This is a genomic window from Pseudomonas sp. FP2300 (assembly GCF_030687595.1).
In the GTDB taxonomy this organism is placed as follows: domain Bacteria; phylum Pseudomonadota; class Gammaproteobacteria; order Pseudomonadales; family Pseudomonadaceae; genus Aquipseudomonas; species Aquipseudomonas bijieensis.
This window is the reverse complement of the sequence record NZ_CP117440.1, coordinates 1,550,243-2,467,520: the sequence shown is the minus strand read 5'-3', so window position 1 is coordinate 2,467,520 and position 917,278 is coordinate 1,550,243. Positions and strand designations below refer to the sequence as shown.

833 protein-coding genes, 5 tRNA genes, 1 other RNA gene, 7 pseudogenes and 3 riboswitches (2 of these 849 cut by a window edge) are annotated in these 917,278 nt (G+C 60.8%); of the genes and pseudogenes, 365 read left to right on the top strand and 481 right to left on the bottom strand.

Annotation, left to right across the window (positions count from 1 at the left end; all coding sequences use genetic code 11):
- Window positions 1–1,054, bottom strand: partial view of a PilT/PilU family type 4a pilus ATPase gene (locus PSH86_RS11040; RefSeq protein ID WP_109751850.1) — the 5' portion only. 62 nt of this gene lie to the left of the window's left edge; only the first 1,054 of its 1,116 coding nucleotides appear in the window; the start codon lies at window positions 1,052–1,054; its stop codon lies beyond the left edge, outside the window.
- A gap of 132 nt (window positions 1,055–1,186) precedes the next feature.
- On the opposite strand from PSH86_RS11040, the gene PSH86_RS11035 reads away from it, so the two are divergent.
- Window positions 1,187–3,724, top strand: a complete 2,538-nt coding sequence (locus PSH86_RS11035) for a PAS domain-containing sensor histidine kinase (protein WP_176688177.1) — start codon at window positions 1,187–1,189, stop codon at window positions 3,722–3,724.
- 48 nt (window positions 3,725–3,772) lie between these two features.
- Window positions 3,773–4,048 carry a peptidylprolyl isomerase gene (locus PSH86_RS11030; RefSeq protein ID WP_019690952.1) on the top strand — a complete coding sequence of 92 codons (276 nt, stop codon included), beginning with the start codon at window positions 3,773–3,775 and terminating at the stop codon, window positions 4,046–4,048.
- Between the two features lie 138 nt (window positions 4,049–4,186).
- On the opposite strand, the gene PSH86_RS11025 is transcribed toward PSH86_RS11030, so the two are convergent.
- The 14 genes from PSH86_RS11025 to cobW form a co-directional block, all read right to left on the bottom strand.
- Window positions 4,187–5,107, bottom strand: coding sequence for a sugar kinase (locus PSH86_RS11025; protein WP_109751808.1), 921 nt, complete (start codon window positions 5,105–5,107; stop codon window positions 4,187–4,189).
- Between the two features lie 153 nt (window positions 5,108–5,260).
- Window positions 5,261–6,478, bottom strand: coding sequence for an amino acid deaminase (locus tag PSH86_RS11020; protein WP_163854433.1), 1,218 nt, complete (start codon window positions 6,476–6,478; stop codon window positions 5,261–5,263).
- A 40-nt stretch (window positions 6,479–6,518) separates the two neighbouring features.
- Entirely contained in the window at window positions 6,519–7,283 is a 765-nt protein-coding gene (locus PSH86_RS11015) for an IclR family transcriptional regulator (protein WP_109751849.1), read from the bottom strand.
- Window positions 7,284–7,430: 147 nt separating this feature from the next.
- Complete coding sequence (locus PSH86_RS11010) at window positions 7,431–7,820, bottom strand: RidA family protein (RefSeq protein WP_092198834.1); 390 nt, start codon at window positions 7,818–7,820, stop codon at window positions 7,431–7,433.
- A 26-nt stretch (window positions 7,821–7,846) separates the two neighbouring features.
- On the bottom strand, window positions 7,847–8,668 hold the full coding sequence (locus PSH86_RS11005) for an amino acid ABC transporter ATP-binding protein (RefSeq protein WP_269154645.1): 822 nt from the start codon (window positions 8,666–8,668) through the stop codon (window positions 7,847–7,849).
- On the bottom strand, window positions 8,665–9,327 hold the full coding sequence (locus PSH86_RS11000) for an amino acid ABC transporter permease (protein ID WP_109751805.1): 663 nt from the start codon (window positions 9,325–9,327) through the stop codon (window positions 8,665–8,667). The genes PSH86_RS11005 and PSH86_RS11000 overlap by 4 nt, the downstream gene beginning before the upstream one ends.
- Before the next feature lie 9 nt (window positions 9,328–9,336).
- Window positions 9,337–9,999: an amino acid ABC transporter permease gene (locus PSH86_RS10995; protein ID WP_305489669.1), complete on the bottom strand. Its 663-nt coding sequence runs from the start codon at window positions 9,997–9,999 to the stop codon at window positions 9,337–9,339.
- 54 nt (window positions 10,000–10,053) lie between these two features.
- Window positions 10,054–10,902: a transporter substrate-binding domain-containing protein gene (locus PSH86_RS10990; protein WP_003200222.1), complete on the bottom strand. Its 849-nt coding sequence runs from the start codon at window positions 10,900–10,902 to the stop codon at window positions 10,054–10,056.
- Window positions 10,903–11,285: 383 nt separating this feature from the next.
- Window positions 11,286–11,627 (bottom strand): hypothetical protein, encoded by a 342-nt coding sequence (locus PSH86_RS10985; RefSeq protein ID WP_163854437.1) that lies wholly within the window; start codon window positions 11,625–11,627, stop codon window positions 11,286–11,288.
- A 55-nt stretch (window positions 11,628–11,682) separates the two neighbouring features.
- The gene (locus tag PSH86_RS10980; protein WP_249016286.1) at window positions 11,683–13,329 is read right to left on the bottom strand and encodes a phospholipase D-like domain-containing protein; all 1,647 of its coding nucleotides are present in this window, start codon (window positions 13,327–13,329) and stop codon (window positions 11,683–11,685) included.
- Window positions 13,330–13,528: 199 nt separating this feature from the next.
- Window positions 13,529–14,092, bottom strand: a complete 564-nt coding sequence (locus PSH86_RS10975; RefSeq protein WP_176689564.1) for a VWA domain-containing protein — start codon at window positions 14,090–14,092, stop codon at window positions 13,529–13,531.
- A gap of 101 nt (window positions 14,093–14,193) precedes the next feature.
- Window positions 14,194–15,195, bottom strand: a complete 1,002-nt coding sequence (locus tag PSH86_RS10970; RefSeq protein ID WP_232200188.1) for an ATP-binding protein — start codon at window positions 15,193–15,195, stop codon at window positions 14,194–14,196.
- Between the two features lie 174 nt (window positions 15,196–15,369).
- Window positions 15,370–19,143, bottom strand: a complete 3,774-nt coding sequence (cobN, locus tag PSH86_RS10965; RefSeq protein WP_305489665.1) for a cobaltochelatase subunit CobN — start codon at window positions 19,141–19,143, stop codon at window positions 15,370–15,372.
- Window positions 19,144–19,146: 3 nt separating this feature from the next.
- On the bottom strand, window positions 19,147–20,211 hold the full coding sequence (gene cobW / locus PSH86_RS10960) for a cobalamin biosynthesis protein CobW (protein WP_305489663.1): 1,065 nt from the start codon (window positions 20,209–20,211) through the stop codon (window positions 19,147–19,149).
- Window positions 20,212–20,307: 96 nt separating this feature from the next.
- A riboswitch (cobalamin riboswitch) is annotated at window positions 20,308–20,521 on the bottom strand.
- 213 nt (window positions 20,522–20,734) lie between these two features.
- A riboswitch (cobalamin riboswitch) is annotated at window positions 20,735–20,958 on the top strand.
- Window positions 20,959–21,058: 100 nt separating this feature from the next.
- On the opposite strand from cobW, the gene PSH86_RS10955 reads away from it, so the two are divergent.
- The 4 genes from PSH86_RS10955 (at window position 21,059) to cobM (ending at window position 23,179) form a co-directional block, all read left to right on the top strand.
- Window positions 21,059–21,247: a CbtB-domain containing protein gene (locus PSH86_RS10955; protein WP_025214547.1), complete on the top strand. Its 189-nt coding sequence runs from the start codon at window positions 21,059–21,061 to the stop codon at window positions 21,245–21,247.
- A gap of 11 nt (window positions 21,248–21,258) precedes the next feature.
- On the top strand, window positions 21,259–21,954 hold the full coding sequence (locus PSH86_RS10950) for a CbtA family protein (RefSeq protein ID WP_232200190.1): 696 nt from the start codon (window positions 21,259–21,261) through the stop codon (window positions 21,952–21,954).
- Entirely contained in the window at window positions 21,951–22,355 is a 405-nt protein-coding gene (locus tag PSH86_RS10945) for a cobalamin biosynthesis protein (RefSeq protein WP_212802210.1), read from the top strand. Before PSH86_RS10950 ends, PSH86_RS10945 begins: the two co-directional genes overlap by 4 nt.
- A 77-nt stretch (window positions 22,356–22,432) precedes the next feature.
- Window positions 22,433–23,179, top strand: coding sequence for a precorrin-4 C(11)-methyltransferase (cobM, locus tag PSH86_RS10940; RefSeq protein ID WP_305489657.1), 747 nt, complete (start codon window positions 22,433–22,435; stop codon window positions 23,177–23,179).
- 201 nt (window positions 23,180–23,380) lie between these two features.
- Here the strand turns inward: cobM and nfuA are convergent, their stop codons facing one another.
- Complete coding sequence (nfuA, locus tag PSH86_RS10930) at window positions 23,381–23,965, bottom strand: Fe-S biogenesis protein NfuA (protein WP_109751793.1); 585 nt, start codon at window positions 23,963–23,965, stop codon at window positions 23,381–23,383.
- 116 nt (window positions 23,966–24,081) lie between these two features.
- A complete protein-coding gene (locus PSH86_RS10925; RefSeq protein ID WP_109751792.1) occupies window positions 24,082–26,373 on the bottom strand; it encodes a fatty acid cis/trans isomerase in 2,292 nt (763 codons plus the stop codon).
- Between the two features lie 155 nt (window positions 26,374–26,528).
- Between PSH86_RS10925 and metH the strand changes: the two genes are divergently transcribed.
- Window positions 26,529–30,239: a methionine synthase gene (gene metH, locus PSH86_RS10920; RefSeq protein WP_163854457.1), complete on the top strand. Its 3,711-nt coding sequence runs from the start codon at window positions 26,529–26,531 to the stop codon at window positions 30,237–30,239.
- Window positions 30,240–30,293: 54 nt separating this feature from the next.
- The gene (locus PSH86_RS10915) at window positions 30,294–30,512 is read left to right on the top strand and encodes a DUF2970 domain-containing protein (RefSeq protein ID WP_063322005.1); all 219 of its coding nucleotides are present in this window, start codon (window positions 30,294–30,296) and stop codon (window positions 30,510–30,512) included.
- An 87-nt stretch (window positions 30,513–30,599) separates the two neighbouring features.
- Here the strand turns inward: PSH86_RS10915 and PSH86_RS10910 are convergent, their stop codons facing one another.
- A complete protein-coding gene (locus PSH86_RS10910) occupies window positions 30,600–31,739 on the bottom strand; it encodes an ABC transporter substrate-binding protein (protein ID WP_163854460.1) in 1,140 nt (379 codons plus the stop codon).
- Window positions 31,740–32,242: 503 nt separating this feature from the next.
- On the opposite strand from PSH86_RS10910, the gene PSH86_RS10905 reads away from it, so the two are divergent.
- Both PSH86_RS10905 and PSH86_RS10900 read left to right on the top strand, forming a co-directional pair.
- Entirely contained in the window at window positions 32,243–33,901 is a 1,659-nt protein-coding gene (locus PSH86_RS10905; RefSeq protein WP_116831992.1) for a nitrite/sulfite reductase, read from the top strand.
- Window positions 33,885–34,379: a DUF934 domain-containing protein gene (locus tag PSH86_RS10900; RefSeq protein ID WP_058543993.1), complete on the top strand. Its 495-nt coding sequence runs from the start codon at window positions 33,885–33,887 to the stop codon at window positions 34,377–34,379. Before PSH86_RS10905 ends, PSH86_RS10900 begins: the two co-directional genes overlap by 17 nt.
- 248 nt (window positions 34,380–34,627) lie before the next feature.
- Here the strand turns inward: PSH86_RS10900 and sohB are convergent, their stop codons facing one another.
- Window positions 34,628–35,659, bottom strand: a complete 1,032-nt coding sequence (gene sohB, locus PSH86_RS10895; protein ID WP_134923730.1) for a protease SohB — start codon at window positions 35,657–35,659, stop codon at window positions 34,628–34,630.
- A gap of 226 nt (window positions 35,660–35,885) precedes the next feature.
- On the opposite strand from sohB, the gene PSH86_RS10890 reads away from it, so the two are divergent.
- From PSH86_RS10890 to PSH86_RS10875, 4 genes are all read left to right on the top strand, one after another.
- On the top strand, window positions 35,886–36,596 hold the full coding sequence (locus tag PSH86_RS10890; RefSeq protein WP_109751787.1) for a histidine phosphatase family protein: 711 nt from the start codon (window positions 35,886–35,888) through the stop codon (window positions 36,594–36,596).
- Window positions 36,597–36,647: 51 nt separating this feature from the next.
- Complete coding sequence (locus PSH86_RS10885) at window positions 36,648–36,962, top strand: SCP2 sterol-binding domain-containing protein (protein WP_003182883.1); 315 nt, start codon at window positions 36,648–36,650, stop codon at window positions 36,960–36,962.
- A 218-nt stretch (window positions 36,963–37,180) separates the two neighbouring features.
- Entirely contained in the window at window positions 37,181–38,899 is a 1,719-nt protein-coding gene (locus tag PSH86_RS10880) for a hydrogenase maturation protein (RefSeq protein ID WP_305489647.1), read from the top strand.
- Window positions 38,900–38,962: 63 nt separating this feature from the next.
- Window positions 38,963–39,826 (top strand): LysR family transcriptional regulator, encoded by an 864-nt coding sequence (locus PSH86_RS10875; RefSeq protein WP_109751784.1) that lies wholly within the window; start codon window positions 38,963–38,965, stop codon window positions 39,824–39,826.
- A 122-nt stretch (window positions 39,827–39,948) separates the two neighbouring features.
- On the opposite strand, the gene PSH86_RS10870 is transcribed toward PSH86_RS10875, so the two are convergent.
- Window positions 39,949–40,182: a YdcH family protein gene (locus PSH86_RS10870; protein WP_109751783.1), complete on the bottom strand. Its 234-nt coding sequence runs from the start codon at window positions 40,180–40,182 to the stop codon at window positions 39,949–39,951.
- Between the two features lie 217 nt (window positions 40,183–40,399).
- Between PSH86_RS10870 and PSH86_RS10865 the strand changes: the two genes are divergently transcribed.
- Window positions 40,400–40,921 (top strand): DUF4142 domain-containing protein, encoded by a 522-nt coding sequence (locus PSH86_RS10865; protein ID WP_109751782.1) that lies wholly within the window; start codon window positions 40,400–40,402, stop codon window positions 40,919–40,921.
- Window positions 40,922–41,060: 139 nt separating this feature from the next.
- Window positions 41,061–41,333, top strand: a complete 273-nt coding sequence (locus PSH86_RS10860; RefSeq protein WP_370873771.1) for a Pr6Pr family membrane protein — start codon at window positions 41,061–41,063, stop codon at window positions 41,331–41,333.
- A 3-nt stretch (window positions 41,334–41,336) separates the two neighbouring features.
- On the opposite strand, the gene PSH86_RS10855 is transcribed toward PSH86_RS10860, so the two are convergent.
- The 16 genes from PSH86_RS10855 to PSH86_RS10780 all read right to left on the bottom strand — a co-directional run bounded on the left by PSH86_RS10855 (window position 41,337) and on the right by PSH86_RS10780 (window position 59,751).
- Window positions 41,337–41,618 carry a hypothetical protein gene (locus PSH86_RS10855; RefSeq protein WP_305489644.1) on the bottom strand — a complete coding sequence of 94 codons (282 nt, stop codon included), beginning with the start codon at window positions 41,616–41,618 and terminating at the stop codon, window positions 41,337–41,339.
- A gap of 95 nt (window positions 41,619–41,713) precedes the next feature.
- Window positions 41,714–43,825 carry a PAS domain-containing sensor histidine kinase gene (locus tag PSH86_RS10850; RefSeq protein WP_305489642.1) on the bottom strand — a complete coding sequence of 704 codons (2,112 nt, stop codon included), beginning with the start codon at window positions 43,823–43,825 and terminating at the stop codon, window positions 41,714–41,716.
- Window positions 43,826–44,114: 289 nt separating this feature from the next.
- Entirely contained in the window at window positions 44,115–47,213 is a 3,099-nt protein-coding gene (locus PSH86_RS10845; RefSeq protein WP_305489640.1) for an error-prone DNA polymerase, read from the bottom strand.
- Entirely contained in the window at window positions 47,189–48,610 is a 1,422-nt protein-coding gene (locus PSH86_RS10840; protein WP_163854475.1) for a DNA polymerase Y family protein, read from the bottom strand. The genes PSH86_RS10845 and PSH86_RS10840 overlap by 25 nt, the downstream gene beginning before the upstream one ends.
- Window positions 48,611–48,617: 7 nt before the next feature.
- Window positions 48,618–49,241, bottom strand: a complete 624-nt coding sequence (gene imuA, locus PSH86_RS10835) for a translesion DNA synthesis-associated protein ImuA (protein WP_109751776.1) — start codon at window positions 49,239–49,241, stop codon at window positions 48,618–48,620.
- Window positions 49,241–49,858 (bottom strand): transcriptional repressor LexA, encoded by a 618-nt coding sequence (gene lexA, locus PSH86_RS10830; RefSeq protein WP_135844693.1) that lies wholly within the window; start codon window positions 49,856–49,858, stop codon window positions 49,241–49,243. Before lexA (PSH86_RS10830) ends, imuA begins: the two co-directional genes overlap by 1 nt.
- A 309-nt stretch (window positions 49,859–50,167) precedes the next feature.
- Window positions 50,168–50,440 carry a gamma-butyrobetaine hydroxylase-like domain-containing protein gene (locus tag PSH86_RS10825; protein WP_163854477.1) on the bottom strand — a complete coding sequence of 91 codons (273 nt, stop codon included), beginning with the start codon at window positions 50,438–50,440 and terminating at the stop codon, window positions 50,168–50,170.
- Complete coding sequence (locus tag PSH86_RS10820) at window positions 50,437–51,399, bottom strand: HEAT repeat domain-containing protein (RefSeq protein ID WP_163854480.1); 963 nt, start codon at window positions 51,397–51,399, stop codon at window positions 50,437–50,439. Before PSH86_RS10820 ends, PSH86_RS10825 begins: the two co-directional genes overlap by 4 nt.
- Window positions 51,396–52,244, bottom strand: coding sequence for an ABC transporter ATP-binding protein (locus tag PSH86_RS10815; protein WP_305489636.1), 849 nt, complete (start codon window positions 52,242–52,244; stop codon window positions 51,396–51,398). The genes PSH86_RS10820 and PSH86_RS10815 overlap by 4 nt, the downstream gene beginning before the upstream one ends.
- Window positions 52,244–53,026 carry an ABC transporter permease gene (locus tag PSH86_RS10810; RefSeq protein ID WP_305489635.1) on the bottom strand — a complete coding sequence of 261 codons (783 nt, stop codon included), beginning with the start codon at window positions 53,024–53,026 and terminating at the stop codon, window positions 52,244–52,246. Before PSH86_RS10810 ends, PSH86_RS10815 begins: the two co-directional genes overlap by 1 nt.
- A 142-nt stretch (window positions 53,027–53,168) precedes the next feature.
- Window positions 53,169–54,575 carry an ABC transporter substrate-binding protein gene (locus PSH86_RS10805; RefSeq protein ID WP_305489633.1) on the bottom strand — a complete coding sequence of 469 codons (1,407 nt, stop codon included), beginning with the start codon at window positions 54,573–54,575 and terminating at the stop codon, window positions 53,169–53,171.
- Window positions 54,576–54,793: 218 nt separating this feature from the next.
- Window positions 54,794–55,039, bottom strand: a complete 246-nt coding sequence (locus tag PSH86_RS10800; protein WP_003180418.1) for a ferredoxin family protein — start codon at window positions 55,037–55,039, stop codon at window positions 54,794–54,796.
- A gap of 24 nt (window positions 55,040–55,063) precedes the next feature.
- Window positions 55,064–56,794 carry a fumarate reductase/succinate dehydrogenase flavoprotein subunit gene (locus PSH86_RS10795; RefSeq protein ID WP_305489631.1) on the bottom strand — a complete coding sequence of 577 codons (1,731 nt, stop codon included), beginning with the start codon at window positions 56,792–56,794 and terminating at the stop codon, window positions 55,064–55,066.
- A complete protein-coding gene (locus PSH86_RS10790; RefSeq protein WP_109751846.1) occupies window positions 56,791–57,543 on the bottom strand; it encodes a GntR family transcriptional regulator in 753 nt (250 codons plus the stop codon). Before PSH86_RS10790 ends, PSH86_RS10795 begins: the two co-directional genes overlap by 4 nt.
- A gap of 105 nt (window positions 57,544–57,648) precedes the next feature.
- A complete protein-coding gene (locus PSH86_RS10785) occupies window positions 57,649–58,620 on the bottom strand; it encodes a Gfo/Idh/MocA family protein (RefSeq protein WP_109751768.1) in 972 nt (323 codons plus the stop codon).
- Between the two features lie 93 nt (window positions 58,621–58,713).
- Complete coding sequence (locus PSH86_RS10780) at window positions 58,714–59,751, bottom strand: AraC family transcriptional regulator (RefSeq protein WP_109751767.1); 1,038 nt, start codon at window positions 59,749–59,751, stop codon at window positions 58,714–58,716.
- A 206-nt stretch (window positions 59,752–59,957) separates the two neighbouring features.
- Between PSH86_RS10780 and PSH86_RS10775 the strand changes: the two genes are divergently transcribed.
- Entirely contained in the window at window positions 59,958–60,902 is a 945-nt protein-coding gene (locus tag PSH86_RS10775) for a transporter (protein WP_116831981.1), read from the top strand.
- Between the two features lie 212 nt (window positions 60,903–61,114).
- Here PSH86_RS10775 and PSH86_RS10770 read toward each other — a convergent pair whose 3' ends face one another.
- From PSH86_RS10770 to PSH86_RS10760, 3 genes are all read right to left on the bottom strand, one after another.
- The gene (locus PSH86_RS10770) at window positions 61,115–62,413 is read right to left on the bottom strand and encodes a D-arabinono-1,4-lactone oxidase (RefSeq protein WP_176689565.1); all 1,299 of its coding nucleotides are present in this window, start codon (window positions 62,411–62,413) and stop codon (window positions 61,115–61,117) included.
- Between the two features lie 115 nt (window positions 62,414–62,528).
- The gene (locus PSH86_RS10765) at window positions 62,529–62,906 is read right to left on the bottom strand and encodes a cytochrome c5 family protein (protein WP_109751763.1); all 378 of its coding nucleotides are present in this window, start codon (window positions 62,904–62,906) and stop codon (window positions 62,529–62,531) included.
- Window positions 62,907–63,201: 295 nt separating this feature from the next.
- Window positions 63,202–64,086, bottom strand: coding sequence for a LysR family transcriptional regulator (locus PSH86_RS10760; protein WP_109751761.1), 885 nt, complete (start codon window positions 64,084–64,086; stop codon window positions 63,202–63,204).
- Between the two features lie 130 nt (window positions 64,087–64,216).
- On the opposite strand from PSH86_RS10760, the gene PSH86_RS10755 reads away from it, so the two are divergent.
- Window positions 64,217–65,860 carry a GMC family oxidoreductase gene (locus PSH86_RS10755; protein WP_232200212.1) on the top strand — a complete coding sequence of 548 codons (1,644 nt, stop codon included), beginning with the start codon at window positions 64,217–64,219 and terminating at the stop codon, window positions 65,858–65,860.
- 205 nt (window positions 65,861–66,065) lie between these two features.
- Window positions 66,066–67,688, top strand: a complete 1,623-nt coding sequence (locus tag PSH86_RS10750) for an MFS transporter (RefSeq protein ID WP_116831977.1) — start codon at window positions 66,066–66,068, stop codon at window positions 67,686–67,688.
- Window positions 67,689–67,730: 42 nt separating this feature from the next.
- On the opposite strand, the gene PSH86_RS10745 is transcribed toward PSH86_RS10750, so the two are convergent.
- From PSH86_RS10745 to PSH86_RS10730, 4 genes are all read right to left on the bottom strand, one after another.
- Window positions 67,731–70,208: a TonB-dependent receptor gene (locus tag PSH86_RS10745; protein WP_305489627.1), complete on the bottom strand. Its 2,478-nt coding sequence runs from the start codon at window positions 70,206–70,208 to the stop codon at window positions 67,731–67,733.
- A 96-nt stretch (window positions 70,209–70,304) separates the two neighbouring features.
- Window positions 70,305–71,264: a FecR domain-containing protein gene (locus PSH86_RS10740; protein ID WP_305489625.1), complete on the bottom strand. Its 960-nt coding sequence runs from the start codon at window positions 71,262–71,264 to the stop codon at window positions 70,305–70,307.
- Entirely contained in the window at window positions 71,261–71,782 is a 522-nt protein-coding gene (locus tag PSH86_RS10735) for a sigma-70 family RNA polymerase sigma factor (protein ID WP_053123338.1), read from the bottom strand. Before PSH86_RS10735 ends, PSH86_RS10740 begins: the two co-directional genes overlap by 4 nt.
- Before the next feature lie 103 nt (window positions 71,783–71,885).
- Window positions 71,886–72,293, bottom strand: coding sequence for a response regulator (locus PSH86_RS10730; protein ID WP_109751756.1), 408 nt, complete (start codon window positions 72,291–72,293; stop codon window positions 71,886–71,888).
- 240 nt (window positions 72,294–72,533) lie between these two features.
- Here PSH86_RS10730 and PSH86_RS10725 point away from each other — a divergent pair, with 240 nt between their 5' ends.
- Window positions 72,534–74,480 carry a DNA topoisomerase III gene (locus tag PSH86_RS10725; protein ID WP_305489620.1) on the top strand — a complete coding sequence of 649 codons (1,947 nt, stop codon included), beginning with the start codon at window positions 72,534–72,536 and terminating at the stop codon, window positions 74,478–74,480.
- Window positions 74,481–75,113: 633 nt separating this feature from the next.
- The gene (locus PSH86_RS10720) at window positions 75,114–75,443 is read left to right on the top strand and encodes a hypothetical protein (protein WP_109751754.1); all 330 of its coding nucleotides are present in this window, start codon (window positions 75,114–75,116) and stop codon (window positions 75,441–75,443) included.
- 60 nt (window positions 75,444–75,503) lie between these two features.
- On the opposite strand, the gene glsB is transcribed toward PSH86_RS10720, so the two are convergent.
- Window positions 75,504–76,412: a glutaminase B gene (gene glsB / locus PSH86_RS10715; protein WP_109751753.1), complete on the bottom strand. Its 909-nt coding sequence runs from the start codon at window positions 76,410–76,412 to the stop codon at window positions 75,504–75,506.
- Window positions 76,413–76,713: 301 nt separating this feature from the next.
- On the opposite strand from glsB, the gene PSH86_RS10710 reads away from it, so the two are divergent.
- Window positions 76,714–76,908 (top strand): hypothetical protein, encoded by a 195-nt coding sequence (locus tag PSH86_RS10710; RefSeq protein WP_058545342.1) that lies wholly within the window; start codon window positions 76,714–76,716, stop codon window positions 76,906–76,908.
- A 9-nt stretch (window positions 76,909–76,917) separates the two neighbouring features.
- Here PSH86_RS10710 and PSH86_RS10705 read toward each other — a convergent pair whose 3' ends face one another.
- The 7 genes from PSH86_RS10705 to PSH86_RS10675 all read right to left on the bottom strand — a co-directional run bounded on the left by PSH86_RS10705 (window position 76,918) and on the right by PSH86_RS10675 (window position 82,153).
- Window positions 76,918–77,937, bottom strand: coding sequence for a hypothetical protein (locus tag PSH86_RS10705; protein WP_176688200.1), 1,020 nt, complete (start codon window positions 77,935–77,937; stop codon window positions 76,918–76,920).
- Between the two features lie 144 nt (window positions 77,938–78,081).
- Window positions 78,082–79,011, bottom strand: a complete 930-nt coding sequence (locus PSH86_RS10700) for a ZIP family metal transporter (RefSeq protein ID WP_109751751.1) — start codon at window positions 79,009–79,011, stop codon at window positions 78,082–78,084.
- A gap of 72 nt (window positions 79,012–79,083) precedes the next feature.
- Window positions 79,084–79,965, bottom strand: a complete 882-nt coding sequence (locus tag PSH86_RS10695) for a manganese catalase family protein (RefSeq protein WP_109751750.1) — start codon at window positions 79,963–79,965, stop codon at window positions 79,084–79,086.
- 255 nt (window positions 79,966–80,220) lie between these two features.
- Complete coding sequence (locus PSH86_RS10690; protein ID WP_116831970.1) at window positions 80,221–80,598, bottom strand: general stress protein; 378 nt, start codon at window positions 80,596–80,598, stop codon at window positions 80,221–80,223.
- Window positions 80,599–81,029: 431 nt separating this feature from the next.
- On the bottom strand, window positions 81,030–81,278 hold the full coding sequence (locus tag PSH86_RS10685; protein WP_116831969.1) for a metallothionein: 249 nt from the start codon (window positions 81,276–81,278) through the stop codon (window positions 81,030–81,032).
- A 30-nt stretch (window positions 81,279–81,308) separates the two neighbouring features.
- Window positions 81,309–81,641, bottom strand: a complete 333-nt coding sequence (locus tag PSH86_RS10680; RefSeq protein ID WP_178082447.1) for a hypothetical protein — start codon at window positions 81,639–81,641, stop codon at window positions 81,309–81,311.
- 2 nt (window positions 81,642–81,643) lie between these two features.
- Window positions 81,644–82,153 (bottom strand): ferritin-like domain-containing protein, encoded by a 510-nt coding sequence (locus PSH86_RS10675; protein WP_116831968.1) that lies wholly within the window; start codon window positions 82,151–82,153, stop codon window positions 81,644–81,646.
- Between the two features lie 194 nt (window positions 82,154–82,347).
- Between PSH86_RS10675 and PSH86_RS10670 the strand changes: the two genes are divergently transcribed.
- The gene (locus PSH86_RS10670) at window positions 82,348–83,187 is read left to right on the top strand and encodes an NAD-dependent protein deacetylase (RefSeq protein WP_305489615.1); all 840 of its coding nucleotides are present in this window, start codon (window positions 82,348–82,350) and stop codon (window positions 83,185–83,187) included.
- Between the two features lie 120 nt (window positions 83,188–83,307).
- On the opposite strand, the gene PSH86_RS10665 is transcribed toward PSH86_RS10670, so the two are convergent.
- Window positions 83,308–84,210, bottom strand: a complete 903-nt coding sequence (locus PSH86_RS10665) for a LysR family transcriptional regulator (protein ID WP_116831966.1) — start codon at window positions 84,208–84,210, stop codon at window positions 83,308–83,310.
- A 142-nt stretch (window positions 84,211–84,352) separates the two neighbouring features.
- Here PSH86_RS10665 and PSH86_RS10660 point away from each other — a divergent pair, with 142 nt between their 5' ends.
- Genes PSH86_RS10660 through PSH86_RS10650 form a run of 3 tightly spaced genes read left to right on the top strand, consistent with a single transcriptional unit; the run spans window position 84,353 to window position 86,945 of the window.
- Window positions 84,353–85,051: a CoA transferase subunit A gene (locus PSH86_RS10660; protein WP_003200117.1), complete on the top strand. Its 699-nt coding sequence runs from the start codon at window positions 84,353–84,355 to the stop codon at window positions 85,049–85,051.
- Window positions 85,052–85,086: 35 nt separating this feature from the next.
- On the top strand, window positions 85,087–85,752 hold the full coding sequence (locus PSH86_RS10655; RefSeq protein WP_003180355.1) for a CoA transferase subunit B: 666 nt from the start codon (window positions 85,087–85,089) through the stop codon (window positions 85,750–85,752).
- An 11-nt stretch (window positions 85,753–85,763) separates the two neighbouring features.
- Window positions 85,764–86,945, top strand: a complete 1,182-nt coding sequence (locus PSH86_RS10650; RefSeq protein WP_109751744.1) for an acetyl-CoA C-acetyltransferase — start codon at window positions 85,764–85,766, stop codon at window positions 86,943–86,945.
- A 248-nt stretch (window positions 86,946–87,193) separates the two neighbouring features.
- Here the strand turns inward: PSH86_RS10650 and PSH86_RS10645 are convergent, their stop codons facing one another.
- Window positions 87,194–87,907 carry a FadR/GntR family transcriptional regulator gene (locus PSH86_RS10645; RefSeq protein ID WP_116831964.1) on the bottom strand — a complete coding sequence of 238 codons (714 nt, stop codon included), beginning with the start codon at window positions 87,905–87,907 and terminating at the stop codon, window positions 87,194–87,196.
- A gap of 336 nt (window positions 87,908–88,243) precedes the next feature.
- Between PSH86_RS10645 and PSH86_RS10640 the strand changes: the two genes are divergently transcribed.
- Entirely contained in the window at window positions 88,244–89,590 is a 1,347-nt protein-coding gene (locus tag PSH86_RS10640) for an MFS transporter (protein WP_109751742.1), read from the top strand.
- 29 nt (window positions 89,591–89,619) lie between these two features.
- Window positions 89,620–90,963 carry a glucarate dehydratase gene (gene gudD, locus PSH86_RS10635; protein WP_305489611.1) on the top strand — a complete coding sequence of 448 codons (1,344 nt, stop codon included), beginning with the start codon at window positions 89,620–89,622 and terminating at the stop codon, window positions 90,961–90,963.
- Window positions 90,964–91,213: 250 nt separating this feature from the next.
- Here the strand turns inward: gudD and glgB are convergent, their stop codons facing one another.
- The 3 genes from glgB to PSH86_RS10620 all read right to left on the bottom strand — a co-directional run bounded on the left by glgB (window position 91,214) and on the right by PSH86_RS10620 (window position 98,983).
- Entirely contained in the window at window positions 91,214–93,448 is a 2,235-nt protein-coding gene (gene glgB / locus PSH86_RS10630) for a 1,4-alpha-glucan branching protein GlgB (RefSeq protein WP_109751739.1), read from the bottom strand.
- Window positions 93,449–93,459: 11 nt separating this feature from the next.
- Window positions 93,460–96,804: a maltose alpha-D-glucosyltransferase gene (gene treS, locus PSH86_RS10625; protein ID WP_163854504.1), complete on the bottom strand. Its 3,345-nt coding sequence runs from the start codon at window positions 96,802–96,804 to the stop codon at window positions 93,460–93,462.
- A gap of 181 nt (window positions 96,805–96,985) precedes the next feature.
- Window positions 96,986–98,983 (bottom strand): alpha-1,4-glucan--maltose-1-phosphate maltosyltransferase, encoded by a 1,998-nt coding sequence (locus PSH86_RS10620; RefSeq protein ID WP_116831963.1) that lies wholly within the window; start codon window positions 98,981–98,983, stop codon window positions 96,986–96,988.
- A gap of 213 nt (window positions 98,984–99,196) precedes the next feature.
- Here PSH86_RS10620 and PSH86_RS10615 point away from each other — a divergent pair, with 213 nt between their 5' ends.
- Window positions 99,197–99,361, top strand: coding sequence for a hypothetical protein (locus tag PSH86_RS10615; protein WP_305489608.1), 165 nt, complete (start codon window positions 99,197–99,199; stop codon window positions 99,359–99,361).
- A gap of 154 nt (window positions 99,362–99,515) precedes the next feature.
- On the opposite strand, the gene PSH86_RS10610 is transcribed toward PSH86_RS10615, so the two are convergent.
- A complete protein-coding gene (locus PSH86_RS10610) occupies window positions 99,516–100,016 on the bottom strand; it encodes an MgtC/SapB family protein (protein WP_305489606.1) in 501 nt (166 codons plus the stop codon).
- A 136-nt stretch (window positions 100,017–100,152) separates the two neighbouring features.
- Between PSH86_RS10610 and PSH86_RS10605 the strand changes: the two genes are divergently transcribed.
- The 4 genes from PSH86_RS10605 (at window position 100,153) to PSH86_RS10590 (ending at window position 104,225) form a co-directional block, all read left to right on the top strand.
- Window positions 100,153–100,386: a DUF3203 family protein gene (locus PSH86_RS10605; RefSeq protein WP_305489604.1), complete on the top strand. Its 234-nt coding sequence runs from the start codon at window positions 100,153–100,155 to the stop codon at window positions 100,384–100,386.
- A 286-nt stretch (window positions 100,387–100,672) separates the two neighbouring features.
- A complete protein-coding gene (gene ccoG / locus PSH86_RS10600) occupies window positions 100,673–102,085 on the top strand; it encodes a cytochrome c oxidase accessory protein CcoG (protein ID WP_109751733.1) in 1,413 nt (470 codons plus the stop codon).
- A 180-nt stretch (window positions 102,086–102,265) separates the two neighbouring features.
- Window positions 102,266–103,693, top strand: coding sequence for a GntR family transcriptional regulator MpaR (mapR, locus tag PSH86_RS10595; RefSeq protein ID WP_176688206.1), 1,428 nt, complete (start codon window positions 102,266–102,268; stop codon window positions 103,691–103,693).
- A 112-nt stretch (window positions 103,694–103,805) separates the two neighbouring features.
- Window positions 103,806–104,225 (top strand): hypothetical protein, encoded by a 420-nt coding sequence (locus tag PSH86_RS10590; protein ID WP_305489600.1) that lies wholly within the window; start codon window positions 103,806–103,808, stop codon window positions 104,223–104,225.
- Window positions 104,226–104,374: 149 nt separating this feature from the next.
- Here the strand turns inward: PSH86_RS10590 and PSH86_RS10585 are convergent, their stop codons facing one another.
- Complete coding sequence (locus tag PSH86_RS10585) at window positions 104,375–105,121, bottom strand: SDR family oxidoreductase (protein ID WP_109751731.1); 747 nt, start codon at window positions 105,119–105,121, stop codon at window positions 104,375–104,377.
- A 99-nt stretch (window positions 105,122–105,220) separates the two neighbouring features.
- On the bottom strand, window positions 105,221–106,099 hold the full coding sequence (locus PSH86_RS10580; protein ID WP_109751730.1) for a Dyp-type peroxidase: 879 nt from the start codon (window positions 106,097–106,099) through the stop codon (window positions 105,221–105,223).
- Window positions 106,100–106,363: 264 nt separating this feature from the next.
- On the opposite strand from PSH86_RS10580, the gene ampC reads away from it, so the two are divergent.
- Window positions 106,364–107,512, top strand: coding sequence for a class C beta-lactamase (ampC, locus tag PSH86_RS10575; protein ID WP_305489597.1), 1,149 nt, complete (start codon window positions 106,364–106,366; stop codon window positions 107,510–107,512).
- A gap of 150 nt (window positions 107,513–107,662) precedes the next feature.
- Here ampC and PSH86_RS10570 read toward each other — a convergent pair whose 3' ends face one another.
- The 3 genes from PSH86_RS10570 to PSH86_RS10560 form a co-directional block, all read right to left on the bottom strand.
- On the bottom strand, window positions 107,663–108,211 hold the full coding sequence (locus tag PSH86_RS10570; protein ID WP_116831957.1) for a DUF4174 domain-containing protein: 549 nt from the start codon (window positions 108,209–108,211) through the stop codon (window positions 107,663–107,665).
- A gap of 228 nt (window positions 108,212–108,439) precedes the next feature.
- Window positions 108,440–109,225, bottom strand: coding sequence for a sulfite exporter TauE/SafE family protein (locus tag PSH86_RS10565; protein WP_305489594.1), 786 nt, complete (start codon window positions 109,223–109,225; stop codon window positions 108,440–108,442).
- Between the two features lie 107 nt (window positions 109,226–109,332).
- Window positions 109,333–110,082, bottom strand: a complete 750-nt coding sequence (locus PSH86_RS10560; RefSeq protein ID WP_109751726.1) for a hypothetical protein — start codon at window positions 110,080–110,082, stop codon at window positions 109,333–109,335.
- Between the two features lie 297 nt (window positions 110,083–110,379).
- Between PSH86_RS10560 and PSH86_RS10555 the strand changes: the two genes are divergently transcribed.
- Window positions 110,380–111,531, top strand: coding sequence for an aldose epimerase family protein (locus tag PSH86_RS10555; protein WP_305489592.1), 1,152 nt, complete (start codon window positions 110,380–110,382; stop codon window positions 111,529–111,531).
- A gap of 160 nt (window positions 111,532–111,691) precedes the next feature.
- Window positions 111,692–112,513, top strand: coding sequence for an aldo/keto reductase (locus tag PSH86_RS10550; RefSeq protein ID WP_176688212.1), 822 nt, complete (start codon window positions 111,692–111,694; stop codon window positions 112,511–112,513).
- 177 nt (window positions 112,514–112,690) lie between these two features.
- Here the strand turns inward: PSH86_RS10550 and PSH86_RS10545 are convergent, their stop codons facing one another.
- A complete protein-coding gene (locus PSH86_RS10545; protein WP_109751722.1) occupies window positions 112,691–115,054 on the bottom strand; it encodes a DNA polymerase II in 2,364 nt (787 codons plus the stop codon).
- Window positions 115,055–115,399: 345 nt separating this feature from the next.
- Here PSH86_RS10545 and PSH86_RS10540 point away from each other — a divergent pair, with 345 nt between their 5' ends.
- From PSH86_RS10540 to PSH86_RS10520, 5 genes are all read left to right on the top strand, one after another.
- On the top strand, window positions 115,400–115,840 hold the full coding sequence (locus tag PSH86_RS10540) for a CBS domain-containing protein (RefSeq protein WP_030138503.1): 441 nt from the start codon (window positions 115,400–115,402) through the stop codon (window positions 115,838–115,840).
- Between the two features lie 111 nt (window positions 115,841–115,951).
- Window positions 115,952–116,548: a paraquat-inducible protein A gene (locus PSH86_RS10535; RefSeq protein ID WP_109751721.1), complete on the top strand. Its 597-nt coding sequence runs from the start codon at window positions 115,952–115,954 to the stop codon at window positions 116,546–116,548.
- Between the two features lie 11 nt (window positions 116,549–116,559).
- Window positions 116,560–117,204 carry a paraquat-inducible protein A gene (locus PSH86_RS10530; RefSeq protein ID WP_305490354.1) on the top strand — a complete coding sequence of 215 codons (645 nt, stop codon included), beginning with the start codon at window positions 116,560–116,562 and terminating at the stop codon, window positions 117,202–117,204.
- A complete protein-coding gene (locus tag PSH86_RS10525; RefSeq protein ID WP_134923671.1) occupies window positions 117,185–118,843 on the top strand; it encodes an intermembrane transport protein PqiB in 1,659 nt (552 codons plus the stop codon). Before PSH86_RS10530 ends, PSH86_RS10525 begins: the two co-directional genes overlap by 20 nt.
- A gap of 17 nt (window positions 118,844–118,860) precedes the next feature.
- Window positions 118,861–119,397: a membrane integrity-associated transporter subunit PqiC gene (locus PSH86_RS10520; RefSeq protein ID WP_109751719.1), complete on the top strand. Its 537-nt coding sequence runs from the start codon at window positions 118,861–118,863 to the stop codon at window positions 119,395–119,397.
- Window position 119,398: 1 nt separating this feature from the next.
- On the opposite strand, the gene PSH86_RS10515 is transcribed toward PSH86_RS10520, so the two are convergent.
- Window positions 119,399–120,028 carry a glutathione S-transferase family protein gene (locus PSH86_RS10515; RefSeq protein ID WP_176688215.1) on the bottom strand — a complete coding sequence of 210 codons (630 nt, stop codon included), beginning with the start codon at window positions 120,026–120,028 and terminating at the stop codon, window positions 119,399–119,401.
- A gap of 193 nt (window positions 120,029–120,221) precedes the next feature.
- Here PSH86_RS10515 and PSH86_RS10510 point away from each other — a divergent pair, with 193 nt between their 5' ends.
- Window positions 120,222–120,695: a phage infection protein gene (locus tag PSH86_RS10510; RefSeq protein ID WP_305489583.1), complete on the top strand. Its 474-nt coding sequence runs from the start codon at window positions 120,222–120,224 to the stop codon at window positions 120,693–120,695.
- Window positions 120,696–120,794: 99 nt separating this feature from the next.
- On the opposite strand, the gene PSH86_RS10505 is transcribed toward PSH86_RS10510, so the two are convergent.
- From PSH86_RS10505 to PSH86_RS10490, 4 genes are all read right to left on the bottom strand, one after another.
- Window positions 120,795–121,889 (bottom strand): DUF1615 domain-containing protein, encoded by a 1,095-nt coding sequence (locus tag PSH86_RS10505; RefSeq protein ID WP_116831949.1) that lies wholly within the window; start codon window positions 121,887–121,889, stop codon window positions 120,795–120,797.
- A 410-nt stretch (window positions 121,890–122,299) separates the two neighbouring features.
- Window positions 122,300–123,274 carry a porphobilinogen synthase gene (gene hemB / locus PSH86_RS10500; protein WP_109751716.1) on the bottom strand — a complete coding sequence of 325 codons (975 nt, stop codon included), beginning with the start codon at window positions 123,272–123,274 and terminating at the stop codon, window positions 122,300–122,302.
- Window positions 123,275–123,388: 114 nt separating this feature from the next.
- Complete coding sequence (locus PSH86_RS10495; protein WP_116831947.1) at window positions 123,389–124,246, bottom strand: PhzF family phenazine biosynthesis protein; 858 nt, start codon at window positions 124,244–124,246, stop codon at window positions 123,389–123,391.
- The gene (locus tag PSH86_RS10490) at window positions 124,243–124,941 is read right to left on the bottom strand and encodes a glutathione binding-like protein (RefSeq protein WP_109751714.1); all 699 of its coding nucleotides are present in this window, start codon (window positions 124,939–124,941) and stop codon (window positions 124,243–124,245) included. Before PSH86_RS10490 ends, PSH86_RS10495 begins: the two co-directional genes overlap by 4 nt.
- Window positions 124,942–125,257: 316 nt before the next feature.
- Here PSH86_RS10490 and PSH86_RS10485 point away from each other — a divergent pair, with 316 nt between their 5' ends.
- Window positions 125,258–125,932, top strand: a complete 675-nt coding sequence (locus tag PSH86_RS10485; protein WP_109751713.1) for a histidine phosphatase family protein — start codon at window positions 125,258–125,260, stop codon at window positions 125,930–125,932.
- Window positions 125,933–126,075: 143 nt separating this feature from the next.
- Here PSH86_RS10485 and mnmH read toward each other — a convergent pair whose 3' ends face one another.
- The gene (mnmH, locus tag PSH86_RS10480) at window positions 126,076–127,179 is read right to left on the bottom strand and encodes a tRNA 2-selenouridine(34) synthase MnmH (RefSeq protein ID WP_305489575.1); all 1,104 of its coding nucleotides are present in this window, start codon (window positions 127,177–127,179) and stop codon (window positions 126,076–126,078) included.
- Entirely contained in the window at window positions 127,179–128,213 is a 1,035-nt protein-coding gene (selD, locus tag PSH86_RS10475; RefSeq protein ID WP_176688218.1) for a selenide, water dikinase SelD, read from the bottom strand. The genes mnmH and selD overlap by 1 nt, the downstream gene beginning before the upstream one ends.
- A 308-nt stretch (window positions 128,214–128,521) precedes the next feature.
- Here selD and PSH86_RS10470 point away from each other — a divergent pair, with 308 nt between their 5' ends.
- The 3 genes from PSH86_RS10470 to PSH86_RS10460 all read left to right on the top strand — a co-directional run bounded on the left by PSH86_RS10470 (window position 128,522) and on the right by PSH86_RS10460 (window position 130,940).
- Complete coding sequence (locus tag PSH86_RS10470) at window positions 128,522–129,472, top strand: nucleoside-specific channel-forming protein Tsx (RefSeq protein WP_163854528.1); 951 nt, start codon at window positions 128,522–128,524, stop codon at window positions 129,470–129,472.
- A gap of 41 nt (window positions 129,473–129,513) precedes the next feature.
- Window positions 129,514–130,530, top strand: coding sequence for a purine nucleoside permease (locus tag PSH86_RS10465; protein ID WP_305489571.1), 1,017 nt, complete (start codon window positions 129,514–129,516; stop codon window positions 130,528–130,530).
- A 128-nt stretch (window positions 130,531–130,658) separates the two neighbouring features.
- On the top strand, window positions 130,659–130,940 hold the full coding sequence (locus tag PSH86_RS10460; RefSeq protein WP_109751708.1) for a hypothetical protein: 282 nt from the start codon (window positions 130,659–130,661) through the stop codon (window positions 130,938–130,940).
- Window positions 130,941–130,945: 5 nt separating this feature from the next.
- Here PSH86_RS10460 and PSH86_RS10455 read toward each other — a convergent pair whose 3' ends face one another.
- A complete protein-coding gene (locus PSH86_RS10455; RefSeq protein WP_109751707.1) occupies window positions 130,946–131,398 on the bottom strand; it encodes a DMT family transporter in 453 nt (150 codons plus the stop codon).
- Window positions 131,399–131,400: 2 nt separating this feature from the next.
- Window positions 131,401–131,895: a DMT family transporter gene (locus PSH86_RS10450; RefSeq protein WP_163854533.1), complete on the bottom strand. Its 495-nt coding sequence runs from the start codon at window positions 131,893–131,895 to the stop codon at window positions 131,401–131,403.
- Between the two features lie 112 nt (window positions 131,896–132,007).
- On the opposite strand from PSH86_RS10450, the gene PSH86_RS10445 reads away from it, so the two are divergent.
- Window positions 132,008–132,940: a LysR family transcriptional regulator gene (locus PSH86_RS10445; protein WP_116834206.1), complete on the top strand. Its 933-nt coding sequence runs from the start codon at window positions 132,008–132,010 to the stop codon at window positions 132,938–132,940.
- Window positions 132,941–132,954: 14 nt separating this feature from the next.
- Here the strand turns inward: PSH86_RS10445 and PSH86_RS10440 are convergent, their stop codons facing one another.
- The gene (locus PSH86_RS10440; RefSeq protein ID WP_109751843.1) at window positions 132,955–133,557 is read right to left on the bottom strand and encodes an NADPH-dependent F420 reductase; all 603 of its coding nucleotides are present in this window, start codon (window positions 133,555–133,557) and stop codon (window positions 132,955–132,957) included.
- A gap of 142 nt (window positions 133,558–133,699) precedes the next feature.
- On the opposite strand from PSH86_RS10440, the gene PSH86_RS10435 reads away from it, so the two are divergent.
- Together PSH86_RS10435 and PSH86_RS10430 are read left to right on the top strand one after the other, a co-directional pair.
- Window positions 133,700–134,647, top strand: coding sequence for a LysR family transcriptional regulator (locus tag PSH86_RS10435; RefSeq protein WP_109751704.1), 948 nt, complete (start codon window positions 133,700–133,702; stop codon window positions 134,645–134,647).
- 36 nt (window positions 134,648–134,683) lie between these two features.
- Entirely contained in the window at window positions 134,684–135,271 is a 588-nt protein-coding gene (locus PSH86_RS10430; RefSeq protein ID WP_305489567.1) for a hypothetical protein, read from the top strand.
- A 59-nt stretch (window positions 135,272–135,330) separates the two neighbouring features.
- On the opposite strand, the gene PSH86_RS10425 is transcribed toward PSH86_RS10430, so the two are convergent.
- Window positions 135,331–136,047 carry an alpha/beta hydrolase gene (locus PSH86_RS10425; RefSeq protein ID WP_116831938.1) on the bottom strand — a complete coding sequence of 239 codons (717 nt, stop codon included), beginning with the start codon at window positions 136,045–136,047 and terminating at the stop codon, window positions 135,331–135,333.
- A gap of 135 nt (window positions 136,048–136,182) precedes the next feature.
- On the opposite strand from PSH86_RS10425, the gene PSH86_RS10420 reads away from it, so the two are divergent.
- From PSH86_RS10420 to PSH86_RS10370, 11 genes are all read left to right on the top strand, one after another.
- Window positions 136,183–137,007, top strand: a complete 825-nt coding sequence (locus PSH86_RS10420; RefSeq protein WP_116831937.1) for a DUF692 domain-containing protein — start codon at window positions 136,183–136,185, stop codon at window positions 137,005–137,007.
- Window positions 136,997–137,788, top strand: a complete 792-nt coding sequence (locus PSH86_RS10415) for a DNA-binding domain-containing protein (protein WP_305489564.1) — start codon at window positions 136,997–136,999, stop codon at window positions 137,786–137,788. Before PSH86_RS10420 ends, PSH86_RS10415 begins: the two co-directional genes overlap by 11 nt.
- A 599-nt stretch (window positions 137,789–138,387) precedes the next feature.
- Window positions 138,388–139,035: a DUF2282 domain-containing protein gene (locus PSH86_RS10410; protein WP_109751699.1), complete on the top strand. Its 648-nt coding sequence runs from the start codon at window positions 138,388–138,390 to the stop codon at window positions 139,033–139,035.
- A gap of 253 nt (window positions 139,036–139,288) precedes the next feature.
- Complete coding sequence (locus tag PSH86_RS10405; protein WP_163854539.1) at window positions 139,289–140,686, top strand: KamA family radical SAM protein; 1,398 nt, start codon at window positions 139,289–139,291, stop codon at window positions 140,684–140,686.
- A 31-nt stretch (window positions 140,687–140,717) separates the two neighbouring features.
- Window positions 140,718–142,277 (top strand): thioredoxin family protein, encoded by a 1,560-nt coding sequence (locus PSH86_RS10400; RefSeq protein WP_109751697.1) that lies wholly within the window; start codon window positions 140,718–140,720, stop codon window positions 142,275–142,277.
- 49 nt (window positions 142,278–142,326) lie between these two features.
- A complete protein-coding gene (locus PSH86_RS10395) occupies window positions 142,327–143,247 on the top strand; it encodes a JmjC domain-containing protein (protein WP_305489560.1) in 921 nt (306 codons plus the stop codon).
- 26 nt (window positions 143,248–143,273) lie between these two features.
- Window positions 143,274–144,233, top strand: coding sequence for a hypothetical protein (locus PSH86_RS10390; protein ID WP_305489558.1), 960 nt, complete (start codon window positions 143,274–143,276; stop codon window positions 144,231–144,233).
- Entirely contained in the window at window positions 144,230–145,507 is a 1,278-nt protein-coding gene (locus tag PSH86_RS10385; protein WP_305489556.1) for an ATP-grasp domain-containing protein, read from the top strand. The genes PSH86_RS10390 and PSH86_RS10385 overlap by 4 nt, the downstream gene beginning before the upstream one ends.
- A 25-nt stretch (window positions 145,508–145,532) precedes the next feature.
- A complete protein-coding gene (yfcF, locus tag PSH86_RS10380; protein ID WP_116831932.1) occupies window positions 145,533–146,168 on the top strand; it encodes a glutathione transferase in 636 nt (211 codons plus the stop codon).
- A gap of 48 nt (window positions 146,169–146,216) precedes the next feature.
- A complete protein-coding gene (gene cysS, locus PSH86_RS10375) occupies window positions 146,217–147,587 on the top strand; it encodes a cysteine--tRNA ligase (protein ID WP_176689567.1) in 1,371 nt (456 codons plus the stop codon).
- A gap of 34 nt (window positions 147,588–147,621) precedes the next feature.
- The gene (locus tag PSH86_RS10370) at window positions 147,622–148,875 is read left to right on the top strand and encodes a cysteine desulfurase-like protein (RefSeq protein WP_212802182.1); all 1,254 of its coding nucleotides are present in this window, start codon (window positions 147,622–147,624) and stop codon (window positions 148,873–148,875) included.
- 30 nt (window positions 148,876–148,905) lie between these two features.
- Here the strand turns inward: PSH86_RS10370 and PSH86_RS10365 are convergent, their stop codons facing one another.
- Complete coding sequence (locus PSH86_RS10365; RefSeq protein ID WP_109751690.1) at window positions 148,906–149,340, bottom strand: rhodanese-like domain-containing protein; 435 nt, start codon at window positions 149,338–149,340, stop codon at window positions 148,906–148,908.
- Between the two features lie 101 nt (window positions 149,341–149,441).
- Here PSH86_RS10365 and ftrA point away from each other — a divergent pair, with 101 nt between their 5' ends.
- On the top strand, window positions 149,442–150,401 hold the full coding sequence (gene ftrA, locus PSH86_RS10360; RefSeq protein WP_305489550.1) for a transcriptional regulator FtrA: 960 nt from the start codon (window positions 149,442–149,444) through the stop codon (window positions 150,399–150,401).
- Window positions 150,402–150,568: 167 nt separating this feature from the next.
- Here ftrA and cobF read toward each other — a convergent pair whose 3' ends face one another.
- Complete coding sequence (gene cobF, locus PSH86_RS10355; RefSeq protein ID WP_305489548.1) at window positions 150,569–151,327, bottom strand: precorrin-6A synthase (deacetylating); 759 nt, start codon at window positions 151,325–151,327, stop codon at window positions 150,569–150,571.
- A gap of 5 nt (window positions 151,328–151,332) precedes the next feature.
- Entirely contained in the window at window positions 151,333–151,902 is a 570-nt protein-coding gene (locus tag PSH86_RS10350; protein WP_305489547.1) for a histidine phosphatase family protein, read from the bottom strand.
- Window positions 151,903–152,201: 299 nt separating this feature from the next.
- Between PSH86_RS10350 and PSH86_RS10345 the strand changes: the two genes are divergently transcribed.
- The 11 genes from PSH86_RS10345 (at window position 152,202) to PSH86_RS10295 (ending at window position 162,243) form a co-directional block, all read left to right on the top strand.
- Window positions 152,202–153,056, top strand: a complete 855-nt coding sequence (locus tag PSH86_RS10345; RefSeq protein ID WP_109751686.1) for a MurR/RpiR family transcriptional regulator — start codon at window positions 152,202–152,204, stop codon at window positions 153,054–153,056.
- A gap of 2 nt (window positions 153,057–153,058) precedes the next feature.
- A complete protein-coding gene (locus PSH86_RS10340; RefSeq protein ID WP_305489544.1) occupies window positions 153,059–153,703 on the top strand; it encodes an isochorismatase family cysteine hydrolase in 645 nt (214 codons plus the stop codon).
- A complete protein-coding gene (locus tag PSH86_RS10335) occupies window positions 153,700–155,052 on the top strand; it encodes a glutamine synthetase family protein (RefSeq protein ID WP_305489542.1) in 1,353 nt (450 codons plus the stop codon). Before PSH86_RS10340 ends, PSH86_RS10335 begins: the two co-directional genes overlap by 4 nt.
- Window positions 155,036–155,788 carry an N-formylglutamate amidohydrolase gene (locus tag PSH86_RS10330; protein WP_305489540.1) on the top strand — a complete coding sequence of 251 codons (753 nt, stop codon included), beginning with the start codon at window positions 155,036–155,038 and terminating at the stop codon, window positions 155,786–155,788. Before PSH86_RS10335 ends, PSH86_RS10330 begins: the two co-directional genes overlap by 17 nt.
- A gap of 71 nt (window positions 155,789–155,859) precedes the next feature.
- Window positions 155,860–157,209 (top strand): APC family permease, encoded by a 1,350-nt coding sequence (locus PSH86_RS10325; protein ID WP_176688233.1) that lies wholly within the window; start codon window positions 155,860–155,862, stop codon window positions 157,207–157,209.
- Window positions 157,210–157,318: 109 nt separating this feature from the next.
- Entirely contained in the window at window positions 157,319–158,335 is a 1,017-nt protein-coding gene (locus tag PSH86_RS10320; RefSeq protein WP_305489538.1) for an arginine N-succinyltransferase, read from the top strand.
- Between the two features lie 61 nt (window positions 158,336–158,396).
- Entirely contained in the window at window positions 158,397–159,431 is a 1,035-nt protein-coding gene (astA, locus tag PSH86_RS10315) for an arginine N-succinyltransferase (protein WP_176688235.1), read from the top strand.
- Between the two features lie 199 nt (window positions 159,432–159,630).
- Entirely contained in the window at window positions 159,631–160,335 is a 705-nt protein-coding gene (locus PSH86_RS10310; protein WP_109751679.1) for a hypothetical protein, read from the top strand.
- Window positions 160,332–161,015 (top strand): transposase, encoded by a 684-nt coding sequence (locus tag PSH86_RS10305; RefSeq protein WP_249016247.1) that lies wholly within the window; start codon window positions 160,332–160,334, stop codon window positions 161,013–161,015. The genes PSH86_RS10310 and PSH86_RS10305 overlap by 4 nt, the downstream gene beginning before the upstream one ends.
- Window positions 161,012–161,194 carry a hypothetical protein gene (locus PSH86_RS10300; protein WP_116831917.1) on the top strand — a complete coding sequence of 61 codons (183 nt, stop codon included), beginning with the start codon at window positions 161,012–161,014 and terminating at the stop codon, window positions 161,192–161,194. The genes PSH86_RS10305 and PSH86_RS10300 overlap by 4 nt, the downstream gene beginning before the upstream one ends.
- A gap of 179 nt (window positions 161,195–161,373) precedes the next feature.
- Window positions 161,374–162,243 carry an oxaloacetate decarboxylase gene (locus PSH86_RS10295; RefSeq protein WP_109751675.1) on the top strand — a complete coding sequence of 290 codons (870 nt, stop codon included), beginning with the start codon at window positions 161,374–161,376 and terminating at the stop codon, window positions 162,241–162,243.
- A 289-nt stretch (window positions 162,244–162,532) separates the two neighbouring features.
- On the opposite strand, the gene PSH86_RS10290 is transcribed toward PSH86_RS10295, so the two are convergent.
- Window positions 162,533–163,762, bottom strand: coding sequence for an acyl-CoA dehydrogenase (locus PSH86_RS10290; protein WP_305489532.1), 1,230 nt, complete (start codon window positions 163,760–163,762; stop codon window positions 162,533–162,535).
- A 177-nt stretch (window positions 163,763–163,939) separates the two neighbouring features.
- Between PSH86_RS10290 and PSH86_RS10285 the strand changes: the two genes are divergently transcribed.
- From PSH86_RS10285 to PSH86_RS10275, 3 genes are all read left to right on the top strand, one after another.
- Window positions 163,940–164,869 (top strand): LysR family transcriptional regulator, encoded by a 930-nt coding sequence (locus tag PSH86_RS10285; protein WP_109751673.1) that lies wholly within the window; start codon window positions 163,940–163,942, stop codon window positions 164,867–164,869.
- A gap of 188 nt (window positions 164,870–165,057) precedes the next feature.
- A complete protein-coding gene (locus PSH86_RS10280) occupies window positions 165,058–165,459 on the top strand; it encodes a MerR family DNA-binding transcriptional regulator (protein WP_057447765.1) in 402 nt (133 codons plus the stop codon).
- A gap of 97 nt (window positions 165,460–165,556) precedes the next feature.
- Complete coding sequence (locus tag PSH86_RS10275) at window positions 165,557–166,456, top strand: hydroxymethylglutaryl-CoA lyase (protein ID WP_109751672.1); 900 nt, start codon at window positions 165,557–165,559, stop codon at window positions 166,454–166,456.
- Window positions 166,457–167,093: 637 nt separating this feature from the next.
- Here PSH86_RS10275 and PSH86_RS10270 read toward each other — a convergent pair.
- Window positions 167,094–168,791 (bottom strand): AMP-binding protein, encoded by a 1,698-nt coding sequence (locus PSH86_RS10270; RefSeq protein ID WP_305489527.1) that lies wholly within the window; start codon window positions 168,789–168,791, stop codon window positions 167,094–167,096.
- Window positions 168,792–168,976: 185 nt separating this feature from the next.
- Between PSH86_RS10270 and PSH86_RS10265 the strand changes: the two genes are divergently transcribed.
- The 4 genes from PSH86_RS10265 to PSH86_RS10250 are packed head-to-tail and all read left to right on the top strand — an operon-like array spanning window position 168,977 to window position 174,537.
- Window positions 168,977–170,140: an isovaleryl-CoA dehydrogenase gene (locus PSH86_RS10265; RefSeq protein ID WP_109751670.1), complete on the top strand. Its 1,164-nt coding sequence runs from the start codon at window positions 168,977–168,979 to the stop codon at window positions 170,138–170,140.
- Between the two features lie 11 nt (window positions 170,141–170,151).
- Window positions 170,152–171,759 carry a carboxyl transferase domain-containing protein gene (locus PSH86_RS10260; RefSeq protein ID WP_163854576.1) on the top strand — a complete coding sequence of 536 codons (1,608 nt, stop codon included), beginning with the start codon at window positions 170,152–170,154 and terminating at the stop codon, window positions 171,757–171,759.
- A gap of 13 nt (window positions 171,760–171,772) precedes the next feature.
- Window positions 171,773–172,591 (top strand): gamma-carboxygeranoyl-CoA hydratase, encoded by an 819-nt coding sequence (locus PSH86_RS10255; protein WP_109751668.1) that lies wholly within the window; start codon window positions 171,773–171,775, stop codon window positions 172,589–172,591.
- The gene (locus PSH86_RS10250; RefSeq protein ID WP_305489523.1) at window positions 172,588–174,537 is read left to right on the top strand and encodes an acetyl/propionyl/methylcrotonyl-CoA carboxylase subunit alpha; all 1,950 of its coding nucleotides are present in this window, start codon (window positions 172,588–172,590) and stop codon (window positions 174,535–174,537) included. The genes PSH86_RS10255 and PSH86_RS10250 overlap by 4 nt, the downstream gene beginning before the upstream one ends.
- 29 nt (window positions 174,538–174,566) lie before the next feature.
- Here the strand turns inward: PSH86_RS10250 and PSH86_RS10245 are convergent, their stop codons facing one another.
- On the bottom strand, window positions 174,567–175,214 hold the full coding sequence (locus tag PSH86_RS10245; RefSeq protein WP_109751666.1) for a LexA family transcriptional regulator: 648 nt from the start codon (window positions 175,212–175,214) through the stop codon (window positions 174,567–174,569).
- Between the two features lie 131 nt (window positions 175,215–175,345).
- Here PSH86_RS10245 and PSH86_RS10240 point away from each other — a divergent pair, with 131 nt between their 5' ends.
- Window positions 175,346–175,687, top strand: a complete 342-nt coding sequence (locus PSH86_RS10240; protein ID WP_176688239.1) for a DUF3077 domain-containing protein — start codon at window positions 175,346–175,348, stop codon at window positions 175,685–175,687.
- 492 nt (window positions 175,688–176,179) lie between these two features.
- Window positions 176,180–177,331, top strand: a complete 1,152-nt coding sequence (locus tag PSH86_RS10235) for a M14-type cytosolic carboxypeptidase (RefSeq protein WP_109751664.1) — start codon at window positions 176,180–176,182, stop codon at window positions 177,329–177,331.
- Window positions 177,332–177,470: 139 nt separating this feature from the next.
- Here the strand turns inward: PSH86_RS10235 and PSH86_RS10230 are convergent, their stop codons facing one another.
- Together PSH86_RS10230 and PSH86_RS10225 are read right to left on the bottom strand one after the other, a co-directional pair.
- Window positions 177,471–178,007, bottom strand: coding sequence for a cytochrome b (locus PSH86_RS10230; protein WP_109751663.1), 537 nt, complete (start codon window positions 178,005–178,007; stop codon window positions 177,471–177,473).
- Window positions 178,004–179,086 carry a catalase family peroxidase gene (locus PSH86_RS10225; RefSeq protein WP_305489517.1) on the bottom strand — a complete coding sequence of 361 codons (1,083 nt, stop codon included), beginning with the start codon at window positions 179,084–179,086 and terminating at the stop codon, window positions 178,004–178,006. Before PSH86_RS10225 ends, PSH86_RS10230 begins: the two co-directional genes overlap by 4 nt.
- A 168-nt stretch (window positions 179,087–179,254) precedes the next feature.
- Here PSH86_RS10225 and PSH86_RS10220 point away from each other — a divergent pair, with 168 nt between their 5' ends.
- Together PSH86_RS10220 and PSH86_RS10215 are read left to right on the top strand one after the other, a co-directional pair.
- Window positions 179,255–179,761 carry a sigma-70 family RNA polymerase sigma factor gene (locus PSH86_RS10220; RefSeq protein WP_109751661.1) on the top strand — a complete coding sequence of 169 codons (507 nt, stop codon included), beginning with the start codon at window positions 179,255–179,257 and terminating at the stop codon, window positions 179,759–179,761.
- Window positions 179,758–180,510 (top strand): anti-sigma factor, encoded by a 753-nt coding sequence (locus PSH86_RS10215; RefSeq protein ID WP_109751660.1) that lies wholly within the window; start codon window positions 179,758–179,760, stop codon window positions 180,508–180,510. Before PSH86_RS10220 ends, PSH86_RS10215 begins: the two co-directional genes overlap by 4 nt.
- Before the next feature lie 135 nt (window positions 180,511–180,645).
- Here PSH86_RS10215 and PSH86_RS10210 read toward each other — a convergent pair whose 3' ends face one another.
- Entirely contained in the window at window positions 180,646–181,482 is an 837-nt protein-coding gene (locus tag PSH86_RS10210) for an IclR family transcriptional regulator (RefSeq protein WP_163854580.1), read from the bottom strand.
- Window positions 181,483–181,729: 247 nt separating this feature from the next.
- Between PSH86_RS10210 and PSH86_RS10205 the strand changes: the two genes are divergently transcribed.
- The 8 genes from PSH86_RS10205 to PSH86_RS10170 all read left to right on the top strand — a co-directional run bounded on the left by PSH86_RS10205 (window position 181,730) and on the right by PSH86_RS10170 (window position 189,904).
- Window positions 181,730–182,755 (top strand): ABC transporter ATP-binding protein, encoded by a 1,026-nt coding sequence (locus PSH86_RS10205; RefSeq protein WP_163854582.1) that lies wholly within the window; start codon window positions 181,730–181,732, stop codon window positions 182,753–182,755.
- Window positions 182,752–183,621: an ABC transporter permease gene (locus tag PSH86_RS10200; protein ID WP_305489514.1), complete on the top strand. Its 870-nt coding sequence runs from the start codon at window positions 182,752–182,754 to the stop codon at window positions 183,619–183,621. The genes PSH86_RS10205 and PSH86_RS10200 overlap by 4 nt, the downstream gene beginning before the upstream one ends.
- Window positions 183,622–183,627: 6 nt before the next feature.
- Window positions 183,628–184,422 (top strand): ABC transporter permease, encoded by a 795-nt coding sequence (locus PSH86_RS10195; RefSeq protein ID WP_116831908.1) that lies wholly within the window; start codon window positions 183,628–183,630, stop codon window positions 184,420–184,422.
- 7 nt (window positions 184,423–184,429) lie between these two features.
- Window positions 184,430–184,720, top strand: a complete 291-nt coding sequence (locus tag PSH86_RS10190) for a (2Fe-2S)-binding protein (protein ID WP_109751655.1) — start codon at window positions 184,430–184,432, stop codon at window positions 184,718–184,720.
- Window positions 184,721–184,886: 166 nt separating this feature from the next.
- Complete coding sequence (locus tag PSH86_RS10185; protein ID WP_212802166.1) at window positions 184,887–186,242, top strand: NAD(P)/FAD-dependent oxidoreductase; 1,356 nt, start codon at window positions 184,887–184,889, stop codon at window positions 186,240–186,242.
- Complete coding sequence (locus tag PSH86_RS10180; RefSeq protein WP_305489511.1) at window positions 186,239–187,354, top strand: FAD-binding oxidoreductase; 1,116 nt, start codon at window positions 186,239–186,241, stop codon at window positions 187,352–187,354. Before PSH86_RS10185 ends, PSH86_RS10180 begins: the two co-directional genes overlap by 4 nt.
- Window positions 187,355–187,372: 18 nt before the next feature.
- Window positions 187,373–188,434, top strand: coding sequence for an ABC transporter substrate-binding protein (locus PSH86_RS10175; RefSeq protein ID WP_116831905.1), 1,062 nt, complete (start codon window positions 187,373–187,375; stop codon window positions 188,432–188,434).
- A gap of 144 nt (window positions 188,435–188,578) precedes the next feature.
- On the top strand, window positions 188,579–189,904 hold the full coding sequence (locus PSH86_RS10170) for a leucine-rich repeat-containing protein kinase family protein (RefSeq protein WP_305489509.1): 1,326 nt from the start codon (window positions 188,579–188,581) through the stop codon (window positions 189,902–189,904).
- A 190-nt stretch (window positions 189,905–190,094) separates the two neighbouring features.
- On the opposite strand, the gene PSH86_RS10165 is transcribed toward PSH86_RS10170, so the two are convergent.
- Complete coding sequence (locus PSH86_RS10165; RefSeq protein ID WP_003199952.1) at window positions 190,095–190,799, bottom strand: YebC/PmpR family DNA-binding transcriptional regulator; 705 nt, start codon at window positions 190,797–190,799, stop codon at window positions 190,095–190,097.
- A gap of 218 nt (window positions 190,800–191,017) precedes the next feature.
- On the opposite strand from PSH86_RS10165, the gene PSH86_RS10160 reads away from it, so the two are divergent.
- Both PSH86_RS10160 and PSH86_RS10155 read left to right on the top strand, forming a co-directional pair.
- Window positions 191,018–192,424, top strand: coding sequence for a type VI secretion system Vgr family protein (locus PSH86_RS10160; RefSeq protein ID WP_232200260.1), 1,407 nt, complete (start codon window positions 191,018–191,020; stop codon window positions 192,422–192,424).
- A 126-nt stretch (window positions 192,425–192,550) separates the two neighbouring features.
- The gene (locus PSH86_RS10155) at window positions 192,551–193,099 is read left to right on the top strand and encodes a cytochrome b (RefSeq protein WP_109751649.1); all 549 of its coding nucleotides are present in this window, start codon (window positions 192,551–192,553) and stop codon (window positions 193,097–193,099) included.
- Window positions 193,100–193,105: 6 nt separating this feature from the next.
- Here PSH86_RS10155 and PSH86_RS10150 read toward each other — a convergent pair whose 3' ends face one another.
- The gene (locus PSH86_RS10150; protein ID WP_305489507.1) at window positions 193,106–194,014 is read right to left on the bottom strand and encodes a 1-aminocyclopropane-1-carboxylate deaminase/D-cysteine desulfhydrase; all 909 of its coding nucleotides are present in this window, start codon (window positions 194,012–194,014) and stop codon (window positions 193,106–193,108) included.
- Window positions 194,015–194,240: 226 nt separating this feature from the next.
- Window positions 194,241–196,280 carry an FAD-dependent oxidoreductase gene (locus PSH86_RS10145; RefSeq protein ID WP_305489506.1) on the bottom strand — a complete coding sequence of 680 codons (2,040 nt, stop codon included), beginning with the start codon at window positions 196,278–196,280 and terminating at the stop codon, window positions 194,241–194,243.
- 240 nt (window positions 196,281–196,520) lie between these two features.
- On the opposite strand from PSH86_RS10145, the gene PSH86_RS10140 reads away from it, so the two are divergent.
- The 3 genes from PSH86_RS10140 (at window position 196,521) to PSH86_RS10130 (ending at window position 200,080) form a co-directional block, all read left to right on the top strand.
- Window positions 196,521–197,738: a DUF3422 domain-containing protein gene (locus PSH86_RS10140; RefSeq protein WP_109751646.1), complete on the top strand. Its 1,218-nt coding sequence runs from the start codon at window positions 196,521–196,523 to the stop codon at window positions 197,736–197,738.
- A gap of 171 nt (window positions 197,739–197,909) precedes the next feature.
- Window positions 197,910–199,040, top strand: a complete 1,131-nt coding sequence (locus tag PSH86_RS10135) for a carbon-nitrogen hydrolase family protein (RefSeq protein WP_249016240.1) — start codon at window positions 197,910–197,912, stop codon at window positions 199,038–199,040.
- Window positions 199,041–199,042: 2 nt separating this feature from the next.
- Window positions 199,043–200,080 carry an AraC family transcriptional regulator gene (locus PSH86_RS10130; protein WP_109751644.1) on the top strand — a complete coding sequence of 346 codons (1,038 nt, stop codon included), beginning with the start codon at window positions 199,043–199,045 and terminating at the stop codon, window positions 200,078–200,080.
- A gap of 287 nt (window positions 200,081–200,367) precedes the next feature.
- Here PSH86_RS10130 and PSH86_RS10125 read toward each other — a convergent pair whose 3' ends face one another.
- From PSH86_RS10125 to PSH86_RS10075, 11 genes are all read right to left on the bottom strand, one after another.
- Window positions 200,368–201,228 carry a DUF2242 domain-containing protein gene (locus tag PSH86_RS10125; protein ID WP_163854600.1) on the bottom strand — a complete coding sequence of 287 codons (861 nt, stop codon included), beginning with the start codon at window positions 201,226–201,228 and terminating at the stop codon, window positions 200,368–200,370.
- A 391-nt stretch (window positions 201,229–201,619) separates the two neighbouring features.
- On the bottom strand, window positions 201,620–203,491 hold the full coding sequence (locus PSH86_RS10120) for a SurA N-terminal domain-containing protein (protein ID WP_176688251.1): 1,872 nt from the start codon (window positions 203,489–203,491) through the stop codon (window positions 201,620–201,622).
- 224 nt (window positions 203,492–203,715) lie between these two features.
- The gene (locus PSH86_RS10115; RefSeq protein ID WP_002552737.1) at window positions 203,716–203,988 is read right to left on the bottom strand and encodes an HU family DNA-binding protein; all 273 of its coding nucleotides are present in this window, start codon (window positions 203,986–203,988) and stop codon (window positions 203,716–203,718) included.
- 149 nt (window positions 203,989–204,137) lie between these two features.
- Window positions 204,138–206,534, bottom strand: a complete 2,397-nt coding sequence (lon, locus tag PSH86_RS10110; RefSeq protein WP_109751641.1) for an endopeptidase La — start codon at window positions 206,532–206,534, stop codon at window positions 204,138–204,140.
- Window positions 206,535–206,694: 160 nt separating this feature from the next.
- Window positions 206,695–207,978 carry an ATP-dependent Clp protease ATP-binding subunit ClpX gene (gene clpX, locus PSH86_RS10105; RefSeq protein WP_109751640.1) on the bottom strand — a complete coding sequence of 428 codons (1,284 nt, stop codon included), beginning with the start codon at window positions 207,976–207,978 and terminating at the stop codon, window positions 206,695–206,697.
- Window positions 207,979–208,085: 107 nt separating this feature from the next.
- Window positions 208,086–208,727, bottom strand: coding sequence for an ATP-dependent Clp endopeptidase proteolytic subunit ClpP (gene clpP / locus PSH86_RS10100; RefSeq protein ID WP_003183177.1), 642 nt, complete (start codon window positions 208,725–208,727; stop codon window positions 208,086–208,088).
- A gap of 93 nt (window positions 208,728–208,820) precedes the next feature.
- Window positions 208,821–210,131 carry a trigger factor gene (gene tig, locus PSH86_RS10095; RefSeq protein WP_109751639.1) on the bottom strand — a complete coding sequence of 437 codons (1,311 nt, stop codon included), beginning with the start codon at window positions 210,129–210,131 and terminating at the stop codon, window positions 208,821–208,823.
- Window positions 210,132–210,260: 129 nt separating this feature from the next.
- Entirely contained in the window at window positions 210,261–211,964 is a 1,704-nt protein-coding gene (gene ltrA / locus PSH86_RS10090) for a group II intron reverse transcriptase/maturase (protein WP_305489498.1), read from the bottom strand.
- A 1,447-nt stretch (window positions 211,965–213,411) separates the two neighbouring features.
- Window positions 213,412–213,496 (bottom strand) — tRNA-Leu (locus PSH86_RS10085).
- A gap of 58 nt (window positions 213,497–213,554) precedes the next feature.
- Window positions 213,555–213,630: transfer RNA gene (locus tag PSH86_RS10080), tRNA-His, on the bottom strand.
- 41 nt (window positions 213,631–213,671) lie between these two features.
- Window positions 213,672–213,748: transfer RNA gene (locus PSH86_RS10075), tRNA-Arg, on the bottom strand.
- Window positions 213,749–214,029: 281 nt separating this feature from the next.
- Between PSH86_RS10075 and folD the strand changes: the two genes are divergently transcribed.
- Together folD and pbpG are read left to right on the top strand one after the other, a co-directional pair.
- Entirely contained in the window at window positions 214,030–214,884 is an 855-nt protein-coding gene (folD, locus tag PSH86_RS10070) for a bifunctional methylenetetrahydrofolate dehydrogenase/methenyltetrahydrofolate cyclohydrolase FolD (RefSeq protein ID WP_109751637.1), read from the top strand.
- Between the two features lie 342 nt (window positions 214,885–215,226).
- Window positions 215,227–216,165 (top strand): D-alanyl-D-alanine endopeptidase, encoded by a 939-nt coding sequence (gene pbpG / locus PSH86_RS10065; protein ID WP_109751636.1) that lies wholly within the window; start codon window positions 215,227–215,229, stop codon window positions 216,163–216,165.
- Window positions 216,166–216,208: 43 nt separating this feature from the next.
- On the opposite strand, the gene PSH86_RS10060 is transcribed toward pbpG, so the two are convergent.
- Complete coding sequence (locus PSH86_RS10060) at window positions 216,209–216,403, bottom strand: DUF6021 family protein (RefSeq protein WP_109751635.1); 195 nt, start codon at window positions 216,401–216,403, stop codon at window positions 216,209–216,211.
- Between the two features lie 101 nt (window positions 216,404–216,504).
- Entirely contained in the window at window positions 216,505–217,182 is a 678-nt protein-coding gene (locus PSH86_RS10055) for a hypothetical protein (RefSeq protein WP_109751634.1), read from the bottom strand.
- A gap of 223 nt (window positions 217,183–217,405) precedes the next feature.
- Here PSH86_RS10055 and PSH86_RS10050 point away from each other — a divergent pair, with 223 nt between their 5' ends.
- Complete coding sequence (locus PSH86_RS10050) at window positions 217,406–217,570, top strand: hypothetical protein (protein WP_176688252.1); 165 nt, start codon at window positions 217,406–217,408, stop codon at window positions 217,568–217,570.
- 67 nt (window positions 217,571–217,637) lie between these two features.
- Here the strand turns inward: PSH86_RS10050 and PSH86_RS10045 are convergent, their stop codons facing one another.
- Complete coding sequence (locus PSH86_RS10045; protein WP_109751633.1) at window positions 217,638–218,387, bottom strand: TerC family protein; 750 nt, start codon at window positions 218,385–218,387, stop codon at window positions 217,638–217,640.
- A gap of 26 nt (window positions 218,388–218,413) precedes the next feature.
- Window positions 218,414–218,665, bottom strand: coding sequence for a hypothetical protein (locus tag PSH86_RS10040; RefSeq protein ID WP_109751632.1), 252 nt, complete (start codon window positions 218,663–218,665; stop codon window positions 218,414–218,416).
- Between the two features lie 139 nt (window positions 218,666–218,804).
- Between PSH86_RS10040 and nhaR the strand changes: the two genes are divergently transcribed.
- Entirely contained in the window at window positions 218,805–219,701 is an 897-nt protein-coding gene (gene nhaR / locus PSH86_RS10035) for a transcriptional activator NhaR (RefSeq protein WP_063322135.1), read from the top strand.
- Here nhaR and PSH86_RS10030 read toward each other — a convergent pair.
- Window positions 219,698–220,849 carry an MFS transporter gene (locus PSH86_RS10030; RefSeq protein WP_109751631.1) on the bottom strand — a complete coding sequence of 384 codons (1,152 nt, stop codon included), beginning with the start codon at window positions 220,847–220,849 and terminating at the stop codon, window positions 219,698–219,700. The genes nhaR and PSH86_RS10030 overlap by 4 nt on opposite strands.
- A 282-nt stretch (window positions 220,850–221,131) precedes the next feature.
- On the opposite strand from PSH86_RS10030, the gene sstT reads away from it, so the two are divergent.
- Window positions 221,132–222,364 (top strand): serine/threonine transporter SstT, encoded by a 1,233-nt coding sequence (sstT, locus tag PSH86_RS10025; RefSeq protein ID WP_116831894.1) that lies wholly within the window; start codon window positions 221,132–221,134, stop codon window positions 222,362–222,364.
- A gap of 225 nt (window positions 222,365–222,589) precedes the next feature.
- On the opposite strand, the gene PSH86_RS10020 is transcribed toward sstT, so the two are convergent.
- Complete coding sequence (locus PSH86_RS10020) at window positions 222,590–223,099, bottom strand: DUF1993 family protein (protein ID WP_109751629.1); 510 nt, start codon at window positions 223,097–223,099, stop codon at window positions 222,590–222,592.
- A 130-nt stretch (window positions 223,100–223,229) separates the two neighbouring features.
- Here PSH86_RS10020 and PSH86_RS10015 point away from each other — a divergent pair, with 130 nt between their 5' ends.
- Window positions 223,230–223,877: a YceH family protein gene (locus PSH86_RS10015; protein ID WP_305489493.1), complete on the top strand. Its 648-nt coding sequence runs from the start codon at window positions 223,230–223,232 to the stop codon at window positions 223,875–223,877.
- Window positions 223,878–223,883: 6 nt separating this feature from the next.
- Here the strand turns inward: PSH86_RS10015 and PSH86_RS10010 are convergent, their stop codons facing one another.
- The gene (locus PSH86_RS10010) at window positions 223,884–224,705 is read right to left on the bottom strand and encodes a shikimate 5-dehydrogenase (RefSeq protein ID WP_116831893.1); all 822 of its coding nucleotides are present in this window, start codon (window positions 224,703–224,705) and stop codon (window positions 223,884–223,886) included.
- A gap of 260 nt (window positions 224,706–224,965) precedes the next feature.
- On the opposite strand from PSH86_RS10010, the gene PSH86_RS10005 reads away from it, so the two are divergent.
- Complete coding sequence (locus PSH86_RS10005; RefSeq protein ID WP_109751626.1) at window positions 224,966–225,316, top strand: hypothetical protein; 351 nt, start codon at window positions 224,966–224,968, stop codon at window positions 225,314–225,316.
- Window positions 225,317–225,529: 213 nt separating this feature from the next.
- Here PSH86_RS10005 and PSH86_RS10000 read toward each other — a convergent pair whose 3' ends face one another.
- From PSH86_RS10000 to PSH86_RS09980, 5 genes are all read right to left on the bottom strand, one after another.
- Window positions 225,530–227,050 (bottom strand): nucleobase:cation symporter-2 family protein, encoded by a 1,521-nt coding sequence (locus PSH86_RS10000; protein ID WP_109751625.1) that lies wholly within the window; start codon window positions 227,048–227,050, stop codon window positions 225,530–225,532.
- A gap of 123 nt (window positions 227,051–227,173) precedes the next feature.
- Window positions 227,174–227,998 carry an arylamine N-acetyltransferase gene (locus tag PSH86_RS09995; protein WP_109751624.1) on the bottom strand — a complete coding sequence of 275 codons (825 nt, stop codon included), beginning with the start codon at window positions 227,996–227,998 and terminating at the stop codon, window positions 227,174–227,176.
- A gap of 116 nt (window positions 227,999–228,114) precedes the next feature.
- Window positions 228,115–228,909: an exodeoxyribonuclease III gene (gene xth / locus PSH86_RS09990; RefSeq protein WP_109751623.1), complete on the bottom strand. Its 795-nt coding sequence runs from the start codon at window positions 228,907–228,909 to the stop codon at window positions 228,115–228,117.
- Between the two features lie 107 nt (window positions 228,910–229,016).
- A complete protein-coding gene (locus PSH86_RS09985) occupies window positions 229,017–230,588 on the bottom strand; it encodes a GGDEF domain-containing protein (RefSeq protein ID WP_116831890.1) in 1,572 nt (523 codons plus the stop codon).
- Between the two features lie 211 nt (window positions 230,589–230,799).
- On the bottom strand, window positions 230,800–231,459 hold the full coding sequence (locus PSH86_RS09980; protein WP_116831889.1) for a ribonuclease T2: 660 nt from the start codon (window positions 231,457–231,459) through the stop codon (window positions 230,800–230,802).
- 178 nt (window positions 231,460–231,637) lie between these two features.
- On the opposite strand from PSH86_RS09980, the gene chrA reads away from it, so the two are divergent.
- Entirely contained in the window at window positions 231,638–232,996 is a 1,359-nt protein-coding gene (gene chrA / locus PSH86_RS09975; protein ID WP_109751620.1) for a chromate efflux transporter, read from the top strand.
- Here chrA and arsN2 read toward each other — a convergent pair.
- The gene (arsN2, locus tag PSH86_RS09970) at window positions 232,993–233,424 is read right to left on the bottom strand and encodes an arsenic resistance N-acetyltransferase ArsN2 (protein WP_116831888.1); all 432 of its coding nucleotides are present in this window, start codon (window positions 233,422–233,424) and stop codon (window positions 232,993–232,995) included. The two genes, chrA and arsN2, sit on opposite strands and share 4 nt — an antisense overlap.
- 130 nt (window positions 233,425–233,554) lie before the next feature.
- Here arsN2 and PSH86_RS09965 point away from each other — a divergent pair, with 130 nt between their 5' ends.
- The 3 genes from PSH86_RS09965 (at window position 233,555) to PSH86_RS09955 (ending at window position 234,788) form a co-directional block, all read left to right on the top strand.
- Entirely contained in the window at window positions 233,555–233,869 is a 315-nt protein-coding gene (locus PSH86_RS09965; protein WP_116831887.1) for a type II toxin-antitoxin system RelE/ParE family toxin, read from the top strand.
- A 2-nt stretch (window positions 233,870–233,871) separates the two neighbouring features.
- Window positions 233,872–234,159, top strand: coding sequence for a DNA-binding transcriptional regulator (locus PSH86_RS09960; protein WP_058545613.1), 288 nt, complete (start codon window positions 233,872–233,874; stop codon window positions 234,157–234,159).
- 143 nt (window positions 234,160–234,302) lie between these two features.
- A complete protein-coding gene (locus tag PSH86_RS09955) occupies window positions 234,303–234,788 on the top strand; it encodes a hypothetical protein (protein WP_305489488.1) in 486 nt (161 codons plus the stop codon).
- Between the two features lie 15 nt (window positions 234,789–234,803).
- On the opposite strand, the gene PSH86_RS09950 is transcribed toward PSH86_RS09955, so the two are convergent.
- Complete coding sequence (locus PSH86_RS09950) at window positions 234,804–235,232, bottom strand: helix-turn-helix domain-containing protein (protein WP_239548676.1); 429 nt, start codon at window positions 235,230–235,232, stop codon at window positions 234,804–234,806.
- A 57-nt stretch (window positions 235,233–235,289) separates the two neighbouring features.
- Between PSH86_RS09950 and PSH86_RS09945 the strand changes: the two genes are divergently transcribed.
- Complete coding sequence (locus PSH86_RS09945; protein WP_163854612.1) at window positions 235,290–235,697, top strand: DoxX family protein; 408 nt, start codon at window positions 235,290–235,292, stop codon at window positions 235,695–235,697.
- 11 nt (window positions 235,698–235,708) lie between these two features.
- Here the strand turns inward: PSH86_RS09945 and PSH86_RS09940 are convergent, their stop codons facing one another.
- Window positions 235,709–236,926: an MFS transporter gene (locus PSH86_RS09940; RefSeq protein ID WP_176688261.1), complete on the bottom strand. Its 1,218-nt coding sequence runs from the start codon at window positions 236,924–236,926 to the stop codon at window positions 235,709–235,711.
- 126 nt (window positions 236,927–237,052) lie between these two features.
- Window positions 237,053–238,102, bottom strand: a complete 1,050-nt coding sequence (locus PSH86_RS09935; protein ID WP_305489485.1) for an NAD(P)-dependent alcohol dehydrogenase — start codon at window positions 238,100–238,102, stop codon at window positions 237,053–237,055.
- Between the two features lie 186 nt (window positions 238,103–238,288).
- On the opposite strand from PSH86_RS09935, the gene PSH86_RS09930 reads away from it, so the two are divergent.
- Window positions 238,289–239,197, top strand: coding sequence for an AraC family transcriptional regulator (locus PSH86_RS09930; protein ID WP_109751613.1), 909 nt, complete (start codon window positions 238,289–238,291; stop codon window positions 239,195–239,197).
- A 66-nt stretch (window positions 239,198–239,263) separates the two neighbouring features.
- On the opposite strand, the gene PSH86_RS09925 is transcribed toward PSH86_RS09930, so the two are convergent.
- The gene (locus PSH86_RS09925) at window positions 239,264–240,763 is read right to left on the bottom strand and encodes an amino acid racemase (protein WP_305489482.1); all 1,500 of its coding nucleotides are present in this window, start codon (window positions 240,761–240,763) and stop codon (window positions 239,264–239,266) included.
- 10 nt (window positions 240,764–240,773) lie between these two features.
- Window positions 240,774–242,069 (bottom strand): dicarboxylate/amino acid:cation symporter, encoded by a 1,296-nt coding sequence (locus PSH86_RS09920; protein ID WP_212802150.1) that lies wholly within the window; start codon window positions 242,067–242,069, stop codon window positions 240,774–240,776.
- Window positions 242,070–242,296: 227 nt separating this feature from the next.
- Here PSH86_RS09920 and PSH86_RS09915 point away from each other — a divergent pair, with 227 nt between their 5' ends.
- On the top strand, window positions 242,297–243,244 hold the full coding sequence (locus PSH86_RS09915) for a LysR substrate-binding domain-containing protein (protein WP_305489480.1): 948 nt from the start codon (window positions 242,297–242,299) through the stop codon (window positions 243,242–243,244).
- A gap of 10 nt (window positions 243,245–243,254) precedes the next feature.
- Here PSH86_RS09915 and PSH86_RS09910 read toward each other — a convergent pair whose 3' ends face one another.
- From PSH86_RS09910 to PSH86_RS09890, 5 genes are all read right to left on the bottom strand, one after another.
- Window positions 243,255–244,076 carry a nickel/cobalt efflux protein RcnA gene (locus PSH86_RS09910; RefSeq protein WP_305489478.1) on the bottom strand — a complete coding sequence of 274 codons (822 nt, stop codon included), beginning with the start codon at window positions 244,074–244,076 and terminating at the stop codon, window positions 243,255–243,257.
- A 7-nt stretch (window positions 244,077–244,083) separates the two neighbouring features.
- Window positions 244,084–244,371 (bottom strand): metal-sensing transcriptional repressor, encoded by a 288-nt coding sequence (locus PSH86_RS09905; RefSeq protein WP_109751608.1) that lies wholly within the window; start codon window positions 244,369–244,371, stop codon window positions 244,084–244,086.
- 372 nt (window positions 244,372–244,743) lie between these two features.
- Window positions 244,744–245,019, bottom strand: a complete 276-nt coding sequence (locus PSH86_RS09900) for a hypothetical protein (protein WP_025212783.1) — start codon at window positions 245,017–245,019, stop codon at window positions 244,744–244,746.
- A gap of 527 nt (window positions 245,020–245,546) precedes the next feature.
- The gene (locus PSH86_RS09895) at window positions 245,547–246,392 is read right to left on the bottom strand and encodes a TIGR03915 family putative DNA repair protein (RefSeq protein ID WP_305489476.1); all 846 of its coding nucleotides are present in this window, start codon (window positions 246,390–246,392) and stop codon (window positions 245,547–245,549) included.
- Complete coding sequence (locus tag PSH86_RS09890) at window positions 246,392–247,609, bottom strand: putative DNA modification/repair radical SAM protein (protein ID WP_305489474.1); 1,218 nt, start codon at window positions 247,607–247,609, stop codon at window positions 246,392–246,394. Before PSH86_RS09890 ends, PSH86_RS09895 begins: the two co-directional genes overlap by 1 nt.
- A gap of 165 nt (window positions 247,610–247,774) precedes the next feature.
- Here PSH86_RS09890 and PSH86_RS09885 point away from each other — a divergent pair, with 165 nt between their 5' ends.
- The 4 genes from PSH86_RS09885 to PSH86_RS09870 all read left to right on the top strand — a co-directional run bounded on the left by PSH86_RS09885 (window position 247,775) and on the right by PSH86_RS09870 (window position 249,928).
- The gene (locus PSH86_RS09885) at window positions 247,775–247,945 is read left to right on the top strand and encodes a YhfG family protein (protein ID WP_109751605.1); all 171 of its coding nucleotides are present in this window, start codon (window positions 247,775–247,777) and stop codon (window positions 247,943–247,945) included.
- On the top strand, window positions 247,945–248,544 hold the full coding sequence (locus tag PSH86_RS09880) for a putative adenosine monophosphate-protein transferase Fic (protein WP_109751604.1): 600 nt from the start codon (window positions 247,945–247,947) through the stop codon (window positions 248,542–248,544). The genes PSH86_RS09885 and PSH86_RS09880 overlap by 1 nt, the downstream gene beginning before the upstream one ends.
- A 138-nt stretch (window positions 248,545–248,682) precedes the next feature.
- The gene (locus tag PSH86_RS09875; protein WP_305489471.1) at window positions 248,683–249,354 is read left to right on the top strand and encodes a metallophosphoesterase; all 672 of its coding nucleotides are present in this window, start codon (window positions 248,683–248,685) and stop codon (window positions 249,352–249,354) included.
- Between the two features lie 358 nt (window positions 249,355–249,712).
- Window positions 249,713–249,928 (top strand): hypothetical protein, encoded by a 216-nt coding sequence (locus tag PSH86_RS09870; protein ID WP_305489469.1) that lies wholly within the window; start codon window positions 249,713–249,715, stop codon window positions 249,926–249,928.
- A 174-nt stretch (window positions 249,929–250,102) separates the two neighbouring features.
- Here PSH86_RS09870 and PSH86_RS09865 read toward each other — a convergent pair whose 3' ends face one another.
- The gene (locus tag PSH86_RS09865; RefSeq protein WP_305489468.1) at window positions 250,103–250,324 is read right to left on the bottom strand and encodes a hypothetical protein; all 222 of its coding nucleotides are present in this window, start codon (window positions 250,322–250,324) and stop codon (window positions 250,103–250,105) included.
- A gap of 224 nt (window positions 250,325–250,548) precedes the next feature.
- On the opposite strand from PSH86_RS09865, the gene PSH86_RS09860 reads away from it, so the two are divergent.
- A complete protein-coding gene (locus PSH86_RS09860; RefSeq protein WP_305489466.1) occupies window positions 250,549–250,800 on the top strand; it encodes a hypothetical protein in 252 nt (83 codons plus the stop codon).
- 60 nt (window positions 250,801–250,860) lie between these two features.
- Entirely contained in the window at window positions 250,861–251,175 is a 315-nt protein-coding gene (locus tag PSH86_RS09855; RefSeq protein WP_305489464.1) for a hypothetical protein, read from the top strand.
- A 206-nt stretch (window positions 251,176–251,381) separates the two neighbouring features.
- Here PSH86_RS09855 and PSH86_RS09850 read toward each other — a convergent pair whose 3' ends face one another.
- Window positions 251,382–251,870, bottom strand: a complete 489-nt coding sequence (locus tag PSH86_RS09850; protein WP_370873763.1) for a response regulator — start codon at window positions 251,868–251,870, stop codon at window positions 251,382–251,384.
- 761 nt (window positions 251,871–252,631) lie between these two features.
- On the opposite strand from PSH86_RS09850, the gene PSH86_RS09845 reads away from it, so the two are divergent.
- Window positions 252,632–253,069, top strand: a complete 438-nt coding sequence (locus PSH86_RS09845; protein ID WP_305489463.1) for a hypothetical protein — start codon at window positions 252,632–252,634, stop codon at window positions 253,067–253,069.
- Between the two features lie 82 nt (window positions 253,070–253,151).
- Here PSH86_RS09845 and umuC read toward each other — a convergent pair whose 3' ends face one another.
- Both umuC and PSH86_RS09835 read right to left on the bottom strand, forming a co-directional pair.
- Window positions 253,152–254,429: a translesion error-prone DNA polymerase V subunit UmuC gene (gene umuC / locus PSH86_RS09840; RefSeq protein ID WP_305489461.1), complete on the bottom strand. Its 1,278-nt coding sequence runs from the start codon at window positions 254,427–254,429 to the stop codon at window positions 253,152–253,154.
- The gene (locus PSH86_RS09835) at window positions 254,422–254,847 is read right to left on the bottom strand and encodes a LexA family transcriptional regulator (RefSeq protein WP_014338712.1); all 426 of its coding nucleotides are present in this window, start codon (window positions 254,845–254,847) and stop codon (window positions 254,422–254,424) included. The genes umuC and PSH86_RS09835 overlap by 8 nt, the downstream gene beginning before the upstream one ends.
- A 97-nt stretch (window positions 254,848–254,944) precedes the next feature.
- Here PSH86_RS09835 and PSH86_RS09830 point away from each other — a divergent pair, with 97 nt between their 5' ends.
- Both PSH86_RS09830 and PSH86_RS09825 read left to right on the top strand, forming a co-directional pair.
- Window positions 254,945–255,640 carry an SOS response-associated peptidase family protein gene (locus PSH86_RS09830; RefSeq protein WP_305489459.1) on the top strand — a complete coding sequence of 232 codons (696 nt, stop codon included), beginning with the start codon at window positions 254,945–254,947 and terminating at the stop codon, window positions 255,638–255,640.
- 27 nt (window positions 255,641–255,667) lie between these two features.
- Entirely contained in the window at window positions 255,668–256,489 is an 822-nt protein-coding gene (locus PSH86_RS09825; protein ID WP_305489458.1) for a hypothetical protein, read from the top strand.
- 15 nt (window positions 256,490–256,504) lie between these two features.
- Here the strand turns inward: PSH86_RS09825 and PSH86_RS09820 are convergent, their stop codons facing one another.
- A complete protein-coding gene (locus PSH86_RS09820; protein WP_305489456.1) occupies window positions 256,505–257,530 on the bottom strand; it encodes a phage portal protein in 1,026 nt (341 codons plus the stop codon).
- Window positions 257,527–259,287 (bottom strand): terminase ATPase subunit family protein, encoded by a 1,761-nt coding sequence (locus PSH86_RS09815; protein WP_305490352.1) that lies wholly within the window; start codon window positions 259,285–259,287, stop codon window positions 257,527–257,529. The genes PSH86_RS09820 and PSH86_RS09815 overlap by 4 nt, the downstream gene beginning before the upstream one ends.
- A 167-nt stretch (window positions 259,288–259,454) precedes the next feature.
- Here PSH86_RS09815 and PSH86_RS09810 point away from each other — a divergent pair, with 167 nt between their 5' ends.
- The 13 genes and pseudogenes from PSH86_RS09810 (at window position 259,455) to PSH86_RS09750 (ending at window position 266,186) form a co-directional block, all read left to right on the top strand.
- On the top strand, window positions 259,455–260,285 hold the full coding sequence (locus tag PSH86_RS09810; RefSeq protein ID WP_305489455.1) for a GPO family capsid scaffolding protein: 831 nt from the start codon (window positions 259,455–259,457) through the stop codon (window positions 260,283–260,285).
- Window positions 260,286–260,327: 42 nt separating this feature from the next.
- The gene (locus tag PSH86_RS09805) at window positions 260,328–261,335 is read left to right on the top strand and encodes a phage major capsid protein, P2 family (RefSeq protein ID WP_305489453.1); all 1,008 of its coding nucleotides are present in this window, start codon (window positions 260,328–260,330) and stop codon (window positions 261,333–261,335) included.
- A 10-nt stretch (window positions 261,336–261,345) separates the two neighbouring features.
- Window positions 261,346–262,044: a terminase endonuclease subunit gene (locus tag PSH86_RS09800; protein WP_305489451.1), complete on the top strand. Its 699-nt coding sequence runs from the start codon at window positions 261,346–261,348 to the stop codon at window positions 262,042–262,044.
- A gap of 104 nt (window positions 262,045–262,148) precedes the next feature.
- A complete protein-coding gene (locus PSH86_RS09795) occupies window positions 262,149–262,610 on the top strand; it encodes a head completion/stabilization protein (RefSeq protein WP_305489450.1) in 462 nt (153 codons plus the stop codon).
- A complete protein-coding gene (locus tag PSH86_RS09790; RefSeq protein WP_003199765.1) occupies window positions 262,610–262,822 on the top strand; it encodes a tail protein X in 213 nt (70 codons plus the stop codon). The genes PSH86_RS09795 and PSH86_RS09790 overlap by 1 nt, the downstream gene beginning before the upstream one ends.
- Window positions 262,823–262,867: 45 nt before the next feature.
- On the top strand, window positions 262,868–263,191 hold the full coding sequence (locus PSH86_RS09785; RefSeq protein ID WP_305489448.1) for a phage holin, lambda family: 324 nt from the start codon (window positions 262,868–262,870) through the stop codon (window positions 263,189–263,191).
- Window positions 263,188–264,030, top strand: a complete 843-nt coding sequence (locus PSH86_RS09780; protein ID WP_305489447.1) for an N-acetylmuramidase family protein — start codon at window positions 263,188–263,190, stop codon at window positions 264,028–264,030. Before PSH86_RS09785 ends, PSH86_RS09780 begins: the two co-directional genes overlap by 4 nt.
- Window positions 264,027–264,509 (top strand): hypothetical protein, encoded by a 483-nt coding sequence (locus PSH86_RS09775; RefSeq protein ID WP_305489445.1) that lies wholly within the window; start codon window positions 264,027–264,029, stop codon window positions 264,507–264,509. The genes PSH86_RS09780 and PSH86_RS09775 overlap by 4 nt, the downstream gene beginning before the upstream one ends.
- Window positions 264,506–264,712 (top strand): hypothetical protein, encoded by a 207-nt coding sequence (locus PSH86_RS09770; protein WP_305489443.1) that lies wholly within the window; start codon window positions 264,506–264,508, stop codon window positions 264,710–264,712. Before PSH86_RS09775 ends, PSH86_RS09770 begins: the two co-directional genes overlap by 4 nt.
- Complete coding sequence (gene lysB, locus PSH86_RS09765) at window positions 264,709–265,152, top strand: Rz-like lysis system protein LysB (RefSeq protein ID WP_305489442.1); 444 nt, start codon at window positions 264,709–264,711, stop codon at window positions 265,150–265,152. The genes PSH86_RS09770 and lysB overlap by 4 nt, the downstream gene beginning before the upstream one ends.
- Window positions 265,064–265,252 (top strand): annotated as a pseudogene (lysC, locus tag PSH86_RS09760) (Rz1-like lysis system protein LysC); the annotation flags it as partial. The gene lysB and the pseudogene lysC, both read left to right, overlap by 89 nt.
- Window positions 265,249–265,725, top strand: a complete 477-nt coding sequence (locus PSH86_RS09755; RefSeq protein ID WP_305489440.1) for a phage tail protein — start codon at window positions 265,249–265,251, stop codon at window positions 265,723–265,725. The pseudogene lysC and the gene PSH86_RS09755, both read left to right, overlap by 4 nt.
- Window positions 265,722–266,186, top strand: coding sequence for a phage virion morphogenesis protein (locus PSH86_RS09750; protein WP_305490351.1), 465 nt, complete (start codon window positions 265,722–265,724; stop codon window positions 266,184–266,186). Before PSH86_RS09755 ends, PSH86_RS09750 begins: the two co-directional genes overlap by 4 nt.
- 1 nt (window position 266,187) lies before the next feature.
- Here the strand turns inward: PSH86_RS09750 and PSH86_RS09745 are convergent, their stop codons facing one another.
- The gene (locus PSH86_RS09745) at window positions 266,188–266,751 is read right to left on the bottom strand and encodes a hypothetical protein (RefSeq protein WP_305489438.1); all 564 of its coding nucleotides are present in this window, start codon (window positions 266,749–266,751) and stop codon (window positions 266,188–266,190) included.
- A 135-nt stretch (window positions 266,752–266,886) separates the two neighbouring features.
- On the opposite strand from PSH86_RS09745, the gene PSH86_RS09740 reads away from it, so the two are divergent.
- From PSH86_RS09740 to PSH86_RS09680, 13 genes are all read left to right on the top strand, one after another.
- Entirely contained in the window at window positions 266,887–267,459 is a 573-nt protein-coding gene (locus tag PSH86_RS09740; protein ID WP_305489436.1) for a phage baseplate assembly protein V, read from the top strand.
- Window positions 267,456–267,800, top strand: a complete 345-nt coding sequence (locus tag PSH86_RS09735; protein WP_305489434.1) for a GPW/gp25 family protein — start codon at window positions 267,456–267,458, stop codon at window positions 267,798–267,800. Before PSH86_RS09740 ends, PSH86_RS09735 begins: the two co-directional genes overlap by 4 nt.
- Window positions 267,797–268,708 (top strand): baseplate J/gp47 family protein, encoded by a 912-nt coding sequence (locus PSH86_RS09730; protein WP_305489433.1) that lies wholly within the window; start codon window positions 267,797–267,799, stop codon window positions 268,706–268,708. The genes PSH86_RS09735 and PSH86_RS09730 overlap by 4 nt, the downstream gene beginning before the upstream one ends.
- The gene (locus PSH86_RS09725) at window positions 268,708–269,325 is read left to right on the top strand and encodes a phage tail protein I (protein ID WP_027912645.1); all 618 of its coding nucleotides are present in this window, start codon (window positions 268,708–268,710) and stop codon (window positions 269,323–269,325) included. The genes PSH86_RS09730 and PSH86_RS09725 overlap by 1 nt, the downstream gene beginning before the upstream one ends.
- Complete coding sequence (locus PSH86_RS09720; RefSeq protein WP_305489429.1) at window positions 269,322–271,505, top strand: phage tail protein; 2,184 nt, start codon at window positions 269,322–269,324, stop codon at window positions 271,503–271,505. Before PSH86_RS09725 ends, PSH86_RS09720 begins: the two co-directional genes overlap by 4 nt.
- A 5-nt stretch (window positions 271,506–271,510) precedes the next feature.
- Window positions 271,511–271,912 carry a phage tail assembly chaperone gene (locus PSH86_RS09715; protein WP_305489427.1) on the top strand — a complete coding sequence of 134 codons (402 nt, stop codon included), beginning with the start codon at window positions 271,511–271,513 and terminating at the stop codon, window positions 271,910–271,912.
- Between the two features lie 113 nt (window positions 271,913–272,025).
- A complete protein-coding gene (locus tag PSH86_RS09710; protein WP_305489426.1) occupies window positions 272,026–273,195 on the top strand; it encodes a phage tail sheath protein in 1,170 nt (389 codons plus the stop codon).
- 57 nt (window positions 273,196–273,252) lie between these two features.
- On the top strand, window positions 273,253–273,768 hold the full coding sequence (locus tag PSH86_RS09705; RefSeq protein WP_305489424.1) for a phage major tail tube protein: 516 nt from the start codon (window positions 273,253–273,255) through the stop codon (window positions 273,766–273,768).
- A gap of 50 nt (window positions 273,769–273,818) precedes the next feature.
- Window positions 273,819–274,148, top strand: a complete 330-nt coding sequence (locus PSH86_RS09700) for a phage tail assembly protein (protein WP_305489422.1) — start codon at window positions 273,819–273,821, stop codon at window positions 274,146–274,148.
- 8 nt (window positions 274,149–274,156) lie between these two features.
- Window positions 274,157–274,276, top strand: a complete 120-nt coding sequence (locus PSH86_RS09695; protein WP_003183333.1) for a GpE family phage tail protein — start codon at window positions 274,157–274,159, stop codon at window positions 274,274–274,276.
- Window positions 274,266–277,211: a phage tail tape measure protein gene (locus PSH86_RS09690; RefSeq protein ID WP_305489421.1), complete on the top strand. Its 2,946-nt coding sequence runs from the start codon at window positions 274,266–274,268 to the stop codon at window positions 277,209–277,211. Before PSH86_RS09695 ends, PSH86_RS09690 begins: the two co-directional genes overlap by 11 nt.
- A gap of 6 nt (window positions 277,212–277,217) precedes the next feature.
- A complete protein-coding gene (locus PSH86_RS09685) occupies window positions 277,218–277,658 on the top strand; it encodes a phage tail protein (RefSeq protein WP_145132730.1) in 441 nt (146 codons plus the stop codon).
- Window positions 277,655–278,917: a phage late control D family protein gene (locus PSH86_RS09680; RefSeq protein WP_305489417.1), complete on the top strand. Its 1,263-nt coding sequence runs from the start codon at window positions 277,655–277,657 to the stop codon at window positions 278,915–278,917. Before PSH86_RS09685 ends, PSH86_RS09680 begins: the two co-directional genes overlap by 4 nt.
- On the opposite strand, the gene PSH86_RS09675 is transcribed toward PSH86_RS09680, so the two are convergent.
- The 4 genes from PSH86_RS09675 to PSH86_RS09660 all read right to left on the bottom strand — a co-directional run bounded on the left by PSH86_RS09675 (window position 278,914) and on the right by PSH86_RS09660 (window position 281,386).
- Window positions 278,914–279,492 (bottom strand): hypothetical protein, encoded by a 579-nt coding sequence (locus tag PSH86_RS09675; RefSeq protein WP_305489415.1) that lies wholly within the window; start codon window positions 279,490–279,492, stop codon window positions 278,914–278,916. The genes PSH86_RS09680 and PSH86_RS09675 overlap by 4 nt on opposite strands.
- Before the next feature lie 6 nt (window positions 279,493–279,498).
- Window positions 279,499–280,380: a DUF4747 family protein gene (locus PSH86_RS09670; RefSeq protein ID WP_305489412.1), complete on the bottom strand. Its 882-nt coding sequence runs from the start codon at window positions 280,378–280,380 to the stop codon at window positions 279,499–279,501.
- Window positions 280,381–280,410: 30 nt separating this feature from the next.
- Window positions 280,411–280,851: a hypothetical protein gene (locus PSH86_RS09665; RefSeq protein WP_305489410.1), complete on the bottom strand. Its 441-nt coding sequence runs from the start codon at window positions 280,849–280,851 to the stop codon at window positions 280,411–280,413.
- Window positions 280,852–280,978: 127 nt separating this feature from the next.
- Window positions 280,979–281,386, bottom strand: coding sequence for a helix-turn-helix domain-containing protein (locus tag PSH86_RS09660; RefSeq protein WP_305489408.1), 408 nt, complete (start codon window positions 281,384–281,386; stop codon window positions 280,979–280,981).
- A gap of 101 nt (window positions 281,387–281,487) precedes the next feature.
- Between PSH86_RS09660 and PSH86_RS09655 the strand changes: the two genes are divergently transcribed.
- The 11 genes from PSH86_RS09655 (at window position 281,488) to PSH86_RS09600 (ending at window position 288,349) form a co-directional block, all read left to right on the top strand.
- Window positions 281,488–281,736, top strand: coding sequence for a hypothetical protein (locus tag PSH86_RS09655; protein ID WP_144924355.1), 249 nt, complete (start codon window positions 281,488–281,490; stop codon window positions 281,734–281,736).
- A 40-nt stretch (window positions 281,737–281,776) separates the two neighbouring features.
- The gene (locus PSH86_RS09650; RefSeq protein WP_144924057.1) at window positions 281,777–282,250 is read left to right on the top strand and encodes a YmfL family putative regulatory protein; all 474 of its coding nucleotides are present in this window, start codon (window positions 281,777–281,779) and stop codon (window positions 282,248–282,250) included.
- Window positions 282,247–282,537, top strand: a complete 291-nt coding sequence (locus PSH86_RS09645) for an ogr/Delta-like zinc finger family protein (protein ID WP_305489405.1) — start codon at window positions 282,247–282,249, stop codon at window positions 282,535–282,537. Before PSH86_RS09650 ends, PSH86_RS09645 begins: the two co-directional genes overlap by 4 nt.
- Window positions 282,534–282,905, top strand: coding sequence for a hypothetical protein (locus PSH86_RS09640; protein ID WP_003199719.1), 372 nt, complete (start codon window positions 282,534–282,536; stop codon window positions 282,903–282,905). Before PSH86_RS09645 ends, PSH86_RS09640 begins: the two co-directional genes overlap by 4 nt.
- A 75-nt stretch (window positions 282,906–282,980) precedes the next feature.
- Window positions 282,981–283,214, top strand: coding sequence for a hypothetical protein (locus PSH86_RS09635; protein ID WP_305467960.1), 234 nt, complete (start codon window positions 282,981–282,983; stop codon window positions 283,212–283,214).
- A 6-nt stretch (window positions 283,215–283,220) separates the two neighbouring features.
- Window positions 283,221–286,073, top strand: a complete 2,853-nt coding sequence (locus PSH86_RS09630) for a toprim domain-containing protein (RefSeq protein ID WP_305489403.1) — start codon at window positions 283,221–283,223, stop codon at window positions 286,071–286,073.
- 58 nt (window positions 286,074–286,131) lie between these two features.
- On the top strand, window positions 286,132–286,470 hold the full coding sequence (locus tag PSH86_RS09625) for a hypothetical protein (RefSeq protein WP_305489401.1): 339 nt from the start codon (window positions 286,132–286,134) through the stop codon (window positions 286,468–286,470).
- On the top strand, window positions 286,467–286,673 hold the full coding sequence (locus PSH86_RS09620; RefSeq protein WP_305489399.1) for a hypothetical protein: 207 nt from the start codon (window positions 286,467–286,469) through the stop codon (window positions 286,671–286,673). Before PSH86_RS09625 ends, PSH86_RS09620 begins: the two co-directional genes overlap by 4 nt.
- 57 nt (window positions 286,674–286,730) lie before the next feature.
- Window positions 286,731–286,994, top strand: a complete 264-nt coding sequence (locus PSH86_RS09615; protein WP_305489397.1) for a hypothetical protein — start codon at window positions 286,731–286,733, stop codon at window positions 286,992–286,994.
- Window positions 286,995–287,271: 277 nt separating this feature from the next.
- Window positions 287,272–287,817 (top strand): DUF2786 domain-containing protein, encoded by a 546-nt coding sequence (locus PSH86_RS09605; protein WP_305489394.1) that lies wholly within the window; start codon window positions 287,272–287,274, stop codon window positions 287,815–287,817.
- Window positions 287,818–288,073: 256 nt separating this feature from the next.
- Complete coding sequence (locus PSH86_RS09600) at window positions 288,074–288,349, top strand: pyocin activator PrtN family protein (RefSeq protein WP_024778225.1); 276 nt, start codon at window positions 288,074–288,076, stop codon at window positions 288,347–288,349.
- Here PSH86_RS09600 and PSH86_RS09595 read toward each other — a convergent pair.
- Complete coding sequence (locus tag PSH86_RS09595) at window positions 288,324–289,475, bottom strand: site-specific integrase (RefSeq protein ID WP_305490350.1); 1,152 nt, start codon at window positions 289,473–289,475, stop codon at window positions 288,324–288,326. The genes PSH86_RS09600 and PSH86_RS09595 overlap by 26 nt on opposite strands.
- Window positions 289,476–289,578: 103 nt before the next feature.
- On the opposite strand from PSH86_RS09595, the gene dusA reads away from it, so the two are divergent.
- Both dusA and tal read left to right on the top strand, forming a co-directional pair.
- Window positions 289,579–290,589 carry a tRNA dihydrouridine(20/20a) synthase DusA gene (gene dusA, locus PSH86_RS09590; protein ID WP_305489391.1) on the top strand — a complete coding sequence of 337 codons (1,011 nt, stop codon included), beginning with the start codon at window positions 289,579–289,581 and terminating at the stop codon, window positions 290,587–290,589.
- 179 nt (window positions 290,590–290,768) lie between these two features.
- Window positions 290,769–291,695, top strand: a complete 927-nt coding sequence (tal, locus tag PSH86_RS09585; protein ID WP_305489389.1) for a transaldolase — start codon at window positions 290,769–290,771, stop codon at window positions 291,693–291,695.
- Window positions 291,696–291,906: 211 nt separating this feature from the next.
- Here the strand turns inward: tal and rssC are convergent, their stop codons facing one another.
- The 3 genes from rssC to PSH86_RS09570 form a co-directional block, all read right to left on the bottom strand.
- On the bottom strand, window positions 291,907–292,389 hold the full coding sequence (gene rssC, locus PSH86_RS09580) for an anti-sigma factor antagonist RssC (RefSeq protein WP_025212773.1): 483 nt from the start codon (window positions 292,387–292,389) through the stop codon (window positions 291,907–291,909).
- Window positions 292,389–293,570 (bottom strand): two-component system response regulator RssB, encoded by a 1,182-nt coding sequence (gene rssB / locus PSH86_RS09575; RefSeq protein ID WP_014339338.1) that lies wholly within the window; start codon window positions 293,568–293,570, stop codon window positions 292,389–292,391. Before rssB ends, rssC begins: the two co-directional genes overlap by 1 nt.
- Before the next feature lie 333 nt (window positions 293,571–293,903).
- The gene (locus tag PSH86_RS09570; RefSeq protein ID WP_109751600.1) at window positions 293,904–294,593 is read right to left on the bottom strand and encodes a VacJ family lipoprotein; all 690 of its coding nucleotides are present in this window, start codon (window positions 294,591–294,593) and stop codon (window positions 293,904–293,906) included.
- Window positions 294,594–294,793: 200 nt separating this feature from the next.
- On the opposite strand from PSH86_RS09570, the gene PSH86_RS09565 reads away from it, so the two are divergent.
- Complete coding sequence (locus tag PSH86_RS09565) at window positions 294,794–295,414, top strand: HAD family phosphatase (protein WP_116831875.1); 621 nt, start codon at window positions 294,794–294,796, stop codon at window positions 295,412–295,414.
- 109 nt (window positions 295,415–295,523) lie between these two features.
- On the top strand, window positions 295,524–295,787 hold the full coding sequence (locus PSH86_RS09560; RefSeq protein WP_116831874.1) for a DUF4404 family protein: 264 nt from the start codon (window positions 295,524–295,526) through the stop codon (window positions 295,785–295,787).
- Between the two features lie 170 nt (window positions 295,788–295,957).
- Here the strand turns inward: PSH86_RS09560 and queF are convergent, their stop codons facing one another.
- Window positions 295,958–296,788: an NADPH-dependent 7-cyano-7-deazaguanine reductase QueF gene (queF, locus tag PSH86_RS09555; protein ID WP_109751597.1), complete on the bottom strand. Its 831-nt coding sequence runs from the start codon at window positions 296,786–296,788 to the stop codon at window positions 295,958–295,960.
- Window positions 296,789–296,849: 61 nt separating this feature from the next.
- Window positions 296,850–297,371, bottom strand: a complete 522-nt coding sequence (locus tag PSH86_RS09550) for a plastocyanin/azurin family copper-binding protein (protein WP_109751596.1) — start codon at window positions 297,369–297,371, stop codon at window positions 296,850–296,852.
- Window positions 297,372–297,523: 152 nt separating this feature from the next.
- On the opposite strand from PSH86_RS09550, the gene PSH86_RS09545 reads away from it, so the two are divergent.
- Window positions 297,524–298,204 carry a heavy metal response regulator transcription factor gene (locus tag PSH86_RS09545; protein ID WP_109751595.1) on the top strand — a complete coding sequence of 227 codons (681 nt, stop codon included), beginning with the start codon at window positions 297,524–297,526 and terminating at the stop codon, window positions 298,202–298,204.
- Window positions 298,201–299,553: a heavy metal sensor histidine kinase gene (locus PSH86_RS09540; RefSeq protein WP_176688305.1), complete on the top strand. Its 1,353-nt coding sequence runs from the start codon at window positions 298,201–298,203 to the stop codon at window positions 299,551–299,553. The genes PSH86_RS09545 and PSH86_RS09540 overlap by 4 nt, the downstream gene beginning before the upstream one ends.
- Window positions 299,554–299,733: 180 nt before the next feature.
- Here PSH86_RS09540 and PSH86_RS09535 read toward each other — a convergent pair whose 3' ends face one another.
- The 3 genes from PSH86_RS09535 to PSH86_RS09525 all read right to left on the bottom strand — a co-directional run bounded on the left by PSH86_RS09535 (window position 299,734) and on the right by PSH86_RS09525 (window position 302,983).
- Complete coding sequence (locus tag PSH86_RS09535; protein WP_109751593.1) at window positions 299,734–300,978, bottom strand: lipoprotein-releasing ABC transporter permease subunit; 1,245 nt, start codon at window positions 300,976–300,978, stop codon at window positions 299,734–299,736.
- A 63-nt stretch (window positions 300,979–301,041) separates the two neighbouring features.
- Window positions 301,042–301,725, bottom strand: coding sequence for a lipoprotein-releasing ABC transporter ATP-binding protein LolD (gene lolD, locus PSH86_RS09530; protein WP_162843734.1), 684 nt, complete (start codon window positions 301,723–301,725; stop codon window positions 301,042–301,044).
- Between the two features lie 7 nt (window positions 301,726–301,732).
- Entirely contained in the window at window positions 301,733–302,983 is a 1,251-nt protein-coding gene (locus tag PSH86_RS09525) for a lipoprotein-releasing ABC transporter permease subunit (protein ID WP_109751592.1), read from the bottom strand.
- 94 nt (window positions 302,984–303,077) lie between these two features.
- On the opposite strand from PSH86_RS09525, the gene PSH86_RS09520 reads away from it, so the two are divergent.
- A complete protein-coding gene (locus PSH86_RS09520) occupies window positions 303,078–303,674 on the top strand; it encodes a PilZ domain-containing protein (RefSeq protein ID WP_116831869.1) in 597 nt (198 codons plus the stop codon).
- On the top strand, window positions 303,671–304,393 hold the full coding sequence (locus PSH86_RS09515) for a glycerophosphodiester phosphodiesterase family protein (RefSeq protein WP_109751590.1): 723 nt from the start codon (window positions 303,671–303,673) through the stop codon (window positions 304,391–304,393). Before PSH86_RS09520 ends, PSH86_RS09515 begins: the two co-directional genes overlap by 4 nt.
- Before the next feature lie 42 nt (window positions 304,394–304,435).
- Here the strand turns inward: PSH86_RS09515 and sthA are convergent, their stop codons facing one another.
- Window positions 304,436–305,830, bottom strand: a complete 1,395-nt coding sequence (gene sthA, locus PSH86_RS09510; protein WP_003183399.1) for a Si-specific NAD(P)(+) transhydrogenase — start codon at window positions 305,828–305,830, stop codon at window positions 304,436–304,438.
- 375 nt (window positions 305,831–306,205) lie between these two features.
- Window positions 306,206–307,195: an FAD:protein FMN transferase gene (locus PSH86_RS09505; RefSeq protein WP_305489383.1), complete on the bottom strand. Its 990-nt coding sequence runs from the start codon at window positions 307,193–307,195 to the stop codon at window positions 306,206–306,208.
- Window positions 307,196–307,458: 263 nt separating this feature from the next.
- Here PSH86_RS09505 and PSH86_RS09500 point away from each other — a divergent pair, with 263 nt between their 5' ends.
- On the top strand, window positions 307,459–308,757 hold the full coding sequence (locus PSH86_RS09500) for an MFS transporter (protein ID WP_116831866.1): 1,299 nt from the start codon (window positions 307,459–307,461) through the stop codon (window positions 308,755–308,757).
- Window positions 308,758–308,928: 171 nt separating this feature from the next.
- Here PSH86_RS09500 and PSH86_RS09495 read toward each other — a convergent pair whose 3' ends face one another.
- On the bottom strand, window positions 308,929–310,392 hold the full coding sequence (locus tag PSH86_RS09495; RefSeq protein WP_305489381.1) for a glyceraldehyde-3-phosphate dehydrogenase: 1,464 nt from the start codon (window positions 310,390–310,392) through the stop codon (window positions 308,929–308,931).
- A gap of 168 nt (window positions 310,393–310,560) precedes the next feature.
- Between PSH86_RS09495 and mfd the strand changes: the two genes are divergently transcribed.
- Genes mfd through PSH86_RS09480 form a run of 3 tightly spaced genes read left to right on the top strand, consistent with a single transcriptional unit; the run spans window position 310,561 to window position 317,292 of the window.
- Complete coding sequence (gene mfd / locus PSH86_RS09490) at window positions 310,561–314,010, top strand: transcription-repair coupling factor (protein ID WP_305489379.1); 3,450 nt, start codon at window positions 310,561–310,563, stop codon at window positions 314,008–314,010.
- A gap of 10 nt (window positions 314,011–314,020) precedes the next feature.
- A complete protein-coding gene (locus tag PSH86_RS09485; RefSeq protein ID WP_305489378.1) occupies window positions 314,021–314,587 on the top strand; it encodes a CsiV family protein in 567 nt (188 codons plus the stop codon).
- An 11-nt stretch (window positions 314,588–314,598) separates the two neighbouring features.
- Window positions 314,599–317,292 (top strand): DEAD/DEAH box helicase, encoded by a 2,694-nt coding sequence (locus PSH86_RS09480; RefSeq protein WP_305489376.1) that lies wholly within the window; start codon window positions 314,599–314,601, stop codon window positions 317,290–317,292.
- A gap of 27 nt (window positions 317,293–317,319) precedes the next feature.
- Here PSH86_RS09480 and nagZ read toward each other — a convergent pair whose 3' ends face one another.
- The gene (gene nagZ, locus PSH86_RS09475) at window positions 317,320–318,318 is read right to left on the bottom strand and encodes a beta-N-acetylhexosaminidase (RefSeq protein WP_176689573.1); all 999 of its coding nucleotides are present in this window, start codon (window positions 318,316–318,318) and stop codon (window positions 317,320–317,322) included.
- A 169-nt stretch (window positions 318,319–318,487) separates the two neighbouring features.
- Window positions 318,488–319,201, bottom strand: coding sequence for a TetR/AcrR family transcriptional regulator (locus PSH86_RS09470; RefSeq protein WP_109751581.1), 714 nt, complete (start codon window positions 319,199–319,201; stop codon window positions 318,488–318,490).
- 241 nt (window positions 319,202–319,442) lie between these two features.
- Here PSH86_RS09470 and lexA (PSH86_RS09465) point away from each other — a divergent pair, with 241 nt between their 5' ends.
- Both lexA (PSH86_RS09465) and sulA read left to right on the top strand, forming a co-directional pair.
- The gene (gene lexA / locus PSH86_RS09465; protein WP_003199651.1) at window positions 319,443–320,051 is read left to right on the top strand and encodes a transcriptional repressor LexA; all 609 of its coding nucleotides are present in this window, start codon (window positions 319,443–319,445) and stop codon (window positions 320,049–320,051) included.
- Window positions 320,052–320,061: 10 nt separating this feature from the next.
- Complete coding sequence (gene sulA, locus PSH86_RS09460) at window positions 320,062–320,535, top strand: SOS-induced cell division inhibitor SulA (protein WP_163854643.1); 474 nt, start codon at window positions 320,062–320,064, stop codon at window positions 320,533–320,535.
- Between the two features lie 71 nt (window positions 320,536–320,606).
- Here sulA and PSH86_RS09455 read toward each other — a convergent pair whose 3' ends face one another.
- The 7 genes from PSH86_RS09455 to PSH86_RS09425 form a co-directional block, all read right to left on the bottom strand.
- Window positions 320,607–320,840 (bottom strand): hypothetical protein, encoded by a 234-nt coding sequence (locus tag PSH86_RS09455; protein WP_003183419.1) that lies wholly within the window; start codon window positions 320,838–320,840, stop codon window positions 320,607–320,609.
- Window positions 320,841–320,946: 106 nt separating this feature from the next.
- The gene (locus PSH86_RS09450; RefSeq protein ID WP_109751579.1) at window positions 320,947–321,471 is read right to left on the bottom strand and encodes a DUF6586 family protein; all 525 of its coding nucleotides are present in this window, start codon (window positions 321,469–321,471) and stop codon (window positions 320,947–320,949) included.
- 203 nt (window positions 321,472–321,674) lie between these two features.
- Complete coding sequence (gene topA, locus PSH86_RS09445) at window positions 321,675–324,287, bottom strand: type I DNA topoisomerase (protein ID WP_109751578.1); 2,613 nt, start codon at window positions 324,285–324,287, stop codon at window positions 321,675–321,677.
- Window positions 324,288–324,402: 115 nt separating this feature from the next.
- Window positions 324,403–324,639, bottom strand: a complete 237-nt coding sequence (locus PSH86_RS09440) for a DUF1653 domain-containing protein (RefSeq protein WP_025212748.1) — start codon at window positions 324,637–324,639, stop codon at window positions 324,403–324,405.
- A gap of 109 nt (window positions 324,640–324,748) precedes the next feature.
- Window positions 324,749–325,924: an acetyl-CoA C-acyltransferase FadA gene (gene fadA, locus PSH86_RS09435; protein WP_024618393.1), complete on the bottom strand. Its 1,176-nt coding sequence runs from the start codon at window positions 325,922–325,924 to the stop codon at window positions 324,749–324,751.
- 30 nt (window positions 325,925–325,954) lie between these two features.
- Entirely contained in the window at window positions 325,955–328,102 is a 2,148-nt protein-coding gene (gene fadB, locus PSH86_RS09430; protein WP_305489372.1) for a fatty acid oxidation complex subunit alpha FadB, read from the bottom strand.
- A 488-nt stretch (window positions 328,103–328,590) separates the two neighbouring features.
- Complete coding sequence (locus tag PSH86_RS09425) at window positions 328,591–329,028, bottom strand: hypothetical protein (protein ID WP_109751576.1); 438 nt, start codon at window positions 329,026–329,028, stop codon at window positions 328,591–328,593.
- A 101-nt stretch (window positions 329,029–329,129) separates the two neighbouring features.
- Between PSH86_RS09425 and PSH86_RS09420 the strand changes: the two genes are divergently transcribed.
- Window positions 329,130–329,570, top strand: a complete 441-nt coding sequence (locus PSH86_RS09420) for a universal stress protein (protein ID WP_163854648.1) — start codon at window positions 329,130–329,132, stop codon at window positions 329,568–329,570.
- Between the two features lie 196 nt (window positions 329,571–329,766).
- Here the strand turns inward: PSH86_RS09420 and PSH86_RS09415 are convergent, their stop codons facing one another.
- A complete protein-coding gene (locus PSH86_RS09415) occupies window positions 329,767–331,680 on the bottom strand; it encodes an ATP-binding cassette domain-containing protein (RefSeq protein ID WP_305489370.1) in 1,914 nt (637 codons plus the stop codon).
- A gap of 213 nt (window positions 331,681–331,893) precedes the next feature.
- Between PSH86_RS09415 and PSH86_RS09410 the strand changes: the two genes are divergently transcribed.
- Window positions 331,894–333,822, top strand: coding sequence for a transglycosylase SLT domain-containing protein (locus tag PSH86_RS09410; RefSeq protein ID WP_305489368.1), 1,929 nt, complete (start codon window positions 331,894–331,896; stop codon window positions 333,820–333,822).
- 217 nt (window positions 333,823–334,039) lie between these two features.
- On the opposite strand, the gene PSH86_RS09405 is transcribed toward PSH86_RS09410, so the two are convergent.
- The gene (locus tag PSH86_RS09405) at window positions 334,040–335,818 is read right to left on the bottom strand and encodes an ABC transporter transmembrane domain-containing protein (RefSeq protein ID WP_162893807.1); all 1,779 of its coding nucleotides are present in this window, start codon (window positions 335,816–335,818) and stop codon (window positions 334,040–334,042) included.
- A gap of 249 nt (window positions 335,819–336,067) precedes the next feature.
- On the opposite strand from PSH86_RS09405, the gene PSH86_RS09400 reads away from it, so the two are divergent.
- Window positions 336,068–336,247, top strand: coding sequence for a PA1571 family protein (locus tag PSH86_RS09400; RefSeq protein WP_003199629.1), 180 nt, complete (start codon window positions 336,068–336,070; stop codon window positions 336,245–336,247).
- A 220-nt stretch (window positions 336,248–336,467) separates the two neighbouring features.
- Here the strand turns inward: PSH86_RS09400 and pdxB are convergent, their stop codons facing one another.
- Window positions 336,468–337,610, bottom strand: coding sequence for a 4-phosphoerythronate dehydrogenase PdxB (pdxB, locus tag PSH86_RS09395; RefSeq protein ID WP_305489365.1), 1,143 nt, complete (start codon window positions 337,608–337,610; stop codon window positions 336,468–336,470).
- Window positions 337,611–337,902: 292 nt separating this feature from the next.
- Between pdxB and PSH86_RS09390 the strand changes: the two genes are divergently transcribed.
- Window positions 337,903–339,306, top strand: coding sequence for an MATE family efflux transporter (locus PSH86_RS09390; RefSeq protein ID WP_163854652.1), 1,404 nt, complete (start codon window positions 337,903–337,905; stop codon window positions 339,304–339,306).
- On the opposite strand, the gene tusA is transcribed toward PSH86_RS09390, so the two are convergent.
- Together tusA and rlmM are read right to left on the bottom strand one after the other, a co-directional pair.
- The gene (gene tusA / locus PSH86_RS09385) at window positions 339,303–339,554 is read right to left on the bottom strand and encodes a sulfurtransferase TusA (protein ID WP_109751569.1); all 252 of its coding nucleotides are present in this window, start codon (window positions 339,552–339,554) and stop codon (window positions 339,303–339,305) included. The two genes, PSH86_RS09390 and tusA, sit on opposite strands and share 4 nt — an antisense overlap.
- 137 nt (window positions 339,555–339,691) lie before the next feature.
- Window positions 339,692–340,801 carry a 23S rRNA (cytidine(2498)-2'-O)-methyltransferase RlmM gene (rlmM, locus tag PSH86_RS09380; RefSeq protein WP_116831859.1) on the bottom strand — a complete coding sequence of 370 codons (1,110 nt, stop codon included), beginning with the start codon at window positions 340,799–340,801 and terminating at the stop codon, window positions 339,692–339,694.
- A gap of 172 nt (window positions 340,802–340,973) precedes the next feature.
- On the opposite strand from rlmM, the gene acnA reads away from it, so the two are divergent.
- The 3 genes from acnA to PSH86_RS09365 all read left to right on the top strand — a co-directional run bounded on the left by acnA (window position 340,974) and on the right by PSH86_RS09365 (window position 346,282).
- Window positions 340,974–343,715, top strand: coding sequence for an aconitate hydratase AcnA (gene acnA / locus PSH86_RS09375; RefSeq protein ID WP_109751567.1), 2,742 nt, complete (start codon window positions 340,974–340,976; stop codon window positions 343,713–343,715).
- Between the two features lie 125 nt (window positions 343,716–343,840).
- Complete coding sequence (locus tag PSH86_RS09370) at window positions 343,841–344,629, top strand: CPBP family intramembrane glutamic endopeptidase (RefSeq protein WP_116831857.1); 789 nt, start codon at window positions 343,841–343,843, stop codon at window positions 344,627–344,629.
- A gap of 87 nt (window positions 344,630–344,716) precedes the next feature.
- Entirely contained in the window at window positions 344,717–346,282 is a 1,566-nt protein-coding gene (locus PSH86_RS09365; RefSeq protein WP_305489361.1) for a PAS domain-containing methyl-accepting chemotaxis protein, read from the top strand.
- A gap of 169 nt (window positions 346,283–346,451) precedes the next feature.
- Here the strand turns inward: PSH86_RS09365 and PSH86_RS09360 are convergent, their stop codons facing one another.
- Window positions 346,452–347,144, bottom strand: coding sequence for an alpha/beta family hydrolase (locus PSH86_RS09360; RefSeq protein ID WP_305489359.1), 693 nt, complete (start codon window positions 347,142–347,144; stop codon window positions 346,452–346,454).
- 95 nt (window positions 347,145–347,239) lie between these two features.
- On the opposite strand from PSH86_RS09360, the gene ccoN (PSH86_RS09355) reads away from it, so the two are divergent.
- The 18 genes from ccoN (PSH86_RS09355) to PSH86_RS09270 all read left to right on the top strand — a co-directional run bounded on the left by ccoN (PSH86_RS09355) (window position 347,240) and on the right by PSH86_RS09270 (window position 363,697).
- Window positions 347,240–348,664: a cytochrome-c oxidase, cbb3-type subunit I gene (gene ccoN / locus PSH86_RS09355; RefSeq protein ID WP_047227191.1), complete on the top strand. Its 1,425-nt coding sequence runs from the start codon at window positions 347,240–347,242 to the stop codon at window positions 348,662–348,664.
- A gap of 10 nt (window positions 348,665–348,674) precedes the next feature.
- Complete coding sequence (ccoO, locus tag PSH86_RS09350) at window positions 348,675–349,283, top strand: cytochrome-c oxidase, cbb3-type subunit II (protein ID WP_109751563.1); 609 nt, start codon at window positions 348,675–348,677, stop codon at window positions 349,281–349,283.
- Window positions 349,284–349,286: 3 nt separating this feature from the next.
- Window positions 349,287–349,490 carry a CcoQ/FixQ family Cbb3-type cytochrome c oxidase assembly chaperone gene (locus PSH86_RS09345; protein ID WP_305489357.1) on the top strand — a complete coding sequence of 68 codons (204 nt, stop codon included), beginning with the start codon at window positions 349,287–349,289 and terminating at the stop codon, window positions 349,488–349,490.
- Window positions 349,487–350,440 (top strand): cytochrome-c oxidase, cbb3-type subunit III, encoded by a 954-nt coding sequence (gene ccoP, locus PSH86_RS09340; RefSeq protein WP_116831855.1) that lies wholly within the window; start codon window positions 349,487–349,489, stop codon window positions 350,438–350,440. Before PSH86_RS09345 ends, ccoP (PSH86_RS09340) begins: the two co-directional genes overlap by 4 nt.
- 482 nt (window positions 350,441–350,922) lie before the next feature.
- The gene (gene ccoN, locus PSH86_RS09335; protein ID WP_063322203.1) at window positions 350,923–352,365 is read left to right on the top strand and encodes a cytochrome-c oxidase, cbb3-type subunit I; all 1,443 of its coding nucleotides are present in this window, start codon (window positions 350,923–350,925) and stop codon (window positions 352,363–352,365) included.
- Complete coding sequence (gene ccoO, locus PSH86_RS09330) at window positions 352,365–352,973, top strand: cytochrome-c oxidase, cbb3-type subunit II (RefSeq protein ID WP_018925301.1); 609 nt, start codon at window positions 352,365–352,367, stop codon at window positions 352,971–352,973. Before ccoN (PSH86_RS09335) ends, ccoO (PSH86_RS09330) begins: the two co-directional genes overlap by 1 nt.
- A 5-nt stretch (window positions 352,974–352,978) precedes the next feature.
- Window positions 352,979–353,164, top strand: coding sequence for a CcoQ/FixQ family Cbb3-type cytochrome c oxidase assembly chaperone (locus PSH86_RS09325; RefSeq protein ID WP_003183474.1), 186 nt, complete (start codon window positions 352,979–352,981; stop codon window positions 353,162–353,164).
- Complete coding sequence (ccoP, locus tag PSH86_RS09320) at window positions 353,161–354,144, top strand: cytochrome-c oxidase, cbb3-type subunit III (protein ID WP_109751560.1); 984 nt, start codon at window positions 353,161–353,163, stop codon at window positions 354,142–354,144. Before PSH86_RS09325 ends, ccoP (PSH86_RS09320) begins: the two co-directional genes overlap by 4 nt.
- A 151-nt stretch (window positions 354,145–354,295) precedes the next feature.
- A complete protein-coding gene (locus PSH86_RS09315) occupies window positions 354,296–354,550 on the top strand; it encodes a type II toxin-antitoxin system Phd/YefM family antitoxin (RefSeq protein WP_109751559.1) in 255 nt (84 codons plus the stop codon).
- The gene (locus PSH86_RS09310) at window positions 354,551–354,979 is read left to right on the top strand and encodes a type II toxin-antitoxin system VapC family toxin (RefSeq protein WP_109751558.1); all 429 of its coding nucleotides are present in this window, start codon (window positions 354,551–354,553) and stop codon (window positions 354,977–354,979) included. It begins immediately after the preceding gene.
- A gap of 280 nt (window positions 354,980–355,259) precedes the next feature.
- Entirely contained in the window at window positions 355,260–356,675 is a 1,416-nt protein-coding gene (ccoG, locus tag PSH86_RS09305) for a cytochrome c oxidase accessory protein CcoG (protein ID WP_109751557.1), read from the top strand.
- Window positions 356,676–356,686: 11 nt separating this feature from the next.
- Window positions 356,687–357,226, top strand: a complete 540-nt coding sequence (locus tag PSH86_RS09300) for a FixH family protein (RefSeq protein WP_109751841.1) — start codon at window positions 356,687–356,689, stop codon at window positions 357,224–357,226.
- 134 nt (window positions 357,227–357,360) lie between these two features.
- On the top strand, window positions 357,361–359,811 hold the full coding sequence (locus PSH86_RS09295; protein ID WP_163854660.1) for a heavy metal translocating P-type ATPase: 2,451 nt from the start codon (window positions 357,361–357,363) through the stop codon (window positions 359,809–359,811).
- A 24-nt stretch (window positions 359,812–359,835) separates the two neighbouring features.
- The gene (ccoS, locus tag PSH86_RS09290) at window positions 359,836–360,054 is read left to right on the top strand and encodes a cbb3-type cytochrome oxidase assembly protein CcoS (RefSeq protein ID WP_305489352.1); all 219 of its coding nucleotides are present in this window, start codon (window positions 359,836–359,838) and stop codon (window positions 360,052–360,054) included.
- A complete protein-coding gene (locus PSH86_RS09285) occupies window positions 360,047–360,730 on the top strand; it encodes a sulfite exporter TauE/SafE family protein (RefSeq protein ID WP_046065274.1) in 684 nt (227 codons plus the stop codon). The genes ccoS and PSH86_RS09285 overlap by 8 nt, the downstream gene beginning before the upstream one ends.
- A gap of 130 nt (window positions 360,731–360,860) precedes the next feature.
- The gene (hemN, locus tag PSH86_RS09280; RefSeq protein ID WP_305489348.1) at window positions 360,861–362,243 is read left to right on the top strand and encodes an oxygen-independent coproporphyrinogen III oxidase; all 1,383 of its coding nucleotides are present in this window, start codon (window positions 360,861–360,863) and stop codon (window positions 362,241–362,243) included.
- A 94-nt stretch (window positions 362,244–362,337) separates the two neighbouring features.
- Window positions 362,338–363,072 carry a fumarate/nitrate reduction transcriptional regulator Fnr gene (gene fnr / locus PSH86_RS09275; RefSeq protein WP_305489346.1) on the top strand — a complete coding sequence of 245 codons (735 nt, stop codon included), beginning with the start codon at window positions 362,338–362,340 and terminating at the stop codon, window positions 363,070–363,072.
- Window positions 363,073–363,148: 76 nt separating this feature from the next.
- Entirely contained in the window at window positions 363,149–363,697 is a 549-nt protein-coding gene (locus tag PSH86_RS09270; RefSeq protein WP_003183509.1) for an adenine phosphoribosyltransferase, read from the top strand.
- Between the two features lie 132 nt (window positions 363,698–363,829).
- Here the strand turns inward: PSH86_RS09270 and recR are convergent, their stop codons facing one another.
- The 4 genes from recR to dnaX all read right to left on the bottom strand — a co-directional run bounded on the left by recR (window position 363,830) and on the right by dnaX (window position 368,292).
- Complete coding sequence (recR, locus tag PSH86_RS09265) at window positions 363,830–364,432, bottom strand: recombination mediator RecR (RefSeq protein ID WP_003199585.1); 603 nt, start codon at window positions 364,430–364,432, stop codon at window positions 363,830–363,832.
- 66 nt (window positions 364,433–364,498) lie between these two features.
- The gene (locus PSH86_RS09260) at window positions 364,499–365,533 is read right to left on the bottom strand and encodes an NADP-dependent oxidoreductase (RefSeq protein ID WP_109751552.1); all 1,035 of its coding nucleotides are present in this window, start codon (window positions 365,531–365,533) and stop codon (window positions 364,499–364,501) included.
- Window positions 365,534–365,819: 286 nt separating this feature from the next.
- Window positions 365,820–366,158 (bottom strand): YbaB/EbfC family nucleoid-associated protein, encoded by a 339-nt coding sequence (locus PSH86_RS09255; RefSeq protein ID WP_003183512.1) that lies wholly within the window; start codon window positions 366,156–366,158, stop codon window positions 365,820–365,822.
- Window positions 366,159–366,222: 64 nt separating this feature from the next.
- On the bottom strand, window positions 366,223–368,292 hold the full coding sequence (gene dnaX / locus PSH86_RS09250; RefSeq protein ID WP_305489343.1) for a DNA polymerase III subunit gamma/tau: 2,070 nt from the start codon (window positions 368,290–368,292) through the stop codon (window positions 366,223–366,225).
- Window positions 368,293–368,434: 142 nt separating this feature from the next.
- Here dnaX and PSH86_RS09245 point away from each other — a divergent pair, with 142 nt between their 5' ends.
- Window positions 368,435–369,205 (top strand): ABC transporter substrate-binding protein, encoded by a 771-nt coding sequence (locus PSH86_RS09245; protein WP_305489341.1) that lies wholly within the window; start codon window positions 368,435–368,437, stop codon window positions 369,203–369,205.
- Here the strand turns inward: PSH86_RS09245 and PSH86_RS09240 are convergent.
- A complete protein-coding gene (locus tag PSH86_RS09240; RefSeq protein WP_109751549.1) occupies window positions 369,151–370,899 on the bottom strand; it encodes a bifunctional diguanylate cyclase/phosphodiesterase in 1,749 nt (582 codons plus the stop codon). The genes PSH86_RS09245 and PSH86_RS09240 overlap by 55 nt on opposite strands.
- A gap of 338 nt (window positions 370,900–371,237) precedes the next feature.
- Here PSH86_RS09240 and PSH86_RS09235 point away from each other — a divergent pair, with 338 nt between their 5' ends.
- Window positions 371,238–371,552 (top strand): helix-turn-helix domain-containing protein, encoded by a 315-nt coding sequence (locus PSH86_RS09235; protein ID WP_063322219.1) that lies wholly within the window; start codon window positions 371,238–371,240, stop codon window positions 371,550–371,552.
- 198 nt (window positions 371,553–371,750) lie between these two features.
- On the top strand, window positions 371,751–372,257 hold the full coding sequence (locus PSH86_RS09230) for a DUF4823 domain-containing protein (RefSeq protein WP_116834201.1): 507 nt from the start codon (window positions 371,751–371,753) through the stop codon (window positions 372,255–372,257).
- A gap of 175 nt (window positions 372,258–372,432) precedes the next feature.
- Here PSH86_RS09230 and ffs read toward each other — a convergent pair.
- The 7 genes from ffs to PSH86_RS09195 form a co-directional block, all read right to left on the bottom strand.
- Window positions 372,433–372,529: signal recognition particle sRNA small type (gene ffs, locus PSH86_RS09225), an RNA gene on the bottom strand.
- 425 nt (window positions 372,530–372,954) lie between these two features.
- Entirely contained in the window at window positions 372,955–373,305 is a 351-nt protein-coding gene (locus PSH86_RS09220; RefSeq protein WP_163854670.1) for a hypothetical protein, read from the bottom strand.
- Between the two features lie 149 nt (window positions 373,306–373,454).
- Window positions 373,455–374,615, bottom strand: coding sequence for a putative zinc-binding metallopeptidase (locus PSH86_RS09215; RefSeq protein WP_305489339.1), 1,161 nt, complete (start codon window positions 374,613–374,615; stop codon window positions 373,455–373,457).
- 141 nt (window positions 374,616–374,756) lie between these two features.
- Window positions 374,757–377,114, bottom strand: a complete 2,358-nt coding sequence (gene ligA, locus PSH86_RS09210) for an NAD-dependent DNA ligase LigA (protein WP_163854672.1) — start codon at window positions 377,112–377,114, stop codon at window positions 374,757–374,759.
- Window positions 377,115–377,250: 136 nt separating this feature from the next.
- Entirely contained in the window at window positions 377,251–378,096 is an 846-nt protein-coding gene (gene zipA, locus PSH86_RS09205; RefSeq protein WP_249016147.1) for a cell division protein ZipA, read from the bottom strand.
- Between the two features lie 258 nt (window positions 378,097–378,354).
- Complete coding sequence (gene smc, locus PSH86_RS09200; protein WP_109751545.1) at window positions 378,355–381,843, bottom strand: chromosome segregation protein SMC; 3,489 nt, start codon at window positions 381,841–381,843, stop codon at window positions 378,355–378,357.
- A gap of 1 nt (window position 381,844) precedes the next feature.
- Window positions 381,845–382,504, bottom strand: a complete 660-nt coding sequence (locus tag PSH86_RS09195) for a GntR family transcriptional regulator (RefSeq protein ID WP_109751544.1) — start codon at window positions 382,502–382,504, stop codon at window positions 381,845–381,847.
- A gap of 378 nt (window positions 382,505–382,882) precedes the next feature.
- Here PSH86_RS09195 and xdhA point away from each other — a divergent pair, with 378 nt between their 5' ends.
- The 4 genes from xdhA to guaD all read left to right on the top strand — a co-directional run bounded on the left by xdhA (window position 382,883) and on the right by guaD (window position 389,019).
- Window positions 382,883–384,337 (top strand): xanthine dehydrogenase small subunit, encoded by a 1,455-nt coding sequence (xdhA, locus tag PSH86_RS09190; RefSeq protein WP_163854678.1) that lies wholly within the window; start codon window positions 382,883–382,885, stop codon window positions 384,335–384,337.
- Window positions 384,330–386,729 (top strand): xanthine dehydrogenase molybdopterin binding subunit, encoded by a 2,400-nt coding sequence (gene xdhB / locus PSH86_RS09185; protein WP_305489334.1) that lies wholly within the window; start codon window positions 384,330–384,332, stop codon window positions 386,727–386,729. The genes xdhA and xdhB overlap by 8 nt, the downstream gene beginning before the upstream one ends.
- 123 nt (window positions 386,730–386,852) lie before the next feature.
- On the top strand, window positions 386,853–387,695 hold the full coding sequence (xdhC, locus tag PSH86_RS09180) for a xanthine dehydrogenase accessory protein XdhC (protein WP_109751541.1): 843 nt from the start codon (window positions 386,853–386,855) through the stop codon (window positions 387,693–387,695).
- A 19-nt stretch (window positions 387,696–387,714) separates the two neighbouring features.
- Window positions 387,715–389,019: a guanine deaminase gene (gene guaD, locus PSH86_RS09175; RefSeq protein ID WP_109751540.1), complete on the top strand. Its 1,305-nt coding sequence runs from the start codon at window positions 387,715–387,717 to the stop codon at window positions 389,017–389,019.
- 131 nt (window positions 389,020–389,150) lie between these two features.
- Here guaD and PSH86_RS09170 read toward each other — a convergent pair whose 3' ends face one another.
- Window positions 389,151–389,915: a GntR family transcriptional regulator gene (locus PSH86_RS09170; protein ID WP_003183531.1), complete on the bottom strand. Its 765-nt coding sequence runs from the start codon at window positions 389,913–389,915 to the stop codon at window positions 389,151–389,153.
- Between the two features lie 243 nt (window positions 389,916–390,158).
- On the opposite strand from PSH86_RS09170, the gene PSH86_RS09165 reads away from it, so the two are divergent.
- Window positions 390,159–391,349: a benzoate/H(+) symporter BenE family transporter gene (locus PSH86_RS09165; protein WP_116831843.1), complete on the top strand. Its 1,191-nt coding sequence runs from the start codon at window positions 390,159–390,161 to the stop codon at window positions 391,347–391,349.
- Window positions 391,350–391,508: 159 nt separating this feature from the next.
- On the opposite strand, the gene PSH86_RS09160 is transcribed toward PSH86_RS09165, so the two are convergent.
- Window positions 391,509–391,853 carry a YggL family protein gene (locus PSH86_RS09160; RefSeq protein ID WP_025212695.1) on the bottom strand — a complete coding sequence of 115 codons (345 nt, stop codon included), beginning with the start codon at window positions 391,851–391,853 and terminating at the stop codon, window positions 391,509–391,511.
- Between the two features lie 231 nt (window positions 391,854–392,084).
- On the opposite strand from PSH86_RS09160, the gene dacB reads away from it, so the two are divergent.
- Window positions 392,085–393,551, top strand: a complete 1,467-nt coding sequence (gene dacB, locus PSH86_RS09155; RefSeq protein ID WP_305489330.1) for a D-alanyl-D-alanine carboxypeptidase/D-alanyl-D-alanine-endopeptidase — start codon at window positions 392,085–392,087, stop codon at window positions 393,549–393,551.
- 150 nt (window positions 393,552–393,701) lie between these two features.
- Here dacB and PSH86_RS09150 read toward each other — a convergent pair whose 3' ends face one another.
- Both PSH86_RS09150 and rlmKL read right to left on the bottom strand, forming a co-directional pair.
- Window positions 393,702–396,086: a GGDEF domain-containing protein gene (locus tag PSH86_RS09150; protein ID WP_305489328.1), complete on the bottom strand. Its 2,385-nt coding sequence runs from the start codon at window positions 396,084–396,086 to the stop codon at window positions 393,702–393,704.
- A gap of 143 nt (window positions 396,087–396,229) precedes the next feature.
- A complete protein-coding gene (rlmKL, locus tag PSH86_RS09145; protein WP_163854684.1) occupies window positions 396,230–398,500 on the bottom strand; it encodes a bifunctional 23S rRNA (guanine(2069)-N(7))-methyltransferase RlmK/23S rRNA (guanine(2445)-N(2))-methyltransferase RlmL in 2,271 nt (756 codons plus the stop codon).
- Between the two features lie 530 nt (window positions 398,501–399,030).
- Between rlmKL and rmf the strand changes: the two genes are divergently transcribed.
- A complete protein-coding gene (rmf, locus tag PSH86_RS09140; protein ID WP_003223300.1) occupies window positions 399,031–399,246 on the top strand; it encodes a ribosome modulation factor in 216 nt (71 codons plus the stop codon).
- 311 nt (window positions 399,247–399,557) lie between these two features.
- Here the strand turns inward: rmf and PSH86_RS09135 are convergent, their stop codons facing one another.
- On the bottom strand, window positions 399,558–400,577 hold the full coding sequence (locus PSH86_RS09135) for a quinone-dependent dihydroorotate dehydrogenase (RefSeq protein WP_305489326.1): 1,020 nt from the start codon (window positions 400,575–400,577) through the stop codon (window positions 399,558–399,560).
- 326 nt (window positions 400,578–400,903) lie between these two features.
- On the opposite strand from PSH86_RS09135, the gene PSH86_RS09130 reads away from it, so the two are divergent.
- A complete protein-coding gene (locus PSH86_RS09130; RefSeq protein ID WP_305489324.1) occupies window positions 400,904–402,304 on the top strand; it encodes a hypothetical protein in 1,401 nt (466 codons plus the stop codon).
- Between the two features lie 97 nt (window positions 402,305–402,401).
- Here the strand turns inward: PSH86_RS09130 and PSH86_RS09125 are convergent, their stop codons facing one another.
- The 26 genes from PSH86_RS09125 to PSH86_RS09000 all read right to left on the bottom strand — a co-directional run bounded on the left by PSH86_RS09125 (window position 402,402) and on the right by PSH86_RS09000 (window position 425,685).
- Entirely contained in the window at window positions 402,402–402,839 is a 438-nt protein-coding gene (locus PSH86_RS09125; RefSeq protein WP_305489322.1) for a hypothetical protein, read from the bottom strand.
- The gene (locus tag PSH86_RS09120; protein WP_305489321.1) at window positions 402,829–403,536 is read right to left on the bottom strand and encodes an oxygen-regulated invasion protein OrgB; all 708 of its coding nucleotides are present in this window, start codon (window positions 403,534–403,536) and stop codon (window positions 402,829–402,831) included. The genes PSH86_RS09125 and PSH86_RS09120 overlap by 11 nt, the downstream gene beginning before the upstream one ends.
- Window positions 403,508–404,074, bottom strand: a complete 567-nt coding sequence (locus tag PSH86_RS09115; protein ID WP_305489319.1) for a secretion system protein — start codon at window positions 404,072–404,074, stop codon at window positions 403,508–403,510. Before PSH86_RS09115 ends, PSH86_RS09120 begins: the two co-directional genes overlap by 29 nt.
- Entirely contained in the window at window positions 404,061–404,783 is a 723-nt protein-coding gene (locus PSH86_RS09110; protein ID WP_305489317.1) for an EscJ/YscJ/HrcJ family type III secretion inner membrane ring protein, read from the bottom strand. Before PSH86_RS09110 ends, PSH86_RS09115 begins: the two co-directional genes overlap by 14 nt.
- Complete coding sequence (sctI, locus tag PSH86_RS09105) at window positions 404,780–405,088, bottom strand: type III secretion system inner rod subunit SctI (RefSeq protein WP_163854697.1); 309 nt, start codon at window positions 405,086–405,088, stop codon at window positions 404,780–404,782. The genes PSH86_RS09110 and sctI overlap by 4 nt, the downstream gene beginning before the upstream one ends.
- A 59-nt stretch (window positions 405,089–405,147) precedes the next feature.
- Window positions 405,148–405,411 carry a type III secretion system needle filament subunit SctF gene (gene sctF / locus PSH86_RS09100; RefSeq protein WP_305489314.1) on the bottom strand — a complete coding sequence of 88 codons (264 nt, stop codon included), beginning with the start codon at window positions 405,409–405,411 and terminating at the stop codon, window positions 405,148–405,150.
- A gap of 7 nt (window positions 405,412–405,418) precedes the next feature.
- Window positions 405,419–406,594 carry a PrgH/EprH family type III secretion apparatus protein gene (locus PSH86_RS09095; protein WP_305489312.1) on the bottom strand — a complete coding sequence of 392 codons (1,176 nt, stop codon included), beginning with the start codon at window positions 406,592–406,594 and terminating at the stop codon, window positions 405,419–405,421.
- Window positions 406,595–406,711: 117 nt separating this feature from the next.
- Entirely contained in the window at window positions 406,712–407,185 is a 474-nt protein-coding gene (locus PSH86_RS09090; protein WP_370873759.1) for a transglycosylase SLT domain-containing protein, read from the bottom strand.
- The gene (locus PSH86_RS09085) at window positions 407,182–408,318 is read right to left on the bottom strand and encodes a winged helix-turn-helix domain-containing protein (protein ID WP_232200390.1); all 1,137 of its coding nucleotides are present in this window, start codon (window positions 408,316–408,318) and stop codon (window positions 407,182–407,184) included. The genes PSH86_RS09090 and PSH86_RS09085 overlap by 4 nt, the downstream gene beginning before the upstream one ends.
- Window positions 408,319–408,703: 385 nt before the next feature.
- Complete coding sequence (locus PSH86_RS09080) at window positions 408,704–408,970, bottom strand: phosphopantetheine-binding protein (RefSeq protein ID WP_305489309.1); 267 nt, start codon at window positions 408,968–408,970, stop codon at window positions 408,704–408,706.
- 79 nt (window positions 408,971–409,049) lie between these two features.
- Window positions 409,050–410,144, bottom strand: coding sequence for an IpaD/SipD/SspD family type III secretion system needle tip protein (locus tag PSH86_RS09075; RefSeq protein ID WP_305489307.1), 1,095 nt, complete (start codon window positions 410,142–410,144; stop codon window positions 409,050–409,052).
- Between the two features lie 13 nt (window positions 410,145–410,157).
- Window positions 410,158–411,264 carry an IpaC/SipC family type III secretion system effector gene (locus PSH86_RS09070; protein WP_305489306.1) on the bottom strand — a complete coding sequence of 369 codons (1,107 nt, stop codon included), beginning with the start codon at window positions 411,262–411,264 and terminating at the stop codon, window positions 410,158–410,160.
- 24 nt (window positions 411,265–411,288) lie between these two features.
- On the bottom strand, window positions 411,289–413,061 hold the full coding sequence (gene sctE / locus PSH86_RS09065; protein ID WP_305489304.1) for a type III secretion system translocon subunit SctE: 1,773 nt from the start codon (window positions 413,059–413,061) through the stop codon (window positions 411,289–411,291).
- A gap of 2 nt (window positions 413,062–413,063) precedes the next feature.
- Window positions 413,064–413,546: a type III secretion system translocator chaperone SicA gene (gene sicA / locus PSH86_RS09060; protein WP_305489302.1), complete on the bottom strand. Its 483-nt coding sequence runs from the start codon at window positions 413,544–413,546 to the stop codon at window positions 413,064–413,066.
- 269 nt (window positions 413,547–413,815) lie between these two features.
- Window positions 413,816–414,850, bottom strand: a complete 1,035-nt coding sequence (locus PSH86_RS09055) for an EscU/YscU/HrcU family type III secretion system export apparatus switch protein (RefSeq protein ID WP_305489300.1) — start codon at window positions 414,848–414,850, stop codon at window positions 413,816–413,818.
- Entirely contained in the window at window positions 414,825–415,628 is an 804-nt protein-coding gene (gene sctT / locus PSH86_RS09050) for a type III secretion system export apparatus subunit SctT (RefSeq protein WP_305489299.1), read from the bottom strand. Before sctT ends, PSH86_RS09055 begins: the two co-directional genes overlap by 26 nt.
- A gap of 3 nt (window positions 415,629–415,631) precedes the next feature.
- Complete coding sequence (locus PSH86_RS09045; protein WP_305489297.1) at window positions 415,632–415,886, bottom strand: EscS/YscS/HrcS family type III secretion system export apparatus protein; 255 nt, start codon at window positions 415,884–415,886, stop codon at window positions 415,632–415,634.
- Between the two features lie 10 nt (window positions 415,887–415,896).
- Window positions 415,897–416,556: an EscR/YscR/HrcR family type III secretion system export apparatus protein gene (locus PSH86_RS09040; RefSeq protein WP_305489295.1), complete on the bottom strand. Its 660-nt coding sequence runs from the start codon at window positions 416,554–416,556 to the stop codon at window positions 415,897–415,899.
- Window positions 416,549–417,472: a FliM/FliN family flagellar motor switch protein gene (locus tag PSH86_RS09035; RefSeq protein ID WP_305489293.1), complete on the bottom strand. Its 924-nt coding sequence runs from the start codon at window positions 417,470–417,472 to the stop codon at window positions 416,549–416,551. Before PSH86_RS09035 ends, PSH86_RS09040 begins: the two co-directional genes overlap by 8 nt.
- A complete protein-coding gene (locus PSH86_RS09030) occupies window positions 417,469–418,362 on the bottom strand; it encodes a type III secretion effector protein (protein WP_305489291.1) in 894 nt (297 codons plus the stop codon). Before PSH86_RS09030 ends, PSH86_RS09035 begins: the two co-directional genes overlap by 4 nt.
- On the bottom strand, window positions 418,359–418,814 hold the full coding sequence (locus PSH86_RS09025) for a type III secretion protein (protein ID WP_305489289.1): 456 nt from the start codon (window positions 418,812–418,814) through the stop codon (window positions 418,359–418,361). Before PSH86_RS09025 ends, PSH86_RS09030 begins: the two co-directional genes overlap by 4 nt.
- Window positions 418,798–420,084 (bottom strand): type III secretion system ATPase SctN, encoded by a 1,287-nt coding sequence (gene sctN, locus PSH86_RS09020; RefSeq protein ID WP_305489287.1) that lies wholly within the window; start codon window positions 420,082–420,084, stop codon window positions 418,798–418,800. Before sctN ends, PSH86_RS09025 begins: the two co-directional genes overlap by 17 nt.
- A 34-nt stretch (window positions 420,085–420,118) precedes the next feature.
- Window positions 420,119–422,170 (bottom strand): EscV/YscV/HrcV family type III secretion system export apparatus protein, encoded by a 2,052-nt coding sequence (locus tag PSH86_RS09015; RefSeq protein ID WP_116831820.1) that lies wholly within the window; start codon window positions 422,168–422,170, stop codon window positions 420,119–420,121.
- Between the two features lie 23 nt (window positions 422,171–422,193).
- The gene (gene sctW / locus PSH86_RS09010) at window positions 422,194–423,300 is read right to left on the bottom strand and encodes a type III secretion system gatekeeper subunit SctW (RefSeq protein ID WP_305489285.1); all 1,107 of its coding nucleotides are present in this window, start codon (window positions 423,298–423,300) and stop codon (window positions 422,194–422,196) included.
- Window positions 423,297–424,949: a type III secretion system outer membrane ring subunit SctC gene (gene sctC / locus PSH86_RS09005; RefSeq protein ID WP_305489283.1), complete on the bottom strand. Its 1,653-nt coding sequence runs from the start codon at window positions 424,947–424,949 to the stop codon at window positions 423,297–423,299. Before sctC ends, sctW begins: the two co-directional genes overlap by 4 nt.
- Window positions 424,950–424,953: 4 nt before the next feature.
- Complete coding sequence (locus PSH86_RS09000; RefSeq protein WP_305489282.1) at window positions 424,954–425,685, bottom strand: helix-turn-helix domain-containing protein; 732 nt, start codon at window positions 425,683–425,685, stop codon at window positions 424,954–424,956.
- Window positions 425,686–425,931: 246 nt separating this feature from the next.
- Here PSH86_RS09000 and PSH86_RS08995 point away from each other — a divergent pair, with 246 nt between their 5' ends.
- The 8 genes from PSH86_RS08995 to cobA all read left to right on the top strand — a co-directional run bounded on the left by PSH86_RS08995 (window position 425,932) and on the right by cobA (window position 437,640).
- The gene (locus PSH86_RS08995; protein WP_305489281.1) at window positions 425,932–427,143 is read left to right on the top strand and encodes a CmpA/NrtA family ABC transporter substrate-binding protein; all 1,212 of its coding nucleotides are present in this window, start codon (window positions 425,932–425,934) and stop codon (window positions 427,141–427,143) included.
- A gap of 14 nt (window positions 427,144–427,157) precedes the next feature.
- Window positions 427,158–427,733, top strand: coding sequence for an ANTAR domain-containing response regulator (locus PSH86_RS08990; RefSeq protein ID WP_003199539.1), 576 nt, complete (start codon window positions 427,158–427,160; stop codon window positions 427,731–427,733).
- A 334-nt stretch (window positions 427,734–428,067) separates the two neighbouring features.
- A complete protein-coding gene (locus tag PSH86_RS08985; RefSeq protein WP_053120618.1) occupies window positions 428,068–429,279 on the top strand; it encodes a NarK/NasA family nitrate transporter in 1,212 nt (403 codons plus the stop codon).
- Between the two features lie 9 nt (window positions 429,280–429,288).
- Window positions 429,289–430,959, top strand: a complete 1,671-nt coding sequence (locus PSH86_RS08980; RefSeq protein WP_305489279.1) for a bifunctional protein-serine/threonine kinase/phosphatase — start codon at window positions 429,289–429,291, stop codon at window positions 430,957–430,959.
- Between the two features lie 430 nt (window positions 430,960–431,389).
- Window positions 431,390–433,843, top strand: a complete 2,454-nt coding sequence (gene nirB, locus PSH86_RS08975) for a nitrite reductase large subunit NirB (RefSeq protein ID WP_305489277.1) — start codon at window positions 431,390–431,392, stop codon at window positions 433,841–433,843.
- Complete coding sequence (gene nirD / locus PSH86_RS08970; protein ID WP_018605256.1) at window positions 433,840–434,157, top strand: nitrite reductase small subunit NirD; 318 nt, start codon at window positions 433,840–433,842, stop codon at window positions 434,155–434,157. Before nirB ends, nirD begins: the two co-directional genes overlap by 4 nt.
- The gene (locus tag PSH86_RS08965) at window positions 434,157–436,874 is read left to right on the top strand and encodes a nitrate reductase (RefSeq protein WP_305489275.1); all 2,718 of its coding nucleotides are present in this window, start codon (window positions 434,157–434,159) and stop codon (window positions 436,872–436,874) included. Before nirD ends, PSH86_RS08965 begins: the two co-directional genes overlap by 1 nt.
- A 10-nt stretch (window positions 436,875–436,884) precedes the next feature.
- Complete coding sequence (gene cobA / locus PSH86_RS08960) at window positions 436,885–437,640, top strand: uroporphyrinogen-III C-methyltransferase (RefSeq protein WP_305489274.1); 756 nt, start codon at window positions 436,885–436,887, stop codon at window positions 437,638–437,640.
- Window positions 437,641–437,864: 224 nt separating this feature from the next.
- Here cobA and PSH86_RS08955 read toward each other — a convergent pair whose 3' ends face one another.
- The 8 genes from PSH86_RS08955 to ppsA all read right to left on the bottom strand — a co-directional run bounded on the left by PSH86_RS08955 (window position 437,865) and on the right by ppsA (window position 446,080).
- Window positions 437,865–438,899 carry an OmpA family protein gene (locus PSH86_RS08955; RefSeq protein WP_109751507.1) on the bottom strand — a complete coding sequence of 345 codons (1,035 nt, stop codon included), beginning with the start codon at window positions 438,897–438,899 and terminating at the stop codon, window positions 437,865–437,867.
- 107 nt (window positions 438,900–439,006) lie between these two features.
- A complete protein-coding gene (gene sigX, locus PSH86_RS08950) occupies window positions 439,007–439,597 on the bottom strand; it encodes an RNA polymerase sigma factor SigX (protein WP_092197526.1) in 591 nt (196 codons plus the stop codon).
- Window positions 439,598–439,688: 91 nt separating this feature from the next.
- Window positions 439,689–440,513, bottom strand: coding sequence for a mechanosensitive ion channel domain-containing protein (locus PSH86_RS08945; protein ID WP_053183230.1), 825 nt, complete (start codon window positions 440,511–440,513; stop codon window positions 439,689–439,691).
- Window positions 440,514–440,515: 2 nt separating this feature from the next.
- The gene (locus PSH86_RS08940) at window positions 440,516–440,761 is read right to left on the bottom strand and encodes a hypothetical protein (RefSeq protein WP_014337331.1); all 246 of its coding nucleotides are present in this window, start codon (window positions 440,759–440,761) and stop codon (window positions 440,516–440,518) included.
- 63 nt (window positions 440,762–440,824) lie between these two features.
- Complete coding sequence (locus PSH86_RS08935; RefSeq protein ID WP_109751506.1) at window positions 440,825–441,820, bottom strand: zinc transporter ZntB; 996 nt, start codon at window positions 441,818–441,820, stop codon at window positions 440,825–440,827.
- Between the two features lie 25 nt (window positions 441,821–441,845).
- A complete protein-coding gene (gene rraA, locus PSH86_RS08930) occupies window positions 441,846–442,337 on the bottom strand; it encodes a ribonuclease E activity regulator RraA (RefSeq protein ID WP_109751505.1) in 492 nt (163 codons plus the stop codon).
- 126 nt (window positions 442,338–442,463) lie between these two features.
- Window positions 442,464–443,453 (bottom strand): alpha/beta fold hydrolase, encoded by a 990-nt coding sequence (locus PSH86_RS08925; RefSeq protein ID WP_305489267.1) that lies wholly within the window; start codon window positions 443,451–443,453, stop codon window positions 442,464–442,466.
- Between the two features lie 251 nt (window positions 443,454–443,704).
- Window positions 443,705–446,080, bottom strand: a complete 2,376-nt coding sequence (gene ppsA / locus PSH86_RS08920) for a phosphoenolpyruvate synthase (RefSeq protein ID WP_109751503.1) — start codon at window positions 446,078–446,080, stop codon at window positions 443,705–443,707.
- Between the two features lie 176 nt (window positions 446,081–446,256).
- Here ppsA and PSH86_RS08915 point away from each other — a divergent pair, with 176 nt between their 5' ends.
- Complete coding sequence (locus PSH86_RS08915) at window positions 446,257–447,075, top strand: pyruvate, water dikinase regulatory protein (RefSeq protein WP_109751501.1); 819 nt, start codon at window positions 446,257–446,259, stop codon at window positions 447,073–447,075.
- Between the two features lie 123 nt (window positions 447,076–447,198).
- On the opposite strand, the gene PSH86_RS08910 is transcribed toward PSH86_RS08915, so the two are convergent.
- Complete coding sequence (locus PSH86_RS08910) at window positions 447,199–448,044, bottom strand: type 1 glutamine amidotransferase domain-containing protein (RefSeq protein WP_305489264.1); 846 nt, start codon at window positions 448,042–448,044, stop codon at window positions 447,199–447,201.
- A 103-nt stretch (window positions 448,045–448,147) separates the two neighbouring features.
- Here PSH86_RS08910 and PSH86_RS08905 point away from each other — a divergent pair, with 103 nt between their 5' ends.
- Window positions 448,148–449,092 carry a LysR family transcriptional regulator gene (locus PSH86_RS08905; protein WP_116831811.1) on the top strand — a complete coding sequence of 315 codons (945 nt, stop codon included), beginning with the start codon at window positions 448,148–448,150 and terminating at the stop codon, window positions 449,090–449,092.
- Between the two features lie 56 nt (window positions 449,093–449,148).
- Here the strand turns inward: PSH86_RS08905 and PSH86_RS08900 are convergent, their stop codons facing one another.
- The 5 genes from PSH86_RS08900 to PSH86_RS08880 form a co-directional block, all read right to left on the bottom strand.
- Window positions 449,149–449,376 (bottom strand): MbtH family protein, encoded by a 228-nt coding sequence (locus tag PSH86_RS08900; RefSeq protein ID WP_109751498.1) that lies wholly within the window; start codon window positions 449,374–449,376, stop codon window positions 449,149–449,151.
- Window positions 449,377–449,459: 83 nt separating this feature from the next.
- The gene (locus tag PSH86_RS08895) at window positions 449,460–450,872 is read right to left on the bottom strand and encodes an aspartate aminotransferase family protein (RefSeq protein WP_109751497.1); all 1,413 of its coding nucleotides are present in this window, start codon (window positions 450,870–450,872) and stop codon (window positions 449,460–449,462) included.
- 92 nt (window positions 450,873–450,964) lie between these two features.
- Window positions 450,965–451,486: a GNAT family N-acetyltransferase gene (locus tag PSH86_RS08890; protein WP_305489261.1), complete on the bottom strand. Its 522-nt coding sequence runs from the start codon at window positions 451,484–451,486 to the stop codon at window positions 450,965–450,967.
- Window positions 451,487–451,734: 248 nt separating this feature from the next.
- A complete protein-coding gene (locus PSH86_RS08885) occupies window positions 451,735–453,066 on the bottom strand; it encodes an ATP-binding protein (protein ID WP_116831808.1) in 1,332 nt (443 codons plus the stop codon).
- Entirely contained in the window at window positions 453,063–453,743 is a 681-nt protein-coding gene (locus tag PSH86_RS08880) for a response regulator (RefSeq protein ID WP_109751494.1), read from the bottom strand. Before PSH86_RS08880 ends, PSH86_RS08885 begins: the two co-directional genes overlap by 4 nt.
- A 176-nt stretch (window positions 453,744–453,919) precedes the next feature.
- On the opposite strand from PSH86_RS08880, the gene dsbD reads away from it, so the two are divergent.
- From dsbD to dsbG, 3 genes are read left to right on the top strand one after another with little or no spacing between them, the layout of a single operon-like run.
- Window positions 453,920–455,647, top strand: coding sequence for a protein-disulfide reductase DsbD (dsbD, locus tag PSH86_RS08875; RefSeq protein WP_305489258.1), 1,728 nt, complete (start codon window positions 453,920–453,922; stop codon window positions 455,645–455,647).
- Window positions 455,647–456,516, top strand: a complete 870-nt coding sequence (locus tag PSH86_RS08870; RefSeq protein WP_163854742.1) for a TlpA disulfide reductase family protein — start codon at window positions 455,647–455,649, stop codon at window positions 456,514–456,516. Before dsbD ends, PSH86_RS08870 begins: the two co-directional genes overlap by 1 nt.
- The gene (gene dsbG, locus PSH86_RS08865) at window positions 456,492–457,259 is read left to right on the top strand and encodes a thiol:disulfide interchange protein DsbG (RefSeq protein WP_305489256.1); all 768 of its coding nucleotides are present in this window, start codon (window positions 456,492–456,494) and stop codon (window positions 457,257–457,259) included. The genes PSH86_RS08870 and dsbG overlap by 25 nt, the downstream gene beginning before the upstream one ends.
- Before the next feature lie 165 nt (window positions 457,260–457,424).
- Here the strand turns inward: dsbG and PSH86_RS08860 are convergent, their stop codons facing one another.
- Window positions 457,425–458,237: an alpha/beta fold hydrolase gene (locus PSH86_RS08860; RefSeq protein ID WP_305489254.1), complete on the bottom strand. Its 813-nt coding sequence runs from the start codon at window positions 458,235–458,237 to the stop codon at window positions 457,425–457,427.
- 218 nt (window positions 458,238–458,455) lie between these two features.
- Window positions 458,456–471,442, bottom strand: a complete 12,987-nt coding sequence (locus tag PSH86_RS08855; RefSeq protein WP_305489252.1) for a non-ribosomal peptide synthetase — start codon at window positions 471,440–471,442, stop codon at window positions 458,456–458,458.
- A gap of 282 nt (window positions 471,443–471,724) precedes the next feature.
- Between PSH86_RS08855 and PSH86_RS08850 the strand changes: the two genes are divergently transcribed.
- The gene (locus tag PSH86_RS08850; RefSeq protein ID WP_025212663.1) at window positions 471,725–472,273 is read left to right on the top strand and encodes an RNA polymerase factor sigma-70; all 549 of its coding nucleotides are present in this window, start codon (window positions 471,725–471,727) and stop codon (window positions 472,271–472,273) included.
- A gap of 146 nt (window positions 472,274–472,419) precedes the next feature.
- On the opposite strand, the gene PSH86_RS08845 is transcribed toward PSH86_RS08850, so the two are convergent.
- The 3 genes from PSH86_RS08845 to PSH86_RS08835 form a co-directional block, all read right to left on the bottom strand.
- Window positions 472,420–473,433 carry a GNAT family N-acetyltransferase gene (locus PSH86_RS08845; RefSeq protein WP_116831803.1) on the bottom strand — a complete coding sequence of 338 codons (1,014 nt, stop codon included), beginning with the start codon at window positions 473,431–473,433 and terminating at the stop codon, window positions 472,420–472,422.
- Between the two features lie 70 nt (window positions 473,434–473,503).
- Window positions 473,504–474,280, bottom strand: coding sequence for an ABC transporter substrate-binding protein (locus PSH86_RS08840; protein WP_109751487.1), 777 nt, complete (start codon window positions 474,278–474,280; stop codon window positions 473,504–473,506).
- A 115-nt stretch (window positions 474,281–474,395) separates the two neighbouring features.
- On the bottom strand, window positions 474,396–475,022 hold the full coding sequence (locus tag PSH86_RS08835; RefSeq protein ID WP_116831802.1) for a TetR/AcrR family transcriptional regulator: 627 nt from the start codon (window positions 475,020–475,022) through the stop codon (window positions 474,396–474,398).
- Between the two features lie 179 nt (window positions 475,023–475,201).
- Between PSH86_RS08835 and PSH86_RS08830 the strand changes: the two genes are divergently transcribed.
- From PSH86_RS08830 to PSH86_RS08805, 6 genes are all read left to right on the top strand, one after another.
- On the top strand, window positions 475,202–476,992 hold the full coding sequence (locus PSH86_RS08830) for an acyclic terpene utilization AtuA family protein (RefSeq protein WP_305489249.1): 1,791 nt from the start codon (window positions 475,202–475,204) through the stop codon (window positions 476,990–476,992).
- A 209-nt stretch (window positions 476,993–477,201) separates the two neighbouring features.
- Complete coding sequence (gene atuC / locus PSH86_RS08825; RefSeq protein WP_305489247.1) at window positions 477,202–478,818, top strand: geranyl-CoA carboxylase subunit beta; 1,617 nt, start codon at window positions 477,202–477,204, stop codon at window positions 478,816–478,818.
- A 33-nt stretch (window positions 478,819–478,851) separates the two neighbouring features.
- Window positions 478,852–480,006, top strand: a complete 1,155-nt coding sequence (gene atuD, locus PSH86_RS08820) for a citronellyl-CoA dehydrogenase (protein WP_109751483.1) — start codon at window positions 478,852–478,854, stop codon at window positions 480,004–480,006.
- 134 nt (window positions 480,007–480,140) lie between these two features.
- The gene (locus tag PSH86_RS08815; RefSeq protein WP_305489245.1) at window positions 480,141–482,111 is read left to right on the top strand and encodes an acetyl/propionyl/methylcrotonyl-CoA carboxylase subunit alpha; all 1,971 of its coding nucleotides are present in this window, start codon (window positions 480,141–480,143) and stop codon (window positions 482,109–482,111) included.
- A 62-nt stretch (window positions 482,112–482,173) separates the two neighbouring features.
- Window positions 482,174–482,716 carry an exonuclease domain-containing protein gene (locus PSH86_RS08810; RefSeq protein WP_109751481.1) on the top strand — a complete coding sequence of 181 codons (543 nt, stop codon included), beginning with the start codon at window positions 482,174–482,176 and terminating at the stop codon, window positions 482,714–482,716.
- A gap of 92 nt (window positions 482,717–482,808) precedes the next feature.
- Window positions 482,809–483,093: a pyrimidine/purine nucleoside phosphorylase gene (locus PSH86_RS08805; RefSeq protein ID WP_109751480.1), complete on the top strand. Its 285-nt coding sequence runs from the start codon at window positions 482,809–482,811 to the stop codon at window positions 483,091–483,093.
- Between the two features lie 121 nt (window positions 483,094–483,214).
- On the opposite strand, the gene PSH86_RS08800 is transcribed toward PSH86_RS08805, so the two are convergent.
- Both PSH86_RS08800 and PSH86_RS08795 read right to left on the bottom strand, forming a co-directional pair.
- On the bottom strand, window positions 483,215–484,024 hold the full coding sequence (locus PSH86_RS08800) for an MOSC domain-containing protein (RefSeq protein ID WP_305489243.1): 810 nt from the start codon (window positions 484,022–484,024) through the stop codon (window positions 483,215–483,217).
- A gap of 71 nt (window positions 484,025–484,095) precedes the next feature.
- Window positions 484,096–485,019 carry a chemotaxis protein CheV gene (locus PSH86_RS08795; RefSeq protein WP_039588994.1) on the bottom strand — a complete coding sequence of 308 codons (924 nt, stop codon included), beginning with the start codon at window positions 485,017–485,019 and terminating at the stop codon, window positions 484,096–484,098.
- A gap of 481 nt (window positions 485,020–485,500) precedes the next feature.
- Between PSH86_RS08795 and PSH86_RS08790 the strand changes: the two genes are divergently transcribed.
- From PSH86_RS08790 to PSH86_RS08780, 3 genes are all read left to right on the top strand, one after another.
- Entirely contained in the window at window positions 485,501–485,971 is a 471-nt protein-coding gene (locus tag PSH86_RS08790; RefSeq protein WP_109751477.1) for a hypothetical protein, read from the top strand.
- A gap of 233 nt (window positions 485,972–486,204) precedes the next feature.
- Window positions 486,205–487,098, top strand: a complete 894-nt coding sequence (locus PSH86_RS08785) for a sensor histidine kinase (protein ID WP_116831797.1) — start codon at window positions 486,205–486,207, stop codon at window positions 487,096–487,098.
- The gene (locus PSH86_RS08780; protein WP_116831796.1) at window positions 487,095–487,754 is read left to right on the top strand and encodes a response regulator transcription factor; all 660 of its coding nucleotides are present in this window, start codon (window positions 487,095–487,097) and stop codon (window positions 487,752–487,754) included. The genes PSH86_RS08785 and PSH86_RS08780 overlap by 4 nt, the downstream gene beginning before the upstream one ends.
- On the opposite strand, the gene yegS is transcribed toward PSH86_RS08780, so the two are convergent.
- On the bottom strand, window positions 487,738–488,655 hold the full coding sequence (yegS, locus tag PSH86_RS08775; RefSeq protein ID WP_109751474.1) for a lipid kinase YegS: 918 nt from the start codon (window positions 488,653–488,655) through the stop codon (window positions 487,738–487,740). The genes PSH86_RS08780 and yegS overlap by 17 nt on opposite strands.
- A gap of 346 nt (window positions 488,656–489,001) precedes the next feature.
- Between yegS and PSH86_RS08770 the strand changes: the two genes are divergently transcribed.
- Window positions 489,002–489,310, top strand: a complete 309-nt coding sequence (locus tag PSH86_RS08770; protein WP_232200418.1) for a hypothetical protein — start codon at window positions 489,002–489,004, stop codon at window positions 489,308–489,310.
- Between the two features lie 48 nt (window positions 489,311–489,358).
- Here PSH86_RS08770 and glp read toward each other — a convergent pair whose 3' ends face one another.
- Together glp and moaB are read right to left on the bottom strand one after the other, a co-directional pair.
- Window positions 489,359–490,546, bottom strand: a complete 1,188-nt coding sequence (gene glp, locus PSH86_RS08765; RefSeq protein WP_162893898.1) for a gephyrin-like molybdotransferase Glp — start codon at window positions 490,544–490,546, stop codon at window positions 489,359–489,361.
- A gap of 22 nt (window positions 490,547–490,568) precedes the next feature.
- Entirely contained in the window at window positions 490,569–491,108 is a 540-nt protein-coding gene (gene moaB / locus PSH86_RS08760) for a molybdenum cofactor biosynthesis protein B (protein WP_109751472.1), read from the bottom strand.
- A 78-nt stretch (window positions 491,109–491,186) separates the two neighbouring features.
- Here moaB and mobA point away from each other — a divergent pair, with 78 nt between their 5' ends.
- Both mobA and PSH86_RS08750 read left to right on the top strand, forming a co-directional pair.
- Window positions 491,187–491,789: a molybdenum cofactor guanylyltransferase MobA gene (mobA, locus tag PSH86_RS08755; RefSeq protein WP_109751471.1), complete on the top strand. Its 603-nt coding sequence runs from the start codon at window positions 491,187–491,189 to the stop codon at window positions 491,787–491,789.
- Window positions 491,790–491,864: 75 nt separating this feature from the next.
- On the top strand, window positions 491,865–492,086 hold the full coding sequence (locus PSH86_RS08750; protein ID WP_092197592.1) for a YgdI/YgdR family lipoprotein: 222 nt from the start codon (window positions 491,865–491,867) through the stop codon (window positions 492,084–492,086).
- A gap of 836 nt (window positions 492,087–492,922) precedes the next feature.
- Here PSH86_RS08750 and PSH86_RS08745 read toward each other — a convergent pair.
- From PSH86_RS08745 to PSH86_RS08735, 3 genes are all read right to left on the bottom strand, one after another.
- Window positions 492,923–493,813 carry a pseudouridine synthase gene (locus PSH86_RS08745; RefSeq protein WP_305489236.1) on the bottom strand — a complete coding sequence of 297 codons (891 nt, stop codon included), beginning with the start codon at window positions 493,811–493,813 and terminating at the stop codon, window positions 492,923–492,925.
- Between the two features lie 73 nt (window positions 493,814–493,886).
- Window positions 493,887–494,207 (bottom strand): transcriptional regulator, encoded by a 321-nt coding sequence (locus tag PSH86_RS08740; RefSeq protein ID WP_116831793.1) that lies wholly within the window; start codon window positions 494,205–494,207, stop codon window positions 493,887–493,889.
- A 92-nt stretch (window positions 494,208–494,299) separates the two neighbouring features.
- On the bottom strand, window positions 494,300–494,536 hold the full coding sequence (locus PSH86_RS08735) for a glutaredoxin family protein (protein ID WP_109751468.1): 237 nt from the start codon (window positions 494,534–494,536) through the stop codon (window positions 494,300–494,302).
- Between the two features lie 189 nt (window positions 494,537–494,725).
- Here PSH86_RS08735 and PSH86_RS08730 point away from each other — a divergent pair, with 189 nt between their 5' ends.
- A complete protein-coding gene (locus tag PSH86_RS08730; RefSeq protein WP_109751467.1) occupies window positions 494,726–496,438 on the top strand; it encodes a monovalent cation:proton antiporter-2 (CPA2) family protein in 1,713 nt (570 codons plus the stop codon).
- A gap of 32 nt (window positions 496,439–496,470) precedes the next feature.
- On the opposite strand, the gene PSH86_RS08725 is transcribed toward PSH86_RS08730, so the two are convergent.
- A complete protein-coding gene (locus tag PSH86_RS08725) occupies window positions 496,471–497,679 on the bottom strand; it encodes an ammonium transporter (RefSeq protein ID WP_109751466.1) in 1,209 nt (402 codons plus the stop codon).
- Between the two features lie 339 nt (window positions 497,680–498,018).
- Here PSH86_RS08725 and PSH86_RS08720 point away from each other — a divergent pair, with 339 nt between their 5' ends.
- The 7 genes from PSH86_RS08720 to PSH86_RS08690 all read left to right on the top strand — a co-directional run bounded on the left by PSH86_RS08720 (window position 498,019) and on the right by PSH86_RS08690 (window position 508,209).
- A complete protein-coding gene (locus PSH86_RS08720; protein WP_092166820.1) occupies window positions 498,019–498,333 on the top strand; it encodes a YqjD family protein in 315 nt (104 codons plus the stop codon).
- Window positions 498,334–498,335: 2 nt separating this feature from the next.
- On the top strand, window positions 498,336–498,725 hold the full coding sequence (locus PSH86_RS08715) for a phage holin family protein (protein WP_024618372.1): 390 nt from the start codon (window positions 498,336–498,338) through the stop codon (window positions 498,723–498,725).
- Complete coding sequence (locus tag PSH86_RS08710) at window positions 498,722–499,048, top strand: hypothetical protein (protein WP_109751465.1); 327 nt, start codon at window positions 498,722–498,724, stop codon at window positions 499,046–499,048. The genes PSH86_RS08715 and PSH86_RS08710 overlap by 4 nt, the downstream gene beginning before the upstream one ends.
- 123 nt (window positions 499,049–499,171) lie before the next feature.
- Complete coding sequence (locus PSH86_RS08705; RefSeq protein WP_109751464.1) at window positions 499,172–500,500, top strand: deoxyguanosinetriphosphate triphosphohydrolase; 1,329 nt, start codon at window positions 499,172–499,174, stop codon at window positions 500,498–500,500.
- A gap of 386 nt (window positions 500,501–500,886) precedes the next feature.
- Entirely contained in the window at window positions 500,887–501,513 is a 627-nt protein-coding gene (locus PSH86_RS08700) for a response regulator transcription factor (RefSeq protein WP_014337291.1), read from the top strand.
- A gap of 9 nt (window positions 501,514–501,522) precedes the next feature.
- The gene (locus tag PSH86_RS08695; protein ID WP_116831790.1) at window positions 501,523–505,143 is read left to right on the top strand and encodes a transporter substrate-binding domain-containing protein; all 3,621 of its coding nucleotides are present in this window, start codon (window positions 501,523–501,525) and stop codon (window positions 505,141–505,143) included.
- Between the two features lie 117 nt (window positions 505,144–505,260).
- On the top strand, window positions 505,261–508,209 hold the full coding sequence (locus tag PSH86_RS08690; protein WP_305489225.1) for an HD domain-containing phosphohydrolase: 2,949 nt from the start codon (window positions 505,261–505,263) through the stop codon (window positions 508,207–508,209).
- Here PSH86_RS08690 and PSH86_RS08685 read toward each other — a convergent pair whose 3' ends face one another.
- Entirely contained in the window at window positions 508,210–508,692 is a 483-nt protein-coding gene (locus tag PSH86_RS08685) for a GAF domain-containing protein (RefSeq protein WP_109751460.1), read from the bottom strand.
- Window positions 508,689–509,579, bottom strand: a complete 891-nt coding sequence (locus PSH86_RS08680) for an ATP-binding protein (RefSeq protein WP_109751459.1) — start codon at window positions 509,577–509,579, stop codon at window positions 508,689–508,691. Before PSH86_RS08680 ends, PSH86_RS08685 begins: the two co-directional genes overlap by 4 nt.
- A gap of 163 nt (window positions 509,580–509,742) precedes the next feature.
- Between PSH86_RS08680 and PSH86_RS08675 the strand changes: the two genes are divergently transcribed.
- Complete coding sequence (locus tag PSH86_RS08675; RefSeq protein WP_109751458.1) at window positions 509,743–512,064, top strand: response regulator; 2,322 nt, start codon at window positions 509,743–509,745, stop codon at window positions 512,062–512,064.
- Here the strand turns inward: PSH86_RS08675 and PSH86_RS08670 are convergent.
- From PSH86_RS08670 to msrB, 3 genes are all read right to left on the bottom strand, one after another.
- Entirely contained in the window at window positions 512,048–512,509 is a 462-nt protein-coding gene (locus tag PSH86_RS08670; RefSeq protein WP_116831788.1) for a MarR family winged helix-turn-helix transcriptional regulator, read from the bottom strand. The two genes, PSH86_RS08675 and PSH86_RS08670, sit on opposite strands and share 17 nt — an antisense overlap.
- Window positions 512,506–512,991 (bottom strand): glutathione peroxidase, encoded by a 486-nt coding sequence (locus tag PSH86_RS08665; RefSeq protein ID WP_109751456.1) that lies wholly within the window; start codon window positions 512,989–512,991, stop codon window positions 512,506–512,508. Before PSH86_RS08665 ends, PSH86_RS08670 begins: the two co-directional genes overlap by 4 nt.
- Window positions 512,992–513,249: 258 nt before the next feature.
- Window positions 513,250–513,642, bottom strand: coding sequence for a peptide-methionine (R)-S-oxide reductase MsrB (msrB, locus tag PSH86_RS08660; protein ID WP_305489221.1), 393 nt, complete (start codon window positions 513,640–513,642; stop codon window positions 513,250–513,252).
- Window positions 513,643–513,863: 221 nt separating this feature from the next.
- On the opposite strand from msrB, the gene PSH86_RS08655 reads away from it, so the two are divergent.
- Together PSH86_RS08655 and htpX are read left to right on the top strand one after the other, a co-directional pair.
- Window positions 513,864–515,075, top strand: a complete 1,212-nt coding sequence (locus tag PSH86_RS08655) for a pyridoxal phosphate-dependent aminotransferase (protein ID WP_046063764.1) — start codon at window positions 513,864–513,866, stop codon at window positions 515,073–515,075.
- 302 nt (window positions 515,076–515,377) lie between these two features.
- Entirely contained in the window at window positions 515,378–516,265 is an 888-nt protein-coding gene (gene htpX, locus PSH86_RS08650; RefSeq protein ID WP_003199411.1) for a protease HtpX, read from the top strand.
- Window positions 516,266–516,345: 80 nt separating this feature from the next.
- On the opposite strand, the gene PSH86_RS08645 is transcribed toward htpX, so the two are convergent.
- Window positions 516,346–516,999 carry a thiopurine S-methyltransferase gene (locus PSH86_RS08645; RefSeq protein ID WP_212802098.1) on the bottom strand — a complete coding sequence of 218 codons (654 nt, stop codon included), beginning with the start codon at window positions 516,997–516,999 and terminating at the stop codon, window positions 516,346–516,348.
- Between the two features lie 104 nt (window positions 517,000–517,103).
- Here PSH86_RS08645 and PSH86_RS08640 point away from each other — a divergent pair, with 104 nt between their 5' ends.
- Complete coding sequence (locus tag PSH86_RS08640; protein WP_109751453.1) at window positions 517,104–517,871, top strand: class III extradiol ring-cleavage dioxygenase; 768 nt, start codon at window positions 517,104–517,106, stop codon at window positions 517,869–517,871.
- 199 nt (window positions 517,872–518,070) lie between these two features.
- On the opposite strand, the gene PSH86_RS08635 is transcribed toward PSH86_RS08640, so the two are convergent.
- Both PSH86_RS08635 and PSH86_RS08630 read right to left on the bottom strand, forming a co-directional pair.
- Entirely contained in the window at window positions 518,071–519,744 is a 1,674-nt protein-coding gene (locus tag PSH86_RS08635; protein ID WP_109751451.1) for a DEAD/DEAH box helicase, read from the bottom strand.
- Window positions 519,745–520,231: 487 nt separating this feature from the next.
- Complete coding sequence (locus PSH86_RS08630) at window positions 520,232–520,987, bottom strand: spermidine synthase (RefSeq protein WP_025212625.1); 756 nt, start codon at window positions 520,985–520,987, stop codon at window positions 520,232–520,234.
- Between the two features lie 155 nt (window positions 520,988–521,142).
- Here PSH86_RS08630 and PSH86_RS08625 point away from each other — a divergent pair, with 155 nt between their 5' ends.
- Window positions 521,143–522,489 carry a class II 3-deoxy-7-phosphoheptulonate synthase gene (locus PSH86_RS08625; protein WP_053183144.1) on the top strand — a complete coding sequence of 449 codons (1,347 nt, stop codon included), beginning with the start codon at window positions 521,143–521,145 and terminating at the stop codon, window positions 522,487–522,489.
- Between the two features lie 135 nt (window positions 522,490–522,624).
- Here PSH86_RS08625 and PSH86_RS08620 read toward each other — a convergent pair whose 3' ends face one another.
- A complete protein-coding gene (locus PSH86_RS08620) occupies window positions 522,625–523,854 on the bottom strand; it encodes a winged helix-turn-helix domain-containing protein (RefSeq protein ID WP_116831786.1) in 1,230 nt (409 codons plus the stop codon).
- Between the two features lie 64 nt (window positions 523,855–523,918).
- Entirely contained in the window at window positions 523,919–524,137 is a 219-nt protein-coding gene (locus tag PSH86_RS08615) for a DUF1127 domain-containing protein (RefSeq protein WP_053120494.1), read from the bottom strand.
- Between the two features lie 97 nt (window positions 524,138–524,234).
- On the opposite strand from PSH86_RS08615, the gene PSH86_RS08610 reads away from it, so the two are divergent.
- The gene (locus PSH86_RS08610) at window positions 524,235–525,089 is read left to right on the top strand and encodes a LysR substrate-binding domain-containing protein (protein WP_018603125.1); all 855 of its coding nucleotides are present in this window, start codon (window positions 524,235–524,237) and stop codon (window positions 525,087–525,089) included.
- Here the strand turns inward: PSH86_RS08610 and PSH86_RS08605 are convergent.
- Window positions 525,079–525,828: a sulfite exporter TauE/SafE family protein gene (locus PSH86_RS08605; RefSeq protein ID WP_109751448.1), complete on the bottom strand. Its 750-nt coding sequence runs from the start codon at window positions 525,826–525,828 to the stop codon at window positions 525,079–525,081. The two genes, PSH86_RS08610 and PSH86_RS08605, sit on opposite strands and share 11 nt — an antisense overlap.
- 146 nt (window positions 525,829–525,974) lie before the next feature.
- Here PSH86_RS08605 and PSH86_RS08600 point away from each other — a divergent pair, with 146 nt between their 5' ends.
- The 3 genes from PSH86_RS08600 to PSH86_RS08590 all read left to right on the top strand — a co-directional run bounded on the left by PSH86_RS08600 (window position 525,975) and on the right by PSH86_RS08590 (window position 528,320).
- On the top strand, window positions 525,975–526,436 hold the full coding sequence (locus PSH86_RS08600; protein WP_109751447.1) for a MarR family winged helix-turn-helix transcriptional regulator: 462 nt from the start codon (window positions 525,975–525,977) through the stop codon (window positions 526,434–526,436).
- A 417-nt stretch (window positions 526,437–526,853) separates the two neighbouring features.
- Window positions 526,854–527,273, top strand: a complete 420-nt coding sequence (locus PSH86_RS08595; protein ID WP_109751446.1) for an organic hydroperoxide resistance protein — start codon at window positions 526,854–526,856, stop codon at window positions 527,271–527,273.
- Window positions 527,274–527,306: 33 nt separating this feature from the next.
- The gene (locus PSH86_RS08590; protein ID WP_163854771.1) at window positions 527,307–528,320 is read left to right on the top strand and encodes an alpha/beta hydrolase; all 1,014 of its coding nucleotides are present in this window, start codon (window positions 527,307–527,309) and stop codon (window positions 528,318–528,320) included.
- A gap of 207 nt (window positions 528,321–528,527) precedes the next feature.
- Here the strand turns inward: PSH86_RS08590 and PSH86_RS08585 are convergent, their stop codons facing one another.
- Window positions 528,528–529,097 carry an elongation factor P gene (locus PSH86_RS08585; RefSeq protein WP_003199385.1) on the bottom strand — a complete coding sequence of 190 codons (570 nt, stop codon included), beginning with the start codon at window positions 529,095–529,097 and terminating at the stop codon, window positions 528,528–528,530.
- A gap of 48 nt (window positions 529,098–529,145) precedes the next feature.
- Window positions 529,146–530,279, bottom strand: coding sequence for an elongation factor P maturation arginine rhamnosyltransferase EarP (earP, locus tag PSH86_RS08580; protein WP_305489212.1), 1,134 nt, complete (start codon window positions 530,277–530,279; stop codon window positions 529,146–529,148).
- A 119-nt stretch (window positions 530,280–530,398) separates the two neighbouring features.
- Here earP and PSH86_RS08575 point away from each other — a divergent pair, with 119 nt between their 5' ends.
- Together PSH86_RS08575 and PSH86_RS08570 are read left to right on the top strand one after the other, a co-directional pair.
- Window positions 530,399–530,785 (top strand): hypothetical protein, encoded by a 387-nt coding sequence (locus PSH86_RS08575; protein ID WP_109751443.1) that lies wholly within the window; start codon window positions 530,399–530,401, stop codon window positions 530,783–530,785.
- Between the two features lie 2 nt (window positions 530,786–530,787).
- The gene (locus PSH86_RS08570; RefSeq protein WP_305489210.1) at window positions 530,788–531,270 is read left to right on the top strand and encodes a transcription elongation factor GreAB; all 483 of its coding nucleotides are present in this window, start codon (window positions 530,788–530,790) and stop codon (window positions 531,268–531,270) included.
- A 7-nt stretch (window positions 531,271–531,277) separates the two neighbouring features.
- On the opposite strand, the gene cysB is transcribed toward PSH86_RS08570, so the two are convergent.
- The 4 genes from cysB to PSH86_RS08550 all read right to left on the bottom strand — a co-directional run bounded on the left by cysB (window position 531,278) and on the right by PSH86_RS08550 (window position 534,840).
- Window positions 531,278–532,252: an HTH-type transcriptional regulator CysB gene (cysB, locus tag PSH86_RS08565; protein ID WP_003199376.1), complete on the bottom strand. Its 975-nt coding sequence runs from the start codon at window positions 532,250–532,252 to the stop codon at window positions 531,278–531,280.
- Between the two features lie 110 nt (window positions 532,253–532,362).
- Window positions 532,363–532,863 (bottom strand): universal stress protein, encoded by a 501-nt coding sequence (locus PSH86_RS08560; RefSeq protein ID WP_014337270.1) that lies wholly within the window; start codon window positions 532,861–532,863, stop codon window positions 532,363–532,365.
- A gap of 96 nt (window positions 532,864–532,959) precedes the next feature.
- Window positions 532,960–533,865, bottom strand: coding sequence for a 5'-nucleotidase (locus PSH86_RS08555; protein ID WP_109751441.1), 906 nt, complete (start codon window positions 533,863–533,865; stop codon window positions 532,960–532,962).
- A gap of 21 nt (window positions 533,866–533,886) precedes the next feature.
- Entirely contained in the window at window positions 533,887–534,840 is a 954-nt protein-coding gene (locus tag PSH86_RS08550) for a putative 2-dehydropantoate 2-reductase (protein ID WP_305489207.1), read from the bottom strand.
- Between the two features lie 266 nt (window positions 534,841–535,106).
- Between PSH86_RS08550 and PSH86_RS08545 the strand changes: the two genes are divergently transcribed.
- Window positions 535,107–536,183 carry a 3-deoxy-7-phosphoheptulonate synthase gene (locus PSH86_RS08545; protein WP_003183777.1) on the top strand — a complete coding sequence of 359 codons (1,077 nt, stop codon included), beginning with the start codon at window positions 535,107–535,109 and terminating at the stop codon, window positions 536,181–536,183.
- Between the two features lie 84 nt (window positions 536,184–536,267).
- Here PSH86_RS08545 and PSH86_RS08540 read toward each other — a convergent pair whose 3' ends face one another.
- Entirely contained in the window at window positions 536,268–536,549 is a 282-nt protein-coding gene (locus tag PSH86_RS08540; protein ID WP_053120470.1) for a GNAT family N-acetyltransferase, read from the bottom strand.
- 636 nt (window positions 536,550–537,185) lie between these two features.
- Between PSH86_RS08540 and oprI the strand changes: the two genes are divergently transcribed.
- Window positions 537,186–537,437 (top strand): outer membrane lipoprotei OprI, encoded by a 252-nt coding sequence (oprI, locus tag PSH86_RS08535; RefSeq protein ID WP_011335311.1) that lies wholly within the window; start codon window positions 537,186–537,188, stop codon window positions 537,435–537,437.
- Between the two features lie 125 nt (window positions 537,438–537,562).
- Here oprI and PSH86_RS08530 read toward each other — a convergent pair whose 3' ends face one another.
- The 3 genes from PSH86_RS08530 to PSH86_RS08520 form a co-directional block, all read right to left on the bottom strand.
- A complete protein-coding gene (locus PSH86_RS08530; RefSeq protein WP_109751439.1) occupies window positions 537,563–538,534 on the bottom strand; it encodes a L,D-transpeptidase family protein in 972 nt (323 codons plus the stop codon).
- Window positions 538,535–538,671: 137 nt separating this feature from the next.
- Window positions 538,672–538,965, bottom strand: coding sequence for a hypothetical protein (locus PSH86_RS08525; protein ID WP_003199347.1), 294 nt, complete (start codon window positions 538,963–538,965; stop codon window positions 538,672–538,674).
- 56 nt (window positions 538,966–539,021) lie between these two features.
- Window positions 539,022–539,627 carry an arylesterase gene (locus PSH86_RS08520; protein ID WP_109751438.1) on the bottom strand — a complete coding sequence of 202 codons (606 nt, stop codon included), beginning with the start codon at window positions 539,625–539,627 and terminating at the stop codon, window positions 539,022–539,024.
- A gap of 10 nt (window positions 539,628–539,637) precedes the next feature.
- Between PSH86_RS08520 and PSH86_RS08515 the strand changes: the two genes are divergently transcribed.
- Genes PSH86_RS08515 through greB form a run of 3 tightly spaced genes read left to right on the top strand, consistent with a single transcriptional unit; the run spans window position 539,638 to window position 543,357 of the window.
- Window positions 539,638–540,321, top strand: coding sequence for an ABC transporter ATP-binding protein (locus PSH86_RS08515; protein ID WP_109751437.1), 684 nt, complete (start codon window positions 539,638–539,640; stop codon window positions 540,319–540,321).
- Complete coding sequence (locus PSH86_RS08510; RefSeq protein ID WP_249016112.1) at window positions 540,321–542,825, top strand: ABC transporter permease; 2,505 nt, start codon at window positions 540,321–540,323, stop codon at window positions 542,823–542,825. The genes PSH86_RS08515 and PSH86_RS08510 overlap by 1 nt, the downstream gene beginning before the upstream one ends.
- 34 nt (window positions 542,826–542,859) lie before the next feature.
- The gene (gene greB, locus PSH86_RS08505; protein ID WP_003199337.1) at window positions 542,860–543,357 is read left to right on the top strand and encodes a transcription elongation factor GreB; all 498 of its coding nucleotides are present in this window, start codon (window positions 542,860–542,862) and stop codon (window positions 543,355–543,357) included.
- 17 nt (window positions 543,358–543,374) lie between these two features.
- On the opposite strand, the gene PSH86_RS08500 is transcribed toward greB, so the two are convergent.
- The 3 genes from PSH86_RS08500 to PSH86_RS08490 all read right to left on the bottom strand — a co-directional run bounded on the left by PSH86_RS08500 (window position 543,375) and on the right by PSH86_RS08490 (window position 545,888).
- Window positions 543,375–543,683 (bottom strand): class I SAM-dependent methyltransferase, encoded by a 309-nt coding sequence (locus tag PSH86_RS08500; RefSeq protein WP_116834197.1) that lies wholly within the window; start codon window positions 543,681–543,683, stop codon window positions 543,375–543,377.
- 248 nt (window positions 543,684–543,931) lie between these two features.
- Window positions 543,932–544,366, bottom strand: a complete 435-nt coding sequence (locus PSH86_RS08495; protein WP_109751434.1) for a DoxX family protein — start codon at window positions 544,364–544,366, stop codon at window positions 543,932–543,934.
- Window positions 544,367–544,466: 100 nt separating this feature from the next.
- Entirely contained in the window at window positions 544,467–545,888 is a 1,422-nt protein-coding gene (locus tag PSH86_RS08490; protein WP_116831778.1) for a transglycosylase SLT domain-containing protein, read from the bottom strand.
- A gap of 236 nt (window positions 545,889–546,124) precedes the next feature.
- Between PSH86_RS08490 and PSH86_RS08485 the strand changes: the two genes are divergently transcribed.
- The 3 genes from PSH86_RS08485 (at window position 546,125) to PSH86_RS08475 (ending at window position 549,244) form a co-directional block, all read left to right on the top strand.
- Window positions 546,125–546,934, top strand: a complete 810-nt coding sequence (locus PSH86_RS08485) for a TatD family hydrolase (protein WP_176688365.1) — start codon at window positions 546,125–546,127, stop codon at window positions 546,932–546,934.
- Between the two features lie 184 nt (window positions 546,935–547,118).
- The gene (locus tag PSH86_RS08480; protein WP_305489198.1) at window positions 547,119–548,600 is read left to right on the top strand and encodes a methyl-accepting chemotaxis protein; all 1,482 of its coding nucleotides are present in this window, start codon (window positions 547,119–547,121) and stop codon (window positions 548,598–548,600) included.
- 269 nt (window positions 548,601–548,869) lie between these two features.
- A complete protein-coding gene (locus PSH86_RS08475) occupies window positions 548,870–549,244 on the top strand; it encodes a terminase (RefSeq protein ID WP_116831775.1) in 375 nt (124 codons plus the stop codon).
- 27 nt (window positions 549,245–549,271) lie between these two features.
- On the opposite strand, the gene PSH86_RS08470 is transcribed toward PSH86_RS08475, so the two are convergent.
- The 3 genes from PSH86_RS08470 to PSH86_RS08460 all read right to left on the bottom strand — a co-directional run bounded on the left by PSH86_RS08470 (window position 549,272) and on the right by PSH86_RS08460 (window position 551,453).
- On the bottom strand, window positions 549,272–550,069 hold the full coding sequence (locus PSH86_RS08470; RefSeq protein ID WP_109751428.1) for an acyl-CoA thioesterase II: 798 nt from the start codon (window positions 550,067–550,069) through the stop codon (window positions 549,272–549,274).
- A gap of 225 nt (window positions 550,070–550,294) precedes the next feature.
- Window positions 550,295–551,056 carry a CHAD domain-containing protein gene (locus PSH86_RS08465; RefSeq protein ID WP_305489196.1) on the bottom strand — a complete coding sequence of 254 codons (762 nt, stop codon included), beginning with the start codon at window positions 551,054–551,056 and terminating at the stop codon, window positions 550,295–550,297.
- A 106-nt stretch (window positions 551,057–551,162) separates the two neighbouring features.
- Window positions 551,163–551,453, bottom strand: a complete 291-nt coding sequence (locus PSH86_RS08460; RefSeq protein ID WP_039588883.1) for a hypothetical protein — start codon at window positions 551,451–551,453, stop codon at window positions 551,163–551,165.
- Between the two features lie 207 nt (window positions 551,454–551,660).
- On the opposite strand from PSH86_RS08460, the gene PSH86_RS08455 reads away from it, so the two are divergent.
- Entirely contained in the window at window positions 551,661–552,698 is a 1,038-nt protein-coding gene (locus tag PSH86_RS08455) for a patatin-like phospholipase family protein (RefSeq protein ID WP_109751426.1), read from the top strand.
- A 74-nt stretch (window positions 552,699–552,772) separates the two neighbouring features.
- On the opposite strand, the gene PSH86_RS08450 is transcribed toward PSH86_RS08455, so the two are convergent.
- The 6 genes from PSH86_RS08450 to kdpF form a co-directional block, all read right to left on the bottom strand.
- Entirely contained in the window at window positions 552,773–553,471 is a 699-nt protein-coding gene (locus PSH86_RS08450; RefSeq protein WP_232200433.1) for a response regulator, read from the bottom strand.
- A 78-nt stretch (window positions 553,472–553,549) separates the two neighbouring features.
- Entirely contained in the window at window positions 553,550–556,201 is a 2,652-nt protein-coding gene (locus PSH86_RS08445; RefSeq protein ID WP_305489192.1) for a sensor histidine kinase KdpD, read from the bottom strand.
- Between the two features lie 177 nt (window positions 556,202–556,378).
- The gene (gene kdpC, locus PSH86_RS08440) at window positions 556,379–556,924 is read right to left on the bottom strand and encodes a potassium-transporting ATPase subunit KdpC (RefSeq protein WP_109751423.1); all 546 of its coding nucleotides are present in this window, start codon (window positions 556,922–556,924) and stop codon (window positions 556,379–556,381) included.
- 43 nt (window positions 556,925–556,967) lie between these two features.
- Window positions 556,968–559,022: a potassium-transporting ATPase subunit KdpB gene (kdpB, locus tag PSH86_RS08435; protein ID WP_305489189.1), complete on the bottom strand. Its 2,055-nt coding sequence runs from the start codon at window positions 559,020–559,022 to the stop codon at window positions 556,968–556,970.
- Between the two features lie 10 nt (window positions 559,023–559,032).
- The gene (kdpA, locus tag PSH86_RS08430; RefSeq protein ID WP_305489188.1) at window positions 559,033–560,727 is read right to left on the bottom strand and encodes a potassium-transporting ATPase subunit KdpA; all 1,695 of its coding nucleotides are present in this window, start codon (window positions 560,725–560,727) and stop codon (window positions 559,033–559,035) included.
- 8 nt (window positions 560,728–560,735) lie between these two features.
- A complete protein-coding gene (kdpF, locus tag PSH86_RS08425; RefSeq protein ID WP_033033323.1) occupies window positions 560,736–560,825 on the bottom strand; it encodes a K(+)-transporting ATPase subunit F in 90 nt (29 codons plus the stop codon).
- Between the two features lie 417 nt (window positions 560,826–561,242).
- On the opposite strand from kdpF, the gene eat reads away from it, so the two are divergent.
- Both eat and PSH86_RS08415 read left to right on the top strand, forming a co-directional pair.
- The gene (gene eat / locus PSH86_RS08420; RefSeq protein ID WP_109751420.1) at window positions 561,243–562,607 is read left to right on the top strand and encodes an ethanolamine permease; all 1,365 of its coding nucleotides are present in this window, start codon (window positions 561,243–561,245) and stop codon (window positions 562,605–562,607) included.
- A 120-nt stretch (window positions 562,608–562,727) separates the two neighbouring features.
- The gene (locus tag PSH86_RS08415) at window positions 562,728–562,895 is read left to right on the top strand and encodes a DUF2897 family protein (RefSeq protein WP_109751419.1); all 168 of its coding nucleotides are present in this window, start codon (window positions 562,728–562,730) and stop codon (window positions 562,893–562,895) included.
- 182 nt (window positions 562,896–563,077) lie between these two features.
- On the opposite strand, the gene PSH86_RS08410 is transcribed toward PSH86_RS08415, so the two are convergent.
- The 33 genes and pseudogenes from PSH86_RS08410 to mtnA all read right to left on the bottom strand — a co-directional run bounded on the left by PSH86_RS08410 (window position 563,078) and on the right by mtnA (window position 601,060).
- Window positions 563,078–563,929, bottom strand: coding sequence for a DUF1989 domain-containing protein (locus PSH86_RS08410; RefSeq protein WP_109751417.1), 852 nt, complete (start codon window positions 563,927–563,929; stop codon window positions 563,078–563,080).
- Window positions 563,930–564,000: 71 nt separating this feature from the next.
- Window positions 564,001–564,969, bottom strand: a complete 969-nt coding sequence (locus PSH86_RS08405) for a glycosyltransferase family 4 protein (protein WP_305489184.1) — start codon at window positions 564,967–564,969, stop codon at window positions 564,001–564,003.
- Window positions 564,970–565,264: 295 nt separating this feature from the next.
- Complete coding sequence (locus PSH86_RS08400; RefSeq protein ID WP_305489182.1) at window positions 565,265–565,600, bottom strand: helix-hairpin-helix domain-containing protein; 336 nt, start codon at window positions 565,598–565,600, stop codon at window positions 565,265–565,267.
- A gap of 116 nt (window positions 565,601–565,716) precedes the next feature.
- Window positions 565,717–567,711, bottom strand: coding sequence for a nucleoside-diphosphate sugar epimerase/dehydratase (locus PSH86_RS08395; RefSeq protein WP_305490349.1), 1,995 nt, complete (start codon window positions 567,709–567,711; stop codon window positions 565,717–565,719).
- A 123-nt stretch (window positions 567,712–567,834) separates the two neighbouring features.
- Window positions 567,835–568,194: pseudogene (locus PSH86_RS08390) on the bottom strand (glycosyl transferase); the annotation flags it as partial.
- A 185-nt stretch (window positions 568,195–568,379) separates the two neighbouring features.
- Window positions 568,380–569,576, bottom strand: coding sequence for a DegT/DnrJ/EryC1/StrS aminotransferase family protein (locus tag PSH86_RS08385; protein ID WP_305489179.1), 1,197 nt, complete (start codon window positions 569,574–569,576; stop codon window positions 568,380–568,382).
- A gap of 86 nt (window positions 569,577–569,662) precedes the next feature.
- Window positions 569,663–570,280 carry an acetyltransferase gene (locus tag PSH86_RS08380; RefSeq protein WP_305489178.1) on the bottom strand — a complete coding sequence of 206 codons (618 nt, stop codon included), beginning with the start codon at window positions 570,278–570,280 and terminating at the stop codon, window positions 569,663–569,665.
- Entirely contained in the window at window positions 570,277–570,870 is a 594-nt protein-coding gene (locus PSH86_RS08375; RefSeq protein WP_305489175.1) for a sugar transferase, read from the bottom strand. The genes PSH86_RS08380 and PSH86_RS08375 overlap by 4 nt, the downstream gene beginning before the upstream one ends.
- Complete coding sequence (locus PSH86_RS08370; RefSeq protein ID WP_305489173.1) at window positions 570,867–572,093, bottom strand: glycosyltransferase family 4 protein; 1,227 nt, start codon at window positions 572,091–572,093, stop codon at window positions 570,867–570,869. Before PSH86_RS08370 ends, PSH86_RS08375 begins: the two co-directional genes overlap by 4 nt.
- On the bottom strand, window positions 572,090–573,181 hold the full coding sequence (gene wecB, locus PSH86_RS08365) for a non-hydrolyzing UDP-N-acetylglucosamine 2-epimerase (protein WP_305489172.1): 1,092 nt from the start codon (window positions 573,179–573,181) through the stop codon (window positions 572,090–572,092). The genes PSH86_RS08370 and wecB overlap by 4 nt, the downstream gene beginning before the upstream one ends.
- Window positions 573,182–574,300, bottom strand: coding sequence for a glycosyltransferase family 4 protein (locus tag PSH86_RS08360; protein WP_305489170.1), 1,119 nt, complete (start codon window positions 574,298–574,300; stop codon window positions 573,182–573,184).
- Between the two features lie 17 nt (window positions 574,301–574,317).
- Entirely contained in the window at window positions 574,318–575,451 is a 1,134-nt protein-coding gene (locus tag PSH86_RS08355) for an N-acetyl sugar amidotransferase (RefSeq protein ID WP_305490348.1), read from the bottom strand.
- A gap of 145 nt (window positions 575,452–575,596) precedes the next feature.
- Window positions 575,597–576,352, bottom strand: coding sequence for an AglZ/HisF2 family acetamidino modification protein (locus PSH86_RS08350; RefSeq protein ID WP_305489168.1), 756 nt, complete (start codon window positions 576,350–576,352; stop codon window positions 575,597–575,599).
- The gene (hisH, locus tag PSH86_RS08345; protein ID WP_305489166.1) at window positions 576,352–576,960 is read right to left on the bottom strand and encodes an imidazole glycerol phosphate synthase subunit HisH; all 609 of its coding nucleotides are present in this window, start codon (window positions 576,958–576,960) and stop codon (window positions 576,352–576,354) included. The genes PSH86_RS08350 and hisH overlap by 1 nt, the downstream gene beginning before the upstream one ends.
- On the bottom strand, window positions 576,957–578,192 hold the full coding sequence (locus PSH86_RS08340) for a lipopolysaccharide biosynthesis protein (RefSeq protein ID WP_305489164.1): 1,236 nt from the start codon (window positions 578,190–578,192) through the stop codon (window positions 576,957–576,959). Before PSH86_RS08340 ends, hisH begins: the two co-directional genes overlap by 4 nt.
- Complete coding sequence (locus tag PSH86_RS08335; RefSeq protein ID WP_305489162.1) at window positions 578,182–579,504, bottom strand: hypothetical protein; 1,323 nt, start codon at window positions 579,502–579,504, stop codon at window positions 578,182–578,184. The genes PSH86_RS08340 and PSH86_RS08335 overlap by 11 nt, the downstream gene beginning before the upstream one ends.
- A 4-nt stretch (window positions 579,505–579,508) precedes the next feature.
- On the bottom strand, window positions 579,509–580,591 hold the full coding sequence (locus tag PSH86_RS08330) for a DegT/DnrJ/EryC1/StrS aminotransferase family protein (RefSeq protein ID WP_305489160.1): 1,083 nt from the start codon (window positions 580,589–580,591) through the stop codon (window positions 579,509–579,511).
- A 2-nt stretch (window positions 580,592–580,593) separates the two neighbouring features.
- Window positions 580,594–581,169, bottom strand: a complete 576-nt coding sequence (gene wbpD, locus PSH86_RS08325) for a UDP-2-acetamido-3-amino-2,3-dideoxy-D-glucuronate N-acetyltransferase (RefSeq protein WP_025569685.1) — start codon at window positions 581,167–581,169, stop codon at window positions 580,594–580,596.
- Window positions 581,166–583,016, bottom strand: coding sequence for an acyltransferase family protein (locus tag PSH86_RS08320; protein ID WP_305490347.1), 1,851 nt, complete (start codon window positions 583,014–583,016; stop codon window positions 581,166–581,168). Before PSH86_RS08320 ends, wbpD begins: the two co-directional genes overlap by 4 nt.
- Window positions 583,017–583,127: 111 nt before the next feature.
- Entirely contained in the window at window positions 583,128–584,078 is a 951-nt protein-coding gene (wbpB, locus tag PSH86_RS08315; RefSeq protein WP_305489157.1) for a UDP-N-acetyl-2-amino-2-deoxy-D-glucuronate oxidase, read from the bottom strand.
- Between the two features lie 17 nt (window positions 584,079–584,095).
- Complete coding sequence (gene wbpA, locus PSH86_RS08310; protein WP_305489156.1) at window positions 584,096–585,409, bottom strand: UDP-N-acetyl-D-glucosamine 6-dehydrogenase; 1,314 nt, start codon at window positions 585,407–585,409, stop codon at window positions 584,096–584,098.
- A gap of 666 nt (window positions 585,410–586,075) precedes the next feature.
- Complete coding sequence (locus PSH86_RS08305; RefSeq protein WP_305489154.1) at window positions 586,076–587,131, bottom strand: LPS O-antigen chain length determinant protein WzzB; 1,056 nt, start codon at window positions 587,129–587,131, stop codon at window positions 586,076–586,078.
- Window positions 587,132–587,307: 176 nt separating this feature from the next.
- The gene (locus PSH86_RS08300) at window positions 587,308–587,532 is read right to left on the bottom strand and encodes a lipopolysaccharide assembly protein LapA domain-containing protein (protein WP_305489151.1); all 225 of its coding nucleotides are present in this window, start codon (window positions 587,530–587,532) and stop codon (window positions 587,308–587,310) included.
- Between the two features lie 26 nt (window positions 587,533–587,558).
- Window positions 587,559–587,855, bottom strand: a complete 297-nt coding sequence (gene ihfB / locus PSH86_RS08295; RefSeq protein ID WP_003199243.1) for an integration host factor subunit beta — start codon at window positions 587,853–587,855, stop codon at window positions 587,559–587,561.
- A 144-nt stretch (window positions 587,856–587,999) separates the two neighbouring features.
- The gene (locus PSH86_RS08290) at window positions 588,000–588,278 is read right to left on the bottom strand and encodes a hypothetical protein (RefSeq protein ID WP_163854819.1); all 279 of its coding nucleotides are present in this window, start codon (window positions 588,276–588,278) and stop codon (window positions 588,000–588,002) included.
- Between the two features lie 233 nt (window positions 588,279–588,511).
- Window positions 588,512–590,203, bottom strand: coding sequence for a 30S ribosomal protein S1 (gene rpsA / locus PSH86_RS08285; protein ID WP_053120388.1), 1,692 nt, complete (start codon window positions 590,201–590,203; stop codon window positions 588,512–588,514).
- Window positions 590,204–590,323: 120 nt separating this feature from the next.
- Complete coding sequence (gene cmk / locus PSH86_RS08280) at window positions 590,324–591,013, bottom strand: (d)CMP kinase (protein WP_014337227.1); 690 nt, start codon at window positions 591,011–591,013, stop codon at window positions 590,324–590,326.
- On the bottom strand, window positions 591,010–593,217 hold the full coding sequence (locus PSH86_RS08275) for a bifunctional prephenate dehydrogenase/3-phosphoshikimate 1-carboxyvinyltransferase (protein ID WP_305490346.1): 2,208 nt from the start codon (window positions 593,215–593,217) through the stop codon (window positions 591,010–591,012). The genes cmk and PSH86_RS08275 overlap by 4 nt, the downstream gene beginning before the upstream one ends.
- A 28-nt stretch (window positions 593,218–593,245) precedes the next feature.
- Window positions 593,246–594,358 carry a histidinol-phosphate transaminase gene (gene hisC / locus PSH86_RS08270; protein ID WP_305489149.1) on the bottom strand — a complete coding sequence of 371 codons (1,113 nt, stop codon included), beginning with the start codon at window positions 594,356–594,358 and terminating at the stop codon, window positions 593,246–593,248.
- 13 nt (window positions 594,359–594,371) lie between these two features.
- Complete coding sequence (pheA, locus tag PSH86_RS08265) at window positions 594,372–595,466, bottom strand: prephenate dehydratase (protein ID WP_003199233.1); 1,095 nt, start codon at window positions 595,464–595,466, stop codon at window positions 594,372–594,374.
- Window positions 595,466–596,551, bottom strand: a complete 1,086-nt coding sequence (gene serC, locus PSH86_RS08260; RefSeq protein WP_109751397.1) for a 3-phosphoserine/phosphohydroxythreonine transaminase — start codon at window positions 596,549–596,551, stop codon at window positions 595,466–595,468. Before serC ends, pheA begins: the two co-directional genes overlap by 1 nt.
- A gap of 321 nt (window positions 596,552–596,872) precedes the next feature.
- Window positions 596,873–599,536 (bottom strand): DNA gyrase subunit A, encoded by a 2,664-nt coding sequence (gene gyrA / locus PSH86_RS08255; RefSeq protein ID WP_109751396.1) that lies wholly within the window; start codon window positions 599,534–599,536, stop codon window positions 596,873–596,875.
- Window positions 599,537–599,983: 447 nt separating this feature from the next.
- Complete coding sequence (gene mtnA, locus PSH86_RS08250) at window positions 599,984–601,060, bottom strand: S-methyl-5-thioribose-1-phosphate isomerase (protein ID WP_116831760.1); 1,077 nt, start codon at window positions 601,058–601,060, stop codon at window positions 599,984–599,986.
- Window positions 601,061–601,166: 106 nt separating this feature from the next.
- On the opposite strand from mtnA, the gene PSH86_RS08245 reads away from it, so the two are divergent.
- The 5 genes from PSH86_RS08245 to PSH86_RS08225 all read left to right on the top strand — a co-directional run bounded on the left by PSH86_RS08245 (window position 601,167) and on the right by PSH86_RS08225 (window position 606,156).
- Complete coding sequence (locus PSH86_RS08245) at window positions 601,167–602,498, top strand: TRZ/ATZ family hydrolase (RefSeq protein ID WP_109751394.1); 1,332 nt, start codon at window positions 601,167–601,169, stop codon at window positions 602,496–602,498.
- A gap of 61 nt (window positions 602,499–602,559) precedes the next feature.
- Window positions 602,560–603,258 (top strand): bifunctional 2-polyprenyl-6-hydroxyphenol methylase/3-demethylubiquinol 3-O-methyltransferase UbiG, encoded by a 699-nt coding sequence (gene ubiG / locus PSH86_RS08240; RefSeq protein ID WP_116831759.1) that lies wholly within the window; start codon window positions 602,560–602,562, stop codon window positions 603,256–603,258.
- Between the two features lie 4 nt (window positions 603,259–603,262).
- Window positions 603,263–603,934 carry an N-acetylmuramic acid 6-phosphate phosphatase MupP gene (gene mupP, locus PSH86_RS08235; protein WP_109751392.1) on the top strand — a complete coding sequence of 224 codons (672 nt, stop codon included), beginning with the start codon at window positions 603,263–603,265 and terminating at the stop codon, window positions 603,932–603,934.
- A gap of 191 nt (window positions 603,935–604,125) precedes the next feature.
- A complete protein-coding gene (locus PSH86_RS08230; RefSeq protein ID WP_109751391.1) occupies window positions 604,126–604,866 on the top strand; it encodes a YciK family oxidoreductase in 741 nt (246 codons plus the stop codon).
- Between the two features lie 363 nt (window positions 604,867–605,229).
- A complete protein-coding gene (locus PSH86_RS08225; RefSeq protein WP_305489143.1) occupies window positions 605,230–606,156 on the top strand; it encodes a GGDEF domain-containing protein in 927 nt (308 codons plus the stop codon).
- A 124-nt stretch (window positions 606,157–606,280) separates the two neighbouring features.
- Here the strand turns inward: PSH86_RS08225 and PSH86_RS08220 are convergent, their stop codons facing one another.
- From PSH86_RS08220 to PSH86_RS08190, 7 genes are all read right to left on the bottom strand, one after another.
- Window positions 606,281–607,051, bottom strand: a complete 771-nt coding sequence (locus tag PSH86_RS08220; protein WP_269154684.1) for an iron-containing redox enzyme family protein — start codon at window positions 607,049–607,051, stop codon at window positions 606,281–606,283.
- A 77-nt stretch (window positions 607,052–607,128) separates the two neighbouring features.
- Entirely contained in the window at window positions 607,129–609,588 is a 2,460-nt protein-coding gene (locus PSH86_RS08215) for an EAL domain-containing protein (protein WP_305489140.1), read from the bottom strand.
- Window positions 609,589–609,777: 189 nt separating this feature from the next.
- Window positions 609,778–611,604, bottom strand: a complete 1,827-nt coding sequence (locus tag PSH86_RS08210) for an ABC transporter ATP-binding protein (protein ID WP_109751387.1) — start codon at window positions 611,602–611,604, stop codon at window positions 609,778–609,780.
- On the bottom strand, window positions 611,597–612,199 hold the full coding sequence (locus PSH86_RS08205) for a DsbA family protein (protein WP_204334276.1): 603 nt from the start codon (window positions 612,197–612,199) through the stop codon (window positions 611,597–611,599). Before PSH86_RS08205 ends, PSH86_RS08210 begins: the two co-directional genes overlap by 8 nt.
- 36 nt (window positions 612,200–612,235) lie before the next feature.
- The gene (locus PSH86_RS08200) at window positions 612,236–613,177 is read right to left on the bottom strand and encodes a rhodanese-related sulfurtransferase (RefSeq protein WP_305489138.1); all 942 of its coding nucleotides are present in this window, start codon (window positions 613,175–613,177) and stop codon (window positions 612,236–612,238) included.
- A 260-nt stretch (window positions 613,178–613,437) separates the two neighbouring features.
- Window positions 613,438–613,737, bottom strand: coding sequence for a BolA family transcriptional regulator (locus PSH86_RS08195; protein WP_014337210.1), 300 nt, complete (start codon window positions 613,735–613,737; stop codon window positions 613,438–613,440).
- 12 nt (window positions 613,738–613,749) lie between these two features.
- Window positions 613,750–614,271 carry a DUF2059 domain-containing protein gene (locus tag PSH86_RS08190; protein WP_042732949.1) on the bottom strand — a complete coding sequence of 174 codons (522 nt, stop codon included), beginning with the start codon at window positions 614,269–614,271 and terminating at the stop codon, window positions 613,750–613,752.
- Window positions 614,272–614,484: 213 nt separating this feature from the next.
- Here PSH86_RS08190 and PSH86_RS08185 point away from each other — a divergent pair, with 213 nt between their 5' ends.
- Complete coding sequence (locus tag PSH86_RS08185) at window positions 614,485–615,879, top strand: class II fumarate hydratase (RefSeq protein WP_109751384.1); 1,395 nt, start codon at window positions 614,485–614,487, stop codon at window positions 615,877–615,879.
- Between the two features lie 127 nt (window positions 615,880–616,006).
- Here PSH86_RS08185 and PSH86_RS08180 read toward each other — a convergent pair whose 3' ends face one another.
- Window positions 616,007–616,969 carry a DMT family transporter gene (locus PSH86_RS08180; protein WP_109751832.1) on the bottom strand — a complete coding sequence of 321 codons (963 nt, stop codon included), beginning with the start codon at window positions 616,967–616,969 and terminating at the stop codon, window positions 616,007–616,009.
- Between the two features lie 189 nt (window positions 616,970–617,158).
- Here PSH86_RS08180 and PSH86_RS08175 point away from each other — a divergent pair, with 189 nt between their 5' ends.
- Window positions 617,159–617,356, top strand: a complete 198-nt coding sequence (locus tag PSH86_RS08175; protein WP_109751383.1) for a DUF6316 family protein — start codon at window positions 617,159–617,161, stop codon at window positions 617,354–617,356.
- A gap of 154 nt (window positions 617,357–617,510) precedes the next feature.
- On the opposite strand, the gene PSH86_RS08170 is transcribed toward PSH86_RS08175, so the two are convergent.
- Entirely contained in the window at window positions 617,511–618,695 is a 1,185-nt protein-coding gene (locus PSH86_RS08170; protein WP_109751382.1) for a thiolase family protein, read from the bottom strand.
- A 103-nt stretch (window positions 618,696–618,798) separates the two neighbouring features.
- Window positions 618,799–620,313, bottom strand: coding sequence for a polyphosphate:AMP phosphotransferase (gene pap, locus PSH86_RS08165; protein ID WP_109751381.1), 1,515 nt, complete (start codon window positions 620,311–620,313; stop codon window positions 618,799–618,801).
- A 150-nt stretch (window positions 620,314–620,463) separates the two neighbouring features.
- Between pap and mnmC the strand changes: the two genes are divergently transcribed.
- The 5 genes from mnmC to PSH86_RS08140 all read left to right on the top strand — a co-directional run bounded on the left by mnmC (window position 620,464) and on the right by PSH86_RS08140 (window position 628,046).
- The gene (mnmC, locus tag PSH86_RS08160) at window positions 620,464–622,446 is read left to right on the top strand and encodes a bifunctional tRNA (5-methylaminomethyl-2-thiouridine)(34)-methyltransferase MnmD/FAD-dependent 5-carboxymethylaminomethyl-2-thiouridine(34) oxidoreductase MnmC (protein ID WP_305489130.1); all 1,983 of its coding nucleotides are present in this window, start codon (window positions 620,464–620,466) and stop codon (window positions 622,444–622,446) included.
- A gap of 276 nt (window positions 622,447–622,722) precedes the next feature.
- On the top strand, window positions 622,723–624,495 hold the full coding sequence (locus tag PSH86_RS08155; protein ID WP_176688399.1) for an N-acetylglutaminylglutamine amidotransferase: 1,773 nt from the start codon (window positions 622,723–622,725) through the stop codon (window positions 624,493–624,495).
- Window positions 624,496–624,498: 3 nt separating this feature from the next.
- Window positions 624,499–626,244 carry an N-acetylglutaminylglutamine synthetase gene (gene ngg, locus PSH86_RS08150; protein ID WP_109751378.1) on the top strand — a complete coding sequence of 582 codons (1,746 nt, stop codon included), beginning with the start codon at window positions 624,499–624,501 and terminating at the stop codon, window positions 626,242–626,244.
- A 178-nt stretch (window positions 626,245–626,422) separates the two neighbouring features.
- Window positions 626,423–627,613 carry an osmoprotectant NAGGN system M42 family peptidase gene (locus PSH86_RS08145; protein WP_109751377.1) on the top strand — a complete coding sequence of 397 codons (1,191 nt, stop codon included), beginning with the start codon at window positions 626,423–626,425 and terminating at the stop codon, window positions 627,611–627,613.
- Between the two features lie 205 nt (window positions 627,614–627,818).
- Window positions 627,819–628,046: a YheU family protein gene (locus PSH86_RS08140; RefSeq protein WP_003199186.1), complete on the top strand. Its 228-nt coding sequence runs from the start codon at window positions 627,819–627,821 to the stop codon at window positions 628,044–628,046.
- Here PSH86_RS08140 and csrA read toward each other — a convergent pair.
- The 3 genes from csrA to PSH86_RS08125 form a co-directional block, all read right to left on the bottom strand.
- Window positions 628,035–628,235 (bottom strand): carbon storage regulator CsrA, encoded by a 201-nt coding sequence (gene csrA / locus PSH86_RS08135; RefSeq protein ID WP_057448496.1) that lies wholly within the window; start codon window positions 628,233–628,235, stop codon window positions 628,035–628,037. The two genes, PSH86_RS08140 and csrA, sit on opposite strands and share 12 nt — an antisense overlap.
- 151 nt (window positions 628,236–628,386) lie before the next feature.
- Window positions 628,387–628,719 (bottom strand): YnfA family protein, encoded by a 333-nt coding sequence (locus PSH86_RS08130; RefSeq protein ID WP_109751831.1) that lies wholly within the window; start codon window positions 628,717–628,719, stop codon window positions 628,387–628,389.
- 57 nt (window positions 628,720–628,776) lie between these two features.
- Window positions 628,777–629,592 carry an SDR family oxidoreductase gene (locus tag PSH86_RS08125; RefSeq protein WP_109751376.1) on the bottom strand — a complete coding sequence of 272 codons (816 nt, stop codon included), beginning with the start codon at window positions 629,590–629,592 and terminating at the stop codon, window positions 628,777–628,779.
- A 289-nt stretch (window positions 629,593–629,881) separates the two neighbouring features.
- On the opposite strand from PSH86_RS08125, the gene PSH86_RS08120 reads away from it, so the two are divergent.
- Window positions 629,882–630,034, top strand: a complete 153-nt coding sequence (locus tag PSH86_RS08120; RefSeq protein ID WP_003183939.1) for a DUF3309 family protein — start codon at window positions 629,882–629,884, stop codon at window positions 630,032–630,034.
- A gap of 62 nt (window positions 630,035–630,096) precedes the next feature.
- Here the strand turns inward: PSH86_RS08120 and PSH86_RS08115 are convergent, their stop codons facing one another.
- The 11 genes from PSH86_RS08115 to ccmA form a co-directional block, all read right to left on the bottom strand.
- Window positions 630,097–632,190, bottom strand: a complete 2,094-nt coding sequence (locus PSH86_RS08115; RefSeq protein ID WP_109751375.1) for an LTA synthase family protein — start codon at window positions 632,188–632,190, stop codon at window positions 630,097–630,099.
- 385 nt (window positions 632,191–632,575) lie between these two features.
- The gene (locus PSH86_RS08110; RefSeq protein ID WP_109751374.1) at window positions 632,576–632,983 is read right to left on the bottom strand and encodes a hypothetical protein; all 408 of its coding nucleotides are present in this window, start codon (window positions 632,981–632,983) and stop codon (window positions 632,576–632,578) included.
- A gap of 14 nt (window positions 632,984–632,997) precedes the next feature.
- The gene (gene ccmI, locus PSH86_RS08105; protein WP_116831753.1) at window positions 632,998–634,200 is read right to left on the bottom strand and encodes a c-type cytochrome biogenesis protein CcmI; all 1,203 of its coding nucleotides are present in this window, start codon (window positions 634,198–634,200) and stop codon (window positions 632,998–633,000) included.
- Window positions 634,193–634,666 carry a cytochrome c-type biogenesis protein gene (locus PSH86_RS08100; protein ID WP_176688401.1) on the bottom strand — a complete coding sequence of 158 codons (474 nt, stop codon included), beginning with the start codon at window positions 634,664–634,666 and terminating at the stop codon, window positions 634,193–634,195. Before PSH86_RS08100 ends, ccmI begins: the two co-directional genes overlap by 8 nt.
- Window positions 634,663–635,199: a DsbE family thiol:disulfide interchange protein gene (locus tag PSH86_RS08095; protein WP_109751371.1), complete on the bottom strand. Its 537-nt coding sequence runs from the start codon at window positions 635,197–635,199 to the stop codon at window positions 634,663–634,665. Before PSH86_RS08095 ends, PSH86_RS08100 begins: the two co-directional genes overlap by 4 nt.
- A complete protein-coding gene (locus PSH86_RS08090) occupies window positions 635,196–637,184 on the bottom strand; it encodes a heme lyase CcmF/NrfE family subunit (RefSeq protein ID WP_109751370.1) in 1,989 nt (662 codons plus the stop codon). The genes PSH86_RS08095 and PSH86_RS08090 overlap by 4 nt, the downstream gene beginning before the upstream one ends.
- 3 nt (window positions 637,185–637,187) lie before the next feature.
- Complete coding sequence (gene ccmE, locus PSH86_RS08085) at window positions 637,188–637,643, bottom strand: cytochrome c maturation protein CcmE (protein ID WP_109751369.1); 456 nt, start codon at window positions 637,641–637,643, stop codon at window positions 637,188–637,190.
- Entirely contained in the window at window positions 637,640–637,816 is a 177-nt protein-coding gene (ccmD, locus tag PSH86_RS08080) for a heme exporter protein CcmD (protein ID WP_109751368.1), read from the bottom strand. Before ccmD ends, ccmE begins: the two co-directional genes overlap by 4 nt.
- Window positions 637,813–638,568, bottom strand: coding sequence for a heme ABC transporter permease (locus PSH86_RS08075; RefSeq protein ID WP_109751367.1), 756 nt, complete (start codon window positions 638,566–638,568; stop codon window positions 637,813–637,815). Before PSH86_RS08075 ends, ccmD begins: the two co-directional genes overlap by 4 nt.
- Before the next feature lie 94 nt (window positions 638,569–638,662).
- Window positions 638,663–639,331, bottom strand: coding sequence for a heme exporter protein CcmB (gene ccmB / locus PSH86_RS08070; RefSeq protein ID WP_109751366.1), 669 nt, complete (start codon window positions 639,329–639,331; stop codon window positions 638,663–638,665).
- The gene (gene ccmA / locus PSH86_RS08065) at window positions 639,328–639,963 is read right to left on the bottom strand and encodes a cytochrome c biogenesis heme-transporting ATPase CcmA (protein WP_109751365.1); all 636 of its coding nucleotides are present in this window, start codon (window positions 639,961–639,963) and stop codon (window positions 639,328–639,330) included. The genes ccmB and ccmA overlap by 4 nt, the downstream gene beginning before the upstream one ends.
- A gap of 197 nt (window positions 639,964–640,160) precedes the next feature.
- Here ccmA and PSH86_RS08060 point away from each other — a divergent pair, with 197 nt between their 5' ends.
- Complete coding sequence (locus PSH86_RS08060; protein WP_163854853.1) at window positions 640,161–641,732, top strand: flagellar hook-length control protein FliK; 1,572 nt, start codon at window positions 640,161–640,163, stop codon at window positions 641,730–641,732.
- Window positions 641,729–642,058 (top strand): EscU/YscU/HrcU family type III secretion system export apparatus switch protein, encoded by a 330-nt coding sequence (locus tag PSH86_RS08055; RefSeq protein ID WP_109751363.1) that lies wholly within the window; start codon window positions 641,729–641,731, stop codon window positions 642,056–642,058. Before PSH86_RS08060 ends, PSH86_RS08055 begins: the two co-directional genes overlap by 4 nt.
- A gap of 170 nt (window positions 642,059–642,228) precedes the next feature.
- Here the strand turns inward: PSH86_RS08055 and PSH86_RS08050 are convergent, their stop codons facing one another.
- The 59 genes from PSH86_RS08050 to PSH86_RS07760 form a co-directional block, all read right to left on the bottom strand.
- Window positions 642,229–642,624, bottom strand: coding sequence for a DUF2802 domain-containing protein (locus PSH86_RS08050; protein WP_060738629.1), 396 nt, complete (start codon window positions 642,622–642,624; stop codon window positions 642,229–642,231).
- Window positions 642,625–643,110, bottom strand: a complete 486-nt coding sequence (locus PSH86_RS08045) for a chemotaxis protein CheW (protein WP_003199144.1) — start codon at window positions 643,108–643,110, stop codon at window positions 642,625–642,627.
- Between the two features lie 72 nt (window positions 643,111–643,182).
- Entirely contained in the window at window positions 643,183–644,055 is an 873-nt protein-coding gene (locus PSH86_RS08040) for a CheW domain-containing protein (RefSeq protein WP_109751362.1), read from the bottom strand.
- A 96-nt stretch (window positions 644,056–644,151) separates the two neighbouring features.
- The gene (locus PSH86_RS08035) at window positions 644,152–644,943 is read right to left on the bottom strand and encodes a ParA family protein (RefSeq protein ID WP_018606550.1); all 792 of its coding nucleotides are present in this window, start codon (window positions 644,941–644,943) and stop codon (window positions 644,152–644,154) included.
- A gap of 49 nt (window positions 644,944–644,992) precedes the next feature.
- Window positions 644,993–645,877 carry a flagellar motor protein MotD gene (gene motD, locus PSH86_RS08030; protein ID WP_305489111.1) on the bottom strand — a complete coding sequence of 295 codons (885 nt, stop codon included), beginning with the start codon at window positions 645,875–645,877 and terminating at the stop codon, window positions 644,993–644,995.
- 15 nt (window positions 645,878–645,892) lie between these two features.
- On the bottom strand, window positions 645,893–646,633 hold the full coding sequence (locus PSH86_RS08025; RefSeq protein ID WP_003199135.1) for a flagellar motor protein: 741 nt from the start codon (window positions 646,631–646,633) through the stop codon (window positions 645,893–645,895).
- A complete protein-coding gene (locus PSH86_RS08020) occupies window positions 646,633–647,763 on the bottom strand; it encodes a chemotaxis response regulator protein-glutamate methylesterase (protein ID WP_305489108.1) in 1,131 nt (376 codons plus the stop codon). The genes PSH86_RS08025 and PSH86_RS08020 overlap by 1 nt, the downstream gene beginning before the upstream one ends.
- A gap of 48 nt (window positions 647,764–647,811) precedes the next feature.
- Complete coding sequence (locus PSH86_RS08015) at window positions 647,812–650,043, bottom strand: chemotaxis protein CheA (RefSeq protein ID WP_305489105.1); 2,232 nt, start codon at window positions 650,041–650,043, stop codon at window positions 647,812–647,814.
- A 30-nt stretch (window positions 650,044–650,073) separates the two neighbouring features.
- The gene (locus tag PSH86_RS08010) at window positions 650,074–650,859 is read right to left on the bottom strand and encodes a protein phosphatase CheZ (protein WP_060738635.1); all 786 of its coding nucleotides are present in this window, start codon (window positions 650,857–650,859) and stop codon (window positions 650,074–650,076) included.
- Between the two features lie 18 nt (window positions 650,860–650,877).
- A complete protein-coding gene (locus tag PSH86_RS08005; RefSeq protein ID WP_003199125.1) occupies window positions 650,878–651,249 on the bottom strand; it encodes a chemotaxis response regulator CheY in 372 nt (123 codons plus the stop codon).
- A 167-nt stretch (window positions 651,250–651,416) separates the two neighbouring features.
- Window positions 651,417–652,163, bottom strand: a complete 747-nt coding sequence (gene fliA, locus PSH86_RS08000; RefSeq protein WP_109751358.1) for an RNA polymerase sigma factor FliA — start codon at window positions 652,161–652,163, stop codon at window positions 651,417–651,419.
- A complete protein-coding gene (gene fleN, locus PSH86_RS07995) occupies window positions 652,160–652,990 on the bottom strand; it encodes a flagellar synthesis regulator FleN (RefSeq protein ID WP_003184001.1) in 831 nt (276 codons plus the stop codon). The genes fliA and fleN overlap by 4 nt, the downstream gene beginning before the upstream one ends.
- Window positions 652,991–653,106: 116 nt before the next feature.
- A complete protein-coding gene (gene flhF, locus PSH86_RS07990; RefSeq protein WP_095973956.1) occupies window positions 653,107–654,456 on the bottom strand; it encodes a flagellar biosynthesis protein FlhF in 1,350 nt (449 codons plus the stop codon).
- 11 nt (window positions 654,457–654,467) lie between these two features.
- Entirely contained in the window at window positions 654,468–656,597 is a 2,130-nt protein-coding gene (flhA, locus tag PSH86_RS07985; RefSeq protein ID WP_109751830.1) for a flagellar biosynthesis protein FlhA, read from the bottom strand.
- Between the two features lie 134 nt (window positions 656,598–656,731).
- Window positions 656,732–657,415 carry a hypothetical protein gene (locus PSH86_RS07980; RefSeq protein ID WP_163854857.1) on the bottom strand — a complete coding sequence of 228 codons (684 nt, stop codon included), beginning with the start codon at window positions 657,413–657,415 and terminating at the stop codon, window positions 656,732–656,734.
- A gap of 179 nt (window positions 657,416–657,594) precedes the next feature.
- A complete protein-coding gene (gene flhB, locus PSH86_RS07975; RefSeq protein ID WP_109751356.1) occupies window positions 657,595–658,731 on the bottom strand; it encodes a flagellar biosynthesis protein FlhB in 1,137 nt (378 codons plus the stop codon).
- A gap of 3 nt (window positions 658,732–658,734) precedes the next feature.
- A complete protein-coding gene (gene fliR, locus PSH86_RS07970; RefSeq protein WP_109751355.1) occupies window positions 658,735–659,517 on the bottom strand; it encodes a flagellar biosynthetic protein FliR in 783 nt (260 codons plus the stop codon).
- A 4-nt stretch (window positions 659,518–659,521) separates the two neighbouring features.
- Window positions 659,522–659,791, bottom strand: coding sequence for a flagellar biosynthesis protein FliQ (fliQ, locus tag PSH86_RS07965; protein ID WP_038858957.1), 270 nt, complete (start codon window positions 659,789–659,791; stop codon window positions 659,522–659,524).
- 23 nt (window positions 659,792–659,814) lie between these two features.
- Window positions 659,815–660,564, bottom strand: a complete 750-nt coding sequence (gene fliP / locus PSH86_RS07960) for a flagellar type III secretion system pore protein FliP (RefSeq protein WP_053120292.1) — start codon at window positions 660,562–660,564, stop codon at window positions 659,815–659,817.
- Window positions 660,564–661,001, bottom strand: a complete 438-nt coding sequence (gene fliO, locus PSH86_RS07955; RefSeq protein ID WP_109751354.1) for a flagellar biosynthetic protein FliO — start codon at window positions 660,999–661,001, stop codon at window positions 660,564–660,566. Before fliO ends, fliP begins: the two co-directional genes overlap by 1 nt.
- Window positions 661,002–661,460, bottom strand: coding sequence for a flagellar motor switch protein FliN (fliN, locus tag PSH86_RS07950; protein ID WP_109751353.1), 459 nt, complete (start codon window positions 661,458–661,460; stop codon window positions 661,002–661,004). It lies immediately after the preceding gene.
- Between the two features lie 72 nt (window positions 661,461–661,532).
- On the bottom strand, window positions 661,533–662,501 hold the full coding sequence (gene fliM / locus PSH86_RS07945) for a flagellar motor switch protein FliM (protein WP_003184019.1): 969 nt from the start codon (window positions 662,499–662,501) through the stop codon (window positions 661,533–661,535).
- A gap of 9 nt (window positions 662,502–662,510) precedes the next feature.
- Window positions 662,511–663,014: a flagellar basal body-associated protein FliL gene (gene fliL, locus PSH86_RS07940; protein ID WP_305489095.1), complete on the bottom strand. Its 504-nt coding sequence runs from the start codon at window positions 663,012–663,014 to the stop codon at window positions 662,511–662,513.
- Window positions 663,015–663,245: 231 nt separating this feature from the next.
- Window positions 663,246–664,628 carry a flagellar hook-length control protein FliK gene (locus PSH86_RS07935; RefSeq protein ID WP_305489093.1) on the bottom strand — a complete coding sequence of 461 codons (1,383 nt, stop codon included), beginning with the start codon at window positions 664,626–664,628 and terminating at the stop codon, window positions 663,246–663,248.
- An 88-nt stretch (window positions 664,629–664,716) separates the two neighbouring features.
- Window positions 664,717–665,061, bottom strand: coding sequence for an Hpt domain-containing protein (locus PSH86_RS07930; protein ID WP_109751351.1), 345 nt, complete (start codon window positions 665,059–665,061; stop codon window positions 664,717–664,719).
- 31 nt (window positions 665,062–665,092) lie between these two features.
- Window positions 665,093–666,799, bottom strand: coding sequence for a fused response regulator/phosphatase (locus PSH86_RS07925; protein ID WP_116831747.1), 1,707 nt, complete (start codon window positions 666,797–666,799; stop codon window positions 665,093–665,095).
- A gap of 5 nt (window positions 666,800–666,804) precedes the next feature.
- Entirely contained in the window at window positions 666,805–667,110 is a 306-nt protein-coding gene (locus PSH86_RS07920) for an STAS domain-containing protein (protein ID WP_014337164.1), read from the bottom strand.
- Between the two features lie 102 nt (window positions 667,111–667,212).
- Window positions 667,213–667,662 carry a flagellar export protein FliJ gene (gene fliJ / locus PSH86_RS07915; protein ID WP_305489085.1) on the bottom strand — a complete coding sequence of 150 codons (450 nt, stop codon included), beginning with the start codon at window positions 667,660–667,662 and terminating at the stop codon, window positions 667,213–667,215.
- Between the two features lie 6 nt (window positions 667,663–667,668).
- On the bottom strand, window positions 667,669–669,027 hold the full coding sequence (gene fliI / locus PSH86_RS07910; RefSeq protein ID WP_109751349.1) for a flagellar protein export ATPase FliI: 1,359 nt from the start codon (window positions 669,025–669,027) through the stop codon (window positions 667,669–667,671).
- Window positions 669,017–669,862, bottom strand: coding sequence for a flagellar assembly protein FliH (fliH, locus tag PSH86_RS07905; protein ID WP_109751348.1), 846 nt, complete (start codon window positions 669,860–669,862; stop codon window positions 669,017–669,019). The genes fliI and fliH overlap by 11 nt, the downstream gene beginning before the upstream one ends.
- 7 nt (window positions 669,863–669,869) lie before the next feature.
- Window positions 669,870–670,889: a flagellar motor switch protein FliG gene (gene fliG / locus PSH86_RS07900; protein WP_003199086.1), complete on the bottom strand. Its 1,020-nt coding sequence runs from the start codon at window positions 670,887–670,889 to the stop codon at window positions 669,870–669,872.
- Window positions 670,882–672,666 carry a flagellar basal-body MS-ring/collar protein FliF gene (fliF, locus tag PSH86_RS07895; RefSeq protein WP_109751347.1) on the bottom strand — a complete coding sequence of 595 codons (1,785 nt, stop codon included), beginning with the start codon at window positions 672,664–672,666 and terminating at the stop codon, window positions 670,882–670,884. Before fliF ends, fliG begins: the two co-directional genes overlap by 8 nt.
- A gap of 15 nt (window positions 672,667–672,681) precedes the next feature.
- The gene (gene fliE / locus PSH86_RS07890; RefSeq protein ID WP_109751346.1) at window positions 672,682–673,008 is read right to left on the bottom strand and encodes a flagellar hook-basal body complex protein FliE; all 327 of its coding nucleotides are present in this window, start codon (window positions 673,006–673,008) and stop codon (window positions 672,682–672,684) included.
- 215 nt (window positions 673,009–673,223) lie between these two features.
- The gene (fleR, locus tag PSH86_RS07885; RefSeq protein WP_176688407.1) at window positions 673,224–674,618 is read right to left on the bottom strand and encodes a sigma-54-dependent response regulator transcription factor FleR; all 1,395 of its coding nucleotides are present in this window, start codon (window positions 674,616–674,618) and stop codon (window positions 673,224–673,226) included.
- A gap of 5 nt (window positions 674,619–674,623) precedes the next feature.
- A complete protein-coding gene (locus PSH86_RS07880; RefSeq protein ID WP_305489080.1) occupies window positions 674,624–675,832 on the bottom strand; it encodes a PAS domain-containing sensor histidine kinase in 1,209 nt (402 codons plus the stop codon).
- Window positions 675,833–675,942: 110 nt separating this feature from the next.
- Complete coding sequence (locus PSH86_RS07875; RefSeq protein WP_003199076.1) at window positions 675,943–677,418, bottom strand: sigma-54 dependent transcriptional regulator; 1,476 nt, start codon at window positions 677,416–677,418, stop codon at window positions 675,943–675,945.
- A 169-nt stretch (window positions 677,419–677,587) separates the two neighbouring features.
- Window positions 677,588–677,884 carry a flagellar protein FliT gene (locus PSH86_RS07870; RefSeq protein WP_109751343.1) on the bottom strand — a complete coding sequence of 99 codons (297 nt, stop codon included), beginning with the start codon at window positions 677,882–677,884 and terminating at the stop codon, window positions 677,588–677,590.
- An 11-nt stretch (window positions 677,885–677,895) separates the two neighbouring features.
- Entirely contained in the window at window positions 677,896–678,291 is a 396-nt protein-coding gene (gene fliS / locus PSH86_RS07865; RefSeq protein WP_305489078.1) for a flagellar export chaperone FliS, read from the bottom strand.
- A gap of 133 nt (window positions 678,292–678,424) precedes the next feature.
- The gene (fliD, locus tag PSH86_RS07860) at window positions 678,425–679,855 is read right to left on the bottom strand and encodes a flagellar filament capping protein FliD (protein WP_305489076.1); all 1,431 of its coding nucleotides are present in this window, start codon (window positions 679,853–679,855) and stop codon (window positions 678,425–678,427) included.
- A gap of 82 nt (window positions 679,856–679,937) precedes the next feature.
- Window positions 679,938–680,303: a flagellar protein FlaG gene (locus PSH86_RS07855; protein ID WP_003199070.1), complete on the bottom strand. Its 366-nt coding sequence runs from the start codon at window positions 680,301–680,303 to the stop codon at window positions 679,938–679,940.
- 72 nt (window positions 680,304–680,375) lie between these two features.
- Window positions 680,376–681,224, bottom strand: a complete 849-nt coding sequence (locus tag PSH86_RS07850) for a flagellin domain-containing protein (RefSeq protein ID WP_265066644.1) — start codon at window positions 681,222–681,224, stop codon at window positions 680,376–680,378.
- 278 nt (window positions 681,225–681,502) lie between these two features.
- Complete coding sequence (locus tag PSH86_RS07845) at window positions 681,503–682,429, bottom strand: ketoacyl-ACP synthase III (protein WP_116834193.1); 927 nt, start codon at window positions 682,427–682,429, stop codon at window positions 681,503–681,505.
- A gap of 330 nt (window positions 682,430–682,759) precedes the next feature.
- A complete protein-coding gene (locus tag PSH86_RS07840) occupies window positions 682,760–685,654 on the bottom strand; it encodes a TIGR00180 family glycosyltransferase (protein WP_305489074.1) in 2,895 nt (964 codons plus the stop codon).
- 63 nt (window positions 685,655–685,717) lie between these two features.
- Window positions 685,718–689,299, bottom strand: coding sequence for a glycosyltransferase (locus tag PSH86_RS07835; RefSeq protein WP_305489072.1), 3,582 nt, complete (start codon window positions 689,297–689,299; stop codon window positions 685,718–685,720).
- A gap of 110 nt (window positions 689,300–689,409) precedes the next feature.
- Entirely contained in the window at window positions 689,410–690,975 is a 1,566-nt protein-coding gene (locus PSH86_RS07830; protein ID WP_305489071.1) for a flagellar hook-associated protein 3, read from the bottom strand.
- Between the two features lie 13 nt (window positions 690,976–690,988).
- Window positions 690,989–693,055: a flagellar hook-associated protein FlgK gene (gene flgK / locus PSH86_RS07825; protein WP_305489069.1), complete on the bottom strand. Its 2,067-nt coding sequence runs from the start codon at window positions 693,053–693,055 to the stop codon at window positions 690,989–690,991.
- Between the two features lie 10 nt (window positions 693,056–693,065).
- The gene (flgJ, locus tag PSH86_RS07820) at window positions 693,066–694,370 is read right to left on the bottom strand and encodes a flagellar assembly peptidoglycan hydrolase FlgJ (protein ID WP_109751335.1); all 1,305 of its coding nucleotides are present in this window, start codon (window positions 694,368–694,370) and stop codon (window positions 693,066–693,068) included.
- 10 nt (window positions 694,371–694,380) lie between these two features.
- On the bottom strand, window positions 694,381–695,451 hold the full coding sequence (locus tag PSH86_RS07815; protein WP_162893896.1) for a flagellar basal body P-ring protein FlgI: 1,071 nt from the start codon (window positions 695,449–695,451) through the stop codon (window positions 694,381–694,383).
- A 45-nt stretch (window positions 695,452–695,496) separates the two neighbouring features.
- The gene (flgH, locus tag PSH86_RS07810; RefSeq protein WP_109751334.1) at window positions 695,497–696,192 is read right to left on the bottom strand and encodes a flagellar basal body L-ring protein FlgH; all 696 of its coding nucleotides are present in this window, start codon (window positions 696,190–696,192) and stop codon (window positions 695,497–695,499) included.
- A gap of 72 nt (window positions 696,193–696,264) precedes the next feature.
- On the bottom strand, window positions 696,265–697,050 hold the full coding sequence (gene flgG, locus PSH86_RS07805) for a flagellar basal-body rod protein FlgG (protein WP_053146447.1): 786 nt from the start codon (window positions 697,048–697,050) through the stop codon (window positions 696,265–696,267).
- 49 nt (window positions 697,051–697,099) lie between these two features.
- The gene (locus tag PSH86_RS07800; RefSeq protein ID WP_060738660.1) at window positions 697,100–697,837 is read right to left on the bottom strand and encodes a flagellar basal body rod protein FlgF; all 738 of its coding nucleotides are present in this window, start codon (window positions 697,835–697,837) and stop codon (window positions 697,100–697,102) included.
- Between the two features lie 311 nt (window positions 697,838–698,148).
- Window positions 698,149–701,655 carry a glycosyltransferase family 2 protein gene (locus PSH86_RS07795; protein ID WP_305489065.1) on the bottom strand — a complete coding sequence of 1,169 codons (3,507 nt, stop codon included), beginning with the start codon at window positions 701,653–701,655 and terminating at the stop codon, window positions 698,149–698,151.
- Entirely contained in the window at window positions 701,652–702,404 is a 753-nt protein-coding gene (locus PSH86_RS07790; protein WP_305489063.1) for a bifunctional 2-polyprenyl-6-hydroxyphenol methylase/3-demethylubiquinol 3-O-methyltransferase UbiG, read from the bottom strand. The genes PSH86_RS07795 and PSH86_RS07790 overlap by 4 nt, the downstream gene beginning before the upstream one ends.
- 4 nt (window positions 702,405–702,408) lie before the next feature.
- Window positions 702,409–703,188, bottom strand: a complete 780-nt coding sequence (locus PSH86_RS07785) for a phytanoyl-CoA dioxygenase family protein (protein WP_305489061.1) — start codon at window positions 703,186–703,188, stop codon at window positions 702,409–702,411.
- Window positions 703,185–703,742 carry a GNAT family N-acetyltransferase gene (locus PSH86_RS07780; protein WP_305489058.1) on the bottom strand — a complete coding sequence of 186 codons (558 nt, stop codon included), beginning with the start codon at window positions 703,740–703,742 and terminating at the stop codon, window positions 703,185–703,187. Before PSH86_RS07780 ends, PSH86_RS07785 begins: the two co-directional genes overlap by 4 nt.
- Window positions 703,739–704,719 carry a hypothetical protein gene (locus PSH86_RS07775; RefSeq protein WP_305489056.1) on the bottom strand — a complete coding sequence of 327 codons (981 nt, stop codon included), beginning with the start codon at window positions 704,717–704,719 and terminating at the stop codon, window positions 703,739–703,741. The genes PSH86_RS07780 and PSH86_RS07775 overlap by 4 nt, the downstream gene beginning before the upstream one ends.
- Window positions 704,712–705,470, bottom strand: coding sequence for a WbqC family protein (locus PSH86_RS07770; protein WP_305489054.1), 759 nt, complete (start codon window positions 705,468–705,470; stop codon window positions 704,712–704,714). Before PSH86_RS07770 ends, PSH86_RS07775 begins: the two co-directional genes overlap by 8 nt.
- The gene (locus PSH86_RS07765) at window positions 705,467–706,585 is read right to left on the bottom strand and encodes a DegT/DnrJ/EryC1/StrS aminotransferase family protein (protein ID WP_305489051.1); all 1,119 of its coding nucleotides are present in this window, start codon (window positions 706,583–706,585) and stop codon (window positions 705,467–705,469) included. Before PSH86_RS07765 ends, PSH86_RS07770 begins: the two co-directional genes overlap by 4 nt.
- 424 nt (window positions 706,586–707,009) lie before the next feature.
- Window positions 707,010–708,569, bottom strand: a complete 1,560-nt coding sequence (locus PSH86_RS07760; protein ID WP_305489048.1) for a sigma-54-dependent transcriptional regulator — start codon at window positions 708,567–708,569, stop codon at window positions 707,010–707,012.
- Between PSH86_RS07760 and PSH86_RS07755 the strand changes: the two genes are divergently transcribed.
- The 4 genes from PSH86_RS07755 (at window position 708,568) to PSH86_RS07740 (ending at window position 711,338) form a co-directional block, all read left to right on the top strand.
- Window positions 708,568–708,756, top strand: a complete 189-nt coding sequence (locus PSH86_RS07755) for a hypothetical protein (protein WP_146206829.1) — start codon at window positions 708,568–708,570, stop codon at window positions 708,754–708,756. The two genes, PSH86_RS07760 and PSH86_RS07755, sit on opposite strands and share 2 nt — an antisense overlap.
- Window positions 708,757–708,903: 147 nt before the next feature.
- On the top strand, window positions 708,904–709,689 hold the full coding sequence (gene phhA, locus PSH86_RS07750) for a phenylalanine 4-monooxygenase (RefSeq protein ID WP_053154874.1): 786 nt from the start codon (window positions 708,904–708,906) through the stop codon (window positions 709,687–709,689).
- A 99-nt stretch (window positions 709,690–709,788) separates the two neighbouring features.
- On the top strand, window positions 709,789–710,145 hold the full coding sequence (locus PSH86_RS07745) for a 4a-hydroxytetrahydrobiopterin dehydratase (RefSeq protein ID WP_109751326.1): 357 nt from the start codon (window positions 709,789–709,791) through the stop codon (window positions 710,143–710,145).
- The gene (locus PSH86_RS07740; RefSeq protein WP_109751325.1) at window positions 710,145–711,338 is read left to right on the top strand and encodes an amino acid aminotransferase; all 1,194 of its coding nucleotides are present in this window, start codon (window positions 710,145–710,147) and stop codon (window positions 711,336–711,338) included. The genes PSH86_RS07745 and PSH86_RS07740 overlap by 1 nt, the downstream gene beginning before the upstream one ends.
- 196 nt (window positions 711,339–711,534) lie before the next feature.
- Here the strand turns inward: PSH86_RS07740 and PSH86_RS07735 are convergent, their stop codons facing one another.
- Window positions 711,535–712,098 carry an NAD(P)H nitroreductase gene (locus PSH86_RS07735; RefSeq protein WP_116831739.1) on the bottom strand — a complete coding sequence of 188 codons (564 nt, stop codon included), beginning with the start codon at window positions 712,096–712,098 and terminating at the stop codon, window positions 711,535–711,537.
- A 170-nt stretch (window positions 712,099–712,268) separates the two neighbouring features.
- Here PSH86_RS07735 and PSH86_RS07730 point away from each other — a divergent pair, with 170 nt between their 5' ends.
- Window positions 712,269–713,723, top strand: a complete 1,455-nt coding sequence (locus tag PSH86_RS07730) for a TrkH family potassium uptake protein (protein ID WP_305489045.1) — start codon at window positions 712,269–712,271, stop codon at window positions 713,721–713,723.
- On the opposite strand, the gene PSH86_RS07725 is transcribed toward PSH86_RS07730, so the two are convergent.
- Window positions 713,680–714,741, bottom strand: coding sequence for an AraC family transcriptional regulator (locus PSH86_RS07725; RefSeq protein ID WP_163854879.1), 1,062 nt, complete (start codon window positions 714,739–714,741; stop codon window positions 713,680–713,682). The two genes, PSH86_RS07730 and PSH86_RS07725, sit on opposite strands and share 44 nt — an antisense overlap.
- Before the next feature lie 185 nt (window positions 714,742–714,926).
- Between PSH86_RS07725 and PSH86_RS07720 the strand changes: the two genes are divergently transcribed.
- Both PSH86_RS07720 and PSH86_RS07715 read left to right on the top strand, forming a co-directional pair.
- Window positions 714,927–715,238 (top strand): DUF962 domain-containing protein, encoded by a 312-nt coding sequence (locus PSH86_RS07720; protein WP_109751825.1) that lies wholly within the window; start codon window positions 714,927–714,929, stop codon window positions 715,236–715,238.
- Between the two features lie 32 nt (window positions 715,239–715,270).
- Entirely contained in the window at window positions 715,271–715,861 is a 591-nt protein-coding gene (locus PSH86_RS07715; protein ID WP_305489043.1) for an HD domain-containing protein, read from the top strand.
- A gap of 145 nt (window positions 715,862–716,006) precedes the next feature.
- Here the strand turns inward: PSH86_RS07715 and PSH86_RS07710 are convergent, their stop codons facing one another.
- Entirely contained in the window at window positions 716,007–716,825 is an 819-nt protein-coding gene (locus PSH86_RS07710; RefSeq protein WP_163854883.1) for a UDP-2,3-diacylglucosamine diphosphatase, read from the bottom strand.
- Between the two features lie 135 nt (window positions 716,826–716,960).
- On the opposite strand from PSH86_RS07710, the gene PSH86_RS07705 reads away from it, so the two are divergent.
- Window positions 716,961–717,710, top strand: coding sequence for an AraC family transcriptional regulator (locus PSH86_RS07705; RefSeq protein ID WP_305489042.1), 750 nt, complete (start codon window positions 716,961–716,963; stop codon window positions 717,708–717,710).
- A 92-nt stretch (window positions 717,711–717,802) separates the two neighbouring features.
- Complete coding sequence (locus PSH86_RS07700) at window positions 717,803–718,693, top strand: DMT family transporter (RefSeq protein WP_109751317.1); 891 nt, start codon at window positions 717,803–717,805, stop codon at window positions 718,691–718,693.
- Here the strand turns inward: PSH86_RS07700 and PSH86_RS07695 are convergent.
- On the bottom strand, window positions 718,687–718,974 hold the full coding sequence (locus PSH86_RS07695; protein ID WP_109751316.1) for a SelT/SelW/SelH family protein: 288 nt from the start codon (window positions 718,972–718,974) through the stop codon (window positions 718,687–718,689). The two genes, PSH86_RS07700 and PSH86_RS07695, sit on opposite strands and share 7 nt — an antisense overlap.
- A 72-nt stretch (window positions 718,975–719,046) precedes the next feature.
- Here PSH86_RS07695 and PSH86_RS07690 point away from each other — a divergent pair, with 72 nt between their 5' ends.
- Entirely contained in the window at window positions 719,047–721,236 is a 2,190-nt protein-coding gene (locus PSH86_RS07690) for a patatin-like phospholipase family protein (protein ID WP_176688437.1), read from the top strand.
- 156 nt (window positions 721,237–721,392) lie between these two features.
- Here the strand turns inward: PSH86_RS07690 and PSH86_RS07685 are convergent, their stop codons facing one another.
- From PSH86_RS07685 to recQ, 3 genes are all read right to left on the bottom strand, one after another.
- Window positions 721,393–723,345 carry a FimV/HubP family polar landmark protein gene (locus tag PSH86_RS07685; RefSeq protein ID WP_305489040.1) on the bottom strand — a complete coding sequence of 651 codons (1,953 nt, stop codon included), beginning with the start codon at window positions 723,343–723,345 and terminating at the stop codon, window positions 721,393–721,395.
- Window positions 723,346–723,464: 119 nt separating this feature from the next.
- The gene (locus tag PSH86_RS07680; RefSeq protein ID WP_003199001.1) at window positions 723,465–723,899 is read right to left on the bottom strand and encodes a MarR family transcriptional regulator; all 435 of its coding nucleotides are present in this window, start codon (window positions 723,897–723,899) and stop codon (window positions 723,465–723,467) included.
- 117 nt (window positions 723,900–724,016) lie between these two features.
- Window positions 724,017–726,143, bottom strand: coding sequence for a DNA helicase RecQ (gene recQ / locus PSH86_RS07675; protein ID WP_109751313.1), 2,127 nt, complete (start codon window positions 726,141–726,143; stop codon window positions 724,017–724,019).
- A 474-nt stretch (window positions 726,144–726,617) separates the two neighbouring features.
- Here recQ and PSH86_RS07670 point away from each other — a divergent pair, with 474 nt between their 5' ends.
- On the top strand, window positions 726,618–727,205 hold the full coding sequence (locus tag PSH86_RS07670; RefSeq protein WP_109751312.1) for a YecA family protein: 588 nt from the start codon (window positions 726,618–726,620) through the stop codon (window positions 727,203–727,205).
- Between the two features lie 8 nt (window positions 727,206–727,213).
- Window positions 727,214–727,609 (top strand): YbaN family protein, encoded by a 396-nt coding sequence (locus PSH86_RS07665; RefSeq protein WP_109751311.1) that lies wholly within the window; start codon window positions 727,214–727,216, stop codon window positions 727,607–727,609.
- 161 nt (window positions 727,610–727,770) lie between these two features.
- Here the strand turns inward: PSH86_RS07665 and PSH86_RS07660 are convergent, their stop codons facing one another.
- Entirely contained in the window at window positions 727,771–736,338 is an 8,568-nt protein-coding gene (locus PSH86_RS07660) for a retention module-containing protein (RefSeq protein WP_305489036.1), read from the bottom strand.
- A gap of 453 nt (window positions 736,339–736,791) precedes the next feature.
- On the opposite strand from PSH86_RS07660, the gene PSH86_RS07655 reads away from it, so the two are divergent.
- From PSH86_RS07655 to PSH86_RS07645, 3 genes are all read left to right on the top strand, one after another.
- Complete coding sequence (locus PSH86_RS07655) at window positions 736,792–738,150, top strand: TolC family outer membrane protein (protein ID WP_109755801.1); 1,359 nt, start codon at window positions 736,792–736,794, stop codon at window positions 738,148–738,150.
- Between the two features lie 27 nt (window positions 738,151–738,177).
- Window positions 738,178–740,337, top strand: a complete 2,160-nt coding sequence (locus PSH86_RS07650; protein WP_116834191.1) for a type I secretion system permease/ATPase — start codon at window positions 738,178–738,180, stop codon at window positions 740,335–740,337.
- A 107-nt stretch (window positions 740,338–740,444) separates the two neighbouring features.
- Window positions 740,445–741,809 (top strand): HlyD family type I secretion periplasmic adaptor subunit, encoded by a 1,365-nt coding sequence (locus PSH86_RS07645; protein WP_109755802.1) that lies wholly within the window; start codon window positions 740,445–740,447, stop codon window positions 741,807–741,809.
- A gap of 144 nt (window positions 741,810–741,953) precedes the next feature.
- Here the strand turns inward: PSH86_RS07645 and PSH86_RS07640 are convergent, their stop codons facing one another.
- Both PSH86_RS07640 and PSH86_RS07635 read right to left on the bottom strand, forming a co-directional pair.
- Window positions 741,954–742,556, bottom strand: a complete 603-nt coding sequence (locus PSH86_RS07640; protein ID WP_249016084.1) for a tRNA-uridine aminocarboxypropyltransferase — start codon at window positions 742,554–742,556, stop codon at window positions 741,954–741,956.
- Between the two features lie 2 nt (window positions 742,557–742,558).
- The gene (locus PSH86_RS07635; RefSeq protein ID WP_003184133.1) at window positions 742,559–743,452 is read right to left on the bottom strand and encodes a LysR family transcriptional regulator; all 894 of its coding nucleotides are present in this window, start codon (window positions 743,450–743,452) and stop codon (window positions 742,559–742,561) included.
- 340 nt (window positions 743,453–743,792) lie between these two features.
- Here PSH86_RS07635 and speB point away from each other — a divergent pair, with 340 nt between their 5' ends.
- From speB to PSH86_RS07615, 4 genes are all read left to right on the top strand, one after another.
- A complete protein-coding gene (gene speB, locus PSH86_RS07630) occupies window positions 743,793–744,743 on the top strand; it encodes an agmatinase (protein ID WP_003184135.1) in 951 nt (316 codons plus the stop codon).
- 9 nt (window positions 744,744–744,752) lie between these two features.
- On the top strand, window positions 744,753–745,160 hold the full coding sequence (locus tag PSH86_RS07625; RefSeq protein ID WP_116831728.1) for a nuclear transport factor 2 family protein: 408 nt from the start codon (window positions 744,753–744,755) through the stop codon (window positions 745,158–745,160).
- 54 nt (window positions 745,161–745,214) lie between these two features.
- Window positions 745,215–746,726 carry a cytosine permease gene (locus tag PSH86_RS07620; protein WP_370873755.1) on the top strand — a complete coding sequence of 504 codons (1,512 nt, stop codon included), beginning with the start codon at window positions 745,215–745,217 and terminating at the stop codon, window positions 746,724–746,726.
- Between the two features lie 196 nt (window positions 746,727–746,922).
- Window positions 746,923–748,311: a sodium:solute symporter gene (locus PSH86_RS07615; protein ID WP_116831726.1), complete on the top strand. Its 1,389-nt coding sequence runs from the start codon at window positions 746,923–746,925 to the stop codon at window positions 748,309–748,311.
- Window positions 748,312–748,554: 243 nt separating this feature from the next.
- On the opposite strand, the gene PSH86_RS07610 is transcribed toward PSH86_RS07615, so the two are convergent.
- Both PSH86_RS07610 and PSH86_RS07605 read right to left on the bottom strand, forming a co-directional pair.
- Window positions 748,555–748,683 carry a PA1414 family protein gene (locus PSH86_RS07610; protein ID WP_003198971.1) on the bottom strand — a complete coding sequence of 43 codons (129 nt, stop codon included), beginning with the start codon at window positions 748,681–748,683 and terminating at the stop codon, window positions 748,555–748,557.
- A 139-nt stretch (window positions 748,684–748,822) separates the two neighbouring features.
- The gene (locus tag PSH86_RS07605; protein ID WP_109755807.1) at window positions 748,823–749,716 is read right to left on the bottom strand and encodes a LysR family transcriptional regulator; all 894 of its coding nucleotides are present in this window, start codon (window positions 749,714–749,716) and stop codon (window positions 748,823–748,825) included.
- A gap of 104 nt (window positions 749,717–749,820) precedes the next feature.
- Here PSH86_RS07605 and PSH86_RS07600 point away from each other — a divergent pair, with 104 nt between their 5' ends.
- Window positions 749,821–750,993, top strand: coding sequence for an MFS transporter (locus tag PSH86_RS07600; RefSeq protein ID WP_305489029.1), 1,173 nt, complete (start codon window positions 749,821–749,823; stop codon window positions 750,991–750,993).
- On the opposite strand, the gene PSH86_RS07595 is transcribed toward PSH86_RS07600, so the two are convergent.
- Window positions 750,994–752,439, bottom strand: coding sequence for an NCS1 family nucleobase:cation symporter-1 (locus PSH86_RS07595; RefSeq protein WP_109755809.1), 1,446 nt, complete (start codon window positions 752,437–752,439; stop codon window positions 750,994–750,996). It lies immediately after the preceding gene.
- A 403-nt stretch (window positions 752,440–752,842) separates the two neighbouring features.
- Window positions 752,843–753,679, bottom strand: a complete 837-nt coding sequence (locus PSH86_RS07590; RefSeq protein ID WP_109755810.1) for a S1 RNA-binding domain-containing protein — start codon at window positions 753,677–753,679, stop codon at window positions 752,843–752,845.
- 339 nt (window positions 753,680–754,018) lie between these two features.
- On the opposite strand from PSH86_RS07590, the gene PSH86_RS07585 reads away from it, so the two are divergent.
- The 3 genes from PSH86_RS07585 (at window position 754,019) to PSH86_RS07575 (ending at window position 756,064) form a co-directional block, all read left to right on the top strand.
- Window positions 754,019–754,207 (top strand): hypothetical protein, encoded by a 189-nt coding sequence (locus PSH86_RS07585; protein WP_172436054.1) that lies wholly within the window; start codon window positions 754,019–754,021, stop codon window positions 754,205–754,207.
- A 192-nt stretch (window positions 754,208–754,399) separates the two neighbouring features.
- The gene (locus PSH86_RS07580; RefSeq protein ID WP_109755811.1) at window positions 754,400–755,116 is read left to right on the top strand and encodes a TorF family putative porin; all 717 of its coding nucleotides are present in this window, start codon (window positions 754,400–754,402) and stop codon (window positions 755,114–755,116) included.
- Window positions 755,117–755,197: 81 nt separating this feature from the next.
- Window positions 755,198–756,064, top strand: a complete 867-nt coding sequence (locus tag PSH86_RS07575; protein ID WP_305489022.1) for a DUF6279 family lipoprotein — start codon at window positions 755,198–755,200, stop codon at window positions 756,062–756,064.
- Between the two features lie 123 nt (window positions 756,065–756,187).
- Here PSH86_RS07575 and PSH86_RS07570 read toward each other — a convergent pair whose 3' ends face one another.
- A complete protein-coding gene (locus tag PSH86_RS07570) occupies window positions 756,188–756,580 on the bottom strand; it encodes a transcriptional regulator (protein ID WP_116831720.1) in 393 nt (130 codons plus the stop codon).
- 184 nt (window positions 756,581–756,764) lie between these two features.
- Between PSH86_RS07570 and PSH86_RS07565 the strand changes: the two genes are divergently transcribed.
- From PSH86_RS07565 to PSH86_RS07555, 3 genes and pseudogenes are all read left to right on the top strand, one after another.
- Complete coding sequence (locus PSH86_RS07565; RefSeq protein WP_305489017.1) at window positions 756,765–757,496, top strand: thioredoxin family protein; 732 nt, start codon at window positions 756,765–756,767, stop codon at window positions 757,494–757,496.
- A 249-nt stretch (window positions 757,497–757,745) separates the two neighbouring features.
- Window positions 757,746–758,018 (top strand): hypothetical protein, encoded by a 273-nt coding sequence (locus tag PSH86_RS07560; RefSeq protein ID WP_305489014.1) that lies wholly within the window; start codon window positions 757,746–757,748, stop codon window positions 758,016–758,018.
- 53 nt (window positions 758,019–758,071) lie between these two features.
- A pseudogene (locus PSH86_RS07555) lies at window positions 758,072–758,212 on the top strand (transcriptional regulator); the annotation flags it as partial.
- A gap of 28 nt (window positions 758,213–758,240) precedes the next feature.
- Here the strand turns inward: PSH86_RS07555 and PSH86_RS07550 are convergent.
- From PSH86_RS07550 to PSH86_RS07510, 9 genes are all read right to left on the bottom strand, one after another.
- The gene (locus PSH86_RS07550) at window positions 758,241–758,504 is read right to left on the bottom strand and encodes a hypothetical protein (protein ID WP_305489011.1); all 264 of its coding nucleotides are present in this window, start codon (window positions 758,502–758,504) and stop codon (window positions 758,241–758,243) included.
- A 135-nt stretch (window positions 758,505–758,639) separates the two neighbouring features.
- Window positions 758,640–759,014 (bottom strand): hypothetical protein, encoded by a 375-nt coding sequence (locus PSH86_RS07545; protein WP_305489008.1) that lies wholly within the window; start codon window positions 759,012–759,014, stop codon window positions 758,640–758,642.
- Window positions 759,015–759,086: 72 nt separating this feature from the next.
- A complete protein-coding gene (locus PSH86_RS07540; RefSeq protein ID WP_305489005.1) occupies window positions 759,087–759,788 on the bottom strand; it encodes a transposase in 702 nt (233 codons plus the stop codon).
- Window positions 759,789–760,068: 280 nt separating this feature from the next.
- Window positions 760,069–760,524: a hypothetical protein gene (locus PSH86_RS07535; protein WP_305489002.1), complete on the bottom strand. Its 456-nt coding sequence runs from the start codon at window positions 760,522–760,524 to the stop codon at window positions 760,069–760,071.
- Window positions 760,525–760,760: 236 nt separating this feature from the next.
- Window positions 760,761–761,033, bottom strand: coding sequence for a colicin immunity domain-containing protein (locus tag PSH86_RS07530; RefSeq protein ID WP_305488999.1), 273 nt, complete (start codon window positions 761,031–761,033; stop codon window positions 760,761–760,763).
- Window positions 761,034–761,359: 326 nt separating this feature from the next.
- Complete coding sequence (locus PSH86_RS07525) at window positions 761,360–761,791, bottom strand: hypothetical protein (RefSeq protein WP_305488996.1); 432 nt, start codon at window positions 761,789–761,791, stop codon at window positions 761,360–761,362.
- Complete coding sequence (locus PSH86_RS07520) at window positions 761,791–775,008, bottom strand: hemagglutinin repeat-containing protein (RefSeq protein WP_305488994.1); 13,218 nt, start codon at window positions 775,006–775,008, stop codon at window positions 761,791–761,793. Before PSH86_RS07520 ends, PSH86_RS07525 begins: the two co-directional genes overlap by 1 nt.
- 28 nt (window positions 775,009–775,036) lie before the next feature.
- Window positions 775,037–776,743, bottom strand: coding sequence for a ShlB/FhaC/HecB family hemolysin secretion/activation protein (locus PSH86_RS07515; protein ID WP_305488991.1), 1,707 nt, complete (start codon window positions 776,741–776,743; stop codon window positions 775,037–775,039).
- A gap of 335 nt (window positions 776,744–777,078) precedes the next feature.
- Window positions 777,079–779,565 carry a sialidase family protein gene (locus PSH86_RS07510; protein ID WP_305488988.1) on the bottom strand — a complete coding sequence of 829 codons (2,487 nt, stop codon included), beginning with the start codon at window positions 779,563–779,565 and terminating at the stop codon, window positions 777,079–777,081.
- Window positions 779,566–779,904: 339 nt separating this feature from the next.
- Here PSH86_RS07510 and PSH86_RS07505 point away from each other — a divergent pair, with 339 nt between their 5' ends.
- A complete protein-coding gene (locus PSH86_RS07505; protein ID WP_109755818.1) occupies window positions 779,905–780,177 on the top strand; it encodes a hypothetical protein in 273 nt (90 codons plus the stop codon).
- A 221-nt stretch (window positions 780,178–780,398) separates the two neighbouring features.
- On the opposite strand, the gene PSH86_RS07500 is transcribed toward PSH86_RS07505, so the two are convergent.
- Window positions 780,399–781,745 carry a DEAD/DEAH box helicase gene (locus tag PSH86_RS07500; RefSeq protein ID WP_109755819.1) on the bottom strand — a complete coding sequence of 449 codons (1,347 nt, stop codon included), beginning with the start codon at window positions 781,743–781,745 and terminating at the stop codon, window positions 780,399–780,401.
- A 193-nt stretch (window positions 781,746–781,938) separates the two neighbouring features.
- Here PSH86_RS07500 and PSH86_RS07495 point away from each other — a divergent pair, with 193 nt between their 5' ends.
- Entirely contained in the window at window positions 781,939–783,237 is a 1,299-nt protein-coding gene (locus PSH86_RS07495; protein ID WP_109755820.1) for a mechanosensitive ion channel family protein, read from the top strand.
- Window positions 783,238–783,354: 117 nt separating this feature from the next.
- Here the strand turns inward: PSH86_RS07495 and PSH86_RS07490 are convergent, their stop codons facing one another.
- Window positions 783,355–784,221 (bottom strand): carboxylate/amino acid/amine transporter, encoded by an 867-nt coding sequence (locus PSH86_RS07490; RefSeq protein ID WP_109755821.1) that lies wholly within the window; start codon window positions 784,219–784,221, stop codon window positions 783,355–783,357.
- A gap of 162 nt (window positions 784,222–784,383) precedes the next feature.
- Here PSH86_RS07490 and PSH86_RS07485 point away from each other — a divergent pair, with 162 nt between their 5' ends.
- A complete protein-coding gene (locus PSH86_RS07485) occupies window positions 784,384–785,085 on the top strand; it encodes a cyclase family protein (protein ID WP_305488983.1) in 702 nt (233 codons plus the stop codon).
- Window positions 785,086–785,257: 172 nt separating this feature from the next.
- Here the strand turns inward: PSH86_RS07485 and PSH86_RS07480 are convergent, their stop codons facing one another.
- Both PSH86_RS07480 and PSH86_RS07475 read right to left on the bottom strand, forming a co-directional pair.
- Entirely contained in the window at window positions 785,258–785,857 is a 600-nt protein-coding gene (locus PSH86_RS07480; protein ID WP_305488980.1) for an FMN-dependent NADH-azoreductase, read from the bottom strand.
- A gap of 150 nt (window positions 785,858–786,007) precedes the next feature.
- Complete coding sequence (locus tag PSH86_RS07475; protein WP_109755824.1) at window positions 786,008–786,322, bottom strand: 3-phosphoglycerate kinase; 315 nt, start codon at window positions 786,320–786,322, stop codon at window positions 786,008–786,010.
- A 50-nt stretch (window positions 786,323–786,372) separates the two neighbouring features.
- On the opposite strand from PSH86_RS07475, the gene PSH86_RS07470 reads away from it, so the two are divergent.
- The 5 genes from PSH86_RS07470 to aqpZ all read left to right on the top strand — a co-directional run bounded on the left by PSH86_RS07470 (window position 786,373) and on the right by aqpZ (window position 791,689).
- Window positions 786,373–787,296, top strand: coding sequence for a LysR family transcriptional regulator (locus PSH86_RS07470; RefSeq protein ID WP_109755825.1), 924 nt, complete (start codon window positions 786,373–786,375; stop codon window positions 787,294–787,296).
- Between the two features lie 14 nt (window positions 787,297–787,310).
- On the top strand, window positions 787,311–788,114 hold the full coding sequence (locus PSH86_RS07465) for an alpha/beta fold hydrolase (protein WP_109755826.1): 804 nt from the start codon (window positions 787,311–787,313) through the stop codon (window positions 788,112–788,114).
- Window positions 788,115–788,118: 4 nt separating this feature from the next.
- Entirely contained in the window at window positions 788,119–788,682 is a 564-nt protein-coding gene (locus tag PSH86_RS07460) for a peptidylprolyl isomerase (RefSeq protein WP_109755827.1), read from the top strand.
- An 83-nt stretch (window positions 788,683–788,765) separates the two neighbouring features.
- A complete protein-coding gene (locus PSH86_RS07455) occupies window positions 788,766–790,598 on the top strand; it encodes an ABC transporter ATP-binding protein (RefSeq protein WP_109755828.1) in 1,833 nt (610 codons plus the stop codon).
- 401 nt (window positions 790,599–790,999) lie between these two features.
- Window positions 791,000–791,689 carry an aquaporin Z gene (gene aqpZ / locus PSH86_RS07450; protein WP_305488975.1) on the top strand — a complete coding sequence of 230 codons (690 nt, stop codon included), beginning with the start codon at window positions 791,000–791,002 and terminating at the stop codon, window positions 791,687–791,689.
- A gap of 16 nt (window positions 791,690–791,705) precedes the next feature.
- On the opposite strand, the gene PSH86_RS07445 is transcribed toward aqpZ, so the two are convergent.
- From PSH86_RS07445 to aceK, 7 genes are all read right to left on the bottom strand, one after another.
- Complete coding sequence (locus tag PSH86_RS07445) at window positions 791,706–792,830, bottom strand: GNAT family N-acetyltransferase (RefSeq protein WP_232200482.1); 1,125 nt, start codon at window positions 792,828–792,830, stop codon at window positions 791,706–791,708.
- A 143-nt stretch (window positions 792,831–792,973) separates the two neighbouring features.
- Complete coding sequence (locus PSH86_RS07440; protein ID WP_109755831.1) at window positions 792,974–794,284, bottom strand: OprO/OprP family phosphate-selective porin; 1,311 nt, start codon at window positions 794,282–794,284, stop codon at window positions 792,974–792,976.
- Between the two features lie 290 nt (window positions 794,285–794,574).
- Window positions 794,575–794,811, bottom strand: a complete 237-nt coding sequence (locus PSH86_RS07435; protein WP_109755832.1) for an anti-sigma factor — start codon at window positions 794,809–794,811, stop codon at window positions 794,575–794,577.
- On the bottom strand, window positions 794,805–795,416 hold the full coding sequence (locus PSH86_RS07430) for an RNA polymerase sigma factor (RefSeq protein WP_109755833.1): 612 nt from the start codon (window positions 795,414–795,416) through the stop codon (window positions 794,805–794,807). Before PSH86_RS07430 ends, PSH86_RS07435 begins: the two co-directional genes overlap by 7 nt.
- Window positions 795,417–795,591: 175 nt before the next feature.
- The gene (locus PSH86_RS07425) at window positions 795,592–796,713 is read right to left on the bottom strand and encodes a beta-ketoacyl-ACP synthase III (RefSeq protein ID WP_109755834.1); all 1,122 of its coding nucleotides are present in this window, start codon (window positions 796,711–796,713) and stop codon (window positions 795,592–795,594) included.
- 337 nt (window positions 796,714–797,050) lie between these two features.
- Window positions 797,051–800,962: an ATP-dependent RNA helicase HrpA gene (hrpA, locus tag PSH86_RS07420; RefSeq protein ID WP_305488966.1), complete on the bottom strand. Its 3,912-nt coding sequence runs from the start codon at window positions 800,960–800,962 to the stop codon at window positions 797,051–797,053.
- 228 nt (window positions 800,963–801,190) lie between these two features.
- A complete protein-coding gene (gene aceK, locus PSH86_RS07415) occupies window positions 801,191–802,912 on the bottom strand; it encodes a bifunctional isocitrate dehydrogenase kinase/phosphatase (protein ID WP_109755837.1) in 1,722 nt (573 codons plus the stop codon).
- Between the two features lie 129 nt (window positions 802,913–803,041).
- Here aceK and PSH86_RS07410 point away from each other — a divergent pair, with 129 nt between their 5' ends.
- Window positions 803,042–803,950, top strand: coding sequence for a DMT family transporter (locus tag PSH86_RS07410; RefSeq protein ID WP_176688460.1), 909 nt, complete (start codon window positions 803,042–803,044; stop codon window positions 803,948–803,950).
- A gap of 146 nt (window positions 803,951–804,096) precedes the next feature.
- Here PSH86_RS07410 and PSH86_RS07405 read toward each other — a convergent pair whose 3' ends face one another.
- The 3 genes from PSH86_RS07405 to cysK form a co-directional block, all read right to left on the bottom strand.
- Window positions 804,097–804,960, bottom strand: coding sequence for a DMT family transporter (locus PSH86_RS07405; protein ID WP_305488961.1), 864 nt, complete (start codon window positions 804,958–804,960; stop codon window positions 804,097–804,099).
- Window positions 804,961–805,300: 340 nt separating this feature from the next.
- Window positions 805,301–806,239: an aspartyl/asparaginyl beta-hydroxylase domain-containing protein gene (locus PSH86_RS07400; protein WP_305488956.1), complete on the bottom strand. Its 939-nt coding sequence runs from the start codon at window positions 806,237–806,239 to the stop codon at window positions 805,301–805,303.
- Between the two features lie 245 nt (window positions 806,240–806,484).
- Window positions 806,485–807,459, bottom strand: a complete 975-nt coding sequence (cysK, locus tag PSH86_RS07395) for a cysteine synthase A (protein WP_109755841.1) — start codon at window positions 807,457–807,459, stop codon at window positions 806,485–806,487.
- Between the two features lie 147 nt (window positions 807,460–807,606).
- Here cysK and PSH86_RS07390 point away from each other — a divergent pair, with 147 nt between their 5' ends.
- The 3 genes from PSH86_RS07390 (at window position 807,607) to PSH86_RS07380 (ending at window position 810,970) form a co-directional block, all read left to right on the top strand.
- Window positions 807,607–808,683 carry a DUF748 domain-containing protein gene (locus PSH86_RS07390; RefSeq protein WP_176688463.1) on the top strand — a complete coding sequence of 359 codons (1,077 nt, stop codon included), beginning with the start codon at window positions 807,607–807,609 and terminating at the stop codon, window positions 808,681–808,683.
- A gap of 228 nt (window positions 808,684–808,911) precedes the next feature.
- Window positions 808,912–809,757 (top strand): MoxR family ATPase, encoded by an 846-nt coding sequence (locus PSH86_RS07385; protein WP_003184225.1) that lies wholly within the window; start codon window positions 808,912–808,914, stop codon window positions 809,755–809,757.
- A gap of 34 nt (window positions 809,758–809,791) precedes the next feature.
- Complete coding sequence (locus PSH86_RS07380) at window positions 809,792–810,970, top strand: VWA domain-containing protein (RefSeq protein WP_212802026.1); 1,179 nt, start codon at window positions 809,792–809,794, stop codon at window positions 810,968–810,970.
- Window positions 810,971–811,076: 106 nt separating this feature from the next.
- Here PSH86_RS07380 and PSH86_RS07375 read toward each other — a convergent pair whose 3' ends face one another.
- The 7 genes from PSH86_RS07375 to PSH86_RS07345 all read right to left on the bottom strand — a co-directional run bounded on the left by PSH86_RS07375 (window position 811,077) and on the right by PSH86_RS07345 (window position 817,011).
- On the bottom strand, window positions 811,077–811,997 hold the full coding sequence (locus PSH86_RS07375) for a biotin-dependent carboxyltransferase family protein (RefSeq protein WP_305488944.1): 921 nt from the start codon (window positions 811,995–811,997) through the stop codon (window positions 811,077–811,079).
- Window positions 811,994–812,698 carry a 5-oxoprolinase subunit PxpB gene (pxpB, locus tag PSH86_RS07370; RefSeq protein WP_116831691.1) on the bottom strand — a complete coding sequence of 235 codons (705 nt, stop codon included), beginning with the start codon at window positions 812,696–812,698 and terminating at the stop codon, window positions 811,994–811,996. The genes PSH86_RS07375 and pxpB overlap by 4 nt, the downstream gene beginning before the upstream one ends.
- Complete coding sequence (locus PSH86_RS07365) at window positions 812,695–813,447, bottom strand: 5-oxoprolinase subunit PxpA (RefSeq protein WP_116831690.1); 753 nt, start codon at window positions 813,445–813,447, stop codon at window positions 812,695–812,697. The genes pxpB and PSH86_RS07365 overlap by 4 nt, the downstream gene beginning before the upstream one ends.
- 64 nt (window positions 813,448–813,511) lie before the next feature.
- A complete protein-coding gene (locus PSH86_RS07360) occupies window positions 813,512–814,798 on the bottom strand; it encodes an MFS transporter (protein WP_109755848.1) in 1,287 nt (428 codons plus the stop codon).
- A 351-nt stretch (window positions 814,799–815,149) separates the two neighbouring features.
- Complete coding sequence (locus PSH86_RS07355) at window positions 815,150–815,692, bottom strand: DUF2937 family protein (protein WP_109755849.1); 543 nt, start codon at window positions 815,690–815,692, stop codon at window positions 815,150–815,152.
- Between the two features lie 12 nt (window positions 815,693–815,704).
- On the bottom strand, window positions 815,705–816,481 hold the full coding sequence (locus PSH86_RS07350; RefSeq protein ID WP_116831687.1) for a class II glutamine amidotransferase: 777 nt from the start codon (window positions 816,479–816,481) through the stop codon (window positions 815,705–815,707).
- A 32-nt stretch (window positions 816,482–816,513) separates the two neighbouring features.
- The gene (locus tag PSH86_RS07345; RefSeq protein ID WP_109755851.1) at window positions 816,514–817,011 is read right to left on the bottom strand and encodes an MFS transporter; all 498 of its coding nucleotides are present in this window, start codon (window positions 817,009–817,011) and stop codon (window positions 816,514–816,516) included.
- A 135-nt stretch (window positions 817,012–817,146) separates the two neighbouring features.
- Here PSH86_RS07345 and PSH86_RS07340 point away from each other — a divergent pair, with 135 nt between their 5' ends.
- Both PSH86_RS07340 and PSH86_RS07335 read left to right on the top strand, forming a co-directional pair.
- Window positions 817,147–819,201 (top strand): S9 family peptidase, encoded by a 2,055-nt coding sequence (locus PSH86_RS07340; protein ID WP_116831686.1) that lies wholly within the window; start codon window positions 817,147–817,149, stop codon window positions 819,199–819,201.
- A gap of 152 nt (window positions 819,202–819,353) precedes the next feature.
- Window positions 819,354–819,827: a cyclic nucleotide-binding domain-containing protein gene (locus tag PSH86_RS07335; protein WP_014337065.1), complete on the top strand. Its 474-nt coding sequence runs from the start codon at window positions 819,354–819,356 to the stop codon at window positions 819,825–819,827.
- Between the two features lie 156 nt (window positions 819,828–819,983).
- Here PSH86_RS07335 and PSH86_RS07330 read toward each other — a convergent pair whose 3' ends face one another.
- Window positions 819,984–820,271, bottom strand: coding sequence for a hypothetical protein (locus tag PSH86_RS07330; RefSeq protein ID WP_116831685.1), 288 nt, complete (start codon window positions 820,269–820,271; stop codon window positions 819,984–819,986).
- A gap of 73 nt (window positions 820,272–820,344) precedes the next feature.
- Here PSH86_RS07330 and PSH86_RS07325 point away from each other — a divergent pair, with 73 nt between their 5' ends.
- From PSH86_RS07325 to PSH86_RS07310, 4 genes are all read left to right on the top strand, one after another.
- Window positions 820,345–821,031: a spermidine synthase gene (locus tag PSH86_RS07325; protein WP_109755854.1), complete on the top strand. Its 687-nt coding sequence runs from the start codon at window positions 820,345–820,347 to the stop codon at window positions 821,029–821,031.
- Between the two features lie 48 nt (window positions 821,032–821,079).
- Complete coding sequence (locus tag PSH86_RS07320) at window positions 821,080–821,454, top strand: YajD family HNH nuclease (RefSeq protein WP_003184246.1); 375 nt, start codon at window positions 821,080–821,082, stop codon at window positions 821,452–821,454.
- Between the two features lie 285 nt (window positions 821,455–821,739).
- Entirely contained in the window at window positions 821,740–821,991 is a 252-nt protein-coding gene (locus PSH86_RS07315) for a DUF2933 domain-containing protein (RefSeq protein WP_176688470.1), read from the top strand.
- 2 nt (window positions 821,992–821,993) lie between these two features.
- Window positions 821,994–824,153 carry a copper-translocating P-type ATPase gene (locus tag PSH86_RS07310; RefSeq protein ID WP_370873754.1) on the top strand — a complete coding sequence of 720 codons (2,160 nt, stop codon included), beginning with the start codon at window positions 821,994–821,996 and terminating at the stop codon, window positions 824,151–824,153.
- A gap of 77 nt (window positions 824,154–824,230) precedes the next feature.
- Here PSH86_RS07310 and PSH86_RS07305 read toward each other — a convergent pair whose 3' ends face one another.
- Window positions 824,231–824,563 carry a DUF2790 domain-containing protein gene (locus tag PSH86_RS07305; RefSeq protein WP_116831682.1) on the bottom strand — a complete coding sequence of 111 codons (333 nt, stop codon included), beginning with the start codon at window positions 824,561–824,563 and terminating at the stop codon, window positions 824,231–824,233.
- Between the two features lie 183 nt (window positions 824,564–824,746).
- Here PSH86_RS07305 and PSH86_RS07300 point away from each other — a divergent pair, with 183 nt between their 5' ends.
- Window positions 824,747–825,217: an RNA methyltransferase gene (locus tag PSH86_RS07300; protein WP_003198862.1), complete on the top strand. Its 471-nt coding sequence runs from the start codon at window positions 824,747–824,749 to the stop codon at window positions 825,215–825,217.
- Between the two features lie 77 nt (window positions 825,218–825,294).
- Window positions 825,295–825,672 carry a DUF2892 domain-containing protein gene (locus tag PSH86_RS07295; RefSeq protein WP_109755858.1) on the top strand — a complete coding sequence of 126 codons (378 nt, stop codon included), beginning with the start codon at window positions 825,295–825,297 and terminating at the stop codon, window positions 825,670–825,672.
- Between the two features lie 124 nt (window positions 825,673–825,796).
- On the opposite strand, the gene PSH86_RS07290 is transcribed toward PSH86_RS07295, so the two are convergent.
- Window positions 825,797–827,026: a hypothetical protein gene (locus tag PSH86_RS07290; RefSeq protein WP_305488927.1), complete on the bottom strand. Its 1,230-nt coding sequence runs from the start codon at window positions 827,024–827,026 to the stop codon at window positions 825,797–825,799.
- Window positions 827,027–827,058: 32 nt separating this feature from the next.
- Window positions 827,059–827,508 carry a YcgN family cysteine cluster protein gene (locus PSH86_RS07285; protein WP_109755860.1) on the bottom strand — a complete coding sequence of 150 codons (450 nt, stop codon included), beginning with the start codon at window positions 827,506–827,508 and terminating at the stop codon, window positions 827,059–827,061.
- 161 nt (window positions 827,509–827,669) lie between these two features.
- Here PSH86_RS07285 and PSH86_RS07280 point away from each other — a divergent pair, with 161 nt between their 5' ends.
- Entirely contained in the window at window positions 827,670–828,263 is a 594-nt protein-coding gene (locus PSH86_RS07280) for a nitroreductase family protein (RefSeq protein WP_109755861.1), read from the top strand.
- A gap of 136 nt (window positions 828,264–828,399) precedes the next feature.
- Here the strand turns inward: PSH86_RS07280 and PSH86_RS07275 are convergent, their stop codons facing one another.
- The 6 genes from PSH86_RS07275 to PSH86_RS07250 form a co-directional block, all read right to left on the bottom strand.
- Window positions 828,400–829,332, bottom strand: coding sequence for a D-2-hydroxyacid dehydrogenase (locus tag PSH86_RS07275; protein ID WP_163854969.1), 933 nt, complete (start codon window positions 829,330–829,332; stop codon window positions 828,400–828,402).
- 127 nt (window positions 829,333–829,459) lie between these two features.
- Entirely contained in the window at window positions 829,460–829,753 is a 294-nt protein-coding gene (locus tag PSH86_RS07270; protein ID WP_053120094.1) for a YcgL domain-containing protein, read from the bottom strand.
- Complete coding sequence (rnd, locus tag PSH86_RS07265) at window positions 829,750–830,883, bottom strand: ribonuclease D (RefSeq protein ID WP_249016064.1); 1,134 nt, start codon at window positions 830,881–830,883, stop codon at window positions 829,750–829,752. The genes PSH86_RS07270 and rnd overlap by 4 nt, the downstream gene beginning before the upstream one ends.
- 121 nt (window positions 830,884–831,004) lie before the next feature.
- A complete protein-coding gene (locus PSH86_RS07260; RefSeq protein ID WP_109755864.1) occupies window positions 831,005–831,646 on the bottom strand; it encodes a class I SAM-dependent methyltransferase in 642 nt (213 codons plus the stop codon).
- A gap of 68 nt (window positions 831,647–831,714) precedes the next feature.
- The gene (locus PSH86_RS07255; RefSeq protein ID WP_305488914.1) at window positions 831,715–833,364 is read right to left on the bottom strand and encodes a phosphoethanolamine transferase; all 1,650 of its coding nucleotides are present in this window, start codon (window positions 833,362–833,364) and stop codon (window positions 831,715–831,717) included.
- Between the two features lie 165 nt (window positions 833,365–833,529).
- On the bottom strand, window positions 833,530–834,912 hold the full coding sequence (locus PSH86_RS07250; RefSeq protein WP_370873753.1) for a glutamine synthetase family protein: 1,383 nt from the start codon (window positions 834,910–834,912) through the stop codon (window positions 833,530–833,532).
- Between the two features lie 521 nt (window positions 834,913–835,433).
- Here PSH86_RS07250 and PSH86_RS07245 point away from each other — a divergent pair.
- Window positions 835,434–836,366, top strand: coding sequence for a LysR family transcriptional regulator (locus tag PSH86_RS07245; RefSeq protein ID WP_305488912.1), 933 nt, complete (start codon window positions 835,434–835,436; stop codon window positions 836,364–836,366).
- Window positions 836,367–836,369: 3 nt separating this feature from the next.
- Here the strand turns inward: PSH86_RS07245 and PSH86_RS07240 are convergent, their stop codons facing one another.
- The 6 genes from PSH86_RS07240 to PSH86_RS07215 form a co-directional block, all read right to left on the bottom strand.
- Window positions 836,370–836,735 (bottom strand): 5-carboxymethyl-2-hydroxymuconate Delta-isomerase, encoded by a 366-nt coding sequence (locus tag PSH86_RS07240; RefSeq protein ID WP_305488910.1) that lies wholly within the window; start codon window positions 836,733–836,735, stop codon window positions 836,370–836,372.
- Window positions 836,736–836,838: 103 nt separating this feature from the next.
- Window positions 836,839–837,762 (bottom strand): LysR family transcriptional regulator, encoded by a 924-nt coding sequence (locus PSH86_RS07235; RefSeq protein WP_176688475.1) that lies wholly within the window; start codon window positions 837,760–837,762, stop codon window positions 836,839–836,841.
- Between the two features lie 239 nt (window positions 837,763–838,001).
- Window positions 838,002–840,086, bottom strand: coding sequence for a DUF6311 domain-containing protein (locus PSH86_RS07230; protein WP_305488907.1), 2,085 nt, complete (start codon window positions 840,084–840,086; stop codon window positions 838,002–838,004).
- On the bottom strand, window positions 840,083–840,418 hold the full coding sequence (locus tag PSH86_RS07225; RefSeq protein ID WP_109755951.1) for a GtrA family protein: 336 nt from the start codon (window positions 840,416–840,418) through the stop codon (window positions 840,083–840,085). Before PSH86_RS07225 ends, PSH86_RS07230 begins: the two co-directional genes overlap by 4 nt.
- A gap of 44 nt (window positions 840,419–840,462) precedes the next feature.
- Window positions 840,463–841,170, bottom strand: coding sequence for a bifunctional 2-polyprenyl-6-hydroxyphenol methylase/3-demethylubiquinol 3-O-methyltransferase UbiG (locus tag PSH86_RS07220; RefSeq protein ID WP_305488903.1), 708 nt, complete (start codon window positions 841,168–841,170; stop codon window positions 840,463–840,465).
- Between the two features lie 2 nt (window positions 841,171–841,172).
- Window positions 841,173–842,141, bottom strand: a complete 969-nt coding sequence (locus tag PSH86_RS07215; protein ID WP_116831674.1) for a glycosyltransferase family 2 protein — start codon at window positions 842,139–842,141, stop codon at window positions 841,173–841,175.
- 302 nt (window positions 842,142–842,443) lie between these two features.
- Between PSH86_RS07215 and PSH86_RS07210 the strand changes: the two genes are divergently transcribed.
- From PSH86_RS07210 to PSH86_RS07200, 3 genes are all read left to right on the top strand, one after another.
- The gene (locus tag PSH86_RS07210) at window positions 842,444–842,635 is read left to right on the top strand and encodes a DUF1508 domain-containing protein (RefSeq protein WP_014337049.1); all 192 of its coding nucleotides are present in this window, start codon (window positions 842,444–842,446) and stop codon (window positions 842,633–842,635) included.
- Between the two features lie 214 nt (window positions 842,636–842,849).
- Window positions 842,850–843,656, top strand: coding sequence for an AraC family transcriptional regulator (locus tag PSH86_RS07205; RefSeq protein WP_109755872.1), 807 nt, complete (start codon window positions 842,850–842,852; stop codon window positions 843,654–843,656).
- A 100-nt stretch (window positions 843,657–843,756) separates the two neighbouring features.
- Complete coding sequence (locus tag PSH86_RS07200) at window positions 843,757–844,125, top strand: cupin domain-containing protein (protein WP_109755873.1); 369 nt, start codon at window positions 843,757–843,759, stop codon at window positions 844,123–844,125.
- 11 nt (window positions 844,126–844,136) lie between these two features.
- Here PSH86_RS07200 and PSH86_RS07195 read toward each other — a convergent pair whose 3' ends face one another.
- The 9 genes and pseudogenes from PSH86_RS07195 to dapA form a co-directional block, all read right to left on the bottom strand.
- Entirely contained in the window at window positions 844,137–844,883 is a 747-nt protein-coding gene (locus PSH86_RS07195) for a phytanoyl-CoA dioxygenase family protein (RefSeq protein ID WP_305488897.1), read from the bottom strand.
- A gap of 12 nt (window positions 844,884–844,895) precedes the next feature.
- Window positions 844,896–845,495: pseudogene (locus PSH86_RS30545) on the bottom strand (methyl-accepting chemotaxis protein); the annotation flags it as partial.
- Between the two features lie 306 nt (window positions 845,496–845,801).
- A pseudogene (locus tag PSH86_RS30540) lies at window positions 845,802–846,449 on the bottom strand (MCP four helix bundle domain-containing protein); the annotation flags it as partial.
- 288 nt (window positions 846,450–846,737) lie between these two features.
- The gene (locus tag PSH86_RS07185; protein WP_305488890.1) at window positions 846,738–847,802 is read right to left on the bottom strand and encodes a hypothetical protein; all 1,065 of its coding nucleotides are present in this window, start codon (window positions 847,800–847,802) and stop codon (window positions 846,738–846,740) included.
- Between the two features lie 528 nt (window positions 847,803–848,330).
- Window positions 848,331–848,420 (bottom strand) — tRNA-Ser (locus PSH86_RS07180).
- 83 nt (window positions 848,421–848,503) lie between these two features.
- Window positions 848,504–849,217 carry a phosphoribosylaminoimidazolesuccinocarboxamide synthase gene (gene purC / locus PSH86_RS07175; protein ID WP_116831670.1) on the bottom strand — a complete coding sequence of 238 codons (714 nt, stop codon included), beginning with the start codon at window positions 849,215–849,217 and terminating at the stop codon, window positions 848,504–848,506.
- Between the two features lie 27 nt (window positions 849,218–849,244).
- Window positions 849,245–850,003 carry an MBL fold metallo-hydrolase gene (locus tag PSH86_RS07170; RefSeq protein WP_109755881.1) on the bottom strand — a complete coding sequence of 253 codons (759 nt, stop codon included), beginning with the start codon at window positions 850,001–850,003 and terminating at the stop codon, window positions 849,245–849,247.
- 4 nt (window positions 850,004–850,007) lie between these two features.
- Window positions 850,008–851,123, bottom strand: a complete 1,116-nt coding sequence (gene bamC / locus PSH86_RS07165; protein WP_109755882.1) for an outer membrane protein assembly factor BamC — start codon at window positions 851,121–851,123, stop codon at window positions 850,008–850,010.
- 17 nt (window positions 851,124–851,140) lie between these two features.
- Complete coding sequence (gene dapA, locus PSH86_RS07160) at window positions 851,141–852,019, bottom strand: 4-hydroxy-tetrahydrodipicolinate synthase (RefSeq protein WP_014337035.1); 879 nt, start codon at window positions 852,017–852,019, stop codon at window positions 851,141–851,143.
- A gap of 315 nt (window positions 852,020–852,334) precedes the next feature.
- Here dapA and PSH86_RS07155 point away from each other — a divergent pair, with 315 nt between their 5' ends.
- Together PSH86_RS07155 and PSH86_RS07150 are read left to right on the top strand one after the other, a co-directional pair.
- Complete coding sequence (locus tag PSH86_RS07155; protein ID WP_003184325.1) at window positions 852,335–852,895, top strand: glycine cleavage system protein R; 561 nt, start codon at window positions 852,335–852,337, stop codon at window positions 852,893–852,895.
- A gap of 10 nt (window positions 852,896–852,905) precedes the next feature.
- The gene (locus PSH86_RS07150; RefSeq protein WP_305488884.1) at window positions 852,906–853,379 is read left to right on the top strand and encodes a peroxiredoxin; all 474 of its coding nucleotides are present in this window, start codon (window positions 852,906–852,908) and stop codon (window positions 853,377–853,379) included.
- Between the two features lie 117 nt (window positions 853,380–853,496).
- On the opposite strand, the gene PSH86_RS07145 is transcribed toward PSH86_RS07150, so the two are convergent.
- Both PSH86_RS07145 and PSH86_RS07140 read right to left on the bottom strand, forming a co-directional pair.
- Entirely contained in the window at window positions 853,497–854,567 is a 1,071-nt protein-coding gene (locus tag PSH86_RS07145) for an AI-2E family transporter (RefSeq protein WP_109755884.1), read from the bottom strand.
- 31 nt (window positions 854,568–854,598) lie between these two features.
- A complete protein-coding gene (locus PSH86_RS07140; protein ID WP_109755885.1) occupies window positions 854,599–854,838 on the bottom strand; it encodes a sulfurtransferase TusA family protein in 240 nt (79 codons plus the stop codon).
- Window positions 854,839–854,936: 98 nt separating this feature from the next.
- Between PSH86_RS07140 and PSH86_RS07135 the strand changes: the two genes are divergently transcribed.
- Window positions 854,937–856,370, top strand: a complete 1,434-nt coding sequence (locus PSH86_RS07135) for a M48 family metalloprotease (RefSeq protein ID WP_109755886.1) — start codon at window positions 854,937–854,939, stop codon at window positions 856,368–856,370.
- A 62-nt stretch (window positions 856,371–856,432) separates the two neighbouring features.
- Here the strand turns inward: PSH86_RS07135 and PSH86_RS07130 are convergent, their stop codons facing one another.
- From PSH86_RS07130 to rpoE, 4 genes are all read right to left on the bottom strand, one after another.
- The gene (locus PSH86_RS07130) at window positions 856,433–857,863 is read right to left on the bottom strand and encodes a DegQ family serine endoprotease (RefSeq protein ID WP_109755887.1); all 1,431 of its coding nucleotides are present in this window, start codon (window positions 857,861–857,863) and stop codon (window positions 856,433–856,435) included.
- Between the two features lie 234 nt (window positions 857,864–858,097).
- Complete coding sequence (locus tag PSH86_RS07125; RefSeq protein WP_109755888.1) at window positions 858,098–859,045, bottom strand: MucB/RseB C-terminal domain-containing protein; 948 nt, start codon at window positions 859,043–859,045, stop codon at window positions 858,098–858,100.
- Between the two features lie 12 nt (window positions 859,046–859,057).
- Window positions 859,058–859,645: a sigma-E factor negative regulatory protein gene (locus tag PSH86_RS07120; RefSeq protein ID WP_109755889.1), complete on the bottom strand. Its 588-nt coding sequence runs from the start codon at window positions 859,643–859,645 to the stop codon at window positions 859,058–859,060.
- Window positions 859,646–859,676: 31 nt separating this feature from the next.
- Entirely contained in the window at window positions 859,677–860,258 is a 582-nt protein-coding gene (gene rpoE / locus PSH86_RS07115; protein ID WP_003172477.1) for an RNA polymerase sigma factor RpoE, read from the bottom strand.
- Between the two features lie 559 nt (window positions 860,259–860,817).
- On the opposite strand from rpoE, the gene nadB reads away from it, so the two are divergent.
- Window positions 860,818–862,434 carry an L-aspartate oxidase gene (gene nadB / locus PSH86_RS07110; protein ID WP_109755890.1) on the top strand — a complete coding sequence of 539 codons (1,617 nt, stop codon included), beginning with the start codon at window positions 860,818–860,820 and terminating at the stop codon, window positions 862,432–862,434.
- Here the strand turns inward: nadB and PSH86_RS07105 are convergent.
- Both PSH86_RS07105 and PSH86_RS07100 read right to left on the bottom strand, forming a co-directional pair.
- Window positions 862,403–862,855: a protein YgfX gene (locus PSH86_RS07105; protein ID WP_212802008.1), complete on the bottom strand. Its 453-nt coding sequence runs from the start codon at window positions 862,853–862,855 to the stop codon at window positions 862,403–862,405. The genes nadB and PSH86_RS07105 overlap by 32 nt on opposite strands.
- Window positions 862,839–863,093 carry a succinate dehydrogenase assembly factor 2 gene (locus PSH86_RS07100; protein ID WP_003184348.1) on the bottom strand — a complete coding sequence of 85 codons (255 nt, stop codon included), beginning with the start codon at window positions 863,091–863,093 and terminating at the stop codon, window positions 862,839–862,841. The genes PSH86_RS07105 and PSH86_RS07100 overlap by 17 nt, the downstream gene beginning before the upstream one ends.
- Before the next feature lie 149 nt (window positions 863,094–863,242).
- Between PSH86_RS07100 and PSH86_RS07095 the strand changes: the two genes are divergently transcribed.
- Together PSH86_RS07095 and PSH86_RS07090 are read left to right on the top strand one after the other, a co-directional pair.
- The gene (locus PSH86_RS07095) at window positions 863,243–864,184 is read left to right on the top strand and encodes a folate-binding protein YgfZ (protein WP_109755892.1); all 942 of its coding nucleotides are present in this window, start codon (window positions 863,243–863,245) and stop codon (window positions 864,182–864,184) included.
- A 35-nt stretch (window positions 864,185–864,219) separates the two neighbouring features.
- Complete coding sequence (locus PSH86_RS07090) at window positions 864,220–865,041, top strand: HDOD domain-containing protein (protein ID WP_109755893.1); 822 nt, start codon at window positions 864,220–864,222, stop codon at window positions 865,039–865,041.
- Between the two features lie 59 nt (window positions 865,042–865,100).
- Here the strand turns inward: PSH86_RS07090 and PSH86_RS07085 are convergent, their stop codons facing one another.
- From PSH86_RS07085 to PSH86_RS07075, 3 genes are read right to left on the bottom strand one after another with little or no spacing between them, the layout of a single operon-like run.
- Window positions 865,101–866,492 carry a sensor histidine kinase gene (locus PSH86_RS07085; RefSeq protein ID WP_109755894.1) on the bottom strand — a complete coding sequence of 464 codons (1,392 nt, stop codon included), beginning with the start codon at window positions 866,490–866,492 and terminating at the stop codon, window positions 865,101–865,103.
- Window positions 866,485–867,156 carry a response regulator gene (locus tag PSH86_RS07080; RefSeq protein WP_046065134.1) on the bottom strand — a complete coding sequence of 224 codons (672 nt, stop codon included), beginning with the start codon at window positions 867,154–867,156 and terminating at the stop codon, window positions 866,485–866,487. The genes PSH86_RS07085 and PSH86_RS07080 overlap by 8 nt, the downstream gene beginning before the upstream one ends.
- Before the next feature lie 15 nt (window positions 867,157–867,171).
- Window positions 867,172–867,405 (bottom strand): hypothetical protein, encoded by a 234-nt coding sequence (locus PSH86_RS07075; RefSeq protein WP_146206884.1) that lies wholly within the window; start codon window positions 867,403–867,405, stop codon window positions 867,172–867,174.
- A 163-nt stretch (window positions 867,406–867,568) separates the two neighbouring features.
- Here PSH86_RS07075 and PSH86_RS07070 point away from each other — a divergent pair, with 163 nt between their 5' ends.
- Genes PSH86_RS07070 through PSH86_RS07055 form a run of 4 tightly spaced genes read left to right on the top strand, consistent with a single transcriptional unit; the run spans window position 867,569 to window position 871,627 of the window.
- On the top strand, window positions 867,569–868,561 hold the full coding sequence (locus tag PSH86_RS07070) for a tripartite tricarboxylate transporter substrate binding protein (protein ID WP_109755896.1): 993 nt from the start codon (window positions 867,569–867,571) through the stop codon (window positions 868,559–868,561).
- A gap of 55 nt (window positions 868,562–868,616) precedes the next feature.
- Window positions 868,617–869,078: a tripartite tricarboxylate transporter TctB family protein gene (locus PSH86_RS07065; protein ID WP_109755897.1), complete on the top strand. Its 462-nt coding sequence runs from the start codon at window positions 868,617–868,619 to the stop codon at window positions 869,076–869,078.
- A gap of 1 nt (window position 869,079) precedes the next feature.
- The gene (locus PSH86_RS07060; RefSeq protein WP_109755898.1) at window positions 869,080–870,594 is read left to right on the top strand and encodes a tripartite tricarboxylate transporter permease; all 1,515 of its coding nucleotides are present in this window, start codon (window positions 869,080–869,082) and stop codon (window positions 870,592–870,594) included.
- Entirely contained in the window at window positions 870,587–871,627 is a 1,041-nt protein-coding gene (locus PSH86_RS07055) for an AbrB family transcriptional regulator (protein ID WP_163855000.1), read from the top strand. Before PSH86_RS07060 ends, PSH86_RS07055 begins: the two co-directional genes overlap by 8 nt.
- A 98-nt stretch (window positions 871,628–871,725) precedes the next feature.
- Here the strand turns inward: PSH86_RS07055 and ung are convergent, their stop codons facing one another.
- On the bottom strand, window positions 871,726–872,418 hold the full coding sequence (ung, locus tag PSH86_RS07050; protein ID WP_109755900.1) for a uracil-DNA glycosylase: 693 nt from the start codon (window positions 872,416–872,418) through the stop codon (window positions 871,726–871,728).
- A 132-nt stretch (window positions 872,419–872,550) separates the two neighbouring features.
- Between ung and PSH86_RS07045 the strand changes: the two genes are divergently transcribed.
- Window positions 872,551–873,663, top strand: coding sequence for an enoyl-CoA hydratase/isomerase family protein (locus PSH86_RS07045; RefSeq protein ID WP_163855002.1), 1,113 nt, complete (start codon window positions 872,551–872,553; stop codon window positions 873,661–873,663).
- A gap of 196 nt (window positions 873,664–873,859) precedes the next feature.
- Here the strand turns inward: PSH86_RS07045 and PSH86_RS07040 are convergent, their stop codons facing one another.
- Window positions 873,860–874,258 carry a hypothetical protein gene (locus PSH86_RS07040; RefSeq protein WP_109755902.1) on the bottom strand — a complete coding sequence of 133 codons (399 nt, stop codon included), beginning with the start codon at window positions 874,256–874,258 and terminating at the stop codon, window positions 873,860–873,862.
- Between the two features lie 304 nt (window positions 874,259–874,562).
- Window positions 874,563–874,664: riboswitch (guanidine-I (ykkC/yxkD leader) on the top strand.
- Between the two features lie 60 nt (window positions 874,665–874,724).
- Between PSH86_RS07040 and PSH86_RS07035 the strand changes: the two genes are divergently transcribed.
- The 12 genes and pseudogenes from PSH86_RS07035 (at window position 874,725) to PSH86_RS06980 (ending at window position 887,867) form a co-directional block, all read left to right on the top strand.
- Entirely contained in the window at window positions 874,725–875,792 is a 1,068-nt protein-coding gene (locus tag PSH86_RS07035) for a putative urea ABC transporter substrate-binding protein (protein ID WP_305488856.1), read from the top strand.
- A 15-nt stretch (window positions 875,793–875,807) separates the two neighbouring features.
- Complete coding sequence (locus PSH86_RS07030) at window positions 875,808–876,623, top strand: ABC transporter permease (protein WP_060738777.1); 816 nt, start codon at window positions 875,808–875,810, stop codon at window positions 876,621–876,623.
- Window positions 876,620–877,408 (top strand): ABC transporter ATP-binding protein, encoded by a 789-nt coding sequence (locus PSH86_RS07025; RefSeq protein WP_305488851.1) that lies wholly within the window; start codon window positions 876,620–876,622, stop codon window positions 877,406–877,408. Before PSH86_RS07030 ends, PSH86_RS07025 begins: the two co-directional genes overlap by 4 nt.
- Before the next feature lie 13 nt (window positions 877,409–877,421).
- Complete coding sequence (locus tag PSH86_RS07020) at window positions 877,422–878,147, top strand: urea amidolyase associated protein UAAP1 (RefSeq protein ID WP_176688490.1); 726 nt, start codon at window positions 877,422–877,424, stop codon at window positions 878,145–878,147.
- Between the two features lie 11 nt (window positions 878,148–878,158).
- Complete coding sequence (locus PSH86_RS07015; protein ID WP_109755906.1) at window positions 878,159–878,800, top strand: urea amidolyase associated protein UAAP2; 642 nt, start codon at window positions 878,159–878,161, stop codon at window positions 878,798–878,800.
- 303 nt (window positions 878,801–879,103) lie between these two features.
- On the top strand, window positions 879,104–882,733 hold the full coding sequence (gene uca / locus PSH86_RS07010; RefSeq protein WP_305488844.1) for an urea carboxylase: 3,630 nt from the start codon (window positions 879,104–879,106) through the stop codon (window positions 882,731–882,733).
- Between the two features lie 22 nt (window positions 882,734–882,755).
- Window positions 882,756–884,531, top strand: coding sequence for an allophanate hydrolase (atzF, locus tag PSH86_RS07005; RefSeq protein ID WP_305488838.1), 1,776 nt, complete (start codon window positions 882,756–882,758; stop codon window positions 884,529–884,531).
- A 354-nt stretch (window positions 884,532–884,885) separates the two neighbouring features.
- Window positions 884,886–885,497: pseudogene (locus PSH86_RS07000) on the top strand (GGDEF domain-containing protein); the annotation flags it as partial.
- Window positions 885,490–885,708 carry a cysteine-rich CWC family protein gene (locus tag PSH86_RS06995; RefSeq protein WP_109755910.1) on the top strand — a complete coding sequence of 73 codons (219 nt, stop codon included), beginning with the start codon at window positions 885,490–885,492 and terminating at the stop codon, window positions 885,706–885,708. The pseudogene PSH86_RS07000 and the gene PSH86_RS06995, both read left to right, overlap by 8 nt.
- 35 nt (window positions 885,709–885,743) lie before the next feature.
- Complete coding sequence (locus PSH86_RS06990; protein WP_109755911.1) at window positions 885,744–886,436, top strand: pseudouridine synthase; 693 nt, start codon at window positions 885,744–885,746, stop codon at window positions 886,434–886,436.
- Window positions 886,437–886,746: 310 nt separating this feature from the next.
- Window positions 886,747–887,631: an alpha/beta fold hydrolase gene (locus PSH86_RS06985; RefSeq protein WP_163855008.1), complete on the top strand. Its 885-nt coding sequence runs from the start codon at window positions 886,747–886,749 to the stop codon at window positions 887,629–887,631.
- 162 nt (window positions 887,632–887,793) lie between these two features.
- A tRNA-Gly gene (locus PSH86_RS06980) sits at window positions 887,794–887,867 on the top strand.
- Window positions 887,868–888,052: 185 nt separating this feature from the next.
- Here PSH86_RS06980 and PSH86_RS06975 read toward each other — a convergent pair.
- From PSH86_RS06975 to PSH86_RS06965, 3 genes are all read right to left on the bottom strand, one after another.
- Window positions 888,053–888,238, bottom strand: a complete 186-nt coding sequence (locus PSH86_RS06975; RefSeq protein ID WP_109755913.1) for a hypothetical protein — start codon at window positions 888,236–888,238, stop codon at window positions 888,053–888,055.
- A 133-nt stretch (window positions 888,239–888,371) separates the two neighbouring features.
- A complete protein-coding gene (locus tag PSH86_RS06970; RefSeq protein ID WP_109755914.1) occupies window positions 888,372–888,566 on the bottom strand; it encodes a hypothetical protein in 195 nt (64 codons plus the stop codon).
- 378 nt (window positions 888,567–888,944) lie between these two features.
- Window positions 888,945–889,427, bottom strand: coding sequence for an Lrp/AsnC family transcriptional regulator (locus tag PSH86_RS06965; RefSeq protein WP_305488829.1), 483 nt, complete (start codon window positions 889,425–889,427; stop codon window positions 888,945–888,947).
- 145 nt (window positions 889,428–889,572) lie between these two features.
- Here PSH86_RS06965 and PSH86_RS06960 point away from each other — a divergent pair, with 145 nt between their 5' ends.
- From PSH86_RS06960 to PSH86_RS06950, 3 genes and pseudogenes are all read left to right on the top strand, one after another.
- On the top strand, window positions 889,573–890,202 hold the full coding sequence (locus PSH86_RS06960; protein ID WP_212801996.1) for a LysE family translocator: 630 nt from the start codon (window positions 889,573–889,575) through the stop codon (window positions 890,200–890,202).
- A 280-nt stretch (window positions 890,203–890,482) separates the two neighbouring features.
- Window positions 890,483–890,659, top strand: a pseudogene (locus tag PSH86_RS06955) (type II toxin-antitoxin system HicA family toxin); the annotation flags it as partial.
- A gap of 40 nt (window positions 890,660–890,699) precedes the next feature.
- Entirely contained in the window at window positions 890,700–891,110 is a 411-nt protein-coding gene (locus tag PSH86_RS06950; RefSeq protein WP_109755917.1) for a type II toxin-antitoxin system HicB family antitoxin, read from the top strand.
- A gap of 51 nt (window positions 891,111–891,161) precedes the next feature.
- On the opposite strand, the gene PSH86_RS06945 is transcribed toward PSH86_RS06950, so the two are convergent.
- Window positions 891,162–891,308 (bottom strand): hypothetical protein, encoded by a 147-nt coding sequence (locus PSH86_RS06945; protein ID WP_162893799.1) that lies wholly within the window; start codon window positions 891,306–891,308, stop codon window positions 891,162–891,164.
- A 174-nt stretch (window positions 891,309–891,482) separates the two neighbouring features.
- On the opposite strand from PSH86_RS06945, the gene PSH86_RS06940 reads away from it, so the two are divergent.
- Window positions 891,483–891,887, top strand: a complete 405-nt coding sequence (locus PSH86_RS06940) for a low affinity iron permease family protein (protein WP_109755918.1) — start codon at window positions 891,483–891,485, stop codon at window positions 891,885–891,887.
- 86 nt (window positions 891,888–891,973) lie between these two features.
- Here PSH86_RS06940 and PSH86_RS06935 read toward each other — a convergent pair whose 3' ends face one another.
- The 3 genes from PSH86_RS06935 to PSH86_RS06925 all read right to left on the bottom strand — a co-directional run bounded on the left by PSH86_RS06935 (window position 891,974) and on the right by PSH86_RS06925 (window position 894,686).
- Complete coding sequence (locus PSH86_RS06935) at window positions 891,974–892,477, bottom strand: DUF4142 domain-containing protein (RefSeq protein ID WP_109755919.1); 504 nt, start codon at window positions 892,475–892,477, stop codon at window positions 891,974–891,976.
- A gap of 250 nt (window positions 892,478–892,727) precedes the next feature.
- Entirely contained in the window at window positions 892,728–894,080 is a 1,353-nt protein-coding gene (locus PSH86_RS06930; protein ID WP_305488823.1) for a diguanylate cyclase domain-containing protein, read from the bottom strand.
- Between the two features lie 189 nt (window positions 894,081–894,269).
- Complete coding sequence (locus tag PSH86_RS06925; RefSeq protein WP_212802479.1) at window positions 894,270–894,686, bottom strand: VOC family protein; 417 nt, start codon at window positions 894,684–894,686, stop codon at window positions 894,270–894,272.
- A 258-nt stretch (window positions 894,687–894,944) separates the two neighbouring features.
- Here PSH86_RS06925 and PSH86_RS06920 point away from each other — a divergent pair, with 258 nt between their 5' ends.
- Both PSH86_RS06920 and PSH86_RS06915 read left to right on the top strand, forming a co-directional pair.
- Entirely contained in the window at window positions 894,945–896,180 is a 1,236-nt protein-coding gene (locus tag PSH86_RS06920; protein WP_305488820.1) for an aminotransferase class I/II-fold pyridoxal phosphate-dependent enzyme, read from the top strand.
- A gap of 13 nt (window positions 896,181–896,193) precedes the next feature.
- Window positions 896,194–897,357, top strand: a complete 1,164-nt coding sequence (locus PSH86_RS06915) for an MFS transporter (protein ID WP_116831656.1) — start codon at window positions 896,194–896,196, stop codon at window positions 897,355–897,357.
- Here PSH86_RS06915 and yiaY read toward each other — a convergent pair.
- Window positions 897,354–898,502: an L-threonine dehydrogenase gene (yiaY, locus tag PSH86_RS06910; protein WP_163855021.1), complete on the bottom strand. Its 1,149-nt coding sequence runs from the start codon at window positions 898,500–898,502 to the stop codon at window positions 897,354–897,356. The two genes, PSH86_RS06915 and yiaY, sit on opposite strands and share 4 nt — an antisense overlap.
- A gap of 141 nt (window positions 898,503–898,643) precedes the next feature.
- Here yiaY and PSH86_RS06905 point away from each other — a divergent pair, with 141 nt between their 5' ends.
- Window positions 898,644–899,663, top strand: a complete 1,020-nt coding sequence (locus tag PSH86_RS06905) for a DUF4917 family protein (RefSeq protein ID WP_305488815.1) — start codon at window positions 898,644–898,646, stop codon at window positions 899,661–899,663.
- Window positions 899,664–899,823: 160 nt separating this feature from the next.
- Here the strand turns inward: PSH86_RS06905 and PSH86_RS06900 are convergent, their stop codons facing one another.
- The 6 genes from PSH86_RS06900 to PSH86_RS06875 form a co-directional block, all read right to left on the bottom strand.
- Window positions 899,824–900,168, bottom strand: coding sequence for a YegP family protein (locus PSH86_RS06900; protein ID WP_109755925.1), 345 nt, complete (start codon window positions 900,166–900,168; stop codon window positions 899,824–899,826).
- Between the two features lie 71 nt (window positions 900,169–900,239).
- On the bottom strand, window positions 900,240–900,821 hold the full coding sequence (locus tag PSH86_RS06895) for a DJ-1/PfpI family protein (protein ID WP_134923157.1): 582 nt from the start codon (window positions 900,819–900,821) through the stop codon (window positions 900,240–900,242).
- 233 nt (window positions 900,822–901,054) lie between these two features.
- Window positions 901,055–902,272 carry an SAM-dependent methyltransferase gene (locus PSH86_RS06890; RefSeq protein ID WP_305488812.1) on the bottom strand — a complete coding sequence of 406 codons (1,218 nt, stop codon included), beginning with the start codon at window positions 902,270–902,272 and terminating at the stop codon, window positions 901,055–901,057.
- Window positions 902,273–902,485: 213 nt separating this feature from the next.
- Complete coding sequence (locus tag PSH86_RS06885; protein WP_109755928.1) at window positions 902,486–903,103, bottom strand: TPM domain-containing protein; 618 nt, start codon at window positions 903,101–903,103, stop codon at window positions 902,486–902,488.
- A gap of 28 nt (window positions 903,104–903,131) precedes the next feature.
- A complete protein-coding gene (locus PSH86_RS06880) occupies window positions 903,132–903,881 on the bottom strand; it encodes a YgcG family protein (protein WP_116831652.1) in 750 nt (249 codons plus the stop codon).
- A gap of 136 nt (window positions 903,882–904,017) precedes the next feature.
- Window positions 904,018–904,626 (bottom strand): LemA family protein, encoded by a 609-nt coding sequence (locus PSH86_RS06875; protein WP_109755930.1) that lies wholly within the window; start codon window positions 904,624–904,626, stop codon window positions 904,018–904,020.
- 249 nt (window positions 904,627–904,875) lie between these two features.
- Between PSH86_RS06875 and bglX the strand changes: the two genes are divergently transcribed.
- Window positions 904,876–907,167 (top strand): beta-glucosidase BglX, encoded by a 2,292-nt coding sequence (gene bglX, locus PSH86_RS06870; protein ID WP_109755931.1) that lies wholly within the window; start codon window positions 904,876–904,878, stop codon window positions 907,165–907,167.
- Window positions 907,168–907,308: 141 nt separating this feature from the next.
- Here bglX and PSH86_RS06865 read toward each other — a convergent pair whose 3' ends face one another.
- The 5 genes from PSH86_RS06865 to PSH86_RS06845 form a co-directional block, all read right to left on the bottom strand.
- The gene (locus tag PSH86_RS06865; protein WP_116831651.1) at window positions 907,309–908,466 is read right to left on the bottom strand and encodes a phosphatidylserine/phosphatidylglycerophosphate/cardiolipin synthase family protein; all 1,158 of its coding nucleotides are present in this window, start codon (window positions 908,464–908,466) and stop codon (window positions 907,309–907,311) included.
- A 1-nt stretch (window position 908,467) separates the two neighbouring features.
- Complete coding sequence (locus PSH86_RS06860; RefSeq protein ID WP_116831650.1) at window positions 908,468–909,058, bottom strand: YceI family protein; 591 nt, start codon at window positions 909,056–909,058, stop codon at window positions 908,468–908,470.
- 221 nt (window positions 909,059–909,279) lie between these two features.
- Window positions 909,280–909,591, bottom strand: a complete 312-nt coding sequence (locus tag PSH86_RS06855) for an amidase (protein WP_109755934.1) — start codon at window positions 909,589–909,591, stop codon at window positions 909,280–909,282.
- On the bottom strand, window positions 909,588–910,682 hold the full coding sequence (locus PSH86_RS06850) for a serine hydrolase (protein WP_109755935.1): 1,095 nt from the start codon (window positions 910,680–910,682) through the stop codon (window positions 909,588–909,590). Before PSH86_RS06850 ends, PSH86_RS06855 begins: the two co-directional genes overlap by 4 nt.
- A 174-nt stretch (window positions 910,683–910,856) precedes the next feature.
- Window positions 910,857–911,741, bottom strand: a complete 885-nt coding sequence (locus PSH86_RS06845; RefSeq protein ID WP_116831648.1) for an acyl-CoA dehydrogenase — start codon at window positions 911,739–911,741, stop codon at window positions 910,857–910,859.
- A 144-nt stretch (window positions 911,742–911,885) separates the two neighbouring features.
- On the opposite strand from PSH86_RS06845, the gene olsB reads away from it, so the two are divergent.
- Entirely contained in the window at window positions 911,886–912,641 is a 756-nt protein-coding gene (olsB, locus tag PSH86_RS06840; RefSeq protein ID WP_109755937.1) for an L-ornithine N(alpha)-acyltransferase, read from the top strand.
- On the top strand, window positions 912,641–913,432 hold the full coding sequence (locus tag PSH86_RS06835) for a lysophospholipid acyltransferase family protein (protein WP_305488797.1): 792 nt from the start codon (window positions 912,641–912,643) through the stop codon (window positions 913,430–913,432). The genes olsB and PSH86_RS06835 overlap by 1 nt, the downstream gene beginning before the upstream one ends.
- A 102-nt stretch (window positions 913,433–913,534) precedes the next feature.
- Here PSH86_RS06835 and PSH86_RS06830 read toward each other — a convergent pair whose 3' ends face one another.
- Window positions 913,535–914,119, bottom strand: coding sequence for an ACP phosphodiesterase (locus tag PSH86_RS06830; protein WP_305488794.1), 585 nt, complete (start codon window positions 914,117–914,119; stop codon window positions 913,535–913,537).
- 156 nt (window positions 914,120–914,275) lie between these two features.
- On the opposite strand from PSH86_RS06830, the gene PSH86_RS06825 reads away from it, so the two are divergent.
- The 4 genes from PSH86_RS06825 to PSH86_RS06810 form a co-directional block, all read left to right on the top strand.
- Complete coding sequence (locus PSH86_RS06825) at window positions 914,276–914,578, top strand: helix-turn-helix transcriptional regulator (RefSeq protein ID WP_305488791.1); 303 nt, start codon at window positions 914,276–914,278, stop codon at window positions 914,576–914,578.
- A 17-nt stretch (window positions 914,579–914,595) separates the two neighbouring features.
- Window positions 914,596–915,762, top strand: coding sequence for an MFS transporter (locus PSH86_RS06820; RefSeq protein ID WP_134923144.1), 1,167 nt, complete (start codon window positions 914,596–914,598; stop codon window positions 915,760–915,762).
- A gap of 33 nt (window positions 915,763–915,795) precedes the next feature.
- Window positions 915,796–916,845, top strand: a complete 1,050-nt coding sequence (locus tag PSH86_RS06815; protein WP_116831645.1) for an alkene reductase — start codon at window positions 915,796–915,798, stop codon at window positions 916,843–916,845.
- Between the two features lie 170 nt (window positions 916,846–917,015).
- Window positions 917,016–917,278 carry the 5' end (the start) of a hypothetical protein gene (locus tag PSH86_RS06810; RefSeq protein ID WP_116831644.1) on the top strand. 364 nt of this gene lie beyond the right edge of the window, so 263 of the gene's 627 nt are visible here — the first part of the coding sequence; its start codon is at window positions 917,016–917,018; its stop codon lies off the right edge, out of view.

Genomic DNA, 917,278 nt, shown 5'->3' with positions numbered 1-917,278 from the left:
CATGCAACTTCAGCCGCAAGCGCAGGTTGTTCGCCGAATCAGCGTTTTTCAGCGCTTCTTCCTCATCGATGGCTCCCTCTGCCACCAGGTTGAACAAGGCCTGGTCAAAGGTCTGCATGCCCAACTCTTCGGACTTTTCCATGATGCCCTTGAGCTCGCCCAGCTCATTGCGGCGGATCAGGTCAGCCACCGTGGGCGAGCCCAGCATCACCTCCACCGCCGCCCGACGCTGGCCGGTACGGGTGCGCACCAGGCGTTGGGAAACGAAGGCCTTGAGGTTGTTGCCCAGGTCGTTGAGCAACTGCGGCCGACGCTCTTCCGGGAAGAAGTTGATCACCCGGTCCAGGGCCTGGTTGGCGTTGTGGGCATGCAACGTGGAAATCACCAAGTGCCCGGTGTCGGCAAACGCCAAGGCATGCTCCATGGTTTCCCGGTCGCGGATCTCGCCGATCAGTACCACGTCCGGCGCCTGGCGCAGGGTGTTTTTCAGGGCGGCATGAAAACTGCGGGTGTCGACACCGACCTCCCGCTGGTTGATGATGGATTTCTTGTGCCGATGGATATACTCCACCGGGTCTTCGATGGTGATGATGTGGCCGCTGCTGTTGCGGTTGCGGTAATCGATCAGCGCCGCCAGGGAGGTCGACTTGCCCGACCCCGTCGCTCCGACGAACAGCATCAGCCCTTGCTTCTGCATGATGGTATCGAGCAGCACCCGTGGCAGTTTCAGGTCTTCGAAACGCGGGATGTCCAGCTTGACGTTGCGTATCACCATGGACACGTCATTGCGTTGTTTGAAGATATTGACCCGGAAACGCCCGACGCCGGCCAGGGAGATCGCCAGGTTCATTTCCAGCTCCCGATCGAACTCAAGGCGCTGTTCGGCGTCCATCAAAGACTCGGCGAGCCTGGCAATGTCGCCGACCTTGCATGCTTCATTACCCAAGGGCTTGAGCACGCCCTCGAAACGCGCGCACGGTGGCGCCCCCGTGGACATGTAAAGGTCGGAACCATTCTGGCTCGCCAGGATTCGCAACAACGGATCGATTTCCATGGACTGAAACTTCCGCGAGACATCAATGAAACAAGCCGAGCCGAACATGAAACCCGTCAGACCAACCTGCACTTACCTTTCCCTGAGGATAGTAGACGCCGTGGCACAGACACGACAGCCAGGGATTGCATGATGAGCGCGACACCCGCCGGCAGCGATACACAGCGCCTGCTCAGCCAAGTGGACTGGGCCATGACCCCGCTGGGCACTGCCCAAACCTGGCCCCAGAGCCTGCGCACCGCCGTGGACATCGTGCTCCACTCGCCCATGCCGATGGCCTTGCTGTGGGGACCGCAACTGTCGCACCTCTACAACGACGCCTTCGGCCGCCTGACCGGTGACAAGCATCCCCGGGCGTTCGGCCAGCCGACCCATACAGCATGGCCCGAACTCAAAGGCGCGACCGAAGGGATTTATCACCGCGTGTTGCAAGGCCAGACGCACACCTGCCGTGATCAACAATGGCGCGTGCCCTTCGCCGGGCGCCTCTGCGATGTCTGGCTGGACCTGACCTACAGCCCGGTGCGCGACGAAAGCGGCACCGTCGCAGGCATCCTGGTCACCGCCATCGAGACCAGCGAACGGCGCCGCCTGGCCATGGAGTTCGAACGACGCTCCGAGGCCAGCCTCAAGGCCCAGCACGAAAGCGAAGAACGCCTGCAACTGGCCCTGGCCGCCGCTGACGCGCTGGGCACCTGGGACTGGGACATCAGTGAAGATCGCTTTATTGCCGATGCACATTTCGCCCTGTTGCATAGCGTCGATCCCAGCCTGTCACGCCAGTTGCCCATCAGCGCCTACCTCGAAGGCGTGCACCCCGAGGACCGGGCGATGGTTGCCCGCAGTATCAAGCACTGCATCACCCACGGCACCGAATACGCCGAGGAATACCGGCTGTTGCAGCCCGACGATCAATTGCGCTGGGTATACGTGCGTGGTCGCTGCTACAAGGATCGCCACGGCCGGCCCAAGCGCTTTCTTGGCGCCGCCCTGGACCTGACCGAACGCAAGCGCACCGAGCAAGCCCTGCGCCAGAGCCAGACCGAGCTGCAGCTGATCATCAATGCCATGCCGATCCTCATCAGCTACGTGGACCGCGAAGAGCGTTTCCGGCTGAACAACAGCGCCTACCTGGACTGGTACGGCCTGACCCCGCAGGAACTCTACGGCAAGAGCATCCGCGAAGTACTTGGCGAAGAGGCCTACGCCGCCCGCGCCCAGCAGATCGCCGACGCCCTGGCCGGCAAACCGTGCAGCTTCGCCGTGCAGTCAAACCATCGCGACGGTCGCCCACGCCATGCACTGATCAACTACCTGCCTCGCCAGGGTTCGGACGGCACAGTGAACGGTTTCTACATCTTTGTGATCGACGAAACCGAGCGCAAGAAAACCGAGGAAGCCCTGCGCAACCTCAACGAAACACTGGAAGAACGCGTCATCGCCCGTACCCACCAACTGGCCGAAGCCAACCAACGGCTGCAAAGCGAGATGTTCGAACGCGAGCGCGCCGAAGAAGCCCTGCGCCACGCCCAGAAAATGGAAGCGGTGGGCCAGCTCACCGGTGGCATTGCCCATGACTTCAACAACATGCTCACCGGCATCCTCGGCAGCCTCGACCTGATGCAACGCTACATCGCCGCCGGTCGCGCCGCCGAGATCGGGCGCTTCACCGAAGCGGCGGTGTCTTCGGCCAACCGCGCCGCCGCCCTGACCCATCGGCTGCTGGCTTTTTCCCGGCGCCAGTCCCTGGACCGCAAACCGCTGGACGCCAATGACCTGGTGCGCTCGCTCGAAGACCTGCTGAGCCGTACCACCGGCGATCACATCGTGCTGCGGCTGCAATTGACCCACGAGCTATGGCTGGTCAGCACCGATGCCAGCCAGTTGGAAAACGCCCTGCTCAACCTGGTGATCAACGCCCGCGATGCGATGCCCGACGGCGGCGAATTGATCGTCGAAACCGCCAATGTCTATCTCGACGGTACTGACATCAACAGCCTGGAGCCCGTGAAGGCCGGGGACTATGTGATGATTGCCGTCAGCGACAACGGTAGCGGCATGACGCCCTCCGTGCGGGCCAAGGCCTTCGATCCGTTCTTCACCACCAAACCCATCGGCCAGGGCACTGGCCTGGGCTTGTCGATGATCTACGGGTTTGCCCAACAGTCCGGCGGGCACCTCAACCTGGACAGTGTGCCGGGCGAGGGCACGCGAGTGCAGCTGTACCTGCCGCGCTTGCACATTTCCCCCGCCCAACAACCCGCCACACCGGAAGCGATCGACGCACCGCCGGCCATCGCCGGAGAAACCGTGTTGCTGGTGGAGGATGAACCCGCCGTGCGCATGCTGGTGCTCGACCTGCTGCAGGCCCTGGGCTACACCGCCCTGGAAGCCCGGGACGCCGTGACCGCGCTGCCCGTGCTGGAATCGGACCAGCGCATTGACCTGCTGGTGACCGATGTCGGGCTGCCGGGCATGAATGGCCGGCAACTGGCGGAAATCGCCCGCCAGCACCGGCCCGGGCTGAAGGTGCTGTTCATGACCGGTTACGCGCAGAAAGCCGCCGAACGCCAGGGCTTCCTCGAACAGGGCATGGATATGGTCGCCAAACCGTTCACCCTCGATCTGCTGGCCAACAAGATTCGGACGATGATCAACCATGACAGCTGACTTGAGGCATAATCGCCGCCCCGTCGCACCGCTCAGGTCACCGCTGCAATGAAAGCCCAAGCCCGCCATATCCTGGTGAAAACCGCCGAAGAAGCCGAACAGCTCAAGCAACGCATCGCCAAGGGCGAAGCCTTCGATGTGCTGGCCAAGAAATACTCCACCTGCCCCTCCGGCAAGCGCGGCGGCGACCTGGGTGAAGTGCGGCCGGGGCAGATGGTCGGCGCGATTGATGCGGTGATTTTCAAGAAGCCGCTGCGGGTGGTGCATGGGCCGATCAAGAGCAAGTTCGGGTATCACTTGGTGCAAGTGTTCTACCGGGATTGAATTTAACTCCAGACGCCCTGTAGGAGACACTTGTGGGAGCGAGCCTGCTCGCGATGGCGGTACATCAGCCGATGCAAATATGGTTGATCCGACGCCATCGCGAGCAGGCTCGCTCCCACAGGTTCTGTGTATCCTGCGTTACCGAGGCATCAACGCCCCAGGCACCTGGATCACCTGGCTCGCCAGCAGATGCCCGGCCTCGGCGGCCTCCTGCGGACTGCCGCCCAGCAAGCGACTCGCCAGGTACGCGGCGCTGAAGGAATCCCCCGCCGCCGTGGTGTCCACCACCCGTTCGACCCGCTGGGCAGGCACTTCATAAAACTGGCCATCGCAACGGATCAGACAGGCCTCGGCACCGCGCTTGAGCACAACTTCCGGCGTGCCAAACTGCGCATAGGCGGCGAACACCGCCTCACTGTCGGCATAACCGAACAGCGCCTGCTCGTCCTCCACCGTCAACAGCGCCAGCTCCACGTAGGGCAGCACGCCGCGATAAGCCGCGCGGGCCGCTTCGACCGAGGCCCAGAGCCTTGGCCGATAGTTGTTGTCGAACACCACCTGGGCCCCGCGCCGACGCGCTTGGACCAGGGTTTCGATGAGCTTGAGCCGCCCCTGCTCGCCGAGCACCGCCAGGGTGACGCCGCTGAAATACAGCACATCGTAATCCAGCAACGCGGCCAGGATCGGCCCGGCGGCCGGAGTGGTAAAGCAATCACGTACCGCCGCCTCGTTGCGCCAGTACAGGAATCGCCGCTCGCCCGTCGCATCGGTCTGGATGCAATACAAACCCGGCAGGCGTCCAGGCAAGCGCTGGACCCGTTGCAACCCGATGTTTTCTTCGGCCCAGCGCTCACACATGGCGTCGCTGAAACTGTCGTCGCCCAGGGCAGTGACGTAATCCACCGCGCCGCTGTCACCCAAGGCGCGGGACAGGTACACCGCCGTGTTCAGGGTGTCACCGCCGAAGCTTTGTTGCAGGCTGCCATCGGCGCGTTGTTGCAGTTCGATCATGCATTCGCCGATCAGGGCGATGCGGGGTTTCTGGGTGGGATTGCTCATAGGTGATCCTGATATTCGGTGGTGTCTGGCAGGGCGCCATCGCGGGCAAGCCTTGCTCCCACAGGGGATCCTGGGTGAACACCCATTTTGTGTTCACAGTCGATCAGTGTGGGAGCAAGGCTTGCCCGCGATGGCCACGACTCGGTCCAAAGGCTAGAAACACGTCTCCATGCTCTCCACCACCCGCAACTGCTCATCCACCAGACAACCCACCCGCCACTTGTCGAAGGTCAGGCACGGATGGGAAGTACCGAACGAAATGATGTCCCCGACCCGCAACTCAACCCCCGGCGCCACACTCATGAACGCATGCTGGTCCATCACCGCCGTCACCTTGCAACCGCTGACGTCTTCCCCCGCCGCCGAATCCGATCCGGGCTTGTAGCGCTTGAGCGGCACCGGCAATCCGGCGTCGTAGGCCACGTCGCGCTTGCCCAGGGCGATTACCGCGAAACCCGGCTCCGGCAGCGATTGCACATGGGCCCAGACTTCCAGGGCCGGGCGCAGGCCTTCGTGCAGGTCGCTGCGACGCTCCAGCACGCAGCACTGGGCTTCTTTGTAGATGCCATGGTCATGGGCCACGTAACTGCCGGGACGCAGCACACTGAGGAAACGCCCGTGGGCATTCTGGGCCTCGAAGGATTCGGCGATCAGGTCGTACCAGGCCGAACCCGAGGCGGTGATGATCGGCTTGTCGATGGCAAACGCGCCGCTGTCCTGCAACTGCACCGCCAGCCGCACCAACGATGCAGCGAACGCGCGGATGCCGCTGATGGCATGGTCACCGTGGATCACCCCTTCGTAGCCTTCGATACCGGTCAACGCCAGCGCCGGTTGCGCCCGGATCGCCTCGGCCAGGGCCAGCACCTCAGCCTCGGTCCGGCAACCACAGCGACCGCCGACCACCCCGTACTCGATCATCACGTTCAGCTTCACGCCACGAGCGGCGAAGAACGCCCCCAGGTCAGCCACGTTGTCGGGATGATCGACCATGCAATGGAATTCGAACGTCGGGTCGGCCAGCAGATCGGCGATCAACGCCATGTTCGGCGCGCCCACCAATTGATTGGCCATCAGTACCCGACGTACGCCGTGGGCATAGGCTGCATGGGTCTGCACAGCAGTGGCGAGGGTCAGGCCCCAGGCGCCAGCGTCGAGCTGGCGGCGAAACAGCGCCGGGGTCATGCTGGTCTTGCCGTGGGGCGCCAGTTCGGCACCACTGCCGGTGACGAACGCCTGCATCCAGCGGATATTGTGCTCCAATGCCTGGCGATGCAACACCAGCGCCGGCAGGCTGACGTCCCGTAGCAAATGTGCACCGACGGTGGCGGCACCTTTCTCGACGCTGGCATTAGGAATGGCGGATGACATGTTCGAACTCCTCGCACACGGCCGCTAGTGCCGTGGCTGTCTATTCATTGATGCGCCTGGCCAGGTTGTTGGCGCTTTCGATCAGCACCCGGCGGTAGTCGGCGTAATTGTTCTTGGCGTCGGCCCGTGGGGCGACGATGCACAGGGTTGCGATGGCCACGCCATTGGGGTCTTTGACCGGTGCGGCGAAGCAATGGGTGAAGGTGTCGGCGACACTGTCGAAAGAGAAAAATCCATCGAGGCCGGCCTGGCGGATTTCCTTGAGGAATTGCTCCAGGGGCAGGCGCTCGCCATCCGGCAGGATGAAGTCGTCGGGGTCGATCAGGTCGACGATCTGCTGGTCACTCAAATGCGCCAGCAGCAGGCGTCCGGACGCCGTCCACGGGATCGGCGCGTTCTCACCGATGTCCGATGAAATGCGGAAATGCCGCTCGCCTTCCTTCATCAGCGCGACGGTGTATTTGCGCCCGTTGAGCAGGCACATCTGCGCCGTTTCCCGGGTCTGGCGCACGATCTCCTGCAACGCCTGGTCAGCCTCGCGGCTCAAATCGAAATGCCGCAGGTGTGCCTGCCCGAGAAAATACAACTGGCGGCCCAGGTAGACGTGGCCGTCCTTGCCCACGGGTTCGAGGATGCGTCGCTCCAGCAGCGACGCCACCAGTTCATAGACCGTGGACTTGGGGCTGCCGATGCCACTGGCAATATCATTCGGGCGCAGCGGCTGGCCGATTTCCTTGAGGAAGTCGAGGATATCGAACGCCCGATCCAATCCCCGGGCCCGGCGTTTGATGGTGTCTTCGGTCATGTTTTCGGTTCCCATTCAATTGGCCGGGAGTTTAACCAGACTGCTGCGCCGCCTGATAGATCGCTATCGCGGGCAAGAGCCATGCTCCCACAGAAGAATGTGTTCCCTTGTGGGAGCAAGGCTTGCCCGCGATGAGGCCCCCGTAGTTCAGGCCTTTTTCTTGTAGGCAATGCAATCGATCTCGACCTTGCAATCGACCATCATGCTGGCCTGCACGCAGGCCCGGGCCGGGGCGTGTTCCGGACTGAAGTACTCGCCGAACACCTTGTTGAAACTCCAGAAGTCCCGCGGATCTTCCAGCCACACGCCACAACGCACCACGTCCTTGAGCTCGTAACCGGCCTCTTCGAGAATGGCGACCAGGTTCTTCATGGTCTGGTGGGTCTGCTCGACGATCCCGCCGACAATGATCTCGCCGTTCACCGCCGGCACCTGACCGGACACGTGCAGCCAGCCATCGGCCTCGACGGCGCGGGCGAATGGCCGTGGCTGGCCGCCGCCTGCGGTGCTGCCGGTGCCGTATCGGGTAATGCTCATGGGTTATCTCCTTATTGAATGGAAAGTTAAAAACGCGTGTTCTTGAGAAATTCCGCCAGACGCGGCGATTGCGGCCGCTCGAACAGTTCTTTGGGTGGCCCTTGCTCTTCGATCCGGCCCTGGTTCATGAACACGATCTTGTCGGAGACCTCGAAGGCAAAGCGCATTTCGTGGGTCACCAGCAGCATGGTCATGCCGTCTTCGGCCAGGCCCTTGATCACGTTGAGCACCTCGCCGACCAGTTCCGGATCCAGGGCCGAAGTGACTTCGTCGAACAGCATCAGGCTGGGGTTCATGGCGATCGCACGGGCAATGGCCACACGCTGTTGCTGGCCACCGGACAACTGGCCGGGAAAATGATTGCGTCGCTCCAACAGGCCAACCCGCTCCAGCCATTTCTCGGCCAGGGCCACCGCTTCGTCCTTGGGCAGCTTTTTCACTTTGAGCAGGCCCAGGGTAACGTTCTGCAACGCGGTCAAATGCGGGAACAGGTTGAATTGCTGGAAGGCCATGCCGGTCATGGCGCGGTGCCGGGCGATGACTTTCTCGGGGTGACGCACGCGCTTGCCGTCGATGTCGTCATAGCCGATGGACTCACCGTCGAGCATGATCTGCCCACCCTGGAATTCTTCGAGCATGTTGACGCAGCGCAGCAGCGTGGTCTTGCCCGAGCCGCTGGAGCCGATCAGCGTGACCACGTTGCCGCGCTGCATGCTCAGGTCCACGCCCTTGAGCACTTCCAACGGGCCGTATTGTTTGCGCAGACCGCGAATGTCCAGCAGCGGCTGGGTGTTGGAGAGCTGGGTGTTGGAGAGCTCCGTATTGGAGAGATTCGAAACGTCAGTCATGGCAAGGCCACCCGCTTTTCAATGTGCCGCCCGAGCAATTCGATGGCGTAATTGATGATGAAAAAGAGAAAACCGGCGAACAGATAGAACTCCAGGGTCATGAAGGTCCGGGCGATGATCTGTTGGGTGCTGAGCAGCAGTTCGGCGACGCCGATCACCGACAGCAGGGTCGAGGCCTTGACGATCTCGGTGGAGGAATTGACCCAGGTCGGCAAGATCTGCCGCAACGCCTGGGGCAACAGCACATAGCCCAGCGACTGATAGAACGTCAGGCCGATGGCCTGGCTCGCCTCCATCTGCCCACGGGGCAATGCCTGCAAGGCGCCACGCACGATCTCGGCGACGTGGGAGCCACAAAACAGCGTCAGACCCAGGACACCGGCCTGGAACGCGCCGATCTGCCAACCCAGCGCCGGGGCCATGTAGAAACAGGCCAGCACCAGCACGAACACCGGCGTGCCGCGGATCAGGTCGACGTAGAAGCGAAATGGCGCACGCATCCAGGTCCGACCGTAAGTCAGCACCAGTCCGGCGACCAGGCCGATCAGGGTGCCCAACAAAATAGCCAGCACCGAGCACTGCACACTGGTCAGGAAACCGGCCCACAGGGTGTCCCGGGCGACCCACAACTCATGCAACCAACTGGGGGATTCGTACATGGAACACTCCTAACGGCGGATCGCCAGGCGCTGCTCGAAATACCGCAGCACCATGGCAATGAGGTAACAGGCCGCGACATACAGCGCTGTGGTCACCAACCAGGTTTCGATCACCCGGTAACTTTCCACGTTGATCTTGCGGGCGTAATAGGTCAGCTCCGGCACGGCAATCGCCGCCGCCAGGGAGGTGTCCTTGAACAGCGAGATGAAGTTGTTCGACAAGGCTGGCAACACGTTGCGCAGCATCACCGGCACGGTGACGTAGGCCTTCACCTGCCACTCGCCCAGGCCGATGGCCAGCCCCGCTTCCCGCTGGCCCTTGTGAATGCTCAGCAGCCCGCCACGGAACACTTCGGTCAGGTACGCACCGGCGTACAGCGACAGGGTGATGACGAACGACGGCAGCTTGTCCAGGCGAATGCCCAGGCTCGGCAAGGCGAAGTAGATCAACAGGATCAGCACCAGGATCGGCGTATTGCGGATCACCGTGACATACACCGACGCCAGCACCCGCAACAGCCGATGCTTGCTCAGCAGCGCGAACACCATCGCCAGGCCGATCACGCAACCGATGGCGATCGACACCAGCGCCAGGGACAGCCCCAGGCCGAGCCCCGCCAGCAAGGTGTCGAAATCGCGCCAGACGGCGGCAAAGTTCAACTGATAATTCATGGTCGACAGTACCTTCAACGGGGCGCCCGAAAGTGGCGCCCCGGGCTCACAGGGTCATTTGAATTCGACAGGGAAACCGATCGCTGGCGATGGCAGCTCGACGCCGAACCACTGTTTGAACGACGCCGCGTATGTCGGGAACTCCACGCCGGTCATGGCTTCATGCAAGGTGGTGTTGACGAAGTTCAGCCAGTCCTGGTCGCCGCGCTTGACCGCGCAAGCATAGGTTTGCGGGCTCCAGGCGTAGGCCGGGCTGCGATAGCGACCAGGGTTCTGCACCATCAGGTACTTGACCGAGGATTGGTCGGTGGCAGCGGCATCGGCACGGCCGGAGTTCACCGCCTGATACATCAGGTCGACGCTGTCGTACTGGTCGACCTTGGCCTTGGGCAGCGCCTGATGCACCAGTTCTTCGGCGTAGACGTTCTGCAGCACCGCCACGGTGACGCCGTCGCCGGCGGCCTTGAGGTCTTCGATTTCCTTGTACTTGCTGTTGGCCGGCAGCAGCAGGCCCACGCCTTCGCGGTAGTACGGCAAGGTAAACGCCACTTGCTGGGCACGGCTGGCGGTGACGGTGATGAACTGGCAACTCATGTCGACCTTGTCGGTCAGCAGGTTGGGAATGCGCGCATCGGAAGACTGCACCACGAACTCGACTTTTTCCGGGTCATTGAACAAGCCCTTGGCGACCATCCGTGCGATGTCGATATCAAAGCCCTGCAACTTGCCATCCGCTCCCTGGAAGTGCCACGGCGCATTGGTACTGCCCGTGCCCACGATCAATTTCCCGCGCTGCAGCACGCTGTCCAGCTTGCTGTCGGCCGCCTGGGCGACACCCATGGCGGCCGTCGTGGCCGCGAAGAGAAAAACACACGCTTTGAACAAGGAAGGTCGGCGTTGCATGGCAAGCACTCCAGAGTGAGTTTATTCCGCTATACCGGAACATGGTATGTAACAACGGAATAGACAGCAGAAAGTGTGCCACAGGTTTGATACCCATGGGGGAAGAAATGGAAAGCGAATGAAATCAGAGGGATGGGAAAACGCAGGGAATAACGACGCCCGAAGGCCGAGGCTTGATTGCTACCATTGGCCACCGCGTGCGGGTAGCAAGGCCCCAAACCGGGGCTGGCGCACCGAAACGGCGCCGTTGTGGAATTGTAAGTACATACCCTGTGGGAGCGAGCCTGCTCGCGATAGCGGTGTATCAGTCAATAATGCCGCTGACTGACCAGACGCCATCGCGAGCAGGCTCGCTCCCACAATGGTTCAGTGGTGTTCCTGGGCTATTTGCGCTTGTAGCTCTTGCTGCCACCAGGCGTGAGGCAATAGACCCCACCCCGGGGGCCGACGCAGTAATTGCCACTGCCGCATTGGCAACCGTCGGCGGACTTGAGCAACGACTGCGGACGGGCCTCGTTCCGAAGCCCCAGCACAGCGGAACAGGACCTCTTCGAAGCACTGATGGAGCCGTCGTTGCACAGAAAGGTATCGCCGTCACACCCGGCAATCCCGCCCTTGCGCCCCGAGCACGGTTGATTGGCGGCGATGGCCGAAGAACACAGGGCCAACAACAGAACCGCAACACTGGTGCGAAGTAAAGCAGACGGTCCGTGACAGAGATTCATGGCAGCTTCCAGGCTGATAGATGGCTCTATGCTAGCACCGCATCATCCACCGCGCCTAACGCCCGCAAAACCTCACCCGGGACAACATCCGCAAATCCCCCTTGCGGTAATAGTCATCGCTCCAGCTGTCATCCACCGCCAGCGGCTTGACCTGCTTGAGGGCGAGTTTTTTCGCGAAGTAGCGAAAACGGTAATGCTCATAGAAACGCAGTAGCTCCAGCCCGTAGCGGTCGGCCAGGTCGGTATTGCCCTGAATGATCAGGTAATTCTCGTCGTTGCCGCTGCTGGCCGCGGCGCTCAGGTTATGGCTGCCGCTGAGGATGGTCGGCGTGTCGCTAGTGAAGTCGGTGACGATGGCTTTGGTGTGCACCAGCAGGTTGCCCTTCTGGCCCTTCATGGTTTCCTTGAGCCAACCTTCCAGGCCGGTGTTGAGCAGCGCGGTGGCGGCGAATTCGGCGGTGCGGTCGGCGTGAAAGCCGGTGATGCGGCTCTTGGTGTTTTGCAGCCCGTAGCGCAACACGTCGTCATTGGGTGCGCCGAGCAAGGCGTCGAGGATGCGCTCGGGCAGCACAAAGGCGGTGACGAACAACAGGTCCTTTCGCGCCCCTTTGATGATGTCGACGAAGCGATCCAGATCGCGCTCCCCGGTGCGCGGCGAGAACCCGGCGAACAACGCCTCTTGCGGGGCCATGGCATTGTTTTGGGTCAGCCACTGGCGAGTGGCATCGACGTCCTGGGGCGCGGCCCAGATTTGCTCGAATACCTTAAGGTAGCTGCTGCTCACCCGAGGGTCGTCCAGCACATGAACCACGTTGGCCTGACGGTAGACACCGTTGGCGGTGAAGTTGGTGCTGCCGCACAGCACGGCTTCGGGTTGTCGTGAACCGCTGCCCTCCACCTTGCTCAGCACGATGAACTTGTTGTGGAAAATGTTATGGGTGACTCGTCCGCGCTTGTTGGCTGCTGGCATTTTCTCGAGGCTGGCTTCGTTGCGCGCCGTGGTGTCGTCCCCCGGCTCGGCGTGGTACAGCACTCGCACCTGGGCGCCGCGAGCGTGAGCGGCGGTCACCGCGTCGACGATCACCGGCAGTTCGTATTCATAGATGGCGACATCCAGCGCCCAGTTGGCATCCAGCGCCCGATCGATAAAACCGGTCAGGCGCCCCAGCAAGCCATTTTCCAACCAGCGACGCGGGGCGTCGGGCCAGTCATCGATGGACAGGTGCTTGTTGGCGCCGATCAGCGCGTCCACTTCAGGAAACTTGCGCTGGAACGCCTGGCTGGCGGCCACGGCACGATTGAAGATCACCCGCTGATTGGCCGGCTGCCCGTCGTCACTGGTGACCGTGACTTCCAGGGACTCGCCCAACTGCGGTGCATCGGGGCTGCCGTAGGCCAGGTGCACGCGGTAGTGGATCGTCACGCCGGGGTTGACGGCGTAGTCGGCCCAGCGAAATTTCTGCAACGGGGCCTTGTCGCTGGGAGTGGCGTGGAACTGGGGGAACGTGTGGGCCTTGTCAGGAAAGGTAAGGCTGTTGAACAGGAACAGCCAGGGTTTGTCGCCCTGCTGCTTCTCGATGGCAAAACCCAGCAAGCCCTTGCGCCGGGGTTCGGCCAGGTCCATGGCGAGCAGCACGCCGTTGGTGCCGGCATAGGCCTTGACCCGAAAATCGTCCTGGGCGTTGGTGACGAGTACGCGCATGGTTCACTCCTGTGAGGGGGCCGCCTGAGCATAGTGCAGTGATGCGGGTTAAGGGGGCAGATCCGGGATCGAGGTGACGCTCATCGCGAGCAGGCTCGCTCCCACAGGGGCCATTGGTGGTAAGTCGTCATGTGTTCAAAACACAATCCATGTGGGAGCGAGCCTGCTCGCGATGAGGCTCGATCCAACACCGTAAATCTCAGCTAGATAGCCCTTCATCGATATGCCGATACTCCGCCCCCAACTGCCCCGCCAGTTGCCGGGCCCGACCCAGGCGAATCGGGCCGCGCTCGATGTCGATCAACAGGCACGGGCAATCCAGGCATGGCAGTGCCAGCCCTTCTTTCACTCGCCCATCCGTCATCACCAACACCCGCTGCTGCTCCGCAGGGAAACGCTTGCGTCGCGCCGTCAACCAGCGCCCGGCCTCGTTCAGCGCCGCCAGCAACGGCGTACCGCCACCGGCGCCCAGGCCATCGAGCCAGTTGCGCAGGCCGGCGGAGGCCTTGAGCCCTTGCACCCGCCAGTTCGGCGCAGTGCCGCTGGCCGTCAGCAGGGCCAAGCGGGCGCGTTGTCGGTAGGCGTCGTCGAACAGTTGCGCCAGCAAGCCTTTGCCATCGCTGAGGGCTCGATGCCGACGGGTCGAGGCCGAGGCATCGACGATGACCAGCCACAGCTCATGGGCCGAGCGGTGGCGACCGTGAAAACGCAGGTCTTCATGCAGGCGTGGACGGCCATTGAGTAACGTGCCCGGCCAGTTCACCACACCACTGGTCGTCGCTTTGCTCCGGCCCTGGCGCCCCTGGTCGAGCCGTCCGGCACGGGGTCTGGCATTCGCCCCCGCCGGTGAACGGGGGCGAATGCCTAGGGCTTTTTTGGCCAGCTCGGCACTTCACGCCGGGCACCCGTCGGCAATGCCTGGGCCGGCAAATCACCCCACTGGCCCTGGCCTTCGTTGGGCTGAGCCGTTGCATTGACAGGTGTTTGCGGCGCCTGGGACGGTGTCGGTGCCGAATGCCCGCGTCGACGGTGACGCAAGGCAAACTCGGCGACAGCATCGATGTCTTCAGCGGCGATGACATCCGCTCCACGCCAAGCGGCATGGGCCCGGGCAGCCCTTAGCCAGACCAGATCGGCGCGCAAGCCATCGACCCCGGCGGCAAAGCAGCGCTCGGTAATCTGCGCCAGCGCCGCGTCATCCAGGGCAATCGCGGCCAAGCGGTTGCGCGCCTGCTGGCAACGTTCGCGCAGCTGCTGCTGGGCCATCTCCCATTCCGCGCAGAACCCCGCCGGATCACTGTCGAAATCCAACCGCCGCCGAATGATCTGCCCACGCTCAACCGGTGCGGTATGACCGTCGAGAGCCACATTCAAACCGAAACGGTCGAGCAATTGCGGACGCAGTTCGCCCTCTTCCGGGTTCATGGTGCCGATCAACACAAAACGCGCCGGGTGTCGGTGGGAAATTCCGTCGCGTTCGATCAGGTTGGTGCCGCTGGCGGCCACATCGAGCAGCAGATCCACCAAGTGATCGGGCAGCAGGTTCACTTCATCGACGTACAACACGCCGCCGTCGGCCTTGGCCAGCACGCCGGGAGAGAACTGCGCGCGCCCTTCTCCTAAAGCTGCGTCCAGATCGAGGGTCCCCACCAGCCGCTCTTCAGTGGCACCGAGGGGCAAGGTGACGAATTGACCACTGGCCAGCAGATCCGCCAGGCCTCGGGCCAACGTGGACTTGGCCATGCCTCGCGGGCCTTCGATCAGCACGCCACCGATCTTCGGATCGATGGCGGCCAGGCACAGGGCGAGCTTCAAGTCATCGGCGCCGACCACAGCGGAGAGCGGGAAATGGGGGGTGTCGGTCATATTGAATGTCTCATGAAATGTGCGAGGTTCCCTGTGGCGAGGGAGCTTGCTCCCGCTGGGGCGCGAAGCGGCCCCCAGAATCTGAGGTCCCAGTGCTGTTTCAGAATGACGACTGCTGCGCAGCCGAGCGGGAGCAAGCTCCCTCGCCACAAATGCGCGTCTGTCATCCTCATGTCAGTTGTCTTCTTCTATGTCCAACAACAAACCCTCCAGCGCCTGGCGATACTCGCCCGGCTCCTGCCACATCCCCCGCTGCTGCGCTTCGAGCATGCGCTCGGTCATGTCCCGCAGGGCATCGGGGTTGTGCTGGCGGACGAAATCCCGGGTGTCCGGGTCGAGCAGGTAGGCATCGGCCAGCAAGGCGTACTGGTGATCGTCGATCAATTGCGTGGTGGCGTCGAACGCGAACAGGTTGTCCACCGTCGCCGCCAGTTCGAACGCACCTTTATAGCCGTGACGCTTCACGCCGTCGATCCACTTCGGATTCGCCGCGCGGGAGCGGATGACGCGGTTGAGTTCTTCCTTCAGGGTGCGGATCTTTGGCAAATCCGGCTGGCTGTGATCGCCATGGTAGCTGGCCGCCACGTCGCCACTGAGGGTCTCCACCGCGGCCAGCATGCCGCCCTGGAACTGGTAGTAATCGTTGGAATCGAGCAGGTCGTGCTCGCGGTTGTCCTGGTTCTGCAACACCGCTTGCACCTGGCTCAAGCGCCGGGAGAACTGCTCCCGGGCGGCAGTGCCTTCATCGCTGGCGCCGTAGGCGTAGCCGCCCCAGTTCAGGTACACCTCGGCCAAATCCTCGCGGCTCTGCCATAAGCGACCGTCGATCGCGCCCTGCACGCCCGCGCCATAGGCACCAGGCTTGGCGCCGAAGATCCGCCAACCGGCCTGGCGAGCCGCAACCTCTGGTTCGAGCCCCGAGGCCAGCAGGGCTTCGCGCTCGCCACGCACCTTGGCCGCCAAGGGGTTCATGTCGTCCGGCTCATCGAGGGCGGCGACAGCCTGCACCGCCGCATCGAACAGGCGGATCAGGTTGGCGAAGGCGTCACGAAAAAAACCTGACACCCGCAGCGTCACATCGACCCGAGGTCGGTCCAACAGGCTCAACGGCAGAATCTCGAAATCGTCGACCCGCTGGCTGCCGGTGGCCCACACCGGGCGCACGCCCATCAGCGCCATGGCCTGGGCGATGTCATCGCCGCCGGTACGCATGGTGGCGGTGCCCCACACCGACAGGCCGAGCTGACGCAAATGGTCACCATGATCCTGTAAGTGCCGCTCAAGGATCAGGTTCGCCGATTGGAAACCGATACGCCACGCCGTGGTGGTGGGCAGGTTACGCACGTCCACGGAGAAGAAGTTGCGCCCGGTGGGCAACACATCCAGGCGGCCACGACTCGGCGCGCCGCTGGGGCCGGCCGGGACGAAGCGCCCGTCCAGGGCGTCGAGCAAGCCGCGCATTTCCGCCGGGCCGCAGGCGTCCAGGCGTGGGGCCACGACGGATCGCAGGTTTTCAATGATGCTGCTGACCGCCTCCCAACCCGAGACATTCAATTGTTCGACCGCGCCATCCAGGGCCTGCTCGATCAACTGCGCAGCGAACAACTCCAGGCGCTCTCGGGTATCGCCAGCGGTGCGCCAAGGCTCGGCGCTGACCCGGCGCAACGCCTCGGGACAGTCGCCAGTCCAGGGCTCGGCCAAGGCACAATCCAGCGGATCGAAACCCAGCCCGAACGCCTTGGCCAGCGCTCGCAGCAGGCTCGACTGCGCGCCCTTGCCATCGCCACGGGGTATGCGCAGCAACGCCAGCAGCGTGTCGATACGCAGGCGTCCGCTGGGCGATTCACCCAAAATATGCAGGCCATCGCGGATCTGCGATTCCTTCAAATCACACAGATAGGTGTCCAGGCGCGGCAGCCAGATCGCTGCGTCGGCATCGCTGTCGAGCACGGCATCGAGTTGCAGCTCGCGGTCGATGTGCGTCTCACGCACCAGATCCAGGATGTCCCGTTGCAGTTCCCGGGCGCGGCGCGGATCGAGCAATTGCGCTTCGTAGTATTCGTCGGCCAACAGCTCAAGGTTACGCAATGGACCGTAGGTTTCGGCGCGGGTCAGCGGCGGCATCAAGTGGTCGATGATCACCGCTTGAGTACGACGCTTGGCCTGGGCGCCCTCACCCGGGTCGTTGACGATGAATGGATAGATATTCGGCAGCGGTCCCAGCAATGCATCGGGCCAGCAACTCTCCGACAGCCCGACGCCCTTGCCCGGCAGCCATTCGAGGTTGCCGTGCTTGCCGACATGGATCACCCCGTGGACGCCGTAGGTGTGGCGCAACCAGAAATAAAACGCCAGGTAACCGTGGGGTGGCACCAGGTCAGGATCGTGGTACACCGCGCTTGGATCGACCTGATAACCCCGGGCCGGTTGGATGCCGACAAAGGTCAGGCCCAGGCGCAGGCCGGCGACCATCAGGCGCCCGTCGCGGAACATCGGGTCCTGCTCGGGCGAGCCCCAACGCTCCAGCACCGCCTGGCGGTTGGCCTTGGGCAATGCCTCGAACATGGCCTGGTAAGCGTCGAAGGCCAGGCTCTGGTGACAGGGACGCAAGTCGAGGCTGTCCAGGTCGTTGCTGACGCCACCGAGCAATTGCTGGATCAGCGCGGTACCGCTGGTTGGCAGTTCGCCCGGCAATGGATAACCCTCGGCCTGCATGGCGCGCAGGATATTCAGCGCCGCCGCCGGGGTATCCAGGCCGACACCGTTGCCGATTCGCCCGTCCCGGGTCGGGTAGTTGGCAAGGATCAGCGCCACGCGCTTTTCGGCGTTGGGCAGGCGCGCCAGGGTGGTCCAGCGCCGGGCCAGTTCGGCAACAAAATCCATGCGTTCGGGCACGGCCCGGTAACAGACCACATCGCTCTGGCTGCGCTCGCTGCGCCAGGCCAGGTCCTTGAAACTGATGGGGCGGCTGATGATCCGTCCGTCCAACTCCGGCAAGGCAATGTGCATCGCCAGGTCCCGCGGGCCCAGGCCCTGTTCGCTGGCGCGCCAGCCGGGTTCGTTGTCCTGGGCACAGATCGCCTGGATCACCGGGATGTTGCGGCGAAACGGCCGCAGGTGCGGCGCTTCAGGGCTGGATTGGGCGAAACCGGTGGTGTTGAGAATCACGCCGGCTTCGACCTCATCCAGCCAATCTTCCACCAGCGCGAGGCAACCGGGTTCCTTGAGGCTGGCCACGGCAATCGGCAACGGATTGAGCCCCGCCCCTTGCAGGCGCTGGCAGAACACGTCGATGAACGCGGTGTTAGCCGCTTGCAGGTGGGAGCGATAGAACAGCACCGCCGCCACCGGTAGATCGGCCTGCCAGTCGGCTTGCCAATCGCCGAGGCTGGCGTTGGTGTTTGCGGGGTGATAGATCGCCGTGCGCGGCAGGGTTTGCGGTTCCCCCCACGGATAATCGCGGCCGAACCATAGGCTGCCCAGGTTGTGAAACAGGTCCAGGGCATTGCCCAACCCGCCCTGGCGCAAGAACTGCCAGAGCCGGTCGCGATCCTCGATGGGCACGTTGCTCAGGTCACTGAGTTCCGGGTCCGGGCGATCGTCCCCCGGTACCAGGATCAGCTTCACCCCACGCCCGGCCAGCTCCATCAGGCGCTCGATGCCGTAGCGCCAATAGCCGATACCGCCGTGCAGCGACAACAGGATGACCTTGGCGTGGCGCAGTACATCCTCGAAGTACAGGTCCACCGAGGCGTGGTTCTGCACCTGCATCGGGTTGGCGAGACGAAACTCCGGGTAATCGTCCGGCAATTGCCTGGCCGCCTCGGCCAGCAGCGCCAGGCTGGAGTCGCCGCTGCACAGGATCACCAGTTCAGCGGGGGTTTGCCCCAGGTCGGCAATGTTGTCGTCCGATACAAAGCCGCCGGGCTGGGTCCTGAGCAGGTGCATGGCTTAGGCGCTGAGGGCGGCGCGCAACTGCGCTTCAAGCAGCGCGGCATCGAGCGCCTGGCCGATCAGCACCAGCCGGGTGACCCGCGCTTCATCGGCGCCCCACTGGCGGTCGAAATGCTTGTCGAACCGCGTACCAACGCCTTGGATCAGCAAGCGCATCGGCTTGTTCGGGATCGCCGCGAAACCCTTGACCCGCAGCACGCCGTGCTGGACCACCAGTTGCGTCAGCGCGTCCAGCAACAGGCTTTCGTCGGCCTGGGGCAACTCGATGGAAATGGAATCGAAGGCGTCATGATCATGGTCGTCATCGTCACTATCGTGGTGATGGTCGTGATGGCTGTGGCGGCCGTCGATGTGCTCTTCGGAACCAGCACCCAGGCCGATCAACACGTCCAGCGGCAGGCGACCGCTGCTGGCTTCGATGACCTTGACCGCCGGCGGCAGCTCTTCGGCCACTTCCAGGCGGACTTTGGCCAGGTCTTCCGGACTGATCAGGTCGGCTTTGTTGAGGATCACCAGGTCGGCGCTGGCCAGTTGATCGGCGAACAGCTCGTGCAACGGTGATTCGTGGTCCAGGTTCGGATCGAGTTTGCGCTGGGCATCGACCTGGTCAGGGAAGGCAGCGAAGGTACCAGCGGCCACGGCCGGGCTGTCGACCACCGTGATTACCGCATCGACGGTGCAAGCGCTGCGGATTTCCGGCCATTGAAAGGCCTGGACCAACGGCTTGGGCAGGGCCAGGCCGGAGGTTTCGATGAGGATGTGGTCGAGATCGCCGCGCCGGGCCACAAGTTCGCGCATCACCGGGAAGAACTCTTCCTGCACGGTGCAGCACAGGCAGCCGTTGGCCAGTTCGTAAACGCGGCCGTTGGCTTCTTCTTCGGTGCAACCGATGGAGCACTGCTTGAGGATCTCGCCGTCGATGCCCAGCTCGCCGAACTCGTTGACGATCACAGCGATGCGGCGGCCCTGGGCGTTGTCGAGCATGTGCCGCAGCAAGGTGGTTTTGCCCGAGCCGAGGAAACCGGTGACGATGGTGACGGGAAGTTTGGCCAGTGTTTTCATCCGATGCCCCTTGGCAAAGTGGCGGGCAAACGGGACGACAACCGCAGGCAAGGCACGCGCGGAAGATTTCGCCACCGGATCACCCCGCCCGGTTGTAGTGAGAATCTGTGTCGAGGCAGGTCTCCTGGCTGACGGCGGGCCAGTCATTGACTGGCGATTGCTGCGCCTTCCCGTGCGCCTGTTGTAATGGGCATGCACAGTGGCCTTGCAGAAACAGCACCGTTCACAGTTGCGGGGGCAGCCGCGGCTTGGACCGCGTTCCCTTCTTAGCTTCGGCACAGGCCGAAGAACCTCGAAGGCGCAAGGCTACGCAGGGTGTGGGGGCGGGTCAATCTCCAGAGCGTTCTGCGGTGCATGGGCTGCCGTCATCGCGAGCAGGCTCGCTCCCACAGTTGATCTTGGTTGAACACGGATGTTGTGTACGGCGCAATTCATTGTGGGAGCGAGCCTGCTCGCGATGGGTTCAACTCGATGTCAATCTGGAAACCCCTGCCAATTGACGCCCCGCCCCCGCCCATGCTCTCCTGTACGCCTAGTTACGGGTGCCCTTCACAGGGTGAAACGGGAAACCGGTGAATCGTGTGCTTTACTTCAAAGCCACGTCAGTCCGGTGCTGCCCCCGCAACGGTAAGCGAGCGAAGCGTCTGAACCACTGTGTCTTTCGACATGGGAAGGTGACGCTTGCAGGCCAGGCACAAGCCCGGCCCCTCGCAAGCCCGGAGACCGGCCCATGACTCATGCATCAACAAACCCGCGGTGGGCGGGCGCTGTTCGAACCTTGGCGGGCTTTCGCCCGGGGTTTCATTGCGCTCGAATCACCCACTGAACAAGAACAGAGGGAAGCGCCATGTCGACTATCAGCAGCACCGCCCGCACCGCCAGCAGCACCACCACCCTGAGCCAACGCCTGAGCGCTGCGATCTTCGCCTCGATCCTGGGTGCCGGCCTGGTCTATTTCGCCGGTTTCTCCCACATCGAAGCCGTGCACAACGCCGCCCACGACACCCGCCACAGCGCTGCCTTCCCGTGCCATTGAGACCTGACGACATGATCAAGCGTATCGCCCAGACCGCGGGTTTCAGCGGCTTGCTGGCCGCCCTGCTGCTGACCCTGCTGCAAAGTTTCTGGGTATCGCCGCTGATTCTCCAGGCGGAAACCTTCGAGAAGGCCCCGGCGACCGAGGTCCATGAACACGCCGACGGCGTGGCTCACACCCATGATGCCGAGGCCTGGGAACCGGAAGATGGCTGGCAGCGCGTGCTGTCCACCACCGGCGGCAACCTGGTGGTCGCGGTGGGTTTTGCCCTGATGCTCGCGGGCCTGTACACCTTGCGCGCCCCGACTCGCACCTCCCAGGGTCTGCTCTGGGGCCTGGCCGGTTATGCCACCTTTGTCCTCGCGCCGACCCTCGGCTTGCCGCCGGAACTGCCTGGTACGGCGGCGGCCGATCTGGCCCAGCGGCAGATGTGGTGGATCGGCACCGCGGCATCCACGGCGGTGGGCATTGCCTTGATCGCCTTCGGCCGGCATTGGCTGCTCAAGGTGCTGGGCGTGGCGACGTTGCTGGTGCCCCACGTCATTGGTGCGCCGCAGCCCGAAGTCCACTCGATGCTGGCGCCCGAAGCGCTTGAGAGCCAGTTCAAGATTGCCTCGCAGTTGACCAACGTCGCGTTCTGGCTGGCCCTGGGCCTGATCAGCGCCTGGCTGTTTCGCCGCGATAGCCAAGCCCACCACGACGCATGACCACCGCGCCGATCCTGGTGATCGGCCTGGGCTGCCAGCGCGGCTGCCCGGCCAGTACGCTGCGGGCCTTGCTCGATGAGGCGTTGCTGGCCCACGGCATCGCACTTGATCAAGTGCAGGCCCTGGCGAGTATCGACCTCAAGCGTGACGAACCGGGCCTGCTGGAACTGGCCGGGCAACTGGCACTGCCACTGACGTGCTTCAGCGCCGAGCAGTTGGCCGGTTACCAGGGGCGACTCAGTCACCGCTCGGAGATCGCCTTCGAGCGGACCGGTTGCTACGGCATCGCCGAAAGCGCCGCCCTGGCCCTGGCCGACCAATTGGGCGCGACGTCCGCAACGCTGCTGATCGCTCGCCAAAAAGGCCCAAAGAGCACGTTGGCATTGGCGGTTGTGGCGTAAATCCCGATAATCCGCCCCCAGGATCATGAGCGATTTTCATCTGGGCAGCGCTCACCCACCTTCTACAGGAGCCGGTCATGACCGTTTACTTCATCGGCGCCGGCCCCGGCGACCCGGACCTCATCACAGTCAAAGGCCAACGACTGATCCGCAACTGCGCGGTGATCATCTACGCCGGATCCTTGGTGCCGACGGCCGTGCTCGAAGGTCATTGTGCAGAACAGGTGATCAACAGCGCCGAGCTGCACCTGGAACAGATCATCGAATTGATCAAGAGCGCCCATCTCAAGGGCCAGAACGTGGCCCGGGTGCATTCCGGCGATCCGAGCCTGTACGGCGCCATCGGTGAGCAGATTCGTTGCCTGCGGGAACTGGACATCCCTTTCGAAATCATCCCAGGCGTCACCGCGACCTCAGCCTGCGCCGCCCTGCTGGGCGCCGAACTGACCTTGCCGGACATCTCCCAAAGCCTGATCCTCACCCGCTACGCAGACAAAAGCCCGATGCCTGCTGGGGAAGAACTCAGCAGCCTGGCGCAGCACGGGGCGACCATGGCGATTCACCTTGGGGTCAATCATCTGGAAAAGATCGTCAGTGAACTGCTGCCCCACTACGGCGCCGATTGTCCAATCGCGGTGATTCACCGGGCCACCTGGCCGGATCAGGATTGGGTGCTGGGGACGCTGGCTGATATTGCCGAGAAGGTGCAGGCCAAGGGTTTTCGCCGTACGGCGCTGATTCTGGTGGGGCGCGTGCTGGGTAATGAGGTGTTCAGCGAATCGTCGCTGTACCGCGCCGGACATGCGCATCTCTACAGGCCCTGACTCGATCAGCAAGAGCCAACCGGGATCCCCTGTGGGAGCGAGCTTGCTCGCGATAGCGGTGGATCAGCCAGCAGCGATGTTGAATGTGCCGACGCCTTCGCGAGCAAGCTCGCTCCCACAGGGATTGGCGGCGGTCGGATCTGCGCCCATAAAAAAACGGTGCTCACGGGCACCGTTTTTTATATCCGCAGCGAACACCTATCAGTAGTAGGCGTTTTCTTTCTGCGTATGGTCGGTCACGTCGCGCACGCCCTTGAGCTCTGGAATGCGCTCGAGCAAGGTGCGCTCGATGCCTTCCTTCAAGGTCACGTCAGCCTGGCCGCAGCCCTGGCAGCCGCCGCCGAACTGGAGCACGGCGATGCCGTCTTCCACCACGTCGATCAGCGAAACCTGGCCGCCGTGGCTGGCCAGCCCCGGGTTGATTTCGGTTTGCAGGTAGTAATTGATGCGCTCGTTGACCGGGCTGTCGGCATTGACCATCGGCACCTTGGCGTTCGGCGCCTTGATGGTCAACTGGCCGCCCATGCGGTCGGTGGCGTAATCGACCACCGCATCGTCCAGGAACGCTTCGCTGAACGAGTCGATGTACGCGGTGAAGCTCTTGAGCCCCAGCGCGGTGTCTTCGGCTTTCTCTTCCCCCGGCTTGCAGTAGGCAATGCACGTCTCAGCGTACTGGGTGCCGGGCTGGGTGATGAAGATGCGGATCCCGATACCCGGGGTGTTCTGCTTGGACAGCAGGTCGGCCAGGTAATCGTGGGCGGCATCGGTAATCGTAATAGCGGTCATGGGAACTCCTCGCAGGCTTGCCGGCAGTTTACGCCAATCGACGCGCCGGACAAAGTCCCAGTATTTTTGTCGGGAAAGCAGCCAGCGGCGACGGGTTCCGTCGCCGGGCCTCCCGATCAGAGGTTCTGGTAGCGATTCATGTCCAGCACACCGGCCTCCAGAGGCTCCGTTTCCTGGATATACCGGTCCAGATCATGGAAGTAGTCCCAGAACTGCGGGTGGCTGCGACGAATCCCCCAGCGTTCGACGATCCGCTCGAACGCCGGCGCATCCTGGGCGTTTTCCATGGCATCGACGAACGCCGGCACTTGCCCGGCCGGGATGTTGAAGATGAAGTTCGGGTAGCTGCTGAGCACGCCCGGATAGACCGTCAGCGTGTCCAGCCCCGGCTGGTAGCGCGCCTCCTCGCCCAGCAGGAACGCCACGTTGCTGTGGGCACGGTTGCGCAGCAGGCTGTAGACCTCACGATGGCCGCTGGCGGTTTCGACGCGCAGCAGAGTCGCTTCCGGCAGTTGGTCGATCACCTTGAGCCCCGCCGCCGGGCGCGACACCAGCCGACTGAGGGCCTGCTCGGCGTTTTGCAACGTCGGATCGATGTTCGGCCGCGAGCAGTAGGCGCCGTCGCAACGGTTGATCGGATCGGGCCGCGCATTCAGGTCGCCATAACGGGCCAGCAGTTGCTGGGCGAAATCGCGCTTGGGGTCGCGTTCGTCGAGCTTGAGGGCGGTCGGCTTGTCGTCGTCGATGGACTCATAATCGAGCCACATCTTGAACTTGCCGCCGGCCTGATACCAGTCGTCGAGATAGCCTTCCCGGGAGTCGGCCGGCATCAGGCGCAGGAAATTCTGCTCCGCGCCGTTGCGGATCAGGTCGAAATACAAGCGGGTCTGGGCCTGGTGGGAGACGTTGCCGAACACATCGAAATTCACTGCCAACTGGTAATAGGTACGCTCCAGCAACGGGAAATCGAACAGCCACATCGTCTGCGGCACCTCCCCGATCAACCCCTTGGTGACCGAAGCACTGTCGAAATGCCGGAAAATGCTCAACAGCGCATTGTCATTGCCAGCCCATAGCGTCGACCAGCTCGGCGCCGGAAGCTCGGCGTAATTGTCGCGGCGCAAGGCTTCGTACTCGTTGCGTTTGTCCCGGTAGTCGAGCCACAGGCTGAGGACGCTGCCCACGTCATCGTTCTGCCCGGGCATCGCCAGCAACGGCGTGGCCTGGCCGCGGTAGTTCGGGTCGGTGATGTAGAGGTCATGTTCGGGAGCCTGGAACAGCGCCCAGAAATTGTCACGGATTACGTCCGTGGCGATCTGGCCCCGGCACACCGGTCCGCGAATGAAGGTGCGCACGAAATACTCGGCGTTATCGAGCATGAACTGGTAGCGGGCCTGCGCCGGAATCGCTTCAAACGTGGAAAACGGATTGGCCCGGCGCTCCGGCCCATAGCCCGGCAAGGCGCTGACCTGCCATTTGCCGCTGTAGAACAGGCTCTTGATCCGCGCCATCTTCGCCGCGCTCAAGCCATAGGTGATGTGGGTCTTGTGCACGATCACCCCTTGCACCGGCCAGAGCCGGTAATAGATGCGGGTGCCGGGATCGTCGTTCGGACGGCGGGTGTTGATCAGGTCGATGGGCTGGCCGGTGGGAGTGCGCGAACGCACCCATTGAAAGAAATGCCCCGGTTCGCCGTCCTTGAAATAGATATGCGCCAGAAACCAGTGCTCGAACAGCCAACGGCCCACCAGGCTCTCCCGGGCACCCGGGGCGTTGAGCAGGTTTTCCCATTGCACCACTTGCAAGGCTTCGGCGGCGCTCGGGGCCAGGGCCTGCTGATCGATGGGAGCGCCGGCGGCCAGCCAGCGCTGCAGGGTCTGGTATTGCTGGTCGGTCAGGCCGGTGACGGCCAAAGGCATGCCTTCCCTGGGATGGGCGCCTGCGTATTCGTCGAATTGATCCGGCAGCGCACAGCTGTTTTCCCGATTGAGGCCCAGCACAATGTCTTCCGGCAGCTTGGCGTTGGGCTGCAGCGGCGTGCGGTGGCCCAACTCCAGCATGCGTGCCATCAGGGCTGCCTGGCTGCCTTGGGCGTCGAGCACCGAATAGAAACCCTTGCGCTGCCAGGCGCGCTGCCCGGAGGCGTCATAGAACAAACGGGTCGGATCGGCAGCCTGACGGCGCTCACCGTCATACACCGACAGCTTGCTCGCCCCCCGTGCCGCGCCTTCGCCGCTGCCCAGGTTCAACTGGCAGGCGGAATCGTAGCAGGCATGGCAGGCCACGCATTTTTCCGTGAAGATCGGCTGGATGTCGCGTGTGTAGGAGATCGCGGGAGCGGGACTCCCGGCGGCTGCGGCAATAGACAACAGCAGCAACAGACTGCCGAATAAGACGCGGTACGGCATGTCTCGGGTCCCTAAGAGATAGTCCGGCGATTCTACCGGGCCAGCATCGCCTTGCAAACATGAGCGATATTCATGCAAAACCCCATCATGATCAAATCCTGCACAGGTTTGCTATCATCCCGGCCTTCGTAATGGTCTTTTTTCCAGGTAGTCCTATGTCCGATCGCAGCGCTCGCCTTTATCTTCTCCAGCAAGCCCTCAAGGAACGCATCCTGATCCTCGACGGCGGCATGGGCACGATGATCCAGAGCTACAAGCTGGAAGAACAGGACTATCGCGGCAAGCGTTTTGCCGACTGGCCGAGCGACGTCAAGGGCAACAACGATTTGCTGGTGCTCAGCCGTCCCGACGTGATCGGCGCCATCGAAAAAGCCTACCTGGATGCCGGCGCCGACATCCTGGAAACCAACACCTTCAACGCCACCCAGGTGTCCCAGGCCGACTACGGCATGCAGGGCCTGGCCTACGAGCTGAACCTGGAAGGCGCCCGCCTGGCCCGCAAGGTGGCCGACGCCAAGACCCTGGAAACCCCGGACAAACCGCGCTTCGTCGCCGGCGTGCTCGGCCCGACCAGCCGCACCTGCTCGCTGTCGCCGGACGTGAACAACCCCGGCTACCGCAACGTGACCTTCGACGAACTGGTGGAGAACTACACCGAGGCCACCAAGGGCCTGATCGAAGGCGGCGCCGACCTGATCCTGATCGAAACCATTTTCGACACACTGAACGCCAAGGCAGCGATTTTTGCCGTGCAAGGGGTCTACGAAGAGTTGGGCGTTGAGTTGCCGATCATGATCTCCGGCACCATCACCGACGCCTCCGGCCGCACCCTCTCCGGGCAGACCACCGAAGCGTTCTGGAACTCCGTGGCCCACGCCAAGCCAATCTCCGTGGGCTTGAACTGCGCCCTGGGCGCCAGCGAATTGCGCCCGTACCTCGAAGAGCTGTCGAACAAGGCCGGCACCCATGTCTCGGCCCACCCGAACGCCGGCCTGCCCAATGAGTTCGGTGAATACGATGAGTTACCCGCCCAGACCGCCAAAGTCATCGAGGAGTTCGCCCAGAGCGGCTTCCTGAACATCGTCGGCGGCTGCTGCGGCACCACCCCGGCGCACATCGAAGCCATCGCCAAGGCCGTGGCCGGCTACGCACCGCGACAGATTCCGGAGATCCCCCGGGCCTGCCGCCTGTCGGGCCTGGAACCGTTCACCATCGATCGCAGTTCGCTGTTCGTCAACGTCGGCGAGCGGACCAACATCACCGGCTCGGCCAAGTTCGCCCGGCTGATCCGCGAGGACAACTACACCGAAGCCCTGGAAGTGGCCCTGCAACAGGTCGAGGCCGGCGCCCAGGTGATCGACATCAACATGGACGAGGGCATGCTCGATTCGAAGAAGGCCATGGTGACCTTCCTCAATCTGATTGCCGGCGAACCGGACATTTCCCGCGTGCCGATCATGATCGACTCCTCGAAATGGGAAGTGATCGAAGCCGGCCTCAAGTGCATCCAGGGCAAGGGCATCGTCAACTCCATCAGCATGAAGGAAGGCGTCGAGCAGTTCATCCATCACGCCAGGCTGTGCAAGCGCTACGGCGCGGCCGTGGTGGTGATGGCTTTCGACGAAGCCGGCCAGGCCGACACCGAGGCGCGCAAGAAGGAAATCTGCAAGCGCTCCTACGACATCCTGGTCAACGAAGTCGGCTTCCCGCCGGAAGACATCATCTTCGACCCGAACATCTTCGCCGTTGCCACCGGTATCGAAGAGCACAACAACTATGCCGTGGACTTCATCAACGCCTGCGCCTACATCCGCGATGAGCTGCCCTACGCGCTGACCTCCGGTGGCGTGTCCAACGTGTCGTTCTCGTTCCGCGGCAACAATCCGGTGCGCGAGGCAATCCACTCGGTGTTCCTGCTCTATGCGATCCGCGCGGGCCTGACCATGGGCATCGTCAACGCCGGCCAACTGGAGATCTACGACCAGATCCCGGTGGAGTTGCGCGACGCCGTGGAAGACGTGATCCTCAACCGTACTCCCGAAGGCACCGACGCCCTCCTCGCCATCGCCGACAAGTACAAGGGCGACGGCAGCGTCAAGGAAGCGGAAACCGAGGAATGGCGCGGCTGGGAAGTGAACAAGCGCCTGGAACATGCGCTGGTCAAGGGCATCACCACCCACATCGTTGAAGATACCGAGGAATCGCGACTGTCTTTCGCCCGGCCGATCGAGGTCATCGAAGGCCCGCTGATGGCCGGCATGAACATCGTCGGCGACCTGTTTGGCGCCGGCAAAATGTTCCTGCCCCAGGTGGTCAAGTCCGCCCGGGTGATGAAGCAGGCCGTGGCCCACCTGATCCCGTTCATCGAGGCGGAAAAAGGCGATAAGCCGGAGGCCAAGGGCAAGATCCTCATGGCCACGGTCAAGGGCGACGTCCATGACATCGGCAAGAACATCGTCGGCGTGGTGCTCGGTTGCAACGGCTATGACATCGTCGACCTGGGCGTGATGGTTCCGGCGGAGAAGATCCTGCAGGTAGCCAAGGAGCAGAAGTGCGACATCATCGGCCTGTCCGGCCTGATCACCCCGTCCCTGGATGAGATGGTGCATGTGGCGCGGGAGATGCAGCGCCAGGACTTCCACCTGCCCTTGATGATCGGCGGCGCGACGACGTCCAAGGCCCACACGGCGGTGAAAATCGAGCCCAAGTACAGCAACGACGCAGTGATCTACGTCACCGACGCCTCCCGCGCCGTGGGCGTGGCGACCCAATTGCTGTCCAAGGAACTCAAGCCGGCATTCGTCGAGAAGACCCGCCTGGACTACATGGACGTGCGCGAACGCACGGCCAACCGCAGCGCCCGCACCGAACGCCTGAGCTACCCCGCCGCCGTGGCCAAGAAGCCGCAGTTCGACTGGAGCAGCTACCAGCCGGTCAAGCCGACCTTTACCGGCGCCAAGGTGCTGGACAACATTGACCTGAACGTCCTGGCCGAATACATCGACTGGACGCCGTTCTTCATTTCCTGGGACCTGGCCGGCAAATACCCGCGCATCCTCACCGACGAAGTGGTCGGCGAAGCGGCCACCGCGCTGTACGCCGACGCCCGGGCGATGCTGCGCAAGCTGATCGACGAGAAGCTCATCAGCGCCCGTGCGGTGTTCGGCTTCTGGCCGGCCAACCAGGTGCATGACGATGACCTGGAAGTCTACGGCGACGATGGCAAGCCACTGGCGCGCCTGCATCACCTGCGCCAACAGATCATCAAGACCGACGGCAAGCCGAACTTCTCCCTGGCTGACTTCGTTGCCCCCAAAGACAGCGGCGTGACCGACTACGTCGGCGGTTTCATCACCACCGCCGGCATCGGCGCCGAAGAAGTCGCCAAGGCCTACCAGGAAGCCGGCGACGACTACAACTCGATCATGGTCAAGGCCCTGGCCGACCGCCTGGCCGAAGCCTGTGCCGAATGGCTGCACCAACAGGTGCGCAAGGAGCACTGGGGTTATGCCCAGGACGAGAGCCTGGACAACGAGGCGCTGATCAAGGAGCAGTACACCGGCATCCGCCCTGCCCCCGGCTACCCGGCCTGCCCGGATCACACCGAGAAAGCTACCCTGTTCCGCCTGCTCGACCCCGAGGCCAGCGAACTGAAGGCCGGACGCAGCGGCGTATTCCTCACCGAACACTACGCCATGTTCCCGGCGGCAGCGGTCAGCGGCTGGTATTTCGCCCATCCCCAGGCGCAGTACTTTGCCGTGGGCAAGATCGACAAGGACCAGGTCCAGAGCTACACCGCACGCAAGGGTCAGGACCTGAGCGTGACCGAACGCTGGCTGGCACCGAACCTGGGCTACGACAACTAAGTCCGCAGCAATTGACTATGCTCTCCACATACGACCTTGTGTATGGAGAGCATCATGGACGAACCGACCGAAAATAAGGCGCCCACCCTCTGGCAAATGCTGCACAGCGTGGGAGCTGCGGCCTTTGGCGTGCAAAGCGGGAAAAACCGCGCCCGCGACTTCACCCATGGCAAGCCGAGCCACTTCATCATCCTCGGCATCCTGTTTACGGTGATTTTCGGGTTGACGTTGTATGGGATCGTCAATCTGGTGTTGTACTTTGCGGGCGTATAGAGCGTATCTGCACAGTATGGAACCAGGTCTCTCTTTCGAACCGAAACAGTCATATTCCCCGTCTCGCCAGCCTCGATCTGAGCCGCTCTAGCGCCGCCCCAATGCATCGAGCGAAAAGGCATAGCGCTCGCCATCCGGGTGGGACACCAGGCTGAAGCGCTTGAAGTCCAGGCGGTAGTCCTTGGCAGGATTCATGTTCAGCCACGCGCGGGCGCGGGCCGGATCGAGCGATTGCATCAGGTCGAGCTGCTGGTTGTAGCCGCCATGACGCGCGAGGTCGACGCCCTGGGCATGATCATGGAGCATGACCATGGCCCAGCCGCCCAGGCTGAAATGCCCGGTGAACAGGACGCTCAAGCGCCCGTCGATACGAGCCTGGAGCGCCGCCCTGGAGCTGTTCATCGCGCTGAACAACACGTCCTTGCCTGGCTGGCGACCGGCCTCCTCGAATGCCTGCATGGCGCCCAGGGCCATTTCATCGTTGGCCGACCAGACCAGCGCGGTCTGTGGATAACGCTTGACCAACTGGCTCGCCTGCTCATAAGCCCGCTCGCGATTCCACTCGCCATAGACCAACTGGCGCAGATGCACTTGCGGGTGCTCGGCCAGCGCCCGCTGCAAGCCTTTCTCGCGCAGTTGCGCCGAAGGGGTGAGTTTCTTCCCGGAAAATGCCAGCAAGTCGAGGGTCTGCCCAGGCGCCAGCGGCCCGTACTGACGCAACAGCTCCTTGAGCATCAGGTAGCCGCTGCGCTCATCGTTGGGCACCAGGCTGCCGAGCAACTCGGCAGGCAGGGTACCGCCCTCCGCCAACAGGCGACTCTGATCGCTGGTCAACGTGTTGTTCACCAGAAACAGCTTGACCCCACTGCCCTGCGCCAATTGCAGGATTCGCGGGGCGACATACTGTTCGTTGACCAGCACCAGATAATCCGGACGGTCTTGCGCCGTAATAACCTCGCGCGCCTGGCGAATCATGAGCTGGGGGTCGCGTTCGGCATATTCCACACGCAGCCGCAAGCCCAGTCCGCTGGCCGCCGCTTGCATGAATTCGGTATAGCTGACCCAGAAGGTTTCGGTGGAATGCCCCGGGTTAAGGAATACGACTGAAGGAGCCGCCGGCCTGGCAGCCACAGCCTCGATCGAAGAAGACGCCGCATTGGCGGCTTGGGCGTGCGCCCAGAATGACAGGCATAACAGCCCCAGTAGCCTGCAGATAAACTTCGACATCCCGCCCGCCCCAAACAATACGCCACCCAGTATAACGACCCGGGTGGCGAACGGGCACATGCACGCGAGACCTTCATGTAGCCTGCAACGACTCGAACTTATTGATGACTGACCCAGAACACTGCGGTGCCCACCACCAGGATAATCAGGAACAGAATGGCCCAGGCATCAACGGTACTGTCGCTTTTCCTTGCTTTGGTCGGATTGCTCATTGCATCGCCTCTTGTCGGTTTTGTAGGTGATTGCATAGGGACTCGTCCACAGTTAAGACGATGATTGCCCGCACGACAAATGTGGGTTAGGCAATAATCAATCTCATTAGTAGATTTGGTTCTTTACATATACTCAAACATCACTTTTGCGCATAACTCAAAACAGGTATCGTGCACCGGCTCCTCTAGGAGTGCGCGGCCGTGCGCGCAGAATTGCCGAGGCAGAACCCGATTCCAGCGAGCCAACATGCAGCTGTTTCTGATCGGCCCAAGCCTGAGACCGAGACTTATATGTACGTATATGACGAGTACGATCAGCGGATCATCGAGGACCGCGTCAAGCAGTTCCGTGATCAGACCCGACGCTATCTGGCAGGCGAGCTGAGCGAAGAAGAATTCCGCCCTCTGCGCTTGCAGAATGGCCTGTATATCCAGCGCTTCGCCCCGATGCTGCGGGTGGCCGTGCCTTATGGCCAACTGACCTCGCGTCAGGTGCGCAAGCTGGCGCAAATCGCCCGCGACTACGACAAGGGCTATGCCCACATCAGTACCCGGCAGAACGTCCAGTACAACTGGCCTGCCCTGGAAGACGTGCCGCAAATCCTGGCCGAGCTGGCGACCGTGCAGATGCACGCAATCCAGACCAGCGGCAACTGCCTGCGCAACGTCACCACTGACCAGTTCGCCGGTGTCGCCGCCGATGAACTGATCGATCCGCGCCCGTGGTGCGAGATCGTCCGCCAGTGGACCACGTTCCACCCGGAATTCGCCTACCTGCCGCGCAAGTTCAAGATCGCCATCAACGGCTCGAGCTCGGACCGTGCGGCCATCGAAGTCCACGACATCGGCCTGGAGACGGTCTACAACGCGGCCGGTGAGCTGGGTTTCCGTGTGCTGGTGGGCGGCGGCCTGGGGCGTACGCCGGTGGTCGGCGCGTTCATCAACGAGTTCTTGCCGTGGCAGGACCTGCTGAGCTATCTCGACGCCATCCTGCGGGTGTACAACCGCTACGGCCGTCGCGACAACAAATACAAGGCGCGGATCAAGATCCTGGTCAAGGCCCTGACGCCTGAAGTGTTCGCCGAGAAGGTCGAAGCCGAGATGGCTCACCTGCGTGGCGGCCAGACCACCCTGACCGAAGCCGAAGTGCATCGCGTCGCCAAGCATTTCGTCGACCCGCAGTACAAAGCGCTGGGCAACCAGGACGCGGAACTGGCAGCCCTCGACAAAGAACATCCCGGCTTCGCCCGCTGGCGTACCCGCAACACCCTGGCCCACAAGAAGCCGGGCTACGTTGCCGTGACGCTGTCGCTGAAACCGACCGGCGTCGCGCCGGGCGATATCACCGACAAGCAACTGGACGCCGTGGCGGACCTGGCCGAGCGCTATAGTTTCGGGCAACTGCGCACTTCCCACGAGCAGAACATCATCCTGGCGGATGTTGAACAGAGCCAGTTGTTCACCCTGTGGGGCGAGCTGCGCGAACAAGGTTTCGCTACGCCGAACATCGGTCTGCTGACTGATATCATCTGCTGCCCTGGCGGTGACTTCTGCTCGCTGGCCAACGCCAAGTCGATCCCTATCGCCGAATCGATCCAGCGTCGCTTCGACGACCTGGACTACCTGTTCGACATCGGCGAGCTGGACCTGAACATTTCCGGCTGCATGAACGCCTGTGGTCACCACCACGTCGGCCACATCGGCATCCTGGGCGTGGACAAGAAAGGCGAAGAGTTCTACCAGGTCTCCCTGGGCGGTAGCGGTAGCCGCGACGCCAGCCTGGGCAAGATCCTCGGCCCGTCGTTTGCCCAGGAAGACATGCCTGACGTGATCGAGAAGCTGATCGACGTGTACATCGAACAACGTACCGAAGACGAGCGTTTCATCGACACCTACCAACGTATTGGCATCGACCTCTTCAAGGAACGCGTCTATGCAGCGAATCATTAAGAACAACGAGGTCATCGACGAAACCTGGCACCTGCTGCCCAAGGACGCGACCCTCGATGGCATCTCCAATTGTGACGACCTGATCGTGCCCCTGGCCCTGTGGCGCGATCATGCCCACGCCCTCAAGGCCCGCGACGGCGGCCTGGGCGTGTGGCTGGACGCCGACGAGGAAGCCGAGGAAATTGGCGAGGACGCCAACCAGTTGCAGGTCATCGCCCTGAACTTCCCGGCTTTCACCGACGGGCGCAGCTACTCCAACGCCCGCCTGCTGCGTGACCGTTATGGTTTCAAGGGTGAATTGCGGGCAATTGGCGACGTCCTGCGCGACCAGCTGTTCTACATGCGCCGCTGCGGCTTCGACGCCTTTGCCTTGCGCGCCGACAAAGACCCTTACGAAGCCCTCGAAAGCCTCAAGGATTTTTCGGTGACCTACCAGGCCGCCACTGACGAGCCGCTGCCGCTGTTCCGTCGTCGCTGACACCTGAGACATGAAAAAGCCCTGACCCGGGTTGTACCGGTTCAGGGCTTTTTTGTTTCCGATGACTTGAACCCACCTCGCTCCCACGAAGGGATGGCGGTGACTCGGAGCTTCAGCCCACCTCAGAACCACTGTGGGAGCGAGCCTGCTCGCGATAGCGGTGGGCCAGCTTGCATCTATGTTGAAGTGTCGCCGCTATCGCGAGCAGGCTCGCTCCCACAGGGGTTAGCGGTGAACCCGCTCCCGAATTACCAGAAACGCTGCTGGGTAAGACGGCTCCACCAACTGAGCAACACGCGGTCCACCGAACCGCTGGCCGCCATACCGATGCGTTCCTGCAGGCTTTTGCGTTCGGCGTAGTGCAGGTGGTACAGCTCGGCACTCTTGGCCCGCTCGGCCAGGTATTCATCGCTGGTTTTCAGTTCGTCAACCAAACCCTTGCCCTGCGCCGCGACACCCAGCCAGACTTCACCGGTCGCCACTTCATCGATGGCCAGTTGCGGGCGGTAGCTGGACACGAAGTTCTTGAACAGTTCATGGGTGATGTCCAGGTCTTCCTGGAATTTCTCCCGGCCCTTCTCGGTATTTTCGCCGAACACCGTCAACGTGCGTTTGTATTCGCCGGCGGTCAACACTTCGAAATCGATGTCGTGTTTCTTCAACAGACGGTTGACGTTGGGCAATTGCGCGACGACGCCGATGGAGCCCAGGACCGCGAAGGGAGCGCTGATGATCTTCTCGCCGATGCACGCCATCATGTAGCCGCCGCTGGCCGCCACCTTGTCGATGCACACGGTCAGCGGCACGCCGGCCTGGCGGATCCGCGCCAGTTGCGAAGAAGCCAGGCCGTAGCTGTGGACCATGCCGCCGCCACTTTCCAGGCGCAGCACCACTTCATCCTTCGGCGTCGCCAGGGTCAGCAGCGCGGTGATTTCATGACGCAGGCTCTCGGTGGCCGAAGCCTTGATGTCACCGTCGAAATCCAACACGAACACCCGCGGCTTGGCCGCCGACTTGTCCTTGTGCTTCTTCCCGGCCTTTTCAGCCTTGCCTTCGGCCTTGCGCAAGGCCTTGAGCTGATCCTTGTCGAGCAACGTCTGTTCCAGGCGCTCGCGCAGCCCCTTGTAGAAATCGTTGAGCTTGCTCACCTGCAACTGGCCGGCCGACTTGCGCCGCCCCTTGCTGCGCAACGCAGCAAAACTGGCCAGCACCACCAGGATGGCGATCACCAACGTCACGGTCTTGGCCAGGAAACCGGCGTATTCGATGAAAAACTCCACAGCAACTCCTTAAATGCAATGCGCCACTGAACGCAGGCGCGTAACGGCCCCAGCATACCCATGCGTCTGCGCCGCGACCAGCCAAGAAACCTGTGGTTACCTTGATGCGAGCGAGACGGGGCAAGGCTGCAACGGGCATTTCAAACAAGCGTATGTTTTTTCATTGACAGCTCACCGCCATCCCCATAACCTCGCCAAACCTTCAACGTACCGGGATGACGCGGACGTGGGCAGTATCTATCTGATTCGACATGGCCAGGCCTCCTTTGGTGCGGACGACTACGATGTCCTTTCGCCCAATGGCGTACGCCAGGCGCAAGTGCTTGGCGGCCACCTCGCAGAACTCGGTGTCGTATTCGATCGCTGCCTCTCGGGTGACCTGCGTCGTCAACAGGATACCGCCATCGGTGCGCTGGGCCAGATGTCCGCCGCCGGATTGCCGGTTCCCGGGCTGGAAATCGACGCCGCGTTCAATGAGTTCGACGCTGACGCGGTCATTCGGGCCCTGCTGCCGGACATGCTCCCCCAGGAGCCCGAGGCGCTGAATATCCTGCGCAACGCCGCGCAGAATCGCGCCGAATTCCAGCGCATCTTCGCATTGATCGTCGAGCGCTGGCTCAGCGGTCGATATGACCCGCCAGGGCTCGAAAGCTGGCTGGGTTTCGTCGAGCGGGTCCAGGCGGGCCTGCAGCGCATCCTGGAGCAAGCCGACAACAGCCATAAGATCGCCGTGTTCACCTCCGGCGGCACCATCACTGCCCTGCTCCACCTGATCACCCAGATACCGGCCCGACAGGCCTTCGAACTGAACTGGCAAATCGTCAACACCTCGCTCAACCACCTGAAATTCAGGGGCCGCGAGGTGGCCCTGGCTTCCTTCAACAGCCATGCCCACCTGCAACTGCTGAAGGCCCCGGACCTCATCACCTTTCGCTGAGTCCGGATTACTGTAGACCCTTGCTGTACCACCCAAATAAGGATCGAAACCATGACCTCCGTAGCCGACGCCGTACAAGCCATGAAAGCCAAGTTCAACCCAGCCGCCGCTGCCGGCCTGGACCTGGTATTCGGTTTCCGCATCGACGATACCAAGAATTTCTCGCTGATCGTCAAGGACAGCACCTGCGAACTGCAGGAAGGGGAAAACCCGGACGCCCAGGTGACCCTGGTGATGGACGGCGAAACCCTTGAGGGCATCGTCAGCGGTGAAACCGACGGCATGCAAGCGTTCATGGGCGGCAAGCTGCGCGCCGAAGGCGACATGATGCTGGCCATGAAACTGTCCGAGCTGTTCCCAAGCTGAGACTGCGCTCGCGTTCTTCGCGGGCCTTTTTGGCTGCAAACGAATCCCGCCCCGTGGCGGGATTCGTGTTTTTACCCTCCGATGATTCCGCGCAACACACGCAACCTTGACCCTCGTCAGTAGCCACTCGCCCCACAACCGCTAATTTAGCGCTTCCATCAAAGCCAGGGACGGCTCATCGGGAGCCTGCGTCCGTTCATCTCAAGGAAGAGAATTTCATGCCCGCACTGAAGATCATTCTGCTATCGACCGCGTTCAATGGTCTGACCCAACGCGCCTGGCTGGACCTGCGCGAGGCCGGCTATCACCCCAGCGTGGTGCTGTTCACCGACCCGGCCTCGGTCTGCCGACAAATCGAAGAAAGCCGCGCCGACCTGGTGATCTGCCCGTTCCTCAAGGACCGCGTACCCGAGCAGTTGTGGCGCAATCCACGGCGCCCGGTGGTGATCATTCATCCCGGAATTGTCGGCGATCGCGGCGCCAGCGCCCTGGACTGGGCCATCACCCGACAACCCGAGCGCTGGGGCGTCACGGCATTGCAGGCGGTGGAGGAAATGGACACCGGGCCCGTGTGGGCCACCTGCGAGTTCAACCTGCCCGAAGGCCTGCGCAAATCGGAGCTGTATAACGGCCCGGTCAGTGACGCGGCCATTCGTTGCATTCGCGAAGTGGTGGACAAATTCCGTGCCGGCTTCGTCCCGGTGCCGCTGGATTACAGCCGTCACGAGGTGATCGGGCGCCTGCAGCCGAACATGACCCAGGACGACCGCACCTTCAGCTGGCACGACAGCACCGGGTTCATCAAGCGCCGCATCGACGCCGCCGACGGTCAACCTGGTGTGCTCGCGAGCCTGGCCGGTGAACAGTTTTACCTGTACGACGCCCATCCAGACGTTCGCCGCGGCCTGCCCGGCGAACTGCTGGCCGTACGCGACGATGCGGTGCTGGTGGCGACAGGGGATGCAAGCCTGTGGATCGGCGCCCTGCGCCACAAGCCGCAGCCCGGCGAACAGACCTTCAAGCGACCGGCACGCCATGTGCTCTCGCAGCGCCTTGACGGAATCCCGGTGCTCGACAGCTCCCTGGCCCGCCAACCGTTCAGCGATGAGGCCTATCAGCCCATTCGCTATCGGGAATGCGGCCATGTGGGGGAACTGACGTTCGAGTTCTATAACGGCGCGATGAGCACCGAACAGTGCCAGCGCCTGGTACAGGCGCTGCGCTGGGCCAAGTCCCGGGACACCCAGGTGCTGTTGATTCGCGGTGGACGCGGCAGCTTTTCCAACGGCGTACACCTGAACGTGATCCAGGCCGCCACCGATCCCGGCCTGGAAGCCTGGGCCAACATCCAGGCCATCGATGACGTCTGTCTGGAGTTGTTCCGCGCCCGGCAACTGGTAGTCAGCGGCCTGACGGGCAACGCCGGGGCTGGCGGTGTCATGCTGGCCCTGGCAGCCGATATCGTGCTGGCACGCAGTGACATCGTGCTCAACCCCCATTACGCAACCATGGGCCTGTATGGCTCCGAGTACTGGACCTACAGCCTGCCCCGGGCGGTCGGCCCGGACCAGGCCTGGAAACTCACCCAAGACTGCCTGCCCATCAGCGCCCTGCAAGCGTTGCGCTACGGCATGGTCCAGGAAATCGGACCACGGTGCCCCGACGAGTTCAGCCTATGGCTGTTGCAACGGGCCAACAGTGCGCTGCTCGATCCAGCCTATGAAACCCTGCGAGTTCGCAAGGCCGAACGCAGCCTGCCGGCGATCCAGGCGTGTCGCGACGGCGAACTCGCGCAGATGCGCCGCGACATGGTGGGCAATCGCCATGGCTTCGCCGAGAAGTGCCGCAGCTTCGTGCTCAAGCACAGGGCCTGCCGCACACCCGAACGCCTGATCGCCCCTTGGGCGCGAATGGCGGAGGCGCAAGCCATTCCATGATTCCCGGTATCGGGGAGGCGTGGCAGCTCTTACAATGCCCGCTTCCCCCGCATCGGCCTGACCATGGACATCGACCTCGCCCGCACCTTCCTGGAAATCGTCCGCCACGGCAGCCTAGCCGCCGCGGCCGACAAGCTACACGTCACCCAGACAGCGATTACCGCGCGGGTGCAGAAGCTTGAGAGCCAGCTCGGCTGCGCGCTGTTCGTGCGTAACCGTGCCGGTGCGCGGTTGACCGCAGATGGCGAGGCCTTTGTGATCTACGCCAATCAACTCGTGCAAACCTGGGAAGCGGCCCGCCGGGACCTGCCATTGCCTGAGGGCTATCGCAACGTCCTGCATCTGGGTGGCGAGGTCAGCCTGTGCAACCCCTTGATGCTCGCCTGGGCCGGGGAACTGCGGCAGAAGATCCCCGGCCATGCCCTGCGCATGGACATCCGCGACGGTGAAAAGCTGCTGCAACAGCTGGAGCTGGGCTTGCTGGATGCGGCGGTGGTGTACCAGCCCGAATATTGGCCGCGCCTGCAAGTAGAACAACTGTTGGAAGAAAAACTCATCCTGGTACGCCTGGCCACCTGTCCCGAGCCCTACGTGTACATCGACTGGAGCGCCGACTTCCGTCGCCAGCACGACACCGCCCTACCGGACAAGGCCAAGGCTGCCGTGACGTTCAACCTCGGTCCCCTGGCCTTGCAGTACATCCTGGAGAACGGCGGCAGCGGCTACTTTCGCACTCGGGTGGTGCAGAGCTACCTGGACAGCGGCATCCTGGAACGGGTGCCCAAGGCACCGGAGTTCAACTACCCGACCTACCTGGTCTATTCCCGGGACCGGGATTCGGCGGCGTTGCAGCAGGCGTTCGAAGTGCTGCGCGAAATCGTCAAGGCCGGCAGCGACTGGTCCCAGCGCTGGGATCCGCTGACCTGATGGATTTTCGAATGGTGTTGTAAAACCCATTGTGGCGAGGGCGTTTGCTCCCTCGCCACAGGCTCATCGACATAGTTCAGGGCCCTTCATAAAGGCCCCTCACAAGCAGGCCAGCCTGACGGCTACCTCAATTTCTCCGCGATCTTATCTTTGACCAACAAGCGTTTCTTCTTGAGTGTCTCCAGGGCATCGTCGGACAGTGCCGCCGATGATGGCTTCTCGGCGTCGACCACCTCGGCATCAAGTTGGGAATATTTTTGAAGTAACGAGTCGAGCCTTGGATCCTCGCTGCGTTTTTGCTGGATGTGGTCTTTTGTGCAGTTGAGATCCTGGCACAAATCGTGGGACACCGGCATGGAACACCTCCTTCAGTGGGTCGGTGGCAGACGCCTTTACGGCGCTCGTCGATGATCAGGATGGCCTCGTCGACGGGGTTCTGTCGACCGCCAATCCGACCAGCGGTGACCGTTCGTCGTAACGGGATATCTTCCAATCAAACCTTTGTTGGCGCGCCGCTCTCCATTGAACAGAGACGAAACGAATCGCTCTTTCAACCTGTGTGGAGACTTATCAATGGACGGATTTACCTGGCGTCAACTCGGCCTGGCAGTTGCCCTGAGCACCAGCATGGGCTCGGCCTGGGCCGCGACTTCCAACGACTTCGTCGACAACGCGGCAGCCGGTGGCATCGCGGAAATCGAAACCAGCAAACTGGCCCTGGAAAAAAGCGCCTCGGCGGACGTCAAGACCTTCGCCGAGAAGATGATTAGCGATCACACCAAGGCCAATGAAGAGTTGAAAGCACTGGCGAAAAAACACGACATCGAAGTGCCAGACGACACTACGCTGGTGAAGAAGGCCAAGGAAAAGATCCTCGACCTGCGGGACGAGTCCTTTGATGCAGCCTATGCCAACAACCAGGTCAAGGCTCACGAAGAAACCATCGCCCTGTTCAAGAAAGAAGCCGAGACCGTCACCGACGATAAAAAGGCTGGCAATACCGAACTGAAGGCGTTTGCCCAGAAGATGCTGCCAGACCTGGAGCATCACCTGGAAGGGGCCAAGAAACTTCAGGCGGCTCACCCAAGCAAGTAATCCTGAAGCATCGAATAAGGCCGTCTCCATGAAGATGGCCTTGTTCAAGGCCTAAGAACACCTCCAGTCACCCGCATCCGCCGATGCGCCAGCACTCTCGAGTCGCCTGTTTTCGGGTTGAATGGCGGGATGTCTGGCCATGGCTGATCTATCCACTGGTCTATTTCATCTATGCCCTGGTGCGGGGGCACTTTATCGGTTCCTACCCTACCCTTTCATCGAAGTGGACACACTGGGTTATCCACGGATGTTCATCAACGCGGTGATGGTGCTGCTGGGATTCATGGGGATGTCACTGGTGCTGGTTGCGCTGGATCGCTGGAAAGGCAAGCGCTGGGGCGCCACAGCCGCCGTCCGCCCAGTCACTCATCGATCTGGGCGGGTCACACTCGATGTTCCACGAATCGGGTAACGGCTAGCCACCGTCGGTGTCGATATCAGCATCAGTGCTGTCATCGGACTTTGGCCGGTCCGGGTCAGGCTTGAAGCCGGGGCTGAAGGTATTGTCATTGTCTTGATGATGTTGCTTCTGATCGATCTCGCTGTCGGCGCTCTGGGCCTGGTCCGTCCCGGCGGGGCTGACTGGCTGGGTGCCGGTCGAGGTGGTCGGCACCTGGGGATCGATGGCCGGGTCGTTACGTGGGGTCGGGTTTTGTGTCTGGCCTTGTTGCTGGGTGGTGGCAGGATCGTCGTTCATAGGCACCTCGTTCTTGGCAGGGCCGGATGGATGACCGGTCTTGTCATTCGAAAGTGACGCAACGGCTTCGGTTCCATTTGTTTACGCTGCCGCGCTCAGCGCCCCAGCACGGTTCTCACCATCCGGGTCAGCGCGTCCGGGCCGTAGGGTTTGCTCAGCAAATGAGTGTCGGGGCTCAACTGGTGGTTCCGGGAGATGATGTCCCGGGTGTGGCCCGAGGTGAACAGCACCGGTACCGGTGGTGATTGCACCTTGGCCCAAGCGGCGAGGTCGGAACTCTTGATCAGCCCGGGCATGACCACATCCGTGAAGATCAGGTCCACCGCGCGCCCCTCCAGCAGCAGTTTCATCGCCTCGTCACCATTGGCGGCAGTGAGGGTCCGGTAACCGGACTGCTCCAGCAACTCCACTGACGCACCACGCACCTCTTCATTGTCCTCCACCACCAGAATCATCTCTTGCCCACCCAACTGGAGCGGGTCGTGTTGCGCCTCTTCACCGGCTTCCGGCTGGAGACTGCGGGGGAAATACATCTGCGCCCGCGTGCCCTCTCCCAGGCTGCTGGAAATCTCGATATGGCCGCCGCTCTGCTTGACGAACCCGAACACCATGCTCAGCCCCAGCCCAGTGCCCTGGCCATCAGTCTTGGTGGTGAAAAACGGCTCGAATACCTGATTCAAGACATCGGGCGGCATGCCTACGCCGCGATCGATCACCGACAATCGCACATAGTCGCCCGCCGGAATGCCCTTGCCGACACAGGACGACTCATCGAGCACGATGTTCTCGCCGATCAGGCGAATGGTGCCCTCGCCGTGCATGGCATCGCGCGCATTGATCGCCAGGTTCAACAGGGCATTTTCCAGTTGATTGCGATCGACGTGGATGCACCAGGGCTCATCGGGCAAAGACACTTCGATCTGGATGGTTTCGCCCAGGGCCCGTTGTAGCAGTTCACCCATGCCATCGTAGATGCGCCGCGGGTTGTAGACCGCCGGTGACAATGGCTGGCGTCGAGCAAAGGCCAGCAATTGCGATGACAACTTCGCACCACGCTCCACGGCTTCAAGGGAGGCACTGACCCGCCGTTGCACGTTGGCATTGTCCCGCTCGTGCCGGGCCAGCAAGTGCAGATTGCCGGCAATCACTTGCAGCAGGTTGTTGAAGTCATGAGCCACGCCGCCGGTGAGGCCGCCAATGGCCTCGAGCTTCTGCGACTGACGCAACTGCTCCTCTGCCGTCAGCCGCGCCTGCACTTCGTCGGCAACGCGCTGCTCCAGGTCGCGGGTAAATTTGAGCAACGACGCTTCGGCGGTCTTGCGTTCGTTGATGTCAATCAGTACCCCCGGGAAACGCAGGGGTTTGCCCAACGCATCGAACTCACACCGTCCGCTGGCCTGTACCCACAGGTAATCACCGCCCAGGCGACGCACCCGGTATTCAGCGCTGTAGGGCGTGCCCGTGCGCAAGGTCAATTCGACCCGCTGGTTCACTTCTTCCAGGTCATCCGGATGGATGCTCTGGCGGGCGATCTCGATCGGCAGTGCGTCCAGTGGAGTGTCAGGCGGGTAATTGAAGGTACGGGCGAAACGCTCATCGCCGGACAGTGTGTCAGTCCGGATATCCCAGACAAACGATCCCAGCAAGGGCCCGGCCGAGAGGGCCAGCTGGATACGCTCATTGACGGCGCGGTAACTGCGTTCAGCTGTTTGCCGGGCCCGCTCGGTCAGCACATGTTCGGTGGTCTCCACCACCACCGCCAACACACCCGCCGGGGCCTGGTCATCACCGGGCACCGGGCTGTAATAGAGGTCCATCCAGACATCTTCGGGCTTGCCATTGCGTAGCAGCACCAGCTCCTTGCTGCGGTAGGACAAGGTGCCACCGGCCAGGCAGACGTCCAGGACATGGCGATTGAACTCGGCCACTTCCGGCCAGCCCAGCTCCACGGCGCACCCCAGCAGGTACGGATGACGACCGCCAGCGAACTCGGCATAAGCATCGTTATAGATCATGAAGCCCTGGCGCCCCCACAACATGACCATCGGCAAGGGCGAAGCCAGCAGCACCTGGACAGCGTTGTGCAAACTGGCGGACCACTGCTCGATAGCGCCCAGTTCGGTCTGGCTCCAATCGAACGCCCGGATACGTCCGGCCATCTCACCGCCCCAACCGGGACAGCCGTGATTCTGGGATAAGAACTGCATGGGTCGACTCTGAACCTCAAGAATGCTTGCAGGGAACTGGTATACCACGAGTGCCTTGCGCTCAGAGCTTCGAGCGTTGGGTTGGCGTTTGGTTTCATGGGGAGATGATGACGACGACCTGTCTGGATCGGGACTGCTTCCCGTGGCGAGGGGATTTATCCCCGCTGGGTTGCGCAGCAACCCCTCTGTCCTGTCTGACACACCACGGTGGCCGATGAATCATGGGCTGCTTCGCAGCCCAGCGGGGATAAATCCCCTCGCCACAGGGGTTGCGGTATGGCTGCCGGCGTTAGTGGAAATCGCGACTGCGAACATTGATGCCCGCCAGCAACTCGGTCAGGTCGCTCAAGCGCCCGGCGATCAAGTGGCGGACCTCGCCGACGCTTTCCCAGCGCCCGTCGACCCTGAGCAATTGCGCGCCCACCAGGGTCTTGCGCTGGCGCTCGGCCAGGTCGCGCCAGACCACCACGTTGAGGTTGCCGAACTCATCTTCCAGGGTGACGAAGGTCACGCCGCTGGCTGTGCCCGGGCGTTGGCGGCCGGTGACCAGCCCGGCGACGCTGACGTTGCGGCCATGCTCCACCGCCTGCAATTCCCGTGAGCTGCGGCAGCGCCGGGCGCGCAGTTCGGGACGCAGCAAGGCCAGCGGATGGGGCCCCAGTGTCGTGCCCAGCATGGTGTAATCGGCAAACAGGTTTTCTCCCACCGTGGGTGTTGGCAGGGCTACGGGCGGTTCCTCCTGGCTGGGCAGGCCGGCGAACAAACCCAGTTGCTTCTGCACCCCGGCCACTTCCCAGCGGGCCCGATGACGATCGCCGGCCAAGCCCTGCAAGGCGCCGGCGTCGGCCAGTTGCGCCAGGGCCCGGACATCGAGTTGCGCGCGCTCGCCCAGGTCGGCCACGTCGCTGAACACTCGCTGCCGGCGGGCCGTTTCGATACGTCGGGCATCCTCTTCGCGAAAACCCTTGACCAGTCGCAGGCCCATACGGATCGCCGGTTGCCGGCCTTCCAGGGGTTCGAGGCTGCAATCCCAGTCGCTGGCGCGCACGTCCACCGGACGGATCTGCAATTGATGTCGGCGAGCGTCCTGGAGGATCTGGTCCGGGCTGTAGAAACCCATGGGCCAGCTGTTGATCAGGGCACAGGCGAACGCCGCCGGCTCGTGGCACTTGAGCCAACTGCTGGCGTAAGTCAGCAAGGCAAAACTGGCGGCGTGGGATTCGGGGAAACCGTAATTGCCGAAGCCCTTGATCTGTTCGAAGATCTGCGCGGCGAATTCGGCGGTGTAGCCGTTTTTCTTCATCCCCTGGGCCAGGCGTTCCCGATGCGGCTCCAACCCACCGTGACGTTTCCAGGCAGCCATGGAGCGCCGCAACTGGTCGGCTTCGCCGGGGGTGTAATCGGCCGCGACGATAGCGATCTGCATGACCTGTTCCTGGAACAGCGGCACGCCCAAGGTGCGCTCGAGCACTTTTTCCAGCGCTTCAGAGGGATAAGTCACCGCCTCTTCTTTGTTTCTGCGCCGCAGGTACGGATGCACCATCCCCCCCTGGATTGGCCCGGGCCGCACGATCGCCACTTCGATGACCAAATCGTAGAACCTCTTGGGTCTGAGCCGAGGCAACATCGACATCTGCGCCCGGGATTCGATCTGGAATACACCGATGGTGTCGGCGCGACTGATCATTTCGTAGGTCGCCTGATCGTCCTTGGGCAACGACGCCAGGGCATAGCGCTCGCCCCGGTAGCGCTCGATCAAATCGAAACAGCGGCGAATCGCACTGAGCATGCCCAGGGCCAGGATGTCCACCTTGAGCAGCCCGACCGCGTCCAGGTCGTCCTTGTCCCACTGGATGATGGTGCGCTCGGCCATGGCGGCGTTTTCCACCGGCACCAGGGTGTCCAGGGGTTGTTCGGAAATCACGAAACCGCCAGGGTGCTGGGACAGATGCCGGGGAAAACCGATCAATTGCTGGGTCAGGCTCAGCACTCGGCGCAACACCGGGCTGTCCGGGTCGAAACCGCCTTCACGCAAGCGCTCCACCGGCGGCGCCTCGTCACTCCAGCGGCCACAGCAATCGGCCAATGCGTTGACCTGGTCCGGCGGCAGGCCCAGGGCCTTGGCGACATCGCGCACCGCCCCGGCGCCGTGGTAGCTGCTGACCACCGCCGTCAATGCCGCACGATGGCGACCATAGCGCTGGAACACGTACTGCAGCACTTCCTCACGACGCTCATGTTCGAAATCGACATCAATGTCCGGCGGCTCGTTGCGCTCCCGGGACAGGAATCGCTCGAACAGCAGGTTGGTCTGACTCGGGTCGATTTCGGTGATGCCCAAGGCGTAGCAAACCGCCGAGTTGGCCGCCGAACCGCGTCCCTGACAAAGGATGTTTCGGCCGCGGGCGAAGTTGACGACGTCCTGCACGGTGAGGAAATAACTGTCGTAGCCCAGTTCGGCGATCAGTTCCAATTCATCGTTGATTTGCCGCCGGACCTTCTCTTCCACGCCGTCCTCCCAGCGCTCACGCATGCCGCGCTCGGTCAGTTCCCGCAGCCAGGACGCCGGATCATGGCCGTCAGGCACCAGTTCCCGTGGGTATTGATAACGCAGTTGGCTGAGGTCGAAGGTACAGCGCCGGGCGATGAGCAGCGTCTCGTCGAGCAAGGCGCGAGGATAGAGATCGGCCAGATCCTTGCGGCTGCGCAGGTGGCGCTCGCCGTTGGGGTGCAGGCGCTGGCCGGCCTCGGCCACTGTGACATGGTGGCGGATGGCAGTCATGGTGTCCTGCAAGGCACGACGGCCACGCACGTGCATGTGCACATCGCCACTGGCCACGGTCGGAAGATCCAGGCGCTCGGCCAGCACCAATGAGTCGGCCAACCGGCGGCGGTCGTCCTGCCCGCAGTGCAACTGGACCGTCAGCCACAGGCGCCCGGCAAAGATCGGCTGGAGCCAACGCCCGTGTTCCTCGGCGTCTTTGCCCTCGGCTACCCACAACGCCAATAGCCCTGGCAAAGGCTGGTCGAAGTCTTCGCGCACGATGCGGTAGTGGCCCTTCTCGCTGCGACGCCGGGCGCGGGTGATCAGCCGGCACAAGGCTTGGTAACCCTCCAGATCTTGCACCAGCAACACCAGTTTCGGACCGTCCTCGACCTGGATTTCGCTGCCGACGATCAGTTGCAGCTCCAGCTCCCTGGCCGCCTGCCAGGCCCGAACGATCCCGGCCAGGGTGCATTCGTCGGTGATCGCCAGGGCCTGATAGCCCTGTTGTTTGGCGCGACGGCACAACTCCAGGGCACTGGAGGCGCCGCGCTGGAAGCTGAAGTTCGACAGGCAATGCAGCTCGGCATACTCAACGCTCATGCGAACCAGCCCTGCAGCCACAGCAGCCCGCCCTCGCCCGCCGGTCGATAGGCCCAGCCTCGTTGTCCACTGCGGGTTTCGATCAGGTAGTAGTCGCGACGCACATCCGCACCGTCCCACCAACCGGACTCGATGCGCTCGGGGCCCATGAGGATTCGAGCCTGGCTTTCCTGCAATACCTGGGCCTCATTCAGCAGCCAGCCGGGACGCTGCACGCCATCGCGCACCGGGCAGGCCTGGGGCCGGGGCTGGGCTGTCATTTGCCAGGCGCATTCAGGCCGATGGTCATCGCGAAATCCCAGGCCCTGCACCGCGTCATCCCCCAGCCGGGCCCGCAGGCGTTCACGCAGTTGCTCCCAGGGCAATGACTGCTGCGGGCGTTCATCGAACAATTCCAGGCGCTGGGGCACGAAGCTCGGCAGGTCTTCGGCACACAAGCGAAAGCCGCGCACCGGGGCCTCGACCTGCACCTGCTCCAAGCGGCCACGGGCCAGTTCGAAGAGCATCGCCGGATCCCGTTCGGCGCTGAGCAGGCCGACCTTGATCAGCGTGTCCGGCAACCCAGCGTGTTCCAGATGCAGGTCAAAACGCTGCACACCGCTGTCGCGACCGCAGAGGAAGGCCGACAAGTCACCGGTCAAGCGGCGCAACGGGAACAACAGCGCCTGATGGGATTGCACGTCATAGTTGAGTTCGATGCGCACATCGAAACGGTCTGGCGGCAGGTAGAACGACAGCGCCAGGGTGCGACTGCCGGTCAGCGCATCGAGGTGCTTGAGCACCTGGGCCTCGAAGCGCCGTGCCAGGGTCTGCCGAGGCAAGGCCTGGACCTGGCTCAGGCGGCGCAGGCCCATGCGCGACAACGCCGTGGCGACGTCGGGTTCCAGGCCGATCCGCTCCACGGGCATGTGCCCCAGGTACTGTTGCAAGGTCTCGGCGTCGGGCACCACCAAGGCGTCATAGGCATTGGCCAACACCCGCGCCGCCACCGGATTGGGCGCTGCGACGATGCGATGCCGAAACCCCAGCTCGGTCAGTTCGGCCCGCAAGCGCGCCTCGAATACCGGCCAGGGCCCGAACAGGCCCAGGCTCGACTCGATTTCGAACAGCAGCGTACGCGGGTAATGCACGCTGACCTGGGAGCTGAAACGGTAGGCCCAGGCTGCCAGGAACTGTTGCCAGTGTTCGATCTGCGCCGCATCGTATTCGGCGGTGGCAAAGCCTTTGCTCAAGGCCTGGGCGGCGGTCATGGTTTGACCGGGACGCAAGCCCAGGGCCCGTGCCGGCGCGTTCACCGCTTGCAGCACCCGGCGCTGGGCCGGACCGCTCAGCAGGGCCAGGGGCTCGTCAGGATCGGGGCGCTGACGCAGCGCGGCGTCCAGCGCCAATTGCGGAAAAAGAATACACACCCAGCGCATCGCAACCTCAATGCCCTGTCTGTGGGGAAAAAGCGATCGGTGCCGAACGGGCCAGCCCGCCCCGGCACTTGAGCACGCGCAATTGCGCTGGCCGGGTATCGATGGCAATGCGCAAGGCCGCCGGCGACGGGTTGATGGCTTCCTGGATCGAGCGCCAGGCGAACGCCAGGGTCTGACCGGTTTCCGCCGCCACTTGCAAGCGGCGCAAGGCCCGGTCGTCCGCCTGGCGAGGCCAGCACAGCACCGCGCCACAACTGCCCGAACGCAGGCATTGTTCGGTAGCCCACAGGGCCTCGCGTTCATCAGCCTGGATCACCGACATTTGGCGCAGGTCGATACCGGCGCTCTGCCAGGCCTGGGGATAGGGCACGAACGGTGGCGCCACCAGCACAATCCGCTCCCCCGCCACCGACAGCCGCGCCAGGGTCGGCCACACCAGTTGCAACTCGCCCACGCCTGGGGCGGCGATGAGCAGCTCCGTCAACGCCGCTTCCGGCCAGCCGCCACTGGGCAATGCCGCGTCCAGAGCAGCATGGCCAGTAGGTTGCGGGCTGGCGGCCGGCGGCGCAGGCCGGCCCTTCCAGACCTGGCCGCCGTTGAACAGCGTGTCCAATGCAACGACGGCGCCCATCAGCCTTGCCTCAACAGGCCACAGAACACCCCTTCTATCGCCAGGTCCTGGTCGGCTTCGACGATGATCGGTTGGTAGGCCGGGTTGCGTGGCAGCAAACGTACACGTTCGCCAATCCGCTCGAAGCGCTTGATGGTGACTTCACCGTCCAGGCGCGCCACGACGATCTGGCCGTTGGAAGCCTGGGGCGTGCGCTGTACGCCCACCAGATCACCGTCGAGAATACCGTCCTCGATCATCGAATCGCCCTGGACCCGCAGCAGGTAATCCGGTGCCTTGGTAAACATCGCCGGGTCCAGCATCAAGCGGCTGTGGACCTCGGCATCGGCACCAATCGGCAGGCCGGCGGCCACCCGTCCCAGCACCGGCACGTCCAGCAGCTCGGGACGCGGCGGTTGGTTCAGCAAGCGGATACCCCGAGCCTGGTGCGGATTGACTTCGATAAACCCGGCTTCGGTCAGCGCCAGCACATGCTTGCGCGCCACGCTGCGCGAGGCAAAACCAAACGCCTCGCTGATTTCAGCGAGGCTGGGAGGCTGACCCTGATCGGCGATGCGCTCGCGGATGAAGGTCAGGATGGCGGTACGGCGGGGGGTGAGAGTCGTCATGGAGTACATTTGTACTCTTTAAGGATTTTTCTGACAAGCGCCGCCAGTCAGTTCACCGCTCGGGGCCGCTGCGCAGCCCAGCGGGAGCAATCTCTGGCCACAGGTATCAACACTTTTCCTCAAGTGAACGGCATGACCCTGTGGGAGCGAGCCTGCTCGCGAAAGCATCAGCCCATTCGACATCCATGCAAGCTGACCCACCGCCATCGCGAGCAGGCTCGCTCCCACAGTTGGATCGGGGTATGACCGGAGAGACAGGTCGGCTGTGAGGCCGCCTTCGCGAGCAAGCCCGCTCCCACAAGAGATCTGTGGAGAGGGCTACAACCCCGCCAGATAAGCCCAGGGAAAAATCCCCCGCTCATGCCCATCACTGAACACCAATTGCACCCCATACCCCTGGGCATTGACCTCAACCACCCGAACCCGCGTATCAACCTGAACCGTCAGCCCCTGCAAACGAAACGCCCGGCACTGAGAACAAGGACACTGCCGGCGTAACTGAGCATGATCCAGACGCTGTTCACGCCCATCGGGCCAGTCAAGCCTCAGTTGCCCTGTGCCCTGGGAATTACCAATCGCCAGCGGACTCATTGCAACTGCCCCAGGGCAATGCGCACAGCCTTGCGCACTTCCGGGTCGCCATCGTCCCGCGCTGCCTGCAACGCCGGGATGGCAGCGTGATCGTTCAATTCGCCCAAGGCCAGGGCCGCCTCCTTGCGCAAATTGCTGATCCGATGGCCCAGGGTCTCGATCAAGGCCGCCAACGCCGGAACATAGCGCAAACGCCCCAGGCTGCGGGTCGCCCGCAAACGCACTTGCCAATAATCATCGGCCAGCGCCTCGACCAGGGCCGGGCCGGCATCGGCGTGACCGACCTTGCCCAGGGTGGTGGCGGCTTCTTCGCGCACCGCCCAGGCCGGATCCCGCAGCGCCTGGCGCAGCGCCGGCAAGACTTGCGCGTCCGAAGCCAGGCCAAGGGCGCCAGTGGCGGCGCGGCGCACCTCGGTGTCTGGATCATCACTGGCCAACCGGGCCAGGGCCGGCAAGGCGTCGAGGTGCTTGAGCCAACCCAGCACGCCGACCGCCTCGCGCCGCACGCTGGCATCGCCGTCAGCCAGGGCGATGATTGCAGCCGGTGCCGCGTCGAGCAGGCGTAACTCGCGCAAGGCCCTGAACGCCGCGACGCGCACACCGGCATCCGCATGGGCCGTCCAGGGCAGGATCACCCTTCCTGCCGCCTCGCTCTTGAGCAGGCTCAGGCTCTGGGCGGCAGCGGCCTGCACGCTCGGCGACGGATCCGTCAGGGCCACGCACAGGGCCGCCACCACCGGTGCGTCTTCCCAGGCTTCGAGCAATCGTGCGGCCTCGGCGCGCACCTCGGCACTGGGGTCCTCGGCCAGGCGATCCACCAGCCACAGCAGGCCTTCAGGTTCCTCAAGGTCGGCCAGCTCGATCAGGGCGATGCGGCGCACGCCAGGGTCCTCGTCGGTCAGGCGCGGTTGCAGGGCGAGGATGTCGTCGTTATCAGTGTCTTCGAATAGAGAGGTCATAGGGCAAATCGCGGCAAGGAGGTTTCAGGGGGAAGCCCGAGTGGGTTGAGGCGCGGCAACTGCCGGCCGTCTTCATGGCGCAGCAGCTCGAGGCAGTGGCCCTTCAAGCGGGAGAATTCAGGGCGGGTCACCAGTGCGGTCGTGCGTGGCCGTGGAAAGTCCAGGCGCAGATCCTCGATGATCCGACCGGGACGCGGGCTCATCACCAGCAAGCGGTCGGCCAGGAACAGCGCTTCGTCGATGTCATGGGTGACGAACACCACGGTGGTGCGGATGCGCGTCCAGATGTCCAGCAGCAGCTCCTGCATGTTCAACCGGGTCAAGGCATCCAGCGCGCCGAAGGGTTCGTCCATCAGCAGCAGCCGTGGACGGTTGACCAGCACCCGGGCGATCTCCACTCGTTGCTGCATGCCCCCGGAGAGTTGGTCCGGCCAGTGCCCGGCGAAACCTTCCAGGCCCACCAGCGCGAGGATTTCATCGGCGGCCCGGTGCCGTTCGACCTTGCCCAGGCCGCGCATCTTCAGGCCGAAGGCGACGTTGTCACGCACGGTGCGCCAGGGAAACAGCGTGTGTTGCTGGAACACCATGCCGCGTTGGGGCGACGGGCCACAAACGCTCAAGCCGTCGACATTCAAGCTGCCGGTGCGCGGTTGCAGATGCCCGGCCAAGGCCCCAAGCAAGGTGGATTTGCCGCAACCGGACGGCCCGAGGACACAGACGAACTGGCCCGCCTCGATCTGGCAATCGAGCCCTTGGACCGCTTCGAAGGCCTGGGCGCCCTGGCCCAGGACAATGGACAACTGACGGATATCGATCCGTCCTTCGGGGGTTTGCATCACGCTCATCAGGCTTTTCCTCGTGGTCGGTGCCAAGGCGTGAACAGCCCGCCCAGGCGCTTGATCAACAAGCTGCTGCCCATGCCCAACACACCGATCAGCAACATGCCGACGACGATGTCGGCGTAGTTCTGCACGGTGTAGGAAGCCCAGGTGTAGTAGCCGATGCCGTACTGGCCGGCGATCATTTCCGCCGTCACCAGGCAGAACCAGGACGTGCCCATGCCGATGGCCAGGCCTGTGATGATGCTCGGCGCGGCGCCCGGCAGGATCACCTCCAACAGGATCGCCCGGCGCCCGGCTCCCAGGCTTTTCGCCGACGCGATCAGCCGCCGGTCCACTCCTTCGACGCCGTGCACGGTGTTGAGCAGGATCGGGAACAGCGCGCCGGTGAAGGTGATGAACACCATCGATAGCTCCGACGAAGGAAACATCAGGATCGCCAGGGGAATCCAGGCCACCGCCGGGATCGGCCGCAGCACTTCCAGCGGCGGTAGCAACAGGTCTTCGGCCCATTTCGAACGGCCGATGGCCAGGCCCAGGGCCACGCCGATCAACAACGCCGCGCCGTAACCGGCAAAGACCCGTCCCAGGCTACTGCCCAGGTGCCGGGCGAGATTGCCGGAGTCCCCCAGACCCAGCGCCGCCTGGACCACCGCCAATGGGGTCGGGACGTTGGCGAAGGTCACCAGGCCGAGGTCCCAATGGCCGTTGGCGGCGAGTTGCCAGAACAACAGGCAGAGCAGCAGGGAAGCGGCTCGCAGGAGCCAGCGTTTGGGTGATGGATACACTGATATCTTCCTCAGTTATGGAGATCCCTTGTGGGAGCGAGCCTGCTCGCGATAGCGGTGTGTCAATCACATCAACTTCAACTGATCTGACGCCATCGCGAGCAGGCTCGCTCCCACAGGTTTTGCTTTCACTCGAGTCAGGTCAGCGGGCAGCAACCGCCTGGATGGTGGCCTCGCTGAAGTCCAAGACCTTGCCACCCTGGGCCGTGGCGAACTGCTGGGCCTGGCCCTTGAGCAGGAACGCGCTGAGCTGGCCCTTGGCGTCACTGGCGAACCACGCCTGTTCGGCCAGCAGCTTGATCCCGCTGTCGCTGGCCTGGGCATAGACGGCGCGGATGCCCTTGCCTTCCTGCTTGAGGCTCGCCAGCGCGGCGAAGGCCGATTGGGCCGAGGCGTAATGGCGCACTTTCGGCTCGCCGCGTACCCAGATCTCGGCCACGCGACTGAAATCGCTGATGGCTTTGCCGGTCAGGGCATCGGTCGTACTTAGCGGTGTCTGGGCGTAATTAGCCAGTTGCGCGGTGTAGTCCAGATTCGACGCCTTGAACGCGGCGCGGATGTACTGGTCATCGATGAAGGTATTGAGGTCCAGGCCACGATCGGCTTTCTTCAGCAGCTTGAGGGTATCGATAGCGGTGCCGACCGCTTGGCGGTACTCCGGTTTCCAGGTCAGGTCGCGGGTCTGTACGCCCAACGGCCCGTGGAACAGGTAATTGACCTCGGCATCCACGCCGGTGACCTTGGCGATCAACTCGCTGTACTTCTCAGGTTCGGCGGCCAGCAACTGATTGGCCTCGATGCTCGCGCGCAGGTAAGCGACGACGATTTCCGGGTATTTCCTTGCGTAGGCCTGATCCACCAGCGCACCGTGGAACGTCGGCGCACCGGCCTGGGCACCGTCGTAGATCTTGCGGGCGAAACCGCGGCTGGGGAACAGTTCGGCGAACGGCACGAAGTCGGCGTGGGCGTCGATCTTGCCGGCTTGTAACGCGGAGCCGGCCACTTCCGGCGGCTGGGCGATGATATTGACGTCCTTGAGCGGGTCCCAACCCTGGGCCGCGACGGCACGCAGCAACATGCCGTGGGCGGTGGAGGCGAACGGCACGGAAATGGTCTTGCCCTTGAGCTCAGCCAACGACTGCACGCCCGATGCACTCGGCACCACGATGCCGTTGCCACTGCCCCGGGTGCTGCCCGACAGCACGCTGATGAACAGGCTGTGCTTGCCGGCGGTTTCGAACGCCACGCCGTTGAACGCCCCGGGGAAATCGGCCATGGCGCCGAAGTCGAGCTTACCGGCGACCATCTCGTTGGTCAGCGGCGCGCCGCTGGTGAAGTTTTTCCACTGGATGTCGTACTGGGCGTCCTTGTAGGCGCCGTCGTGGGGCAAGTATTTATCCAACAGGCCCAGCTCCCGAATCAGCAACCCGCCGGCGGCGCAGTTGATGGTGGTGTCCTGGGTGCCGATGGCGATACGGATGGTTTCTGCCTGGGCAGGCAAGGTCAATGAAGCCAGTACCAGACCGGCGAGTGCTGCACGCAATAACATGGGTGTGTCCCCTCGAATCATTTATTGGATGTTCGTCTCCGCCGCGATCAGGGCGCGGTGGGAAACGAGGGGTGTTCTGAATCTGCGTCCGGGGGTGGCCGGATGGCTTTTGTGGTGTTTGGGCTGGCCCTATCGCGAGCAGGCTCGCTCCCACATTTTTTCAGCGTTCACCACAAATCCATTGTGGGAGCGAGCTGCTCGCGAGGGCGTCCTGTCAATCAACGCAGCAAGTACGGAATCTCGACTTTCACCGCCCCCGTCGGGCAGTCCTTTTCACAGGGCATGCAATACCAGCATTCGTCGAACGCCATGTAGGCCTTCTGGGTCGCCGGGTTGATCGCCAGCAGGTCCATGGGGCAGACATCGACGCAAACGGTGCAGCCCTTGTGGGCGATGCATTTGTCCTCGTCCACGGTGACGGGGGCATTGGAGCGGAAAAAGATTTCCTGGGGTTGATAAGCCATGGGCGGTCTCTCTGGGTGTAAGGTTCACGCCGCGTCAGCGCCGACCCGCAGCCGGTCGTAGGCCTGCAGTTCGTCGGCATCGAGGGCGATGATGTAGGGCTCGACGGCTTTCTTGAATGAGGTCATCGCGCCGTCTTCGCCCTTCTTCAAGTGGCAATGGCAGAACCAGTCGCTGTCGTTGCGTTGCGGATGATCGACCCGATAGTGGTACAGGCCCCAACGGCTTTCGGCGCGAAACAGCGAGGCGCGAGCGGCCATTTCGGCGCAGTCGCGGATGACGCTGACCTCCATGGCGCGCATCAATTCATGAGGGTTGTGGGCCTTGATCTGGTCCAGGTCGCGCTGGATATCGCTGAAGCGTTGCAGGCCGATCTGCATTTTCTTGGTGACCTTCGGCGGTTGCAGGTAATCGTTGACGAAGCGGCGCAGCTTGTATTCCACCTGGGCCGGCGGCAGGCCGTGCTCGCGGTCCAGGGGCGCGTAGACACGAGCCCTCTCCCGCTCGATCTGCCCGGCGTCCAGTGCCGAAAAATCCTTCCCGGCCACGAAGTCCGCGGCGTTGTGCCCGGCAAACCAGCCGTAGGTGAACGCACCGAGCATGTAGTTGTGGGGCACGGCGGCCATGTCACCGGCCGAGTACAGGCCCTTGACCGAGGTTTCGGCCCGCTCGTTGACCCACACGCCCGAGGCCGAGTGACCGCTGCAAAAACCGATTTCGGAGATGTGCATCTCCACCATCTGCGTGCGGTAGTCAGTACCGCGGTTGGCATGGAACTGACCACGACTGGGTCGTTCGTTACTGTGCAGAATGTCCTCGATGTTCTGGATGGTTTCCTCGGCCAGGTGATCGAGCTTGAGGAACACCGGACCATTGCCACTTTCGAGTTCCTGGTGGAACTCCCACATCATCTGCCCGCTCCAGTAGTCGCACTCGATAAAGCGCTCGCCCTTGTTGTTGGCGGTATAGCCGCCCAGGGGACCGGTGACATAGGCGCACGCCGGGCCGTTGTAATCCTTGATCAGCGGGTTGATCTGGAAGCATTCCAGGTTCGCCAGTTCGGCACCGGCGTGGTAGGCCATGGCATAGCCGTCCCCGGCATTGGTAGGGTTCTCATAGGTGCCCATCAGGTAGCCGGAGGCCGGCAACCCCAGGCGTCCCGCCGCACCGCAGCAGAGGATGACCGCCTTGGCCTTGATCACATGAAAATCGGCGGTACGGCAATCGAAGCCCATCACACCGTTCACCGCGCCTGCTTCGTCGGTCAGCAAACGGGTACAGACCAGCCGATTGGTGATACTCACCCGCGCCCGTTTCAACTGGCGATACAGGACTTTCTTGATGTCATGCCCTTCCGGCATTGGCAGCACGTAGGCGCCCATGTGATGGACCTTTTTCACCGCATAGTCGCCGGTTTCATCCTTCTCGAACTTCACGCCCCAGCGGTCCAGTTGCTCGATCGTTTCGAAGCTGTGGGTCGCGTAGGCATACACCGCCGTCTGGTTGACGATGCCGTCGTTGGCGATGGTGATTTCCTTGGTGTACTGCTCGGGGGTGGAATGACCGGGAATGATCGCGTTGTTCAAGCCGTCCATGCCCATGCTGATGGCGCCGCTGCGCTTGACGTTGGCCTTGTCCACCAGCAGCACGCGCAAATCACGGTTGCGCTCCTTGGCCTTGATCGCCGCCATGGGGCCGGCGGTGCCACCGCCGATGACGACGATGTCGTATTCCTGTTCGAGGGTGCTCCGAGTCATGCCTGCGTTCCTTTTTGCCGGTCGATCCGCAAGCGGTACTGGAAAGCATCGCCACGGTAATAGAGGTGTTCGAAGTCCAGTGGCTGGCCGCTGGCATCATGGGTCAGGCGCTCGATGCGCATGATCGGCGAACCCGGCTCGACCTCCAGGGCCTGGGTCAGGTCGCTGTCGGCCAGTACCGCATCGATGGCCAGGTCCGCATGGCCCAAGGTCAGGGCACAGTCGTTTTCCAGGATCAGGAAAATGTCGCGGGTGACCAGGTCGGCCTTTTCCAGGCGCTCGCCGAGGGCCTTGGGCAGGTAGGTGATCTCCAGGGAAACCGGTTCGCGATTGATCAAGCGCACCCGTTTGATCTGCACCACCTCTTCCCCTTCAGTCAATTTCAGGCGCTCGGCCACCAGTTTGTCGGCCGCGATGAACTTGAAACTGAGCAGGCGGTTGATCACCTCGAAACCGCGCCCGGTCATGGACTCGGCCAGGCCCTGGAGGGTGCTGACATTCTGGAAGGTCTTGGGCTTGGCCACGAACGTCCCTTTGCCGTGGATCTTGAAAATCAGCCCTTCCTTTTGCAGGTCACCCAGCGCTTGGCGCACGGTGATACGACTGACACGGAACAGCGCACCGAGCTCGCTTTCCGAGGGCATCTGGCTGCCTTGGGGGTATTGGCCATCGAGGATGCGCGCACGCAGCACGTCTCGTAGTTGCGTGTGCAGCGGCACGCTGCTGAGGGGAAGAACGTTGTCGGACATGGCCTTCATCACTTGTCATAACGAGTTATGACGTGATCTTAGAAAACCCGTCCAATGCTTGGGAAATACTCTTTGAGCATTAGGTTATGCCCACGAGGGCTCGCTTCAGCAGCGCTGGAGAATGCGATCCATCACCCAGTCGGTCTTCAATGCCTGTTCGGCAATGGCCGGATGCTGCGACTCACCACGGATATGGGCATTCATGCCGAGTACATGGTGCCATTGGATATGCTCAGGATGATGAGGGATGTCGAGACTGATGGATGTGTCCGTACACAGTTGCAGTGGCTCATCATTGAACACCGAGAAGTTGATTCGCCCTTGACTGCCGATCACTTCCACACGGTCCTCACGTCGGTCAGCGACGAAATTCCAACAGCCCATGCCTGTGGCCCCGCAGGCGAATCGCCAATGGGCCACGACCGCATCTTCTGCCTGATACAAACCGCCCTGGCGAGCGGCGAAACCCGTTACCTCGACAATGTCCCCCAACAAGAACTGGAACAGGTCAAGGCCATGGCAGGCCAGATCAGTGAAATAACCTCCGCCTGCAATCGTCGGATCGGTACGCCAATTGATCGCTCCGCTGATATCCGCCGATGAGGCGGGCTTGGTGAGCGTCCAGGTCAAATGCCGAATGTCACCGATGCATCCTTGTTCGATCCATTGCCGCACCTTGCGAAAACGCGGCAGTGAGCGCCGGTAGTAGGACACAAACAAATGCACCCCCGCGGCGTCGAATACTCTCTGCATTTCCCGGCTCTGCGTGGCATTGAGGGACATGGGTTTCTCAACGCAGCAATGCTTGCCGGCGGCCGCCACCAGCATGCTATAGCTGAAATGACTGTCGGGCGGCGTCGCAATGTAAACCGCATCGACTTCAGGATCATCGATCAGTGCCTGCGCGTCAGTGTAGAACCTGGCGATACCGTGGCGTTCAGCATAATCGGACACTGCCTCCGAACGTCGCCCCATCACCGCTACCAACGCTGAGCCGGGTGCCTTGTAGAAGGCCGGCCCACTCTTGCGCTCCGTCACGCTGCCACAACCGATCATGCCCCAGCGTACCGTTCTCATCGTTTGACTCATGGAATCAAGGCCATCTGGCTCCGCAATGAAGCCCCCTCAAAAAAGACAGGAGTTTAATCAGGCCCAGCCTGAATGTCGTGGCTACAACGTTTGCCCCTCATTGCGAAACGCACTGGGGCTCATACCGGTCCAACGCCGGAACGCCCGGCGAAAACTGCGCACATCGCTGTAGCCGACTTCTTCGGTGATGCGCTCGATGGACAGCCCGGGGTTGGCCAGCAGGCTCAGGGTCCGACCGCGGCGCACCTGTTCGAGCAAGGCCTCGAAGGTCAGGCCGTGTTCGGTCAGGCGCCGACGCAGGGTGCGGCTGCTCATGTTGAGGTCGCCAGCGATTTTCTCGATGTGGCTGCCACGGGTCAGGTCCCGGGCAATCGCCCGTTCCACAGCCTGGATCAGGTCGATCTTCTGGTGGACCTCGGTGGCCTCCTGCTCCAGCAAGGCCAAGGCCTGGCGCAAGGCCAACGGGTGGTGATTGGGCAGGCGCATATCCAGCCAGCGCACATCGATCAGCATGCGATTGTGCCGGCAACCGAAGCGCACATCCGGCCCCAGTATCCGCTGGTATTGCTGGGCATAGGACGGCGCGGCGTGCATGAACTCCACGGCCTGAGGCTTGAAATCGGCCCCCGCCAGCGCCCGCCCATAGACCATCAGGCTGGCGAAGAACTCCTCCACGGCAAATACCTGGATCTCGGCGAAAGGCAGGCGGCAGGTCGCCTCGACCATGATCCGGTCAGTGGCTTCTTCGACACTGGTCACCGCGATGCCACCGGTGGTGTGCTGGTAACGAACCCCCAGGGCAAAGGCATCGCGCAGGGTTTCGCACAGCGACAAGACGTGGCCCAACAGGCCGAGGGTGCCGAGCACGTTACGGTCGCCCACCCATAATCCCAGGCCCTGGTCGGGCAACAGTCTGAGCGCCCGTTGGATCATGACCACCGCCTGACGATAGGAAATGCGCTGGGCGGGATCTTGCAGATCGTCAAGACCGAACCCCAGGCCGCGACACAGGCTGGCGGCATCGAAGCCCTTGTCAGCCACCACCTCGGCCAGGGTTTGCAGCAGGAACGGCGATACCAGCGCCAACTCATAGGTGGGGTCGATGACTTTCATCTGCATGGGGCGGGTTCCGGAGCACGTTAGGCGGCGTTTTTGTAACCGGTTATTTCATAAAGTTAGCATGCCCAAGCGAATCGAGGAGCACAAAAATCTGGCCGCCCAAGTCCCCTGTCTGGCCGCCAATACCCTGCCCTGTCGGCGGCGAACGGCTTATTTCTATGGCTCGGACCTTCGGTGTATCTCCAACAATAATAATGAGCCCCCACATGAACCCGATCCGCACGACATTCGCCTTGCAATTGACCCTCGGACTGGCCGGCGTTTGTGCCCTGCCCGCGTGGGCTACCGAAACCGGAGTCGATAACATCGGCCCCGGTACCGACGGTTTTTTTGTGTTGCCCTTGGAAGTCGACAGCCTTCCGGACAACATGGTCGCGTTCAACCTCTACTACAACCACTACAAGGCCCGGAAATTCAACATCAGCTCGTTGGGCGGCGAAGTGCCAAATGTCGAAATAGAATCCACGGCGGTGGTCCCGCGTATCGATTACCTCAGCCCATTGCGAGTGGCCGGTGGACGCGTGGGGATCTACATCGCCCAACCCTGGATCAAGCAGGAAGTCGCGGTGTTCGGCCTGAGCGATACCCGCGAGGGCATGGGCGATACCACCATTTCGCCAATCGTGCTGTGGGACATGGGCAAGAACCTGACCCTGGCCGCGGCGGTGGAAATCACCGTGCCGACCGGCGAATACAGCAAGGATCGCCTGGCCAATACCAGCACCAATTTCTACACCTACAAGCCGCTGTTTTCCTTCACCTGGCTGCCCACGGAAAACACCGAGCTATCGATGAAAACCACCTACAGCTTCAACCGTGAGAACAAGGACACCGACTACCGTTCAGGGCAGATCTTTCACTTCGACTATTCCGCCAGTTACCGCCTGACCGACAACCTGCGGCTGGGGCTCAACGGCTACTACCTCAAACAGACCACCGACGACAAACAATACGGTCGCACGGTGCAATTCGCCGGGCAGGACGTGGATGATGGTGTGCGCGGCCAGGTGTTTGCCATCGGCCCGGCGCTGCATTTCACCTTCCTCAAATACGCCAGCGCCGAAATTCGCTGGGCCAAGGAATTCGACGTGGAAAACCGCCCCGAAGGGGAAATGCTCTGGGCCAAGATCAGTATTCCGTTTGCGTTCTAATAGCGTTTCACAGCACTTCTGGAGAGGGGACTTATCTGTGGGAGCAAGGCTTGCCCGCGAAGCAAGCGACTCGGTTCCAGATAGACCGTGTGTTCTTCATCGCGGGCAAGCCTTGCTCCCACAGATAAGTCCCCTCGCCACAGGTTTTGTGCCTGACACGAATGCATCAGCTGCAGGCCAGTCAGCGCTCGACCCGCGACGATTGAAGCCAATCAGCTCACCCCCAGAATCGACGAAAGATGCCCATTGAGGAACTTGCCGCCAGGGTCCAGCGCCTGGCGCACCTGGGTGAATTCAGTCCAGCGCGGGTACAGCGCCTGGAGCGCCTTGGCGTTCAGGGAATGCAATTTCCCCCAATGCGGACGGCCCTGGTATTTCCAGAAGATCGGTTCGATGGCGGCAAAGAAGTTGTGATGGTCCATCTGGTAATGCTGGTGCACCGAGATCGAGCAACTGTCCCGGCCTTCGAACATGCTCAGGGCAATGTCGTCGGCCTTCACGTAGCGGTATTCGATGGGAAACCAGGTGCGCAGGTCCTTGTCGCGGATCAGTGCCAGGATTTCCCGCAAGCATGCCGGGCCGTGCTCGGCCGGTACCGAGTACTCCATCTCATTGAAGCGCACGGTGCGGGCATTGGCGTAGATGTCGTGGGAGTCACCGACCCGGTCATCGAAATCAGCCACCAGCCGCAGGCTGTTGAGCAGCGCTCGCCGAATCGCGGGAAAGTCGCTGCCATACTTGTCGAGGTTTTCGATCAGCGTGACGAATTCGTTGCCGCCCTCCTCCTCGGGGCTGATCGGCGGCGTGGCCGGGTCCGTGGTTTCGTTCAGGGTAATCGACAACGCATAATCGGAATGGGTGACGACCTGCATTTCCCAATGCTGGTTGTCCCGGGTGTTGGCTTCCACGTCCTCGAGCAACTCCTCGGTCTTCGCCACCCACTGGTGCTCGCGCAAGCGATAGGCGACACGGTTCTGCAGGCGCACGCGGGTTACCAGCCCCAACGCGCCAAGGGACACCCGGCCAGCCTTGAACACTTCAGGATGACGCTGGGCATCGCAATCGAGCACCTCGCCGCTGGCCGTTACCAGTTGCAGGCCGACCACTTGGGACGCGTACGAGCCGAAAGCCTTGCCGGTGCCGTGGGTCGAGGTGGCGATGGCTCCGGCCAGGGTCTGGTAATCCACGTCGGCCATGTTCGGCAGCGCCTGGCCGATGGACTTGAGCGCCGGGCCCATGCGGGACATGGGCGTGCCGCCACCGAACTCGGCTTGCAGGCTGGCCCCGTCGTGATCCAGCAGCCCACTGAAAAAGCTCAGCGACAACAAGGTGCCGTCGGTGGGCACCAGGGCGCTGAAGGAATGGCCGGAACCCACCGGACGAATCCGCCCTTCAGCGCGGCGCACCACCTGCACCAGCTCATCGAGGTCCTTGGGGGCCAGGCGCGCCGCTGGCAGGCAGCTCTGCGCGCCCGACCAGTTGCGCCACGGAATCAACCGTGGCGCGCGCATCAGCTCGGCCAGGGCACCCTGACTGCCCAGCGCGGTAAAGGCTGCGACAACGCCGGCCTGTTGCAACAAGCGACGCCGTGAGTAGTCCATCGTCATGCCGTAGTACTCGTATTTATTATTGGAAATGTTGACCGGACATGAAGGCGATCAGGGCCAGGAACTGCTCTTGGGAACAGTGCATGCACAGGCCCATCGGCGGCATGCCGTTGTAGCCGTTGATCGCGTGGTCCAGCAGGGTGTCGGCGCCCTGGGCGACCCTCGGGGCCCAGGCGTTCGTGTCGCCGGTCAACGGCGCTCCGGCACCGGGGTTGGCGTGGCAGAGCTTGCAGCTGCTGTCATAAACCTGGGCCAGCGCCGCATCGCTGGGCATGGCGGTGAACACCGTGGGCGCGGGCGGCTTGGCCTCCTCGCCGCAGCCTGTGAGCAGGGTGCCGAGCAGGAGGATGAAGGCTGGCTTGAGCCAGATTGAAGTTGAAGGTGTCGTTGCCGGCATAGGGACCTCTTGGCGGCGCTTTCTTGTTGTGGGTCAACACTAAGGCACGCCAGCGCGTCGACTTGAGGTCATTGGGGGCCATAAAAGGGGGCTTGGGCGGCCAGCTGCTGGCCTATCAATGACCTTTGTGGCGAGGGGATTTATCTGTGGGCTCTATGAGTTCTGTGGGAGCAAGGCTTGCCCGCGAAGCAGCCGACTCGGTTCCAGATAGACCGTGTGTTTTTCATCGCGGGCAAGCCTTGCTCCCACAGAGCCTTGTTCCCCCAGAGCGGCTCGCCACACGGGCATTGCGTGCTCAGGGGAGTAATAACCCCTGCTCGCGCTCGCACAACTGCACCACGTAATCCCACAGCACCCGCAGGCGTACGGATTTGTGCAGTTCGCGGCGGGTGCTGATCCAATAGCTGCGGCGGATGGTTTCGTCCGGCAGCAAGGGCACCAGCGCCGGGTCGCCGTTGGCCATGTAGCAAGGCAGCACAGCGATCCCCAGCCCCGAGCGCGCGGCCTGTTGCTGGGCGATGACGCTGGTGCTGTGGAACACCACCCGGGGGTTGCGGCAAAAACTGTTGAGGAACATCAGTTCCTGGCTGAACAGCAAGTCATCGACGTAGCCGATCCAGGCGTGGCGAGCCAGGTCCTCGCGGCTACGCAGTGCTGGCGAGCGGTCCAGGTAGGCCTGGCTGGCGTACAGCGCCAGGCTGTAGTCAGTGAGCTTGCGCGTCACCAGCAGGTCGGCCGCCGGGCGTTCGAGGTGGATGCTGATTTCCGCCTCGCGGTTGAGGATGCTGACAAACCGCGGCACCGCCACCAGCTCCACCTCCAGCCCCGGATAACGCTGGAACAGCCCCTCCATGCGGCTGGCCAGGAACATGATGCCCAGCCCTTCGGTCACCCCCAGGCGGATCTTGCCCAGCGGTGCGCTGGACTGGGTGATGTCCTCCTGGGCCAGCAACGCCACGTTCTCCATGGCTTCGGCGTGCTTGAGCAGCGTCTCGCCAGCCGGGGTCAGTTCATAACCCTGCGCATGCTGGACGAACAGCGCGGTGCCCAGGCTTTTCTCGATGGCCTCGATGTGCCGGGCCACCGTGGCGTGGGTAGTGTTCAACCGCCGTGCAGCCGTCAGCAAACGCCCGCTGCGTTGCAGCTCCAGGAAATAGCGCAGGTCATTCCAGTCGAACATGAGGCGATCCTTGAACACACCTGAAGGCACGACTGTTTATAAACGCACAGCCGCTGCGCAAAAACTAACATTCTTTTGACGAAAACTAACAACTAGGATGGATCCCACAACAACAAGAATGAGGTCGCGAATGCAACCTGTCGTCGATGAATACGATTACGTGATCGTGGGCGCCGGCCCTGCCGGATGCTTGCTGGCCAATCGGCTTTCGGCCAACCCGCAACACCGGGTGCTGCTGCTCGAAGCCGGCGGGCGCGACAACTATCCGTGGATTCACATCCCGGTCGGCTACCTGTTCTGCATCGGCAACCCACGCACCGACTGGTGCTTCAAGACCGAAGCACAACCGGGCCTGCAAGGCCGCGCCCTGAGCTATCCCCGCGGCAAGGTCCTGGGCGGTTGCTCCTCCATCAACGGCATGATCTACATGCGCGGCCAGGCTGCGGACTATGACGGCTGGGCCGCAGAGGGTAACCCTGGCTGGGCCTGGAAGGACGTTCTGCCGCTGTTTCGCCAGAGCGAAAATCACTTTGCCGGAGCCTCCGAATTCCATGGTGCCGGCGGGGAATGGCGGGTCGAACGCCAGCGCCTGTCATGGCCGATTCTCGATGCCTTCCGCAGCGCCGCCGAGCAGAGCGGCATCCCCAACGTCGACGATTTCAACAGCGGCGACAATGAAGGCTGCGGCTACTTCCAGGTCAACCAGAAAGCCGGGGTACGCTGGAATGCGGCCAAGGCCTTTCTCAAGCCGGTTCGCCAGCGTCCCAACCTCACGGTGTTGACTGACGTCGAAGTGGACCGTGTGTTATTGCGTGATGACCGCGCCCACGCTGTCAGCGCCCGCTGGCAAGGCAAGGGCATGACCTTCAAGGCCCGTAAGGAAATCGTATTGTGCGCCGGGGCGGTTGGCTCGCCGGGCATCCTGCAACGCTCCGGGATCGGCCCGCGCAGCCTGCTGCAACGCCTGGGCATCGGCGTGACCCATGAGCTGCCTGGTGTGGGTGGCAACTTGCAGGACCACCTGCAATTGCGACTGATCTACCAATTGGAAAATGCCCGCACGCTGAACCAGATCGCCGGCACCCTGTGGGGCAAGATGGGCATGGGCCTGCGCTATCTGTACGACCGCAGCGGCCCGCTGTCCATGGCCCCCAGCCAACTCGGCGCATTCGCCCGCTCGGGTCCGGAGCAGACCTCGGCCAACCTCGAATACCACGTCCAGCCGTTGTCCCTGGAACGCTTCGGCGAACCGCTGCACAGCTTCCCGGCGTTCACCGCGTCGGTCTGCGACCTGCGCCCGCAAAGCCGTGGCCGGGTGGACATTCGTTCGGCCGACCCGCACGAAGCGCCGCTGATCCAACCCAATTACCTGAGCCATCCCGAAGATTTGCGCGTTGCCGCCGACGCCATCCGCCTGACCCGACGCATCGTCGCCGCCCCGGCCCTGAGCGCGTTCAAACCGGTGGAATACCTGCCGGGCCCCAGTCTGCAAACCGAAGAAGAACTGCACCAGGCCGCCGCCCGGATTGGCACGACGATTTTCCACCCGGTCGGCACTTGCCGCATGGGCCAGGACCACGACGCGGTGGTGGATGCGCAACTGCGCGTCCATGGCATCAGGGGCCTGCGCATCGCCGACGCCTCGATCATGCCGCGCATCACCTCGGGCAACACCTGCTCGCCGACGCTGATGATTGCCGAGAAGGCGGCGAGGATGATGCTCGAGGCAGATACCAGAATCATCATGCCGCAAAAGGAGCCGGCCACAGCCTGAAGAACAACAGAATCCCCTGTGGGAGCGAGCCTGCTCGCGATAGCGATCTATCTGTCACATATGTGTTGAATGTGCAGCCGTCATCGCGAGCAGGCTCGCTCCCACAAGGGAGATGAGTCGATTCAAGGAAAGTGTGTCAAATCAGGAGACGCCACCCCGGCGTCGCAGTGGAACAACAAAAACAATCACTGTGAGGGATACCGCTATGTCTGAACATGTTCAGCCCCTGGAAGCCACGCGCAGCGCCGGCACCAGCCAGGAAACCCAGAAAGTCATCTTCGCCTCGTCCCTGGGGACGGTGTTCGAGTGGTACGACTTTTTCCTCTATGGCGCCCTGGCGGCGGTGATCAGCAAGCAATTCTTTGCCGGGGTCAACGACACCACGGCGTTCATCTTCGCCCTGATGGCGTTCGCCGCCGGTTTCATCGTGCGGCCATTCGGTGCGCTGGTGTTCGGCCGGCTGGGGGACATGATCGGGCGCAAGTACACCTTCCTGGCCACCATCATCCTCATGGGCCTGGCGACGTTCTGCGTCGGCCTGCTGCCCAACTACGCCAGCATCGGCATCGCCGCGCCGATCATCCTGGTGGTGTTGCGCATGCTCCAGGGCCTGGCCCTGGGCGGTGAATACGGTGGCGCGGCGACCTACGTCGCCGAGCACGCGCCGATGGGCAAGCGCGGTTTCCATACCAGTTGGATTCAGTCCACCGCCACCCTCGGATTGCTGCTGTCGCTGCTGGTGGTGCTGGGTTGCCGCTACTTCACCGGCGATCAGTTCGAAGTCTGGGGCTGGCGCATTCCGTTCCTGCTGTCGATCCTGCTGCTGGGCATCTCCACCTGGATTCGCCTGAGCCTGCATGAGTCACCAGCGTTCTTGAAAATGAAAGAGGAAGGCAAGTGCTGCAAGGCGCCGATCCGCGAGTCGTTCGGCAAATGGGAAAACCTCAAGGTGGTGCTGATCGCCTTGTTCAGCATCAACGCCGGGCAAGCGGTGACCTTCTACGCCGCGCAGTTCTACGTGCTGTTCTTCCTCACTCAGTTCCTGAAGATGGATCCGGCCCTGGCCAACAGCCTGCTGATTGTGAGCGTGGTGATCGGCGCACCGTTCTTCATCTTTTTCGGCTGGCTGTCGGACAAGGTCGGGCGCAAACCGGTGCTGATGATCGGCCTGCTGCTGGCGACCGCCCTGTACTTCCCGATCTTCAAGACGCTCGCCCATTACGCCAACCCAGCCATCGACCTGGCGAGCCGCCAGGCACCGATCACCGTGGTCGCCGACCCGGCCACCTGCACCTTCCAGTTCGACCCGGTGGGCAAGGCGCGTTTCGACAGCCCTTGCGACAAGGTCAAGACCTTCCTGGTCAAGCAGGGCCTGCCCTACAGCAGCGTCGCGGCCCCAGCCGGAAGCGCGGTGCAGGTCAGTGTCGGTGACGTGAAACTCGAAGGGTACGACGAAGCCGCCCTGCGCGGTGCGGTGACCCTGGCCGGCTACCCGCAGCAGGCCGATGCGCAGCAGATCAACCGGCCGATGATCGTGGCCTTGATCGTGGCGCTGATCATCATCTCGGCGATGTGCTACGGACCGCTGGCGGCGTTGATGGTCGAACTGTTCCCGACTAGGATCCGCTACACCTCCATGTCCCTGCCCTACCACATCGGCAACGGCTGGTTTGGCGGTTTCCTGCCCACCGTATCGTTTGCCCTGGTGGTCTACACCGGAGATATCTTCTATGGGCTGTGGTATCCGGTGGTGATTACCGGAGTGAGCCTGGTGGTGGGCATGCTTTGCCTGCGGGAAACCAGGAACGTGGATCTGGATACCAATTGAGGGCAAAACCGTGGCGAGGGCATTGGCGCCCTCGCCACCGACTCAGAAGCTCGCCTTCACGGTCATGGTGAAGTTGCGCGGCTCACCGTAATAGTTACCGAAGCTCTCGGTGCCGATGGTGGTGTAGTAGCGCTTGTCGAACAGGTTGTTGCCATTGAGGGCCACCGACCAGGTGTCATCGATGCGGTAGCCCACGCGACCGTTCCACACGGCATAACCGGCCTGGGTGATCTTCTCGCCGCTAACCGGCGATACGCGGAAATTGTCGCTTTGTGCATTGACCCCGGCACCGACACTGAACCGTTCCAACGCCCCGCCGAGGACATAATCGCCCCACAGACGCAGCACATGGCGCGGCACGTAGCTGTTGAACGAGCCGCCGTTGAGGCTGGTGTCGATGTCGTCGAGGGTCTTGGTCTGGGTGTAGGTGTAGCCGGCCAGCAATTGCAGGCGCTCGATAACTTCACCGCTGATCTCCGCTTCGAAACCCTGGGCGCGCACCTTGCCGGCATTCTCGTAGCAGAAACCATCCGAGGACGCACAACTGGAGAAGTAGTCGGTCTGGGCCTGGTCTTTCTGCAGCGTGCGGAACAGGTTGAAAGCGCTGTTCAGGCGTCCGTCGAACCACTCGCCCTTGATCCCCAGCTCATAACTCTCGCCCACCAGGGGCTTGAGTGCCGAGCCGCTTTCGGAGCGATAGTTGCCCTGGGGCGTGAAGATATCCGAGTAACTGGCGTAGGCCGTCAGGTGCTCATTGAGGTCCAGCAACACAGCGGCAAACGGCGTGACTTGTCCCGTCTCCGTGCTCTTGGCGTGTTCCGTACCGCCGGTGAGGAACACCGAGTCGGTCTTGGAGCTGTACCAGCTCACTCGGCTGCCGACGACAAACGTCAACGGGTCCGCCAGCTTCAGCCGCAGGGTCGAATACATCCCTCGCTGCTCGGTAATGGTCTTGACCGGACCACCGCGCGTCGAGTTCTCGATGAAGTAACTGTCGTCCGGTTCGGGAATATGTCGATCCGGCTCGAACACATTCTGCTTCTGTGGCAGCAGCGCCACCGAGAAGAAGTCATCCTTGTCCGAGCGGCTGGCGTTGAAACCGACAATCAACTCATGTTGCTGCCCCAGGGCGTCGAACTTGCCGTCCAGGTAGGCGTCAAGGCCGTAATCGACCTGGTCATAGTCGTACATGCTACCCAGCATGTTGGTGGTCGAGGTGCCGGGCGTTACCGAGCCCGATGCAAACGCGTATTTGATGTCCTGGGTATTTTTCGTATAGACACTGGCGACCTTCACGGCCCAGTCATCATTGAGCTGATGCTTGAGATCGCCAAACACCGTGGTCCGCTGGCTGCGCCAGGTGTTCCACGATGGGTCCAGGCAAGTGGAACGACTGAGTTTCAGATCGCTGCCGTCCCGGTAGCGCGGAAGCCCGCCCCAGCAGGGGCTTGCATCGACGTCTTCATAGGCAACGCCCACGCCAAGCGTCGTATCGGGCGACAGATCGAAGTCCAGGGCGCCGTAATAGATCTGGTCCTTGCGCCGGGCATCGTCGTAAAAATAATGTCGGCTCTGCTCGGCGATCACCGCCCTGCCCCGTACGGTGCCCGAGTCATTCAACGGGCCACCGGTATCGACCTGCCCACGGTAATTGTCCCAGGTACCGCCCGAAAGGCTGAGCTCCGTCTGGGCCATGGCCTGACCGCGTTTGCGGACGAAATTGACGCCGCCGGACGTGCCGCCCGCCCCCTTCATCATCCCGGCGGCGCCGCGCAGCACTTCGACACGGTCGTAATAAGCCATGTCACTGCTGAAACTGTCGGCCTGGACATAGCTGTTGCCCATGTCCAGCGGAACGCCGTCGTATTGATACTGGCCAGACATCCGGAACCCGCGGGAGTAGAAATACTTGCCGCCCATGGTCGAGTCGTAGACGGTAATGCCGGGGGTCTTTTCCATGACTTGATCGATGGTATTGAGGTTCTGGTCATCGAGCATCTTGCGGGTAATCACCGTCACCGACTGCGGCGTTTCGCGCAGGGAGTGCTCGCCCTTGCCGATGGTGACCGCGCCCGTCGTGTAGGAATTGCTGTGCTCGGTGGTCGCCCCGAGCCGCTGTGCCTCGATGGTGGTTGCGTCCAGTTCCAGTGCCGAACCGCTGACCGGCACGGGGCGCAGCACGTACGTGCCGTTGGCCTGGAGGGCGGCTTGCAGGCCGCTACCAGCCAGAATGCGCGCAAAACCGTCGCCCACGCCGAAAGAGCCGCTCAGGCCGGGTGATCGCAAACCTTCGAGTTGCCGGGCATCAAACGAAATAGCGACACCGGCGGCGCTGGAGAAACGGGTCAGCACATCCACCAGGCTCGCGGCGCCGATATCGTAGGCCTGCACCGCGCGCTGCTGCGCCGCAGCCGCTGGAACCGGGCTGGCATTCACCGCCGTGGCGCCGGCGGTCGTGACCGCCAGCAAACCTATTTTCACTGCAAACACCAGACGGCCCGGCGCGCTCACCCACGTCATACTTTCCCTCCCCCAAACGGTCGATAAAAACTCACTGAGGAAGAGCCGAACGATGAGGATGAAAAGTGCAGGGGCTGGTTTTTTTATTACGCGGCATTAGCGCCGATCGCCACCGGACACCTGGACCCAGAATCGGCTGTAGCGGGTCACCCGCAGCGAAAAACCGCTTTCCAGCGCCGCCAGGGCAAGATCGGTGTTATCGACGGGAAATACACCGGAAACCTTCAAGTCGCCAATCGCCGGGGCCCAGCGCAGCACACCGGGACGGTAGCGCGACAGTTCATCCAGCAGCGCCGCCAGGGGACGGTCAATGGCGATGATGCTGCCCTTCTGCCAGGCACCGACCGACACATCGTTGCCACGCAGCGCCCCCAACGACCGCTCATTGAAATCCAGGCGCTGGCCGGCTTCGACCCGCATCCTTGAACCAGTCGCCAGCAGGCTTACCTCGACCGCTTTCTCAAGCACCGCCACTTCGCCGCCCCCCGCCTGGCTACGGACGATAAACCGCGTGCCCAGCGCAAGCACTTCGGTCGGCCCAGTGACCACCTTGAATGGACGTCGCAAGGGATCGAACGCCGTCGTCACGAGGATCTCACCCCGCAACAGCTCCAGGCGCCGCTGCTGTCCATCGAAACGCACATTGATCGAGGTGTCAGTGTTGAGCAGGACCGTGCTGCCATCGGCCAGCTGGAACTCGCGACGCTCGCCCACCGCGGTGCGGTGATCGCAAAACAGGTTCTGGGTTGCCTGGCTGCGCCAGCCCAGCCAGCCCAGGCCGCCGGCGGACGTCAGCAGCAAGGCGCTGCGCAACACCTGACGGCGGGAGCGCTGGTGGGTGTCGCTCAAGGTCGGCGCCGCGAGGGCCCCCGGCACACTCGCCATCTGCTCGGCCACCGCGGCCATGCGCTGCCAGGCCTGGCCGTGCAACGGATCGGCAGCCAGCCAGGCGCGCCAATCGGCCCGGTCCGCGTCGGTCGCAATGCCGGAATGAAGCCGGGCGTACCAGCGCGCTGCCACACGGATGGCTTGCAACTCTTCGGCAGGCAGGTTCATGAAAGCTGCAATTGAATCTGCATCAGGCAGCAATGTTCCATGGCCTTGGCCATGTGGTTGTTGACCGTGCGTACGCTGACGCCCAGGCGCTCGGCAATCTGCGGGTACGTCAGGCCATCGAACTGCGACAGGATGAACGCCTGCCTGACGCGCGGCCCCAGCCCCAGGAGCAGGCGGTCGATCTCCATCAGGGCCTGGAGCAGGATCGCCTGTTCTTCCAGTGACGGGTGCTGCTCTTGCGGCATGGCCGCCAATGCTTCGAGGTAGGATTGTTCCAGCGAGCGGCGGCGAAACAGGTCGATCAGCAGCCCTTTGGCGATCATCGACAGGTACGGTCGCGGCTCGCGGATATCCAGCGCGGTGCGCGCCTTGATGACCCGCACAAACGTATCCTGGGTCAGGTCGGCGGCATCGAACGTATTGCCCAGGCGCTTGCGCAACCAGCCCTGGAGCCAACTGTGATGATCACTGTACAGAACGTCGACAGCACTGCGTAGGGACAGATCGTTGGCGGGCATGGCAATGGAATAATTCGCGACTGATAATGACTCGCATTGTCATAGACACCATCGCCGCTTGCAACCCAAACGTGCCCCGACCGCCTTCATCCTCTGGAATCAATCAGTTGATGGAATGATTTTTCACCGTGCTTTCCACCAGGTCCAGCATCTGTCCCAGGGCCCAGGGTTTGGCAATGAACGATGCGTGGTGCTTGATTCCAGCGCTTTCCGGCGTCTCGTAACCGGACATGATCAGCAACGGTATCTGCGGCCAGCGGTCTCCGGTCAGGTTGGCCAGGTCCGCGCCGTCGATCCTGCCGGGCATGGTGATGTCGGTGAGCAGCAGGTCCACGTAGTGGGCGCTCTCTTCGAGGAACGTCAGCGCCGCATCGGCGCTTTCCCGAGGCTCCACGACGAACCCTTCCTCCTCCAGGATCTCGCAGAGGAACTCCAGGATCGTGGGATCGTCTTCCACGACGAGAATCAAACGTGTAGTCGCCTGACCATTGCCATTTGGCATCGAATTCATGAAAGTGACTCTCCTTGACCTCATAAACCTTCTTTGCGGGATCAACCGCCTTGAAGTTATGAGCGATGCCCCTGCGAGAAATTCATTCTGCGTGCCAACTGGCCGCCGAATGTCACGCCAGCCCTCTTGGCAACGCAGCGCAACGTTTTTATCTGTATATCCATACAGATAAAACTTGCCCTGACGCGCATCCATGACCATGCTACAGCCCCATGAAATCTGCTCAGGAAAAAGGGTGCTATGCAGCTGTACCTGTGTGAAAAACCGTCCCAGGCCAAGGACATCGCCGCTGTACTCGGCGCCACGCGCCGTGGCGACGGTTGCTGGCTGGGCCCCGGCGTCACGGTCACCTGGTGCATCGGCCATCTGCTGGAAACCGCCCCGCCCGATGCCTACGATGCCCGCTACAAGCGCTGGGTCCTGGCCGACCTGCCCATCGTGCCCGCGCAATGGAAAATGACCGTCAAGCCGAAAACCGCCAGTCAGTACAAAGCGGTCAAGCGCCTGCTGGGGGAAGCGAAGGAGTTGGTCATCGCTACCGACGCCGACCGTGAAGGCGAAATGATCGCCCGGGAGCTGGTGGAACATTGCCGCTATCGCGGGCCAATCCGACGGCTATGGCTGTCGGCCCTGGACGAAGCGTCGATCCGCAAGGCCCTGGCCGCCCTCAAGCCGGGCATCGAAACCTTCAACCTGTATCACTCGGCCCTGGGCCGTTCCCGGGCCGACTGGCTGATCGGCATGAACATGAGTCGCCTGTTCACCCTGCTGGGGCGCCAGTCCGGCTACCAGGGTGTGTTGCCGGTAGGGCGCGTGCAGACCCCGACGCTGCGGCTGGTGGTGGACCGCGACCGCAGCATCGCCGACTTCGTGCCGGTCGCCTATTGGGCCATCGACGTGCAACTGAGCCACGAAGGTACGGCATTCATCGCCCAGTGGCGCGCCGATCCGGATGCCTGCGACGACCAGGAGCGCTGCCTGAACCAGGCCCTGGCCCGGGACGCCGCCCAAGCCATGGGCAACGCCGCCACCGCCCGGACGCTGAAGGTGCGCACCGAGCGCCTGCGCGAAGCGGCACCGTTGCCCTTCGACCTGGGCACGCTACAGGAGGTCTGCTCGAAGAAACTTGGCCTCGGTGCCCAGGAAACCCTGGACATTGCCCAGTCGCTCTACGAGACCTACAAGCTCATCACCTACCCGCGCAGCGATTGCGGTTTCCTGCCCTTGAGCCAGCACAGTGAAGCACCGGCCATCCTGGCCGCCCTCGCCCAGGCCGACCCGAGCCTGGCGCCGCTGCGCGAGCACCTGCAGCCGCAGCGCAAGTCCCGGGCCTGGAACGACGCCAAGGTCAGTGCTCACCACGGCATCATTCCCACCGCCGCCGCCAAGAACCTCGACAAGCTCGCCGGCAAACAGCGAGCGGTCTATACGCTGATTCGCGCGCGCTACCTGGCGCAGTTCCTGCCCAACCACGAATACGACCGGACCCAGGCCGACTTCGACTGTGCCGGCCAGGCGCTGCGTGCCGTGGGCAAGCAGATCGTCGAACCCGGCTGGAAACGCGCCCTGCCCGAAGCGCTGGCGCCGGCACGGGGCCGTGAAGCACCGGCACCGCAAACCCTGCCGGCATTGGCCGAAGGTCGCGATTGCGCGGTGGATGAGGTGAAACCCAAGGACCTGTGGACCCAACCCCCCAAGCCCTTCACCGAAGGCGACTTGATCAAGGCAATGAAGAACGTCGCCAAACTGGTGGAGGATCCGCTGCTCAAGCAAAAGCTCAAGGACACCACCGGCATCGGCACCGAAGCGACCCGGGCCTCGATCATCCAGGGGCTGCTCGACCGCGGTTACCTGGTGAAAAACGGCAAGGCCTTGTCCGCGACCCCGACGGCGTTCAGCCTGATCGACGCCGTGCCCCGGGCCATCGCCGACCCGGGCACCACCGCCATCTGGGAACAGGCGCTGGACATGGTGCAAAGCGGGGAAATGAGCCTGGAAGAATTCGTGACCCGGCAAGCCGCCTGGATGAGCAAGCATGTCGCCCGCTGCCAGGGCATGAGCCTGACCATCAACGGCCCGGCCAGCCCCGCCGGGCGCGGCGCAACGCCGTGGAAGAACAAGCGCAAGCCAGCCAAGCGCAAGACAGGCGGCGCACCGCGCAAGGCGACTAAAGCCAAAGCGACCTGATGAATACGTGTTCGCCGTGTCGCCCTGTGGGAGCGAGCCTGCTCGCGATAGCGTTACTTGAATCACCTTGGATATCGACTGGTACACCGTCATCGCGAGCAGGCTCGCTCCCACAGGGATATCTGCCCTGAGCCAGAATTCTCATAACAAAACCATTTTGTCCGACAATATGTAGTGACCAAAAATAATCACTACAAAACCGTTGACGCCTCCGATTTGCCCTTGCATGATGCAGACGTCTCCCCGATCGGGAGTACAGGCAACTGTTTGAGCAAGCTCGTCTGACCGCCGAGCTGTTTTTTGGATAAGGGACTGCCCACAAGGCAGATTGAAGGTGCTGACCTGGCATGACCGTCCGGTAACAAGGACGAGAAACGTCGGCGAAGATCCTCATGACGCACGTGGTCGACCCTCGAAAGTTGACACTGGCTGAAGATTCTTCGCTGTTTCTCTTCGTTGTAGCGCATTTGCGTAGCGGCCCTTCGATAAACACTACACAACCGATGCATGACCCCGCCGAAGTTCGACGGACGAATGCTGACGACCTGGTTTCGGTATCAGGTGCCACTTACCGAGAAGCGAAGTTTTTGCGAACCACCAGACAGATCAACCAAATGGTCAAGGGGCTTACACATGAATCTGAATAATCAACCATCTATTGATGAACTGGCTCGCATGTTCGCAGCGCACAAGGACACTCTCGACAGCCATATCCTGTGGATCAGCAAGACTGGCCAGGTGCATATGGACTGCCTGTCTCCCTATACCCAGGAAGACGAGTTCGATAAGAACACACAAGACCTGTGTGCCCGGCTGAAGATGTACCGTCGCGGCCAGGGTTACGTCGGCAAGAAGGCCGCCGCGGACAAGGACTTCATGGGACGCGTCCTGCAGACGCTGACCCAGGCCTGGGAGTCGATGCAGAACACCTCGCAAGTGCGAGTCATCGACCGCCTCTGCTGATTGCACATGAATGAAACAGGGCCCGCTCCTCAACCAGGAGCGGGCCCTTTTTCGTGATGCCTAGAACACTGACCAGCCGATCCGCTGGCTCATCAACTCCAGCGCCGCCATGCCGGCCAGGGAGTTACCGGCGGCGTTGAGTTCCGGCGACCACACGCACACCGTGAACCGCCCCGGTACCACCGCGACAATCCCGCCGCCAACACCGCTCTTGCCCGGCAAGCCGACGCGATAAGCGAAATTGCCGGCCTCATCGTACAAGCCGCTGGTGGCCATGATGGAGTTGACCTGCTGGGTCTGCCGAGCGCTGAGAATCTGTTCGCCGCTGTGCTTGCAGAACCCATCGTTGGCCAGGAAGCAGAAAGCCCGTGCCAGGTCGATGCAACTCATCCGCAGGGCACAGTGGCTGAAATAACTGCGCAACACCGCTTCCACGTCGTTCTCAAAGTTACCGAACGATTGCATCAGGTACGCCATTGCCGCGTTCCGGGCGCGGTGCTGGTATTCCGACTCGGCGACCTTGCCATCCACCATCACCTGCGGGTTGCCCGACAGCCGCCGTACGAAATCGCGCATCGACAGCGCCGGCGCGGCGAAACGCGACTGGTTGATATCGCAGATAACCAAGGCGCCAGCGTTGATGAACGGGTTGCGCGGCCGACCGCGTTCGAATTCCAGTTGCACCAGGGAGTTGAAAGGTTGGCCGGATGGCTCATGGCCCAGGCGTTCCCAGATCGCTTCGCCGGAATGCCCGATGGCCTGCACCAGGCTGAACACCTTGGAAATACTCTGCACCGAAAACGCTGTTTCGGCGTCGCCAGCGCAATACATCTCGCCGTCGTTGCCATACACGGCAATACCCAACTGGTTGGGCGCCACAGTGCCCAGGGCCGGGATATAGTCGGCCACCTTTCCCTGACCAATCAGGGGGCGAACCGCATCAAGGATCTCGTTCAACAGTACTTGCATATGCGCGGGGTCCAGTCATTCCCCGTTCGAGTGCGGGGATACAGACGCTAGACGCTGGTAGGCGGGATCAGAGCACACTGATTATCAAGCTTCAGGCACACAACCCTGTAGCAAGGGAGCTGTGGGTGCAGACTTTGTGGGAGCAAGGCTTGCCCGCGATGAAGATGACATGGTCTATCTGGAACCGAGTCGCCTGCTTCGCGGGCAAGCCTTGCTCCCACAGGGTGTGGGCGTTTTCATGGACGCTTGTCGTCGAATCGAGCGGTCTATAGTTCAAAGGATCAATCGGCAGGAGTAGACGATGCGACAGATCATGCAAAAAGAACCCTGGTGGGCCTCGCCACCCAAGCCCGGGCAGGATGAAAGCGAGCTGGAATGGGGCTGGCTGGTGATCTACAGCGAAGGCGAGCCGCGCTTCGAATTCATCAAGGAGCGCCCATCGGACGAGCAGATCCGCCATCGCAAAGGTTGTCGCGTCACCCTTGGCTCAGAATGAGCTGGCCCATCACGGCTTGATGTCCGGCAATGCCACCGCTCGATTGGCCAGGTCCGCCTCCACCAGGCTGCCTTCTATTTCTTCGTCCAGGTAATACACCGGTGCCATTACCCCGCTGAGGGGATGCTTGAGTGACTTGAACCACGCCTCATCGAACGCAGCGCTCAGGCTTTTGCGGATCTGCGCCTCCATTTCCGGCCGCTCGCCCTCGTGAATGATCGCGCGAATACCCGCCACGCCCACCGAAATCAATGCCCCGGCCGCCTTCCCCGCCACGGCCGCCGCCGCGCCAGTCGCGCCTCGCGTGGCAAATTGCGCCTCGATTTTTTCGCTGGTGCGTTGCGCCACCGTTGCAATCACCGCCTCTGATGGCCCGGCACCTGTGGTAGCGGCCTTGTTGACGTGATCGATCAGGGCCGCATAAGCCGGCAGTGTGTTCAGCGGTTCGGCATGAATCACCTCGTACAACGAAGCGTTACGCGCCGCCGGCGGCCCCAGGTTGATAGCAGGAATACCGTGCAGGCGCCGATTCATCAGTTCGTTCGGGATTCGATGCCGCTGGGCGACAACCTGGACCTGTTGATTGAGCTGGCGAATGTAGTAGTCCGTCGCGGCGGCCCTGATCGCCTCGGGATCAATTTCCATCGCCACGGGTTCCAGCACCTGCTCGCGATATTGCTCTTGCAGGTAAACCGCCAGACGCCTGGCTGAGGAATCCTCCTCGCCCTTGGCACTGGCGGCATACCAACTGACCTTCACCGCCAGCCATTCCTGAGTCCAGTAGCTGCTGAACCAGGGGATGAATTGAGCCTCGGTGCGTTCATAGACCAACACACGCCAATGCTCCATCGACCCGCGAGCGTAGAGGGCTGCCTGTTCGATAGCGCTTTTCGAAGCCGCGATGATCTGCTGGTCAACCTGTCGCCAAGTCTCCTGGGAAATTGCCACCGTGGCCGCCTGTTGACCGCGCTGTGGCGTGGCGCACCCCGCCAGAACGAGCACAATGGCCAACATCAGCGCACGCAGCACAGTCGCGCTACTCCGGGTTCAGGTCATCTACCGGTTGAGTATAGGTCGCGAGAAACAGGGATCCGGGCTAGACACACAAAACCAATGTGGGAGCGAGCTTGCTCGCTCCCACAGGATGTAATCCAGCAGGTATTTGGCTGGCCTTCAACCCAACGCCGTGTCTAGAAACATCATCACCGCAAACCCCATCATCAACCCCAAGGTGGCCGGTGTTTCATGGCCGTTGCGGTGGGTTTCGGGAATCACTTCGTGGGACACCACGAAGATCATCGCCCCGGCCGCCAGGCCCAGGCTGATGGGATAGGCCACGGCCACCCCCGAAGACATGCCCAGGCCGATCACCGACCCTAGAGGCTCCATCAACCCCGAGCCCACGGCAATCAGCGCGGCACGCAAGGTACTGATGCCGGTGACCCGCAGCGCCATGGCAATGGCGAGGCCTTCGGGAATGTCCTGGATGGCAATGGCGGTGGTCAGGGGCAGACCGACCTTGAAATCGCCGTCGGCAAAACTGACGCCGATGGCCATACCTTCTGGCAAGTTATGCAAGGTGATGGCGAGTACGAACAACCAGACACGATTGATGCGTTCGACTTGCGGACCGCGCCGGCCACTCAACTCGTGCTCGTGGGGGACGAAACGGTCGAGACCGATCATCAAGGCGACGCCCAGCCCCAATCCCACCACGACGACAAACGCGGCAAGCAACTGATTACCGCAAATGACCTGTGCCGCCTCGATCCCCGGCAAAATCAGTGAGAAGGAACTGGCGGCGAGCATCATGCCCGCGGCGAACCCCAGCATGATGTCCTGGGTACGGGAGGAGATATCCCGCAATACCACCGCCATCACAGCCCCCAATGCGGTGGCGGCGAAGCCGGACGTGCCGCCCAGTACCGCATACCCCAGGTTTTGCCGATCAGCCCCAACCAGTGCGTTGTAGCCGCTGTAGAGCAACAACGCGGCAACCAACGCCAACCCCAGCCAGAAGGTTACCCCTAGCACCAGATTGTTTTGCACAGGATCCAGCCAGGTACGCCAGGGTGATCGGATCCGGGAAGTGGGCTGGTCCATTGAAAGTCCTTAACTGGTTGAGCGGTCAAACAGAATTCTCAGGCGAGGGAGCCGGGCCCCCTCGCCGGTTTCCTACAGTTTGTCACCTTGCATTCCTGAACCCAAGTCGGCGCCGGTGGTGGGGTCGCTATCGGGGTTGGACATGGTCCGCGCCTTCATGTCCATCAACAGCGCTTCGTCTTTTTTACTCAACTGGACGCTGGCCAGTCCATCGCCACCGTCCACCGCTGGCGTTGGATTCTCCACGAACTCCCAGTCATCGCCCTGGTTCCATGGACCACGCACGGTAGGTTCGCCCTGGGACATGTTGAAATACACATGACTGAATTCCGGCATACCCGGCAATTTGCCTTGCGGGAAATTGGGCTGGATCGAGTGCAAGGCTTTTTCGAACGACAACTGATGCGCGATTTCACGGGTCATCAAAAAGCCGAGCGCTTCTTTTACCCCGGGATCATCGGTGAGGTTCATCAACCGTTCATAGATGATTTTCGCCCGGGCCTCAGCAGCAATGTTCGAGCGCATGTCCGCCGTTGGTTCGCCGATGGTGTCGACATAGGCGGCAGTCCAGGGCACACCGGCGGAGTTGGTCAGCGGCGAGCCGGCGCCATACAAGAGGCTGGTGATGTGCGAGTCATTACCGGCACCGTTGATGTCCCGGTACAACTGCCCCTCCTTCTCCACGCCTTCAGCCATTCTGCCCTTGGCACCCTTGTTCAACATCACGATGATCGAACCGATCACCTCCAGATGACTGAGCTCTTCGGTGGCAATGTCCATCAGCAAATCCTTGCGACCTGGATCGTCCTCGGACAAGGCCTGGGTGAAATAACGCGATGCCGCCGCCAATTCCCCTTGGGCCCCGCCGAACTGCTCGAGCAGCAGATTGGCGAGTCCGGGATTGGGCTCAGCGACACGCACGGTGTACTGCAATCGTTTGTTATGTAGAAACATGATTGAACTCCTCGTTCAGGTACACGGCATGAGAACACTGCCGACGGCAGGCCCATGAAAGTCTGAAGAAATTAAATGAATAAAATTTAGTTTTTATTCAAAACAGAAGACGAGTGGCTTATTGCAACGCAAGCACACGCACTTATTTTTCAAACAATAAATCCATCAGCGAAGTCGGGCATGAATACCCGACTTAATATCACCGCCGAAACAGGTCCCAGCCCAATCGCACGGGACCTGCGAGACTACGAAACATTAGGAATTACGACCGCCACCGCGGCTGTTTTCGCCGCCTTTCCTGCCGGCTTCGGAGGCTTTTTCCCGGTCGTTGGCAAAGTTGCCACCCGAGGCCTGGCCACCTTTTCGGCCAGCTTCAGAAGCCCGTTCTGGGTCGTTGGCAAAGTTCCCCCCCGAGGCTTGCCCGCCTTTGCGTCCGGCTTCTGCGGCGCGCTGCGGGTCGTTGGCAAAATTGCCGCCAGAGGCCTGGCCACCCTTGCGTCCAGCCTCGGAAGCGCGCTCAGGATTGTTGGCAAAATTGCCTCCTGATGCTTGGCCGCCCTTTTTCCCGGCTTCCGATGCCTTCTCACGATCGTTAGCGAAATTGCCAGGGTTGTTATTACCTGTGTTAGCCATTTCATTCACCTCGTTTAGTTGATATCAACGAGTCTCGTTGACTCGTCTTATTCGGAAAACATGACGCCACCAAGGTTTTAAGAGAACGTGTCAAACGGCGACGAATGGTCAATACTTCTATTTGCACCGAAGCCTTGATAGTTATTGCAACAGGCTATTAAACAAGCGGCGACCGATTAACAGCCTTAACACTAAAACTTCATCCAACGAAAAACCCACATGGTTCCACGGAAAAAACAGTGCGTGTCTTTCCACGCTGTCCGCCAAAGGCCGGGTGCCGCCAGCACCCCATTGCACCGGTCTCGTCACCCTGGCCTCGCGCCGTTCCAGGAAGCCAAAACTCGCGGGCTGCCGGTGTTGTTCTGCACCACCACACTGACCGGCTTGCGGTGTCCGGATCCCCTGTCGCCGAGACCCGGATTCAAGAATGCTCAGGGTGAAATCGGATCGCTCGCCGGAAAGGTTTCCTCCAGTGCATCATCCAGTTGATTGTCAGTGATATCGCGCTCACCGACCTTGCCGCTGCGCTCGCAATGGCAGTCCGGTGCCGGACACGGTTCACCGTTGGGGTGCTGTTCGGCGCAGGCCTGGCTGCAATAAGCCTCGCCGTCGTGATTGAAGACCCGCTGTGGATCGACATCACAATGACAATCGGGACAGCCACACTTTAATTCGCTCATGTCTTTCTCCTGAATGGATCGACGTTGCGTTCAAGAGGACCCCGCCAGCAACTGCACCTCCAGATTTGCCGCCGCCACACCGTGATTCGCTACATACACGTCAGCGGTCCAACCCTTGGTCAAGTTGTGATAGGGCTGTGTGCCCAGGGCGGTGCCGCTGTCCCACGCGATGACATCACCAATATCGATGTCATTGGCCGAACTCAGCTCGAAAACGGTATGGCCATCCTCCTGGTCCACATACACGCCCACCATCGCACTCTGACGATTGATGGCGCGTACTTCACCGGTGGTCCGCTCGTATTTCTCCTTTTTCGGCGGCGCCCCAGGTGTCCGCAAATAAGCGTCCGGATGCTCTTTCATGCTCAGCGCTTAGCCTCGGTATGCGGACTGGCCGAACGTTCGAGGAACGCCTGGGTGATCTCCGGCAGGTGTTCGCGCAACCACTCGGCCATGGCGATTTCCTGGGGCAGGATCTGTTCGCAGGCCCGTTGTGTTTCCACGTCGCCGGCCACTTTCGCTGCCTCGATCAGCACGGTGTAGGAGGCTATTTCCAGGTTCTCGAACACATAGCCACTCATGGCGCCCTTGACCACTTCGTCACTCATCGTCATGCCACCGACCGCCTGGCCGAAGGCCATGAGCTTGGCGGCCAGGTCCTTGAGCGTGGAGGTACTCCCGCCCAGGCGCTTTATGCATTGCTCCACCAACTTTTGCTGGCCGAGGGTTTCTTGCAAGTGCTCCTCGATCCGGGCCTTGAGCGCTGGATAATGTTCGAGGCGTTCCGCTTGGGCCTTGAGCATTTTTTCCGCTTGTTGCTCCATGGCATGGGCATCGTTGAGCCAGTCCAGCAGGTTCTCTTTTGGCGTTGCCATTCCCTTCTCCTTAGCCGTGGTCGCCACTGCATCGCAGCGCGACGATTCTGAGGTACCGCACATAGAAGTGGATGTCGCCGGGCCGGGGAAAGTTTGAAGCAACCGTCGCGCTGAGCGACGAAAGGCGTCAGCGCGCTTTCCCTGGACAACCGCAGTGCTAACCTCAACGGTTCCAGGCCAGCGGAGACACCCACATGCCCGACGATCTTCACCGTGAACCGATCGATCAGTTGCGAGAACACATGGCCGGGCGCCATTTCCTGGTCCTCACCGGTGCCGGTATCAGCACACCGTCGGGCATCCCCGATTACCGCGACAGCGACGGTGTACGCCGGGGTCGACAACCCATGATGTACCAGGAGTTCCTCGCCAAACCCGAGGCGCGGCGACGCTATTGGGCGCGGGCCATGCTGGGCTGGCCACGGGTGCGACAAGCACGGCCGAATGCAGCCCACGAGGCCTTGGCGGCGCTACAGGCCGAACAGCGCATCAGTGGTCTGATCACCCAGAACGTCGACACATTGCACGACCAGGCCGGCAGCCAGGACGTGATCGAACTCCACGGCAGCCTGCACCGTGTGCTCTGCCTGGATTGTGAGCAGCGCAGCGAACGGCAGCAGATCCAATTGTTGATGGAAGCGCAAAATCCCTATCTGGCCGGAGTCGATGCAGTGCAGGCTCCGGACGGCGACACCCTGCTGGACCCGGCGTTCGAGGCGCGCTTCCAGGTACCCCGCTGCCCCCACTGCGGCGGCGAGCGGTTGAAGCCCGACGTGGTGTTTTTCGGCGAGAACGTTGCCGCCGCCACCGCCGCGCGCGCCACCCGGGCCGTCGAGGAAGCGGAAGGCCTGCTGGTGGTGGGCTCGTCGTTGATGGCCTGGTCGGCGTTTCGCCTGTGCCGGGCGATCAAGGACCAGGGCAAGCCGCTGCTGGCGATCAACCGGGGCAGGACCCGGGCTGATGAGTTGCTGGATTTGAAGCTGGAGGAGCCATGCGAGGAGTTGCTGCCTTTACTGACACATCGCCAGTTCTAACGAACAACCCAGCCCCCCTGTGGGAGCGGGCTTGCTCGCGAAAGCGGAGTATCAGTCGACATCAATGCTGAATGTTCCACCGTCTTCGCGAGCAAGCCCGCTCCCACAAAAGCTCGGTACTCAGCGTATGGCCAACTGTGCACCAAGATCCTGATCCCTGAGCGTATCGAACAACGCCTGCGCCGCCGCCGACAGTTCATGCCCCGGCTTGGTCAGTACCCCGATGGCCCGTTCGATCACCGGATCGCTCAAGGTGATGCAACGGGCGCCCAGCTCGTGCATCTGGCCGACGCACAACGCTGGTACCGCACTGACCCCCAACCCGCTGGCGACCATCCGCCCGACGGTCGCCAGTTGATGGCTCTCGAACTCCACGGGCAGCTTCATGCCCCGAGCCCGCAGATGTTCTTCCAGCATCACACGCACGGTGGATGGCCGTTGCAAGGTGATAAACGGCTGTTCCAGCAAGGTCTGCCAGTGGATTTCACGCAACTGGGCCAGCGGTGAATCCAGCGGCACCACCGCGACGAAGCGATCGAGATACAAGGGCGTGAACGCCAATGACGAACCCTGCATCGGTTCGAACGCCACGCCCAATTCGACATGCCGGTCACGGACCATTTCCAGCACCTGTTCATTGATCACATCGTTGACCGTGACGTTGACATTCGGATAACGGGCGCGGAAGGTCTTGAGGATCGGTGGCAACAGGTTGCCGGCAAACGACGGCATCGCCGCCAACGTCACGCGACCACGCTGCAAGGTGAAGCGCTGGCGCATTTCGTCCTCCGCATTGTCCCAGTCGGCGATCAGCCGCCGGGCCAGGGGCAACAAGGATTCGCCTTCAGGGGTCAGTGCGACGTTACGGGTATTGCGACTGAACAAGCGTCCGCCCAGGCCTTCTTCCAAGGCCTTGATGGTCAGGCTCAGGGCTGACTGGGACAGATGCAATCGCTCGCAAGCCACGGCGAAACTCAGGCTCTGGGCCACGGCGAGGAAGGCGCGGACTTGCTTAAGGGTCATGGGCGCTCGGTGTCCGGTTGTGTCGAAGGGAGAACTATTGAGTTTTATCAATCAATCCAATCTAAAAATCAACTTAACAAATATATGAGTTGGCGCAACACTGCATCTCATTGCGACCCCATCAAGAATAAAAGAGGTGTCTATGGCAGGTTTCGACAAACGCGTGAGTTCCTATGAAGAGGCGCTGGAAGGCTTGAAGGACGGCATGACCGTCATCGCCGGCGGCTTCGGCCTCTGCGGTATCCCGGAAAACCTGATCGCCGAGATCAAGCGCAAGGGCATCCGCGACCTCACCGTGGTCTCCAACAACTGTGGCGTCGACGGTTTCGGCCTCGGCGTGCTGCTGGAAGACCGGCAGATCCGCAAGGTGGTGGCCTCCTACGTGGGCGAAAACGCCCTCTTCGAGAAGCAACTGCTGAGCGGCGAAATCGAAGTCGTACTCACCCCCCAAGGCACCCTCGCCGAAAAAATGCGCGCCGGTGGCGCCGGCATCCCGGCCTTCTTCACCGCCACCGGCGTCGGCACGCCAGTGGCCGAAGGCAAGGAAGTGCGTGAATTCCATGGCCGCCAGTACCTGATGGAAGAATCCATCACCGGCGATTTCGCCATCGTCAAAGGCTGGAAAGCCGACCATTTCGGCAACGTGATCTATCGCCACACCGCCCAGAACTTCAACCCGCTGGCCGCCACGGCGGGCAAGATCACCGTGGTGGAAGTCGAAGAAATCGTCGAACCCGGCGAGCTGGACCCGACACAGATCCACACCCCTGGCATCTACGTCGACCGGGTCATTTGCGGCACGTTCGAGAAGCGCATCGAACAGCGCACCGTGCGTAAGTGATCCCCTGCCCCCGGCCCGAATGAAGGAATAACAACATGGCACTTTCCCGCGAACAAATGGCTCAGCGCGTCGCCCGCGAAATGCAGGACGGCTACTACGTGAACCTGGGCATCGGCATTCCGACCCTGGTCGCCAACTACATCCCCGAAGGCATGGAAGTCATGCTGCAATCGGAAAACGGCTTGCTTGGCATGGGCGCGTTTCCCACCGAAGCCGAAGTCGACGCCGACATGATCAACGCCGGCAAGCAGACCGTCACCGCGCGCATCGGCGCGTCGATCTTCTCTTCGGCCGAATCGTTTGCCATGATCCGTGGCGGCCACATCGACCTGACCGTGCTCGGCGCGTTCGAAGTGGATGTGGAAGGCAACATTGCCTCGTGGATGATCCCCGGCAAGCTGGTCAAGGGCATGGGCGGCGCGATGGACCTGGTGGCCGGCGCCGAGAACATCATCGTTACCATGACCCACGCGTCCAAGGACGGCGAGTCGAAACTGCTGCCACGTTGCAGCCTGCCGCTGACGGGCGCCGGTTGCATCAAGCGCGTGCTGACCGACTTGGCCTACCTGGAAATCCAGGACGGCGCCTTCATCCTGAAAGAACGTGCCCCGGGCGTCAGCGTCGAGGAAATCGTCGCCAAGACCGCCGGCAAATTGATCGTGCCGGACCATGTGCCTGAAATGCAGTTCGCTGCCCAGTGAGGAGAGATTCGATGCAAGAAGTCGTGATTGTCGCCGCTACCCGTACCGCCATCGGCAGTTTCCAGGGTTCGTTGGCTTCCATCCCCGCACCGGAGCTCGGTGCCGCGGTGATTCGGCGCCTGCTGGAGCAAACCGGCCTGTCCGGCGAGCAGGTCGATGAAGTGATCCTCGGCCAGGTGCTGACCGCAGGCTCGGGACAGAACCCGGCGCGCCAGGCGTCGATCCTCGCCGGCCTGCCCCACGCGGTGCCGGCGCTGACCCTGAACAAGGTCTGCGGTTCGGGCCTCAAGGCGTTGCACCTGGGCGCCCAGGCGATCCGCTGTGGCGACGCAGAGGTCATCATCGCCGGCGGCATGGAGAACATGAGCCTGGCCCCCTACGTACTGCCGGCCGCCCGCACCGGCCTGCGCATGGGCCACGCGAAGATGATCGACAGCATGATCACCGACGGTTTGTGGGATGCCTTCAACGACTACCACATGGGCATCACCGCCGAGAACCTGGTGGACAAGTACGGCATCAGCCGTGAGGAGCAGGACGCTTTCGCCGCCGCTTCCCAACAGAAGGCCGTGGCCGCCATCGAGGGTGGTCGGTTCGCCGATGAGATCACGCCGATTCTTATTCCCCAGCGCAAAGGCGATCCCGTGGCGTTCGCCACCGACGAACAACCACGCGCCGGCACCACCGCCGAATCCCTGGGCAAGCTCAAGCCTGCCTTCAAGAAGGACGGCAGCGTCACCGCCGGCAACGCTTCGTCGCTGAACGATGGCGCTGCCGCGGTGATCCTGATGAGCGCGGAAAAAGCCAAGGCCCTGGGCCTGCCCGTGCTGGCAAAGATCAGCGCCTATGCCAATGCTGGCGTCGACCCGGCGATCATGGGCATTGGCCCGGTTTCGGCCACCCGTCGCTGCCTGGACAAGGCCGGCTGGTCGCTGGAGCAACTGGACCTGGTCGAAGCCAACGAAGCCTTCGCCGCCCAGTCGCTGGCCGTGGCCCGGGAATTGAAATGGGACATGGACAAGGTCAACGTCAATGGCGGCGCCATCGCCCTGGGCCACCCTATCGGCGCATCGGGATGCCGGGTCCTGGTGTCGCTGCTGCATGAAATGATCAAGCGCGACGCCAAGAAAGGCCTCGCGACACTGTGCATCGGCGGCGGCCAAGGCGTGGCCCTGGCGCTGGAGCGGGCGTAACCGACACAGGTTCAACGGTGGTTGTGCGGACCCACGAATATCCGCACGACCGCTGGCACCACCACCGGCGCAATCTCGGTTGCGCCGGTTTTTTTTGCCCGCCGGTTTTGAGCGTGGGCTGCCGGCCTCATCGCGAGCAGGCTCGCTCCCACAGGGATCTCGGGCGGTTGCAAGATTGGTGTTCACCACAGATCCAGTGTGGGAGCGAGCCTGCTCGCGATGGCGGTAGGTCAGGCGACGATGAGCCTTCAGGTACCCGCGCCGAACCGGTCACGGCTGTTGGTCAGGTGCAACCACATGGCAGCGCGGGCGGCGTCCGGGTCCTGGCGCTTGATTGCGTTGAAGATCGCCTCGTGCTCCAGGTTGGCCAGTTGCGCCAGTTTGCTCAGGTCAGCCTGGCCGCGTTCGGCCACATTCACTCGCGTCCTGGGGATCATCGCACTGCCCAGATGCTGCATGATTTCGACAAAACAGGCGTTGTCCGTGGCTTCGGCGATAAGCAAATGGAAACGCCGGTCGGCTTCGACACAGCTGTCGTTGCTGCTGGACAAGCGCTGATAGTCATCCAGGGCCTGGCGCATCTGCTGCAACTGGCGTTCGCTGCGGCGCTGGGCCGCCAGGGCGACTGCCTGGGTTTCCAGGCCCAGGCGCAGTTCCAGGATGGCCCGCACACCCGCCGCAGTGTCGACATTGAGCCGCAGCCCAGGCTCGCCGGTCTGCGCCAGCACAAAGGTACCGATGCCGTGGCGGGTCTCCACCAGCCCCGAAGCCTGCAATTTGGAAATCGCCTCACGCACCACCGTCCGGCTGACGCCATGGGCCTGCACAATGGCACCTTCCGATGGCAACTTCTCGCCCGGCTTCAACTGCCCCAGCAAGATGCTCTGGCTCAGCTTCGCCACCAGGTCATGGGCCAGGTTATGGGTACGCTTGCGCAGGGGCGCGTCGGTGTCTTGCGGCATCGCCGGGGTTCCTCGAAAACAGGCTGACTGATCGTATCACCAGCGGGCGTGGGAAATCTCATCGTCACGCCTCCAACTTGTATGACAACACTCAAGATCGGTCCTTCTCAGCGCTGATCACCCTTTCAAAAAACTGCTTAGCCCAGGCCAGGCAGACGCTGAATAAAATCAGAAAGACTGGAAAAACCCAGCAAATACGGCATAAAAAAGCCATGCACCCAATCCAATAATGCTGAAAAACCGCTTGTCATCCAAAAAAATCAAGTTGTATGATGTCTATCAACATCGGCACCTGCACGATGCCCCGCATAAAAATAACGAGTGGGAGAAAAACCAGTGAACACATCCAGCCTCAAGGCGAATGCCGGAGCGGATCCGGTACTGCTGTCGGCCATCGCCAAGGTCAAGCGCCACATCCTGCCGCTGTTCGTCATCATGTTTATCGTCAACTACATCGACCGCGTGAACATCGGCTTCGTGCGCGCCCACATGGAGCACGACCTGGGTATCGGTGCCGCGGCCTATGGCTTTGGTGCCGGCCTGTTCTTCATCGGCTACGCGCTGTTCGAAGTCCCGTCCAACATCCTCTTGCAAAGAATCGGCGCGCGCATCTGGCTGACCCGCATCATGCTCACCTGGGGCCTGGTGGCAGCGGGCATGGCCTTCATCCAGAACGAAACCCACTTCTACATCCTGCGTTTCCTGCTGGGCGTGGCCGAAGCCGGTTTCTTCCCCGGGGTGATCTACTACTTCACTCGCTGGTTGCCGGGTGTCGAGCGCGGCAAAGCCATCGCCATCTTCCTCAGCGGTTCGGCCATTGCCTCGCTGATCTCCGGCCCGCTGTCGGGGCTGCTCCTGCAGATCAACGGCCTGGGCATGCACGGCTGGCAGTGGATGTACTTCATCGAAGGGATGTTCTCCGTCTGCCTGTGCGTGTTCGTCTGGTTCTGGCTGGATTCCAAGCCCCATGACGCCAAATGGCTGAGCCGTGAAGAACAAGACGTGCTGGTCAAGACCATCGACGATGAACAACGAGCGCGCGAAGCCGCCTCGCCGATCAAACTGTCCATCGGCAAGTTGCTCAAGGATCGCCAGATCATCCTGTTCTGCCTGATCTACTTCTTCATCCAGCTGACGATCTACGCCGCCACGTTCTGGCTGCCGAGCATCATCAAGAAGATGGGCGACCTGAGCGACATCCAGGTCGGGCTGTTCAACTCGATCCCGTGGTTGCTGTCGATCGTCGGCATGTACGCCTTCGCTTCGCTGTCGGCCAAATGGAAGTTTCAGCAGGCCTGGGTCGCCGCAGCCTTGTTGATCGCCGCCGCCGGCATGTTCATGTCCACCACTGGCGGGCCGATCTTCGCCTTTGTCGCCATCTGTTTCGCGGCCCTGGGCTTCAAGTCGGCGTCGTCGCTGTTCTGGCCGATTCCCCAGGCCTACCTGGACGCCCGGATCGCCGCCGGGGTGATTGCCCTGATCAACTCGGTGGGCAACCTCGGCGGGTTCGTCGCCCCGACCACCTTCGGCCTGCTGGAACAGCACACCGGTTCGATCCAGGGCGGCCTCTATGGCCTAGCAGCCACCTCGATCGTTGCCGCGATCATTGTGTTTGCCGCGCGCAATACGCCTAAACCCAAGTCGGCACCGACGCCGGCCAACCCTGCCGCCAGCCACGTTTGATTACTCGATTCGTTCAAGGATAAGTGCACATGACTCCTCCAGAAGCCAGCAAAGCCCCGATCATCACCAGCATGCAGATCGTGCCCGTGGCCGGCCATGACGGCATGCTGCTGAACCTCAGCGGCGCCCACGGCCCGTTCTTCACCCGCAACATCGTCATCCTCAAGGACAACGCCGGTCACACCGGCGTGGGCGAAGTCCCCGGTGGCGAGCGCATTCGCCAGACCCTCGAAGACGCCCGCTCGCTGGTGGTCGGTAGCCCCATCGGTACGTACCAGAAGATCCTCAACACCGTGCGCCACGCCTTCGCCGACCGCGATGCCGGCGGCCGTGGCCTGCAGACCTTCGACCTGCGCATCACCATCCACGCGGTGACCGGCCTGGAAGCGGCCTTGCTGGACCTGCTCGGCCAGCACCTGGACGTACCGGTCGCCGCCCTGCTCGGCGAAGGCCAGCAACGCGATGAGGTGAAGATGCTCGGCTACCTGTTTTACGTCGGTGATCGCCAGCAGACCGACCTGCCCTATCGCAGCGAACCGGACGCCGACAACGACTGGTTCCGTGTACGCCATGAGAAAGCCCTGGACGCCGCCGCCGTGGTGCGCCTGGCCGAAGCCGCCCACGCTCGCTACGGCTTCCAGGATTTCAAGCTCAAGGGCGGTGTGCTCAACGGCGATGAGGAAATCGAAGCGGTCACCGCACTGGCCGAGCGCTTTCCCCAGGCCCGCATCACCCTGGACCCGAACGGTGCCTGGTCACTCAAGGAAGCGGTCCGTTTGTGTCGCGACCAGCACAAAGTGCTGGCCTACGCCGAAGACCCCTGCGGTGCCGAGAACGGCTATTCCGGTCGCGAGGTCATGGCCGAGTTCCGCCGTGCCACGGGCCTGAAGACCGCCACCAACATGATTGCCACCGACTGGCGCGAGATGGGCCACGCCATCACCTTGCAGTCAGTGGACATTCCCCTGGCCGATCCGCACTTCTGGACCATGCAAGGCTCCGTGCGCGTGGCGCAGATGTGCAATGAATGGGGCCTGACCTGGGGCTCGCACTCCAACAACCATTTCGACATTTCCCTGGCGATGTTCACCCACGTGGCCGCCGCCGCACCGGGCGACATCACCGCCATCGACACCCACTGGATCTGGCAGGACGGCCAGCGGCTGACCAAGGCGCCCTTGCAGATCCAGGACGGCTGCGTGCAGGTGCCGAAAAAACCGGGGCTGGGGATCGAGTTGGACACGGACCAGTTGGCCAAGGCCCATGAGCTGTACAAAGGCATGGGACTAGGGGCGCGGGACGATGCAATGGCGATGCAGTACCTGATTCCGGGCTGGACGTTCAACAACAAGCGGCCGTGTCTCGTCCGCTGAAACAACTCTGCCCCCCTGTGGGAGCGAGCTTGCTCGCGATGGTGGTGGATCAGCCACATTGATGTTGACTGACACGCCGCTATCGCGAGCAAGCTCGCTCCCACACTTGGTCGATGGTGCCCATGAGCTTGGAGTCACCCATGACTCCTTGTGGGAGCGAGCCTGCTCGCGATGACGGCGGCACATCCGACATCACCTTTTCAGGCAGACCGCATCGCGAGCAGGCTCGCTCCCACAGGGGACTGCGTGGCTAGCCCTCCGGCCGCAGGATCAATACCGCCAACGGCGGCAGATTGAGTTCCAGCGACAGCGCCTGGCCATGGCTGGGCACCTCTTCGGTGGAGGCACCGCCGCCGTTGCCGTAGTTGGAACCGGCGTAGGTGTCGGCATCACTGTTGAGCAGTTCCACCCAGCGCCCGGCGAATGGCACGCCGACCCGGTAGGCCTCGCGCGGCACCGGGGTGAAGTTGGCGACCACCAGTACCGGCCGGCCATCCTTGCTCCAGCGCAGCCAGGCATAGACGCTGTTGAGCGCATCGTCGCCAATCAACCACTGGAAGCCTTGGGGCGCATCATCCTGGTCATGCAGCGCCGGCTCTTCGCGATAGAGTCGGTTCAGATCGCTCACCAGCCTCTGCACGCCACGGTGCTCGGGGTATTGCAGCAGGTACCAGTCCAATTGCTGGTCATGGTTCCACTCGCGCCATTGGCCGAACTCACAGCCCATGAACAACAGCTTCTTGCCCGGATGACCCCACATGAAGCTGAGATAGGCCCTCAGGTTGGCAAATTTCTGCCAGCGATCACCGGGCATCTTGTCGATCAGCGAGCGTTTGCCATGGACCACTTCGTCGTGGGAAATCGGCAGGACGAAGCGCTCGGACCAGGCATACACCAGGCCGAAACTCAGTTCGTTATGGTGATGGGCGCGGTACACCGGGTCTTGCTGGATGTAGTGCAGCGAATCGTGCATCCAGCCCATGTTCCATTTGTAGGCAAAACCCAGCCCTCCCTGCTGTGTACTCTGGCTGACGCCCGGCCACGCGGTGGACTCTTCAGCGATGACCAGTGCGCCAGGGGTTTCCAATGCCACCACATCGTTGAGATGGCGCAGGAAATCGATGGCTTCGAGGTTTTCGCGCCCGCCGTGGCGGTTGGGCACCCACTCCCCTGCCTTGCGCGAATAGTCGCGGTACAACATCGAGGCCACGGCATCCACCCGCAGGCCATCGATGTGGAAATGCTTGAGCCAGTGCAGCGCCGACGCCAGCATGAAACCGTGGACTTCGGTGCGGCCCAGGTTGTAGATCAGCGTGTCCCAATCCTGGTGGAAGCCTTCCAGCGGGTTGCCGTATTCGTACAGCGCGGTGCCATCGAACTGGGCCAGGCCGTGGGTGTCAGTGGGGAAATGCGCCGGCACCCAGTCGAGGATGATCCCGATATCGGCCTGGTGGCAGGCGTTGACGAACGCCGCGAAATCGTCCGGCGAGCCAAAGCGTGCCGTCGGCGCGAATTGTGACAGCGGCTGATAGCCCCAGGAGCCACCGAATGGATGCTCCATGATCGGCATCAGCTCGATGTGGGTGAACCCCAGGTCCTTGACGTACGGGATCAGGCGCTCGGCCAGTTCATGCCAGTTGTATTGCCGGGCCACCTCCCCCGCCTCGTCGATTTCGCACTGCCAGGAACCGGCGTGCAATTCGTAGATCGACAGCGGCGCACCCGGGAGCTGGCGCTCGCGACGGTGCTGCATCCACTCATCGTCCTGCCACTCGATCTTCAAGGGCGCGGCGACTTTCGACGCCGTGTCTGGCGGCATCTGCGTGGCCAGGGCCACCGGGTCGGCCTTGAGTGGCAGGATGCCGTGGGCACCGAGGATTTCATATTTGTAGCCTTCGCCCGCACCGAGCCGCGGAATGAACAACTCCCACACGCCGGATGGATAGCGGATGCGCATCGGATGCCGACGCCCGTCCCAGACGTTGAAATCCCCGACCACCGAAACGCGCCGGGCGTTCGGCGCCCAGACCGCGAAGCGCACGCCGTCGACACCATCGACGGTGGTCAGTTGCGCACCGAGGCAGGAACTGAGGTCGCGGTGATTACCCTCGCCAAACAGGTAGAGATCCATCTCCCCCAGCAACGGACCGAAGCTGTAGGGGTCTTCGGCCACCTGCTCGCCGCCGGCCCAACGGGTGCGCAGCAAGTACGCCTGGGCATGATCGAAATGGCCGACGAACAGGCCCGGGGTTTCGGTCTGTTGCAGCTCACCGAGCTCTTCACCGCCGTCACGGGCGAGCACCTGCACGCTCAGCGCACCGGGCAAGTAAGCGCGGATGAATTGCCCGCCGGCACCGTCGCCATGGGGGCCGAGGATGGAAAACGGGTCGTGATGTTCGGCACGCACCAGCGCGTCGATGTCATGGGGGGCCGGCAGCAATGACTCCTTGGCCTGCCCCTGGGGTTCTTTGTTCGAGACACTCATGATTCTCTCCACTAAATCGGTCCGGCTACGTCGGAAAAGGGTTGCAGCCCACTTAACAACCCGACCAGACCATGCAACGGCACGGGCAGCCAGGTGGGGCGATTCTCGGCTTCATAGGCCACTTCATAGGCCGCCTTCTCCAGGCCGAACAACGCCAGCGCGGCGTCTTCGCCTTCAGCATCCTTCCACTCATGGGCAAGACTAGCTGCCGCCAGCCGATATGCCTCGACAAATGCCTGGCGAGCCTCTTTCAAATAACGATCGGCGACCCGTTGCCGCGCCGCATCGGCATCGGCCGTACTGTCGACGGTGTGCAAGTGGATCGCCATGGCCGCCGCATAATCGAAGGAGCGCAGCACGCCACTGACGTCCTTGTACGGGCTGTGCTTGCCCCGTCGTTCATGCAATGGTCGCGCCGGCTCACCTTCGAAGTCGATCAGGTAGGCATCGCCCTTGATCACCAGCACCTGACCCAGGTGCAGGTCGCCATGGACGCGGATGCGCAAGCCGCCGACGGCCTTGCCAGCCAGCTCCTGGACATGGGCCAGGATGGTTTTCTTGTGCTCCAGCAAGCGTGCGACCATGGCCTGGTCCACAGGATTCAATTGGCCCTGGTTCTGCTTGAGCAGGCGCAAGGCATTTTCCACTTGGGCGGCCACATCCTTGCCGATGGCCTGGGTTTCCTTGGCGTTGGTGGTCAGCGGCGCGAAGTCCGGGTTGTCGGTGGCCTGGGCCAGCAACTGGTGCATTTCCCCCAGGCGCTGGCCGAGCATGCCGGCGAAGTCCTTGAGTTCGCCCAGGGCGTTGTAATGTTGCTCCTGCTCGGACACCGCGTCCGCCAGCTCATCGCGCAAAGCGCGCTCGAGGTTATTCTGGGTCCATTCCCAGGCATCGCCCTGATTGCTCAAGTAACCCTGGGCGATCATCAGCAACGAATCCTCACCCTGGGCGTCGCGGCGAACCACCGAGCCCAGCAACGGTGAGATGTTGCCGAAGCCGGCAGCGGTGAGATAGGCGCTCATTTCCAGTTCCGGGTGTACACCTGAAGCGACCTTGCGGATCAGCTTGAGTACCAGGCTGCCCCCCACCACCACCGAACTGTTGGATTGTTCGGCGGACAGGTAGCGAACCTCCGGCTCGGCCCCAAGGTTCAACGCGGTCAAGCCTTCGGTGGGCTCGAACCGCAATTCACCTTCGGTGCATGGCAGTACCGTACCGGCCTGCATGCCTTGCAGCACGGCGCGTATGAAATGCTCCAGGCTGAACGCATCGGTGATCAGACCGACCTGGCGAACCCGACGTACACGGGACAACGCCAATTGTTGCGGCAACGCCGCGCCCACCTGGTCTTCAGGCAGCAGGCCGAACGGCAGTTGATAGCGCAGGGTCTGGCCAGCGCTGGTGACGTCGATTTCGCTGAGCAACACCGGATGCTGCGGATCACCGAAGCGCACGCCATAGACAATCTCCACCTTCTCGATCGCACTGTCCTTGCCGGCGAACCAGCGCCGGTTCTGCAACCAGCTCGGCAGGATGGTTTGCTCCAAGGTGGTGCGCGATGGCGCCTCGAGCAATTCCTCCAGGCGTTTTTTCAGCACCAGGGTGGTGAAGTCCGGCAGGCTCTGGGCCGGTTCCACGTGCCAGCTCGGCATCTGGTTTTCTGCCGCCAGGGCGAACCAATAGAAGCCGTACGGCGCCAGGGTCAGCAGGAAGTTCAACTGACCGATCGGTGGGAAGGCATTACCGCCCAGCATTTCCACCGGGACCATGCCGGCGTAGGCCGACAGGTCCAGTTCGGCGGCCTGGGCGCTGCGGGACACGTTGGCCACGCACAGGATGATTTCGTGCTTGCCGTCGGGGCCGGTGTATTCGCGGGTATAGGCCAGGATCCGGCGATTGCTCGGCGAGAGCATTTTCAATGTGCCACGACCGAAGGCCTTGGACTGTTTGCGCACCGCCAGCATGCGTCGGTTCCAGTTGAGCAGCGAGTGCGGATCGCCGGCCTGGGTCTCGACGTTGACCGACTGGTAGCCATACAGCGGGTCCATGATCGGCGGCAGCACCAGGCTGGCCGGATCGGCGCGGGAGAAACCGCCGTTGCGGTCGATGGACCACTGCATCGGCGTACGCACGCCATCGCGGTCGCCCAGGTAGATGTTGTCGCCCATGCCGATTTCATCGCCGTAGTACAGCGTCGGCGTGCCGGGCATCGACAGCAGCAGGCTGTTGAGCAGCTCTACGCGTCGACGATCGCGCTCCACCAACGGCGCCAAGCGCCGGCGAATGCCCAGGTTGATACGCGCCCGGCGGTCAGCCGCATAATAGTTCCACAGGTAGTCGCGCTCCTTGTCGGTGACCATTTCCAGAGTCAGCTCATCATGGTTGCGCAGGAAAATCGCCCACTGGCAGTTGGCGGGAATCTCTGGAGTCTGGCGCAGGATGTCGGTGATCGGGAAGCGATCTTCCTGGGCCAGCGCCATGTACATGCGTGGCATCAGCGGAAAATGGAAGGCCATGTGGCATTCGTCACCGTTGAGCCCTTGGGCGTCGACATCACCGAAGTACAACTGCGTGTCTTCCGGCCACTGGTTGGCTTCGGCCAGCAACATGCGGTCGGGGTAGTTGGCGTCGATCTCGGCGCGGATCAGCTTCAGGACGTCATGGGTCTCGGGCAGGTTTTCGTTATTGGTGCCGTCGCGCTCGATCAGGTACGGGATGGCGTCCAGGCGCAGGCCGTCGATGCCCATGTCCAGCCAGTAGCGCATCACCGACAACACCGCCTTGATCACTTGCGGGTTGTCGAAATTGAGGTCGGGCTGGTGGGAATAGAAACGGTGCCAGAAGTACTGGCCCGCCACCGGATCCCAGGTCCAGTTGGACTTCTCGGTGTCGAGGAAAATGATCCGCGTGCCGTCGTACTTGTGGTCGTCATCGGACCAGACGTAGAAGTCCCGCGCCTTCGAACCCGGCTTGGCCTTGCGCGCGCGTTGGAACCAGGGGTGTTGGTCCGAGGTGTGGTTGATGACCAGCTCGGTGATCACCCGCAGGTTGCGCTTGTGGGCTTCGGCAATGAAGCGCCGCGCATCGGCCATGGTCCCGTAGTCGGCGCTGACGCCACGGTATTCGGCAATGTCATAACCGTCATCGCGCCGGGGCGAAGGATAGAACGGCAGCAGCCAGATGGTGTTGACGCCCAAGTCGGCAATGTAGTCGAGTTTCTCGATCAGGCCGGGAAAGTCACCGATCCCGTCGTTATTGGAGTCGAAATAGGATTTTACGTGGACCTGGTAAATCACCGCGTCCTTGTACCAGAGCGGGTCTTTGATAAAGGTGGCAGACCGGGGTTTCTTCGCCATTTGCAACTCCTGATGAATTCAATAAAGCCGCGGGATACAGGCTTGTGAGGTCTTTTTGTGGCGAGGGGATTCAGCGAAACCGTACCGCTCTGTGGGAGCAAAGCTTGCTCGCGATACAGGCGCCTCCGTTCCTCAGGAGACCGCGTCATCTTCATCGCGGGCAAGCCTTGCTCCCACAGCCTTACGCCACGCTGATCCGCCAGATCCCGAACGGCTGGTACGCCGGATCAATCCGCATGAACTGGTACTTGCCGTACCAGGTCCAGCGATGTCCGTTCATCAAATCCTCGCCCTGGGTCTGGGCGTCGTCAGGCAGGCCCATCTCCCACAGCGGCAATTCAAAACTGGCTTCCTGGGGGGTGTGCGGATCGAGGCTCACCGCCACCAGGATGAAATTGCTGCCGTCGGGCGTGCGCTTGCCGAAATAGAGAATGTTGTCGTTCCAGGCGTTGTAGATCTTCAGGCCCAAATGCGTGTGCAAGGCCGGGTTCTGCCGGCGAATGCGGTTGAGCTGGGCGATCTCGGCAACGATGTTGCCCGGGGCGGTGAAGTCCCGGGGGCGGATCTCGTACTTCTCTGAATCGAGGTACTCCTCCTTGCCCGGCACCGGTGCCGATTCGCACAGTTCGAAGCCCGAATACATGCCCCACAAACCTGAGCCCATGGTCGCCAGGGCTGCGCGGATCAGAAAACCCGGGCGCCCTGACTCATGGAGAAAGGCCGGGTTGATGTCCGGCGTATTGACGAAAAAGTTCGGCCGGTAGCATTCGCGCCAAGGCGATTCATTGAGTTCGCTGAAGTAGGTCGCCAGCTCGGCCTTGGTGTTACGCCAGGTGAAATAGGTGTAGCTCTGGGAATAACCGACCTTGCCCAGCCGCGCCATCATGGCCGGCGTGGTGAACGCTTCAGCCAGGAAGATCACTTCAGGGTATTGGGTTCGAACATCGGCGATCAGCCATTGCCAGAATGGCAGCGGCTTGGTGTGAGGGTTGTCGACGCGGAATATCTTCACGCCTTCCTTGACCCAACCCACCACGATGTCGCGCAACTCCGTCCACAGGCTGGGAATCGCATCGGCCGCGTAGAAGTCAACGTTGACGATGTCCTGGTATTTCTTCGGCGGGTTTTCGGCGTATTTGATCGTGCCGTCCGGTCGCCAGCTGAACCAGCCCGGATGCTGTTTGAGCCAAGGGTGGTCCTGGGAACACTGGATCGCGAAATCCAGGGCAATCTCCAGGCCGTGATCAGCGGCCGCCGCCACCAGGCGCCGGAAGTCTTCGCGGCTACCCAATTGCGGGTGAATGGCCTCGTGCCCACCCTCCTCGCTGCCAATGGCATATGGGCTGCCCGGGTCGTCGGGACCGGCGGTGAGGGAATTGTTCGGGCCTTTGCGGAAACTGCGACCGATGGGGTGGATCGGCGGGAAGTACAAAACGTCGAAGCCCATGTCCTGGATCACCGCCAGGCGCGAATGCACATCGTTGAAGGTGCCGTGGCGCTGGGGATCGTCAGTGATGGAGCGGGGAAACAGCTCATACCAGCTGGCAAACTCGGACAGCTTGCGCTCCACATCCAACGGGTATTCAGGGCTGATGCTCAAGTACGGGCGATGATCGGCCAGGGACATCAGATCGGCACTGCGCGGTGCCAGAAACAGCTCCACCTGCTCGGTTGGCAGCAAACCGGAGAGCTCGTGGTGCAAGGCCGCCAGTTGCTCGCTCAACTCTCCCGTGCTGCGCTCGACGGCCATTTGCACCTGGTTGCGCCCTTCCTGCAACTCCAGGCTGATCGGCACCCCTGCCCCGAATTTCTTTTCCAGCTCATAGCGAAAGCTGGCGAACTGATCGATCCAGGCCTCGATACAGAACACATAGCGGCCCTGTTCCGGCACATTGAACTGGCCACGCCAGCCGTTGTTACCCAGGTCGCTCATGACTTCGCTGTTCCATACTTCGTCCTGCAGCGCACGCCAGCGGATGCGCACGGCCAGCTTGTCGTGGCCATCGGCGAAGACCTTGCTGGTTACCGTCACATCCTGCCCGACCACGGCCTTGGCGGCGAACTGCCCGCCGTCGATCACCGGCATGGTGTTTTCAATAGCGATACGCGGCAACAGCAAGGCTTGAGACAGCGGCAGATGCGGGTTGTAGGCCAGGTCGGTCGGGTATTCGGCAATCATCGAGCATCGCTCCTTTTACGCCCCATGGACGCGCTTGTGGCGGTAAAGGCCCAACGGGTCCCTGAAAAAAACTCACTTAAACTCCGAACCGAATCAGCGGTTAAAAGTTCAGAGGGATTTGCCCCGATGCATCGCGGGGATCAAAAGCCGATGCAAGGTGGTCAACAACAATAAGCACGACTCAAGCCATGTGCGTCACGGAGACCCGTCCCGATGAATATTCCCATCCCGGCTGAAACACCTGACCCGAACATCGACGACCCCACCTTGCCTCCACCCGGTCCTGATCCAGAACCGATTCCAGAGGAAGATCCTCCGCTGGATCCACAACCCCCCAAGGGCGACCCGCCCAGCGAGACGCCGCCGGAGCGGGTTTGATTGAAGAGTAGTAATAAAGAGACTGGATGACGAAAAACCCTGTGGGAGCGAGCCTGGTCGCGATTCGGTAGCTCAGCCAGAGTCAACGTTGACTGACACTCCGCGTCGAGCAGGCTCGCCCCCACAGGCTGGAGTGTTCAGGCTGATAGGCGGGTCACGGCTTGTCTTGCCTCTCCAGCGCCCGGACGATCACCGGCATCACACTGAAGATCGCCAGCGCCAGTACCGTGCTGAGCACCGCCGTCGCCTCCCGGCCCAGCCCGGCGGCGACGCCGATGGCGGCGGTCATCCACAGGCCGGCAGCGGTGGTCAGGCCTTTTACATGACCTTCGTCGCCATCATTGTTCTTCAGGATCGTGCCCGCGCCGAGAAAACCGATGCCGGCGACAATGCCTTGGATCACCCGGCTCATGGCGTCGGCCTGGGATCCGGACATCTGCGGCACCAGCACGAACAACGCGGCCCCCAGGGCCACGAGCATGTGGGTGCGCACGCCGGCCGCCTTGCCCTTGTGTTCGCGCTCGAACCCCAGGATGCCACCCAGCAATGCGGCCATGACCAGGCGCACCGTGACCCGGGTCATCTGCTGGGCATCGGTGATGTCGGCGAATTCCTCCTGCAGGGTCATCCAGACTTCATGCCACCAGGCTTCCATGGACCGTCCTCTTTTCCATTCGATACATGATGGACCGCAAGCGAAGCCAGAGGTGCGCTCGACCGCTGATCAGGCGCGACGAACCCTGGCTACCGGGCTACGCCTAATGTTCAGGACATAACGAGGAAGTGCTGCCATGCCTATACGTATCGAAAACCAGACCTGCTATTTCAACAGTGCCAGTGGCCCGCAACAGCGCCCCGCCAGCCAGCTGACCATCATCACCGACCCGGACAAGGCCATGTCAGCCGTGAAGATCAATGGCGACCTGGTCTACATCACCGAGGCCGAAGCCGATGCCCTGACCGTGGCCGGCGCGACCGACGGGCGCAAGCACCTGAAGGCCACGGACAGCGGCTCGGCGATCTGAGCCCGTTGACGCCTCTGCGAGGTATTCAATCCGTCGGAGCAAAGCTTGCTCGCGATAAGAACAACACGATACCTCTTGAACCGAGGTGCCTGTATCGCGAGCAAGCTTTGCTCCCACAGATCCTTGGCACAGATGTTGTTCGCTTTCCCTCGGGTGCATCAAAGTGTCGCAGCGCCTGGGTTTCGCAGCATCTGATCCGGTTTTTATCAAAACACCTGAGTCTGTTATGCAAACAGTTCCATGGTCATAGTGCGCCGGCCAGATAGAGGCTGATGAGCGACCGACCATGAGCGATAGAATCCCCGTCCAGTTGATACAGACGTTCGAACCTGCGCCAACGAAGATAAAGGCCAGGACCACCGATAACCTGATCCACACCCGCAGCTTCACCGGTTTGTTTCGTACCTTGCGCATCAGCGGTGCCGGGGTTCTGTTCCTGCTGTTCTTCGGCACGGTGTGGCTGAACTGGGGTGGCCGCCAGGCGGTGCTCTGGGATCTTTCCGAAAGCAAATTCCACATCTTCGGCGCGACTTTCTGGCCCCAGGATTTCATCCTGCTGTCGGCCTTGCTGATCATCGCTGCCTTCGGCCTGTTCGCCGTCACCGTGTTCGCCGGGCGCGTGTGGTGCGGCTACACCTGCCCACAGAGCTCCTGGACCTGGATCTTCATGTGGTGCGAGAAAATCACCGAAGGCGAACGCAACCAGCGGATCAAGCTGCAGGCAGCGCCCTGGGGCCTGAACAAACTCGTACGCCGCAGCGCCAAGCACACGTTGTGGCTGGCCATCAGTCTGCTCACCGGCCTGACGTTCGTTGGCTACTTCACACCGATCCGCCCATTGACCGAAGAACTGCTGACCCTGCAAATCGGCGGCGTGAGCTTGTTCTGGGTACTTTTCTTTACCGCAGCCACCTACCTCAACGCCGGCTGGCTGCGTGAAGCGGTGTGCATGCACATGTGCCCTTATGCACGCTTTCAGAGCGTGATGTTCGACAAGGACACCTTGACCATTTCCTACGACACGGCCCGCGGTGAAATCCGCGGCCCGCGCAAACGCGAAGCAAACCCGGCGAATATCGGCCTGGGCGACTGCATCGACTGCCAGATGTGCGTACAGGTCTGCCCCACCGGCATCGACATCCGCGATGGCCTGCAAATGGAATGCATCGGCTGCGCAGCCTGCATCGATGCCTGCGACTCGATCATGGACAAGATGGGTTATGCCCGTGGCCTGATCAAATACACCTCCGAACACCAGTTGCAAGGCGGCAAGACTCATCTGCTGCGACCTCGGCTGATCGGCTACACCGCCGTGTTGCTGGTGATGATCGGCGCACTGGCCGTGGCGCTGGTGCAGCGGCCCATGGTGTCGCTGGACGTCAGCAAGGACCGTGGCCTGTTCCGCGAGAACAGCGCGGGCCAGATCGAGAACATCTACAGCCTGAAAGTCATCAACAAGACCCAACAGCGCCAGGATTATCACCTGTCCCTGGTGGACGGCGACGGCTTCGTCCTGCAAGGCAAGACGCAATTGAGCCTGGCCCCGGGGGAAATCGTCGATGTGCCGGTGTCGGTAGCGATGCTCAGCGAACGGCCGGGCAAAAGCTCCCAGGAGATGACGTTCAAGATCGCCGACACGGATGAGCCGGGAATCTACAGCCTCGCCAAAAGTCGTTTTGTAGCGCCGATGAATCGCTGAAGCTTTAAGATGCCGGGCACCTGCGGGAGCGGGCTTGTGGGAGCAAAGCTTGCTCGCGAAGAACGATGACGCGACCTGACGATTGATCCGTGTCGCCTGCATCGCGAGCAAGCTTTGCTCCCACGGGTTTTCCCACCGTTAAAAAGCGAAAACCATGTGTCACTCAAGACTGGGCCAGCCATGAAACGCTACGAAAAATTCGCCGACGACATCGCTGAACTGATCCGCTCGGGCATGCTGGGGCCGGGTCAACGAGTGCCGTCGGTACGCTACGCCAGCCAGACCTACGGCGTCAGCCCGTCCACCGTATTCCAGGCCTATTACCTGCTGGAACGACGCGGCATGATCCGGGCCCGGCCGCGCTCCGGCTACTTCGTCAACGCCCATGCGCCAAGCCCGTTTTCCGAGCCTGCGATCAGTAGCCAGGTGCACGAATCCACCGAAGTCGACGTCAGTGAGTTGGTGTTTTCGGTACTGGATTCGATCAAGGACCCGGCCACCGTACCCTTCGGCTCGGCATTCCCCAGCCCGACGCTGTTCCCACTGCAACGGCTGTCCCGTTCGCTGTCCAGCGCAACACGGGACATGGACCCGCGAATGGTGGTCACGGACATGTCGCCAGGCAATCCACAATTGCGTCGACAAATCGCGCTGCGCTACATGGTCGGCGGGTTGATGTTGCCCATGGAGGAGCTGCTGGTCACCAACGGTGCCCTGGAAGCCTTGAACCTGTGCCTGCAAGCGGTGACCGAGCCCGGCGACCTGGTGGCGATCGAGGCGCCGGCATTCTATGCCAGCCTGCAGGTACTGGAGCGGCTCAAGCTCAAGGCCGTGGAGATTCCCGTCCACCCGCGCGACGGTATCGACCTGGAAGTGTTGGAGCAGACACTGGAGCGCCATCCAATCAAGGCCTGCTGGTGCATGACCAGTTTCCAGAACCCCATGGGCGCAACCATGCCCGAGGCAAGGAAACAGGCCTTGGTGGAACTGCTACGCCGCCATCAGGTGCCGCTGATCGAGGACGATGTCTACGCCGAACTCTATTACGGCCAACAAGCCCCCAAGCCCGCCAAGGCGTTCGACACCGAAGGGCTGGTGATGCATTGCGGTTCGTTCGCCAAGAGCCTGGCACCGGGCTATCGCATCGGCTGGGTCGCCGCCGGGCGCTTTGCGCAGAAGATCGAACGGCTCAAGCTCATGACCTCGCTGTGCGCCTCGATGCCAGCCCAGGCCGCCATCGCCGACTACCTGCAACACGGCGGCTACGACCGTCACCTGCGCAAACTGCGCTACGCCCTGGAAGAACAGCAAAGCGCGATGCTCGCCGCCATCGCCCGCTATTTCCCGGCCCAGACCCGCGTCAGCCAACCGGCAGGCGGTTACTTCCTGTGGCTGGAGCTGCCGGAGCAGATGGACTCGCTGAAACTGTTCCAGATGGCCCTGGCCCAGGGCATCAGCATCGCGCCGGGACCGATCTTTTCACCGACCCGGCGCTTCAGGAATTGCATCCGCCTGAACTATGGCAGCCCGTGGACCGAGGTCTCGGAAACAGCCATGGAGACGTTGGGGCGGATTATTCGGTCGTTGGTAAGCAGGCACGAGCATTGAGAATGACCTGTCAACTCTGACAGTAGAACACCCTCCGGAAATGTCTTAGCGTAGCGATGGCTGACCGAATGAGCGTCACGCGTTAGCAAAAAATCTACCTAAGGAGAAAATCATGAACTACTTTCAAGATTTCGAGAAGGACCAAGACGGCTGGAAATTTATCCAAAGTGACGGAAAGATAGTAACGGAAGCGGGTGGTAATCATTACCTCACCGGCGATGAGTATGTAACTGATTACGGCTTACAGAAAATCTTCAAGTTGCCCTTCGAGGACAAAAGTCCAGTCACGATAAAATTCAAAATCAAAGTTCCCAAGACCGTATCCCTGAAATATTTGAGCTGTGGATTCATGAATGGCCTCACGAGTTTGGCTGTTCCGGAAAGCGATGACCAATGGCATTCGTGCGAAGCAGTCCTACCCCCTCCTCCTAGCTCAGAACTTCCTATGGTACGGATATGGGCGTACCAAGATGAGGTGAATTATCCACAGGGTATCGGGTTTGATGATATTGAAATCGTCCAGCAGCAATAACCGATGAGAGCGAAGGGAATAGTCCAACCGTTCCAATGGCGATTTACGGATGCAGACATCATCGCGAGCAAGCTCGCTCCCACAGGGAACCGTATTCCAATGTGGGAGCGAGCCTGCTCGCGATAAGGGCGGAACAGACACCCCAGACCTCAGCGCCCGCCCCCCAGGTCCACAAACGTCCCGGTCGCATACGAAGCCTTGTCCGACAGCAGCCAGATAATCGCTTCGGCGACTTCATCCGGACGCCCGCCCCGGGCCATGGGAATCGCCGACTCCAGTTTGCTGACCCGATCCGGGTCGCCGCTCAGGGCATGAAAGTCGGTGTAGATGTAGCCGGGACGTACCGCGTTGACGCGAATACCTTCGCCAGCCACTTCCTTGGACAGGCCGATGGTGAAGGTGTCCAGCGCGCCCTTGGAGGCTGCGTAATCGACGTATTCACCCGGCGCCCCCAGGCGAGCAGCCACCGACGAGACGTTGACGATACTGCCGCCCTGCCCGCCATGCCGGGGCGACATGCGCAGCACCGCGTGCTTGGCACAGAGGATCGGACCCAGCACGTTGGTCTTCATGATCTTGAGAATGCGGAACTCGGACATTTCATCGAGCCGGGACTTGTGGGCCACCGTGCCGGCGTTGTTCACCAGGGCGGTGACACGTCCCAGCTCGGCATCCACCCGGTCGAACAGGCTGATCACCTCATCTTCGATGCTCACGTCGGCGCGCACGGCCATCGCCTGTGCGCCCTTGGCCCGCACCTGTTCGAGCACCTCTTGCGCGGCACTTTCATCCGATTGGTAATTGATACAGATCCGATAACCCAACTCGGCAGCCAACAGCGCCGTGGCCGCCCCGATGCCGCGACCGCCACCGGTGATGACGATGACTTTATCCACGTTTGCTTCCCCCGTTCCACGGATAGACGTCCGGCCCAAGAATAGCGTTGACCGATGCGTTTGCACAAAACGCCCGGCTCAGCGGACCAAAACGCCTGTTCAGCGGGCTATCGCCCGTAGGTCCAGGCGTCCGTCCAGCAGCGGCGGGCACCAGTAGTAACCACCGGTGATTGGCCGGCTCATGCGATACAGGCCGTCGGTGATACCGTCTTCCAGGCCACTCATGCGTCGCAGTTGTGCCTCGAAGGCATCGAGGGAGAAGCCGAACGCCAGGAACATCAGCCCTGCACGGTCACCTTCGATCCACGGCATGGAGCGACGTACCACGAACGCCTCCGGGGCGAAACTTTCCTGGGCGGTGCGCTTGACGTGGGCCGACTCCGGCGCGTCGTCGATTTCTTCGTTGTCGCTCAGGCGGCGGCCCATGATGTTGTCGCGTTCGTGGGGCTGCATCGCCGCGAAACCGTCCAGGTCATGCTGCCACTGCTGGATCGCGGCAAAACTGCCACCGCGTACCCCGTCGGCGCCCTGGGCCAGGGCGGCGGCGATGGCCGCTTCGTCATGAGGGTTTTCGGTGCCGTCTTCGTAGCCGGTCAGGTCATGGCCAGTCATATGGCGGAAGGTTTCGTTCATCTGCACCAGGCGCAGCGCCGGAGCCAGCGCGGCCTCGATGGCGCGACTGCGGTGCATCAGCTCGCCGCGGTCTTCGCCGTGCAGCCAGCACCACAGCGCGTGCTGGGTCGACGGGTTGTCCACGCCCACGCCGGCCAACGCAGGAAAGGCCCGCAGGCCTTCGACCTGGGCGCCCAGCGCCTGGACCAGCGATTCGCCGAAGCCGACCACGGCCCGCCCATCGAGCAACGACTGGAGTTTGTCTATCGCAGCCGGCAGTGCCTCGACCGATTCCAGGGCAAAAAACAAATGACGGGCCTGAGGCGGAACAGGGGTGGCGAGAATGCCGGGCTGGTAGTAACTCATGTGAACTCCTTTAGAAAGGGCACAAGTCTACCCGGCAGCCGTGGGGGTTTGCCATGCGACACCGAGGGCGGCTGCCAAAAGATTTTCGTAGGAAGACTCCCGCGAGCCAGTCAGACGACTCGGAACCTGACCTGAGCCCGATAGCAGCCAATTGCCGAGCAACCGAAAACCTCCTAGATTGACCAGCCCCAAGATGCCCCAGGCATCGCAAGCTGCCGGATGCAGAGCGGCTTGAACCACCGCCATCCAAGGAGACGGTCCGACATGCACATGGCTAAATCGATACTCGCAGGCACTTTTTTCCTGCTCTACGGGGCGGCTCCGGGCTTTGCCCAGGATCGTATTGAAGAGGCCGTCAATGCCACGATCCAGCCATTGATGAAACAACAGGACATCGCCGGCATGGCTGTGGCGATCACCTACAAGGGCCAACGCCATTACTTCAACTACGGCGAGGCCTCCAAGGACACGAAAAAACCGGTCACCGACCAGACCCTCTTCGAAATCGGCTCGATCAGCAAGACCTTTACCGCCACCCTCGGCGCCTATGCCCAGGCCCAGGGCAAGCTGTCCCTGACGGACCCGGCCAGTCGCTTCGCCCCCGAGCTGCGCGGCAGCGCCTTCGACGGCATCAGCCTGCTCAACCTCGCCACCTACACCGCCGGCGGCCTGCCGTTGCAGTTTCCCGACGAGGCAGACCATCCAGACCGGATGTTCAGTTATTACACGACCTGGAAGCCGCTCTACCCGGCCGGCACCCAGCGGCTCTATTCAAACCCGAGCATCGGGTTGTTCGGCTATCTGGCAGCCCGCAGCATGGGCCAGTCGTTTGACGAGGTAATGGAGCGCACACTGATGCCAGGGCTGGGCCTCAAGCACAGTTATGTGCGGGTGCCACAGGATCAGTCGGGTCGATACGCCCAAGGGTATGCAAAGGACGGCAAGCCTGTCCGGGTCGGGCCTGGTGCCCTGGACTCCGAGGCTTACGGGGTGAAGACCAGCTCATCGGACCTGATTCGCTTCGTCGAGGCCAACCTGCGCCCCGGAAAACTGGACGCCAACCTGCGCCAAGCCATCGCCACGACTCATACCGGGTTCTATAAGGTCGGTGGAATGACCCAGGGGTTGGGTTGGGAGTTCTACCCCTACCCGCTCACCGTGGATGCGCTGCTGGCTGGCAACTCGACGCAAGTCGCGATGACGCCAAACAAGGTCGAACCGCTGGATCCGCCTCGCCCTGCGCCGGTCAACGCCTGGATCAACAAGACCGGTTCCACCGGCGGCTTTGGTGCCTACGTGGCATTCGTGCCCGGAAAGGACATGGGGATCGTCATGCTTGCCAACAGGAACTACCCGAACGAGGAACGGGTGAAAGCCGCGCACCGGATCCTCACTGCACTGGACGGGAAGTAAATCGGCGGGGTTACCTGTGGCGAGGGGATTTATCCCCTCTCGAGTGCGTAGCACTCGCCGGATTCTTTGACATGCAGAAATGCTGGGGCCGCTTCGCAGCCCAGCGGGGATAAATCCCCTCGCCACAGGGAGCCTCATCGTTACTGGAAGTCAATCATCCAGCGGCTTCGGCGGCCCTGCCGGCTTGACTGCCTTGCCAGGCTTGGCACCTTTCGTATCCTTGGCCGGTGCAGGCTCTGGCGCGGGAGGTGGGGCTGGAGGTGTCGCCTCTTTTTCGGCCGCAGGCAGTTTATCGACGGTGTCGAAGAGGTCTTTCAGTTCGATCGCCCCGGAATGCTCAAGCTTCTTTTCCCCGTCCTTGCCCACCAGGATGATCTTGGTCTGCGCACCGGCGCCCAACTTGAGCGAGCGAATCAACGCCATGGTGCTTTGCGGGTCCAGGTCCTTGCCATCGCGCTGCCCAATGGTATTGAGCACGGTATAGAGCACCATGTTGCGCTCAGAAAAGCCCTGCTTGCCTGCCGGCTCATCCAAGGCCTTTTTCAGGCTCACCCAGGCAGGGTCGACCGTACTGGGCGCGATGACGATCAGGGGACGTGCCCTGCCTGCATCCGCCACCAAGGGTGAGTCTCCATCGGCAGCGAACAGGGGGCTGGCGATGGCCAGCAAGGTAGCGAAGGTCAACGACCGAATGAGCATGCGCCTCTCCTTTTGATATTTACGCTGTACTGATTGCACAGGGCGGCGATTGTTCCGCGAGAGTCGCTCGATACTGCGCCTGCCTGACTTGAAGCTTAGGCCAGGGGGGTCATTGCGCAACCAGCCAACGCGTATGGGAGGGAGAGGTATGACTGCTAGAAGTACAGTCACCGCAAACGAGTGTGGGAGCGGGCTTGCTCGCTCCCACAATGGATCTCGGTGCCAGTTCTAGAACGCCAGCTTGAACCCGATCATCACCAACATCACCGCCAGGCACGGGCGCAGCAGTTCGTCGGAGATGCGGCCCGACAAATGACTGCCCAGGTAGATCCCTGGCAACGAACCTACCAGCAGGAACCCCAGGATGTGCCAGTCCATGTTGCCCATGCTCGCATGGCCCAGGCCAGCCACCAGAGTCAGCGGCACGGCGTGGGCGATCTCGGTGCCCACCAGGCGCTTGGTGACCAGGAACGGATAGAGGATGAACAGCGCGACAGTACCCAGCGCGCCGGCACCGATGGAGGTCAACGCGACCATCGTACCCAGCACCAGGCCGGTGATGACCGTGAGCACGTTGAGTTGCGAACCGGAGGGATTGTAGTGGCCGCCAGCACGATCATGAGCGAATTGCAGCAGGCGCTTCTTGAACAGGATCGCCAGGGCAGTGGCGAACAACACAAAGCCCAGGGCCTGCTTGATCACCGCGTTCATGGCGTCGGGGGAGCTGTGCAGGCTGCTGAGGAACCACAGCGTCAAGCCGACCGCCGGCACGCTGCCCAACGTCAGCCAGCCGGTGATGGCCCAGTCGATGTTGCGGTTTTTGGCATGAACCAGGACACCGCCAGACTTGGTAATGGCCGCATACAGCAGGTCCGTACCCACCGCGGTCGCCGGGTTGATCCCAAACCACAACAGGATCGGGGTCATCAACGAACCACCGCCGACGCCGGTCATCCCAACGATGAAGCCGACCACCAGGCCCGCAACGACTAAACCGACATTACCGAAATCCATTAAACCCGTCTCAACACAACCGCATGAAAAATCTGGCCGCGAGCATAGCGATTTTTCTTATAACCCCCTATATCGATATGATCTATCTTTATTCCTTTATCATCACATCACTGAACCGGCAGGAAGTTGAGGAACAGCAGGCTCTGGGCATAATTCAAGCCGATCCGCCGGTAGCGTTCGTCGAGCATCTGGGTCAGCAGGTCCAGCCGGGCGACGATTTTTCCGAACTCCACGGCGAAACTCAGGTTGCTGCCCTCCTCCGAAATCTCATTGGAAAACAGCAGCGGTTTGCCCTCCTTGTTCTGCCGCTGACTTAGCAGCCAAGTGGCTTTTTCGATATTGCGCGCCGCATTGCTGACAAAGCGCGGATCGATGGTGTCGGTCATGTAGAACTCCAGGCGATTGCCGTGAGCAGTGACCAGCATGCTACCGATGGCATAGATGAACGCCCCGACCCGATCACCGAGAAATTCCGGGCTCATGGCATAGCTCAGGGCAGCCAGGTCCTTCTTGCCGCCCAGGGTCGGTAAGGGTTGTTGCTGCTCGATGGCCATGCGCACTTGTTTTTCCGCGGTGCGGGCGTCGAGAAAGCCGGACTTGCGCAGTTCCTCGGGGTTGCGCAGGTAAAGCTTGCTCATCAGCAAATAGAGGCTTTGCAGGTTGTCGTGCATCGACAGCGTGGCCATGCGGTCGACGCTGGTCTGCAAGAACTCCTGGGGCCTGGCGTTGCTGAACTGCGTGACCATGTCCTGCCCCTGCTGCTGGCTGCAGCCGCCGCTGAACAGCACCGACACACCGACCAACAACGCCATGCCGCGGCGGCGCAACCTCATCACAGAATAAAAAACACCGGCCATCGAGTCTCGGTCTGGGCATGGGGAAGCGATGGGGGTCGCCGCTTCCAGGCCAAGGATAGAGCGGTAAAAAACGCAAAAGTGCAGTGTCCGGTGAAAACCCGCAGCCTTCCACGACAACTCAAAAACCCAATTAGTCTTACTTTTTAATTGATAAATCTCTATTAATGACTATAAATCCCTTCTCAACCCACAAATAGAAAGACTACTAACCCGAAAAACCTTCAGCGCTGTCCGACCAGTAACGGACTCGCCCCGCGTTCAAAACAACAACAAAACAACAGGAAGGAAGGTCATACCATGCTTGAATCCAGACAACTGCTCACGGCCCTCGGAGTGTCTCTGATGATCGCCACCTCGGCTTCCCAGGCTGCCGGCCTGACCAACGAACGCGGTACGTTCGGCAAGACCGACGACGCCACGGCGGTGGAAAAATTCGTGCTGCGCAACAGCCACGGCATGGAGGCCACGGTCATCACCTACGGCGGCATCCTGCAGTCATTGAGCGTGCCGGACAAAAACGGCAAGGCCGCCGACATCGTGCTCGGTTTCGACGATGTGCAGGGTTACCAGAAGAACGGCAGCGTGTATTTCGGCGCGACCATCGGCCGCTTTGGCAATCGCCTGGCCGACGGGGCTTTCGAGCTGGACGGCAAGCGTTACCAGGTGCCGCAGAACGACCATGGCAACTCCCTGCACGGCGGCCCACAAGGGTTCGACAAGCGCGTCTGGAAGGCCGAGCCCCATAATGCCAAGGACTCGGTGGGTGTCACCCTGACCTACCTGTCACCTGATGGCGAGATGGGCTTTCCCGGCGCACTAAAGACCGACGTCACCTACAGCCTCAACGAACAGAACGAGTTGCGCATCGAGTACAAGGCCACCACCGACAAACCCACGGTGCTGAACCTGACCAACCACAGCTATTTCAACCTGGCCGGCGCCGGCAACGGCGACATACTCGAGCAGATCGCAACTCTGCACGCAGCCCATTACACGCCGGTCACTGGAAAACTCATTCCCACCGGCGAACTGGCCCCCGTAGCCGGCACACCGATGGATTTCACCCAACCCACCGCCATCGGCACCCATATCAAGGCCGATCACCCACAACTCAAATTCGCCGAGCCGAAACAGGGTGGCTTCGATTTCAACTGGGCGCTGGACGCCAAGGGCGACGTGACCAAACTGGCCGCCGAGGTGTATGACACCGATTCCGGACGCCGCCTGCAGCTCTACACCAGCGAGCCTGGCGTGCAGTTCTACACCAGCAACTTCCTCGACGGCACCGTCAAGGGCAAGCAAGGCAAGGTCTATCCGCACTGGGGCGCGTTCACCCTGGAAACCCAGCACTACCCCGACTCGCCCAACCAGCCGAACTTCCCCTCGACGCGGCTCGATCCAGGCCAGACCTACACCCAGACCATGGTGCTGAAGTTCTCGGCAAAATAACGTCCCCGCCGACTGACCGTTCCCACGCTCCGCGTCACGCCTTTGGGACGCGGAGCATCCCGGAAAGCATTCCCACGCAGAACGTGGGAACGCTCATCAGGTGAACACCTGGTCTATCCTGCTGCCACAGCACTATCGGTCTAAACAACAGGAGGTAGCCATGAAGACTCTGGAATTGGCCGGCGTGTCCGTACCGGTGATCGGCCAAGGCACCTGGCGCATGGGTGAGGAACCGTCCCATCACAAGAAAGAAGTAGCGGCCCTGCGGCTGGGAATCGAATTGGGCATGACCCTGATCGACACGGCGGAGATGTATGCCGAGGGCGGAGCCGAAACCGTCGTTGGCGAAGCGATCACCGGCCTGCGCGACCAGGTTTTCCTGGTGAGCAAGGTCTATCCCCACAACGCCAGTCGCAAAGGCATTCCCCTGGCCTGCGAACGCAGCTTGCGCCGGCTCGACACCGATTACATCGACCTTTACCTGCTGCACTGGCGCGGTCAGTACCCGTTGGAGGAAACCGTCGAAGCCTTTGAGCGCCTGCGTGAAGAAGGCAAGATCGGCCGTTGGGGCGTGTCGAACTTCGACGTGGCGGACCTTGAAGAACTGGCCGCACCGGCCTGCGCGACCAACCAGGTGCTGTACAACCTGCAAGAACGCGGTATCGAATTCGACCTGCTGCCCTGGTGCCAGAAACGGCCCATGCCAGTCATGGCTTACTGCCCGGTCGGCCAGGGCGGGCACCTGCTCAAGGATCACACCCTGGGACAAATCGCCGAACGCCATCGCGCCACACCGGCGCAAATAGCACTGGCCTGGTTGCTGCGCCAGGACAATGTCATTGCGATTCCCAAGGCCGTGAAGCCCGAGCATGTGCGTTTGAATGCCGAGGCGGCGAACCTGAAGCTTGAACCGCAGGACCTGGCCGCGCTGGACCTGATATTTCCCCAGCCTCAAGGAAAGCAGCGGCTGGCGATGGTCTGACACCCAATCCTGGGGTTCACACCGACCTGTGGCGATGGAGTTTTTCTGTGGGAGCAAGGCTTGCCCGCGATGCGGACACCTCGTTCCCCAGGACACCGCGTCGTCTTCATCGCGGGCAAGCCTTGCTCCCACCGGGGATAGGCCTTGATTACAGCTCGGCCTGAATACCTGGGGATTTCAGAACAACCCCATCTGCCCACCCACCAACGTCGAAAAATCATCCTCCACAAACGGTAGGATCGCATCCGCCACCGGCTGTAGCTGTTTGGTCACGTAGTGGTCGTAATCGATGGGTGCATTGCGGGTTTCCAAAGGTTCAGGGCCGGCGACGGTGATGACGTAGCTGATCCAGCCGCCGTTCTGGTACTGCCGCGGCCGGCCCTGACGCTGGTTGAACTCATCGGCCAGGCGCGCGGCCCGCACATGGGGTGGGACATTGCGTTCGTAGTCTTCCAGTGGCCGGCGCAGGCGCTTGCGGTAGACCAGCCGATCATCGAACGCGCCGGCCAGGGTCTGCCGCACATAATCGCGCACATAATCCTGATAGGGCTGGCGGTGGAAGATCCGCCCGTACAGCTCCTGCTGGAACTGCCGGGCCAGCGGCGACCAGTCGGTGCGCACGGTTTCCAGGCCCTTGTAGACAATTTCGTCGCTGCCGTCGGCGCGTGTCACCAGCCCGGCGTAGCGTTTCTTGCTGCCTTCCTCGGCCCCCCGAATGGTCGGCATCAAGAAGCGCTTGAAGTGGGTTTCGAACTGCAACTCCAGCGCGCTCTCCAGCCCGAATTCGTCACGTACGTACTCGCACCACCACTGGTTGACGTGCGCCACCAGCTCGCGGCCGATCCTGGCCGCCTCTTCCTGGCCGTGGGCCCGGCGTAGCCAGACGAACGTGGAGTCGGTATCGCCATAGATCACCACATGCCCCTGGGCTTCGATCAACTGGCGGGTGCGCTGCATGATCTGGTGACCACGCAGGGTGATGGACGAGGCCAGGCGCGGATCGAAGAAGCGACAGCCACTGGAACCGAGCACGCCATAAAAAGCGTTCATGATGATTTTCAGCGCTTGGGACAGCGGCGCGTTGTGTTCGCGCTTGGCGGTTTCCCGGCCTTCGGCGACCCGGGCGACGATGGCCGGCAGACAATGTCGGCTACGAGAGAAGCGCGCCCCGCGAAAGCCGGGTACCGATTCCTGCTCATCCGGGTGGCGCAGGCCTTCGATCAAACCCACCGGATCAATCAGGAAGGTACGGATGATCGATGGGTAGAGGCTCTTGTAGTCCAGCACCAGCACCGACTCGTAGAGCCCCGGCTGGGAGTCCATGACAAAGCCGCCCGGGCTGGCTTCGGGTGGACGCTGGCCAAGATTCGGTGCGACGAAACCCTGGCGATGCATCAGCGGCATGTACAGGTGCGTGAAGGCCGCCACCGAACCACCGCTGCGGTCCGCCGGCAGGCCGGTGACGCTGGCCCGTTCCAGGAGGAACTTGAGCAGTTCGGTCTTGGCGAAGATCCGCGTCACCAGCTCGCAGTCCTTGAGGTTGTAGCGGGCCAGGGCCGGCTTGTCCTCGGCGAACATGCGATTGATCTCGTCCATGCGCTGGTACGGGTTATCGATGGACTTGCCCTCCCCCAGCAGCGTCTGGGCGACGTTTTCCAGGCTGAACGAGGGGAAACTCCAAGTGGCTGAGCGCAGGGACTCGATACCGTCGATGATCAGCCGGCCAGCGGCCGAGGCGAAGAAGTGATTGTTGCGCGTACCGTGTTCGCGCCATTGCATTTCTTCGCCACCGCGCCCCAGGCGCAACGGCACCGCCAGCCGCCGGGCGTGTTCATGCAGCACCCGCAGATCGAATTGCACCAGGTTCCAGCCAATGATCCCATCGGGGTCGAAACGGGCGAACCAGTCGTTGAGTTTTTTCAGCAGCGCCGTGCGTGATTCGCAGTATTCCAGCTGGAAATCCACGCCGCTATCGTCGCCGTTGGCTGGCCCGAGCATGTAGACCTGGCGCTCACCACAGCCTTCCAGGGCAATCGAGTACAGTTCGCCCTGGGCGGTGGTTTCGATGTCCAGGGACACCAGGCGCAACGGCGGCCGGTAGTCGGGCGCCGGCTTCATCTGGACGTCGACCAGCAGGCCATCGGCGGCCGGCGTACCGCCAAACCAGACCGGTGCGGTGATGAAGCGTTCCATCAGGTAGCGCTCCGGCGGCCGGATATCCGCCTCGAACACCTCCACACCGGCACGGCGCAAGGTGGTGTCCAGGCGCATCAACTGGGCGTGTTGCTGGCAATACAGCCCCAACACCGGACGGTGTTCGAAATCCAGCAGGTCCAGGGGACGGAGCTCTATGTCCTTCTCCCCTTGCAGCAGGGCTTCGAGCTGGCCGCGCTGGATCTGCGGCACAAACGCCACCGACGGCTGCACTGGCAGGCGCACACGTCGGGGGCCGGCATCAGTCGCCAACCAGAACTCGACTTCGGTGCCGGCCGGGGTATCGCGCCAATGCCGGGTCAGGACGAAGCCCTGCTGTAAATCCACCGCTGCAACCTCGAATTTTGCGTAGGCGACGATTCTACCTGCGGCGAGAGAACTTCACCTGCCCAAGTGACCTGCTCCTGTGGCGAGGGAGCTCGCTCCCGCTGGGGTGCGAAGCAGCCCCAAAACCGGCCACCTCGGTATATCGGGCTAGTGCCAAAAACCGGGGCTGCTACGCAGCCCAGCGGGAGCAAGCTCCCTCGCCACAACAGCGCGCCCCCATAGTTCGAGGGAAATTCACCGACAATGACGCTTTTGGACGACTGGCCGCCGCTTTACCGCTTGCTCTGCGCCGTTGGGTCTACGATTCTTTAATCACCCGCAAAAACAACACCTGAGGCTCCCTCCATGAAAACCGTCGCGCAGTTGCTCCGGATAAAAGATGAGAAGAACCAGCAAGTGCACACCATCTCACCGGACGACATGGTATTGCAGGCCCTGATGCGCATGGCCGAGAAAAACGTCGGCGCCTTGCTGGTGGTGAAAAACGATGAAGTGCTGGGCATCATCAGTGAGCGCGACTATGCGCGCAAAATGGTCTTGCATGGCCGCTCTTCGGTGGGCACGAAAGTGAGCGACATCATGGTCTCCCCGGTGATCACCATAGACCCGCACCAGAATGTCGAAACCTGCCTGAGCATCATGACCGAAAAGCACCTGCGGCATTTGCCGGTGGTCGAGGACGGCAAGCTCGTCGGCCTGCTGTCCATTGGCGACCTGGTCAAGGAAGCCATTGCCGAGCAGGCCGACCTGATCCGACAACTGGAGCAATACATTCGCGGCGAATGAGCCCTCGGCAGGCGGTGTGAAACGTAGCGAATTTCCCCACCGCCTGCCGGACGGGTTGCTCATTCTCAACGCACTTCTATATTGAAGGGGTTGTTCCTGCCGAGCATCCCTATGGCCGACGCCGCCCGACTGATCATTTGTGAACATTGCGATGCGGTGTACGAGCCGGTTGTGCTCGCCCCGCACCAGAAAGCCTCGTGCGTGCGCTGCCACGCTGTAATCCAGCGCTACAACGGCCTGACCATCGAGCAGCGCCTGGCCTTGAGCGCAACGGCCGCGGTGCTGTGGGCCTTCGCCAACATCTACCCGGTCATGAGCATCCGCCTCCAGGGGCTGAGCAACAGCGCGACGTTATGGGACTCCATCGTGGCGCTGAGCCAGGGGCCGATCACCTTCATCGCCCTGGTGACAGCGGTGGCAATCATCATTGCACCGGCCTTCCAACTGGTGCTTCTGCTCTGGGTGCTGGGCCATGCCTACCTCCAGCGGCGGGCGCCGGGGTTCAACCTGTGCATGCGCAGCCTGGAAACCCTGCGACCCTGGAGCATGCTGGAGGTATGCCTACTCGGCGCGCTGGTGGCGGTGATCAAGCTCGCCGGGCTGCTGGACGTGCTCCCGGGGATCGGCCTGTTCGCCCTGGCGGCCTTGAGCCTGCTGATGATCCGCATTGCCGGGCGCGATGTCCGCGACCTGTGGGACAACCTGTGAACGACCAGCCGCTGGCCCCCCCACCAGAGGCCCGCGACCTGGACCTGTGCCTGTGCCACAGTTGCGGCCTGGCCTGTGACATGACCGACGACCCCCAGGCCTGCCCCCGCTGCGACGCCGCCCTGCACCGACGCAAACCCAACGCCATCACCCGGACCTGGGCCTACATGCTGGCCGCACTGGTGTTCTACATTCCGGCCAACCTGCTACCGGTGATGAATACCCAGATGCTCGGCGAAGGCGCCGACAGCACCATCATCAGTGGCGTCATCGAGTTCTGGCAAAGCGGCGCCTGGGACATCGCCCTGATTATCTTCATCGCCAGCATCGCCGTACCGGGCATCAAGTTCGTGGTCCTGACCCTGTTGCTGGTGACCGCGCAGCGGCGCAGCACCTGGGCCCAGGTCCAGCGGGCGAAGCTGTACCGGCTGGTGGAAGTCATCGGTTACTGGTCAATGCTCGATGTGCTGGTGGTGGCCCTGGTGGCAGCACTGGTCAAGTTCCAGGCCCTGAGCGATATCGAACCGCGGCCGGGGATCCTGTTCTTCGGCCTCGTGGTGCTGTTCACCATGCTGTCGGCCATGAGTTTCGACCCCCGGCTGATCTGGGACACTCAACCATCCGAGGAGGTCATGGATGAAGTCGCAAGCCACTGACGGGCAACAACCCGCACCCGGCCGTGCCCACGTCACCAGCCGTCGCTGGACGGTGTCGCTGGTATGGATCGTGCCGATCATCGCGGTGCTGGTGGGCATTTCCCTGGTGGTCCACAACTGGCTGCAGGAAGGCCCGACCATCACCATCACCTTCAAGACCGGCCAGGGCCTGACCGCCAACAAGACCCAGGTGAAATATCGCAACGTGGTCATCGGACAGGTCACCGACGTGCAACTGAGCGATGACCAGAAGAACGTCACCGCCACGGTCAAGCTCGCCAAGACTGCCGACACCTTCACCCACGAGGATTCGGTGTTCTGGGTGGTGCGGCCAAGGATCGGGGCCGGTGGGATCTCGGGAATCGACACCCTGCTGTCAGGAGACTTCATCGGCGCCGACGCCGGTCAATCGAAAGTGCGCGCCAAATCCTTCACCGGCCTGGAGAACCCGCCTCCCATCACTTATGGCGAACCGGGCAAGCGCTTCACCCTGCACTCCCAGGACCTCGGCTCGCTGGATATCGGCTCGCCGGTGTACCTGCGCAAGATCCCAGTGGGCCAAGTGGTGTCCTATGCCCTGGACGCCGAGGGCAAAGGCGTCGACATCGACGTGTTCGTCAACGCGCCCAACGATGTCTACGTCACCGAAAACACCCGGTTCTGGAATGTCAGCGGCGTGGATGTGAACGTCGGAGCCAACGGCTTCGCGGTCAAGACCGAATCGCTCTCGGCGCTGCTGCTGGGCGGCATCGCGTTCCGGGCGCCGGAATACAGCCCCAACGACACCCCTGCCAGCGAAGACAAGACATTCGAGCTGTTCGCCGACCAGCAGAGCGCCCTCGCCCCGCCCGATGGCAAGGCGCAGTACCTGGCCCTGCGGTTCGATCAGGCACTGCGCGGCTTGCGAGTCGGGGCGCCGGTGGAGTTCCTCGGCGTGGAAGTCGGCAGGGTGGTGGCAATCAATCTGGATTTCGATGAGAAACAGCGCAGCTTTCCGGTCAACGTCGGCGTGGTGATCTACCCGCAGCGCCTGGGCAAGGCCCATGAGAAGCTGCTCAAGAGCCTCAATCACAACCCGGACGACGAAGCCGCCGGCGCCCGCCTGATCGGCAGCTTCGTCGAACGCGGCCTGCGCGCCCAGGCCCGCAGCGGCAACCTGTTGACCGGGCAGTTGTACATCTCGCTGGATTTCTACCCCAAGGCGGAAAAAGTCGCCTTCGACCCAAGCGCCCGCCCCGTGCGCATCCCGACCATCCCGGGCAGCCTCCAACAACTGCAGGAACAACTGCAGGCGATGATCGAGCGGATCAACAAACTGCCACTGGAGAGCATCGCCGGCAACCTGGATGGCAACCTGGTAGAGCTGCGCAAAGGCCTGGCCCAGTTCAACAGCAAGACCCTGCCGGGCGTACAAAGCACCTTGCAGGACGTGAGCAAGACCCTGCAATCGGCCAATTCGACCCTCGCCGAAGATTCGCCCCAGCGCGAACAACTGACCCAGACCCTGGACGACCTGGGGCGCATGTCGCGCTCGCTGCGCGAACTGTCGGACTACCTGAGCCGCCACCCCGAATCGCTGCTTCGCGGTCGTCCCAAGGACGCACCGGCACAGAACCTCACATTGCCGGTGAAAGAATGATCACAGGAGCCCGCCCCATGCCGATGACGCTGAAACTCACCCTGGTTGCCGTGGCGTTGCTACTGGGCGCCTGCCGCAGCGATCCGATCCACTACCACACCCTGAGCCCGGCCCAACCGGCCGGCCAGTCGCGCTCCGGCGTGGACATCCAGATCGAACAGGTCAGCGTGCCGCCCCAGGTGGACCGCACCCAGATCGTCATACGCCAGGGCAACAGCGGGCTGGCGATCCTGGAAACGCAATGGTGGGGCGCCAGCCTGGCCGATGAACTGCGCAGCAGCCTGGACGAACAACTGGGCAACCCCGGCGCGCCGAAAGCATTGCTGCGGGTGGACGTGCAACGCTTTGATTCGATCCCTGGCCGCTATGCCCGCATGGATGTGCAATGGCGACTGCGCAACCCGGGCAACGACGCCCGCCCCCTCACCTGCCGCAGCAGCCTGCAGACGCCGACGGGCGCCAGTATCGACGAGCTGGTGACGGCGCATCAGGAGAATGTCCGGCAATTTGTCGGCCTCGTCGAGCAGGCGGCCGCACGCAAGATGTGCCCTTGATTCACTCAGGCCAATGCAGCGACAGCACAGGCGCAACACGCGGATGGTGATCGATGCGCTCCAACAACTCGTAGAACGCTGGACGTGCGTTTAGCATCGCCGCCCGCGTATCTCTCCACTTCGTGATCACGGCCGCCAGGATATCCAGCGCCCCCGGTTCGGCACCGCTGAGAAAAGGTCGGGCCGGGAACTGGTCGGCAAACAGCGCCCAGTTGTGATACAGCCGTTGCTGCGTGCCGGATATCAAACGCTGCCGAGTCGCTTCGTCCGCATCCTCCAGCCAGCGTTGCGGAAAATCGATAATGCCGATGGGCGTGTAGCAATTGGCCGCGATGTAAACCAGGCCCCGTATGGCTTGCGCACGCTGGGCCGGATCTTGCGGAAGCAGCTTCGATGCGGGGAAGGTCAACCCGAGGTGGATCAGGATCGCCGCCGCCTCAGTCAGCACCGAGCCATCCGGCAACAGCAGGGTCGGCACCTGCTTCTGCGGGTTGAGTTTCTCAAGCTCTTTCGCTGCATCGCTGTCCTCGGTCGAATAGGCATCGACCCGCCGATAAGCCACCTTACAAAGACACAGGGCAACCTCCACCGCCGAGGAACCGGATTGCCTGTAACCGAATAACTGATACATGGACGCACCTCCTGCATAAGGGTTAGCCGGTAGAGCCTGGGAGCCTATCAGTGTTCCATCGAGCTGACCGGCAGTGGCCCAACGAGCTATCACTGCCGTCGATGTTCACCATCATGTCAATGAAGTTCTCTTGATGATCGCCCGGAACAACAATGGCCCCACACAAACCTACTGCACCCCGGAGCACACCATCATGAAACGCCAAGTCATCCTCAGCCTCGCTTTCTCTGTACTGGCCGCCAACGTATTTGCCGCCTCCTCGCAACCCGTCGTCGCTGAAGGCGGTTCTGATCGCCTGATCGAAAACCGCGTCGCTGAAGGCGGTGCCGATCGCCTGCTGGAACGTCGCGTCGCCGAAGGCGGTTCTGATCGCCTGATCGAAAACCGCGTTGCCGAAGGCGGGGCTGATCGTCTGCTGGAGCGTCGCGTCGCTGAAGGCGGTGCCGATCGGCTGCTGGAACGTCGCGTCGCCGAGGGTGGCTCTGATCGCCTGATCGAAAACCGCGTCGCTGAAGGCGGTGCCGATCGTCTGCTGGAACGTCGCGTCGCCGAAGGTGGCTCTGATCGCCTGATCGAAAACCGCGTCGCTGAAGGCGGTGCCGATCGTCTGCTGGAACGTCGCGTCGCCGAGGGTGGTTCTGATCGCTTGATCGAAAACCGCGTATGAGTTGTTCCGTCGTCACAACGTTCCAGATAGCGCCCGCCCCCACACCATCCCAGTAAAGCCCGGCCTTATCCGCCGGGCTTTTACTTGGCCTGTGTTTGGCTAACGCCCCGACGTCCGCGCCATGCACCGCTGATAACGCTCATCCACCCGCTTGGCGAACCACGCGGTGGTCAGCTTGCGCGTAATCTTCGGGCTCTTGAGCACGATCCCCGGCAGTACCGCCCGCGGCAACGCCTTGCCCTCGGCCCGCTCAGCCAGCTCGAACATGCGTTTGTAAAGCTTGCTGTCCTCGAACGCCAGGCTGTCACCCTGCTCCAATTGATCGCGAATGGTCGGGTTGCGCATCCCTAGCGACTTGCCCAGCGTACGCACCGCCAACTCCGTGCTGCCTGGCATGATTGAATCATGGGCAACCAGATCGCCATCCAGCGCCAGGGAAATGCCCGACGCTACACTTACCGCATGCTGGAAAGCCGCGTTACGACTGGCGTACCACCCGGCATTGAAATCGGCAAAACGATACAACGGCTCGGTGTAGCTCACCGGATAGCCCAGCAAATGCGCGATACCGAAGTACATCCCGCCACGACGACTGAACACTTCGCGACGAATCGAGCCATCTACCGTATAGGGATAATTTCGCGCATTGGCCTGGGCAAAGGCGATGCTGACCTGCATTGGCCCACCCGTGTGCACCGGATTGAAACCGTCGAACAGTGTCTTGCCCAACGGCACCATGCCAATGAAGTCGTCGAAAATCTCGCTCAGTTCTTTCTCGCTACGCGCCGCGTTGAGCCGATCGCTGTAGCTTTTGCCGTTGGGCGAACGTACCTGGAGTGCACCACTGACCAACAGCTCCGGAACGTGCACCTTCGCCGCACGGCGGTTGATCTCCTGACGCGCGATCCTGCCCAGCCCCGGCACCGGCGGGTCGGCCTGGAACGTCGACTCCTGTTCGGTCACCGCCAGGACAGCACAGATGTTCTGCGTGGTGGTCGGGATCTGCTGAGCCGCGAAAGCGACATAGATATCAGTCGCCCAGCCCTCGCGATCCACAGTCTTGGCCGGCAGCAATCGCACAATCTGCGCCTTGACCTCGGCGGGCTGGCGCTCAGGCTCCTGGACCTGGCGGCTGCCGCAACCGGCAAGGGCCAGCAATGCGGCGACGCTGATCATCAATCGATTGAGTTGCATGGTGCTCCATCAGGTCTGTTATTCCGGAGCAACCATACGATCAAAAGCGGGTACGGGCTATGTTCTATCGCGCAGAGCACCGAAATGGTCCTGGAAGGAAACCGGCTCGATAGCCCCAGAAACCCAATGTGGGAGCGAGCCTGCTCGCGATGCCGACGGCACATTCACCATCGCCGCCAACTGACCCACCGCTATCGCGAGCAGGCTCGCTCCCACAGGGGAATGGCGGTGAATATAAAACTCGCGTCCAATCAAATCAGTGTGGGAGCCGAGCTTGCTCGCGATGACGGCGGCACATCCAACATCACCGAAGCTGACCCACCGCTATCGCGAGCAAGCTCAGCCCCCACAGGGATTGGGGTGAACGCCGGATGTGTGAACACCCGCTCCCAGCGAAAATCCAGCGCTGATCAGATCCCGCTCAACGCCAGATCCATCGCAAAGTAGGTGAAGATCAGGTCTGCCCCCGCGCGCTTGATCGCGCCGAGGCTTTCGCGCACCACGCGGGCTTCGTCGATGGCGCCGGCCTGGGCGGCGAACTTGATCATCGCGTATTCACCACTGACCTGATAAGCCGACAGCGGCAGGTTCGAAGCCTGGCGAATGTCGCGGATGATATCGAGGTAGGCACCGGCCGGCTTGACCATCAGCGCATCGGCACCTTCCTGTTCATCGAGCAAGGATTCGCGCAGGGCTTCGCGGCGATTCATCGGGTTCATCTGGTAACTCTTGCGATCGCCTTTCAGCGCGCTGCCGCCGGCCTCGCGGAACGGACCATAGAGCGCCGAGGCGAACTTGGTGGAATAGGCCATGATCGCCGTCTGGCTGAAACCGGCTTCGTCCAAGGCCTTGCGAATGGCCTGGACCTGCCCGTCCATGGCCGCCGATGGCGCGATCACATCGGCACCGGCGCGGGCCGCCGCCACGGCTTGCTTGCCCAGGTTGACCAGGGTCCGGTCGTTGTCCACTTCGTGCCCGTGGAGGACGCCGCAATGACCATGATCGGTGTATTCGCAAAAGCAAGTGTCGGACATCACGATCATTTCCGGCACCGCGTCCTTGCAGATCCCGGCCATGCGCGACACCAGGCCGCGCTCGCTCCAGGTGTCGCTGCCGTCGTTGTCCAGGTGATGGGACACACCAAAGGTCATCACCGCCTTGATGCCGGCACGGGCATAGCGCTCGATCTCGCCGGCCAGCTTCGATTCAGGAATGCGTACCACCCCCGGCATGCTGTTGATCGGCACGAAGTCATCGATTTCTTCTTCGACGAAAATCGGCAGCACCAGGTCGTTCAACGTGAACTCGGATTCCTGGAACAGGCTGCGCAGGCTCGCATTGCGACGCAGGCGGCGTGGACGGGCTTCGGGGAACTGACTGGTCATGGGACTCCTGGCAAATGGATGCTCGATCACAAGGGGGCAAAGCTTATGCCCTGGTCGACCAGGGCACAAACGCCGACAGGAAAACAGAGTGTTACCGGCGCGGCAATAATCGCCTCACAAGGTCAGCGAGCCATTGATGCAAGTCACCACCGCGCCGCCAATCCAGATCTCCTCCCCTATTTGCTCGACATGAATCCGCCCGGCCCGGCCCATGGTCAAGCCCTGGCTGACCACATAGGACGAAGGCGCCAGGCCCTTGTCCAGCATCCATTGCGCGAGCCCGGCGTTCAGGCTGCCGGTAGCAGGGTCCTCCGGCATGCCGTCACCGGCGATGAAGCCGCGCACTTCAAAGTGTGCCTCATCGCCATCCACGGCCCGATCCCAAGGTGCGATCACGCCCACGGCCAGGTCGAGCAATTGATGATAATCAGGCTTGAGCGTCAGGACCTGCTGGCGATCCTTGAGCATCAAGGCCAGCCAGCCAGCACCATTATCGACCCATTGCGCCTCGACAATCGCCTCGGCGGCGAGCCCCAGCGCCTTGCGCACCCGCTCCAGCAGGTCGGCCTCCAGCGGACCGGACTTGAGCAAGGGCGGTGCGAGGAATGCCAACCCACGATCGTTGCGGCGAATCCTGACCAGGCCAACGCCACACTCCTGCACGATCTCCTGCCCTTTCGGCACGCCTCCAGCTTCCAGCCAGGCGTGACAACTGCCCAGGGTCGGATGCCCGGCAAACGGCAATTCGGTCGAGGTGGTGAAAATACGCACCCGGTAATCGGCCTGCGGGTGCTGCGGCGCCAACAGGAACGTGGTTTCGCTGAGGTTGGTCCAGTTGGCAAAAGCCGCCATGCGCGAATCACTGATCCCATCGGCCCCCAGCACCACCGCCAACGGATTGCCCTTGAGGGGTACGTCGCTGAACACATCCAGTTGCTTGAAATCGAATCGGCGGGGCGGCGGGTTACTCATTCCGGGATCTTCAATCCACGTGCCACAGCCGGTCGGGCCAGGAAACGCTCCAGCACCCGCGTCACATTGGGGAAGTTCTGGATACCGACCAGATCACCTGCCTCATAAAAACCGATCAAGTTGCGTACCCAGGGAAAGGTGGCGATATCGGCAATGGTGTAACGCTCGCCCATGATCCAGTCCCGCCCTTGCAGACGGCCATCGAGCACCTTGAGCAGGCGCTTGCTTTCCTCGACGTAGCGATCGCGCGGCCGCTTGTCTTCGTAGTCCTTGCCGGCGAACTTGTTGAAGAACCCCAGCTGCCCGAACATCGGCCCGATCCCGCCCATCTGGAACATCAACCACTGGATCGTCTCGTAGCGCGCCGCCGATTCCTGGGCCAGCAGCTGTCCGCTCTTGTCCGCCAGATAAATCAGGATCGCCCCCGACTCGAACAACGCCAACGGCTGGTCCCCCGGCCCATGAGGGTCGAGAATCGCCGGGATCTTGTTGTTCGGGTTCAGGGAAAGGAACTCGGGCGACAGCTGATCGTTGCTGGCGAAGTCCACTTTGTGGGGCTCGTATGGCAGGCCGATCTCTTCCAGCATGATCGAGACCTTCACGCCGTTGGGGGTTGGCAGGGAGTAGAGCTGGAGCCACTCCGGGTATTGGGCGGGCCATTTCTGGCTGATGGGGAATGAGGTCAAGTCGGGCATGGGACAGGCTCGGCAATTAAGGAAAGGCCTGAGAATAATCCAAGATGTGCCAGACAGCACCAGCGCATCACGGGTTTCACACCGACCGTTCTTAATTCCGCAACATCCTGTCGCTAAGATTCGACTGACCTCCAAACAGGAGGCCTTACAGTGCACGGGATCAACCGAGATCGAACCAAAGGGCACGAAGAGACTCTGAGCAGTGCCCCTTTGGAACCGAAGCGGAGTAACGACACGGAAAAACACCCGAGGCCAACGCTTCCCGGTGCCCCAGGTTTGTCAGCCTGACTAGAGAGTTCAAAAGAACATTTATTCGATGATGAACCCACTGAATTTCGCCAGACGCTTCAAACGCCGTTCGTGGCTGTTGCTGCCGACGCTGCTTGTGACCTGTGGCCTGGTGCTGTCGCTGGAATCGAGCGTCAGTCGCGCCCAGCCAGTCGATGGCATCCAGACCCTGGTGTTCCTGCGCCACGCCGAGAAACCCGCCGGAGGCCTGGGCCAGCTCAACTGCCAGGGCCTTAACCGCGCCATCGACCTGGCGACCCTGCTGCCAGAAAAATTCGGCAAGGCCGACTACGTGTTCGCAGCCAACCCTACCCGCAATGTCGAAGAGGGTGAGCTGGACAATTCCTATAGCTATATTCGCCCGCTGATGACCATCAGCCCCAGTGCCATCAAGCTCGGGTTGCCGGTGAACATCAATTTTTCGGCCAACGATACCGGCGACCTGGCGGACGAATTGCTGCATGACAAGTACCACAACTCGACCATCTATACCGCCTGGTCCCATGGCTACTTGCCGGAGCTGATCAACAAGGTTGCCGGCGAGGCCGTGGGCAAGAAGCAGACCATTACCGATGACTGGGCATCCGGCGATTATGATTCGCTGTATGTGCTGACCCTGACCTGGCACAACGGCAAGGCCAGCCTCACCAGCCAGAGCTACAAGCAAGGCTTGGACAACGGCCAGGAAGCCTGCCCGACTTGACCAAAAAGCCCCCCTGTGGGAGCGAGCCTGCTCGCGATAGCGTTGGCCCCATTTGGCATTGATGTGACTGATGCACCGCTATCGCGAGCAGGCTCGCTCCCACCGGGTTAGTATTTTCCAATCATGAGCCCGAACTTGCGAGTTCACCCTCCCCGAACCACCCGCTCACGCAGATACTCCAACACCGCCGCCTGCTCCCCCGAGAACTCGATCCGCCGCCCCTTCTTTTCCCGCTGGAACGCGTACATCGGGTCGTAATACTCACGCAACAAGCCTTCGATCCAACCGCGATGCAAGTCGACGGCGCCGCTGCTGGCCTGCTCGGCCAGGGCGGTTTCCAGGATATTCATCAAGCGCCGGTGACGGTCGCCGCCCAGGCGCTTGTGAATGTTGTCCAGGCTTGCCAGCAACCGCTCGGAAAACAGCGAAAAACCTTCGTCGCCATGCACGGCGACAAACTCCGCACACAGATCGACCACGTAATCGCGCAGGATCCGCTCCACCCGGTGCTCGAGGCTGTCTTCCAGCCAGACCATCGGAACCTCCTGCATACGCTGGTACAAGGACAGCGGCAAGGCGCAACTGCCGACTGCACGGCTCTCATCTTCAAGGACAAATTGTTCGATGCCGGCGGCGCGCTTTTTCAGTACATCCACCGCCAGGCGGTTTTCAAAATCGATGTTGGAAGGCTGGCCGGTGGCGCGTTTGCCGAAGCTCGAACCACGGTGGTTGGCATGCCCTTCCAGATCCAGGCTGTTGCCCAACTGACCCAGCACTTCAGTCTTGCCGGTGCCGGTCATGCCGCCCAGCAGCACCAGGTCGCACTGGCTCACCGCCTGTTCGACAGTGTCCAGCAAGAACGTACGCATGGCCTTGTAGCCACCCCCGACCCTGGGGTAGTCAATGCCCGCTTCGTCCTTGAGCCATTGCTGGACGATCTGCGAACGCAAGCCTCCGCGAAAGCAATACAGCACACCGTCGGGATGGGCCTTGGCGAACTCGGCCCAGGCCTGGATGCGCTGGGCCTTGGTTTCACCGGACACCAGTTGATGCCCCAGGACAATGGCGGCCTGCTGTCCCTGCTGTTTGTAGCAGGTACCGACGCGTTGCCGTTCGCTGTCGGTCATCAACGGCAAATTGACCACGCCGGGGAAAGCCCCCTTGATGAATTCGACCGGGGCACGGGTGTCCATCATCGGCCGGTCATTGAGGAAGATGTCGCGGTAATCGGTGATGTCATTGGCCATCAAGACACCTCGACCGCGTAGCTCTGTCGCTCGACCAGTTCGCCGATGGGCTCCAGTGCCAGGCCCAGTTCAGCGGCAACCCGCAGGAATTCGCCCTCGCCTTCGGCGGTGACAGCAATCAACAGGCCGCCACTGGTCTGCGGATCGCACAGCACGCGCTTGTGCAGTTCCTGGACCCGACCGACCTTGCTGGCGTAACTGTCGTAATTGCGTAGCGTACCGCCCGGCACACAACCCAGGTCGAGGTAGTACTCGACGCCCGGCAAACGCGGCACCGCGTCATAGCGGATGCGCGCGGTCAGTTGGCTGCCGTCAGCCATTTCCACCAGATGCCCGAGCAGGCCGAAACCGGTGACGTCGGTCATCGCCGTCACACCGTCGAGCTTGCCAAAGCGGCTGCCGGGTTTGTTGAGGGTGCACATCCAGTCACGGGCCAGGCCAACATCGGCGGCGCGCAGCTTGCCCTTCTTTTCCGCCGTGGTCAGGATGCCGATGCCCAGGGGCTTGGTCAGGTACAGGCGGCAACCGGCGGTAGCCGTGTCGTTGCGTTTCATGTGGCGCTTTTGCACCAGCCCTGTGACCGCCAGGCCGAAAATCGGCTCAGGCGCGTCGATTGAATGTCCGCCAGCCAGGGGGATACCCGCCTCGTCGCACACTGAACGACCACCGCGAATCACTTCCCGGGCAATTTCCGGGGCCAATACATTGACTGGCCAACCGAGGATCGCGATAGCCATCAGCGGGTCACCGCCCATGGCGTAGATGTCGCTGATGGCATTGGTGGCGGCGATGCGACCGAAATCGAACGGGTCATCGACAATCGGCATGAAGAAATCGGTGGTCGAGACCACGCCGCGTTCCTCGTCGATGGCGTATACCGCAGCATCGTCCCGGGAGGCGTTGCCGACCCACAGCTTGGGATCAAGGTTTTGCGCACCGCTGCCGGCCAGGATCACTTCCAGCACCTGGGGCGAAATCTTGCAGCCGCAACCGGCGCCGTGGCTGTACTGGGTCAGGCGAATCGGCTCGCTCATGGGCATACCTCGTGTCAGTCAATTGGAACGAGTCTACCAGCAACGCCGACGGTCCTGTGTCGCTGCACGACAGTGCCCCCTTACGCCCTGCCACCTTTTGGTGCCCCTTCAAGGAACCGGGTAACAGGTCGTGCACGACGCCTGACCATAAGGACAGGAAAAATGTCCTAAACACATGTTTTTCAAGCCAGTACGAAAAACTGGTACAGGATGTGCAAACGTTTGCGAAATCACTCGCAACGCCGAAGCGAGTCGCGTTTTTTCAATCACGGAACCCGGGTTTCGACCCGCACGAACAAGGACTTTCCATGGACTTCAATCCTCGGTGTCACGCCGCGCCCGGCGTATTCGCAGCCGCTGTGCTACTGACCGCCGTTACCGGATTACTCAGCACCACCAGCCAGGCCCAGACGAGCGAAGCATCCGCCCAAGGTGAGGCGCTCAGCCCTGAAGCCACTTCCTCGAAAAAAGGTGTCTACCTGTCCGACTGGTACAACCAGGACCTGACGATCATCGGCAGCAAGGACATCAGCTTCGGCCCGCAACCCGTCGACGACGTCTATCTGGAATACGAATATTTCGGACGCAAGGGGCCGTTCGAGCTGTATGGCTATATCGACATCCCAAAGATCTTCGATATCGGCAACAGCCACGACAAAGGCGTGTGGGATCACGGCTCGCCGGTGTTCATGGAGCATGAACCGCGTATTTCCATCGACTACATGACTGGCCGCAGCCTGGCCATCGGGCCATTCAAGGAGTGGTATGTGGCGTTCGACTGGATCTACGATCACGGCAGCAATAGCGCCAATCGCGCGAACACCTTGTACAGCGGCCTGGGCACCGACATCGATACCCATTCGCGGGTCAACCTGTCGGCCAACTTCTACGGGCGTTATCAATGGGAAAACTACGGCGCCAGCAATGAATATTCCTGGGATGGCTATCGCGCCCAACTCAAATATATCGTGCCGATCAGCCAGTTCAGCAACGGCGCGTCGCTGACTTACATCGGTTTTACCAACTTCGATTTCGGTTCAGACCTGCACAAGGACAACCCGGCCCGCACCGCCAATGCCACAGTCGCCACCAACGTCTTGCTGTATTCGTTCACGCACCTGCGCTTCACCCTGGTGGGCCGTTACTTTCACAACGGCGGCAACTGGCAGGACGGCAGTGAGCTTAACTTTGGCGACGGTAACTTCCGCGCCCGCTCCGATGGGTGGGGATACTACGCGGGTGTCGGCTATCAATTCTGAGCCCCTGCTCGCCCTTTTCTAATCCATGGAGGTAACGATTCATGACCAATCGCCTGCTTGCTTCAATCGGTTTGGCCCTGTTCTGCTCAACCGCCGGGGCCACACCGCCGCTTCAACCCAAAGTGCTGCTGATCACGATGTTCGCTCCCGAAGCGCAGAACTGGATCGAACGCCTGCAACTCAAGAATGAGATCCGCGTACCAGGGCTGTCCGCCGAGTATCCAACGATCCGCTGCAATGCCGAGCGGGTTTGCCTGCTGATCACCGGCATGGGCCAGACCAACGCCGCGGCCTCGACACTGGCTCTGGCGCTCTCGCCAGCCGTCGACCTGCGCAAAAGCTATTTCCTGGTGGCCGGGATCGCCGGGATCAACCCGCACCATGGCACCCTCGGTACGACTGCCTGGGCCCATTACCTGGTGGAATTCGGCACCCAATGGGAGCTTGATTCGCGCGATGTACCCAAGGATTGGCCCACCGGCTACCTGGGCATCAACACCAAGGGGCCGAATGAAAAGCCGCCGCTGGACTACAAGACCGAAGTCTTCGAACTCAACCCGGCCCTGCAAGCCAAGGCATTTGCGCTCAGCCAGAAAGTGGCCCTGACTGAAAGCAAGGAGTCAGCCGCCTGGCGTTTGAAATATCCGTATGCACCGGCCAACCAGCCACCGGTGGTGACCCGCTGCGACACCCTGGCCGGCAACACCTGGTTCTCCGGTACGCGCCTGAGCGAACGCGCCGAGGTCTGGACCCGCCTGCTCACGGATAACAAAGGCGTCTACTGCACCACCCAACAGGAGGACAACTCCACCTACGAGGCCTTGCTGCGAGCCAGTCGTGAAGGTCGGGTCGATATCAACCGGCTGGCCGTACTGCGGGCCGGGTCCGACTTCGATCGTCCCGAACCCGGCGGCAACGAAGTGGACAACCTGCTCAAATACGCTGACCAGGGCGCGTTCGTTCCTGCACTGGAAAACCTCTTCCGCACCGGCAACCCGGTGGTGCAGGACATCGTGAAAAACTGGTCGGTGTGGGAAAACGGTGTGCCTGCTTTGTGATCTGTCGAAGCTCACACCACAGGAAATGTGCAGGGGTGGTGAGCTAGTTTCCATAGCTCACCCGATGGAATTTTCCATTCCAGGCAGGATCACTTGAACATCCACCGAGCGTCCCCAGGAGACCGACGATGCACATGCCCCTTGCTGCCGACAGCACTCACTTCTATTACGGCCTGGACGCGCTACTTGGGCACCAGACCCAAAATGCCACTTGCCAGTTCGACGTCAAACGCTTCGACGACGCCGAACCGCCATGGTTCGTACTGCACGTACACCCACCGATGCCGGACGACCTGGATAAAGCCCAGATCGTAGTATTCAGCGCCGAAGGCCGGCAAACCAGTGGCATCGTCCGAAGCACCGAGCGCCTGGACGATGGCAGCCTGCGACTGAATGTCGAAAGCAACTGAGCCCTTCAGGCCTGCTGCACACTGCTGCGATACATGAACACCAGCGCCAAGGCCAGGCAGGCCATGGCCAGGATCCGGCTACCGGACAACCCGATGGCCGGGTTGCCCAGCCAGCCGAAGTTGTCGATCAACATACCCATGCCCAATTGCCCGACGATCACCGCCACCGTCGCCACGCCCGTCCCGACCCGCGGCACCGCACCGACCATCACCATCATGTAGACGACGCCGAACAACGCACCGCTGAGCTGCCATTTCGGCACATCCAGCAAGGTGACCGCGTGGGCCGGTTCGAAAAATACGATCAGCAACCCGGTGACCACAGCGCCCACAGCAAAGGTCAGCAGGCTGCTGCGCAGCACACCGACCGTCTGGCCCAGGCGGCCGTTGATAGCCGCCTGGACACTCAGCACCGCACCCGCAGCGACCACCACCAGCAATAAAATGAACAGACTCATATTCAACCTCGGGCAATCAGGACAAGGGCTACGACTATCAGTGCCAACGCCAGCCAACGTTCGCCGTTGACCCGTTTGCGGCTCGCACCGAACCAGCCGAAATGGTCGATCAAGACACTTTTGCCCACCTGGCCGGAAAGGATCGCGACCATGGTCATGGCGATGCCGATGTGGGGCGTGGCGAGCGTCAGCACCACCACGTAGATGGGCCCCAGGAAACCGCCGATCAGTTGCCAGCGTGGCAGTTCATTCAGCGCCGGACCTTGTTGCCGACCGCTGAGCAGTAACAGCAGGAAGAGAATCGCCGAGCCGACGCCAAAGATACTCAGGGTGGCCCACAAATGCCCGACCTGGCTCCCAAGCGGCCCCAGCAGGCCGGCCTCTACCGACAAGCCCATGCCGGCCAGGATCACCACGGGCAACAATAGCCAGCGCAAGAACGACCGTGGTTGGGCAGCCGTCACCGGACCGGCTTCGTTCAATGAGGAAACCTGCATGCTCAGAACCTGTTTGGAAAAGGATGGCCGGCATTATCGGCTGGTGCCCCTGTGCGATAAATGGGAGTATCCCGACAACACTTTTGCGCAATACGCACAGGACCGCCACCCCATGCACGGCCTCAATGAACTCGGCTTCAAGGCGCTTCGCTTGTTTGTCGCGGTGCTCGATCACGGCAGTTTCTCGGAGGTGGCCCGGCGCGAAGGCTTGGCTCCGTCATCGATTTCCCGGCAGATCCAACTGATGGAGCAGGCCCTGAACCAGCAATTGCTTTACAGGCACACCCGCGCCGTGTCCCCCACCGAAGCCGGCCGCCTACTGGGGCATCATGCTCGGCTGCTACTGGTGCAATTGGAGGAAGCCGAACAAGCCTTGCAGGAACAGCACAGCGAGCCCTCCGGACTGGTGCGGATCAACGCCCCGGTGGTATTCGGCCAGCGCCACCTGACCCCGTGGCTGGGCCAGTTGTGCGAACGCTACCCAAAGCTGCAATTGGAGATCCAGCAGACCGACAGTTACGTCGACCCACTGCAGGAAGGCGCCGACCTGCTGTTTCGGATCGGCCCGCTGCATGACTCAGGCATGCAGGCGCGGGTCGTCGCCCCCCATCGTTTTCAGATCGCGGCCAGCCCCGCCTACCTGGCTCGCCACGGCGTGCCGCTCAAACCCCAGGATCTGGCGGCCCATCAATGCCTGGCCTACAAAGGCGTGACCGGCCAGCAGCGCTGGTTCTTCCGCCGCCCTGGCCAGGCCTGGACGCCCTACAGCGTCAAGGGCCCGATCACCGGCAACCACGCCGACACCTTGACCCAGGCCGCCGAACAAGGCCTGGGGTTGGTGATGTTTCCATCCTGGCTGATCGGCGAAGCGCTGCGCAATGGCACGCTGCTCCCGGTATTGCAGGATTACCAGGCCTCCAACAGCCTCGAACCCCAGCAGATCGCCATTCTCTGGCCGGGCAGCCGACGCCTGTCGGTGAAGGTGCGCACGGTCATCGATTTTTTCCTGGAGTGTTTTGGCGAAGTGCCCTATTGGGATCGCTGAGCGCACTGTTAGGCTCAGTCGAACTTGACCAGGTTCAGCACCGGCAGAGGGCCGCCCGGGAACTGGGTCAAGCGTGCGCCTACACTCAGGGGCCCCAGGTCCACGGCGAAGAATCCCAAGCGCTCGATCAACTGCGCGACCTCATCGCGTGCCTGCACGTCGTCACCGCTCAGGAACAGCACCCGCTTGCCGCCTTCGGACGTCGGATCTGCCTCCAGCAGGCGCGCCAGCAAGTGATTGAAGGCCTTGACCACCCGTGCGCCCGGCACCCACTCACTGAACACCTCGGTGGAAGCCCGGCCCTGCAGATCAACCGCCTCGAACTCCGGGACTTTGATTGCATTGTTGGCATCGATCACGATGCGCCCGGCAAAGTCCGGCAAACCACTCAACGCCTCCGGCAGCCTCGACCAATTAACGGCCACCAACACCATCGGCTGGGCCGCGGCTTGCTGCACGGTGCCGGCACGCACGGTGGGCCCCAGATCGGCGACCAGCCCGGCCAGGCTGTCCGGGCCACGGCTGTTGGCAATCACCACGTTGATGTTCTGGCGGGCCAGGGCGCGGGCGAAAGCACTGCCAATGGCGCCGGCGCCGATGATGCCAATGGTTTCGATACTCATGTCGTCTGTCCTCAAAGGTTGGGATAAGCCTGGCGGTGATGTCCGCCGTTGGGGTGCATATTGCTCTTGTCATTCCCGCCTGATTAGCCGGTAATAGCTTGAATCATTTTCAAGCATTGCTATCAGGCAGAACGCCATGGAAACCCTCGCCAACCTTGAATGCTTCGCCCGCAGTGCCGAGACGGGGAGTTTTTCCGCTGCCGCCAGATTGCTGGGCCTGACGCCTGCCGCCGTCAGCCGCAACGTAGCGATGCTCGAGCGCAACCTGGGCGTGCGCCTGTTCCAGCGCTCGACCCGAAAATTGTCCCTGACCGAAAACGGCGAACACTTCCTGGCCAGTATCGGCGCTCACCTCGAAGCCTTGCAGACGGCCATCGGCGCCGTGACCACGGAACGGGGTGAACCGGCCGGGGTATTGCGAGTGAGCCTGTCACCGAGTTTCGGCATCGGGCATGTGTTGCCGCTGATGCCGCAATTCCTGGCTCGCTATCCGCTGATCCGGCCACAATGGCATTTCGAAAACCGCCGGGTAGACCTGATCGCCGAAGGCTTCGACGCGGCGATTGGCGGCGGCTTCGAACTGACGCCCGGCGTCGTCTCGCGCACCTTGGCACCGGCCCATCTGATCGCGGTGGCAAGTCCTGCCTACCTGGTTACACACCCCCGGCCCGCGCATCCAGAAGACCTGGCCCACTTCGATAACATCGTGCTGCGCTCGAGCCTGACCGGTCGCGTGCGCCAGGCCGTGATGCGCAACGCTGCCGGGCTTGAATCGGCGCTGCGGCTGCCCGAATCCATCGTCCTCAACGACCCCGTCGCCATGCGCGAAGCCACCCTGCTGGGCCTGGGTATCTCACTGTTGACGGTGCCGGACGTGCTGCCCTGGCTGGAACGGGGCGAATTGGTGCGGTTACTGCCGGACTGGTACATGGACCTTGGCGCAATCTCCTTGTATTACCCCAGCCGCACATTGATGCCCGCCAAGACCCGGGGCTTTATTGACTTCATCACTGAACATTTCGAACGCGAAGGGCTGGCCAAGCGTTTCTGCGCGCTGGAATCCAGTGCAGCGCCCATGGGATGATCAGCCTCCGAGCACGACCCTCCGTGGAGCGTTTTAATGTCATTGCTGAGTAAACAAGCCACCGCCCTGTTGCTGGCGGCCATCACCAGCCTGGTCGTGGTACCTGCCCATGCCGCTCCGGCCAAAACCGCTGGCGATGCACCGGCACAGAAGGTTTCGATGCTGGGTGGCAAGCTTAACTTCACCCTGCCCAAGGGTTTCACGGCGACGCCGCTGCCCGCCGGTGAACTGACCCAGGGCACGGCCGGGGCAACGGGCACGATGTACAGCAATGCCGCCAGCAGAACCGTGGTGATCACCGCTGAAAACACCATCGTCAACGGCGCGAATGTGAAGGACAACGACAATGCCTTTCTCGATACCACCTTCGCCGACTTCGCCGTTCAGAAAACCAAGGCCCTGCCGGACGCCAAGATCCTCGGCGAAAAAAGCCTGACCCAGAAAGGCACCGGCCTGGGTCTGCGCCAGCTCGATACCAGCGCCACCCAGGGCGGCGGGCCAACCCTGGACACCACGTTGATAGGCGCCTCCGGCACGCGCATGGCGGTGGTGCAGATCATCTCCCGGGCCAGCGACAAGACCGGTCATGAAGCGTTGGTGAAACAGATCGCCAGTGGTCAGTGACGGGCACCGCATAGCCCTCAATCGCGAGCAAGCTCGCTCCCACAGGGATTTACAGCGGGTCAGGGGTTGAGTCGCTCCAGCCAGGCTCGCAGGTCCTGCACCTCCTGCGCACTGATGCTGTGGCCCAGGCCCAGGTAGGCATGGAATTCCGGTTCCAGCGCCAGGGTCTTCAGGAATGTGTTGGCCTCGGTGCCATCGTGGTAGGGAATGATCGGGTCTGCCGTACCGTGGCCGATGAATATCGCCAGTGCCCGTCGCGACTCGTCGGGCGTCAGTTCTGCCCGCAGCACCGACAGGACACGCCCACCCATCGCGGCAATGCCGCCGACAGCTTCGGGGTGTCGCAGGGCCACCTCGTAGCTCATCATCGCCCCCTGGCTGAACCCCACCAGATAGACCTTGCTCGCGTCGGTCGAATATTTGGCCCGGGCCTTGTCGATGAAATCCAGCAGCACCTGGCCGCTGGCCTTCAGGTCCGAGGCGTCACCGTCATAGGCGCCCTCGCCCTTTTTGGCGAACCACTGGTAACGGTCCTGCTCCATGCTCTTCGGCGCCCGCACCGAGAGGTAGTTGTAATCCCGGGGCAGTTCGTCCTTGAGTTCGAACAGGTCCTGTTCGTTGCTGCCGGAGCCGTGCAGGAAGATCACCAGCGGGCGGTTACCGGCTTGCCCATCGACTTGGGCCAGGTAGTTGAGCGGCAAGTCCGTGTGCAGCGAGGGTTGGGCCTGCAACCCGGACGAGACCAGCAACAGAAACAGGGTGAGCGCTTTAAACATCAATCTTCCTCCATCGTTCGATAGCCGCACAGCAGACACGGTGCCGGCGGTAGACAGCGGTTATCAGTGGTTGCTCAATTCGATCCGACACTGCGCTATGATCAGCGGCGACCATCGACAAGCGAGTCAGAAAAAGTGCGTCCATTACCACGGATTGGTGTTGGCCTCAGGGCCCCTCATTATCAAGCGTTCCTGGAGGGCCATCCCGCCGTCGACTGGCTTGAGGTTCATACGGAGAACTACTTGGGGCCTGGCGGCAAGGACCTGCATGTTCTGCGATGCCTGGCGCAAAGATATCCCATCAGCCTACATGGCGTCGGACTGGGCATCGGCTCGGTCCATGGTTTTTCCAGCGCCCATGTCGAACGCATACGACGCCTGGCTGCGGACGTAAATCCGTTCCTGGTATCCGAGCATTTGAGTTGGGGGGCGATTGAAGGACGATGCCTCAACGACCTGCTGCCGCTACCCCTGGTTGAAGCTTCGCTGGACCTGGTCTGTGACCGGGTCGACCAGGTCCAGGATACGTTGGGCCAACAGTTGTTGCTCGAAAACATCTCCACCAGCTTGCGCTACCACGGCGATACCCTGGGCGAAACCCAGTTCCTCGCCGAAGTGGTGGCACGCACCGGAAGTGCAGTGCTACTCGACCTCAATAACCTCCACGTCAATCAGTACAACCATGGTGAATGCGCACTCGCCGCCCTGGAGGCTCTGGATAAATCGGCTGTTCGCGAATTTCATCTGGCGGGCCATAGCCAGGAAGAGGACCTGTTGATCGACGATCATGGCAGCGCGGTGGCGGAACCGGTCTGGGCACTGTATCGCAATGCCTTGCGCCGGTTTGGCCCGGTACCGGTACTGGTTGAATGGGACACACGCCTGCCGCCGCTGGGCGAGTTGCTCGATCAGGTCGAGATCGCTCGGACGATTGCCCGGGAGGTGTTGCATGACACGTGAAGAGTTGGCCGCGCTGCAGATCAGCTTTACCCAGGCGCTGGATAGTTCATCATCGCCCTCTGTCCTGCCACAAGGATGGTTGGAGACGGCAAGCGCTGGCGACCGGCGACGCTTCGCACGCTATCGCAGCGGGCTGTGGCGGCATCAGGAGCAGTCGTTGGCCTTGACCTATCCCGTCATCAAGGCGCTGGTGGGCGATCATTTTTTTCGCTCGCTCGCCTATGACTATGGGCGGCGCTATCCGTCGCGACATCCAGACCTGGGCATGTTCGGCGAGCGCCTGCCGACTTTCCTCGATCAATATCCTTCCGTAGCGCCCTACCCATATTTTGCGGCGGTGGCCTCATTGGAATGGGCCCTCCACCTTGCCTCTCATGCCCGAAAAGCCACGGCACTCGATCCTCGGGCACTGGCCACAATGAGCAGCGCCGAGCTGGATATCCAACGATTCACCTTGTCGCCGGGCTGTGGACTGCTGCCCTGCGAATGGCCGGTGGTCAAGATATGGGCCGCCCATCGCCAGCAGAACCAGCCTCTACCGTCGGTGAACCGCCACGCCTGCACCGCTCTCGTCTATCGAAACGGCTGGAGCGTCGAAGCACGCGAGGTCGAGTCCTGGGAAGCCGCGGCGCTGGAGCGCTTGGCGCAGGGCACGACCCTGGGCGAAGCGTTGATCGCCGCCCAGGAGCGTTACAGCGCGCTGGGTCAGCCCCAACTGGTCGATAGCGCTACCCTGGTCACCCGCTGGTTGAATGATGGCCTGCTGACTGCCGTTCCCTGAGCCCTGCCAAAACACTTGTATCGGGCAATTCTGTCTCCGTGGTCGCGTACTGCTGGGGCCGACCCCCCATTGTAGACAGCCGGCGACATCCTGTTACATCTTGAATCATTTTATAAGCTTATATCGATTAGAAATATTCTGGTCGTGGGCTACAAATAGAAAGCACCTTGCAAACTCCCCAGCAATAGATTCGATTTCGCGGTGAAGATACGACGGGCACATAGCACTTTCGATAGACAACGAGTGCTGTGTAACCTGACAGGAACGGATTCCGAACAAGTCGCCAGACGCGGCCTGTACCAAAAGGGAGCGGTAAATGTATCCAAACAGTTACTTGAGCGAATCAACTCCGCGCACACGGCGTCCTCTTATCGCTGTTTGCCCCTCGACCTTCATGACTCCCTGCATACGAAGTTCCGGCACGACTTGCTGGTCAAGTTCGCTTGTCGCGGGCACCGTTAAAAACCCATTTAAAAATCAAATAATCCGCTGAACGCCTGATACATGTTTACAGACTGACTGTAATACGGTCCGTTCGTGTGTGCGAAAGACTCATAAAAATTAATGACTGTATAAAACCTTGACCGGGAACTTGCGTGATGAATCTAAAGGATATTCTGGTAGCCACCGCGTTGGCCTCCATCAGCAGTGCTTCGCTGGCCGATGTGGCAACTGATAAAACAGCAGAGACCGAGGTTTGCTACGGCGTAGCCAAGGCAGGTCATAACGATTGCTCCGACAGCAGTTGCCTGCACGACTGCTCGGAAATGAGCAAGGTCGACAACGATCCACTTGAGTGGGTCGCTGTGCCCAAAGGCACCTGCACGCAGATGGGCGGCGTCGTCAAAGCCCAGCCAGACGCCTGCCCGTTCGACGAACCCGCTGTCGCTGCGACCGTTGACGTTGGCGCTGGGGAACGGCTCTTCAACGCCGGCGATCATGCCCGCGGCATCGTAGCCTGCTCTTCCTGCCACGGCACGGCTGGCGCCTCTGAAAACGCCGAGTACCCAAAACTGGCAGGTCAGTTTGCCAAGTATGTGGAAACACAACTGCGAGCCTTCCGTGATGCCTCGCGTCCATCTCCTGTGATGGTGACTGTGGCCAAGTCCCTCAGCGACCAGGACATCGCCAACGTGGCGCAATATCTGGTCCAGTCTTCGGGCACGGCGCAGCCTCAACCGGGGGTTGTCGCGTCCTCCACAGCACTCATTCATCAAGAAGTGAAGTCGGGCAGCGTGCCTAACTGAATTCACCGTGCTCCTATATACATTTCATTAACCGCTTCAGGCGCCGATAGAGCAGCGTAGAACAATACGCGCTCAACAATAGCGCTTGGCCTGGTTATGCTCGGGACAAAAAACTGCAATTAAAAAATTTGCAGTACGTACACTTTCGCCTTTGAAAAGTACTGAATAAATAAATAAACCAGCACCTTGATTTAAGATAAATATTAAGTATTGTCAGTCTATGGACGCAGCCATCTGAAAGGGACGACACCAAATGTCAAGTAACATTGTGGATTATGACTTTGCTGACATTCCATTAAAGTCATTGATTGCCCATTCTTCTCAGGGCCAACGTCTGAAACCATTACTGTCGCTGCGATATGCCTTTCGAAGTGATGAATTCTGGCGCGACCTGGATCATTGGAAAGACATTGATGCCCAGTTGTTTCTGAATCATCTGTGGCAAGAAAAAAATGCCATTACCAGCGTTGGTGCACTGGGTGCATTGATCAAGAACAGAATCAGTGCCGCGTTCCTGAGAGACCTTGAAGAAGGTCATCAGATGGCTCCGATGTCTATCCGGCTGACGCCCTATATCCTCTCGCTGATTGACTGGGACAACCCTTACCTGGACCCGTTGCGGCGCCAGTTCCTGCCCCTGGCCTCGGAGATATCCATCGATCATCCCATGGTGAAGCTTGACCCCATGGGCGAGCAGGATGATTCACCGGCCCCGGGGCTGACCCACCGCTACCCGGATCGCGTGTTGTTCCTGGCGACCAATGTCTGTCCGGTCTACTGCCGGTATTGCACCCGCAGCTATGCGGTGGGGCTGGACACCGATGCGGTGACCAAGAAGAAGATCAACGCCCCCGGCGAGCGCTGGGAGCCTGCCCTGCGCTACATAGAAGCCAATTGCAGTGTCGAGGACGTAGTGATCTCGGGCGGCGATGCCTATCGACTCAAGGCCCGGCAGATCACCGAGATCGGTGAACGACTGCTGGACGTTCCCCATGTACGACGCATGCGTTTCGCCACCAAGGGGTTGGCGGTACTGCCGATGAAGATCCAGAGCGATCACGACTGGACCGATGCCATTTCGCGCTTGTCGGACCGGGCGAGGAAGATGCACAAGTCCATTGCGATACACACTCATTTCAACCATCCGAACGAAATAACGGCGATCACCGCCAAGGCCTTGGAAATGCTCTATGAGCGTGGCGTCGAGGTCAGGAACCAGGCCGTCATCCTCAAAGGCGTCAATGACAACCCGCAGACCATGCACCGTTTGAACGAATGCCTTGCCTACCTGAACGTGCGTCCCTACTACTGTTTTCAAGGGGACATGATTCGTGGTGTCGAGGCACTCAGAACCAGCCTTTGCGATTCGATCGCCCTGGAAAAATCCACCCGTGGCCTGATTGCCGGGCATAACACGCCGCATTTCATCGTGGATCTGCCCGGCGGTGGCGGCAAGCGCGATATCCATAGCTACGACTACTACGACCAATACCTGGGTATCGCCGCCTATCGCGCGCCGGCCGTAAAGGAGGACAAGGTTTTTCTTTACTGCGACCCGCTCCATACCCTGACCGCAGACGCCCAAGCCCTCTGGATGAATCCGGCGACGCGGACACAGTTGCTCGAAGATGTACTGAAATCCGTCAAATAAGTGTTCAACCACCGTGAATGGAAGCATAGAAATGAGCGAAACCAACAAGATTGACTGGGTCCACCATACGTCCTACGTCCACGCCATTGAGCAATCCAAATCGACTGGCAAGCCGATACTGATTTATTTCCATAGCCAGTCCTGTAATGGCTGTAATCGCTTGGTGGACAGCGTTTTCAACGACCCCCAGCTTATCGGTGCGGTCAATGAGTCAACGATTCCGGTGTGGGTTGAAGTAGAGAACTCCCAACCCGATCCACGCATCTCCGAGTTGGTCGGGAGCCACATCTTCATCATGTCGCCGGTTCTCCAACTCATATCCAGCGACGGTGACATCTACCATAAATTCCTCGGCGCTCCGCTCCATACCCGACTCGACCTGGGGTACTGCCGTGTGCATCACGACGTCGAGGGTGATATCGATGCCAGCGAAACCGTTTCCCAACTCTCGGTAGGCCTGGCCAAGCAGGCCATGGCCAGCTTCAACTATTCCATCGCCGAATCGAAATTGCGAAAGGCGCTGAACGCCAGCAGTACGGCCAGCGTGGCGGTGCGGGAAGCGGCGTATTGGCTGCCTATTGTGCAGGCCCGTGGACAATACCCTGAAGACAGCTTGTCCGAAGATGGCATCGCGCAGACAGCCATTGCCCGCGAAGTGCGCCGCTTCTGCAATACGCTGATCCAGGTGCCGGACCATGAACTGATGGCCGACTGGCCGGGCGTCCAGGGCGAAGGCGGCTGGGCCCATTACACTGACTGCCTGCGTGAGTTGTGCCTGGGCATCTACCAGATGCTGCTGGATGTCGCGACCGAAACGGCGCACAAGCGCGCGGCACAAGGCCGCGGATTGACCCGTGCGCAAATGATCATCCGGGACTGGCAGATTTCCTTCCGAGACCTGCAAGCCAGCCTCATCGGTCTCAAGGGGTCCGAATACGATCAGCAGCACCTGCATCAGAATTACACCCTCGGCAAGCAGCGGACGATTCGCAACAACATCGTCCACTGCGTCATGGCCGAGTTCTGGGCGCACTCCCCTGCTATCCGTTCTACCCTGGAAGCCAGCCGGACGGGCATCCGCCACTCCCAGGACGTCAGCCCGGCGCTGCTCAACTGGAAGATACATGGCCCGGCCCCCTACAACTTCGGCAGCATCCAGTCGTTGCTGACCCTCTGGGAAAAACGCCACCAACAGCTGGTGGAGGAGTTCTCCGGGATCACCGACGCCGAACTCGACGCCTCGCTGAACTGGTGGGAAGACTCGCCTGTCTCGGTGAAATTCCGTCTTTGCCGACTGGGTTGGCACTTCCACGATCATGCCGCGGTCGTCGAAACCATTTGCCAGCGAATCGGCCATGAACGATCGGAAACCGAACTGCTCGCCAAGCTCCTGTTCAACGCACTGGGTCGCGCCGAGGGTGAAATGGTGGGCCTGTCGCGAGACGAGCAGCAAGCGCTTTTCGCCAGCGCCGCCAGCCAACTGAAAACCCGCAGCGATGAGCTTGCCCGCGTCTACGAGGGCTACCTCTACAAGCGCGAAAACGCCTCCTACGCCACGTCGAATACTCAGCCAGTAGCCGCGGCCGTGTAATGAAAAAATGCGGCGCGCAATGCGCGCCGCTTCAAGGATGGAATGCGTGATGAATATTCTGCAGCAGATGTTTGGCGACCAAACCGAGGTGTTCCTCGACACGTGCTGGCCCAAGCGCTCATACGTCGCCGACGGTGCAATGAGCCGCTTTACGCAATTGTCGGCCCTGGAAGAATTCCAGGACATTCGAAAGCTGTTCAATGCGCTGCCTGGGCCCGTCGACCTGCTCTTTCCAGGTGGCAAGCGTATTACCGTGGCCAGGTCCGCCGATGCCCTCGCTCCGTACAACGATGGCGCCGCGATGGTCTATATGAAGGATCTGGAAGCGCTCCCGGCGATATCCCTGGCCTGCGATGAACTGGCGAAGATACTCGACATCCCAAGGCACTATGTCAGCTGCGAGGCGTTCGCGGCCAACCATGGCGTGGAAGTGGCGACGCACTTCGATCATGAAACCAACTTCATGATCCAGATCAAGGGCGAGAAGACCTGGAGGTTCGCCGAAAACACTTCGCTACCAGATCCCATCTATCCATTTTTCCCGAATAACCCGAACCGCTTCTACCAGGAAGGTACGCATCCCTACACCGGCGCCAAATTGCCGCTGACGATGCCCGAAGGCCACGAGGAGCGGCTGGTCAAACCCGGCACCACGACGTTCATGCCCCGGGGTTATTGGCATGCCACGGTGGCCCACGAAGAGTCCTTTTCCATCGGTTTCGTGATCAACCCGCCGACTGTTGCCGACATCATTACCTATGCACTGCTGGACCGTTTGCATGGGGACGAACGACTCAGGGCTCACCCGCTCGATACGCTGTCGGAGTCTGCACTCCAGCGCATCCTGGGCGATATACAGAGCGGCCTGGACGAAGTCGCGAAGTTGTCCAGGACATTGCCGGCAGAAGCGCTGCTCCAACGCTACAAGCAATCGAGGAAAGGGAACATTCGCACACTTACCTCCCTATGACCGCTTTCTTGATTGGAATCCGTACCATGCGCACTGCACAAGCTCTGTTTGTGGGGATCACGGCGTTGATGCTTGTCAACGTGATCGATGGGCTCAAGGAGGTGTATTTCGGGATCCTGCTGCAACGCCTCGACAGTGTCATCGCGACATTCGTGTTATTCGCCGTCGCCTGGCCTGTGTTCTTTCTCGGCTACATGGCCCGGAAACGCTCGACGCCTGCCCTGCTTTCGAATCCGGAAAAAAAGGCCTCCATCCGACGTTGCCTGCTGATGTTGAACGTCAGCTCCGCCGCACTCTGGATCTCCTTTCTGCTGGCATTGAAATGGGTGGAGCCGGCCATCGTCAGTGCGCTGGTGGGCGGGGTCGGGATAATTTCGACGCTCGTGCTGAACAAGCTGTTGCGTCCGACCGCGATCATGATCCGGGCCGACTATATAGCCGCCCTTGTCATCGCACTGGCCAGCGTCTACCTGGGGTGGGTCTCGATGGACGGACGCACCGCCGTCAGGGATGAGTTCGACAGCGACCAGGTGCTGCTGGGCTACCTGATGATGCTCGTGTGCGGTGTCGCGATGGCATTGACCAGCATTCTCTCGAAGGTCGTCGCGGATCACGGGGCGTCGAGTCACTATCTCTATGCCCATCGGTTCTATCTCTTGCTGGCGGTTACCGGCATCTACACCTCTTTGAACCTGAGCGAGATCGCCGCCGTCATCGATCATCTCGACGCCTTGGTCCTGCTGGCGTTCGTTGGCGTGATCCTGCCCTTGTTATTGCTGCAGGAAGGGATAAAGCGCTGCGAACCCGTCACCACGGAAGCCATCCTGGCGGCCGCTCCCTTGTTCACCATCATTTTTCAAACCGTTGATTCGAGACTGGCCTTTTCAGTGTTCAGTTTCGCGGGAGTGGCCCTGATCTGCCTGGCCGCAACCTACAACGGCTATTGCCACCTTAGTCGCCTTTCAGTCGAAGGAGTTAGAACATGAAATACGCGGTGATCGTCGATGCCTACTCGACCGGGGCAAGCCTTGCGGACGAACTCAAGTTGTATGGAATAACCTGCATCCATGTGCAGACATCCGCCGAAATTCTCGAATATGACGTGGACAGCTACAAGCCAGAGGATTTCCAGCAGCGGTTTGTCGCGACGCAAGATCTCAAGGCGCTGACGGACAAATTGGCTGAATTCGAACCGGCGTTCATCATTCCCGGATGCGAGTCCGGCGTTGAGCTGGCCGACCAGCTCAGCGAGTTGATGGGCACGCCTGGCAACGGCACGGCGCTGTCAGCCTGCCGCCGGGATAAATGGCACATGGCCAAGCGGCTGCATCAGATGGATATCCCGGCGGCACGGGTCGCCTTGATTCACCAGATGAGTGAGGTCGAGGCCGCGATCGAGACGATCGACGGCTGGCCGGTGGTCATTAAGCCGGTCAACAGCGCCGGGGCGGACGGTATTCATTTCTGCTACGAGATGGTGCAGGTGCGTCACGCGGTGGACAAGGAGCTGGGCCGACTCAACGAAATGGGGCTCATCAACGACACGCTGCTGGCGATGGAATACCTGGCTGGCCAGCAGTACCTGGTACAGGCTGTTTCCCGCGACGGTGAACATTTCGTCTTCGAGATCTGGCGCGACAATCGCAAGCCCGTTCCAGGCGCCGGGGTGGTCAACGATCGTGAGGTGCTGATCGACCTGCTCTCGGAAGAAGCGGCTCCCATCATCGCTTATGTTCACCAGTGCCTGAATGCATTCGGCGTCAACATCGGCCCCTCGTTCCTGGAAGTAATGGTGACGGCCAACGGACCGATGCTGATCGAGTGGGCAGCCCGGATGATGGGGACCCAGGAGCTCAGCGCGATGACTCGCGTGCGCGGCGTCAACGCCGTCAATCTCTGCGCGGCCTGCTATGCCGATCCCGAGGTGTTCTATTCGATGCTGGATAAAGTCAACCGATCGAACGCGACGTGCGAAGTCATCGGGATGATCAACAGCGTCGCCGGCCAGGTGATCCATCGCCGTTGGCTCGATGAACTGAGCGCCAGGCCAAGTTTCTTCAAGATGATCAGGGCCCCTGAAATTGGCGACAGCGTCGCGCCTACCATCGGCATCTCGACGAACTACGGCTTTATCTATCTGGTTCACGAAGACCCCGCGGTTACCTATGCCGATTACCTGTGGATCCGGGAAAAGGAGGCCGAGGCCACCGGCTTTTTCGACGTGCAACTCAGCCAGGAAGCTGTCGCGCAAGCCTGCTGACTTTGATCGGGATGGAGCGGACTCAATGAAGCTATATGTGGATCATCAATGCACGTCGCCCTTTGCCATGTGCGCGTTCGTAGCGCTCAAGGAGTGCCGGTTCGATTTTGACCTGCACTACCTCGACCTCTCCCAAGGCGATCACCAGCGGCCGCCATTTACCGGGATCTCGCTCACCCACCGCGTTCCGACGCTGGTGGACGGGACGTTTTCGCTGGCTGAATCGTCCGCCATCGCCGAATACCTGAACGACATTGCGCCGGGCGCCCGCTTGTTCCCGGTTGACGTTCAGGCCCGCGCCCAAGCCCGGCAGGTCCAGGCCTGGCTGAGGAGCGACTTCTTCAACCTGCGCGGCAACCGGCCCACGGAGACCATCTTCATCGCACCGTCGCAGGAACCGCTGGGGCCATTGGCGATGGCCGATGCCCGGCGGCTGGTCGAGACCTTGTCCCATAGCCTTCGGGACGGGAGATCGTTTCTTTTCGACGATTGGAGCATCGCCGACGTCGATGCCGCCGGCATGTTGAACAGGCTCATCTACAACGGCGACCCGGTTCCCGAGACGTTGAAGCATTATGCGCTTCGGGCGTGGGATCGCGAGAGTGTCCATCAATGGCTGGATCTCGACCGACAGGGCAATACGACTTCCTCCGGGCGCTGAGCCCGGTTGGCCCGGGGCGTCAATGCCCCCTCAACGCAAGAGTTGGAAATGGAACTATTCAATACACTTGGAAGGACTGTCGTCCCCTTTATTCCGATCGTTGAAAACCATGTAGGCCTCTATGCCTGCGGCCCCACGGTCTACCACTATGCGCACATCGGGAATATGCGCACATACATCTTCGAAGATGTCCTGGCCAAGACCCTGCGTCATCAAGGGCTGGTGGTAAAGCACGTCATGAACATCACGGATGTCGGGCACCTGCAATCCGACGCCGACGCCGGCCATGACAAATTGATGGTGGGTGCCGCTCGCGAGAACAAGACCCCCTGGCAGGTCGCTCAATTCTACGAAGAAGCGTTTTTTCGTCACTGCGGCCTGTTGAATATTACCCGGCCTGACGTGGTCTGCCGGGCGACGCAGCATATTCCCGAAATCATCACGCTGATCGAACGCTTGCTGGAAAAAGGCGTGGCCTATGAAAGTGCCGGCAATGTCTATTTCAGCGTGGAAAAATTTCCTGCCTATCATGAACTTGGACAACTGGTGCTGGACGAGCAAAGAGCCACTGAGCGTGTCAGTCACGATCCATTGAAGCGGTCGCAAGCGGACTTCGCCTTATGGTTTTCGACCTCGAAGTTTCCTGGTCAGATCATGAAGTGGGAATCTCCCTGGGGCCTGGGATTTCCCGGCTGGCATATCGAGTGCTCAGCCATGGCAAGCAAGTACCTGGGTGAAAGGGTCGATATCCATTGCGGTGGTATCGATCATATCAACGTCCACCATTCCAACGAGATCGCGCAATCGGAATGCTGCTTCGGTCACCGTTGGGTCAACTACTGGTTCCACTGCGAGTTTCTCAACGTGGAGGCAGAGAAAATGTCCAAGTCCAGCGGGGAATTCCTCACTGTGGACTCGCTGGTCGACAGAGGCTACGACCCCTGCGCGTTCCGGTTGCTGGTCCTGGGCTCGCATTATCGCAGCGCCCTGGCTTTTTCATGGGAGGCCCTGGATGACGTCGCCACGGCATTGCAAAAAGCTCGGCGACGGATCAGCAGTGCCCTGGAGAACAACAGCCCTCCCGGCGAAGCTTTTTCAGCACTGCACGCCGCGTCCTATCGAAGGTTCTTCGCTGCGCTCGAAAAGGACCTGCACACGCCAAGCGCCATGGCTGAGTTCTGGTGGGTGATCAAGTCCAATGAACTGACTGAGTCGGAACGCATCGACCTGCTACGCAGTTTCAATGCGGTGCTGGACATCGGTTTATTCGACACTCAGGCCACCCGCCTGACATCGGAACAAAGCGACTTGATCGCGGCGCGTAACGTTGCCCGTAACGAAAGAAACTGGGCGGAATCCGATCGAATCAGGGATTTGCTGCTGGCCCAGGGCATCAGCCTCAGCGACCTGAAGGCCTGAACGGCCTCAGTCGCCACCACGAAGGAACGACAGTTTGAATATCGAGCGTATCAGGCAACAGTTTCCGATTTTCTCCCTGGCATCGGCGAGCAATAGCGTGTTTCTCGACAGCGCCGCCGGGACCCAGATGTGCAAGCGCGCCCTGGAGGCGAGCGTCGAGGCGGCGATTGAAAACAATGCCAACCTGGGCGGCCATTTCTCGACATCGGTCATTGCAGAAAAAGCCATCGGCCAGGCACGGTGCGCAGCAGCCGCACTGGTCAATGCCCACTGTGCCGAGGAAATCGTGTTCGGCCAGAACATGACGACGCTGACGTTTCATCTCTCTCGTTGCCTCGGCCGAAGCCTTGGCAAAGGCGACGAGATTGTCCTGACCCAGTCAGATCATGAAGCCAATATTTCGCCCTGGCTCGAATTGGCGAAAGACCTGGAACTGAAAATTCGCTGGCTGCCGTTCGATCCCCTTACCTACGGTTTCAGCACCGCCGACATGGAGTCGATCATTACGGAACGTACCAAGGTCGTCGCGTTGAGCTATGCGAACAACGTCACCGGCACGATCAATGATGTCGCCGCGGTTGCCGCACTGGCCAAGCGCAAAGGCGCAATGGTCTATGTCGATGCGGTTCAGTTCGCCCCCCATGGGGTGATCGATGTGCAGACCCTGGGGTGTGACTTCCTGGTGTGTTCCTCGCACAAACTCCACGGCCCCCATCACGCAATCCTCTGGGGTCGCCTGGCGTTGCTCGAAAGGCTCATGCCCTACAAACCTCGCCCCACTGCCGATAAGCCGCCCTATAAATTCGAAACCGGGAGCAAGAGCCGAGAGGCGATCGCCGGAATCCTGGGGGCCATCGATCATCTGGCATGGATCGGTCGCGAGTTCGGAGCGTGCGGCGAGCAGACTGGCAAGCGACAGCAGATTGTCGCGGGGATGCACGCCATCGTCGAATACGAGCAGCGGCTGGTGCAGTCAGCCCTGGAAGGATTGAGCAGCCTCAAGGGTGTTCATATCCACGGCTACCGAACGTCACATGAACGGGAGCGCCGGGTGCCGACCGTCTCCTTTACCCTGGAGTCGACACCCAGCGAAATGATTTCCCGGCACATGGCCGAACAAGGCATTCGTCTCTGGCATGGTCATCATTTCAGCCCGCAGACCGTTCGCGCCCTGGGCATTGACGAGCATGACGGCGTGGCCAGGATCAGCCTTGCGCAGTACACCTCTGAAGACGACGTTCATCGTTTCCTGTCGGCAATGGATGACCTCGTTCGAATCATGCCCTGAGCAAGCCACCGGACAGCGGATCGGCCAGCCTCAGCAATCGCAGCGAATGGCCTGGTCCGCCACGCGCTCCACTGAGCCGGTCAGGCGAAAGCCTTCATCGAGCCAACCCATGACGCCGCCGATCATTTCCTTCACCGGGTAACCCAAGGTTGCCAGACGCACCGCCGCCTTGTTCGCGCCATTGCAATGGGGGCCGGCGCAATACACCACGAACAGGGTGGTCTTGGCGTAGGCGGCCAGTGCCTGGGCGGTGATCGTGCGAGTTGGCAGGTTGATCGCCCCGGGTACATGGCCGCGCTCGTAGGCCAGTGGTCCGCGTACGTCCACCAACACAAAATCAACGTTGCCGACCTGTTGGCTGGCATGAACGTCGGAACAATCCGTTTCGAATGTCAGGCGACTACTGAAATGCTGCAGGGCGATATCGGACGGGGCAGCAGGCACTTCGCGAACCAGGCTGGTCATGGGTGTGTACTCCAGGATAGATAAGGCATGAAGAGACTTTATCCCCCTGGTGCTTACCGCTACAGTGGCGCACAAGACACTCTGTGGGAATTTTCCGCCAAATGCAGCCTACTCCTGGTCTGGTCGCGATCCTCGCCTACGACGGCCTGTGCACTTTCGAATTCGGTGTTGCCGTCGAGATCTTCGGATTGGAGCGACCGGAATTCGATTTCCCCTGGTACGTGCATCGGATCGTCGCGGTCGATGAAGGGCCGATGCGCGCCATGGGCGGCTTCCAGGTATTGGCCGATGGCGGCATGGAACTGCTCGAAACCGCTCGGACCATTGTCGTGCCAGGCTGGCGCAGCCGCAGCGAGCCACCGTCCCCGGCGTTGCTCGAGGCGCTGCGCAGGGCCCACGCCCGTGGTGCGCGCCTGCTGTCGATCTGCTCCGGTGCCTTCGTACTCGCCGCCGCCGGGCTGCTCGATGGCCTGGGCGCCACGACGCATTGGCGCTACACCGACGAACTGGCCGCAAGCTTTCCCGCCGTGCGGGTAGACCCGGATGTGCTGTATGTGGATTCAGGACAGGTCATCACCTCGGCGGGCAGCGCCGCCGGTATCGATGCCTGCTTGCACCTGGTGGCACGGGACTATGGTGTCCAGGTCGCCAACTCCGTGGCGCGCCGATTGGTGATGTCGCCGCAACGTACGGGCGGCCAGGCCCAGTTCATTCCCTCGCCGGTCAGCCGCACGCCACGCAGCGACCTGTCGAGCGTCATGCAATGGGCTCGCGAACGCCTGCATGAACCACTCGGCGTGCGCGAACTGGCCAGCCAGGCGGCCATGAGCGAACGCACCTTCCTGCGCCATTTCACCCAGGCCTGCGGTGTGTCGCCCAAGGCCTGGCTGCAACATGAACGCCTGGCCCGGGCCCGTGAGCTACTGGAAAGCACCGGGGACAACACCGACAACATCGCACAACTGTGTGGCTACCGCTCGGTGGAAAGCTTTCGCGTGGCGTTTCGCAGCGTCGTGGGGTTGGCGCCGTCGGTGTATCGGGAGCGGTTTGGGCGGGGGTAAGTAGCCCATTGGTGATGGAATTGTCGAACGCTGTCATGGCGAGCGAATATATGTGGGAGCAAAGCTTGCTCGCGATATGAGCGCCTCGATTTCTGGAAGCCCTCATCGCCTGTATCGCGGGCAAGCCTTGCTCCCACATACCTCTCGCCACAGGTTGATGGGCGGCATCATTGGGGCTTACGCAACAAATACGTATCCATGATCCACCCATTCGCCTTGCGCGCAGCCTTGCGGGTGCGTTCGATGTCATCGGCCACGTCTCCCAGTCGGCCGGCGATAAGGATTTCATCTGGCGTGCCCACATAGGCGCCCCAGTAAATCTGCGTATCGGGATCGCTCACCTGGCGATAGGCGTCCTCGGCATCGAGCATCACCACCATACTCGCCGCATCACCCACCTGCCCTGCCGCCAACCGGCGTCCAGTGGTGATTTCCAGCGCACCACCAATGCTGTTCAACGGCACTTTGTGCCGGGCGGCAAGGGCCTGGACACTGGTGATACCGGGGATCACCTCGAATTCGAAAACGCAGCGGCCCGCATCGAGGATCGCCTGCAGGATGCGCACGGTACTGTCGTACAACGCCGGATCGCCCCACACCAGAAAACCACCCCACTGACCGTCGGACAGTTCTTCATCGATCAAGCGTTCGAAGGTGGCCTGTTTAGCTCGGTTCAACGCTTCGACGCTGTCCTTGTAGTCCAGGTCGCCGCGTTGGCGCTCCGGGCTGTCGGCTTCGACGAAACGGTAGGTGCGATCAACGATGTAGCGTCGACAGATTTCACGCCGCAGGTCCAACAGTTTGTCCTTGGCCGGGCCCTTGTCCATGAGAAAGACCACGTCCAAGCGGTTCAAGGCTTTCACCGCCTGCATCGTCAAGTGGTCCGGATCGCCGGCCCCGATGCCAATGACTGACAACTTCTTCATCGCGGCTACTCCTGGCCAGGTCCCTGGGTGCGCAATCGCCATACGCCGTTGAAACGCAGTTCGAGGGTGGACAACGGTTCAATGTCGATCCGGTTGAATGTGGCGGCCGGGCAACCCAGGACATTCACCAGCGCTGCACGGATCACGAAGGGGTGGGTGACGGCCAGCAGATGTCCTGGTCGGTTTTCCAGGTCGGTCAGCCAATCAGCCACACGGCGACACAACTGGGCGACAGATTCACCGCCATGGGGGGCCGCCTCGGCATCGTCGAGCCAGGTTTGCACGGCTTGCGGTTCAGCCTTGAGCAACTCATCGATGGACAGCCCGCGCCAGCGTCCCAGATCGCAATCGACCAGGGCCGGGTCCACCCGGGGTTCGTCGCCGAACAAGGCGGCGGTCTGACGAGTACGCAACTCCGGCCCGCACAGCAGTTGCCGGACATTTCGGTAGCGCTGGGCAACCTGCGCTGAACGCGCCAGCCATTCGGCGTCCAACGATTCGTCCAGACCGAAGCTCGCCTGCTTCTGGGCGACGGTGCGAGCGTGGCAGATCAAGGTCAGTCGAGTGGCTTGCACGCTGGATACTCAGGCAATCGGAAGGGGCGCATGGACGGGATATTCATGCATTTAGTTGTACAGCACCTTATACGAAATCAAATAACCGAGACAAAAAGGCGCTATATCCGACATCACCAGAAGCATCGGCTGACATACCTGGTCTACCCAGTCAGGACCAACTCCTACAGGGGTTTCGCACAATTCTGGAGCATTTTAAACGGAACGTAAAAACCGCTGGACATGTAGCACCAGCTACATAAATACTGTTTTCAGGAGTTATGAAAGAAATTCAACACCCATCCCGGCAAGGAGCACGGATGCCACCCCTCAGAGACCTGATCACTGATCCCGGCCTGGTTTTGACGCCGTCGGAACGCAAGGTCGTACGTGCCCTGCTCGATCACTACCCACGCAATGGCCTCGGTCCGATGTCACGCCTGGCAGACCATGCCGGCGTCAGCGACCCGACCATCGTGCGGCTGGTGAAAAAGCTCGGGTTTGGCGGTTATGCCGAATTCCAGGATGCTCTGCTCAGTGACATGGACCATCGCCTGCGCTCCCCACGCACTCTGTTGCAACCGCGGGCCAAATTGCAGCAAGGCGATACCTGGAGCCAGTACCTGGCCGCCAGTCAACGCAAGCTCATCGACACCCAGGCCCTGACCCAACCCGAAGACGTGCGCATTCTTGTGCAGTGGCTGCTCGACAGCCGCCATCAGGTGCATTGCTTCGGCGGGCGCTTCAGCAGCTTCCTGGCCCACTATCTGCTCAACCATTTGCGTCTGCTGCGCGCTGGCTGTTTCGCCCTGGACGATAACGCCCAACTGCCCGACCGGCTGTTCGACGTGCAACGCCAGGACGTGGTGCTGATCTTCGATTACCGTCGCTACCAGGCCCAAGCCCTGCGCGTGGCCAGCGCGGCCAAGGAGCGCCACGCCCGCGTCGTGCTGTTCAGCGACGTCTATGCCTCGCCCTTGCGCGAGCTGGCCGACCTGATCATCAGCGCCCCGGTGGAATCGATCTCAGCCTTCGACAGCCTGGTGCCGGCGCTGGCCCAGGTCGAGGCACTGATCGCCTGCCTGACCCTGCAATGCCCCGAACTGGCCGAACGCCTGGAAGGCATCGACGCCTTGCGCACGGAATTCAACACGCACCTGTTGGAGGAAAAATAAGGATGTTCTCGCTCCCCCACCGCTCCCCTCGGGATTTGCCGTTCACTCGCGACCACACCGCATTGCTGCTGGTGGACATGCAACGCGCCTGGCTGGAACCGCAATTCGATGCCCACCTGCACACCCGGGAGGCCGAGTACTTCATCCATCGGGCGCGCCAGCAGGTCATCCCCAACCAGCAGCGCATGCTCAATGCGATGCGAAAAGCACAGCACAACGTGTTGCACACCCACATCGAAAGCCTCACCGCCGATGGCCGCGACCGTTCCCTGGATCACAAGCTGTCGGACATGCACCTGCCCAAGGGCAGCCCAGAGGCGCAGATCATTGCCGAACTGGCGCCGCTGGAAAACGAAATCGTGCTGCCCAAGACCTCCTCCGGGGTTTTCAATTCCACCAACATCGACTACGTGCTGCGCAACCTGCGGACCCGACACCTGATCGTCGCCGGCATCGTCACCGACCAGTGCGTCGACATGGCCGTGCGCGACGCCGCCGACCGCGGCTACCTGGTCACACTGGTGGAAGACGCTTGCGCCACTTACACCGAACAACGGCACCTGGCATGCCTGAACGCGATCAAAGGCTATTGCTGGATCACCGATACCGACACCGTACTCGCGCGTTTGCAGGAGATGCAGCCGTGAGCCGCCTCGATACTGCTAGCATCCTCGCCCCGTTGCCCGTCACGACGCTGGTGACCACCGACCTGATCGGCGTGACCCGTGGGCGCTCGTTTCCCAGCGATGAATTGCCCCACTACGTCACCGCCGGTTGTGGCTGGGTGCCGGCCAACAGCGCGCTGACGCCCCAGGACATCATCGCTTCGACCAACCCCTGGGGCGCCTATGGCGACCTGCGACTGGTGCCGGACCTGTCCAGCCGGGTAACCGTCAACAACGGCCCCGACGCCCAGGCGCCCGCCCTGGACTTCATCCATTGCGACATCCGGGAGACCGATGGCCGCCGCTGGAGCGCCTGCCCGCGCACGCTGCTGCAGGACGAAGTGGAGCGTTATCGCGCCGACCTGGGCTTGCAGGTTTTCGCCGCGTTCGAACATGAATTCAACCTGGTGACCACGCCTGCGCAGCCTGATCGACTGGCCTTCAGCCTCCAGGCCCAGCGCCAGCAGGCCGGGTTCGCCGGGTGGTTGCTCAGCGCCCTGCGCGCTGGCGGCGTCGAGCCGGAAATGTTCCTGCCTGAATATGGCAAGCAGCAATACGAGATCACTTGCCGCCCGACCTTGGGCGTGGCTGCTGCCGACCGAGCCGTGAACGTACGGGAAATCACCCGCGAGATCGCCCGGCAAATGGGCCTGGACGTGAGCTTCGCCCCCAAGACCTCGGAACATGCCGTGTGCAACGGCGTGCATTTGCACCTGAGCCTGCAAGACCTGAGCGCAGACCCGGTGCTGCATGACGCCGCCAGCAGCAACGGCTTGTCCAGCCTCGGCCAGCATTGGGCCGCCGGGGTGCTGCACTATCTGCCGGCGCTGTGTGCGCTGACCGCGCCGACGCCAGTGTCCTACGAGCGGCTGCAACCGCATCACTGGAGCGCATCCTATGCGTGCCTGGGACAGCGCAACCGCGAGGCGGCGCTGCGCATCTGCCCGACCGTGAGCCTGGGTGGAAAACCGCTGGCGAACCAGTACAACCTGGAGTTCCGCGCCATGGACGCCAGCGCCTCGCCGCACCTGGCGATGGCGGCGCTGTTGATCGCCGGGCGCCTGGGCATCCAGCAACGACTGGCGTTGAACGCTGTCACCGATGAAATACCCGATGAGCTGGATGAAGCACAACGTCGTGCCCGTGGCATTATCGCCTTGCCGACAACCCTGGCCGAGGCACTGGACTGCCTTCGCCACAGCGGGGCGCTGCTCGAAACCCTGCCCGGCCCGCTGGTCGAAACCTACTTCGCCTTGAAGGCCCAGGAGCTGGCCTTGACCCAGGCGCTGTCATCTGCCGAGCGTTGTGAGCACTATGCACGAATCTATTGAATGTGCTGAATCAGGTCTCTACACCAAGCCACCTTACCGGCTGGCCCGGGAGGAGTCCGAACATCCGGTGCTGCTGGTGTGCGAACACGCCAGCCGCTTCATTCCCGGTGCGCTGAATGACCTGGGTCTGGATGAAACGGCGTCCCAGGAGCACATCGCCTGGGATATCGGTGCCCTGGCCTTGGCCGAACGCCTGTCCGAAACCCTCGGCGCAACGTTGCTGTCGGCCAACTATTCACGGCTGCTGATCGACCTCAACCGCCCACTGCACGTGCCGGACAGCATTCCAGCCCAGAGCGAGATCTATCAGGTCCCGGGCAACCATGCCCTGGACGAAGCCACTCGCGAATATCGCCGGCAGTGCCTGTTCCACCCCTTCCATGATCGATTGCGGGCGTTGATCGACCAGCGCCTGGCCGCCAACCGACCGGTGCGCGTGGTGGGCATCCACAGTTTCACCCCGGTGTTCTATGGCCAACCGCGCGCCCTGGAAGCGGGCGTGCTGTTCGGCGAAGCCAAGGAATACGCCCAACGTATCGTCGACGGGCTGGGCCGGCACTCACTGCGGGCGGCGGGCAACCAGCCCTACAAGATCAACCCCTTGAGCGACATGACGGTCCCGGTGCACGGCGATGGACGCGGCCTGGATTCGGTATTGATCGAAGTGCGCAACGACCTGTTGCGCAGCCCCGAGGCGGTACGGACCTGGAGTGCCTACCTGGCACCTTTGCTGTAGCGCGGCAGCGGCAGGCTCCCAGCGACAGACAGCAAGCAAGAGCAACCCACAGCTGAAAAGGAAAACGGCTCATGAGCATTGAGGCATTTGGCTACAAACAGGAATTGAAGCGCGGCCTGTCGCTGACAGACCTGGTGGTATACGGGATGATTTTCATGATCCCCATCGCACCGTTCGGCGTGTATGGCTACGTCAACGCCGAAGCACCGGGGATGGTGCCGCTGGCGTACATCATCGGCATGGTGGCGATGCTGTTTACTGCCCTGAGCTACGGCAGCATGGCCCGAGCCTTTCCGGTGGCAGGTTCGGTCTATTCCTACGCGCAACGCGGCCTCAACCCACACGTCGGGTTCATCGCCGGCTGGCTGATGCTGCTGGACTATCTACTGATCCCGCCGCTGCTCTATGTCTACGCCGCCATGGCGCTGAACCATTTGTACCCGGACATTCCCAAGGTCGGTTTCATCCTGGCCTTCCTGGTGAGTGCGACCTTCGTGAACCTGCGGGGCATCACCTTCACTGCGCGGATGAACATCATTTTCCTGCTGGCGCAGTTGGTGGTACTGGGGATTTTCCTGTTCTACGCCTGGAATGCCCTGCACGGTGGGGCTGGAAACGGCCAACTGACCCTGGCGCCGCTGTACAGCCCGGAACACTTCAACTTCGCCCTGCTGATGCAAGCCGTGTCCATCGCAGTATTGTCGTTCCTGGGCTTCGATGCCATTTCCACCCTTGCGGAAGAAATCAAGGGCGACCCGGGCCGCAGCGTCGGCAAGGCGGCGCTGGTGACCTTGCTGGTGATGGGGGCGATTTTCGTGGTGCAAACCTGGATCGCCACGGACCTGGCGGCCGGCATGGGTTTCAAGTCCGCCGACACCGCGTTCTATGAAATCGCTGAACTGGCGGCTGGCAGTTGGCTAGCTACCTTGACCGCGGTTGCCACGGCCCTGGCCTGGGGCGTGGCGGTGGCGATCACCTCCCAGGCGGCCGTGTCGCGCCTGTTGTTCGGCATGGCCCGGGACGGCCAGTTGCCCAAGGTGCTGGCCAAGGTCCATCCCAAACACAACACACCGTATTTGAGCATCTACCTGGTGGCGGTGCTCTCGCTGCTGATCTGCTACCTGTTCATCGACGCCGTGGACACCCTCACCTCCCTGGTCAACTTCGGCGCCCTGAGCGGCTTCATGTTGCTGCACATCACCGTCATCAACCACTACTGGCGCCGCCAGCAGTCCGGCCAGCTGATTCGCCACTTGATCTGCCCATTGATCGGCTTCGTGATCGTCGCGGCCATCATGTACAACATGGGCGTGGCGGCGCAGAAGCTCGGCCTGATCTGGATTGCCGCGGGCGTGGTCTATCTGTGTGTGCTCAATAAATTCGGCACCCCTGGCACCGTGCCCGATCCGGCCGGTCAGTGAGGGCCGGCGGTCGAAGGATTCGATCAACCGTGGTTACAACGCGTGGACATCGACAGTGATTGTCAAGCCCGGTGCCTGTCACCGGGCTCTTGGAACAGGAGTGCAATCCATGCTGGTCTTACGTCCAGTTCAATTAACCGATCTGCCACAATTGCAACAATTGGCCCGTGACAGCCTGGTGGGCGTCACGTCACTGCCGGACGATAGCGGGCGCCTGGAGGAAAAGATCCTCGATTCGTGCGCCTCGTTCGAGGCCGATGTGCAGAGCCCTGGCGCAGAGAATTACTTTTTTGTCTTGCAGGACCAGGAATCCGGGCGTCTGGTCGGCTGCTCGGAAATTCTCGCCAGCACCGGTTGCAACGAACCGTTCTACAGCTTGCGCAACCGGCCGTTTTCCAGCGAGTCCCGAGAGCTGAACATCCAGCATGGCGTGCCGGCGCTGTCGCTGTGCCAGGACCTCACCGGGCAGACGCTGCTGCGGGGCTTCCACATCGACGCCGAGCGGGTGCGCACGCCGGAATCGGAGCTGTTGTCCCGGGCCCGGCTGATGTTCATCGCGGCTCACCCGCAACGCTTCGCCGAATCGGTCATCACCGAAATCGTCGGTTTCAGCAGCGAAGACGGCCAGTCGCCTTTCTGGGACGCCATCGGCCAGCACTTCTTCGACCTGCCCTACGTCGAAGCCGAACGGTTGTGTGGCTTGCAGAGCCGCACCTTTCTCGCCGAACTGATGCCGCAGTACCCAATCTACGTGCCCATGCTCCCCCCAGCGGCCCAGGCCTGTATCGGCCGGGTCCATCCCGACGGCCAGGACGCCTTCGACATCCTGGCGCGCGAGGGTTTCGAGACCAACAGCTACGTCGATATCTTCGACGGCGGGCCGACCGTGCATGCCCGTATCGCGAACATCCGCACCATCACGCAAAGTCGAATCGCCACGGCGCGGCAAAGCCGGCAGATTGATGCAAGAGGCCATTACCTGGTGAGCAACGACCGCCTTGGAAACTATCGGGCCATCGTCGCCGGGCTGGACGTCAACACCGAGGGGCCCGTGGCTTTGTCGCCTGACATGCTGGCCGCCTTGGACATCATCGATGGCGAGCGGATCCGGGTGGTTGCCCTATGAACCTCACTCGATCCGTTGGCATGCATCGGCGCCCGGGCCGACACGATGAAGGAGCTGCATCATGATTGTCCGTCCGGTCGCCCTCACCGATCTGCCCGCATTGCTGAACCTGGCCCGTTGCGCAGGCCCCGGTTTCACCAGCCTGCCGGCCAGCGAAGAACGCCTGGCCCACCGCGTTCGCTGGGCCCAGCGGACCTTTGCCGGGCAAGTCGAACGTGCCGACGCCGATTATCTATTCGTGCTCGAAGACGATGACCGGCAGGTGGTGGGTATCAGCGCCCTGACCGGCGCGGTCGGGCTGCGCGAACCCTGGTACAACTATCGGGTCGGGCTTACCGTCAGCTCGGCGCCGGAGCTGGGGATCCAGCGGCAGATCCCGACCCTGTTCCTGAACAATGAGATGTCCGGGCAATCGGAAATCTGCTCGTTGTTCCTGCACCCCGAACAACGCCGTGGCCATAACGGACGTCTGTTGTCCTTGGCGCGCCTGTTGTTCGTTGCCGAATTTTCCCAGCTATTCGGTGAAAAACTGATTGCCGAACTGCGGGGCCATGCCGATGAACAGGGTTGTTCGCCGTTCTGGGACAGCCTGGGAAGGCACTTTTTCAAGAAGGATTTCAGCTACGCCGATCAGTTGTCCGGCATGGGCAACAAATCGTTCATCGCCGAGCTGATGCCACGCCAGCCGCTGTATACCTGCCTGCTCACCGAACAGGCCCAGGCGGTGATCGGCAAGGCTCACCCGAACACCGAGCCGGCCATGAAAATCCTCAGCGCCGAGGGTTTCAGCCACAAAGGCTACATTGATATTTTTGACGGTGGCCCGGTGATTGAGGCGCCGGTGTCGAAGATCCGCACCGTACGCGATAGCCAGGCGCTGACCCTGGTCATTGGCACCCCGGACGAACAGGCACCGGTCTGGCTGATCTACAATCGACGCCTGGAAAATTGCCGTGTCACCAGCGCCCGTGCGCACCAGCATGGCAACAAGCTGCTCGTCGATCGCCTCACCGCCAAACGCCTGCAGGTACAACCGGGCGATACGGTGCGCGCCGTGACATTGCCCAGGCTGGGGCAGCAGGCGGAGGCGGCGTAGCCCTGGGTATCGCCCAGCCTTGGATAATCAATATCATTAAGCAGCAATACTTCTCCACAATTGCATAATTGCCACTCACTAACTCGAGACCCATACTTTCGCGCACCGCCCCACTGTAACGGCAATATTCATGATCAGAAATCTGATTGCCACAAGATTACCGCCCGAATACGTAGCGCAGACAATCACGACATTAGACATGAGTGCACAAATCAAGCAATTGATCGAAGACCTGTACGCTCAACAAAATTTTGCTACGGCGCAGTCTCGCCGCGCAGCCATCATGAACATGACCAACCCGCACACGGGCACCCTCACATTGCACTGCACGGACATTGGCAATATCAGTATCAAGGCACTTGCGTTCAACAATACTTCTTCGCAACTGTACTCGGTGCCCGGCCAGAGTATTTTATTCGCACTGGATCGCCCCTTCGAAGTCCAGCAATACATCCTTGACGGGCATCAACTTGAAAAAGCTGACACTCGGATCATCGACAACAACAATCCTCTGGTCATCGATGGTAGTCGAACCCTGTTCGACTACTCCCAACAGAGCCGAAAACAGGCGGGGTTGATCGGCAGGATTAACTTTCCCGACCGAAGTTCGGACATCAGCGTATTTGACCGTGCCTCATTGCGCAAAACCGCCTGGCTGCCTCATGACGGCAGTGCCGCCCGGTACCTGGTGAGCCTCGAACTGCTCGAAACAATCCAGGACCCAGGAGGCGCCAGGGTTGCCGGGGAGCTGATCTACCACTATCACCCCGCCGTGGCCTGGAAAGCCTTCCAGATGCTTTATCGGGCTGACCCGCAAAACGCGCTGAACTACGTCCCACTACTGAAAAAATTCAAAAATACGCGCCTGGACAACTTGCTTCGCCCATTGGAGCAGGCGACATGAAGCTGGAAGCTTTTATTGAGCGCCTGAATACCTATGATCTGCAGCGAGACAGAACCTGGATCATTGCGGATCTGCGTCAGTTGGCGTCAAACCGTTGTTTATTGAGCAATCATCTTTATTCCACCCTCCAGCAAGACGGCTTTAGTACACGCAACAGTCTCTATAACGCTTATGGTTTTGTTCTGTATAAAAATTCTTCATTCACCCTTCGCCTGGGGTTTTGGTCCCCGGTAAAGACGCAGGATGAGCGCGAAACTTTCATTTACGACCTGAATCACAGTCACGACTTTGAAATTTATTCGGTCGGCTACAGCGGAGATGGCTACACCACCATTACCCGGGAAATACTCGATGATCTACCCCTGCAAAAAGGTAAAAGACCCCGCTTGGGTAAAGCGCGAAGACTTAAACTTGCGCCAGGAAAAGTCTTGTACATGCCTGCCTTGCGGGTAATCCATAAGCAAATAGCCCCGAACACAATGTCTGCATCCCTCAGTCTGCTTATCCATCCCGAACGTTTAGACAAGATCGACGAAGCCTGGTGTTTTGACAGGAATTATTACCCTCTATACCCCGGCGTAGCGGCGCAAGAAATCGCGTTGTTTACCGATACGCTGTCGCTGCTCGATGCCGGTAGCCCTTCACTGTCCAGTAACCAAAGAAAGGAGGAAGAAACTTGAATAAACTGATGAAAGACTGGGAGCAAGCTCCATTGCTGCGGGCAGGTACCGATGTGGTCGATACCGCAGTCCAATTGACGAACGACACTCACTGCACAATTCCCGGATTCCCCACCCGCTTCAACGTCGGAAACATCCATGAGATCAAGCAACTCTGGAGCCTACCGACCGAAGACTGAATAGCTTGATGGCCTTCACCCGGCTGCAGACTTTCCGGGCCTGCGGCCTTTCTTCGATGCCGTAAACGCATCGCCCATACACATTCGTCATCATCTTTGCGCTTGCCACGTGATAGCCTTTGGATCTTTCGGCGTTGACACTTTTGCTCAAGCCTTTCCATTCCATTGGTGGAACTCATATGTCCAGGCTTTCCCATCAAGATTTGCGTCGTGACTTCCGTCAACTGCTGGCTTCCAAGACCTGCTACCACACCGCATCGGTATTTGACCCCATGTCGGCGCGTATCGCCGCCGACCTGGGTTTTGAAGTGGGCATCCTGGGAGGCTCGGTGGCGTCGTTGCAAGTATTGGGCGCGCCGGACTTCGCCCTGATCACCCTGAGCGAATTTGCCGAACAGGCCACCCGCATCGGCCGCGTGGCCCAACTACCGGTCATTGCCGACGCCGACCACGGCTACGGCAATGCCCTGAACGTGATGCGCACCATCGTCGAACTGGAACGTGCCGGCATTGCGGCGTTGACCATCGAGGACACCTTGCTGCCGGCCCAGTTCGGGCGTAAGTCCACCGACCTGATCAGCGTCGCCGAAGGCGTCGGCAAGATTCGTGCAGCCCTGGAGGCGCGAGTCGATTCGGAAATGGCGATCATTGCCCGGACCAACGCCGGTATTCTGCCGGTCCAGGAAATCATCAGCCGGACCCAGCAATATGAACGTGCCGGGGCGGACGGGATTTGCATGGTGGGCGTGCAGGACTTCGATCACCTGGAGAAGATCAGCGAAAACCTGACGGTGCCGCTGATGCTTGTCACTTATGGCAACCCACTGCTGCGCGACGACAAGCGCCTGGCCGAGTTGGGCGTGCGCGTGACCATCGACGGCCACGGCGCCTATTTCGCCGCGATCAAGGCCACGTATGACAGCCTTCGCGAACAACGGCAGATATTCACCCAGGCGTCAGACCTCAACGCCACCGAACTGACTCATACCTACACCCAGCCCGAGGACTACATCCGCTGGGCCGAGGAGTACATGAGCGTCAAGGAGTAAGCTGACCTCCAGCCTGCGGTGATACTCAAGGACGCTATCGCGAGCAGGCTCGCTCCCACATTGATCTGTGGGTAAATCGAATATCTCGAATACCCAGAAAATTCATGGTGGGAGCGGGCTTGCTCGCGAAAGCGGTGGGTCAGTTTGCATCAGTGTTGAATGTGCTGCCGCTATCGCGGGCAAGCCCGCTCCCACAGGGGTTTGCAGTGAACGCCAATCTTGCGTCCGCCCAACAACCCCTGTGGGAGCGAGCCTGCTCGCGATAGCGTTGCCAGGGTGAAACAGGTCTTCAGCGCCCGCTACGCAACATCTCCTTGGGCGCGTACTTGCCAATCTCGAACTTGCCGATGGCGGCGCGGTGGACTTCATCGGGGCCGTCGGCCAGGCGCAGGGTCCGTTGCATGGCGTACATGTAGGCCAGCGGGAAATCGTTGGAGACCCCGGCGCCACCGTGGATCTGGATCGCCCTGTCGATGACTTTCAAGGCCACGTTCGGCGCGACGACCTTGATCTGGGCGATTTCGCTTTTCGCCACTTTATTGCCAACGGTGTCCATCATATACGCCGCCTTCAAGGTCAACAGGCGCGCCATGTCGATTTCCATTCGCGAGTCGGCAATCTTGTCGACGTTACCGCCCAGGCGCGCCAACGGCTGGCCGAAGGCCGTGCGGCTGACGGCCCGCTTGCACATCAATTCCAAGGCGCGCTCGGCCATGCCGATGGAACGCATGCAGTGATGAATGCGACCAGGACCGAGGCGACCCTGGGCAATTTCGAAGCCACGTCCTTCACCCAACAAGACATTTTCGTACGGCACCCGCACATTATCGAACAGCACTTCGGCATGCCCGTGCGGCGCATCGTCGTAGCCGAACACCGGCAGTGGCCGGACGATTTTTACCCCAGGCGTATCCACCGGAACCAGGATCATCGAGTGCTGGGCATGCCGTGGCGCATCGGGATTGCTCAGGCCCATGAAGATCAGGATTTTGCAGCGCGGGTCACAGGCCCCTGAAGTCCACCACTTCTTGCCGTTGATCACCCATTCATCACCGTCACGCTCAGCACGGGCGGCCATGTTGGTGGCGTCCGAGGAGGCGACGTCCGGCTCGGTCATGGCAAAGGCCGAGCGAATCTCGCCGCGCAGCAGTGGCTCGAGCCAGCGCTGCTTTTGTTCTTCATTGGCATAACGCACCAGTACTTCCATGTTGCCGGTGTCCGGCGCCGAGCAGTTGAACGGCTCCGGCCCCAACAGCGAACGGCCCATGATCTCCGCCAATGGCGCATATTCCAGGTTGGTCAGGCCGGCACCCAGCTCGGATTCTGGCAGGAACAGGTTCCACAAACCTTCAGCCTTCGCCTTGGCCTTGAGCTCTTCCATGATGGCCGTGGGTTGCCAGCGGTCGCCTTCGGCCACTTGCCGTTCGAACACCGCTTCGGCTGGGTAGACGTAGGCATCCATGAACGCCGTGACACGTTCACGCAGTTCCTGAACCTTGGGGGAATACGCAAAATCCATGAGCAGCACCTTCTGGGCAGAGGTTGTTTTAGGTCATGAAATCGATGCTAGTTCAGCTACGAAAATTTACCTAACCTATTCTCGGCGTGTATTAACATTCATCACCGATATATGTTTCACTGATTCTCATCGCCACCCGGCACCTCACAACAAGCCCAAGAACAAGAGTGCAGCGCCATGAATCTGAGCAAGGTCGACCTCAACCTTTTCATTGTCTTCGATGCGATCTACACCGAAGCCAACCTGACCCGCGCCGGGCAGATCGTCGGCATCACTCAGCCGGCCGTGTCCAATGCCCTGGCCCGCCTGCGGGAGACCTTCAACGACCCACTCTTCGTGCGCACTGCCCAAGGGATGGTGCCGACGCCCATGGCCCAGAACATCATCGGTCCGGTGCGCAACGCCTTGTCGCTGCTGCGGGTATCGGTGCAGGAAAGCCGGATCTTCAACCCGTTGCAGGCGGTCAAGACCTACCGCATCAGCATGACCGACCTCACTGAAGGCGTGATCCTGCCCCTGCTGTTCCAACGCCTGCGCCGCCTGGCACCGACCGTGGCGATCGAAAGCTTCCTCTCCAAGCGCCGTGAAACCACCAAGGAACTGGCCGCCGGCCGCCTCGATTTCGCCGTCGACGCGCCGCTCAACACCGACCCGCAGGTGCGCCACGTCAAGTTGATGGAAGATCGCTACGTGTGCGCCATGCGCAAGGGCCATCCATTGGCGGGCAAGGAAAAGATCAGCCTCGACGATTACCTGGCCCAGACCCACGTGCATATTTCGAGTCGCCGCAACGGCCTGGGTTATGTCGACCTGGCCCTCGGCAAGATGGGCATCCAGCGCAAGATCGCCCTGCGCTCCCAGCACTACCTGATGGCCTCCCAGGTGCTACAGCAGACCGATATGGTCATGACCGTTCCCGAACGCTTTGCCCGTCGTCACGATTTGCACGCCTTCCTGCTCCCGGTCAACGACGTGCCACCGGTGGAAACCCACTTGTACTGGCACGAAAGCACCGACCAGGACCCCGCCAACCGCTGGATGCGCGAGCAGATGATCGAGCTGTGCCAGCAGGTGACGGCCCATGAGAAGAAGCTCGATACGGTTTAGAAGACGATAATATTGTGGGAGCGAGCCTGCTCGCGATAGCGGTAGACCAGCCAATGCCATGGCGACTGATTCGACGCTATCGCGAGCAGGCTCGCTCCCACAGGTTTCGTGTGCAAAACCTCATTGCTTGACGCGAACGTCAACCTGCCATTAGCTTAGCGCCAGTCCCTTTCGTTTCGAGCGCGTTCATGAGCAGTCAGACCTACAGCATCTCCGACCTCGCCCGCGAGCTGGATATCACCACCCGGGCCATCCGCTTCTATGAAGAACAAGGCCTGTTGAGCCCGGAGCGACGGGGCCAGGAACGTATTTACTCGCCGCGGGACAAGGTCAGCCTGAAGTTGATCCTGCGGGGCAAGCGCATCGGTTTTTCCCTGGCCGAGTGCCGCGAGCTGATCGAACTCTACGATCCCTCCAGCGGCAATCAGAAGCAGTTGCACAGCATGCTGGCGAAAATCGCCGAGCGCCGGGAACAACTCGAACAGCAATTGCTGGACATCGAACAGATGAAGCTGGAACTCGACACCGCTGAAGAACGCTGTATCCAGGCGCTGGAGCAAACGATCAAAGGCGAGGAAATCGTCCAGTAACACTTTCTGAAAAAACTGTGGGAGCGAGCCTGCTCGCTCCCACAATGGCTCATCATTGCTCTCGATATATTGGCACCCCCACCACAGGTCAATCCCCATGTCCCTCCCCTCCTTTGTACGCTTGATCGAAGTCGGCCCTCGTGACGGCCTGCAGAATGAAGCACAGCCCATCAGCGTCGCCGACAAGGTGCGCCTGGTAGATGCCTTGAGCGCCGCCGGCCTGGGCTACATCGAAGTCGGCAGTTTCGTCTCGCCCAAGTGGGTGCCACAAATGGCCGGCTCCGCCGAGGTGTTCGCGCAGATCCAACGCAAGCCGGGTGTGACCTATGGCGCTCTGGCACCAAACCTACGGGGCTTTGAAGACGCGCTGGCGGCGGGCGTAAAAGAAGTCGCGGTATTCGCCGCCGCGTCCGAAGCGTTCTCCCAGCGCAACATCAACTGCTCTATCAAGGAAAGCCTGGAGCGCTTCGCGCCGATCATGGAGGCCGCCAGGCAGCACGGCGTCAGTGTGCGCGGCTACGTGTCCTGCGTACTGGGCTGCCCCTATGAAGGTGCGGTCAAGCCTGAGCAGGTGGCTTGGGTCGCTCGGGAACTGTATGCGATGGGCTGCTACGAGGTCTCCCTGGGTGACACCATCGGCACAGGCACCGCTGGCGCCACACGCCGGATGTTCGAAGTGGTGGGCGCCGAGGTGCCGCGGGACAAGCTCGCCGGACACTTCCACGATACCTACGGCCAGGCCATGGCCAACGTGTACGCCAGCCTGCTGGAAGGCATCGCGGTGTTCGACAGCTCCATCGCCGGCCTTGGCGGCTGCCCTTATGCCAAGGGCGCCAGCGGTAACGTTGCCACCGAAGACGTGCTGTACCTGCTCGATGGGCTGGGTATCGAAACCGGTGTCGATCTGAATGCCCTGATTGCCGCGGGTCGGCAGATCTGTGATGTGCTCGGTCGTCCTAGCGGGTCGCGGGTCGCCAAGGCCCGTAGCGCACAGTGAGGTGTTACCGCTGGCTTTGTAACAGCGGCGAAACGAGTAACACGGAAACAATTTGTCAGGTTTGGCCCGCCAGCTTTTTCAGCCTAAAAACACAACTCATTGATTTATATGAGTTTTTAAAAGTTGGCACGCCATCTGCTATATCTCTGGCATAACAAGAATAAAAAAACGCAGCAAACCCAATAAAAACAAGACGAAACGACTCTGACATAACAAAAACAACACGGCAGAGACGCAGCTAACAGATTTTTTTGGAGAAGATGTGCTTTTCAGGGTGCTTCCAGAAGCAACCCGCAACCGGGCAGAGAATAATAAAACTACCTTCAGGTAGCTCCCGAATCGGTTGGATCGCAAGGCGAAAAAGCAGATCAGCGCTCAAAAAAATACGTTTGCTCTTGATCCCGGATGGGGATCGCCAAAAACAGCGGTAAAGGGCCACGGCTGCCAAAAACAACAACAGGCCGCCCCTCAATAATAAAAAAAGAGCACGCGACGACAAAATTAAAGGGGAGCTTCGGCTCCCCTTTGTGCTGTCTGGGGTTTTGGTTTTTCGGTTGTTTGGAAGGCGGTGTATCAGCCACAGCGCTTTGACCGACACACCGCATCGCGAGCAGGCTCGCGCCCACAGGTCTTGTGGCTAGTCTTCCTTCTTGCGCAGTTCTTCGATGCTGATTTCGCGCATGCGGAATTTCTGGATCTTGCCGGTGACCGTCATCGGGAATTCCTCGACGAATTTGAAATGACGCGGCGTCTTGAAGTGGGCAATACGCTCCTTGCACCAGGCTTGCAGCTCTTGCTCGCTGGCGCTGTGGCCGGGATGGAACTTGATCCAGGCGACGATTTCCTCGCCGTAGCGCGAACACGGGATGCCGATCACTTGCACGTCCGCCACGGCCGGATGGGTGAAGAAGAACTCTTCCAGCTCGCGCGGGTAAACATTCTCGCCACCACGGATGATCATGTCCTTGTTACGTCCGACGATGCGCACATAGCCCTGCTCGTCCATGGTCGCCAGGTCACCGGTGTGCATCCAGCCATCGGAGTCGATGGCATCGGCGGTGCCCTTGGGGTTGTTCCAGTAACCCAGCATCACGCTGTAACCACGGGTACACAGTTCGCCAACGGCCCCACACGGGACGACATTGCCTGCCTCATCGATAATTTTGCTTTCCAGTTGCGGCTGGGTGCGGCCGACGGTGGTCACGCGCAATTCCAGTTCGTCTGAAGGACCAGTCTGCAATGACACCGGGCTGGTTTCCGTCATGCCGTAGGCAATCTGCACTTGCGCCATGTGCATTTCGTTGATGACCCGCCGCATCACTTCGATGGGGCATGTGGCGCCTGCCATGATCCCGGTGCGCAGGCTGGACAAGTCAAAATCACCTCGCAGTGGCTGGTCCAGCATGGCGATGAACATGGTGGGCACGCCATACAGTGCAGTGGCTTTTTCCTCGGCCACGGCCTTTAGCGTCAGCAACGGGTCGAAGGCATCGTTGGGATAGATCATGGTGCTGCCGTGAGTCATGCAACCCAGGTTGCCCATGACCATGCCGAAGCAATGGTAGAGCGGCACCGGGATCACCAACCGATCGCCAGCGCTCAGGCCCAGGCTTTCGCCGACCATGTAACCGTTATTGAGAATGTTGTGATGGCTGAGGGTCGCGCCCTTGGGAAAGCCGGTGGTGCCGGAGGTGTACTGGATGTTCACCGGCTGATCGAAATGCAGGCTGGCCTGACGCTCGGACAGTTGTTCAGGCGTAACCGCCGCGCCAAGGCCTGCCAATTGCGCCCAGGGTAGAAAGCCTGAAGGCGGCTGGGGATCGAGGCTGATCACGCCTCGCAAATCCGGCAAGCGCTCACTCTGCAGGTGGCCGATCGATTGCTCTGCCAGCTCTGGCGCCAGCGCTTGCAACATGGCGTGATAATCCGAGGTCTTGAACGCCCCGGCACACACCAGCCATTGGCATCCGGATTGTTTGAGCACGTATTCGAGTTCAGAAACCCGATAGGCCGGATTGATGTTGACCAGAATGACGCCGATCTTCGCACTGGCGAACTGGCTGATGCACCACTGGGCGCAATTGGGCGCCCACACGCCAAGGCGATCACCGGTTTTCAAGCCCAACGCCAACAAGGCGCGGGCGTGCAGATCGACGGCCTCGGCCAGTTGTTGCCAGGTATAGCGTAGCGATTGATGGCGAACCACCAGCGCCTCGCCCTCTGGATACCGGGCTACGGTCTGGTCGAAAACCTCGCCGATGGTTTGCGCCAACAAGGCCTTGGCCTGGAAGCCACGAGTGTAGCTGAGCTGCGAATGCGAACCGGGTTGATCCATGACGCCCCCTCTTGTCTTTATTAGTGGGTGTAGCGGTGAACCTGATGCAGAGCACAGTTACTCTCGCTCAAGTTGACGTTAACGTAAAGGGCGATTGACAGCTTCTCGTCGCAGGCTTACGTTAACGTAAAGGTGAGAGCCATTCCGCCACTCTCCACACCCGATAAAAAAGCCAAAGGTGTCCCATGAGCTACCCATCCCTGAACTTTGCCCTCGGCGAAACCATCGACATGCTCCGCGACCAGGTGCAGGCCTTCGTCAAGGCCGAACTGGCGCCGCGAGCAGCGCAGATCGATATCGATAACCTGTTTCCCGCCGACATGTGGCGCAAGTTCGGCGACATGGGCCTGCTGGGCATTACCGTACCGGAAGAATATGGCGGTGCTGGCCTGGGCTACCTGGCCCACGTGGTGGCGATGGAAGAAATCAGTCGCGGCTCGGCCTCGGTCGCCCTCTCCTACGGCGCCCACTCCAACCTCTGCGTGAACCAGATCAACCGCAACGGCAACCACGAACAGAAAACCAAGTACCTGCCCAAGCTGATCAGCGGCGAACACATCGGCGCCCTGGCCATGAGCGAGCCGAACGCCGGCTCCGACGTGGTCTCCATGAAACTGCGGGCCGACAAGCGTGGCGACCGTTACGTGCTCAACGGCAGCAAGACCTGGATCACCAACGGTCCCGATGCCAACACCTATGTGATCTACGCCAAGACCGATCTGGAAAAAGGTCCCCACGGCATCACCGCCTTCATCGTCGAGCGCGACTGGAAAGGCTTCAGCCGCAGCAACAAGTTCGACAAGCTCGGCATGCGTGGCTCCAACACCTGCGAGCTGTTTTTCGATGACGTCGAAGTGCCGGAAGAAAATATCCTCGGTGTGCTCAATGGCGGCGTGAAAGTGCTGATGAGCGGTCTCGATTACGAGCGCGTCGTACTCTCCGGCGGTCCGACCGGGATCATGCAGGCGTGCATGGACCTGATCGTGCCGTACATCCACGACCGCAAGCAATTCGGCCAAAGCATCGGCGAATTCCAGCTGATCCAGGGCAAGGTCGCCGACATGTACACCCAGCTCAACGCCAGCCGCGCTTATCTATATGCCGTGGCCCAGGCCTGCGAGCGCGGCGAAACCACCCGCAAGGACGCCGCCGGGGTGATCCTCTACAGCGCCGAACGCGCCACGCAAATGGCCCTCGACGCCATCCAGATCCTCGGTGGCAACGGCTACATCAATGAATTCCCGGCCGGTCGCCTGCTGCGTGACGCCAAGCTGTACGAAATCGGTGCTGGCACCAGTGAGATTCGTCGGATGTTGATCGGCCGCGAACTGTTCAACGAAACCCGCTAACGGAGCTGACCATGGCCACGCTGCACACTCAGCTCAACCCACGCTCCCCGGAGTTCATAGCCAACCGCGATGCGATGCTCGGACACGTCGAGGCCCTGCGCACCTTGCTCGCGCAAGTGCGCCAAGGCGGCGGCCCCAAGGCCCAGGAACGGCATACGTCGCGGGGCAAGTTGCTGCCCCGTGAGCGCATCAACCGGCTGCTGGATCCGGGCTCGCCGTTTTTGGAGATCAGCCCGTTGGCGGCTCACGAAGTCTATGGCGAAGATGTGCCGGCGGCCGGCGTGATTGCCGGCATTGGTCGCGTGGAAGGCGTCGAATGCATGATTGTCGCCAACGACGCGACGGTCAAAGGTGGCTCTTATTATCCACTGACGGTGAAGAAGCACCTGCGCGCCCAGACCATCGCCCAGCAAAATCGCCTGCCGTGCATTTACCTGGTGGATTCCGGCGGCGCCAACCTGCCACGCCAGGACGAAGTGTTCCCGGACCGCGAGCACTTCGGCCGGATCTTCTTCAACCAGGCCAACATGAGTGCCCAGGGCATCCCGCAGATTGCCGTGGTCATGGGTTCCTGCACCGCTGGTGGCGCCTATGTGCCGGCCATGGCGGACGAGGCGATCATGGTCCGCCAGCAGGCGACGATTTTCCTCGCCGGACCACCGTTGGTGAAAGCTGCCACCGGCGAGGTGGTCAGTGCCGAAGACTTGGGCGGTGCCGACGTGCACTGCAAGATTTCCGGCGTGGCCGACCATTACGCCGACAGCGACGAACATGCCCTGGCCCTGGCCCGTCGTAGCGTCGCCAACCTCAACTGGCACAAACAGGGGCAGTTGCAGCAACACCTGCCCATCGCCCCGCTGTACTCGAGCGATGAGCTGTACGGTGTGGTTTCGGCCGACGCCAAGCAACCGTTCGATGTCCGGGAAGTGATCGCGCGCCTGGTGGACGGTTCGGTGTTCGACGAATTCAAGGCGCTGTTCGGAACGACCCTGGTGTGTGGTTTCGCTCACTTGCACGGCTACCCGGTCGCGATCCTCGCCAACAACGGCATTCTCTTCGCCGAGGCCGCGCAGAAAGGCGCGCACTTCATCGAGCTGGCGTGTCAGCGCGGGATTCCGCTGCTGTTCCTGCAGAACATCACCGGCTTCATGGTCGGGCAGAAGTACGAAGCGGGCGGCATCGCCAAGCATGGTGCCAAGCTAGTGACGGCGGTCGCCTGTGCCAAAGTGCCGAAATTCACCGTGATCATCGGCGGCAGCTTCGGCGCGGGCAACTATGGCATGTGCGGTCGCGCCTACGACCCACGGTTCCTGTGGATGTGGCCGAATGCGCGGATTGGTGTGATGGGCGCCGAACAGGCGGCCGGCGTGCTGGTACAGGTCAAGCGCGAGCAGGCCGAACGCAGCGGCCATCCCTTCAGCGCCCAGCAGGAAGCCGAGATCAAGCAGCCGATCCTCGATCAATACGAAGAACAGGGCCACCCCTATTATTCCAGCGCCAGGCTGTGGGACGACGGCGTCATCGACCCGGCCCAGACCCGCGACATACTGGGCCTGGCCTTGTCCGCGTCACTGAACGCGCCTATCGAACCGAGCCGCTTCGGCGTGTTCCGGATGTAAACGGGGAATGACCATGGATAACTTCAACACCCTCGAACTGCACACCGACCCACGGGGCGTTGCCACCCTGTGGCTCAGCCGCGAGTCGAAAAACAACGCGTTCAACGCCGAAATGATCCGCGAACTGATCCTTGCCCTGGACCACGTCAGCAGCGATCCAAACTTGCGCTTCCTGCTGATCCGCGGGCGCGGCAAGCATTTCAGCGCTGGCGCCGACCTGGCCTGGATGCAGCAATCGGCCGAGCTCGACTACCACACCAACCTCGATGATGCCCGGGAACTGGCGGAGCTGATGTACAACCTCGCCAAGCTGAAGATTCCCACGCTAGCCATCGTCCAGGGTGCGGCGTTCGGTGGTGCACTGGGGCTTATCAGCGCCTGTGACATGGCCATTGGCGCTGATGAAGCACAGTTCTGTCTATCGGAAGTGCGCATTGGCCTGGCGCCGGCGGTGATCAGCCCGTTCGTGGTGCAAGCCATCGGCGAGCGTGCGGCGCGTCGTTATGCCCTGACTGCAGAACGCTTCGACGGGCAACGCGCGAAAGAAATCGGTTTGCTGTCGGAAAGTTACCCGGCCGAAACCCTGGACCAGCAAGTCGAGCAATGGATCGACAATCTGTTGCTCAACAGCCCGGCGGCCATGCGCGCCAGCAAGGAACTGTTGCGCGAAGTCGGTAACGGCGCCCTGACTCCGGCGCTGCGGCGCTACACCGAAAACGCCATCGCCCGTATTCGCGTCAGCCCGGAGGGCCAGGAAGGTCTGCGGGCCTTCCTGCAAAAGCGCGCGCCGAACTGGCAAGCCGAATCGAGTCATAAGGAGCCGCGTCGATGAGCGCCCCCTCCCTCACCACGTTACTGGTGGCCAACCGTGGCGAAATCGCCTGCCGCGTGATGCGCACCGCCAAGGCCATGGGCCTGACCACCGTTGCCGTACACAGCGCCACCGACCGCGATGCCCGCCACAGCCGCGAAGCCGACATTCGCGTCGACCTGGGCGGCAGCAAGGCAGCCGACAGCTACCTGCAAATCGACAAATTGATCACCGCCGCAAAAGCCAGTGGCGCCCAGGCCATCCACCCCGGCTATGGCTTTCTGTCCGAGAACGCCGGGTTCGCCCGGGCGATTGAAGACGCTGGACTGATCTTCCTTGGCCCACCGGCCTCGGCCATTGATGCCATGGGCAGCAAATCGGCGGCCAAGACCTTGATGGAAACTGCCGGGGTGCCCCTGGTGCCCGGTTATCACGGCGAAGCCCAGGACCTGGACACCTTTCGCGACGCCGCCGAGCGCATCGGCTACCCGGTTTTGCTCAAGGCCACAGCCGGCGGTGGCGGCAAGGGCATGAAAGTCGTCGAGGATGTCAGCCAATTGGCCGAAGCCCTGGCCTCGGCCCAGCGTGAAGCGCAGTCCTCGTTCGGCGACTCACGGATGCTGGTGGAGAAATACCTGCTCAAGCCGCGCCATGTGGAAATCCAGGTATTTGCCGACCAACACGGCAACTGCCTGTACCTCAACGAACGCGATTGCTCGATCCAGCGCCGCCACCAGAAAGTGGTGGAAGAAGCCCCCGCGCCCGGCCTGACCCCGCAACTGCGGCGGGCGATGGGCGAAGCCGCCGTGCGCGCGGCCCAGGCGATTGGTTATGTCGGGGCCGGTACGGTGGAGTTTCTGCTGGATGCGCGGGGCGAGTTTTTCTTCATGGAGATGAACACCCGGTTGCAAGTCGAGCATCCGGTCACCGAAGCGATCACCGGACTGGACCTGGTGGCCTGGCAGATCCGCGTCGCCCAAGGCGAGCCATTGCCGATCACTCAAACGCAAGTGCCGCTGCTGGGTCACGCCATCGAAGTACGGCTGTATGCCGAGGATCCGGTCAACGATTTCCTGCCGGCCACCGGGCGCCTGGCGTTGTATCGCGAATCGGCCGAGGGGCCGGGGCGGCGGGTCGACAGTGGTGTGGAGGAAGGTGACGAGATCTCGCCGTTCTACGACCCGATGCTCGGCAAGCTGATTGCCTGGGGTGAAGACCGTGAGCAGGCGCGCTTGCGGCTGTTGAGCATGCTCGACGAATTTGCCATTGGCGGGCTGAAAACCAACATTGGTTTTCTGCGACGAATCGTGGCCCACCCCGCTTTTGCGGCGGCGGAGCTGGATACCGGATTTATCCCACGTTACCAGGGGCAATTACTTCCAGAGCCTGGCGAATTGGATGACGCGTTCTGGTCCGCAGCCGCCCAGGGATTCGCCTTGAGCCTGACACCGCGCGTACGCGGTGATGACGCCGACTCACCTTGGGCCAGCACCACCGGGCTGCGCCTGGGGCTGCCCAGGGAAACCACCCTGCACCTGAGCTGCGAAGGCCAGGATCGCGCGATAACGCTGGACATCAGCGCCCGCCGCGCGGAACTCAAGGGCGAGCAACTGATAATCGAGCAGCACGGCCTGCGCCGCAGCCATCGGGCCATTCGCCGGGGCGATAGCCTGTATCTGCAATGGGCGGGTGACCTGCACCGGATCGACCTGTACGACCCTCTGGCCGCCGCCGAGGCCAGCCACAGCCATCAAGGTGGCCTGGCTGCGCCCATGAATGGCAGTATCGTGCGGGTATTGGTGAGTGTCGGCCAAACGGTGGAGGCCGGGGCTCAACTGGTGGTACTGGAGGCCATGAAAATGGAGCACAGCATTCGGGCGCCGAAGGCCGGTGTGATCAAGGCACTGTATTGCCAGGAAGGTGAAATGGTCAGCGAGGGCAGTGCCCTGGTGGCGTTCGAAGAATAGAAATCGGCCCGCTCCCAGGGCCGATCCAGTCAGAACCTGATGGTAGCCTGCACCACCACACCGATGAGGCGGCACTGTTCGGTGTACAGGGTTTTCGGGTAAGTCGGATTGAGCGGAACCAGGTAACGCTGACCGCTCTCTTCGATCAATTTGCGAAAGGTCGCGTCACTGCTGCCAGGCAAGCAGGCGACCACCAATTTGCCAGGCACCGCCTCGATGGCCGGATCCACCAGGATCGACATGCCCTCGGGAATGCTCAACCCGCTGGGTGCGGTCATCGCATCGCCCACCACTACCAGCCAGAATGCATCGCCCAGGGCGTGGTAGTCCGTCAGCTCGTAGCGCGCCTGGCTGTAGGCGCCAGGATCACCTTCGCGAACCCCGCCAACCTCATGCCATTCACTGACCGGGTAGCGGAAGTACGGGTTGTACTTCTGCGCCAGGGCCATGCCTTCGTCCGTGGAGGTGTCCGGCTCGCGAATCACCATTGCCACCTCCAGAAACTCCAGCCCCAGCTCCCGCAGGACCCGGTTCATGTCTTCGACACTGGGTTGCCGGCGCTTGGTCAGCCAATGGCCGACGCCGCCCTGGGACATTCCCAACCGCTCTGCGAGCACCACTTGCGTGATGCGCAGCTCCTTCATCTTGGCCTTGACCAACTCTATCCATTTATCCATGTGCGGCACGATACGTGGGTGACTGTGACCATTCAAAACACAAATTGTAGTATTTAAATTATCGTCACAATTACGATAAGTACTATTCTGGATTCAGGAGTTCAGCCCCCTACACGGAGATTTCCATCACCATGGATACACCCAGCAAAGACCAGCCCAGCAGCCCTTTCGACGGTACGTTTCCTCCCTTGCAGGATTGTCCGGCGGCCAAACGTGCCCTCGACTACTACCTGAAACCAGGTGTTTCGCAGGCGCCGGCAGAACATCGCTTCTTCGACGTCAACCACAATATCAGCGCAGAAGAAGCCCTCGTTCATGCGTGCGACCTGCTGCGTTGTGCCGCGGCGACCGCCCACGAGTCCGCCAACCAGTTGAATGGTTCGAGCCGTGACCTGGCATTTTCGGTGGTGCACATGATCGATCTGGTCAAGGTGATGCTTGACCGATCCCTGGATGGCTACCCTACCCGCTAGGAGTAACGCTTGGGAATGTCGTCGAGAACGCGAACGACGAGAAAAATTTTCCAATCGATGCGATAAAACCATTTGACTTGCAAATGATAATGATTATTATTGCATCAGCTGGTCGCGAGATCAGTCGATAGACCAGAAGACCTTAGGTCGGACTTCTGGAATATCTCCTCATCAGGCTAATCACGGTTTTTGACCCGGCTTTTTGCCGGGTCTTTTTTTGCCGATTTTTCGGCTTATGGCTTCAGGCTAATGAAGTCTTTTTGGATGCTGCCAATTCGGTGGCGGCGATGATAGCAAATGAATATCCGTTTACAAGAGCCCTCCCGCCACACAGGCGAAATCTATCGCTAACCAGCACTTGAGAATCAATTGCAGACTCTCTAAGCTGGCTCGGCGTCCAGGGAGGACGCCCCCTCGTTTACGTGACTTAAATCGTCTCGATTCGCCTTCCTTGCGTGTAAAGTAACGGCATGAAAATCCTTTCCAGGAATCGTGACCGTGGCTAAATCTTCCTTTGATATCAGTGCCAATTTCGACAGCGGCAACATCGAGGTCGTCGACATCAGCAACCCGTTGCAGTCGTTGCTCAAGATCAGGCCCGACACCCGCAGTGCCCATTTCCAGTGGTTCCACTTCAAGGCCAGCGGCCTGCATGTCGGCCAGGAATATTCCTTCCGCCTGCTCAACGCCAGTCAATCGTCCTATAACAAGGCCTGGACGGGCTACCAGACCGTTGCCTCCTACGACCACGTCAATTGGTTCCGCATTCCGACCCAGTTTGAAGGCGACGCCCTGCGCTTTCATCTGGAGGCCGAACAACCCCACGCCTGGTTCGCCTACTTCGAACCCTACAGCCGCGGTCGTCATGATTGGCTGATCGAACAAGCGCAGCACAAGGCCGGCACCGAGCTATTGGCCGTCGGTAAAAGCGTGGAAGGCCGTGACATTCAACTGCTGCGCAAGGGCAACGGTGCCGAAGGCCGACGCAAAATCTGGATCATCGCCCAGCAGCACCCCGGTGAGCACATGGCCGAATGGTTCATGGAAGGCGTGATCGAACGCCTCCAGCACCATGACGATGCGCAACTGAACCGGTTGCTCGCCAAGGCCGATCTGTACCTGGTACCGAACATGAACCCCGACGGCGCATTCCACGGTCATCTGCGAACCAACGCCATGGGCCAGGATCTCAACCGTGCCTGGCAGAACGCCAGTCCGGAAATCAGCCCCGAGGTTTTTTTCGTACAACAGCAAATGGAAAAGTACGGCGTCGATCTGTTCCTCGACGCTCACGGCGATGAGGAAATCCCCCACGTCTTCACCGCCGGTTGCGAAGGCAACCCAGGCTACACGCCACGCATCGCCAAACTCGAAGAGCGCTTTCGCAGCCATCTCAAGCACCAGACCAAAGACTTCCAGACAGCTCACGGCTACACCCGCGACGAACCGGGCCAGGCCAACATGACCCTGGCCTGTAATGCGGTCGGGCAGAAATATGACTGCCTGTCCCTGACCCTGGAAATGCCGTTCAAGGACCACAACGATCACCCGAACCCGATCACCGGCTGGTCTGGCAAACGCTCGATGCAACTGGGCAAGGATGTGTTGAGCACCATCGAGGCCATGGTCGACGAGTTGCGCTGATCCAATGACCTGATCAACCCTTGTCCAAGGTGCTTCCCTGAGTGGGAACAATGTGGGAGCAAAGCTTGCTCGCGATATAGGCGGTGAGGTCTTTCTGAAACCGAGTCGCCTGTATCGCGAGCAAGCTTTGCTCCCACCATCAACCCTTGCCGCGCAACATGCTGTCCAACACCTCATCCCGACGCACCCACGCGTGAAACAACGCCGCCGCCAGATGCACCAGCACAGTCAGGAACAGCAAGTAAGCCAGGTACCCATGGGCCTTGCGCAGCAGCGCGAACGTCTGGGCGTGCGCTGGCAGGATCGAGGGCAGTTGCAACCAATTGCCGAGCATCACCGGATCCCCCGCCGCCGAAATCATGCCCCAGCCCAGCAGCGGCAGAACCAGCATCAAGGCGTACAGCAACACATGCGAAGCCTTCGCCGCCAACACTTGCCAGCCTGGCAGATCGGCCGGCAGCGGTGGTTGTCGGGTACTGAAGCGCACCACCAGGCGCACGATCACCAACAGCAAAATCGCGATACCCAATGGCTTGTGCAACTGAAGCAGCCATTCATGGCGCTCGGACACCGAGGCGACCATGCCCGCGCCGATAAACAGCATGGCGATGATCATCAATGCCATCAGCCAGTGCAGCAACCGAGCCAGCGGTGCAAAGTGACGAGGGGCGCTCATGGGCGGGACTCCTGGTGGGCGGGCAATTGGTTCACTTCGCTGGTGCGCCGCAGGTAGGAACTGGCATAGGCAGCGGAGCGCGCGACCAGCAGCGGATCGTCGGAACCTTCGATCCCTTGGGGCAAGATCAGCGGGTCATAGTTGATGTCGCGGCATTCGCCGTTGTCCTGCGCCTGGGTACGCTCCAACACCAGCGTGCCGGCATTGAGTACCTTGCGGTCAGCGGGCCAGGCCTTGCTGGCGTCGTTCACCGGATCACCCGGGTTGGCCAAGGTGATGTTCAGTTGCCAGCGCAACGGCCCGGCGGCGAGACGCTTCACCAAGTCTTGCTCGAGGAAGTCGGCCCCCTGGGGTGGCGTCGTATCCGCAGCGTCCTGAGTCATCGGCACCACGCCCCAACGCACCGCCTGGCGTTGCCCGGCGGGGTTGACCAGATAGAACGCGTTGATGCCGTTGTAAGTTTCGCTGGCATAACTGGCCGACGGCTTGGCGGTCTTGATCCATCGCAGGAATGGCGCGGCTTCGGGGTGAGCGGCAAAGAACGCCGGTACGGCCGCAGGGTTCGGTTTTCCTGTGGCGGGGTCCGGCGACTGGGCTTGCTGCAGTTGGTAGAAGGCTTCGGGCGTGCCCACCGGAAACACCGGCATGCTGTTCATGCCGGTGCGCCACTGCTGGCCGTTGGCCTGGGTAAAACGCAGCGCCAGGCTGCGAATCGGCACGCTTGCGTCCGGTGCATAGGGGTTGCCGCTGGGCAAGGCGAAACGCCCGACCACCGGCGTTTGCGGCTGCGAGAACACTTGGGCGCTGGAATAGGCGCTGGCCTCGCCCGTGCTTTGGAAATAGCCCACGACGCAGACACCTTTGGAGTGGTTACGGCGAAAGCCCGGGTGAACGCCGTTGTTTTTTTCCAGGACATTGACCAGCGCCTGCGGTGTCAGGCGCTGTGGGTCGAGGCTGCCATTGACGTAGGCAAACGCCCCGGCCAACGCGGCAACAATCACGGCGATGCCGCTCAGGCGCAATGTCAGGGCGGCGGCACTCAAGGGTGGCCGGCTCGACGAGGATGAAGGATCAACCATGAGAAAGCTCCAGGGCGCGAGGCCATTCGTTGGAAATGGACCCGTCAGACGAAGGACCGTCAGGTTTATTCCCATGCCTCGTATTTATTTTTCCTGCCCTGGAATAATCTCGTTCGTGGGTCGTCTTTCCAGTCCCGGCGCAGTGACTGCCCACAGAAGCCACACCCTATGAACGCACTCGACGAACAGTTGCGCGAACTCATCCCCAGGCTACGGCGTTTTGCCGTGTCGCTGACGCGCAACCCGAGCAATGCCGACGACCTGGTGCAGATGTGCCTGGAACGGGCGTTGTCCAAATGGACCGACAAGCGCCCGGACGGCGACCTGCGGGCCTGGTTGTTTTCGATTCTGTATCGGCAGTTTCTCGACGGCCATCGCCGCTCCCGGCGGTACGCGCGCATGCTGGAGTTTTTCACCGGTCGCGATGACGCCCATCCTTCGGCCGAGCGTAGCGTGATCGCACAATCATCCCTGCAGGCCTTCGATCAGCTCACGACGGAACAACGTGCACTGTTGCTCTGGGTGTCGGTGGAAGGCTTGAGTTACCAGCAAGTCGCCGACATCCTCGGCGTGCCGACCGGCACGGTCATGTCCCGCCTGTCCCGCGCCCGCCAGGCCTTGCGCCAACTCAGCGACGGCGAAATCACCCGCCCTGCCCTGCGGATACTCAAATGATCAACATCCCCCCCAGCGACAGCGACCTGCACGCCTACGTCGATCGCCAACTGAGCGAGGCCGACCAGCGCCTGGTGCAGGCCTACCTGGCCAACCAACCTGAAGTCGCCGCCCGGGTCCGAGCCTGGCAACAGGACGCGCAGCACCTGCGCACGGCCCTGAGTGGAACCTTGCAGCAGCCGCCCAACCCGGACCTCGACCCGGCGATGATTCGCCAGCACCTGAAACATCGCTCCCGCCGCCACCTGGCCAGCGCCGCGATGTTGTTGCTGGCCGTCAGCGTGGGAGGCTTCGGTGGCTGGCAAGCGCGGCAAATGACCCTGCTCAGCGCCGCAGCCCCCATGGCCGATGCCCTGCAGGCGTACCGGTTGATTGCCCAGCAGGGTATCCTGCCAGCCGATTACCAGACGGGCGACGAGCGGAGCATGCAAGGCTGGCTCGACCGCTACTTCACCCAGGCCGACCGACTGCCCGACCTGTCGGGCGCGGGCTTCAAGCCGGTCAGCGGGCGCTTGCTCAGCACCGAGCAAGGGGCGGCGGCCATGGTGGTTTACCAGGACCAAAGCGGTCAGAAGATCAGCTTCTACGTGCGCCCACCGGGCCCGAAAAACTTCCTGCTCCCTCGTGGCAGCCGCCGTGACGGCGAGCTGCAAGCCGAGTACTGGTCCGGCCCGGGCTACAACTATGCGATGGTCATACCCAGCGATATGCCGGCAGCGCAGCGACTCAAGCAAACCCTGAATTTCTGATCCCCGCCGCCGCCCCTGTGGGAGCGAGCCTGCTCGCGATAGCGATGTGTCAGCCGGCACATTACTGACTGGACCACCGCTATCGCGAGCAGGCTCGCTCCCACAAGGGTTCTGCGATAGTTCAGAGGAGTCGGTTCACCCCTGCCCAAACACCTGCGAAGGCCTGCGCAGCAATGGGTCGAACGGGTTGATCCGCGGCCCGATCAAGGCCGCCTCACGCTTGAGCATGTCCACCACCGTCGGCAGGCGATCAGGCCCCAGGCGATCGCTCACCGTCGCCACGCTCAAGGCGGCCACGGCCCGGCCGTCACGGTCCAGGATCGGCACGGCCACCCCGGCCATGCCTTGCAATACACCGGTGTTGCGCCCGGCGTAGCCCAGCGTGCGCACGTTCTCCACTTCCGAACGCAGGAAGACTTCATCGTACAAATGGAAATCCTTGAGCCGCGGCAGGTTGTATTGAATCACCGTGTCGCGCTCTTCTTCCGGCAGGAACGCCAGGATCGCCAGGCTGCCCTGCCCCACGCCCAACGCCACGCGCCCCCCAATGTCGCCGGTGAACGTGCGGATCGGAAACGGCCCTTCGCTACGGTCCAGGCAGATGGCATCGAAGCCGCTGCGGGCGAGCAAAAATAGCGAGTCTCCCAAGGAAGCCGACAACCGCAGCATGGCCGGGCGCACCAGTTCGCGCAGGTTGCCGGTGTTACCGGCGCGGGCGGCCAGGGCGAAGAACTCCAGGCTCAGGCGATAGCGCTTGCTGCGAGCGTCCTGCTCGACCATGCCCTCGTCCATCAGGCTGCGCAACAAGCGATGGGTGGTGGGTTGGGACAAACCGATGCGCTGGGCCAATTGCGTCACCCGCTCGCCGCCCTCGACGGTGTCACCCAGGCTGCGCAACACGGCAAACAGTCTGGAGACCGCGCCGACACCCACCTCGCCTTTTTCATTATTCCGTTCAGTGGAATTAAACATGCTATTTCTCATTATTAAATTTACTCACTGAATGAAATTGAAAATAGTCTTCGCTTCAGTGAAATAGTCCATTGAGCCCATCCTATTCTTCGTCCTACTCTGCGTCCATACAGGGGCGATTCGAACAACAGCGGCAGCCGACTCAAGGTCGAGCGCCAACGCACCCCAGCAGCACCTTTTCGTATCTGCCCATACAAAAAAGCGCGCCCTTGCGGCGACGCATAACAATCCCAGGTGGAGCGCAGCTATGGCTTTTGTGCAACTTGAAGGACTTGGCAAACGTTACGGCGACATCGACGCCGTGGTCGCCACCAACCTGTCGGTGGAAAAAGGCGAGTTTGTCTCGCTACTGGGGCCTTCGGGCTGCGGCAAGACCACCACCCTGCAAATGATCGCCGGCTTCGTCGAAGTCAGCAGCGGGCGCATCCTGCTGGACGGCCGCGACATCACCCATGCCAAGCCCGCCAGCCGTGGCCTGGGGGTGGTATTCCAGAGCTACGCGCTATTCCCCCACATGACCGTCAGGGACAACGTCGCTTTCGGCCTGCGCATGCGCAAGGTCGCCAATGCCGAGCTGCAACAACGCGTGGATCGAGTGTTGAAGCTGGTGCGCCTGGACCAACACGCCGAACGCTACCCACGGGAACTCTCGGGCGGCCAGCGTCAACGCGTGGCGCTGGCTCGAGCCTTGGTGATCGAGCCGCCGGTGCTGTTGCTCGACGAACCGCTGTCCAACCTCGACGCCAACTTGCGCGAAGAGATGCAGTACGAAATCCGCCGCATCCAGCGCGAAGTCGGAATCACTACCCTGATGGTGACCCATGATCAGTCCGAAGCCCTGTCGATCAGCGACCGGGTCGTGGTGATGCAGGCCGGGCGTATCACCCAGATCGACGCGCCGTACACCCTTTACGAGCACCCACGTACCGAATTCATTTCCGGCTTCGTCGGCAAGGCCAACCTGCTGCCCGGCCTGCGCGATGGCGCGGGCGTCGTTCAAGTCTGCAACCGGAGCGACGCTGACCTGACCCTGAGCCTGCGCCCGGAAAAAATCGATCTGCTTGCCTCGGGCTCGGGCCGCCTGCAAGGCACCCTCGTCAGCCGCTTCTTTCTCGGCAGCCAATGGCTGTACGGCGTCACCACCAGCCTGGGTGAACTCTGCGTGGTACGCCGCAACGACGGCTCCGCGCCCTTGGTCGAAGGCACGGCGGTGGGCCTGGACTGGGATCCGGCGCTGCTGCGGGTGCTGAGCACGGACGAGGTGCCGGCATGAAGCTGATCGATGCGATGCGCCGTGGCCGGCAAGGTTACCTGATGTCCGCGCCGGCCCTGGCCTTGTACATGGGCCTGCTGGTCATTCCCTTGGGCTTGACGCTCGTCCTGTCATTCAACGTCTTCGACTACAGTTCGGGCATCAACAACGACGCCTTTACCTTCGACCACTACACCAGCCTGCTGGGGGACCCGTACTTCTACGAGATATTCCTGCGCACGTTCTGGATCAGCGCCCTGACCACGCTCTTGTGCGTGCTGATCGGTGTGCCCGAGGCGTACATCCTCAGCCGCATGGGCGCACCGTGGCGTTCGATTTTCCTGATCCTGATTCTCACGCCGCTGCTGATTTCAGTGGTGGTGCGAGCCTTCGGCTGGAGCCTGCTGCTCGGCGCCGACGGCCTGGTCAACCAGGCTCTGCAAGCCTTCGGTGGCGCACCGATGAAGCTGCTCTATACCCCGTTCGCCGTGGTCATCGCCCTGGTCCACGTGATGTTGCCGTTCATGATCATTCCAGTCTGGACCTCGTTGCAGAAACTCGACCCGGCCGCCGAACAGGCCGCGCTGTCGCTGGGGGCCAGCCAGTTCACGGTGATCCGCAAGGTCGTGCTGCCACAGATCATGCCCGGCGTGCTCTCCGGCACGCTGATCGTGTTCGGCCTCGCCGCCAGTTCCTTCGCCATCCCCGGTCTGCTCGGCGGACGGCGCTTGAAGATGGTCGCCACGTTGATCTACGACCAGTACCTGTCAGAACTGAACTGGCCCATGGGTGCGGCCATTGCTGTCGCCCTGCTGTTGCTCAACCTGCTGATCATGCTGTCGTGGAACCGGATGATCGAAGGCCGCTACAAGAAGTCATTGGGGTAACGGGTCATGTCCAGAAACGGTCCTTTCGCACTGCTGTTCCACGCCCTGGTGGTGATCTTCATGCTCGCGCCGCTGGTGGTGGTCTGCCTCGTCGCCTTCACCCCGGAAAACACCTTGAGCCTGCCGACCACCGAGTTCTCCCTGCGCTGGTTTCGCGCCGTGTTCGAGCGCGCGGACTTTGTCGACGCGTTCTACAACAGCCTGATCCTGGCGTTCTGCGCGGCCTCGCTGGCGACCTTGATTGCAGTGCCGGCGGCCCTGGCGATCACCCGGCTCGAGTTCCCGGGCCGGGATTTCTTCAATGGCCTGTTCCTGTCGCCGATCATCATTCCGCACCTGGTATTGGGGGTGGCGTTACTGCGTTTGTTTGCGCTGATGGGCGTGAACGGCAGCTTTGCCTGGCTGATCTTCGCCCATGTGCTGGTGATCACGCCGTACGTGCTGCGCCTGGTGCTGGCCTCGGCCATCGGCCTGGACCGCAGCGCCGAGCAGGCCGCGCAATCGTTGGGGGCTGGGCGCTTCACGCTGTTCCGGCAAATCACCCTGCCGATGATCCTGCCGGGGGTGGCCGGAGGCTGGTTGCTGGCGTTCATCAACAGCTTCGATGAAGTCACGCTGTCGATCTTCGTCACCTCGCCGGCCACGCAAACCCTGCCGGTACGCATGTACGTATACGCCACCGAATCCATCGACCCGATGATGGCGGCGGTGTCGGCGCTGGTCATCGGGCTCACCGCGCTGACCATGATTCTGCTCGACCGGGTCTATGGCCTGGATCGAGTCCTGGTAGGCAAACAATGAGGGTGTCATGGCACTGCTGAAACGACTGGCCGAAGGCGACCGCCCGGCCCTGGACTTTACCCTCGACGGCCAGCCCGCCACCGGCCTTCTGGGGGACACCCTGTTGACCGCCGTGCTGACCTGCAGCGAGCACCTGCGCGGCAGTGACTTCAGCGCCGAACCCCGGGCCGGTTTCTGCCTGATGGGTGCCTGCCAGGACTGCTGGGTGCGCCTGGGTGATGGCCGCCGCGTACGCGCCTGCTCGACCCTGCTCGAAGCCGGGCAGCACATCATCCGCGAACCGGGGCGCCAGGTATGAACAATGTAGCCAAATATGCCCCCATCGCGAGCAGGCTCGCTCCCACAGGGGACTTGTGCCGTCCACAAAATCCACGTCCACCGCAAATCCGATGTGGGAGCGAGCTTGCTCGCGATGGCGTCTTTAAAGATGTCGCCAATCTCACTGCATCGCCAACGAGGTGGTCATGAAACCCGTCGCCATCATCGGCGCCGGCCCGGCCGGTATCCGTGCCGCACAGACCCTGGTCGCCCACGGCATATACCCCGTCCTGCTGGACGAAGCCACTCGCGGTGGCGGGCAGATCTATCGGCGCCAACCGGCCAACTTCAAGCGCCCGCCAGCCAAGCTCTATGGCTTTGAAGCGTCCAAGGCCAACGCCATCCACCAGACCCTCGACGCGTTGCGTGAACAGCTCGATTACCGTCCCGACACCCTGGTGTGGAACGCCGAGGCCGGCCTGCTCGATACCTTGCATGAAGGTCGCACCGCGCGCCTCGAGTACGCCAGCGTGATCGTCGCCACCGGCGCCACCGACCGGATCCTGCCTGTACCGGGGTGGACCCTGCCCGGGGTGTACAGCCTGGGCGCGGCGCAGATCGCCCTGAAGTTCCAGGGTTGCGCCATTGGTGAACGGGTGGTGTTCGCCGGCAGCGGTCCGTTGTTGTATCTGGTGGCCTATCAATACGCCCGGGCCGGCGCCAAGGTGGTCGCGGTCCTCGACAGTTCGCCCTTTAGCGCCCAGGTTCGTGCCCTGCCCGGCTTGCTGGCACAACCGGTCACCCTCGCCAAGGGCCTCTACTACCGCGCCTGGCTAACCGCCCGCGGCATCGCCGTGCATCAAGGCGCGAGCCTGGCGCGTCTCGATGGAGAACGCCGGGTGCAGTCGCTGCAATGGCACGACGCAAGCGGCGAACACACCCTCGACTGTGACGCGGTGGCGTTCGCCCATGGCTTGCGCAGCGAAACCCAACTGGCCGACCTGTTGGGTTGCGAGTTTGCCTGGAATGCCCTCAACCGCGCCTGGCTGCCACGACGGGACCACGCCGGGCGTAGCAGCGTGCCGGGGATTTACCTGGCCGGTGACGGTGCCGCAATCATGGGCGCGGACGCAGCTGAAATGGCCGGTGAACGGGCGGCCCTGGCCTTGCTCGAAGACAGCGGCTACTCCACCGACCCACAACGTTGCACGCAACTGGAACAAGCCCTTGAACGCATCGGTCGGTTCCGGGAAGGCCTGGAGCGCGCGTTTGCCTTTCCTGAACGCTGGGCCGCCGATGCGGCCGATAACCTGATGATTTGCCGCTGCGAAGAAGTCCGCGCGGGTGACATCCGCCGGGTGGTGGGCGAAGGCCATTGGGAGATCAATCGGGTCAAGGCGCATTGCCGGGTCGGCATGGGTCGTTGCCAGGGCCGGATGTGCGGTGCCGCGGCAGCGGAAATCATTGCGCGCGAAAGTGGCCTCCCCCTCTCCGACATCGGCCGCTTGCGGGCCCAGGCGCCGGTCAAGCCAGTGCCGTTCGGCCTGGAGGTCGAGCCATGATCGAAGTGGATGTGGTGATCATTGGCGGTGGCATTGTCGGCGCCTCGGCCGCGTTGTTCCTGAGCAAGGCCGGCCGCCGGGTAGCGCTGCTGGAGCGCGACTTCTGTGGCTCGCACTCCAGTGGCGTGAACTACGGCGGTGTGCGACGCCAGGGCCGGCCATTGTCGCAACTGCCCTTGTCGCAACGGGCCCATGAAATCTGGAGCCAGTTGCCCCAGTTGATCGGCATCGACGGTGAGTACCAGCGCAGCGGTCATCTCAAACTGGCCCGCAGTGCCGATGATCTGCAAGCGTTGCGCGACTACGCCGCCAGCAGCCAGGGCTTTGGCCTGGATTTGCAGTTGCTCGATCAAGAAGAACTGCGGGCTCGCTTTCCGTGGGTCGGTGCTGTCGCGGTCGGGGCATCGCTGTGCCCGGATGACGGCCATGCCAATCCGCGCCTGGTCTCACCAGCGTTTGCCCAGGCCGCTCGCCGACATGGCGCGCAAGTCCACGAACAATGCACCGTCAGTAACGTTGTGCACGACGGCCAGCGCTTTGCCGTAAACACCGCGACAGGTCTGACCTTCCACGCGCCCTGGCTGCTGAACTGCGCCGGAGCCTGGGCCAGCCAGTTCGCCGCGCAGTTCGGCGAAGCGGTGCCCATGCATGCAGGGCACCCGGCGATGCTGGTCACCGAGCCCTTGCCCTTGGTCATGGACGCCAGCACTGGCGTCGAGGGGGGCGGTATCTATGCCCGCCAGGTCGCGCGTGGCAACTGTGTGCTGGGGGGCGGCCAAGGTTTTGCGTTGGACGCTGCTCGCGCCCGTCCCGGCCAGAACGCAGTGATCGAGATCCTGCGCCAGGCTGTCGAGCTCTATCCATTCCTGGAGGGCGCCCAGGCGATTCGTACCTGGAGCGGCACCGAAGGTTACCTGCCCGATCGCCAGCCGGTGATCGGCCACAGCAGCACCCAGTCTGGTCTGTTGCACGCGTTCGGCTTTGCCGGCGCGGGTTTCCAGATCGGCCCGGCGGTGGGCCAGGCGCTCACCGAGATCATCTGCAGCGGGGCTTCGAGCACGCCGCTGGATGCGTTTTCCATCACCCGGTTCCACTCCATCTCCGTTGCTTGATAGAGGAAGGTCGCGCCAATGAATAACGTCAAACGCAGTGCACTGTTCGGTTTCTGCTCGCTGGGCTCCGCTTGCCTGGGCGCCCTGCTCCCGGTCACCCAGGCGTTGGCCGAGCCGACGCTTTACCTGGGCATGAACGGTGGAACCATGGAGCGGCTTTATGCCGACAAGGTCTTGCCTGCTTTCGAAAAAGCCAACAACGTCAAAGTGGTCATCGTACCGGGCACCTCAGCCGATATCCTGGCGAAGGTGCAGGCCAGTAAAGGCAACCCGCAGATGCACGTGATGTTCCTGGATGACGGCATCATGTATCGCGCCATCGCCATGGGGCTGTGCGACAAACTCGAGGACAGCCCGACCCTGGCGCAGATCCCGGCCAAGGGGCGCATCAAGGATCAGGCCGTGGCTGTCAGCCTCGGGGTGACGGGGCTGGCCTACAACACGCGGCTGTTCAAGGAAAAAGGCTGGAATACGCCCACCTCATGGATGGACCTGGCCGATCCACGTTTCAAGGATAAAGTGGTGTTCCAGTCGATGGCCTCCTCCACATTCGGCCTGCACGGTTTCCTGATGTTCAATCGGATCCAGGGCGGCAGCGAAACCGACGTCGAGCCGGGCTTCAAGGCCTGGCCAAACACGGTGGGGCGCAACGTGCTGGAGTACATCCCCAGCTCGGCGAAGATATCCGAAATGCTGCAGACCGACGAAGCCGCCCTGTTTCCGCTGACGCCGACCCAGGTGACCGCGTTGAAACTCAAGGGCATGCCGGTCGAATACGCCCAGCCGAAGGAAGGCGCCGTGGTACTCAACGTCGCCGAATGCGCCATCGCCCAGAACACCCAGCCGGAACTGGCGCAAAAGCTTGCCGCGTTCCTGCTGACACCTGAAGCCCAGGCCATTGCCCTGGAAGAAGGCGACCAGATCCCCTCCAATCCCAATACCCCGACCACCGACAAGACCCGCGGCCAGGTGGAGGCGATGAAGCAATACCTGGAAACGGCGATTGCCGTGGATTGGGACCAGGTCAACGAACAACGCCCGGCCTGGAACGCGCGGTGGAACCGCAGTATCGAGCGCTAGGGCGATCGATTGTGGCCAAGGGAGCAACACTGTTGCTCCCACAGATAAATCCCCTCGCCACAGGGTTTTGTGTTGGGCTGATTATTGGTTAACTGTCTGGCTTCGGACCTTGCGCCCGCCCCTTGATCAACAGCGAACCCCGCCATGCACACCCTCGCCCAACTGCGCGCCGGCCAGCTCTCAGGCATCACCCGACTGGACCTGGCCTGCGGCTTGACAGAGTTTCCCCGGGAAATCTTCGACCTGGCCGACTCCCTCGAAATACTCAACCTCAGCGGCAATCAGTTGGACACGCTGCCCGACGACCTGCATCGGCTGACCCACCTGCGCGTGCTGTTCTGTTCGGATAACCGCTTCACAGAACTGCCCGAATGCCTGGGCCGTTGCAGCGCGTTGACCATGGTCGGTTTCAAGGCCAACCGTATCGAGCGCGTCACTGGCGCCGCCCTGCCACCGCTGCTGCGCTGGCTGATCCTGACCGACAACCGCGTCAGCCAATTACCCGATGAACTGGGCCAACGCCCACACCTGCAAAAACTGATGCTGGCCGGCAACCGTCTGCAGCAATTGCCTGCAAGCCTGGGCCAGTGTCATCACCTCGAACTGCTGCGCATCGCCGCTAACCAATTGACCGAACTGCCGCAATGGTTGCTGCAACTGCCAAGCCTCAGTTGGTTGGCCTACGCCGGCAATCCGCTGGAAGCCCAAGCCGAAGCGGCCGCCCTGGCTGCCACGACGCCCATCGACTGGGCGCAGTTGCGCTTGCAACAACAATTGGGCGAAGGCGCATCGGGAGTGATTCACCAGGCGCTCTGGCAGCCGCCCGGCCAAATTGCCCGAAACGTTGCAGTGAAGCTGTACAAAGGCCAGATGACCAGCGACGGCTCGCCCCTGCATGAGATGCATGCCTGCATCACTGCCGGTCGACACCCGAACCTGATTGACGTGCTGGGCCAGGTTGACGGGCATCCCGAGCAACAGGCCGGACTGGTGATGGCGCTGATCGCGCCCAACTACCGTAATCTCGCCGGGCTGCCGAGCCTGGCATCATGTACCCGCGACGTGTATGCCGACGAGCTGCGCCTCAGCGCCCCAACAGCCTTGCGCATCGCCCACGGCATCGCCTCGGTGGCCGCGCACTTGCACCGCCAGGGCATCACCCATGGGGATCTGTACGGGCACAACATCCTGTACAACGACCAAGGCGATTGCCTGCTGGGAGACTTTGGCGCGGCGTCTTTCCACGCCACCACGGACAACGAGCAAACCCGCGCACTGCAACGCATCGAGGTACGAGCCTTCGGGATTCTGCTGGGGGAATTGCTGACGCGGATCGAGCCGGGGCTGAGTGCTGTGGACCTGGCAGCGCTGCAGGATCTGCAGGCGCGCTGCTGTCAGCCGGATGTGCTGGTGCGGCCAGAGTTCGATGAGATTGAAAGGTTGCTGAGCGAGTTCAAACACATCGACTAAACCAGCCCCCCAAACTAACAGGCACGCCGCCTATTGTGGTGAGGGGATTTATCTGTGGGAGCAAGGCTTGCCCGCGATGCGGACACCTCGATTTCTCAGAGACCGCGTCGTCTTCATCGCGGGCAAGCCTTGCTCCCACAGAGTGAACCGCACCCAGGGATAAATTCCCTCGCCACAGGGGGTGTAGTGCTTAACCGGCCAACCCGACAAACATGTCCTGCACGTCGTCATGGTTATCGAGGCCTTCGAGGAAAGCTTCGACTTCAGCCATCTGCTCATCGGTCAGGCCGCTGACCGGGTTTTTCGGCTGGTAGCCCAGTTTGGCCGACAACACGGTGAAGCCCTGCTCCGGCAACGCCTTCTGTACGGCATCGAGGTCGGCAGGGTCGGTGAGAAACAAGGTCGCGCCTTCTTCGCCAGGCTCGAAATCCTGGGCACCGGCCTCGATGGCGGCCATTTCCGGATCGGCGTCCGGGCTGTCCGGTGCGGCTTCAATCATGCCGACATGGTTGAAGTCCCACGCCACCGAACCCGAGGCGCCCAGTTGGCCCTTGCGGAACGCGACGCGAATTTCGGCAACGGTACGGTTGATGTTATCGGTCACGCATTCAACGATCAGCGGCACCTGGTGCGGCGCGAACCCTTCATAGGTCACGCGGTGGTACTGCACGGTCTCACCGAGCTGACCAGAACCTTTCTTGATCGCACGCTCCAGGGTCTCGCGGGGCATCGAGGCCTTCTTCGCTTGTTCGACCACCAGGCGCAAGTGCGCGTTGGTAGCGGTATCAGCGCCGTTGCGCGCGGCAATGGTGATTTCCTTCACCAGTTTGCCGAAGATCTTGCCCTTGGCGTTGGCAGCCGCTTCTTTGTGTTTAACCTTCCACTGTGCGCCCATTACTCACTCTCTTGTCTGACGCGCCGAGACATCTGCCGGCCGGCGCTGTGGCGCAAGTTTATACGGCCTAAACCGGCTGATCGACCAAAAATTCACCCTGCTGGATCGACATTTTCACAGCGTGTTGTAGGGCTTTTCTGAAACAGCGACTCACACGCACCGTTCTCCGTCACGGTTTCGTACCCTCTGCGCCTCTCTCCCAGCCAGTAGGAGCTGCGATGCGCAACGACACGGAAAGTCCCTTCAGCCTGACACTCACGCAAAGCGACTTGCAATTGCAAGTATTGCGGTTCAATGGCCGCGAAGCCCTCAACCAGCCGTACCGCTTCGACCTCGAACTGATCGGCCTGGCCCCGCCGATAAACCCCGACCTGCTATTGGGGCATCCGGCCTTCCTGCGCCTGGACGGCGAATCGGGGGTCCATGGGATTGTCCACAGCGTCAGCCTGAACGCCCAGGCGCCGCAGCTCATTGTCTATCGCCTGACACTGGTTCCCTACCTCCAGCAACTGGAACAAGGCCCGCGGCGCCGGGTTTTCCATCAGCTCAGCGTGGTGCAGGTGCTGCAACGCCTGCTGGAAGAACACCCGCTACCCACCGACAGTTACCGTTTCGAACTGCCCCATGGGCAGTATCCGTGTCGCCCGTTTTGCATCCAGTACGACGAAAGCGACCTGACCTTCCTGCAACGACTGTGCGAGGAGGAAGGCATCCATTACCACTTCGAACACGCCCCCCATGGCCATGTCCTGGTGTTTGCCGAAGACCCGAAGAGCTTCCCCGCACGCGCCATCGAGCTGCCCCTGCGCCCGAGTGACAACCTGCTGCCGGCCATCAAGCGCCTGTATTTGCGTCACCACTCGCGGATGCCTGGCCTACCCGTCGGCTTCAGCGACCGGGCCATGCCTGAAGCCGGGGCCACGGCGGCGAATCACCTCCTTGAACAGATCGATCACGAAGCCATGCGCGGCGACCCGGCCTTGGCTCACCGTTACCAGGCCGGGCGCCGCCACCTTGAACGGCTGCGCTGTCGGCAGCGGGAAATCCATGGCCACAGTACCCAACCTGCCCTGCACGGCGGCGACATCGTACAGATCTGCGAACACCCGGTTGCCACCTTCAACGATCAATGGCTGATCACCGAGGTCCAGCATCGCGGGCGGCAGTTTTCGATCCTGGAGCCGGACTTGCCCGCCACACCGTCGGCCCGTGACTACCGCAACCGGTTCACCGCCATTCCATGGTCCACCGTATTCAGGCCGGCCCTCAAGCATCCCAAGCCCTGTATCCCCGGGTACCACCTGGCACACGTACTCGGCCGCACCGGCCAGCCAGCCAGGCCCGATGAACGCGGCCAGGTGAGTGTCAGCCTATGGGCGCCGGACCAGGAAGGCATCACGCTACCCGTATCGCGACTGACGCTGGGTGACAGCCCCAGCCTGATGGCCGGCAGCGAAGTGCTGGTGAGTTTTCTCGATGGCGACCCCGACCGCCCGGTGCTGTGCCCGGGGGCTATCGATACCGGTGCCGGACAAACCGCCGCGCCACCGAAACCGCCCCGTGGCAATCATGATGCCGGGCTGCTGTTGGACTGGCTGCTGAACCCGCCGGACTTCACTCCCTGACTCATCTCTGTGGCTTCATCCCGGCAAAACTGATCTGGCTCATGCAAACCCAGCGAAACGGGCTTACAGTAAACAGACAACGCCGCTCTAGACGGCGCTCTACCCTGATTGTTGGAGATACCCGCAATGCCCTGGAAAAACTCAGAAAGCCGCTACAGTACCGTCACGGTGACCTTGCATTGGTTGATGCTGGTTCTGCTGGCGGTGGTCTATGCCTGCATCGAGTTCCGGGGGATTTTCCCCAAGGGCAGCGGCGGCCGGACCCTGATCAAGGAAGCGCATTTCATGCTCGGCCTGACCGTGTTCGTACTGGTCTGGCTGCGCCTGTTCGCCCGCAGCATGGGTAAGGCACCGGCGATTTTCCCGGCCTCGCCTGCGTGGCAAACCTTCCTCGCGCGCCTGATGCACTGGGCGCTGTACCTGTTCATGATCGCCATGCCGCTGCTGGGCTGGCTGATCACCAGCGCCGAAGGGCATCAGGTGATGTTCTACGGTTTCGATTTGCCCTTGCTCGTCGATCAGGACAAGGATTTCGCCAAGCAACTGGAAAGCTGGCATGTGCTGGGCGGCACCATCGGCTATTGGTTGATTGGCCTGCATGCCTTGGCGGGGCTGTATCACCACTATGTGGTACGCGACAACACGCTGTTGCGGATGATGCCCAAACGCGGCTGATCGCTGTTATTCGAACCCTCGGCGGCCTTGCAAGCCGCCGGTGTGGACGAAGATCAAGCGGGTGCCTGGGGCAAACCCTCCGGCCTCGACCCGCGCTTTAAGCAACAGCAAGGCTTTGCCGGTGTACAACGGCTCCAGCTCGATGGCCGCCGTGGTTTCGATGAAATCGGTGAGTTCACCATCGACCCGGGCGAAACCGCCACGGCTGCCGTCGAACAGTTCATAAAGCGCACTGCAAAGGCCCGCTTCCCCCAGGATGCTTTCGACTTGCTGCGCCACGCCATGGTCCTGGGGCACCGCCAGTACGCCATAGACCGGGCGCTGCCCGGCTTCGGCCAACACCAGCCCGGCCAGTGACGTTCCGGTGCCGCAGGCCAGCCACCAGCCGTGATAATCCGCCCATCCCAACGTCGCCAATTGTTCACGGACGCTGGCCGCCCAAGCCATGCAACCTTGTGCACCAGGTAATCCTGAGCCGCCTTCGGGCACCGGATGCAAATGTGGATAGCGGATCTGCCACGACTCCCAGAAATCCGCCGCGTGCCGCTCTCGGTATCCGCCATAACCCAGCCAGTGCAGGTCCATGCCAAAGGCTTTCAGGTCGCGCACCGTCGGCGTGTCCTGGGGGTGCCCACGCAAGAGCCCCGCCGTGGGAAAGCCGAAACGCTTGCCCGCCGCCGCCAGTGCATGCAAATGATTGGAATAGGCCCCACCCAGGCTCATGATCCCCTTGGCACCGACCTCATGGGCGGTGCGCAAATGATTGACCAGCTTGAACCACTTGTTGCCGCTGATCAGCGGGTCGATCCGGTCCAGGCGCAACACTGCCACTTCAACACCGGCACGGGCGAGCCAGTCCAGATGAAGGGGTTCAAGTCGGGGTTGGGGATGCCAGTCGAGGGCGGGAAGCAGCATGGTGGCAGGTCGAGGAGAAAGATGCCCGGCATCTTAACAGCTTGGTCGCGGAGATCCTGGCACTACAAAAACCTGTGGGAGCGGGCTTGCTCGCGAAGGCGTCGGCACATCCAACATCATCGCAAACTGACCCGCCGCTTTCGCGAGCAAGCCCGCTCCCACCTGGCATCGGCGGCGACCTTGGCTTCTCTATTTGCAAGCAAGGTCGCGCCCACAGTTTTGTGCCTTACAACTGCGCCGCCAACCGCGAACCCTGGTTGATCGCCCGCTTGGCGTCCAGCTCCGCCGCCACGTCGGCACCGCCGATGAGGTGAACGGTCTGCCCCGCGGCTTCCAGTCCTTCCTGCAATTCACGCAGCGGATCCTGGCCGGCGCAGATCACGATGTTGTCCACGGCCAGCACTTGTGGCTCGCCGGTTTCGCCGATGCGAATGTGCAGGCCGTCGTCGTCGATCTTCAGGTACTCGACGCTGTTGAGCATCTGCACCTGCTTGTTCTTCAGGCCCGTGCGGTGAATCCAGCCAGTGGTCTTGCCCAGGCCGTCACCGACCTTGGAAGTCTTGCGTTGCAGCAGGAACACCTGGCGCGCCGGTGCGTGTGGCTGGGCCTTGATCCCGGCCACGCCGCCGCGGGCTTCGAGCCGGGTGTCGATCCCCCACTCCTTCCAGAACGCCTCACGGTCCTGGCTGGTGGCAACGCCCTGATGCACCAGGAATTCCGACACGTCGAAGCCAATACCGCCGGCACCGATCACCGCGACGCGGCGGCCCACTGGCTTGCGCTCCAGGATCACGTCCAGATAACTCAACACCTTGGCATGCTCCACCCCGGGAATCGCCGGCACGCGCGGCGCGATGCCCGTGGCGAGGATGATCTCGTCGTAACCGCCGGCCACCAACTGCGCCACATCCACCCGGGTGCCGAGGCACAACTCGACATGGCTGGTCTGCAATTTGCGCTTGAAATAGCGCAGGGTTTCAAAGAACTCCTCCTTGCCTGGCACGCGCTTGGCGATGTTGAACTGACCACCGATTTCGCTGGCCGAATCGAACAGTGTCACCTGATGCCCACGCTCGGCCGCCACCGTGGCGGCGGACAACCCGGCCGGGCCGGCACCGACCACGGCGATTTTCTTCACCTGGGTCGCCGGCAAGTAGTTGAGTTCGGTTTCGTGGCAAGCCCGTGGGTTGACCAGGCAACTGGTGAGCTTGCCGCCAAAGGTGTGGTCCAGGCACGCCTGGTTGCAGCCGATGCAGGTGTTGATTTCATCGCTGCGCCCTGCGGCCGCCTTATTGACGAACTCCGGGTCGGCCAGGAAAGGCCGCGCCATGGAGACCATGTCGGCATCGCCTTCGGCCAGGATCTGCTCGGCCACTTCCGGAGTGTTGATGCGGTTGGTGGTGATCAGCGGAATGCTCACCGAACCGCGCAGCTTGGCCGTGACCTTGCTGAACGCCGCCCGTGGAACCTTGGTGGCGATAGTGGGAATTCGCGCTTCGTGCCAACCGATACCGGTGTTGATAATCGTCGCGCCGGCCTGCTCGATGGCCTTGGCCAACTGGACGATTTCGTCCCAGGTGCTGCCACCTTCCACCAGATCGAGCATCGACAGACGAAAGATGATGATGAAATTCGGGCCTACCGCCTCGCGTACCCGACGCACGATTTCCACCGGCAGGCGCATGCGGTTTTCATAGCTGCCGCCCCAGCGGTCGGTACGGTGGTTGGTGTGGGCCGCCAGGAACTGGTTAATGAAATAACCTTCCGAGCCCATGATCTCGACGCCGTCGTATTCGGCCTTCTGGGCCAGGACCGAGCAGGTGACGAAATCGCTGATCTGCTTCTCGATCCCCTCTTCGTCCAGCTCCTTGGGCTTGAATGGGTTGATCGGCGCCTGGATCGCGCTCGGTGCCACTTGCTTGGGGCTGTAGGCATAGCGCCCGGCATGGAGAATCTGCATGCAGATCTTGCCACCAGCCTCGTGTACGGCCCGGGTAACGATCTGGTGCTTGAGCGCCTCTTCTTCAGTGGTCAGCTTGGCCGCGCCGGAGTAAACACCGCCCTCGTCGTTCGGCCCGATCCCACCGGTGACCATCAGGCCCACACCGCCCCGGGCGCGCTCGGCGAAATACGCCGCCATGCGTTCGAAGCCGCCCGGCTTCTCTTCCAGGCCGGTGTGCATCGAGCCCATCAGGGTACGGTTGCGCAACGTAGTGAAACCCAGGTCCAGCGGGGCCAGCAGGTGCGGGTAATGAGAGGCGGTCATCGGTAACTCCACAACGGGCGATCACGGAAAAAAGCGCAGGCTCTGCGGCTTGCGTCTGTCATGGCCCACAGCGTAAGAGGCAGAGTTCGGGCGCTCAATGACCGTAACTGACAACTTAATGATCCAAATGTGCAGGACGCCGCTCAGTCGTGCGTGACTCTCAGCCGGATACGCCAGTCCTATCAACGCAGGTCCAGGTGCTCAAACCAATAATAACGTTAACAACACGGTTGTCCTTGCATGCATCCCCAACGAAAAATGCTGCACAACGAGTTGCACGCCCGCCCGTCGTTGTATTTCGACGAACCGGCCCATGTCTTCCACCTGGCGTTTCTGGGTGACACCGCCCAGTGCAACGCACTGCTCGAGCGACTGTGCCCTGATACCGTCGCCGCGCAGGCCGCACAGGGCATCACCCGCCTGGAAGGACATCCGCTGAAGTGGGAACGCCACGCCGAGTTCTTCACGCTGACCCTGGTCGTGCCGGCCAGCAGCAATGAGTTGCAATGGACGACGCTGCCCGAAAGCCTTGCCCGAGGTATCGAAGGTCACGCCCAGCACCTCATCAATGCCGTTCAGGTGGTGGTGCGCGCAGAAGCCGGTCTCGACCTGCCCAGCTACGGTTTCAAGGACCCTTGCGGCTCATGCGTGGGCGGTGGCGATGCGGTGGTCTGGAGCGATTTTCGCCTGACCGAGGACGGCACCAATCGCCTGCTGTTCATCAACCGACGGCTCAATGCGTATCGCCAGGGCCGCATGATCCGGCGCCTGCTGGAAATCGAGACCTATCGCATGATGGCGTCCTTGTCGCTCAGTACCGCCAAGGCACTGGACCCGCAACTGAACGAATTCGATCGCACCCTGGTGAGCCTGTCCGAACGCAACGCCAATGCCAGCGGCGTGCATGCCAAGGCGCTGTTGGAGGACATCGCCCTGCTGTCTCGCCAGGTGGTCAGCAGCACGGTCAGGAATCGCCACCGCTTCAGCGCGACCCGCGCCTACGCACAACTGGTGTTCGAGCGCCTGGGGGAGTTGCGTGAAAGTCACCTGGGGGATTGTCAGCGGCTGGGGGTCTTCATCGAACGGCGTTTCAAACCCACGGTGCGCTATTGCGCTGCCACCGAACAGCGCCTCGAACAACTGGCCATGAGCGTCGCCAACCTGGGCGACTTGCTGCAAGCACGCGTACAGGTCGAAATGGAGGACCAGAACGCCGAGATCCTGCGCAGCCTCAATGCGCGTGCCGATGCACAGATCAAGATCCAGCGCGCGGTGGAAGGCCTGTCGATCATTGCCATCACCTACTACCTGATCAACCTGTTCAAGTTGGTCTATAGCGGGCTGCATACCTTGGGCGCAAACCTCTCGGCCCGCGAAGCCTTGCTGGGCATGACACCGCCAGTGCTGTTGATCATGCTGCTGATTCTGATCAGGATCAGGAAGGCGAAAAGTCATTAGCGCGCCTTGCCAGCGCGGATGGCGTCCAATAGCTCCATGGACGCCGTTGCGCTTGCTTGCCGTGAGTACAAATCAGCGCCCGCCCTTCGCTAATCCCTTGTTTTACCGTACCCTGCCCCGTAGCTCCTGATGAAAATCACGAACCTGCACACGGCCGCTGACTGTTCCCCCATGCGCAAATTTCTGTACCTGCTGTTCACACTGGCCTTGATTGCCGCCCTGATCACCTACGCGCTATGGACGACGGATCGTCCGACGGGTCATTACCTGTCAGACCTGCGGATCAACCTGGCGGTCGACCAGGGTACGCCCGCCGATCGCGGCAACCTGCTGGGCATCCAGCCCGAATTGTTCCCCACCGACTACCAAAGTCCCGAGCGCCTGCATCGCAAACTGGCGGCCTATCTGCAAACGGCTCGCGCCCTGGGCTTTCTCAATGCCAAGACCGTGGTGGTCCTGCCCGAGCACATCGGCACCTGGTTGATGGTCGGCGGCGAAAAAGACGAGTTGTACCAGGCCACTACCCTGAAGGAAGCCATGAACTGGCTGGCGATCAGCAATCCGCTGGCGTTTATCCGGGCGCTGGTCAGCGCTCAAGGCGATAACCGACTGGACGATGCCTACCTGCGCATGAAAGCCGAACGCATGGCCCATGACTATCAAGCGCTGTTCGGTGGACTGGCCAAGGAGTTCGGTATCACCCTGGTGGCCGGTTCCATCGTGCTTCCCGAGCCCAGCGTCAGCGAGGGTGAACTGAAGATCGGCCGCGGCGCGTTGTACAACAGCAGCCTGGTATTCGGCAGCGATGGCCGGCCGATCGGCCAGCCACAGCGCCAGCGTCATCCCGTGTTCGAACAGCGAGATGTGCTTGGGGCCAACCATCCGACCGCCCCGCAAGTCATCGACACCCCCGCCGGGCGCCTGGGCGTGCTGATCGGCAGCGACAGTTGGTACCCGCTCCATTACCGGCAACTCAACGACCAAGGCGCGCAACTGATCGCGGTACCTGCCTTCATCATTGGTCGCGATACGTGGGACAAACCCTGGAGCGGTTACAAAGGCCTGTCCACGCCGAGCGAAGTGAGCCTCAAGCCAGGTGAAGTGAGCGAGGGGCAAGCCTGGCATCGCCTGACACTGACCGGCCAATTGCCCATCAGCCAGGCCCGGGGCGGCGTCAGCGTGTTCCTGCGTGGCCAGTTCTGGGACAGCGGCAGCGCCGGCCAGAGCTTCATCAGCCACGACGGCCAACACTTCCCCGATGGCGAAGCCCGTGGTGCCCGCCTGCTGAACCTGTGGTTGTGAACATGAAACCGCAGCCGATGCGCCTGGGGGACTTGTCAGTGGGCTTCGTCCATAGCCTGGCTGACGCGGTCGCCAGCCATGGGCAAGACCCGCAACCCTTGCTTGAACAGTACGGTCTCGATGCTGCGCGCCTGGCCGAGCCTGGGGCTCGATTGTCGATTCCACGCTACATGCGCCTGGGCCACGCCGCGATCCAACAAACCCAGGACCCGGCCCTGGGCCTGCGCATGGGTCAGCTCGGCCGCTTGAGCCAGGCCGGGCTGGCGGGCGTTACCGCGGCCCAGGCACCGACCGTGCGCGAGGCGGCCCGCTGCATGATCCGCTTCGAACCACTGTATGGCTCCAACTATCGCGGCCAATCGAGTTTCCATGAGGATGCCCGGGGCGCTTGGCTACGGTTCTATTCCATCAGCCCGTATAACGCCTATAACCGCTTCGTCGTGGATTCGATCCTTGCCGGCTGGCTGGCGCAGTTGTCCAGCGTCAGCGGCATCGCGCTGCGGCCCGAACGCATCGAAATCGAATTCGAGGAGCCTGCGTACCTGGACGCCTACCGCACGCTCGGTGACTGCCCGATCCAGTTTGGCGCCGAACAGAATCAACTGCGCCTGGGCCTGGACAGCCTCGCCCAGCGCAACCCACAGCATTGCCCCAGCACCTGGCACCATCTGGTTCAATTGTGTGAACGGGAATTGGAACAACTGACCCGCACCCGCAGCCTGCGTGAGCGCATCATTCAACTGCTGGGGCCGTTGCTCAACGGCGGCCGGGAGCCCGACCTGGAGGAAGTGGCGGCTCGCTTGAAGCTGCCGACCTGGACCCTGCGTCGCAAGCTGGCCGAGGAAGGCACGCAGTTTCGCGCCATCCTCAACGACACCCGCCGCGACCTGGCCATGACCTACATACGCGATACCGAACTGGCGTTCGGCGAAATCGCCTATCTGTTGGGATTCGCCTCGGCCGAGGCATTTCAACGGGCCTTCAAGCGCTGGAACGACCAGACGCCTGGGGAGTTTCGTCGTAGTCACAGAGGGAGTTGAGCTTCAAGCGTTTAGCTGAAGCTTGCAACGCCCTTACAACTCCGTCGCATCTTCGGCGGGTTCCAACGGGTCCAGTTCATAGGCCTGGTATTCCAGCAGCTCTTCCTGATAATCATCCATTACGTGTCCTTCCCCTGTCATTGAGACCATGCCTGATGGCGCTGGCATCAGCATAAAGCTGCTTTATGAACAAAACATGAAGCAAAGGCTTCATGAATTAAACGTAGCACAGGGGCAGGAAATTACCGCGTGAAGTGTGACAGGGCGTAACTCCCTGCCACAGCACCTCAGGAGGCCGGAAGCGGCTGGATCGGTTCGGTCGGGGGTGGCAACGAGCTGGACGGTGGCGGCGGCGGTGTCACGGTTTCCGTCGTCGGCGCAGACTCGAACGACTCGGGCGCAATCGGCGCGGGCTCGCTTGGCGGTGCGACTGGCTCGGACACCGCAGGAGCGGTTTCGACAGAGGCCGGCGCGGCCTCCTCCACCGGCGTAGCGGGCGCGGGGGCAACAGGCTCCGGTGCAGGCGCTGGTGCAGGCACCAGAGCGGCCGGTTCGACCTTGGTTTCCGGAATACCCAGTTCAGCTTTCGGTTTATCGGCGCTCTCGACAGCCTTCTTCGCTTCGGGCGGCAGGAACAGCTCTACCAAGGCAAAGAAACGCTCATAGAACTTGGCCGCCGACACGGTTTCGCTGGCGACCTTGACCATCGAATCGTCCGAAGAGCCGATCGGCATCGATACGGAACCCAGCACGCCCACGCCCAGGCTCGCGGAGTTGTTGATTTTCTTCAGGGCGTAGCGGTCCTGCAAGGCGTTGGCGAACATGGTCGCACGATGCCCTGCCCCACCATCTTCGGCACAGACCAGGTTGAAGCTGATCTCCATGTGGGTGTCGCCGGTCTGCTGGAAACTCTTGTGGCCGCTGACCAGCTTCGGATCGCTGCTGGTGATGATGTAGCCCTGGCTGAGCAACGCCCTACGCCCCGCCTCGCAGGTGGCGGCGTCACTCACTGGATAAGTGCGCGAGAACGTGCCGGAGTCATCGAAGTTCTCGTGCTCGTAAATGGCGGCTTTCTTCGACGAGCAACCGGCTGCGGCGGCCAGCAGCAATGCAAGCCCGACGGTGCGCATGTGAAATGATCTGAACATTGAACATCCTGAGAAAAACGGTCCGGGGCGTATTGTGCAACAGAACGCGACCTGGCAGCGTGGCTAATCTTGTTTCAAGGGGGTTACAAGTCTACTGGGGGTTGTTTGCAGGAAAAAGACGCTGGTCCGGTGGAGCGACGAATACCCCCCGCTTTTGGGCAACAAGCAGATATGAAAACCCCAGCATTTTGCCTAATGCCGTTTACTAGAGCCGGTTAATGAAGATTTTGACATTCCGCTCCGAGAGGCGTGGTTTTTACCTGGTTTGGTGTGTATATCCCCCATCTCCGAAAAAACGAAGCAAAAAAAACGACGCTTCCCATTTCTGAAGAAGCGCCGTTTTTTTCTAACTGAACAGCATCACAACCAAGTTTGAAAAAGCATCAAGCAATTAGAAACGCTTGATATCCGCCTGGCTCTCCAACTGCTTGCGATACGCCGCAAAGTCCTGCTGACCCACACGGGACGCAAGGTAACGACGATATTCAGCCTTCTCTTCGTCAGTCGGTGCCGCCGCTTCGTTCACGCCGTTCAGACGTACGACCACCAGGCTGCCGTCAGGCAAGGTCACGCTGCTGAACGTCGGCTTGTCCTTGGATTCAGGCTTGGGCATGCGGAACAGTGCTTGCAGCACCGCCGGGTCGATGCCTTCCTGGTTGCGGGTGGCTGCCTCGGCGGTTTTCCAGCCTTGGCCCTCGATCGGCTTGTCCAATGCAGTCTTGCCATCGCGCAGGCTGGCGATCAACTCGTCAGCACGGGTCTTGGCCGCTGCGCTGGCGTGCTCCTTGGCCAATTGGGCACGAATGGGCCCTGCCACCTTGTCCAGCGGCAGTTGCTCAGGCTTGCGGTGCTCCTTGGCACGCAGCACCACGACGGTTTCCGGGTCCAGCTCGATGGCGGTGCTGTTGGCACCCTCATCCAGTACTTCCGGGCTGAACGCGGCGGTGACCACGGCACGATTGGCCGCAATCCCTTCGCCGCCTTCGCGACCGAACGGAGCCGACGTGTGGACGGTCAGCTTCAGATCCTGGGCTGGTTGCGCCAGGTCGGACGCTTCGAACGAGGCATCCTCCAGTTGCTTGGTCGCCTCGACAAAACGTTGCTCCACCTGCTGGGTTTTCAGCTCGCGGGTCAGCTTGTCCTTGAGACTGGCAAACGTAGGCACTTCAGGCGCCTCGACACCCAGCAGCTTGATCAGGTGCAGGCCGAAATCGGTGCGTACCGGTGCCGAGACCTGGTCCTTGTTCAACGCATACAAGGCCTTTTCGAATTCCGGATCGTAGACGCCTGGACCGGCATAACCGAGATCGCCACCGTTGTTCGCCGAACCTGGATCCTGGGAAAATTCCTTCGCCAACGCTTCAAACGACTCGCCTTTGGCCAGGCGAGCCTGGATCTCTTCGATCTTCGCCTTGGCCTGGGCTTCGGTCACCTTGTCGTTCACTTCAATCAGGATGTGCGCAGCCCGACGCTGTTCGGACAGGTTGGCGATTTCCTTCTGATAGGCCGCTTGCAGGTCTTCGTCCTTGACGCTGACCTGATCGAAGAAAGAGGCTTTCTTCAGTTCGAGGTAATCGATGACCACCTGGTCAGGCGTCATGAATTCCTTCGCGTGTTGGTCGTAGTAAGCCTTGACCTCGTCATCGGTCAGCTTGACGGACGCCGGGTCAGCCTTGATGTTCAAGGTGGAGAAATCACGGGTCTGTTTCTCCAGGCGGGCAAATGCCAGCACTTGGGCATCGGTGACGAAACCGCTGCCTGCCAGGCCTGCGCGCAACTGACCGATCAGCATTTCCTGAGCCAGCATCTGGCGGAACTGCATACGGCTGTAACCCAGCTGGCGGATCACCTGGTCGAAACGCTCGGCGCTGAATTTGCCATCGACCTGGAACTCAGGCGTTTGCAGGATCACTTGATCGAGCGCAGCTTCGGAGAAAGCGAATTTGGCATCGTGTGCGCCCTGCAGCAACAGCTTGCGATCGATCAGGCCCTTGAGCGCCGAATCGCGCAGCATTTTTTCGTCCAGCAGGGAGGCGTCGAAATCCTTGCCCAGCTGTTGCATGAGCTGACGGCGTTGCATGTCGACCGCCTGGCTCAGCTCGTTCTGGCTGATGTTTTCGCCGTTGACCTTGGCCGCTTCGTTGCTGTTGGTGGTGGCTTTGAAAATGGCATCGAAACCGGTCAACGCCATCAATGCGACGATGACCCCGATGATGGTCTTGGCAATCCAGCCTTGTGAATTGTCCCTGATATTCTGCAGCATGCGTCCCCCAGAAACGGTTGAACTTCAAATTTAGGCAACCGTGGAGCGTGGGTAGAATCCGGATAGAAGAAAGGCGCATCCGAGGATGCGCCTTCTCGTAACTGGCGGAGCGGACCGGGCCCTAACCTGCAAGCCCTGGTGTGCCAGGCCGGTTGCAACCGGCCGTGTTACCGCTCCGCTGCCAAGCCAGGCATGACCCCGACCCGGATAAACTCAACGAAACCTTAGTTAACGGCTTCTTTCAGTGCTTTACCAGCTTTGAAGCCTGGCTTTTTGGCAGCAGCGATTTCCAGCGTCTTACCGGTCTGCGGGTTGCGACCGATACGAGCAGGACGATCGGTCACGGAGAAGGTGCCGAAACCAACCAGAACAACGGAGTCGCCAGCCTTCAGAGCGCCAGTGACGGATTCGATTACAGCGTCCAGCGCACGGCCAGCAGCAGCTTTCGGGATATCAGCGGATGCAGCGATAGCATCAATCAGTTCCGACTTGTTCACTCTAAGTCCCCTTATATCTATTTGAGATGATTCTAAGTTTTTTTGGTGAAAGCAAAAAACGAGTGCTGAATGGCCTGCAGACACTTAAGAGCCGCTTTATAACAAGGGCTCTAAAAAACTGTCAAGAAAGCCCCCCAGGCAAATGCGTACTAATGCGTGCTAATTCTTTCCTTAGAGTCAGACTCTCGCTTTTCTTCCTTCGCGACAATCTCCGGAGCCACATCCGGCAAGGGCTCCGGCGCGTATTGCAGCGCAATTTGCAGGACCTCGTCAATCCATTTAACTGGTTTGATCTGAAGATCTTGCTTGATGTTGTCAGGAATTTCCTTCAGGTCGCGGACATTCTCTTCAGGAATGATCACGATCTTGATCCCGCCACGGTGTGCCGCCAGCAGTTTTTCCTTCAGACCGCCGATCGCCAGGACTTGGCCGCGCAACGTGATTTCACCTGTCATCGCGACATCGGCGCGCACCGGAATACCGGTCAACGCCGAGACGAGGGCCGTGCACATGCCTACACCGGCGCTAGGGCCGTCCTTGGGCGTAGCCCCTTCAGGCATGTGGATATGCGTGTCACGCTTCTCATGGAAGTCCAGGGGGATGCCCAGGCTCCGGGCGCGGCTGCGAACCACGGTCAGCGCAGCGGTGATCGACTCGACCATCACGTCGCCCAGGGAACCGGTCTTGATCAACTGCCCCTTGCCCGGCACCACGGCCGCTTCGATGGTCAGCAACTCACCACCGACCTGTGTCCACGCCAGGCCAGTCACCTGGCCGATCTGGTCCTGCTGCTCGGCGAGGCCATAGCGGAACTTGCGTACGCCCAGGAAGTGCTCCAGCAGGTCCGAAGTGACCTTGACCGCGAAGCGTTTTTCCAGCGCGTGCTCCTTGACCGCCTTGCGGCAAACCTTGGCAATCTGCCGTTCCAGGCCACGCACACCGGCTTCGCGGGTGTAGTAACGGATGATGTCGCGAATCGCTTCCTCGTCGAATTCCAGCTCGCCTTTTTTCAGGCCGTTGGCCTGGATCTGCTTGGGCGAAAGGTATTTCACGGCAATGTTGATCTTCTCGTCCTCGGTGTAGCCCGGCAGACGAATCACCTCCATCCGGTCCAGCAATGCTGGCGGAATGTTCATGGAGTTGGAGGTGCAGAGGAACATCACGTCCGACAGGTCGTAGTCGACCTCCAGGTAGTGATCGTTGAAATTGTGGTTCTGCTCGGGATCGAGGACTTCGAGCAATGCAGAGGCAGGATCGCCGCGCATGTCGCTACCCATCTTGTCGATTTCATCCAAAAGGAACAGCGGGTTGCGCACGCCAACCTTTGTCATCTTTTGAATCAATCTTCCTGGCATCGAACCGATGTAGGTACGGCGATGACCACGAATCTCCGCCTCGTCGCGCACGCCGCCAAGGGCCATGCGTACGAATTTTCGGTTTGTGGCGTGGGCAATCGACTCCGCCAGGGAGGTTTTACCGACCCCGGGAGGACCGACCAGGCACAGGACAGGGCCACGAATCTTTTTCACGCGTTTCTGCACGGCGAGGTATTCAAGGATGCGCTCCTTGACCTCTTCCAGGCCGTAATGGTCGGCGTCGAGGATGTCTTCGGCTCGCGCCAGGTCCAGGCGTACCTTGCTCTGGGCTTTCCACGGCACCTGGACCAGCCAGTCGATGTAGGAGCGCACCACGGTGGCCTCGGCCGACATCGGCGACATTTGCTTGAGCTTGTTCAGCTCGGCCTGGGCCTTGGCCAGTGCATCCTTGGGCAAACCAGCGGCATCGATGCGCTTTTTCAGCTCTTCGATTTCGTTGTGGCCTTCGTCGCCGTCGCCGAGTTCCTTCTGAATAGCCTTCATCTGCTCATTCAGGTAGTACTCGCGCTGACTGCGCTCCATCTGTTTCTTGACGCGGCCGCGAATGCGTTTCTCGACCTGCAGCAGATCGATTTCGCCGTCGAGCAATGCCAGCACGTGCTCGACACGGGCGGACAAATCGATGATTTCGAGGATTTCCTGTTTCTGCTCGATCTTGAGGGCCATGTGGGCCGCCATCGTATCGACCAGCCGGCCCGGCTCATCGATGCTGTTAAGCGACGACAGGACCTCTGCAGGCACCTTCTTGCCCAGTTGCACGTATTGTTCGAACTGAGACAGCAGGCTGCGGACAAACACCTCTGATTCGCGCTCGGGCGCATCGACTTCTTCGATCAGCGACACTTCGGCCCGGCAATGGCCGTCCACTTCGCTGAAACGCTCCACAGCACCGCGCTGCTCGCCTTCAACCAGGACCTTGACGGTGCCGTCAGGCAGCTTGAGCAGTTGCAGAACCGTTGCAATCGTACCTACGCGATAAAGTGCGTCCTCGCCAGGATCATCGTCAGCAGGGTTCCTCTGAGCCAGCAAGAGAATCTGCTTGTCACCCGTCATCGCAGCCTCGAGGGCTTCGATGGACTTCTCGCGCCCCACGAACAGCGGGATAACCATGTGCGGATACACCACGACATCGCGCAATGGCAGGAGAGGCAATTCGATGGTTGTCTTCATGATTTCGCCTCTACGGCGGCCCTAAGGCCGGAAACAGATGGAAGTAAGCTTGAAACCAAGATGGGGGCAGCCTTGAAAAAAAACAAGCACTAGACACGTCTAAAACGCGCTAAAAGCAAAGGGGCCCGAAGGCCCCTTCTTTGTTCCGGCAGCGGGACGCTCAAGCGTCCGGCGCGGCCTTGGCAGTCGGCTCACTGTTTTCGTAGATATACAGTGGCTTGGACTTGCCTTCTATAACGCTTTCATCGATCACGACTTTACTCACCTCGGACTGCGAGGGGATCTCATACATCGTGTCGAGCAATACACCTTCGAGAATCGAGCGCAACCCACGGGCACCGGTCTTGCGTTCCAGGGCACGTTTGGCGACCGATTTCAGCGCGTCGGAACGGAACTCCAGGTCTACACCTTCCATTTCGAACAGCTTGGCATACTGCTTGGTCAGGGCGTTTTTCGGCTCGGTCAGGATCTGCATCAACGCGGCTTCATCCAACTCGTCCAGCGTTGCCAGGACCGGCAGACGACCGACGAATTCCGGGATCAGACCGAACTTGACCAAATCGTCAGGCTCGACTTCACGCAGGGACTCACCGACTTTCTTGCCTTCTTCCTTGCTGCGCACTTCGGCGTTGAAACCAATGCCACCACGGGTGGAACGGTTTTGAATAACCTTTTCCAGGCCGGAGAACGCACCACCGCAGATGAACAGGATGTTACGGGTGTCGACTTGCAGGAATTCCTGCTGCGGATGCTTGCGACCACCTTGGGGCGGAACGGAAGCGACCGTACCTTCGATCAACTTGAGCAGGGCCTGCTGCACGCCCTCACCAGAAACATCCCGGGTGATGGACGGGTTGTCGGACTTGCGGGAAATCTTGTCGATTTCGTCAATGTAGACAATGCCCATCTGGGCTTTTTCCACATCGTAGTCGCACTTCTGCAACAACTTCTGAATGATGTTCTCGACGTCTTCACCTACATAACCAGCCTCGGTGAGGGTGGTTGCGTCGGCGATGGTGAACGGAACGTTCAGCAAGCGAGCCAGGGTTTCGGCAAGCAGGGTCTTACCCGAGCCTGTCGGGCCGATCAGCAGGATGTTGCTCTTGCCGAGTTCGACCTCATCATTTTTCTTGTCACGCTGGTTCAGGCGCTTGTAGTGGTTGTACACCGCTACGGCCAGTACCTTTTTCGCACGTTCCTGACCAATCACATACTGATCAAGGATGCCGCTGATTTCTTTAGGCGAAGGCAATTTATGCGCGCTGCTCTCGGCCTGGGCTTCCTGCACCTCCTCGCGGATGATGTCATTGCACAGGTCGACGCACTCGTCGCAAATGAAGACCGAGGGGCCGGCAATCAATTTGCGTACTTCATGCTGGCTTTTGCCACAGAAGGAGCAATAAAGCAGTTTGCCGTTGTCCTCGCCGTTGCGGGTGTCAGTCATTCGATCGATCCAAATCCGATAGGCTTGCAACACAAGATGAAGGCAATTGCGGGCTTTTTCAAGCCCGCAGGCGGCCGGTCATCCCAACCACCTGCATTTTGAGCGGCTTAGGCAGGCATTTGACGCTTGTTGATCACGGAGTCGATCAGGCCGTATTCGGCTGCACGCTCGGCGCTCATGAAGTTGTCACGCTCGGTGTCGCGCTCAATGGTTTCGAGGCTTTGGCCCGTATGATGGGCCAGCAATGAATTAAGACGCGAACGAATGTGGAGGATTTCCTTGGCATGGATGTCGATATCCGACGCCTGGCCCTGGAAGCCGCCCAATGGCTGGTGAATCATCATCCGCGAGTTAGGCAGGCAGTGACGCTTGCCCGCTGCGCCGCCGGCGAGCAGGAAGGCGCCCATGCTGCAGGCCTGGCCGATGCAGATGGTGGAAACGTCAGGCTTGATGAACTGCATGGTGTCGTAGATCGACATGCCCGCAGTCACCGAACCGCCAGGTGAGTTGATGTACAGATGGATATCCTTGTCCGGGTTTTCCGCTTCAAGGAACAACAGCTGCGCCGCGACCAGGTTGGCCATGTAGTCTTCAACGGGGCCGATCAGGAAGATGACGCGTTCCTTGAGCAGACGCGAGTAGATGTCATAGGCACGTTCGCCACGGGCGGACTGCTCGATAACCATCGGGACCAGGCCGCCTGCGGCCTGGATGTCAGAGCTCTGCTGATAAAAAGAATTGCGGGACATGTCTCGCAGTCACTCCCAAATAGTTATGTCTTGAATACGCATAAGCCAGCACGAAGGCTGGCTTATGGGTGTTTATTTCTTACCGCAGAACCATCAATCGGCTTGTGGAGCTTCCACCGGCTTGACCGCTTCTTCGTAAGAGACCGCTTTATCGGTCACGCTAGCTTTCTGCAGAACAGTATCCACAACTTGTTCTTCCAGCACAACCGAACGGACTTCGTTCAGTTGCTGGTCGTTCTTGTAGTACCAGGACACGACTTGCTCAGGCTCTTGGTAGGCCGAAGCCATTTCCTGGATCAACTCGCGAACACGGGCTTCGTCAGGCTTGAGTTCGAACTGCTTGACCACTTCGGCGACGATCAGGCCCAGCACGACGCGGCGCTTGGCTTGCTCTTCGAACAGCTCGGCAGGCAGCTGATCCGGCTTGATGTTGCCGCCGAACTGCTGAACAGCCTGGACGCGCAGACGGTTCACTTCGTTGTCCAGCAGGGCCTTTGGCACTTCGATCGGGTTGGAAGCCAGCAGACCGTCCATGACCTGGTTCTTGACCTTGGACTTGATGGCCTGGCGCAGCTCACGCTCCATGTTCTTGCGAACTTCGGTGCGGAAACCTTCCAGACCAGCTTCCTTGATGCCGAACTGGGCGAAGAACTCTTCGTTCAGCTCAGGCAGTTTCGGCTCGGAAACGCTGTTGACGGTCACGGTGAACTCGGCGGCTTTGCCTGCCAGGTCCAGGTTCTGGTAATCCTCAGGGAAGGTCACGTTCAGAACGCGCTCTTCGCCGGCCTTGGCGCCAACCAGGCCGTCTTCGAAGCCCGGGATCATGCGACCGGAGCCCAGCACCAGCTGGGTAGCCTTGGCGGAGCCGCCAGCGAACACTTCACCGTCGACCTTGCCGACGAAATCGATGTTCAACTGGTCTTCGTTCTGGGCAGCACGCTCAGTCACTTCGAAACGAGTGTTCTGCTTGCGCAGGATGTCCAGCATCTTGTCCAGGTCGGCATCCGACACGTCAGCGCTCAGACGCTCGACAGCGATGGATTCGAAACCGGCAACCGTGAACTCAGGAAACACTTCGAACGTGGCGACGAACTCCAGGTCCTTGCCTTTTTCCAGCACTTTCGGCTCGACGGACGGAGCACCGGCCGGGTTCAGCTTCTGCTCGACGACCGCTTCGTAGAACGAAGACTGGATCACATCACCCACGGCTTCCTGACGCGCATCAGCTTCGTAACGCTGACGGATCACGCTCATTGGCACTTTGCCTGGGCGGAAACCTGGGATTTTGGCCTTTTGGGCAGTCTGCTGCAGACGCTTGTTGACCTGAGTCTCGATGCGCTCAGCCGGCACGGTGATGCTCATGCGGCGCTCAAGAGCAGAAGTATTTTCAACAGAAACTTGCATGGATATTCCTCGTTGCACAGACGTTGGCCGGGCGTTTCCGACCCCAGAATGTCGGGTAGAGATGGGCCATTACTGGCCCACCTCCCCCTAAGAACCGTACGTGCGAGTTTCCTCGCATACGGCTCGGGCCTAATCAAAACCCCCGGTAAGGGGAGCCGGTTTGTTCACTGTCAATCCGCGAGCGTGTAGCCGCTGGTGACAAAGGGGGTGCAATAGTACCCGGTTATTTAGGGAGTCTCCACCGCCTTTTGTGCGGTACAGAATGTGGTGATCATGCCACCCCGTCTCCTTCGTAATCGGTAACTTACACATTGGACACAATCCTTTCTGACTCTGGAAAAGGCTCAAGATTTGCTTACGGTACGCCAGCCTTTTGAGCATCTGTTCCATACGCCTTTTCTCGCCCATTTCCTCCATAGAAGGGTCGAAGGGGTTGTACTCCCCACTCACCTTCTTGTGTCGCTCGATCGGAGTGCTCGCTAGCGAATACAGCTCGATCGTTCGCATCTCTCCCTTGTCATTCATCGTCGCGGTGGCAAACACCCCTTTGCGCCCCTTCATGGGTTTAAAGTGTTTCGCTCCGATCCACTGGAGTGTTTTCTTAGGGTGTCGCCGTTTTGCCCAACGCCATAGAGCCAGAAAGATCATGTAATCCATGCGGCTATACGCTTTCTTGGCTACCACAGGCTGGTGATAGAACGCCCAGCCACGCAGTATCGGATTCAGCTGTCGGATCAGATCCCCCTGCCTTACCGTTTTGCTGGTACTGATGACCTCCCTTACCTTGCTATAGAACGCTTTCACGTTTTTCTTGCTTGGCTTGATCAGAAGCTTCCCATCGTACTTGCGGAAATTCCAACCTAGAAAGTCAAAGCCTTCCTTTATATGGACGACACGCGTCTTCTCGAGTGACAACTGCAGCCCCCGTACTGCTAGGAACTGCTCTACCCAAGGTCTGACTTCCGTTTCCAGCACCTCTCGCGAGGTTCCAGTTATCACAAAGTCATCCGCATAACGCACCACATTGATTTTCAGCTTCTTGGCCTTTGTCACCCCCCAGTACAGCTTGAGTTGTGATTCCAGCCCATCCAGCACCAAATTTGCCAAGGTGGGCGAGATAATCCCGCCCTGTGGCGTACCGGCATCCGTTGCCTGTAGCTGGCCTTTATGAATCACACCAGCTTTCAACCATTTCCGGAGAACCACTTTGTCCGTTGGGACGTTGGCGATAAGCCAGTCATGATTGATATGGTCAAAACAGCCTTTGATGTCCGCCTCCAAAACCCATTGGGCCGAAACCTTCTTGGATAGGCAAACGAACAGCTGCCCCATCGCATCCGCCGTAGAGCGTTCGATCCTGAAGCCGTAGCTATTTGGATCACCCGTGGTTTCTGCAATAGGCGCCAGAGCCAGCAGATACAGCGCCTGCATAGCCCTGTCCGTCATGGTCGGGATGCCCAGAGGACGCTCCTTTCCATTTGACTTCGGAATAAACACACGCCGTAAAGGCCGCGGCTTATATCCATGGCGCTTCAACCCATTTGCCGCCTTCCATTTGGCATCGGGTGTATCCCAGAGCACGCGGTCGACTCCCGCCGTGCGCTTACCCTGGTTTTCAGTGACTCGCCGTACGGCCAAGTATCTGGCCGAGCGTGAGCGGGTTAACATCCGTTGCAGGGCTTTCACCCTGCGCCAGTTGTCTTCCCGACAAGCCTTCGCAATCCGTATCTGCATCGCCCGGACATTCCGCTGAACACGCCACCAATCGATGTCATGCCATTGTTGCGGAGCGCCGGAAGGCGCAGACACGGCCAATTGGCTATGTTCTAACATGCTGCCTTCCTCTCAAGTTGCCCCAAGCGAAAGACGCACACATCCCCTGACGGGAATGGACGCTCCCGCCAGGGTTGGATTAATAGAAGATCCGTTACAGCTGGATCTCTAGGTTTATTGAGACAGGTTCACTCAGAGTTCATGCGACGAAAGACCACGCAGAAGTCTGCCCGGTTTCCCGTGGAGCAATGTTCCAGCCCCTATCCGGGCCATTACAGCCCGGCTTTCGCTTTCTCTGCGATCCCATACCCGCACAGCCAACGGATCACCTTGCGGTTCACCTGCCCGAAGGCAGCTATACGGGCTTACCACGTTCCCTGCCTGTCACACGACTGGGTTAGAGTCTGCCTATTCGCCGACGACCTTATGTGACGACGTGTTCCGACCCTTGACCAGAACAACCGGTCGCATCACCTTTTTTGGTTAATGCCTATCAGCAGATTAGGCACCGTAATGCTGACGACGTTTATTAGCAGTTCACTTGTGTTACCCATACCAGCCAGCCTAGCGCCTCAACCCGGTACTGCTCCGAGCATCTGCGCTCCGCCTCACGGCGAAGACGCACCCATACGGGGGCTACATTGTTGGAAGAGCTTCACACCTCACCGTTACCAGTGACGCATGTCTTCCTAGGCTATCGTTGGTCGCACAACGAGTCCGCTGCCACCTTGCGAGCAAGGTAGATGGACAATGACAGACAGAGCTTTCGCTCATGTCTCCGGTTTGATGTGAGCAGGGACTGCCGAGGCAGCATGCCCAAAGAATTGTTACCTCCTGTTTCAAAAGCAGGAGGGAACCCCAGCGGGGATTCTCTCCCGCATGGGTTTAGCCCTGAATAGGGCTGATGTGTAGTAGGCACTCCAATACCGGAAAATCCAGTACTGCGGTCGAGCTACCGAGCGCTAATCGACCTTGAGTTTGCCACCGCCGCTGCGGCAAGTCCTTGAAGGCATTGGACTTCTGGGAGGGTTTTGTTTCTTGGGGTTGGGTACCCAAGCTCTCGGCTCTCTTTCGAAAACCCTTCAAGATGACTCTACACCTCGAAGTTTAGGAGACACGCCACGCGTGTCGCACCAAGGGCATGCATTCTAGTAGGTCAAACTCAAGAAGTCACCCTACTGAAAACACGCTGGAAACAGGCGCCGGATTTAGGACGAGGCAATCGCTCATGCCCCACCCGGATTGCAAATACAGTCGATTCAGCCCAGGGCTCTGCGCCAATGCTTCTATATATAGAAGCAGCTTGCCCGATGGTGCAGCTCCCGGCCTCACAAGGAGACCGACGGACATACCGCGCATCATCACGAAACATATTCGCGACGAATCGGCCGCTGCGCACAACCCCAAGAAACCGTAACGACGCCAAACACAGAACCACCGAAAACAAAAACGGCGCAGCCCTTTTCAGGTACTGCGCCGTTTCCTGCTATTTAAATAGCGACTTGTATGGTGCGGACGGAGAGACTCGAACTCTCACACCTTGCGGCGCTGGAACCTAAATCCAGTGTGTCTACCAATTCCACCACATCCGCGTATCAAGCTTTTAAAGCAAAGGCGCCAGACCGTTAAATCTGGCGCCTTTCTAGAATATGGGGTGGACGATGGGGATCGAACCCACGACAACGGGAGTCACAATCCCGTGCTCTACCAACTGAGCTACGCCCACCATATTGCCTTGTTGCCTTACTTGTGCCAAAGCTGCCTAATTGGCGCACCCGGCAGGACTCGAACCTGCGACCATCCGCTTAGAAGGCGGATGCTCTATCCAGCTGAGCTACGGGCGCCTTTTTAATCTGTATTCTTGGACGATTACAAACTAAGTGCTTTCAGTTTTACCGAGTTGAAACAACCAACTCCGCTCAACCTTCTTAACCAGTGCTAGGCTGTGCCCGACAAGTGCGACGAATGTTATAGACGGCCTGATAGGTCGTCAACTCTTTTTTAAAAAAAATTCATTTAATTAAAGGGGTTAGGGGAATTTGCAGACCAAGCGCCTTTGCCCTCGCGCCCCGGCATGCGAGAATGCGTTCTCTTTTTTTCCCCTCTCGATGGTTAACCACGCGCAATGACTGCACAACTTATCGACGGCAAATCGATCGCCGCCAGCCTGCGCCAGCAGATCTCCCAACGAGTCACCGAGCGCCGCCAGCAAGGCCTGCGTACGCCCGGCCTTGCGGTGATCCTGGTCGGCAGCGATCCTGCCTCTCAGGTTTATGTCTCGCACAAGCGTAAAGACTGTGAAGAGGTCGGCTTCCTTTCCCAGGCCTACGACCTGCCTTCCGAAACCACCCAGCAAGCGTTGGCCGATCTGATCGATCGCCTGAACGACGACCCGAACATCGACGGCGTTCTGCTCCAACTGCCACTGCCTGAACACCTCGACGCCTCCAAGCTGCTGGAGCGTATCCGCCCGGACAAGGATGTCGACGGCTTCCATCCTTATAACGTCGGGCGCCTGGCCCAGCGTATCCCACTGCTTCGTCCCTGCACCCCCAAAGGCATCATGACATTGCTGGAAAGCACTGGCGTGGACCTGTATGGCCTTGATGCGGTGGTGGTGGGTGCATCCAACATCGTTGGCCGTCCGATGGCCATGGAGCTGCTGCTGGCCGGCTGCACCGTGACCGTGACCCATCGATTCACCAAGGACCTGGCCGGTCATGTCGGTCGCGCTGACCTGGTGGTGGTGGCCGCCGGCAAACCCGGCCTGGTCAGGGGCGAGTGGATCAAGGAAGGCGCCATCGTCATCGACGTGGGCATCAATCGCCAGGAAGACGGCAAGCTGGTGGGCGACGTGGTCTACGAGACCGCCCTGCCCCGCGCCGGCTGGATCACGCCGGTACCCGGCGGCGTAGGCCCGATGACCCGCGCCTGCCTGCTGGAGAACACGTTGTACGCGGCCGAAACGCTGCACAGCTGATACGCGCCAATCAAAACCCTGTGGGAGCGAGCTTGCTCGCGATAGCGGTGGACCGGCCAACCTCCAAGTTGACTGACACGCCGCCATCGCGAACAAACTCGCTCCCACAGGTGTTTTTGGCAGTCGGATTTGAGCCGCCAGGCCTCGACCGCGTCTTTGGATCGCGCAAATTACAAATTTTTCAGATTCGATTCGCCAAAATCGCCCTTCATTAAACTTTATTTATTCACAAGCCTTGGCGATACAGGCATATAGCGCTGCTGTCGCCCATACTCCTAAAATGCGACGTTTTTTTAAAAGTCGTTGCTCAACGGCACCTTCAACTCTATCGAGTCCACTCGCGTGAAAATCCGTCTTTCGATCCTCAGCCTGTTCTTCGTTTTCACAGGCACCTTCACCACACAGGATGTCTACGCGCAGGAAACCATCGCGGCCCCACGGGATACGTCAAAGCTGCAAGTCGCTTCAGGCAGCGCGATCCTGTTGGATCTCCAGACGGACAAGGTCGTTTATTCAAGCAACCCGGACGTGGTGGTGCCCATCGCGTCGGTGACCAAGCTGATGACCGGTCTGATCGTGCTGGATGCCAAGCAAAACCTGGACGAGTACATTTCCATCACCATCGCCAACACCCCAGAGATGAAGGGGGTGTTTTCCCGGGTCAAGCTCAACAGCGAACTGTCGCGCCGGGACGTGCTGCTGATCGCCCTGATGTCTTCGGAAAACCGCGCCGCCGCCAGCCTCGCCCACCACTATCCGGGCGGCTACGCGGCGTTCATTGCCGCCATGAACGCCAAGGCAAAGGCGTTGGGCATGACCAGCACTCACTACGTCGAACCGACGGGCCTGTCGACCCACAACGTCTCGACCGCCAGGGACCTGACCAAGCTGCTGATCGCCGCACGCAAGTATCCTCTGCTGAGCGAACTGAGCACTACCAAGGAAAAGACCGTTACCTTCCGCAAACCGGTGTATAGCCTGGGCTTTCGCAACACTGATCACTTGGTCCATAAGGCCAATTGGGATATCCAGTTGACCAAGACCGGTTTCACCAACGAGGCCGGCCACTGCCTGGTACTGGTGACGAAGATGAGCAATCGCCCAATGGCCCTGGTGATCCTCGACGCGTTCGGCAAGTACACGCACTTCGCCGATGCCAGCCGGATACGTAGTTGGGTCGAGACCGGGAAAAGCGCCGACGTGCCGGCGGTGGCCCTGCAATACAAGGCCGCCAAGAATCTCAAGAGCCGTCAGACTGGCGTGGTGGAAGCCTCCAAATAATTGCGCGACATAAAAAAGCCCCGACTCGTCGGGGCTTTCTTGTTTATGGCTTCAGGTCACCCAGCGGATCATAGGGCTTGGGCTTGCGCTCATCCTTCTTGTCCAGCGGCGCCTTGGCCGGCCCTATCGGATCGACCTGGGGATCATCAAGATCCGGCGAGTCCGGATCGAAACCCAGGTCGTCGCCGCTGGAATGCTCTGACGAATGTGGCCCCGTAGGTGTTTTCGATTGTGCCATGCGTGCCTTCCTCCAATCGCGGTCGGAAAATGCCCGACCCTGACGATAAGAGCCTCAGGCCTGCCGGGTTGTGCCCGGCAAGTGACGAACGGGGTGAACGATCAGTGTGCCGCACCCAAGGTCTTGGTGGCTCGTGCGGCTGCTTGCTCCTGCCCTGCCCCAGCCAATTCATCCGCCGCTTTCAGCCAACGCTGTGAATCGACATTGGCCGGAAGCTGCGTGGGACGCTGGAGCAGCACCGCCCAGCCACCCGCGCTCTTGAAGGCCGATTCGAAGGCACTGAAGCTGATCAATTGCCGCCGGTTCATGCCTGATCGCAGCAATACCGTCTGCTTCTGACGGTTGTAGCCGGCGAGAATCCCATACCGAGGCTCGGCCCAGAACGCCGAACCGTCTATGTAGCGCACCAGCACCGGATAACCTGCCGCGACCTGTTCCAACAGCGCGGGCAGCTTGGCGTCGAGGGGATACACCAGCAACCCGTATTCGCGCGCCAGGGTTTGCATATTCTGCTGCAAACCGGTTTCGCCACCCGGCAGGTGCAATGGTTTCTCCAGCAACCCCGGGGTAATTACCGTGCCTTGCAGCGTCAACAGAGCGGCCAGGGACTGCGGGGCGCCCTGGTGCATTTCGCCACGATAGAACGGCACACTGTTGAGTTCCACCCGCTCGGGCAGGCGCTGGATCTGCGGCGACACACTGCCCGCACAGCCCGCCAGGGCGACGAGACAGGACACTGTCAGTACCAGTGATCGAAAAGATGAAATGACCGGCGACATGATGACTCTCTTGTTCAGGCACCCGGCATCCGGGCCAGGCTTGGGTCGACGATCATAAGGCGCGCACAGCCCTGGGTATAGCCATAACAACAGTTTTACGAGCGCGATAGAACGAACCGATCCGTGCCCAACCGCCACGGATCGACTACCTGCAACACTTGAGCGACTAGACTGTCCACTGTACTGAGTGGGTTATCCCGGACCGGGATAAAAGGAGGCACAGATGAGCCTGACAACGACAATTCTGATGCTGATATTCGGCTGGCTGAGCGTAGCCACGGCCATGCTGTGGGGCGTGCTTCGGATCACCCGGCGCCATCACCACGCGCCAGCTGCGCAATCGGAAAAAACCACAAAAGCCGCCCGGCGCCACGCCACCGCACACTGACCACTCGCCATTCAAAACAAAAAAAGCCACCCGGGCCTGGACCCGGGTGGCTTCTGTCTGCCTGGCATCAGGCGTTGTTGGCCAACGCCCTTTCCTTGGCCCGTCGGGACAACATGTTCAACACCTCGATCGCCGCCGAGAACGCCATGGCCGCGTAGATATAGCCCTTGGGCACATGGGCACCGAAGCCTTCGGCGATCAGCGTCATGCCGATCATGATCAGGAAGCCCAGGGCCAGCATGACCACGGTCGGGTTGTCGTTGATGAACTTGGCGAGCGGTTCGGCCGCCAGCAGCATCACCAGCACCGACACAACGACTGCAATGATCATGATCGGCAGATGCTCGGTCATGCCCACGGCGGTGATGATGCTGTCGATGGAGAACACCAGGTCCAACATCAGGATCTGACCGATTGCCGCGGCAAAGCCCAGGGTCACACCGGACGTGGCTGTCTTGGGATCATCCGGCGCCGGGTCCATGCTGTGGTGGATTTCGGTGGTGGCTTTCCACAGCAGGAACAGGCCGCCGGCAATCAGGATCATGTCTTTCCAGGAAAACGCCTGGCCCAGGATTTCGATGACCGGCTCGGTCAACTGCACGATGAAAGCAATGGTGCTCAACAAGCCCAGGCGCAGGATCAGCGCCATGCCGATACCGATCCGCCGCGCCTTGGCTCGATGCTGAGCCGGCAATTTGTTGGTCAGAATCGAAATGAAGATCAGGTTATCGATGCCAAGCACGATTTCCATGACCACCAGAGTTGCCAGGGCGATCCACGCGGTGGGGCTGGCGGCGAGCTGTAAAAGATAATCCATGGGTCAGTCCTGACTGATGTGACGGGTTAGATGGTTTCGGTAGAGGATTCTGATTTTTCAGCGTCTTCAGCCGGTTGTTTCTTGGGGCTGATCAACCCGCCGGTAGCTTCGCTGATCGCCTGTTCGGCGGCTTTGTGGGTATCGTCTATGGCCTGCTTGGCGGTTTGCGCAGCTTGCCCCATCAGTTGCTGGGCACTTTTTTCAGCCTGTTCACAGCCCGCCAGTGTCATTGCGGACATCGCCAACAAGGCTGCAAGCCCCACGGATTTGTATGTCATGGAATGAACGCCTCTTGAGAGATATAGAAGGAGCATGAAGTGGCCCACCAATGGCCAGGCATTCTAGAGACGCGAATACTTCAGGAAAATTCGTATTTTCAGCGGTTATACTTCGTTTTTTACGAACTAACGTGAACCCATGCTCAATTACCGACAATTGCATTACTTCTGGGTGGTGGCGAAAACCGGCAGCATCGTGCGAGCGTGCGAGCAGTTGAACCTGACCCCACAGACCATCAGCGGGCAGATTTCCCTGTTCGAGCAGACCTATAACATCAAGCTGTTTCGTCGGGTCGGGCGGCAGTTGGAACTGACCGAGGCCGGCCGCCAGACATTGCCCTACGCCGAACACATGTTCCAGTTGGGCGGCGAATTGGAGCTGATGCTGCGGGCCCAGCCCAACGAACAGCAAACCCTGTTTCGGGTCGGGGTGGCGGATGTGGTGCCCAAATCCATCGTCTATCGATTGTTGGCACCGACCATGGAGTTGAGCGAGCCGCTACGCATCACCTGTCGCGAGGACAAGCTCGAACGGTTGCTGGCGGACCTGGCGATCCAGCGTCTGGACCTGGTGATTTCCGACAGCCCGATGCCGACCCACCTGGACATCAAGGGCTACAGCCAGAAGCTGGGGGAATGCGGGATCAGCTTTTTCGCCACCGCCGCGCTGGCCGAACGCTACGGGCAGGATTTCCCCCATGGCCTGCATGACGCTCCGCTGCTGATTCCCGGGCCGGAAACCGTGGTGCGCAGCCGCTTGCAACGCTGGTTCGCCGAACAGCAGATCCAGCCGCGCATCGTCGGCGAGTTCGACGACAGCGCATTGATGCAGGCCTTCGGTCAATCCGGCAGCGGGATTTTCATCGGTCCAAGCGTGATCGCCGAAGAGGTGAAGCGCCAGTACGGCGTAGAAGTGATCGGCCAGACCGATGCGGTGAGCGAATCCTTCTACGCCATTTCCGTGGAACGCAAGGTCAGCCACCCGGGCATTGTCGCGATTGCCGAGGGCGCCCGACGCGAGTTGTTCAGCGCCTAGCAGGTAACCCGGGGCTTGAAGGTCATCAGGAGCAACGCCAGCAGGATCGATACAAAGATGAACCCGGCTGCCGCAAACCCGACACTGCCCAGGCCCAGGGTATCGATGACCCGGCCACCGACCATCGCCCCCAGGCCAATCCCCAGGTTGGCCCCGGCAATGTTCAACGATGCGGCGAACGCCGGAGCCTGTGGGGCCGCCTTCATCAGTCGCACGTGGCTGACCAGGAACAAAGCCGCCTGGGTCACGCCCCAGATGCCCATCGCCGCCGCCAGCGCGAGAGGCGAATGAATGCTCGGCACCAACGCCACCATGCCGCCGATCAGGAACAGGCAGAAGACCATCGATGCGATCAACGGATGCCGGTCCACCGCACGGCCGCCCAGGGAATTGCCCAGCAGGCCGACGGCGCCGAAGCCCATCAGGCACCAGCCCACCAGAGTGCCGTCGAATCCGGCCAGGCGCTCGAGGATATCCGCCAGATAGGTGTAGGCGGTGAACATGCCGCTGAACACCAGGATCGACAACAGCACATGCCCTTGCATCAACGGGCTGCGCAGGATCTTGAATTGCGAACGGAAACTCACCTGATGTTGGTGCAGGTTGGTTTTCGGCAAGTAGATAAACAGCAGCAAGGCCTTGGCGAAGGCAATGACAGCCAGGATCGCGAACGCGCTGCGCCAGCCAAACGCATCGGAAATCAACGTACCCACGGGAATGCCAAACACCGTGGCACAGACGATACCGAAGCCGATCCGGGCGATGGCCCGCCCGGCTAGCTGGGGTCCGACAATGTCCACCGCCGTTTCACTGGCCAGCGCCCAGAACACCGGCAGGCCCAGGGCCGGAATCAACCGGGCAATGGCCATCACCCAGATGTTGGGGGCGAACGCGGCAAGCATGTTGGCCAGACCGAACATGACCAGCACGCTGATAAACAACTTGCGCCGCTCGAAGCGGGCGAACCAGGCGGTCAGGAATGGCCCGAACGCGGCCACCGTAAACGCGAACAACGTCACCAGCAACCCGGCCTGGGGAATAGTGACATGCAGGTCACGGGCGATAGAGGGCAACAGGCCAACGATGACGAATTCCGTGGTCAGCACGGTAAAACCGGCGGCTGACAACAGGAAAATGGGTAACAACATGCAGAACTCCAGCGAAACGACGACACCAGCGTTAGCCCAAGGGCCCGCTGGCGGTAAGAAGGTGAGAACGGCAAAGCCTAACAGAATGCGCGCGTCTTACAAACGCAGGCCATGGTCCGGATAAGGGTGACGGACTGTCACAGGTCCGTCAGATTTTTTACCGGCTGTGATAAAGTCCGCGGCCTGCAAACGCCGTACTTTCTCTCGGTCCGCTCATGTGGCCTGCCCGCTTGTTGCCCTGATTCGTCGACCGTCGCACACAATAAAATCAGAGATGCCGCTATGACAGCTTCGTCCGTTACCCCATTGCAACGCCTTAAACGCACCAGCCTGGTGACGCAAATCATCATCGGCCTGATCGCCGGTATTGTCCTGGCATGGCTGGCGCCCGACCTGGCGAAAGCCACCGCATTCATCGGCAAGGTCTTCGTTTCCGCGCTCAAGGCCGTGGCGCCGATCCTGGTATTCGTGCTGGTCATGGCCTCGATCGCCAACCACAAGCACGGCCAGGAAACCCATATCCGGCCGATCCTGTTCCTCTACCTGCTGGGCACTTTCGCCGCTGCGGTGGTCGCGGTGGTGGCCAGTACGCTGTTTCCCTCCAGTCTCGTGCTGTCGACCCAAGACGTCGCGGTCACGGCGCCCGGCGGCATCAGCGAGGTGCTGCAAAGCCTGCTGCTCAGCGTGGTGGACAACCCGGTCCGGGCGCTGATGGACGGTAACTTCATCGGCATCCTGGCCTGGGCCATCGGCATGGGTATCGCCATTCGTCATGCCGGCGAAACCACACGCACTGTGCTCGACGACCTGTCCAACGGCGTGACCGTGATCGTGCGCCTGGTGATCAGCTTCGCCCCGCTGGGGATCTTCGGCCTGGTGGCCTCGACGCTGGCCACTTCCGGCTTCGGCGCCCTGCTCGGCTACCTGCACCTGCTCACCGTGTTGATCGGCTGCATGCTGTTCGTGGCGTTGGTGGTCAACCCACTCATCGTGTTCTGGAAACTGCGTCGCAACCCCTACCCGCTGGTATTCACCTGCCTGCGCGAGAGTGGCATCACGGCGTTTTTCACCCGCAGCTCGGCGGCGAATATTCCGGTGAACCTGGAACTGAGCAAACGCCTGGGCCTGCACGAAGACACCTATTCGGTATCGATCCCACTGGGCGCGACCATCAACATGGCGGGCGCTGCCATTACCATCACCGTACTGACCCTGGCGGCCGTGCATACCCTGGGTATCGCAGTGGATGTGCCAACGGCCGTGCTGCTGAGCGTTGTCGCGGCCATTTGCGCGTGCGGTGCATCCGGGGTGGCTGGCGGTTCGCTGTTGCTGATTCCCCTGGCGTGCAGCCTGTTCGGTATTCCCAGCGAAATTGCCATGCAAGTGGTCGCGGTGGGCTTCATCATTGGTGTCCTGCAGGACTCGGCGGAGACGGCGCTGAACTCGTCGACGGACGTGCTGTTCACGGCGGCGGCTTGCCTGGGTGAGGAAGAGAAGCTCGCGCGTACGGCGTAATCAGGATCGACCTGCCTCTTGTGAGGTCTGTGACGCCGTCATCGCGAGCAGGCTCGCTCCCACAGGAGATTTGTTGTGTAGCGTCTATTGTGCGAGCACCGTTGCCCCCTGTGGGAGCGAGCCTGCTCGCGATAGCGGCGGTACATCCGCCGAGGATGTAACAGACAGCCACAAAAAAGCCCGGGAACGGCCCACACCGTCCCGGGCTTTTTCATGCCTGCGGGGTTAGAACGCGCCCATGTAGTCGCGCTTACCCACTTCCACACCATTGTGGCGCAGCAATGCGTAGGTGGTGGTGACGTGGAAGAAGAACTGCGGCAGGCCGTAGGTCAGCAAGTAGCTCTGGCCGCTGAAGCGCTTTTCCTTCGGCGTGCCCGGACGGGTAACGATTTCGATACCTTCCTTGCCATCGATCTGCTCAGGGCGGATGCCCTCGATAAAGGCCAATACCTTGGTGATCAGGGCTTGCAGCTCGGCGAAGGTGGTCTCGCTGTCGTCATACTTCGGCACTTCGACCTCAGCCAGGCGTGCAGACACACCTTTGGCGAAGTCCACCGCGATCTGCACCTGGCGCACCAGCGGGAACATGTCCGGGTACAGGCGGGCTTGCAGGAAGGCGTTCGGGTCGATGTTCTTCGCGGTGGCGTGGGCTTCGGCCTTGTTCAGAACGTCGCTCAACGCGTTGAGCATCTGCTTGAAAACCGGGACGGAAGCGGCGTACAGGGAAATAGTCATGGCAATCTCATGCAGGTGGCAGGAAAGAATGAATCAAACGGCTGCGATTATAGCCACGGCTTGTTGCACGGCTTGTCTTTTATTGCGCAAGGATTAGGCTAGGCGGCTTCCACAGCATAGGGAACGCGCGATGAGCATCGAAGAACAACAGCAGGCTGAAGAACCACGGCTCAATAACACGGAAATCCGCATCCTCGGCGCACTGGTCGAGAAGCAGGCCACCAACCCCGAGACCTACCCGCTGACCCTCAACGCCCTGGTACTGGCCTGCAACCAGAAAACCAGCCGCGAACCGGTGATGAACCTCAACCCGGGCCAGGTTGGCCAGAGCCTGCGGGCGCTGGAAGGTCGCGGCTTTACCAAACTGGTGATGGGCAGCCGCGCCGACCGTTGGGAACATCGGGTCGACAAAGCCCTGGAGCTGGTGCCGGCCCAGGTGGTCCTGATGGGGTTGCTGTTCCTGCGTGGCCCGCAAACGGTCAATGAGCTACTGACCCGCAGCGCACGGATGCACGACTTCGAAGATGTCGAACAAGTGCTGCATCAGCTTGAACGCCTGATCGCCCGTGGGTTGGCGCTGCTGGTGCCACGCCAGGCCGGCCAGCGCGAGGACCGCTATGTGCACGCCATGGGCGACCCGGCGGACATCGAAGCGATTCTCGCCGCTCGCCAGCACCCGGTGGAGCGCGGCGCCGGCGGCGGTGTCTCGCTGGAGCGCATCGAAGAACTCGAAGCGCGGATCGCGGCACTGGAAGAACGCCTGGCGCGGCTGGAATAGCGGCGTCTACGCCGAGCGGGCGAAGGCGACAGCTTTTTCGAATTGCTCCAGGTTGGGTCGCACGCCGGTGTACAGCACGAACTGCTCCAGGGCCTGGATCGCAATGACTTCCAGCCCGGTGATGACCCGTTTGCCTTCGGCCCGGGCGCGCACGATCAGTGGCGTTTCCGACGGGATCGCCACGACATCGAACACGGTCTCGGCCGCGGCGATGGTCCCGGGCTCGAACGCCAATTGGTCGGCCTCCGGGCCACCGGTCATGCCGATCGGCGTGACGTTGATCAGCATCTGCGGCTGTCGGCTCCCCAGTTCAGCTTGCCATTCATACCCCAGGGACTCGGCCAGGGCTCGCCCGGCGGTTTCATTGCGGGCAACGATCAGCCCGTTCTTGTAACCCCCATCACGCAAGGCACTGGCCACAGCCTTGGCCATGCCGCCGCTGCCGCGCAGGGCAAAGGTCGAGTCCTTGGGCACGGCGTGGCTTTGCAGCAACTGGGCGATGGCGATGTAATCCGTGTTGTAGGCCTTCAGATGGCCGTTGGTATTGACGATGGTGTTGATGGATTGGATCGCGGCGGCGGAAGGATCCAGCTCGTCCACCAGGGCGATGCAGGCTTCCTTGAACGGCATCGACACGCCGCAGCCGCGAATGCCCAGGGCGCGGATACCGCCTACCGCTCCAGGCAGGTCCTGGCTGCTGAATGCCTTGTAATAGAAGTTAAGGCCCAATTGTTCATACAAATGATTATGAAAGCGCAGGCCGAAGTTTCCGGGACGCCCCGAGAGCGACATGCACAGTTGGGTGTCTTTGTTGGGATTGATCTGCACGCGTGTCTCCTTGCGTTCACTTTCGGACAGACGGAAACACCGTCGCGAAAGGTTTATTCGATGATGATACCGCCCGGCCCGGCCCGATCTCCGGCCCCTGGATGACGCGGCGCGGTAAAGAAAAGCGCTACAGACCTTACACAATATTTACCCAACGGCGTCGCAAATCTTGAGAAAATCGCTGTCATAGCAAGTAACCCCGCGACCCTCATCGGGTCTGTTGCAGACCACAGGCGCCGGGGCCGAAACGAGGAACAGCCATGAATCGTAAACTTCCCATCATCGCCCTGCTCATGGGGGCACTCGCGGTCACCGGCCAGGCATCCGCCCACGGTCGTGGTGGTTGGGAGGGGCCCGCAGTGTTTGGCGCAATCGTCGGTTCGGCCATCGTCGGCTCGGCCATCATCAACCGTGATCGGCCGGTGTATGTGCAGCAACCGGTCTACGTCCAGCCGCAGCCGGTCTACTACCAGCCGCCACCACCGGTCTATTACCAGCCACAGCCGGTGTATGTAGAGCAACCGATCTACTATCGCCCGGCACCGGTGTATTACGGGCCACCACGGGGCTACTACTACGGCCCACCACGGGGCCATTACGGCCGCTGGTAATCAGCTCTTTCGAGCAGCACAAAAAAGCCTGTGATCCTTGATCACAGGCTTTTTCATGTCCGCTGGATAACCTGTGGCGAGGGGATTTATCCCCGCTGGAGCGCGAAGCGGCCCTAAATGCCGACAACCCAGTGTGTCAGGCAGGTTAAGTTGACTGCTTAGGGGCTGCTGCGCAGCCCAGCGGGGATAAATCCCCTCGCCACAGTGTAATGGTCAGACGTGCTCGCTGCTTTTCAGTCGGATCGGCGCATGCCCTGCCGGCTCGTGAACAGACTCCGCCACCACGGGAATCTCGTTACCATCGCAATCATGCAGCTTGCCGTCGCTGAAGTAATCGCCTTCGCGCAGCGCCGCCAGGTCCTGGTAACGCAACACCCGCTCGGTGCCGGCAGCGAAAACCGACTGTTGGTCGGAGTTACCCGCAGTGAGGTGGTTGAACGCCAGGTTCAGCACGATCGCCATGATTGCCGAAGAACTGATGCCCGAATGAAAGATGGTTGCGAACCAGCTCGGGAAATGGTCATAGAAATTCGGTGCGGCAATAGGAATCATGCCAAAGCCGATGGAGGTGGCGACGATGATCAGGTTGACGTTGTTGCGGTAATCGACTTTCGACAGCGTGCGGATGCCACTGGCAGCCACGGTGCCGAACAGCACGATACCGGCACCGCCCAGCACCGAGGTCGGCACCGCCGCGATCACCCGCCCCATGAACGGCAGCAGGCCGAGCACCACCAAAAACACCCCGCCGGTCGCCACTACGAAACGGCTCTTGATCCCGGTCACCGCCACCAGCCCGACGTTCTGGGCAAAGGCACTCTGGGTGAAGGAACCGAAGATCGGCGCGATCATGCTCGACAGCATATCGGCCCGCAAGCCGTTGCCCAGGCGCCTCGAGTCGACTTTGGTGTCGATGATTTCACCCACGGCCAGGATGTCGGCGGAAGTTTCTACCAGAGTCACCATGATCACAATGCACATCGACAGGATCGCGGCGATGTGGAAGGTCGGCATGCCGAAATGGAACGGGGTCGGGAAGCCGAACATCGGGCCTTGGCTGACCGATGAAAAGTCCGCCATGCCGAGGAACACAGCGATGACAGTGCCAATGACCATCGCCAACAGAATCGATAACCGGGAGATGGTGGCGCTGCCCATTTTGCTCAGCAACAACACCAGTACCAAGGTCACCGCAGCCAGGCCGATGTTGGCCATGCTGCCGAAATCAGCGGCGTGACTGTTGCCACCCATCGCCCAACGCGCCGCCACCGGCATCAGGGTCAGGCCGATGGTGGTGATCACGATGCCAGTGACCAAGGGCGGAAAGAACCGGGTGATGCGCGAAAACACCGGGGTAATCAGCAAACCGATCAGCGACGCTGCGATCACCGCACCGAGGATGGCTTGAAAGCCGCCTTCCCCGCCGCTGCCGACAATCGCCACCATGGTCGCGACGCCCGAGAACGATACACCTTGCACCAAGGGCAACTGGCAGCCGAAAAACGGCAAGCCAAGGGTTTGCAGCAACGTCGCCAAGCCCCCTGCGAACAATGACGCGGCAATCAACAAACCGATATCAGCCGGCGAAAGCCCGGCTGCCTGGCCGATGATCAACGGCACGGCGACGATGCCGCCGTACATGGTCAACACATGTTGCAGGCCGTAAGCCATATTCGCGCCGACGCCAAGGTTTTCGTCCTCGGGCCGTGGGAGTGAAACATGGGGCGTTTTCATGGTTCGGGAATTCCCTGTTTTTTGTTATGGGCACACTGTATTCAAAACTCAGGACAAATGTCCATAGAGTTGTATACAACTTGTTACCCTACCCAGGCACAGGCTTCCCGCCCAACAGCCTTTTTATGGCTGGAGCAAGCCCACGACTGCTGGCCGCAACAGCTCGCGAGGCGGCACGCGCAAGTCGAATTCCTGTTCCAGCACGTCGATCAACTCGTCGGCATCGGTGAGCGATCGTCGTTCACTCTCCTGCCCTATCCGGTGCACGGCATAGCTGTTGCCGTTCAGGGTCTTGCGCAGCCCATCACCGGTGCGGGCGACCATCAACCGGCCCATGAACGGCGACTCAGGGTGGCTGCAGACGTACCAATTGCCGAGGGTGTAGTCGATGTCTTCCTGGCGTTGCAGATCGAACAGGTACATCGGCCGCCATTCGTCGGCCACGTTGGCACGCAACAGGTAACCGTCCGCATGGGTCTCGATGCGGTACGGTTCATGGGGCGTGACTTGTGCCTCACGGCTGTCCAGCAGCAGCGGCGCTGTTGGCACCATGCCACCGAAGCCGACGTCGGTGATGTAGCGCACACCCTCGAACGTCACCAGGCTCAGCCGGTGGGTCCGGGCAGTCCAAGTGCCCTCAGGCGCGTTCATCACCACGCGTCCGGTGATGCCCCGGGCCTCGAAACCCAACGTCTGCAACAACGCCAGGAACAATTGGTTGAGTTCATAGCAATAACCGCCGCGTCCTTGCTCGAACACTTTTCGCTCGACCGACTCAAGGTCGATGGGCACGGGTTGGCGCAGCAATGTCGAGAGGGTTTCAAAGGGGAATTCGGCGGTATGGCGCCATTGCAGTTGACGTAACGTGTCGAGGGTCGGCGCGGGGGGCGCATCGAAGCCCAGGCGCCGCAGATAGCGGGCCGTGTCGCTCAGTTGGGAATGACTCATGAGGGTGTCCTTTTCCGGGGGCGGCGCAGCGCTCACGACATACGCACTGCTATTGGGCGCCAGGTATAAGACATTCCCCTCACAGAGACAACAAGCGACCGGAGCGCTTCGCCCGCTCACCGCCGCTTGCGTGAAGCCAGCCGGATCCAGGTGGGCGCGTGGTCGCTGGGGTGGGGTTGGTTACGGACCCAGGCGTCCACGCCGGCCTCGCTCAGGTAGGCGCTGGCCGTCGGGTTGAGCAGCAGGTGATCGATGCGCAGTCCGGAGTTTTTCTGCCAGTGCTGGCGGAAATAATCCCAGAAGGTGTAGATCCGCTCGTCCGGATAGAGGTGGCGCAACGAATCGGTCCAGCCCTGGTCCAGCAGCCGCTGGTAGCACGCGCGGCTTTCAGGCTGCAACAGCGCATCCTTGAGCCAGGAGCGCGGGTTGTAGATGTCCATGTCGGTGGGCACCACATTGTAGTCACCGGCCAGCACCACGGGATGATCACTGGCCTGCAATCCTTGGGCATAGTCGATCAGCCGTTCGAACCACGCCAGCTTGTAGTCGAACTTCGGACCCGGTTGCGGGTTGCCGTTGGGCAGGTAAAGGCAGCCCACCAGCACACCATGGACCGCCGCCTCCAGATAGCGACTGTGGCTGTCGTCATCCCCGCCGGGCAGTCCTCGGCGGCTCTCCAGCGGCTGCGCGTCACGGGCCAGGATCGCGACACCGTTCCAGGACGCCTGCCCGTGCCAGATCGCTCCATACCCCACCGACTCCAACTCCGCCGCCGGGAAATCCTTGTCCACGGCCTTGAGCTCCTGCAAACAGACGATGTCAGGGCTCTCCCGCTCCAGCCATTCCAGCAGGTTGGGCAGCCGGGCACGGATGCCATTGATGTTGAAGGTCGCGATCCGAAGGTTTTTCATAGGTCCAGAATCCGAAATGCCAAGTCACAGTTGTGACCGACAACCGGACGCAGTGGTTGCACAGGTCTTCAGGAACCCGCGCCCCATCATCGAGATTCCAACCGATCTCAACGATCCGAGCGCGCCAGCGTATCGAGCCCACCTTCCGTCGATAGCACCGCCACGCGGTTGCGGCCGCTGTGCTTGGCCTGGTAAAGCGCCGCATCGGCCCGCTGGATGAAGATTTCGATGCTGTCCAGGCTGCTGGGGACAAAGGCATAGCAGCCCAGGCTTACCGTGAGGTAGCCGGTCGGGGAGCCGGAATGGGTGATGTGCCTGTCGATGACGCTGCGGCGGATCTGCTCGGCCAACGCCATGGCCCCCGAGAGATTGGTGTCGGGCAACAGTACCGCAAACTCTTCGCCACCATAACGTACCGCCAGATCGGCCTTGCGATGGCAACTGCTCTTGAGCACCTTGGCCACTTCCGCCAGGCAATGATCCCCGGCCACGTGTCCATAGGCGTCGTTGTAGCGTTTGAAAAAATCGATATCGAGCATGATCAGGCTCAAGGGGCTGCGCTGACGGGCGCCCCGGCCGAACTCGATGTCCAGGGCCCGCTCGAACAGGCGGCGGTTCGCCAGCCCGGTAAGGCTGTCGTGCGTGGCAATCAGCTCCAACGCTTCCTGGGCCTTGCGCAAGTCCGCCTCGATCCGTTCGCTATTACGTACCTGGCGCACGAATACCCAGCCGAACAAGCAAATGCCCAGCACCACCAGGCCGACAATGAGGCTGGACTGGAAAGCCCTGTCATGCCAGCCCGCCAGGATCGCCTCTTCGGATATCGCCGCGGTGACCACCAGCGGATAAGCCTGTAGATGTTGATGTCCATAAAGTCTGACGACACCATCGATGGCGGAACGGATGAGTGCATCGCCAGCCATGCCGCTGGCCAGGGCATGGTTGTAGATATGTTCCTCGGACAGCGGATGACCGATCCGTCCCTCATCGAAGGGACGCCGGGCCAAAAGCGTCCCGTCGGACAAAGCCAGGGCCATCTCGCCTTGATCATCCAGATTGAAGCTTTTGAAGAATCGGTCGAAGTACGACATTTTGACGCCGGCCATCAACACGCCCAGGAAGTTGCCATCCTGATCATTCAAGCGTCGGGAAACCGGGATGATCCAGTCGCCGTTTTGCCGACTGCGGATTGCCGGGCCGATATGGGCGACCAGGGAGGCGTTCTGTTGGTGGAAAGCAAAGTACTCCCGATCCGCCACCCCTGGCCCCCTGTGCAGATTGTCAAAGGAGGTCACGACCCAGTGACCGTGCTTGTCGAACAGGAACAGGCCATGCAATTGCTCAAGCGACTGCACGCGTCGGGCAAAAGTTTGCTGCAAGCGTGGCTGTACTGCGGGGCCGAAGCCGTCAACTTGGATCCAATCCGTCAAACTGGCCAACACCAGATCAGCCTGGAGAAAGGTGTCCTGGGCCTGCTGGGCCATGGCCCGGGCAAGAGTGGCCGAGGCGATGCGGGCCGACTCCAGATCCTGGCTGCGAGACTGCTCCAATTGCAGGTAAAGCAAACCGCACAGGCACAGGCACACCGCCGCGATAAACGTCACCGCTGCCTTGAGCAACGGCAGGCGTTTCAAGGCACCGCCAGGGGCATGGAAAGGATCGAGAATAGGGATAGGCAAGCGAGTTCCTGAAGAGGGCAAAACATGAGCGAATTCGCTCAAAGCCCCCAATATTCGAGAGCTTAGCCTACCGCTTGTGAGGCGGCAATTTGCCTGTGCAGCGGAGCCGATGGGTGGCTTGAGTGGATCCAAAAACCAGCCTGACAGCCGATAAAAATGCCCTCTCCAGGGCCCAGAGTTTCCCGCACCAAAGGCCAGTGGTTTGGGGTGGTCACCGCACAGGCGGCACTCGGATTTCCCCAGCCCGGCACTGTGTCCTGACACCCTTTCCACACGCGGCGAACGCCAGGTCCTTGTCCATGCAAACCCGCACTTCCGACAGCTGCGGTCCGCTACAAATCACCGCAATGCCATCAGGCGCGATGCCTGGATTGTTTTGGCGGAACAGCCGGATGATCTCCTCGGCTTCAAAATAGTACGAGGAATTGAACGGTTGCAGCTGTGGTGGGATTTTCACTGCCCCCAGGGCTTTGTCGGCAACCTCCAGGTAGCCCATGGCGCCGAGGCCGCTGCAAGTACCATGCTTGGACCACTCATGCGCCATCAACTTGCGGGTAGGAAACAAGGTCAGGCCCTTCTTCTGCTCCTCTCTCGTCAAAGGCACCTGAGGCGCACAGGATTGCGGCCAGCCGCCCTTGGTGTATTGCGGCCAGAGGCCATGGAGTACAAAGCCGTAGCCTTTACCGGAGCACTGTGCGTCATTCTGGTGAGTCAGGCAGAACGTCGGTGACCAGGACAGCGCCAGCAGGTAGTAATCGAACACTCCGGCCACGGATTGCGCCCGTGCATTGCCAGATTCGCGGGCATTGCCCACTCCCATGCAGCCCAGTGTCAATACGATCAGCACGGCCACGGCAAGACGTTGTTTCATTGACCCACTCCTTGGGGCGATTGTGCGAAGGCGGGATGATCCGGCGATGACTGTTTCAATTTGGTGTTTCAACTCTCTGGAGAGTTGTTTTTTTACAAGCAAACCTCGCCGGGGGCTATCTAAATTGCGTAACGCCCCATAACGTAGATCGCCTTTGACTTTTAAGTGCCCGTCGCCCATGAGCAAACCGATCCGCCCCCATGACGAACAGCCCCTGAGCAGACCCGACACCGTCAGCCTGCGCGAGGCCTTCTGGTTCTGGCTCAAGCTGGGCTTCATCAGTTTCGGCGGCCCGGCGGGGCAGATCTCGATCATGCACCAGGAGTTGGTGGAGCGCCGACGCTGGATTTCCGAGCGACGATTCCTGCATGCCCTTAATTACTGCATGTTGCTGCCGGGGCCAGAGGCCCAGCAACTGGCGACCTACCTGGGCTGGCTGATGCACCGAAGCTGGGGCGGGGTGATTGCCGGGGCGCTGTTCGTGCTGCCCTCGCTGTTCATCCTCATCGCGTTGTCCTGGCTGTACGTCGCCTTTGGCGAGGTGCCGATAGTGGCGGGCATTTTCTATGGCATCAAGCCGGCCGTGACAGCAATCGTGGCGCATGCAGCCCACCGGATCGGCTCCCGCGCACTGAAGAACAATTGGTTGTGGGCGATCGCCGCGGCATCGTTCACCGCGATATTCGCCTTTGATCTCCCCTTCCCTCTGATCGTCCTGGGTGCGGCTGTCATCGGTTATTTCGGTGGCCGCTGGGCACCGGGGAAATTCAGCCTGGGCGGTCACGATTCCCAGCACCAATCCTTCGGCCCCGCATTGATCGACGACGATACGCCGCCCCCGGAACACGCCCGGTTCAGCGCCGCCAGGTTGACCCGTCTGGCCGTCATCGGTGCCCTGCTATGGCTATTGCCGATGGGCCTGCTGACCGCCGTGTTTGGCTGGGGCGGCACGCTTACGCAAATGGCCTGGTTCTTTACCAAGGCCGCGTTGTTGACCTTCGGCGGCGCCTACGCGGTTTTGCCCTACGTGTACCAAGGGGCCGTCGGACACTTCGGCTGGCTGACGCCGACACAAATGATCGACGGCCTGGCCTTGGGCGAAACCACTCCCGGGCCGCTGATCATGGTCGTGGCCTTTGTCGGTTTCGTCGGCGGTTATGTGATGCAGGTGTTCGGTCCCGAACAGGCCTTTCTCGCCGGGGCCGTCGCCGCCACGCTGGTGACCTGGTTCACGTTCCTGCCTTCGTTCCTGTTCATCCTGGCCGGCGGCCCGCTAGTGGAATCGACGCACAACACGCTGAAATTCACCGCGCCGCTGACGGCGATTACCGCAGCGGTGGTCGGGGTGATCCTCAACCTGGCGTGCTTCTTCGGTTACCACGTGCTCTGGCCCAACGGTTTTGCAGGTGCCCTGGACTGGCCGTCGGCAATCATCGCCCTCTTGGCGGCCATTGCGCTGTTTCGCTACAAGCGCGGGGTGATCCAGGTGTTGCTGGCGTGCGGTCTGGCCGGGCTGGCGGTGCATTTGCTGCGCTAGACCAGGCGTTTGCTCAGGTACGTCGCCGAGGCCGGACACAAGGTCTTGAACTGGGCCGTCGCCCTGATCGGAGCGGGCGCCAACGAGCGATCCTGCACCTGATAGCCCTGGTCGGTAAAAAACGCGGCGGCGCTGTCGGTCAACAGGTGCAGCCGTTCTGCCCCCTCACGTTTCGCAAATGCTTCGATAGCGGCCAGCACCGCCGCACCAGTGCCCTTTCCCCGTTGCCCCTCAAGGACAACCAGCGAACGCAGCAACCGGTCGGCGCCCTCCCCCTCGATGCCACCAAACGCCACATCAACGCCTTGTTGGCTGAAGCTGAAGAACTGTCGACCGGGATACGTCAGGTCATCCACGGGTAGACCGGCCAGGGCAAGCGCATCGCGCAATGATCCCAGGTCGTTATTGCTCAAAGCTGTCATTCGCATGGTTGATGCTCGCTGCAGTGTCCTGCCCTGATCATCGGGCACGTCCGAATTTGGTTACAACTCACCGGGTGCATCGGGGGACGGGGTTCAATAGGATTGCTCGAAAGTAAGCCACTGGCGTACATTAGCAATGATTTTTATTGAAACTCCAATTTTTACCCGTCGGGTCAAAGAACTGATGGATGACGATGATTTCGCTGTCCTACAGAAAATACTGGTCTGCAATCCTTCCGCTGGTGATGTCATGGAAGCCACCGGAGGGATCCGAAAGATTCGTATCGCAGCCAAAGGCCATGGCAAACGGGGTGGGGCCAGGGTGATCTACTACCACTTCGTCCATGCTTCGCGGATCGCATTACTGATGATATATCCGAAAAATGAACAGCAAGACTTGACCGTCGATCAACGCAAAGCATTGAAATTGATTGTCGAGCACTGGAGATAACCATGAGCAAATTTTTCGATGAGCTGATGGAAAGCGTACAACAGATGGATGAAATCGTCCGAGGCGAACGCCAGCCGTCACGGGAGTTCATCGTCGATGCGTTGCAAGTGAAGGAAATACGCAAGGCTACCGGCCTGACCCAAGCCAAGTTCGCAGCACTGATCGATGTCCAACTGGGCACGCTTCGCAACTGGGAGCAGGGACGACGCGAGCCTACCGGCCCCGCTAAAGCACTGCTGCGGGCGATTCATAATGATCCGAAACACGTGATCAGCGCCCTAGCCGTTTAAGCATTGCCGAAATGAACAGAACCTCTCAAGCACTGCTTCCATGGGCGAAGGTGCTCGCTCCCGACACCACCCCATGACCCAGCGCAAATGAACACCCCGCCCCATCAGCTAAGCTCAACCTATCATCACGACAGGGAATCGACATGAGCAAGGCAGACGAGCTAGCGGCCAAACTACGGAGAACCCAGCAAACCCGCGCCGATACCGACAACTGCGCCGACCTGGCGATCGAGCATTGGCCCGCCCAAGTCTACGAACTGTATCGCCAGATCGAAATCTGGCTGGCGCCGGTGTGCGAGGCTGGCCTGGACATTCGGCGCAATCCCACCCACGTGTTTGAAAGTCATTCCAGCGGTTCGACGTACAACTACGCCATCGATCAACTGGTGATCGAAGGCAATCATCGCCGCATTTCATTCGATCCGATTGCGCGTTTTTCTCCCCAGGGAGAAGGATGCATCGAGGTCCATATGAAGGGACAGGAGCACTGCATCGTGCGCACACTCGGCGAGCATGGGGAATCGCTATGGCATCTCCAGCCGCTTCGGTTGACCGGGCAACAACCTGACCCAGTGACACTGGACGAGGACGCCCTGCTCTCCCTGATAGAGGAAGGTCTCGGGCTATAACGCCAATGGGCGACCTTAAGGTCGCCCATTGTTGACGGGTTTACGCCCGCGTGGATTCGCCTTCACGGGCACGCTTTTCCCGTATTCATTCCACCACGCCGTCAGCGCCTCCATCGTCGGCCCGAGCCCACGGGCCTTTTGCGTGATCTCGTATTCAACCCGCGGCGGTACTTCGGCGAAGACAGTGCGCGACACCAGGCCATCCCTCTCCAGTTCACGAAGTTGCGCCGTCAGCATGTGCTGAGTAACGCCGGGAATGGCCTTGCGCAGCTCCCCGAAGCGATAGATCCGCTGATGCAGCAACCACATGATTTCCAGCTTCCACTTGCCCGAGAGCAACGCAAACGCACGGCGCATTTCCTCGTGCATGTTGACCTCGGCATTTTCATTAGTCTGGTTTTCCATACTAACCATCACTTTTTCATCCTTCTTGCGGGCTTTCATGTTAGGCGACATTCTCGCTCTATGTCGATTCAACCCAGCCCACTCAGGAAAATACTCATGATTGAACACTCCCTCTATTGGATCAGTACGACGGCGCTGGCCCTGCTTTACCTGGCGTCCGCAACGCTATACGTCACCAAGAAGGCATGGGTAGGCCAGGCGCTGGCCGACCTCGGTTACCCCAGCTACCTGGTACCGATGCTCACCGTCCTGAAAATCCTCGGAGTAGTTGCCATTCTGTCGCGCACAAGCGTAGCGCTCAGCGACCTGGCCTATGCAGGCATGCTCTATCATTTGCTGCTGTCGGCGTCCGCGCACCTGAGTGTGCGCAAGCCACGCGGCGCCCTTCCGGCAGCAATAGGCATCCTGTTGCTGATCGCCTCCTTCCTGACCCAGAACACTGTCCGCGAAGTGCCGTCGCCCTATGCTCCTGGCGCGGCGCAGCACCAGGTCCTCCCCGACTGACGGACTTTGCCTCAACCCATCGTGCTATAGGGCGTTGCGTGCGAAGTCGATGAAGACTCCCGAACCGCTGACCGAGCGGCCAGCGCAGTAAGGACAGCGGCAACGCCCAGCACGGCCGCACTGGTTTCGAAGGTCGCACGATAGCCACTCAGATCAAACAGAACACCGCCCACTGTCGCGCCCGCCGCGATGGCGAGCTGGACGATCGCCACCATCAAGCCACCCCCGGCTTCGGCATCGTCCGGTAGCGTACGCGCCAGCCAGGTCCACCAGCCTACGGGAGCCGCGGTGGCCACCAGGCCCCAGAGGCCGAGCAACAGGGCCGTGATCGTCACTGAACCGCCGAACCAAACAAGGGCAATGGCGATGACGGCCATCAACAGGGGAATGACGACGAGCGTCCGATACAGACCGTTTTTCAGGAATGCGCCGATCAGGAATGTTCCCAGGAAGCCTGCCACCCCGATCACCAGCAACAGGATGGAAAGCATGGACACACTCACCTGTGTCACCGTTTCAAGGAACGGTCGCAGATACGTGAACAGCATGAACTGGCCCATGAAAAATGTGCTGACCGCCAGCATGCCCAGCGCGACCGGAGCCCGGGTCATCAACCTGAAGACATTGGTACTGCCCTGCTTCGCCTGCGAAGGCATGGCCGGCAGGCGTAACAGCAGCCAGACCAGAGCGACGGCAGCAACGGGCACGATGCAGAAAAACGCGCCACGCCAACCGATGATCGCCCCAAGGAAGCTGCCCAGCGGCGCAGCAATCACGGTTGCCAGGGCATTGCCACCATTGACGACGGCCAGTGCCTGCGGAACCTGGTTGTCCGGCACCAACCGCATGGCCGTGGCCGCCGACAGCGACCAGAAGCCACCAATCGCAACACCGATCAACGCGCGCGCCACCATGAATGTGGCGTAGTTGGGCGCCAGTGCGGCCACCGTTCCAGAAACGATCATCAACAGGGTCAGTCCTGACAGTAACCACTTACGGTCGACCCGGGCGGCAATCGAAGCAATGAACAGACTGGTGATCAGGGCAAAGGCACCAGAGACGGCAATGCCTTGGCCGGCCTGCCCTTCGCTGACCTGCAGAGCAGCCGCGACCGGCGTCAGCAGGCTGACTGGCATGAACTCCGAAGCAACGAGCACGAACGCGGCAAGGGCCATGGCAAATACCGCGCCCCAGGCGGGCTGACCTTGTGGCAATGAGTTATCGGTCATTGGGAGAAAATCCTGTGTTTCTTGTGTGGTAGCGAGCCTGCTCGCGATGACGAGGGGCACAACCGACATCACCGTCTCAGGCAGGCTGCTTTCGCAAGCAGTTGGCGAGCGGTCCGGCGGCTATCTTCAGCCGGCCAAGGTCGCGTTATCGATCACGAAGCGATACTTGACGTCGCCCTTGAGCATGCGCTCGTAGAACTCGTTGATCTGGTCGGCGCGCACCAACTCAATGTCGGCGACAATGCCGTGTTGCGCGCAAAAATCGAGCATCTCCTGGGTCTCGGGGATGCCGCCGATCATCGACCCCGCGAGGGTGCGTCGCTTCATGATCAGGTTGAAGACATTCGGCGAAGGATGCGCAGTGGCCGGGGCGCCCACCAGGGTCATCGTGCCGTCACGCTTGAGCAACACCAGCAACGCGTCGAGATCGTGAGGAGCCGCCACGGTGTTCAGGATGAGATCGAAGCTCTTGGTGTGCGCGGCCATTTCTTCGGCATTGCGCGACACGACAACTTCGTCAGCCCCCAACTGCTTGGCCGCCTCGCGCTTGGACTCGGAAGTGGTGAACGCCACGACATGAGCGCCCATCGCATGAGCAATCTTGATGCCCATGTGACCTAGCCCACCGATGCCGACCACACCGATCTTCTTGCCCGGCCCGGCGTTCCAATGGCGCAGCGGCGAATAGGTGGTGATGCCGGCGCAGAGCAGTGGCGCAACGGCGGCCAGTTGCTCTTCGGGGTGACGAATGCGCAACACATAGCGCTCATGCACCACGATATTTTGCGAATACCCCCCCAGCGTCCAGCCGGGCTCATCCGGGGTCGGAAAATTGTAGGTCCCGATCATCCCGTCACAGTAGTTTTCCAGGCCGCTGTCGCAGTCGTCGCAGTGCTTGCAACTGTCGACGATGCAGCCGACGCCGACCAGGTCGCCGGTCTTGAAGCCGGACACGTGGGCGCCGACCGCCGCTACCCGGCCGACGATCTCGTGGCCTGGCACGCAAGGGAATTGGGTACCCGCCCACTCGGCACGCACCTGGTGCAGGTCCGAATGGCAGATGCCACAGAACGCGATATCGATCTGGACGTCGTGCGCGCCTGGCGTGCGACGAGTGATCTGCAGGGGTTCAAGGGGCTTGTCGCCCGCGTGGGCGCCATAGGCTTGTACACGCATCATAAGACTCCATGCTGGATTGAGTGAGGTTCCATCTTCAGGGCCCAGCCTGGCCAACCAGTAGTGCATTACGCTGAGATGCTTGCCTGATCCTATGAGTTCTTCCTTCGCGCGTAGGCAGCGCTTCGTTTGGCAGGTTAATGTTCTGCCTATTGCGCTTGAACCGAGATGACACCCGGACCCGACATGGCCACCCAACGCAGACCCGTACAAGAGACACTGGCGGCCATCATTGGCGCTCGGACCCCACACCCGGGCGACGTTGAAACGCCCATCGCCGGCCTCGCCTTCTTTCGACGGGAAGCGCCGGCCGCACCGGTCATTTGCATGATCGAACCGAGCATCGTGCTGGTGGCCCAGGGCGTGAAGCAGGTATGGATCGGTGGCGAGGCCTATGGCTACGACCCCGGACGATTCCTCATGACCTCCCTGGACATCCCGGCCAATTCCGAAGTGCTGCAGGCAAGCGCGGAACAGCCCTGCCTGGGTCTGGTCCTGAGACTCGACCTGCGCATGGTGGCCGATCTGATCGCCCAGGGCGGCCTGTCGCCGCCCCGTGATCGAGCGGTGGGGATCGGCGCAGGGATCGGCACCGCGACGCCTGACCTGCTGGCGCCGTTCGCACGCCTGCTGGCGTTGCTGGATGAACCCGAAGCGATTCCCATACTGGCACCGCTGATCCAGCGTGAGATTCACTACCGACTGTTGCTCAGCGACCAGGCGGCCCGGCTGCGGCAGATTTCCTCGGTCGATAGCCAGGGTTACCGGATCGCCAAGGCTATCGACTGGTTGAAATTGAACTACACCGAGCCCGTGCGCGTAGACGACCTCGCGGCGCGGGTGCAAATGAGCACGCCGACGTTTCACCACCACTTCCGTCAGCTCACGGCGATGAGCCCGCTGCAATACCAGAAGTGGCTGCGGTTGAACGAAGCCAAGCGCCTGATGCTCAACGAGCATGTGGACGTGGCGAGTGCAGCCTACAAAGTGGGCTATGAAAGCCCTTCCCAGTTCAGCCGCGAATACGCCCGTTTGTTTGGCCTGTCGCCCAAACGGGACATCGCCGCGTTGCGCGAGCCAGCCAAGGCTGTTTGATTCATCAGTGGGAGCAAAGCTTGCTCGCGATGCAGGCACCTTGGCCTTCGGGAGACCGCGTCGGCTTCATCGCGGGCAAGCCTTGCTCCCACAGAGCTGTGCCTTCTGCGCCAACGCCACACACTTCAACGCCAGGATCATCGTCGGGTCAACAAGCGCCACCGTGTGCCCATTGATATCGAACGCCTCGCAATGCGCCAGTACCAGCGGCAACTCTGTACACCCCAGGATCAATACCCCCGCCCCCAACTCGCACAGGTGCTCAGCCGCCAGCAACAATTGCTCCCTGCAGAGCCCTTGCGTGAAGCCAGCCTTGATACCCCGCGGCCCGTAGATAACGTCCATCACCATCGCCTGGTAATCGACCCCTGGCGTAAGGATCTGAAGCCCGGCACGGCGCGCCGCCTGATGATAGACCTGGCTCTGCACCGTACCGGAAGTCGCCAGCAGGCCAATCGCCTTGCCCGAACCGTACTTGTGCACAATCCACTCCACCGTCTCGGTCAGCATGTTGACGATGGGTACCCTCAGGTGCGGCTGGATGCGCTCGACGAAGGCGTGGGCGGTGTTGCAAGGAATCGCGATGGCATTGGCACCGGCGCTTTCAAGGCGCTTGCAGGTGGCGTACATCGCCATTGTCGGATCGGTTTCATCCCGTAGCAGGTTCGCCGTCCGGTCCGGTATCTGCGGGTTTTGCTCGACCACCATCTTGATGTGATCCTGGTCCTTTCCCGCTGGTGTATTGGCCACTACCTTGGCCATGAAATCTACCGTAGCGGCAGGACCGACACCGCCGACGATGCCCAATTTGAACGGCGGGCGCCTGGGCTGCTGCTGATCCAGCGTCGCGAAATCGGCGTAGATCTCGTTGATGTCCAGCACGGTTATCCCGCGGCGCTGCAAGTCGGCACAGACCAGGGAAAGCTCGGTCATGCCGGGCAGGATCAACGTCGCCCCCTGGGCCTGCAACGAGAGGCATGCCTGGTAGACCGCTTCAAGCGGCATGCCTTCGAGATGGCCGTCCTTGATGCCGTTGACGCCGTACATCGCCTCCATCAATCCTGCTTGAGCTTCTGGGTCGGGATAAACAATCTGGAAGTGCTGCCCAAAATGTTGTTCGAACAATCCGCAGTGGCGCACGAAGTCGGAGGCAATCACCCCCAACGTCGTCCGGGGCAGCACCGTTTGGCTGACGTACCGGGTCAAGGCGGCCATCATGTCCAGCACGGGAATGCCCAATTCCTCCTCGATTTCAGCGCGAAAGGTATGGCTGGCGAAGCATGGGAGCATCACCGCATCGAAGCCACTTTCCTCGAACGACTTGCACACCTGGAACACATAAAACTTGCGCGACGTCATGCTCGCCCCCTGGTCCAGTGGCAGCAGCACATCCTTGAACGGGTGCTGCTCGAACAGGAAGTGATAGCGGCCCTGGTCCTCGAGCACCGCCCGGGACTTGATCAACTTGTAGAACAGATCGCCTCCGGCCAGTGAGCCAAGCCCACCGACGATGCCCAATTTGCGCACAACAGAAGCCTTGTGGCTCGACTTCACTTTAGCCTTCATGACCCTCTCCTCAAGCCACCGGCACCGGCTCGGATCGCGACCGAACGGGGGAATGTGCCCCCTCGTCCTCGGCGGCTTCTTCGTGTGGTTCGGACTTGGCGACAACCGCCGTCGCAATGCTGTTCCCCACCACGTTGGTGGCCGTGCGGGCCATGTCGAGGAACTGGTCGATACCGATGATCAACAGCAGCCCCGCCTCGGGAAGATTGAACATCGGCAACGTAGCCGCGACCACGACCACCGAGGCCCGCGCGACACCCGCCATGCCCTTGCTAGTGATCATCAACGTCAGAAGAATCAGAATCTGCTGCGTGAAACTCAAATCAATGTTGTAGGCCTGGGCGATGAACAGGATGGCGAACGCCTGGTACATCATGGAGCCGTCGAGGTTGAACGAGTAACCCAGGGGCAACACGAAGCTGGACACCCGTTTTGGCGCACCGAACTTCTCCAGCGCCTCAATGGTTTTCGGGTAGGCGGACTCGCTGCTGGCGGTGGAAAAGGCCAGGAGAATCGGTTCGCGAATAAGCTTGCCGAGCTGGAAAACAGAGCGACCGAGAAACAGGTAGCCGGCGCCGAACAGCAGCGCCCAGAGGATCAGGATCCCCAGGTAGAACTCGGCAATCAGCTTGCCGTAATCCACCAGCAAGCCAAGCCCCTGAGTGGTAATGGCCGAGGCGATGGCGGCAAAAACCCCAATCGGCGCGAAGGCCATGACGTAGTCGGTGATCTTGAACATCACCTTTGCCAGTTCTTCGATGGAATCGGTGATCCGCGTGTAACCCGCCCGTTTCACGCCCGCCAGCGCAAAGCCGAAAAACAATGAAAACACCACGATCTGCAGGATCTCGTTGTTGGCCATCGCTTCGGCAATGCTGCGCGGAAACACGTGGCCGATAAACGCCTTGAGGCTGAAGTCGCCGGTGTTGACTGGCACCGCAGCGGTTGCGTGCTGGGCCACGTCCATATTCAGCCCGGCACCGGGTTGAAACAGGTTGACCAAGCCCATTCCGATCAGCAGCGATACCACCGAAGCGGTAACGAACCAGGCCATCGCCCGAGCACCAATCCTGCCTACGGAACGGGAGTTACCCATGCTGGCGATACCACCGACCAGCGTCGCAAAGACCAGCGGCGCGATGATCATCTTGATCATGCGCAGGAAAATATCAGTGACCATCGAGAAGTAACTGGCGATCTCTTTGGCACTTTGCTCGCTCCCTGCGAAATGGTGACACGCCCAACCCACCAGCACGCCCAGGGCGATACCCATTGCAATTCGACGTGGGAGCTTATTCTTCTTCACGGTGCTGTCCTCAAGTAGTTATTGGAGTTTTTTACTTGGCAGGGATCAAGTGGATGTACCGATACTCTTGGCGGCATGGGTACTACGGTAATGATTCTAAGGAGCGGATCCGGGGAGATGATGAGTAATCCTGCTAGCTCCATGCGCTTTTGGAATAGTTAACGAAAAGCCGCGCTGGGCCGGGGAGTTGCGACATAAAATGGCGCTCTCACAGCGGGGATCCTGATATGCAACTCAAGTGGCTGGACGATCTACTGGCGATCGCCGAATGGAAAAACTTCTCCCGCGCCGCCGAAGTCCGCTGCGTGACGCAATCGGCCTTGTCGCGCCGAATCCAGTGCCTCGAGGAATGGGTGGGGGTCAAGTTGGTGGACCGGGGCACTTATCCCGTCCAGCTCACTGCCGCAGGCATCACCTTCTGCGACGAAAGCAGAGAAGCCCTCGCCGGCTTACTGAGATTGCGCTCGATGCTGCGTGACGTAGAACGGATGCCGGGACGCTCCATCCAGATCACCGCAGGTCACAGTCTCTCGATGACCTTTCTGCCGAAATGGCTCTCGCAGTTCCAGCAAAACACCGAGCAGTTCAACGCTCGGGTGGTCGCCGCCAATATTCATGACGCCGTTATCGCGCTGGAGGAAGGCAGTTGCGATTTGATGATGGTCTACCACCATCCGCTGGCACCGATCCTGCTGGACGCCGAGCGCTTCGGCAGCCTGACCCTCGGCCACGACGCGTTCATCCCCCTATGTGCACCCAACCCTAAAGGCGAACCGCTGTTCCCCTTGCCGGGCCGCTCCGGCAAACCCGTCCCTTACCTGGCCTACACGGCCACGACATTCCTGGGCCGCGTGGCCGATATCGTCATCAAGAACGGCCCGGCACCGACTGCGCTGGAGCGTTGCTATGAAGCCGACATGGCGATGCTGCTGATGCGCATGGCCATCGAGGGCTACGGCGTGGCCTGGCTGCCGCAAAGCGCGGTGGCCGATGAGTTGGAGCGTGGGTTGCTGGTTCGGGCTGGCAGAGAGGAATGGAGCACGCGGCTGGAGATTCGCTCGTATTGTGCGATTGCCAATCGGAATCCGACGATGCGCAAGCTGTGGAAGACGTTGGAGGGGGCTTCGTTGCATCGCTCGGGCAGCGTACCCGCTGCGCCAGAAGGTACGAACTGATCTTTGAAGGCTATGCGTACAAACCGATCCAGCCGTGGATACCCACGTAGAGACCGACGCCGATGATCAACACGCTGGACAAATAAGGTGCCCGACGCGCCACAGTGCTCAGCCAAGGCCAGCGATTGGAAGCCTGCCTTGCACCCATGGCCGCCGCAGCCCCCACGGTCACCAGGGTAATCGCCAGGCCGATGCTGAAGCACAGGACAAGCAGGCCGCCCAGCGCGACCTCTTTGACCTGCAGGCACAACAGCAGGACGGTAATGGCCGCAGGACAAGGAATCAGCCCGCCCGTCAGGCCGAACAGGATGATCTGGCCCGTGGAGACCTCCCGATTGGTGAAGCGCTTGCGGATGTCGTCGGCATGCGCCTGTTCGTGGGCATCCTGATAGCCCTCCAGCGACAGGCCTTTGGATTCGGGATGCTCGTGGTCGTGTTTGTGGTGATGATCGTGGTGGTCATGACCTTGCGCGAATCTGAACATCTGCTCGCCACGCCAGGTACGCCACAGCATCCACAGCGCGATGGCAATGATCAGCGCGGAAGACGCCAGTTGGAAATAAGGCTCGGTGGTTTCGGCGTCCAACCCCTGGCCCAGATACATGCCACCCACGGCGACGAGCCACACCACGGCGGTGTGGGAAAGGGTCGCCGCCAAACCCAGCAACACCGCTTGTTTGACCGATCCCCGAATCGCCACGATAAACGCCGCCATCATGGTTTTTGAATGGCCCGGTTCAAGGCCATGCAAGGCGCCCAGCAAGATAGCGCTGGGGAAATACAGCCAGGCGTGAGCGCCACCCTGTTGCAGCAATTCAGCAAAATTGGGCATGTCTGGCCTAGAGGTACTTGGTGATTTGTTTGAAGGCTTCCAGCGGCGCGCGCTCACCCTTGTCCAGCGCCGAAACGGTGTCTTCCAGGCAGTGATCGATATGATCCTGGATCAACGTGCGCTTGGCCTGGCACACCGCTTTCTCCACCGCATGCAACTGCTGGGCGATATCCACGCACTCACGCCCTTCTTCAATCATGGCGATGATGCTGCGCAAATGGCCGTCCGCGCGCTTGAGACGCTTGATGATCGCCACATGGCTTTGGTGGGGATGTTCGTGGTCGTGCTCACTCATGACTTGAGCCCTGGATTTCGGTGAATCAACACCGCCATCCTATCCCCCCAGGGGGGATACAAGCAAACCCATCGAAACGCTGATTAACCTGTGGGAGCGAGCCTGCTCGCGATGACCGCAGCACATCCGACATTTTCATCAAATGACCCACCGCTATCGCGAGCAGGCTCACTCCCACAGAGGATTGAGGGTGTACGCAACATTTGTGTACCCACCAAACCCTGTGGGAGCGGGCTTGCTCGCGAAGGCGTCGGCACGGCCAGCATCCTGCAAACTGACACACCGCTTTCGCGAGCAAGCCCGCTCCCACAAATCGCTGCCTGCAAGGGATGGTGAGTCAGGCAGGAGACCTTATGAGATCACCCACTTTCCTTACGACGCCAAAACCTGTGCCTGCAATCGCCGCCCGATCACATCCAGCAAATCACACCCGTCGCGCAGGGGGATCGCTAGCACTTGGGCGAAATCATGGAGTACCACCGCGTCCGTACTGATGTCGGAACGCATGGCGAGGTTTTCCAGCAACTGCGTGACGGCGGCGATGCGGTAAGCGGCGGTGTCGTGCAGCACGTCCAGCGGCGCTTCCGTGTCGATCAGGAGCGCGTGGAAATTATTTTCGATACCGGTGATGGGCATGTAGCGGGACATGAGGGGTTACTCCTGCGGGGATGGAAAGTCAGTGGCGGATTGAAGGACCGCTGATGGAGGGGCCGAGCCCGGATTCGGAGCTCGAGGATTGAGCAGGAGGTTGGAATTGATAGATTGGGTGAGGCTGGACGAGAGCCGCTTTTGATTGACTGCGGTACTCGGAGGATTAGGTGTGATCTTCTTCATTGGCAAACTTCCTGAGTTATAGAACGATCTGCCGACATCACTTCCACATGATGGGTGGCAGCTGCACGCGGGTGTGGAAGACCAGCACTCAGGATACCGGCGCGCCCTAGGACGCCCCGCGTACAGCCGCCATAATTTAACAGCAGACATAAGAAAAGCGCCTGCTTTAAATTTTGCGGCGCTACGCGCCTGAGAAGATAAGGGCTTCCACACCCTGTCGCTGAATTTGCAGCGACGGAGAGAACTTAGCGCACGGGTGATTGGGTGGATAGTCAGCGGGGAACGACACAGCGTGAGGGAAACTTCCGATGGGAATGTCCGGCGATGGATTCAGAACTTGTTTAATCCTCAACAACAGCACCAACAACTATCCGCTTACCCACTTGCGCCCCTACCTCCAACGCCTGCCCATCCCGCTGCTTGCCTCGCCGCGCCAAACCCACCAGTCGAGGAATCAATTCTCCCTCCGGCAAGTGCTGCCAGAATCGCCCCGGCATGTGCTGACGCAACGCCAGGGGATTGAGCCGCGCCGGGTTGAAGATGTGCTTGTAATAAGTTCGCCACAGCTCAGCGCCAGGATCTTCGGCGTGACGTGCCCAATGCTGCCACTGCTCGGGGCAACGTCGCTGGTAATCCAGCGACTGTCCATCGAAACGGATGCCATCGCGTGGCGTTGCGATCAGCCAGCGTTGCTGCCCCAACCGCTCGGCAAAATGACCGCTGGCGCTTTCGAGGATGTCATGGGCCGGCTGGTGAAAGGCGACCAGGTCCAATTGCAGTTGCTCGGCCAATGCCGGCGGCAGGGGGATAAAACGCACGAAAGCATGCAGATGATGAGCCTCGCGTTGGACCTGCTTGATCCGCCGCTGCAGTTCACTGCCCAGGCGGTCGCCCGCGAGCATGGCTGTGCGGTCACCATGGGCAACCCGCCAAAGCACTTCGTACAGCAGGTTCCAACGCTGTTCGCCCTGGTAACGGCCAGCCTGTTCGAGCTGGCTCAGCAAGGCCGCGGGGACCCGTGTACGAAACGGACCCGGCCCTTGAGGCAGCGGCGTCGGCATGGCCAACAGGTCGGCCATCGGACCTTGGGCCCAGGTGACATCGCTCGGGTCGATGCCGTGGCCAAGCAGCGTTCGAGCCTGATCGCGCCAGGTGGAGAAATCATCCTCACAATCCAGGGCAATCATCACCAAAGCCCCATTTGCACCGGACGTTGGGGATCGCGCAACCGCGCCCGCAGCAGGCCACTGCGCACCTGATCGTCGGCCGGCCGGTAATCGCTGGTGACAATAAACGGTCGCGCCTTCTCCAGCACGCACCGCAACTGCACCAGGTCGTCATAACGCACCCGCCGCTCCCGGCGCAGTGCAACCAGACGCTGCACGCTACGCAGGCCGATACCCGGAATACGCGCCAGCAATACGGGTTCGGCGCGATTGACGTCCAGCGGGAACACCTCACGATTGGCCAGCGCCCACGCCAGCTTGGGGTCGATGTCCAAGTCCAGGTTGTGGGTTTCGCTCAACAGCTCGCCTGCCTTGTAGCCGTATCCACGCATGAGAAAATCGGCCTGATAGAGTCGGTGCTCGCGCAGCAACGGCGGTGCTGCCAGGGGCACGCTGGCGGGGCTGTCGGGAATCGGGCTGAACGCTGAATAATAAACCCGTCGCAAACCGTACCCCAGGTAGAGCGACTCGGCGTTGCTCAGGATGGCGTGATCATCAGTGGCATCCGCCCCCACAATCACCTGCGTGCTCTGCCCGGCCGGGGCGAAGCGAGGCGCCCGCGGCTCACCGGCCACCGCCTGTTGCCCCTGGTGGATGGTGCCCATGGCCTGGCGGATGGTCGACAACTGCTTTTCCGGTGCCAGACGCTTGAGGCTGATGTCGGAGGACAACTCGATATTCACACTCAAGCGATCAGCCAACCGCCCCGCCTCCTCGATCAACAGCGGATCGGCATCGGGAATGGTCTTGAGGTGAATATAGCCACGAAACTGGTGCTCCTCGCGCAACAACCGCGCCACCCGTATCAACTGCTCCATGGTGTAATCGGCCGAGCGAATGATGCCGGAACTCAAAAACAGCCCACTGATGCAGTTGCGACGATAGAAATCCAAAGTCAGCCGCACCACCTCCTCCGGCGTAAAACGCGCCCTTGGCACATTGCTGGAACGACGGTTGACGCAATACTGGCAGTCATACAGGCAAAAGTTGGTCAGCAACACCTTCAGCAACGAAACGCAGCGCCCATCCGGCGTATAGCTATGGCAAATGCCCATGCCATCGGTGGCCCCCAGCCCCTCACGGCCTCGGGAGCTACGCTTGGGCGCACCGCTGCTGGCGCAGGAGGCGTCATACTTGGCAGCGTCGGCAAGAATGCCGAGCTTGGCGATAAGCTGCATGAAGTGATCTCGAATACTGGATATAAACACAGTATTTTGAGACGCGCCGCGATGCAAGCGCCATTGGTCAATTCAATGCCTCATATGAGTCGCCAGGCCACGACGTAGGCCATGCCAACGGGATGGGCTATAATCGGCCAATCAACGCGATTGAGGTCCAGCCCCATGGGCAATGTCAGCCTTGAAACCAAAAAGGCCTATGCCGCCAGGACGCGCAGATCCAACTACGCGGCCAGCCTTCGCCTGGAAGGCTTCAAAGTGACCTTCGCGGACGGCGAACGCAAAATGCCAACCCGTGAGGAGGTCTTGAAGGCCTTCACCCAGACCCGAACCTGATGCCTGACAAATATGGGGTCGGCGAGGACGCTTATTGCTATCCCGGCTCCACGGTCCTTCGCAACAAACTCGACATCCATGACGAAGCGACCCTAAGCGAAGCCGAACAACAACTCTCGGCCATCGCAGCGGACAACGTCGAATTCAGCCCTCCCCCCTACAGCCTGGCTTACCTTCAAAACATTCATCGAATTCTCTTTTCTGACCTGTTCGAATGGGCCGGAGAGCTGCGCACCGTCGGCATGTCCAAACAAGCCACCCGTTTTTGCCAACCCGAATACATGGAGAAAGAAGCCAGCAAGATCTTCACAGCCATGGCCGCGGCAAACTGGTTCGAGGGCATGGAACGGGCTGAGCTGATAGCTGCTGTGGCAGAGGCCTATTCCGACATCAACGTCGTACACCCCTTCCGCGAAGGCAATGGCCGTGCGCAACGCATCCTGTTTGAACACCTCATCATGAATGCCGGGTTTGAAATCAGCTGGTGGGGGATTGAGAAAGACGAGTGGATTTTTGCCAACATTGCGGCTTACAACTGCGTCATGGAACCTATGGAACAGGTTTTTGAGAAGTGCATCGGGCAGATGATTCAACCTTGACCCCATGACGGCACGCTCAGCGCCTTACGGTTTATTTCGCCAAGTGATACAGTCGCCGTCAATTAACGTCTGCTAAAGCCGCTGAAAATGTACAGGACGAAATCATTCCCATCTAACAAGGAAGGTCGAGACTTTGTGGTGGGCGACATTCATGGGCATTTCAAACTTCTAACAACGGCCTTAGACAAACTAGACTTTAACACCGAACTGGATCGTATTTTTTCCGTGGGAGACCTCATCGACCGAGGCCCTGACTCCATAGACGTATTGAGTTGGCTTGAGAAGCCGTGGTTCCACGCCGTGCGCGGTAATCATGAGCAGATGCTTATTGACTGTCTCTCCGGCCATGGGGACATACCTCGACATATCCGAAACGGTGGAGCCTGGCTCTACGACTTACAACCACCCATCCATCACGAACTTTTGAAAGCCTTGCAAGCACTCCCATTGATCATTGAAATCAATTTATCAAGCGATCAAACAATTGGAATAGTCCATGCCGAAGCCCCTGTCATCAGGAGTGACGATGGTTGGCAGGAAGCCAAAGACGCTATCACTGGAAGTTTTGGAGAGCAACATCAGCGGCAAGCCTTGAAAACTGCACTGTATTCAAGAGAGAAAATCGAGCAACAAGATCACACTTCCATTAAAGGAATAGACCGGCTCTATGTAGGGCACTCTTCAGTACCCGGTGTTATACGCTTGGGCAATGTTGTCTATATCGACACCGGCTGCTCATTTTCTGATGGTGCGTTAAGCTTGGTAGAAATTCAAACCGAAACCATTATTAGTTTAAGCATGAGCCAGTGACGTAAGGACCAGTTTGTTATTTTGCCTCCCGACGCGAGATCAGTCGCGTTCACTCCATCCCATACCTGATAAACTGTGCCCCCTCCGCAATTTGCATCCCTGATCTCCCATGCCTCTACAAAAAACTCCACCTCAGCCCATCTCTCGACGTTTCTCCGTCGCGCCGATGATGGATTGGAACTTCTAACTCTACAGCCCACGTAGTACGAGCCTTGTAGCGCTCTGGATCAGGCTCCGTACCATTTTTGTACCATCCCCTGACCCAATGCATTGTTACCCGGCCCCTTTCTCGCTAGCTCCACCAATCCTAGGCAGTGCTACTGCTATGCTTAACTCCTTTCGAAACGAGTTGGCGATCATGGCGAGCGAATACTCACTAGCGGATGTTCTGGAGAGGATTTATCAAAATCAGTTGGCCCTTGAGGCAGCAATAATGGAGCTGACGCTATGGGCTGAACAGCAAGACGCTGTGGAGGCAGGTGAGAATATCCGAGGGGCACTTGGCACCATTACCGAAAATGCCGGACATATAAAACAAGGACTCGCCCGATTGAGGGGGACGGATTTCATCTAAATGGCGGTAGCGGCTGTTTAGGGACCTACTGGTAGCGGTAAAGCCCTAGCCAAAAAGCCCGTACCATTTGCTCTCTCAGGTAAAAGGCCACCTTGGCAAACTGTCTCATGCGCATGGGCGCGCCGTTATGCTTGTCGCTCCAACCCATCGCAGGAGCGACTATAGCGACGTCGGTCACGATCTTGGATCAATCTTTTCGATAGAGCGTGCGTAATAGCCAACCGCTTCCCCCATCATTTGTCGCCAGTCGTCCTTATCAATAATCCCCTGCTGCTTGAGATCATCAGCCATCCTAGCCAGCTTCTCATACTGATTCTCGACATCCATTCGAATGTCAGGTTCGGCAAGCGCTTTGCGCCAAGCGGCTATAGCTTGCTCCCTGCGGTCTTCACCCATCGTTGCAGCCTCGTCGTCACGTAGCGTTGTAGACATTGACGTTGAATGATCTGTTCCAAAACCAGCTCATTGTACAAGAAGATTCTCAGCCGCAGAGGGCCCGTTTGGTGTCGTCCTCTCGTGAGGGCCACGGCCTTGCTCGATCCTATGACCGTTCGGATAGGTGCGGGGAACCGGAGCTTTGACGAAAAAATCGAAGTAAAAATCACAAGCTATTCCACATCATGAACATCGAAAATACAGCCAAGCTGATCAGTTTTTTACTCGAGCAAATGTCCGCCGATATGCGATACGAGGCGGATGAGCTGAGCGGAGAGCGGGAAATCATTTTGTTCGGAATTCGGGAGATGCTGCAGCTTGGTCTGCTGACTGCAGAGTGTGAATATGCGGGAATTTCCGATGCTAACGGACCGCTTTTGGCGTCTGCTTCTAATATATGCCTAACAAAAAGGGGAGTGAATTTTAAAAGGCATTAGGCCACCATTTACTTAAAGCACCGCTGGAATATGCTTGTTAGCTAAATTCCGGGGTGTTGAATGGACAGATTGTCGAAGATCGAGATCGAGGCAGCACTGAGGGATCTACTGCCTGGGTGCTCAATAGAATGCACCTTAAGCTTCGACGGAACCGCCTCGCTTTTAGTAGCCGGTCATGACGGAGAATCTTTTGCCGTTGTCGGCCTGGTCAGACACCAGTTTCGAGGCGAAGCAGGCTTAAGAAAGCTAGCTCGTTTCATCTTTGAAGACATCGAATTGGCTCGCCAAGGCTTAAAAACTCATAAAGTGCAGGTGGTCTCGCCTTCGTCCTTCCATGCTAAGGCTCCGCCAAAGCTGAAGAAAACCCTCCATTGAGCATGCTTCATGCGTTTAGCATCCTGCCGCTACATCCATAGCGCATCCCATCGATCGTACGGGAAGTAATCTGCTACACGTCAGACAGGGACCTAATGGCAAGTAGAGCGGTACATCATGGGAGTGCCTGCTCAATTTCAGTACCCTTTCCTGCGATCCAGCCAGCGGAGCGGCTCCATCATTTACGGTAAGAAATCTGGTAGCTACTAAGGGGAGGATGTGCGCTGAAGTAGATCCTTTATCGAGGCTACCAAGTCGTTTATGGCCCACGGTTTTTGCAAATATAGGGTTGGGCTAGGCACTGATTCAGGAAGAAATAGATATCCTGATGTGAGTATCGAACCGATGGAAGGCCATTTGTCCCTAACCATCTTGATAAAGTCCATACCATTGATTTGCCCAGGAACGCCGTAGTCGACGATTACAAGGCAACATTGAACCTTAGATTGAAGCAGGTAAATCAAGGCGTCATCGGCCGATCCGAAAGCGACGGTTTCAGCTCCGATGTCTTCCAAGATTTCAACCATGAGTACACGCAGTGTTTGATCATTCTCAACGATCAATACTTCTCCTTCAAAAGGGCCGATTTCTTCCCAGTTAGTGATCATATTTTGTCTCTGCCAGAAACGGCTGACGAAAGCAGCCAGCGCGAACGGATGTTCCTCTATATCGCGATCCCATTGAGCGTAGCGCACGCGACCGGTGCCGCCTCGCTTTTTACAACATTCACAACCTTACCGACTGACGCTTTGTGAACCAGTGCGTGCGAGTGAGTAAGTGAGAATGCGAGAACTGCGCAATTCTGAACGCAGCTTCAGTAGGTGGCCCGCCGGCTTATCCGGCGTTTTTATGTTGACCCATGGGAATGCGGTTAGGAGGGTTAGTTTTTTGCTCGCCGCCTCGAAAGCCTCGTCTGATAAGCCTTTGCGAATGACTGCCAAGGTTAGCTTTTGGTTAGTTGGGGTAATATCCTAACCTTTACTGATGTTAAATACTCAATTTATAAATTCCTTTAAAAACAGCTACTTATAAAATACTAACCTTTGACCTAACCCAGCCTAACCCATCAAAGTTAGGTCTCAAGCCCAGCAAATACGGGCGTTCCAGCTCATCCCCCCCCACTCAAAGAAAACCTAACCTTTTTCCCGAGGTACCTCCGGAATTCATCCGCCTATGTTCGCGCCTGAGTATTGCGAAAGGCGCCCTCCTTCGCAGGGTTTCGCAGGTATTTGATGACCTGGATACGCTCCGACAGCCCCCGGCTTGCTTGATTGGGATGAAGATGCAGAAGTGCAGAAAAAAAGACCTATTTAGACCGGAGGCGAGGTGGGGGGACGACGGCGCGCGCCAGGTCTGAAGCACGCCAGAACCCGTCGTTTTGCGCCATTTTGGTGCACGCAAAAATGAGCCCGATGCTCTACTCTGACCGGACCCATCATCATCAGGAGTTGGTCAAATGAGTGAGCAATACGAACCTAATGGCCGATATAACGTCATTGATCCAGACGGGGAGAAAATTGGTGAGGTTGTGAAGGGTGTGCTTTATCAGGGCGCACCGAGTTATCGCGAAGAAGTGGGGACCATCTCTTTCGATGGCAAGGACGAAGGGCTGACGTTCGAACACAACGGCGCTGTGTTCAAACTGGAGCTTCAGGAAAGCCCTGAGAAATCTCAGCTGCTTGCACCGTTACGGGAGCTGTTAGACGGCGTGCGCTTTGCCGTGACAAATGAAGAGCGCCTGGAGCTACTGCAACTGGCGCAAGGCGCTGTCTTCATGCACTGGCGCACCAAGGCCGTCACCCATGAAGAGTTCGAAGACTTAAAAGCCCAGCTGCTACAGGCGGATGCGGACGGTCAACGCCATGTTGCGCGCCAGGGCGTTGCCAAAGAATAGGCCGCCCCTTGCAAGTACCTCAATCATGCACGCCCCCGCGCTTTGACCTGGTGCGGGGGCCATGATCTCCAGCTCTCACATGTTACTGACATGACACTCGCCACAACTGGTCTAGCCTAGTGGTGTAGCTCTGGCTCATCATCTCTCGTCGCATTCCCCAGGCCGGATTGACAGGTACGCTCGCTGATCGAAGCGTCCCCCTGCCCCACCGCCCGTTGATCTCGTCCAACACCGCCATCAACTTCGTGGCGTCAGCTGGCTGTGAGATGGCAAACAGATCATCGGTGTACTCCCCCGGCTGGCAGAGATTCATCAACAGCACCTCAGCCTTGCTGTATTTGAAGCCTGGGCGGAACACTCGGTCGAGAGCGTCCACCGCTGCTTTCGTCAGCAGCCGCACGTCGTCGGTCGGGTACGGCAGGTCAATCAATACGCCGTTGGCATACTTGGCCTCCTCCGGGTTGAACATGCCAGTGCGGATGCTGACGCGGATCTTCTTGCACAGTGACTTCTGCGCCCTGAGTTTTTCCGAGGCACGCATCATGTAGGTAGCCACTGCTTCCTTGATTGGGGCCAGCTCCGTGAGCCGCCTGCCAAACATCCTGCTACAGCAGATCTCCTGTTTCGGCGGGTCTGGCTCATCCAGCTCCAGGCACGGCGTGCCGGCCAGCTCCCGGGCAGTCTTCTCGATCACCACGCTGAACTTCTTTCGTAGCGTCCACGGATCGGCCTTCGCCAGGTCCATCGCGGTCTTGATACCCATGGCGTCCAAGTGAAGTTTCATCTTGCGACCGACGCCCCAGACCTCGGACACGTCGGTGTTGCGCAAGACCCAGTCACGCTTGAACGGGTCGCAGATATCGACCACACCGCCGGTTTCCACCTGGAGCCGTTTGGCGGTGTGATTTGCCAACTTTGCCAGGGTTTTGGTGTGGGCGATTCCTACCCCGACCGGGATGCCTGTGCAGCGCAGCACCTGGCTGCGGATCTTCCTCCCGAGGGCATCCCGGCCGTCAATACCGGTCATGTCGGCAAAGGCTTCGTCGATGCTGTAGACCTCGACGGCGGGCACCATCGACTCAATGAGCGTCATAACCCGCTCACTCATGTCACCGTAGAGCGCGTAATTCGACGAGAACGGGACGATACCGTGCTTATGCAGCTTGTGCTTGATCTGGAAATACGGTTCACCCATCTTCACATAGGGCTTGGCGTCGTAACTGCGGGCGATCACGCAGCCGTCGTTGTTGCTCAGCACCACGATGGGCACGCGGGCCAGGTCGGGTCGAAACACGCGCTCGCAACTGGCGTAGAAGCTGTTGCAGTCGATCAGGGCGAAAACTGGCTGGGGTTTAGACATGGCTGCGTACGCTGCATGTAATGACACCCCAGATCACCAGCTCGTCGCCCTCAAGCACGTACCTCGGTGGATACTTTGGGTTCTCCGAAAGGAGAATCACCTCCCTGCCACGAATGCAAAGCCGCTTGCATACGGGCTCGTTGTTCAGCAGCGCTACGACGATGTGACCGTGCGCTGGCTCCAAAGCGCGGTCCACCACCGCGAGATCGCCTTCAAAAATACCGGCCCCTTGCATGCTCTCCCCAGCGATTGAGACCAGGTAGACATGCGGGGCGCGAATGTTCAGAACCTCATCCAATGAGATGTGCGCTTCGATGTGGTCCGCCGCCGGCGATGGAAACCCGGCGGGCACTCGAAACGAACACAAAGGCAGCTTCAAGCCACCCTCGGCAATAGGGCCTAGAATTGAAAAGCTCATGACGCACGTTCCACGATACTGTACGAACATACAGTTAACTTTGTACAAGGTTGGCGGTCAATTTTGTATAGGAAAAATCTGACAGGCGGGACAACCCATGTGCGGGAGATTCGTGCAATACGAGGGGATGGCGGTGTTTATGGAGGAGCTAGGGCCGCAGCTCCCGTTATTCAGCGGTTTCGATGCAGTACCGATAAATCGGTATAACATTGCCCCGACGACTCGCGTGCAAATCCTGCACACCAGCGCCGCCGGCCTTCACATCACTCCTGTCAGGTGGGGCTGGTCGCCATTTTGGGCGAAGGGAAAACGTCCCGACCCCATCAATGCAAGGGTTGAAACCGTCACGACGGGGAAGTTTTTCAGACCCCTTTGGCCGAATGGCCGTGCTCTGGTTCCAAGCGAGGGCTGGTATGAGTGGGTTAAGGATCCCAACGACCCGAAGGAGAAACAGCCCTATTTCATTCGCCTGAAAACCCAGAAACCTATGTTCTTCGGCGCTCTTGCACAGGCTCAACCTGGGCTTGATGACCAGGATGGCGATGGATTCGTTATCATCACTGCCGCCAGCGACCAAGGAATGGTTGATATCCATGATCGTAGGCCACTGGTACTGTCTCCAGAGCAGGCGCGAGAATGGCTTACCCAGGACCTTGAACCAAGTCGTGCGGAGGAAATAGCGAAACAATGCTGCCGGCCCGCTGAGGATTTCGAATGGTATGCAGTTAGCAAAGATGTGGGAAGCGTGAAAAACCAAGGCGCAGAGCTAATACAGCCGAACAAAGGCTGTTAGGAATCCAAGATAAAAAACGGACTCATCATGCAATCAAAAAAAATAACCTTAGCTTTAATCGTAAACATAATATTGCTAATTGCCGGCCTTATTTGCATCACTGTAGGTTGCTTTAAGCTCATCACCAATGAAGTTGCGTTAGCAACCACTGGGTTAGGGGCAGGACTACTATTTCTTTTCTCAGCAACAATTGAACGATTTGAATCTTTAAAGGGCATGAGCCTCGAAGTCACTACAAGAAAACTAGACGATAAAATACACGAAGCTAGTGAAGTCGTAAAAGAACTAAAACAATTAGCGGAGATCTCCGGCCATACGCTTTCGCTTCTAGCCGCCCGTGTAGGACGGTGGGGAGGTTCTTTCACATTTGAAGAAAGCTACCTTTTAGCGCAGCAAGTCCGAGACAATCTTACAAGTTTGAAATGTGAAAAAAATACGATTACCCATGCATTGAATCCATGGGTAACAGTTGTGATTGCTGATTTGGGCCGCAAACTGTTAGCGCCTGTGACCGAAGAGCTGAATGCACTTGAGCAGCAGCTACGCAGGGAGAGGGACAAAATACCTCAACCGATAAAAGCTGATGATCCGGCATATTTAGAGTTAGTGCAAAAAATTAACGCATTATCTACGCATATGCACCCAGGTTGCGATGTGAGTGCGCTAGACAGCGACAAGACAATGGCAGCCATTGAAACATATGTATCTACCGCACCAGAACTAGACACGGCAGCCAAACTTAAACATTTAGATAACATTAAGCAATGGTCATCAGAAGTCGATTTTCTACTCAGGCAAAGCGACGTAAAGAATCCAAGCTTATGGATTGAAATGCTAAAACAAAAGTAACCCGGCAAGCGCCCCCTATTCCGAGGGGGCTAACTGGTATGGATTAAAGCGGATCACGTCCTCACCAAGCCAATCATTCATTTGCGTCATCCGCGCTTGAATGGGCTCCAGCTCGTTGGTTGCATAGATTTGCGTCGCCTCCCTGACCGACCCGAACCCACCCGCGTTCTGCGGCACAATCCCCATCAACTGCGGCGGAATCCGCAGGCTCGCCAAGACGTCATCACGAGTCTGATTCTTGATCGAATTGAATTCATCCTTCGCCGCCACCTCGCTGACGGGGATCAGCTGAATTCCATCTTTCTTGCCGGTTGGCGAATAGACAAACAGGTTGCGGAAATTTCCAGGGCCCTTGGATTCCTTCAACGCCTTCCGCAAAGCATCGATATCCGCCTCAGTCTGCGCCGCATCGGTCATGTACAGAATGAACCCCGCATGACTCCCATTCTCGTAATACTTACGCCGGAACAGCGTCGCCGACTCATTCAACAGCGCCGACTGCAACGCACTGATCCACTCCGGCAGCCCATAAATCTCCTGGTGCAAATCCGCCTCGCGCAGATGAAAAATGCTGCCCGGCTCAAACGCGTGCTCATTCTTCCAGCCCTGCACCTGGTAGAACTGCCCCTCCGGCCCAACCCGCATGTACTTCGCCAGCGACGGCACCAGTTGCCGTGTATTGCCCAGCACCGAACGGCGCCTCTCTAGGTACCCATTACCCAGGCACAGAAAATCCAGGGCGAACTGTTCAAAAGCCGCCCGGGACAACATCGGATGCGGGATAAAGGTCTTGCTCAACAGGTTGCGCTTGAACATCAACCCCGAATGCAAATGCACGCTAGCCCCCACCGACCGGGCCAGGCCGTTAAGCGACAACGGCGGCTCATACCACCGCCCGTTGAACCAGCACTCCAAGTAGTCGAACACCTCCCGACCACCCAACACCGGTGTCGGCTCCCCGAAGCTGAACACCTGGGTGCCCGCACTGGCGGCGTCGAGGGTGGCCGGCAGTAGCTCTTGGCTGGCGAGTTGTTCGGTCATGTGAAAATCTCCATTCGCCCGGTATTGGCAGCGGTCTGCCCTTCGAGCGGTTCGTTTTGCAATGCGTGGAAGAGCGCCCAGGCCAGGTCGGCATGGCCGGTGTTGTCGTTGCGGCCGGCGGTGTAGGTGAACTGGCGACCGCCTGCGGTGATGGTTTTGCGAATCGCCATGAGCGACTGGGCCATGTCGGTCCAGCCGGCGTCGAACTCCAGCCGGCCCTTGTGGATCACGTCGTAGGCCTTCAACACGAGGCGGGTTTTCACCTCGGGCGAGTAGCTGAAGGTGGTGACGGCCGGGAAGAACTGGCGCACCAGCTGGGCCACGCCGCTGCCCAGGCCGGTGACATCGATACCGATGTAGGTGACCCAGTAGCGGTCGCACACGCCCTTGATGGCGGCGGCCTGGGCGGCGAAGTCCATGCCGCGAAATTGGTGGCGCTCGAGCACGCGAAATTTGCCACCCGGCACCAGGGGCGGCGCGACCACCACCAGACCGGAACAATCGCCCGTCTCGGCCGGGTCATAGCCGACCCATACCTGACGGTCGCCGAACGGGCGCATGGCGAAAGGTTTGTAGTCCTCGGCCCACTCCACCCAGCTATCGACCATGCAAGACTGCAACACCGACAGCGGAAAGATGCTCGCGCCGTCATCAACGAACTCGCACATCAGCAGGTTGGCGAAGGCCTCGGGGCTGTACTCCCGGCGCAACTCTTCGATGTCGAACAGATCGCACCCGCCCCGCTCGGCGTCGAGGATCGTGATGATCTGGCGCCAAAGGCGGTCCTCGCAGAACCGGCCCTGCTGGAGTGCGCCGTGGGACACGTCCACCTTGGTGTGCTGTGCGGCGGGTTTGCCCTTGTTGAAGCGTTCGCCGGTCCAGAAGGTGTAGGCCTCGTGGGCCATGCTCGACGGCGTGGAGAAATAGGTTTTGCGCCACTTCTTGTGCATCGCCATACCCGAGGCGACCTTGTTCAATTCCTCGAACTTGAACGTCCAGAAGAACTCGTCGAAGTAGAAATTGCCGTGATAGCCCTGGGCGGTGCGGGCGTTGGTCCCGAGGAAAAACAGCTCGGCGCCGTTGGGCAGCACAATCGGGTCACCGGTCAGCTCGACGCCGATGATTTCCCGGGCGAAGGCCTGGATATAGCCACGGAACAGGTAGGCCTGGTTCTTCGAAGCCGACAGGAAAATCTGGTTGCGACCGGTGTCCAGGGCGTCGATAAACGCCTCGCGGGCGAAGTAGTACGTAGCGCCGATCTGCCGGCTCTTGAGGATGACGCGGGTGCGCTGGTTGCCCGCCCGGTACCAGTCTTTTTGGTAGTCGAAACAGCCGTCGATGAACGCCTCGCGCAGCAGCTCGATCTGGTCTTCGCTGATGTCGTTCTTCGGTGACTTTTTCTTCGGCCCCTCGTTGCGCTTGGCGAGGTTCGGGTTGAGGTCGGTTTCGGTACCACCGTCCTGGAAGCGCTGAATGCGGGCCTGGCGCTCAAGCTGCCGATGCAGCAGATCGATCTCCTTGAAATCGCCGCCGGTCTTGTTGTCCTTGAGGATCAACTGCACCAGGCGCGCTTCCAGGGCGCCACCGATGCGCTCGACATTGTCGGCCCGGTCCCACTCGTCGCGGGCCTTCCAGCTGTGTAGCGTTTTTTCCTTTTCGCCCGTAGCCTCGGCAATCTCGCAGATGCGCCAACCCATCCAGTACAGGAACTTGGATTGGCGTCGTGGATCGATAGGCAGCAGGCAGGTCGTCGTCATGGCCGAGATGCTGCCGCCCATGGCGACGACTCAATAGCGCTGCCCCTTGTACTCTCCCCGCCTACAGTCCCGCCTCGTTGCCGCCGCTCGCGCCCGTGACGACCATGCCCCTCATTGCAACGCACTGCTCAACCCAGCAGGCGCCCCACGCACTGAGGATTCCCGGCATGAAGAAGTTTCGCAGCAACTGGTTCCGCGTCGCCGTCGAGGGCGCTACTTCGGACAAGCGCACCATCAAACGCAGCTGGCTGGAACAGGCCGCCAAGAACTTCAACCCGTCCACCTACGGCGCCCGTATTTGGCTGGAGCATTTCCGCAGCCTGTTGCCCGATAGCCCGTTCAAGGCCTACGGCGATGTCCTGGCAGTGAAAACCGAAGAGGTGGACATCAACGGCCAGAAAAGACTGGCCCTGTTCGCCCAGGTTGAGCCCACCCCTGAGCTGATCGCCATGAACAAGGCGAAACAGAAGATTTACACCTCCATCGAAATCGACGACAGCTTTGCCGACACCGGCGAAGCCTACATCGTCGGCCTGGCGGTCACTGACTCGCCCGCCAGCCTGGGCACCGACGTCCTGGCGTTCTCAGCCCAGAAACCGGACGCCAGCCCCTTCAAGGATCGCCACTACTCGGCAACGTCGATGTTTACCGAGGCGGTGGAAACCGAGTTGAAGTTCGAGGAAATCGAAGAGAAGCCCAGCATCGGCGCCCAGTTGTTCAACAAGGTGCAAGCGCTGCTGACCGGCAAGCAGGCCAAGGACGATACCGAGTTCGCCCAGATCGGCGAAGCCGTCGAAGCCATCGCCGAACACGTCAAGGATCTACCCGATCAACTGGCCGCCGAAAAGAAATTCTCGGCGGGGCTGAAAACCCAGCTCGACCAGGTCAGCACGGAACTCACGGAGCTGAAAAACAAGCTCTCTACCACCCAGGACCACAGCCAGAAAACGCGCCCGCCTGTAACCGGCGGCAATGACTTGGTCGTGACCGACTGCTGACAGTCAGCCCAACCACAGCCCGAATCATGAAGGACGATCAACATGCGTAACGACACCCGAGTACTGTTCAACGCCTACCTGCAACAACTGGCGCAACTGCATGGGGTGACTGACGTCACCACTAAATTCACCGCGAACCCAAGCGTCGCCCAGACGTTGGAAACCCGCATTCAGGAATCCAGCACCTTCCTCAGCGCCATCAACGTCTATGGCGTCCAGGAACAATCGGGTGAAAAGATTGGCATCGGCATCGACGGCACCATTGCCAGCACCACCGACACCACCATCAAAGATCGCGAGCCCCGTGACCCGAGCGGCCTGGACGACCGTGGGTACACCTGCACCCAAACCAACTTCGATACCGGTCTGCGCTATCAGAAGCTGGACCAGTGGGCCAAGTTTAAGGACTTCCAAGCACGCATCCGCGACGCCATCATCAAAGCCCAGGCCCTCAACCGGATCATGATTGGCTGGAACGGCATCAGCCGCGCCGCGACATCCAACCCGGTCACCAACCCGCTGTTGCAGGACGTCAACATCGGCTGGCTTCAGAAGATGCGCCTGGAGAACCCTGCCCGGGTTCTGGATGAGGTGGTGGCCGGCAGCGGCAAAATCGAAATCGGCGCCGGCAAGGACTTCGAAAACATCGACGCCCTGGTCGTCAGCATGGTCAACGAGTTCATCGAGCCTTGGTATCAGGAGGACACCGAACTGGTGGTCATCTGCGGTCGCCAATTGCTGGCCGACAAGTACTTCCCGATCATCAACAAGGTCCAGGCGCCGACCGAAATGCTGGCGGCCGACATCGTCACCAGTCAAAAACGGCTCGGCAACCTGCCGGCAGTTCGCGTGCCGCACTTCCCGGCCAACGGCTTGCTGGTGACCCGCCTGGATAACCTCTCGCTGTACTGGCAGGAAGGTACCCGCCGCCGCACCGTTGTGGACAACGCCAAGCGCGACCGCATCGAGAACTACGAATCGGTGAACGAAAGCTACGTCATCGAAGACCTGGGCTGCGCGGCCATGGCCGAAAACATCACCCTGAACTGAGGCGGCGATCATGACTAACCCCTGCCGCCGCCACTTTGAACGTGTCACTGCCGCCATTGAGGCGGCAGCGACCGAACCCACCCAAACCATGGCCGGCGCTACAGCCTACGAACACCAGCTCAACCAACTGCTGCAAGACCGCCTGCGCCTGAAACAGGTCCAGTCCAACCAGGGCAAGGCCGAACTCAAGCGCCAGTTGCTGCCGAGCTATGAATCCTACGTGCAAGGTGTGTTGGAAGGCGGCCAGGGCGCGCAGGACGAGGTACTGACCACCGTCATGGTCTGGCGCTTCGATGCCGGCGACTTCACCGGTGGGCTCGACATCGCGACCTACGTGCTGGAACACAAGATGGTCATGCCTGACCGCTTCGCCCGCACCTTGGGCTGCCTGGTCGCCGAGGAAGTCGCGACGGCAGCGTTCAAGGCTCAGAAGATTGGCGAACCGTTCGACCTGGCAATCCTGCACCGCACCGCCGAGCTTACCGACGCCGAAGACATGCCGGACCAGGCCCGCGCCAAGCTGTTTCTCGCCATGGGCCGCGCCACGCTGGAAGGCATCACCGAAGAGGCCCCAGGACAACCCGGCCAGCTCCAGGCCGGTGTGGATCTACTGAAAAAAGCCATCGCCCTGCATGACGCCTGCGGTGGCAAGAAAGATCTGGAGCGGGCCGAACGCCTGCTCAACAAACTTGCCGGCCCTGCTGGCTAACCGAGCGTCCCCACGCACCCCGCCGGCTCGGGGCGGATCGGCCAGGCCGCTCCTCCTGAACGTGAAGCACCGACCACCGGCGACCTATTTTTGAGTGCTGTTCCATGAGTGGATTCGTAGCCAGCGGCCCCGTCGCCAGCGGCCATATCAACACCGACGCCTTCTGGCCCTCGATTGATCTCGACGAGCTGCGAGCCACCCTGCGGATCGATGCCAGCGTCACCGTGCCACGTTTGGAAACCGCCGCCGTTGCCGCCGCCATCAGCGTCAACCGTGAGCTGAGCGGATGGCGCGCCATCCAGCAGGCCGCAGGCCATGCCGAACTGGCAGACGTTCCCGGCGAAAAAATCAACGACGTATCTGTCCTGGTGCACCTCTACCGCCGCGCCATCGAAGCCGCTACCGGCGCCGAAGTGTGTGAGCGCTATCGCTCCTACGACAGCACCAACAGTGGCAACCAGAACGCCGAGGACATCACGCCCAACATCGACGATTACCGCCGGGACTTGCGCTGGGCCGTGCGTGACTTCCTCGGCATCAACCGCACGACCGTGGAGCTGATCTGATGCCCGTCACCGTCCGAGCCTTTCAAAACGACACCGTTGACGCTTTGTGCTGGCGTCACTACGGCCGCACCGCTGGCGTAACCGAAGCGGTACTCGAAGCCAACCCCGGCCTGGCCGACTACGGGCCGATCCTGCCCCAAGGCCTGGCCGTGCAGATGCCCGAAGCCCAGACGGCTGCGCCACAGCGGCAGATGGTGAACCTATGGGACTGATCAACCTGCAACGAGCCCACGAACCCACCAACCCTGGATTACGGAATGAAGCGCATGCCTGAACGTCCCGACACCTGGGCCTGGCTCGCCGCCTGGCTCGAACAAAACTGGCCTGCCCTTTATGCGGGGATCCTGGCTCTGACCATCGCCGCCCTACGGATCATGTATGGCGGCGGCACCTTGCGGCGGATGGCAGTCGAGGCCCCCCTTTGCGGTGCGCTGGCACTGGCCGCCAGTCATGGCCTGGCGTTGATTGGTATACCCGCCTCAACCGCACCGTTCTTCGGTGGAGTAATCGGTTTGCTTGGGGTCGAGGGGACACGCGCCGCTGCCAAGAAATTTTTCACTCGCAAGGTAGAACAGCTATGACGACGCTTCGCCACGGCGACCGCTCCCAGGCGGTGCGCATCCTGCAAAAAAACCTGAACGACCATGGCGCCGGGCTGGTAGTGGACGGCGACTACGGCGATTCCACCGAGGCGGCCGTGAGGGCATATCAGTTGAGAGTCGGCTTGGTCGCCGATGGCGTTACCGGCGAAAAGACCCAGGCCAGTCTGGCCGGCGGTGACTGCCAGCTCCTGTTGAGAAACGAAGACCTGGTGCAGGCCGCACAGATCCTCGACGTACCGTTGGCTAGCGTCTATGCCGTCAACGAGGTTGAATCGAAGGGCAAAGGCTTTTTGGCGAACGGCAAGCCGGTGATTCTGTTCGAACGGCACATCATGTACCGCCAGCTCGCCACGCCGCGCCACGAAGGCGACAACCCCGACGAACTCAAGCGCCACGCCGACCAACTGGCCGCCGCCAATCCGGCCATCGTCAATCCGAAGTCCGGCGGCTATGCCGGCGGCACTGCTGAGCATCAGCGCCTGAGCCATGCGCGCCTGATCGATGACACCGCCGCGCTGGAATCCGCTTCCTGGGGCGCGTTCCAGATCATGGGCTTTCACTGGCACCGCCTGGGCTATGCCAGCGTGCAAGCGCTGGTCGAGGATATGAGTGAAGGCGAGTCTCAACAGTTCGCCGCCTTCGTGCGTTTCATCCAGACCGACCCGGTACTGCACAAGGCCTTGAAAGGCCGTAAATGGGCCGAATTCGCCAAGCTTTACAACGGCCCGGATTACCAGCGGAACCTGTACGACATCAAGCTCCAGCGCGCCTATGAGCGGCACGCTGAGTGCCGCTGCGGCCAGGAGGTCGCGGCATGATTCCCCCTCGAATCGCTTACCTTGAAATCAGTCCAAGGCAAACGGGGAAAACCGAACGGCTTGTTCAACACGCGAAATCTTGTCTTGCGGCAGGCAAAAGGGTGTGTTTCGTCACCTTGCAGGGTTCGGTCGAAGATATCCGCCACCGCCTGCCTGGCGCATTCATTTGGGGAAATGACGAAGAGGTGCCGTGCAGAGAAGACGATGAGGGTGTTATCTGGTTTTACGACGAATTTGACTGGCTCGACTCAACCAAAATCCATGCCGGCGCCTACTACGCAACCACCCCGAAATTCTTACGAACGTTGGGCGAGCAAACAGCAGAAAACGATCTCCTTTTAGGGCTGATCGAAGCCAACGACCGACAGCTCTGTCGATATACCTGGCCGGTCGATTTGTCCGACATTCTCAAAGAGGCCCGCGCTTCGTACAGCCCCGAAGAATTCCGGCTGCTCTACCTTGGAGAGTTCCTAAAATGATCGACCTTGAACGCGTGCAACAGTTGAACGTGCAGGACGGCAACTTGCTGGTGGTGCCCGAAAATACCGAGCAAGCCGATATGGAATTGCTGTGCGAAGCCCTGGCCTACATGAGCCCCGGTTGCCGGGTCGTAATCGTGCGAGGTCCGGTGGAGCTGATGGACGTCGGCGACATGAACAAACTGGGCTGGTACCGCGCATGAGCATCCTGCGCCAGGCGCTGTACGGCATTGCCCTGCTGGGCGCCCTGGCCCTGCTGATCTGGGGCCAGGAACAGCGCCTCACCGTGGCCGAGAAGAACACCGAGCTGGCGGAGAAGGACACCAAAACCGCACGCGCTGAAGCTGACAGGCTGCGCACCACGGTCGGCACGCTGCAAACCACCCTGAATGCCGAACGCGTTGCCCAAGCCGCCCTGCGGACCCAGCAGGATCAGCTGCGCCAGGGCCTGGCAAAGCGCGAGCAAACCATCGAGGCGCTAAAACGTGAAAACGAAGACCTTCGCAACTGGGCTGACCAGCCTTTGCCTGAGCTTGCTCGCCGGCTGCGCGAGCGCCCCGCCCTCACCGGCGCCGACGCTTATCGTCAGTGGTTGTCCGGCCGTGGTGCCCTGCACCCTGCCGGCGACAAGCCCACTCAATAACGGCGATCAGCTCTCCGACCAGGACCGCGTCGAAGCCGCATGGGCTGAATGCGCCGGCCAGGTAGACATGGTGTTCAACCATCAACAGGCAGCCCCATGAACAAACCCGAAAGCCTGCGCGCCCATCTGCTGAGCACAGTGGCCGAACTCAAGCACAACCCCGACCGGCTGCTGATCTTCATCGACAACGGCAAAATCCGCTGCACTGCGGCTGCCTCGCTGTCGTTCGAATACAGCTTTGATTTACAGGTCATCCTCACCGACTACGCCGGCCACCCCGACAGCGTTATGTTGCCGTTGCTGGGCTGGCTGAGCGTGAACCAGTCCGAGCTGCTGGAGAACCTGAACAAGTCCGCCGAGGGCATCCAGTTCGAGGCCGACATCCTCGACAACAGCAAGGTGGACCTGAGCCTGACACTGCCGCTGACCGAGCGTGTGATTGTGGGAAAAGACGCCGACGGCAATACCACTGTCCACCATCCTGGTGAACCTCGGCAGGTGGCCGCATTCCTCGACCCGGCGTGGATACCTGGCGCGCAAGGCACAGGCAGTGAATGGATCGTGCCGAAATGACCAACCGATTGGAAACGCTGGAGGATTGGGCGTCCGGCCTGCTGGGGCAGCTTGAACCGGCATCGCGCAACAAACTGGCCCGCAGCATCGGCCAGGCCCTACGGCGCAGCCAGCAACAGCGAATCATTGCTCAGCGCAACCCAGACGGCAGCAAATACGCGCCGCGAAAGCAGCGCGACCTGCGTGGGAAGCAAGGGAGAGTGAAACGAAAGGGACAGATGTTTCAGAAGCTGCGCACGGCGAAATTTTTGAAGGTTCAGGGCGACGGCAGTGCCATCTCTATCGGCTTTACCGGGCGAGTTGCCCGGATTGCCAGGGTGCACCAATATGGATTGAAAGATCGTGCTGAGCGGGGAGCATCCGAAGTGAGATATGACCAGCGTGAAGTGCTCGGATTTACAGAGGCGGACCTTGATTTGATCCGCGACAGTCTTTTAATTGCGTTCACTAGCAATCAATAAATCATGCTGCTCGTGCAGCTTCGCTGATTACTCGCTTAAGCTCATCGCAGGCTTCACCAAACGCCATTTGTGCATCGGCAGCTGGGCGCTTGAATACGTCTCCGGCACGACCTTGTTTATAAGCGGACTTATGAGCGGCATTTACCTCATTGATAGCTTCACGTGCTTCCATTACTTTCTCATAAGCTGGTCCTAACTGAGCACCATAAATATCGATGATCATTTCAATCCGGCTGAAATCGAAGCCGCCTAAGTCTTTGGTGCTGGTTCTATCAAGGTATTCGTTGTAATCAATATGTCCATCCATGACTAAATTCAAATTCATGTATTGGCTGAAGAAAAGGTTTCCCCAGTGACATACGAGAATGTACAGCTCCTCTAAGCGTTCTTTTTTTATTTTTTGACTGCTAAGACGCTCTTCATGTGCCAATTGCTGCATTTGCCTTTTCGCATTTGCATTGTTTGTAAGCCAGACACCAAACGTTGTCAGCAGAGATCCAAAAATTACGCCTGAAAGACCAACAAATGATTCTGATGAAGCTTTCGCTACCAATTCTGTAAGCACAACACTGGCTCCTGCCCTAACGGAAAAGCTGGAAAGTACGCCCTCCATGACTCCCTGTCTATTGGGGTTTGTAGCTTAAATGCCTACAACCTTAGGTTGCTGTGCACGCGTGCGCGGGACGCGAACATGGGCGCCATGAACGACTTAGCCACCCTCGCCCGCCTGATCGAAAACCTCATCCGCTTCGGCACCGTCGCTGCCGTCCAGATGCAGCCCCCGCGTGTGCAGGTCAAAACCGGAACCCTGACCACTGCCTGGCTGCCGTGGATCGCCCTGCGCGCCGGTGCTGACCGGGAGTGGAACCCGCCGACTGTCGAAGAACAGGTTTTGCTGTTCAGCCCCTCGGGCCAGCTCGGCAACGGTGTCGCCCTTACCGGCCTTTTCAGCGACCAGATCCCCGCCAACGGTGACCGCGAAGGCCTGCATCGCTTCACCTACCGTGACGGCACGGTGATCGAGTACGACAGCGTCGCTCACCACCTCAACGCCACGCTCACCGATGGTGGCACCACCAACCTGGTCAGCACCGGCGGCATCAACATCGTCGGCAACATCACGCACAAGGGCAATTACACCCAGACCGGCGACCAGAACGTCACCGGTAAGGTCACCGTCTCGGTAGACGTGGTAGCAGCCGGCATCAGCCTGGTGGACCACCCGCACGGCGGCGTAATGCCTGGCAGCGGCAAGACGGGGAAACCGGAATGAACCGACATACCGGCGCCGCCATCACCACCGTGGAAAGCATCGCTCAATCCATGAGCGACATCCTCACCACGCGCATTGGTACCCGGGTCATGCGGCGCGAATACGGCAGCCTGTTGCCCGAACTGGTGGACCACCCGTTCAACGACATCACGCGCTTGCAGGTGTACGCGGCCACCGTCATGGCGCTGATGCGCTGGGAACCGCGTATCAGCCTGAGCCGCGTGCAGTTCGAGGGCGCCACGCTGCAAGGTCAATCCTCGTTGGATATCGAGGGCAGCATCGTCGATAGCAACGAGCCGCTGAGCCTGAGCGTGCCTCTGAATCTGGGAGGCAGCGCATGAACTCATTCGTCGCGATTGACCTGGGCCAGCTCCCTGCGCCCGAGGTCGTTGAGCAGGTCGATTACGAGCAGATCCTCGCCGAGCGCAAGGCTTACGCCATCAGCCTCTGGCCCGTCGAAGAACAGGCGGAAATCGCTGCGCGGCTTGAGCTGGAATCTGAGCCCCTGACCAAACTGCTCCAGGAGAACGCCTACCGCGAGACGGTGTGGCGCCAGCGCGTCAATGAGGCGTCCGTCGCCAACATGCTGGCCCTCGCCAAGGGCAGCGACCTGGAGAACCTGGCCGGCAACTTCAACGTCAAGCGCCTGATCATCCAAGCCGCCAAGCCCTCGTCCGTGCCGCCGGTCCCGTTGCTGATGGAAAGCGACGACAGCCTGCGGGAGCGGGCTCAAATGGCATGGGAAGGCCTCAGCACCGCCGGCCCGCGCAACAGTTACATCTTTCATGCTCGCTCTGCCGACGGCCAGGTCGCCGACGCCACCGCCGAGAGCCCCGCCCCGGCCGAGGCGGTGGTGACCGTGCAATCGATCCTGGGTGACGGCACCGCCTCGTCCGCGCTGCTGGCAAAGGTCAGTGCCTACCTCAGCGACGACGACCGCCGCCCTGTCGCGGATCGGCTCACTGTGCAAAGCGCCCAGGTCATCAACTACCAGGTCAAGGCCAAGCTTTTTCTCTCGACGTCCGGCCCTGAGAGCGAGTTGATTCTCGCGGCAGCCAATGCGCAGTTGCTATCTTTCGTGCACCAACGGCGCCGCCTGGGCTTGGAAGTTTCGGAATCGATTATCCACGCCTCGCTGCACGTTGAGGGGGTGCGCAAGGTCGTGCTGGAGAACTGGGCGGACATCGTTGCCACGAAGTACCAGGCGCCCTACTGCACGGCCGTCGATTTGGCGCTGGGGGCTGAATAATGGCTGACGCGCCCCTTCTCCCAAGCAATTCGACGCCGTTGGAGCGCCAAGCGGCGCAGGCGCTGGCCCAGATCCAGCGTGTGCCGATTCCGTTGCGTACGCTCTACAGCCCCGATCTTTGCCCACTGCCCCTTTTGCCCTACCTGGCCTGGGCCTTCTCCGTGGATCGCTGGGACAGCAAGTGGACCGAAGCGGCCAAGCGCGCCGCCATCCGTAGCGCGTACTACATCCACTCGCGCAAAGGCACTATCGGGTCACTGCGCCGAGTGGTTGAACCGCTCGGCTACCTGATTGAAATCATCGAATGGTGGCAGACCGTTCCGGTCGGCCCTCGCGCCACCTTCAGGCTCAAGGTCGGCGTGCTCGACACCGGTATCACCGAGGAGATGTACCAGGAACTGACCTGGCTGATCGACGATGCCAAGCCCCTGACACGCCACCTCACCGGGCTCGCCATCAGCCTGGAAACCACAGGATCAGTGCATATCGGCGCCTGCATCACCGAAGGCGACGAGATTGATATCTACCCACCCACACAGCGAGACATCGAGGTCACGGGCTACATCCACCAGGGCGGCCGTGAACACCAGATCGACACCATGGACATCTACCCATGACAGACCAAAACAGCCAGTTTTTCGCCATCCTCACTGCCATCGGCAAGGCCAAGCAGGCCAACGCGGACGCTTTGGGCGTTGCGTGGACCTTCGCGCAAATGGGCGTGGGCGACGCCAATGGCACCGACCCAATCCCCAGCGAGCAGCAGACACGCTTGATCAATGAGCGCCGCCGCGCACCGCTGAATCAGTTGAAGGTTGACCCCGCCAACCCAAACATCATCATCGCCGAGCAGGTCATCCCTGAGAACGTCGGTGGCTGGTGGATTCGTGAAGTCAGTCTGTATGACACCGACGGTGACATGGTCGCGGTGGCGAACTGCGCGCCAAGCTTCAAGCCGTTGCTGACTCAAGGATCGGGCCGCACACAAGTTGTGCGGATGAACCTGATCGTCAGCAACACGGCGAACGTGGAATTGAAGATTGATCCCTCAGTTGTTTTGGCGACACGTCAGTACGTTGACTCAAAGATTCTTGAGGAGCTGTACAAGCTCGACAACAAGCAATCGGTGCGCGTAGCCACCACGGCAAACATAGCTTTGACCGGGTTGCAGATCGTTGATGGCGTAACGGTGCTTGCAGGGGACCGAGTTTTGGTTAAGAACCAGGCGGCCGCCAAGGACAACGGTATCTACGTCGCTGGCAGCGCGGCATGGCAGCGTGCACCGGATGCTGATAGCAATGTTAAGGTCACCTCAGCGATGATTCTGTCGGTGGAGCAAGGCGTTACGCTGGCCGACACTCGCTGGCAGTTAGTGACGGATGGGGCGATTGTCCTGGGCACCACGTCGTTAACTTTTCAGAACATCACACAGGGGTTTGCAACCATCAATTCCCCAGCGTTGGTGAATCCAACGGCAAACACGCCGGCTCAGTTTGATAACAGCAAGTCGCTGGCGACTTCCGAGTTTGTAAAGAGGGTGGGGCTCGAATACGGGGATTACACCAACTACTCGGCGACGGCGACGCTAACCGCCGCTGACATTGGCAAGGTGGCTGCGTTTGCTGGCGCTGGGGCAATGATCGCCACTCTCCCGACAGGCGGGACAATTCCGCGAGGGGCGGTGGTCAAGATCCTGTGCGGCATGGGAACGGTAACGGTAAAGGCCGCCGCAGGGGATTCGATCGATGCCGTTAACTTCGTCGGCAACATCGCCATGGCTCAAGGTGATACCGCTGAATTTATTCGTATCGGCTCGCTGTGGCGGTTGATTGGCGGCAGCGTCTCGCTGGAGTATTCGGCGTACTTCTCTACTGCAGTAAAACGGCAGGCAAATCCGACCGATGTTACAGCCGGCGCCCTTATGCCGGTCGGCGCCTTCGGGGCTGGTCGCGGTATCTTGAGCACTGAAGTTGATATGAATAATTACCTGATCCCCGGTAATTATCTAACTCCCATGGCAGGCTTAGTAAACATTCCGCCCGGCTGGTCACCGTCGGCTCGTTACAGCGTCGTTGTTGAAGGCTATATGAGCAACAACTACCTGGTACAGCGAATCACTGGCGGCTTAGGAAGCGGCCAGACGCCGGTATTTGCCTCGCGTGCCATGCAGAACGCTGGGGAGTGGACACCTTGGCAGTTCGGCATCACCAGTGAGCAAGCGCCTTTTCGCGGTACCCAAGTATTTAAAACCGCAGGTGTATTCACCTGGGCGGTGCCTGTTGGTGTGAAAAAGGCTTGGGTTACGGTCATCGGGGGTGGCGGCGGCGGCGGTCGCGCTGGCGTCTCCGGGGCAGGCTCAGGTGGCGGTGGTGGCGGTGGCTTGGCACAAGAGCTAGTTGATCTCTCAGGCGTGACCAGTGTCACGGTGACCGTTGGGGCTGGCGGCGCTGGCGCTACCGTAGATTCGGGTGTTGGCGAAACCGGTGCAACATCATCTTTTGGGACCTACCTATCTGCTACTGGCGGGGCCGGGGGCTTTGGTAACGCCTCGTCCGGTTATGCAAATGGCCCGGGGAGTGGTGGGCTCGGCACTGGCGGGGACTTCAACACGTCACTTGGGGTCGGACATCCCAGTTATGGGCCATACGGTGGTTCAGGTGGTGGCCCCGGTAGTCGATCCACGCAAGGGCAGGTCCCAGGTAATACCGGTGTTGGGCCTGGCGGCGGCGGGTCAGGTGCATTTTACGGGTACAACGGTGGTGCAGGTGCTGCCGGTAACGTAATCATTCAGTGGTGATCAGCATGTGGGCACGAATCGAAAACGGGACGGTAGTCGAAACTACCGACATTGATCCAATCGAGCGCTTTCACCCGGATTTATTCTGGCAAGCCTGTCCCACGGGGACACGGTCTGGCTGGACGATAGAGGAGGATGAATTTCTACCTCCGCCGACCGTCCCTGCCTCCGACCTGGTCGATGCTGAACGGGTATGGCGCAACAATGAACTGCAATCAACCGAGTGGCTGGTTACCCGCCATCGTGATGAACAGGCCTTGGAGCGCCCCCCCACCCTGACCTCTGAGCAATACTCCGAACTACTCATCTATCGCCAGGCACTTCGAGACTGGCCTCAGACGGGGGACTTCCCAAACATAGAGTTCCGACCCATCGCGCCGTCATGGATAGCTGAGCAGATTCAGTAACGCTACTCCTTTTCTCCCTGTAACCCTCTCCCCTACAAGCCCCCGCGCTCGCCCAACCGGCGCGCGCGCGGCAGCCTGTGCACTGTCATCCCAATCACTGCGCAGGCAAACCCATGACCGATTATCTTCACGGCGTGCGGGTCATCGAACTCAACGACGGCACCCGCCCCATTCGCACCATCCCCACCGCTGTTATCGGCATGGTCTGCACGGCCGACGACGCTGATGCCACCGTTTTCCCATTCGACACACCGGTACTGCTGACCAACGTCCAAACCGCCATCGGCAAAGCCGGCACCACGGGCACCCTGGCGAAGAGTCTTCAGGCCATCGCCGACCAAACCAAGCCCTACACCATCGTCGTGCGAGTGAAGGAAGGTGCCACCGAGGCAGAAACCACCAGCGCCCTGATCGGCACCACCACGGCCGAGGGCAAATACACCGGCATGAAAGCCCTGCTCGCCGCCAAGGCTCGCGTTGGCATGGTGCCGCGCATTCTCGGTGTGCCTGGCCTTGACAGCCTGCCGGTTGCCACCGCCCTGGTCACCATCGCGCAGCAGTTGCGTGGCTTCGCTTACGTCAGCGCCTGGGGCTGTAAAACCAAGGAAGAGGTGGTCGCCTACCGTGACAACTTCGGCGCTCGCGAAGCCATGGTCATCTGGCCGGAATTCCAGAACTGGAGCACCGTTACCAACGCGACCGTCACCGCCTCGGCCGTGGCCCGAGCTTTGGGCCTGCGCGCCAAGATCGATCAGGACGTGGGCTGGCACAAAACTCTGTCCAACGTCGCGGTCAACGGCGTCACCGGCATCAGCGCCGACGTGTTCTGGGATCTGCAAAACCCCGCCACGGACGCCAACTACCTCAACAGCAACGAGGTCACCACACTCATCAATGAAGGCGGCTTTCGCTTCTGGGGCAGCCGCACCACCAGCGAAGACCCGCTGTTCGCCTTCGAGAACTACACCCGTACCGCGCAGATCCTGGCCGACACCATGGCCGAGGCGCACATGTGGGCTGTGGACAAGCCGCTGCATGCCTCCCTGGTGCGCGACATCATCGAAGGGGTCAACGCGAAGTTCCGCGAAATGATCGCGGCGGGCTACCTGATCGGCGGCAAGTGCTGGTATCCGGAAGATGCCAACGATAAGGACACACTCAAAGCCGGCAAGCTGTTCCTGGACTATGACTACACGCCGGTGCCACCGCTGGAAGACCTCACCTTGCGGCAGCGCATCACTGACCGCTACCTGATGGACTTCGCCAGCAAGATCAACAGCTAAACCGGGCCTCCCCGCAAGGGGAGCTGACCCTGTGCCTGAGCAACGGAGAACCCCGCCATGGCCATGCCCCGCAAACTCAAAAACCTCAACCTGTTCAACGACGCCAACAGCTACCTGGGCGTGGTCAAGTCGGTCACCCTGCCCCCGCTCGGCCGCAAGATGGAAGCCTATCGCGGCGGCGGCATGAACGGGCCAGTCAAGGCAGACCTCGGTTTCTCGGACGACGGCATCCAGTTCGAATGGAAAACCGGCGGCCTGGATCTGATCGCCCTCAAACAGTTCGGCACCGTCAATGCCTCGGGCGTCGCGTTGCGCTTCACCGGCTCGTTCCAGCAGGACGATACCGCTGAAGTCAGCGCCGTGGAGGTCGTGATGCGCGGCCGACACGAGACCATCGAAATGGGTGATGCGCAGCCAGGCGAAGACACCGAGCACAGCATTACCACCACTTGCACCTACTACAAATTGATCGTCGATAACGAAGAGATCATCGAGATCGACTTGCTCAACTTCATCGAGAACGTGAACGGCGTGGACATGCTGGAGAAGCAGCGCCAAGCCCTCGGCATCTGACCCTACCCGCCCTTTCGCAGGGCGGTTAACCCTGCAAACTGGAGCTATTTATGAAACCTGAAGACACCCTCGAATCGCTGCCACCCGTTGACGACAACACCGTCATCCTGGACACCCCGATCCTCCGAGGCAAAACCGTCATCGACATCATCAATCTGCGCAAACCGCAATCCGGCGAATTGCGCGGCGTGCAGCTGGTCGAGCTGCTGAACATGGACGTAGCAACCCTCATCAAGATCCTGCCGCGCATCAGCTCCCCCGGCATCACCGCGCCCGAAGCCGCCAGCATGGACCCGGCCGACCTGCTCGCCTGCGGCAGCAAGATCTCTGGTTTTTTGTTGCAGAAGTCGGTGAAGACGGACGCATCCCTCGTTGCGTAGAAGACGCCATGGCCGATCTGGCCGTGGTTTTCCATTGGGCACCGGCTGACATGGACCAGCTGGGCCTGCAAGAACTGATGGAGTGGCGCGAGCGCGCCCGGGTGCGGAGTTCCACCGATGGCGAATGACTTAAAACTTCAGGTGTTGCTCAACGCCATCGACAAGGCGAGCGGCCCCCTGAAGGCCATCAACAACGGCAGCATCGGTGCCGCCCGCGCCCTCAAGGAAGCCCGCGACCGTCTCAAGGAACTCAACACCCAACAGAAGGATGTCAGCGCTTGGCGCACCCAGCGCGCTGCCGCCGAGCAAACCGAGCAAGCCCTCGTCGCCGCCCGCGATAAAGTACGGGCGCTGTCCCAGCAATTCGCTGCCACCGGTGCGCCAACCAAGGCGATGACCAAAGACTTTCGGGCAGCGGTTCGCGAAGCGCAGCAACTCAAGGAACAACATCAACAACAGGGCGAACAGCTCCAGGTGCTGCGCAGCAAACTGCAAGGCGCCGGTATCAGCACCAAAAACCTCAGCAGCCACGAACGCCAACTGCGCGAGCAAATCAGCGCCACCAACGCCAGCATCAGCGAACAGGGCAAACGCCTGGTCGCGTTGAATGCTCAGCAAAAGCGCCTTGCCATCGAGCGCGCAAGGCTGGAAAAAACCCAGAATCTCGCCGGCAACATGGCTATGAACGGCGCCGCCGGCCTGGGTGTGGGATATGCCGCGAGTCGGCCGGTGGCTAAGACCATCGGTGCCTTCGCGCCGAACGAAGACTCGGCCACGCAACTCAAGGTTTCGATGATGGACGGCACCGGCAAGGTGTCTGAGGATTTTCAGAAAATCACCGACCTGGCGACCAAGCTGGGCGACCGCCTGCCCGGCACCACGGCCGACTTTCAAGCAATGATGACCATGCTGCGGCGCCAGGGCCTCAGCGCGCAAAGCATCCTCGGCGGCACCGGAGAGGCAGCTGCGTACCTGGGCGTTCAGTTGCAGATGCCCGTGACCGCCGCGGCTGAATTTGCGGCGAAGATGCAGGACGCCACCCGAACATCTGAGAAAGACATGATGTCGCTGATGGACATCATCCAGCGTGGGTTCTACTCAGGTGTGCAGCCCACCAACATGCTCCAGGGCTTCAGCAAAATCGCGCCGGTCATGGACACCATCAAAAAATCGGGCATCGACGCCGCTGCCGAGCTGGCCCCGCTGCTGATCATGATGGACCAAGCCGGTATGGACGGCGGCGCGTCCGGTAACGCCTTTCGGAAGATCTTCCAGGCTGGCCTGGACAAGGACGGGGTCAAGGACGTCAACAAGATCATGGAGCTGGAAGGCAAGCCCATCCGCTTCAAATTTACCGACGACAAGGGCAACTTCGCCGGCCTGGAAAATCTGTTCGCTCAGGTCGAAAAACTCAAGACCCTGAACGACGAAGACCGCACCGCTACGATCAAGGATCTGTTCGGTGACGACTCCGAAACCATGACCACCTTGAACACCATGATGAGCAAGGGGCTCGACGGATACCGGGAAATCCAGCAGAAGCTGCAGAACCAGGCCGACCTGCGCAAGCGCGTCAACGAACAGCTCGGTACCCTCACCAACGTCATGGAAGCCGCTCAAGGCAGTTGGACCAACGCCATGGCCGAGTTCGGCGCCGCCGTGGCGCCTGAGCTGAAAGAGGTAATCCAAACCTTGGGAGAGGTCGCCAATAACGTCGGCGCCTGGGCTCGCGAGAATCCCAAGCTGGCTGGCGGCATGGTCAAAGTCGTAGCGGCGGTGGCCGGCCTGGCCTTCGTATTCGGTGGCCTGGCATTGACGATGGCGAGCCTTCTCGGCCCATTCGCCATGGTGCGGTACGGCATGGGCATGTTTGGCATTCGCCTGGGCATTGTTAAGGCCCAGCTGATCGGCACGCACACCGCAGCAGCAGGCGCCGGTACCAACATCGGCAGGCTTGGGAAAGTCTGGCGGTCTTTGGTCGCGACACGCTCGGCGGGCGGCTTGCTCAGTGCGTTACCCGCATTTGTCAGCAGCGCACGCCTGGCTGCCGCCAGCGTGCTGCCGATGCTCGGCGGCGCGATCAGTGCCGTTGGTACCGCCATCATGGCGACGCCCATCGGCTGGCTGTTGGCGGCCGTTGCGGCCCTGGTTGCTGCGGGTGTGCTGGTCTACAAGTATTGGAACCCGATCAAGGGCTTCTTCCTCGGTTTCTGGCAAGGTCTGGTCGGGGCCTTGCAACCTGTCCTGGATAGTTTCGCCGGGCTCGGCCAATCGCTGCTGAACCTGGGACAGGCCGTCATGACGCTACCAGGTGTCGGCGCGGCCATGGAGCTTCTGGGCAGCATTGCGCGCCCGCTGTTCAGTCTGATATCAGATGGCGTCAGCACCTTGATCAACTGGTTCGGCCAGCTGCTTGCGCCCGTCGAAGACGTTGGTGGCGCCGCTCAGTCAATGGGCGAACGTTTCGGCGCCGTGATCGGCAATATGCTCAGCCTTTTGTTAGGCCTGCCTGCACAATTCGCTGAACTGGGTACGCAGATGATTCAAGGCCTGGCAAATGGCATCACCAACAGCCTGACTGTAGCCAAGGATGCCATCACCGGGGCGGGCGATGCGGTGATTGGCTGGTTCAAGGAAAAGCTCGACATCCACAGCCCCTCGCGTGTGTTCGCGGAGCTGGGCGGCTTCACCATGGCCGGTCTGGCCCAGGGGCTTGAGGGCAGTCAAGACGGGCCGCTGGGCGCCATGACAAGCCTGAGCAAACAACTCACGGCAGCCGGCACACTGGCCCTCGGTGCAACCGCGATGCCTCTGGCGGCTATGCCGTTGCCGCAATTCCCGGTCGAGGCTGCCGCTGCCTCTTCGCTGTCGATCGATGATCGTGCGCCCATCAGCCCTGCCCCGGCACCTGTCCATGACAGTCACGACACCTACGAAATCAACATCCACACCACGCCAGGCATGGACGCCCAGGAGATCAGCCGCGCCGTGCGGGCCGAGCTGGCGCGCATCGCCAGCGAAAAGGCTGCCCGCCAGCGCAGCAAACTTTCAGATCTGGAGTAACCCACCATGATGCTTGCCTTGGGCATGTTCGTGTTCAGCCTGTCCACCGCCGCTTACCAGGAGCTGCAACGCCAAACCGAATGGCGCCATGCGAGCAACAGCCGCGTCGGCGCCGCTCCGGCTCGGCAGTTTGTCGGGCGCGGCGACGACACCATCACCCTGCCAGGCGTCATCCTGCCGGAACTGGCCGGCAGCGCCTTGAGCCTCGACGCCCTGCGCCTGATGGCAAACACCGGCAGGGCGTGGCCGATGGTTGAAGGCAGCGGCCGTATCTACGGCCTGTGGATTATCGATGGACTGAGCGAAACCAAAACGCTGTTCTTCCGTGACGGCACGCCTCGGCGTATTGAATTCACGATCAACCTCAAGCGCATCGATGACGACCGGATCGATCTGCTCGGCGCCGGTACCAGCGCAGGTGTCAACATCTTGAGGGCGCTGCTGTGATTGAGGCAGCCCTGTCCAAGGTGACCGGCTACGTCGAAGGCCTGGCCGAGCGCTACCGACGCGACGCGGCCTACCCGGTACCGGCGTTTCGTATCACGGTCGATGGCAACGACATCGCCCAGTTGATCAGCCCACGGCTGATGAGCCTGGAGCTGACCGACAATCGCGGAATCGAGGCCGACCAGCTCAGCATCACCCTCAGCGACCACGACGGGCTGCTGGCGATCCCGCCCAAAGGCGCGACCATCCGACTGTGGCTGGGTTGGAGCGACACAGGCCTGGTGGACAAAGGCACCTACACGGTCGATGAAACCGAACACAGCGGCGCGCCGGATGTATTGAGCATCCGCGCCCGCTCGGCGGACCTTCGCAAAGGCCTGAAGACCAAGCGCGAGCGCAGCTGGAGCAACACCACCCTCGGCGATGTTCTGGGCGATATCGCCCTGGGCAACGGCCTCACCGCCACCATCGCCGGTGCCCTGGACGGATTGCCCATCCTTCAGCTGGACCAGGCCAACGAATCCGACGCCAACCTGATCAGCCGCGTAGGCGAAGAGTTCGACGCCGTGGTCACCGTCAAGGCCGGTTGCCTGCTGTGCCTGCCGGCGGGCGGCGGCAAGACGGCCACCGGCGCCGAGCTGCCGCATATCACCCTCACCCGCGTCGATGGCGACCAACACCGCTACCTGCAAGCCGACCGCGACAGCTACGACGGTGTGCGCGCCTATTTTTACGACGTGAACAGTGCGAAGAAACAGGAGGCCATCGCCGGCGGCGGTGAAAACCTCAAAGACCTGCGCCACACCTTCAGCGACCGCCAGTCCGCCCTGCGTGCTGCCCGGGCAGAGTTCAACCGGTTGCAACGCGGTAGCGCGACGCTCAGCTACACCCTGGCCCGGGGCAGGCCTGACCTGATTCCCGAACTGACCTACACGCTCCAGGGCGTGAAGCCTGAGATCGACGAGATCATCTGGTATGGCGGCAATGTGCAGCACACCCTTAGCCCGGACAATGGATACACCGTCAGCCTGGAACTGGAGAGCAAGCTGCCGGAGGATACGGTTGAGGGGTTGGCAGAGGAAAACAAAGGGGATTACACAGGGATCATCGCGTACTACCGCGACAAGAAAACAGGGAAGGAAAAGACTGTGACGGCGGGGGATCAGAGCAAGCCGAAGCGGTTGCGGTGGTTGTATGCTAGTGAGAAGACGGCGAAGCGAGCTGTAGACAGGGAGTTCAAACGCCTGAAGGACAGCTAACTTTTTTTATCCTTATCTTTAGCTTTGTCTTGACTGGCATACATCTCAAACCACGATGTAGCTCTAAATATTGCGAAAACCGCACTAAATATTTGAACCATCGAGTACATGAAAATGAAATACCCTATAAACCATGCAATTCGATTCAGAAAAAATATCACCTCATAGTAAATTGGAGGCATCCCCTCAACATAGAACGAAGCAGATTTCACCGTCAGGGCAACGAGAACGGCAATTGCCTGAGTTATAATAAAATGAGCAAATGCCGATACCAAGGTCATGAAAGGCGAAACCTTGTTGTCATCTGCACCCGCGAGAAACCGACTAAAGCCAGAATCCATCCCTAAAAATACAGCCAATCCAGCGAGAGTAAAACCCAGAATAGTAGGAACGCTAGCAATAACGACATCCCACCAACCAGAATGAGACCAAGCCCCAAAATTTATAACCGTGAGTCCCAGCGCAATATAAAAATAGGTAGAACTGAACAACGCAGTGCTACCACCATACATGGCCCAATATTTACCCCATATAGACCTAACCCCCTTAAAATCTTCCCTTAGTTTCTTTATCAATTTAGGCTACCTAGTAATTTCCCGATGAATCTCGACTACTTTATCATAAAGCGCATCAAATTCAGACGTTAAATTCGGATTATATCTTGCCGTCTCATGCAGCGGCATATCTTTCGTCGAAAGATATTTCTTTAATCCATCACTATCCTTTCCTTCTACAGCGACGTACCCGTTGTCATTAGCAACGGATGCCAATGCCTTCAAATACTCATCAGGCTTCAATCCTTCATTGCTTGCCTCCATAAATTCTATTTTTTCAGTCCGTGCATTTAATCTGTTCAATCGCCTAAGAATCTCTGCCTCCATCTCATCCAAATCATCAGGGTTTGGCCGATCAATTTCCATTTTCAATATTGAGATCCGCTTCAGATTCAAGAGTTCACCTAATCCGCTAGGATCGGGCTGAACCGTGACGCTTAGCGCCCCAAAGTCAGCGAACTCATCATTGGTAAAGACTTTTTCGAAGAAACGTTTTACTAATCCAGGCGACAAGCTGTGGTGCGGCTTAGAACTTACAAAATAAAATCTGTGACCCTTTGGAAAGAATATGTACTGAAACCGTTTGAAATGCGGCTTTAGATTATCGGGAATACTTATTTCCGCCACTTCGTCCTCCGTAGCTGCATCCATATTCTCTGTATTGAACCATGGAGCGGCAGAGTCAAGCTTCAGGAACTTATATATATCTCCTCTAACACCAGCTAGTGGATCGCTTGGATCCAGATAACGGCACGACCCTAAAAGCACCGCATTATCACCATGCACTAGCGCACTTAATCTATAGCGAGCCAATTTTTGTAACATTTCAATATATTTTTCAGGTGTGTGCGGCTGCAAGACTATATTTAGCGCACCGATATGAATTGCAGATGATCTGACTCGAGCCATGCCCCACCCCTCACAGTAAGTGATTCTGAATTATTTGAATGTTAACAAGCAGCTATTTAGGACGCACGAGCCGCTAACGATAATAGAGTTTGGATAAGTTCGCCCTCTGTATGACTCGCCCGCCAAAATTCGCTCTACTTCAACTCCGTCACCTTGCGTCAAGACCGCAACAGCACGTTTGGCAAGCTCTTTTGCCCGATCACTTCTGGATTGGTTTTGCTCTTCTTTTGAACCAGTCCAAGCCACATTGATACGATCACATTTAAACTCGATCTTCATATCGAAAACTTTATCGCCGAAGGTATATCGAGTGATTGTGCAGCCGGGCGAGTCTTCTTCCTGAACTTGTTTAAGGATGGGAGAGTTTATGGCTTTTATGATCGCTGGTTCGTCAATAAAACGGACATCAGCAAACGCCGGAGACTGGGCAATGAAAGATAGTGAAGCAGCGACAAGCGTTGCTTTGGACATGGATCACATCCTTATGCTGGTTGCGAGGTAGCGCCGGTAGGCATGCTCGCCTGCCCTGTAACCTGGCCTTGGCGAGGTGGATCATTGGCGTCCCTGACTTAATGATCCCGTTCTTAATGGGTACAGATTATGCTGGCCGTTTGGTATCGGCAAGAGCTTCAGTCAAATCCTTGAGGCGCTGCTCGACATCCATTAAGCGTTTCTTCTCTTCAGCAGCGCTTTGTATCTCCCGCTTGCCCGCCTCTCCAAGCGAGCGAAACAGTTCAAGGATTGCCTCCTCCTGCTTGTTAGCAGCCTGAGCCTGGGCAACCTCCCCCCTCGCGTCATGAAACATCGGCCCTTCACCAGTCAACAGCCAGTCAACGCTTATACCCAAATGAGTGCGCAAGGCCGACATGGCCTTTGCGTTAGGTTCTCTCTCGTCCAGAAGGTAGTTCTGGAGCGTCCTGTAGGGGATGCCAATGATGTCGGCAGCCTGCTTTATGGACAGGCCTTTGGCATCAAGAACGCTGCGAAGACGCTCAGATATACTCATTTTTTCATATGATCCGGTTGACGCACTCATTTTGGTGCGTATACTGCGAACAAACAGGTACATCTTAACCAACTAGGAACACATCAACCATGAGCCAAGCCATGGAAAAGCGCCAGATTCAGGCGCGACTGATCGAGCACGGCAGCAATTTCCGCCAGTTCGCGATCAGTCACGGCTACGAGCCACGCACGGTGACTCAGGTAGTCCAGCGCTGGGCCGGTCACGACACGCTGCCCCGGGGACGATTGTCGTTCCGCATTCTGCGTGATCTCTCCAAGGTGATCGGCAAGGAAGTGCTGCCCGGAATCCTGGCGGATTCAAACGAGCAAACAGAATGCAAGGCTGTATGAAATGACTGTAGGGGCGATGGCACCAGGGAGAAACCAGAAGATGAAACGCCCAATACTAGCGACCAAGCGCCAAGTAATGAGCGCAGTCATTTGCGCTTACCCCGGCGGGCGCGAGTGCGCCGCTGCCCGGCTCGGTTATGAACTCAAGAAGTTCGACAACCATGTTTACGAGAACGCAGGCAGTCGCCCTCTCAGCGATGAGCAGATTCATTTGCTCGAGCAGGACGCCGGCACCACACACCTGCCTGAATACATCGCCGCCCTGTATGGCGGCATGTTCGTGCCGCTTGCCAAACCCGAGACGCTGGACAACATCGACCTGTACAGCCGGTCAGTACATGCCGCTGCGAAGCGTGGTTACGTCGATCAGATCATCGCGAAGGCACTGGAGGACGGGGTAGTTGAGCCAGGCGAGGCCGCGGCGATTCTCGGCGCTCACAATCGCTACATGGCTGCGCGCCACTCCGAAGTGCTTGCCACCATCCAGTTGCACAGTAAGGAGCGCAAGCATTGAGCACTTACAAGCTGGTCTGCCCTCATTGCCTTGGCCGCATGCGTATCCGCACCAGCGAAGGTACACACATTTTCCTGCGGGTGGCCTACCTGCAATGCACCAATGAGGCCTGTGGCTGGTCGGTGCGAGCTGAGTTCGAAATGACTCATGAAATGAGTCCCAGCGGCATGGCGAATCCCTCCGTCAAGCTGCCCATCGCCGACATTGCCCTGCGCCGTGCCGCGATGAAATCCACCAACGATCACCCCGACCTGCTCGACCAAATGGAAATGGAGTGTGCGCAATGAACCATGAAGAGCTTGACCACGACTACCGCAGCAGCATGCAACGGGTGGCGTTTGCCTACCTGCAACGGCACGAAGCGCAGCACCTGGTGGACTCCGATCTGTTGTACGAAAACTGCGTTCGGCACATGACCACCGCGCTGGAAGTACCGGTGTTCATGGCGCAGAAGCTGGTACACAACGCCTGGACCGAATTGCAGGTCATCAACCAGCGCAAGTGGATCGGCGTGGACTGGGGCAACAGCCCAGGCAGCACGGTCGTCCACCTGATCGATACCCGGGCCGACCTTCGGTATCCGGTTCCGGCAAGGCTGCTGCCGCAAACCCTGCTCGCCCAGCGCGATGACGCGCTGAAGCAACACCCTCAGTAATCCCCGTTTAAACAACCTGCCCTGCCCCGCTTCCCGTGGGTTTGGGTGAGCTTTGCCCGAAATCCGAGGTGGACCATGCAAATCGACGTCGCCATCAACGCAAAACTGCCACGCGAAGAGGCTGAAGCGCTGCTCCAAGCGCTACGGAACCAGTACGCCCAGCAGTTTAACGAGCATTGGTACGACGACCGCTTTCGCATGATCCCCGAAGGGTTGCGGCATGGCTCGTTGCTCGCGGCCTTCCCAGTGATGGCCGCGCAAAAACGCCTGATTGGCGCCCTTAAATACAGTCTCGGCGAAGTGAAGTAAGACCCGATGAATAAGCGACTCGACATTTCCCATGGCTCAAAAACTTATGTACGTAAGCCCATGGAACACAAGCTGCGCGCTGATGTGCTTCAGCGCCTTGAGTCCGATTACGGCCTGCAACACATGGTCGGCACGAATTACATGCGCAAGGGCACTTGCCCTCAGTGCAACCAGAAGCGCTTGTTTTCTCGCCATGATGAACCCTGGTTTATTCGCTGCGGCCGTGAGGACAAATGCCGATACCAGGCTCCAGTCAAGGAGCTTTACCCCGACCTTTTTGACGACTGGAGCAAGCAGGCGCCAGCCACCAACGATGAGCCGACAGCCACCGCAAAGGCATACCTCACCTTTGCTCGCGGCTTTCGGCTGGAGCTGATTGAGGGCTGGTACACCCAGGAAAGTTACTTTGACCGCGACCTGAATATTGGCTCGGCCACGGTGCGATTCCCCCTGGAGCATGGCGGGTACTGGGAGCGCTTGATCGACCAGCCCTCACGCTTCGGCAAGAAGAAGGCTCGCTTCCAACCCAAGCAAAGCTACAAGGGCTACTGGTGGTGTCCACCTTGTGTCGATGTTCTCCAGGTTGATGAACTGTGGATCGTCGAGGGCATTTTCGACGCCATAGCGCTCATCCATAACGGCATTTCCGCAGTCGCCGCGTTGTCCTCCAACGCTTTTCCCGAAGAATCGTTAAAGGCCTTGATAGCGGACCGTAGCGGGAAGCCGCCGAAGTTGGTCTGGGCCCTGGATAACGAGCCTGGCGCGCAAAAGTACACCAAGTCGTGGGTCAAGAAGGCTCGCGAGCTGGGCTTCGTTTGCGAGGCCGCGCAGATCCCGCAACCAGATGCTCGCAAGGTCGATTGGAACGATCTGCATCAACGCTGGGCGTTTCTGGACGGTGACGAGGCACGTGCCCAGCGGATCGACAAAGACCTCAAAGAAGCCAAGCACCAGGGCGCTCTGCTGATCGCCGAGAGCGCCACCGATAAAGCATTGCTCATGTACCAGTGGCGGGAACGGGAGGAGTTTCACTTCTGTTTCGACTCCCGCTTGTACTGGTGGAAGTTGGATATTTCCAAGTTCAACAGCGCCAAACAGGCGCTCGATGACAGCGACAAAAAAGAAGACCAACTACTCAACGAAAAGGCCATTCGCGAAAAGGCACTGCGCATGTCTGGCTGCGTGGTCGAGATCGCGAATTGCTACCCCAAGGCACTGTATTTCCAGCGCAACGAGATAACCGACGAGTCCTGGTATTTCTTCCGCGTCGATTTCCCGCACGACGGTGGCTCTGTGAAAAACACCTTCACGGGCGGCCAGGTCGCTGCTGCCAGCGAGTTTAAGAAACGACTTCTCGGCATGGGCGCCGGTGCGGTGTTCACCGGCAGCGGACAGCAGCTGGACAAGATCATGAAAGACCAACTGTTCGGCATTAAAACCGTCCAGACCATCGACTACGTCGGCTACAGCCGGGAATACGGCTGCTACGTGTTCAACGATGTGGCCGTTCGCGAAGGGCAATTGATCACAATCAACGAAGAAGAGTTTTTCGAGATGGGCAAGCTGAAACTCAAGAGTTTGCAGAAGGGAGTGAAGATTCAACTTACCAAGGATGCGAAAAACTACGACCCGCGCTGGCTAGATCTACTGTGGCAATGCTTCGGTACCCAGGGCATCGTCGCCCTGACGTTCTGGTTCGGCTCACTGTTTGCTGAGCAAATCCGTCATCGTTACCAGTCGTTCCCCTTCCTTGAGGCCACCGGTGAAGCCGGTGCCGGCAAGACGACCTTGCTGACATTGTTATGGAAACTACTCGGCCGTGATGGGTATGAGGGGTTCGACCCGTCCAAATCCACCAAGGCCGGCCGCAGCCGCTTGATGGGTCAGGTGTCAGGTATGCCTATCGTGTTGCTGGAGTCCGACCGAAGTGGTGAGGATAAGGCACACGCCAAAACTTTCGAATGGGATGAGCTGAAGGATTATTACGGCGGCGGCACCCTGGCGACCAAAGGGGTTAAAACCGCCGGCAACGAGACGTATGAGCCCCCTTTTCGGGGAACGATCGCCATCAGCCAGAACGCGCCGGTGGTGGCCTCCGAAGCGATCATGACCCGGATCGTCAAACTGCACTTCGTGCGGCCGAACGTGACCCCAGAGAGCCGCACAGCTGCGGACTTACTCAACGCCTTGGAAGGCGCGACGCTGAGCAACTTCGTGTTGCAGGCCGTGCGCAAAGAAGCCGAGGTCATGGATCTGTTTGCACAGCGCCTGCCCGGCTACGAAGCGAAACTGCGCTGCCTGCACTCGCACTGTTTCGCTTGCGACACCCCTTTCAAAGACGAGCAAAGCGACTGCGTACATTGCGGCAACAAGCTGCGCGGCTACATCCGCGTCGAGCGGATCAACAAGAACCACGCCCAACTGCTCGCATTGCTCGACTGCCTGCGGATGGTGGTTTCGCTCACCGATGCGCAGATCAGCAACACCCGCACCCAGATTATTCGCATGGCGATAGAGCGCCAGGCCTCCATCAGTTCCGATCATCCGGTCGTGGCCGAATTTTGGGAGGTGTACGAGTACCTGGAAGGCCTCGACGCCGATGGGCCCGTGGTCAACCACAGCAAGAAAGACAACATCATCGCCATCAACCTCAACGACTTCGTGAAGTGCGCCGCAGAGCATCGCCAGAAAATTGCCGATGTCAGCGAGCTGCGCGAGCGGCTGAAGGACTCCCGCTCTCGAAAGCTGATCGACATCAACAAAGCGACGGATAGCGCGGTGCGGGCTCACCAGGCCAAGCACAGCAGCGCGGTCATCACCAAGCAGCCCATCGTGAAGTGCTGGCACTTCCAGGCCTGACCAATCGACAGCAACACACACCAGGCGCGGCAACGCCTGCCACTCAAGGAGAAGCACCATGCACAACAAAACGCTCAAAGATGCCTTTGATGAGTTGTTCCAGTACCAGGCCGAGCGTCCGGCCATCCGCAAAGCCGGCGTCGAGGCGCTGGTTCGCTTGCTGCCGGTCGCGCAACGCAACACCGGGCAAAGCGGGGTAATCGGGCGTTTTCTGCTCGGGTTGTACAACGGCCCGGCACATCCGTTTGACCTGACCGAGCTGCGCCGTCTCGACGCTGGCCTGTTCGACGACTGCATTGCAGTCCTGCGGCTAGATAACAGCCCCGAGCAAGAGGTTCACACCTATTTCCCCGACGGTGATGAGATCTGGCAGGACCTGCGTAGGGTCTGGGCATGAAATGGGCACCGAAACGCAACCGAGACGGGCAAGTGCAACAGAACTGTTGGATTACCGATAGCGGCTACACCGTGGCCGAGTGCCGGTTGCCTGAAGCGCGATACCCGATCACTCGCCCAGGCGGCGAAATGCCTTTCGCGTATGCGAAGGACCGGGACGAAGTCATAGCGATCATCAAGCAAGACCAGGCCAGAACGGCCTGAAAAGACGGTGCCGGGGAGCGGCAACTCCCCGACACCTACCACCAAAGGAGAAGCACCATGCAAGTGAATCAAACCCAAGGTAGCGCCGCAGAGGCTACCACAACCCCGTTGGCTATCGGCGACACGGTCAGCTACGTGGCAATCAGTGGCGGCGGTCGCAGCTATCGCTTCAGTGCTCGCAAAGCTGTGATCGAAGAGATCAACGGCGACGCAGCCACATTGCGTAGCGCCAATGGACGCACCACCACCCAGCCGCTGAACAAATTGACACCGGACGGCCAACCCAACGCCCTGACACGCATGCTCATGGGAGGGCAGTAATTATGGCTGTCAGCCCAGCGCGGACACGGCCAGCCATGGCAAGTCAACGCCTCGACCTGCCCAGCCGCTGCGATATCTGTGGCAAAGCGCGCTCCACCCGCAAGCACCAGGCCTGTAGCCGTATTCGGCAGCAGCGCAAATCGCTGGAGTGGGCCGCTCTTATGGCCGAGCGGGAAGCGATCAGACAAAACAAAACGCGTCGATACGAACGCTGACTATCAAAAAAAGGCGGAACGGGGGAGCGGCAACTCCCCCACCGCTTACGAGGAGAAGCACCATGCAAGCAAACATGCCCCGTGGGGGCGATGCGAAGGTCCAGGCCAAGCTACGCAAGCTAATGGCCCTCGCAGAGCGTGGCGAAGGCGGCGAGAAGGATAATGCGCAACGCATGCTGAATAACTTGTTAGCGCGTCACGGTTTAACCATCGACGACTTAAACGACGAGTGCCGAGAAATCCGTTGGTTTACGATTTTGAACGTGTACGAACGTAAGCTCGCAGCGCAGATCATGTCCAAGGTGTGCGACACATGTACACCTGGCCTGTACACCAGCCGGGGCCGACCAAAGAAGGTCGGCGTGGAAGTTACACCGGCTGAGGCAATTGAGTTCGAGCTTCACTACGACGCATTGCGAAACGCGCTGGCCGCGCACTTCGACGAGGCCTTCTCCGCATTTGTACAGGCCAACCGATTATTTCCCGCAACCCCATCAGGCAGTAAGGAGATGGAGCTGAGCGAGAGCGATATGCGGGTCGTCGCTATGGCTTCAGCGATAAAACCAACACCTGTCCTCCCCCGCCTTGGGCGGAAGGGGAACGTATGACGGTCCTCTTGCTTTTGTACTTATGCAGCGACGCAACTCGTACTGACTGCCAGGTTTTGCCTGCCCAGAGCTGGCATGGGCCGGATGCCTATGAGCAATGCATCGGCGCGTTGCCACGGCTCACCAACGAGCTGAGCGCAACGAATCGGAATAGGCACAGGTTCATTTGCGAGATTCAGGCGAACGAGGCGCAACCTGCAGGACGTACCGCCCGGCCGACGCTCATTCACCAATCGTTTCGGATGTGAGGGACATCATGAACACAGCCTTTATCCTGATGGCCCAGTACGACGGCCAGGCGATTATCTCGCTGGAGCAGGTCTGCCGGGACTACTTCACGCACCTGACGCCTGACATGTTCCAGCGCAAGGTGATGAGCGGTCAGATCAAGATCCCCATCACCCGCCTGGAACGCAGCCAGAAATCGGCCAAGGGGATCCATATCACCGACCTGGCCGCTTATCTCGATCTACAGCGCGCAGCCGCGGTTAAGGAGAATAGCCAGCTCAACGGGTTAAAACACGCCTTTTGAGCCACTTCATTGATGCGGCGCCCAGTTGGACGGGCGCCCTCAATATTTCTTCGTACCACTCCCACTTCACATAGCGATCACCCTTGCCACGTAGGTGGGTGTATCGCCTCAGCGAATTCCAGTCACGATGTCCCGAAACGCTCGCCACACGGGGAATGTCCCAGTCCATTTCGAACAGTCGGCTTACACCTTCGTGCCGCAGGTCATGGAAGTGCAGATCCTGGATTTCCAGGAATTTGCAGGCCTTAGCCCATGACGTGGAAATTGATTCGGGGCTGTATGGGAAAATATCCTCGCCGGCACGGGGCATGGTCTGGAGGATCTTCCAAGCCTCGTCTGGGATGTAGCACCAGACGTCGTTGCCAATCTTCTGGCCTGGGTTCTTCATGTCGCGTACCAACACCCGCTGGCCGGCCTCGTCGAGGTCATCCCAGCGAATCCGGGTGATTTCGTCGAGACGGCGCGTCGAAAACAGGGCAAAGCCCACCACTTTCATCATGTTGATTATGCTGCGACGCCGGTCCTGCATATCCCGGTAGTGCTTCATGAGCTCACCCAACTCATCCAGCGTGGGACGCCGGTCACGCTCGCGGCTCTTCAAGTTGTAGCCGAGCTTACGCAGCACGCGCCGTGCCCCACCCATCGCCATGGGATCGAGCTGATAACCCCAAGCGTCTTTGCCGATGGAAAGCACGGCGCCGAGGTGCGCCAGGTCGTTGCCGGCGGTCTGCGCCTGGACGCCTCCCCCCTCGGGGCTCATCCGCCACAGCGCGTAATCGACCAGGCATTGGGTGTTGATGTCAGTGTCGGCCAACTTGCCCATGTATGTTTGGCCGATGGCCGTAAGGGTTGCTCGTTTTGTCTTGCCCAGCGGCCGGGCTTTCTCAACCTCGATCAGATATTGATCGATCATGTCTTTGAGCGTGACGCCTTTGCGGCTCGCCCGCTCAATCGCACCAGGCTCATCCAGGTCGGACTCACGCTTGCGTGCCCAGGCCTGCGCCGCCTGTTTACGGGCGAAGGTCTGGCTCTCTTGATAGACTTGCACTCCGTCGCGCTTGATGCGGATCTGAGCCGTGTAGCTAACAGACCCATCCGCCAGTTTTCTTGCCCTGATAGTCGCCATGTCAAAAGTGGTACGCGTCAGTTTTGAAGTGGTACATCGTACCACCGAGCCTTCAAAAACGCCTGAAAACGCCCGAAATAACGCCCAGAACACGTTGAAGAAAATGCTAGATAAACAGAGCTTTAGCCCAGTGAATTCAAGGCCTACGCTGTCTCGGCGCTTTAGTGTTGCCCCCATGATGGATTGGACCGACGCCCACTGTCGGTTCTTCCTCCGCATCCTCTCCAAACACGCCCTGCTCTACACCGAAATGGTCACCACCGGCGCCTTGCTCAACGGTGACCACGAACGTTTCCTGCGCCACCACGAAGCCGAACACCCCCTGGCCCTGCAACTGGGCGGCAGCGTCCCAGCTGACCTGGCCGCCTGCGCCCGTATGGCCCAGGAGCACGGTTACGACGAGGTCAACCTCAACGTCGGCTGCCCCAGTGACCGAGTGCAAAACAACATGATCGGCGCCTGCCTGATGGGGCATCCGGATTTGGTGGCTGACTGTGTGAAGGCCATGCGCGATGCGGTGTCGATTCCGGTGACGGTCAAGCATCGCATCGGGATCAATGGGCGGGACAGTTACGAGCAGTTGTGTGAGTTTGTCGGGACGGTGCGTGAGGCCGGGGGTACGAGTTTTACCGTGCATGCGCGGATTGCGATTCTGGAGGGGTTGTCGCCGAAGGAGAATCGGGATATCCCGCCGCTGCGTTATGACGTGGCCGCGCGGTTGAAGGCGGATTTTCCGGAGTTGGAGATTGTGCTCAACGGCGGGATCAAGACGCTGGAGGCGTGCCATGAGCATTTGCAGACCTTCGACGGCGTAATGTTGGGTCGCGAGGCGTATCACAACCCGTATCTGCTGGCCGAGGTGGATCAGCAACTGTTTGGCAGCACCGCGCCGATCATCAGCCGGGCCGAGGCGCTGGCGCAATTGCGACCGTATATTGCCGATCACCTGGCCGCTGGCGGGGCGATGCACCATATTACCCGTCACGTGTTGGGGCTGGGTACCGGGTTCCCGGGGGCACGGCGGTTTCGGCAGTTATTGTCGGTGGATATTCACAAAACCAAGGATCCGTTGGCGTTGCTGGATCAGGCGGGACAATTGTTGGAAGGGCGCTGACCGTCACTTGCTTTGAACCTGCGGCCTGTTTTGGAATCGTATCTACCGATACCCGCCCCGACCTTTCAAACAGCCGTTTTCAGGTTGTTGCCACCGGGGCCATTTGATACCTCTTCACGCCCTTGAGTGGCTGCCGGCCCTCGGGTAATGTCAACAGACCCATAGGACAGAGCACGCTCATGACTTCCAAGCTGGAACAACTCAAACAATTCACTACCGTAGTGGCCGATACCGGCGACTTCGAAGCCATCGCCCGCGTTAAACCCGTGGATGCCACCACCAACCCTTCCCTGCTGCTCAAGGCTTCGGCCATCCACGGCTACGCCGAGCTGCTGAACGCCTGCGTCGCGGACTGCAAGGGTGACGTGGGCCTGGCCAGCGACCGTTTCGGCGTGGCGGTTGGGCAAGAGATCCTGAAGGTGATTCCAGGGCGTATTTCCACTGAAGTGGATGCGCGCCTGTCGTTCGATACCGAAGCCATGTTGAAGCGTGCGCATCGTCTGATCGATCTGTACGAAAAAGCCGGCATTGGCCGGGATCGCGTGCTGATCAAGATCGCTTCCACCTGGGAAGGCATTCGTGCCGCCGAGCAACTGGAGCGTGAAGGCATCCAGTGCAACCTGACCCTGCTGTTCTCCTTCGCCCAGGCCGCGGCCTGTGCCGATGCCGGGGTGTTCCTGATTTCGCCGTTCGTGGGCCGTATCTACGATTGGTACAAGAAAGCCAATGGCAACGACTACACCGGCGCCGATGACCCGGGCGTGCAGTCGGTGACGCGTATCTATAACTACTACAAGGCCAATGACTACAAGACCGTGGTCATGGGTGCGAGCTTCCGCAACCTCAACCAGATCGAACAACTGGCCGGCTGCGACCGCTTGACCGTCAGCCCGGACCTGCTGGAAAAACTGGCCGCCGATGAAGGCAAGCTGGAGCGTAAGCTGGCGCCAGGGCAAGCCGGGGAAGCGCGCTTGATTCTCAATGAAGCGCAGTTCCGCTGGTTGTCCAACGAAGACGCCATGGCGACCGAGAAACTCGCCGAAGGTATTCGTCAGTTTGCCCGGGACCAGGAGAAGCTGGAGGCGTTACTGCAAGCCAAGCTTTGAGCGGATTCATGTGAAAAAGGGCGAACCTTGGTGGGTTCGCCCTTTTTTATTGGTTTTGCGCACGGAATGCACTGGCCGGAACGGCCTCATCGCGAGCAGGCTCGCTCCCACAGGGGGTCAGAGTGAATCAGGTATTGCGGCAAAAACAAGTCCTTTGCGGGAGCGAGCCTGCTCGCGACGGGACCTGCTTAGCCGACACAAGACTCAAGCGTCAGGGCCGCTCCAGCGCATTCACCAAGTCGTGAAACGCTTCACGATTGGAGTCATTGAGCCCCATGAGAATCTTGTGGGCTTCGAGCACCTTGATCCGCACTTCTTCTTCAGACTGGTCCTGGTCAGGCAGGTCGTCCAGGCATTCAGGGCATGGCACGGGGTCGCCAACGATGTTGAACACCTGGTCAAAACCCATGGACTGCAGCAGACGGGTGATATCGTTGTGGGTGGTGACAACGGTCGGCAGCAAGCCGACCTTCTGCCGTGACAGGATCGACAACTTGGCCAGCAGGCCCAGGGTGGTGCTGTCGATGCTGCGGGTTTCGGTCAGGTCGATCACGATGGCGCTGAAGTTCAACGCAGTGAAGATCCGCTCAATAGTCGCATCCAGCGCCGAACACAGGGTCAGGCGCACTTCACCGACAAACTTCAGGACAAAGGTGCCGTCCTGCTCGGCGAACTGGATTCTACCGGTACTCATCAAAGGTTCCTGCTCAACACTAACAGGGCGATATCATCCGGCATCTCCCCTAGCGTGGCTAATCCAAACACTTGACGCAAGCCTTCCAGGCTGCCGCCCGCTGCGCTTACCCGTTCAGGCAAGGCCGCTTCTTTCTCTTTGAGTGTAGGTTCTGTCAAAAGGTCCAAAATGCCATCAGACATCAGCGTCAGGCTGAATGTCGGTGGCAATTCCAGTACGTGGTCTTCGTAGGTGGCCTCGTTGAACAGGCCCACCGGCAAACCTCGCCCTTCCAGGTAACGAACGCTGTCTGGCGTATACAACACAGGCAAAGGCAGGTGACCGCCGATGCTATAGGTCAACAAACCAGTCTCCTCGTCGATGACTCCACCGACCATTGTGACGTGTTTGCCCAGCTTACAACTGATCAGGCCTCGGTTGATATGCCCAAGGACTTCTGACGGCTTGAATTCTGGCAATGTGCCATTGCGCTTGGATTCGAACAACAGGCGCGTGGTCATGAACTTCAACAACACCGTCACGAACGCCGAGGAAGCACCATGGCCGGAAACATCGGCCAGGTAAAAGGCCACTCGTCGTTCGTCGACCCGGAAATAGTCCACGAAATCGCCCGACAGGTACAACGACGGAATGATCTGGTGGGCAAACCGGAAATCGTCGACGGTCCAGGGGCTGACCGGCAGCATGTTCATCTGTACCTGGCGCCCGGCGTTCTGGTCTTCCTGCAACAGGTTCAGGCTGGCTTCCAGCTCGCGGTTGGCGGTTTCCAGCTTTTCACGATAGCGCTGGTTTTCCAGCAACAGCCGCGAACGGTCCAAGGCCCGGCGCACCGAGTGTTCGAGTACCGCGAGGTCTTCAAGGGGCTTGATCAGGTAATCCGCCGCGCCCAGGCGCAACGCCTCGACCGCGTCGTTCATTACGCCCGCGCCCGAAACCACGATCACCGGGGTCTGCGAGGAAATCTCGGTGACCTGGCGAATGAGTTCGAGTCCGCCCATCTGCGGCATGCGCAGGTCGCAGATGACCAGGTCGGGCTTGTCTTGCTCGAATACCTGAAGACCCTGTTGGCCATTGCTGGCCTGCAGGACGCTGAAACCACTGTCTTCCAAGTAGGCTGCGAGGCTGGCTCGCACCACTTCGTCATCATCGATTATCAGCAGCGTGGCACTGGTTTTTGGCATGTGGGCAAACGGCGCCAGAATTAGGTTGGCGTAGCGGGCTGGGCTGTCTGGCCTGGCACGCACTACTGGATTCGCTTTCTAGCCTCTCTGTCGTACCGGTTTCAGGCCTTTGCCCTACACGCAAATACATCAGAGGTGCCCTTCTAAGGCGCAGACGGTACTCCCATCCGCCGGGCGTTTCAAGCTCATGCAGATAGCCGCTTGCCGTCTTTATTTGTCAAAGTACAGAGAGTTATAAGAACCGAGCGAAGCGTAACTCAATGGAAGGATCAAACCACCTCCAAAGCACAGAAGGCGGCCTTTCGGGCCGCCTTCCAGATCTACGAGACGAAATCAGAAATCGTCTTCAACCTGGCCATCCTTGACTTTGAATTCGCGGTTTTGCAGGTAAGCGTTGCGGATGAAGACGTACTTGTCACCGCTCACCATCTTCTCGGCCGACAACAGGCTGGCACGGGTGTCGACGACGTTCAGGCCTCGAATGGAGTTACGCACCGAGACGTTATCGATATAACGATACGGAGCCGTGTAGTCATCGACCAGCTTGGCTGGCGCGTCACGCAGGGTGCTTGGCCCCAACAGCGGCAACATCAAATACGGACCACTGCCCAGGCCCCAGTAGCCCAGGGTCTGGCCGAAATCTTCATCGCTGCGCTGCAGGCCCATCTGGGTGCCCACGTCGAAGAAGCCCAGCAGGCCGAAGGTGGTGTTGAAGATCAATCGGGCGGTGTCGACACCGGCAGCGGCCGGCTTGGCTTGCAGCACGTTGTTGGCCAGGTTGCCCACGTCGCCGATGTTGCGGAACATGTTATGGATGCCGTCTTCGAGGAATTGCGGCGTCACGTATTGATACCCCTGGGCCAGTGGCTTGAGCGCATAGGTATCGAGGGTGTCGTTGAAAGTGAAGATTGGACGGTTGATGCTTTCCCAAGGATCTTCTTCCGTGGCGGCCTGGGCAGCGAACGGAACCAGCAAGACGCTGGCAGATAAACACAGCAGAGCTAGACGATGGCTCCAGCGCATAGGGAAAACTCCTTGGATTATTCAGGCAAGGGCGCCGAGCCCAGGCGGTAAGCTGGCTAGTATAAGACGGAACGCGTAGATAGGCAGCACCGAAAAGCACGCAGATCGTAGGACTTTTCCGCGACCAGCACCCTTCATCTCACTGTCACCGGACTGTCATCGAGGCCCATTAGGCTGCTGGTTATTTCAAGGACGTTCCCATGCCCCGCGCCGAAGCCCTGCCCCTCCCCGCCTCCAGCCTGACCGCCGTACTGTTTGGCCTGAGCGGATGCCTGGTGGATTTCGGCGCACGCATCCGTCAACCAGGGGCTGGGCCAGTCGAGCATGCGCAGCCCACACCTGGCGCCCTTGAGAGCTTGCAGCAGTTGCAGCGCCAGGAAATCCCCTGCGCCTGGCTCGACGAGTTGCCACCTGCCATCAGCCACGCCCTGGCGGCTTCATTGCCGACATGGATCAAACCACCGCAACTTCCTGCAACAAATAATCCTTGGCCGGCGCCGCATGCCTGCTGGCAAGCCTTGATGGCGCTGAACGTCCAGCAACTGGACGGCTGCGTATTGGTCAGTGGCGAACCCAGGCTGTTGCAGTCGGGGCTCAACGCCGGCTTGTGGACCATCGGCCTGGCGTCCTGCGGCTCGCTGTGCGGCTTGGCGCCTGACCAATGGCAGGCGCTGAGCCAACAGGAACGGGAAACCAAGCGCGCCAAGGCCACTGTGCAATTGTTCGGTTTGGGAGTGCACTCGGTGATCGACCACCTGGGTGAACTCGACACTTGCCTGGCGGATATCAGCCTGCGTCGACTCAAAGGCGAGAAGCCATGACCGGGATCATGCAGGGTGCGTGAGGGTGGATTACTCTTAAGGCAAGCCATGGACTTTTGACCAGCCGTCGCGGTCCATGGCTGTGCCTATCAATAAAGGGAGTACGCCAATGCCTGCCCGCGAATTGCAAGAACAGCTCAATAACCTGCGCGAGCAATTGGAACAGAATCCACCACTTTCCGAAGCCGAGCGCTATGACCTGCAGGCGCTGATGCAACAGATCGAACTTGAGCTTGAGCTGGAAAGCAAAACACCGGACAACAACCTCGCCGACAATGTGAACCTGGCTGTCGAACGTTTCGAGGTGGAACACCCCACCCTTGCCGGGACCTTGCGCAACATCGTGCTGGCCTTGGGCAACATGGGGATCTGACCCCTTCAAATGCAAAAAGCCCTGCTATCGCTAGCGGGGCTTTTTGATGTTGGCAATCTGAAATGCAATCCAGTGTGGGAGCGGGCTTGCTCGCGAAGGCAGTGTGTCAACCAAATGGACGTCGACTGACACACCGCCTTCGCGAGCAAGCCCGCTCCCACATTAGATACTCATTGGCGGACCAAACGATGGTTCGGCAATTGCACCGCTTCAGTACTGCGATACGGGTTGATATCCAGCCCACCACGACGCACATACCGCGCGTACACGGTCAACTTCTCCGGTTTGAGCAAGCGCTGCAGGTCGAGAAAAATCCTCTCCACGCATTGCTCATGGAAATCCGAATGCTGGCGGAAGCTGACGATGTAGGCCAGCAGGCTGGCCGGGTCCAGGGCCGGGCCGCGATACTCCACCACCACGCTGCCCCAGTCCGGCTGACTGGTCACCGGGCAGTTGGACTTGAGCAGGTGGCTGTGCAGGCTTTGCTCGACGATGCGCGATGCATCGCAACGCAACAGCTCCGGGCGCGGGTGCGCGTAGGAATCGACGCTGATGTCCAAATCGTCGATGCACGTACCGGGCAACGCCACGATGCCTTCGCTTTCCACATCCGTGAGGCTGCGGATCCGCACGCCCACCGCTTTGCCGGCGGCTGCCGACAGGTCCTGGCGCAGGGTCGCTTCCAGGCTCGCGGTATCGGCGAACGGCGTCTGGTTCAGGGAATTGAGGTACAGCTTGAAGGATTTGGACTCGATGATGTTCGGCGAGTCCGCCGGGATCGCGAACTCACCGATGGCAACTACCGGCTTGCCGGACGGCAACAGCCACGACAGCTCGAAACAGTTCCAGAAATCCACGCCCTTGTACGGCAAGGTCTCGGCCGTCAGGCCCAGTTCCGCCCATTTCGCGGTGCGCGGGATCGGAAACAGCAGTGACGGCGTGTACGTGGCGATGTATTCGCTGGACTTGCCCAGCGGCGAGTGTTCGGCTGCGGGATGCATGACAGAAACCTGACTGAAGAATCAGCGGATTCTATCAGCCTTTGCCGTAGCCTTTGAGTGCTTACTGACTGACTGTCAGGTCGCCCTTCATCCCGGCCTGGTAATGCCCGGGAATATTGCAGGCAAACTCCAGGCGCGTGGCCTTGCTGAAGGTCCAGGTCAGCTCGGCGGTTTTGCCCGGCTCCACCAATACGCTGTTGGGGTCATCGTGGCGCATGCTCGCCTGGTCGTGGCCCATGGCGCCATGGTCCATCCCCGGCTTCATCGCGGTCGGCATCAACTGGCCGCTCTGCTGCATCTTGAGCATTTCCTGTTGGTGGTCGGCGTGCATGGCGGCGTCGCCCAGGTTGAATTCGTGGAGCAACTGGCCTTTATTGATCAGCACGAACCGAACCGTCTCGCCGGCCTTGATATCAAGGGCACCGGGATCGAACGTCATGTCGCCCATCACCACCTCGATGCTGCGACTGGCCTTGGCTGCCGGTGCAGGCTGGCCAAAATCGAAATGGCCCGGCGATGCCCACGACGACGCACTGAGGGCCAGTGCGCAAGCGGCCAGGATCAAGCGGTTTCCCATCAACATGTCCATACTCCAATCAGTTTCAGCTTGTGGGAAACTCTATCGCTACAGGCCTGCCAGTCGGCTGACAGTTCGATTACAACTTTGTCAGGTTACACCACGAGCCCGCCTGCCACGGTATAACGCCCTCGTTCCAACCCAGCATTGAGCCGCCCATGAAACTGCTGATCGTCGAAGACCAAACCAAAACCGGCCAATACCTGCGCCAAGGCCTGGGCGAAGCCGGGTTCAACGCCGACCTGGTAGCCGACGGGATCACCGGCCAGCAACTGGCCTTGAGCGGTGAATACGCCTTGCTGATCCTCGACGTGATGTTGCCCGGCCGCGATGGCTGGCAGATCCTGCAAGCCGTCCGCGGAGCCGGGCTAGATACACCGGTGCTGTTCCTCACTGCGCGGGACGCGGTACAGGATCGGGTCCACGGCCTGGAGCTGGGCGCTGATGATTACCTGGTCAAGCCCTTTGCCTTTTCCGAGTTGCTGGCACGGGTGCGCAGCCTGCTGCGTCGAGGCAGCTCGACACAACAGGAAACCGCCCTGCAACTGGCCGACTTGCGCCTGGACCTGATCCGCCGCCGCGTCGAACGCAGCGGTCGGCGCATCGATCTCACCGCCAAGGAATTCGCCTTGTTGGAAATGCTCCTGCGCCGTCAGGGCGAAGTGCTGCCCAAGTCGCTGATCGCGTCCCAGGTCTGGGACATGAACTTCGACAGCGACACCAACGTCATCGAAGTCGCGATACGGCGCCTGCGAATCAAGATTGACGATGAGTTCCCCAGCAAACTCATCCACACCGTGCGGGGCATGGGTTATGTGCTTGAAGAGCGCAGCCTGTGAGGGGCCGGTGGTCACTGAGTAGCCGCCTGGCGCTGCTGTTTGCTGCCTGCACCGCCGTGGTGTCATTGTTCGCCGGCATCCTGTTCAGCCGTGGCAGCGAGGCGCACTTCATCGAGCTGGACCAGCAACTGCTCGAAGGCAAGCTGATCGGCCTGCGCCGGACCCTGCAAGATCTCGACGCCGAACAGATCCAGGGCCGCCTGGAAGATGAACTGAGCCGTCAGGCCGATCTGGCGCTGCGCATCAAGGGCAGTGATGGTGTGCGTTGGTACGACAGCTCGATCCGGATCCCGGCTCAATTGCCGGAGCGGCCCGGCCTGTCGACCCTCAGCGATGCCGACAACGACTACCGGGTGTTGAACGCGCCGCTGTATCCCGATCGAGCCAATTCACCACAACTGACCCTGTTGCTGGACATCACTCATCACCAGCATTTCCTGCAACGCATGCAGCGCCTGATCTGGCTGACCGTCGGCCTCTCAGCCCTGGCCACGGCCCTGCTCGGTGCCTGGGCCGCCCGGCGGGCCTTGCGGCCATTGCGACGCATGGGCGCCATCGCCCGCAGCGTCTCGGCCCGCTCTCTCAACGCCCGACTGCCCGAAGAGCAAATGCCTACGGAACTGGCGGAATTGGCCCACAGCATCAATGCCATGCTCGGACGCCTCGACGATGCGTTTCAGCGACTCTCGGCGTTCTCGGCCGACATCGCCCATGAGTTGCGCACGCCGCTGTCCAATTTGCTGACCCATACCCAGGTCACCCTCACCCGCGAGCGCTCCCTGGAGGATTACCGCGAGGCATTGCACAGCAATCTCGAGGAACTGCAATGGATGGCGCAATTGGTCAATGACATGCTGTACCTGGCCAAGGCCGACCACGGCCTGCTGGCGATCAATCGCGAACCGCTGCAATTGGCCGAAGAAGTGGACTTGCTGCTGGACTTCTTCTCGCCCCTGGCCGAAGACACCAACGTACGCCTGAGTCGCGAGGGCGAAAGCCACATCGAGGGCGACCGTAATATGTTGCGTCGGGCCCTTTCCAACCTGCTGGACAACGCCCTGCGCTTCACCCCCGTTGACGGCGAAGTGCGGGTACGAATTGTCGATGAGGTTCAAGGGGTGAGCGTAAGCGTGGAAAACAGTGGCGAGGGGATTCCAGCGGACCTGCTGCCGCGCCTGTTCGACCGTTTCTACCGCGCCGACCCGGCTCGCCAGGAAGGCAGCAGCGAACACGCGGGGCTCGGGCTGGCGATTACCCGCTCGATCATCCGCGCCCATGGCGGGCAGATCCACTGTGAGTCAGCCGATGGCTGGACGCGGTTTGTGATCGAGTTGCCGAAAGAGAATTGAAGGCAGCACACAACCTGTGGCGAGGGGATTTATCCCCGCTGGGCTGCGAAGCAGCCCCAATACAGTCAACTCAACCTGCCTACTACCCCCAGGTGCCAGGGTTTAGGGTCGCTTCGCGACCCAGCGGGGATAAATCCCCTCGCCACAGAGAGCATCCATTTGACACGAGGTTGTGCGACCTCAAGAGTAGCGCAACGCCTGCGCCGGCTCGATCTTCGCCGCACGCCACGCAGGGTACACGGTAGCGAGGAAGCTCAGGATGAACCCGGCCGAGCAGATCAGCAGAACATCGGCGCGCTGAAGCTCCGAAGGCAGGTTGCTGACAAAGTACACATCGGAACTGAAGATGTGCTGGCCACTGACCCGCTCCAGCCAGCCCACCAGCTCACTGACGTTCAACGCCGCGATCACCCCCAACACGCCGCCGATCAGCGTGCCGACGACGCCAATCACCGTGCCCTGGACCATGAAAATCGCCATGATCTGCCGCGGTGTGGCACCGATGGTGCGCAGGATCGCGATGTCCGCGCCTTTGTCGTTCACCACCATGATCAGCGTGGCGATGATGTTGAACGCCGCCACGGCGACGATCATCAGCAACAGCAAGCCGATCATGGTCTTTTCCATCTTCATGGCACTGAACAGGCTGCCCTGGGTGTGGGTCCAGTCGTCGGCCTTGTAGTTCGCGCCCAGGCCGGTGGCGATGTCCCCGGAGACCTTCGGCGCCGCGTACAAATCTTTCACCGCCAGGCGCACGCTTTGCACCTGGTTCGGCTGCCAATGCTGCATCTGCGCGGCGTCGGCCACGTGGATCAGGGCCATGGAGCCATCCAGTTCGGCACCGACCTTGAATACACCCACCACGTTCAGCCGCTGCATGCGCGGAGTGATACCACCCGGCGCGGTGCTGACTTCCGGCACGATCAGGGTGATTTTATCGCCGACGTTCAGGCGAAAACGCCGCGCGGTGATTTCACCGATCACCACGCCAAACTCGCCCGGCTTCAAGGCATCGAGACGGCCCTGAACGATGTGCTGGGCGACGATGGACACCTTGCCTTCCTGGGCCGGATCGATGCCGCTGATCTGGATCGGCTGCATCGAACCCTTATGGCTCAACATCCCTTCCATCTCGGTGAACGGCACGGCGGCGGTCACCTCGGGATTTTTCAGCGCCGCGGCGGCCACTGGTTGCCAGTCGTCGATCGGATTGACGCCGACGATGGTAGCGTGGGGCACCATGCCGAGGATGCGCGAGCTCATTTCGCGCTGGAAGCCGTTCATCACCGACAACACCACGATCATCGCCAGCACACCCAGGGCGAGGCCGATCATCGAGGTCATGGAGATGAACGAAACAAAGCGATTGCGGCGCTTGGCGCGGGTATAGCGCGTGCCGATAAAGATCGATAACGGTCTGAACATTCGCGGGGCACCGTATGAAAATAAAAGACCCGGCACGGGTTTCAAGTGCCGGGTTTCGGTCGGTCAGATGGGCGTCAGGCAACCTTCCTGCAAGTGCAGGACGCGGTCCATCTGCCGGGCCAGGTTCATGTCGTGGGTCACCACCAGGAACGCCGTGCGCATCGAGGTGCTGAGTTCCAGCATCAGGTCCTGAATGCCTTGGGCGGTGTGGGAGTCGAGGTTACCGGTCGGCTCGTCGAGCATCACCAGGCCAGGCTTGTTGACCAGGGCGCGGGCAATCGCCACACGTTGGCGCTCGCCACCGGACAGTTCCGCCGGCTTGTGCTCCAGGCGATGGCCCAGCCCTACCCGCTCCAGCAACGCCGTGGCGCGCTGACGGGCTTCAGGAATCGCTGTGCGACCGATCAACAGCGGCATGCAGACGTTTTCCAGCGCCGTGAACTCTGGCAGCAAGTGGTGGAACTGGTAGACGAAACCGAGGGAACGGTTGCGCAGCAGGCCACGAGCCTTCTCGTTCAGCGCCGAAAGCTCTTCGCCGGCCAGCCAGACACTGCCGGCGGTCGGCGTGTCGAGGCCGCCCAGCAGGTTGAGCAAGGTACTCTTGCCCGACCCGGAGGTGCCGACAATCGCCACGCGCTCGCCAGGGTGCAACTCCAGTTGCAGGCCCGACAGCACCACCACCGACTCAGGACCTTCCTCGTAGGATTTGCCCAGGTTGCGGCAACTCAAGATAGCTTTTTCACTCATGCCCGACTCACTCATAACGTAACGCCTCCGCAGGCTGGGTGCGCGCGGCACGCCAGGCTGGATACAGGGTGGCGAGGAAACTCAGGACCAACGCAGCGCCGCAGACCATCAACACGTCATCGGCCTGCAATTGCGACGGCAGGTAGTCGATGAAGTACACGTCGGCGTTGAGAAACTTGTGCCCGATCAGGCCTTCGAGGGCAGCAATCGCGGCGCTGACATTCAGCGCGGCGAACATCCCGACCAGGGCGCCGACGAACGTGCCGATCACGCCGATGACCGTGCCCTGGACCATGAAGATCCGCATGATCTGCCCCGGCGTGGCGCCGAGGGTGCGCAGGATGGCGATGTCGCCCTTCTTGTCGTTCACCACCATCACCAGCGTGGAGATGATGTTGAACGCCGCCACGGCGACGATCAGCAACAGCAGCAGGCCGATCATGGCCTTTTCCATGCGGATCGCCTGGTACAGGTTGCCATGGGTGCGGGTCCAGTCCCGGGCGTAGTAACGGTCTTCGCCGAGCTGCTGGGCGATGGTCCATGCCACACGCGGGGCCTGGAACAGGTCGTCGAACTTCAACCGCAGGCCCTGGACCTGATCCGGTTTCCAACGATGCAGGCGCGCCAGGTCCTGGAGATTGGTGACGCCCAGGTAACCGTCCAGCTCGCCGGCGCCGACATGGAAAATACCAACCACGGTAAAGCGCTTCATGCGCGGGAACATGCCGCCCGGGGTCACGGTGACCTCCGGGGCGACGAAGGTCAGTTTGTCGCCAATGGCAACGCCGAGCTTCGCCGCGGCCTTGTCGCCAATGACGATGCCGAAACCGCCTGGCGCCAGGTCGTCGAGTTTGCCCTGTTGCATGAAGTTATCGATGATCGATACCTGCCGCTCGAGCTCTGGGTCGATGCCGTTGAGCAACACCTTGGACACCTTGCCGTCGTTGGTCAGCAGCCCCTGCATCTGGGTGAACGGCGCCACGGCCAGCACCTGCGGGTTCTGCTTGACCTTGGCGGCCAGGCTCGGCCAATCACTGATGGCTTCGCCGGTTTCGAGGGTCGCGTGGGGCACCATGCCCAGCACGCGGGTGCGCATCTCATGGTCGAAGCCGTTCATCACCGACAGTACGACGATCATCACGACCACGCCAAGGGCCAGCCCGATGATGGACGTCAGGGAAATGAACGATACGAAATGATTGCGACGCTTTGCACGGGTATAACGCGTGCCGATAAATACGAAGAGAGGTCTGAACATGTCGGGGCTTGTTCGGAGGGAAAAGGAACGTCCTTGTGGCGGGGGTCTCAAACCAGCTTTACACTCAGACCACCGCCGCTACCATGGGTTCGCCATGTCGACATTAGATGAAGAAGATCGCCGCGAATACTACCGTATCGAGGACACGATCGCACTGGAAATTCGGCCCCTGTCCATTCCTGAAGCTGCTGGCCAGGAAGTGTTGCAGGATGCTTCTCCATTGTTCAATCTGCTCAGCGAACTGCACCTGAGCGAATTCGAGTCACAGCACCTGCTGCGCCAGATCAGCGAGCGCGAACGCAGCATCGCGGCGTACCTCAAGGCAATGAACAAACGCATCGACCTGCTCAGCCAGGTCATTGCCCTGACGGTGCTCGGCGAAATCGGTGAACCGCAGCCGGTGATCATTTCCGAAGGCGGCGTCGACTTCCAGTACCCCACACCGATCGCGGTTGGCGCCCATCTGTCGATCAAACTGGTGCTGATGCCGCAAGCTCTCGGCTTACTGCTCCGGGCACGGGTCACCCACTGCGACCCCAAGGGCGGCGGCTACGACGTGGGCACCGAGTTCGAACGCCCGACCGACGCCCAGCGCCAGTTGCTGGCCCGCTACATCCTGCAGAAACAGGCGCAAGAACGACGCCTGGCCCGGGAACTGAACGAATCAGGTATCAATAAGGAAGAACCGTGACCCTCATTTATGGCCACCGCGGCGCCAAGGGCGAAGCGCCGGAAAACACCCTGACCGGTTTTCAGGAGTGCCTCAAGCACGGCGTACGCCGTTGCGAGCTGGACCTGCATCTTTCGATGGACGGCGAGTTGATGGTGATCCACGACCCGACCCTCAAGCGCACAACGGATCGCCGGGGCAAGGTGGTGGAGCATTCCGCCGCCGAACTGGTGACCTACGATGCGCGCAAGGGTGGCCCGGGCTGGATCAAGCCGTGCCCGATCCCACGCCTGGAAGAGTTGTTCGAGAAGTGTGACTTCGAGCATTGGCAACTGGAGGTCAAGAGCGCCTCGCGCACCCGCGCCGCAGCCACGGTATTGGGCATCCGTGAAATGGCCCAGCGTTTTGGGCTGCTGGACAAGATCACCATCACCTCCAGCTCCCGGGAAGTGCTCAAGGCGGCCCTGGACCTGACCCCGGACATCTCTCGCGGACTGGTGGCCGAGTACGCCTGGCTCGACCCGTTGAAGGTCGCCCAGAGCTACGGCTGCGAGATTCTGGCGTTGAACTGGACCCTGTGCACGCCGGAACGCCTGGCCAAGGCGCAGCGCCAGGGGCTGCATGTGTCGGTGTGGACCGTCAACGAGCCCGCGCTGATGCGCAGGCTCGCCGACTTTGGCGCTGACAGCCTGATTACAGACTTTCCCGGTTTGGCCACTGCCACGCTCGAGAACTGCTGAAATCGGTCTCCCCGGCCGGCTCAGGCCACCGGCCGGAGCCGCTCAAAAAAGCCGGTTGAGCCCGTCATAGGCCGCTACCCGATAGGCTTCGGCCATGGTCGGGTAGTTGAACGTGGTGTTGACGAAGTACTTCAGCGTGTTCAATTCGCCCGGCTGGTTCATGATCGCCTGGCCGATGTGCACGATCTCCGACGCCTGATAGCCGAAGCAGTGCACGCCCAGCACTTCCAGGGTCTCGCGGTGGAACAGGATCTTCAGCATACCTTGCGGCTCACCGGCGATCTGCGCCCGCGCCATGCTCTTGAAGAACGCCTTGCCCACTTCGTAAGGCACCTTGGCCTGGGTCAGCTCCTGCTCGTTCTTGCCGATCGAGCTGATCTCCGGAATGGTGTAGATGCCGGTCGGCACGTCGTTGACGAAGCGCCAGCTGCCATTGTCGACAATGCTGCCGGCGGCCGAACGGCCCTGGTCGTGGGCGGCACTGGCCAGGCTCGGCCAGCCGATCACGTCACCGGCACCGTAGATGTTCGGTACGCAAGTGCGGTAGTTCTCGTCGACTTCGATCTGGCCACGGCTGTTGACCTTCACGCCGATGTTTTCCAGGCCCAGGGTGTCGGTGTTGCCGGTACGGCCGTTACACCAGAGCAAGGCGTCGGCCTTGATCTTCTTGCCGGACTTGAGGTGCAGGATCACGCCATTGTCGACGCCTTCGACGCGGTCATAGTCTTCGTTATGGCGCACGGTGATGTTGTTGTTGCTGAAGTGATAGCTCAGGGCCTGGGAGATTTCCGAGTCCAGGAAGCTCAGCAACTGACCACGGTTATCCACCAGCTCCACCAGCACACCCAGGCCGCTGAAGATCGAGGCGTATTCGCAACCGATCACCCCGGCGCCGTAGACGATCAGTTTGCGCGGGGTGTGGCCCAGGCTCAGGATGGTGTCGCTATCGTAGATGCGCGCGTGGTTGAAATCGATGTCGGCCGGGCGATACGGGCGTGAACCGGTGGCGATGATGATGTGCTTGGCCACCAGTTTCTCGACCACACCATTGCCGCAGACCACTTCAACCGTCTGCTCATCGGCGAAGCTGCCGGTGCCGAAGAACACGTCGACACGATTGCGGGCGTAGTAACCGGTGCGCGAGGCCACCTGCTTGGAGATCACCTTCTCGGCACTCTTGAGCACGTCCGGGAAGGAGAACCAGCGCGGCTCGCCGATGGCCCGGAACATCGGGTTGGTGTTGAACTGCATGATCTGCCGGACCGAGTGACGCAAGGCCTTGGACGGGATGGTACCCAAGTGGGTGCAGTTGCCGCCGACCTGCCGACGGCTGTCGACCATCGCCACCTTGCGCCCTGCCTTGGCCGCGTTCATTGCCGCGCCTTCCCCTGCCGGGCCGGAGCCCAGTACCACCACGTCGTAGTTGTAGACAGCCATGCGTACTCCTCAGAACAGGCCGTGGCGCCTCACTTGGCACCGACGGCTAAATCATGCCGGCCTGCGGCATGAAGGAACAATTTGGGGCCGGTTCACGAGCCCGGCCACAGTCTATAGAAGCGTCAACGCCGCGCACATTACCCCTTGGTCGCGTCGTAGGCTAGTTTTGCCTGCGCTATTTCGCCACAGGTAGCCTTTCACGGCGCTGTCATCATTGCATGACCTTATCTCAAGTTCGCCTGAATCAATGTGGCGAGGGAGCTTGCTCCCGCTTGAGTGCGAAGCGCTCAAAAAAGAGGGTTGCTGCGCAACCCAGCGGGAGCAAGCTCCCTCGCCACGGATTATTTACGCCCTAAGCGAACAACATTGCTGACATCACTGGTTTGTTCCACGAATGATCCGTTCAAACACATCGTTGGTGCGGGTGACAAAACGATTGCCATCGCGCACCACGAAAAATACCCCGATACCGTGCTTTTCGGCATAGTCCCAACCCCGTTCAGGCCCGAGAATCAACAACAGCGTCGACAGTCCATCGGCCATCAACGCCGAAGGATGAATCACTGTGACCGACGCGAGGTTGTGTAGGACTGGTGTACCGGTGCGCGCATCAAACGTGTGGGAATAACGCCTGCCACCCTGTTGGAAATATTTGCGGTAGTCACCCGAGGTGGAAACCCCGTAGCCATTGACCTCAATGACACGCTCGGCCACTTGCCGATCATCCCGGGGTTCTTCCAGGGCGATACGCCAGGCCGAGCCATCGGGTTTGCGCCCGACGGCCTTGAGCTCACCGGTGGCTTCGGCCAGGTAACTGTCGACGCCCAAGGCCTGGAGCCTGGCGGCGATGCGGTCGACGGTATAGCCCGCGGCGATACTGTTGAAGTCGACCTCCACCGCGGCGTCCTTGCACAACCGGTCGCCCTCAATACGCAAATGACCGTGACCGACACGCTGGCGCACCAAGGCCAACGCCTCGGTACTCGGCACTTGTTCTTCCCGGGACTGGGGCCCGAAGCCCCACAGGTTCAGCAACGGCTCCACGGTCAGGTCGAAAGAGCCATCGCTTTGAACCGACAACTGCTCGCCCACGCGGATCAACTCCAGGATCGGGCCAGGCATGATCTGACAGCTATTGGCCGGCAACACATTGAAACGTTCGACGTCCGAGTCGCTGCGATAGGTCGAGAATTGCCGATCCACTTCGGCAAGGATGTTTTCCACCTCGGCCTGAACCTTTTTCGGACCCGGCCCGGCGGAATGCCTGACGTACTGAATGGAATAATGACTGCCCATGGTCGGCCCATCGAAGCGTTCCAGCGTGTCGCCGTTGCCGCAACCGGACAACACGCCGGCCAGCACCACAAGCCCAATCCATCGTCCAGTTAACAAATCTTCATCTCCCCTCAAAACCGCGCCGGCCATTATGGGCTTCAGCGCACGCAAAAACCTGTGGGGGCCGATGGAACCTTGTGGGAGCAAAGCTTGCTCGCGATGAACGATGACACGGTCTCGCAGTTAAACCGTGTCGACTGCATCGCGAGCAAGCTTTGCTCCCACAGGTTCCCACAAGGCTTCCACTGGGATACGGCGCTTTCATACAAGATTGTCAGAGTGAGTACCTACACATGCCTTCCAATACGAGCAACGGCAAGGCGATTTTTCGCGTTGTCAGCGGCAACTTCCTGGAGATGTTCGACTTCATGGTCTACGGCTTCTACGCCACGGCCATCGCCAAGACGTTCTTCCCCGCCGACAGTGCGTTCGCCTCGCTGATGCTGTCCCTGGCCACGTTTGGTGCAGGGTTCTTGATGCGCCCCCTCGGGGCGATTTTTCTCGGCGCCTACATCGACCGCCACGGACGCCGCAAAGGCTTGATCATCACCCTGATGCTGATGGCCATGGGTACCATACTGATCGCCTGCGTACCGGGCTACGCAGTCCTCGGCGTGGCGGCCCCCTTGCTGGTCCTGCTGGGCCGCTTGCTGCAAGGCTTCTCCGCTGGCGTGGAACTCGGAGGCGTATCGGTTTACCTGGCGGAAATTTCCACGCCGGGGCGCAAGGGTTTCTTTGTCAGTTGGCAATCGGCCAGCCAGCAGGCTGCCGTGGTGTTTGCCGGCCTGTTGGGGGTTGGCCTCAATCACTGGCTGAGTCCCCAGGAGATGGGCGACTGGGGCTGGCGCGTACCGTTCCTGGTGGGTTGCATGATTGTGCCGGCAATATTCATGATCCGTCGTTCACTGGAGGAAACACCTGAGTTCCAGGCGAGAAAACATCGTCCTAGCCTGTCGGAAATTGTCCGCTCCATCGGTCAGAACTTCGGCATCGTCTTGGCTGGCATGGCGCTGGTGGTGATGACCACCGTATCGTTCTACCTGATCACCGCTTACACACCGACCTTCGGCAAGGCCGAGCTGAACCTGTCGGACCTGGATGCACTGCTGGTCACGGTGTGCATCGGCTTGTCGAATTTCTTCTGGCTGCCGGTGATGGGGGCGTTTTCCGACAAGATCGGACGCAAACCCCTGTTGCTCGGTGCGACTGTCCTGGCGATCCTGACGGCCTATCCGGCACTGTCCTGGCTGGTGGCGAACCCCAGCTTCAGCCATTTGCTGATCGTCGAGCTGTGGTTGTCGTTCCTGTATGGATCCTACAACGGCGCCATGGTCGTGGCCTTGACGGAAATCATGCCGGTCGAGGTGCGCACCACCGGTTTCTCCCTGGCATACAGCCTGGCGACAGCGACGTTCGGCGGGTTTACTCCGGCGGCCTGTACCTACCTGATTCATGTGCTCGACAACAAGGCTGCACCGGGGATATGGCTCAGTGGCGCGGCGGTGCTGGGGTTGATTGCGACCCTGGTGCTGTTCAAGGGCAATCGGCATGAACTGCGCACTGAACAAGCCTCGATAGTCGGCGGCGCCTGAAAAATCGTCATCGCGAGCAGGCTCGCTCCCACATTTGATCACATACATCAGCAACAACTCGGTCAACTGTGGGAGCGAGCCTGCTCGCGATGAGGCCAGCCCAGCCAACACAAAACCTGCAGACAAAAAAACGCCCCGACAAGTCGGGGCGTTTTCACAAGCGGCTAAGGCTTAGCGCGGGAACGCTGGCGGGTTGACCCCGGCCATGTCTTCCATCACGCGAACCACCTGGCAGCTGTAACCGAATTCGTTGTCGTACCAGACGTACAGGACAACGCGGTTGTCTTGGCTGATGGTGGCTTCAGCATCCACGACACCGGCGTGGCGCGAGCCCACGAAGTCGGTGGAGACCACTTCCTGGGAATTGACGAAGTCGATCTGCTTATGCAGCTCGGAGTGCAGCGCCATGTAGCGCAGGTACTCGTTCATCTCTTCACGGGTGGCGGCTTTCTCAAGGTTCAGGTTGAGAATGGCCATCGACACGTTCGGCGTCGGCACGCGGATCGCATTGCCGGTCAGCTTGCCGGCCAGTTCAGGCAGGGCCTTGGCGGCGGCGGTGGCGGCACCGGTCTCGGTGATGACCATGTTCAGCGCGGCGCTGCGACCACGGCGGTCGCCCTTGTGGAAGTTATCGATCAGGTTCTGGTCGTTGGTGTACGAGTGAACCGTTTCAACGTGACCGTTGACGATGCCGAACTTGTCGTTCACAGCCTTGAGCACCGGCACGATGGCGTTGGTGGTGCAAGAGGCGGCGGAGACGATCTTGTCGTCAGCGGTGATGTCGCCGTGGTTGATGCCGTGGACGATGTTCTTCAGCTTGCCCTTGCCAGGCGCGGTCAGGACAACGCGGTCGATACCCGGGCAGGCCAGGTGCTGGCCCAGGCCATCGGCGTCACGCCATACGCCGGTGTTGTCCACCAGCAGTGCGTCCTTGATACCGTACTGGGTGTAGTCCACCTCGGTCGGGTTCTTCGCGTAGATCACCTGGATCAGGTTGCCGTTGGCGGTGATGGTGTTGTTTTCTTCGTCGATGGTGATGGTGCCGTTGAACGAACCATGGACCGAATCGCGACGCAGCAGGCTGGCACGCTTGGTCAGGTCGTTCTCGGCGCCCTTGCGCACCACGATGGCACGCAGGCGCAGGCCGTCGCCACCACCGGTTTTTTCGATCAGGATGCGCGCCAGCAGACGGCCGATACGACCGAAGCCGTACAGGACCACGTCGGTGCCTTTGCGAGCCGAAACGTTCTGCTGGCCAACCACATCAGCCAACTCTTCACGAACGAACTGCTCGGCGCTACGGCCGTTGCCTTCGTTGCGGAACTTGAACGCCAACTTGCCCAGATCCACCGAAGCCGCGCCGAGCTTGAGCTCGCTCATGGCTTTGAGCAGAGGGAATGTTTCGTGGACGGAGAGTTCGCTGTCGTCGGAAGAACGGTGGCGAGCAAAGCGGTGGGCTTTGAGGATCGCGATGACAGACTGGTTGATCAGGCTGCGGCCATAGATCGAGCTCACCACGCTGTTATTGCGGTAGAGCTGACCGATGAGAGGGATCATCGCTTCTGCGAGAGCTTCACGATCAATCCATTCACCAAGACACTGGTCGGGCTTCTGAGTCACGGTAACCTTCCACATGTAGGGGCTGAAAAAAGGGGCTACATTATGCCGCCGAGTCCTCGGCTGAGCAATGCGCGCCTGTCGCACCGTGGTTTTCCTGTCTGCCTGGGTAGTCTGCGACTGACAGCAGCCCCCTTCCCCCGCTACAATTGCCGACTTTGTCGCAACGCTGGAGCTCAACCTTCCGTGCCCGTTCTGCGTCTTCCGCTTCTCCCTGCCGCGGCAGGTAAACAGCACTGGGGCAACCTGCCCCGTGCCGCCCTGAGCCTGGCCATCGCCGAGGCTGCCAGCGCTGCAAAGCGTTTCACCCTGCTGCTGACCGCCGACAGCCAAAGCGCCGAGCGGCTGGAACAGGAGCTGAGTTTCTTCGCTCCGGATTTGCCGGTCTTGCATTTCCCGGACTGGGAAACCCTGCCCTACGATCTGTTTTCGCCACACCAGGACATCATTTCCCAGCGAATCGCCAGCCTTTATCGGCTGCCGGAGCTCAGTCATGGCGTTTTGGTAGTGCCGATCACCACGGCCCTACATCGCCTGGCACCGACCCAGTTCCTGCTCGGTAGCAGCCTGGTGCTGGACATCGGCCAGAAGCTCGATGTCGAGCAAATGCGCACCCGCCTCGAGGCCAGTGGCTACCGCTGCGTCGACACGGTGTACGAGCACGGCGAGTTCGCGGTACGCGGCGCCTTGATCGATCTGTTCCCGATGGGCAGCAAGCTGCCTTATCGCATCGACCTGTTCGATGACGAAATCGAGACCCTGCGCACCTTCGATCCGGAAAACCAGCGCTCCATCGACAAAGTGCAGTCGATCCGCCTGTTGCCGGCCAAGGAATTCCCGCTACAGAAGGAAGCCGTGACCCGCTTCAAGGCACGCTTTCGCGAGCGCTTCGATGTGGATTTCCGCCGCTGCCCGATTTTCCAGGACCTGAGCAGCGGGATTACTCCCGCCGGCATCGAGTACTACTTGCCACTGTTTTTCGAAGAAACCTCCACCCTGTTCGATTACCTGCCCCAGGACACCCAGGTGTTCTCCCTGCCGGGCATCGAGCAAGCAGCGGAAAACTTCTGGAACGACGTGCGCAACCGCTACGAAGAGCGTCGCGTCGATCCTTCCCGGCCTTTATTGCCGCCAGCCGAGCTGTTCCTGCCGGTGGAAGACTGTTTTGCCCGCCTCAAGAGCTGGCCGCGGGTGGTGGCGAGCCAGCAGGACGTGGAGACCGGTGTCGGTCGTGAACGCTTCCCGGCCAAAGCGTTGCCGGACCTGGCCATCGAAGCCAAGGCCACGCAGCCACTGGCGGCGCTGGCTGGCTTTCTCGACACATTCCCCGGTCGCGTATTGTTCACCGCCGAAACCGCGGGTCGTCGCGAAGTGCTGTTGGAGCTGCTTGAACGCCTGAGGCTGCGACCGAAGACGGTGGACAACTGGCCGGACTTCGTCGCCGGCAAGGATCGCCTGGCGATTACCATCGCCCCGCTGGACGAAGGACTGGTACTCGATGACCCCGCCCTCGCGCTGGTCGCCGAAAGCCCGTTGTTCGGCCAGCGCGTCATGCAACGTCGCCGTCGCGAGAAACGCGCCGACGCCGCCAACGACGCCGTCATCAAGAACCTCACAGAACTTCGCGAAGGTGCGCCCGTGGTGCACATCGACCACGGCGTGGGCCGCTACCTGGGCCTGGCGACCCTGGAGATCGACAATCAGGCCGCTGAATTCCTCACACTGGAATACGCCGAGGGCGCCAAGCTCTATGTGCCGGTGGCGAACCTGCACCTGATCGCCCGCTACACTGGCAGCGACGACGCCCTGGCCCCACTGCATCGCCTGGGCTCGGAAACCTGGCAGAAAGCCAAGCGCAAGGCGGCCGAACAGGTGCGCGACGTGGCCGCCGAACTGCTGGACATCTACGCCCGGCGCGCAGCTCGTGAGGGCTATGCCTTCGCCGATCCGAAAGCCGACTACGAAACCTTCAGCGCCGGTTTCCCGTTCGAAGAAACCGTCGACCAGCAGACCACCATCGAAGCGGTGCGCGCCGACATGCTCGCGCCCAAGCCCATGGACCGGCTGGTGTGTGGCGACGTCGGCTTCGGCAAGACCGAAGTGGCGATGCGCGCCGCGTTCATCGCCGTGCACGGTGGCAAGCAGGTGGCGATCCTGGTGCCGACCACCCTGCTCGCCCAGCAGCACTACAACAGTTTCCGCGACCGCTTCGCCGACTGGCCGGTGACCGTGGAAGTCATGAGCCGTTTCAAATCCACCAAGGAAGTGAATGCCGCCGTGGCCGACCTGGCCGAAGGCAAGATCGACATCGTCATCGGCACGCACAAGCTGCTGCTGGACGACGTGAAGATCAAAAACCTGGGGCTGGTGATCATCGACGAGGAGCACCGCTTTGGTGTGCGCCAGAAAGAGCAGCTCAAGGCCCTGCGCAGCGAAGTCGACATCCTGACCCTGACGGCCACGCCGATCCCACGCACATTGAACATGGCCGTGTCGGGCATGCGCGACCTGTCGATCATCGCCACGCCGCCGGCCCGGCGCCTGTCAGTGCGCACGTTCGTGATGGAGCAGAACAAAAGCACGGTCAAGGAAGCCTTGCTGCGTGAGCTGCTGCGTGGCGGCCAGGTCTATTACCTGCACAACGACGTGAAGACCATCGAGAAATGCGCCGCCGACCTGGCCGAACTGGTGCCGGAAGCCCGTATCGGCATCGGCCACGGGCAGATGCGCGAACGCGAACTCGAGCAGGTGATGAGCGACTTCTACCACAAGCGCTTCAATGTGCTGATCGCCTCGACCATCATCGAGACCGGCATCGACGTGCCGAGCGCCAACACCATCATCATCGAGCGCGCCGACAAATTCGGCCTGGCCCAGTTGCACCAGCTGCGCGGCCGGGTCGGGCGTAGCCACCACCAGGCCTATGCCTACCTGTTGACCCCGCCACGCCAGCAGATCACCCCGGATGCGGAAAAGCGCCTGGAAGCCATCGCCAATACCCAAGACCTCGGCGCCGGTTTCGTGCTGGCCACCAACGACCTGGAAATCCGTGGCGCCGGCGAATTGCTCGGCGACGGCCAGAGCGGCCAGATCCAGGCCGTCGGTTTCACCCTGTACATGGAAATGCTCGAACGGGCGGTCAAGTCGATCCGCAAGGGTGAACAGCCGAACCTCGACCAACCCCTGGGCGGCGGGCCGGAAATCAACCTGCGGGTGCCGGCGCTGATTCCGGAAGACTACCTGCCGGACGTCCACGCACGGCTGATTCTCTACAAACGCATCGCCTCGGCCAGCGACGAGGAAGGCCTCAAGGACCTGCAAGTGGAGATGATCGACCGCTTCGGCCTGTTGCCGGGACCGACCAAGAACCTGGTGCGCACCACGCTGCTCAAGCTCAAGGCCGAACAGCTGGGCATCAAGAAGGTCGATGGCGGCCCCAACGGTGGCCGGATCGAGTTCGAGGCCCAGACGCCGGTCGACCCACTGGTGCTGATCAAGCTGATCCAGGGCCAACCCAAACGCTACAAGTTCGAAGGCGCCACGATGTTCAAGTTCATGGTGCCCATGGAACGCCCGGAAGAGCGTTTCAATACCGTAGAAGCGCTGTTCGAGCGCCTCACTCCGACCACTGCTTGAAGGACGCCACATGCGCCTGTTTCGCTCACTGACCTTGTTGTTGACCCTGGTCGCCCCCCTGGCGTTTGCCGACGACCTGTATCAGGTTGAAATGATCCTGGTGCGCCAGAACGCCGAGCCGGCGATCATCAGTCGCGCCGCACCGGAAGACTGGGACGCCGGCGCGCAACGCCTGGGTGCCGATAGCCAGCGTACACCGGCCCTGGGCAACATCGTCGAGAAACTCAACGCCAGCGGCCAATACACGGTATTGATGCACAAGGCCTGGCAACAGACCCTCGGTGAACAGGGCCGCAAAGTCGCCATCAGCGACGGAGCCGAGCAGTTCGGGCAATTCCCTATCGAGGGCACCCTGGAGCTGAAACTGGGTCGTTTCACCGACGTGGATGCCGATTTCTGGGTCAACCAGATCAACACCAATGGCCTGGTCACCGCCAGCGAGCGCCTCAAGCAACAGAGCCATACCAAGAATGGCCAACTGAACTTCCTCGACAACGGTCATCTCGGCCTGTTGATCAAGATCACCTCGCTGACCGCGCCCGTGCCACGGCAGGCACCTGAAGTCATTCCGGACTGATTGGCGCGCCTATGCCCTCGCCCCTGAGCAAACCCCTGGCACCTTCCTGGGTCAATCGATTCAAGGAACAAAGCCTGGAGCGCGGGCGCCGTTATGCGCTGGAAAACCGCGTCAGGATCGTCGAGGCCGGCGACAGCACCATCACCGCCAGTTGCGAAGGCTCTGGCGGCAACGTCTACCGTCAGACCATTCGCCTTAAAGAGTCAGCCAAGGGCGCGCTGATTCTGCTCGAAGCCGCTTGCTCCTGCCCGGTGCGTATCAACTGCAAGCATTGCGCGGCAGTGTTGCTGCAAGTCCAGGAAACCCTGGCCTACCCGGCCGCCGAAAAAGACGCGCAGTTGCTGGAGAAACTCCAGGCGGTGCTGGACAACCGCAGCCCCAAGGCCCCGCCGCAAGTGCTGGTGGATAACGTGCAGCCGGTACCGCGGCTGTGGCTGGCCAGCATCGAGTTCAGCGCCTTCGAGCCACGCAACGGCAAGATGCAACGCTACATCCAACACCGCGCGGCCCTGTCCTTCAGTTACCTGGACGAATACGTCAGCGGCCAGCGCAACACCGACGTGCTGATTCGCCAGGAAACCCAGACGCTGCGGATAAAACGCCACACCGATGTGGAGCAGTCCTACCGCGAACAGCTGCGAATCCTCGGTTTCAAGGTCGCGACCCGACAAAGCAAGGCCTTGCCGGAAAGCGCCGGGGAACTGTACGAGATGGTCAACGACAGCGCCTGGTTGACCTTCACCCTCAACGACCTGCCGAAACTCCGTAGCCAGGGCTGGGAATTGCAGATCGACGAGGACTTCGGCTTCGACCTGACGGCGGTGGACGAGTGGTACGCCACTGTCGAGGAAACGCCGGAGCGGGACTGGTTCGACCTGGAACTGGGGATCATCGTCAACGGTGAGCGCCTGAGCCTGTTGCCGATCCTGCTGAACCTGATGCGTTCGCACATCGAACTGTTCAACCCGGAACGCCTGGCCCGGCGCCGTGACGACGAACTGATCCTGGTCAACCTGCCCAACCGCCCGAACTCGGAGTTCGGCCCACAGCAAGTGGCGCTGCCCTACGGCCGGCTGAAACCGGTGCTGGCGACCCTGGGCGAGTTTTACCTGCAAGAACCCGGCACCACCAAACTGCGCCTCAACAGTGCGGACGCCTTGCGCCTGAACCCACTGCAGGACATGCCGCTGACCTGGGAAGGTGGCGAACACATTCGCGGCCTGGCCCAACGCCTGCGGGATATCAAGGATTACACCGCCACCGCGCCAGAAGGCCTGAACGCGACACTGCGGCCTTATCAGCTCGAAGGCTTGAGCTGGATGCAATCGCTGCGCCAGCTGGAAGTCGGCGGTATTCTCGCGGACGACATGGGTCTGGGCAAAACCCTACAGACTCTGGCGCACATTCTCAGCGAAAAGAACGCCGGACGCCTCGACCGACCGTGCATGGTGGTCATGCCCACCAGCCTGATTCCCAACTGGCTCGACGAAGCGTCCCACTTCACGCCGCAACTCAAGGTGCTGGCGCTTTATGGGGCCGGGCGCAAAAAACACTTCGACCGACTGGCCGACTACGACCTGATCCTGACCACCTATGCGCTGCTGCCCAAGGATGTCGAACGTCTCGCCGCGCAGCCATTGCACGTGCTGATTCTCGATGAAGCCCAGTACATCAAGAACCCCACCAGCAAAGCCGCCCAGGCCGCCCGCGAGCTCAACGCCCGCCAGCGGTTGTGCCTCTCCGGTACACCACTGGAGAATCACCTGGGCGAATTGTGGTCGCTGTTCCACTTCCTGCTGCCGGGGTGGCTTGGGGACGTCAAGAGCTTCAACCGTGATTACCGTGTGCCTATCGAAAAACGTGGCAGCGATGTCAGACTCCAGCACCTCAACGGTCGGATAAAACCTTTCCTGTTGCGCCGGACCAAGGAACAAGTGGCGACGGAACTGCCACCCAAGACCGAGATCATCCATTGGGTCGAACTCAGCGATGCCCAGCGGGACGTCTACGAAACCATGCGCCTGGCGATGGACAAGAAAGTCCGTGACGAGATCACCCGCAAAGGCGTGGCCCGCAGCCAGATCATCATTCTTGAAGCGCTGCTCAAGCTGCGCCAGGTGTGTTGCGATCTACGCCTGATCAACGACGCCGCCCTGCCTGCCCGAGGCAGCACCTCGGGCAAGCTCGACAGCCTGATGGAAATGCTCGAAGAGTTGTTTGAAGAAGGCCGTCGGGTGCTGCTGTTTTCTCAGTTCACGTCCATGTTGGCGCTGATCGAAGATGAGCTGAAAAAGCGCGGGGTCGATTACGCGATCCTGACGGGTCAGACCCGGGACCGACGCACGCCGGTCAAAGAATTCCAGAGCGGCAAGCGTCAGATCTTTCTGATCAGCCTGAAGGCCGGGGGTGTAGGCCTGAACCTGACCGAGGCCGACACGGTGATTCACTACGACCCGTGGTGGAACCCCGCCACCGAAAACCAGGCGACCGACCGTGCCTACCGTATCGGCCAGGAAAAACCAGTGTTCGTCTACAAGCTGATTGCCCGAGGCACGGTGGAAGAGAAAATCCAGCTGCTGCAAAAGGAAAAATCCGACCTCGCGGCCGGCGTGCTGGACGGACGCGTGGCCGGGGATTGGAAATTGCAGAGCGACGATATCGAAGCGTTGTTCGCGCCGCTGCCGGAAAAACTGGAAAAGCGCTGATCCACAGCGCTCCCCCATTGCTTAGCGCTAGTCGATCAGTTGGGCAGCTCTCAACGCGCCCAGTGCCGCCAGCCAGCGCGGGTCCTGGCGGTATTCAGTGGAGGCATAGGCCTGGCCGCGCATGCGGGCGATCCGCGCCGAAGGCTTGACCTTCAGGCGTTGGGCGGCGCTCAAGGCCAGCTCCGCGGCAGCGCGGTCATTGCACACAAGGCCCATGTCGCAACCCGCCGTCAACGCTGCCTCGATACGACTGGCAGCATCGCCGACCACATGAGCTCCAGCCATCGACAGGTCATCACTGAAGATCACACCCTCGAATTGCAACTCCCCGCGCAGGATGTCCTGCAACCAGCGACGGGAAAATCCGGCTGGATTGGCGTCAACCTGAGGATAAATGACATGGGCAGGCATGACCGCCGCAAGCTGCTTGCTCAGCTTGGCGAACGGCACCAGGTCGTTGGTGCGAATCTGCTCGAGACTGCGCTCATCGTTGGGAATAGCCACGTGGGAATCGGCCTCGGCCCAGCCATGCCCCGGGAAGTGCTTGCCGGTGGCCGCCATCCCCGCGGCGCTCATGCCACGGATGAAGGCACCGGCCAGCAACGCCGCGCGCTCGGGGTCGCCTTCAAAGGAACGACTGCCGACGACGGCGCTGCGCTGGTAATCGAGGTCCAGCACCGGGGCAAAACTCAAGTCGAGACCGACCGCCAGCACTTCGGTAGCCATGATCCAGCCACACTGCTCGGCCAGGTATTCGGCATTCGGGTTGTCGGCTATCGCCCGCATCGCCGGTAACCGCACAAACCCCTGGCGCAGGCGCTGCACGCGACCCCCCTCCTGATCGACCGCCAGCAAAAGGTCGGGACGGATGGCACGGATCGAGGCGCTCAATTCGCGCACCTGTCGTGGATGTTCGATGTTGCGCGCGAAAATAATCAGGCCACCCACTTCGGGCTGGCGCAACAGGTGGCGATCTTCGGCCGTCAGCCAGGTACCGGCGACATCCACCATCAACGAGCCTTGCAGGCCAGCAGTCATAGTATTTCCTTAATAACGATGAACCCCACAGGCACGACCGTGCCGCCGGGCTGCAGGGCCGGCAGGCAACGATTGTGGAATAAAATACAAAGCAGGTTCGAAACGAGAGTCGGCATGGGCGGCTAGCTTAGCGGATGTAGGCTACCGCGCCCACCCGTCAAGCCTTGGCCAACACCGGGGCCGGGGCCGATTTGCTGCGAGGGCGTAATTGTGCGGCAGCCATGGCCTCATCGGTGACACCGCTTTCGGCACGCATGCCGGCCGCCAGGAACGGCACCATCAGGCGCATCACCTGCTCGATCGACGTGTTCACGCCAAAATCGGTTTCAGCGATGGCTCGCAATGCCTTGATACCGGACATGCTGAACGCTGCAGCACCGAGCATGAAGTGCACCCGCCAGAACAACTCGATCGGCGGAATGCGCGGCGCGGCCTCATTGACCAGCAGCATGTAGCGGCGGAACACCTTGCCGTACATGTCTTCCAGATAACGCCGCAAGTGGCCCTGGCTCTGGCTGAACGCCAAGCCTAGCAAACGCATGAAAATGGAAAGATCGTTACCACTGCGTGGCTGCACGGCAAGCGCTTGCTCGACCAGCATTTCCAGCAGTTCTTCCAGGGTCGGCTTGACGTCAGGCTTGGCCTGGCGCCGCTCCAGCTCGCGATCGAGGCTGAGGCAGAAAGGCCCGAGGAAACGCGAGAAAACCGCCTGGATAAGGGCTTTTTTCGAACCGAAGTGATAGTTCACCGCTGCCAGGTTCACCCCGGCCTTGCTGGTGATCAGACGCAACGAGGTTTCAGCGAAACCTTTTTCCGCGAACAACTGCTCGGCAGCATCGAGAATGCGTTCAACGGTTTCCGACTGGGCCATGGTTACTCCGCCTGACAAACACTTGTTTGAAACATACGTTTCAGCCCATGGGTTGTCAAGCCTGCCGGGGCGTTTTGCGAACGCCCGGTCACGTATTTAACCACACCTTTTCACGGGTGGTAGCCATGACGCGTTCAACAGTCCGACCGACCGTCCAGCGGCCTGTGAAAAAAGGAGGATTGCCAAGCGGCGTCCACTGTATATAATCCCAGTCACTGTATAAAAAGACAGAGCGATCAATATGCTAAAGCTGACGCCACGCCAAGCAGAGATTCTGGCCTTCATCAAACGCTGCCTCGAAGACAACGGCTACCCGCCAACCCGTGCGGAAATCGCCCAGGAACTGGGTTTCAAGTCGCCCAACGCGGCTGAAGAACACCTCAAGGCGCTGGCGCGCAAGGGTGCGATCGAAATGACCCCGGGCGCATCCCGTGGCATTCGCATCCCCGGCTTCGAAGCCAAGGCCGACGAAACCACCTTGCCAATCATCGGCCGGGTGGCGGCAGGCGCACCGATCCTTGCCCAACAGCATGTCGAGGAATCCTGCAACATCAATCCTTCGTTCTTCCATCCTCGGGCCGATTACCTGCTTCGTGTACACGGCATGAGCATGAAGGACATCGGCATCTTCGACGGTGACCTCCTGGCCGTCCACACCACCCGCGAAGCCCGCAATGGCCAGATCGTAGTGGCGCGAATTGGCGACGAAGTGACCGTCAAGCGCTTCAAGCGCGACGGCAGCAAGGTCTGGCTCATCGCCGAGAACCCTGAGTTCGCGCCCATCGAAGTGAACCTGAAAGATCAGGATCTGGTCATCGAAGGCTTGAGTGTCGGCGTCATTCGCCGCTAAAGGAGGCTTTATGCAGTTCCCTCACACACCACAACACACACAACTTCCGCTGTTCGAGGCATTCATGGCTCAACCGCTGGTTCCAGTCCTGAAAGAGGTCATCGAGTCGCCGTGGAGCGTCGAGCCCGAGGCTTTCAGCGAACTGTCGTTACGTGGTGCGGCTGGAAACTGCCTGAACCTGTTGGCGCCGATTCTGCGGGAACTCAGCCAGGACCAGGACGCTCGCTGGTTGACGCTGATCGCGCCGCCGGCCAGCGTTACCCAGGCCTGGCTGCGGGATGCCGGCCTGAACCGCGAACGCATTCTACTGTTGCAGCCGCGAGGCACCCAAAGCGCCCAACAGTTGACCTGCGAAGCATTGCGCCTGGGCCGTAGCCACACCGTGGTCAGTTGGCTCAATCCACTGACCACGACCGCACGGCAACAGTTGATCAGCGCCGCCCGTATTGGGGACGCACAAAGTCTGAATATTCGATTGGGTTAAAACAAACGCGGGGCTTCTCCAAGACAGAGAAGCCGGCCAGTCATACTATTCAAAAAAGCCGACAGGCGGGATCAATGAAGAACCCGCGGCCCCTCTTCCTTGTTGAATTCGCCTTCAACCAGGCGACCTGCCATCTGGACGCCCACGCTCAGCATCGCCTTGGCGACTTCGACGTGTTGCCCCTGGAGGAATACCTTGGCATCTTCGGAGAAGTTCAGGGTAACCAGAGACCCCTCGTCCTCAGCCCTGCGCAGCTCGATGCGGCCATCAGGAAGTTCGACAATTTCTAGAAAGGACGTTGGCATAAAAGTCTGTTCTCCACGAAAGGCGAGGATTATATAGTCATCGGCCAGGCTCCGCTCGGGATCTTGACCAAGCGTCATCAACGAGCGTAACGGGCCGTGGGGAAACTCAGCACTCGTTCAACCCTTCACGAAAGCGTATCGCCAGGCTCTTGAGGTTCTGGCGCCAGCTCTCCAGCTCCTCCCGGCTCAACTCCTGCTCAGGTTCTTGCTCATCCAGATTGACCGCCACGATCAACGGCTGGGTCACGTCCCCCTTGGGCTTGCGCGGGGCCCGGGGCGGCTCGAACAGCGCCGCATGGGCCGCCAATAGCTTCGCCAGCCAGGTTTCCGGATTGTGCGCCAGCTCGACCATTTCGGCCAATTCCGGAATAGCGATGGTTTCCAGCACCTCGCGGGTCAACAACAACTCGGCCCGCGACGCGTTCGCTTGCGGCAGGCGATAGAAACCGGCGATTTCATGGCACAACCCCAACAGCGCACCGTAAAGGTGAAACAGCGCGGATTCGCGTCCTGCCTGGAGCAACGCCGGGGAATTCATCGCACGCCCATCCTCGGCCCTGGTGAGCGCTTCAAGCGACAGACCGGCGAAATAAATTTTCTGATTGGTGCGGGTATAGAGTTCGTGGGCCATGGTGGCGTCTCCCCAACGAAATGAAAGCTTCAAGCAAGTGGGACAGTGTCGTGGATCAACCGAGGCCACTGCAAGCCAAAAACAAAAGGCCGCATGAAAACATGCGGCCTTCTGTCACTTGGGGCTTGTTGGGGACGGCTGCGCCGTCCAGCGGGAGCAAGCTCCCTCGCCACAGCCCCCAACCTTCAGACAAGCTCCGGCGATCAGCGCTTGTCTTCCACCGTCCATTTACCGCCGTCGTAGTACGCCTTCCAACCAGTCGGCTTGCCGTCGACTTCGGTCTGCACATATTGCTCCTTGGTCTTGCGGCTGTAGCGAATGACCGCTGGACGCCCTTCCGGATCCTTCTGCGGCGCGTCACAAAGGAAATGGTACTTCGGATCGATCTCGTCCTTGTGCGGCACGATCTCCATTACCAACGGTGCACGGGTCTCACGGTTTTTCGGGAACTGGCTGGCCGCCAGGAACAGGCCGGAGGCGCCGTCGCGCAGGATGTAGGTGTCATTGACCTTCTCGCACTTGAGTTCAGGCATCTTCACCGGGTCCATCTTCGGCGGCGCCGCGTCACCGCTCTTGAGCAGTTTGCGGGTGTTCTTGCAGGTCGGATTGGTGCACCCGAAGAACTTGCCGAAACGACCGGTCTTGAGCTGCATCTCACTGCCACACTTGTCGCATTCCAGGCTCGGACCTTCGTAGCCCTTGATGCGATAAGTCCCCTCTTCAATCTCGTAGCCGGCACAGTCCGGGTTGTTGCCGCAGATGTGCAGCTTGCGCTTTTCATCCAGCAAGTAGGCATCCATTGCCGTACTGCAGATCGGGCAGCGATGCTTGCCGCGCAGCACCAGGGATTCCGACTCGCCCTCGTCGTCCGCGGCGATTTCGTCGCCCGGTACCAGGTTGACCGTCGCCTTGCAGCGCTCCTTGGGTGGCAGGCTGTAGCCCGAGCAACCGAGGAAGACACCTGTCGATGCCGTGCGAATTTGCATCGGACGCCCGCAGGTCAGGCACGGAATGTCGGTCATGACCGGCTGATTGGCCCGCATGCCATTGTCGGCGCTTTCAGCCACTTCGAGTTTTTTCTTGAAGTCGCCGTAGAACTCGTCGAGGACGTTTTTCCAGTCCCGCTCGCCCTGGGCCACATCGTCGAGGTTCTCTTCCATGCCGGCGGTGAAACCGTAGTCCATCAGGTTCGAGAAGCTCTCGGACAAACGTTCGGTAACAATGTCGCCCATCTTTTCCGAATAGAAACGACGGTTGTGCAGCGCTACATAGCCGCGATCCTGGATGGTGGAAATGATCGCCGCGTAGGTCGAAGGACGACCGATGCCGCGTTTTTCCATTTCCTTGACCAGGCTGGCTTCCGAATAACGAGCCGGTGGCTTGGTGAAGTGCTGGGTCGGATCAAGCTTGATCAGCTTCATCACGTCACCCTGGGCCATGTCCGGCAGGACGTCGTCATCCCCGGGCTTGGTGATTTGCGGCATGACGCGGGTGTAGCCGTCGAACTTCAAGATGCGGCCCTTGGCGCGCAGCTCGAAGTCGCCAGCACCGACGCTGACGGTAGTCGACAGGTATTGCGCCGGCAGCATCTGGCAGGCCAGGAATTGGCGCCAGATCAACTCGTAGAGACGCTCGGCGTCGCGCTCCATGCCCGACAGCTTGCTTGGTTCGGTATTGGCATCGGACGGACGAATCGCTTCGTGAGCCTCTTGTGCGCCTTCCTTGCTGCTGTAGACGTTCGGCGTGTCCGGCAGGTATTTCTTGCCGAACTCGCTTTCTATATAAGTGCGCGCCATCGCCACGGCATCGGCCGAGAGGTTGGTCGAGTCGGTACGCATATAAGTGATGTAGCCGGCTTCATATAGACGCTGGGCCATCATCATGGTTTTCTTCACGCCAAAACCCAGGCGGTTGCTCGCAGCCTGTTGCAGCGTGGAAGTGATGAACGGCGCCGACGGTTTGCTGCTGGTCGGCTTGTCCTCGCGCTTGACGATGCTGTAGCTGGAAGCCTTGAGCTTCTCCAGCGCAGCCATGGCCTGGGCTTCGTTGAGCGGCTTGAAGGCCTCACCCTTCTCGCGGGCCACCTCGAAACGCACGGTAGCGCCCTTGGCAGTGCCAAGGTCGGCGTGGACTTCCCAGTATTCTTCAGGGATAAACGCGCGGATCTCCCGCTCGCGCTCCACCACCAGCTTCACCGCGACCGACTGCACACGACCGGCAGACAGCCCGCGGGCGATCTTGGCCCACAACAGTGGCGAGACCATGTAGCCCACCACGCGATCGAGGAAACGACGCGCCTGCTGGGCGTTGACCCGATCGATATCCAGCTCGCCCGGCTGAGAGAAGGCTTCCTGGATGGCTTTCTTGGTGATTTCGTTGAACACCACGCGCTTGTAGCGGCTGTCGTCCCCACCGATGGCTTCGCGCAGGTGCCAGGCAATGGCTTCCCCTTCGCGGTCCAAGTCCGTTGCGAGATAGATGGTGTCAGCATCCTTGGCGAGCCGACGCAGCTCTTCGATGACCTTTTCCTTGCCTGGGAGGATCTCGTACTTGGCTTTCCAGCCATGTTCCGGATCGACCCCCATGCGTGAGACCAGCTGCTTGCGCGCCTTGTCTTTCGGCGACAGCGCCGGCGCTTCACCGGCAGCAGCCTTGCCGCGCTTGGCGGCTGGCTCCTTGCTGGCGCTAGCCGAACCGCTGGTGGGCAGGTCTCGGATATGGCCGATACTCGACTTCACCACGTATTGGTTGCCCAGATACTTGTTGATGGTCTTGGCCTTAGCCGGGGATTCCACAATGACCAGCGATTTGCCCATGGATCAGAAAATTCCTGAATTCTAAAAAGTGAAAGGCGGTTGGCGCCTGACGCGGCACCGCTATATATAGTGGCTGCAAGGTGAGGTCAAGCGCAGGGTTGCCCGCATACCGGCCTCAAGGCTTGGAAAAAATGCTCTCCTCGGCCTGCACCAAAGCAAAGCGTGGCACCTGTTCGCCGTCAACCTCGACGGACTCCTGGAACATGCTCAAGGGACGTACCCAAAAGCCGTAATCGCCATACAGGGCTTGATAGAAGACCACTTCTTCCTCGGTCTCGGAATGCCGCGCAATGCTGAATACGCGGTACTGCGGACCTTTGTAATGTTGGTAGAGCCCAGGTTGTATCGGCATGCTTTGGCCCTCACTGAAATCTTTTCAAAATAAAAACAAAAATCTTTTTTACTAAACCCGGAAAAACAAAAACCGGGGCACTTGGCCCCGGCTTCTATCGACACAACGCTTAGACGCGTTCGAAGACAGTGGCGATGCCCTGGCCGAGGCCAATGCACATGGTGGACACACCAAAGGTGCCGCCATTCTGCTTCATGACGTTGAGCAGCGTGCCGGAGATACGCGCACCGGAGCAACCGAACGGGTGACCCAGGGCGATCGCGCCGCCGTGCAGGTTAACCTTCTCGTTCATCTTGTCGAGCACTTTCAAATCTTTCAGCACTGGCAGGGCCTGTGCGGCGAAAGCTTCGTTGAGCTCGAAGAAGTCGATATCGGCAATACCCAGGCCTGCACGCTTCAAGGCTTTCTGCGTGGCCGGTACTGGACCATAGCCCATGATCGCCGGATCCACACCCGCCACGGCCATCGAACGAATCACCGCCATCGGCTGGATACCCAGGTCCTGGGCGCGCTGGGCCGACATCACGATCATGCACGAGGCACCGTCGGTGATCTGCGACGAAGTACCGGCTGTCACGGTGCCGCCCTTTGGATTGAATGCCGGCTTGAGGGCCGCCAGGCTTTCCAGGGTGGTTTCCGGACGAATGGTTTCGTCGTAGTCGAACAATTTCAGGAAACCGTTCTCGTCGTAGCCCTGCATCGGGATGATCTCATCCTTGAACTTGCCTTCCACGGTCGCCTTGTGGGCGAGCTGGTGGGAGCGCACGCCAAAGGCGTCCTGCTGCTCGCGGGTGATGCCGTGCATCTTGCCAAGCATTTCCGCGGTCAGGCCCATCATGCCCGAAGCTTTTGCCGCGTACAGCGACATGTGTGGGTTCGGGTCGACACCATGCATCATGCTCACGTGGCCCATGTGCTCGACCCCGCCGACGACGAACACGTCACCGTTGCCAGTCATGATCGCCTGGGCGGCGGTGTGCAACGCACTCATGGACGAACCGCACAGGCGGCTGACAGTCTGGCCGGCCGCCGTGTGAGGGATCTGGGTCATCAGCGAGGCCATGCGGGCGATGTTCCAGCCCTGCTCCAGGGTCTGGTTCACACAGCCCCAGATCACGTCTTCGACTTCGTTGGGGTCGACCTTGACGTTGCGCTCCAGCAGCTTGCTGATCAGGTGCGCCGACATGTCTTCGGCGCGGGTGTTGCGGTGCATGCCGCCCTTGGAGCGGCCCATCGGCGTACGACCGAAGTCGACAATCACGACGTCTCTAGGATTCAAGCTCATAAATGTTCTCTCGCTCTAGTCGTTGGGCGCTTAACCGAAGAAGCTCTGGCCGTTCTTGGCCATTTCACGCAGCTTCGCAGTCGGGTGGTACAGCGCGCCCAGATCAGCGTACTGGTCAGCCAGGGCAACGAACTCGGCCACACCGATCGAATCGATGTAGCGCAGCGCACCGCCACGGAATGGAGGGAAACCGATACCGTAGACCAGACCCATGTCGGCTTCGGCGGCGGTTTCGACAATGCCGTCTTCCAGGCAACGCACGGTTTCGAGGCACAGCGGGATCATCATCCAGTTGATGATGTCCTCGTCGGTGACTTCGCGCTGCTCGTAGACGATCGGCTTGAGCACTTCCAGTACCGACGAGTCGGCGACTTTCTTCTGCTTGCCGCGCTTGTCGGTCTCGTAGGCGTAGAAGCCCTTGCCGTTCTTCTGGCCCAGGCGCTTGGCCTCGTAGAGCACGTCGACGGCCGAACGGCGGTCGTCCTTCATGCGATCCGGGAAGCCTTCAGCCATGACGTCGCGACCGTGGTGGCCGGTGTCGATGCCGACCACGTCCATCAGGTACGCCGGGCCCATCGGCCAGCCGAATTTTTCCATGATCTTGTCGATGCGCACGAAGTCCACACCGGCGCTGACCAACTTGGCGAAACCGCCGAAGTACGGGAACAGCACACGGTTGACCAGAAAGCCCGGGCAGTCGTTGACGACGATCGGGTTCTTGCCCATTTTCTTCGCGTAGGCGACGGTGGTGGCAATCGCATGTTCGCTGGACTTCTCGCCACGGATCACTTCCACCAGCGGCATCATGTGCACCGGGTTGAAGAAGTGCATGCCGACGAAGTTTTCCGGACGCTTGAGGGCCTTGGCCAGCAGCGAAATGGAAATGGTCGAGGTGTTCGAGGCAAGGATAGTGTCCTCCTTGACCTTGTCTTCGACTTCGGCCAGTACCGCTTGCTTGACCTTCGGGTTCTCGACAACGGCTTCGACCACCAGGTCGACATGGCCGAAATCGCCATAGGACAGGGTCGGACGAATGCCATTGAGCACTTCGGCCATCTTCGCAGCGGTCATGCGACCTTTGTCGACGCGGCCGACCAGCAGCTTGGCGGCTTCGGCCAGGCCCTGCTCGATCCCGTGTTCGTTGATGTCCTTCATCAGGATCGGCGTGCCCTTGGACGCCGACTGGTAGGCGATACCGCCACCCATGATGCCGGCGCCGAGCACGGCAGCCTGCTGCACATCACTGGCGATTTCGTCGTAGGCCTTGGCCTTTTTCTTCAGTTCCTGGTCATTGAGGAACAGACCGATCAGGCTTTGCGCAGCCGAGGTCTTGGCCAGTTTGACGAAGCCTGCGGCCTCGACTTCCAGGGCCTTGTCGCGACCGAAGCTCGCGGCTTTCTGGATGGTCTTGATCGCTTCGACTGGTGCCGGGTAGTTCGGGCCTGCCTGACCGGCCACGAAACCCTTGGCGGTTTCGAAGGCCATCATTTGTTCGATGGCGTTGAGCTTGAGCTTCTCCAGCTTCGGCTGACGCTTGGCCTTGTAGTCGAACTCGCCGCTGATAGCGCGCTTGACGGTTTCAAGGGCTGCTTCCTGAAGCTTGCCAGGTTCGACCACGGCATCCACGGCGCCGACTTTCAGCGCGTCTTCAGCACGGTTTTCCTTGCCCGCGGCAATCCATTCGATGGCGTTGTCGGCACCGATCAGGCGCGGCAGGCGCACGGTTCCGCCGAAGCCCGGGTAAATGCCCAGTTTGACTTCCGGCAGGCCGATCTTGGCCGTGGTGGACATGACGCGGTAATCCGCCGCCAGGCACATTTCCAGGCCGCCACCCAGGGCGATGCCGTTGATGGCCACGACGGTCGGTACGTTGAGGTCTTCGAAGTCGCTGAAAATACGGTTGGCTTCGAGGTTGCCAGCGATCAGTTCGGCATCGGGCAGCTTGAAGTTGTCGACGAATTCGGTGATGTCGGCACCGACGATGAATACGTCCTTGCCGCTGCTGACGATCACACCCTTGATCGAAGCATCTGCCTTGATAGTGTCCACGGCCTGACGCAGTTCATTCAGGGTTAGACGGTTGAACTTGTTGACGGACTCACCCTTGAGGTCGAATTTCAGTTCGACGATGCCACTTTCAAGAGCCTTAACCGTGATGGCTTTACCTTCGTAAATCATCAACTGATCTCCACGATATGGAAGCTGAACAGTACACGTTGAACGCTGACCGCAGGTATGGCATTGACGTTTACCGTCGATGCTACGCCAATCCGCCAGGCACACCCGTCAACGCGATAGTCGGGGTCTGTAGGAGCATTCTGAAAATACAAACGCTCAATTCATACGCCCGTTTGATTTGGGTACGTCACCTTCACGGAATTTCCGACAATTGTCAATCGCCCTAAACACAGGCATGAACGCGACTTTACGGTCATTTCCGTACCGTACGGATCCGCAACACGGCCCCGCATGAGCAGCTATTCATAGAATCAATAATTAGAAAAATCGCCCTAATTCCACACATAACGGATCCAACCGACTACGCTGTCGGGTGCGCGATTGAAAATTCAGGAATGAAGGGCGTTACGAACGCACGCCCTGGCACAGCTTGATTACCGGCCTGCCTGGCCAACCCGCCCGATGAGACTGTCGGGCTTTTTTATGTCTCAGGCCAATGCCTTGAGCACATCGGCAATGGCCAGCAACACACTGGCTTCGCCCTTCTCGCCCCAGTACAAGGCAATCATTTGTCGGTCGGCTTCGACCTTGTAGACGTTGGCCGGCAATTTTTCGAAATGATTGAGCAGAGATTCATCCAGGCAGACTTCCCGCCACTGATTGACCCAGACGCCCGGCGCAGTTTGCCAGTAGCTCCAACAGGCTGGTTGGCTGCCTCGCCGAGGCCGGTGGTACTGGGCGCAGGGGTTGGGCGGCTGCTGGCCCAGCCAGTGCGGCCACTCCTGCGGCGCCAGTTGCATGGCCAGGCCCAGGCGTCGTGCTTCCATGCGCAAGGCCATGCGCCCGCTCTGTACACGGGACGGACGCAACCATGCCAGTGGACTTAACACCACCAACAGGATTGACAGCACTATCCAGACCGTCATATTCGTACTCCCCGATTCTGATGAGCCCATTGACCCAGGTCGCGTCAATGCGCTTGAAACCAGCCATACTTACCGTATCGCAATTCTCTGGAGTGCCTTCCATGTACTACAAACACGTTCTGGTCGCCGTTGACCTCACTGAAGAATGCGATCCGGTCGTCAAGCGCGCCCTCGCCCTTTGCGAAGGCCGAGACACCCAGCTGTCACTGGTGCACATCGTCGAACCGATGGCCATGGCCTTCGGCGGCGATGTGCCGATGGACCTTTCCCAGTTGCAGCAGCAGCAATTCGACCAGGCCAAGGAACGCCTTGACCGACTGATCGTGAAATACCCGGCCCTGAAGAAGGAGTTCAGCCACCTGACCTACGGCCAGCCACGCCAGGAAATCCATCACCTGGCCAAGGAACAGGGTTGCGACCTGATCGTCGTCGGCAGCCATGGCCGCCATGGCCTGGCACTGTTGCTGGGCTCGACCGCCAACGACGTACTGCATGGGGCGCCTTGCGATGTGTTGGCGGTGCACCTGGTCAAGCGCACATAACCCCATACCCTGTGGGAGCGAGCCTGTGGGAGCAAAGCTTGCTCGCGATGAAGGCATCCCGGCCTGTCGAATGACCGCGTTATCGTTCATCGCGAGCAAGCTTTGCTCCCACTGGCTCCCCCCTACAGGGGAATAGCGTTTCAAGTAAAAATCCCGGCGTCCATTGCTGAACGCCGGGATTTTTCTCAACGATGGATCAAGCGTCCAGTTCAGCCCAACGCTCGACCAGCGCGTCCAGCTCGGCCTGCAATTGCTCCAGATGCGCGATCACCTTGGCGGTTTCGGCGGCAGGTCGCTGGTAGAACCCGGTGTCGGCCATTTCGGCTTCTACCGCTGCGATCTGCTGTTCCTTCGCGTCGATATCACCCGGCAAGGCTTCCAGTTCACGCTGCAGCTTGTAGCTGAGCTTTTTCTTCGCCGGGGCCGCTGCGGCGGTAACCGGGGCTGGCTCAGCCTTGACCACGGCCGAATTCAGGTCGGCCTTGCCGGACTTGCTTTCGGTCACGCCCAAAAGACGCGGCGAGCCGCCCTGGCGCAGCCAATCCTGATAACCACCCACGTATTCGCGAACCAGGCCTTCGCCTTCGAATACCAGGGTGCTGGTAACCACGTTGTCGAGGAATGCCCGGTCGTGACTGACCATCAGCACAGTGCCGTTGAAGGTCAGCAGCACCTCTTCCAGCAACTCGAGGGTTTCCACGTCCAGGTCGTTGGTCGGTTCGTCGAGCACCAGCAGGTTCGCCGGCTTACTGAACAACTTGGCCAGCAACAGACGGGCGCGCTCACCACCGGAGAGCGCCTTGACCGGCGTGCGGGCCCGCTGGGGGCTGAACAGGAAATCGCCGAGGTAGCTCAGCACGTGGCGGCTCTGGCCGTCGATATCGATGAAATCGCGACCTTCGGCCACGTTGTCGATCACGGTCTTCTCCAGGTCCAACTGATGGCGCAACTGGTCGAAGTAGGCGACGTCGATCTTCGTGCCCTCTTCCACCTTGCCACTGGTCGGTACCAGGCCACCGAGCATCAGTTTGAGCAAGGTGGTCTTGCCGGTGCCGTTGGCGCCCAGCAGGCCGATGCGGTCGCCACGTTGCAGGACCATGGAGAAGTCCTTGACCAGGAACGGACCGCCTGGATGGGCGAAGCTGACGTTCTCCAGCACCATCACCTGCTTGCCAGACTTGTCAGCCGTTTCCAGCTGGATATTGGCCTTGCCAGTGCGTTCGCGTCGTTCGCTGCGCTCCACGCGCAAGGCCTTGAGGGCCCGTACACGGCCTTCGTTGCGGGTGCGACGGGCCTTGATGCCCTGGCGGATCCAGACTTCTTCCTGGGCCAGACGCTTGTCGAACAGCGCGTTGGCGGTCTCTTCCGCCGCCAGTACCGCTTCCTTGTGCACCAGGAAGCTGGCGTAGTCGCCGTTCCAGTCGATCAGCCCGCCGCGATCCAGCTCGAGGATACGGGTCGCCAGGTTTTGCAGGAAGGACCGGTCGTGGGTGATGAACAGCACCGCCCCCTGGAAGTCTTTCAGGGCTTCTTCAAGCCAGGCGATGGCGCCAATGTCCAGGTGGTTGGTCGGCTCGTCGAGCAGCAGCAGGTCCGGCTCGGACACCAGGGCCTGGGCCAGCAGGACGCGACGACGCCAACCGCCGGACAACTCGGCGAGGGTCTTGTCGGCCGGCAATTGCAGGCGGCTCAGGGTGCTGTCGACCAGCTGCTGCAGGCGCCAGCCATCGCGGGCTTCGAGGTCGTGCTGCACGTGCATCAACTTGTCCAGGTCGGCATCGGTGACGATGTTCTGGCTCAGGTGGTGATACTCGGCCAGCAGCGCGCCGACACCGTCCAGGCCTTCGGCAACCACGTCGAACACGGTCCGCTCGTCGGCCACCGGCAGTTCCTGGGGCAATTCGCCGATTTTCAGGCCTGGCGCGCGCCAGACCGAGCCGTCGTCGGGCTTCTGATCGCCCTTGACCAGCTTCATCATGCTGGACTTGCCAGTGCCGTTGCGGCCGATGATGCACACCCGCTCACCACGGGCGATCTGCCAGGACACCTTGTCCAACAACGGCATAGCGCCGAAAGCAAGGGACACATCGCTGAATTTGAGCAGGGTCATGAGCTTCTCCAAAAACTGGGCGCGCATTCTACCTGAGATGAGCCCTCAAGGGTCCGCCAATTTCGCCACTGAAGCACTCTGCACAACAAATGTTGCGAACTTGCGCCGACAGCCCCGCAAAGCTTTCGCCGGCTGCTGGCAAAAGGCTAAGCTACAGGCAGTTACCCTGGGTTAACCCTTGGGCTTGTCATGTTTTTTCTGCCCGGACGTATCATGCGCAGTCGCCTTTTCAGTGCTTTATCTTGTCTTTTCATCTGTGCCACTGCCTTTCAAACCGCTCAGGCGGTGGATATTTCCACCCAGCGCCAGTATTACGACGAAGCCAAGCGCGCCTTGGCCAAGGGTGATTCCGGCCCCTACTTTCGCTACAGCCAGGCCCTGCGTGATTATCCGCTGGAGCCGTACCTGGCCTATGACGAACTGACCGCCCGCCTCAAGAGCGCCAGCAACGCGGAAATCGAAAAATTCCTCGCCGAACACGGCGACCTGCCCCAGGCCAACTGGATGAAGCTGCGCTGGTTGCGTTGGCTGACCGAACGCGGCGACTGGGAAACCTTCGTCAAGTATTACGACCCCAAGCTCAATTTCACCGAACTGGACTGCCTCAACGCCCAGTACCAACTCAGCCATGGCCTGAAGGCCGAAGGCTACGCCAACACCGAGAAGTTGTGGCTCACCGGCAAATCCCTGCCCCAAGCCTGTGATGCGTTGTTCGGCCTGTGGGCCGGCCAAGGCCAGTTGACCGAACAGAAACGTTGGGAGCGGACAAAACTGGCCGCCCAGGCGCGCAATTATCCCCTGGCCAACAGCCTGGTCAGCGGCCTGACCACCCTCGCCCCCCGTGGCAAGTTGCTGGTGGACGTGGCGCAAAAGCCCGAGTTGCTCAACCAGCCCTCGCGCTTTAGCCCGGCCGATGAACCGATGTCCGACATCGTCAGCCTTGGCCTGCGTCGCCTGGCCCGCCAGGACCCGGAAAAAGCCATGGCGCTGTTGGATGACTACGCCAGCACCATGCATTTTTCCCGGGATGAAAAAGTCGCGATTGCCCGGGAGATCGGCCTGACCCTGGCCAAGCGCTTCGACGGTCGGGCCCTGGACGTGATGACGAAATACGACCCGGAACTGCGCGACGACACCGTTTCGGAGTGGCGCCTGCGCCTGCTGCTGCGCCTGGCCCGTTGGGACGATGCGTACCAATTGACCCGCCGCCTGCCCGAGTCGCTGGCCAGCACCAACCGCTGGCGGTACTGGCAAGCCCGTACCCTGGAGTTGGCGCAGCCGCAGAACCCCGAGGCCCTGACGCTCTACAAGCACCTGGCCCGTGAGCGGGACTTCTATGGTTTCCTGGCCGCCGACCGTTCCCAGTCGCCGTATTCGTTGGTGAACAAGCCGCTGGTGATGAGCCAGGCATTGATCAATAAGGTGCGCAACACCCCCGGCGTGCGTCGGGCGCTGGAGTTCCATGCCCGCGGAGAGATTGTCGACGGACGCCGCGAGTGGTATCACGTCAGCCGGCATTTCAACCGGGACGAGATGGTCGCCCAGGCGAAGCTGGCCTACGACCTGAAATGGTATTTCCCGGCCATTCGCACCATCAGCCAGGCCAAGTACTGGGACGACCTGGACATCCGCTTCCCGATGGCCCACCGCGACACCCTGGTGCGCGAAGCCAAGATCCGTGGCTTGCATCCAAGCTGGGCGTTCGCCATTACCCGGCAGGAAAGTGCGTTCATGGATGATGCCCGCTCCAGCGTCGGCGCCGCCGGCCTGATGCAATTGATGCCAGGCACCGCCAAGGAAACCGCGCGCAAGTTCAGCATTCCCCTGGCCTCCCCCCAACAAGTGTTGAACCCGGACAAGAACATCCAGTTGGGCGCGGCCTACCTGAGCCAGGTTCACAGCCAGTTCAACGGCAACCGCGTCCTGGCCTCGGCGGCCTACAACGCCGGCCCCGGTCGCGTGCGCCAGTGGCTGCGCGGCGCCGACCACTTGAGTTTCGACGTCTGGGTCGAAAGCATCCCGTTCGACGAAACCCGCCAATACGTGCAGAACGTGTTGTCGTACTCGGTGATCTACGGCCAGAAACTCAACTCGCCGCAACCGCTGGTGGATTGGCATGAGCGGTATTTCGATGATCAGTGAGGGTTAGCGGCAAGCTGTTCCTGAAAAACAAAAAAATGCCCGTTTCGAAAGATACGGGCATTTTTTGTCGGTTACTTGGCTGGGTGCTGGACCCTGTGGGAGCGAGCCTGCTCGCGATAGCGGTGTAACAGTCGACATCATTGTCACTGATCTGACGCTATCGCGAGCAGGCTCGCTCCCACATTGGTTTCGACTCGTCAGGATCTCAACATCAGACTCACTGAACCGCATCACTCTGCTGATTGAACTGCAACGCCGCCAACCGCGCATACAACGCATTGCTGGCGACAAGTTCCTGGTGAGTGCCCACGGCAACCACCTTGCCCTGGTCCATCACCGCAATCCGATCGGCGTTTTTCACCGTGGCCAGGCGGTGGGCGATCACCAACGTCGTACGGTTTTTCATCAGGCTGGGCAAGGCTTGCTGGATCAGGTGTTCGCTTTGCGCATCGAGGGCGCTGGTGGCTTCGTCCAGCAGCAGGATCGGCGCGTCCACCAGCAAGGCCCGGGCGATGGCCAGGCGTTGACGCTGGCCGCCGGATAGCCCGAGGCCGCCGTCACCCAGGTGAGTCTGGTAGCCGTCGGGCATTTTTTCGATGAAGTCGTGGGCGTAGGCGATCTGCGCGGCCTCGCGCACCTGCTCCGACGACGCCTGCGGGTTGCCATAGCGGATGTTCTCTTCGACCGTGCCGAAGAACAGTGCCGGGTTTTGTGAAACCAGGGCGAAGTGGCGGCGCAGGTCCAGTGGATCGAGTCGAGTCAATGGCACATCGTCGATCAGGATCTGCCCTTGCACCGGATCATAGAAACGCAGCAGCAAATCGTAGACCGTCGACTTGCCCGCACCGGAAGGCCCGACCAGGGCCAGGGTCTCACCGGCTTTGATACTCAGGTCGAGACCGTCGACCGCGTAACTGTCCGGCCGGGACGGATAGGAAAAACGCACGCCTTCGAGGCGCAAATCGCCGCGGACCCGCGCCGGCAAGGTCACCAGGCCTGAAGCCGGCGGCTGGATGATGTTTTCCGAACGCAGCAACTCGGCAATACGCTCAGCCGCACCCGCCGCCCGTTGCAGCTCGCCGATCACTTCACTCAGGGTACCGAAGGCGCTGCCGACGATCAGGCTGTAGAACACGAATGCCGCCAGCTCACCGCCGGAAATCCGTCCGGCGATCACATCCATGCCGCCGACCCAGAGCATCACCCCCACCGCGCCCAGCACCAGCACGATCACCAGGGTGATCAGCCAGGCCCGCTGGGCGATGCGTTTGCGAGCGGTATCGAAGGCCTGCTCCACCGTCACGGAGAATCGCTGCTCGTCCTGGACCTGGTGGTTATAAGCCTGCACGGTCTTGATCTGGCCGAGGGTTTCGGAAACGTAGCTGCCTACGTCGGCAATGCGGTCCTGGCTCTGGCGCGACAAACTGCGCACCCGGCGACCAAATACCAGGATCGGCGCCAAGACCAGCGGCAGGGCAATCACCACAATGCTGGTCAACTTGGGATTGGTGATGAACAGCAGCACGATGCCGCCAACCACCATCAAGGCGTTGCGCAAAAACAACGACAGCGACGAACCGATCACCGATTGCAGCAAGGTCGTATCGGCGGTCAACCGCGACTGGATTTCCGAACTGCGGTTGTTTTCGTAGAACCCCGGGTGCAAGTACACCAGATGGTTGAAGACCTGCCGCCGGATATCGGCCACCACCCGCTCGCCGATCCAGGACACCAGGTAAAAACGCGAAAACGTACCGATCGCCAACCCAACCACCAGCACCATGAACAGGCCGATGGATTGATTGAGCAGGTGTGGTGAACGGGTCATGAAGCCCTGGTCCACCAGCAAGCGGATACCTTGGCCCATGGACAAGGTAATACCGGCGGTGACAATCAGGGCCAGCAAAGCGCCGGCGACCTGTTTGCGATAGGGGGCGATGAAGCCGCTGGCCAGGCGTATGGCACGGCGATGTCGGGAAGAAAGCATCAAGAGCATCCGTTAATGCAGCAGGGAAAAGGCCGGCCAGCGACGCCAAAGCGCAGCGGAACCTATTTGAATCAGAATGAGTCAGGTTAAATATGACCACAACGACTAGGGGCTAGATGTTATCGGTCTAAAGTCTGGCTGGAAACGCAACTGTGTTTCTGATTGAGTGGAGGTGTCGCCATGAACCTACAAGGAGTGTCATGGCTCGGTCACCTGGCGACATTAAAGTAGGCACACAACCTGATGAGGAGACAGGCCATGTCCTTGCAACACAGCAGCGACGACAAGATTCAAGTAATCCGCACGCAACCGGATCAGTCTCTGGGCTGCTCGTTCATCGATGCCCAAGGGCGCGAAGTACCGATCACCGAGGACATGATCCAGAAAGCCTGCAGCGAGCTGGAAAAACGACTGGTCAAGCCTGCCGAACAAAAGTGATACAGCCCGTCTCGATTGAACCCGACCTTGATGTCGGGTTTTTTATGCCTGCTGACTTTGCAAGCCCTTATGACCCGGTTCTTGTGACAAGAGCTCTGATGACAAGGCTCTTGTGGCGAGGGAGCTTGCTCCCGCTGGACTGCGAAGCAGGCCCAAAAAACCGGCGGCTGCTTCGCACCCGAGCGGGAGCAAGCTCCCTCGCCACAACAGCGCGCCACCATTAAAGGGGGGTGGCGCCCAGCGCGGTGACGATCTGCTGCAAGGTCGGGGACTGCCCTTCGATACGAACCTTCAAGCTGTCGATCTCCCGCCGTGGCGGATAATGCTTGCGCAAAGCATCGAACGCGCTGCGTTGCTCGCTGACCGTGCCCACCAGACTGCGACGAAAGTTCGCGTCGTCAACACGCGGGTCGTACACGCTCCGGCACAGCGCCGCAAAGGCCCAGGCCGGGTCGGTTTCGGCGTCCAGGGTGATACCGCCCAGCCAGGGCCGAGGCAACAGGTCGCTGAGGCTGACTTCAACCGGCCGCTCCAGGAAAGTACACAAGGCCTGGTAGATCTGGGCGGTGCCACGCTGGCGACCATCGAGGCTGTAACCGGCAATATGCGGGGTGGCGATCACACACAAGTCCGCCAGGTCCACGTCCACGGTGGGCTCCTGCTCCCAGACATCCAGCACCGCCTGCAAGTCTTCGCGCTCCAGCAACACCTCGCGCAGCGCAGCGTTATCGATCACCGGCCCACGGGCCGCATTGATCAGCCAGGTCCCGGGCTTGAGTTGGTTCAGACGCGCTTCGTCGAACAGGTGCCAGGTCGGTTGCTCACCGTCGCGCGTCAACGGTGTGTGCAGGCTGATCACATCGCACTGTTCGATGATCTGTTCCAGGCTCACATAGTCGCCCCCTTCGGCAGCCTGACGCGGCGGATCGCAGACCTTCACGGTCCAGCCAAGCCCCTTGAGCACCTCGATCAACCGCCCGCCCACCTGGCCTGCACCGACCACGCCGAATGTGCGCTGCTTAAGCTGCACGCCTTCGATTTCCGCCAGGGTCATCAGGCTGCCCAGCACATAGTCCACCACGCCACGGGCATTGCAGCCGGGTGCGCTGGCCCAGCGAATGCCGGCCTCGGCCAGATAATCCAGGTCCAGGTGATCGGTGCCGATGGTGCAGGTGCCGACAAAGCGCACTTTGCTGCCTTCCAGCAAGGCTCGATTGACCTGGCTGACCGAACGCACCAGCAGCACATCGGCTTGCTCGACCATCGTCCGGTCGATCCCCCGGCCCGGGACCCGGCGAATTTCGCCGAACCCTTGGAAAAATGCATCGAGCAGGGGAATGTTTTCGTCGGCGACGATCAGCATGGCGAAGCTCCTTTGGCGGGATGGGCAGTGTAGGCGTTCCGTTGGACCTGTGCATTACCCGGAGCGAATGATGTTGTGACGAGGGATTATGTGGGAGCAAAGCTTACTCGCGATGCAGGCGCCTCGGTTCCTTGGGAGGCCGCATCAGCTTCATCGCGGGCAAGCCTTGCTCCCACAGGTGCTCGAAAACTGAAAAAGCGATTACAAATCCACAACACAGGTTTTTTCCTGACCACTGCGTCAAAGCGTAGAATTCGCCGCCTTGCGCTTAACCTTTTCGGACGCTTGCCCTGTGAATCCTGTGATCGACACCCCCACCACCCTCTCCCGCCCGGCCCGGGTTCGCCTGGAATTCAAGACGTTGCTGGCCCTGGCCCTGCCGATCATGGTCGCGCAGTTGGCGACCACCGCCATGGGCTTCGTCGATGCGGTGATGGCCGGTCGGGTCGGTCCACGAGACCTGGCGGCGGTGGCACTGGGCAACTCGATCTGGGTGCCGGTGTTCCTGTTGATGACCGGCACATTGCTGGCGACCACGCCAAAAGTTGCCCAGCGTTTCGGTGCCGGGACGTTCAACGAGATCGGGCCGCTGGTACGCCAGGCGCTGTGGTTGGCATTGGTGGTGGGGTTGATCGCGACGCTGGCGCTGTTCAGCGCCGAACCGATCCTGCACGTCATGAAAGTCGATCCTGAATTGATCGGCCCGTGCATGGAATACCTGCGAGGCATCGGCACGGGCCTGCCGGCCGTGGCGCTGTATCACGTGCTGCGCTGCTTCAGCGACGGCCTGGGTCGCACGCGGCCGGCGATGGTGCTGGGGTTGTGCGGGCTGGCGCTGAACATTCCGCTCAATTACATCTTCATCTATGGGCACCTGGGCGTGCCCGCCATGGGCGGCGTCGGGTGTGGCTGGGCCACGGCCATCGTGATGTGGGTCATGGCCCTGGGCATGGCCGGTTGGGCCCGGTGGGCACCGGCCTATCAGTCGAGCCGGTTGTTCAGCCGTTTCGACTGGCCGCAATGGGCCGTCATCAAGCGCCTGCTGGGCATCGGCTTGCCGATCGGCATCGCGGTGTTCGCCGAATCGAGTATTTTCGCAGTGATCGCGTTGCTGATCGGCAGCCTCGGCGCCACGGTGGTGGCCGGGCACCAGATCGCGCTGAACTTCAGTTCATTGGTGTTCATGATCCCCTATTCCCTGGGCATGGCCGTCACCGTGCGGGTCGGCCAGGCGCTGGGCCGGCGCCAGCCCCGCGAAGCGCGCTTCGCCGCCGGGGTGGGGATGGGCACGGCCTTGGCGTACGCCTGTCTGTCGGCAAGCCTGATGTTCGCACTGCGCGGACCTATCGCGGCGATCTATACCGCCGATCCGGTGGTGATCGAGGTGGCGTCGATGCTGATCGTCTACGCGGCGCTGTTCCAGTTTTCCGATGCGATCCAGGTCACGGCGGCGGGCGCGTTGCGCGGCTACCAGGACACCCGGGTGACGATGATCCTGACCTTGTTCGCCTATTGGGGCATCGGCCTGCCGGTAGGTTACGCCCTGGGCCTGACCGACTGGCTCGGCGCAGCCAGCGGCCCGAGCGGGTTGTGGCAAGGCCTGATAGTGGGCTTGAGCTGCGCGGCGCTGATGCTGTCGATCCGCCTGGCACGTAGCGCGCGCAAGCAGATCCGCCTCAGCCGCTCGATGGATTAAGCGAGTTTCTTACGGATCCAGTAGAGGTAAGTGCCCGCCTCTTCCTGCTGGGCCACCAGTTCGTGGTCCAGGAACACGCAAAACTTGGGGATGTCGCGGCGAGTCGATGGGTCGGTGGCGATGACTTTCAGCAGGCCACCGGGGGCCAGGTCGCGGATGTGCTGGTGCAGCATCATCACCGGTTCCGGGCAATTGAGGCCGGTGGCATCCAGCGTGCCGTCGACCGGCGTGTTGTTCATTTCACTCATGTTCTACTCCTGAAACTGGCCGGCATTGTCGCGCAATGTCGGGTGAGAGCAAAGCCTGTGGAATCGCAAACATGTGAAAGCCAAACTGTGGGAGCAAGGCTTGCCCGCGATGCAGGCACCTCAGTTGCCAGACCGTGTCACCGTTCATCGCGAGCAAGCTTTGCTCCCACAGCTTTGCTCCCACGGGGCTTATTGGTATCCAACCGCCGCAGATGGCACGTCACTTCCTCGCGGTCGTGGTACAGCTGCTTGCAACCGATCTCGACCTTGATACCCCGGGCCTTGAAGCCCTCGGCGATGCGTTCGAGCAGGCGTTTGACCTCGGCGTAGCGCTGTTTCATCGGCAGCTTGAGATTGACCACCGCCTCGCGGCAATGCCCTTCGCCAATCCACTCTTCCAGCATCGCCGCGTTGCGCGCCGGTTTCTCGACGATGTCGCAGACCATCCAGTCCACCGGCTGCTTGGGCTTGAATGTGAAGCCATCCGCCATCAGATGCTGCACCAGGCCGGTGTCCATCAGGCTTTCGGCCATCGGACCATTGTCGATGGCCGTCACCAACATGCCCCGGTTGACCAGTTGCCAGGTCCAGCCACCCGGCGCGGCGCCAAGGTCCACACCGGTCATGTCACTGTGCAGGCGCTCGTCCCACTGGTCCCGGGGGATGAAATGGTGCCAGGCTTCTTCGAGCTTGAGGGTCGAGCGGCTCGGCGCTTCCCTGGGGAACTTCAAGCGCGGGATGCCCATCGGCCACATCGCCGAATTATCCGCGTCCGCCAGGCCCAGGAAGACTTCGCGGCCACTCTTGAAGGTCAGCAGCAGGCGCGGCTTGCGCGGATCGTCCATCAACTTGCCGGCGCCACTCAATGCCTTGCGCAGCGGGCCTTCGAATTTCTTGCAGAAGTTCGACAGTTCCTTGCCGTCGTTGGTGTCTACCACCTCCAGCCAGAGGCTGCCGCAGGTCGGGAAGTCAGCCATGTGAGCCAGAATCACGCTGATACGGTCGGTTTCCGGTAAATCAATGAACGTGCCACGGGCCCACTGGCGCGGAAAAATCAGCTCGGCAAAACGCTGCCCACGCATCAACCGCTCGGCGCCGTCCTCCTCAGTGCAGACAAATTCGGCGCAGGCGCTGGCCGGTTTGGCCTTGGCGTAGCCGGCCACGTTGAGCCGGGCCGCGTGTTCGGCGATCTCGGAACAGACCTCGCCTTCGAAGCCCGGCCGGCAGTGCATAAAAAGCGTGTTCATTGAAACTCCGTAGCAAAGCCTGTCACGAAAACCGGCGCATCATAGCGGAGTTCGGAACCCCGAACCTGCCTATAGAGTCCAGTGATTAGTCATACGCTCAAAACAGGGCTAGGTTAAAGGCTCTGTCCGTTCCGTCAGTCCGTAGCCGTGCGGACTCAAAGGAGTCATTTCAATGCCGTCCCTCGATAGCCTGAAAACCCTTAAAACCCTGCAAGTCGACGCCAGGACCTACCACTACTTCAGCCTGCCGGATGCCGCCCGAAGCCTGGGCGACCTGGACAAACTGCCCATGTCATTGAAGGTACTGCTGGAAAACCTGCTGCGCTGGGAAGATGAAAAAACCGTCACCGGCACCGACCTCAAGGCCCTGGCCGGGTGGCTCAAGGAACGTCGTTCCGAGCGCGAGATTCAATACCGCCCCGCCCGGGTGTTGATGCAAGACTTTACCGGGGTTCCCGCCGTGGTCGACCTGGCCGCCATGCGCGCCGCCGTGGAAAAGGCCGGCGGCGATCCCCAGCGGATCAACCCGCTGTCGCCGGTGGACCTGGTGATCGACCACTCGGTGATGGTCGACAAGTTCGCCAGCAGCCAGGCGTTCGAGCAGAACGTCGACATCGAAATGCAACGCAACGGCGAACGCTACGCCTTCCTGCGCTGGGGCCAGAGCGCCTTCGACAATTTCAGCGTAGTGCCGCCGGGCACCGGCATCTGCCATCAGGTCAACCTCGAATACCTGGGCCGCACCGTGTGGACCAAAGAGGAAGACGGCCGCACCTACGCCTTCCCGGACACGCTGGTGGGCACCGACTCCCACACCACCATGATCAACGGCCTCGGCGTACTGGGCTGGGGCGTCGGCGGGATCGAGGCGGAAGCCGCCATGCTCGGCCAACCGGTGTCGATGCTGATTCCCGAGGTCATCGGCTTCAAACTCGTCGGCAAGCTGCGCGAAGGCATCACCGCCACCGACCTGGTGCTGACCGTCACGCAGATGCTGCGCAAGAAAGGCGTGGTGGGCAAATTCGTCGAGTTCTATGGCGACGGTCTTGCCGACCTGCCCCTGGCCGACCGCGCCACCATCGCCAACATGGCCCCGGAATATGGCGCCACCTGCGGTTTCTTCCCGGTGGACGATGTGACCCTGGACTACTTGCGCCTGTCGGGGCGGCCAGCGGAAACGGTGAAACTGGTGGAAGCCTATTGCAAGGCCCAGGGCCTGTGGCGCCTGCCCGGCCAGGAGCCGGTGTTCACCGACACACTGGAGCTGGACATGGGCAGCGTAGAAGCCAGCCTCGCCGGCCCCAAACGCCCTCAGGACCGAGTCTCGCTGCCGAATGTCGGCCAGGCTTTCAGTGATTTCCTGGGGTTGCAGGTCAAACCCACCAGCAAGGAAGAAGGTCGTCTGGAAAGCGAAGGTGGCGGTGGCGTCGCGGTAGGCAACGCCGATCAGGTGGGAGAAACCGAATACGAGTTCGAAGGCCACACTCATCGCCTGAAAAACGGCGCGGTGGTGATCGCAGCCATCACTTCCTGCACCAACACCTCCAACCCCAGCGTGATGATGGCCGCCGGACTGCTGGCGAAAAAAGCCGTGGAAAAGGGCCTTACCCGCAAGCCTTGGGTCAAGAGTTCCCTGGCGCCGGGCTCCAAGGTGGTTACCGACTATTACAAGGCGGCCGGCCTGACGGAGTACCTGGATAAACTCGGCTTCGACCTGGTGGGCTATGGTTGCACCACCTGCATCGGCAACTCCGGGCCGCTGCCGGAGCCCATCGAAAAGGCCATCCAGAAAGCCGACCTGACCGTGGCCTCGGTACTGTCGGGCAACCGCAACTTCGAAGGCCGGGTGCATCCGCTGGTGAAGACCAACTGGCTGGCCTCGCCGCCGCTGGTGGTCGCCTATGCCCTGGCCGGCACCGTGCGCATCGACATCAGCAGCGAGCCGCTGGGCAACGACCGGGACGGCAACCCGGTGTACCTGCGGGACATCTGGCCCAGCAGCCAGGAAGTGGCTGCCGCCGTGGCCCAGGTCAACACCAGCATGTTCCACAAGGAATACGCCGCCGTGTTTGCCGGTGACGAACAATGGCAGGCCATCGAAGTGCCGCAAGCGGCGACTTACGTCTGGCAGGACGACTCGACCTACATCCAGCACCCGCCATTCTTCGACAACATCGACGGGCCGCCACCGGCCGTGAGGAACGTCGAGGGCGCCCGGGTCCTGGCCCTGCTGGGCGATTCAGTGACCACCGACCATATCTCCCCGGCGGGCAACATCAAGACCGACAGCCCCGCCGGTCGCTACCTGCGCGAACAGGGCGTAGAGCCGCGAGACTTCAACTCCTATGGCTCCAGACGCGGCAACCACCAAGTGATGATGCGCGGCACCTTCGCCAATATCCGCATTCGCAACGAAATGCTCGACGGCGAAGAAGGCGGCAACACGATCTACATCCCCAGCGGCGAACGAATGCCGATCTACGATGCCGCCATGCTGTACCAGGCCACGGGCACGCCACTGGTGGTGATCGCCGGCCAGGAATATGGCACCGGATCGAGCCGGGACTGGGCAGCCAAGGGCACGAACCTGCTGGGGGTTAAGGCGGTGATCGCCGAAAGCTTCGAGCGCATCCATCGCTCCAACCTGGTGGGCATGGGCGTGCTGCCGCTGCAGTTCAAGCTCGACCAGAACCGCAAGAGCCTGAACCTTACGGGCAAGGAAACCCTGGACATCCTGGGACTCAATGACGTCGAACTGACCCCGCGCATGAACCTGCCCTTGGTCATCACCCGCGAGGACGGCAGCCAAGAGCGAATCGAAGTGTTGTGCCGGATCGATACCTTGAATGAAGTGGAGTATTTCAAGGCCGGCGGGATCCTTCACTATGTCCTACGGCAATTGATTGCAGCGTAAAAAGACCTGTCCTACGAAAACACCGCCGCTTAAGGGCGGTGTTTTCGTTTGGGCCTGCCTATAATCCCGCCGGTTCCGACCGCCCTGCCCGCTACAACTGTTCATCAGCCTCAAAAGGATGTGATATGCCTGCCCTACCCTGGCCCTACCTGGCCCTCCTCTCCATTGGCTATACCCTGGCCCTGGCCTACGGCCAGCTGGCCTGGACCGCGGTCATTTCCATTGCGCTGTTGCTATTTGCCGGGTATGCGGTTCGTCAACAGCAGATGCCGGTGGGTCGGTTTCTCGGACACGTCCTTTTCGCGGTGATGGCATTGGCGTTGGCCATGCACTGGATGCCCGGGTTCTTCAATGGGCGCGTGATCCCGGCGCAACGCCTGACCGACGATGCCGCACCGTTCGCGATGTACCTGAACCAGGACAAGCCGCTGATCGGTTTCTGGCTGTTACTGGCCTGCCCCTGGATCGTCGGCCGGCGCCCATTGCGCCTGTCGGTCCAGGCCACGGCGCTGGGCCTGGCGGTGAGTGCGCTGCTGGCCCTCGGCGGAGCCGTGCTGCTGGGCATGGTCCACTGGGCGCCGAAGTGGCCGGATCACGCCTGGTTGTGGATGCTCAATAATCTTTTATTGGTGACGCTCGTGGAGGAAGCGCTGTTTCGTGGCTACATTCAGGGGAGCTTGATCCAGCGCTTCAAACATTTGGCCCATGGCGACACTCTGGCGTTGCTCCTGGCCTCGCTGCTGTTCGGCCTGGTACACGCCGGCGCAGGGTGGCAATGGGTGCTGCTGTCGGGCTTGGCGGGGGTCGGTTATGGCCTGGCGTATCGTTTTGGTGGCCTGGGTGCGGCGATTGCCACGCACTTTCTGCTCAACCTGCTTCATTTCGTCCTATTTACCTACCCGATGCTCGCGTGATAGCGACAGGCAAAAATAACTTCAACTAAAACCTGACGACGCCGACAACCTTTCATAGCCTTTCAAAGCCTTGCGGATCTACACACCATGCGTAATAACCAACCCGTCACACAACGCGAAAGGACCTTCCCGGCCCAGCAACGACTTATTTCTACCACCGACACCAAGGGCGTAATCACCTACTGCAACGATGCGTTCGTCGAGATCAGCGGGTATTCGAAGGAAGAACTGATCCGTTCGCCGCACAACCTGGTGCGCCATCCCGATGTCCCATCCGCTGTGTTCGCGCACATGTGGGGCATGCTCAAACAAGGCTTGCCATGGATGGGCATCGTCAAGAATCGCAGCAAGAACGGTGACCATTACTGGGTCAACGCCTACGTCACGCCCGTGTTCGAGGGCAATCAGGTGGTCGGCTACGAATCGGTGCGGGTCAAACCTTCCGCCGAGCAGATCAGCCGCGCCGAAGCCCTTTACCTACGCATCAACCAAGGCAAGTCCGCGGTTCCGGGCAGCGACAAATGGCTGCCGATGCTACAGGACTGGCTGCCGTTCATTCTGGTCAGCCAACTGAGCTTCGTCGTGGGTGCCTTCCTGAATTCCCACTGGGGCTTTGCCCTGGCGGCCGTGCTGTCAGTGCCCTTGGGGCTGATGGGCCTGCAATGGCAGCAACGCGGGATCAAGCGCCTGCTGCGCCTGGCCGAACAAACCACGTCCGACCCGCTGATCGCCCGGATGTACACCGACAGCCGCGGCGTCCAGGCACGCCTGGAGATGTCGATCCTCAGCCAGGAAGCGCGCCTGAAGACCTGCCTGACCCGTCTGCAGGACACCGCCGAGCACCTTAACGAACAGGCTCGCCAGTCCAATACGTTGGCCCATGACAGCTCCAGTGGCCTGGAGCGGCAACGGGTGGAAACCGAACAGGTCGCCACGGCCGTCAACCAGATGGCGGCAACGACCCAGGAAGTCGCCAGCCACGTGCAGCGCACCGCCGATGCCACCCAGGAAGCCAATCGCCTGACCAGCCGCGGCCGCGATATCGCCGGGGAAACCCGTGACGCCATCGAGCGTCTGTCGGTGGTGGTCGGCGAAACGGGCCAGACCGTGACCCAACTGGCCAAGGACAGCGACGAGATCGGCGGCGTGGTGGACGTGATCAAAGGCATCGCCGACCAGACCAACCTGCTGGCCCTCAACGCCGCCATCGAAGCGGCCCGCGCCGGGGAAATGGGCCGCGGCTTTGCCGTAGTGGCCGATGAAGTGCGGCAATTGGCCCAACGCACCAGCGAATCCACCGGGCAGATCCACGCCCTGATCGCCAAGCTCCAGCAGACCGCCACCAACGCCGTGCAGACCATGGACGCCGGCCATCGCCAGGCCGAAGAAGGCGTGGCGCGGGTCATGGAGGCGGACGCGGCGCTGGTGGGGATCAGCGAAGCAGTGGCCAACATCACCGACATGACCACACAGATCGCTGCCGCTACCGAAGAGCAGAGTTCGGTGGCCGAAGAGATCAGCCGCAACATCAGCAACATCTCGGAACTGGCCGACCAGACCTCGGGCCAGGCCCACAGCTCGGCGCTGCTCAGCGAAGAACTGACCCGGACAGCCAATACTCAGTATTCGTTGGTGGAGCGGTTTAACCGCTGATCGTTGGCTGGAACAGAAAAACCCGGACAGCGAAAGCGTCCGGGTTTTTTATTGCCTGGCGGGCCGCCATCGCGAGCAGGCTCGCTCCCACAGGGGTTGTGGGTCGCTCATTCAAATGCATTCCACTGCGGGAGCGAGCGTGCTCGCGATGAGGCCATGACTGGCAGCATCAGTCTTGAGACAGGAACCCGGCCACTCCCTGCGCCGCCGCCTCCAGATGCTGCTCATGGCTAAACCCCGAAGCCTTCAGCGGTTTCAAATCATGATCGCCCGCCACCAACCACATCACCTCGATGCCGGGTGACAATGCATATCCCTGCACCGCCTCACGATTGCCCAACGCATCGCGCTCGCCCTGGACGATCAAGGCCCGGGTCTTCAACGTCGCCAGGTGCTCGACCCGTGGTTTCTGCGGCTTGCCCACCGCATAGAAGGGATAGCCCAGGCACACCAACGCGTCGGCCCCCAATTCGTCGGCCAGCAAACTCGCCATCCGCCCGCCCATGGACTTGCCGCCAATGGCCAGCCGCCCAGCGACATAAGGCCGCACCGTGGCGTACACCTCACGCCAGCATTCCAGCAGCTTAGGTGCCGGGTTGGGTGGGCGCCGGCCCCCATCCAGGCGCCGCTGGGCCATGTAGGGGAACTCGAAACGCAACACGTTGACCCCATGCGCGGCAAGGCGCGCGGCCATTTCTTCCATGAAACCGCTGTCCATCGGAGCACCGGCACCGTGGGCCAGGATCAGGGTCGCGGGCGTGGCGCGAACGCCCGGCTGCGCGGCCGTCCACAGCCAGCCATGTTCTTCCACGCACCGCACCCATTGATCCCCGTCAATACTGGCCCTGTGCTGTTTGTCCATGCTTGCCTCGCTTTTAGTCTGCCTATAACTCCAGGCGAAGACGCCGCACTGCCTTGCGCAGGCGCTCACTTCGGCTGAACCGTGGATGGGGAACCATGAACACTTCTATCAGTACCGCCTACAACTACAAGGTGGTCCGCCAATTCGCCATTATGACGGTGGTGTGGGGCATCGTCGGCATGGGGCTCGGGGTTTTTCTCGCCGCCCAATTGGTCTGGCCACAGCTCAACTTCGATTTGCCCTGGACCAGCTTCGGCCGACTGCGCCCACTGCACACCAACGCAGTGATCTTCGCCTTTGGCGGCTGTGCGTTGTTTGCCAGTTCGTTCTACTCGGTGCAACGCACCTGCCAGACACAGCTGTTCGCGCCGAAAATCGCCGCGTTCTGCTTCTGGGGCTGGCAACTGGTGATCCTGCTGGCGGCCATCAGCCTGCCACTGGGCTACACCAGTTCCAAGGAATACGCCGAACTGGAATGGCCGATCGACATCCTGATCACCATCGTCTGGGTGGCCTACGCCATCGTGTTCTTCGGTACCGTGGCCAAGCGCAACACCAAGCACATCTACGTCGGTAACTGGTTCTTCGGCGGCTTCATCCTGACTGTGGCGATCCTGCACATCGTCAACAACCTGGAACTGCCGGTGAGCTTCACCAAATCCTACTCGGTGTACGCCGGGGCCACGGATGCGATGGTGCAATGGTGGTACGGCCACAACGCCGTGGGCTTTTTCCTCACCGCAGGCTTCCTGGGGATGATGTACTACTTCGTGCCGAAGCAGGCCGAACGTCCGGTGTATTCCTATCGCCTGTCCATCGTCCATTTCTGGGCGCTGATCACCCTGTATATCTGGGCCGGCCCACACCACCTGCACTACACCGCGCTGCCGGACTGGGCACAGTCCCTGGGCATGGTGATGTCGCTGATCCTGCTGGCGCCAAGCTGGGGCGGCATGATCAACGGCATGATGACCCTGTCGGGTGCCTGGCATAAGTTGCGCAGCGACCCGATCCTGCGATTCCTGGTGGTGTCCCTGGCGTTCTACGGCATGTCGACCTTCGAAGGTCCGATGATGGCGATCAAGACCGTCAACGCCCTCTCCCACTACACCGACTGGACCATCGGCCACGTACATGCCGGTGCACTCGGCTGGGTGGCGATGATTTCCATCGGTGCGCTGTACCACATGATCCCGAAAGTCTTCGGCCGGCCACAGATGCACAGCATCGGCCTGATCAATGCGCACTTCTGGCTCGCGACCATCGGCACCGTGCTCTACATCGCCTCGATGTGGGTCAACGGCATCGCCCAGGGCCTGATGTGGCGCGCAGTGAACGAGGACGGCACGCTCACCTACTCCTTCGTCGAAACCCTGGTGGCCAGCCACCCTGGCTTCATCGTACGGCTGGCGGGCGGGGCGATCTTCCTCCTCGGCATGCTGCTGATGGCCTACAACACCTGGCGCACCGTGCGGGCCTACCAGCCTGCCGAAGCCGCCGCTGCCGCGCAGATGGCCTGAGGAGTCCACCATGAAACACGAAACAATCGAAAAAAACGTCGGCCTGCTGATGCTGCTGATGGTCCTGGCCGTGAGCATTGGTGGCCTGACCCAGATCGTGCCGCTGTTCTTCCAGGACGTGACCAACAAGCCGGTGGACGGCATGAAGCCCTACACCGCCCTGCAACTGGAAGGCCGCGACATCTACATCCGCGAAGGCTGCGTCGGCTGCCACTCGCAGATGATCCGTCCGTTCCGCGCCGAGACCGAGCGCTACGGCCACTACTCGGTGGCCGGCGAAAGCGTCTGGGACCACCCGTTCCTGTGGGGTTCCAAGCGGACCGGACCGGACCTGGCCCGGGTCGGCGCGCGTTACTCCGATGACTGGCACCGCGCCCACTTGTACAACCCGCGCAACGTCGTGCCCGAATCGAAAATGCCGGCCTATCCGTGGCTGGTTAGCCAAGCGGTGGACAGCAGCCACACCGAAGGCAAGCTGCGCGCCATGCGCACCCTGGGCGTGCCGTACACCGACGACGACATCACGGGCAGCGTGGCCTCGCTCAAGGGCAAGACCGAAATGGACGCGCTGGTGGCCTACCTGCAAGTGCTCGGCACTGCCATCAAGAGCAAGAGGTGAGCCATGGTTCTTGAAATGAGTACAGGAATGATCCGCGGCCTGGGCACCGTCGTGGTGTTCATCGCCTTCATCGGCCTGACCCTGTGGGTATTCAGCAGCAAGCGCGGGCCGAAATTCGCCCAGGCGCGCCTGCTGCCGTTCGCCGACGAGCCGTCCGCCGATATCGCCACCCCCCAAGACCCTGCAACAAGGAGTACCCGGCCATGACCACCTTCTGGAGTACGTGGATCTGCGTACTGACCATCGGCAGCCTCATCGGCCTGACGTGGCTGCTGATCGGCACTCGCAAGGGCGAGACCAAGGGCAGCGTCGACCAGACCATGGGCCACAGCTTCGACGGCATCGAGGAGTACGACAACCCGCTGCCGCAGTGGTGGTTCCTGTTGTTCGCCGGCACCCTGGTGTTTTCCGTCGGCTACCTGGTCCTCTATCCAGGCCTGGGCAACTGGAAAGGCATCCTGCCAGGCTACGAGAACGGCTGGACCGGCGCCCATGAATGGGAAAAGGAAATGGCCAAGGCCGACGCCAAGTTCGGGCCGATCTTCGCCAAATTCGCTGCCATGCCCGTGGAAGAAGTCGCCAAGGACCCACAGGCCCTGAAGATGGGTGGCCGTTTGTTCGCCTCCAACTGCTCGGTCTGCCACGGCTCGGACGCCAAGGGCGCCTTCGGCTTCCCGAACCTGGCCGACAGCAACTGGCGCTGGGGTGGCGCTGCCGACACCATCAAGACCACCATCATGGGCGGTCGCATGGCGGCAATGCCGGCCTGGGGTGAAGTGCTGGGGGAGGCCGGAGTCAAGAACGTGGCCGCGTACGTACGCCACGACTTGGCCGGCCTGCCGCTGCCAGCGGACAGCGGTGCCGACCTGCAAGCCGGCCAGCAGGCCTTCAACACCACCTGTGTCGCCTGCCACGGGGCCAATGGCCAAGGGACCGAAGCCATGGGTGCGCCGAACCTGACGCAACCGGCCGGCTTCATCTACGGCACCAGCCTGGCCCAATTGCAGCAGACCATTCGCCATGGTCGCCAGGGCCATATGCCAGCGCAGAGTGAGTTGTTGGGCAATGACAAGGTGCAGTTGCTTGCCGCCTACGTCTACAGCCTGTCCCACACGGCCGGTGCAGAGCGCCTGCAAGCCGAACACAAAAGCGAATAAATCCTGACCGCATAAACAGCCGCATTCATCTGGATGCGGCTGTTTTGTGTCCCTGCGCGACGCATTGTCGCACCCCTCCCATAGTCTTCCTTTCGGTTCCCCGCAATCGCGTCTAAGCTTGCCTTTGCGTGCGCTGGCGACTGCCGGTTTCAGGTCGACCCGACCCGATGCGTTCGACAATCGTTCGTCAAAAAGGCCGCAAAGGCAGGTGAATACCGGCTGTTGCGACAGTTGCCTGGCATCACCCGAACGTTGTGTTCGAACACACCCCGTTACAACCGACCTGCCCCCCTCGCCTCTTTCCTTCGTTGCGACATTTTGCCGTGGGCCATTTTTGTCCCTACACGGAACATGGAAAGGCCGCAGAATCAGCTTCGGAAAGCATTGACCCAGGTCATGGCGCGTTGCAATGACCCCCCGCTTTCTCCATACTTGCGACCGATTTTTATCCTAATAAAACACCCAAACCGTGGAACCTTAGAATGAGCACAGCAATCAGTCCGACTGCTTATAACTATAAGGTAGTCCGCCAGTTCGCCATCATGACGGTGGTCTGGGGGATCCTTGGCATGGGGCTCGGTGTCTTCATCGCCTCGCAACTGGTCTGGCCGGAGTTGAACTTCGATCTGCCATGGACGACATTTGGACGCCTGCGCCCGCTGCACACCAACCTGGTGATCTTCGCCTTCGGTGGTTGTGCATTGTTTGCCACTTCTTACTACGTCGTGCAGCGAACCTGCCAAACGCGACTGATCTCCGACAGCCTCGCCGCCTTCACCTTCTGGGGCTGGCAAGCGGTTATCGTGGGTGCGATCGTGACCCTGCCACTGGGTTACACCACCACCAAGGAATACGCTGAGCTGGAATGGCCCCTGGCTATCCTGCTGGCCATTGTCTGGGTGACCTACGGTCTGGTGTTCTTCGGCACCATCGTCAAGCGCAAGACCAAGCACATCTACGTCGGTAACTGGTTCTACGGTGCCTTCATCGTCGTGACTGCCATGCTGCACATCGTCAACCACGCTTCCCTGCCGGTCAGCTTCTTCAAGTCGTACTCGGCCTACTCGGGCGCGACGGATGCGATGATCCAGTGGTGGTATGGCCACAACGCCGTGGGCTTCTTCCTGACCACCGGCTTCCTGGGGATGATGTACTACTTCGTGCCGAAACAGGCCGAACGTCCGATCTATTCCTATCGCCTGTCCATCGTGCACTTCTGGGCGCTGATCACCCTGTACATCTGGGCCGGCCCCCACCACCTGCACTACACCGCACTGCCAGACTGGGCCCAGTCCCTGGGCATGGCGATGTCGATCATCCTGCTGGCACCAAGCTGGGGCGGCATGATCAACGGCATGATGACCCTGTCGGGCGCCTGGCATAAGCTGCGCACCGACCCGATCCTGCGCTTTTTGGTGGTGTCGCTGGCGTTCTACGGTATGTCGACCTTCGAAGGTCCGATGATGGCGATCAAGACCGTCAACTCCCTGAGCCACTACACCGACTGGACCATCGGCCACGTACACGCCGGTGCGCTCGGCTGGGTGGCGATGATCTCCATCGGCGCCATCTACCACATGATCCCGAAACTGTTCGGTCGTGCGCAGATGCACAGCACCGGCCTGATCAACGCGCACTTCTGGCTCGCAACCATCGGCACCGTGCTCTACATCGCCTCGATGTGGGTCAACGGCATCACCCAGGGCCTGATGTGGCGTGCGATCAACGACGACGGCACCCTGACCTACTCGTTCGTCGAAGCGCTGCAAGCCAGCCATCCTGGCTTCATCGTCCGTGCCCTGGGCGGCGCGTTCTTCGCCAGCGGCATGCTGTTGATGGCCTACAACGTGTACCGCACCGTTCGTGCCTCTGACCCGGCTGAAGCTGAAGCCGCCGCCAAGATCGCCGTAGTTGGAGCTCACTGATGAAGCACGAAGCAGTAGAGAAGAATATCGGCCTGCTGGCCTTCTTCATGGTCATCGCCGTGAGCATCGGCGGCCTGACCCAGATCGTCCCGCTGTTCTTCCAGGACGTGACCAACAAGCCGGTCGAAGGCATGAAGCCGCGGACCGCCCTTGAACTGGAAGGCCGCGACATCTATATCGCCAACGGTTGTGTCGGCTGCCATTCGCAGATGATCCGTCCGTTCCGCGCCGAGACCGAACGCTACGGTCATTACTCGGTGGCCGGTGAAAGCGTCTGGGACCACCCGTTCCTGTGGGGTTCCAAGCGTACCGGTCCGGACCTGGCCCGCGTTGGCGGCCGCTACTCCGACGACTGGCAGCGTGCGCACTTGTACAACCCGCGCAACGTGGTGCCCGAGTCGAAAATGCCGGCCTACCCGTTCCTCGTAGAAAACAAGCTCGACGGCAAAGACACCGCCAAGAAAATGGAAGTCCTGCGCACCCTGGGCGTGCCTTACACCGACGAAGACATCGCCGGTGCCAAGGATGCGGTCAAGGGCAAGACTGAAATGGACGCGCTGGTGGCCTATCTGCAAGGCCTGGGCACCATCATCAAAAGCAAACGGTGATTTAGATGGATATCGGGATGATTCGTGGCCTGGGCACCGTCGTCGTGATGGTGGCCTTCATCGGTCTGGCCCTGTGGGTGTTCAGCCCCAAGCGCAAGTCGGAGTTTGACGACGCGACCTTGCTGCCGTTCGCGGATGATCCCGAAGCCATCAAGCACGTCGAGCAAGCTTCTAGGAGTAACAAAGAATGACTACATTCTGGAGTCTGTACGTCACAGTCCTCAGCCTGGGAACGATCTTCGCCCTGACCTGGCTGTTGCTGTCGACCCGCAAGGGCCAGCGCGCCGAGCAAACGGACGAGACCGTCGGTCACTCGTTCGACGGGATCGAGGAGTACGACAACCCGCTGCCGAAATGGTGGTTCATGCTGTTCGTGGGCACCATCGTGTTCGCCCTCGGTTACCTGGTGCTCTACCCTGGCCTGGGCAACTGGAAAGGCCTGCTGCCCGGCTATAACTACCTGGACACCGAAAAGCAGACCGCCTTCGCCAACGGCCAGACCGGCTGGACAGGCGTTCATGAGTGGGAAAAGGAAATGGCCCGCTCGGACGCCAAGTTCGGGCCGATCTTCGCCAAATTCGCCTCCATGCCGATCGAAGAAGTCGCCAAGGACCCGCAAGCCCTGAAGATGGGGGGCCGCCTGTTCGCCTCCAACTGCTCGGTCTGCCACGGTTCCGACGCCAAGGGTGCCTATGGCTTCCCCAACCTGACCGACGCCGACTGGCGCTGGGGCGGTGAGCCGGAAACCATCAAGACCACCATCATGGGCGGCCGTCACGCCGTGATGCCGGGCTGGGCTGCCGTGGTTGGCGAACAGGGCGTGGCCGACGTGGCTTCCTACCTGGTGACCAGCCTGCACGGTCGCAAACTGCCGGAAGGCGCCAAGGCCGATCCGGCCAATGGCCAGAAGCTGTTCGCGGCCAACTGCGTGGCCTGCCACGGTCCAGCCGGCAAGGGTACGCCTGCCATGGGCGCACCTGACCTGACGCATCCGGCGGCGTTCATCTACGGTTCGAGCTTCGCTCAACTGCAGCAGACCATCCGCTACGGCCGTCAGGGCCAGATGCCGGCCCAGGCCGACCTGCAAGGGAACGACAAGGTCCACCTGCTGGCGGCCTATGTCTACAGCCTGTCACACGGCGAAAAGGCTCCGGCCGCTGACGCCCAGTAAGGCAAGTAGCTGATACACCAAAGGCCCCGCCAATCCGATTGGCGGGGCCTTTTTGTTGCCGGCTGAAAAACCTGGGCAAATCTGTTGCGCTTGCCGCCCCTCCACACGAGTAGTAACGTGCCTACATTGGAATTCAAAACGAGGGCACCCCATGTCCATCACTACTATCTCCAGCCGCGAATTCAACCACGACACAAGTGGTGCCAAAAAAGCCACCCGTGAAGGGCCGGTTATCATCACCGACCGTGGCAAGCCGGCCCATGTGCTGCTAAGCATTGAGGAGTACCAGAAACTGACCGGCATCGGCACCAGCATTGTCGAGTTACTGGTCATGCCCGATGCGTCGGATATCGACTTCGAGACCGAGCGCGCCGTCATCACTCCCCGCTCGGTAGACCTGTCCTGAATGTTTCTACTCGATACCAATGTCATTTCCGAACTGCGCAAATCCCAGGCAGACAAAAACGTCCAGGCCTGGGCACGCAGCGTTCCCGCTCCCAGCCTGTATGTCTCGGCGATTACCGTACTGGAACTGGAAACCGGTGTGCTGCGCTTCGAACGCAAGGACCCGGCGCAAGGCAGCCGCCTGCGGGCATGGCTGGACAATCACGTGATGCCTGCCTTTGCCGGCAGGATCCTGGCCGTTGACCGCGCCGTCGCACTGCGCTGCGCTCGCCTGCATGTGCCTGACCGCAGCAATGAATGTGACGCTTTGATTGCCGCTACCGCCCTGGTCCATGGGCTGACCGTGGTGACCCGTAACGTGAGCGATTTCCAGAGCAGCGGCGTGGCGGTACTCAACCCGTGGTCAGGCGATGAAAAGAACCAGATCTGAAGCTTCAGCAAACCGAGCTTGAGGGCTTCTCCTGTCTACTAACTGGCCCACAATCACCCTTTCGTTTTTCGCCAGAGCAACGGGCTGTCTATAGTCAATTGATCTGGGTCATGAACTTGTTACATCCGCTACACCATTCTATGCACCGCCCCAACGCGACCAAAGGTCGCACCCTTGGGCCAGAGCGACAGGCGTATCATTGCGCCACCGCAACACCCTTTCTGACCGTGGTCGGCACGTACTGGCCCCGGCACTTTTCCACTGCCGTGGGATGCATTTGATGAGCAACCAGATTCCGGTACATGACGTTACCCCGCCTGCCAAGGACGCGACCAAAAGCGTCGACCTGTATGCCTCCCGGGAAAAAATCTACACCCGCGCCTTCACCGGCCTGTTCCGTAACCTGCGGATGCTTGGCGGAGCGTTCCTGTTCCTGCTGTATTTCGGTACGGTATGGTTGAACTGGGGCGGTCACCAGGCCGTCTGGTGGAACCTGCCGGAACGCAAGTTCTTCATTTTTGGCGCGACCTTCTGGCCCCAGGATTTCATCCTGTTGTCCGGGATGCTGATCATTGCGGCATTTGGCCTGTTTTTCATCACGGTCTATGCCGGACGAGTGTGGTGCGGCTATACCTGCCCACAGAGCGTGTGGACCTGGATCTTCATGTGGTGCGAAAAAGTCACCGAAGGCGATCGCAACCAACGCATCAAGCTCGACAAGGCCCCCATGGGCGCCAACAAATTCCTGCGCAAGTTCGCCAAGCACAGCCTGTGGTTGCTGATCGGCTTCGTCACCGGCATGACCTTTGTCGGTTACTTCACGCCGATCCGCGAACTGGTATTCGAGTTCTTCACCGGCCAGGCCGATGGCTGGTCGTACTTCTGGGTCGGTTTCTTCACCCTCGCCACCTACGGCAATGCCGGCTGGCTGCGTGAACAGGTGTGCATCTACATGTGCCCTTACGCGCGCTTCCAGAGCGTGATGTTCGACAAGGACACCTTGATCGTTTCCTACGACCCGCGCCGTGGCGAAAGCCGTGGCCCCCGCAAGAAGGGCGTTGACTACAAGGCCCTGGGCCTTGGCGATTGCATCGACTGCACCATGTGCGTCCAGGTCTGCCCTACCGGCATCGACATCCGCGACGGCCTGCAGATCGAGTGTATCGGCTGCGCAGCCTGCATCGATGCCTGCGACAACATCATGGACAAAATGGATTATCCACGCGGCCTGATCAGCTACACCACCGAACACAACCTCTCGGGGCAGAAAACCCATAAACTGCGCCCGCGCCTGATCGGTTATGCCGTGGTGCTGCTGGCCATGATCAGCCTGCTGGCGGCGGCGTTCTTCATGCGCTCGCTGGTGGGTTTCGACGTCAGCAAGGACCGGGTGCTGTACCGCGAAAACGCCGAAGGCCGGATCGAGAACGTCTACAGCCTGAAGATCATGAACAAAGACCAACGCGACCATACGTACGTCCTGGAAGCCGCCGGCCTGCCCGACCTCAAGTTGCAAGGCCGCCGGGAGATCAAGGTCGCGGCCGGCGAGATCTACAGCCAGCCGGTCGAGCTGTCCAGCGCACCTGAGCAACTGCCATCGAGCACCAACGAGGTGACCTTCATCCTCAAGGACGCCGATGACAGCAGCGTACATGTCGAAGCCAAGAGCCGGTTCATCGGCCCACAAACTCGTTGAGAGAAATGAACATGCCTGCAGCAACCGCCACCAGCCCTTGGTACAAGCACCTCTGGCCGTGGATCATCATCGCGATCCTGACCTGTTCGGTGACACTGAGCCTGACGATGGTGACCATTGCGGTGAAGAATCCGGACAACCTGGTCAACGACAACTATTACGAAGCCGGCAAGGGCATCAACCGCTCTCTGGAGCGCGAACTGCTGGCCCAGACCCTGCAACTGCATGCCAACGTGCAACTGGATGATGTGACCGGCGAAGTGAACCTGCGCCTGAACGGCGACAGCCGCCCCCAGACCCTGGAACTGAGCCTGATCTCGCCAACCCAGCCGGAGAAAGATCGCAAAATTGTCCTGACCCGCAACGACAGCGAGCCGGGGCGCTACGTCGGCCAGTTGACGGACAAGATCGAAGGCCGGCGCTTTGTCGAATTGCTGGGCGTGGAGAACGACAAGACCTGGCGCCTGTTCGAAGAAGAACAGATCAGCCACGACCAGGACATCCTGCTCGGCGATGAACCGCTGCAAGGCGCTGAAGACCTGAAGAAATAGCGGCTGCGTTTCGCGCAATCGCGAGCAGGCTCGCTCCCACATCAGGTTTATGTCACCACGACATTCCAATGTGGGAGCGAGCCTGCTCGCGAAGAGGCCTTCAGATGCCAGCAAGTTTCAATATGTGAATACCCATGACCACTCCACAGCCCTGCTACCACTGCGCCCTGCCCGTTCCTCCCGGCAGCCGCTTCACCGCCGTTGTCCTCGGTGAAACCCGCGAGCTGTGCTGCCCGGGCTGCCAGGCGGTGGCCGAGGCGATTGTCGCCGGCGGCCTGGAAAGCTATTACCTGCATCGCAGCGAAGCGTCAGCCAACCCCGACACCCTGCCTGTCCAACTGACCGATGAACTGGCGCTGTACGATCGCCCCGACGTGCAGCAATCGTTCGTGCGCCATGAAGGCGAACTGGCCGAAACCACCTTGTTGATGGAAGGCATCAGTTGCGCCGCCTGTGGCTGGTTGATCGAAAAACAGCTGCGCAACCTGCCGGCCGTGGCCGAAGCACGGCTGAACCTGTCCAATCATCGCCTGCATGTACGCTGGGCCGACGCCCAATTGCCGCTGAGCACGTTGCTCGCCGAGTTGCGCCAGATCGGCTACGTCGCCCACCCGTACCAAGCCGACCAGGCTTGCGAGCAACTCGCCGCACAAAACCGCCTGGCCCTGCGCCAATTGGGCGTGGCCGGCCTGTTGTGGTTCCAGGCAATGATGGCGACCATGGCCACCTGGCCGGAATTCAACATCGACCTGAGCCCGGAGATGCACACCATCCTGCGCTGGGTCGCGCTGTTCCTCACCACCCCTATCGTCTTCTACAGCTGCGCGCCATTCTTCAAAGGCGCCATGCGCGACCTGCGCACCCGGCATCTGACCATGGACGTTTCGGTGTCCCTGGCCATCGGCAGCGCCTACATTGCCGGGATCTGGACATCGATTACCGGCGTCGGCGAGTTGTACTTCGATGCCGTCGGCATGTTCGCCCTGTTCCTGCTGGCCGGCCGCTACCTGGAACGCCGCGCCCGGGAGCGCACCGCCGCCGCCACCGCCCAATTGGTCAACCTGCTGCCGGCCTCGTGTCTGCGCCTGGAGGCGAACGGCCAGAGCGAACGCATCCTGCTCAGCGAATTGCGCACCGGTGACCGGGTACTGGTGCATCCGGGGGCGGTCCTGCCGGCCGACGGCAAGATCCTCGATGGGCAGTCCAGCATCGACGAATCGCTGCTGACCGGCGAATACCTGCCACAACCTCGCCAAGTGGGCGATGCGGTCACTGCGGGCACGCTGAACGTCGAGGGGGCCCTGACGGTCGAGGTACTGGCCCTCGGGCAAGACACCCGATTGTCGGCCATCGTGCGGCTTTTGGAGCGGGCCCAGGCCGAGAAGCCGCGGCTGGCGGAAATCGCCGATCGTGCCGCCCAATGGTTCCTGTTGTTCTCGCTGGTCGCGGCGGCGGCCATCGGCCTGTTGTGGTGGCAGCTGGATGCCTCGCGGGCCTTCTGGATCGTACTGGCGATGCTCGTCGCCACCTGCCCTTGCGCGCTGTCCCTGGCCACACCGACGGCCCTCACCGCTGCCACCGGCACCTTGCACAAACTCGGCCTGCTGCTGACGCGCGGTCATGTGCTGGAAGGCCTGAATCAGATCGACACGGTCATTTTCGACAAGACCGGCACCCTCACCGAAGGCCGCCTGGCGTTACGCGCGATTCGGCCATTGGCGGTCCTCGACAGCGATCAATGCCTGGCCTTGGCCGCAGCCCTGGAAAACCGTTCGGAACACCCCATCGCCCGCGCCTTCGGCCGCGCGCCCTTGGCCGCCGAGCAGGTGCAGAGCACGCCGGGGCTGGGACTGGAAGGGCTGGTGGCCGCACAGCGCCTGCGCATCGGCCAGCCCGGTTTTGTCTGCGAACTGAGTGGCGCTTCCGTACCGCTGATGCCGGACGAACCCGGGCAATGGCTGTTGCTGGGCGATGAGATCGGGCCGCTGGCCTGGTTCGTCCTCGATGACCGCTTGCGCGTCGATGCCCCTGCCCTGCTGGCGGCCTGCAAGGCGCGGGGCTGGCGCACGCTGCTGTTGTCGGGTGACAGTTCGCCGATGGTTGCCAGCGTCGCTGCCGAACTGGGTATCGATGAAGCCCGGGGCGGCCTGCGCCCGGACGACAAACTGGCCGTGTTGCAACAGTTGCACCAACAGGGCCGCAAGGTGCTGATGCTCGGTGATGGTGTGAATGACGTGCCAGTGTTGGCGGCGGCGGACATCAGTGTCGCCATGGGCTCGGCCACCGACCTGGCCAAGACCAGCGCCGACGCGGTGTTGCTGTCCAACCGCCTCGACGCCCTGGTCCATGCCTTCAGCCTGGCCCGACGCACCCGCCGGGTGATCATCGAGAACCTGGTGTGGGCAGGGCTGTACAATGGCCTCATGTTGCCGTTCGCCGCCCTCGGCTGGATTACGCCGGTGTGGGCCGCGGTCGGCATGTCCATCAGTTCGTTGACCGTGGTGTTGAATGCGCTGAGGCTGACCCGTCAGCCCAAGGTGCAGGTTATCGACGCCACGCCCGATACCCGCCCGCTGCCGGCCTGAGCCGCGCGGGCATGGAGTTCCGACATGCCAGCTCTCTACGTGATGATTCCGGCCGCGCTGCTGATCGTGGCCATCGCCGTGTACATTTTCTTCTGGGCCGTGGACAGCGGGCAGTACGACGACCTCGACGGCCCGGCCCACAGCATTCTGTTCGACGATCAGGACCCGAACCACAAGGCGGCGGTGGACGAAGCCAGTGGCGAGCCCCGCAAGCCGGACGACAAGGCCTCACCCCATGCTTGACCTGGCGCCCCTGTTGGTTTCGGCGGTCATCCTCGGCCTGCTCGGCGGCGGCCATTGCCTGGGCATGTGCGGCGGCCTGATGGGCGCCCTGACCCTGGCAATTCCCAAGGAACAGCGCAGCCGGCGCTTCCGGTTGCTACTGGCGTACAACCTGGGGCGGATCCTGAGCTATGCCACCGCCGGGTTGTTGATCGGCCTGGCCGGTTGGGCCGTCTCCAACAGCCCGGCAGCGATGATCATGCGGGTGCTGGCCGGCCTGCTGTTGATTGCCATGGGCCTGTACCTGGCGGGTTGGTGGAGCGGCCTGACCCGTATCGAAAGCGTCGGGCGTGGCTTGTGGCGGCACATCCAGCCTGTCGCCAACCGTTTACTGCCGGTGTCGAGCCTGCCCCGGGCCTTGCTGCTTGGCGCGCTGTGGGGTTGGTTGCCGTGTGGGTTGGTCTACAGCACCCTGTTGTGGTCCGCCAGCCAGGGCAATGCCCTGGACAGCGCATTGCTGATGCTCGCCTTCGGCCTCGGCACCTGGCCGGTGCTGCTCGCCACCGGGCTGGCCGCCGAACGCGTCACCGCCCTGCTGCGCAAACGCAGCGTGCGCATGGCCGGTGGCTTGCTGGTGATTATTTTCGGGATCTGGACACTGCCCGGACCGCATCAGCATTGGCTCATGGGGCATTGACCGAGTCGCAGCCAATCGCGAGCGGGCTCGCGATGAGGCCAGTACCGATGCCCCGTTGACGCAAATCAAAACGGCCTTGCCCACAGCCCCCTAGACTCGCCCCATGCCAGTCTATCCGGGAAATGCCCGCATGCTCGACACCATTCGTTGGGACTCAGATCTCATCCGCCGTTACGACCTGGCGGGACCACGCTACACCTCGTACCCCACCGCCGCACAGTTCGGCGGCCAGGTGGGCACCTTCGACCTGCTCCACGCCCTGCGTGACAGCCGCAAGGCCCTGCGGCCGCTGTCGCTGTATGTGCACATACCGTTCTGCGCGAACATTTGCTACTACTGCGCCTGCAACAAAGTCATCACCAAGGACCGTGGCCGCGCCCACGCCTATCTGCAACGCCTGGAACAGGAAATCCAGCTGATCGGCTGCCACCTGGACCCCACCCAACGCGTGGAACAGTTGCACTTTGGCGGTGGCACCCCGACGTTCCTCAGCCACGACGAACTGCGCCAACTGATGGCCAAGTTGCGCAAGCATTTGAACCTGTTGGATGACGATTCCGGCGACTACAGCATTGAAATCGACCCCCGGGAAGCCGATTGGTCGACCATGGGCCTGCTGCGTGAATTGGGTTTCAACCGGGTCAGTATCGGCGTGCAAGACCTTGACCCGGCGGTGCAACGAGCCGTCAATCGCCTGCAAAGCCTGGAAGAAACCCGTGCCGTGGTCGAAGCCGCCCGGACCTTGCAGTTCCGCTCGTTCAATATCGACCTGATCTACGGACTGCCCAAGCAGACGCCGGAAAACTTCGCTCGCACCGTCCAGGAAGTCATCCATCTGCAACCGGACCGGCTCTCGGTATTCAACTACGCCCACCTGCCGGAACGCTTCATGCCCCAGCGGCGCATCGACAGCCAGGACTTGCCGAACCCGGAGCAGAAACTGGCGATGCTGCAAGGCACCATCGAACAACTGACCGCCGCCGGTTACCGCTACGTAGGCATGGACCACTTCGCCCTGCCCGACGACGAACTGGCAATCGCCCAGGAAGAGGCCACGCTGCAGCGCAACTTCCAGGGCTACACCACCCATGGTCATTGCGACCTGATCGGTCTGGGCGTTTCAGCCATCAGCCAGATCGGTGATTTGTACTGCCAGAACAGCAGTGACCTGAACTATTACCAGAACACCCTCGCCGACGGGCAACTGGCGACCAGCCGCGGACTGATATGCAACGCCGACGACCGCCTGCGGCGCGCGGTGATCCAGCAGTTGATCTGCCATTTCCACCTGGCTTTCGCCGAGATCGAACAAGGCTTCAACATCGATTTCCGTGGCTATTTCGCGTCGTTGTGGCCGCAGTTGCAAGCCATGGCCAAGGACGGCCTGATCGAACTGGACAGCACACATATCAAAGTACTGCCGGCGGGTCGCCTGCTGGTGCGATCCGTGTGCATGGTGTTCGATGCCTATCTGGAGCAACAAAACCGACAGCGCTTCTCCCGAGTCATCTGAGCGCGACAATTTGACGACGAAAGCACACTGGTCGGGGCGACTACGCTGGGGTACCCTTACGCCTTATGTGTGATTTCCCACAAGGATTTAAGAAATGTCCGAGCCAGTCAAACTGCGCGCCCATAACCAGGCCCATTGCAAGGATTGCAGCCTGGCGCCCCTCTGCCTGCCACTTTCGCTGAACCTGGAGGACATGGATGCGCTGGACGACATCGTGAAGCGGGGCCGACCTTTGAAAAAAGGTGAGTTCCTGTTTCGCCAGGGCGACGCCTTCGACTCCGTTTATGCCGTGCGCTCGGGCGCCTTGAAAACCTTCAACTTGAGCGATGGCGGCGAAGAGCAGCTCACTGGCTTCCACCTGCCCAGCGAGCTGGTAGGCCTATCCGGCATGGACACCGAGAGCCATCCGGTCTCGGCCCAGGCGCTGGAAACCACCTCGGTGTGTGAAATCCCCTTCGATCGCCTGGACGAGCTGGCCTTGCAACTGCCGCAGCTGCGCCGCCAGTTGATGCGGGTCATGAGCCGGGAAATCCGTGACGATCAGCAAATGATGCTGCTGCTCTCGAAAAAAACCGCCGACGAGCGTATCGCCACGTTCCTGGTCAACCTCTCGGCACGCTTTCGCGCCCGCGGGTTCTCAGCCAACCAGTTCCGCCTGAGCATGTCGCGCAACGAAATCGGCAACTACCTGGGCCTGGCGGTGGAAACCGTGTCCCGAGTGTTCACCCGTTTCCAACAGAACGAGCTGATTGCCGCCGAAGGCAAGGAAATTCACATTCTCGACCCGATCCAACTGTGCGCCCTGGCCGGCGGTTCGATCGAAGTCTGATGGACCCGCGCGGCTGAGGGATTTGTCTCGCCGCGCTATACTGCCGCGTTTGCAGCCCTGCCAGGACACCTCCACGATGGTCTTTGACTCCTTCGACATCAAATCCCTGATCCGCCCCGTGATCGATTTCCCCAAGCCCGGCGTGATCTTTCGCGACATTACCCCACTGTTCCAATCCCCGACCGCCCTGCGGCTGGTCATGGACAGTTTCGCCCACCGGTATGTCGAGGCCGAGTTCACTCACATCGGTGCGATGGATGCCCGAGGCTTCCTGATCGGCTCGATCCTGGCCTATCAGTTGAACAAGCCGCTGGTCTTGTTCCGCAAGCAAGGCAAGCTGCCGGCCGATGTGCTGGCCGAGGGTTACCAGACCGAGTACGGCGAAGCCTTCCTGGAAGTGCACGCCGATAGCTTGTGCGAGGGGGACTCGGTGGTGATGTTCGATGACCTGATCGCCACTGGCGGCACGCTGATCGCCGCCGCCAACCTGATCCGCCGCATGGGCGCCAAGGTCCACGAGGCCGCGGCGATCATCGACTTGCCAGAATTGCTCGGCTCCCAGCGCCTGGAGGACATGGGGATCCCGACGTTCTGCCTGACGCAGTTCTCGCTCAGCGAAAAATAATCCTCACCCACAACACATAACCCTTGTGGGAGCGAGCCTGCTCGCGATAGCGATAAATCAGCCAGTATTGATGTTGACTGACACACCGCTATCGCGAGCAGGCTCGCTCCCACAAGGATTGTTGGGTTGATGTTATAAGGCGATCGGCTTGCGCCCCGCAAACGAATGCGCCAACGTGCCGCCATCCACCAACTCAAGCTCCCCACCCAACGGCACGCCGTGGGCAATGCGCGAGGCGATCAGGCCTTTGTTGTTCAGCAGTTGGGCGATGTAATGGGCGGTCGCTTCGCCTTCGACCGTCGGGTTCGTGGCGAGGATAACCTCCGTGAACGTACCCGCCTCTTCGATCCGCGCGATCAACTGTGGAATGCCGATGGCTTCAGGCCCCAAGCCATCGAGCGGTGACAGATGGCCCTTGAGCACGAAATAACGACCGCGAAAACCGGTCTGCTCCACCGCATACACATCCATCGGGCCTTCCACGACGCACAGCAGGCTGTCGTCCCGACGCGGATCGGCGCATTGCGGGCAAAGATCGTCTTCGGTGAGGGTTCGGCATAAACGGCAATGCCCTACACCTTCCATGGCCTGGCTAAGAGCCTGGGCCAGGCGCGAACCGCCGCTGCGATCACGCTCGAGCAATTGCAACGCCATGCGCTGGGCAGTTTTCTGACCCACACCCGGTAACGTTCGCAGGGCATCGATCAGTTGGCGAATCAAAGGGCTGAAGCTCATGGAGGAAATGTCCGACATAACAACGAGACGCGGTTTATACCCGCGCCTCCGATTAGCGTCAAATACTCAATCCTGCGCGACCCGAACCACCAACTTGCCGAAGTTGCGCCCTTCCAGCAGGCCGATAAACGCCTGTGGCGCATTCTCGAGGCCATCGACCACGTCCTCGCGGAACTTGACCTTGCCATCGCGCACCCAAGGCGCCATGGCACTGATGAACTCCGGCTGACGATCACCGTAGTCGTCAAACACAATGAATCCCTGGATCCGCACGCGCTTGGTCAGCAAGGTGCGCTGCAGTTGTGGCAAACGGTCCGGGCCGCTCGGTGCCTGTTGATCATTGTAGGACGCGATCAGGCCACAGAGCGGGATCCGGGCCTTGGCATTGAGCAACGGCACGACGGCATCGAAGACTTTGCCCCCGACGTTTTCGTAATAGATGTCGATGCCCTTGTCGCAGGCCTGCGCCAGTTCCTCGGCAAAATTCGCGCTTTTATGATCGACACAGGCGTCAAAGCCCAGTTCGTCGACCACGTACTTGCATTTTTCGCGGCCGCCCGCAACGCCGATGACACGCAGGCCCTTGATTTTCGCCACCTGGCCGACCACCGAGCCCACCGCACCGGAGGCGGCCGCGACCACCAGGGTTTCCCCGGCCTTGGGTTGGCCAATGTCCATCAATCCCATGTAAGCGGTCATGCCCGGCATGCCCAGCACCCCAAGGGCCATCGACGGGCTAGGCAGCCCGGCGGGGATGGGCATCACATTGCGCCCATCGCTGATGCTGTGGCTCTGCCATCCCGTGGCGCCCACCACCAGATCACCCTCCTGGAATTTCGGGTGCAGCGAGCGCTCCACGCGGCTGACGGCGCCTCCGGTCATCACCCCATCGATTTCCACCGGCGCGGCGTAGGAAGGCGCGTCGCTCATTCGTCCGCGCATGTAGGGGTCCAGGGACAGGAACAGCGTCTTGAGCAGGATTTGCCCGTCCACCAGGTCCGGTAGGTTGATCTGCTCGAAGCGAAAATTGTCCGGGGTGGGTGCGCCTTTGGGTCGGGAGGCGAGGACGATGCGTTGGTTGGAGGTCGACGCTTGTGACATGGAAAGGTCTCCTTGATCGTTGATCGGCTCTTTATAAGGAGCAGACCCTTTTGAAGGGGGTGTGTTCGATGCTCTTGCCGTTGGACCGCGGTGCCAGCATCGCGAGCAGGCTCGCTCCCGCAGGATGACGGTGGCAGACCTGGATTTTGTTAGTACCTTCAGACACTGTGGGAGCGAGCCTGCTCGCGATAGCGGTTTAACAGCCACCGAGGCTTTGGAGCAGAAACAAAAATGCCAGGCGCGATGCCTGGCATTGTGTGTAGCCCATCCCGACCGGGATGGCGAATCAGAACGGCAGCTTCATGCCCGGCGGCAGCTGCATGCCGGCGGTCATGCCGGACATCTTGTCCTGGCTGTTGGCTTCGATCTTGCGCACCGCGTCATTGACGGCAGCGGCGAACAGCGCTTCGAGCATTTCCTTGTCGTCTTCGCTCAGGCCTTCGACCACGCTTGGGTCGATGCTCACGCGCTTGATGTCGTGGCGACCGGTCATGACCACGGTCACCATATCGCCGCCGGACTTGCCGGTGACTTCGGCGTTGGCCAGTTCTTCCTGCATCTTGGCCATTTTTTCCTGCATCTGCTGCGCCTGCTTCATCAGGCCGGCCATGCCACCTTTCATCATGGGAATCACCTCGAAAGTACTTGGATAAACAACGCGCCCGGCCCGTTGGACCCGACGCCTTCAGTTATGAGCCCTGGGTGACCGGGGCCTCGACAGGTTCGATAGTATCGTGACGGACCACGGCGCCGAACTGTTGCATCATCTGCTGGATGAATGGATCACTGTGGATCGACTCTTCGGCTTCGCGCTGACGGTCGGCACGGCGACGGGACGCGGCCTGGGCCGGGGTCTCCTGCTCGGGCTTGATCAGCTCGATGGTCAACGTCAGGGTGCGCTGGTGGTACTGGTTCAGTGCATCGTTGAGGCGACGCTGCTGGGTCGCGTTGAACAATGCGCTGTGGGCCGGGTCCAGGTGCAACAGCCAGTGGTCGCCTTCCACGGAGATCAGCGTGCAGTTGGCGGCGATGCTACCGGTCATGCCGCTGATCGGCAGTCGAGGGAACAGTTCCAGCCATTGCAGGGCCAGCCCGGTGGCCGGCATCGCCGCCGGTTCCGGCTCGGGCTCCGGGGCCGGCTCGGCGGCGTGCTCGCTGGCCAGGTCGTCCAGGTAGCTGTAGGCCGAATCCATGTCCGGCTCGATGTAATCCTCGTCCAGCGGCGGCTCATCGTCCAGGTCGATGCCCGGCGTGGCGACGTCGACGTCGGCCACTGTTGGCTCGGGCACTGGCGCGACGACCCACTCCGGCGCATCGGGTACCACGCTGTCGGGCGCTGGCAATGGCATCGGCGGCAACTCAGGCTGCTCGGCGATGGTCTCCAGGACCGGCTCCACGGCGGGTTGCTGGACAACCTCCGGCTCGACCGGATCGTTCCAGGGCAGGTCGACCACGGCTTCGACGACAGGTTCGGGCGCCGCCTCGACGACCGGTTCGGGTTCTGGCTCAGGGGCCGTGACAACGGGTGTCGGGGTCGGTTGTGCCACAGGCGCGTCCGGAGCCGAAGCCACTGCCGGCGCAACGACGGGCGCGGCAGCCACTGGCTTGGCGGAATCAGCTGTGGCCTGGCTGATCCCCACTGGCTTTAGCGGCTGCCTCGGGGCGTCCGCCGTGTCGGCTGGCCGGAATGCCAGCATTCGCAACAGGACCATTTCGAAGCCGCCGCGCGGATCCGGCGCCAGGGGCAGGTCGCGACGGCCAATCAGGCCCATCTGGTAATAGAACTGCACGTCTTCGGCCGGCAGTGCCTGGGCCAGGGCCAGTACGCGATCACGGTCGCCATGGCCGTTGTCGACGCCATCCGGCAAGGCCTGGGCGATGGCGACACGGTGCAGCACGTTGAGGATTTCCGAGAGCACGCCATTCCAGTCCGGCCCCTGCTCGGCCAGGTGACGCACGGCCTCGAGCAGCGCCTTGGCGTCGCCTTCGATCAGCGCCTGCAACACGTCATAGACCTGACCGTGATCGAGAGTGCCGAGCATGGCCCGGACATCGGCGGCCATGACCTTGCCTTCACCGAAAGCGATGGCCTGGTCGGTCAGGCTCATGGCATCGCGCATCGAACCATCGGCGGCGCGGCCCAGCAGCCACAGTGCATCGTCCTCGAAGGGCACGTTCTCGACGCCCAGTACGTGCGTCAGGTGCTCGACGACCCGTTCCGGCGTCATGTTCTTGAGGGAGAACTGCAAGCATCGCGACAAAATCGTTGCAGGAAGTTTCTGCGGGTCAGTGGTCGCCAGGATGAACTTGACGTAGGGCGGCGGCTCCTCGAGGGTCTTGAGCAGCGCATTGAAAGAATGGCTGGAGAGCATGTGCACTTCGTCGATCAGGTAGACCTTGAAGCGCCCACGGCTCGGCGCGTACTGCACGTTATCGAGCAGCTCGCGGGTGTCTTCGACCTTGGTGCGGCTGGCGGCGTCGATCTCGATCAGGTCGACGAAACGGCCCTCGTCGATTTCCCGGCAGACCGAGCACTCGCCGCAAGGCGTCGAGGTGATGCCGGTTTCACAGTTCAGGCACTTGGCGATGATCCGCGCGATGGTGGTCTTGCCCACGCCGCGGGTACCCGTGAACAGGTAGGCATGGTGCAGCCGCTGGCTGTCCAAGGCATTGATCAGAGCCTTGAGCACATGGGTCTGGCCGACCATTTCGCGGAACGAGCGCGGACGCCATTTACGTGCAAGAACCTGATAACTCATCGAAAACCGTCGCAACGAAGGAACATAAGCGGCTAATGCTAGCGGAGCAGGGGCGAAATTGCATCCGGTGTGCTCGTCTAATCTGACTAAGATTGGTCAAGGACTCGGTTGTCGACGCGGTTTTGTACAGTCAGGAGAGTTTATGCGCTCAGCCATGGGGGCTTTGCTGTTGTTGGGTACCAGTTGCTTTGCCGAGGAAGGCCCCTTGCGCTTCGCCGTTACCGACGGCTGGGCGATGCCCATGGTGCAGATCGAACGAGGTCGGCCGACTCAGGGCATCATTCCCGACATCATGACAAGCCTGGCGACCCAGGTAGGGCTGCCGGCGCAATTCCACGTCCTGTCCCGCGCCCGGCTGGACGGCACCATGAAACACGGCGAAATCGACCTGCGCTGTTATGTCAGCCCCGACTGGGTGAAGGACAGTGGCGATTATTTGTGGAGCATCCCGTTGTTTTTCCAGCGTGACCTGCTCGTCGCCACGGCAAGCACCCCTGCGGCGGTCACACCCGCAACGTTGCCGGAACAAGCCATCGGCACGGTGCTCGGCTATACCTACCCGACCTTGCAACCCTTGTTCGACAGCGGCCAACTGCACCGCGACGACGCCCGCAGCCAGGAACAAGTGCTGGCGAAACTGCTGGCCGGACGTTATCGCTACGGGATCAGTAACCAATGGGCACTGGACTGGTTCAATCAACGCCATACCGCCGATCGACAACTCCATGAAGTGGCGGTACTCCAGGAACAGCAGTTGAGCTGTTACGTGCGCAACGATCCGAGCATCCCGGCGCAACGCATCCTGAGGACATTGCTGACCATGAAGACATCCGGGGAGATCGACGCAATCATCCAGCTTTATACCGGTCGCAGTGACGTATCGCCGGCCAGCAGCAACACACCCTCTCCCTGATCGCCGGGTCGCTGCCGCCATTGCGCCGGCGGGATGAACCCCAGGACCCAGTCGGGGATCTGTTCGGGCGGCATGGGCCGGGCGATGAAGTAACCTTGGGCCACCTCACAGCCCAGGCGCAGCAGCAACTGGCCATGCTCCAGGCTGTCCAGGCCCTCGGCGACCACCTCACGGCCAAACGCCCGGGCCAGGCCGATCACCGCTTCGGTCAGCGCCAGGTCGTCCTGGTCGTCGAGAATGTCGCGGACAAAGGTCTTGTCGATCTTGATGGTCTGCGTGCGCAGGTGCTTGAGGTCGTTGAGCGAGCAGTAGCCGGTGCCGAAACCACCCAGTGAAAAACCCACGCCCAACGCCTGGCAGGCCTGGAGGCAAGCGCTGACGTGTGCAAGGTTCTCCACCGCGACGGATTCGACAATCTGCAGATCCAACAGCCGTGGCGGTACCGCCGGATGCCGCTCCAGCACCTGACGCAACCGCTCGACAAAATCCGCCCGCTGGAAATGCCGCGCCGAGATATTGATGCTCACCGGCCAGCCCTGCCCCGCCTGCTGCCATTGCTGCAATTGGATGAGTACCTGCTCCATGACCCACTCGCCGATCTCGACGATCAGGTCAGTCTCTTCCACCAGGGGCAGGAACTCCCGAGGCGGCACCAGGCCACGTTGCGGGTGCTTCCAGCGCAGCAGCGCCTCGAGGCCGACCACGGTGCCATGGCGCATATTGACCTTGGGCTGGAAATGCAGCCGCAGCTCATTACCGGCCAATGCCTGGCGGACCCGCTCGACAGTCTGGTAAGTGGCTCGCACTTCCTTGTCCCGGGACACATCGAACAAGTGGAAACGATTGCGACCGCTTTGCTTGGCCACGTACATCGCCTGGTCAGCGTGGCGCAACAAGGTCTCGGCGTCTTCGTTGTCCCATGGGAACAGCGTGACACCAATGCTGGCGAAAACCTTGATGTCCTTGCCGTCGATGCCATAAGGCATGGAAACGGCGATCAACACCCGGTTCAAGGCAGCATGTAATTCATCCATCCCACGCACATGGCGCAGCACCAGCACGAACTCGTCCCCACCCAGCCGTGCTACCACGTCCTCGCCACGCACAATGCTGCGCAGGCGCCTGGCAACTTCCACCAGCAGCCGATCGCCGCTGGCATGACCATAGCCGTCATTGACGGCCTTGAAGCCATCGAGGTCGAGCATGCACACCGCCAGGGGCAGGTTCTCCGCGCGTGAAAACTCCAGGGCCTGGTCCAGCAGTTCGGACAGATAAGTGCGGTTGGGCAGCCCGGTCAGCACATCGTGCCCTACCCGCCATTGCAGCGAATGCAGCAGGCGCCGCTTTTCGCTGACGTCGAAGCGAATCGCCAGGTAGCGTTCAATTTGCCCGGTCTCGTCGTCGATCACCGGCACCAACGTGGTGTCGACCCAGTGCAGCGTACCGTCCTTGGCCCGGTTGCAGATCTCCCCTTTCCAGACCTGGCCCAGGGCAATGGTGCGCCACATGGCGCTGAAGAACTCGTCAGGGTGTTGGCCGGAATTGAGCAGGCGATGGTTCGCTCCCAACAACTCATCGCGCCGGTAACCAAAAAGGCTGCAAAATTGATCGTTGACGTAGGTGATGCGCCCGCTCAGATCGGTTTCGGAAAAAATCGCGGCGGCGTCAACGGCTCTGCGGTACTTCTTATCCATCGAAGCAGTCATCCATGAGTCAGGCTCATTTGTCGCGCGCGGTTGCACCGCCTTCAAGACAGGCGAAAATCAACTAGGCTCAAACACTTTGAGAAAAGCCGGAGCGCGGGTCCTGGTGGTGCCAAGGTAAGGCTTCAGCCCTTGCCTTGTATCGCGGCAAGAAACGCAAGGACCGGTCTGCGCGCACACCCAGGCTTCTGAAGCAGGTCACCAAATGCCCGTGCCAAAGGCCGATTCTACGAAACACATCACACTTTGCAAAGCAAGGTGATGGATCACGCGGTTGCCTAATGCGAAAATCTATCGTTAAGTTCTTGATTCTAAATGGGAATTAAGCGATGCAAATTTCAAGTTTGGGTCCAGCCATCAGACGCTACCGCAAAGTAGCGGGGCTTACTCAGGCTGAACTTGGCGAAAAAACCGGTTTTGACCCCAAAACCATCAGCCGCTTCGAAACCGGCACCTACACCCCCAGCGTCGAAGCCTTGTTCCTGCTTGCCAATGTGCTGGATGTACAACTGAAAGCCTTTTTTGCCGACATGGGCGATGAGGACGAACAGCGGGCGTATCTATTCGGTGTCATACACAGAGCCACCCCGAAGGATCTGGGAAAGCTGATCGCAGCGGTCGACCAGGCCTTGTCCAAGCCTTGACGCCATGAAAGAGAAGCCTGGCCTGTCAATGCGAGACAGGCCAGGCTTCTCTTTGCTCGCTTGCCCAATTCCGAGGGCGACGCAAGACATAATGTCACGTTGACATCGTCCACCACGAACCCGGACTATCAACGCGCTGATTCCTGCGTCCCTATGACGCCTACGACTCGTCTACACAATAAAATCCCAGGGGACACCGTGCATAAACTTTCGATCATTCTCGTTTCGATACTCGCCACCGGCTGCACCGCCAAATACGCGCAACAAGAAGTATTCCCCAACCCTGGAAAACTTGATCGGCAAATGCCAGTCACCATCGCCACACCAGTTGACGGCCGCTACGAAACGACACCCTATACTGCCTCCGGAGATATGACAGCTGCCGCCATCAAGACGGCATTCTCTTATTACACCAACCGTGTGACGGTAACGGGCACGTGCCATGAATTGAACTGCCTGAGGCAGAACAACCCTTCGGGCTACTACGTCATCCCGGAAATCCTCCATTGGGAAGAACGCGCCACAGAATGGTCGGGCCTCCCCGACAAGATTGAAGTGAAGCTCGCCATTTATGGCTCGACTGGAACACAGCCGCTGGGGTCTGCGATCCTGTCCGGTAAAAGCAAGTGGGCGACTTTCGGCGGGGATCATCCACAGGATCTTTTACAAGAGCCGATTAATGAGTATGTGAAAGCTCAGTACTGACTGTAGGGGCCCGTCCTGCCGGTGCACAGGGCCGCCCTCCTTATCGACGCTCGATTGCCCTGCCCGGCCAAAACCCGGACAGCAGAAAGCACCGATCGATATCGATCAGCAAAACGAAAGGAAATTCTGAATTTGGCAAACCTTGCGAACGAAGGCTTGGGCGTTATGGAGGCAACCCCACCAGCCACACCCCGGCACACAATGTTCCCGCTGTGGCTGCTTCCTTCCGGATCTGACCAGGTTCACGGGTAATCGTTGCGGGGGGACCGATGGGGTCACCATAACGATGCCCGCCTGACGGCGAGCCGCGCCATTGTACCTATCTGACGAGAAGTTACAACCGTTCGTACCAGATAAAAAAACTGAAGATGTTCAAGCACTTGCTGTGGGGTGCTTGCTATGGCGTCGGCACATCCGACAGGAAGGCAAGCTAACCTGCCGCCATCGTGAGCAAGCTCGCTCCCACATGAGTTCTCTAGTGTTCACAGATCCAGCGCTCTGCCCAGGTCCCTTGTGGGAGCGAGCCTGCTCGCGATAGCGCTGGATCAGCTTGCATTGATGTTGAATGAACCTCCGTCATCGCGAGCAGGCTCGCTCCCACGGAAAAACTGCGGTAAAGCTTTAATCGATTGAATCTTTTAACCAATACTTACGAACAACTACAAACATTGCATCATTGTCGATATTAAATGGCCGATCATGACGACGTATTACAAACCACCACTGGGCAGAACGGCCCATACTCACCATTGGAAGCTTGAGCCCGAACTTGAACATTGAAATAAACAGGTCGGGATCCCCCACTGACGCCTATCTCATGCTGGTACCAGCCGCGTCCGTCCGGTTTCACTTGGGTTGCGGGAACGAACTGCGGCTGTCCAGTTGCCACCGCTGTTACTTTAAACGTGTGCCCCGCAATCTGATCGGGCCGGACATTATCCGAGATTTGCCAGGCTAATATAATGGTGTATTGGCTCTGTCCGGCCTGGGAAAGTCTCCGAGGCGCATTGGGAATGGTTGTCGCTTTATCTGATTCATCATGTTTCATCGTATTATCCATAATAAATATAGCCATCATCCATGGCGGCCTTAGGGTAAAGGAAAACTTGAATATAAAACCACCATCAAAACAAATAGCATTACTTTAACGCTGCCTAGCCTCCCAACGAGGCAGGCAAACTTAGTGCGAAAACAAAGTTACATAAGCACCTCATCCGCCCGACCACCCTCCTCCTGAATAACCAGATGGATGAAATGCAGCTTGGTGATGACGGCGGCGGGTACGACGAACGGATAGAAATCCGGCTGGCCCATGCTGCGGGACAGTTCGTTGAGCATGCCAGCCAGCTCGATCCAGGCGTTGACGAATGACAGGAAGGCCGTCCCCCCAGTGTGCTCGGGGTCGTACAAGGTCTCGGGCGGAAAAGGCTGGTAGTCGATATCCATTTCCCGAGCACTCATGCCAAAACCCAGCGCCGTGTCCACCGCATCCATCATGTGCAGATAGTGAGCCCAGGTTTCCGCCCAGTCTTCCCAGGGATGCATGGTGGCGTAGGCGCTGACGTAATGGGTTTGCCAGTCCAGCGGCGCTCCCTGCTGATAATGCCGCTCCAAGGCTGCGGAATAACTGGCGCGCTCATCGCCGAACAGCTCACGAAACGCCTCGAGCCAGTGAGTGTTGGCGATCAGCCGATCCCAGTAGTAGTGCCCCACCTCATGCCGGAAATGTCCGAGCAAGGTGCGATACGGTTCGCGCATCTGCTGGCGCACGTATTCGCGATGGGCATCGTCGGCTTCTTTGATATCGAGGGTGACCAGGCCGCTGGCGTGACCTGTGGTCGGAGGCGTGCCATCGGGATCGACGCCAATGAAATCGAAAGCCAGGCCGATATGTTCATCGACGGTTTTCGGGATCACCGGCAAGCCGAGGGTGATCAGTTGCGCCACCAACCGGCGCTTGGCGGTTTCGACCTTGCGCCAGCGCTCGGGGTTTTCCGGGATCGACAAATCGGGGATGGTGCGATTCAGGCTGCAGGCAATGCACAAAACATCATTTCCGTTGGCTGGCAACAGCCAGTTGCACGCCGCCGGGGTGTCAAGGTTGGCGCAGCGGCGGAACAGTCCGGCTTGCGGGTCGGCGTCCAGCGTCCAGGTGTCGGGTTGCTCGCCCGGTTGCAAGGACGACAGGCGGCTTTGTTCAGGCTGATAGCCCAGCGCCGCCAGGCAAGCCAGGCATTGGCTGTTGCGAAAAAACAGCGACTGGCCGCAGCGACACGACCAGATTTTGCTATTGCGCGAACGATCGCCCATGAAAGGCGCGGCAATGCGTGAGGTCAGTTGTTCGAAGAAGCGGTACATGGCGATCTCTCCCTGGAGCCTGCAAGACTAGATCATCCTCTGCCCACGATCGTTCCCATGCATTGCCTGACCGGTGCCGCCGAGCGGGAGCAAGCTCCCTCGCCACAAAAACCAGAGTATTGCCCGAAGGAGCGCTCACGGTTAAACCGTGATGCCATGCTTACTCAAGAAAGCGACAAACGCCTCTTCGTCGAGCACCTTGAGCCCCAGCTCATTGGCCTTGGTCAGCTTCGACCCCGCCCCCGGCCCGGCTACCACGCAATGGGTTTTCGCCGATACGGAACCGGCGACCTTGGCCCCCAGGCTTTCCAGCTTGTCCTTGGCAACATCGCGGCTCATCAGCTCCAACGACCCGGTCAACACCCAGGTGTGCCCCGCCTCGGGCAAGCCTTCGACGACTTTCTTCTCGCTCTGCCAATGCATGCCGAAGTCCCGCAGCTGTTGTTCCGCAGCTTGGGCCTGCTGGCGATTGGCGGCGACAGCGAAGAACTCGCGTACGGCGTTGGCCTGTTTTTCCGGCAGGGCCTGGCGCATGTCCAGCCAGTCGGCGTTCATCACGGCTTCGAGTGAACCGAACTTGTCCGCCAGTTTCTGTGCCCCGCCCGGCCCGACCGAGGGAATGTGCAGTTTGTCGAGAAAGCCGCCCAGGGTGGTGCTGGCGGAGAATTCGGCGCCCAACTCGCCCTGATCCTGGATATCGAGACCATGGCGTAGCAGATCCTTGATCACCTCGCGATTGTGCGGGTCTTCGAAGAAGCTGTGGATCTCGTGGGCCACTTCCAGGCCGACGTCGGGCAAGTAGGTGAGCACCTGAGGCAAGGCCGCCTGCACGCGCTCCAGCGAACCGAGGGAGCGGGCCAGGACCTTGGCGGTCTCCTCGCCCACGTCGGGGATGCCGAGGGCGTAGATGAACCGCGCCAGGCTTGGCTTCTTGCTGTCGACGATGGCCGCCAGCAGGTTTTTGCTCGACAGTTCGGCGAAGCCTTCCAGGTCGACCACCTGCTCGAAAGTCAGGGCATACAGATCGGCAGGCGAACCCACCAGCCCCTCGTCCACCAACTGCTCCACGCTCTTTTCACCCAGGCCCTCGATGTCCATGGCCCGGCGCGACACGAAGTGAATGATCGCCTGCTTGAGCTGCGCGCCGCAGGCCAGGCGACCGACGCAACGGTACACCGCGCCTTCGCTGATGGTTTCACGACCCTTGCTGCGCTTGATCAGTTGCGTGCGCTCGACATGGGAGCCGCAGACTGGACATTGCTGGGGAATTTCAACGGGACGGGCGTTTTCCGGGCGACGTTCGGTGACCACTTGCACCACTTGCGGGATCACGTCCCCGGCACGACGGATGATCACGGTGTCGCCGATCATCAGGCCCAGGCGCGCCACTTCGTCCATGTTGTGCAGGGTGGCATTGGCCACAGTCACGCCTGCCACCTTGACCGGCTTGAGCCGCGCCACGGGTGTCACGGCGCCAGTGCGACCGACCTGGAACTCGACGTCCAACAGCTCGGTGAGCTCTTCAGAGGCCGGGAATTTATGGGCGATGGCCCAGCGCGGCTCCCGGGCGCGAAAACCCAGTTCGCGCTGAGAGGCGATGCTGTTGACCTTGAACACCACGCCATCGATTTCATAAGGCAACGCGTTGCGCCGTTCGCCAATGTCGCGGTAGTAATCCAGGCATTCGTCGATGCCATGGGCGAGTTTCAGTTCGCGGCTGATCGGCAGGCCCCAGGCCTTGAGCTGCTTGAGATTGCCGATGTGGGTATCAGCAATGTCCGCGGTCACCTGGCCGATGCCGTAGCAGCAGAATTCCAGCGGGCGGTTGGCGGTGATCCTCGAATCCAGCTGACGCAGACTGCCGGCCGCCGCGTTGCGCGGGTTGGCAAACGTCTTGCCGCCCGCCTCCAACTGCGTGGCGTTGAGGCGCTCGAAGCCGGCCTTGGACATGTACACCTCGCCGCGCACTTCCAGCAGCGGTGGCCAGCCAGTGCCCTGCAACTTGAGGGGAATGTTGCGCACGGTGCGCACGTTGACGCTGATGTCCTCGCCCGTGGTGCCGTCACCGCGTGTAGCGCCGCGCACCAGCATGCCGTCCTGATACAGCAAGCTGACCGCCAGGCCATCGAGCTTCGGCTCGCAGCTGTATTCCACCGCCGCGCCGCCGCCCAGCAAGTCGCCCATGGGCAGGTCGAGACCTTCGGTCACCCGGCGGTCGAACTCGCGCATGGTGGTTTCGTCGAAGGCGTTGCCCAGGCTGAGCATCGGGATCTCGTGACGGACCTGACTGAAGGCCGACAGCGCCACGCTGCCGACCCGCTGCGTCGGGGAATCGCTGGTCACCAGCTCCGGATGCTGCTCCTCCAAAGCCTTGAGCTCGTGGAACAAGCGGTCGTACTCGGCGTCCGGGATGCTCGGCTCATCGAGGACGTGATAGCGATAGTTGTGCTGGTCCAGCTCGGTGCGCAGCTGTTGGATGCGGGTTTCAACGGCATTCATGGGTGTTCTCTCATAAAGCAAAAGAGCAGCCGAGGCTGCTCAATTTTCTCAAAACATAGGGGATGCTTCGCACCCCTGTGGGAGCAAGCTCCCTCGCCACAGATGCTCTCTGATCAGGGAGAGCCTGGGACATTGCTTAGCGCTTCTGGGTCAGCGCCCGGCGCTCGAATTCGACGATACGCTGGCGGTAGTGTTCGATGGTCTGGGCGGTCAGCACGCTGCGCTGGTCGTCCTTCAACTCGCCGTTGAGCTCCTGGGACAGCTTGCGCGCCGCGGCCACCATCACGTCGAAGGCTTGCTTGGGATGACGTGGGCCTGGCAGGCCGAGGAAGAAGCTGACGGCTGGGGTACTGAAATGGTCGATGTCGTCCAGGTCGAACACGCCTGGCTTGACCGCGTTGGCCATGGAGAACAACACCTCGCCATTGCCGGCCATGCTCTCGTGACGATGGAAAATGTCCATCTCGCCGAAACGCAAGCCACTTTCCAGGATGTTCTGCAACAACGCCGGCCCCTTGAAGCCAGCCGGGTCGCGGCAGATCACGCTGATCACCAGCACTTCCTCAGCCTGGGCTTGGTCTTTGTCGGCGCTCGATGCCTTGTTCTCGTCCGGGAAATCGCTGTCGCGACTGCTGAAGCTCGGGCCACCATCCAGGTCGAGATTCAGGTTCAAATCCCCCTGGGACGGCTCGCTGTTGCGCTTGCCGCGCTTGGAACCCGACTCCCGCGGCTCACGTGCAGGCGCGCTCATCGACGGCAGGTCGTGCTCGTCCAGCTGTGGCTCCTTGTGGGTGTCCAGCACCCGGGGCGGGCCCAGCAGCTCGGCGTTGTCATCCTCATCGGGCAGGTTCGACAGGCTGCGATCCAGGCGAAACTTCAGTTTCCCCTTGCCGCCGCGCATGCGACGCCAGCCGTCGAAAAGAATACCGGCAATGACAATGATGCCGATGACGATCAGCCACTCGCGCAGACCGATTTCCATGTAATCCCGTGCCTCTATAAAAATGCTGAAAAATAAGGGGTTTAGCTATTTGCAAACCGCTTTAAAACGTGGCGCCAACTCTATGTTCTGAATGGCGTTTTGCCCACGCACACGAAAAATTGACATTAAACTAGCACGACCAAAGATAACTTTACACCGTCTGTCGCACAGGCTCGTGCCCAAACTGTGAATTGAACAACAGGCGCAAGGGTAAAAAATACCTACATCGTTCCCGGTAAATGCCCTACAGCCCGCGCTTCAGGCATCCACCATTGCCATGGCCTCCTCCACATCCACCGCCACCAGCCGCGAACAGCCTGGCTCATGCATCGTCACGCCCATCAACTGATCGGCCATTTCCATGGCGATCTTGTTGTGGGTGATGTAGATGAATTGCACCGTTTCGGACATCTCCTTCACCAGCCGTGCGTAACGGCCTACGTTAGCGTCATCCAACGGTGCATCGACTTCGTCGAGCATGCAGAACGGCGCCGGGTTCAATTTGAAGATGGCAAATACCAGGGCCAATGCGGTCAGCGCCTTCTCGCCACCGGAGAGCAAATGGATGGTGCTGTTCTTCTTGCCAGGAGGACGCGCCATGATGGTCACCCCTGTATCGAGTAAATCTTCGCCCGTCAGTTCCAAGTAGGCGCTGCCTCCACCGAAAACTTTTGGGAAAAGTGCCTGCAAACCGCCGTTGATCTGATCAAAGGTATCCTTGAAGCGGTTGCGGGTTTCCTTGTCGATCTTGCGAATGACGTTTTCCAGGGTCTCCAGCGCCTCGACCAGATCGTCGTTCTGGGCATCCAGGTAGCGCTTGCGCTCGGACTGTTGCTGGTATTCGTCGATGGCCGCCAGGTTGATCGCCCCCAGGCGCTGGATGCGCTGGGCAATGCGCTCCAGTTCCTCCTCGGCTTCCTTTTCGTTCGCCCCGGCCACCAGGGTGGCGAGTACGCCATCAAGGTCGTAGCCGTCTTCCAGCAATTGGTCCTGCAAGGCTTTGCGCCGCACCGTCAGCGCCTGCCATTCCATGCGCTGCTGCTCCATCTGGCCGCGGATCAGTTGCGATTGCTGCTCGGCCTGGCTGCGGCGCTTCTCGGCGTCGCGCAGTTCGCGGTCGGCGTCCTCCAGAGCGATCTGCGCCGTCTTGAGCTCCTCGTCGACGCTCATGCGTTTGTCGAGCAACTCTTCGAGCTTGAGACGCAGCTCTTCCAGCGGCGCTTCGCCCTCTTCCAGATTGAGGCTCAACTGCTCGCGCTTTTCAGTAAGACGCTCGGACTGCATTTCCAGCCGCTCCAAAGCCTGACGCGTGGAATCGTGCTGGGCCTTGAGCGAGCCCAGCCGCACCGCCAACTGATGGGCATGATCCTTGTGCTGGCGTGCTTCCTGACGTACCCGGTCAAGGCGTTCGCGCAGGCTGTCGCGCTGGGCCAGCAGCAGTTCACGCTGTTCGGTGTCCAGGGCCATGGCATCGAGGGCTTCCTGCAATTGCAGGCGCGCCTCGCCGATCTGTTCGTGTTCCAGCGCCCGCTGCTCGCCCAACTCGGCAATTTCTTCTTCGAGACGGGTGCGGCGCAGCGCCAGCTGTTCGACCTTGGCCTTGCCAGCCGACAACTGCGCCTTGAGCTCGCCTTGCTGGCGCGCTTCGTCCTGCAACAGCCGCCGCAAGTGTTCGCGGCCGTTCTCCTGTTGACGCTGTTGCGCCCGCAGGTTCTGCAATTCGGTTTCCAGGGCTTCGACGCTGGCCTCGCGCTCTTCGCGCTCGGCACTCAGGTGTTGGATTTCCTGGCCGCGGGCGAGCATGCCGCTCTCGGCTTCGCTGGCCCGGCGCACCCGCAGGAAATGCCGGCCAACCCAGTACCCGTCGCGGCTGATCAGGCTTTCACCAACGGCCAGTTGCCCGCGCAAGGCCAAGGCCTGTTCAAGACTGTCCACCGGCTTGACCTGCCCCAGCCACGGTGACAGATCGACCTGGGCCTCGACCTTGTCCAGCAGACTGCCGGGGATTCGTACCCCGTCGCCAGCCGGGCTGAGCAGACGCAGATCGCCCTGGGTGAAACCTGACAGGTCGAAGCCGCCAAAGTCATCCACCAGCACCGCTTGCAAGTCGGCGCCCAGCACGGTTTCCACCGCCAGTTCCCAACCGGCATCGACCTTCAAACCTTCGGCCAGTCGCGGACGTTCGGCCAGGTGCTGGTCGCGCAGCCATTCGGCGGTGCCGGTGCCCGGGTCCAACGCGGCTTGTTGCAAGGCCTCCAGCGAAGCCAGGCGCCCGTTGAGCCGCTGCAATTCGCCCTGGGCCTGTTGTTGGTTCTGCAAGGCCAGTTGCAAGGCTTGGCGAAGCTGCTCAAGCCGTTCGACCTGGGCATCTTCACTGGCCTGCAAGTCTTCGAGGGTGGCTTCGCTGGTCGCCAGTTGCTCGCTCAGATCCAGAATCGCGGCGTCTTCCGGGTCCGCCGCGAGCAAGGCGCGTTCTTCGGCCAGGCGACGCTGACGTTCGGCCAGGCGCTCCATGCTGGTCTCCAACTGCTGGATACGCGACTGCTGGACTTCAGCCTGACGACGCGGCTCGGCCGAGGTCAGGTTGAAGCTGTCCCATTGTTCTTGCCAGCCGTGCATGCTCAGCTCAGCTTCTTCCAGGGCCGCGGCAGCCTCTTCAGCGGCGGCACTGGTGATTTCCTGTTCCGGTGTGAGCCGGTCCAGTTCCTCGCCAAGGGTCAGCAGCAGCGTACGGTCGTGGCCCAGGTGCGATTCGGTCTCCAGACGCGCCCGCTCGGCTTCCTTCAAATCATCCTGCAACTGCCGCAGCCGTTGCTGGCCATGCTGGATGCTCTGCTCGACCCGGGCGATGTCGCCGCCCACGGAATAGAAGCGCCCCTGCACCAGATTGAAGCGTTCGGACAGGTCATGGTGCCCGTCACGCAGGCGCTCGATGGCGGCATCGGCGTTACGCTGCTCAGCCACCAGCGCTTCGAAGCTGACCTCCTGGTTGCCGATGATCGCCTCGCGCTGGCCGACCTGCTCATTCAACGCCTGCCAACGCAGGGCCGAGAGCTGCGCCTTGAGCTGGCGCTCCTCGCCCTTGTACTCCTGATACTTCTTGGCCGCCTCGGCCTGACGGTGCAGACGCTCCAACTGGCGCTCGAGCTCTTCGCGCAGGTCGGTCAGACGCGCGAGGTTTTCGTGGGTGCGACGAATACGGTTTTCAGTCTCGCGGCGGCGCTCCTTGTATTTGGAGATGCCGGCGGCTTCTTCGATGAAGTTGCGCAGGTCCTCGGGCTTGGCCTCGATCAGCTTGGAGATCATGCCCTGTTCGATGATCGAGTAGCTGCGCGGGCCCAGGCCGGTGCCGAGGAAAATATCGGTGATGTCGCGACGTCGGCACTTGGCACCGTTGAGGAAATAACTGTTCTGGCTGTCGCGGGTCACTTTGCGACGAATGGAGATTTCCGCATAGGCCGCGTACTCGCCCACCAGGGTGCTGTCGGAGTTGTCGAACACCAGCTCGATGCTGGCCTGGCTCACCGGCTTGCGGCTGGTGGAGCCGTTGAAGATGACGTCGGTCATCGACTCGCCGCGCAGGTTCTTGGCCGAGCTCTCGCCCATCACCCAACGCACGGCGTCGATGATGTTCGACTTGCCGCACCCATTGGGCCCGACCACCGCCGCCATGTTACTGGGGAAGTTCACCGTGGTCGGGTCGACGAAGGATTTGAACCCCGCCAGCTTGATGCACTTGAGCCGCACGTCAGGCCGCCGTCAGGGCAGAAACCACCAGATCGCAGCTGCGCTGGGCGTAGGCCGTGAGCACGATGCGGATCTGCGGCAAATCACGGGCCAGCACGGCGGCAAGCAGGCGCTGGAACAGGTCGAGGAACTCGCTCATTTCCGCCTTGCGCTGCTCCAGAGCCAGGAAATAGGCACGGCTCATGGCCGGCTGCAGGTTCTCGACGGTTTCCTGCAGGTACGGGTTGTTGGCAAAGGGATAGGCGGCGCGCATCACGCTGAAGCTTTCATCGACGAAGGTGCGGATGTCCTGACGCGCGTAGGCCTCGTTGAGACGCTGCTGGATCGCCACGAACGGCGCCATGTCGGCTTGTTCTTTCCAGCCATGGGCCACGGCGTTGCCCAGCAGGATGTACAGCTCGCTCATCAACGCGCAGAGGCTGCGCACCTTGTGTTCGGTGAGCTCGGTGACGTGGGCGCCACGGCGCGGCAGGATCGCGATCAAATGGCGTCGCTCCAGGATCAGCAAGGCCTCGCGGACCGAGCCGCGGCTGACGTTGAGCGCCAGCGTGACCTTCTGCTCCTGGATGCGCTCTCCCGGTTTCATTTCGCCGCGAATGATGCGTTCGGCGAGGTGATGGGCGATTTGCTCGGCGAGGCTGTCCGGGGCCTTGAACGTCATGGTTGTCCTTCAAACTCTTCGATCTGCACAAGCGGCGCAGTGTAGCGCACTCGACACGTCATGGCGCAGGGCCTGCACCGGGTTTTTGGCACGATTCAAGCAAAAAGTTTGAGCCTCATCCTAAAACAGAACCTGTGGAAGAACCTGTGGGAGCGAGCTTGCTCGCGATAGCGGTCTGTCAGCTTGCATCCATACTGAATGTACCGCCGTCATCACGAGCAAGCTCGGCTCCCACAGGTTCTACAGTATCCATAGAGCGCTGTTCATCGACCAAATGAACTTTCCTGACCTTTAAGTCAGAAAATCGTTGACCGAAAAGTCAGACCTGATAAATTCAGGCCCAGTCGGTACAACAATAATGAGTCTGCGAGGCCTTCCGTGATCCAGTTTTTACTCAACCAGGAACTCCGTAGCGAGCACGCCCTGGACCCGAACCTGACCGTGCTCAACTATTTGCGCGAACACGTTGGTAAACCAGGCACCAAGGAAGGCTGCGCCAGCGGCGACTGTGGCGCGTGCACTGTGGTGGTGGGCGAATTGCACACGGACGAAAAAGGCCAGGCGCGCATTCGCTATCGCAGCCTCAATTCGTGCCTGACTTTCGTCTCGTCCTTGCACGGCAAGCAACTGATCAGCGTCGAAGACCTCAAGCACCAGGGCCAATTGCACAGCGTCCAGCAGGCGATGGTCGATTGCCACGGCTCGCAATGCGGTTTCTGCACCCCGGGTTTCGTCATGTCGCTGTTCGCCCTGCAAAAGAACAGCGAGCACGCCGACGCCCACCAGGCCCACGAAGCCTTGGCCGGCAACCTGTGCCGTTGCACCGGCTACCGGCCGATCCTGGCCGCCGCCGAGCAGGCCTGCTGCGGCAAGCCAGCGGACCAGTTCGACGCCCGCGAGACCGAGACCATCGCCCGTCTCAAAGCCATCGCCCCGACCGAGACCGGCGAGCTCAATAGCGGCGACAAGCGCTGCCTGGTGCCGCTGACCGTGGCCGACCTGGCCGATCTCTACGACGCTTACCCCCAGGCACGGCTGTTGGCCGGTGGTACCGACCTGGCCCTGGAAGTCACGCAGTTCCACCGGACCCTGCCGGTGATGATCTACGTAGGCAACGTCGCTGAACTCAAGCGCATCGAGCGTTTCGACGATCGCCTGGAGATCGGCGCCGCCACTCCGCTTTCCGATTGCTACGAGGCCTTGAAAGCCGAATACCCGGACTTCGGCGAACTGCTGCAGCGCTTCGCCTCGCTGCAAATCCGCAACCAGGGCACCCTGGGCGGCAACATCGGCAACGCCTCGCCGATTGGCGACTCGCCGCCCCTGCTGATCGCCCTCGGCGCGCAGATCGTGTTGTGCAAAGGCCAGACCCGTCGCACCCTGGCCCTGGAAGACTATTTCATCGATTACCGGGTCACCGCCCGCCAGGAAAGCGAATTCATCGAAAAGATCATCGTGCCCCGGGCCAGTGCCGAACAGGCGTTCCGCGCCTACAAGGTATCCAAGCGCCTGGATGATGACATTTCCGCCGTGTGCGCGGCGTTCAACCTGCGCATCGACAACGGCGTGGTCCGCGACGCCCGCGTGGCCTTCGGCGGGATGGCCGCGACACCCAAGCGCGCCACGCATTGTGAAGCCGCCTTGATCGGCGCCCAGTGGAACGACAGCACGGTCGAGCGCGCCTGCGCGGCCCTGGCCGAGGATTTCACACCACTGTCGGATTTCCGCGCCAGCAAGGAATACCGCCTGCTCAGCGCCCGCAATCTGTTGCGCAAGTACTTCATCGAACTGCAAACGCCGCACATCGAGACTCGGGTGACCGCTTATGTCTAACCATCACGCCGTAGAAAAGACCCAAGCCGAACTGGCCGAGCTGTTCGCCCGCGACCTGAGCACCGGCGTGGGCCGCAGCGTCAAGCATGACAGCGCCGCCAAGCATGTGTCCGGCGAGGCGCAGTACATCGATGACCGCCTGGAATTCCCCAACCAGTTGCACGTCTATGCCCGGCTGTCGGACCGCGCTCACGCCCGGATCCTGCGCATCGACACTGCGCCCTGCTACGCCTTCGAAGGCGTGCGCATCGCCATCACCCACGCAGACATTCCGGGCCTGAAGGACATCGGCCCGTTGCTGCCCGGCGATCCGCTGCTGGCCATCGATGACGTGCAGTTCGTCGGCCAACCGGTGCTGGCCGTCGCCGCCAAGGATCTGGAAACCGCGCGCAAGGCCGCCATGGCGGCCATCGTCGAGTACGAAGACCTGGAACCGGTGCTGGATGTGGTCGAAGCCTTGCGCAAACGACACTTCGTGCTCGACAGCCACACCCACCAACGGGGTGATTCGGCCACGGCCCTGGCAAGCGCCGAGCACCGTATCCAAGGCTCGCTGCACATCGGCGGCCAGGAACACTTTTACCTGGAAACCCAGATTTCCTCGGTGATGCCCACCGAAGACGGCGGCATGCTCGTCTACTGCTCGACCCAGAACCCCACCGAGGTGCAGAAGCTGGTGGCCGAGGTACTGGGCGTGTCGATGAACAAAGTCGTGGTGGACATGCGCCGCATGGGCGGCGGCTTTGGCGGCAAGGAAACCCAGGCCGCCAGCCCGGCGTGCCTGTGCGCGGTCATCGCCCACCTCACCGGCCAGCCGACCAAGATGCGCCTGCCGCGTGTGGAAGACATGCTGATGACCGGCAAGCGCCACCCGTTCTACATCGAATACGACGTGGGCTTCGACCGCACCGGGCGCCTGCATGGCATCGCCCTGGAACTGGCCGGCAACTGCGGTTGCTCGCCGGACCTGTCGGCGTCGATTGTCGACCGGGCGATGTTCCATGCCGACAACGCCTATTACCTGGGCGATGCGACCATCAACGGCCACCGTTGCAAGACCAATACCGCGTCGAACACCGCCTACCGGGGTTTCGGCGGGCCGCAAGGCATGGTTGCCATCGAAGAGGTGATGGACGCCATCGCCCGGCACCTGGGTCTCGATCCGCTGGCGGTGCGCAAGGCCAATTACTACGGCAAGACCGAGCGCAACGTCACTCACTACTTCCAGACCGTCGAGCACAACATGCTCGAGGAAATGACCGCCGAGCTTGAAGCAAGCAGCCAGTACGCCGAACGCCGCGAAGCGATCCGTCGCTACAACGCCAACAGCCCTGTGCTGAAAAAAGGCTTGGCGCTGACCCCGGTGAAATTCGGTATTTCGTTCACCGCCAGTTTCCTCAACCAGGCAGGTGCCTTGATCCACGTCTACACCGACGGCAGCATCCACCTGAACCATGGCGGCACGGAAATGGGCCAGGGCCTGAACACCAAGGTCGCGCAAGTGGTGGCCGAGGTATTCCAGGTGGAAATGGACCGAGTGCAGATCACCGCGACCAACACCGACAAGGTGCCAAACACCTCGCCCACCGCCGCATCCAGTGGCGCCGACCTGAACGGCAAGGCCGCGCAGAATGCCGCCGAAACCATCAAGCGGCGCCTGGTGGAGTTCGCCGCGCGGCAATACAAGGTCAGCGAAGAAGACGTGGAATTCCACAACGGCCATGTGCGGGTGCGCGATCACATCCTGACGTTCGAGGCGCTGGTGCAGCAGGCGTATTTCGCCCAGGTCTCGTTGTCGAGCACCGGTTTCTACAAGACCCCGAAAATCTACTACGACCGCAGCCAGGCCCGTGGCCGGCCGTTCTATTACTACGCCTTTGGCGCGGCCTGTGCCGAAGTGATCGTCGACACCCTCACCGGCGAGTACAAGATGCTGCGCACCGACATCCTCCACGACGTCGGCGCCTCGCTGAACCCGGCCATCGACATCGGCCAGGTCGAGGGCGGCTTCATCCAGGGCATGGGCTGGCTGACCATGGAAGAGCTGGTGTGGAACGACAAGGGCAAGCTGATGACCAACGGTCCGGCCAGCTACAAGATTCCCGCCGTGGCCGACATGCCACTGGATCTGCGGGTCAAGCTGGTGGAAAACCGCAAGAACCCCGAAGACACGGTGTTCCATTCCAAGGCCGTGGGCGAACCGCCGTTCATGCTTGGCATCGCCGCGTGGTGCGCGATCAAGGACGCCGTGGCGAGCCTGGGGGATTACCAGCACCAACCGAAAATCGACGCCCCGGCGACACCGGAGCGGGTGCTGTGGGGGTGCGAGCAGATGCGCGGGTTGCGGGTGGCGAAGGTTGGGGAAGCTGAAACCGAGTTGGCTTCGCTCTAAGACCGTGGCGCAGCCAATCGCGAGCAGGCTCGCTCCCACAGAGAATTGTGAACACCAGCCAATGTGGGAGCGAGCCTGCTCGCGATGAGGCCCGAACAGACAACAGAAATGTTGAGGTGAACTATGTACAACTGGATCAGCGCCCTCGCCGACCTGCAAGATCGCGGCGAACCCTGCGTGCTGGTGACGATCATCGAAGAGCTCGGCTCCACCCCGCGCAACGCCGGTTCGAAGATGGTCATCAGCGCCAGCCAGGCGTTCGACACCATCGGTGGCGGGCACCTGGAATACAAGGCCATGGAGATTGCCCGGGACATGCTCGCCAGCGGCCAGCAAAGCACCCATCTGGAACGCTTCAGCCTCGGCGCCAGCCTGGGCCAGTGCTGCGGCGGTGTGACCGTGTTGTTGTTCGAACCCATGGGTCAGGTCCAGGCGCAGATCGCCGTGTTCGGCGCCGGCCATGTCGGTCGTGCCTTGGTGCCGTTGCTGGCGAGCCTGCCCTGCAAGGTGCGCTGGATCGACTCACGGGAAGCCGAGTTTCCCGACCACCTGCCCCACGGCGTGCGCAAGATCGTGACTGAAGACCCGCTGGATGAAGTCGACGAATTGCCCGCCGGCAGTTACTGCATCGTCATGACCCACAACCACCAGCTCGACCTGGAGCTGAGCGCCGCGATTCTCAAGCGCAACGATTTTGCCTACTTCGGCCTGATCGGCTCGAAGACCAAGCGGGTCAAGTTCGAACATCGCCTGCGTGATCGGGGTTTCGACAGCACCACCTTGCAGCGCATGCGCTGCCCGATGGGCATCGGCGAAGTCAAAGGCAAATTGCCTGTGGAAATCGCCATCTCTATCGCCGGCGAAATCATCGCCACCTATAACGCCGATTTCGGCCAGCACACCGCCCGCGCCGAACCGATTGCCAAGCTGCTGCCGGCCTCGCGCCGTAGCCAGGCGAACCGTTGAACAATCGTTGAGTATTCCCATGCCCCTGACACGCAAAGCCTACCGCGCCGCCCTGCTCCACAGCCTCGCCGACCCCGCCGAAGTCGGCATCGAGGCGTCCTATGAATATTTCGAAGACGGTTTGCTGGTGGTGGAGAACGGCCAGATCAGCGCCATCGGCCATGCCCACGACCTGCTGCCGACCCTGGCGGCGGACATCGAAATCAAGCATTACCCGGATGCGCTGATCACCCCCGGCTTCATCGACACCCACATTCACCTGCCACAGACCGGCATGGTCGGTGCCTATGGCGAGCAATTGCTCGACTGGCTCAATACCTACACTTTCCCCTGCGAAAGCCAGTTCGCCGACCAGGCCCACGCCGATGCGGTGGCCGATATTTTCGTCAAGGAACTGCTGCGCAACGGCACCACCACCGCACTGGTGTTCGGCAGCGTGCACCCGCAATCGGTGAACTCGTTTTTCGAAGTGGCCCAGAAGCTCGACCTGCGCATGATCGCCGGCAAAGTGATGATGGACCGCAACGCCCCGGACTATCTGGTCGACACCGCCGAATCGAGCTACACCGAAAGCAAGGCGCTGATCGAGCGCTGGCACGGCAAGGGCCGGCTGCACTATGCCGTGACCCCGCGCTTCGCGCCTACCAGCACGCCGGAACAATTGGCCCTGGCCGGTCAGTTGCTGGGGGAATATCCAGACCTGTACATGCAGACTCACATCAGTGAAAACCTGCAGGAAGTGCAGTGGGTCAAGGAACTCTTTCCGGAGCGCAAGGGTTACCTTGACGTCTATGATCATTACCAACTGCTCGGCGAGCGCTCGGTGTTCGCCCATGGCGTGCATTTGTGCGACGACGAATGTGCGCGCCTGGCCGAGACCGGTTCGGCCATCGCCTTCTGCCCGACCTCGAACTTTTTCCTCGGCAGCGGCCTGTTCAATCTGCCTATGGCCGAGAAGCACAAGGTGAACGTAGGGTTGGGCACGGACGTGGGCGGCGGCACCAGTTTTTCGCTGCTGCAAACCCTGAACGAAGCCTACAAGGTGATGCAGTTGCAGGGCGCGCGGCTGAGCCCGTTCAAGTCGCTGTACCTGGCCACCCTCGGCGGCGCTCGGGCCCTGCGCCTGGAGGACAAGATCGGCACGTTGCAGCCGGGCACCGATGCGGACTTTCTGGTGCTGGATTACAACGCCACGCCGCTGCTGGGCTATCGCCTCAAGCAGGCCCGGGACATTGCCGAGAAGTTGTTTGTGTTGATGACGCTGGGGGATGACCGGACGGTGGCGCAAACTTATGCGGCTGGCCGGTTGGTGCATCAGCGCTAGATTCTTGTTGCCTGTCAGATCGCCAATCGCGAGCAGGCTCGCCCCCACAGGGGAATGTGAACGACACAAATCCACTGTGGGAGCGAGCCTGCTCGCGATAGAAGGCGACTCGGTATAACTGGCTCAATCCATCAGAGTTTGGCCGTCGACCGCCCCGGCTTCTTGCTCTGCAACAAATGCGAGAACACCGCATGCAAGTCATCCGACGCGCTTTCCTCGTCGAGGTTGAGCTTGCTGTCGATGTGATCCATGTGATGCATCATCAGGTCCACGGCCAGCGTGGCGTCGCGGGCCTCGATGGCGTCGATCAACTGGGTGTGTTCGTCGTAGGAACAGTGGGAACGGTTGCCGCTTTCGTATTGGGCAATGATCAACGAAGTCTGCGACACCAGGCTGCGTTGGAAGCTGATCAACGGCGCGTTCTTCGCCGCTTCGGCGAGCTTGAGGTGAAACTCGCCCGACAGGCGGATGCCCGCGCCGCGGTCGCCACGGGAGAAGCTGTCGCGTTCGTCGCTGACCATCTGCCGTAACTCAGCCAATTGTTCGGCCGTGGCGTGCTGCACCGCCAGTTCAGTGATCGCCCTTTCCACCAGGCGACGGGCCATGAACACCTGGCGCGCCTCTTCGACACTCGGGCTCGCCACCACGGCACCGCGATTGGGCCGCAGCAGCACCACGCCTTCGTGGGCCAGGCGTGACAGCGCCCGGCGAATGATCGTGCGGCTGACCCCGAAAATCTCCCCCAGTGCCTCTTCGCTCAACTTTGTACCGGGCGCCAGGCGTTGTTCGAGGATGGCCTCGAAGATATGCGCATAGACAATATCGTCCTGGGTTCCGCTGCGGCCGGCTTTACCTGCTCGCGGTTGTTTCTTGAGGGGCTGCAACTGTTCGTTCATGGGCACTCGAGTCGGGAGAACTGCGGCGAATTGACCGTGACTGTAATACGGCACAGCGGGTCGCTGGCAAGTATCGCGTAAAAAACAGCTCGATTGTACACAACCTCTGATGGCAACACGACTGTATGGCTGTTTGCGGGCATGGCTGTATTGCAATCGGTGACTTCGTTGAGTTTAGGCTTAAACCCGCAATCCGTGGCTCCACCAGGCCAGGCAAATCTACAATAAGGACCACTCTGCACCATGACCGAAGTCACGACCACGCCACTTCGCCCGCTGGCCGACACCTCGCCCTCGGCCATCGTCGCCGGGTTCATCGCGATGATGACCGGCTACACCAGTTCCCTGGTACTGATGTTCCAGGCAGGGCAGGCAGCAGGGTTGAGCAGCGGGCAGATTTCCTCGTGGATCTGGGCGATTTCCATCGGCATGGCGGTGTGCTCCATCGGCCTGTCGTTGCGTTATCGCACACCGATCACCATCGCCTGGTCGACACCCGGCGCGGCGCTGCTCATCACCAGCCTGGGCGGCGTGAGTTACGGCGAGGCCATCGGCGCCTACATCACCTGTGCGGTATTGGTGACGGTCTGCGGCCTGACCGGCAGTTTCGAGCGCCTGGTCAAGCGGATTCCGGCCTCACTGGCGGCGGCGTTGCTGGCGGGGATTCTGTTCAAGATCGGCAGCGAAATCTTCATCGCCACCCAACATCGCACCGGCCTGGTACTGGGGATGTTTTTCACCTACCTGTTCGTCAAGCGCCTGTCGCCCCGCTACGCGGTACTGGCGGCACTGTTGATCGGTACGGCGTTGTCGGGCCTGATGGGGTTGCTGGACTTCAGCGGCTTTGTCCTGGAAGTCGCGACGCCCGTCTGGACCACACCACACTTTTCCCTGGCGGCCACCATCAGCATCGGCATTCCGCTGTTCGTGGTGGCGATGACCTCGCAGAACATGCCCGGCATCGCCGTGCTGCGGGCCGACGGCTACAACGTGCCGGCCTCGCCGCTGATCACCAGCACTGGCATCGCTTCGTTGCTGCTGGCGCCGTTCGGTTCCCATGGTATCAATCTGGCGGCCATCAGTGCGGCCATCTGCACCGGGCCGCATGCCCACGAAGATCGCAACAAGCGCTACACGGCGGCGCTCTGGTGCGGGGTTTTCTACGGGATCGCCGGAGTGTTCGGCGCAACGCTGGCGGCGTTGTTCGCGGCGCTGCCCAAGGAATTGGTGCTGTCCATCGCGGCCTTGGCGCTGTTCGGGTCGATCATCAACGGCTTGAGCATCGCCATGAGCGAAGTGAAGGAACGGGAAGCGGCGCTGATCACCTTCATGGTCACGGCGTCGGGGATGACGCTGTTTTCCATCGGCTCGGCGTTCTGGGGGATTGTGGCGGGGGTGTTGACCTTGCTGATCCTGAACTGGCGCAACGCTTAAAAGCATCGCGAGCAGGCTCGCTCCCACAGGGTTGTTGTGAACGACACAGATCCCTCTGTGGGAGCGAGCCTGCTCGCGATGGCGGCCTGAAGGACAACATCTACCCAACAGACAGGCACAAAAAAACCGGCGCCCGGAAGGGCTGCCGGTTTTTTTACATCAAGCGACCGGATTGATCGGCTTTTCCGGGTACCAGACGTCCATCAGCGGGCTGACTTCCACGCTGGTCAGCTCAGGACGTGCCTTGAGCCAGGCTTCAACGGCAGCACGTTGCTCCTGGGTGACCGAACCACGCTTCTGCAGGCAAACCAGACCGTAGTCGTCACCGCCGACATAGCCCAGGCCGTTGGCTTCCATGGCTTCTTTCAGGAAAGCGTCGAGGAAAGCGTCAATAGCCTCATCGGCCAGATCTTCTTTGAAATCCAGGTTCAGTTCGAAACCCAGCTCTTGAAATTCATCCACGCACAGTTTTTTGCGCAGACGCTGGGAACGGTTAGTCGCCATTGGAACAATCCTCATAAGTAATAACGGCCGGCACTTTACCAGTTTGGTGCGTCGATTGCCCGACTGATCGGGCGTATCGGCCTACCGTCGGTAAAAAATAGCATTCGAAGGGCTCAGGCACGGCCCAAGCCGTTGCGGCTTGGGGCATAATGCCGACACTTTCATGACCGTTGAGGACGTTCATTTTCATGTCCTCGTCTTTTCCCCCTCGCCCGTAGGGTTTTATTTCAAATGATCAAATCTTTGCGTCCACTGCTTCTGGCCAGCCTTCTTCTTCCCCTGGCCCTGCCTGTCACCACCAGCGCCGCCACCATCAACACCGCCCTGTCGCCCAACGTGCAAAAGGCCCTCAAGGCCAGCAAGCTGCAGGATGACGCCCTGTCCCTGGTAATGATCCCGCTCAACGGCCCCGGTACCCCGACCCTGTACAACGCCGACGTTTCGGTGAACCCGGCGTCCACCATGAAACTGGTGACCACCTACGCGGCCCTGGAAATGCTCGGTCCCAATCACCAGTGGAAAACCGAGTTCTACACCGACGGCACCCTCAGCGGCGGGATTCTCAACGGCAACCTGTACCTCAAGGGCGGCGGCGACCCCAAGCTGAACATGGAAAAACTCTGGCTGCTGATGCGCGACCTGCGGGCCAACGGCGTGCAGCAAGTCACCGGCGACCTGGTGCTCGATCGCGGCTTCTTCATCCAGCCGCAACTGCCCGAGTTCAACGACGACGGCAACGACGAAAACAAACCGTTCCTGGTCAAGCCCGACTCGCTGCTGGTCAACCTCAAGGCCCTGCGCTTCGTCGCCCGCAATGACGGCGGCCGGGTGCTGGTGTCGGTGGAGCCACCGATTGCCAGCATTCGCATCGAAAACCAGGTCAAGGCCGTCAACTCCAAGCAATGCGCCGGCGGCGTGCGCTACAACCCGGTGGCGCAGCCGGATGGCAGCGTGACGGTGACTGTCGGCGGCCAGCTCGGCGACGGTTGCAGCTCGCAGACTTATCTGTCGCTGCTGGACCACGCCACCTACACCGCCGGTGCGGTGCGGGCGATCTGGAAGGAACTGGGCGGCAGCATCCAGGGCCAGGACCGCCTGGCCGCGACCCCAAGCAACGCCAAGGTGCTGGCCCGGGCGTTCTCCCCGGACCTGGCGGAGATCATCCGCGACATCAACAAATACAGTAACAACACCATGGCCCAGCAGCTGTTCCTGAGCCTGGGCGCGCAGTTCCGCAACGAAGCCGACGGTGACGACGCAAAGGCGGCGCAACGGGTGGTGCGCCAGTGGTTGGCGAAGAAAGGCATCACCGCGCCACACCTGGTGATGGAGAATGGCTCCGGGCTGTCCCGCGCCGAACGGGTCAGTGCCCGGGAAATGGCCGCCATGCTGCAAGCCGCCTGGCGCAGCCCGTACTCGGCGGAGTTCATCAGTTCGATGCCGATTGCCGGCACCGACGGCACCATGCGTAAACGCCTCAAGACCACTGCCATGGCCGGTGAAGCCCACGTCAAGACCGGTACCCTGAACACTGTCCGCGCCATCGCCGGCTACAGCCGCGACATCAACGGCAATACCTGGGCGGTGGTAGCGATTCTCAACGATCCGAAGCCTTGGGGCGCATCTTCGGTACTGGACCAAGTGCTGCTGGACCTGTACCGCCAGCCGAAACTGCCGCAGACGGCTTCGGTGCTCTGACCCGGCACAAACCCAATGTGGGAGCCTTCTCGCGATTCGGTCGGTCAGCGAACATCGATGTTCAATGACACACCGCTATCGCGAGCAGGCTCGCTCCCATAGGGAATCTGTGTCATACACGCACTTGTGCCCGCAGAAGATCAATCGGGGCTAACCCAACTGCACTTCGACCCGATCCCGCCCGGCCTGCTTGGCTGCATAAACGCCAGAGTCAGCCCTTAGCAGCAACGCATCGGCGCCCTCCCCGGCGCGCCAGGTGGCGATACCGAAGCTGGCGGTGACAAAACCCACATCCTCGATGGGCGCTGCCCGCAAGCCTTCCCACAGCCCCAGCGCCAGGGAATAGGCACTGTCGCTGTCGGTGTCCGGGCACAGCACTACGAACTCTTCGCCACCCAGCCGGCAGAACACATCGGTGCGACGCAACCGTTGGGCGACGCGCTGGCAGACCACCTGCAGCACCCGGTCGCCCACCGCGTGGCCATGCTGGTCGTTGATGCGCTTGAAGTGATCGATGTCGAGCATGATCACCGCCAGCCCCCCGGAACCGCGTTCGACTCGGGCCATCTCCGAGGTCAGGCGTTCCTGGAAATAGCGGCGGTTGCGGATGCCGGTCAAGGCGTCGGTCACGGACAAGGCTCGCAGCTCTTCCTCCACCCGCTTGAGATCGGAAATATCCGAGATATAGCCGTGCCACAACACCCCGCCGCCGGGCAGTTCCTCGGGCGTGGCCTCGCCGCGCACCCAGCGCAGGCCGCGCAAGGGCAACTGCACCCGATACTCTTCCCGCCACGGGCTCAAGGTGTGAGCCGAAGAACGGATCGAAGCGCGAACACGCGTGCTGTCCAGTGGGTGGATGCGCGAGAAGATCGCCTCGGCGTTCTGCACCAGCACATCGGGCTCCAATTCATAGATGTCGCGAATGCCGTCGCTGGCATAGATCACACTGAAACGGCCGTTGAAATCCATTTTGAACTGGTAGATGCCTCCGGGCACATGGGCGCTGAGCTTTTTCAACAACAGGTCTCGGGCGGCTAATGCTTCGTGGACACGCTTGCGTTCGGTGATGTCAATACAGATTGCCAGGTGCCCGACCCACAGCCCCTGGTCATCGAGCATCGGAGTGGCGAGCATGTTCACGGTCAGGTGGCTGCCATCGCGGCGCACCAGGGTCCACTCCCGCGCCTGTTGTCCGCCCTGCTCGCCGCCCTCGAGCAGCATCGCATGACACGTGGGAATCGGTTTGCCAAAGCGCGCGCCGAGTTGCGCGGCGCGGGCCTGGAGTTCGCGCGGTACATGCAGGCCTTCCAGAGTCATGCTTTGCAGGACCTCACAGCTCTGGTAGCCGAGCATCTGTTCGGCGCCAGCATTGAAGGTGGTAATGACACCGCGCAGGTCAGTGGCGATGATCGCGACCTGGGTCGCGGCATCCAGCACACCACGCAATTGGCCGTGGGTACCGCGCAACTCCTGCTCCCGGGCGCGCAACTCAAGGGTGCGTTGCTCCACCAGTTTCAAGGCTCTTTGCCGCTGGCTGACCAGCACATAAAGCAAGGCGCTGAGCAGCAGACTGAGCAAGCCGCCGAGTATCACCATGCTGGTGACCGACGAATGATTGGTCGACAGGAACACCCGGCTGGGACGCAACTCCACCCGGTAGTCGCGATCGGCCAAGCGCAATAGACGGGTCGCCGACAAATCACTACGGCCCACAGGGTTGTGGGACTCGAACAGCGCCTCTTCCGCGTTTTCGATAGACAGGTCCATGATCCGCATCGACAGATTGTCGTGACCGGACGCTGGCAGTCCGTCACCTACCAGTTGCCGCATGCTGATGGCCGCCACCACGTATCCGAACGGTTCGCTGGCCGATTCCCGGATAACCGGCGCAACCAGCAGTACTCCGCGGGTAAACACCGGGTCGGCGCCCATCAGGTCCACGGGTTGCGAGACCACCAGCCCGCCACGCTGACGGGCACGTTCGAGGGTGGCACGGCGCAAGGGTTCGGAAAGCAGATCCAGGCCCAGTGGTGCCCCGTAGGGAGTCCGATTGTGGATGTAGAGCACCGGTGCGTATTCGTCCCGCTCGGCGGCCTGCCGCAAGCCACCGTTGTCATCCGCCTCGCGGATCGCAAATTGGCTGGCCACTTCGGCCCGCGCCTGCTGTTCGAACGCTTGCCGTTCGTCGCGTAGCACCCTGGGTGCCCAGGCGAAGGCCCGGGTACGGCGCAACAGTGCGTCGGCGTAACCATGGAATTCGCTGTCGGAGACATCTTCGGAGTTGGCAAAGAAGCGTCCCAGGCTGTCGAGGAGTAACTCCTCGTCCTGGAAATGTTCCTCGATGCGGCTGAAACGCTCCTCTGCTTGCAGCTCGAAGCGCTGGCGCAATTGCTGATTGAACAGGTTCATCATCGCCCAGGTCAGCAAGCCGGTCAGGACCGTACCGGCCAGCAGGACCAACGAAGCCACCAGCCAGGCCGACACATCTTCGCTGATAAAGCCCAGTATCCTGGGGCGCACCTGATGCAATGCCATAAATACAACTCAGAAAGGAGCCAGGCATAGGCACAGCCCTGGACACAGCCTAAGTTATAGCTATTAGCCATTACTTTGACCAGTCCCCAAATGAGGCCAGAAGCCTTGAAATACAAGGCTTCATGGATCCAATCAGCTACGAGTCAACGAGACATGATCTTCCAGGCACGGTGGATCTTACCGTTGCGTGCAAAATCCGGATCAATGGTCTTGGCTGTGATCTCTTCCACCGCATAACGCTCGCCGAGGTTATCTTCGAGCTGGAACTTGCGGAAGTTGTTGGAGAAGTACAGCACACCGCCCGGTGCCAGGCGCGCCATGGCCAGGTCCAGCAACTGGACATGATCGCGCTGCACGTCGAACACTCCCTCCATGCGCTTGGAATTGGAGAAGGTCGGCGGATCGATGAAAATCAGGTCGTACTCATCACGGCTGGCTTCAAGCCAGGCCATCACATCGCCCTGTTCCAGACGGTTCTTGTCGGAAAAACCATTGAGCGACAGGTTGCGTCGCGCCCAATCCAGATAAGTTTTCGACAAGTCGACACTGGTGGTGCTCCGGGCACCACCCTTGGCAGCGTGGACGCTTGCGGTCGCGGTGTAACAGAACAGGTTGAGGAAACGCTTGCCAGCCGCTTCCTTCTGGATCCGTAGGCGCATTGGCCGGTGGTCGAGGAACAGGCCAGTGTCCAGGTAGTCGGTGAGGTTGACCAGCAGCTTCACCCCGCCTTCGTTGACCTCGGTGAACTTGCCCTGGGCGCTCTGGCGCTCGTACTGCTTGGTGCCGCTCTGACGCTCGCGGCGCTTGATCACCACGCGGCTCTTGTCGATGTTCAGTGCCTGGGGAATGGCCGCCAGGGCGTCGAACAAACGGGCCGAGGCTTTTTCCGGGTCGATGGACTTTGGCGCAACGTACTCCTGAACGTGCACCCAGTCGTGGTACAGGTCAATGGCCATGGAGTATTCCGGCATGTCGGCATCGTAGACCCGGTAGCACTCAACGCCTTCACGCTTGGCCCACTTACTCAGCGACTTGAGGTTTTTTTGCAGGCGATTGGCGAACATCTGCCCGCCTTCGCTCAACCGCGCCTGCTCGACCACAGGGGCTGGCGACGGGGCCGGTTTGATCGGGTTGCCGTTCTTGTTGTACTGGCGCTCTTGCGGCACTTCCGGGGTTTGATCGTAGGCGGCCTGCTCACGCTCGGCCTGACGCTGTTCCGGGCTACGGCGCTCGCCGGTGACGAACTGATCCGGCAACACCTTGATCAGCAGTAACTTGCACGGCAAGGCCCCGTTCCAGAACGAATACTGCTTGTGGCTGCGAATGCCCATGCGCTTGCCCAGGTCCGGCGCACCAGTAAACACCGCCGCCTCCCAATTCAGGCAGGCCTGGCGCAGGCGTTCGCCCAAGTTCTGGTAGAGGTAAAGCAGGCTGGCTTCATCGCCCAGACGCTCACCGTACGGAGGGTTGCAGATCACCAGGCCCTTCTGGTTCTGGTCCGGACGGGGTTCAAAGGTGGCGACTTCGCCTTGATAGATCTTGATCCACTCGCTCAAGCCTGCCCGCTCGACGTTGTTGCGGCCCGGCTGGATTAGCCGTGGGTCGGCTTCGTAGCCGCGAATCCACAACGGCGGCTTGGCCAGCCCGGCGGCGGCGCGGGCGGTCGCCTCTTCGTGGAGCTTCTTCCACAGCGCCGGCACGTGGCCGAGCCAGGCGGTGAAGCCCCACTGCTGGCGGCGCAGGTTCGGCGCCATGTCGGCGGCGATCATCCCGGCCTCCACCAGGAACGTGCCGACACCGCACATCGGGTCGGCCAGCGCCCCGCCTTCAGCGGCAATACGCGGCCAACCGGCGCGGATCAGGATCGCGGCGGCGAGGTTTTCCTTCAGCGGCGCAGCGCCCTGCTGCAAACGATAGCCGCGCTGGTGCAGGCTGTGGCCAGAAAGATCCAGGGAGAGGATCGCTTCGCCACGGTCCAGGCGCAGGTGGATGCGCAGGTCCGGGTTGAGCTTGTCGATGGACGGTCGCTCGCCTGTCGGGGTGCGCAGCTTGTCGACGATGGCATCCTTGACTTTCAAGGCGCCGAAGTGGGTGTTGTCGATGCCCGAGCCGTGGCCGCTGAACTCCACCGCCAAGGTGCCATCAGCGAGCATGTGGTCTTGCCAGTCGACGTCCAGCACGCCGTGGTACAGGTCTTCGGCGTCCTTCATCGGGAAACGCTTGAGTACCAGTAACACGCGGTTGGCCAGGCGCGACCACAGGCACAGGCGATAGGCCGTTTCCATGTCGGCCATGCCGCGCACGGCGGAGGTGTGCTCGCGCGCCTCTTCAAGGCCAAGCCCGACGGCTTCCTCGATGAGCAGGCCTTCGAGGCCCTTGGGGCAAGTGAGGAAGAGTTCGAAACGATCGGACATGGGATTTCCAGAGCCTTTGGCTAAGTGGACCGGGCAACGCATTGCCGGGTCGGGTTCAATCAGGTGCTTTTCTCAAGAGCACCCGCGTGGCACGAGAGTGTGCCGTCCCGCCCTCGCCGCTCAGGTTAGAAGAGCTTGGATGCGAAGGCAGATAAAAAATTCTGTGCAACAAATTGTGAAAACTCGACCCTTTCGTCGAATAGTACCTGAGTGCAACAGGGGGACATTCTCATTCGAAGGAAGACTGCCCCTTTGGCGCAGGGCCGATCATACAGGGGTCTTGCTCAAAAGCGGTCAACGAACATCAAGTTACTTATCGCCCTAACATCTTTATTGTTACGTGCTTATGACAAAACGATCATTCCATCCATGTGACGCTTTGGTTAGAACTCAACACAGGTTGACGTCGCAACGGCGCCAACACCTTGGCTCGTCACGCCGGCAACGAGCCACCAACGGCAGAATGATTCTGCCCCGGCCTCGATAGAGGTCGACGCGAAGCAACAGTCAACAAGTGAGGGAAACACCCTATGAGAAGACTTAAGCGTGATCCGTTGGAAAGAGCATTTTTACGTGGTTACCAATATGGCGTTGGTGGTAAATCCCGTGAGCTTTGCCCCTTTACTCTACCGTCGGTACGTCAAGCCTGGATCAATGGCTGGCGAGAAGGACGCGGCGACAATTGGGACGGTATGACCGGCACTGCGGGTATCCATAGACTCAACGAACTTCACGCCGTCGGCTGACACAGGGCTTAATACTCAAGAACTCGACAATTTGACACCCATATCGATTTAACCACGCACGTCCCATCCGGACGGCGGGCTACGGCCCAGGGGGCTCCTTCGAGGAGCCCTTTTTAATGCCTGGGTTTTCTGAACACTGTGAATACCTGGACTGCAAACACTCTTGTGGGCGAGCCCCACCTTCTGTGGGAGCAAGGCTTGCCCGCGATGAAGACGACACGGTCTATCTGGAACCGAGGTGCCCGTATCGCGAGCAAGCTTTGCTCCCACAAAAAAACCTGCTCGCCACAATAGAGCCGAGCGCGCCTGAATCAACGCAACGCCGCAATCGCATCCACTGATTCACGAATCAGCGCCGGCCCTTTGTAGATAAAACCCGAATAAATCTGCACCAGGCTCGCCCCGGCGGTGATTTTCTCGGCGGCATGCCGGCCCTCGGTGATGCCTCCCGCCGCAATGATCGGCAAACGCCCCGCCAACTCACCAGCCAGCACTTTCACGGTGTGGGTGCTCTTGTCACGCACCGGCGCACCGGACAAACCGCCCGCCTCGTCACCGTGCTCCAGCCCTTCGACACCTTCGCGACCCAGGGTCGTGTTGGTGGCAATCACCGCGTCCATGCCCGTCTCGATCAGGGCCTGGGCCACCTGAATGGTCTCTTCGTCGGTCATGTCTGGAGCGATCTTGATCGCCAGTGGCACATGCCGGCCGTGGGTCAATGCCAGTTCCGCGCGCCGCTGGGCCAGGTCAGCCAGCAATTGCTTGAGGGAATCACCGAATTGCAGGCTGCGCAGGCCCGGAGTGTTCGGCGAGCTGACGTTGACCGTCACATAGCTGGCATGGGCGTAGACCTTGTCCAGGCAGATCAGATAGTCGTCGACGGCACGCTCCACCGGGGTGTCGAAATTCTTGCCGATGTTGATGCCCAGCACGCCTTTGTACTTGGCCGCCGCTACGCGGGCCAGCAAATGGTCGACGCCCAGGTTGTTGAAGCCCATGCGGTTGATGATCGCCTCGGCTTGCGGCAGGCGGAAAAGCCGTGGCTTGGGGTTGCCCGGCTGCGGGCGTGGGGTGACGGTGCCGATTTCGACGAAACCGAAACCCAACTGGGCGAAACCGTCGATGGCCGCGCCATTCTTGTCCAGGCCCGCCGCCAACCCGACCGGGTTGGGAAACTCCAGGCCCATGACCGTCACCGGCAATTTCGCCGGGGCCTTGCACAGCAAACCGTTGAGGCCCAAACGTCCGCCCGCGCCGATCAGGTCCAGGGACAGATCGTGGGAGGTTTCCGGGGAAAGTTTGAACAGCAGCTCACGGGCCAGGGTGTACATGGGTGGGTTTGACTCAGGGTAATAAAAAGTGACGGGATTATACCGAGCAGGAGCGCTAGCGGCGAGAACCGCTTTGATTCCGGGTTCCATCCTTGGGCCGGCGCGTCGCGAGCCTTTACCTTGGAGCGTTATTTGATAGCTGCAAGCGCCAAAAGCCTGCAAAAGAGCGATGCAGCTGCAACGACAGCAGCCCAGTAGCCATTCGTCACGCAGGATCAACAATGCATATCTCGTCCTCAGGTTCACCTATCACTCGATCCACTCCAAATGAATCCACATCGGCCCCCCTTGATAGCAAAGAGCGCCCAGCCCACACCGTTATCGAAATGCTCGATGAAATCATCCCTGCCGAGCAGAGGAGCTCGCTTTCAGCGGAACAGGTGAAGTTTGGGCTGATGAGCGTCGACGAGGCGTTCAATGCGCTCATCTCTGAGCAAAGAAGTAAAGCCGACAACCCTACCCAGCGATTCATCGACGCCATCGCAGTACAGCTAGACGGCGACTCTGACGACTCTGACGACCCAGCGCTCACCGACTATATCGCTCTGGAAATTCCCAATCTGGCGCTGTTCGAAAACTCAAGTCATTCGTCAGATTCCGACTCGTTCATACAACGTGGCCAAATCATCCTGGAATACCTCGGCGAGCAACTGGGCAAATTGGTCAACAACGAATTCGAAGGCGACCTCGGCCGCTGGGCCAGCAACCTGACGATTTCCGGCCTGCGCACCGGCCTGGTCACCGGCACCCTCACAGTGATCAGGCAACTGGTCGGGTTCGCCCTGGAAAAAACCCTCCAATCCAATGCGGCCTCGCCACTGACACGCAGTGTGATCGGCGCGGTTGCCCAGTGCATCGGACCACTGCTGAATATCCTCGGCGCCATCAGGGACGAGTGCAATGGAACCGCGAATGCCGAAACACGCATGGCTCGCCTCATCACCCTCACAGTATCGGCCCTCGCCCTGACAGCCGCCGTAACCGTTCCAACCGCGCTGCCGGCCTTGGCCTCCTTCGGCTCGCAAATGGCGTTCTACACGTTTGCCCAGGACCTGGTGAGCCTGTTCTTCCCCACGGGCGACAATGCAAAACCCAACCCTGGCGGTACGGCGGCCGCTGGCGCGCTGAACGGAGTGCTCCAGTTCCTGTCCTTCACCTGCATGAACTACACCGCACCACACTCAGGTCCCGGGTATGTGATGGCGCAGGGCAGCAAGCCCCCACCCTCCGAGGCGGAAAGCTTTGCCTTTCAACTGTCGACCTGGGTAGAACAACAGACCCATACCCCGCTCGATGCAAACCAGCCGATCAAGGCCCGGGCCGAGCACATTGTGGAGTCCCTGAGCCCGATACTGGGAGACGATGTATTGCGGGGCGTCTACAACGCCGGAGCCGACGTCTTCGGCCAAATACTCATGGGCGAAGCGATGCAGGCCCTGCAAGAAAATGCTTCTGAAAAAGGTTTTCGGGTCAACCCTTTCTCGGTACGAATGCCCACTGCCGAGCAGGCGGGCAATCAACTGCTGTCCACCAATGCGATACGAACCTCCATAGGCCAGATCATCACGGGCATCGTCATCGCCGCATCCCGATTCTTTTCGAGCCTGCCCATTCCCAAGGAAATGGTCGACCATATGGTCAATGTAGTGGTCGCCATCGTCGTGTTAGCTGTCCGTCCCGGCACGACCTACATCAATGAGCGCACCAGCCCAGCATCCAATTCCTGACCTGAATGCACACTCACCGTGGCGAGAAAGCTTGCTCTCTCGCCACAAGCAATCAGTCTCTGTTGCGCTCGATTGGCCGGCAGCGTGCTGCCCTACCTCACCACTCACTCTTCTCCCAAGCGTCATCCCCCATTGGCTGCATCACATCGCGCATCACGCCCAAGACAAATACTTCCATGGCGAACGCCAGGCCATTGGCCCCGACGACTTCCTTGTAGAGCTGCGACTTTCCCAGCCCCTCCTCCTTCAATCGATACAGAACCTGTTGCGTGATCGCCTTCAACGCCTTGGCGGTGGGGTATGCAGCGGTTGCTCCGTCCGCTCCCCGCAGGGTGCGGAGAAACTCGTGAATCGCCTTCTCGCCTTGCCCTTCCATGGCCAGCAACAATTGATACAAATGCTCGAACTCAGGGTCCGGACGCTTGCTGCCAGACGCTTCCTGGCGGGCGGCCAGCAACCTAGACTCCAGCGTCTCGACCGATGCTCTGGCGCCGTGCTCAACAGGGCTGGAAACGCTCATGGATTCAATCTTCATGGTGGACTTCTCCAGAGGTGGTATGCGGGGTGTCGACGAAGCTCAAGCACAGATCCTTCAACGTCTGCTGCGAAGCCTGGTCCAGGACACGGACCGACTCCGGCAAATCAGCGATGCTCGCCAACAGCCTTGGCGTCAGCCGTTGCCGGGTCGTTTCAACATCGAATTCCAGCAGTTGATCCCCCAGCCGCAACACATAGCGGTCTTGCCGGTGATATTCGACAATCAGCTCGCCAGCCCAACGCTCGCGCAAGCTGGCGCGCAGTTCATCGCCACGCGGGCGACAATGCAGCGGCAGCAATACGTGCAGCACCGCCTCTGAATCACTCACTTGCGCGGCCAGCCAGCGTTCAAGCATTTCGTCCAACCATTGTGGGCGGCTCAAGGCCTGGGCGAGCACATCATCCGCAGCTCGGGCGAGTTCGTTGCGCAATTGCAGCGCCAAGGTTTGTGCCTTCAGCAGGCCGTCGGCCAGATGCCCGGTCGCCCGCAGGATGCCCTCGGCGTAACCTTGTTGAAATGCCTGCCCATGAACCGCTTCGGCCTCGCGCTGGGCCAGCTCGACACACTCGCGCGCCCGGCGCTGGGCCTCGTGTTGCAAGGCCTGACGGCGACGGGCGGCAGCGATGTCCTCGCGGGGCAGGCGCGCGTCCTTGGAAACCGGCAGGTCAGTCAGGGATCGGATGGAGTCGAGCATGCTGCACCGCCAAAAAGAAAAGCGTGGGATCAGGTTTCAAGACTGGCCATTGCCGGTGCAAACGAACCACCGGTTCGGAGAATTGCAAGGCCAGGCGCTCAAGCAACATCGACGGGACTTGCCCGTGCCAACTCCATAACGCATTGAGGCCGGCGGCTTCGACCTGCTCCATGGCCACGAGCGAGCACTTGATTGGCAGGCCGCTTCGCGCGCCGAGGCGGTAGCCGGCGAAGCGCCGAACCGACACCGGCAGGCAGCGCAACGCCGCACCGCGCGCCAGATCGGGCATCAAGCGATAGGCGCCCATCAGCGAGGCGATATAGGGCAATCGGTGCCAATGGCGAACCCATTGCCGCACCACACCGGTCAGCGGCGTCGACGGCCACGGCCCTTGCAGTTCCAGCCCCTCGAGCACGATGCGATTGAGCAGCCTTCGTGCCTCGGCCTCCTCGAATCCCGCCGGTATCACCAGACGCTGGGGGTGCAGATAAGCCAGGGGCTCGGCGAGGATCTGCCGCAGGCGCTCAAGGTCCGACATCGCGCCGCCCTGGGTTTGACTGGCGGTAGGCCCAGGCTGCGCCACCGGCCAGCAACACGCCGCCGATCACGGCGAACAACCAAGGCCAGCGTGATTGCCCCTTCGGTGCGGCCACCGACGGCGCGACATGCTGGGTCGGCGAACGCTTGGACAGCACCACCGAGATGTTCTCGTACTCCACCGCCGCAAAACTGTTCTTGAGGAAACGCTTGATGTCGGTGATCAGCAATTGCGCTTCGATATCGCGCTCATGCAGCACCAGCGCCGAAAGATGGATAGGCGCCGGCTTGCGTCCGCCCTCGCCGGCGTCCAGGTCGTAACTGACATGTACCCGGGCGGAAACCACGCCTTCGAGCACCCCCAAGGACTGTTCGATGCGCTGCTTCAACGCCGAATACAACCGAGCCTTTTCGGCGCGGGGCGAAGCCACCAGGGAGTCGGACGGAAACATCTCGGCCACTTGCAGGCGTGGCCGGGACGGCAACGAATAGAGGTTGAGCAGATCGACCGCGGCGGAGAAATCCAGTTGATCGACTTTCACCGTATAACCGGCTTTGCCGCCGTCGACTTTCATCGCCGCGATGTTGTTGCGTTGCAACACCGACAACACCTCGTTGGCCTGTTGCTGATCCAGCCCTTCCAGCAGACTCGGCTGGCGACACCCCGCCAGCACCAGGCACAACAACAGCAACAACAGACCTGGCTTCATGACGCACGCAACAAGGTTTCTGCCGTACCCACCCCTTTGCGCACCAGCACGTTGAGCAGATTGATCTCCACGTTGTACTGCCCGGTCAGCTCCTGCAAGCGAGTCAGTACTTCAGGGTGGGTGATATCCGTACGCTGCATCAACTGATTGATGGCCGAGACCTCTTGCTCGCTGTTGACGGCGGAACTGGCAAACAATCCGATCAATCGCGATTCCAGTGAAACGATCGGGCCTTCGTGCGGGCCGCGCAATTCAACGAGGGCTGACCGCGCAACAACCGATGGGGAAACAGGTTCGATGGACATACGACGCACTCATGAAAATGGCCATCGTCATGAACAACGGCCAGGTGAACGAAAAGGCCTCAGCGAGCCGCCTGGATGATCGCCATGTCGATGTCCTTGAAGCCCTTGATCGTGTTGGTCTGGGCATTGCGGAACACGGTGTAGGAGGAAAATGCGGTCTGGTAGGCCGCCAGTTTTCCGGGGTCCGAGGCATCGAGCTTGAGGGCATCCAGCGCTTGGTCCAGGGCTTCTTTCAGGCCCTGAGCGCCACGCTCGAACGCAGCGGCTTGCTCGCCTAGGAAGTCATCGGGGAATTCGGGAAACATGATCGGGATACCAGCCATTCGTCACCTACTCTGCGTGTTGGAGAAAAAGCCAGGACGAAGCGTTCGTCTTGACGTAGCCCTGCGGGCCGGTTTGGAACGACTTGCCCTTGAGCGCGTCGTCCTTGAGCTCGACAGCGAAGTGCACATAGCGATCACCCCACTGCCGGTAAAAATCGTCGACGTACTGGCGAGCGGCGGCCAGCTCGGCGTCCTGCAGGTTGCCCTCGACGGCAAACGTTACGCTGTCCTGGTGTTCGACCCGGCTGAAGGCCAGCGAAAGACGCTGCAAACCGCCCTGGGCGAGATCGGCGAGCAGCCTGTCATCCTGCATCTGCACCACGACGTCGCGAGCATAAGGTGCTGCCGCGAGCAACGTATCGAGCAGTTGGGCTTGCTTGCCGGGCGTCAGCAAATTGCGTTGGGTGCTGAGCAGCAGTCGCGGCACCGACGGGTCCTTGAGGTCCAGGAAATGCCAGGCCAGTTGCGGATCGTGGTCGACCAGCACCTGCTCCAGCCGGCGACGCTCCTGGTCGATCATCAGCACCTGGCCGTCCAGGTTGTTGTGGCGGGTCAACACCTGGCGACTCCAACCGGCATCACGCTCGGAAGACACCAAGACGTAGACCGACTGATCACGACCGCGCAACACCTGAACCTGGGCACTGGCGCCATTGATCAGCGCACGGATATCGGTTTCCGGCACGGGCCCCGGCGTTGACCAAAAGCCAATCGCAACGAACAGCGCCACCAGCGCCAGACCGCCAGCGATCCATCGCGTCAACGCGACACGTCCCTTCATGAAATGGGTTGGCTTGGCTGAAGCGCCGGGCCCATGGCCGAGAAGCTCCGGCGCCCAAGGCTGGTCATCAGGACGCAAGGCGATGTGCAGGCCGCCAATCTGCACCCGGGCTTGAAAGGCACAGTGACGCACTTCCACTGAATCGCCGAGCAGCCGCAGCGGCAGGCCGTCCGGCGTGGCCTGATCGGCCAGCACCTCAAAATTGCATCCACCTTGTTCCAGGGGAACGAAGATCGCATCCGCCGGAACACTGGCCGACAACGCGCCGTCCCCGAGCACCTCCACCGCGCCGACCACGAACAAGGTAGTGCCTTGGCCTAGCGCAAATTCGCAGCCCTGCAACGGACCATTGAGGATCCGCAGGACGCAGGGCTTTAGGGTGGGGGCCGTCGGGACTGTCACCGTCCAAACTCCAGGGCAGTCGAATGAGCACTCAGGGTAGAAAGGCCGGCGGCAGGATTCCTGATCGAATTCTGTCGATTGCCTCCGGCAAAGGATCAGAATCCTGCGCCAGCCCGCTCATCGCGCCGATTGTCGAGCCTGGGTGAGCACTCGATAGCGTTGCCAGACTTTGCGCGCGTAGCGAAGCCGCGCGGCTTGCCGGTGGGGTGAATTGCCAGCGTTGTAGGCGCCGACCGCCGTCCAGTTGTAGCCATGACGGGCGATAAACTCGGCCAGCACCGACGCACCGACCTCCACCGACAGGCACGGCTCATCCAGCAGGCGTTGCTCGGTAATGCCTCGGGCACGCAATCGAGGCAGATGAATGCTGTTGATCTGCATCAACCCGATATCGCGGGTGCCATTGCGGTTGTGGTTGATCGCATCTGGCCGCTGCCCGGATTCGACATCGGCAATCGCTTGCAGCAGTTCCGGTTCGATGGCATGCAACTGCCCCGCCCTGCTCCAGCACCAGGCATGCGCCTGGGCCATTCCAAGCCCCAGGCCCAGACACACCGGCCAGCACAACCATTTGCTCCTGCGCCACCTCATGCCAGGCGCCGCTCGCGGATCCACGTCAGTTGTTCGTGAATACGCACCCGCATGATCTGCGCCCGTACACAACCCGGATCATGCTCCAGGCATTGGTCGATCATGTCCGCCGCCTGCTCGTTGCGCCGCCAGAACCAGTGATGCCAGGCATGAAAGTACAGCACGTCGGCCTGATCGGCCGACAACAGGCAGCGGCGGAACAACACCTGGGCCGCCTGCTCGCAGCCGCGCAAACTGGTGAGCAACGCCAGGCGCGTCAATGCCGGGATGCTGCCGGGGTCCAGCGCCAATGCATTGGAAACCGCCGAATGCGCCTCTTCGATGGCGCGCTCCGGGTCGCCCAGGCCCATCATCGCCTGCCCCAGCCACACATCCGCCAAACCGCACCAGGGCGGCGCGTAGCCGGCATCGAGTTTCAAACACTGCCTGAACAGCACAAGAGCATCGCGCAGGCTTTGCGCCGTGTGCTGCTGCACACTGCACAAGCCATTGAGATACGCCACCGCCACCGCATAAGATCCACAGCGCTCACCCACCGGACGCAACCCGGGTACGCGCTGCGCCACCAGACATGTCAACGCGCCCAGCGCCTCCCCCGGATCCCAGGCATCCAACGTCTGTCCATGCAGCAGCGCCTGGTCGCGTCCACGAATCAACTCGATCGACCAGTGTTGCAACCCGCCCGCACCGATAAAACGACCGTTCAAGCAATAATCCGCCGACAACCGCCCGGCCAACGAGCGCACATCGCCCGACGCCCCGCAGGCCGCGATCAGCCCCGAGGGAATGACATGCAGCGCCTCACCGAACGCCGCGGTCAGTTGGCGGATCATCAGATCCTGCAGATCCAGCGCCGCGATCTCGTCCAGATTGCGAAAAGGCAAGACCGCCAGCGAAGGCGCCATCACCCTCGCCTGGCTCGGCACGTCGAGCTCGACCACGGAACCGGTAAACCTATAACCCTGGCCGTAAACCGTCGCAATGTAGCCCTTGTTCTCCTTGAACAACTTGCGCAAGGCATAGATACACCGGGTCAACGACTCCTCCGCCGCATCCATCCTTGGCCAGACATGATCAAGCAGATAATCCTTACTCACGACCGTACCCGCCGACGTCAACAACAGGCGCAGCACGTGCAGCTCTTTGGGAGGAACATGAACTCCTTGTCCATCTCGCATCAGCGTTCCATCGCTTTGCAATAGCCAGTGGTCAAAAACGAATGACTTCACCGGCGGTTGATCAGTTGCACTGTCCATACTCAGGGATTTCTCTATAGAAAGTTACTGAAGCGCGATTGAGCCTGTGGTGTGACAGGCTCGGGATGACGAGCTTCGTGACTATAGGAAGATGCGTAGGAGGATTCCGTAGGGTACTGAATGCTATTAACGTAGGAAACAGAGACGAGAACCGTAGGAAGGAACTCAATAAAATCAAGCTAGAACACTTAACCAGACCGGGATGGGCGAATAAACACAGCGATGCACTTAAAAAAGCGCTGCCCACCCGAACAGGTACCCATCAAGGGCTACTCTCCATGTGCCTGCGCACCGAATCGACGACATCCTGCATCGTCCTCCATTCCTTCACTTCAGCTTCGGACAACTCAATACCGAAAGCGTTATTCAGCTCCAAAACAAGCTCGACCAGACTCATGGAATCGATAGACAGGTCTTCGACCAACCGCGAACCACCGCCAATGACTCGACCACGAAGGGGCATACCCACCACCAACGACTTGATGATCGCGTGGATACTTTCAAACCGATCAATTGGATTTTCTGACATTTTTTCTTTCCTAAGAAATCTGGCGGACGTGGAACATGTACACGCCAAGCCAGACTCAATATCGTCGCTGTCGCTAATCCTAGAAATTCAACATCGCCCTCAACATATCCGCAAACTGATTCAAATGCGCCGACAAGGTCTTATTGAAATTGTCATGATACGAATTGGCATTCGAGTACTTCTGCGTCAACGACTGCAGCATGTTTTTCAAGCGTTCCTCCTGGGCGTTGAAGCCGGTTTGCCATTGGTTGTATTTGGCGGTATCCCAGGTCACCGTGCCGCTGGAGGGCAGGTCTTTTTTCATTAACGTCAGCGGCCCGGTATCGATGACCACGCACCAAGTACCGTCGCCGTTTGGTTTAAGGCAATTAGCAGGCAAGCCCAGTGCTTGACGCCATTTGTCTGCTTCTTCCTCGCTGGCTTCTTCGCCCGGTTTCGGAAACAGAATGGAGGCCGGGTTCGGATGGCTGTAATCGGCGATCAGTTGCGTCAACGCAGCGTGCAGTGCACCCGCGTTCAACCTGACATCTTTACCGTCGTTCGCCCCTTCGACCCAATTTTTCATCATCGCGGTGATTCGGGCATTGAAGGCGGCGAAGAAGTCCGTATAGGCCGAGATGATATGTTCGTAACCGGCGAGGTAGCCGTTCTTGATCAGGTCGATCAGTTCAAGGAGTTTTTCGAAGAAGTCATTCGATGAATTTATCGTTGCATCCAAGGCCTCTGCGATCTCAAGGGGCTTGTGCTCTTCCAAATGTCGTTCGAGGGCGTGGAGGATTTGGTTGTGTTCCTCATCGACCTGCTGGAGTTGGCTTTCGTCCAACAGCCCGGCTTTCAGACTGTGGGTCATCACGGCACAGCACTGGCGCAGCTGCATGGCCAACATTTGCGCTCGGTCACGCTTGGCGTGGATCTGTTCGACAAACTCCGCGATGAACGGCTGCGCTGTCGCCTCGCTGGTCATGCCGTCCATCTGCTTGGCGGTGATTGACGGGCACTTGAGCATTTGGCCGAGGCCGCGATTCATGGCGTTCATGGACCGGTCCAGCAGATGGGTCAGGGAACTGACCGTTTGAACTTCAACGGGTACCTCGAGAGGCGGTGCCGTATCAGTGATGGTCTCCACGTTCGGCAGCAATACGATAGGGGGACGAGTAAATGGCGCGATCTCCATGGGGCTCTTCTCCTCAAGCCGTCAGGGCGCGAATGACATCGCTGCGCCCTTGAAAAAGCTGCATCACCATGTCCATCAGTTTTTGCAAGAGCGCCGCATCGGCCGCGTCTTTCTGGCCGACTTCATCGCTCAGGCTCTTCTGGCTGTTCTGCGCACTTTGCTGCAGCACTTCTTTTTCCCGGGCGGCGTGCTCGGTCAGGCGCACCATGCTCGCCACCACCTGACTCAAGCTCATCGACATGGCGCTGAGCGCGCGGCCGATTTCCAGTTTCTTGTCGATCCCCTTGCTGCCCATCTGGCTCAACCAATCAGAGGTCTCACTGACCTTTTGCGCGTTGAGGATTTGCTTGTCGAACCAGGCTTGATCCTGGGATGACCGGGACGAAGCCTTGGGTTTGAAATCGACCGTCGTCGGGCGACCGAAGTCATCCACGGTCTTGATCTTGTAGGTGGTCTGCGGATTCCACTCGGTACGGTTGCGCTCAAGCTTGAGGTCGCGTTCGATATCGCGAGCGTCCATGGCGTTGCGCTTGTGCAAGTCGATGTCCGCATGCCTCAACTTCTGGCCCTGGAAAGTCTTGAGCAGGGCGAATCCGGAAATGGCTCCGGACACGATTGCCCCAGTGATGGCGCTGTACATCGCCGCCTTGCCGGACTCGACAATCGCCGCGCCTTGGGCCTTGGCCGCATCGGAGGCCATGACGCTGAAATGCCCGCGCAGTTGCGCGTTGGCCACTCGGGCGATGTTCAGCGCGATGATCGCGGCCACCAACACGTTGGCGTGTTTCTCCCATGCACCGGGGTCGAATATCAGGTCGTTGCGTACTTCATCGCTGAGCATCATCGAGGCTGAAAGACAGTCCTGCCAGTCTGATTCAGTGGGCTGGTAGCCGTTGATTTCACGCTCCAGTTCCACAGCCGAGGGCGCTATGAAGCCGCCGTTCTTGAGTACTTGCCTGGCGAGGCTGCTGTCGGAAATCCGAGAGTCCAAAAGGGACTTGGCTTTGAGATCCTTTGAAAGATGCTCTTGAGCGACTGACTCGCTCAACCTCGCGTCATTGGTCAGATCGTGGTCAATGACAACGGGGGCGATTCTGATTGGAGCGTGAATAGTGGTCATCATGGATACCTGTTGTAGGTGATTTCAAACATGCCGAACCATTTGCAGGCTGACGGAATGGCTGCGTTGCATGTCGGCAAATAGCTGCTCGATCTGGCGGGTTCGTTCGTGCATCGCCTGACCGTAGTGCTCGACCACCTGAGTCAGGTAGGCGCTGATTTCCTCGCTGATTGCCATGCGTACCCGCACATTGGCCAGGTGCACGGCAGCCTGGGCCTGGTGTTGGCCGCTTTTGATTTGCAGCCCGCCTTGTACCGCGACATTGCCGAACTCGGTGACGGCCTGGGCGATCTCCAGGTTGGCGGCATAACGGGCCAGCGATACCGCATCGGCGCCGTTGGTGATGAACCCGCGCAACTGCGTGAGTATCTGGGTCAGCGAGTTGCCCACCGACGTTGCCATCTGCTTCATGGCTTGCATCGCGACAGGCGCGGCCTGGGCGGCCACCGATGCCAGTTTCGAGGCGACGGCGCTGATCATCGGCCCGATCACCTGCGCCCCGACCATGACCACCAGCGCGACGGCGGCCAGCGTCGAAACGACGCCCTGGATCATGCCGGCGATCTGCCCGATTTCCTTGGCCTTGTCTTCATCAACGCCCAGGTCTATCAGCATTTGGCTGTACATCTCGGAGAACCGCTTGATGGCTTCCTGCATGACGAAGGTCAGCGGTTTCATCGCTTCGGCCATGAACGACTTGCCGGTTTTTTCCTCGACCACCGCATCGGCAATCATCACCCCCGCGCCAATCACACCCACCACAATCAGCACCGGGTTGGCGGTCAACACCCCGGCAACAATGGTTGCCGCGCTCAAGATCGCCCCGACGATCTTGCCGATGCAGCCCATGGTTTTCTGCAATGCCTCGGCCTTGCGGACTTCTTCCAGGTATTTATCCGACTCCCGCTTCATGTGTTCCTGAAGCTTGACCTGCAACGCTTGGAACAACTCCTGGCTGAGTTCCTCTTTGTTCTGCGCCGCCTCGCCGAGCAGTTCGATGATCTTCAAGCGATTGAGCAACGCCAGGGCACTGCTGCTGAGGGCTTTTTCATCGGTGTCCTTGAGGGCGGGGCCGCTGGTGCCGGACACCACCAGCACCTTCGCGACCACCCCGCTCAGGGTTTTGGCAAAGGCATTGGCGATCTCGATCAGCTTCAGATGAGCGTCGACTGCCACATTGAAGGCTTGGGTATGGCTCGCCAGTTCGCCTTTGAGCTGATCGCGACGGGCCAGCTCCTGGGCGTACTCCGGCGAATCAGGGTCCAACTGCGCCAGGCGCGCTTCGCTGTCTTCCAGCAGGCCCTGGACCTGCTGGACTCGTTCACGCAACTGTTCGAGGTGTCCCTGGCTGCTGCCGACCTGGCCCTCGGCAGCCTCCAAGGCCTGGACGGCTGCGGCGTATTCAGCCGAGAGGTTGGCATAGCCCTGCTGCTTGGCACCGGCCATGCTCTGCAACATCGCCAAGCGGTTGCTCAGTTTCTTGACGTCGACCTCACCGATCAGCTCACTGATCATCGCCATCAACAGCGTGAACAGATCACCGTTGGTTTCCTGTTTGTTGCCATCGGCGCGCAGCGCTGGCGCATGCAGCACGGGCCGGCCAGTAGCGGCGACGGACGGGCCATTCTGACCTTCGTATTTCACCGACATCAGGTCCGCCAGGGCTTGCTTGCCGGCCGCCTGAAAATCGGCGGTCCTGACGGCCTTGCTGGCCGCCGCACCATATTTTTCAAAGGCTTCGCTGCGACTCATCCCCCCCTGGAATGCGGGGCTTGGGGTGCTTCTGATTTCACTCATGTTCAGTCCTCCGAACATTGCTGTTCCATGTGGGCCAAGGTGTCGAGATACACCTTGGCCTGCTCTCGCAGATCGTCTTGCGTGGCTTGCTCAAGCACGTATTCGAAACACAACCGGGCCTTGCCGATCCTGCCCAGGGCCAGATGGCATTGGCCGGTGTACAGCATCGGTCGGTAATCGTTCTTGCCTTGGGCAAAAGCGATGGCATACAGGTCGATGGCCTTCTGGTGGTTTTGCTTGAGCTGGTGCACCGCAGCCAGTCCCATCCAGTAATGGCTGTTGTAGAAGTCGTAGATGCACAGGAAGTGAAAGAACTTCTCGGCATCGTCCAGCCGCCCCTGTTCGTAGAACTGGAAAGCGAAGGCATAGAGACTGTCCATGTGCTCGTCACTGAGGCCTTGCACATCTTTCAACGCCGCCCCACCGAGCATCGCGTCGACGACGTCCTGGGCCACCTGTTCGTCTTGTTTGTTGTCGCGACTCATCAGCCATACTCCTGAAAAAAGTCAGCGTCGCTGACCGGTGCCATTGAGCCAAAACGTCGGGAGGCCCGCTGCCAAATTGCGCTCATGCCGTTGTTGAAACGCGCAAGAACCTCCTGCCTGGCGAGAATGCTTTTGTGGCGAGGGGATTTCTGTGGGAGCAAGGCTTGCCCGCGATGAGGACCGCGCGGTCTCAGGGGAAACGAGGCGCCTGCATCGCGGGCAAGCCTTGCTCCCACAGCCCCTCCTTGCCACCAGGGTTGGGCTGGGCCTCAAGCCTGTTCAACCTGCTCCAGCCAGATCAACAACCGCAGCACTTCCTCGATCTCCTGCACCTGCAGAAAGCTGTAGCGCTGGTGGGTCTTGAAGATCCGCCGGGCCAAGGCGACGTCGTTGATCACCGGCACCCCGACCTCCTTGGCATACGCCCGCACGGCCAGTGCGCGCTGGTTGGTTTCCATCAGGGAGATAAACGGCAGCAGGATGATTTCCGGGCGGAAATACACGCCGATGGCAATGTGGGTGGGGTTGGCGATGATCATGCGTGAGCTGCGCACATCGGACTTGACCTGCTCCGACAACAGCTCCATGTGCAGATCGCGGCGACGGCCCTTGATCTGTGGGTTGCCGTCCTGCTCTTTGTGCTCACGCTTGACCGAATCCTTGTCCATCATCTGGTCCTTCATGAACAACCAGTATTCGCTGAGGGCGTCGAGCACGACGATCAGCAGGACGCAGGCCAGGAATGCCAGCACCAGCACCAGCAACAAGTGTCCCCAGATCGCGAACAGGTCCGGCGCCTGGGCGAACAGTTGGGCGAATAGCAATTGCCGCTGGGTGACCCAGACGAGCCACAGCGCCATGGCAAAACTGCCCAGGTACAACAGCGCCTTGAAGGTGTCCTTGACGGTGCGCAGGCTGAACAGTTTCTTGAAGCCATTGATCGGGTTCAGCGCACCGAGGTTCAGCTTCAATGCTTCGCTGGCCAGGGCAAAACCGCTTTGCAGCAGGGCCGGCAAGGCACTGGTCAGCACGCACACCAACAACAGCGGCAGCAACGCCTTGAGGCCGACCTGCACCAGCATGGCCGAGTAGGCTTGCAGGTCCGCGTCAAAGTCGCTGGCGATGATGCGCCGGTAAACCTCCATGATCTCGCCCAGCGAGCTGTTGAAAACCATGTAGCTGATGCCACACAACGTCAGGCAGGTGATGACCAGGTCCTTGGCCTTGAACGTCTGGCCTTTGCGCGCGGCATCCCGGAGACGCTTGGCGGTGGGTTTTTCAGTCTTCGAGGCGCTGGACGACATGCCCGCCCTCCCCGCCACCCAGATAGCGGGCCAACCCATCGGACGTTGTGCCCATGCGCAAGACTTCATCCGGCAGATGCACGCCGAAATACAACATCAACACCACCAGCGCCACCAGGCTCTTGACCGTCAGCGACACCGAAAAGGCGTTCATCTGCGGCGCATACCGCGAGAGCAAACCGAGCAACGCTTCGCTGACCAGTAAGGTGGCGACCACCGGTGCGCTGATCACCAGGGTCTTGCTCACCAACCCATCGAGCAAACCATAGAGGGCCGGCAGGTGTATCTGGCAGTCGTTCGCCGGCGTGCAAATGCGATAACTGTGACCGACGGTTTCGAGCATCAGCAACATGCCGCCACCTTCGAGGTACACCGCCGCCGCAAACAGCTGGAGAAAATTCGCCAACTCCGAGGTATCGACACCGTTGGCCGGATCCACCGTGCTGCTGAGCATGGCCCCGCGCTGGTTGTCGATCAGGTTGCCCATGGCGTGCAGCACCCAGAACGGCCAACACAGCAGCCCCCCCAGCAACACGCCGATACCCGCCTCGCGCAACACCAGGCCAAGAAAGGCCACGCTGTCGAGGGCCGGCGCGGGCACGCCAACGTAGCGCCAGAACCCCAGCGCGACCAAGACGATCACCGCTTGGCGCGCCACGCCGGTCAGCACACCGCCGTTGAGAAACGGCAACATGAAGAAAATCGGTGCCAGGCGCGCCACGCCCAACAGCGCCGCAGCGAACCAGGCGTACAGCTCGAAGAACAACGTCACCGACATCGCCTAACCCAACGCCAGGCGAATGACTTCACGACTGAAATCCAGCAGGGTTTCGCCGTACCAGCCCGAGAGCAAAAACAGGCACACGGCGACCGCCACCAGCTTGAAGCCGAATGGCAGTGTCTGCTCCTGCAACTGGGTCACGGTCTGGACCAAGCCGACCACCAGGCCGACCACGGTGGCGACAATGATCGGCCAGGCCACCATCAGCAGGATCAGGTACAGGGTCTTGTTACCGGCATAGACCAGTTCATTCATGGGCGTGGGCCTATGCCAGCAAAGTCAGGTATTGCCTGACCAGCCCGGTCGACAGCAGCGCCCAACCGTCAAGGGCGACGAACAGCACCAGTTTGATCGGCACCGAAATGATCACCGGGCTCATCATCATCATGCCCAGCGCCAGCAGGATGCTGGAGATCACCAGGTCGACGATCACGAAGGGCAGGTACAGGTAGAAGCCGATCCTGAAGGCGCTCTTGATTTCGCTCAGGGCATAGGCCGGCAGCAGCGAAAACAACGACGGCGCCAGTTCTTCATCGGCGGGCCAGTCGGCGTCGGTTTCATCCTGGACCACCTGGGCCCGTTCGAAAAACAGCGCCAGCTCCGGGTCGGTGTACTTGCGCAGGTAGTCCTTGTAGCTGCCCAGGCCGTTCTCGGCGAAATTCACCACCGACTCGATGTCGGTGAAGGCCACCGCCTCGCGCTTGTAGTAGTCATGGCCCTGTTTCATGACCGGCGTCATGACGAAAATCGCCAGCATCAGCGCAATCGCATTGAGCGCCATGTTCGACGGCACTTGTTGCAGGCCCAAGGCGTTGCGCACGATGACGAAGACGATGGAGAACTTGAGGTAGCAGGTGCCCGCCGCCACCAGGAACGGCAACAGCGAAGCGAATGCCAGCAGCGCGATCAGCGAGACGTCATTCATCGCCGTCGTTCCGATAGACCTTCAGCAGCTCGACGCCCAACTGGTCGTCCAGCTGCACCAACTCTCCCAGGGCAATCGGCTTGCCGTTGGCGCGAACCTCGATGTGTCGCACGGCGTTCTCAGCCAACGGGATCAGTTGCCCGGCGATGATGTGCGACAACGTCGCCAGGTCGGTGTCGTGGGTCGCGAGCAGGAACTCCAGGCGTACCGGGAGCGCACTGAAATCGATGTCCACGTCAGGTTCGGGCGTGTTCTCTGGATGGGCATCGGCCACGGTCGATTGCATGTGTAAACCCTCTTCGCTAAAGGTAAAAACGCCAAGGCAGCGATCCGCCAGAAAACAGCGTTGAGCCCGCTGGGTGATGCGCAGCACATCGCCTTCACCCAGGCGCATCCGACTGGCAAGACTCAGGTGGCTGACGCCGAGCATCAGCGCCAGGCGCACCGGCAAGTCCCTCAGCCATGAGTCAGCACCCAACGGAGCACGCACGGCGATGCGGGACGGCAATTGGGTCAACCAAACGCGCCCTCGCGGTGTGTCGAGCCACGGCAAGTCGTGCGTTGGCAATCGCGTCGGGGCCACGCATTCGACGTCCGTCAGCGTGCGGTAACGCAACTCCTCCACCTCCAGCAACAAGGGCCGTGGCACCGCCTGGAACAGTTCGACGATGCTCGGCAACGGGCATTCGAGCACCAGCAACGATTGCAAGGTCGGGAGCGTGTGATGCAGCCAGTCGTGGGCGAGGATCAGCCCGCGCCAATCCGCGCCATCAGCCGCTGCGCAAAAACCCAAGTAGCCGGAGCGCACCGGCACCTTGCCCAACCCCGCGTCCCGACCGGTGCGCCGCCAGCGTTGAATCGCCTGCGCGCGGGCATGGGCGACAGAATCGATCCGACGGAGCCGCAATGCGCTCACGCTTCAAACCCGGACTGTTCATCCTGATCTTCATCCGGCTGCTGCTGTGAACCCTGGCGCTGCTGCTCGCCACCACTATCAGCCAACCGCCAGGCAGGTTCCCGGGCCAGTTCGAAAGGCGCCTTGAGTTGCTCGAACACCTGGGCATTGCTGGGGCTGAGCGTCAGTTGCCGAGTGGGTTCCTCGGGCAACCGACTGATCGTCACTTGGCCGCTGGCCGCCCCTCTGTTGAAAGGCACTTGCAGTAAGCCCCGGTCGGCACCCGACAAGGGCTCGACCATGACTTCGGGCGTTGGCAGCGCTGCCGATGTTGCCGCTGGCGGGATCGATGCAGGGGAAACCGAAGGAGTATGAAGCGTGCCGTGAAGGCTCTGCGGTGCTTGGGGCAACGGCTCATCGAAGCGCGGTATCGAGCGCGCATCGGCAGCGGTGAAAGGATCGAGCGCCATCGGCTCGACCGACGCTGGGGATGTCGGCGCCGCCAGGTGATCGCGGGTGGAAGCACCCGGCTCCAGGCGTTGGGGCAACGCCTGTTGCATCGCTTTATTGAACAGCAGATCGGCGTGTGGAAAAGGCATCGCATTGCGGGCTGCCGGTCGTGCTCTATCAGGTTCCACGTCCGTCGTTGTCGGGACAATCGATCGTGCTTCATCGTGATCGACATCCACCGCCGTCTGGGCCATGTTCATCGAATGCCCCGTCACTGCCCGGGCGTTCTCCATCGTCGGTTGTCGCTGCCGAATCAGCGCAACCACAAGATCCAGCACGCCTTGCGGCAGCTCATCCTCTTGCACTGGGACGAGCGGGTCTTGCAGCTCGTCGATTGGGCCTTCATCGACGGGGTCCAGGGTTTGCACCGGTCGAGCAGGCACCACAGATATTTCTTTCATCGCCGAACCCCAATCGTCTCTTCCAACTCTCGTTCTTCCCGGCGCACCGCCTCGAGCCGTTGCGCATGCAACAATTGCTGGACTGAACGCACGTACTTGTCATGCTTGCGCTGGAGCAAGCGCAGGTGTTCATGCTGCTCCTGCAACTGCTGCTCGACCTGCCGGCACTGCTGCTCCAAGCGGCCGCGCTCGACACGCAGCAGATCGATCCGCCGCCGGATCACCGCCTGGGTGCGCAACAGCGCCAACAGCTGCCCGTGATCCAGCACGCAGTCATTGGCCCGATGACTGGCCAACAAGCGTTGCAGCGCGGCCTCCTGTTCCTCGAAGCCAGCGCGCTCGGCAAGCAGCGGCTGCAACTGGCGCTGGACCCGCAGCACGGCCTGTTCGCCGCGTTGCCGGCGGAACTGACTGAAGGCCAACAGCCGCCGCTGGTCAGGCAATGATTTCATGCAGGCTTCGCAAGGTTTCGTCCGGCGCGCAACACTCGCCCGTTGGCTGGCGCAACCACTGACTGAGGGCTTCGCGACGCTGCATGGCGTGGTCATTAGCCGCGTCCGCGCCCGGGCTGTACTCGCCCATGTCGAGAAAGACCTGCAGTTGCTCAAGACGCGCCAGGGTTTCCCGGGTCGACGCTGCCAGTTGCTGGACCTGCGGCGTGGTGACTTGCGTCGCCACGCGGCTGACGCTGCGCAGTACATCGATGGCCGGGTAGTGCCCCTTGGCCGCCAGGGCCCGGCTGAGATAGACATGGCCGTCGAGAATCGAGCGGATTTCCTCGGCAATCGGGTCCGGTTCATCGTCACTTTCCAACAGCACCGTGTACCAGGCGGTGATGCTGCCGCTCGCCGTCACGCCAGGTCGTTCCAGCAAGCGCGGCAAGGCATCGAACACCGAGGCCGGATAACCGCGCCGCGCCGGCGCTTCACCGGCCGCCAAGGCCAGGTCGCGGCGAGCGCGGGCGTAGCGGGTCAACGAGTCCAGCAGCAACACCACGCGCTTTCCCTGGTCGCGGAAATACTCGGCGATAGCCGTGGCTTGCAGCGCCGAGTTGCAGCGGTCCACCGAGGAAAAATCCGAAGTGGCGTACACCACCACACACCGGGCGCACTTGGGCGACTGGCGCAAATGCTCGATGAACTCGGTCACTTCACGGCCGCGCTCGCCAATCAGGCCAATCACGAACACATCCGCGTCCGTGTGTTCGATCAGCATATTGATCAAGGTGGTCTTGCCGGACCCGGCGGCGGCAAAAATGCCGATGCGCTGGCCGACACCGCAGGTCAGCAAGCCGTCGATCACGCGAATGCCGGTGCTCAAGGGTTCCGCCACCGGGCGCCGTTGCTGGTACGTCGGCGGGTCGGCATCCACTGGACGGTCCTGTTGCGCCACCGCCGTCGACGGTGCCAGGCGCTCGACAACCGTGCCCTGGGGATCCACCACACTGCCGAGCAAGGCATCACTACAAGTCAGCTGCAGGATCGCGCCCGTGGGCACGATCATCGATTCCCGGGACAGGCCTTTGGCATCGCCCAGCAAACTGAGCAAAACCACGCCGGGTTTGAAACCGATCACCTGCGCCCGCGCCGTGACCTCGGGCAAACGCCAATGCCGGCGCACGTCACAGACTTCGCCGATCACCACCCCGTCCAGCGCCGCTTCGATCAAGGGTCCGCTCAAACGCAAGGGATGGGCGGCCTGCTTTTCCAGTCGCAGGTTCATCGCCCGGCGATATCCATCGGTAGCATTTTCAACCTCACAGGGTCTTGATGACATTGACCGAGACCGTCTCGGAGATTTCGCCGAACGACATCACGTCCAGCTCCCGGAAGCGTCCCTCGATCAGTTTCTTGATATAGCGCCGCACATCCACCGAACACAGCAGCACCATGTCCTTGTGGGCGATGTGCACACTGTCCAGGCCGACGCTGAGGCGGTCCATCAGCTCTTCGGACTCGGCCGGTTCCAGGTTGAGGAAACTGCCGCCCGAGGTTTGCCGGATGCCCCGGCGTACCACGTCTTCGAACTCCGCCGACAGCAACAGCACCCGCAGGTCGTTGCCCTGGGCAAACTTGTTGCTGATGTAGCGGGCCATCGCGCCGCGTACGTGCTCGACCAGCGCCAGCACGTCCTTTTCCCGGGAGGCCCAATGGGCGAGGGATTCAAGGATGAGCTTCATGTTGCGCACGGAGATACGCTCGCCAATCAGGCGTTGCAGCACTTCGGCGATCTTCTGCACCGTGACGTGGCGATAGACTTCCTTGAGCAGGTCGGGGTAGCGCACCTCCATTTCGTCGAGCAACTGCTTGGTTTCCTGCACACCGAAAAACTCCTGGATGTTGCGCGCCAGCAACGTGACCAGGCAGCGATAGCATTCTTCATCTGCCGCACGCAGGTGATAGCCCAACTGCTGCACTCGCTCGCGGTCGGCTGCGGTGACCCAGACGCCGCCCAGGCGATTGCTGTCGTTGCCGCGCACCAGGGCAAAACCCAAGGGTTCCAGTTCCGGGGAATAGTCCAGCAGGCGCCAGTGCTCGAAATGAATATCGAACTGCTCGGCACGCACTTCATTGATCAGCACCGCCACTTGATGGACCGGCAGTGCCTCGCTGGCCCGTAGCTGCGGTTCGGGAATGCGCAGTCCATAATCGACGAAGAACTGGCTGCGAAAGCGCGCCGTCCAACGGTCCTTCTCCAGCGCTTGCAGGCGCGCAGAGGGCACCAGCAGCATCAGGGCGACGGTTTCGGTGGCAATGTTGTCGACATCCTCCAGCAGCCCGGAATCGCTCGGCAACGCGTCCTGCTCGGCGGATGCGGTACGGCTTTCCCCCGAGCCGGCCGGGCGCGAGGATCGGCGGTGGCGCACAAACACCACCAGCCCCAGCACACAAGCGATCGAGAGAAAGGTCAACAGCGGAAACCCCGGCAACAGGCCCACGCCCACCGCCAGCAACGCGGTGACGCCGAGGACGAACGGGTTGCCCAGCATCTGGGCGAGCATGTTGCGCCCCAGGTTGCTGTCATCGCCGTTGACCCGGGTGACGATGAAACCGGCGCCGATGGCGATCAGCAACGCGGGGATCTGCGCTACCAGGCCATCGCCGATGGTCAACAGGGTGTAGGTCGACAGGGCCGTGGACATGTCCATGCCCAGTTGCCCGACGCCGATGGCCATGCCGCCGATGAAGTTGACGAAAATAATGATGATGCCGGCGATGGCATCGCCCTTGATGAACTTCATCGCGCCGTCGAAAGAGCCGTACAACTGGCTTTCACGCTCCAGCACGCTGCGTTTTTCCCGGGCCTGGGCCGCGTCGATGGCGCCGGCCTTGAGGTCACCGTCGATGCTCATCTGCTTGCCGGGCATGCCGTCCAGGGAGAAGCGCGCCGCCACCTCAGCGACCCGTTCCGAGCCTTTGGTGATGACGATGAACTGGACAATGGTGACGATGGAGAAAATCACGAAGCCCACCACCAGGCTTTCGCCGATGACGAAGTCACCGAACGACGCGATGATCTCGCCGGCATCGGCCTGGCTGAGAATCAAGCGGCTGGTGCTGATCGACAGCGCCAGGCGAAACAACGTCGTCAACAGCAGCAACGCCGGGAACGTCGAATAGCTGAGGATGCGCTCGATGTAGAACGAGCCCATGAACACCAACAGCGAGATGACGATGTTCAGGCCGATGAGAAAATCCACCAGCACGGTCGGCAGGGGGATGATCAGCATGGCGATGATCATCACCATCAAGGTCAGGATCAGCAGTTCCGGGCGAGCGCCGACGTTGCGCAAAAATACATTGAGCATTCAGGACTGGCTCCGGGACAACATCATGGATGACCGCCGGCGCGGCGCTGGTCGATGCACTCGTGGGCATAGGCCACGTCCGCCAGGCGCGTGAATTGTGTGGCCAGGCGCAACGGCGCCTCTTCGTCGGCAAACAGCGGCGGCGGTAATCGCAGGCTGAGCCGGCGCAGGGTCTGCAGCACTGTCGAACGTTCACGGTGGGCACTGAGCAGCACACCCTCCCCCAACGCGCCGAGCAACAGCTGGTCGAGTTCGTCGGGATAGGTCAACACGCCGAACAGGAACACCAGCCAGTCGGACTCATCGGGGTTGTGCCGACAGATGAGTGCATCGTCGAGCAGCGCGCCGATAAACAGTTCATCGGCTGAGCGCAGGCGCTTGAGGTCGGTCACCCGGCCCAGCAGTTGGCCGAACTCGGTGCGCGAGCAGCTGGGGTCCTGGGCGCTTATATCAGTGAGCAGTGCGGCTTCGATGAAGGCCAGCACATTCATGCGTTGTGCCGGGCCGTACAGGGCAATCCAGTCCTGGTAGCAACTGAGCGGGCCGTCGTCGGACTCGAGAAAATCCCGGTAGGTCTCACGCAACAGACCGGCCCGTACCGCCATGCTCTTGCCGAACAGCCTGGCCTTGAGCGCGGCGTTGATCCCGGCGTTCATGCGCTTGGGAGAGCCTTGGGCAATCACCGTCTGCAAGAGCGTTTCGAGCCGCTGCCGTGTGCGCGCCTCCAATGTCCTTCGGCGCAGCAACGCCCGCAGCACCAGCGCCAGGTCGCTGTCATCGGGGAACAGTTGTCGCGTCATTTGCAGCAACCAGGTGACGGGTTTATCCGCCAGCCGCGCCAGGCTCAGCACCTGCCGGGCCTTGGGCACGGTGTCGTCCTCCAGTACGCGTTCGAAGGTGTCGGTCAACCCCTCGGACTTTTGCTCGAACAAGCGCCGGCCACGAAATTGCGTCAGCGCCGCTGACAACTCGTCGCTGATCTGCACGAGGCGCTGCGCCACCGCCGCCGTTGCGCTGTCGTCCAGCCCTGTCTCGGCCTCCATTTGCGGCTGGGGATGTTCGGCGGCCTTCTCGGCATTCAGGCGGGCCTGGGCCGCTCGCCCTCCCAGGGAGATCGGCGGCAGGATCATGGTTCTGACAATCGGAAATAGGAGCGGCGCAGGCGCTCGTACTGCTCCGGGCTCAGCAACTGCGCGCCGTGTTCGACGGTGGCAGGCTCAAAGCCGTCGCGAATCTCCTTGGGCTGGATCAGGAACACCCGCACCGTGTTGGCCGAACGGTTCTGGCGATAGCTGAACAAGCGTCCGATCCACGGAATCGAACCCAACACCGGTACGCGTCCAATCTGTTCGCCGTGGTCATCGCGGGTGAAACCGCCCACCAGCAGGCTCTTGCCCTGGGGCACCCGCGCCACCGTACTGATGCGGGTACGGCCAACCGTCGGCAACGCACCCAGGCGCTCACCCTGCCCCGAGTCGACTTCGCTGCCGTCCTCTATATTGAGCGACATCTCGATCTCGTCCGCCTGGGCGAAACGCGGCAGCACGCTCACCAGGGTGCCGTAGGTCACGTGTTGCAGGTCGACACTGCGCTCGCCGACCAGCGGGGCATAAAACGTGCGGTTGTTGTCGAAGATCGCCGGCACGTTCTCCTGGGTCAGGATGACCGGGCGCGAAACCACATTCGCTCGCTGGGTCCGCTCCATCGCCATGACCTGGGTCACGAACGATGCGCCATCGAGGGTGGTCGCCGAGCCCGCGTTGAGCGATGCGCTGAAGGTGCCCCCGGACTTCACGGCGCCTTGCCAGTTGATGCCCAACTGATTGAGTTCATCCTTGTGCAGGTCGATGATCCACAACGACAATTCGACGTGTCGTTTCGGCGTATCCAGGGCATTGACCAGGTTTTCGATAAAGCGCACCTGCTCCGGCAAGCCCTTGACCAACAGGCTGTTGGTGTCCGGGTAGGCCACCACCCGGATGTTGCCGGCAGCCACCTCGCGCGCAATGATGCGCGGCGCCGTTGGATCTTGTTCCGAGGATGTGTTCGCCAGGCCCTCCAGGGGAAACACCGGCATCGCTCCCCGCGCTCGCGGCTCGGGGGCTTGCGCCACCGACGGCTCGACCTCGTGCTTTTCGCCGCGCAACAATGCCTCGATCACCGTGGCCAGCCCGGGAATGGTCACTTTATCGTCGCGCAGTTCATATTGACGGTCGTTGACGAAGGTATTGCGCACATGGATGACGCCAATCTGTTGCTTGCCGAGCAACAGTTCGGAGCGCTGGTTGTCCATCAACCCCGCCGCTTGCAGCACCAGGTCGACGTAGATGGGCGGCCCGGAGACGTGAAAGGTGCGCAACCCATCAGTGCGTAGCGGATAGCGCGCATCATGCAACCCGGACTGCTTGAGAAACCCCAGCAGCTTGGCCACGGTCAAGGTCTGCAACGAGGCCATGGCGCTTTTGATTTCCGAAGCGTCATACAGGTAAATCGCCTGGCCATCGCTGTACCAGATCAGCCCCATCTGCACGCTGATGCGTTCAAAAGTCTGTTGCGGCGTGCGCAGATCGAACGTACCGCCAATCCGCTTGGTGGCGGCGGCCTTGCTGACAATGACTGGCTTGCCCAACGACCCGGACAGTTCGCTGAAGAAGGTGCGCGCGCTCTGTTCACGGGCTTCGAAGGTATAGACATCGGCCCGCGCGGCAACGGGTACGAGCAGCGACACGGTGCTCAAGCAGACGGATAAAAGGGACAGGAATATCCATCGACGGCTCATCGGATCAATGACCGGAAAGGCAGGTGATGTCGGCGAGATTGCTGGGGGCAAAGCCCACCAATTCGCGGACTTCCTTGGAGAAATGCGAAGAAGAGGCAAAACCGAACTCCAGTGCCACATCGGTCAGCGAGCCGCCTTGAAGGCTCATGTTCAACAGCGCCTGGGCCGTGCGCCAGCCACGCAGGGCCGGCTTGGCCGCACTGCCCAGGGCCTGACGGCAAAGCCTGCGAAAATGCGAAACCGATACGCCATAACGCTGCGCCAGGGTCTGCAGTTTTTCGCTGCGGGTGCCCTGCTCCAACAAAAACCGCACGAGCCCGTAGCTCTCGTGATGCCGCAGCAGGTTGGCGACTGCGTGATAATCCGGGGTACCGCCCATCGCTTGCTCGATGTACCAGCGCTTGAGTCGTTCCCCGGATCCAACGATCTCATCTTCCAACGGCAACACCGCCCACGGCGCAACCTCCGTTCTCTGGCTGGCGAAGGCATCGCTCATGTCGAAAAAAGCCTGCAGCTTCACCAGCGGCGCTGCGCAAACCGGCAATACGTGTAGCTCGCCGCCGGTGAATTGCAGCGAATCGCGCAACACCAGCAATCCTTGCCAGCCGACCGGCAGGCAGCGATCGAGCCCAAGCCCCGCGGCGTCCAGTCGAACCGGGCTTTGGGCGACACGCAGGTACAGCACGCGTTCGCGCAGATCAGGCCATGCCGTGGCGCGAATGGATTTGTTTTGCACAGCCGTCTCCTTTGCTACGTGGCGGTGGAAGCAGCGACAGGATGAAAGACAGGGCGCCTTGAATCTTGATGGAAAGGTGATGAGCAACCGGGCTGGCATATGCCTTGCACCATTACTGTTCATCGGCGCCCATGCCAATGGCGGAATGAGTGCCACACTGTTTTTAGGGACAACGGCGTCGTCATCCGGCCCTGCTCTGGCAATCGGCCGGGTACGGCGCTTTTTTTATGTAGAAGGTGATGCGCGATGAATGAAGTTCCAGCCAATCCCCTGGCCTGGGTCAACGGCAGCGATGCCCCGGAAAAGAGCGCGGTCAACCTTGGTTTCATGGCTTTGAGCGACTGCGCCCCGGTAGTCGTGGCCGCGACCCAAGGTTTCGCCCAACCCTACGGCCTGACCCTGAACCTCAAGCGCCAGGCGTCCTGGGCCAACCTGCGGGACAAGCTGGTGAGCGGTGAGATCGATGCCGCTCACAGCCTGTACGGCCTGATCTATGCCGTGCACCTGGGCATCGGCGGCGTCGCATCGACCGACATGGCCGTGCTGATGGGGCTGAACCAGAACGGCCAGAGCATCAACCTGTCCCATGGCCTCCAGGCCCAGGGCGTGACCAGTCCTGAAGCACTGGAACGGCACGTGCACCAAACTCGCCCGAAACTGACCTTCGCCCAGACCTTCCCCACCGGCACCCACGCCATGTGGCTGTATTACTGGCTCGCCGCCCAGGGCATCCACCCGTTGTCGGATGTCGACAGCGTGGTGGTGCCGCCGCCGCAAATGATTGCGCACCTGCAAGCCGGGCGTATCGACGGGTTTTGCGTCGGCGAGCCTTGGTGCGCCAGCGCGGTGAAGCAGAACCTCGGTTTCACCCTGGCGACCACTCAGACCATCTGGCCCGACCACCCGGAAAAAGTCCTGGGCTGCACCCGCGCGTTCGTCGAGCAGTACCCCAATACCGCCCGGGCCTTAGTCATGGCGATCCTCGAGGCCAGTCGTTTTATCGAACAAAGCCCGGAAAACCGGCGCAGCACCGCACAATTGTTGAGCGCGCCCGAATATCTCGACGCGCCGCTGGACTGCATCGAGCCACGCCTGCTGGGCATCTATGCCGACGGCTTGGGCAATAGCTGGCAGGATCCTCACGCGATGCGCTTCCATGGCAACGGCGAGGTGAACCTGCCGTACCTGTCCGACGGCATGTGGTTCATGACCCAGTTCCGTCGCTGGGGCCTGCTGCGCGAAGACCCGGATTACCTGGCCGTGGCGCAGGAAGTCCAACAACTGAAGCTGTACCGTGAAGCCTGCGCGGCGCTGGATATCGCGTCCCCGCGCCAGGACATGCGCAGCAGCCAACTGATCGACGGCACTATCTGGGACGGCTCGGACCCGGCCGGGTATGCCAAGAGCTTCAAACTGCACGCCTTGAGCGATGCGGCTCCCCTTCTCGCCAGCCGCTGACAGGAGCCACGACCATGCTGCGTATCCTGCTGATCAACGACACGGCGAAAAAAGTCGGCCGTCTCAAGGCCGCCCTGATTGAGGCCGGCTTCGAAGTCATCGATGAATCCGGCTTGACCATCGACCTGCCAGCGCGCGTCGAAACGGTGCGTCCGGACGTGATCCTGATCGATACCGAGTCACCCGGGCGCGATGTGATGGAACAAGTGGTGTTGGTCAGTCGCGACCAACCACGACCGATCGTCATGTTTACCGACGAGCACGACCCCAATGTGATGCGCCAGGCGATCAAGTCAGGCGTGAGCGCCTACATCGTCGAAGGCATCCACGCCGCGCGCCTGCAACCGATCCTCGACGTCGCCATGGCCCGCTTCGAAAGCGACCAGGCCCTGCGCGCCCAACTCCTGGCCCGCGACCAGCAACTGGCCGAACGCAAGCGCATCGAACTGGCCAAGGGCATGCTGATGAAAATGAAGGAATGCAACGAGGAACAGGCCTACACCCTGATGCGCCGCCAGGCCATGAGCCGCCAGCAGAAGCTGATCCAGGTGGCGGAGCAGATCATTGCCATGAACGAGTTGCTCGGCTGAAAACCTTGTAGCGCCTGGCCTGGCGCCATCGCGAGCAGGCTCGCTCCCACAGGTCCTGTAGCCACTGAAGTTCCAATGTGGGAGCGAGCCTGCTCGCGATAGGCCTCCCCACAATCTCCGGGTTGGCACAGATCTCGCTTAAGCAATCCCACAGGTAACCAACGGCGGTTGCCCCACCTACGACAAAGACGTCGCACACCCTCCTTGCCTCTCTGGCAATCCGGGTTGCGGCGTTTTTTTGTTTTGGCCCCTCGGGGCCGGTGGTGCGACCACAGACGGCGCACTGCTCAAAGCACTGACTCATTTCTCGAGACTTTTACAGCTGAGGTGCGCGATGAATTCAAGCTTCTGGAAATCCGGCCACACCCCGACACTGTTCGCGGCCTTCCTTTATTTCGACCTGAGTTTCATGGTCTGGTACCTGCTCGGCCCACTGGCGGTACAGATCTCCGCCGACCTGCACCTGACTACCCAACAACGCGGCCTGATGGTCGCTACGCCGATCCTGGCCGGCGCCGTACTGCGCTTGTTCATGGGCTTGCTGGCCGACCGGATCTCGCCAAAGACCGCCGGCATGGTGGGCCAGGTGATCGTGATCGGCGCGCTGTTCTGCGCCTGGAAACTGGGCATCCACAGCTATGAACAAGCCTTGCTGCTGGGCCTGTTCCTCGGTGTGGCCGGCGCTTCGTTTGCCGTGGCGCTGCCGCTGGCCTCCCAGTGGTATCCACCACAACACCAAGGCAAGGCCATGGGCATTGCCGGTGCCGGTAACTCGGGCACCGTGCTCGCGGCGCTGATCGCACCGGTCATGGCGGTGGCCTTCGGCTGGACCAATGTGTTCGGCTTCGCACTGATCCCGCTGGTGCTGACCCTGGTGCTCTTCGCCTGGCTGGCCAAGAACGCCCCCGAACGGCCAAAAGCCAAATCCATGGCCGACTACCTCAAGGCCCTGGGCGACCGGGACAGCTGGTGGTTCATGTTCTTCTACAGCGTGACCTTCGGTGGTTTCATCGGCCTGGCCAGCGCCCTGCCCGGCTACTTCAACGACCAGTACGGCCTGAGTCCGGTCACCGCCGGCTACTACACCGCCGCCTGCGTCTTCGGTGGCAGTCTGATGCGTCCGTTGGGTGGCGCCCTGGCGGATCGTTTCGGTGGCATCCGCACCTTGCTCGGCATGTACACCGTTGCTGCCGTCTGCATCGCGGCGGTGGGCTTCAACCTGCCGAGCTCCTACGCAGCCCTGGCCCTGTTCGTCTGCACCATGCTCGGTTTGGGTGCGGGCAACGGCGCGGTATTCCAACTGGTGCCACAACGTTTCCGTCGCGAAATCGGCGTGATGACCGGGCTGATCGGCATGGCCGGCGGCATCGGTGGCTTTGCTCTGGCGGCGGGCATGGGCGCGATCAAGCAGAGCACCGGCAGCTATCAACTGGCCCTGTGGTTGTTCGCCAGCCTCGGGGTCCTGGCCTGGTTCGGCCTGTACGGCGTCAAGCGTCGCTGGAGAACCACTTGGGGTTCGGCCGCTGTCACCGCTGCCCGGGTATAACCTGCAACCATGAGCCTGCAATTGAGCTTCGCCGAAGCCAGTGCCATCGGCCCGCGGGAAGAAAACCAGGACGCCCTGCGCCTGGTCACCCCGGCCCCGGCCCTGGCCGCCAGCAAGGGTTACCTGTTCGCCATCGCCGACGGCGTGAGCCAATGCGCCGATGGCGGGCTGGCGGCCCGTTCGACCTTGCAGGCCTTGGCCCTGGATTACTACTCCACACCGCAGACCTGGGGTGTGGCCCAGGCTCTGGACCGCTTGCTGCTGGCGCAGAATCGCTGGCTGCAGGCCAACGGTGGCGGGCAACCGCTGCTCACCACCGTCAGCGCCCTGGTGCTGCGGGGCCGACGCTTCACCCTCGCTCATGTCGGCGATTGCCGGGTCTACCGCTGGCATGCCGATCATCTGCAACGGGTCAGCGAGGATCACGTCTGGGAACAACAAGGCATGCAGCACGTGCTCAAGCGTGCCCTGGGCCTGGATCAACACCTGATCCTGGACTTTCTCGACGGCGAGTTACGCATCGACGAAACCTTTGTGCTGCTCAGCGACGGTGTCTGGGCAGTCCTGGGGGACACGGCCATCGCCGGCATTCTTCGCGACCAGCCGGACCTGGACCTTGCGGCGCAGACGCTGGTCAATGCCGCGCACCTGGCCGGTAGCCAGGACAACGCCAGCGCCTTGTTGGTGCGGGTCGATGCCGTGGGCGAAGCGAGCATCGGCGATGCCCTGATCCAACTGCAGCAATGGCCCCTGCCGCCGGCATTGAAACCGGGCCAGGTGTTCGAAGGCTGGCAGATCGAAGGCCTGCTCGGCCAGAGCCAACAATCGTTGCTCTATCGGGTACACGACGGTCAGGACCAGCCCTGGCTGCTGAAAACCTTGCCGACTCAGTTGCGCGACGATAGCCGGGCCGGACAGGCATTGCTCTCGGAAGAATGGTTTCTCAAACGGGTCGCCGGGCGACAATTTCCCGAGGTCCATGGCGTTCCCCAGCGTCAGCATCTCTACTACGTGATGCGCGAATATTCGGGCGTGACCCTGGCCGAGCTGTTCAACCAGGACGGGCCACTACCTCTCGCCCAATGGTTGGAGCTGGCGCAGCGGCTGGTGCGGGCGGTGGGCCTGTTGCATCGAAGGCAGATCTACCACCGCGACATCAAGCCGGAAAACCTGCACCTGGGTGACGACGGGGAGTTGCGCTTGCTGGATTTCGGCCTGGCGTACTGCCCGGGCTTGTCCGAGGACCAGGCCAACGTGCTGCCCGGCACGCCCAGTTACATCGCTCCGGAAGCCTTCGCCGGCACCGCGCCAACCGCGCAACAGGATTTATATGCCGTTGGTGTGACCTTGTACTTCCTGCTGACCGGGCATTATCCCTACGGCGAAATCGAAGCCTTCCAACGCCCGCGTTTTGGCGCGCCGGTCGGTGCCAGCCGCTATCGGCCGGACTTGCCCGAATGGCTCGGACAGAGCCTGGAACGGGCCGTCGCGGCGGATCCGGACCAACGCTTTGAAACCGCCGAGGAATGGTTGTTGCTGTTGGAACAGGGCGAACGCCGCAGTTTGAGCGTCAGGCCCCGGCCATTGTTGGAAAGAGAACCGCTGAAGGTCTGGCGGACGTTGGCGCTGGTATCGTTGGTGGTGAATGTTGTGCTGCTGTTTTTGGTGTTTCACGGCTGAGATCCAGTCACGCCTATCGCGAGCAAGCTTTGCTCCCACAGAGGATTCGCTCCACAGGGAATCGGCTGTGGGAGCAAAGCTTGCTCGCGATAGCGGCTTGGCTGTCACTACACATCCACCGCGACCACGCTCCATTACCGGGCAACACGCTTTGATTCGGTGCAATAAATCCCTCCCCCAATCGTGCAATCAGTCGTTCCCCCACTAAATCCGCGCCCTCAAGCCACTTGGCACAACCACTGCATAACCTCTCTCACCATACATAAAGCAACGCCTCCAACGATGAAGGCGGTGCTTCCCGAGAGAACGGGACCAGGACAAAGGCGTCCTCGCTAGGCAACTAGCGGGACGCCTTTTTTTGTTTTCGAAAAAATTGCCGAGCCAGCCCATTCACCGTGATGAAACGGGCCTGAACTTGCGGAGAACCCTGATGAAAAAACTCAAACTGGTAATGATCGGCAACGGCATGGCCGGGGTTCGAACCCTCGAGGAGCTGCTCAAGCTGAGCAACGAGCTGTACGACATCACGGTGTTCGGCGCCGAGCCACACACCAACTACAACCGCATCCTGCTTTCGCCGGTGCTGGCCGGCGAGCAGACCTTCGAAGAGATCGTACTCAACGACCTGAGCTGGTACCTCGACAACAACATCAAGCTGCTGCTCAATCGCAAGGTGGTGGAGATCGATCGGGTCAAGCGCCGGGTCATCGCCGAAGACGGCAGCGAAGCCGAATACGATCGCCTGCTGATCGCTACCGGCTCCACGCCTTTCATCCTGCCGATCCCCGGCAACACCCTGGAGGGTGTGATCGGCTACCGCGACATCGCCGACACCCAGGCCATGATCGACACCGCCAAGACCCACAAGCACGCCGTGGTGATCGGTGGCGGCTTGCTCGGCCTGGAAGCCGCCAACGGCCTGAAGCTGCGGGGCATGGACGTGACCGTGGTGCACCTGGGCGAATGGCTGCTGGAGCGGCAACTGGACAAGACCAGCGGCCAGTTGCTGCAAACCGCCCTGGAAAACCGTGGCCTGAAATTCCGCCTCAGCGAGCAGACCCAGGCCCTGTACGACGCCGGCAACGGCCGGATCGGCTCGGTCCAGTTCAAGAACGGTGACATCATCCCCGCCGACCTGGTGGTGATGGCCGCCGGCATCCGCCCCAACACCGAGCTGGCGGAAAAGTCCGGCATCCCGTGCAACCGCGGGATCCTGGTCAACGACACTATGCAGACCTACGATCCGCGCATCTACGCCATCGGTGAATGCGCCAACCACCGTGGCACCGCCTACGGCCTGGTAGCACCGTTGTTCGAACAGGCCAAGGTCTGCGCCAACCACCTCGCGCAACTGGGCTTCGCCACTTACAAGGGCTCGGTCACCTCGACCAAGTTGAAAGTCACCGGCATCGACCTATTCTCCGCCGGCGACTTCATGGGCGGCGAAGGCACCGAAACCATCACCCTTTCCGACCCGATTGGCGGCGTCTACAAAAAGCTGGTGATCAAGGATGACGTGCTGGTCGGTGCCTGCCTGTACGGCGATACCGCGGACGGCGGCTGGTACTTCCGCCAGATCCGCGAGAACCACGCCATCAGTGAGATCCGCGATCACCTGATGTTCGGGGAAAACGCCCTGGGCGATGTAGGCCACCAAGGCCAGGACAAAGCCATGAGCATGGCCGACAGCGCCGAAGTCTGCGGCTGCAACGGCGTGTGCAAGGGTACCATCGTCAAGGCGATCCAGGAACACGGGCTGTTCAGCGTCGATGACGTGAAGAAACACACCAAGGCCGCCAGTTCCTGCGGCTCCTGCGCCGGCCTGGTGGAGCAGATCCTGATCAATACCGTCGGCGGTGCGGCGGACGTCAAGCCGAAAAGCGAAAAAGCCATCTGCGGTTGCAGCGACCTCAACCATGGCCAGATCCGCCAGGCAATCCGCGATCAGCACCTGCTGACCATCGCCGGGGCCATGAGCTACCTGAACTGGCGCACGCCGAACGGCTGCGCCACCTGCCGGCCAGCGCTTAATTACTACCTGATTTCCACCTGGCCCGGCGAGGCTCAAGACGATCCACAATCACGCCTGATCAACGAACGCGCCCACGCCAACATCCAGAAAGACGGCACCTACTCCGTGGTTCCGCGGATGTGGGGCGGCGTGACCAACCCTTCCGAGCTGCGGCGCATCGCCGACGTGGCCGATAAGTACAACGTGCCGATGGTCAAGGTCACCGGCGGGCAGCGCATCGATTTGCTGGGGATCAAAAAGCAGGACCTGCCCGGCGTGTGGAAAGACCTCGACATGCCCTCCGGCCACGCCTACGGCAAATCCATCCGCACCGTGAAAACCTGCGTGGGCAGTGAGTTCTGCCGCTTCGGCACGCAGAACTCGACCCAACTGGGCATCGAGCTGGAACACGACCTGTTCAACATGTGGTCGCCGCACAAGGTGAAGCTGGCCGTCTCCGGTTGCCCACGCAACTGCTCGGAAGCCGGCATCAAGGACGTTGGCATCATCGGCGTCGATTCCGGCTGGGAGATGTACATCGGCGGCAACGGCGGGATCAAGACCGAAGTGGCCGAGTTTTTCGTCAAGCTCAAGACCGCCGAGGAAGTGCGCGAATACAACGGCGCCTTCCTGCAGCTGTACCGCGAGGAAGCTTTCTACCTCGAACGCACCGTGCACTACATGCAGCGGGTCGGCATGGAGCACATCAAGAAAGCCGTGCTGGAAGATCCCGAGCGGCGCAAGGCCCTCCACGAACGCCTGAAGTTTTCCCTCTCGCTGGAGCAAGACCCCTGGAAACAGCGCCTGGAACAGCCACTGCTGAAAAAAGAGTTTGAAGTCATCCCCGTGAAAAACCTGGAGGTGCCGGCATGAACTGGTTGGATATCTGCGCACTGGAAGAAATCAACATCCTCGGTTCGCGCATCATCAATGGCCCCAAAGGCGATATCGCGATATTCCGCACCAGCGACGATGAAGTGTTCGCCCTCGATGACCGTTGCCCGCACAAGGGCGGCCCGTTGTCCCAAGGCTTGGTCTACGGCAAGCGCGTGGCCTGCCCGCTGCACAACTGGCAGATCGACCTGGAAAGCGGCCAGGCCCAGGCGCCGGATGTGGGTTGCGCCCATCATCATTCGGCCCGGGTCGAAAACGGCCGAGTGCAACTGGCCCTGCGGGACGCAAGCTGATGAACCGCCAGATCACTGCCTCGACCTGCTGTTATTGCGGGGTCGGTTGCGGCGTGCTGATCGAGCATGACGACGAGCGCATCCTCGGCGTCAGTGGCGATCCCGCCCATCCGGCCAACTTCGGCAAACTGTGCAGCAAGGGCTCCACCCTGCACCTGACCGGCGACCTCGCCGCACGCGCCCTCTACCCCGAACTGCGCCTGGGCAAAGGTCTGGCCCGGGCCCGCAGCGACTGGGACAGCGCCCTGGATCACGCCGCCAGCGTCTTCGCCGAGACCATCGCCGAACACGGCCCCGACAGCGTGGCGTTCTACATCTCCGGCCAATTGCTCACCGAGGATTACTACGCCTTCAACAAACTCGCCCGGGCATTGGTGGGCACCAACAACATCGACAGCAATTCGCGGCTGTGCATGTCCTCCGCCGTGGTGGGCTACAAGCGCAGCCTCGGCGCCGACGCCCCACCTTGCAGCTACGAAGACCTGGAACTGAGCGACTGCGTGATGATCGTCGGCAGTAACATGGCCTACGCCCATCCCATCCTGTTTCGCCGTCTCGAAGAGGCCAAATCCCGCCGACCGCAGATGAAAATCATCGTCATCGACCCGCGGCGCACCGACACCTGCGACTTGGCGGACCTGCACCTGGCGATCCTGCCCGGTACCGATGTCGCCTTGTTCCATGGGATTTTGCACCTGCTGCTGTGGGAAGACTGGGTCGACCGCGACTTCATCAAGGCCCATACCGAAGGCCTGGCGGACCTGAAGAACCTGGTACGCGACTACACCCCGGCGATGGTCGCGCAGTTGTGCGGCATCAGCGTCGAACAACTGCACCAGTGCGCCGAATGGGTCGGCACCTCGCCGAGCTTCCTGTCGCTGTGGTGCATGGGCTTGAACCAGTCCACCGCCGGCAGCGCCAAGAACAGCGCGCTGATCAACCTGCACTTGGCCACCGGGCAGATCGGGCGGCCGGGTGCGGGCCCGTTCTCACTGACCGGCCAGCCCAATGCCATGGGCGGCCGGGAAACCGGCAGCCTTTCGAACCTGCTGCCGGGCCATCGTGAAGCGGCCAACCCGGAGCATCGCGCCGAAGTCGCCCGCTATTGGGGCGTCGAGCAACTGCCCGCCACCATCGGTTTGAGCGCCATCGAGCTGTTCGAGCAGGTTCGCAGTGGCAAGATCAAGGCCTTGTGGATCGCTTGCACCAACCCGGCCCAATCGATGCCAGACCAGACGGCGGTACGTGAAGCGCTGCAAGCCTGCCCATTCGTGGTGTTGCAGGAAGCCTTCCGCACCACCGAGACCGCAGCCTTTGCCGACCTGCTGCTGCCGGCGGCCAGTTGGGGCGAGAAAGAAGGTTCAGTGACCAACTCCGAACGGCGTATTTCCCACGTCCGTCGGGCCATCGGCGCACCGGGGGAGGCTCGTGCGGACTGGGCAATCACAGTGGATTTCGCACAACGCCTGGAGAAACGCCTGCGGCCGGGGCAGCCCAGCCTGTTTGCCTTTGCAGCCCCAGCCGAACTGTTCGATGAATACAAACAACTGACCCGCGGCCGTGACCTGGACTTGTCCGGCATCAGCCATGCCCTGATCGATCAACTCGGCCCGCAACAATGGCCCTTCCCCGAGGGTGCGACGGTCGGAACGGCTCGCCTGTACATGGACGGGATTTTCCCGACCGACAGCGGCCGGGCACGGTTTGTGGCCGACCCCTATCGCGCCGCCAAGGAACTGCGTGACGCCCGCTACCCATTGACGCTGAACACCGGTCGCTTGCGTGACCAGTGGCACGGCATGAGCCGCACCGGTACCGCCGCGCAGTTGTTCGGTCATGTGAACGAAGCGGTACTCAGCCTGCATCCCGACGAACTGCTCCGGCATCGCCTGCAGGCGGGCGACCTGGTCAGCCTCAAAAGCCGGCGTGGCAGCGTGATCGTGGCCGTGGACAGCGACGACAGCGTGCGCCCCGGCCAGGCGTTCCTGCCTATGCACTGGGGCGACCGGTTCCTCAAGGGCGGGGTCAACACTCTGACTCAACCGGCCTTCGATCCGTTGTCGAAACAACCGGAACTCAAGCACAGCGGCGTACGCCTGGAGCCGGTGAACCTGCCTTGGCAGCTTTTCGCCCTGATCGAAGGTGATGTTCAACAACATCTGGAGGCGCTGCGCCCACTGTGTGAGGCGTTTTCCTACGTCAGCCTGAGCCTGACCGGCCGTGATCGCCCTGCGTTGCTGATTCGTGCGGCCAGCGCCGTCGCTCCCGAACCGCAACTGCTACAGGCCATCGACGAGCAATTGGGCCTGATCGATGGGCCGGTACTGGCCTATGACGATCCCCGTCGCTCTATCGGTAAACGGGTTCGAATCGAAAACGGCCGCATCACCGCCATTCGCCTGGCTGGCGAAACCCTGGCTCGGCACTGGCTGCAGAACCTGTGGCTGGAAGGTCGTGCCGATGAACAACTGCGCCGCTGGCTGCTGGCGCCTTTGAGCGCGCCGCCGGGCAATGTCGGCACCACGACAGGTGGCAGCAAAACGCTGTGCAACTGCATGAATGTCAGCCAGCGTGCGATCTGCGCAGGCATTGAACGTGGCCTGGACTTGCAGGGGCTCAAACAGGAATTGGGCTGTGGCACGCAATGCGGCTCCTGCGTACCGGAAATCAAGCGCCTGCTGGTTGCCACTGCGCAACCACTGGCGGCTATCTCGTGAGGAAAACACTATGAACGCAAAAGTCTGGCTGGTGGGTGCGGGTCCCGGTGACCCTGAGTTGCTGACCCTCAAAGCCGTGCGCGCCCTGGGTGAGGCCGACGTGGTGTTGATCGACGATCTGGTCAATACCGCAGTGCTGGAACATTGCCTCAATGCGCGCATCATTGCCGTAGGCAAGCGCGGCGGCTGCCGTTCCACGCCTCAGGCGTTCATTCATCGTTTGATGCTGCGTTATGCCCGCCAGGGTAAATGCGTGGTGCGTCTCAAAGGCGGCGACCCTTGCATCTTCGGTCGCGGCGGTGAAGAAGCCCAGTGGCTGCGCGAGCATGGCGTCGAGGTCGAACTGGTCAATGGCATCACCGCCGGCCTCGCGGGGGCGACCCAGTGCGATATTCCACTGACGCTGCGCGGGGTTGCCCGGGGCGTGACGTTGGTGACGGCCCACACTCAGGATGGCAGCAGCCTGAACTGGCAAGCCTTGGCACAAAGCGGCACGACGCTGGTGGTGTACATGGGCGTGGCGAAACTGAGCGAGATTCGTGAGCAATTGCTGGCCGGCGGCCTGGCGGCGAATACGCCAGTGGCCATGATCGAAAACGCCTCCCTGCCCCATCAGCGTGATTGCCGCAGTGACCTGGCTTCGATGGAAGCCGATGCAGGCACCTTTCAACTCAAGAGCCCGGCAATCCTGGTGATTGGCGCAGTGGCAGGCGCGACCGAATGTGCAGGGTCGCAGCCTTCGTGGGTTCAGGCTTCGTCGCTGTAACAAACAACACCCAACCACCGAACCTGTGGGAGCAAAGCTTGCTCGCGATAGCGGTGTGTCAGCCCATATGAATGTTGCTGGCCCTACCCCATCGCGAGCAAGCTTTGCTCCCACAGGTTCGGTGTTTTAAGCAGCCACACTGTGGCGACACCAAGGCTCTTTCAATAAATCGCAGGCAAAGAAAAGCCCGGCCTAAGCCGGGCTTTTCCAAAGCTGTGGGCTAATTACTTAGCTTGGGCTTCAACCTGCGCTTCTACGCGACGGTTAACTGCACGACCAGCTTCAGTGGCGTTGTCAGCAACTGGGCGGGATTCGCCGTAGCCAACAGACTGAACGCGGGACGATTCAACACCGTACTGGTTGGTCAGAACTTGCTTAACGGCGTTTGCACGACGCTCAGACAGTTTCTGGTTGTAAGCGTCAGGACCGACGGAGTCAGTGTGACCTTCAACAGTAGTGGTGGTGGATGGGTACTGCTTCATGAAGTCAGCCAGGTTCTTGATATCGCCGTAGCTGTTAGGCTTGACGACCGACTTGTCGAAGTCGAACTTGACGTCCAGCTCAACACGAACGACTTCAGCAACAGCTGGGCAGCCATCAGCGTCAACGGTTACGTTGGCTGGGGTGTCAGGGCACTTGTCGACGTTGTCGCACACGCCATCGTTGTCGCTGTCGGAGCAGACTTCAGCCGGAGCTGGAACTGGAGCAGCGGCAGGCTTGGAACCGCCACCGAAGTTCACACCGATACCGACGCTTGGAGCCCACTCGGTGTCGCCCTGGTCGATGTTGTACTGAGCTTCAACGCCAGCACGGGCGTAGAAGTTCTCGGTGAAGTACAGCTTGGCACCGCCGCCAACGTTGGCGAAGGTGGAACGGTTACGACCGTTGCTGCCATTCTGGTCGATGCTCTGGTCCGAGAAACCGGCAGAGACGTAAGGACGCAGCATGTCGCCTGGGTTGTTGAAGTGGTACAGAGCGTCCAGAGCGGTGTTGGCGCCTTTGACGTTGGTGCCGTCGTCAGTACGGGCGTTGTGCACTTCGTCGTAGGCCAGACGCAGTTCAACGTCGTCGGTCAGGAAGTAACCAACCGAACCGCCGAACAGGTTGCCGTTGTTCTTGAAGTTACGAGCGCTGTCGAATTGTTCTTTCTTGGCGAAGCCTTCGATTTCAACTGCGCCTTGGCCTTGTGCCAGAGCGCCGAACGAAGTGGCAGCAATCAAAGAACCAATGGCAAAGCCCAAGGTGTTTTTCAGTTTCATCCGTTAAATCCCCATCTGGTGATTGTGAAGCAGTCCCGCAAACCGGGGGACAACTCGGCGGCAAGTCTATCAGAACTTGCCTACACGTAAGAGATATTTGCGCCGAACTAAGTTTCAGCAATGCCCGCAAATTTCTCACGCAATTTGTCTAGAGCGCGCTTGTAACGCATTTTTGTCGCGCTCAAACCCATATGCATTATGTCTGCGATCTCCTGGAATTCCAGCTCTGCGACAAATCGTAGCACCAGAATCTCCCGATCGATCGGGTTCACATGGACCAGCCAGCGATCGAGTCCACCCTTTTCCTCGGGCTTGGGCGCCTTGTCTTCAGACGCTTCCTCGAGAGGGTCCAGGCTCAACGCGTCCATCAAGCGACGCTTTCGCCGTTCCTTGCGATACTGCGTGATGCATTCGTTGTACGTGATGCTGTAGAGCCAGGTCTTGAACTTCGATTTCCCCTCGAAGTTCTTCAGGCCATACAGCACCTTCAACATCACCTCCTGACAGACATCATCAGCGTCGCGATCGTTCCCGAGATATCGTGCACAAACGTTAAATAATGTCCTCTGGTAACGGCGCATCAATTCTTCGTATGCACGCGTTACGTGGAATAACTCCGTATGCGCGCGCGCGACCAACTCCTCATCGGAGAGATCACGGGGGTCGTAGCGCGTGGATAGCGATTGGGGTTTGTTCAAAACAAGTCGGGCCGACAGTCTAGGTCAATGTGCGCCGCAGCCTGCCGTATCGGGCATTTTGCGGCGGCATACATTAGCAGGGTTTGCCGGGTTAGCGGCTACTCACATGCTGTTCCAGCAGGATCCGATTGGAAAGCGACACCAGTTCGCCCTCCTCGGTCAGCAATGTGGTTTTCACCGTGCCGATCTCTTCGATCTGGCCTTCGACCTCGCCAACACGCACTTGTTGCCCAACCTCATACAATTCACGCACATAGATTCCCGCCAGGATCTGCCCGGCGATTTCACGACTTCCCAACCCCATTGCCAGCGCAATCGCCAGACCAACGGTAATCAATACGATCACGATCACGTGGTTGAGCAGGTCAGTCTTGACCTCCAACTGGCTGATCGCCACCGAAATACTGATGATGATCACCAGGCCCTGGGCAATTCGCCCCACGCCAGCGGCGTAGTCCAGCCCAACGCCCTCGGCCGCGCCGCGCACCAGCCCGTTGGCCAGTTGCGCCAGCAGAACGCCGACCAGCAACACCAGCGCGGCACCAAAAACCTTCGGCAAATACAGCGCAAGCATGTCGAGCGTAGCCGAAACTCGCTCGAGGCCAAGGGATTCTGCAGCGGAAACCAGGAAAATCAGCAGTACGAACCAATACACGATCTTGCCGACCAGGGTCGAGATCGGTACCTGGATGCCGCCACGGGACAACAGTTTGGTCAGGCCGGTGCCCCCCATCAGGCGGTCGAGACCCAATTTGGCGAGCAGCTTGGACAGCAGCGTGTCCAGCAGCTTGGCCACGACAAAACCCAGCAACAGCACCACCAGGGCGCCGAACAGGTTCGGGATGAAGTTAGCCACCTTGGTCCACAACGCAGTCATTGCCGTGACGAGGCTCTGGGTCCAGAGATCAAGTTCCATATTCAATCAGCCTTATCAGCGGTGCGAGTAACAGGTTTACGGCGGGAAACCGGCGAGACATGGGCCGATCCGTTATTCAGGGCGATCATCAGCGCAGGCAACCAGCGGCCCAGCAGGCTGAACAGATCGCCCGCACCGACCTGGCGGTTGGCGGTTTTCAGTACACGTCCCAGGCACGCATCATCGTCCCGGCTGGACGGCGAAGCCTTGAGCATGTCGCGCAAAGACTGTTCAAACGGATCGTGCATACGCACCTCTCGTGATGTCTGTGGAAGACGCGATCAAATTTCGTCGGGTCACATGAAACCCCATCACACCCAGCGCAAGCGGCGGAACAACCACCACTGCCCGAGCGCCACGCAGATCATCAACAGGCAGGCAATCATGAAACCGTAGGGGCTTTCGGAAAACGGAATGCCGCCGACATTGATGCCCAGAAGGCCGGTGAGAAAACTCATCGGCAGGAAAATCCCGGTGACGATGCCGAAGCGGTACATGGTGCGGTTCATCCGCACCGAAAGGCGCCGGTCTTCGGCCTCCAGCACAAGCCCCACGCGCTCTCGGGTCAATTCCAGTTCCTCGAGGTAACGGGTCAGGCTGTTGTTCAATTCGTTCCAATAGTCGCTGTCATCGTCGAAAAACCACGGCAGCTTGAGTCGCGTCATCTGGCCGAAAATGTCCCGCTGTGGCGCCAGGAAGCGCTTGAGTCCGGCGGCCCGTCGCCGGATGTGCAAAATGGCATCGTGCTCGGGGGTATACCGTTCGTCGGTATCAAGTTTTTCTTCCTCGGTATCGACGATCTCAGAGAGACAAGTGACCAGGTCCTGCACTTTGTTGGTGAGGTACTGCGCCATATAAAGGATGAGTTCCGACGCGTTTTTCGGTCCTTTGCCCTCGGCCAACTGCGCCAGCAGTTCATCGGTAGCGCGCAACGGACGCAGGCGCAGAGAGATCACCCGCTGGGCGGATGCAAAGATCCGTACCGAGACCATGTCCTCCGGCTCGGCACCCGGGTTGAGGTTGATGCCTCGAAGAAACAGCAGCAACTCGGCGTTGGGCAATGGCAACAGGCGCGGACGAGTATTCTCCTCGAGCAGCAGGTCGCAGTTGAATTCGCTCAAGCCGCTGGATTTGCGCAGCCAGGTGTGGGTTTGCGGATGACTGCGATCCCAGTGCAGCCACAGGCTTTCATGGGCCTGCAACTGCAAATCGTCGAGTTCGGTCCGGGCTATGGAACGCGCGCCGCCTTTACCGTCCAGCACCAGGGCATGCACCAGCCCCCACTGCGCGTTTTCTTCCTCGAACATCCTCATCCCTTATGGCAGTGGTGCTTCATTCAGGCATTTTCAGCGGGCTAGGCGAGACGATCACGCCGTTGTTGTCCGCGTAGACATACTCGCCTGGACGAAACGTCACGCCGGCAAAGGTCACCGGCACATTGAGTTCGCCGACGCCACGCCGGTCGGTTTTCATCGGGTGGCTGGCCAGGGCCTGGACCCCGAGGTCGGTCTGGGCAATAACGTCTACGTCACGGATGCAACCGTAGATCACCAGCCCTTCCCAACCATTTTTCGCGGCTTTTTCCGCCAGCATGTCCCCCAGCAGCGCCCGACGCAGGGAGCCGCCGCCGTCGACGACCAGCACCTTGCCGTTGCCCTCGAGTTCAACCTGCTCCTTGACCCGTGAGTTGTCTTCGAAGCACTTGATGGTCACGATTTCGCCGCCGAAGGAGTCGCGGCCACCAAAATTGCTGAACATCGGCTCCAACACCTGCACCAGTTCCGGGTAGGCGTCGCACAGGTCGGGCGTGAGGTAATGGTTCATCGAACAACTCCTGAAAGGCTGGAACGTCGGACTGAATGAGCAACCGTTTGTGACTGGAACCGCGTCAAGCGTCATATCTTAGCCGCAAGCCGACCAGAGCGAAATGCCCATGTCAGAGCCTTTCCCTCAAACCGCCTCGGCCAGGGCGGGCAGACTTTCCAGCAACGGCGCCTGCTGATCTTGCAGCCAACGGGCTACCAGAGGCCAGACCTCAGCCTGTGCCGCTTTGCTGACCAGCATCTCGACGTGGCCGAAATCGCCCTTGAAACCCTGCTCCTGGCCCAGGCAGACAAACTGCTTGTGCTCGGAACCGATCTGCTCGAAGAGCTTGCGGCAAGCCCAGGTAGGGTCCTGGTGATCGCCAGCGGCACTCACCGCCAGCACCGGCAACTGGACATCGGCCAGCCCGGCCCACCAGTTCTTCTCGGCATCGCCGAACCGTCCGAACAGGCCGTACCAGCGCATGCTTTCCAGCGCCAGGCCGATGGGCTCGTCCTCGGGGCCGCGCTTGAGCCTTGAGCCGGACAACTGGGCAAAGCGCTTGAGGATGAACCGGCCGCTCCACTCCACCGGCGGGATCTTCAACGGCCAGTAGGTGCGGCTGACCTGGGTACCGAAAAACGCCGCCGAAGCCACCGCAGGTTCGCCCAGGTAATGGCCACCCAAGGCTGCCGCGAGGGTAATACCTCCCAAGGAGTGACCGATCCAGTGGGGCACTTGCCCGCTCTGCTCACGCACGAAGGCACCGATGGCCGGCAAGTCGTAGCGGGCATAGTCGGCCACCCGATTGTTGCGATAGGCCTGGTTGCGCTGGGATAACCCATGGCCGCGCATCTCGGGAATCCACACATCGAAGCCCAGGCGTGCCAGGTAGGCTCCCAGCCCCAGGCCCTTGGGCGAATACCAGAAGCGTCGATTGGAAAAACTGCCGTGCAACAGGATCACCGGGACGCCACGGATTTCGCTGGCATCGGCCATGCCCAGCCGGGTGACGGCCAGTTCGACGCTGGCGTCGGGGCTGTTGCCGGGTTTCAAGCGATAGACATCTTCACTCAGATCACCGCGCCGCTCGGCGCTGACCAGAGCGACAGGAAAGAGGTTGCTGCTGCTTTGCATAATGCTCTTGCACAAAAAAGGGCGGCATCCGTCAGGAGCCCGCCCTACTTCAATCAAAAAGGTCGCGTCACTGTAACGCTGCTCATTGAAGAGGATAAGTGAAACCGTGGCGAGGGAGCTTGCTCCCGCTGGACTGCGCAGCAGTCCCTTTTTGTGAGCGCTTCGCACTCAAGCGGGAGCAAGCTCCCTCGCCACAATGAACTTCACCAGCCTTCAGTACACAGTATTACCGTTGACCGCCCTTCACTCAATCAGACCGCAGCCTGTCCCTCAGCCAGGAAGAACCAGGTTTCCAGCACAGAGTCCGGGTTCAACGAAACGCTTTCGATGCCCTGCTCCATCAGCCATTTGGCCAGGTCCGGGTGGTCCGAAGGACCCTGGCCGCAGATGCCGATGTACTTGCCGGCCTTGTTGCAGGCGGCAATGGCGTTGGCCAGCAGCTTCTTGACCGCCGGGTTACGCTCGTCGAACAGGTGGGCGATGATCCCGGAGTCGCGGTCCAGGCCCAAGGTCAGTTGGGTCAGGTCGTTGGAACCGATGGAGAAACCGTCGAAGAACTCGAGGAATTCTTCCGCCAGGATCGCGTTGGACGGCAGCTCGCACATCATGATCACGCGCAGGCCATTGTCGCCACGGGCCAGGCCGTTTTCCGCCAGCAGGTCCACGACCTGGCTCGCTTCGCCCAGGGTCCGGACGAACGGCACCATGATCTCGACGTTGGTCAGGCCCATCTCGTTACGCACGCGCTTGAGGGCACGGCATTCGAGCTCGAAGCAGTCGCGGAACGATTCGCTGATGTAGCGCGAAGCACCACGGAAGCCCAGCATCGGGTTTTCTTCTTCCGGCTCGTAGAGCTTGCCGCCGATCAGGTTGGCGTATTCGTTGGACTTGAAGTCCGACAGCCGCACAATGACCTTTTTCGGCCAGAACGCCGCCGCCAGGGTGCTGATGCCTTCCACCAGCTTCTCGACATAGAAGCCGACCGGATCGTTGTAGCCGGCAATACGCTTGTCGACGCTGTCCTTGATTTCCTGCGGCAGGCCGTCGTAGTTCAGCAATGCCTTGGGGTGCACGCCGATCATGCGGTTGATGATGAACTCCAGGCGGGCCAGGCCCACGCCAGCGTTCGGCAACTGTGCGAAGTCAAAGGCACGGTCCGGGTTGCCGACGTTCATCATGATCTTGAACGGCAGGTCCGGCATGGCGTCCACGGAGTTCTTCTTGATGTCGAAGCCCAGTTCGCCTTCGAAAATGTAGCCGGTATCGCCTTCAGCGCAGGAAACGGTCACGCCCTGGCCGTCCTTGAGCAATTCGGTGGCGTTGCCGCAACCCACCACTGCCGGGATACCCAGTTCACGGGCAATGATCGCCGCGTGGCAGGTACGACCACCACGGTTGGTGACGATGGCGCTGGCGCGCTTCATCACCGGTTCCCAATCCGGGTCGGTCATGTCGGAAACCAGTACGTCACCGGCCTGGACCTTGTCCATTTCCGAGACGTCCTTGATGATCCGCACCTTGCCGGCGCCGATGCGCTGGCCGATGGCACGGCCTTCCACCAGCACGGTGCCGGTTTCCTTGAGCAGGTAGCGCTCCATGACGTTGGCCTGGGTGCGGCTCTTCACGGTTTCCGGACGGGCTTGCACGATGTACAGCTTGCCGTCGTCACCGTCCTTGGCCCACTCGATGTCCATCGGGCACTTGTAGTGCTTCTCGATGATCATCGCCTGCTTGGCCAGCTCGCTGACTTCGGCGTCGGTCAGGCAGAAACGCGCGCGCTCGGCCTTGTCCACGTCGACGGTTTTCACCGAACGACCGGCCTTGGCTTCGTCGCCGTAGATCATCTTGATGGCCTTGCTGCCCAGGTTGCGCCGCAGGATGGCCGGGCGGCCGGCTTCCAGCGTGCCTTTGTGGACGTAGAACTCATCCGGGTTCACGGCGCCCTGCACGACGGTTTCACCCAGGCCATAGGCGCCGGTGATGAACACCACGTCACGGAAGCCCGACTCGGTGTCGAGGGTGAACATCACGCCGGCGGTGCCGGTTTCGGAGCGGACCATGCGCTGCACACCCGCGGACAGGGCAACCAGCTTGTGGTCGAAGCCCTGGTGCACGCGGTAGGAAATGGCACGGTCGTTAAAGAGAGAGGCGAAGACTTCCTTGGCGGCACGGATGACGTTTTCCACGCCACGAATGTTCAGGAAGGTCTCCTGCTGGCCAGCGAAGGAGGCGTCCGGCAGGTCTTCGGCGGTGGCCGAGGAACGCACGGCGACGGCGACATCGGGATTGCCCTCGGACAACTTGGCGAACGCGGTGCGGATCTCGGCATTCAGTTTCTCGGGGAACTCGGCTTCCATGATCCATTGGCGGATCTGGGCACCGGTCTTGGCCAAGGCATTGACGTCATCGACGTCCAGGGCATCGAGCGCATCGTGGATCTGCTTGTTCAGGCCGCTCAGTTCCAGGAAATCACGATAAGCCTGAGCGGTCGTGGCGAAGCCACCTGGCACCGATACGCCGGCACCGGCGAGGTTGCTGATCATCTCGCCCAGGGATGCGTTCTTGCCCCCCACATGCTCCACATCATGGACGCCGAGCTTATCGAGGGAAACTACGTACTCTACCAAGGTGATCTCTCCACTAACTGTGTTGGAAAAGCTCAAGGCACCGGAGGCTCCAGGGGAGCGATTACCGGCGATATGGCCTGGACCTGGAAAATAAGTGAGAATGCGGGCCACTGGCGGCCAGCAAATCGCGCCTATCATATCCAAGAATCGTTACTAGCTTAAGGCCCAAGGCGCAAATGAAACGATCTGCTTTCTTTATCTCCGACGGCACCGGCATCACGGCCGAAACGCTAGGCCAAAGCCTGTTGGCGCAATTCGAAAACATTACCTTCACCAAAGTGACACGTCCGTACATCGACAACGTCGACAAGGCGCGGGCCATGGTACAGCAAATCAATAAAGCCGCCGAAAACGACGGTTTCCGCCCGATCATCTTCGATACCATCGTCAATCAGGACATCCGTGAGATTCTCGCAACGTCCAATGGTTTCATGATCGACATTTTTTCCACCTTCCTGGCCCCCCTGGAGCAGGAACTGAGCGAGCACTCGTCCTACTCGGTCGGCAAGTCCCATTCCATTGGACACAACTCCAACTACATGGAGCGGATCGAGGCAGTCAATTTCGCGCTGGACAACGATGACGGCGCGCGCACGCATTATTACGACAAGGCCGACCTGATCCTAGTGGGCGTGTCGCGCTGTGGTAAGACACCGACGTGCCTGTACATGGCGATGCAATTCGGTATCCGCGCGGCCAACTATCCGCTGACCGAAGACGACATGGAGCGCCTGCAACTACCTAGCGCCCTGCGCGCCCACCAGCACAAGCTGTTCGGCCTGACCATCGACCCGGACCGCCTTACCGCGATCCGCAACGAGCGCAAGCCCAACAGCCGCTATTCGAGCTACGCCCAGTGCGAATTCGAAGTGCGCGAGGTGGAAAACCTGTTCCGGCGGGAGAACATTCCCCATATCAATTCCACGCATTTTTCCGTGGAAGAGATTTCGGCGAAGATCCTGGTGGAGAAAGGGGTGGAGCGGCGGTTCAAATAAACCCATCCCCCCTGTGGGAGCGAGCCTGCTCGCGATAGCCGAGTGTCAGCCAACATTAATGTTGCTGATCCACCGCAATCGCGAGCAGGCTCGCTCCCACAAAAGAACCTGTGGCGTTCCTGGTCAGCGCTTCAACCGCTTGACCAACGCCTGCCCCACCTCCAGCGCCGACGCCGGGTTTTGTCCCGTGATCAACTCCCGATCCGTCACCACATGGGACGTCCACGGCGCGGTGTTGCTGCTGTAGTGCCCACCGGCCTGCTCCAACGCGGTTTGTGGATAGAACTTCATGCTCCCGCCGCCCAGCAGCCCCTTGGCCAGCTCTTCTTCCTGATTGCTGATCACCGTCATCTTGTACCCCGCGTAGATCCAGTCGGCCTGGGCCGAGGCCTGACCATTGGCGGCCAACTGGCCAGTGAAGCCCTTGGCGTCGGCCAGGGTCGACAGAAACGCTATCGGCCCGTGGCAAACCAGCGCGGTGGTCTTGCCCTGGGCATGGAAGTGCGTCAGCACCCGGCCCAGCGGTGCGCTCGTGAGCAAATCCTGCATCGGTGCATGCCCACCGGGGATGTACAGGGCGTCGAACTGCTCCAGGCCGATCTGCTCGGCACGAGCCAGACTGATCACCGGAGAGTCCTTGGCCGACGTGATGTTCAACTGCGCCAGCAACGCCTGGTAGCGCTCCAGCTCCGCCGAGTCGTTATTGAAGTACATCTTGTCCAGCGAGGACCGATCCAGCGTCGGCGCCTTGCCCTCGGGCGTCGCGAACGTCACCTGGTGACCGGCATCCAGCAGCAGTTTCACCGGTTGCAGCAATTCGTTGAGGTAAAACCCGGTGGAGAAGACCTTGCCATTTTTCAGATCCAGATGATCGGAATCGGACAGGACCACCAGCACGTTATCGGCATGGGCCACGACACTGATGCCTGCCAGTACAACAGATGTTGCCAAGGACGTGAGCTTTTTCATGATGACTCCAGGACGCTTCGATAAAAGATGCGCTCACTGTATTGATGCGCCTACCGGCGATAAACTGGCGCCTCTGAACATCACCTGGCCCCTGGAGGCAACAATGCCCCGTCGATTCGATTACCTGGCCGACGTGGAAGCCTTCGTCACGGTCGTGGAAAAAGGCACCCTCAGCGCCGGAGCCGTGACGCTGGGGACCACGCCTTCGGTCCTGAGCCGCGCCATCTCCCGCCTCGAAGCCCGGCTCGGGGTGCAACTGCTACGACGCACGACACGGCGGCTGAACCTGACCGATGCCGGTGCCCTGTACCTGGAACAGTCGCGCTCGGCCTTTGCCCTGATTGACGATGCCGAGCGACGAATCCAGGGCCAGGACGGCGTCCTGTCCGGTCGCGTGCGCTTGAGCGTGCCGACCACCTACGGCCATTACCGCTTGCCATCGCTGCTGTCGCGCTTCGGCCAGGCTTTTCCACAGGTACGGGTCGAGCTGAGCATTACCAACCGCAATGTCGATCTGGTGGCTGAGGGGTATGACTTGGCGATTCGTCTCGGGCCGCTGCCGGACAGCGGATTGGTCGGCCGCAAGCTCGAAGACGCCCGCCTTTGCCTGGTAGCCGCGCCGCAATACCTGGAACGCGCCGGAACGCCCCGGCACCTCGACGAATTGGCAACCCACGCCTGCCTGCCCTTCGTGATGCCCAGCAGCGGACGCATCGCACCCTGGCTGTTTCGCATAAACCATGAAGATCGGGAATGGCTGCCGGCGGGCAATGTCCAGGTGTCCGACGATGTGCTGGGTATCGTGTCCCTGGCCCAGGCCGGGATGGGGATCTGCCAGACCTATGACTTCATCGTCCGGGAACGAATCGCGCGGGGGGAATTGGTGGCGTTGCTGGAGGACGTTGGCGGACGCAGCCGACCGTTTTCAATCATTTACCCGCCCCATCGACAATTGCCGGCGGCGGCGCGGGCGTTGATTGACTTTATAGCAAGAGCGGACGCCACCTGCGGGAGCGAGCCAGCTCGCGATAGCATCACCTTGGCCTGACTGACAGACCGAGGTGCCTGCAGCGCGAGCTGGCTCGCTCCCACAACATCCCTGACCTACTGGGCCAATGCCGCCTGCTCTTCCATCTTCTTGCGCAAGCTCAGCGGGCGCATGTCGGTCCAGACTTCTTCGATGTAGGCCAGGCAGTCCTTCTTGAATCCGCTTTTGCCTACGGTACGCCAGCCTTCGGGGACGGCCTTGTAGTCCGGCCAGATCGAGTACTGTTCTTCGTGGTTGACCACGACCTGAAAGACGATGTCCTCGCGGTCGAATACTGAAGTCATGGGTGTTTCTCCATCGTTGCTCGAGGTTCGCTACGTCGTATGCGCAGCGGGATATGAAAGGAACGTACGGGACCGGGTGAAAATTAGGCGCCAGCGACAGCAGCAGCCAAGGCGCGTCCGAAAATCTCGGCGACCCGGTCGATTTCCGCTGCCGTGATGATCAGCGGCGGCAGAAACCGCACCACGCCGCCCTGCCGGCCACCCAGCTCCAGGATCAGCCCGCGCTTGAGGCATTCGCGTTGCAGCCGTGGTGCCAGTCGCGCATGCACCGGCGGATGGCCCAGGGCATCCGACTTACCCGTCGGCTCCACCAGTTCGACCCCGAGCATCAGCCCGCGACCACGGATATCGCCCAACTGCGGGAAATCCCGCTGCAGGATGTGCAGGTGCTCACTCAAGCGCTCGCCCATGGCGGCGGCGTGAGCCGACAGGTCGTGCTCCAACAGATAGCGCATTACCGCGGAACCGGCGGCCATGGCCATCTGATTGCCGCGGAAGGTCCCGGCATGGGCGCCCGGCAGCCAGGTGTCGAGCCAGTCGCGATAAACCACCACCGCCAGCGGCAGGCTGCCGCCGATGGCCTTGGACAGCACCACCACGTCCGGGATGATCCCGGCATGCTCGAACGCAAACATTTTGCCGGTACGGCCGAAGCCGCTCTGGATTTCGTCGACGATCAACGCCACTCCCGCCTGCTCGGTGATTCGCCGCAAGCCACGCAGCCAATCCAGATCAGCCGGAATCACCCCGCCCTCGCCCTGCACCACCTCGACGATCACCGCCGCCGGCAATTGCACGCCAGCCTCGGGGTCATTCAGCAGGTTTTCCAGGTAATGCAAGTTGGCCTTCACGCCCGCCACACCGCCCAGCCCGAACGGGCAGCGGTAATCGTAGGGGTATGGCATGAACTGCACACCGCTGCTGAGCAAAGCGCCCAGGGGTTTCTTCGGCCCCAGGCTGCCCATCAGGCTCAACGCCCCCTGGCTCATGCCGTGGTAGCCGCCCTGGAACGACAGCACGGTGCTGCGTCCGGTGGCGGTGCGCACCAGCTTGAGGGCGGCTTCCACCGCGTCGGTGCCGGTGGGACCGCAGAACTGGATCTTCGCCTCGGCGGCCAATTGCGCCGGCAACAGGCCGAACAGGTCCTGGACGAAACGGTCCTTGACCGGCGTGGTCAGGTCCAGGGTATGCAAGGGCAGCTCGTCGGCCAGCACCTGCTGGATCGCTTCGATCACCACCGGGTGGTTATGCCCCAGCGCCAGTGTGCCGGCACCAGCCAGGCAATCGATGAAGGTGCGGCCCTCGACGTCCTCGACATACACCCCCTTGGCGCGCTTGAGGGCCAGGGGAATGCGCCGTGGATAACTGCGGGCATTGGACTCCTGCCGACTCTGGCGAGCCAGCAACGGCGACTCATTGAACTGGTAGAGCGTCTCGGCCGGTGCCGGGCTGACCCGGGCCGGTTGTGCTTCGATAAGGCTGTTGGCGACTGACATCTCTCGACCCCGCAATAATGACCCAAACGACACACCGGGCAGGTGCGCATCCGGTCGAGGCGCACGTGCAGGTTTCCTGTTGTGGAAACGCATCAGCCGCGAAGGGATTTACTCTCGGCCAGAACTTTCGCCGTCGGCGCGATCAATGGCTTGTGCATCGCAATGGCCTTGACCCCACCGATGGCGAAGGCGTCCGAGCTCTGCTCGAACCCCAGGCGTCGATAGAAGGCACGGCTGGTACGCGTGCTGTTGAGGCGCACCCGGGTCACCCCACGCCCGCGCAGCCACGCCTCGATGTCCCGCACCAGCGCCTCGCCGACACCACGGCGAAAAGACTCTGGCTGCACGTAGCAGAAGGCGATCCGGCCGCTGACCGAAGCCATGGCGACACCCACCGGCCGCCCCTGCAAACGCGCCACGGTCAGGCGCAACCGTGGATCGGCCAGCCAGGGGTGGATATGAGTGAAGGTGTTGTTGCGTACCCAGGCGGCCACGATGCCGGGGTCGTTACGGTGTTCGGCGGCACACCCGACCCGGATGGAGCGCTCGGCGATCCGGCTGATGATGCCAGCATCGCTGGGGGTGGCCGTGCAGATTTCGATGAAGGTATCCATGGCGCGGTTTTCCTCAGTCCTTGAGTCGAGCTGAAAAAAACATAGACCCGGATCAGGTGGGCGCGCCAATGGCAGGTCGTTACAGCAGATGTATGCGAAGGAGCAAAACGAGGGGGAATTGAACCTGTGGGAGCAAAGCTTGCGCGCGATGGCATCACCTTGCTCAGCAATCAGACCGAGGTGCCTGCATCGCGAGCAAGCTTTGCTCCCACAGGTTTGGCACCGGCAGGTTGTGTTTGCACAGGGGATTAACCCGGCAACACCTGCACCGGCATCGTCAGCTCGACCCGCAACCCATCCGGGCGGCTATCGAAATGCAGGCCGCAGCCGCAACGCTGGACGATGGCCTGGACGATCGCCAACCCCAGCCCGCAGCCGGTGCTCTGGCCGTTGCGCCAGAAGCGTTGGGTCAGGTGCTGGATGTCGTCGGCGGCGATGCCGGGGCCATGATCGCGGACCTGGAAGCGCACGCGCTGGCCGATCATCTCCAGGCTCAATTCCACGTCGGTATCGACCGGGGTATGGCGCAGGGCGTTATCCAGCAGGTTGCGCAAGGCGGCGATGGAGAGCACCGCTGGCATCTGCACCGGTGCGTCGGACACCCCTGGAGAAAGATGCAGCTTGATTCGCCGGGAATCACTGCTGGCCGCATCCTGAATCGCCAACCGCGCCACCTGTTCGGCATTGCATTGCACGCCATCGTCGAACGACAGGCTGCCTTCGACCCGGGCCAGCAGCAGCAATTGTTCGAGCGTGCGGTGCAAGCGGTCGGCTCCCTCCTCGGCCCGGGCCAGGGATTGGTCGCGGGCGACGCCCTCGGTCATGCGCGCCACTTGCAGGTGGGTCTTGATGGCGGTCAGCGGGCTGCGCAGCTCGTGGGCGGCATCGCCAGTCAGCCGGCGCTCGCGCTCGATGGTCTTGCCGATGCGCTGGAACAATTGGTTCTGGGTTTCCAGCAACGGTCGCAACTCACTGGGCAGCGGATGGATCTGCAAGGGTTCCAGTGAATCGGCACTGCGCCGCATCAACGCATCGCGCATGCGATTGAGTGGCGCCAGGCCCTGTCCGATGCCCAGCCAAAGCAAGCACAGGCAACCGAGCAACGCCACGCCCACCGGCACCGAGGCGGCCAGCAGTATCGACATGTTCAAGGCTTCGCGTTCGATCTGGCGGTCGGCGGTGGTGATGCGCAGATCGCCCCGGGCCAGGGTGAAGCTGCGCCAGGGCGCGCCGTCGATCATCTGGTCGTGAAAGCCCATTTTCTCGGCTTCCAGGGTCTGTTCCGGGGTGCCGTGGCTGCGGGCCAGAATCTCCCCGCGCAAGGAGCTGACCTGGCAGGCCATGCCGCCGGGAATGCTCAATTGCTCGGAGCTCAAATGCGTGCCGTCGCCCTTGCTGGGCAACGGCGGCATCTGCTCCAGCAACCCGGCGACCATCCGCGCCGAGGCCACCAGGCGTTGATCGAGGGAAAACATCATCTGGTTGCGCAGGTCGCTGAGCATCCACGCCGCGGCCAGCGCCCAGATCAAGGCAAAGGCCGCGCCGAGGGTCAGGCTCAGGCGCAGTCGCAGGCTCATCACTTGGAGGTTTCTCCACCGTCGGCCGGCCCCAGGCGATAGCCCAGGCCGCGCACGGTCTCGACAATCCCGTTACCCAACTTGCGCCGCAGGTGATGGATATGGACATTGAGGGCGTTGCTTTCCAGTTCGTCGTTGAACCCGTAGACACTGTCCTTGAGTTGCTCGGTGGACAGCACCCGGCCACGACTGTGCAGCAGTGCCTGCAACAGCGATTGCTCGCGCCGGGACAGATCCACCGGTTGGCCGTCCAGGGTGGTTTCCCGGCTGCTGGGATCGTAGGTCAGGCGGCCGTGCTCGATCAGGTTGACGCTGCGCCCCGCCACGCGCCGCAGCAACGTGTGCAGGCGCGCCGCCAGTTCGCGCAGGTCGAAGGGCTTGAGCAGATAGTCGTCGGCACCGGCCTGCAAGCCGTCGACCCGGTCGGTCACCGAGTCCCGGGCGGTGAGGATCAGCACCGGTGTCTCCAGCCCCTGCTGGCGCAGTTGCCTGAGCAGCTTGAGACCGTCCTCGTCGGGCAGGCCCAGGTCCAGCACCATGACATCAAACTCCGCCACGCCGACCATCGCCCGCGCCGCCGATGCGGTGGCGACGTGTTCGACAGTCAGGCCCTGCGCCGTAAGGCCGGCAACGATCCCGCTGGCAATCAACTCATCGTCTTCGCAAACCAGTACGCGCATGGGTAAGCCCCGTGGAAAAAGGTACATTAGGCCGCCGGCCGATTAAGCCGACATTATGCGACGAGTACGGCAAACATGGGCGATCATCGCTACCTGCCGGTCGTCGTCGGGTTAATCGACGGTTAATCGCCAGCCGCCATTGTGTTTTCCACTCGCTTCGTTCTAAGGCTTTATCCATGCGTCGATTGTTTTTGCTGTGGCTGTTCCTGATCTCGGGCCTGGCCCAGGCCGCCAATCCCTTCGAAACCAAACCGGACTTCCTGCCGGTGGAAAAGGCATTCGTGTTTACCTCCGAACGCCTGGATTCCGGTGAAACCCAGCTGTTCTGGCAAATCGCCGATGGGTACTACCTGTATCAGCAGCGGCTCAAGTTCGATGGCCTGGCCGAGGCCCAGAAACCGAAATTGCCCGAGGGCGAGGCCCACAGCGACGAGTTTTTCGGCGACCAGCAAGTCTACCGCCAAGCGCTGGAGCTGAAGATACCCGCCGGTGCCACGGGCAAGATCAAGGTTGGCTTCCAGGGCTGCGCCGACGCGGGCCTGTGCTATCCCCCCCAAACCCAGGTGGTAGACCTGGGTGGCAACGCACCTGTGGCGGCCACTGGCGAGGCGCCAGACCAGGCCCTGGCCAGCGGCCTGCAACAACGGGCCTTGGGCTGGAGCCTGCTGGTGTTCTTCGGTTTGGGCCTGCTGCTGGCGTTCACCCCTTGCTCGCTGCCGATGCTGCCGATCCTGGCCGGGCTGGTGGTGGGCAGCGGCGCCGGGCCAAGACGCGGCCTGGCCTTGGCCGGCAGCTACGTGATCAGCATGGCCCTGGTGTATGCGGCCATGGGCGTGCTCGCCGCGCTGCTGGGGGCCAACCTTCAGGCGCTGCTGCAACAACCGTGGCTGCTGGGCAGCTTCGCGGCCGTATTCGTGTTGCTGGCGTTACCCATGTTCGGCTTCTTCGAATTGCAATTGCCGGCGGCCCTGCGTGACCGCCTGGAAAACGCCGGACGCCGGCGGCGCGGCGGCAGCCTGGTGGGTGCCGGTATTCTCGGGGCTCTGTCCGGCCTGTTGGTAGGCCCGTGCATGACCGCTCCGCTGGCCGGCGCGCTGCTGTATATCGCCCAGAGCGGCAATGCGCTGCACGGCGGGCTGATCCTGTTCACCATGGGCATCGGCATGGGCTTGCCGCTGTTGCTGCTGGTGACTGTGGGCAACCGCTTCCTGCCCAAGCCCGGCGCCTGGATGAACCTGCTCAAGGGCGTGTTCGGCTTCCTGTTCCTGGGCACCGCGCTGCTGATGATTCGCCCGATCATCGATGGCTCGTTGTGGGTCGGCCTGTGGGGCGTGCTGTTGTTGATCGCCGCCTACAGCGCCTGGCGCCAGACCGAAGGGTTCGGTCGCATTGCCTACGTCTGCGGCAGTGCTTCGCTGCTGTTCGGCCTGTGGGGCAGCCTGCTGGTGATTGGCGCCGCGGGCGGTGGCGATGATTTCTTCCAGCCCCTGAAGGTGTACGCCGGTACCAAGGGCAGTGCGACCGTCAGTGCCCATGACGCGTTCGTCACGGTCAGCGAGCCCGCCGCCCTGCAACGGGAACTGGACGCCGCCAAGGCCCAGGGCCAATGGGTGCTGCTGGACTACTACGCCGACTGGTGCGTGTCCTGCAAGATCATGGAAAAACAGGTATTCGGCCGCGCCGAGGTGCTGGACGCCCTGAAAGGCGTGCGCCTGCTGCGTCTGGACGTCACCGCCGACAGCCCCGCCAGCCGCGAACTGCTGAGCCGTTACCAGGTGCCGGGGCCGCCGAGCCTGCTGTGGATCGGTGCCGACGGTGCAGAGCGCCGCAGCCAGCGGATCACCGGGGAAGTCGATGCCAAGGTGTTCCTGGAGCGCTGGAACCTCACTCGGGACGCGCGCTGATGCTGACGCTCACCCTGGGCACCTTTGCCATCGCCCTTAACCACCTGTTGCTGATCAGCGCCCTGGCGCTGGCGACCTTCGTGGGCTGGCGGGTGGCCAAGCGTGGTGGCGAAAACCCCGAGTCGGTGCTGTTCGTGCTGTTTTTACTGGGCCTGCTGGCGGCGCGGATCGGTTTCGTCGCCGCCTATTGGCAACATTACCGGGATGACCCGTGGCAGATCGTCGACCTGCGCGACGGCGGCTTCCTGGCCTGGCCGGGCATCGTGGCGCTGCTGATTGGCGCCTTGTCGTGGGCCCGGCACCGCCCGGCCCTGCGTCGACCGTTGGGCTTCGGCGTCGGCAGCGGCCTGCTGTTCTGGCTGGTGGCGACCCTGTCGCTGACGATTTATGAACAGGGCACCCGACTGCCGGACATCAACCTGCGCACCGCCACCGGCGAGACCGTAAAGCTCACCGATTACCAAGGTGGCCCACTGGTGATCAATCTATGGGCCACCTGGTGCCCGCCCTGCCGGCGTGAAATGCCAGTGCTGGAAGAAGCCCAGCAACAGCGTCCGGACCTGACGTTCCTGTTCGTCAATCAGGCCGAAAGCATGCAAAGCGTCAGCACCTACCTCGCCACCCAAGGCTTGAGCCTGACCAATGTGCTGTTCGATGGCAGTGGCCGCCTCGGCCAGGCCGTCGGTTCCATGGCCCTGCCGACCACCCTGTTCTACAGCGCCGATGGCCGCCTGCTGGGCAGCCACCTGGGTGAATTGTCGGAAGCGAGCCTGGCTCGTGCCCTGGAAAACTTCGAAACGCCGGACTCGTCCACGAAGCCCCACTCCGCCACAAGGAAACTGCCATGCCCCGCCTCCGCCACCTGCTGACCCTGGCCGTTGCCGCCACCCTGTCGCAGGCCCCGCTGCTCCAGGCCGAAGAATTGCCTGCGGCCATCAGGAAGATCGAAGCCAAGGGCGCGAAAATCGTCGGCACCTTCGAGGCGCCGGACGGGTTGCGCGGTTACGCGGCGCAATACCAGAACCGAGGCATGGCGCTGTACCTGACCCCGGATGGGCAGCACGTCCTGTTGGGCAACCTGTACGACGCCGACGGCAAGGACCTGAGCGCCGAGCCACTGCAAAAACTGGTCTATGCACCGATGGCCAAGCAAATCTGGGCGAAGATGGAAGCCAGTAACTGGATCGCCGACGGCAACAAGGACGCACCGCGCACGGTGTACCTGTTCAGCGACCCGAACTGCCCTTACTGCAACATGTTCTGGGAGCAGGCACGGCCCTGGGTCAAGGCCGGCAAGGTGCAGTTGCGGCACATCATGGTGGGCATCATCCGCGAAGACAGCCCAGGCAAATCCGCCGCCTTGCTGGCGGCCAAGGACCCGGAAAAAACCCTGGCCGAGCATGAAAAGGCCGGCAAGGGCAGCCCGCTCAAACCGCTCAAGGACATACCGCCCGCCATCCAGGCGAAACTGGACGCCAACCAGCAGTTGATGGACGAGCTGGAACTGTCCGCCACCCCGGCGATTTTCTATCTGGATGAAAAAGGCGACCTGCAACAGCAGCAAGGCGCGCCGTCGCCGGACAAGCTGGTGAAGATTCTCGGGCCGAAGTGATACAAAAGCCCAAAACAGCTCTTGTGGCGAGGGAGCTTGCTCCCGCTGGGGTGCGAAGCACCCCTTGGGTTTCTCGCAGCGGTTCGTCAGGTTGACTGCATTTGTTTTTTGGGGCCGCTACGCAGCCCAGCGGGAGCAAGCTCCCTCGCCACAGTTAGCCAGCCATCAGTGTTTGCGCGCCAGGAACTCCAGCAATGCCTCGGTCACGAATTCCGGGTTCTCCAGGTTGGAGATATGCCCCGCCTCCGGAATCAACACATGGGGGCAGCCGATCAGCTCGGCCATTTCCGCCGCCTCGGACGGTGGACGTGGCTTGTCCTGGTCGCCGCACATCACCACTGTACGCTTGGCATCCAGCGCATGCAGGCGCGGCAGGATGTCGTCCCGACCGAAAATGATCCGCCCCAGCGGCACGATGCTGTCGCGCAGGCGATCGGTCGGCAACGCGGCCAATGTGGCGCGGAACTGTTGATAGAGCGCCGACTGCGGGTCGATACCCGGCCGGAAGAAGATCGGCACGACGATGTCCAGCAACGGCTCGGGAATGCTGCCACTGGCTTCGATCTTGTCGAACAGTGAAAAATAATAAAGGCGGGTCGGCTCCGGCTCGACGCCGACGTAGGTGTCCATCAATACCAGCGACTGCACGCGCTCAGGTGCCGCCAGCGCCAGCCGCGCGCCCCACATCCCGCCCACCGAAAGCCCCACCAGGTGGAAGCAGTCGATGTCCAGGTGATCCATCAACGTCAATGCCTGGCGGGCCAGGTCGTCCAGGGAGGTCATGCCCTCAGGCAACTGCCCGGACTGACCGTGGCCCCATAGATCCAGGGCAATGACCCGAAAATGCCGGGACAACACCTTGATCTGCGGCGCCCACATGGTGTGGTCCCACAGATAGCTGCTGCCCAGCAACACCACCGGGCCTTGGCCTTGGTCCAGGTAGTGAAGCGGTTGTCCGTCGATCGTTGCAAAGGGCATGGGTGACCTCCTTGTTTGAGTCTGGAAAAAAAGCCTTGGAAGACTGAGCTGCGCAGGCTGAGCAGTCAACCTTTGAGCCGGCAGTGCCTGTGCTGTCCCCATCGCGGGCAAGCCTTGCTCCCACAGGGATTGCTGCTTGAACACAAACAATCTGCTCGCAGCCGATCCCTGTGGGAGCAAGGCTTGCCCGCGATGAGGTCTTCATAGACGCCGCAAAACTACAATCCTTCCAATAGCGCCATCAAATCATTCAACCGATCCACCTTCTCCTCAGTGATCTCACTGGCCGCCAACCCATCGATGTACTCGGCCAGTTCCTGCACCGTGCTGCATTCGAACATCGCCCGCAGCGGCACGTTGCGTTGCAGGGCCTTTTGTACCCGCGAGGCGATTTGTGTCGCCAGCAAGGAATGACCGCCCAGCTCGAAGAAGTTGTCCCGCACCCCCACCCGCTCGACTTTCAGCACCTGGGCCCAGATGTCCGCCAGGGTCTGTTCCAACTCATTGCCGGGGGCTTGATAGTCCTGGCTTTGCAACTGGCCGATCTCCAGGGCTGGCAAGGCCTTGCGGTCGAGCTTGCCGTTGGCGTTGAGGGGCAGGCGATCGAGCCACAGCCAGTGCAGCGGCACCATGTATTCCGGCAGCTCGGTCCGCAGGCGCTGCTTGATACGCTCCAGGCGTTCGGCGGGCTTCAGCGCCGAGTCGGTGGCAACGAGGTAGCCCACCAGATACTTGCCATTGGCGCCCTCCTGCACACCCACCGCCCCATCGCGCACTTCCGGCTGTTCATGCAAGCGCGCTTCGATTTCCCCCAGTTCGATGCGGTAGCCGCGGATTTTCACCTGATGGTCGATACGCCCGACGTACTCCAGAATCCCGTCGCTGCGCCGCCGCGCCAGGTCACCGGTGCGGTACAGCCGTTCTCCCGGCGCCCCGAACGGGTTCGGTACAAAGACCGGGGCGGTGCGCAACGGATCGCTGACATAACCGCGCCCTACCCCGGTGCCGGCCACGCATAACTCACCCACCGCGCCCAACGGCACCAGGTCCAGCGCGCCATCGAGCAGGTACAGGCGATTGTTGTCGGTGGGCGTGCCAATCGGCAGATAAGTGCCACGGGTCGAAGCCAGGTCGACCCGGAAAAACGCCACGTCATCGGAGCATTCCGCCGGGCCGTAGGCGTTGACCAGGCCAATGTCCGGGTAACGCAACAACCACTGATGGGCCAGTTCCGGCGGCATCGCTTCGCCGGTGGGCAACATCCAGCGCAGGCCATCCAGGCCGATGCGCTCCTGGGCGAGCATGCCCTGGATCAGCGACGGCACGCTTTCCAGCACGGTGATGCCTTGCTGCTGCACATGCTCGAGCAGCCCTTGCGGATCGTGGGCGATGGCGTTGGGCACAATGTCGACCCGGGCACCGAACAACGGCGCGGCCAGGAACTGCCACACGGAAATATCGAAGCTCTGGGACGCCGTCTGGGCGATCACGTCCGCCTCGCTCAGCGCCAGGTACGGCACTTTGCTGAGCTGGTTGTTGAGCATGCCCCGCTGTTCCACCATCACGCCTTTGGGCAGGCCGGTGGAGCCGGAGGTGTAGATCACGTAGGCGAGGTTGTCCGGCCCGCTACGGACGCCAGGGTTTTGTGGTGAAAAGTCGCCGGCCTGGACGGTTTCCCATACCAGCAACTTTGGCCGCCCGGCACAGGCGAACTCGTCCAGCAACGCCTCGGCCTGGGCCTGGCAGGCCTGAGTGCAGACCAGCAGCGGCGTGCGGCTCAGTTCGATGATGCGGCTCAGGCGCTGGCTCGGCAGCCCCGGATCCAGCGGCAGGTAGCCGGCACCGGCCTTGAAGCTGCCGATGATCATGCCCAGCAGGTCTGCATCCCGTTCAGCCAGCAGTGCCACCGGCTGATCCAGGCCGACGCCGACAGCGATCAAGGCGTGGCCGAGGCGGTTGCTGCGGGCATTCAACTCGGCGTAGCTGTAGCTCGCCTCCAGGCAGCTGACGGCGATGCGTTGCGGATGGGCGGCAACCCGGGCCTCGAACAGCTCGACGTAGCTTTGCTCCAGCGGATAGGCATGCTCGCTCTGGTTGCAGCCGTCGATCAGGAAATCCTGTTCTTCGGCACCGATCAGCGGCAGCTCGGCCATGTCACCGTGCAAACCTTCCATCAGCGCCAGCAGCAAGCGCTTGAACTCGCCGAGCAAACCCTGGACGGTGGACTCATCGAAGTAGCGCTGGTCATACGAAAGGTGCAGTCCCAGGTCATCCCCCGGATAGCAGACCGCCGTCAGCGGGAAGTTGGTGTGGGTACGGCCCGAGTCGGAGGTGGCGTTGAGGCTTTGGGCGCGGTCCAGCACCGAGACTTCCACTGGGGCGTTCTCGAACACGAACAGGCTGTCGAACAGCGGCTGGCCCTTGGGCAGTTCGCTGACCTCCTGGATACTCACCAGCGGCAGGTATTCGTACTCGCGCAGTTGCATGTTGCTGTCCAGCAAAGTGCTGAGCCATTGGCGCACGCTGCACGGCTGATGGTCTTCAGGCATCCGCACCCGCAAGGCGATGCTGTTGATGAACAGCCCCACGGTGCGTTGCATCTGCGGCAGCTCCACCGGACGCCCGGCGACGGTGACGCCGAACAGTACGTCGCGATCACTGCTGACTCGCCGCAGCACCAACGCCCACGCCGCCTGGGCGAAGGTGTTGACCGTCAGTTGATGGGCCTGGGCCAGTTCCCGCAACCGCGCACCGTCCCGGGCATCGAGACGGGTGTAGCAGTCACCGACGATCATGCCGCCGCTGTCACCGGCGTGCTCACGCAGGAACGGCCGGTCGCTGGGGATCGGGGTGGTCCGCTCGAAGCCTTGCAGGTTGTGCTTCCACCACTGCCGGGCTTCGGCCAGGCTCTGGTGTTGCAGCCAACCGATGTAGTCGCGATAGCGCGGCGGCACGGCCAACTGTGGTTCGCGGTTTTCACCCTGGGCGGTGTAGATCTCGAAGAAGTCGTCCATCAGCAGCGAACGGCACCAGGCATCGATCAGGATGTGATGGTTGCTCATCATGAACCAGTAGCGTGCCGCGTCGACCCGGATCAGCCGCAGGTGGAACGGCGCCTGGTTCAACAGATCGAAACCGGCCTCGCGCTCGTTCTTGAGCAGCGCCTGGAGCTTGGCTTCCTGGGCGTCTTCGGGCACTTGCGACCAGTCGAGATACTCCACCGGCGAGCTGCCAGGCTTGTGGATGATTTGCAGCATGTCTTCGCCGACGTTCCAGCAGAACGAGGCGCGCAAGGCTTCATGCCGGGCGATCACCGCCTGCCAGGCCCGGGCGAAACGCTGCGGGTCCAGTTCGCTGTTGATGCGGTAGCGGTCCTGCATGTAGTACAGGCCCGTGCCCGGCTCCAGCAAGGTGTGCAGGAGCATGCCTTCCTGCATCGGTGTCAGCGGGTAGACGTCTTCGATTTGCCCGGCCGGTACGGGCAGGCTGTCGAGCTGGCCCTGGGTCAGCTTCGCCAGGGGGAAGTCCGATGGCGTCAGACCGCCCGCCTCGTCCGTCAGGCAATGTTCGATCAGGCGTTGCAGCTCGTCGAGGTAGGCCTCGGCCAATGTGGCAATGACTTGTCGATCATGGCGCTCGGCACTGAAGGTCCAGCGCAGCACCAGCTCGCCACCGCTGACCTGGCTGTCGACGCTCAGTTCATTGGGCAGCGGCGCGGCGGGATCGTGGATCGCGCCCAACGGCGTATCCAGCGGCTGGAGCAGCGCAGCTTGACCCAGGGTCTGGTCGAGTTGGCCCAGGTAGTTGAAGGTGATCGCCGCTTGCGGCAGGCCGGCCATCGCTTCGCGAGTCGCCGCGTCCGCCAGGTAGCGCAGCACACCATGGCCGAGGCCCTTGTGGGGCACTGCGCGCAGTTGCTCCTTGATGGCCTTGATCGAGGCACTCAAGCCTTCGGCCGCCGGACTCAGGCGCACGGGATAGACGCTGGTGAACCAACCCACGGTGCGGGTCAGGTCGATGTCGTCGAACAGAGCTTCACGGCCATGGCCTTCGAGCTGGACCAGGACCGATGCATGGCCGCTCCAATGGCACAGCACCCGGGCCAACGCGGTAAGCAGCAAGTCGTTGACCTGGGTACGGTAGGCACTCGGCGCCTGTTGCAGCAGTTGCCGGGTACGCTCGGCGTCCAGGCGCACACTGACGGTTTGCGCGTGACGTTCCTGGAGCCCGCCGTCGGGATTCGCGCACGGCAGCGCCCCCTGCGCGCCACTCAACTGCGCTTGCCACCAACCCAGTTCCTCGCGCAGGGATTCGCTGCCGGCGTAGGCCTGCAAGCGCGCGGCCCAGTCCCGCAAGGGGCTGGTCTTGGCCGGCAACTGCGCCTCCCGCCCAGCGGTGAGCTGGCGATAAATGGTTTGCAGATCGTCCATCAGCACCCGCCACGACACGCCATCCACCACCAGGTGATGGATGACGATCAGCAACCGTTGCTGACCATCAGGGAGCTGCGCCAGCACTGCGCGCAGCAATGGCCCGGTCGATAGATTGAAACGGCTTTGCGTCTCGGCAAACAACGCTTCACAAGCCTGCACGGTGTCTACCGACAGGTGCTGCAACAGCGCAACGTCAGACAATGGTTGGTGCTCGGCGCGCCAGTGCCCGGCGGTTTCGCCGAAGCCCAGGCGCAGGGCATCGTGGTGCTGGAAGACAGTGCGCAGCGCCTGCTCCAGGAGTAGCGGCTCCAGGGCCGAGGTCGGTTCCAGCACCAGCGCCTGGTTCCAGTGATGCCGGTTGGGGATCTGGCGCTCGAAGAACCAGTGCTGGATCGGCGTCAACCCCGATTCACCCTGCAACAGGCCCTGCTCGGCGTGCACCTGCTGGCTGCGCGTGGCAACGGCGGCCAGGGTCTGTACGGTCTGGTGCTGGAACAAGTCCCGGGGCGTGAAATGAATGCCTTGCTGCCGGGCGCGGCTGACCACCTGGATGGACAGGATCGAATCGCCGCCCAGCTCGAAGAAGTTATCGTTGAGGCCCACCTGCCCCACGTTCAGCACCTCGCACCAGATCGCCGCCAGGGTCTGCTCCAGGGCGTTGCTCGGCGCCACGTAGTGTTGGCGATTGAGCTCAGGATCAGGCATTGGCAAGGCGCGGCGGTCGAGCTTGCCGTTGGCGGTCAGCGGCATGCTCGCCAGCAGGATCAGATGGGTGGGCACCATGTAGTCCGGCAACTGGGCCTTGAGGTGATTTTTCAACGCTTCGCGCAGGGCTGCTTGTTGCTCGCCATCCTGGCTGGCGATGTCGCTCACCAGGTAGCCGGCCAGTTGCTTGCCTCCGGGCGCGTCGAGGGCCAGTACCACGGCCTCGCGCACCGCCTCATGCTCCAGCAGGCGGCTTTCGATTTCCCCCAGTTCGATACGGAAACCACGGATTTTCACCTGATGGTCGATGCGTCCGAGGTATTCCACCAAGCCATCGGTACGCTGGCGCACCAGGTCGCCGGTGCGATAAAGGCGTCCGCCGGCGGTGGCGAACGGGTCGGCAACGAAGCGCTCGGCAGTCATGCCCGGACGCTGGTGATAACCCTGGGCCAATCCCGCGCCGCCGACGTACAACTCACCCGTGGCGCCTTGCGGCACCAGCGCCAGGTCGGCGTCGAGGATGTACGCCACCCGGGCGCCAATCACACTGCCAATCGGCACACTGGTCGCGCCCTCTTCCAGTTGCTCCGGGGCCAGGCTCGCCAGTGGCATGACCACGGTTTCGGTCGGGCCATAGGCATTGAAGAACTGACTCGGGCTGAATGCCGCGCGAATGCGTTGCAAATGCTCACCGGTCAGGGCCTCGCCGCCGGTGATGCACATGCGCACCGGCAGGGTTTGCCCTTGGGTCGTCAACCATTGCGCCAACTGGCTGCCGTAGCTGGGGGTAAAACCGAGGATGTTGACGCGATGCTGGCGAATCAGCCCGCAGATTTCCTCAGCATCCCATTGGCCCTGGGCCCGCAGCACCACCTGGGCACCAGTGAGCAGCGGCACCAGCAGGCGCTCGGTGGCGGCGTCGAAGTTGATGGAATAAAAATGCAGCTCGCAATCGTCGGGACGCATGCCGAAGCGCTGGATCACTGCCTGACAATGCATGGCGATTTCACCGTGGGACACCACCACGCCCTTGGGCTTGCCGGTGGAGCCAGAGGTGTAGATCAGGTACGCCTGATGCTGCGGCAGGTTGAGCAACGGCAACGGGTGATCCGGGTATTGCGCCAGGGCCGCCGAATCGTCTTCCAGGCACCAGCAACCCACACCCTTGGGCAACGCACCGAGGGCCTGGAACATCGCCCGGTCACTGAGCAGCAAGCCGACGCCGCTGTCCTCGATCATGTAGCTCAAGCGGTCCAGCGGGTATTCCGGGTCCAGCGGCACGTAGGCACCGCCGGCCTTGAGGATCGCCAGCAGACCGATGACCATTTCCAGCGAGCGCTCCAGGGCCAGGCCGACCCGCACCTGCGGCCCGACGCCTCGCTCACGCAGCATCCAGGCCAGGCGATTGGCGCGGCTGTTCAGTTGCCCATACGTCAGGGTCTGTCCGGCGAAGGTCAGGGCCGGCGCGTCGGGTCGAGCCTTGGCCTGTTCGTCGAACAGTGGGTGAATGCATTGATCCAGGCGATGCGCACCGGGCTCGACACCCAGGCTATCGAGCATCCGTTGCTGTTCGCCAGCGTCCAGCAATGGCAGCTCGCTCAGTCGTCGGCTCGGATCGACCAGCAAGGCTTCCAACAGATTGCGCCAGTGCCCAGCCATGCGCGCGATGCGCGGTTCGTCGAACAGGTCGGTGCTGTAGGTCAGACAGCAACCCAGGCGCTGGTCGAGGTCGGTGACTTCAAGGTTGAGGTCGAACTTCGTCGCGCGGGCGTCGTTGACCAGGTATTCAACCGTCATGCCGGCCAGCGTGCGGCTCTGCTGGAACTCCCAGCGCTGCACGTTGCACATCACTTGGAACAGCGGGTTATAGGCGGCGCTGCGCGGTGGTTGTAGGGCTTCCACCAGATGATCGAAGGGCAAATCCTGATGGGACTGGCCTTCGATGACGGTGTGGCGCACTTGTTCGAACAGTTCGCCCACCGACATCTGTCCGTCGAGCTGGCAACGCAACACCTGGGTGTTGAGGAACGCCCCGATCAGCCCTTCGCTTTCCGGGCGGATACGGTTGGCCACCGGCGCGCCGATGCGCAGGTCGGTCTGGCCGCTGTAGCGATAGAGCAGCACGGCCAGGGCGGCGGTCATGGTCATGAACAGGGTCAGGCCCTGTTGCGCGTTGAAGGCGCGGACCCGCGCGGCCAGGTCATCGCTGAGGTCGAAACGGAACAGTTCACCGCGGTGGCTTTGCACCGGCGGGCGCGGGCGGTCGCCGGGCAGTTCCAGCAACGGATGTTCGCGGCCCAGTTGCGCGGTCCAGTAGTCCAACTGCCGCTGGCGCTCGCCCGATTCCAGCCACTGGCGCTGCCAGACGCTGTAGTCCAGGTACTGCACCGGCAAGGGTTCCAGCGGCGACTCACGGTCGTCGATGAAGGCCTCGTACAGCGCGCTCAATTCACGAGCGAAAATGTCCATCGCCCAGCCTTCGGTGACGATGTGATGCAGCGTCAGCACAAAGTAATGCTCATGCTCGGCGGTCTTGACCAGGCAGGCTCGCAGCAGCGGCCCGGTTTCCAGGTCGAAGGGCTTGTGAGCCTCGCTATCGGCCAATTGCTGGACCCGCTGTTCGCGGATGTCAGCAGCCAGCATCGAGAAATCCTTCCAGTCCATGCGCAGGCCTGTCTCGCTGTGCACCTGCTGGCGGGCCACGCCGTCGACGCTCGGGAACGTGGTGCGCAGGGTCTCGTGGCGCAGGATCAACGCCTGCAACGCGGCCTCGAAACGCCCGACATCCAGCACCCCGCGCAAGCGCGCCATGCCACCGACGTTGTAGGCCGGGCTGTCGGGCTCCATCTGCCAGAGGAACCACATGCGCTGCTGGGAATACGACAGCGGCACCGGTTGGCTGCGGTCGACCATCTCGATGGGCGGCTGGCGGTTGGTCTGGCCACTGGCCTGGATCAAGCGCACCTGTTCGGCGAACGCCCCCAGTTCACTGGCCTCGAACAGCGCCCGCAACGGCAGCTCGACATCACAGGCCTGGCGGGTACGGGAAATGATCTGGGTCGCCAGCAGCGAATGGCCGCCGAGGGCAAAGAAATCGTCTCGCAGGCCGATACGCTCCAACCCCAGCACGTCGCGCCAGATGCCGGCGATTTGCTGCTCCAGGGCGCTGGCCGGCTCGACGTGTTCGCGCACCTGCCACTGCGGCTCGGGCAAGGCGCTGCGGTCGAGCTTGCCGCTCGGGCTCAGGGGCATGGCGTCCAGGCGCAGCAGTTGGGCAGGCACCATGTAATCCGGCAGTTCGGCGGCCAGGGCGGTCTTGAGCCGGCGGTTCAACTCGTCCTGGTCTTGAGCGACCTCCGGGGCGGTGTAGTAGCCGATCAACTGCGGGCCGGCCGAGGTGGCGCGCACCAGCACCGCCACTTGGGCGACGCCGTCCTGGGCCAGCAGGCGCGCTTCGATTTCCTGCGGTTCGACCCGGAAGCCGCGCAGCTTGACCTGCTGGTCGAGACGGCCGAGGTATTCGATCACGCCGTCGGCATTCCAGCGTGCCCGGTCACCGGTCCGGTACAACCGTGCACCGGCCAGCCCCAATGGGTCGACGACGAAACGCTCGGCGCTCAGGCCAGGACGGCCGAGGTAACCCCGGGCCAGGCCCAGGCCGCCGATGCACAGCTCGCCCGGGACACCGGCCGGTACGGGATTGAGGTCGCTGTCGAGCACCCGGCACAGCACGTTGCCCAGGGGCCGACCGATCGGCGAGCGCTCGCCATCGGCTTCGGTGCAATGCCAATGGGTGACGTTGATCGCGGTTTCGGTCGGGCCATAGCGATTGTGCAGCTCTGCCAACGGCAGTTGCGCCAACACCCGGTTGCGCAACTCGGCCGGCAAGGCTTCGCCGCCAGAGAACACCCGGCGCAGGCTGGTGCAGCGGGCGCTCAGCGGTTCATCGACAAACAGGTTGAGCAACGGCGGCACGAAGTGCAGCGTGGTGACGCCAAACTGCTGGACCAACTGGGCGATGCGGTGCGGGTCACGGTGTTCGCCAGGGCCGGCCAGTACCAGTTGGCTGCCGGTGATCAGTGGCCAGAAGCACTCCCATACCGACACGTCGAAGCTGATGGGGGCTTTTTGCATCAGCACGTCGGTTTCATCCAGCGCGTAAGTGGCCTGCATCCATTGCAGGCGCTCGGCCAGGGCGGCGTGGGTGTTGCCGACGCCCTTGGGTTGGCCGGTGGAGCCGGAGGTGTAGATCACGTAGGCCAGGTGATCGCCGTGCAAGTGCAGGCCCGGCGGATTGCTCGGCCATTGCTCCAGGTGCAGGGCGTCCATGGCGATGACACTGACGCCCTCGCAGGCCGGCAAGCGTTCGAGCAACGCGGTTTGCGTCAGCAGCAGATCGACACCGCTGTCGGCCAGCATGTAGGCCAGGCGCTCGGCCGGATAGTCGGCATCCAACGGTACGTAGGCACCACCGGCCTTGATGATCGCCAGCACACCGATAAGCAGTTGCGGCGAGCGCTCGGCGGCAATCGCCACACACACGTCCGGGCCAACGCCCTTGTCCCGCAGGTAATGAGCCAGGCGATTGGCCTGGGCATGCAGCTCGGCATACTCGAGTTGACCACCGTCCCAGCGCAGGGCGAGCCGTTGCGGCGTGCAGCGGGCCTGCTCGTTCAACAATTCCGGCAGCCATTGGCTGGCCGACACGCACGGAGCCGCGCCCCACTGACGCTGTTGGCTGTGTTCATCGGCGGTCAATAACGGCACGTCGCCGATCGCTTGTTGCGGATCCGCGCAGACTGCCCGCAACAGGTTGCAGTAATGCACCGCCAGCCGCTCGATGGTCGCCGCCTCGAACAGTTCATCGGCGTAGTCGAACGACAGCGTCAACCGGCCGTTGCGATCTTCTTCGCTGTGCAGTTGCAGGTCGAACTTGGCTTCGCGGCTGTGCCACGGCAACTCCTCGGCCAGCAACCCCGGCAGGCGCCGCAACGCCCCCAGGTCACGTTGCTGGTGGTTGAACATCACCTGGAACAGGCCTTGCTCGCGCGCCTGGGGAAACGCTTCGAGCAGTTGTTCGAACGGCAGGTCCTGGTGGGCCTGGGCACCGAGCGTGGCTTCCCGGGCCTGGGCCAGCAGCGCAGCGAACGGCTGACGCGAATCGACCTGCCCGCGCAGGACCTGGGTGTTGATGAAGAAGCCGATCAACCCCTGGGTCTCCAGGCGCGGACGGTTGGCGTTGGGCACACCGATGCGAACGTCGGATTGCCCGGTGTAACGCTGCAACAGCGCCTGGAAGGCTGCCAGCAACAGCATGAACGGGGTTGCGTCATGGGCTTGGGCCACTTGGCGCAGGGCATCACCGAGACCTTTATCCAGACGCAGGCTATGGCGTGCGGCGCTGCGCTGGTGTTGCGCGCTACGGGGATGATCCGTGCTCAGCGCCAGGGCCGGATGTTCGTCGCCCAGTTGTTGCTTCCAGTACGTCAGCTGACGCTCGGCCTCCCCTTGGGCCAGCCACTGGCGCTGCCAACTGCCGTAGTCGGCGTATTGCAAAGGCAACGGCGCCAGCCCGGCGACCTGGCCTTGGGATGCAGCGGCGTACAACCGGGAGAACTCTTCGATCAACACATTCATCGACCAGCCATCGGCGATGATGTGGTGCAGCGTCACCAACAACTGATGGTCATCCTCGTCGCGGCGCAACAGGGTGACGCGCAGCAGCGGCCCCTTCTCCAGATCGAACGGCATGGCCGCTTCGTCTTCTCGAATCTGCTGCGCCCGGGTTTCACGCACGTCGTCAGGCAGGTCGCCGAGGTCGATTACATGCAGCTTGAATTCGCCCGCCGGATCGACCTGTTGCAGGGCCACGCCGTCACGTTCCAGGAAGCGCGTGCGCAAGGACTCATGACGCTCGATCAGTTGCTGGAAGCTGGCGCGCAGCGCGTCTTCGTCCAGTTCGCCGCGCAGGTGCAAGGCGCCGGGAATGTTGTAGGCGAGGCTCGTCGGATCAAGCTGCCAGGTGATCCACAAACGGTTCTGCGCCAGGGATTGTGGCAGTGGCGCATGGCGCGGCAAAGCACTGATCGCGCCCAGGGCCTGGCCACCGCCCTGTTGCAGGTTTGCCACCGCCGCCGTGAACGCGGCCAGGGTTGGGGCTTCGAACAGCAGGCGCAAATTGAGCGTCAGCCCCAAGGTTTCGCTCAGGCGTGCGATCACCTGGGTGGCGGCGATGGAGTTACCGCCCAGCAGGAAAAAATGGTCGTCAGCCTGGACTCGCTCGACCTGCAATTGCTCGCGCCAGACCTGGCCGATGAGGATTTGCAACTCGGATGACGGCGCAGGTTCATCAGCCACATCCACTTCGGCTGATGGAAACTGTGCATAACTGTCCAAGCTGCCGTCGGCCCATCGGGTGCGGCAGGCCGAGCGCTGCAACTTGCCGCTGGAAGTCTTGGGCAATGCGCCGGGATTGAGCAGCAGCACCACGCTCGGGGCTTGCTGGCAGGCCTCGGACACGGCCTGGCGAATGGCTTTGATCAAGGCTTCCGGCGGCAGGATTTTCTGCACGCTGCGGCTGATTTCCGCAGCGATGCCGATGCCTTCCTCGCCATTGTCGTTGACCGCGAACGCCGCCACCCGGCCCTTGCGCACCACCTCCACTTCGCGCTCGATGGTTTGCTCGATGTCTTGGGGATAGAGGTTATGCCCTCGCACGATCAGCAGGTCTTTCAGGCGACCGGTGATGAACAGCTCGCCGTCGCGCAGGAAGCCCAGGTCGCCGGTGCGCAGCCAGGTCCGACCGTCGTGCTGGACAAAGGTCTTGGCGCTGGCTTCGGGGTTGCGCCAATAGCCCAGGGCAATGCTCGGGCCGGCGGCCCAGACTTCACCGACCTGATTGTCGGCCAGCGGCTGCAACGTGGCCGGCTCAACGATCAGCACCGAGTGCCCGGGCTGGCTGACACCACAACTCATCACCGCACTGCCCTGCCCCGGCTCGGCACGGTTTTGCGCCAAGGCCGCGTCATCCACCCGCAGCGAAGGAATGCCCTGGCGACGTGGCGTGCCGGCGACGAACAAGGTCGCTTCGGCCAGGCCGTAGGAAGCCATGAAATTGTCCGGCGTGAAGCCGCACGGGGCGAACTTCTCGGCAAAACGCTCCAGTGTGTCGAGGCGGATCGGCTCGGAGCCGGAATAGGCCACGCGCCAGCCGCTCAGGTCCAGACGCTGGAGGGCCGAGTCACTGACTCGTTCGCTGCACAATCGATAGGCGAAGTCCGGTCCGCCGCTGATGGTGCCACCGTATTCGCTGATCGCTTCGAGCCAGCGCAGGGGCCGGGCCAGGAAGTAGGCCGGCGACATCAATACGCATGGGACGCCGCTGAACACCGGCTGCAACAAGCCGCCGATCAAGCCCATGTCGTGGTACAGCGGCAGCCAACTGACGATGACGTCCTCGGGATTCAGGTCGATACCAAAGCCATGGCGGATCAGCGATTCGTTGGCCACCAGGTTGCCGTGGCTGACCTGCACCCCCTTGGGCAATGCGGTGGAGCCGGAGGTGTATTGCAAAAAGGCAATGTCATCGTCCTGCAGCACCGGCATCCGCCAGTGCCCGGCACGGGCCGGGTCGAGGGTATCGACGCACAACACCGGCGGCGCCGCTTCGATGGCTTGCAACGGCTCGCGCAGATCGCTGCTGGTGAGCAACAGGCGCGGTTCGGCGTCTTGGATGATCGACAGCAAGCGCTCCTGATGATGGCGACGGGCGGACTCCGGTGGATAGGCCGGCACCGCAATCACCCCGGCATAGAGGCAGCCGAAGAATGCCGCGACGTAATCCGGGCCGCTGGGGAACAGCAGCACGGCGCGATCGCCCAGCGCCGCTTCGGCTTGCAAGGCGGCGGCGATGGTTCGGGCACGCAGGTCCAGGTCGCGATAACTCAACACCACACCCTGCCCGGGGGTGTCGGCGAGGAAGCGCAGGGCCACCCGGTCCGGCGTCAACGCGGCGCGGCGCTGGAGGGCATGAGCCAGGGTGCTGGGGAGTTCGAACGCGTCGGTCATGGGGGTTTCCTGCCTGAATTCGGCTTGCAAGTTGTCACCCATGGGAACGGATAGCGCCGGCAAATAATTAGTCGGGGCGCCCTCTCACCGAAGCCTGCGGCGCAGCAGCCAACCGCCATGCGCCGCGGCAATGGGTCGCGGCACCGAGGCTGGACTTTATTGCATCAATAATTCTTCTTCTCAATTGACAATCATTATCATTAAGCCTAATTTGGCCGTCGATGTGTAGGACGGGTCCGGCATCCGGCCGTCCTGCTAACTTTTTGCAGCAAGGTGAATTCCATGACGGAACAAGTATCCACAAGCAGGTGCGACTCACCGTTACTCCAGGCATTCGTCGATAATCGAATGATTCTGGTCAAGATCGCGGCGCGCATTACCGGCTGCCGGTCCCGCGCGGAAGATGTAGTGCAGGACGCGTTTTTCCGGCTGCAATCGGCGCCCCAGATCACCTCCTCGTTCAAGGCACAGCTCAGCTACCTGTTCCAGATCGTGCGCAACCTGGCGATCGATCACTACCGCAAGCAGGCGCTGGAACAGAAATACTCGGGGCCGGAAGAGGAAGGGTTGAACGTGGTGATCCAGGGTGCTTCGCCAGAAACCTCCCACATCAACTTCTCCACCCTGGAGCACATCGCCGACGCGCTGACCGAACTGCCCAGCCGCACCCGCTATGCCTTCGAGATGTACCGCCTGCACGGCGTGCCACAGAAGGACATCGCCAAGGAACTGGGCGTCTCGCCGACCCTGGTGAATTTCATGATCCGCGATGCCCTGGTGCATTGCCGCAAGGTGTCGGGGGTTCGGGGGGATACCTTCGCCCGGCGGTAATGCGGGCAGCAGTTCCGGCCCCATCGCGGGCAAGCCTTGCTCCCACAGGTTACCTGTTCACAAAAAGGTGCCTGATAGAGCTCCTGTGGGAGCAAGGCTTGCCCGCGATAGCGTCCTGACGGCCGCCACTTGTGCCGAGCTGAACCTCACATCAACCCACACCGATCAAAAAACCGCTCACGCCCCAGGATCATCAGCGCCGCGCGCTTGTGGGGAAAATCGAATTCCTTTTCACAATGGAAACACTGGTTGTGCAGGTGCCCAATCATCCTGGCATTGTCGGCCCGGGGCTCGGCCACCACGCGCTGGGTGCGCGGGTCGTCCAGGAACAGGTAATGCACCAGCGCCGACAGCCAACTCGCCACCTTGTGCGGCCCCCGGTGTTGCTCTTCGCCCACCAGCATGTGGATACCGCGGTCATAGTTCCCGGCGTCATAGAACGGCGCGATGCGGTCTTCCTTGGCCCAATAGGCTTCGAAATAAGCGAACGGTTGATCATCGAAACAACCGATCAGGGTCAAGACCCGGGGATCGGCCTGCAATTTGCCCAGGTACTCGCGATGCTGTTCCAGGCTGCCCTCCTCCTGCCAGAAGCTCGCCACCCGAGGGCTGTTTTGCCAGCGGTTGAAACGCTCCAGGTCCTGCTCGATTTCCAAGGTACGCAAGGACACCCAGGCCCCCAGCCGCGCATCAAAACGCCGATACACCTCTCCACGCGGCTTCATGGGCCGGCGTGGATGACGCTGGCCATCGGTGATGATCATGTGCTGTGGGTAACTGCCGTTGAACGATTCCCCCAGCCAGGGCTGCGGCAGTTGCCAGAACATCGTGCGCTCGCAAATGTATTCACCGGCGCGCTCGGTGCCCGTCAACAAACCGCTCAGCAAGGCTTCGCCAGGACGCTCGTCGAGGTGCCAGGTCAGGCGCTGGCAGTCGGGATCGCGAGCAAACAGCCAATAGCAGGCCGCCCACAGCGCCGGGCCCACCGGGCGGTCATGGACTTCCTGCAAGTGCACATGCAACTGCGGGCCGCGCACAAGGCGCAGCCGGATCAGCGGCGCACCTTCGAGCATCAGGCTCAGGTGGCGTTCGGTTTCATCGGCGCCGAGACGACGACCGCCAGGCAAGGGCAGCGTCGTCGGCTGATTGAGGTTGGACATGGAAGGGGCTCGCGTATTCGTCGGTAGTCAACGTGGGACGTGAGCCGGGAAGGGAAATTTAGTGTCACCTTCAATGGGAGTGCGCGGGCACCAGATGAATCTGGTAGGGCTGGAAAATTTTCAGCAACTGACCGTCATCCCGCAGCTTTTGCAGCAACTGTGCAAACGCCTCACTGGAGATGGGCGCCTGCGGTCGGATCAGCGCGTAATGGTGGTAAATCTGATCGATACGTTCCGATACCAGCAATTGCGGGCCGACTTCAGGATTGCGCAACACGTAATCGTTGAGGTACGAACGGGTCACCAGGGCGATATCCGCGCGCCCTCGCAACACCATCAACAAGTTGCTGTCGTGGGAATAGGTCAGCGTGGCGTTGTATTGGCCAGCGAGGAACTTGGGGTCGGCGTTGAACTGGGCGAAGGCGTAGTGATAGCCGCTGAACAGGGCCAGGCGCTTGCCCCTGAGGTCTTCGAAATAACTTTGCTGGCGATCCGCCTGGCGCTGGGAGACGAAGACTTCCGCATCTTCCAGGCCCATGTCTACCGAGGTATGCGGCACATCCTGCCAACCCCATTCGGGGTTTTCGAAAATCGCCATGTCGACCCGGCCCTGCTTGAAATCATTGAACCGGCGCGGGATCGACGTCGGCACCAGCACGAACTGATAGTCGGTTTGCGACTGGTTCAAGGCCTCCACCATTTGCGGCAACAGGCCCGTGTCGGCGCCGTTCTCGGGACGAACGGTATAAGGCGGAAAATGTGCCGCGCCGATCCGCACCAGTTGCGCCGCCTCGATGGGCAACGCCAGGAAAACGGCCAGAGCAGCCAGCAGCAGACGCGAGGTCATCCCCATCGATGAAAACGTCAAGATAACCCACTCCCCAAAAGTCCCCATCAATACAATCAAGCTAGGCGGTTTCAGCCACTTAGCCAGCCACACGATCGTTTAAGGCACTGTTCGACTATTGTTTTTCTTCAAGCACCAGGATCAAGGCTTGCTCGGCCAGCTCATCGAGACTCAGGCTGCCTTCGGTGCGAAACCAGGTGGTGGTCCAGGATAGCGCTCCCGTGAGGAACCGCCGGGTAATGAACACGTCCCCGCGAATATACCCGGCCTCCTTGGCCTGGCCCAGGACCTCGAGCCACAAGTCTTCATAAATATCACGCAGGGCCAACACCTGCCGTTGCCCTTGCTCCGATAGCGAACGCCATTCATAGACCAGCACCGCCATCGCCTCGCCGGTGCCGCCCATGATCGACTGCAATTCGCAGCGGATCAGCGCCAGTACCCGCTCGCGCACGCTATCGGCCTCGGCCAGGGCGGCGCGCATCAAGGCGGTGTTGTAGCGGATGGTTTCTTCCATCACCGCCCGCAGGATCTCATCCTTGCTCTTGAAATGGTGAAAGATGCTGCCCGATTGAATGCCCACGGCACTGGCCAGGTCACGCACCGTGGTGCGCTCGAAGCCTTTGTTGCGAAACAGGTGGGCGGCGGTCTGGAGCAGTTTGCCGCGAGCACTGTCCGGGTCGGTCAGTTGCCCGTTGTCGACCAGCTCACGCATCACGCCCAGGGCTTTTTGCTCGTCCACCCATTCTCTCCTACAGTCGATCAACCAACGCGCGGGCATTGCACACCAAATCATCAGTGGCGCGGGCAATTTAAGCCGAGCGAGCCAACCAAGCAAGCGCTCGGCAGAAGAACCCGCGGTCGTTTACAGACCAAGCGCTTGCTTGGTAGTCTCGATCCACCTTTGCCGGAGGCAACGCCATGCCAAAAACGATCCGTATCGGTTGCGCCAGCGCCTTCTGGGGCGATACCTGTACCGCGGCGGCGCAACTGGTCGAGGGCGGGGCTCTGGATTACCTGGTGTTCGACTATCTGGCCGAGGTGACGATGTCGATCATGGCCGGCGCGCGCCTGAAGGACCCGCTGAGCGGCTATGCCACGGACTTCATCGAGGTCCTCACACCGCTGCTGCAGCGTTTGCATGCCGATGGGATCCGCGTCATCAGCAACGCCGGCGGGGTCAACCCCCAAGCCTGTGCGAAGGCCCTGCAAGCGGCCAGCGACCAGGCGGGCGTGCCGTTGAAGATCGCCGTGCTGCTGGGCGATGACCTGCAACCGCAATTCGAACAACTCGCCACCCAGGGCATCCGTGAAATGTTCAGTGGCGAGTCCCTGCCATCGGCGTGCGTCTCCATCAACGCCTACCTCGGCGCGCCCGGCATCGTCGAAGCGTTGCGCCTGGGGGCCGATGTCGTGATCACCGGTCGCGTGGTGGACAGCGCCGTGGTCAGCGCCGCCCTGATACATGAGTTCGGCTGGGCCTGGCACGATTACGACAGATTGGCCCAGGCCGCGCTGGCCGGGCATCTGATCGAATGCGGCGCCCAGTGCACGGGCGGCAACTTCACCGACTGGCAGGACGTACCGGATTACGAACACATCGGCTTTCCCATCGTCGAGGTCATCGCCGACGGCCAGTTCCTGGTCACCAAGGCCGAAGGCAGCGGCGGGTTGATCACGCCGTTGACCGTTGCTGAGCAGTTGCTTTACGAAATCGGCGACCCGCAAGGCTATCTTCTGCCGGACGTGATCTGTGATTTCAGCCAGGTCAGGTTGGTCCAGCAAGGCAGGCACGCCGTACGGGTCCACGGGGCCAAGGGCCTGCCACCCACCGACCAGTACAAGGTTTGCGCCACCTGGCCGGACGGCTGGCGCTGCACCGCCACCTGCCTGATCGCCGGCATCGATGCGGTGACCAAGGCTGGCCGAGTCAGTCAGGCGATCATCAACAAGACTTCGCAAATGTTCGATCAGCGTGGCTGGGCGCCCTACAGCGAAGTGAATGTCGAACTGCTGGGCAGCGAAGCCACTTACGGTCAGCACGGTCGGCGCCGGGACAGCCGTGAGATCGTCATCAAGCTGGCGGTACGGCACCCGGACAAGCAGCCACTGACGCTGTTTTCCAGGGAAATCGCCCAAGCCGCCACCGGCATGGCGCCAGGGCTGACCGGCCTGGTCGGCGGCCGGCCGACGGTGTCCCCGTTGATTCGCCTGTTCTCGTTCCTCATCGATAAAGCCAATTGCCAGCCTGAAATCGAAATCGACGGCCAACGCCACCCTTGTCCCCTGCCCACTTTCGAACCACTGGACACCGCCGACCTGCCAGTCGCCCCGGACCTGCCCAAACCCCAGGGCCGGGCCGATGCCAGCGTGCCGCTGGTCAAACTGGCGGTGGCGCGCTCCGGCGACAAGGGCAACCACAGCAACATTGGCGTGATCGCCCGCAAGCCCGAATACCTGCCCTGGATCGCCGAAGCGCTGACGCCACAGGTGCTGGTCGACTGGATGAGCCACGTGCTCGACCCGCGATTGGGCCGAGTCGAACGCTGGTACCTGCCGGGCACTCACAGTTTGAATTTCCTGCTGGAAAACGCCCTTGGTGGCGGCGGTGTCGCCAGCCTGCGCATCGATCCCCAGGGCAAGGCGTTCGCCCAGCAGTTGCTGGAGATCCAGATACCGGTGCCGCAGCACATTGCAGACCGGGTCAACTAAGGGATGGTCGCCATGGCCCATGTCAGTCACACATGATGAGCAGGTTGAATTGAATCTGTGGCGAGGGGATTTATCCCCGCTGGGCTGCGCAGCAGCCCCCAAAACAGTCAACTCAAACCATTGCACGCATTTAGGGCCGCTTCGCGCCCCAGCGGGGATAAATCCCCTCGCCACAGGGTTCTGCGCTAATCCGTTTGAAAGGAGGCTGCATGCCGGTCATCGAATCGCACCTGGATCCCCACAGCGCTGACTTCGCGCGCAACCACGCGGCGATGCTGGCCGGCGTCGAACAGTTGCGCCAGCTCGAACAGGCCGTGGTGGACAAAGCCACCCAGGCCCAGGGCAAGTTCGACCAGCGCGGTCAACTGTTGCCGCGCCAACGCCTGAACCTGCTGCTCGACCCCGGCGCCCCGTTCCTCGAGCTGGCGAGCCTGGCCGGCTACAAACTTCATGACGACAAGGATGGCAGCCAGGCCGGCGGCGGCCTGATCGCCGGGATCGGCTACGTGTCCGGGGTGCGGGTGCTGGTGGTGGCCAACAACAGCGCGATCAAGGGCGGCACCATTTCCCCCAGTGGCCTGTACAAGACCCTGCGCCTGCAACAGATCGCCATGGAAAACAAACTGCCGGTCATTACCCTCGCCGAAAGTGGCGGTGCCAATCTCAATTACGCCGCGCAGATTTTCGTCGAAGGCGCGCGCTGCTTCGCCAATCAGGCGCGGATGTCGGCCATGGGCTTGCCGCAGATCACCGTGGTGCATGGCTCGGCCACCGCGGGCGGTGCCTATCAGCCGGGTCTGTCGGATTACGTGGTGGTGGTGCGCGACAAGGCGCGACTGTTCCTGGCCGGGCCGCCATTGCTCAAGGCCGCGACCGGCGAAGTCGCCACCGAGGAAGAACTGGGCGGCGCACAAATGCATGCGCAAGTGGCGGGCACCGCCGAATACCTGGCCGAGAACGACGCCGACGGCATCCGCCTGGCCCGGGAAATCCTCGGCATGCTGCCCTGGAACAGGCAACTGCCGCCACAGTCCGAACCACGCTGGGCGGAGCCACGGTATCCAGCCGAAGAACTGCTGGGATTGATCCCCGACGACCCGAAGAAGCCCTACGACGTGCGGGAAATCATCGCGCGCATTGCCGACGGCTCGAATTTCCTCGAATTCAAAGGCGAATTCGATCCACAGACCATCTGCGGCCACCTGCACATTCGCGGTCATGCCTGCGGCCTGATCGGCAACAACGGACCGATCACGCCCCAGGGCGCGAGCAAGGCCGCACAGTTCATCCAGTTGTGCGACCAGAGCCGCACGCCGTTGCTGTTTTTGCACAACACCACCGGGTTCATGGTCGGCACCGAGTCGGAACGCCAGGGGGTGATCAAGCACGGTGCCAAGATGATCCAGGCCGTGGCCAATGCCCGGGTGCCCAAGCTGACCGTCGTGGTGGGCGGCTCCTATGGCGCCGGCAATTACGCCATGTGCGGTCGCGGGCTCGACCCGCGCTTCATCTTCGCCTGGCCCAACAGCCGCACCGCCGTGATGGGTGGTGCCCAGGCCGGCAAGGTGCTGCGCATGGTCACCGAAGCTACCCAGCTCAAAAACGGCCTGACCCCGGACCCGAAGATGCTGGACCTGCTCGAACAGACCACTGCGCAGAAACTCGACAGCCAGTCCACCGCCCTCTACGGCAGCGCCAACCTGTGGGACGACGGGCTCATCGACCCGCGCGACACCCGCACGCTACTGGGCTATTTGCTGGACATCTGTCACGAGGCCGAGCACCGGCCACTGCAAGCCAACAGCTTCGGCGTGGCCCGTTTCTGAGGACGCTCCACGACTCACAGGAGAACAATAAAAATGATCTTCACCCAGGAACACGAAGCACTGCGGCGCACCGTTCGCCAGTTTGTCGAGCATGACATCAACCCCTACGTCGACGAATGGGAGAAGGCCGGGCGTTTCCCCATCCACGAGATTTTCCGCAAGGCTGGCGAGCTGGGCCTGTTGGGTATTTCCAAGCCACCGGCATTCGGCGGCATGGGCCTGGACTACAGCTATTCGATCGTCGCAGCCGAGGAATTCGGCACCATTCATTGCGGCGGCGTACCGATGTCCATCGGCGTGCAAACCGACATGTGCACCCCTGCCCTGGCCCGCTTCGGCTCCGATGAACTGCGCGAAGCATTCCTGCGCCCGGCCATCCGCGGCGAACAGGTGGGCTGCATCGGTGTCTCGGAGGTCGGCGCCGGCTCCGATGTCGCCGGGCTCAAGACCACGGCGCGCAAGGACGGCGACGACTACGTCATCAACGGCAGCAAGATGTGGATCACCAACTCACCAAGCGCCGATTTCATTTGCCTGCTGGCCAACACCTCGGATGACAAACCCCACGTCAACAAATCGCTGATCATGGTACCGATGCACAGCCCCGGCATCAGCCTCGGTCAGCACCTGGACAAACTCGGCATGCGCAGCTCGGAAACCGCCCAAGTGTTTTTCGATGACGTGCGGGTGCCGCAACGCAATCGTATCGGCCAGGAAGGGGCCGGATTCATGATGCAGATGCTGCAGTTCCAGGAAGAACGCCTGTTCGGCGCGGCCAACATGATCAAGGGCCTGGAGCATTGCATCGACAGCACCATCGAGTACTGCAAGGAGCGCAAGACCTTCGGCACGGCCCTGATCGACAACCAGGTGATCCATTTTCGCCTGGCGGAACTGGCCAGCGAGATCGAATGCCTGCGAGCGCTGGTCTACCAGGCCACCGAGCAGTACATCAACGGCCAGGACGTCACGCGGCTGGCGTCGATGGCCAAGCTCAAGGCCGGGCGCCTGGCCCGGGAAACCACCGACAGTTGCCTGCAATACTGGGGCGGCATGGGCTTCATGTGGGACAACCCGGTGGCCCGTGCCTATCGCGACGTGCGACTGGTGTCCATTGGCGCCGGTGCGGACGAGATCATGCTGGGGATCATCTGCAAACTCATGGGGATTTTGCCGGGGAAAAAATAATGAATACATCGCCTGCCAGGCTGCCATCGCGAGCAAGCTTTGCTCCCACAATGCCTGGTGAGTGCATTCGCCTGTGGGAGCAAAGCTTGCTCGCGATGAGGCCCTGATAGCCACCGCAAACCCCAGGAGTGACCATGCCCACCTTCAGCAAGATCCTCATCGCCAACCGCGGCGAAATCGCCTGCCGGATCCAGCGCACCACCCAGGCCCTGGGTTATCGCACGGTGGCGGTATTCAGCGAAGCCGACGCCGACGCGCTGCACGTGCGCATGGCCGATGAAGCCGTGCTGATCGGCCCGGCTCCGGTGCAGCAATCCTACCTCGACCCTTCGGCCATTCTCGATGCAGCCCGGCGCTGCGGTGCCGATGCGATCCATCCCGGCTATGGCTTGCTCTCGGAAAATGCCGGCTTCGCCAAGGCCTGCGCCGAGGCAGGTCTCGTGTTCATCGGCCCCAGCCCCGAGGCCATCGACCTGATGGGCAGCAAACGTCGCTCGAAAATCGCCATGATCGAAGCCGGCGTTCCCTGTATCACCGGCTACCAGGGCGCCGCCCGGGACGATGACACGCTGCAGCGCGAAGCCGGGCGCATCGGCTACCCGTTGATGATCAAGGCCAGCGCCGGTGGCGGAGGCCGAGGGATGCGCCTGGTCCAGCGCGCCGAGGATCTGCTGGAGCAGTTACGCAGCGCGCGCTCGGAGGCTTTGCACGGCTTCGGCAACGACGAGTTGATCCTCGAACAGGCCTTGCTCGATCCGCGTCATGTGGAAGTACAGATTTTCGGCGACCACCACGGCCAACTGATCCACCTGGGCGAACGCGACTGCTCGATCCAGCGTCGCCACCAGAAAATCATCGAGGAAGCGCCCTGCCCGGTCATGACCGCCGAACTGCGCCAGGCCATGGGCGACGCGGCGCTCAAGGCGGGGCGCGCGGTGAGTTACGTCGGTGCCGGCACCGTGGAGTTCCTGCTCGCTGGGGACGGCCGGTTTTACTTCCTGGAGATGAACACGCGCCTGCAGGTCGAACACCCGGTCACCGAGCTGATCACCGGCCTGGATCTGGTGGCCTGGCAATTGGACGTTGCCGCCGGCAAGCCGCTACCCCTGCGCCAGGAGCAGGTGTTGCTCAGCGGCCATGCCATGCAAGTGCGGCTGTACGCCGAAGACCCGGCGGCGGATTTCCTGCCCCAGACCGGTCGACTGATCGGCTGGGAGCCGCCCATACGGGACGGCGTGCGAGTCGACCATGGCCTGTTGGAGGGCCAGGCCATCACCCCGTTCTACGATTCGATGCTGGGCAAACTCATCGTTCACGGCGCCACACGCGAGGAGGCCCGGCGCAAATTGTTGCGAACGGTGGAAGATTGCGTATTGCTTGGCGTCCAGAGCAACCAGCGATTGCTCGCCGCGTTGCTGGCACATCCGCAGTTCATCGACGGCGACTTCAGCACCGGCTTCATCGGGCAGCACTTGGCCAATCATCCGGCGCTCCTGCCTCTTGAGCCCTCGGCCGAACAGCTCGCCATCGCCGCGGCGGCGTTTTATCAAGCCTCACAGGCACGCTATGCCCCTGGCCTGGGCGGATGGCACAACAACATCGGCGCGGCGCTGCACTACCGGATCGGCGCTGGGGAGCACGACTGGGTGCTGAGCCTGGTGGCCGAAACCGGCGGGAGGCTCAGCATCCGCAGTGCAGGGCGCTTGATCGAACTGAAACTGCTCGACGTTGACCTCCATGGCGCAACGCTGGTCATCGACGGGATTCGCCGCCGGCATGGGTGGCGCCTCGATGGCCACGATCTTTGGCTGTCTACCCGCCCCGGTGGCCTGCACTTGCAAGACCGGACCCACGCCCCCATCGCCGCCAAGGCCAGTGCCAGCGACGGGACACTCGAGGCGCCAATGGACGGCGCCATCGTCGAGCTGCTGGTCAGTGAAGGCAGCACGGTGCGCCAAGGCCAACTGCTGATAGTGCTTGAGGCGATGAAAATGGAGCACCCGCTCAAGGCCGGCATCGACGGCGTGGTCAGGCAATTGCAGGTCATGCGGGGTGATCAGGTGAAAAACCGTCAGGTTTTGTTGCGTGTCGAAACAGGCCACTAGTCGGATGCCAAGGGTTTGACTACGCTCAAACCCATCAGCACGCCGACACCGGGAACCCTGCGATGCCTCACTGGCTGGTGATTGATCTGGAGGCCACCACCGATGAAGGTGGCTGGCCGGTAACCGAAATGGAAATTATCGAAATCGGCGCCACGCTGGTGAATCGTGACGGCCGCGAGGTGGATCATTTCCAGCGCTTCGTGCGGCCCTTGAGACGACCGCTGCTGACGCCTTTCTGTCGCGAACTGACCCACATTACCCAGGCCAATATCGACGGTGCCGCGCCCTTGACCGAGGTCTGGCCGGCATTCGAGCGCTGGCTGGCGCCGTATCACCCGAATCTGGAAAGCTGGGTCAGTTGGGGCGATTACGACCGCAAGCAACTGCTTCAGGAATGGCAGCACCAGCAATTGCACAGTGTCCTCGGCCAGGTACCGCACATGAACCTCAAGCAACGCTTCGCCAAGGCCCGTCGGCTGGAACGACCACTGGGGCTCAACGGCGCGTTGCAACTGGCTGGCCTGCAGTTCTGCGGTCAACAGCACCGTGCGCTGGAAGATGCCCGCAATACCGCACGGTTATTGCCCCTGGTACTTCCCGGTTGAGCGGCAACCACCTACCGGCCGACAGATGACGAATGTTGAAGCCTTGTGCATACTGGCCAGCCTTTTTCAGCCCCTTTTTCGAGGAATCGCCCATGTTCAAAGTCAACGAGTACTTCGACGGCACCGTCAAGTCGATCGCTTTTGGCACTGCCGAAGGCCCTGCGACCATCGGCGTCATGGCACCGGGCGAATATGAGTTCGGAACGGCCCAACGTGAAATCATGCACGTCGTCTCCGGCGCCCTGACCGTGAAGCTGCCTGACAGCACCGACTGGGAAACCTACGAGGCCGGCAGCCAGTTCAATGTGCCGGCCAACAGCAAGTTCCAGCTCAAAGTGGCCGTCGATACCGCCTACCTGTGTGAATACCGCGGCTGATTCGGCAGATAACCCTGCGGCGAGGGGATTTATCCCCTCGCCACAAAAGCCCTGGCATGGCATCGGGGTAATGAAAAATGCCCGTGTCCAACGACACGGGCATTTTTGTTCACGGATTTTTTTATTCGAGCACTTCAACCGGCATGCCGACTTCAAGCCGACCGTCGCTGTCGTTGACCAGGTTCTGGCCGAACATCGCACCGTCCGGTGTCGAACGGTATCGCTGCAACGCGGCAAAGGGTTCGCGATTCGGATCGCGCTCGCCGGTCTGCGGATCGACCGTGGTCATGATGCAACGCGAACATGGCTTGACCAGGCGGAATTCCACCTCGCCGATACGAATACGCTTCCAGCCGTCCTCGGCAAACGCCTCGCTGCCCTCGACCACCAGGTTGGGACGAAAGCGCAACATTTCCAGCGGGCGACCGACCCGGCTCGACAGGTCCTGCAAGGACGCCTGACCAATCAGCAGCAGCGGGAAACCATCGGCAAAGGCGACCTTGTCGTCATCCTTGCCATAACCGGCTGCCGTGGTGCGCGCCAGTTCCACAGGCACGTGCACCAACCGGGTAGGATTGCCGATGAACTCGCTGACCCAGGCCGCAGCCTCGTCACCGGCATCCGGCACACGCAAAGTGTCACGCCAGATGATCACCCCGCGCCGCTGCTCCTCCAGGACCGGCGGCAGCGGCACATCGATGGCCTCATGGCCCGGCGCACTGAGCGTCAGGCCGCCGGCCTCGTTCCACAGGGCCGAAAGCTGGCTCATCTTCGCCACGGCGCGCTGGGTCAGGAAACGACCGGTGCCCTCATCCACCAGCATCCAGCGCCGGTCACCGTCCAGCCCGAGCTTGTCCAGGCCAATCCCTTGCAAGGGCTGGCCCTTGCCGGACTTCAACGGATACCGATACAGCGCGCTCAGCCGCAACATGGTCAACTTCCCTGGTGGCGAAAAAATGCCACCTTATACGAGCCGGCCATTGAAGCAAACCACCATCAGCTTCAGTCGAGCATCAGCCGCTGACGCACCACATCGACCAGCTTGTCCGGCTGGAATTTGGAGAGGAAATTGTCGCAACCGACCTTCTTGACCATCGAATCGTTGAAGCTGCCGGACAGCGAGGTGTGCAGTACCACATAGAGCCCACGCAAGCGCGGATCGTTGCGGATTTCGGTGGTCAGGCGGTAGCCGTCCATTTCCGGCATTTCCGCATCGGTGAAGATCATCAGCAATTTATCGGTCATCACCTCGCCACTATCGGCCCAGGCCTTGAGCATGTTCAGCGCTTTCAGGCCGTCGCTGGCGATGTGCATCTTCACGCCCAGCTGACCCAAGGTATCGCGCAGTTGTGAGAGCGCGACGTTGGAGTCATCCACCAGCAACACTTCGCGGCCACGAGCGCGCTCCAGCACCGGGTCTTCGAGTTTGTCCCGGGAGACCTTGGCGTTGTATGGCACGATTTCGGCCAGGACTTTTTCCACGTCGATGATTTCCACCAACTGATCGTCCACCTTGCTGATGGCCGTCAGGTAGTGCTCGCGACCAGCGCTGGTCGGCGGTGGCAGGATGGCTTCCCAGTTCATGTTGACGATGCGGTCGACACCGCCCACCAGGAACGCCTGAACCGAGCGGTTGTATTCGGTCACGATAATGGTGCTGTTCGGACCCGGCACCAGCGGGCGCATGCCAATGGCCTGGGACAGGTCGATCACAGGCAACGTCTGGCCCCGTAGATTGACCACACCGCACACGAACGGGTGACGCTGCGGCATGAGGGTCAGCTTGGGCAGTTGCAGGACTTCCTGGACCTTGAACACGTTAATGGCGAACAACTGTCGACCCGCGAGGCGGAACATGAGAATTTCCAGGCGATTCTCACCCACCAGTTGGGTTCGCTGATCTACTGTGTCGAGAATGCCGGCCATCGATGACTCCTGGGCTTGTTCGGTTGAATCCAATAAAAGAGATATCGGCTGCACGAACCGAATCTTGACCCCGGATAAAATACGAGCGAGGGGCATTGATGTCACATTAACATCATGCTTTACTGGCTTCATGATTTTCACCTGCAATTTCCCCTGCCGCGCGACCCTGGTTCGCGTGCAAAGTTCCCTTGTCTAAGGGATTCCCCTAGGCACAATCAGGTCCAACCTGATATTCCCGTTATCCAATAGCCATTAATGTGACGCCATTCTCATTGCTGAACGGAGTCAGGCTTTTGTGCGCGACCACAGGACATCGGACTTGCAGCCTCTCGGCCGATCCCGCCCGTGCAATCGTTAGCGAATTTGCCTTCGCTGAACGGCCCGGGCATGTCGCCGTGCGTCCGTTCGCGGTCGTCCTTGAGATCCAGCCGTTCGCCATACGCGGTTTTCTTTCGCCTGACATGATGTTGTGGAGATAAGCATGCCGAACGATCGTAGAAACTGGAGTCAGCGTCTTCCCGAGCTTCTGATCGAGGCCGAGACGCTGTTGGCCAAGTCGGAGGAATGCCTGAGCCATCTGCAATTGATCAACAACGACAAGGATGCCATCGATTGCATGCTCAGCACCTTGCTGAAACTCTCGAACAAGGCCAATGCCCTGGCGCTGGAAGCCGTTTCGGAGTTTTCGCTGCACATCCATGGCTTGCTCAGCCACGCGCAGAACCACATGCAGTTGCATGACCAGGCCCTGGATGCCCTGAAGGATTGCCTCACCCTGATGGCCTGGCAATTGGAACTGGTCGATCACACCACCGGCCAGCTGAGCCTGGACAGCAGCGAACAGATCTCGTTGATCGAGGCATTTGCCTTCCAGGTAGGCCAGAGTCCTGGCCAGGCATTGGCAGCGTCACGTCCGCTGGCGTTGGTACCCTACTCCCAGAAACAAGCCTGATACGATGATGCCGGCTCAATGCGGAGTGCCTGGTCCATAGCGCTTTCGTCGCGCCATGCCGAACGCGACCAACGAAATGTGAAGTGGTACTATCTCCCGCGTCAGCCACTTCAAGACAGCGCCGTAAAAGCCGCCAACCGAAGCAGCCCTCGACCTGAAACGTTTACCCGACCCGGCCTGTCAGATGCGCTGACCGGCCAGCCCGCAGCGAACATTCATTGGCTCCATCCGCTATGCACGCCAGCCTCAAGTCATTTATCACCTGGCCTCCCTCCCGAGAAAACGCCCGTCGCTTCACATTATTATTGTGCATCTGCTCGACCCTCGGCTGCCTGTTGACCTACCTGTACGCCCATACGGTGCCGTTGAGCTTGCTGGCATTGAATGTCGCGGCAATGACCTGTGTCTGGATCCACCATCGATTGTCGCGCAAATCCATCAAGTTCCAGCCGCAGGAACTGGCCGAGCGGTTGCTCGAGGTCCAGGAAAACGAGCGTCATCGGCTCAGCCGCGAACTGCACGACGACATTGGCCAGTTGCTGACTGCGGCGAAACTGCAAGGCGAATGGCTCAAGCGCCGGATGCCGGAAGAATTGCAGGGCCAGTGCGCGCTCCTGTGCGAGACCCTGGACGAAACCCTCAACAAGGTCCGCGATGTATCGGCGATCCTCAACCCCAGGGAACTGGCCAGCCTCGGGCTTGAAGCCAGCCTGCGGGCGCATTTGCTCAAGACCCTGGCCAATGCCCCGGTAAAATGGAGCCTCGATTGCCAACAGCGCATGACAGGCATCCCCGAGGAGATGTCGGTCGCGGTGTTCCGGATCACCCAGGAGGCGGTCACCAACATCTTGCGCCATGCCCGGGCGACGAATCTGCTGGTACGCTTGCAACGCCTGCCCGACGGCCTGACCCTGCTGATCAGCGACGACGGCCAGGGGTTTGTCCCGGCCACCCACCCCGCTCGCGAAGGTCAACGGGGCATGGCCGGCATGTCGGAGCGGGTCGAACAATTGGGCGGTACCCTCAAGATCATCAGCGAAGCCGGCAAAGGCACGCACATCGAAGCACGCTTTCCCTGGGCGCCGCGTGCCCTGGAGCGAGCCAGTAAGAATAAGGTTCTCCTTTGATTTGTAATTTGCTTCTGGTAGATGACCACTCCCTGATCAGGGCTGGCGTACGTGCGCTGGTCACGGACATCCCGGGCTATGCCGTCATCGGCGAAGCCAATGACGGCACGCAATTGGTGGAATTGGTAGAACGGCTGAACCCCGACATCGTGCTGCTGGACATTTCCATGAAGGACACCAGCGGCCTGGATGCCTTGCAACAGCTCAAGCGGGTGCGTCCCCATAGCAAGGTGCTGATCCTGTCCATGCATACGGATCCAGCACTGATCATGCAGGCGCTGGAATCCGGAGCCCATGGCTACCTGCTCAAGGACACCAGCGCCAATGAGCTCAAACACGCCCTGGAGGCGCTGCGCAACAATGAACGCTACCTGAGCCCGGCCATCGCCCATACCGTGATCAACCAGGCACTGATCCGCGTCCAGAAGCAGCAGCCGGACCCTGCCCAGGCCCATAACCTGACCGCACGCCAACTGGAAATATTGCGGCTGATCGTGCGCGGCAAGTCCACCCGGGAAATTGCCAACGGCCTGAACCTGAGCATCAAGACCGTCGAAACCCACCGGGCGCAAATCATGAAGCGCCTGCAGATCCACGACGTGGCCGGACTTGTGCTGTTCGCCGTGCGCGAAAAAATCATCAGCCTGGACGATTGAGCGCCGCCGCAGCGCCCAACAGCGGCGAATCGGACGGCAAGTGCACGCGCAGTGCCTTCGGGCGGACAGTGAAACGCAGGGTGTCCACCTGCAACGGCTCACCATCGAGATTGATATCCAGGCCTTGGGCGACCTTGATCTCCACCCATGGCAAGCGTGCGCGGACAAACATGTTATCGATGCCCAGGCCTCCCGCCAGCAAGTCCTTCAACGTACTGACCACTTCCTGAGGCGCCGGCAGGATGCTGATGTCCAGCAACCCATCATCGGCCAAGGCCTGCGGGCACAGCACATGACCTCCCCCCGCCTGCCGGCCATTGCCGATACCCAGCGCGAGCAAATCGCCTCGCCAGTGAAAATCGGGACCCTGCAACTCGCCATAGGCGGCACTCAGCTCACTGAATCGCGATAGGCCGGTGAACAGGTAGGCCGCGCCCCCCAGAACTTTCTTGAGGTCCTCGGAGGTGTTCGCCGTCACCTGGCTGCCGAAACCGCCGGTGGCCATGTTCAGGAAAATCCGGCCGCAGACTTCACCCACATCCACGGCCTGCGGCGCAACGTCGAGCAAATCCAGGGCCTGCGCAGGCTCCAACGGAACACCGGCGGCCCGGGCAAAATCGTTGGCAGTACCCAACGGCAGCAGTACCAGGCTGGCATCGCTCGACTTGAGGACGATCGCTTCGGCGATATCACGCAAGGTTCCATCACCGCCGCCGGCGATCAGTCGCGTGTAACCGGCCCGCAGCGCCTCATCGACGCATCGTTGGGCATCACCGGCCTCCCAGGTCAACCGTACCGCCAGGTCCCAGCCCTGCTCGCGCTTGAGCATCACGGCCGTGCGAACCTCTTCGTTGAGCGCTTGCTTGCCATGCAAAATCAACAGTGCCTTGCCTTTGCTCATCGTTGTCTCCGTCATTGGAAGGTTCAGGAAATGGGACCGCTCATTTGACCGAAAAAGTCTCGGTGCACCTCAATTTATTAAAAAGGGCAGGAGGTTTGCCCCAGGAGAGAACCCGTTGGGCCGCTCGCCTGATCGGTACGCCTTGATTCGAAGAGTTTTCTTACAAGACCTGGCGAATCAGCTCAATTGACCCTCTAGCGGTATTGAGACACCTTGGCCCTCTGTTTTGCTGGAACGCTAAAACCTCATCACACAAGGAAGCACTTACCCATGGATGGATACATCACGGCTCGCCGGGGTCGGCTCAGTCGTTCGAACAGTTATGGCCAAAGGGATGAACCGTCCCATGCATAACCGTGAATACAAGCTGCTGCCCCGGCAGCGCGCGCCCTTTGAGGGCGGGCAGGCCGATACTCGAAACGAATGCAAAAGTTGCAGTAATCCCGTTGGAGGAATTGATTTGGAACCGCGCGTCGTTGAGCTGGAAACCCACCTCAAATACATCCGCAAAGACATGGATGAAATTCGCACCGATGTAAAGGTGATCCGCCACAGGCTGGCCTATTCGGCTGGCGCCGCAGCGGTGGTGCTCGGCCTGTTGGGCTGGATTGCCAACAATCGATTCGATCAACTGGTGATGCTGCTCACGCGCTGAAGGTGAGGTGCATGAAGGCCCGGGTACCCGACTCGGGCCGGAGAACAGCTAACCCAGGACTTCGCTCAAGGGAATGAAACCCACTTCATCGCCCTCAACCAGCGTCCGCCCCTCGAGCACTTCGACCAGCCCCTCGGCCCAGGCCGCGCTGCGTAGGACACCCGAGCTTTGATTGCGGTAGATGATCGCTCGACCATTCTCCATGCGACCGCGCAAATACTCTCGTCGACTGCCCGCCTTCGGCCAGGCGAAACCGGCCGGCACCTTGAACTTGAGCGGCGCCACCGACTGGACGCCTTGGCGCCTTAGCAGGTAGGGCCTTGCCAACAGCGCGAAAGTCACGAGGGTCGAGGCAGGGTTTCCAGGCAGGCCTATGACTGGCACGCCACGGTAATGCCCGAACGTCAGCGGCTTACCCGGCTTGATAGCGAGCTTCCAAAGCGCCAGCTCGCCGTCCTCGCGCAAGGCGATGCCCAGGAAGTCCGCCTCGCCCACCGATACCCCGCCGGTGGACAGGATCAGATCGACATCTGACAACTGTGCCAGGCGCTCACGGGTGGCCGATAAATCGTCGGGGAGGATACCCGCGTCAACCACTTCACAGCCCAGGTGTTGCAGCCAGCCACACAGCAGCACGCGGTTGCTGTTATAGATCTGGCCTGGGCCCAGCGCCTGACCGGGTTCGACCAGTTCATCCCCCGTGGACAGGACCGCAACGCGGACCTTGCGCACCACTTCCAGCGTTGCACAGCCCAAGGATGCCGCCAGCCCCAGCTCGATCGGCCCCAAGCGAGTGCCGGCAGCAAGAACCTGCTCCCCAACGGTAGCCTCCTGTCCCTGGGGGCGAATGTTCTGTCCGCTGACCATGGGCTCGGTAAACCGCACGCGCTGGTCGCTTTCAACCACGGCGTTTTCCTGCATCTCGACGCAATCGGCGCCGGCCGGGACTGGCGCCCCCGTGAAGATCCGCGCACACGTGCCAGCGGCCAGCGGTTCCGGTGCCTGCCCGGCAAAAACCCGCTGGCTGACCCTCAACGGCTCGCCATTCCAGTCAGCCAGCCGCAAGGCATAGCCGTCCATGGCGCTGTTGGGCCATGGCGGCAAATCAAGGGTCGACACCAGGTCCTCAGCCAGCACTCGCCCTAGCGCTGCGGCCAAAGGCAAATGCTCGCGCTGGACAATCGGTGTGGCCGCCGCCATCTCCAGCAGCCGCTCCAACGCAACCTCAACGGCCATCAAGGCACCGCCCTTGCCCGGTTTAGCCACGGGATTCACACGGATCTGCCTGTTTCAAATGAGCCACGAAATTGCACGGCCGATGCCGCACATCCAGCTGTTCAGCCAGAATGCCATCCCATCCGGTACGCACCGCGTTGGTCGAACCCGGCAGGCAACATACCAGCGTGCCATTGGCCAGGCCTGCCAGCGCGCGGGACTGCACGGTGGAAGTGCCGATGTCAGCCACGGATATCTGCCGGAACAACTCGCCGAAGCCATCGACCTGCTTGTCCAGCAGGCAGGTGACGGCTTCCGGCGTGCTGTCACGCCCCGTGAAGCCGGTGCCGCCAGTGATCAGCACCACCTGCACCACGTCCTCGGCAATCCAGGTCGCGACTTGCGCACGGATCTTGTACAAATCATCTTTGAGCAGGACCCGCGCTGCCAGGTTGTGGCCGGCCGCCGTGAGCCGATCGACGAAGACCTGCCCGGACGTATCGGTTTCCAGGGTACGGGTATCACTGACAGTCAGCACCGCGATATTGAGCGGCACGAAAGGTACATCAGCCTTGGCTTTCATAGGCTCGTCCAGTTGTGGAGGAAACAGCCCGGTGTTATATCACAGCGCTTCATTTTTTCGCCCGTGCGGAGACACGCCATGACCTCGAACACGCCACTGCCCTCCTGCTCCATCCTGCTCTTGGCGGGCGGACGCGGACAACGCATGGGCGGCCAGGACAAAGGCCTGGTGCACTGGCAGGGCGAACCGCTGATAGCCCATCTCCATCGCCAGACCCGCGCCATGAGCGACGACCTGATCATCTCTTGCAACCGCAATAGGCAACATTATGCGATGTATGCCGATCAGTTGGTGCATGACGAGGAAGGCGACTTCCCCGGGCCGCTGGCGGGCATCCGGGCAGGCCTCAAGGCAGCGAAGCATCCATATTTGCTGGTGCTGCCATGCGACGTACCGCAAATCGACTCAAGCCTGCTCGACAACATGCGCAAGATGGCCAGCCAACACCCCGACAAACCACTGATGGTGCGGCACGGCGAGCACTGGGAGCCGCTGCTGTGCGTCATTCCGTTGGTCCTGGCAGGAAGCTTCGAACACGCCTGGAGCGAAGGCGAACGCAGCCCCGGCCGAATCATGCGCGCACTCCACGCCGTTGCATTGCAATGCCCGGCCGACGATCCCCGGCTGGCCAACCTGAACACGCCGGAGTTACTGGCCCAACATAAAGGCGTGTCAGATTGACACTAGCCAGGAACTTGCGCGCGATGTATACGTCTGAAGGTCAGTAACTTGAAGAATCCATTTCGGAGAAACACCATGATACAACGGACCCTCGCCACGTTCATGCTCGCTCTGGGCCTCGCCACCCTTGCCGGGTGCGCATCGCCAACAGTGATCACCTTGAATGACGGTCGCGAAATCCAGGCCGTCGATACTCCACATTACGATGAAGAAAGCGGCTTCTACGAATTTGAGCAACTGGATGGCAAGCAGACTCGTGTGAACAAGGATCAGGTTCGTACCGTTAAGGATTTGTAATCTGTAACGTTGCTGCCCGATGTTGCTGGAAAAACCGGCGCTTCCTGAAGAGGGAAGCGCCGGTTTTTTTTGGGGCTTGGGGCTTGGGGCTTGGGTGTATATCCGTTGCTGCGGTAACGGCCACTTAGGGTTCCGCCCTTACGGCGGCTCACTTTTGAAGAGCGCAAAAGTAAGCAAAACGCTTTTGCCCCACCACTCGGTGCCTCGCTTAGGCTCGGCATGCCTGAACGAAGGCATTGCTCCGTGGGCCGCCGCGAAGGGCCATCCATGGCCCAGCGCGGCTAACCCGGCATCCATGCCGGGTTGCCCACTGCGCAATACCTTCGTTCAGCCAGCGTGGTTAACGGGGCGCCGAGATCAACGTCCACCGCGAGGCGGCCTAACAGCCGACCTGGCTCTTGGTGAGACCGCGTTTCTCCTGTGGGAGCGAGCCTGCTCGCGATGGCGGTGGTTCAGTCACAGGGATGTTGGGTTTGCTCGCGATAGCGGCGGCTCAGCCACATAGATGCCGGCATGTGCCCCGCTCTTGCTCTTGCTTTGGATCTTGATCTTGAGGCCCCGTTAAACCACGCTGGCCGAACGCAGGCATTGTGGAGTGGGCATCCCGGCATGGATGCCGGGTTAGCCGCGCTGGGCCATGGACGGCCCTTCGCGGCGGGCCCACGGAGCAATGCCGGAGTGAGGGCATGCCGAGCCTTAGCGAGGCACCGAGTGGTGGGGCAAAGCGTTTTTGGTTACTTTTGGCGCTCTTCCAAAAGTGACCCGCCGTAAGGGCGGAACCATAAGCCGCCGTTACCTAAATAACGGATATACACACCATACCCTGAACAAAAAAACTACCACTGCAACGAAATACCGCTCTCGAACACCCGCTCCTGCCCCGTAACCGGATCAACGAAACGCAACCCCTGAGCCAGCAGCTTAAGCGGATTAGCGTAATCATCCTCAACATCCCGAAGCACATCAGGATAAAACGGATCGTTGCAAATCCCCGCCCCAAGGGCATTCATGTGAACCCGCAACTGATGCTTCTTGCCCGTAACCGGATACAAGCCATACCGCCACAGCTCGCCATTGCGCTCCAGCACTTCGATGGCCGTTTCGGTATTGGGCTCGCCCGGCCCTTCCTGCATCCGGAAGAACGGCTCGCCATCGATCATCCGGCTTTTATGCACCCGGGGAAAGGTCAACCCGGGCAATGCACGGGCAATGGCCTGGTAGCGTTTCTCGATCTGCCGCGTCGGGAATAACGACTGATAGGCCGAACGTGTGTGCGGGTTGGCCGAAAACAACACCAGCCCGGCCGTATGCCGGTCGATGCGGTGCAAGGGCACCAGATGCGGATTGTCCAGCCGCCGGATCAATCGCCGCAACAAGGTTTGCTCGACGTATTCGCCCGCCGGGGTGACAGGCAGAAAATGCGGTTTGTCTGCCACCACCAAGTGCTCGTCGACATACAGGATCGACTCCACCACCGGGATCGGCTTCTCGTCGGGCACTTCACGGAAGTAGTGAATGCGCAGGCCTTCGCGGTACGGCAAATCGACAGGGATGGCCTTGCCCTCCCCATCCAATACCCGGCCCCGGGCGATCCGCTCCAACCACTGCTCGCGACTGATGGCGCTGAAATGCTCGCACAGGCACTCCAACACCGTCGACCAGGAACCGGGCGGCAGATACAGCGTACTGGCCTGATGATGAGCGGCGGAAAACGATGGACCGGACATTGAAAACTCTTAGGCATTTTTTGCAGGGCGGCATTATCCGACAGTCGCACCAGCCAGCCCAGCGATGATTGCTTTACGCCGTGACTGACGTCGATTTTGCCGCCGCTTCGGTGAACTCCTTCAACCAGCGCAGCACCTCCACCGGCTCCCAGCGACCTGGATCGTACAGCGCGTAGAGCAAGCCCTGGTAACCCACCACATCCAATTGTTTGTGATAGCCGGCGCGCTGGAACAACGCTTCGATCTCGGCAAAACAGGTGTTGAAATGCAGCTTATTGAACGGCGTCTTGCCTTCGGTCACCAGGCCATCCAGGCGCAGTTCCAGGACTGCCTCACGCACAACGTCCGCAGACATCCTGTTTACACTGCTTTTCAGTTGTTCGACATTGACCAAGGGGGAACACTCCAGATAGCTGTATGCACATACAGTAACCGAAGCACGCTAGTTTCGCCAACCGCCGTATCAGGAACTGACGGACGAACCGCTCAACGGAGGAAGGTCACGATCTGTTCGGCCTCAAAGGGCCATTCCAGCTCGGCACCGGTATCCAGCCTGCGCAGCACGGGGATACGCAGCGCATAATCGTCCACCCAGTCTTCACGCTCCGAAATGTCTACCAGCTCCACCAACAATCCATGTTCGACGAAAGGCATCAGCACCCCTTCTGCAACTTCACATAAATGACACCCCAGGGTGCCGAACAGCTGGCATTCAGGAAGCATGGTGGGTAGACCCAAAAAAGATAGACGGTCATTCTAGGCCCGCCCCGGGAAACCGTCGAGTCGCTGGCTCGCTCCAGGGTGTTTCGGTAAAACGCTGATGCAAATCACTGAACACAAATGCTTTTCCAGCGACGCTTGGCGCATTTTCCCCTCTACGCTGTAGGTTGTAGCCTTGAAACGGAGTTCCCCTTGTTTGCCAATCTGCTGATCATCCTTGCCTCGTCCCTGGTGGTCATCGCCTTGTTCAGGCGGCTGCGCCTGCCACCCGTGCTGGGTTATCTCTGCGTCGGGTTGGCGGTCGGGCCTACCGCGCTGGACTGGGTGAACGACAGCGAAGAATTGCCAGACCTGGCCGAGCTCGGGGTGGTGTTCCTGCTGTTCTCGCTGGGGCTGGAGTTTTCCCTGTCGAAAATGCTCGAACTGCGTCGGGTCGTGTTCGGCCTGGGCAGCCTGCAGGTGCTGTGCTCGGGAGCGGTCCTGGCGGGATTGCTGGCATTGTGTGGCGCGCCGGTGATCGCCGCGTTGCTGCTCGGCGCAGGCCTGGCGTTGTCCTCCACTGCTATCGTCAGCAAGGAATTGACCAGCCTGGGAGAGATCTTCAGCAGCCACGGCCAGAACGCCATCGGCGTGTTGTTGTTCCAGGACGTTGTCGCGGTGCTGTTGTTGACCTTGGTGCCGGTATTCGCTGGCAGCAGCGAGCACCCGTGGTACTGGGCGCTGCCCTTGACCCTGGGCAAGACCCTGGTTTTGTTCGGTGGCCTGCTGCTGACCAGTCGGCTGCTGTTGCCCAGGCTGTTCCATGAGGTGGCTGCGTCCCGGTCCGCCGAACTGTTCGTGCTGCTTGCCCTGGTAATCGTGTTGCTGACGGCGTGGCTGACCCATCTGCTCGGTTTGTCGCCGGCCCTGGGGGCTTTCCTGGCGGGCATGTTGCTGGGGGAAAGCCACTATCGGCATCAGATCGAAGCTGACATACGCCCGTTTCGCGACATCCTGCTGGGGCTGTTCTTCGTCAGCATCGGCATGCTGATCGACCTGCAGCTGTTCCTCGATGACGGCTTGTTGATCCTGGGTTTGACCCTCGGCTTGATGCTCATCAAGGGCTGCGTGGTCGCCGCCCTGGTGAAATGGCGCGGCAGCGACGGTGAAACGGCCTGGCGCAGCGGCCTGGCCCTGGCCCAAGGTGGTGAGTTCTGCTTTGCCCTGATGGCACAGATGCAGCAAAACCGCCTCATGCCCGCCGACATCAGCGGCCTGCTGCTGGCCGCGACATTCTGCTCGATGCTACTGACCCCGCTGTTGCTGCGCGCGGCACCACGCATCGCTGCGCGCCTGCATCGCAAACCCAACGAAGAAGCACAACTGGACCAGATCAGCGCACTCAATGCCGGCTTGTCGGGTCACGTAGTCATTTGCGGCTACGGTCGCGTCGGCCAGTCCATCGGGCGCTTCCTGCGCCGCGAAGGCCAGGCGTTCGTCGCCCTGGATGACGACCCGGTGATCATCCAGGAAGCCACCGTCGGGGAAAACTGCGTGCATTATGGAGATTCGCGACGAAGTGACCTGCTTGCGGCCGTTGGCTTGAGCCGCGCCAGGTTGCTGGTGATCGCGGTGGACAAGACCGACATCGCTATCACCGTGCTCAAGGCGGCTCGACAGGTCAACCACCAGATACCCATCCTGGTGCGTACCCGTGACGACAGCCAACTGGCCGAGTTGCAGGCTGCCGGGGCCAGCGAAGTGGTCCCGGAACTGTTGGAGTCGAGCCTGATGCTGGCCTCCCACGCCCTGATCATGCTGGGCCTGCCCGAGCAACAGGTCCGGCATCATGTGGATCAGGTGCGTCACGACCGTTACCGTCTGCTCCATGGCTTTTATCCCGGTAACCAGGACAAGGAGCCTTAGTGGCCTGTGTGGTTAGTTCGTTAGTGCGACGATCAGTCCTGGCTGACCGCGCCGATCTTGTGAATCGACAGGTCGGCGCCGTAATACTCTTCTTCCTGGGTCAGGCGCAGCCCCAGCACAGCCTTGATCACCCCATAGACCGCAAAGCCTCCGGCCAGGGCGACGACAACACCCAGCACCGTGCCGAACAACTGGCTGATCAGGCTGACCCCACCCAGGCCACCCAGGGCAGTCTGGCCAAAGATGCCACAGGCAATACCGCCCCAGACCCCGCACAATCCGTGCAATGGCCAGACGCCGAGCACATCGTCGATCTTCCACTTGCCCTGGGCCGCAGTGAAGCACCAGACAAACAAGGCACCGGCAATGGCACCGGTGGCCAGCGCACCGACCGGGTGCATCAGGTCGGAACCGGCACAGACGGCCACCAACCCGGCCAGCGGGCCGTTGTGCAGGAAACCTGGGTCATTGCGCCCGACAATCAATGCCGCCACGGTACCGCCCACCATGGCCATCAACGAATTGACTGCCACCAGCCCGCTCACCCCGGGCAAGGTCTGGGCGCTCATCACGTTGAAACCGAACCAGCCGACAATCAGGATCCACGAACCCAAGGCCAGGAATGGAATGCTCGAAGGCGCGAATGCCACCAGGCGACCGTCCCGGTAGCGGCCGTTACGCGGCCCCAGCAAGAGCACGGCAGCCAGCGCCAGCCAGCCGCCCATGGCATGCACCACCACGGAGCCGGCGAAGTCATGGAAACTGGCGCCGAACCGGGCTTGCAGCCAGGCTTGCAGACCCAAATTGCCGTTCCAGACCAAGCCTTCGAAAAACGGATAGACAAACGCCACGATCAGCACCGTAGCACACAACTGCGGTGCGAACCGCGCACGCTCGGCAATACCGCCGGAGATGATGGCTGGGATCGCGGCGGCAAAGGTCAGCAGGAAGAAGAACTTCACCAGGCTGTAGCCATGATCGGTACTGAGCGCCGCCGCCGGTTGCAGGAAAGTCACACCGTAGGAAATCCAATAGCCTATGAAGAAATAGGCCAGGGTCGAGACCGCGAAATCGCTGAGGATTTTCGACAGCGCATTGACTTGGTTCTTTTGTCGGACCGTTCCCACTTCAAGGAACGCAAAGCCGGCATGCATGGCCAGAACCATGACTGCGCCAAGCAGGATGAACAGCGTGTTGGAGCTGTGGACCAGACTGTCCACGGCACTTTGCATATTTTCCATGGTATTGGCAGACCTGAAAAAGTTGAAAAAAGCACCAAACCGGCTCGCTCACCCCGCAAGCGCACCAAGTTGAAACAGCTCATCTGCCGAACGCAGGCCGATGAACCGCTTTGGTGCGCAAGAACGGGAAAAACGAAATCCCGCCTGGAGGTGCTTCGCGGGTTTTGATTATTTGGGTTAAGGTTTTGCGGGCTTTCGCCCAGCTTCAGCGCACTGGCGCAGGCTGACGCACCAGTACATGGCAAAAGCCTGAGCAAAAGTTGTACCAGTCACTTGTACTGAACCTTCGCGCAAGGCTCATACTCGAACGTTTCAGACGTCACTTACGGAGATCCACCGATGGCCAGAACCCAGGCAAAGACTGCTCAAGAAATCCTGATGGAAGATTTCCAGACGCTGGTCAGCGACACGGAGCGGTTGCTCGATCACACCGCGACGCTGGCAGGCGATCAAGCCGATGCACTGCGCAGCCAGATCCACGAAACCCTCTTGCGCGCCCGCGAAACACTAAAGCTGACGGAAGATTCCATGCGTGAACGCGGCCAGGCTGCCGTGGTCGCCACCGAGGAATACGTACAGGCCAACCCTTGGCAATCGGTAGGCATTGCCGCGGGCGTTGGCTTTCTGATTGGTTTGCTGGCGACACGGCGCTGATGATGGGTATCGACGAATCCGGCTCGTCCGAAGCGGGCACCCAACCGACTGCACGCCGCCTCGGCGCGGCGTTTCTTGGCTTGTTGCACAGCCACGTCGAATTGTTCGGCATGGAGCTGCAGGAACAGAAGGCACGCACCGTCAGCCTCCTGCTGTTCGCCGGCCTGGCGCTGGTGTTCGGCTTGCTGCTGTTGGTCGGGCTTTCGGCGTTGGTACTGATCCTGGTATGGGACACCTATCGCCTGGCGGGCATTATCGGCCTGTGCCTGTTCTATCTGCTGGCGGCGCTGTTCTGCGGTCTGCGGCTCAAGGCAGCGATCTATGACGAGTCCTCCCCTTTCAACGCCACCCTCGAAGAATTGGCCAATGACCGGGAGCGCCTGCTGCCATGAGCCTGCCTGATATCCCTCAAGCCCGGACACGACAGGAAATGCGCAAGGCGCTGGTGCGTCTGCGCATGGAAATGCATCGCCAGGAAATCCGTCAGGAAACCCGCCAGTTGCTGCAACCCTTGCAGCGGGTGCGCGGCTTGACGCAAAGCTGGCACGAAGGTTTCGGCATCAAGCACGCGCCACTGTGGGGCGTGGCCGCAGTGACCTTACTCGGCTTCATCACCGGCAAACGCAGTCGCAGCGGCGGCTTGACCAGCCTGATCCGGTTGGCAACGACGCTGTTGCCGTTGATCAAGCTGGCCAAGAGTGTGCGCAAGCCCTGAGGCTCGCGCCACAGGGTTTTGTACTTGACCATCTTGCGCCCCTGCACAAGCCCTTGGACCTTGCAGGACGCCCCACGAACCGGGAAGCTAGGGCATCGACCTCATCACACGGAGTAACCGGCCTTGGATTGGCACACCCTGCTGACTCGCGAACGCCTCGGAAAACCGCTGCACAGTCCGCAAGAGCTGGGCCGCAGTCCCTTCCACAAGGACCACGACCGCATCATCTTTTCCGGCGCCTTCCGCCGTCTCGGACGCAAGACACAAGTGCATCCGGTCTCCAGCAACGACCACATCCACACACGCCTGACCCACTCCCTGGAAGTCAGTTGCGTCGGGCGTTCCCTGGGCATGCGCGTGGGAGAAACCATTCGCAGTGCCCTGCCTGACTGGTGTGAGCCCAGCGACCTGGGCATGGTCGTGCAATCGGCCTGCCTGGCCCACGACATCGGCAACCCACCGTTCGGTCATTCCGGCGAGGACGCTATTCGTTATTGGTTCCAGCAGGCCGCCGGCCGTGGTTGGCTTGATGCCATGAGCGAAGCCGAGCGCAACGACTTCCTCAACTTCGAAGGCAACGCCCAGGGATTCCGCGTCCTCACGCAGCTTGAATACCATCAGTTCGACGGCGGGACCCGGCTGACCTACGCCACCCTCGGCACCTATTTGAAATACCCCTGGACCGCCCGCCACGCCGACTCGCTGGGTTACAAGAAACACAAGTTCGGTTGCTACCAGAGCGAACTGCCGCTGTTGGAGCAGATTGCCCACAAGCTCGGCCTGCCACAGATCGAGGATCAACGCTGGGCGCGGCATCCCCTGGTGTACCTGATGGAAGCCGCCGATGACATCTGCTACGCGCTGATCGACCTGGAAGACGGCGTGGAGATGGATCTTCTGGAATACCCGCAGGTGGAGTCGCTGCTCCTGGACCTGGTGGGCGACGATCTTCCGGACACCTACCGGCAGCTTGGGCCACTGGATTCGCGGCGGCGCAAACTGGCGATCCTGCGGGGCAAGGCCATCGAACACCTGACCAACGCCGCCGCCCGGGCTTTTGTCGAACAGCAGGAAGCGCTGCTTGCCGGCACGCTGCCAGGGGATCTGGTGGAGCATATGCATGGCCCGGCAAAACGCTGCGTGTTGAATGCCAAGGACATGGCGCGGCGGAAAATTTTCCAGGACAAGCGCAAGACCCTGCATGAAATCGGCGCCTACACCACGCTGGAAATCCTGCTCAACGGATTCTGCGGAGCCGCCCTCGAACAGCACGGTGGCCGCACGCCTTCGTTCAAGAACCGTCGCATTCTCGACCTGCTGGGGAATAACGCGCCGGATCCCAACGGCCCCTTGCATGGCGCTTTCCTACGCATGATCGATTTCATCGCCGGGATGACCGACAGCTACGCCAGCGAAATGGCTCAGGAGATGACAGGCCGCACGCGCCAATAATAGGTGGGAGCGGGCTTGTTCGCGAAAGCGGCGGGTCAAGCTGCGACGATGTTGAATGAGCCTGCGCCTTCCCGAGCGAGCCCGCTTCCACAATGGCTTCATCGTACAAGTTCCACGGCATGAAACTTTCCACGCAATATTGAACAAATCCGTCACACTTGTTTGGATAAACATCCCGTCGAAAGAAATATCCTTTCACAAACGGCCAGTAACCCTCACCGTCTTATTTCAATCGCCTACTAAAAACCCGATTACATCGTAATATCTTGCCTCTTTTTTTGTAGGAAACTTCTGAAATTGAAGTTGCATGCCTGTCTCTTCGTACGGCCCGGGTGGTAAGTGGGCTAAGGTGCGCGCTTTATTCAAGTTCGCAGGGTAATTTATTCATGAACTCCGTTTTCATTGTCGACGATCATCCGGTCATCCGCCTCGCCGTTCGCATGCTTCTGGAGCATGAGGGCTATAAGGTCGTAGGAGAAACTGACAACGGCGTCGACGCGATGCAAATGGTGCGCGAATGCATGCCAGACCTGGTTATCCTGGACATCAGCATTCCCAAACTCGATGGACTGGAAATCCTGTCGCGCTTCAACGCCATGACGACTCCGCTCAAGACGCTGGTGCTCACGGCCCAGTCGCCGACGCTCTTCGGCATTCGATGCATGCAATCCGGTGCCTCTGGTTACGTTTGCAAACAAGAAGACCTCAGCGAACTTGTCAGCGCGATCAAAGCGGTATTGTCCGGCTATAACTATTTCCCCAGCCAGGCGCTGAATCCGGTGCGCCCGGATGATCCACGCAGTATCGAGCTGGACCTTTTCAAAAGTGTCAATGATCGGGAACTGATGGTGCTGCAACTTTTTGCACAGGGACGTACCAACAAGGAAATAGCCAAGGGAATGTTTCTCAGCAATAAGACCGTCAGTACTTATAAGAAACGGCTGATGCAGAAACTCAAGGTCAAGTCCCTGGTCGAGTTGATTGAAATGGCGAAGCGCAACGCGCTGGTGTGAGAAAAAAGGATGCTCAGACGCCTATCGGAATGCCTCTTGCTGATCAGCGCAGCGTTATATACGGGAGTACTCGCGGCGGCACCGGATACGCCCGAGCGATACACGCTGCTGGGTCGTTCCTCCATGACCCATACCGAGATCAAGCTCGATGATGTTCAGCGCGCCTGGCTACAGGATCGACAGAACCTGGTCCTGGGAACTTCCGCCCCGGATTACCCGCCCTTCGACCTCTCCACCAGTGGACGCGACTACGAGGGCCTGACCGCCGATTATGCCGATATCATCGCCAAGGCCACCGGCCTGCCCATCAGCGTCCTGCGCTTTGGTTCCCGCGAGGCGGCCATGGCCGCACTCATGGAGGGGCAAATCGATATGCTTGGCACCGCCAACGGTTTCGAAGCCCGCAACCCCGACATCGTGCTGTCGACGCCGTACGCCGTGGACCAACCTGTTCTCGTCACCCGAACGAATGAAAGCCGATCCCTGACCGACGATCTCGAGGGGTTGCGGCTGAGCATGGTCTATCACTACCTGCCACTACAGGAAATTGAAAAACTCTACCCCAAGGCACTCATCACCACCTACCCTTCCTACCAGAACGCCATCAACGCCGTCGCCTTCGGCCAGGCCGATGTATTTCTCGGCGATACCCTTTCCACCCATTACATGATCAACAATGGATACTTGGGCAATATCCGCATGGCCAGCTTCGGCAAGCATGAATCCCACGGGTTCGGGTTCGCCGTACGACGCAGCGATACCCGCTTGCTGGACGTCATCAACGCTACGTTGAACCAGGTCCCCATTGCCGAGCAGGCAGCCATCTCCAAGCGCTGGAGCGCAGGTAGCGACCTGTACCTCACGGACCACAGGATACAACTGACCGAACGCGAGCAACGCTGGCTGGCGAAGCATCCGGTGGTCCGGGTGGCGGTGAACGAAACGTCCGCACCCTTCACCTTCTTCGATTCTGACGGCGACTTTCGCGGCATCAGTGCCGATCTGCTGGAACTGATCCGGCTGCGCACCGGCCTGCGCCTGGACATCCAGCGCCGCCAGAACGACAGCGAAATGATTGCTGCGGTCCTGAACGATCAAGCCGACATGATCGCTGCACTGTTGCCCAGCAATGAACGACAACTCCAACTGAAATTCAGTCGCCCCTACATCACCAGTTCATTCGTCCTGCTGACCCGCAAACAGTCCGATACGCCCACGACACTCGATCAGTTCGGCCACGCAAGCCTGGCAATCGCCAAAGGCAACCCGGTCATTGAATGGTTACGCAACCAGTACCCGAGCATCCAAATCATCGAAACGGACGGCCCCTTGCGCGCCGTGGAAATGCTCGCCCATGGCCAGGTCGACGGCAGCGTGAACTCACAAGTGATGGCCAACTATTTCATCGCCTCCCACGTGTTGCGGGACAGGTTGCAAATCAGCAGCACGGTGGGCACCCAACAGGCCATGTTCGCTCTGGCCACGGCGAAAAACGCCACCGAGTTGAATGCCATTCTCGACAAGGCCCTGACCAGCATCGACCCCGACGAACTGGGCGTCATCAACAACCGTTGGCGCGGTTATGTCTCACCCTCGGAACACACCTGGCGCACCTACAACCGTCTGTTCTTCCAGATCGTCGCGGGCGTCGGCCTGTTGCTGCTGCTTTCCCTGGCGTGGAACGCCTACATGCAGCGCCAGATCAGGCAACGCCAGCGGGCGGAACTGGCCCTCAATGATCAACTCGAGTTCATGCATTCGCTGCTCAACGGCACCCCTCATCCCATCTACGTAAGGGATCGCAACGGCATCCTGCAAAGTTGCAACGACAGTTACCTGCAAGCGTTCGCCGCAAAACGCGAAGACGTCATTGGCAAGAGCCTGATGCCGGGCTCCATGAGCAACGCCTTCGAAGCGCAGGAGTACCAGGCGGACTACCAGCGCGTCATGGCCGAAGGCACCGCCCTGATCGTGGATCGTCCCCTGCACATCGGGGACAGGAAACTGACGATCTATCACTGGATCCTGCCCTACCGAAACTCCGCCGGCGAAGTGCAAGGCATCATCGGCGGCTGGATCGACATCAGTGAACGGCGCCAGCTGTTCGAGGAACTGCGCGCGTCCAAGCAACAGGCCGATGACGCCAACCGCGCCAAAAGCACGTTCCTGGCGACCATGAGCCATGAAATCCGCACCCCCATGAACGCGGTGATCGGCATGCTCGAACTGGCCCTCAAACACGCCGACAAGGGCCACGTCGACCGCTCGACCATCGAAGTCGCGTACGAGTCGGCCTCCGGCATGCTCGAGCTGATAGGCGATATCCTGGACATCGCGCGTATCGAATCAGGCCATCTGAGCCTGGCCCCCGAACGAGTCAACCTCAGGGCCCTGCTGCAATCGGTGATACGGGTATTCGAGGGCGTGGCCCGGCAGAAAAACCTGGCGTTGACGCTGCAATTCGACACTGCCGAGGGCAACCCTGACGTATTGATCGACCCGTTGCGATTCAAGCAGGTGCTGTCGAACCTGATCAGCAATGCCCTCAAATTCACCGAGCAGGGCCAGGTTCTGATCAAGGTCCGGCTGTCTCCAACCGACCGGGACGACGTGCTGCAAATGCACCTGGAGGTCAACGACAGCGGCATCGGCATCAGCCCGGCGGACCTGCAACGTTTGTTCGAGCCTTTTGCCCAGGTCGACAATAGCGGCCGGATGGCCCGTACGGGTGCGGGACTGGGGCTGGTGATCAGTCGCAACCTGTGCCGGATGATGGGCGGCAGCCTGCACATGAACAGCCAGCCCGGCACCGGAACCCAGGTCCGGATCTGCCTGCACCTGAACATCCTGGCGCCGACAAACGCTTGCGCTGCGCTTGAGCCGGCCATCGAAACGGCCGAAGCCGCCTTGAATGTGCTGGTCGTGGACGATCATCCGGCCAACCGCCTGCTGATGTCGCAGCAACTGGAGTATCTGGGTCACCACTACCAGGTCGCCTACGATGGTGCGCATGGGCTCAAGGTTTGGCGGGATGGGCATTTCGATCTGGTCATCGCCGATTGCAACATGCCCATCATGAGCGGCTACGATCTGGCCCGGTCGATTCGTCGCAGCGAGTCCGAGCAGCAACGGCCGCCCTGCACCGTCCTGGGCTTCACGGCCAATGCCCAACCGGAGGAAAAACAACGCTGCCAGGACGCTGGAATGGACGATTGCCTGTTCAAGCCGATCAGCCTGAGCGCCTTGAGCCAATGGATCAAGACGGTCAAACCCGCCGGCCACCCCGCGATTTTCAGCGTACAAAGCCTACAGGCATTGACTGGCGGCGACCCTTCGTCCAACCGGCGCCTGTTGGCCGAACTGCTCAGTAGCAGCCGCTCGGACCGCCAGGAATTGCTGGGCGTCGCCCACGGCACAAACCGGCAAGCATTGACTGAAACGGCACACAAGATAAAAGGCGTCGCCCGCATCGTCCAGGCGACCTCGCTGATCCAGCGGTGCGAGGCTTTGGAACAGGCTTGTCAGCAGGCACAGGCGCCTGAGCGAATCAGCGCTTGCGCCGACGCCCTCGACCGCGCCATGAGCGAACTGGAGCGGGCCCTGGAAACGGAGATCGCCAAGGCAAAATAATCCAGCGTTTACTATGCTGTTCGCTCAGCAGTGCGTACATGGGGGGGTTCTCGATCGGTTTCCCTTGCACGCGCAAACACCCATCGAGAACGCCCCCCGACACTTGGAGTGACTGCAATGCCCAGCGCACCGCGTCCGAAAAAACGCCGGTTCCCCCTGCACGTCCACATCAGCGTGATGTTTACCCTGCTTTTGCTGCTGACCGGGGTGGTGCTGGGTATTTTCAATTACCGGCAAACCACGCAAATCATCCTCTCCAGCAGTGAAAAACTGTTCAACCGCATTGAACAGGATGTGCGCCTGGATTTGTACGACACCTACGAACCGATCCGCCATCTGCTGAGCCTGCTGGCCGACTACCCGGCGACGCGCACGCCGCAGATGGCGCAACGCCTGGCCCTGCTCGTGCCCTTCAGCCAGGCACTGCGGGATAACCCGAACCTGGCGTCGTTGTACCTGGGCGATCGTCACGGCAACTTCCTGATGGTCCGGCCATTGCGCACCGCTGCCCTCAAAGCCGCCCTGCAGGCACCGGCCGAGGCGGCCTACCAGGTCTGGACCGTGGAACGGACAACCGAGCAGGCGCCGATACTCGCCCAATCACTGTTTTACGATGAAACCCTGACGCTCATCGAACGCCGGGACATTACCGGTGAAACCTACGACCCACGCAACCGCGGCTGGTTTCGCAGCGCCGTCGGCAGCACTGAGCAGATCACCACCGAGCCCTACGTTTTTTTCTCCATCCATAACGTCGGCACCACCCTCGCCCGGCGCAGCGGCGAACAGGCTGTCATTGGCGCCGACCTGACCCTGGCGGCCTTGTCCCAAACCCTGGCCAAGCACAAGGTGACCAGCGGCACCGAAATCGTCTTGCTCGACCCCAAGGGCAACGCAGTGGGTTATCCCGACAGCAGCCGGCTGCTCGTCGATGCCCAGTCGGCACGCCTGATCAAGGCTCGCGACCTCAGCCCCGCGATCGCCGCTGCGCTCGATGACAACACCGATGCGACGCGCCTGGAGGCGGCCGGACGCCAGTGGATCGTTTCTCGCAGCCATATGCAGGAAGGCGGGCCCCACGGCCTGGAACTGGCATTGCTGGTCCCTGAGGATGAGCTGCTGGCCAATGCCTATCGCATGCGCTGGCAAGGCGCGCTCATCACCCTCGCCACCTTGCTGCTGTGCCTGCCGCTGGGCTGGCTGACGTCCAGAATCCTGGTCAAGCCCTTGCGCGAACTGGTGCAGGAGGCCGATGCCATTCGCAGCTTTGATTTCAACTATCCGGTGTCCCGTCGTTCCCCGGTGCTGGAGGTCGATCAATTGAGCGTATCGATGGCGCGCATGAAAGAGACCTTGGCAAGTTTCTTTGAAATCACCGCCAGCCTGCGCGCCGAAACCCGCTTCGTCCCATTGCTGGAGCGGGTGTTATTTGAAACCGTGAAAATCGGCCAGGCCCAGGCCGGTCTGATCTACCTGCGCGAGAACGACGACAATCGGGTCAAGCCACATGGGCTGGTGATCGACGGCGCACCTCGGGATCTCGATGACTTCAAACTGCGCGGTCATGAGTTGCAAGCGGGCGACAGCCCTCAATGGCTCCAGCAACTGGCCGTCTCGGAAAATTTCGTGACATCCCTGGGCTTCGAGCAGGCGGGCGACTTGCAGGGCGTCCTGCGGGAACTGGACTCGCCGCGGGTCCACCTGATCGGTATCCGTCTGCGCAATCGGCACCAGGAAACCGTCGGCGTACTGGTATTGCTGATCACCGACAGTGGCACCGAAGCCGACCTGGAAAAACTGCAGCCCGACCGCATCGCCTTCCTGCAGGCCGTATCCGGTGCCGCCACCGTGAGCATCGAGAGCCAGCGCCTGCAAGCCAGGCAAAAGCAATTGCTGGACGCATTCATCCAATTGCTGGCCGGCGCGATCGATGCCAAGAGTCCCTATACCGGCGGCCATTGCCAGCGGGTGCCGGTGCTGACCCTGATGCTCGCCCAGGCCGCCGCCGCCAGCCAGGCACCGGCATTCGACACCTATCAGCCAACGGAAGATGAATGGGAAGCCCTGCACATCGCCGCCTGGCTGCACGATTGCGGCAAGGTCACTACCCCCGAATACGTCGTCGACAAAGCCACCAAGCTGGAAACCCTGAACGACCGGATCCACGAGATACGCACCCGTTTCGAAGTGCTCAAGCGCGATGCCTGGGTCGATTACTGGCAGGCCGTGGCAAGCGGCGGCGAGGCCTCATCCCTGGCGCAACGGCGCGACGCGACATTGGCGGCCCTGGATGACGACTTTGCCTTCGTCGCCCATTGCAACCAAGGCAGCGAAGCCATGGCCGAGGCAGACCTGCAACGCTTGCAACAGATTGCCCAACGCCCCTGGACCCGGACCCTCGACGATCGCCTGGGGGTTTCCTGGGAAGAGAACCGTCGCCAGGCCCGCACGCCCAAGCCGACACTACCAGTCACTGAGCCGCTGTTGGCGGACAAGCCCGAGCACCTGTTCGAGCGCCACGCGAGCGAACTGATCCCGGCGGACAATCCGTGGGGCTTCCAGCTCGACGTACCGGCCTGGAAATACAACCGCGGCGAACTCTACAACCTGAGCATCACCCGAGGCACGCTGACCCGCGAGGAGCGCTACGTCATCAACCATCACATGGTGCAGACGATCCTGATGCTCAGCCAGTTGCCCTTCCCCAGCCACCTGGAAAACGTGGCGGAGATAGCCGGCGGTCATCACGAGAAAATGGATGGCAGCGGTTATCCCAAGCGCCTCAAACGCGAAGAGATGAGCCTGCCGGCACGCATGATGGCCATTGCCGATATTTTCGAAGCGCTGACGGCGGCCGACCGCCCCTACAAGAAAGCGAAGAAACTGAGCGAAGCCCTGGGCATCATGGCCACCATGTGCCGTGACGCCCATATCGATCCCGAACTGTTCGGGCTCTTCATCGATGAAAAGGTCTACCTGAGCTACGCCAATCAGTTCCTCGACCCGCACCAGATCGATGAAGTCGACCCCGATGCCCTGCTGGTCAAGGCCGGGCTGAAGGCATGATCAGCAATCCGTCAGGCGCAGGAATATCGCAGCCAACGCTTCAATGCCAGCCTGGTCATGTTCGGTAAAGCGCGCCAGTTTCGGGCTGTCCAGGTCCAGCACGCCAATCAGGCGCCCGTCCTTGACCAACGGCACCACCAGCTCGCTGTTCGACGCACTGTCGCAGGCGATGTGCCCGGCGAAGGCATGGACATCTTCGACGCGCTGAGTCTGCCGGGTCGCTGCCGCCGTGCCACACACGCCGCGGCCAAAGGGAATCCGCACGCAGGCGATCTGGCCCTGGAACGGCCCCAGGACCAGCTCTTCGTTGCGATTGAGGTAGAAACCGGCCCAGTTCAGGTCGTCCAGCTGACTGGACAGGAAAGCCGAGAACTGCGCCGCGTTGGCGATGAAGTCACGCTCATCGGCCAGCAAGGATTCCAGCTGTGCCGATAACAACGCGTAGCCGTCCAGGCCAACTCCGGTGCCCTTCAAATCGATCATGCCTTGTGCTCCAACAATTTCAGGCCTACCCAATAACGGGCAAACTGGTAGGCGCAACGTCCGTTGCGGTTGCCGCGACCGGTTGCCCAACGCACCGCCAGCACATCCAGCGCTTCGTCGCGCTGCCAGGCCAGCCCGGCCTTGGTCGCCAGTTCGCCGATCCAGTGCTCCACCACGTTGAGGAAATGCTCCTGGGTAAAGGGATAAAACGACAGCCACAAGCCAAAGCGGTCGGACAAGGCGATCTTGTCCTCCACCGCTTCGCTGGGGTGAAGTTCGCCGTCGACCCGTTTCCAGTTCTCGTTGTCGCTTTCCTTTTCCGGCACCAGGTGCCGACGGTTGGAGGTGGCATACAACAGCACGTTGTCCGGTGCCTGCTCCAGGGATCCATCCAACACGCTCTTGAGCACCCGGTAATCGCCCTCACCGGATTCGAACGACAGGTCATCACAGAACAATACGAAACGCTGTGGCAGTTTCGCAACCTGCTCGACCACCCGGGGCAGATCGGCCAGGTGATCGCGTTCGATCTCGATCAACCGCAGGCCTTGCTGGGCATGTTCGGCCAACAGGGCACGCACCAGGGAAGACTTGCCGGTGCCACGCGAGCCCCAGAGCAAGGCATGGTTGGCGGGCATGCCATCGAGGAACTGCCGCGTGTTGCGGCCCAGTTGTTCGACCTGGCGGTCCACGCCGATCAGGTCCGACAGGCGCATGTCGAGGCTGACCTGCAGCGGCAGCAGATAGCCGCTACGTCCATCACGCTGCCAGCGGGCGGCCAGGGTCTGGGTCCAATCGATGGCGGGCCGGGGCGCCGGCAGCAAAGGCTCGATCCGGGCCAGCACGGCATCGGCACGCTCAAGAAAAGCATTCAATCGCGAGTCCACGTCTTTTCCTCGGACAGGTTCACAGTAATGATGGCGCTCGGGCTACGAAACGCCGTAGCCAATGGCGGGTCTACTTCACACAATACACACCGGCTGCACCGGTATTCAGAGATGATCAGCTATGCTTGACCGGCGAAGGGAAACGTAAGTGGTTCATCACTCAATGGACATCAGATTCACCCAACGGCTTTCCTATAAGCAGGCCCGCCTGACCGTCCTGGTGGGCTTCGTGTTGGGCACCTTGCTCAGCCTGATGCAGATCGGCATCGATTATGCCAGTGAAGACGCGTCGATCAACCGTGAAATCCTCTCGCTGCTGGAAATCAGCCACAACCCGGCTTCGCGCATCGCCTACAACATCGACGCCGAGCTCGCCCAGGAACTGTCCATGGGCCTGTTGCGCTCACCGGCCATCATCGGGGCCGAGCTGATCGACAATAACAATACGGTGCTGGCCAGCGTCAAGCGGCCCGAGCTGCAAAGCAGCTATCGGTTCATCAGTGACTTCCTGTTCGGCGCCCAGCGGCAGTTCGAGGACCGGCTCTACCTGGACCACCTGCCCGGAGAATCCCTGGGCATGCTGCGACTGGACGTCGACACCTATGCGTTCGGCAGTCGTTTCCTGCGCCGTGCCGAGGTCACCTTGCTCAATGGCTTCGCCCGCAGCCTGATCCTGACCGGCCTGTTGCTGGCGCTGTTCTACGTGATGCTGACCAAGCCCCTGGTGCGGGTCATCCGCGAACTGAGCAGCCGCGACCCGAGCAGCAGCGAACAGAACCGCCTGGAATGCCCTTCCGGCCACCAGTCCGATGAGATCGGCGTGCTGGTGTCCGTCGCCAACCAGCAGTTCGAAAATATCTCCACCGAAATCCAGCAACGACGCACGGCCGAAAATCGCCTCACTGAATACCTGGCGCAACTGGAAAACATCGTCTCGGCCCGCACCGCCGAACTCAAGGCCATCAATGCCCGCCTCAGCCAGTCCAACGAGGAGCTGGAGGTGGCCCGGCGCACCGCCCTGGACATGGCCGAAGCCCGCTCCGTGTTCCTCGCTAACATGAGCCACGAGATCCGCACACCGCTCAACGGCCTGCTGGGAATGATCGCCCTGTCCCTGGACGGCCCCCTGACGGCCGAACAACAGCAGCAGCTATCGATTGCCCATGACTCGGGCAAGGTATTGGTCGAACTGCTCAACGACATCCTCGACCTGTCGAAATTCGACGCCGGCCAACTGGAGCTCGAACGCATTCCGTTCGACCTCGGCTCCCTGGTGGAGGACACCGCCAACCTGCTTTCCCAGAACGCGGCCCCCAGTGTCGAACTGGCCTGCCTGATCGACCCGCAGTTCCCGGCGCAGGTATTGGGCGACCCGACCCGGGTGCGCCAGATCGTCAGCAACCTGTTGTCCAACGCACTGAAATTCACGCGCTTCGGCCGGGTCGACGTGAAGTTGAGCCATTACGAAGGCGGCGTGCGAATCGAGGTCTGCGACACGGGCATCGGCATCCCCCAGGAAGCCCAGGCAAGAATCCTGCAGCCGTTCACCCAGGCTGGCGCCGGGATTACCCGCCAATTCGGTGGCACCGGGCTGGGCCTGGCACTGACCTACAACCTCTGCGAAGCCATGCAGGGCCGGTTGACGATCAGTTCCGAAGCCGGCTTTGGCAGTCAGTTCTGTGCCGACCTGCCCCTACCTTGCCATCTCCCTGCGCCGCCGGTCGAACCGTTGCACGGCAACGTCGTCGCCATCACCGCCAGCAGCAGCGGGCTGGCCGAGTTGCTGGGCATGCTGTTGCCGGGATGGGGACTGGATTATGTACAACGCTCCATCGACGACGGGTTGCTGGGGCTCACGCCCGACGTGCTGATTACCGACTGCCCGGAATGCCTGTTCAACCTGCGGCCCACCTTTGACGCACCGATCCTGCTGGTGACCGCCTATGGCAGTTTCATGCCCGGCGAAGAAGCCGCCGCCCTCGCGCCGCTGATCCAACAGGCCCGGCCACTGGCGCGCCATGCGCTGTACCAGATTCTGCGGCGTGCCATGCAGAGCGAGGCGACCATCATCAATGACGCACAGATCGAAGCCCTGGCGCCGTCCTTGCGTGGACGGGTGCTGCTGGTGGAAGACAACCCGGTCAATCAACTGGTGGCCAAGGGGATGCTGGTGAAACTGGGCTGCGAAGTCACCGTCGCGGCCCACGGCGCCGAAGCCCTGGCTCAACTGGAACAGCGGGTTTTCGACCTGGTGTTGATGGACTGCAACATGCCGGTGATGGATGGCTACGAAGCCAGCCGGCAGATCCGCCGCAGCGGGCGCTGGTCGGACCTGCCGATTGTTGCCCTGACAGCCAATGCGATGCCCGAGGAACGTGAGCGCTGCCGCGCGGCCGGCATGAACGACTACCTGTCCAAGCCGTTCCGCCGCGAAGAGCTGGCGGCGGTGCTGGACCAGTGGGTGCCCACTACGTCAGCGCTTTGATCTGGCCCAGCAGGTGATCCAGACCATCTCGCAACGTCCCCAGGCGGTCCAGGTCGATACCGCTGTCGCACAACAACCGGGCCTTGAGCGGGCCAACCTGTTCACGCAGGGCTCGCCCGGCAGTCGACAGGCTCAAGTGCACCTCCCGCTCGTCCAGGGCCGAACGCTGGCGCTGGACCAGATCCAGCTGTTCCAGGCGCTTGAGCAGCGGCGTCAGCGTGCCGGAATCCAACAGCAAACGCTCCCCCAGGGCCTTGACCGTTGGTTGTTGCGGGGCGGTGTCCTGCCATTCCCACAACACCAGCATCGCCAGGTATTGCGGATAGGTCAGGCCGAGTTGATCGAGCATGGGTTTGTAGCCACGGATCACCGCGCGCGAAGCGGCGTACAGCTTGAAGCACAACTGGCTGTCGAGCTTCAGCGAATCGACTGACAGGTCATTCATTTGAGCAGCGCTTCGATCTCACCGGTCAAATCCTCGGGCTTGGTGGTCGGGGCAAAACGCTTGACCACCTGACCGTCCTTGCCGATCAGGAACTTGGTGAAATTCCACTTGATGCCTTTGGACCCCAGCACGCCGGGCGCCCGCTGTTTAAGCTGGACGAACAGAGGATGAGCGTTGGCACCGTTGACTTCTATTTTCTTGAACAGCGGAAAACTCACGCCGAAGTTCAGTTCGCAGAACTCGGTGATCGCCCCCTCGTTGCCTGGCTCCTGCTTGCCGAACTGATTGCAGGGAAAGCCCAACACCACCAGGCCCTGGTCCTTGTAGGTCTGCCACAACGCCTCGAGGCCCTTGTATTGCGGGGTGAATCCGCACTGGCTGGCGGTGTTGACGACAAGCACAGCCTTGCCGGCGAAATCGGCAAGGGTCTTTTGCTCACCCTTGATGGTGGTACAGGGGATGCTCAGCAGGTTGTCGCTCATGGCAAGGCTCCGAAAATGTATGGGATAGGCGGCGAAGATAGCGAACGATTCAATTGTGTGCAATTTAATTGTCCGAAACCATGACTTCAGCCCTCCGAGCTTTTGTGGCGAGGGAGCTTGCTCCCGCTCGGCGGCGCAGCCGTCGTAAAACCGGCCGACGCGGTCTGCCAGGAGAACTATGCCAGGCCGTTTTGGGGCGGCTGTGCCGCCCAGCGGGAGCAAGCTCCCTCGCCACAGGAGGATTGTGGTGAACAGTCCCTACCGAGGCACGAGATCCAGGCACACCGAGTTGATGCAGTACCGCAGCCCCGTCGGCGGCGGACCGTCGGGGAAGACGTGGCCCAAGTGGGCATCACATTTGGCACAGACCACCTCGGTACGGATCATGCCGTGGCTGACGTCCCGCACCTCAACCACCGCGCTGCCTTCGATCGGCGCGTAGAAACTCGGCCAGCCGCAGCCAGAGTCAAATTTGGTCCGCGAATCGAACAACGGTTCATTGCAGCAGATGCAGTGGTACACACCGTCGGTCCTGGTGGCGTTGTACTTACCGGAGAACGGTCGTTCGGTGCCCTTCAACCGACAGACGTTGTACTGCTCCGGGTCGAGCATGGCGCGCCATTCTTCAAGGGTTTTCTGCAACTTTTCCATCGTCCTACCTCGGCAATTGAAAAAGCCCGATCCGATGCTTTTCCGCAGATCGGGCGGCACGTATGATTGCGCCTCGTCAGACGCCAGTCTGGCAGTCACGTCATGCGCATTCAAACGGATTGTGGCGCCTATTACCGCGTCAGGCCTGGGCACAGACGCAGGATCCCCAGTACGGTAGTTCATACGCCGCCTGGATCGTTCATTTTCGGGAACACATCGCCATGCAGGTCAGCAAATCGAACAAGCTCGCCAACGTCTGCTACGACATTCGCGGCCCGGTGCTCAAGCACGCCAAACGCCTGGAAGAGGAAGGCCATCGCATCCTCAAGCTGAACATCGGCAACCCGGCGCCCTTTGGTTTCGAAGCGCCCGATGAAATTCTCCAGGACGTCATCCGCAACCTGCCGACGGCCCAGGGCTACAGCGACTCCAAGGGCCTGTTCAGTGCCCGTAAGGCCGTGATGCAGTACTACCAGCAGAAGCAGGTCGAAGGGATCGGCATCGAGGACATCTACCTGGGCAACGGCGTGTCCGAGCTGATCGTGATGTCCATGCAGGCGCTGCTCAACAACGGCGACGAAGTGCTGGTGCCGGCGCCGGACTATCCGCTGTGGACCGCTGCCGTGAGCCTGTCCGGTGGCAACCCGGTGCATTACCTGTGCGACGAACAGGCCAACTGGTTCCCCGACCTGGCGGACATCAAGGCCAAGATCACGCCCAATACCAAGGCACTGGTGATCATCAACCCGAACAACCCGACCGGCGCCGTGTATTCCAGGGAAGTGCTGCTGGACATGCTGGAACTGGCCCGCCAGCACAACCTGGTGGTGTTCTCCGACGAGATCTACGACAAGATCCTCTACGACGATGCCGTGCATGTCTGCACCGCGTCCCTGGCGCCGGACCTGCTGTGCCTGACTTTCAACGGCCTGTCCAAATCCTATCGGGTCGCCGGTTTCCGCTCCGGCTGGATCGCTATCTCCGGGCCCAAGCACCACGCCCAGAGCTACATCGAAGGCATCGACATGCTGGCCAACATGCGCCTGTGCGCCAACGTGCCGAGCCAGCATGCGATCCAGACGGCGCTGGGCGGCTACCAGAGCATCAACGACCTGGTCCTGCCCCAGGGCCGGCTGCTGGAACAGCGCAATCGCACCTGGGAATTGCTCAACGACATTCCTGGCGTCAGTTGCGTCAAGCCGATGGGCGCGCTGTATGCCTTCCCACGGATCGACCCGAAGGTCTGCCCGATCCACAACGATGAAAAATTCGTCCTCGACCTGCTGCTGTCCGAAAAGCTGCTGGTGGTCCAGGGAACGGCGTTCAACTGGCCGTGGCCGGACCACTTCCGCGTCGTGACCCTGCCGCGGGTCGATGACCTCGACCAGGCCATTGGCCGGATCGGCAACTTCCTCAAGTCCTACCGTCAATAAGCCAGGCAGCGTGCGGGGAGTCCTCGCCTCGCACGCTGTTTGATTCAGCAACATATCCGTTCTGCCGACTCCGCCAGGCCTTCTACACTAGGGACTGGAGAGCCAACGGGCACCCCGGCTCAACGTTCACGGGGTGCAGGCGCCGTATTTCTTTTCCCCAGTCACTTTCAGAAAAGTCTTTCAAACATTTAGGACAGCTGTAGGACACAGTTTGAAATAGTCGGTGAGTTGAATAGCCTGCGGCAGCACCTTATATACCCCGCATAACGCTACATCTTTAGCACGAGGAGATTTCCACAACCATGATGCGCATCCTGCTGTTCTTGGCCACTAACCTGGCGGTCGTGCTGATTGCCAGCATCACCCTGAGCCTCTTCGGCTTCAACGGGTTCATGGCGGCCAACGGGGTTGACCTCAACCTCAATCAGCTGCTGATTTTCTGTGCGGTGTTCGGTTTCGCCGGTTCCCTGTTCTCGCTGTTCATCTCCAAGTGGATGGCGAAGATGAGCACCAGCACCCAGATCATCAGCCAGCCGCGCACTCGCCACGAGCAATGGCTGCTGCAAACCGTCGAGCAGTTGTCCCGCGAAGCCGGTATCAAGATGCCGGAAGTCGGTATCTTCCCGGCCTACGAGGCCAACGCCTTCGCCACCGGCTGGAACAAGAACGACGCCCTGGTCGCCGTCAGCCAGGGTTTGCTCGAGCGGTTCTCGCCCGATGAAGTCAAGGCCGTGCTGGCCCACGAGATCGGCCACGTCGCCAACGGCGACATGGTGACTCTGGCGCTGATCCAGGGCGTGGTGAACACCTTCGTGATGTTCTTCGCCCGCATCATCGGCAACTTCGTCGACAAGGTGATCTTCAAGAACGAAGAGGGCCAAGGCATCGCCTACTACGTGGCGACCATCTTCGCCGAGTTGGTACTGGGCATCCTCGCCAGCGCCATCGTCATGTGGTTCTCGCGCAAGCGCGAGTTCCGCGCCGACGACGCCGGTGCACGCCTGGCTGGTACCAGCGCCATGATCGGTGCCCTGCAACGCCTGCGCGCCGAGCAAGGCTTGCCGGTGCACATGCCCGACACCCTGAATGCCTTTGGCATCAACGGTGGCATCAAGCAGGGCCTGGCGCGCATGTTCATGAGCCACCCGCCGCTGGAAGAGCGTATCGACGCACTGCGTCGTCGCGGCTGACTGAAGCCTCAAGAGAAAGCCCGCAGCGATGCGGGCTTTTTTTGTCTGCTGGTTTAGGCACGCCAGCACAAACACTCACTTCAACGACTGGAAATCCGATACACCCGCTCATCCAGCCGCTTCACTCCAGCCTGCAAGAACTTCCAGCTTTCCCCCAGCACATCCTGTTCCTGCAAGACCTCCAGCCGCCAGACATTTCCCAGCAGCCGCAGCACCTCATCATTTCCTACGGAGAAAGGTGGGCCAGGCATTTCATCCTGGTTGTAATCCAGGGTAATCAGCAATCCCACGCACGCGGGCATGATTTTCTGCAAATGAACCGCATACCGCTCTCGCATCGCCACCGGCAAGGCAATCAACGCAGCACGGTCGTACAACGCCGCGCAATCGGCCACATCTGCAGCACTCAAGGCAAAGAAATCACCACAGCGGATTTCGACACCCTCGGCACGGAAGACCTTGAACGCGCCCTCCTCACTTACGCTCGGCTCAAGCTGACGCTCAAGAAAAAAATCAGTGGCGGCTTTTTCCGACAACTCCACGCCAAGCACTGAGTACCCCTGATGGGCAAGCCACAACAGATCCAGGCTTTTCCCACACAACGGCACCAGCACTCGACTACCCTGCGCCAGACCTAGTTGCGGCCAGAAACGTTGCAGGTAGGGGTTCACTTCCGGCAGGTGAAAACCAATCTGGTTCGATGACCAGCGCTTGTGCCAAAACTCGGGCTCCATGATTCACTCCAAAAAACTCGATCAAAACGGGCTAAAACTTATATTAGATTTAGATCATTGACCTGACGGAAGATGATCACATCTTAACGCTCAGGAGCCCCTTCATGCTGCCCAGCCTGTTTATCTCCCATGGCTCACCCATGCTCGCTCTGGAACCCGGCGACAGCGGTCCGGCATTGGCTCGCCTGGCCGCTCAATTGCCCAAGCCCAAGGCCATCGTCATCGTATCCGCCCACTGGGAAAGCAATGAACTGTTGGTCAGTGCCAATCCGCAGCCGCGCACCTGGCACGACTTCGGCGGCTTTCCACCGGCGCTGTATGAGGTGCAGTACCCCGCGCCTGGTGATCCTCAACTGGCGACGCAAGTGGCAGACATGCTCAATGCCGCGCACCTGCCGGCACGCCTCGACCCTCAACGGCCCTCCGACCATGGCGTCTGGGTGCCATTGTCGTTGATGTACCCGGAGGCCGACATTCCGGTGGTGCAGGTTTCCCTGCCCAGCCGCCAAGGGCCGGCATTGCAGACACAGGTCGGCCAAGCCCTGGCGAGCCTGCGCCAGCAAGACATCCTGTTGATCGGCTCCGGCAGCATCACCCATAACCTGCGCGACCTGGACTGGAACGCTGGCCCCGACAGTATCGAGCCTTGGGCCAAGGCCTTTCGTGATTGGATAGTCGAGAAGTTGGCGACCGACGATGAGACCGCGCTGCACGACTACCGGCGCCAAGCACCGAACGCCGTGCGCAGCCACCCCAGCGACGAGCATTTGTTGCCGCTGTATTTCGCCCGGGGTGCGGGTGGGGAGTTCAGCGTTGCCCATCAAGGCTTCACGATGGGGACGTTGGGGATGGATATCTATCGGTTTGACTGACAGATAGACCGGGTCGCTCCAATCGCGAGCAGGCTCGCTCCCACATTGGATTTTCGGCGTTCACAAAACCCCTGTGGGAGCGAGCCTGCTCGCGATTGGCGTCCACACCACTCTCCTGAAGGCACGCCAAACAACAGACAAAAAAATCCCCGAACCAGTCGGGGATTTTTCATGTTCGATCAATCAGCCCAAGAGCCGATCAATCTTCGCGATAGCGGCGCAGCTTGAGCTGCTTGCCGGCCACGCGGGTGTCTTTCAGCTTGGTCAGCAACTTCTCCAGACCATCTTCCGGCAGCTCGACCAGGCTGAAGCTGTCACGCACCTGGATGCGGCCGATGGCTTCGCGGGCCAGGCCGCCTTCGTTGAGGATGGCACCCAGCAGGTTCTTGGCCGCGATGCCGTCACGGGCACCCAGCGCGGTACGGCAGCGAGCACGACCTTCGGCCAGCGGGATCGGGGCACGACGCTCGCGATCACCACGGTCCGGACGATCACCGGTGCGCTCAGGACGATCGCCACGCGGGGCGCTGTTCGGCACCAGGGGACGTTCCTTCTCGATTGCAGCCAGGTTCAGCGCTTGGCCGTTGGTGGCCTTGCGCAGCAGTGCGGCGGCCAGTGCGCGCGGGGTGCAACCGATGTCGGCGGTCAGGCGATCGAGCAGATCACCGTGGGTCGATTCGGCGTCAGCCACCAGTGGCGACAGGCTGTTGGTCAGTTTCTTGATGCGGGCATCGAGAACAGCCTGAGCGTCCGGCAGGCGAACTTCAGCGACTTTCTGACCAGTCACACGCTCGATCACTTGCAGCATGCGGCGCTCGCGCGGGGTAACCAGCAGCAGCGCGCGGCCTTCGCGACCGGCACGGCCGGTACGGCCGATACGGTGAACGTAGGATTCCGGGTCGTACGGCATGTCCACGTTGAACACGTGGGTGATGCGCGGAACGTCCAGGCCACGGGCCGCGACGTCGGTCGCGACCACGATGTCCAGGCGGCCATCCTTGAGGGAGTCGATCACGCGCTCACGCTGGTTCTGGGCAATGTCACCATTCAGCGCAGCGGCTTTGTAGCCTTTGGCTTCCAGGGCGCTGGCCAGGTCCAGGGTCGCTTGCTTGGTGCGCACGAACATGATCAGGGCGTCGAAGTCTTCCACTTCCAGCAAGCTGAGAACGGCGGAAGTCTTCTGGTCAGCGTGAACCAGCAGGTGAGCCTGCTCGATCGCGGTAACGGTCTGGGTCTTGGTCTGGATCTTCACGTGCTGCGGATCGCGCAGGTGGCGCTCGGCAATGGCACGGATCGATTGCGGCAGGGTGGCCGAGAACAATACGGTCTGACGGGTAGCCGGCAGGGCCTTGAAGATGACTTCCAGGTCGTCCATGAAACCCAGCTTGAGCATTTCGTCGGCTTCGTCCAGAACCAGGTGGTTCACGGTGGCCAGGACTTTTTCGTCACGACGCAGGTGATCGCACAGACGACCCGGAGTGGCGACAACGATCTGCGCACCATTACGGATGGCTTTCAGTTGTGGGCCCATCGGCGCACCGCCGTAGACGGCCACAACGGTAACGCCAGGCATCTGCTTGGAATAGGTTTCGAAAGCGGTTGCTACTTGCAGCGCCAACTCACGAGTTGGCGCCAGGATCAGGGCTTGCGGTTCGCGCTTTGCAGGATCGATGCGATGCAGGATCGGCAGGGCGAACGCAGCGGTTTTACCCGTACCGGTTTGCGCCTGGCCAATCATGTCGTGGCCGGCCATGATGATCGGGATCGATTGCTGCTGAATAGCCGAAGGTTCTTCGTAGCCGGTCGCAGTGACGGCGGCAAGAATGTTCGGGTTGAGATTAAAAGCGGCGAAGCCGCCGGTTTCCTGGGTCATGGGTCTGCCTCTAAGTGCATCCGCAAAGACCCATGCTCCAAAGCTGCGCGTGCCGTGTTGAGACTCAAGAGTCGCCCTGGCTGCTTTGTCGGCGGGGATTTGCGAAAACGAATGAATGGAAAAAGAACGTCGTGGAAGCATCCGTTGTGCGGACATGCAACCGAAGCTGACTTCGGGGAATTGCGCTACCTTGACGCGGCCCGGCTAAAGGCCGGCGCGCACTATACCGGAATTCGCCCGAAAAGGGAGCTTTTTTTATCGCCAGACCCCGTTATGGGGCTCTCTGCCACGGGCCCTGGGATTAACGGTACAACCGTTTGTTTTGCGAAGGCTCGGCGTTGCGGGGGTGGGGTGCTAAAACGGTTCATCTTTCCCCTGTGGGAGCAAAGCTCGCTCGCGATGAACACAACTCAGCACTCTCGGGAATTGCAGTGCCTGTATCGCGAGCAAGCTTTGCTCCCACAGGGTTTATCACACCTGGCATGTATCACGTTGCCGGACGGATGGCCTTGATCAACGACTGCAACGAATAACCCAGCCTCGGCGCCAGCCCTTCGGCCCTGGCGACCAGTCCTTGCATGTCCAGCTCCTGGTCCAGGTCCGCCGGCACGATCAGGATCACATTGCCCTCCTTCACCGGCAGTTCCCAGTAATGCCGGTGGTACAAACCGCGCAACAGCGCCGCACCCAATGGCTTGCCGTCATCGGTGGCCCACTGGTTAATCACCAGCCAGCCGCCCGGATTGAGGCGCTTCTGGCAGTTTTCCAGGAACCCCCAGGCCAGATGCCCGACACCTGGGCCGACATCGGTATAGAGGTCGACGAAAATCAGGTCCGCCGGCTCCGCCGTTTCAAGCAATTCCAGGGCATCGCCAACGCGGATGTACAGTCGCGGATCGTCATCCAGCCCCAGGTATTCGATGGCCAGACGCGGCACGTCAGGGCGCAGTTCAATGGCTTCGACATCTTCCAGCGGCAGGAACTTGAGGCAGGCCTGGGTCAGCGTACCGGCGCCCAGCCCCAGGAACAGCGCGCTCTCCGGCTGCTCGTGGCATAACGCACCGATGAGCATGGCGCGGGTGTAGTCGTATTCGAGCCAGCTCGGATCAGCCGTGAACACGCAGCTCTGCTCAATGGCATCGCCGAACTCAAGAAACCGGTAGTCGGCCACTTCGAAGACCCGGATCATGCCGAACTCGTCGTGCACTTCGGCGAGCAGATGCTCGACGCGCTCCTCTGTCATTTCATCTCCTGATGGTCACCGGACGGACTGCGGCAACGCGCTGGACTGTACGCAAGTTGTACAAAGGGGCAATTGTCCGCGAAGCGACGCAAACAGGTCACGCACTAATTTGCTGATAACATGGCCGTCCGAGCGTAAATCACCTAGAGATCATGATGAGCCAACCCTGGAGCCCTGACAGCTGGCGCGCCCTGCCGATCCAGCAACAACCCCGCTACCCCGACGCCGCGCACCTGTTGCAGGTAGAGCAGACCTTGGCCAGTTATCCGCCACTGGTGTTTGCCGGTGAAGCCCGGGAGTTGCGCCGTCAGTTCGCCGAAGTGACCCAGGGCCGGGCGTTCCTGCTGCAAGGCGGTGATTGCGCCGAGAGCTTTGCCGAGTTCTCGGCGGCCAAGATCCGCGACACCTTCAAGGTGCTCTTGCAGATGGCAATCGTCATGACCTTTGCCGCCGGTTGCCCGGTGGTCAAGGTCGGCCGCATGGCCGGGCAGTTCGCCAAGCCACGTTCGGCCAACGACGAAACCATCGATGGCGTGACCCTGCCGGCCTACCGGGGCGACATCGTCAATGGCATCGGTTTCGACGAGAAAAGCCGCGTGCCGGACCCGGAGCGGTTGCTGCAGTCCTACCACCAGTCCACCGCCACCTTGAACCTGCTGCGCGCCTTCGCCCAGGGCGGGTTCGCCGACCTGCACCAGGTACACAAGTGGAACCTGGACTTCATCGCCAATTCGGCCCTGGCGGAAAAATACAGCCACCTGGCCGACCGCATCGACGAAACCCTGGCGTTCATGCGCGCCTGCGGCATGGACAGCTCGCCGCAACTGCGCGAAACCAGTTTCTTCACTGCCCACGAAGCGTTGCTGCTCAATTACGAAGAAGCCTTCGTGCGCCGTGACAGCCTGACCAACGACTATTACGACTGCTCGGCCCACATGCTGTGGATCGGCGACCGCACCCGTCAACTGGACGGCGCCCATGTCGAATTCCTGCGCGGGGTGAACAACCCGATCGGGGTCAAGGTTGGCCCGAGCATGGACCCGGACGACCTGATCCGCCTGATCGACGTGCTCAACCCGGACAACGACCCCGGCCGGCTGAACCTGATCGCCCGGATGGGCGCCAACAAGGTCGGCGAACACTTGCCACCCCTGTTGCGCGCCGTACAGCGTGAAGGCAAGCAGGTGCTGTGGAGCAGCGACCCGATGCACGGCAACACCATCAAGGCCAGCAGCGGCTACAAGACCCGGGACTTCGCGCAGATCCTCGGCGAGGTGAAGCAGTTCTTCCAGGTCCACGAAGCCGAAGGCACTTATGCCGGCGGAATTCACATCGAAATGACTGGGCAGAACGTCACCGAATGCATCGGCGGTGCACGGCCGATTACCGAGGACGGGCTGTCGGACCGCTACCATACCCATTGCGATCCGCGGATGAATGCCGACCAGTCGCTGGAGTTGGCGTTTTTGATTGCCGAGACGTTGAAGCAGGTTCGGCGGTGAGTCAGTAAGCTCTTCTTCGCCGGTAAAATTGTCATCGCGAGCAGGCTCGCTCCTACATTGGATCTGCTGTGAACATAAAAGCTGTGGTCACCCGAGATCCCTTGTGGGAGCGAGCCTGCTCGCGATAGCGTCGGGTTAGCCATCACTTGACTGAGCCAATGCCCGGGCCAACCGAACCCCACTCTCTCGCTGGCAATTAAGCTGAACCCGCTCCAACCCCAGCCACTGGGCCATGCGCCGCAGGTTCAGCGCCAGGGCCTGCATCCCCTCCTCGTCCAGCCCCGACGCATCTTCGTGCACGGCATGCACCGCCAGGCGCCCCAAAGCCCGCTCCGCTCGCAGATCGACCCGCGCCGCAATGCGCTCGTGATGCAGGAACGGCAGCACGTAGTAGCCGTACACCCGCTTGTGAGCAGGCGTGTAGATTTCCAACCGGTAGCGAAAGTCGAACAGCCGCTCGGTACGGCCTCGCTCCCAGACCAGCGAATCGAACGGCGACAACAAGGCACTGGCGGCTACCTTGCGCGGGATTTTCGCCCCGGGTCGGCACCAGGCCGGTTGTTTCCATCCCTGCACTTCGCAGCGCAGCAGGTCCCCGGCCTCCTCCAGCTCGGCCAGTCGCGCCCGGCTGTCGGCCGGGTCGAGGCGAAAGTAGTCGCGCAGGTCTTTCTCGGTCGCAATGCCCAAGGCCTCGGCAGCATGTACCAGCAAAGCGCGTTGTGCCTGGGCTTCGTCCGGCAACGGTTGTTGCAGGATCGATTCCGGTAGCACCCGCTCCGGCAAGTCGTAGAGCCTCTCGAAACCGCGTCGCCCCGCCACCGTGACTTCGCCTGCGGCGAACAACCATTCCAGCGCATGCTTCTCCGCACTCCAGTCCCACCACGGCCCGGCCTTGTCCTGGCGCGTGGACAAGCTGCCCGCACCAATGGCGCCCTGCTCCTGCACCGAAGCCAAAACGCGGCGAATAACATCCTGGCGCTCATGACCGAACCGCGCCAACTGCTGATAAATACCTTCGCCACGGGATGCACGACTCATGCGCCAGCGCATCAGCGGATACATCGACATCGGCAGCAACGACGCTTCATGCCCCCAGTATTCGAACAGCGTGCGACGTCGGCCCTGGCTCCAGGCTGCCTGGTCGAGCAAATCGCGATTGTAGTGACCGAGGCGGGAAAACAGCGGGAGGTAATGCGAGCGCACCAGCGCATTGACGGAGTCGATCTGCAGGACGCCGAGGCGTTCGATCAGGCGGTTGAGGCGCGAAGGTTGCACCGAAGCTGGCGGCGACCGCCCATCGAATCCTTGGGCGGCCAACGCCAGACGCCGGGCCTGTTTGAGGGTAAAGGACAGAGTCGCGGGCATGGAGATCTCCTTGTCTGCTCGCAACCTACCTCACCAATAAGGGGTTTGTGTAGGAAAGGATGGCTCATTTGTGCATTGGGTCATCCCAGAATGGCCGGACCACTTCCTGTTCCACGTCGGCCCGACTCACGCCGATGTCCTTGAGCGCCTCGTCGCTCATTCCAGCCAGCAGTTCACGTTCGTGGTGCAATTCGTACCAGCGGCTAAACTTGTGCAGCAAGGCGCTGATGGAAAAGCCGTGGGAGAGTTTGTCTATCAGTAGATAACCTTTTTGACCTTTCATCGTGATGTCCTCCGTTGGGGATGGTTCAAGTCTCGCGCTAACGCTAAGATCAATCCAACGAATGTTTCTTATGCAATACATCTCGGAGATTGATCAATTGTCGAGTTACCCGAGCATCGATACGGAAGTGCTGCGTACCTTTGTCGCCATCGCCGACCAGGGCGGTTTCACCCGGGCCGGGGAATTGGTCAATCGCACCCAGTCTGCCGTCAGCATGCAGATGAAGCGGCTGGAAGAGGACGTGTTGCAACGGCGGTTGTTCGAGCGTGACGGGCGCCAGGTCAAGCTCACCGCCGAAGGCCAGGTGCTGCTGGGCTACGCCCGGCGGATCCTCAAACTGCACAGCGAGGTGTTCAATACCCTGCGTGAACCGCACATGGTCGGCACGGTGCGCATCGGCACGCCGGACGATTACGTGATGCGCTTCCTGCCAGGCATCCTGCAACGCTTCGCCCAGTTCTACCCCTTGATCGAAATCGAAGTGCACTGCGAGTCGTCCAAGCAGTTGCTGCTGCGCCAGGACCTGGACCTGTCCATCGTCACCCGCAAACCGGGGGACGAAATCGGCCAGCTGCTACGCAAGGAGCGCTTTGTCTGGGCCGAAGCCGCCTGCTTCAACGTCCACGAACAAACACCGCTGCCGCTGGCGATGTTCAACAGTGACTGTTTCTGCCGGCAATGGGCCTGCAATGCGCTGGATGCCATGGGCCGCGATTATCGCGTGGCGTACAACAGCTCGAGCCTGTCGGCGCTCATGGCGGTGGTGGGCGCCGGCCTGGCAATCACGGCGCAACTGGAAAGCCTGCTGACCCCGGACATGCGCGTACTGGGCGAGGCCGAAGACCTGCCGGAACTGCCCGAGGCCAGCATCATGCTGATCCGCAACCTGCATAATCCATCGCCGATCACCGAGTGCCTGGCCGAGCACATCATTGAGGGCTTCAAACTTTAAAGGCGAGCAGCACCGCGCACAGCACCAGGAAACCGCAGAACAGCCCGCGCAACAGTCGCTCCGGCAAGGCGTGGGCGACTTTCACTCCCCAACTGATGCTCAGCAGGCCACCGACGGCCAGCGGCAGGCCGATGCTCCAATCCACCTCATGGTGAAACGCATAGGTGGCGAGGGTCACGCCGGTACTGGGCAAGGCCAGCGCCAGGGACAGCCCTTGGGCTACCACCTGGCTGGTGCCAAAAATGCTGGTCAGGATCGGGGTCGCGACAACGGCCCCGCCAACACCGAAAAGACCACCCATGGTGCCTGATGCGGCCCCCAGTACCCCGAGCCACGGCCAGCCATAACGCATCTGCCCCGAAGCCGGTGCGGTAGCGACGAACATCCGCGCCAGGTTGTAGAGTGTCAACGCGATCAGGAACGCTACGAAGCCGATCCGCATGCTGTCCGCATCGATCCCCACCGCCCAGATCGAGCCGAGCCAGGCAAAGCAGAAACCCATGGAAGCCAACGGCAGGACATGGCGCAACTCGATGCGATTGCGCTGGTGATAGCGCCACAACGCGAGCATCACGTTGGGGACTACCATGACCAATGCCGTACCTTGGGCCAATTGCTGGTCGAGACCGAACCAGACGCCTAGCACTGGAATGGCAATCAGGCCGCCACCAATCCCGAACAATCCCCCCAAGGTGCCCAATGCGGCACCAAACACCAAAAACAGCACAAATTCGAACAAGACGATTCCCCTTTCCTCAAGGCGCTTATCCTACGCAGTCGGCACCAGCGGGGAAACGTAACATCTGATCAGAACGTCAGAATTATCTGGCGCATTAAAGATTCGCCCGCTAGATTCATCACGATCATTGATTGAAGGTTTTTGCCATGAGCACCCTGCGCGATACCCCCGAAGCCTGCGAAGCCCTGTTGCTCGACAACCAGGTCTGTTTCGCCCTGCACTCCACGTCGCTACTGATGACCAAGGTCTATAAGCCGCTGCTACAAGCCCTGGGCCTGACGTATCCGCAATACCTGGCGATGATGGTGTTGTGGGAAAAGGATGGTTTGACCGTCGGTGAAATCAGCACGCGCCTGCTGACAGACCCCGGCTCGTTGACACCACTGCTCAAGCGCCTGGAGGCCGAAGGCCTGCTGAGCCGCACCCGCAGCCGGGAAGACGAGCGCGTGGTGATTGTCGAACTCACCGAACAGGGCCGTGCCCTGCGGGAAAAAGCCCTCGGCATCCCCCAATGCATCCTCGCCGCCAGCGGCCAGACCCTGGAGCAGTTGAAGAAACTGCAGCTTGATCTGCAGGCACTGCGCGGGCATTTGCAAGACAGTCTCTGACTTTCCCTGTAGAGCGAGGCTGACCCACCGCTATCGCGAGCAGGCTCGCTCCCACAGGTACTGAGTCAAACCCAAACGCTGTGAACACCACAAATCCAATGTGGGAGCGGGCTTGCTCGCGAAGACGGCGGCACATCCTGAATCATCTCTGACTGACCCACCGCTTTCGCGAGCAAGCCCGCTCCCACAGGAGAATCGTGGCGAGCCTGAATTGCGTTCAGCCTGGCGTCACTAAAAAAATTCAACCCTCTGAAACAGCTCTATCTCAAGGGTTACACGCCCTTTCAGCGTTTAAAACCGAACTCGTCTCGAAAATTTAACTTGCGCACTAAATATTAGCGCTATACATTCTCTTCACACCTACTTAGCGCGCAAACATTTAGCGCAAAAAACCAACCCAGAAACGAGGCTCTCACCATGCAAACTCTCTACACCGCAATCGCAACCTCCACTGGCGGCCGTGATGGTCGTGCCATTTCCAGCGACAACGTTCTCGACGTGAAACTCGCCACGCCCAAGGAACTCGGCGGTGCCGGCGGTGCGGCGACCAACCCTGAGCAACTGTTCGCCGCCGGCTATTCGGCCTGCTTCATCGGCGCGCTGAAATTCGTGGCCAGCCAGAGCAAACGCAAGATCCCGGACGACGCCTCGATTACCGCCCATGTCGGCATCGGCCAGATTCCCGGCGGTTTCGGCCTCGACATCGATCTGCACATCAGCCTGCCAGGCCTGGACCAGGCCGACGCGCAAAGCCTGGTGGAGGCGGCTCACCAAGTCTGCCCGTACTCCAACGCCACCCGCGGCAACGTCGATGTGCGCCTGCACGTGACCGTCTGACCCGACCCTGGACCCGAACTTAAGGAGATGCACATGAACACGCTCAGCAAAGCCCTTACCGGCACCCTTCTCGCCCTCAGCGTCAGCAGCGCCTTCGCCGATGGCATCGTCGAACACAACACTCAGGCGTTTCTCGACGCGCTCAATGCCGGCACCGGCAAGCCCCTGGAGCAACTGTCACCCAAGGACGCCCGCGCCGTATTGGTTGGCGCCCAGGCCGGTGTGAAGCTGACACTGCCCAAGGCCGACGTCAGTGAGAAGACCATTCAGGTCGATGGTCAGCCGATCAGCCTGACCATTGTTCGTCCGGCCGGAGTCAAGGGTGAGTTGCCCGTGTTCATGTTCTTCCACGGCGGTGGCTGGGTCTTGGGCGACTTCCCGACCCACGAACGACTGGTTCGGGATCTGGTGGCCGGTTCGGGCGCTGTCGCGGTGTTCGTCAACTACACGCCTTCACCCGAGGCGCATTACCCGGTGGCGATCAACCAGGCCTACGCCGCGACGAAATGGGTGGCCGAACACGGCAAGCAAATCAACGTCGATGGCAAGCGCCTGGCCGTGGTGGGCAACAGCGTCGGCGGCAATATGGCAGCAGTCGTGGCACTGATGGCCAAGGACAAGGGCACGCCGGCGATCCGTTTCCAGGCATTGCTGTGGCCGGTGACCGATGCCAGCTTCGAGACGGCGTCCTACAACCAGTTCGCCGAAGGACACTTCCTCAGCAAAAACATGATGAAGTGGTTCTGGGACAACTACACCACCGATGCCGGGCAACGCAGCGAGATCTATGCCTCGCCGCTGCGCGCCAGCACCGCGCAACTCAAGGGCCTGCCGCCCGCGCTGGTACAGACCGCCGAGGCCGACGTCTTGCGCGATGAGGGTGAAGCTTATGCCCGCAAGCTGGACGCAGCCGGGGTGCCCGTCACTGCCGTACGCTACAACGGTATGATCCACGACTACGGTTTGCTCAACGTGGTGAGCCAGGTGCCAGCGGTGCGTTCGGCGATGCTGCAGGTGTCCGAAGAGCTCAAGCAGCACTTGAAGTAACTGGGCTCCGGAGCCTTTGTGGCGAGGGCTGTGGGAGCAAGGCTTGCCCGCGATGAAAGCGGCGCGGTGCCTCTGGAATCGAGGTGTCTGTATCGCGAGCAAGCTTTGCTCCCACACAAGCTCCCGCCGTCCCCCGGTCTAACAGAAGACAGCGCAAATAAAAAAGCCCGACTCAATGGTCGGGCTTTTTCATACACAAGGCTTCGCTTATTTAGCGCGGCCTTTGTAGGAACCGCCTTCGCGGGTATCGATCTCGATCATGTCGCCGATTTCGATGAAGTCAGCTACCGACAGCTCGGTACCGTTCTTCAGTTTGGCAGGCTTCATGACCTTGCCGGAAGTGTCGCCGCGAGCGGAACCTTCGGTGTAGTCAACCTGACGCACGATGGTGGTCGGCAGTTCTACGGAAACCAGGCGCTCTTCGAAGAACACGGCTTCGCAGACGTCGGTCATGCCTTCTTCGATGAACGGCAGAACGCTTTCGATGTCTTCGGCGTTCAGCTCGTACATGGTGTAGTCAGTGGTGTCCATGAACGTGTAAGTATCGCCGCTGATGAAGGACAGGGTCGCTTCTTTGCGGTCGAGGATCACGTCGTCCAGTTTGTCGTCAGCGCTGTAGACGATCTCGGTCTTGTAACCGGTCAGCAGGTTCTTCAGCTTGGTCTTCATGATCGCGCTGTTACGACCCGACTTGGTGAACTCAGCTTTCTGAACCAGCCAAGGATCGTTTTCGAGACGGATCACGGTCCCGGGTTTCAGTTCTTTACCAGTTTTCATTGCGAATATCCGAATTTGGATGGGATTTACAAAAATCTAGGCCGCGTATCATATCCAATTTCCATAAAACTTCACCAGCGCTGCGGCAAGATCGGCTCGCGAGGCCTGTTCCAGACACCATGCCTGGGCATGTTCGGCCAGTTCCTGCTGCTGTTCACGGGTGGCTTTCCAGTGTTCGGCCATGTCCTGGCCGGCATTCCAGTCCCGCCAAAGACCGCTGATCGCTTTTTGCGCCGCTTGCGAAAGCCCCTGGGTGTAGAGCCTGAGAAACGCCTCGAGTTTTTCCAGGTGGACGTCTTCTTCCTGCTGGTAGATGTGCCAGAGCAGCGGCCGGCCAGCCCACTGGGCACGGACGAAAGAGTCTTCGCCACGCACGGCATTGAAATCGCAGCACCATAACAGTTGATCGTACTGATCCTGGCGGACGAACGGCAGCACCTGCACCGTCAACGCCCCGCGTCGATGCAACGCTCCGACCTTCAGACCGTCGATCCCGAGCCAACGCTCGACATCGCCCAGTACCCGTCCTTCGGGAACCAGCACATGAAACGCCTGGGTATCGCTTGCCATTGCGTCAAACCAACTCGCCACCCCGGCGTTCTCGTAGGCAAACAGCGAGATCAGGCAAGTATCCGGCGCCCGTTCGACACCCAATTCCTGCAGGAAAATTCGTTGCGCCCCGGCATCCTGTTGAAATTGCCGACGACGCTCCAGAAGACCGGCCTCACGCAGCAGGCCACCGGTTCCCGCCTGGAAGCCTGGGAAAAAGAAATATTTCTGCACATGTTTATATTTGACCGACGGCAAGCCGTGGCAACCGATCACCCAGTCCTCGGCGCTCAAATAATCGAGGTTCATCCACAATGGCGTTGTCTGACGCTCGGCCATCGCATCCATGTAGGCACTCGGCAACTGGCAGGCGAATGCGGCAATCACCACATCGGCGGCTTCGGTGGGCACCCACTCCCCGGGCCAGTGACGCACTTGCACGCCCTGCTGCCATTGCTCGGACAGGGTGACGTCGATTTCTGGACACAACCGCTCGAAGGCACGCAGGTCATCGACCCACAGTCGCACCGCGCATCGATGCTCGGCCACCAACTGCCGAGCCAGGCGCCAAGTGACACCAATGTCGCCATAGTTATCGACGACGGTGCAAAAAATATCCCAGCGCACGGCCATTCCCGACTCCCTGTGACAAAGGCCCGATTGTCCCGAATAAAGCGATGATGCAGAAGAGCCGACGGCGATTAATCTTCATGCGACAATCACCGCCTCCATGCCCCTGCCAGGAAGCAGCCATGCCCGATCACTCGACCCCCTCGCGCCTTACGGCTTTGCAATTGACCCTCAGCATTGCCCTGGGCCTGTGGCTGGGGTTCCTCGCCATCGTATTGACGGGCTGGCTGCTGTCCAGATTCCTGTTCAACGAACAACTGGCCCCGGTGGCCGCCGCCGTCCATCAACTGGCGCAACCACCGGCAGTGCAGCCAGCCCCAGAGCCGCCCACGCCAATGTTCGAGCAGTATCAGCAGAACCTGCAAAGGAATGAGCAGCGCCAGGCCCTCGATCAGGCCCGCAACAACCCGCGCAACCTGTCCAACCCCAAGTGCCAGTTCTGGTTGCAACAGGACCAGAACGCGCCCAGCGAAAAAAGCCGCGCCAACGTTTTGCAGTTCTGTGAATAACCATGAACAAACAGACCGTCCGCCAGTTGATTCTCGACAAGCTCAGGATTGATCTCGACATCGCCGAACGCGCCGCCCAGACCGCCTACGAAACCGCGACCCACGAAGAAAACATCGCCGAGAACAAGTACGACACCCTGGGCCTGGAAGCTTCTTACCTCGCCGCCGGGCAAGCCAGGCGCGTGGAAGAAATCCGCCAGGCCCTGGCCCTCTGCCAAAACCTGACGCTAAGGCCATACGACGATCAACGCGGCATTCAGGTTGGCACATTGATCGGGCTGGAGGATGAGGACGGCCGCCAGCAATGGCTGTTCCTGGGGCCGGATGCGGCGGGCTTGAAGGTCTCGCTGGTAGGCCAGCCAATCACGGTCATCACCCCTCGCTCACCGCTGGGCCGAGGCCTGCTGGGCAAGTTCGAAGGGGATGAAGTGGAGATCGTGGTAGCGGGCGCCCGGCAACAGTTCGCTGTCACCGAGGCGATCTAGGAGAGCTTTAGTGCACCGGTAGTTCGACGCCGTCGAACAGCTCTTCGAGCTCCTGCTTGTTGTGGCACTGGATGGCCTTGGCCATGACTTCCCGAGTCAGGTGCGGTGCGAATTTCTCGATGAAATCGCACATGAAACCCCGCAGGAAGGTGCCACGACGGAAGCCGATCTTGGTCACGCTGGATTCGAACAACTCGCTGGCATCCAGCACCACCAGATCACTGTCGAGCTTGGTATCGACGGCCATCTTCGCGACGATGCCCACGCCCAGGCCCAGGCGAACGTAAGTCTTGATCACGTCGGCGTCGGCGGCGGTGAACACCACTTTCGGCGTCAGGCCACGATGGCTGAAGGCTTCGTCGAGCTTGGAACGACCGGTGAAACCAAACACGTAGGTCACGATCGGGTATTCGGCCAGGGCTTCGAGGGTCAGCTTTGGCAGCTTGGTCAACGGATGTCCCTGGGGCACGACCACGCAGCGGTTCCAGCGATAGCACGGCATCATCACCAAGTCCCCGAACAACTCCAGGGCCTCGGTGGCAATGGCGAAATCCACCGTGCCGTCGGCCGCCATCTCGGCGATCTGCATCGGCGATCCCTGGTGCATGTGCAGCGCCACGTCGGGGTATTGCTTGATGAAATTGCTGATCACCGGTGGCAGCGCATAGCGGGCCTGGGTGTGAGTGGTGGCGATCGACAGGGTGCCTTTTTTCTCGTTGGAGAATTCCTGGGCGATCTGCTTGATGCTTTCGACCTTGCGCAAAATCTCGCCAGCCGTGGTGATGATGCGCTCGCCGGCCGGTGTCACGCGGGTCAGGTGTTTGCCGCTACGGGCGAAGACTTCGACGCCCAGTTCATCTTCCAACAGGCGGATCTGCTTGCTGATGCCGGGTTGCGACGTGTAGAGGCTTTGGGCAGTAGCGGAAACGTTGAGGTCGTGGTGCGCCACTTCCCAGATGTAGCGCAGTTGTTGAAGCTTCATATGTATCCCTCAAAGCAATTGGACGCCACGGGCATCAGCGACGGTATATAACTATATGAAAGGTTTCGACAATAAATCTAGAACTTTTTATAAAAAGCCATCATTTAGCCTCAAGCCTCTCCCTGGCGTCGGCGCTGTACCAGCGGTACCAGGTAGACCGGCACCCGGGATAGCTGCAATACCCGCGCAGCCGTCCTGCCCAAGGGGGTTTCACCGCTTGCCCCTTGGCAATGACTGCCTACGATCAGCAAATCGACAGAGAGTTTCGCAGCCTGCTCCAGAATGACCTGGGAAGGATCACCCTGGTACACCCTGACCGATTTGATCAGTTTCAAATCCTGCTGCCCTTCTCCCAACTCCTCGCGGAAACTGTCGAGCACTCGCTGTTCGATATTGGCCATCACCGTATTCAGACCCTGACGGTGAAATTCGTTCAGCGCCTGCTCGTCGAGATAGCTTTGCAACACCGACTCGGCGAACAGCCCCATCGGTTCTACCGCATGCACCACATACAACTCGGCTTCAAACGTCCGTGCCAGCGCCAAGGCATGCTGCATCACATAAGGGGCATAGAGACCCAGGTCTGTGGCGTACAGCATCGAACGAATCATGTGACCTCCTCGCGTGCCAAGATGGCGGAGATTGATTCAGCTTAGCAGCGCCTTGGGGACTGCGACGTGCGGCTTGACGTCCCGGACCTGAGGCACTCAGGGCTTAATTTCGTTACTGATACCGTGGGGCACGTGGCCGGTGGCGACGACCTCTCTGGCCAGTTCGCAGTGGCCGGTCTGGTCATCGAAAAACACATCGGCGGCGAAGGCTTCGAGGAAGGCCGATTTGGTCAGGCCGCCGAGAAACAATGACTCATCCAGACGAATATCCCATTCACGCAAGGTCCTGATGACCCGCTCGTGGGCCGGTGCAGAACGGGCCGTCACCAACGCCGTGCGAATTGGGCAGGCGTCTTCGGGAAACTCGCGCTGCAGTGCATTGAGCGCGGCCAGGAACCCCTTGAACGGCCCGCCTCGCAGCGGCTCGCGGGCAGCCTGTCGCTCGCGGGCCTGGAAGGCTTCCAGACCGGCGGCCTGATAGACGCGCTCCGATTCATCGGAAAACAGCACCGCATCGCCGTCGAAGGCGATGCGCAGTTCTTCACTGGCGGCGCGGCTGGCACCGCCCGACAGAATGGTTGCTGCGGCAAACCCGGCGTCCAGGGCGCTGCGTACGTCTTCAGCGTGGGTGGACAAAAACAGATCGCAACCGAATGCCTTGAGATACGGGTAAGGGCTGCGCCCGCCAACGAAAGCCGCGCGTGAGATCGCCAGCCCATAATGATGAATCGAGTTGAACACGCGAAGGCCGGTGTCGGCACTGTTGCGCGAGACCAGGACCACCTCTACCCGGGCCCGGCCCAGGTGCTCGTTGAGGTTCAGCAGTTTCTGCACCAGAGCGAAGGCGTCCCCTGGCGCGAGGACTTCGTCTTCATGCTCGATCTGGTATTGCCGGTAGGCCTCGACACCACTCGACAGGTACACCTTATGGCTTTCGCTCAGGTCGAACAGCGCTCGCGACGAAATCGCCAGCACCAGTTTGTCGTCGATGTTACTTGCCATGTCGCTCCCCCTTACGCCCGTTCAACGGTTATACCGGTCCACGAACGCCAACGCCTGGTACAAGGCTTCGATTTTCGGCAGCTCACACCCGGCCGCTTTCGCCGCCGCCAGTGGCCGGCCGTAGATCGCGTCCAGTTCCAGCGCACGCTTGTGAGAATAATCGTGGTACATGCTCGGCCAGTAGTCGGGCATCTTCTCGGTCATCGTGAACAGATACTCGGCATAGCCCGGCGTGATGTGATGCCCGCAGGCTTGCGCACCGCGGACCACCTCTCCCATCAGTGCCTGGATCAATTCGCGGCTATGATCGTTGGCCATCAACGGTGTGGTACTGGCGCCCAACAGAACCGAAAGACCGTTATACGGTACATTCCACACCAGCTTTTGCCAGCGGGCCAACTGCAGGCACGGCATGGCCTGGGCGTCGATACCGGCGTTGCGAAACAACGTCGCCGCTTCTTCGACGATCACCATGCGTTGCGCCTGATCGGCGCAGGGACCACTGTGGTAACCGACGTTGACCGCGCCGAGCGCCTGGTGGGCGATGACGCCAGGGCCGACACGGTGCACACAGATCAGGCACAGGCCACCCAACAGGTGCAATGAATCGGGCAGCAAAGGTCGGAGATCGTCTTCGACATCCAGGCCGTTCTGCAGCAACAGGACTTTTGCACCATCAGCGGCAGCCTGGGTAATGGCCGGGGCCAGTTCGGCATTGCTGGTGGTCTTGGCGCCTACCAGCAGCCAGTCGCAGGGCGGCATTTCGACGGCCGAGCGATAGGCCTGGGCTGGGTTGAGGCTCAGCGCGCCATGCACCGCGCTGTCGATCTGCAAACCGTTTTCGGCCACGGCACCGAACTCGCTGCGCAGTAAAAAGTGCACGTCATAACCGGCACGCGCCAGCATCACCCCATAGAATCCGCCGATCGCCCCGGTGCCGATCATCCCGATCCGCGGCTTAACGCCTGACTGCATCTTTGCAACTCCTCTGGTAAACGGCCCTGCACACTATCAGCGGGAGCGGCATGGCATGCAATCTCCATTACATCTGCTCACGATTCTGTTGCTGCCCCCTCTTCAAGGCTTTTCCCCAGCCTGTAGGGCATTAAACCGCCCCCAGCCCATTGTCGAGCCACCTCGGAACGCGATAAGGTTCGGCTCCCCGACGCGCTTAACATTCGCTGTGCACCGCCGCGCGGGGATCGCTGGCGGCCGGCACCCGTGACCTGACGAGTAACACGATGGCTGATTTACCGATCAATGACCTTAACGTCGCCTCCAACGAGACCCTCATCACGCCTGACCAGCTCAAGCGCGATATCCCCCTGAGCGACGCTGCCCTGCGCACCGTGACCAAGGGCCGGGAAGTCATTCGCAACATTCTCGACGGCACCGACCATCGCCTGTTCGTGGTCATCGGGCCCTGCTCGATCCATGACATCAAGGCCGCCCACGAATATGCCGAGCGCCTGAAGGTGCTGGCGGCGGAAGTCTCCGACACCTTGTACCTGGTGATGCGGGTGTATTTCGAAAAGCCGCGGACCACCGTCGGCTGGAAAGGCCTGATCAACGACCCGTACCTGGACGACTCCTTCAAGATCCAGGACGGCCTGCACATCGGTCGCCAACTGCTGCTGGACCTGGCGGAAATGGGCCTGCCCACGGCCACCGAAGCCCTGGATCCGATTTCGCCGCAATACTTGCAGGACCTGATCAGTTGGTCGGCCATCGGCGCACGCACCACCGAATCCCAGACTCACCGCGAAATGGCCTCCGGCCTGTCCTCGGCGGTAGGCTTCAAGAATGGTACCGACGGCGGCCTCACCGTAGCGATCAACGCCTTGCAGTCGGTTTCCAGCCCGCACCGTTTCCTGGGCATCAACCAGGAAGGTGGCGTGTCGATCGTCACCACCAAGGGCAACGCCTACGGTCACGTGGTGCTGCGCGGTGGCAACGGCAAGCCGAACTACGACTCGGTCAGCGTCGCGCTGTGTGAACAGGCGCTGAACAAAGCCAAGATCAAGCCGAATATCATGGTCGACTGCAGCCACGCCAACTCCAACAAGGACCCGGCGCTGCAACCGCTGGTGATGGAGAACGTGGCCAACCAGATCCTGGAAGGCAACCAGTCGATTATCGGCCTGATGGTCGAAAGCCACTTGAACTGGGGCTGTCAGGCGATTCCGAAAGACCTCGCAGACTTGCAGTACGGCGTATCCATCACCGATGCCTGCATCGACTGGAGCGCGACCGAGAACACCCTGCGCAGCATGCACGCCAAACTCAAGGACGTGCTGCCAAAGCGTCAACGCAGTTGATCGACCTGCTTCAACGCATAAAAAGCAACGCATAAAAAAACGCCGGGCTTCTCAGTCCGGCGTTTTTATTGGGAATCCGTTTTCTCAGAGCTTCGCCGCGTGCCGCTGGTGACGCTCCATGTAGCGCTCCACGTAGGAGCAGGACGGGATCACCGTGTAGCCCATTTCTTCGGCGTACTGCAGCGCTCTTTCGGTCAACGCCGCCGCGATGCCACGGCCGCGCAAGGCATTGGGCACGAAGGTGCGATAGATATCCAGGGTCTGCTTGCCCAGGTCCATGTAGGTCAGATAGGCACGATGACCGTCCACATTGGTCTCGAACTGATGACCAGCCTGGTCATGGTGGATGGTAACCGCCTCGCTCATCACTACTCCTCGCGGGTCTGAATGCTGACCCCTACCTTACCGATGTTTTTCCGGCGAAGGAACATCTACGCCACCCCGTGCCTTCCTGGTCACCGAGCGCCAAAACCGAACCGCTCAAACCCGAGCACGTCGTGAATAGTAGGCACCAATGACGCAAATGCTCAAGGCACGCCTGTCATCGAAGGGGTAAACCTCGTCGGGTTTATCGATTGAGCGCCATCGTCGCGCTGTAGTCGGTCACGGTGCAATAGCTGAACATCGCCAGTTGTTGAGTCTTGAGACGAGCGCGCGTAGTTAAAGTCACCGCCAATACCAATAAAGATGCCTGGGGCATTTGCACAAAAAATGTACAAAAGTGTAGGTGAATCAATAAACAACGACGTTAGCGAGGGCCGTAAGAGTTCTCCCCCACTGCGGAACTTTTTTTCGTCGACGCGCTCCAGCCAAGGGCTTGGAGCTGTATATTTTTTAAACAGCCCTAAGAAAAGTTGCTCGAAAAAGAATCACCGCCTACAATTTTTTTGCTTCTTGCGCTACGTCAGTTTACTTACTACAAGTAATGGGTAGTATGTACGCCGGCTAACTCCTCAGTCTGGGGAGACAGTCACTAATAGAAAGTCCTTGAAGGGGAAACCGATGAACAACGTTCTGAAATTCTCTGCTCTGGCCCTGGCCGCAGTTCTGGCTACCGGTTGCAGCAGCGCATCGAAAGAAACCGAAGCACGTCTGACTGCTACCGAAGACGCAGCAGCTCGCGCCCAGGCTCGTGCAGACGAAGCCTACCGTAAAGCTGATGAAGCTCTGGCTGCTGCTCAAAAAGCACAACAGACTGCTGACGAAGCTAACGAGCGTGCTCTGCGCATGCTGGAAAAAGCTAGCCGCAAGTAATAGTCCTTTGGGATTGTTACCGAGCCGACCCATTTTTTGGGTCGGCTTTTTATTGCCCGGTGTTTTCCCAGGCAATAAAAAACCCGCCGACATCGCGAAACGTCGGCGGGTTGTTTTGGAGCTTTTTACTGCTGCAAGTCGATCGGCGCACTCGTGACCATCGGTGCCGAAGTATTCGGAACAGCGATTTCCACCGGCAGACCATCTTCAGCCGCCACCACGTCCCGTACCACGTCCCAGTTCATGCGCAGGTTGCTGGTGATGTCTTCACGCTTGAGCATCGCATTGATCACTGCGGTGTGCTTGTCCACCACCGATGGGTTGCCTTTGTCGTCCAACGGTGTGTGAGCTTCCAGGTACACCTTGCCGCCGCTCAAACCCAGCTTGTAGGGGTCGTTGATGATCCGTACCGACGTGCCCACCGGCACCATGCTGGCCATTTCCAGTACGTTGTTGTTGAACATCCGGAAGCAGCCGTGACTGGTACGCATGCCAATGCCGAACTTCTTGTTCGAACCATGGATCAGGTAGCCCGGGGTGCCCAGGGTGAATTTGAAGGGGCCCAGCGGGTTATCGGGACCAGCCGGCACTACATTGGGCAAGGGGTCGCCGTCGGCGGCGTGTTCGGCCTTGATCGATGCAGGCGGAGTCCAGGTCGGGTTCGGCGTCTTGGCGATGATGCTGGTGTGAGCGATCGGCGATCCCCAGCCCTCACGTCCAATCCCCAGCGGGAAGGTGTAGACCACGTTCCGCCCCTTGGGGAAATAGTAGAGACGGTACTCGGCCAGGTTGATCACGATGCCCTCGCGCGGGCCCGGCGGCAGGATGAAACGAGTCGGCAGCACGATCTCGGTGCCAGCACCCGGCAACCAGGGATCGACCCCCGGGTTGGCGGCGACCATCTCACTGTAGCCCAGGTCATAGGTAGTGCCCAGGTCGGCGAAGGTATCTTCGTACTTGGCCTTGATGACCTGTACCTGGCCAATGATGTCTTCACCCGGCGGTGGCAGTGGCAGCTCCAGGGCGGCAACGGGGCCCGCCATACACAGGGCGGCAAGAGACAGGCAGCGGGCGACGGCAGGCAAGCGCGGCAACATCCGGGAAATCCTTCGCAGATCGAACAGGAGGTATGAAAGCGGCGATTGTACACTGCCACCTGTTATTTCGGGGAGAGCGGTACAGAGGCGTCCGATGCGCAGCATGTCTGGAACTGAAATGAGACCTGTGGGAGCGATTACAACTCGAACCGCAACTCCGGCCAGATCGGCGAAGTACCGCGCTTTTGCGACTCCAGGATTGCCCGGCACAGCGAGCACAGGCGATGGTCCTGGAAAATCTTGCGGTCGACGCTCGACCAGCGCGGTTGGGCCGGCAGCAGGCTGCCACAGAGGGTCCGGTCGGCCGAACCACCGAGCTCCAGCTGCCGGGTCACCAGGTGCACCCGTACTTCCTGGCAGGCGAACAGATCCAGCTGCTCGTCAGGCTCGATCAGTTGGTAGGCAAACAGGGACCAGGCGGGACGCGGCATCGGGGGCTCCAAATCGGGGGCGCCACATTAGCCGAAAGCCCGCCTGTAGAAAAGCGTCAAAGCAGCGGTTTGAGCGTCGGCCAGACATTTTCCAGCAACTTGCCCTGGGCCGCGACGGACGGGTGCAATCCGTCGCCCTGCATCATTGTTGGAATGCCACCGACGTCCTTGAGGAAAAACGGCACCAACGGCACTTTTTTCTCCTCGGCCAGGGTGCTGTAGACCCGGGCAAAGGCATCGGTGTAGCGCCGCCCATAGTTAGGGGGCAGCTGCATGCCCAGCAAAAGCACCTTGGCACCACTCGCGCGGGCACTGTCGATCATCGCTGCAAGGTTTTGTTGCAATTGTGTTGGCGGCTGTCCGCGCAAGCCATCGTTGCCGCCCAGTTCCAGGATCACCACGTCCGGCTTATGGGCTGCAAGCAGCGCCGGCAGCCGCGCCTGGCCTCCCGCGCTGGTGTCGCCACTGATGGAAGCATTGACCACTTTATCGTCAAAACCCTCGGCCTTGAGCCGTTGTTCGAGCAACGACACCCACCCTTGCCGGGTATCCAGGCCGAAAGCCGCGCTGATACTATCGCCAACGATCAGGACTGTACCCGCCGCTGCGCTCTGGGCCATGCACATCAGGGCCAGGCCGGCACTCAAAAACCACACACGCATCGGATTCTCCATGGGCTCAAGCATTCTCACCGCGACGGACCTTAGCAAAGTGGTCTCCAGCGCGGAAGGTGAACTGACCATCCTGCACGAACTCAGCCTGGAACTGAACAAAGGCGACAGCCTGGCCATCGTCGGCGCGTCCGGTTCCGGCAAATCCACCCTCCTGGGCCTGCTGGCCGGCCTTGACCTGCCCAGCGGCGGTGAAGTGACCCTCGCCGGTCAGGCCCTCAGCGCACTGGATGAAGACCAGCGTGCACGGATCCGCGCCGAACATGTCGGTTTCGTCTTCCAGTCGTTCCAGCTGCTCGACAGCCTCAATGCCTTGGAAAACGTCATGCTGCCGCTGGAACTGGACGGCCGCAAGGATGCCCGCGAGCGCGCCACGCAACTGTTGCAGCGCGTTGGCCTGGGGCAGCGCCTGACCCACTCGCCGCGCCAGCTCTCCGGCGGCGAACAGCAACGCGTGGCGATTGCCCGCGCCTTTGCCGCCGAACCCGACGTGCTGTTTGCCGACGAACCCACCGGCAACCTCGACAGCCACACCGGCGAGCGTATCAGCGACCTGCTGTTCGAACTGAACAAGGAACGCGGCACGACCCTGGTACTGGTGACCCATGATGAACGCCTGGCCCACCGCTGCCGGCGCCTGATCCGACTTGAAGCCGGCCAGATGGTCGCCCCCCTGGAGCCTTGATGGCACGCTTGCCGCTGTTGCGCCTGTTCAGTCTCGCTATCCGTCAATTGCTTCGCGATGCCCGCGCCGGGGAATTGCGGGTGTTGTTCTTCGCCCTGCTGGTGGCGGTGGCGGCCAGTACCGCCATCGGTTACTTCGGCGCCCGCCTCAACGGCGCGATGATGATGCGCGCCACCGAGTTCCTCGGTGCCGACCTGCTGCTCGAAGGCAGCTCCCCCGCCCGTCCGGAGCAGATCCGCAGCGGCACCGAGCTGGGGCTGGACCACGCTCGGGTGGTGGAGTTTTCCAGTGTCGTGGCCACCGACAATGGCATCCAGCTGTCCAGCGTCAAGGCGGCCGATGACGGCTACCCATTGCGCGGTGAGCTCAAGAGCGCGCCGGCGCCGTTCGCCCCGGAAGAAACCGGCGGACGGCCGAACCCTGGCGAGGCCTGGGTCGAAGCACGGCTGCTGACGGCACTGGACCTGAAGATCGGCGACAGCATCGACGTCGGCAACCAGACCCTGCGCCTGACCCGGGTGCTGACTTATGAACCGGATCGCGCCGGCAATTTCTACAGCCTCACCCCGCGGGTGCTGATCAACCTCAAGGACCTGGAGGCCACTGGCGTGGTCCAACCGGGCAGCCGTGTCAGCTATCGCGACCTGTGGCGCGGCCCGGCACCGGCGCTGCAAACCTACCGCGACCTGCTCAAGCCTGGCCTTGAAGCCAATCAGCGCCTGCAGGATGCCCGCGACGGCAACCGGCAGATCGGTGGCGCCCTGGGCAAGGCCGAACGCTACCTGAACATGGCCAGCCTGGTGGCGGTGCTGCTGTCCGGTGTCGCCGTCGCGCTCTCGGCCAACCGTTTTGCCACCCGACGTTTCGATGCCAGCGCGCTGCTGCGTTGCCTGGGCCTGTCACGCCGGGAAACCATGGTGCTGTTCAGCCTGCAATTGACCGTGCTGGGCCTGCTCGCCAGCCTCAGTGGCGCCCTGCTCGGCTGGATTGCCCAACTGGGCCTGTTCGCCCTGCTGCATGACCTGCTGCCCACCGCAGTGCCACCGGGCGGGCTGTTGCCGGCAATCGCCGGGATCGGTACTGGGTTGGTGGCGCTGGCGGGGTTCGCCCTGCCGCCACTGGCGGCGCTGGGCCGGGTACCGCCGTTGCGCGTGCTGCGCCGGGACATGCTGCCGATCCCCTCCAGCTCCTGGGTGATCTACGGTGCCGCCTTGGGTGCCCTGGGCCTGATCATGTGGCGCCTGAGCCTGGACCTGGTCCTAACCTTCGCCTTGCTGGGCGGTGGTGTCGTTGCCGCACTGGTACTCGGCGGCTTGTTGTTGCTGCTGCTCCAGAGCCTGCGGCGCCTGCTGGCCCGCGCCTCCCTGCCCTGGCGGTTGGGTCTGGGCCAATTGCTGCGCCATCCCTTGGCGGCGGCCGGCCAGGCCCTGGCGTTCGGCCTGATCCTGCTGTCCATGGCGTTGATCGCGCTGCTGCGCGGCGAGTTGCTGGACACCTGGCAAAACCAGCTGCCCAAAAACGCGCCGAACTATTTCGCCCTGAACATCCTGCCCAACGACAAGCAGGCCTTCACCGACAAGCTGCTGGAATTGTCCGCGCAATCGGCCCCGCTCTACCCCGTGGTGCCCGGGCGCCTGATCAGCATCAATGGCGAGCCGGCCACGGAGTTCGTCACCAAGGACTCTGCGGGTGACCGGGCGCTGCAACGCGACCTGAGCCTGACCTGGGCCGCGGACCTGCCGCAGGGCAACGTCGTCACCGCAGGGACCTGGTGGCCGCAGCAACCTCCAGACGATGTCCCAGGGGTTTCGGTGGAAGGCAAAGTGGCCGAGAACCTCAAGATCAAGTTGGGCGACCGCCTGGTCTTCAGCGTGGGCGGCGTCAATCGTGAAGCGAAGGTCACCAGCCTGCGGGAAATCAACTGGGACAACTTCCAGCCCAATTTCTTCATGATCTTCCAGCCCGGCACCTTGAAGGATCTGCCGGCCACTTATCTCACCAGCTTCTACCTGGCGCCGGGCCACGACCAACAGATCGTCGACCTGTCCCGAGCCTTTCCGGCGGTGACGATCCTGCAAGTCGAGGCCCTGCTCGAACAGCTGCGCAGCATCCTGGCCCAGGTGACCCTGGCGGTGGAGTATGTGTTGCTGTTTGTGCTGGCGGCGGGAATGGCAGTGCTGTTTTCCGGCCTGCAGGCGACCCTCGACGAACGGATTCGCCAAGGCGCGCTGTTGCGTGCACTGGGTGCCGAACGCCCCTTGCTGGTCAAGGCTCGGCGCATCGAGTTCGGCCTGCTGGGCGCGGTCAGTGGCCTGCTCGCGGCCCTGGGTTCGGAGCTGGTGAGCCTGGTGCTTTATCGGTACGCCTTCGACCTGCCCTGGCATCCACATCCATGGCTGTTGGTATTGCCACTGCTGGGAGCCTTGTTGATCGGCGCGGCCGGGGTGTTTGGCACCCGTCGAGCGCTCAACGCCAGCCCGCTGACAGTATTGCGCGAGGGTTGATAGACTCCCGACTTCGCTCCTACAAGAAGTTGCCATGAGCCGTTATCGCCCACCCCGCACCGCCGGCACCGCGCTGATCACCCCCGAAGGTGAAGCGCGGATGCGCGCCGAATTCCATGAGCTGTGGCATGTGCGCCGCCCCCAGGTGACCCAGGCGGTCAGCGAGGCGGCGGCCCAGGGTGATCGTTCGGAAAATGCCGAATACACCTACGGCAAGAAAATGCTGCGGGAAATCGACAGTCGCGTGCGCTTCCTCACCAAGCGCCTCGAGGCGCTCAAAGTGGTCAGTGAAAAACCCAGCGATCCGAACAAGGTGTACTTCGGCGCCTGGGTGACGGTGGAAGATGAGGATGGCAAGGAATCACGCTATCGCATCGTCGGCCCGGACGAGCTGGACCTGAAACAGAACCTGATCAGCATCGACTCACCGTTGGCACGGGCACTGATTGGCAAGGCCCTGGACGCCGAGGTCAGCGTCCAGACGCCTACGGGAGAGAAGAGGGTCTACATCGTGGACATCGCTTATCCATAGCCTTCAGGCCGGATATCTCAGCGGCGAGTGATCAAGCCCTGCCGCGCGATACGAGTCAGTTGTCGGATCATTTCAGGAGCGTCCGCCACGCTGGGGGACTGGATGACGGCGAGGTCAAAACTGTCATTGGCGAAGCGCGCCAGTGACTCGCCGTCTTCGACAAACTGGATCAGGAAAGCGGCGGGCCCATGGTTACGGCGCGGCCAACCGTCGAGATAGCGCAAGAGCGTTGGCTGGTGAGTACCGCCCAGGAGAATTTTCGGGTTGCGCTGCACAAGGTTCGCCGTGATCGGCGCAAGACGTACAAGGGGGCTGGGTGCGTTCATCGTGTCGTGTCTCTGCCTCAAAAGTCTGCATGGCAGGTGAGAGGCAACACCGAACCAGCGCTTTAGCGGTATTTCGAAGCCTTGTCTCCGGCTTCTATCGGCAACTGGATGAGTCACCTGGCGCCCCGCAAGTAGCTGTTTAAATCGGCGCATGAGCGGCATCCTAGAGAAGCTGACCGGCCAGTGTCAAGAATCACCGCCCACAAAAAAGGCCCGTACAAGACGGGCCTCGAATTCAAATCGTGCAATCAATCCGCGATGGCACGATCGACCGACAGCTTGCCCGCGCCCTCGATCAGCACGGCAATACTGCCCGCCAGCAACGTCAGGGCAAACTCATAACCGTTGTTGGCCATGAACAAGCCGTTACCGATGTGCACGGAGAAAATCGCTACCAGCGACAGGAAGGCCAGGCCCAATGCCGCGGGACGCGCGAGCAAACCGATGATCAGCGCCAGCCCGGCGAAAAACTCGGTACCGCCGGCCAGTGTCGCCATCACGTAGCCCGGGGTCAGGCCGATGCTTTCCATCCACTGCGCCGTGCCCGCCAAGCCGTAGCCACCGAACAGGCCGAAGAGTTTCTGCGAGCCGTGGGCGGCGAAAACGATGCCGACAACGATGCGCAAGACCGTCAGGCCGTAGCCGGCGCGGGTAAACAAGACTTTGTTGATCAATGAGCTCATGCGGGTTCATCCCTAGATGTGTGGTTGTTGGTCGCCATATTAATCAAAAAAACTTGTACTAAAAGCGCAAAAAATGCGAGATACCAATCGAATTAATAGATCACTTTCGCAGGGCGACTTTTTGATCTCCAGGCTCCAGCGACTCTCGTTCACGATCGAATGCCAAATAGTACTTATTGACACTATTAACGTAGCTGACGGCGCCCATTCCCACCTGCTCCATGGCAATGCGCTCGACTTGGAAGAACCACTGGTTGGGATTCAGCCCCCGCCGCCGGGCCTCGGCTCGCATGCCTTGGACGCGCTCGGGCCCCATGTTGTAGGCAGCCAGGACGAAGGCCATGCGCTCGCGCTCGTTGAGCTTGGGGCTGGCAAAAAACTTGCGGCGGATGAGGGCCAGGTACTTGGCGCCTGCCAGCACATTGGCATCCAGGTTCTGGATGTTATCGACCCCGACTCGCTGGGCCGCCGCCGGGGTGATCTGCATCAGGCCGGTGGGGCCGCTGCCGCTGCGGGCATTGGGTTGCAGGGCTGATTCCTTGAAGGCCAGGGCCGCCAGGTTGAGCCAGTCCATGCCTTGGGTCTCGGCATGTTTTTGCAGCACCGGGCGCAGTTTTTCCAAGCGCTGGCGATCGGCCCGGGCCAACGGATAGTGGACCTGGTACAAACGACGGTAGATCCGCAGGAATGCCGCATCCTGGTTGGAAGGTACCTTGTAGGTCGCCAGGAATCGATCGATGCTCGCCCGTAGCATGGCGGCGTCACGGCGCACGAACCAATACTCGTCAGCCGGCTCGCCGATCAGTACCTGACGGTCCAGGCGCAGCTTGGGCAGGATCTTGCCCCAACGCTCGGCGATGGGTTGCTCGACGATGGTCAAATGGAAAATCCCGCCCTGGACCATTTCCAGGACATCCTCTACAGCCAGGGTGGGATCGACCCATTCGATCTTCACTGGCGGCAGCTTGAGCAGCGCCAGCTTCTGGTTGATCTGGCTCACCGCATCCCCTGCCGCACTGCCGTTGGGCAGCGCCAGGGTCTTGCCGGAGAGTTGCTCCACCCGCGTGTAGCGTTTCTCGCCCTTGATACCCACGAGCAGCAAAGGCACGTCGGTACGGATCGGATCGCTGGCGCTGACCGCATGACCGGCCTGGGGTTCGAGCAGCTCCCCAGGCGCCACGAGGTCGCCCTCCCCGCGTTGCAAGGCGCCGAGCAGTTGGTCCTTGGCCTTGGGAATGATCTTGAGGGTGATTTCCTGGCCATCCCGGGCGTGGCCGTTGAGGTATTGTTCGAAGGCACGCAGCCGATGATATTCGACGCCAATGGGTTGCCCCTGGACTTCACCGGAGCTGTTGCGACTCTGGTTGACCAGGACCTTCAACTCCCGACTGCTGCGGATCTGCGCCAGGTCGCGCACCGCGCCCGGAGCCACCGCTTGCACCGGGCCGGGCAGCCGCGCTTCGGCCGGCATTGGCAACAACAGCGAACAACACAACAGTAGCAACACCAGGGGACGTGTCATCCACTCTCCGGAAGGAATACTGCGGACCGCCTCCGTGAAAAAACGAGGCTGAGTCGACAGAAACAGAGCGCCTGGGGCGCTGAAAAAGTGCGAAAGACTGGCACAGTGATGGCTTTTATACCAACCCGACGTGTCTCGCGGCCTTAACAGACAGCCTCAACTCTTTGTAGTTCTTGGCTTTTCTTATAAATCTACAGCTCTGATATGCTTTCCGGCCTTTGGGCCGAGGTAGCACCATGCAACTCATCGATATCGGCGTCAACCTGACCAACCCCAGTTTCGCCGACAAACACCAGGTGGTGCTTGAGCGCGCCTATGAATCCGGGGTCTGCCAACTGGTCTTGACCGGTACCAGCATCGAGGGCAGCGAGCAGGCCCTGGAACTGTGCGATCACCTCGACGACACTGGCGAGCGACTGTTTTCCACCGCCGGCATTCACCCCCATAGCGCCAGTGAGTGGACTGCCGACAGCGCCCGGCACCTCAAGGATCTGCTGATGCACAGCCGCGTGCGCGCGGTGGGTGAATGCGGGCTGGATTTCAACCGGGACTTCTCTCCCCGACCGCAACAGGAAAAGGTCCTGGAAGAACACCTGGCGTTGGCCGTCCAGTTGCAATTACCGGTTTTTCTGCACGAACGTGACGCCGACCAACGCTTGCTGGACATCCTCCGGGATTTTCGCGATCAGTTGCCGGCAGCGGTGGTGCACTGCTTTACCGGTGAAAAAAAGGCGCTGTTCAGTTATCTCGACCTGGACCTGCACATCGGCATCACCGGCTGGATCTGCGATGAACGCCGGGGTACGCACCTGCATCCGTTGGTACGCGAGATACCCCGTGGTCGGCTGATGCTCGAAAGCGACGCGCCGTACCTGCTGCCCCGCACGCTGCGGCCAAAACCCAAGAACGGTCGCAACGAGCCGGCCTACCTGACAGAGGTCCTGCGCGAAGTGGCCTTGCACCGGGGTGAAACCCAGGAAGACCTGGCAGCTCACAGCACCGCGTGCGCCCGGGCGTTTTTCGGATTGCCCATCCTTTCCGAATGAACCCACATCCCCCTCTGGGAGCGGGCTTGCTCGCTCCCACAGGGAGTTTGGTTATCTGTTGGTCCCTATTAAAATCCCCGACACCTATATCGTCTGTTGACCCATATCAAAATCCCGTCACCTGAGTAGCGGCAGAATAATGGCACCTTGCCAATGCTGTTTCCGCTATCAGAGAAGACCTTCCATGGGTGCCTGGCTTAGCAATATCTCGTTGAAATACAAATTCTGGGCGGTCAATGCGGTCGCCTTTGTCACTACCCTGCTGCTGGTGCTCTACGCGGTGCACCTTGAACAGCAGGCGCGCAACCATGCGGCCCAGGCGAACGCCCAGGCCCAGGCCCACGTGCTCGCTGCCTGGCCTGCCGGGCAGCCCCTGCCCAAGGCCGAAGGCCTCTTGGCATTGCAGCGCGACCAGGTGCCGGTGTTCAACGAACAACCGTTGCCTTCGCTGGCGCAGGCCGATGGCTGGGTAGACCTCGATGCCGGGTCGCTGCTTGATAACGATCCGCTGCTGGGCGCCCAAGTGATCCGTCGAGGGGACGGTCAACAGCTCGCCGTGCTGGCCCAGGGTGTAAGTCTGGGTCAAGTGTTCGGTGAACGCTTCAGCCAATACGCCGTGGCAGTGTTCGTGCTGATGCTGGCGATGCTGGGCGCATCACAACTGTTGATCCGCTTTTTGCTCAGCCAGCTCAACACGCTCAAAGACGTGATGCTGCACGTGGAGAAAACCGGTGACCTGGCCGCCCGCGTTCCCCTGGCGTGCAAGGACGAAGTGGGTCAGATGGCGGCCGCGTTCAACGCCATGCAGGCCGGTTATCAACGGGTGGTCGACACCGTTGCCAGCACCGCCCGGCAGTTGGACAGTGGTGCGGCGCGCCTGGCATCGAGCATGAACGATGTGCGCCACGGCATGCTGGGCCAGCAAAGCGAAACCGATCAGGCAGCCACGGCGATCAACGAAATGTCCGCCACGGTTTATCACATCGCCCAGCATGCCGGCGCCACCCGCGACCTGTCGAAAACCGCCGACACCCTGGCCGGCAACGGTCACGATGTGGTTGGCCGGGTGCAACAGTCGATCACCGGGCTGTCTTTGGGTGTGCAGCAGACCGCCGAAATGATCCAGCGCCTGGCCGAAGACAGCCAGAAGATCAACGGCGTGGTCAGCGTGATCCACAGCATTGCCGAACAAACCAATCTGCTGGCCCTGAACGCGGCGATCGAAGCGGCGCGGGCCGGGGAAATGGGCCGGGGATTTGCCGTGGTGGCCGACGAAGTTCGCAACCTGGCCAAGCGGGTACAGACCTCCACGGATGAAATCACCACCATGGTTTCGGCCCTGCAAGCCGGGACCCGGGACGCGGTGGACTTCATGCAGGAGAGTTCGCTCAAGGCCGACGATTGCGTGCAACAGGCCCGCGAGGCCGGCGACGCCCTGGCACAGATCACCGCAGCGGTGGCGCAAATGCGTGAGAGCAACACTCAGATCGCTGTCGCGGCCGAGCAGCAAAGCCACGTCGCCGAGGAAATGAACCGGGCGGTGGTGAGCATTCGCGACGTGACCGAGAACACCGTACGCCAGACCGTGGATTCAGCCACCACCAGCGATGAATTGGCAACGTTGGCGGGCGAGTTGAGCAAGGCGATCGGGCAGTTGAAACTGTAGAGCGCTGGCTTGCCCGACTCCCTGCTGAGGGAATTCCCTCTGTGGGAGCAAGGCTTGCCCGCGATGGAGGCAGCTCGGTTCACCAAAGACCGTATCGCGTCCATCGCGGGCAAGCCTTGCTCCCACAGCAGTGCTCCCACAAACAAGTCCCCTCGCCACAACAGCAAAACTGTATGGCCATCTATCGCTTCGATAGCCAACCGCCATTCGCCGCCCCGCCCGCCCGGACCTATCCTTGGGTCATTCGGTTTCGTTCAAGGAATAGCATCATGGGCAAACGTCACCCCAATCTTCCGGCCTGGCAATGGCGCGCCTACCCAGACAATCATCGCCACCCCACCAACCTGGTGTTGCACCTGATTGCCGTGCCGCTGTTCATCGTCGCGTTTCTGCTGATTGTGTCGGGGGTGTTCAGCTTGAGCCTGGGCGATGTCGCCATCGGCATCATCGGCCTGCTCGCGGCACTCGGCTTGCAGCGTCACGGCCACAGCCTGGAGGCCCAAGCCAGCGAACCGTTCAGCGATCGCAAGGATGCCGTCTCGCGCCTGTTGGTGGAACAGTTCCTGACTTTCCCGCGGTTCTTCCTCAGCGGTGGCTGGTGGCGCGCCTGGCGGGATCGCCACCGTCACAACCACAAGCCTTAGCCGAAGCAAGCCATGCCCGCAGCGGCCTTACCCGAAGATGGTCACCGTCTGCCGGCTCATGGCGATCAAGCGACCATCGGCGCTCCAGAACTTCGCGGCGACATGGCCGTAGCCGTCCTGGGCATGCTCGATCTCAGCCAGGTACTTGCACCAGTCCAGTGTCGTGAGTTCCAGCAGCGGCTGGACGAACTCGATGGTCCAGGTGAGCGTACTGCCCGGGGCCATTTGCGAAAGGTGAGGCAACAAGGCCGGCGGCCAGGCATCCACCAAGGCCAGGATATGGCTTTCGTTCAGTGGCTCCTCCTGCACATCGCCGCGCAAACGCACCCAGCCGCCCATGCTCCGGGACTTATTGCCGCTGAACGGCAAGCCTCCAACGCTCCAGCGCATCGCCAGATGCCGCATGAACTCCGGCGTAGCGCCCTTGACGTAGGGCAGTTCCTGGCATTGCTCCACACTTTTGAATTCCGGCGCGGGGTCGGCCTGCACCGCCACCACCGATGAGCGCGATGCGCCGAAACTGCCTTGCACCACGGTCACCACTTGGCCGTTCTGCACTGCGCGTCCGAGCACCTGGCTGACGGCCTTGCCTTCACGCAACACGTCGACTTCGAAGCTGACAGGCACATCGGGTTCGACCGGGCCGACAAAGGTAATCGCCAGCGAGCGCACCGGGCGATCCGCCGGCACCTTGGCACGCATCGCCTCATATTGCAGCGCCGCCACCAGCCCACCAAAACTGGCCCGCCCCTGGCCCCATTCAGGCGCGATGCTCACCGCACCGGGCTGCCGGCGCACGGCATCGATCAAATCGGAAAAGCGCATGACGACCTCGAAAACAGGGAAAAGGATGAAGGGATCTTAACCAGCCTGGGCTGGCGGCACAGGGCTCATTCCGGCCAAAGAGGCTGACAGAAAAGCCGAGGATCTTGAATTGCTCCCCTGTGGGAGCGAGCCTGCTCGCGATGACGGTGGGTCAACTTGCCTATCTATCGACTGATACACCGCTATCGCGGGCAGGCTCGCTCCCACAGGGGGTAAGTGCAAGGTTCAGGATTTTTCGAAGCAACTGGCAATCAACTTGTCGAGCACCTTGTCGGCCTTGGCCTCGGCCTTTTCCATCGTGGCGTGCCAGGTAGGCACACAAGATTGCAGATCGGTTTCCTCCCTGGCCCGGGCCAGCCATTGCCAGCAATCGTGCCAGTCGCCCAGCGCAGCCTGGGCTGACTTGAGCCGTGGCATGGCGGCTTCAGGCAGGCGGTCGAGTTCAGGGTAGGCTTCGAGGGCGTAGCGAACGCGCTTGATCAGCAGGCGCAACCGGTGACGGTCATGGGCTGGATCGCGCAGGGCTTCGCCGAGTTTCTTCCATTGTTTGTCCAGGCGCTTTTCAATGCGTTTGCGCAAGCCCTTCAGCAGGCCCTCACGCTGGGCGGCGCGAATGAAGCGCGGGAAGGCATCGAGGATCATCAGCAACTGCGCCAATTCAACACTCGCGGCCACGGCGGGATAGGCATCGGCCATTTGCACCTGGCGTCGCCGCGCCGCCTCGGCCTGGCCATGCTGCTCAAGGTAAGCGGCCAGGACTTCCCGGTCGCGCAAGGGCGTGGTCAGGGTGCCCACCGCCGAAGCAGCCGTTTCCAGTTGTTGGACGCCGGGCAACCCGCGCAACGGGCGAAGTAGGCTGCGCAAACGACGTACCGTGGTCCGCAGGTCATGCAGCGCTTCGCTGTCGGTATGGGCATTCAAGCGGGCCTGACAGGCCAACAGGCGGACTTCCAGGCCCAGTATCCGGGCCACCAGCCGATCGATCATGGACGTACTCCGTACGCAGCTTCAAGCGATAAGCCTCAAGCTGCAAGGGAGGATCGCGTCGCCCGCTCCTTCCTTGTAGCTCGCTGCTTAAAGCTTGTCGCTGTTCTTATCGTCCCGCGCGGGATTCGCGGATGTAGAAACGCGCTTTCTCGGCTTTTTTGGTACAGCCTTCGAATGCTTCGAATTGCTGCTGGGTCTTGGCGCCCGTCAGCAGGGACAGGGCCTTGGAGTAGCTGACGGTGCCGGCAAAACCTTCGGCCTTGGCCAGGTCCAGTTCACGCCAGGCGCTGTCGAGTTGGCTGCCACAGCTGTCACGGTAAGCGGTTTTGCCTGCGCAACCGGCCAGGGCCAGAACCATCAGGGATGCCACCAGGGGCAGGCAGATCCGGGCTTTCATCGATTACACCTCAAGTCAGGAAAACAGTCGTGCTGGTAAGACGGTCGCGCCTGGAAAAAGTGCCAAGGCCCGACCGTGTAAATTCAGTGTGGATGAGAATACGCAAATGCCACGCCGGCGTGTCAAAAAACGACGCTTGCGCCACAACGATTGAGCCAAGCTGTCGATAAGTGCATTGTTGAAACCTGTTCGACAAGAGGCCGGGTCATGACAAAACGTGTCGCATTGGTATTGGGCTCCGGTGGTGCCCGGGGCTATGCCCATATCGGGGTGATCGAAGAAATCGAACGACGTGGCTACGACATCGCCTGCGTCGCCGGGTGTTCCATGGGTGCTGTCGTGGGCGGGATCTATGCCGCGGGCAAGCTCAAGGATTATCGCAACTGGATCGAAAGCCTCGATTACCTGGACGTCCTGCGCCTGGTGGACGTCAGCTTCCGCCTCGGCGCGATTCGTGGCGAGAAGGTCTTCGGGCAGATTCGCAAGATCGTCGGTGAACTCAACATCGAAGATTTGCGCATCCCCTATACCGCCGTGGCCACCGACCTGACCAACCAACAGGAAATCTGGTTCCAGGAAGGTTGCCTGCATCAGGCAATGCGCGCCTCGGCGGCGATTCCCAGTCTGTTCACGCCAGTGATGCAAGGCAACCGCATGCTGGTGGATGGCGGCCTGCTCAACCCGTTGCCGATCGTGCCGGTGGTGTCGAGCCACTGCGACCTGATCATCGCGGTCAACCTCAACGCCACCAACCAGAAACAGTATCGATTACCGGTGATCCCACGCCCCGCCGCATTCAGACGCCGCTTCGACACCTTGGTCAGCTCCCTGGGTTCGCGCCTGCCGTTTCGCCGCAAGCAGGCCGAACAATTGTTGCTCCTGGAACAGGAAGCCTTGAAGGCCGAAGCCGCCGACATCAACCCGTGGATCGACTCGGCCGAGCCCGAAGGCCAACAACCGGCTGCCGCGCCAGAAAACGAAGGCGCACCAAAATCCGCCACCGGCTCGTTCATCATCGACAACGTCGGCCCGGCCTCGTTGCTGGACTTGATCAACCAGAGCTTCGAAGTGATGCAGACCTCGCTGGCCCAGTACAAGATCGCCGGTTATCCGCCGGATGTGCTGATCAACGTGCCGAAGCGGGTGTGCCGGTTCTTCGAGTTCTACAAGGCGCCGGAGTTGATCGCATTGGGGCGGGAGATTGCCAGCGATACGCTGGATCGGTATGAGAGTGACCAGAACTGAATGTGATCGCAGGCCTCCTGTGGCGAGGGGATTTGTCCCCTCGCCACAACAGTGCTTGGCTTGAAACTTTGTGGCTAAACAGCACCCTCCCCCAACAACCGATACCCCACCCCCGCCTCGGTCGCAATGAACCGCGGCCGGGTCGGGTCGTCGGCCAGTTTCTGGCGCAGGTGACCGACCACGATCCGCAGGTAGTGACTGTCTTCGGTGTGGGTCGGGCCCCAGATGTCCTTGAGCAGTTGCTGCTGGGTGATGACCCGCCCCGGATGCCGCGCCAGTTGCGCCAGCACGGCGTACTCCTTGCGGGTCAGGGCCACTTCGGTGCCGTCCAGCAGCACCCGCCGATACGCCAGGTCCACCGTCAGCGGGCCGAACTTCAGCGCAGCTTCCTGTGGCTCGCCCGCCGGAGCCTGGCGCAACAAGGCGCGGATGCGGGCAAGGAATTCCTGGATGCCGAACGGCTTGGTCACGTAATCGTTGGCGCCGTTGTCCAGTGCCTCGACCTTCTGTGCTTCGCTGGCCCGCACCGAGAGCACCAGTACCGGCACCGTCGACCATTGGCGAAACTCGCGCAACACCTGTTGGCCATCCATATCCGGCAGGCCCAGGTCGAGTACCAGCAGATCAGGCTTGTTCAACGCCGCTTGGGCAAGCCCTTCAGCGCCGGTACCGGCTTCCAGCACCTTGTAGCCTTGGGAGCTCAGGCTGATGCGCAGGAATTTGCGAATCTGCGGTTCGTCATCGATGACCAAAAGGGTCGCGGTCTGGCTCATGAGGCTCGTTCGTTGCAGTCAGGTGGAAAGGTAAGCAGGTCACAAGCTGCCGGTCACAAAAGAGTATCGCAACCCGGCTCAAGCTTCATCGTCCATGCCCGGTTGTGCCTGCAGGGGCAGGTGCAACGTGATGCAGGTGCCGCGCCCGTCGAGGCCATCGGCCACACTGATGCGCCCGCCATGGGCACCGACCATGCCCTGGCAGATCGCCAAGCCCAGACCCGTGCCCTGCCCGCCTCGATCACCGCGCGCGGCGGTATAGAACATGTCGAAGATTTTCTCCCGTTCTTGTTCAGGGATCCCTGGCCCCTCGTCGGCCACGGCAAAAAACACTTCGCTGTCGGACGCCCCGGCGCTCAGTTGCAGGCGTCCTTGGGTCGGCGAGAATCGCGCGGCGTTCTCCAGCACGTTCACCAGGGCCTGTTCGATCAACGCCGCATGGACATACAGCAGGGGCAATTCAGCAGGCACCTCGACACTGAGCGCCAGCGGCGCCAGCACCGCCCGAAGGCGGTTCAGCGCGCTGCCGACGATGTCGGCCGGGGCCACCCAGTCCCGCGCCAGCTTCAGGGCGCCGTGGCCCAGGCGGGTCATGTCCAGCAGATTCTGGATGTAACGATCCAACCGCTCGGCTTCATCGCGGGTGCCTTCGAGCAGTTCGCGACGATCGGCCAGCGGGATCGCCTCCCCCAATGCCAGCAGGCTGTCGATGCTGCCGCGCATGGCCGTCAGCGGCGTGCGCAGATCGTGGGACACTGAAGCCAGCAAAGCACTGCGCAGTTGCTCGGTTTCACCGTGCAGACGCGCGGCTTCCAGATCCTGAGCCAACTGCGCCCGAGCCAACGCCTGGGCCAATGGTTGGCTGAGGGCCGTCAATAAACGCCGACGCTGGCCACTCAGCGGCTTGCCTTCTTTCGGGCAAACGCCCAACAAGGCCAGCGGCCCGCCCTCCGCCGACAACGGCCACCACCACCAACGCCCGGACGGCAGCGTTCCGGTGCCGGCACCGGCCGGTTGATCGTGCTGCCAGGACCAGTCCGCCGCCGCGCGCTCGGCCTCGGTGAACGTCAATGGCTCACCGCTCTCGACTTTCCAGCCGCCCTGGCTGTCGCGGTTGAGCAGGCACAGTTGCAGGTCGTGCCAACCGTTGAGGTGCTGCGCGGCGGCGCTGATCACCGCCTGGCGGTCGGTGGCGGCGGTGAGTTTGCGCGACAGGTCGAGCAGTTCGCCGGTTTCCTGCTGGGTATCGCGCAGGGCCTGCAACTGGCGACGCTGGCGCGCGGCAAGGTTGCCGGTCAGGGCTGCCATGAGCAGGAAAAACACCAGCGTCAGCACGTCCTCTTCGCGCTGGATGGTGAAAGAAAAATTCGGCGGAATGAACAGGAAGTCATAAGCCAGGAACGACAGCGCTGCGCAGGCCAGCGCCGGGCCGAGGCTGCTGCGTACCGCCACCAGCAACACCGCCATCAGGAACACCAGGGAGATATTGGGCAATGCCAGCAGCCCCGAGATCCCCCAAGCCAATGCGCTGGCCGCCACAGTCGCCAGCAACGCCAGCACATAATCGAACCCGGTCTGGACAGCTGTTGAGTGCACGCGGGCGGGACGCGGTTGCTCATCGCTGTCCAACACGTTGATTTCCAGGCCCCGGGCATCGCGCAGCAGATGCGACGCGAGGCCGCCGCCAAACAGCCGTCGGCGCAAGCGTGGCCGAGACTGACCTACCAGCACCAGCGTGGCGCGCCGTTCGCTGGCATGCTGGATCAGCGTCCTGGCCACTTCACCGGCCCGCAGCAGCACCACTTCGCCACCGAGGCGTTCGGCCAGTTGCTGGGCATTCTGCAAGCGCTGGCGCGAGGCCTCGTCGCGGGCGCTACCGTTGTCCACATGCACCAGGCTCCACGGCAGATGTCGACGCTGGGCAACGCGACTGGCATGACGCACCAGCCGTTCAGCCTGCACGTCGCCGTCCACCCCCACCAGCAAGCGTCCGCGCACCGCCGGCGCCGCCTGCCCCAGTTGTCGGTAGCCCAGGGCCAGGTCGTTGTCGACCTGGGCGGCGGCGGTCTGCATGGCCAGCTCACGCAACGCGGTCAGGTTGGTCTGGGTGAAGAACGCATCGATTGCCGCCCGGGCCTGCTCCGGCACGTAGACCTTGCCATCACGCAGGCGCTCCAGCAGCTCGCGCGGTGGCAGGTCGATCAGCAGCAGTTCATCGGCTTCCTGCAGGACCCAATCCGGCAATGTCTCGCGCACCTGCACACCGGTGATGCCGCGCACTTGGTCGTTGAGGCTTTCCAGATGCTGGACATTGACCGTGGTATAGACATCGATGCCCGCCGCGAGCAGTTCCTGAATGTCTTGCCAGCGTTTGGCATGGCGACTACCCGGCGCATTGCTGTGGGCCAGTTCGTCCACCAGGACCAACGTCGGGCGGGTGGCGAGCAAACCGTCGAGGTCCATTTCCTCGAGCATCACGCCGCGATATTCCGAGCGCACCAACGGCTGCTGCGCCAGGCCGCCGAGCAGCGCTTCGGTTTCACTTCGGCCGTGCGTCTCCACCACCCCGGCAATGACCTTCACGCCTTGACGCAATTGGCTGTGGGCCGCTTGCAACATGGCGTAGGTCTTGCCCACGCCTGGGGCCGCGCCCAGAAAGACCTTGAGCCGGCCACGGTCGTTGCGAGGCAGATTGGCTAACAGTGCGTCGGCGCGGCCGGAATCGCTCATGACGTGGAAATCTCTTTCAAATATTGATCAAACACCCTGTGGGGAGCCGGACCGGTGGGAGCAAAGCTTGCTCGCGATCAAGGCGACACGGTTCAACTGATGAACGCGTTATCGTTCATCGCGAGCAAGCTTTGCTCCCACTGGCTTTGCTCCCACAGGCGCCACTCCCACAGGTTCTTACAGCTTTTCCAGGGCCAGGTTCAGCGCCAGCACATTCACTACCGGTGGCCCCACCAAGGGTTGCTCGATGTTGTCGTCGAGCAATTGCTGCAAAGTCGAGGACGGCAGGTTGCGTGCGGCGGCGACACGCGCCAGTTGATAGGCAATCGCCGCTGGAGGCAAGTGCGGATCCAGCCCGCTGGCGGAGGTGGTCAGCAATGCCAGCGGCACCGGGCCCTGAGCGGGCACCTGGAGTTTGCGGGCGTCATCGATCACCCGTGTGGCCAGGGCCGGATTGCTCGGGGAAAGATTGCTGGCGCCGCTGGCGACCGTGGCAAAGGCACCGGCCGATGGCCGTGGATGAAACCAGGCATCGCCGGTGAAATCCTGGGCGATCAGCGTCGAGCCACGAACCTTGCCGGCGGCATCGACGATCAAGCTGCCGTTGGCCTGGACGGGAAAGGCGACTTGTGCCACGCCGGTGACCACCAATGGATACGCGACACCGGTGATCAGGGTCATCAGCAATAGCAGGCTCAAGGCCGGGCGAATTAATGTGGACATCCAGAATTCCTCAGTTGAAAACACATCGGTGGCATTAACAGGCTCAAACCAAACCCAACGCCGTCAGCAACATATCGATCGCCTTGATCCCCACGAACGGCACCACGATCCCGCCCAGGCCATAGATCAACAGATTGCGCCGCAACAACGCCGCCGCGCTTGCCGCTTGCACTCGCACGCCGCGCAGGGCCAGGGGGATCAGCACGACGATGATCAAGGCATTGAAGACAATGGCCGACACGATCGCGCTCTGCGGGCTGCTCAGGTGCATCACATTCAACACGCCGAGCTGTGGATAAATCGAGGCGAACAGCGCCGGCAGGATCGCGAAGTACTTGGCGATGTCATTGGCGATGGAAAAGGTGGTCAGCGCCCCACGGGTCACCAGCAACTCCTTGCCGATCTGCACCACATCCAGCAGTTTGGTCGGGTCGCTGTCGAGATCGACCATGTTGGCCGCCTCCCGCGCGGCCTGGGTGCCGTCGTTCATCGCCATGCCGACATCGGCCTGGGCCAGGGCCGGGGCATCGTTGGCACCATCGCCGCACATCGCCACCAGCCGACCGTCATTTTGCTCATGACGGATGCGCGCCAGTTTTTTCTCCGGCGTGGCTTCTGCCAATACGTCGTCGACACCCGCCTCGGCGGCAATCGCGGCGGCGGTCAACGGGTTGTCACCGGTGACCATCACCGTGCGAATCCCCAACTTGCGCAGCTCGGCGAAACGCTCGCGGATGCCGGGCTTGACCACGTCCTTCAGATGAATGGCACCCAGCAGCCTGCCATCGGCACACACCAGCAATGGCGTGCCACCGCTCTGGGCAATCTTGTCGACTTCCCGGGCCAGCGCTGACGGCAACTCGGTTTTCGCCAGACCGATAAAGCTCAGCAGCGAATCCACGGCGCCCTTGCGGTAGATGCGGCCCTGATAGTCGACCCCGGACAAACGGGTTTCGGCACTGAACGGCACGGCCACCAACGCGTCGACGCCGGGCTCAGGCTGTGGATGCAAACCACGCAGGTATTCGACGATGGACTTGCCCTCGGCCGTGTCGTCAGCCAGCGAGGCGAACAACGCGCCTTCGGCCAGTTCCTTGGCACTCACACCGGGGGCGGCATAGACCGCCGTACAACGACGGTTGCCAAAGGTGATGGTGCCGGTCTTGTCCAGCATCAGCACATGCACATCCCCCGCCGCCTCGACCGCACGGCCGGATTTGGCGATCACGTTCAGGCGCACCAACCGGTCCATCCCGGCGATGCCGATGGCCGACAGCAGCCCGCCGATGGTAGTGGGAATCAAGGTGACCAGCAGCGCCACCAGAAACACCAGCGGCAGGCTGGCGTTGGCGAAATGGGCGAACGGTTGCAGCGTCACCACCACCAACAGGAAGATCAGCGTCAAGCCGATCAGCAGGATATCCAGCGCCACCTCGTTCGGGGTTTTCTGGCGCTTGGCGCCTTCGACCAAGGCGATCATGCGGTCCAGGGTGGACTCGCCGGGATTGCTGGTGATGCGCACCAGCAGCCAGTCGGAGACCAGCCGTGTATTACCGGTGACGGCCGAGCGATCACCGCCAGACTCGCGGATGACCGGCGCCGATTCGCCAGTGATCGCCGCCTCGTTGACCGCGGCGATGCCTTCGATCACTTCGCCGTCGCCGGGGATCATGTCGCCGGCCTCGACGCGCACCACATCGCCCTTGCGCAGACGGGTGGCGGGAATCATTTCAAACCCACTGGCGGTCTGGCGACGTGCCTGGAGGCCTTCGCTGCCAGCCTTGAGACTGTCGGCCCGGGCTTTGCCGCGGCCTTCGGCCAACGCTTCGGCGAAGTTGGCAAACAGCACGGTGAACCATAGCCACAGGGCAATTTGCGCAGCGACGAACGTCGGCACGGCGCTGTCGGGGATGAAGCACAACACGGTGGTGAGGATCGCGGTCAGCTCCACCACCAGCATCACCGGCGCGCGGTGCAACTGACGTGGATCGAGCTTGACGAAGGCTTGTACCAACGCTGGCCGCCAAAGGGCCGACAGGTGGGTCTTCGGTTGTTCCGGCGCCTTGACGGCGACGGTTTTGCTCATCGGCATATTCATCATCAGGTCCTCAGAAGCCCATGCTCAGGTGTTCGGCAATCGGCCCCAGTGCCAGGGTCGGCAGGAAGGTCAAGCCGCCCACCAGCACAATGGTCACGGTCAACAGGGTCACGAACAACGGGCCGTGGGTTGGAAAGCTGTTCTGGCCAATCGGCGCGGTCTTCTTCAAGGCCAGGCTGCCGGCCAACGCCAGCACTGGCAGGATGTAGCCGAAGCGGCCGATCAACATGCCCAGGCCCAGCATCAAGTTGTGGAAGGGTGTGTTGGCGCCGAAACCACCGAATGCCGAGCCGTTATTCGCCCCCGCCGAGGTGTAGGCGTACAACAACTGGCTGAAGCCGTGGGCGCCCGGGTTGCTCACCGCTGCGGCCGGCCCGGGCAGGCTCGCGGCGACGGCCCCCAGCACCAGCACGCTGACGGGCATCACCAGCAGGGTTGCCACCAGCAGTTGCACCTCCCTGGCGCCGAGCTTCTTGCCCAGGTATTCCGGGGTGCGACCGATCATCAAGCCGGCCAGGAACACCGCGATCAACACGTTCAACAGCATGCCGTAGAGCCCGGCACCGACGCCGCCGAAAATCACCTCGCCGACCATCATGTTCACCAGCGACACCATGCCACTGAGCGGGTTGAGGCTGTCGTGCATGGCGTTGACCGAGCCATTGGACGCTGCCGTGGTGGTCACCGACCAGAGCACCGTGGCGGTGGTGCCGAAGCGCGTTTCCTTGCCTTCCAGCGGTGCGGTTTGCTCGACGGCCGCGTCATTCAGGGCCGGGTTGGGTTGGTATTCGGCCCACAGTGACGTGGCGCCGCCGATCAGGAACAGGGCAAGCATGCAAGCGATGATCGCCCGGCTCTGGCGCAGGTCCTTGACGTAATGGCCGAAGGTGAACACCAGCGCGACGGGAATCAGGATGATCGAGGCAAGCTCAAACAGATTGCTCCAAGCCGTCGGATTCTCGAACGGGTGCGCCGAGTTGACGCCGAAAAAACCGCCGCCATTGGTACCTAGTTGCTTGATCGCGATCTGGCTGGCAGCCGGCCCCAGCGGAATGACTTGGTCGGCGCCCTGCATCGTGACGCTGTGCACGTAGTGCGCAAAGGTCTGCGGCACGCCCTGCCAGACCAGGAACAACGCCAGCAGCAGGCACAGCGGCAGCAGCCCGTAGAGGGTGGCGCGGGTCATGTCGACCCAGAAGTTACCCAGCGTCGCGGCGGACTTACGCCCGATTCCGCGACAAAGCGCCACCAGCACCGCCAGGCCGGTGGCGGCGCTGACAAAGTTCTGCACGGTCAGGCCGACCATCTGGCTCAGGTAGCTCAGGGACGCTTCACCGCTGTAGGACTGCCAGTTGGTGTTGGTCATGAAACTCACGGCCGTGTTGAAGGCCTGGGTCCATTCCATGCCGGGCAGTTGCTCGGTATTGAGGGGCAGATATCCTTGCAGCAGGAGAATCGCAAACAGCAATACAAAACCCGCCAGGTTGAACGCGAGCAAGGCCAGGGTGTATTTCTGCCAGCTCTGCTCAGCAGTGGGATCGACTCCCGCCAGGCGATAGCAACCGCGCTCCACCGGGCCGAGGATCGGTGAAAGCCAAGTGCGCTGGCCTTCCATCACCCGATAGTAAAAACGCCCCAGGAACGGTGCCGGAATCAGCACCAGGGCGAAAAAGGCGAGGATCAGCCCGTAGTCATAACCGTGCATAGCCGCTCCTAGTTCCGATCTGCGCGCAACAGCGCAACCAGCAGATAAATGAACAGCGCCACTGCCAGCAGCAGCGACACCCCGTCCAGAACATTCATGGGATTTCTCCGTGGTACGGCGTCGTGCCGTGTGTGGAGTGATTGTCGGCAGGGAGGCTGTAAAGGAACGAGATCGAGAGAGGGGGTGGGGGATAAAGAATCTGTAAAAAATGACTTATGGCGTTGTTATGGCGGCGATCGGAAGGGCCTCTTCGCGAGCAAGCCCGCTCCCACACTGGACTTGCGGTGAGCAGTCGATTTCATGCACACCACAAATCCAGTGTGGGAGCGGGCTTGCTCGCGAAGGCGGCATCATCAGCGCCAACGCCCTCAACTGGCGCACAACAGGGGCACATCAAGCAAGGAACATCCCCGATACGACACGATTTCACCCATTACGACCGCCCTCGCCACACTGGCACGCCCACTGCACTGCCCTCTTCCAGCGCTTTTGCTATGGATCAAGGGGAGCCACCGATGAACACACAACTCAAACCCACCCTGGGCACCCTGCATTTATGGGGCATTGCCGTCGGCCTGGTGATTTCCGGCGAATATTTCGGCTGGAGCTACGGCTGGGGCGTGGCCGGGACACTGGGGTTCCTGGTGACGTCCTTCATGGTGGCGGCCATGTACACCTGCTTCATCTTCAGCTTCACCGAACTGACCACCGCCATTCCCCATGCTGGGGGACCGTTTGCCTACAGCCGACGGGCCTTTGGTGAAAAAGGCGGGTTGATCGCCGGGCTGGCGACGCTGATCGAATTCGTCTTCGCGCCGCCGGCCATTGCCCTGGCCATCGGCGCCTACCTGAACGTGCAGTTCCCGGCCCTGGACCCGAAACACGCGGCGGTCGGAGCCTATATCGTGTTCATGGGCCTGAACATCCTCGGGGTCAAATTGGCCGCGACGTTCGAGTTGATCGTCTGCGTACTGGCGGTGGCCGAGCTGCTGGTGTTCATGGGCGTCGTGGCCCCGGCGTTCAGCTTCAGCAGCTTCGCCCTGAACGGCTGGGCCGGTTCCGATACGTTCGGCGCGCCGGCCATCGCCGGAATGTTCGCCGCGATCCCCTTCGCGATCTGGTTCTTCCTGGCCATCGAAGGTGCGGCCATGGCCGCCGAAGAAGCCAAGGACCCGAAACGCACGATTCCCAAGGCCTACATCAGCGGCATCCTGACCCTGGTGGTCCTGGCCATGGGCGTGATGTTCTTCGCTGGCGGCGTCGGTGACTGGCGCACCCTGTCGAACATCAACGATCCGCTGCCCCAAGCCATGAAAACCGTAGTCGGCGAAAGCTCCGGCTGGTTGCACATGCTGGTGTGGATCGGCCTGTTCGGCCTGGTGGCGAGTTTCCACGGCATTATTCTTGGCTATTCGCGGCAATTCTTCGCCCTGGCCCGCGCCGGTTACCTGCCCGCCTCCCTCGCCAAACTGTCCCGTTTCCAGACCCCACACCGGGCCATCATCGCCGGTGGGCTGATCGGCATCGCAGCGATCTACAGCGACGGCCTGATCAACCTCGGCGGCATGACCCTGACCGCGGCGATGATCACCATGGCCGTGTTCGGCGCCATCGTCATGTACATCATGAGCATGCTCAGCCTATTCAAACTGCGCAAAACCGAACCCAACCTGGAGCGCACTTTCCGGGCGCCGGGTTATCCACTTGTACCCGGCGTCGCCCTGGTATTGGCCGTGGTTTGCCTGGTGGCGATGGCCTGGTTCAACGCGTTGATCGGGCTGATCTTCCTCGGCTTCATGGTGGTGGGTTTCGTCTACTTCATCCTCACCGCACAACTGCGTGCAGACGCTCCCGCCGACGCGATGCTGACCGGGCTTTGAGGTGAAGCCGGCCGAACGGGCGTAGTATTGAACCACTGCGAACAACCTTCGCTCATAAGTGGTAGGTGCGATGGATCGGCGAAATGTTCGTCCGTCCATCGCCCCCTCAAGGAGAGCCCTATGCCCTGGTATGCCTGGTTGATTCTGATTGTTGCAATCGGCTCGATCGTTGGTGGTCTGATGATGTTGCGCGACACCGCCACCAAGGTCGAACTGACAGATGAACAGCGCAAGCGTGTTGCCGAGCGCAACGCGGAAATGGATGCGAAGGAGGCCAAGGATCGTTGAGCTATTACCTGTCCCGGCTACATAGTGCTTTTGTGGCGAGGGAGCTTGCTCCCGCTGGGGCGCGAAGCGGCCCTAAACCTGCTGGCGCGGAGTGTCAGGCTAATCGGGTTTTAGCCGTTGGGGCTGCTACGCAGCCCAGCGGGAGCAAGCTCCCTCGCCACAAAAAGCCCGCGCCTTCGGCTTCACTTTTCCCAATCCGCCTTGGCGATATGCAAGCCATGCAACCCCTTGTACGCCGCCCGCTCAGGCTGGCTCCAGCCTTGCAGCAATGATTCCTCCAGCCGATAGATCTCCACTCCCAGCGGACGACAGACGCTGAGTGGATCCTGTGCATCCGGCCCCCACATCGCCAACGACAGGTCACCACCCGGGCAGGTGGACAGGGCACACAACAGATCAATCTCGGCAAAGAATTCCAGGTAATCACCCTTCTGCGCCGGACAGGCCTTCATGAAGTACATGTCGTCATGATTGAGCCCCGTGCACTGGAAAATATTCAGTACGTCGTGCACATCGAACTCCGTCAGGCCGTGGGGCAGCACCGCGCGGGTCAGGTTCGAGTGGCAATGATGGTGGAAATCCTCCCCGGTGAGCATCCGGTTCACATACGGATCACAGCGCGTGCCCAGCAGATCGTGCAATCGTCCGCCATGCTCATCGATGCCGTAGCCGGCCAGACTGTCATCGGTGATGGTCACTAATGGCCGCAGGAATGGCAGGTTCGACCACAACCGATCATGGGTGCTGACATGGGCACCCTGAAGTTGGCGCGTACGCGCCGCCCACAGGCGTTCCCGCGGGTCATGGGCGTTCCAGACGTTGAAGTCTCCCACCTGCGGGCCCACCGGTGTGGTGACGCGGAATACATGCCCGGCGGGTACGTGCCAGGCGCGGCCGGTGCGGATGGGTACTTCGAACTGTTCGATCAGCGTGCGCTTGTCCTGCTGGGTGCGGATGCGGTCGTAGAAGGGTTTGTCCACCTGCAAGGCTGAACCTTTGCTGACCTGGTAGGCGGCTGGGTAGTCTTTGTACATGGCATCGTTCCTCATATCCAACGGTTGGGCGAGAAGCGCTCTAATGATGGTTTTGCCGAAAAAATCGGCAGTTAACGAACCTCCACATCACCGGCTCGGAACTTTAACGCCAGCAGCACCAAAGGTAAGTACGCTACTAGCAACCCGACAATACCTTCCAGCTTCTCATCAACTACCAGGAAAGCGACTGGCAACAACCACATCATGGTCAATGCTCCGGCCGCCAATGACACAGGCAAATGCCGTTCGTAATAACGTGAGGCAAATTGATAAGCATGACTGCGGTGAGCTTCGTAAACCTTCTCTCCCCGCAGTAAACGACGTATCAACGTCAGAGTAGCGTCCACAATGAACACACCAAGGAGGATCAGCCACGCAAAAAATAACTCGGACGATACCCACGCGGCCTGAAGCGTGAAAATCCCAAACGTCATGCCTAGGAAGCCACTCCCCACGTCGCCCATGAATATCTTGGCGGGTGGAAAATTCCAGCATAGAAACCCCAGGACAGCGCAGGCAAGCATGAGTGGCATCTCGATCTGAAAACTCCCCTCCAGCCAATACAACAAGACGACGCTAGCGCATACGGATATCGCTTCAATCCCGGCGATGCCGTCAATTCCATCCATGAAGTTATAAAGATTGAGCATCCACACCAAAAAAAATGCAGCCACGGCGTAACCAACAATACCAAGGTCAATAATCACTCCAAAAATGGAAATAGGAGCAAGACCGCCAATCCAGTACAACGCCCAGAATGCGGCAAGAAAATGGCCAAGAAGTCGCCACCTTGCAGGAATATCACGGTGGTCATCCCAAAAGCCGTTAATGGCTACGAATGAGCCAGCTCCAAGCAGCGCGGCTAAATATTCGGAAGATAGGAGATTTAAATGAAACAAAGCCAGCACGGCCGTCAGAAAACTCAAGACGATGGCAACACCTCCCCCTCTAGGAGTGGGAAGCGTATGGGAACTGCGCGCGTTAGGTAAATCGATAAGGCTATGCGCCAACGCATAACGACGCAGGATCCACGTCAGCATAAAAGACGCAGTTATGATAAGTGGGAAAACTAACCACGGCATTAAGTAAACCTCGATAGCGTGCAGGTCTGGTCAGAGAGGCTAGAATATCAAGGTCTTCCGTTCAGCTTCCTGCCTACGTAGATCGCACGACGCTGCCTCATGGCCTTCCTCGAACCCGCCCTTCAAACCCCAGACCCGGGCTGAGCGTACGTTAAACCGTTATTGATCAACACGTCGTGCCATGGAGTACCCATCGCCAATACGCCTGTATGCAAAGACCGGTCATATGACCGGTCTCTCTCATTGCATCAAATCAATTTACTTCAAGTTTGTCACGGTTTCGGTCCAAGATCGCCTTGCCGATCCCCTTTACTTCCAGTAGCTCCTCTACTGAGGAGAAAGGGCCATTGCTCTCACGATATGCAACAATCGCATCAGCCTTGGCTCTACCTATTCCGGCCAACTCGCGCTCCAACGTAGTAGCATCCGCCACGTTGAGATCCACTTTGGCAGCCTGCGATTTCGACGTCTGGGCCATAATTTGCGGCGCAGCCTTCGTACCGTTATTTTCTACAGGCGCAGCAGTTGCGGCGATAGAAGCGCTGGTGAGGAAGGCAAAAACCAGAGAGTAGAAATAGCCTGTACGCATAAATGACGCTCCATAACATCGTTAAGAAAGAAGCAGCTTTTCCGAAGCTGCTTCTCAAACTTAGGTGATGATGGAGCGCTGTCAAAAGTGTGTACGTTACAGGTTGTGTAACAAAATCAGGGTTCGAGGCGGCGCTGCTGGTAGATCCAGTCGACAATCTCACCGTCCGGGGCGTAGCCACTGACGGTATCGCGAAGCAACTGGCGGACCCTCGCATAATCATCGTGTTCGATGGCAACCAGCAACTCAGCCAACCTGGCCTTGAGCACGTCCCACGGCAGATGATCTTCGTTGGCGCTCATGATCATCGGATGCGAGGTCGCGACAACGTTATCGCCAATCAGCAACTCCTCGTAAAGTTTCTCGCCAGGACGCAGGCCTGTGAACTCGACTGAGATGTCGCCATGAGGATTTTTTTCGGAACGAACACTCAAGCCAGACAGGTGAATCATCTTCTCTGCCAGCTCGACAATCTTCACCGGCTCGCCCATGTCCAGCACGAACACATCGCCGCCCAAGCCCATGGAGCCCGCCTGAATCACCAACTGCGCGGCCTCGGGAATGGTCATGAAGTAACGCGTGATCTTGGGATGTGTAACAGTTAATGGGCCGCCGGACTTGATCTGCTTATGGAACAGCGGAATAACCGACCCAGACGAACCCAGGACGTTGCCGAACCTGACCATGGTGAAACGGGTTTTATTAACTCGCGAGACATTGGCCTTATCGCCGAACAGCACCGGCGCCAGTTCACGGCTCAGGGCCTGCAAGGTCAGTTCTGCAAGGCGCTTGGTGCTGCCCATCACATTGGTGGGGCGCACAGCCTTGTCGGTGGAGATCAATACAAAATTCGACACACCGACCTGCAACGCGGCTTGCGCGGTGTTCAATGTCCCGATCACGTTGTTCAAGACACCTTCGGCAATATTGTGCTCAACCATCGGCACATGCTTATAAGCGGCGGCGTGATAGACCGTGTCGACATTCCAGGTCTTCATTACATCCAGCAATTTGGCCTGATCCCGTACCGACCCCAGGATGGGGAGTAAACGAACAGACAATGATTCCCGAGCGATTCGCGGTTCAAGTTCAGACAGAATACTGTAGAGATTAAACTCGCTGTGCTCGAACAGCAGCAGCGTTGTCGGTTTAAGTGACAGGATCTGCCGACAAAGTTCAGAACCGATCGAGCCACCCGCCCCGGTAACCAATACCGACTGCCCTGCGATGCAATGCTCAAGTAAGTCAGCCTGTGCAGGCACAGGATCGCGCCCGAGAAGATCCGCAATATCCACTTCCTGGATGTCGTCCACCTTGACCCGGCCACTCGCCAAGTCCATGAAGCCTGGAACACTGCGCACATGCAGCGGGAAACCTTCCAACAACGTCAATATTTCCCGCCGACGACCTCGTGACGACGACGGGATCGCCAGTAAAATCTCCTGGGCACCAGTCGCATCGATCATCCGTTGAATATGTTTGGGTTGGTAGACCTGCAGCCCGGCAATCACCCGGTCTGCAATGCTGTGATCATCATCGATGAACGCGACCGGACGCATCACCCGCCCCATGCGTAGCGCGGCCACGAGCTGGTTACCTGCAGCACCGGCACCGTATATAGCGACCTTGGGTAAGCCGTCGTCACGGCTGGTGAAGGGCACATGCTGGGCGGCGGTGAACCAGTCACCGAGGAAATATTGCCGCATCATCAGGCGCATCCCGCCAATCATGATCAGGCTGAGCCACCAGTAATTGAAGATGATGGAGCGTGGGACCACGTTGGCGTGATTGCTGTACCAATACACGACAAGCGCCAGTAACAAGGCCGAAAGGCTGACCGCCTTACAGATTGTAATCAGCGCGTCGTTACCGAAATAACGCATGACGGCACGATACATCCCGAAGCGGATGAAGATCGGAATTGCGATCACCGGAGCGGATGAGAAGAGCCAAAGGTGCGTCTCGATCGGGGCAGCCAATGCGTCGACACCCAGCCGAACAACAAACGCCAGCCACAAAGCGAGCCACACGAGAAGGACGTCCATAGCCACCTGGATCGCGCGCTTGTGGCGTCGGGGCAGTCCCAGCAACGCTGCTCTTAATTTATCCATAAACCCTTCACGCACCTCGGTCAACTCCTAAACCCAATCCATTCCTGATAAACGCGGCTCCATCATCGACCGTTGGACAACCGATAAACAAAAACACGATTTTTTACCTTTAAACCAGGCCTTCTCAAGCTCGCCAGCATGAAATCTGACGGCTAGCAGCACAAAGGCACGTAGGCAATGATTAAAGCCAACATTCCATCCACATTCCACAATACGGCACATGCCGCCAGCGGCAACAACCAGAACATATTAATAGCCACCACCGCCAACGTCCCTGGCAAATGCCGACCATATAGCCGGGAGAAAGCTGATAAGCATGGCTACGATGTGCCTGGTAAATTTTTCCGCCTCGCAGCAGGCGTCGTAATGAAGTAACGGTTGCCTGGATAATAAAGACACCCAGCGGATCAAGCAGATCGAAAGCAGCCTGGATGACGCCCAAGCCGCCTGTAGCGACAACAAACCCAGGACAACGCCGAGAAAACACTATTTCGACGTTGGTGTTGGGTCGCACATGATGATGAGCCCCTGATGAAAGTCTCGAGCACAGCATCAGCCGTTAGCTATTCGCGTGAAATGTGGGGTTCATAGAGCGGACTCATCCATGTAGCGGACTCAGTGCAAACGTGATCCTTGAAAATGTTACGGCAATCACACGTTTTCATGCACTAGATACCACCTAGGACTTCATTTCCAGTGGCGTCGTGCATGACCCTTGTCAACACTTCGCAAGTCTTGGCCATTTCGGCGTCCGTCAGCGTTGGGTGAACCAAGAACATCAGGCTTGTTTCTCCGAGTCGCGCTGCCACTGGCAAGCTCTCCTCGGGTCGCCACGGAGTATTGTCGAAAGCCTTCTCCAGATAGACCTCTGAGCATGAACCCGAAAAGCAAGGCACGCCGCAGGTGCCGATCTCGTTAAGAATCCGGTCCCTATCCCACCCTTCTGCGAGTTGATCCGACTCTACGAAGACATAACACTTATACGCTGCATGCACGATGTCGTTGGGAGTCTCAGGAACACGCAACCCCGGCAAAGCCTTGGCGCAATCCCAGATACGGCGAGCGTTAGCCAACCGCGACTGGTGCCATTGAGGCATCCGTTTCAGCTGAATCCTGCCAATCCCGCCTTGTACCTCCAGCATTCTCCAGTTCGTACCGAAGCTCTCGTGCAGCCAACGGAAACCTGGGGCATGCTGTCGCTCATACACGGCTTCCCAGCTCTTTCCATGATCCTTGAACGACCACATCTTGGCCCAAAGTTCACGATCATTCGTCGTAACCATGCCACCTTCACCGGCAGTGGTCATTATTTTGTCCTGACAGAACGACCAAGCACCGATATGGCCTATCGACCCGATCGCCTTGCCCTTGTATCGGGCCCCATGCGCCTGTGCACAGTCTTCAATTACTCGGATCCCGTGCTCAGTCGCCAGGGCCATGATGGGGTCCATATCACAAGGCCATCCGGCAAGATGAACGCAGATGATGGCTTTGGTACGAGGGGACAGGACTGACTTGATGGTTGACGCATCAATATTCTGCGAATCCGCATTTACATCCGCGAACACAGGGATGGCGCCAACGTTAATGATGCAGGAAACAGAGGCCAAAAAGGTTCGGGAAGTCACAATCACTTCATCACCAGCACCAATATCCAGTGCCTGAAGCGCCAAGTCGAGCGCTACCGTACCATTGGCCACTGCGACCGCATAATCAGTCTCGGCCCAATCGGCGAACTCTCGCTCAAATTGGCGGCACTCCTGCCCGGTCCAATAGTTTACCTTGTTGGACAGGATGATGTCGCGAGCGCAATTTGCCTCCTCTTCAGAGAAAGATGGCCACGGAGAAAAGGGGGTATTCAGCATTGAACTATTCCTGATTCGTCAAACTGGCAAGAATGCAAACGGCTTCAAAACGCGGTGTACCGCCACATCACTAAATGGGTGGAATTCTATAAGACCCGCGCAGGAACGCCTACCACTACGCAGCCTCCTACAACATCAGCCACGACTGCCGCCCCCGCGCCAATCAATACATCAGCACCGAGTGTTACCATTTGCTTTACGCAAGCGCCTATTCCTACCCATGCGCGATCACCCACCTCGACCCCGCCGGCGAGCCGAGCACCTGGGCTGATATGAACGGCTTCTGCCAAAACACAATCGTGATCGACACTGCATCCGGTATTTAAAATCCCGCCCAAACCCACACTGGCGCCGGCATTCACTACAGCCCCGGCAAAAATCACTGTACCCGCCGCCACACTGGCGTGGCGGCTGACATGAGCTGTAGGATGAATGAGCGTCACCAAAACAGCTCCTCGCTGAGTGAGTGCGATAAGCTTCTGTTGGCGAATATTGTTATTGCCAATAGCGACAACAACACCCTCGAATTCACCGATTCGCTCAAACAACTCGCTGCCTGTGCCTACTACCTTCCAGGGACCATTGGTGGTTCGTGAAGGCCATGCATCATCAAAGAAAACAATATCCGACCAGCCACAACATTCCGCAGTATCGGCGACTACTTTGCCATGACCACTTGCGCCAAGTATCGCAAGTTTCTTCATTCCTGGTTGCCCGTGAATTTGGACATGGTGGCTTCTCCGCTAGCGCTGATGCCGTCTTTTTTTACGACTTTCTTGATCGTCATAGCGATAATTTTCAAATCTAGCCAAAGGGAGCGATTTTCGACATACCACACATCTAGTTCGAATCTCTCCGGCCAACCCAGCGCATTACGCCCATTGATTTGCGCCCAACCCGTAACGCCTGGCCGGACCTGATGTCGAAGGTACTGACGCGTGTTATAGAGCGGTAGATACTCCATCAACAACGGCCTAGGCCCTACTAGACTCATCTCTCCTTTAAGCACATTCCAAAGCTCCGGCAATTCATCCAGGCTGCTGGAGCGTAGGAAGCTACCAAACGGGGTCATCCGTAGCGCATCAGGCAAGGGTGCGCCATCGCGACTATATGCATCACGCATGGTACGGAATTTGACCATTTCAAAAGGCTTTCCACCACGCCCAGGGCGAACCTGTCGGAATAACACTGGCCCCCCTAACCGGCGCTTGATCAGGATTGCCACGATAACTATTACCGGAGACAGAACGATCAAGCCCACCAGGGCACCGACGAAGTCGATTACTCTCTTCATCTGGTGGGCTCACATGCTTCGTCGAGGCACTGTGCCAAGTTTCTGGCAAGCTTATCGAAACCATGCTCGATTTCGACGTAGTGACGCCCTGCACACCCCATCTTTATCCGCTCGGTGCTTGAAAGCCTAGACACTCTGACAATCGCGTCAGCCAACGCCTTGGGGTTACCTGGCTCAACCGTATATCCGGCACCAGAGTCTTCTATAGGGTTATTACCTGCATCGCAGCAGAAAAGAACTGGACGCTGGCCCGCCATGAAATCAAACAGTTTGTTCGAGCTAATCCCATACTTGAACACTGGTGCATTGATTAAATTGAAGACAAAGGCATCCGCTTGCGCGGCCAGTGCCGGAATTTGCCTTTTAGGAACAGGATCTTCGAAACTCACACGCTTAAGGCCCAACTCATTGGACAGGTTAAGCAAGTCTACCTTGCACGGCCCGTTGCCAATAATTCGCAGTTTAACATGCGACATTTCGGGATCGGCTTCGATGATTTTCTGCGCGCGCAACACATTATCGAGCCCATTCGCTGAGCCATGAGCCCCAAAGTACATCATCGTGAACTCATCACCGACGGCCTTTTCCTCAGGACGAGGAAAATCTTCAAGATCGACCCCGTTTGGAATCCAAACGATCTTCTTAGGATCGATTCCCATAGGGACGATGTATTCATGCGCTTTAGGCAGCAATACGATAATCCGCTTGGCACGTTTGTAGAGCCACTTTTCCAATACGCGAAGCGAACGAGCAATTATACTTTTGCGCTCTAACCGCCCCATATCGATAAGCGTTTCCGGCCATAGGTCTCGCACTTCGAATACGAAAGGCACTTTATATCGCCAAGCAAGCACTGCCCCCGCGGCTGCGGCAAACGGATGAACACTCGAGCCAATGATGACGTCGGGCTTATTCAATGCAGTAAGTTTACCGGGCTTAACAACCTGCCAAGTGTACTCCAGCATATTACGCATGCGCGCAGCGCCGTTTCCCTCATATCCTGATGTTCGCAACCACAGGAATGGAACGCCGCCATACTGATCAAGCCTGGCAGACTCCGAATTTGCAAGACGCTGCCGACCAGACTGGTATTCCACACTGGCCGCGACAATCGAAGCCTCCCAACCATGCGCAGGCAGATTCTTCGCCAGTTGATAGTGACGCGTGCCACCTGCACCACCCGGCTCTTGAGCGTAGTGGTTAAGAATCCAGACATTCTTCATGCCGAAAGATCCTCTACAAGGCGTCGTACGATCAGTTCTGCCGCATTGCCGTCACCGTAAGGCTGGACAGCTTGGCCCTTAGTGCCCACCGCTGCGCGAATAGCTGCTGCAACTTCTTGCGACGACTTCGGTGATACCAAGCGATTCCATCCGGCTTCGACCAATTCTATCCACTCAGTTTCATCCCGTAACGTGACGCAGGGAATGCCATAGAAGAATGCCTCTTTCTGAACTCCGCCGGAGTCAGTGGCAATGAGTGCGGCATGCTTCTCGAGCTGAACCATATCCAAATAACCAACTGGGTCGATCAGGTGCAGGTGCTGAGGTATATCATCCAGTTGCCCACGCTTCTCCAAAACCGCTCTGGTACGAGGATGCACCGGCCACACGATCGGCAAATCGGTAGAGAGGTCACGGAATGCTTCGACGATCGACGTAAGCCGAGCGGGATCATCGGTATTTTCTGCCCGGTGAACTGTCGCCAGTACGAAGCCAGCTTCTTTGAGGCCGAGTTTAGACATTACACGCCCGCTAGCATCAACACGTCTGCCATGGAACTTCGCGACGTCATACATGACGTCTCCGACTGGAATTATGTTGGCTCTACTTACACCTTCTTTTGTTAGATGCTCTGCCGCCGTTGCGGTAGGGGTAAACATCCAACGAGAAACCCTATCGGTCAGAATACGGTTAACTTCCTCAGGCATCGCCATATTGAAAGACCGCAGTCCGGCTTCCACATGCGCGACGGGGATATGCAACTTCACGGCGGCCAACGCTCCCGCTAATGTGGAGTTAGTATCGCCGTACACAAGTACGATATCAGGGCGCTCGAGAAGTAAAACCTTTTCAACTTCAATAAGCATCCGCCCAGTCATATCACCGTGACTACCACCATGAACGTCTAAATGATAGGCAGGCGCACTCATACCCAGCTCACGGAAGAACACATCAGACATATTAAAGTCAAAATGTTGACCAGTATGAACGACAACTTCTTCGACTCCCGGCAACGTGGAAATGAAATGAGAAACGACACTTGCCTTGATAAACTGGGGGCGCGCTCCAATTATTGTCAAAATCTTCATTTACTGCTCAACCTCTAACAAATCGGAATAAAATAGGCAAAGCTTTTTCGCCTCGACACCCCAGTTATATTTCTCAAGAACAGCTCGCTGGCCATTCCGCCCCATCTCTTCCGCTTCCGCAGGGTGCGCAACCAGATAGTCGATTGTCTTGGCTATTTCCTGAGCGTTTAGTGGATCAACACAAATGCCACACTTACTGGAGTTAATGATATTTCGCCAGAGAGCGAAGTTAGAGGCAATCACTGGTAATCCAACAGCCATATACTCGAACATCTTTACTGGCAATGCATCCAAATAGTTCGGGGTAGGATGAAGTGTCACGAGGCCCGCCACTGAACCATCAAGTATCTCTTTAACACCTTGACGATCCAGCCATCCGAGATGGATAACCTTGCGCCATCCTGGCTCAGTCTTAACTGCCGACTCAAAGGCAGACTCAGTGAAAACGCCGCCGATTGAAAGGGATACACTGGGTGAGGCTAACCCTATCGCTTGGACGATCTCCCGAATACCGCGAATCTCTCCCAGCCCGCCAATATAAACGACTTGCGCTTTTTTATTTGACCAGTCCACGCTGCCACCAGACAACTCCCCTATAATAGGATAGTTATTAATGTCAAGTGCACGAACACCGATAGCCGAAAATTTATCGCGTATATAGGGCGTCGCCGCCAAAACTGCGTCAAGCTTTCGACATGCCCATGTTTCGTAAGCAGCGAAGACTTTCGATATAAGGACCCTTGAAACCTTATTTAAATAAGGCTTACCCAATATCTGCTTGGGAACATCTTCATGCGCGTCGAAAATCACCTTCTTTCCAAGTGTTTTCAATTTCAGCCCGGCGGGGATGAGCTCAGGATCGTGCAAATGATAGATATCAGCATTAAGTTCCGCTGCTCTTTTGCGGATGATTTGGGTCGTCTTAAATATTCTATTTAGGCGACCCTGCAACTTCCCAACATCGATAAAAATAACGCCTTCCTTGACCTCATTACCTTTGCCGTCCGCAACAAGAAAATATACCTCATGCCCTGCCTCGACAAGAGTTCTGCATTGCTTTTGAAAGATACGCACATCGTAACGAGAGTGAACGGATGACACATGAGCAATTCTAGCCATGTTATTTATCCTTCAACTCAAGAGTAAACATTTATGCGCCGACCCAGAATCCGCTGAACCATGTTCTGAAGCTTCTTCATGCAGTTCTTGCGCGAATCCCAATTATTAAAATCAGAATAATCATGTATGGGCGCACTCATCAGCGCTTCAAATTCCGAAGTGGAAATTCGCATCTTTTTGCAAAAATACTCAATATCATACTGCAGCTCATCAAGGTCATACAATGGTTGCGCCAATCTCGCAAGGGCCTCTTCGCGAGTCAGCTGACCAGAGAGGATCATGCTGGAGTAATGCAACTTTCGCTTATCATAACCAAATTTTTTTGGGAGATAATAATTTTGGAACAGCTTCGTAAAAATAGACTCTCCATGTTTATGCGCATACGAGCGATAGCCAATCGTCTCCTGCAAATACAGTTCCGCCTTGGACTTGTCATAATTCATGTAGTTAAGCGGTCGTACAGTCCGCATACCTTTGACAAACGGATACCAGAAGTAGTACTCCAAGAAACTAATGGTTTTATAATCTTGCAACGGCCGCTCACCATACTTCTTATGAATTGCCTTAAGATTGATCGCGTCCATCGCACTGCCATGCCAACTATCAGGAAACACAGCTTCAGTCGCGAGATTCCCACCACTCAAAATATATTTGATATTATTCTGCACGGCAAAACGGTACATACTAGAAAAATATGCGTGATCTTGCGGCACGTCTTGGTTGGCAACGGCAGCCTTCATATAAGACAATTGCAGCTCGCGAACTTCTTCCCAGTTCATCACATGGGTATGCAGGTCATAGCCGCAATACTTGATGATTTTTTCGATGTTGCTGACAGCCAGCTCGCTATTCCAGCCTGCGTCCACATGCACCACGAGTGGGCGTAACCCGAAGTCCTTGACCTTCAGGGCTAAGTAGGAACTGTCCACTCCGCCGCTAAGGCCAATGATGCAGTCGTACTCTTTGCCGGCGCCCTCTTTCTTGATCTGATCGACGATCTTCTGGAGACGCTGTTCACCACTAGCATCGGTAAACAGTTGCTTGGATTGGACATTGTCGAACTTGTGGCAGTGATTGCACACTCCCGCATCATCGAACACGATTTCAGCGTCAGATGTATCCATGACACAGCGCGAACAGACCTTCACCACTACCCACCTCCAAAACGTTTTCATCGGCCTGCCTGATTGGACAACCCAGCAGCAGGCCCGATATGTATGACAATCAAGGCAGCGAAGAGCCTGTAAAGCCGAAGGGCTTCCAAGAGACGCTGCCTTTGAGAAATTTCATTTTTGCTTATCCAGCACTCAACTTGTTGATGTCTGGATAGCTGATCAGTACGGCGCGATGCTTGCCGTGGAACACAAAAAGGCTGCCTGCCGCCACGGCAGAAATGCCAGTACGGTCAAAAAGCTCGATCAGGTCTGCCGTGGAAGCAGCGCCACCGCAAGCGATGACAGGTACGTGCACCTCGGAAACAACGCTTTCTACCAGCGCAGTATCGAAACCCTTCTGTGTGCCGTCACGGTCAACTGAGTTCAGGAAGATTTCGCCAATCCCTGCCGCCTCAAGCGCTTGGGCCCATTCGACCGGGGAGCGCTTGGTATCTTTTGTGCCATTTTCCGAGTATACAGAATACCCGCCCCAGAAGCCCTTCCGGCAATCCATGGCCCCCACGACGCTTTGCGACCCGAACTTGTCGGCGATTTGACGGATCAGCGAAAGGTCGGCGAGCGCAGCCGTATTGATGGAAATTTTCTCGATACCGAGGGCAAACACCTTCTCGGCATGCTCCAGGGTTTTGATCCCCCCCCCATAACAAATGGGCATGAAACACTCACCCGCCACCTCGGCGATCAATTCGTAGTTGGGTTCACGGTTGAGTTTTGAAGCCTCAATGTCGAGCAACACCAGCTCATCGACTTCCTTCTCGTTGAAGATCCGGATGGCATTGATGGGATCGCCGACATATTTCGGCTCTTTGAATTTCACGGTCTTGACCAGGCCGCGATCTTTAAGCAACAAGCAGGGAATTACGCGCCTCCTGACCATCAGACCAACTCCACGAAATTCTTGAATAGTTGCATACCAAATTTGTGGCTTTTTTCCGGATGGAATTGAAAGCCCAAAATATTGTCCCTGACCACTGCGGCGGTAAACTGTTGACCGTAGTTAGCGGTCAGCAAGGTGTTCTCCGCATGTCGCGGCAACATGTAATAACTGTGGACAAAATAGAAACGGCTCAGCTGATTGAGCCCCGTCAGAATTGGGTGCTGCAACTGAGGAGTAACTTCGTTCCACCCCATGTGCGGCACCTTGCGTCCCTCACGCTTCTCGAAACGGACTATGTCCATGTCGATCCAGCCAAGGCCAGACTCGCTGCCCTCCTCAGAGCCATTGCCAAGCATCTGGCTGCCGAGGCATACACCCATTACCGGCTTTTGCTTGCCCAGCACCTGCTCATTCAACACCTCGATCAGGCCGCTTTTTCGCAGTGTCTGCATGCCAGCGTCGAAAGCGCCCACCCCTGGCAGAATGAGTTTGTCCGCCTGCTCGATATCCTCACGACTGTTCGATGCCTTGGCTTTGGCGCCCACTCGCTTCAGCATATTCAAGACCGAGGCGATGTTCCCTACACCATAATCCACAACAACGATCACTTGGCATCTCCCTTGGTGCAGTAGAAGGACATCCAGAAATAAATGAAATACATGATTGCATAGCCCATGGAGTAGAACCACAACACCGAATCCACGGTATCCGGCAAGGTGAAGCAGGCAAACGTCAAGGCCAGCAGGGTCAGCTGCCACACCAAGTCCAGGTTCTGCCGCTGCGCGATATAGATCGTGTAACTTAGGGGGCTGACGACGAACCGCATGTAGAACAGCGGAATCATCAACACGGCATAGCGCCCTGATTCAGCCCAGGCATCGCCAAATATGAAAGCGAACGCCCATTCACCTACGAACCAGAAGGCTACGAAGGGGGGGAGCGCCAGTATTGCCAGTAGCTTGAAGGTCTTGATGAAGATGCCGCGGCAGCTTCCCGTCTCCCGATAGTCACGGGCAGCTTGCTCCTTGAAGACATCAAGTACCGAGGCGGCTAACAGAGAGATAGGAGCGCCCATGATCTTCAATGTCAAAGCGAACCATCCCGCACTCTCCCCGCCGAACTTGGCTGCCAACAGCACGATCGGAATCTGGCTGGCGACCGTGTTGATCAGGTCTGCGGGCAAGGAAAACTTGGGGAAGTTTATGTACTTCACCGCGCTTTGCCTCACCGCGCGCCAAGGCGTCACGGCACAGGCTACGATCAACGGTTTACCAACCCAGATAGCCGCCAGCGCCGTGGCAACGATGACGCCGAACAATTGGCCGTAGATAAGACCCGAGACACCGCCTAATAGATAAGCGGCGGACACTTGGGCGACTGCGATGCAGGCAGCAAGGCTGATGCGTGCGCCACCCAGCCTGATAAAGGACCGCTGGAAGGTAAGGAGGGACAGGACCAGTTTGTTTGCACCTAAGCCCAACGAAACGATTGCCAAGGCCAACCAATAATCACCCACTACAGCAGGCAGTGCATCCATAAAAGGCGCTGCCAATACAAGACCGCCAGCCACTAAAATGGTAATTGATAGGGTGAGTAGCAATACAAGCTTGATCACGGCATGAAAATCGTTCTCCGCCTTAGTGGTGAAGATTGCCAACTCATAGCGCCCGGTGACCACCACCGCAAAAATGGTAGCGAACGAAAGCCAGGCACTAAAATCGCCCATTTCGGCAGGGGAATACAGGCGAACAAGAAGGAGCATGACCCCCATTGTGATGAGCTGAGCTCCCATGGTGCCCAGTAAGACACGAGCGATACGCCCAACGAAACTAGCGCTCATTGAATTTACTTCCCCCGAGAGTAAATGGCACGGAGACAACTACAATGAACCCAAGCATCAAGAACACACCGGAACTCATCAACACAGTCAAAAGTGATTGTTCCAGAATCTTTGTCGCAAAGAGAAGCGCAACAGGGATGGTGATGAAGGCGACATAGCGCTCGTACAATAAATTCAACAACAGCACAACCCCACTTACAAATAGGGATTCAACGGCGACCCCGACATACCCGGCCTGCAAATAAGCAATAGCGAAAAAATTTACGTTGGCATTCAAGCTCGGATTATCGAAAATCTCTTGCCCCATTCGAAAAGTTAATGGCTCTGACTTAGCCACACCCATAACAAAACTAAGAAGAGTGTCACTGTAGAAGTTATAATCAAACAATAAAACAAAATTATCCACAGCCCCTAACAATGTTGAGGGAACGACAAATGCACGACGCACGAAATAGTCATTCAGGTATGAATAGCCAAATAACTCAAACTCAAGCGCTCCCGCCAACAAAAATATAATTGCACCAGTCAACAGCCAAGAAATTTTTACATTACCGTAGCGCCTAAAGTACTGCATGAGAAAATAGATAAGCAGTAGCACCATAAATGGATATTTTTGGCCAAACGCGCCCCACAATACAAGGGCATTTGCCAACCCCAGTAGTATGTATATACGCGATTTCCGGTAGACACCCCATGCAAAAAGCACAGGAAAAAATGCCTGCGTGCCTATAGATGCAAGATAACCTCCGCCCGAACTCGCTTGGAATACATCGCGCGCCAGAGCTCTTCGCACGTACTGTTCAGAAAAACTAAAAGAAAAATAACTTGTACTTTTTAAAACAATAAAAAAAAGCACCAAAATATTGACGAATGCTAGAATCGTCAAACACTTTTGGCTTAGTTCATCATTTTGCCTACTTTGTCCTTCGTAGAATTTGATTTTGTTCGCGAAAGCAATTATCACCACCCCAAACATTACACCCAATGATACACCACCCCATGGTGTTGCATCGGGTGAAAAATTGTTTGCGGCATTCAGAACAAGAGCATGAGGTACTACTACTAGAAAAAGTAGACTGACGACAAGATCTCCTGGTCTTCCCACGCGCGCCCCACACAGTAACGCACATATCGAAGCCAGAACCGCCAGGTAAACTATCAGCCCGAGATCGATAGGCTTTAAGGCTGCCCCCATGTATGCATGAAGTACATAAACATAGCTATTGTTCACCCATACCAAAGTCAGGAAATAGACGAAAAACAATAAAGCATTCAACAATACCGTGCTATCGAGGCGGGCTGATAAATACATAATATTATTCCGCAAGAGCCTCAGCAATTTTCCTTACAGACGCTTCATCCAAGTAAGGATGCATCGGCAGGCTCATCACTTGCATTGCGACTTCATCACCAACCGGCAGGGACACCAAAGAATCGGCTACTGCGGGTTGTTTGTTAAGCGGAATTGGATAATGAACAGCAGTTGGGATCCCTGCTGCTTTCAACTTTTCCTGAACAGTGTCGCGATCTTGAACGCGTATCGTGTATTGAGCGTAGGCACTCACATTCTGTTCAGCTACGTAGGGAATGCTATTTACTCCTGCCGAACTCAGCGCAACGTCATACCATCTAGCCACTTGCTGACGCAGCGCAATCTCCTCTTCGAAGATTTCAAGCTTGGGCAACAGAATGGCCGCTTGCAGGGTATCCAGTCGGCTGTTCACCCCAACCCGGATATGGTGATAACGGCGATCCTGGCCGTGCCGGGCAATTTGGCGAATGACAGTAGCCAGCGCTTCGTCATTGGTAAAGATCGCACCGCCATCGCCATAGCAACCCAACGGCTTGCTTGGGAAGAAGCTGGTGCAGGAAACGGTCGTAAGGTTGCATGAGCGTTTGCCTTTGTACGAAGCACCAAAGCTCTGCGCTGCGTCCTCGATCACTGGGATACCATGTTTGGCCGCAATGGCGTTGATCGCATCGTAATCAGCACACTGGCCATACAGCGAGACCGGGATGATCGCCTTTGTGCGCGGAGTAATCGCCGCCTCCAACAATTGTGGATCAAGGTTGTAGGTACGTGGGTCGATGTCTACGTAGACAGGCTTGGCACCCAGCAACGCAACTGTTTCGGCAGTGGCTATATAGGTGAAGCCCGGAGTGATCACCTCGTCGCCAGGGCCAATGCCCAAGGCCATCTGCACGATCTGCAGAGCATCGGTGCCGTTGGCGCAACTGATGCAGAACTTGGCGCCGGCAAAGGCGGCCAGGCGCTCCTCCAGCTCCTGCACCTCTGGCCCAAGAATGTACTGGCCGTGACTCAAGACACGCTGGATGCCCGCATCGATCTTGTCCTTGATACGTGCTTGCTGGCTTTTCAGGTCAATGAATTCAATCATGCTCAGGCATCCGTCTTGTTCAAAAGTTTTCCGTTCAGCACGTAGCGTGCCCCCGTATGCGAGCAGAAGGCCTCGCCCTGCTCGTTCAACTGCAATTGCTCGCCAAATTCGCTCATCCAGCCAATCTGCCGTGCGGGCACACCCACCATCAATGCGTAGGCCGGTACATCCTTGTTGATGACCGCGCCGGCACCGACGAAGGCATATTCACCAATGGTGACGCCGCAGACGATGGTGCAATTGGCGCCAAGCGTTGCGCCCTTTTTCACCAGCGTATCGAGATACTGGTCCTTGCGCTCGATCAGCGAACGCGGGTTATAGACATTGGTGAAGACCATGCTGGGGCCACAGAACACGCCCTCTTCCAGCGTGACATTGTCGTAGACCGACACATTGTTCTGGACTTTGCAGCGGTCGCCGATCACGACCTTGTTGCCCACAAACACATTCTGACCGAGCGAAACGCCGACACCGATGCGGGCGCCCCCGCAAACATGGACAAAGTGCCAGACACGGGAGTTTTCACCGATCTGCGCGCCCTCATCGACGATCGCGCTTGGGTGCTGATAGTAATTCATGGCTTCAGACTCACATTGGACTGAGGTTGATCGAAAGCACGCTGCAGTTGCTCGGCAGCATAGTGCCCATAACGACTTGCACCTACCTCGTTGAGGTGGTGGCTGTCACGGTAGATGAGCAAGCCTTGCTGATAAGGCGCAGCGGCAAAGAAGCTGCTATCGGAAAAGTCCAGGAAACGCGCGCCAGGCGTGCGTTCGACAATGGCCCGAACTTGCTGATTGGCAACCCGCCACTCGCGATTGAATGTCAATGGCGCCGGCAGGCCAATCTCGGTAAAGCGCCTTACCCGCTGTACGTCTGTTTCAAACATTGGTATTTGAGCAAGCACCACGATGTGTTTATGGGCTCCTGCAGTATCGACGAGAAACTCAGCAAACGCCTTGGCGAATACTTGGCTCTGCATCTGGTACTGCCACATGCCTGCGATGATCACCCGCTCCACCTTCGGCAACTCACGAGCCACGGCCTCGATCTGCGCGCGGCAAGGTTTTTGCGCCCAGGCTGGGAGGCGTTCAAAGTCGAAGCCGGGGATAGGCACGCAACTGCTGGCAGTGAGCACACGGTAAGCAACGCCCTGCTCTTCGCCCACCTGGTCGAAGAAGTAGTTCAATTGAGCAGCATGGCTATCGCCAATTACCAGGACGGACACTTCGGCATCCGCCTTGCCGCGCTTGCACGCGCCCACTTGGGTGCCATGGCAGATAAGCTCTGGAGCAGCATAACGAGTGAGTCCCACAGGCAACGGAGCGACCAGCGAGGCGTTGACACGTTGCCCACCCCACACCACCAGCACGACCACAGCACCGGCTACAGCCCACTTGGGCACCTGGCGCATCATGCCGGAAGCGTTTCTGGCGGGTGTTTCGACCAAGCGATAGGAAAGCCATGCCAGCAGTACAGAGCTGGCCACGAAAATCGGTAACCATGCAGCCGTCAGCTCGTACTGCCCCGTGTAATAGCGAATGAACGCCAGCACCGGCCAATGCCACAGGTACAACGAATAGGAAATGCCGCCGATCCAGACCATCGGCCGAGTGGCCAGCAACGCGCTGACCGGACCCCGCCGGGCGGCGATGAGCAGCCCTGCAGCGACACAAGGCAGGATGGACCAGAAGCCTGGGAAGTGTTGCTTATCGATAGCCAGCACCGCCCAAGCCAGCAAGATTGCGCCCAGCCCACCGAACACGCTTGCAAGTAACATGGGTAGCTCGCGCTGGCGCATCAGCAAGGCAACGATGGCACCGACCATGAACTCGGGAATCCGTGCCGACAGGGCAAAGTACATCCCATCTTGCGATTCGCCCAGTCCACGGTAGCCGCTCCAGGCAAACAGACTGGCGGCTAGCAAGACAAACGCCATGAGACGCCATTGCTTTGGCAAGCAAATGACCAGCACTGGGAAGAACAGATAGAACTGCATCTCGATGGCCAAGGACCACGTATGCAGAAGCGGCAACTCATCAGCCCGCGGCGCGAAATAACTGCCGAAGCCAGAGAAGTACTGGTTGCTGGTAAACAGCGCCGAGGACTTCAAGCTGTCGAGGAAAAATGCAAAGTCATCAGGCAGAAACAGAAGCGCGGACAGTGCGCACACCACCACCAGCATGACGAAATACGCCGGCAGAATGCGCTTGATGCGGCTGGCATAGAATGAAACGAGATCGACCTTGTCGCTTCGCTCGGTCAACAATGCCGTTATGATGAAGCCAGAGATGACAAAAAAGATGTCGACGCCAACATAGCCGGCTTTCAGCCAGCCACTATTGGTGTGATAAAGCATGACCGCCAGCACCGCGATTGCACGCAAGCCCTGAACATCGAAACGAATACTGAGCGCGTGGCGCATCGCACCCGCTTCGTTTGGCTTGTTGAAATTATCGTTCGACACGCTGGCTCGCGATCCTGCTTGGGGAACTTGAAAACGAGTGGCGCAAAACCACCCGTGTTGTCTCGCCGGTCAGCGAGAAAGGGCTTGGACGAACGGATGCGCTTCGTTGTCCGCTGCCACGACGATGGCCGCACTGCGAATGGTATTGACCGTCTCCACGCAGTGGCGAGCATCCTCGATGCCATAGCCACGACCAGCCAGGATTTCCTCGTAGCTGGTGGTGTGCAGGTCAGTGAAGCCTTCGGAGAACTCCATTTCCTCACCGTTGACGGTAATCGAACGGTAAGTCGGCTTCTTGCCCTTCACCGATTCCGGCAGGTCATTGGCGTCTACCGACAGGAACCAGCGTACGCGTGCTTTCTCGTACTCCAGGTAACCGGCCGCCTTGTGTTCGGAAGTGAAGTGCACAACGTTACGCTGCAGCTTGCCGAAGATGAAATGCAGCATGTCGTAGAAGTGCACGCCGATGTTGGTGGCTACGCCGAACGACTTGCGTGGGTCACCTTTCCAGCTTTGCAGGTACCACTTGCCGCGTGAAGTGATGTACGTCAGGTCGACTTCGTACTTGTGCGGGTTGTTCTCGCGAGCAACCTTGTCCTTCAAGGCAATGATTGCCTGGTGATGGCGCAGTTGCAGGATGTTGAACAGGCGCTTGCCGGTTTCCCGCTCGATCAGGGCCAACTGGTCCAACTGCTGCGGGGTCGGCACCAGCGGTTTTTCGCAGATCACATCACAGCCCAATCGCAGGCCGGCGGCGATTTGCGGGTGGTGCAGGTAGTTGGGCGAGCAAATCGACACGTAATCCAAGGCGGTCGCTGGGTCGCGCTTGAGGCTGTGGGCGTGATCAAGGAAGAACTCGAACTCGGTAAAGAATTCGCTTTGCGGTGAAATGCTGTCGATGATCCCTACCGAATCATTGATGTCATAAGCAGACACCAATGTATTACCGGTATCCTTGATGGCACGCATATGGCGGGGGGCGATATAACCGGCAGCACCGATTAGAGCAAAACGTTTCATCCAGAACTCTCCTGTCATCAAGCTTTGATAATATTCGATTGAGGGGCGCGATATTTACCACGACTATCGATGATCAGTTGAGCATGTTGACTGATAAGCTCATAGTCGAACTTATCGTGGTCGGTGGCCAGGATGACTGCATCATAAGCTTTTAGGACTTCAGCGGTCAGAGGCTCACTGGAAAGGTCAAAGTGGTGCTCGCGCATCTTCGGAAATTTCAAGACGTGCGGGTCGGAGTAGCCGACGACGCCTCCTTTGGCCTCGATCAGTTCCATGATTTCAACCGAAGGCGACTCACGCATATCATCTACGTTTTTCTTGTAGGCGATACCAAGTACCAGAATTTTGCTGCCTTTCAAAGGCTTACCGCGCTCATTCAAGCCGTCCATCAACTTGTTCAGAACGTACTCCGGCATGGCCTGGTTGACTTCACCTGAAAGTTCGATAAAGCGTGTATGCAAACCATACTCACGGGCTTTCCAAGTCAGGTAGAACGGGTCGATTGGAATGCAGTGACCGCCTAGACCAGGGCCCGGATAGTAGGCAGTAAAGCCGAAGGGCTTGGTCGCAGCGGCGTCGACCACTTCAAAAATATCGATGCCCATGCGGTCAGCGACCACCTTCATCTCATTCACCAAGCCGATATTGACCGCGCGGTGGATATTTTCCAGCAGTTTGGTCATTTCAGCTGCTTTGGTAGAGCTGACCTGTACAACCTGGTCAATCGCGTGCTCATAGAGAGCGACACCGACCTCGAGGCACGCAGGCGTGTGCCCACCGATTACCTTTGGAATGGTACGGGTTTCAAAGTTCGGATTGCCCGGATCTTCGCGCTCAGGAGAGTAAACCAGGAAAATGTTCTCACCAACGCGCAATCCTTTCTCCTGGACACGTGGCAGCAGCTCTTCTTCTGTGGTACCCGGGTAAGTCGTACTTTCAAGAGAAACTACCTGACCCTCCCTTAGATAGGGTTTTATCGCATCAGTCGTGTTTATCACGAAGCTCATATCGGGTTCGCGATATTTATTAAGCGGTGTTGGTACACAGAGAATCAGCGCATCACATTCAGGTACACGGGTAAAATCGGTAGTGGCTTCAAACCCACTTCGGCAAGCGACTTCGATTTTCTCACCGGGAATATGTTCAATGTAACTTTTTCCCGAATTTAGCAGTTCAACTTTCGAACTATCGATATCGAGACCAATGACTTTAAACCCAATCGCATTATAACGCAGCATCAAAGGCAGGCCGACGTATCCAAGACCGACAATACCGATGACGGCCTCTTTTGCTTTAAATTTGGCGACGCTCGCCTGCTTTATGCTCGACATCCAACTCTCCATTTAACTTGTCAAAATTATCTAATTCATCAGCGCTATGAACCAGGCCTGAATCTGCCTGACCCCTACTATTGCAAACCCGGTAAACCTGCATCTCAGCCCGACGGACCGGTACTGGGCGCATCTCAGCTTTTCTATCGCCAGGCCAAAAACCCATTGAGGGACAGCACGATCCGGCCCCTACCGCCGCCTCACAGATGTCTCACCATGCTCTGCCTTAAGACACCACAGAACTCATAGATGGCGACCGCTGAGCGGCAGGGTCATCCCGTCCCCTCGCAAACCGCCATTATGCCTGTTGTGTAGCAAAATGGCTTTCTTGGATTGCACTTTACTGATCTCTGGCAAGCTATTTCAGGGTTTGCTTCCGTTAGCTAGCTTGCTTTTTTGCCATCATTACGACATCTAACCCCCCCAATCTGGCGGGCTCGATGAATACAACAGGCGGAGCTTCGGCACACCTACTACTGCATCATATTTCGGCCCCAACCTTCCGCCCTGCCCAAGATCGGAGTTCCAACTTCCAATTCATTTTTCATACCAGCAAAAAACCCGACTTCACGAAGATAATCCTCACAAAGACGGGCTTAAGTAATCATTTGGAGGCGCCTTCTATAAGCGCTGCGGAAACATTTTAGAATTGAGAAATCAACCATCTCAATCCTGAACCTGCTGCTCCTTACTCCGAACAACCGCAAATCGAATCAACGCTATAAAACCACCCAACAACCCGCCAGCAATAATACCCAGCAGCAAAATCAAAGCCTTTCTTGGCTTGATTGGGCTTTGCGGCACCTCAACGCTACCGTCTTGTCGATAAACCGAAATGCTTTCCGGATCAATATTCAATTTACGGTAAAAGTTGTATCGCATTTGGAGTGAACGCAAATCCGATATGAAGGCATCATCAGAAACTCTTGATTCCAGCGCTTTCACCTCCGCAGCCAACGCTTTGCTGCCTCGTTGGTAGTCCATCTTGTTACCGGTTTCCACGGTTATATCAACAGCCGCCGTGGAGTTTATACTCGGGCCGGTGAGACCAATTGCTTCCGCGATCTTCAATGCTTCGCGCAACTGCTGAATCCGATCCTCACGTATTCGCTGCGCTGTCTCGCGCAACCCGACAATGCGCTGCTCCAAATTACGCGCTCTTACCGCAGCCTCAGCCGTAACGTTCTTGATCAGCTCTGACTCAGCCGCTTCACTGGCGCGCGCCACATAAGCTTTCGCCCACTCCGTAGCCCGAACGGGATCTCCCCCCTGGACCGTTACCGAATAACGATCAGGCGTATCTTTACCAGGCCCCCTTATCACCAGCTCTCGAGAGAAACGCTCATACAAACGGTCGAGCGCACCCTTTCGCTGGGACTCATCGAGTGAAGGAAGATAAACCTCATTGAAGAATGTCTGACGAAGAGACTCGCCCTGTAGATTCCTGGCAAATACGTCATAGACATGCTTGATGGAATAAGGATCCAGCTCGGTGCTTTTCCCCCGGCCATAGTTCAACTCGGCAATACCGTTCTGGGTAGGAGGCATGATAAAAAGCTGGGCTTGATAAACCGGTTTGCTGAGGTATGCGTAAGTAGCTGCCCCTGCGGTAACCAACAAGGTAACCGTAAGGATCAACCACTTTTGTCCCCATAGCCCGCGCGCAAGTGCAATCAGATCGATCTCATTGACACCCTGGGTTTCAATACGATTATTTGGCATGGGCGACCCCGCCTCCTTTTTTTGGCATTGCGTCTGCAGACACATCCAACTCTCTAAAAGGCAAGACGGGCACAGCGATAAACTGAATCAAGTTAAATTTGAACAAAACGCACCCAAAGTCAGAAAAAATTATTGGCCGTGATCCTTACACCAAGACTACTGGGCCCACACATCCATTATTTCGGTCGTCTTCGCACTCTCACGAACCACGCAAGCGACGGCCCGATCATCATACCAGCGAGAAGCGCCAGGATCACGAAAACCGAGACAGGAAGCTGCGGAGCTGACCAACCCAGAAACAGGAGTGCGACAGGCTGGTTGTTTTCAAGCACGAACAGGACGATAGCCGAGGCCACGAGCAGCGCAAGTACGACAAGGGCTAGACGTTTAAAGTTCCGCATGAGAATTCCTTTGTTTTAGCGCTCCGTCAGAGCTCATCCCCCTCCTCCTCATTCACACGATCCCTAAGCTCCTTACCAGGTTTGAAATGAGGAACAAACTTTCCGTCAAGACTGACAGACTGGCCGGTCTTCGGATTACGACCTACCCGCGGGGCTCGGTAATGCAGGGAAAAGCTGCCAAAACCACGGATTTCAATACGATCCCCCGTCGCCAGGCACTGGGACATTTGTTCAAGCATGGTCTTGATGGCCAGCTCCACATCCTTGGATGAGAGTAGCCCTTGATGGGTGACAATTCGTTCGATCAACTCCGACTTCGTCATATTTTTCCCTTCTTTTTCAAGCAGCTAGGAAAATCGCTTGAAAAGGTTTTAGCATGACCGGAGGGATTTGAACAGCCCAAGTATTGACATTCTTCTTTGCTCCCTTGTCGCCTCTTTCCATGCAGATAGGGAGATTTTCTCAAGCTATCGACAGATGACCAGCATCGTGCGAGTCAGATAGCCAGCGGGATTGAAACCAAAAGGGTACTGATCATCATCCTTGGCATCGTCTGATCGGGTAATGACCTTGTAGCCAGCACCCTTGCACTCCCTTGCAGCCCTCTTATGGCACTTCTCCCAGCCAGAGCCCAATCCTGAACAGTCGACCTCGATACCGCTGACTCCACGCACTGCATGAGTCTTGGCGCTCGTAGAGCAACCCGCCAATACCAAGACACCCAACACCAAAAAGAGCCTGTTCATTCAGTTCCTTTAGACAGAGACCCGGATCGATCATTTATACAAATCAGAGCCTGGCCCTGATTGGATTAATGATCTGCTTCATAAAAGAGACACCTTGGTTGCAAGGTTGGTTTCGCAACGCCCCGAATGAACTCCACCATCGACAACGGCTTATAGGGAGCAGAGCGCTTGTAGATATTGCGCCCACAAAAAAGGGCGACCGAAGTCGCCCTTTTTCTATGGCCTGACAGAACTCAGTTCTGTTTTTCCATTTGTGCACGCAACAGGTCGCCCAGAGTGGTAGGACCAGCAGCAATGTCAGCAGCTGGCTTGTCGCGCAGGCTCTGGATTGCTTCTTTCTCTTCAGCATCGTCTTTCGACTTGATGGAGAGCTGGATTACGCGGCTCTTGCGGTCAACGCTGATGATCTTGGCTTCTACTTCTTCGCCTTCTTTCAGCACGTTGCGCGCGTCTTCAACGCGGTCACGGCTGATTTCGGAGGCTTTCAGAGTCGCTTCGATATCGTCGGCCAGGGTGATGATGGCGCCTTTGGCGTCAACTTCTTTCACGATGCCCTTAACGATTGCGCCTTTGTCGTTCTCTTGAACGTACTCGGAGAACGGATCGCTTTCCAGTTGCTTGATACCCAGGGAGATGCGCTCGCGCTCTGGGTCAACCGACAGGATAACGGTGTCCAGCTCGTCGCCCTTCTTGAAACGACGTACGGCTTCTTCGCCCACTTCGTTCCAGGAGATGTCGGACAGGTGAACCAGGCCGTCGATGCCGCCGTCCAGACCAATGAAGATACCGAAATCGGTGATCGACTTGATGGTGCCGGAGATTTTATCGCCCTTGTTGAACTGGCCAGAGAAGTCTTCCCATGGGTTGGACTTGCACTGCTTGATGCCGAGGGAGATACGACGACGCTCTTCGTCGATGTCCAGAACCATGACTTCCACTTCGTCGCCGACTTGTACGACTTTCGAAGGGTGGATGTTCTTGTTGGTCCAGTCCATTTCGGAAACGTGTACCAGGCCTTCAACGCCTTCTTCCAGCTCAGCGAAGCAGCCGTAGTCGGTCAGGTTGGTAACACGAGCGGTGACGCGGGTGCCTTCTGGGTAACGGGCTTTGATAGCAACCCATGGGTCTTCGCCCAGTTGCTTCAGGCCCAGGGAAACACGATTGCGCTCGCGATCGTACTTCAGAACCTTGACATCGATCTCGTCGCCAACGTTGACGATTTCCGAAGGATGCTTGATACGCTTCCAGGCCATGTCGGTGATGTGCAGCAGGCCATCGACGCCACCCAGATCGACGAATGCGCCGTAATCGGTGAGGTTCTTGACGATACCCTTGACCTGCTGGCCTTCCTGCAGCGATTCCAGCAGAGCTTCACGCTCGGCGGAGTTCTCGGCTTCCAGGACACTGCGACGGGAAACGACAACGTTGTTGCGCTTCTGGTCCAGCTTGATGACCTTGAATTCCAGCTCTTTGCCTTCCAGGTGCGTGGTGTCGCGCACTGGACGGACGTCAACCAGGGAACCTGGCAGGAACGCACGGATGCCGTTAACGTCGACAGTGAAGCCGCCTTTAACCTTACCGTTGATAACGCCCTTGACCACTTCCTCAGCTGCGAAGGCCGCTTCCAGAACGATCCAGCATTCAGCGCGCTTGGCTTTTTCACGGGACAGCTTGGTTTCACCGAAACCATCTTCAACCGAGTCCAGCGCAACGTGAACTTCATCACCAACATTGATGTTCAGTTCGCCAGCGTCGTTGTAGAACTGCTCAAGCGGGATGAGTGCTTCAGACTTCAGACCAGCGTGAACGGTTACCCAGCGAGCTTGGTAATCGATATCAACGATAACGCCGGTGATGATGGAGCCTGCCTGAAGGTTCAGGGTTTTCAAGCTTTCTTCAAAGAGTTCCGCAAAGCTTTCGCTCATTTTAATTCCTGTTGATTAGGGCGAAGAATACGCCCGCCTCCACACCCCAGACGGTGTGGGTTAGTTTCATATAAAAGAAGCACCGCAGGACTATGACTGGTCCCCTGCGGAGCTTCCTGGTCACCCGGCGATATCGCGAATGGCGATCTCGCTCATGATGCGTTGCAACACCTGATCGATGGACAACTCCGTGGAATCCAGCTGTATCGCATCGGCCGCCGGTTTGAGCGGGGCCACTGCGCGCTGGGTGTCACGCTCATCGCGTGCACGGATCTCATCTAGCAGACTCGACAGACTAACATCCTCGCCTTTGCCCTTCAACTGCAAATATCGGCGACGCGCCCGCTCCTCCGCACTGGCGGTGAGGAAAATCTTCAGCGGCGCGTCGGGAAATACCACAGTGCCCATGTCGCGACCATCAGCCACCAGCCCCGGAGGCTCCTGGAAGGCGCGCTGGCGTTGCAGCAAGGCTTCGCGCACCGCCGGCAGCGCGGCGACCTGGGAGGCCCCGGCGCCCACGCTTTCGGTACGGATGACGTCGCTGACTTCGTCACCCTCCAGAATGATGCGCTGGAGCTGACCGTCGGTCGCCGCGATGAATTGCACGTCCAGATGAGCCGCCAATGCCTTGAGCAACTCTTCATTGGTCAAGTCGACGCCATGGTTGGCGGCGGCGAATGCCAGCAGACGGTACAAGGCACCCGAATCGAGCAGGTTCCAGCCCAACTGCCTGGCCAGGATTCCGGCGACGGTGCCCTTGCCCGAACCGCTTGGGCCATCGATGGTGATGACCGGTGCCTTGATGTTCACGACTGTGCCTCTTGCGCTACTCGGATACCGACCTGTGCGCACAGCGCCAGGAAGTTCGGGAACGACGTCGCGACGTTGGCGCAATCATGGATGCGAATCGGCGCACTGGCGCGCAAAGACGCAACACTGAAGGCCATGGCGATACGGTGATCGCCGTGGCCATGGACTTCGCCGCCGCTGATCTGACCGCCGTCGATGATGATGCCGTCCGGCGTTGGCTGGCACTTGACGCCCAGGGCGAGCAAGCCATCAGCCATCACCTGGATACGATCCGATTCCTTGACCCGCAGCTCTTCGGCGCCAGTCAACACAGTGCGCCCTTCTGCACAGGCGGCCGCCACGAACAGCACCGGGAATTCGTCGATAGCCAGTGGGACCAACGCCTCGGGAATCTCGATACCCTTGAGTTTAGCTGCTCGTACGTGCAAGTCCGCTACTGGCTCGCCGCCGACTTCACGCTGATTTTCCAGCGTGATGTCGGCACCCATCAGGCGCAGGATGTCGATCACGCCAGTACGGGTCGGATTGATGCCGACGTGTTCGAGCACCAGGTCGGAGCCTTCGGCAATCGAAGCGGCCACCAGGAAGAAGGCGGACGAGGAGATATCGCCCGGCACTTCGATGTGGGTCGCGGACAGCTTGCTGCCAGACTCGACGGACGCCGTGGCGCCATCGACAGTGACTGGATAGCCGAAGCCGCGCAGCATGCGCTCGGTGTGGTCGCGGGTCGGAGCCGGCTCGGTGACGGTGGTCTTGCCTTCGGCATAGAGCCCGGCCAGCAGCAGGCAGGATTTCACCTGGGCGCTGGCCATCGGCATGGTGTAGGTCAGGCCCTTGAGCTTGTTGCCACCGCGAATGGTCATCGGCGGACGACCGTCGGCAGCAGTTTCGATGACCGCGCCCATTTCCCGCAACGGGTTGGCGACGCGATTCATCGGGCGCTTGGACAGCGAGGCGTCGCCGGTCAGGGTACTGTCGAAGTCCTGGGCGGCCAGCAGGCCGGACAACAGGCGCATCGAGGTCCCGGAGTTACCCAGGTAGATCGGCCCCGGGGCAGGCTTGAGGCCGTGCAGGCCGACACCATGGATGGTCACGCGGCCGTGGTGCGGGCCTTCGATGACCACGCCCATATCGCGAAACGCTTGCAACGTCGCCAGGGCATCTTCGCCCTCGAGGAAGCCTTCCACCTCGGTCACGCCTTCGGCCAGGGAGCCGAGCATGATCGAACGGTGGGAAATCGATTTATCGCCCGGTACACGAATACGCCCACTCAGGGAGCCACCAGGTTGTGCCAGGAAAATCAGATCATTGGAGTTCATAGCGTCCACATAGGCCCGACGGGCCAGGATTTTACTGAAATGCTCGCGGGCCACCCTGGCGCGCGTGAAAACGCCCAGCAATTGGTGCCCGTCCCCTGCATCGACCGCGTCGCGCAAGGCGTCGAGATCGCTGCGAAATGTATCGAGTGTGCGCAAGACAGCTTCGCGGTTGGCGAGGAAGATGTCGTGCCACATGACCGGGTCGCTTCCAGCGATTCTCGTGAAATCGCGGAAACCGCCGGCAGCGTAACGGAAGATCTCAAGATTTTCATTGCGTTTGGCCAACGAATCCACCAGGCCGAACGCCAACAGGTGCGGCAAATGGCTGGTAGCGGCCAACACTTCATCATGACGCTCGACCTGCATGTGCTCGACATCGGCGCCCAGTTCGCGCCACAAACGGTCAACCACCGCCAGCGCGGCTGGATCCGTCTGGTCCAGCGGCGTGAGGATCACTTTGTGACGACGAAACAGTTCGGCGTTGGAGGCTTCCACTCCGCTCTGCTCGGAACCGGCAATCGGATGACCGGGCACGAAACGCGCCGGCATTCCGCCGAAAGCCTCGGTAGCCGCGCGCACGACATTACCCTTGGCGCTGCCAACGTCGGTCAGAATCGCTTGCCCCAGGTTCATGGTCGCCAGGCGCGCCAGCAGCTTTTCCATGGCCAGGATCGGCACCGCCAGCTGGATCACGTCCGCGCCCTGGCAAGCAATTGTCAGGTCATCCTCGCAGCGATCGACGACACCCAACTCCACGGCCAGCTTGCGCGACTGCGGATCCAGGTCGACACCGACCACCTCACGGCACAAACCGCTTTCGCGCAAGCCCTTGGCAAACGAACCGCCGATCAACCCCAGGCCGACCACCACCAGGCGACCGATCATAGGGGCAGCAGGTTGCAGCGAGGTGACATCAACCACGAACCAGGACCTTGCTCAACGCCTCGAGGAAACGGCTGTTTTCCGCTGGCAGGCCAATGGTGATGCGCAAGTGGTTCGGCATGCCGTAATTGGCCACCGGACGCACGATCACGCCTTCGCGCAACAACCCCTGGTACACCGGTGCGGCGACACGCCCCAGGTCGACGCAGATGAAATTGCCTTTGGATGGAATCCAGCCCAAGCCCAGCTCAAGCAACCCCGCTTCCAACTGCTGCATACCGGCCGCGTTCAGGCGACGACTTTCCGCCAGGTAATCCTCATCCTGCAATGCCGCACAAGCAGCGGCCAAGGCAAAACTGTTGACGTTGAATGGCTGGCGCACGCGGTTCAGCACATCGGCCACCACAGCAGTGGACAAGCCGTAGCCAACCCGTAGTGAAGCCAGGCCGTAGGCTTTGGAGAACGTGCGCGAAACCAGCAGGTTCGGGTAGGCCGCGAGGAAATCCAGGCCATCGGGCAAATCACTGCCTTCGGCGTATTCGATGTAGGCCTCGTCCAGCACCACCAGCACGTGCGCGGGCACGTCTTGCAGGAAGTCGTCCAGGGCCTGGGCATCGAACCAGGTGCCGGTCGGATTGTTCGGGTTGGCAATGAAAACCACCCGGGTGTTGGCGTCGATGGCGGCCAGCATGGCCGGCAGATCGTGCCCCCAATCCTTGGCCGGAACCACATGGGCATCGGCGCCGACGGCCTGGGTGGCAATCGGATAGACCGCAAACGCATGTTCGCTGAACACAGCGTTGAGACCTGGCGCCAGGTATGCACGGGCGACCAGCTCAAGAATGTCGTTGGAGCCATTGCCCAGTGTCACCTGGTTCAGCTCGACGCCACAGCGCTCGGCCAGCAGGCTTTTCAATGCAAACCCATTGCCATCGGGGTAGCGGGTCAGCTCGGCCAATTCGTCGCGGATCGCCGCCAGCGCCTTGGGGCTCGCACCCAGCGGATTTTCGTTGCTCGCCAACTTGACGATGCTGGCCGGATCCAGGTCCAGCTCGCGAGCCAGTTCGTCCACGGGTTTGCCCGGAACGTAAGGCGAGAGTTGTTGCACGCCTGGCTGAGCCAGAGCGAGGAAGTTGCCACTCATTTGCTATCCGCCCTTAAAGAACTGCCTTGGGGTAGGAACCCAGCACCTTGAGTGCCACTGCTTCCTGACTGATTTTTTCCAGCACACCTTTTACCAGTGGATCACGGTGGTGGCCGACAAAATCGATGAAGAACACGTAGGTCCATTTACCGCTGCGCGACGGACGGGTCTCGATCCGCGTCAGGTCGATACCGTTGTCATGGAACGGCACCAGCAGTTCATGGAGCGCGCCGGGCTTGTTGCTCATGGACACGATGATCGAGGTCTTGTCGTCGCCGGTCGGCGGCACTTCCTGGCTGCCGATCATCAGGAACCGCGTGGAGTTGTCCGGGCGGTCCTCGATTTTCTCGGCCAGGCGAGTCAGCCCATAGAGGCCGGCCGCCATGTCGCCAGCGATCGCCGCCGAGTTCCACTCGCCCTTGACCCGCTTGGCCGCTTCGGCGTTGCTCGATACAGCCACGCGCTCGACGTTCGGGTAATGGGCGTCCAGCCACTTGCGGCACTGGGCCAACGACTGGGCGTGGGAATAGATCCGGCTGATGCTGTCAGTCTTGGTGTTCTCGCCGACCAACAGGTGGTGGTGGATACGCAGCTCGACTTCGCCGCAGATCACCATGTCATGCTCGAGGAAGCTGTCCAGCGTGTGGTTGACCGCGCCTTCGGTGGAGTTCTCCACCGGCACCACGCCGAAATTCACGGCCCCGGCCGCCACTTCACGGAAGACTTCGTCGATGGCCGCCATCGGCTTGCTGATCACGGCGTGGCCGAAGTGTTTCATGGCGGCAGCCTGGGTGAAGGTGCCTTCCGGGCCCAGGTAGGCGACCTTCAGTGGCTGCTCGAGGGCCAGGCACGAAGACATGATTTCGCGGAACAGACGCGCCATCTCTTCGTTGCCCAGCGGCCCCTTGTTGCGCTCCATGACACGCTTGAGCACCTGCGCTTCACGCTCGGGGCGATAGAACACTGGTACTTCGCCTTCGGCCAGGGAAGCCATCTTCACCCGGGCGACTTCCTGGGCGCAGCGCGCGCGCTCGCTGATCAGCTCCAGGACCTTTTCGTCCAGGGCATCGATGCGCAGGCGCAGCGCCTTGAGTTCTTGCTCAGACATCAGCCATGTTCCTTCTCGAACTCTGCCATGTAGGCGATCAGCGCATTGACGGCGTTGATGTCGACGGCGTTATAGATGGAAGCGCGCATGCCACCGACCGAACGATGGCCCTTGAGGTTCAGCAGGCCACGTTCGTCGGCACCGACCAGGAACGGCTTGTCCAGACGGTCATCGGCCAGGCGGAACGGCACGTTCATCCACGAACGATCGGTCTTGTTGATCGGGTTGCTGTAGAGGCCGCTGGCATCGATGAAGTCATATAGCGTGCGCTGCTTCACTTCGTTGAGCTTGCCGATGGCTTCGACACCGCCCTGCTCTTTCAGCCATTCGAACACCAGGCCGGACAGATACCAGGCCAGGGTCGGCGGCGTGTTGTACATCGAGCCGTTGTCGGCCGCGACCTTGTAGTTGAGCATGGTCGGGCACAGGGAACGGGCGCGACCCAGCAGGTCTTCGCGAATGATGCTGACCAGGATGCCGCTCGGGCCGATGTTCTTCTGCGCTCCGGCGTAGATCATGCCGAAACGGGAGATATCCACAGGGCGCGAGAGGATGTCCGAAGACATGTCTGCCACCAAGGGCACGTCGCCCGTTTCCGGGATCCAGTTGAATTCCAGGCCACCGATGGTTTCGTTCGGCGCGTAGTGAACATAGGCCGCGTCCTTGGACAGCTTCCACTCGTTCTGGCCGGGAATCGCGAAGTAGTCGTAGGGCTTGGCGGTAGCCGCCACATTGACGTGACCGTAGCGCGAAGCTTCTTCGATGGCTTTCTGCGACCAGATACCGGTGTCGATGTAGTCGGCGCTGCCGCTTTCCGGCAGCAGATTCAACGGAACCTGGGCGAACTGCTGGCTGGCGCCGCCTTGCAGGAACAGCACCTTGTAATTGGACGGGATGTTCAGCAGATCACGCAGGTCCTGCTCGGCCTTGGTGGCAATGGACACGAACTCATCGCTGCGATGGCTCATTTCCATGACGGACAGGCCCTTGCCATGCCAGTCGAGAAGTTCACCCTGGGCACGTTTCAGGACCGCTTCAGGCAACGCCGCCGGGCCGGCACAGAAGTTATAGGCTCTCTTGCTCACATCCAATCTCGCTCTGATCTGGTGGTTCACGCAATTAATACGGTATCAGGTGGTGCGCATTGTGGACCTAGGGCGGGAGAGCAAAGGTGTGGGAGCAAGGCTTGCCCGCGATAGCAGACTGTCATCCAACATTGATGTTGACTGGTCTACCGCCATCGCGGGCAAGCCTTGCTCCCACAAGCTTTGCTCCCACACAAGCCTTGCTCCCACAAGCTTTGCTCCCACACAAGCCTTGCTCTCACAAAGCTGCAATTTGATACGAAATTTCAAACAGAACAAACAACAAGGGGGCGAATCTTCATCCGCCCCCTGCGTGTCCGCTTAGTCCTGCGGTTCTTCTTCGTCTGCGGCAGCGTCGAGCGATTGGTCGCCGGTCACATCGTCGACATCGGCGCCCAGGGCACCGTCGAACACCGCGCCATCCTCGCCTTCCAGCTCCTCGCCCTCGACTTCCGACGGTTCCTGGACCCGCTCAAGCCCTACCAGCGTTTCGTCGCTGGCCAGCTTGATCAGCGTCACACCCTGGGTGTTACGACCCAGGCTCGACACTTCAGCGACTCGCGTACGCACCAAGGTGCCCTGGTCGGAGATCAACATGATCTCCTCGCCATCGAGCACCTGGACGGCGCCGACCAGGCGGCCGTTACGCTCGTTGCTGACCATGGCGATCACGCCCTGGCCGCCACGCTTGTACTCAGGGAATTCGCTGATGGCCGTGCGCTTGCCATAACCACGCGCCGAAGCGGTGAGGATCTGGCTGCCTTCTTCAGGGATCAGCATGGAAATCAGTTTCTGGCCTTCCGGCAGGCGCATGCCGCGTACACCGCGGGCGGTACGGCCCATGGCACGAACATCGGACTCCTTGAAGCGAGTCACCTTGCCACCGTCGGAGAACAGCATCACTTCACGCTCACCATCGGTGATGGCAGCGGAAATCAGCACGTCGCCTTCGTCCAGCTCCAGTGCGATCAGGCCGACACTGCGCTGGCGGCTGAAGGATTCCAGCGGGGTCTTCTTCACGGTGCCGTTGGCGGTAGCCATGAAGATGTAGTGACCCTCGGTGTACTCCTCCACCGGCAACATGGTGGTGATGTATTCACCATCGTCCAGCGGCAGCAGGTTGACCAGCGGACGGCCGCGGGCGGCACGGGACGCTTCCGGGATTTCGTAGGTCTTGAGCCAGTACACCTTGCCCTTGCTGGAGAACAGCAGCAGCGTGGTGTGACTGTTGGCGACCAGCAGGTGAGCGATGTAGTCCTCGTCCTTGACGCCTGTCGCCGACTTGCCTTTGCCACCGCGACGCTGGGCCTGGTAGGCAGCCAGCGGCTGGGTCTTGGCGTAGCCGCCATGGGAAATGGTCACCACGCGCTCTTCTTCCGGGATCATGTCACCCAGGGTCAGGTCCAGGCGCGCATCGAGGATCTCGGTGCGGCGCACGTCGCCGTATTCGGCGCGGATCACTTCCAGCTCTTCGCGGATCACTTCCATCAGGCGCGTGGCGCTATTGAGGATGCGGATCAGCTCGCCGATCTGGTTGAGGATTTCCTGGTATTCGGCCAGCAGCTTCTCATGCTCCAGGCCGGTCAGGCGGTGCAGGCGCAGTTCAAGGATGGCTTGCGCCTGTTCCGGGGACAGGAAGTACTTGCCATCGCGCAGGCCGTATTGCGGATCGAGGTTCTCCGGGCGGCACGAATCGGCGCCGGCACGCTCGACCATTGCCACCACCGCGGAGGACTCCCAAGGAGTGCTGACCAGCGCTTCCTTGGCTTCCGACGGCGTTGGCGAAGCCTTGATCAAGGCGATCACCGGGTCGATGTTCGACAGGGCAACGGCCTGGCCTTCGAGAATGTGACCACGCTCGCGAGCCTTGCGCAGTTCGAACACCGTGCGACGGGTGACCACTTCGCGGCGGTGACGCACGAAGGCTTCCAGCAGGTCCTTGAGGTTCAGGATCCGCGGACGGCCGTCGATCAGCGCGACGATGTTGATACCGAACACGCTTTGCAGTTGGGTCTGGGCGTAGAGGTTGTTGAGGATCACCTCAGGCACTTCGCCACGACGCAACTCGATCACGACGCGCATGCCGTCCTTGTCGGATTCGTCACGCAGCTCGGTGATGCCTTCGAGCTTCTTCTCTTTCACCAGCTCGGCGATCTTCTCGATCAGGCGAGCCTTGTTCAGTTGGTACGGCAGCTCGGTGATGACGATCTGCTGGCGACCGCCAACCTTGTCGATGTCTTCGACGGTCGAACGGGCACGCATGTAAATGCGGCCACGACCGGTGCGGTAGGCCTCGATGATGCCGGCACGACCATTGATGATCGCGGCGGTCGGGAAGTCCGGGCCCGGGATGTACTGCATCAGCTCATCGACGGTCAGCTCGGGATTGTCGATGAGGGCCAGGCAACCGTCGATGACTTCACCGAGGTTGTGCGGCGGGATGTTGGTCGCCATGCCCACGGCGATACCGCTGGAGCCGTTGACCAGCAGGTTCGGGATACGGGTCGGCATGACCGCCGGGATCATTTCGGTGCCGTCGTAGTTCGGCACCCAGTCCACGGTTTCCTTGTGCAGGTCGGCCAGCAGTTCGTGGGCCAGCTTGGTCATGCGCACTTCGGTGTATCGCATGGCCGCGGCGTTGTCGCCGTCCACGGAACCGAAGTTGCCCTGGCCGTCTACCAGCAGGTAGCGCAAGGAGAATGGCTGCGCCATACGAACGATGGTGTCGTACACGGCAGTGTCGCCGTGGGGGTGATACTTACCGATCACGTCGCCGACGACACGGGCGGATTTCTTGTACGGCTTGTTGAAGTCGTTGCCCAGTTCGCTCATCGCGAACAGCACGCGCCGGTGCACGGGCTTCAAGCCATCGCGCGCATCCGGCAGCGCCCGCCCGACGATTACGCTCATTGCGTAGTCGAGGTAGGACTGTTTCAGCTCGTCTTCGATATTGACCGGGAGGATTTCTTTGGCCAGTTCGCCCATGAGAAGCCTGATTCCTTTTTCTGGTGAAACCTCGTCACATCCAGATGGGACGAACGAAGCTCGCCGCTGCAGAACAAGTGCCGTGCAGCGACTTACGACAAATCAACGAGTTATGCCATGGATCTGCGCAGTAAAGGCCACCTCGCGAGGCAGCCCTGGAAACCGCCGGATGTTATCACAAGAGCCGCCACGCACCTATCCCCCAGATGCGCATGGTGCGTAGTTAGTTGACCGGTGACAGGCTGATATGGGACCAGAGGGGCTCAGAAGCGCTGTGGATGAAGAATTGAAGGGCAAATGCAAGGCATTTGTTGACTTTCTGGACTCTATCGCGGGCAGGCTCGCCTCCCACAGGGAGTTTTGGTGTGCCCAGGATTCAGGACACAACACCGATCCAATGTGTGAGCGAGCCTGCTCGCGATAGCGTTATGCCCGACGACAAGCGGCTCAGTGCAACCGCTTGCGGCACATCAGCTGCGCCAGCTTCGCGGAATCCGGGCGCTCGATGATGCCCTTTTCCGTGACGATGACATCAATCAGGTCCGCCGGGGTGACATCGAATACCGGATTGAAGGCATCCACATCCGCGCCGAGCCACTTGCCACCGATTTCCAACAGTTCGCGCCCGTCACACTCCTCGATCGGGATGTCATCCCCGCTGGCCAGGCTCATGTCGATGGTCGAGCTCGGCGCCACCACCATGAAGCGTACGCCATGGTGCATGGCGCAGACCGCCAGTTGATAAGTGCCGATCTTGTTCGCTACGTCACCATTGGCGGCGATGCAATCGGCACCGACGATCACCCAGGTCACACCCTTGGTCTTCATGATGTGGGCTGCAGCGGAATCGGCGTTGAGGGTCACCGGGATGCCCTCACGAGCCATCTCCCATGCCGTCAGGCGCGAGCCCTGCAGCCATGGACGGGTTTCGTCGGCATAGACCCGCTCGACCATGCCTTCGATATACGCACCACGGATGACCCCCAAGGCCGTGCCGAAGCCGCCGGTCGCCAGGGCGCCGGTGTTGGAATGGGTCAGGATGGCCTGGGCATTGCCCTGGTGCTTGCGGATCAGGTCGACACCGAGCTGGGCCATGGTCAGGTTGGCTTCACGGTCACTCTCGTGGATCGCGATGGCTTCGGCCTCAAGCACAGCCAGCGGCTCGGCGTGCTCTTTCAAGCGCCCCAGCCGATCGCGCATCCGGTCCAGCGCCCAGAAGAGGTTCGCCGCCGTCGGCCGGGCCTCGGCCAGCAAGGCAAAATCAGCCTCCAGCGCCGCTTGCCAGTCATCCCCCTCAGCCATCCTGGCCCGCGCTGCCAGCACGACGCCATAGGCCGCACTGATGCCGATGACCGGTGCGCCGCGCACCACCCTCGAGCCAATGGCCTCGGCCACATCGGCGGCACGGGTGCAAGCGATCCAGTTTTCCTCGAACGGCAAGCTACGCTGATCCAGCAGGTACAGGACGCCATCGCGCCAATCGATGGCTTTCACCTTCTCCGCAGCCAATAGTCGATCGCGCATCCTTCACCCCGCACTCATGAACAAAAGCCGCCGATTATAGCGATCCCTCCGCGAAGACGCTCGGGTATACTTCGCCATCCTTTATACCCCATGGAACCGTTCCACGATGCCCAAGCCTGCCGTTGCGCTCGACTTATTATTGCTGCCGACCTGGTTGGTGCCTGTCGAACCCGCCGGTGTGGTGCTCAAGGACCATGGCCTGGGCATTCGCGACGGTTGCATCGTGTTCATCGGCCCCCGAGCCGAAGCCCTGAAGTGCGACGCCGCACAGGTCCGCGAGCTGCCCGGCATGCTGCTCAGCCCCGGCCTGATCAATGCCCACGGCCACGCGGCCATGACCCTGTTTCGCGGCCTGGCCGATGACTTGCCCTTGATGACCTGGCTCGAACAGCACATCTGGCCGGCTGAAGCCAAATGGGTCGATGAAGATTTCGTCCGCGATGGCACCGACCTGGCAATCGCCGAGCAGATCAAGGGCGGCATCACTTGCTTCTCCGACATGTATTTCTACCCCAAGGTCGCCAGCGAGTGCGTCCACGACAGTGGCATTCGTGCGCAAATCGCCATTCCGATCCTCGACTTTCCGATCCCCGGTGCCGCCAGTGCCGACGAAGCCATTCGTCAGGGCATCGAATTGTTTGGCGACCTCAAGCACCATCCGCGGATCAAAGTCGCATTCGGCCCGCACGCGCCCTACACGGTGGGCGACGAGAACCTGGAGAAAATCCGCGTGATCGCCGAGGAGCTGGACGCGGCCATTCATATGCATGTCCACGAAACCGCCTTCGAAGTACAGCAGGCTGTGGATAACACCGCTGAGCGGCCGATGGCGCGCCTGGGACGACTGGGTCTGCTGGGGCCACGCTTCCAGGCCGTGCACATGACTCAGATCAGCGACGAAGACCAGGCCTTGCTGGTAGAAAGCAATTGCAGCGTGATTCATTGCCCCGAATCGAACCTGAAGCTGGCCAGCGGCTTCTGCCCGGTGGAGCGCCTGTGGCAGGCCGGCGTCAATGTCGCCCTCGGTACCGACGGCGCGGCGAGCAACAACGACCTGGATCTGCTCGGCGAAACCCGCACCGCCGCCCTGCTGGCCAAGGCCGTCGCCGGCTCGGCCACCGCCCTGGATGCCCATCGGGCACTGCGCATGGCCACGCTCAATGGCGCCCGGGCGCTGGGCATCGAGGCGACAGTCGGCTCGCTGGAAGTGGGCAAGGCCGCCGACCTGGTGGCCTTCGATCTGTCGGGACTGGCCCAGCAGCCGATCTACGACCCGGTGTCGCAGTTGATCTATGCCACCGGTCGCGATTGCGTCAAACACCTGTGGGTGGGCGGCAAGCCGTTACTGGAGGATGGCCGGCTGACTCGCATGGACGAATCAAGCCTGATCGCCACGGCCCAAGCCTGGGGTCGCCGCATCAGCGGTCACAACGAATAACCACGCCCCTTGAGCCGCGGCTCGGGGCACCTGATTTTCCAAGCTTTTCGAGGATCTGCACATGAGCAACGTCGACCACGCCGAAATCGCCAAATTCGAAGCCCTGGCCCATCGCTGGTGGGACCGTGAAAGCGAATTCAAACCGCTGCATGACATCAACCCGCTGCGGGTCAACTGGATTGACGAACGGGTCAACCTGGCCGGCAAGAAGGTCCTCGACGTCGGTTGCGGCGGCGGCATCCTCAGCGAGGCCATGGCCCAGCGCGGGGCCACGGTAATGGGCATCGACATGGGCGAAGCGCCACTGGCGGTTGCGCAACTGCACCAGCTGGAATCCGGCGTCAACGTGGAATACCGGCAGATCACCGCCGAAGCCCTGGCCGAAGAAATGCCCGGTCAATTCGACGTGGTCACCTGCCTGGAAATGCTCGAACACGTGCCAGACCCGTCCTCGGTCATCCGCGCTTGCTTTAGCATGGTCAAGCCCGGCGGCCAGGTGTTCTTCTCCACGATCAACCGCAACCCGAAAGCCTACTTGTTCGCCATCATCGGCGCCGAATACATCATGAAGCTGCTGCCTCGCGGCACCCACGACTTCAAGAAATTCATCCGCCCTTCCGAGCTGGGCGCCTGGAGCCGCATGGCCGGGCTGACCGTCAAGGACATCATTGGCCTGACCTACAACCCGCTGACCAAGCACTACAAGCTGGCCGCCGATGTTGACGTCAACTACATGATCCAGACCCTGCGCGAGGAGTAAGTCGATGCGTCTCAAAGCGGTTCTTTTCGACATGGACGGCACGCTGCTCGACACCGCGCCGGATTTCATCGCCATCTGCCAGGCCATGCGCGCCGACCGTGGCTTGCCACCGATGAACACGCAGCACATTCGCGACGAGATTTCCGGCGGCGCCCGGGCGATGGTCGCGGTGACCTTTTCCATGGACCCGGAATCACCGGGGTTCGAGGACCTGCGCCAGGAATTCCTCGACCGCTACCTCAAGGGTTGCGCGGTCCACAGCCACCTGTTCGACGGCATGGCCCAGGTGCTGGCCGATATCGAAGCGGCCAACCTGATCTGGGGCGTGGTCACCAACAAACCGGTGCGTTTCGCCGAACCGATCATGCAGCAACTGGGCCTGGCCGAGCGTTCGAAAGTGCTGATCTGCCCTGACCATGTGAAAAACAGCAAGCCAGACCCCGAACCGCTGACCCTGGCGTGCAAGCTGCTCGACCTGGACCCGGCCAGCGTGTTGTTCGTGGGCGATGACCTGCGGGACATCGAGTCCGGCCGCAGCGCCGGCACCAAGACCTGCGCGGTGACCTACGGCTACATCCACCCGGACGACAACCCCCGGCACTGGGGCGCGGATGTGGTGATCGATCACCCGTTGGCGCTGCGCGAGGTGCTGGATAACGCGTTGTGCAGTTGCTGATCTGACTGTTCTTGTGGTGACGGGATTTTTGTGGGAGCAAGGCTTGCCCGCGATGAAGGCGATGCGGTCTTTCAGAAATCGCGACGCCTGTTCGCGAGCAAGCCCTGCTCCCACAGCCTACTCCCACATAGCGGGGAAAATCCCCTCGCCACACAGCGTCTGCCAACAGATTGACTTGTTGAGGTTTTTTTATGTTTGATTATTCCGCCCGCCCCGACCTGCTCAATGGCCGGGTGATTCTGGTCACCGGCGCCGGTCGCGGGATCGGTGCCGCTGCGGCGAAAGCCTACGCCGCCCACGGTGCCACTGTGCTGTTGCTGGGCAAGACCGAAGCCAACCTGACCCAGGTCTACGATGAGATCGAGGCGGCCGGTCATCCGCAGCCAGCGGTGATCCCGTTCAACCTCGAAACGGCGTTGCCTCATCAGTACGATGAACTGGCGGCGATGATCGAAACCGAGTTCGGTCATCTGGACGGCCTGCTGCACAACGCCTCGATCATCGGCCCGCGCACACCGCTGGAACAGTTGTCCGGCGAGAACTTCATGCGCGTGATGCATGTGAACGTCAACGCCATGTTCATGCTCACCAGCACCTTGCTGCCCCTGCTCAAGTTGTCCAAGGACGCCTCCGTGGTATTCACTTCCAGCAGCGTCGGGCGCAAGGGCCGGGCGTACTGGGGCGCCTATGGCGTGTCCAAGTTCGCCACCGAAGGGCTGATGCAGACCCTGGCCGACGAAGTCGATACCGTCGCCGCAGTGCGCGCCAACAGCATCAACCCCGGCGCTACCCGCACCAGCATGCGTGCCCAGGCCTATCCAGGGGAAAACCCACTCAACAATCCGACGCCTGAAGAGATCATGCCGGTCTATCTGTACCTCATGGGCCCGGACAGTACCGGTATCAACGGCCAAGCCTTCAACGCGCAATAACTGCCTTTCTCCGCGTCGCGACGATTTACCGTCGCGACGCGGGCTCCTTCAATAGCCTGCCAGGCGAAACGCCAAGTCCACGCCGCCCAAATGCTGGCGCGGCGCTCGCTCATAAGCATCAATTCATTGATTTCTCTAGATTTTTATTCTAATGAACTGAATGGCACGACTTTCGCTCTAAATATCCTCAAACACGCCATGTTCGGCGGGGAACGGACGTTGAGACGAGTCTTACGCCTGACAGGGAAAGCGGTCTAAACTCAAATCAGATGTCCTACGGGACTGAAGGATCAGTACGACACGCTACCTTAAGCGGCATCACCCAGCCCGGCAGGACAGATTTAGCTTAGGGGCTAACGCCAAATGAAAACGCCCACCCAGATCAACGCGATAGACTTCGACAGCGCCAAGTTGCAGCGCCTGGGCTTCGGCCAGCCGTCGCCACTCGTGCCACGCTCGGTCAGCCTTTCGCAATTGCGCAAGCAACTGGGCCAACAATTGCAGACCAGCCTGGAACCACAACGCATCCTGGGCCTGTTTTTCCGGGAAGTTCAGCGATTGGTGCCCCTGGATGCATTGGCCTATCAACACAAGCCCAGCGATCTGCGTCTCGAACTCGGGCAGCGGGGCCATCACACCCTCAGCTACAACCTCAGCCATGAAGGCGAACACTTGGGCGAGTTGGTATTCCGGCGCAACCAACGCTTCTCTGAGGCGGAACAGGCCGACTTGGAATCGATGCTCTCGACATTGCTGTATCCATTGCGCAACGCGCTGCTTTATCGAGCCGCCACTCAAAGCGCGCTGCGCGATCCGCTGACCGGCACCGGTAACCGCATCGCCATGGACCAGACCCTGGTTCGTGAAATCGACATGGCCAGGCGGCATCTACAACCCTTGTCGCTGCTGATGCTCGACATCGATCATTTCAAGCGTATCAACGACAACCATGGGCATGGCGTCGGCGACGAAGTGCTCAAGGCCGTGGCCGAATCGATCAAGAGCCAACTGCGCAATGTGGACATGGTGTTCAGGTTCGGCGGTGAAGAATTTCTGATTCTGCTGGCCAATACCAGCCGCGACGCTGCGGCCATGGTGGGGGAACGGCTACGTTATGCCGCCCAGGCCCAGGATTATTTCGCCGCTGGCACACGGATCGAACTGACGGTGAGCCTGGGTTGCGCGACGTTGCTACCGGGGGAGTCCTCGGAAAGCCTGCTACGCAGGGCCGACAGCGCGCTGTACGTCGCCAAGCGCGAAGGACGCAATCGGCTGGCGATGGCAGGCTGAAAATAACTGTGGGAGCGAGCTTGCTCGCGATAGTGGTCTAGCCGTCAACCTCCCCGTCGACTGCCAGGCCTCTTCGCGAGCAGGCTCGCTCCCACATGGGTGCAGCTATCTGTAGCGGTAGAAATCAGCTCCCGGCCAGCGCCAGGCGCTCACGGGTGGAAGAAGATTTGCCCACGGACTCCGACTGCTCCAGTTGCATGCAACGCTCCAGGAACAGGTACATGTAGTCGTAGCTCTTGCACACAGCCTGTCGCAGCTCCGTTTGCAGGGCCTTGCTCGGATTCATCCCCGCCAGCGTACAGATGATTTCCAGGGCCTCCCAAGGATGGGCGTCATCGTACTGGGCATGCATCTTCAGCCATTTCATGGCCCGCTTGCGATCTTCCTCGGCGAAAGCCGCCGCATAGACGCCAGTGGAACACACCAGCGCCGACCACTCTCCCGTCGCCCCCTCAATGGCATAGTTGGTCGCGGCGATGGCCACGATCAGCGAATCCGAGGAGCTGGTGTGCCAGCACCAGTGGCTCAAGGCATGAAGCTCGGGTGGCACATGCTGGGCTTGCAGGTCTTCCAGGCTCACGCCATGGGCGGCGCTCCAGTTCACCCAGTAGTCGGCATGGTTGAGTTCGACACGAATGTTACGCATCAGCCAGCGACGCGCCATGTCCTCGCCGGGATGGCGGGCGAAGCGGGTCTTGGTGAGGTTCTGTGCCATGTATAAAGCGAACTGTTCGACGACCGGCCAACCACCAATGAGGTAGTGGCGCATGGTCTTGGCGCTGAGCTTGTTGTCGCGCATGCGCTGATACAGTTCGTGTTCGACAACCCGGCGCTTGCTCTCGCTGCAATCGGTAATGAGCTGCTGTGCCCATTTCGGATAGCTCGTGGGGTCCATGAGCGGGCCTGTTCGGTTGAATGTGTCGATCACTGTCGGGCTCCTTTTGATTGTGATTTTCCGGATCAACAAGAGGTTCAGCGGAACGTGCCGGGGGCCTTGAATAACAACGGCTGGGGCCGGGCCGGCCGACATTGCAACGTGTCGCAGGTAAACAATTGCGGGCGTTCGATCACATACCCCTGAGCGTAGTCCACCCCAATCTCCAGCAATGCCTGCTCGATCTGGGCGGTTTCAACAAACTCGGCAATCGTGCGCTTACCCATGACGTGACCGATGTGATTGATCACCTCGACCATTGCACGGTTAATCGGGTCGTCCAGCATATCCTTTACGAAACTCCCATCGATCTTCAGGAAGTCTACAGGTAAATGTTTCAGGTAAGCGAATGAAGACATTCCGGCGCAAAAGTCATCCAGCGAGAAGTAACAGCCCAAGCTCTTGAGTTCATTGATAAAGCGGATCGCACTACCCAAATTCGAAATAGCGCTGGTTTCTGTAATTTCAAAACAAATCATTTCTGGCGGAATCGAGTAGGCCGCAAACTGTTTACGCAGGAAATCGAGAAACGCCTGATCTCCGATAGTAGTGCCTGACAGATTGATCGCACACATCGCCATGGGTCCCTGTCGCAAATCATTCAGGCATTGGCGGATGATCTTGAAGACATTTTCCACCACCCAACGGTCCAGGGACGTCATCAGGCCATAGCGTTCCGCTGCGGGAATGAAGCTGTCCGGCAGGATCATCCGCCCGGCTTCATCGTGCAGGCGCAGCAGGATTTCAATGTGCCCACCACCATGATCGCCCGGCCCCAGCGCGGCGATTTCCTGGGCATAGAGGCAGAAGCGATTTTCCTCCAGGGCCATATGCAAGCGCTGGACCCAGGCCATCTCGCCAAAGCGCAGGGACAGCTCCGAGTCGTCGGCGTGATAGACCTGGACCCGGTTACGCCCCTTTTCCTTGGCCATATAGCAGGCCATGTCGGCAGCCCGCAGGGACGCCTCCAGGGTGGTCGGCGTCTGGGCGATATGCACCAGGCCGATGCTCACAGTGGTCACGAACGGCCGCCCCTTCCAGACAAAGTGCAGGTTCTGCACGGTCTGGCGCAGCCCTTCGGCGATCTTTTCCGCCGCTTCCGGCGAACAGTTCTCCAGCAAGATCCCGAACTCATCCCCGCCCAACCGGGCCAGGGTGTCGTTTTCCCGCAGCCCTGATTGCAGCAAGGCGCAGATATGACGCAACAATTCGTCGCCCGCGGCATGGCCGCAGGTGTCGTTGACCAGCTTGAACTGGTCCAGGTCGAGAAACATCAAGGCATGGCGCCCAACCTGGCGGGTAAGGTTGTGCAAGGCCTGCTCGAGGCGATACTCGAACTCCCGGCGGTTCGCCAGGCCAGTCAGGGCGTCATGGGTGGCCTGCCACGACAGGTTGGCGATGTATTGACGCTCCTGGGTCATGTCATGCAGCACCAGCACGGCGCCGCTGACCTTGCCCGCATGACGGATCGGCGCGCCCACCAAGGTGACCGACACGGTGCTGCCGTCCAGGCGCTGGATCAGTTTCGAATGCTCGCTGGCGCCGCTGAGCCGGCCGCTGAGGATGTGCTCGATCAGGGTCAGCCCCTCGGTCTGGGCATTGTCATCGAGCAAATTGAACAGCGCGGCCAGGGGCAGGCCCGTCGCGTGTTCGGTTTTCCAATGGGTCATCGCCTCGGCAGCGGGGTTCATATAGGCGATGGCACCCTCGACGTCGGTGGTGATGACCCCGTCGCCAATGGATTGCAGGGTGATCTGCGCCCGTTCTTTCTCCATCTGCAGCGCATTGGCGAACACTTGTCGCTGGGCCAGCAGTTTATGGGTACGCAACAACGCCAGGACGATCAACCCCAGGGCGGTGGCGAAATTGGTCACCAGCAAGAGCCGCAGGATGAAACGCGAACCCTCGCCCAATGCATCGCTGAAGGCCTTGGCGGCCGGGGTGACGGAGTCATTGATCGCAAAAATCTGGGCCTTCCAGCCACGGATGTCCAGCTCCGACGCCAGGCCTGCGCTAATGCTGCCGTGCATCTGCCGGGCGACGTTGTCCAGCTCGATCAGGTAGCCGTCGCCCACCGTCCAGAGATCGATGGCTTCTTCCAGGTAGCTGAAGTGACGAAAATTCAGATAAAGCCAGATCAGGCTGGACACATCGTCCGGATGATTGCCGCCCTTGAGGATGCCCGCCCTTGCCGCTTTCAGGTCCGGTGGTTCGCGGTCCAGCGCCACTCGCAACTCATGGCCGCCCTCAGGGACGGCGATGGCTTGCTGGTATTTGCGAAAAATTGTCTCGTCACGGCTGTCGGCGTAGAGATTGAGGTAATAGATGGCGTCTTTCTGGCCCTTGGACCAGAGGCTCTCCCCCGCCACGTAGCCGCGAACGGCGGACAGCACGTAAAGACTGACGCCGCCAAGCAATGCCTGAAATAGCACAACGGCGATAAAGGGCCAGACGATGCCCAGCAGCCGAGGTGTTCCGAGAGTCTGCTTTTGCTTCATGAGGTCCCTTGCACAGGTATTGCCGGACGAACACCCGCCAGAATTCCGCTCCTGACTCAATAGCCTAGGCTAGTTTTCAACCCTTCGAATGAATGGATGAACAGATCGACAGGCTTTGCGTGGAATTGGGAAAAATCGGCGTGTTTGCCTGCTTTTTTCCGATACTAAGCGCAGAAAAGTTGCGCAAACTCAAGGCTGCTGTATCTGTTGCAAGTGACCGTAGAGTCGGGCGTAGAGACCGCCCTCGGCAATCAACTGCAAATGGTCGCCGTCTTCGGCGATTTGCCCACCGTCGAACACCAATACCCGATCGGCCTGCTTCACCGCCGAGAGCCGGTGGGCGATGATCAGTGTGGTGCGTGCACTCAAAAAGCGCGCCAGTGCCTGGTGGAGGTTGTACTCGGTGGCAGCGTCCAGTGCCGAGGTGGCTTCGTCGAGAATCACCACCCGAGGGTTGGCCAGTACCATGCGGGCGATGGCCAGCCGTTGACGCTGCCCGCCCGACAACCGCACCCCGGAACGCCCTACTACACTCTCCAGGCCCAGGGGCAGCGCCCGTACAGTGACATCGAGCTGGGCGATTTCCAGTGCCCGCCAGCAGTCGTCGTCACTGCACTCACGCCCCATGGAGAGGTTCGCACGCACCGTGTCGTTGAACAGCGCCGGATGTTGCAACACCACTGCAACATTCTCCCGAATAGTCTCCAGGCCGATCTCCTGCTGCGTGGCGCCACCAAAACGAATGCTGCCCGATTGCGGCGTGTACAACCCCAGCAACAACTGCACCAGGGTGCTCTTGCCGCCGCCGCTGGCACCGACGATAGCGACTTTCTCGCCAGGCGAGATGGACAGGTTCAACTGGTCGAGCACCAGTTCTTCACCGTAACCGAAACTCAACCCCTGGATATCGATGCCTACGGTGTCACGCCCCTTGAACGGATCGACGACACCCGTGTACTGAGGCTCGTCGGCCCGGGCCAGCAGTTCATTGATCCGGTTCAAGGCACCGCCAGCGGCATAAAAGGCGTATTGCAGATTGAGCAACTGCTCGACCGGACCGATCATGAACCAGAGATAGCTGAATACCGCCAGCATCTGGCCGATGGACAGGTCGGAAAACACTACGGTGAGCATGGCCGCCGCGCGAAAAATATCGATGCCGAACTGGAACAGCAAACCACTGGCGCGGTTCGAGGCGTCGGTTTTCCACTGCGAACTCACGGCGTAATCACGGACCTCCTTGGCACGCATCCCCAAGCGGCCAAGGAAATAACCCTGGCGGTTACCGGCGCGCACTTCCTGGATGGCATCCAGGGTTTCGGTCAAGGCCTGGGTGAAGCGCGAGGTGCTGTCGTTCTCCAGTTTCTTGAGATGCTTGACCCGCTTGCCCAACTGCACCGTGGCGTAGATCACCAGCGGGTTGAACAGCAGGATCAACAGCGCCAGTTCCCAGTGCATCCATACCAGGATCCCGGCCGTGCCCACCAGGGTCAGCATCGCCACCAGGAAACGGCTGAGGGTTTCACCGATGAATTTGTCGAGGGTGTCCAGGTCGGTGACCAGATGGGCTGCCACGGTACCGCTGCCCAGGCTTTCGTACTCGCCCAGGGAGATTCGCTTGAGACGCTCGATCAGCCGGATGCGAATGCGATAGACGATGTCCTTGGCCAACCTGGCGAACAGGCGCGCCTGCACCACGTTGAACAGCAATGCGCCACAGCGCAGGGCCAGGGTCACCAGCAACATCAGCCCGATATAACCGGCAGCACGCTGCCAACCCATGGGCAATGCATGGTTCATGACTTTCAAGGCGGCATCGCCATGACCCAGCAGCACTTCGTCGACCAGCAATGGCAACAGCAACGGGATCGGCACGCTGCACAGCGTCGCCAGCACAGCCACGCCGTTGGCGATCCACAGGGCTTTTTTATGCTTGAGGGCCAGGCGACGGATTTCCGTCCAGCTCAACCGGTCGATACGCGGCGAAGCCGATGTAGCTTGCGGCCGCTCAGGCACAGGCCGCGCGCTCGAGCCAGCGACCAAGCAAAGGCGACAGTTGGCTCAGGGGCTGGTAACCGTTGGTCAGCAAGGCCAACTGGCCGTCACGCTCGGCCAACAACGTGGGGAACCCGGCAATGCCCAAGTCCTGCACCCAGGTGAAATCCGCAGCGGTGGCCACATGTTGGTCGGCGCGGTCGAAAGCCGCGGCGAATTCGATGCGTGGCAGCCCGGCCTGTTCGGCCAGCTCCACCAGGACGCTGGCGTGGGTGACGTCACGGCCTTGCACATAAAAGGCCTCCTGGATCAGCTTCAACAGCTTCCAGGCCAGGTCCGGGGCCAGGCTGCGGGCCGTCACCAGTGCCCGACAGGCAGGCTCTGTGTCGTAGACGAAACCGTCCGGCAACGCACCTTCAAGCTTGAAGGGTTGGCCGGTGGCCTGGGTGACGGCCTGCCAGTGTTCAAGAATGTAGCGGCGGGTGGTCGGCTCCAGCGCCGAACCGCTGCCGGTGCGCAAGCCGCCCACCACCAGGTGCAACTCCACCCCCGCGGCATGCGCCTGCCCCACCAATGCCTCGGCCACCGGCGCAAAGCCCCAGCACCAGGAACACATCGGGTCCATCACATAGAGCAAGCGTGACGCCATGGTTCAGGCCTCGGAAGATGTCTGCTTATAGTTGTAGCCGATCGGGTGCGGCATGTTGCGAGCCTTGGCCAATTCGATCTGCTTCTGCCGGTCGATGGCGCTGCGCCGGGTTTTCTCGCTCAGCTTATCCCAGCAATGTGGGCAACTGATGCCAGGTACATAGTGCTCCGAGGCGCGGTCTTCGACGCTGACCGGAGTACGACAAGCGTGACATTGATCGTAGTCGCCTTCGCTGAGGTCGTGGCGAACGGTGACGCGGTTGTCGAACACGAAGCAGTCGCCGCGCCACTTGGTTTCTTCCTGAGGCACCTCTTCGAGGTATTTCAGGATGCCGCCCTTGAGGTGATAGACCTCGTCGAACCCCTGGCCAAGCATGTAGCTGGAGGCTTTTTCACAACGAATGCCGCCGGTGCAGAACATCGCGACTTTCTTGTGCCGGGCCGGGTCGAAGTTGGCTTTGATGTACTCGGGGAATTCGCGGAAGCTGGTGGTCTTGGGATCGACGGCGCCTTCGAAGGTGCCGATGGCCACTTCGTAATCGTTGCGGGTATCGATCAGCAGCACTTCCGGATCGCTGATCAGTGCGTTCCAGTCCTGCGGTTCGACATAGGTGCCGACCTGCTTGTTCGGATCCACGCCGTCAACGCCCAGGGTGACGATTTCTTTCTTTAGCTTGACCTTGGTGCGGTAGAACGGCTGCTCGTCGCAGTACGACTCTTTATGGTCGATGTCGATCATGCGCGGATCGTTCTTGAGCCATGCCAGCAGGCCATCGATGCCTTCACGAGTACCGGAAACCGTGCCGTTGATGCCTTCTTCGGCGATCAGCAACGTGCCTTTGATGCCGTTGTCGAGCATGGCCTTGAGCAGGGGCTCACGCAGCTCGACGTAATCTTCCAGGGTGACGAACTTATACAGTGCCGCCACGACAATGGGTTGTGCCATGGGTGTTTCTCCAGGTGGCTACCCTCGTAAAGGGTGAACCGGATGCGAAAAAAAACGCGCCGGGTGAGCGGCGCGTTGCTGATTCTAACAAAAACAATGTGGCTTTAGGAGCGAAGTGCCCTGAAGCGAAGCGCTTATCGTGGCGAGGGAGCTTGCTCCCGCTCGACGGCAAAGCCGTCGCTCAGGGGGCCGCTTCGCAGCCCAGCGGGAGCAAGCTCCCTCGCCACAAAAACTTGTTCACCCAAAAGCAGGTTGCCCGCTCAGTGCTTGCTACCACCGGCACAGGTCGGCGAAGCCGGGGCGGCGTCGATCTGCGCCCATTCTTCAGGGGTGTAGGTGTGCAGCGCCAACGCATGGAATTCGCCCATCAGTTCGCCCAGCGTGCCGTAGACCTTCTGGTGACGCTTGACGCGATTGAGCCCTTCGAACTGCTGGCTGACCACCACGGCCTTGAAGTGGGTCTGCAGGCCACGGCTGTGCATGTGGCTTTCATCCAGCACTTGCAAGTGCTCAGGCTGCAAGAGCCCGAGTGTCGATTCGATGCGTTGTTGCATGCTCATACCGGGCTCCGCTTACGGCTTTTTCTTGGCAGGGGCAGCGGCTTTTGGTTCGAGCTCGGCCGTCATGTCGGCCAGCAGCTTGTTCACCACCGGCACCGCGCTTTCCAGCTTGGCCTGGGTCAGTTGGGCCGATTGCTGGGTCAACTGCGGCATTTTTTCCAGGACTTTCTTGCCCAATGGCGATTGGTAGAAGGCTACCAGGTCCTTGAGCTCCGACTCGCTGAAGTTGCTGGTGTAGAGCTTGACCATGTCCGGCTTGAGCTTGTTCCAGCCGATGGCCTGGTCCAGCGCGGCATTGGCCTTGGCCTGGTAGGTTTCCAGGGTGGCTTTTTTCGACTCAGGGGCCTTGGTCTGTTCAAAGCGCTGGGCAAACATCTGCTGCACTTGCATGTACACCGGAGTGCCCAGTTTGTCAGCGTGCGCCAGGGTCAGGAACGCTTCGGCGCTGGCGTTGTGGCTGGCGGTATCGGCGAAAACAGGGCCGCTGGCACACACCAGAGCAACTGCGGTACAGATGGCACGAAGACGGGTCATCGAGTTTCCTTTCATTACAGGCGAGGTAAAACCCCAAGGGCGACCATTCTGCGCCTAAAAAACGCCGGGCCTCAACCCCGATGCTTGTCGGGTCCGATTGACGGGCCGAATCCGCCACGCCTAGATTGAGGGAAGATTGAGGGAAGATTGAGGGAACCGGTACCGCCCATCTGGGCCTAAACTGCGCATTCAGCCTTTAAGGAGTTTGACCCGATGAGCCGTATCGAAACCGACAGCCTGGGCCAGGTTGAAGTCCCGGACGACGCCTACTGGGGCGCCCAGACACAGCGTTCCATGATTAATTTCGCCATTGGCAACGAACGCATGCCGCTGTCGGTGCTGCACGCCTTGGCACTGATCAAGAAAGCCGCCGCGCGGGTCAATGACCGCAACGGCGACCTGCCCGCCGACATCGCCCGCCTGATCGAACAGGCCGCCGACGAAGTGCTGGCCGGCCAGCATGACGACCAGTTCCCGCTGGTGGTCTGGCAGACCGGCAGCGGCACCCAGAGCAACATGAACGTCAACGAGGTAATCGCCGGGCGTGCCAACGAACTGGCCGGCAACCCCCGCGGCGGCAAGAGCCCGGTGCACCCCAACGACCACGTCAACCGCTCCCAGAGTTCCAACGACTGCTTCCCCACCGCGATGCACATTGCCGCCGCCCAGGCCGTCCACCAGCAATTGCTCCCGGCCATCAGCGAGCTGTCCGGTGGCCTGGCGGAACTGGCGGCGCGCCATATGAAGCTGGTCAAGACCGGCCGTACCCACATGATGGATGCCACGCCGATCACCTTTGGCCAGGAACTGTCGGCGTTCATTGCCCAACTCGATTACGCCGAACGGGCGATCCGCGCGGCGTTACCGGCGGTCTGCGAACTGGCCCAGGGCGGCACGGCGGTCGGCACCGGGCTCAACTCACCCCATGGTTTCGGTGAAGCGATCGCCGCTGAACTGGCGGCGCTGTCAGGCCTGCCATTTGTCACCGCACCGAACAAGTTTGCCGCGCTGGCCGGCCATGAACCTCTGACGTCCCTGTCCGGCGCACTGAAAACCCTCGCCGTGACCCTGATGAAAATCGCCAACGACCTGCGCCTGCTGGGCTCAGGACCACGGGCCGGGTTCGCCGAAGTGAAGTTGCCGGCCAACGAACCGGGCAGTTCGATCATGCCCGGCAAGGTCAACCCGACCCAGTGCGAAGCCTTGTCGATGCTGGCCTGCCAGGTCATGGGCAACGACGTGACTATCGGCTTTGCCGCCAGCCAGGGTCATTTACAGTTGAACGTGTTCAAACCGGTGATCATCCACAACCTGCTGCAATCGATTCGCCTGCTGGCCGATGGTTGCAGCAACTTCCAGCAGCATTGCATCGCCGGACTGGAGCCGGACGCTGAGCAGATGGCCGCGCACCTGGAGCGTGGTTTGATGCTGGTGACCGCGCTGAACCCGCACATCGGCTACGACAAGTCAGCGGAAATCGCCAAGAAAGCCTACGGCGAAGGGCTGACCCTGCGTGAGGCCGCGTTGCAGCTCGGGTACCTGACCGATGAAGAGTTCGATGCCTGGGTGAGGCCGGAGAATATGCTGGAGGCGGGTAGTCAGGGCTAGCGCCGGCCCCCATGTGGGAGCGAGCCTGCTCGCGATAGCGATGTATGAGTCGACTCTTCATCGACTGTCAGACCGCATCGCGAGCAGGCTCGCTCCCACAATGGATTCATGTCGGACATGCGACCGTCTATCGCTCTACAGCAAGCCGCTCGCGTCGGGCCCTGAGCCCGGCCATCAGCGACGGCCCCAGCGCCACTAGCGCCGACCCCAGCACCACCAGCACCGCCCCGCCATAGCCCAACAGATTGATCTGCTCGGCATGGACATAGTCGGGCCACCACCAGGCCGCCATCGCCACTGCGGCAAAGGTCACCAACGGCGTGATCGCCAGGGTCGCACTGACCCGTGACGCTTCCCAGTGGGCCAGGGCTTCGGCAAACGCGCCATAGGCAATCAGAGTGTTGAGGCAGCAGGCGAGCAACAACCAGCCTTGCAACGGGCTCAATTGCAGCGCCTCCAACGGATGTACCCAGGGGGTGAGCAGCAACGCGCAGAACAGGTAGATCACCATCATCACCTGCAACGAGTTCCACACCGTCAACAGTTGCTTCTGGCCCAAGGCATAGAACGTCCAGACCGTCGACGCCAGCAACACCATCAGGACCCCGGCGGTGTAGTCGCTCAGGGACGTCAGCAACTCGCCCAGGCGCTGGTTGAAAAACAACGTGAAGCCAATCAACAGCACCAGCAGGCCGATGCCCTGCCCCACGCTGAAACGCTCCTTGAACACGAACAGACTGGCGACCAGCAACATGATCGGCCCCATCTGCACCACCAGTTGTGCGGTGCCAGGGCTCAAGCGGTTCAGGCCCATCAGGTACAACACGTAGTTGCCCACCAGCCCGAGCACCGCCATCGCCACCAGCCAGCCACCGCGAGGGCCCAGGACCTTGCGACTGGGCAGACGCCGGGTGGCCGCCAAATAGATGAACAACAACCCGCCGGACACCAGCAAGCGAAACCAGGTCACGGTGACCGGGTCCATCACTTGCAACACTTGCTTGAGCTTGATCGGCAGGATGCCCCACAGCAAGGCGGTCAACAGGGCGAGGAACAGGCCATAGACCCAGCGACCGGACGATATGTGCATGCAACCCTCGAAGCTCAAGACATGAACGGCCATTCTAGGCGTCTATCACTGCACGACACAGGGACAGTTAGGCGTCGGGCGCTCATGGGATTGTATGGGTCGCAGCCGTCGATCGGCTGGACAGGCGAGAATCAGGGACTGCACATATGCTCATTTGAAACTGACCTCGCTGCACCCTGGAGACCCGACATGCTTGGCAAACGCGCCCTGGATCCCGCCCCTACGACCATTTTTCGCAGCGACCGGATCTGCCGGGTCAATGGCGAGTTCTATTTCAATACCCGCGAAGGCACCCAGGAAGGGCCATTCGCCAGTCGCGAGGATGCCTTGCGGGAAGTGGAGGCGTATGTGCAGCGCATGCTGCAACTGACCCAGGTTGCCAGCTAAACACTCCCACGGCTGGCGCAACATTTTTGTGGCGAGGGAGCTTGCTCCCGCTGGGTCGCGAAGCGGCCCCCCTGCCGATTAATAAACCGCACCGATCGGCGCCTGCTTCGCAGTCGAGCGGGAGCAAGCTCCCTCGCCACAAAAGCGCTTGCGGTTAGCTCACCACCTCGAACAACCCAGTAGCCCCCATCCCGCCGCCCACGCACATGGTCACGATGCCGTAGCGCAGGTTGCGTCGTTGCAGCTCACGCACCAGATGCCCCACTTGCCGCGAGCCGGTCATGCCGAACGGATGGCCGATGGAGATCGAGCCGCCATTGACGTTGTACTTTTCCGGATCGATTTCCAGCCGGTTGCGGCTGTACAGGCACTGGGAGGCAAACGCCTCGTTGAGTTCCCACAGGTCGATATCGGCAATCTGCAAGCCCTTGGCCTTGAGCAGCTTGGGCACTGAAAACACCGGGCCGATGCCCATCTCGTCCGGCTCGCAACCGGCCACGGTGAAACCACGGAAAAACGCCTTGGGCTTGAGCCCCAGCGCCAAGGCTTTTTCCAGGCTCATCACCAAGGTCATCGAGGCCCCGTCGGACAACTGCGACGAGTTGCCCGCCGTCACCGATCCGTCTTCGGCAAACACCGGTTTCAGGCCGGCCAGGCTCTCGTAGGTGGTGTCCGGGCGGTTGCAATCATCGCGATCGACCACGCCATCGAGAATCTGCACCGCGCCGGTCTGCTTGTCCTCGACCCGGTATTTGACCGCCATCGGGATAATTTCGTCATCGAACAACCCGGCCGCCTGGGCCTTGGCGGTGCGCATCTGGCTCTGCAAGGCGTAGCGGTCCTGCTCTTCGCGGCTGACCTGGTAACGGCGGGCGACGATCTCGGCCGTCTGGCCCATGGGGAAATAGATCCCGGGCACCTGCTCCTTGAGCAGCGGGTTGATCAGGTTGTCGGTGTTGACGCTTTTCATCGTCAGGCTGATGGACTCCACGCCGCCGGCCACGATGATGTCGCTGCAACCGGAAGCGATCTGGTTGGCCGCGATGGCGATGGCTTGCAGGCCCGAGGAACAGAAACGGTTGAGGGTCATGCCGGCGGTGCCGATGCCCAATTGCGAGAGCACCGCCACGTTGCGCCCAATGTTGTAACCCTGGGCGCCTTCATTGGACCCGGCCCCGACGATGCAGTCCTCGACACTGGCCGGGTTGATGTCATTGCGCGCCAGCAGGGCGTTGACGCAGTGAGCCGCCATGTCGTCCGGACGGGTCATGTTGAACTTGCCGCGAAAGGACTTGGCCAGGCCGGTCCGTACGCTGTCGACGATCACCACTTCACGCATGGCTGTACCTCATTGTTGTAGTCGGTTGAGAGTGAATCGAGCATAGATCCACTGCATAACCGACCGCGACAATCATTCACCTCGCGTATGCGTGCTCATCGTCCTAGCGCTTCTTCTTGCGAGCCTGTCGTGCGCTGCGCTCGAAAGCCGCCTCCAGCGCCTGGTTGAGGGTGCGCAACACCTTGACCCGCGCCCAGCGCTTGTCGTTGGCTTCCACCAATGTCCAAGGGGAAATCTCAGTGCTGGTGCGGTCTACCATGTCGCACACCGCGGCGCGGTAGGCGTCCCACTTGTCGCGGTTGCGCCAGTCATCCTCGGTGATCTTGAAACGCTTGAACGGGATGTCCTCACGCTCCTGGAAACGCTCCAGCTGCGTTTCCTTGTCGATGGCCAGCCAGAACTTGACCACCACCACGCCGGCATCGGCGAGCTGCTCCTCGAAGTCGTTGATTTCACCGTAGGCCCGCAGCCAGTCGGCCTGGCTGCAAAACCCCTCGACCCGCTCCACCAGCACCCGGCCGTACCAGGAGCGGTCGAACATGGTGAACTTGCCGCGCGCGGGAATATGCCGCCAGAATCGCCACATGTAAGGGTGGGCGCGCTCTTCTTCCGTGGGTGCGGCAATCGGCACGATGCTGTATTGGCGCGGGTCCAGGGCCGCCGTGACCCGTCGGATCGCCCCGCCCTTGCCCGCCGCGTCATTGCCTTCGAACACCGCCACCAGGGCATGCTGGCGCATGCGTTTGTCCCGCAACAGGCCAGCGAAGCGCGCCTGCTCGGTGATCAGCTGTTCTTCGTAGTCGGCCTTGTCCAGGCGCCGGGTCATGTCCAGGCTGTCGAGCAAGGTGATCTGGCCATCCAACTCCGGCAGCGGCGCCACACTGACCTTTTGCGGCTTGACCTTCGACCGGTCCAGGGCCTGGCGCAAGCCGTCGAGCAGGATCCGTCCGACGGTGAGGCTGCGATAACAACTGTCCATGCCTTCGATCACATGCCACGGTGCGTAATCGCGACTGGTGCGGCGCAGCACCCGCTCACCATACTTGACGAACTTGTCGTAGGTCTGGGACTGCTGCCAGTCCAGCGGGCTGATGCGCCAGCTGTGCAGCGGATCATCCTTGAGCCCCTTGAGCCGGGCCTTCATCTGTTTCTTGGACAGGTGGAACCAGAACTTGAAGATCAGCGCGCCTTCGTCACAGAGCATTTTTTCCAGGCGCTCGGCACCGGCGATCGCCTGGTCGAGCCGCGGGTCCTTGAACTCGCCATGGACCCGGCCCTGCAGCATCTGGCTGTACCAGTTGCCGAAGAAAATCCCCATGCGCCCCTTCGCCGGCAGCATCCGCCAATAACGCCAGGCCGGTGGCCGCGCCAGTTCCTCGTCGGTCTGCTGGTCGAAGGTGCGCACTTCGATCAGCCGCGGGTCCATCCACTCGTTGAGCAACTTCACCGTCTCACCCTTGCCCGCGCCTTCGATGCCGTTGATCAGCACGATGACCGGAAACCGGCCCTGCTGCTGCAACTCGAACTGCGCCTCCAGCAGCGCCTCACGCAGGGCCGGTACCTCGGCCTCAAAGGTGTCTTTATCAATGGCATGACCGATTTCAGCGGATTCAAACATGGGCAGCTCCTTCCGGGGATGGGCCAAGACTAGCGGATTGGATGCGGCCCTGTGCAGCAGATTCCATCCAGATGCGCGCTCTATTGCGATGGGTCAAGCAAGCCCATACCGATCGGCTAGAATGGCCGCTCAGTTTTGACCGAGCCTGCCATGACGCCCATCCAGCAACACGCCCAACTCGACTGGGATGACCAGGGGCGCCCGCGCTCGCGGGTGTTCGATGATGTGTATTTTTCCGACCAGTCGGGCCTGGACGAAACCCGTTATGTGTTCCTTGAGCAGAACAATCTGGCCGAGCGCTTCGCGGCCCTGGCCGATGACGAGCGGCTGGTGATCGGCGAAACCGGATTTGGCACCGGCTTGAATTTCCTCTGCGCCTGGCAGTTGTTCGAGCAGTGCGCACCGACCGGGGCGCGGCTGCATTTCGTCAGCGTCGAAAAATATCCCCTGAGCCCCCGGGACCTGCGCCGGGCACTGGAACTGTGGCCGCAACTCAAGCATCAGGCGGAGCAATTGCTTGAGCAGTACGTTGCGGTCCACCAGGGCTTCCAGCGGCTGACTTTGGCGGGTGGACGAGTGACACTGACCTTGTTGATCGGCGATGCCCTGGAGCAGTTGCCGCAACTGGACGGGCAGATCGACGCCTGGTTCCTGGATGGCTTCGCCCCGGCGAAGAACCCCGAGATGTGGACCGCCGAGCTGTTCGCCGAACTGGCCCGGCTGGCCGCACCCGACGCCACCCTCAGCACCTTCACCAGCACCGGTTGGGTCCGTCGATCGCTGAACGCGGCGGGCTTCAAGATGAAGCGCACGCCAGGCATCGGCCATAAATGGGAAATCCTTCGTGGCGTGTTTCTTGGCTGGCCGGAGCAGACACCCGCACCAGCCCCGGCAAAACCCTGGTACGCCCGCCCGACCACTCTGATCGGCGAGCGCCGGGCACTGGTGATCGGCGGCGGCCTGGCCGGTTGCGCCAGCGCGGCCAGCCTCGCCGCCCGCGGCTGGCAGGTGACGCTGCTGGAGCGTCATGCCGGGTTGGCCGAGGAAGCCTCCGGCAACCCCCAGGGCGTGCTGTACCTTAAGCTGTCGGCCCACGGCACCGCTTTATCGCAGATGATCCTCAGCGGCTTCGGCTACACCCGGCGCGTGCTCGAACAACTGCAACGCGGCGTTGACTGGGACGCCTGCGGCGTCTTGCAATTGGCCTTCAACGGCAAGGAAGCCGAGCGTCAGGCGCAACTGGCCGAGGCGTTCCCAAGGGATTTGCTGCACACCCTGGATCAGTCGGAGGCGCAGGTTCGGTCCGGCATCGACCTGGCCTGTGGTGGCTTGTTTTATCCCGAGGGTGGTTGGGTGCATCCGCCGGCGTTGTGTCGCTGGCAAGCCTCGCAGCCAGGGATTGATGTGCAACCCCATCATGAAGTGCTGCAACTGCGCCGAATCGACGGCCAATGGCAGGCATGGGACGGCGAACGCTGCCTGGCCAGTGCGCCGGTGGCGATCCTCGCCAGCGCGGCCGAGATCAAGCGTTTCGAACCGGCCGCCGAGTTGCCGCTCAAGCGCATTCGCGGGCAAATCACCCGCCTGCCGCAAACCAGCCGCAGCCAGAGCCTGGCGACCGTGGTTTGCGCCGAAGGCTATGTGGCCCCGCCACGGCTGGGCGAACACACCCTGGGCGCCAGTTTCGACTTCAACAGCGACGACCTGACCCCCACCGCCGCCGAGCACGCCGGCAACCTGCGGATGCTCGAAGAAATTTCCCAAGACCTGGTGGAGCGCCTGAACGCCGCCACCCTGGACCCGCAACACCTCGAAGGCCGCGCGGCGTTCCGTTGCACCAGCCCGGATTACCTGCCGATCGTCGGACCGTTGGCCGACCGCCAGGCCTTTACCGAGGCTTATGCAGCGCTGGGCAAGGACGCCCGCCAGGTGCCGGATACCCCCTGTCCGTGGCTCGATGGCCTGTACATCAACAGCGGTCACGGTTCCCGCGGCCTGATCACCGCGCCCCTATCGGGCGAACTGATCGCCGCCTGGCTGGACAACGAACCGCTGCCACTGCCCCGCAGCGTGGCCGAGGCCTGCCATCCGAACCGGTTTGCGTTGCGAGCATTGATTCGGGGCAAGGCCTGACGCCGATTTTTGCCCCCACCACAAATCCTGTGGGAGCGAGCCTGCTCGCGATCGCGGTGGCTCAGATGGTACCTGGGTTGACTGACACACCGCGATCGCGAGCAGGCTCGCTCCCACATATCCTTGAGTTATACGGCAGACCAAGCGGCCGCCACCCGTCGCCTTATAACGCATCGATCTAAAACTCACAGCAATCCCCCCGGTCAGTTTCAGGGTACCCGCCATGTCGGCGCGTGCTGCTTGACCCCTCCCCAACGGAAAAACCGGTAAGGACTTATGTGCGGATTAGCTGGAGAGTTACGTTTCGATCAACAACCTGCGGACCTTGCGGCCGTAGAGCGAATCACCCATCACCTGGCCCCACGCGGCCCCGACGCCTGGGGCTTTCATAGCCAGGGGCCGATTGCCCTGGGCCATCGGCGCCTGAAAATCATGGATCTGTCGGACGGCTCGGCCCAGCCGATGATCGACAATCAACTGGGCCTGTCCCTGGCTTTCAACGGCGCGATCTACAACTACCCCGAACTGCGCACTGAACTCGAAGGCCTGGGCTACACCTTCTATTCCGGTGGCGACACCGAAGTGCTGCTCAAGGGCTACCACGCCTGGGGCGAGGCGCTGCTGCCCAAGCTCAACGGCATGTTCGCCTTCGCCATCTGGGAGCGCGATACCAAGCGGCTGTTCATCGCCCGCGACCGCCTCGGCGTCAAGCCGCTGTACCTGTCGCGCACCGGCCAGCGGCTGCGTTTCGCCTCGGCGTTGCCGGCGCTGCTCAAGGGCGGTGATATCAACCCCGTACTCGACCCGGTGGCGCTCAACCATTATCTGAATTTCCACGCGGTGGTCCCGGCGCCCCGCACCTTGCTGGCGGGCATTGAAAAACTGCCGCCCGCCACCTGGATGCGGATCGAAGCCGACGGCAGCACCGAGCAGAAAACCTGGTGGACCCTGCCCTACGGTCCCCGGGCCGACGAACAGCACCTGAACCTGGAAGACTGGATCGACCGCGTGCTCGACAGCACCCGTGAAGCGGTCGCCATTCGCCAGCGCGCCGCCGTGGATGTCGGCGTGCTGCTTTCCGGCGGGGTGGATTCGAGCATGCTGGTGGGTCTGTTGCGCGAGGTCGGTGTTGAAGACCTGTCCACGTTCTCCATTGGTTTCCAGGATGCCGGCGGCGAGCGCGGTGACGAGTTCCAATATTCGGACCTGATTGCCAAGCACTACGGCACCCGTCATCACCAACTGCGCATCGACGAGAAAGAGATCATCGAGCAACTGCCGGCAGCATTCCGTGCCATGAGCGAGCCGATGGTCAGCCACGACTGCATCGCCTTCTACCTGCTGTCACGGGAAGTGGCCAAGCATTGCAAAGTGGTGCAAAGCGGCCAGGGCGCCGACGAGCTGTTCGCCGGTTACCACTGGTACCCGCAGGTCGATGGCGCCAGCGATCCGTACGCGGCCTATCGCGCCGCCTTCTTCGATCGCAGCTACGAAGAATATGCCGCCACGGTGCAACCCAAATGGCTGACGGCCAACGATGCCGCCGGTGATTTCGTCAAGGAGCATTTCGCCCAGCCGGGCGCCAATGCGGCGGTGGACAAGGCCCTGCGCCTGGACAGCACGGTGATGCTGGTGGACGACCCGGTCAAACGCGTCGACAACATGACCATGGCCTGGGGCCTGGAAGCGCGCACGCCCTTCCTGGATTACCGCTTGGTAGAACTCTCGGCCCGGGTCCCGGCGAAATTCAAGCTGCCCGATGGCGGCAAGCAGGTGCTCAAGGAAGCCGCCAGGCGGGTGATCCCTAGCGAGGTGATCGACCGCAAGAAGGGGTATTTCCCGGTGCCTGGCCTCAAGCACCTGGAAGGCAACACGCTGGCCTGGGTCCGCGAACTGCTGCTCGATCCGAGCCAGGATCGCGGCCTGTTCAACCCGGCCATGCTCGACCGCCTGCTGACCGACCCCAACGGCCAGCTCACGCCGTTGCGCGGGTCGCGGCTGTGGCAGTTGGCGGCGCTGAACCTGTGGCTCAGCGAGCAAGGAATCTGATCGATGAAACCTTACGCAACCGTTCACAACCAACGCCTCTTGCGTGGCCAGGCACCGTCCTACGAACGCCTGCAGGCGCGCCTGGCCGAAGACGGCAGCGAATTGGGCGCCGACCCGATCGCGGTGCATTGCGGCTGGGGCCGACTGCTGATCGGCCACACCTTCCCGGACCCGGCGAGCCTGGCCCGGGAACTGCTCAACGAACAACCCGGCGAACGCGACATTGCCTTGTACGTCGCCGCGCCCCAGCAGGTGCTGGGGCTGGAACCGGCGCAACTGTTCCTCGACCCATCCGACACTTTGCGCCTGTGGTTCAGCGACTATCGCCAGGCCACGCGGGTGTTTCGCGGGTTCCGCATCCGTCGGGCCCAGGGCGAGACCGATTGGCAGGCCATCAACCAGCTCTACCAGGCCCGGGGCATGCTGCCCATCGACCCGCAGCGACTGACCCCACGTCATGAAGGCGGCCCGGTCTATTGGTTGGCCGAAGACGATGACACCGGTGCGGTGATCGGCAGCGTCATGGGCCTGAATCATCAGAAGGCCTTCAACGACCCGGAAAACGGCAGCAGCCTCTGGTGCCTGGCCGTCGATCCGCAATGTCAGCGGCCCGGTGTTGGCGAAGTGCTGGTGCGCCACCTCGTCGAGCATTTCATGAGCCGTGGCTTGAGTTACCTCGACCTGTCGGTGTTGCATGACAATCGCCAGGCGAAAAACCTCTACGCCAAACTCGGCTTTCGCAACCTCTCGACCTTCGCCATCAAACGCAAGAACGGTATCAACCAGCCGTTGTTCCTCGGGCCAGGTCCCGAAGCGCAGTTCAATCCTTATGCGCGAATCATTGTCGAAGAAGCTCACCGGCGTGGCATCGAAGTGCAGGTGGACGATGCCGAGGCCGGCTTGTTCACCCTGGTTCACGGCAGCCGTCGGGTGCGCTGCCGCGAGTCCCTGAGCGACCTGACCAGCGCCATCAGCATGACTCTTTGCCAGAACAAAAGCCTGACCCACAAGGTACTGAAGAATGCCGGCCTGAACCTGCCGGCCCAGCAGTTGGCGGGCAATGCCGATGACAACCTGGCGTTTCTCGACGAGCACGAACGGGTGGTGGTCAAGCCGCTGGACGGTGAACAAGGCCAAGGCGTGGCAGTGGACCTGCGCACCATCGAGGAGGTGCAAAGCGCCATCGAAGCGGCTCGGCGGTTCGACAGCCGGGTGCTGCTGGAAAGCTTCCACGAAGGATTGGACCTGCGGATCCTGGTAATCGGTTTTGAAGTGGTGGCGGCAGCGATCCGGCGCCCGGCGGAGGTGATCGGCGATGGCCGGCACACGATCGGCGCGTTGATCGAAGCCCAGAGTCGCCGACGGCAAGCGGCCACGGGCGGCGAAAGCAAAATCCCGATGGATGCCGAAACCTTGCGCACGCTCAGCGCGGCGGGGTTCGACTATGACAGCGTGTTGCCCGCCGGGGAGCATCTGTTCGTACGACGCACGGCGAACCTTCATACCGGAGGCGTGCTCGAGGATGTCACCAGCATCCTGCATCCGACCCTTGTCGATGCGGCGGTGCGCGCCGCGCGGGCGCTGGACATCCCCATGGTCGGCCTCGACCTGCTGGTGCCGGCGGCCGATCAACCCGAGTACGTATTCATCGAAGCCAACGAACGCGCAGGCCTGGCCAACCACGAACCACAACCCACCGCCGAGCGTTTTGTGGATTTGTTGTTTCCCCATAGCCAGGCGGTGGCCTAGCCCTTCTTCCGTGGCGAGGGAGCTTGCTCCCGCTGGGCTGCGAAGCGGCCCTTCTCCGCGGCCCTCCGGGTTTTTGCATCGACCTGGAGCTCAAAAGGGACCGCTCCGCGGTCCAGCGGGAGCAAGCTCCCTCGCCACAGGTTCCCTACTTCAATTTAATGTTCCGTGAGGAGTTTCCATGATCAGCAAAATTCCCGAACCGGATCTCGAATACCTGCAAAAGGTCCTGCTGGAGATGCTCGCCATTCCCAGCCCGACCGGCTTTACCGACACCATCGTGCGTTACGTCGCCGAGCGGCTCGAGGAGCTGGGTATCGCGTTCGAAATGACCCGCCGCGGCACGATCCGCGCCACGCTCAAGGGCCGCAAGAGCAGTCCCGACCGAGCAGTATCGGCCCACTTGGACACCATTGGCGCTGCCGTGCGGGCCATCAAGGACAACGGCCGCCTGACCCTGGCCCCGGTGGGTTGCTGGTCCAGTCGGTTTGCCGAAGGCAGTCGGGTCAGCCTGTTTACCGACACCGGCGTGATTCGGGGCAGCGTGCTGCCGTTGATGGCATCCGGGCACGCATTCAACACCGCCGTGGATGAAATGCCCATCAGTTGGGACCACATCGAGCTGCGCCTGGACGCCTATTGCGCCACCCGCGCCGATTGCGAAAGCCTGGGGGTGGGCATCGGCGATTACGTGGCCTTCGATCCCTTGCCGGAATTCACCGAAAGCGGTCATATCAGCGCCCGGCACCTGGACGACAAGGCCGGGGTCGCGGCGCTGCTGGCGGCGCTCAAGGCGATTGTCGACAGCGGCGAAGAACTGCTGATCGATTGTCACCCCCTGTTCACCATCACCGAGGAAACCGGCAGCGGTGCGGCGGCTGCACTGCCCTGGGATGTGAGCGAATTCGTCGGCATCGACATCGCGCCCGTCGCACCTGGCCAGCATTCGAGCGAACATGCGGTCAGCGTGGCGATGCAAGACTCCGGAGGCCCTTACGACTATCACCTGTCGCGACACTTGTTGAAACTGGCCAAGGAAAACGAGGTACCCGCACGCCGCGACCTGTTCCGCTACTACTTCAGCGACGCCCATTCGGCCATCACCGCCGGCCATGACATCCGCACCGCCCTGCTCGCCTTCGGCTGCGACGCCACCCATGGCTACGAACGTACCCACATCGACAGCCTGGCCGCCCTCAGCCGCCTGCTCGGCGCCTACATCCTCAGCCCGCCGGTATTCGCCAGCGACGCGCAACCGGCCCAGGGCTCGCTGGACCGCTTCAGCCACCAGATCGAGCACGATGCACAGATGGAAAGCGATACCCGGGTACCGTCGGTGGATAGCCTGGTGGGGCAGCGTTCCGATAACTGACCCAGCATTTTCACGGCCTGGAATATCGCCATCGCGAGCAGGCTCGCTCCCACATTGAGTTTTCAGTGCGACTCAAAAACCCTGGGGGGAGCTTGCTCCGGGCGGCGTTCCGACGATGAGGCCGGGACAAACAACCGTAAAACCCAGGCTAGCCGCAAAAGCCCATTGGCCGTAGCATCGCCTCATTGTCTAGCCGAGGTACCCCATGCTCATCCCCCACGACCAACTCGAAGTCGACACGCTCACTCGCCTGATCGAAGATTTCGTGACCCGCGACGGCACCGACAATGGTGACGACACGCCCCTGGAAACACGGGTTCTACGAGTCAGACAAGCCCTGACCAAAGGCCAGGCGTTGATCGTCTTCGACCCCGAAAGTGAACAGTGCCAACTGATGCTCAAGCACGACGTGCCCAAGCACCTATTCGACTGAACAGGCCTTGCGAGTGGCTTGGGCCTTTCTCTTCTGGATCTTGTCGTAGATTTCGGAGCGATGGACATCGACGTGCCGTGGCGCTTCCACGCCAAAACGCACGGTGCCACCGCTGACCGACAGCACACGGACGGAAATATCGTCACCGATGGAAATCAACTCACCTACAGCGCGGCTTAGTACAAGCATGGTTCTTGTCCTTAAGAATGTCTGGACCCTGACCATGCCCGGCCTGTTTCCTGTTCTCAAGACACCCGCGAGAATTCAGTAAGGCCCTACAAGCAAAGCTCCTGTGACTGACGGAAACTTCCTGCAAAACCCTGTCGGATCGCAGGTGGTTTCAGGGCGCCGAGAGTCGTGGGCCGAATAGAATCACACTCGCCCCCAACACGCAGAGCGCCACGCCAATCCAGTCGGAACCCAATGGCCGCACCCGCTCCACCATGGCCAGCCAGCCGATCGAGGCAATGATATAGATACCGCCATAGGCGGCGTAGGCGCGCCCGGCGTACGTCGCTTCGATGCGGGTCAGTAACAGGGCGAATAACGTGAGGCTGAGCAATGCCGGGACGATCCACCAGGCGCTCTTGCCCTGGCGCAGCCACAACCAGAAGGCGTAGCAGCCCGCGATCTCAAACAGCGCGGCGAGAAAAAACCACAGGTAATTGAGCATGCAGATGTCCATCAGGAAGGCCGAATGGCGCCATCCTGAGGACATCGGGCAGCCAGGTCAATTCAGGTTTTGCCGGGCCTTGGCGCGCATCTTGTCGGCCATGACGGTCATTTCGTCGTACAGCAATTGTGGGTTCTTCTGCTTGAGGGCCCACGCCATGCGCCCCTGTTCATGAGGCAGGATCATGAACTGGCCCTGGGCGACCTGCTGGTAGATGTAGTCGGCAATATCCGCGGCGCTGATCGGTGAGCTTTCCAGCAACTTGCCAACCTGGGCCTTCATGGCCGGGGTCGGGCCGCGGAAGGAGTCCAGCAGATTGGTCTGGAAGAACGACGGGCACACCACGTGTACGCCAATTTCCTGCTGCGCCAGTTCCACCAACAGGCTTTCCGACAATGCCACTACTCCAGCCTTGGCCACGTTGTAGTTGCTCATGGCAGGCCCCTGCATCAGGGCCGCCATGGAGGCGATGTTGATGATCTTGCCGCGGCTTTTCTCCAGCAGCGGCAAGAACGCCTTGCAGCCCTTGACCACGCCCATCAGGTTGATTGCGATCTGCCAGTCCCAATCCTCCAGGGAAAGTTCACTGAAGAACCCGCCCGAGGCAACGCCGGCATTGTTGACGATGATATCGATGCCACCGAGCTTCTCTTCGCAAGCCTGGGCGAACGCAGTCAATTGGCTGTAGTCGCGCACATCGCAACGCTGGGTGAAGCCGTCGCCACCGGCGGCGCGCACCAGCTTGAGGGTTTCCACAAGGCCTGGCTCGCTGACATCCGACAAGGCCAGGCGCCAGCCTTCGCGGGCCCAGCGCAGCGCGATTTCGCGACCCAGGCCGGAGCCGGCACCAGTGATCATCATGCGATTTTGCATAGCAAACAGCCTTGTTCCGGGAGAGATAGGCCGAGTGTAGCGAAGGAGTTCTGCGGACCCACGCTCCATCAGATTGCTGAATGGCGAGGGCAAACCGTAATGGGTTTTGATCGAGGAGCGCCCTTTGTGGGTATTGGGCTGCACAATTGCACTTTCATACGACCACAAAAAACTTTGAATTTTTTACAGGACGTTACGGTCGGACTTATTAAGCCGCCCGGATTTAACGCATGCGCGCTGGCAGTTGAAAGTTGTATCACCCCAGAACTGACCAATAAGGAAATCTACAATGGGCACAATTCTTATCATCATCCTGATCCTCCTGCTGATCGGTGGTCTTCCGGTCTTCCCGCACTCCAGAAGTTGGGGTTACGGTCCGTCCGGTATCATTGGTGTAGTGTTGGTGGTGCTGTTGGTCCTGCTATTACTGGGCAAGATATAAACCACCAAGTAAGTGCAAAAAAAAGAGGCCTCTAGAGGCCTCTTTTTATGCTCGCTGTTTTATCAATCCGGCTTGCCGTCAACGACGCCAGCGGTGTTATCCAACAGGCTTTTGGTCGCCGTTTGCAGGAACGATTCGAGCTTGAGTTTCATCTGCGCGGTATCCGCTGCATCCGGGATGATTTCCGCATGCGGGTTGGCGCCCAGCTCATAGCGATACATCTTCGGCGCCATTTCCTTCTCCTTCGGCAGTACCAGGATCTGGTCATCGCGGATGATCGCCGTGGTCTGTTCGCTGCCCGACGGCTTGATCACACCAAAACCAGGGTCGCCTTGCGGCAGGTTCAGCAGGTCGCGGCCCCAGCACTGGTTGCGCACTTGCCCGCCGATCCGGCCCATGATGGTCGGCACGATGTCGACTTGAGTGCCCACGGTATGGTTACGCTGGCCGAATTTTTCCTGGATGCCCGGGCCGATCAGCAGCATCGGCACGTTGAAACGGCCCAGGTCCATTTCGGTGATCTGGCGTTCGTTGCCAAAACCATGATCGCCGACCACCACGAACAGGGTTTCCTTGAAGTACGGCTCCTTGCGGGCCTTCTCGAAGAACTGGCCCAGTGCCCAGTCGGCGTAGCGCATGGCGGTCAGGTGTTCGTTCAGGCTGCCGCGGTCGGTGACCCGCTCCACGGGCAACGGTGTCGGCAGAGCATACGGCGTGTGGTTGGACAGGGTTTGCAGCAAGGCATAGAACGGCTTGCCGTTTTCCCGCGCCTTGAGCTCGATCAGGCCACGGTCGAACATGTCCTGGTCGGACACGCCCCAGGTCGGATCGGAGAACACCGGGTTCACGAAGTCGTTACGCCCGATGAAGTTGGTCATGCCCTGGCTGCTGAAGAACCCCGACTGGTTGTCCCAGGCGAAATCGCCGTTGTAGACATACACGTCGTCGTAGTCACGGGCGCTGAGCAGTTGCGGCAGGCCCGACAGCTTGTGGCTGCCCTCCGGCGTCTGCATCAGGTATTCGAAACCCGGCAGGTTCGGGAAGCACGCCATGGTGGCGAACATGCCTTGGTGGGTGTGGGTGCCGTTGGAGAAGAAACGGTCGAACAACAGGCCTTCCTTGGACAGCTTGTCCAGGTAAGGCGTGATGTTGCCCGGCGCGCCCAGGGCGCCCACCGAGTGACCGGCCATGCTTTCCATGAGGATCACAACCACGTTCTTGATCGGCAGGGTCTTGTCCGCTGGCGGCGTGTAGTCGCGGCGCACGGCGGCGGTCTCGGTGTCCACGAGTTTATCGTCAGGCATCACCAGCATGTCCCGCACGGTCTGCTGTGCCAGCGGTTGTTCAAGGGTGGCTTTCCAGATGTTGTCGCGGTCTTCGGACATCCGGCTCTTGGCCGCCGCCACCAGCGACAACGTACCGTTGAGGCCCAACTGGTTGGCGAAGTTCGAATCGGTGGTGTAGACGTCACCCCAACGCAGCGGCGGGCCTTGGCGCAGGGTGCCGCGTGCAGCGGCCACGGCCACCAGCAGGCAAACCATGAACACCGCGACACGCCCATACCACGGAGCGATCTGCCGGGTACCGATGGTGCCGCCACTGAACGGCCCACGGGGCCGAGTGGCGCGGTCAGCGCCCTTGAAAGCAAGGCTCAGGATGAGGGTGCCGCCGACCCAGGCCAGCAGGTAGCGCACCACCGGGAAACCGTACCAGAGCATGCTCATCACGGTTTTCGGGTCTTCCTTTACATACTGGAAGACCAGGCCGTTGAGGCGCTGGTGGAATTCACGGTAGAAATCCATCTCCATCAAGCCCAGGAACAGCGCGATGCTGGAGGTGACGGTCAGCCAGAAACGAAAGAACCCACGGGCCGCCATGGCCCTGGCGCTGAACAATGCCAGCAGCAACGGGATGCAGAGGTAGACCACCAGGCGCAGGTCGAAACGCAGGCCGTTGACGAACGCTTCAACGAAGGTCGAGGCCGGGGTGTCGAGGATCATCTCGCGGTTATAGACCAGCAGCGCCACGCGCAGCAGGCTGAACATGACCATCATCACCAGGGCGCAAAGCAACGTATAGGCCAGGTGCGATTTGACGGTCGGTTGCAGCAGGCGATGCGTATTGCGCTGCTGACTCAGGGCGTCCGGGATTGCCATGTCGTTTAAGGACCCTATTGGAGTTGGAGTGACAAAAGAAACAACGGCGCGCCCTCTGTTGACCAAAGCCTGGCCTCGGGGCTTGCGCGAGAGCGCAAATGTTGCACGAACGGCTATGGCATTGCCATTAAATAACCGGCGGCGATATAAGCGCGTGGGATTGTCCGCAAGATTTTGTGAAAATTTCGTTCAAAGAATATCCGGAAACACAAAAAAGCCCGGCCGATTGATGAAGTTGAGCCGAACGCTATTGTGGCAAAAGGATTTATCTGTGGGAGCAAAGCTTGCTCGCGAAACAGGCGCCTCGATTTCTGAAAGACCGCATTGCCTTTATCGCGAGCAAGCTTTGCTCCCACAGATGCCCTCTGGCTCCAGGGGCCCGTGCTTAGTGGAATTGCCGCCCCAAGCCCGCCGGCACACCTTCGATGGTGGTGTCTTCCCATGGGCCATTGGGGCTGACTGAACGGCTCCAACCGTTGTTCCAGCGATAATAGGTACGCTGGCGATAGAACGTGTTCGTCTGGTTGTCCAACACATAAACCCCAAGCTTGGCGTCCCAGTGGCTATTGCCACCCGGCGGCGGGGCGAAACTGGCGGAGGTACGTGGCACCGGCTTGGCCGGTTTGTTCGGGATGACAGGCTTGCCCGGCGGTGTGGACGGGACCGGCTTGGTGGTCGGGGTCGACGGAGGGATCGGTGGCAGCGGCGCCGAGGGCTCCGACGGACGCTGGACCGCACAAGCGCTCAGGCCCATGACGAGCGTGAGCAGGGTGATACGAGCGATGGCGGTCATGGTGCGAATTCCTGTTATTTGTCCGGGCTGTCGATGGTCAGTTGTTGCTGCGCCGTGGTGCTGCTCGCCAGGGGCTGGCTGCGGCCGATCCACTCACCGGCGGTCGGCTGGCCGGCCCGGGAGATGCGCGCCACCAGTTGGACTTCGGGGAAGTTCGACAGTTTCAACTGCGGCATCATTGCGTCCGCGTCACCCAGCTCCACCGTGATTGGCAGATCGGCGACGGTCATGCGCTTGGCGGCCAGCGGCGCCGGCGGGCCGCTGACGGCGCGGGCGAAGATGAACACGCTGTCGCCCGGCTGCACCTTGGCCTTGAGTGCCGGCGCCAGGTCGACACGCACCTTGAGCAGTGCCGCAGCCTTGGTCACAGGAGCCTGGACGACCTTGCCGCCGCTGGCTTGCAGCTTCTCGGTGGCCCGGGTAATACCGCCCTGCAGCGCCTCACGGGACTTGTCACCCTCCGGCAGTTCCACCAGCAGGCGCCCCCAGTAATCGATCGCATCCTGATAGCGCTCGCCTTCGAACGCGGCGATACCCAGCAGGCCAAGACTGGTGACCTCCTTGGGATCGAGTTTCAGCGCTTCATCGGTCAGGGTCTGGACCTTGTCCGACCATTTCTTGCCATCGGCGAAATACTGCGCCTGGGCCCACTGCCCGAGCAGCTCGGGCTGGCGGCCGGCCACCGCCACGGTGCGCTCGAAGATCTTCGCCGCGTCTGCGGGTCGATCCTGTGCCATGTAGGTACGCCCGAGGAAGTAAAGGCCTTCAGCGGAGTCCGGCTGCGCCGCCACCGCCCGTTCCAGGCGCTGGGTCATTTCCTCCATCGACTGCGGCGCCTGGGCGAATTCACGGGTCAGCTCGACCTTGTCGCTGGCACCGAAGTGCAGGTACAGCGCCAGGCCCAACAGCGGCACCAGCACGGCGGCGAGCAACGGCAATGGCTTGCCCAATCGGGACTCCCGTGGCGCATCGGCGCCCTCGGTGTCGGCGAGCAGCTCGCGGGCGGCTTCGGCGCGACCAGTGTCCAGTTGCGCGGCGTTGAGCACGCCCTCCTCTTGCTCGGCCTGCAACTCGGCGATGCGTTCCTGGTACAGCGCCACGTTGAGCGCGGTACGGTCCTCCTCTCGTTGAGCGCGACGACCACGCAGCACAGGGATCAACAGAAAACTCAGGGCAACCAGAAGAAGCAGACCTGCGGCGAGCCAGAAATCAATCATGCTTGGTTTTATCCAACAGTTGGTCGAGGCGCTGGCGCTCTTCGACAGAAAGCGTATCCGGGGCGGCCGTGCGCTGGACCCGGCGCCGACGCACGATCACCGCGATGACCACGAAACCACCCAACAGCAACCCGGCGGGGCCGAACCAGAGCAGCGCGGTCTTGGAGGACAGGGCGGGGTTGTAGCGCACGAACTCACCGTAGCGATCGACCATGAAGTCGATGATCTGCTGGTTGTCCTTGCCCTCGCCGAGCATGCGGAAGATTTCCTTGCGCAGGTCGGCGGCAATCGGTGCATTGGAGTCGGCGATGTCCTGGTTCTGGCACTTGGGGCAGCGCAGTTCCTTGGTCAGTTCGCGAAACCGTTCGCGCTCGCCGTCGTTGGCGAATTCGTAGGTGTCGATGGCGGCATGGGCCACACCGACCAGGCTCAAGCCGAGGACGGCAGCCGCTAACCAGCGCTTCATGGCTTGGCCTCGTCCACCAGGGCTTGATACTTGGCAGCCAGTTTCTCGCGCCAGACCTGTTCGTCGATCACGCCGACGAACTTGTCGCGGATGACACCCTTGGCATCAATAAGGAAAGTTTCCGGTGCGCCGTAGACCCCCAGGTTCAGGCCCAGGGAGCCGTCTTCGTCACGAATGTCCAGTTGATATGGATTGTGGAACTCGGCCAGCCACTTCAAGGCGTCGGCATTGACGTCCTTGTAATTGACGCCGTAGATCACCACGCCGTTCTGGGCCAGTTTGTTCAACACCGGGTGCTCGACCCGGCAGGAAATGCACCAGGTGCCCCATACGTTGACCAGCGCCGGTTTGCCCAGCAGGTCGGCGCGGGTCAGGGTCTTGTCGCCTTGCACCGATGGCAGGGAAAACTCCGGGAACGGCTTGCCGATCATCGCCGAGGGCAACTCGGTCGGATTCAGGTACAGCCCTCGGTACAAAAACACCGCCATCAGCAGGAACAGCGCCAGCGGCACCAACATCAACCAACGTTTCATGCAGTGGCTCCCGTCACGCCCAGGGCTTCACGCACCCGGGTTTTCACCTTGACTCGATATCGACGATCCAGCGCCGCCAGCACCCCACCCAGGCCGGTGAGCAAGCCACCGAACCAGATCCAGCGCACGAACGGCTTGACGTGGACTCGGACCGCCCACGCGCCGTCGCCCAGGGACTCGCCCAGCGCCACGTAGAGATCGCGGGTGAAACCGGCATCGATCCCGGCTTCGGTCATGACCGAGTTCTGCACGGTGTAGAGGCGCTTTTCCGGATGCAGCACGGTAATTTCCTCGCCGTTGCGAAGGACCCGCACAGTGCCTTTGTCGGACGTGAAATTCGGCCCCTCGAAGTGTTTGGCGCCCTCGAAAACGAACTGATAGCCGGCCAGGTCCATGGACTCTCCCGGCGCCAGGCGCAGGTCACGCTCGGCGCTGTTCTGGCTGGACAGCACCACGCCCAGGGCGCAGACGGCGATGCCCAGGTGGGCGACCTGCATGCCCCAGTAACTGCGGGTCAGGGTCGGCAGGCCCTTGATCAGGCCTTTGTGACGAGTCTTGTCGAAGATATCCCGTACGCCCGCCAGCAACACCCAGGCCGCCAGCACGAACGTCGCCAGCACCGCCCAATTGAAGTCGCCATAGGCCACGCCGGCCACCACGGCCAGGGCGGCCGTGCCCAGCAGTACCGGGGTCAACATGCCCAGCAGCCACTTGAGCGGGGTGTCTTTCCAGCGCACCAGCACACCGATAGCCATGACCACCATCAGGATTGCCATCAGCGGGATGAACAGCGCATTGAAGTACGGCGGCCCGACCGACAGCTTGGCGCCGGACAACGCATCGAGTACCAGCGGGTACAACGTCCCCAGCAGAATCATCGACGCGGCCACCACCAGCACCAGGTTGTTGCCCAGCAGCAGGGTTTCCCGGGACCAGAGGTTGAAGCCGACCTGGCTCTTGACCACCGGTGCACGCAGGGCGAACAACGTCAGGGAACCGCCGACCACGAACAACAGGAACATCAGGATGAACACGCCACGTTCAGGGTCCGAGGCGAAGGCATGCACCGACGTGAGCACGCCGGAACGCACCAGGAACGTCCCCAGCAGGCTCAGCGAGAACGCCGCGATGGCCAGCAGCACGGTCCAGCTCTTGAACACACCGCGTTTTTCCGTGACGGCCAGGGAGTGGATCAGTGCCGTGCCCACCAACCAGGGCATGAACGAGGCGTTTTCCACCGGGTCCCAGAACCACCAGCCGCCCCAGCCGAGTTCGTAGTAGGCCCACCACGATCCCAAGGTGATGCCAATGCCGAGGAAAGCCCAGGCGACGATGGTCCACGGACGCGACCAGCGTGCCCACGCGGCATCGAGGCGACCGCCAAGCAATGCGGCGATGGCGAAGGCGAAGGCCACGGAAAAACCGACGTAGCCCATGTAGAGCATCGGCGGGTGAACGATCAGGCCGATGTCTTGCAGCAATGGGTTGAGGTCGCGACCATCCATCGGCATCTGCGGCAGGATGCGCTTGAACGGGTTGGACGTGACGATCAGGAATAGCAGGAAACCGGTGCTGATCATGCCCATCACCGCCAGCACCCGGGCCAGCATCACCTGGGGCAACTGCCGGGAGAACACCGAGACGGCGAAGGTCCAGCCAGCGAGGATCAACGCCCAAAGCAACAGCGAGCCTTCGTGGGCGCCCCACACGGCACTGAACTTGTAGTACCAGGGCAAAGCACTGTTGGAGTTGCTGGCGACGTACTCGACGGAAAAGTCGTCGGCCATGAACGCATAGGTCAGGCAACCGAAGGCGAACAGCATAAAGACGAACTGGCCCCACGCCGCCGGCTGGGCCAGGCTCATCCACAAACGGTCACCACGCCAGGCCCCCAGCAACGGCACCACGGCTTGCACCAGGGCAAAGCACAGGGCCAGGATCATAGCCAGGTGGCCCAGCTCGGGAATAAAGATGCCGGTAGTCATCGATCAACCCTCCTTCACGGGAGCGGGCGCCGACTGGCCGCTGTCTTTCAAGGCCTTGGTCACTTCCGGCGGCATGTATTTTTCGTCGTGCTTGGCCAGCACTTCGTCGGCCACCACCACGCCGTCGGCGTTGAGCTTGCCCAGGGCGACGATGCCCTGCCCTTCGCGGAACAGGTCCGGGAGGATGCCGCGATAGGTGATGGTCACGGTCTTGTTGAAGTCGGTGACATTGAATTTCACGTCCAGCGAATCCCCGGAGCGCACCAGCGAGCCTTTTTCCACCATGCCGCCGGCGCGGATGCGGGTGTCCTTGGGCGCTTCGCCGTTGGCGATCTGGGTCGGGGTGTAGAACAGGTTGATATTCTGCTGCAAGGCACTCAGGGCCAGGGCGACCGCGGCACCGACACCCACCAGGATCGCAAGAATGATGACAAGACGTTTTTTGCGCAGCGGATTCACTGACCGTTCTCCCGGCGCAGACGACGCGCCTCTTGTTGCAGATACCGCTTGCGGGCCAGGATCGGCACCGCCACGTTGAGGCCCAGCACCACCAGGCAGATGCCATAGGCTGACCAGACATACAGGCCATGATGGCCCATGGCGAGGAAATCGCCGAATGAAGCGAAACTCATCGAGCGACCTCCAGGCTGTTCTGTACTTCGGCCTTCACCCAACTGGTCCGGGACTCACGCTTGAGCACTTCCAGGCGCATGCGCAGCAGCAGCACCGCGCCGAAGAAACAGTAGAAACCCAGCACGGTCAGCAACAGCGGCAGCCACATTTCGACGGGCATCGCCGGTTTTTCGGTGAGGGTGAAGGTCGCGCCCTGGTGCAGGGTGTTCCACCACTCCACCGAGTACTTGATGATCGGGATGTTGATCACGCCGACAATCGCCAGCACCGCACAGGCCTTGGCGGCACTGTCACGATTGCTGATGGCGTTGCCCAGCGCAATAAGACCGAAGTACAGGAACAGCAGGATCAGCATCGACGTCAGTCGCGCATCCCAGACCCACCACGAACCCCAGGTCGGCTTGCCCCAGATCGCACCGGTGACCAGCGCCACCGCGGTCATCCAGGCACCGATGGGCGCGGCGCATTGCAAGGCCACGTCGGCCAGCTTCATCTTCCACACCAGCCCGACCACACCGCACACCGCCAGCATCACGTAGACGGACTGGGCCAGCATCGCCGTGGGCACGTGGATGTAGATGATGCGGAAGCTGTTGCCTTGCTGGTAGTCCGGCGGTGCGAAGGCCAGGCCCCAGACCACGCCAGAACCAATCAGCAACAGTGCCGCGATGCTCAACCATGGGAGCAGTTTGCCGCTGATGCCGTAGAACCACTTGGGTGAGCCGAGCTTATGAAACCAGGTCCAGTTCATTACTGTTTCCATCACGGTTGCGGCTCGCCATCACGAACCGCCGGGGCGGCCTTTACTTCCAAAGAAGTGGTCAGTTTCTGACCAGGCCTCGTTATTATTCGCCGACGCTGATCTTCAGGCCAGCGGCTATTGCAAAGGGTGTCAAGGTTATCGCCAGGGCGGTCAGGCTCCCAAGCCACAGCAGATAACCGATCGCGGGCATGCCTTGCAATGCCGCCTGCAAGGCACCACTGCCCAGGATCAGGACCGGGATATACAACGGCAGGATCAGCAACGCCAGCAACAGGCCGCCGCGCTTCAACCCCACCGTCAACGCCGCGCCCACCGCACCAAGCAGGCTCAGCACCGGAGTGCCCAGCAGCAACGACACCAGCAACACCGGCATGCACGCGCCGGGCAGCCCCAGCATCATCGCCAGCAGCGGCGAGAGCAGCACCAGTGCCAGTCCGGAAAAAACCCAGTGTGCCAGTACCTTGGCCAAAACCAGAAGGGCCAGGGGGTGCGACGAAAGGACCCACTGTTCCAGTGAACCGTCTTCGAAATCACTGCGGAAAAGCCCGTCCAGCGAGAGCAGGACCGATAAAAGCGCGGCGACCCAGACCAGTCCCGGAGACAAGGTTTGCAACAATTGAGTCTCTGGACCGACCGCCAACGGGAACAGTGCGATGACGATCGCGAAGAACACCAGTGGATTGGCCAATTCGGCCGGACGACGGAACAGCAGGCGCGCCTCGCGGGCAAGCAACAGGCCAAACACACTCATACGGCCCAGTTCCCCAGATCAATGTTGCGATAACCGGCTGGCATTCGCGCCAGCGTGTGGTGGGTGGTCAAGAGCACCATGCCGCCGTTTTCACAGTGCCGGGCCAGGTGTTCCTCAAGCTGGGCGACGCCCTGCTTGTCCAGGGCGGTGAACGGTTCGTCGAGAATCCACAACGGCGGGCTGTCCAGGTACAACCGGGCCAGGGCCACTCGGCGCTGCTGACCGGCGGACAAGGTGTGGCTCGGCACGTCTTCGAAACCGCGCAGCCCTACAGCCGCCAACGCCTGCCAGATCGCCTCGCGCCCGACCGGCGTATGCAACGCGCACAGCCAACTGAGGTTTTCTTCGGGGGTCAGCAAATCCTTGATACCGGCGGCATGGCCGATCCAGAGCAGATTACGGGCCAGTTCGCTGCGCTGGCTGTGCAAGGGCTGGCCATTGAGCAACACCTGGCCTGCGGTGGGCTGCATCAGGCCGGCCAGCAGGCGCAGCAGGCTGGTCTTGCCGCTGCCGTTGGGACCACTGATCTGCACCATATCGCCACGCGAGAGTCTCAATTCGAGATTTTCGAAAAGCAGTCGCAAGTCTCGCTCACAGGCGAGGCCAACGGTTTGCAGGAGAGGACTGGTCAAGGGATCGCGGGCCTTATACGGTTCAAGTCGGCGGTGCAGCGGCCGTTAAAGAGGTGCAGCATAGATGCTTTGACGACCTGTTCCACAGAGCTGCGTCAAACAATTGCAAGGTTTTCGCCACTCCCTGAAAGACGGGCGGCATTATACATGTCATGCCCTACTCTAAAGAGGGCTTATTTTCCCAGGTAAGACCGTAAATGACAGGCGACATGAACATCCTGCCGCTGCCCCAGCCCACCGCGACGACGCGTACGCCGGTGGTCAGTGGCGAGCTGCTCAAACTGCTGGTGCCGACCGAAGGCCTGATCAGCTCGGGCCAGACCGCCCAGGCCGAAGTGCTCTCGCTCAAGCAGGCCGACCAGACTTTCCAGTTGCTGCTCAAGGTCACCCTGGAGAGCGGCCGCCAGACCACCGTGCAGGCCACCAGCAGCCAGCCACTGCCCCAGGGCACCAGCCTGGCCGTGACCCAGCCGTCCGCCAGCAACCTGGCGATCGCCGTGCAACAGGCCGTGGCCTCCAGCGTCGCCACCTTGACCCGCATCGACACGGCGCAAATGCCGGTCGGCACGTTGCTGCAAGGCAAGGTACTGACCAGCCAGGCGCTGCCGTCATTGCCCGGGCAGCCGGCGGTCTATCGATCATTGGTGAGCCTGCTCAACACCGCCCAGGCTGGCAGCACCCTGGACATCGACAGCCCGCAACCGCTGCGCATCGGCACGCTCTTGAGCGCTCAGGTGCAAGATGCCCAGACGCTGAAATTCGTTCCTCTGAGCAACCGCCACGAGCAATTGGCGGTGAGCCAGCAACTGGTCACCCAAGTGAGCCGCCAGGGTTCGCTGGACAGCCTGATCACCGCCCTGCAAAACCTGCCGGTCACTGACGACACCGGCACCGAGCTGCGCGCCGCGGTGACTCGTTTGCTGGCTGGCCTGCCGGATGTCCAGCAACTGAGCACGCCCAAAGGCCTGGCCCAGGCCATGGTCGCCAGCGGGGTGTTCCTGGAAAGCAAATTGCTCGCCGGGCAACCACCGAGCCTGGCGCCGGACATGAAAGGCGACCTGCTGAAACTGATCGCCCAACTGACACCGGCCCTGCCCGCCTCCACCAACCTCGGCGCCATCATTGCCGCCAACACGCTGGCCCAGGTCCTGCCCAGTTTCGTGCGCAGCGCCCTGGGGATGCTCGGCCAGGTCAGCGCCAAACCGCAACCTACCAGCTTTCCACTGCCCTCGCGCCTGTTGAAAGAGCAGGACGAAGGCGGCGACCTGGAACACCTGCTACGCCTGGCCGCAGCCGCTGTGTCACGCCTGCAAAGCCATCAGTTGTCGAGCCTGGAACAGACCGGCCTGACCGACGACGGTCGGCTGATGAGCACCTGGCAATTGGAAATCCCGATGCGCAACCTGCAGGACATCGTGCCGTTGCAGGTCAAGTTCCAGCGCGAGGAAACCCCACCCCGGGAGCAACCACAGGATCGCCGGGAAGAACGCGAGCCGAAACAGCAGCTCTGGCGGGTGGAATTGGCGTTCGACATGGAACCGCTCGGCCCGTTGCAGGTTCAGGCACAGTTGCTCAGCGGCAGCCTGTCCAGCCAGTTGTGGGCAGAGCGGCCGTACACCGCAAGCCTGATCGAAAACAACCTGACCGCATTACGCGAGCGCCTGGTAACCTGCGGCCTGAACGTCGGCGAACTGGACTGCCACCTCGGCACCCCGCCCCAAGGCCCCAAGACTCGCCTGGAACAACGCTGGGTGGACGAAACCGCATGACAACCCACACCGAACCCCGCCAGGCCATCGCCCTCAAGTACGATGGCCATCACGCCCCGACCCTCACCGCCAAGGGCGACGAAGCCCTGGCCGAGGAAATCCTGCGCATCGCCCGCGAAAGCGAAGTACCGATCTATGAAAACGCCGAGTTGGTGAAGTTGTTGGCGCGGATGGAACTGGGGGACAGCATTCCAGAAGAGCTGTACCGCACGATTGCCGAGATCATCGCGTTTGCCTGGAACCTCAAGGGCAAGTTTCCCCAGGGCTATGACCCGAATGCGCCGAGTGTCGAGAAGGATGTGACCGAGCGTGGCGATGATTACTGATCACAGCCACCAGGGCGGTGTGCTGGCTGGAACGATCAGTGTGTGAGCACTAGAAAAACCTGTGGGAGCGAGCTCGCTCGCGATGAGGTCCTGCCAGCCAACATTGATATTGACTGACACACCGCTATCGCGAGCAGGCTCGCTCCCACAGTTGGATCGAGGTAAAGCGATCAGCCGCCCCGGTGCAGCTTGCTCATCAACTCCGCCTCGGCCTGGGTCAGGCCGCAGGCTTGGGTCAGTTCATCGACGCTGGCGCCCATGCCCACCAGGCGGGCGGCCTGGGCGAAGGACAGGCTGGAGGGGTCGCGCTGTTCCAGCTGGGCAAGTTTATCCGGCAACGGCGCGACCACGGCACGCAGCTCATGGAGCGCTTCGCCCATGCGCACGGTGCCGTTCTGGTAATCATCGACGCGCTTGGCCAGGTCCTTGATGCGCTGGTCGCGCAGCGCATCGCCCTGGGCCTGTTGAGCGGCGATCTGCCGCTGGCCGCGTATGTACGCCAGGAACATCGCCAGCGTGCCTGCCCAGAAAAGGAACAGGACAATGACTGCTACCTCAAGAATCAATCAGATACTCTCCAGTTCCGACCACTCTTCTTCGCTCATCATCTTGTCCAGCTCAACCAGGATCAGCAACTCGTTGTTCTTGTTGCACACGCCCTGGATGAACTTGGCCGACTCTTCGTTACCCACGTTCGGCGCAGTCTCTATTTCCGACTGGCGCAGGTAAACCACTTCGGCGACGCTGTCGACCATGATGCCAACCACTTGCTTGTCGGCTTCGATGATGACGATCCGGGTGTTGTCGCTGATCTCGGCATTCATCAGGCCGAAGCGCTGGCGAGTATCGATCACCGTGACCACATTGCCACGCAGGTTGATGATCCCCAGCACGTAGCTCGGTGCACCCGGTACCGGGGCGATCTCGGTATAGCGCAGCACTTCCTGAACGCGCATCACGTTGATGCCGTAGGTTTCGTTATCGAGCTTGAAGGTCACCCATTGCAGAATCGGATCTTCAGAACCCTTTTGAGACGACGCCTTATCATTCATACCCTGACCCCTCGAAAAACCGCCTGTGGCGGCGTGTATTCTGTCCGGCGACGCTGCGCGCCACCGGTTGTCTTATTTCGGTTTCCGGACCGGCTTGCTGCCGCCCAGGTGTTTTGCCCCGCCGCTGGCGATCAGTTCCGCCAGTTCGGAAACGTCCAGCAAGGCGCACATGTGTTCGATCACCGTACCGGCCAGCCATGGCCGTTGCCCTCGATGGCTGCGCCACTTGATCTCGTTCGGGTCCAGGCGCAGCGAACGGCTGACCTGATGCACCGCCAACCCCCACTCGTAACCCTGCACCGAAATCACGTATTGCAGGCCCTGGCGAAAGTCATCGCGATAACGGTCCGGCATGACCCAGCGCGCGGTATCCAGCACCTTCAGGTTGCCGGCCTGGCTCGGCAGGATTCCGAGGAACCATTCCGGCTGGCCGAACAACGGCGTCAATTCCTGCCCGGCCAGGGAATAAATCGATCCCAGGCATACCAGCGGTACCGCCAGGGTCAACCCGGCCACATCGAACAACAAACACTCGAACGGCTCGGCAGCCCAGGCCGGACGGTCGTCGCCCGGCACCGGTGGCGGCGGATTGCTCGGCGGCAAGTGGACTTCCACCACCGGCGTCACCAGGCCCTGCAACAGCGGGGCAACGGTGGAGACCGGCGCCAGGATCGGCGCAGGCGCATCCATTACCGCCACCTGAGGCTTGATAAACGGTGCCTCGACCGCTGCCGCCATTACTGATTTCTGTGCGTCACGGGCCTGCTCTTCGAGCACGGCCGCTTGAAATTCGTCCAGCACACCCTTGGCTTCGACGTGCTCGGGCAACGCCTCGATCACGCTTGGCTGCGGTGGCAATTCTTCGGTCGCTTCCTGCAACAGCCCATCCAGATAGGATTGCAGGGCCATTTGCGGACGCGAGGTTGTCTTAATCGGGCGGCTCATGAGAACAGTGCGCCACTTGAAGAGGTTATCGGCATGAATGCGGTAGGACTTGAGCGTTCGCAAGCGAACACAGTGCCAGTGGAAAGCCTCGTCACGTTAAGCCACCTGCTGCGGAACAAGCTGCTGGGCCAGCAGGTGCTTGAGCAGCGCCCGGTAGGCCAACACGCCACGGCTCTTGCCATCGAATTGCGAAGGGGTCACTCCGGCACGACTGGCGTCGCGCAGGCGGGTATCGACGGGGATATAGCCTTGCCAGATGTCATCCGGGTACATGTCCCGCAACACACGCAGGGTACCCAGGGACGCCTGGGTGCGACGATCGAACAAGGTCGGCACGATGTTGAAGGCCAGCGTCTGCTTGCGCGAGCGGTTGACCATCGCCAGGGTATTGACCATCCGCTCCAGGCCTTTGACCGCCAAGTGCTCGGTCTGTACCGGGATCACCAGTTGCTGGCTGGCAGCCAAGGCATTGACCATCAGCAAACCCAGCAACGGCGGGCTGTCGATGATCGCGTAATCGAAATCCTGCCACAGCTGCGCCAGACTCTTGGCGATCACCAGACCCAGGCCGCTCTGCCCGGGCGACTGTCGCTCCAGGGTGGCCAAGGCGGTGCTCGAGGGCAACAGGGAAATTCGCTCGTCGCTGGTGGACAACAGCAACTGCCCCGGCAGGCCCTCGGGCACAACGCCCTTGTGCAGGAACAGGTCGTAGTTGCTGTGCTCCAGGCTGTCGGGATCGTAGCCGAAATAGCTGGTCATCGAGCCATGGGGGTCCAGGTCGACGATGACCACGCGCTTGCCCGCCTCGGCCAGCAACCCGGCTAAAGCGATGGAAGATGTGGTCTTGCCCACACCACCTTTTTGATTGGCGACTGCCCAGACTCTCATTCGGATCGTTCCTCCCGGCCGAAACAGGCTCGACCGAGAAATAGCTCGGTTATAAAGCGGGTGACGGAGAATTGACGGCACTCTGTCTTCCCGGCGGCTTGACCGGAGCCGGTGCAGTTTGTGTGCCAGCCCGCTTCAATGCCGCATCCGGGGTTGCATTGGCCGTACCGGTACCGGTCAGGCTACGACGCACATCGAGGTTACGCGACACCACCAGCACCACCCGCCGGTTGCGCGCACGCCCCTCGGCAGTGGCGTTGTTGGCGACCGGCTGGAACTCGCCGTAGCCCACCGATGCCAGGCGCCCAGGGTTCACACCCTGCATCGCCAGCATGCGCACGATGCTCGCCGAACGGGCCGAGGACAGTTCCCAGTTGGTCGGGTACTGCGCAGTACGGATCGGCTGGTCGTCGGTAAAGCCTTCGACATGGATCGGATTGTCAAAGGGCCTCAGGATCGCCGCCACCTTGTCGATGATGTTGAAGGCCATGTCGCTGGGCATCGCGTCGCCGCTGCCGAACAACAGGCTGGAATTGAGCTCGATCTCGACCCACAACTCGTTGCCGCGTACGGTCATCTGGTTGGAGCTGATCAAGTCACCGAACGCGGCGCTGATGTCGTCGGCGATGCTTTTCAACGGGTCGCTGCCACCGGCGATACCGGCATCGACCTGTTCGCTGTCCTTGATCAAAGGTTTGGCCGGGGTGCTGCTCTTGGGCCGCTCGTCGCCGATAGGGATCGGCTTGAGGGCGCGGTCGGAGTCGGTAAAAACGCCGATCAACGCCTCGGAAATAACTTTGTACTTGCCTTCGTTGACCGACGAAATCGAATACATGACCACGAAAAAGGCGAACAGCAACGTAATGAAATCGGCATAGGAAACCAGCCAGCGTTCATGGTTGACGTGTTCTTCACGATACCTGCGACGTGCCATGGTCCATGCTCCCCATCAGTCCATGAAGCCTTGCAGCTTCAATTCAATGGAACGTGGGTTTTCACCTTCGGCGATCGACAGGATCCCTTCCAGCAGCATTTCGCGATAGCGCGACTGGCGTAACGCGATGGACTTGAGCTTGGCCGCGATGGGCAACAGCACCAGGTTGGCACTCGCCACACCGTAGATCGTGGCGACGAACGCCACGGCAATGCCGCTGCCCAGCTGCGACGGATCGGCCAGGTTGCCCATTACATGGATCAGCCCCATCACCGCACCGATAATACCAATGGTCGGCGCGTAGCCGCCCATGCTCTCGAATACCTTGGCCGCCTCGATATCGCGGCTTTCCTGGGTGTAGAAGTCCACTTCCAGGATGCTGCGGATGGCTTCCGGCTCGGCACCGTCCACCAGCAATTGCAGGCCTTTGCGCGAATAGCTGTCGGGTTCGGCATCGGCCACCCCTTCCAGCCCCAGCAAGCCTTCCTTGCGAGCGGTCAGGCTCCAGTTCACTACCCGGTCGATACCGCCGGCCAGGTCGACCCGCGGCGGAAACAGGATCCAGATCAGCACTTGCATGGCGCGCTTGAAAGCACTCATGGGCGACTGCAACAACGCAGCGCCAATGGTGCCACCGAGCACGATCAATGCCGCCGGGCCGTTGGCCAGCGCCCCCAGGTGACCGCCTTCCAGATAATTGCCGCCAATGATGGCGACGAACGCCATGATGATGCCGATCAGGCTAAGCACATCCATTACAGGCAGGCCTCGACCAGGTGTCTACCGATGTCGTCCAACCCGTACACTGCGTCGGCAAGATCAGCTTTTACGATGGCCATCGGCATGCCGTAGATCACGCAGCTGGCTTCGTCCTGGGCCCAGATCGCACTGCCGCCCTGCTTGAGCAGGCGCGCACCTTCACGACCGTCGGCCCCCATGCCGGTTAGCACCACCGCCAGAACTTTGTCACCGTAGGACTTGGCCGCGGAACCGAAGGTAATGTCCACGCAAGGCTTGTAGTTCAGGCGCTCGTCGCCCGGCAGGATTTTCACCGCGCCACGGCCGTCGATCATCATCTGCTTGCCGCCTGGCGCCAACAACGCCAGGCCGGGACGCAGGATGTCGCCATCCTCGGCTTCCTTGACGCTGATGTTGCACAGCTTGTCCAGGCGTTCGGCAAAAGCCTTGGTGAACGCCGCCGGCATGTGCTGGATCAATACGATGGGGGCCGGGAAATTGGCCGGCAACTGGGTCAGGACCCGTTGCAGCGCCACCGGGCCACCCGTGGACGTGCCGATGGCGACCAGCTTGTAGGCTTTACGCTTGGGGGCCGGCGACGACGCAGTGGCGGCGGGCGCCGGACGGGCAGGAGCCGGTGCCTGAGCACTGCGTACCGGGGCCGGATTGAAGCTGCCCGACGACGTCGGCGCCGGGCTTGGCGCCACGACAGGGGCTGGCGCGGGTGCGCTGTAGGCACCGACACGCCGGTTGCTGCGGGAAATACTGTGGACCTTTTCGCACAGCAACTGCCGGACCTTGTCGGGGTTGCGCGAAATGTCTTCGAAATTTTTCGGCAGGAAATCCACCGCCCCGGCATCCAGCGCATCGAGGGTTACCCGGGCGCCTTCATGAGTCAGGGACGAGAACATCAATACCGGAGTCGGGCAGCGCTGCATGATATGCCGCACGGCCGTGATGCCATCCATCATCGGCATCTCGTAGTCCATGGTAATCACGTCCGGCTTGAGTGCCAGGGCCTGATCGATCGCCTCTTTGCCGTTGGTCGCGGTACCGACGACCTGAATGCTCGTGTCCGCCGAAAGAATTTCCGAGACGCGGCGGCGGAAAAACCCCGAATCGTCCACCACCAGGACTTTAACTACCATAAACACTCCGTTAGACGAGGCGCGGCCCTGGGCCCCGCCCCTCCAGAATCAAATACGCCGTGCGGCGTAACGCTTGAGCATGCTTGGCACATCGAGAATCAACGCGATGCGGCCGTCGCCGGTGATGGTGGCGCCGGACATGCCCGGGGTGCCCTGGAGCATCTTGCCCAACGGCTTGATGACCACTTCTTCCTGGCCCACCAACTGGTCGACGACGAAGCCGATCCGCTGGGTGCCCACCGAAAGGATCACCACATGGCCTTCGCCCTGCTCCACATGGGCCGCGGAGCTGACCAGCCAGCGCTTGAGGTAGAACAGTGGCAGTGCCTTGTCCCGCACGATCACCACTTCCTGGCCGTCCACCACGTTGGTGCGCGACAGGTCGAGGTGGAAGATCTCGTTGACGTTGACCAGCGGGAAAGCGAAGGCCTGGTTGCCCAGCATCACCATCAAGGTCGGCATGATCGCCAGGGTCAACGGAACCTTGATGACAATCTTCGAGCCCTGGCCCTTGGTCGAGTAGATATTGATCGAACCGTTGAGCTGGGAAATCTTGGTTTTCACCACGTCCATGCCCACGCCACGGCCCGACACGTCGGAAATCTCGGTCTTGGTCGAGAAGCCCGGGGCAAAGATCAGGTTGTAGCACTCAGTGTCGCTCAGGCGGTCGGCGGCATCCTTGTCCATCACACCGCGTTTCACCGCGATGGAACGCAATACGTTCGGGTCCATGCCTTTGCCATCGTCGGAGATCGACAGCAGGATGTGGTCGCCCTCCTGCTCGGCAGCCAGGATCACCCTGCCGCTGCGGACCTTGCCTGAAGCTTCGCGCTCTTCCGGCGACTCGATACCGTGGTCGACCGCGTTGCGCACCAAGTGGACCAGCGGGTCGGCCAGGGCCTCGACAAGGTTCTTGTCGAGATCGGTCTCTTCACCCACCAGTTCCAGGTTGATTTCTTTCTTGAGCTGGCGAGCCAGGTCACGAACCAGGCGCGGGAAGCGCCCGAAGACTTTCTTGATCGGCTGCATGCGGGTCTTCATGACCGCGGTCTGCAGGTCCGCCGTGACCACGTCGAGGTTCGACACGGCCTTGGACATGGCTTCGTCCTGGCTGTTGAGGCCCAGGCGCACCAGACGGTTACGCACCAGCACCAGCTCGCCGACCATGTTCATGATCTCGTCCAGGCGTGCGGTATCGACCCGAACGGTGGTTTCGGCTTCGCTGGCCGGTTTTTCCGCTGGCGCAGCCGCTGGAGCGCGGGCGGGTGCCGGGGCAGCAGCGGCGGGCTTGGCGGGCTCGGCCTTGGGTTCCGGTGCCTTGGCCGCGGGTGCTGCCGCAGTGGCGGCGGCAGGCGCGGCAGAAGCGGTACCGACTTCGCTGAACTTGCCCTTGCCATGCAGCTCATCGAGCAGTGATTCGAATTCGTGGTCGCTGATCAGGTCGCTACCCGCGGCAGCGGCAGCAGGCTTGGCCGGTGTCGGCGCCGAAGCGATGGCCGAATCCAGTGCGTCCACGGCAAAGGTGCCCTTGCCATGCAACTGATCGAGCAATGCTTCGAATTCGTCGTCGGTGATGTCCGAGCTGTCGCCCGCGGCTTTCGGGGCGGCCGGGGCCGCCGACGGGACGACGGCATCAGGTGCGAACTGGCCCTTGCCATGGAGCTGGTCGAGCAGCGACTCGAACTCGGCATCGGTGATTTCATCGCTGGCAGCCCCATCGGCGGCCGGCGCAGCGGGTGCAACCGGAGCGGCCGGCGCCTCGGCCTGGGCCTTGACGGTGTTGAGGGAGTCCAGCAGTTGTTCGAATTCGTTATCGGTGATGTCGCCCGATTCCTCGGCGACCGGTTCTTCGACCACTGCCTCGGCAACCGGCGCCGCTTCGTCAGCCGATTGCGGCTCGGCCAGGCGCGACAGCGCGGCGAGCAGCTCGGGGGTGGCAGGGGTAATCGGCGAGCGCTCACGCACTTCGCTGAACATACTGTTGACCGCATCCAGCGCTTCAAGCACCACGTCCATCAGTTCCGAATCAACGCGACGCTCACCCTTGCGCAGGATGTCGAACACGTTCTCGGCAATGTGACAGCACTCCACCAGCTCGTTGAGCTGGAGGAAGCCGGCGCCTCCTTTTACAGTGTGGAAACCGCGAAAAATTGCATTGAGCAGATCCGCATCATCAGGTCGGCTTTCCAGCTCGACCAGCTGTTCGGACAGTTGCTCTAGAATCTCGCCGGCCTCAACCAGGAAATCCTGAAGGATCTCTTCATCGGCGCCGAAGCTCATTAATGGCTGCTCCTAAAACAGGGCTAAAACTCAGAATCCAAGGCTGGACAGCAAATCGTCCACATCGTCCTGACCGGACATAACGTCTTCTCTTTTATCGGCATGAATTTGCGGACCTTCACCCTGAGAGAGATGTTTTTGTGGATCTTTTTCAGCAAGCATCGCTTCACGGTCGTGTTCGATACCTGCAAAGCGGTCGACCTGGCTGGCCATCAACACCAGTTTGAGCAGGTTGCTTTCCACTTCGGTGACCAGTTGGGTCACACGCTTGATCACTTGGCCGGTCAGGTCCTGATAGTCCTGGGCCAGCAGAATGTCGTTGAGGTTGCTTGCTACGGCGCGGTTCTCGGTGCTGCTGCGCGTCAGGAAACCGTCGACCCGACGGGCCAGTTCCCGAAACTCTTCAGCGCCGACTTCTCGACGCATGAACCGACCCCAGTCGGTGCTCAAGGCCTGGGCTTCTTCGCTCAGGCCATTGACCAGCGGCGTTGCGCTTTCCACCAGGTCCATGGTGCGGTTGGCCGCGGCCTCGGTCAGCTTGACCACATACCCCAGACGCTCGGTGGCGTCGGTGATCTGCGAGACTTCCTCGGCCTGCGGCATATGCGGGTCGATCTGGAAATTGACAATCGCGCTGTGCAGTTCACGCGTGAGCTTGCCCACTTCCTGATACAGACCGCGGTCACGGGTCTGGTTGAGCTCATGGATCATTTGAACCGCATCGCCAAAGCGACCTTTTTCAAGGCTGTCGACCAGTTCGCGGGCATGTTTTTTCAGGGTCGATTCGAAATCGCCCATTGAAGATTCGTTGTCCATAGCTCCCCCGTGGCGCCGTTAACCGATGCGTTCGAAGATTTTTTCGATCTTCTCTTTCAACGCCTGGGCCGTGAAGGGTTTGACCACATAGCCGTTGACACCGGCCTGGGCCGCTTCGATGATCTGCTCGCGCTTGGCTTCGGCAGTGACCATCAGCACCGGAAGATGCTTGAGTTTTTCGTCGGCACGCACCTGACGCAGCAGGTCGATACCGGTCATGCCCGGCATGTTCCAGTCGGTGACCAGAAAATCGAAGTTGCCACTGTGCAACATCGGGAGCGCAGTGGTCCCGTCATCTGCCTCGGCCGTGTTGGTGAACCCAAGGTCACGCAACAGGTTTTTTATGATCCGCCGCATCGTTGAGAAGTCATCAACGATGAGGATTTTCATGTTCTTGTCCAATTCGACCTCCAAGCAGTCTTAAACGCGCCCAGCACCTGGACGCGCCATTTCAATCAATCCGGCACAACACTCGACAACGGTCTGGAGCACAACGGATGGAGACTGGCGCAGTACTTGCCAGGCCAGCCTCGTTCGCAGTGTCCCCACACTGCCTGTCAACGCGCTCGCCACTCCCCCAAACGCCCCCGCAAACGGGCCGCGCACTGGCTGTGTAACTGGCTGACCCGCGATTCGCTGACCCCCAGGACCTCACCGATTTCCTTGAGGTTCAGCTCTTCGTCGTAGTACAGCGCCAAGACCAGTCGCTCACGCTCCGGCAAATTGGCAATCGCATCCGCCAGCGCGCTCTGGAAACGTTCATCTTCCAGGTCACGCGATGGCTCCATGTGAGCACTCGCGCCATCCTCGTGCAGCCCCTCGTGTTCACCACCGTCCTGCAACAGGTCGTCGAAACTGAACAGGCGGCTGCCCAAGGTATCGTTCAAAATCCCGTAATAATCATCGAGACTCAACTGGAGTTCGGCCGCAACCTCGTGATCTTTAGCGTCACGCCCGGTTTTAGCTTCAATTGCCCGAATTGCATCGCTGACCATGCGGGTATTGCGGTGCACCGAGCGTGGCGCCCAATCGCCCTTGCGGACTTCATCGAGCATGGCCCCACGAATGCGAATACCGGCATACGTCTCGAAACTGGCGCCCTTGCTCGCGTCGTATTTGTTCGATACTTCGAGCAGGCCGATCATGCCCGCCTGGATCAAGTCTTCGACCTGGACACTGGCCGGCAACCGCGCCAGCAAGTGGTAGGCGATACGCTTGACCAGTGGCGCGTAACGCTCGATCAATTCGTACTGGGCGTCCCGTGCCGATTTTTTGTAGAGATGGTTGTAACCGCTGGCTGTCATAGCACGGGCCCTGCTGTTTGTTGCACAAGACGCTCGACGAAAAATTCCAGATGCCCGCGCGGGTTGGCCGGCAACGGCCAGGTATCGACCTTCTGGGCGATCGCCTTGAACGCCAGCGCGCATTTGGAACGTGGAAAGGCTTCATAAACGGCACGTTGCTTCTGGACGGCCTTGCGTACGCTTTCGTCATAGGGCACGGCGCCGACGTATTGTAGGGCGACGTCCAGGAAGCGATCCGTGACCTTTGTCAACTTGGCGAACAGGTTGCGGCCCTCCTGCGGGCTCTGGGCCATGTTGGCCAGGACGCGGAAGCGGTTCATGCCATAGTCGCGGTTCAGCAGCTTGATCAAGGCATAGGCGTCGGTGATGGACGTCGGTTCGTCGCAGACCACCAGCAACACTTCCTGGGCCGCGCGTACGAAACTGACGACCGAGTCGCCGATACCGGCCGCGGTGTCGATCACCAGCACATCGAGGTTGTCGCCGATGTCGCTGAAAGCCTGGATCAGGCCGGCGTGCTGGGCCGGGGTCAGGTGAACCATGCTCTGGGTGCCGGAGGCAGCCGGCACGATGCGAATCCCGCCTGGCCCCTGCAACAGCACGTCGCGCAATTCGCAACGGCCTTCGATCACGTCCGCCAGGGTGCGTTTGGGTGTAAGCCCCAAGAGCACGTCGACGTTCGCCAGGCCCAGGTCGGCGTCCAGCAGCATGACCCGTCGGCCAAGCTCTGCCAGAGCCAGGGACAAGTTCACTGACACGTTAGTCTTCCCGACGCCACCTTTGCCGCCGGTCACCGCGATCACCTGTACGGGATGCATGCTGCCCATGTTCGTTCTTTACCTTGTCTTACTTAGACGGAGGCCACATTACTGGCTGCGCGTTCGCATACGGAACAATGCATGGCAGACCATCGATGTAGGTACAAAAAATATTCATGATTACCTCAGCCAACCTGCTTGGTCGGGCTGTGGTAGATATCAGCGAACATATCAGCCATGGCTTCTTCGCTGGGTTCTTCCTGCATTTGCACACTCACGGCACGGCTGACCAGTTGATGACGGCGCGGCAGATGCAAATCATCCGGGATCCGCGGCCCGTCGGTCAGGTAGGCCACCGGTAGTTCATGACCGATCGCCAGGCTCAACACCTCGCCCAGGCTTGCCGTTTCGTCCAGCTTAGTCAGGATGCAGCCGGCCAGCCCGCAGCGTTTGTAGCTGTGGTATGCGGCGGTTAGAACCTGTTTCTGGCTGGTGGTTGCCAACACGAGATAATTTTTTGACTTGATGCCGCGTCCGGCCAGGCTTTCGAGCTGCATGCGCAGGGCCGGATCGCTGGCTTGCAGGCCGGCGGTATCGATCAGTACGACGCGCTTGCGCAGCAACGGTTCCAATGCCTGGGCCAGGGACTGGCCCGGATCCACATGGGTCACCGACACGTTGAGGATCCGTCCCAGGGTCTTGAGTTGCTCCTGGGCACCGATGCGGAAACTGTCCATGCTCACCAGGGCGATGCTCTGGGCGCCGTACTTGAGTACGTAGCGGGCGGCGAGCTTGGCCAGGGTGGTGGTCTTGCCCATGCCGGCAGGACCGACCATGGCAATCACCCCGCCCTCTTCCAGCGGCTCGACTTCCGGCGTGGCAATCATCCGCGCCAGGTGCGCCAGCAACATGCGCCAGGCCTGGCGAGGTTCTTCGATACCATTGATCAATGCCAGCAGGTCCCGGGACAACGGACCGGACAGGCCGATGCGTTGCAGGCGACGCCACAGGTTGGCCTGGGCCGGACGGCTGCCTTGCAACTGGTTCCAGGCCAGGGAGCCGAGTTGGACTTCCATCAGCTCGCGCAGGCTGTTGAGCTCGAAGCGCATCGAGTCCAGGGCGCGCGGATCGACCCCACGGGCAGGCGCGGCGGGTGCCGGCTCTGGACGACGCGGTTCGGCCTGGGCCTGCTCGATCAGCGGCTCGGCAGCGGTCAACGGCAAGCCGGCGGTCAGTGGCTGACCGGCGAACAATTGACGATTGGTGCCCGCGGCACCCTCGCCTTCGCTGCTACGCAGGCTCAGTTCGGCCTGGGCGCTGGCGATGCGCGATTGGGTCTTGCGCAGCTCATCTTCGAGTTCCATGTTCGGAACCCGCGGGGCCAGCGCAGACAGTTTGTAATCCAGGGCCGCCGTCAGCTCGACACCGCCGGCGATACGACGGTTGCCAATGATGGCTGCTTCAGCGCCCAGCTCGTCACGAACCAGTTTCATGGCCTGACGCATGTCGGCGGCGAAAAAACGCTTCACTTGCATAAACCACTACCTCAGCCGTTGGGCCCTACTGTCGCAACGATGGTCACTTGCTTGTTGTCCGGTATTTCCTGGTACGCCAGCACATGCAGCCCCGGGACCGCGAGGCGCCCGAATCGCGAGAGCATCGCGCGAATCGGACCGGCCACCAGCAGGATCACCGGCTGGCCTTGCATCTCTTGCCGCTGGGCTGCTTCGATCAGCGAACGCTGCAGCTTCTCGGCCATGCTTGGCTCCAGCAGGACACCCTCTTCCGAGCCTTGCCCTGCCTTCTGCAGACTATTGAGCAATATCTGTTCCAACCTTGGTTCCAGAGTGATCACAGGCAGCTCGGACTCAGTGCCTACAATGCTTTGGACGATTGCGCGGGACACGCCGACCCGAACAGCTGCCACCAAGGCGGCGGTATCTTGACTCTTGGAAGCGTTGTTGGCGATAGCTTCGGCAATACTGCGTATGTCGCGCACAGGCACTTGTTCGGCCAACAGCGCCTGCAGCACCTTGAGCAACTGCGACAACGAAACCACACCCGGCACCAGCTCTTCGGCCAGCTTCGGCGAGCCTTTTGCCAGTACTTGCAGGAGCTGCTGGACTTCTTCGTGGCCGATCAGCTCGCTGGAGTGCTTGTACAGAATCTGATTCAAGTGGGTCGCCACCACCGTACTGGCGTCTACCACGGTATAGCCGAGAGACTGGGCCTGGGCCCGCTGGCTGATTTCGATCCACACCGCTTCCAGGCCGAAAGCCGGATCCTTGGCGGTGATGCCGTTGAGGCTGCCGTAGACCTGTCCGGGGTTGATCGCCAGTTCGCGGTCGGGGTAGATCTCGGCTTCGGCCAGGATCACCCCCATCAAGGTCAGGCGATAAGCGCTCGGCGCCAGGTCGAGGTTGTCGCGGATATGCACGGTGGGCATCAGGAAGCCCAGGTCCTGGGAGAGCTTCTTGCGCACCCCCTTGATCCGCGCCAGCAATTGCCCCCCCTGGTTGCGATCGACCAAAGGAATCAGGCGATAGCCGACTTCCAGGCCGATCATGTCGATCGGGGTTACGTCATCCCAGCCCAGTTCCTTGGTTTCCATGGCGCGGGCCGGCGACGGCAGCAGTTCCTGCTGGCGCTTGACCTCTTGCAGGGCCTGGACTTTCTGCACGTTCTGCTTCTTCCAGAACAGGTAGGCGCCACCGGCCGCCAGGGCAGCCATGGTCAGAAAGGAAAAGTGCGGCATGCCAGGCACCAGGCCCATCACCGCCATCAGGCCGGCAGCAACGGCCAGGGCCTTGGGCGAGGCGAACATTTGCCGGCCGATCTGCTTGCCCATGTCTTCGGAGCCCGAAGCACGGGTCACCATGATCGCGGCCGCTGTGGATAACAACAGTGATGGCAATTGCGCCACCAAACCGTCACCGATGGTCAACAAGGCGTAAACCCTGCCAGCGTCGCCGAAGGTCATGTCGTGCTGGAAGATACCGACGGCCATGCCGCCGATCAGGTTGATGAACAGAATCAGCAGGCCGGCGATGGCGTCACCGCGCACGAACTTGCTGGCACCGTCCATGGAACCGTAGAACTCGGCTTCCTGGGCCACTTCCAGGCGACGCAGCTTGGCCTGGCTCTGGTCGATCAGGCCGGCGTTGAGATCGGCGTCGATCGCCATCTGCTTGCCCGGCATCGCATCGAGGGTGAAACGCGCGCTCACCTCGGAAATCCGCCCGGCGCCCTTGGTCACCACGACGAAGTTGATGATCATCAAGATGGCGAAGACCACGATACCGACCACGTAGTTACCGCCGATCACCACCTCACCGAAGGCCTGGATCACCTTACCGGCGGCAGCGTGCCCGTCCTGGCCGTGGAGCATGACCACCCGGGTGGACGCCACGTTCAGCGCCAGGCGCAACAGCGTGGCCACCAGCAGGATGGTCGGGAATACGGCGAAATCCAGCGGCCGCAGGGCGTATACGCACACCAGCAGCACGACAATCGACAGGGCGATGTTGAACGTGAAAAACACGTCCAGCAGGAACGGTGGTACCGGCAGCATCATCATGGCGAGCATGACCAGCAGCAACAGCGGCACGCCCAGATTACCCCGGCTGAGGTCTACGACATTGCTGCGCGCGGTGCTGAGTAACTGAGAGCGATCCACCAATATTCCCCGTTCCTGTGAAGCAAACTTTTGACGCCCTGGACGGGCGCAGACGGGGTATTGCAAGAAGCCTTCCAACTTGCAGTCAAGATTCGCAACGGCGTGCATTCATTCGGCGCGATGCACCCGGTGAATCACTGCGCTGTAAGTATTTGCGCCGGTGTGATTGGGCCAAAATTCAATTTCCAGCCCCTGACGTAACGCGCGCCCCGGAACATTTGCACACCATCGACTTCAACCTGGTCTTGATTGGCGTACATGAACACCACCATCGAAGAAGGCGCCTTGACGTCGGCCAAGGGCTCTTCAGGCGCGTTGATCTGGTGGCCCTCCATCACATTGAGCGCCCATTGAAACTGGATGATCGGAAGATCCGCGATCGTGATGATCTGCTTGGGATCCTCCCACCGAAAATCCGTGCGCGCGGCAAGCCTCAATTTCCCATCAAGGATCTGGAAAATCGGCTTGTGATAACGTCGCTCCAGCCCCCCACTCGACCATCCATCGAAATAACTGTCAGGGTGGGTGAAGATACGGAACAGCGCCTCGTTATTACCGATCTTGCCGGCCTGACCAGCGAAGTAATCGTAGGAAATGTGATAAGCCAGGCCCTCCAATTCAGGCCGAATGGCATTGACCTCACCCTCCAGGTAATTGGGCACATACTTGTTCGCCGCGTCCCTGAAGCGCGCAAACTCGAGCATCAGGTCAAACGTGAACGCACAAGCGATGGCTCGTTCACCGGCATTGGCCTCGACCGCCCCTGACACGAAGTTCAGTTCCATGCCGCCGAGTTTTTTGTATTCGCGCATTGTCATGGCACACCCCTGGATTGAGTAGTCATCCAGAAGCATTACATTGCCATGGGAAGCGGCTGTCTACTGTCAGGACTGACAGGTACCGGGGATACCTGACGCCTATCGCAGGCCGTAGTACAGACCTTCCAAGCCGATCCAGGCACTCAATCGACGCCAATGTTTCTCTGCGCCAGCGTGACTCAGGAATCGCGCCGCAAATCCGGCGGAATCGGCAAGTCCTTGAGCGGCTCTGGACGCTTGCCTTTACCCGCGCGGTGCTGGCGGATCTGGTAGACATACGCCAGCACCTGGGCCACAGCCAGGTACAAGCCTCCGGGGATTTCCTGGTCGAGTTCGGTGGAGTAGTAGATCGACCGCGCCAACGCCGGGGATTCGAGCAGCATCACCTCGTTAGCCACGGCGATTTCACGGATCTTCAGCGCCAGGAAATCACTGCCCTTGGCCAGCAACACGGGGGCGTTGCCTTTTTCGGGGTCGTACTTGAGGGCGACGGCGTAGTGGGTCGGGTTGGTGATGACCACATCGGCATCGGGAATTGCCGCCATCATCCGCCGCTGGGAGACCTCGCGCTGCAACTGCCGGATCCGCTGCTTGACCTCCGGCTTGCCTTCCGAGTCCTTGTGCTCGTCGCGCACTTCCTGCTTGGTCATCATCAGCTTCTGCTTGCTCTGATACAGCTGGATCGGCACATCGATGGCAGCGATCAGGATCAGGCCGCAAGCCATCCACAACGTACTCCAGCCCACCAACTGCACGCTGTGGATAATCGCCTGCTCCAGCGGTTCGTGAGCAATGCGCAGCAGATCATCGATATCGGCCTGCAACACTGTCAGCGCGACGAACAGGACCAACAGGAATTTCCCGAAAGCCTTGAGCAACTCCATCAGCGCCGAGGTAGAAAACATGCGCTTGAGGCCTGCGGCCGGGTTCATTCGACTGAATTTGGGGGCCAGGCTACCGGCGGCGAACAACCAGCCGCCCAGTGAAATCGGGCCAATCACGGCGGCCAGCAGCAAACAGATCAGGACCGGCTGCACCGCCAGGATCGCGATCTTGCCCGAGTGCAGCAGGTGTTGGGACATGGATCCGGGAGAAAGCAGCACCTCACGGGGCAGGGAAAAATTCAGGCGCATGATTTCCAGCAGGTCCAGGGCCAACCCACCGCCATAGACCAGCAACCCGCCCGCCCCGGCCAGCATCACCGCCAGCGTGTTGAGTTCCTTGGACCGGGCAGTCTCACCCTTTTCCCGGGATTCGCGCAGGCGCTTTTCCGTGGGGTCTTCTGTCTTGTCCTGACCACTCTCGCTCTCGGCCATGGTTCAGCGTGCCTGCGCCATGTCGCGTAAAAGCTGCAAGGCCTGGGTGGCCAGCGGCTGGTACTGGTTGAGGATATCCCCCAGGCTGACCCAGAAAATCACCATGCCCAGCACGAGGGTCAGCGGAAAGCCAATGGAGAAAATATTCAATTGCGGTGCCGCGCGGGTCATCACGCCAAAGGCGATGTTGACCACCAGCAACGCGGTGATCGCAGGCAATACCAGCACCATCGCCGCGCCCAGGACCCAGCCGAGCTTGCCGGCGATTTCCCAGAAATGATTGATCAGGAACGCATTGCCCACCGGCATGGTGGTAAAGCTCTCGGTCAAGACCTCGAAGACCACCAGATGCCCATTCATGGCGAGGAACAACAGGGTCACCAGCATCGTCAGGAACTGACCGATCACTGCCGTCGTCACGCCATTGGTGGGGTCGACCATGGACGCGAAGGCCATGCCCATCTGGATCGAAATGATTTGCCCAGCCACCACGAAGGCCTGGAAGAACAGCTGTAGCGAGAAGCCCATCAAGGCGCCGATGAGAATTTGCTCGGCCACCAGCATCAGTGCACTGAGGTCCAGGGCATGGACCGGCGGCATCGGCGGGAGTCCGGGCGCGATGACAACCGTGATCGCCAGGGCGAAATACAGGCGCACGCGCCGGGGCACCAGGGTCGTGCCGAAGACCGGCATGCTCATCAGCACCGCGGTGACGCGAAACAGCGGCAGGATGAACGATGCCACCCAGGAACTGATCTGGGTGTCCGTCAGCTCGAGCATCGACATGCGGTCAGCCGATCAACTGCGGAATACTGCCGTACAACTGCAGGATGTATTCCATGAAGGTTTGTACCATCCAGGGGCCGGCGACGATCAGCGTCACCAGCATCACCAACAGGCGTGGCAGGAAGCTCAAGGTCTGTTCGTTGATCTGGGTCGCGGCCTGGAACATCGCCACCAGCAACCCGACCAGGAGGCTGGGGATCACTAGGATGGCAACCATCATGGTCGTCAACCAGAGCGCTTCACGGAACAGGTCTACCGCTACTTCAGGCGTCATATCGTCCTACCCGCACAAAAGGCCTAAACACCGCCGAAACTGCCCGCCAGGGTACCGATGATCAACGCCCAGCCATCCACCAGCACAAACAGCATGATCTTGAACGGCAGGGAAATGATCAGCGGCGAGAGCATCATCATGCCCATGGCCATCAGTACGCTGGCGACCACCAGGTCGATGATCAGGAACGGGATGAAAATCATGAAGCCGATCTGGAAAGCGGTCTTGAGCTCGGAGGTCACGAACGCCGGCACCAGGATGGTCAATGGCGCCTGATCGGCACTGGGGATATCGGTGCGCTTGGACAGGCGCATGAACAGCTCCAGGTCGCTGCTGCGAGTCTGGGCCAGCATGAAATCCTTGATCGGCACTTCAGCCTTGGCCACGGCATCCTGAGCAGTGATTTTTTCCGCCAGGTAGGGTTGCAGCGCATCCTGGTTCACCCGGTCGAACACCGGCGCCATGATGAACATGGTCAGGAACAGCGCCATGCCGGTGAGGATCTGGTTCGAGGGGGTCTGTTGCAGGCCCAGGGCCTGGCGCAGGATCGAAAAGACAATGATGATCCGGGTGAAACTGGTCATCAGCATGACGAACGCCGGGATGAAACTCAGCGCGGTCATGATCAGCAGGATCTGCAGGCTGACCGAGTATTCCTGGGCCCCTTCGGCGTTGGTTCCGAGGGTGATCGCCGGAATCGACAGTGGATCGGCGGCGAACGCCAACGGTGCGGCCAGCATCAGGGCCAATGCCAACAGAATGCGCAACGGCATTACTTTTTATCCTTCTGGTCTTTACCCAACAGTTCCATGAGGCGCTGGGCAAACTCGGGACTTGCCTGCTCGGCGGAGGGCACCTGCACCGGCTCCTTGAGGACGTGCAAGGCGGTAATAGTGCCCGGGCTCAGGCCCAGCAGGATCTGCTCGCTGCCGACCTGCACCAGCACCAGCCGGTCCCGAGGACCGAGCGCGCGGGAGCCGATGATGTCGATGACCTGGCCTTTGCCGGCTGGCCCGGCCTGCTGCACCCGACGCAGCATCCAGGCGAGGAAGAAGATCAAGCCCAGCACCAGCAGCAAACCCAGCACCAGCTGTGCCAATTGCCCGGCCACGCCACTGCCGGCAGCCGGCGCAGCGGCGGCCGTGGCAACCGGCTCGGCCGCCAGCACGCTCAATGGCAGCATCGCGGCTGCTGCGAAGAAACCTTTCACTCAGCGCAGCTTCTTGATGCGTTCGCTCGGACTGATCACGTCCGTCAGGCGAATGCCGAACTTCTCGTTGACCACCACCACTTCGCCATGGGCGATCAAGGTACCGTTGACCAGCACGTCGAGTGGTTCGCCGGCCAGGCGGTCCAGCTCGATCACCGAGCCCTGGTTGAGCTGCAGCAGGTTGCGGATGTTGATGTCGGTGCTGCCCACTTCCATGGAAATCGACACCGGGATATCGAGGATCACATCCAGGTTCGGGCCATCGAGCGTTACCGGCTCATGACTCTTCGGCACGCTGCCAAATTCTTCCATCTGCAGGCGGCTGGACGCATGAGCGCCACTGTCGGCCGCCAGCAAGGCGTCGATGTCGGCTTGCCCGGCATCACCGGTTTCTTCCAGGGCTGCGGCCCATTCGTCGGCAAGCGCCTGGTCATCCTGGGTATTCATATCGTCAGCCATCATTTGTCCTCGGCGGGCAAAAATCAGTTAAAAACGTAAAATCCGTTACAAACTCAAGGGGTTCGACCCCGCTCAGCGGCGTTCGATCGGCTCGATCACCTGCAACGCCAGGTTGCCTTTGTGAGAGCCCATCTTGACCTTGAAGGCCGGTACGCCATTGGCGCGCATGATCATGTCTTCCGGCATCTCGACGGGGATGATGTCACCCGGCTGCATGTGCAGGATGTCCCGCAGGCGCAGTTGGCGCCGGGCAACCGTCGCGCCGATCGGCACGTCGACATCCAGCACATCCTGGCGCAGCGCATTGATCCAGCGCTCGTCCTGGTCGTCGAGGTCCGACTGGAAACCGGCATCGAGCATTTCTCGCACCGGCTCGATCATCGAGTACGGCATGGTCACGTGCAGGTCGCCGCCACCGCCATCGAGCTCGATGTGGAAGGTCGAGACCACGATGGCCTCGCTCGGGCCGACGATGTTGGCCATGGCCGGGTTCACTTCCGAGTTGATGTACTCGAAGTTCACTTCCATGATCGCTTGCCAGGCTTCCTTCAAGTCGACGAAAGCCTGCTCCAGCACCATGCGCACGACCCGCAGCTCGGTCGGGGTGAATTCACGCCCCTCGATCTTGGCGTGACGACCGTCGCCGCCGAAGAAGTTGTCCACCAGCTTGAACACCAGCTTGGCGTCAAGAATGAACAATGCGGTGCCGCGCAACGGCTTGATCTTCACCAGGTTGAGGCTGGTAGGCACGTACAGCGAGTGCACGTACTCACCGAACTTCATCACCTGCACGCCACCGACGGCCACGTCGGCCGAGCGGCGCAGCATGTTGAACATGCTGATGCGGGTATAACGGGCGAAACGCTCGTTGATCATTTCCAGGGTCGGCATGCGTCCACGAACGATGCGATCCTGGCTGGTCAGGTCGTAGCTTTTGACGCTGCCCGGTTCAGCAGCGTTCTCGGTCTGCACCAGGCCATCGTCGACACCATGTAGCAGCGCGTCGATTTCGTCCTGGGACAACAGGTCCTGCACGGCCATGTCGTGTTCCTACTGCAATACGAAGTTAGTGAAAAGCAACTGTTCGATCACCACTTTGCCAAGCTCTTTCTGAGCCACTTCCTGCACGCTGGCCGTGGCTTTCTGACGCAGCATTTCCTGACCGACCGGGGTGGCCAGGGTGTCGAAATTCTGTCCGGAAAACAGCATCACCAGGTTATTGCGGATCAGCGGCATGTGCACCCGCAGCGCTTCCAGGTCAGCCTGGTTGCGACCCAGCAGGGTGAAGCTGACCTGCATGTAGCGTTGACGACCGTTCTGGGTGTAGTTGGCCACGAAGGCTGGCGCCATCGGCTCGAAAATCGCCGGTTGCTTGCCCACTGGTGCGGCTTCGACCGCCACCGCCGGCTTGCTTTGGGCGCTGTGCATGAAATACCAGGTCGCCCCCACCGAAACGCCGATCGCCAGGAGCAAACCCACCACGATCATGATGATCAGCTTGAGTTTGCCTTTGGTTGCAGGGTCTTTTACAGCTGCTGCTTCACTCTTCGCCATGCCAATAATCCGTCACTAATCGGGGTTTTCACTGTTGCACGGCAAGGCTGGAGCAAGTGTTATGCCAGAAGTGTCGGCGCTTAAGATGACGGGCAGACGCGATCTTCAATCCCCATAAAAACAAAGTGGGAGCGAGCCTGCTCGCGATAGCAGTGGATCAGCCCACGCAAGGGTGACTGACAATCCGCTATCGCGAGCAGGCTCGCTCCCACAGGGGCGAGCATCGTTGGGTCAGGCGTAGTAGTCGACCGCGCTGGTGCCGATGACACTGGTCGTGCTGACAGCCGCTTCAGCAATGCTGGCCGTGCCAGCGTCGTCCGCCGAATCCACCCGCCCACCGGACGACGTGGTGCGCCCCGCCTGGGCTTGCTGCTGGGCCTGCTGCCCCTGGTTCTGCGAGCCACGGGACTGGTCCGATACACTGACGTCGACCTGGCCCATGCCCTGCTGGGCAAAACTGTCCCGCAGGCGATGCAACTGGCCTTCGAGGGCTTCGCGAACGCCGGAGTGGGCGCTCATGAACGTGACCTGGGTCTGCTGGTCCGGAACCATGTTCACCCGGATATCCAGGCGCCCGAGCTCGGCGGGTTGCAACTGGATATCGGCCGCCTTGAGATTGACGCTGGACAGGTACATCACCCGGTTGACCACCTCTTCGGTCCAACCGTTCTGATTCATTGCGATAGGCTGGTTGACCGGCACCGCATTGGCGGTTTTGGGCGTAGCGGCCTGGGTCAGTGCGGCCAAGCGGTTGGCGAAATCGTCCACGCGAGTGTCACTGGAAGCGGCGCCAAGGTCCTTGAGGCCTTCGCTGATCAAGCCACCGAATGCCTTGTCGCCACCCTGGCTGCCGGGCCCGGTACTGTTCTGGTCGGCTTGCACAGTAAGCATGCTCGCCATACCGGCGGCAAAGGTTTGTGCCGAAGTCGGCTCACCATCGAGCGACGCCGGGGCCGCGCTCTTGGGTTGGGCCTGGCTGGTGGCGGAAACATGGCCGCCCTGCTCCATCGCCAAGCGCAAGGCTGGCAACGCGTCGAGTGGGTCGGCTTCAGGATCGAAGGCGGGATCATCCATCGGGACCGCCGCCTGGGTCACCTGGACCGGTGCGGCCAAGGGGGCAACCGGCGCCGCTACTGCCGTACCCAGCTGGGTGTCAGTCGTGACCGCCACAGGTGCAGGTTCCGCCGTGGCTGTCGCCACCGGCACCGCCATGTCCGGCAGCAGTCCTGGATCAAGGCTCGGATCGATAGGCGCAGCATCGGCAACTGGCGTTTGCGCAGGGTCGGCGTTGTCGTCACTGGCGGCGTTATCGTCGGCGCTGGCCGGTTTTTCCGTGGGCAAGGGTTTGCCGCTATCGGCAACCGTCGGCTCCGGGGCGGCAGGGGTCTGGTTGCCAGTGTCTTTTTTGACGGTGTTGTCGGCAGCCTTGTCGCGTACCGATTTCACCGATGGCTCAGGGGCCGCAGCCGATTTGGCAGGCGCCTGCTTGGCGAAGACTTGAGCGAAGCTGGAGGCTCTATCCCCGAGTTCCGGGGCCGCTGCCGGTGAATTGACGGCGACCTGGGGCTTGGCCTGGACAGAGGCCTGAAGCAGTGTGTTGGGGGTAACAGGCATAAAAGGGTCTCCGCTGCACTGGAATCATAGGTACAGTCGAGACTAGGCAATGCAAGGCACGGGCCAACGTCTGCCCGACCGTCGAATCTCAGCAGTGAAAGCCTTCACGCTCTTCCCTGCAAAGCTTGCGGACATGAGCAAATTCATTGTCGATTTCGTTGACCAGCTTTTCGATACCGCCCAATGACGGTTGCTTGGCACGCTGTTCCAACTCGCCGCACAGCTCGGCCAGGCGGATGGCGCCCATGTTGCTGCTGCTGCCCTTGAAGCTGTGGGCCGTGGCGCTCAGTTTTTCAGCATCCCGTGCTTCATGCAGCACCCGCAGGCGAGCCTCGGAGTCGTTGAGAAACGTATCCAGCAACTCCAGATACCCCTCCTCCATGACTTCCTTCAACGTGCTGAGCACGTCACGGTCCAGATGAATCTCGTTCACTTGTTCGCTCCCTGATCAAGAATGGCCCCGATTATGCCAGAGCCTCCCAGAAAAACTCCACGCGCGCACTACGACCATCGTCTGACCAACTGGCCTGGTGGCTCAACTGGCGTACCAGGCTCACGCCGCGCCCCGACAACCGATCACTGTCAACGGGCCGCGCCAGCACCCTGGCGACATCAAAACCCTCGCCACTGTCTTCGACTTCGATGGCCAGGCGACCACCCTCGCCATCTGGCGAGACATGCAAGTGCACCCGAACGTAACCGTCGCTCAGTTCATCCAGGCGCGTATTGCGCTCCCGGTAGTAGCGGGCAAAACCCGCCGCGTCACGCTTGAGGCTCGAGTCGAGCCCCAGCACCCCATGATCCAGGGCATTGGAGTAGAGCTCCGACATGACGCTGTAAAGGGCGCCACTCTGCGCCCTGAGTCCATGGACCTCGAGCAACAACTGCAACAGGTAAGGCATCGGGTTGAAGCGCTTGAGTGTCTGCGCCCGGAACTCGAAGCTCACCGACCAATCCAGCGGGCTGGACTGGCCGCTATCGGAATAGACCGGCGGCGGCGGATTGAGTTGCGTCGGTGCGACCAGCCGTACCTCGACCATACTGAAGTCGTCCCGAGCCTCGCCGCGAAAGTCCCGCAGGGCCTGCTGGATATCTTCGAAAAGAAGATCGGGCTCACGGTTGGCTGCAAACACCTGCTGCAACCCCTCCACGCCAAACGGCCGATCATGGTCGTCACTGGTTTCGATTACGCCGTCAGACAACAGGAACACCCGGTCCCCCAACGACATGGCGTGCACTTCGGTGCGATCATCGAATAGCTGGGGCGAGAGCACACCCAACGGCAGGTGCCGTGCCGGCAATGGCGTGCGCACGCCGCTGAGGCTGTCATGCAGGTAACCCTCGGGCATGCCGCCATTCCAGACTTCCACCGTGCACCGCTGGAAACTCAGGCATAGCAACGTCGCGCAACAGAACATGTCCACTGGCAGGATGCGTTTAAGCTTGGCATTCATCTCCCGCAGGATCTGCGCCAGGCCGTAGCCCTTGGCGGTCATCCCGTAGAACACTTCCGCCAGCGGCATCGCACCGACCGCCGCCGGCAAACCGTGCCCGGTGAAATCCCCCAGCAGGACGTGCATGTCGCCGGCCGGGTTGAACGCCGCCAGCAGCAGGTCACCGTTGAACAAGGCATAAGGCGATTGCAAGTAGCGGATGTTCGGCGCGCTCAGGCAGCCGGAGTGGGCGATCTTGTCGAATACAGCCTTGGCGACCCGTTGTTCGTTGAGCAGGTAGTCATGGTGCCTGGCGATCTGGTCGCGCTGCTCCACCACCGTGGCCTGCAACCGACGCAAGCGGTCCATGGCCTTGATCTTGGCCGCCAGGATCACTTGGTTGTAGGGTTTGGCCAGGAAATCGTCACCGCCCGCTTCCAGGCAACGGGCCAGGGCTTCGCTCTCGGTCAACGAGGTGAGGAAAATGATCGGGACCAACTGGTCCCCGGCCAACTGCTTGATTTTCTGCGCGGCTTCAAAGCCGTCCATCACTGGCATCATCGCATCCATCAGCACCAGGTGCGGACGTTGCTCCAGATAGACATCGACCGCTTCGGCGCCATCGGCCGCAGTGAGCACATGATGCCCCTGGCGGCGGACAATGGTCGACAACAGCAGTCGATCAGCGGCACTGTCTTCGGCAATCAGGACCGTCAGCGGCTCCGACGACGATTGCATGGCCGTCAACTGATGTCGAACAGCTTGTCGAAATTGGAGATCGCGAGGATTTTCTTGACGTCATTGCTGCTGTTGACGACACGGATATCCGACTGGTCGCCACCGGCATGATCGCGCAACAACAAAAGCATGCCCAAGGCGGAACTGTCGAGATAAGTGGCTTCTTTCAAATCCACCACGATGGAGTCAGGTTTCTGATTGAGCCGTTCATAGGACTCACGAAACTCCTGATGCCGTCCGAAATCGAATCGACCTTTGATCGAGATCGTCAGCTTGTGCCCATCGGGGGATACTTCGGTAACGACTGACATGATCGGCTTCCTTGTCATGGACATACGTATACAAGGTGTAGCATCTGGTAAAGGTCTGAGCAAGGTTTTGTCAGAATCTGCCGACAAAATCCCGGTTTCGCATCAATAGGGATTCTGCCGCGGCAGGCGCTGGGACAACTCATCGAGCAGTTTCTGTTCGCGCTTGTCTTCCAGTTGCCGTGCCTCATCGATATAGCGCTGCACCAGCTTGCGCAACCCTTCGACCCGGGCAAACGCCTCTTGCCAGCTCTGGCGAGCCTTCTCCAGGTTGTTCTGGTGCCAGACCAGGCTCTGGCGCTGCTGGTCGATAGCGGTACCCAACTGCGCAAGAAAGCCTTGGTAGCCCAACAACCACTGCCCGGAAACCCCGTGGGCACCACGGGCGATCCACTGTTCCTGATATTCGAGTCGAAAGTTTTCGAGGTCTGCCAGCTTGCTTTCGGCGACTTTGACCTGGCCCTGGAAATACGCCAGTCGCTGGACGGCGGTCTTCTCGACCTTTTCCGCCATGTCCACCACGGGGGCCAGGCGGGCCGCACGACTCGTGGCCATGGTCGGTTAAGTGCCTGAGATCGGGGCGAAAAGGGTCTGCAAGTGCGCCTCACTGGCGCCCATGCCGATGTTGTCGTTCAGGCTCTGGCGCAGGTAGACGGCCATCGACGGGTGCAGGTTGATCGCGGTATCGGTCTCACGGTCGCCGCCAGGCACATAGGCGCCGACGCTGATCAAGTCACGGCTTTGCTGGTAGCGCGACCAATACTGCTTGAACTGCTGGGCCCGCTTCATGTGTTCGGCACTGATGACCGACGGCATGACCCGGCTGATGGAAGCCTCGATATCGATGGCCGGGTAATGCCCTTCTTCGGCCAGGCGCCTGGACAGCACGATGTGGCCGTCGAGTACGCCCCGGGCCGAGTCAGCGATAGGGTCTTGCTGGTCATCGCCTTCGGACAGCACGGTATAGAACGCGGTGATCGAACCACCGCCCTTTTCCGCATTGCCGGCACGTTCCACCAGTTTCGGCAGCTTGGCGAATACCGAAGGCGGATAGCCCTTGGTGGCTGGCGGTTCGCCGATGGCCAGGGCGATTTCCCGCTGGGCCTGAGCGAAACGGGTCAGCGAATCCATCAGCAACAGGACGTTCTTGCCCTTGTCACGGAAATACTCGGCGATACGTGTGCAATACATGGCCGCTCGCAAGCGCATCAACGGCGCATCATCCGCTGGCGAAGCCACCACCACCGAACGCTTGAGCCCTTCCTCGCCAAGGATGTGCTCGATAAATTCCTTCACCTCACGACCCCGTTCGCCGATCAGCCCCACCACGATGATGTCGGCTTCGGTGAAACGGGTCATCATGCCCAGCAGCACGCTCTTGCCCACCCCGGTACCGGCGAACAGGCCCAGGCGCTGGCCGCGTCCGACCGTCAATAAGCCGTTGATGCAGCGGATACCCACGTCCAGCGGTACGCTGATGGGGTCGCGCTTGAGCGGGTTGATCGTCGGGCCGTCCATCGGCACCCAGTCTTCAGCCTTCATACCGCCCTTGCCGTCCAAGGCCCGTCCGGCTCCGTCCAGCACGCGCCCGAGCATGCTCATGCCCATGGGCAGGCGACCGTTGTCGGCCAAGGGCACCACGCGCGCGCCGGGGGCGATGCCGGCGACACTGCCCACCGGCATCAAGAAGACCTTGCTGCCAGAGAAGCCCATGACTTCGGCTTCGACTTGCACCGGGTGATAACTGTCGTCGTTGATCACCATGCAGCGGCTGCCCATGGCGGCACGCAGGCCTTCGGCTTCGAGGGTCAGGCCGACCATGCGCAGCAGACGCCCTTCCAGGATCGGTTGACCGGCCAGTTCGCTGGCCTCGGCGTAGCTGCCCAGGCGCTTGCCAAAGCTGGTTCGCTCAAGGCGCATCGCGGCTGTCCGGTGCAGAAGCGTCCAATTCAGGTACATCCAACCCGGCATCGGTCGGCGCGGCATCCGCACTGACCGGAGGTTCGTCCGGCAACTCCAGGCTCAGGTCGGCAGCGGCCGGGTGCAAGGCCTGTTCGTGCAACTGGTCGAACAATTTGGCCATGATCTGGCTGATGCGAGTTTCAACGGTTGCGTCGATGCGGCTGTGTTCGGTTTCCACCCGGCAACCGCCCGGCAGCAGCGCCGCGTCCTCGACGATGCGCCAGGTTTCTTCATGGCGTTCGCGCAGGGCCTTGACCAGCTCGAAGTCCTGGGGATTGATGTACAACCGCACGTTACCCACGCCCAACGGCAACAACTTGAGCGCTTCACGCATGACATGTTCGATCTGGCTCGAATCGATAGCCAGTTCGCGCTGGATCACTTGTTTGGCGATGTGTTGCACTAACCCCACCAGGGATTTCTCGATCTGGGTGTCCTGCTCGGCGATGGGGTCGAACAGGTTGAGCATCAGCGATTCCAGCGCGCGAAGCTTGGCCGTCAGCGCCACGTCGGCTTCCTGGCGGACCTTGAGCGTGGTGCTGTGGAAGCCTTCCTTTTCGCCCACGGCAAAGCCTTCGTTGTAGGCTTCCTGGCGAATGCTCTCGACTTCCTCGAGGGTCAGTGGCTGGACTTCTTCCAGCGGCACTTCCTCCATTTCCGGCAGCTCTTCCTCCGGCTCAGGCTCAGGCTCGGGCACGTGGGGATCGAAGCTGGGCAGCGACCAGACGTCGAAACCACCGACGTCCCGGGCGCGGATCAGGTCGCTGGGTGCTTCATCACTCTTGGCAGACATAACGACCTTAGATCATCTCTTCGCCGCCCTTGCCACCGAGAACGATCTCCCCGGCTTCGGCCATGCGGCGGGCGATGGTGAGGATTTCCTTCTGTGCGGTTTCCACGTCGCTGACGCGCACCGGGCCCTTGGCCTCGAGATCGTCGCGCAACAGTTCGGCCGCCCGTTTGGACATGTTCTTGAAGATCTTTTCCTTGACGCCTTCGTCCGAGCCCTTGAGGGCCAGTACCAGCACGTCGGACGACACTTCGCGCAACAGGGCCTGGATGCCACGATCGTCGACATCGGACAGGTTGTTGAACACGAACATGAGGTCTTCGATCTGACCGGACAGGTCTTCGTCGAACTCGCGGATCGAGTCCATCAACTGACCTTCGATCGAACTGTCGAGGAAGTTCATGATATCCGCCGCACGCTTGATACCACCCAAGGTGGTGCGCGAGGCATTGGAGTTGCCCGAGAACTGCTTCTCGAGAATCTGGTTCAATTCTTTCAGGGCCGCCGGCTGCACGGTGTTGAGCGAAGACACCCGCAGGATGATGTCCAGGCGCACCTTGTGGTCGAAGTTGCCCAGGACTTCGCCGGCCTGGTCCGGGTCGAGGTAAGCCACCACGATCGCCTGGATCTGCGGGTGCTCGTAACGGATCACGTCGGCAACCGCCCGCGGTTCCATCCACTTGAGGCTGTCCAGGCCGCTGGTATTGCCACCCAGCAGGATCCGGTCGATGAGGCCGTTGGCCTTGTCCTCGCCCAGTGCCTGGGTGAGCATCTTGCGCACGTAGTCGTCGGAACCGACGCCGAGGCTGGTCTGATCGCCGACGATGTCGACGAACTCGCTCATCACCTGCTCGACCTGCTCGCGGTGCACGTTGCCCATCTGGGCCATGGCCACGCCCACGCGCTGGACCTCCTTGGGCCCCATGTGGCGCAGCACTTGGGCAGCATCGGTAGAACCCAGGGACAGCAGCAGGATCGCGGCTTTGTCGACCCGGGACAATTTGGCAACAGCGGCTCGATTATCACTCATCTGCGTTAATCCACTCTTTCACGACCTGGGCCACACGACCCGGGTCTTCTGCCACCAGACTCTTGATGGCGTTCAACTGAGCGTCATAGCCTTCGCTCGGGCTTGGCAGCAGGATGCTCTGCGGCCCGCCAAGGCTGACACGATCGTTGGCCAATTCGCCATCCAGGCCGCCCATGCCTCCCAGCTCGACATCACCAAAACCTGCCAATTGCTTGTTCTTGCCGCCACCGGTGATGTTGTTGAGCACCGGACGCAGCACGCCAAACACCAGTACCAGGATGAACAGCACACCCAATACTTGCTTGACCACATCCCAGAACCAGGGTTGCGAATAAAACGGAATATCGGCGACCACTTCACCGCGCTCGAGGGAGAACGGTACGTTGATCACGCTGACGCTGTCGCCGCGGCTGGCGTCAAAACCGACGGCGTCCTGCACCAGGCGAGTGAAGCGCGCCAATTCGTCGGCGCTCCACGGCGCACGGCTGGTTTCGCCATTGGCCGGGTTGACCTTGACCTGATCGTCCACCACCACGGCGACCGACAGGCGATTCAAACGACCCTGTTGTTGCTTGGTGTGACTGATGGAACGGTCAAGCTCGAAGTTCTTGGTCGATTGCTGACGCTTGTCGGCCGGGTACGGCGCCAACATCGGCTGGCCGGTGGCCGGGTCCATGATCTGCTGGCCATTGGCATCGATCAGCGGCTGGCCTGGCTGCACCATGCCAGCGGCCGCGGTGGCGCCCCCGGTGGTCTGCGGCGCGCTGGCCGGCGACGGCGGCTGGTTGCTCAGGGCTCCCGGTACGCCTTGCGGGCCATTGCTGGCGGTGCGTTGTTCATTGACCGACTGCTCGCTGCGCAACGCCGGCTGGTCAGGGTTGAACTGCTCGGAGGTCGACTCGACGGCACTGAAGTCGACATCGGCCGACACTTCGGCCTTATAGCGATCATTGCCCAGGATCGGTTGCAGGATGTTGTGCACCCGCTGGGTCAGCATGCCTTCCATGCGACGGCTGTAATCGAATTGCTTGCCGGCCATGGTCAGTTCGGAGTTCTCCGCCTGATCGGACAGCAGGTTGCCTTTCTGGTCGACCACGGTGATCTGCGACTTGCTCAGCTCAGGTACGCTGGTCGCCACCAGATTGACGATGGCAACGACCTGGCCTGGCTCCAGGGAGCGGCCCGAATACAGCTCGACCAGTACCGAAGCGCTGGGCTTGCGCTCATCGCGCACGAACACCGAGCTTTTCGGAATCGCCAGGTGCACGCGGGCACCCTTGACATTGTTCAAGCTGGAAATGGTCCGCGCCAGCTCACCTTCCAGGCCGCGACGATAACGGGTCGCTTCCATGAATTGGCTGGTGCCCAGGCCCTGGTCCTTGTCGAGGATCTCGAAACCGATGTTGCCATCGGTAGGCGTCACGCCGGCCGCGGCGAGCTTGAGGCGCGCACGGGCGACGTCATCAGCCTTGACCAGCAAGGCGCCGGAATTGGGTTCGACGGTATAAGGAATGTCGGCGGAAGCCAGGGTTTCCATGACTTGCTTGGCGTCCATGCCCGCCAGGCTGCCGTACAGCGGACGGTAGTCCGGCTGCTGGGACCACAGTACCACGGCAAAACCAATCGCCACGCTGGCAGCCAGGCCGACCAACAGGCCTACCTGACGCAGCATGGTCATCTCGGAGAGATTTTCCAGGAAGGACAGACCGAACAGCGGCGGTTTGCCGTCTACCGGAGTGGCCTTGGCTGGAACGTTATCAACGGCTGCTTCTGCCATGACTCAATAATTTCCTTAGACCGGCATCTGCATGATGTCTTGGTAGGCTTGAACCAGTTTGTTGCGAACCTGGGTCAACGCCTGAAACGAGACACTGGCTTTCTGCGAGGAGATCATTACATCCGTCAGGTCGACGCCACTTTTGCCAATCTCGAAAGCACTGGCCAACTGATTCGATGCCTGCTGGGTATCGTTCACTTTATTGACGGCCTGACCGAGCAAGTCGGAAAAGCTGCTGCCACCCACCTGGGGGACCGCGACCGATTTAGGCTGGGCCATGGCGTCCATCTGCATGGCCCGCATGTCCAACATCAACCGATTAAATTCAATACCTTGGCTCATGGTCTACTCTCTCTGGCGGCCCGCATTTTTTTGACACTTACTCAGCGGGTATTCAGGTATTAGCAACAAGGGTGCCAGCTCCATGGCCGCAAAAAACAAATGCGTGTGGGAGCGGGCTTGCTCGCGAAAGCGGTGGTTCAGTCAATGCAACGGTGACTGGTAAATCGCTTTCGCGAGCAAGCCCGCTCCCACAAGGGGTATTCGGTGCACATCACTCAACTGGCGAACAGATAGGCCTCGACATCCATTCCGGCGTCGCGCATCTGCGCCAACTTGTAGCGCAGGGTGCGCGGGCTGATGCCCAGGCGTTCGGCCGCCTCCTTGCGACGACCGCGCTCGGCGCGCAGGGTGTCGATGATCATCTGGAACTCGCGACGACGCAGGTCATCGCCCAAGGCGCCGGCCGACTCACCCTCGACTTCCAGCGGGGGCGCGAAGGCCGCTGTTGGTACCGGCGACAATGCAGGCAATGGTGCACAAGCGACCGGACCGGCCAGGCAGAAGTCCTCCGGCTGGATCAAGCCGCCCTGCTGCAGGATCAAGGCCCGCTGAATGGCGTTATCGAGCTCTCGGACATTGCCCGGCCATGGGTAGGCAACCAGGCAGGCCTGAGCCTCGGCCGAAAGCCGGGCCGCCGCATGCTTCATTTTATTGACGTGCTTGTTCAGCAGACGCTCGGCCAGCGGCAGGATATCGGCGGTGCGCTCGCGCAGCGGACGCCAAGCCAGCGGGAAGACCGACAGACGGTAATAGAGGTCTTCACGGAAACGTCCCGCCGCCACTTCGCCGGCCAGGTCGCGGTTGGTGGTTGCCACCACGCGAATATCCAGGCTGATGGGTTTGCGCGCACCGACCCGCTCCACTTCCCGCTCCTGCAATACGCGCAACAGCTTGGCCTGCAGGCCCAACGGCATTTCGGAAATCTCATCGAGCAGAATCGTGCCGCCGTCAGCCTGCTCGAACTTGCCAGCCTGGGCCGCAATGGCCCCCGTGAACGAGCCCTTTTCGTGGCCGAACAGCGTCGCCTCGAGCATGTTGTCAGGGATTGCCGCGCAATTGATGGCAATGAACGGTTCGTTGGCGCGCCGGGACTGTTGATGAATGTAGCGCGCCAGCACTTCCTTGCCCGTACCGGACTCGCCGGAAATCAACACAGTTGAATCGCTGCGGGCCACCCGCGCGGCCAACTCCAGCAATTGCGCACTGGCCGGTTCGATGGCCACCGGACCTTCACCCTCGACCGCGAGACTACCCAAGGCATGGCGCGCGACCAGATCCAGCAGTGCTTTGGGCTCGAACGGCTTGACCAGGTAATCCGCGGCACCTTGACGCATGGCATCCACCGCTCGCTCGACGGCGCCGTGGGCGGTCATCAGCAAGACCGGCAGTTGCGGCTGACGGGCGCGCAACAGGCCGAGCAATTGATGGCCATCCATGCCCGGCATGTTGACGTCACTGACCACCAGGCCGAACGCTTCGCGGCCCACGGCAAGCAGCGCCTCTTCCGCCGAACCGACGGCGGCGTAGTCGTGGCCAGCCAAGACCAGCGTATCGGCCAGCGCCTCACGCAGCGCCCGGTCATCCTCAACCAGCAACACCTTGATCGCCATTGCTTTCACTCCACCCCTGGCGCATTGGAAAACAACGGCAAGCACACCGTCGCACAAGTGCCACGCCCCAGCCGCGAGCGCAGTTGCAATTCTCCCTGATGGGCACGGGCCACAGCCTTGACCACGGTCAGGCCCAAGCCGGTGCCGGTGGTCTTGGTGGTAAAGAATGGCTCACCCAGGCGTGCCAGCACGGCCGGCTCGATACCACTGCCGCTGTCGCTGACACACAGGCGCAAGATGTTGTCGCGGGTATACAAGTGCACTTTCAGCCGGACGTCGCCGCCGCTGGCCTGGATCGCGTTTTCGATGAGATTCAACACCGCGCCCACCAACGTGTCGCGGTTACACAACACTTCGCCGACATGGCTGTCGCACTGCCAGCGAATCGGCAGATCCTGCACATGAGTCAACGCCGCGGCCTGCAACGATTGCAGCAAGGCCTTGGGGGTGACACGGTCGGTCAACGGCAGCTCGCCGCGAGCGAAGACCAGCATGTCGCGCACCTGGTGCTCCAGCTCATGCAGGCGCTCTTTCAAGCGTCCGGCAAAGCGTTGCTGGGTTTCCATCGGCAATTGCTGTTCAGTCAGGTGACTGGCATAGAGCAGCGCGGCGGAAAGCGGCGTACGAATCTGGTGGGCCAACGAGGCCACCATCCGCCCCAGGGAAGACAGACGCTCATGGCGAGCCAACTGGTCTTGCAGGTGACGGGTTTCAGTCAAGTCATTGAGCAGCACCAACTGCCCAGGCTCGGCATCCAGCGAGCGCGTCGAGATGGACAGGCGCCGACCGTCCTTGAGGGACACTTCATGGCCGTCGTCTTCACGGGGCGCAAAGCAACGGGCGATGACATGCCGCCACAGCTCCCCCTCCAACGGCAGGCCGAGCAATTCGCAAGCCGCCGGGTTGGCTTCGCGCACACGGCCGTGGGCATCGATGACGATCACGCCACCGGGCAACAGGTCGAGGAGATTTTGCAAGCGATTGGCCAAGCGTTCCTTTTCCGCCAGCTCCTGCATGCGCTGGGCGCTGACCACGGCCAATTCACCCTTGAGCTCGGTGACCCGGGCTTCGAGCAGGCTGTAGGAATCAGTCAGTTGGCTGGACATCTGGTTGAACAGCGAAAATGCCTGCTCAAGTCCAAGCCGGCTTGCCTGCTCGGCGGACGGCCTGTGTTCCAGCTCGGGGACAGGAGACATCTGGGCGGCTTGGGTCATCGGGCTCTCTCGCTTGGCTGACCGTCAGTTAAACGGAACGTTGCGAGGGCTATAGCAATACCCGTGCCGAAAAAAAACCGCCTGAAAATCAGGCGGTTGGAAAACAGGCGTCAATCATCCGCCTGTTCATCTCCTTCGCGACGGCTCATGCCGTACTTGCGCATCTTCTCCACCAGGGTGGTACGACGGATGCGCAGGCGTTCTGCGGCGCGGGCCACGATACCGTTGGCATCGTCCAGCGCCTGCTGGATCAACCCTTGCTCCAGGCCTCCCAGGTAATCCTTGAGATCCAGGCCTTCGGGCGGCAGCAAGGCATTGGCAGTGAAATCCGGCGTGTGGCCGTTGATTGCCACCCGCTCCTCCAGATCGCTGCGCAGGCTATCGACCATTTGCTCGTCTTCGTCGTCGACGTAGCGGAATTTCTTCGGTAGCTCGTTCACGCCGATCACCCCGTACGGGTGCATGATCGCCATGCGCTCCACCAGGTTGGCCAGCTCACGGACGTTGCCCGGCCAGCCATGGCGGCACAGGGACATGATCGCCGCCGAATTGAAGCGGATCGAACCGCGCTTTTCGTGCTCCATGCGCGAGATCAGCTCGTTCATCAGCAACGGAATGTCTTCGACCCGCTCACGCAGCGGCGCCATTTCGATCGGGAAAACATTGAGGCGGTAATAGAGGTCTTCGCGGAAACTGCCGACCTCGATCATGCTCTCGAGATTCTTGTGCGTGGCGGCAATGATTCGTACATCGACGCTCTGGGTCTTGTTGCTGCCCACGCGTTCGAAGGTGCGCTCCTGCAGCACTCGCAGCAGCTTGACCTGCATCGGCAACGGCATGTCGCCGATTTCGTCGAGAAACAGCGTGCCGCCGTTGGCCAGTTCGAAACGCCCGGCGCGGCTGGTGATCGCGCCGGTGAAGGCACCCTTCTCATGACCAAACAGCTCGCTCTCCAGCAACTCGGCCGGGATCGCGCCGCAGTTGACCGGCACGAACGGCGCTTCGCGGCGCTTGGAGTGGTAATGCAGGTTGCGCGCGACCACTTCCTTGCCGGTGCCCGACTCGCCCAGGATCAGCACGCTGGCGTCGGTATCGGCGACCTGCTGCATCATCTGGCGCACATGCTGGATCGCCCGGCTGGTGCCGACAAGGCTGCGGAACAGGTTGGGTTCGCGATGCCGGCCGCGCTCGCGAGCCTGATCGTACATCTCGCGATAAACCTGCGCGCGATGCAGCGAATCGAGCAGCTTGCTGTAGCTGGGCGGCATTTCGAGCGTGGAAAGTACCCGTCGGCGCTGGTCTTCAGGCAAGTCAAGGGAAGAATTTTCGCCCATTAACAAAACCGGAAGGAACTCATCCCAGGTTGAGAGTGTCTTTAGCAAGCCCAAAAGCGTTGCGGGAGCATTCACGGTCCCGATAAGGACACAAATGACTTCACGACTGGACGACAAAGAGCCGACGGCCTGCTGCCAGTCATGGCTTCCGCAGGGTAAATTTTCTTCGCCAAGAAAATTTAAGATCACCGCCAAGTCGCGGCGGCGGACGCTATCGTCATCGATCAGGAGAATTTTGGTTTCACGCCACATGCAATAGCAACTTCCCTAGTCAACCCAATGCCCGAAATTAGGGGGCAAGCTAGACGCTTGCAGACTTGTCATGCCTGTAGACGCCTTAAATCTGTAAACAGCTACTAGTTAAGTCAAAAAACCGTGCACAGTCAAATTTATGGCGCAACGGGCTCGGATTAACTGAGCATTAACCGAACAGATGGTAAACCTTTGCCGCGTTCTGTGCTTGATGGATCTGTTGCATCTCGTCGACGATCGCCTGACGCTCCCCCGTCGCCGCCTCCAGCAATTGCCGATATACCCCCAGCAACTCCTCAAGATTTGTCCGCAAGGCTGCCTCATCCACCTGAGGCTCGCCCAGGACGTCTTCCATGCAGGAACGGCAAGCCAGGTCCAATTGACCGATGGCCTCCCAGTTACGCTCGGCCAGGGCATCGACCAAGGCATCACGGGTTTGTTCGATTCGCTGCAGGACAAGACTCATGAGAGCACTCCTTAGAATTGCGGACCAGGTGTGGCAATGGCATCCCAGCCTTCCTTGACCGTGCGAAGCAGACCGGCGACTTCGTCGAGGATCTTCGGATCGGCCTTGACGTTGGCTTCAGCCAGACGTTTCATCATGTAAGCGTAAAGAGCATCCAGCTCAGCGACCGACTCGGCCTGGTTTTCCAGATCCAGGCCTTCACGCAAACCACCGACGATGCCGATGGCCTTGCTGATCAGGATGCCTCTGTTTGCAATATCCTTGCGCTCCAACGCGCCCTTGGCCTGGGCGATGCGGTCCAGCCCGCCTTCCATAAGCATCTGCACAAGACGATGGGGACTTGCTTCGGAGGTTTGCGCTTGGGCGCCAATCTTCTGGTATTGGCGAAGGGCCAACATCGGATTCATGTTCTACCTCATCAAAAATCTTCGGTTCGTATAAACAGCGTATCGACGCTGCGTCAAAAAACTTTAGGTCGAAAAGCCGAAAGCCCGGAACGTTGTCAAAACGTTGCCGGGCTTTTTTTTTCGTCAGTCGAAATCAGCTGTTTTTCTGTTGTGCCGCCATCGCCTCGAACATCGAGGTGATGTTGCTGGCAGTGGCCTTCAGCTTGCCGACCAGGGTATCCATATCGTTGTACTTTTTAGTCAGCACATCGGTCAGGGTCTCGACCCGACGATCCAGAGCCTCCTGATCGTTCTTCAAGCGGGTCTGGGTCCTGGTCAGCGCCGTGGTCCGCTGATCGAGGACGCCACCGGTCTGGGTGAAGGGGTCGATCACCTTGCCCATGCGCTCCAGCAGGCCGTTGGTACCCGTGAACAACGTCTGGACTTCACCGCTGAGCTTTTTATCGTTCATCGCTTCGGTGAATTTAACGCTATTGAAGTTCAGCGCCCCCGTCTTCTGATCGGTGGTAATACCCAACTGGGCCAGCGAAGTCAGCTTGTCGCCAGCGCCGGTTTCAGACAAGGGCGTTCGAATCGCCGCCAGCAGCGAGCGAGGCAACGCGTCACCGGTCAATTTTGCCGGCACCGTCAGCTTCCCATCATCGTCGAGCGACGGCTTGGTCAGTGCGGTGATGCTATTGGCGATCGCGTTATAGGCATCGACGAATTTCTGGATCGAGGCTTTCAGGCCATCGTTGTTCGGCGCCACGGTAACGGTTGAACTGGCGCTCGGTCCGCCACTGAGCAAGTTCAAGGTCAACCCGGAAATCGCCGTGCTGACCGTATTGCTCTTGCTGGTCAGCAGCATGCCATCGACGGTGAAGCTGGCATCCTGGGCCAGGGCACCGATGGCGCCCGCCGAAGTGGCCGTCAGCGCAGCACCGCCAGCACCCACGACGTTCGTCCCATCGATCTCCAACCCCGCGATGCCGCTTACCGAGATATCGGAACCGGCGCCGGTCGTGCTTGAACCCAGCACCAGGCGCGAACCGAAAGAGTCGGTGATGATGTTGGCACTGAAACCCGCAGCCTTGAGTGAAGTGTCGGCATTGATCGAGTCGCGAACCGATTGCAGGGTCGCACCGGCCCCCACATTGAGGTTGTAGTTGACGCCGTTCTGCGCGATGGTCAGCGTGCCGCTCGGGATGGCACTGCCAGTACCGCCAGCAAAGGCCGCCGAGGTGACCTTGGAAGCCGTCGCGATATTGTTGACCTTGATCGCATAGGTCCCGCCCACCGCCGAGTTGCTGGCGGTGGCCGTGAGCACTGTCGGGGCAGAGGATGTCGCAGCAAAACCCGAGAATTGCGGAGTCGTTGTGCTGGACAAGTCCTTCATCGCGGTATTGAAAGCCGCCAACAACGACTTCAGGGTACCCACCCCGGAGATACTGTTGGAAGTCGTCGTCGTCGCTCGGGTGATCTGACCTTGCTTGGCGGCCTTGTCGGAGTCGACCAGCGCCTTGACGATCGCGGTGGTATCGAGGCCAGAGCCTAGACCCAAGCCAGGTAGAATTGGACTTGCCATGTGGGACTCCCTTCAGTGTGTCGCCGGCCTTTTGACCTTTACAACGCCCAAAAGAACATAACAACAAAATTCGTGCCGGTTGTCAGGCTTCGGCGCTGAACAACAAGCTGTTTGCATCATTCAAACTGTTGGCCAGCTTCAGAACTTCTTCGTTCGGGATCTGGCGAATCACTTCACCGGAGCCGCTGGCAATCACTTTGACCACTACTTTGCCTGAAGGCTCATCAATAGAGAACTCCAGGTTGCGCTTGACCGACTGAACGAACTTCTCGATTTCCTGAACGGCCTTCTTGAGTTTGTCCTGCTCGGCGGCAGCGTCTTTAGGAGCTTCCTTGACCGGAGTCACGGTAGCAACCTCGGCTTGAGGCTTCTCCACTGGCTTGTCGACCACTGTCGGTGCCGGCTTCGCCGCTGGATAAGACAAGTTCAGCTTCACGCTCATATCCATGTCCATCACCTCTTGAACGGAAAAAGCGAGAGAGCACGCAAGCGCACTCCCCCGCTAAAACTCATCCAGCTATTACTGAAGCAGCTTCAGTACAGCGGATGGCAGTTGGTTGGCCTGGGCCAGAACCGAGGTAGACGCTTGCTGCAGAGTCTGCTGCTTGGTCAGTTGTGCAGTTTCAGCAGCGAAGTCGGTATCTTGTACACGACCCAGTGCAGCACTGGCGTTTTCGTTGATGTTCTGCAGGTTGGAGATGGTGCTGGCGAAACGGTTTTGTGCAGCACCGAGGTCAGCACGGGCACTGTTGATGGTGTCGATCGCGCTGGTGATTGCGTCCATGGCGGCCGAGAAGTTGGTTTCAGCAGTAGCGCTGTCGGAACCAACGATGGTGATTGCCGAGTCAACACCCAGGGCTGCGGCGTCGAAGCTGGCGCTCAAGGTCAGCGAGATCTGGTTGTCAGAACCGGTGTTCGAACCGACCTGGAAGGTCATGGTGCTGGCGGTACCGTCGAGCAGGTTCTTACCGTTCAGGTTGGTGCTGTTGGCGATACGGGTCAGTTCGTCGCTCATCTGCGAGAACTCTTTGTTCAGAGCGACACGGTCGGTTGCGCTGTTGCTATCGTTACGGGACTGGATGGCCAGTTCACGCATACGTTGCAGAATGTTGGTTTGCTCCTGCATCGCGCCTTCAGCGGTCTGCGCCATGGAGATACCGTCGTTGGCGTTTTTGATCGCCATGGTCTGACCGCGGATTTGCGAGGTCATGCGGGTAGCGATCTGCAGGCCGGCGGCGTCGTCTTTGGCGCTGTTGATTTTCAGGCCGGAAGACAAACGGGTCATCGAAGTGGAGAGAGCGTCGGAAGCCCGGTTCAGGTTCTTCTGAACGTTCAGCGATGTGGTGTTGGTGTTTACTGTTAAAGCCATGACGAATTCCTCGTTGGTTGGGTACTGCGGCTTCCGGCCCTTGGCAACCGCCGGGGTGTGGCCTAGAGAACCTTCGTAATAGTTATCGTCGGATTGGGAACTTGCTTGAGGGCTTTTTTCAAAATATTTGCTAGCAGACTGCCACCCCTTGCAAAACAAGGGTTTAGCGGCGAGTAAAGGCCCAAAAAATGGCGTCAAGAAACCGCAGGACAAAGTCACGGGCAAAAAAATAGCGCCACAGGCCAGCCTGAAGCGCTATTGGGAAAAACGTAATTCGGTCAATCGCGATAAAGAATCGCCGAGCCCCACGACAGGCCCACACCGAAACCGCTGATTGCCACGCGTTTCCAGTCAGCATCCAGAACGTGCTTTTCCAGCAGCAGCGGAATGCTCGACGACACGGTATTGCCGGTCTCGACCATGTCCTTGATGAACTTCTCAGGCTCACCCTCGAAACGCCGCGCCACGGCATCGACAATCGCCGCGCTGCCCTGGTGGATGCAGAACGCATCGATATCACTGGCTTGCAGTGACGACTCGTCCAGCAATTCGTGCAAATGAGCGGGCACTTTCAACAAGGCAAAGTTGAAGACCTGGCGACCGTTCATGAAAAACACCCCGTCGCTGACCTTAAGGTGTGGCGCGCCGGAACCATCGGTGCCGAACTTGGCCTTGCCCAACTGCCAGGTCGCGTCGTCGGCCATCCAGGTGGCCGTGGCGGCGTCACCGAACAACATGGTGGTGTTGCGGTCTTCAGGATCAACGATCTTCGAATACGGGTCGGCGGTGACCAGCAGCCCGTTCTTCAGCCCTGCGGCCTCCATGAAGCCTTTCAGGGCATAGATGCCGTATACGTAGCCCGAGCAGCCCAGCGATATATCGAACGCCGCCACATGGGTCGGCAGCCCGAGTTTGTCCTGCACGATGGCGGCAGTATGCGGCAACCCCTCTTCATCACCGTTCTGGGTGACAACGATCAACGCGTCGATAGATTCGCGCGAAAGCTGCGGGTTGTTGGCGAACAATGCATTCACCGCCTCGACACACAGGTCCGAGGTCTCCTGGTCAGCGTCTTTGCGCGGCAGGAACGCCGAACCAATCTTGCCAAGGATGAATTCTTCATCCTTCTCGAATTTGGCACCCTGAGCGTAGTTATCCACACCAGCGGTCGGCACATAACTCGCTATGCTTTTTATGCCAATCATCATGGCTTCCCGATCATGTACTGCGACTAGGTTCACCCCCAAAAGCTCAGGGGCGCTTCAAAATAGTTGATTTTCCAAGGGGCGGACGCCTTGTCCAGCAAACGAACAGGCCTCCACTCCGGGGAATACAATACAGTGAAGATGCACTTTATGACCTATGCGTCACGCCGTTTTGTTCTGGAAAGGCATTTTTTCATGACAAACGAAGCCATGTCATTTCCCGCGACGGTATTGGACACTGGACAGGAATCTTGAGGATGGCGGTGCAATTGAGCAAGAACGCCGGCAGTTTTACCTGCCGGCGTCAATGGAACGCCTCGCAAGGCGGAGTTATGCCAGCAATTCGGTCCAGGGTACGTTGCGCACCGGCCCCAGGGTAAAACCAGCACCTTGCAACGCCAGGTTCCCATTGTAGAAACGATCCTGGGCGAGTGCCTCGAACCACTTCTCACGCAGCGCCGCACGCGCCTGCGGCGTACTCGCCAGCACGCCGGACTGGATTACCTGCACGTGTGGCGTCCATACCGTCAGGTACCCGGCCTGGCCGACTCGGAGGCACAGGTCCACGTCACCCAAGGCCGCGTCGAACAAATCGCTGTCTATGCCGTCAGCAGCATTGAACAACTGCTTGGAAATCATCAAGCAGGCAAAAGACACCGCCGAGCAATTCTGCTCGACGACCAACCGGTTCATGTAGCCTCTGGCGGTCTTCGGCTCGCCGATGAAAGCCGAGCCAACGACGTCATTCAAGCCCAGGATCAGGCCGGCCTGGGTGATACGGCCATCGCGTTCGGTCAGCTTGGCACCGACCACGCCCACTTCCGGACGCAAGGCCTGATTGAGCAACGATTCGATCCAGTTGACGTTGAGCACTTCGCTGTCCGCCGCCAGGGTAACCAGATATTCGCCCTTGGCTTCCTGGCTGGCAGCGTTGATCAAGGACCCGGTTGCCATGTCCGGCTCGATATCCAACAAGCGAACGCGACTGGCCTGGTGCCCCTGCCCCTGAAGCCAGGTGCGCAGCACGGCGCTGTCTGCCGCAACGGCGCCGAGCAATACCTCGTAGCGCTGATAGCGGGTGCGCTGCAGCACGCTGAGCAGGCAACGCTGTAGCGTCGGTAGATCGCCAACGCCATGGACGATGATCGACACCAGGGGGCGTTCGGCAAAGCGGTAGTCGATTTTGTGCGTGCCCGGCACGACCGCACTCACGTCAGCCTGATAACCCCGAACCGCCAGGTGACGCAGCAATGTCTTGCGCTCATCGGCGTTATCTTCCACCGCAGGCGCCTGGCAAATCAGCAGGGGCTCATCCAGATGGGCAAGCCCCTCCAGGCCGTCCCGCTCGATCAAACGCAACAGCAGGTCGAACTCCATCGCGTTCCTGAACTCGCGCGAATAACCGCCGAGTCTTACCAATGTCTCGCGGCGTACCAGCCAATGACGGGCCATCAAGGCCGGGGAGCTTTGCAGCAAGTCAAGGTTGAACCCTGGTCGGAAGACATCGACCAGCGTCCCGTCAGGCTGGCGCTGGAACTCATCCATTGCCACGGCCTGGCACTGTGGAGCGGCCAGCAGTTCCACACCCGCGCGGAATAGGCCGCCCGGTGTCAATTCATCGCCGGCCTCGGCCATTACCATCCAGTCGCAATTGCTCTGGCTGACCACCTGATTGATTTTGTCGACGTAATTGCTTTCGTTGACCTTGACGAAATGCAGGACGTTCTGTGGCGTCGTCTCGGCGGGCAGGTCGCCGGTGGTAAACACGATGATCTTGAACGCCCGGCAATAGCCATTGATGATGCTGTCGAAAGTGGCCTGCATCTTGAAGACGTCGGCGTCCAAATCCAGGATCAAAATGCCAAACGTCGGGCCACCGTTGCGAGCGGCCAGGTACTTGGACACTTTCCGGGCTTCACTGGCGCTCGGTTCACGCGCCTCGAGCCAGCGCAGCAATTGACCGGAGCGCGTGACGTCGAACAACCTCGCGGTATTTTCAAACGCCGCCGCCTTGAGCCGTTGTTCCCAGGCCTGGAGCATTTGCACGTAGCGCTTGTCACCCTTGGCCCGCATGACCTCGAGCAGTTGCTTCACCAGATCCTGGTTGAAGGCATAGCTCAGGAAAGCCCTTGCTAGCTGTTCATCAAGAGGCTCGGCGCTGGTGTTGCGCTGGGGGCGAGACTGCTCCTTCTGCTTGAGCATGACGGCTTCCAGTTCCTTCAACTGCACCTGCCCGCTTGGCGCCGCATGAAGCAGGAATTCCAGCGAAGTGAGCACGTCGAAAAAAGCCTGGCTATAAAATGGCAACTCAACGTATTGCGTCGGTTCGAAACGACGAACCGGTTCGCCACGCCGCGAATCCCAGGTTGACTCGAACAGTTTCCCAGCCTGTGGCACCGAACGCTCGACCAGCTTCTTGAGTATGGCCCGGGCATGTTCCCGCGCCGAAGCAGCCGCGCTAAAGGCGTTGGCCAGCATCGTGCTCATGCGTTCCTGTTCAGCGACTGCTCGCAAGTCCTCGGTACCAGGCGCCATGCCAACCGGGTTCCGTGGCTTCGCCACGCGACTACGCTCGTGTACACCATAAGGAATGTCCAGCAAGCGAACCTTTGCATCCGTCACCAACCCAAAGCAATGGCCGGCCTCCTGCAACCGCGAATCAAAACCTGTGGGCAACGAAGCGTAACTGCGCCGCAGGGTTTCAGTGCGCGTGAGTGCGCTCACCAGTGACGGGCAATCCTCGGCAAACACGGCGAGCCGGGCTTCGGCCGATGCGCCGGAATAATCTTCACAACCCTTGCGATCGAGCAGGTAATAGTCGACACGGTCGGCATGGGCCTCGAACGCCAGGCTGTAGCCTTGGCAGGCGCCGTATTCAGCGTGTGCTTCGAGGAAACGCAACGATTGTTCGAGCGCTTGGGGCAGCAGGAAACTTTCGGCATCCGTAATCGCCAGGTAAGGCGTGGCAACTCGCTCGACGGCCTGGCGAACCTTGTCGCCGAAACCTTCCGCCGTGGGAGCGTGCAGGTATTGCACACTGGGGAATGCTGCCGTGATCTCAGCATCGATCGCGCTCGATGAGTCGATCACCAGCACCGCGAACGAACTGTCGCGGTAGTGGCGCAACGCCCGCCGCAAGGCAGTCGACTGGTCGTGGGCGAGCAGCACCAGGGTAAACCGTTCATTCAACGGCGCAGTCGATCCTGTTGGAACATTGCTTTGCATATTCATTCCTTAACAAGTGGGTGGCCGCATCAGCGACACCGGAAGTCTCGCGGTTGAAACTCATCAATCCGGTAGCCAACCATTGGCCCAGTACTGCAGGTTATCGCCGCGCAAGATAAAGTCGCGCAGCACCACTTCACGTAATTCGTCGCCCATCCGGTAGCTGGCAATCGGATCCGCCAGGTGCATACGGATTGCCTCCAGCCATTCTTCGGCGCTGTTGGTGAGGATCCGGGTGCAAGGCAGGTGTCCCCGATAAGCTTCGGTATCCGAACAAATGACCGGATAACCGCACGCACCGTATTCCAACAGGCGAAGGTTGCTTTTGCAGTCGTTGAAAATATGGAATTCCAACGGCGCCAAGGCCAAGTCGAGATTCAGGCTGGCAAGTTTTGCCGGATACAGCGCCAGGCTCACGCCAGGATGGAACTCATGGATATAGGGCTTGAGCAAATCCGGACACATGCCAAAGAAAACCCATTCGACTTCGTCGGCCAATTCCCTAACCACATCGGCAATGAGCTCCAGGTCGCCACGGTGGCTGGTGCCGCCACCCCAACCGATACGCGGCTTGCTGGAGGTTGCACGCTGGCTTCTGAGCTGATTCCACAGGCCGGCAGCCAGCATGTTCGGCACCACGCGGATGTCGTGGTGCATGCTCGACAAAGCGTCTGCCAACGGATGGGTGGACACCACCACCCGATCACACAGGCCGATCCCCTGGCGCAGCAAGTCCTCAAGGTTGTCCGGCATGTTTCGGCGGTGTTCGTTTTTTTCCGGGACCCTGGCGATGTAGTCATCCAATTCGTAGATGCGCATGGCGTTGGAGTAAGTCTTGACTTGAGTGATGTCCTTGAACTTACCCACGTTATAGCGACCCTGAAGGATGATCACATCCGGTGACTGGCGCTCGATGTCGATGATCGAGGGCGTATCGTAGGCAACACGCCCCACGATTCGCCCAGCCGCTTCCAGTTCGAATAACGGTTGGCTGACCCGGTAATGCCCCACCGCCGAGGTATTGACCGCCAGCCCGAGGATCGAGGGTACGTTGCGGGTGATCAACGGATTCCATCCGGTGCGTGGTCCGGGTTCAAGACTGAAGCTTTTCCCGGTCAGGGTCAGGTTACGGTTGTAGGCCGGATCGTTGGCGATCCTGGGCAACCAGCGCTGATAAAACGCCTCTTGTTCGTGCTCCAGCCGCTGTTTCCACGAAGGATCACGACTCGCTTCCACGCCAACCGCCAGCACGACATCACTGTACGGCGTGGTGACGATCAGGTAACCGTTTTTTCCGACCTGCTGGCATAACTCCAGAGAGTTGATGCGCTGCGTTGTGATCGACTCATCGAACCCACCGGCCTCCTCCAGCACCTGTTTGCGCAGCAACAGGCAGTGATCGCCGACAGCGCTCCAGTTCTGCGCCGTCTGCAAGCGTTGCATATAGCCGCCAGACGTTACCGATTCGTTGACGAAGGCCCTGCCCGCCAACCCACCCAGCCCCATGATCATGCCGGAGTCGATGACCCGGCCTTGCTGGTTGAGTGTGCGAGGCCCCACGATACCGACCTCGGGACGTTGCCCATGATTGAGCAGTTCCTCCAGCCAGGCGGCTTCCAGCACGATGCAATTGGGGTTGAGCAACAACAGGTATTCGCCGCGGGCATGCTGTGCGGCGAAATTGCGGATCACCGCTTCGCTGCCGCTTCCCGGGTGCAAGAATATTCGCAACTTTTCACTGCCCAGCTCGGCCATGGCCCGCAGCCAATGCTGCAGCTCGGCGTTTTCACTGGCGTTATCGACAATGATGATTTCGTAGTGCGGATACGCGGTCGTGCTGATCAGGCTGTTGACGCAACGCTCCAGCGCGCTCAGGTCATCCTTGACGCTGATGATGATCGACACCAGTGGCCGCTCGGCGAACAGGTATTCGATGCGCGGGATCAACGCCAGGAGCGGCCCCGGGTGAAGCCGGTGCGGCACGCCGATACGCTGTAGATGAGCGCCGATCAGCCCGGCGTTTTGCTCGATGACTTGCGGCAACGACAGCCACTGGGCAAACGAAAACGTCGACTCGACCTGGACTTCCGGAATGTGACCGATGACCTGCGGCCCATCCGTCTCCACCAGTCGCCAGATCAAGTCATGGGGCGCCAATTCGCCCAGGCTCGGATCGAACCCACCGGAGGCCAGGAATCGGGCACGCTCGAAAGCCAGTGTCCGACCAACATAGGGATAACCGCGCATCAGATCGAGATTGAAGTCGGGCTTGAAGATCGGCTCCACCGACTTGTCATCCACCAGCGCACCTTCATCGCTATAGAGACAGGCAGCCGCTGGCGAGCTGACAATCCGGTCGGCCATTATCAGGAGCGCGGACTCGGTCAAGCGATCGCCGGCACGCAGCAGGTAAAACCAGTCGGCGCCGTCCAGTTGAGGCAACAGCCCATTGAGCTGCTGCGCCCAATCAGCTTGCAGGCCAAGGCGCAGGACATGGTTGTCCACCGCCTGGCGACCGTTGGACAGCAGCAGCACCGATTCGCAGGCATAGGCTTGGGCCGCGATACTCTGTAGGGTAATACCCAACGCATGAGGATCGTCCTGCTCATCGATGATGACGGGAACGATCATCGGCCGATAGGCCCAGCGGGCGATTTGCCGGGACAAGACTTGCTTGCGCAGTGGACTGAAACGTCGACACGTCAACCACTGGGCATAAAGGTCTGCGTAGCTTTCGATATCAGTGCCGACTTGCGAGCCGATGACGCCCTGCCGAGTCGCAATGACCGAGTAGACGTTGATTTCCTCCCACTCGGGCGCGTCCGGCTCCTTGGGCTGCCCCAACGACTGGTAACGCACCCAGCCGCTGGCCGGCGCCGGCTCGCCGCTGCGCTGGGCCAGCATTTCCTTGAGCCATGTCAGTTCCACCGTGGCCGCCTCAAGCATCTTGAACTGAAGCCCCAGGCGCTCCGGATGCAACCGCTGGCCGCTTCCCTCGGCGTAAAGCTGGACCAGATTACCCCGGCGCAACAGGCAGATAAACAAGGCAAAATCGAGCACTGCCTCGAAGCCTTCGCCGGGTCGCGCCAACGCTGGCAACAAGGCCTCGACATCTGCGCGGCGCATCAAGGCGCCACTCAAACCGCCGAGAATATTACGGGTGGTTTTTTCAAAGTACGCCAGCATGTCATTGCCGTTGAACAGCGCATCGAATTGCGTGATGCCCGTGTTTTCAACACGGACCGGCAAGGCATAGTTGTCTGCATCGATTAAATGATGCTTGTTGATCACCAGCGATACTTGCGCATGCTCCTGCAGGATGGCCGCCTGCTGACTGACGCAGTGCGCCAGCAACTGGTCGTCATCGCACAGGAACTTGATGTACTCGCCCCGCGACTCGTCAAGGCAGCGCAACAGGTTCTGTTGGAACCCCAGCCGAGTCGGGTTGCGCAGGTAGCGCACCGCCACATTGGCGTCAACGCTCAGTTCCTGGACGATCCGCTCGATTTCATCGCTGCGGCAATCGTCGCAGATGACAATCTCCAGGTTCTCGTAGGTTTGCTCGAGCGCACTTAGCAAGGCGAAACGGAAAAAGCGTGGACTGAACGCGGGGATGGCAATGCTGACAAGAGGAGCTGATTTCACACGCATGGCTCTCAACCGACGGGCGTCAACTCAGGCGAGAGCAGGACGTCCTGAATCGTATAAAGGAACGGGTCAGGGACCGCTTATAGCGTCACGGTCCCTGCCCTGGATCAGATTTTGTTGAACAATCCCAATTGAGTGATTTTGCTGAACGCCAACTGCGACGCCTGCAGCATAGTCTGCTGCAAGGTCAGGCGCGTCATCACTTCGGCCGGATCGGAATCACGAATCGCCGACTGGGTCTGTGAGTTGGCGAGGACAAAACTCTGATTGGTATCGCTCTGGGTATCGAGTGACTGGCCACGTCCACCAACCGAACTCAATGCGCTGGTCAAATGGTCAGTGCCGCTGGCCAGGTTACCCATCGCTGAAGCCAGTGCCGCGTTCAGCTTCTGGCCGGCGATGTGGTCGCCATCGACCGGAGTGTTCAACGCAGCCCGCAACTGGTTCACGGTATCCAGGATGTTTTGCGTCTCGTGTGTGTTGACCGCGATGCTGAATTGATCGTTGGCGGCTGGGGCACCGTTGAGCGTGAAACTCACGCCGGATGCGGTGGCGACGTTGCCCGCCAGAGTGCCGCTGGACACCGGCTTGCTGTCGGCGGTCAGTGGCGCGGCGTACAGGTCGAAATCGGTGGCACTGGTGAACTTCAGCACCGCCGACCCCGTCGGGAAACTGGCATGGTAGGCCACCGGATCGGTGATTTGGCTAGCGGTGATCTGCGTCGCGGTGGCGTTGCCCGGGCTACGGGCCGGGGTGAACGTATCGGGTTTGGCTGCCAGGGTGAACGTGTGGCCGGGCAACACTGTGCCTGCCACGTCGCCGGCTTGAAGGTTGACGTTCAAGGTCAGGTCGACGCCACGAAAGCTCACGGTCTGCCCAGGCTGGCTGTTGGGATCGATGACCCCGCCCTTGCTGGCTTCGGCTGTCACATCGTTGCCGCCCGAATCGGTGATTTTCAACTGGGTGCCACTGACAAACTCCACCGTGTACGGCTCGCCACTGCGGAACTGGCTGTTGTAGGTCACGCTGGACGACACTTGGCCGTTGGTCAAAACAACGCGACCATCATCCACCGCCGGCGCGGTCATGGTAACTTGGCTGCGGCTGGTGTTGACGGCTTGCTGGAACGCTTCCCAGCCGGTGCTGTTGGTGGCCATCGACATGGTGTCGCCGATCGGCAGGTCAAGGGTGACCTGGTCACCGTTATAGCTGTAGGTGCCGTCGTCATTGCGGGTGAACGGTACGACATCGCCTTTGGAACCGGCAAAGATGTATTTGCCGTTTTCATCCTTGGTGTTCATCAGGCTCAGCAACTGATCTTCGATCGAGCCCAATTCCGAAGCGACCGCTTTACGGTCTGCGTCAGTGTAAGCGGCGTTACCGGCACTCACGGCCAATTCCTTGGCGCGCTGCAACACGTTGCCGATGCTGGTCATGACCGCTTCGGTCGTGCCCAAGGTCGCCTTGATGGTGGTGACGTTGGCTTCATATTGGGAAAGCATCGAAGCCTGGTTGCCCAACTGCAGCAGACGCGAAGCGCCCACCGGATCGTCGGCGGCGGTGTTCACACGCACCAGGCTGCTGGCTTCTTCGCTGGTCTTGACCACCTTGGAGAAGTTTTTCTGGTAGTTCGCAGCCGAAGATTCGTAAAACTGCGAGGTAGAAATGCGCATGGGCTACGGCTCCTTAAAGACTGCTGATCAATGTGTTGAAGATTTGCTGCGCCGCCTTGATGATCTGCGAAGACGCCGTGTAGTACTGCTGGAACTTGACCAGGTTGCCGGTTTCTTCATCCAGGTCCACGCCCGACAACGAGTCGCGGGCGCTTTTGGCGTTATCCAGGATCGCACCGGTGGCGGCGCTGTCGAGTTTGCCCTGGGCGGCCTTGGCGCCGACGCCTTCCACCAGCTTGCCGTAGGCATCGTTCAGGGAAATACCCTTGCTGCTGGAACCGGTGTCCACGGTCTTGGCGGTCTGCAAGCCGGCCAGGACGGTGCCGTTACGGTTGTCCAGGCTACCGGCCTGGCTGAGGCTGATATTGATGGAGGCACCGTTGGACGGAGCACCGGCTATGGACATGTCGAACGCGACGGTACGCTGCACCGGCGGTACGGACGAATCCATGATCGGGTTGCCGCTGGCGTCCTTGAGCGGAACGCTCAGGCTCAGGGTGTTGCTTTCGCCGGGCTTGATCGTCCCGCTGCTGATCGGGGAGCCCTTGGCATCGAGCAGTTGGTAGGCCTGGCTGGTGCCATCGGCGGACGTCGCGCCGAACACCACCTTGACCGGCATGGAGTTCTTGATGCCGTTCTGGATGATGGTCGTAGTGGCGGCATCGTAGATGTCCAGCTTGGTGGTCATGCTCGGCTGGCCGCTGGCCGGGATGGTCAGCGTACCGCTGCCGCCAGGCACGATGGCAGCGCCCAGCGGCGCGGCAATCGCCAGCCGCTTGGAGTCGGTCATCTCGGTCTTGATGTTGGCCGCCTCGTTGCGGGTCGGCGTGAGCTTGAACGAGTCGCCGGCGGCGGCGGTGCCGTTGGCAAAGGTCATCGAGAAACCGTCGATCACCGGCGGCGGCGTGGTCGCGGTGTTGAACGCGCCCATCGAGGTGCCGTCGGGCAGGCGCTGGACGGTGTAGTCCGTGCCGCTAGTGAACGTCACCTTGTAGTCGTTGGTGGTCAGCTTGCCGGAGTCTTTGATGGCGATGTTGAAGTTGCCGGATCCGGCACTGTTGTTCAACGAGGCAACGCTGCGCTGGCCGATCTGCGCGGCGCTGTTGATGTTGCTGAACAGGTTGGCGCCAAAAGCCCCGTTCATGTCGATGCCCGAAGCCTGGATGCTGTTCATCTGGTCGGCGACCACCAGGGCCACGCGGCCCAGCTCGTTCATGGCCGGGTCGAGCACGGTACTGCGGTAGCGCATCAGGCCACCGATCTCGCCACCGGTAAGCACCTGGGTGAGGTCCATGGAGCTGGAACCACTGTTGAGCTGGATGCCCACGCGTCCCGGATCGTTCTTGTCCGGCACCGCTTCCAGGGTATTGACGATATTGCCCATCACCAACGGTTGGCCGGAGCCCAGGTAGATGTCCAGGCTGCTGCCGTTCTCGACGACCTGGGTGCCGGTAAAAGTCGAGAGCTGGCGAATGGTTTCGCTGCGGGCATCGAGCAGATCGTTGGGGGCGCCACCGGCGTTGGAGACTTCAGAGATTTTCTTGTTCAACTGCGCAACAGTGGCCGCCAGGTTATTGACCTGGTCGACCATGTTCGACAGGTTGCCATTGATGTTCTGGCTCTGCTCCGTCAACTGGTTGGCAACCGAATTGAAACGGTTGCTCAGGGCTTGGGCATCGCTGAGCAGCAACTGACGGGAGGCATCGTCACCGGGCTTGGCGTTGACGTTCTGCACCGAGGCGAAAAACTTGGTCAGCGCGCCGTTGAGACCGGTACCGCTGTCGGACAACAGGGAGTCGAGCGGGGTGATCTGCCCCTGATAGGCCGCCGCGTCACTGTTGAGCGACGTAGTGGTTTTCAGTTGCGCTTCAAGGAAGGAGTTATACACCCGACGCACATCGGCCAGGGTCGTGCCGGAACCGATGAACACGTTGCCGTACTGATTCGACGCCTTGGTGGTCTGCACAGTCTGCTGGCGCGAATAACCGGCGGTATCGACGTTGGCGATGTTGTTACCCGTGGTCACCAACGCAGTCTGGCTTGCTGACAGACCCGACATCCCTATATTGAGCAAACTCATGGTTCAGACCTTATAAAGTCGTGGTGGCGCCTGCGGAAGCGTAGTTTTGATAACTCGTCATCTGCCGGGCTATGTTCGAAATCTTGCTGGCGTAGTGCGGATCAGTGGCGTAACCGGCTTTCTGCAACTCGCGTACAAACTGTTCCGGGTTATCGGCCGACTTCAATACATCTTGATAGCGACTGTTGCTTTGCAGCAGGTTGACCAAGTCGTGGAAGCTGTCGCGATACGAGGCATAGGAACGGAACTCGGCCGTCTCCTTGACCATCGCGCCATTGCGGAATTCGCTGGTGATCGCCCGCGCCGAATCGCCCTTCCAATTGGCGCTGGCCTTGATGCCGAACAGGTTGTGGCTGCTGCTGCCATCGGGCTGGCGCATGACCGATTTGCCCCAACCGGTTTCCAAGGCAGCCTGGGCCACCAGGTAGCGCGGATCGACACCGATGCGGTCGGCGGCTTCCTTGGCCATTGGCAGCATGGCGTTGACGAATTCATCGGCATCGCGGAAGGCCTTGCGCGCCGGGGCCAGCGGTGGCTGGGCCACGGCACGACCATAGACCTGCATGTCGCCTTTGGGCTCGGCAGCCTTGAGCGCGGCCAGCCAGTCGCCATTGGCCAGTTCGCCGGTGGCCGGCTTGACGGCGGCGATGGTGCGATCCGGCAGCAGGTTCTGTGCGGGCACATCGGTATTGGCCGACGCCGAAGGCACCAGGCCGGCGAGCAGACGGTCAGCCAGTTTCGGCGGCAAGGCCAGGCGGCGCTGGTTGAGCAATTCCATGTCGTTGCGGTGGACACCCTCGGCCCCTTGCGGCGCACTCACGGCCCGCGACGCCCACAATGGACGTTGGCCGCTGGTACGCGACAATGGACCGTCAGTAGGCAGGGTCCCGGCAGCCACCGGTGTCGGCACCGGTGCCTTGGCGACCTTGTCCAGCGCCTCTTGTTGCTTGGCAGCCGACAACGTGGCCGCCTCACCGGGCGCCAGCGGTTTGTTCTTGGACATCTGGCGCAGCAGCACATCGGCCAGGCCGATACCGCCGCCCTCGCGGGACATGGAAACGGCCAATTGCTGGTCGTACATTTCCTGGTATTGCTTGGCCTCGGGCGTATTCATGGGGTTGTCCTTGCCCAAGGCCTCGGTGGCCGAACGCATGGACTTGAGCATTTCGCCGAGAAACAGCGACTCGAATTCCTGCGCCACTTTACGCAGGTTGCCGTCGCTGTTCTTGTCGCCAACCTTGAGCTGGTTCAAGCGGTTCAGGTCCGAGTAGGAACCCGAATCCCCGCTGATCAAAGCGCCCTTGCGCATATCCATGGCTCGCCCCTCAAATCACGATCAGGTCGGCTTGCAACGCGCCGGCCTGCTTCAAGGCTTCGAGGATCGCCATCAAGTCGCCCGGCGCCGCGCCGACCTGGTTCACCGCCCGGACGATTTCATCCAGGGTGGTGCCCGGGCCGAACTTGAACATCGGCTTGGCTTCCTGTTCGGCATTGACCCGCGAACGCGGGACCACGGCGGTCTGGCCGTTGGACAGCGGCCCCGGCTGGCTGACGATCGGGTCTTCGGTGATGGTCACCGTCAGGCTGCCGTGGGTCACGGCGGCCGGAGATACCTTGACGTTCTGGCCGATCACGATGGTGCCGGTGCGCGAATTGATGATGACTTTCGCCACCGCCTGGCCCGGATCGACCTCAAGGTTTTCCAGGATCGACAGATAGTCGACTCGCTGGCTCGGATCCAGCGGCGCAGTGACGCGGATCGAGCCACCGTCAATGGCCTGGGCCACGCCCGGGCCAAGCATGTCGTTGATCTTGTCGACGATGCGCTTGGCGGTGGTGAAGTCGGAACGGTTGAGGTTCAGCGTCAGGCTGTTGCCCTGGTTGAAACCGCTCGGCACCGAACGCTCTACCATCGCACCACCAGGGATTCGACCCGCCGACGGAACGTTGACGGTGATCTTCGAACCATCGCGCCCCTCGGCATCGAAACCACCCACCACCAGGTTGCCCTGGGCGATGGCGTAGACGTTGCCGTCGATACCCTTGAGTGGCGTCAGCAGCAAGGTGCCGCCGCGCAGGCTCTTGGAGTTACCGATGGACGAGACGGTGATATCCACCTGCTGGCCAGGCTTGGCGAACGCCGGCAGATCGGCACTGATCGACACCGCCGCGACGTTCTTCAGCTGTACGTTGCCGGAACCGGCCGGCACCTTGATGCCGAACTGCGACAACATGTTGTTGAAGGTCTGCAGGGTGAACGGGGTCTGGGTGGTCTGGTCGCCGGTGCCGTTCAGGCCCACGACCAGGCCGTAGCCGATCAACTGGTTGGAACGCACGCCGGAAATGCTGGCGATGTCCTTCAAGCGCTCGGCCTGAGCGGTAAAGGCCGCCGACATCAGCAGGGCTCCGATCAACAGCTGCTTAAGATTCAACTGGGCCACCTAGAAAGGGAACTTCGGGCTGAGGAAGAAACGGTCGAACCAACCCGGCTGACTCGCATCGGCAAAGGCACCGGTACCTGAGTAAGTGATACGGGCATCGGCTACGCGGGTCGAGGAAACGGTGTTGTCGGTGGCGATATCATCGGCGCGAACCATGCCGGCGATGCGCACCAGTTCGTCACCGGTGTTGAGGGTCAGCCACTTCTCGCCGCGCACGACGATGATGCCGTTGGGCAGCACATCGGCCACGGTCACGGTGATCGAACCGGTCAGGCTGTTGCTCTGGCCGGACTTGCTATCGCCCTTGGTGGCCCGATCAGAGTTGTACCCGGCGTTGAGGCTCAGGTCATTGCTCCCGATCGGGTTGTTGGTGGTCAGGCTGGAGCCGAACAGCGAGGTCAGGCCGACGCTGGTCTCGCTGGTCTTGTCGATCTGCGAGTTGGCGTTCTTGCTGGCCTGGGTCCGCTCGTTCAGGGTGATGGTGATAATGTCACCGACCCGGAAGGCCTTGCGGTCGCTGTACAGGTTCTGTTCGAAACCGGCCTGGTAGATCGAGCCATTGTTGGCCGCAGCCGGCAACGGCGTACGCGGCAACACCGGGGCGTAATACGGGTCATTGGGCCTGGGTGTCGGTGCGACACAGCCCGCGAGTGCGGTGATCCCACTCAGTGCCAGAACAGATGCGAAGCGTTTCATGACCCTACCTCTTGGTGTTGCAGGCGACCCTGGGGTCGCCCTGTCTACGTAATGACGGACGTTGCGACGCGATTACAGGTTCTGCGTAACGAACGAGAGCATCTGGTCGGCGGTGGAAATCACCTTGGAGTTCATCTCGTAGGCACGCTGGGTGGTGATCATGTTGACCATCTCCTCGACGGTGCTCACGTTGGATGTTTCCAGGGTGTTCTGCAGCGTGGTGCCGAAACCGTTCAGGCCCGGGGTGCCGACTTGCGGCGCGCCACTTGCGGCGGTTTCCAGGAACAGGTTGTTGCCCACCGCTTGCAGGCCGGCCGGGTTGATGAAGTCGGCGGTCTGCAGGTTGCCGATCACCTGGGCGGCCGGGTTGCCCGCCACGGTGATGGATACGGTGCCGTCACGGCCCACGGTAAAGGTCTGGGCATCGTTCGGGATGATGATGGCCGGCTCCAGGGCGAAACCGCTGGCGTTGACGATCTGGCCATTGGAGTCGAGGTGGAAGGTACCGTCACGGGTGTAGGACGTGGTGCCGTCCGGCTGCAGGATCTGGAAGAAACCGCGACCGTCGATGGCCATGTCCAGCGGCTGCTCGGTGGTTTGCAGGCTGCCGGCGTTGAAGTTTTTCTGGGTGCCGACGATGCGTACACCGGTACCCACTTGCAGGCCCGACGGCAATTCGCTGTCCTGGGTCGACTGGGCGCCAGGCTGGCGTTTTACCTGATACAGCAGGTCCTGGAACTCGGCGCGATCACGTTTGAAACCCGTGGTCGAGACGTTCGCCAGGTTGTTGGAAATGGTCGTCAGGTTGGTGTCCTGGGCGGACAGACCTGTTTTGGCAACCCATAGAGCCGGAAGCATTCGATTCTCCTCGTACGCCTGTTTTTCGGCGCGACGCTTTAATTAATGGTTAGATCTGCAAGACCCGAGCCATGGCCTCGTCGCCTTCTTTGGCGGTGTTCATCATCTTGACGTGAAGCTCAAACTGCTTGGCCAGGGCCAGCACCGAGGTCATTTCATCCACGGCATTGACGTTGCTCGCCTCCTGGAAGCCCGACACCAACTGCACGTTGGCATCGATGGGCGCCGGCTGGCCATCCTTGGTACGGATCGAACCGTCCAGGCCCTTGGTCATGTTCTTGAGATCCGGGTTGACCAGCTTGATGCGGTCCACTTCAGCCATCACCCGCGGGCCTTCGCCCATGGCGCGGATGCTGATGGTGCCGTCCTGGCCGATTTCGATTTTCTGCTCGGGCGGCACGGCGATCGGACCTCCGTTGCCCATCACTGGCATGCCGTTGCCGGCGCGCAGCACGCCCAGGGCGTCGACGTTGAGGCTTCCTGTGCGCACGTAGCTTTCGCCGCCGTCAGGGTTCTGCACGGCCATCCAGCCTGGGCCGCTGACCGCGACGTCGAGGTCACGACCGGTTTCCACCAGCGCCCCCGGGGTGAAGTCCGTGGCAGGCCGTTCGGACAGGGCAAAGGCCCGCGCCGGAAAGCTGTCGCCAAACACCGGCATCGAGCGAGCCTGCTCCAGGTCTTTCTGAAAACCATTGGTGGAGATGTTCGCCAGGTTGTTGGCATGGGCCCGTTGCGCCAGTGCGTTCTGGCTGGCGCCGGTCATTGCCACATAAAGGTACTTGTCCACTGTCGTTCCTCTGCATGCCGGACGTTTGCCGCCCACTGCTGTGTTGCACAGCCTTAAGCAATTTGCAGACCAACTTTTTTCTGGCGCCACAGAGGCCGGCAAACAAAGGGCTGAGGGGTGGGTGAGGGGGTTATGGAAATGTATCGAAGACGAAAAACCGGCGGTGTCCTGCCGGTAAGTGGCAAGTGTCAGCCTTTGATCACTCCGACTCCAACGCGCTATGGCGTGGCCTGCGCGAGCAGACCACGGGTGGTCGGGTTGATCATTCAGGCGGCAGGGGCCACTCCCCTGTCGCCTCTCTCAGTTCTCCGTCAGCTGGGCAACCATCCCTGAACCCAGCGTGCCGCATAGGCATCGTCGAAGACCCAGTTGTCCAGTACTTGCTCGCGCAAGCGCTCGGCCTGCTGCCGTGAGGCGTGACGATCAGCCAAGTGCTCATTGATCGCCTCCAACCATTGCCCTCGGCTGTCAGCGACACGCGTGATGACGAGATCACCCAGGCAACCGACGGTATCGCCGCCGATCACACTGTAGCCGCAAGCGCCATACTGCAGACAATGAAGCAAGCTGGCACCTTCGTCGGTCTGGCCGAAGCCTTGTGGCGCGAGGACTATATCCAGATTGAGGCCGGCCATGGCATCGGGATCGCCGTGAACGTCGTCATGAACCTCGCTGGCGAGCGCTTGCAGATACACCGGCACATCGCCCCAGAGTACCCACTCCACTTGACCGGCCAGTGCTTGCATCAACTCAAGGATCAACGGCTGGACAAAGGGCTGCGCCGGGTCGATAGCGCAGCCTATGCGAGGGATGCCAAACGTCTGGCGCCCATTGGAGAGATTGCGCCATCTGCTGCCCAGGCGCGTTTCGAGGACACGAATATCCTGGTGCAGCCCGGCACAGGCCTGGGCCATCGCAGGCGTCGCCACAACGATGCAGTCAACCAGGCTTGCCGCTTGCTGCAATGAAGTCATCCATCCCGGGACCTCTGGCGTCAGCGTATCCAGCTCAAGAACCTTGAACGCATTGGAGAGCGTGCCGATGCTCTGCATTTGCTCCAGACGCAGTGGATCGGCCTGGTGCTGGAAGACAATGACGTCGGGGTTGTAGCGCGCAAGCGTCGTTGCCGGTAACAGGCTGTTGCTGATGCAGCCTTCGATTTTGCCGCAGTCGCGCAAAGCAGTGAACGGCTCGACAATACGCAGCTTGGCGGCTTTTTCCGCCTTCGCAGGATGCACCAGCACCACCGGAAGCGGTCGCCAGGACAGCGGTCGCCAAGTCAGCTCGTTGATGGCTTCCAGCTCGAAGCCGGCGCCGCGCAACGACAGGTTGCTGTTGTAGGCCGGATCATTGGCCAAGACACCCTGCCATTTGCTCAAGGCCTGCTCTTGCTCCAAGGCGAAGCGTTGCTGGTTGAGCGGGTCTTTGCCAACGCTTGAGCAGAGCCCTCCCCCCTCATGCAAGAGCACGGCATGAGGCGTCCAGACATTCAGATAGCCAAGGTTCGCCACTTTCAGGCACAGGTCCAAGTCGTTGCAGGTGACCTGGAACTGCACGTCGTCCATGCCACCGGCTTCCAGGTAGATCGCCGTACGGATCATCAGACAGGCCGCACTGACCGCACTGGTGTCTTGGTCGACCAACAGGCGCTGCATGTAGCCGCCGCCGTTGGCAGCCTGATCGATGAAGGGGCTTGCGGCAGGCCCGCGCAAGCCGGTGATCAGGCCTGCATGCTGGACGGTGCCCGTCGAGGTAATCAGCTTGGCGCCGACGATCCCCACTTCGGGGCGCAAGGCGTGGTTGAGCAGTTCGTCCAACCAGTCTTCGCGTACGATTGCCGTATCGTTGCTCAATAACACCAGGTACTCACCGCGCGCCTGCCTGGCCGCCAGATTGTTCATGGCGCTGAAATTGAACGGATGAGGGAAGCGGACGATGCGAACCTTATCCCCCCCGATCGACTCCATTTCCCCCAGCCAGACGAGTGCCTCTTCACTCTGGCTGCCATTGTCGATCAGGATAATTTCGAAGTACGGGTAGCGAGTCTTCGACAACAGGCTTTCCACGCAACGCTGCAACAGCGGCAACTGGTCCCGGGTAGGAATCAGGATCGACACCAGAGGCTGTTGATCATGACCGTACTTGATGTGGTAATGCCGGGCCGGCTCCTGCAGGACCCTGGCATTCGCGTAGCCGCGATTGTCCAAGTGCCGTTGCAGGGCGTGCAGCTCATCCGGATTATCGGCAAGGATCGGCGTGTTGCTGGCTACCAGCGGTTCGCTCAGGTGGGCAATGCCGTTCATGCTCCCGGTTTCGATCAGTCGCAGGATCAAGTCCAATTCAAGCGCTGCGGGCACCTGCGGGTCGTAACCGCCAATCTCCAGCGCCAACCCGCGACGGATCAGCCAATGGCTGGCCATGGTCAATGGCAGGCTCAAGAGGTAGTCGAGGTTGATGCTCGGCCGGAAGACCGCTTGAGGGCCACTCTCCGAGCGATACATGCCATCGCAATAGATCATCCGGCAGCCATCGGCATCTGGCAGCTCCAGGTCGAGCATTAGCGTGCCGGCGGGCAGAACCTCGTCGCCAGCCGTCAGCAGCATGATCCAGTCGCTGTCGTCTGCCTGCAGAATCTCGTTCAGTTCGACGGCGCCCGGGTTAGCACTGGTCAGCCAGTGCAGGCTGTCGGGCAGATTGACAGGCGATGGCGAGGCGCTCAGGACCACCATGCGCAAGCTGATCGAGGAGCGCGATCGCCACAGCGCAAGGCTTTCCAAGGTATCGCTCAACGCATTGAAATCCCCCAGGGGATCGCGTATCAGCAGTGTCAGGCTGGTTTTTCCGCTGAGCCGTTGGCGACGCTGATCGACAAGCTGCTGCTGGATCGGCGTCAGTACGCGGTTGCGCAGCCAGTCCTTGACGGAGGGTACACGCGCATCAATGGCGTGCTGGATGGCCGCCTGCTGGGTGATACCGGTGAAACGCTCCAGCTGGGGCCAGAAAGCTTTTTCGAGCTCCAGCCAGCGCCAGCGCGCCTGCATCACGCTTGCGCGGGCGCGCTCCAGTCCGCCTGGCTCGTCATAGAGCGCCGAGCCCGCATTGCCGAACTGCTCGACGAATGGCTGGGTCTTGACGTGGCCGCCGGGCATGTAGATAACCGGGCAGCCACAGAGCATGGCTTCGGTGCACGTCGCTGAGATTTCGTAGCTGTAGAGTGTTGAAGCCGTCCGAAAAATCTCCGCCAGCTCGGCCAGCGTCTTCGGGTTGGCCATGCTCAGGACTTCGATATCGTCCGGCAACATCGAGTAGTCGACCTTAGACCTGTCGATGCGATGCAAATACAGATAGTTGCCGCTGCGCTGTACCGACTCGGTTGGCGGTGAAAACAATTGCGAGTCGATGACCGGCAACAGGAGCAGGTTGCTGTTATCGCTGTCGCCACCGAAATCCTGGGTGTAATAGAAAAACAGGTCCGTTTTTTGCGCCTTGATCGCCCGGCCAGTGAGGAAGCCTTCACGGTTCAGAATGTAACGGGCTACGATCGGTGCGCCTATCGGGTTACCGTCCATCACCTCGGAATACACAGCAATGGGCGCCAAGCCCAGCGACCGGTGGTGCCGGCGCAACTCGTCGGTAAGGATCGGGGTGCGCAGTTTCGGATTGACCTGGCATGGCGTGAGATAGGCCTCGTAGCCGGACAAGTTCAGAACGTGACACAGGTAGTGCAATACGCACACACCCGAGGAGGTCTCCCGATAGTCGGGAGCGGCGATGTAGTAAGGGTGACGCGGCTTGCCATGCAGGGACGGGGTGATCATACGGTTGCCTTGGGGCTGGAGGGCTGCTCACAAATGACGAAGACACTGGCACACAGGTCTGGATAGACCATGCCCAGCGCATGGCAGGCATCCATGAAACGGTCATCGATCAGTTGGGTTTCCAGGGCCTTGTCCAACTGGAAGTTAGCCAATGGCTTGAAGAACACCCCGCCACGGTGGCTCACGTGCCAACCGGCGCTGCGTACTTCGTGATCGAGGGTATCGAGGGTATAGGTGATCCGGTGGCCATGCAGGCGTTCGCCTTCGGTCACGGCACTGTTGTGTTCGATCAAGCCCATCTTGACGGCGATCTGCCGCGAAGGCGCATTGGCGTTCGGCACGGCGATGAACAGGCGACCGCCGGGAGCAAGCCAGTTCCGCACGCGCTTGAGCACCGCCTGGCGGTCGTCGAGGTGCTCGAGGGTGTGGATCAGGAAAATGTTATCGAAGCGTGGTTCCAGCTCGGCTTCTTCAAAGGTACTGCAAACGAACTTGACGCCTGAACCGACCTTTTTCCGGGTGACGTCGATCAGGTCGCTGGCCGCTTCGATGACCGTCAGGTCGGCAAAACGTTCGGCGAACAGCGTCGTAAAAGCACCTTCGAAACAACCCATTTCCAGGGTTGGCCCCACCGCCATCCAGGGGCCGAAGCTGTCCAGCATGTAGCGTCGCAGGCGCGCATCGAAGTCATAGAAGTAGCTGCGGTGAGCGTTATCCTGAAACTCTTTGTTGTAATCACGTACGGACATGGCGTTATTCCTGGCTTTTCCTGTAGAAACGATGTTCTTCAGGCTGGTACCACTCATGGAGGGTCGAGGGAGTACGGGCATACCACCCCAGCAGTTGTTGCATGCTCGGTGTTTGCGAGCGGCAGAAGTCTTCGCCCAGGGCTCGGCAATAATCGAACTGCGGTTTGAAATAGCTTCGCGTGAAGGTCAGTGTCAGGCAGCGTCGTGGCTGGTCGGTACGATTGACGCCGGCGGCATGCCAGATGCGTGAGTCGAACAAGTAGATCGAACCGGCACTGCCCAAGGCCTTGCGGGCCTGAGTCTCGAATACCTGGGCGTCGGGTTTTTCAGGGGCGGTGTGCGAGCCTGGCAGAAACAGGGTCGCGCCATTGTCGACGGTGAAGTCGTCGAGCAACACCAGCGCCTGGGCCATCTGCATGGACTCGGCTGACCAGGAGCGCACGTCCCGGTGCACATTACGCACGTAGGCGTCGGTACTGCTCAGGTTGTTCAGACCGCCAAACGAATTGAGGATCGCAGCACCGCCCAGCATGTGCCGCAGGACGTCGACGATTCCCCATTCGGCGAATCGATCGAGCAACTCAACGAAACTGGAGTCCTGCGTAAGGATATGGTGCGCGGTCTGTTCAGTTCGCTGGGTAATACCGTTCTCCAGCTGTACCCGACGGCAACGGTCTATGGCACACGCCAGGTCTTCACGTAGCTGGCCGAGCAACGGATCGGCAATCAGGGCGGGCAGACAGACGTAACCGTTCGCTTGCAGATCACGCAAGACCGGATTCATAGGTCGTCTCCCCGCGCGGCTTGCCAGGCACGGTACTCTTCGGCGCTCACGCCAAGCATGACGCGGTCCCAGCGCTGGCCCTTACGGTAGTACCACTGGCGCTGCACGCCCTCGATGACCCAAGGGGTCTTGCGTGTGTAGGTCGCCAGGGACGCTGCGTTGTACTCGATGATGGTGGTCGAGAGACGGCTCAGGCCCAGTTCGTCGAAGGCATAGCGCATCACCGTGGCAATCACGTCGGTGCCATGGCCTTGGCCGCGCAAGGAGGCGTCGCCAATCATCATGCCATGTTCGGCTGTGCGGTTTTTCCAGTCGATGCTGACCAGGTTTGCTGTACCGATCAGGCCATGGCCCGGGACCTCGATACCGAAGCGCTGGTTGAGCGAGTCGCTCTTGAGACCCAGCAACCACTCCCGTTGCGCTTCCCGCGAGGTAGGGAAATGCCAGCCGCCCAGCAGACTCCAGAGGGCTTCGTCGTTGGACCATTGATGCAGCAGCGGCAAGTCCTCAAGCTCCAGTGCCCTGAGCAGGATGCGTTGACCTTGAATGCTCATGATTTCCCCGTATTCTGAAGGATGACGTCGGCGAGACGATTCATGTCATCGACGTTGTATCGCTGGTCGATCGGCAGCGGCAGCAAGCACTGTGCCCAGTCCCTTTCAATGGGCGGTGCTGCCGGGTTGCTCAGCACTTCGCGCCAGTAGCCGGGCACATAGATATGTTGGTCGAGCAATTGAGCCCGTAACCGGGTGGCCGTCTCGGCGGACTTGACCAGCAACGGGTAACACAACGCGGCAACGGGCTGCGCGGGCCAGATGGCGAAGCGGTTGAGGTGGTCCAGGCGTCGGCGCAGTTGCGCCAGGTTGTCTATCCTGCGCCTGGCGACTTCGTGGTAATCGATGCTGTCGAGCAGGCGCGCAGTGCTGGTGGACATAGCCTTGATGCCCTCGTTCTCCAACGCCTGCTCCAATGCCTGGAACGTCGCATAGTGTTGTTGTGGGGCGTCTTCAAGGCGCCCCAGCAGCGCACCAAAACGCGCCTGGGAGCGGCTGCTCGGCGCTTGCGGCAGATCAGCCGGGGCATTGGCGAGCCAACCACCATCGGCAACTCCGACGAACTTGCGTGGTGAATAAAGGGTTGCAATCGCGGATTGCGGCTGGGAAAACAGCGCCTGGGAATTGTCGACGATCAAGTGCTTGCCGTAGCGAACAGCAAGCACCTCGCTGATGTAGTCGGCCTTGAGTCCGAAATAATTGACGAACAGCAGCGCCTCGTCGGCTTGCAAGGCCGGGAAGTCCGGCAGCTCGAACCGTTCGGTCAGCGCATATCGCAACACCTCGATGCCGGATCCGCGCAGCACGTCCTGCATGACATCGCAGATGTAGACTGGCAGATGAACCCGGCGCAGGTTGCGCGCCAACACCAGTGCCTTGAAGGCTGAGCGAGCCGAGTTGAAGGCCACGGCCTGCGGGTAAGGATGGAGCCCTTTGCGCAGCTCCAGTTCGAAATAACCGCCGATGGCCTCAGGCATGGACAATCTCTCCACGCCTTGCCCAGGCTCCCACGGTCTGCGCATCGTTGTACATCAAGGCGTCGAGAATCGACAGGCCAGGCACGAAGGGTTGTTCACCCTCCCCCTGTTGGTAGTTGGGCAAGGTGGCCTTGAGCAACTCCAGGCTGATACCGGCCTGCTGGAATGCCTCGGCCTGGTAGAGATGAGCGCCGTTGAAGGGGTTGAGGTAACGGGTGCCAGCGCACGCCTGGACCACTTCGAGTACCCGGTCCTGGGCCTTGTTGTCAGCGCCAATCGGCAGATCGCTGGAACGGATGATCGGCGTTTGCAGCCCGATCAGGACGCAGCAGGCCCGTAGTATCCGCTCGTTGAGTTCGGCGATGCTCGAAGCAGGCTCGACCAGCAACGCCTCAAGCCACGCCAGCATGCGCGTGGCGTGGGGCGCACGGCGATAGGCAAAGCTCAGCTTGTTGAGGATATCGCCAGGGTCGAACGTCCCGGCAATACGTTTTTCCATGATCTGCTGAGTGTGACTACCCTTGGCCAGCGGCACTCGGAACCACTTCGGCTCCTGTCCCAGCAGATAGCGGTTGCGTTCTATCCAGCCGTTCTTGATGAACTGCACATTGTCGTAGATGACAAAACAGTCGACTGCGGCGATCAGTTGGAAATAGCCCAGATACGGCAGGAAATAAGGTTGCATGAGTGCAATGCGGTGCTGCTGGCCAACTGCCGGGGCGCACACCTTCGAGGTGAGAGCCTGGCTCATGCCGCCCGGGCCTTGAGCAGTACCTCGATGATCTGCGCCTGGGTCTGCGGATCGAGATCCGGATAGATCGGCAGGCACAGTACCTCGCGGGACACTTTGTAGGCGTTCTCCAACTGAGAAAGATCCGAACTGGGCAGGCCGCGGTACATCGGAAATTCGCATATCAGCGGGTAGAAGTACCGGCGCACGAGAATGTTTTCTGCGCGGTAGCGGTCATACAGCTCGTCCCGGCTCACCCCAAAGTGCTCGCCATCGACCAGGATCGGACAATAGGCATAGTTCCAGTCCAGCCCCGGCGGTTGCTCCAGGAGACTGATGCCAGGTATGCCTTCCAGCGCGCTGCGATAATACTCAAACACCTTTTTTCGACGGCTGAGGGCCTCATCGATGTAGCGCAACTGCAGCACGCCGAATGCAGCCTGCAGCTCGTTCATCTTCCCATTGATGCCAGGAGCCATGACCGTGACTTCGTCGGCAAAACCGAAATTCTTCAGGTAATCGATGCGTTTCTTGATTTTTTCATCACGACAGATGATGGCGCCGCCTTCGAAAGTATTGAATACCTTCGTGGCGTGGAAGCTGAGGATCGACAGGTCGCCGTTGTTGAGAACGCTTTCGCCGTTGTGTCGGACCCCGAAGGCATGTGCGGCGTCATAGATAACCTTGAGTCCATAGGTGTCAGCAACGGCCTGGATGCCCTCGACATCACAGGGAACACCATAGCAATGGACCGGAAGAATCGCCGAAGTCGCCGGGGTGATGGCTTCGGCGATACGTCGTGGATCAAGGTTCTTGGTGACGGGATCAATGTCCACGAACACCGGTTTGAGGTTGTTCCACAGCAGCGAGTGGGAAGTAGCCACGAACGAATAAGGTGTCGTGATGACTTCGCCAGTAATGCGCAAGGCCTGGAGGGCTGTCACCAGGGCCAGGGTACCGTTGGAAAACAGCGAAATATGCTGGACGCCGAGGTATTCGGCCAACTCCTTTTCCAGCTGCTCATGGAAGGGGCCGCCATTGGTCAGACGCTTACTGTCCCAGATTTGCTGCAGGTAAGGCGTGAACTCTTCCAGAGGAGGTAGCAGCGGGCTGGTAACGGTAATGGAATCGGCCATGGGTACACTACTCGGGTGACTGAAAAATGGCACACGGCTGGGGAATCCCTCTGACGCGGCGTTGCATCGCGGTCTATATCGGCGGGCTGCAACGCCATGAAACCGACAGCTGACTCTTGATGTGGGGATACTCCAGCAAAAAATCGGCCAACTCCCTACGGGCCCGATAAGTCGGGGCCACTTAAGGTGTGTTCATCGTGGCGAGGGAGTGGCCGCCGCGTCTCCGACGCTGCGCTGTCGCGCAGGGAACTCACGCGACGTCCACGAGATATCGGTTTTTTGATCGTTCCCACTCGCAGCGAAGGAATGTATCCCGTGACGCTCTGCGTCACCTTCCAGAAGCGGAACGCGGAGCGTCCCTGGCGACATTCCCACGCAGGAGCGTGGGAACGATCGATTCCATACCAGGGAAAAAACGCCCCTGCTACGGCTCAGTCTTGCCCAGCTCATACTCACGCAGCTTGTTGGCAATGGTCGTATGGGAAACCCCCAGCCGCTTGCCCAACTGCCGGCTGCTGGGGTGATCGGAATACAAGCGCTCCAGCACTGCCTTTTCGAAGCGTCCGACGATGTCGTCCAGGCTACCGTCGAGGGAAAAGTCGCCAAGGGGCTGACGCACGCCGTAGTCCGGCAGGCGAATATGCTCGGCTTTCACCGTCCCGCCGTCGCACAGGGAAACGGCCTGGAACAGTACGTTTTCCAATTGCCGGACGTTGCCCGGCCAGTGGTAGTGACTCAGACGCTCCATCGCCGCCGGCGCCAGCCTGGGCAGCGCACAGCCGATCTGGCGGCTGGCCTGGTCGAGGAAATGCTCCACCAGCGGCGCCAGGCCATCGAGGCATTCGCGCAGCGGCGGGATGTGCAAGGAAAGGACGTTCAAGCGGTGGTACAAGTCCTGACGGAATTCTCCCCGGGCACAGAGTTCGGACAAGTCCACCTGGGTAGCGCAGATCACCCGGACGTCCAGGTACACCTCTTCATCGCTGCCTACGCGACGGAAGCAGCCGTCCTGCAGAAAGCGCAGCAGTTTCACTTGCAGGCGCGGGCTCATCTCCCCGACGCCATCGAGGAACAACGTTCCCCCGGCAGTCAGTTCCAGCAGGCCAAGCTTGCCTTCGGCCCGGGCACCTTCGAAAGCACCGGGGCCGTAGCCGAACAGTTCGGTCTCGGCCATGGACTCCGGCAACCCGGCACAGTTGAGCGCCATCAATGGCGATTGCCCGCGCGGACTGGCCAGGTGACAGGCGCGTGCCAGCAATTCCTTACCGGTGCCGGTTTCGCCTTCTATCAACAGCGGCGCGTCCAGCGGTGCCATACGCCGGGCCTCACGCACTACCGCCGCCATCACCTTGGAACTCTGGAAAATACTGTCGAAGCCGCGAAGCTCCTGTTTGCGCACGTTATAGATTCGCTCGCCGACCCGGTCGGCCCGGTGCAACGTCAGTACCGCGCCGGCCATGGCCTCGCTGTCGTCGTGCTCCGATTGCAACGGGGCGATGTCGGCCAGGAACACATCGCCCTTGACCTTGACCCGCAGCCCGTTGATCCGCGACTGGTTGGCGCGCACCAGTTCAGGCAAATCGAAATCCTCGGCGTAGCGGGACAGTGGAATCCCGGGCACCTCATCCACCCGCACCCCGAGCAACTGCGCCGCCGCCCGGTTGGCCGCGACGATGGAGCCGCCCATGTCGATGGACAGCACCGGAAACTCCAAGGCACCGAGCAGGGCATTGAGCTCCATGTGCCGACGCTCGCTAGGCATTAATCCTACGCGCTTGACGCCAAATACCCCGGCGATGCCTTCGAATTTCGGACGTAGCGCCTGGAACTGAATGTTGATCAGGTTCGGGCAATGCAGGTAGATCGCGTTGCCATGCTCACCCCCGACCTCGCCCCGGGCAACGTTGATGCCGTACTCCACCAGCAGGTTGAGGATGTCTCGCAGGATGCCGATGCGGTTTTGGCAATGGACTTTGATGCGCATGAAAAGGCCCGATATCGATGTGTATGCAAGCATGGGGAGGAGGTTGCTGCGCAGCCAGCGCAAGCAAGCTTCCTCGCCACAAGGTTTTCTGCATGGCAGCGCAAATAAACGTCAAGATTATGTGACAGCTGTAGGCCATTTCCCAGCTGAAAATCTCGACAACACTGGAGTACCGCCCAATACGTAACGAAAACTTTACGAATTCATGCCTTTATCGCAATCCATCCCTTCGTCTGCCTGCTGCACACATCCCTGCTTCGAGTTATCTCTAATGCATCGCTGGACATAAAAACAAACAGCCTTCCCCCCTGAGGGAAATCAGCAGGAGAGCAGCATGAAGCAGACGCAGTACGTGGCCCGCGAGCCCGATGCGCAAGGTTTTATCCACTACCCCGCCGAAGAACATGCGGTGTGGAACACGCTGATCACCCGCCAGCTGAAAGTCATCGAAGGCCGCGCGTGCCAGGAATACCTGGACGGCATCGACAAGCTTGGCCTGCCCCACGACCGTATCCCGCAACTGGGCGAAATCAACAAGGTGCTAGGCGAGACCACGGGTTGGCAAGTCGCCCGGGTGCCGGCCTTGATCCCCTTCCAGACCTTCTTCGAACTGCTCGCCAGCAAGCAGTTTCCGGTAGCGACCTTTATTCGTACCCGCGAAGAACTGGACTACCTGCAAGAACCTGACATTTTCCACGAGATTTTTGGCCACTGTCCGCTGTTGACCAACCCCTGGTTTGCCGAATTCACCCACACCTACGGCAAACTCGGCCTACAGGCCTCCAAGGAAGAACGCGTCTATCTGGCGCGCCTGTATTGGATGACCATCGAGTTCGGCCTGGTGGAGACCCCGCAGGGCCGGCGCATCTACGGTGGCGGCATCCTGTCTTCGCCCAAGGAAACCGTTTACTGCCTGTCGGACGAGCCTGAACACCAGCCTTTTGATCCGTTGGAAGCGATGCGCACGCCGTATCGCATCGACATCCTGCAACCGGTGTATTTCGTGCTGCCCGAGCTCAAGCGCCTGTTCGACCTGGCCCACGAAGACATCATGGGCATGGTCAAGCGCGGTCGGGAACTGGGCTTGCACGCCCCGAAATTCCCACCCAAGGCAGCGTGAACCGCGTCTTTTAATCTCAATTGAGTCTGTTGCACAACGCGGCTTTGCTTTAGCGTGGGTGCATCGACGTTTTTCAAATATTCGATCCAGGAACACACCATGAACACTCTGAACCAAGCCCATTGCGAAGCCTGCCGCGCCGATGCCCCGCAAGTCAGCGACGAAGAACTGCCGGCGCTGATCAAGCAGATCCCCGACTGGAACATCGAAGTGCGCGACGGCGTGATGCAGCTGGAAAAAGTTTTCCTGTTCAAAAACTTCAAGCACGCCCTGGCCTTCACCAACGCCGTCGGTGAAATCTCGGAGGCCGAAGGCCACCACCCAGGCCTGCTCACCGAATGGGGCAAAGTCACCGTGACCTGGTGGAGCCACTCCATCAAGGGTCTGCACCGCAACGACTTCATCATGGCCGCCCGCACCGATGACGTGGCCAAGACCGCCGAGGGCCGCAAGTAATGCATTTCGATGCCATCGGCCGGGTACCCGGCGACCCGATCCTCGGCCTGATGGAGGCCTACGGCGCGGACAGCAATCCGAGCAAGTTCGACCTGGGCGTGGGTGTCTACAAGGACGCCCAGGGCCTGACGCCGATTCTTCAATCCGTGAAGCAGGCCGAACAATGGCTGGTGGATCGCCAGACCACCAAGACCTACATCGGCGGCCATGGCGACCCCGCGTTCGGCCAGTTGATCAATGAACTGGTGCTGGGCACCGACTCGCCGCTGATCAGCGCAAAGCGCGCTGGCGCCACCCAGACACCGGGCGGCACTGGTGCCCTGCGCCTGAGTGCCGACTTCATCGCCCAATGCCTGCCTGGCCGTGGCGTCTGGCTGAGCAATCCGACCTGGCCGATCCACGAAACCATCTTCGCCGCGGCTGGCGTCAAGGCCAGTCATTACCCTTATGTGGGCGCCGACAACCGCTTGGATTTCGAGGCGATGCTGGCGACCCTGAACCAAGCGCCCAAAGGCGATGTGGTGCTGCTGCATGCCTGCTGCCACAACCCCACCGGCTTTGACCTGTCCCATGAGCAATGGCGCCAGGTGTTGGAAGTGGTACGCAGCCGCGACCTGCTGCCGCTGATCGATTTCGCTTACCAGGGCTTCGGCGATGGGCTGGAGCAGGACGCCTGGGCAGTTCGGCTGTTTGCCGATGCGCTGCCGGAAGTGCTGGTCACCAGTTCCTGTTCGAAGAATTTCGGCCTGTACCGCGACCGCACCGGTGCGTTGATCGTCTGCGCCCGGGACGGTGAAAAACTGCTGGACGTGCGCAGCCAACTGGCCAACATCGCCCGTAACCTGTGGTCGACGCCGCCGGACCATGGAGCGGCTGTGGTGGCGACCATCCTCGGCAATCCGGAACTCAAAAGCCTGTGGGCCGATGAAGTCCAGGCCATGCGCCTGCGCATCGCGCAATTGCGCAGCGGCTTGCTGGAGGCCCTCGAACCCCATGGCCTGCGCGAGCGCTTCGCCCATATCGGCGTGCAACGCGGGATGTTCTCCTACACCGGCCTGACGCCGGAACAGGTCAAGCACCTGCGCGAACGCCACAGCGTCTATATGGTTGGCACCGGCCGGGCCAACGTCGCCGGCATCGACGCCACGCGCCTGGACCTGCTGGCCGAGGCGATTGCGGACGCGTGTAAATAACGCCACCGTCGGCTGTTGATTTTATGGCGAGGGAGCTTGCTCCCGCTCGGCTGCGCAGCAGTCGTAAACTGGCCTGGCGCGGTGTGCTTGGAAGACTGCGTTGTTCCACTTGGGGCGGCTTCGCCGCCCAGCGGGAGCAAGCTCCCTCGCCACAGTGGATCAATCCAGCCTCAAGCAATCCGCTGCCCTTGCGAGGTTACGCGCCCGTCCACTCGCGGACAAACTGCCCGACATCTTCCTGCGGCGCCGTACGCGCTTCTTTCTGCGGCGTGCCGAGGTAGAGGAAGCCAATGACCTCTTCCCCGTCTTCAAGGCCAAGCCCCCTGGCCACATGCGGCGAGTACGCCAGCTCACCGGTACGCCACACGCCACCAATCCCTTGGGCATAAGCCGCCAGCAGGATGCCATGGGCCGCACAGCCGGCCGCCAGCAATTGCTCGGATTTAGGGATCTTGAAATGGTCCTGCAGACGGGCAATCACCACCACGACCAGAGGCGCGCGCAATGGGCCATTGAGGGCCTTTTCCACGATCGCGTCCGGTACCAGCGGGTCACTGAACCGGGCCGCTTCGGCCAGCAGCTCGCCCATGCGATGCCGCGCCTGCCCTTCGACCGTCAGAAAACGCCATGGGCGCAACTGGCCATGATCCGGCGCCCGCATGGCCGCGGCGAACATGAGTTCGCGCTGTTCGGACGTGGGGGCCGGGTCTACCAGGCGCGGGACGGAAACACGGTTGAGCAAAGCGTCGAGAGCCTGCATCGGCCACCTCCTGAAAGAATGTCCGGCTATTCTAGTGGCTGTTTGGCGAGTTCGTTAGTTCAAATTCCGTTGCCACGCGCCCGCGCCCCGCAAGCGCCGCCGGGTGCCGGTTTACATGACGCTTGCCACAGGTAGAATGGCGCCCTTCCCTTTCAGCCTGAGCGGACTTCATGGCGTTGCCGACCCTGCGGATCATTGGTTTCATCATCGGCATCTTCCTGATCACCCTGGCGATCTTCATGGTCGTGCCCATGGCCACCCTGTTGGTCTTCGAGCGCACCCAAGAGCTGCCGTCGTTCCTGTGGTCGAGCATGATCACCTTCGTCGCCGGCCTGGCCCTGGTGCTTCCCGGGCGCCCGGAACACATCCACCTGCGCCCGCGCGACATGTACCTGCTGACCGTCAGCAGTTGGCTGGTGGTATGTATCTTCGCCGCGCTGCCGTTCCTGCTGACCCAACACATCAGCTATACCGACTCGTTTTTCGAAAGCATGTCCGGCATTACCGCCACCGGCGCCACAGTCCTCAGTGGCCTGGACAACATGTCCCCGGGCATCCTGATGTGGCGCTCGCTGCTGCACTGGCTCGGCGGTATCGGCTTCATCGGCATGGCGGTGGCGATCCTGCCCCTGCTGCGTATCGGTGGCATGCGCCTGTTCCAGACCGAATCGTCGGATCGTTCGGAAAAAGTCATGCCCCGCTCCCACATGGTGGCACGGCTGATCGTGGCGTCCTACGTGGGCATCACCATTCTCGGCACCCTGGCGCTCTGGTGGGCCGGGATGAGCCTGTTCGACGCCATCAACCATTCGATGTCGGCGATCTCCACCGGCGGTTTCTCCACTTCGGACCTGTCCCTGGCCAAATGGACCCAGCCAGCCGTGCATTGGGTCGCCATCGTCATCATGATTCTCGGCAGCCTGCCGTTTGCCCTGTACGTCTCGACGCTGCGGGGTAATCGCCGGGCGCTGATCAAGGACCAGCAGGTCCAGGGGCTTATCGGCGTGCTGCTGGTGACCTGGCTGGTGCTCGGCACCTGGTATTGGGCAACCACCGACCTGCATTGGCTGGATGCCCTGCGGCACGTGGCGCTGAACGTGACGTCCATCATCACCACCACCGGCTTCGCCCTGGGCGACTACAGCCTGTGGGGAAACTTTTCGCTGATGCTGTTCTTTTATCTGGGATTCGTCGGCGGTTGTTCAGGCTCGACGGCCGGCGGGATCAAGATCTTCCGCTTCCAGGTCGCCTACATCCTGCTGCGGGCCAACCTTAATCAACTGATCCACCCTCGTGCAGTGATCAAGCAGAAATACAACGGTCATCGCCTCGACGAAGAAATCGTCCGCTCGATCCTCACGTTCTCGTTCTTCTTCGCCATCACCATCTGCGTGATCGCCCTGCTGCTGTCGCTGCTGGGCGTGGAATGGATGACGGCGCTGACCGGCGCGGCCAGTACCGTGTCGGGCGTCGGCCCGGGGCTGGGGGAAACCATCGGGCCGGCGGGCAACTTCGCACCGCTGCCGGACGCAGCCAAGTGGATTCTGTCGGGGGGCATGTTGCTGGGCCGTCTGGAGATCATCACAGTGTTCGTGCTGTGTATCCCGGCGTTCTGGCGTCACTGACCGGTGCAGGCTGGCTCGCCAGGCGTGCCCGGTATTCACCAGGCGTGGTGTCGAACCAACGGCGAAAGGCCCGGAAAAAATTGCTCGGGTCGGCAAACCCCAGCAGGTAGGCGATTTCCAGCAACGTCATGCCCGGCTGCGCCAGGTACTGCTCGGCCAGTTCGCGCCGGGTGTCTTCGAGCAGGTTCTGGAAACTCGTACCCTCCTCTTGCAGGCGCCGCTGCAAGGTGCGCTGCGACAGGTGCAGCGTCTGCGCCACCACGTCACGCTTGGGCTCACCCTGGGGCAACAACCGGCACAACACCTGTCGCGCCTTGTGGGTCACGCGGCTTTCCGAAAAGCGCGCGAGGTACTCACCGGCAAACCGGTCGTGAAGCTGCGCCATGGCTTCGTTGGCCGTCGGCAGTGGCGCCTCCATGTCGGTCGGTTCAAAAATCAGCGCATCATAAGGCGCGCCGAACACCAGTGGCGCGGGGAAGGCTCGGTGATAAGGCCCCAGGTCCAACGGCTCGGCCCCCTGAAACAGCACCTTCACCGGGTGCAGGGTACGCCCGGTCAGCCAACTGCACAGGGCCAGCGCACAGGCCAGGGAGGCTTCGGCACTTTGGCGAGTGGGGGGCAGATGGTCGCCATGCACCGTCAGGATCAGCCCGTAGCCTTCTTCCAAGCGACGAAAACTCAAGTCGGCGCTTTCGGCAATGATCCGCTGGTAACGCACCAGCCGCTGGAAGCCCTCTGCCAGGGTACGACTGGACATCAAGGCATAGCCAACCACATGGAACGAGGCCGGACGCACCACTTTGCCCATGTTCAAGCCAATGGCCGGGTTACCCGACAACTCGACCGCCCGTTGCCAGAGCCGCGTCATCGAGTCTTGGGGGAAACGTGCATCCGGATCGTCCAGGGCCTCGAAGTCCAGCCCCAACTGCTTGAACAGCGCCCGGCAATCGACGCCGTCCATTTCCAATGCCTTGACGATCCCCATCGCCCAGCTTGAAGAAGTCGTTCGTTCGCTCATGACGTTTTTACTTGCATGACGAGCCGCAGGGTACGGCTGGATTGGCGAAGGATAGCAGTGTCTTTCATTACAAAAACAAGGGGTATTTGTAACACAGGACACTAGAGTGGCGCCCATTGTCACTAGCCGCTGTCCATGATCGCTCTAGACTTCAATAAACAACAATGACCACAGAGCTCGCAGTCGTGGAAAACGCCAGACGATTCAATACGTTCACTGAGTTCTACCCGTATTACCTCAGCGAACACAGCAACAGCACCTGCCGACGCCTGCACTTCGTCGGTACTTCCCTGCTCTTTGTGATTCTCGCCGTAGCGCTCGTCGCGGGCACCTGGTGGTGGTTGATCGCCCTGCCCGTCGCTGGCTACGGCTTTGCCTGGGTCGGGCATTTTTTCTTCGAAAAAAACCGGCCTGCCACGTTCCAGCATCCGTTCTACAGCCTGCTTGGCGATTTCGTCATGTACCGCGACATGCTGCTGGGCAAGGTGGCGTTCTAAGCGTTGAATGCCCATGAGCCAAAGGACCCTCGATGAATACGCATGCACGCTTTACCCACATGCAGGACGGCACCCAGGAAGACTGGGCGATCATCGCAGCCGATTTCAGCGCCTACGCGCGACAGTTGCCGGGCCGGGTCCTGGCCCACTTGAAACTGCTGGACGGCGACTTCGGCGGGTTCCCGGTGGATCGCCTGACCCATTCCCTGCAAACCGCCACCCGTGCCTACCGCGACGGGCGCGACGAGGAATACGTGGTCTGCGCCCTGCTTCACGACATCGGTGACACCCTGGGCTCATACAACCACCCGGATATCGCGGCGGCGATCCTCAAGCCATTCGTCAGCGCCGAGAACCTATGGATGGTGGAGAAACACGGGATTTTCCAGGGCTATTACTTCTTCCATCACCTGGGCATGGACCGTCACCTGCGCGAGCAGTTTTGCGAACATCCGCAGTACCAGGCGACGATCGACTTTTGTGCGAAATATGACGCGGCGGCGTTCGATCCGGAGTACGACACACTGCCGTTGAGTTTCTTCGAGCCGATGCTGGAAAGGGTGTTTGCCACGCCGAAGCAATCGATCTACAAGGCGGCGATGGCTGACGACACACCAGCCTGACAGATCCAACAAACCCGTGGCGAGGGAGCTTGCTCCCGCTGGGCTGCGCAGCAGCCCCCAAAAACAGGGCCGCTGCGCGCCCCAGCGGGAGCAAGCTCCCTCGCCACAGGGGTTATATGTTTGCTTGAGACGGTGTCAGGCCGGCCTAGGCAGGTTCGGTCACTTTCAACTCAGCTTTGACCAACGCCTCCCGCGCCTGGGCGTCCGCCAACCGATACAACTCGATCGACCCATCCCAATGCTCGATCAACGCCGTGCACGACTCGACCCAATCACCGCAATTGAGATACTCCACCTCCCCCACCTTGCGCATCTCGGCATGGTGGATATGCCCACAGACCACGCCGTGCAGTTCGCGCTTTACACACTCGTGGGCGATGGCCTCCTCGAAATCGCTGATGAAGCTGACGGCGGTCTTGACCTTATGCTTGAGGTACGCCGACAACGACCAGTAACCGTAGCCGTAACGGGCCCGCCAATGGTTGAGCCAGCGGTTCAGCGTGAGGGTGAACTCGTAGGCCGAATCGCCGAGGAACGCCAGCCAACGGTGGTAGCGGGTGATGACATCGAACTGATCGCCATGGATCACCAACAGGTGCCGACCATCGGCGGTGACGTGCACCGCTTCGTCCACCAACTGGATATTGCCCAGGATCAGCTTCGAATAGCGCCGCAGGAACTCGTCATGATTGCCGGTGACGTAGATCACTTCGGTGCCGCGCTTGCTCATGGTCAGCAAGCGGCGAATGACGTTGGTGTGGGCCTGGGGCCAATACATGCCACCGCGCAGTTTCCAGCCATCGATGATGTCTCCTACCAAGTAGATCTTGTCGGCGTGGTAACCCTTGAGGAACTGCGACAAGTGCTCGGCCTGGCAATCGCGGGTGCCCAGGTGCACATCGGAAATCCACAGGGTGCGAACACGCTGTTTGCGGCTGGGTCTGGCGAGCTCGGCGCTGGTCATTGGGCAACCCTCTGATCGTTTTTGCCACTGTGCACGCCAGCGGTTAATGGCCCATGACAAACACAAGTCCATTGCATGACAGCGCCGGGCGTTGCGCCCTCAGTGTATGCTGGCGGCCTGACACGGGAGACCGCGATGAGACCGATCCTCACGCTACGCCACTACAGCCACGACTTGATCGTCCACAGCCATGACCACGCCCAATTGGTGTTCGGGTTGTCTGGCGCACTGGATTTCGAGGTCGAAGGCCAGGGCAGCCAGGTGGTGCAACAAAGCTTCGTGGTGATACCGGCCGGTGCGCATCACGCCTGTGGCAGCCCCCATGGCAGTCGTTGCCTGGTGCTGGATGTGCCCAGTGATGATTGGGTCGGGCAATGCCTGGGGGATCACGCCGACTCCAGCCGCCGCTTGCTCGACGACACCGCGCGCCTGCCCCTGGATGCGGGGCAAAGCCAGTTGGTCACCTGGTTGGCCGGCAGCCCGGTGGACGACCCGGTGATCGCCCAGCAAGGCGCGGTGCTGCTGCTGGCGAGTCTCAATGGTGCTCGCCAGGAAACCCTCGGTGGCCGGCGCCTGCCTTATGCCGCACTCAACGCCCATATCGACCGGTACGCGGCCTATCCGCTGCAAGTGGCGGACCTGGCGCAGGTCGCCGGTCTCTCCAGCGCCCGCCTGCATGCGCGCTTCGTCGCCGAGTGCGGGCAAACCCCGATGGATTACATCCGCAGCCGCCGCTTGCACAAGGCCGTGGCGTTGTTGCGTGATTCGCAATTGCCCATCGGCGAGATCGGCCAACGGGTCGGCTACAGCTCCCAGAGTGCCTTCGCCGCAGCGGTACTGCGCGAATTCGGCGTCTCGCCGGGCAAGCTGCGGCGTCAGCGCTAGATTCGCGCTAAAAATCGCTAGGATCGCGACAGACAGAAGCGCTCGGCAACAGGTTCAATACCCTGACGCTCAACCGTTGGACAAGGATTGAAATGACGCCCCGTACTGCCCTCGGCGCCCTGCATATTGGCGCACTCATGTTTGGCCTGACCGGTGTATTCGGCAAACTCGCCGCAGCTTCGCCGGCGGTCATCGTGTTCGGTCGCGCCGTCTTCGCCGTACTCGCCCTGACGATATTTGCCCGGTTTGCCAGCAGCAGCCGCTGGCAAAAACTGCGGGCACAGGATGGCCGGCGGTTGCTGCTCGGGGGGCTGTTGCTGGCCGGGCACTGGGTGAGTTTCTTCATTGCCGTGAAGGTTGCCGGCGTGGCGATCGCCACGTTGGGGTTCGCCAGTTTCCCGGCCTTCACGGTATTGCTCGAGGGGCTGATTTTCCGCGAGCGGATTCGCGCCAATGAAATCTGGCTGGTGGTGCTGGTGAGCATTGGCCTGGTGTTGGTCACGCCGAACTTCGACCTGGCCAGCGGCGCCACCACCGGTTTGCTGTGGGCCGTGGCCTCGGGGTTGCTGTTTTCCCTGTTGTCATTGACCAACCGCGCCGGCTCGGCGCATGTGCCGCCCGTACAGGCCGCGCTGTGCCAGAACGTGGTGGTCGGGTTGTGCCTGTTGCCAATGGCCGCGCCACAATTGAGCGACGTGCGCCCCATCGACTGGTTGTGGATCGGCTTGCTCGGCGTGTTCTGCACTGGCCTGGCCCACAGCCTGTTCGTCGCCAGCCTGGCGGTGATCAAGGCCCGCACAGCGGCGGTAGTCTTCGCCATGGAGCCGGTCTACGGCATCGCCATGGCCTGGTGGCTGTTCGATGAAAACCCGACACTGCGCATGCTGCTGGGCGGCGTGGTGATCATCGCGGCCATCGTGATCTCAAGCCAACTGGGCGGTTCGAAGAAACCGGGGGTTGGCGCTCAAGCCGCGTCTCACTGAACCCGATCGTTGTGGCCCAGGTCCCGCGCCGGGTCGATTTGGTCGCGGACCCGCTGCTTGAGGACCTTGGCTTCGGGAAAACCGCCATCGGCCTTGCGCTCCCAGATCTGCGTGCCGTCGCAACTGATGTGGAACACACCACCAGTACCCGGCACCAGGGACACTTTGCCCAAGTCATCGGCGAAGGTGCTGAGCAGTTCCTGGGCCAGCCAGGCGGCGCGCAACAGCCATTGGCACTGGGTGCAATACGTGATGACGACTTCCGGTTTGTGTTCGGTCATTGCGGGTGAACTCCTGGGTTCGAAGGCGTCGTTATAATACCTGCCTTTGATCGCCCGCCCCCGAGATTGACGATGCGCCGCCTGCTGCCCCTCCTGCTTCTGCTGCTGTTGCCCTTTTTCGTCCAGGCCGTCGAAACGCCACGCCCGAAAATCGGCCTGGTGCTGTCCGGTGGCGCGGCGCGGGGACTGGCCCACATCGGTGTGCTCAAGGCCCTGGAAGAGCAAGGCATCAAGATCGATGCCATTGCCGGTACCAGCATGGGCGCGGTGATCGGCGGGTTGTATGCCTCGGGCTACAAGATCGACGAACTGGAAAAACTCGCCCTGGGCATCGACTGGCAACAGGCGTTGTCCGACGCCCCACCGCGCAAGGACGTGCCCTTCCGGCGCAAACAGGATGACCGCGACTTCCTGGTCAAACAGAAACTGAGCTTTCGCGACGACGGCAGCCTTGGCCTGCCCTTGGGGGTCATCCAGGGCCAGAACCTGGCCTTGCTGCTCGAAAGCCTGCTGGCCCACGCCAGCGACACCCGGGACTTCGACAAACTGCCGATCCCTTTCCGTGCAGTTGCCACCGACATCGCCAGCGGCGAAAAAGTGGTGTTCCGCAAAGGCCACCTGCCCAAGGTCATCCGCGCCAGCATGTCCATCCCGGCGGTGTTCGCCCCGGTGGAACTGGACGGCCGGCTGCTGGTGGACGGCGGCATGACCGACAACATCCCGCTGGATGTGGCCCGGGAAATGGGCGTGGACGTGGCCATCGTGGTCGATATCGGTACGCCCCTGCGCAACCGCAAGCAACTGGTCACGGTGGTCGACGTGTTGAACCAGTCGACCACCTTGATGACCCGGCGCAACTCTGAAGAGCAACTGGCAACCCTGAAAAAAGACGACGTCCTGATCCAGCCGGCCCTGGCAAGCTTCGGCTCCACTGACTTCGGCCGGGCCCGGGAGATGATCGACGCCGGCTACCGCGCCACCCGGATACTCGAGGCGCGCCTGGCCCCTCTACGCCCTTCCGAAGCGCCCGACGCCGAACTCATGGCCGCACGCACCCCAAGCGAACGCACGCCGGTCATCACCGCCATTCGTGTGGAGAACGATTCGAAAGTCGGCGATGACGTGATCCGCTATTACATTCGCCAGCAGATTGGCGAGCCGCTGGACCTGGGGCGCCTGCAGACCGACATGGGCACGCTCTACGGCCTGGATTATTTCGAACAGGTGCAATACCGCGTGGTCCGCAAGGGCCCGGACCACACACTGGTCATCAGCGCCCGGGGCCGACGCACCGGCACCGACTACCTGCGGCTGGGGCTGAGCCTGTCGGACGACATGCGCGGCGACAGCGCGTTCAACCTGGGGGCCAGCTATCGGGTCAACGGTATCAACCGCCTGGGCGCCGAATGGCTGACCCGGGCGCAGATCGGCGACAGGCAGGAGTTGTACAGCGAGTTCTACCAGCCGTTGGATGTCGGCTCGCGCTACTTCATCGCCCCTTATGGGCAGTTTGAATCGCGAAACGTGGAATCCATCCTGGACAACGATCCGGTGGCCCAGTATCGCGTCGAACGCTATGGCTTCGGCCTGAACGTCGGCCGACAGATCGGCAACAGCGGCGAAATCCGCCTGGGTGTCGGCCAGGCCTGGGGCAAGGCGGATGTGCGCATTGGCGATCACGACCAGCCCAGCGAAAACTTCAATGAAGGCTTCTATGACCTCAAGTACTCCTTCGACTCCTTCGACAACGTGTACTTCCCCCATGAAGGGGAGGACATCGGCCTGACCTGGCGCCAATACGAACCGGGGCTGGGTTCCGACCAGCGTTACCGCCAGTGGGAATTCAAACTGGACAAGGCCCTGAGCAGCGGCCCGGACACCTTCATCCTGGGCGGGCGCTACGGCCGGACAATGGACACCGCGGAGGTCGTGACATCCAGCTTTGTACTCGGCGGCGCACGGCAACTGTCGGGCTTTCGCGAAGACGGGGTCTCCGGGCAGAACATCAGCCTGATGCGCGCCGTGTATTACCGCCGGCTCACACCGCGGGCCTACCTGCCGCTGGACTTGCCGCTGTACATCGGCGGCTCATTGGAACGCGGCAGGGCCTGGAACAACGACAACGAATTCGACAGCGGCTACATCAACGCCGCCAGTATTTTCCTGGGGTTCGATACACCGCTGGGGCCCCTGAATTTCAGCTATGGCTTTAACGACGATGATGAACAGGCGGTTTATCTGAACCTGGGGCAGACGTTCTGATAGCGATGCGGTATTGGATTATCCGCCGCCGATCCATTGTGGGAGCGAGCCTGCTCGCGATAGCGTCGGCACATTCAATATCGAACAAGCTGCCCCACCGCAATCGCGAGCAGGCTTGCTCCTACACGGGCTCGCTGGGGTTCACCAATCCGAAGTTCAGCGAATCCCGGCCAATAGCACTCGCGCAGTCTGCTTCAAAGGTTCGTCCCCCTCTTCGAGCAGTTCTTCAAGCAGGGAGACGGCGGTCTTCAGGTCCCCATCATCGATGCAATTCTGCGCCTGCTCCAGCTTGAGCGAGTGTTCCGGAGCCTGGGGTTCGAGGGGCATGGCGTCCAGGGAAACAGGTTCAAGGGTCAGCGGCTCAAGCTCCAGCGACTGCTCCTCATCGGCAAAACCGTCGAGAAAGGCATCGTCCAATGACTCGGTTTCCAGCGGCGCTTCCCATTGCAAGTCCGGTTCGTCGAAGCCTGAAAGCGACAAACCATCGGCGGCAAGGGGAGAATCAGCGTCTTTTCTGACAGTGTTGTCCTGGGCATCGGCCAGGTCCCAACTGGTTTCCATGGACAGTGCATCCAGGTCCAACTCGAATTCGTCACTGGGCACCGGCTCACGTTCGGGAGCAGATGCAGGAACCGGTACCTGAGGTTGCGCCGATGCCACTGTCGGTGCAGCGATCGCGGCAACCTTGGGGTAACGCCCACGGATTTCCGCCAACATCCCGGCATCGATACCCTGTGCCAGTAGATGATGTTCCTGGGCCTGGAAACCGATGACATCGCCCTGCTTGCCCAGTACCTCCAGCAACTTGAGACCCAGGTCGGTGCGTTCCGGCTCCGCCAGCAACGCGGCGCGCAACAGCCCCGCGGCTTCGGCGAAACGACCGTAGGTCAGGTAAATCCCGACGCCCTCCAGCACATCACCCAAGGGCGCATCCCCATTATTGAACGATGCCGCGGGCTCGGACGGCTCCGTATCGGGAATTGATGCAAAGGTTTCGTCGCCCTCCGCCAGCATCGGCTCGGGACGCCCGCTTATCGGCTCCAACTCGGCCTGCTGCTGCCGGCGCCGAACCACCAGCAACAGCGCCAGCAACCCCAACAGGCCCACCAACCCCGCCACCCATGACCAATTGATGCCCTCTGGCTCGACAACCGGCTCTGTAGCGGGCTGTGCGTCCGGTGCCGGTTCCGATGCAGGGAGCTGCGGCTGCGGTTGCGCCGCTGCAACGGGGGCTGGCGCCACTTCGGCCAACCGGGTCTGCAATTCGCTGATCTGCTTGCGCTGGCCAGCGATTTCCTCATCCTGGGCCTGGAGCCGGGTCTGCAGTTCCTCGATGGTTTTCTGTTGCTGCTGGTTTTGCAGCACGCTGGCGGCCAGTTGTTCATCGGACGCAACGGATGCCTGGCCGGCGCTGGTTGCAGCAGACGTCGGCAGCACGGCTGAGTCAGGCAATAACAAGCGCTGGCCGATGGAAAGCCGGTCGCTGCCGGGGTTCAAGGCCTGGATGCCCTGCATCAGTTCATTGACCGACGCATTGCTACCGGCATCATGCAGGCGCTTGGCGATGATCCAGGGGTTGTCTCCCGGCACCACCGTGTAGCGCTTGCCCTGTAGCGCCGGGGGCGGCTTGATCGCCGGCATCGCGGGCTGCGGGGCCTCGGCAGGTTCGTCGCGGGCCGGCACGATACCCGGTGTGCCCGGCGGGTCGATCAGTACGGTGTATTCGCGCAACAGGCGCCCGTTGGGCTGATTGAGCTGCACCAGGAAATTGAGAAACGGTTCCTCCACCGGTTTGCTGGAAGTCACCCGAATGAAGCTGCGCTCCCCGCGCAATACCGGGGTGAAGCGCAAGTTATTGAGAAAGAACACCCGCTCCACACCCGCACGACTGAAATCGTCCGGGCTCGCCAGGCTGGCCGACAGATCGCCCTCGCCGATCCCAGCCACATCGACCAAGGCGATATCGGCGCGCAACGGCTGGTTCAGGGCAGAATGGAGCGTGATCTCGCCAAGCCCCAGCGCTGACGCCAAGGCCGAATACCCCAGGGCACCCACGACGACCGACACGTTGACCCAACTGCGCAACGTGGACTGCAAACTTTCAAGCATGGGCATCCCTTTCGATTACCAGAACCAACCTCGGCGTAAACGCCCCCAATAGGAACGCTTACTACTGGTTATAGTTCGCTAACCGGCGAATCTCAAAAGTCTGACGCCAGGGATCTGCCTCAGGATTTTTCCAGGTTGGCCAGGATCGTACCGTGGACCCGCATGCACACGCGCATGTCCGCCTCGTCGACACCCTCGAACAACTCACGACGCAATTGCGTGGCGATGGTTTCGATTTGTTCGATCAACGGTAGGGCCGGTGCGCACAGCACGATTTTCTTGGCCCGGCGATCCTCGGCCACGGCCTGGCGCTGCACCAGCCCCTGGGTTTCCAGGCTGTCGAGCAACCGGGCCAGGGTCGGCCCCTCGACGGCGACACTCTGGGCCAGTTCACGTTGGGTCGGTGCCTGTTCGAAACGGGCCAGGTGCAGCAGCACCAGCCAACGCGCCTGGGACAAGCCCAACCCGGCCAGGCGACGGTCCAGTTCGGCACGCCAGCCGCGAGACATTTGCGCCAACTGCATGCCAAAACGGTGTTGATCGGTTAACGGCATAAAAAACTCATCAGATCTGAAATAGAGAAAAACTAATTATTAGTCAGCTAAGCATGAGCTTTGGATTCAAGCAAGGTTCGCCTTGCACTGAATCGTTAAAGGAACGCAACTGACTGATCAGACTTCAAATTCCGACTGCAACGCAGCCCTGACGCAGTACAGCACGCCTTCGGGAACTCGTCCGACAAACAATGCAGCGACTTCAGACACTGGCGGTAACTCGCCTTCGCCATCCAGGAACGCGTCCTGTACCTCTCCCATCAGCTCTTCGGGCAGATCCAGTGCCTGTTCCAGGGATAACTGCTGTTTGCCGATGGCCTCGGCCAGCATCGTGTAGACGTTCTTTTCCGAGCACTGCAATTGCCCGGCGATCTGCAACGGCGTCATGCCGGCGCGAGCCAGGGTGATGAGTTCGTGGCGTACATCGGCCACCGCTTTCGGTGCTTCGGCCTCGCCGCCCAGTACCTGGAGGAAGGCCTCGCCATAGCGTTCCAGTTTGCGCGCGCCGACGCCACTGACCCGGGCCATTTCCGCCAGGGAGGTGGGCTGGCTGCGGAGCATTTCCAGCAGCGTCGAGTCGGGGAAGATGACGTACGGCGGCACGCCGTGTTCTTCGGCCAGCTTGCGACGCAAGGCGCGCAAGGCTTCCCATTGATCGCGCTCTTCGCCGCGCACCAGTTGGCTGGCCTGGCTCTTGCTGCTCTTGATCGCCGTTGCCGGCTTGAGGTCGCGGCGCAGTTCGAGGGTGACCTCACCCTTGAGCAAAGGTCGGCAGGTTTCAGACAAACGCAGGCCGCCGTAGCCTTCCAGGTCGATGTCGGCCAGGCCGCGGGCCACGAGTTGTCGGAACAATGAACGCCATTCACTCTCGGTGCGGGCCTTGCCCACCCCGAATACCGAAAGGTGCTGATGACCGAAGTTGCGGATCTTCTCGTTGTCCTTGCCCAGCAACACGTCCACCAGATGCCCCACGCCATAGCGCTGGCCAGTGCGGAAAATCGCCGACAGGGCCTGGCGGGCCGGCTCGGTGGCGTCCCAGGTTTCCACGCCATCGACGCAGTTGTCGCAATGACCGCACGGCTGAGGCATGTCTTCATCGAAATAGGCCAGCAGGGTCTGGCGACGGCAGCGGGTTTCTTCGCACAGCGAGAGCATGGCGTCGAGCTTGTGCTGTTCCAGGCGCTTGTGGCGCTCATCGCCTTCGGAGTTCTGCAGCATCTGCTTGAGCATCACCACGTCTTGCAGGCCGTAGGCCATCCAGGCGTCGGCCGGCAAGCCATCACGGCCGGCCCGCCCGGTTTCCTGGTAATACGCCTCGAGGGACTTGGGCAGGTCCAGGTGCGCGACAAAGCGCACGTTGGGCTTGTCGATACCCATGCCGAACGCAATGGTGGCCACCATGATCAGGCCTTCCTCGTTGAGGAAGCGCTTCTGGTGATAGGCCCGCAGGTCGTTGGGCAGGCCCGCGTGATATGGCAACGCCGGGAACCCCTGCTCACACAGAAACGCGGCCACTTCATCGACTTTTTTGCGCGACAGGCAATAGACAATGCCTGCATCGCTACGGCGCTCGGCGAGGAACGCCAGCAACTGCTTGCGCGGCTGCTCCTTGGGCACGATGCGGTAGAAAATATTGGGACGGTCGAAGCTCGACAGGAACCGCTCGGCATCCTGCAAGTGCAGGCGCTCGACGATTTCTTCGCGGGTGCGCTTGTCGGCGGTGGCGGTCAGGGCGATGCGCGGCACGTCGGGGAACAGTTCCGCCAGTTGCCCCAGTTGCAGGTATTCACGGCGGAAATCATGGCCCCACTGGGACACGCAGTGGGCTTCGTCGATGGCGAACAGGGCGATCTCCAGGCTCTGCAGGAACGCCAGCATGCGCGGCTGCACCAGGCGTTCCGGGGCCAGGTACAACATCTTCACTTCGCCGCGCTTGATGCGCGTCGCCAGGTCCCGCTGTTGCTCGGCGCTGAGGGTGGAGTTCAGCGAAGCGGCGGCGACACCCAGCTCCTCGAGGGTCGCGACCTGGTCGTCCATCAGCGCGATCAGCGGCGAGACCACCACCGCCAGGCCGTTGCGCAGCAGCGCCGGCACCTGGAAGCACAAGGACTTGCCGCCGCCGGTGGGCATCAGCACCAGGGCATCACCACCGCTGGCCACGCGCTCAATAATGGCACCCTGGCGGCCACGGAAACTGTCGTAGCCGAAGATGTCCTTGAGGACGCGTTGAGCCTGTTCGAGCATAGAAACTCCAAAAATCACCGAAACATCCCTGCAAGGCTGGTTCAGAATCGCAAAAGCTGCACCGGCGAATCGTAAGTGCGCGTTTCAGACCGGCGGACGCCGCAGGGCATCACAAAACGCGGCAGTATACCCGAGGCCTTCGTTGCGAAGGGCGTCGCTGACAAGAGGCTCTTTGGACTTTGAAGATAAGGAAGCCGAACACTGCATGTGTGGCGAGGGGATTTATCCCCGCCGGGCTGCGCAGCAGCCCTCTCGGCTTACTAGGTGGATCGCAAACTCAGGTGGCCATTTTGGGTCTGCTGCGCAGCCCAACGGGGACAAATCCCCTCGCCACAGGGACCGAGTTCAGCCCTTCTTTTTCGGTACGCCCCCCAACCCTGCCCTCATGGGCAAGGCAAATACACCACGCGGCTGGCCTGGGCGCTCAAGAAGGCCTAGAATTCCCGCATTGTTTATTCCCCAAGGTAGCCCGTAATGTCCTTCGCTGAGCAACTGACCCGCCTGCAAGTCTTCCTCGATGCCGATGAGCTGCACGATGAAGCGCTGGACTACGTGGCCGCTCATGGCTACCTGACCGCCCTGTCCATCTGCTCCGAACAGGTGCCGGACCGTGAGTGGATCGACGCCCTGTTCGCCGAAGAGCCGCATTACGCCAGCGAAGCCCAGCGCGCCGAAATCGAATCCACGCTGGTCGGCCTCAAGGCCCACATCGCCCGCCAACTGGCCTCCGACGAAGAATTCGAACTGCCCTGCGAACTGGACCTGGGCGATGACCCGGACGATTCGGAACTGCGTGGCTGGTGCATCGGTTTCATGGAAGGCGTGTTCCTGCGCGAAGCCGCCTGGTTCGAAACCGCCGAAGAGGAAGTCAGCGAAATGCTCCTGCCGATCATGGTCGGTTCCGGCCTGTTCGACGAACAACCGGAGTTCTCCGACATCGCCGCCGATGCGAACCTGATGGACGACATGATCGTCCAGATCCCCGAAGCCCTCACCGCCCTGTACCTGCTGTGCAACGCACCGGACGAAAAACCGGCGATCCTCAAGCCTCGTCACCACTGAGTAACCGGGTGTCCGCGCCCATCGGCAACCGCCCGTTGATCCTGCGTTACGCTCTACTGGCCATCGGCTGGTTGAGCGTGGTGCTGGGGGTCATCGGCATCTTCGTCCCCGTACTGCCCACCACCCCTTTCCTGCTGCTGGCCGCTGCCTGCTTCGCCCGCAGCTCGCCGCGCTTCTACCAATGGCTGGTGGAACATCCCCGCCTCGGCCCGTGGATCCGCGACTACCTCAGCGGCAACGGCATCCCGCTCAAGGGCAAGGTCTACGCCATCGGGCTGATGTGGGCGAGCATCCTCTTTTCCTGCTACCTGGTGCCCTTGCCGTGGGCGCGAGGGTTCATGCTTACCAGTGCGGTGCTGGTGACGGTTTATATCCTCAGGCAGAAGACATTGCGAAAACCCTGAGTATGAGTGCGGCGCATTCCCCTGTGGCGAGGGGATTTATCCCCGCTGGGTTGCAAAGCAACCCCAAAACCAGACGCCGCGCAGCGACAGATGGCCCCTACCGACCGGTTTGCGACTGCTGCGCAGCCGAACGGGGATAAATCCCCTCGCCACAGCAGCCCTCACACCGTGTCCACCTTCAACGAATGGTCATTCAACATGCCGTTAATGATGGTCGCCGTGTCCGCGCCCGCGATCATCCCGTCCGCGCCCGGCGTGACGCCGTAGTGGCTGGCCAGGTTGACGCCGGCCAGGTCGATGGTCTGGTTCGGCGTGGCGCCAGCGGTGGCGCTGACGTCGATGCTGGTCACGAGCGACGCACCGCTACCGGTGACAGAGAAGTGCAGGTAATCGTCCAGTGACGCCGCACTGCCGTTTTCCCCCTGCAACAGTTGGGACAAGTCGAGTTTATCGAGGCCAGGCGTGAAGTCGGTGATCACGTCATGGCCGCTGTTACCCGCTTGCCACTGGAAGGTATCGGCACCGCTGCCGCCAGTCAGGGTGTTGTTGCCCAGGCCGCCGATCAGCAAGTCGTCGCCGCCACCACCATTGAGCACGTCATGGCCCAATCCGCCGTTGATGCGGTTACTGGCGCCGTCGCCGGTGAGGGTGTCATTGAAGTTCGAACCGATCAGGTTTTCGATACCGGTCAGCGTGTCGGTGCCGGCGCCCACGGTGTTCTGCGCCGCCAGCAGGCCCAGGTTGACGGTGACCCCGGCGGTCGCATGAGCATAGCTCGCGGTGTCATTGCCCGTACCGCCATCGAGCAGGTCGTTGCCCGCGCCGCTGTAGAGCAAGTCATTGCCTGCCCCGCCGTGCAAGGTATTGTTGCCCGAACCGGCGCTGAGTATGTCGTTGCCGTCGCCAGCATTGAGGGTGTTGTCACCGCCACCGGCCATCAGCACATCGTCCCCGGCGGTGCCCGTCAGGGTATGGCCGGCCTGGTAACTGATGCCTACCGACGCGCTATCACTGCCGCCATGATTGTCGCTGGCGGTGTAGCTGCCGTGGTAATCCGACGTGCTGTCCTGGGCACCGGCGTAGTTGACGGTCAGGGTCAGTTGATAGTTTTCCGCAGCGTTGGCGTTTCCACCGCCCGCATTGGGGATGTTGGTGACGTGGATCTGGTAGTTGCCATCCGCTGCCGCGGTGAAAGAAGCGCCGTCACTGATCGCGATGAAAGGCCCGCCGTTGAGTGAATACTCCATGGCAATGCGACCGGCCGCCAGGTTGTGGTCCAGGGTGAGGGTTTCACCCTGCTTGAGGCTGATGTTGAGCCGGTCCTCATCGTTGGTGTTGTTACTGGACACCATCCCCAGTGCACCGCTGACCACCAGCGCCGCCGTCATGCTCGCGGTATTGGCGACAAAGGCGCTGCGGCTGAGGTTGATTGACTGCACGTTGTTACCGGTGAAACTGACCGTGCCGGTACTGCCGGTAAAGTCCGCGCCTTTGGCGGCCCAGCCGGTATTGAAGCTGGTGGGCGAAGCGGTGAGCGGATCGCCGTTGGCGTCGCTGTCGTTACCCAGCAGCAGCTCACCCGGGATCACAATGTTGCCCGACAGCACGTTGGTGATGATGTTGTCGTCGACAGCGATCGGTGGGCTGTTGGGCACGACATTGATCACCAGGTTGGAGCTCGCCAGGTCACCGTCATTGTCGCTGACGGTGTAGCCGATGTGCTCGGTGATCAAGGTGCTGGTGGCAGTCTGGGAGGTGTAGCTGAACGCACCGGTATCCAGGTTGACCACCAGGGTACCGTCATGGTCGGTGGCAATGCTCAGTGTATTGGTGACGGTATTGAAAGAGCCGTGGTTGGCCCCGCCACTGGCGCTCAGTCCACCCTGGCCACCGTTGGCCGCCGGGTCGTAGCTGTACGTGGTGCCGTCGACCACCAGGCTTTTGACAAACCCGCCATCGGCGCCGAACGAGCCCCCCTCGCCCAGCAGGTTGCCAGTGACCGGCGCACCTTGCACGGTGTCGGAAAGCACCGAGTTGAGCTGGTTCAGGTCGGTGACCACCACCGCGTTGGTGTTGGTGTGGGCGCTGCCGTCGTAGGCCAGCGGGTCGAGGTGGGCGTTGCTGACGCCACTGCCCAGGCCAATGGCGTAGTTCTTGATGCCGTTGGCGTCGAGGAAGGCTTTCCAGGCGGCCTCGTCTGCCGAGCCGATTTCACCCAAGGTCGGCTTGCCGTCGGAGAAGAAATAGCCGACGTTCTGTGCGCCGGTCAGTTGGCCTGGATTTTCGAACGCAGTCTTGGCCATCGCCACGGCAGCATCATAATTGGTGTCACCGTGCGCGCTCAGCGCCGAGATCAGCGTCTTGGCAGTTGCCACATCCACCCACAGGGTGCTCTGGTCGGTGGCGCTGCCGCTGAAGGTCACGAGCTGGACTTTCACATCGCCCATGTCGTCGTATTTGTCGAGCAAGGCGCTGATCGCCTGTTTCGCCAGGTCCATCCGCGAGAGCCCCGGCACGCCGGAGGCATCTTTCATGCTGCCAGAGACGTCGAGCACGATCAGCAGGTTGGTATCGATCTCCACCGCCGTGACCGAACGCTCGGACGCAACGGCCTTTGGCACGTCATCGACGATGCTGACCACCAGGTTACCGGTGGTGCTGTTGCCCAAGGCGTCCGTGGCCTGATAGGTGAAGCTTTCGCTCAAGGCATTCGGACCATCGTTGGCGTGGGGCGTGGTGCTGGCCGGCGAGGTCAGGGTGTAGGTGTACGACCCATCAGGATGGAGCAGCAACTGGCCGTAGGCGCCCGTGGCGTTGCCCACCAGGGTAAAGGTGACGGCGCCCGTGGCACCGCTGACCGACCCGACCAAGCTGCCACTGGCGGTTTCCCCGGTGGCGCTCGGGTCACTGCCGGTGACGGTGCCAGGGGCCAGGTCCTGGCCATCCTGGGTCAGGTCCAGGGCTTTTTCATAGACGGTAATCTCGTGATCGGTTTCCGCAACGAGGCAGCTGTTGTGCACGTCAATGGTGATGGTCGTGGTGCTTTCATCGCCATCGGCGTCGCGCACGGTATAGGTGAAGACATCGGTCGCACCTGGCGCGCCAACCGCGTCGGGGTTGCTGTGGTAGACGGCGTTGCCGTTGGCGTCCAGGGTCAGGTAGCCGTAGGTGCCATTGATCTGGCTGTTCAGGCCACCGATGGCCGGGTTCGAGGTGTCGTTGCCGGCGCGCACACCAATGACTGCACCGCCGTCGGCACCGAGTACGTCGTTGTCCAGCACATTGCCGCTGACCGTGCCGCCCTCCACCACCGAGGCAACATCGGCATGGGCGTTGGGCACGTCGTCGACGATGTCGATGACGATGGTGCTGGTGACCGTATTGCCCAACGAGTCCGTCGCCTGATAGGTGAAGCTTTCGCTCAACACATTCGGGCCATCGTTGGCGTGAGGCGTGGTGGCGGCTGGCGCCGTCAGGGTGTAGGTGTAGGAACCGTCGGGCTGAAGCGACAGTTGACCGTAGGCTCCGGTGGCGTTGCCCACCAGCGCGAAGGTCACTGCGCCCACGGCGCCGCTGACCGAGCCGACAAGGCTGCCGCTGGCGGTCTCGCTGGTGGCGCTCGGGGCGCTGCCGGTGACGGTGCCGGGGGCCAGGTCCTGGCCGTCCTGGTTCAGGTCGAGGGCTTTTTCGTAGACGCTGATTTCCTGGTCCGATGTGGCGACGAGGCAGCTTTCGTGAACATCGATGGTGATGGTGGTGGTGCTTTCATCGCCGTCGGCGTCACGCACGGTGTAGGTGAAGACATCGGTGGCACCCGGGGCGCTGACGGTGTTCGGGTTGCTGTGGTAGACGGCGTTGCCGTTGGCGTCCAGGGTCAGGTAGCCGTAGGTGCCGTCGATTTGAGTGTTCAAGCCGCCAATCGCCGGGTTCGAGGTGTCGTTGCCGGCGCGCACACCAATCACCATGCCGCCGTCGGCACCGAGTACGTCGTTGTCCAGCACATTGCCGCTGACCGTGCCGCCCTCCAGCACCGAGGCAACATCGGCATGGGCGCTGGGCACGTCGTCGACGATGTCGATGACGATGGTGCTGGTGACGGTATTGCCCAACGAGTCCGTCGCCTGATAGGTGAAGCTTTCGCTCAACACGTTCGGGCCATCGTTGGCGTGAGGCGTGGTGGTGGCTGGCGCAGTCAATGTGTAGGTATAGGAACCGTCGGGCTGAAGCGACAGTTGACCGTAGGCACCGGTGGCGTTGCCCACTAGCGCGAACGTGACTGCGCCCACGGCGCCGCTGACCGAACCGACAAGGCTGCCGCTGGCGGTCTCGCTGGTGGCGCTCGGGGCGCTGCCGGTGACGGTGCCGGGCGCCAGGTCCTGGCCGTCCTGGTTCAGGTCGAGGGCTTTTTCGTAGACGCTGACTTCCTGGTCTGGCGTAGCGACGAGGCAGACATCGTGGACATCGATGGTGATGGTGGTGGTGCTTTCATCGCCGTCGGCGTCGCGCACGGTGTAGGTGAACACATCGGTGGCACCCGGGGCGCTGACGGTGTTCGGGTTGCTGTGGTAGACGGCGTTGCCGTTGGCGTCCAGGGTCAGGTAGCCATAGGTGCCGTTGATCTGGGTGTTCAAGCCGCCAATCGCCGGGGTCGAGGTGTCGTTGCCAGCACGCACGCCAATCACCGCTCCACTCGCGGCCGGCCCGTCGGCACCGCCTTCGTCGTTATTCAGGACGTTGCCACTGACCGTCCCGCCTTCATCCACCGAGGCGGAATCAGCGTGGGCAGTCGGCAGGTCGTCGACGATGTTCACATCCAGATTGCCATTGGCGGTGGTGCCGTTGTCATCAGTGACAACCACGGCAAATTGCTCGCTCAGACTGTTGGCGCTATTGGCGTTGGGATGGGCTTCATTGTCCAGCAGCGTGTAGCTGTAGCTGACCACGCCCGTGGTGGCGTTGTAGCCGGTGATGGTCAGGGTGTTGCCCAGCGCGGTGGTAATCGATTGTGGGAAACCGGCTGCCACACCGCCGGTGACGACGTTGATGCCGCCGACGCTCAGTGTTTGAACACCGTCCAGCGCGGTGACGGTGAAGGTGCCGCTCTGGGTCAGCGCCGAGGTATCCGGGCTGCTGCCGTCGCTGAGGTTTTTCTCCTGGACCGCCAACTCGCCACCCTCGGTGTCGAGGCCAGTGATGATCACCGGGTCGTCGTTGTTGTGCACTTGCAGTACCAGGTTCGCGGTACTGGTGTCGCCATCGGCATCGGTCAGGGTGTAGGTGAAGGTCTCGCTGCCATTGCCGCCACCATGCAAACCTTTGAAATCGGCGTCGGCAGTGTTGAGGGTGTAGGTGTAGGAACCGTCAGCGTTGAGCACCAGGGTGCCGTAAGTGCCGGTGAAGGTGCCGGGCGTGATTGGGCCAGAGGCCACATGATCCGCACCTTGGGTGTCATTGGTCAGCACGCTGCCGGTCAGGGTCAGGTTGGTTTCCGAAGCGGTGCTGGCGTTGCTGTCGTCCACGGCTTTCGGCAGATCGTCAACGATGTTCACGTCGAGGTTGCCGTTGGCGGTGGTGCCGTTGTCGTCGGTGACAACTACGGCAAATTGCTCGCTCAGGCTGTTGGCACCGTTGGCGTTTGGATGGGCTTCATTGTCCAGCAGCGTGTAGCTGTAGCTGACCACGCCCGTGGTGGCGTTGTAGCCGGTGATGGTCAACGTATTGCCGAGTGCGGTGGTAATCGATTGCGGGAAACCGGCTGCCACGCCGCCGGTGACGACGTTGATGCCGCCGACGCTCAAGGTCTGCACACCGTCCAAAGCAGTAATCGTAAAAGTACCGCTTTGCGTCAGGGCCGGCGCATCCGGGCTGCTGCCGTCGCTGAGGTTTTTCTCCTGGACCGTCAGCTCGCCGCCTTCGGTGTCGAGGCCAGTGATGATCACCGGGTCGTCGTTGTTGTGCACTTGCAGTACCAGGTTCGCGGTACTGGTGTCGCCATCGGCATCGGTCAGGGTGTAGGTGAAGGTCTCGCTGCCATTGCCGCCACCATGCAAACCTTTGAAATCGGCGTCGGCAGTGTTGAGGGTGTAGGTGTAGGAACCGTCAGCGTTGAGCACCAGGGTGCCGTAAGTGCCGGTGAAGGTGCCGGGCGTGATTGGGCCAGAGGCCACATGATCCGCACCTTGGGTGTCGTTGGTCAGCACGCTACCGGTCAGGGTCAGGTTGGTTTCCGAAGCGGTGCTGGCGTTGCTGTCGTCCACGGCTTTTGGCAGATCGTCAACGATGTTCACGTCGAGGTTGCCGTTGGCGGTGGTGCCGTTGTCGTCGGTGACAACTACGGCAAATTGCTCGCTCAGGCTGTTGGCACCGTTGGCGTTTGGATGGGCTTCATTGTCCAGCAGCGTGTAGCTGTAGCTGACCACCCCAGTCGCAGCGTTGAAACCGGTGATGGTCAGGGTGTTGCCCAGCGCCGTGGTAATCGATTGTGGGAAACCGGCTGCCACACCGCCGGTGACGACGTTGATGCCGCCGACGCTCAAGGTCTGCACACCGTCCAAAGCAGTAATCGTAAAAGTACCGCTTTGCGTCAGGGCCGGCGCATCCGGGCTGCTGCCGTCGCTGAGGTTTTTTTCCTGGACCGTCAGCTCGCCACCCTCGGTGTCGAGGCCGGTGATGATCACCGGGTCGTCGTTGTTGTGCACTTGCAGTACCAGGTTCGCGGTACTGGTGTCGCCATCGGCATCGGTCAGGGTGTAGGTGAAGGTCTCGCTGCCATTGCCGCCACCATGCAAACCTTTGAAATCGGCGTCGGCAGTGTTGAGGGTGTAGGTGTAGGAACCGTCAGCGTTGAGCACCAGGGTGCCGTAAGTGCCGGTGAAGGTGCCGGGCGTGATTGGGCCAGAGGCCACATGATCCGCACCTTGGGTGTCGTTGGTCAGCACGCTACCGGTCAGGGTCAGGTTGGTTTCCGAGGCGGTGCTGGCGTTGCTGTCGTCCACGGCTTTCGGCAGGTCGTCGACGATGTTCACGTCGAGGTTGCCGTTGGCGGTGGTGCCGTTGTCGTCGGTGACAACGACGGCAAATTGCTCGCTCAGGTTGTTGGCACCGTTGGCGTTTGGATGGGTTTCATTGTCCAGCAGCGTGTAGCTGTAGCTGACCACCCCAGTCGCAGCGTTGAAACCGGTGATGGTCAGGGTGTTGCCCAAAGCGGTGGTAATCGATTGTGGGAAACCGGCTGCCACGCCGCCCGTAACCACATTGATGCCGCCGACGCTCAAGGTCTGCACACCGTCCAACGCCGTCACGGTGAACGTGCCGCTTTGCGTCAGGGACGATGCATCCGGGCTGCTGCCGTCGCTGAGGTTTTTTTCCTGCAGTGATAACTCTCCACCTTCGGCATCGAGGCCCACCAACACCACTGGATCGTCGTTGTTATGCACCTGCAGCACCAGGTTCGCGGTACTGGTGTCGCCATCAGCGTCGGTCAGGGTGTAGGTGAACGTCTCGGTGCCGCTTCCGCCACCGTGCAACGCGACGAATTGCGGGTCGCTGGTGTTCAGGGTGTAGGTGTACGTGCCATTGGGGTTTAGCACCAGAGTGCCGTAGGTACCGGTGAACGTCCCGCCAATGATCGGTCCGCTATCGGGGCCGATGGGGATCCGGTCGGCGCCCTGGTGATCGTTGGTCAATACGTTACCCGTGAGGGTGACGAGGGTTTCCGAGGCTGTGTTGGCGTGGCTGTCGTCGATCGCCTGGGGCACGTCGTCGGTGATGTTGACGTCCAGGGTCCCGGTAGCGGTGTCGCCATCGGAATCGACGGCCACGACCGGGAACTGTTCGGTAATGTTGTTGGCACCGCCACCGGCAGGATGGGTTTCATTGTCCGTCAGGGTGTAGGTGTAGCTGACCACGCCGGTAGTCGGGTTGTAGCCGGTGATGGTCAACGTGTTGCCCAGCGCCGAGGTGATGGTTTGAGGGAAACCTGCGGGCACACCGCCAGCAATCACGCTGATGCCGCCGATGCTCAGGCTGCTCAGCCCATCGGGGGCAGAAACCGTGAAGGTGCCGCTTTGCACCAGTGCACTTGGGTTGCTCGCCGAACCATCGGCCAGATTGGCCTCATTGGTGGTCAGTTCGCCGCCTTCCACGTCCACGCCATCCAAGGTCACGGGGTTGTCTGGTGTTTCGGGGGTGACTGGCGGCACGGTGCTATCGCCGTCGTTATCCGGATCACCGGCCAGGCGCAGTTGCGGAAACTCGGGTATCCCGTTGAACCCGGCCGTGGGGAAGCCAATCTGCGGATCGACCTCGCCACCGACTTCTTCCAACAACACGAAACTGTGCCCGCCGCCCACGCCTCCGGGGTTACCACCCTCGGGGCCCGCGGCCGTGGCTTCGCCGGTCTGGGTCGGGTCGGCACCGGCGGCGATGGCTTGTTGCAGTTTTTGTACGTCGGTCAGTTGCGCGTTACTCGGTGTCAGCGCTTCAGGCGTGTCGACATGGGGCGCGTGGTTGGCAAGCAGTTGTGGGGTGAGGGTCAGGTTGCTTCCGCGTCCCAAGGTCAATTCCTGGCCATTTTGCAGATGCACCGCCACGGCCCCTTCGCCCCCGGTGATCAGGTGTTCGCCGGCATAGAGCCGGTCGCCTTCGACCAGAGGCCGCCGCAGGCCACCGGCCGCTTCTGCGAAAACCTGCCCGACCACTTTACTGACGATACCGATGAGCGCTGCCATGTGCATTTCCTCCGTTGCCGACCGCAATCGGCACCTGTCTGGGTGAAGAATCCGTCCTCAGGTTGGCGACCGGGAAAGCTGGAAAATCTGCCAGCTTTCGTGAAAGCGGAAGGTGCTGGCAATTCGCCAAAACGACAAAAAACCGTCACACAAACTTGCTTCTCACATCGCCCTTTCGGCACTTCTTCACATCGCTTAAAAAACTGAACGGAACTTTTATTGACGCCTAAAAGCCGTCAGAACCCGCGAATTCAAAGGCTTTCGCTTTGAACAATGTGCTGGTTTTTTTCAAGTACATAAGTTTTTTTCGGCATAAGCGTTATGAGAAATTCTTCTTAGGTTTTGCGCAGGATGTTCTTAGCTGTGTTGTTACAAGGTTGAAACGGTTTTGATCTTAAATACGTCAATATATTGGCGACAACGAAGCACTACAGACCTCAGGAGATGCACCCCATGCGCGTTCTAACCCCCCTCTGCAGCGCGGTTTTGCTGGCCATGGCCTGCTCTTCTCAGGCGCAGGCCATGTCCTTGACCGAAGCGATCCAGAGCACCATCGCTACCCACCCAGAGCTGGCACAACGGGTGGACAGCCGTCTGTCGGCCAATGAAGACGTCAAGGTCGCCAGGGGGGGCTTTTTCCCGTCGGTGGATCTCAATGCCGGTTACGGTCGCGGCTACAGCGACAACACCAACACCCGGGCCTTGGGCAACCACCACACCAATATCCTGACCTACACCCAATCAGAGCTGCGCCTGCGGCAGATGATCTTCGACGGGTTCAACACCGCCAATGAAGTGGAACGTACCCAGGGCGTGGTCAACTCCCGGGCCTATTACGCCCAGGGCACCGCCCAGGATCTGGCGCTGCGTACCATCGAGGTCTACCTGGAAGTGCTCAAGCGTCGCGAACTGGTGACCCTGGCCAAGAACAACCTGCAGGCGCACCTGCGGGTCAACGACCAGATCGGCCTGCGCACCGAACGTGGGGTGGGCAGCACCGCCGACTCCGACCAATCCAATGCCCGTCGGGCCCTGGCGGAAAACAACTACGACACCGCCCAGGTGGACTTGGCCGACGCCGAGGCGAATTTCTACAGCGTGGTCGGGCGCATGCCCGATGAGTTGGAAATGCCGCCCTCGACCAAGGGCGAAATCCCCGCCGATCTGCGCGAAGCCCAGCAAAGCATGGTGGATAACAACCCGTACCTGAAATCGGCCCAGGCCGACATACAGTCCGCCGAAAGCCAGTACGAAGTGGCGAAGTCACCGTTCTACCCCCGTTTCGATGCCGAGGCGGCGGTGGGCGCCAATAACAACATCGGTGGCGAAGAAGGCCATGACAACAACTGGCGGGTCGGCGTGGTGATGAACTACAACCTGTTCCGCGGTGGCAGCGACAAGGCGCGGCTGGCCTCCAACGCCCACCAGATCAACCAGGCCATGGACATCCGCAACAATGCCCTGCGCCAGCTCAACGAAGACACGCGCCTGGCCTGGAACGCAATGCTCAACGCTCGCAAACAGACGCCTACCGCCCGGGAATACGCCGAAACCACTTCCCGCGTGCGGGCTGCCTACCAGGATCAGTTCGGTCTCGGTCAGCGCACCCTGCTCGACCTGCTCGACAGCGAAAACGAGCTGTACAACGCCAACCGTCGCTACACCGAGGTGCGTTACACCGAGGAATACTCGATGTACCGGGTGCTGGCGAACATGGGCCTGCTGTTGCACAAGCAACGGATCGTGCTGCCGGCCGACGCGGTCGCGCAGACCGAAGTCAAGAATCAGGCCCGACTGCCGGAACTGAAGTAGTCCCCCCGAAAAATGGGAGCGATCAATGTGACCAGCATGGAACCTGCAACCCCCGGCGCTGATCCGCGGCTGAATTTCGATGATCCCTTGCTGGACGGCCTGTTGATCCTCTGCAAACTCCATGGCGCGACGGTCAGCCGCGCCAGCCTCAGCGCCGGGCTTCCTATGGCGCACCAACGCTTGAGCCTGGACCTGCTGCCACGCGCAGCGGCCCGGGCGAGCTTGCAGGCGCGACTGTTGCGTCGTGAGCTGGCGGATATCTCGCCCCTGAACCTACCGGTGATGCTGGTCCTGGTGGGCGGCCGCTGTGCGGTATTGCGGCGCTGGGGTGAGGATGGCAAGGCGCTGATCCTGCCCAGCGAAGCCGACGGCGGCGAACAATGGGTCAGTCGCGAGGAACTGGCCCTCGATTACAGCGGCCAGGCCTTGTTCGCCCGGCCGCGCCATGAACTCGAAGACCTGCGCTCGCCTTTGGTGCCGCGGGTCGAGGCGTGGTTTCGCGACACCTTGAAACTGTCGCGCTGGCTGTACAGCGACGCGATCCTGGCGAGTTTCCTGATCAATCTGCTGGGCCTGATGGTGCCGCTGTTCGTCATGCAGACCTACGATCGCGTGGTGCCGAACCAGGCCACGTCAACCTTGTGGGTGCTGGCCGTGGGGCTGCTGATCGGCACTGGTTTCGAACTGGTGTTGCGGGTGGTGCGAGCCCATCTGCTGGACACTGCTGGCAAGAAAACCGACGTGGTTCTTTCCGCCACCCTGTTCGAGCGCATCACCGGCATGGCGATGAAGGCCAAGCCGGTGACCATCGGCGGCTTCGCCCAGAGCATCCATGACTTCCAGGGCCTGCGGGAGTTTCTCACCGCCGTAACCCTCACCAGCCTCATCGACCTGCCCTTCGCCCTGCTGATGCTGGTGGTGATCGGCCTGCTCGGTGGCTGGCTGGTGGTGATTCCAGTGGTGGCGTTTCCCATCACCATTGTCTTCGCGATGATCATCCAGGTGCGCCTGCGCGACACCGTGCAAAAAAGCCTGGCCCTGGGTGCCCAGCGCCAAGCCTTGTTGATTGAAACCCTCGGCGGCCTGGAAACCCTCAAGGCCTGCAGCGCCGAAAGCGAACGCCAGCATCAGTGGGAAAGCACTCATGGCGCCCTCACCCGCCTGGACAGCCATGCGCGCAACCTCTCGGCATTGGCGACCAACGGCACCTTGTTCCTGCAACAACTGGCCGGCATGGCGACCATCGTCGCCGGGGTCTACAGCATCATCGCTGGCAACCTCAGCGTCGGCGCGCTGGTGGCGACCTACATGCTCGGCAGCCGGGTGCTCGCCCCTCTCGGGCAGATCGCCGGGCTGATCACTCGCTACCAACAAGCCCAGCTCACCATGCGCAGCACCGATGCCTTGATGGCATTGCCCCAGGAGCGTGACGCCAAGCAACGGCCACTGGATCGCACCCAATTGCAGGGCGCGCTGGAGGTCAACGGCGTGACCTTCCATTACAACGGCCAGAGCTCCCCCGCGCTGGCCAATATCAGCTTCAGCCTCAAGCCCGGCGAACGGGTCGGGATCATCGGTCGCAGCGGTTCGGGCAAGAGCACCCTGGCGCGCCTGGTGATGGGCTTCTACGCGCCGGAGGAAGGCCAGTTGCTGCTGGACGGCCTGGACCTGCGGCAACTGGACGTCGCCGACCTGCGCCAACAGATCGGCTACGTCGCCCATGACCTGCCATTGCTGGCCGGCAGCCTGCGGGACAATCTCACCCTCGGCGCCCGCTACATCAGCGATGCGCGCATGCTGGAAGTGGCGGAACTGACCGGCGTCACGGAACTGGCGCGCCAACACCCCCAAGGCTTCGACCGCCCAGTGGGCGAACGTGGGCAGTTGCTTTCCGGAGGCCAGCGCCAGGCCGTGCTGCTGGCCCGGGCCTTGTTGCTCGACCCGCCGATCCTGCTGCTGGACGAACCCACCAGCGCCATGGACAACAGCAGCGAAGACGTTTTGCGACAAAAGCTCCACACCCACGTACAGGGCAAGACCGTGCTGCTGGTGACCCACCGCACCTCGATGCTGAGTCTGGTGGATCGCTTGGTGGTGTTGGACAACGGCCGGATCGTGGCGGATGGACCGAAGGACGCGGTGATCGATGCATTGCGCAAGGGACGGGTGGGGTCTGCGGCGGTATAGCTGCCAATACAGCAACCTGTGGGAGCAAGCCTTGCTCCCACAGATAACCCTCTCAAGCCACAGGTATGTGTTCGGCTTTATTTCACTTAACTGACGGGTACCGCCCCATGTCTGCTCAAACCCCGGATTCAGCCGCCCGAAGCTACTTCGGCAGTTTCAGCAAAAGCGCCGAAAGCGAGTTCATGGCGGAAACCGCCGGCGCCACATTGCAGGATTCGCCGCGCCGCTCGCGGGTCACCGTGTGGCTGGCCGCCGGCTTGATCGTCACCGGGCTGGTCTGGGCCAAACTGGCGGTCTTGCAGGAAGTCACCACAGGCGAAGGCAAGGCAATTCCGTCGAGCAAGGTCCAGGTGATCCAGAACCTGGAGGGCGGCATCGTCACCGAGATTTTCGTGCGCGAAGGGCAGATGGTGAACAAGGGCGACACCCTGCTGCGCCTGGACGACACGCGCTATCTGTCGAACAAGGGCGAGAGCGAGGCCGACCGCTATGCCTTGACCGCCCAGGTCGAACGCCTGTCGGCCGAGGCTGAAGGGCGGCCATTCGCACTCTCGGCAGAGATAACCGCCAAGGCCCCGCAAGTGGCCGAGGATGAACGCTCGTTGTACGAACAACGCCAGCGCCGCCTGGCCAGCGAGCAACGCACCCTGACCGAACAGCTGCGGCAGAAGACTCAGGAACTGGCGGAGTTTCGCTCCAAGCAAGGCCAGTTCAGCTCTGCCCTGGCCTTGCTGCAAGAAGAAATGAACATGTCCGCACCGCTGGTGCGCACCGGGGCAGTGTCGCCAGTGGAGATCCTGCGACTCAAGCGCAGCGCGGTGGAAATCCGCGGCTCACTCAACGCCACCACCCTGGCCATTCCCCGGGCCGAATCGGCGATCAACGAGATCAAGAGCAAGATCGACGAATCGGAACAGACCTTCCGCTCCGAAGCGGCCAAGGACCTCAACGAGAAACGCACCGAACTGTCAAAAATCACCGCCTCGAGCATCGCCATCGACGACCGCGTGACCCGCACCACCGTGGTCTCGCCGGTGCATGGGGTGATCAAGCAACTGAAGGTCAACACCATCGGCGGCGTGGTGCAGCCGGGCAACGACATGGTGGAAATCGTCCCCCTGGAAGACAACCTGCTGATCGAAGCCAAGGTCCGCCCCCAGGACGTGGCGTTCCTGCACCCGGGCCAGAAAGCCATGGTCAAGTTCAGCGCCTACGACTACACCATCTATGGCGGACTGAGCGCCAAGCTCGAACTGATCGGCGCCGACACCATCACCGACGACAAGGGCAACAGCTTCTACCTGATCCAGGTGCGCACCGATAAAAATCATTTGGGCGGGGATGCCAAACCGTTGCTGATCATTCCGGGGATGGTGGCGACGGTGGATATCATTACCGGGGAGAAAAGCGTGCTGGATTACTTGCTCAAGCCGGTGTTGAAGGCGCGGACCGAGGCGATGCGTGAGCGGTAGCCCCTGAGCTGAGACTTTCATTGATTGTTCTACCACTATCGCGAGCAGGCTCGCTCCCACAGTTGATCTCCAGTGCATGCACAAATCTGCTAACACCACAGATCCAATGTGGGAGCGAGCCTGCTCGCGATGAGGCCAGCACAGTCACGACCTATTCTCAGCATGGTTACGCTGGAAGGTCTCCTCCCCCATCGCCGCAATCTGCCCCTCGATCAATGCCTCGAACGGCCTGAGCAACGGCTCGAAGCTGCTTGGCGCTTCCAATGTCTGCAACGCCTGGACAATCGCCTCCACCGTCGACAACGCCCCCGGCCCCGGGGCCTTGCGCAAGCGATAACGGGACACGCCGCCTTCGGCCAAGGTCACCCTCGGCAGCGCCGCCAACAACGGGTTGAGGTGCAGCAGCTTGCGCGCCTTGCGCCAGGTACCGTCGGGCACGACCAACAGCAGCGGCTCCTCGGACGGAACATAAGCCTGCAGCGGCTGCGCATCCTCACTGGGAAACAGCAACCGCGCCCGATAACCCGGTGGATTGAGCAGCCTGGGCAAGTCCTCGAACACCTCGCCCACGATCAACTCGGCATTGTTGAGCCCCAGCGCCGCCAGCCTGGCCGTGTTCAAGGCATGGTTCACTTCGCTGGGATGCTGCAACAGCAAGACCCGGGTGCGGCTGTCGAGGCTGGGGATCAACGGGCACAAGCAATGGCTTTGCGGTCGTTGGCAGCGCGGGCATTGAGTTCTGGACATGGTCAGGCCTGATTCAGTTGAGCTTTGAGCAAATCACGGAATGTCTGGATCAGCGGCTCGCGGCTGCGACCACGGCGCACGATCATCGAAAACGGCGCCTGATAACCGAAGGTCGCCGGCAGCAGCACGCGCAAATCGCCCTTGTCGACCCACGCCTGGGCATAGTGCTCAGGCAGGTAACCGACGTAGGCGCCGGACAACACCAGGATCAACTGCGCCTCCATGCTCTCCACCGTCGCCGCGCTGTGCTTGAAGCCATGGCGGGCCAGCTCGGCCTGGCTCCAGTAACCGCGCCCGACCATGCGCTGCTGGGTGATGACTTGCTCGGGGATGCGCCGCTCGTTGAACAGCGGGTGGCGGTTGCTGCAATACAACCAGTGCTGCTCGCGGTACAGCGGCATGTAGACCAGCCCGCTCATGCGCGTGGAAAACGCACCGATGGCCAGGTCCAGGCGGTTGTCCTGCACGCCGAGTTGCAGTTCGTAAGGGCTCATGACCGACAGGTGCAAATGCACCGCCGGATGCTCCTGACTGTAGGCGCCGATGGCTTCGGCGAATGGCAAGGCCTTGTCGCTGACCGTGGAGTCGATCACCCCCAGGTTCAACGTGCCGCGCAATTCGCCCTTGAGCGCGGCGGCGTACTGCTCGAACCCTTCGAGTTCGCCCAGCAGGCGCAGGGTTTCCTGATGGAACAACTCGCCCTTGCTGGTCAGGCTGAACCCGCCCCGGCCGCGATGACACAGCACCAGGCCCAGGGCTGATTCAAGCTGGCTCATATAGGTGCTGATGGCCGACGTGGACAGGTTGAGTTCGTGCTGGGCATTGGCGAACCCCTGGTGCCGGACCACGCTGACGAAAATGCGCAGCAGTTTCAGGTCGGGTAGAGCGTTGGCCATTGGGTGTCTCCCGATCACATATGGATAGCACTTGTCGCGCTGTTGTGGCGAGGGAGCTTGCTCCCGCTCGGCGGCGCAGCCGTCGTAAAACCTGGCGACGCGGTCTGTCTGATTCACCGAGGTGAATGGTTTTGGGGCCGCTTCGCTGCCCAGCGGGAGCAAGCTCCCTCGCCACAGGGGCATCCTGTCCTCCAGGACTGCACTGCTGCGAAGTCTATCGCCCTCTCCCACATTAGTTTAGAAAAATCTGAACTAAGTATTTGCCCCCAGCGATTCTTCCCCTCCCAGGCTTTTCGCAGAATCGGCCCCTGATAAATAAAACAACGATGAGGCCCTACCCGTGGACAAGATTCTTCACCAACCACTGGGCGGCAACGAAATGCCGCGCTTCGGCGGCATCGCCACCATGATGCGACTCCCCCATTTGCAGACCGCTGCCGGCCTGGACGCTGCGTTCGTCGGCGTGCCGCTGGACATTGGCACCTCCCTTCGCGCTGGCACCCGTTTCGGGCCGCGGGAGATTCGCGCCGAATCCGTGATGATCCGCCCCTACAACATGGCCACTGGCGCCGCGCCGTTCGACTCGCTGTCGGTGGCCGACATCGGAGACGTGGCGATCAACACCTTCAACCTGCTGGATGCGGTGCGGATCATCGAGGAGTCGTACCACAAGATCCTCGAACACAACGTCATTCCCCTGACCCTGGGCGGCGACCACACCATCACCCTGCCGATCCTGCGGGCGATCCACAAGAAACACGGCAAGGTCGGCCTGGTGCACATCGACGCCCACGCCGATGTGAACGACCACATGTTCGGCGAGAAAATCGCCCACGGCACCACCTTCCGCCGCGCCGTGGAAGAAGGCTTGCTCGACTGCGACCGCGTGGTCCAGATCGGTCTGCGGGCCCAGGGCTATACGGCCGATGATTTCAACTGGAGCCGCAACCAGGGTTTCCGCGTGGTCCAGGCCGAAGAGTGCTGGCACAAATCCCTGGCCCCGCTGATGGCCGAAGTGCGCGAGAAAGTCGGCGGCGGTCCGGTGTACCTGAGCTTCGACATCGACGGCATCGACCCTGCCTGGGCCCCTGGCACCGGCACCCCGGAAATCGGCGGCCTGACCACTATCCAGGCAATCGAAATCGTGCGCGGCTGCCAGGGTCTCGACCTGGTCGGTTGCGATCTGGTAGAAGTCTCGCCACCGTACGACACCACCGGCAACACTTCGCTGTTGGGCGCCAACCTGCTGTACGAGATGCTCTGCGTACTGCCCGGCGTGGTTCATCGCTGAGGTGCGCCCATGAACCAACAAGACCAAGTACGCCAGGCCGCCGCACAACTGGTGTCGGCCTTCGCCCGCAATGACCGTGACGCCTACTTCGGCGCGTTCACGGCCGATGCGAGTTTCGTGTTCCACACCCTCGAACAGCCCCTGCTGTCACGCGATGCCTACCAGGCGTTGTGGGACCGCTGGCGCTCCGAGGATGGCTTCGAGGTGCTGGACTGCACCTCAAGCAACGCCTTCGTCAGCCTGCAAGGGGACGTGGCGGTTTTCATCCATGACGTGGCCACTGAGCTGCGCATGCAAGGGGAGCTTCACTTTAGCCAGGAGCGCGAAACCATTGTGTTTCGCCAAGAACAACAAGGCCTATGGCTGGCCTGTCACGAACATTTGTCCGCAATGCCGGAAGGGCTGCCAATCCCTTAGCCAAACAGGCGACGCTCACACTCGATGAGCGCGCCTTTATGATCGGAGCAGATCATGAATAACAATAACGACAACAGCCTTACGCAAATCGAAACCTTCGGGGTCGAACAGATCCCCGACCACGAACGCACCGCCGGCCCAGGCGATCTGTTTCGCCTGATCTTCGGCGGCGCCAATACCTTTGCCACCGCAGTGCTCGGCAGTTTCCCGGTGCTGTTCGGCCTGTCATTCCAGGCTGGAGTCTGGGCGATTGTGCTGGGGGTATTGGTGGGTTCGATCATCCTCGCGCCGATGGGCCTGTTCGGCCCGCTCAACGGCACCAACAACGCGGTGTCTTCCGGTGCACACTTCGGCGTGCACGGACGGATCGTCGGTTCGTTCCTGTCACTGTTGACCGCCATCGCGTTCTTTTCACTGTCAGTGTGGAGTTCCGGAGACGCATTGATCGGCGGTGCCAAGCGGTTGATCGGCGTACCGGAAACCGACCTGAGCCTGGGCCTGGCCTACGGCCTGTTCGCCTTGCTGGTCTTGACCGTGTGCATCTACGGCTTTCGCTTCATGCTGTGGGTCAACCGCATCGCCGTGTGGGCCGCCAGCCTGTTGTTCTTGCTGGGCATCGTGGCCTTCGCGCCGACCTTCGACAGCCAGTTCGCCGGCACCGTCAGCCTCGGCCAGCCGGGCTTCTATGCCGCCTTCATCGGCGCGGCGCTGGTGGCCATGAGCAACCCGATTTCCTTCGGTGCGTTCCTCGGTGACTGGTCGCGCTACATCCCGCGCAACACGCCCAAGCGCCGCATCATGCTGGCGGTGATCGCCGCGCAACTGGCGACGCTGATTCCGTTCCTGTTCGGCCTCGCCACCGCCACCATCGTGGCGATCAAGGCGCCGGACTACATCGCGGCCAACAACTACGTAGGCGGCCTGCTGGCGGTCTCGCCGAGCTGGTTCTTCCTGCCGGTGTGCCTGATCGCGGTGATCGGCGGCATGTCCACCGGCACCACGTCGCTGTACGGCACCGGCCTGGACATGTCCAGCGTGTTCCCACGGGTGCTGTCGCGGGTCAAGGCGACACTGCTGATCGGCGTGTTGTCGATTGCCTTCATCTTCATCGGCCGCTTCGCCGCGAACCTGGTGCAAAGCGTGTCCACCTTCGCCGTACTGATCATCACCTGCACCACGCCGTGGATGGTGATCATGATCATCGGCCTGCTGATACGCCGCGGCTTCTACTGCCCGGATGACCTGCAAGTGTTCACCCGTGGCGAAACCGGCGGGCGCTACTGGTTCAGCCACGGCTGGAACTGGCGCGGCCTGGGGGCGTGGATCCCTAGCGCGTTGGTGGGCTTGTGCTTCGTCAACCTGCCAGGCCAGTTCGTCGGGCCGCTGGGGGAACTGGCCGGCGGGATCGACATCAGCCTGCCGGTGACCCTGGGTTTGGCTTCGGTGGTGTACCTGGTGTTGCTGTGGCTGTTTCCAGAGCCGGCAGCGGTGTATGGGCCGGGGGATCCGCGTAGCAAGGGTGCTGCGGAGCCAATCGATAAACCCTCCCTCAGCCAGACCGCCTGACCCGAGATCAACGAAAGACCCGTGGCGAGGGAGCTTGCTCCCGCTGGGGCGCGTCGCGGCCGCTGATGGCGACTGCTGCGCAGTCGAGCGGGAGCAAGCTCCCTCGCCACAAAAAGCGCGCTCACGCAGGGGTTGAGGTGCCAGGGACGGCAGCACCCCGACTCACTATAAAAAAGACAATCGGAGACACGCCACCATGGCTTTGGACTTAATCGTCGTTCTTATCTACGCTGCCGGCATGATCGCCCTCGGCTGGTACGGCATGCGCCGCGCCAAGACCCGTGACGACTACCTGGTCGCCGGGCGCAACCTCGGCCCGGGCTTTTACCTGGGCACCATGGCCGCTACCGTGCTGGGCGGTGCGTCCACCATCGGCACCGTACGCCTGGGCTACGTCTACGGCATCTCTGGATTCTGGCTGTGCGGCGCCATCGGCCTGGGCATCGTCGGCCTCAGCCTGTTTCTCGCCAAGCCGTTGCTCAAGCTCAAGATCTACACCGTGACCCAAGTGCTGGAGCGTCGCTACAACCCGGCCGCGCGCCAGGCCAGTGCACTGATCATGCTGGTTTACGCACTGATGATCGGCGCCACCTCGACCATCGCCATTGGCACCGTGATGCAGGTGCTGTTCGGCCTGCCGTTCTGGGTTTCGATCCTGGTGGGCGGCGGCGTGGTGGTGTTGTATTCCACCATTGGCGGCATGTGGTCGCTGACCCTCACCGACATCGTGCAATTCTTGATCATGACCGTTGGCCTGGTGTTCCTGCTGATGCCGATGTCCATCGTCGATGCCGGCGGCTGGGACGCCATGGTGGCCAAGCTGCCGGCCAGCTACTTCGATTTCACCGCCATTGGCTGGGACACCATCCTCACCTACTTCCTGATCTACTTCTTCGGCATCTTCATCGGCCAGGACATCTGGCAACGGGTGTTCACCGCCCGCAGCGAAGGCGTGGCCAAAGTCGCCGGCACCGCCGCCGGCCTGTACTGCGTGCTGTACGGCCTGGCCGGGGCGTTGATCGGCATGGCGGCCAAGGTCTTGCTGCCGGACCTTGCGAACGTCAACAACGCCTTTGCCAGCGTCGTCCAGACCAGCCTGCCCAACGGCATTCGCGGGCTGGTGATCGCCGCGGCCCTGGCGGCCTTGATGTCCACCGCCGCGGCGGGCCTGCTCGCAGCGTCCACCACGGTGGTCCAGGACTTGCTGCCACGCCTGCGCCAGGGCCGTGAAAGCGGCAGTGGCGACGTCCACGAAAACCGTATCGCGACCCTGCTGATGGGGGCCGTGGTGCTGGTGATCGCCCTGGTGGTCAGCGACGTCATCAGCGCCCTGACCCTGGCCTACAACCTGTTGGTGGGCGGCATGCTGATCCCGCTGATCGGCGCCATCTACTGGAAGCGCGCCACCACTGCCGGCGCGATCACCAGCATGTCGCTGGGCTTCTTGACCGCCTTGTTCTTCATGCTCAAGGATGGCCTGGACGCGAACACGCCGATCTACTACAGCCTGAGCGTGGCGCTGGTGAGTTTTGTGCTGGTGAGTGTGTTGGCGCCGCGGCCGGGTGTGGTAACCAAGGCGGTTTGACCGGTACGACGCAGTCCCCGTGGCGAGGGAGCTTGCTCCCGCTGGTGCGCGAAGCGCGCCCAAAAGCCAGGCACCTCGATGTACCCGATTAGGTTGAGGTGGCTGGTTTGGGGCTGCTGCGCAGCCCAGCGGGAGCAAGCTCCCTCGCCACAGGGGGGGTCTTCAGCAATAAAAAGATCGCAGTTCCGGCCCATCTCAATGAAATGGTCCGGAACTGCGATCTCTCCAAATTCTGCGCTGTATTTACCGGCGGCGCGGTTGGCGGCGGCGTTGCTCGTCATCGGTGCGGATCGGTACCGGTTGCATTGGCGGCTCGATCAGCCCCAGCGCGACACCCAGGTCGTGAAGCCAGTTCTGGATTTTCTCTTTCATCGTGGTGCCCCCTCAGGGTGGTGCGAGCGGCAGATTTCTGTGGCCCCTTCGCACTGATAATAGTCCGATGTTCTACGCAATGCTCGTCTCAGTTTGCAATGATCTGTTACTGAATTGATCCAAATCCACCTCCCGGAGTTCAAGCCGATTGTGCCGTGATCATTGGCCCTCGCGGCCAGGCCTGTTGTTGCAATTCGATCCAGGCGTTCAGGTTGGCCCCGACCATGCCTTTGCGCCACATCAGCCAGGTGGTGGCGCTGGCGAACGGCTCGGCCAGCGGATGCACCGTCACCCGCTCGCGACCCGGCAGGCTGGCCAGCATCGACTCGGACATCAACGCCACCCCAGACCCGGCGATCACACACGCCAGCATCCCCTGGTAAGACTCGATTTCCATCGCCCGGCCCATGGTCGCATGGTCATGGGCAAACCAGGCTTCCAAGCGCATCCGGTAGGAGCAACCACGCCGGAACGTGAACACCGCGCGGCCCTGCACATCCAGCGCGCTGCGTACCGGCGGATGATCGGCCTCGGTAATCAGCACCAACCGCTCGTCGCACAACGGCACGCCATCGAGCCCCGCCAGCTCCAGTGGACCGTCCACCAACGCTGCGTCGAGACGATTGGTGAGCAGGCCTTCGAGCAATTCACCACTGGGCCCGGATTGCACTTGCAGGTTCACCGCCGGATACGCCCGGTGATAGGCCGCCAACAGGTCCGGCAAATGCGTCGCCGCCGTGCTGTACATCGTGCCCAGTAGAAAATCCCCGGCTGGCTGCCCGCCCTGCACAGCGGCATGCGCTTCGTCGTGCAGGGCAAAAAGCTTGGCCGCATAGTCCAGCAGGACTTTTCCCGCCGGTGACAACTGCAAACGCTGACGCTCCCGCAGGAAAAGGTCCACGCCCAATTGCTCTTCAAGCTGCTTGAGCCGGGTCGAGAGGTTCGACGGCACCCGGTGCAGGCGCTCTGCGGCTCGGGTGATGGAACCTTCCTCGGCCACGGCCTGGAAAATCCGTAATTGGCTGAACTCCACGACATTCTCCAAAAAAGAACAAGTTACTAACTATTATTCATTTTTAATGAAAGTCAATCAGTCCTAGCCTGACGGTCATTCGCCCCGATACCCGGAGAACGACCATGTCACCTCTTACTCGCCTGCTCGGCAGCTTCATCGCCCTGATGATGGCCATGGGCATTGGCCGCTTCGCCCTTACCCCCCAGTTACCTCATTTGATCGGCGAAGGTCAGCTCGACTTGACCGCCGCCGGTCTGATTGCCGCCGCCAACTACCTGGGTTACTTCCTCGGCGCGCTGGACGCCATGTTCGCCCGCCGCCCGGAACAGGTGCGCCGGCGTTTGCTGGGTGGGCTGTGGCTGTGTGTGCTGCTGACACTGGCGTCGTTCTGGGCGTGGGGTTTCTGGCCGCACTTGGCGCTGCGTTTCGGCACTGGTGTGGCAAGCGCCTGGGTGCTGGTGATGATCACCGCCCTGAGCCAACCCTTGGCTGCGACGGCGGGACGGCCACGGCTCGGAGCCCTGGTGTTTGCCGGCCCTGGGTTGGGGATTTTCCTGACCGGTTTGCTCGCCCTGGGCTCGAACCTGTTGGGCCAGACCTCCGCGACCCTGTGGCTGGTGTATGCCGGCGTGGCATTGGCGATGCTGCTGGTGATTCTGCCGATCCTGCCGCGACCCGCCGCAGCCGCGACCGTTGCCGCGCCAGTGAGCGCCTCGCCGAACCGTGGCATCGCTCGACTTGGCGTGGTGTACGCCCTGTACGGCGTGGGCTACATCATCCCGGCAACGTTCCTGTCGCAGATGGCCTCGGCGCAGTTCCATGGGCAATGGCAGGCCGACCTGTTCTGGCCCTGCTTCGGCCTGGCCGCCGCCACTGGCGTGTTGCTGGTCAGCCTGCGTCGCCCCAACCCGAACACCACCGACCGCTGGCTGATCGGTACGCTCTGGCTGCAAGCCGCCGGGGTGTTCGCCTGCCTGCTGGGCAGCGGCCCGGGGCTGGCGCTGGGGGTGATCCTGTGTGGCGCACCGTTCCTGGCCTGCATGCAGCTGGTGATGCAGCACTCCCGGGAACTGGCGCCCCACGCCACCCAGCGCAACGCGGGCCTGTTGACCGCCTGCTTTGCCGTGGGCCAGCTCAGCGGGCCACTGCTGGCGGCGTTGAGCAGCCATTTCAGCGGCGGCCTGCAACCGGCGCTGATCATTGCCGGCAGTGGCCTGCTGCTGGCCGGCGGGCTGTTGCTGCGGCCCGCCAGCCGGGGCGCGGTGAGCCCTTGCGCCCAGACCGCCCTGCGTTGATCAGGCCTGGCTGAGCGATGAACTCAAGTGCGCGACCGGTTCGCGCCGCGCCAAGGCGAAATACAACACCCCGCCGAGGAAGCAACCGGTGAACCAGGCGAAGTTGGCCATCGGTTGCAGCAGTGGCGTGAAGGTGATCGCCACCCCCATCAACGTTGCCGGGATCAGCGCCTTGACCGCGGTCCAGTTGATACCGCCGCTGTAGTAATAGCGCCCGCTCGGCCCATCATTGAACAGCGCGTCGACGTCGATCTGCTGTTTTTTGATCAAGTAGTAATCCACCAGCAGGATCCCGAACAGCGGGCCGATGAACGCCGCCAGTACGTCCAGGGTGTAGTGGATCACTTCGGGGTTGTTGAACAGGTTCCACGGCGTGATGAAAATCGAGGCCACTGCCGCGATCATGCCGCCGGCGCGCCAACTGATCTTGCTGGGCGCGACGTTGGCGAAATCAAAGGCCGGAGAGACGAAGTTGGCGACAATGTTGATGCCGATGGTGGCGGTCACGAAGGCAAAGGCGCCCAGCAAGACCGCCACATCGTTATCGATGCGCGCCACGGTGGCTATCGGGTCATGGAGCATTTCGCCGAACACCGGCAAGGTCCCGGAAACAATCACTACGGTGACCAGGGAGAACGCCAGGAAATTCACCGGCAGCCCCCAGAAATTGCCCCGGCGTACGTCAGACATGCTCCGGCAGTAACGGCTGAAGTCGCCGAAATTCAGGGTTGGGCCGGAAAAGTACGACACCACCAGAGCCGTGGCCACGATCACCTGGCCGAACGCCTGCCAACCGGACAACGACTTCTCCGCCAAGGTGAAGCTGATATTGCTCCAACCGGCCTTCCAGACGATCCAGCCGGCCAACAGAAACATCACCGCATACACCACCGGCCCGGCCCAGTCGATGAAGCGACGGATCGACTCCATGCCTGTCCAGAACACCAGCGCCTGGACGAACCACAGGCTGAGGAAACCGAACCAACCCAGGTAGGACAAACCGGCAAAATGCGCCGTTGCGTAGACTTCCATCGAAGGAAAAAACCGCAGCACCACGATGATCAACGCGCTGGACGCCAGGTACGTCTGAATGCCGTACCAGGCCACGGCGATCAAGCCCCGGATCACCGCAGGAATATTCGCCCCGAACACCCCGAACGCCAGCCGACAGATTACCGGATACGGCACCGCCGCCTGCTGGCTCGGCCTGGCGACCAGGTTGGCGATCAACTGCACGATGCAAATCCCACCGAGCAAGGCGATCAACACCTGCCAACTCGCCAGGCCCAACGCGAACAGGCTGGCGGCGAAGACATAACCGCCGACGCTGTGCACATCGCTCATCCAGAACGCGAAGATGTTGTACCAATTCCATTTCTGCGGCAGCGGGCCCAAGTCCTCGTTATAGAGGCGGGGGCTGTAGCCGTTGGGCAATTGCTCGGACATTGCGGGGCTCCTTTTGAGTACCGCCGTGCCCCCGCATCAACCTGCTCACCATACTGCGCACGGGAGCCGGCATGGTTTGTATACGCGTTGCCACGCAGAATGCGTGCCATAGCGGCGAAATGTGAGACAAACCGGGGTGTGTAGCGGGAGTAAAAGGCGAGCAAGAGCAGACATGCGCCCACGAACAGGGCGCGAGTGCATGCTAAAGGTGCAGGGTTTTGTATACAGAGGGAAGTCGCAGTACGTCGCTATTATGTGGGAGCAAAGCTTGCTCGCGAAACAGGCGCCTCGGTTTCAGAAAAGACCGCATCGCCTTCATCGCGGGCAAGCCTTGCTCCCACAGCTAGGCCTCCCTGGCCACATAAACCCTTACTTGCCACGGATGCTGTGACTCGGCTGAAGATCAGCTCAATTCAATGCGATCAGCATGAATGACAATCTGCCCATTCTTGTACAGCGCGCCAATGGCTTTCTTGAAGTTGCCCTTGCTCACGCCAAACAGGCTGCTGATCAGCGCCGGGTCGCTCTTGTCGCTGACTGCCAGCGTGCCGTTGTTCTCGCGCAACTTGGCGAGGATCTTGGCGTTCAGGCTGGTGGCGGCTTCCTGGCCCACCGGCTGCAAGCTCAGGCTGATCTTGCCGTCCGGGCGGATTTCCTTGATGAAGCCTTTTTCCTGTTTGCCGGCGCGCATGAACTTGAAGATTTCGTTCTTGTGGATCAAGCCCCAATGCTTGTTATTGATGATCGCCTTGAACCCCATGTCGGTGGCTTCGGCGACCAACAAATCCACTTCCTGCCCTGGCGTGTAGTTGGCCGGGGTCTTGTCCAGATAACGATCCAGGCGCGCCGTGGCGGTGATGCGACGGGTGTGTTTGTCGAGGTAGACATGCACCACGCAGTATTCGCCAGCGGTCATCTGGCGCTTTTCTTCGGAATACGGCAGCAGCAGATCCTTGGGCAGGCCCCAGTCCAGGAACACGCCGATGCTGTTGACCTCGACCACTTTCAGGCTGGCGAACTCACCCACCTGCACTTTTGGTTTTTCCGTGGTGGCGATCAGTTTGTCGTCGCTGTCCAGATAAATGAAAACATTGAGCCAATCTTCATCTTCACTGGGAATATCCTTGGGAATATATCGGTTGGGCAGCAGGATTTCGCCGTCCGCACCGCCGTCCAGATATAAACCGAAGTTAGTGTGTTTAACCACTTGCAAACTGTTGTAGCGCCCGACTAAAGCCATTTCCAATACCCTCATTGCGTGGGCGGCATTCTACCCGGTTTTGCAGCGCGATTCGTGGCTGCAGGCAAGGTTTGCCGGCAAGCCCCTGCGCAATCATTGATTTTCCTGGGTTTTCCCCCGGCACACGGCCATTCGTCAGGCCGGCGACGGTGCATACCGCTCGCCATCAGCACCCTATTTCTTTCACGGTTGTTATTTAAAACAGAGGCTTAGGGCAATAATTGCAGGGTAATCGCGCATTATTGCCGTCACCATAGCGATAATTGAGAAGGATATTTGCCAAGCAATTGTCAAGTATTTACTGTACGATGCCTGGCCCAATTAATTATTTACAGGTTAATGGTCGTCATGCGTGTAAAAGCATCCAACAGCAAATCGAAGCCAGCTCCAGCCGTTGAAACCAGCGAGTCGATCAACGACCAGATCGCTGCGTTCCTCAAGTCCGGCGGTGAGATCCAGCAAATTGCCAAAGGCGTCAGCGGCCAGACATTCGGCCCGTCCAAGCAGATCAGCCTGGGCAAGAAGTAACCTGCGTGTCACCTGGTCCCAAGGCGCTTTGAACTTCGAAGCGCTTGGACTGGAACCCTCCCCGCCCCACCCATTTCCCATGAATCGACGAACGGCCTTCGCTGCCGAGCATTCGCCGGTATGCTTTCACCTCTCTAGCTCAAGCGTTTCAGCTTAATACCGATCCTGCTTCTCGCTATTCATGGAGGAAGCATGCGCAGCTCTATCGTTCTGCTGATGATCAGCCTACTGACATGTTCCCTCGCTCAGGGGCAGGTGTTCCAACGCGAACTCGGCGACTTCGACCTCAAACTCGGCACCACGCCCAGCCGCAGCATGGCCGAAGGTTTGGTCACGCCGTCGAGCACCGGTTCGTTTCATGGCGGCCTGGACCTGAGCCACGACAGCGGCTGGTACGTCGGCCAATGGTCACCCAGCGCCGGCCTCACACCTTCCACCGAACTGGAAGTCGATTCCTACATGGGCTTTAAACAACCCTTCGACCAGACCCTGGGCTACGAGGTCGGCCTGATCCACTACAGCTATCCCACCGCCGATACCCTCGATAGCCAGGAGTTCTACGGCGGCCTGACCGTGCTCGGCAGCCGTTTCGGCGCGGCCCTGAGCAACGATCCGGACAAACAGAACAGCACGCTGTTTGCCGACCTGGGCGGCAACGTGCCGTTCGGCATTGGCATCAGCGCCAAATACACCACCCACCAACTCAATACACCGGTCTCGGTCGAGAACGGCTATGTAGGCAGTTTCAGCGACTGGTCATTGAAAATTTCCCGGCCATGGAAGGGCATCGACCTGGACCTGATCTACAGCGACTCAAGCCTCAGCGGCAGCAGTTGCTCGGCATACTCCGGCCACAACAGCGAATGCGACAGCCTGCTGACCCTCAAGATGGCCCATCCTTTTTACTAAGCGTTACTTATTCGATCGGCTGAACTGCCGCGCGCCTGCCATGCTCAAACAAAGCACCTACGCCTTCGCAAGGACTCGCTCATGCCGCGCTGGTTGACTCGCACTGCCATGTTCATCGCCCTGCTGCTGACGCTTACCGCCTGCAGCCGTGTAGGCCTGGCCTACCGCAACCTCGACCTGATCATCCCCTGGACCCTCAACGACTACCTGGAGATCAACGGCGAGAAAAAAGACTGGTTCAACGAACGCCTCAAGGAGCACCTGAGCTGGCATTGCACCACGCAACTGCCCGGCTACCTCGACTGGCTGGATCGCCTCAAGACCATGGTGCAAACCGACCAGGTGACCGACGAAGCCCTGCAACAGCGTACCCGGGAAGCCAAGGCCGCCATCGCCGAGACCGCCCGGGAAATCACCCCCTCGGCCATTGAACTGCTGCAAGGCTTGAGCGACGACCAGGTCGACGACATGGACGCAGCCTTCGTCAAGGACCAGCGCAAACGCCAGCAGCAATACCTCAAGCCGACGTTGCAGGAACAGATCCAGGAGCGCAGCGAACGCATGGTCAAACGCCTGGACGACTGGCTCGGCCCACTCAACGACGCCCAGCGCCAACGGGTAATGGCCTGGTCCACTGCCCTGGGCGACCAGAACCAGCAATGGATCGCCAACCGCGCCCACTGGCAAAACCAGTTCAGCGAAGCCGTGGCCCAACGCCACAGCCCCGACTTCCCCAAACGCATCGAGCAACTGCTGGTCAACCGCGAAAGCCTCTGGACCCCCGCCTACCGCGAGGCCTTCAGCAAAACCGAAGCCCAGGCCCGCAGCCTGCTGGTGGACCTGATGGCCGAAAGCACCCCAGCCCAGCGCGAACAGCTGCTGAAGAAAATCGACGGGGTGAAGAAGGACTTCACTGACTTGAAGTGCCTGAAAGCGGCACGTTCCTAACCCACCACAGAACCAAATGTGGGAGCGGGCTTGCTCGCGAAAGCGGTATGTCAGTTAACAACTATATCGACTGATACACCGCTTTCGCGAGCAAGCCCGCTCCCACAAGATCTGCGCTCGGCTCTAGGCAATCTGCGCCTTCGAAGCCAAATCATCAAAGGTAAACTCATCCAGCGCATCTTCCTGCTCATCCAGCACCTGGCGCGGATGATCATTGCCCGGAATGCTGCTGTCGATCAGGCTTAACAACCGCGAGCCACGCGGTGTCAGCACAAAGTTCTCGCCATTACCGCCCTCTTCCTCCGGCCGCGGCTCGATATAGTTACGCTCCAACAGCAGCTTTTCGTACTCCCCGGCGACCGCTTTCAGATGATCGAGGTTCTCGATCGCCTCGCCTGCGGCGGCCTTCTCTGCCGCGTACTGCTCCGCATAAGGCCGAGGGGTAAAGCTGTGGCCGGCGCCGTTCTGCACTTCGTGCAACAACCGTTCGATCAAGTCCCAGTTATAAGTCGTCATCCTGGTCCATCCTCCAAAGAGTGAGATGCCTACTTAAGGTGTGACCGAGGCGCTGCGTCGCCGTTCAGCCGGGTTTCCAGGCGGTCTCGGCCTCAAGCCGACCAACGGCCTGTCGAATTGCGCCAAGGCCAAACGACCACCTGTTGAAAGCCGATTTCGCAGCTCAGCCACAGGAGAAATCACCATGAACGTAGAGAATCATCCAGTCGTCTCGCGGGAAGAATGGCTCGCCGCCCGCCGCCAACACCTGGCCCACGAAAAAGCCTTCACTCGCGAACGGGACAAACTCAGCGCCGAACGCCGCGCCCTGCCCTGGGTAAAAATCGACAAACCCTACCGCTTCCAAGGCCCCCACGGCGAACTGAGCCTGGCCGACCTGTTCGGCGGCCGCAGCCAACTGATCGTCTACCACTTCATGTTCGGCCCCGGCTGGACCGAAGGCTGCCAAGGCTGCTCGTTCCTGTCCGACCACATCGACGGCGCCAACCAACACCTGGCCCACCATGACGTGGCCGTGGTGGCCGTCTCCCGCGCCCCGTTCGCCGAATTCCAAGCCTTCAAACGCCGCATGGGCTGGAAATTCGATTGGGTCTCGTCCAACGACTGCGACTTCAACTACGACTTCGGCGTCAGCTTCAAAACCGAAGACACCGCCACCGGAAAAGCCACCTACAACTACGAAAAAACCGACGCCACCGAGGGCGAACTCCCCGGCCTGAGCGTCTTCTATCGCAACGCAGCCGGCGACATCTTCCACACCTACTCCACCTATGCCCGCGGCCTGGACATATTGGTCGGCACCTACAACTACCTCGACCTGACGCCCAAGGGCCGCAACGAAGACGAAATCATGGACTGGGTGCGGCATCACGATAAATACGAAGAGGCCAAGCCCCATGGCTGCTGCCATGGCTGATACGCCAACCCAAGTCGAGCACCGCCCCCTGTGGCGAGGGAGCTTGCTCCCGCTCGACTGCGCAGCAGTCGTTTGCTTTACCTCAGCCAAAGCCGACAACTGCCAGGCCAAACGTCCTACATGAAGCACGGAAAGCGGCGTCTTGTGGCTCAAGAGCGGATCGCCCTATAGTCCCTCGTCGCCTAAAAAGGCAGCCGGGTTTGGCGACCCGATCTACAGAGAAACTCATCAACTTTCGAGACTCTGATCATGACCAAATACATGCCCATCACCGGAATCGACTGCACCCCAGCTACCCTGCTCATCGACACCGAAGCCCCGCTCGATGTTCTCTTCGAAACCGCCGACTACCGCATCCGCACCGTGACCCAGTTACTGGAAAACATCGCGTTCCGTTCGGATATCAGCTCCGATACGGTGGTGCTTTCAGACTTTTGCAAGATGCTGACAATAGCGTTGCGTGATGGGTGTGATGTGATGGACGTGATTGGGAGACGGTTGCGGGCACAGGCAGCTGAATAATGAAAACGGGCGACCTCTAGGTCGCCCGTTTTCACAATCGTGGAAAGTACAAAATGATTGGGACTTTTACAGAGTTTGGCCCCGCGGAATACCTCAGCACTCCAGAGGCCATTGAGGAATTTATGAGAGATGCCCTGGAAACCGGTGATGCAAACTATATCGCCAAAGCAATGGAAGTGGTCGCACGCGCCAGGAAGCACATTATTAATAGCGCACAGCCCCTTAACGCTCATTCAGACCACAGAGAATAACAAAGTCTGAAATCGGCATTTCCACACTACTCTCTTCCCCTGAGCCAAGAACATCTTGAACGACAACCACATCTTTTAAAAAATCAAATTCAATATCAAAGCAATTAAATTCACACTGCCTAGCTAGAATCTTATCGGAGCCAGCTCTTTGCTGAAGAGCCTCTCTTAAAACCTTACGAACATGGGGACTTAATTCTTGAACGATAAACCGCTCAACCAAACCATCGTTAACCATAGTCCCTCCATCACTTTGGAAGCGAAAAGGTGCTAAAAAGGGGACTGCCAAAATGGGCACGCTAAACATGTTAAGTAAGTGCCATTCAAATCTATCCCCTTTCCCCAGAGTCTGTCCCCTTTTTTTTCGCGCCCATTAGACGACCATACTTTTTTTATACACCACACCGTCCCCCTCATTGAACGCATAGACGCTATCGTATTGAAAAGAAAGCACGAAGCGCACTGAAGATCTCAAGGATAATTCCTCCATGACATGTCTAATCTCGCGCCAACTCTGCCCCAGTTCATGCAGGGGGCAATGAAATGCCCCCATAACACCGACAAGCCAATCCACGACCCAGCCCTCAGCCGACACGGTAGTAGGCGGCTCAACCAATTCAAAATAAAAAAAACTGTTCGAATCGGAAAAATAGCCTTCTAACGAGTTTTTCTCCACCGTTACAGCACTGGCGACGTCCTGCACAATATGCCGGATAGTTTCCAGCGTGGCTCCAGTCTCAATTTCCATGAACATAGTGATCGTCAACGCTGGACCTCAATAATCCGTTGGGACAAAAGGGGACGACAAAAGGGGACAGATTTATTTTTCCAAATCAATCCTTGGCCGGCCCTGCCCTCGCTGCTCTATTCGTACACCAACAATCCGCTCTACCTCGTCCACAAAACGGCTCGTCCCCGTCAACTGACCTCGCTGCAGAGCATCGCGAATCAATCTGATTTCATCTGCTGGAACGGCTTGGCGCACGAACGTCTCATACCGACGACAACGCTCCGCACTTGTATTACCCAGAGCTACAAAACATGGATCAGTATCCAGCCAATGGCCATCTGGCACATCACCTACCCGAATTCTATAGCTCGACCATGGGTAATCCGCAGCATCAGCCACCATACGAGCTCGCACAGGATTCAATTCGATGTAACGGCAACAGGCAAGCAAATAAGAATCCGACTGCACCACACTGGATTTGTAACGACTTTCCCATAAAGTACCTGAACGCCCCTCCAACCGATTGCGGTAGCGCGTCGCACGTGCCGCCAGAGCCTTCATCAACTGCCCCAACCCACCGACCGACTCCCCCGGCGCTAGCAACAGATGAACATGATTGGTCATCAGGCAATAGGCGTGGACTTTAACGCCAAATGCATCCTTAAGCTCGCGAAGATCCGCGAGGTAGCGCTGATAATCTTCTGCAACGGCAAACACCACTTGACGGTTGTGACCGCGTTGTACGATATGGTGCGGGTAATTCGGTAAAACAATACGTCCCATCCTGGGCATATTTGACTCCTCCTCCGTGGAAGCTTTCAGCGTAGCAAAGAATCAAAAAATAAATCTGTCCCCTTTTTCACAAAAAAATAAATCTGTCCCCTTTTTCACACAGACCGTATAGAGCTTTCCGTCCAGCTCCGCTTGCCCATTTGATCGGCAATTTTGAATCCCTAAGTACCTAAGGGACAGACCACGTTTTCTATCTAAAAAACTGCACAGATAACGTGGTCTGTCCTGAGGGATCCATCACAGAAAACGTGGTCTGCCCCCGTTTCACCCTTTTTTAAAATCATCCATCCTCACTAAAAATTTGTCGAATATGCTCTGTTAGGCCTACCAAATCGTCGTAAGCGGTTACCCCAAACTTCGGTTCATATTCGGCAAAATACTCATCTGGGGCTAGCCCCAGCTTTAAAGCCTCCTCGCCAATCTCTCTGACTCGGCGTGGCTTTATTGTCCAGTTTCTTCCTGACAATCCATCTCTCTTATGCTCAATCAAACTCCAAGAAACTTTCCCGAGATAGCTCTCTACTGCCAACCTCAGTTTCGCTATAACCACGTCACTCTCAACTACAAATCTAAATGAAATATAGGGTGGATATCCACTGCGGTCTACTTTCTGAAAACGGTTTGCGACCCGAATTTCTGGGTACCGCTGTTGATATTTCCGCCACTCCAGCGGGCTGACCTCATAGAGCACATTTAATAAGTCCCCCTCAGGCGCCGTAATTTTATGCACAGTCAATTTTAGCCCCTTTAGCTTTATTGGAGAAAGGGGACAGATTTATTTTCTCAAATCAATCCTCCACCTACCCTGACCTCGCCGCTCTTGGCCACGTTGCACAACGTGGTGCGGATGACTTATCCGTCCGTGGAATTTTTTCAGCGTAGCAAAGAATCAAAAAATAAATCTGTCCCCTTTTTCTTTATTTTTTCATATTTTTTTCCAGTTCCCGAGTCTTTTGAACCAACCATAATCAACTAATCAGACACTATTTTTTGCACCAAGTTCGCAACTTCAGCCCTTAGCATTTCGTCGTCAAGCTCATAATCTTCCCTTGACTCACCTGGCTCGTACATATCCACAGCACAAAAAATACTTGATAAGCACTCGCTTAACGATGGCTCATCAAGTTGAAGGACTTTCCTATCTCGCTCAATTTTCCAAAGTTCAATATAAGCCTCAGAGAAAATTTCGGCCGTCAGTCTTCCCGCCACAAACGATCGTGCAAACTCTAAAATAGTGAGACTCATCGCAGCACTCCATTCTTAATGAAATTTTCAAACTGCTGAGTTCCTGGAGAAAGCTTTGGAGAAAGGGGACAGATTTATTTTCTCAAATCAATCCTCCACCTACCCTGACCTCGCCGCTCTTGGCCACGTTGCACAACGTGGTGCGGATGACTTATCCGTCCGTGGAATTTTTTCAGCGTAGCAAAGAATCAAAAAATAAATCTGTCCCCTTTTTCCAAGTCTTGTCAACCCCGAGTCCCTAAGGGACAAACCACGTTTTCTATCTAAAAAACTGCACAGATAACGTGGCCTGTCCCTGAGGGATCCCTTTTTTACTCTTCTTAACATTAAAAATCGCTAATACTTTTCACACTCTCACTAGAGTCCACTGACAGCATGCAGATAACATTTAAAATTTCTACTGGTAGTTCAGATCTCTTTTTACCACTTTTGGGTTTGGCGACTAATTTGTACCCACCCCCACTAAAATCGTGACTAAACAGCCCTTTTTTCGCCATAGAAACAAACGACTGCAAGTATCTATTCCGCTGAACTTCAGAGCTGAATACTGGGAGATTCTCTTCGACCACCTCAATCTCAAAGCATTCTTTTAATGAATAAAAATACTCATATATCAACTCATACTTAGAAAGTGACTCTCTTATTGACAGCGGAACCTCCCCCTTTCCTCCAGTCGCAAAATGCGCAAGAAACCCATCTTTATACGAAGCAAACCAATCTAAATCATTGACTTCCAAAAACTCATCATCCATTTCCATTATTCCGCTCCAAAAATATTTGTGCAGTTCTCGCAACGCGGAACTACGCCTCCTGTTCGAGGACGAATCGCAGGAGTAAATTTAATATCACTGAGCTTAAGGCTAGGATTACTCAAAAGCAGTTCATTAGCAGCTCTAAACTCAGCACAACGACCCAGGGTGTTGCCACATGCTGTTTTGATACCCAAACCTCCGAGCTTGTCCGCATACGCTTGCAGTTCAGGTGCAATCGTACTCGGAACAGCTCCACTAGAAGTAGTAACTATTTTCCCTGTCAATGGATCCACCGCACCGACAACAGTTGGCGGCTTATACTTACCAAACGTTCCAATGTACTTCTCTAGCTGTTGGTTAGCATCGTCAAGGAGCTTAGCTACTTCCTCTTTTGTTGTCCCAGCAATATTTTTCTCTGCATCAACCAACCCCGCAAGATTACCCCCAGCCTTCGGTGTCAGTCCATTACTGGTCTCAAGGTAGAGCTTGCCGTCCGTTGCCAACACCTCCGTGTTACCAGTTTTAGTGTTGATAACCCGACGGTAGCCCTCCGGCAATCCACCCTTCTCGTTGAAAGCAGCACCCACGGAATTGCCTTCACGATAGCCTGCTGGCAAAGCAGTTTTCTCCGCCGTTAGGGTCGCTCCCGTACGTATAGCCTTGGCTTCCGTAAATTTATCCAAAGCCGCCTGCACCCTAGGCGAAACCCCTCCTTCGCCAGCACCAGCTCCACGAGCACCGCCGGAGGTCGGTATGACTAGCGCAGCCACGCTTGTTGCGTTTTCCCACTGGTCAGTGACCTTGGCCAGGTTCGTCAGGTCATCCAATGCCCGCTCAGTCAATGTGTCCTTGTACTGCGTGCAGGTCGCCGTCGTGCAATTGAGGTCATTCAGTGCGGTCAGCCCGCCCTGGATCGAAGTCAACAAGGATTTGGCAAACGCGCCGCTGACGGCCTTCTCCGACCAATCGGTGATTTCATTACTGATCTGTTCGTACTTCCCCCCAATCCATGTGTTTTTCTGACAGGTCTCGTTGCTACCACAGGCATTCATGTCCCCGACAAAGTCACTCATGTCGTGGTGATTGAGGTTGTTGTATTGGGTCGCATTGCCGGCCACATACGAGCCAGTCTGCAGACTATTCGCATCGTCGCCAGCCACGGCGGCAGCGGCCACTATGCCCAGCAGTTGCGAGGACATCAGCATCAGGTGGTCACGGTTCTCCGGACTCATTTGAGCCGACACCCGTCGCAACTGGTTAGCAAACGTCTCGTTCACACCCGCCGCCATCGCACCGACAGCAAAGTCGCTGCCCGACGCTTCGGCGATCATGCCGCCTACCAGTGCGTGCAGAGCGATCTTCTCCGGGCTGCCGGTCTTCAGGTCAAGGTTACCCACCTGATCGAAGGAATACGCCGCCAAGGTGTTGTAGACGGTCGACTGCAGGATGCCCGCCAATGTGACGTCCCGACCGAACGCTTTGGCAATCGCCGCAGCGGATGCGTTGTTGATCAACTGCTGCCCCGCAAAGTGGCTGACGGCTTCGATCGACCCAAGGTCGATCACCGTCTGGCCATTGACCTGCTTGGTCATGGTCATATCGCCTAGATAATTCTTGGCAACATGAGCAGTGACGGCCGCAATCGCCGCGTCAGTAATACCGTCTTTACTGACCACCGCTTTCAACCCGGCACCCAGGTCGCCGTTGTTGTTGATGGTCGCAACCGTACCGGTGGTTGCCAGGCTGGCCGCGCCGGCCAGAGTTGCACCGCTCAGGCCGGCACCAGCAGGGCCGAGCAGCACCGTCATCAGAATGGCGATTATCATCTGCGCAGCCGGCCCCAAGCCCGAGTTCGCGTACTTGAAGCTGGTGTGGATCTCCTGCACTTGCCGCCAGTCAACACCACCCTGCTCATCAAGCTCCTTGAGCCAAGCCAGTTTCGGATCGGCCTTGACCATGGCATCGATGGATTCACTGACCGTCTGCTTGTTGACCTGCAGCACGTCCGCATGAATCTTGCCAACCGCGTTGATGACCAAGTCGCCTTGAGCAGTCAGCTCGCTCTGGCGAAGCGTCTCATCGGTATGGCCACTGCCCTTCATGCTGAACCAGGTGGCGCTGGACTTGCTTTTCTCGTGACTCTCCTGATGCAGGTCCTTCACAGCCTCGAAGGTGATGTCGCCACCGCTGTCCACGATCAGGTCATTGCCGCTGTTGAGCTTGGCAGCTTGGTATCGCTGGTCACCTCCACTCACCAGAGTCAGATCGCCCCCCGTCGTGATCTCGCTTCCGATATTGACAACCTTGGTAACCTCGTCACGCTGTGTTTGCTTACTGCCCCAACTGCCCTTTTTCTTCTTGTCATACAGGGAGTAATCACTGTCCTGCGCAGCCAGCAGTTCAAGTTTGTTACCGGCTATCAGGTAGGCTTCGTCGCCAGCCGTGATGCGGGTCGAGATCAGCGTCATGTCCTTACCGGCGTCGAGGGTAACGTCACCGCCCGCCGTCAAGCTGCTACCGACCTGCTTGACGTGATCTTCCTGCGTCGTGAGTTTCTTGGACTTGGAATAGGAGTGGGTTTCATCCGCTGCGGAACTCAGCAGGATGTTTTCGACGGCCGTCATACCGATGTCACGCTTGGCTTCGATCTGACTGCCAATTTCGGCAAGGTCTCGACCCGCACGGATAGTCAGGTCCCGGCCGATGTCGAGCGTGGAACCGTATTGAGTGATGCTGGAGGTCTGCTTTCCGAGATTTCCGCTGTTGCGCTGTTCAGCTGTGACGATATTCACATCCCGACCAGCATCGATGCTGGTGTCTCGTCCACTATCGAGCACACCGCCGCTGCTGATGAAATCGCGCCCAGCATTGATACTCAGGTCATTGGCAGCTTCGATACGCGCGGCACTGTCTACGAACTCTCGATGCAGATGCGTGTTGTCACCGGTGGCGCTAACAGAACGCTCATTGATCACGTCTCCCAAGAGGGTGACCATGCCCACATCACGTCCAGCAATAACACCACCGGCCTTGTTAACGATGTTATTACCCGCCAACAGATCCAGCCGATCACCCGCCTCAATCAGCCCACTGTTAACCAGATCGTTACCCGCCGAGGCACTGAGATTATTGGTCGCACGCAACGTCCCGGCATTCTTCAGATCCTGCCCGGCAATCAGTTGAACATCCGCCCCCTGAATCAACGCCCCATTAGGCGCCAGTCGATTGTTGACCTGGGCCATATACAACACCGGCACCAAGACTTTCTCGCCATTCACCTCATGCTCTTCAAGCCAGACAATATCGTGGGTCAGCGCCGCGACTTGCTCCGAAGTCAGCGTCACGCCCATCGACAAGCCGAGCTCTTGCTTGCTGGCGATGGCGTTGTTCATCAGGTACTTGAACATGTCCTCGTTGGAGGTCTGGCCGTCGATGAAGCGCTGGCCGGTGCGGGCGACGACGGCTTCCTGGATCATCTTCTGCTCATAGAATCCATCGCCTAGACGCTTGGCACTGACATCCGGATCGTAGCCGAGCTTTTCCAGCAGGTAGTCCGAGCTCATGAACGGCTTGAGGTCGGTGAGCACCGGGTTGGTTTCAATCAGGTATTTCTGTGGGTTGGTTTTGAACGAGGTGTCCGGCAAGCCCTGAACCCGCGTGACGGTCTGGCTGGCCGTTGGCGTGGTGACCACATTACCCGCCAGCGGGACGAGGTTGGTGGTTGGGGTCGGACTGGCGCCATCGACATTGACGGCACCCACTTGGGTGACGATGACAGCGCCGCTGTTGTGGGCCGGCATTGGCGTTGAGTGGCCGCTTTCGACGGGCGCACTGACATTGAGGGCACTGGCGCTGACACTACTGTCGGTGGTTTGACGAGTGGTCGTGCTCAGTTGTCGGTCGCTGGAGGCCACTGAGGCGCTCGCACCGATCTGCACGCTACGCGCCTGGGTATCCGGCAAGTCCTGCTGACGCTGGGCCGTGCTGATCGAGGCGCTGCTCATGCTCCAGCTTTGTGGCCCGGTATTGGCTTGGGTCACTTGCTGGGCCGATCCCCCTTGGCCGCTCAAACGAAACAGGCCGTTTTGCCCGGTGGGTAAGCTGAAGCCCGGCAGGGTCAGTGGGTTGACTTGTTGTTGGGCGAGATTGGGGGGAAGCTGGCCATTGATCTGTATGACTGACGGCGTTACCTGACCGCCGAGTTGGGTGGCGCCGACTTTGGAGGCACCGCCATTTAGAGTGACGCCTTCGCGAACGACACTGTTGGTAAGGTTCTGAGTTGCATTGATATGTACCGTTCCGCCAGCCTGTACAACGGCACTCGCGAAGGTCGAAGGGCCATCGTAGGTGATGGTGTTTTCGAAGAAGGCACCATTCTTGACGAAAGCGGGAGCGTCGGTGCGCACGCCGTCGCTGTAATGTGCAGGAGTAAAACTGTAATGCCCACCATCAAACTCTGCCCATATTCCGCCAAAGTTGAAGTAACGCATCGCTTCGCCCCCAGCGAGGCGTCCTCCTACGCGGGAAATGGACTCGATGCCCTGGCTGTTCCATACATGCAAATTTGGGCTGATAAAATCACCATCCCGATACCCAGCAGCTCCCGAGTCATAGGAAAGGTCATTGGCGGCGTTGTAATCCATGATTTGTCGCCACCGAGACAAATCCTCAGGGGCCGAGAGAGAGCGCCGCACGGTGTAATCGCCCACCGCCGCGCCCTGGTTGGTGAAGCTCTGCAGATTCAACGTCAGGTCGTTACCTGCGCTGATGGTCGAGGCGTTGTTGAGCAGCTCTCGACCGTTGCCCGTAAAATTTCGACCTGCGGCCATACTGGCGGATGCGGAGTCCTGAACGATTTGTGAGCGGTAGTTCTCAACCCAAACCAGGTACCCGGGAAAGTGCGGTTGAAAGCCATCAAACGAAGAACACGAGTAACACTGAACCCCGATAGCACCTGATACGAACCCACCCGTAGCCTCAAACACATCCTTACGGTTCTCGATACGATCAGCAGCCAGTGTCAAGTCACCGCCGCTCTCAATCGAGGCCGAGATATTGGCAATCGAAGCACTCCAGCCATTATTGTCATCGCGGCTGATGCTGACGTTGCCAATGCCATAGACATCGGCAAAACGATTGGTGAAGTTGTTGACGCGCAGCGCCATGTCACCGCCGCTGAAGATCAAGCCGTTCTGGTTCAGCAGGCTGGACGCTACCAAGCGAAGATTGCCGCTGCTGCCCAGGGTTCCGAAGTTATTGATTGAGCCGGCATCGACGTTCATTCCAGAAGCGGAAGTCATCCGACCATAGTTGTTGAGTTGCCCTCTGACATCGATCGTGGAGGTCCCGCCGCTGGCAACACTACCTGCACTGCCCAGGCTCATCGAGGCCGCCGTGAGTGCCAGGTCACCCCGGCTGCTATAGCGCCCATTACCGCTATAACTGCCGCTCAGCGTAAGGCTGGCCGTACCATCAGTGGCAATCAGCCCCTCGTTGGTCCAGTTGACCCCGTTGCCCTCCAGACGGGTGGAAGCCAGTAATTGCCCAGTGCTGGTCTGGGTCAGGTTGTTGACGTTGATCGTCAGCCGTCCCGCCTGGATCACGCTGCTGTTGGTCCAGTTGTCGGCGGTGAGCGTCAGCCCGCCGTGCGTAACGAGGCTGCCACCGGCATTAGTGATGTTGGCCGTGGAAATATCAAAGGTGCCGCCGCCCACGTGCAATAAGTTGCCACCCAGATTCTGGAAGCTCGTGGCATTGAGGGTCAGGTCACTGTTAGCGGTTTCCAGGGTGCCGTTGCGGTTGTCGAACAGCCCACCAATCTGGAAGTTGGTCTTGCCACTGGAGCCCAAGGCTCGTAGCTGTCCGGTCTGGTTATCCAGGCTAGCGGCTTTGATCACCAAGGTGCTGTCACTCTCAATGATACCCAGGCGGTTATTCAGCGCGCCGGTCAGGTCCAGGCCGATCTGGCTGCCCGCGATCTGGCCATCGTTGTCGCCACTGTTATCAAAGTTATTACCGGTAACGTTGACCTTGCCTTTGGCGTACAGGCCGCCGTTGCGGTTGTCGAAATTGCGGGTGTCGACGATGGCATCGCCCGTTTGCGCCGAAATCCGTCCGCCATAGTTGTCGAGGTCGCCCCGGGCCGTCAGTTCCAGGCGCTGAGCTTGAATGATGCCGCCCTGGCGGTTGTTGCTCAGGTCGTAGCCGTTTTTCAGCACGCCGGTCAGTTGCGTAGAGAGCAGACCTTGCAGGCTGGCGAGCACGCCACCACGGTTATCGAAATGGCGACCCGTTACGGTCACATCGCCGCCCTTGGCTTGGATTCGACCGCTCTGGTTATCGATGTCCGCATCGACGGTGAGTTTCAAATCCCCTTGGCTTTGCACTACACCCTTGCCGTTGGTAAGGCTGGCCGCGTCGATTTGCACGCCGCCGTTCTGGCTGCAGATCAAGCCGTCGGCGTCGTTCTGCACCGTGCCGGAGGTGTTCAAGACCAATAGGTCATTGGCCGCGACGGTGCCGCGATTGCGGTTGTCCAGGCCATCGGTGAGCAAGGTCAACAAGCCCTGGCTGACGATCTGGCCGCCCTGGTTGCTGATCTGTGTGGTGCGCTCGACCCGCAGTGGGCCGACGCTGGCGACTTTGCCATTGGTGTTGGTCAGGGCGCCGAGCAGGTCCAGGGTCACGGCGGCATTGCCGATCAGGTTGCCGCCGCTGTTGTCCAGGGAGGTGCCGGTGAAGCTCAAGGCTTTTTGCGCGTTGACGGTGCCGCCGGCGTTGCCCAGGGTCATGGCGTTCATGACCAGGAGGGCGCCGCTGTCGATCAGGCCGCCTTGGGCGTTGTTCAACAGACCGCCAGTGACGGTCAGGGTCTGGTCACCACCGCTGGACAGAATCCCGCCGCTGCTGTTGTCCAGGCTGGCAGCGCTGACGGTGAGTTTGTTCTGGCCGGCCAACGCACCGGCACCGCTGTTGAGTAGCGCACCGCTGAGGGTTACGCCGACGTCTCCATTGCGGCTGGAGAGCGTGCCGTTGTTGCGGTTGTCCAGGCTGGCGCCGTTGACCAGCAGCCCTTGCCATCCTGAGATCAAGCCGCTCTGGTTGATCAGGCTGTTGCCATTGAGGCTCAGGCTCTGGCTGCTGATCAGTTTGCCGCCGCTGTTATCGAGTGTCTGCCCGCTGAGGTTGAAACTCTGGCTGCTGGAAACTTCGCCGCCCTGGTTGTTCAGGTTGCGCAACCCGTTGACGGTCAGCGGACCTTTGGCAGTGATCAGGCCATTGCGGTTGTTCAGGTCATGGCCACCCAGGTTCAGCGTAAGGGCTTTCTCGCCCAGCAGGCGCCCGCCGTTCTGGGTCAGCGCCGCCAGGGTCAGGTTCATGTCGCCCTTGGCCGACACTTCGCCGCCGTTGCTGGAGTCGAGCGAATCGGCGTCCAGGGTGAGGTTTCCCTGGGCATTGATCAGGCCATTGGCGCTGTTGTTCAGGGCCATGGCATCGAGGAGCAAGGCGCCGCCCGCCAGCACACTGCCGCCCTGGTTGTTAAGGTCGCCACTTAGGAGCGTGAGCGACTGCGCGGCGCTGATAAGCCCCTGGGCCTGATTATCCAGTTGTTGATCAACCCCCAAGACGAGGTTGCCGCGGCTGGTGAGTGTGCCGCCGTTGTTGTTCAGGCTTTGGGCGTGGGCATCGACGCTGGCCGCACCGATCATGCCTTTGACATTGTTCAGCGCTTGGGTGATGCGCAGGGTCAGGCCCTGGTTGCTGAGCAGCCGGCCGCTTTCGTTGTTGAGGTTTTCAGCCGCCAGGGTGAAGGCTTGGGCGCTGGAAATTTCGCCGCCCTGGTTGTTCACACCGTTGAGGTTGTTCAACAGCAGCGTGCCGGGGGCGTTGATCAAACCGTTCTGATTGTTGAGCTGGCCGTGGTTCATGTCCAGGCTCAGCGACGTATTGCTGAACAGCTGGCCGCCCTGCTGGTCCAGCTCGGAAACAGAGGCGGTCAACGCGCCCTGACTGCCAATGCGGCCGCCATCCTGGTTAGTGACCTGAGCTGCGGTGAGGTTCAGCGTACCGCCAGCGTTGAGACGGCCATTCTGGCTGTTGTCAAAAGCACCGGTGATGACGCTCACCGCACCTTTGCCGCTGATGTTGCCCTGCTGGCGATTGTCCAGTGCCGCACTGGTAAGCAGCAATGCGCCGTCGGTGATCAGTTCGCCGCCCTGGTTCTCGACCCGGCCCAGACTGTTCACCGTGAGGTCCGCCGCGCTGGACAGGCTCCCACCGGTGTTGGTCAGGTTGGCGGCGGTGACACTCAACGTGCCTTCGCTGCTGAGTTGGCCTTGGACGTTGAGCAGATCGCGGCTCAGGTTGATGCGCTGGTTCTGCTGGCTGATCAGGTAACCGCCGCTGTTGTCCAGGGAACCGCCATCGAGGCTCAACTGCGTCTTGGCACTGAGCAGGCCCTTGGTGCGGTTGAGCAGTTTATCCACGGTCAGTTTCAGCGCTTGCCCGGCAAACACCTGGCCGCCATCGCTGTTGTCGAGGTTCTGGCTGACCAGCGTGACGTCAGCATTGGCCGACAGCTCACCGCCACGGTTGTCGAGATCGTCAACGTCCAGATCCAGCGCGTTTGTCGCGCCGATCAGACCGGCTTGGCGGTTGTCGAGGTTGGACGCTTTCAACGTCAGATCGGTGGAGCTGATCAGCGTGCCTTGACGGTTATCCAAGGTGGTGACGATAGCGTTGACCCCGGTCTTGCCGGCGATGCTGCCAACGCGGTTGTCCAGGCGATCAGCGACCAGCAGCAACGCACCGTCGGCAATTACCGAACCGCGCTGGTTGTCGAATGCGGTTTGCACGTTCAGGTCGAGTTGAGCGCGGCTGCTGATCAGGCCGTCGCTGTTGTCCAGGCCGTTGCTACGACTGTCCAACGACGCTGCCGAAATGACGCCCCGGGAATTGTTCAGGGCCTGGGCGGTTCTCAGCACCAGGCCTTGGTTGCTGAGCAATTTACCGCCGCTGTTATCGAGATTTTGCGCCGCCAGGGTAAAGGCTTGCTGGCTGGAGATTTCACCGCCCTGGTTGTTGACGTCCTTGAGGTTGCTCAACAGCAACGCTCCCGAAGCGTTGATCAGGCCGCCCTGATTGTTCAACTGGCCCAGGTTCATGTCCAGGCTCAGGCGGGTGTTGCTGAACAATTCACCTTGCTGTTGATCCAGCCCGGTAACCGACGCGGTCAAGGCTTGGCTGCTGGCGATACGGCCTGCGGCGTTATTCACCTGCGTGGCGCTGAGCTTGAGTGTATTGCCTGAGGTCAGGCGCCCGCCCTGACTATTGTTGAGGGCGCCGGTAGTGATTTGGGTCGCGGCGTTGCCCGAGATAATGCCTTTTTGGCTGTTGTCCAGACTGGCGCTATTGAGCGTCAGGGCGGCATCGGTGCTGATGGAGCCGCCCTGGTTGGTCAACCCGCCATTGCTCACAATCGACAACGCCCCGGCGCTGCCCAGGTTGCCGGCGGAGTTATCGACGCTGCCTGCGTTGACGCTCAGTTCACCTTCGCTGCTGATCAAGCCTTTGCTGTTCAACAGTGCGTTATCGAGAGTGATCACCAGGCCGTTGAGGCTAGCGAGCGCGCCATCGGTGTTGTCCAGCGTGCCGCCGCTGAGCGTCATGTTGCCTTGAGCGTGGATCAACCCCTTGCTCTGGTTGATGAGTTGAGCGACTTTCAATTCCAGATCGGTGCCGGCGATGAGTTTGCCGCCAGCGCTGTTGTCCAGCCGTTGACCGCCAACCTTCACGCCAAGCCCTGCGGACAATTCGCCCGCCCGGTTATCGATCTGCCCAACCTGCAAATCCAGCGCTTTTGTGCTGCCGACCAAACCGCCGTTGCGGTTATCCAGTGTGCTGCCGGTCAGGCTCAGGTTGCCTTGGGCCACCAGCGCACCGCCCTGTTGTTGCAGGGTATCGATAACGGCAATGAGGTCGGTTTGGCTGGAGATGCGCCCGAGGCCGTTCTGCACTTCGCCGGCCTTCAAGGTCAGCGGACCTGCGCTTGTCAGCAGGCCGCCGCTGTTGTCCAGACGCGAGCCTTCGAAGTAGGTGCCAGCCTTGCCGGCGATGATGCCGTTGCTCCGGTTGTCCAGCTGATCAACCGTCAATTGCAGCGTCTTGTCGGCACGGATATTCCCGCCCCGGTTGTCGAGCGAATCGCTGTGCAACGTCAGCAGGTCATTGCCGGACAGGCGACCGCTACGGTTGTCGAGGGCGCCGGTTTGCAAGTCGAGTGCGCCTTTGGCCGCCACTTCGCCCAGGCCCTGATTATTCAGAAGACCGCTGATGCGCGCGGTCAGGGTGCCGTCGCTGATCACTTGCCCGCCATTGCTGTTGTTCAGGCTGGCCGCCTGGATATCCACGGCCTTGCCCGAACCCAGCACACCCTGGCGGTTGTCCAGCGCACCGCCGAGGGTAATGTTCAAGGCGTTGTCGCCCAGGACTTGGCCATTGCCGTTATTCAGCGCCATCGCGTTGAGCCGGGTCAGGCCCGCGCTGGAAATTTCGCCATTGAGGTTGGTCAGGGTCCCGTCGACATTCACGGTCAGGTCGGCATCGCTGCCCAGGGTACCGCCGCCGTTGTCCAGGCTGGCGGCACGTACCTCAAGGCCATGGGCCGAGATCAGGCCTTTGGTGTTGTTCAAGGCCTGGGCAACGACCAGATTGAGGCTTTGCTTGCTGGCAATCGAACCGGCGCTGTTGTCCAGGCTCGTGGCGTTCAGGCTGAAGGCCTGGTCGCTGGAAATCTCGCCGTCACGGTTGTTCACTGCTGCGAGGTTTTTCAGCAGCAGACTGCCTGGGGCATTGATCAATCCGCCCTGGTTGTTCAACTGCCCATGGTTAAGGTCGAGGGAAAGACTGGTGTTGCTGACCAATTGACCGTTCTGTTGATCCAGACCGCTGACGCTGGCATCCAAGGCTTTAGCGCTGGCGATGCGACCGCCGGCGTTATTCACCTGGCCGGCCTTCAATAGCAGCGTATCGCCGCTGATTACGCTACCACCCAGGTTGCTCAGGGTTGAGGCGCTGTCGATGGCCAGTGCGCCGATACTGGATAGCTGACCGGCGTCGTTGTTCATCTCGGCCGCTTTGACGCTGGCCGTGGTGTCGCTTTTCACACTGCCCTGGGCGTTGAGCAATTGACCGCGCAGGTCCAGATTCAACCCTTGTCGGGCATACAGCGATCCCTGGCGGTTATCCACTTGACCCGCGTTGATAGTCAGGGCGGTACGAGTGGAGACCAATCCTTTACTCTGGTTGATCAGGCGTTCGAGCGTCAGGCGCAGGTCGCCATAGGCAATCACTTTGCCGCTGTTGCTGTTGTCCAGTTCGGTGCCGGTCAGCGCCAGGACACCCTGGCTCGACACTTCGCCGCCTCGGTTATCCAGCATGCCTACGCTGAGGCTGGCGGCCTGGGTTGTGGTGACGACGCCGCTCTGCCGGTTGTCCAGGCTCGCCGCGTTGAGAGTCAGCAGCCCGGCCGATGACAGCAACCCGGCCTGGTTGAGCAACTGCGCCGAGATGCTTGCGGTGAGCGCGCCGTCACTGAGCAAGCGACCTGCCGTGTTATCCAGCGACCCGACATTCAGCTGGACGCTCTTGCTTGCGGTGAGACGCCCACCCCGGTTGTTCACCCGGCCACTGGCATTGATGTCCAGCCCTTGCCCCGCCGCCACCAAACCCGCGACGTTATCCAAAGACGCAACGCGCAACTTAACGTTACTCAAGCTGTTGAGTTCGCCGCTGCTGTTGTTCAGTTGCCCGACATGGGCCGTGAGGTTGCCATTGCTGCTGACCAGGCCCTGAGCGTTGATGAGCTTATCGGCGGTGACATCCAGGGTGCCGCTGCTCAACACCCGCCCCTTGTTCTGGTTGTCCAGGGTCGCGGCTTTTACCGTGCCGGTTTGTCCAGCGCTCAAGGTCCCGCCCTGGTTGCTCAACGTCTGTGCAACATTGGCCGTCAGGTTGCGGCTGGCAATAACGCTGCCGCTGTTACCGAGGTTCTGCGCCGTCAGGCTCACATCACCGGTTGCGTTACGGGTGTTATCAGCCTTGACCCCGGCTTCGATGATGCCGTTGTTGGTCAACTGCCCACCCGCGTTCAGGGTGATGCTGTCCCGCGCCGCGAGGGTTTGCTGGTTGTTCAGGTTGCCCTGGGTCTGGGCGTTCAAGGTGGTGCCGGCGTAGACCGCGCCCTGGGCGTCAAGGCTGGCGGCCTTGACGTTGATGGCGCCGCTGGCCGAGGTCTCGGCCAGGCTCAGGCGGCCGTTGGCATCGAGTTGGATGTCGCCGCCGCTGGCGATCAGTTTGCCGTCCAGCTTCACGCCGACACCGGCCTCGGTGCCCACCAGTTTGATGGCGCCCGCGTACATGCCGCCCAGGGCCGAGGAGTCGATGGCCAGTTGTGGTTTGGCACTGCCGTCGGCGGCGCGGGCGGTGACATTCAGGGTGTCGGCGTTGACGTCGTTGCGCCCGGCGACGATGGTCAGGTTCTTGGCCTGTATCTCGGCGTTGATCTTGGCGCTGCGGGTGATGATTTCGAAGTGATCGACGTTGTTGGCGTTGAGGCCTACGCCTTCAATGGCAACGCTGCCCTGGTCGACTTGATAACGATCCAGCCGGCCGTTTTCCACGATCGGTTTGCCGGTGCTCAAGGTCACTTTCGGGCTGTTGATAAAACCGCAGCCGTTACAGGTGATGCCGTAGGGGTTGGCAACAATCACCCGCGCCGATTGCCCCGCCACTTCGGTGTAGCCACGCAGTTGGCTGGGGTTGCCGCCGTTGACTTCGTTGAGGATGGTGGAGGCGGCCACGCCGTTGAGGTTCGGGTTGCCGAGGATGATCCCGCCCAACTGCGTGGACTGGGTGCGGGCGGTGGCGTTGTTGAGGATCACGCCGTTGCTGCCGACGTTGTAATCCGTGAACTGGTTGTGAGACAGGCCGTTGCCATTGGGCCTGGCGATATTGACGATGGGTACGCCGTTGCCCGCCCGATCGAGGCCGGTGCCCGGCGCACTGACCACGATACCGTCGGCCTGGGCCCACATCGGTTGCCAGAACATGACGTTGGCCAACAGGAACGCCAGGCCGCGCTTGGGCATGCCCCAGAACTGCTCGCGGGGTTGCAGGGCAGCGGAGGGTTGGCGGGCCAGGAAAGTGTATTGGCGATCGTCCATGTTCAGGTCTCGTTGCAGCAGAATTTGTTTAAAGGAGTACATCCACGCGGAAGTAGATCGGCGCTTCGCGCTCGGTCAGGGCATCCGGACGTTCCAGGGAATGGGCGAAGGTGACGCTGGTGTTCAGGTGCTCACCGCGGGCGAACAGCTCCAGCGAGTTGCTCGACATGCGCCCGTGCTGGTCGCCGTTGTAGCGATCACCACGAATCACGCCCTGGTCATAACCGAGGCTGGTGCCGTATTCGCCAAACACCGGGCGCAGCCATTCCAGCGTCACCGGGCGGCTCCAACGCAGGTCGTTGCGCCAGTAGCCACCGCTGTCGCCGGACAGGGATTGGTCCTTGTAGCCGCGAATCGACGACTGCCCGCCCAGGCTCATGCGCTGCGGACTGAACAACACGTCCTCGCTGCGTTGGCCGGTCATCAGGCTGCTGAAGCTGAACGATTCGCCCCACACCTGGAACGGTTGCAGATAGCTGAGGGTGGCGGTGTATTTGCGGTAACGGGCATCGGCCTGGCCGGGCCCCGGATCGTTGTCACCCTGGGCATCGAAGGCACCGATGCCTTGCTGCATGCCCAGGTCAAGGTTGACGAAGGCGCTGCCGATGCGCCGGCCATGGTTGATGCCGAACTGCGCTTCGCTGAGACGGTTACTGCTCACCGCCAGCTTGCTGTCTTCGATGAAGTTGTTGGTGCGCAGGTAAGCCAGGCCGGTGTTGAGAGAGGTCTTGCTCAGGGCGTCGCGATGGATCACCCGCTCGACCCGCAACTGATGGTTCTGGCTGTCGCCGGTCTGCTTGAAGTTGAAACCGTTGGCAGGGATCTGCGAGCGGTACTCGCTCTGGCTGTAGGTGTAACTGACGTTCCACCAGCCAAACGGCAGGTTGTAATAAAGCATGGCGTTGCGCGAAGTGTGCTGGTGATCGGTCATCCCATCGTGGCCGCCGCGCAGCATCAACTGGTCGGCCAGGCCCAGCGGGCTGTCCCACTCGAAACTGCTGCCCCACTGCTGCTCGCCCGTGCTGCGCTGGCCGTCGTTGCTGCGCGACAGTCCAACACGCCAGGGCTTTTGTGGATCATTAGTCACATGGACTTCACTGCCGCCGACATTCTGCCCGGGGGTCAGCTCCATCTTGGCCTGATTCGATGGCAGGCGGTTGAGCTGGTCCACCATCTGCTCAATCTCCCGCAGGTTGACCAGATCGCCGGTCGCGCCGGGAAATGCCATTGCCAACTCTCGGTCCGATAGCTGGCTATTCTCGGCGCCCTTCAAACCTTCGAGCCGCCCTTCCACCACCAGCACGCTCAAATGCCCGCCGGACAGGTCCTGCTGTGGCAGATAGGCGCGGCTGGTGACCAGGCCCTTTTCGATGTAGTGGTCGGTGATGACTTTGAGCAGTTCGTTAAGCTGCGGCACGCCCAGGCATTGGCCGATGTAGGGCTTGAGCAGTTCCTCGCGCTCGCTGGCGGAAAGACTGTCGGCACCCTTGAGCTCGATGGTCTTGATGGGGAAGCAACGGGTATCGACAGGTGCGCTCGGCTGGGTCGGCTTCGCCTCCTTGCCGGGCAGGTCCTTGAGTTCCTCCAGGCGACGGCGCTGCTCTTCGAGCAAACGGTTCTGGCGCTCGCGGATCAGGTCCGTGTCACCAGGCGTGGGGGCGGCGTGAGCCTGGGTGAGTGGAGAAAGGCACAGCAAAGCCACGCACAACCTCGCCCAAAAGGCGGGTGAGGACATGTTCGATCCCTCGAGCAGAAAGTGACATCAAAATAGTGGCGCGATATTAGTGAGCCATCATTTTGACGTCAACTAAATGGATTTGGCTTTGAGGCTATTGCTGGAACCATTCGTCTGAAATCAGATCGCTCCGGTACGGAGGTACGAAAGGTCCCGAGGCATATCTGTAAACCTCCTACAAAACGTACCAGCAGCACTCGTCCACGGTTTCGCGCTTCAGCTATAGCCCTCGTCCATCCCATAAAAAAACCGGACTCAAGGTCCGGTTTTTTATCGAAAGGGCTATGGCGCCCGCCTCAGAAAGCGGGGTTTTCCTGCTTCGAAGAGGTTTACGACTACTTGTTTGCCTCCTCGACTGCCTCCGTATTCCGAGGACCAAACGAATATTTCAGGGCCCTTGCCTTCGAGGTCCGCGGATCAGGTAAACCTACGGTCTCTGGGCCCGCAAAGCCGGTGACACCTTTGCTGAGCGTGGGATTGATGGCATCGAACAGGAAACTGAAACCTTGTTTGAGCGAGCTCTGGGCGATGCCGTGACACCCCATGCAACCGCCCATGGTCAGGCTTTGAGTGCTGTGATCATAATCCGGCACCTTGATGTTCGGTTGGTTGCGCGCATTGGTCAGGGTGTTGTTATTCGGGATGGGGAATACGTTGCTCCCGCGAAACAGCTGGATTCCCGGCTGGCTGCTTTCGACCATGATATTGGCCAGGTAATAATCCGGGTCGGTTTGAGTGCTCGACGGGATGGCCTGCACCCCTTTGAGCTGATAGTGCTTCCAGACCGAATTGTTGAATTCGCTGCTGCCGTCCATGAGTTGCTTGACCTGGTTGTTCACCGCCTTGACTTCGGAATGCATGGTGAGCGGTTGCACGACCCGGATCGGGCCGGCCTGCCCTTCGGGGATCCCGTTGCTGCCGGAGTAGACCGGCGGAATAAGGGCTGCGTTTGCGACATCGCCCGCCTTCGGCAGGGAAACCGTGTAGGTCTTGTTGCCGTCAGAGAAGGTGGCGGTCGGGGGATTGTTTATAGCGAAGCCGGGATAATCAATCTTGTTGTAGTTGGCGATGTAGTAGAGCCCGGTTGGTGATTTACCGTCGGCCAGCGTCAGGGCGTCCTCGTGCTCGAACGTGGCGAAGATGAAGGTCGGGTAGTTGGGCGTCTTATGGATGATATGCAAGGCGACCAGTGCGTAGTCTTCGTTTTGCGCCACAGGGTCACTGTCGAGGCCCTTATAAGTCACCACCGTCGCCGTATGGTAGCGCCCACGATTCTGTACCGGGATGTCTGCCAGCTTGCGCCATGTCGCCTTGACCTCCAGCGCGCCGTCGGGCAGTACTACATGAGTATCCGGGAAGCTGCTCAGGCCTTTCGCATACTCGTAGACAACGGGGTTCGCCTTGGCCTCGAACAGGATCTGGCTGTCGTTTGAAGGGGCATAATCGCTCCCTGTCTTCGCCACATTTGGCGGATTGACCGGGAAGAAAATAGCGTTTTGTCCTATTTGGGTTGCTTCATCCAGGTTGTTGTAATGGTTAAAGGTGGCGCCTGGCGCCAAACGAATACCGTTGGGGAATTTGATATAGCTGTATTGCGGGTCAGAACCAAACGGACGCGTCGGACCACCTGCAGTGTTTTTTTCTGGTCCCGCTGGAAACAACTCGGTGCGGTGGGCGAAGGTTTGCCACAACAAGGGGCTTGGAGATTGTGGCACCTTGCCCGAATCTGCAAAGCTGCTGGCAGGGTTGCCGACGCCACGGTTGGCCGGCAACGGCGCCTTGGCCGTATTGTTCAGTGCGAAAAAGCTCCGCCAGGCGAAAGTGGCATAGTCGGTATGGCTGAGGCCTGTGGCCAGGTCCGACGGTAGTTGCGGGTTGCGTACGGTTAGATCGTTTTCGGTAATGCCATAGGAAACGCCCAATCCCGAGGGATAGGCAGAACGCCCGGAAAAAGCGAAATAGGGCGCCCATTTGAGGCCATCGGTTGAATAAAAAGTAGTGGCGCCACTGCTGATGAACAGGCGCTCATTGACCATCGCAGCGCTGTTGAGGAAGCCCTTTTCAGGTATACCGGTCAGCCCCTGCTTCGCACCCCAGTTACCACCCCGGTCATAAGTGCGTTCGAACAGGCCGCCGTTAAAAAAAGTGTAATAGACCCTCAAGTCACCGTTATAGACCACGGGTACCAGGTTCAAGATCGTGTCGGCGGTTTCCTGAAACGCTGTTTTTTCCGGACTCCACTTAAGGCCATCGTAGGTCACGTAGTAAACAGCCTTGCCGCCGTTTTCGTTATACAAAACGAACAACTGGCCGTTATACACGACGGCTTTGTTATTCAGGGCGGTATGGCGTGTATTGATCGAATCAACAGGTGACCAATTGATGCCGTCGTCGGAACTGATGCTCTTTAACTGTTGGCGCGGGGCGTCGGCAAAGGTCAGTACCAGTTTTTGCTTGAAGACGGTGGCGGAGACGCCACTGTAGATGTTATCGACCGGGATGGGCTTCGGCGCGGACCAGACCTTCCCCTCTGCTGAAGAGGAAAAATAGATATTTTTTTGATCATTGTTGCTGGCCCAGAACATGTAGACCTTGCCCTTGAACGACTGCACCACGGGGACAAAGTACGATGAACTGTAGCGCACCACGCTCGTTGAAGAGGGTTTGCCACTTGAGGCATCTGGATTATCAAATACATTGACTTCGATCCCCACGCCTTGTTGCGGCGTCGCAACAATCACACTCTCCGCATAGGCCGAGGAGATAATAAATAAACCACACAAGCACAACATCAGCCGACTGAGTATTGCTTTAACGCTCATAGATTCATTCCTTGAGTGAGTGGCTACTCCAGGCCATACGTGTGCCTGGGTAATTATTCCATTGCTAAAGCGTGATCGATACCGACAGCGAAGTGTCCAGGTTCAACTCACCTCCGTTGTTATTCGGGGATACGCATGGGGTGGAAGGCATCGACTGCAGGCACGCTCCGTGTTTTGCAGCGGATGTGCGGCAGGCGCATCCTCCATGGTAGTCGACTGTTTAATATCGGCTAGGAGAACGCCAAAAAAGACCTCAAGCGGTGGCGACTCAAGATGAACTTTCCAGCCAACCCGGGCCTCAACCCATTACCTGCCCAACAAGGAATATGAGGCCCTGCCATGAAAACCCTCTTGAAACTCACCTTGGCCGCCACCCTTACCTGCGCCCTGCCCGCCTGGGCCTGCACCCCCGAGGAAGCCACCGCCAAGCGAGAGCAACTGGCCCAGGAAGTGAGCAAACTCACCGAGCAGAACCCGGCCAAGGCCAAGGAGATCAACGACGAGTTGCAGAACATGGACCTGAAAACCGCCAGCAAGGATTTGCCGGACAAGTGCCAGTTGATCGATAAGCGTCTGGAAGAGTTGAAGAACGCAGAGAAGAAGGCTGGGTGATCAGCCAAAGCCGCACAACCCGCTTTGGTGGCGAGGGGATTTGTGGGAGCAAGGCTTGCCCGCGATGAAGGCGATGCGGTCTTTCAGAAATCGAGGCGTCTGTGTCGCGAGCAAGCTTTGCTCCCACAAATCTGCCTCGCCACGGGGTTTTGCGTCAGATTCAGTTACCCATAAAAAAACCGGACTCAACGTCCGGTTTTTTATCAAGCACTAACGCCGACTCACTCAGCCGCCGGTGCCTCTGGCTTGCGGCGCTTGAGCGGGGCCATGCCGTCCTTGCTGACCAGCGATGGAGCGTCGCTCTTCGGGCGGTTGGCGGTCTTGCGCTTGGTCGGGGCCTTGGCGCCGGTTTTCTTCTTGTCGCCCTTGGCGTCGACCTTTTTCTTCTTCACGCCAACAGCCTTGCCCGAGGCTTTGACCTTCTTCGGTCCGCCGTAGGTGCCTTTGACTTCCTTGATGGTGCGACGCTCGAAGCTCTGCTTGAGGTAGCGTTCGATGCTCGACATCAGGTTCCAGTCGCCGTGGCAGATCAGCGAGATCGCCAGGCCGTCGTTGCCGGCGCGGCCGGTACGGCCGATGCGGTGCACGTACTCGTCGCCGCTGCGGGGCATGTCGAAGTTGATGACCATGTCCAGGCCTTCCACGTCCAGGCCGCGGGCGGCGACGTCGGTGGCCACGAGGATTTTCACCCCGCCCTGCTTGAGGCGGTCGATGGCCAGCTTGCGGTCCTTCTGGTCTTTCTCGCCGTGCAGGACGAACGCCTTGTATTCCTGGGCCACCAGGCGGCCATAGATACGGTCGGCCATGGCCCGGGTGTTGGTGAATACGATGGCTTTTTCGTAGGTCTCGTTGGCCAGCAACCAGTTCACGATCTGCTCTTTGTGCTGGTTGTGGTCGGCGGTAATGATCTGCTGGCGGGTGGTGGAGTTCAGTTGGCTGACCGCGTTGAGCTGCAAGTGCTCGGGGTTGTTCAGCACCTTGGCGATCATCTCGCGCAGGCCCGAACCGCCGGTGGTGGCGGAGAACAACATGGTCTGCTGGCGGTTGACGCATTCGTCCACCAGACGCTGCACGTCTTCGGCAAAGCCCATGTCGAGCATACGGTCGGCTTCGTCCAGCACCAGTACTTCGACTTCCTTGAGGTCAAGGTTGCCGGCGTTCAACTGCTCGATCATCCGCCCAGGAGTGCCGATCAGGATGTCCGGCACCTTGCGCAGCATGGCGGCCTGGACCTTGAAGTCTTCGCCGCCGGTGATCAGGCCGGACTTGATGAAGGTGAACTGCGAGAAACGCTCCACTTCCTTCAAGGTCTGCTGGGCCAGTTCACGGGTCGGCAACAGGATCAGGGTCTTGATGCTGACGCGGACCTTGGCCGGGCCGATCAGGCGGTTGAGGATCGGCAGCACGAACGCGGCGGTCTTGCCGCTGCCGGTCTGCGCCGTCACCCGCAGGTCACGCCCCTGGAGCGCGAGCGGAATGGCCGCTGCCTGCACCGGCGTTGGCTCGACAAATTTAAGCTCGGCCACGGCTTTGAGCAGGCGTTCGTGCAGGGCGAATTGGGAAAACACGGGTGCTACCTCGAAGAAATGCAAAAAAACAGCTGCATAGGGTAACGGTTTCGAGCGCGAAGGCCGAGTTTCTTTATACAAACGGCGGTAAATCAGTGCATTTTTATCAGCCGTTATTGCATCAACGGTCACTTGAGCAGGCTTAAATGCTCTAATCGCCACGTCGCATCTTTATAGAAGAACCGTTTCGTCCATGGACATCAAACAACTCTGGGTCAACATCCAAGACCTCTGGGGTGCCCTTGACCAGCACCCGCTCCTGCATTCCAGCCTCGCCCTGGTGTTGCTGCTGGTCATCGCCCTGGTGCTTGGGCGCGTGGCGCGCTACCTGATTTTGCATGCCGCCAAGTTGCTGGGGCGCCAACCGGCCCTGAACTGGGTCAACGACCTGCGCCAGAACAAAGTGTTCCATCGCCTGGCGCAGATGACGCCGTCACTGATCATCCAGTTCGGCCTGCACCTGGTGCCGGAACTGAGCAAGACCAGCATGATTTTCCTCGGCAATGTCGCCCTGGCTTTCACCATCTTGTTCATGGTGCTGAGCCTCAGTGCCCTGCTCAGCGCCATGCTGGATGTATACGCACGCACCGAACATGCGCGTACCCGTTCGATCAAAGGCTACGTGCAACTGACGAAGATGGTGCTGTATGTGTTTGGGGCGATCATCATCGTCGCCACCCTGATCGACCGTTCGCCACTGTTGTTGCTGTCGGGCCTGGGTGCGATGTCGGCGGTGATCCTGTTGGTCTACAAGGACACCTTGCTGTCGTTCGTCGCCAGTGTGCAGTTGACCAGCAACGACATGCTGCGGGTCGGCGACTGGATCGAGATGCCCCAGGTCGGCGCCGACGGTGACGTGGTGGACATCACGCTGCACACAGTCAAGGTGCAGAATTTCGACAAGACCATTGTCTCGATCCCGACCTGGCGCCTGATGTCCGAATCGTTCAAGAACTGGCGCGGCATGCAGCAATCCGGTGGACGGCGGATCAAGCGCAGTCTGTTCATCGATGCCAGCGGCGTGCGTTTCCTGCACGACGAGGAAGAGCAGCGCCTGACCCAGGTTCGCCTGCTGACCGACTACATCGGCCGCAAGCAAGCCGAACTCAAGGCCTGGAACGAGGCCCAGGGCAACGTCGCGGCGATGTCGGCCAACCGTCGCCGAATGACCAACCTGGGCACCTTCCGCGCCTATGCCCTGGCGTATTTGAAGAGCCACCCGGAAATCCAGCCGAACATGACTTGCATGGTCCGGCAGATGCAGACCACCGCCCAAGGCATCCCGCTGGAAATCTACTGCTTCACCCGCACCACTGCGTGGACCGACTACGAGCGCATCCAGGGGGATATTTTCGATTACCTGCTGGCGGTGATGCCGGAGTTCGGCTTGAACCTGTACCAACAGCCGAGCGGCATGGACCTGCGCTCGGGACTGCTGCCGGCGGTGCTGGGGGCGAGCCATCTGCCGGAGCCGCAAAAGCAGGTGGTCTGACCCTCAACCACCCAAGATCCCTTGTGGGAGCGAGCCTGCTCGCGAAAGCGGAGTGCCAGACAACAGATATACCGACTGATATGACGCCTTCGCGAGCAGGCTCGCTCCCACAGAGAGTCAGCGTGTGACTAGCGGTTGGCGCACGCCCAACCGACTGATCCACACCGCCACCAGTATCACCGACCCACCCAGCAGCAATCGCCCAAGTTCCTCGTGCTGGTTCCAGATCAGCAGGTTCACCAGCAGCCCTACCGGCACGTGCAGGTTGTTCATCACCGCCAGCGTCCCGCCGTTGACCAGGCACGCGCCTTTGTTCCACCAGTACAGCCCCAGCGCGGTGGAGACCAGGCCGAGGAACACCAGCACGCCCCATTGCAGCGGCGCTTCGGGCCAGAAATCCGCCTTGCCGAACAGCAGGAAAGCCGGCAACGCCACCATCAGTGCACCAAGATAGAAATAACCGAAACGTCGGTAATGCGGCAGGTCGCTCGGGTGACGGGCCACCAGGTGCTTGTACAGCACCTGTCCGGCCGCATAGGTGAAGTTGGCCAGTTGCAGCAGCAAAAAGCCCATGAAGAAATCCGGGTTGATCCGGTCGTAGCGAATCACCGCCGCGCCGGCCACGGCCACCAGCGCCGCGATCAGCGCCCAGGGATTGAAGCGACGGTTCAACGCGTCTTCGATCAAGGTCACGTGCAAAGGCGTAAGGATGGTGAACAGCAGCACCTCGGGCACCGTCAAGACCCGGAAGCTCAAGTACAGGCACACGTAGGTCACGCCGAACTGCAAGGCACCGATCAACAGCATGCCGCGCATGAACGACGGCTCTACCTGGCGCCAGCGCGTCAGCGGAATGAACACCAGCCCGGCCAGCAGCACCCGTACCAGCACCGCGAAATAACTGTCCACATGTCCGGCCAGGTACTCACCGATCAAGCTGAAGGAAAACGCCTGGATCAGCGTCACAAAAAGTAGATAGCCCATAAGCTCCTCGTTTCGAATGGCGGCGAAGATAGCGGTTTTGAGGGATGGGCGCGAGCGTGATGGGCCGCAAGTTTCGGGTCACGGGTATGCACAGGAAGGCTGAGCGCAGTACTGTCCGATCAGCATCGCTCAAAGTTTCGCCAAGGATAAGGAAGCCCCTCCATGCAACGTATTGAGTTTCGAAAAGTCATCGACCTCAGCCACATCATCAGCCCGGACATTCCGCTCTGGCCTGGCGATCCTCCGGTGACGTTCGATGAGGTGGCATCACCGGAAAAGGACGGGTATTACCTGCGCCGTTTCGCCATGGGCGAGCACAGTGCAACCCATATGAACGCGCCGAACAGCTTTCACCCCAATGCCATCGGGATTGATGCCTATGAGCCGGCGTCCCTGGTCCGGCCGGCCGTCGTGATCGATCTACGCATCCAGGCGCGGGACAATCCAGATTACGTGATCGGCATCCAAGACATCGAAAAATGGGAACAGGCTCACGGACGCATCGATCAGGGCAGCGTCGTGCTTTTTTACACGGGGTGGCAGGCCCTGTGGGACGACCCCAGGCGTTTTATCAATGCGGATGACAAGGGCCCGCACTTTCCCGGCATCGGTGCCGCAACCACCACATTTCTGCTTGAGCAACGCCGTATAGCTGGCGTTGGTATCGATACCCATGGCGTCGATCCGAGCCAGGACACGGTTTACGCCACCAACAGCCAGATCCTGGCAAATGAGGGCATCGTCCTGGAATGCCTGACCAATCTCGATCAACTGCCCGCGAAAGGCACGACGCTGGTGATTGGCGTGCTTCGACTGAAAAAGGGTTCGGGCTCTCCTGTTTCCGTCATGGCGTTTGTACCCTGAACCCAGTCAGGCGCAGATCATCGAGGCAAAAAAAAGCCCGATCTCGCTAACGCGTTCAATCGGGCTGATGCACTCAGGAGCAATAAGTGCAAAGGGAGGTTCGATGCGCAAACGGTTTGAAGGGAAGCGCCAGGACACTAGACCACCTGGCGATTACCCGAGGATTAACGGATCAGGCGACCTGGGACAGTTTGGCGTTGGCCTGATTCAGGCCCTTCTCCTGGAATTCGCCGCCCAGGTTCATGCCCTCGGCATGGATGAAGGTCACGTCGTGGATCCCGATGAAGCCCATGACCTGACGCAGGTAGGGTTCCTGGTGGTCAGTGCTGCCACCGGCATGAATGCCGCCACGGGCAGTCAGCACGAAGGCGCGCTTGTCGGCCAGCAGGCCTTGGGGACCGGTTGGAGTGTATTTGAACGTCACGCCGGCACGCAGTACATGGTCGAGCCAGGCTTTCAAAGTGCTGGGGATGGCGAAGTTGTACATCGGCGCAGCCATCACCAGTACGTCGGCGGCCAGCAGCTCATCGGTCAGTTGGTTGGAGCGCTCCAGCGAGGCATTTTCAACCTCGTTGCGCTGCTCGACAGGCTTCATCCAGCCACCCAGCAGATTGGCATCCAGGTGCGGCACCGGATTGATGGCCAGGTCGCGAACGCTGATTTCGTCGGCCGGGTGTGCAGCTTTCCACTGGCTGATGAAGGTCTGGGTCAGTTGACGGGAAACCGAGTCTTGCTGGCGGGCACTGCTTTCGATGATCAGAACGCGGGACATGGCTTGTAGGCTCCATCTGAGAATGTTGTCAGTCGATGGAGTGAAGGTTAAACGCGAGCTTATCGATGAAAAAGCGCAAATAACTGCTGTAAAGCATCGATAATTTCGTTTATAAGCGGAGCAAGCCATGTCGCTTGCCCCTCTGCCAGGTTATTTCGGCTGGCAGGTCAGCTTGATGCGCAACTTGATGATGTTGCGGTTGAACTTGGCCGTGGCGTTCTTGAACTTGCCGGCGGCGACTTCGATCTTGCGGGTACGAGGCGCCTCGGGGCCATTGTTGAAGACCACGGTACAGGCCGCGTCGACGTTGCCGTAGTTGTTCACCTGGATAGAGCCGATATCGGCATCGGTGTCATAGGCGTTGTAGTCGATGCTCAGGCCGTTGAGGTGTTTTTCCACATCGATCGGGTAGGCAAACGCAGTCAGCGGCAGCAAGGCCAGCACCGCACAACAGATTTTTTTCATTCGGCAGTCTCCACCAAGGGACCGCCAGCTTAGGACAAGAGGAGCTCATTATGAAAGCGCCCCGCGTGACCCTTGATCAATGGCGCACCCTGCAGGCCGTGGTCGACCATGGCGGTTTCGCCCAGGCCGCCGAAGTGCTGCATCGCTCCCAGTCATCAGTGAGCTACACCGTGGCCCGCATGCAGGATCAGCTCGGTGTACCGCTGCTGCGCATCGATGGGCGCAAGGCCGTGTTGACCGAAGCCGGCGGCGTGCTGCTGCGCCGCTCGCGGCAACTGGTGAAACAGGCCAGCCAACTGGAAGACCTGGCCCACCACATGGAGCAAGGCTGGGAAGCGGAAGTGCGCCTGGTGGTCGACGCGGCCTACCCCAACGCCCGCCTCGTTCGCGCCTTGACCGCGTTCATGCCACAAAGCCGTGGCTGCCGGGTGCGGCTGCGCGAAGAAGTGTTGTCGGGTGTCGAAGAAGTGCTGCTCGAAGGCGTGGCCGACCTGGCCATCAGTGGCTTCAGCATTCCCGGTTACCTGGGCGCGGAACTGAGCGATGTGGAGTTCATTGCGGTGGCCCACCCCGAGCATGCCTTGCACCGCCTCAATCGCGAGTTGAATTTCCAGGACCTGGAAAGCCAGTTGCAAGTGGTTATCCGCGATTCCGGCCGCCAGCAACCCCGGGACGTCGGCTGGCTCGGCGCCGAACAGCGCTGGACCGTGGGCAGCCTGGCCACCGCCGCCTCCTTTGTCGGCAGCGGCCTGGGATTCGCCTGGTTGCCCCGGCACATGATCGAACGGGAACTCAAGGAAGGCTTGCTCAAGCGTCTACCCTTGGAACAGGGAGGCAGCCGCAACTCGACCTTCTATCTTTTTTCAAACAAGGAAAAACCCCTGGGCCCGGCCACGCAAATCCTGATCGAATTGCTGCGCACCTTCGACACCGCGCCGCTGGATGCGCCGTTCGCCGCCCCTGAACAAGCCTGACAAGGACTTCGCCGATGGCCTACTTCGAACACGAAGGTTGCAACCTGCACTACGAGGAATACGGCCACGGCACGCCCCTGGTGCTGGTCCACGGGCTGGGCTCCAGCACTCGGGACTGGGAAAAGCAGATCCCGGTGCTGTCCGCCCATTACCATCTGATCGTAGTGGATGTGCGCGGTCACGGTCGCTCCGACAAACCACGGGAGCGCTACAGCATCAAAGGCTTCAGCGCCGACCTGAGCGCCCTGATCGAACACCTGGACCTTGGCCCGGTGCACTTGGTGGGCTGGTCCATGGGCGGCATGATCTGCTTTCAACTGGCCGTGGATGAACCCGGGCGAATCAAGAGCCTGTGCATCGTCAACAGCGCCCCTGAAGTCAAGGTCCGCACGCCCGACGACTGCTGGCAATGGTTCAAGCGCTGGAGCCTGATGCGTCTGCTCAGCCTGAAAACCATCGGCAAGGCCCTGGGCGCCAAGTTGTTCCCCAAGCCAGAGCAAACCGAGTTACGCCTGGAAATGGCGCGACGCTGGGCAAAGAACGACAAACGTGCTTATCTCGCCAGCTTCGATGCGATCGTAGGGTGGGGCGTTCAGGAACGACTTTCGCAGGTCGCCTGTCCAACCCTCGTCATCTGCGCCGACCACGACTACACCCCGGTGGCGCTGAAAGAAGCCTATGTAAAGCTGCTGCCCGATGCACGGCTGGCGGTCATCGCCGATTCACGGCACGCTACCCCGCTGGATCAACCCGAACGCTTCAACCAGACCCTGCTCGAATTTTTGACTGCAACCGATTCCACCACTCAGGATCACTGACCCCATGCTGAAAAAAATCGCCCTCGCCGCCGGCACCGTACTGTTTGCTGCCAACCTGATGGCCGCCACGCCAGCCAAGGCACCCCATGTATTGCTGGACACCACCAACGGCCAGATCGAAATCGAACTGGACCCCGTCAAGGCCCCCATCAGTACCAAGAACTTCCTTGAGTACGTGGACAGTGGTTTCTACACCAACACGATTTTCCACCGCGTGATCCCGGGCTTCATGGCCCAGGGCGGCGGCTTTACCGCACAGATGCAACAAAAAGACACCAAGGCACCGATCAAGAACGAAGCCAGCAATGGCCTGCACAACGTTCGCGGTACCTTGTCGATGGCTCGCACCTCCAACCCGGACTCGGCCACCAGCCAGTTCTTCATCAACGTCGCCGACAACGCCTTCCTCGACCCGGGCCGCGACGCCGGTTACGCGGTGTTCGCCAAAGTGGTCAAAGGCATGGATGTGGTGGACATCATCGTCAACTCCCAGACCACCACTAAACAAGGCATGCAAAACGTGCCGGTCGACCCTGTGATCATCAAGTCGGCCAAGCGCATCGACTGAAGAGGCACACGGCAAGCCTGGGCGGCGCGGTGATCCCGTGCCGCCCATAGCAATAAGGAGAGCCCCTGCCAGGGCATTTACAAATGGTTTATCGCCGCTTCGAAACACTGATCGATATCTTCCGCGACGCCCCGACCTCGGCCCCACCGAACCGCGTCCTGCCCTTCTACACGTATTACCTGAAACAGGTCTGGCCCAGCTTCGCCGTGCTACTGGTGGTCGGCCTGATCGGCGCGCTGATCGAAGTGGCACTGTTCAGCTACCTGAGCCGCATCATCGACCTGACCCAGGGCACGCCCAATGTCGACTTCTTCAAGATCCATGGCCTGGAACTGGCCTGGATGGCCGTGGTGGCGCTGATCTTCCGCCCCATTTTCGTGGCCCTGCATGACCTGCTGGTGCACCAGACCCTGAGCCCCAGCATGACCAGCCTGATCCGCTGGCAGAATCACAGCTACGTGCTCAAGCAGAGCCTGAACTTCTTCCAGAACGACTTTGCCGGGCGCATCGCCCAGCGCATCATGCAGACCGGCAACTCCCTGCGCGACTCGGCGGTCCAGGCCGTGGATGCCCTGTGGCATGTGCTGATCTACGCCGTCAGTTCCCTGGTGCTGTTTGCCGAAGCCGATTGGCGCCTGATGATTCCCTTGCTGCTCTGGATCGCCGGTTACATCGGCGCCCTTTATTACTTCGTGCCACGGGTCAAGGAACGCTCTGTGGTGTCTTCCGACGCCCGTTCCAAGCTCATGGGACGGATTGTCGATGGCTACACCAACATCACCACCCTGAAGCTGTTCGCCCACACCAACTTCGAACAGCAATACGCCCGCGAAGCCATCGAGGAACAGACCGAGAAGGCCCAACTGGCCGGCCGCGTGGTGACGAGCATGGACGTGGCCATCACCAGCATGAACGGGTTACTGATCGTCGGCACCACGGCGCTGGCGCTGTGGCTGTGGACCCAGTCGCTGATCAGCGTCGGCGCTATCGCGTTGGCCACCGGCCTGGTGATCCGCATCGTCAACATGTCCGGTTGGATCATGTGGGTCGTCACCGGCATTTTCGAAAACATCGGCATGGTCCAGGACGGCCTGCAGACCATTTCCCAGCCCGTCAGCGTCACTGACCGCGACCAGGCCAAGCCCCTGGCCGTGGGCCGGGGCGAGGTACGCTTCGAGCATGTGGATTTCCACTATGGCAAGAAAAGCGGCGTGATCGGCGACCTCAACCTGACCATCAGGCCTGGCGAAAAAATCGGCCTGATCGGCCCGTCCGGCGCGGGTAAATCCACCTTGGTCAACCTGCTGCTGCGCCTCTATGACGTGCAAGGCGGGCGTATTCTCATCGACGGCCAGGACATCGCCGAAGTTGGTCAGGAAAGCCTGCGCGAGCGCATCGGCATGATCACCCAGGACACCTCGCTGCTGCATCGCTCGATTCGTGACAACCTGCTCTACGGCAAGCCCGACGCCACCGACGCGCAACTCTGGGAAGCCGTGCGCAAGGCCCGGGCCGACGAGTTCATCCCACTGCTGTCGGACGCCGAAGGCCGCACCGGCTTCGATGCCCATGTGGGCGAGCGCGGCGTGAAATTGTCCGGTGGCCAGCGCCAGCGCATCGCTATCGCGCGGGTGCTGCTCAAGGACGCGCCTATCCTGATCATGGACGAAGCGACGTCAGCACTGGATTCGGAAGTCGAGGCCGCGATCCAGGAAAGTCTCGAGACCCTGATGCAAGGCAAGACCGTGATCGCCATCGCCCACCGCCTCTCCACCATCGCCCGGATGGACCGGTTGGTGGTGCTGGAAAACGGCCGCATCGCCGAAACCGGCAGCCATACCGAGTTACTGGCCCATGGCGGGTTGTATGCGCGGTTGTGGCAACATCAGACGGGTGGGTTCGTGGGGATCGACTGAGCTCTACCTGACACAGCCAAACCCTGTGGCGAGGGAGCTTGCTCCCGCTGGGGCGCGAAGCGCCCCCCAAATCTGCGCCCCAACGCAATCAATAGGTTGGACACCCAGCCTTATTGGGGCTGCTGCGCAGCCCAGCGGGAGCAAGCTCCCTCGCCACGGGGATCCGGTTTGAATCAGCAATACTGAAAAATTCTGTCCAGAATCCATTTAGCCCACATAGCAACGACATACTCCCCGCCGACCACGGCCAAGACCGCCACAGTCCCTGACTCTGGCGGTTTTTTGTGCCGCTGGATTTGTCGATAAACCCTGCTGTACTCAGCTCAGGTTCTGGAGATGAACCTGTCGTAATTCTGCTGGATGCATAACCGATTATCACGACTGTTTTATCAAGGATGCTTATGTCTTTACTCAAACGTTCAACGACTGAGTTGTTGGGTACGTTCTGGCTGGTATTGGGCGGCTGCGGCAGCGCGGTATTGGCTGCCTCCGGGATCGGCGTGCTGGGGGTGGCCCTGGCGTTCGGCCTGACGGTGTTGACCATGGCATTCGCCATCGGTCATATCTCGGGTTGCCATTTGAACCCCGCCGTTTCGCTGGGCTTGTACGTGGGCGGGCGGTTTCCGGCCAGGGAGTTGCCTGCCTACATCATCGCCCAGGTTATCGGGGGGGTGCTGGCCGCCGCGTTGATCTACTTCATCGCCAGCGGCAAGGAAGGCTTTGACCTGGCCGCTTCCGGCCTGGCAGCGAACGGTTACGGCGAGCATTCGCCCGGTGGGTATTCGATGGCGGTTGGCTTTGTCACCGAGCTGGTCATGACGGCAATGTTCATCCTGATCATCCTCGGCGCCACCGATAAACGTGCGCCGGTCGGGCTGGCACCGATTGCCATCGGCCTGGCCCTGACGCTGATTCACCTGATCTCGATCCCGGTCACCAACACTTCGGTCAACCCGGCCCGCAGTACCGGTCCGGCGCTGATCGTCGGTGGTTGGGCCATCGAGCAACTATGGCTGTTTTGGGTGGCGCCGCTGCTGGGCGCGGTCATCGGCGGAATCTCGTACCGCTGGCTAGGCCAGGAAAGCCGCTGAGTCACGCCTTTAGGGATCAGCACTGCCGATAAGGCAGTGCTGTTTTCGCTTCTTCGGCATATGCCAGCACCCCCTCATGCTCGCGCACGAGGAAATCCGCCACCGCTGCTTTCAGCCCCGGATGACGCAGGTAATGCCATGAGCGGGTAATCACCGGTTCGAACCCGCGAATCAATTTGTGCTCGCCCTGGGCACCGGCATCGAAACGCTGCAAGCCATGGGCAATCGCGTAGTCCATGCCCTGGTAGAAACAAGTCTCGAAGTGCAAACGGTCAAACTCCGCCAGGCAGCCCCAGTAGCGCCCGTAGAAACTGTCGCCGCCCACCAGGCTGAACGCCATCGCCACTGGCCGCGAACCTTGCTTGGCCAGCACCACACGAATGGCCTCGGGCATGCGTTCGGCCAGCAGGCTGAAGAATGTCCGGGTCAAATAGGGCGCCTGCCGTCGTATCGCGTAGGTGTTGGCGTAACAGGCGTAGACAAAATCCCACTGCGCCTCGTCCAACTGATGACCTTCGAGCCATTCGAACTCGATGCCCTGCCCCGCCACCTGTTCACGCTCCTTGCGCATCTGCTTGCGCTTGCGGGAACTGAGCGCATCGAGAAAGTCCTGGAAGTCCCGGTAACCGCGATTTTGCCAGTGGTACTGGCAGCCGATCCGTTGCAGCCAGCCTTCCTGCCCGGCCAGCGCCGAATCGGTGAAAGCATCGGTGAAGTTGATATGGGCGCTGGAAAGCTCTTCGATTTCCAGATAACCCGGCAGGCTGCCCAGCAGTTCCAAGCCATCTTCGGCGCGCGCCGCCAGCAACCGCGGGCCACTGACCGGACTGAACGGCACCGCCGTCAGCAGCTTGGGGTAATACTCGATCCCGGCCCGGGCGCAAGCGTCAGCCCAACCGTGATCGAACACGTACTCGCCGTAGGAGTGCCACTTGCGATAACTGGGCAAGGCTGCCAGCAGACGACCGTCTTCAATGTGCAGCAAATGCTCGGGTTGCCAACCGGATTGCGGGCCCAGGCTGGCGCTGTCTTCCAGGGTACCGAGGAAGGCGTGGCGCAGGAACGGTTGATTGGCAGGCACCAGCGCGTCCCACTCGTGCGGGGCGATGGCGGACAGGCTATCCAAGACGTGAAGCGGCATGCGGTTCCTCGATATCCAGACGGCGGATGGGGCGAGTATCGCCGATCCTGAGCGGCCGGGCACAAAAAAAACCCCGCCAGGGGCGGGGTTCAAAGGAGCGCTTTAACGGATGAAGTCAGAGCGGTGTATCAAGTCAGCGCGATTCAGAACACGTACTGGGCACGGACTACGAAGCCGTCGCCATCGTCATCGCCATTGGCGTTGGTGACTTTGTCGGTCTTGGCCTTGACGTAGGCACCGGTGATTTTCACCGCTTCGTTGGCGTACCAGTTCACGCCCAGGTTGTGCACCTTGGCTTCGGCATCGCCCACTTCACGGGTCGCCGAGGCAGTGGTGATGTTGTCGTCTTCGACGGTCATGCTGTCGAAGCGGTAGAACACTTCCCAGGCACCGATGGATTTGTTCTGAGGCTTGATCGCGTCAAACTTGCCGACTTTATAACCACGGGACTCACCGGTGATGGTGTAGGCACCCTGAACGTAGAAGCCGTGGCCTTTGAGGTCTTCGAAGGCGTCGCTGTCAGCCTTGGTCTTACGGGAGATGTACTCACCCTGGATCGACGCAGGCCCCATGGCGAACGCGGCTTCCAGGCCGAAAGCGGTATCAGTGTCGTAAGAGCCGGCTGGCGAGTTGTTGGCGCCGCCCAGTACCGGACGGTTGCCGTTAGGACCGGCGTCGTTACCACCCAGGGTTTCAACACCACGCATGCCCAGACGGGAGCGATAACGCGCATCGAACGCGGTGTCCGAAACGTCACGGGAGGCTACGTTCAAACCGAAGTGCAGCACGTTGCCCGCTTCGTGCATCGGGGCGAACACGAAGCGACCGTTGACTTGCTTGACGCTGTCGCCGTCGGTGTCGTCGGTGTCCTTGCTGAACACGCCGGCCGAAGCATAGAACGAATCGGCGAAGGTGCTGGACGCCTGGATGCCCAGGCCGTTCTGATGGCTGTTGGCCCAGTCGATCAGATCGTAGGCAGCGTTACGCTCAGGCGCGGTCACCCACTTGGAGCTGGTGGCTTTTTCCAGGCCGAAGTCGGGGTCGAAGCGACCGACCTTGATCGACACCGGCTTGAAGCCGTTGTAGGCCAGGGACGCTTCGTCGAAGTAGCCGTTATCGGAGTCGCCACTGTTGTGGGACATGTCGTAGTTGATGGTGTAGGCCCAATCCGTGTACAGCACACCGGACAGTTCCAGGAACGCACGGCGGATGTAAGCGGCGTCGGCCGATTTGCCGTTGTCGGTGTAGATACCGTCGAACTGGCTGTAGTCAGCCTGCACACGACCACCGAGCTTGAAGCTGAACTCTTTGTCAGTGGTAGCGACCTCAAGGCCGCCCTTGGTCTTGACCACGATATCGGCGCCATCGGTGGTGACGGTGCCGGCGAAAGCCTGGGCGGTTACTGCCATTGCCAGTGCGCTGGCGGCAACACCTGCGAAGTGCTTACGGATCATCGAAGAATTCCCCTGTTGGTAGTCTATGCGTTAGAAAACACGCGGAACTGGGCCCGCTGGTGTTGGGAGGGGATCTTGGCGGCCGGTTGTGTCAGGCGAGTTGCTATCACATAAAGATTTTATGACAGCGGAACTTTTTACTTCGAATGGGAATATAACCAACACAAACATAAACCCCTGTGGGAGCGAGCCTGCTCGCGATAGCGGTGGGTCAGTCAACACAACGCTGGCTGATCCGCCGTTATCGCGAGCAGGCTCGCTCCCACAGGGGGTCGGTGGTGTATCGAAGATTACTTAGATGTTTTGCGACGCTCGGCGGCGAGTTTCTCGGCGAGGTGATCCAGGTCGGGAACCGGCGGATGCGGCAGTTTTCTGAGGGTCGCCTGCATCAGGCGCATCTGGCGGATGAATCGTCGGCAATTGGGGCAGAACATCAGGTGATGGCGCACCATCAGGCGTTCACGAAAGCTTAACTGGCCGTCGAGATAATCGCTGGAGCGCGCCACTTGTTCCTTGCAGGTCAGCATTCGCCGGTTTCCTCGAAATGTTCAACAGTCGCGAAGACCTTCAGTCGGGCGCGATGCAGCAGCACGCGGACATTGGAGAGCGAAATGCCCAGCAGATTACAGATTTCGTCCAGTTCCAGGCCCTGTTGTTCCCGCAGAGTCAGCACGCTGCCTTGCAGTTCCGACAGGCTGAGCAACGTATGCTCCAGGCAATCACGCAACTCACGCTCGGTGAGCAACGCTTCGGGCGTGTCCTGGTGCCAGGCGAACGGTGCCAGCAGCCAATGCCCATCGGCGGCGAAACGATCATCGCCAAGGGTGCCGTGGGGCGACGGCAGATCGTCGAGCAGCACTTCCCGACGGTTCTGTTTGTAGCGGCCCTTGGCGGCATTGGCCGTGATGGTCAACAACCAGGTCTTGAGGCTGGAACGCCCCTGGAAACCGCTGAGATTGCGCACCACCGACAGCCAGGCGTCCTGCACCACTTCGTCGGCATGACGGCTGCCAACGATGGCATAGGCCACGGCGCGCATCGGGCTCTGGTAGGTGCTGACCAGTTCCTTGAAGGCCTGCTGCTCACCGGCCAGGAGGCGTTGGAGCAGGTGGGTGTCGTCGGTGACCGTCATTCAACGCCCTATGGCTGGATAGATCGCTGTTGTGGCATGGGAATTCATGTGGGAGCAAGGCTTGCCCGCGATGCAGGCGACGAGGTCTTCCATAAACCAAGTCGCCTGTTTCGCGAGCAAGCTTTGCTCCCACATGGCCTTGCTCCACAAAAAATTTCGGCGTAGCAACAGTGGATCAACGCTTGCGCAAAATCACGCTACCAATCGAATACCCTGCGCCGAACGAGCTGAGCACGGCGACCGAACCGCTGGGCAAGTCGTCCTGGTACTTGTGGAACGCAATCACCGACCCCGCCGAACTGGTGTTGGCATAGCGGTCGAGGATCACCGGGGCTTCCTCTTCGGTGGCTTCACGCCCCAGCAGTTTGCGTACGATCAGGTGGTTCATGCTCAGGTTGGCCTGGTGCAACCAGAAGCGCTTGACCTCGCCAACGTTCAACTGGTTTTCCTCCAGGTGGGCACCGATCAGTTCGGCCACCATCGGGCAGACGTCACGGAACACCTTGCGGCCTTCCTGGACGAACAACTTGTCGCGGCTGCCGATGCCTTCTTCTGCGGCGCGGTTGAGGAAGCCGAAATTGTTGCGGATGTTGTTGGAGAACTTGGTCAGCAGCTTGGTGCTGACCACGTCGAACTGGTACGGCGAGGTCGCCAGGTCCGCACGCTCGATGATCACGGCAGTGGCCGCGTCGCCAAAGATGAAGTGGCTGTCACGGTCGCGGAAGTTCAGGTGGCCGGTGCACACTTCCGGGTTGACCATCAGGATCGCCCGGGCCTGGCCCAGTTGCACGCTGTTGGCCGCGGCCTGGATGCCGAAGGTGGCCGAGGAACAGGCCACGTTCATGTCGAAACCGAAACCTTCGATGCCCAGGGCTTCCTGGACTTCAATGGCGATGGCCGGGTACGCGCGCTGCAGGTTGGAGCAGGCGACGATCACGCCATCGATGTCGGCGGCGGTGCGACCGGCGCGTTCCAACGCCTGTTTTGCCGCGCCGACAGCCATTTCACACAGCACCGACCACTCGTCGTTGGAGCGCTCGGGCAAACGGGGGGTCATGCGTTGCGGGTCGAGGATGCCGTCCTTGTCCATGACGAAGCGGCTCTTGATGCCCGAGGCCTTTTCGATGAACGCGGCGTTGGATTCGGTCAACGCCTCGACTTCACCGCGCTCGATGGCCTCGGCGTTGTCGGCGTTGAATTGCGCGACATAGGTATTGAAAGATTGCACCAGCTCTTCGTTGGAGATGCTGTTGGCCGGGGTGTACAGGCCGGTGCCGCTGATGACGACGTTATGCATGGTCGTGTCTCTGATCTGTTCAGGCAGAAAGCATTGGCACCGACGTACCAATACACAAAGGGACTTTTCCCATCCGGGGAAGCAGTCCTGGCATCGCTTTATTCCGATCCGCCCGGGCATTGAAGCTCAAAACCACGGGACCGGCATTTATAGCCGCGAAGTTTGCCACAAACGCTGGCGTTTGGCCCATTCTCAGTGAGCTACACCAACTAACCCTGTGGGAGCGAGCCTGCTCGCGATAGCGGTGGTTTACTCAGTATTTATGTCGACTGACACAACGCTATCGCGAGCAGGCTCGCTCCCACAGGGGTTAGTAGTGTTCATCTGGTTTGTGGCATCAGGCCTCCACCTGCCCCCACTGCTTACTCAAGCGCTTATCGGAAATCGGCACCTTGGTCCCCAGTTGCTGGGCGAACAGCGACACCCGGTACTCCTCCAGCCACCAGCGGTACAGCTCCAGTTGCGGATCGCGCTTGCCTTCCTGGAGGTGTTTGCTGGCGCGGGTCTGGTATTGGGCCCAGAGGTTCGACAGTTCGCCGCTCCAGACCCGGTCTTTCTGCACCTGGCTGCCCAGTTTCTCGAAGCGTTGCTCGATGGCCTTGAGGTAGCGCGGCAGTTCCTTGAGCCATTGATGCGGGGTTTCGCGGACGAAGCCCGGATACACCAGGTGGCTGAGCTGTTGCTTGATGTCGTTCAACGCCATGGCCTGGGCCAGGTCGATCTTGCCCTTGAAGCGTTTTTGCAGGCCGTGCCAGAGCTTGAGGATGTCCAGGGTCAGCTTCGCCAGGCGTTCGGCGTGTTCGGTCCAGCCGCCACGCTTGCGCTCGGCCAGGGAAGCCAGCGCTGCGCCGTCACGGGGCAGGCTCGCTTCGCCTTCGAGCACGCAACTGTCGAGGCTGACCAGCAGGATGTCTTCCACCAGGCTGTCGATGCGACCCAGGTCGCGGTACAACAGGCCCAGCTCCGTCAGGCCGGGCAGCTTGCCGCGCAGGAACTTGGCCGACTCGGCCAATTGCTGCATCAACAAGCGCTGCAAGGCACGACGATGCTGGAACTCGGCTTCGGCCGGGGTCGGGAATCGCCCTTCCTTGACCACGCCGCCCTCTTCCACCAGCGCCGGGTAGACCGTCATCGACAGCCCGGCGATCTTCTGTTGGGTTTTCTCCGCCACCGGTGCGAAAACCTTCGCCTCCACCGGTGCCTGGCTCTTCGCCGTTTGCGGCACGGCCAAGGCCGCCTGGCTGGCTTCGGCAAAGCGCGCCGTCAGTTCGGCCAGGTCGCGACCTTCGCCAAGGAACTTGCCCTGGCCGTCGACGATTTCCAGGTTCATACGCAGATGGCTTTCCACCTGCTGCGCCGCTTCCGCCCAGGCTTCGTCGCTGACCCGCGCGCCGGTCATGCGCAGCAGTTCGCGGCCCAGGGATTGCGGCAACGAGCCTTCGGCGAAGGTGATGCGTTGCAGTGCGGCCTTGACGAAGTCCGGCACCGGCACGAAGTTCTTGCGCAAGGCCTTGGGCAGGTTGCGCACCAGGGCGATGCACTTGGCCTCGATCATTCCCGGCACCAACCATTCCAGGCGCTCCGGCGGCAGCATCGGCAACAGCGGCGCCGGTACCCGCAGCGTCACGCCATCACGAGGATGGTTGGGCTCGAAGTGATAGCTCAGCGGCAAGGTCAGATCGCCGACGCGCAATGTGTCCGGGTAGTACGCGGCCGTGACTTCACTGGCCTCGCGGGCCAGCACGTCTTCTTCGCGCATGATCAGTAGCTGCGGGTCTTTCTGGCTGTTGATCCGGTACCAGCTGTCGAAGGTCGCGGTCTGGTGGATCTCGGCCGGCAAACGCGCATCGTAGAAAGCGAACAGGGTTTCTTCGTCCGCCAGGATGTCACGGCGGCGGGCCTTGGCTTCCAGTTCGTCGAGCTGCTCCAGCAACTTGGTATTGGCGTCCAGGCACTTGGCCTTGGACTGGATCTCACCGCGCACCAACGCCTCACGGATGAACAGCTCCCGCGACACCACCGGGTCCACCGGCCCGTAATGCACCGGTCGCCGACCGACGACAATCAGCCCGAACAGGGTGATCTGCTCATACGCCACCACTTGCCCGCGCTTCTTCTCCCAATGGGGTTCGAAGTGGTTTTTCTTGATCAAGTGCCCGGCCAGCGGCTCGATCCAGTCCGGCTCGATCTTGGCTACCATGCGCGCGTAGAGCTTGGTGGTTTCCACCAGCTCAGCGGTCATCAACCACTGCGGACGCTTCTTGCCCAGGCCCGACGAGGGGTGGACCCAGAACCGCCGCTGACGGGCGCCGAGGTAGTCGCCGTCTTCGGTTTTCTGGCCGATCTGGCTCAACAGACCCGAGAGCACCGCCTTGTGCAATTTCGGGTAGTCGGCCGGGTCTTTGTTGAGGCTCAACTGCATGTCGCGGCAGATCAGACTCAACTGGCGATGGGAATCACGCCATTCACGCAGGCGCAGGTAGTTGAGGAAGTTCTTGCGACACCAGTTGCGCAGCGGGCTGGCGGTCAGGGCCTGGCGCTGCTCTTCGAAACCGCGCCACAGGTTGACCAGCCCGGCGAAGTCCGAGTCCGCATCCTTCCACTGGGCGTGGGCCTGGTCGGCCGCTTGTTGACGCTCAGGCGGGCGCTCGCGCGGGTCCTGGATCGACATGGCGCTGGCGACGATCAGCACTTCCTGCAAACTGCCCAGCTTCGCCGCTTCCAGCAGCATGCGGCCCATGCGCGGGTCCACCGGCAGGCGCGCCAACTGGCGACCGAGTGGGGTCAGTTGACTGTTGCGGTCCACCGCCGACAATTCTTGCAGCAGGTTGAAACCGTCGCTGATGGCCTTGCCGTCCGGCGGCTCGATGAACGGGAAATCGGTGATCTCGCCAAGGCGCAGGTGCAACATCTGCAGGATCACCGCCGCCAGGTTGGTGCGCAGGATCTCCGGGTCGGTGAATTCCGGCCGACCGAGGAAATCCTCTTCGCTGTACAACCGCACACAAATCCCCGGCTCGACCCGTCCGCAGCGACCCTTGCGCTGGTTGGCGCTGGCCTGGGAAATGGCTTCGATGGGCAGGCGCTGGACCTTGGCCCGATAGCTGTAGCGGCTGATGCGCGCGGTGCCGCTGTCGATCACGTAGCGGATGCCCGGCACGGTCAGCGAGGTTTCGGCGACGTTGGTCGCCAGGACCACGCGACGGCCTGGATGGGACTGGAAGATCCGTTGCTGTTCGGCCGGCGACAGGCGCGCGTACAGCGGCAGAATCTCGGTGTGCTTGAGTTGGGCCTTGCGCAGCATTTCGGCTGCGTCGCGAATCTCCCGTTCGCCCGGCAGGAACACCAGCACATCCCCGGGGCTGCGGCGCTCGCTGCGCTCGTAGGCGGCGATTTCATCGAGGGTGGCGAGAATCGCCTGGTCGACGGTCAAGTCGTCCTCGACGCGGTTGCCTTCTTCGTCCTGCTCCAGGGTCAGCGGGCGATACCAGGTTTCCACCGGGAAGGTGCGGCCCGAGACTTCCACGATCGGCGCGTCATCGAAATGCTTGGAAAAGCGCTCCAGGTCGATGGTCGCCGAGGTGATGATGACTTTCAGGTCCGGGCGGCGCGGCAGCAGCGTCTTGAGGTAGCCGAGCAGGAAGTCGATGTTCAGGCTGCGCTCGTGGGCTTCGTCGACAATGATCGTGTCGTAGCGTTCGAGGTAGCGGTCGTTCTGGGTCTCGGCCAGCAGGATGCCGTCGGTCATCAACTTGATCAGGGTGTTGGCGTCGCTCTGGTCCTCGAACCGCACCTGATAACCCACCAGCGCCCCCAAGGGGGTGGCCAGTTCCTCGGCCACCCGACTGGCGACGCTGCGGGCAGCGATCCGGCGCGGCTGGGTGTGACCGATCAAGCCATGCTGGCCGCGACCGATTTCCAGGCAGATCTTCGGCAACTGCGTGGTTTTCCCCGAGCCGGTTTCGCCGGCGATGATCAACACCTGATGCTTGAGCAACGCCTGCTTGATTTCGTCGCGCTTGGCGGCAATCGGCAAATTGTCGTCATAGCGGATCACCGGCAAGCTCGCCTTGCGCGCCAGCACCTGATCGCACGACGCCTGCATGCGCGTCACCCACTGGGCCAGCTTGGCCTCGTCGGGCTTCTTGCGCAGCTCAAGCAACTGCCGCCGCAACCGGTGACGGTCGGCGAGCATGGCGTGGTCGAGGTTTTTCAGCAGCTTGTCGATAGCGGGGGCTTGGTCAGTCATCAGGTACGCAAGGGTCGTCGGTTTGAGCAGAGGGCGATTGTCGCAGATTTGCGGCTACTGCGCCGACACATGGCAGCCTGCCGGCGGTTCCCTTGTGGGAGCGAGCCTGCTCGCGATGGCGGTGTGTCAGTCGACATGAATGCTGGCTGATCCACTGCTATCGCGAGCAGGCTCGCTCCCACAGGGGATTTGCGTCAAGGATGCCTTTTGTGGAGAGCAGTCGCAGGGTTACTCGTTGTCCAGGTCCTTGCGCCGATACGGGAACACATCAATCACCTTCCCCGCCCGAATCGCCTCTTGCAGGCCTTTCCAGTAATCGGCGTTGTACAACTCACCGTGCAACTGGTCGAACAGCTTGCGCTGCCCCGCGTCGGCGAACAGGAACGGCGGAAATTCTTCGGGGAACACGTCCAGCGGGCCGATGGAATACCAGGGCTCGGAAGCCATTTCGTCTTCCGGCGTGCGGGGCTGGGGGATGTGGCGGAAGTTGGCTTCAGTGAGGAAGCAGATTTCATCGTAGTCGTAGAACACCACGCGGCCGTGGCGGGTCACGCCGAAGTTCTTGAGCAGCATGTCGCCGGGGAAGATATTCGCCGCCGCCAGTTGCTTGATCGCCAGGCCATAATCTTCCAGGGCCTCGCGCACCTGGGCGTCGTTGGCGTTTTCCAGGTACAGGTTCAACGGTGTCATCCGGCGTTCGGTCCAGCAGTGACGGATCAGCACCGTATCGCCTTCCACCGACACCGTGGACGGCGCCACTTCCAGCAGTTCCTCAAGGCACGCCGGCTCGAATTTGCTCAGGGGAAAACGAAAATCGGCGAACTCCTGGGTATCGGCCATGCGCCCGACCCGGTCGACGCTTTTCACTAATCGGTACTTCTCGATCACCGTGGCCCGGTCGACGTTTTTCGACGGCGAAAACCGGTCCTTGATGATCTTGAACACCGTGTTGAAGCCCGGCAGGGTGAACACGCTCATGACCATGCCACGCACACCGGGGGCCATGATGAACTGGTCGTCGGTGTTCGCCAGGTGATTGATCAGTGCCCGGTAGAACTCCGATTTGCCGTGCTTGTAGAAACCGATGGAGGTGTACAACTCGGCGATGTGTTTGCCCGGCAGGATGCGCTTGAGAAAGCCGATGAATTCCGCCGGCACTGGCACGTCTACCATGAAGTACGAGCGGGTGAACGAGAAGATGATCGAGACCTGCGCCTCGTCGGTGATCAGCGCATCGATCTGGATACCCCGGCCCTCACGGTGCAACAGCGGGATCACCAGCGGCCATTGATCGTCGCGGGTGTAGATCCGCCCCACCAGGTAGGCCCCCTTGTTGCGATAGAGCACCGAAGAAAACAACTCCACCGTCAGTTCCGGATCCTTGCAGACCCAGTCCGGCAGGTTCTCGCGCAACTGCGCTTCGAGGCGTTGCAGGTCGCCCGGCAAATCGGCGTAGTCCTCGCTGAAACGGTAGTCGGCGAACACGCTCGCCAGTATCCGGTCCAACTGCCCCTGGGGCTTGTAGGTGCGGGTCTGGGCAGCGCGGGCCCGACGCAGGCTGGGCCGGGTGGTGTGGATGAACATGGTGCCGTCGCTGATCAGGTCGTGGCTGAACAACCCGCAGAAGATCGAGTTGTACCAGGTTTCCGACAGCTCATCGTCGAAGCGCAGGTCGATCAGGCTGATGTAGGCGCTTTTGACCAGCGGCCAGCAGCCCACATCCATCAGGGTTTCGGCATCGAAGGCCTTGTGCAGCTTGGCGACGGTTTCGAAGACTTTTTCTTCATACAAGTTGATGCGCGCCGCCGAAGCCGCTTGCGCCTCCAGCCACAGGGCCTGCTCGAACCGGGCGCGGGCGCCATCGGTGATCTGCCGGAAATGCTCACGATAATCGTCGAAGCCGTCGAGGATCGAACGGGCGATTTCAATGGCGGGCCATGGCTGCGGCATAGGTAAACCTCGGCGGGTCATGCTTGTTATTGGCGACTGAGCTTAGAGGCCAATCAGGCGGCAACGCAACCATTGCCATCGCTATTCAGGACGGCGACACTTGCCGCCCGATCAAGGAAGGAATGACTCGTGAACCTCGTCGATATCCTGCGTTTACTGTCACTGGCCGCCATCTGGGGGGCCAGTTTCCTGTTCATGCGCATTATCGCCCCCGTCATTGGCACAATCCCCACTGCTTTTTTTCGCGTGTCCATCGCCTTCGTCGGGTTGCTGGTGATCCTGGCCCTGATGCGCGTCGACTGGAATTTTCGCGGCAAGCTCAAAGTCGTGATGGGGCTGGGCCTGATCAACTCGGGCATTCCGGCAACGTTCTATTCAGTGGCGGCCCAGGTGCTACCGGCCGGTTACTCGGCGATCTTCAACGCCACCACGCCATTGATGGGGGTATTGATCGGCGGTTTGTTCTTCAGCGAAAAACTCACCCTGGCCAAGGTCAGCGGTGTCTGCCTGGGGCTGCTGGGTGTTGGCATCCTGACCCGCGCCGGCCCGGTGGCGTTCGACCTGCAATTGTTGATGGGCGCCCTCGCCTGCCTGCTGGCCACGACCTGCTACGGCTTTGCCGGCTTCCTCACCCGTCGCTGGCTCGATCACCAAGGAGGCCTGGACAGCCGTCTCTCGGCCCTGGGCAGCATGTTCGGTGCCACGGTGTTCTTGCTGCCGCTGTTTGGCTACAGCGTCATCAGCCAGCCACCGGCCAGCTGGGGTGGCTGGAGCGTCTGGTTGTCACTGCTGGGGCTGGGCCTGGTATGTACCGCCCTGGCATACATTCTTTACTTCCGCTTGCTCAGTTCCATCGGTCCGGTCAAATCGATGACCGTGACCTTCCTGATTCCACCGTTCGGCGTGTTGTGGGGGGCGTTGCTGCTGGATGAGCCGTTGGGGATGGCGCATTTGTATGGCGGGGTGTTGATTGCGGCGGCGTTGTGGTTGGTGCTCAAGCCCGCTGCGGCGAAACCGGCTGAAGTGTCTGCCCGGTAGTTCATCGGTGTGGCTGAAAATGCCATCGTGGGCAAGCCTTGCTCCCACAAGGACTACACATAACCTGTGGGAGCAGGCTTGTACATAACCTGCGGGAGCAAGGCTTGCCCGCGATAGCGGTTGTTCAGTCAGCGAGCATCCAAGGCTCAGCGACTTTTACGAAACACAAACACCAACCCCACGATGATCAGCACCATCCCCAGCAAGCTCAACAACGCCAGCCGATTGCCAAACACCAGGTAGTCCATGATCGCCGTCACCGCCGGCACCAGGTAGAACAGGCTGGTGACATTCACCAGGTTGCCACGGGCGATCAGTCGGTACAGCAGCAACGTCGCCAGCACCGATACCACCAGCCCCATCCACAACACCGGCACGAAGAACCCCGTGCTGTATTCGAAGTGAAACGGCTGGAACGGCACGAACACCGCGCACAGTAACAATCCGGCCAGGTATTGCACCGGCAGCGTACCCAGTGGGTTGTCGGTGATGCGCTTCTGCATGATGGAACCGGCCGTCATGCTCACCAGTGCCAGCAACCCGCACACCATTCCCGCCAGGGACATGCCCGCCAGGCCAATGCCTTGGTACACCACCATGACCAACCCGACCAACCCCAGCACCAGGCCGAACAGCCGCGACCAGGATCGCTGACGTTCCATGAGCACCACGGTCAGGATCGGTTGCACGCCCATCAGGGTTGCCATGACCCCGGGCGTGACACTCATTTGCAGCGCCAGCAGATAAAAAATCTGGTAGGCGCCCAGCAGCACCAACCCGGTGGTTGCCGCGTACAGCATCGGCTTGCCGGTCTTGGGCAGCTTGAACTTGAGCAACGGAATCAACAGCACCAACGCAAACAGCGCAATGGCAAAACGGATCAGCAAAAAGGCGAAGGGTGAAGCGTGGGCCAGGCCCAGCTTGGAAAAGATCGCCCCACTGCTCCACAGCAAAACGAACAGGCTCGTGGAAGCCGCCGCCAATAAGGCGTTTTTGGAAAGGGAAAACATGGATACCACCTGTAGTCAGGCAAAAAGCCAACTCAGCCGAGGCTGAAGTCCAGTAGTTTTTTTTCAGGCGGGCACAGGGGATGGCAACCGTTGCCGATCAGCCCTGAATGCCAACACCCGGCGGTGATACGACGGCGTACACCGATGAGCTACGGACAGGTGGGGGGTATTGACCGATCTGCGCAGGCTGCTGATTCCCACACGGCACGACGCCAGCGTTGAACGCTGGAACCACGACCGCGATGACAGGGGATGCAGGCATGAGCCGATCTCTTGAAGGGTGGGTTCGAAAACCCGAAGAGCGCTGACTATAACCAGCGCCCGAGGGACTATGCAATGTTTAAACGAACAACCAATAACCAAGCGCCGTGAGCACCACCACCGCCAACACGGGCCGCATCACCCGGTACGCCTTGGGATGCTTGCGCTTGAATTGCTTGACCCGGCCACTGATGCCGTCGCTGAACGACTTGCTCCAGGCATACGCCCGGTTGATGCCGCCGACGTGTTCATCGTCCAGGTTCTGCGGCGCGGTGGCGCGGCCGAGGAAAGCGCTGATAGTACGGTTGAGGCGGGTCATCAAGCGGCTTTTCAAGGGCCGCTCGACATCACAGAACAGGATCACGCGGGTCTGCGGGGTTTCGTTCTTCACCCAGTGCACATAGGTTTCATCGAACATGACGTCTTCGCCATCGCGCCAGGCGTAGATCTGGCCGTCGACGAAGATCCGGCAATCATCGGAATTGGGCGTGGACAGCCCCAGGTGATAACGCAACGAACCGGCGAAGGGGTCTCGATGTGGGTTCAGGTGGCTGCCACCCGGCAGCAGGGCAAACATCGCGCCCCGCACGTTGGGGATCCGGTTGACCAGCTCGACAGTCCTGGGGCACAGCAACTCAGCCGACGGCAGCGGTTTGTCGTACCACTTGAGGTAGAAACGCTTCCAGCCCTTCTTGAAGAACGAGCCGAAACCGGCATCGTTGTTCTTCTCGGCGGCACGAATGTAACCCTCGTCGAACAGGTGCATGGCCTCGTCGCGAATGACTTGCCAGTTATCCTTGAGCACATCCAGCTCGGGAAACTTGCTGCGGTCCAGGTAAGGCTTCGAGGGTACGCCGGAGAACAGGTACATCAAAGTGTTATAGGGGGCGAACAGCGCCGAGTGGTTGACGAACTGGCGCAACATCGGCAAACGCGCCTTGCCGCGCAAATGCACATAAAGCGTACTACCCAAAAACAGCAGCAACACTGAGGCCTTGGCGGCAAACGAAATGGTCATTTACAACTCCTTGTCCAAAAACAACTTACGCAACGCCAACTGCCCGACGTAGCCGAGGGCCATGGTAAAGCCTCATGGCCCAGGTAAAAACCGTCTGACGCAACATTTTCTGTTGAGTGAAACGCAACAATCACTTTCTAACAGGCGCTAGCTGAACCTTGGCTGACGCCTGTCAAACAACCTTCTCCTCAGACCTTGTTACTGCCCAGTGGCGAGGTCCACTCACCCTTGCAGTGAATTCACGGTTACTGCTGAATCTCCTGCTCGGTAAACAGATCACTGAACAACATGCTCGACAAGTACCGCTCGCCCGAGTCCGGCAGGATCACAACGATGGTCTTGCCCTGCATTTCCGGTTTCTCCGCCAGGCGCACGGCCACGGCCATCGCCGCGCCACAAGAGATCCCGCAGAGGATTCCCTCCTCCTGCATCAAGCGCAGGGCCATCGCCTTGGACTCGTCGTCGGAGACCCGCTCGACCTGGTCGACGATCGACAGATCGAGGTTCTTCGGCACGAACCCGGCACCGATCCCCTGGATCTTGTGAGGGCTGGGCTTGATCTCCTGGCCCGCCATCGCCTGGGTAATCACCGGCGAAACCTCGGGCTCTACCGCCACCGACAGGATCGGTTTGCCACAGGTGTTCTTGATATACCGCGAAACCCCGGTAATGGTTCCGCCGGTGCCCACGCCCGCGACGAGCACATCCACCGCGCCATCGGTGTCGTTCCAGATTTCCGGTCCGGTGGTTTTTTCGTGGATCGCCGGGTTCGCCGGGTTATCGAACTGCTGCGGCATGAAGTATTTGGATGGATCGCTGGCCAGGATCTCGGTGGCTTTCTCGATGGCACCCTTCATTCCCTTCGCCGGCTCGGTGAGCACCAGCTCAGCACCCAGGGCCTTGAGCACCTTGCGCCGCTCGATGCTCATGGAAGCGGGCATGGTCAGCATCAGCTTGTAGCCACGGGCGGCGGCGACGAACGCCAGGCCGATACCGGTGTTGCCCGAAGTCGGTTCGACGATGGTCATGCCAGGCTTGAGTTTGCCCGAGCTTTCAGCGTCCCAGATCATGTTCGCGCCGATCCGGCATTTGACCGAATACCCCGGGTTACGCCCCTCGATCTTGGCCAGGATGGTCACACCGCGCGGCGCAATGCGGTTGATCTGTACCAGTGGCGTATTACCGATGGAATGGGCGTTGTCAGCGAATATACGGCTCATGGCTGGGTCCTTAATGCGGCGGGAATTTAAGCCTTTAAAGGTATGCCTGTTGCCCATGGGCGTCCAGTTTCACCGAACGTTCCCATTGTTGCGACAGTCAATGGCAGTAGAAGGCGCTCCCCCAACAAACGCTGGAGACTGACTGACATGAAGCGTCGATACAGCTGGCCACTGTGGGTTTTCGCCACCATCGTCGCGGTGCTGGTGGCCCTGCATTTCACCCTGCCTTATCTGGTGCGCAACTATCTGAACGACAAACTGGCCGACATGGGCGACTACCGCGGCCAGGTTCTCGATGTAGACTTGGCGCTTTGGCGCGGGGCCTACCGGATCAATGGCCTGAAAATCGTCAAGGTCGACGGCAAGGTCCCGGTGCCGTTCGTCGATGCGCCGTTGATCGACTTGTCCGTGAGCTGGCATTCGCTGTGGTACGACCATGCGGTGGTGGCCGAAGTGGAGTTTGCCCGTCCCGAAGTGAACTTCGTCGACGGTGGGGCCAACCGACAGAACTCCCAGACCGGTCAAGGCACCAACTGGCGCGAGCAACTGGAAAAACTGCTGCCCATCACCTTCAACGAAGTGCGCATCAGGGATGGCAAGGTCACCTTTCGCAATTTCAATTCCAAGCCACCGGTCAACCTGCGGGCCACCGACGTCAACGCCAGCTTCTACAACCTGACCAACGTGGTCGACACAAAAGGCAAGCGCGACGCCCGTTTCGAAGGCAAGGCCCTGGTGGCCGAACATGCGCCCCTGGAAATGCAGGCCACTTTCGACCCCTTGAGCAATTTCGAAGATTTCGATTTTCGCCTGCGGGCCAGGAACATCGAACTCAGGCGCCTTAACGACTTCGCCGCGGCCTATGGCAAATTCGATTTCAACGCCGGCCACGGCGACCTGGTGGTCGAGGCCGAAGCCGACAATGCCCGGCTCAGCGGCTACATCAAGCCATTGCTGCGTGATGTCGATGTGTTCGACTGGCAGCAGGACGTGGAAAACCAGAACAAAAACATCTTCCGCTCGGTCTGGGAAGCGCTGGTCGGCACAGGCGAAACGGCCCTCAAGAACCAGCGCAAGAACCAATTCGCCACTCGGGTGGAACTCAGCGGCAATGTTCACCAGCAGGACATCAGCGCCTTCGAAGCCTTCCTGCAGATTTTGCGCAACGGTTTCGTCCAGGCCTTCAATGCCCGTTATGAACAACCACCGCCGGCGACCGACTAGGTGTCCGTGGCTTTTTTGTGGCGAGGGGATTTATCCCCGTTGGGCTGCGCAGCTCAACGGGGATAAATCCCCTCGCCACAAGACTGAGTCAACATGTGACGCTCCATTCAGAGACTGAATACAGCGTCTGCGTTCACAGTCGGCGGGGCGTCGCGTTATAGTCGGGCACGATATTTATTTCGCGCGCCCCGCCTCGCCGGGCCGGCGACACGTTCGAGGAAATTGCAGATGAAGTTCGAAGGCACCAGCGCCTACGTGGCCACCGATGACCTGAAACTGGCCGTGAACGCCGCCATCACCCTGGAGCGGCCATTGCTGGTCAAGGGCGAACCGGGCACCGGCAAGACCATGCTCGCCGAACAACTGGCCGAGTCCTTCGGCGCGCGCCTGATCACCTGGCACATCAAGTCCACCACCAAAGCCCACCAGGGCCTGTACGAGTACGACGCGGTCAGCCGCCTGCGGGACTCGCAGTTGGGCGTGGACAAAGTCCACGACGTACGCAACTACCTGAAGAAGGGCAAGCTCTGGGAAGCCTTCGAGTCCGAAGAGCGGGTGATCCTGCTGATCGACGAGATCGACAAGGCCGACATCGAATTCCCCAACGATCTGTTGCAAGAACTCGACAAGATGGAGTTCTACGTCTACGAGACCGACGAAACCATCAAGGCCAAGCAACGGCCGATCATCATCATTACCTCCAACAACGAGAAGGAACTGCCCGATGCGTTCCTGCGCCGTTGCTTCTTCCACTACATCGCCTTCCCCGACCGCGTCACCCTGCAGAAAATCGTCGATGTGCATTACCCGGACATCAAGAAAGACCTGGTCAGCGAAGCGCTGGACGTGTTCTTCGACGTGCGCAAAGTGCCGGGCCTGAAGAAGAAACCTTCCACTTCCGAACTGGTGGACTGGCTCAAGCTGCTGATGGCCGACAACATCGGTGAAGCGGTACTGCGCGAGCGAGATCCGACCAAGGCCATCCCGCCGCTGGCCGGTGCCCTGGTCAAGAACGAACAGGACGTGCAATTGCTCGAGCGCCTGGCGTTCATGAGCCGTCGCGGCACTCGCTGATCCTCTTCGTTTAACAAGAGCGAGGGCGATTGCCATGCTGCTTAACCTGTTCAATGAGATGCGCGCCGCCAAGGTGCCCGTGTCGGTGCGTGAACTGCTGGACCTGATCAACGCGCTGAAACAGCGGGTGACCTTCGCCGACATGGATGAGTTCTATTACCTGTCCCGGGCGATCCTGGTGAAGGACGAACGGCATTTCGACAAGTTCGACCGGGCGTTCGCCGCGTACTTCAATGGCCTGGAGAAACTCGACGACCATCTCCAGGCGCTGATCCCCGAAGACTGGTTGCGCAAGGAATTCGAGCGGTCACTGACTGACGAAGAGCGGGCGCAGATCCAGTCCCTCGGTGGCCTGGACAAGCTGATCGAAGAATTCAAGAAGCGCCTGGAGGAACAGAAGGAACGCCATGCCGGCGGTAACAAGTGGATCGGCACTGGCGGCACCAGCCCATTCGGCTCCGGCGGCTTCAACCCCGAGGGCATTCGTGTCGGCGACGCCGGCAAGCGCCAGGGCAAGGCCGTGAAGGTCTGGGACCAGCGTGAGTACAAGAACCTCGACGACCAGGTGGAACTGGGCACGCGCAATATCAAGATCGCCCTGCGCCGCCTGCGCAAGTTTGCCCGCCAGGGCGCGGCCGAAGAGCTGGACATCGACGGCACCATCGACCACACCGCCCGGGACGCCGGCCTGTTGAACATCCAGATGCGCCCGGAGCGACGCAACACGGTCAAGTTGTTGCTGCTGTTCGACATCGGCGGCTCGATGGATGCCCACGTGAAGATCTGCGAAGAACTGTTCTCGGCCTGCAAGACCGAGTTCAAGCACCTGGAGTATTTCTACTTCCACAACTTCGTCTACGAATCGGTGTGGAAGAACAATCTGCGCCGCACTTCGGAGCGCACCTCGACCCAGGACTTGCTGCACAAATACGGCGCCGACTACAAAGTGATCTTCATCGGTGACGCCGCCATGGCGCCCTATGAAATCACCCAGGCCGGCGGCAGCGTCGAACACTGGAACGAAGAAGCCGGTTATGTGTGGATGCAGCGCTTCATGGAAAAGTACAAGAAGCTCATCTGGATCAACCCTTACCCCAAGGACACCTGGGGTTACACCGCCTCGACCAATATCGTGCGCGAGTTGGTGGAAGACCGGATGTATCCGCTGACCTTGCGGGGGTTGGAGGAAGGAATGCGGTTTCTTTCCAAATAAGATTTATTGGTACCCTTCAGGGCCTCATCGCGAGCAGGCTCGCTCCCACAAGGGGTCTTGTGTACGACGAAGATCCAGTGTGAGAGCGAGCCTGCTCGCGATGCTTTTAGCGGTTTAACAGCCCCCGCAGGCACTCCACCTGCTGCCGATGCGCAACCTCCTGCATCACTGGCCGCAAGCGCACCTGCGTCCCCGGCAGGCATTGCGCCAGCCGAGCCAGGGCCAATGGGGTCAAGGCACCCAGACGTGGGTAGCCACCGATGGTTTGCCGATCGTTGAGCAGCACGATCGGCTGGCCGTCCGGCGGCACCTGCACAGCGCCCAGGGGGATGCCTTCGGAAATCATCGCCGGCCCCTGATACTCCAGGGCCGTGCCCAGCAAGCGGATGCCCATGCGGTCGGCGCGACTGTCCAGCGTCCACGGCGCGTTAAACGCATCGAACAGGCTCCGTCCACTGAACGCCCCGTTCTGCGCCCCCAGGATCAGGTCCAGCGGCTGTGCTGGCTGGAAATCCGGAATCAGCGCGTGCGGCATGGGCCGAGGCATCGCCGAGCCTGAATAGCTCAAGTGCGCACCGCGACTCAACGCCCGCCCTCGTCCATCCTGGCCACCAAGTTCCTCACGCACCACCGTCGCCCGGCTGCCCAGCACCGCCGGCGCGTTGAAACCGCCGGGGGCTGCCAGGTAGGCCCGGGCACCGAGCACGGGCTGGGTGAGCGCCAGCACCTGGCCTTTGCGCAAGCTGAAAAAGCGCCAGGACGCCACCGCCTGGCCGTCTATCCGTGCACCCAGGTCCGCACCGGCCAGCGCCAGCACGCAATCCTCTTCGGCCACTACGGTGAAGCCGCCGAGGGTAATTTCCACCACCGTCGCCCCCAGGGCATTGCCAAGCATCCAATTGGCCCAGGCCATCGACAACCAGTCCGCCGCGCCGCCCTGGGTCACGCCCAGATGCCTCACGCCAAAACGACCGGCGTCCTGCAACAGGCACAGTGGGGTACTGGCCTCGATCAACAAGCGGCTCATGCCTGGGCCTCCAACGGTGTGTCGTCGCCACCCAGCGCGATGAATTCGCCATGGTCCACCGGAGCAAAACGCACCGTGTCCCCCGGCTGCATCAGGCTGTAGCCGTCGCGCTCGCGATCAAACAGTTTGGCCGGGGTGCGACCGATCAGGTTCCAGCCGCCGGGCGACACCACCGGATACGCCGCAGTCTGGCGCTCGGCGATGCCGACGCTGCCTGCCGCCACGCGTTTGCGCGGCGTGCCTAAGCGCGGTGCGGCCAGTTCCTCGTCCACCAGCCCCATGAAGGCGAAGCCGGGGGCGAAGCCCAAGGCAAACACCTGGTACTCGCGCTCGCTATGGCGGCGGATCACCTGGGCGACCGTCAAGCCACTGCGGCTCGCCAGCAGGTCCAGCTCAGGTCCGACACGGGGGTCGTACCACACCGGCAGCACGTGACACTGGCCGGCAGCCTGGGCATCCGGTGAAAGATTATTCAGCGCCTCGCCGACCAGATCACGCGCCTGCGCCGGGGTCAGGGCGAGCAAATCATAGTGCACCATCAACGTGGTATAGGACGGCACCAGGTCGATCAGATCCTCGGCAAACACCGCCCGCAGGCGTTCGCTGGCGGCGAGCATCCAGGGCATGTTGGCCTCGGCGATCTCATCGAACAGGCGCACCATCAGGCAGTCCACCGCCACCACTTCCAAGCGTGGTTTCATGGTGCACTCTGCCGGTCCAGGGCTTCGCGGATGCGTTGCACGGCCGCCACGGAGCTGGCGTTGTCGCCGTGCACACACAGGGTGTTGGCCTTCAGGTGCAAGGCGCTGCCATCACTGGCGGTCAACGCATCGCCGCGGGCGATGGTCAGGGCCTGCCCGATAATCACCTCGGGCTCGTGGTGCACCGCACCCGGCGTTTGCCGCGAAACCAGGCGACCGGCACTGTCATAGGCGCGATCAGCGAAGGCTTCGAACCACAGGGTCAGGCCGTATTCGTCGCCCAGGGCCTGGGCGGCACTGTTGTCCCGGGTCGCCATGAGCATCAACGGCAACTGCCGGTCATAGGCTGCGACGGCCTGGATCACGGCACGCAGTTGCGTCGGGTTGGCCATCATGTCGTTGTACATCGCCCCATGAGGCTTGACGTAGCTGACCCGTCCGCCCTGAGCCCGGCAAATGCCGTCGAGGGCGCCGATCTGGTAGTGCAGCAAGTCCTGCAACTCCTGGGCGCCATAGGCCATGGAGCGGCGACCAAAGCCCGCCAGGTCCTGATAGGCCGGGTGCGCACCGATCCGCACGCCGTGGCTCAGGGCCAGGCTGACGGTTTTGCGCATGATGCTCGGGTCGCCGGCGTGAAAGCCGCAGGCGATGTTGGCGCAATCGATGAAGGGCATCACCTCGGCGTCCAGACCCATGGTCCAGCTGCCGAAGCTTTCGCCGATGTCGCAGTTCAATAGCAGGCGGTTCACGGTGAACGCTCCTGTAGGTTCTTTCTTTGTTTAACTGTGAGGCACGTGCCCCGCAGGTTATCAGTTACTCGGCTTCCAACTGCTTGCCCTGGGTTTCCGGCAGGCTCAGGGCCGCCAGAATCACGACGCCATAGGACACCGCCGCAAATGCGCCGATACCCACGCTCAGCGGCACCTTCTGGCTCAAAATACCGATCAACAGCGGGAACAATGCCGCCACCGCCCGGCCAATGTTGTAGCAGAAACCCTGACCCGAACCACGAATGCGTGTAGGGAACAGTTCGGTGAGGAACGAGCCCATGCCGCTGAACATCCCCGACGCGAAGAACCCCAGGGGAAAGCCCAGCCAGAGCATCACGTTATTGCTCACCGGCACCTGGGTATACAGGAGGACGATGGTGAACGAGCCGATGGCGTACAGGACGAAGTTCTTTTTCCGACCCAGGATATCCGACAGGTACGCGCTGATGACGTAACCCACGTAGGAACCGACGATCACCATCGCCAGGTAGCCACCGGTACTCAATACACTCAATCCACGTTCATTCTTGAGGAACGTCGGCAGCCAGGACGTGATGGCGTAGTAGCCGCCCAGGGCACCGGTGGTCAGCAGCGAGGCGCGAAGGGTGGTAAAGAGGATGCCGGGGGCAAAAATCTCGTAGAACTTCGCGGGGTTTTCCGGCGTCAACCGGGCCTTGGTCTGGTTATAGACTTCCGGATCCTTGACCAGCCGGCGAACGAAAATCACGAACACCGCCGGGACAATGCCAAGGATGAACAAGGCACGCCAGGCATCCTCCGGTGGCAGCACCGAGAACAGCAGCGCATATAAAATCGCCGTCATGCCCCAGCCCAGCGCCCAGCCCGACTGCACCATGCCCACTGCCTTGCCGCGATCCTTGGCGCGGATCACCTCGCCCATCAACACCGCGCCGGCAGTCCATTCACCGCCGAAGCCAAAGCCCATCAGCGTGCGGGCGATCAACAGTTGTTCATAGTTCTGGGCAAAGCCACAGAGGAAAGTGAAGAACGCGAACCACAGCACCGTCAGCTGCAGGGTGCGCACCCGACCGATGCGGTCGGAAAGTATGCCCGCCACCCAGCCACCGATGGCCGAAGCGATCAAGGTGCTGGTGTGGATCAGCCCTGCCTGGCCGGTGGTGATGCCCCACATCGCGATCAGGGTCGGCACCACGAAACTGAGCATTTGCGTGTCCATGCCGTCCAGGGCGTAGCCGATCTTGCAACTCCAGAAGGTGCGACGTTCCTGCTGGTTGATGTTGCGATACCAATCGAACGGGCCAGAACGGGCCTGGGGTTGGGGGACGCCGAGCGTGTCGGGTGCACTCATGGTGGTTCTCCACGGTTTTATTGTTCTTGAGTCTCGACGACGCTGACGTGGAGACCGTTGCCCCGATTCTTGAGCGCACGGCCGATCCCGTCCAACGAATAAAACCTTGGCTGGGTCATAAGAAAAACTTGATTGGGCAGAACATCGCCAGCAAAGGCGAACCGCTTTTGTGGCGAGGGAGCTTGCTCCCGCTGGGCTGCGCAGCAGACCCGAAAGGCGCGATATCACCTGCCTGAAACTGCGCGGAGTCAGTTTTTGGGGCCGCTGCGCGCCCCAGCGGGAGCAAGCTCCCTCGCCACAGGAGCCGACCCTATGCCTGCTCCAGACAAAAAACTTTGATCCGAGCGGTGGTTACAACCCGCGCAAATCGCGCTCTTCGATCGGCCGGCTCTGGCGCAGACGCTTGCCGCCCAACACCACCCAATCGATCAGGCGGAACAGGCATTCCAGGCCGAACGACAGCAGCATCGCACCGCTGATGCCCCAGATCATCGCCTCGGGAGTCAGCAGGATCTGGTAGCTGTAGCCGTTCCAGGTTTCCTTGCGAATGTCCGGGTCGGCGGCCAGCGCCACTTGCAGAAAGCGGATGTACCACGGGCCTTGCATCGCCTGGAATTGCTTGTCCAAAGCCTGCTGGCGTACGAGCAAGGTGTTCAGGCTGTCGGCATCGCTGCGGAAGATCGGGTCCTCGCTGGCGCGGTAATGGGCCACCAGGGCCTGCATGTCGCCCTTGAAGAACTGGTTGGCGGTGCCCTGGAACCCTTGCAGGCCGGTTTGCGCCTCGATCAGGTGAGCCTCGACCCGCTTGGCGTAATCATTGATGAAGCCCGGCACCTGGACCCCAACCAGCAGGCCCACCGCGAACAACACCAGGCGTAGATAACTGAGCAACATAACGTGACGTCCTTATTCGGTCCGACCGTGACTGACGCATTCGCCGCGTCGCCACAGGCTCCATTGGCCCGGTTCGTAGCGGGTCCAGGTTTCGTTTTCGGTCAAGGGTTCGGTGGCAATCACCGTGACCACGTCGTTGGGTGTGGTTTCAGCCTGGAAGTCGACAATCACATCCACATCCTTGAGCCGTGCCGGGCCGAACGGCGCGCGACGGGTAATCTGAGCCAGTTTGGTCGAGCAATAGCAGAACAGCCAGTCGCCATCGCTGAGCAGGCAGTTGAACACGCCCTTGCTGCGGTATTCGGTGCAGGCCTGGATCAACGACGGTAGCAACTGTTCCACCTCCACCGGCTCGGGGAAGGCCTGGCGCACGCGGTTGAGCAGATCGCAGAAGGCCGCTTCGCTGTCGGTGTCGCCCACTGGCCGGTAGAAACTGACCTCAGGCTGGAAGTCGGCGAGCTGGCCGTTGTGGGCAAAGCACCAGTTACGCCCCCACAACTCACGCACGAACGGGTGCGTGTTGGACAGGCAGACCTTGCCGACGTTGGCCTGGCGAATATGCCCGATCACCACTTCGCTCTTGATCGGATAGCGCTGCACCAGGTTCGCCACTTCCGATTCGCTGCTGGCGGCCGGGTCCTGGAACAGGCGCAGGCCGCGGCCTTCATAGAAGGCGATGCCCCAACCGTCCCGGTGCGGCCCGGTCTTGCCACCGCGCTGCATCAGCCCGGTAAAGCTGAACACGATGTCGGTCGGCACATTGGCGCTCATGCCCAATAACTCACACATGCTCGAACTCTCGCTTCAAAGGGCAGGCCCGGCTACAGGCGCGGTTCGATACGCGAACGCTGGGGGTTACTCGGCACGGGCGGGCGACCGTAACGGTCATCACCGGCCACGCCGAACGGCGGCTCATCGTCGGGCTCATCGGCCGCAGCGGCGGCTTTTGCGGCGGCGGCCCGTTCCTTGCGAGCGTTGGCGGAACGCTCGATGGGGAAGCGGATCAACACGATCACCAGATAGAGGCCGAAGGCAATCATGCCGTACATGAGCAGATCGGACGCTGCTCGCCAGACGTTGTTGCCGACCTTGAACAGTACGTCCAGGGCGACAATGGCCAAGGCCGGGGCAACTTTGTCCTTCACCGGGTCGACGATGGTGGGGCTGAACAGCAACACCGCCATCAGCAACCGCAGCGGTTCGCGCAACCAGCGCCACATCCAGCGGGTCATGCGCATCCACACCAGCAGGCAGCCCAGGGCGGCGAAGGCGTAGAGGCCCCAGGCGATCAGATAGTCATTCTCGGTCATGGTGTCCATGGCAAGGCAGGCAAAGAGACGCTTATAGTAACGGCTTTTCGCTCGTCAGGCTGCCCCGGCGTCTGGCGAATGGCCTGTGTGGTTGCTTCTGCCCAGGCCACGCGCCCCTTTTCGTACAACGTTCGAGAGCCTTTCATGTCCCTATCTGCCCACGTTTCCAACGCCCCGATTGCCCGCAGGGACCCCGGTGTTGACCCGTACGCCTGGCTGCAGGAACGCGACACCGACGCCGTGCTCGACTACCTCAAGGCCGAAAACAGCTACCAGCAGGCGCAACTGGCCGATCAGGCCGAACTGCGCGAAACCCTGTTCCAGGAGATCAAGGGCCGGATCCTCGAGACCGATCTGTCGCTGCCCTCGCCCTGGGGTCCGTACCTGTATTACACCCGCACCACGGCCGGTGACGAATACCCGCGCCACTACCGCTGCCCGCGCCCGACCGATGACAGCCTGACCGTGGATGAAAGCCGCGAACAACTGCTGCTGGACCCGAACGCGTTGGCCGGCGGCGGCTTCTTCTCCCTGGGCGCCTTCAGCATCAGCCCCGACCACCAGCGCCTGGCCTACAGCCTGGACACCACAGGCGACGAGATCTACACCCTGTTCGTGAAGGAACTGTCCAACGACAAGGTCAGTGAACTGTCCTTCGACGATTGCGACGGCAGCATGACCTGGGCCAATGACAGCCTGACGCTGTTTTTTGGCGAGCTGGACGACACCCACCGTCCTCACAAACTCTGGCGCTACCGCCTGGACGGCACGGCCGCCGAGGAGGTGTTCCATGAGCCGGACGGGCGCTTCTTCCTGCATTGCTATCGTTCGAGCTCGGAACAGCAGTTGATCCTGTCCCTGGGCAGCAAGACCACCAGCGAAGTCTGGGTGCTGGACGCCACGCAGCCGCAACAGCCCTTCACCTGCCTGGCGCCTCGGCGGGAAGACCACGAGTATGACGTCGACCATGGCCTGCTCGATGGCCAATGGACCTGGTTGATCCGCAGCAACCGCGACGGGATCAACTTCGCCCTGTACCAGGCCGTCGACACCGGCGTCGCGCCGACCGAGGCCGACTGGCAGAACCTGATCCCCCACAGCGACACGGTGATGATCGACGGCCTGAGCCTGAACGCAGGGGCCATGACCCTGAGCCTGCGTGAAGGTGGCCTGCCGATCATCGAGGTTCACCCCCAGGGTTTGCCGGCCTATCGGGTGCAATTGCCAGACGCGGCCTACAGCCTGCATGTGCAGAACAGCCTGGAATTCATCAGTGATCGCATTCGCCTGCGCTACGAAGCCCTGAACCGCCCGGCGCAGATCCGTCAGTTGGACCTGGCCAGCGGCGAACAGGTCGTGCTCAAGCAAACCCCGGTACTAGGCCCGTTCGACGCCGACGCCTACGTCAGCCAGCGGCTTTGGGCAACGGCACCGGACGGCACCCAGGTGCCCATCAGCCTGGTGGTCAAGCGCGAAGCCCTCGGCCGGCCCGTACCGCTGTACCTGTACGGCTACGGAGCCTATGGCGAGAGTCTCGACCCTTGGTTTTCCCACGCGCGGCTGAGCCTGCTCGACCGTGGCGTGGCGTTTGCCATCGCCCACGTGCGCGGCGGCGGAGAGCTGGGAGAAGCCTGGTACCGCGCCGGCAAGCAGGAGCACAAGCACAACACCTTCAGCGACTTCATCGCCTGTGCCGAACATTTGATCGCCAACGGTTTCACCACCGCCGGACAACTGGCGATCAGCGGCGGCAGCGCCGGTGGCCTGCTGATTGGCGCAGTACTCAATCAACGCCCGGAGCTGTTCAAGGTGGCGATTGCCGAAGTGCCGTTCGTCGATGTGCTCAACACCATGCTCGACCCGGACTTGCCATTGACCGTCACTGAATACGACGAATGGGGCAACCCCGAGGAACCAGACGTTTATGATCGGATCCGGGCCTACGCCCCGTACGAAAACGTCAGCGCCCAGGCCTATCCGGCGCTGCTGGTGATCGCCGGGTACAACGACAGCCGCGTGCAGTACTGGGAAGCGGCCAAGTGGGTGGCGAAATTGCGCGCCACCAAGACCGATGACAACCCTTTGCTGCTCAAGACCGAACTGGACGCCGGCCACGGCGGGATGAGTGGGCGCTACCAGGGATTGCGTGACGTAGCGCTCGAATATGCATTTGTCTTGAAAGTTTTGGGGTTGGGTTGAGGAACTCCATCGGATCGCCGGGTCTTAGCTCCATGCGCAGGCTCTGATGCAACCACAGTCCAATGTGGGAGCGAGCTTGCTCCCACATTGGATCTTCTTACATCCAGGCCAACCCGAAACCGCAACAAACACAAGAAAAAGACCGTGACAACATGTCAGAACCGACCTTACTGAACAAAGAAATCCGCGACTGGCTGATGGACTGCGGTCTGTTCGACCAGTTGCTGCCTGTCGACTTCGCCGCGGCGTCTGGCTATTTCAGCATCAGCGCCATCGCCGAGGGTGAAGCGATTTTCCGCGAAGGGGATGCCGGCAGTTTCATGTGCATCATCCACACCGGCCAAGTGGCCGTGCAGAAAACCGGCCCCGACGGCCAACCCGTGACCATCGCCACGTTGCGCAGCGGCCGGGCCTTCGGCGAAATGGCCGTGCTCGACGGCGAACGACGCTCGGCCAGCTGCATCGCGGCCAGTGATTGCCAGTTGCTGAACCTGGGCAAGGACTCCCTGGAAAAAATGCTCAACGACGCCCCGAAGATCGCCGCCAAGATCATCCGCGCGCTCGCCGTCTCCTTGTCCAAGCGTCTGCGCATGGCCGATGGGCAGTTGCTGTCGCAGCAGGTCTAGCTCACCTCCAGTTGAAATACAGAATCTGTGGGAGCGAGCCTGCTCGCGATAGCGTCGGATCAGCCAGTATCCATGTTGACTGGTATATCGCTATCGCGAGCAGGCTCGCTCCCACAGGTTTTTGCCATTCAGTTGTTTCACCGACTGGCTACAAGCCTATCCCCCGGGCGTCTTGGCCTTCACCGGCTGAGGCTCCATGCCCGGTATCGGCTGGTCCTTGGGTGGCTTGGGCATTTCGATCGGTGGCAGCAACGGCGGCCCACCACTTCCAGCACCGGGCTTGGGTATGCCGTTGGGCGTGACCGGCGGATACGGCATCGGGGTCGCGGTGCCAGGCGACCCGGGGATACTGGGTGGGTTGACCGGAATCGTCGGTTGTTGGGCCTGGGCGCAACTTATTGAGAGCGTCGCCAGGGCAATGGCCGTTAGAATGATGTACTTCATCAATGGCTCCGTGGCTATTGTCTGCTTTAAGGCTAGTCGTTGCCGCGCCGGTTCGCCCTCCTACGAGATTTCCATGAAACGTTTCGTCCTGCTCGACACCACGCCCATCCCTGATAACGGCGGTGCCCTATGCCTGTTCGAGTACGGCGAAGACTTCGTCATCAAGATCCAGGGCGGTGACGGCGGGCAGTTGATGAACACCCGTATGCACGGTTCCGAAGACGCCCTGGCGGAGATTCCCTGCCGCAAGGTCGCCGGCCGTCCCGGCTCGCGCGTACTGATCGGCGGCCTCGGCATGGGCTTCACCCTCGCCTCGGCTCTCAAGCACCTGGGCAAGACCGCCGAAGTGGTGGTGGCCGAGCTGGTGCCCGGCGTGGTGGAGTGGAACCGTGGCCCTTTGGGTGAAAAGGCCGGGCGACCCTTGTCGGACCCGCGCACGGTGATCCGCATGGAAGACGTGGCCAAGGTGCTGCAAGCCGAGCCCCAGGGTTTCGACGCGATCATGCTGGATGTCGACAACGGCCCGGAAGGCCTGACCCAGAAAGCCAACAGTTGGCTGTATTCGACCGGTGGCCTGGCTGCCTGCGCCAAGGCCCTGCGGCCCAAGGGCGTGCTGGCGGTGTGGTCGGCCAGCGCTGACCGGCAGTTTTCCGACAAGCTGAAGAAAGCCGGCTTCAAGGCCGAAGAGGTGCAGGTGTTCGCCCATGGCAACAAAGGCACCCGCCACACCATCTGGATTGCCGAGAAGCTCAAGGGCTGAGCTAAACTCTGTCCAACCGTCATCAGTCTTTTCTACAAAGGTGGACCCATGAGTTCGTCAACACCGCCGTCCAACACCGCCAAGCTGGACCGCATCCTCGCCGATGCCCAGCGCGACCGGGAGATGGGCTATCGCGACAAAGCCCTGAAAATGTACCCCCATGTCTGTGGCCGCTGCGCCCGCGAATTTTCCGGCAAGCGCCTGAGCGAACTGACCGTTCACCACCGCGACCACAACCACGACAACAATCCGCAGGACGGTTCCAACTGGGAACTGCTGTGCCTGTACTGCCACGACAACGAGCACTCGCGCTACACCGACCAGCAATACTTCGGCGACGGCTCCCTGAGCACGCCGAAAATCGCCAAGGCCACCCACAACCCCTTCGCCGCGCTGGCCGGGTTGATGAAGAAAGACGAATAGTCAGCCATTGCGGCGAGGGTGTTTATCTTGCGCTGCAACGTTTTGCGCCCAGATAACCCCCTCGCCACACGTGGCCCACTCGACTGCCCATGCCGCTCGCATGGACCCGCTGACAAATCTGCAATGTCCCCGTCAGGTCGCTGACAGCCTCGCACCTTTAGCATGCCCGTTGCTTCCCTCATTCAGAGGTGAAGTAAGCCAAGGTTGATGAATGTCAATCTGCCAAAGCACGCCCTGCCTATGCTGTGGCTATGGGTGGCTCGCCCGGCCTGAAGGAGCGATACCATGAACACTCATCAACCCCCATCTGCTGGCGCAACGCCATTCTGGCGGAACAAGACCGGCATTGTATTGATCATGCTGTTGGCCATCGGCCTCTTCTATCTGGCGCGAGAACACTTCAGCCACATCGCGGGGAATTGGCCGTACCTGATTCTCCTGATGTGTCCCTTGATGCATGTCTTCGGACACGGCCACAGCGGTCATGGACGACATGAAGAGCCACCCGTAGACGGCAAGGATGAGGAAGGCCGCTGACCATGTCCGACACTCCCGCGCACCTTCACCACAGCGCCGCAGCGCTCAGCGGCGACATGGCGACTGAATACACCTGTCCCATGCACCCGGAAATACGCCAACCCGGCCCCGGTACCTGCCCCAAGTGCGGCATGACGCTGGAGGCGGTGATGCCCGCGCTGGAAGAAGAGGACAATCCAGAACTCAAGGATTTCACCCGCCGCTTCTGGTGGTCCCTGCCGTTGACGGTGATCGTCACCGTGCTCGCCATGGCGGGGCACGCCTTGTCGCTGTTCCACGGTGTCACGCAAAATTTCGTCGAGTTTTTTCTGGCCACGCCAGTGGTCCTGTGGGCAGGCTGGCCGTTTTTTGTGCGGGGAGTGGCCTCTGTTCGCCAGCGCAGCCCGAACATGTGGACCCTGATTGGCCTGGGCACTGCGGCGGCCTATCTCTACAGTGTCGCCGCCACGTTTTGGCCTGGAGGATTTCCCGCCACGTTCATGCAAGAGGGGCGTATCGGCGTCTACTTTGAAGCCGCCGCGGTGATCATCTCCCTCACATTGCTGGGGCAGATGCTGGAGCTCAAGGCTCGCTCACAGACGTCGGCCGCCATCAAGTCGCTGCTGGGGCTGTCACCCAAGACCGCGCGCCGGATCAATGCCGATGGCCAGGAGCAAGACATCCCCCTGAGCCACGTCCATCGGGGTGACCACCTGAGGATCAGGCCCGGTGAGAAGGTCCCGGTCGATGGTACGGTGCTCGAAGGCGAAAGTGCCGTTGACGAGTCGATGCTCACCGGCGAGCCGGTTCCGGTGATCAAACGCGCCGGGGACAGCCTGATCGGGGCCACGATCAACACCCACGGCAGCTTGGTGATGACGGCCCAGAAGGTCGGTGCCGAGACCGTCCTGGCGCAGATTGTTCAGATGGTCGCCCGGGCCCAACGCTCGAAAGCACCGATGCAGCGCATGGCCGACGTGATCGCTGGTTATTTCGTCATGGGCGTGATTGCCATCGCCGTACTGACCTTTTTCGGCTGGGGGCTGTTGGGTCCCGAACCTGGCTGGGTCTTCGGGTTGATCAATGCCGTCGCCGTGCTGATCATCGCCTGCCCCTGTGCGTTGGGGCTCGCAACCCCCATGTCGATCATGGTGTCCACCGGCAAGGCGGCCAGCCTGGGCGTGCTTTTCCGGGACGCCAGCGCCATCGAGAACTTATGCAGGATCGACACGCTGATCGTCGACAAGACCGGCACCCTGACCGAAGGGCGCCCGGCTTTTCACAGCGTAAAAGCCACCCAGGGCTTCGACGGCCGCCAAGTGCTGCTGTTGGCCGCCAGCCTCGACCAGGGCAGCGAGCATCCCCTGGCCCACGCCATCGTCGATCACGCCCGATCCGAGCATCTTGAACTGATCAAGCCGGCTTCATTTGAATCCGCCAGTGGCATCGGTGTCAGTGGCCGGGTGGACGGCAAACTGGTCCACTTGGGCAATACCGCGCTGATGAATGCCGTCAGCATCAGCGTTTATCCATTGCAGCAACAGGCCGAGCAGCTACGCGCCCAAGGCATCAGCATTATCTACATGGCGATCGACGGCGTGCTGGCCGGGCTACTGGCCGTCTCGGACCCGATCAAGCCGACCTCCAGGGAAGCGGTCAACCGCCTCAAGGCTCACGACATAAAAATCATCATGGCCACCGGCGACGGCCTCACCACTGCACGCGCCGTGGCCATGGAGATGGGCATTGAAGAGGTCCATGGCGAAGTCAAACCCGAGGACAAAGAGCACCTGGTGGCGGACCTGCAACGCGATGGCCGCCAGGTCGCGATGGCGGGTGACGGGATAAACGACGCACCGGCCCTGGCTCGGGCGAACGTAGGCATTGCAATGGGGACCGGCACGGACGTCGCGATGAACAGCGCCCAACTGACCTTGGTAAAAGGCGATTTGATGGGGATCTTGCGAGCCCGCACCCTTTCGGTGGCAACCGTCAGGAACATGCGCCAGAACCTCGGCTTTGCCTTCCTCTACAACTCGATGGGTATTCCGTTGGCTGCCGGCCTGCTGTACCCCCTGACCGGTCACTTGCTCTCGCCCATGATTGCCGCCATCGCCATGAGCGTAAGTTCGGCATCGGTGGTGTTCAATGCCTTGAGGTTGCGTAACACGCCAGCACGATAATCCGGCGCACATAAAAAACAGGCGCCACCAGGGCGCCTGACCGTCTCAAAACCAAAGGAGAACAAACGAGACGGTAATCAGCCGCCCTTCGGACAGTTATCACCCAGGAGCCTGTATTCCACGGTGTTGAGCTTGCCGTTCGAATCTTCGTAAGTCATACGCGACGGTCCGACACCACAGCCTTTAATGGCCGGTGTAATGCTCACCACTTTTTTTACATCGAGTTTCATGCCGTATTCGTAATGAACGATTTCGGCGACGGCTTTGCCGTTTTCGGCGGCGAATTGGGCCATGGCTTGTTGATTGTTCTGGATCATCCGGCCATAAACCCGGTCACCTCCTCCTTCCGCCAAGGCAAGGGAAGAAAGGGACAGGATCGAAACGGCGAGCAAGGCATCAAGGGTTTTCATAGGGAACTCCGGCAGTCATTTGTCAGGCAAACCATAACGACTGGCGCCTTTCACGACGCTGGCGGGGACGTTACCGATTGGTCAGGTTCGTGATAGGTAACCGACCATCAGTCCCCACTCACAAACTGAACACGCAGCCCCATTCCCCGTATAATCGCGCCTTTTCCCAAAGGCACCCCGTCCGTGGCCAACAAACGCTATAGCTGCATCGGTCTGTTCAACCCCAAGTCACCGGAAAACGTCGGTTCGGTCATGCGTGCCGCCGGCTGCTACGGCGTGGCGTCGGTGTTCTACACCGGCAAGCGCTATGAGCGTGCCGCCGACTTCGTCACCGACACCAAGAAAGTCCACTACGACATCCCGCTGATCGGTATCGACGACCTGAAGAAGATCCTGCCCCTGGGTTGCGTACCGGTGGCCGTGGAACTGGTGGAAGGCGCTCGTCCACTGCCCGAATACACCCACCCGGACCGGGCGTTGTACATCTTCGGTCCCGAGGACGGTTCGCTGGATAAAGACATTCGCGATTGGTGCGAGGACGTGGTGTACATCCCCACCACTGGCTGCATGAACCTGGCCGCCACGGTCAACGTCGTGCTGTATGACCGCATGGCCAAAGGCAACAACACCCGTTCGGGGCCGCAATTCCGCTGACCGGCGCTAAATCCAATTGAACAAGGCAATCGCTCGGGCAGTCAGTTTTATACCAACCCCCACACCGGAGACAGATCATGAGCGATAACAACCCGTTCGAGCCGATTGAGACCACCCCTTTCCAATCTCATCCGCCGCAAAACGTACATGGTTGGGAACGCATTGGCTCACTGGCCGGCGGTGTCCTGATGATGGGCAAGGGCTTGCGTCGTGGTGGTGTGATCGGCCTGGCCCAACTGGCGATCGGCGGCATGGCGCTGGCGCGGGGGATCACCGGGCATTGTTCGGCCAAGGCCTTGCTGGAAAAGAACCGTCAGAACCTCAGCGACGCCCGCGCCCGCATCGAGCAGGCCGGCGACGAGCTGAGCCGCCTGAAGGCCAATGCCGAGGCGGCGACCGGTACGGCTACGGTGACGGGGAATGATTCGCTGGTTTCACCCAAAGTTGGGCTTTGATTTTTTGCGGTGGGGCTGATGGCCTCATCGCGGGCAAGCCTTGCCCCCACAGGATCGAGTCGTATCCAATAGCTCATCCGGCGAAGATTCAGTGTGGGAGCAAGGCTTGCCCGCGATAGCGATATTACTGAAGTAACTTGGTATCCAGCACTGCAGAGTTCCCACCCAGGACACTTTCACTGAGCTGCACAAACTCCTGGGTATCAACTGTTTCCAGCCGCATCGCCCCCTGCAACACATCATCCAGCGAACGCTTGTTACGGGTTTTCAAGCGAATCTCGCGGTCCAGCTCCTGTAGCAGCAATACCGCCTTGGCCACTGTCGCGGTGCCGACCCGCTCACCGCGCAAGGTGGTGACGCCTTTGCTGTCGCGGGCTAGGCGGTCATTGAGGGCCTGATAGCGCTCATCACTCAGGCCGCCAGCGCGGCGCAGCAGTTCGACGGCGTAGTACTCGGTCAGTCCCTCGCTGATCCAATCGCTGCGATCATGGTCGTTGATACGCGCCAGCGCCTGCACCAATTCGCGCAACAACGGGCTGCTGCCCCGCTCGCTGACCAGCGGTGGACGGCTGTGCAGGTAAATCGAGTCGTGCCCGGCCTGGGCACCACGCCACAACGGATCACCGGCACCGACAATCAGCAACTTGGCAGGATGGCGCGGCACCAGCGCCTGCACCTGCGGCCAGACAAAAGTCAGTAGCGTCAGCACATCCATCCGGCGCATGCCCTGGCCTCGGGGCGAGGCCACTGTCACTTCGGTTTCGCCCAGGCGTGTGCGCCGGCTCCCCAGTTTGCCGGCGAGCATCCAGCCGGTGGGACGGTCGAACAGGCGCGAGGGGTTGTCGATGCGAAAGCGTTGCTTGCCGATGCGTGGCCAGGGAGTCTCTATGCTTTTCCAGCCATCGGGCAATTCAACTTCGAGACGGGCCACCAATTCAACGCCGTCCTGCTGATCGAGTTTGGCCGACGGCACCAGATCGTCGCCGCGCAACAACGCCCACGTCGGGGTCATGCGGGTTTCGAAGGTCGCGCTCTTGCGCGCATGGCTGATGCGCACGCGGTAGCTCAGGCTGGCCTTGTCGGCAGCCGGGCGCCAGACGCCACGCGCCTCCTTGCCGGGGGTGAGCAGCCATTGGCCGTCGGCCTTGAAGTCGCTGTAGCGGCTGCCGTCGCCGAGGTCGAAATCCAGGCTGCGCACCGCTGAACCCCGGGCCAGGGTCAGGCGCACCTCAGCCTGATCGCTCTGCGGCAGCAGGTGCACGTGATAATCCAGGTCGACTTTCTGCGCCGCCCACAGCGGCCCGCACATTGCCAGCAGCCCGACTGCCAGCATCCGTTTCAATCCTGCCGCCATGGGGTCTCCCTGAGGGTGCGATGCCCGGCGGTTCAGCCGGCGCGGAAAATCAGATGATCTTCCCAATCTTCTTCCGGCACGCTGCCTTCGGCCAGCATACGCCCGGACTGGGAAATGCGTTCGTGGTGCACGGCATCGCGATCACCGCAGACCAGGTGGTGCCACAACGGCAAGTCCTTGCCCTCGCTGACCAGCCGATAACCGCAGGTCGGCGGCAGCCATTTGAACTCATCGGCCTTGCCCGGCGTGAGCTGGATGCAATCGGGCACGAACTCACGGCGGTTGGGGTAGTCGCTGCACTGGCAGGTTTTCAGGTCCAGCAGTTTGCAGGCGATACGCGTGTAATAGACGCTGTTGTCGTCTTCGTCTTCGAGTTTTTGCAGGCAGCACAGGCCACAGCCGTCGCACAGCGATTCCCACTCCTGCGGATCGAGCTGATCGAGGGTTTTGCGTATCCAGAACGGTTCGACTTTGGCGGCCATGGCTCGAGCATCAACATCAGGTGGTGAAAAGGCCGACAGTCTAGTGCCGGGGCCTCTTCAGGCCAAGCGTTGGCGACTGTCGGTAAACTGGGGGCTTGTCAGGCTCGGCGCCGGGACGTAGGTTGCTTTATCCACTTTCCCTATCCCTTCAAGGTAATCCCATGAGCGCCAATCCCCGCATCGCCGATTACGCTATCCACCCTCAGTTCATCGAACGCTGGTCGCCTCGTGCCTTTACCGGCGAGAGCATTGCAGAAGAAACCCTGCTGGGCTTTTTCGAAGCCGCCCGCTGGGCACCGTCGGCCTACAACTCGCAGCCGTGGCGCTTCCTGTATGCGCGCCGCGATACGCCGAACTGGGAGCGGTTCCTGGGCCTGCTCAATGAATTCAACCGCGGCTGGGCCCAACACGCCTCGGCATTGGTGATCGTCGTTTCGAAAACCACCTTCGCCGTGCCCGGCGCCACTGAAGAAACCCCAGCACAGAGCCACACCTTCGACACGGGCGCGGCCTGGGGCCACCTGGCGCTGCAAGCCAGCCTCAGCGGCTGGCACACCCACGGCATGGCCGGTTTCGACCAGGAGCTGACTCGCAAGGAACTGAAGATCCCGCAAGGCTATGACCTGCACGCCGCCGTGGCGATCGGCAAGCTGGGGGACAAATCGACACTGGCTGAGTACCTCCAGGCCCGTGAAGTCCCAAGCTCGCGCCGGCCGTTGAGCGAACTGGTGGCGGAAGGCGATTTCAGCCTGTAACCCCAATTTTGTGACCGCTGAAGATCAACTGTGGGAGCGGGCTTGCTCGCGAAAGCGAAATGTCAGTCAACATAATTGTTGACTGTATCGGCCCCTTCGCGAGCAAGCCCGCTCCCACAAGTTGATTGGGGCAGTGTCAGTAGCCCCGGGTGAAATCCACTTCCCCGCGTAACGCTTCGCCGGCCTGATAGGCCCGCAGGTTTTCCAGGAACAACTGCACCATCATCGTCGGCGAGGTCGGTGCCGAGCTATGCCCGGTCAACAACAGCCCCCAGGCGGTCCAGAATGGATGGCGCTGCGGCAGCGGCTCCTGGCGGCATACGTCGATCACCGCACCGGCCAGGTGCCCTTCCTTCAAGGCTTGCACCAGATCCGCATCCACTACCGCCACGCCGCGTCCGACATTGATGAACAGCCCGGTTGGCTTGAATTGCTTGAACAGCGCCGCGTCGTATACATCATGAGTGTTGGGCGTGTTGGGCAGCAGGTTGATGACGTAGTCCACTTCGCCCACCAAGCGCGGCAGATCCTGCAGTGCCCCGACTTCGATGAACGGCGCCAGCTCCCGGGCTTCGCTGGCAATGCCGTACAGCTGCACGCCAAACGGCACCAGGAACTGCGCCACGCGCTGGCCGATATCGCCGGTGCCGACGATCAGCACCTTGCGCCCGGCCAGGCCTTGCCCCTGGCGGTTGTCCCACTTGCGCTCGACCTGGCTGACCAACCGCGCCAGTACCTCGCGCTCATGGCCGAGCATGTAGGTGAGCACGTACTCAGCCATCACCTGGCCGAAAATGCCTACCGCGCGGGTCAGGCGGTAATTGCGCGTCAAGCCCTCGGCCAACAGCGGCGTGATACCTGCCCAGGTCGATTGCAGCCAACGGGGTTTATGGCCTTGACGCAACAGGGTGGCCAGCAGATCAGGCTGGCCAAGCCAGACCGGGCAATCGGTGGCCAGTCGCGACAGTTCGGCGGAATCGCCGCTGGTCAGCACTTCAATATCGGGTGCAGCCTGGCGCAGAAGCTGGGCATACACCGCGTGGTCGTGTTCGGCAATCAGAACGCGCATGAATCAAACCTTTCAAAAACAGTGCAGACGACCGCCGACAGAGTGTCGCTCCATCCATGCGATCGTCGTCAATAAACCATTCCAGTGTGTTTCAAGAGGCCCCCAGAACAGGCACCTCCGATTACCGTCAGACCGGGTCGTTGCGGCGCAACAACTCTTCGGGTAAATGCTCGATGTACTCGTCTTCGGCCGGCGGCATCTGCAAGTGATAACCCTGGGTGTCGAGGTTTTCCAGCACCTTGTTGATGTCTTCCCGGGACAGCTCCCGTTCGGGGCTCAGCACCAGGTCGAAGGCGTGGATAGCCTTGCCAAAGGCAGCCATCAGGGGCTCCGGCACACGCTTCAAGGCATCGCTCTTGAGCACATACAGGTACATCTCGTTTTTCTTCGAGCTTCGGTAGATGGAGCAGATACGTTTCAAGGCTGTTCTCCGGCAGTGGCCAGGCTGTCGAGCAGCGCCTGGCCCATCAATTCGCGGCGCCAGCCACGCAGCGAATCGGGCAATTGGTAAGGGCCCTCGGGAAAGCCGCTCTTGATCAGCGCTTCGAGGGTTTTCTTGCGTAGCATCAACTCCGGGGCGATCCCCAGGCGCTCGGCTTCAGCCTGCCCCAGCGCCTTTAGACGCTTGACCAGCGCCGACGCCTCGATGGGCAACGGCTCGGCCACGGCCGGTGGCCATTGCTCGGGCGGCACGCTGGCGGCGCTCTGGATCAGGTCCAGCAGAAACTGGCCGTCCTGGCGCACGGTGCGCGGGTGCATGTCTTCGATTTTCGCCAGCGCGCCGAGGTTATCCGGCTGGGTGCGGGCCAGGGGCCACAGCGAATGCTCGCGAATGATGCGATTGCGCGGCAGGTCACGGGCCCGCGCCTCGCGTTCGCGCCAGGCGCACAGCTCGCGCAGCACGGCCAATTGGGCGCGGGACAGTTTCCAGGCGAGCTTGGCCTCGCGGTAGACCTCGTACGGGTCGACTTCGCGACGCAGGTTGGCCACCAGTTCGGCACCATCCTCCAGGACCCAACTGTATTTTTCGTCGGAAAGCTTCGGGCGCAGCTGTACGAAAACTTCTGCCAGATGCACGGCATCCTCTGCCGCGTAGCTGATCTGCGTCTCGGATAGCGGCCGTTGCAACCAGTCGGAACGAGTCTCGCCCTTGGGCAGCTCGATACCCAGCACTTCCTGCACCAGCCGCGAATAGCCCATGGAGAAACCCAGGTTCAGGTAAGCGGCAGCCAGTTGAGTATCGAACAGCGGCGCAGGCAGGCTGCCAGTCAAGCGCAGCAGCACTTCAAGATCTTCGCTGCAGGCGTGCAACACCTTGAGCACCGCCGGATTTTCCAGCAGCGCGGCCAAGGGTTGCCAATTGTCGATGGTCAAGGGGTCGATGAGGTAGGCACGCTTGCCGTCGCCGATCTGCAATAAACCGGCAATAGGATAAAAGGTGTCGACCCGCATGAATTCGGTGTCGAGGGCGACGAATGGCAACTGCTGCCACTCGGCGCAAAACTGACCGAGGCTATCGTTGTCGCGAATCCAGTGAATATCGATGGCCACACGGCTCTCCCTTGAAGAATGGCGCGCAGTATATATCGCCGCCGGCGATTGCGAGCATCCATAGAACAGCAGCCTAAGAGAAATCGCCTGCGAAAAAGCAAGAATAGTCCTACATCAGGACTTAACCGGTCTTACGCAGTACATAAACACGCGTCAGCGCAAAACCGGGCAGGAAATCCTGATACCAGAGCACGCTAAAACCGGCCTGGCGAAACTCGGCTTCGACATCGGCCTTGTCGGCCAGGCTTCGTTGCGGCGCCTGGCCAATCTTGAGACGCCCTTCGATTTGCAGCGAAACGATGACCGTATCGCGACTGACCCGATGAAATTCGCGCAACAGCGCCAGGCGATGTTCGCTGGCGCTGACATGACGGAACAGTTGCAGACAACAAATACAATCCACCGCGTTGGCCGACAGCCCGATGGTGAACGCCGAACTCGGGAAGGTCTTGACCCGCTGGAGCAACGCGCCGCCATGGTGAGTGAGCGCGTGTTCGAGCATGTCCGGCGACGGGTCCGCCGCCAGGATCACCCGGTTGGCGTGCTCGGCCAGCACCGGCCAGAACCGCCCCGCCCCACAGGCCACATCCAGCACCAACCCAGGCTCACCCGCCACTTTCAGGGCGTTGCGCACCATTTGCTCGTCGCGCCAGAACGCCAGGCGCAACCGCCGAGGCGCCGGCTGGCAGCAGATCTGCGCATGTTCCTGGTCATGCTGCCTGGCGAACTCAAGCTCGACGGTGGAAGGGGGTAGCCTGGACATACAAACGGCTCTTGGAAAAGATTGGATGACAGGTTAATCAACGCCGCGTGAAAAAAAGGTCCAGGCCATCACTCCCGCGCCAGGACACCGTCGATCACCGCGCCGCGACAGTTGGCGAACAGGTCCAGGTCCCGGTTGTAGACCTGGCTGTTGACTTCCAGCAACCCGAGCATCGAGTGAAACAGGTTGTCCTGGCTCAGGGGCTTTTCCCGGCTCAGTTGCAGGCAATGGGTATCGACCGAGAAAGACTTCTGATAACTGTCGGAGAACCAGGCGAGCATCGCCACATGCTTTTGTTGCTCCGGGGCGAGCATGTAGGGCGTGCCGTGGAGAAACAGGTTGTATTCGCCCAGGGACTCGCCGTGGTCCGACAGGTACAGCATGGCCGTGTCGACCTTGTCCTGGTTGGCCCGCAGCAGATCGATCAGGGTCGACAGCACATGATCGGTATACACCAGCGTGTTGTCGTAGCCGTTGACGATGCTTTCGCGACTGCAATTGTTCAGCGCGTTGCTTTCACACACCGGGGTGAAATGTTCGTACTCCTTGGGATAGCGCTTGAAATACTCCGGCCCATGGCTACCCATTTGGTGCAGCACCAGCACCGTGTCTTTGTCGAGCGTGTCGATGAAATGCTGCAACCCCTGGAGCAGGATCTCGTCGCGGCACTCACTGTTGGCGCACAGGTCCGGGTCCTTGAGATTGCTGACATCCTGCAACGTGACCCGATCGCAAGTGCCCTTGCAACCGGACTGGTTATCCCGCCAGATCACCTCCAGCCCGGCGCGCTTGAGCACATCCAACAGGCCTTCTTCATTTCTGGCCTTGCTGGCGTCGTAGTTCTTGCGCCCCATGTTGGAAAACATGCAGGGCACCGACACGGCGGTTTCAGTGCCGCAGGAATGCACGTCGGTGAAGGCGATCAACCCGGCCTCTTTATCCAGTGTCGGCGTGGTATCACGGTTATAGCCGAGGATGCCGAAGTTCTCGGCCCGGGCGCTCTCGCCCACCACCAATACGGTCAGGGATTTGCGGCCATGGGTTTGCCAGGCCGGGTTGCGACTGGCGTCCTCGCCCAGCGTGATGAATGGCTGCTTGGCCGACGCGACCTGCTCACGCAAGTACCCGAGCGAAGCACCGATGTAGTTGCTCGGCACCACCATCAAGCGCAACTCGTGGTGGTTGCGAAACAACGAAGACAGGCCTTGGTAGTTGACCAGGGCAACCATGCCTATCACCGCAGCCGAGGCCACGCCGACCACCAACTTACTTATTAACTCTTTAGGCCAGCGACGATAGTTGATCGGTGTCTTGAACAACAACCAACAAGGCACCACGCCCAATAACCCGAGGTAGATAAACAACTTCAGCGACAATAGGCCACGGACTTCCGTGGCATTGGTTTCAGCAAAGTTGCGAAACATGCCGGCGTCGATCAATACGCCGTACTGGGCCATGAAATAGGCCACGCCGGCGCTGATCATGAACAGCAGCATCAACACCGGCTTGAGCAGTGGACGGAAAGCCACGAGCGTCAACACCAGGTTGAACGCGCAGAAGATCATCACGCCGAACGCCACGCACATCAGCAGGCCGCGGGCGTCAGCCGTCGTGATCGCCAGCAAGTGTTGCCAGAGAACGAGGTTGAAGCCCACTAATAAAAAGGCACTGGCGGCCAGCGTCACCCACTCGGGGCGCACGGCTTTAATGGTCAGCATGATGGTTGACGGCTTCCTGAAAGTTGCTCTTTTAAAAAGAAGTGCCGTAGGAAATGTGAAAAATTCATTTCCTACGGCAACACAAACTTTAGGTAGCTCACCATCAATTTTTCGTGAAAAAGTTGCTACTAAATAATTATTTAAGAAACAGGCGGCCAGCCGTTTTCAAGCCTGATTCAGGTACCAGCGCCAATCCTGCTCCCCGACTTCCCCCATGAATTGACGGTACTCGGCGCGCTTGACCGCCAGATAAACGCCAAGAAATTCAGCGCCAAATGCTTCCCGCGCCCAGGCCGACGCTTCGAGGGCATGCAGGGTGGTGAGCCAGTCGGTGGGCAACAGCTCAGTCGCCTGGGCATAGCCGTTGCCTTCGACAGGTTCCCCAGGGTCGCACTGCTCACGTATGCCGCGATGAATGCCGGCCAGTATCGCCGCCGCAGCCAGGTAAGGGTTGGCATCGGCACCGCAGATGCGATGCTCGATGTGCCGCGAGAATGCCGGGCCGCCCGGCACTCTCAGGCTCACGGTGCGGTTGTCCACGCCCCAGGTCGCCGCCAGCGGTGCATAGCTGTTGCTTTGGAATCGCCGGTAGGAGTTGGCGTTCGGACAAAACATCAACAGCGAATCGAGCAAGGTGTCGAGCATCCCGCCCACCGCCTGGCGCAACAGCGGCGTGCCGTCGCCAGCCTCACTGGCGAACAGGTTGTGGCCATCGCGGTCCGCCAGGCTGACATGCATGTGCATGCCGGAGCCCGCCAGGTGATCGAACGGCTTGGCCATGAAGCACGCCTGCATGCCATGCTTGTGGGCCACCCCCTTGACCAGTCGCTTGTAACGCACCGCCTCGTCCATGGCTTGCAACGCATCGCTGCGGTGTTCGAGGGTGATCTCCACTTGCCCCGGTGCGTATTCGGAAATGGCGGTCCGGGCTGGAATGCCTTGCAGCTTGCACGCAGCGTACAGGTCGGCCAGGAACGGCTCGATCTGTTCCAGCTCGCGCAAACCGTAGACCTGGGTAGCGCGCGGTCGACCGCCGTCGGCGTCCGGCGCCGGCTGTGGTCGGCCTTGGCTGTCGCGTTGCGTGTCCAGCAGATAAAACTCCAGCTCCGCCGCCATAACCGGGTAATAACCGTCGGCCTGCAAGGCCTCTATCACCCGGCGGAGCAGATAACGCGGATCGGCGATGGCCGCCGGCATTCCCTCCTGGGGATGCATGCCAACCTGCACGGCAGCCGTGGGAATCGACCGCCACGGCATGCGCTGCAAGCTGCCGCTGATGGGATAGGCACGACAATCGATGTCACCGACGTCCCACACCAGCCCGGAATTTTCCACATCGTCGCCATTGATGGTCAGCCCGAGAATCGTACTGGGCAGCGGCCGGCCACTTTCAAAGACCGCCAGCAACTCGTCCCGGTGCAACAACTTGCCCCGGGGCACGCCGTTGTTGTCGAGAATGAACAGCTCGAACAGTTCAATATCGGGGTTCTGGGCAAGGAACGCCTGGGCGTGCTCTACGGGTGCGAAAGAAATCTTGGCAAGGCTCATGAGAAGGCTCGTATTTCCATGTCGGACGGGCGACAAGGCGCCGTCAGTCTGTGCTCGCCACTGCGCGAGCACCGTGAATGATCAACAGGAAATACGAATATCTGGAGGACGCGCGTGACGGCAATGCCAGAGCGCCCAGAAGGCCAGCTCGGAGGGCAACGCACTGAGGGTCGGGGCCATGGCAGGCGTGAACCTGCCGACCGGATCGACTGCGGCGGATGAAGGGTATTGCACTGCCAGGGGCCAACCGTCCATGAGCGCATCACAGGAAACACATCGGGCAAGCGTCCCACGGCATCCTGGCAGGTTAAACCTGGATTTGATGGAGCTTGGATCACAGCGAGCTAAACATAGGTCAACGAATCAGTCGTTGATCGAGACGTCGTGTTCCCTACATTATCTGTCCCGTTCCCGACCATGAAAGCGCCTGCCCGGCATTCTCTTGGCACGATCGTTCCGCTAGGATCGTCAGCCTGGTTTGCGCAAAATCCGCGCAAGGAGCACAGCGAGAGACAGAACGGATGCTGAACAGTAACTCCCTCAGAAAGCTCGACATGCAAGACCTCATGGTGTTTAGCGCCGTGTACGAGCAAAGCAGTGTCACCGGCGTGTCCGAGGCATTGTGCGTCAGCCAGTCAACCGTCAGTTATTGCCTCAAGAAACTGCGAACCTGTTTCGAAGACGAGTTGTTCATCAACACCCGCACGGGCATGCGTCCCACCTACAAGGCCGAGGGCATGTACGATCACGTGCGCGCCATTTTGCAAAGCATCAACCTGTGCCATGCCGGTACGCCAACCTTCGATCCGACCCGACAAGCCATTACTTTCAACATCTGCGCACCGGAATATTGCGAACAACTGATCCTGCCGCCACTGCTGCAAAGCTTCGATTACGCCAACTTGCCGGTGGTGGTGAACGTGCACAAGCTCGAAGCCGACATTCCCGCCGAAGAACTGCGCGATGGCAGCCTGGACCTGGTGATCTGCTTCGGCCCGAATTTCCACAGCAACCATGCCGATTTCAAATCCCGGCAGTTACTGGAGGAAGACCTGGTTTGTGTCGTGGATAAACGGGCGACACCACTTGAGCCGCAACTGAGCCTTCAATCTTTCGTACAGCGCCGACACGTGTTTCCGACACCCTGGACGTCAGCGACCAACATGGTGGACGGCTGGCTGTCGCAACAGGCGCACCAACGTCAGATTGCCGCGCGCGCCAACAGCTACGGTGCCGCACTGAAGATGATCACCGGCACCGACTTCATCCTGACCCTGCCCCGCCGCATCCAGAAACTGCTGGCCAACGAGGCGATCTTCAATCACCACGAAGTGCCCAAGGGTCTGCCGGGGTTTACCTTGAACATGCAATGGAGCCTGGCCGTCGATCAGGACAGTGCCAACGCCTGGCTGCGCGAACAGATCATCAAGGCCTGCGTCCCACCCGACGCCTGATCGTCATTGACCGATCAAGGCCTTGGCATACGACTCCCGGTCGATGTCGAGGATCTCCACGCACAGCTGCACGCTGACCTCAGCGGGCCATGGCCCCAGGTCCTTGATCACCGCCAGCAGGCTAGCGGACAGTTGTTTCTTGATTTCCGGCGAGCGGCCGCTGAGCAAGGCCAGCTTCACGTGTACGAAACCCCGCTCGCCCAGACTCGTGCCCACCCGAAAAGTCTCGTGCTTCACGGCCCGGCTCTTGATGTCCAACTCGGCGCCGAATTGACCGGAGAGCACCAGTGCATTGTTCAGGCGCATCAATGCGACCTCGGCGTTTAGCTCAGGCAGGTTGGCGGTGTACTCCAGGTGCAGGTGAGGCATGTGTTCGACTCCGATTCGAAAATATGACGAGGTGATGTCAGCCATCACAACCTTACCTCGACTTTCTTGATTGAGGCAGGTTTTGTTTCGCCACGGGCCGGTGTCAGGCGTGCGCCAAGACCCCTCGCTCGCCCATGAAGGCCTCCAACCGCGACCGCAACCAGCGCTCGGCCGGGTCACTGTCGACATGGCTCAACCAGACCATGGACAAATCCAGGGTCGGGGTCTTGAAGGGAAAGGGCTCGTTGAACAGTTGTCCCGAGGCGGCCATGGCGGCGGCGGTATAGTCCGGCAGGCTGGCAATCAGGTCAGTGCCGGCCAGCAACGCCGGCAATGCGCTGTATTGCGGCACCGACAGCACGACCTGGCGCTTGCGTCCGATCTCGGCCAGCCATTCGTCAGCAAAACCGGCGACGTTCGCGGTATGGGACACCAGCACATGAGGCCGCGCGCAGTATTCGTCCAGGCTCAGCGGTGTGTCCGACGCATCGGCACGCAGCACGCGGGGCTGGATGTGTCGTAACAGCTTGCGCTTGGCATTGGCCGGCAGTCCGCGAGTCTGGCTGATGCCCACGGTGATATCGCCCGAGGCCAGCAAGTCGGGGATGCGCCAGTAATCGACATGCTGGACCACAAACACGATTTGCGGCGCCTCTTGCCGCAAGCTGCTCAACAGTGGCGGCAGCAGGCCGAACTCGACGTCGTCCGACAGGCCGATGCGAAACGTCATGGTGCTGCTGGAGGGGTCGAAGTCGTGGGTCAGGCTCAAAGCCACCGACAGCGAATCGAGCGCTGGGGATAGATGCCGGATGATTTCCTCGGCCCTTGCCGTCGGCTCCATGCGGTGGCCGACGCGAATGAACAGCGGGTCGTTGAACATCTTGCGCAAGCGATTGAGGGCCGAGCTGATGGTCGGCTGGCCCAGGAACAGTTTTTCCGCCACCCGTGTCACGTTACGCTCAAGCATCAGCGTTTCGAAAACCACCATCAGGTTGATGTCGGCCTTGCGCAATTCGTTGCGGTTCATCCACTGCCCCCTGATTCCTTGACTGGATGCAGTGTAGAAATGCTGGGGGTCGTGCGTCTATGCGCAAAAGGCCCATGGCCTGCGCAATACCATCCAAAGAGTTGGAAGAGGCCCCCTGCTTTTGTGGCGAGGGAGCTTGCTCCCGCTCGGTTGCGCGGCAACCGCAAAGTCTTGGAGCCGCTTCGCCCGAAGCGTCGGACCGGCCCAGCGGGAGCAAGCTCCCTCGCCACGGTGAACAGCTACTTAACCGTTAGCGATTTCAGTCCCAGCCCCATGACTCGCTCGTCGCTCCCCAACCCCAGCGCCTTGGGACTGATGGCATCGGGTAATTGGAACTGCACGCGCAACCGCCCATCCGCGCCAATCGTTTCACGAATGGCCGGAGTCAGGAACAGTTCAAGGGTGTTGTCTTGCAAGCGAGTGAACTGCGTCGACAGCGCCTCGACACCGTTGATCGAGACCTTCACCCGCTGACGCATGTGCGAGGGCTGCACGAACGCCGCCGCTTCGATCGAGATGGCGCGCGCCTCTGGCGGTATGCGCAAAACAACCTCGGCCTCGGTTCCTTCCGACCAGGTGCCCCACTCCTCGACGCGCCCCCAGCCGTCGGCCAACATGGCGTTGATTCGGCTGAACACCTGGCGCTCACCGAGCTTGACCTGCACATCCAGCGTCTCGTTGGTAAACGGCGGACATTGGGCGCACGTTTTCCAGCCCGGCGCCAACACCACGAGGCCATCGACACGGGTCAACAGGTCGGTTTGGCGGTTGACGGTTTTCGTCGCCTGGAGCGCGGCGCGAGGGTCGAGGATGTACAGCGAATCCGCCGCGTACTGGCCGCTGGCGAGCATCTGCTCAGTGTGTCGCTGGGCCTGCTCGATCGCCCGGTCGCTCATGCGTCCCAGGTACACGCCATCGGTTTCCAGGCCATGCGTCAGGGCGTATTGACTGGTCAGCAGCCAGTTGTCCGGCTGGTTCTGCGGCAACAGCGTCCGGACTTTCGAATAATGGCGGGCCGCGCTGGCCCAGAACGGATCATTCATGGACGTGGGCCAACTCGAGGCGACCGGCGTCATCCGACTGTGACGCAGGCCGGCCCATCCCGCGCGGGTGTCCAGGACTTGTACCACCAGCGCGATAGCCAGCAGGCACGCCGCTGCGCGTGGCTTGTTGCCGCGGATCACCGCGAAGATGACGACAAATACGATGGCGTAGAACACCGGCCAGAACATCCGGCCAGCCGCGCGAAAGACGTTTGCCAGAAGCTCGAGGGGCTTGGGCAGCCAGTAATGCATATTCTGCATGCCGATGCCGAGGTGGTTGGTCAGCGAGAACAGCGTCAGTCCGATCAATGCCAACAGCAACAGTCGCCGGTGGCGCACGGCCTTCGCCAGACCGGTGTTGCCCTGCAGCAATGCCACGCCGGCGCAGATCGCCAGCAGGAGGACGCCCAATCCCAGGTAATTGAAACCTTCGTAGTCCCCGGGGCCCTGGGGCATGTCGCGCAAGGTGTAAGACCAGCCGCTGGGGTTGACCAGCGACATGACGTTGAGGCGATACAACCCATAGCCGCCCGCCACGGTCCCGCCGCCCACGCTGAAATAACCCGCCTGCCAGCAGCAGAATGCGACGAGCAGGAACAAGCCGCACAACTCGACCAAGGCATTGCGCCGGGATAACCGAGCCTTGACGGCCCTGCTGGCAAGATCGGCCAGCCAGATCAACGCCACCATGGCCAGCAGATACGCATGCACCAGCGCCGTAGCAGCCAACAACCCGCCCCAGGCCAGCCGACGCTTCTCCAGGCCGGGCCGCAGCGCCAGATACAGGGCCGCCAGGATCAGGAAGTGCCCGGACAGCGACAGGTGCCCACCCATGCGCAGGAACATCGGCGGCGAAAACACAAACAGGCCCGCCCCCAACAACCTGATCCACACCGACGGTGTCAGCAGGCCGACGAGTTTCCAGGCGAACCAGGCTTGCAGGATGAAACAGGCCAGCAACCAGAGACCGAAATACTGGAATGTCTCGGGAAGCCAGGCGTTGAAGGGTTTGAACAGAAACGCCAACAGCGGATTGGAATCGGAAAAAATGATGCCGTTGCCCAACTCCAAACCATAGGACGGGTTCATGCCCAACGGAAAGGTCCAGGGCGAACTGCGGAAGAACGCCCAGCCCATGTAGTGGGTCGCCGCATCGCCCTCCCCCAGCCAGGCGATGTTCGTCGGGTCCAGGACCCGCGGGCCGATCACCAGCAGAAATGCCAGCGCCCCCAACAGTATGGGCAACAGGGAAAGCGAGTAATGCTTGCCGCGAGCAGTCATCGATACGTCCAGAAATTATGCAGGATGAAGGTGAACACGGGGATGATCAGCGCGACGGCCGCGATGCCAGCCAGGTAACCCAGGCCGAGGCTCTGGGCCACCCAGGCCACCAGCATCGCCAGCCCGAACCCACCGGCCGAGACCACCAGGAACCGGCCAAGAGTCCGCCCATGCAAGCGGCTGGAAAAACTCCAGAGGGTGTTGATCAGGTACGACACCACGGTCGCCACCACAAAGGCGAAACCATTGGCCAGCGGCGGGTTTTCCAGGATCAGGTGCACGAACAGCACGGCAGCCACCACATGGACCGCAGTGACCACCAGGCCCGTCATGGCAAAGCGAAAGGCACGTCGCAGCAACGGCGAGTGCGTCCAGGTCACGGCTTCTGCGCCAGGCAGAACACCGTCAGGCCGGCAATACGATTGGCGCCCATGATCGGACGCTCCAGGCTGCACAGTGACCTCAACACGCCATTGACCAGCGGATGATGCCGCGCAAGCTGCGACTTGGGTGCCCCGTGGGATTTGCGTTGCAACAGGCGCAGGCCGGCGGCAATGGGGAATACCAGGCCGAAGTAATAGGCGCCCTGCTGGACCTGCAAACCGGCCTGTGCCACGACGGTCTCCAACTGTTTGAGGGTGTAACGGCGCTTGTGCTCGAGAAAATCGTCATGGCCGCTCCAGAGGAACTGGAATGCCGGCACGGTGATCAGGAAGCGGCTGCCGGACGGCACTTTGTCGACATAAGAGTTGAGCAGCCCCACGTCATCGTCCACGTGCTCCAGCACATCCATCAGCAGCACCAGGTCGGCGTCCAGCGAGTCCACCGCCCGACGATAACGCACCGGTTTCCCGGCGGTGCTGGCATCGGAGTCGGCCGGGTAACTGATGTCTACGCACCAGGCCTGGGCCGTTGCGGTATGGGTCAGCAGGTGATGGGAAAAAAAACCCGACCCGGCGCCCACGTCCAGTAGCGTATTGGCTGAAGTGCCCTTGAGCATGTGCAGCATGGCGCGCGCTTTCGACCGGTAGTACCAATGCTGCCCGATATCGGGGCCCAGGATGTCGGTTTCCTTGAGGTCCATGGTCAGTCCTTGGCGTCATAGATGCGCCGCACCAGGAAAACCGGTCGGCGCTTGGATTCGATATAGGTGCGGCCCAGGTATTCACCCAGTACGCCGATGCCGATCAGTTGCAACCCGCCCAGGAAGGTGACCGCCACCATCAGCGAGGCATAACCTGGCAGGTCAACTCCGGATATCAGGGTTCGCAGCACGATGAAGATGGCGAACGCAAAGGACACCAGCGAGACGCAAAGTCCCAGGTAGGTCCAGATACGCAGCGGTTCGGTGCTGAAGCTGGTGATGCCTTCAAGGGCAAAATTCCACAGGCGCCAGCCATTGAACTTGCTTACGCCGGCCGCCCGTTCAGGTCTGACGTAGTCCACGTAGGTGGTCCGGAACCCGACCCAGGCGAACAGCCCTTTCATGAAGCGGCGCGATTCAGGCAGGGTTTGCAACGCATCGACCACGCAGCGATCCATCAAGCGAAAATCGCCGACATTTTCCGGCAACTTGTGGTCGGCGATTTTATTGTGCAGCCGGTAAAACCCGTTGGCGGAAACCTGCTTGGCCCAGGAGTCGGAGTCGCGGTTGATCCGGTGCCCCAGCACCACTTCGGCACCGTTGCGCCAATGGGCGATCATTTCCAGGATCACTTCGGGAGGGTCTTGCAGATCGACATCGATCGGCACCACCGCCTGGCCACGGGCGGCTTGCAGGCCGGCACTCAACGCCGCCTCCTTGCCAAAGTTGCGACTCAGGTCGACGATCCGGATGCGCGGGTCGGTCTTCTGCCGTTCCAGCAGCAGCACCAATGTGTCGTCCACACTGCCGTCGTTGACGAACACCAGCTCCAGGTCCAACAGCGATTCATGGGCAAAGACCTGGTCGATCCTGGCCATGAACACATCGATGGACTGGACTTCGTTGTAGACCGGAATGACAAGCGAAAGCGCTAGACGACCTTGCAGATCCACTCCTGGATATTCAGTCACTTGATGGCTCTTTTTCTTATAGTGTTTTCAGTCCCATCGGGCTTCCGGCCCTTGGCGTCGAAACGTATTAAGCAGGACCGGAGAAGGCAACGCAAGGATCAAACTGGAACTTCAGCAGACTGCATGTTCGCAACATGACTTTTTCCACGCATAAAGTCGAATACTCGATCCGGGCTCATACCCAGCAATATTTGATAACCAATGGAAACGAATTCCCCGTAGCCAAAACCACCCACTTGGATAGGCTTGCAGCCACATGTCCAACGCATGTCTTGACTGAATGAATCGCAGGGAGCGAACCCATGTATTTTGAAATCTATCGACAGACCCGAGGCACCCCCAGCACCGGAAAAGGCCAATGGCGCTGGCGTTTGCGAGCCGGCAACCATGAAACGATCGCCAGTGGCGAATCCTATGTGAACAAGAGTGATTGCCTACACGTCATCGGGCTGATCAAGAATGTCCAGGGTGAAACGCCGGTAAAAGAGATCTGAACCGTGGCGAGGGAGCTTGCTCCCGCTGGGCGTGAAGCAGCCCTTTTGGTGAGCGCTTCGCACTGGAGCGCCAGCCCGGTCAAGCGGGAGCAAGCTCCCTCGCCACAGGATCAATCGTCTCAAGGAGCGGGCGTTGCAGCCTGAGCCGTTTTTTTGCTGTGACGAAAGTTTCCAGGCAGGTAGGGTATACGGACAAAAGCAGGAGGCCGGTGCAATGACTCGATCCATCCACAACCGCGACTGGCTGGTGCGAGCGCCTGAATCGAGGAAAATGGAACGCATCGAGGCTTATTTCAGTGGGCACGGCTACACCACTCATCGCCATGACACCTACGCCATTGGGATCACGCTTTCAGGCGTGCAGAGCTTCAACTATCGCCACAGCAAACGCCACAGCCAGCCCGGCGGCACCATCGTCCTGCACCCGGACGAGGTGCACGATGGCGAAGCCGGGACCCGCGAGGGCTTTCGCTACCGGATGTTCTACATCGAACCGTCGGTGATCCAGCACGTGCTGGGGGGCAAGCCATTGCCCTTTATCGAAGGTGGATTGTCCAACGACCCTCGCCTCAACATCGCGACCCGTCGACTGTTGAACAGCCTGGATCATCCCCTCGACCCGCTGGAAGAAGAAGACGCCATCTACGATGTGGCCCAGGCACTGGATATCGCGGCAGGCAACAGGCGGGGACGGCGGCTGATCGACTACCCGGCGGCAGAGCGTGCCCGCCTGTTCATCCACGACGCCCTCGACCAGGTGATCACCTTGGACGACCTGGTGCAGGCCAGCGGCCGGGATCGATGGAGCCTGTCCCGGGATTTCCGGGCGCTGTACGGCACCAGCCCCTATCGCTACATCACCCAGCGGCGCTTGAGCGAAGCCCGGCGCCAGGCCTTCCACGGCACGCCCTTGAGCGAAGTGGCCCTGGCCTGTGGTTTTTTCGATCAGAGCCACATGACCCGATTGCATACCCAGGCCTTCGGTATTTCACCGGCACGCTGGCTGAACATGCTGCGCTAAGACAGCGACTGCGCGCCGCGAAAAGCTGCACGATCATCCAATACGCGACGTTGGCTCGAGCAATAAAGTAGGACGCACCACCCACCAAGGAGCATCCTCGATGACCCGTTACGCCCCCATCAACTTCGCCCAGAAATACACCCTGTTCCAGGAACAGTGGATGCCAAAAGTCGTGGCCGAAATGAACGACTACCAATTCAAGATCGCCCGGCTCGAAGGCGACTTCGTCTGGCACGCCCACGCCGATACGGATGAAACCTTCATCGTGCTGGAGGGCGAGCTGCGCATCGACTTTCGCGACGGTGCGGTGACGATTGGCCCGGGCGAGATGTATGTGGTCAAGAAAGGTGTGGAGCATAAGCCCTGCGCCGCCCAGGAAGTGAAACTGCTGTTGATCGAGCCTCGCGGCGTCATCAATACCGGCGACGAAACCAATGAACGAACGGCGGTCAACGATGTGTGGATCTGACTGAGCCAGGCTCAATCGTATTCAGCTTCCTGGTGCTCGCCCAATAACCGCCGCTGGCGAGGTGTCGCGGCGGCCAGGACCTCAGGATTGAACTGCCAGTGCAGATAGGGTGAGAACTTCTGCGCGACCATCCGCCGACCGTAGTGCACCTGGAGCAGGTACCGCGTGCGGTCGACGGTGCGGTTGTCACTGCCGGCATGCCATAGTTCGCTGCGCAGAATCAGCACATCGCCCGCCCTGCACAGTACTGGCTGCGCGGGGCGCCCTTGCCATTGCGTTTCGCCCGCTAGCGGTGCTCGACCGGCCTTGTGGCTGCCAGGAATCACCTGGGTCGGGCTCAAGTCGGCGTCGATGTCATCCAGGTAAAACTGCGCGGTGAACACCTGCATCGGCAGGTTAAAGGTCGGGTCAGCCAACAGGTTGGGCGGCAACGCCATCGCCAGGTGATCCAGGTGCAACGGTGCCCCGGCAAAACCGGGATGGCAGCGCCAGGCCGTCTGGCCGATGACATGGCAATCATCGCCCAGCGCCGCCTCGGCCAGTTCGATCACCCCGGCCACATCCAGGAACGGCAGCCAGAACGGATCACGATTGAACACACATTTGTAATGATCGATGACGCCGCTGTAGTCCCAATGCTGGGGCTTCAACTGGTCGATGGCGTGGCGCAGGTCGGCAACCTGTGTGGCACTCAGTACCGCGGGCAGCAGGACGAAACCGTCCTGATGCAACGCTTGGAGACTGTCGTTGGTGGCCACCACGCACCTGCCTCAGGTGCGGAAGCGGCCGATCAACCCTGCCAGGTTTTGTGACAGGGTGGAAAGCTGTTGGCTGGCCTGCATGCTCTGGGCGGAATTCGCTGCCGCTTCATTGGACAAGTCGCGGATGTCGGAAATGTTGCGGGCAATCTCCTCGGTGACGCTGCTCTGCTCCTCACAAGCGTTGGCGATTTGCGCGGCCATGTCATTGATCCGCTGGATCGAGCCGCTGGTGCCACTGAGCACCTGATCGACGCCCGCGGCGCGCTCGACACTGTCACGGGCCTTGCTGCTACCGACCTGCATGGCTTGCACGGCCTTGGCGACACCGCTTTGCAAGCGCTCGATGCGAACCTGGATGTCCTTGGTCGAATCCTGGGTACGTGCCGCCAGGGCCCTGACTTCATCGGCCACGACAGCAAAACCACGGCCTTGCTCGCCCGCTCGTGCCGCCTCGATGGCAGCGTTCAGTGCCAGCAGGTTGGTCTGTTCGGCAATGCCGCGGATCACCTCGAGCACGGCACCGATGCTGGAAGTTTCCTGGGCCAAAGCCTCGATGGTGCCCGAGGCGCTCTCCACTTCCTGGGCCAACTGACGGATCGATTCGATGGTGCTGCTGACCACTTCAGTGCCATCGCGAGACTGGCTGCTGGCTTGCTGTGCGGCGTCCGACGCGTTCACGGCATTGTGTGCCACTTCATGCACAGCGGCACTCATCTGGGTCGCGGCGGTACTGACCTGGTCGAGCGCCGCATGTTCGCTGCTGATCAGTTGATCATTGGTCGCGGCCATATTCGCCATGGCGCGGGCCGCGGCATCGACCTCCCCGGTCACCCGGCCCACTTCGGCAATCAGCGGCTGAAGCTTATCGAGGAAGCGGTTGAACGCACTGCCAAGCTGACCCAACTCATCAGCTGAACGCACTTCGAGACGCCCCTTCAGATCGCCACCGCCCTCGGCGATCTGTTCGACACGGTGCAGCAGTCGACGCATTGGACGCAGCACCACCATCGGCAAGGCTACGACCAGCAGGATGCAACCCAGCAGACCGAGCAACAAGATACCGCCCTGCTGCACCCCAACCGCCTGGCCACGGTCAATCGCTGCTTGCCCCTCGCGCAGCGACGCTTCGTCTTCCAGCTCACCCAGCTTATCGATGGCATCACGCATGGTGTCGAACTTACTTTCGCCGTCACCAAAACTCAGCGCACTGGCCGCCTGCGGATTGCTCGCGGCCTGCTCGACGACCTGCCGCGAAACCTGCGACCACTGTGCAAAACGATCATTGAACTGACTGACCAGCGCCAACGCCTCGGCGCTGGGTTGCATCGCGGCATATTTCTGCACACGATCATAAGCTTGCTTCAGATTATCTCGATGACTGGCACGCAGTGCCTCGGAATGATTACCCGCATTGCCCCCAAGCAGACTGCGCTCGGCAACAAAGGCCTGGTAGAGATCGCGATCGGCGTTGAGCAACAGGCTGATGGCCGGCAGATAGCGCTTGGTCAGTTGCGTGCTGGACTCCGTCACCTGGCCGATACCCCGCATGCCCGACCACCCCATCAGCACCAACAGCAGCGCCAGGAACGCAATGGGCAGGGTGATTTTCCAGCGGAAGCCTAGATCGGCGAAAAACCGCAACATGGGGTGACACTCCTTTCATGGGGGTTAGCTTGCCTATCGGCAGCCATGCCTTGAGCTATAGACCATTTGTCCAATTGTTACAAAGCTTTGGGTGTTGGGAAGGCTGTGGTTATGCAGGTTACGGAGTGTGTTCGGCGGGATAAAAAGGTGGACTGGACGCAAGCGTACCGGGGGATTTTTCTGATATCGCCCGCGCCACATTTGGCTTCAATTGCTACCAGTGATGCGAACGTTACCTTCCTCATGATATTGGGGGTAATGAGTAATCAATCCCCAGCTTTCGACGTTGTGTTTGCGACCAAACGCATTCATCGGCGAATCGGGCGTGACGAAGACGGTGAGCGTGTTGTCGGCTGGGCCATTGAACGGCTGTACACGCGCATAGATTTGCATCGTTCGTTGCTTTCCGAGCCCCTTTGGCAGTTGACCATTAACAACCGTATTGGGTAACGGACCGGTGCCATAGAACCCCGTTCCAGCCTGAACCCGCTGATGCAGGTTGATGACATATTTGGGATACAGGACGACACAGCGTCGAACATTGTCCCACTCCACCGGAAGATGATCAGGCAAGGTTGTCAGTGACTGAATCGCCAACCGCAAATCGCTATAGGCTTCTGTTCGCTGCGTTTGCGCAAGCCCCCGCTGAACGCCTGCGGCATGAAGGAACAGCGCTTCGGCCTCGGCACAGGCATCCAGGTTAGGTTTGAGCAAGCGACGCGTCTTGGCAAGCGCGCTGGTCATTGCGACATGGACCATCCGCAACGACTCGAAAAACACATCCTCGGAGGCAAAACGCGAACTGACACCGCTGGTTGGAGCCGGCTCACCCTCCGGATCGAGGCCGGTCAACAACCTGTCCATCAGTTGCTGGTCCGTCAGGGATGGATGATGCCGGGCCAGGACATGACCGCTCTCGCCCTGTCGAGCCCGCACGTTGGCACGCACGCGCAACGCCCGGACTTCTCGACTGACGAGGGCCTCCTGCAAGCTGAGAGCAGCCGGAACAACGTTCATGTTCATGACGTTAAGCCCGTTCATGGGCGGCGGAGGCGGAAACGGAACACCGTTGAGCCCCGCATTCTGCGGGGGTATGCCAGCATTTTGCTGAATGCCCGGGCCCTGCTGCTGGACATTCAGATGGCCACCACCTTGCACCACTTGGGCACGTACGGGTGCCGCGCCACCGGCATTTTCTGGAGGGGTCATGTTATTGCCCGTCGTCAGCCAGTTGTAGAACTGTTGTACGTAGGCCAAAACTCCATAGATCATCGTTGAGCCTCCAGGAAAATCCTTTTAGGACCGTCGAAAACACCTTGCCGGGCGGTTGTCCGTTGACGGGGGCGTTATCAATCAGACTGCCCGCTCTACCCCAATGACCATGCGCAAGCCAAGCAGATGACTGGCTTAAACGCAAATAAGGGAGGATTTCTTTGTTTGTCGGCTCGTGCGCCAAATCCTGGGCTACGTGAAAAAACGGGTGTGAGGTAGGAATCCCTCAGGGACGGACCACGACTTTGAGTTCACATAATCGCCCCGTCTCATAATTGTGGTCTGTCTCACTGTTTTCCCGGGGATAAAAAGTGAGGGACGCAATTGCTGCAGCAGGGAATCTTCTTACGCCAACAAATGACATGCAAAGCTACAAGGCAGGCACTCTGGCGTAGTAGACAGCCGGAGCGGGCCTGGAGCGGACTCAAGTACACACGAATCTGCCTTAAAAAGCCCTAATCAATGTGACGAAAACGAAAAAGCCCCTGAAATGTTCAACCATTTCAGAGGCTTAGTCATAAACAATAATGGCGGAGAGATAGGGATTTGAACCCTAGGTACTGTCGCCAGTACAACGGATTTCGAATCCGTCCCGTTCGGCCACTCCGGCATCTCTCCAGTGGCGCGCATCATACCAGCACATTCGCCGGAAGCGAACCCCCGAGCGAAATTTTTTCCGTGCTATCAGATGCTTGCGTCGATTACAGCGGCACACCAAGGCGACGGGCGACTTCTTCGTAGGCTTCGATGACATCACCGAGGCCCTGGCGGAAGCGGTCCTTGTCCATCTTCTTCTTGGTGTCCTTGTCCCACAGGCGGCAGCCGTCCGGGCTGAATTCGTCGCCCAGGACGATGGAGCCGTCGCTGAACACGCCGAATTCAAGCTTGAAGTCCACCAGCAGCAGGCCGGCGTCGTCAAACAGTTTGGTCAGCACTTCGTTGACCTTGAGGGACAGCTCCTTCATGCGCGCCAGTTGCTCGGCGGTTCCCCAACCGAATGCCACGACGTGGGATTCGTTGATGAACGGATCGCCCTTGGCGTCGTCCTTCAGGAACAGCTCGAAGGTGTAAGGGTTGAGCTTCATGCCCTCTTCCACGCCCAGGCGCTTGACCAGGCTGCCGGCGGCGTAGTTACGCACGACGCATTCGACCGGGATCATGTCCAGCTTCTTGACCAGGCATTCGTTGTCGCCCAGCAGCTTGTCGAACTGGGTCGGCACACCGGCGGCTTCGAGCTTCTGCATGATGAAGGCATTGAACTTGTTGTTCACCATGCCCTTGCGGTCCAGCTGTTCAATACGCTTGCCGTCGAACGCCGAGGTGTCGTTGCGAAACAGCAGGATCAAGCGGTCAGCGTCGTCGGTCTTGTAAACCGACTTGGCTTTGCCGCGGTAGAGTTCTTCACGTTTTTCCATGATGGGCTCCGCTTGCTAAGTAGTGGGCTAGGCGATATGTCGCCAGTCGAGCCCTGAATCTTGATCGGCCAATTGTAGCCAGTCCGGGTCGCACCCGAGGGTGTCGACAAAACATTGCCGGGCCAGCTGCGGCAGGTTGTTCTTGCTGCTCAGATGGGCCAGGACCAGGTGTTGCAGGCCTTGCCAGCCCAACTCGGCCACCAGGAACGCTGCCTGGTGGTTGTTCAAATGTCCGTGCTCCCCGCCTACCCGCTGCTTGAGAAAGTACGGGTAGTAACCACGGGCCAGCATGTCGCGGCAGTGGTTGGACTCGATCATCAATGCATCGAGGTCCCGGTAACTGTCCATGACCCTGTCGCAGTACGAACCCAGGTCGGTCAACAACCCGAAACGTCGCTCACCGTCGCTGAACACATACTGCGTCGGTTCCCGGGCATCGTGCGCCACGCTGACCACGCTGATATCCAGACTACCGATGCGCAGTTGCTCGCCACCGGCCACGAAACCGGCCGGCTCGATGGGTTTGCGCAGGCCTTCCAGTGTTCCACGGCTCAGGTACACCGGCAGATTGTAGCGTCGAGACAGCAAACCCACGCCATGCACATGGTCGGCATGTTCGTGGGTCACGAGTATCGCGCTCAGTTGCGCCGGGTGCACGCCCAGGCGCAACAGACGCTTCTCGGTTTCCCGCAGGGAGAAACCACAATCGACCAGCACATACGTACCAGCGCTGGCTACCAGCGTGCCGTTCCCTTGGCTACCGCTGCCGAGAACGGCGAAACGCATCGGATCAGCCCAGGTTGTCCTGAATCACACTCAACACCTTGCGGGCCACATCGGCCGGCGCCACGGTGTTGATGTTCTTCTCGACGGTGACCTGGACGTTGTCGCCGACCTTGCTCAGGCGAACCTGATAACGCTCGGCGCGGGCTTCGATTTCTTCCTTGTCCGGCTTGCTACCGAACAGGCTACCGAAGAAGCCAGGCTTCTCGTCTTTCTTCTCGGCTTTCTCGGCCAGGTTGATGTAGTACAGGCCCAGGCTGCGGTTGATGTCTTCAACCCGCCACTCACCCTGCTCCAGCGCACGGCCAACGCTCGACCAGGCACGGTCCAGGTCGGAGCCGACGTTGAGCACCGGGTTGCCGCTGCCGTCTTCGCTCAGGCTGACGCGGCTCGGCGCATCGAACTCCTTGGACGCCAGCATCGAGACCGAACCGCCCTGCTCTGCGGTACGACTCATGCTGGCAAGCATGTCGTCCACCAGCGCAGCGTCGAGGCCGGTGTTGACCGAACGGTTGGTGAAGGCCACGTCGGCGGTACTGCCGGCAGGTCGCTCGGCGCTGACCACATAGACTTCACTGGTGTTGCGCTGCACGCCCGGCTCGATACGCACTCGCACGCGGGTTTCGCTGTCGGCCGCGACACCGGCGGCGCTCAGGCGCTTGGCCATAGCGGCGGACAGTTCATCGGAACGCTGCCAGGTGGTGGTGAATTCGCCAGTTTGCGGGCGCTGTTCGTCCAGGCGGAAACCGTTGTCCTGGAAGAACTGGATCGCCACGGGCCAGACTTCGGCCGGTGGATGCTGGCCCATGACCCAGCTGGAATCGCCGCTCTTCTGCAGGGTGTAGTCGCTGGCGTCGGCCACGGCCGACAGCGGCTGTGGACGTGGGACGATGTACTCGCCCTTGACGCTGTCGTCGGCGACGTTGCGTGGAATCGGCAGTAGCGGATCCAGGCGCTTGGCGACGTTGACGTCTTGCGGCAGTTGCATCGGTGCAGTCTGTTGCGCTTGCAGGTAATCGCTACCCCGGTCGCGGAAATAACCTTCCGGCCCCCAGATCCATCCGCAGCCGCTGGTGCTGGAGATAATCAAGGCAAGTGCGGAAAGTCCGGCCATTCGCTTCATGCGTTGTACTTCCTCAATTAAACCAGGACGCCGGACTGGCGCATGGCCTGCCGCAGCGGTTCTTGACAAGGGGTGCTCAGCCAGGTCAGTGGCAGGCGGATACCTTCGTGCATCAGGCCCATTTCAACCAAGGCCCACTTCACCGGAATCGGGTTGGCCTCGATGAACAGGTCCTTGTGCAACGGCATCAGTTTTTCGTTGATTGCCCGTGCAGTCTCGGCGTCGCCCTTGAGCGCGGCCTCGCACAGGTCGGCCATTTCGCGCGGGGCAACGTTGGCCGTGACGGAGATGTTGCCCTTGCCGCCCAGCAGGATCAGCTCGACCGCGGTCGGATCATCGCCGGACAGCACGATGAAGTCCTTGCTCACGCCATCGAGAATGGCCTTGGCGCGCTTCATGTCGCCGGTGGCTTCCTTGATGCCGATGATGTTCGGCACGGTGGACAGGCGGATCACGGTCTCGGCCTGCATGTCGCAGGAGGTGCGGCCGGGAACGTTATAGAGGATCTGCGGGATGTCGACGGCTTCGGCAATGTGCTTGAAGTGCTGGTACAAGCCTTCCTGGGTCGGCTTGTTGTAGTACGGAACGACCAGCAGGCAGGCGTCGGCACCGGCTTCCTTGGCGTTGCGGGTCAGCTCGACGGCCTCGCGGGTCGAGTTGGCGCCGGTGCCGGCGATGACGGGGATGCGACCGTTGACCTGCTTGACCACGGCACGGATGACTTCGATGTGCTCATTGACGTCGAGGGTTGCCGACTCGCCGGTAGTACCGACGGCGACAATGGCATGGGTGCCGTTCTCAAGGTGGAAGTCCACGAGTTTGCTGAGGCTGGCCCAGTCAAGATGCCCTTGTGCATCCATGGGTGTGACCAGTGCCACCATACTGCCCGCAATCATGAAACCGCTCCTGCCGGAAAAAGAGAGCGGTAATGGTACTGGCGCCAAGATGCTTGTACAAGCGAACTACCATTCCCCTTGGCGATGGTTTTCGCTACCCTTCAGGCTTTGATCGGTACTGATAAGCTCATTCACCGGTTCCCAGCCTCCGTTTTCGTCGCCACAAGCCCCGATCCTGCGTTTGTCCTGATGCATTCCCGCCGTCCTCGGAATGCAGCGCAACCCAGGCACAGGGCTTGAGTCGTTCGTTTATCCGGGCCTGACGCCGTGTCGAGCTGCAGAAGTACCGACCGCTCATCGCTTTAGGAATGCTGCATGTCCACCCCCACAGTCCGCGAACAATTCCTTGTTATCAGTGCCCTTGGCGCCAACCCCATGGAGCTGACTAACGTCCTGTGCCGCGCCAGCCATGAAAATCGCTGCGCCGTCGTAACCTCACGCCTGACCCGTCATGGCGAATGCAGTGCGCTCGTGCTCGAGATTTCCGGCAGCTGGGACGCCCTGGCTCGCCTGGAAGGCAGCCTGCCGGTGCTGGCCAAGAAGCATGCCTTCACCGTCAACGTGGTGCGTAGCGCCGCGCTGGAGAACCGTCCCCAGGCCCTGCCCTACGTGGCCTATGTGAGCTCGGCCTACCGTCCGGACATCATCAACGAGCTGTGCCAGTTCTTCATGGACCATCACGTCGAGCTGGAAAACCTGACCTGCGATACCTATCAGGCACCACAGACCGGCGGCACCATGCTCAATGCCACGTTCACCGTGACCCTGCCGGCCGGCACCCAGATCAGTTGGCTGCGCGATCAGTTCCTGGACTTCGCCGATGCGATGAACCTGGATGCCCTGATCGAACCGTGGCGCCCACAAAACCCAATGTAAGGAAGCGTTCATGGCCGTTGCCGTCGACCAGCCGGTTACCGATTTCCAGGCGCCCGCCACCAGCGGGCAGACCGTCAGCCTCGCCGCCCTCAAGGGCAAGCAGGTGGTGATCTACTTCTACCCCAAGGACAGCACCCCCGGCTGCACCACCGAGGGCCAGGGTTTTCGCGACCAGTACGCGCAGTTCCAGGCCACCAACACCGAAGTGTTCGGCATCTCCCGGGACAGCCTCAAGTCCCACGAGAACTTCAAGTGCAAACAGGAGTTCCCGTTCGAACTGATCAGCGACAAGGACGAAGCCGTCTGCCAGCTGTTCGATGTGATCAAGCTGAAAAAGCTTTATGGCAAGGAATACCTGGGCGTTGACCGCAGCACCTTCCTGATCGACAAGAACGGCGTGCTGCGCCAGGAATGGCGTGGCGTGAAAGTGCCGGGGCATGTGGATGCGGTGTTGGCGGCGGCCCAGTCCCTCAACAAAGGCTGAAATTTTTGCTGCCTGGACTGGCGCTATCGCGAGCAGGCTCGCTCCCACAGGGAATTGATTAACACCCTCAGTCCAATGTGGGAGCGAGCCTGCTCGCGATGAGGCCATCAGAATCAGCTATAGAAGCGGCGCCACAACCGGCTCCTTGCTCGGCCACGCATCCAGCACAGCCTTGAATAGCGTCGCCAGGGGAATCGCAAAGAACACCCCCCAGAACCCCCACAGCCCGCCAAACAGCAGCACCGCACAGATGATCGCCACCGGATGCAGGTTCACCGCCTCGGAGAACAGCAGCGGGACGAGCACGTTGCCATCCAGCGTCTGGATGATCCCGTAGACCGCCATCAGGTAGATGAACTGATCGCTCCAGCCCCACTGGAACAGCGCAATCAAGGCCACCGGCACGGTCACCACCACGGTGCCGACATAAGGCACCACCACCGAAATGCCCACCAGCAGCGCCAGCAGGGCAGCGTAATTGAGCCCCAGGGCGACGAAGCCGATATAAGTCACGCCGCCACAGATGAAAATCTCGATGACTTTGCCGCGGATGTAGTTGGCGATCTGCCGATTCATCTCCTGGGCCACCCGGGTAATCAGCGCCCGCTCGCGCGGCAGGTAGCCACGGACCCAACGCCCGATCATTTCCCGGTCCTTGAGGAAGAAGAACACCAGGATCGGTACCAGCACCAGGTAGATCATGATGTTGACCAGAAGCGGCAGGCTGGACAGCGAAAACGTCAGTGCCCATTGGCCAAACTTGCCAATCTCACCGCGCACCACTTCGATGGTCTGCAGCACCTGTTCATCGGACACCAGGTGCGGATAGCGCTCAGGCAACAGCAACAGCAGGGACTGCCATTTGGCGAGCATCCCTGGCAACTCGTTGAATAAGGTCACCAGTTGATGCCAGAGCAGCGGCACGATCACCACGACAAACACCACCAGCACACCCATGAACAGGGCGAACACCAGTCCAACCGCTGCCGTGCCGGGTAGCCGCAGACGCTCCAGCGTCGTGACCAACCCTTGCATCAGGTACGCCAGCACCATCCCCGCCAACACCGGCGCCAACATGCCACCCAGGGTGAGCACGGCGGTGAAGGCCAGGAACAGCAGCACCGCCAGGACCACAGCCTCTTCATCGGAGAAGTAGCGCTGAATCCAGTCGCGTAACACTTTGAACATTAAAAATCCTTAAGAGACGCTGTTGGTTTTTTCAAGCCTTTTTCAGCCAGTAACGGTAGACGCCGTTTTCGTCTTCTTCATGCAGCAGCGTATGACCGGCCAATCGGGCGAAGGTGCGAAAGTCACGCTGGGAGCCCGCATCCGTGGCAATTACCTTGAGCACACTGCCACTGGCCAGGCGATTGAGCTCCAGCTTGGCCTTGAGTAGCGGCAACGGACAGTTCAGGCCGCTGGCGTCCAGTTCGGCATCGTGGGCTACAGCATCAGTCATGGGTTCACTCCGCGGCAGGTCGTTGAGCGGCCTAGAATATCTGGTCCCGGGCCCGGTGTCCGGCTACAGTAAGGTCTTTGTCGACTAAGGCTTCGTGCATGACATTTCTGCGCCCCACCCTGCTGACGCTCGCTTGCCTGCTTGCCTCACCGGGCTTCGCCGACGACCTGCCGTCACTTGGCGACGCCAGTTCTGCCATCGTCTCGCCAGAACAGGAGCACCAACTGGGCCGCGCCTGGCTGGCCCTGCTGCGCAGCCAGGTTTCACAGCTCAACGATCCACAGCTCAAGGACTACGTCGAATCCAGCGTCTATAAGCTGGTGGAAACCAGCCAGGTCAACGACCGGCGCCTGGAATTCATCCTGATCAACAGCCCGCAACTCAACGCCTTCGCCGCACCTGGTGGAATCGTCGGGGTCAACGGCGGCTTGTTCCTCAATGCGCAGACCGAAGGCGAGTACGCCTCGGTCATGGCTCACGAACTCGCGCACTTGTCGCAACGCCACTTTGCCCGCGGTGTGGAAGCCCAGCAACGAATGCAGGTGCCGATGATGGCCGCACTGCTGGCCGGCATCGTGATTGCCGCCGCCGGTGGCGGTGACGCCGGGATCGCGGCCATTGCCGGGACCCAGGCCGCCGCCATTCAAGAACAACGGCGTTTTTCCCGGCAGAACGAACAGGAAGCCGACCGTATCGGCATCCAGAACCTGGAGAAAGCCGGCTACGATCCGCGCTCCATGCCAACCATGTTCGAGCGCCTGATGCGTCAGTACCGGTTCGACGCCAGGCCGCCGGAATTCCTGCTGACTCACCCGGTGACCGAATCCCGGATCGCCGACACCCGCAACCGCGCCGAACAGGCCAAGCCGGGGGGCATCGAGGACAGTGTGCGTTATCAACTGATTCGCGCTCGGGTCCAACTGACCTATGAAGAAACCCCAGGCCTGGGCGCCAAGCGCTTCCGGGCACAGCTGGATGAGAATCCGAAGAACGACGTGGCGCGCTATGGCCTGGCGATCGCGCAGATCAAGGGCGGCCAGTTGAATGAAGCACGGGAGAATCTCAAGCCGTTGCTGGCCAAATCACCCAACGAGATCATCTACAACCTCGCCCAGGTGGACCTGGATATCACCAGCAACAAGCTGGCCGACGCTCAGGCCCGTGTCGACCGGATGCTGAGCCAATACCCGGGCAACTATCCGCTCAACCAGGTGCGCGTCGACCTGCTGCTCAAGCAGAACCGCCCCGCCGATGCCGAGAAAGCCCTGGAAACCCTGCTCAAGACCCGCCCGGACGATCCGGACGTCTGGTACATGGTGGCCGAGACCCGCGGGCTGTCAGGCAACATCATTGGCCTGCACCAGGCCCGTGCCGAGTACTTCGCCCTGGTGGGCGATTACCGTCAGGCCATCCAGCAACTGGACTTCGCCAAACGGCGAGCCGGCACCAACTTCCCCCTGTCTTCACGCATCGATGCCCGCCAGCGGGAACTCATGGAGCAGGAACGCATGGTCAAGGACATGATGGGCTGAGCACTGGCCAGGCAATAAAAAACCGCCTCTCTCGAGGCGGTTTTTTATGAGCCGCTAACCGGTCATTCGGCCAGTTTGAAGGTAATGAAGCTCGCACGCCCTTGACGCAGGACCCGCATCGAAACCGAACGGTTCTTCGGCAACGCCTTGGCGATGTCGGTGAATTCCTTGGCGGAACCGATGGCTTGATTGTTCAGGTGCGTGATGATGTCGCCCGGCTGAAGGCCGATCATCGCGGCAGGACCGTCCTGCACTTCCTTGATCACCACACCACCCTGCAGTTCCAGGGTACGTTTCTGCTCTTCGGTCAGTTCGGCCACCGCAACACCCAGACGGTTGCTGCTACGCTCGACGCCAGACTTGGGCAGCGAATCCAGCTCCTTGCCTTCTTCAGGAATGGCCCCAACGGTCAATTCGACGTTCTTGCGCTTGCCTTCGCGAATCACTTCCAGATTGGCCTTGGCACCAGCCTTGAGGGCACCCACCAAGTGCGGCAGGTCAGCGGACATGACGATCGGTTGACCGTTCATGCTCAGGATCACGTCACCCACTTGCAGACCGCCCTTGGCAGCCGGGCCACCTTCCTGGATCTGCGCCACCAGTGCACCGGCGGGTTTCTCCAACCCGAACGATTCAGCCAGGTCCTTGTTCACTTCCTGGATCACCACGCCCAACCAGCCACGGCTGACCTTGCCTTCGCTTTTCAGTTGGTTGGAGACATCCATGGCAACGTCGATCGGAATCGCGAAGGACACTCCCATGAAGCCGCCCGAGCGGGTATAGATCTGGGAGTTGATGCCGACCACTTCACCCGCAAGGTTGAACAGCGGGCCACCGGAGTTACCCGGGTTGATCGGCACGTCGGTCTGGATGAACGGCACGTAGTTTTCGTTCGGCAGGCTGCGACCGATGGCGCTGACAATCCCCTGGGTCACGGTGTGGTCGAAGCCGAACGGCGAACCGATGGCCACGACCCATTGGCCAGCTTTCAGGTCCTGGGATTTGCCCAGCTTGAGCACTGGCAGGTCCTTGCCCTCGATTTTCAACAGCGCCACGTCGGAACGTGGATCGGTACCGATCAGCTTGGCCTTGAGTTCGCTGCGATCAGCCAGGCGTACCAGGATTTCGTCGGCATCGGCGATCACGTGGTTATTGGTCAGGATGTAGCCGTCAGGCGAAATGATGAAACCCGAACCCAGGGATTGCGCTTCACGCTGGCGACCACCGCCGGGGGAACGTGGCTGTTGCGGCATTCCGCGCTCGAAGAACTCCCGCAGCATCGGCGGCAAGCCTTCCAGGTCCGGCATCTGCTGGTCCGATACACGACGGTCCGGCAGTTTCTGGGTGGTGCTGATGTTCACCACGGCGGGCGACGCCTGCTCGACCAGTTGCGTGAAATCGGGCAATTCGACCGCCACGGCAGGAACGGCCTGGCCGAGCACAAGCACGGTGGCAAAAATGGAGAGATAGGTTTTCAAGCGTGGTATCGACATACGGCTCCCGTTACGACGAGCATGGTTAAGCGATATGGAGCAAGGAATACCGGGAAAAGATACGCCAGTATTTTTGTTCCGGGAACAGACAAGGCCAGGGCCGAGCGGCTCTGACCTATAGAAAAAAAGCTGGTTTTTTGCAAATGAAAATGCTGACAGGAAGTTTCGGCATTTCGATCAAGCCCTGGCATCATCAGCCTCTCGCGCAATCGAACCACCCGTGCAGTCGGCAAGCTATTGAGTCGTAGTGACGTCGGAGCGCATGGAAAGCGCAATCCGTTCCGCCGTACCGATAGGAATCTCACCGACCACCGTGACCATCATTTCACCCTGGGGTGTCGTGAGCCTACGGGAGACGGCAGCCGTCGGGCCGAGTTGAGTACGGGTATCGGTGGCGTTGGCACCGTTCAACGGCTCCAGGAACACCGAAAAGCGCGCCAGGCCATCATCGTACATCAAGCTGTTGACCTGGACCTGGGTGTCCGGGTCCTTGCGCGCAGCGCTGCCGGTCAGTTCGAAGCCAGGAGGAAGCCAGTCCGAGTGCCAGGCGGTTTTCACCGCGACGGCCTTGCCAGGATCCTGCGCGACAGCCTTGCATTCGGAGCTGACTTGCAGATCACCGTCTGTCGGCGCCCCGACGCTCAAGCGGGTGAACTGGAAACGCTCGAGCAACTGGCCCTTGTCATTGAGCAACAGGGACTTGAGCGGCAGGCCGGTCTCTTTGTCCAGGTGCAGTTCGAAGCCATAGCGATGCTGATCCTTGGGCGTCAACGCCACAATGACCGCTTGACGCCCAGCCACGCGCGACTTGCCAATGACGGCAAGGTCATACCAATTCTTGAGTTTCTGCGGATCAAGCGTACGTGAGGAGCCGTCAGGTGTATTGCCCAGCCCCGCGATCAAGGAGCCGCTGACGCATTGAGTATGCCCATCAATGCGCAGGACTTCCTGTGCCGAGCCGTCGAGCTGGAGTAACCGCTCGCGGACTTTGCCATCCTGGACTCGATGCCAGATGTTATGGGTAGAGAAACTACCGTTGCGCTCGTAAACGAAAGTGCCCTGGAAGCTCTGCTGTTGCTCGGCTTGACTCAGGCGGTTCAACCAATCCTGTGCCTCATCGGCATAGGCTGGAATCGCACACCAGCCACCAAGCAGAAGCGTGAATAGAGGTATGGCGCGCAATGGTTTTCCTTATTAACGGTTTTCCAGGCTGGCGGCACGGGCATAAGGCAGTGCGCTTTCAGTACCTTTCAGGGCAGCTTGCTGAGCATGCTGACGCAGGTAGTTGGGCAGACGCTGATCATGCCAGCCAGGTTGGCCTTGCAGAACACCATTGACCATCGGGCCTGCGGTTTCCGAGCTCTCGCTGTAACCGGCCAGTACCGCTGGGCCCTTGACCTGTGGAGCAGCCAGGCTTGGCTGGTTGGATTGCTGCGCCATTTGCACGCCGGCAATCTCATCCTGGTTGTACAGGCGCACACCGGCCAGCACGGCCACGGTGACCGAAGCGGCTACCGCCAGGCGACCCAGGCTGCGCCATGGTCCGCGAGAAGCTTTTGCCGGTACGGCTTCGTCAGCCAAGGCAGCAGAAACGGCCGCAGCGATGTCCAGGCGTGGAAGCAACAAGTCCTTGTGCATCACAGCCCGGGCGATCTGGTAACGAGCCCAGGTCTCACGGGTTTCAACATCGTCGAAGGCATTCAATACCCGACGCAATTCCAGTTCGTCCGCTTCGTTATCCATCACTGCGGACAGCGATTCCTGCAGGGCTTCACGACTCATGGCGTTCCTCTCTTGGCTGTCGCCGCTGTCTCTAGTTTTCCTGCAACAAAGGTTGCAGGGCTTTATCAATGGCCTCCCGGGCGCGGAAGATCCGGGAGCGCACGGTGCCTACAGGACATTGCATGACGCTCGCAATGTCTTCGTAACTCAGACCGTCGAACTCACGTAAAGTTAAAGCCGTACGCAAATCTTCGGGCAATTGCTGGATGGTTCGATGGACAGTGCCTTCGATCTCATCCCGCAGCAACGCACGTTCCGGTGATTCGAGATCCTTGAGGCCATGATCGCCATCATAGAACTCGGCATCCTCAGAACTTACATCGCTATCCGGCGGCCGGCGGCCGCGTGAAACCAGATAGTTTTTCGCCGTGTTGATGGCGATGCGGTAAAGCCACGTGTAAAACGCGCTGTCCCCGCGAAAATTACCAAGTGCACGGTAGGCCTTGATGAAGGCTTCCTGAGCAACATCCTGCGCTTCATGGGTGTCGTGCACGAAACGCACGATCAACCCGAGAATTTTGTGCTGGTATTTCAGCACTAGCAGATCGAAAGCTCGCTTGTCGCCGCGTTGCACGCGCTCGACCAGCTGCTGATCCTCTTCCTGGGTTAGCATGAACACTCCTCGATAAGCTCGAAGGAGGCTTGCATTACTAATTGACCGGGCTTGCAAACATAGACTCGGGCTTTTCGCAAAAGTTCTCCCCCTTCCAAGCAAGTTTCCGGCGCGCTCTGATCTCGGCACGCACGAAAAACGCAGCAGGAGATTCCCCGGCTGCGCGAATAATCTGTCACCGGGTCTGCTGGCAGAGACCCCAATCGAAATCTTGCACCAACCCGACGCTGCTCCCTTTTGCAGACAACCGTCTATTGAACGTAGGCGCTTGGCAAAAGTTCCCACTATTTATAGCGTTGTGCACTGAATATCAGGCAACCGTGACGAGATAAACAGCGTTCTGTCCTCGAAACGGCGGCCTTATCGCCCTTTCACCAAAACCGGCGATCCGACGAAGCGTGCCACTTTTCTGTCACGCTGGTTTCACATTGCCATGTACGCCCGGCTATTGTGCCGATCCCCCCCTCTATATACTAGTGGGCTGCGTGGCTGCCTGACCCGTTGAAGCGGTGTCTTGCGCCAACCCCGACCCGGGTCGCCTTGAGCGGAAACCATTCGAATGAGCCAACAGTTTCAACACGATGTTCTGGTAATCGGCAGCGGAGCCGCCGGATTGAGCCTTGCCCTGACTTTGCCTGCACATTTGCGCATTGCAGTACTGAGCAAGGGCGACCTGGCCAACGGTTCGACCTTCTGGGCCCAGGGCGGCGTCGCAGCCGTGCTGGACGATACCGACACCATTGAATCCCATGTCGAGGATACCCTCAACGCCGGCGGCGGCCTCTGCAATCGGCAAGCGGTGCGTTTCACCGTGGAACACAGCAGGGAAGCCATCCAGTGGCTGATCGACCAGGGTGTACCGTTTACCCGTGACGAACAATCGGGCACCGAAGACGGCGGCTTCGAGTTCCACCTCACGCGCGAAGGCGGTCATAGCCACCGGCGCATCATTCACGCGGCTGATGCTACCGGCGCGGCGATCTTCAAGACCCTGCTGGCCAAGGCTCGGCAACGGCCGAACATCGAATTGCTGGAGCAGCGCGTCGCGATCGACCTGATCACTGAAAAACGCCTGGGCCTGGACGGTGATCGCTGCCTGGGCGCCTACGTGCTCAATCGCGGCACCGGTGAAGTCGACACCTACGGCGCGCGCTTCGTCATCCTGGCGTCCGGTGGCGCGGCGAAAGTCTACCTTTATACCAGCAACCCCGACGGTGCCTGCGGCGATGGCATCGCCATGGCCTGGCGTTCGGGTTGCCGAGTGGCGAACCTGGAGTTCAACCAGTTCCACCCCACCTGCCTCTATCACCCGCTGGCCAAGAGTTTCCTGGTGACCGAGGCCCTGCGTGGCGAAGGCGCACACTTGAAGCTTCCCAACGGCGAACGCTTCATGCAGCGCTTCGATCCGCGCGCCGAACTGGCGCCAAGGGACATCGTCGCCCGGGCCATCGACCATGAAATGAAGCGCCTGGGCATCGATTGCGTTTACCTGGACATCAGCCACAAGCCCGAAGCGTTCATCAAGAGCCACTTCCCGACGGTGTACGAGCGCTGCCTGGAATTTTCCATCGATATCACCAAGCAACCGATCCCGGTGGTGCCGGCGGCGCATTACACCTGCGGTGGCGTGATGGTCGATCAGCGGGGGCGTACCGACGTGCCAGGCCTGTATGCCATCGGCGAAACCAGCTTCACCGGCCTGCACGGCGCCAACCGCATGGCCAGCAACTCACTGCTGGAGTGCTTCGTCTATGCCCGCTCGGCGGCGGCAGACATCCTGGAACAATTACCGCAGGTCGTCATTCCGGCCGCCCTGCCCTCATGGGACGCCAGCCAGGTCACCGACTCGGACGAAGACGTGATCATCGCCCACAACTGGGACGAACTGCGGCGTTTCATGTGGGACTATGTTGGCATCGTGCGCACCAACAAGCGCCTGCAACGGGCGCAGCACCGGGTGCGCTTGCTGCTGGATGAGATCGATGAGTTCTACAGCAACTATAAAGTCAGCCGCGACCTCATCGAACTGCGCAACCTGGCCCAGGTGGCTGAACTGATGATTCGCTCGGCCATGGAACGCAAGGAAAGCCGGGGGCTGCATTACACCCTCGACTACCCGAGCCTGCTGCCCGAGGCACGGGACACTATCCTGGTGCCGCCCACCTACGCCGACTGAACCTGAGCCGCACGCGCAGGCGCCGATGGATATCCGGTGCCAGCGCGTCGCGCGGTACGCACAACGACCGGACCCGCCGTTCACCCTGCAAGCGAAAACGCAGCACGATGATCATCGGCAGCGCCAAGCTATCGGGGCGCAGTTGCACCGCCCGCCACCCATCGGCCCGACTCCAGAGCTGCCAGCCAGCGGCATTACGACGCAACCCGCAAAAGGCCCGGCGATGGGTCAGCAACAAATGTCGGGGAATCACCCAGGCGCCATGGGCCAGGCACAATACAACGCCAAGCGCTGCGAACCCGGACGGGACAGACAACAGGAACAACGACCCCAGGGCGAACACCTGGGCCAGCAGATAGGCCGCCAGCAGTTGCCCGGAGGCCTGCCAGCGGCATTCGAAGCGATTACTTGGGCTGGACACGGTCCAGAATCATCCGGACCATGCGCTGCAACTCTGGGTCTTCGGATTCGCTGCGCTCCATGAACCAGCCGAACATGTCCTGATCCTCGCATTCGAGCAGGCGGACATAGCAGGCACGATCCACTTCATTGAGATGGGGATAAACCTCTTTCACGAACGGCACCAGCAACACATCCAGTTCCAGCATGCCGCGGCGGCTGTGCCAGTAGAGGCGATTGAGTTCAACATCTTCGACCATGGAGCGCTCCTCAAATAGTGCGCAAGTATACAGGCCCCGCGGCACTGGAACAGACGGCTTTGGTCGGGCACCACCGATCCTTTGTGAACTACCCATTTCAAGGGCGTCCCCTTATGATGTCTACCAGACTTTTTACCCTGCGATGACCCATGGCTGATTCCGCTTTTTTCTGCACCCTGTCCCACGAAGGCGTTCTCGCGGTCCGCGGCGTGGACGCCGGCAAATTCCTGCAAGGCCAATTGACCTGCAACCTCGACTACCTGAGCGACAGCCGGGCCAGCCTCGGTGCCCGCTGCACCCAGAAAGGCCGGATGCAATCGAGCTTCCGCATCCTGCTCGAAGGTGACGGCGTGTTGATGGCCATGGCCAGCGAATTGCTCGAACCGCAACTGGCCGACCTGAAAAAATATGCCGTGTTCTCCAAATCCAAGCTCACCGACGAAAGTGCAGCCTGGGTTCGCTTCGGCCTGGAAAACGCCGACAAGATGCTGGCTGGCCTGGGCCTCGAACTGCCGAGCGAGACCGACAGCGTGGCACGCCACGAATCCTTGATCGCCATCCGCGTCTCTCCCGGCCGCACCGAACTATGGGCGCCCGCCGAACAGGCACAGACGCTGCAAACCCGCCTGCGGGCAGAACTGACCGAGGCAGACCTGAACCAGTGGCTACTGGGGCAGATCCGTGCCGGGATCGGCCAGGTCATGCCGGCCACCCGTGAACTGTTCATCCCACAGATGCTCAACCTGCAAGCCGTCGGTGGCGTCAGTTTCAAGAAAGGTTGCTACACCGGCCAGGAAATCGTCGCCCGCATGCAATACCTGGGCAAGCTCAAGCGGCGCCTGTATCGCCTGCAACTGGACGCCAGCCAATTGCCAGAACCCGGGACCGCGCTATTCTCCCCCACGCACGGCAGCTCCATCGGCGAAGTGGTGATTGCGGCCCGCGGCGAGGGAAACATTGAACTGCTGGCGGTATTACAGGCCGAAGCAGCAGAAGACGACAATTTGCACCTCGGCACCTTGGAAGGCCCACGCCTTCAAATGTTGGACCTGCCTTACGAACTGGACCGCGACCGCGAAATCCAGCGCTGATCGCAGCATTTGCCGCAATACCCTAGAGAACCGAAATGAGCGATTTGGCGGATAAGGTCCAACGGGATTTGGTGCAGGCCATCGATAACGATGACTTGGTTCTGCCAACATTACCGGAAGTGGCCCTGCAGATTCGCCGGGCCGCCGAAGACCCGGAAATCAGCGTCAGCAACCTGAGCAAAGTGATCGGCCGCGATACAGCTCTCTCGGCACGCCTGATAAAAGTGGTCAACAGTCCACTGCTACGCGCGACCCAGGAAGTCACGGACCTGCACACGGCCATCACTCGACTGGGCGTCAACTACAGCAGCAACCTGGCCATCGGCCTGGTCATGGAGCAGATTTTCCACGCCCGCTCCGAAGTGGTGGAACTGAAGATGCGCGAAGTTTGGCGCAGGAGCCTGCAGATCGCGGGCGTCAGCTATGCCCTGTGTCGCGGTTATACCCAACTCAAGCCCGATCAGGCCGCTTTGGGTGGGCTGGTGCACCAGATCGGCGTGCTGCCGATCCTGACGTATGCCCAAGACAACAATGAATTGCTGTCGGACCCGGTCAGCCTCAACCACGTCATCGAGACGATTCACCCGGTGCTGGGGGACAAACTCCTCAGTGTCTGGGAGTTTCCGGAACGGTTGGTGAAGCTGCCGGGGCTGTATCTGGACTTCACCCGGGACTCGAAGCACATCGATTACGTCGACCTCGTGCAGGTCGCTGCGCTGTATTGCTACAAGGACACCGACCATCCCCTCAGCGATGTCGATCTGTTCTCCGTCCCGGCTTTCAGGAAGCTGGGTATCGACCTGGACAACAAGGCTCGCTGCGCGGATATCGAAGAAGCGCGGTCGATGTTCTATTAGGCAGCCCAGACTGACGGTCAATGAAATAGAGCCAGCCACGGAATCGAGTTGGCTCCGGCTCAGTCTGAGCCTGGGATGAAACTGACTCGCACCTTCAAGCCACGCTCTTGTCCGTCATGCAGGGTGATCTGCGCCAAGTGCGCGCGGCAGATTTCGCCGACGATCGCCAACCCCAGCCCGGAACCGGCCACTTGCTGGTTACGTCGATAGAAGCGCTCGAACACCCGGTCCCGCTCATGCAGCGGAATACCAGGCCCATCGTCTTCGACTTCCAGCACCGCCGGTGCGGTGACCCGCAAGATCACGTTGCCGCCGGAGGGGGTGTGGGCCAGGGCATTGTCCACCAGGTTGCTCAGCAGCTCATTCAGCAGGGTCGGCTCGCCTCGCAGCCATACCGGCTCATCGGCTTCCAGGGCCAGTGCCACGCCCCGGGCATGGGCCAGCGGGGCCATGGCCATGCCCAATTCCCGGGCCAGTTGGCTCAGGTCAAGCAACTGCGCGCCGCCTTCGGCAATGGCCCGGGCGCCGTTTTCCACGCGAGCCAGGGAAAGCAATTGGTTGGCCAGATGGGTCAGCCGGTCGGTGCCTTGGGCGGCCGTTTCCAGGGTCTCGCGCCAAGTTGCCGGTTCGCTGGCACGCAAGCCCAGCTCAAGACGCGCCTTGAGCGCGGCCAAGGGCGTGCGCAGCTCATGGGCGGCATCGGCGATGAACTGTGCCTGCCGCTCGAATTGCCCGCGCAGACGCTCGGTGAAATGGTTGAGCGCCCTCACCAGCGGCCATAACTCGTGCTGCACCTCCACCAGCGGCAACGGCCGCAAATCGTCCGGCTGGCGCTCCTCCACCGCCGTGCGCAAACGCTCCAGAGGGCGCAACGCTGCACTGACCGCGAACCACACCAACAGCAGCGCGCCCACGGCCAGCATGCCCAAGCGCAACAGCGTGTCGGCCATCAGGCTGCGAGCCATGCTGACCCGGGCCTCTTCAGTCTCCGCCACGCGAATTTCCGCCATGCCGTTCATGTTCGGCTCGCTCACCGCCTTGAGCAGGCTCACCACCCGCACGGTCTGCCCCTGGTATTGGGCGTTATAGAAGCGCGCCAGGGCTGGGTAATCGTCCGTGCGGGGCGTTCCGGGTGGCGGACCGGGGAGGTTTTCGTAGCCGGAAATCAACTTCTTGTCGATGTCATTGACCTGGTAATAAATGCGCCCGGCGCTGTCGTAGGCGAAGGTATCCAGGGCCACGTAGGGCACGTCCGCGCTGAGGCTGCCATCGCGCTGGGAAAGGCCCGCGGCGATGGTCCGGGCCGAGGCCAGCAGGGTCCGGTCATAGGCGGTGTCCGCTGCTTCGCGACCGTTCCAGTAGGCGCTCAAGCCGCTGGCGAGCATCAGCACCACCAGCAGCAATGCCAGGTTCCATAGCAGCCGCCAGCGCAGGCTGTCGGGCTTATGCATTGCGGTTTTCCAGCAGGTAGCCCAGGCCGCGGAACGTCACGATCGCCACCGCATGACCATCGAGTTTCTTGCGCAAGCGATGCACGTAGATTTCGATGGCGTCGGGGCTGGCCTCTTCGTCCAGGCCGAACACCTGGGCCGCCAGTTGCTCCTTGCTCATCACCCGTCCTGGCCGGGCGATCAACGCCTCCAGCACGGCTTGCTCGCGAGACGTCAGGGTCAACAATTCATCGTCGAGGGTGAAGCGGCGAGTGTCCAGGTCATAGATCAGCCCACCACAGCGCTGCTGGCGTTCGCCGCCCAGTACGCTGCGGCGCAACAGTGCCTTGACCCGGGCCTCCAGCTCAGTGAGTTCGAAGGGCTTGGCCAGGTAATCGTCAGCGCCGAGGTTCAGGCCATGGACGCGGTCCTTGACGTCGCTGCGGGCGGTCAGCATCAGCACCGGCAAGGTCTTGCCGCGGGCGCGCAGACGCGCCAGCACCTCGAAACCGTCCATGCGTGGCAGCCCGACATCAAGGACCGCCACGGCGTACTCCTCGCTGCTCAGAGCCAGGTCGGCCGCGACGCCGTCGTGCAGCACGTCCACGGTCAAACCGGTGCTCTTGAGCGCCTGGGCAACGCTTTCGGCGAGCTGCAGATGGTCTTCGACGAGCAGAACACGCATGGGTTATTCCTCGATTCAGGGATGGCCGGCGCCATTCTTTGGCGCGGAGTTTACAGCCGCATCCGCCGCTGTGAAGCCAAAAAACACGCTGAAAGCTTTTGAAAGGTTAGCGAAAGGTTGAGCCATTAGAGTCCCTTTACGGATAGTTTCGACTGCCCGCCGCGACGCCAGCTCGCGAATGAAAAATGCCACGAAGCGTTTTCGTCCTAATAAGAAAAATAAAAGCGGAGTATTCACCATGCTGTCCATGCAGCTCCAGGCCCCAGTGCCTGCTCGCCCTTCTCGCTTGAACCAGACCACCTTGCATTCAGTCCCGGTAACGACCTGTGCACCCTATCAGCGATGACCTGGGCGGGGATTCGTCCACGACACATTTTCACCACACACAACAACAATTCCTGTGGAGACAACAATGAACCTATCACTGCGTAAAGTAGCCCTGGCCGCCGGATGCCTGATGTTCGCCGGGCAGTTGCTCGCCGCTGATCCATCCAAAGAACCCAAGCGCCCCGAGTGCATCGCCCCGGCCTCCCCCGGCGGCGGTTTCGACCTGACGTGCAAGCTGGCACAAAGCGCGCTGGTCAACCAGAAGCTGCTGACCAAGCCAATGCGCGTCACCTACATGCCCGGCGGTGTCGGCGCGGTGGCCTACAACGCAGTGGTTGCCCAACGCCCGGCCGACGCTGGCACGCTGGTGGCCTGGTCCAGTGGTTCGCTGTTGAACCTGGCCCAGGGCAAGTTCGGTCGTTTCGATGAAAGCGCGGTGCGCTGGCTGGCCGCCGTGGGCACCAGCTATGGCGCCATCGCCGTGAAGAGCGATTCGCCCTACAAGACCCTCGACGATCTGGTACAGGCCCTGAAGAAGGATCCTGGCTCGGTGGTGATCGGCTCCGGCGGCACCGTGGGTAGCCAGGACTGGATGCAGACCGCCCTCATCGCCAAGGCCGCCGGCATCAACCCTCGCGACCTGCGCTACGTGGCCCTCGAAGGCGGCGGCGAAATCGCCACCGCGCTGCTCGGTGGGCACATCCAGGTCGGCAGTACGGATATTTCCGACTCCATGCCGCACATCCAGAGCGGCGACATGCGCCTGCTCGCCGTGTTTGCCGAGAAACGCATCGACGAGCCGGAAATGAAAGACATTCCGACCGCCAAGGAACAAGGCTACGACATCGTCTGGCCGGTGGTCCGCGGCTTCTACCTGGGGCCAAAGGTCAGCGACGAAGACTATGCCTGGTGGAAAGACGCTTTCGACAAACTGCTCGCCTCCGAGGAGTTCGCCAAGCTGCGTGACCAGCGCGAGCTGTTCCCGTTTGCCATGACCGGTCCGGAACTGGACACCTACGTGAAGAAGCAAGTGGCTGATTACAAGGTACTGGCCAAAGAGTTCGGCCTGATCCAGTAACCGTCTCTGTTCTCGCGGCGGCGCTGGCAGTGCCGGCGCCGCCCAGGAGTTAGTCATGCTCACCATCCAACGTATTTTTGCCGCGGTGCTGCTACTGGTCTGTATCGGCCTGGCACTGATGGCCTGGCCCTATCAGGCTGCTTTTTCCTATGAACCTGTCGGCCCGCGGGCCTTCCCCTTGCTGATGCTCGGGCTGATGGGGTTGGCGTTGCTGTACATGCTGTTTCGTCCGACACCCATCGTGCACAGCGAGGAAGATCCCCAACTGGACCGTGAAACCCTGCAGAAGATCGGCATCTGCGTGGTGCTGCTGCTGGTCTTCGCCGGAACCTTCGAACCCCTGGGCTTCATCGTCGCCAGCATCCTGATCGGTGTGCCGATGGCGCGCCTGTATGGCGGTCGCTGGGTACCGAGCGTGGTGATCATCAGCCTGATGGCCATCGGTCTTTATCTGTTGTTCGACAAGCTGATGGACGTGCCGCTGCCCCTGGGCCTGCTCGACGTCCTGGAGAATTGATATGGATACCCTGAATTATCTCGGCCAGGGTTTTGGCGTTGCACTGACCCCCTACAACCTCGTCACGGCACTGAGCGGCACCTTGATCGGCACCGTGGTCGGCCTGCTGCCGGGCCTGGGCCCGATCAACGGCGTGGCGCTGCTGATTCCGATTGCCTTCGCGCTGGGGTTGCCGCCGGAATCGGCGCTGATCCTGCTGGCAGCGGTGTACCTGGGGTGTGAATACGGCGGACGTATCAGCTCGATCCTGCTCAACATCCCCGGTGAAGCCTCCACTGTGATGACCACCCTCGACGGCTATCCGATGGCCCGTCAGGGCCTGGCCGGCGTGGCGTTGTCGCTGTCGGCGTGGAGTTCGTTCATCGGCGCGTTCATCGCCACCTGCGGCATGGTGTTGTTCGCACCGCTACTGGCCAAATGGGCGATTGCGTTCGGGCCGGCGGAATACTTCGTCCTGATGGTATTCGCCATTGTCTGCCTCGGCGGCATGGCCGGCGACCGACCACTCAAGACCTTCATCGCGGCGCTGATCGGCCTGTTCCTGTCCAGTGTCGGGATCGATGCCAACAGCGGCGTCTACCGCTTCACCGGTGACAACATCCACTTGACCGACGGGATTCAGTTCGTCGTGCTGGTGTTGGGCCTGTTCTCCATCAGTGAAATCCTGTTGCTGCTGGAGAAAACCCATCGCGGCCAGGAAGCGGTGGAAGCCACCGGACGGATGATGTTCAACTTCAAGGAAGCGGCGTCGGTATTCGTCGTGAACCTGCGTTGCGGCGTGCTCGGTTTCATCATGGGCGTGCTGCCGGGTGCCGGTGCGACCCTGGCCAGCGCCGTGGCCTATATGACCGAGAAACGCATCGCCGGTGCCAGTGGCACGTTCGGCCAGGGTGACAAGCGCGGCCTTGCCGCTCCGGAAACCGCCATCGGCGGCGCAGCCTGCGGTGCGCTGGTGCCGATGCTGACCCTCGGGGTTCCCGGCTCGGGCACCACGGCGGTGATGATCGGCGCCCTGTCGCTGTACAACATCACCCCCGGTCCCCTGCTGTTCCAGCAACAGCCGGATATCGTCTGGGGCCTGATCGCGTCGTTGTTCGTCGCCAACATCATGCTGGTGATTCTCAATATCCCGATGATCCGCATCTTCACCCGCATCCTGGCGGTGCCGAACTGGGCGTTGGTGCCGGTCATCGCAATCATCACCGGGATCGGTGTCTATGCGGTGCATGCCACCACGTTCGACCTGTTCCTGATGATCGGCATCGGCATCTTCGGCTACATCCTGCGCAAGTTGGACTTCCCGCTGTCGCCTGTGCTGCTGGGCTTCATCCTTGGTGGGCTGATGGAGCAGAACCTGCGGCGTGCGCTGTCGATCTCCAACGGTGCGCTGGAGATCCTCTGGTCGAGCCCGATCACCTTCGGCTGCTGGATCCTGACGGCGATCATGTTGTTCATGCCATTGCTGCGAATCTGGCGTCGCCGCGCCGCACAACGTCGCGCCCTGGCCAATGTCTGAAGCAACTTTCAGACAATGGTGGGGAACACCGCTGGTCGGCCTGGCCGGCGGTTACCTGGCCAGCCTGATCGGCTGGCCCTTGCCCTGGATGGTCGGCTCGTTGCTGGCGATCATCCTGGTGCGCTGTCTCACGCCGTGGCAGTTGATGGAAATCCCCGGCGGCCGTAAATGCGGCCAATGGGTGGTGGGCATCGGCATCGGCCTGCACTTCACCCCGCTGGTGATGGAGCAGGTGCTGGGCCACTTCGGCCTGATCTTCTTCGGCGCGCTGATCACCAGCGTGTCCAGCGTGGTAAGTGTCTGGCTGATGCGTCGCACCGGCGAGGACCGCGCCACCGCGTTTTTCTCGAGCATGCCGGGCGGTTCCGGCGAAATGGTCAACCTCGGTGCCCGCAACGGCGCGGATCTCAGCCGTGTCGCGGCGGGCCAGAGCCTGAGGGTGCTGGTGGTGGTGCTGTGCGTGCCGGCGGCCTTCAAGTATCTGTTGGGCGAAGGCGAGCCGGTGCAACACGCCACGACGGTGGACTGGCTGTGGCTGGCGATCCTGTTCCCGGCGGGCGCTCTGCTCGCCTGGGTCTGGGAGCGCTTGCGCCAACCCAATCCCTGGTTGTTCGGGCCGTTGCTGGTGAGTGCGGCGGTCAGCATCGGTTGGGACCTGCACATTGGCCTGCCCAATGGCGCCAGCCAGGTCGGCCAGTGGCTGATCGGCAGCGGCCTGGGCTGTCATTTCAACCGGCAGTTCTTTCGTCGAGCACCATCGTTCATGGGGCGCACCCTGGTCGGCACGGTATTGACGATGCTGATCGCCACCCTGGCGGCCTTGGGCCTGAGTACCCTGACCCATCTGGACCTGCGCTCGCTGACACTGGGCATGATGCCCGGCGGCATTGCGGAAATGAGCCTGACAGCGGAGACGCTGCAACTGTCGGTGCCATTGGTGACGGCGTTGCAGGTGATGCGATTGCTGTTCGTGCTGTTTCTGGCGGAGCCGTTGTTCAGGTATTGGATGCGCAGGCCGGGTTCGGATCTATAGACCGAGTCGCCATCATCGCGAGCAGGCTCGCTCCCACAGGGATATGTGTTGCCTGTGGGAGCGAGCCTGCTCGCGATGAGGCCTTCATTGCCAACCGTTCAAACCGGTGGCAACCGCCAGTCGATCGGCTTCTCACCCTGCTGCTGGAGAAATTTGTTGGTCCGGCTGAAATGCCCACAGCCGATGAAGCCTCGGTGGGCCGACAGCGGCGACGGGTGGACCGAGGTCAACACCAGATGCTTGGTCGCATCGATCAACTTCTGCTTGCTCTGGGCATGGGCACCCCACAACAGGAACACCAAGTGCGGCTGGTGTTCGCTGACGACTTCAATGATCCTGTCGGTAAAGTGCTGCCAACCTTTTTTGGCGTGGGCGTTGGCATTGGCGCGCTCCACGGTCAGGGTCGTGTTGAGCAGCAACACGCCCTGGTCGGCCCAGCTTTGCAGGTAGCCGTGATTCGGAATGTCGATGTTCAGATCGCGCTTCAATTCCTTGTAGATGTTCACCAGCGACGGCGGAGTCGGCACGCCCGGTTGCACCGAGAAGCACAAACCGTGGGCCTGGCCCGGGCCGTGGTACGGGTCCTGGCCAAGAATCACCACCTTGACCTTATCCAGCGGCGTGGAATTGAGGGCATTGAAAATCAACGATGCCGGTGGATAAATCTCCTTGCCGGCGGCGTATTCCCGACGCAGGAATTCGCGCAACTCTGCCATGTAGGGCTGGTCGAACTCGGCACGCAGTGCCTGCTTCCAGCTCGGTTCGAGTTTGATACGGTCGTCAGCAGTCATGGTCGCATCCGGTAAAAACAATGGGCGCACCCTAGGAAAGCCTACATGGCTTGTCAATTGATCTGACGCAGAACCGGCACTTTCCTACGCAGCGGTCATACTGATCATTCAAATTTCTGATCGAGGTCACGAATGAATCTGCACTTCGAAGAACTCACCGGCATCGACGGTGCTCGTATTGGCGTCGCCACCCTGGACGCCGAAAAATCCCTGAACGCCCTGTCCCTGCCAATGATCAACGCCTTGCGTGATCGTCTCGATACCTGGGCCAGGGAGCCGCAGGTCGTTTGTGTGTTACTGCGCGGCAATGGTGCCAAGGCATTTTGCGCCGGCGGTGAAGTGCGCAGCCTGGTGGAGGCCTGCCGTGCTCACCCCGGCGAGGTACCGCCGCTGGCTGCGCAATTCTTTGCGGCGGAGTACCGCCTGGACTTCAATCTGCACACCTACCCAAAACCCTTGCTGTGCTGGGGCCACGGTTATGTGCTGGGCGGCGGCATGGGGCTGCTGCAAGGCGCAAGTACCCGTATCGTCACGCCAAGCAGTCGCCTGGCAATGCCGGAAATCAGCATCGGCCTGTACCCGGATGTCGGCGCCAGTTGGTTTCTGTCACGCCTGCCCGGCAAGCTCGGGCTGTTTCTCGGCCTGACCGGCGCCCACATGAATGCCCGGGATGCCATCGACCTGGGCCTGGCCGATCGCTTCCTGCTGGATGAACAACAGGACGACTTGATCGAAGGCCTGCTGCAACTCAACTGGCAGGAGCAGACCGAGATGCAGCTCAACAGTTTGCTCAAGGCCCTGCAGCAGGAAGCCATCGGCCAATTGCCCGAAGCCCAATGGCTGCCGCGGCGGCAGAAAATCGATGAATGGCTGGATGTCAGCGATGTGCGCTGCGCCTGGAAAGCCCTCAGCCTGCTGGTGGACCACCCGGATCCGTTGATCGCCCGCGCCGCCAAGACCATGACCGAAGGCTCGCCGTTGACCGCTCATCTGGTCTGGGAGCAGATCGCCCGGGCCCGGCATTTGTCCTTGGCCGGTGTGTTCCGGATGGAATACACCTTGAGCCTCAACTGCTGCCGTCATCCCGAATTCAGCGAAGGCGTGCGGGCGCGTCTGATCGACAAGGACCACAAGCCTCGCTGGCACTGGCCGGACATCAACCATGTGCCCGAAGCGGCGGTCGAGGCGCACTTCCACAAGGCGTGGGAAGGGCGGCATCCGTTGGCGGATTTGTCCAACGAGTAAAGATCCGGGTGACATTCTGGGAGAGTGACATCTGTGGGAGCAAAGCTTGCTCGCGATGACAGGGTATCAGTCAGCCTCCCTGTGACTGGCATACCGCTATCGCGAGCAAGCTTTGCTCCCACAAGCGTTGTCCTATCGGGTTTATTACAGGCATAAAAAAGCGGCGCTCAATGCGCCGCTTCTTGTTGCCCAAAGATCAGCGGTGGCCACCCCGTCCATCGTGATCGCCGCGTCCCCGATGATCACGCCCGCCTCGACCACCGCCTCGGTCGTCATTCCAGCCGCCCCGGTTGTGGCCGTCCCAGCCACCCCGATTCGGATAAGACCGGTACGCCGCTCGCGGTGGCGAGTAGTAGCGCGGCCCTGGTTGGTAGTAGCGCGGTGCCGAGTAATAGCGCGGCGCCGGTTGGTAATACCGCGGGGCGTAATAACCACGCGGTGCCGAATAATAACTCCCGCCACCGTAACCGTAATAGACCGGCGCCGGTGAGGTGTAGACCTCGGAACGGTAGTAGCTCGAGTCTCCGTCGTAATAAGGCACGCATGCCGAAAGAGTCAAACCGAGAAACGCAATGAGCAGCAGTCGTCGATACATGGCGGCCTCCTGGACCGCGGATGGGCCACATCAGCGACGCTGATGGGCGGCAGTCAACTTTGTGTGACTGACGAATATTCAGACAGCAAATTCGGAATCTGGTGCGATGCGGCAACAACTAGAAACATGTCGTTCGTCGCCCTCTTCCGGTGCGCGATGGCACCACAAGCAAGCACAAATGTGCCCTCAATCATCCCTTCCCAACACCTTCCCTCTCTGGCCCGGGCCTTTGGCAGACTTGGCACGGCTCTCGCTTTAACAAACGCTGTGCAGGAGTCATCACAGGTTCGCGGCACCACAATTTGCAATGGCTGACTAGGGTTCCGGCTCGCTTCTGGCGAGTGGCTGGTCCGAGAGTTGGCGACCTCCAGTTGAGGTTACACGGCGGGACAAAAGCCCGGGAGACAAGCCACCGTTCGCGGTGCCGCGTTGCTCCTGTCCGCCCTTGATCAACTGGAGAACCACCATGTTCAAGCTTCGTCTGTCCGCCCTGCTCCTCGCCGCGCTCTCGGCCCTCATGAGCTTCTCGTCCGCCGCCGCACAAAAAGACCACTTCAGCGTCTGCTGGACCATCTACGCCGGCTGGATGCCCTGGGAATACGCCGGCAGCCAAGGCATTGTCGACAAGTGGGCGAAAAAGTACGGCATCAAGATCGATGTCGTGCAGCTCAACGATTACGTCGAATCCATCAACCAGTACACCGCCGGTCAGTTCGACGGCTGCACCATGACCAACATGGACGCCCTGACCATTCCCGCCGCCGGTGGCGTGGACAGCACCGCGCTGATCGTCAGCGACTTCTCCAACGGCAACGACGGCATCGTCCTCAAGGGTGAGGGCAAGAAGGTCGCTGACCTCAAGGGCATGGACGTCAACCTGGTCGAACTGTCGGTCTCCCATTACCTGCTGGCCCGCGCCCTCGATTCGGTCGGTCTCACCGAGAAAGACCTGAAAGTGGTCAACACCTCCGACGCCGATATTTCCGCCGCCTTCAACACCGACCAGGTCAAGGCCGTCACCACCTGGAACCCGATGCTCTCGGACATCAAGGCCCAACCCGACGTGAGCGAGGTGTTCAACTCCAGCCAGATCCCCGGCGAGATCATGGACATGATGGTGGTCAACACCCAGACCCTCCACGACAACCCGGCCCTGGGCAAGGCGTTGAGCGGTGCCTGGTTTGAAGTGGTGGCCCTGATGAACGCGAAAAACGCCGCAAGCAAGGCAGCACTGGAGCACATGGCCAAGGCCTCGGGCACCGACCTGGCCGGTTTCCAATCGCAACTGGACACCACCAAGCTGTTCGCCACGCCCAAGGAAGCGCTCGACTTCGCCACCAGCGAACAACTGCCCGCCACCATGGGCAAGGTGGCCGCGTTCTCGTTCCAGCACGGCTTGTTGGGCGAAGGCGCCAAGAGCACCGACGCGGTCGGCATGACATTCGCCAATGGCGTGACCCGCGGCGACAAGGCCAACCTCAAGCTGCGCTTTGATCCGACCTACGTGCAGCTGGCCGCCGACGCCAAGCTGTAGACCGGAGGACCTGGCATGCGCCTGATCAACCGCTACCCGGATCGGCCCAGCCGCTTGTTGCTGGTGATCCTGCCATTCGCGCTGGTGTTGTTCGCCTACTTCATGGGCTCGGCCGAACGGTTGACGGATAACCCCAACGACAAACTGCTGCCCAGCGCCGTACAAATGGCCGATGCGGTGAAACGCCTGGCCTTCACCGCCGATGCCCGCAGCGGCGAATACCTGCTCTGGCAAGACACCGCGTCGAGCCTGCGGCGGTTGGCCATCGGCCTGGGCATCAGCGCCCTGGCCGGACTGTGCCTGGGCATCGCCGCCGGCACGTTGCCGCTGTTGGGCGCGCCGTTATCGCCGCTGCTCACCGTGGTGTCGATGGTGCCGCCGCTGGCGATCCTGCCGATCCTGTTCATCGTCTTCGGCCTGGGGGAACTGTCGAAAGTGATGCTGATCGTGATTGGCATCACGCCGTGCCTGGCCCGGGATCTGGAACAGCGCGCCCGGGAAATTCCGCCCGAGCTGCTGATCAAGGCCCAGACCCTCGGCGCTTCGACCTGGACCCTGATGCTGCGGGTGGTGCTACCGCAGTTGCTGCCACGCCTGTTGATTTCCCTGCGGCTGATGCTCGGTTCGGCCTGGCTGTTTCTGATCGCTGCCGAAGCCATCGCCTCCACCGATGGCTTGGGCTATCGGATTTTCCTGGTACGACGTTACCTGGCGATGGACGTGATCTTGCCGTACGTGGTGTGGATCACCCTGCTCGCCTGGCTGATGGACTGGGGCCTCAAGCGCCTGACCCGGCAAGCGTTCCCGTGGTATGAGGGGGCGAAGGCATGAGTTTCATCACAGTGAACAATGTCTGGCAACAGTACGCCGATCAGGTAGTGCTCGAACGCTTGAACCTGAGGGTCGCCGAGGGTGAGTTCTGCACACTCGTGGGCGCGTCCGGTTGCGGCAAGTCGACCTTCCTGCGCTTGCTGCTGGGCCAGGAGCGCGCCAGTCGCGGACAGATTCTCCTGGATGGCGAGCCGTTAGCCGGAGAACCGGATGCCAGCCGGGGCGTGGTGTTCCAACGCTACTCGGTGTTCCCGCATCTGACCGTGCTGGACAACGTAGTCCTGGGCCTGGAACTGCCCCGCTCGCCGCTGCTGGGTCGCCTGTTCGGCAACGCCAAGCGCCAGGCCCGTGAAGAGGCTGCGCAACTGCTGGAAAAGGTCGGCCTCGGCCACGCGCTGGACAAATACCCGGCGCAGTTGTCCGGCGGCATGCAACAGCGCCTGGCCATTGCCCAGGCGCTGATCATGAAACCCCGGGTGCTGCTGCTGGACGAACCTTTCGGCGCCCTCGACCCGGGCATCCGCAAAGACATGCACGCCCTGTTGCTGGAGCTGTGGCGCGAAACCCGTCTGACGGTGTTCATGGTCACCCATGACCTGTCCGAAGGTTTCAGCCTCGGCACACGCCTGCTGGTGTTCGACAAAGTCCGCGTCGACCCGCATGCCCCCGGCGCCTATGGCGCGCGCATCACCTACGACATACCACTCAACAGCGACCGCCGCACCGCCCGGGCTGCCGTCGACGCCCTGCCTGCCGAACTGGCCGGCACGTTGCGTATCGCTTGAAAGGAGTTTTGCCATGACCGATTCGATCTCTATGTTTCCACCCTTCGCCGAAGAACTGCTGCCCGGTGGCGGCCACCGTTCCTTCGTGCTCAAGCGCGGCCAACTGCTGCGCCTGACCGATCTGCGCGGCGGAGCCAACGTGAGCCTGACGCTGCTCAATGCCAACGAAAAAACCGAACGCCTGAACCTGCCCGACAGCCTCAAATGCCAACACACCGCCAAGCTCACCGCCGGCCATTGCCTGTATTCGGACATGGGCCGGGTACTGGCGGCCATCACCGCCGACACCTGCGGCTGGAGCGACAGCCTGGGCGGTGTGCTCTGCGCCGAGGAAGTCGCTGAAAAATACGGCCAGGGCCGCTACCAGGAACTGCGCAACGGCTTCTTTCGCAACGGCACCGACAACCTGCTGGTGGAATTGGGCAAATGGGGGCTGGGCCTGTCCGACCTGCTGATGACCCTCAATCTGTTCAGCCGGGTCGATGTCGATGAGGCCGGAGGCTTTCATTTCGTTGAAGGCAACTCCCAGGCCGGCGACTACATCGAGCTCTATGCACCGATGGACACCCTGGTGGTGCTGACCGCGCTGCAACATCCGATGGACCCGAATCCACAATACGCCCCGCAACCGCTCAAGCTCAGCTGGATGAACGCTGACCCCAGCGTCGCCGAGCACTGCCGCCAGTCGCGCCCGGAAAACCAGCGCGGCTTCATCAACACCGACCGCCTGTTCGCCTGAGGATCGCTGCCATGTCACTCGCCATCGCCACCGTACAAAAGCAGCCTGAAAGCGCTATCTACCGCGCCACCATTCCCGCCGGGGAACCCTGGCTGACGGAAGTCAAGAAGGGCCAGACCCTGCGCATCCTCGACCTGGAAGGCAACCAGGCGGTCGATACGCTGTTCTACAGCCTGGCCAACCCCAAGGAGCGCTATGACGTACAGCGCACCCTGCGCCGACAAAACAGCGTTTACCTGAGCACCGGCAGCGTCCTGTACTCCAACCTCGGCCAGCCGATGCTGACCATCGTCGAAGACACCTGTGGGCGCCACGACACCCTTGGCGGCGCTTGTGCCCAGGAAAGCAACACCGTGCGCTACGCCCTGGAAAAACGCTACATGCACAGCTGCCGTGACAACTACCTGCGGGCCTGCGCCCACGACGGGCGCCTGGGCAAGGGCGACATCGGGCCGAACATCAATTTTTTCATGAACGTGCCGGTCACCGCCGACGGCGGCCTGACCTTCGAAGACGGCATCTCGGCGCCAGGCAAATACGTCGACCTGCGGGCCGAGATGGATGTGATCGTCCTGATCTCCAACTGCCCGCAATTGAACAACCCTTGCAACGCCTACAACCCCACGCCAGCGGAGCTCTTGATATGGAACTGAAATTCAGCCGCCTGCGGCGCTGGCTGTTTGTGTTGTGCCAGAGCCGGTCGGGGCAGTGCATTAAATAAACACAGATTTTATGAACACCACCAATCCCCTGTGGGAGCGAGCCTGCTCGCGATAGCGATCTGTCAGTCACATTGATGTTGGATGTACCACCGCTATCGCGAGCAGGCTCGCTCCCACCAGGGGTGCAGTGGTGTTTGGAAGTTTGCTGCCAGGGACGACCCCGGCGGCCATCGAAAACTGCGGGACGGCCCGCATCCCAGTTCAGGCAGCGCTCATGCCTGAGGGGGCAATGCCATGTTCGAAAAAATCCTCATCGCCAACCGTGGCGCCATCGCCTGCCGCATTCTGCGGACCTTGCGCGAACTGAAAGTCGAAGGCGTCGCGGTGTACTCCCAGGCCGACGCCGCCAGCTTGCATATTCTCCAGGCCGATGAAGCCCACTGCCTGGGCGAAGGCGCGGCGGCCGCTACTTACCTGGCGGTGGACAAGCTCCTGGCGATCGCCAAAAGCAGCGGCGCGACGGCGATTCATCCCGGCTACGGTTTCCTCTCGGAAAACGCCTCCTTCGCCGAAGCCTGCGAGGCTGCCGGAATCGCCTTCATCGGTCCGACGCCAGAGCAACTGCGGGTGTTCGGCCTCAAGCACACCGCCCGCAACCTGGCGCGCCGACACGGCGTACCACTGCTCGAAGGCACCGAACTGCTCGACAGCCTCGACGCCGCGCTGCTGGCGGGGACGCAGGTCGGCTATCCGGTGATGCTCAAAAGCACTGCCGGCGGCGGCGGCATCGGTATGCGCGTGTGTCGCAGTGCCGCCGAGCTGAGCGAATCCTTCGAAACAGTGAAGCGCCTGGGCCAGAACAACTTCAGCGATGCCGGGGTGTTCATCGAGAAGTACATCGAGCGCGCGCGGCATCTTGAGGTGCAGGTGTTCGGCGACGGCCAGGGCCAGGTGATCGCCCTGGGCGTGCGCGACTGCTCGGTGCAACGGCGCAACCAGAAAGTCCTCGAAGAAACGCCTGCGCCGAATCTGCCCGAGGGCATGGCCGACGAGCTCTGCGCAGCGGCGATCCAACTGGCAAAGGCCGTGAACTACCGCAGCGCCGGCACTGTGGAGTTCGTCTTCGACAGCGACGCGGGACGCTTCTATTTCCTGGAAGTGAACACCCGTCTGCAAGTGGAGCACGGCGTCACCGAGCAGGTGTGGGGCGTGGACCTGGTGCGTTGGATGGTGCAACTGGCCGCCGGTGATCTGCCGCCACTGAGCGAATTGAGCCAGGGTCTGAAAGCCGAGGGCCACGCGATCCAGGCGCGCTTGTACGCCGAAGATCCGGGCCGGGATTTCCAGCCGAGCCCAGGGCTGCTGACTGCCGTGAATTTCCCCCAGGCCGACGGTACACAACTGCGAATCGACACGTGGGTCGAGGCCGGTTGCCAGATCCCGCCCTATTTCGACCCGATGATCGCCAAAGTCATTCGCTGGGCGCCGACCCGCGAGCAGGCGCGCCTGGGCTTGCATCAAGCGCTGGACGAAAGCCTGTTGTACGGCGTCGAAACCAACCGCCAATACCTGCAACAGATTCTCCTCGACGCGCCGTTCGCCAGCGGCCAGCCGTGGACGCGTTGCCTGGAAGCGTTGGTCTATCGCGCCAATACCGTTGAAGTCCTCAGCCCCGGCACCCAGACCAGCGTCCAGGACTATCCTGGCCGGCTCGGTTATTGGGCGGTGGGGGTTCCGCCGTCAGGGCCGATGGACAGCCGTTCGCTGCGCCTGGGCAATCGCCTGCTGGGCAACGAAGACGGGGCAGCGGCATTGGAAATCACCATGAACGGGCCGCTGCTGCGTTTCAACTGCGCTGCCCGGGTGGCAGTGACCGGTGCGGCGATTGCCCTCACGCTCAATGGTGAAGCCGTGCCGATGAACACCCCGTTGTCGATTGACGCCGGTGCCACCCTCGCGATCGGCAATATCTCTGGCGCCGGCGCGCGCAGCTACCTGTGCCTGCAAGGCGGCGTGCAAGTGCCGGATTACCTGGGCAGTAAAAGCACCTTCACCCTCGGCCAGTTTGGCGGCCACGGCGGACGAGCGCTGTGCACCGGTGACGTGCTGCACCTGGCGCAGCTGGATGAGCACTCGACCTTGCCGCCAACGAGCGCGCCGCTTCTGGACTTGCCGAGCGTACGCCAGGTCCGCGTGATCTACGGCCCGCACGGCGCGCCCGAATACTTCACCGAGCGCTACATCCAGACATTCTTCGACACGGCCTGGGAAGTGCACTTCAACTCCAGCCGCACCGGCGTACGCCTGATCGGGCCGAAACCCGAATGGGTACGCGTCGACGGTGGCGAGGCCGGGCTGCATCCTTCCAACATCCATGACAACCCCTACGCCATCGGGGCCGTGGACTTCACCGGCGACATGCCTGTCATCCTCGGCCCCGACGGTCCGAGCCTGGGGGGATTCGTCTGCCCGGTGACGGTGATCGAGGCAGACCTCTGGCAATTGGGGCAACTCAAGGCGGGGGACAAGGTGCGGTTCGTGCCGGTGGACCTGAAGACCGCCCGCTCACTGGCCTTGGAATGGGATCAATGTGGGAGCGAGCCTGCTCGCGATGAAGTTGATGCGGTGTCTGATATGGCCCCATCGCGAGCAGGCTCGCTCCCACAGGAGATGGATTCGCCTGTGGTGTTGGATATTGGGCGGGACGATACCCGCCTCGTGGCGAGATTAGCCGGCGACACCCATCTGCTGCTGGAAATCGGCGCCCCCGAACTGGACCTGGCACTGCGCTTTCGCGGCCACGCCTTGATGCAGGCTTTGGAACACAAGCAACTGCCTGGCGTGATCGACCTCACGCCGGGCATTCGCTCATTGCAAGTGCACTACCAACCCGAACGAATGCCCCTGGCCGATCTGTTGAGCATCATTGTCGGTGAATGGGACGCGGTGTGCGCCGCACAGGACCTGCAAGTACCCTCGCGCATCGTCCACCTGCCATTGTCCTGGGATGATCCGGCCTGCCAACTGGCCATCGAAAAATACATGACCACGGTGCGCAAGGACGCGCCCTGGTGCCCGAGCAACCTGGAGTTCATCCGACGCATCAACGACCTGCCCAACCTCGACGAAGTGCAACGCACGGTGTTTGACGCCAGCTACCTGGTGATGGGCCTGGGGGACGTCTACCTCGGCGCACCGGTCGCCACGCCGCTGGACCCACGTCATCGGCTGGTGACCACCAAATACAACCCGGCCCGGACCTGGACCGCGGAAAACTCGGTGGGCATCGGCGGTGCTTATATGTGCGTGTACGGCATGGAAGGTCCCGGCGGCTATCAGTTCGTCGGCCGCACGTTGCAGATGTGGAATCGTTATCGGGATGTCGCCGCATTCGACGGCAAGCCCTGGCTGCTGCGGTTTTTCGACCAGATCCGCTTCTACCCGGTCAGCGCCGATGAACTGCTGCGCATTCGCCGGGAGTTCCCCCTCGGCCGTTTCGACCTGAACATCGAACACAGCCAGCTGAACCTTGCTGACTATCAGCGTGTCCTGATGCAGGAGGCGGACAGCATCGCCACGTTCCGACAGCAGCAACAACGCGCCTTCGATGCCGAGCGCGAGCGCTGGATCGCCAGTGGCCAGGCGCACTTCGACAGTGAAGAAGCGGCCATCGCGCCAAGCGAAGATTCACTGCTGAGCGAGAATCAACTGAGCGTCGACAGTCACATCGCCGGCAACCTCTGGCAGGTTCAGGTGGATGTTGGCGCGCGGGTCGCCGCCGGTGATGTGCTGGTGATTCTGGAGTCGATGAAGATGGAAATCCCGTTGCTTGCGCCCTCGGCCGGCGTGGTGCGCGAAGTGCGCGTCCAGCCCGGTTCGGCGGTGCGCGCCGGACAGCGCGTCGTGGTACTGGACCGTGACTGAACTCAATCAAAGGATTAACACCATGAACCTCTCTCTTCGCTTGGACGACCTGCGCAATACCTACCGCAGCGGCGAACTGACGCCACGCACATTGCTATTGGGCCTGCGGGAAAAAGCCGCGGCGTTGAATCCGGACTATCACCTGTTCATCCACCTGCTCACGGTCGAAGAACTGGAACCCTACCTGGCCGCGTTGGAAAGCCGCGACCTGGAAAGCCTGCCCCTGTACGGTGTTCCTTTTGCCATCAAGGACAACATCGACCTGGCCGGCATTGCGACCACGGCCGCCTGCCCGGCGTTTGCCTACGTGCCGGACCGTTCGGCCACCGTCGTCGAGCAATTGCTGGCACTGGGCGCGATCCCCCTGGGCAAGACCAACCTCGACCAATTCGCCACCGGGCTCAATGGCACTCGCTCGCCCTACGGCGCATGCCGCAACAGCGTGTTGCCCGACTACCCGGCAGGCGGTTCGAGCGCCGGCTCGTCGCTGGCCGTGGCCCTGGGCGTGGCGAGCTTTGCCTTGGGCACCGATACCGCCGGCTCCGGTCGAGTGCCAGCAGCACTGAATAACCTGGTGGGGTTGAAGGCCACCCTGGGGTTGATCTCTACGGCGGGCGTGGTCCCGGCCTGTCGCACACTGGACTGCGTCACGACCTTCACGGCCACGGCGAAAGAAGCCAGCCAGTTACTGGCGCTGACGGCCCGTCCAGACCCTCGTGACGACTACAGCCGCCACAACCCGCAGTGGAACGATGGCTCTGCGTTCGGCGCGCCCCGGCGCTTTCGCTTCGGCGTGCCGCGCCAGCAGGACCTGGCATTTTTCGGCTGCCCTGAAGGTCCGCAACTGTTTATGGAAACCATCGAGCGGCTCGAACGCCTGGGCGGCGAAGCCGTAGAACTGGACTTGTCGCCATTCCTGGAAGCGGCGCGGTTGCTTTATGAAGGACCTTGGGTAGCCGAACGCTACAGCGTTGCCGGCCCATTGATAGAGCGCGAGCCGCAGGCCGTACTGCCGGTCATCCGCGCCGTCCTGGCGAAAGCACCGACGGTAGATGGCGTACAAACCTTCCGCGCCCGGTACCGTTTGCAAGCGCTCAAAGCCCAATGCGACCGCGCCATGGACGCGCTCGACTGCGTGCTCACACCCACCATCGGCCGTCCGGTGACCCTCGCCCAACTGGCCGCCGAACCCGTGCTACGCAACTCGGAGCTGGGTTACTACACCAACTTCATGAATCTGCTGGACTACGCCGCCGTCGCCGTTCCCTGTGCGTTCATGGCCAACGGCTTGCCTTGGGGAGTGACGCTGTTCGGTCGAGCCTTCACCGATCAGTACCTCTTGAGCGTGGCCGATGCCTTGCAGCGTCAACGGGACAAGGCCTTGCCAGTTCCCGGTGCCCCGGCTCGCCACGACCGCGCGCGGCTGGTTGTGTGTGGCGCACACCTGGACGGGTTGGCGCTGAACTGGCAGCTCAAGCAACGCGGTGCCCGGCTGATCGAGGTCACCCAAAGCTCGGCGGACTACCGCCTTTATGCCTTGGCCGGCGGCCCACCCTTGCGTCCCGGCATGCTTCGGGTCGACGAAGGCGGCGTGGCGATCGAGGTCGAGGTCTGGGAACTGCCGAGCAGTGAACTGGGCTCATTCCTGACTGGCATCCCCGCACCGTTGGGACTGGGCAAGGTGCAACTGGCCGATGGCCGCTGGGAAAGCGGATTCATCTGCGAGGCATATGGTTTGGAGGGCGCGCAGGACATCAGTCATTTGGGGGGATGGCGGGCTTATCTAAATTACCCTTGAGTAAACAGTACTCTGTGGCGAGGGGATTTATCCCCGCTGGGCTGCGCAGCAGCCCCAAAACCTGTCAGCGCGGTGTATCAGACAGAGTGCATTGGGGCCGCTTCGCGACCCAGCGGGGATAAATCCCCTCGCCACAATCTTGCAAACCTGCAAATCCGAGCACCTTTTCCCACAGGGCCACTAAACTGATTTCATTGGGTCTGCGCCAAGGGAAACGCCATGTCGCTCCGTTCGCCGTTGTATTCCCAGCACAAGCCGCTCCTGGCCGTGGCGGCGCTGCTCGGTACAGGATTCCTGATCATTGCATTACTGGGCTATTACGCAGCCCATGCCTCAGTACGCGACCACATGCTCAAGACGCTGTACTTGAACCTGCTGATCGGCGCCCTCGTGATGCTGGTTGTCCTGACAATCGTTTATCGGCTGATCAACAGCTACCAACAGCGCATTGATGCCCAAGCGACTCTCGACAGCCTGACCGAACTGCCAAACCGCCGTGGCTTCGACCTGCTGGCTGTGCAGGCCCTGCATGAAGCCCAGCGCGAGCCAAAACCCTTGACTGCGCTGCTGCTGGAACTGGACGATTTCAAACGGTTGGATACCCTCCATGGTCATATCGCCACCGATCAACTACTGACCGGATTCGCTCGCGACCTGACGCAAAGCCTGCGGCATTCGGACATCGTGTGTCGTTGGAGCACTGAAGCCTTTGTCGTCCTGCTCAAGGACACCGATGGACAGACCGGTCTGAAAATCGCTGAGAAAATTCGTCAGTACATCGAAAAGCAGCGCTATTTCTGCAGTGGAAAACAACTGCTGGTCACCGTCAGTCTCGGCCTCACCACCTTGCAGGACAAAGACACCTTGCACAGCCTGCTGTCGCGGACCGATCATGCACTGCAACGCGCCCGGCAAACCGGGTGCAACCGAACCTGCGTGGAAATGCCTCACTCCAGTTATGAATAAACCCGACCTTTGCCCGGCCTGCGGTGGCGCCAATGACTGCACCCTGGCCGACCCACGAACCGTCGACCGGGCCTGCTGGTGTTTCGGCGTGAGCATCGACCCGGCCGTGCTCGAGGCATTGCCAGCCGAGCTGCGTGATCGCGCCTGCCTGTGCCCGCGTTGCGCGCAGGTCGAAGCCCAGTTGCGCGCCAAGCCTCGACCAATCGCGTAAGATGCCCGCCCTCCGCTGCCCTGCCTGAACTGCCCATGCGCGTCGACCGTTTCCTCAGTAATCTGCCGCGATTCAATCGCCAACAAGTACGCCTGTTGCTGGTGGAGCGCCGGGTGCGGATCGATGGCCAAGTCGTCAGCGATCCCCATGCTTCCGTACGTGAATTCAGTCGCGTTGAAATCGACGATGAAGTGCTGCAAGCAGGCCGCCCCGCGCGCTACTTCATGCTGCACAAGCCACCCGGCTGCGTCAGTGCGACCCGCGATCCGCAACACTCCACTGTCCTCGACTGGCTGGACGAAGCGGACAAGGATGACCTGCACATCGCCGGGCGCCTGGATTTCAACACCACCGGGCTGATGCTGATCACCAATGACGGCACCTGGTCACGGCGCCTGACCCAACCGCAGACCAAACTGCCCAAGGTCTACTACGTCGAAACCGAGCAAATCATTACCGCCGAATATGCCGACACCTTCGCCCGGGGCCTGTACTTTGCCTTCGAAGACCTCACCACCCAACCGGCAGAACTGACGCTGCTGGGGGAAAGATCGGCGCGCCTGAGCATCGTTGAAGGGCGCTACCATCAGGTCAAGCGCATGTTCGGCCACTTCAACAACAAGGTACTGCGCCTGCATCGCGAGCGCATGGGCCCGCTGACGTTGGACGCCGATCTCGAACCGGGCCAATACCGCGCCCTGAGCTCCGAAGAAGTCCATCTCATCTGAACCCGCTACCGCTGGGCAGAAGTGTCGAACAATTTTCCAAGAGGTACTTGCGCAACGCTCGTCCCCCTGCTTGAATCAAACCGTCGGCCGAAATGTGACCGATGAGTCACAACATACTTCCAAGAAACTTTTTGCCGGCTGGAACCCTCAGGTTCCGCCTTGTGCCGCCGGCGAACTGCCCGCCTATAACAACACCCGTCGACCATTTTTCTGGATCGACATGGGCCTTATCTTCCAGGCGTATGCCTACCTGTCACATTGCCCGTGCAATCTCATTGCGCGCATACCCGCTTGCCAGGAGTCTTATGACATGAGGCCAGAAATCGCTGTGCTGGATATACAGGGTCAGTATCGGGTTTACACGGAGTTCTATCGCGCAGACGCCGCACAAAAGACCATCATTCTGGTCAACGGCTCAATGGCCACCACCGCGTCGTTTGCACAGACCGCCAAAAACCTCTACCCGCAATTCAATGTCGTGCTGTACGACCAGCCCTACGCGGGCAAGTCCAAGGCCCACAATCGGCACGAGAAAATGCTGACGAAGGAGGTCGAAGGGCAGATCCTCCTGGAACTGATCGACCACTTCGCCGCCGAGCACGTGCTGTCGTTTTCCTGGGGTGGCGCCGCCACGCTGAGCGCCTTGGCCCACCGGCCACGACGCATCGAAAAAGCGGTGATCAGCTCGTTCTCGCCAGTGCTCAATGCGCCGATGCGCGACTACCTTGAACGCGGTGTGGATTACCTGGGCAGCCTGGACGGCGACCGTGTCGGGCACTTGGTCAACAGCACCATCGGCAAGCATTTGCCGCCACTGTTCAAGCGCTTCAACTATCGCCATGTCAGCAGTCTGGCCGAACATGAGTACGGGCAGATGCGCTTCCACATCACCGACGTGCTCAACAGCGACCAGCAGTGCTACATCAATGCGGCCAAGAAAATCAACGTACCGGTGCTGTTCCTGAACGGCGAATGGGACGAATACACCTCGGCCGACGACGCCAGGCTCTTCGCCAACCATGTCGAGCACAGCACCTTCAGCACGCTGCAAGCCACCGGGCACTTCCTGGACATGGAACACAAAGCCGCCTGCCGCGACAGCCGCAACGCCTTGATGGGTTTCCTCACACCGGAACACCACGAAAGCCGACCGCGCTATAGCTATGTGCAGAGCTACCATGCACTGGCCATCTGAAACCGAGTCCTGGCGAGCAAGCCCCATCCTGCGCCTTCAGCAACGGGGCTTGCCCGCCAACGACCGCTCTGGTTTGAGGCTCGCATAGACGACTGACCGCACGCCATGTGAAGAAAAACTTCAAATCCGTGCCCACATCTGGTACAAAGTCAGCCGCTCTGAGCGGGTGTCGTATAATGGCATTACTCCAGCTTCCCAAGCTGATAACGAGGGTTCGATTCCCTTCACCCGCTCCAATCGAATTCTGGTCCCGCGCTGTGTGTTGGCGAGGGATAAAAAAACCGGCCCTTGGTGGCCGGTTTTTTTTGGTCTGGTGTTTGTGGAGGTTGCGCCCCTGACGCTCACACCAAGGATCTATGAAAGAGAGCAAGGGTGCATAGACGCCGATAATTTGTTTGCGATCTCACAGGGCGACCAGGAATCAAACATGCTTTGCGACAAAAGCGACAACGGTAAACAGGGTCAGGGCGAACGCAGCACCGATGCTGAACGGCAGCAACGTAACCCGGATTGTGGTCGGAGTCGGGCGCCTCATCTCTTCAGCTAACGCCTCTACCTCTTGATGCAATTGCTCGATGCTGGCTTGATAACTGCGATGGGTAGGCATTGTCTCATTCTCCTCCGAGGTCGCGGGCCGTGCTGAGTCTGTAAACCATTTCGAGCAATGTGAGCCGTGTGCTTGCAAAGCTCAAGTACCCGTCATGTAGGGTGGGTATTGGCGCATTGCGGCGAACCGGCACTCAAATTTTAATCCCAAAACCCGCAACAGCGACAATAGCGGTCACTACTCCAGCCCCTACTGCGTATGGGTACCAGAAGGCTTCGTGCTTCAGCTTCGTTTCCTCGGCCGTAAGCTTGCGAGTCTCAGCCAACAATTTTCGGGTTTCGACCAATAGTTTATCGAGCTCTAAATTATCGCGGTCGTTCTGAAGCATTGATCATCCTTCCAAGGTTTGGGACACCGCCCCAAGCGTCGCTTTCTGCAACGCCGACAAAATCTGTCGGGCGTCAATCACTCATTGCCCATTGCATAGTCCGTCGGAGAAGCACTATTTCCTATCCGAGCAATTGGAGATAGCGGGCGACTCTCGCTTAGCTTGTAGGCAGAATCCGAGAATTGCGTAGGGCGCGCGCCTACGTTGTTAGTCATTACGCCAAGACCGAAAGTTGAGTTAGAAAAAAAGCCGAGAAACAATAGATAGACCCAACGCTTGAGAATGGGAGTCGCAAAATTCCCACCTAACGACAAGACAAAAAGCCCCGGTGTTTTTCACAGCGGGGCTTTTGGGATCTTGGCCGCCCACTTGTGTCGTTCATTGCTCAGTGCCCGGTAAATGCCCCAACGGCAACGCCCCCGGCGTCTTCACCGTATGGATCGCAAAGTTGCTGCGGATATCGCTCACCCCCGGCAGTTTCAGCAGCCGCCCGGTGAGAAATCGGTCGTAGGCCCGCAGGTCCGGCACCATCACTTGCAACAGAAAATCCGATTCGCCTGACACCAAGAACGCCGAGATCACTTCTGGCAATGCCGTGACCGCCTGGCGAAACGCTTCGGCTTGTTCGTCGTTGTGCCGTTCAACCTTCACGCCGACAAAGATCGTCAGTCCGAGCCCCACTTCATCACGGTCCAGGATGGCTTGATAACCGCGAATGACACCGGCCTCTTCGAGCATCCGCACCCGGCGCAGGCAGGGTGACGGGGACAGGCCGATTTCTTCGGCCAGTTGCACGTTGCTCAGGCGGCCGTCGCGTTGCAGCGCGGCGAGGATTTTGCGATCGAAGGCATCCAGTTTCATGAATTGGCAGTTTCCGATGGAATGGTGCGAATAGCTGGCAGGTTATGCCAATTAATGAAGCTTTAGAAGCTGACTTCGCAACCACCTGCCCTGCCCCTACGCCATAGACTGAACGCTTGCGAAGCGTCGATGAAGGAGGTGTGGCATGGCAGAGCTCTGGTTGTTCCTGATGGCCTTGATGGTGGTCTACGTGTTGCCCGGGCCGGACATGATCCTGCTGCTGCAAACCGGAGCCCGTCAGGGCAGAGGCGCGGCGCTGGCGACGGCGGTGGGCCTGGGAATTGCTCGTGGGTGTCATGTTGCATTGGCAGCGTTGGGGCTCTCGGCCTTGTTCAAGACCGCGCCATGGACCTTTGATATGGTGCGTCTGGCCGGGGCCGCCTACCTGTTATGGATCGGTTTTCAATGCTTGCGGAGCACGTTGTTGCCGAGTTTTGAAAACACCACTGTCGAGGCCGGAAAGCGGCGCTGGTACCAGGCGATTCGGCGTGGGCTGCTGACCAATCTGCTCAACCCCAAGGCCTTGCTGTTTTGTTCAGTGTTGTTACCGCAATTCATCGATCCACAGGGCGGGCCGGTGCTGGGGCAATTCGCGACCCTGGGCGTGGTGCTGGTCGGCGTCGGCCTGCTCTTCGATAGCACTTACGCCTTGGTGGGTGTCGCACTTGGACGCTGGCTTCAGCGATCGCCTTCGGCCCAGCGTGTACAGCAGTGGTTGTTCGGGAGTCTTCTGATTGGTTTTGCTGTACGGCTGACGTTTGTGCAGCAGTCATAGCGACCGCAGCTTCGCGGAGTGGCTCCTGATATTTGAGCTGTAATCCAGGGCTGCTTAGCAGCCCAGCGGGAGCAAGCTCCCTCGCCCCACCCGCATTTTCGCCCTGTCTCACATCCCGAAATAAACCCACCCTGCCCCTCTGCCGCCCTTGTACAACACCGCTTCTAGACTTCGTTGCAATGCCTGCGCGAACCCACCAGTGGCGTCCCTGGTAGGTATAGTGTTGATCATTAATTTTCAGTAGGTATAGTACCCACCAAGCACACCACACGGAGGTGTTGTGAATAGCCGATTTTTGATAAGCCAAATCATTGCAGACGGGTGGTATCTGGTGCGGGTTCGGGGCAGCCACCATCACTTCAGGCACCCGACCAAACCGGGATTGGTCACGGTTCCTCATCCGAAGAAGGACCTGCTCAAGAAGACGGCCATCAGTATTTTGCAACAGGCGCTGCTTCAGCCGGCTCGTTGCGCGACGTTCCCGGAGGACGATGAATATGCTTTACCCGATTGCGATTTCCATGGGCGATGACAAGCACGCCTGGGGTGTTGAAGTGCCGGATATTCCCGGTTGTTTTTCTGCAGGCGACGACCTGGACGAGGCCATGGCAATGGCCCGTGAGGCCATTGAGGGACACTTCGAGATTTTGGCTGAAGATGGTTCGCCGATTCCACCGGCCAACACCGTTACCTTGCACGCAGCCAATCCGAAATTTGCCGGCTGCACCTGGGCGCTGGTGGACATCGATGTGACCAAGTACCTGGGCAAGGCGCAGAAACTCAACATCACGCTGCCCGGCTACCTGCTCAATCGTATTGATGAATATGTGTTGCACCATCCTGAAGAGAAGAGCCGATCCGGCTTCCTCGCTTCGGCAGCGCTGAAGGTGTTGCAGCAAGGCCGGTGAGAAAACCGCCACAACCTGTGGGAGCGAGCTCCCACAGGTTTCAGCTATACGTTATTTGCTCTCCTTTCCAGACTCTTGCATCTGCACCGAAGACTTGGTGCCATCAGTGTTGTCCTTGGTCTCGTTATCCGAGTTGTCGAAACAGCCTTGCAGGGCGAACAAAGCGCAGGCGAGGCAAAAAGTGCGGGCGAGATTCATGATGTACTCCGATACCGAGGGCTTTCAGCAGTGACCTGCGAGAGTGGCAATCGTTGCGACTGTCATCGTGCCGGCCGATGAACGTCGACGGATGTTGGCGACTGAAATGTAAGTAGAATTTTCATCGTTTCATTGCTGTCACACCAGACAGGTGCATCCATAAGGAACACAGCAATGACCTTCGCAAAAATCGCTCAAAAACTGGCTCTCTGGGCGGGAAGCCCAAAGACATTTCTGGGGGCCATCGTGTTGTTGGTGCTCTGGGCCCTTAGCGGACCTCTTTTCCAGTTCAATGACACGTGGCAACTGATCATCAACACGTCAACCACGATCATTACCTTCCTGATGGTGTTCCTGATCCAAAACACGCAGAACCGCGATACAGACATCCTGCACCTCAAGGTCGATGAGTTACTGCGAGCAACCAAGGAGGCGCAGAATGCAATGCTCGGGCTCGAGTCGCTGGACCTCAAGCAACTGGAGGCGCTGAGAAAGCACTACCAAGCCATGGGCCAGGGCGAAGCCAAGAACCTTGAAGGCCTGGAAGAAAAGAACAAAGTGGACCTGAACCAGTGCTGACGCAGATGCGCTGAAAGGTTCTCCTTCGACAGGCAAAAATCAACCGGGACGCGAACGTCCCGGTCCTGGATACAAAAACCAGCGGATCAGCGGCTGGCTTGCAACGCCCTGGCCATTTCGAGATGGGTCTGCAACTTAGGCAGGGTCTCATCGGCGAAGGCCTTGATTTCCGGCACTTCGGTGGTCTGGGCCTGCTGCTGGATCTGCGCGATGGCCTCTTCAGTGGCCTTGACCTGGCTGGCGGCATAAGCAGCCTCGAAGGACTCGCCTTCCTGGACCTGCGGCATCAAGGCCTTGGCCTTGTCAGCCACTTCCTCCCGGGGAGCGACAGGCAAGTCGAGCTTCTTGGCGATCTTCGCCAGGTGTTGATTGGCGGTGGTACGGTCATTGATCACCATGATGGTGTAATCCTTGACCTCTCTGGATTCGGCTTTCCCGTGGGCCATGCGACTGGCTTCGATGTCGGCCATGCCTTTGGCTGAAGCATCGTTGATGAATTCGGCAGGCGATTGGGCCCAGGCACTGTTAGCACCCAGGCCCATCAGTACGATGACACTGGTGGTGCGAAAAAAGCTGGCCATACGGCTCATGGTCGCGCCCTCCTCTGATAAAAGTTCTGGCGGGGTTCCCGCCCCTGAATCAGAACCCACCCGATTTCGCTTTCCGCTGAGTAGCTGCCAACAGCCGCGAGGGGGGTTCTCCTACTTCTGCGACCCGCTTCAAGCCTCTTCGTTCGATCATGGACGATGTTTCCGGCGAGCGGAGCCCGCCTGACATCTGAAAAGGACAACGCTCGAAAGGTTGAAAAAAGCCAGCGGCACCACGACGAACGGTGGTGCGCTATCGGATACCGAACGCCCTGTGATTGTGGCGTTTGGCGGCATACATCGCCTCGTCGGCATGGCGAAACAGTGCGACATCTTCAGTGCCATGGTCGGGGAAACAGGCCACACCTATACTCGGTTCGATGCTCAGGCAGTGGCCGTCCAGACGCAGTGGCTGGACCAATGCATGACGGATTTTTTCTTGCACGCCGTGGGCATCCTCCAGGGCCTGGATGCTATGCAGCAAGACCACGAACTCATCTCCGCCAATACGCGCCACAGTATCGGTGTCGCGTATACAGCCCTTGAGCCGATTAGCCACCGCTTGTAACAGCATGTCGCCAACCCCATGGCCATAGGTGTCATTGACCTGCTTGAAACGGTCCAGGTCGATGTACAACAAGGCCATGCGCCCGGACGCAGCGCGGGCGGTCGCGAGTGCACACTTGAACCGTTCACGGAGTAATTCGCGGTTGGGTACCTGGGTCAGCTGATCGTACTGAGCCATGTGCTGCAACCGGGCATGCAACTGCTTGCGTTCGATGGCGATGGTGATCTGTGCACAGACATATTGGAGCAGTTCCTTGTCCTGCTCGGTATACCGCTCGGTGTCCGGCGCACTCCTGACGATCAGCGCGCCAATCGTGCCGCTTTGCGAGTTCAGCGGCACGCCCAGCCAACACGGCGCGTCCGGCTGCGCCACAAGGTCGGCGAACCCCGACGGCAGCTGGCTGCTACCGGGCGTCAGCAGGATTGGCTGGCCGCTGCGAATCACCTCGGCGCACAAACGTCCGGTGACGGTGCCCGGCAGTTCAGGCTGCCCTTCCCGGTCGTCAACGTGATAGGGAAAATTCAGTTGCGCGCATTGCTCGTCATACAGTGCCACCGAGAAATTCAGCGCCGGCAGCCACTCGCCAATAATCAGGTGGATGCGCTTGAACAACGCCAGCAAGTCGGCCGCGGCATGGGCCGCCTCGGAAATCGCATACAACGCCGCCTGGCGGGACTCGGCCTGCTTGCGTTCGGTGATGTCCCGGGCCACGGCAATGCGCAGTTGATCCGCCGGCGACCAGCGTGCCGACCACAGGATATGCACCACCCGACCGTCCTTGCGCAGGTAGCGGTTCTCGAAATTGAGCTTGGGCTCACCGTTCATGATCTCCCGCGCCGCCTCGAGGGTTCGCAGGCGGTCGGCGGGATGCACCAAGTCAATCATTGGTTGGCCGATCAGCTCCTGCGGGGTGTAGCCAAAAATGCGTTCGCAGGCGGCACTGACAAACACGAAACGCCCTTGACCGTCGACGGCACACACGGCGTCCAGCAGAAGGTCGATGTAGCTGGCCAGCGGCGCGGAGCTTCGAGTGTCCATGGGGCAGGAGGTCATCCGGACAATGCGGCGGTGAGTGAACCGGGGATCGCCGGTTCACCACGCTGGTACAGCGTGCGGACCCGACGCGCACCCATCATACGATGAGGATAGCGTAGGTGATCAGTATGCAAACTGCGCGAGATAAGCAGGGCTCATCGCCTGATGTCACGACTCCAGAGAGCCGCCTCGTCACGGCTCCGTAAAAAACTCCATTCCGGCATAAGGAGCATGCCGACAGGCCTTCAGCCTGGATGCCAGGTCTCCCACGTGAACCTCGAGTTTGTGCCCATCCGGGTCGAGAAAGTAGAACGAATTCCCTTCGCTGCGATTATCCCGCCACGACGCCACCCGGGCCGCGTTCAGCCGCGCCACCAGCACCGGGAAATCCTCGGCGTTGGTGCTGAAAGCGTAATGGGTGTAGTCCGACGCCAGCTCGGTCCTGCGCAACGGGTCAAAAGACAGGCACAACCACAATCCCGGCAGCGACAAATAGGCCCCGCTGTTCCACTTGGCCTCAAGACGCAGCTGCAACAGCTCGCCATAAAAAACCACACTGCGATCCAGGTCGGTGACGGCAAGGGTCAGATGATTGAGGCCAGAAAGCATCAGCAAGCAACCTTCAGAAAAATAGTGATAACCCAGCGGGCTTGGGGCGAACCCATGACGTTCCCAAGCTCCGACGTCGCCGATGGATTCCCCGCCCAAGGCCTTAGGCAAAGTCCTACGCAGAAATCTCCAGTGACACTCAAACACGCCGGAAACAGCCGATTCAAAGCCCTGCACAACAATCTGTAAAGTCTGGAAACACACCGCTATTGAAACACCCCACGGACAGCACCACTCACCAAGGAATGTAGTCGCACCATGAACCAGACTGCTCAAGCGCCCCACCACTTCACCAACTATCGCAAGGTCATTTCCCTCGCAGACCAGAACTGGCAGAGCACCGAGGCCGGAAAAGTCTCAGGGCTGAATGTCGAGGTCAAGACACCCAACGTGCTGGTCGACCAATACGGTCGCACCTTCCATCACTTCTGCACCACTTCCTACCTGGGCCTGGACTACCACCCCGCGTTGCTGGACGGCGCCATGACCACACTGTGGGAAACCGGAACCCTTCGGGTCGCCAATTCAAAGAATCGCTGCAAGCTGGCGATCCTGGACCAGTACGAAACCCAATTGTCGGAGCTGTTTGGCGCCAGTTGTCTCAGTGCCCTGTCGTGCAGCGCGGCGAGCGCTGGAATCCTGCCACTGCTGGCCAGCGGTGCGTTCACCAACAATTGTTCGCCCGTCATGGTGTTCGACAAACACGCCCATTACTCGATGAACCACAGCAAGGCCGCCTGCGCCGATGAAACCCAGGTCATCACCTGCCCCCACAACGACATGGATTTCATTGAAGACATGTGCAAACGCCAGCGCAGCGTGGCGTACGTGGCTGACGGCGCCTACAGCATGGGCGGGTTGGCGGACCTCGACAGCCTGATGTATCTCAAGCAACGCTACGGTCTGTTTCTCTATCTGGATGACTCCCACGCATTGTCCGCGGTCGGGGAGTCCGGAGCGGGCCTGGCCCGTTCGCGCCTCCCTGCCGTGGACGAGCGCACCCTGATCGTGGCTTCCCTGGCCAAGTCATTTGGCGCCAGTGGCGGGCTGGTCATGTTTGGCAGTGAACGGCACAAGGCGCTGGTGCAGCGTTATGGTGGGCCGAGCAATTGGTCCCAGAGCCTGAACGCAGCAGCCATCGGCGCCGGCATGGCCTCGATCCGCCTGCACCGCAGCCGGGAATTCAGCACCTTGCAGGAGCGCTTACAGGCTAATATTCGCCTCTTCGACAGCCTCGTGCGTACCGAACAGCGCGGTAACCCCATGGCAATCCGTATGGTGCCTTGCGGTGAAGCGGCCCTGGCCAACAGCCTGGCGGTCGAACTGGCCGAACTGGGGTATTTCACCTCGGCGGTCTTTTTCCCCGTGGTGCCGCAAGGCAAGGCGGCTATTCGCATTACCCTGCGCGCCGACATGGAGCCGAACGTGATTCGCTCGTTTTGCGAAAAGATCACCGAACTGCTGCTGACCCACGGGCGTGACATCCGCCCTTGAGACAGGACGCTCGATGAAGAACCGTACAACCCTGATCGTCACCTGCACCACCGTCTTCCTGGCACAACTGGGCATGAGCATCTACTTGCCGGCCCTGCCCGATATAGCCCGGGACCTGGGCGCCGATGCGTCCCGGGTTTCCTGGGGTTTGTCGGTGTATCTGATTGGCATGGCGCTGCCCATGTTGCTGTGGGGCAGCCTGAGCCAGCGCCTGGGGCGCAAGCCGGTCTTGCTGGCGGCCTTGGGGTTATACGGCCTGGGTAACCTGGCCCTTCCAATGGGCACAACCGTGGAGGCGTTCCTGACGCTCAGGTTGATCCAGGGCATCGGCGCCAGCGGTATCTCGGTGATGGCGCGAGTATTGATCCGTGACAGTTTCAGCGGCGACCTGTTGGCCAAGGCGCTGTCATGGATATCCATCGCCTTTGTGATTGCCCTCGGGATCGGCCAGTACCTGGGCTCGCTGATCCAGGCCGCTTTCGGTTGGGAAGCGATTTTCCAGGGCTTGGGCGCCGTCAGCCTGGCCATGGCGGCAGCGGTGTCCCGGGCTCGGTTCCCGGTGCTGGTAAACGCCAGCAACGGGCAATCGGCGTGGGGTATCTACGGGCAAATACTCCGACAGCGCGCGTTCCTGCTGCCGGCATTGGCCGGTGGGCTGGGTTACGGCGTGATCGTCGCGTTCAATACCGCAGCGCCGCTGATCCTGCAGGAGAGCTTCCACTGGTCGCCCATTGAATACGGCCTGCTGGGCTGGCCGGTCAGTGCGGCGTACTTGCTCGGGGCGCTGGCGGTGAACGCTTTTGTACTGCGCACCGGCCAACGACGAATGATGGGCTGGGGCATCGCGCTGGTGCTGGGCGGCAGCGCGACCATGCTGGCAGGCAGCCTTACCCTGGACAGCATCGCGTTGCTCTTCTGGCTGCCGTATTGTTTCGCGGTGTTTGGCCAGTCATTGACCTACCCCATCAGCCTGTCCCTGGCCAACGAAGGCTCACCGGTGGCCGGCGCCTATGCCATGGCGTTGAGCGGGTTTCTGCATCAACTGATGGCCTCGGTGATCGGCGCCATGGCCAGCCTGTCGTTGAGCCAACAGGCCTGGCCGCTGGCGGCGTTGTGCGTACTGCTGGGGGCGGCGGCGATGCTCTGTGTGAGGTGCGTGCCGCCCCGGGTCGCTTAAAACGCGCTGCGGAAAATCTCTTCGATCTGCCGCTGGTCCGCCGCCCGTGGGTTGGTCAGCCCGCAGGCGTCTTTCAAGGCGTTGGCGGCCAGCACCGGTACGTCGTTGAGGCGTACGCCCAGGTCACGCAAACCGGCCGGAATGTCCACGTCATGAGCCAGGCTGCGGATCGCCGCAATGGCGTCCCGGGCCCCCTCTTCCGGGCTGGTTCCGTGTGTATCGACGCCCATGGCATGGGCCACGTCGGTCAGTCGAGCAGCGCATACCGAGGCGTTGAAACTCTGCACATGAGGCAACAGCACCGCGTTGCACACACCGTGAGGCAAGTCGTAGAAACCACCCAGTTGATGCGCCATGGCGTGGACGAAACCCAACGACGCATTGTTGAACGCCATCCCTGCGAGAAACTGCGCGTAGGCCATGTTCTCCCGGGCTGGCAGATCGCTGCCGTCGCGCACGGCCAGGCGCAGGTTGTTGCTGATCAAGGTGATGGCCTTCAGCGCACAGGCATCGGTAATCGGCGTGGCGGCGGTGGAGACATAAGCCTCGATCGCGTGGGTCAGCGCATCCATACCGGTGGCGGCCGTCAGGCCCTTGGGCATTGCCACCATCAGCGCCGGATCATTGACCGACATCAAGGGGGTCACGTTACGATCGACAATCGCCATTTTCACGTGGCGCGTCTCGTCGGTGATGATGCAAAAACGGGTCATTTCACTGGCGGTGCCTGCCGTGGTGTTGATGGCGATCAACGGCAATTGCGGTTTGCTCGAACGATCGACGCCTTCATAGTCACGAATCTGCCCGCCATTGGTGGCGCACAGGGCGATGCCCTTGGCACAGTCGTGGGGCGAACCGCCCCCCAGGGACACGACGAAGTCACACTGGCTCTCCTTCAGCAGCCCCAGTCCGAGTTCGACATTGGCAATGCTTGGGTTGGGCTTGGCACCGTCGAAAACCACCGAGTCGACATCCTGGAGTGCCAGCAGCTCAGCCACCTTGCTGGCGACACCGGCCTTGGCCAGCCCCGCGTCGGTGACGATCAGGGCCTTGCGAAAGCCGTAGTTGCGAATGGCGGTCATTGCTTCATCGAGGCAGCCCAGCCCCATGATGTTCACGGCGGGAATGAAAAAAGTGCTGCTCATGAGGTCATGCTCCAGGATAGAGGCCGGATCGGCGGGCCTACAGAATGACCCAGTAGTCATGACGTATCTTGATCTGGCTCAAGACTGGGTCGTGATAAAGTCGCGACCTGCCTTTGCCACGTTTTTGAGATGACCCTTGCGATGACCGATTTCCAGGAATACGACACCCGGCTCGAAGACTGGGAGGCCGTGCGCGCCGATACCGCCTTCAGCGGCCTGCTGGTGGGCAATGGAGCCAGCCGCGCGGTGTGGGACGATTTCGGCTATGACTCGCTGTTCGAAAATGCCCGCGTTGTCGAAGAAAAACCCCTGAGCCCGTCGGAGCTGAGCGTGTTCGACGCGATGCAAACCCGCAGTTTCGAACAGGTGCTCGGTGCGCTGAAAACCACCAGTCGGATCAACAAGGCCCTGGCCGTCAGCTCTGCCGCCCCGCGCAATCGCTACTACGCGATCAAGGAAGCGCTGATCAACACCGTGCATGCGGTGCATATCCCATGGCGCCTGGTGCAACCCTCGACCCTGGCGACGCTCAACCAGGAGCTGGGACGCTACCGCACGGTGTTCACCACCAACTACGACCTGCTCAACTACTGGGCGATCCAGCTCGCGCCCGAGACCATCAGCGACCTGTTCCTGGGCGATGACCACAGTTTCGACCTGAGCCAGGCGACCACGGACAAACCGCGCCTGCTGTACTTGCACGGCGGCCTGCACCTGGTGCGTAATCAGGACGGCACGGCGCGCAAGCTCACGTCCACCGAAGGCACCTTGCTCGGCAGTTTCGCCATCAACAACACCCTCAAGACCCTCGACGACGTGCCGCTGTTCGTCAATGAAGGCCCCAGCACCGACAAGCTCAAGACCATCCGCAGCAGCGACTACCTGTCGTTCTGCTATGAGCAGTTGCTGCAGCACGGCGACAACTTGTGTCTGTTCGGCCAGGCCCTGGGCGAGCAAGACCGGCATATTGTCCATGCCCTGCGCCTGGCCGCACCGAAAACCGTGGCGATTTCGATCTATCCCCGTAGCCAGGCGTTCATCCAGCATCAGAAGCGCCATTACGCCAAGGTGTTCCAGGGACTGGAGGTGCAATTGCGCTTCTTCGATGCCAAGAGCCACCCGCTGGGCGATCCGAAGCTGTCGGTGCCAGTGGAGGTTTAAAGGCAGGGTAACCCTGAGTGGCAAGGGGTTCACTTGTGGGAGCAAAGCTTGCTCGCGATGAGCGATAACTCGGCTAGCCTGCACAATCGCAGCGCCTGCATCGCGGGCAAGCCTTGCTCCCACAGGTCCCCTCGTCACAGATCCTCTTATTACCGTCCTGTCAGAGCGCAACCACGGTCTTGTCCTTGATGACCGTCGTCGGTCCGTTGGCCTTGACGCTGGCGATGCCTTTGTCCCGGGCGGCGTCCGATGAATACGCCTCACTGCTGCCAATCACTTCGTGGTTGGCCGCCTTGAGGTTGAAGTACGGATGGCCGTCCTTGGTGTTCTTGAGTTCATAGCGCTCGGCCAACGGACTGTTTTTCTGCACCGAAGCAATGCCACCATCGGCACCGCTGCGGGTGGTGTACAGCTCGCTGGTCAAAATGGTCTCGGCGTTGGCCGCCTTGAGCACAAACCGAAACTGGCCGCTGCTGCTTTTGCTGATTTCGTACCATCCGGACATGATTTTTCTCCTGGCAATGAAGACATGCCCCGAGAGTAAAGACCCGCTGCGCTTGCCTTGCCAGTCCGGTACTACAAAGTGATAGCCGTGCCCAACAGAGTCAGGAACCCCGCCAGCCAGTTGGGATGCGCAGGCCAGGCCGGTGCGGTCGCCAGGTTGCCCTGGACATGGCCTTGGGTCACGGGAATGTCGATATAGGTTCCGCCCGCCAGCCGTACTTCCGGGGCACACGCCGGGTAGGCACTGCATTCGCGCCCTTCGAGGATGCCCGCCGCCGCCAGCAGTTGCGCGCCATGGCATACGGCGGCAATTGGCTTGCCCGCCAGGTCGAAATCACGCACCAGTTGCAGGACGGTTTCATTCAGGCGCAGGTATTCCGGCGCGCGTCCACCCGGCACCAGCAATGCGTCGTAGTCGGTGGCCTGGACGTTGGCGAAGTCATGGTTGAGGGCGAACAAGTGCCCCGGTTTTTCACTGTAGGTCTGGTCACCTTCGAAATCATGGATCGCTGTGCGCACCGTCTGCCCCGCGGTTTTGTCCGGGCACACGGCATGCACGGTGTGGCCGACCATCTGCAAGGCCTGGAACGGCACCATGACTTCATAATCTTCGACGTAATCGCCGACCAGCATCAGGATTTTCTTGGCCGCCATGGGAAGGGCTCCTTTGGGAATGCGTAAGTGGTTAACGCATTAAAGGTAGACCGGTACGTCGGTGGGTGAGGGATAAGCGGCGATTACCTGACGGGCTGCATACCGCAGGAGGCTGGATGCAACTTGTGGGAGCGAGCCTGCTCGCGATTCAGGCGGCGCGGTTTATCAGGCACACCGCGTCATCGTTCAATCGCGAGCAGGCTCGCTCCCACAGGGGGTAATGTGTCAGTAGATCAGGCGAGGTATCCATCCGCCCGCAACAGCGTTTCGAGGCAGTGCTCGGAGATGTGGTAGAAGGCCTTGAGCTCCTGGATCTTGGCCAGCAGCTCGGAGGGGTCCGCCGGTTCGGCGCGTTTGACGGCCAGAATCATCTTGTTCTTGTTGGTGTGCTCCAGGGAGATGAACTCGAAAACCTTGGTCTCGTAGCCGCAGGCTTCCAGGAACAGCGCCCGCAAACTGTCGGTAACCATTTCCGCCTGCTGGCCCAGGTGCAGGCCATATTGCAGCATCGGCTTGAGCAAGGCCGGGCTCTGGATCTGCAGGCGGATCTGCTTGTGGCAACACGGCGAGCACATGATGATCGAGGCGCCCGAACGAATGCCCATGTGGATCGCGTAATCAGTGGCGATATCACAGGCGTGCAAGGCGATCATCACATCCACCGCGCTTGGCGCCACACTGCGCACGTCACCGTGCTGGAAGCTCAGGCCCGGATGTTCCAGGCGCGCGGCGGCTTCGTTGCACAGCTTGACCATGTCTTCGCGCAACTCGACACCGGTCACCACGCCTTCGGCCTGCAAGGTGTTGCGCAGGTAATCATGGATGGCGAAGGTCAGGTAGCCCTTGCCCGAACCGAAATCCGAGACCCGCACCGGTTTGTCCAGGGCCAGCGGCGAAGACGTCAGCGCATGGCTGAAGACCTCGATGAACTTGTTGATCTGCTTCCACTTGCGCGACATCGCCGGGATCAGCTCGTGCTTGTGGTTGGTCACGCCCAGGTCGGCCAAAAAAGGCCGGCTCAGGTCGAGGAAGCGGTTTTTCTCGCGGTTGTGCTCGGCAGACGGCACTTCCCGTAGTTGCTGGGGCTTGCTCTTGAACAGCGAACTCTTGCCCTTTTTGCTGTATTCCAACTGCGCCTCGTCGGTGACCGCCAGCAAATGCGCGTTCTTGAACGACGCTGGCAACAGCGCGGCGATGGTGTCCACGCCTTCGGCCAGCGGGAAATTCTTGGTGATGTCGCGGGTCTTGTAACGGTAGACGAAGGACAGGCACGGCTGATCCTTGACCGTCAGTTGCTTGATGATCAGCCGCTGCAGGTCCGCTTCGTCGCCGACGTACTTGGCCAGCACCAGTTTGATGAAAGTGTTTTGCACAAGGCTGGTGTGCAGCAGCTCGATGAACTGGGCGTGGTGATCCGGCGCGGAACGGGCGGGGGTGGCGGTGACAGACATGAAAAAAGCGGCCTCGGGGCGGGCGAATCGGGAATGGCGGGTATTTTAGGGGGGATGGGGAGTGAGGGCACGGAAAAGTTCGTGTGGTGAGCAGTAGCCTCTGTGGGAGCAAGGCTTGCCCGCGATGAATACGCCGCGATAGTGCAGGCTCACCGCGTTATCGTTCATCGCGAGCAAGCTTTGCTCCCACAGGCTTGTGCTGGCGGGAAATTTTCAGCCCAGCACCACCAACCGATTCGGCAATTCATTGCGCTCCTGGGTCACCGGCACGTGCTCCTTGAGCAATTCGCCGCAGGCCTCGATACACGTCACGAAGCCCTGCAACGTCTGTCCCTGGCGGACCTGCTGGGTGAACGCCGCGACGATGGCGTCCCAGTTCTTGTTGTCGAGGCGCTTGGAAATACCTTCGTCCACCAGGATTTCCACATAGCGCTCGGCCTCGCAAACAAAGATCAGCATGCCTGTGCTGCCCACGGTGTGGTGCAGGTTCTGCTCGAGGAATTGCCGGCGCGCCAGGTTGGAGGCCCGCCAGTGACGCACGGAACGGGGGATCAGGTGCGTGGTGATCCTGGGGATGCGAAACACCAGGCACAGCACAATGAAACTGACCCACTGCACCAGCAACAGACTGTGCATGGCCAGCCAGCCGGTGAGGTAATGGACCACGCCGGGCACCACCAGAGCCAACAGGCTGGCCCAAAGCAATGGGATGTAGGCGTAGTCGTCGGCGCGAGCGGCCAACACGGTGACCAGCTCGGCGTCGGTATCTCGCTCGACCCGGGCAATGGCTTCGGCGACCTTGCGTTGTTCGTGTTCAGTCAGTAATGCCATGGTCAAAAGTGCCTGCTCATTATTATTGTCACCAGCCGCCCGACGAACCGCCGCCCCCGAAACTGCCACCGCCACCACTGAAGCCCCCACCGCCTCCACCGCCGAAGCCTCCACCGCCTCCGCCCGAACGGCTGGAGCCACCGCTTCCGCTCGGCAGGATACCGAGCATCTGGCACACCAATATCGTCAAAATAAACAGGATCACCAGAAAGATGAACAGCCCCGGATGGCGCTCGACGAAATCACCCTGCTCCTGCTGCCCGTCCGCACTGTATGCCGGCGCCGGTTCATCCAGCGGACTGCCGCCCAACACCACCAGCATCGCCGCGACGCCATCACTGATGCCTTTGTTGAAATTGCCCGTCTTGAAGGCCGGGGTAATCACCTGGTTGATGATCACCGAACTCTGGGCGTCGGTCAGGCGATCCTCCAGACCGTAGCCCACTTCGATGCGCAGTTTACGGTCATCCCGGGCGACGATCAGCAGCGCGCCGTTGTTTTTGTCCTTCTGCCCGATGCCCCAGTGGCGTCCCAGTTGATAGCCGAAGTCTTCGATGCTGCTGCCTTGCAGGTCCGCCAGCGTGACCACTACCACTTGTTCGCCAGTGGCCTGTTCATGGGCCTTGAGCTGCGCCTCCAGTTGCCCGCGCACCGACGGGTCAAGCATCTGGGCGGTGTCCACCACCCGCCCGGTCAGCGCCGGAAACTTCAATTCGGCCTGGGCCGTGACTGCAAACACCCAGAGCAACAGCACCAGGCCAATTTTCAACACTCGCATCGTAACTCCTGTGTGGGAGCGAGCGGGTGTGGGAGCTGAGCTTGCTCGCGATGAAGGCACCTCGGTCTTTCTAATGACCGCGTTATCGTTCATCGCGAGCAAGCTTTGCTCCCACAGGCTCGCTCCCACAGTTTTTTCAGAACTTCACCTCAGGCGCTTTCTCGGCATTGGGGCTGGTCGCCTCGAAGGTTTCGCGGATCGGCAAGTCGCTGTACATCACGCTGTGCCACAGGCGTCCCGGGAACGTGCGGATCTCGGTGTTGTACTTCTGCACCGCCAGGATAAAGTCGCGGCGGGCCACGGCGATGCGGTTCTCGGTGCCTTCGAGCTGCGATTGCAGGGCCAGAAAGTTCTGGTTGGCCTTGAGGTCCGGATAACGCTCGACCACCACCATCAGCCGGCTCAACGCACCGCTCAACTGGTCCTGGGCCTGCTGGAACTGCTTGAGCTTTTCCGGGTTGTCCAAGGTGCTGGCGTCCACCTGGATCGACGTGGCCTTGGCCCGCGCCTCAACCACCGCGGTCAGGGTGTCCTGTTCGTGCTGGGCATAGCCCTTGACGGTTTCCACCAGGTTGGGGATCAGGTCGGCGCGGCGCTGGTACTGGTTCTGCACTTGGCCCCAGGCGGCCTTGGCCTGTTCGTCCAGGGTCGGGATGTTATTGATGCCGCAACCGGCCAGCAGCGTGGTGAGCAGCATCAAGGCCAGCATCGGCAGGCTACGAAGGTGGTTCAGTCGTGGATTCATAGGATGAAGCGCTCCCTGGCATGACATTGGAAAAACCCGGCACCTATCTCACTGGCGTCTGGGGCATAATCTGCGCCGCACTGGATTGAATCGGGTCGATGGGCTAAAAGATGCGCAGTGCGAAACTAAGTTCAGCCCAATGGGTTCGAAAGTGTGCTGCATTTAACTGAACAACAATAGCCGCTCCTCACATTTTGGCTGACCGGCGTGGCGTGATCCCCGCCCTTTAGGCTTGCGAGAAAACTATTCATGAAGAAGCTGTGTTTGCTGGGCCTGTTTGTCAGTCTGGCCAGTCAATCCGTATTTGCCGACAACCTGCCAGCCCCCATAGAGAACAAGGACGCGTTCATCAGTAACCTGATGAAGCAAATGACCCTCGAAGAGAAGATCGGCCAGTTGCGCCTGATCAGCATCGGCCCGGAAATGCCTCGGGAGATGATCCGCAAGGAAATCGCCGCCGGCAATATCGGTGGCACGTTCAACTCCATCACTCGCGATGAAAACCGTCCGATGCAGGACGCGGCCATGCGCAGCCGGTTGAAGATCCCGATGTTCTTCGCCTACGACGTGATCCACGGCCACCGCACCATTTTCCCGATCCCCCTGGCCCTGGCCTCGAGCTGGGACATGGACGCCATTTACCACTCCGGTCGCATCGCCGCCCAGGAAGCGGCGGCCGACAGCCTGGACATTACCTTCGCGCCGATGGTCGACATTTCCCGCGACCCGCGCTGGGGCCGGACGTCCGAAGGTTTCGGCGAGGACACCTACCTGGTGTCGCGCATCGCCGGGGTGATGGTCAAGGCGTTCCAGGGCAACGGCGCCAACGCGGCCGACAGCATCATGGCCAGCGTCAAGCACTTCGCCTTGTACGGCGCGGTGGAAGGCGGTCGGGACTACAACACCGTGGACATGAGCCCGGTGAAAATGTACCAGGACTACTTGCCCCCCTATCGTGCCGCCATCGACGCCGGAGCTGGCGGGGTGATGGTCGCGCTGAACTCCATCAACGGCGTGCCCGCCACCGCCAATACCTGGCTGATGCACGACCTGCTGCGCAAGGAGTGGGGCTTCAAGGGCCTGGCGGTCAGTGACCACGGCGCCATCTTCGAATTGATCAAGCACGGCGTCGCCAAGGACGGTCGCGAAGCGGCGAAGCTGGCGATCAAGGCTGGCATCGACATGAGCATGAACGACTCGCTCTACGGCAAGGAGCTACCGGGGCTGCTCAAGGCCGGTGAGATCGAGCAGAGCGACATCGACAACGCGGTACGGGAAGTGCTCGCGGCCAAATACGACATGGGTCTGTTCAAGGACCCGTACCTGCGCATCGGCAAGGCCGAGGATGACCCGGCCGACACCTACGCCGAAAGCCGCATGCACCGCTCCGATGCCCGTGACGTGGCGCGCCGCAGCCTGGTCCTGCTGGAAAACCGCAACCAGACCCTGCCCCTGAAGAAGACGGCGAAAATCGCCCTGGTCGGCCCGCTGGCCAAGGCACCGATCGACATGATGGGCAGTTGGGCCGCCGCCGGGCGTCCTGCGCAATCGGTCACCCTGTTCGATGGCATGACTCGCGCCCTGGGTGCTGAGTCGAAGCTGATCTATGCCCGTGGCGCCAACATCACCAGCGACAAGAAGGTGCTCGACTACCTGAACTTCCTCAACTTCGATGCCCCGGAAGTGGTGGACGACCCGCGCCCGGCCCAGGTGCTGATCGACGAAGCGGTAAAAGCCGCCAAGGATGCCGATGTGGTGGTGGCCGCCGTGGGTGAGTCCCGCGGCATGTCCCATGAGTCGTCGAGCCGTACCGAACTGAACATCCCGGCCAGCCAGCGCGAGTTGATCAAGGCCCTGAAGGCCACCGGCAAGCCGCTGGTACTGGTGCTGATGAATGGCCGTCCGCTGTCGTTGCTGGAAGAAAAACAGCAGGCCGATGCGATCCTGGAAACCTGGTTCAGCGGCACCGAAGGCGGCAACGCCATCGCCGACGTGCTGTTCGGCGACTACAACCCGTCGGGCAAGCTGCCGATTACCTTCCCTCGTTCGGTGGGGCAGATTCCGACCTACTACAACCACCTGAGCATCGGCCGCCCGTTCACACCGGGCAAGCCGGGCAACTACACCTCGCAATATTTCGATGACACCACCGGCCCGCTCTATCCGTTCGGCTATGGCCTGAGCTACACCGAATTCAGCCTGTCGGACATGGCCCTGTCATCCACCACGCTGAACAAGACCGGCAAGCTCGACGCCAGCGTAACCCTGGAAAACACCGGCAAGCGTGACGGCGAAACCGTGGTGCAGCTGTACATCCAGGACGTGACCGGCTCGATCATCCGCCCGGTGAAGGAGCTGAAGAACTTCCGCAAGGTGATGCTCAAGGCCGGCGAGAAGAAAGTCATCCACTTCACCATCACCGAAGACGACTTGAAGTTCTTCAATGCCCAGCTCAAGTACGCGGCTGAGCCGGGCAAGTTCAACGTGCAGATCGGCCTGGACTCCCAGGACGTGAAGCAGCAGAGTTTTGAGTTGCTCTGACCCTCAGGCAACACAAACTCCCTGTGGGAGCGGGCTTGCTCGCGAAGGCGGTGGATCAGTCAGCAATGGAGTCGACTGACACACCGCCTTCGCGAGCAAGCCCGCTCCCACATTGGGGCCCAGTGTTTTAAAGAATTGCGCTTACCCCCGCCGATCCAACAGATTCACCACCACCCGATCCACCAACCCCCACACCCGCTGCTTGAACCGCTTCCACAGCGGCCGGCGCTGCCAGGCGTCGAGGCTGACCTGCAGGCTCTGGGCGAAGTCCCGTTCGAAACTGGCCGCCACTGCGCCACTGAGCCTGGAATCCAGGGCTTCGAGGTTGGCTTCCAGATTGAAACGCAGGTTCCAGTGATCGAAATTGCAGGAGCCGATGCTGACCCAGTCGTCCACCAACACCATCTTCAGGTGCAGGAAACACGGCTGGTATTCGAAGATCTGTACGCCGGCCTTGAGCAATCGTGGGTAATAACGATGCCCGGCGTAGCGCACGGATGGGTGATCGGTACGCGGGCCGGTCAGCAGCAGGCGCACGTCGATACCCCGGGCGGCGGCCTTGCGCAAGGAACGGCGCACGTTCCAGGTCGGCAAGAAATACGGCGTCGCCATCCAGATGCGTTTCTGGCCGCTGTTCAGTGCACGGGACAGCGATTGCAGGATGTCGCGATGCTGGCGGGCGTCGGCATACGCCACACGCCCCATGCCCTCGCCCACCGGAGGAACGCGCGGCAGGCGCGGCAAGCCGAAGTTGGACGCCGGTTTCCAGGCTCTCCGATGACGGTTGGCGAGCCACTGGCGGTCAAACAGCAATTGCCAGTCGAGCACCAGCGGACCGACGATTTCCACCATCACTTCGTGCCACTCACTGCGGTCGTCGAGGGGGTTCCAGAATTCATCGGTCACTCCGGTGCCACCGACCACGGCCAGGCGCTGGTCCACCAACAGCAGCTTGCGGTGATCCCGGTAGAGGTTGCGCACCCAACGGCGCCAGCTCAGCCGATTGTAGAAACGCAACTCCACTCCGGCCTCGGTCAGGCGCTTGCGCAGGGCCAGGGTAAACGCCAGGCTGCCGTAGTCATCGAACAGGCAACGCACGCGAACGCCACGTTCGGCGGCCTGGACCAGAGCCTGGACCATCGCTTCGGCGCAAGCGCCCGCCTCCACCAGGTACAGCTCCAGCTCGACCTGCTCCTGGGCACGGGCGATTTCCACCAGCATGCGCGGGAAGAACTGCGGGCCGTCGATCAACAGCTCGAAGCGATTGCCTTCACGCCAGGGGAATACCGGGCCGCTCATGTCAGCGCGCCGTGAAAATCAGCACCGCATTCACCGGCACCGAGAGGCTGATGGCCGACAACCCGGCTAGGTTTCGCAGTTTTTCCAGCCCCGGCGCCAGATCGAAATCCGCCGCGTTGAGCACCACCGGTTCCAGGGTCACCACTTGGAAGCGGCGTTCGTCCAGGCGCGTGGCCAGCAGTTCGACAGGGTACTCGTGCTGTTTGCCGTGCAGGTTCACCGTCAGCGGCAGGCGCAACTCCAACTGCGCGCCGCTGGCCAGGTCCTGGATCGGCATCAGGTCGATTTGTGCGGTGATGGTGGCTTCGGCAAATTGCTTGATCTCGAACAGCTCGGCGCGCATGCGCTCATCGCGCAGGGGGATGCCGCTGTTGACGGATTCCAGCTCCACTTCCAGGCGGGCCAGGCCGTTGGGCTGCACTTGGCCGTGAAGTACCAGGAAACGCTGGACCTCGGAGACATTGCCATTTTTGCTGCTGATAAACGACAGCCGCGAAGACTCGCCGTCCAGGTACCAGTCGGCCTGGGCCGGCAGCGCTGCGCAGGCCAGCAGCAAGCTGGCGACAGCGTGAGGGAAAAACCGCTTGAACATACACACTCGCAGGGCACATAAACCTGTGGCGAACCTTAACCGGGCCGAGGGCACTTGCAAACTGTCTGTTTCAATAACTGCAGGAACACACAGAACCTGTGGTAAAGGGATTCGTTTGTGGGAGCAAGGCTTGCCCGCGATGGCGTTTTAGGAATCGCCATCGCGGGCAAGCCTTGCTCCCACAATAGAAACGGCGTCAGACCTTGCACCCAAAAGTTAGCTCAGAGTTCCAACCGACACCCCTGCCGCTTCCCCAGCCATTGCGCACTGTTGCTGCGCCCCAATCCACTGACGGTGACGCGCTTGGCTTCAACGGTTTCGAGAAAATCGCTGGTGGGCACTGACTGCTTCACATACCCCCGGCAATACTCGGCCGGTTGCTGCATCACATAGCGGCACGAGCAATATTCCTTGGCGGTGTAGGCACTGATGATGTCGGGAAAGGCCCGCAACGCCACCCGCTCGAGCCAGACCCAACCGAACAAGGCAATGAGCAGCACCGACAGCAGGCTAAGCAAGATTTTGCGCTTCATGGCTGCACCTTTGCGGCGAACGCCGCCATGGCGCGCTTGAGCAGTTCGTTATGGCGATAGCTACCGTCGCGGTCGTCGCCGTAACGCACGATCACCAGTTTGGCGCTGGGGATGATGTACAGCGCCTGGCCCCAATGGCCCAGCGCGGCGAAGGTGTCCGGCGGCGCGTCGGGCCAGGGGTGGATTGCCGGGTCGACAGCGCGGTTGAGCCACCAATGCCCGCCGGGCACGGCCTCGTCCTGGCCGGCCTGGAAGTGGACGAAAGGTTCACGATTGAACGCGACCCACTCCCTGGGGATCAGTTGCCGTTGGCCCCAGCGGCCGTCCCGCTGCATCAACAACCCGACACGCGCCAAGTCCCGCGCCGTGAGGTAGGCGTAGGACGATCCCACGAAGGTGCCGCTGGCATCGGTTTCCCAGGTGGCATGGCGGATGCCCAGGGGGTCGAACAAAGCCGTCCAGGGGTAGTCGGAGTAGCGCGCCGGGCCGACGATGTTTTTCAACGCGCCAGCCAGCAGGTTGCTGTCGCCGCTGGAATAACGAAACACCTGGCCTGGCGGACCGGCGCTTTCATGCTCCGCGGTGAATCCCGCCATGTCGCGCCGTCCACGGGTATACAGCATTGCCACCACCGAGGAGTTGAGTGGCGCGTATTCGTAGTCTTCCTGCCAGTCCAGGCCCGAGGCCCAATGGAAAAGATCGGCCAGGGTCAGCCCCGGGTGCCGGCTCAGGGGCGGGTAGTACTTGGCTGCCGGATCATCCAGGGCAAAGCGCTTTTCCCCGTAGGCCACGCCGAACACCGTCGCCAGCAGGCTTTTGCTGATGGACCAGGTCAGGTGCGGGGTCTGGGCAGTGGTTGGCCCGGCGTAGCGTTCGTAGACCAGCCGACCGTCCCGGATCACCAGCAGCGCGTCGGTGCGGATGCCTCGGCGGGTGACGTCGTCCCGGGGTGGGAAGGCATATTGCTCCAAGGCTTCGATGGCCGGCCCGGTAGGGGTCGGAGCGGTTGGCCACTGCTCGCTGGGCCAATCTTCGGCGTGAGCGCCCAAGGTGAGCAACAGGAGTGGGATCAGGAACCAGCCTTTGGACATGCTTGGGGCTCGCAGGATTGAACCTGATGAGCTTAGGCAGGCTTGATGACAGTTTGGATGTTTGTGCCGACAGTACCGACGCCATCGCGGGCAAGCCTTGCTCCCACAGGTCTACGACAGACTGTCATTTAACACTGAACCTGTGGGAGCAAGGCTTGCCCGCGATGAGGCTCATCAAGCCAATGAAGATTCCAGAGCCTTGGCCAACCGCTTGGCCCGCGCGCCCGCTGCCATCTCCATCACTGCCTTATCCCGCGTCCACATCTCGCACCACGTTGCAGGCCCGGCGGCCAGTGCGTCCTTCAGCTCGCCAGCGAGCCCGTCAAACTGGGCGAACAACCCACCCAGCAGCACATGCCCGGCAGCACTCGAAGGGTTGTGACGGCTCACCTCCGCGCAACCGGCCAGCAGCCCCAGCAGGCGCAATTGCAACGCCTGGGGCCAGGCACACTCTTGTCCGACGCCATACAACCAGGCGGTCATCGCGCTGAGCACATAAAGGTCTTCCAGGGTGCGGAACGGCTTGACGTAGGCATCCCAACCGTCGCCTGCCAGCAACTCGCACAGCGCGCCATCGAGCAGGACGCGGCCATGGCTGACGTCCGGCATCAGGGCAATGGCCGGGAGTTTTTCCAGGGTCACGCCAGGCTCACCGGGATAGACCACCGCCAGGTTCAGTCGCGGCGTTTCACCGGGCGCTTCGCAGCGGGCGGCAATCAGCAACCACTCGGCGGCGTCGCCGGCGGTGACGAAATCCTTGCGCCCGCTCAGGCGCAAATCACTGAGGCGGGTCTGCATGTCCGCCGGGCGCAAGCTGCGTTGTTCGGTGGCGCACAAGGCGCCGAGGCTTTGGGGCGCGCTGGGCCAAAGCACCCGCAGCGCCGCCTGGTACCCCACCAGGAACGCCAGCCCCGGTGTCGCCATCAACCGCGCCCCGGCCACGGCCAGTTCGAACGGCGTCACCGGCCCCAGGCGTTGCAACAAGGTCGCATAACCTTCGGCCAGGTCCGGGTGGGCAGGCAGGCGCTCGCCGCGTTCGATCAGAGTGTGCCAGGGCATGGGGGACTCCTTGAGGGCTGTCATATAAGCATCACCAAAGCTTCATGGCGATGACACCGGGGCTACATAGCCTGACTTTGCACAACATGGCTGCATAAAGAAAGTCGACAGGCTGCAACTGAACAGCCCGCACGGAGATTCGCTATGACCCAGATCGCCCGCATCAGCGACACCGGCAATGAACGCCGCCTGCAAGCCGAACGCCTGATCGGCGCCCACGCCTTGCAAGAAGCCCAGGCCCTGCGCTTCAACGTCTTCAGTGGCGAATTCAACGCCAAGCTCAAAGGCGCGGAAAAGGGTCTGGACATGGATGACTATGATGTTCACTGCGCCCACATCGGCGTACGCGACCTGAACACCGGTCGCCTCGTGGCGACCACTCGCCTGCTCGACCACCAGGCCGCCAGCAGCCTGGGCCGGTTCTATAGCGAAGAAGAATTCAGCCTCCACGGCCTGGTCCATCTCAAGGGCCCGATCCTGGAAATCGGCCGTACCTGCGTCGACCCGGCCTACCGCAACGGCGGCACCATCGCCGTGCTGTGGGGCGAACTGGCCGAGGTCCTGAACGAAGGCGGCTACAGCTACCTGATGGGTTGCGCGAGCATTCCGATGCAGGATGGTGGCGTCCAGGCCCAGGCGATCATGCAGCGCCTGCGCGAACGCTACCTGTGCACCGAGCACCTGCAAGCCGTACCGAAAAAACCGCTGCCGAGCCTGGACGTACCGTCCAACGTCATTGCCGAGATGCCGCCGCTGCTCAAGGCCTATATGCGCCTGGGCGCGAAGATTTGCGGCGAGCCGTGCTGGGACGAGGATTTCCAGGTGGCCGACGTGTTCATCCTGCTCAAGCGCGACGAACTCTGCCCGCGCTATGCCCGCCACTTCAAGGCAGCGGTGTAATGAGCCGGTTGCGGGTTTACGCGCGTATCGCGCGAGTCTTGCTGGTGGTGACCCTGGGCCTGAGCATGGCCAGCGTGTTCGGCCTATTCGAGCGCCTGGGGATTGCCAACTCCATGGTCCGTCGCCAGCGTTGGTCACGGTTCTTCATGGCGCGGCTGAGCCATGCCCTGCCCTTTTTCGTGACGGTCCACGGCGAACTGCCGCAACGGCCGATGCTGTGGGTCAGCAACCATGTGTCCTGGACCGACATCCCGTTGCTGGGCATGCTCACACCGATGTCATTTCTGTCCAAGGCCGAAGTGCGCACCTGGCCGGTTGCCGGATGGCTGGCCGCCAAGGCCGGCAGCCTGTTTATCCGACGCGGTTCGGGTGACAGCCAATTGATCCGCAAGCAAATGAGCCGCCATCTGGAACAGGCCCATCCGCTGCTGATGTTCCCGGAAGGCACCACCACCGATGGTCGCTCCCTGCGCACCTTCCACGGTCGCTTGTTGTCGGCGGCCATCGATGCCGATGTCGCCTTGCAGCCTGTGGCGATCCGTTATGTGCGTAACGGTGAACCTGACGCGTTGGCACCGTTCATTGGCGATGATGATTTGCTGTCGCACCTGATGCGCCTGTTCGCCAATGATCGGGGCGAGGTGCACATCCATCTGCTGCAACCCATCGCCTGCCACGGCCAGGAGCGTGCGGCGCTGGCGTTCCAGGCGCAACAGGCGGTGCACAAGGCGTTGTTCGGGGCGATCCCGGAGAAGCAGCAAGCCCCGATGCGACCTGCCATTGCGGCCTGATCCGGACACCTTGTGGGAGCGAGCTTGCTCGCGATAGCGGCATAACATTCAGCAGAGATGTTGACTGGACCAACGCCATCGCGAGCAGGCTCGCTCCCACAATTAGTCCTGCGGTGTGACTTGGTTTTGAGCAAAATCCTGAAGCTGTGGGTAGAACAACCGGAAATCCTCGCTCAACGGCTCATAGAGCCTGATCAACTCTTCCATCGCACCCGCCAGTTCCTCCGGCCGGGACAGACGCCGGGAAATCCCGCGCAGTACCTGCCCAAGCACTTCGAACTCCCGGTAAGACCCCAGCCAGTCATCCGCCGCCATATACGGCGCGATGTGCGCCAGGCGCCCTGGTAGCTGCGGTTCGGTATTGAGTACCTGGTACACCCGGGCCGTGAAGTCCAGCAGCGGCCCTTCGCCGTACAACGTCCAGTCCCGGGCCAGGCAGTGATCGAAAAACACATCGAGCACGATCCCGGCATACCGCCTGCGCACCATGGAAAAACGCGACAGGGCAATATCCACCAAGGGATGGCGGTCGGTGTACATGTCGATGCGCCGATGCAGGGCAATCGCCGCTTCGATCCGTGGATCGTAGAGCCCTTGCAGCGGCCCTTTGACGAAATCGCCGTAGAGGCTGCCGAGCAGTTGTTCCCGGCCAGGGCCGCCGAGATGCAGGTGCGCGAGATAGTTCATGGCCCGCAGCTTAGCACCCCCGCGCCCATATCGTTATAACCCGATATAGCGATTTGTTCGGTATTCAGATCAAATCCATATTGGTGTATCGCGAAATAACGATTTAAGGTTCGCTCCATCGCGATATAGCGTTTTACCCATACCGAGCTTGCCACCATGCCCCTCGACCTCGACGAAATAATAAAAGCCCTGGCGCACCCAGTACGGCGAGACATCCTCAACTGGCTCAAGGACCCCAAGGTCCAGTTCCCCGACCAGTTGCACAACCACGAGTTCGGCATTTGCGCCGGGCAGATCGACCAGCGTTGCGGCCTGTCGCAATCCACGGTGTCTGCGCACTTGGCGGTATTGCAACGGGCGGGGCTGATCACCAGCCAGAAGGTCGGTCAATGGCACTTCTTCAAACGCAACGAGGAAGTGATCCAGCAGTTCCTCAAGCAAATGAGCCAAGAGCTCTGACCTGACAAGGACCCATCATGCCCCTCTCACTTCTCATCCTGGCCCTGAGCGCCTTCGCCATCGGCACCACCGAGTTCGTCATCATGGGCCTGTTGCCCGATGTCGCGGCCGACCTGGGCGTGTCGATTCCTGGCGCCGGCTGGCTGGTCACCGGCTACGCCCTGGGCGTGGCCATCGGTGCACCGTTCATGGCCCTGGCCACCGCGCGGCTGCCGCGCAAGGCCGCCCTGGTGGTGTTGATGGGGATCTTCATCATCGGTAACCTGCTTTGCGCGATTGCCAGCGACTACAACGTGCTGATGTTCGCCCGGGTCGTCACCGCCCTGTGCCACGGCGCGTTCTTCGGCATTGGTTCCGTGGTGGCCGCCGGCCTGGTGGCACCCAACAAGCGCGCCTCGGCCGTGGCCCTGATGTTCACCGGCCTGACCCTGGCCAACGTACTCGGCGTACCGCTGGGTACCGCACTGGGTCAGGAGGCCGGCTGGCGTTCGACCTTCTGGGCGGTGACCGTCATCGGCGTGGTGGCGCTGATCGGCCTGATCCGTTTCCTGCCGGCCAAGCGCGATGAAGAAAAACTCGACATGCGCTCGGAACTGGTGGCGCTCAAGGGGGCCGGCCTGTGGCTGTCCCTGAGCATGACCGCGCTGTTCTCCGCCTCGGTGTTCACCCTGTTCACCTACGTCGCCCCGCTGCTGGGCGAAGTCACCGGCGTGTCGCCCCGTGGCGTGACCTGGACCCTGGTGCTGATCGGCCTGGGCCTGACCCTGGGCAACATCATCGGCGGCAAGCTGGCGGACAAGAGCCTGGCGAACACGCTGATGGGCGTCTTCCTCACCATGGCCGTGGTGTCCACCGTGCTGAGCTGGACCAGCGTGGCGCTGATCCCCAGCGAAATCACCCTGTTCCTCTGGGCCACCGCCTGCTTCGCCGCCGTGCCGGCCCTGCAAGTCAACGTGGTGACCTTCGGCAAAGCCGCGCCCAACCTGGTGTCCACCTTGAACATCGGCGCCTTCAACATCGGCAACGCCCTGGGCGCTTGGGTCGGCGGCAGCGTCATCGACCACGGCCTGGGGCTGACCTCCGTGCCCCTGGCCGCCGGCGCGCTGGCTGTGTTGGCGCTGCTGGTCACCCTGATCACTTTCCGCCAGGGCGGCAATGCCGACCTGGCCCCGGCAACTCACTGACTTTTAATCCTTCCACTTTCGAGGTTGTATTCCATGGCGACTATTTTCGACCCCATCAAACTCGGCGACATCGAGTTGAAGAACCGCATCATCATGGCCCCGCTCACCCGCTGCCGCGCCGACGCAGGTCGCGTGCCTAACGCTTTGATGGCCGAGTACTACGTGCAACGTGCCTCCGCTGGCCTGATCCTCAGCGAAGCGACCTCCGTCACCCCGATGGGCGTGGGCTACCCGGACACCCCAGGCATCTGGTCCAACGACCAGGTGCGCGGCTGGGCCAACGTCACCAAGGCGATCCACGGCGCCGGCGGCAAGATCTTCCTGCAACTGTGGCACGTGGGTCGGATCTCCCACCCGTCGTACCTGAACGGCGAAATGCCGGTGGCGCCCAGCGCGATCCAGCCCAAGGGCCACGTGAGCCTGGTCCGCCCCCTGGCCGACTACCCAACGCCGCGCGCGCTGGAAACCGCTGAAATCGCCGACATCGTCGACGCTTATCGTGTCGGTGCCGAGAACGCCAAGGCCGCCGGTTTCGATGGCGTGGAAATCCATGGCGCCAACGGCTACCTGCTCGACCAGTTCCTGCAAAGCAGCACCAACCAGCGTACCGACCAATACGGCGGCTCCCTGGAAAACCGTGCCCGCCTGCTGCTGGAAGTGACCGACGCGGCCATCGAAGTCTGGGGCGCCGGCCGGGTGGGCGTGCACCTGGCGCCACGCGCCGACTCCCATGACATGGGCGACGAGAACCGCCTGGAGACCTTCAGCTACGTGGCTCGCGAACTGGGCAAGCGTGGCATTGCCTTCATCTGCTCTCGCGAGAAGGAAGGCGAAGACAGCATTGGCCCACAACTCAAGCAAGCTTTCGGCGGCCCGTACATTGCCAACGAACGTTTCACCAAGGACAGCGCCAACGCCTGGCTGGCCGAGGGCAAGGCCGATGCCGTCGCCTTCGGTGTGCCGTTCATTGCCAACCCGGACCTGCCGGCGCGCTTGAAAGCCGATGCACCGCTGAACGAAGCGCATCCGGAAACGTTTTATGGCAAGGGACCGGTGGGCTACATCGATTACCCCGTACTCTAAGTCGTAAAAAACGAAAGCCCTGGTTCGAAAGAACCAGGGCTTTTTTATATGCGCTAAATAACCAGTCAAACATCCAAACTTCTAAAACCTCTCTAACTATCCATATTATCGCCAACAACAAGGCAACACGTCTTGCCGCTTGCAATCACTCTCTTTGAAAAGGATTTCAAATGAACACCACCCCTGAAAATAACCAACAGACCGACAATGGCATTTATGAACTGATCGCCTCTCAATTCAGTTGGGCACCGTTGGCCGTGTTGTACCAATACCTCAAATCACTCGACACGCAAGAATATATGCCGATGCTCACGGCACTGATAGAGAAAGCGAACCTGAATGATAAGGTCAACAAGCAGGTTCAAGCCTGGGAACAGGAGCACATCAACCCAAACCGCACCCGTGTCATCGTAAAGTTGATCAACCATACCGA

Excerpts from the sequence above, each read along its gene's own strand:
- PSH86_RS11035 (WP_176688177.1), top strand. The coding sequence starts at position 1,187 with ATGAGCGCGACACCCGCCGGCAGCGATACACAGCGCCTGCTCAGCCAA.
- PSH86_RS11030 (WP_019690952.1), top strand. The coding sequence starts at position 3,773 with ATGAAAGCCCAAGCCCGCCATATCCTGGTGAAAACCGCCGAAGAAGCC.
- PSH86_RS11025 (WP_109751808.1), bottom strand. The coding sequence starts at position 5,107 with ATGAGCAATCCCACCCAGAAACCCCGCATCGCCCTGATCGGCGAATGC.
- PSH86_RS11020 (WP_163854433.1), bottom strand. The coding sequence starts at position 6,478 with ATGTCATCCGCCATTCCTAATGCCAGCGTCGAGAAAGGTGCCGCCACC.
- PSH86_RS11015 (WP_109751849.1), bottom strand. The coding sequence starts at position 7,283 with ATGACCGAAGACACCATCAAACGCCGGGCCCGGGGATTGGATCGGGCG.
- PSH86_RS11010 (WP_092198834.1), bottom strand. The coding sequence starts at position 7,820 with ATGAGCATTACCCGATACGGCACCGGCAGCACCGCAGGCGGCGGCCAG.
- PSH86_RS11005 (WP_269154645.1), bottom strand. The coding sequence starts at position 8,668 with ATGACTGACGTTTCGAATCTCTCCAATACGGAGCTCTCCAACACCCAG.
- PSH86_RS11000 (WP_109751805.1), bottom strand. The coding sequence starts at position 9,327 with ATGTACGAATCCCCCAGTTGGTTGCATGAGTTGTGGGTCGCCCGGGAC.
- PSH86_RS10995 (WP_305489669.1), bottom strand. The coding sequence starts at position 9,999 with ATGAATTATCAGTTGAACTTTGCCGCCGTCTGGCGCGATTTCGACACC.
- PSH86_RS10990 (WP_003200222.1), bottom strand. The coding sequence starts at position 10,902 with ATGCAACGCCGACCTTCCTTGTTCAAAGCGTGTGTTTTTCTCTTCGCG.
- PSH86_RS10985 (WP_163854437.1), bottom strand. The coding sequence starts at position 11,627 with ATGAATCTCTGTCACGGACCGTCTGCTTTACTTCGCACCAGTGTTGCG.
- PSH86_RS10980 (WP_249016286.1), bottom strand. The coding sequence starts at position 13,329 with ATGCGCGTACTCGTCACCAACGCCCAGGACGATTTTCGGGTCAAGGCC.
- PSH86_RS10970 (WP_232200188.1), bottom strand. The coding sequence starts at position 15,195 with ATGACCGACACCCCCCATTTCCCGCTCTCCGCTGTGGTCGGCGCCGAT.
- cobN (WP_305489665.1), bottom strand. The coding sequence starts at position 19,143 with ATGCACCTGCTCAGGACCCAGCCCGGCGGCTTTGTATCGGACGACAAC.
- cobW (WP_305489663.1), bottom strand. The coding sequence starts at position 20,211 with ATGAAAACACTGGCCAAACTTCCCGTCACCATCGTCACCGGTTTCCTC.
- PSH86_RS10955 (WP_025214547.1), top strand. The coding sequence starts at position 21,059 with ATGTCGACTATCAGCAGCACCGCCCGCACCGCCAGCAGCACCACCACC.
- PSH86_RS10950 (WP_232200190.1), top strand. The coding sequence starts at position 21,259 with ATGATCAAGCGTATCGCCCAGACCGCGGGTTTCAGCGGCTTGCTGGCC.
- PSH86_RS10945 (WP_212802210.1), top strand. The coding sequence starts at position 21,951 with ATGACCACCGCGCCGATCCTGGTGATCGGCCTGGGCTGCCAGCGCGGC.
- cobM (WP_305489657.1), top strand. The coding sequence starts at position 22,433 with ATGACCGTTTACTTCATCGGCGCCGGCCCCGGCGACCCGGACCTCATC.
- nfuA (WP_109751793.1), bottom strand. The coding sequence starts at position 23,965 with ATGACCGCTATTACGATTACCGATGCCGCCCACGATTACCTGGCCGAC.
- PSH86_RS10925 (WP_109751792.1), bottom strand. The coding sequence starts at position 26,373 with ATGCCGTACCGCGTCTTATTCGGCAGTCTGTTGCTGCTGTTGTCTATT.
- metH (WP_163854457.1), top strand. The coding sequence starts at position 26,529 with ATGTCCGATCGCAGCGCTCGCCTTTATCTTCTCCAGCAAGCCCTCAAG.
- PSH86_RS10915 (WP_063322005.1), top strand. The coding sequence starts at position 30,294 with ATGGACGAACCGACCGAAAATAAGGCGCCCACCCTCTGGCAAATGCTG.
- PSH86_RS10910 (WP_163854460.1), bottom strand. The coding sequence starts at position 31,739 with ATGTCGAAGTTTATCTGCAGGCTACTGGGGCTGTTATGCCTGTCATTC.
- PSH86_RS10905 (WP_116831992.1), top strand. The coding sequence starts at position 32,243 with ATGTACGTATATGACGAGTACGATCAGCGGATCATCGAGGACCGCGTC.
- PSH86_RS10900 (WP_058543993.1), top strand. The coding sequence starts at position 33,885 with ATGCAGCGAATCATTAAGAACAACGAGGTCATCGACGAAACCTGGCAC.
- PSH86_RS10885 (WP_003182883.1), top strand. The coding sequence starts at position 36,648 with ATGACCTCCGTAGCCGACGCCGTACAAGCCATGAAAGCCAAGTTCAAC.
- PSH86_RS10880 (WP_305489647.1), top strand. The coding sequence starts at position 37,181 with ATGCCCGCACTGAAGATCATTCTGCTATCGACCGCGTTCAATGGTCTG.
- PSH86_RS10875 (WP_109751784.1), top strand. The coding sequence starts at position 38,963 with ATGGACATCGACCTCGCCCGCACCTTCCTGGAAATCGTCCGCCACGGC.
- PSH86_RS10870 (WP_109751783.1), bottom strand. The coding sequence starts at position 40,182 with ATGCCGGTGTCCCACGATTTGTGCCAGGATCTCAACTGCACAAAAGAC.
- PSH86_RS10865 (WP_109751782.1), top strand. The coding sequence starts at position 40,400 with ATGGACGGATTTACCTGGCGTCAACTCGGCCTGGCAGTTGCCCTGAGC.
- PSH86_RS10860 (WP_370873771.1), top strand. The coding sequence starts at position 41,061 with ATGGCTGATCTATCCACTGGTCTATTTCATCTATGCCCTGGTGCGGGG.
- PSH86_RS10855 (WP_305489644.1), bottom strand. The coding sequence starts at position 41,618 with ATGAACGACGATCCTGCCACCACCCAGCAACAAGGCCAGACACAAAAC.
- PSH86_RS10850 (WP_305489642.1), bottom strand. The coding sequence starts at position 43,825 with ATGCAGTTCTTATCCCAGAATCACGGCTGTCCCGGTTGGGGCGGTGAG.
- PSH86_RS10840 (WP_163854475.1), bottom strand. The coding sequence starts at position 48,610 with ATGCGCTGGGTGTGTATTCTTTTTCCGCAATTGGCGCTGGACGCCGCG.
- imuA (WP_109751776.1), bottom strand. The coding sequence starts at position 49,241 with ATGGGCGCCGTCGTTGCATTGGACACGCTGTTCAACGGCGGCCAGGTC.
- lexA (WP_135844693.1), bottom strand. The coding sequence starts at position 49,858 with ATGTACTCCATGACGACTCTCACCCCCCGCCGTACCGCCATCCTGACC.
- PSH86_RS10825 (WP_163854477.1), bottom strand. The coding sequence starts at position 50,440 with ATGAGTCCGCTGGCGATTGGTAATTCCCAGGGCACAGGGCAACTGAGG.
- PSH86_RS10820 (WP_163854480.1), bottom strand. The coding sequence starts at position 51,399 with ATGACCTCTCTATTCGAAGACACTGATAACGACGACATCCTCGCCCTG.
- PSH86_RS10815 (WP_305489636.1), bottom strand. The coding sequence starts at position 52,244 with ATGAGCGTGATGCAAACCCCCGAAGGACGGATCGATATCCGTCAGTTG.
- PSH86_RS10805 (WP_305489633.1), bottom strand. The coding sequence starts at position 54,575 with ATGTTATTGCGTGCAGCACTCGCCGGTCTGGTACTGGCTTCATTGACC.
- PSH86_RS10800 (WP_003180418.1), bottom strand. The coding sequence starts at position 55,039 with ATGGCTTATCAACCCCAGGAAATCTTTTTCCGCTCCAATGCCCCCGTC.
- PSH86_RS10795 (WP_305489631.1), bottom strand. The coding sequence starts at position 56,794 with ATGACTCGGAGCACCCTCGAACAGGAATACGACATCGTCGTCATCGGC.
- PSH86_RS10790 (WP_109751846.1), bottom strand. The coding sequence starts at position 57,543 with ATGTCCGACAACGTTCTTCCCCTCAGCAGCGTGCCGCTGCACACGCAA.
- PSH86_RS10785 (WP_109751768.1), bottom strand. The coding sequence starts at position 58,620 with ATGAGAACGGTACGCTGGGGCATGATCGGTTGTGGCAGCGTGACGGAG.
- PSH86_RS10780 (WP_109751767.1), bottom strand. The coding sequence starts at position 59,751 with ATGCAGATGAAAGTCATCGACCCCACCTATGAGTTGGCGCTGGTATCG.
- PSH86_RS10775 (WP_116831981.1), top strand. The coding sequence starts at position 59,958 with ATGAACCCGATCCGCACGACATTCGCCTTGCAATTGACCCTCGGACTG.
- PSH86_RS10770 (WP_176689565.1), bottom strand. The coding sequence starts at position 62,413 with ATGCGCGCGCCACGGTTGATTCCGTGGCGCAACTGGTCGGGCGCGCAG.
- PSH86_RS10765 (WP_109751763.1), bottom strand. The coding sequence starts at position 62,906 with ATGCCGGCAACGACACCTTCAACTTCAATCTGGCTCAAGCCAGCCTTC.
- PSH86_RS10760 (WP_109751761.1), bottom strand. The coding sequence starts at position 64,086 with ATGTTCGACTGGAATGACCTGCGCTATTTCCTGGAGCTGCAACGCAGC.
- PSH86_RS10755 (WP_232200212.1), top strand. The coding sequence starts at position 64,217 with ATGCAACCTGTCGTCGATGAATACGATTACGTGATCGTGGGCGCCGGC.
- PSH86_RS10750 (WP_116831977.1), top strand. The coding sequence starts at position 66,066 with ATGTCTGAACATGTTCAGCCCCTGGAAGCCACGCGCAGCGCCGGCACC.
- PSH86_RS10745 (WP_305489627.1), bottom strand. The coding sequence starts at position 70,208 with ATGACGTGGGTGAGCGCGCCGGGCCGTCTGGTGTTTGCAGTGAAAATA.
- PSH86_RS10740 (WP_305489625.1), bottom strand. The coding sequence starts at position 71,264 with ATGAACCTGCCTGCCGAAGAGTTGCAAGCCATCCGTGTGGCAGCGCGC.
- PSH86_RS10735 (WP_053123338.1), bottom strand. The coding sequence starts at position 71,782 with ATGCCCGCCAACGATCTGTCCCTACGCAGTGCTGTCGACGTTCTGTAC.
- PSH86_RS10730 (WP_109751756.1), bottom strand. The coding sequence starts at position 72,293 with ATGAATTCGATGCCAAATGGCAATGGTCAGGCGACTACACGTTTGATT.
- PSH86_RS10725 (WP_305489620.1), top strand. The coding sequence starts at position 72,534 with ATGCAGCTGTACCTGTGTGAAAAACCGTCCCAGGCCAAGGACATCGCC.
- PSH86_RS10720 (WP_109751754.1), top strand. The coding sequence starts at position 75,114 with ATGAATCTGAATAATCAACCATCTATTGATGAACTGGCTCGCATGTTC.
- glsB (WP_109751753.1), bottom strand. The coding sequence starts at position 76,412 with ATGCAAGTACTGTTGAACGAGATCCTTGATGCGGTTCGCCCCCTGATT.
- PSH86_RS10710 (WP_058545342.1), top strand. The coding sequence starts at position 76,714 with ATGCGACAGATCATGCAAAAAGAACCCTGGTGGGCCTCGCCACCCAAG.
- PSH86_RS10700 (WP_109751751.1), bottom strand. The coding sequence starts at position 79,011 with ATGGACCAGCCCACTTCCCGGATCCGATCACCCTGGCGTACCTGGCTG.
- PSH86_RS10695 (WP_109751750.1), bottom strand. The coding sequence starts at position 79,965 with ATGTTTCTACATAACAAACGATTGCAGTACACCGTGCGTGTCGCTGAG.
- PSH86_RS10690 (WP_116831970.1), bottom strand. The coding sequence starts at position 80,598 with ATGGCTAACACAGGTAATAACAACCCTGGCAATTTCGCTAACGATCGT.
- PSH86_RS10685 (WP_116831969.1), bottom strand. The coding sequence starts at position 81,278 with ATGAGCGAATTAAAGTGTGGCTGTCCCGATTGTCATTGTGATGTCGAT.
- PSH86_RS10680 (WP_178082447.1), bottom strand. The coding sequence starts at position 81,641 with ATGAAAGAGCATCCGGACGCTTATTTGCGGACACCTGGGGCGCCGCCG.
- PSH86_RS10675 (WP_116831968.1), bottom strand. The coding sequence starts at position 82,153 with ATGGCAACGCCAAAAGAGAACCTGCTGGACTGGCTCAACGATGCCCAT.
- PSH86_RS10670 (WP_305489615.1), top strand. The coding sequence starts at position 82,348 with ATGCCCGACGATCTTCACCGTGAACCGATCGATCAGTTGCGAGAACAC.
- PSH86_RS10665 (WP_116831966.1), bottom strand. The coding sequence starts at position 84,210 with ATGACCCTTAAGCAAGTCCGCGCCTTCCTCGCCGTGGCCCAGAGCCTG.
- PSH86_RS10660 (WP_003200117.1), top strand. The coding sequence starts at position 84,353 with ATGGCAGGTTTCGACAAACGCGTGAGTTCCTATGAAGAGGCGCTGGAA.
- PSH86_RS10655 (WP_003180355.1), top strand. The coding sequence starts at position 85,087 with ATGGCACTTTCCCGCGAACAAATGGCTCAGCGCGTCGCCCGCGAAATG.
- PSH86_RS10650 (WP_109751744.1), top strand. The coding sequence starts at position 85,764 with ATGCAAGAAGTCGTGATTGTCGCCGCTACCCGTACCGCCATCGGCAGT.
- PSH86_RS10645 (WP_116831964.1), bottom strand. The coding sequence starts at position 87,907 with ATGCCGCAAGACACCGACGCGCCCCTGCGCAAGCGTACCCATAACCTG.
- gudD (WP_305489611.1), top strand. The coding sequence starts at position 89,620 with ATGACTCCTCCAGAAGCCAGCAAAGCCCCGATCATCACCAGCATGCAG.
- glgB (WP_109751739.1), bottom strand. The coding sequence starts at position 93,448 with ATGAGTGTCTCGAACAAAGAACCCCAGGGGCAGGCCAAGGAGTCATTG.
- treS (WP_163854504.1), bottom strand. The coding sequence starts at position 96,804 with ATGGCGAAGAAACCCCGGTCTGCCACCTTTATCAAAGACCCGCTCTGG.
- PSH86_RS10620 (WP_116831963.1), bottom strand. The coding sequence starts at position 98,983 with ATGATTGCCGAATACCCGACCGACCTGGCCTACAACCCGCATCTGCCG.
- PSH86_RS10615 (WP_305489608.1), top strand. The coding sequence starts at position 99,197 with ATGAATATTCCCATCCCGGCTGAAACACCTGACCCGAACATCGACGAC.
- PSH86_RS10610 (WP_305489606.1), bottom strand. The coding sequence starts at position 100,016 with ATGGAAGCCTGGTGGCATGAAGTCTGGATGACCCTGCAGGAGGAATTC.
- PSH86_RS10605 (WP_305489604.1), top strand. The coding sequence starts at position 100,153 with ATGCCTATACGTATCGAAAACCAGACCTGCTATTTCAACAGTGCCAGT.
- ccoG (WP_109751733.1), top strand. The coding sequence starts at position 100,673 with ATGAGCGATAGAATCCCCGTCCAGTTGATACAGACGTTCGAACCTGCG.
- mapR (WP_176688206.1), top strand. The coding sequence starts at position 102,266 with ATGAAACGCTACGAAAAATTCGCCGACGACATCGCTGAACTGATCCGC.
- PSH86_RS10590 (WP_305489600.1), top strand. The coding sequence starts at position 103,806 with ATGAACTACTTTCAAGATTTCGAGAAGGACCAAGACGGCTGGAAATTT.
- PSH86_RS10580 (WP_109751730.1), bottom strand. The coding sequence starts at position 106,099 with ATGAGTTACTACCAGCCCGGCATTCTCGCCACCCCTGTTCCGCCTCAG.
- ampC (WP_305489597.1), top strand. The coding sequence starts at position 106,364 with ATGCACATGGCTAAATCGATACTCGCAGGCACTTTTTTCCTGCTCTAC.
- PSH86_RS10570 (WP_116831957.1), bottom strand. The coding sequence starts at position 108,211 with ATGCTCATTCGGTCGTTGACCTTCGCTACCTTGCTGGCCATCGCCAGC.
- PSH86_RS10565 (WP_305489594.1), bottom strand. The coding sequence starts at position 109,225 with ATGGATTTCGGTAATGTCGGTTTAGTCGTTGCGGGCCTGGTGGTCGGC.
- PSH86_RS10560 (WP_109751726.1), bottom strand. The coding sequence starts at position 110,082 with ATGGCCGGTGTTTTTTATTCTGTGATGAGGTTGCGCCGCCGCGGCATG.
- PSH86_RS10555 (WP_305489592.1), top strand. The coding sequence starts at position 110,380 with ATGCTTGAATCCAGACAACTGCTCACGGCCCTCGGAGTGTCTCTGATG.
- PSH86_RS10550 (WP_176688212.1), top strand. The coding sequence starts at position 111,692 with ATGAAGACTCTGGAATTGGCCGGCGTGTCCGTACCGGTGATCGGCCAA.
- PSH86_RS10540 (WP_030138503.1), top strand. The coding sequence starts at position 115,400 with ATGAAAACCGTCGCGCAGTTGCTCCGGATAAAAGATGAGAAGAACCAG.
- PSH86_RS10535 (WP_109751721.1), top strand. The coding sequence starts at position 115,952 with ATGGCCGACGCCGCCCGACTGATCATTTGTGAACATTGCGATGCGGTG.
- PSH86_RS10525 (WP_134923671.1), top strand. The coding sequence starts at position 117,185 with ATGAAGTCGCAAGCCACTGACGGGCAACAACCCGCACCCGGCCGTGCC.
- PSH86_RS10520 (WP_109751719.1), top strand. The coding sequence starts at position 118,861 with ATGCCGATGACGCTGAAACTCACCCTGGTTGCCGTGGCGTTGCTACTG.
- PSH86_RS10515 (WP_176688215.1), bottom strand. The coding sequence starts at position 120,028 with ATGTATCAGTTATTCGGTTACAGGCAATCCGGTTCCTCGGCGGTGGAG.
- PSH86_RS10510 (WP_305489583.1), top strand. The coding sequence starts at position 120,222 with ATGAAACGCCAAGTCATCCTCAGCCTCGCTTTCTCTGTACTGGCCGCC.
- PSH86_RS10505 (WP_116831949.1), bottom strand. The coding sequence starts at position 121,889 with ATGCAACTCAATCGATTGATGATCAGCGTCGCCGCATTGCTGGCCCTT.
- hemB (WP_109751716.1), bottom strand. The coding sequence starts at position 123,274 with ATGACCAGTCAGTTCCCCGAAGCCCGTCCACGCCGCCTGCGTCGCAAT.
- PSH86_RS10495 (WP_116831947.1), bottom strand. The coding sequence starts at position 124,246 with ATGAGTAACCCGCCGCCCCGCCGATTCGATTTCAAGCAACTGGATGTG.
- PSH86_RS10490 (WP_109751714.1), bottom strand. The coding sequence starts at position 124,941 with ATGCCCGACTTGACCTCATTCCCCATCAGCCAGAAATGGCCCGCCCAA.
- PSH86_RS10485 (WP_109751713.1), top strand. The coding sequence starts at position 125,258 with ATGATGAACCCACTGAATTTCGCCAGACGCTTCAAACGCCGTTCGTGG.
- mnmH (WP_305489575.1), bottom strand. The coding sequence starts at position 127,179 with ATGGCCAATGACATCACCGATTACCGCGACATCTTCCTCAATGACCGG.
- selD (WP_176688218.1), bottom strand. The coding sequence starts at position 128,213 with ATGAGCGAGCCGATTCGCCTGACCCAGTACAGCCACGGCGCCGGTTGC.
- PSH86_RS10470 (WP_163854528.1), top strand. The coding sequence starts at position 128,522 with ATGGACTTCAATCCTCGGTGTCACGCCGCGCCCGGCGTATTCGCAGCC.
- PSH86_RS10465 (WP_305489571.1), top strand. The coding sequence starts at position 129,514 with ATGACCAATCGCCTGCTTGCTTCAATCGGTTTGGCCCTGTTCTGCTCA.
- PSH86_RS10460 (WP_109751708.1), top strand. The coding sequence starts at position 130,659 with ATGCACATGCCCCTTGCTGCCGACAGCACTCACTTCTATTACGGCCTG.
- PSH86_RS10455 (WP_109751707.1), bottom strand. The coding sequence starts at position 131,398 with ATGAGTCTGTTCATTTTATTGCTGGTGGTGGTCGCTGCGGGTGCGGTG.
- PSH86_RS10450 (WP_163854533.1), bottom strand. The coding sequence starts at position 131,895 with ATGCAGGTTTCCTCATTGAACGAAGCCGGTCCGGTGACGGCTGCCCAA.
- PSH86_RS10445 (WP_116834206.1), top strand. The coding sequence starts at position 132,008 with ATGCACGGCCTCAATGAACTCGGCTTCAAGGCGCTTCGCTTGTTTGTC.
- PSH86_RS10435 (WP_109751704.1), top strand. The coding sequence starts at position 133,700 with ATGGAAACCCTCGCCAACCTTGAATGCTTCGCCCGCAGTGCCGAGACG.
- PSH86_RS10430 (WP_305489567.1), top strand. The coding sequence starts at position 134,684 with ATGTCATTGCTGAGTAAACAAGCCACCGCCCTGTTGCTGGCGGCCATC.
- PSH86_RS10425 (WP_116831938.1), bottom strand. The coding sequence starts at position 136,047 with ATGTTTAAAGCGCTCACCCTGTTTCTGTTGCTGGTCTCGTCCGGGTTG.
- PSH86_RS10415 (WP_305489564.1), top strand. The coding sequence starts at position 136,997 with ATGACACGTGAAGAGTTGGCCGCGCTGCAGATCAGCTTTACCCAGGCG.
- PSH86_RS10410 (WP_109751699.1), top strand. The coding sequence starts at position 138,388 with ATGAATCTAAAGGATATTCTGGTAGCCACCGCGTTGGCCTCCATCAGC.
- PSH86_RS10405 (WP_163854539.1), top strand. The coding sequence starts at position 139,289 with ATGTCAAGTAACATTGTGGATTATGACTTTGCTGACATTCCATTAAAG.
- PSH86_RS10400 (WP_109751697.1), top strand. The coding sequence starts at position 140,718 with ATGAGCGAAACCAACAAGATTGACTGGGTCCACCATACGTCCTACGTC.
- PSH86_RS10395 (WP_305489560.1), top strand. The coding sequence starts at position 142,327 with ATGAATATTCTGCAGCAGATGTTTGGCGACCAAACCGAGGTGTTCCTC.
- PSH86_RS10390 (WP_305489558.1), top strand. The coding sequence starts at position 143,274 with ATGCGCACTGCACAAGCTCTGTTTGTGGGGATCACGGCGTTGATGCTT.
- PSH86_RS10385 (WP_305489556.1), top strand. The coding sequence starts at position 144,230 with ATGAAATACGCGGTGATCGTCGATGCCTACTCGACCGGGGCAAGCCTT.
- yfcF (WP_116831932.1), top strand. The coding sequence starts at position 145,533 with ATGAAGCTATATGTGGATCATCAATGCACGTCGCCCTTTGCCATGTGC.
- cysS (WP_176689567.1), top strand. The coding sequence starts at position 146,217 with ATGGAACTATTCAATACACTTGGAAGGACTGTCGTCCCCTTTATTCCG.
- PSH86_RS10365 (WP_109751690.1), bottom strand. The coding sequence starts at position 149,340 with ATGACCAGCCTGGTTCGCGAAGTGCCTGCTGCCCCGTCCGATATCGCC.
- ftrA (WP_305489550.1), top strand. The coding sequence starts at position 149,442 with ATGCAGCCTACTCCTGGTCTGGTCGCGATCCTCGCCTACGACGGCCTG.
- cobF (WP_305489548.1), bottom strand. The coding sequence starts at position 151,327 with ATGAAGAAGTTGTCAGTCATTGGCATCGGGGCCGGCGATCCGGACCAC.
- PSH86_RS10345 (WP_109751686.1), top strand. The coding sequence starts at position 152,202 with ATGCCACCCCTCAGAGACCTGATCACTGATCCCGGCCTGGTTTTGACG.
- PSH86_RS10340 (WP_305489544.1), top strand. The coding sequence starts at position 153,059 with ATGTTCTCGCTCCCCCACCGCTCCCCTCGGGATTTGCCGTTCACTCGC.
- PSH86_RS10330 (WP_305489540.1), top strand. The coding sequence starts at position 155,036 with ATGCACGAATCTATTGAATGTGCTGAATCAGGTCTCTACACCAAGCCA.
- PSH86_RS10325 (WP_176688233.1), top strand. The coding sequence starts at position 155,860 with ATGAGCATTGAGGCATTTGGCTACAAACAGGAATTGAAGCGCGGCCTG.
- PSH86_RS10320 (WP_305489538.1), top strand. The coding sequence starts at position 157,319 with ATGCTGGTCTTACGTCCAGTTCAATTAACCGATCTGCCACAATTGCAA.
- astA (WP_176688235.1), top strand. The coding sequence starts at position 158,397 with ATGATTGTCCGTCCGGTCGCCCTCACCGATCTGCCCGCATTGCTGAAC.
- PSH86_RS10310 (WP_109751679.1), top strand. The coding sequence starts at position 159,631 with ATGAGTGCACAAATCAAGCAATTGATCGAAGACCTGTACGCTCAACAA.
- PSH86_RS10305 (WP_249016247.1), top strand. The coding sequence starts at position 160,332 with ATGAAGCTGGAAGCTTTTATTGAGCGCCTGAATACCTATGATCTGCAG.
- PSH86_RS10295 (WP_109751675.1), top strand. The coding sequence starts at position 161,374 with ATGTCCAGGCTTTCCCATCAAGATTTGCGTCGTGACTTCCGTCAACTG.
- PSH86_RS10290 (WP_305489532.1), bottom strand. The coding sequence starts at position 163,762 with ATGGATTTTGCGTATTCCCCCAAGGTTCAGGAACTGCGTGAACGTGTC.
- PSH86_RS10285 (WP_109751673.1), top strand. The coding sequence starts at position 163,940 with ATGAATCTGAGCAAGGTCGACCTCAACCTTTTCATTGTCTTCGATGCG.
- PSH86_RS10280 (WP_057447765.1), top strand. The coding sequence starts at position 165,058 with ATGAGCAGTCAGACCTACAGCATCTCCGACCTCGCCCGCGAGCTGGAT.
- PSH86_RS10275 (WP_109751672.1), top strand. The coding sequence starts at position 165,557 with ATGTCCCTCCCCTCCTTTGTACGCTTGATCGAAGTCGGCCCTCGTGAC.
- PSH86_RS10270 (WP_305489527.1), bottom strand. The coding sequence starts at position 168,791 with ATGGATCAACCCGGTTCGCATTCGCAGCTCAGCTACACTCGTGGCTTC.
- PSH86_RS10265 (WP_109751670.1), top strand. The coding sequence starts at position 168,977 with ATGAGCTACCCATCCCTGAACTTTGCCCTCGGCGAAACCATCGACATG.
- PSH86_RS10260 (WP_163854576.1), top strand. The coding sequence starts at position 170,152 with ATGGCCACGCTGCACACTCAGCTCAACCCACGCTCCCCGGAGTTCATA.
- PSH86_RS10255 (WP_109751668.1), top strand. The coding sequence starts at position 171,773 with ATGGATAACTTCAACACCCTCGAACTGCACACCGACCCACGGGGCGTT.
- PSH86_RS10250 (WP_305489523.1), top strand. The coding sequence starts at position 172,588 with ATGAGCGCCCCCTCCCTCACCACGTTACTGGTGGCCAACCGTGGCGAA.
- PSH86_RS10245 (WP_109751666.1), bottom strand. The coding sequence starts at position 175,214 with ATGGATAAATGGATAGAGTTGGTCAAGGCCAAGATGAAGGAGCTGCGC.
- PSH86_RS10240 (WP_176688239.1), top strand. The coding sequence starts at position 175,346 with ATGGATACACCCAGCAAAGACCAGCCCAGCAGCCCTTTCGACGGTACG.
- PSH86_RS10230 (WP_109751663.1), bottom strand. The coding sequence starts at position 178,007 with ATGAGCGCCCCTCGTCACTTTGCACCGCTGGCTCGGTTGCTGCACTGG.
- PSH86_RS10225 (WP_305489517.1), bottom strand. The coding sequence starts at position 179,086 with ATGGTTGATCCTTCATCCTCGTCGAGCCGGCCACCCTTGAGTGCCGCC.
- PSH86_RS10220 (WP_109751661.1), top strand. The coding sequence starts at position 179,255 with ATGAACGCACTCGACGAACAGTTGCGCGAACTCATCCCCAGGCTACGG.
- PSH86_RS10215 (WP_109751660.1), top strand. The coding sequence starts at position 179,758 with ATGATCAACATCCCCCCCAGCGACAGCGACCTGCACGCCTACGTCGAT.
- PSH86_RS10210 (WP_163854580.1), bottom strand. The coding sequence starts at position 181,482 with ATGTTTAATTCCACTGAACGGAATAATGAAAAAGGCGAGGTGGGTGTC.
- PSH86_RS10205 (WP_163854582.1), top strand. The coding sequence starts at position 181,730 with ATGGCTTTTGTGCAACTTGAAGGACTTGGCAAACGTTACGGCGACATC.
- PSH86_RS10200 (WP_305489514.1), top strand. The coding sequence starts at position 182,752 with ATGAAGCTGATCGATGCGATGCGCCGTGGCCGGCAAGGTTACCTGATG.
- PSH86_RS10195 (WP_116831908.1), top strand. The coding sequence starts at position 183,628 with ATGTCCAGAAACGGTCCTTTCGCACTGCTGTTCCACGCCCTGGTGGTG.
- PSH86_RS10190 (WP_109751655.1), top strand. The coding sequence starts at position 184,430 with ATGGCACTGCTGAAACGACTGGCCGAAGGCGACCGCCCGGCCCTGGAC.
- PSH86_RS10185 (WP_212802166.1), top strand. The coding sequence starts at position 184,887 with ATGAAACCCGTCGCCATCATCGGCGCCGGCCCGGCCGGTATCCGTGCC.
- PSH86_RS10180 (WP_305489511.1), top strand. The coding sequence starts at position 186,239 with ATGATCGAAGTGGATGTGGTGATCATTGGCGGTGGCATTGTCGGCGCC.
- PSH86_RS10175 (WP_116831905.1), top strand. The coding sequence starts at position 187,373 with ATGAATAACGTCAAACGCAGTGCACTGTTCGGTTTCTGCTCGCTGGGC.
- PSH86_RS10170 (WP_305489509.1), top strand. The coding sequence starts at position 188,579 with ATGCACACCCTCGCCCAACTGCGCGCCGGCCAGCTCTCAGGCATCACC.
- PSH86_RS10165 (WP_003199952.1), bottom strand. The coding sequence starts at position 190,799 with ATGGGCGCACAGTGGAAGGTTAAACACAAAGAAGCGGCTGCCAACGCC.
- PSH86_RS10160 (WP_232200260.1), top strand. The coding sequence starts at position 191,018 with ATGCGCAACGACACGGAAAGTCCCTTCAGCCTGACACTCACGCAAAGC.
- PSH86_RS10155 (WP_109751649.1), top strand. The coding sequence starts at position 192,551 with ATGCCCTGGAAAAACTCAGAAAGCCGCTACAGTACCGTCACGGTGACC.
- PSH86_RS10150 (WP_305489507.1), bottom strand. The coding sequence starts at position 194,014 with ATGCTGCTTCCCGCCCTCGACTGGCATCCCCAACCCCGACTTGAACCC.
- PSH86_RS10145 (WP_305489506.1), bottom strand. The coding sequence starts at position 196,280 with ATGACCGCCTCTCATTACCCGCACCTGCTGGCCCCGCTGGACCTGGGT.
- PSH86_RS10140 (WP_109751646.1), top strand. The coding sequence starts at position 196,521 with ATGCATCCCCAACGAAAAATGCTGCACAACGAGTTGCACGCCCGCCCG.
- PSH86_RS10135 (WP_249016240.1), top strand. The coding sequence starts at position 197,910 with ATGCGCAAATTTCTGTACCTGCTGTTCACACTGGCCTTGATTGCCGCC.
- PSH86_RS10130 (WP_109751644.1), top strand. The coding sequence starts at position 199,043 with ATGAAACCGCAGCCGATGCGCCTGGGGGACTTGTCAGTGGGCTTCGTC.
- PSH86_RS10125 (WP_163854600.1), bottom strand. The coding sequence starts at position 201,228 with ATGTTCAGATCATTTCACATGCGCACCGTCGGGCTTGCATTGCTGCTG.
- PSH86_RS10120 (WP_176688251.1), bottom strand. The coding sequence starts at position 203,491 with ATGCTGCAGAATATCAGGGACAATTCACAAGGCTGGATTGCCAAGACC.
- lon (WP_109751641.1), bottom strand. The coding sequence starts at position 206,534 with ATGAAGACAACCATCGAATTGCCTCTCCTGCCATTGCGCGATGTCGTG.
- clpX (WP_109751640.1), bottom strand. The coding sequence starts at position 207,978 with ATGACTGACACCCGCAACGGCGAGGACAACGGCAAACTGCTTTATTGC.
- clpP (WP_003183177.1), bottom strand. The coding sequence starts at position 208,727 with ATGTCCCGCAATTCTTTTTATCAGCAGAGCTCTGACATCCAGGCCGCA.
- tig (WP_109751639.1), bottom strand. The coding sequence starts at position 210,131 with ATGCAAGTTTCTGTTGAAAATACTTCTGCTCTTGAGCGCCGCATGAGC.
- ltrA (WP_305489498.1), bottom strand. The coding sequence starts at position 211,964 with ATGTTAGAACATAGCCAATTGGCCGTGTCTGCGCCTTCCGGCGCTCCG.
- folD (WP_109751637.1), top strand. The coding sequence starts at position 214,030 with ATGACTGCACAACTTATCGACGGCAAATCGATCGCCGCCAGCCTGCGC.
- PSH86_RS10060 (WP_109751635.1), bottom strand. The coding sequence starts at position 216,403 with ATGGCACAATCGAAAACACCTACGGGGCCACATTCGTCAGAGCATTCC.
- PSH86_RS10055 (WP_109751634.1), bottom strand. The coding sequence starts at position 217,182 with ATGTCGCCGGTCATTTCATCTTTTCGATCACTGGTACTGACAGTGTCC.
- PSH86_RS10050 (WP_176688252.1), top strand. The coding sequence starts at position 217,406 with ATGAGCCTGACAACGACAATTCTGATGCTGATATTCGGCTGGCTGAGC.
- PSH86_RS10045 (WP_109751633.1), bottom strand. The coding sequence starts at position 218,387 with ATGGATTATCTTTTACAGCTCGCCGCCAGCCCCACCGCGTGGATCGCC.
- PSH86_RS10040 (WP_109751632.1), bottom strand. The coding sequence starts at position 218,665 with ATGACATACAAATCCGTGGGGCTTGCAGCCTTGTTGGCGATGTCCGCA.
- nhaR (WP_063322135.1), top strand. The coding sequence starts at position 218,805 with ATGCTCAATTACCGACAATTGCATTACTTCTGGGTGGTGGCGAAAACC.
- PSH86_RS10030 (WP_109751631.1), bottom strand. The coding sequence starts at position 220,849 with ATGTTGTTACCCATTTTCCTGTTGTCAGCCGCCGGTTTTACCGTGCTG.
- sstT (WP_116831894.1), top strand. The coding sequence starts at position 221,132 with ATGACAGCTTCGTCCGTTACCCCATTGCAACGCCTTAAACGCACCAGC.
- PSH86_RS10020 (WP_109751629.1), bottom strand. The coding sequence starts at position 223,099 with ATGACTATTTCCCTGTACGCCGCTTCCGTCCCGGTTTTCAAGCAGATG.
- PSH86_RS10015 (WP_305489493.1), top strand. The coding sequence starts at position 223,230 with ATGAGCATCGAAGAACAACAGCAGGCTGAAGAACCACGGCTCAATAAC.
- PSH86_RS10005 (WP_109751626.1), top strand. The coding sequence starts at position 224,966 with ATGAATCGTAAACTTCCCATCATCGCCCTGCTCATGGGGGCACTCGCG.
- PSH86_RS10000 (WP_109751625.1), bottom strand. The coding sequence starts at position 227,050 with ATGAAAACGCCCCATGTTTCACTCCCACGGCCCGAGGACGAAAACCTT.
- PSH86_RS09995 (WP_109751624.1), bottom strand. The coding sequence starts at position 227,998 with ATGAGTCATTCCCAACTGAGCGACACGGCCCGCTATCTGCGGCGCCTG.
- xth (WP_109751623.1), bottom strand. The coding sequence starts at position 228,909 with ATGAAAAACCTTCGGATCGCGACCTTCAACATCAATGGCATCCGTGCC.
- PSH86_RS09980 (WP_116831889.1), bottom strand. The coding sequence starts at position 231,459 with ATGAAACAACGTCTTGCCGTGGCCGTGCTGATCGTATTGACACTGGGC.
- chrA (WP_109751620.1), top strand. The coding sequence starts at position 231,638 with ATGAGCAAACCGATCCGCCCCCATGACGAACAGCCCCTGAGCAGACCC.
- arsN2 (WP_116831888.1), bottom strand. The coding sequence starts at position 233,424 with ATGCGAATGACAGCTTTGAGCAATAACGACCTGGGATCATTGCGCGAT.
- PSH86_RS09965 (WP_116831887.1), top strand. The coding sequence starts at position 233,555 with ATGATTTTTATTGAAACTCCAATTTTTACCCGTCGGGTCAAAGAACTG.
- PSH86_RS09960 (WP_058545613.1), top strand. The coding sequence starts at position 233,872 with ATGAGCAAATTTTTCGATGAGCTGATGGAAAGCGTACAACAGATGGAT.
- PSH86_RS09955 (WP_305489488.1), top strand. The coding sequence starts at position 234,303 with ATGAGCAAGGCAGACGAGCTAGCGGCCAAACTACGGAGAACCCAGCAA.
- PSH86_RS09950 (WP_239548676.1), bottom strand. The coding sequence starts at position 235,232 with ATGAAAGCCCGCAAGAAGGATGAAAAAGTGATGGTTAGTATGGAAAAC.
- PSH86_RS09945 (WP_163854612.1), top strand. The coding sequence starts at position 235,290 with ATGATTGAACACTCCCTCTATTGGATCAGTACGACGGCGCTGGCCCTG.
- PSH86_RS09940 (WP_176688261.1), bottom strand. The coding sequence starts at position 236,926 with ATGACCGATAACTCATTGCCACAAGGTCAGCCCGCCTGGGGCGCGGTA.
- PSH86_RS09935 (WP_305489485.1), bottom strand. The coding sequence starts at position 238,102 with ATGCGTGTACAAGCCTATGGCGCCCACGCGGGCGACAAGCCCCTTGAA.
- PSH86_RS09930 (WP_109751613.1), top strand. The coding sequence starts at position 238,289 with ATGGCCACCCAACGCAGACCCGTACAAGAGACACTGGCGGCCATCATT.
- PSH86_RS09925 (WP_305489482.1), bottom strand. The coding sequence starts at position 240,763 with ATGAAGGCTAAAGTGAAGTCGAGCCACAAGGCTTCTGTTGTGCGCAAA.
- PSH86_RS09915 (WP_305489480.1), top strand. The coding sequence starts at position 242,297 with ATGCAACTCAAGTGGCTGGACGATCTACTGGCGATCGCCGAATGGAAA.
- PSH86_RS09910 (WP_305489478.1), bottom strand. The coding sequence starts at position 244,076 with ATGCCCAATTTTGCTGAATTGCTGCAACAGGGTGGCGCTCACGCCTGG.
- PSH86_RS09905 (WP_109751608.1), bottom strand. The coding sequence starts at position 244,371 with ATGAGTGAGCACGACCACGAACATCCCCACCAAAGCCATGTGGCGATC.
- PSH86_RS09900 (WP_025212783.1), bottom strand. The coding sequence starts at position 245,019 with ATGTCCCGCTACATGCCCATCACCGGTATCGAAAATAATTTCCACGCG.
- PSH86_RS09895 (WP_305489476.1), bottom strand. The coding sequence starts at position 246,392 with ATGATTGCCCTGGATTGTGAGGATGATTTCTCCACCTGGCGCGATCAG.
- PSH86_RS09890 (WP_305489474.1), bottom strand. The coding sequence starts at position 247,609 with ATGCAGCTTATCGCCAAGCTCGGCATTCTTGCCGACGCTGCCAAGTAT.
- PSH86_RS09885 (WP_109751605.1), top strand. The coding sequence starts at position 247,775 with ATGGGCAATGTCAGCCTTGAAACCAAAAAGGCCTATGCCGCCAGGACG.
- PSH86_RS09880 (WP_109751604.1), top strand. The coding sequence starts at position 247,945 with ATGCCTGACAAATATGGGGTCGGCGAGGACGCTTATTGCTATCCCGGC.
- PSH86_RS09870 (WP_305489469.1), top strand. The coding sequence starts at position 249,713 with ATGGCGAGCGAATACTCACTAGCGGATGTTCTGGAGAGGATTTATCAA.
- PSH86_RS09865 (WP_305489468.1), bottom strand. The coding sequence starts at position 250,324 with ATGGGTGAAGACCGCAGGGAGCAAGCTATAGCCGCTTGGCGCAAAGCG.
- PSH86_RS09860 (WP_305489466.1), top strand. The coding sequence starts at position 250,549 with ATGAACATCGAAAATACAGCCAAGCTGATCAGTTTTTTACTCGAGCAA.
- PSH86_RS09855 (WP_305489464.1), top strand. The coding sequence starts at position 250,861 with ATGGACAGATTGTCGAAGATCGAGATCGAGGCAGCACTGAGGGATCTA.
- PSH86_RS09845 (WP_305489463.1), top strand. The coding sequence starts at position 252,632 with ATGAGTGAGCAATACGAACCTAATGGCCGATATAACGTCATTGATCCA.
- umuC (WP_305489461.1), bottom strand. The coding sequence starts at position 254,429 with ATGTCTAAACCCCAGCCAGTTTTCGCCCTGATCGACTGCAACAGCTTC.
- PSH86_RS09835 (WP_014338712.1), bottom strand. The coding sequence starts at position 254,847 with ATGAGCTTTTCAATTCTAGGCCCTATTGCCGAGGGTGGCTTGAAGCTG.
- PSH86_RS09830 (WP_305489459.1), top strand. The coding sequence starts at position 254,945 with ATGTGCGGGAGATTCGTGCAATACGAGGGGATGGCGGTGTTTATGGAG.
- PSH86_RS09825 (WP_305489458.1), top strand. The coding sequence starts at position 255,668 with ATGCAATCAAAAAAAATAACCTTAGCTTTAATCGTAAACATAATATTG.
- PSH86_RS09820 (WP_305489456.1), bottom strand. The coding sequence starts at position 257,530 with ATGACCGAACAACTCGCCAGCCAAGAGCTACTGCCGGCCACCCTCGAC.
- PSH86_RS09815 (WP_305490352.1), bottom strand. The coding sequence starts at position 259,287 with ATGACGACGACCTGCCTGCTGCCTATCGATCCACGACGCCAATCCAAG.
- PSH86_RS09810 (WP_305489455.1), top strand. The coding sequence starts at position 259,455 with ATGAAGAAGTTTCGCAGCAACTGGTTCCGCGTCGCCGTCGAGGGCGCT.
- PSH86_RS09805 (WP_305489453.1), top strand. The coding sequence starts at position 260,328 with ATGCGTAACGACACCCGAGTACTGTTCAACGCCTACCTGCAACAACTG.
- PSH86_RS09800 (WP_305489451.1), top strand. The coding sequence starts at position 261,346 with ATGACTAACCCCTGCCGCCGCCACTTTGAACGTGTCACTGCCGCCATT.
- PSH86_RS09795 (WP_305489450.1), top strand. The coding sequence starts at position 262,149 with ATGAGTGGATTCGTAGCCAGCGGCCCCGTCGCCAGCGGCCATATCAAC.
- PSH86_RS09790 (WP_003199765.1), top strand. The coding sequence starts at position 262,610 with ATGCCCGTCACCGTCCGAGCCTTTCAAAACGACACCGTTGACGCTTTG.
- PSH86_RS09785 (WP_305489448.1), top strand. The coding sequence starts at position 262,868 with ATGAAGCGCATGCCTGAACGTCCCGACACCTGGGCCTGGCTCGCCGCC.
- PSH86_RS09780 (WP_305489447.1), top strand. The coding sequence starts at position 263,188 with ATGACGACGCTTCGCCACGGCGACCGCTCCCAGGCGGTGCGCATCCTG.
- PSH86_RS09775 (WP_305489445.1), top strand. The coding sequence starts at position 264,027 with ATGATTCCCCCTCGAATCGCTTACCTTGAAATCAGTCCAAGGCAAACG.
- PSH86_RS09770 (WP_305489443.1), top strand. The coding sequence starts at position 264,506 with ATGATCGACCTTGAACGCGTGCAACAGTTGAACGTGCAGGACGGCAAC.
- lysB (WP_305489442.1), top strand. The coding sequence starts at position 264,709 with ATGAGCATCCTGCGCCAGGCGCTGTACGGCATTGCCCTGCTGGGCGCC.
- PSH86_RS09755 (WP_305489440.1), top strand. The coding sequence starts at position 265,249 with ATGAACAAACCCGAAAGCCTGCGCGCCCATCTGCTGAGCACAGTGGCC.
- PSH86_RS09750 (WP_305490351.1), top strand. The coding sequence starts at position 265,722 with ATGACCAACCGATTGGAAACGCTGGAGGATTGGGCGTCCGGCCTGCTG.
- PSH86_RS09740 (WP_305489436.1), top strand. The coding sequence starts at position 266,887 with ATGAACGACTTAGCCACCCTCGCCCGCCTGATCGAAAACCTCATCCGC.
- PSH86_RS09735 (WP_305489434.1), top strand. The coding sequence starts at position 267,456 with ATGAACCGACATACCGGCGCCGCCATCACCACCGTGGAAAGCATCGCT.
- PSH86_RS09730 (WP_305489433.1), top strand. The coding sequence starts at position 267,797 with ATGAACTCATTCGTCGCGATTGACCTGGGCCAGCTCCCTGCGCCCGAG.
- PSH86_RS09725 (WP_027912645.1), top strand. The coding sequence starts at position 268,708 with ATGGCTGACGCGCCCCTTCTCCCAAGCAATTCGACGCCGTTGGAGCGC.
- PSH86_RS09720 (WP_305489429.1), top strand. The coding sequence starts at position 269,322 with ATGACAGACCAAAACAGCCAGTTTTTCGCCATCCTCACTGCCATCGGC.
- PSH86_RS09715 (WP_305489427.1), top strand. The coding sequence starts at position 271,511 with ATGTGGGCACGAATCGAAAACGGGACGGTAGTCGAAACTACCGACATT.
- PSH86_RS09710 (WP_305489426.1), top strand. The coding sequence starts at position 272,026 with ATGACCGATTATCTTCACGGCGTGCGGGTCATCGAACTCAACGACGGC.
- PSH86_RS09705 (WP_305489424.1), top strand. The coding sequence starts at position 273,253 with ATGGCCATGCCCCGCAAACTCAAAAACCTCAACCTGTTCAACGACGCC.
- PSH86_RS09700 (WP_305489422.1), top strand. The coding sequence starts at position 273,819 with ATGAAACCTGAAGACACCCTCGAATCGCTGCCACCCGTTGACGACAAC.
- PSH86_RS09695 (WP_003183333.1), top strand. The coding sequence starts at position 274,157 with ATGGCCGATCTGGCCGTGGTTTTCCATTGGGCACCGGCTGACATGGAC.
- PSH86_RS09690 (WP_305489421.1), top strand. The coding sequence starts at position 274,266 with ATGGCGAATGACTTAAAACTTCAGGTGTTGCTCAACGCCATCGACAAG.
- PSH86_RS09685 (WP_145132730.1), top strand. The coding sequence starts at position 277,218 with ATGATGCTTGCCTTGGGCATGTTCGTGTTCAGCCTGTCCACCGCCGCT.
- PSH86_RS09670 (WP_305489412.1), bottom strand. The coding sequence starts at position 280,380 with ATGGCTCGAGTCAGATCATCTGCAATTCATATCGGTGCGCTAAATATA.
- PSH86_RS09665 (WP_305489410.1), bottom strand. The coding sequence starts at position 280,851 with ATGTCCAAAGCAACGCTTGTCGCTGCTTCACTATCTTTCATTGCCCAG.
- PSH86_RS09660 (WP_305489408.1), bottom strand. The coding sequence starts at position 281,386 with ATGAGTATATCTGAGCGTCTTCGCAGCGTTCTTGATGCCAAAGGCCTG.
- PSH86_RS09655 (WP_144924355.1), top strand. The coding sequence starts at position 281,488 with ATGGAAAAGCGCCAGATTCAGGCGCGACTGATCGAGCACGGCAGCAAT.
- PSH86_RS09650 (WP_144924057.1), top strand. The coding sequence starts at position 281,777 with ATGAAACGCCCAATACTAGCGACCAAGCGCCAAGTAATGAGCGCAGTC.
- PSH86_RS09640 (WP_003199719.1), top strand. The coding sequence starts at position 282,534 with ATGAACCATGAAGAGCTTGACCACGACTACCGCAGCAGCATGCAACGG.
- PSH86_RS09635 (WP_305467960.1), top strand. The coding sequence starts at position 282,981 with ATGCAAATCGACGTCGCCATCAACGCAAAACTGCCACGCGAAGAGGCT.
- PSH86_RS09630 (WP_305489403.1), top strand. The coding sequence starts at position 283,221 with ATGAATAAGCGACTCGACATTTCCCATGGCTCAAAAACTTATGTACGT.
- PSH86_RS09625 (WP_305489401.1), top strand. The coding sequence starts at position 286,132 with ATGCACAACAAAACGCTCAAAGATGCCTTTGATGAGTTGTTCCAGTAC.
- PSH86_RS09620 (WP_305489399.1), top strand. The coding sequence starts at position 286,467 with ATGAAATGGGCACCGAAACGCAACCGAGACGGGCAAGTGCAACAGAAC.
- PSH86_RS09615 (WP_305489397.1), top strand. The coding sequence starts at position 286,731 with ATGCAAGTGAATCAAACCCAAGGTAGCGCCGCAGAGGCTACCACAACC.
- PSH86_RS09605 (WP_305489394.1), top strand. The coding sequence starts at position 287,272 with ATGCAAGCAAACATGCCCCGTGGGGGCGATGCGAAGGTCCAGGCCAAG.
- PSH86_RS09600 (WP_024778225.1), top strand. The coding sequence starts at position 288,074 with ATGAACACAGCCTTTATCCTGATGGCCCAGTACGACGGCCAGGCGATT.
- PSH86_RS09595 (WP_305490350.1), bottom strand. The coding sequence starts at position 289,475 with ATGGCGACTATCAGGGCAAGAAAACTGGCGGATGGGTCTGTTAGCTAC.
- dusA (WP_305489391.1), top strand. The coding sequence starts at position 289,579 with ATGCTAGATAAACAGAGCTTTAGCCCAGTGAATTCAAGGCCTACGCTG.
- tal (WP_305489389.1), top strand. The coding sequence starts at position 290,769 with ATGACTTCCAAGCTGGAACAACTCAAACAATTCACTACCGTAGTGGCC.
- rssC (WP_025212773.1), bottom strand. The coding sequence starts at position 292,389 with ATGAGTACCGGTAGAATCCAGTTCGCCGAGCAGGACGGCACCTTTGTC.
- rssB (WP_014339338.1), bottom strand. The coding sequence starts at position 293,570 with ATGCCAAAAACCAGTGCCACGCTGCTGATAATCGATGATGACGAAGTG.
- PSH86_RS09570 (WP_109751600.1), bottom strand. The coding sequence starts at position 294,593 with ATGCGCTGGAGCCATCGTCTAGCTCTGCTGTGTTTATCTGCCAGCGTC.
- PSH86_RS09565 (WP_116831875.1), top strand. The coding sequence starts at position 294,794 with ATGCCCCGCGCCGAAGCCCTGCCCCTCCCCGCCTCCAGCCTGACCGCC.
- PSH86_RS09560 (WP_116831874.1), top strand. The coding sequence starts at position 295,524 with ATGCCTGCCCGCGAATTGCAAGAACAGCTCAATAACCTGCGCGAGCAA.
- queF (WP_109751597.1), bottom strand. The coding sequence starts at position 296,788 with ATGCATCCCGCAGCCGAACACTCGCCGCTGGGCAAGTCCAGCGAATAC.
- PSH86_RS09550 (WP_109751596.1), bottom strand. The coding sequence starts at position 297,371 with ATGTTGATGGGAAACCGCTTGATCCTGGCCGCTTGCGCACTGGCCCTC.
- PSH86_RS09545 (WP_109751595.1), top strand. The coding sequence starts at position 297,524 with ATGAAACTGCTGATCGTCGAAGACCAAACCAAAACCGGCCAATACCTG.
- PSH86_RS09535 (WP_109751593.1), bottom strand. The coding sequence starts at position 300,978 with ATGTTCAGACCGTTATCGATCTTTATCGGCACGCGCTATACCCGCGCC.
- lolD (WP_162843734.1), bottom strand. The coding sequence starts at position 301,725 with ATGAGTGAAAAAGCTATCTTGAGTTGCCGCAACCTGGGCAAATCCTAC.
- PSH86_RS09525 (WP_109751592.1), bottom strand. The coding sequence starts at position 302,983 with ATGTTCAGACCTCTCTTCGTATTTATCGGCACGCGTTATACCCGTGCA.
- PSH86_RS09520 (WP_116831869.1), top strand. The coding sequence starts at position 303,078 with ATGTCGACATTAGATGAAGAAGATCGCCGCGAATACTACCGTATCGAG.
- sthA (WP_003183399.1), bottom strand. The coding sequence starts at position 305,830 with ATGGCTGTCTACAACTACGACGTGGTGGTACTGGGCTCCGGCCCGGCA.
- PSH86_RS09500 (WP_116831866.1), top strand. The coding sequence starts at position 307,459 with ATGCCTTCCAATACGAGCAACGGCAAGGCGATTTTTCGCGTTGTCAGC.
- PSH86_RS09495 (WP_305489381.1), bottom strand. The coding sequence starts at position 310,392 with ATGTGGAAGGTTACCGTGACTCAGAAGCCCGACCAGTGTCTTGGTGAA.
- PSH86_RS09485 (WP_305489378.1), top strand. The coding sequence starts at position 314,021 with ATGCGCCTGTTTCGCTCACTGACCTTGTTGTTGACCCTGGTCGCCCCC.
- PSH86_RS09480 (WP_305489376.1), top strand. The coding sequence starts at position 314,599 with ATGCCCTCGCCCCTGAGCAAACCCCTGGCACCTTCCTGGGTCAATCGA.
- PSH86_RS09470 (WP_109751581.1), bottom strand. The coding sequence starts at position 319,201 with ATGGCCCAGTCGGAAACCGTTGAACGCATTCTCGATGCTGCCGAGCAG.
- lexA (WP_003199651.1), top strand. The coding sequence starts at position 319,443 with ATGCTAAAGCTGACGCCACGCCAAGCAGAGATTCTGGCCTTCATCAAA.
- sulA (WP_163854643.1), top strand. The coding sequence starts at position 320,062 with ATGCAGTTCCCTCACACACCACAACACACACAACTTCCGCTGTTCGAG.
- PSH86_RS09455 (WP_003183419.1), bottom strand. The coding sequence starts at position 320,840 with ATGCCAACGTCCTTTCTAGAAATTGTCGAACTTCCTGATGGCCGCATC.
- PSH86_RS09450 (WP_109751579.1), bottom strand. The coding sequence starts at position 321,471 with ATGGCCCACGAACTCTATACCCGCACCAATCAGAAAATTTATTTCGCC.
- topA (WP_109751578.1), bottom strand. The coding sequence starts at position 324,287 with ATGGGCAAATCGCTGGTCATTGTGGAATCCCCGGCTAAGGCCAAGACC.
- PSH86_RS09440 (WP_025212748.1), bottom strand. The coding sequence starts at position 324,639 with ATGCCGATACAACCTGGGCTCTACCAACATTACAAAGGTCCGCAGTAC.
- fadA (WP_024618393.1), bottom strand. The coding sequence starts at position 325,924 with ATGAGCTTGAATCCTAGAGACGTCGTGATTGTCGACTTCGGTCGTACG.
- fadB (WP_305489372.1), bottom strand. The coding sequence starts at position 328,102 with ATGATTTACGAAGGTAAAGCCATCACGGTTAAGGCTCTTGAAAGTGGC.
- PSH86_RS09425 (WP_109751576.1), bottom strand. The coding sequence starts at position 329,028 with ATGACGGTCTGGATAGTGCTGTCAATCCTGTTGGTGGTGTTAAGTCCA.
- PSH86_RS09420 (WP_163854648.1), top strand. The coding sequence starts at position 329,130 with ATGTACTACAAACACGTTCTGGTCGCCGTTGACCTCACTGAAGAATGC.
- PSH86_RS09415 (WP_305489370.1), bottom strand. The coding sequence starts at position 331,680 with ATGACCCTGCTCAAATTCAGCGATGTGTCCCTTGCTTTCGGCGCTATG.
- PSH86_RS09410 (WP_305489368.1), top strand. The coding sequence starts at position 331,894 with ATGCGCAGTCGCCTTTTCAGTGCTTTATCTTGTCTTTTCATCTGTGCC.
- PSH86_RS09405 (WP_162893807.1), bottom strand. The coding sequence starts at position 335,818 with ATGCTCTTGATGCTTTCTTCCCGACATCGCCGTGCCATACGCCTGGCC.
- PSH86_RS09400 (WP_003199629.1), top strand. The coding sequence starts at position 336,068 with ATGTCCTTGCAACACAGCAGCGACGACAAGATTCAAGTAATCCGCACG.
- pdxB (WP_305489365.1), bottom strand. The coding sequence starts at position 337,610 with ATGCTGATCGTCGCCGACGAAAACATTCCCCTGCTCGATGCATTTTTC.
- tusA (WP_109751569.1), bottom strand. The coding sequence starts at position 339,554 with ATGAGTGAAATGAACAACACGCCGGTCGACGGCACGCTGGATGCCACC.
- rlmM (WP_116831859.1), bottom strand. The coding sequence starts at position 340,801 with ATGAACACGCTTTTTATGCACTGCCGGCCGGGCTTCGAAGGCGAGGTC.
- acnA (WP_109751567.1), top strand. The coding sequence starts at position 340,974 with ATGCCGTCCCTCGATAGCCTGAAAACCCTTAAAACCCTGCAAGTCGAC.
- PSH86_RS09370 (WP_116831857.1), top strand. The coding sequence starts at position 343,841 with ATGCCTGCCCTACCCTGGCCCTACCTGGCCCTCCTCTCCATTGGCTAT.
- PSH86_RS09365 (WP_305489361.1), top strand. The coding sequence starts at position 344,717 with ATGCGTAATAACCAACCCGTCACACAACGCGAAAGGACCTTCCCGGCC.
- PSH86_RS09360 (WP_305489359.1), bottom strand. The coding sequence starts at position 347,144 with ATGGACAAACAGCACAGGGCCAGTATTGACGGGGATCAATGGGTGCGG.
- ccoN (WP_047227191.1), top strand. The coding sequence starts at position 347,240 with ATGAACACTTCTATCAGTACCGCCTACAACTACAAGGTGGTCCGCCAA.
- ccoO (WP_109751563.1), top strand. The coding sequence starts at position 348,675 with ATGAAACACGAAACAATCGAAAAAAACGTCGGCCTGCTGATGCTGCTG.
- PSH86_RS09345 (WP_305489357.1), top strand. The coding sequence starts at position 349,287 with ATGGTTCTTGAAATGAGTACAGGAATGATCCGCGGCCTGGGCACCGTC.
- ccoP (WP_116831855.1), top strand. The coding sequence starts at position 349,487 with ATGACCACCTTCTGGAGTACGTGGATCTGCGTACTGACCATCGGCAGC.
- ccoN (WP_063322203.1), top strand. The coding sequence starts at position 350,923 with ATGAGCACAGCAATCAGTCCGACTGCTTATAACTATAAGGTAGTCCGC.
- ccoO (WP_018925301.1), top strand. The coding sequence starts at position 352,365 with ATGAAGCACGAAGCAGTAGAGAAGAATATCGGCCTGCTGGCCTTCTTC.
- PSH86_RS09325 (WP_003183474.1), top strand. The coding sequence starts at position 352,979 with ATGGATATCGGGATGATTCGTGGCCTGGGCACCGTCGTCGTGATGGTG.
- ccoP (WP_109751560.1), top strand. The coding sequence starts at position 353,161 with ATGACTACATTCTGGAGTCTGTACGTCACAGTCCTCAGCCTGGGAACG.
- PSH86_RS09315 (WP_109751559.1), top strand. The coding sequence starts at position 354,296 with ATGTCCATCACTACTATCTCCAGCCGCGAATTCAACCACGACACAAGT.
- PSH86_RS09310 (WP_109751558.1), top strand. The coding sequence starts at position 354,551 with ATGTTTCTACTCGATACCAATGTCATTTCCGAACTGCGCAAATCCCAG.
- ccoG (WP_109751557.1), top strand. The coding sequence starts at position 355,260 with ATGAGCAACCAGATTCCGGTACATGACGTTACCCCGCCTGCCAAGGAC.
- PSH86_RS09300 (WP_109751841.1), top strand. The coding sequence starts at position 356,687 with ATGCCTGCAGCAACCGCCACCAGCCCTTGGTACAAGCACCTCTGGCCG.
- PSH86_RS09295 (WP_163854660.1), top strand. The coding sequence starts at position 357,361 with ATGACCACTCCACAGCCCTGCTACCACTGCGCCCTGCCCGTTCCTCCC.
- ccoS (WP_305489352.1), top strand. The coding sequence starts at position 359,836 with ATGCCAGCTCTCTACGTGATGATTCCGGCCGCGCTGCTGATCGTGGCC.
- PSH86_RS09285 (WP_046065274.1), top strand. The coding sequence starts at position 360,047 with ATGCTTGACCTGGCGCCCCTGTTGGTTTCGGCGGTCATCCTCGGCCTG.
- hemN (WP_305489348.1), top strand. The coding sequence starts at position 360,861 with ATGCTCGACACCATTCGTTGGGACTCAGATCTCATCCGCCGTTACGAC.
- fnr (WP_305489346.1), top strand. The coding sequence starts at position 362,338 with ATGTCCGAGCCAGTCAAACTGCGCGCCCATAACCAGGCCCATTGCAAG.
- PSH86_RS09270 (WP_003183509.1), top strand. The coding sequence starts at position 363,149 with ATGGTCTTTGACTCCTTCGACATCAAATCCCTGATCCGCCCCGTGATC.
- recR (WP_003199585.1), bottom strand. The coding sequence starts at position 364,432 with ATGAGCTTCAGCCCTTTGATTCGCCAACTGATCGATGCCCTGCGAACG.
- PSH86_RS09260 (WP_109751552.1), bottom strand. The coding sequence starts at position 365,533 with ATGTCACAAGCGTCGACCTCCAACCAACGCATCGTCCTCGCCTCCCGA.
- PSH86_RS09255 (WP_003183512.1), bottom strand. The coding sequence starts at position 366,158 with ATGATGAAAGGTGGCATGGCCGGCCTGATGAAGCAGGCGCAGCAGATG.
- dnaX (WP_305489343.1), bottom strand. The coding sequence starts at position 368,292 with ATGAGTTATCAGGTTCTTGCACGTAAATGGCGTCCGCGCTCGTTCCGC.
- PSH86_RS09245 (WP_305489341.1), top strand. The coding sequence starts at position 368,435 with ATGCGCTCAGCCATGGGGGCTTTGCTGTTGTTGGGTACCAGTTGCTTT.
- PSH86_RS09240 (WP_109751549.1), bottom strand. The coding sequence starts at position 370,899 with ATGGATAAGAAGTACCGCAGAGCCGTTGACGCCGCCGCGATTTTTTCC.
- PSH86_RS09235 (WP_063322219.1), top strand. The coding sequence starts at position 371,238 with ATGCAAATTTCAAGTTTGGGTCCAGCCATCAGACGCTACCGCAAAGTA.
- PSH86_RS09220 (WP_163854670.1), bottom strand. The coding sequence starts at position 373,305 with ATGAAACATGATGAATCAGATAAAGCGACAACCATTCCCAATGCGCCT.
- PSH86_RS09215 (WP_305489339.1), bottom strand. The coding sequence starts at position 374,615 with ATGTACCGCTTCTTCGAACAACTGACCTCACGCATTGCCGCGCCTTTC.
- ligA (WP_163854672.1), bottom strand. The coding sequence starts at position 377,114 with ATGAATGCCGTTGAAACCCGCATCCAACAGCTGCGCACCGAGCTGGAC.
- zipA (WP_249016147.1), bottom strand. The coding sequence starts at position 378,096 with ATGGAAATCGGTCTGCGCGAGTGGCTGATCGTCATCGGCATCATTGTC.
- PSH86_RS09195 (WP_109751544.1), bottom strand. The coding sequence starts at position 382,504 with ATGACGTTCAAGGCCCCGGACAGCCTCGCCGAGCAAATCGCCCATCAC.
- xdhB (WP_305489334.1), top strand. The coding sequence starts at position 384,330 with ATGTCTAACCATCACGCCGTAGAAAAGACCCAAGCCGAACTGGCCGAG.
- xdhC (WP_109751541.1), top strand. The coding sequence starts at position 386,853 with ATGTACAACTGGATCAGCGCCCTCGCCGACCTGCAAGATCGCGGCGAA.
- guaD (WP_109751540.1), top strand. The coding sequence starts at position 387,715 with ATGCCCCTGACACGCAAAGCCTACCGCGCCGCCCTGCTCCACAGCCTC.
- PSH86_RS09170 (WP_003183531.1), bottom strand. The coding sequence starts at position 389,915 with ATGAACGAACAGTTGCAGCCCCTCAAGAAACAACCGCGAGCAGGTAAA.
- PSH86_RS09165 (WP_116831843.1), top strand. The coding sequence starts at position 390,159 with ATGACCGAAGTCACGACCACGCCACTTCGCCCGCTGGCCGACACCTCG.
- PSH86_RS09160 (WP_025212695.1), bottom strand. The coding sequence starts at position 391,853 with ATGGCGACTAACCGTTCCCAGCGTCTGCGCAAAAAACTGTGCGTGGAT.
- dacB (WP_305489330.1), top strand. The coding sequence starts at position 392,085 with ATGATCAAATCTTTGCGTCCACTGCTTCTGGCCAGCCTTCTTCTTCCC.
- PSH86_RS09150 (WP_305489328.1), bottom strand. The coding sequence starts at position 396,086 with ATGGCATTGCATCAGGTGCGCCCCAGGATACTGGGCTTTATCAGCGAA.
- rlmKL (WP_163854684.1), bottom strand. The coding sequence starts at position 398,500 with ATGTCCGATCGTTTCGAACTCTTCCTCACTTGCCCCAAGGGCCTCGAA.
- rmf (WP_003223300.1), top strand. The coding sequence starts at position 399,031 with ATGAGAAGACTTAAGCGTGATCCGTTGGAAAGAGCATTTTTACGTGGT.
- PSH86_RS09135 (WP_305489326.1), bottom strand. The coding sequence starts at position 400,577 with ATGTACACCCTGGCCCGTGAGCTGCTGTTCAAACTTTCCCCGGAAACC.
- PSH86_RS09130 (WP_305489324.1), top strand. The coding sequence starts at position 400,904 with ATGCTCGATGAAATCATCCCTGCCGAGCAGAGGAGCTCGCTTTCAGCG.
- PSH86_RS09125 (WP_305489322.1), bottom strand. The coding sequence starts at position 402,839 with ATGAAGATTGAATCCATGAGCGTTTCCAGCCCTGTTGAGCACGGCGCC.
- PSH86_RS09120 (WP_305489321.1), bottom strand. The coding sequence starts at position 403,536 with ATGCTCGACTCCATCCGATCCCTGACTGACCTGCCGGTTTCCAAGGAC.
- PSH86_RS09115 (WP_305489319.1), bottom strand. The coding sequence starts at position 404,074 with ATGTCGGACCTTGAGCGCCTGCGGCAGATCCTCGCCGAGCCCCTGGCT.
- PSH86_RS09110 (WP_305489317.1), bottom strand. The coding sequence starts at position 404,783 with ATGAAGCCAGGTCTGTTGTTGCTGTTGTTGTGCCTGGTGCTGGCGGGG.
- sctI (WP_163854697.1), bottom strand. The coding sequence starts at position 405,088 with ATGTCCATCGAACCTGTTTCCCCATCGGTTGTTGCGCGGTCAGCCCTC.
- sctF (WP_305489314.1), bottom strand. The coding sequence starts at position 405,411 with ATGGCTGGTATCCCGATCATGTTTCCCGAATTCCCCGATGACTTCCTA.
- PSH86_RS09090 (WP_370873759.1), bottom strand. The coding sequence starts at position 407,185 with ATGAGGTGGCGCAGGAGCAAATGGTTGTGCTGGCCGGTGTGTCTGGGC.
- PSH86_RS09080 (WP_305489309.1), bottom strand. The coding sequence starts at position 408,970 with ATGTCAGAAAATCCAATTGATCGGTTTGAAAGTATCCACGCGATCATC.
- PSH86_RS09075 (WP_305489307.1), bottom strand. The coding sequence starts at position 410,144 with ATGGAGATCGCGCCATTTACTCGTCCCCCTATCGTATTGCTGCCGAAC.
- PSH86_RS09070 (WP_305489306.1), bottom strand. The coding sequence starts at position 411,264 with ATGACCACTATTCACGCTCCAATCAGAATCGCCCCCGTTGTCATTGAC.
- sctE (WP_305489304.1), bottom strand. The coding sequence starts at position 413,061 with ATGAGTGAAATCAGAAGCACCCCAAGCCCCGCATTCCAGGGGGGGATG.
- sicA (WP_305489302.1), bottom strand. The coding sequence starts at position 413,546 with ATGAGTCGCGACAACAAACAAGACGAACAGGTGGCCCAGGACGTCGTC.
- PSH86_RS09055 (WP_305489300.1), bottom strand. The coding sequence starts at position 414,850 with ATGTCGTCCAGCGCCTCGAAGACTGAAAAACCCACCGCCAAGCGTCTC.
- sctT (WP_305489299.1), bottom strand. The coding sequence starts at position 415,628 with ATGTCGGTGACGTTGTTCTTCGAGCTGTACGCCTGGTTCGCTGCGGCG.
- PSH86_RS09045 (WP_305489297.1), bottom strand. The coding sequence starts at position 415,886 with ATGAATGAACTGGTCTATGCCGGTAACAAGACCCTGTACCTGATCCTG.
- PSH86_RS09040 (WP_305489295.1), bottom strand. The coding sequence starts at position 416,556 with ATGAATGACGTCTCGCTGATCGCGCTGCTGGCATTCGCTTCGCTGTTG.
- PSH86_RS09030 (WP_305489291.1), bottom strand. The coding sequence starts at position 418,362 with ATGAAAGAAATATCTGTGGTGCCTGCTCGACCGGTGCAAACCCTGGAC.
- PSH86_RS09025 (WP_305489289.1), bottom strand. The coding sequence starts at position 418,814 with ATGAAATCATTGCCTGACCAGCGGCGGCTGTTGGCCTTCAGTCAGTTC.
- sctN (WP_305489287.1), bottom strand. The coding sequence starts at position 420,084 with ATGAACCTGCGACTGGAAAAGCAGGCCGCCCATCCCTTGCGTTTGAGC.
- PSH86_RS09015 (WP_116831820.1), bottom strand. The coding sequence starts at position 422,170 with ATGCTCAATGTATTTTTGCGCAACGTCGGCGCTCGCCCGGAACTGCTG.
- sctW (WP_305489285.1), bottom strand. The coding sequence starts at position 423,300 with ATGATCCTGCCGCCGATCTCCCTGGGAGGGCGAGCGGCCCAGGCCCGC.
- sctC (WP_305489283.1), bottom strand. The coding sequence starts at position 424,949 with ATGAGCCGTCGATGGATATTCCTGTCCCTTTTATCCGTCTGCTTGAGC.
- PSH86_RS08995 (WP_305489281.1), top strand. The coding sequence starts at position 425,932 with ATGAATGAAGTTCCAGCCAATCCCCTGGCCTGGGTCAACGGCAGCGAT.
- PSH86_RS08990 (WP_003199539.1), top strand. The coding sequence starts at position 427,158 with ATGCTGCGTATCCTGCTGATCAACGACACGGCGAAAAAAGTCGGCCGT.
- PSH86_RS08985 (WP_053120618.1), top strand. The coding sequence starts at position 428,068 with ATGAATTCAAGCTTCTGGAAATCCGGCCACACCCCGACACTGTTCGCG.
- PSH86_RS08980 (WP_305489279.1), top strand. The coding sequence starts at position 429,289 with ATGAGCCTGCAATTGAGCTTCGCCGAAGCCAGTGCCATCGGCCCGCGG.
- nirB (WP_305489277.1), top strand. The coding sequence starts at position 431,390 with ATGAAAAAACTCAAACTGGTAATGATCGGCAACGGCATGGCCGGGGTT.
- nirD (WP_018605256.1), top strand. The coding sequence starts at position 433,840 with ATGAACTGGTTGGATATCTGCGCACTGGAAGAAATCAACATCCTCGGT.
- PSH86_RS08965 (WP_305489275.1), top strand. The coding sequence starts at position 434,157 with ATGAACCGCCAGATCACTGCCTCGACCTGCTGTTATTGCGGGGTCGGT.
- cobA (WP_305489274.1), top strand. The coding sequence starts at position 436,885 with ATGAACGCAAAAGTCTGGCTGGTGGGTGCGGGTCCCGGTGACCCTGAG.
- PSH86_RS08955 (WP_109751507.1), bottom strand. The coding sequence starts at position 438,899 with ATGAAACTGAAAAACACCTTGGGCTTTGCCATTGGTTCTTTGATTGCT.
- PSH86_RS08945 (WP_053183230.1), bottom strand. The coding sequence starts at position 440,513 with ATGGAACTTGATCTCTGGACCCAGAGCCTCGTCACGGCAATGACTGCG.
- PSH86_RS08940 (WP_014337331.1), bottom strand. The coding sequence starts at position 440,761 with ATGCACGATCCGTTTGAACAGTCTTTGCGCGACATGCTCAAGGCTTCG.
- PSH86_RS08935 (WP_109751506.1), bottom strand. The coding sequence starts at position 441,820 with ATGTTCGAGGAAGAAAACGCGCAGTGGGGGCTGGTGCATGCCCTGGTG.
- rraA (WP_109751505.1), bottom strand. The coding sequence starts at position 442,337 with ATGAACCATTACCTCACGCCCGACCTGTGCGACGCCTACCCGGAACTG.
- PSH86_RS08925 (WP_305489267.1), bottom strand. The coding sequence starts at position 443,453 with ATGCAAAGCAGCAGCAACCTCTTTCCTGTCGCTCTGGTCAGCGCCGAG.
- PSH86_RS08915 (WP_109751501.1), top strand. The coding sequence starts at position 446,257 with ATGAAACGATCTGCTTTCTTTATCTCCGACGGCACCGGCATCACGGCC.
- PSH86_RS08910 (WP_305489264.1), bottom strand. The coding sequence starts at position 448,044 with ATGAAAAAGCTCACGTCCTTGGCAACATCTGTTGTACTGGCAGGCATC.
- PSH86_RS08905 (WP_116831811.1), top strand. The coding sequence starts at position 448,148 with ATGCCCCGTCGATTCGATTACCTGGCCGACGTGGAAGCCTTCGTCACG.
- PSH86_RS08900 (WP_109751498.1), bottom strand. The coding sequence starts at position 449,376 with ATGACTTCAGTATTCGACCGCGAGGACATCGTCTTTCAGGTCGTGGTC.
- PSH86_RS08895 (WP_109751497.1), bottom strand. The coding sequence starts at position 450,872 with ATGTCAGTCGCCAACAGCCTTATCGAAGCACAACCGGCCCGGGTCAGC.
- PSH86_RS08890 (WP_305489261.1), bottom strand. The coding sequence starts at position 451,486 with ATGGATACCTTCATCGAAATCTGCACGGCCACCCCCAGCGATGCTGGC.
- PSH86_RS08880 (WP_109751494.1), bottom strand. The coding sequence starts at position 453,743 with ATGCGCGTACTGGTTTGCGAAGACGATGAGTTGATTGCCAGCGGGATC.
- dsbD (WP_305489258.1), top strand. The coding sequence starts at position 453,920 with ATGCGTCGATTGTTTTTGCTGTGGCTGTTCCTGATCTCGGGCCTGGCC.
- PSH86_RS08870 (WP_163854742.1), top strand. The coding sequence starts at position 455,647 with ATGCTGACGCTCACCCTGGGCACCTTTGCCATCGCCCTTAACCACCTG.
- dsbG (WP_305489256.1), top strand. The coding sequence starts at position 456,492 with ATGCCCCGCCTCCGCCACCTGCTGACCCTGGCCGTTGCCGCCACCCTG.
- PSH86_RS08860 (WP_305489254.1), bottom strand. The coding sequence starts at position 458,237 with ATGCCCTTTGCAACGATCGACGGACAACCGCTTCACTACCTGGACCAA.
- PSH86_RS08855 (WP_305489252.1), bottom strand. The coding sequence starts at position 471,442 with ATGACCGACGCGTTCGAACTCCCCAGCACCCTGGCTCATGCCCTCCAG.
- PSH86_RS08850 (WP_025212663.1), top strand. The coding sequence starts at position 471,725 with ATGACGGAACAAGTATCCACAAGCAGGTGCGACTCACCGTTACTCCAG.
- PSH86_RS08845 (WP_116831803.1), bottom strand. The coding sequence starts at position 473,433 with ATGTCCAACCTCAATCAGCCGACGACGCTGCCCTTGCCTGGCGGTCGT.
- PSH86_RS08840 (WP_109751487.1), bottom strand. The coding sequence starts at position 474,280 with ATGACCTCGCGTCTGCTGCTGGCTGCTCTGGCCGTTTTCCTGGCGTTG.
- PSH86_RS08830 (WP_305489249.1), top strand. The coding sequence starts at position 475,202 with ATGCCAAAAACGATCCGTATCGGTTGCGCCAGCGCCTTCTGGGGCGAT.
- atuC (WP_305489247.1), top strand. The coding sequence starts at position 477,202 with ATGCCGGTCATCGAATCGCACCTGGATCCCCACAGCGCTGACTTCGCG.
- atuD (WP_109751483.1), top strand. The coding sequence starts at position 478,852 with ATGATCTTCACCCAGGAACACGAAGCACTGCGGCGCACCGTTCGCCAG.
- PSH86_RS08815 (WP_305489245.1), top strand. The coding sequence starts at position 480,141 with ATGCCCACCTTCAGCAAGATCCTCATCGCCAACCGCGGCGAAATCGCC.
- PSH86_RS08810 (WP_109751481.1), top strand. The coding sequence starts at position 482,174 with ATGCCTCACTGGCTGGTGATTGATCTGGAGGCCACCACCGATGAAGGT.
- PSH86_RS08805 (WP_109751480.1), top strand. The coding sequence starts at position 482,809 with ATGTTCAAAGTCAACGAGTACTTCGACGGCACCGTCAAGTCGATCGCT.
- PSH86_RS08800 (WP_305489243.1), bottom strand. The coding sequence starts at position 484,024 with ATGTTGCGGCTGAGCGCGCTGTATCGGTATCCGTTGAAGTCCGGCAAG.
- PSH86_RS08795 (WP_039588994.1), bottom strand. The coding sequence starts at position 485,019 with ATGGCCGGCATTCTCGACACAGTAGATCAGCGAACCCAACTGGTGGGT.
- PSH86_RS08790 (WP_109751477.1), top strand. The coding sequence starts at position 485,501 with ATGCCGAACGATCGTAGAAACTGGAGTCAGCGTCTTCCCGAGCTTCTG.
- PSH86_RS08785 (WP_116831797.1), top strand. The coding sequence starts at position 486,205 with ATGCACGCCAGCCTCAAGTCATTTATCACCTGGCCTCCCTCCCGAGAA.
- yegS (WP_109751474.1), bottom strand. The coding sequence starts at position 488,655 with ATGAGCAAAGGCAAGGCACTGTTGATTTTGCATGGCAAGCAAGCGCTC.
- PSH86_RS08770 (WP_232200418.1), top strand. The coding sequence starts at position 489,002 with ATGCATAACCGTGAATACAAGCTGCTGCCCCGGCAGCGCGCGCCCTTT.
- glp (WP_162893898.1), bottom strand. The coding sequence starts at position 490,546 with ATGGCCGTTGAGGTTGCGTTGGAGCGGCTGCTGGAGATGGCGGCGGCC.
- moaB (WP_109751472.1), bottom strand. The coding sequence starts at position 491,108 with ATGAAAGCCAAGGCTGATGTACCTTTCGTGCCGCTCAATATCGCGGTG.
- mobA (WP_109751471.1), top strand. The coding sequence starts at position 491,187 with ATGACCTCGAACACGCCACTGCCCTCCTGCTCCATCCTGCTCTTGGCG.
- PSH86_RS08750 (WP_092197592.1), top strand. The coding sequence starts at position 491,865 with ATGATACAACGGACCCTCGCCACGTTCATGCTCGCTCTGGGCCTCGCC.
- PSH86_RS08745 (WP_305489236.1), bottom strand. The coding sequence starts at position 493,813 with ATGTCCGGTCCATCGTTTTCCGCCGCTCATCATCAGGCCAGTACGCTG.
- PSH86_RS08735 (WP_109751468.1), bottom strand. The coding sequence starts at position 494,536 with ATGCTTCCTGAATGCCAGCTGTTCGGCACCCTGGGGTGTCATTTATGT.
- PSH86_RS08725 (WP_109751466.1), bottom strand. The coding sequence starts at position 497,679 with ATGGAAAATATGCAAAGTGCCGTGGACAGTCTGGTCCACAGCTCCAAC.
- PSH86_RS08720 (WP_092166820.1), top strand. The coding sequence starts at position 498,019 with ATGGCCAGAACCCAGGCAAAGACTGCTCAAGAAATCCTGATGGAAGAT.
- PSH86_RS08715 (WP_024618372.1), top strand. The coding sequence starts at position 498,336 with ATGGGTATCGACGAATCCGGCTCGTCCGAAGCGGGCACCCAACCGACT.
- PSH86_RS08710 (WP_109751465.1), top strand. The coding sequence starts at position 498,722 with ATGAGCCTGCCTGATATCCCTCAAGCCCGGACACGACAGGAAATGCGC.
- PSH86_RS08700 (WP_014337291.1), top strand. The coding sequence starts at position 500,887 with ATGAACTCCGTTTTCATTGTCGACGATCATCCGGTCATCCGCCTCGCC.
- PSH86_RS08695 (WP_116831790.1), top strand. The coding sequence starts at position 501,523 with ATGCTCAGACGCCTATCGGAATGCCTCTTGCTGATCAGCGCAGCGTTA.
- PSH86_RS08690 (WP_305489225.1), top strand. The coding sequence starts at position 505,261 with ATGCCCAGCGCACCGCGTCCGAAAAAACGCCGGTTCCCCCTGCACGTC.
- PSH86_RS08685 (WP_109751460.1), bottom strand. The coding sequence starts at position 508,692 with ATGATCGATTTGAAGGGCACCGGAGTTGGCCTGGACGGCTACGCGTTG.
- PSH86_RS08675 (WP_109751458.1), top strand. The coding sequence starts at position 509,743 with ATGGACATCAGATTCACCCAACGGCTTTCCTATAAGCAGGCCCGCCTG.
- PSH86_RS08670 (WP_116831788.1), bottom strand. The coding sequence starts at position 512,509 with ATGAATGACCTGTCAGTCGATTCGCTGAAGCTCGACAGCCAGTTGTGC.
- PSH86_RS08665 (WP_109751456.1), bottom strand. The coding sequence starts at position 512,991 with ATGAGCGACAACCTGCTGAGCATCCCCTGTACCACCATCAAGGGTGAG.
- msrB (WP_305489221.1), bottom strand. The coding sequence starts at position 513,642 with ATGGAAAAGTTGCAGAAAACCCTTGAAGAATGGCGCGCCATGCTCGAC.
- PSH86_RS08655 (WP_046063764.1), top strand. The coding sequence starts at position 513,864 with ATGCAGGTCAGCAAATCGAACAAGCTCGCCAACGTCTGCTACGACATT.
- htpX (WP_003199411.1), top strand. The coding sequence starts at position 515,378 with ATGATGCGCATCCTGCTGTTCTTGGCCACTAACCTGGCGGTCGTGCTG.
- PSH86_RS08645 (WP_212802098.1), bottom strand. The coding sequence starts at position 516,999 with ATGGAGCCCGAGTTTTGGCACAAGCGCTGGTCATCGAACCAGATTGGT.
- PSH86_RS08640 (WP_109751453.1), top strand. The coding sequence starts at position 517,104 with ATGCTGCCCAGCCTGTTTATCTCCCATGGCTCACCCATGCTCGCTCTG.
- PSH86_RS08635 (WP_109751451.1), bottom strand. The coding sequence starts at position 519,744 with ATGACCCAGGAAACCGGCGGCTTCGCCGCTTTTAATCTCAACCCGAAC.
- PSH86_RS08630 (WP_025212625.1), bottom strand. The coding sequence starts at position 520,987 with ATGACAGAGGAGCGCGTCGAGCATCTGCTCGCCGAAGTGCACGACGAG.
- PSH86_RS08625 (WP_053183144.1), top strand. The coding sequence starts at position 521,143 with ATGAGCCAACCCTGGAGCCCTGACAGCTGGCGCGCCCTGCCGATCCAG.
- PSH86_RS08620 (WP_116831786.1), bottom strand. The coding sequence starts at position 523,854 with ATGCCCGCGACTCTGTCCTTTACCCTCAAACAGGCCCGGCGTCTGGCG.
- PSH86_RS08615 (WP_053120494.1), bottom strand. The coding sequence starts at position 524,137 with ATGAAAGGTCAAAAAGGTTATCTACTGATAGACAAACTCTCCCACGGC.
- PSH86_RS08600 (WP_109751447.1), top strand. The coding sequence starts at position 525,975 with ATGAGCACCCTGCGCGATACCCCCGAAGCCTGCGAAGCCCTGTTGCTC.
- PSH86_RS08595 (WP_109751446.1), top strand. The coding sequence starts at position 526,854 with ATGCAAACTCTCTACACCGCAATCGCAACCTCCACTGGCGGCCGTGAT.
- PSH86_RS08590 (WP_163854771.1), top strand. The coding sequence starts at position 527,307 with ATGAACACGCTCAGCAAAGCCCTTACCGGCACCCTTCTCGCCCTCAGC.
- PSH86_RS08585 (WP_003199385.1), bottom strand. The coding sequence starts at position 529,097 with ATGAAAACTGGTAAAGAACTGAAACCCGGGACCGTGATCCGTCTCGAA.
- earP (WP_305489212.1), bottom strand. The coding sequence starts at position 530,279 with ATGGCCGTGCGCTGGGATATTTTTTGCACCGTCGTCGATAACTATGGC.
- PSH86_RS08575 (WP_109751443.1), top strand. The coding sequence starts at position 530,399 with ATGCCCGATCACTCGACCCCCTCGCGCCTTACGGCTTTGCAATTGACC.
- PSH86_RS08570 (WP_305489210.1), top strand. The coding sequence starts at position 530,788 with ATGAACAAACAGACCGTCCGCCAGTTGATTCTCGACAAGCTCAGGATT.
- cysB (WP_003199376.1), bottom strand. The coding sequence starts at position 532,252 with ATGAAGCTTCAACAACTGCGCTACATCTGGGAAGTGGCGCACCACGAC.
- PSH86_RS08560 (WP_014337270.1), bottom strand. The coding sequence starts at position 532,863 with ATGATTCGTTCGATGCTGTACGCCACAGACCTGGGTCTCTATGCCCCT.
- PSH86_RS08555 (WP_109751441.1), bottom strand. The coding sequence starts at position 533,865 with ATGGCAAGTAACATCGACGACAAACTGGTGCTGGCGATTTCGTCGCGA.
- PSH86_RS08550 (WP_305489207.1), bottom strand. The coding sequence starts at position 534,840 with ATGCAGTCAGGCGTTAAGCCGCGGATCGGGATGATCGGCACCGGGGCG.
- PSH86_RS08545 (WP_003183777.1), top strand. The coding sequence starts at position 535,107 with ATGGCTGATTTACCGATCAATGACCTTAACGTCGCCTCCAACGAGACC.
- PSH86_RS08540 (WP_053120470.1), bottom strand. The coding sequence starts at position 536,549 with ATGAGCGAGGCGGTTACCATCCACCATGACCAGGCTGGTCATCAGTTC.
- oprI (WP_011335311.1), top strand. The coding sequence starts at position 537,186 with ATGAACAACGTTCTGAAATTCTCTGCTCTGGCCCTGGCCGCAGTTCTG.
- PSH86_RS08530 (WP_109751439.1), bottom strand. The coding sequence starts at position 538,534 with ATGTTGCCGCGCTTGCCTGCCGTCGCCCGCTGCCTGTCTCTTGCCGCC.
- PSH86_RS08525 (WP_003199347.1), bottom strand. The coding sequence starts at position 538,965 with ATGCCGCGTCCCGCCTGGTCCCTGTTTGCCTACCAACTGATCGAGCCT.
- PSH86_RS08520 (WP_109751438.1), bottom strand. The coding sequence starts at position 539,627 with ATGCGTGTGTGGTTTTTGAGTGCCGGCCTGGCCCTGATGTGCATGGCC.
- PSH86_RS08515 (WP_109751437.1), top strand. The coding sequence starts at position 539,638 with ATGGGCTCAAGCATTCTCACCGCGACGGACCTTAGCAAAGTGGTCTCC.
- PSH86_RS08510 (WP_249016112.1), top strand. The coding sequence starts at position 540,321 with ATGGCACGCTTGCCGCTGTTGCGCCTGTTCAGTCTCGCTATCCGTCAA.
- greB (WP_003199337.1), top strand. The coding sequence starts at position 542,860 with ATGAGCCGTTATCGCCCACCCCGCACCGCCGGCACCGCGCTGATCACC.
- PSH86_RS08500 (WP_116834197.1), bottom strand. The coding sequence starts at position 543,683 with ATGAACGCACCCAGCCCCCTTGTACGTCTTGCGCCGATCACGGCGAAC.
- PSH86_RS08495 (WP_109751434.1), bottom strand. The coding sequence starts at position 544,366 with ATGAGCTCATTGATCAACAAAGTCTTGTTTACCCGCGCCGGCTACGGC.
- PSH86_RS08490 (WP_116831778.1), bottom strand. The coding sequence starts at position 545,888 with ATGACACGTCCCCTGGTGTTGCTACTGTTGTGTTGTTCGCTGTTGTTG.
- PSH86_RS08485 (WP_176688365.1), top strand. The coding sequence starts at position 546,125 with ATGCAACTCATCGATATCGGCGTCAACCTGACCAACCCCAGTTTCGCC.
- PSH86_RS08480 (WP_305489198.1), top strand. The coding sequence starts at position 547,119 with ATGGGTGCCTGGCTTAGCAATATCTCGTTGAAATACAAATTCTGGGCG.
- PSH86_RS08475 (WP_116831775.1), top strand. The coding sequence starts at position 548,870 with ATGGGCAAACGTCACCCCAATCTTCCGGCCTGGCAATGGCGCGCCTAC.
- PSH86_RS08470 (WP_109751428.1), bottom strand. The coding sequence starts at position 550,069 with ATGCGCTTTTCCGATTTGATCGATGCCGTGCGCCGGCAGCCCGGTGCG.
- PSH86_RS08465 (WP_305489196.1), bottom strand. The coding sequence starts at position 551,056 with ATGATCGATCGGCTGGTGGCCCGGATACTGGGCCTGGAAGTCCGCCTG.
- PSH86_RS08460 (WP_039588883.1), bottom strand. The coding sequence starts at position 551,453 with ATGAAAGCCCGGATCTGCCTGCCCCTGGTGGCATCCCTGATGGTTCTG.
- PSH86_RS08455 (WP_109751426.1), top strand. The coding sequence starts at position 551,661 with ATGACAAAACGTGTCGCATTGGTATTGGGCTCCGGTGGTGCCCGGGGC.
- PSH86_RS08450 (WP_232200433.1), bottom strand. The coding sequence starts at position 553,471 with ATGAGCCAGACCGCGACCCTTTTGGTCATCGATGACGAACCGCAGATT.
- PSH86_RS08445 (WP_305489192.1), bottom strand. The coding sequence starts at position 556,201 with ATGAGCGATTCCGGCCGCGCCGACGCACTGTTAGCCAATCTGCCTCGC.
- kdpC (WP_109751423.1), bottom strand. The coding sequence starts at position 556,924 with ATGTCCACATTAATTCGCCCGGCCTTGAGCCTGCTATTGCTGATGACC.
- kdpB (WP_305489189.1), bottom strand. The coding sequence starts at position 559,022 with ATGAATATGCCGATGAGCAAAACCGTCGCCGTCAAGGCGCCGGAACAA.
- kdpA (WP_305489188.1), bottom strand. The coding sequence starts at position 560,727 with ATGCACGGTTATGACTACGGGCTGATCCTCGCCTTTTTCGCCCTGGTG.
- kdpF (WP_033033323.1), bottom strand. The coding sequence starts at position 560,825 with ATGAATGTTCTGGACGGGGTGTCGCTGCTGCTGGCAGTGGCGCTGTTC.
- eat (WP_109751420.1), top strand. The coding sequence starts at position 561,243 with ATGAACACACAACTCAAACCCACCCTGGGCACCCTGCATTTATGGGGC.
- PSH86_RS08415 (WP_109751419.1), top strand. The coding sequence starts at position 562,728 with ATGCCCTGGTATGCCTGGTTGATTCTGATTGTTGCAATCGGCTCGATC.
- PSH86_RS08410 (WP_109751417.1), bottom strand. The coding sequence starts at position 563,929 with ATGTACAAAGACTACCCAGCCGCCTACCAGGTCAGCAAAGGTTCAGCC.
- PSH86_RS08405 (WP_305489184.1), bottom strand. The coding sequence starts at position 564,969 with ATGCTGACGTGGATCCTGCGTCGTTATGCGTTGGCGCATAGCCTTATC.
- PSH86_RS08400 (WP_305489182.1), bottom strand. The coding sequence starts at position 565,600 with ATGCGTACAGGCTATTTCTACTCTCTGGTTTTTGCCTTCCTCACCAGC.
- PSH86_RS08395 (WP_305490349.1), bottom strand. The coding sequence starts at position 567,711 with ATGGATAAATTAAGAGCAGCGTTGCTGGGACTGCCCCGACGCCACAAG.
- PSH86_RS08385 (WP_305489179.1), bottom strand. The coding sequence starts at position 569,576 with ATGCTGAATACCCCCTTTTCTCCGTGGCCATCTTTCTCTGAAGAGGAG.
- PSH86_RS08380 (WP_305489178.1), bottom strand. The coding sequence starts at position 570,280 with ATGAAGAAACTTGCGATACTTGGCGCAAGTGGTCATGGCAAAGTAGTC.
- PSH86_RS08375 (WP_305489175.1), bottom strand. The coding sequence starts at position 570,870 with ATGAAGAGAGTAATCGACTTCGTCGGTGCCCTGGTGGGCTTGATCGTT.
- PSH86_RS08370 (WP_305489173.1), bottom strand. The coding sequence starts at position 572,093 with ATGAAGAATGTCTGGATTCTTAACCACTACGCTCAAGAGCCGGGTGGT.
- wecB (WP_305489172.1), bottom strand. The coding sequence starts at position 573,181 with ATGAAGATTTTGACAATAATTGGAGCGCGCCCCCAGTTTATCAAGGCA.
- PSH86_RS08360 (WP_305489170.1), bottom strand. The coding sequence starts at position 574,300 with ATGGCTAGAATTGCTCATGTGTCATCCGTTCACTCTCGTTACGATGTG.
- PSH86_RS08350 (WP_305489168.1), bottom strand. The coding sequence starts at position 576,352 with ATGGTCAGGAGGCGCGTAATTCCCTGCTTGTTGCTTAAAGATCGCGGC.
- PSH86_RS08340 (WP_305489164.1), bottom strand. The coding sequence starts at position 578,192 with ATGAGCGCTAGTTTCGTTGGGCGTATCGCTCGTGTCTTACTGGGCACC.
- PSH86_RS08335 (WP_305489162.1), bottom strand. The coding sequence starts at position 579,504 with ATGTATTTATCAGCCCGCCTCGATAGCACGGTATTGTTGAATGCTTTA.
- PSH86_RS08330 (WP_305489160.1), bottom strand. The coding sequence starts at position 580,591 with ATGATTGAATTCATTGACCTGAAAAGCCAGCAAGCACGTATCAAGGAC.
- wbpD (WP_025569685.1), bottom strand. The coding sequence starts at position 581,169 with ATGAATTACTATCAGCACCCAAGCGCGATCGTCGATGAGGGCGCGCAG.
- PSH86_RS08320 (WP_305490347.1), bottom strand. The coding sequence starts at position 583,016 with ATGCGCCACGCGCTCAGTATTCGTTTCGATGTTCAGGGCTTGCGTGCA.
- wbpB (WP_305489157.1), bottom strand. The coding sequence starts at position 584,078 with ATGAAACGTTTTGCTCTAATCGGTGCTGCCGGTTATATCGCCCCCCGC.
- wbpA (WP_305489156.1), bottom strand. The coding sequence starts at position 585,409 with ATGTCGAGCATAAAGCAGGCGAGCGTCGCCAAATTTAAAGCAAAAGAG.
- PSH86_RS08305 (WP_305489154.1), bottom strand. The coding sequence starts at position 587,131 with ATGCCAAATAATCGTATTGAAACCCAGGGTGTCAATGAGATCGATCTG.
- PSH86_RS08300 (WP_305489151.1), bottom strand. The coding sequence starts at position 587,532 with ATGCGGAACTTTAAACGTCTAGCCCTTGTCGTACTTGCGCTGCTCGTG.
- ihfB (WP_003199243.1), bottom strand. The coding sequence starts at position 587,855 with ATGACGAAGTCGGAGTTGATCGAACGAATTGTCACCCATCAAGGGCTA.
- PSH86_RS08290 (WP_163854819.1), bottom strand. The coding sequence starts at position 588,278 with ATGAACAGGCTCTTTTTGGTGTTGGGTGTCTTGGTATTGGCGGGTTGC.
- rpsA (WP_053120388.1), bottom strand. The coding sequence starts at position 590,203 with ATGAGCGAAAGCTTTGCGGAACTCTTTGAAGAAAGCTTGAAAACCCTG.
- PSH86_RS08275 (WP_305490346.1), bottom strand. The coding sequence starts at position 593,217 with ATGATCGGTCGCCTGGTGGTGGTCGGCCTGGGGTTGATCGGCGGTTCG.
- hisC (WP_305489149.1), bottom strand. The coding sequence starts at position 594,358 with ATGAGTGGCAACTTCCTCGCTCTGGCTCAGCCAGGCGTGCAACAACTC.
- pheA (WP_003199233.1), bottom strand. The coding sequence starts at position 595,466 with ATGTCTGAGCAAGAACTCAAGGCGCTGCGCCTGCGCATCGATGCCCTG.
- gyrA (WP_109751396.1), bottom strand. The coding sequence starts at position 599,536 with ATGGGCGAACTGGCCAAAGAAATCCTCCCGGTCAATATCGAAGACGAG.
- mtnA (WP_116831760.1), bottom strand. The coding sequence starts at position 601,060 with ATGCGCGATCGACTATTGGCTGCGGAGAAGGTGAAAGCCATCGATTGG.
- PSH86_RS08245 (WP_109751394.1), top strand. The coding sequence starts at position 601,167 with ATGCCCAAGCCTGCCGTTGCGCTCGACTTATTATTGCTGCCGACCTGG.
- ubiG (WP_116831759.1), top strand. The coding sequence starts at position 602,560 with ATGAGCAACGTCGACCACGCCGAAATCGCCAAATTCGAAGCCCTGGCC.
- mupP (WP_109751392.1), top strand. The coding sequence starts at position 603,263 with ATGCGTCTCAAAGCGGTTCTTTTCGACATGGACGGCACGCTGCTCGAC.
- PSH86_RS08230 (WP_109751391.1), top strand. The coding sequence starts at position 604,126 with ATGTTTGATTATTCCGCCCGCCCCGACCTGCTCAATGGCCGGGTGATT.
- PSH86_RS08225 (WP_305489143.1), top strand. The coding sequence starts at position 605,230 with ATGAAAACGCCCACCCAGATCAACGCGATAGACTTCGACAGCGCCAAG.
- PSH86_RS08220 (WP_269154684.1), bottom strand. The coding sequence starts at position 607,051 with ATGGACCCCACGAGCTATCCGAAATGGGCACAGCAGCTCATTACCGAT.
- PSH86_RS08215 (WP_305489140.1), bottom strand. The coding sequence starts at position 609,588 with ATGAAGCAAAAGCAGACTCTCGGAACACCTCGGCTGCTGGGCATCGTC.
- PSH86_RS08205 (WP_204334276.1), bottom strand. The coding sequence starts at position 612,199 with ATGTGTTCCTGGTGCTGGGGCTTTGCGCCGGTGGCCGAGGCATTGGTG.
- PSH86_RS08200 (WP_305489138.1), bottom strand. The coding sequence starts at position 613,177 with ATGGCACAACCCATTGTCGTGGCGGCACTGTATAAGTTCGTCACCCTG.
- PSH86_RS08195 (WP_014337210.1), bottom strand. The coding sequence starts at position 613,737 with ATGAGCATGCAACAACGCATCGAATCGACACTCGGGCTCTTGCAGCCT.
- PSH86_RS08190 (WP_042732949.1), bottom strand. The coding sequence starts at position 614,271 with ATGACCCGTCTTCGTGCCATCTGTACCGCAGTTGCTCTGGTGTGTGCC.
- PSH86_RS08185 (WP_109751384.1), top strand. The coding sequence starts at position 614,485 with ATGAGCCGTATCGAAACCGACAGCCTGGGCCAGGTTGAAGTCCCGGAC.
- PSH86_RS08180 (WP_109751832.1), bottom strand. The coding sequence starts at position 616,969 with ATGCACATATCGTCCGGTCGCTGGGTCTATGGCCTGTTCCTCGCCCTG.
- PSH86_RS08175 (WP_109751383.1), top strand. The coding sequence starts at position 617,159 with ATGCTTGGCAAACGCGCCCTGGATCCCGCCCCTACGACCATTTTTCGC.
- PSH86_RS08170 (WP_109751382.1), bottom strand. The coding sequence starts at position 618,695 with ATGCGTGAAGTGGTGATCGTCGACAGCGTACGGACCGGCCTGGCCAAG.
- pap (WP_109751381.1), bottom strand. The coding sequence starts at position 620,313 with ATGTTTGAATCCGCTGAAATCGGTCATGCCATTGATAAAGACACCTTT.
- mnmC (WP_305489130.1), top strand. The coding sequence starts at position 620,464 with ATGACGCCCATCCAGCAACACGCCCAACTCGACTGGGATGACCAGGGG.
- PSH86_RS08155 (WP_176688399.1), top strand. The coding sequence starts at position 622,723 with ATGTGCGGATTAGCTGGAGAGTTACGTTTCGATCAACAACCTGCGGAC.
- ngg (WP_109751378.1), top strand. The coding sequence starts at position 624,499 with ATGAAACCTTACGCAACCGTTCACAACCAACGCCTCTTGCGTGGCCAG.
- PSH86_RS08145 (WP_109751377.1), top strand. The coding sequence starts at position 626,423 with ATGATCAGCAAAATTCCCGAACCGGATCTCGAATACCTGCAAAAGGTC.
- PSH86_RS08140 (WP_003199186.1), top strand. The coding sequence starts at position 627,819 with ATGCTCATCCCCCACGACCAACTCGAAGTCGACACGCTCACTCGCCTG.
- csrA (WP_057448496.1), bottom strand. The coding sequence starts at position 628,235 with ATGCTTGTACTAAGCCGCGCTGTAGGTGAGTTGATTTCCATCGGTGAC.
- PSH86_RS08130 (WP_109751831.1), bottom strand. The coding sequence starts at position 628,719 with ATGCTCAATTACCTGTGGTTTTTTCTCGCCGCGCTGTTTGAGATCGCG.
- PSH86_RS08125 (WP_109751376.1), bottom strand. The coding sequence starts at position 629,592 with ATGCAAAATCGCATGATGATCACTGGTGCCGGCTCCGGCCTGGGTCGC.
- PSH86_RS08120 (WP_003183939.1), top strand. The coding sequence starts at position 629,882 with ATGGGCACAATTCTTATCATCATCCTGATCCTCCTGCTGATCGGTGGT.
- PSH86_RS08115 (WP_109751375.1), bottom strand. The coding sequence starts at position 632,190 with ATGGCAATCCCGGACGCCCTGAGTCAGCAGCGCAATACGCATCGCCTG.
- PSH86_RS08110 (WP_109751374.1), bottom strand. The coding sequence starts at position 632,983 with ATGACCGCCATCGCTCGTATCACCCTGCTCACGCTCGTCATGGGCCTG.
- ccmI (WP_116831753.1), bottom strand. The coding sequence starts at position 634,200 with ATGATTGATTTCTGGCTCGCCGCAGGTCTGCTTCTTCTGGTTGCCCTG.
- PSH86_RS08100 (WP_176688401.1), bottom strand. The coding sequence starts at position 634,666 with ATGAAGCGCTGGTTAGCGGCTGCCGTCCTCGGCTTGAGCCTGGTCGGT.
- PSH86_RS08095 (WP_109751371.1), bottom strand. The coding sequence starts at position 635,199 with ATGAAACGTTGGTTGATGTTGGTGCCGCTGGCGCTGTTCCTGCTGATG.
- PSH86_RS08090 (WP_109751370.1), bottom strand. The coding sequence starts at position 637,184 with ATGACTACCGGCATCTTTATTCCCGAGCTGGGCCACCTGGCTATGATC.
- ccmD (WP_109751368.1), bottom strand. The coding sequence starts at position 637,816 with ATGAGTTTCGCTTCATTCGGCGATTTCCTCGCCATGGGCCATCATGGC.
- PSH86_RS08075 (WP_109751367.1), bottom strand. The coding sequence starts at position 638,568 with ATGAACTGGACCTGGTTTCATAAGCTCGGCTCACCCAAGTGGTTCTAC.
- ccmB (WP_109751366.1), bottom strand. The coding sequence starts at position 639,331 with ATGAGTGTGTTTGGCCTGTTGCTTGCCCGCGAGGCGCGCCTGCTGTTC.
- PSH86_RS08060 (WP_163854853.1), top strand. The coding sequence starts at position 640,161 with ATGACAGGCGACATGAACATCCTGCCGCTGCCCCAGCCCACCGCGACG.
- PSH86_RS08055 (WP_109751363.1), top strand. The coding sequence starts at position 641,729 with ATGACAACCCACACCGAACCCCGCCAGGCCATCGCCCTCAAGTACGAT.
- PSH86_RS08045 (WP_003199144.1), bottom strand. The coding sequence starts at position 643,110 with ATGAATGATAAGGCGTCGTCTCAAAAGGGTTCTGAAGATCCGATTCTG.
- PSH86_RS08040 (WP_109751362.1), bottom strand. The coding sequence starts at position 644,055 with ATGAGCCGCCCGATTAAGACAACCTCGCGTCCGCAAATGGCCCTGCAA.
- PSH86_RS08035 (WP_018606550.1), bottom strand. The coding sequence starts at position 644,943 with ATGAGAGTCTGGGCAGTCGCCAATCAAAAAGGTGGTGTGGGCAAGACC.
- motD (WP_305489111.1), bottom strand. The coding sequence starts at position 645,877 with ATGGCACGTCGCAGGTATCGTGAAGAACACGTCAACCATGAACGCTGG.
- PSH86_RS08025 (WP_003199135.1), bottom strand. The coding sequence starts at position 646,633 with ATGGATGTGCTTAGCCTGATCGGCATCATCATGGCGTTCGTCGCCATC.
- PSH86_RS08020 (WP_305489108.1), bottom strand. The coding sequence starts at position 647,763 with ATGGTAGTTAAAGTCCTGGTGGTGGACGATTCGGGGTTTTTCCGCCGC.
- PSH86_RS08015 (WP_305489105.1), bottom strand. The coding sequence starts at position 650,043 with ATGAGCTTCGGCGCCGATGAAGAGATCCTTCAGGATTTCCTGGTTGAG.
- PSH86_RS08010 (WP_060738635.1), bottom strand. The coding sequence starts at position 650,859 with ATGGACAACGAATCTTCAATGGGCGATTTCGAATCGACCCTGAAAAAA.
- PSH86_RS08005 (WP_003199125.1), bottom strand. The coding sequence starts at position 651,249 with ATGAAAATCCTCATCGTTGATGACTTCTCAACGATGCGGCGGATCATA.
- fliA (WP_109751358.1), bottom strand. The coding sequence starts at position 652,163 with ATGACAGCCAGCGGTTACAACCATCTCTACAAAAAATCGGCACGGGAC.
- fleN (WP_003184001.1), bottom strand. The coding sequence starts at position 652,990 with ATGGGCAGCATGCATCCCGTACAGGTGATCGCGGTGACCGGCGGCAAA.
- flhF (WP_095973956.1), bottom strand. The coding sequence starts at position 654,456 with ATGCAAGTGAAGCGTTTTTTCGCCGCCGACATGCGTCAGGCCATGAAA.
- PSH86_RS07980 (WP_163854857.1), bottom strand. The coding sequence starts at position 657,415 with ATGACAATGCGCGAATACAAAAAACTCGGCGGCATGGAACTGAACTTC.
- flhB (WP_109751356.1), bottom strand. The coding sequence starts at position 658,731 with ATGGCCGAGAGCGAGAGTGGTCAGGACAAGACAGAAGACCCCACGGAA.
- fliR (WP_109751355.1), bottom strand. The coding sequence starts at position 659,517 with ATGTCGATGCTCGAGCTGACGGACACCCAGATCAGTTCCTGGGTGGCA.
- fliQ (WP_038858957.1), bottom strand. The coding sequence starts at position 659,791 with ATGACGCCTGAAGTAGCGGTAGACCTGTTCCGTGAAGCGCTCTGGTTG.
- fliP (WP_053120292.1), bottom strand. The coding sequence starts at position 660,564 with ATGCCGTTGCGCATTCTGTTGGCATTGGCCCTGATGCTGGCCGCACCG.
- fliN (WP_109751353.1), bottom strand. The coding sequence starts at position 661,460 with ATGGCTGACGATATGAATACCCAGGATGACCAGGCGCTTGCCGACGAA.
- fliM (WP_003184019.1), bottom strand. The coding sequence starts at position 662,501 with ATGGCCGTGCAGGACCTGTTGTCCCAGGACGAAATCGACGCGCTGCTA.
- fliL (WP_305489095.1), bottom strand. The coding sequence starts at position 663,014 with ATGGCGAAGAGTGAAGCAGCAGCTGTAAAAGACCCTGCAACCAAAGGC.
- PSH86_RS07935 (WP_305489093.1), bottom strand. The coding sequence starts at position 664,628 with ATGCCTGTTACCCCCAACACACTGCTTCAGGCCTCTGTCCAGGCCAAG.
- PSH86_RS07925 (WP_116831747.1), bottom strand. The coding sequence starts at position 666,799 with ATGCAATCGTCGTCGGAGCCGCTGACGGTCCTGATTGCCGAAGACAGT.
- PSH86_RS07920 (WP_014337164.1), bottom strand. The coding sequence starts at position 667,110 with ATGTCAGTCGTTACCGAAGTATCCCCCGATGGGCACAAGCTGACGATC.
- fliJ (WP_305489085.1), bottom strand. The coding sequence starts at position 667,662 with ATGGCCACGAGTCGTGCGGCCCGCCTGGCCCCCGTGGTGGACATGGCG.
- fliI (WP_109751349.1), bottom strand. The coding sequence starts at position 669,027 with ATGCGCCTTGAGCGAACCAGCTTTGGCAAGCGCCTGGGCAGCTACGCC.
- fliH (WP_109751348.1), bottom strand. The coding sequence starts at position 669,862 with ATGTCTGCCAAGAGTGATGAAGCACCCAGCGACCTGATCCGCGCCCGG.
- fliG (WP_003199086.1), bottom strand. The coding sequence starts at position 670,889 with ATGAGTGATAATCGAGCCGCTGTTGCCAAATTGTCCCGGGTCGACAAA.
- fliF (WP_109751347.1), bottom strand. The coding sequence starts at position 672,666 with ATGGCAGAAGCAGCCGTTGATAACGTTCCAGCCAAGGCCACTCCGGTA.
- fliE (WP_109751346.1), bottom strand. The coding sequence starts at position 673,008 with ATGAGCCAAGGTATTGAATTTAATCGGTTGATGTTGGACATGCGGGCC.
- fleR (WP_176688407.1), bottom strand. The coding sequence starts at position 674,618 with ATGGCGATCAAGGTGTTGCTGGTTGAGGATGACCGGGCGCTGCGTGAG.
- PSH86_RS07880 (WP_305489080.1), bottom strand. The coding sequence starts at position 675,832 with ATGACCCAAGCCGCCCAGATGTCTCCTGTCCCCGAGCTGGAACACAGG.
- PSH86_RS07875 (WP_003199076.1), bottom strand. The coding sequence starts at position 677,418 with ATGTGGCGTGAAACCAAAATTCTCCTGATCGATGACGATAGCGTCCGC.
- PSH86_RS07870 (WP_109751343.1), bottom strand. The coding sequence starts at position 677,884 with ATGAGTCTTGTCCTGCAGCGAATCGAACAAACCCGTGATGCCTTGGTC.
- fliS (WP_305489078.1), bottom strand. The coding sequence starts at position 678,291 with ATGAATCCGATGTTGGCCCTTCGCCAATACCAGAAGATTGGCGCCCAA.
- fliD (WP_305489076.1), bottom strand. The coding sequence starts at position 679,855 with ATGGCAAGTCCAATTCTACCTGGCTTGGGTCTAGGCTCTGGCCTCGAT.
- PSH86_RS07855 (WP_003199070.1), bottom strand. The coding sequence starts at position 680,303 with ATGGATATGAGCGTGAAGCTGAACTTGTCTTATCCAGCGGCGAAGCCG.
- PSH86_RS07850 (WP_265066644.1), bottom strand. The coding sequence starts at position 681,224 with ATGGCTTTAACAGTAAACACCAACACCACATCGCTGAACGTTCAGAAG.
- PSH86_RS07845 (WP_116834193.1), bottom strand. The coding sequence starts at position 682,429 with ATGATTGGCATAAAAAGCATAGCGAGTTATGTGCCGACCGCTGGTGTG.
- PSH86_RS07840 (WP_305489074.1), bottom strand. The coding sequence starts at position 685,654 with ATGCAAAGCAATGTTCCAACAGGATCGACTGCGCCGTTGAATGAACGG.
- PSH86_RS07830 (WP_305489071.1), bottom strand. The coding sequence starts at position 690,975 with ATGCGCATTTCTACCTCGCAGTTTTACGAATCTTCGGCTGCGAACTAC.
- flgK (WP_305489069.1), bottom strand. The coding sequence starts at position 693,055 with ATGAGTTTGCTCAATATAGGGATGTCGGGTCTGTCAGCAAGCCAGACT.
- flgJ (WP_109751335.1), bottom strand. The coding sequence starts at position 694,370 with ATGGATATGCGCAAGGGCGCTTTGATCAGCGGGGATTCGGGTTCCTAC.
- PSH86_RS07815 (WP_162893896.1), bottom strand. The coding sequence starts at position 695,451 with ATGTCGGCGGCCTTTACCGCTCAGGCCGAGCGCTTGAAGGACATCGCC.
- flgH (WP_109751334.1), bottom strand. The coding sequence starts at position 696,192 with ATGAAACGCTTCGCATCTGTTCTGGCACTGAGTGGGATCACCGCACTC.
- flgG (WP_053146447.1), bottom strand. The coding sequence starts at position 697,050 with ATGCTTCCGGCTCTATGGGTTGCCAAAACAGGTCTGTCCGCCCAGGAC.
- PSH86_RS07795 (WP_305489065.1), bottom strand. The coding sequence starts at position 701,655 with ATGATCACCCCGTCCCTGCATGGCAAGCCGCGTCACCCTTACTACATC.
- PSH86_RS07790 (WP_305489063.1), bottom strand. The coding sequence starts at position 702,404 with ATGTCCGTACGTGATTACAACAAAGAGTTTCAGGATAACGCTCACCGC.
- PSH86_RS07785 (WP_305489061.1), bottom strand. The coding sequence starts at position 703,188 with ATGAATCCGGTCTTGCGTGATCTGCAAGCGAACGGTTACGTCTGTCTG.
- PSH86_RS07780 (WP_305489058.1), bottom strand. The coding sequence starts at position 703,742 with ATGAGCATTCAAGGTCAACGCATCCTGCTCAGGGCACTGGAGCTTGAG.
- PSH86_RS07775 (WP_305489056.1), bottom strand. The coding sequence starts at position 704,719 with ATGCCTGAGGCCATCGGCGGTTATTTCGAACTGGAGCTGCGCAAAGGG.
- PSH86_RS07770 (WP_305489054.1), bottom strand. The coding sequence starts at position 705,470 with ATGAGCCAGGCTCTCACCTCGAAGGTGTGCGCCCCGGCAGTTGGCCAG.
- PSH86_RS07765 (WP_305489051.1), bottom strand. The coding sequence starts at position 706,585 with ATGGCCGATTCCATTACCGTTACCAGCCCGCTGCTACCTCCTCTGGAA.
- PSH86_RS07755 (WP_146206829.1), top strand. The coding sequence starts at position 708,568 with ATGAAAAGGCCCGATATCGATGTGTATGCAAGCATGGGGAGGAGGTTG.
- PSH86_RS07760 (WP_305489048.1), bottom strand. The coding sequence starts at position 708,569 with ATGCGCATCAAAGTCCATTGCCAAAACCGCATCGGCATCCTGCGAGAC.
- phhA (WP_053154874.1), top strand. The coding sequence starts at position 708,904 with ATGAAGCAGACGCAGTACGTGGCCCGCGAGCCCGATGCGCAAGGTTTT.
- PSH86_RS07745 (WP_109751326.1), top strand. The coding sequence starts at position 709,789 with ATGAACACTCTGAACCAAGCCCATTGCGAAGCCTGCCGCGCCGATGCC.
- PSH86_RS07740 (WP_109751325.1), top strand. The coding sequence starts at position 710,145 with ATGCATTTCGATGCCATCGGCCGGGTACCCGGCGACCCGATCCTCGGC.
- PSH86_RS07735 (WP_116831739.1), bottom strand. The coding sequence starts at position 712,098 with ATGCAGGCTCTCGACGCTTTGCTCAACCGTGTTTCCGTCCCGCGCCTG.
- PSH86_RS07730 (WP_305489045.1), top strand. The coding sequence starts at position 712,269 with ATGGCGTTGCCGACCCTGCGGATCATTGGTTTCATCATCGGCATCTTC.
- PSH86_RS07725 (WP_163854879.1), bottom strand. The coding sequence starts at position 714,741 with ATGAGCGAACGAACGACTTCTTCAAGCTGGGCGATGGGGATCGTCAAG.
- PSH86_RS07715 (WP_305489043.1), top strand. The coding sequence starts at position 715,271 with ATGAATACGCATGCACGCTTTACCCACATGCAGGACGGCACCCAGGAA.
- PSH86_RS07710 (WP_163854883.1), bottom strand. The coding sequence starts at position 716,825 with ATGACCAGCGCCGAGCTCGCCAGACCCAGCCGCAAACAGCGTGTTCGC.
- PSH86_RS07705 (WP_305489042.1), top strand. The coding sequence starts at position 716,961 with ATGAGACCGATCCTCACGCTACGCCACTACAGCCACGACTTGATCGTC.
- PSH86_RS07700 (WP_109751317.1), top strand. The coding sequence starts at position 717,803 with ATGACGCCCCGTACTGCCCTCGGCGCCCTGCATATTGGCGCACTCATG.
- PSH86_RS07695 (WP_109751316.1), bottom strand. The coding sequence starts at position 718,974 with ATGACCGAACACAAACCGGAAGTCGTCATCACGTATTGCACCCAGTGC.
- PSH86_RS07690 (WP_176688437.1), top strand. The coding sequence starts at position 719,047 with ATGCGCCGCCTGCTGCCCCTCCTGCTTCTGCTGCTGTTGCCCTTTTTC.
- PSH86_RS07685 (WP_305489040.1), bottom strand. The coding sequence starts at position 723,345 with ATGCTTGAAAGTTTGCAGTCCACGTTGCGCAGTTGGGTCAACGTGTCG.
- PSH86_RS07680 (WP_003199001.1), bottom strand. The coding sequence starts at position 723,899 with ATGCCGTTAACCGATCAACACCGTTTTGGCATGCAGTTGGCGCAAATG.
- recQ (WP_109751313.1), bottom strand. The coding sequence starts at position 726,143 with ATGCTCGAACAGGCTCAACGCGTCCTCAAGGACATCTTCGGCTACGAC.
- PSH86_RS07670 (WP_109751312.1), top strand. The coding sequence starts at position 726,618 with ATGTCCTTCGCTGAGCAACTGACCCGCCTGCAAGTCTTCCTCGATGCC.
- PSH86_RS07660 (WP_305489036.1), bottom strand. The coding sequence starts at position 736,338 with ATGGCAGCGCTCATCGGTATCGTCAGTAAAGTGGTCGGGCAGGTTTTC.
- PSH86_RS07655 (WP_109755801.1), top strand. The coding sequence starts at position 736,792 with ATGCGCGTTCTAACCCCCCTCTGCAGCGCGGTTTTGCTGGCCATGGCC.
- PSH86_RS07645 (WP_109755802.1), top strand. The coding sequence starts at position 740,445 with ATGTCTGCTCAAACCCCGGATTCAGCCGCCCGAAGCTACTTCGGCAGT.
- PSH86_RS07640 (WP_249016084.1), bottom strand. The coding sequence starts at position 742,556 with ATGTCCAGAACTCAATGCCCGCGCTGCCAACGACCGCAAAGCCATTGC.
- PSH86_RS07635 (WP_003184133.1), bottom strand. The coding sequence starts at position 743,452 with ATGGCCAACGCTCTACCCGACCTGAAACTGCTGCGCATTTTCGTCAGC.
- PSH86_RS07625 (WP_116831728.1), top strand. The coding sequence starts at position 744,753 with ATGAACCAACAAGACCAAGTACGCCAGGCCGCCGCACAACTGGTGTCG.
- PSH86_RS07620 (WP_370873755.1), top strand. The coding sequence starts at position 745,215 with ATGAATAACAATAACGACAACAGCCTTACGCAAATCGAAACCTTCGGG.
- PSH86_RS07615 (WP_116831726.1), top strand. The coding sequence starts at position 746,923 with ATGGCTTTGGACTTAATCGTCGTTCTTATCTACGCTGCCGGCATGATC.
- PSH86_RS07610 (WP_003198971.1), bottom strand. The coding sequence starts at position 748,683 with ATGAAAGAGAAAATCCAGAACTGGCTTCACGACCTGGGTGTCGCGCTG.
- PSH86_RS07600 (WP_305489029.1), top strand. The coding sequence starts at position 749,821 with ATGTCACCTCTTACTCGCCTGCTCGGCAGCTTCATCGCCCTGATGATG.
- PSH86_RS07595 (WP_109755809.1), bottom strand. The coding sequence starts at position 752,439 with ATGTCCGAGCAATTGCCCAACGGCTACAGCCCCCGCCTCTATAACGAG.
- PSH86_RS07590 (WP_109755810.1), bottom strand. The coding sequence starts at position 753,679 with ATGGCTTTAGTCGGGCGCTACAACAGTTTGCAAGTGGTTAAACACACT.
- PSH86_RS07585 (WP_172436054.1), top strand. The coding sequence starts at position 754,019 with ATGGTCGTCATGCGTGTAAAAGCATCCAACAGCAAATCGAAGCCAGCT.
- PSH86_RS07580 (WP_109755811.1), top strand. The coding sequence starts at position 754,400 with ATGCGCAGCTCTATCGTTCTGCTGATGATCAGCCTACTGACATGTTCC.
- PSH86_RS07575 (WP_305489022.1), top strand. The coding sequence starts at position 755,198 with ATGCCGCGCTGGTTGACTCGCACTGCCATGTTCATCGCCCTGCTGCTG.
- PSH86_RS07570 (WP_116831720.1), bottom strand. The coding sequence starts at position 756,580 with ATGACGACTTATAACTGGGACTTGATCGAACGGTTGTTGCACGAAGTG.
- PSH86_RS07565 (WP_305489017.1), top strand. The coding sequence starts at position 756,765 with ATGAACGTAGAGAATCATCCAGTCGTCTCGCGGGAAGAATGGCTCGCC.
- PSH86_RS07560 (WP_305489014.1), top strand. The coding sequence starts at position 757,746 with ATGACCAAATACATGCCCATCACCGGAATCGACTGCACCCCAGCTACC.
- PSH86_RS07550 (WP_305489011.1), bottom strand. The coding sequence starts at position 758,504 with ATGGTTAACGATGGTTTGGTTGAGCGGTTTATCGTTCAAGAATTAAGT.
- PSH86_RS07545 (WP_305489008.1), bottom strand. The coding sequence starts at position 759,014 with ATGGAAATTGAGACTGGAGCCACGCTGGAAACTATCCGGCATATTGTG.
- PSH86_RS07540 (WP_305489005.1), bottom strand. The coding sequence starts at position 759,788 with ATGCCCAGGATGGGACGTATTGTTTTACCGAATTACCCGCACCATATC.
- PSH86_RS07530 (WP_305488999.1), bottom strand. The coding sequence starts at position 761,033 with ATGAGTCTCACTATTTTAGAGTTTGCACGATCGTTTGTGGCGGGAAGA.
- PSH86_RS07525 (WP_305488996.1), bottom strand. The coding sequence starts at position 761,791 with ATGGAAATGGATGATGAGTTTTTGGAAGTCAATGATTTAGATTGGTTT.
- PSH86_RS07520 (WP_305488994.1), bottom strand. The coding sequence starts at position 775,008 with ATGGACGATCGCCAATACACTTTCCTGGCCCGCCAACCCTCCGCTGCC.
- PSH86_RS07515 (WP_305488991.1), bottom strand. The coding sequence starts at position 776,743 with ATGTCCTCACCCGCCTTTTGGGCGAGGTTGTGCGTGGCTTTGCTGTGC.
- PSH86_RS07510 (WP_305488988.1), bottom strand. The coding sequence starts at position 779,565 with ATGAGCGTTAAAGCAATACTCAGTCGGCTGATGTTGTGCTTGTGTGGT.
- PSH86_RS07505 (WP_109755818.1), top strand. The coding sequence starts at position 779,905 with ATGAAAACCCTCTTGAAACTCACCTTGGCCGCCACCCTTACCTGCGCC.
- PSH86_RS07495 (WP_109755820.1), top strand. The coding sequence starts at position 781,939 with ATGGACATCAAACAACTCTGGGTCAACATCCAAGACCTCTGGGGTGCC.
- PSH86_RS07490 (WP_109755821.1), bottom strand. The coding sequence starts at position 784,221 with ATGGGCTATCTACTTTTTGTGACGCTGATCCAGGCGTTTTCCTTCAGC.
- PSH86_RS07485 (WP_305488983.1), top strand. The coding sequence starts at position 784,384 with ATGCAACGTATTGAGTTTCGAAAAGTCATCGACCTCAGCCACATCATC.
- PSH86_RS07480 (WP_305488980.1), bottom strand. The coding sequence starts at position 785,857 with ATGTCCCGCGTTCTGATCATCGAAAGCAGTGCCCGCCAGCAAGACTCG.
- PSH86_RS07475 (WP_109755824.1), bottom strand. The coding sequence starts at position 786,322 with ATGAAAAAAATCTGTTGTGCGGTGCTGGCCTTGCTGCCGCTGACTGCG.
- PSH86_RS07470 (WP_109755825.1), top strand. The coding sequence starts at position 786,373 with ATGAAAGCGCCCCGCGTGACCCTTGATCAATGGCGCACCCTGCAGGCC.
- PSH86_RS07465 (WP_109755826.1), top strand. The coding sequence starts at position 787,311 with ATGGCCTACTTCGAACACGAAGGTTGCAACCTGCACTACGAGGAATAC.
- PSH86_RS07460 (WP_109755827.1), top strand. The coding sequence starts at position 788,119 with ATGCTGAAAAAAATCGCCCTCGCCGCCGGCACCGTACTGTTTGCTGCC.
- PSH86_RS07455 (WP_109755828.1), top strand. The coding sequence starts at position 788,766 with ATGGTTTATCGCCGCTTCGAAACACTGATCGATATCTTCCGCGACGCC.
- aqpZ (WP_305488975.1), top strand. The coding sequence starts at position 791,000 with ATGTCTTTACTCAAACGTTCAACGACTGAGTTGTTGGGTACGTTCTGG.
- PSH86_RS07445 (WP_232200482.1), bottom strand. The coding sequence starts at position 792,830 with ATGCCGCTTCACGTCTTGGATAGCCTGTCCGCCATCGCCCCGCACGAG.
- PSH86_RS07440 (WP_109755831.1), bottom strand. The coding sequence starts at position 794,284 with ATGATCCGTAAGCACTTCGCAGGTGTTGCCGCCAGCGCACTGGCAATG.
- PSH86_RS07435 (WP_109755832.1), bottom strand. The coding sequence starts at position 794,811 with ATGCTGACCTGCAAGGAACAAGTGGCGCGCTCCAGCGATTATCTCGAC.
- PSH86_RS07430 (WP_109755833.1), bottom strand. The coding sequence starts at position 795,416 with ATGACGGTCACCGACGACACCCACCTGCTCCAACGCCTCCTGGCCGGT.
- PSH86_RS07425 (WP_109755834.1), bottom strand. The coding sequence starts at position 796,713 with ATGCATAACGTCGTCATCAGCGGCACCGGCCTGTACACCCCGGCCAAC.
- hrpA (WP_305488966.1), bottom strand. The coding sequence starts at position 800,962 with ATGACTGACCAAGCCCCCGCTATCGACAAGCTGCTGAAAAACCTCGAC.
- aceK (WP_109755837.1), bottom strand. The coding sequence starts at position 802,912 with ATGCCGCAGCCATGGCCCGCCATTGAAATCGCCCGTTCGATCCTCGAC.
- PSH86_RS07405 (WP_305488961.1), bottom strand. The coding sequence starts at position 804,960 with ATGTTTTCCCTTTCCAAAAACGCCTTATTGGCGGCGGCTTCCACGAGC.
- PSH86_RS07400 (WP_305488956.1), bottom strand. The coding sequence starts at position 806,239 with ATGACCATTTCGTTTGCCGCCAAGGCCTCAGTGTTGCTGCTGTTTTTG.
- cysK (WP_109755841.1), bottom strand. The coding sequence starts at position 807,459 with ATGAGCCGTATATTCGCTGACAACGCCCATTCCATCGGTAATACGCCA.
- PSH86_RS07390 (WP_176688463.1), top strand. The coding sequence starts at position 807,607 with ATGAAGCGTCGATACAGCTGGCCACTGTGGGTTTTCGCCACCATCGTC.
- PSH86_RS07385 (WP_003184225.1), top strand. The coding sequence starts at position 808,912 with ATGAAGTTCGAAGGCACCAGCGCCTACGTGGCCACCGATGACCTGAAA.
- PSH86_RS07380 (WP_212802026.1), top strand. The coding sequence starts at position 809,792 with ATGCTGCTTAACCTGTTCAATGAGATGCGCGCCGCCAAGGTGCCCGTG.
- PSH86_RS07375 (WP_305488944.1), bottom strand. The coding sequence starts at position 811,997 with ATGAGCCGCTTGTTGATCGAGGCCAGTACCCCACTGTGCCTGTTGCAG.
- pxpB (WP_116831691.1), bottom strand. The coding sequence starts at position 812,698 with ATGAAACCACGCTTGGAAGTGGTGGCGGTGGACTGCCTGATGGTGCGC.
- PSH86_RS07360 (WP_109755848.1), bottom strand. The coding sequence starts at position 814,798 with ATGAGTGCACCCGACACGCTCGGCGTCCCCCAACCCCAGGCCCGTTCT.
- PSH86_RS07355 (WP_109755849.1), bottom strand. The coding sequence starts at position 815,692 with ATGTTGCTCAGTTATCTACGCCTGGTGTTGTTCGCGGTGGGCCTGCTG.
- PSH86_RS07350 (WP_116831687.1), bottom strand. The coding sequence starts at position 816,481 with ATGTGTGAGTTATTGGGCATGAGCGCCAATGTGCCGACCGACATCGTG.
- PSH86_RS07345 (WP_109755851.1), bottom strand. The coding sequence starts at position 817,011 with ATGGACACCATGACCGAGAATGACTATCTGATCGCCTGGGGCCTCTAC.
- PSH86_RS07340 (WP_116831686.1), top strand. The coding sequence starts at position 817,147 with ATGTCCCTATCTGCCCACGTTTCCAACGCCCCGATTGCCCGCAGGGAC.
- PSH86_RS07335 (WP_014337065.1), top strand. The coding sequence starts at position 819,354 with ATGTCAGAACCGACCTTACTGAACAAAGAAATCCGCGACTGGCTGATG.
- PSH86_RS07330 (WP_116831685.1), bottom strand. The coding sequence starts at position 820,271 with ATGAAGTACATCATTCTAACGGCCATTGCCCTGGCGACGCTCTCAATA.
- PSH86_RS07325 (WP_109755854.1), top strand. The coding sequence starts at position 820,345 with ATGAAACGTTTCGTCCTGCTCGACACCACGCCCATCCCTGATAACGGC.
- PSH86_RS07320 (WP_003184246.1), top strand. The coding sequence starts at position 821,080 with ATGAGTTCGTCAACACCGCCGTCCAACACCGCCAAGCTGGACCGCATC.
- PSH86_RS07315 (WP_176688470.1), top strand. The coding sequence starts at position 821,740 with ATGAACACTCATCAACCCCCATCTGCTGGCGCAACGCCATTCTGGCGG.
- PSH86_RS07310 (WP_370873754.1), top strand. The coding sequence starts at position 821,994 with ATGTCCGACACTCCCGCGCACCTTCACCACAGCGCCGCAGCGCTCAGC.
- PSH86_RS07305 (WP_116831682.1), bottom strand. The coding sequence starts at position 824,563 with ATGAAAACCCTTGATGCCTTGCTCGCCGTTTCGATCCTGTCCCTTTCT.
- PSH86_RS07295 (WP_109755858.1), top strand. The coding sequence starts at position 825,295 with ATGAGCGATAACAACCCGTTCGAGCCGATTGAGACCACCCCTTTCCAA.
- PSH86_RS07290 (WP_305488927.1), bottom strand. The coding sequence starts at position 827,026 with ATGGCGGCAGGATTGAAACGGATGCTGGCAGTCGGGCTGCTGGCAATG.
- PSH86_RS07285 (WP_109755860.1), bottom strand. The coding sequence starts at position 827,508 with ATGGCCGCCAAAGTCGAACCGTTCTGGATACGCAAAACCCTCGATCAG.
- PSH86_RS07280 (WP_109755861.1), top strand. The coding sequence starts at position 827,670 with ATGAGCGCCAATCCCCGCATCGCCGATTACGCTATCCACCCTCAGTTC.
- PSH86_RS07275 (WP_163854969.1), bottom strand. The coding sequence starts at position 829,332 with ATGCGCGTTCTGATTGCCGAACACGACCACGCGGTGTATGCCCAGCTT.
- PSH86_RS07260 (WP_109755864.1), bottom strand. The coding sequence starts at position 831,646 with ATGTCCAGGCTACCCCCTTCCACCGTCGAGCTTGAGTTCGCCAGGCAG.
- PSH86_RS07255 (WP_305488914.1), bottom strand. The coding sequence starts at position 833,364 with ATGCTGACCATTAAAGCCGTGCGCCCCGAGTGGGTGACGCTGGCCGCC.
- PSH86_RS07250 (WP_370873753.1), bottom strand. The coding sequence starts at position 834,912 with ATGAGCCTTGCCAAGATTTCTTTCGCACCCGTAGAGCACGCCCAGGCG.
- PSH86_RS07245 (WP_305488912.1), top strand. The coding sequence starts at position 835,434 with ATGCTGAACAGTAACTCCCTCAGAAAGCTCGACATGCAAGACCTCATG.
- PSH86_RS07240 (WP_305488910.1), bottom strand. The coding sequence starts at position 836,735 with ATGCCTCACCTGCACCTGGAGTACACCGCCAACCTGCCTGAGCTAAAC.
- PSH86_RS07235 (WP_176688475.1), bottom strand. The coding sequence starts at position 837,762 with ATGAACCGCAACGAATTGCGCAAGGCCGACATCAACCTGATGGTGGTT.
- PSH86_RS07230 (WP_305488907.1), bottom strand. The coding sequence starts at position 840,086 with ATGACTGCTCGCGGCAAGCATTACTCGCTTTCCCTGTTGCCCATACTG.
- PSH86_RS07225 (WP_109755951.1), bottom strand. The coding sequence starts at position 840,418 with ATGACGGGCCTGGTGGTCACTGCGGTCCATGTGGTGGCTGCCGTGCTG.
- PSH86_RS07220 (WP_305488903.1), bottom strand. The coding sequence starts at position 841,170 with ATGGACCTCAAGGAAACCGACATCCTGGGCCCCGATATCGGGCAGCAT.
- PSH86_RS07210 (WP_014337049.1), top strand. The coding sequence starts at position 842,444 with ATGTATTTTGAAATCTATCGACAGACCCGAGGCACCCCCAGCACCGGA.
- PSH86_RS07205 (WP_109755872.1), top strand. The coding sequence starts at position 842,850 with ATGACTCGATCCATCCACAACCGCGACTGGCTGGTGCGAGCGCCTGAA.
- PSH86_RS07200 (WP_109755873.1), top strand. The coding sequence starts at position 843,757 with ATGACCCGTTACGCCCCCATCAACTTCGCCCAGAAATACACCCTGTTC.
- PSH86_RS07185 (WP_305488890.1), bottom strand. The coding sequence starts at position 847,802 with ATGATCTATGGAGTTTTGGCCTACGTACAACAGTTCTACAACTGGCTG.
- purC (WP_116831670.1), bottom strand. The coding sequence starts at position 849,217 with ATGGAAAAACGTGAAGAACTCTACCGCGGCAAAGCCAAGTCGGTTTAC.
- PSH86_RS07170 (WP_109755881.1), bottom strand. The coding sequence starts at position 850,003 with ATGCGTTTCGCCGTTCTCGGCAGCGGTAGCCAAGGGAACGGCACGCTG.
- bamC (WP_109755882.1), bottom strand. The coding sequence starts at position 851,123 with ATGAAGCGAATGGCCGGACTTTCCGCACTTGCCTTGATTATCTCCAGC.
- dapA (WP_014337035.1), bottom strand. The coding sequence starts at position 852,019 with ATGATTGCGGGCAGTATGGTGGCACTGGTCACACCCATGGATGCACAA.
- PSH86_RS07155 (WP_003184325.1), top strand. The coding sequence starts at position 852,335 with ATGTCCACCCCCACAGTCCGCGAACAATTCCTTGTTATCAGTGCCCTT.
- PSH86_RS07150 (WP_305488884.1), top strand. The coding sequence starts at position 852,906 with ATGGCCGTTGCCGTCGACCAGCCGGTTACCGATTTCCAGGCGCCCGCC.
- PSH86_RS07145 (WP_109755884.1), bottom strand. The coding sequence starts at position 854,567 with ATGTTCAAAGTGTTACGCGACTGGATTCAGCGCTACTTCTCCGATGAA.
- PSH86_RS07140 (WP_109755885.1), bottom strand. The coding sequence starts at position 854,838 with ATGACTGATGCTGTAGCCCACGATGCCGAACTGGACGCCAGCGGCCTG.
- PSH86_RS07135 (WP_109755886.1), top strand. The coding sequence starts at position 854,937 with ATGACATTTCTGCGCCCCACCCTGCTGACGCTCGCTTGCCTGCTTGCC.
- PSH86_RS07130 (WP_109755887.1), bottom strand. The coding sequence starts at position 857,863 with ATGTCGATACCACGCTTGAAAACCTATCTCTCCATTTTTGCCACCGTG.
- PSH86_RS07120 (WP_109755889.1), bottom strand. The coding sequence starts at position 859,645 with ATGAGTCGTGAAGCCCTGCAGGAATCGCTGTCCGCAGTGATGGATAAC.
- rpoE (WP_003172477.1), bottom strand. The coding sequence starts at position 860,258 with ATGCTAACCCAGGAAGAGGATCAGCAGCTGGTCGAGCGCGTGCAACGC.
- nadB (WP_109755890.1), top strand. The coding sequence starts at position 860,818 with ATGAGCCAACAGTTTCAACACGATGTTCTGGTAATCGGCAGCGGAGCC.
- PSH86_RS07100 (WP_003184348.1), bottom strand. The coding sequence starts at position 863,093 with ATGGTCGAAGATGTTGAACTCAATCGCCTCTACTGGCACAGCCGCCGC.
- PSH86_RS07095 (WP_109755892.1), top strand. The coding sequence starts at position 863,243 with ATGGCTGATTCCGCTTTTTTCTGCACCCTGTCCCACGAAGGCGTTCTC.
- PSH86_RS07090 (WP_109755893.1), top strand. The coding sequence starts at position 864,220 with ATGAGCGATTTGGCGGATAAGGTCCAACGGGATTTGGTGCAGGCCATC.
- PSH86_RS07085 (WP_109755894.1), bottom strand. The coding sequence starts at position 866,492 with ATGCATAAGCCCGACAGCCTGCGCTGGCGGCTGCTATGGAACCTGGCA.
- PSH86_RS07080 (WP_046065134.1), bottom strand. The coding sequence starts at position 867,156 with ATGCGTGTTCTGCTCGTCGAAGACCATCTGCAGCTCGCCGAAAGCGTT.
- PSH86_RS07075 (WP_146206884.1), bottom strand. The coding sequence starts at position 867,405 with ATGGACAGCATGGTGAATACTCCGCTTTTATTTTTCTTATTAGGACGA.
- PSH86_RS07070 (WP_109755896.1), top strand. The coding sequence starts at position 867,569 with ATGAACCTATCACTGCGTAAAGTAGCCCTGGCCGCCGGATGCCTGATG.
- PSH86_RS07065 (WP_109755897.1), top strand. The coding sequence starts at position 868,617 with ATGCTCACCATCCAACGTATTTTTGCCGCGGTGCTGCTACTGGTCTGT.
- PSH86_RS07060 (WP_109755898.1), top strand. The coding sequence starts at position 869,080 with ATGGATACCCTGAATTATCTCGGCCAGGGTTTTGGCGTTGCACTGACC.
- PSH86_RS07055 (WP_163855000.1), top strand. The coding sequence starts at position 870,587 with ATGTCTGAAGCAACTTTCAGACAATGGTGGGGAACACCGCTGGTCGGC.
- ung (WP_109755900.1), bottom strand. The coding sequence starts at position 872,418 with ATGACTGCTGACGACCGTATCAAACTCGAACCGAGCTGGAAGCAGGCA.
- PSH86_RS07045 (WP_163855002.1), top strand. The coding sequence starts at position 872,551 with ATGAATCTGCACTTCGAAGAACTCACCGGCATCGACGGTGCTCGTATT.
- PSH86_RS07040 (WP_109755902.1), bottom strand. The coding sequence starts at position 874,258 with ATGTATCGACGACTGCTGCTCATTGCGTTTCTCGGTTTGACTCTTTCG.
- PSH86_RS07035 (WP_305488856.1), top strand. The coding sequence starts at position 874,725 with ATGTTCAAGCTTCGTCTGTCCGCCCTGCTCCTCGCCGCGCTCTCGGCC.
- PSH86_RS07030 (WP_060738777.1), top strand. The coding sequence starts at position 875,808 with ATGCGCCTGATCAACCGCTACCCGGATCGGCCCAGCCGCTTGTTGCTG.
- PSH86_RS07025 (WP_305488851.1), top strand. The coding sequence starts at position 876,620 with ATGAGTTTCATCACAGTGAACAATGTCTGGCAACAGTACGCCGATCAG.
- PSH86_RS07020 (WP_176688490.1), top strand. The coding sequence starts at position 877,422 with ATGACCGATTCGATCTCTATGTTTCCACCCTTCGCCGAAGAACTGCTG.
- PSH86_RS07015 (WP_109755906.1), top strand. The coding sequence starts at position 878,159 with ATGTCACTCGCCATCGCCACCGTACAAAAGCAGCCTGAAAGCGCTATC.
- uca (WP_305488844.1), top strand. The coding sequence starts at position 879,104 with ATGTTCGAAAAAATCCTCATCGCCAACCGTGGCGCCATCGCCTGCCGC.
- atzF (WP_305488838.1), top strand. The coding sequence starts at position 882,756 with ATGAACCTCTCTCTTCGCTTGGACGACCTGCGCAATACCTACCGCAGC.
- PSH86_RS06995 (WP_109755910.1), top strand. The coding sequence starts at position 885,490 with ATGAATAAACCCGACCTTTGCCCGGCCTGCGGTGGCGCCAATGACTGC.
- PSH86_RS06990 (WP_109755911.1), top strand. The coding sequence starts at position 885,744 with ATGCGCGTCGACCGTTTCCTCAGTAATCTGCCGCGATTCAATCGCCAA.
- PSH86_RS06985 (WP_163855008.1), top strand. The coding sequence starts at position 886,747 with ATGAGGCCAGAAATCGCTGTGCTGGATATACAGGGTCAGTATCGGGTT.
- PSH86_RS06975 (WP_109755913.1), bottom strand. The coding sequence starts at position 888,238 with ATGCCTACCCATCGCAGTTATCAAGCCAGCATCGAGCAATTGCATCAA.
- PSH86_RS06970 (WP_109755914.1), bottom strand. The coding sequence starts at position 888,566 with ATGCTTCAGAACGACCGCGATAATTTAGAGCTCGATAAACTATTGGTC.
- PSH86_RS06965 (WP_305488829.1), bottom strand. The coding sequence starts at position 889,427 with ATGAAACTGGATGCCTTCGATCGCAAAATCCTCGCCGCGCTGCAACGC.
- PSH86_RS06960 (WP_212801996.1), top strand. The coding sequence starts at position 889,573 with ATGGCAGAGCTCTGGTTGTTCCTGATGGCCTTGATGGTGGTCTACGTG.
- PSH86_RS06950 (WP_109755917.1), top strand. The coding sequence starts at position 890,700 with ATGCTTTACCCGATTGCGATTTCCATGGGCGATGACAAGCACGCCTGG.
- PSH86_RS06945 (WP_162893799.1), bottom strand. The coding sequence starts at position 891,308 with ATGAATCTCGCCCGCACTTTTTGCCTCGCCTGCGCTTTGTTCGCCCTG.
- PSH86_RS06940 (WP_109755918.1), top strand. The coding sequence starts at position 891,483 with ATGACCTTCGCAAAAATCGCTCAAAAACTGGCTCTCTGGGCGGGAAGC.
- PSH86_RS06935 (WP_109755919.1), bottom strand. The coding sequence starts at position 892,477 with ATGAGCCGTATGGCCAGCTTTTTTCGCACCACCAGTGTCATCGTACTG.
- PSH86_RS06930 (WP_305488823.1), bottom strand. The coding sequence starts at position 894,080 with ATGGACACTCGAAGCTCCGCGCCGCTGGCCAGCTACATCGACCTTCTG.
- PSH86_RS06925 (WP_212802479.1), bottom strand. The coding sequence starts at position 894,686 with ATGCTTTCTGGCCTCAATCATCTGACCCTTGCCGTCACCGACCTGGAT.
- PSH86_RS06920 (WP_305488820.1), top strand. The coding sequence starts at position 894,945 with ATGAACCAGACTGCTCAAGCGCCCCACCACTTCACCAACTATCGCAAG.
- PSH86_RS06915 (WP_116831656.1), top strand. The coding sequence starts at position 896,194 with ATGAAGAACCGTACAACCCTGATCGTCACCTGCACCACCGTCTTCCTG.
- yiaY (WP_163855021.1), bottom strand. The coding sequence starts at position 898,502 with ATGAGCAGCACTTTTTTCATTCCCGCCGTGAACATCATGGGGCTGGGC.
- PSH86_RS06905 (WP_305488815.1), top strand. The coding sequence starts at position 898,644 with ATGACCGATTTCCAGGAATACGACACCCGGCTCGAAGACTGGGAGGCC.
- PSH86_RS06900 (WP_109755925.1), bottom strand. The coding sequence starts at position 900,168 with ATGTCCGGATGGTACGAAATCAGCAAAAGCAGCAGCGGCCAGTTTCGG.
- PSH86_RS06895 (WP_134923157.1), bottom strand. The coding sequence starts at position 900,821 with ATGGCGGCCAAGAAAATCCTGATGCTGGTCGGCGATTACGTCGAAGAT.
- PSH86_RS06890 (WP_305488812.1), bottom strand. The coding sequence starts at position 902,272 with ATGTCTGTCACCGCCACCCCCGCCCGTTCCGCGCCGGATCACCACGCC.
- PSH86_RS06885 (WP_109755928.1), bottom strand. The coding sequence starts at position 903,103 with ATGGCATTACTGACTGAACACGAACAACGCAAGGTCGCCGAAGCCATT.
- PSH86_RS06880 (WP_116831652.1), bottom strand. The coding sequence starts at position 903,881 with ATGCGAGTGTTGAAAATTGGCCTGGTGCTGTTGCTCTGGGTGTTTGCA.
- PSH86_RS06875 (WP_109755930.1), bottom strand. The coding sequence starts at position 904,626 with ATGAATCCACGACTGAACCACCTTCGTAGCCTGCCGATGCTGGCCTTG.
- bglX (WP_109755931.1), top strand. The coding sequence starts at position 904,876 with ATGAAGAAGCTGTGTTTGCTGGGCCTGTTTGTCAGTCTGGCCAGTCAA.
- PSH86_RS06865 (WP_116831651.1), bottom strand. The coding sequence starts at position 908,466 with ATGAGCGGCCCGGTATTCCCCTGGCGTGAAGGCAATCGCTTCGAGCTG.
- PSH86_RS06860 (WP_116831650.1), bottom strand. The coding sequence starts at position 909,058 with ATGTTCAAGCGGTTTTTCCCTCACGCTGTCGCCAGCTTGCTGCTGGCC.
- PSH86_RS06855 (WP_109755934.1), bottom strand. The coding sequence starts at position 909,591 with ATGAAGCGCAAAATCTTGCTTAGCCTGCTGTCGGTGCTGCTCATTGCC.
- PSH86_RS06850 (WP_109755935.1), bottom strand. The coding sequence starts at position 910,682 with ATGTCCAAAGGCTGGTTCCTGATCCCACTCCTGTTGCTCACCTTGGGC.
- PSH86_RS06845 (WP_116831648.1), bottom strand. The coding sequence starts at position 911,741 with ATGCCCTGGCACACTCTGATCGAACGCGGCGAGCGCCTGCCTGCCCAC.
- olsB (WP_109755937.1), top strand. The coding sequence starts at position 911,886 with ATGACCCAGATCGCCCGCATCAGCGACACCGGCAATGAACGCCGCCTG.
- PSH86_RS06835 (WP_305488797.1), top strand. The coding sequence starts at position 912,641 with ATGAGCCGGTTGCGGGTTTACGCGCGTATCGCGCGAGTCTTGCTGGTG.
- PSH86_RS06830 (WP_305488794.1), bottom strand. The coding sequence starts at position 914,119 with ATGAACTATCTCGCGCACCTGCATCTCGGCGGCCCTGGCCGGGAACAA.
- PSH86_RS06825 (WP_305488791.1), top strand. The coding sequence starts at position 914,276 with ATGCCCCTCGACCTCGACGAAATAATAAAAGCCCTGGCGCACCCAGTA.
- PSH86_RS06820 (WP_134923144.1), top strand. The coding sequence starts at position 914,596 with ATGCCCCTCTCACTTCTCATCCTGGCCCTGAGCGCCTTCGCCATCGGC.
- PSH86_RS06815 (WP_116831645.1), top strand. The coding sequence starts at position 915,796 with ATGGCGACTATTTTCGACCCCATCAAACTCGGCGACATCGAGTTGAAG.